At 54.4% G+C, this 922,746-nt stretch carries 822 protein-coding genes, 23 tRNA genes, 3 rRNA genes, 3 other RNA genes, 27 pseudogenes and 1 other annotated feature (2 of these 879 running past the window's edge); of the genes and pseudogenes, 505 read left to right on the plus strand and 373 right to left on the minus strand.

Going from position 1 to position 922,746, the window contains the following annotated elements:
- Together elbB and mtgA are read left to right on the plus strand one after the other, a co-directional pair.
- Positions 1–459, plus strand: the 3' portion of a protein-coding gene (elbB, locus tag JY391_RS02770; RefSeq protein WP_042291918.1) for an isoprenoid biosynthesis glyoxalase ElbB. The gene continues 195 nt to the left of window position 1, outside the view; only the last 459 of its 654 coding nucleotides appear in the window; its start codon lies off the left edge, out of view; its stop codon occupies positions 457–459.
- Positions 456–1,175, plus strand: a complete 720-nt coding sequence (gene mtgA / locus JY391_RS02775) for a monofunctional biosynthetic peptidoglycan transglycosylase (protein ID WP_211935195.1) — start codon at positions 456–458, stop codon at positions 1,173–1,175. The genes elbB and mtgA overlap by 4 nt, the downstream gene beginning before the upstream one ends.
- Before the next feature lie 5 nt (positions 1,176–1,180).
- Here the strand turns inward: mtgA and yrbL are convergent, their stop codons facing one another.
- The 12 genes from yrbL to JY391_RS02835 all read right to left on the minus strand — a co-directional run bounded on the left by yrbL (position 1,181) and on the right by JY391_RS02835 (position 9,974).
- On the minus strand, positions 1,181–1,813 hold the full coding sequence (gene yrbL, locus JY391_RS02780) for a PhoP regulatory network protein YrbL (protein ID WP_042291913.1): 633 nt from the start codon (positions 1,811–1,813) through the stop codon (positions 1,181–1,183).
- Between the two features lie 201 nt (positions 1,814–2,014).
- Positions 2,015–2,287, minus strand: coding sequence for a PTS phosphocarrier protein NPr (npr, locus tag JY391_RS02785; RefSeq protein ID WP_042291909.1), 273 nt, complete (start codon positions 2,285–2,287; stop codon positions 2,015–2,017).
- A complete protein-coding gene (gene rapZ, locus JY391_RS02790; RefSeq protein WP_042291907.1) occupies positions 2,284–3,138 on the minus strand; it encodes an RNase adapter RapZ in 855 nt (284 codons plus the stop codon). The genes npr and rapZ overlap by 4 nt, the downstream gene beginning before the upstream one ends.
- A gap of 45 nt (positions 3,139–3,183) precedes the next feature.
- Positions 3,184–3,675 (minus strand): PTS IIA-like nitrogen regulatory protein PtsN, encoded by a 492-nt coding sequence (ptsN, locus tag JY391_RS02795; RefSeq protein WP_042291903.1) that lies wholly within the window; start codon positions 3,673–3,675, stop codon positions 3,184–3,186.
- A 117-nt stretch (positions 3,676–3,792) separates the two neighbouring features.
- Positions 3,793–4,080, minus strand: a complete 288-nt coding sequence (gene hpf / locus JY391_RS02800; protein ID WP_003025078.1) for a ribosome hibernation promoting factor — start codon at positions 4,078–4,080, stop codon at positions 3,793–3,795.
- Between the two features lie 22 nt (positions 4,081–4,102).
- A complete protein-coding gene (rpoN, locus tag JY391_RS02805) occupies positions 4,103–5,536 on the minus strand; it encodes an RNA polymerase factor sigma-54 (protein WP_211935196.1) in 1,434 nt (477 codons plus the stop codon).
- A 47-nt stretch (positions 5,537–5,583) separates the two neighbouring features.
- On the minus strand, positions 5,584–6,309 hold the full coding sequence (gene lptB / locus JY391_RS02810) for an LPS export ABC transporter ATP-binding protein (RefSeq protein ID WP_003025073.1): 726 nt from the start codon (positions 6,307–6,309) through the stop codon (positions 5,584–5,586).
- 6 nt (positions 6,310–6,315) lie between these two features.
- Positions 6,316–6,870 (minus strand): lipopolysaccharide ABC transporter substrate-binding protein LptA, encoded by a 555-nt coding sequence (lptA, locus tag JY391_RS02815; RefSeq protein ID WP_060571060.1) that lies wholly within the window; start codon positions 6,868–6,870, stop codon positions 6,316–6,318.
- Positions 6,839–7,414, minus strand: a complete 576-nt coding sequence (lptC, locus tag JY391_RS02820) for an LPS export ABC transporter periplasmic protein LptC (RefSeq protein WP_042291892.1) — start codon at positions 7,412–7,414, stop codon at positions 6,839–6,841. Before lptC ends, lptA begins: the two co-directional genes overlap by 32 nt.
- Positions 7,411–7,977 carry a 3-deoxy-manno-octulosonate-8-phosphatase KdsC gene (gene kdsC / locus JY391_RS02825; protein WP_211935197.1) on the minus strand — a complete coding sequence of 189 codons (567 nt, stop codon included), beginning with the start codon at positions 7,975–7,977 and terminating at the stop codon, positions 7,411–7,413. The genes lptC and kdsC overlap by 4 nt, the downstream gene beginning before the upstream one ends.
- 19 nt (positions 7,978–7,996) lie before the next feature.
- Positions 7,997–8,983, minus strand: coding sequence for an arabinose-5-phosphate isomerase KdsD (kdsD, locus tag JY391_RS02830; protein ID WP_042291887.1), 987 nt, complete (start codon positions 8,981–8,983; stop codon positions 7,997–7,999).
- Between the two features lie 13 nt (positions 8,984–8,996).
- On the minus strand, positions 8,997–9,974 hold the full coding sequence (locus JY391_RS02835; protein ID WP_042291885.1) for a calcium/sodium antiporter: 978 nt from the start codon (positions 9,972–9,974) through the stop codon (positions 8,997–8,999).
- 207 nt (positions 9,975–10,181) lie between these two features.
- Here JY391_RS02835 and mlaF point away from each other — a divergent pair, with 207 nt between their 5' ends.
- The 7 genes from mlaF (at position 10,182) to murA (ending at position 15,026) form a co-directional block, all read left to right on the plus strand.
- Positions 10,182–10,994, plus strand: a complete 813-nt coding sequence (gene mlaF, locus JY391_RS02840; protein ID WP_042291883.1) for a phospholipid ABC transporter ATP-binding protein MlaF — start codon at positions 10,182–10,184, stop codon at positions 10,992–10,994.
- Positions 10,995–11,001: 7 nt separating this feature from the next.
- Positions 11,002–11,784: a lipid asymmetry maintenance ABC transporter permease subunit MlaE gene (gene mlaE, locus JY391_RS02845; RefSeq protein WP_042291881.1), complete on the plus strand. Its 783-nt coding sequence runs from the start codon at positions 11,002–11,004 to the stop codon at positions 11,782–11,784.
- Positions 11,785–11,788: 4 nt separating this feature from the next.
- Positions 11,789–12,340 carry an outer membrane lipid asymmetry maintenance protein MlaD gene (mlaD, locus tag JY391_RS02850; protein ID WP_042292053.1) on the plus strand — a complete coding sequence of 184 codons (552 nt, stop codon included), beginning with the start codon at positions 11,789–11,791 and terminating at the stop codon, positions 12,338–12,340.
- Between the two features lie 18 nt (positions 12,341–12,358).
- Positions 12,359–12,994: a phospholipid-binding protein MlaC gene (gene mlaC / locus JY391_RS02855; protein WP_042291878.1), complete on the plus strand. Its 636-nt coding sequence runs from the start codon at positions 12,359–12,361 to the stop codon at positions 12,992–12,994.
- Complete coding sequence (mlaB, locus tag JY391_RS02860) at positions 12,994–13,290, plus strand: lipid asymmetry maintenance protein MlaB (RefSeq protein ID WP_042291875.1); 297 nt, start codon at positions 12,994–12,996, stop codon at positions 13,288–13,290. Before mlaC ends, mlaB begins: the two co-directional genes overlap by 1 nt.
- A 169-nt stretch (positions 13,291–13,459) precedes the next feature.
- Complete coding sequence (gene ibaG, locus JY391_RS02865; protein WP_042291873.1) at positions 13,460–13,714, plus strand: BolA family iron metabolism protein IbaG; 255 nt, start codon at positions 13,460–13,462, stop codon at positions 13,712–13,714.
- Positions 13,715–13,766: 52 nt separating this feature from the next.
- On the plus strand, positions 13,767–15,026 hold the full coding sequence (murA, locus tag JY391_RS02870) for a UDP-N-acetylglucosamine 1-carboxyvinyltransferase (RefSeq protein ID WP_199957653.1): 1,260 nt from the start codon (positions 13,767–13,769) through the stop codon (positions 15,024–15,026).
- Between the two features lie 65 nt (positions 15,027–15,091).
- Here the strand turns inward: murA and sfsB are convergent, their stop codons facing one another.
- Both sfsB and ispB read right to left on the minus strand, forming a co-directional pair.
- Positions 15,092–15,379: a DNA-binding transcriptional regulator SfsB gene (gene sfsB, locus JY391_RS02875; protein ID WP_042291869.1), complete on the minus strand. Its 288-nt coding sequence runs from the start codon at positions 15,377–15,379 to the stop codon at positions 15,092–15,094.
- 236 nt (positions 15,380–15,615) lie between these two features.
- The gene (ispB, locus tag JY391_RS02880; protein ID WP_042292051.1) at positions 15,616–16,587 is read right to left on the minus strand and encodes an octaprenyl diphosphate synthase; all 972 of its coding nucleotides are present in this window, start codon (positions 16,585–16,587) and stop codon (positions 15,616–15,618) included.
- A gap of 258 nt (positions 16,588–16,845) precedes the next feature.
- Here ispB and rplU point away from each other — a divergent pair, with 258 nt between their 5' ends.
- From rplU to cgtA, 4 genes are all read left to right on the plus strand, one after another.
- Positions 16,846–17,157: a 50S ribosomal protein L21 gene (rplU, locus tag JY391_RS02885; RefSeq protein ID WP_000271401.1), complete on the plus strand. Its 312-nt coding sequence runs from the start codon at positions 16,846–16,848 to the stop codon at positions 17,155–17,157.
- A gap of 19 nt (positions 17,158–17,176) precedes the next feature.
- Entirely contained in the window at positions 17,177–17,434 is a 258-nt protein-coding gene (rpmA, locus tag JY391_RS02890) for a 50S ribosomal protein L27 (protein ID WP_042291867.1), read from the plus strand.
- 127 nt (positions 17,435–17,561) lie between these two features.
- The gene (locus tag JY391_RS02895) at positions 17,562–18,527 is read left to right on the plus strand and encodes a DMT family transporter (RefSeq protein ID WP_060571061.1); all 966 of its coding nucleotides are present in this window, start codon (positions 17,562–17,564) and stop codon (positions 18,525–18,527) included.
- A gap of 15 nt (positions 18,528–18,542) precedes the next feature.
- Positions 18,543–19,715: an Obg family GTPase CgtA gene (gene cgtA / locus JY391_RS02900; RefSeq protein ID WP_211935198.1), complete on the plus strand. Its 1,173-nt coding sequence runs from the start codon at positions 18,543–18,545 to the stop codon at positions 19,713–19,715.
- Between the two features lie 55 nt (positions 19,716–19,770).
- On the opposite strand, the gene dacB is transcribed toward cgtA, so the two are convergent.
- A complete protein-coding gene (gene dacB, locus JY391_RS02905; protein ID WP_211935199.1) occupies positions 19,771–21,204 on the minus strand; it encodes a serine-type D-Ala-D-Ala carboxypeptidase in 1,434 nt (477 codons plus the stop codon).
- A 245-nt stretch (positions 21,205–21,449) separates the two neighbouring features.
- On the opposite strand from dacB, the gene greA reads away from it, so the two are divergent.
- A complete protein-coding gene (gene greA, locus JY391_RS02910; protein WP_042291859.1) occupies positions 21,450–21,926 on the plus strand; it encodes a transcription elongation factor GreA in 477 nt (158 codons plus the stop codon).
- 155 nt (positions 21,927–22,081) lie between these two features.
- Here greA and yhbY read toward each other — a convergent pair whose 3' ends face one another.
- On the minus strand, positions 22,082–22,375 hold the full coding sequence (gene yhbY, locus JY391_RS02915) for a ribosome assembly RNA-binding protein YhbY (RefSeq protein WP_042292049.1): 294 nt from the start codon (positions 22,373–22,375) through the stop codon (positions 22,082–22,084).
- A 126-nt stretch (positions 22,376–22,501) separates the two neighbouring features.
- Between yhbY and rlmE the strand changes: the two genes are divergently transcribed.
- The 6 genes from rlmE (at position 22,502) to JY391_RS02945 (ending at position 28,085) form a co-directional block, all read left to right on the plus strand.
- Positions 22,502–23,131 (plus strand): 23S rRNA (uridine(2552)-2'-O)-methyltransferase RlmE, encoded by a 630-nt coding sequence (rlmE, locus tag JY391_RS02920; protein WP_042291855.1) that lies wholly within the window; start codon positions 22,502–22,504, stop codon positions 23,129–23,131.
- Between the two features lie 99 nt (positions 23,132–23,230).
- Positions 23,231–25,162 (plus strand): ATP-dependent zinc metalloprotease FtsH, encoded by a 1,932-nt coding sequence (gene ftsH, locus JY391_RS02925; protein ID WP_042291851.1) that lies wholly within the window; start codon positions 23,231–23,233, stop codon positions 25,160–25,162.
- A gap of 87 nt (positions 25,163–25,249) precedes the next feature.
- Positions 25,250–26,098 (plus strand): dihydropteroate synthase, encoded by an 849-nt coding sequence (gene folP, locus JY391_RS02930; RefSeq protein ID WP_060571064.1) that lies wholly within the window; start codon positions 25,250–25,252, stop codon positions 26,096–26,098.
- Positions 26,091–27,428, plus strand: coding sequence for a phosphoglucosamine mutase (gene glmM / locus JY391_RS02935; RefSeq protein WP_042291845.1), 1,338 nt, complete (start codon positions 26,091–26,093; stop codon positions 27,426–27,428). Before folP ends, glmM begins: the two co-directional genes overlap by 8 nt.
- A 228-nt stretch (positions 27,429–27,656) precedes the next feature.
- A complete protein-coding gene (gene secG / locus JY391_RS02940; protein WP_211935200.1) occupies positions 27,657–27,989 on the plus strand; it encodes a preprotein translocase subunit SecG in 333 nt (110 codons plus the stop codon).
- Between the two features lie 9 nt (positions 27,990–27,998).
- Positions 27,999–28,085 (plus strand) — tRNA-Leu (locus JY391_RS02945).
- Positions 28,086–28,298: 213 nt separating this feature from the next.
- Here the strand turns inward: JY391_RS02945 and argG are convergent.
- On the minus strand, positions 28,299–29,642 hold the full coding sequence (gene argG, locus JY391_RS02950) for an argininosuccinate synthase (RefSeq protein ID WP_042291839.1): 1,344 nt from the start codon (positions 29,640–29,642) through the stop codon (positions 28,299–28,301).
- A 298-nt stretch (positions 29,643–29,940) separates the two neighbouring features.
- Here argG and JY391_RS02955 point away from each other — a divergent pair.
- From JY391_RS02955 to mtr, 12 genes are all read left to right on the plus strand, one after another.
- A tRNA-Met gene (locus JY391_RS02955) sits at positions 29,941–30,017 on the plus strand.
- A 207-nt stretch (positions 30,018–30,224) separates the two neighbouring features.
- Positions 30,225–30,677: a ribosome maturation factor RimP gene (gene rimP, locus JY391_RS02960; RefSeq protein ID WP_042292047.1), complete on the plus strand. Its 453-nt coding sequence runs from the start codon at positions 30,225–30,227 to the stop codon at positions 30,675–30,677.
- A 28-nt stretch (positions 30,678–30,705) separates the two neighbouring features.
- Entirely contained in the window at positions 30,706–32,193 is a 1,488-nt protein-coding gene (gene nusA, locus JY391_RS02965) for a transcription termination factor NusA (RefSeq protein ID WP_042291836.1), read from the plus strand.
- Positions 32,194–32,217: 24 nt separating this feature from the next.
- Positions 32,218–34,899: a translation initiation factor IF-2 gene (gene infB / locus JY391_RS02970; protein ID WP_042291835.1), complete on the plus strand. Its 2,682-nt coding sequence runs from the start codon at positions 32,218–32,220 to the stop codon at positions 34,897–34,899.
- 214 nt (positions 34,900–35,113) lie between these two features.
- Positions 35,114–35,515, plus strand: a complete 402-nt coding sequence (rbfA, locus tag JY391_RS02975; RefSeq protein WP_001040201.1) for a 30S ribosome-binding factor RbfA — start codon at positions 35,114–35,116, stop codon at positions 35,513–35,515.
- The gene (gene truB, locus JY391_RS02980; protein WP_042291832.1) at positions 35,515–36,459 is read left to right on the plus strand and encodes a tRNA pseudouridine(55) synthase TruB; all 945 of its coding nucleotides are present in this window, start codon (positions 35,515–35,517) and stop codon (positions 36,457–36,459) included. Before rbfA ends, truB begins: the two co-directional genes overlap by 1 nt.
- A 149-nt stretch (positions 36,460–36,608) precedes the next feature.
- The gene (gene rpsO, locus JY391_RS02985; protein WP_000059465.1) at positions 36,609–36,878 is read left to right on the plus strand and encodes a 30S ribosomal protein S15; all 270 of its coding nucleotides are present in this window, start codon (positions 36,609–36,611) and stop codon (positions 36,876–36,878) included.
- Between the two features lie 245 nt (positions 36,879–37,123).
- Positions 37,124–39,259: a polyribonucleotide nucleotidyltransferase gene (gene pnp / locus JY391_RS02990; protein ID WP_211935201.1), complete on the plus strand. Its 2,136-nt coding sequence runs from the start codon at positions 37,124–37,126 to the stop codon at positions 39,257–39,259.
- A gap of 108 nt (positions 39,260–39,367) precedes the next feature.
- Positions 39,368–40,252 (plus strand): lipoprotein NlpI, encoded by an 885-nt coding sequence (gene nlpI / locus JY391_RS02995; RefSeq protein ID WP_042291827.1) that lies wholly within the window; start codon positions 39,368–39,370, stop codon positions 40,250–40,252.
- Positions 40,253–40,357: 105 nt separating this feature from the next.
- Complete coding sequence (gene yrbN, locus JY391_RS03000) at positions 40,358–40,438, plus strand: protein YrbN (RefSeq protein WP_010723222.1); 81 nt, start codon at positions 40,358–40,360, stop codon at positions 40,436–40,438.
- The gene (gene deaD, locus JY391_RS03005; protein ID WP_042291824.1) at positions 40,431–42,323 is read left to right on the plus strand and encodes an ATP-dependent RNA helicase DeaD; all 1,893 of its coding nucleotides are present in this window, start codon (positions 40,431–40,433) and stop codon (positions 42,321–42,323) included. The genes yrbN and deaD overlap by 8 nt, the downstream gene beginning before the upstream one ends.
- Before the next feature lie 144 nt (positions 42,324–42,467).
- Complete coding sequence (gene mtr / locus JY391_RS03010) at positions 42,468–43,712, plus strand: tryptophan permease (RefSeq protein ID WP_211935202.1); 1,245 nt, start codon at positions 42,468–42,470, stop codon at positions 43,710–43,712.
- A 43-nt stretch (positions 43,713–43,755) separates the two neighbouring features.
- Here the strand turns inward: mtr and JY391_RS03015 are convergent, their stop codons facing one another.
- From JY391_RS03015 to ubiU, 3 genes are all read right to left on the minus strand, one after another.
- Positions 43,756–44,763 (minus strand): luciferase-like monooxygenase, encoded by a 1,008-nt coding sequence (locus JY391_RS03015; protein ID WP_042291820.1) that lies wholly within the window; start codon positions 44,761–44,763, stop codon positions 43,756–43,758.
- 80 nt (positions 44,764–44,843) lie between these two features.
- Complete coding sequence (locus JY391_RS03020) at positions 44,844–45,722, minus strand: U32 family peptidase (RefSeq protein ID WP_042291817.1); 879 nt, start codon at positions 45,720–45,722, stop codon at positions 44,844–44,846.
- An 8-nt stretch (positions 45,723–45,730) separates the two neighbouring features.
- On the minus strand, positions 45,731–46,726 hold the full coding sequence (gene ubiU / locus JY391_RS03025) for a ubiquinone anaerobic biosynthesis protein UbiU (RefSeq protein ID WP_060571069.1): 996 nt from the start codon (positions 46,724–46,726) through the stop codon (positions 45,731–45,733).
- Positions 46,727–46,946: 220 nt separating this feature from the next.
- Between ubiU and ubiT the strand changes: the two genes are divergently transcribed.
- The gene (gene ubiT, locus JY391_RS03030; RefSeq protein WP_042291811.1) at positions 46,947–47,471 is read left to right on the plus strand and encodes a ubiquinone anaerobic biosynthesis accessory factor UbiT; all 525 of its coding nucleotides are present in this window, start codon (positions 46,947–46,949) and stop codon (positions 47,469–47,471) included.
- Complete coding sequence (locus JY391_RS03035) at positions 47,465–47,968, plus strand: GNAT family N-acetyltransferase (RefSeq protein WP_042291809.1); 504 nt, start codon at positions 47,465–47,467, stop codon at positions 47,966–47,968. Before ubiT ends, JY391_RS03035 begins: the two co-directional genes overlap by 7 nt.
- Here JY391_RS03035 and JY391_RS03040 read toward each other — a convergent pair.
- Positions 47,955–48,257: a GIY-YIG nuclease family protein gene (locus tag JY391_RS03040; protein ID WP_042291807.1), complete on the minus strand. Its 303-nt coding sequence runs from the start codon at positions 48,255–48,257 to the stop codon at positions 47,955–47,957. The two genes, JY391_RS03035 and JY391_RS03040, sit on opposite strands and share 14 nt — an antisense overlap.
- Before the next feature lie 52 nt (positions 48,258–48,309).
- On the opposite strand from JY391_RS03040, the gene JY391_RS03045 reads away from it, so the two are divergent.
- Positions 48,310–48,753: a YhbP family protein gene (locus tag JY391_RS03045; protein ID WP_181822488.1), complete on the plus strand. Its 444-nt coding sequence runs from the start codon at positions 48,310–48,312 to the stop codon at positions 48,751–48,753.
- Here the strand turns inward: JY391_RS03045 and JY391_RS03050 are convergent.
- Positions 48,733–49,251 carry a type 1 glutamine amidotransferase domain-containing protein gene (locus JY391_RS03050; protein WP_200035649.1) on the minus strand — a complete coding sequence of 173 codons (519 nt, stop codon included), beginning with the start codon at positions 49,249–49,251 and terminating at the stop codon, positions 48,733–48,735. The genes JY391_RS03045 and JY391_RS03050 overlap by 21 nt on opposite strands.
- Positions 49,252–49,379: 128 nt before the next feature.
- Here JY391_RS03050 and JY391_RS03055 point away from each other — a divergent pair, with 128 nt between their 5' ends.
- Complete coding sequence (locus JY391_RS03055) at positions 49,380–50,018, plus strand: NAD(P)H-binding protein (protein WP_042291801.1); 639 nt, start codon at positions 49,380–49,382, stop codon at positions 50,016–50,018.
- A gap of 138 nt (positions 50,019–50,156) precedes the next feature.
- Positions 50,157–51,194 (plus strand): permease, encoded by a 1,038-nt coding sequence (locus JY391_RS03060; RefSeq protein ID WP_060571073.1) that lies wholly within the window; start codon positions 50,157–50,159, stop codon positions 51,192–51,194.
- A gap of 52 nt (positions 51,195–51,246) precedes the next feature.
- Here the strand turns inward: JY391_RS03060 and dolP are convergent, their stop codons facing one another.
- From dolP to JY391_RS03080, 4 genes are all read right to left on the minus strand, one after another.
- Positions 51,247–51,822: a division/outer membrane stress-associated lipid-binding lipoprotein gene (dolP, locus tag JY391_RS03065; RefSeq protein ID WP_042291799.1), complete on the minus strand. Its 576-nt coding sequence runs from the start codon at positions 51,820–51,822 to the stop codon at positions 51,247–51,249.
- A 9-nt stretch (positions 51,823–51,831) separates the two neighbouring features.
- Positions 51,832–52,422, minus strand: a complete 591-nt coding sequence (gene diaA, locus JY391_RS03070; protein WP_012135279.1) for a DnaA initiator-associating protein DiaA — start codon at positions 52,420–52,422, stop codon at positions 51,832–51,834.
- Positions 52,423–52,583: 161 nt separating this feature from the next.
- Positions 52,584–52,979 carry a YraN family protein gene (locus tag JY391_RS03075; protein ID WP_042291797.1) on the minus strand — a complete coding sequence of 132 codons (396 nt, stop codon included), beginning with the start codon at positions 52,977–52,979 and terminating at the stop codon, positions 52,584–52,586.
- Positions 52,937–54,991 carry a penicillin-binding protein activator gene (locus JY391_RS03080; protein ID WP_211935203.1) on the minus strand — a complete coding sequence of 685 codons (2,055 nt, stop codon included), beginning with the start codon at positions 54,989–54,991 and terminating at the stop codon, positions 52,937–52,939. Before JY391_RS03080 ends, JY391_RS03075 begins: the two co-directional genes overlap by 43 nt.
- A gap of 64 nt (positions 54,992–55,055) precedes the next feature.
- Between JY391_RS03080 and rsmI the strand changes: the two genes are divergently transcribed.
- On the plus strand, positions 55,056–55,916 hold the full coding sequence (gene rsmI, locus JY391_RS03085) for a 16S rRNA (cytidine(1402)-2'-O)-methyltransferase (RefSeq protein WP_211935204.1): 861 nt from the start codon (positions 55,056–55,058) through the stop codon (positions 55,914–55,916).
- Between the two features lie 5 nt (positions 55,917–55,921).
- On the opposite strand, the gene JY391_RS03090 is transcribed toward rsmI, so the two are convergent.
- From JY391_RS03090 to garD, 12 genes are all read right to left on the minus strand, one after another.
- Positions 55,922–56,995: a fimbrial protein gene (locus tag JY391_RS03090; protein WP_229264085.1), complete on the minus strand. Its 1,074-nt coding sequence runs from the start codon at positions 56,993–56,995 to the stop codon at positions 55,922–55,924.
- Positions 56,996–57,006: 11 nt separating this feature from the next.
- The gene (locus JY391_RS03095; RefSeq protein ID WP_211935205.1) at positions 57,007–59,547 is read right to left on the minus strand and encodes a fimbria/pilus outer membrane usher protein; all 2,541 of its coding nucleotides are present in this window, start codon (positions 59,545–59,547) and stop codon (positions 57,007–57,009) included.
- A 30-nt stretch (positions 59,548–59,577) separates the two neighbouring features.
- The gene (locus JY391_RS03100) at positions 59,578–60,261 is read right to left on the minus strand and encodes a fimbrial biogenesis chaperone (protein ID WP_374197227.1); all 684 of its coding nucleotides are present in this window, start codon (positions 60,259–60,261) and stop codon (positions 59,578–59,580) included.
- Between the two features lie 78 nt (positions 60,262–60,339).
- The gene (locus tag JY391_RS03105) at positions 60,340–60,906 is read right to left on the minus strand and encodes a fimbrial protein (protein ID WP_060571077.1); all 567 of its coding nucleotides are present in this window, start codon (positions 60,904–60,906) and stop codon (positions 60,340–60,342) included.
- A gap of 505 nt (positions 60,907–61,411) precedes the next feature.
- Positions 61,412–62,185 carry a DeoR/GlpR family DNA-binding transcription regulator gene (locus tag JY391_RS03110; protein WP_042291789.1) on the minus strand — a complete coding sequence of 258 codons (774 nt, stop codon included), beginning with the start codon at positions 62,183–62,185 and terminating at the stop codon, positions 61,412–61,414.
- 110 nt (positions 62,186–62,295) lie between these two features.
- Positions 62,296–63,339, minus strand: coding sequence for a galactitol-1-phosphate 5-dehydrogenase (gene gatD, locus JY391_RS03115; protein WP_200035655.1), 1,044 nt, complete (start codon positions 63,337–63,339; stop codon positions 62,296–62,298).
- Between the two features lie 45 nt (positions 63,340–63,384).
- On the minus strand, positions 63,385–64,758 hold the full coding sequence (locus tag JY391_RS03120; RefSeq protein WP_181822497.1) for a galactitol-specific PTS transporter subunit IIC: 1,374 nt from the start codon (positions 64,756–64,758) through the stop codon (positions 63,385–63,387).
- 4 nt (positions 64,759–64,762) lie between these two features.
- Positions 64,763–65,047: a PTS galactitol transporter subunit IIB gene (gatB, locus tag JY391_RS03125; RefSeq protein WP_042291785.1), complete on the minus strand. Its 285-nt coding sequence runs from the start codon at positions 65,045–65,047 to the stop codon at positions 64,763–64,765.
- Positions 65,048–65,076: 29 nt separating this feature from the next.
- The gene (gene gatA, locus JY391_RS03130; protein WP_211935207.1) at positions 65,077–65,541 is read right to left on the minus strand and encodes a PTS galactitol transporter subunit IIA; all 465 of its coding nucleotides are present in this window, start codon (positions 65,539–65,541) and stop codon (positions 65,077–65,079) included.
- A gap of 14 nt (positions 65,542–65,555) precedes the next feature.
- Entirely contained in the window at positions 65,556–66,827 is a 1,272-nt protein-coding gene (gene gatZ / locus JY391_RS03135; protein WP_181822499.1) for a tagatose-bisphosphate aldolase subunit GatZ, read from the minus strand.
- Between the two features lie 49 nt (positions 66,828–66,876).
- Complete coding sequence (locus JY391_RS03140) at positions 66,877–67,731, minus strand: tagatose bisphosphate family class II aldolase (protein ID WP_211935208.1); 855 nt, start codon at positions 67,729–67,731, stop codon at positions 66,877–66,879.
- A gap of 179 nt (positions 67,732–67,910) precedes the next feature.
- Positions 67,911–69,482, minus strand: a complete 1,572-nt coding sequence (gene garD / locus JY391_RS03145) for a galactarate dehydratase (protein ID WP_181822501.1) — start codon at positions 69,480–69,482, stop codon at positions 67,911–67,913.
- 427 nt (positions 69,483–69,909) lie between these two features.
- Here garD and garL point away from each other — a divergent pair, with 427 nt between their 5' ends.
- From garL to JY391_RS03205, 12 genes are all read left to right on the plus strand, one after another.
- Positions 69,910–70,680, plus strand: coding sequence for a 2-dehydro-3-deoxyglucarate aldolase (gene garL, locus JY391_RS03150; protein WP_042291775.1), 771 nt, complete (start codon positions 69,910–69,912; stop codon positions 70,678–70,680).
- Positions 70,681–70,709: 29 nt separating this feature from the next.
- A complete protein-coding gene (garR, locus tag JY391_RS03155; protein WP_042291774.1) occupies positions 70,710–71,600 on the plus strand; it encodes a 2-hydroxy-3-oxopropionate reductase in 891 nt (296 codons plus the stop codon).
- Positions 71,601–71,697: 97 nt separating this feature from the next.
- On the plus strand, positions 71,698–72,843 hold the full coding sequence (garK, locus tag JY391_RS03160; protein WP_211935209.1) for a glycerate 2-kinase: 1,146 nt from the start codon (positions 71,698–71,700) through the stop codon (positions 72,841–72,843).
- Positions 72,844–72,875: 32 nt separating this feature from the next.
- Positions 72,876–73,252, plus strand: an RNA gene (gene rnpB, locus JY391_RS03165) — RNase P RNA component class A.
- A 1,024-nt stretch (positions 73,253–74,276) separates the two neighbouring features.
- The gene (gene tdcA, locus JY391_RS03170) at positions 74,277–75,215 is read left to right on the plus strand and encodes a transcriptional regulator TdcA (RefSeq protein WP_042292871.1); all 939 of its coding nucleotides are present in this window, start codon (positions 74,277–74,279) and stop codon (positions 75,213–75,215) included.
- A gap of 98 nt (positions 75,216–75,313) precedes the next feature.
- A complete protein-coding gene (tdcB, locus tag JY391_RS03175) occupies positions 75,314–76,303 on the plus strand; it encodes a bifunctional threonine ammonia-lyase/L-serine ammonia-lyase TdcB (protein WP_042292873.1) in 990 nt (329 codons plus the stop codon).
- A 34-nt stretch (positions 76,304–76,337) separates the two neighbouring features.
- Complete coding sequence (gene tdcC / locus JY391_RS03180; RefSeq protein WP_042292876.1) at positions 76,338–77,669, plus strand: threonine/serine transporter TdcC; 1,332 nt, start codon at positions 76,338–76,340, stop codon at positions 77,667–77,669.
- A gap of 31 nt (positions 77,670–77,700) precedes the next feature.
- A complete protein-coding gene (tdcD, locus tag JY391_RS03185) occupies positions 77,701–78,909 on the plus strand; it encodes a propionate kinase (RefSeq protein ID WP_060571083.1) in 1,209 nt (402 codons plus the stop codon).
- 32 nt (positions 78,910–78,941) lie between these two features.
- Positions 78,942–81,236 carry a 2-ketobutyrate formate-lyase/pyruvate formate-lyase gene (gene tdcE / locus JY391_RS03190; protein WP_211935210.1) on the plus strand — a complete coding sequence of 765 codons (2,295 nt, stop codon included), beginning with the start codon at positions 78,942–78,944 and terminating at the stop codon, positions 81,234–81,236.
- 86 nt (positions 81,237–81,322) lie between these two features.
- On the plus strand, positions 81,323–82,687 hold the full coding sequence (gene tdcG, locus JY391_RS03195) for an L-serine ammonia-lyase (protein WP_042292885.1): 1,365 nt from the start codon (positions 81,323–81,325) through the stop codon (positions 82,685–82,687).
- 279 nt (positions 82,688–82,966) lie between these two features.
- Positions 82,967–84,298, plus strand: coding sequence for an SLC5/6 family protein (locus JY391_RS03200; RefSeq protein WP_211935211.1), 1,332 nt, complete (start codon positions 82,967–82,969; stop codon positions 84,296–84,298).
- Positions 84,299–84,319: 21 nt separating this feature from the next.
- Positions 84,320–85,630 carry an L-cysteine desulfidase family protein gene (locus JY391_RS03205; protein ID WP_042292887.1) on the plus strand — a complete coding sequence of 437 codons (1,311 nt, stop codon included), beginning with the start codon at positions 84,320–84,322 and terminating at the stop codon, positions 85,628–85,630.
- Positions 85,631–85,652: 22 nt separating this feature from the next.
- Here the strand turns inward: JY391_RS03205 and JY391_RS03210 are convergent, their stop codons facing one another.
- Together JY391_RS03210 and JY391_RS03215 are read right to left on the minus strand one after the other, a co-directional pair.
- A complete protein-coding gene (locus tag JY391_RS03210) occupies positions 85,653–85,814 on the minus strand; it encodes a protein YhaL (RefSeq protein ID WP_167333871.1) in 162 nt (53 codons plus the stop codon).
- A 19-nt stretch (positions 85,815–85,833) separates the two neighbouring features.
- Positions 85,834–86,535 (minus strand): pirin family protein, encoded by a 702-nt coding sequence (locus JY391_RS03215; protein WP_042292890.1) that lies wholly within the window; start codon positions 86,533–86,535, stop codon positions 85,834–85,836.
- A gap of 104 nt (positions 86,536–86,639) precedes the next feature.
- On the opposite strand from JY391_RS03215, the gene yhaJ reads away from it, so the two are divergent.
- Positions 86,640–87,536 (plus strand): DNA-binding transcriptional regulator YhaJ, encoded by an 897-nt coding sequence (gene yhaJ, locus JY391_RS03220; RefSeq protein ID WP_042292892.1) that lies wholly within the window; start codon positions 86,640–86,642, stop codon positions 87,534–87,536.
- A gap of 50 nt (positions 87,537–87,586) precedes the next feature.
- Here yhaJ and JY391_RS03225 read toward each other — a convergent pair whose 3' ends face one another.
- From JY391_RS03225 to exuT, 12 genes are all read right to left on the minus strand, one after another.
- On the minus strand, positions 87,587–87,946 hold the full coding sequence (locus JY391_RS03225) for a DUF805 domain-containing protein (protein ID WP_042292895.1): 360 nt from the start codon (positions 87,944–87,946) through the stop codon (positions 87,587–87,589).
- Between the two features lie 225 nt (positions 87,947–88,171).
- The gene (locus JY391_RS03230) at positions 88,172–88,537 is read right to left on the minus strand and encodes a DUF805 domain-containing protein (RefSeq protein ID WP_042292897.1); all 366 of its coding nucleotides are present in this window, start codon (positions 88,535–88,537) and stop codon (positions 88,172–88,174) included.
- A gap of 151 nt (positions 88,538–88,688) precedes the next feature.
- Complete coding sequence (locus tag JY391_RS03235; protein WP_211935212.1) at positions 88,689–89,675, minus strand: glutathione S-transferase family protein; 987 nt, start codon at positions 89,673–89,675, stop codon at positions 88,689–88,691.
- 120 nt (positions 89,676–89,795) lie between these two features.
- On the minus strand, positions 89,796–90,188 hold the full coding sequence (locus JY391_RS03240; protein WP_003024847.1) for a DoxX family protein: 393 nt from the start codon (positions 90,186–90,188) through the stop codon (positions 89,796–89,798).
- A 279-nt stretch (positions 90,189–90,467) separates the two neighbouring features.
- On the minus strand, positions 90,468–90,752 hold the full coding sequence (locus JY391_RS03245; RefSeq protein WP_042292902.1) for a YqjK-like family protein: 285 nt from the start codon (positions 90,750–90,752) through the stop codon (positions 90,468–90,470).
- Entirely contained in the window at positions 90,742–91,146 is a 405-nt protein-coding gene (locus tag JY391_RS03250; protein ID WP_042292904.1) for a phage holin family protein, read from the minus strand. The genes JY391_RS03245 and JY391_RS03250 overlap by 11 nt, the downstream gene beginning before the upstream one ends.
- 2 nt (positions 91,147–91,148) lie before the next feature.
- The gene (locus JY391_RS03255; RefSeq protein WP_042292907.1) at positions 91,149–91,454 is read right to left on the minus strand and encodes an ElaB/YgaM/YqjD family protein; all 306 of its coding nucleotides are present in this window, start codon (positions 91,452–91,454) and stop codon (positions 91,149–91,151) included.
- A gap of 35 nt (positions 91,455–91,489) precedes the next feature.
- On the minus strand, positions 91,490–91,858 hold the full coding sequence (locus JY391_RS03260; RefSeq protein WP_042292909.1) for a DUF1090 domain-containing protein: 369 nt from the start codon (positions 91,856–91,858) through the stop codon (positions 91,490–91,492).
- A gap of 150 nt (positions 91,859–92,008) precedes the next feature.
- Positions 92,009–92,392 carry an EnvZ/OmpR regulon moderator MzrA gene (mzrA, locus tag JY391_RS03265; protein WP_211935213.1) on the minus strand — a complete coding sequence of 128 codons (384 nt, stop codon included), beginning with the start codon at positions 92,390–92,392 and terminating at the stop codon, positions 92,009–92,011.
- Positions 92,393–92,395: 3 nt separating this feature from the next.
- A complete protein-coding gene (gene yqjA, locus JY391_RS03270) occupies positions 92,396–93,058 on the minus strand; it encodes a DedA family general envelope maintenance protein YqjA (RefSeq protein WP_042292913.1) in 663 nt (220 codons plus the stop codon).
- 349 nt (positions 93,059–93,407) lie between these two features.
- Positions 93,408–94,184 carry a transcriptional regulator ExuR gene (exuR, locus tag JY391_RS03275; protein WP_042292915.1) on the minus strand — a complete coding sequence of 259 codons (777 nt, stop codon included), beginning with the start codon at positions 94,182–94,184 and terminating at the stop codon, positions 93,408–93,410.
- 151 nt (positions 94,185–94,335) lie between these two features.
- Entirely contained in the window at positions 94,336–95,637 is a 1,302-nt protein-coding gene (gene exuT / locus JY391_RS03280) for a hexuronate transporter ExuT (protein WP_042292977.1), read from the minus strand.
- A gap of 475 nt (positions 95,638–96,112) precedes the next feature.
- Here exuT and uxaC point away from each other — a divergent pair, with 475 nt between their 5' ends.
- Together uxaC and JY391_RS03290 are read left to right on the plus strand one after the other, a co-directional pair.
- The gene (gene uxaC, locus JY391_RS03285) at positions 96,113–97,525 is read left to right on the plus strand and encodes a glucuronate isomerase (protein WP_211935214.1); all 1,413 of its coding nucleotides are present in this window, start codon (positions 96,113–96,115) and stop codon (positions 97,523–97,525) included.
- A 14-nt stretch (positions 97,526–97,539) separates the two neighbouring features.
- The gene (locus JY391_RS03290; protein ID WP_042292919.1) at positions 97,540–99,027 is read left to right on the plus strand and encodes a UxaA family hydrolase; all 1,488 of its coding nucleotides are present in this window, start codon (positions 97,540–97,542) and stop codon (positions 99,025–99,027) included.
- 74 nt (positions 99,028–99,101) lie between these two features.
- Here the strand turns inward: JY391_RS03290 and sstT are convergent, their stop codons facing one another.
- From sstT to JY391_RS03310, 4 genes are all read right to left on the minus strand, one after another.
- Positions 99,102–100,346 (minus strand): serine/threonine transporter SstT, encoded by a 1,245-nt coding sequence (sstT, locus tag JY391_RS03295; protein WP_042292921.1) that lies wholly within the window; start codon positions 100,344–100,346, stop codon positions 99,102–99,104.
- A 239-nt stretch (positions 100,347–100,585) separates the two neighbouring features.
- Complete coding sequence (locus JY391_RS03300) at positions 100,586–101,548, minus strand: TerC family protein (RefSeq protein WP_211935215.1); 963 nt, start codon at positions 101,546–101,548, stop codon at positions 100,586–100,588.
- A 273-nt stretch (positions 101,549–101,821) separates the two neighbouring features.
- On the minus strand, positions 101,822–102,820 hold the full coding sequence (locus JY391_RS03305) for a Gfo/Idh/MocA family protein (protein WP_181822510.1): 999 nt from the start codon (positions 102,818–102,820) through the stop codon (positions 101,822–101,824).
- A gap of 69 nt (positions 102,821–102,889) precedes the next feature.
- A complete protein-coding gene (locus JY391_RS03310) occupies positions 102,890–103,393 on the minus strand; it encodes a M48 metallopeptidase family protein (protein WP_042292980.1) in 504 nt (167 codons plus the stop codon).
- Between the two features lie 86 nt (positions 103,394–103,479).
- Here JY391_RS03310 and rlmG point away from each other — a divergent pair, with 86 nt between their 5' ends.
- A complete protein-coding gene (gene rlmG / locus JY391_RS03315; protein WP_211935216.1) occupies positions 103,480–104,616 on the plus strand; it encodes a 23S rRNA (guanine(1835)-N(2))-methyltransferase RlmG in 1,137 nt (378 codons plus the stop codon).
- 78 nt (positions 104,617–104,694) lie between these two features.
- Here the strand turns inward: rlmG and JY391_RS03320 are convergent, their stop codons facing one another.
- Both JY391_RS03320 and ygjG read right to left on the minus strand, forming a co-directional pair.
- Complete coding sequence (locus JY391_RS03320; RefSeq protein ID WP_211935217.1) at positions 104,695–106,713, minus strand: oxidoreductase; 2,019 nt, start codon at positions 106,711–106,713, stop codon at positions 104,695–104,697.
- A gap of 214 nt (positions 106,714–106,927) precedes the next feature.
- Entirely contained in the window at positions 106,928–108,307 is a 1,380-nt protein-coding gene (ygjG, locus tag JY391_RS03325) for a putrescine aminotransferase (protein WP_211935218.1), read from the minus strand.
- Positions 108,308–108,737: 430 nt separating this feature from the next.
- Between ygjG and JY391_RS03330 the strand changes: the two genes are divergently transcribed.
- On the plus strand, positions 108,738–110,258 hold the full coding sequence (locus JY391_RS03330; protein WP_211935219.1) for a methyl-accepting chemotaxis protein: 1,521 nt from the start codon (positions 108,738–108,740) through the stop codon (positions 110,256–110,258).
- 332 nt (positions 110,259–110,590) lie between these two features.
- Positions 110,591–112,156, plus strand: a complete 1,566-nt coding sequence (locus JY391_RS03335) for a methyl-accepting chemotaxis protein (RefSeq protein WP_200035673.1) — start codon at positions 110,591–110,593, stop codon at positions 112,154–112,156.
- Here the strand turns inward: JY391_RS03335 and JY391_RS03340 are convergent.
- Positions 112,153–112,827 carry a PadR family transcriptional regulator gene (locus tag JY391_RS03340; protein WP_211935220.1) on the minus strand — a complete coding sequence of 225 codons (675 nt, stop codon included), beginning with the start codon at positions 112,825–112,827 and terminating at the stop codon, positions 112,153–112,155. The genes JY391_RS03335 and JY391_RS03340 overlap by 4 nt on opposite strands.
- Positions 112,828–113,053: 226 nt before the next feature.
- On the opposite strand from JY391_RS03340, the gene JY391_RS03345 reads away from it, so the two are divergent.
- The 7 genes from JY391_RS03345 to JY391_RS03375 all read left to right on the plus strand — a co-directional run bounded on the left by JY391_RS03345 (position 113,054) and on the right by JY391_RS03375 (position 143,432).
- The gene (locus JY391_RS03345; protein WP_042292965.1) at positions 113,054–113,821 is read left to right on the plus strand and encodes a siderophore-interacting protein; all 768 of its coding nucleotides are present in this window, start codon (positions 113,054–113,056) and stop codon (positions 113,819–113,821) included.
- A gap of 390 nt (positions 113,822–114,211) precedes the next feature.
- The gene (locus JY391_RS03350; protein WP_211935221.1) at positions 114,212–114,580 is read left to right on the plus strand and encodes a hypothetical protein; all 369 of its coding nucleotides are present in this window, start codon (positions 114,212–114,214) and stop codon (positions 114,578–114,580) included.
- A gap of 655 nt (positions 114,581–115,235) precedes the next feature.
- On the plus strand, positions 115,236–116,540 hold the full coding sequence (locus JY391_RS03355) for a TolC family outer membrane protein (RefSeq protein ID WP_042292970.1): 1,305 nt from the start codon (positions 115,236–115,238) through the stop codon (positions 116,538–116,540).
- 82 nt (positions 116,541–116,622) lie between these two features.
- Positions 116,623–139,008 carry an Ig-like domain-containing protein gene (locus JY391_RS03360; RefSeq protein WP_211935222.1) on the plus strand — a complete coding sequence of 7,462 codons (22,386 nt, stop codon included), beginning with the start codon at positions 116,623–116,625 and terminating at the stop codon, positions 139,006–139,008.
- A gap of 190 nt (positions 139,009–139,198) precedes the next feature.
- A complete protein-coding gene (locus JY391_RS03365) occupies positions 139,199–141,367 on the plus strand; it encodes a type I secretion system permease/ATPase (protein ID WP_042292362.1) in 2,169 nt (722 codons plus the stop codon).
- Position 141,368: 1 nt separating this feature from the next.
- Positions 141,369–142,544, plus strand: coding sequence for an HlyD family type I secretion periplasmic adaptor subunit (locus tag JY391_RS03370; RefSeq protein ID WP_199957238.1), 1,176 nt, complete (start codon positions 141,369–141,371; stop codon positions 142,542–142,544).
- A 672-nt stretch (positions 142,545–143,216) separates the two neighbouring features.
- Complete coding sequence (locus tag JY391_RS03375; protein ID WP_042292358.1) at positions 143,217–143,432, plus strand: hypothetical protein; 216 nt, start codon at positions 143,217–143,219, stop codon at positions 143,430–143,432.
- 10 nt (positions 143,433–143,442) lie between these two features.
- Here JY391_RS03375 and JY391_RS03380 read toward each other — a convergent pair whose 3' ends face one another.
- From JY391_RS03380 to JY391_RS03405, 6 genes are all read right to left on the minus strand, one after another.
- On the minus strand, positions 143,443–143,598 hold the full coding sequence (locus tag JY391_RS03380) for a hypothetical protein (RefSeq protein ID WP_157449583.1): 156 nt from the start codon (positions 143,596–143,598) through the stop codon (positions 143,443–143,445).
- A gap of 80 nt (positions 143,599–143,678) precedes the next feature.
- Positions 143,679–144,872, minus strand: coding sequence for an MFS transporter (locus JY391_RS03385; RefSeq protein WP_042292351.1), 1,194 nt, complete (start codon positions 144,870–144,872; stop codon positions 143,679–143,681).
- Positions 144,873–144,951: 79 nt separating this feature from the next.
- Positions 144,952–145,749, minus strand: coding sequence for an SdiA-regulated domain-containing protein (locus JY391_RS03390; protein ID WP_229264102.1), 798 nt, complete (start codon positions 145,747–145,749; stop codon positions 144,952–144,954).
- A gap of 169 nt (positions 145,750–145,918) precedes the next feature.
- Positions 145,919–146,158: a DUF2164 domain-containing protein gene (locus JY391_RS03395; RefSeq protein ID WP_042292346.1), complete on the minus strand. Its 240-nt coding sequence runs from the start codon at positions 146,156–146,158 to the stop codon at positions 145,919–145,921.
- A gap of 9 nt (positions 146,159–146,167) precedes the next feature.
- Positions 146,168–147,439, minus strand: coding sequence for a DUF445 domain-containing protein (locus tag JY391_RS03400; protein WP_181822520.1), 1,272 nt, complete (start codon positions 147,437–147,439; stop codon positions 146,168–146,170).
- A 44-nt stretch (positions 147,440–147,483) separates the two neighbouring features.
- Positions 147,484–148,410 (minus strand): LysR family transcriptional regulator, encoded by a 927-nt coding sequence (locus JY391_RS03405; RefSeq protein WP_060570336.1) that lies wholly within the window; start codon positions 148,408–148,410, stop codon positions 147,484–147,486.
- 227 nt (positions 148,411–148,637) lie between these two features.
- Between JY391_RS03405 and JY391_RS03410 the strand changes: the two genes are divergently transcribed.
- Positions 148,638–149,870, plus strand: a complete 1,233-nt coding sequence (locus JY391_RS03410) for a dicarboxylate/amino acid:cation symporter (protein WP_060570335.1) — start codon at positions 148,638–148,640, stop codon at positions 149,868–149,870.
- A gap of 28 nt (positions 149,871–149,898) precedes the next feature.
- Positions 149,899–151,089, plus strand: coding sequence for a cystathionine beta-lyase (metC, locus tag JY391_RS03415; protein WP_211935224.1), 1,191 nt, complete (start codon positions 149,899–149,901; stop codon positions 151,087–151,089).
- A gap of 90 nt (positions 151,090–151,179) precedes the next feature.
- Here the strand turns inward: metC and mdtM are convergent, their stop codons facing one another.
- From mdtM to JY391_RS03430, 3 genes are all read right to left on the minus strand, one after another.
- A complete protein-coding gene (gene mdtM, locus JY391_RS03420; RefSeq protein WP_120714896.1) occupies positions 151,180–152,412 on the minus strand; it encodes a multidrug efflux MFS transporter MdtM in 1,233 nt (410 codons plus the stop codon).
- A 304-nt stretch (positions 152,413–152,716) separates the two neighbouring features.
- Positions 152,717–153,379 (minus strand): LysE family translocator, encoded by a 663-nt coding sequence (locus tag JY391_RS03425; protein WP_200035506.1) that lies wholly within the window; start codon positions 153,377–153,379, stop codon positions 152,717–152,719.
- A gap of 48 nt (positions 153,380–153,427) precedes the next feature.
- A complete protein-coding gene (locus JY391_RS03430) occupies positions 153,428–154,243 on the minus strand; it encodes a helix-turn-helix transcriptional regulator (protein WP_211935225.1) in 816 nt (271 codons plus the stop codon).
- A gap of 229 nt (positions 154,244–154,472) precedes the next feature.
- Between JY391_RS03430 and JY391_RS03435 the strand changes: the two genes are divergently transcribed.
- Positions 154,473–155,426, plus strand: a complete 954-nt coding sequence (locus tag JY391_RS03435) for an Rpn family recombination-promoting nuclease/putative transposase (protein WP_199957231.1) — start codon at positions 154,473–154,475, stop codon at positions 155,424–155,426.
- 38 nt (positions 155,427–155,464) lie between these two features.
- Here the strand turns inward: JY391_RS03435 and JY391_RS03440 are convergent, their stop codons facing one another.
- Positions 155,465–156,877, minus strand: coding sequence for an aminotransferase-like domain-containing protein (locus JY391_RS03440; RefSeq protein WP_211935226.1), 1,413 nt, complete (start codon positions 156,875–156,877; stop codon positions 155,465–155,467).
- Positions 156,878–157,052: 175 nt separating this feature from the next.
- On the opposite strand from JY391_RS03440, the gene JY391_RS03445 reads away from it, so the two are divergent.
- The 4 genes from JY391_RS03445 (at position 157,053) to JY391_RS03460 (ending at position 159,964) form a co-directional block, all read left to right on the plus strand.
- Entirely contained in the window at positions 157,053–157,214 is a 162-nt protein-coding gene (locus tag JY391_RS03445; protein WP_211935227.1) for a DUF1127 domain-containing protein, read from the plus strand.
- A gap of 146 nt (positions 157,215–157,360) precedes the next feature.
- A complete protein-coding gene (locus JY391_RS03450) occupies positions 157,361–157,825 on the plus strand; it encodes a MarR family transcriptional regulator (protein WP_042292325.1) in 465 nt (154 codons plus the stop codon).
- A 2-nt stretch (positions 157,826–157,827) separates the two neighbouring features.
- Entirely contained in the window at positions 157,828–158,895 is a 1,068-nt protein-coding gene (locus JY391_RS03455; RefSeq protein WP_199957229.1) for an HlyD family secretion protein, read from the plus strand.
- On the plus strand, positions 158,885–159,964 hold the full coding sequence (locus JY391_RS03460; RefSeq protein ID WP_042292319.1) for a DUF2955 domain-containing protein: 1,080 nt from the start codon (positions 158,885–158,887) through the stop codon (positions 159,962–159,964). The genes JY391_RS03455 and JY391_RS03460 overlap by 11 nt, the downstream gene beginning before the upstream one ends.
- 97 nt (positions 159,965–160,061) lie before the next feature.
- Here JY391_RS03460 and yjiA read toward each other — a convergent pair whose 3' ends face one another.
- From yjiA to btsT, 3 genes are all read right to left on the minus strand, one after another.
- Positions 160,062–161,018, minus strand: a complete 957-nt coding sequence (gene yjiA, locus JY391_RS03465; RefSeq protein ID WP_211935228.1) for a GTPase — start codon at positions 161,016–161,018, stop codon at positions 160,062–160,064.
- Positions 161,019–161,030: 12 nt separating this feature from the next.
- Positions 161,031–161,234: a YbdD/YjiX family protein gene (locus JY391_RS03470; RefSeq protein WP_042292305.1), complete on the minus strand. Its 204-nt coding sequence runs from the start codon at positions 161,232–161,234 to the stop codon at positions 161,031–161,033.
- 117 nt (positions 161,235–161,351) lie between these two features.
- Positions 161,352–163,502 carry a pyruvate/proton symporter BtsT gene (gene btsT, locus JY391_RS03475; protein WP_042292303.1) on the minus strand — a complete coding sequence of 717 codons (2,151 nt, stop codon included), beginning with the start codon at positions 163,500–163,502 and terminating at the stop codon, positions 161,352–161,354.
- 295 nt (positions 163,503–163,797) lie between these two features.
- Here btsT and JY391_RS03480 point away from each other — a divergent pair, with 295 nt between their 5' ends.
- The gene (locus tag JY391_RS03480) at positions 163,798–164,805 is read left to right on the plus strand and encodes an Ldh family oxidoreductase (RefSeq protein WP_211935229.1); all 1,008 of its coding nucleotides are present in this window, start codon (positions 163,798–163,800) and stop codon (positions 164,803–164,805) included.
- A gap of 157 nt (positions 164,806–164,962) precedes the next feature.
- Positions 164,963–166,627, plus strand: coding sequence for a methyl-accepting chemotaxis protein (tsr, locus tag JY391_RS03485; protein ID WP_042292301.1), 1,665 nt, complete (start codon positions 164,963–164,965; stop codon positions 166,625–166,627).
- 101 nt (positions 166,628–166,728) lie between these two features.
- Here tsr and JY391_RS03490 read toward each other — a convergent pair whose 3' ends face one another.
- The 3 genes from JY391_RS03490 to JY391_RS03500 all read right to left on the minus strand — a co-directional run bounded on the left by JY391_RS03490 (position 166,729) and on the right by JY391_RS03500 (position 169,758).
- Positions 166,729–167,244: a GNAT family N-acetyltransferase gene (locus JY391_RS03490; protein ID WP_060570326.1), complete on the minus strand. Its 516-nt coding sequence runs from the start codon at positions 167,242–167,244 to the stop codon at positions 166,729–166,731.
- 19 nt (positions 167,245–167,263) lie between these two features.
- Complete coding sequence (locus JY391_RS03495; RefSeq protein ID WP_042292298.1) at positions 167,264–168,625, minus strand: MFS transporter; 1,362 nt, start codon at positions 168,623–168,625, stop codon at positions 167,264–167,266.
- A gap of 218 nt (positions 168,626–168,843) precedes the next feature.
- On the minus strand, positions 168,844–169,758 hold the full coding sequence (locus JY391_RS03500) for a GntR family transcriptional regulator (protein WP_042292297.1): 915 nt from the start codon (positions 169,756–169,758) through the stop codon (positions 168,844–168,846).
- A gap of 138 nt (positions 169,759–169,896) precedes the next feature.
- Between JY391_RS03500 and JY391_RS03505 the strand changes: the two genes are divergently transcribed.
- Positions 169,897–170,919 (plus strand): zinc-binding alcohol dehydrogenase family protein, encoded by a 1,023-nt coding sequence (locus JY391_RS03505; RefSeq protein ID WP_211935230.1) that lies wholly within the window; start codon positions 169,897–169,899, stop codon positions 170,917–170,919.
- A 43-nt stretch (positions 170,920–170,962) separates the two neighbouring features.
- Here the strand turns inward: JY391_RS03505 and JY391_RS03510 are convergent, their stop codons facing one another.
- The 14 genes from JY391_RS03510 to JY391_RS03575 all read right to left on the minus strand — a co-directional run bounded on the left by JY391_RS03510 (position 170,963) and on the right by JY391_RS03575 (position 183,927).
- Positions 170,963–171,439 (minus strand): FidL-like protein, encoded by a 477-nt coding sequence (locus tag JY391_RS03510; RefSeq protein WP_060570323.1) that lies wholly within the window; start codon positions 171,437–171,439, stop codon positions 170,963–170,965.
- A 3-nt stretch (positions 171,440–171,442) separates the two neighbouring features.
- Complete coding sequence (locus JY391_RS03515) at positions 171,443–172,177, minus strand: winged helix-turn-helix domain-containing protein (protein ID WP_042292295.1); 735 nt, start codon at positions 172,175–172,177, stop codon at positions 171,443–171,445.
- Positions 172,178–172,287: 110 nt separating this feature from the next.
- On the minus strand, positions 172,288–173,253 hold the full coding sequence (locus JY391_RS03520) for a Csu type fimbrial protein (RefSeq protein WP_211935231.1): 966 nt from the start codon (positions 173,251–173,253) through the stop codon (positions 172,288–172,290).
- The gene (locus JY391_RS03525; RefSeq protein ID WP_211935232.1) at positions 173,244–175,460 is read right to left on the minus strand and encodes a fimbria/pilus outer membrane usher protein; all 2,217 of its coding nucleotides are present in this window, start codon (positions 175,458–175,460) and stop codon (positions 173,244–173,246) included. The genes JY391_RS03520 and JY391_RS03525 overlap by 10 nt, the downstream gene beginning before the upstream one ends.
- The gene (locus tag JY391_RS03530; RefSeq protein ID WP_181822537.1) at positions 175,444–176,199 is read right to left on the minus strand and encodes a fimbrial biogenesis chaperone; all 756 of its coding nucleotides are present in this window, start codon (positions 176,197–176,199) and stop codon (positions 175,444–175,446) included. Before JY391_RS03530 ends, JY391_RS03525 begins: the two co-directional genes overlap by 17 nt.
- 1 nt (position 176,200) lies before the next feature.
- Complete coding sequence (locus JY391_RS03535; protein ID WP_042292287.1) at positions 176,201–176,707, minus strand: Csu type fimbrial protein; 507 nt, start codon at positions 176,705–176,707, stop codon at positions 176,201–176,203.
- Positions 176,708–176,717: 10 nt separating this feature from the next.
- Positions 176,718–177,269 carry a helix-turn-helix domain-containing protein gene (locus JY391_RS03540; RefSeq protein WP_200035491.1) on the minus strand — a complete coding sequence of 184 codons (552 nt, stop codon included), beginning with the start codon at positions 177,267–177,269 and terminating at the stop codon, positions 176,718–176,720.
- Complete coding sequence (locus tag JY391_RS03545) at positions 177,266–177,910, minus strand: EAL domain-containing protein (protein ID WP_211935233.1); 645 nt, start codon at positions 177,908–177,910, stop codon at positions 177,266–177,268. The genes JY391_RS03540 and JY391_RS03545 overlap by 4 nt, the downstream gene beginning before the upstream one ends.
- 185 nt (positions 177,911–178,095) lie before the next feature.
- Positions 178,096–180,387 (minus strand): phosphatidylglycerol--membrane-oligosaccharide glycerophosphotransferase, encoded by a 2,292-nt coding sequence (gene opgB, locus JY391_RS03550; protein ID WP_060570316.1) that lies wholly within the window; start codon positions 180,385–180,387, stop codon positions 178,096–178,098.
- Positions 180,388–180,663: 276 nt separating this feature from the next.
- Positions 180,664–181,158: a YjjA family protein gene (locus JY391_RS03555; protein ID WP_072015037.1), complete on the minus strand. Its 495-nt coding sequence runs from the start codon at positions 181,156–181,158 to the stop codon at positions 180,664–180,666.
- Between the two features lie 152 nt (positions 181,159–181,310).
- Positions 181,311–182,048 (minus strand): replicative helicase loader DnaC, encoded by a 738-nt coding sequence (gene dnaC / locus JY391_RS03560; RefSeq protein WP_042292276.1) that lies wholly within the window; start codon positions 182,046–182,048, stop codon positions 181,311–181,313.
- A 2-nt stretch (positions 182,049–182,050) separates the two neighbouring features.
- On the minus strand, positions 182,051–182,590 hold the full coding sequence (dnaT, locus tag JY391_RS03565) for a primosomal protein DnaT (RefSeq protein ID WP_042292273.1): 540 nt from the start codon (positions 182,588–182,590) through the stop codon (positions 182,051–182,053).
- A 96-nt stretch (positions 182,591–182,686) separates the two neighbouring features.
- A complete protein-coding gene (locus tag JY391_RS03570) occupies positions 182,687–183,160 on the minus strand; it encodes a threonine/serine exporter (RefSeq protein WP_200035487.1) in 474 nt (157 codons plus the stop codon).
- Entirely contained in the window at positions 183,151–183,927 is a 777-nt protein-coding gene (locus tag JY391_RS03575) for a threonine/serine exporter family protein (protein WP_042292269.1), read from the minus strand. The genes JY391_RS03570 and JY391_RS03575 overlap by 10 nt, the downstream gene beginning before the upstream one ends.
- Before the next feature lie 294 nt (positions 183,928–184,221).
- On the opposite strand from JY391_RS03575, the gene pobA reads away from it, so the two are divergent.
- From pobA to bglJ, 4 genes are all read left to right on the plus strand, one after another.
- Positions 184,222–185,406 carry a 4-hydroxybenzoate 3-monooxygenase gene (gene pobA, locus JY391_RS03580; RefSeq protein WP_042292266.1) on the plus strand — a complete coding sequence of 395 codons (1,185 nt, stop codon included), beginning with the start codon at positions 184,222–184,224 and terminating at the stop codon, positions 185,404–185,406.
- A gap of 15 nt (positions 185,407–185,421) precedes the next feature.
- Complete coding sequence (locus tag JY391_RS03585) at positions 185,422–186,315, plus strand: helix-turn-helix domain-containing protein (RefSeq protein WP_211935234.1); 894 nt, start codon at positions 185,422–185,424, stop codon at positions 186,313–186,315.
- 250 nt (positions 186,316–186,565) lie between these two features.
- Entirely contained in the window at positions 186,566–187,288 is a 723-nt protein-coding gene (locus JY391_RS03590) for a helix-turn-helix domain-containing protein (protein WP_060570312.1), read from the plus strand.
- Positions 187,249–187,881, plus strand: a complete 633-nt coding sequence (gene bglJ / locus JY391_RS03595) for a DNA-binding transcriptional activator BglJ (protein ID WP_060570311.1) — start codon at positions 187,249–187,251, stop codon at positions 187,879–187,881. The genes JY391_RS03590 and bglJ overlap by 40 nt, the downstream gene beginning before the upstream one ends.
- Positions 187,882–187,927: 46 nt before the next feature.
- Here bglJ and JY391_RS03600 read toward each other — a convergent pair whose 3' ends face one another.
- Positions 187,928–188,386 (minus strand): YbaK/EbsC family protein, encoded by a 459-nt coding sequence (locus tag JY391_RS03600; RefSeq protein ID WP_199957216.1) that lies wholly within the window; start codon positions 188,384–188,386, stop codon positions 187,928–187,930.
- A gap of 234 nt (positions 188,387–188,620) precedes the next feature.
- Here JY391_RS03600 and JY391_RS03605 point away from each other — a divergent pair, with 234 nt between their 5' ends.
- Positions 188,621–189,970, plus strand: coding sequence for a PTS sugar transporter subunit IIC (locus JY391_RS03605; RefSeq protein WP_042292252.1), 1,350 nt, complete (start codon positions 188,621–188,623; stop codon positions 189,968–189,970).
- Positions 189,971–189,995: 25 nt separating this feature from the next.
- On the opposite strand, the gene fhuF is transcribed toward JY391_RS03605, so the two are convergent.
- Positions 189,996–190,784: a siderophore-iron reductase FhuF gene (fhuF, locus tag JY391_RS03610; protein WP_200035485.1), complete on the minus strand. Its 789-nt coding sequence runs from the start codon at positions 190,782–190,784 to the stop codon at positions 189,996–189,998.
- 113 nt (positions 190,785–190,897) lie between these two features.
- On the minus strand, positions 190,898–191,962 hold the full coding sequence (locus JY391_RS03615; protein ID WP_200035484.1) for a GGDEF domain-containing protein: 1,065 nt from the start codon (positions 191,960–191,962) through the stop codon (positions 190,898–190,900).
- Positions 191,963–192,167: 205 nt separating this feature from the next.
- On the opposite strand from JY391_RS03615, the gene JY391_RS03620 reads away from it, so the two are divergent.
- Complete coding sequence (locus tag JY391_RS03620) at positions 192,168–192,443, plus strand: DUF1435 domain-containing protein (RefSeq protein WP_042292378.1); 276 nt, start codon at positions 192,168–192,170, stop codon at positions 192,441–192,443.
- A gap of 37 nt (positions 192,444–192,480) precedes the next feature.
- Here JY391_RS03620 and JY391_RS03625 read toward each other — a convergent pair.
- The 4 genes from JY391_RS03625 to rsmC all read right to left on the minus strand — a co-directional run bounded on the left by JY391_RS03625 (position 192,481) and on the right by rsmC (position 194,048).
- Positions 192,481–192,567 (minus strand) — tRNA-Leu (locus tag JY391_RS03625).
- Positions 192,568–192,599: 32 nt separating this feature from the next.
- A tRNA-Leu gene (locus JY391_RS03630) sits at positions 192,600–192,686 on the minus strand.
- A gap of 28 nt (positions 192,687–192,714) precedes the next feature.
- Positions 192,715–192,801 (minus strand) — tRNA-Leu (locus JY391_RS03635).
- A gap of 218 nt (positions 192,802–193,019) precedes the next feature.
- Complete coding sequence (rsmC, locus tag JY391_RS03640; protein WP_199957212.1) at positions 193,020–194,048, minus strand: 16S rRNA (guanine(1207)-N(2))-methyltransferase RsmC; 1,029 nt, start codon at positions 194,046–194,048, stop codon at positions 193,020–193,022.
- A 102-nt stretch (positions 194,049–194,150) separates the two neighbouring features.
- On the opposite strand from rsmC, the gene JY391_RS03645 reads away from it, so the two are divergent.
- The 8 genes from JY391_RS03645 (at position 194,151) to JY391_RS03680 (ending at position 200,633) form a co-directional block, all read left to right on the plus strand.
- On the plus strand, positions 194,151–194,564 hold the full coding sequence (locus JY391_RS03645) for a DNA polymerase III subunit psi (RefSeq protein ID WP_042292241.1): 414 nt from the start codon (positions 194,151–194,153) through the stop codon (positions 194,562–194,564).
- On the plus strand, positions 194,533–194,979 hold the full coding sequence (gene rimI, locus JY391_RS03650; RefSeq protein WP_042292239.1) for a ribosomal protein S18-alanine N-acetyltransferase: 447 nt from the start codon (positions 194,533–194,535) through the stop codon (positions 194,977–194,979). The genes JY391_RS03645 and rimI overlap by 32 nt, the downstream gene beginning before the upstream one ends.
- Positions 194,980–194,993: 14 nt before the next feature.
- The gene (gene yjjG / locus JY391_RS03655) at positions 194,994–195,671 is read left to right on the plus strand and encodes a pyrimidine 5'-nucleotidase (protein ID WP_042292375.1); all 678 of its coding nucleotides are present in this window, start codon (positions 194,994–194,996) and stop codon (positions 195,669–195,671) included.
- A gap of 91 nt (positions 195,672–195,762) precedes the next feature.
- Positions 195,763–197,352 (plus strand): peptide chain release factor 3, encoded by a 1,590-nt coding sequence (gene prfC / locus JY391_RS03660; RefSeq protein WP_042292237.1) that lies wholly within the window; start codon positions 195,763–195,765, stop codon positions 197,350–197,352.
- A gap of 403 nt (positions 197,353–197,755) precedes the next feature.
- Entirely contained in the window at positions 197,756–198,373 is a 618-nt protein-coding gene (osmY, locus tag JY391_RS03665; protein ID WP_042292235.1) for a molecular chaperone OsmY, read from the plus strand.
- A gap of 127 nt (positions 198,374–198,500) precedes the next feature.
- Positions 198,501–198,662: a DUF1328 domain-containing protein gene (locus JY391_RS03670; RefSeq protein ID WP_000490275.1), complete on the plus strand. Its 162-nt coding sequence runs from the start codon at positions 198,501–198,503 to the stop codon at positions 198,660–198,662.
- Positions 198,663–198,786: 124 nt separating this feature from the next.
- On the plus strand, positions 198,787–199,860 hold the full coding sequence (locus JY391_RS03675) for a patatin-like phospholipase family protein (RefSeq protein WP_060569488.1): 1,074 nt from the start codon (positions 198,787–198,789) through the stop codon (positions 199,858–199,860).
- Positions 199,857–200,633 carry a metal-dependent hydrolase gene (locus tag JY391_RS03680; RefSeq protein ID WP_211935235.1) on the plus strand — a complete coding sequence of 259 codons (777 nt, stop codon included), beginning with the start codon at positions 199,857–199,859 and terminating at the stop codon, positions 200,631–200,633. Before JY391_RS03675 ends, JY391_RS03680 begins: the two co-directional genes overlap by 4 nt.
- Before the next feature lie 151 nt (positions 200,634–200,784).
- Here the strand turns inward: JY391_RS03680 and JY391_RS03685 are convergent, their stop codons facing one another.
- Entirely contained in the window at positions 200,785–201,648 is an 864-nt protein-coding gene (locus JY391_RS03685; RefSeq protein ID WP_211935236.1) for a YjjW family glycine radical enzyme activase, read from the minus strand.
- The gene (locus JY391_RS03690; protein WP_211935237.1) at positions 201,620–203,170 is read right to left on the minus strand and encodes a YjjI family glycine radical enzyme; all 1,551 of its coding nucleotides are present in this window, start codon (positions 203,168–203,170) and stop codon (positions 201,620–201,622) included. Before JY391_RS03690 ends, JY391_RS03685 begins: the two co-directional genes overlap by 29 nt.
- 261 nt (positions 203,171–203,431) lie before the next feature.
- Here JY391_RS03690 and deoC point away from each other — a divergent pair, with 261 nt between their 5' ends.
- From deoC to deoD, 4 genes are all read left to right on the plus strand, one after another.
- Positions 203,432–204,211, plus strand: coding sequence for a deoxyribose-phosphate aldolase (gene deoC / locus JY391_RS03695; RefSeq protein ID WP_042292223.1), 780 nt, complete (start codon positions 203,432–203,434; stop codon positions 204,209–204,211).
- A gap of 55 nt (positions 204,212–204,266) precedes the next feature.
- Complete coding sequence (gene deoA, locus JY391_RS03700) at positions 204,267–205,589, plus strand: thymidine phosphorylase (protein WP_211935238.1); 1,323 nt, start codon at positions 204,267–204,269, stop codon at positions 205,587–205,589.
- 51 nt (positions 205,590–205,640) lie between these two features.
- Positions 205,641–206,864 carry a phosphopentomutase gene (gene deoB, locus JY391_RS03705; protein ID WP_042292218.1) on the plus strand — a complete coding sequence of 408 codons (1,224 nt, stop codon included), beginning with the start codon at positions 205,641–205,643 and terminating at the stop codon, positions 206,862–206,864.
- A gap of 103 nt (positions 206,865–206,967) precedes the next feature.
- Positions 206,968–207,687, plus strand: coding sequence for a purine-nucleoside phosphorylase (gene deoD / locus JY391_RS03710; RefSeq protein ID WP_042292216.1), 720 nt, complete (start codon positions 206,968–206,970; stop codon positions 207,685–207,687).
- A gap of 59 nt (positions 207,688–207,746) precedes the next feature.
- Here the strand turns inward: deoD and lplA are convergent, their stop codons facing one another.
- Both lplA and JY391_RS03720 read right to left on the minus strand, forming a co-directional pair.
- Complete coding sequence (gene lplA, locus JY391_RS03715) at positions 207,747–208,763, minus strand: lipoate--protein ligase (RefSeq protein ID WP_199957205.1); 1,017 nt, start codon at positions 208,761–208,763, stop codon at positions 207,747–207,749.
- Between the two features lie 20 nt (positions 208,764–208,783).
- Positions 208,784–209,428 (minus strand): YtjB family periplasmic protein, encoded by a 645-nt coding sequence (locus JY391_RS03720; RefSeq protein ID WP_060569483.1) that lies wholly within the window; start codon positions 209,426–209,428, stop codon positions 208,784–208,786.
- Between the two features lie 117 nt (positions 209,429–209,545).
- Between JY391_RS03720 and serB the strand changes: the two genes are divergently transcribed.
- The 4 genes from serB to JY391_RS03740 are packed head-to-tail and all read left to right on the plus strand — an operon-like array spanning position 209,546 to position 214,097.
- On the plus strand, positions 209,546–210,514 hold the full coding sequence (serB, locus tag JY391_RS03725; protein ID WP_042292209.1) for a phosphoserine phosphatase: 969 nt from the start codon (positions 209,546–209,548) through the stop codon (positions 210,512–210,514).
- An 11-nt stretch (positions 210,515–210,525) separates the two neighbouring features.
- A complete protein-coding gene (radA, locus tag JY391_RS03730) occupies positions 210,526–211,908 on the plus strand; it encodes a DNA repair protein RadA (RefSeq protein WP_181822548.1) in 1,383 nt (460 codons plus the stop codon).
- A gap of 34 nt (positions 211,909–211,942) precedes the next feature.
- The gene (gene nadR, locus JY391_RS03735; protein ID WP_042292205.1) at positions 211,943–213,175 is read left to right on the plus strand and encodes a multifunctional transcriptional regulator/nicotinamide-nucleotide adenylyltransferase/ribosylnicotinamide kinase NadR; all 1,233 of its coding nucleotides are present in this window, start codon (positions 211,943–211,945) and stop codon (positions 213,173–213,175) included.
- A gap of 22 nt (positions 213,176–213,197) precedes the next feature.
- Positions 213,198–214,097 (plus strand): LysR family transcriptional regulator, encoded by a 900-nt coding sequence (locus tag JY391_RS03740; RefSeq protein ID WP_060569480.1) that lies wholly within the window; start codon positions 213,198–213,200, stop codon positions 214,095–214,097.
- A 6-nt stretch (positions 214,098–214,103) separates the two neighbouring features.
- Here the strand turns inward: JY391_RS03740 and argP are convergent, their stop codons facing one another.
- Positions 214,104–214,997: a DNA-binding transcriptional regulator ArgP gene (gene argP, locus JY391_RS03745; RefSeq protein WP_060569479.1), complete on the minus strand. Its 894-nt coding sequence runs from the start codon at positions 214,995–214,997 to the stop codon at positions 214,104–214,106.
- 161 nt (positions 214,998–215,158) lie between these two features.
- Between argP and rpiA the strand changes: the two genes are divergently transcribed.
- Positions 215,159–215,818 carry a ribose-5-phosphate isomerase RpiA gene (gene rpiA, locus JY391_RS03750; protein WP_042292197.1) on the plus strand — a complete coding sequence of 220 codons (660 nt, stop codon included), beginning with the start codon at positions 215,159–215,161 and terminating at the stop codon, positions 215,816–215,818.
- Between the two features lie 262 nt (positions 215,819–216,080).
- A complete protein-coding gene (gene serA / locus JY391_RS03755) occupies positions 216,081–217,313 on the plus strand; it encodes a phosphoglycerate dehydrogenase (protein ID WP_042292195.1) in 1,233 nt (410 codons plus the stop codon).
- 94 nt (positions 217,314–217,407) lie between these two features.
- Here serA and JY391_RS03760 read toward each other — a convergent pair whose 3' ends face one another.
- Entirely contained in the window at positions 217,408–217,854 is a 447-nt protein-coding gene (locus tag JY391_RS03760; RefSeq protein WP_181822552.1) for a hypothetical protein, read from the minus strand.
- A gap of 189 nt (positions 217,855–218,043) precedes the next feature.
- Complete coding sequence (locus JY391_RS03770; RefSeq protein WP_211935239.1) at positions 218,044–218,271, minus strand: hypothetical protein; 228 nt, start codon at positions 218,269–218,271, stop codon at positions 218,044–218,046.
- Positions 218,272–218,467: 196 nt separating this feature from the next.
- Between JY391_RS03770 and JY391_RS03775 the strand changes: the two genes are divergently transcribed.
- Both JY391_RS03775 and JY391_RS03780 read left to right on the plus strand, forming a co-directional pair.
- A complete protein-coding gene (locus JY391_RS03775; protein ID WP_211935240.1) occupies positions 218,468–219,184 on the plus strand; it encodes a hypothetical protein in 717 nt (238 codons plus the stop codon).
- A gap of 216 nt (positions 219,185–219,400) precedes the next feature.
- Positions 219,401–219,880 carry an Hcp family type VI secretion system effector gene (locus JY391_RS03780; protein WP_042292182.1) on the plus strand — a complete coding sequence of 160 codons (480 nt, stop codon included), beginning with the start codon at positions 219,401–219,403 and terminating at the stop codon, positions 219,878–219,880.
- A gap of 66 nt (positions 219,881–219,946) precedes the next feature.
- On the opposite strand, the gene JY391_RS03785 is transcribed toward JY391_RS03780, so the two are convergent.
- The 3 genes from JY391_RS03785 to zapA all read right to left on the minus strand — a co-directional run bounded on the left by JY391_RS03785 (position 219,947) and on the right by zapA (position 221,121).
- The gene (locus JY391_RS03785; protein ID WP_199957202.1) at positions 219,947–220,543 is read right to left on the minus strand and encodes a 5-formyltetrahydrofolate cyclo-ligase; all 597 of its coding nucleotides are present in this window, start codon (positions 220,541–220,543) and stop codon (positions 219,947–219,949) included.
- A 23-nt stretch (positions 220,544–220,566) separates the two neighbouring features.
- A non-coding RNA gene (gene ssrS / locus JY391_RS03790) (6S RNA) lies at positions 220,567–220,750 on the minus strand.
- A 41-nt stretch (positions 220,751–220,791) separates the two neighbouring features.
- Positions 220,792–221,121 (minus strand): cell division protein ZapA, encoded by a 330-nt coding sequence (gene zapA / locus JY391_RS03795; protein ID WP_006686880.1) that lies wholly within the window; start codon positions 221,119–221,121, stop codon positions 220,792–220,794.
- Between the two features lie 167 nt (positions 221,122–221,288).
- Between zapA and ygfB the strand changes: the two genes are divergently transcribed.
- The 4 genes from ygfB (at position 221,289) to ubiI (ending at position 225,688) form a co-directional block, all read left to right on the plus strand.
- Positions 221,289–221,867 carry a UPF0149 family protein YgfB gene (gene ygfB / locus JY391_RS03800; protein WP_131729030.1) on the plus strand — a complete coding sequence of 193 codons (579 nt, stop codon included), beginning with the start codon at positions 221,289–221,291 and terminating at the stop codon, positions 221,865–221,867.
- Between the two features lie 27 nt (positions 221,868–221,894).
- Positions 221,895–223,211 carry a Xaa-Pro aminopeptidase gene (pepP, locus tag JY391_RS03805; protein ID WP_200035474.1) on the plus strand — a complete coding sequence of 439 codons (1,317 nt, stop codon included), beginning with the start codon at positions 221,895–221,897 and terminating at the stop codon, positions 223,209–223,211.
- The gene (gene ubiH / locus JY391_RS03810) at positions 223,208–224,386 is read left to right on the plus strand and encodes a 2-octaprenyl-6-methoxyphenyl hydroxylase (RefSeq protein WP_211935241.1); all 1,179 of its coding nucleotides are present in this window, start codon (positions 223,208–223,210) and stop codon (positions 224,384–224,386) included. The genes pepP and ubiH overlap by 4 nt, the downstream gene beginning before the upstream one ends.
- 99 nt (positions 224,387–224,485) lie before the next feature.
- Positions 224,486–225,688: an FAD-dependent 2-octaprenylphenol hydroxylase gene (gene ubiI / locus JY391_RS03815; protein ID WP_211935242.1), complete on the plus strand. Its 1,203-nt coding sequence runs from the start codon at positions 224,486–224,488 to the stop codon at positions 225,686–225,688.
- 73 nt (positions 225,689–225,761) lie between these two features.
- On the opposite strand, the gene JY391_RS24030 is transcribed toward ubiI, so the two are convergent.
- Positions 225,762–225,854, minus strand: a complete 93-nt coding sequence (locus tag JY391_RS24030; protein ID WP_445222982.1) for a hypothetical protein — start codon at positions 225,852–225,854, stop codon at positions 225,762–225,764.
- A 284-nt stretch (positions 225,855–226,138) separates the two neighbouring features.
- Here JY391_RS24030 and gcvT point away from each other — a divergent pair, with 284 nt between their 5' ends.
- From gcvT to JY391_RS03835, 4 genes are all read left to right on the plus strand, one after another.
- Positions 226,139–227,233, plus strand: a complete 1,095-nt coding sequence (gene gcvT / locus JY391_RS03820) for a glycine cleavage system aminomethyltransferase GcvT (RefSeq protein ID WP_042292164.1) — start codon at positions 226,139–226,141, stop codon at positions 227,231–227,233.
- A gap of 25 nt (positions 227,234–227,258) precedes the next feature.
- Entirely contained in the window at positions 227,259–227,648 is a 390-nt protein-coding gene (gene gcvH / locus JY391_RS03825; RefSeq protein WP_042292161.1) for a glycine cleavage system protein GcvH, read from the plus strand.
- A gap of 208 nt (positions 227,649–227,856) precedes the next feature.
- Positions 227,857–230,730 (plus strand): aminomethyl-transferring glycine dehydrogenase, encoded by a 2,874-nt coding sequence (gcvP, locus tag JY391_RS03830; RefSeq protein ID WP_211935243.1) that lies wholly within the window; start codon positions 227,857–227,859, stop codon positions 230,728–230,730.
- Between the two features lie 75 nt (positions 230,731–230,805).
- Positions 230,806–231,549 carry an SDR family oxidoreductase gene (locus JY391_RS03835; protein ID WP_042292156.1) on the plus strand — a complete coding sequence of 248 codons (744 nt, stop codon included), beginning with the start codon at positions 230,806–230,808 and terminating at the stop codon, positions 231,547–231,549.
- Between the two features lie 58 nt (positions 231,550–231,607).
- Here the strand turns inward: JY391_RS03835 and JY391_RS03840 are convergent, their stop codons facing one another.
- Both JY391_RS03840 and JY391_RS03845 read right to left on the minus strand, forming a co-directional pair.
- A complete protein-coding gene (locus tag JY391_RS03840) occupies positions 231,608–233,041 on the minus strand; it encodes a 6-phospho-beta-glucosidase (RefSeq protein ID WP_205612322.1) in 1,434 nt (477 codons plus the stop codon).
- Positions 233,042–233,158: 117 nt separating this feature from the next.
- A complete protein-coding gene (locus tag JY391_RS03845; RefSeq protein ID WP_060569471.1) occupies positions 233,159–233,887 on the minus strand; it encodes a MurR/RpiR family transcriptional regulator in 729 nt (242 codons plus the stop codon).
- Between the two features lie 52 nt (positions 233,888–233,939).
- On the opposite strand from JY391_RS03845, the gene yqfB reads away from it, so the two are divergent.
- Both yqfB and trhA read left to right on the plus strand, forming a co-directional pair.
- Positions 233,940–234,251: a N(4)-acetylcytidine aminohydrolase gene (gene yqfB / locus JY391_RS03850; protein WP_042292149.1), complete on the plus strand. Its 312-nt coding sequence runs from the start codon at positions 233,940–233,942 to the stop codon at positions 234,249–234,251.
- A 162-nt stretch (positions 234,252–234,413) separates the two neighbouring features.
- On the plus strand, positions 234,414–235,073 hold the full coding sequence (gene trhA / locus JY391_RS03855; RefSeq protein ID WP_211935244.1) for a PAQR family membrane homeostasis protein TrhA: 660 nt from the start codon (positions 234,414–234,416) through the stop codon (positions 235,071–235,073).
- A 100-nt stretch (positions 235,074–235,173) separates the two neighbouring features.
- Here the strand turns inward: trhA and ygfZ are convergent, their stop codons facing one another.
- Positions 235,174–236,154 (minus strand): tRNA-modifying protein YgfZ, encoded by a 981-nt coding sequence (ygfZ, locus tag JY391_RS03860; protein ID WP_181822563.1) that lies wholly within the window; start codon positions 236,152–236,154, stop codon positions 235,174–235,176.
- Between the two features lie 256 nt (positions 236,155–236,410).
- On the opposite strand from ygfZ, the gene sdhE reads away from it, so the two are divergent.
- Both sdhE and JY391_RS03870 read left to right on the plus strand, forming a co-directional pair.
- Positions 236,411–236,677: an FAD assembly factor SdhE gene (gene sdhE, locus JY391_RS03865; RefSeq protein WP_042292140.1), complete on the plus strand. Its 267-nt coding sequence runs from the start codon at positions 236,411–236,413 to the stop codon at positions 236,675–236,677.
- On the plus strand, positions 236,658–237,065 hold the full coding sequence (locus tag JY391_RS03870; RefSeq protein ID WP_042292137.1) for a protein YgfX: 408 nt from the start codon (positions 236,658–236,660) through the stop codon (positions 237,063–237,065). The genes sdhE and JY391_RS03870 overlap by 20 nt, the downstream gene beginning before the upstream one ends.
- Positions 237,066–237,109: 44 nt before the next feature.
- Here JY391_RS03870 and fldB read toward each other — a convergent pair whose 3' ends face one another.
- Complete coding sequence (gene fldB / locus JY391_RS03875; protein WP_042292135.1) at positions 237,110–237,631, minus strand: flavodoxin FldB; 522 nt, start codon at positions 237,629–237,631, stop codon at positions 237,110–237,112.
- Positions 237,632–237,730: 99 nt separating this feature from the next.
- On the opposite strand from fldB, the gene xerD reads away from it, so the two are divergent.
- The 5 genes from xerD to lysS all read left to right on the plus strand — a co-directional run bounded on the left by xerD (position 237,731) and on the right by lysS (position 243,820).
- Positions 237,731–238,627, plus strand: a complete 897-nt coding sequence (gene xerD / locus JY391_RS03880; protein ID WP_042292373.1) for a site-specific tyrosine recombinase XerD — start codon at positions 237,731–237,733, stop codon at positions 238,625–238,627.
- Between the two features lie 23 nt (positions 238,628–238,650).
- On the plus strand, positions 238,651–239,364 hold the full coding sequence (dsbC, locus tag JY391_RS03885; protein WP_211935245.1) for a bifunctional protein-disulfide isomerase/oxidoreductase DsbC: 714 nt from the start codon (positions 238,651–238,653) through the stop codon (positions 239,362–239,364).
- A gap of 5 nt (positions 239,365–239,369) precedes the next feature.
- Positions 239,370–241,103 carry a single-stranded-DNA-specific exonuclease RecJ gene (recJ, locus tag JY391_RS03890; protein WP_211935246.1) on the plus strand — a complete coding sequence of 578 codons (1,734 nt, stop codon included), beginning with the start codon at positions 239,370–239,372 and terminating at the stop codon, positions 241,101–241,103.
- Between the two features lie 91 nt (positions 241,104–241,194).
- Positions 241,195–242,293 (plus strand): peptide chain release factor 2 gene (prfB, locus tag JY391_RS03895; protein ID WP_120714868.1). Its coding sequence is split into 2 segments (ribosomal slippage): positions 241,195–241,269 and positions 241,271–242,293, totalling 1,098 coding nucleotides; the frame shifts between segments, so codons are not numbered across the junction.
- A gap of 9 nt (positions 242,294–242,302) precedes the next feature.
- The gene (gene lysS / locus JY391_RS03900; protein WP_042292124.1) at positions 242,303–243,820 is read left to right on the plus strand and encodes a lysine--tRNA ligase; all 1,518 of its coding nucleotides are present in this window, start codon (positions 242,303–242,305) and stop codon (positions 243,818–243,820) included.
- An 89-nt stretch (positions 243,821–243,909) separates the two neighbouring features.
- On the opposite strand, the gene idi is transcribed toward lysS, so the two are convergent.
- The gene (idi, locus tag JY391_RS03905; RefSeq protein WP_200035470.1) at positions 243,910–244,455 is read right to left on the minus strand and encodes an isopentenyl-diphosphate Delta-isomerase; all 546 of its coding nucleotides are present in this window, start codon (positions 244,453–244,455) and stop codon (positions 243,910–243,912) included.
- Positions 244,456–244,677: 222 nt separating this feature from the next.
- Between idi and actS the strand changes: the two genes are divergently transcribed.
- The 3 genes and pseudogenes from actS to JY391_RS23710 form a co-directional block, all read left to right on the plus strand.
- On the plus strand, positions 244,678–245,427 hold the full coding sequence (actS, locus tag JY391_RS03910) for an amidase activator ActS (RefSeq protein WP_211935247.1): 750 nt from the start codon (positions 244,678–244,680) through the stop codon (positions 245,425–245,427).
- A 78-nt stretch (positions 245,428–245,505) separates the two neighbouring features.
- Positions 245,506–245,579: transfer RNA gene (locus JY391_RS03915), tRNA-Gly, on the plus strand.
- Positions 245,580–245,740: 161 nt separating this feature from the next.
- Positions 245,741–245,922: pseudogene (locus JY391_RS23710) on the plus strand (integrase); the annotation flags it as partial.
- 14 nt (positions 245,923–245,936) lie between these two features.
- Here JY391_RS23710 and JY391_RS03920 read toward each other — a convergent pair.
- The 3 genes and pseudogenes from JY391_RS03920 to JY391_RS03930 all read right to left on the minus strand — a co-directional run.
- Positions 245,937–246,062 (minus strand): annotated as a pseudogene (locus JY391_RS03920) (IS3 family transposase); the annotation flags it as partial.
- 128 nt (positions 246,063–246,190) lie between these two features.
- A complete protein-coding gene (locus tag JY391_RS03925) occupies positions 246,191–246,562 on the minus strand; it encodes a hypothetical protein (protein ID WP_199957192.1) in 372 nt (123 codons plus the stop codon).
- 109 nt (positions 246,563–246,671) lie between these two features.
- Positions 246,672–247,523: a winged helix-turn-helix domain-containing protein gene (locus JY391_RS03930; RefSeq protein ID WP_211935248.1), complete on the minus strand. Its 852-nt coding sequence runs from the start codon at positions 247,521–247,523 to the stop codon at positions 246,672–246,674.
- Between the two features lie 440 nt (positions 247,524–247,963).
- Between JY391_RS03930 and JY391_RS03935 the strand changes: the two genes are divergently transcribed.
- From JY391_RS03935 to JY391_RS03960, 6 genes are all read left to right on the plus strand, one after another.
- Positions 247,964–248,743, plus strand: a complete 780-nt coding sequence (locus JY391_RS03935) for an EAL domain-containing protein (protein WP_211935249.1) — start codon at positions 247,964–247,966, stop codon at positions 248,741–248,743.
- A gap of 13 nt (positions 248,744–248,756) precedes the next feature.
- On the plus strand, positions 248,757–249,344 hold the full coding sequence (locus tag JY391_RS03940; protein ID WP_211935250.1) for a hypothetical protein: 588 nt from the start codon (positions 248,757–248,759) through the stop codon (positions 249,342–249,344).
- Between the two features lie 199 nt (positions 249,345–249,543).
- Positions 249,544–250,092: a fimbrial protein gene (locus tag JY391_RS03945; RefSeq protein WP_199957188.1), complete on the plus strand. Its 549-nt coding sequence runs from the start codon at positions 249,544–249,546 to the stop codon at positions 250,090–250,092.
- A 57-nt stretch (positions 250,093–250,149) separates the two neighbouring features.
- Positions 250,150–250,869 carry a fimbrial biogenesis chaperone gene (locus JY391_RS03950; protein ID WP_211935251.1) on the plus strand — a complete coding sequence of 240 codons (720 nt, stop codon included), beginning with the start codon at positions 250,150–250,152 and terminating at the stop codon, positions 250,867–250,869.
- Between the two features lie 26 nt (positions 250,870–250,895).
- Positions 250,896–253,481, plus strand: coding sequence for a fimbria/pilus outer membrane usher protein (locus tag JY391_RS03955; RefSeq protein ID WP_229264086.1), 2,586 nt, complete (start codon positions 250,896–250,898; stop codon positions 253,479–253,481).
- 29 nt (positions 253,482–253,510) lie between these two features.
- Positions 253,511–254,584: a fimbrial protein gene (locus JY391_RS03960; protein WP_211935252.1), complete on the plus strand. Its 1,074-nt coding sequence runs from the start codon at positions 253,511–253,513 to the stop codon at positions 254,582–254,584.
- A gap of 163 nt (positions 254,585–254,747) precedes the next feature.
- On the opposite strand, the gene JY391_RS23950 is transcribed toward JY391_RS03960, so the two are convergent.
- Both JY391_RS23950 and JY391_RS03970 read right to left on the minus strand, forming a co-directional pair.
- Positions 254,748–254,930: a hypothetical protein gene (locus JY391_RS23950; RefSeq protein ID WP_211935253.1), complete on the minus strand. Its 183-nt coding sequence runs from the start codon at positions 254,928–254,930 to the stop codon at positions 254,748–254,750.
- Positions 254,931–255,558: 628 nt separating this feature from the next.
- On the minus strand, positions 255,559–256,395 hold the full coding sequence (locus JY391_RS03970) for an alpha/beta fold hydrolase (RefSeq protein WP_042292117.1): 837 nt from the start codon (positions 256,393–256,395) through the stop codon (positions 255,559–255,561).
- Positions 256,396–257,053: 658 nt separating this feature from the next.
- Here JY391_RS03970 and JY391_RS03975 point away from each other — a divergent pair.
- Complete coding sequence (locus JY391_RS03975; RefSeq protein WP_042292115.1) at positions 257,054–257,689, plus strand: acyl-homoserine-lactone synthase; 636 nt, start codon at positions 257,054–257,056, stop codon at positions 257,687–257,689.
- A 13-nt stretch (positions 257,690–257,702) separates the two neighbouring features.
- Here JY391_RS03975 and JY391_RS03980 read toward each other — a convergent pair whose 3' ends face one another.
- The 4 genes from JY391_RS03980 to JY391_RS03995 all read right to left on the minus strand — a co-directional run bounded on the left by JY391_RS03980 (position 257,703) and on the right by JY391_RS03995 (position 260,498).
- Positions 257,703–258,395 carry a helix-turn-helix transcriptional regulator gene (locus JY391_RS03980; RefSeq protein ID WP_199957184.1) on the minus strand — a complete coding sequence of 231 codons (693 nt, stop codon included), beginning with the start codon at positions 258,393–258,395 and terminating at the stop codon, positions 257,703–257,705.
- A 198-nt stretch (positions 258,396–258,593) separates the two neighbouring features.
- Entirely contained in the window at positions 258,594–259,340 is a 747-nt protein-coding gene (locus JY391_RS03985; RefSeq protein ID WP_211935254.1) for an SAM-dependent methyltransferase, read from the minus strand.
- Positions 259,340–260,233, minus strand: a complete 894-nt coding sequence (locus JY391_RS03990) for a class I SAM-dependent methyltransferase (protein ID WP_229264087.1) — start codon at positions 260,231–260,233, stop codon at positions 259,340–259,342. The genes JY391_RS03985 and JY391_RS03990 overlap by 1 nt, the downstream gene beginning before the upstream one ends.
- 7 nt (positions 260,234–260,240) lie before the next feature.
- Positions 260,241–260,498, minus strand: coding sequence for a YjhX family toxin (locus JY391_RS03995; RefSeq protein ID WP_042292105.1), 258 nt, complete (start codon positions 260,496–260,498; stop codon positions 260,241–260,243).
- A 497-nt stretch (positions 260,499–260,995) separates the two neighbouring features.
- On the opposite strand from JY391_RS03995, the gene JY391_RS04000 reads away from it, so the two are divergent.
- Positions 260,996–261,604 carry a DUF1062 domain-containing protein gene (locus JY391_RS04000; protein ID WP_211935255.1) on the plus strand — a complete coding sequence of 203 codons (609 nt, stop codon included), beginning with the start codon at positions 260,996–260,998 and terminating at the stop codon, positions 261,602–261,604.
- Positions 261,605–261,726: 122 nt separating this feature from the next.
- Here the strand turns inward: JY391_RS04000 and JY391_RS04005 are convergent, their stop codons facing one another.
- From JY391_RS04005 to JY391_RS04095, 19 genes and pseudogenes are all read right to left on the minus strand, one after another.
- A complete protein-coding gene (locus JY391_RS04005) occupies positions 261,727–263,157 on the minus strand; it encodes an EAL domain-containing protein (RefSeq protein ID WP_211935256.1) in 1,431 nt (476 codons plus the stop codon).
- Between the two features lie 424 nt (positions 263,158–263,581).
- Positions 263,582–264,226, minus strand: a complete 645-nt coding sequence (locus tag JY391_RS04010; protein ID WP_229264103.1) for a fimbrial biogenesis chaperone — start codon at positions 264,224–264,226, stop codon at positions 263,582–263,584.
- A 41-nt stretch (positions 264,227–264,267) separates the two neighbouring features.
- Positions 264,268–265,875 carry a fimbrial adhesin EcpD family protein gene (locus JY391_RS04015; RefSeq protein ID WP_211935258.1) on the minus strand — a complete coding sequence of 536 codons (1,608 nt, stop codon included), beginning with the start codon at positions 265,873–265,875 and terminating at the stop codon, positions 264,268–264,270.
- A gap of 10 nt (positions 265,876–265,885) precedes the next feature.
- Positions 265,886–268,378: a TcfC E-set like domain-containing protein gene (locus tag JY391_RS04020; RefSeq protein ID WP_211935259.1), complete on the minus strand. Its 2,493-nt coding sequence runs from the start codon at positions 268,376–268,378 to the stop codon at positions 265,886–265,888.
- Between the two features lie 56 nt (positions 268,379–268,434).
- Positions 268,435–269,112: an EcpB family pilus assembly chaperone gene (locus tag JY391_RS04025; RefSeq protein ID WP_211935260.1), complete on the minus strand. Its 678-nt coding sequence runs from the start codon at positions 269,110–269,112 to the stop codon at positions 268,435–268,437.
- A gap of 57 nt (positions 269,113–269,169) precedes the next feature.
- Positions 269,170–269,763 carry a common pilus major fimbrillin subunit EcpA gene (gene ecpA, locus JY391_RS04030; protein WP_042292089.1) on the minus strand — a complete coding sequence of 198 codons (594 nt, stop codon included), beginning with the start codon at positions 269,761–269,763 and terminating at the stop codon, positions 269,170–269,172.
- 578 nt (positions 269,764–270,341) lie between these two features.
- Positions 270,342–271,061: a Crp/Fnr family transcriptional regulator gene (locus JY391_RS04035; protein WP_042292087.1), complete on the minus strand. Its 720-nt coding sequence runs from the start codon at positions 271,059–271,061 to the stop codon at positions 270,342–270,344.
- Between the two features lie 148 nt (positions 271,062–271,209).
- Positions 271,210–272,610, minus strand: a complete 1,401-nt coding sequence (locus JY391_RS04040; protein WP_211935261.1) for an EAL domain-containing protein — start codon at positions 272,608–272,610, stop codon at positions 271,210–271,212.
- Positions 272,611–272,677: 67 nt separating this feature from the next.
- Positions 272,678–273,583, minus strand: coding sequence for a fimbrial protein (locus tag JY391_RS04045; protein ID WP_211935262.1), 906 nt, complete (start codon positions 273,581–273,583; stop codon positions 272,678–272,680).
- 16 nt (positions 273,584–273,599) lie between these two features.
- Entirely contained in the window at positions 273,600–274,100 is a 501-nt protein-coding gene (fimG, locus tag JY391_RS04050) for a type 1 fimbrial minor subunit FimG (protein ID WP_042292085.1), read from the minus strand.
- Positions 274,101–274,112: 12 nt separating this feature from the next.
- Entirely contained in the window at positions 274,113–274,640 is a 528-nt protein-coding gene (gene fimF / locus JY391_RS04055; protein WP_060569460.1) for a type 1 fimbrial adaptor subunit FimF, read from the minus strand.
- A gap of 10 nt (positions 274,641–274,650) precedes the next feature.
- Positions 274,651–277,287 carry a fimbrial biogenesis usher protein gene (locus tag JY391_RS04060; protein WP_211935263.1) on the minus strand — a complete coding sequence of 879 codons (2,637 nt, stop codon included), beginning with the start codon at positions 277,285–277,287 and terminating at the stop codon, positions 274,651–274,653.
- A gap of 74 nt (positions 277,288–277,361) precedes the next feature.
- On the minus strand, positions 277,362–278,066 hold the full coding sequence (locus tag JY391_RS04065) for a fimbria/pilus periplasmic chaperone (RefSeq protein ID WP_042292079.1): 705 nt from the start codon (positions 278,064–278,066) through the stop codon (positions 277,362–277,364).
- Positions 278,067–278,122: 56 nt separating this feature from the next.
- On the minus strand, positions 278,123–278,662 hold the full coding sequence (fimI, locus tag JY391_RS04070) for a type 1 fimbrial minor subunit FimI (protein WP_042292076.1): 540 nt from the start codon (positions 278,660–278,662) through the stop codon (positions 278,123–278,125).
- Positions 278,663–278,730: 68 nt separating this feature from the next.
- Positions 278,731–279,279 carry a type 1 fimbrial major subunit FimA gene (gene fimA, locus JY391_RS04075; protein WP_042292073.1) on the minus strand — a complete coding sequence of 183 codons (549 nt, stop codon included), beginning with the start codon at positions 279,277–279,279 and terminating at the stop codon, positions 278,731–278,733.
- Between the two features lie 495 nt (positions 279,280–279,774).
- Positions 279,775–280,206: pseudogene (locus JY391_RS04080) on the minus strand (tyrosine-type DNA invertase); the annotation flags it as partial.
- Positions 280,207–280,218: 12 nt separating this feature from the next.
- Positions 280,219–281,366 (minus strand): IS3 family transposase gene (locus tag JY391_RS04085; RefSeq protein WP_199957947.1). Its coding sequence is split into 2 segments (ribosomal slippage): positions 280,219–281,129 and positions 281,129–281,366, totalling 1,149 coding nucleotides; the frame shifts between segments, so codons are not numbered across the junction.
- 63 nt (positions 281,367–281,429) lie between these two features.
- Positions 281,430–281,603 (minus strand): annotated as a pseudogene (locus JY391_RS04090) (tyrosine-type recombinase/integrase); the annotation flags it as partial.
- A 472-nt stretch (positions 281,604–282,075) separates the two neighbouring features.
- The gene (locus JY391_RS04095; protein WP_042289022.1) at positions 282,076–282,681 is read right to left on the minus strand and encodes a tyrosine-type DNA invertase; all 606 of its coding nucleotides are present in this window, start codon (positions 282,679–282,681) and stop codon (positions 282,076–282,078) included.
- Positions 282,682–284,167: 1,486 nt separating this feature from the next.
- Between JY391_RS04095 and JY391_RS04100 the strand changes: the two genes are divergently transcribed.
- The 4 genes from JY391_RS04100 (at position 284,168) to JY391_RS04115 (ending at position 289,088) form a co-directional block, all read left to right on the plus strand.
- Positions 284,168–284,725, plus strand: coding sequence for a fimbrial protein (locus JY391_RS04100; RefSeq protein WP_211935264.1), 558 nt, complete (start codon positions 284,168–284,170; stop codon positions 284,723–284,725).
- Positions 284,726–284,796: 71 nt separating this feature from the next.
- Entirely contained in the window at positions 284,797–285,462 is a 666-nt protein-coding gene (locus JY391_RS04105) for a fimbrial biogenesis chaperone (protein ID WP_181822577.1), read from the plus strand.
- Between the two features lie 15 nt (positions 285,463–285,477).
- Entirely contained in the window at positions 285,478–287,997 is a 2,520-nt protein-coding gene (locus JY391_RS04110; RefSeq protein WP_211935265.1) for a fimbria/pilus outer membrane usher protein, read from the plus strand.
- A gap of 17 nt (positions 287,998–288,014) precedes the next feature.
- On the plus strand, positions 288,015–289,088 hold the full coding sequence (locus tag JY391_RS04115; RefSeq protein WP_211935266.1) for a fimbrial protein: 1,074 nt from the start codon (positions 288,015–288,017) through the stop codon (positions 289,086–289,088).
- Between the two features lie 9 nt (positions 289,089–289,097).
- On the opposite strand, the gene JY391_RS04120 is transcribed toward JY391_RS04115, so the two are convergent.
- Complete coding sequence (locus tag JY391_RS04120) at positions 289,098–289,721, minus strand: ECs1377 family protein (RefSeq protein ID WP_200035452.1); 624 nt, start codon at positions 289,719–289,721, stop codon at positions 289,098–289,100.
- A 284-nt stretch (positions 289,722–290,005) separates the two neighbouring features.
- Here JY391_RS04120 and JY391_RS04125 point away from each other — a divergent pair, with 284 nt between their 5' ends.
- On the plus strand, positions 290,006–290,557 hold the full coding sequence (locus tag JY391_RS04125) for a hypothetical protein (protein ID WP_042289006.1): 552 nt from the start codon (positions 290,006–290,008) through the stop codon (positions 290,555–290,557).
- Between the two features lie 42 nt (positions 290,558–290,599).
- On the opposite strand, the gene JY391_RS04130 is transcribed toward JY391_RS04125, so the two are convergent.
- Both JY391_RS04130 and JY391_RS04135 read right to left on the minus strand, forming a co-directional pair.
- The gene (locus JY391_RS04130) at positions 290,600–291,082 is read right to left on the minus strand and encodes a YqeJ family protein (RefSeq protein ID WP_072197074.1); all 483 of its coding nucleotides are present in this window, start codon (positions 291,080–291,082) and stop codon (positions 290,600–290,602) included.
- Positions 291,075–291,917, minus strand: coding sequence for a winged helix-turn-helix domain-containing protein (locus JY391_RS04135; protein WP_205612311.1), 843 nt, complete (start codon positions 291,915–291,917; stop codon positions 291,075–291,077). Before JY391_RS04135 ends, JY391_RS04130 begins: the two co-directional genes overlap by 8 nt.
- Before the next feature lie 585 nt (positions 291,918–292,502).
- Here JY391_RS04135 and yjdI point away from each other — a divergent pair.
- Together yjdI and JY391_RS04145 are read left to right on the plus strand one after the other, a co-directional pair.
- The gene (gene yjdI / locus JY391_RS04140; protein WP_042288998.1) at positions 292,503–292,733 is read left to right on the plus strand and encodes a 4Fe-4S mono-cluster protein YjdI; all 231 of its coding nucleotides are present in this window, start codon (positions 292,503–292,505) and stop codon (positions 292,731–292,733) included.
- Between the two features lie 8 nt (positions 292,734–292,741).
- Positions 292,742–293,014: a GNAT family N-acetyltransferase gene (locus JY391_RS04145; protein ID WP_042288994.1), complete on the plus strand. Its 273-nt coding sequence runs from the start codon at positions 292,742–292,744 to the stop codon at positions 293,012–293,014.
- A gap of 65 nt (positions 293,015–293,079) precedes the next feature.
- Here JY391_RS04145 and JY391_RS04150 read toward each other — a convergent pair whose 3' ends face one another.
- The 6 genes from JY391_RS04150 to JY391_RS04175 all read right to left on the minus strand — a co-directional run bounded on the left by JY391_RS04150 (position 293,080) and on the right by JY391_RS04175 (position 300,676).
- Complete coding sequence (locus JY391_RS04150; RefSeq protein ID WP_211935267.1) at positions 293,080–293,796, minus strand: fimbria/pilus periplasmic chaperone; 717 nt, start codon at positions 293,794–293,796, stop codon at positions 293,080–293,082.
- Positions 293,762–295,099, minus strand: a complete 1,338-nt coding sequence (stbD, locus tag JY391_RS04155; RefSeq protein ID WP_211935268.1) for a fimbrial usher protein StbD — start codon at positions 295,097–295,099, stop codon at positions 293,762–293,764. Before stbD ends, JY391_RS04150 begins: the two co-directional genes overlap by 35 nt.
- Positions 295,096–297,660, minus strand: a complete 2,565-nt coding sequence (locus tag JY391_RS04160; protein ID WP_211935269.1) for a fimbrial outer membrane usher protein — start codon at positions 297,658–297,660, stop codon at positions 295,096–295,098. The genes stbD and JY391_RS04160 overlap by 4 nt, the downstream gene beginning before the upstream one ends.
- Positions 297,641–298,306: a fimbria/pilus periplasmic chaperone gene (locus tag JY391_RS04165; protein ID WP_229264088.1), complete on the minus strand. Its 666-nt coding sequence runs from the start codon at positions 298,304–298,306 to the stop codon at positions 297,641–297,643. The genes JY391_RS04160 and JY391_RS04165 overlap by 20 nt, the downstream gene beginning before the upstream one ends.
- Positions 298,307–298,449: 143 nt before the next feature.
- A complete protein-coding gene (locus JY391_RS04170) occupies positions 298,450–298,983 on the minus strand; it encodes a fimbrial protein (RefSeq protein ID WP_445222983.1) in 534 nt (177 codons plus the stop codon).
- A gap of 841 nt (positions 298,984–299,824) precedes the next feature.
- Positions 299,825–300,676 carry a nickel/cobalt efflux protein RcnA gene (locus tag JY391_RS04175; RefSeq protein WP_211935270.1) on the minus strand — a complete coding sequence of 284 codons (852 nt, stop codon included), beginning with the start codon at positions 300,674–300,676 and terminating at the stop codon, positions 299,825–299,827.
- 120 nt (positions 300,677–300,796) lie between these two features.
- Here JY391_RS04175 and rcnR point away from each other — a divergent pair, with 120 nt between their 5' ends.
- Positions 300,797–301,069: a Ni(II)/Co(II)-binding transcriptional repressor RcnR gene (rcnR, locus tag JY391_RS04180; RefSeq protein WP_042288990.1), complete on the plus strand. Its 273-nt coding sequence runs from the start codon at positions 300,797–300,799 to the stop codon at positions 301,067–301,069.
- Between the two features lie 26 nt (positions 301,070–301,095).
- Here rcnR and JY391_RS04185 read toward each other — a convergent pair whose 3' ends face one another.
- Both JY391_RS04185 and JY391_RS04190 read right to left on the minus strand, forming a co-directional pair.
- A complete protein-coding gene (locus JY391_RS04185; RefSeq protein WP_211935271.1) occupies positions 301,096–301,368 on the minus strand; it encodes a hypothetical protein in 273 nt (90 codons plus the stop codon).
- Positions 301,369–301,405: 37 nt separating this feature from the next.
- A complete protein-coding gene (locus tag JY391_RS04190) occupies positions 301,406–302,107 on the minus strand; it encodes a helix-turn-helix transcriptional regulator (RefSeq protein WP_042288985.1) in 702 nt (233 codons plus the stop codon).
- Positions 302,108–302,702: 595 nt separating this feature from the next.
- Between JY391_RS04190 and JY391_RS04195 the strand changes: the two genes are divergently transcribed.
- Positions 302,703–303,491, plus strand: coding sequence for a winged helix-turn-helix domain-containing protein (locus tag JY391_RS04195; RefSeq protein ID WP_205612309.1), 789 nt, complete (start codon positions 302,703–302,705; stop codon positions 303,489–303,491).
- On the plus strand, positions 303,481–303,948 hold the full coding sequence (locus JY391_RS04200) for a YqeJ family protein (protein ID WP_060569451.1): 468 nt from the start codon (positions 303,481–303,483) through the stop codon (positions 303,946–303,948). The genes JY391_RS04195 and JY391_RS04200 overlap by 11 nt, the downstream gene beginning before the upstream one ends.
- A 23-nt stretch (positions 303,949–303,971) precedes the next feature.
- Here JY391_RS04200 and JY391_RS04205 read toward each other — a convergent pair whose 3' ends face one another.
- Positions 303,972–305,201 carry an amino acid permease gene (locus JY391_RS04205; RefSeq protein ID WP_042288978.1) on the minus strand — a complete coding sequence of 410 codons (1,230 nt, stop codon included), beginning with the start codon at positions 305,199–305,201 and terminating at the stop codon, positions 303,972–303,974.
- 141 nt (positions 305,202–305,342) lie between these two features.
- Positions 305,343–305,798, minus strand: a complete 456-nt coding sequence (locus tag JY391_RS04210) for a multidrug/biocide efflux PACE transporter (RefSeq protein WP_042288976.1) — start codon at positions 305,796–305,798, stop codon at positions 305,343–305,345.
- Positions 305,799–305,898: 100 nt separating this feature from the next.
- Between JY391_RS04210 and JY391_RS04215 the strand changes: the two genes are divergently transcribed.
- The 3 genes from JY391_RS04215 (at position 305,899) to JY391_RS04225 (ending at position 309,224) form a co-directional block, all read left to right on the plus strand.
- Positions 305,899–306,774, plus strand: a complete 876-nt coding sequence (locus tag JY391_RS04215; RefSeq protein WP_042288975.1) for a LysR family transcriptional regulator — start codon at positions 305,899–305,901, stop codon at positions 306,772–306,774.
- A gap of 110 nt (positions 306,775–306,884) precedes the next feature.
- On the plus strand, positions 306,885–308,063 hold the full coding sequence (locus JY391_RS04220; RefSeq protein WP_211935272.1) for an acetyl-CoA C-acetyltransferase: 1,179 nt from the start codon (positions 306,885–306,887) through the stop codon (positions 308,061–308,063).
- A 477-nt stretch (positions 308,064–308,540) separates the two neighbouring features.
- Positions 308,541–309,224 carry an oligogalacturonate-specific porin KdgM family protein gene (locus JY391_RS04225; RefSeq protein ID WP_042288972.1) on the plus strand — a complete coding sequence of 228 codons (684 nt, stop codon included), beginning with the start codon at positions 308,541–308,543 and terminating at the stop codon, positions 309,222–309,224.
- A gap of 199 nt (positions 309,225–309,423) precedes the next feature.
- On the opposite strand, the gene JY391_RS04230 is transcribed toward JY391_RS04225, so the two are convergent.
- Positions 309,424–310,599, minus strand: a complete 1,176-nt coding sequence (locus JY391_RS04230; RefSeq protein WP_060569449.1) for an oligogalacturonate lyase family protein — start codon at positions 310,597–310,599, stop codon at positions 309,424–309,426.
- 435 nt (positions 310,600–311,034) lie between these two features.
- Here JY391_RS04230 and kduI point away from each other — a divergent pair, with 435 nt between their 5' ends.
- The 3 genes from kduI (at position 311,035) to araE (ending at position 314,416) form a co-directional block, all read left to right on the plus strand.
- Positions 311,035–311,871, plus strand: a complete 837-nt coding sequence (gene kduI / locus JY391_RS04235; RefSeq protein ID WP_042288966.1) for a 5-dehydro-4-deoxy-D-glucuronate isomerase — start codon at positions 311,035–311,037, stop codon at positions 311,869–311,871.
- A gap of 57 nt (positions 311,872–311,928) precedes the next feature.
- On the plus strand, positions 311,929–312,690 hold the full coding sequence (gene kduD / locus JY391_RS04240; protein WP_042288962.1) for a 2-dehydro-3-deoxy-D-gluconate 5-dehydrogenase KduD: 762 nt from the start codon (positions 311,929–311,931) through the stop codon (positions 312,688–312,690).
- Positions 312,691–313,006: 316 nt separating this feature from the next.
- On the plus strand, positions 313,007–314,416 hold the full coding sequence (gene araE / locus JY391_RS04245; protein WP_211935273.1) for an arabinose-proton symporter AraE: 1,410 nt from the start codon (positions 313,007–313,009) through the stop codon (positions 314,414–314,416).
- 123 nt (positions 314,417–314,539) lie between these two features.
- Here the strand turns inward: araE and JY391_RS04250 are convergent, their stop codons facing one another.
- The 5 genes from JY391_RS04250 to JY391_RS04270 all read right to left on the minus strand — a co-directional run bounded on the left by JY391_RS04250 (position 314,540) and on the right by JY391_RS04270 (position 319,590).
- Positions 314,540–315,826 (minus strand): ABC transporter substrate-binding protein, encoded by a 1,287-nt coding sequence (locus JY391_RS04250; protein WP_060569446.1) that lies wholly within the window; start codon positions 315,824–315,826, stop codon positions 314,540–314,542.
- 14 nt (positions 315,827–315,840) lie between these two features.
- Complete coding sequence (locus JY391_RS04255) at positions 315,841–316,968, minus strand: ABC transporter ATP-binding protein (protein ID WP_181822586.1); 1,128 nt, start codon at positions 316,966–316,968, stop codon at positions 315,841–315,843.
- A gap of 12 nt (positions 316,969–316,980) precedes the next feature.
- Positions 316,981–317,883, minus strand: a complete 903-nt coding sequence (locus JY391_RS04260; protein WP_042288951.1) for a carbohydrate ABC transporter permease — start codon at positions 317,881–317,883, stop codon at positions 316,981–316,983.
- Positions 317,876–318,766, minus strand: a complete 891-nt coding sequence (locus JY391_RS04265) for a carbohydrate ABC transporter permease (RefSeq protein WP_042288949.1) — start codon at positions 318,764–318,766, stop codon at positions 317,876–317,878. Before JY391_RS04265 ends, JY391_RS04260 begins: the two co-directional genes overlap by 8 nt.
- A 497-nt stretch (positions 318,767–319,263) precedes the next feature.
- Positions 319,264–319,590: a cupin domain-containing protein gene (locus JY391_RS04270; protein ID WP_042288945.1), complete on the minus strand. Its 327-nt coding sequence runs from the start codon at positions 319,588–319,590 to the stop codon at positions 319,264–319,266.
- Positions 319,591–320,004: 414 nt separating this feature from the next.
- Between JY391_RS04270 and wzz(fepE) the strand changes: the two genes are divergently transcribed.
- Positions 320,005–321,129 carry an LPS O-antigen length regulator Wzz(fepE) gene (gene wzz(fepE) / locus JY391_RS04275; RefSeq protein WP_042288943.1) on the plus strand — a complete coding sequence of 375 codons (1,125 nt, stop codon included), beginning with the start codon at positions 320,005–320,007 and terminating at the stop codon, positions 321,127–321,129.
- A gap of 93 nt (positions 321,130–321,222) precedes the next feature.
- Positions 321,223–321,915 carry an aspartate/glutamate racemase gene (locus JY391_RS04280; protein ID WP_200035447.1) on the plus strand — a complete coding sequence of 231 codons (693 nt, stop codon included), beginning with the start codon at positions 321,223–321,225 and terminating at the stop codon, positions 321,913–321,915.
- Here the strand turns inward: JY391_RS04280 and JY391_RS04285 are convergent.
- Positions 321,902–322,837, minus strand: coding sequence for a LysR family transcriptional regulator (locus tag JY391_RS04285; RefSeq protein ID WP_181822587.1), 936 nt, complete (start codon positions 322,835–322,837; stop codon positions 321,902–321,904). The genes JY391_RS04280 and JY391_RS04285 overlap by 14 nt on opposite strands.
- Positions 322,838–322,954: 117 nt before the next feature.
- Here JY391_RS04285 and lysA point away from each other — a divergent pair, with 117 nt between their 5' ends.
- The gene (gene lysA, locus JY391_RS04290) at positions 322,955–324,217 is read left to right on the plus strand and encodes a diaminopimelate decarboxylase (protein WP_042288939.1); all 1,263 of its coding nucleotides are present in this window, start codon (positions 322,955–322,957) and stop codon (positions 324,215–324,217) included.
- 28 nt (positions 324,218–324,245) lie between these two features.
- On the opposite strand, the gene JY391_RS04295 is transcribed toward lysA, so the two are convergent.
- From JY391_RS04295 to JY391_RS23720, 3 genes are all read right to left on the minus strand, one after another.
- Positions 324,246–325,280, minus strand: a complete 1,035-nt coding sequence (locus JY391_RS04295) for a LacI family DNA-binding transcriptional regulator (protein WP_199957162.1) — start codon at positions 325,278–325,280, stop codon at positions 324,246–324,248.
- Positions 325,281–325,293: 13 nt separating this feature from the next.
- Positions 325,294–326,322, minus strand: coding sequence for an HTH-type transcriptional regulator GalR (galR, locus tag JY391_RS04300; protein ID WP_042288933.1), 1,029 nt, complete (start codon positions 326,320–326,322; stop codon positions 325,294–325,296).
- A gap of 142 nt (positions 326,323–326,464) precedes the next feature.
- Positions 326,465–326,629 carry a hypothetical protein gene (locus JY391_RS23720; protein WP_229264089.1) on the minus strand — a complete coding sequence of 55 codons (165 nt, stop codon included), beginning with the start codon at positions 326,627–326,629 and terminating at the stop codon, positions 326,465–326,467.
- A 283-nt stretch (positions 326,630–326,912) separates the two neighbouring features.
- On the opposite strand from JY391_RS23720, the gene aas reads away from it, so the two are divergent.
- Both aas and lplT read left to right on the plus strand, forming a co-directional pair.
- Positions 326,913–329,072, plus strand: coding sequence for a bifunctional acyl-ACP--phospholipid O-acyltransferase/long-chain-fatty-acid--ACP ligase (gene aas / locus JY391_RS04310; protein ID WP_042288931.1), 2,160 nt, complete (start codon positions 326,913–326,915; stop codon positions 329,070–329,072).
- Positions 329,065–330,270 carry a lysophospholipid transporter LplT gene (gene lplT / locus JY391_RS04315; protein WP_042288927.1) on the plus strand — a complete coding sequence of 402 codons (1,206 nt, stop codon included), beginning with the start codon at positions 329,065–329,067 and terminating at the stop codon, positions 330,268–330,270. The genes aas and lplT overlap by 8 nt, the downstream gene beginning before the upstream one ends.
- A gap of 76 nt (positions 330,271–330,346) precedes the next feature.
- Here the strand turns inward: lplT and JY391_RS04320 are convergent, their stop codons facing one another.
- The 4 genes from JY391_RS04320 to mutH form a co-directional block, all read right to left on the minus strand.
- The gene (locus JY391_RS04320; protein WP_211935274.1) at positions 330,347–331,387 is read right to left on the minus strand and encodes an NADP(H)-dependent aldo-keto reductase; all 1,041 of its coding nucleotides are present in this window, start codon (positions 331,385–331,387) and stop codon (positions 330,347–330,349) included.
- Between the two features lie 107 nt (positions 331,388–331,494).
- Positions 331,495–331,713 (minus strand): lipoprotein YgdR, encoded by a 219-nt coding sequence (gene ygdR / locus JY391_RS04325; protein WP_042288923.1) that lies wholly within the window; start codon positions 331,711–331,713, stop codon positions 331,495–331,497.
- Positions 331,714–331,849: 136 nt separating this feature from the next.
- Complete coding sequence (locus JY391_RS04330; protein ID WP_042288921.1) at positions 331,850–332,563, minus strand: TerC family protein; 714 nt, start codon at positions 332,561–332,563, stop codon at positions 331,850–331,852.
- 63 nt (positions 332,564–332,626) lie between these two features.
- Positions 332,627–333,322, minus strand: a complete 696-nt coding sequence (gene mutH / locus JY391_RS04335; RefSeq protein ID WP_060569439.1) for a DNA mismatch repair endonuclease MutH — start codon at positions 333,320–333,322, stop codon at positions 332,627–332,629.
- Positions 333,323–334,006: 684 nt separating this feature from the next.
- Here mutH and rppH point away from each other — a divergent pair.
- The 12 genes from rppH to recD all read left to right on the plus strand — a co-directional run bounded on the left by rppH (position 334,007) and on the right by recD (position 352,312).
- Positions 334,007–334,537 carry an RNA pyrophosphohydrolase gene (gene rppH / locus JY391_RS04340; RefSeq protein ID WP_042288915.1) on the plus strand — a complete coding sequence of 177 codons (531 nt, stop codon included), beginning with the start codon at positions 334,007–334,009 and terminating at the stop codon, positions 334,535–334,537.
- 12 nt (positions 334,538–334,549) lie between these two features.
- A complete protein-coding gene (ptsP, locus tag JY391_RS04345; RefSeq protein WP_042288913.1) occupies positions 334,550–336,796 on the plus strand; it encodes a phosphoenolpyruvate--protein phosphotransferase in 2,247 nt (748 codons plus the stop codon).
- Positions 336,797–336,971: 175 nt separating this feature from the next.
- Entirely contained in the window at positions 336,972–337,847 is an 876-nt protein-coding gene (gene lgt, locus JY391_RS04350; protein WP_042288910.1) for a prolipoprotein diacylglyceryl transferase, read from the plus strand.
- 6 nt (positions 337,848–337,853) lie between these two features.
- The gene (gene thyA / locus JY391_RS04355) at positions 337,854–338,648 is read left to right on the plus strand and encodes a thymidylate synthase (RefSeq protein WP_042288907.1); all 795 of its coding nucleotides are present in this window, start codon (positions 337,854–337,856) and stop codon (positions 338,646–338,648) included.
- A 183-nt stretch (positions 338,649–338,831) separates the two neighbouring features.
- Positions 338,832–339,302: a prepilin peptidase-dependent protein gene (locus JY391_RS04360; RefSeq protein ID WP_042288904.1), complete on the plus strand. Its 471-nt coding sequence runs from the start codon at positions 338,832–338,834 to the stop codon at positions 339,300–339,302.
- Complete coding sequence (locus JY391_RS04365; protein WP_211935774.1) at positions 339,293–339,856, plus strand: prepilin peptidase-dependent protein; 564 nt, start codon at positions 339,293–339,295, stop codon at positions 339,854–339,856. Before JY391_RS04360 ends, JY391_RS04365 begins: the two co-directional genes overlap by 10 nt.
- Complete coding sequence (locus JY391_RS04370; protein WP_060569435.1) at positions 339,853–340,260, plus strand: DUF2509 family protein; 408 nt, start codon at positions 339,853–339,855, stop codon at positions 340,258–340,260. The genes JY391_RS04365 and JY391_RS04370 overlap by 4 nt, the downstream gene beginning before the upstream one ends.
- On the plus strand, positions 340,245–340,565 hold the full coding sequence (locus tag JY391_RS04375) for a prepilin-type N-terminal cleavage/methylation domain-containing protein (protein WP_042288899.1): 321 nt from the start codon (positions 340,245–340,247) through the stop codon (positions 340,563–340,565). Before JY391_RS04370 ends, JY391_RS04375 begins: the two co-directional genes overlap by 16 nt.
- Before the next feature lie 15 nt (positions 340,566–340,580).
- Positions 340,581–343,952, plus strand: a complete 3,372-nt coding sequence (recC, locus tag JY391_RS04380) for an exodeoxyribonuclease V subunit gamma (RefSeq protein WP_211935275.1) — start codon at positions 340,581–340,583, stop codon at positions 343,950–343,952.
- 110 nt (positions 343,953–344,062) lie between these two features.
- Complete coding sequence (gene ptrA, locus JY391_RS04385) at positions 344,063–346,951, plus strand: pitrilysin (protein WP_211935276.1); 2,889 nt, start codon at positions 344,063–344,065, stop codon at positions 346,949–346,951.
- Positions 346,944–350,489 carry an exodeoxyribonuclease V subunit beta gene (gene recB / locus JY391_RS04390; RefSeq protein ID WP_211935277.1) on the plus strand — a complete coding sequence of 1,182 codons (3,546 nt, stop codon included), beginning with the start codon at positions 346,944–346,946 and terminating at the stop codon, positions 350,487–350,489. Before ptrA ends, recB begins: the two co-directional genes overlap by 8 nt.
- Entirely contained in the window at positions 350,486–352,312 is a 1,827-nt protein-coding gene (gene recD, locus JY391_RS04395) for an exodeoxyribonuclease V subunit alpha (RefSeq protein WP_211935278.1), read from the plus strand. The genes recB and recD overlap by 4 nt, the downstream gene beginning before the upstream one ends.
- Positions 352,313–352,352: 40 nt before the next feature.
- On the opposite strand, the gene argA is transcribed toward recD, so the two are convergent.
- Positions 352,353–353,684 carry an amino-acid N-acetyltransferase gene (argA, locus tag JY391_RS04400; protein WP_042288887.1) on the minus strand — a complete coding sequence of 444 codons (1,332 nt, stop codon included), beginning with the start codon at positions 353,682–353,684 and terminating at the stop codon, positions 352,353–352,355.
- 234 nt (positions 353,685–353,918) lie between these two features.
- Here argA and amiC point away from each other — a divergent pair, with 234 nt between their 5' ends.
- The gene (gene amiC, locus JY391_RS04405) at positions 353,919–355,172 is read left to right on the plus strand and encodes an N-acetylmuramoyl-L-alanine amidase AmiC (protein ID WP_042288884.1); all 1,254 of its coding nucleotides are present in this window, start codon (positions 353,919–353,921) and stop codon (positions 355,170–355,172) included.
- Positions 355,173–355,282: 110 nt separating this feature from the next.
- On the opposite strand, the gene JY391_RS04410 is transcribed toward amiC, so the two are convergent.
- The 3 genes from JY391_RS04410 to JY391_RS04420 all read right to left on the minus strand — a co-directional run bounded on the left by JY391_RS04410 (position 355,283) and on the right by JY391_RS04420 (position 355,598).
- Positions 355,283–355,359: transfer RNA gene (locus JY391_RS04410), tRNA-Met, on the minus strand.
- A 42-nt stretch (positions 355,360–355,401) separates the two neighbouring features.
- Positions 355,402–355,478 (minus strand) — tRNA-Met (locus JY391_RS04415).
- Between the two features lie 43 nt (positions 355,479–355,521).
- Positions 355,522–355,598, minus strand: a tRNA-Met gene (locus JY391_RS04420).
- A gap of 207 nt (positions 355,599–355,805) precedes the next feature.
- Between JY391_RS04420 and mltA the strand changes: the two genes are divergently transcribed.
- Both mltA and tcdA read left to right on the plus strand, forming a co-directional pair.
- Positions 355,806–356,903 carry a murein transglycosylase A gene (mltA, locus tag JY391_RS04425; protein WP_211935279.1) on the plus strand — a complete coding sequence of 366 codons (1,098 nt, stop codon included), beginning with the start codon at positions 355,806–355,808 and terminating at the stop codon, positions 356,901–356,903.
- Between the two features lie 77 nt (positions 356,904–356,980).
- Positions 356,981–357,787 carry a tRNA cyclic N6-threonylcarbamoyladenosine(37) synthase TcdA gene (gene tcdA / locus JY391_RS04430; protein ID WP_060569367.1) on the plus strand — a complete coding sequence of 269 codons (807 nt, stop codon included), beginning with the start codon at positions 356,981–356,983 and terminating at the stop codon, positions 357,785–357,787.
- Between the two features lie 63 nt (positions 357,788–357,850).
- On the opposite strand, the gene csdE is transcribed toward tcdA, so the two are convergent.
- Complete coding sequence (gene csdE, locus JY391_RS04435) at positions 357,851–358,300, minus strand: cysteine desulfurase sulfur acceptor subunit CsdE (RefSeq protein ID WP_042288877.1); 450 nt, start codon at positions 358,298–358,300, stop codon at positions 357,851–357,853.
- On the minus strand, positions 358,297–359,505 hold the full coding sequence (gene csdA, locus JY391_RS04440) for a cysteine desulfurase CsdA (protein WP_211935280.1): 1,209 nt from the start codon (positions 359,503–359,505) through the stop codon (positions 358,297–358,299). The genes csdE and csdA overlap by 4 nt, the downstream gene beginning before the upstream one ends.
- A 191-nt stretch (positions 359,506–359,696) precedes the next feature.
- Between csdA and JY391_RS04445 the strand changes: the two genes are divergently transcribed.
- The 4 genes from JY391_RS04445 to rlmM all read left to right on the plus strand — a co-directional run bounded on the left by JY391_RS04445 (position 359,697) and on the right by rlmM (position 362,699).
- Positions 359,697–359,924, plus strand: a complete 228-nt coding sequence (locus JY391_RS04445; protein WP_012906999.1) for a YgdI/YgdR family lipoprotein — start codon at positions 359,697–359,699, stop codon at positions 359,922–359,924.
- A 350-nt stretch (positions 359,925–360,274) separates the two neighbouring features.
- A complete protein-coding gene (gene gcvA / locus JY391_RS04450) occupies positions 360,275–361,192 on the plus strand; it encodes a glycine cleavage system transcriptional regulator GcvA (RefSeq protein WP_042288871.1) in 918 nt (305 codons plus the stop codon).
- 18 nt (positions 361,193–361,210) lie between these two features.
- Entirely contained in the window at positions 361,211–361,606 is a 396-nt protein-coding gene (locus tag JY391_RS04455) for a DUF423 domain-containing protein (protein WP_042288868.1), read from the plus strand.
- Positions 361,599–362,699: a 23S rRNA (cytidine(2498)-2'-O)-methyltransferase RlmM gene (rlmM, locus tag JY391_RS04460; protein WP_042288866.1), complete on the plus strand. Its 1,101-nt coding sequence runs from the start codon at positions 361,599–361,601 to the stop codon at positions 362,697–362,699. Before JY391_RS04455 ends, rlmM begins: the two co-directional genes overlap by 8 nt.
- 29 nt (positions 362,700–362,728) lie before the next feature.
- On the opposite strand, the gene fucR is transcribed toward rlmM, so the two are convergent.
- The 4 genes from fucR to fucI are packed head-to-tail and all read right to left on the minus strand — an operon-like array spanning position 362,729 to position 367,152.
- The gene (gene fucR / locus JY391_RS04465) at positions 362,729–363,439 is read right to left on the minus strand and encodes an L-fucose operon activator (RefSeq protein WP_199957153.1); all 711 of its coding nucleotides are present in this window, start codon (positions 363,437–363,439) and stop codon (positions 362,729–362,731) included.
- Between the two features lie 43 nt (positions 363,440–363,482).
- Positions 363,483–363,905: an L-fucose mutarotase gene (gene fucU, locus JY391_RS04470; protein WP_060569370.1), complete on the minus strand. Its 423-nt coding sequence runs from the start codon at positions 363,903–363,905 to the stop codon at positions 363,483–363,485.
- A gap of 11 nt (positions 363,906–363,916) precedes the next feature.
- Positions 363,917–365,326, minus strand: coding sequence for an L-fuculokinase (gene fucK / locus JY391_RS04475; RefSeq protein ID WP_211935281.1), 1,410 nt, complete (start codon positions 365,324–365,326; stop codon positions 363,917–363,919).
- Positions 365,327–365,376: 50 nt separating this feature from the next.
- Positions 365,377–367,152, minus strand: coding sequence for an L-fucose isomerase (gene fucI / locus JY391_RS04480; protein WP_042288856.1), 1,776 nt, complete (start codon positions 367,150–367,152; stop codon positions 365,377–365,379).
- Positions 367,153–367,626: 474 nt separating this feature from the next.
- On the opposite strand from fucI, the gene JY391_RS04485 reads away from it, so the two are divergent.
- The 5 genes and pseudogenes from JY391_RS04485 to fucA all read left to right on the plus strand — a co-directional run bounded on the left by JY391_RS04485 (position 367,627) and on the right by fucA (position 372,972).
- A complete protein-coding gene (locus JY391_RS04485) occupies positions 367,627–369,126 on the plus strand; it encodes a sugar ABC transporter ATP-binding protein (RefSeq protein WP_042288853.1) in 1,500 nt (499 codons plus the stop codon).
- Positions 369,127–369,129: 3 nt separating this feature from the next.
- Positions 369,130–370,113 carry an ABC transporter permease gene (locus JY391_RS04490; RefSeq protein WP_042288851.1) on the plus strand — a complete coding sequence of 328 codons (984 nt, stop codon included), beginning with the start codon at positions 369,130–369,132 and terminating at the stop codon, positions 370,111–370,113.
- Between the two features lie 73 nt (positions 370,114–370,186).
- A pseudogene (locus JY391_RS04495) lies at positions 370,187–371,137 on the plus strand (ABC transporter substrate-binding protein).
- 141 nt (positions 371,138–371,278) lie between these two features.
- Positions 371,279–372,277 carry a LacI family DNA-binding transcriptional regulator gene (locus JY391_RS04500; RefSeq protein ID WP_042288844.1) on the plus strand — a complete coding sequence of 333 codons (999 nt, stop codon included), beginning with the start codon at positions 371,279–371,281 and terminating at the stop codon, positions 372,275–372,277.
- 47 nt (positions 372,278–372,324) lie between these two features.
- The gene (gene fucA, locus JY391_RS04505; protein ID WP_211935282.1) at positions 372,325–372,972 is read left to right on the plus strand and encodes an L-fuculose-phosphate aldolase; all 648 of its coding nucleotides are present in this window, start codon (positions 372,325–372,327) and stop codon (positions 372,970–372,972) included.
- A 9-nt stretch (positions 372,973–372,981) separates the two neighbouring features.
- Here fucA and xni read toward each other — a convergent pair whose 3' ends face one another.
- The 5 genes from xni to queF form a co-directional block, all read right to left on the minus strand.
- Positions 372,982–373,740: a flap endonuclease Xni gene (gene xni, locus JY391_RS04510; protein WP_042288840.1), complete on the minus strand. Its 759-nt coding sequence runs from the start codon at positions 373,738–373,740 to the stop codon at positions 372,982–372,984.
- A 108-nt stretch (positions 373,741–373,848) separates the two neighbouring features.
- Positions 373,849–375,216 (minus strand): L-serine ammonia-lyase II, encoded by a 1,368-nt coding sequence (gene sdaB / locus JY391_RS04515; RefSeq protein ID WP_042288836.1) that lies wholly within the window; start codon positions 375,214–375,216, stop codon positions 373,849–373,851.
- A gap of 59 nt (positions 375,217–375,275) precedes the next feature.
- On the minus strand, positions 375,276–376,565 hold the full coding sequence (gene sdaC / locus JY391_RS04520; RefSeq protein WP_042288834.1) for an HAAAP family serine/threonine permease SdaC: 1,290 nt from the start codon (positions 376,563–376,565) through the stop codon (positions 375,276–375,278).
- Positions 376,566–377,091: 526 nt separating this feature from the next.
- Positions 377,092–378,456, minus strand: a complete 1,365-nt coding sequence (gene ppnN / locus JY391_RS04525; protein ID WP_042288832.1) for a nucleotide 5'-monophosphate nucleosidase PpnN — start codon at positions 378,454–378,456, stop codon at positions 377,092–377,094.
- 112 nt (positions 378,457–378,568) lie between these two features.
- On the minus strand, positions 378,569–379,417 hold the full coding sequence (queF, locus tag JY391_RS04530; protein WP_211935283.1) for an NADPH-dependent 7-cyano-7-deazaguanine reductase QueF: 849 nt from the start codon (positions 379,415–379,417) through the stop codon (positions 378,569–378,571).
- 68 nt (positions 379,418–379,485) lie between these two features.
- On the opposite strand from queF, the gene syd reads away from it, so the two are divergent.
- The 8 genes from syd to JY391_RS04570 all read left to right on the plus strand — a co-directional run bounded on the left by syd (position 379,486) and on the right by JY391_RS04570 (position 388,016).
- A complete protein-coding gene (gene syd, locus JY391_RS04535) occupies positions 379,486–380,031 on the plus strand; it encodes a SecY-interacting protein (RefSeq protein WP_211935284.1) in 546 nt (181 codons plus the stop codon).
- A 634-nt stretch (positions 380,032–380,665) separates the two neighbouring features.
- Positions 380,666–380,995, plus strand: coding sequence for a YqcC family protein (locus JY391_RS04540; protein WP_042288825.1), 330 nt, complete (start codon positions 380,666–380,668; stop codon positions 380,993–380,995).
- Positions 380,995–381,777 (plus strand): tRNA pseudouridine(65) synthase TruC, encoded by a 783-nt coding sequence (gene truC, locus JY391_RS04545; RefSeq protein ID WP_042288822.1) that lies wholly within the window; start codon positions 380,995–380,997, stop codon positions 381,775–381,777. The genes JY391_RS04540 and truC overlap by 1 nt, the downstream gene beginning before the upstream one ends.
- Positions 381,778–381,795: 18 nt before the next feature.
- Positions 381,796–382,245, plus strand: a complete 450-nt coding sequence (locus JY391_RS04550; RefSeq protein WP_042288819.1) for a flavodoxin — start codon at positions 381,796–381,798, stop codon at positions 382,243–382,245.
- 479 nt (positions 382,246–382,724) lie between these two features.
- Positions 382,725–384,077, plus strand: coding sequence for a galactarate/glucarate/glycerate transporter GudP (gudP, locus tag JY391_RS04555; protein ID WP_042288816.1), 1,353 nt, complete (start codon positions 382,725–382,727; stop codon positions 384,075–384,077).
- A gap of 2 nt (positions 384,078–384,079) precedes the next feature.
- Positions 384,080–385,420 carry an enolase C-terminal domain-like protein gene (locus tag JY391_RS04560; RefSeq protein WP_211935285.1) on the plus strand — a complete coding sequence of 447 codons (1,341 nt, stop codon included), beginning with the start codon at positions 384,080–384,082 and terminating at the stop codon, positions 385,418–385,420.
- 19 nt (positions 385,421–385,439) lie between these two features.
- Positions 385,440–386,780 carry a glucarate dehydratase gene (gene gudD / locus JY391_RS04565; protein ID WP_042288813.1) on the plus strand — a complete coding sequence of 447 codons (1,341 nt, stop codon included), beginning with the start codon at positions 385,440–385,442 and terminating at the stop codon, positions 386,778–386,780.
- Between the two features lie 93 nt (positions 386,781–386,873).
- Entirely contained in the window at positions 386,874–388,016 is a 1,143-nt protein-coding gene (locus JY391_RS04570; RefSeq protein ID WP_211935286.1) for a glycerate kinase, read from the plus strand.
- A 90-nt stretch (positions 388,017–388,106) separates the two neighbouring features.
- On the opposite strand, the gene barA is transcribed toward JY391_RS04570, so the two are convergent.
- Positions 388,107–390,863 (minus strand): two-component sensor histidine kinase BarA, encoded by a 2,757-nt coding sequence (gene barA, locus JY391_RS04575; protein ID WP_211935287.1) that lies wholly within the window; start codon positions 390,861–390,863, stop codon positions 388,107–388,109.
- 57 nt (positions 390,864–390,920) lie between these two features.
- Here barA and rlmD point away from each other — a divergent pair, with 57 nt between their 5' ends.
- The 6 genes from rlmD to queE all read left to right on the plus strand — a co-directional run bounded on the left by rlmD (position 390,921) and on the right by queE (position 399,446).
- Positions 390,921–392,219 carry a 23S rRNA (uracil(1939)-C(5))-methyltransferase RlmD gene (gene rlmD / locus JY391_RS04580; protein ID WP_211935288.1) on the plus strand — a complete coding sequence of 433 codons (1,299 nt, stop codon included), beginning with the start codon at positions 390,921–390,923 and terminating at the stop codon, positions 392,217–392,219.
- Positions 392,220–392,270: 51 nt separating this feature from the next.
- The gene (gene relA, locus JY391_RS04585; protein WP_211935289.1) at positions 392,271–394,505 is read left to right on the plus strand and encodes a GTP diphosphokinase; all 2,235 of its coding nucleotides are present in this window, start codon (positions 392,271–392,273) and stop codon (positions 394,503–394,505) included.
- A gap of 96 nt (positions 394,506–394,601) precedes the next feature.
- Positions 394,602–395,393: a nucleoside triphosphate pyrophosphohydrolase gene (gene mazG, locus JY391_RS04590; protein ID WP_042288804.1), complete on the plus strand. Its 792-nt coding sequence runs from the start codon at positions 394,602–394,604 to the stop codon at positions 395,391–395,393.
- A gap of 223 nt (positions 395,394–395,616) precedes the next feature.
- Positions 395,617–397,254 (plus strand): glutamine hydrolyzing CTP synthase, encoded by a 1,638-nt coding sequence (pyrG, locus tag JY391_RS04595; protein WP_042288801.1) that lies wholly within the window; start codon positions 395,617–395,619, stop codon positions 397,252–397,254.
- An 89-nt stretch (positions 397,255–397,343) separates the two neighbouring features.
- On the plus strand, positions 397,344–398,642 hold the full coding sequence (eno, locus tag JY391_RS04600; RefSeq protein WP_042288799.1) for a phosphopyruvate hydratase: 1,299 nt from the start codon (positions 397,344–397,346) through the stop codon (positions 398,640–398,642).
- A 132-nt stretch (positions 398,643–398,774) separates the two neighbouring features.
- Complete coding sequence (gene queE / locus JY391_RS04605) at positions 398,775–399,446, plus strand: 7-carboxy-7-deazaguanine synthase QueE (protein ID WP_042288797.1); 672 nt, start codon at positions 398,775–398,777, stop codon at positions 399,444–399,446.
- 70 nt (positions 399,447–399,516) lie between these two features.
- Here queE and queD read toward each other — a convergent pair whose 3' ends face one another.
- Positions 399,517–399,879, minus strand: a complete 363-nt coding sequence (gene queD, locus JY391_RS04610) for a 6-carboxytetrahydropterin synthase QueD (RefSeq protein WP_211935290.1) — start codon at positions 399,877–399,879, stop codon at positions 399,517–399,519.
- Between the two features lie 304 nt (positions 399,880–400,183).
- Between queD and cysJ the strand changes: the two genes are divergently transcribed.
- From cysJ to JY391_RS04630, 4 genes are all read left to right on the plus strand, one after another.
- The gene (cysJ, locus tag JY391_RS04615; protein ID WP_211935291.1) at positions 400,184–401,983 is read left to right on the plus strand and encodes an NADPH-dependent assimilatory sulfite reductase flavoprotein subunit; all 1,800 of its coding nucleotides are present in this window, start codon (positions 400,184–400,186) and stop codon (positions 401,981–401,983) included.
- Positions 401,983–403,695: an assimilatory sulfite reductase (NADPH) hemoprotein subunit gene (gene cysI, locus JY391_RS04620; protein ID WP_042288765.1), complete on the plus strand. Its 1,713-nt coding sequence runs from the start codon at positions 401,983–401,985 to the stop codon at positions 403,693–403,695. The genes cysJ and cysI overlap by 1 nt, the downstream gene beginning before the upstream one ends.
- A gap of 99 nt (positions 403,696–403,794) precedes the next feature.
- Positions 403,795–404,529: a phosphoadenosine phosphosulfate reductase gene (cysH, locus tag JY391_RS04625; protein WP_211935292.1), complete on the plus strand. Its 735-nt coding sequence runs from the start codon at positions 403,795–403,797 to the stop codon at positions 404,527–404,529.
- 727 nt (positions 404,530–405,256) lie between these two features.
- A complete protein-coding gene (locus JY391_RS04630) occupies positions 405,257–407,869 on the plus strand; it encodes an autotransporter outer membrane beta-barrel domain-containing protein (protein ID WP_211935293.1) in 2,613 nt (870 codons plus the stop codon).
- A 52-nt stretch (positions 407,870–407,921) separates the two neighbouring features.
- Here JY391_RS04630 and JY391_RS04635 read toward each other — a convergent pair whose 3' ends face one another.
- Positions 407,922–408,557: a helix-turn-helix transcriptional regulator gene (locus JY391_RS04635; protein ID WP_060569388.1), complete on the minus strand. Its 636-nt coding sequence runs from the start codon at positions 408,555–408,557 to the stop codon at positions 407,922–407,924.
- A 584-nt stretch (positions 408,558–409,141) separates the two neighbouring features.
- Between JY391_RS04635 and JY391_RS04640 the strand changes: the two genes are divergently transcribed.
- The gene (locus JY391_RS04640) at positions 409,142–409,690 is read left to right on the plus strand and encodes a helix-turn-helix transcriptional regulator (RefSeq protein ID WP_211935294.1); all 549 of its coding nucleotides are present in this window, start codon (positions 409,142–409,144) and stop codon (positions 409,688–409,690) included.
- A gap of 207 nt (positions 409,691–409,897) precedes the next feature.
- Positions 409,898–410,179 carry a DUF5339 domain-containing protein gene (locus tag JY391_RS04645; RefSeq protein WP_211935295.1) on the plus strand — a complete coding sequence of 94 codons (282 nt, stop codon included), beginning with the start codon at positions 409,898–409,900 and terminating at the stop codon, positions 410,177–410,179.
- 378 nt (positions 410,180–410,557) lie between these two features.
- On the opposite strand, the gene JY391_RS04650 is transcribed toward JY391_RS04645, so the two are convergent.
- Positions 410,558–411,595, minus strand: a complete 1,038-nt coding sequence (locus tag JY391_RS04650) for an aminopeptidase (RefSeq protein ID WP_211935296.1) — start codon at positions 411,593–411,595, stop codon at positions 410,558–410,560.
- 278 nt (positions 411,596–411,873) lie between these two features.
- Here JY391_RS04650 and cysD point away from each other — a divergent pair, with 278 nt between their 5' ends.
- The 10 genes from cysD (at position 411,874) to JY391_RS04700 (ending at position 419,304) form a co-directional block, all read left to right on the plus strand.
- Complete coding sequence (cysD, locus tag JY391_RS04655; protein WP_042288720.1) at positions 411,874–412,782, plus strand: sulfate adenylyltransferase subunit CysD; 909 nt, start codon at positions 411,874–411,876, stop codon at positions 412,780–412,782.
- A gap of 9 nt (positions 412,783–412,791) precedes the next feature.
- Entirely contained in the window at positions 412,792–414,219 is a 1,428-nt protein-coding gene (gene cysN, locus JY391_RS04660) for a sulfate adenylyltransferase subunit CysN (RefSeq protein WP_211935297.1), read from the plus strand.
- Positions 414,219–414,824: an adenylyl-sulfate kinase gene (gene cysC / locus JY391_RS04665; RefSeq protein ID WP_042288712.1), complete on the plus strand. Its 606-nt coding sequence runs from the start codon at positions 414,219–414,221 to the stop codon at positions 414,822–414,824. The genes cysN and cysC overlap by 1 nt, the downstream gene beginning before the upstream one ends.
- A 46-nt stretch (positions 414,825–414,870) precedes the next feature.
- Positions 414,871–415,194, plus strand: coding sequence for a DUF3561 family protein (locus JY391_RS04670; protein ID WP_042288710.1), 324 nt, complete (start codon positions 414,871–414,873; stop codon positions 415,192–415,194).
- 182 nt (positions 415,195–415,376) lie between these two features.
- Positions 415,377–415,688, plus strand: coding sequence for a cell division protein FtsB (ftsB, locus tag JY391_RS04675; protein ID WP_042288707.1), 312 nt, complete (start codon positions 415,377–415,379; stop codon positions 415,686–415,688).
- Positions 415,689–415,706: 18 nt separating this feature from the next.
- Positions 415,707–416,417, plus strand: coding sequence for a 2-C-methyl-D-erythritol 4-phosphate cytidylyltransferase (gene ispD, locus JY391_RS04680; protein ID WP_060569393.1), 711 nt, complete (start codon positions 415,707–415,709; stop codon positions 416,415–416,417).
- Positions 416,417–416,896 carry a 2-C-methyl-D-erythritol 2,4-cyclodiphosphate synthase gene (ispF, locus tag JY391_RS04685; protein WP_211935298.1) on the plus strand — a complete coding sequence of 160 codons (480 nt, stop codon included), beginning with the start codon at positions 416,417–416,419 and terminating at the stop codon, positions 416,894–416,896. Before ispD ends, ispF begins: the two co-directional genes overlap by 1 nt.
- Entirely contained in the window at positions 416,893–417,942 is a 1,050-nt protein-coding gene (gene truD / locus JY391_RS04690; RefSeq protein ID WP_211935299.1) for a tRNA pseudouridine(13) synthase TruD, read from the plus strand. The genes ispF and truD overlap by 4 nt, the downstream gene beginning before the upstream one ends.
- A complete protein-coding gene (gene surE, locus JY391_RS04695; RefSeq protein WP_042288698.1) occupies positions 417,923–418,684 on the plus strand; it encodes a 5'/3'-nucleotidase SurE in 762 nt (253 codons plus the stop codon). The genes truD and surE overlap by 20 nt, the downstream gene beginning before the upstream one ends.
- The gene (locus tag JY391_RS04700) at positions 418,678–419,304 is read left to right on the plus strand and encodes a protein-L-isoaspartate(D-aspartate) O-methyltransferase (protein ID WP_042288697.1); all 627 of its coding nucleotides are present in this window, start codon (positions 418,678–418,680) and stop codon (positions 419,302–419,304) included. Before surE ends, JY391_RS04700 begins: the two co-directional genes overlap by 7 nt.
- A 46-nt stretch (positions 419,305–419,350) precedes the next feature.
- On the opposite strand, the gene JY391_RS23725 is transcribed toward JY391_RS04700, so the two are convergent.
- Positions 419,351–419,572: a hypothetical protein gene (locus JY391_RS23725; RefSeq protein ID WP_229264090.1), complete on the minus strand. Its 222-nt coding sequence runs from the start codon at positions 419,570–419,572 to the stop codon at positions 419,351–419,353.
- Here JY391_RS23725 and nlpD point away from each other — a divergent pair.
- Together nlpD and rpoS are read left to right on the plus strand one after the other, a co-directional pair.
- Positions 419,478–420,563, plus strand: a complete 1,086-nt coding sequence (nlpD, locus tag JY391_RS04705) for a murein hydrolase activator NlpD (RefSeq protein WP_229264091.1) — start codon at positions 419,478–419,480, stop codon at positions 420,561–420,563. The genes JY391_RS23725 and nlpD overlap by 95 nt on opposite strands.
- A gap of 62 nt (positions 420,564–420,625) precedes the next feature.
- Entirely contained in the window at positions 420,626–421,618 is a 993-nt protein-coding gene (rpoS, locus tag JY391_RS04710; protein WP_042288692.1) for an RNA polymerase sigma factor RpoS, read from the plus strand.
- A 118-nt stretch (positions 421,619–421,736) separates the two neighbouring features.
- On the opposite strand, the gene JY391_RS04715 is transcribed toward rpoS, so the two are convergent.
- Complete coding sequence (locus JY391_RS04715) at positions 421,737–422,141, minus strand: MarR family winged helix-turn-helix transcriptional regulator (RefSeq protein ID WP_060569397.1); 405 nt, start codon at positions 422,139–422,141, stop codon at positions 421,737–421,739.
- Between the two features lie 168 nt (positions 422,142–422,309).
- Between JY391_RS04715 and JY391_RS04720 the strand changes: the two genes are divergently transcribed.
- From JY391_RS04720 to JY391_RS04730, 3 genes are read left to right on the plus strand one after another with little or no spacing between them, the layout of a single operon-like run.
- Positions 422,310–422,903: a non-oxidative hydroxyarylic acid decarboxylases subunit B gene (locus JY391_RS04720; RefSeq protein WP_060569398.1), complete on the plus strand. Its 594-nt coding sequence runs from the start codon at positions 422,310–422,312 to the stop codon at positions 422,901–422,903.
- Positions 422,903–424,330 carry a non-oxidative hydroxyarylic acid decarboxylases subunit C gene (locus JY391_RS04725; RefSeq protein WP_211935301.1) on the plus strand — a complete coding sequence of 476 codons (1,428 nt, stop codon included), beginning with the start codon at positions 422,903–422,905 and terminating at the stop codon, positions 424,328–424,330. The genes JY391_RS04720 and JY391_RS04725 overlap by 1 nt, the downstream gene beginning before the upstream one ends.
- A 10-nt stretch (positions 424,331–424,340) precedes the next feature.
- A complete protein-coding gene (locus tag JY391_RS04730; protein ID WP_060569400.1) occupies positions 424,341–424,577 on the plus strand; it encodes a non-oxidative hydroxyarylic acid decarboxylases subunit D in 237 nt (78 codons plus the stop codon).
- A 90-nt stretch (positions 424,578–424,667) separates the two neighbouring features.
- Here the strand turns inward: JY391_RS04730 and mutS are convergent, their stop codons facing one another.
- Complete coding sequence (mutS, locus tag JY391_RS04735) at positions 424,668–427,229, minus strand: DNA mismatch repair protein MutS (RefSeq protein ID WP_211935302.1); 2,562 nt, start codon at positions 427,227–427,229, stop codon at positions 424,668–424,670.
- Positions 427,230–427,446: 217 nt separating this feature from the next.
- Here mutS and JY391_RS04740 point away from each other — a divergent pair, with 217 nt between their 5' ends.
- Together JY391_RS04740 and JY391_RS04745 are read left to right on the plus strand one after the other, a co-directional pair.
- Positions 427,447–428,736, plus strand: coding sequence for a tyrosine-type recombinase/integrase (locus tag JY391_RS04740; protein WP_211935303.1), 1,290 nt, complete (start codon positions 427,447–427,449; stop codon positions 428,734–428,736).
- Between the two features lie 476 nt (positions 428,737–429,212).
- Complete coding sequence (locus JY391_RS04745; RefSeq protein WP_211935304.1) at positions 429,213–430,133, plus strand: hypothetical protein; 921 nt, start codon at positions 429,213–429,215, stop codon at positions 430,131–430,133.
- Between the two features lie 366 nt (positions 430,134–430,499).
- Here JY391_RS04745 and JY391_RS04750 read toward each other — a convergent pair whose 3' ends face one another.
- Positions 430,500–430,814 (minus strand): hypothetical protein, encoded by a 315-nt coding sequence (locus JY391_RS04750; protein WP_229264092.1) that lies wholly within the window; start codon positions 430,812–430,814, stop codon positions 430,500–430,502.
- A protein-coding gene (locus JY391_RS04755) for an IS3 family transposase (RefSeq protein WP_199957947.1) occupies positions 430,777–431,924 on the minus strand; the annotation gives its coding sequence in 2 pieces (ribosomal slippage) (positions 430,777–431,687 and positions 431,687–431,924; 1,149 coding nt in all). The genes JY391_RS04750 and JY391_RS04755 overlap by 38 nt, the downstream gene beginning before the upstream one ends.
- 181 nt (positions 431,925–432,105) lie before the next feature.
- Between JY391_RS04755 and JY391_RS04760 the strand changes: the two genes are divergently transcribed.
- Positions 432,106–433,578: a hypothetical protein gene (locus JY391_RS04760; RefSeq protein ID WP_211935305.1), complete on the plus strand. Its 1,473-nt coding sequence runs from the start codon at positions 432,106–432,108 to the stop codon at positions 433,576–433,578.
- Between the two features lie 151 nt (positions 433,579–433,729).
- Here the strand turns inward: JY391_RS04760 and JY391_RS04765 are convergent.
- Positions 433,730–434,574: pseudogene (locus JY391_RS04765) on the minus strand (IS5 family transposase).
- A gap of 434 nt (positions 434,575–435,008) precedes the next feature.
- Between JY391_RS04765 and JY391_RS04770 the strand changes: the two are divergent.
- From JY391_RS04770 to JY391_RS04785, 4 genes are all read left to right on the plus strand, one after another.
- Positions 435,009–436,415: a class I SAM-dependent DNA methyltransferase gene (locus JY391_RS04770; protein WP_211935306.1), complete on the plus strand. Its 1,407-nt coding sequence runs from the start codon at positions 435,009–435,011 to the stop codon at positions 436,413–436,415.
- Between the two features lie 147 nt (positions 436,416–436,562).
- Complete coding sequence (locus JY391_RS04775) at positions 436,563–438,110, plus strand: restriction endonuclease subunit S (protein ID WP_211935307.1); 1,548 nt, start codon at positions 436,563–436,565, stop codon at positions 438,108–438,110.
- Positions 438,107–439,702: a restriction system-associated AAA family ATPase gene (locus tag JY391_RS04780; protein WP_048299626.1), complete on the plus strand. Its 1,596-nt coding sequence runs from the start codon at positions 438,107–438,109 to the stop codon at positions 439,700–439,702. Before JY391_RS04775 ends, JY391_RS04780 begins: the two co-directional genes overlap by 4 nt.
- Entirely contained in the window at positions 439,702–440,784 is a 1,083-nt protein-coding gene (locus JY391_RS04785; RefSeq protein WP_211935308.1) for a hypothetical protein, read from the plus strand. Before JY391_RS04780 ends, JY391_RS04785 begins: the two co-directional genes overlap by 1 nt.
- 321 nt (positions 440,785–441,105) lie before the next feature.
- On the opposite strand, the pseudogene JY391_RS04790 reads toward JY391_RS04785, so the two are convergent.
- From JY391_RS04790 to sitA, 10 genes and pseudogenes are all read right to left on the minus strand, one after another.
- A pseudogene (locus tag JY391_RS04790) lies at positions 441,106–441,344 on the minus strand (cell filamentation protein Fic); the annotation flags it as partial.
- A 52-nt stretch (positions 441,345–441,396) separates the two neighbouring features.
- A protein-coding gene (locus JY391_RS04795; RefSeq protein WP_211935309.1) for an IS3 family transposase occupies positions 441,397–442,508 on the minus strand; the annotation gives its coding sequence in 2 pieces (ribosomal slippage) (positions 441,397–442,247 and positions 442,247–442,508; 1,113 coding nt in all).
- 103 nt (positions 442,509–442,611) lie between these two features.
- A pseudogene (locus JY391_RS04800) lies at positions 442,612–442,905 on the minus strand (cell filamentation protein Fic); the annotation flags it as partial.
- A 356-nt stretch (positions 442,906–443,261) separates the two neighbouring features.
- A complete protein-coding gene (gene tnaB / locus JY391_RS04805) occupies positions 443,262–444,509 on the minus strand; it encodes a low affinity tryptophan permease TnaB (protein ID WP_060569402.1) in 1,248 nt (415 codons plus the stop codon).
- A gap of 117 nt (positions 444,510–444,626) precedes the next feature.
- Complete coding sequence (gene tnaA, locus JY391_RS04810; protein ID WP_211935310.1) at positions 444,627–446,042, minus strand: tryptophanase; 1,416 nt, start codon at positions 446,040–446,042, stop codon at positions 444,627–444,629.
- A 257-nt stretch (positions 446,043–446,299) separates the two neighbouring features.
- Entirely contained in the window at positions 446,300–446,377 is a 78-nt protein-coding gene (gene tnaC, locus JY391_RS23955) for a tryptophanase leader peptide (RefSeq protein ID WP_072014995.1), read from the minus strand.
- Positions 446,378–446,539: 162 nt separating this feature from the next.
- On the minus strand, positions 446,540–447,388 hold the full coding sequence (gene sitD / locus JY391_RS04820) for an iron/manganese ABC transporter permease subunit SitD (protein WP_211935311.1): 849 nt from the start codon (positions 447,386–447,388) through the stop codon (positions 446,540–446,542).
- Entirely contained in the window at positions 447,379–448,236 is an 858-nt protein-coding gene (gene sitC, locus JY391_RS04825; protein ID WP_211935775.1) for an iron/manganese ABC transporter permease subunit SitC, read from the minus strand. The genes sitD and sitC overlap by 10 nt, the downstream gene beginning before the upstream one ends.
- Positions 448,236–449,051 carry an iron/manganese ABC transporter ATP-binding protein SitB gene (sitB, locus tag JY391_RS04830; RefSeq protein WP_042288665.1) on the minus strand — a complete coding sequence of 272 codons (816 nt, stop codon included), beginning with the start codon at positions 449,049–449,051 and terminating at the stop codon, positions 448,236–448,238. Before sitB ends, sitC begins: the two co-directional genes overlap by 1 nt.
- The gene (gene sitA, locus JY391_RS04835) at positions 449,048–449,965 is read right to left on the minus strand and encodes an iron/manganese ABC transporter substrate-binding protein SitA (protein ID WP_181822630.1); all 918 of its coding nucleotides are present in this window, start codon (positions 449,963–449,965) and stop codon (positions 449,048–449,050) included. Before sitA ends, sitB begins: the two co-directional genes overlap by 4 nt.
- 203 nt (positions 449,966–450,168) lie before the next feature.
- Between sitA and JY391_RS04840 the strand changes: the two genes are divergently transcribed.
- A complete protein-coding gene (locus JY391_RS04840; protein ID WP_042288659.1) occupies positions 450,169–450,528 on the plus strand; it encodes a nitrous oxide-stimulated promoter family protein in 360 nt (119 codons plus the stop codon).
- Between the two features lie 47 nt (positions 450,529–450,575).
- On the opposite strand, the gene flhA is transcribed toward JY391_RS04840, so the two are convergent.
- The 6 genes from flhA to hypA all read right to left on the minus strand — a co-directional run bounded on the left by flhA (position 450,576) and on the right by hypA (position 456,484).
- Positions 450,576–452,654 carry a formate hydrogenlyase transcriptional activator FlhA gene (gene flhA, locus JY391_RS04845; protein WP_181822631.1) on the minus strand — a complete coding sequence of 693 codons (2,079 nt, stop codon included), beginning with the start codon at positions 452,652–452,654 and terminating at the stop codon, positions 450,576–450,578.
- Positions 452,655–452,798: 144 nt separating this feature from the next.
- Positions 452,799–453,809, minus strand: a complete 1,011-nt coding sequence (gene hypE, locus JY391_RS04850; RefSeq protein WP_042288653.1) for a hydrogenase maturation carbamoyl dehydratase HypE — start codon at positions 453,807–453,809, stop codon at positions 452,799–452,801.
- Positions 453,806–454,927: a hydrogenase formation protein HypD gene (gene hypD, locus JY391_RS04855; protein WP_211935312.1), complete on the minus strand. Its 1,122-nt coding sequence runs from the start codon at positions 454,925–454,927 to the stop codon at positions 453,806–453,808. Before hypD ends, hypE begins: the two co-directional genes overlap by 4 nt.
- Positions 454,927–455,199, minus strand: coding sequence for a hydrogenase 3 maturation protein HypC (gene hypC / locus JY391_RS04860; protein ID WP_042288645.1), 273 nt, complete (start codon positions 455,197–455,199; stop codon positions 454,927–454,929). Before hypC ends, hypD begins: the two co-directional genes overlap by 1 nt.
- Positions 455,190–456,062, minus strand: coding sequence for a hydrogenase nickel incorporation protein HypB (gene hypB, locus JY391_RS04865; protein ID WP_042288643.1), 873 nt, complete (start codon positions 456,060–456,062; stop codon positions 455,190–455,192). The genes hypC and hypB overlap by 10 nt, the downstream gene beginning before the upstream one ends.
- A 65-nt stretch (positions 456,063–456,127) precedes the next feature.
- On the minus strand, positions 456,128–456,484 hold the full coding sequence (gene hypA, locus JY391_RS04870; protein ID WP_211935313.1) for a hydrogenase maturation nickel metallochaperone HypA: 357 nt from the start codon (positions 456,482–456,484) through the stop codon (positions 456,128–456,130).
- Between the two features lie 210 nt (positions 456,485–456,694).
- On the opposite strand from hypA, the gene hycA reads away from it, so the two are divergent.
- From hycA to hycI, 9 genes are all read left to right on the plus strand, one after another.
- Positions 456,695–457,156: a formate hydrogenlyase regulator HycA gene (gene hycA, locus JY391_RS04875; RefSeq protein ID WP_042288635.1), complete on the plus strand. Its 462-nt coding sequence runs from the start codon at positions 456,695–456,697 to the stop codon at positions 457,154–457,156.
- Between the two features lie 146 nt (positions 457,157–457,302).
- The gene (gene hycB / locus JY391_RS04880) at positions 457,303–457,914 is read left to right on the plus strand and encodes a formate hydrogenlyase subunit HycB (protein ID WP_012907204.1); all 612 of its coding nucleotides are present in this window, start codon (positions 457,303–457,305) and stop codon (positions 457,912–457,914) included.
- Positions 457,911–459,737, plus strand: coding sequence for a formate hydrogenlyase subunit 3 (gene hycC / locus JY391_RS04885; RefSeq protein ID WP_211935314.1), 1,827 nt, complete (start codon positions 457,911–457,913; stop codon positions 459,735–459,737). The genes hycB and hycC overlap by 4 nt, the downstream gene beginning before the upstream one ends.
- A 2-nt stretch (positions 459,738–459,739) precedes the next feature.
- The gene (locus JY391_RS04890; RefSeq protein WP_211935315.1) at positions 459,740–460,663 is read left to right on the plus strand and encodes a respiratory chain complex I subunit 1 family protein; all 924 of its coding nucleotides are present in this window, start codon (positions 459,740–459,742) and stop codon (positions 460,661–460,663) included.
- Between the two features lie 17 nt (positions 460,664–460,680).
- Positions 460,681–462,390, plus strand: coding sequence for a formate hydrogenlyase subunit HycE (gene hycE / locus JY391_RS04895; RefSeq protein ID WP_042288622.1), 1,710 nt, complete (start codon positions 460,681–460,683; stop codon positions 462,388–462,390).
- A gap of 9 nt (positions 462,391–462,399) precedes the next feature.
- Positions 462,400–462,942: a formate hydrogenlyase subunit HycF gene (hycF, locus tag JY391_RS04900; RefSeq protein ID WP_042288620.1), complete on the plus strand. Its 543-nt coding sequence runs from the start codon at positions 462,400–462,402 to the stop codon at positions 462,940–462,942.
- The gene (hycG, locus tag JY391_RS04905; protein WP_042288616.1) at positions 462,942–463,709 is read left to right on the plus strand and encodes a formate hydrogenlyase subunit HycG; all 768 of its coding nucleotides are present in this window, start codon (positions 462,942–462,944) and stop codon (positions 463,707–463,709) included. Before hycF ends, hycG begins: the two co-directional genes overlap by 1 nt.
- Positions 463,706–464,116 (plus strand): formate hydrogenlyase maturation HycH family protein, encoded by a 411-nt coding sequence (locus JY391_RS04910; protein ID WP_042288612.1) that lies wholly within the window; start codon positions 463,706–463,708, stop codon positions 464,114–464,116. Before hycG ends, JY391_RS04910 begins: the two co-directional genes overlap by 4 nt.
- Positions 464,109–464,579 (plus strand): hydrogenase maturation peptidase HycI, encoded by a 471-nt coding sequence (gene hycI, locus JY391_RS04915; RefSeq protein WP_060569414.1) that lies wholly within the window; start codon positions 464,109–464,111, stop codon positions 464,577–464,579. Before JY391_RS04910 ends, hycI begins: the two co-directional genes overlap by 8 nt.
- A 150-nt stretch (positions 464,580–464,729) precedes the next feature.
- Here the strand turns inward: hycI and JY391_RS04920 are convergent, their stop codons facing one another.
- The 3 genes from JY391_RS04920 to ascF all read right to left on the minus strand — a co-directional run bounded on the left by JY391_RS04920 (position 464,730) and on the right by ascF (position 468,032).
- Entirely contained in the window at positions 464,730–464,969 is a 240-nt protein-coding gene (locus JY391_RS04920; protein ID WP_042288608.1) for a SymE family type I addiction module toxin, read from the minus strand.
- A 161-nt stretch (positions 464,970–465,130) separates the two neighbouring features.
- Positions 465,131–466,555, minus strand: coding sequence for a 6-phospho-beta-glucosidase (locus JY391_RS04925; protein ID WP_211935316.1), 1,425 nt, complete (start codon positions 466,553–466,555; stop codon positions 465,131–465,133).
- A gap of 22 nt (positions 466,556–466,577) precedes the next feature.
- Positions 466,578–468,032, minus strand: coding sequence for a PTS cellobiose/arbutin/salicin transporter subunit IIBC (gene ascF / locus JY391_RS04930; protein WP_211935317.1), 1,455 nt, complete (start codon positions 468,030–468,032; stop codon positions 466,578–466,580).
- Positions 468,033–468,297: 265 nt separating this feature from the next.
- Between ascF and JY391_RS04935 the strand changes: the two genes are divergently transcribed.
- The 3 genes from JY391_RS04935 to hypF all read left to right on the plus strand — a co-directional run bounded on the left by JY391_RS04935 (position 468,298) and on the right by hypF (position 472,386).
- Entirely contained in the window at positions 468,298–469,311 is a 1,014-nt protein-coding gene (locus tag JY391_RS04935) for a LacI family DNA-binding transcriptional regulator (protein ID WP_060569416.1), read from the plus strand.
- 145 nt (positions 469,312–469,456) lie between these two features.
- Complete coding sequence (gene hydN, locus JY391_RS04940) at positions 469,457–470,002, plus strand: electron transport protein HydN (RefSeq protein WP_042288595.1); 546 nt, start codon at positions 469,457–469,459, stop codon at positions 470,000–470,002.
- A gap of 140 nt (positions 470,003–470,142) precedes the next feature.
- A complete protein-coding gene (gene hypF / locus JY391_RS04945) occupies positions 470,143–472,386 on the plus strand; it encodes a carbamoyltransferase HypF (protein ID WP_211935318.1) in 2,244 nt (747 codons plus the stop codon).
- 103 nt (positions 472,387–472,489) lie between these two features.
- On the opposite strand, the gene norW is transcribed toward hypF, so the two are convergent.
- A complete protein-coding gene (norW, locus tag JY391_RS04950; RefSeq protein WP_060569418.1) occupies positions 472,490–473,623 on the minus strand; it encodes an NADH:flavorubredoxin reductase NorW in 1,134 nt (377 codons plus the stop codon).
- Positions 473,620–475,065 carry an anaerobic nitric oxide reductase flavorubredoxin gene (norV, locus tag JY391_RS04955; protein WP_199957120.1) on the minus strand — a complete coding sequence of 482 codons (1,446 nt, stop codon included), beginning with the start codon at positions 475,063–475,065 and terminating at the stop codon, positions 473,620–473,622. Before norV ends, norW begins: the two co-directional genes overlap by 4 nt.
- A 187-nt stretch (positions 475,066–475,252) precedes the next feature.
- Between norV and norR the strand changes: the two genes are divergently transcribed.
- The 3 genes from norR to JY391_RS04970 all read left to right on the plus strand — a co-directional run bounded on the left by norR (position 475,253) and on the right by JY391_RS04970 (position 477,658).
- Positions 475,253–476,770, plus strand: coding sequence for a nitric oxide reductase transcriptional regulator NorR (norR, locus tag JY391_RS04960; RefSeq protein ID WP_211935319.1), 1,518 nt, complete (start codon positions 475,253–475,255; stop codon positions 476,768–476,770).
- Positions 476,771–476,888: 118 nt separating this feature from the next.
- Positions 476,889–477,341, plus strand: a complete 453-nt coding sequence (locus tag JY391_RS04965) for an STM2901 family protein (protein WP_211935320.1) — start codon at positions 476,889–476,891, stop codon at positions 477,339–477,341.
- Complete coding sequence (locus JY391_RS04970; protein WP_211935776.1) at positions 477,341–477,658, plus strand: DUF1493 family protein; 318 nt, start codon at positions 477,341–477,343, stop codon at positions 477,656–477,658. Before JY391_RS04965 ends, JY391_RS04970 begins: the two co-directional genes overlap by 1 nt.
- Before the next feature lie 21 nt (positions 477,659–477,679).
- Here JY391_RS04970 and JY391_RS04975 read toward each other — a convergent pair whose 3' ends face one another.
- From JY391_RS04975 to srlA, 8 genes are all read right to left on the minus strand, one after another.
- Positions 477,680–478,162 carry an Hcp family type VI secretion system effector gene (locus JY391_RS04975; RefSeq protein WP_181822641.1) on the minus strand — a complete coding sequence of 161 codons (483 nt, stop codon included), beginning with the start codon at positions 478,160–478,162 and terminating at the stop codon, positions 477,680–477,682.
- Between the two features lie 424 nt (positions 478,163–478,586).
- Entirely contained in the window at positions 478,587–479,552 is a 966-nt protein-coding gene (gutQ, locus tag JY391_RS04980; protein WP_042288584.1) for an arabinose-5-phosphate isomerase GutQ, read from the minus strand.
- A complete protein-coding gene (gene srlR / locus JY391_RS04985) occupies positions 479,545–480,318 on the minus strand; it encodes a glucitol operon DNA-binding transcriptional repressor SrlR (protein WP_042288582.1) in 774 nt (257 codons plus the stop codon). Before srlR ends, gutQ begins: the two co-directional genes overlap by 8 nt.
- A 68-nt stretch (positions 480,319–480,386) precedes the next feature.
- Positions 480,387–480,746, minus strand: a complete 360-nt coding sequence (gene gutM, locus JY391_RS04990; RefSeq protein ID WP_211935321.1) for a transcriptional regulator GutM — start codon at positions 480,744–480,746, stop codon at positions 480,387–480,389.
- Between the two features lie 105 nt (positions 480,747–480,851).
- Positions 480,852–481,631 carry a sorbitol-6-phosphate dehydrogenase gene (gene srlD, locus JY391_RS04995; RefSeq protein WP_042288575.1) on the minus strand — a complete coding sequence of 260 codons (780 nt, stop codon included), beginning with the start codon at positions 481,629–481,631 and terminating at the stop codon, positions 480,852–480,854.
- Between the two features lie 10 nt (positions 481,632–481,641).
- Positions 481,642–482,004 (minus strand): PTS glucitol/sorbitol transporter subunit IIA, encoded by a 363-nt coding sequence (srlB, locus tag JY391_RS05000; RefSeq protein WP_042288572.1) that lies wholly within the window; start codon positions 482,002–482,004, stop codon positions 481,642–481,644.
- An 11-nt stretch (positions 482,005–482,015) separates the two neighbouring features.
- Positions 482,016–482,990 (minus strand): PTS glucitol/sorbitol transporter subunit IIB, encoded by a 975-nt coding sequence (gene srlE / locus JY391_RS05005; protein WP_042288569.1) that lies wholly within the window; start codon positions 482,988–482,990, stop codon positions 482,016–482,018.
- Entirely contained in the window at positions 482,987–483,550 is a 564-nt protein-coding gene (gene srlA, locus JY391_RS05010) for a PTS glucitol/sorbitol transporter subunit IIC (RefSeq protein ID WP_042288566.1), read from the minus strand. The genes srlE and srlA overlap by 4 nt, the downstream gene beginning before the upstream one ends.
- Positions 483,551–483,815: 265 nt before the next feature.
- Between srlA and mltB the strand changes: the two genes are divergently transcribed.
- The 15 genes from mltB (at position 483,816) to luxS (ending at position 495,606) form a co-directional block, all read left to right on the plus strand.
- A complete protein-coding gene (gene mltB / locus JY391_RS05015) occupies positions 483,816–484,895 on the plus strand; it encodes a lytic murein transglycosylase B (protein WP_211935322.1) in 1,080 nt (359 codons plus the stop codon).
- Positions 484,896–485,097: 202 nt separating this feature from the next.
- Positions 485,098–485,595 (plus strand): nicotinamide-nucleotide amidase, encoded by a 498-nt coding sequence (gene pncC / locus JY391_RS05020; protein ID WP_060569425.1) that lies wholly within the window; start codon positions 485,098–485,100, stop codon positions 485,593–485,595.
- A gap of 92 nt (positions 485,596–485,687) precedes the next feature.
- Positions 485,688–486,749 (plus strand): recombinase RecA, encoded by a 1,062-nt coding sequence (recA, locus tag JY391_RS05025; RefSeq protein WP_042288561.1) that lies wholly within the window; start codon positions 485,688–485,690, stop codon positions 486,747–486,749.
- Between the two features lie 114 nt (positions 486,750–486,863).
- Positions 486,864–487,364 carry a recombination regulator RecX gene (gene recX, locus JY391_RS05030; protein WP_211935323.1) on the plus strand — a complete coding sequence of 167 codons (501 nt, stop codon included), beginning with the start codon at positions 486,864–486,866 and terminating at the stop codon, positions 487,362–487,364.
- 215 nt (positions 487,365–487,579) lie between these two features.
- Entirely contained in the window at positions 487,580–490,207 is a 2,628-nt protein-coding gene (alaS, locus tag JY391_RS05035) for an alanine--tRNA ligase (RefSeq protein WP_211935324.1), read from the plus strand.
- A gap of 363 nt (positions 490,208–490,570) precedes the next feature.
- A complete protein-coding gene (gene csrA / locus JY391_RS05040) occupies positions 490,571–490,756 on the plus strand; it encodes a carbon storage regulator CsrA (protein WP_000906486.1) in 186 nt (61 codons plus the stop codon).
- Between the two features lie 304 nt (positions 490,757–491,060).
- Positions 491,061–491,153 (plus strand) — tRNA-Ser (locus JY391_RS05045).
- A gap of 3 nt (positions 491,154–491,156) precedes the next feature.
- Positions 491,157–491,233: transfer RNA gene (locus JY391_RS05050), tRNA-Arg, on the plus strand.
- A 194-nt stretch (positions 491,234–491,427) separates the two neighbouring features.
- Positions 491,428–491,504, plus strand: a tRNA-Arg gene (locus JY391_RS05055).
- A gap of 194 nt (positions 491,505–491,698) precedes the next feature.
- A tRNA-Arg gene (locus tag JY391_RS05060) sits at positions 491,699–491,775 on the plus strand.
- A gap of 195 nt (positions 491,776–491,970) precedes the next feature.
- Positions 491,971–492,047: transfer RNA gene (locus JY391_RS05065), tRNA-Arg, on the plus strand.
- A gap of 269 nt (positions 492,048–492,316) precedes the next feature.
- Positions 492,317–492,883, plus strand: coding sequence for a fructose-1-phosphate/6-phosphogluconate phosphatase (gene yqaB / locus JY391_RS05070; RefSeq protein ID WP_200035399.1), 567 nt, complete (start codon positions 492,317–492,319; stop codon positions 492,881–492,883).
- On the plus strand, positions 492,880–493,308 hold the full coding sequence (locus JY391_RS05075; RefSeq protein ID WP_042288542.1) for a YqaA family protein: 429 nt from the start codon (positions 492,880–492,882) through the stop codon (positions 493,306–493,308). The genes yqaB and JY391_RS05075 overlap by 4 nt, the downstream gene beginning before the upstream one ends.
- A gap of 76 nt (positions 493,309–493,384) precedes the next feature.
- Entirely contained in the window at positions 493,385–494,941 is a 1,557-nt protein-coding gene (gene gshA / locus JY391_RS05080) for a glutamate--cysteine ligase (RefSeq protein ID WP_060569133.1), read from the plus strand.
- Positions 494,942–495,090: 149 nt separating this feature from the next.
- Positions 495,091–495,606 (plus strand): S-ribosylhomocysteine lyase, encoded by a 516-nt coding sequence (gene luxS, locus JY391_RS05085; RefSeq protein ID WP_060569134.1) that lies wholly within the window; start codon positions 495,091–495,093, stop codon positions 495,604–495,606.
- 101 nt (positions 495,607–495,707) lie between these two features.
- On the opposite strand, the gene emrB is transcribed toward luxS, so the two are convergent.
- The 4 genes from emrB to JY391_RS05105 all read right to left on the minus strand — a co-directional run bounded on the left by emrB (position 495,708) and on the right by JY391_RS05105 (position 500,655).
- Positions 495,708–497,246 carry a multidrug efflux MFS transporter permease subunit EmrB gene (emrB, locus tag JY391_RS05090; protein WP_042288532.1) on the minus strand — a complete coding sequence of 513 codons (1,539 nt, stop codon included), beginning with the start codon at positions 497,244–497,246 and terminating at the stop codon, positions 495,708–495,710.
- Between the two features lie 16 nt (positions 497,247–497,262).
- On the minus strand, positions 497,263–498,435 hold the full coding sequence (gene emrA / locus JY391_RS05095; RefSeq protein ID WP_042289046.1) for a multidrug efflux MFS transporter periplasmic adaptor subunit EmrA: 1,173 nt from the start codon (positions 498,433–498,435) through the stop codon (positions 497,263–497,265).
- Between the two features lie 123 nt (positions 498,436–498,558).
- Positions 498,559–499,089 (minus strand): transcriptional repressor MprA, encoded by a 531-nt coding sequence (gene mprA, locus JY391_RS05100; protein WP_042288528.1) that lies wholly within the window; start codon positions 499,087–499,089, stop codon positions 498,559–498,561.
- A gap of 381 nt (positions 499,090–499,470) precedes the next feature.
- The gene (locus tag JY391_RS05105) at positions 499,471–500,655 is read right to left on the minus strand and encodes an MFS transporter (protein ID WP_181822645.1); all 1,185 of its coding nucleotides are present in this window, start codon (positions 500,653–500,655) and stop codon (positions 499,471–499,473) included.
- 211 nt (positions 500,656–500,866) lie between these two features.
- Here JY391_RS05105 and JY391_RS05110 point away from each other — a divergent pair, with 211 nt between their 5' ends.
- Positions 500,867–502,267 (plus strand): DUF1996 domain-containing protein, encoded by a 1,401-nt coding sequence (locus JY391_RS05110; protein ID WP_211935325.1) that lies wholly within the window; start codon positions 500,867–500,869, stop codon positions 502,265–502,267.
- Between the two features lie 52 nt (positions 502,268–502,319).
- Here the strand turns inward: JY391_RS05110 and proX are convergent, their stop codons facing one another.
- From proX to JY391_RS05150, 8 genes are all read right to left on the minus strand, one after another.
- Positions 502,320–503,315, minus strand: coding sequence for a glycine betaine/L-proline ABC transporter substrate-binding protein ProX (proX, locus tag JY391_RS05115; protein ID WP_042288521.1), 996 nt, complete (start codon positions 503,313–503,315; stop codon positions 502,320–502,322).
- Positions 503,316–503,324: 9 nt separating this feature from the next.
- Positions 503,325–504,389: a glycine betaine/L-proline ABC transporter permease ProW gene (proW, locus tag JY391_RS05120; protein ID WP_042288519.1), complete on the minus strand. Its 1,065-nt coding sequence runs from the start codon at positions 504,387–504,389 to the stop codon at positions 503,325–503,327.
- Positions 504,382–505,584: a glycine betaine/L-proline ABC transporter ATP-binding protein ProV gene (gene proV / locus JY391_RS05125; protein ID WP_211935326.1), complete on the minus strand. Its 1,203-nt coding sequence runs from the start codon at positions 505,582–505,584 to the stop codon at positions 504,382–504,384. The genes proW and proV overlap by 8 nt, the downstream gene beginning before the upstream one ends.
- A 353-nt stretch (positions 505,585–505,937) precedes the next feature.
- Positions 505,938–506,897 (minus strand): class 1b ribonucleoside-diphosphate reductase subunit beta, encoded by a 960-nt coding sequence (nrdF, locus tag JY391_RS05130; protein ID WP_042288515.1) that lies wholly within the window; start codon positions 506,895–506,897, stop codon positions 505,938–505,940.
- A gap of 10 nt (positions 506,898–506,907) precedes the next feature.
- Positions 506,908–509,052: a class 1b ribonucleoside-diphosphate reductase subunit alpha gene (gene nrdE / locus JY391_RS05135; protein ID WP_211935327.1), complete on the minus strand. Its 2,145-nt coding sequence runs from the start codon at positions 509,050–509,052 to the stop codon at positions 506,908–506,910.
- Positions 509,025–509,435, minus strand: a complete 411-nt coding sequence (gene nrdI / locus JY391_RS05140; RefSeq protein WP_042288511.1) for a class Ib ribonucleoside-diphosphate reductase assembly flavoprotein NrdI — start codon at positions 509,433–509,435, stop codon at positions 509,025–509,027. Before nrdI ends, nrdE begins: the two co-directional genes overlap by 28 nt.
- On the minus strand, positions 509,432–509,677 hold the full coding sequence (gene nrdH / locus JY391_RS05145) for a glutaredoxin-like protein NrdH (RefSeq protein WP_205612258.1): 246 nt from the start codon (positions 509,675–509,677) through the stop codon (positions 509,432–509,434). The genes nrdI and nrdH overlap by 4 nt, the downstream gene beginning before the upstream one ends.
- A gap of 338 nt (positions 509,678–510,015) precedes the next feature.
- Entirely contained in the window at positions 510,016–510,342 is a 327-nt protein-coding gene (locus JY391_RS05150; protein ID WP_042288505.1) for an ElaB/YgaM/YqjD family protein, read from the minus strand.
- 162 nt (positions 510,343–510,504) lie between these two features.
- Between JY391_RS05150 and JY391_RS05155 the strand changes: the two genes are divergently transcribed.
- Positions 510,505–510,849 (plus strand): DUF2002 family protein, encoded by a 345-nt coding sequence (locus JY391_RS05155; protein ID WP_042288502.1) that lies wholly within the window; start codon positions 510,505–510,507, stop codon positions 510,847–510,849.
- Between the two features lie 32 nt (positions 510,850–510,881).
- Here the strand turns inward: JY391_RS05155 and alaE are convergent, their stop codons facing one another.
- Positions 510,882–511,331, minus strand: a complete 450-nt coding sequence (alaE, locus tag JY391_RS05160) for an L-alanine exporter AlaE (protein WP_042288498.1) — start codon at positions 511,329–511,331, stop codon at positions 510,882–510,884.
- A gap of 498 nt (positions 511,332–511,829) precedes the next feature.
- Between alaE and stpA the strand changes: the two genes are divergently transcribed.
- Positions 511,830–512,231, plus strand: coding sequence for a DNA-binding protein StpA (gene stpA, locus JY391_RS05165; protein ID WP_042288495.1), 402 nt, complete (start codon positions 511,830–511,832; stop codon positions 512,229–512,231).
- 35 nt (positions 512,232–512,266) lie between these two features.
- Here the strand turns inward: stpA and JY391_RS05170 are convergent, their stop codons facing one another.
- The gene (locus JY391_RS05170; protein WP_181822647.1) at positions 512,267–512,803 is read right to left on the minus strand and encodes a rhodanese family protein; all 537 of its coding nucleotides are present in this window, start codon (positions 512,801–512,803) and stop codon (positions 512,267–512,269) included.
- Between the two features lie 9 nt (positions 512,804–512,812).
- Positions 512,813–513,112, minus strand: a complete 300-nt coding sequence (locus JY391_RS05175; protein WP_200035391.1) for an ArsR/SmtB family transcription factor — start codon at positions 513,110–513,112, stop codon at positions 512,813–512,815.
- 181 nt (positions 513,113–513,293) lie between these two features.
- Here JY391_RS05175 and JY391_RS05180 point away from each other — a divergent pair, with 181 nt between their 5' ends.
- Complete coding sequence (locus JY391_RS05180) at positions 513,294–513,452, plus strand: YqaE/Pmp3 family membrane protein (RefSeq protein ID WP_042288486.1); 159 nt, start codon at positions 513,294–513,296, stop codon at positions 513,450–513,452.
- 131 nt (positions 513,453–513,583) lie between these two features.
- On the plus strand, positions 513,584–514,033 hold the full coding sequence (lysM, locus tag JY391_RS05185; RefSeq protein ID WP_042288484.1) for a peptidoglycan-binding protein LysM: 450 nt from the start codon (positions 513,584–513,586) through the stop codon (positions 514,031–514,033).
- A 6-nt stretch (positions 514,034–514,039) separates the two neighbouring features.
- On the opposite strand, the gene csiR is transcribed toward lysM, so the two are convergent.
- From csiR to glaH, 5 genes are all read right to left on the minus strand, one after another.
- The gene (csiR, locus tag JY391_RS05190; protein ID WP_042288480.1) at positions 514,040–514,732 is read right to left on the minus strand and encodes a DNA-binding transcriptional regulator CsiR; all 693 of its coding nucleotides are present in this window, start codon (positions 514,730–514,732) and stop codon (positions 514,040–514,042) included.
- 45 nt (positions 514,733–514,777) lie between these two features.
- Positions 514,778–516,178: a GABA permease gene (gabP, locus tag JY391_RS05195; protein ID WP_211935328.1), complete on the minus strand. Its 1,401-nt coding sequence runs from the start codon at positions 516,176–516,178 to the stop codon at positions 514,778–514,780.
- Positions 516,179–516,281: 103 nt separating this feature from the next.
- A complete protein-coding gene (gabD, locus tag JY391_RS05200; RefSeq protein ID WP_199957105.1) occupies positions 516,282–517,733 on the minus strand; it encodes an NADP-dependent succinate-semialdehyde dehydrogenase in 1,452 nt (483 codons plus the stop codon).
- A gap of 24 nt (positions 517,734–517,757) precedes the next feature.
- Positions 517,758–519,026, minus strand: coding sequence for an L-2-hydroxyglutarate dehydrogenase (gene lhgD, locus JY391_RS05205; RefSeq protein ID WP_181822650.1), 1,269 nt, complete (start codon positions 519,024–519,026; stop codon positions 517,758–517,760).
- A 17-nt stretch (positions 519,027–519,043) separates the two neighbouring features.
- Positions 519,044–520,021 (minus strand): glutarate dioxygenase GlaH, encoded by a 978-nt coding sequence (glaH, locus tag JY391_RS05210; RefSeq protein ID WP_199957104.1) that lies wholly within the window; start codon positions 520,019–520,021, stop codon positions 519,044–519,046.
- Positions 520,022–520,300: 279 nt separating this feature from the next.
- Here glaH and JY391_RS05215 point away from each other — a divergent pair, with 279 nt between their 5' ends.
- On the plus strand, positions 520,301–521,788 hold the full coding sequence (locus JY391_RS05215) for an alpha/beta hydrolase (RefSeq protein ID WP_229264104.1): 1,488 nt from the start codon (positions 520,301–520,303) through the stop codon (positions 521,786–521,788).
- On the opposite strand, the gene JY391_RS05220 is transcribed toward JY391_RS05215, so the two are convergent.
- The 3 genes from JY391_RS05220 to JY391_RS05230 are packed head-to-tail and all read right to left on the minus strand — an operon-like array spanning position 521,785 to position 524,733.
- Positions 521,785–523,299 carry a tripartite tricarboxylate transporter permease gene (locus JY391_RS05220; protein WP_042288462.1) on the minus strand — a complete coding sequence of 505 codons (1,515 nt, stop codon included), beginning with the start codon at positions 523,297–523,299 and terminating at the stop codon, positions 521,785–521,787. The two genes, JY391_RS05215 and JY391_RS05220, sit on opposite strands and share 4 nt — an antisense overlap.
- Before the next feature lie 10 nt (positions 523,300–523,309).
- The gene (locus JY391_RS05225; protein ID WP_042288459.1) at positions 523,310–523,741 is read right to left on the minus strand and encodes a tripartite tricarboxylate transporter TctB family protein; all 432 of its coding nucleotides are present in this window, start codon (positions 523,739–523,741) and stop codon (positions 523,310–523,312) included.
- Between the two features lie 14 nt (positions 523,742–523,755).
- The gene (locus JY391_RS05230; protein ID WP_211935330.1) at positions 523,756–524,733 is read right to left on the minus strand and encodes a Bug family tripartite tricarboxylate transporter substrate binding protein; all 978 of its coding nucleotides are present in this window, start codon (positions 524,731–524,733) and stop codon (positions 523,756–523,758) included.
- Between the two features lie 153 nt (positions 524,734–524,886).
- On the opposite strand from JY391_RS05230, the gene tctD reads away from it, so the two are divergent.
- On the plus strand, positions 524,887–525,561 hold the full coding sequence (tctD, locus tag JY391_RS05235; RefSeq protein WP_042288453.1) for a transcriptional regulator TctD: 675 nt from the start codon (positions 524,887–524,889) through the stop codon (positions 525,559–525,561).
- The gene (locus JY391_RS05240) at positions 525,548–526,960 is read left to right on the plus strand and encodes a sensor histidine kinase (protein ID WP_200035387.1); all 1,413 of its coding nucleotides are present in this window, start codon (positions 525,548–525,550) and stop codon (positions 526,958–526,960) included. The genes tctD and JY391_RS05240 overlap by 14 nt, the downstream gene beginning before the upstream one ends.
- A gap of 89 nt (positions 526,961–527,049) precedes the next feature.
- On the opposite strand, the gene JY391_RS05245 is transcribed toward JY391_RS05240, so the two are convergent.
- Together JY391_RS05245 and JY391_RS05250 are read right to left on the minus strand one after the other, a co-directional pair.
- The gene (locus JY391_RS05245) at positions 527,050–527,406 is read right to left on the minus strand and encodes a KPN_00521 family repetitive protein (protein ID WP_060569150.1); all 357 of its coding nucleotides are present in this window, start codon (positions 527,404–527,406) and stop codon (positions 527,050–527,052) included.
- Between the two features lie 190 nt (positions 527,407–527,596).
- A complete protein-coding gene (locus tag JY391_RS05250; RefSeq protein WP_060569151.1) occupies positions 527,597–527,791 on the minus strand; it encodes a DUF1482 family protein in 195 nt (64 codons plus the stop codon).
- A gap of 373 nt (positions 527,792–528,164) precedes the next feature.
- Between JY391_RS05250 and JY391_RS05255 the strand changes: the two genes are divergently transcribed.
- A complete protein-coding gene (locus JY391_RS05255) occupies positions 528,165–528,362 on the plus strand; it encodes a hypothetical protein (RefSeq protein WP_060569152.1) in 198 nt (65 codons plus the stop codon).
- A gap of 1 nt (position 528,363) precedes the next feature.
- Positions 528,364–529,119, plus strand: coding sequence for a hypothetical protein (locus tag JY391_RS05260; RefSeq protein ID WP_060569153.1), 756 nt, complete (start codon positions 528,364–528,366; stop codon positions 529,117–529,119).
- 37 nt (positions 529,120–529,156) lie between these two features.
- Here JY391_RS05260 and JY391_RS05265 read toward each other — a convergent pair whose 3' ends face one another.
- On the minus strand, positions 529,157–529,993 hold the full coding sequence (locus JY391_RS05265) for a MurR/RpiR family transcriptional regulator (RefSeq protein WP_060569154.1): 837 nt from the start codon (positions 529,991–529,993) through the stop codon (positions 529,157–529,159).
- A 291-nt stretch (positions 529,994–530,284) separates the two neighbouring features.
- Here JY391_RS05265 and JY391_RS05270 point away from each other — a divergent pair, with 291 nt between their 5' ends.
- The 10 genes from JY391_RS05270 (at position 530,285) to iolB (ending at position 543,357) form a co-directional block, all read left to right on the plus strand.
- On the plus strand, positions 530,285–531,790 hold the full coding sequence (locus tag JY391_RS05270) for a CoA-acylating methylmalonate-semialdehyde dehydrogenase (RefSeq protein ID WP_211935331.1): 1,506 nt from the start codon (positions 530,285–530,287) through the stop codon (positions 531,788–531,790).
- Between the two features lie 11 nt (positions 531,791–531,801).
- Positions 531,802–533,727, plus strand: coding sequence for a 3D-(3,5/4)-trihydroxycyclohexane-1,2-dione acylhydrolase (decyclizing) (gene iolD, locus JY391_RS05275; protein WP_211935332.1), 1,926 nt, complete (start codon positions 531,802–531,804; stop codon positions 533,725–533,727).
- A 254-nt stretch (positions 533,728–533,981) separates the two neighbouring features.
- The gene (gene iolG / locus JY391_RS05280; RefSeq protein ID WP_042288443.1) at positions 533,982–534,968 is read left to right on the plus strand and encodes an inositol 2-dehydrogenase; all 987 of its coding nucleotides are present in this window, start codon (positions 533,982–533,984) and stop codon (positions 534,966–534,968) included.
- A 31-nt stretch (positions 534,969–534,999) separates the two neighbouring features.
- Positions 535,000–535,929: a sugar ABC transporter substrate-binding protein gene (locus JY391_RS05285; protein WP_042288441.1), complete on the plus strand. Its 930-nt coding sequence runs from the start codon at positions 535,000–535,002 to the stop codon at positions 535,927–535,929.
- A 54-nt stretch (positions 535,930–535,983) separates the two neighbouring features.
- On the plus strand, positions 535,984–537,531 hold the full coding sequence (locus JY391_RS05290; RefSeq protein WP_211935333.1) for a sugar ABC transporter ATP-binding protein: 1,548 nt from the start codon (positions 535,984–535,986) through the stop codon (positions 537,529–537,531).
- A gap of 11 nt (positions 537,532–537,542) precedes the next feature.
- On the plus strand, positions 537,543–538,571 hold the full coding sequence (locus JY391_RS05295) for an ABC transporter permease (protein WP_211935334.1): 1,029 nt from the start codon (positions 537,543–537,545) through the stop codon (positions 538,569–538,571).
- Positions 538,572–538,579: 8 nt separating this feature from the next.
- The gene (locus JY391_RS05300) at positions 538,580–539,713 is read left to right on the plus strand and encodes a Gfo/Idh/MocA family protein (RefSeq protein ID WP_211935335.1); all 1,134 of its coding nucleotides are present in this window, start codon (positions 538,580–538,582) and stop codon (positions 539,711–539,713) included.
- 12 nt (positions 539,714–539,725) lie between these two features.
- Complete coding sequence (locus JY391_RS05305) at positions 539,726–541,630, plus strand: bifunctional 5-dehydro-2-deoxygluconokinase/5-dehydro-2-deoxyphosphogluconate aldolase (RefSeq protein WP_211935336.1); 1,905 nt, start codon at positions 539,726–539,728, stop codon at positions 541,628–541,630.
- Positions 541,631–541,641: 11 nt separating this feature from the next.
- The gene (iolE, locus tag JY391_RS05310) at positions 541,642–542,532 is read left to right on the plus strand and encodes a myo-inosose-2 dehydratase (protein ID WP_200035379.1); all 891 of its coding nucleotides are present in this window, start codon (positions 541,642–541,644) and stop codon (positions 542,530–542,532) included.
- A 9-nt stretch (positions 542,533–542,541) separates the two neighbouring features.
- Positions 542,542–543,357, plus strand: a complete 816-nt coding sequence (gene iolB / locus JY391_RS05315; protein ID WP_211935337.1) for a 5-deoxy-glucuronate isomerase — start codon at positions 542,542–542,544, stop codon at positions 543,355–543,357.
- A 9-nt stretch (positions 543,358–543,366) separates the two neighbouring features.
- Here the strand turns inward: iolB and JY391_RS05320 are convergent, their stop codons facing one another.
- Genes JY391_RS05320 through JY391_RS05345 form a run of 6 tightly spaced genes read right to left on the minus strand, consistent with a single transcriptional unit; the run spans position 543,367 to position 550,673 of the window.
- The gene (locus tag JY391_RS05320; protein WP_042288418.1) at positions 543,367–543,759 is read right to left on the minus strand and encodes a DUF4280 domain-containing protein; all 393 of its coding nucleotides are present in this window, start codon (positions 543,757–543,759) and stop codon (positions 543,367–543,369) included.
- Positions 543,756–544,676: a type VI secretion system ImpA family N-terminal domain-containing protein gene (locus JY391_RS05325; protein ID WP_211935338.1), complete on the minus strand. Its 921-nt coding sequence runs from the start codon at positions 544,674–544,676 to the stop codon at positions 543,756–543,758. The genes JY391_RS05320 and JY391_RS05325 overlap by 4 nt, the downstream gene beginning before the upstream one ends.
- Positions 544,676–548,227 (minus strand): type VI secretion system protein, encoded by a 3,552-nt coding sequence (locus JY391_RS05330; protein ID WP_211935339.1) that lies wholly within the window; start codon positions 548,225–548,227, stop codon positions 544,676–544,678. Before JY391_RS05330 ends, JY391_RS05325 begins: the two co-directional genes overlap by 1 nt.
- The gene (locus JY391_RS05335; protein ID WP_211935340.1) at positions 548,224–548,970 is read right to left on the minus strand and encodes a DotU family type IV/VI secretion system protein; all 747 of its coding nucleotides are present in this window, start codon (positions 548,968–548,970) and stop codon (positions 548,224–548,226) included. Before JY391_RS05335 ends, JY391_RS05330 begins: the two co-directional genes overlap by 4 nt.
- The gene (gene tssK, locus JY391_RS05340) at positions 548,954–550,291 is read right to left on the minus strand and encodes a type VI secretion system baseplate subunit TssK (RefSeq protein WP_211935341.1); all 1,338 of its coding nucleotides are present in this window, start codon (positions 550,289–550,291) and stop codon (positions 548,954–548,956) included. The genes JY391_RS05335 and tssK overlap by 17 nt, the downstream gene beginning before the upstream one ends.
- Before the next feature lies 1 nt (position 550,292).
- Positions 550,293–550,673, minus strand: a complete 381-nt coding sequence (locus tag JY391_RS05345) for a T6SS protein Cts2N (protein ID WP_229264093.1) — start codon at positions 550,671–550,673, stop codon at positions 550,293–550,295.
- Between the two features lie 462 nt (positions 550,674–551,135).
- On the opposite strand from JY391_RS05345, the gene tssB reads away from it, so the two are divergent.
- The 12 genes and pseudogenes from tssB to JY391_RS05405 all read left to right on the plus strand — a co-directional run.
- Positions 551,136–551,648 carry a type VI secretion system contractile sheath small subunit gene (gene tssB, locus JY391_RS05350; protein ID WP_211935342.1) on the plus strand — a complete coding sequence of 171 codons (513 nt, stop codon included), beginning with the start codon at positions 551,136–551,138 and terminating at the stop codon, positions 551,646–551,648.
- 18 nt (positions 551,649–551,666) lie between these two features.
- Positions 551,667–553,148 (plus strand): type VI secretion system contractile sheath large subunit, encoded by a 1,482-nt coding sequence (tssC, locus tag JY391_RS05355; RefSeq protein WP_211935343.1) that lies wholly within the window; start codon positions 551,667–551,669, stop codon positions 553,146–553,148.
- A gap of 18 nt (positions 553,149–553,166) precedes the next feature.
- Positions 553,167–553,652 carry an Hcp family type VI secretion system effector gene (locus JY391_RS05360; protein WP_042288398.1) on the plus strand — a complete coding sequence of 162 codons (486 nt, stop codon included), beginning with the start codon at positions 553,167–553,169 and terminating at the stop codon, positions 553,650–553,652.
- Positions 553,652–554,032 (plus strand): type VI secretion system baseplate subunit TssE, encoded by a 381-nt coding sequence (gene tssE / locus JY391_RS05365; RefSeq protein WP_205612403.1) that lies wholly within the window; start codon positions 553,652–553,654, stop codon positions 554,030–554,032. The genes JY391_RS05360 and tssE overlap by 1 nt, the downstream gene beginning before the upstream one ends.
- 19 nt (positions 554,033–554,051) lie before the next feature.
- On the plus strand, positions 554,052–555,773 hold the full coding sequence (gene tssF / locus JY391_RS05370; RefSeq protein WP_211935344.1) for a type VI secretion system baseplate subunit TssF: 1,722 nt from the start codon (positions 554,052–554,054) through the stop codon (positions 555,771–555,773).
- On the plus strand, positions 555,737–556,660 hold the full coding sequence (locus tag JY391_RS05375; RefSeq protein ID WP_211935345.1) for a type VI secretion system baseplate subunit TssG: 924 nt from the start codon (positions 555,737–555,739) through the stop codon (positions 556,658–556,660). The genes tssF and JY391_RS05375 overlap by 37 nt, the downstream gene beginning before the upstream one ends.
- Positions 556,661–556,672: 12 nt before the next feature.
- Positions 556,673–559,171, plus strand: coding sequence for a type VI secretion system ATPase TssH (gene tssH, locus JY391_RS05380; RefSeq protein WP_211935346.1), 2,499 nt, complete (start codon positions 556,673–556,675; stop codon positions 559,169–559,171).
- A gap of 23 nt (positions 559,172–559,194) precedes the next feature.
- Entirely contained in the window at positions 559,195–559,785 is a 591-nt protein-coding gene (locus tag JY391_RS05385) for a hypothetical protein (RefSeq protein WP_211935347.1), read from the plus strand.
- Positions 559,786–559,918: 133 nt separating this feature from the next.
- A complete protein-coding gene (locus JY391_RS05390) occupies positions 559,919–561,883 on the plus strand; it encodes a type VI secretion system Vgr family protein (RefSeq protein ID WP_211935348.1) in 1,965 nt (654 codons plus the stop codon).
- 10 nt (positions 561,884–561,893) lie between these two features.
- Positions 561,894–562,415 carry a toxin-antitoxin system YwqK family antitoxin gene (locus JY391_RS05395; protein ID WP_211935349.1) on the plus strand — a complete coding sequence of 174 codons (522 nt, stop codon included), beginning with the start codon at positions 561,894–561,896 and terminating at the stop codon, positions 562,413–562,415.
- 417 nt (positions 562,416–562,832) lie between these two features.
- On the plus strand, positions 562,833–563,489 hold the full coding sequence (locus tag JY391_RS05400) for a hypothetical protein (protein WP_211935350.1): 657 nt from the start codon (positions 562,833–562,835) through the stop codon (positions 563,487–563,489).
- 320 nt (positions 563,490–563,809) lie between these two features.
- Positions 563,810–564,094, plus strand: a pseudogene (locus JY391_RS05405) (phage polarity suppression protein); the annotation flags it as partial.
- A 207-nt stretch (positions 564,095–564,301) separates the two neighbouring features.
- Here JY391_RS05405 and JY391_RS05410 read toward each other — a convergent pair.
- Together JY391_RS05410 and JY391_RS05415 are read right to left on the minus strand one after the other, a co-directional pair.
- Positions 564,302–565,645: a hypothetical protein gene (locus tag JY391_RS05410; protein WP_211935351.1), complete on the minus strand. Its 1,344-nt coding sequence runs from the start codon at positions 565,643–565,645 to the stop codon at positions 564,302–564,304.
- Between the two features lie 32 nt (positions 565,646–565,677).
- Positions 565,678–566,875, minus strand: a pseudogene (locus tag JY391_RS05415) (integrase domain-containing protein).
- Positions 566,876–567,530: 655 nt separating this feature from the next.
- Here JY391_RS05415 and JY391_RS05420 point away from each other — a divergent pair.
- A complete protein-coding gene (locus JY391_RS05420) occupies positions 567,531–569,420 on the plus strand; it encodes a DUF262 domain-containing protein (RefSeq protein ID WP_211935352.1) in 1,890 nt (629 codons plus the stop codon).
- 340 nt (positions 569,421–569,760) lie between these two features.
- Complete coding sequence (locus tag JY391_RS05425; protein WP_171256540.1) at positions 569,761–570,123, plus strand: GIY-YIG nuclease family protein; 363 nt, start codon at positions 569,761–569,763, stop codon at positions 570,121–570,123.
- Positions 570,124–570,196: 73 nt separating this feature from the next.
- On the opposite strand, the pseudogene JY391_RS05430 reads toward JY391_RS05425, so the two are convergent.
- Positions 570,197–570,496, minus strand: a pseudogene (locus tag JY391_RS05430) (putative quinol monooxygenase).
- 258 nt (positions 570,497–570,754) lie between these two features.
- Here JY391_RS05430 and JY391_RS05435 point away from each other — a divergent pair.
- From JY391_RS05435 to JY391_RS05445, 3 genes and pseudogenes are all read left to right on the plus strand, one after another.
- On the plus strand, positions 570,755–572,194 hold the full coding sequence (locus tag JY391_RS05435) for a hypothetical protein (protein ID WP_211935353.1): 1,440 nt from the start codon (positions 570,755–570,757) through the stop codon (positions 572,192–572,194).
- A 95-nt stretch (positions 572,195–572,289) separates the two neighbouring features.
- Positions 572,290–573,425, plus strand: a pseudogene (locus JY391_RS05440) (IS3 family transposase).
- Positions 573,426–573,430: 5 nt separating this feature from the next.
- Positions 573,431–574,338 (plus strand): annotated as a pseudogene (locus tag JY391_RS05445) (IS3 family transposase); the annotation flags it as partial.
- A 230-nt stretch (positions 574,339–574,568) separates the two neighbouring features.
- On the opposite strand, the gene JY391_RS23960 reads toward JY391_RS05445, so the two are convergent.
- Positions 574,569–574,919, minus strand: a complete 351-nt coding sequence (locus JY391_RS23960; protein ID WP_211935354.1) for a LuxR C-terminal-related transcriptional regulator — start codon at positions 574,917–574,919, stop codon at positions 574,569–574,571.
- Between the two features lie 935 nt (positions 574,920–575,854).
- Here JY391_RS23960 and JY391_RS05455 point away from each other — a divergent pair.
- Together JY391_RS05455 and JY391_RS05460 are read left to right on the plus strand one after the other, a co-directional pair.
- Entirely contained in the window at positions 575,855–578,170 is a 2,316-nt protein-coding gene (locus JY391_RS05455) for an autotransporter outer membrane beta-barrel domain-containing protein (protein WP_211935355.1), read from the plus strand.
- A 184-nt stretch (positions 578,171–578,354) separates the two neighbouring features.
- Positions 578,355–578,963, plus strand: coding sequence for a helix-turn-helix domain-containing protein (locus tag JY391_RS05460; RefSeq protein ID WP_211935356.1), 609 nt, complete (start codon positions 578,355–578,357; stop codon positions 578,961–578,963).
- A gap of 59 nt (positions 578,964–579,022) precedes the next feature.
- On the opposite strand, the pseudogene JY391_RS24035 reads toward JY391_RS05460, so the two are convergent.
- The 3 genes and pseudogenes from JY391_RS24035 to JY391_RS05475 form a co-directional block, all read right to left on the minus strand.
- Positions 579,023–579,160, minus strand: a pseudogene (locus JY391_RS24035) (IS630 family transposase); the annotation flags it as partial.
- A 38-nt stretch (positions 579,161–579,198) separates the two neighbouring features.
- A complete protein-coding gene (tnpC, locus tag JY391_RS05470) occupies positions 579,199–579,984 on the minus strand; it encodes an IS66 family transposase (protein WP_374197223.1) in 786 nt (261 codons plus the stop codon).
- A pseudogene (locus tag JY391_RS05475) lies at positions 579,954–580,121 on the minus strand (IS630 family transposase); the annotation flags it as partial. The pseudogene JY391_RS05475 and the gene tnpC, both read right to left, overlap by 31 nt.
- A 212-nt stretch (positions 580,122–580,333) precedes the next feature.
- Here JY391_RS05475 and JY391_RS23965 point away from each other — a divergent pair.
- The 4 genes and pseudogenes from JY391_RS23965 to JY391_RS05490 form a co-directional block, all read left to right on the plus strand.
- Positions 580,334–580,533, plus strand: a pseudogene (locus JY391_RS23965) (hypothetical protein).
- Between the two features lie 71 nt (positions 580,534–580,604).
- Positions 580,605–580,847: an H-NS family histone-like protein gene (locus JY391_RS05480; RefSeq protein ID WP_211935357.1), complete on the plus strand. Its 243-nt coding sequence runs from the start codon at positions 580,605–580,607 to the stop codon at positions 580,845–580,847.
- Between the two features lie 85 nt (positions 580,848–580,932).
- Positions 580,933–582,044 (plus strand): IS3 family transposase gene (locus JY391_RS05485; protein ID WP_211935309.1). Its coding sequence is split into 2 segments (ribosomal slippage): positions 580,933–581,194 and positions 581,194–582,044, totalling 1,113 coding nucleotides; the frame shifts between segments, so codons are not numbered across the junction.
- Positions 582,045–582,059: 15 nt separating this feature from the next.
- Positions 582,060–582,347: pseudogene (locus JY391_RS05490) on the plus strand (IS3 family transposase); the annotation flags it as partial.
- Between the two features lie 15 nt (positions 582,348–582,362).
- Here JY391_RS05490 and JY391_RS05495 read toward each other — a convergent pair.
- Together JY391_RS05495 and JY391_RS05500 are read right to left on the minus strand one after the other, a co-directional pair.
- Positions 582,363–582,554 (minus strand): hypothetical protein, encoded by a 192-nt coding sequence (locus JY391_RS05495; protein ID WP_211935358.1) that lies wholly within the window; start codon positions 582,552–582,554, stop codon positions 582,363–582,365.
- A complete protein-coding gene (locus JY391_RS05500) occupies positions 582,547–582,897 on the minus strand; it encodes a hypothetical protein (RefSeq protein WP_211935359.1) in 351 nt (116 codons plus the stop codon). The genes JY391_RS05495 and JY391_RS05500 overlap by 8 nt, the downstream gene beginning before the upstream one ends.
- A 183-nt stretch (positions 582,898–583,080) precedes the next feature.
- On the opposite strand from JY391_RS05500, the gene JY391_RS05505 reads away from it, so the two are divergent.
- Both JY391_RS05505 and JY391_RS05510 read left to right on the plus strand, forming a co-directional pair.
- Entirely contained in the window at positions 583,081–583,863 is a 783-nt protein-coding gene (locus tag JY391_RS05505; protein ID WP_106705005.1) for an FRG domain-containing protein, read from the plus strand.
- Positions 583,864–584,067: 204 nt separating this feature from the next.
- Positions 584,068–584,385, plus strand: coding sequence for a hypothetical protein (locus JY391_RS05510; protein WP_211935360.1), 318 nt, complete (start codon positions 584,068–584,070; stop codon positions 584,383–584,385).
- A gap of 103 nt (positions 584,386–584,488) precedes the next feature.
- On the opposite strand, the gene ssrA is transcribed toward JY391_RS05510, so the two are convergent.
- From ssrA to smpB, 6 genes are all read right to left on the minus strand, one after another.
- Positions 584,489–584,851, minus strand: a transfer-messenger RNA (tmRNA) gene (gene ssrA, locus JY391_RS05515).
- Between the two features lie 72 nt (positions 584,852–584,923).
- Positions 584,924–586,114, minus strand: coding sequence for a beta-barrel domain-containing protein (locus tag JY391_RS05520; RefSeq protein WP_181822718.1), 1,191 nt, complete (start codon positions 586,112–586,114; stop codon positions 584,924–584,926).
- A complete protein-coding gene (locus JY391_RS05525; protein WP_211935361.1) occupies positions 586,095–588,281 on the minus strand; it encodes a type I secretion system permease/ATPase in 2,187 nt (728 codons plus the stop codon). Before JY391_RS05525 ends, JY391_RS05520 begins: the two co-directional genes overlap by 20 nt.
- Complete coding sequence (locus tag JY391_RS05530) at positions 588,278–589,684, minus strand: TolC family outer membrane protein (protein WP_211935362.1); 1,407 nt, start codon at positions 589,682–589,684, stop codon at positions 588,278–588,280. Before JY391_RS05530 ends, JY391_RS05525 begins: the two co-directional genes overlap by 4 nt.
- A gap of 78 nt (positions 589,685–589,762) precedes the next feature.
- Positions 589,763–602,410 carry a BapA/Bap/LapF family large adhesin gene (locus tag JY391_RS05535; RefSeq protein ID WP_211935363.1) on the minus strand — a complete coding sequence of 4,216 codons (12,648 nt, stop codon included), beginning with the start codon at positions 602,408–602,410 and terminating at the stop codon, positions 589,763–589,765.
- Between the two features lie 614 nt (positions 602,411–603,024).
- Positions 603,025–603,507: an SsrA-binding protein SmpB gene (gene smpB / locus JY391_RS05540; protein ID WP_042289030.1), complete on the minus strand. Its 483-nt coding sequence runs from the start codon at positions 603,505–603,507 to the stop codon at positions 603,025–603,027.
- A 169-nt stretch (positions 603,508–603,676) separates the two neighbouring features.
- On the opposite strand from smpB, the gene ratA reads away from it, so the two are divergent.
- Together ratA and JY391_RS05550 are read left to right on the plus strand one after the other, a co-directional pair.
- Positions 603,677–604,114 (plus strand): type II toxin-antitoxin system toxin RatA, encoded by a 438-nt coding sequence (gene ratA / locus JY391_RS05545; RefSeq protein WP_042288300.1) that lies wholly within the window; start codon positions 603,677–603,679, stop codon positions 604,112–604,114.
- The gene (locus tag JY391_RS05550) at positions 604,104–604,394 is read left to right on the plus strand and encodes an RnfH family protein (protein ID WP_211935364.1); all 291 of its coding nucleotides are present in this window, start codon (positions 604,104–604,106) and stop codon (positions 604,392–604,394) included. The genes ratA and JY391_RS05550 overlap by 11 nt, the downstream gene beginning before the upstream one ends.
- A 108-nt stretch (positions 604,395–604,502) precedes the next feature.
- Here JY391_RS05550 and bamE read toward each other — a convergent pair whose 3' ends face one another.
- The 3 genes from bamE to nadK all read right to left on the minus strand — a co-directional run bounded on the left by bamE (position 604,503) and on the right by nadK (position 607,622).
- On the minus strand, positions 604,503–604,847 hold the full coding sequence (bamE, locus tag JY391_RS05555) for an outer membrane protein assembly factor BamE (RefSeq protein ID WP_042288296.1): 345 nt from the start codon (positions 604,845–604,847) through the stop codon (positions 604,503–604,505).
- A 149-nt stretch (positions 604,848–604,996) separates the two neighbouring features.
- Positions 604,997–606,658, minus strand: a complete 1,662-nt coding sequence (gene recN, locus JY391_RS05560) for a DNA repair protein RecN (RefSeq protein WP_211935365.1) — start codon at positions 606,656–606,658, stop codon at positions 604,997–604,999.
- Positions 606,659–606,743: 85 nt separating this feature from the next.
- Positions 606,744–607,622, minus strand: coding sequence for an NAD(+) kinase (gene nadK / locus JY391_RS05565; protein WP_042288294.1), 879 nt, complete (start codon positions 607,620–607,622; stop codon positions 606,744–606,746).
- 121 nt (positions 607,623–607,743) lie between these two features.
- Between nadK and grpE the strand changes: the two genes are divergently transcribed.
- The gene (gene grpE, locus JY391_RS05570) at positions 607,744–608,337 is read left to right on the plus strand and encodes a nucleotide exchange factor GrpE (RefSeq protein WP_042288292.1); all 594 of its coding nucleotides are present in this window, start codon (positions 607,744–607,746) and stop codon (positions 608,335–608,337) included.
- Between the two features lie 60 nt (positions 608,338–608,397).
- Here grpE and JY391_RS05575 read toward each other — a convergent pair whose 3' ends face one another.
- Together JY391_RS05575 and JY391_RS05580 are read right to left on the minus strand one after the other, a co-directional pair.
- Positions 608,398–609,684 (minus strand): HlyC/CorC family transporter, encoded by a 1,287-nt coding sequence (locus tag JY391_RS05575; RefSeq protein WP_199957864.1) that lies wholly within the window; start codon positions 609,682–609,684, stop codon positions 608,398–608,400.
- 19 nt (positions 609,685–609,703) lie between these two features.
- Complete coding sequence (locus JY391_RS05580; protein WP_042288288.1) at positions 609,704–610,495, minus strand: cytochrome C assembly family protein; 792 nt, start codon at positions 610,493–610,495, stop codon at positions 609,704–609,706.
- Between the two features lie 165 nt (positions 610,496–610,660).
- On the opposite strand from JY391_RS05580, the gene ffh reads away from it, so the two are divergent.
- From ffh to JY391_RS05615, 7 genes and pseudogenes are all read left to right on the plus strand, one after another.
- On the plus strand, positions 610,661–612,022 hold the full coding sequence (gene ffh, locus JY391_RS05585; RefSeq protein ID WP_042288286.1) for a signal recognition particle protein: 1,362 nt from the start codon (positions 610,661–610,663) through the stop codon (positions 612,020–612,022).
- A gap of 254 nt (positions 612,023–612,276) precedes the next feature.
- Positions 612,277–612,525, plus strand: coding sequence for a 30S ribosomal protein S16 (rpsP, locus tag JY391_RS05590; RefSeq protein ID WP_012134698.1), 249 nt, complete (start codon positions 612,277–612,279; stop codon positions 612,523–612,525).
- Between the two features lie 18 nt (positions 612,526–612,543).
- Positions 612,544–613,092, plus strand: a complete 549-nt coding sequence (gene rimM, locus JY391_RS05595) for a ribosome maturation factor RimM (protein ID WP_042288279.1) — start codon at positions 612,544–612,546, stop codon at positions 613,090–613,092.
- A gap of 43 nt (positions 613,093–613,135) precedes the next feature.
- Positions 613,136–613,901 (plus strand): annotated as a pseudogene (trmD, locus tag JY391_RS05600) (tRNA (guanosine(37)-N1)-methyltransferase TrmD).
- A gap of 40 nt (positions 613,902–613,941) precedes the next feature.
- A complete protein-coding gene (gene rplS / locus JY391_RS05605) occupies positions 613,942–614,289 on the plus strand; it encodes a 50S ribosomal protein L19 (protein ID WP_000065254.1) in 348 nt (115 codons plus the stop codon).
- 135 nt (positions 614,290–614,424) lie between these two features.
- Positions 614,425–614,835: a DUF2946 domain-containing protein gene (locus JY391_RS05610; RefSeq protein ID WP_374197224.1), complete on the plus strand. Its 411-nt coding sequence runs from the start codon at positions 614,425–614,427 to the stop codon at positions 614,833–614,835.
- 64 nt (positions 614,836–614,899) lie between these two features.
- Complete coding sequence (locus JY391_RS05615) at positions 614,900–616,258, plus strand: PepSY-associated TM helix domain-containing protein (RefSeq protein WP_211935366.1); 1,359 nt, start codon at positions 614,900–614,902, stop codon at positions 616,256–616,258.
- A 3-nt stretch (positions 616,259–616,261) separates the two neighbouring features.
- On the opposite strand, the gene JY391_RS05620 is transcribed toward JY391_RS05615, so the two are convergent.
- The 3 genes from JY391_RS05620 to yfiR are packed head-to-tail and all read right to left on the minus strand — an operon-like array spanning position 616,262 to position 618,489.
- A complete protein-coding gene (locus JY391_RS05620; protein ID WP_060569502.1) occupies positions 616,262–616,741 on the minus strand; it encodes an OmpA family protein in 480 nt (159 codons plus the stop codon).
- Positions 616,742–616,754: 13 nt separating this feature from the next.
- Positions 616,755–617,978 (minus strand): diguanylate cyclase DgcN/YfiN, encoded by a 1,224-nt coding sequence (dgcN, locus tag JY391_RS05625; protein WP_042288268.1) that lies wholly within the window; start codon positions 617,976–617,978, stop codon positions 616,755–616,757.
- Entirely contained in the window at positions 617,971–618,489 is a 519-nt protein-coding gene (yfiR, locus tag JY391_RS05630; RefSeq protein ID WP_042288265.1) for a regulatory sequestration protein YfiR, read from the minus strand. Before yfiR ends, dgcN begins: the two co-directional genes overlap by 8 nt.
- Positions 618,490–618,874: 385 nt before the next feature.
- Between yfiR and aroF the strand changes: the two genes are divergently transcribed.
- The 3 genes from aroF to JY391_RS05645 all read left to right on the plus strand — a co-directional run bounded on the left by aroF (position 618,875) and on the right by JY391_RS05645 (position 622,094).
- Positions 618,875–619,945 (plus strand): 3-deoxy-7-phosphoheptulonate synthase AroF, encoded by a 1,071-nt coding sequence (aroF, locus tag JY391_RS05635; protein WP_042288262.1) that lies wholly within the window; start codon positions 618,875–618,877, stop codon positions 619,943–619,945.
- 10 nt (positions 619,946–619,955) lie between these two features.
- Positions 619,956–621,077, plus strand: coding sequence for a bifunctional chorismate mutase/prephenate dehydrogenase (gene tyrA / locus JY391_RS05640; RefSeq protein ID WP_042288259.1), 1,122 nt, complete (start codon positions 619,956–619,958; stop codon positions 621,075–621,077).
- A 144-nt stretch (positions 621,078–621,221) separates the two neighbouring features.
- Positions 621,222–622,094, plus strand: coding sequence for an SMP-30/gluconolactonase/LRE family protein (locus tag JY391_RS05645; RefSeq protein ID WP_211935367.1), 873 nt, complete (start codon positions 621,222–621,224; stop codon positions 622,092–622,094).
- On the opposite strand, the gene pheA is transcribed toward JY391_RS05645, so the two are convergent.
- From pheA to bamD, 4 genes are all read right to left on the minus strand, one after another.
- Complete coding sequence (gene pheA / locus JY391_RS05650; protein ID WP_042288254.1) at positions 622,091–623,251, minus strand: bifunctional chorismate mutase/prephenate dehydratase; 1,161 nt, start codon at positions 623,249–623,251, stop codon at positions 622,091–622,093. The two genes, JY391_RS05645 and pheA, sit on opposite strands and share 4 nt — an antisense overlap.
- Before the next feature lie 22 nt (positions 623,252–623,273).
- Positions 623,274–623,398 (minus strand) — a sequence feature (Phe leader region).
- Positions 623,350–623,397 (minus strand): pheA operon leader peptide PheL, encoded by a 48-nt coding sequence (gene pheL, locus JY391_RS05655; RefSeq protein WP_187375663.1) that lies wholly within the window; start codon positions 623,395–623,397, stop codon positions 623,350–623,352. (Overlaps the previous feature by 48 nt.)
- Positions 623,399–623,500: 102 nt before the next feature.
- Positions 623,501–623,839 (minus strand): ribosome-associated translation inhibitor RaiA, encoded by a 339-nt coding sequence (gene raiA, locus JY391_RS05660; protein WP_042288251.1) that lies wholly within the window; start codon positions 623,837–623,839, stop codon positions 623,501–623,503.
- A gap of 272 nt (positions 623,840–624,111) precedes the next feature.
- Positions 624,112–624,849 (minus strand): outer membrane protein assembly factor BamD, encoded by a 738-nt coding sequence (gene bamD / locus JY391_RS05665; RefSeq protein WP_012906713.1) that lies wholly within the window; start codon positions 624,847–624,849, stop codon positions 624,112–624,114.
- Positions 624,850–624,981: 132 nt separating this feature from the next.
- On the opposite strand from bamD, the gene rluD reads away from it, so the two are divergent.
- The 8 genes from rluD to kgtP all read left to right on the plus strand — a co-directional run bounded on the left by rluD (position 624,982) and on the right by kgtP (position 636,509).
- A complete protein-coding gene (rluD, locus tag JY391_RS05670) occupies positions 624,982–625,962 on the plus strand; it encodes a 23S rRNA pseudouridine(1911/1915/1917) synthase RluD (protein WP_042288245.1) in 981 nt (326 codons plus the stop codon).
- The gene (gene yfiH, locus JY391_RS05675; protein ID WP_211935368.1) at positions 625,959–626,690 is read left to right on the plus strand and encodes a purine nucleoside phosphorylase YfiH; all 732 of its coding nucleotides are present in this window, start codon (positions 625,959–625,961) and stop codon (positions 626,688–626,690) included. Before rluD ends, yfiH begins: the two co-directional genes overlap by 4 nt.
- Before the next feature lie 129 nt (positions 626,691–626,819).
- Positions 626,820–629,393, plus strand: a complete 2,574-nt coding sequence (clpB, locus tag JY391_RS05680) for an ATP-dependent chaperone ClpB (protein WP_042288239.1) — start codon at positions 626,820–626,822, stop codon at positions 629,391–629,393.
- Positions 629,394–629,844: 451 nt separating this feature from the next.
- A 16S ribosomal RNA gene (locus JY391_RS05685) occupies positions 629,845–631,386 on the plus strand.
- Between the two features lie 84 nt (positions 631,387–631,470).
- A tRNA-Glu gene (locus JY391_RS05690) sits at positions 631,471–631,546 on the plus strand.
- A 184-nt stretch (positions 631,547–631,730) separates the two neighbouring features.
- Positions 631,731–634,635: ribosomal RNA gene (locus JY391_RS05695) — 23S ribosomal RNA — on the plus strand.
- Between the two features lie 127 nt (positions 634,636–634,762).
- A 5S ribosomal RNA gene (rrf, locus tag JY391_RS05700) occupies positions 634,763–634,878 on the plus strand.
- Together the 16S, 23S and 5S rRNA genes with 1 tRNA gene alongside form the textbook arrangement of a ribosomal RNA operon.
- Before the next feature lie 332 nt (positions 634,879–635,210).
- Positions 635,211–636,509 (plus strand): alpha-ketoglutarate permease, encoded by a 1,299-nt coding sequence (kgtP, locus tag JY391_RS05705; protein WP_199956559.1) that lies wholly within the window; start codon positions 635,211–635,213, stop codon positions 636,507–636,509.
- On the opposite strand, the gene JY391_RS05710 is transcribed toward kgtP, so the two are convergent.
- From JY391_RS05710 to trxC, 5 genes are all read right to left on the minus strand, one after another.
- Positions 636,506–636,832: a YfiM family lipoprotein gene (locus tag JY391_RS05710; RefSeq protein ID WP_060570596.1), complete on the minus strand. Its 327-nt coding sequence runs from the start codon at positions 636,830–636,832 to the stop codon at positions 636,506–636,508. The genes kgtP and JY391_RS05710 overlap by 4 nt on opposite strands.
- A 43-nt stretch (positions 636,833–636,875) precedes the next feature.
- Entirely contained in the window at positions 636,876–638,231 is a 1,356-nt protein-coding gene (gene pssA / locus JY391_RS05715) for a CDP-diacylglycerol--serine O-phosphatidyltransferase (RefSeq protein ID WP_042291718.1), read from the minus strand.
- Positions 638,232–638,344: 113 nt separating this feature from the next.
- Positions 638,345–641,005 (minus strand): bifunctional acetate--CoA ligase family protein/GNAT family N-acetyltransferase, encoded by a 2,661-nt coding sequence (locus JY391_RS05720; RefSeq protein WP_042291716.1) that lies wholly within the window; start codon positions 641,003–641,005, stop codon positions 638,345–638,347.
- Positions 641,006–641,040: 35 nt separating this feature from the next.
- Complete coding sequence (tapT, locus tag JY391_RS05725) at positions 641,041–641,739, minus strand: tRNA-uridine aminocarboxypropyltransferase (protein WP_211935369.1); 699 nt, start codon at positions 641,737–641,739, stop codon at positions 641,041–641,043.
- Positions 641,740–641,815: 76 nt separating this feature from the next.
- Positions 641,816–642,235 carry a thioredoxin TrxC gene (trxC, locus tag JY391_RS05730; RefSeq protein ID WP_042291710.1) on the minus strand — a complete coding sequence of 140 codons (420 nt, stop codon included), beginning with the start codon at positions 642,233–642,235 and terminating at the stop codon, positions 641,816–641,818.
- Positions 642,236–642,441: 206 nt separating this feature from the next.
- Between trxC and JY391_RS05735 the strand changes: the two genes are divergently transcribed.
- Positions 642,442–643,479 carry a tRNA/rRNA methyltransferase gene (locus tag JY391_RS05735; protein ID WP_042291709.1) on the plus strand — a complete coding sequence of 346 codons (1,038 nt, stop codon included), beginning with the start codon at positions 642,442–642,444 and terminating at the stop codon, positions 643,477–643,479.
- Positions 643,480–643,527: 48 nt separating this feature from the next.
- Here the strand turns inward: JY391_RS05735 and ung are convergent, their stop codons facing one another.
- On the minus strand, positions 643,528–644,217 hold the full coding sequence (ung, locus tag JY391_RS05740) for a uracil-DNA glycosylase (RefSeq protein WP_042291757.1): 690 nt from the start codon (positions 644,215–644,217) through the stop codon (positions 643,528–643,530).
- 317 nt (positions 644,218–644,534) lie between these two features.
- Here ung and grcA point away from each other — a divergent pair, with 317 nt between their 5' ends.
- Both grcA and JY391_RS05750 read left to right on the plus strand, forming a co-directional pair.
- On the plus strand, positions 644,535–644,918 hold the full coding sequence (grcA, locus tag JY391_RS05745; RefSeq protein WP_042291706.1) for an autonomous glycyl radical cofactor GrcA: 384 nt from the start codon (positions 644,535–644,537) through the stop codon (positions 644,916–644,918).
- Between the two features lie 344 nt (positions 644,919–645,262).
- Complete coding sequence (locus tag JY391_RS05750) at positions 645,263–648,106, plus strand: autotransporter outer membrane beta-barrel domain-containing protein (RefSeq protein ID WP_211935370.1); 2,844 nt, start codon at positions 645,263–645,265, stop codon at positions 648,104–648,106.
- Positions 648,107–648,172: 66 nt separating this feature from the next.
- Here the strand turns inward: JY391_RS05750 and srmB are convergent, their stop codons facing one another.
- Positions 648,173–649,507 carry an ATP-dependent RNA helicase SrmB gene (srmB, locus tag JY391_RS05755; RefSeq protein WP_042291703.1) on the minus strand — a complete coding sequence of 445 codons (1,335 nt, stop codon included), beginning with the start codon at positions 649,505–649,507 and terminating at the stop codon, positions 648,173–648,175.
- A 131-nt stretch (positions 649,508–649,638) separates the two neighbouring features.
- Between srmB and trmN the strand changes: the two genes are divergently transcribed.
- Positions 649,639–650,376, plus strand: a complete 738-nt coding sequence (gene trmN, locus JY391_RS05760) for a tRNA(1)(Val) (adenine(37)-N(6))-methyltransferase TrmN (RefSeq protein WP_181822736.1) — start codon at positions 649,639–649,641, stop codon at positions 650,374–650,376.
- Here the strand turns inward: trmN and nadB are convergent.
- Complete coding sequence (gene nadB, locus JY391_RS05765) at positions 650,361–651,983, minus strand: L-aspartate oxidase (RefSeq protein WP_060570465.1); 1,623 nt, start codon at positions 651,981–651,983, stop codon at positions 650,361–650,363. The genes trmN and nadB overlap by 16 nt on opposite strands.
- 272 nt (positions 651,984–652,255) lie before the next feature.
- Here nadB and rseD point away from each other — a divergent pair, with 272 nt between their 5' ends.
- The 6 genes from rseD to JY391_RS05795 all read left to right on the plus strand — a co-directional run bounded on the left by rseD (position 652,256) and on the right by JY391_RS05795 (position 656,745).
- Positions 652,256–652,411 carry a rpoE leader peptide RseD gene (gene rseD, locus JY391_RS05770; RefSeq protein ID WP_131729047.1) on the plus strand — a complete coding sequence of 52 codons (156 nt, stop codon included), beginning with the start codon at positions 652,256–652,258 and terminating at the stop codon, positions 652,409–652,411.
- A complete protein-coding gene (gene rpoE / locus JY391_RS05775; protein WP_000003307.1) occupies positions 652,408–652,983 on the plus strand; it encodes an RNA polymerase sigma factor RpoE in 576 nt (191 codons plus the stop codon). The genes rseD and rpoE overlap by 4 nt, the downstream gene beginning before the upstream one ends.
- A 31-nt stretch (positions 652,984–653,014) precedes the next feature.
- Positions 653,015–653,665, plus strand: coding sequence for an anti-sigma-E factor RseA (gene rseA / locus JY391_RS05780; protein WP_060570467.1), 651 nt, complete (start codon positions 653,015–653,017; stop codon positions 653,663–653,665).
- Entirely contained in the window at positions 653,665–654,621 is a 957-nt protein-coding gene (gene rseB, locus JY391_RS05785; RefSeq protein ID WP_042291691.1) for a sigma-E factor regulatory protein RseB, read from the plus strand. Before rseA ends, rseB begins: the two co-directional genes overlap by 1 nt.
- On the plus strand, positions 654,618–655,094 hold the full coding sequence (gene rseC, locus JY391_RS05790; protein WP_211935372.1) for a SoxR-reducing system protein RseC: 477 nt from the start codon (positions 654,618–654,620) through the stop codon (positions 655,092–655,094). Before rseB ends, rseC begins: the two co-directional genes overlap by 4 nt.
- A gap of 421 nt (positions 655,095–655,515) precedes the next feature.
- The gene (locus JY391_RS05795; RefSeq protein WP_211935373.1) at positions 655,516–656,745 is read left to right on the plus strand and encodes a tyrosine-type recombinase/integrase; all 1,230 of its coding nucleotides are present in this window, start codon (positions 655,516–655,518) and stop codon (positions 656,743–656,745) included.
- Here the strand turns inward: JY391_RS05795 and xis are convergent.
- The 8 genes and pseudogenes from xis to JY391_RS05830 form a co-directional block, all read right to left on the minus strand.
- Positions 656,723–657,007 (minus strand): excisionase Xis, encoded by a 285-nt coding sequence (xis, locus tag JY391_RS05800; protein WP_211935778.1) that lies wholly within the window; start codon positions 657,005–657,007, stop codon positions 656,723–656,725. The genes JY391_RS05795 and xis overlap by 23 nt on opposite strands.
- A gap of 46 nt (positions 657,008–657,053) precedes the next feature.
- The gene (locus JY391_RS05805) at positions 657,054–657,293 is read right to left on the minus strand and encodes a DUF4060 family protein (protein ID WP_211935374.1); all 240 of its coding nucleotides are present in this window, start codon (positions 657,291–657,293) and stop codon (positions 657,054–657,056) included.
- A gap of 41 nt (positions 657,294–657,334) precedes the next feature.
- Positions 657,335–658,426 (minus strand): RecT family recombinase, encoded by a 1,092-nt coding sequence (locus JY391_RS05810; RefSeq protein WP_211935375.1) that lies wholly within the window; start codon positions 658,424–658,426, stop codon positions 657,335–657,337.
- 12 nt (positions 658,427–658,438) lie between these two features.
- A complete protein-coding gene (locus tag JY391_RS05815) occupies positions 658,439–661,690 on the minus strand; it encodes a RecE family exodeoxyribonuclease (RefSeq protein WP_211935376.1) in 3,252 nt (1,083 codons plus the stop codon).
- 126 nt (positions 661,691–661,816) lie between these two features.
- A pseudogene (locus JY391_RS05820) lies at positions 661,817–662,151 on the minus strand (DNA breaking-rejoining protein).
- A 40-nt stretch (positions 662,152–662,191) separates the two neighbouring features.
- Entirely contained in the window at positions 662,192–662,350 is a 159-nt protein-coding gene (locus JY391_RS05825) for a YdaE family protein (RefSeq protein ID WP_211935378.1), read from the minus strand.
- Positions 662,343–662,462: pseudogene (locus tag JY391_RS23740) on the minus strand (hypothetical protein); the annotation flags it as partial. The pseudogene JY391_RS23740 and the gene JY391_RS05825, both read right to left, overlap by 8 nt.
- A 421-nt stretch (positions 662,463–662,883) precedes the next feature.
- On the minus strand, positions 662,884–663,294 hold the full coding sequence (locus JY391_RS05830; protein WP_372923195.1) for a helix-turn-helix domain-containing protein: 411 nt from the start codon (positions 663,292–663,294) through the stop codon (positions 662,884–662,886).
- A 151-nt stretch (positions 663,295–663,445) separates the two neighbouring features.
- Between JY391_RS05830 and JY391_RS05835 the strand changes: the two genes are divergently transcribed.
- The 7 genes from JY391_RS05835 to JY391_RS05865 all read left to right on the plus strand — a co-directional run bounded on the left by JY391_RS05835 (position 663,446) and on the right by JY391_RS05865 (position 667,162).
- A complete protein-coding gene (locus JY391_RS05835; protein ID WP_229264106.1) occupies positions 663,446–663,643 on the plus strand; it encodes a transcriptional regulator in 198 nt (65 codons plus the stop codon).
- A 2-nt stretch (positions 663,644–663,645) separates the two neighbouring features.
- Positions 663,646–664,188: a toxin YdaT domain-containing protein gene (locus tag JY391_RS05840; RefSeq protein ID WP_211935380.1), complete on the plus strand. Its 543-nt coding sequence runs from the start codon at positions 663,646–663,648 to the stop codon at positions 664,186–664,188.
- 337 nt (positions 664,189–664,525) lie between these two features.
- A complete protein-coding gene (locus JY391_RS05845; RefSeq protein ID WP_211935381.1) occupies positions 664,526–665,452 on the plus strand; it encodes a phage replication protein O in 927 nt (308 codons plus the stop codon).
- Positions 665,449–666,135: a replication protein P gene (locus JY391_RS05850; RefSeq protein ID WP_211935382.1), complete on the plus strand. Its 687-nt coding sequence runs from the start codon at positions 665,449–665,451 to the stop codon at positions 666,133–666,135. The genes JY391_RS05845 and JY391_RS05850 overlap by 4 nt, the downstream gene beginning before the upstream one ends.
- A gap of 12 nt (positions 666,136–666,147) precedes the next feature.
- Complete coding sequence (locus JY391_RS05855) at positions 666,148–666,453, plus strand: DNA-binding protein (protein ID WP_211935383.1); 306 nt, start codon at positions 666,148–666,150, stop codon at positions 666,451–666,453.
- Positions 666,450–666,683 carry a hypothetical protein gene (locus JY391_RS05860; protein ID WP_211935384.1) on the plus strand — a complete coding sequence of 78 codons (234 nt, stop codon included), beginning with the start codon at positions 666,450–666,452 and terminating at the stop codon, positions 666,681–666,683. Before JY391_RS05855 ends, JY391_RS05860 begins: the two co-directional genes overlap by 4 nt.
- On the plus strand, positions 666,680–667,162 hold the full coding sequence (locus JY391_RS05865; protein ID WP_211935843.1) for a phiTE_015 family protein: 483 nt from the start codon (positions 666,680–666,682) through the stop codon (positions 667,160–667,162). Before JY391_RS05860 ends, JY391_RS05865 begins: the two co-directional genes overlap by 4 nt.
- 273 nt (positions 667,163–667,435) lie before the next feature.
- On the opposite strand, the gene JY391_RS05870 is transcribed toward JY391_RS05865, so the two are convergent.
- The 3 genes from JY391_RS05870 to JY391_RS05880 are packed head-to-tail and all read right to left on the minus strand — an operon-like array spanning position 667,436 to position 669,964.
- Positions 667,436–668,245, minus strand: a complete 810-nt coding sequence (locus JY391_RS05870) for a hypothetical protein (protein ID WP_211935385.1) — start codon at positions 668,243–668,245, stop codon at positions 667,436–667,438.
- Positions 668,229–668,573, minus strand: coding sequence for a hypothetical protein (locus tag JY391_RS05875; RefSeq protein ID WP_211935844.1), 345 nt, complete (start codon positions 668,571–668,573; stop codon positions 668,229–668,231). The genes JY391_RS05870 and JY391_RS05875 overlap by 17 nt, the downstream gene beginning before the upstream one ends.
- A gap of 11 nt (positions 668,574–668,584) precedes the next feature.
- Positions 668,585–669,964 (minus strand): hypothetical protein, encoded by a 1,380-nt coding sequence (locus tag JY391_RS05880; protein WP_211935386.1) that lies wholly within the window; start codon positions 669,962–669,964, stop codon positions 668,585–668,587.
- A gap of 489 nt (positions 669,965–670,453) precedes the next feature.
- Here JY391_RS05880 and JY391_RS05885 point away from each other — a divergent pair, with 489 nt between their 5' ends.
- The 16 genes from JY391_RS05885 (at position 670,454) to JY391_RS05960 (ending at position 676,645) form a co-directional block, all read left to right on the plus strand.
- A complete protein-coding gene (locus JY391_RS05885; RefSeq protein WP_211935387.1) occupies positions 670,454–670,687 on the plus strand; it encodes a DinI-like family protein in 234 nt (77 codons plus the stop codon).
- Between the two features lie 109 nt (positions 670,688–670,796).
- Positions 670,797–671,018, plus strand: a complete 222-nt coding sequence (locus tag JY391_RS05890) for a hypothetical protein (protein ID WP_211935388.1) — start codon at positions 670,797–670,799, stop codon at positions 671,016–671,018.
- 84 nt (positions 671,019–671,102) lie between these two features.
- On the plus strand, positions 671,103–671,699 hold the full coding sequence (locus JY391_RS05895) for a DUF1367 family protein (protein ID WP_211935779.1): 597 nt from the start codon (positions 671,103–671,105) through the stop codon (positions 671,697–671,699).
- Positions 671,699–671,905, plus strand: coding sequence for a hypothetical protein (locus tag JY391_RS05900; RefSeq protein WP_211935389.1), 207 nt, complete (start codon positions 671,699–671,701; stop codon positions 671,903–671,905). The genes JY391_RS05895 and JY391_RS05900 overlap by 1 nt, the downstream gene beginning before the upstream one ends.
- 2 nt (positions 671,906–671,907) lie before the next feature.
- Entirely contained in the window at positions 671,908–672,189 is a 282-nt protein-coding gene (locus JY391_RS05905; protein ID WP_211935390.1) for a hypothetical protein, read from the plus strand.
- Positions 672,186–672,542, plus strand: coding sequence for a RusA family crossover junction endodeoxyribonuclease (locus JY391_RS05910; protein ID WP_211935391.1), 357 nt, complete (start codon positions 672,186–672,188; stop codon positions 672,540–672,542). Before JY391_RS05905 ends, JY391_RS05910 begins: the two co-directional genes overlap by 4 nt.
- Complete coding sequence (locus JY391_RS05915) at positions 672,539–672,679, plus strand: YlcG family protein (RefSeq protein ID WP_211935392.1); 141 nt, start codon at positions 672,539–672,541, stop codon at positions 672,677–672,679. Before JY391_RS05910 ends, JY391_RS05915 begins: the two co-directional genes overlap by 4 nt.
- Positions 672,676–673,365 carry a bacteriophage antitermination protein Q gene (locus JY391_RS05920; RefSeq protein ID WP_199956080.1) on the plus strand — a complete coding sequence of 230 codons (690 nt, stop codon included), beginning with the start codon at positions 672,676–672,678 and terminating at the stop codon, positions 673,363–673,365. The genes JY391_RS05915 and JY391_RS05920 overlap by 4 nt, the downstream gene beginning before the upstream one ends.
- Positions 673,366–673,689: 324 nt before the next feature.
- A tRNA-Arg gene (locus tag JY391_RS05925) sits at positions 673,690–673,766 on the plus strand.
- 1 nt (position 673,767) lies between these two features.
- Positions 673,768–673,839: transfer RNA gene (locus tag JY391_RS05930), tRNA-Gly, on the plus strand.
- Positions 673,840–674,343: 504 nt separating this feature from the next.
- The gene (locus JY391_RS05935) at positions 674,344–674,739 is read left to right on the plus strand and encodes a phage holin family protein (protein ID WP_042291608.1); all 396 of its coding nucleotides are present in this window, start codon (positions 674,344–674,346) and stop codon (positions 674,737–674,739) included.
- Positions 674,726–675,007, plus strand: coding sequence for a phage holin family protein (locus JY391_RS05940; RefSeq protein WP_042291606.1), 282 nt, complete (start codon positions 674,726–674,728; stop codon positions 675,005–675,007). The genes JY391_RS05935 and JY391_RS05940 overlap by 14 nt, the downstream gene beginning before the upstream one ends.
- A 156-nt stretch (positions 675,008–675,163) precedes the next feature.
- Positions 675,164–675,793, plus strand: coding sequence for a glycoside hydrolase family 19 protein (locus tag JY391_RS05945; protein WP_211935393.1), 630 nt, complete (start codon positions 675,164–675,166; stop codon positions 675,791–675,793).
- A gap of 7 nt (positions 675,794–675,800) precedes the next feature.
- The gene (locus JY391_RS05950; RefSeq protein ID WP_071258649.1) at positions 675,801–676,070 is read left to right on the plus strand and encodes a hypothetical protein; all 270 of its coding nucleotides are present in this window, start codon (positions 675,801–675,803) and stop codon (positions 676,068–676,070) included.
- 4 nt (positions 676,071–676,074) lie between these two features.
- Positions 676,075–676,221 (plus strand): hypothetical protein, encoded by a 147-nt coding sequence (locus tag JY391_RS05955; protein ID WP_229264095.1) that lies wholly within the window; start codon positions 676,075–676,077, stop codon positions 676,219–676,221.
- Between the two features lie 64 nt (positions 676,222–676,285).
- The gene (locus JY391_RS05960; RefSeq protein ID WP_071258647.1) at positions 676,286–676,645 is read left to right on the plus strand and encodes a hypothetical protein; all 360 of its coding nucleotides are present in this window, start codon (positions 676,286–676,288) and stop codon (positions 676,643–676,645) included.
- A gap of 95 nt (positions 676,646–676,740) precedes the next feature.
- Here JY391_RS05960 and JY391_RS05965 read toward each other — a convergent pair whose 3' ends face one another.
- Together JY391_RS05965 and JY391_RS05970 are read right to left on the minus strand one after the other, a co-directional pair.
- Positions 676,741–676,941 carry a HEAT repeat domain-containing protein gene (locus tag JY391_RS05965; protein WP_370906251.1) on the minus strand — a complete coding sequence of 67 codons (201 nt, stop codon included), beginning with the start codon at positions 676,939–676,941 and terminating at the stop codon, positions 676,741–676,743.
- Positions 676,942–677,061: 120 nt separating this feature from the next.
- Positions 677,062–677,532, minus strand: a complete 471-nt coding sequence (locus JY391_RS05970) for a hypothetical protein (protein ID WP_139267361.1) — start codon at positions 677,530–677,532, stop codon at positions 677,062–677,064.
- 77 nt (positions 677,533–677,609) lie between these two features.
- Here JY391_RS05970 and JY391_RS05975 point away from each other — a divergent pair, with 77 nt between their 5' ends.
- The 27 genes and pseudogenes from JY391_RS05975 to JY391_RS23970 all read left to right on the plus strand — a co-directional run bounded on the left by JY391_RS05975 (position 677,610) and on the right by JY391_RS23970 (position 702,529).
- On the plus strand, positions 677,610–678,590 hold the full coding sequence (locus JY391_RS05975) for a terminase small subunit (RefSeq protein ID WP_211935394.1): 981 nt from the start codon (positions 677,610–677,612) through the stop codon (positions 678,588–678,590).
- Positions 678,568–679,872, plus strand: coding sequence for a terminase large subunit domain-containing protein (locus tag JY391_RS05980; RefSeq protein WP_211935780.1), 1,305 nt, complete (start codon positions 678,568–678,570; stop codon positions 679,870–679,872). Before JY391_RS05975 ends, JY391_RS05980 begins: the two co-directional genes overlap by 23 nt.
- A 4-nt stretch (positions 679,873–679,876) precedes the next feature.
- Positions 679,877–681,280: a DUF4055 domain-containing protein gene (locus JY391_RS05985; RefSeq protein ID WP_211935395.1), complete on the plus strand. Its 1,404-nt coding sequence runs from the start codon at positions 679,877–679,879 to the stop codon at positions 681,278–681,280.
- A 1-nt stretch (position 681,281) separates the two neighbouring features.
- Positions 681,282–682,388 carry a putative phage head morphogenesis protein gene (locus JY391_RS05990; protein WP_211935396.1) on the plus strand — a complete coding sequence of 369 codons (1,107 nt, stop codon included), beginning with the start codon at positions 681,282–681,284 and terminating at the stop codon, positions 682,386–682,388.
- Between the two features lie 3 nt (positions 682,389–682,391).
- Positions 682,392–682,601, plus strand: a complete 210-nt coding sequence (locus tag JY391_RS05995) for a hypothetical protein (RefSeq protein WP_211935397.1) — start codon at positions 682,392–682,394, stop codon at positions 682,599–682,601.
- 107 nt (positions 682,602–682,708) lie between these two features.
- Positions 682,709–683,461: a DUF6651 domain-containing protein gene (locus JY391_RS06000; protein WP_022651634.1), complete on the plus strand. Its 753-nt coding sequence runs from the start codon at positions 682,709–682,711 to the stop codon at positions 683,459–683,461.
- Between the two features lie 17 nt (positions 683,462–683,478).
- Positions 683,479–684,618, plus strand: a complete 1,140-nt coding sequence (locus JY391_RS06005) for a major capsid protein (protein ID WP_063139349.1) — start codon at positions 683,479–683,481, stop codon at positions 684,616–684,618.
- Positions 684,619–684,654: 36 nt separating this feature from the next.
- Positions 684,655–684,984, plus strand: a complete 330-nt coding sequence (locus JY391_RS06010) for a hypothetical protein (RefSeq protein ID WP_211935398.1) — start codon at positions 684,655–684,657, stop codon at positions 684,982–684,984.
- 2 nt (positions 684,985–684,986) lie between these two features.
- Complete coding sequence (locus JY391_RS06015) at positions 684,987–685,469, plus strand: DnaT-like ssDNA-binding protein (protein WP_211935399.1); 483 nt, start codon at positions 684,987–684,989, stop codon at positions 685,467–685,469.
- A 1-nt stretch (position 685,470) separates the two neighbouring features.
- Positions 685,471–685,824: a hypothetical protein gene (locus tag JY391_RS06020; RefSeq protein WP_211935400.1), complete on the plus strand. Its 354-nt coding sequence runs from the start codon at positions 685,471–685,473 to the stop codon at positions 685,822–685,824.
- 2 nt (positions 685,825–685,826) lie between these two features.
- A complete protein-coding gene (locus JY391_RS06025) occupies positions 685,827–686,426 on the plus strand; it encodes a hypothetical protein (protein WP_211935401.1) in 600 nt (199 codons plus the stop codon).
- Positions 686,427–686,433: 7 nt separating this feature from the next.
- On the plus strand, positions 686,434–686,862 hold the full coding sequence (locus tag JY391_RS06030; protein ID WP_229264096.1) for a phage tail terminator-like protein: 429 nt from the start codon (positions 686,434–686,436) through the stop codon (positions 686,860–686,862).
- A gap of 46 nt (positions 686,863–686,908) precedes the next feature.
- Positions 686,909–687,841, plus strand: a complete 933-nt coding sequence (locus tag JY391_RS06035; RefSeq protein WP_063945429.1) for a phage tail tube protein — start codon at positions 686,909–686,911, stop codon at positions 687,839–687,841.
- A gap of 65 nt (positions 687,842–687,906) precedes the next feature.
- Positions 687,907–688,245 (plus strand): phage tail assembly chaperone, encoded by a 339-nt coding sequence (locus JY391_RS06040; protein WP_063945428.1) that lies wholly within the window; start codon positions 687,907–687,909, stop codon positions 688,243–688,245.
- Positions 688,246–688,262: 17 nt separating this feature from the next.
- Positions 688,263–688,550 carry a DUF1799 domain-containing protein gene (locus JY391_RS06045; protein WP_211935403.1) on the plus strand — a complete coding sequence of 96 codons (288 nt, stop codon included), beginning with the start codon at positions 688,263–688,265 and terminating at the stop codon, positions 688,548–688,550.
- Positions 688,550–691,603: a phage tail tape measure protein gene (locus JY391_RS06050; protein WP_211935404.1), complete on the plus strand. Its 3,054-nt coding sequence runs from the start codon at positions 688,550–688,552 to the stop codon at positions 691,601–691,603. Before JY391_RS06045 ends, JY391_RS06050 begins: the two co-directional genes overlap by 1 nt.
- Before the next feature lie 55 nt (positions 691,604–691,658).
- Positions 691,659–692,510 carry a hypothetical protein gene (locus tag JY391_RS06055; protein ID WP_211935405.1) on the plus strand — a complete coding sequence of 284 codons (852 nt, stop codon included), beginning with the start codon at positions 691,659–691,661 and terminating at the stop codon, positions 692,508–692,510.
- A 181-nt stretch (positions 692,511–692,691) separates the two neighbouring features.
- The gene (locus JY391_RS06060) at positions 692,692–693,042 is read left to right on the plus strand and encodes a phage tail protein (RefSeq protein ID WP_211935406.1); all 351 of its coding nucleotides are present in this window, start codon (positions 692,692–692,694) and stop codon (positions 693,040–693,042) included.
- On the plus strand, positions 693,042–693,812 hold the full coding sequence (locus JY391_RS06065) for a phage minor tail protein L (protein WP_211935407.1): 771 nt from the start codon (positions 693,042–693,044) through the stop codon (positions 693,810–693,812). Before JY391_RS06060 ends, JY391_RS06065 begins: the two co-directional genes overlap by 1 nt.
- Positions 693,813–693,824: 12 nt before the next feature.
- Positions 693,825–694,556 (plus strand): C40 family peptidase, encoded by a 732-nt coding sequence (locus JY391_RS06070; RefSeq protein WP_211935408.1) that lies wholly within the window; start codon positions 693,825–693,827, stop codon positions 694,554–694,556.
- Positions 694,544–695,137: a tail assembly protein gene (locus JY391_RS06075; protein WP_199956055.1), complete on the plus strand. Its 594-nt coding sequence runs from the start codon at positions 694,544–694,546 to the stop codon at positions 695,135–695,137. The genes JY391_RS06070 and JY391_RS06075 overlap by 13 nt, the downstream gene beginning before the upstream one ends.
- Positions 695,138–695,211: 74 nt before the next feature.
- Positions 695,212–695,628 (plus strand): YajG family lipoprotein, encoded by a 417-nt coding sequence (locus tag JY391_RS06080; RefSeq protein WP_199956545.1) that lies wholly within the window; start codon positions 695,212–695,214, stop codon positions 695,626–695,628.
- Positions 695,629–695,685: 57 nt separating this feature from the next.
- Positions 695,686–698,883: a TipJ family phage tail tip protein gene (locus tag JY391_RS06085; protein ID WP_211935409.1), complete on the plus strand. Its 3,198-nt coding sequence runs from the start codon at positions 695,686–695,688 to the stop codon at positions 698,881–698,883.
- Positions 698,884–699,128: 245 nt separating this feature from the next.
- The gene (locus JY391_RS06090) at positions 699,129–699,401 is read left to right on the plus strand and encodes a hypothetical protein (RefSeq protein ID WP_181821486.1); all 273 of its coding nucleotides are present in this window, start codon (positions 699,129–699,131) and stop codon (positions 699,399–699,401) included.
- Positions 699,401–700,027, plus strand: coding sequence for a hypothetical protein (locus tag JY391_RS06095; RefSeq protein WP_211935410.1), 627 nt, complete (start codon positions 699,401–699,403; stop codon positions 700,025–700,027). The genes JY391_RS06090 and JY391_RS06095 overlap by 1 nt, the downstream gene beginning before the upstream one ends.
- Before the next feature lie 63 nt (positions 700,028–700,090).
- Positions 700,091–700,498: pseudogene (locus JY391_RS06100) on the plus strand (phage tail fiber protein); the annotation flags it as partial.
- A gap of 1,650 nt (positions 700,499–702,148) precedes the next feature.
- Positions 702,149–702,529, plus strand: a complete 381-nt coding sequence (locus tag JY391_RS23970) for a tail fiber domain-containing protein (RefSeq protein WP_374197228.1) — start codon at positions 702,149–702,151, stop codon at positions 702,527–702,529.
- A gap of 304 nt (positions 702,530–702,833) precedes the next feature.
- Here JY391_RS23970 and JY391_RS06105 read toward each other — a convergent pair whose 3' ends face one another.
- The gene (locus JY391_RS06105; protein WP_206255948.1) at positions 702,834–703,073 is read right to left on the minus strand and encodes a DinI family protein; all 240 of its coding nucleotides are present in this window, start codon (positions 703,071–703,073) and stop codon (positions 702,834–702,836) included.
- Positions 703,074–703,220: 147 nt separating this feature from the next.
- Here JY391_RS06105 and JY391_RS06110 point away from each other — a divergent pair.
- A pseudogene (locus JY391_RS06110) lies at positions 703,221–703,658 on the plus strand (Y-family DNA polymerase); the annotation flags it as partial.
- Positions 703,659–704,139: 481 nt separating this feature from the next.
- On the opposite strand, the gene arsH reads toward JY391_RS06110, so the two are convergent.
- Positions 704,140–704,838, minus strand: a complete 699-nt coding sequence (gene arsH, locus JY391_RS06115) for an arsenic resistance NADPH-dependent reductase ArsH (RefSeq protein WP_130979134.1) — start codon at positions 704,836–704,838, stop codon at positions 704,140–704,142.
- Between the two features lie 85 nt (positions 704,839–704,923).
- On the opposite strand from arsH, the gene arsR reads away from it, so the two are divergent.
- The 3 genes from arsR to arsC (JY391_RS06130) are packed head-to-tail and all read left to right on the plus strand — an operon-like array spanning position 704,924 to position 707,017.
- Positions 704,924–705,244, plus strand: a complete 321-nt coding sequence (gene arsR, locus JY391_RS06120; protein WP_130979135.1) for an As(III)-sensing metalloregulatory transcriptional repressor ArsR — start codon at positions 704,924–704,926, stop codon at positions 705,242–705,244.
- 45 nt (positions 705,245–705,289) lie between these two features.
- Positions 705,290–706,579, plus strand: coding sequence for an arsenite efflux transporter membrane subunit ArsB (gene arsB, locus JY391_RS06125; protein ID WP_130979137.1), 1,290 nt, complete (start codon positions 705,290–705,292; stop codon positions 706,577–706,579).
- Between the two features lie 12 nt (positions 706,580–706,591).
- Positions 706,592–707,017, plus strand: coding sequence for a glutaredoxin-dependent arsenate reductase (gene arsC, locus JY391_RS06130; protein ID WP_130979140.1), 426 nt, complete (start codon positions 706,592–706,594; stop codon positions 707,015–707,017).
- A gap of 332 nt (positions 707,018–707,349) precedes the next feature.
- Here the strand turns inward: arsC (JY391_RS06130) and nhaA are convergent, their stop codons facing one another.
- Positions 707,350–708,531, minus strand: a complete 1,182-nt coding sequence (gene nhaA, locus JY391_RS06135; RefSeq protein WP_130979142.1) for a Na+/H+ antiporter NhaA — start codon at positions 708,529–708,531, stop codon at positions 707,350–707,352.
- Between the two features lie 687 nt (positions 708,532–709,218).
- Between nhaA and mrdB the strand changes: the two genes are divergently transcribed.
- A complete protein-coding gene (mrdB, locus tag JY391_RS06140) occupies positions 709,219–710,331 on the plus strand; it encodes a peptidoglycan glycosyltransferase MrdB (protein WP_130979144.1) in 1,113 nt (370 codons plus the stop codon).
- Positions 710,332–710,404: 73 nt separating this feature from the next.
- Here the strand turns inward: mrdB and crcB are convergent, their stop codons facing one another.
- Positions 710,405–710,785, minus strand: coding sequence for a fluoride efflux transporter CrcB (crcB, locus tag JY391_RS06145; protein ID WP_130979146.1), 381 nt, complete (start codon positions 710,783–710,785; stop codon positions 710,405–710,407).
- A gap of 557 nt (positions 710,786–711,342) precedes the next feature.
- Between crcB and JY391_RS06150 the strand changes: the two genes are divergently transcribed.
- The 4 genes from JY391_RS06150 to umuC (JY391_RS06165) all read left to right on the plus strand — a co-directional run bounded on the left by JY391_RS06150 (position 711,343) and on the right by umuC (JY391_RS06165) (position 715,563).
- On the plus strand, positions 711,343–712,821 hold the full coding sequence (locus JY391_RS06150; protein WP_211934405.1) for a SulP family inorganic anion transporter: 1,479 nt from the start codon (positions 711,343–711,345) through the stop codon (positions 712,819–712,821).
- A gap of 17 nt (positions 712,822–712,838) precedes the next feature.
- Positions 712,839–713,666 (plus strand): universal stress protein, encoded by an 828-nt coding sequence (locus tag JY391_RS06155; protein ID WP_130979159.1) that lies wholly within the window; start codon positions 712,839–712,841, stop codon positions 713,664–713,666.
- Positions 713,667–713,878: 212 nt separating this feature from the next.
- Positions 713,879–714,298: a translesion error-prone DNA polymerase V autoproteolytic subunit gene (umuD, locus tag JY391_RS06160; protein WP_130979150.1), complete on the plus strand. Its 420-nt coding sequence runs from the start codon at positions 713,879–713,881 to the stop codon at positions 714,296–714,298.
- Positions 714,299–714,300: 2 nt separating this feature from the next.
- Complete coding sequence (gene umuC / locus JY391_RS06165) at positions 714,301–715,563, plus strand: translesion error-prone DNA polymerase V subunit UmuC (RefSeq protein WP_130979161.1); 1,263 nt, start codon at positions 714,301–714,303, stop codon at positions 715,561–715,563.
- A gap of 15 nt (positions 715,564–715,578) precedes the next feature.
- Here the strand turns inward: umuC (JY391_RS06165) and JY391_RS06170 are convergent, their stop codons facing one another.
- Genes JY391_RS06170 through JY391_RS06180 form a run of 3 tightly spaced genes read right to left on the minus strand, consistent with a single transcriptional unit; the run spans position 715,579 to position 720,165 of the window.
- Positions 715,579–716,025 carry a hypothetical protein gene (locus JY391_RS06170; protein ID WP_130979152.1) on the minus strand — a complete coding sequence of 149 codons (447 nt, stop codon included), beginning with the start codon at positions 716,023–716,025 and terminating at the stop codon, positions 715,579–715,581.
- 19 nt (positions 716,026–716,044) lie between these two features.
- A complete protein-coding gene (locus tag JY391_RS06175) occupies positions 716,045–718,978 on the minus strand; it encodes a site-specific integrase (RefSeq protein ID WP_130979154.1) in 2,934 nt (977 codons plus the stop codon).
- Positions 718,975–720,165: a tyrosine-type recombinase/integrase gene (locus JY391_RS06180; protein WP_229264047.1), complete on the minus strand. Its 1,191-nt coding sequence runs from the start codon at positions 720,163–720,165 to the stop codon at positions 718,975–718,977. Before JY391_RS06180 ends, JY391_RS06175 begins: the two co-directional genes overlap by 4 nt.
- Before the next feature lie 230 nt (positions 720,166–720,395).
- Here JY391_RS06180 and umuC (JY391_RS06185) point away from each other — a divergent pair.
- Positions 720,396–721,235, plus strand: a pseudogene (gene umuC / locus JY391_RS06185) (translesion error-prone DNA polymerase V subunit UmuC); the annotation flags it as partial.
- Positions 721,236–721,240: 5 nt separating this feature from the next.
- Positions 721,241–721,447 carry a hypothetical protein gene (locus JY391_RS06190; protein ID WP_199956558.1) on the plus strand — a complete coding sequence of 69 codons (207 nt, stop codon included), beginning with the start codon at positions 721,241–721,243 and terminating at the stop codon, positions 721,445–721,447.
- Position 721,448: 1 nt separating this feature from the next.
- Here the strand turns inward: JY391_RS06190 and JY391_RS06195 are convergent, their stop codons facing one another.
- Positions 721,449–722,117, minus strand: a complete 669-nt coding sequence (locus JY391_RS06195; RefSeq protein WP_211935411.1) for an SOS response-associated peptidase — start codon at positions 722,115–722,117, stop codon at positions 721,449–721,451.
- A 230-nt stretch (positions 722,118–722,347) separates the two neighbouring features.
- Here JY391_RS06195 and lepA point away from each other — a divergent pair, with 230 nt between their 5' ends.
- From lepA to acpS, 7 genes are all read left to right on the plus strand, one after another.
- Positions 722,348–724,147 (plus strand): translation elongation factor 4, encoded by a 1,800-nt coding sequence (lepA, locus tag JY391_RS06200; protein ID WP_042291517.1) that lies wholly within the window; start codon positions 722,348–722,350, stop codon positions 724,145–724,147.
- A gap of 16 nt (positions 724,148–724,163) precedes the next feature.
- Positions 724,164–725,138, plus strand: coding sequence for a signal peptidase I (lepB, locus tag JY391_RS06205; protein ID WP_211935412.1), 975 nt, complete (start codon positions 724,164–724,166; stop codon positions 725,136–725,138).
- Between the two features lie 274 nt (positions 725,139–725,412).
- Positions 725,413–726,093 carry a ribonuclease III gene (gene rnc, locus JY391_RS06210; protein ID WP_042291512.1) on the plus strand — a complete coding sequence of 227 codons (681 nt, stop codon included), beginning with the start codon at positions 725,413–725,415 and terminating at the stop codon, positions 726,091–726,093.
- Positions 726,090–726,995 (plus strand): GTPase Era, encoded by a 906-nt coding sequence (gene era / locus JY391_RS06215; protein ID WP_042291507.1) that lies wholly within the window; start codon positions 726,090–726,092, stop codon positions 726,993–726,995. Before rnc ends, era begins: the two co-directional genes overlap by 4 nt.
- 26 nt (positions 726,996–727,021) lie before the next feature.
- A complete protein-coding gene (recO, locus tag JY391_RS06220) occupies positions 727,022–727,735 on the plus strand; it encodes a DNA repair protein RecO (protein ID WP_174435354.1) in 714 nt (237 codons plus the stop codon).
- A 15-nt stretch (positions 727,736–727,750) separates the two neighbouring features.
- Positions 727,751–728,482 carry a pyridoxine 5'-phosphate synthase gene (pdxJ, locus tag JY391_RS06225; RefSeq protein ID WP_042291504.1) on the plus strand — a complete coding sequence of 244 codons (732 nt, stop codon included), beginning with the start codon at positions 727,751–727,753 and terminating at the stop codon, positions 728,480–728,482.
- On the plus strand, positions 728,482–728,862 hold the full coding sequence (acpS, locus tag JY391_RS06230) for a holo-ACP synthase (RefSeq protein WP_181822740.1): 381 nt from the start codon (positions 728,482–728,484) through the stop codon (positions 728,860–728,862). Before pdxJ ends, acpS begins: the two co-directional genes overlap by 1 nt.
- 82 nt (positions 728,863–728,944) lie before the next feature.
- On the opposite strand, the gene JY391_RS06235 is transcribed toward acpS, so the two are convergent.
- Positions 728,945–729,205, minus strand: a complete 261-nt coding sequence (locus JY391_RS06235; RefSeq protein WP_042291500.1) for a YfhL family 4Fe-4S dicluster ferredoxin — start codon at positions 729,203–729,205, stop codon at positions 728,945–728,947.
- Between the two features lie 55 nt (positions 729,206–729,260).
- Positions 729,261–730,109, minus strand: coding sequence for a MurR/RpiR family transcriptional regulator (locus JY391_RS06240; RefSeq protein ID WP_200035826.1), 849 nt, complete (start codon positions 730,107–730,109; stop codon positions 729,261–729,263).
- Between the two features lie 113 nt (positions 730,110–730,222).
- On the opposite strand from JY391_RS06240, the gene murQ reads away from it, so the two are divergent.
- The 3 genes from murQ to tadA all read left to right on the plus strand — a co-directional run bounded on the left by murQ (position 730,223) and on the right by tadA (position 732,451).
- Positions 730,223–731,140 (plus strand): N-acetylmuramic acid 6-phosphate etherase, encoded by a 918-nt coding sequence (gene murQ / locus JY391_RS06245; RefSeq protein ID WP_211935413.1) that lies wholly within the window; start codon positions 730,223–730,225, stop codon positions 731,138–731,140.
- 105 nt (positions 731,141–731,245) lie between these two features.
- Positions 731,246–731,881 carry a phosphatidylglycerophosphatase C gene (yfhb, locus tag JY391_RS06250; protein WP_042291490.1) on the plus strand — a complete coding sequence of 212 codons (636 nt, stop codon included), beginning with the start codon at positions 731,246–731,248 and terminating at the stop codon, positions 731,879–731,881.
- Between the two features lie 24 nt (positions 731,882–731,905).
- On the plus strand, positions 731,906–732,451 hold the full coding sequence (gene tadA, locus JY391_RS06255) for a tRNA adenosine(34) deaminase TadA (RefSeq protein ID WP_211935414.1): 546 nt from the start codon (positions 731,906–731,908) through the stop codon (positions 732,449–732,451).
- A gap of 12 nt (positions 732,452–732,463) precedes the next feature.
- Here the strand turns inward: tadA and mltF are convergent, their stop codons facing one another.
- Positions 732,464–734,011 carry a membrane-bound lytic murein transglycosylase MltF gene (mltF, locus tag JY391_RS06260; protein WP_042291485.1) on the minus strand — a complete coding sequence of 516 codons (1,548 nt, stop codon included), beginning with the start codon at positions 734,009–734,011 and terminating at the stop codon, positions 732,464–732,466.
- Positions 734,012–734,267: 256 nt separating this feature from the next.
- Between mltF and purL the strand changes: the two genes are divergently transcribed.
- From purL to glnB, 5 genes are all read left to right on the plus strand, one after another.
- Positions 734,268–738,155 carry a phosphoribosylformylglycinamidine synthase gene (purL, locus tag JY391_RS06265; protein ID WP_211935415.1) on the plus strand — a complete coding sequence of 1,296 codons (3,888 nt, stop codon included), beginning with the start codon at positions 734,268–734,270 and terminating at the stop codon, positions 738,153–738,155.
- A gap of 536 nt (positions 738,156–738,691) precedes the next feature.
- A complete protein-coding gene (gene qseE, locus JY391_RS06270) occupies positions 738,692–740,122 on the plus strand; it encodes a two component system sensor histidine kinase QseE/GlrK (protein WP_060570598.1) in 1,431 nt (476 codons plus the stop codon).
- A 19-nt stretch (positions 740,123–740,141) separates the two neighbouring features.
- Positions 740,142–740,867: a two-component system QseEF-associated lipoprotein QseG gene (qseG, locus tag JY391_RS06275; protein ID WP_060570479.1), complete on the plus strand. Its 726-nt coding sequence runs from the start codon at positions 740,142–740,144 to the stop codon at positions 740,865–740,867.
- Positions 740,867–742,201 (plus strand): two-component system response regulator GlrR, encoded by a 1,335-nt coding sequence (gene glrR / locus JY391_RS06280; protein ID WP_304502517.1) that lies wholly within the window; start codon positions 740,867–740,869, stop codon positions 742,199–742,201. Before qseG ends, glrR begins: the two co-directional genes overlap by 1 nt.
- Positions 742,202–742,266: 65 nt before the next feature.
- Entirely contained in the window at positions 742,267–742,605 is a 339-nt protein-coding gene (gene glnB / locus JY391_RS06285; protein WP_012906673.1) for a nitrogen regulatory protein P-II, read from the plus strand.
- A gap of 76 nt (positions 742,606–742,681) precedes the next feature.
- On the opposite strand, the gene hmpA is transcribed toward glnB, so the two are convergent.
- Positions 742,682–743,872, minus strand: a complete 1,191-nt coding sequence (gene hmpA / locus JY391_RS06290; RefSeq protein WP_199956569.1) for an NO-inducible flavohemoprotein — start codon at positions 743,870–743,872, stop codon at positions 742,682–742,684.
- A 327-nt stretch (positions 743,873–744,199) separates the two neighbouring features.
- Between hmpA and glyA the strand changes: the two genes are divergently transcribed.
- The gene (gene glyA / locus JY391_RS06295; protein ID WP_181822743.1) at positions 744,200–745,453 is read left to right on the plus strand and encodes a serine hydroxymethyltransferase; all 1,254 of its coding nucleotides are present in this window, start codon (positions 744,200–744,202) and stop codon (positions 745,451–745,453) included.
- 132 nt (positions 745,454–745,585) lie between these two features.
- On the opposite strand, the pseudogene JY391_RS06300 reads toward glyA, so the two are convergent.
- A pseudogene (locus tag JY391_RS06300) lies at positions 745,586–746,776 on the minus strand (ROK family transcriptional regulator); the annotation flags it as partial.
- Positions 746,777–746,889: 113 nt separating this feature from the next.
- On the opposite strand from JY391_RS06300, the gene JY391_RS06305 reads away from it, so the two are divergent.
- The 4 genes from JY391_RS06305 to JY391_RS06320 all read left to right on the plus strand — a co-directional run bounded on the left by JY391_RS06305 (position 746,890) and on the right by JY391_RS06320 (position 753,727).
- A complete protein-coding gene (locus JY391_RS06305) occupies positions 746,890–750,156 on the plus strand; it encodes a DUF5107 domain-containing protein (RefSeq protein WP_211935416.1) in 3,267 nt (1,088 codons plus the stop codon).
- 73 nt (positions 750,157–750,229) lie between these two features.
- On the plus strand, positions 750,230–751,672 hold the full coding sequence (locus JY391_RS06310) for a sugar porter family MFS transporter (protein ID WP_060570484.1): 1,443 nt from the start codon (positions 750,230–750,232) through the stop codon (positions 751,670–751,672).
- Positions 751,669–752,499, plus strand: coding sequence for an aldose 1-epimerase (locus JY391_RS06315; protein WP_211935417.1), 831 nt, complete (start codon positions 751,669–751,671; stop codon positions 752,497–752,499). The genes JY391_RS06310 and JY391_RS06315 overlap by 4 nt, the downstream gene beginning before the upstream one ends.
- An 88-nt stretch (positions 752,500–752,587) precedes the next feature.
- A complete protein-coding gene (locus JY391_RS06320; RefSeq protein WP_042291457.1) occupies positions 752,588–753,727 on the plus strand; it encodes a 3-phenylpropionate MFS transporter in 1,140 nt (379 codons plus the stop codon).
- Here the strand turns inward: JY391_RS06320 and csiE are convergent.
- The 7 genes from csiE to JY391_RS06355 form a co-directional block, all read right to left on the minus strand.
- Positions 753,719–754,999 (minus strand): stationary phase inducible protein CsiE, encoded by a 1,281-nt coding sequence (gene csiE / locus JY391_RS06325; RefSeq protein WP_060570486.1) that lies wholly within the window; start codon positions 754,997–754,999, stop codon positions 753,719–753,721. The two genes, JY391_RS06320 and csiE, sit on opposite strands and share 9 nt — an antisense overlap.
- A 223-nt stretch (positions 755,000–755,222) precedes the next feature.
- Positions 755,223–755,822, minus strand: a complete 600-nt coding sequence (locus JY391_RS06330) for a KpsF/GutQ family sugar-phosphate isomerase (protein ID WP_211935418.1) — start codon at positions 755,820–755,822, stop codon at positions 755,223–755,225.
- Positions 755,819–757,456: an FGGY-family carbohydrate kinase gene (locus JY391_RS06335; protein ID WP_042291448.1), complete on the minus strand. Its 1,638-nt coding sequence runs from the start codon at positions 757,454–757,456 to the stop codon at positions 755,819–755,821. The genes JY391_RS06330 and JY391_RS06335 overlap by 4 nt, the downstream gene beginning before the upstream one ends.
- A 16-nt stretch (positions 757,457–757,472) precedes the next feature.
- Entirely contained in the window at positions 757,473–758,426 is a 954-nt protein-coding gene (locus JY391_RS06340) for an ABC transporter permease (protein ID WP_060570489.1), read from the minus strand.
- 1 nt (position 758,427) lies between these two features.
- Positions 758,428–759,417, minus strand: coding sequence for an ABC transporter permease (locus JY391_RS06345; protein WP_042291441.1), 990 nt, complete (start codon positions 759,415–759,417; stop codon positions 758,428–758,430).
- On the minus strand, positions 759,410–760,918 hold the full coding sequence (locus JY391_RS06350; protein WP_060570491.1) for a sugar ABC transporter ATP-binding protein: 1,509 nt from the start codon (positions 760,916–760,918) through the stop codon (positions 759,410–759,412). The genes JY391_RS06345 and JY391_RS06350 overlap by 8 nt, the downstream gene beginning before the upstream one ends.
- 105 nt (positions 760,919–761,023) lie before the next feature.
- Positions 761,024–762,007, minus strand: coding sequence for an autoinducer 2 ABC transporter substrate-binding protein (locus JY391_RS06355; protein WP_060570492.1), 984 nt, complete (start codon positions 762,005–762,007; stop codon positions 761,024–761,026).
- 413 nt (positions 762,008–762,420) lie between these two features.
- Between JY391_RS06355 and JY391_RS06360 the strand changes: the two genes are divergently transcribed.
- Together JY391_RS06360 and JY391_RS06365 are read left to right on the plus strand one after the other, a co-directional pair.
- Positions 762,421–763,059, plus strand: coding sequence for a DUF1007 family protein (locus JY391_RS06360; protein ID WP_199956835.1), 639 nt, complete (start codon positions 762,421–762,423; stop codon positions 763,057–763,059).
- On the plus strand, positions 763,050–764,030 hold the full coding sequence (locus JY391_RS06365; protein WP_211935419.1) for a nickel/cobalt transporter: 981 nt from the start codon (positions 763,050–763,052) through the stop codon (positions 764,028–764,030). Before JY391_RS06360 ends, JY391_RS06365 begins: the two co-directional genes overlap by 10 nt.
- A gap of 32 nt (positions 764,031–764,062) precedes the next feature.
- Here JY391_RS06365 and suhB read toward each other — a convergent pair whose 3' ends face one another.
- Positions 764,063–764,866, minus strand: a complete 804-nt coding sequence (suhB, locus tag JY391_RS06370; RefSeq protein ID WP_042291430.1) for an inositol-1-monophosphatase — start codon at positions 764,864–764,866, stop codon at positions 764,063–764,065.
- 118 nt (positions 764,867–764,984) lie between these two features.
- Between suhB and trmJ the strand changes: the two genes are divergently transcribed.
- The 11 genes from trmJ (at position 764,985) to sseB (ending at position 773,740) form a co-directional block, all read left to right on the plus strand.
- Entirely contained in the window at positions 764,985–765,716 is a 732-nt protein-coding gene (gene trmJ / locus JY391_RS06375; RefSeq protein ID WP_042291428.1) for a tRNA (cytosine(32)/uridine(32)-2'-O)-methyltransferase TrmJ, read from the plus strand.
- Between the two features lie 207 nt (positions 765,717–765,923).
- The gene (iscR, locus tag JY391_RS06380; protein ID WP_042291424.1) at positions 765,924–766,415 is read left to right on the plus strand and encodes a Fe-S cluster assembly transcriptional regulator IscR; all 492 of its coding nucleotides are present in this window, start codon (positions 765,924–765,926) and stop codon (positions 766,413–766,415) included.
- Positions 766,416–766,539: 124 nt separating this feature from the next.
- The gene (gene iscS, locus JY391_RS06385) at positions 766,540–767,754 is read left to right on the plus strand and encodes a cysteine desulfurase (RefSeq protein WP_200035816.1); all 1,215 of its coding nucleotides are present in this window, start codon (positions 766,540–766,542) and stop codon (positions 767,752–767,754) included.
- 25 nt (positions 767,755–767,779) lie between these two features.
- On the plus strand, positions 767,780–768,166 hold the full coding sequence (gene iscU, locus JY391_RS06390; RefSeq protein WP_002913991.1) for a Fe-S cluster assembly scaffold IscU: 387 nt from the start codon (positions 767,780–767,782) through the stop codon (positions 768,164–768,166).
- 19 nt (positions 768,167–768,185) lie between these two features.
- The gene (iscA, locus tag JY391_RS06395; protein ID WP_003037681.1) at positions 768,186–768,509 is read left to right on the plus strand and encodes an iron-sulfur cluster assembly protein IscA; all 324 of its coding nucleotides are present in this window, start codon (positions 768,186–768,188) and stop codon (positions 768,507–768,509) included.
- A 73-nt stretch (positions 768,510–768,582) separates the two neighbouring features.
- Entirely contained in the window at positions 768,583–769,098 is a 516-nt protein-coding gene (hscB, locus tag JY391_RS06400) for a co-chaperone HscB (protein ID WP_042291420.1), read from the plus strand.
- A 15-nt stretch (positions 769,099–769,113) separates the two neighbouring features.
- A complete protein-coding gene (gene hscA, locus JY391_RS06405; protein ID WP_211935420.1) occupies positions 769,114–770,964 on the plus strand; it encodes a Fe-S protein assembly chaperone HscA in 1,851 nt (616 codons plus the stop codon).
- A 1-nt stretch (position 770,965) separates the two neighbouring features.
- Positions 770,966–771,301 (plus strand): ISC system 2Fe-2S type ferredoxin, encoded by a 336-nt coding sequence (gene fdx / locus JY391_RS06410; RefSeq protein ID WP_042291414.1) that lies wholly within the window; start codon positions 770,966–770,968, stop codon positions 771,299–771,301.
- Between the two features lie 11 nt (positions 771,302–771,312).
- Positions 771,313–771,513: a Fe-S cluster assembly protein IscX gene (gene iscX / locus JY391_RS06415; RefSeq protein ID WP_003037694.1), complete on the plus strand. Its 201-nt coding sequence runs from the start codon at positions 771,313–771,315 to the stop codon at positions 771,511–771,513.
- A gap of 62 nt (positions 771,514–771,575) precedes the next feature.
- Positions 771,576–772,859: an aminopeptidase PepB gene (gene pepB, locus JY391_RS06420; RefSeq protein ID WP_200035814.1), complete on the plus strand. Its 1,284-nt coding sequence runs from the start codon at positions 771,576–771,578 to the stop codon at positions 772,857–772,859.
- Between the two features lie 104 nt (positions 772,860–772,963).
- Complete coding sequence (gene sseB, locus JY391_RS06425; RefSeq protein WP_060570497.1) at positions 772,964–773,740, plus strand: enhanced serine sensitivity protein SseB; 777 nt, start codon at positions 772,964–772,966, stop codon at positions 773,738–773,740.
- A gap of 159 nt (positions 773,741–773,899) precedes the next feature.
- Here sseB and sseA read toward each other — a convergent pair whose 3' ends face one another.
- Positions 773,900–774,751 carry a 3-mercaptopyruvate sulfurtransferase gene (gene sseA / locus JY391_RS06430; protein WP_060570498.1) on the minus strand — a complete coding sequence of 284 codons (852 nt, stop codon included), beginning with the start codon at positions 774,749–774,751 and terminating at the stop codon, positions 773,900–773,902.
- Positions 774,752–774,960: 209 nt separating this feature from the next.
- On the opposite strand from sseA, the gene JY391_RS06435 reads away from it, so the two are divergent.
- The 11 genes from JY391_RS06435 (at position 774,961) to JY391_RS06485 (ending at position 791,642) form a co-directional block, all read left to right on the plus strand.
- The gene (locus JY391_RS06435; protein ID WP_211935421.1) at positions 774,961–779,904 is read left to right on the plus strand and encodes an alpha-2-macroglobulin family protein; all 4,944 of its coding nucleotides are present in this window, start codon (positions 774,961–774,963) and stop codon (positions 779,902–779,904) included.
- Positions 779,905–782,217 carry a peptidoglycan glycosyltransferase PbpC gene (gene pbpC, locus JY391_RS06440; RefSeq protein ID WP_211935422.1) on the plus strand — a complete coding sequence of 771 codons (2,313 nt, stop codon included), beginning with the start codon at positions 779,905–779,907 and terminating at the stop codon, positions 782,215–782,217.
- Positions 782,218–782,382: 165 nt separating this feature from the next.
- Positions 782,383–782,814, plus strand: coding sequence for a nucleoside-diphosphate kinase (gene ndk, locus JY391_RS06445; RefSeq protein ID WP_042291400.1), 432 nt, complete (start codon positions 782,383–782,385; stop codon positions 782,812–782,814).
- Between the two features lie 147 nt (positions 782,815–782,961).
- Positions 782,962–784,128: a dual-specificity RNA methyltransferase RlmN gene (gene rlmN / locus JY391_RS06450; protein ID WP_042291398.1), complete on the plus strand. Its 1,167-nt coding sequence runs from the start codon at positions 782,962–782,964 to the stop codon at positions 784,126–784,128.
- A 288-nt stretch (positions 784,129–784,416) separates the two neighbouring features.
- Positions 784,417–785,424 carry a cytoskeleton protein RodZ gene (rodZ, locus tag JY391_RS06455; protein WP_042291396.1) on the plus strand — a complete coding sequence of 336 codons (1,008 nt, stop codon included), beginning with the start codon at positions 784,417–784,419 and terminating at the stop codon, positions 785,422–785,424.
- 26 nt (positions 785,425–785,450) lie between these two features.
- The gene (ispG, locus tag JY391_RS06460) at positions 785,451–786,569 is read left to right on the plus strand and encodes a flavodoxin-dependent (E)-4-hydroxy-3-methylbut-2-enyl-diphosphate synthase (protein ID WP_042291394.1); all 1,119 of its coding nucleotides are present in this window, start codon (positions 785,451–785,453) and stop codon (positions 786,567–786,569) included.
- A gap of 110 nt (positions 786,570–786,679) precedes the next feature.
- Entirely contained in the window at positions 786,680–787,954 is a 1,275-nt protein-coding gene (gene hisS, locus JY391_RS06465) for a histidine--tRNA ligase (RefSeq protein WP_042291391.1), read from the plus strand.
- 13 nt (positions 787,955–787,967) lie between these two features.
- On the plus strand, positions 787,968–788,588 hold the full coding sequence (locus JY391_RS06470) for a YfgM family protein (protein WP_042291388.1): 621 nt from the start codon (positions 787,968–787,970) through the stop codon (positions 788,586–788,588).
- A 10-nt stretch (positions 788,589–788,598) separates the two neighbouring features.
- A complete protein-coding gene (gene bamB / locus JY391_RS06475) occupies positions 788,599–789,777 on the plus strand; it encodes an outer membrane protein assembly factor BamB (RefSeq protein ID WP_211935423.1) in 1,179 nt (392 codons plus the stop codon).
- A gap of 118 nt (positions 789,778–789,895) precedes the next feature.
- Positions 789,896–791,368, plus strand: a complete 1,473-nt coding sequence (gene der / locus JY391_RS06480) for a ribosome biogenesis GTPase Der (RefSeq protein WP_060570505.1) — start codon at positions 789,896–789,898, stop codon at positions 791,366–791,368.
- Between the two features lie 52 nt (positions 791,369–791,420).
- Entirely contained in the window at positions 791,421–791,642 is a 222-nt protein-coding gene (locus tag JY391_RS06485) for a zinc ribbon domain-containing protein (RefSeq protein ID WP_042291379.1), read from the plus strand.
- On the opposite strand, the gene JY391_RS06490 is transcribed toward JY391_RS06485, so the two are convergent.
- From JY391_RS06490 to xseA, 3 genes are all read right to left on the minus strand, one after another.
- A complete protein-coding gene (locus tag JY391_RS06490) occupies positions 791,639–791,989 on the minus strand; it encodes a protealysin inhibitor emfourin (RefSeq protein ID WP_042291377.1) in 351 nt (116 codons plus the stop codon). The genes JY391_RS06485 and JY391_RS06490 overlap by 4 nt on opposite strands.
- A complete protein-coding gene (locus tag JY391_RS06495; protein ID WP_042291373.1) occupies positions 791,989–793,008 on the minus strand; it encodes a M4 family metallopeptidase in 1,020 nt (339 codons plus the stop codon). The genes JY391_RS06490 and JY391_RS06495 overlap by 1 nt, the downstream gene beginning before the upstream one ends.
- A gap of 63 nt (positions 793,009–793,071) precedes the next feature.
- Positions 793,072–794,445, minus strand: a complete 1,374-nt coding sequence (gene xseA / locus JY391_RS06500) for an exodeoxyribonuclease VII large subunit (RefSeq protein ID WP_211935424.1) — start codon at positions 794,443–794,445, stop codon at positions 793,072–793,074.
- Between the two features lie 160 nt (positions 794,446–794,605).
- Between xseA and guaB the strand changes: the two genes are divergently transcribed.
- Together guaB and guaA are read left to right on the plus strand one after the other, a co-directional pair.
- On the plus strand, positions 794,606–796,072 hold the full coding sequence (gene guaB, locus JY391_RS06505; protein ID WP_042291368.1) for an IMP dehydrogenase: 1,467 nt from the start codon (positions 794,606–794,608) through the stop codon (positions 796,070–796,072).
- A gap of 60 nt (positions 796,073–796,132) precedes the next feature.
- Complete coding sequence (gene guaA / locus JY391_RS06510) at positions 796,133–797,710, plus strand: glutamine-hydrolyzing GMP synthase (protein ID WP_042291366.1); 1,578 nt, start codon at positions 796,133–796,135, stop codon at positions 797,708–797,710.
- Between the two features lie 222 nt (positions 797,711–797,932).
- On the opposite strand, the gene JY391_RS06515 is transcribed toward guaA, so the two are convergent.
- Positions 797,933–798,124, minus strand: a complete 192-nt coding sequence (locus JY391_RS06515) for a YfgG family protein (protein WP_042290938.1) — start codon at positions 798,122–798,124, stop codon at positions 797,933–797,935.
- 346 nt (positions 798,125–798,470) lie between these two features.
- Between JY391_RS06515 and JY391_RS06520 the strand changes: the two genes are divergently transcribed.
- A complete protein-coding gene (locus tag JY391_RS06520; protein ID WP_211935425.1) occupies positions 798,471–800,711 on the plus strand; it encodes a bifunctional diguanylate cyclase/phosphodiesterase in 2,241 nt (746 codons plus the stop codon).
- Between the two features lie 7 nt (positions 800,712–800,718).
- Here JY391_RS06520 and ppx read toward each other — a convergent pair whose 3' ends face one another.
- The 4 genes from ppx to purM all read right to left on the minus strand — a co-directional run bounded on the left by ppx (position 800,719) and on the right by purM (position 806,224).
- The gene (gene ppx / locus JY391_RS06525) at positions 800,719–802,260 is read right to left on the minus strand and encodes an exopolyphosphatase (RefSeq protein WP_042290934.1); all 1,542 of its coding nucleotides are present in this window, start codon (positions 802,258–802,260) and stop codon (positions 800,719–800,721) included.
- A gap of 4 nt (positions 802,261–802,264) precedes the next feature.
- A complete protein-coding gene (gene ppk1 / locus JY391_RS06530) occupies positions 802,265–804,331 on the minus strand; it encodes a polyphosphate kinase 1 (protein WP_211935426.1) in 2,067 nt (688 codons plus the stop codon).
- A 217-nt stretch (positions 804,332–804,548) separates the two neighbouring features.
- On the minus strand, positions 804,549–805,187 hold the full coding sequence (purN, locus tag JY391_RS06535) for a phosphoribosylglycinamide formyltransferase (RefSeq protein WP_042290932.1): 639 nt from the start codon (positions 805,185–805,187) through the stop codon (positions 804,549–804,551).
- Positions 805,187–806,224 (minus strand): phosphoribosylformylglycinamidine cyclo-ligase, encoded by a 1,038-nt coding sequence (gene purM / locus JY391_RS06540; RefSeq protein WP_060570601.1) that lies wholly within the window; start codon positions 806,222–806,224, stop codon positions 805,187–805,189. The genes purN and purM overlap by 1 nt, the downstream gene beginning before the upstream one ends.
- Before the next feature lie 264 nt (positions 806,225–806,488).
- Here purM and JY391_RS06545 point away from each other — a divergent pair, with 264 nt between their 5' ends.
- From JY391_RS06545 to JY391_RS06560, 4 genes are all read left to right on the plus strand, one after another.
- Positions 806,489–807,919, plus strand: coding sequence for a 6-phospho-beta-glucosidase (locus JY391_RS06545; RefSeq protein WP_211935427.1), 1,431 nt, complete (start codon positions 806,489–806,491; stop codon positions 807,917–807,919).
- A gap of 181 nt (positions 807,920–808,100) precedes the next feature.
- On the plus strand, positions 808,101–808,727 hold the full coding sequence (gene upp, locus JY391_RS06550) for a uracil phosphoribosyltransferase (RefSeq protein WP_003037929.1): 627 nt from the start codon (positions 808,101–808,103) through the stop codon (positions 808,725–808,727).
- A 94-nt stretch (positions 808,728–808,821) separates the two neighbouring features.
- A complete protein-coding gene (gene uraA / locus JY391_RS06555) occupies positions 808,822–810,111 on the plus strand; it encodes a uracil permease (RefSeq protein WP_060570515.1) in 1,290 nt (429 codons plus the stop codon).
- A 94-nt stretch (positions 810,112–810,205) separates the two neighbouring features.
- Entirely contained in the window at positions 810,206–810,907 is a 702-nt protein-coding gene (locus JY391_RS06560; RefSeq protein ID WP_211935781.1) for a DnaA inactivator Hda, read from the plus strand.
- A 142-nt stretch (positions 810,908–811,049) separates the two neighbouring features.
- Here JY391_RS06560 and ttrR read toward each other — a convergent pair whose 3' ends face one another.
- Together ttrR and ttrS are read right to left on the minus strand one after the other, a co-directional pair.
- On the minus strand, positions 811,050–811,652 hold the full coding sequence (gene ttrR / locus JY391_RS06565) for a tetrathionate respiration response regulator TtrR (protein WP_211935428.1): 603 nt from the start codon (positions 811,650–811,652) through the stop codon (positions 811,050–811,052).
- Entirely contained in the window at positions 811,627–813,399 is a 1,773-nt protein-coding gene (ttrS, locus tag JY391_RS06570) for a tetrathionate respiration histidine kinase TtrS (protein WP_211935429.1), read from the minus strand. The genes ttrR and ttrS overlap by 26 nt, the downstream gene beginning before the upstream one ends.
- 179 nt (positions 813,400–813,578) lie before the next feature.
- Here ttrS and ttrB point away from each other — a divergent pair, with 179 nt between their 5' ends.
- From ttrB to ttrA, 3 genes are read left to right on the plus strand one after another with little or no spacing between them, the layout of a single operon-like run.
- Positions 813,579–814,307 (plus strand): tetrathionate reductase subunit TtrB, encoded by a 729-nt coding sequence (ttrB, locus tag JY391_RS06575; RefSeq protein WP_211935430.1) that lies wholly within the window; start codon positions 813,579–813,581, stop codon positions 814,305–814,307.
- The gene (gene ttrC, locus JY391_RS06580; protein WP_211935782.1) at positions 814,307–815,329 is read left to right on the plus strand and encodes a tetrathionate reductase subunit TtrC; all 1,023 of its coding nucleotides are present in this window, start codon (positions 814,307–814,309) and stop codon (positions 815,327–815,329) included. Before ttrB ends, ttrC begins: the two co-directional genes overlap by 1 nt.
- Positions 815,322–818,387, plus strand: a complete 3,066-nt coding sequence (ttrA, locus tag JY391_RS06585) for a tetrathionate reductase subunit TtrA (protein WP_211935431.1) — start codon at positions 815,322–815,324, stop codon at positions 818,385–818,387. The genes ttrC and ttrA overlap by 8 nt, the downstream gene beginning before the upstream one ends.
- 105 nt (positions 818,388–818,492) lie before the next feature.
- Here the strand turns inward: ttrA and JY391_RS24040 are convergent.
- A pseudogene (locus JY391_RS24040) lies at positions 818,493–818,642 on the minus strand (Rpn family recombination-promoting nuclease/putative transposase); the annotation flags it as partial.
- A gap of 147 nt (positions 818,643–818,789) precedes the next feature.
- Between JY391_RS24040 and JY391_RS06595 the strand changes: the two are divergent.
- Positions 818,790–819,086: pseudogene (locus JY391_RS06595) on the plus strand (IS110 family transposase); the annotation flags it as partial.
- A 90-nt stretch (positions 819,087–819,176) separates the two neighbouring features.
- On the opposite strand, the pseudogene JY391_RS06600 reads toward JY391_RS06595, so the two are convergent.
- The 3 genes and pseudogenes from JY391_RS06600 to bepA all read right to left on the minus strand — a co-directional run.
- Positions 819,177–819,503, minus strand: a pseudogene (locus JY391_RS06600) (Rpn family recombination-promoting nuclease/putative transposase); the annotation flags it as partial.
- A 157-nt stretch (positions 819,504–819,660) separates the two neighbouring features.
- Positions 819,661–820,020, minus strand: coding sequence for an arsenate reductase (glutaredoxin) (arsC, locus tag JY391_RS06605; protein ID WP_042290924.1), 360 nt, complete (start codon positions 820,018–820,020; stop codon positions 819,661–819,663).
- Between the two features lie 40 nt (positions 820,021–820,060).
- Positions 820,061–821,524 (minus strand): beta-barrel assembly-enhancing protease, encoded by a 1,464-nt coding sequence (gene bepA, locus JY391_RS06610; RefSeq protein WP_060570523.1) that lies wholly within the window; start codon positions 821,522–821,524, stop codon positions 820,061–820,063.
- 223 nt (positions 821,525–821,747) lie between these two features.
- On the opposite strand from bepA, the gene JY391_RS06615 reads away from it, so the two are divergent.
- The 4 genes from JY391_RS06615 (at position 821,748) to iadA (ending at position 825,268) form a co-directional block, all read left to right on the plus strand.
- Positions 821,748–822,812 carry an AI-2E family transporter gene (locus tag JY391_RS06615; protein ID WP_042290921.1) on the plus strand — a complete coding sequence of 355 codons (1,065 nt, stop codon included), beginning with the start codon at positions 821,748–821,750 and terminating at the stop codon, positions 822,810–822,812.
- 158 nt (positions 822,813–822,970) lie between these two features.
- The gene (locus tag JY391_RS06620; RefSeq protein WP_060570525.1) at positions 822,971–823,630 is read left to right on the plus strand and encodes a nucleoside recognition domain-containing protein; all 660 of its coding nucleotides are present in this window, start codon (positions 822,971–822,973) and stop codon (positions 823,628–823,630) included.
- A 1-nt stretch (position 823,631) separates the two neighbouring features.
- Positions 823,632–824,093 (plus strand): YjiG family protein, encoded by a 462-nt coding sequence (locus JY391_RS06625; protein WP_060570528.1) that lies wholly within the window; start codon positions 823,632–823,634, stop codon positions 824,091–824,093.
- A gap of 11 nt (positions 824,094–824,104) precedes the next feature.
- The gene (gene iadA / locus JY391_RS06630) at positions 824,105–825,268 is read left to right on the plus strand and encodes a beta-aspartyl-peptidase (protein WP_211935432.1); all 1,164 of its coding nucleotides are present in this window, start codon (positions 824,105–824,107) and stop codon (positions 825,266–825,268) included.
- A 48-nt stretch (positions 825,269–825,316) separates the two neighbouring features.
- Here iadA and bcp read toward each other — a convergent pair whose 3' ends face one another.
- Both bcp and JY391_RS06640 read right to left on the minus strand, forming a co-directional pair.
- Positions 825,317–825,787, minus strand: coding sequence for a thioredoxin-dependent thiol peroxidase (bcp, locus tag JY391_RS06635; RefSeq protein ID WP_012906615.1), 471 nt, complete (start codon positions 825,785–825,787; stop codon positions 825,317–825,319).
- Complete coding sequence (locus tag JY391_RS06640; RefSeq protein WP_042290914.1) at positions 825,787–826,359, minus strand: glycine cleavage system transcriptional repressor; 573 nt, start codon at positions 826,357–826,359, stop codon at positions 825,787–825,789. The genes bcp and JY391_RS06640 overlap by 1 nt, the downstream gene beginning before the upstream one ends.
- Before the next feature lie 145 nt (positions 826,360–826,504).
- Between JY391_RS06640 and dapA the strand changes: the two genes are divergently transcribed.
- From dapA to ypfH, 6 genes are all read left to right on the plus strand, one after another.
- Positions 826,505–827,383 carry a 4-hydroxy-tetrahydrodipicolinate synthase gene (dapA, locus tag JY391_RS06645; RefSeq protein WP_181822768.1) on the plus strand — a complete coding sequence of 293 codons (879 nt, stop codon included), beginning with the start codon at positions 826,505–826,507 and terminating at the stop codon, positions 827,381–827,383.
- Positions 827,384–827,399: 16 nt separating this feature from the next.
- Positions 827,400–828,434, plus strand: a complete 1,035-nt coding sequence (gene bamC, locus JY391_RS06650) for an outer membrane protein assembly factor BamC (protein WP_042290912.1) — start codon at positions 827,400–827,402, stop codon at positions 828,432–828,434.
- A 110-nt stretch (positions 828,435–828,544) separates the two neighbouring features.
- Positions 828,545–829,258 (plus strand): phosphoribosylaminoimidazolesuccinocarboxamide synthase, encoded by a 714-nt coding sequence (purC, locus tag JY391_RS06655; RefSeq protein WP_042290911.1) that lies wholly within the window; start codon positions 828,545–828,547, stop codon positions 829,256–829,258.
- A gap of 112 nt (positions 829,259–829,370) precedes the next feature.
- A complete protein-coding gene (gene ypfJ, locus JY391_RS06660) occupies positions 829,371–830,237 on the plus strand; it encodes a KPN_02809 family neutral zinc metallopeptidase (protein WP_181822769.1) in 867 nt (288 codons plus the stop codon).
- A gap of 14 nt (positions 830,238–830,251) precedes the next feature.
- Entirely contained in the window at positions 830,252–832,261 is a 2,010-nt protein-coding gene (locus tag JY391_RS06665) for a tRNA(Met) cytidine acetyltransferase TmcA (protein WP_211935433.1), read from the plus strand.
- A gap of 73 nt (positions 832,262–832,334) precedes the next feature.
- Entirely contained in the window at positions 832,335–833,033 is a 699-nt protein-coding gene (gene ypfH, locus JY391_RS06670; protein ID WP_042290906.1) for an esterase, read from the plus strand.
- A gap of 112 nt (positions 833,034–833,145) precedes the next feature.
- Here ypfH and JY391_RS06675 read toward each other — a convergent pair whose 3' ends face one another.
- Genes JY391_RS06675 through JY391_RS06685 form a run of 3 tightly spaced genes read right to left on the minus strand, consistent with a single transcriptional unit; the run spans position 833,146 to position 834,860 of the window.
- Positions 833,146–833,346, minus strand: coding sequence for a YpfN family protein (locus JY391_RS06675; protein ID WP_042290905.1), 201 nt, complete (start codon positions 833,344–833,346; stop codon positions 833,146–833,148).
- Positions 833,347–833,372: 26 nt separating this feature from the next.
- A complete protein-coding gene (dapE, locus tag JY391_RS06680; protein ID WP_211935434.1) occupies positions 833,373–834,500 on the minus strand; it encodes a succinyl-diaminopimelate desuccinylase in 1,128 nt (375 codons plus the stop codon).
- A gap of 3 nt (positions 834,501–834,503) precedes the next feature.
- Positions 834,504–834,860, minus strand: coding sequence for an ArsC family reductase (locus JY391_RS06685; protein WP_042290901.1), 357 nt, complete (start codon positions 834,858–834,860; stop codon positions 834,504–834,506).
- Between the two features lie 394 nt (positions 834,861–835,254).
- On the opposite strand from JY391_RS06685, the gene ypfM reads away from it, so the two are divergent.
- The gene (gene ypfM, locus JY391_RS06690) at positions 835,255–835,314 is read left to right on the plus strand and encodes a protein YpfM (protein ID WP_001386977.1); all 60 of its coding nucleotides are present in this window, start codon (positions 835,255–835,257) and stop codon (positions 835,312–835,314) included.
- 92 nt (positions 835,315–835,406) lie between these two features.
- On the opposite strand, the gene acrD is transcribed toward ypfM, so the two are convergent.
- On the minus strand, positions 835,407–838,520 hold the full coding sequence (acrD, locus tag JY391_RS06695) for a multidrug efflux RND transporter permease AcrD (RefSeq protein WP_211935435.1): 3,114 nt from the start codon (positions 838,518–838,520) through the stop codon (positions 835,407–835,409).
- Between the two features lie 167 nt (positions 838,521–838,687).
- Positions 838,688–840,394: a nitrate/nitrite two-component system sensor histidine kinase NarQ gene (narQ, locus tag JY391_RS06700; protein WP_042290899.1), complete on the minus strand. Its 1,707-nt coding sequence runs from the start codon at positions 840,392–840,394 to the stop codon at positions 838,688–838,690.
- 186 nt (positions 840,395–840,580) lie between these two features.
- On the opposite strand from narQ, the gene aegA reads away from it, so the two are divergent.
- The 3 genes from aegA to JY391_RS06715 all read left to right on the plus strand — a co-directional run bounded on the left by aegA (position 840,581) and on the right by JY391_RS06715 (position 844,450).
- Positions 840,581–842,542 (plus strand): formate-dependent uric acid utilization protein AegA, encoded by a 1,962-nt coding sequence (gene aegA, locus JY391_RS06705; RefSeq protein WP_211935436.1) that lies wholly within the window; start codon positions 840,581–840,583, stop codon positions 842,540–842,542.
- A 168-nt stretch (positions 842,543–842,710) separates the two neighbouring features.
- The gene (gene nudK / locus JY391_RS06710; RefSeq protein ID WP_042290897.1) at positions 842,711–843,286 is read left to right on the plus strand and encodes a GDP-mannose pyrophosphatase NudK; all 576 of its coding nucleotides are present in this window, start codon (positions 842,711–842,713) and stop codon (positions 843,284–843,286) included.
- Positions 843,287–843,409: 123 nt separating this feature from the next.
- Positions 843,410–844,450, plus strand: a complete 1,041-nt coding sequence (locus tag JY391_RS06715) for a DUF1176 domain-containing protein (RefSeq protein ID WP_211935437.1) — start codon at positions 843,410–843,412, stop codon at positions 844,448–844,450.
- Between the two features lie 14 nt (positions 844,451–844,464).
- Here the strand turns inward: JY391_RS06715 and tkt are convergent, their stop codons facing one another.
- Both tkt and tal read right to left on the minus strand, forming a co-directional pair.
- Positions 844,465–846,459 carry a transketolase gene (gene tkt / locus JY391_RS06720; RefSeq protein WP_211935438.1) on the minus strand — a complete coding sequence of 665 codons (1,995 nt, stop codon included), beginning with the start codon at positions 846,457–846,459 and terminating at the stop codon, positions 844,465–844,467.
- A 20-nt stretch (positions 846,460–846,479) separates the two neighbouring features.
- Positions 846,480–847,430, minus strand: coding sequence for a transaldolase (gene tal, locus JY391_RS06725; RefSeq protein WP_211935439.1), 951 nt, complete (start codon positions 847,428–847,430; stop codon positions 846,480–846,482).
- A 278-nt stretch (positions 847,431–847,708) separates the two neighbouring features.
- Here tal and maeB point away from each other — a divergent pair, with 278 nt between their 5' ends.
- From maeB to eutR, 18 genes are all read left to right on the plus strand, one after another.
- Positions 847,709–849,988, plus strand: coding sequence for an NADP-dependent oxaloacetate-decarboxylating malate dehydrogenase (maeB, locus tag JY391_RS06730; protein ID WP_042290889.1), 2,280 nt, complete (start codon positions 847,709–847,711; stop codon positions 849,986–849,988).
- Positions 849,989–850,146: 158 nt separating this feature from the next.
- Positions 850,147–850,482, plus strand: coding sequence for an ethanolamine utilization microcompartment protein EutS (eutS, locus tag JY391_RS06735; RefSeq protein ID WP_042290888.1), 336 nt, complete (start codon positions 850,147–850,149; stop codon positions 850,480–850,482).
- Between the two features lie 12 nt (positions 850,483–850,494).
- The gene (eutP, locus tag JY391_RS06740; protein WP_211935440.1) at positions 850,495–850,977 is read left to right on the plus strand and encodes an ethanolamine utilization acetate kinase EutP; all 483 of its coding nucleotides are present in this window, start codon (positions 850,495–850,497) and stop codon (positions 850,975–850,977) included.
- Positions 850,952–851,641: an ethanolamine utilization acetate kinase EutQ gene (gene eutQ, locus JY391_RS06745; RefSeq protein WP_200034795.1), complete on the plus strand. Its 690-nt coding sequence runs from the start codon at positions 850,952–850,954 to the stop codon at positions 851,639–851,641. Before eutP ends, eutQ begins: the two co-directional genes overlap by 26 nt.
- Entirely contained in the window at positions 851,638–852,441 is an 804-nt protein-coding gene (gene eutT, locus JY391_RS06750; RefSeq protein WP_211935441.1) for an ethanolamine utilization cob(I)yrinic acid a,c-diamide adenosyltransferase EutT, read from the plus strand. Before eutQ ends, eutT begins: the two co-directional genes overlap by 4 nt.
- Positions 852,438–853,454: a phosphate acetyltransferase gene (gene pta / locus JY391_RS06755; RefSeq protein ID WP_199956599.1), complete on the plus strand. Its 1,017-nt coding sequence runs from the start codon at positions 852,438–852,440 to the stop codon at positions 853,452–853,454. Before eutT ends, pta begins: the two co-directional genes overlap by 4 nt.
- A gap of 36 nt (positions 853,455–853,490) precedes the next feature.
- Positions 853,491–853,781: an ethanolamine utilization microcompartment protein EutM gene (gene eutM, locus JY391_RS06760; protein ID WP_000387720.1), complete on the plus strand. Its 291-nt coding sequence runs from the start codon at positions 853,491–853,493 to the stop codon at positions 853,779–853,781.
- A gap of 123 nt (positions 853,782–853,904) precedes the next feature.
- Positions 853,905–854,192: an ethanolamine utilization microcompartment protein EutN gene (gene eutN / locus JY391_RS06765; RefSeq protein WP_042290880.1), complete on the plus strand. Its 288-nt coding sequence runs from the start codon at positions 853,905–853,907 to the stop codon at positions 854,190–854,192.
- Positions 854,193–854,203: 11 nt separating this feature from the next.
- Entirely contained in the window at positions 854,204–855,607 is a 1,404-nt protein-coding gene (locus JY391_RS06770; protein ID WP_181822778.1) for an aldehyde dehydrogenase family protein, read from the plus strand.
- A gap of 10 nt (positions 855,608–855,617) precedes the next feature.
- Positions 855,618–856,457, plus strand: coding sequence for an ethanolamine utilization protein EutJ (gene eutJ, locus JY391_RS06775; protein ID WP_211935442.1), 840 nt, complete (start codon positions 855,618–855,620; stop codon positions 856,455–856,457).
- Positions 856,447–857,634 (plus strand): ethanolamine utilization ethanol dehydrogenase EutG, encoded by a 1,188-nt coding sequence (gene eutG, locus JY391_RS06780; RefSeq protein WP_211935443.1) that lies wholly within the window; start codon positions 856,447–856,449, stop codon positions 857,632–857,634. The genes eutJ and eutG overlap by 11 nt, the downstream gene beginning before the upstream one ends.
- Before the next feature lie 60 nt (positions 857,635–857,694).
- Complete coding sequence (gene eutH / locus JY391_RS06785) at positions 857,695–858,921, plus strand: ethanolamine utilization protein EutH (protein WP_042290876.1); 1,227 nt, start codon at positions 857,695–857,697, stop codon at positions 858,919–858,921.
- Positions 858,918–860,321, plus strand: coding sequence for an ethanolamine ammonia-lyase reactivating factor EutA (gene eutA, locus JY391_RS06790; RefSeq protein WP_211935444.1), 1,404 nt, complete (start codon positions 858,918–858,920; stop codon positions 860,319–860,321). The genes eutH and eutA overlap by 4 nt, the downstream gene beginning before the upstream one ends.
- 11 nt (positions 860,322–860,332) lie before the next feature.
- The gene (gene eutB, locus JY391_RS06795) at positions 860,333–861,694 is read left to right on the plus strand and encodes an ethanolamine ammonia-lyase subunit alpha (protein ID WP_012906585.1); all 1,362 of its coding nucleotides are present in this window, start codon (positions 860,333–860,335) and stop codon (positions 861,692–861,694) included.
- A 20-nt stretch (positions 861,695–861,714) separates the two neighbouring features.
- Complete coding sequence (gene eutC / locus JY391_RS06800; RefSeq protein WP_211935445.1) at positions 861,715–862,611, plus strand: ethanolamine ammonia-lyase subunit EutC; 897 nt, start codon at positions 861,715–861,717, stop codon at positions 862,609–862,611.
- A gap of 10 nt (positions 862,612–862,621) precedes the next feature.
- Positions 862,622–863,281 carry an ethanolamine utilization microcompartment protein EutL gene (gene eutL / locus JY391_RS06805; RefSeq protein WP_042290871.1) on the plus strand — a complete coding sequence of 220 codons (660 nt, stop codon included), beginning with the start codon at positions 862,622–862,624 and terminating at the stop codon, positions 863,279–863,281.
- A 12-nt stretch (positions 863,282–863,293) separates the two neighbouring features.
- On the plus strand, positions 863,294–863,794 hold the full coding sequence (gene eutK, locus JY391_RS06810) for an ethanolamine utilization microcompartment protein EutK (RefSeq protein WP_181822780.1): 501 nt from the start codon (positions 863,294–863,296) through the stop codon (positions 863,792–863,794).
- Between the two features lie 46 nt (positions 863,795–863,840).
- Positions 863,841–864,893, plus strand: a complete 1,053-nt coding sequence (gene eutR / locus JY391_RS06815) for an HTH-type transcriptional regulator EutR (RefSeq protein WP_042290867.1) — start codon at positions 863,841–863,843, stop codon at positions 864,891–864,893.
- A 64-nt stretch (positions 864,894–864,957) separates the two neighbouring features.
- Here eutR and hemF read toward each other — a convergent pair whose 3' ends face one another.
- Entirely contained in the window at positions 864,958–865,857 is a 900-nt protein-coding gene (gene hemF, locus JY391_RS06820) for an oxygen-dependent coproporphyrinogen oxidase (RefSeq protein ID WP_211935446.1), read from the minus strand.
- Between the two features lie 2 nt (positions 865,858–865,859).
- Positions 865,860–866,729 carry an N-acetylmuramoyl-L-alanine amidase AmiA gene (amiA, locus tag JY391_RS06825; protein ID WP_211935447.1) on the minus strand — a complete coding sequence of 290 codons (870 nt, stop codon included), beginning with the start codon at positions 866,727–866,729 and terminating at the stop codon, positions 865,860–865,862.
- Between the two features lie 213 nt (positions 866,730–866,942).
- On the opposite strand from amiA, the gene JY391_RS06830 reads away from it, so the two are divergent.
- The 4 genes from JY391_RS06830 (at position 866,943) to JY391_RS06845 (ending at position 869,434) form a co-directional block, all read left to right on the plus strand.
- On the plus strand, positions 866,943–867,368 hold the full coding sequence (locus JY391_RS06830) for a GNAT family acetyltransferase (RefSeq protein WP_181822783.1): 426 nt from the start codon (positions 866,943–866,945) through the stop codon (positions 867,366–867,368).
- Positions 867,355–867,804: a DUF2919 domain-containing protein gene (locus tag JY391_RS06835; protein ID WP_060570560.1), complete on the plus strand. Its 450-nt coding sequence runs from the start codon at positions 867,355–867,357 to the stop codon at positions 867,802–867,804. The genes JY391_RS06830 and JY391_RS06835 overlap by 14 nt, the downstream gene beginning before the upstream one ends.
- A 59-nt stretch (positions 867,805–867,863) precedes the next feature.
- Positions 867,864–868,439 (plus strand): RpoE-regulated lipoprotein, encoded by a 576-nt coding sequence (locus tag JY391_RS06840; protein ID WP_042290861.1) that lies wholly within the window; start codon positions 867,864–867,866, stop codon positions 868,437–868,439.
- Positions 868,440–868,534: 95 nt separating this feature from the next.
- The gene (locus JY391_RS06845; protein ID WP_200034812.1) at positions 868,535–869,434 is read left to right on the plus strand and encodes a Dyp-type peroxidase; all 900 of its coding nucleotides are present in this window, start codon (positions 868,535–868,537) and stop codon (positions 869,432–869,434) included.
- Positions 869,435–869,525: 91 nt separating this feature from the next.
- On the opposite strand, the gene pbp4b is transcribed toward JY391_RS06845, so the two are convergent.
- Positions 869,526–870,824, minus strand: a complete 1,299-nt coding sequence (gene pbp4b, locus JY391_RS06850; protein ID WP_211935448.1) for a penicillin binding protein PBP4B — start codon at positions 870,822–870,824, stop codon at positions 869,526–869,528.
- Between the two features lie 3 nt (positions 870,825–870,827).
- Complete coding sequence (gene murP / locus JY391_RS06855; protein WP_211935449.1) at positions 870,828–872,261, minus strand: PTS N-acetylmuramic acid transporter subunit IIBC; 1,434 nt, start codon at positions 872,259–872,261, stop codon at positions 870,828–870,830.
- Between the two features lie 257 nt (positions 872,262–872,518).
- Here murP and murR point away from each other — a divergent pair, with 257 nt between their 5' ends.
- The 7 genes from murR to cysM all read left to right on the plus strand — a co-directional run bounded on the left by murR (position 872,519) and on the right by cysM (position 879,236).
- A complete protein-coding gene (murR, locus tag JY391_RS06860) occupies positions 872,519–873,379 on the plus strand; it encodes an HTH-type transcriptional regulator MurR (RefSeq protein ID WP_042290854.1) in 861 nt (286 codons plus the stop codon).
- Positions 873,380–873,504: 125 nt separating this feature from the next.
- Positions 873,505–874,296, plus strand: a complete 792-nt coding sequence (ucpA, locus tag JY391_RS06865; RefSeq protein WP_042290853.1) for an SDR family oxidoreductase UcpA — start codon at positions 873,505–873,507, stop codon at positions 874,294–874,296.
- Positions 874,297–874,449: 153 nt separating this feature from the next.
- Positions 874,450–875,466, plus strand: a complete 1,017-nt coding sequence (cysP, locus tag JY391_RS06870) for a thiosulfate/sulfate ABC transporter substrate-binding protein CysP (protein WP_042290852.1) — start codon at positions 874,450–874,452, stop codon at positions 875,464–875,466.
- On the plus strand, positions 875,466–876,299 hold the full coding sequence (gene cysT, locus JY391_RS06875; RefSeq protein ID WP_042290851.1) for a sulfate/thiosulfate ABC transporter permease CysT: 834 nt from the start codon (positions 875,466–875,468) through the stop codon (positions 876,297–876,299). Before cysP ends, cysT begins: the two co-directional genes overlap by 1 nt.
- Positions 876,299–877,174, plus strand: coding sequence for a sulfate/thiosulfate ABC transporter permease CysW (cysW, locus tag JY391_RS06880; RefSeq protein ID WP_060570567.1), 876 nt, complete (start codon positions 876,299–876,301; stop codon positions 877,172–877,174). Before cysT ends, cysW begins: the two co-directional genes overlap by 1 nt.
- Positions 877,164–878,258 (plus strand): sulfate/thiosulfate ABC transporter ATP-binding protein CysA, encoded by a 1,095-nt coding sequence (gene cysA, locus JY391_RS06885; protein ID WP_199956613.1) that lies wholly within the window; start codon positions 877,164–877,166, stop codon positions 878,256–878,258. Before cysW ends, cysA begins: the two co-directional genes overlap by 11 nt.
- 66 nt (positions 878,259–878,324) lie before the next feature.
- On the plus strand, positions 878,325–879,236 hold the full coding sequence (gene cysM / locus JY391_RS06890) for a cysteine synthase CysM (protein WP_042290846.1): 912 nt from the start codon (positions 878,325–878,327) through the stop codon (positions 879,234–879,236).
- Between the two features lie 207 nt (positions 879,237–879,443).
- Here the strand turns inward: cysM and JY391_RS06895 are convergent, their stop codons facing one another.
- Together JY391_RS06895 and ptsJ are read right to left on the minus strand one after the other, a co-directional pair.
- Positions 879,444–880,184 (minus strand): type 1 glutamine amidotransferase, encoded by a 741-nt coding sequence (locus tag JY391_RS06895; protein ID WP_211935450.1) that lies wholly within the window; start codon positions 880,182–880,184, stop codon positions 879,444–879,446.
- A 12-nt stretch (positions 880,185–880,196) separates the two neighbouring features.
- On the minus strand, positions 880,197–881,489 hold the full coding sequence (gene ptsJ, locus JY391_RS06900; protein ID WP_199956614.1) for a MocR-like B6 salvage transcription factor PtsJ: 1,293 nt from the start codon (positions 881,487–881,489) through the stop codon (positions 880,197–880,199).
- 82 nt (positions 881,490–881,571) lie between these two features.
- Here ptsJ and pdxK point away from each other — a divergent pair, with 82 nt between their 5' ends.
- Together pdxK and JY391_RS06910 are read left to right on the plus strand one after the other, a co-directional pair.
- Complete coding sequence (pdxK, locus tag JY391_RS06905) at positions 881,572–882,438, plus strand: pyridoxine/pyridoxal/pyridoxamine kinase (protein ID WP_211935451.1); 867 nt, start codon at positions 881,572–881,574, stop codon at positions 882,436–882,438.
- On the plus strand, positions 882,435–882,677 hold the full coding sequence (locus JY391_RS06910) for a cytoplasmic protein (RefSeq protein WP_181822790.1): 243 nt from the start codon (positions 882,435–882,437) through the stop codon (positions 882,675–882,677). Before pdxK ends, JY391_RS06910 begins: the two co-directional genes overlap by 4 nt.
- Before the next feature lie 61 nt (positions 882,678–882,738).
- On the opposite strand, the gene crr is transcribed toward JY391_RS06910, so the two are convergent.
- From crr to cysZ, 5 genes are all read right to left on the minus strand, one after another.
- On the minus strand, positions 882,739–883,248 hold the full coding sequence (gene crr, locus JY391_RS06915; protein WP_042290834.1) for a PTS glucose transporter subunit IIA: 510 nt from the start codon (positions 883,246–883,248) through the stop codon (positions 882,739–882,741).
- Between the two features lie 40 nt (positions 883,249–883,288).
- Positions 883,289–885,016 carry a phosphoenolpyruvate-protein phosphotransferase PtsI gene (gene ptsI, locus JY391_RS06920; RefSeq protein ID WP_042290832.1) on the minus strand — a complete coding sequence of 576 codons (1,728 nt, stop codon included), beginning with the start codon at positions 885,014–885,016 and terminating at the stop codon, positions 883,289–883,291.
- A 46-nt stretch (positions 885,017–885,062) separates the two neighbouring features.
- Positions 885,063–885,320 (minus strand): phosphocarrier protein Hpr, encoded by a 258-nt coding sequence (gene ptsH, locus JY391_RS06925; protein ID WP_000487600.1) that lies wholly within the window; start codon positions 885,318–885,320, stop codon positions 885,063–885,065.
- Positions 885,321–885,702: 382 nt separating this feature from the next.
- A complete protein-coding gene (gene cysK, locus JY391_RS06930; protein WP_042290830.1) occupies positions 885,703–886,674 on the minus strand; it encodes a cysteine synthase A in 972 nt (323 codons plus the stop codon).
- A 163-nt stretch (positions 886,675–886,837) separates the two neighbouring features.
- Positions 886,838–887,599: a sulfate transporter CysZ gene (gene cysZ, locus JY391_RS06935; RefSeq protein WP_181822792.1), complete on the minus strand. Its 762-nt coding sequence runs from the start codon at positions 887,597–887,599 to the stop codon at positions 886,838–886,840.
- 230 nt (positions 887,600–887,829) lie between these two features.
- Between cysZ and zipA the strand changes: the two genes are divergently transcribed.
- From zipA to JY391_RS06950, 3 genes are all read left to right on the plus strand, one after another.
- Positions 887,830–888,852, plus strand: coding sequence for a cell division protein ZipA (zipA, locus tag JY391_RS06940; protein WP_060570580.1), 1,023 nt, complete (start codon positions 887,830–887,832; stop codon positions 888,850–888,852).
- Between the two features lie 72 nt (positions 888,853–888,924).
- Positions 888,925–890,940, plus strand: a complete 2,016-nt coding sequence (ligA, locus tag JY391_RS06945; protein ID WP_211935452.1) for an NAD-dependent DNA ligase LigA — start codon at positions 888,925–888,927, stop codon at positions 890,938–890,940.
- Between the two features lies 1 nt (position 890,941).
- Positions 890,942–891,160, plus strand: coding sequence for a DUF3820 family protein (locus JY391_RS06950; protein WP_060570586.1), 219 nt, complete (start codon positions 890,942–890,944; stop codon positions 891,158–891,160).
- Here the strand turns inward: JY391_RS06950 and JY391_RS06955 are convergent.
- Both JY391_RS06955 and JY391_RS06960 read right to left on the minus strand, forming a co-directional pair.
- On the minus strand, positions 891,157–892,155 hold the full coding sequence (locus tag JY391_RS06955; RefSeq protein WP_060570587.1) for a bile acid:sodium symporter family protein: 999 nt from the start codon (positions 892,153–892,155) through the stop codon (positions 891,157–891,159). The two genes, JY391_RS06950 and JY391_RS06955, sit on opposite strands and share 4 nt — an antisense overlap.
- A 385-nt stretch (positions 892,156–892,540) precedes the next feature.
- Complete coding sequence (locus tag JY391_RS06960; RefSeq protein ID WP_211935453.1) at positions 892,541–893,305, minus strand: nucleoside-specific channel-forming Tsx family protein; 765 nt, start codon at positions 893,303–893,305, stop codon at positions 892,541–892,543.
- A 280-nt stretch (positions 893,306–893,585) separates the two neighbouring features.
- On the opposite strand from JY391_RS06960, the gene xapA reads away from it, so the two are divergent.
- The 3 genes from xapA (at position 893,586) to JY391_RS06975 (ending at position 896,717) form a co-directional block, all read left to right on the plus strand.
- Positions 893,586–894,419: a xanthosine phosphorylase gene (xapA, locus tag JY391_RS06965; protein WP_200034714.1), complete on the plus strand. Its 834-nt coding sequence runs from the start codon at positions 893,586–893,588 to the stop codon at positions 894,417–894,419.
- A gap of 60 nt (positions 894,420–894,479) precedes the next feature.
- On the plus strand, positions 894,480–895,736 hold the full coding sequence (locus JY391_RS06970) for a nucleoside permease (protein ID WP_060570593.1): 1,257 nt from the start codon (positions 894,480–894,482) through the stop codon (positions 895,734–895,736).
- A gap of 96 nt (positions 895,737–895,832) precedes the next feature.
- Positions 895,833–896,717, plus strand: coding sequence for a LysR family transcriptional regulator (locus tag JY391_RS06975; protein WP_060570595.1), 885 nt, complete (start codon positions 895,833–895,835; stop codon positions 896,715–896,717).
- A 110-nt stretch (positions 896,718–896,827) separates the two neighbouring features.
- Here the strand turns inward: JY391_RS06975 and JY391_RS06980 are convergent.
- The 4 genes from JY391_RS06980 to JY391_RS06995 all read right to left on the minus strand — a co-directional run bounded on the left by JY391_RS06980 (position 896,828) and on the right by JY391_RS06995 (position 897,221).
- Positions 896,828–896,903 (minus strand) — tRNA-Lys (locus tag JY391_RS06980).
- Positions 896,904–896,907: 4 nt separating this feature from the next.
- Positions 896,908–896,983 (minus strand) — tRNA-Val (locus JY391_RS06985).
- Positions 896,984–897,024: 41 nt separating this feature from the next.
- Positions 897,025–897,100: transfer RNA gene (locus JY391_RS06990), tRNA-Val, on the minus strand.
- 45 nt (positions 897,101–897,145) lie between these two features.
- Positions 897,146–897,221 (minus strand) — tRNA-Val (locus JY391_RS06995).
- 257 nt (positions 897,222–897,478) lie between these two features.
- Between JY391_RS06995 and gltX the strand changes: the two genes are divergently transcribed.
- A complete protein-coding gene (gene gltX, locus JY391_RS07000; RefSeq protein WP_211935454.1) occupies positions 897,479–898,894 on the plus strand; it encodes a glutamate--tRNA ligase in 1,416 nt (471 codons plus the stop codon).
- Between the two features lie 66 nt (positions 898,895–898,960).
- Here the strand turns inward: gltX and JY391_RS07005 are convergent, their stop codons facing one another.
- Together JY391_RS07005 and JY391_RS07010 are read right to left on the minus strand one after the other, a co-directional pair.
- The gene (locus JY391_RS07005; protein WP_181822799.1) at positions 898,961–899,359 is read right to left on the minus strand and encodes a MerR family transcriptional regulator; all 399 of its coding nucleotides are present in this window, start codon (positions 899,357–899,359) and stop codon (positions 898,961–898,963) included.
- Positions 899,360–899,361: 2 nt separating this feature from the next.
- Positions 899,362–899,724 carry a YfeC-like transcriptional regulator gene (locus tag JY391_RS07010; protein WP_060570075.1) on the minus strand — a complete coding sequence of 121 codons (363 nt, stop codon included), beginning with the start codon at positions 899,722–899,724 and terminating at the stop codon, positions 899,362–899,364.
- A 221-nt stretch (positions 899,725–899,945) separates the two neighbouring features.
- Between JY391_RS07010 and JY391_RS07015 the strand changes: the two genes are divergently transcribed.
- The 3 genes from JY391_RS07015 to JY391_RS07025 all read left to right on the plus strand — a co-directional run bounded on the left by JY391_RS07015 (position 899,946) and on the right by JY391_RS07025 (position 902,533).
- Positions 899,946–900,021: transfer RNA gene (locus JY391_RS07015), tRNA-Ala, on the plus strand.
- A 39-nt stretch (positions 900,022–900,060) separates the two neighbouring features.
- A tRNA-Ala gene (locus tag JY391_RS07020) sits at positions 900,061–900,136 on the plus strand.
- 198 nt (positions 900,137–900,334) lie between these two features.
- Positions 900,335–902,533 carry a bifunctional diguanylate cyclase/phosphodiesterase gene (locus JY391_RS07025; RefSeq protein ID WP_060570076.1) on the plus strand — a complete coding sequence of 733 codons (2,199 nt, stop codon included), beginning with the start codon at positions 900,335–900,337 and terminating at the stop codon, positions 902,531–902,533.
- A gap of 45 nt (positions 902,534–902,578) precedes the next feature.
- On the opposite strand, the gene nupC is transcribed toward JY391_RS07025, so the two are convergent.
- Complete coding sequence (nupC, locus tag JY391_RS07030; RefSeq protein ID WP_042290810.1) at positions 902,579–903,781, minus strand: nucleoside permease NupC; 1,203 nt, start codon at positions 903,779–903,781, stop codon at positions 902,579–902,581.
- A gap of 198 nt (positions 903,782–903,979) precedes the next feature.
- Here nupC and JY391_RS24045 point away from each other — a divergent pair, with 198 nt between their 5' ends.
- Both JY391_RS24045 and JY391_RS07035 read left to right on the plus strand, forming a co-directional pair.
- Positions 903,980–904,144 carry a hypothetical protein gene (locus tag JY391_RS24045; RefSeq protein WP_420244010.1) on the plus strand — a complete coding sequence of 55 codons (165 nt, stop codon included), beginning with the start codon at positions 903,980–903,982 and terminating at the stop codon, positions 904,142–904,144.
- Complete coding sequence (locus tag JY391_RS07035; protein ID WP_211935455.1) at positions 904,125–905,363, plus strand: Nramp family divalent metal transporter; 1,239 nt, start codon at positions 904,125–904,127, stop codon at positions 905,361–905,363. Before JY391_RS24045 ends, JY391_RS07035 begins: the two co-directional genes overlap by 20 nt.
- A gap of 46 nt (positions 905,364–905,409) precedes the next feature.
- Here the strand turns inward: JY391_RS07035 and ypeC are convergent, their stop codons facing one another.
- Both ypeC and mgrA read right to left on the minus strand, forming a co-directional pair.
- Positions 905,410–905,742 carry a DUF2502 domain-containing protein YpeC gene (gene ypeC / locus JY391_RS07040; RefSeq protein WP_042290806.1) on the minus strand — a complete coding sequence of 111 codons (333 nt, stop codon included), beginning with the start codon at positions 905,740–905,742 and terminating at the stop codon, positions 905,410–905,412.
- Between the two features lie 127 nt (positions 905,743–905,869).
- Positions 905,870–906,868: an L-glyceraldehyde 3-phosphate reductase gene (gene mgrA / locus JY391_RS07045; protein ID WP_211935456.1), complete on the minus strand. Its 999-nt coding sequence runs from the start codon at positions 906,866–906,868 to the stop codon at positions 905,870–905,872.
- 182 nt (positions 906,869–907,050) lie between these two features.
- On the opposite strand from mgrA, the gene JY391_RS07050 reads away from it, so the two are divergent.
- A complete protein-coding gene (locus JY391_RS07050) occupies positions 907,051–908,706 on the plus strand; it encodes an alpha-keto acid decarboxylase family protein (protein ID WP_211935457.1) in 1,656 nt (551 codons plus the stop codon).
- Here JY391_RS07050 and JY391_RS07055 read toward each other — a convergent pair whose 3' ends face one another.
- Complete coding sequence (locus JY391_RS07055) at positions 908,707–909,942, minus strand: ion channel protein (protein WP_211935458.1); 1,236 nt, start codon at positions 909,940–909,942, stop codon at positions 908,707–908,709.
- A gap of 204 nt (positions 909,943–910,146) precedes the next feature.
- On the opposite strand from JY391_RS07055, the gene glk reads away from it, so the two are divergent.
- From glk to JY391_RS07085, 6 genes are all read left to right on the plus strand, one after another.
- Complete coding sequence (glk, locus tag JY391_RS07060; protein WP_199956625.1) at positions 910,147–911,112, plus strand: glucokinase; 966 nt, start codon at positions 910,147–910,149, stop codon at positions 911,110–911,112.
- Between the two features lie 456 nt (positions 911,113–911,568).
- Positions 911,569–911,889, plus strand: a complete 321-nt coding sequence (locus JY391_RS07065; protein WP_211935459.1) for a metalloregulator ArsR/SmtB family transcription factor — start codon at positions 911,569–911,571, stop codon at positions 911,887–911,889.
- 41 nt (positions 911,890–911,930) lie between these two features.
- A complete protein-coding gene (locus JY391_RS07070) occupies positions 911,931–913,220 on the plus strand; it encodes an arsenic transporter (RefSeq protein WP_181823248.1) in 1,290 nt (429 codons plus the stop codon).
- A gap of 12 nt (positions 913,221–913,232) precedes the next feature.
- Positions 913,233–913,658: a glutaredoxin-dependent arsenate reductase gene (gene arsC / locus JY391_RS07075; protein ID WP_211935460.1), complete on the plus strand. Its 426-nt coding sequence runs from the start codon at positions 913,233–913,235 to the stop codon at positions 913,656–913,658.
- A 163-nt stretch (positions 913,659–913,821) separates the two neighbouring features.
- Complete coding sequence (locus JY391_RS07080; protein WP_060570085.1) at positions 913,822–914,361, plus strand: DUF2058 domain-containing protein; 540 nt, start codon at positions 913,822–913,824, stop codon at positions 914,359–914,361.
- Positions 914,362–914,437: 76 nt separating this feature from the next.
- Positions 914,438–914,920, plus strand: a complete 483-nt coding sequence (locus JY391_RS07085; RefSeq protein ID WP_042290793.1) for a cold-shock protein — start codon at positions 914,438–914,440, stop codon at positions 914,918–914,920.
- Positions 914,921–914,962: 42 nt separating this feature from the next.
- Here JY391_RS07085 and JY391_RS07090 read toward each other — a convergent pair whose 3' ends face one another.
- Both JY391_RS07090 and ypdA read right to left on the minus strand, forming a co-directional pair.
- Positions 914,963–915,697 carry a LytR/AlgR family response regulator transcription factor gene (locus JY391_RS07090; protein ID WP_042290791.1) on the minus strand — a complete coding sequence of 245 codons (735 nt, stop codon included), beginning with the start codon at positions 915,695–915,697 and terminating at the stop codon, positions 914,963–914,965.
- A 14-nt stretch (positions 915,698–915,711) separates the two neighbouring features.
- The gene (ypdA, locus tag JY391_RS07095; RefSeq protein WP_120714890.1) at positions 915,712–917,406 is read right to left on the minus strand and encodes a two-component system sensor histidine kinase YpdA; all 1,695 of its coding nucleotides are present in this window, start codon (positions 917,404–917,406) and stop codon (positions 915,712–915,714) included.
- A gap of 386 nt (positions 917,407–917,792) precedes the next feature.
- Here ypdA and alaC point away from each other — a divergent pair, with 386 nt between their 5' ends.
- The gene (gene alaC / locus JY391_RS07100) at positions 917,793–919,031 is read left to right on the plus strand and encodes an alanine transaminase (protein ID WP_042290790.1); all 1,239 of its coding nucleotides are present in this window, start codon (positions 917,793–917,795) and stop codon (positions 919,029–919,031) included.
- 159 nt (positions 919,032–919,190) lie between these two features.
- Here the strand turns inward: alaC and ypdK are convergent, their stop codons facing one another.
- Together ypdK and lpxP are read right to left on the minus strand one after the other, a co-directional pair.
- Complete coding sequence (gene ypdK, locus JY391_RS07105; RefSeq protein ID WP_010723117.1) at positions 919,191–919,262, minus strand: membrane protein YpdK; 72 nt, start codon at positions 919,260–919,262, stop codon at positions 919,191–919,193.
- A 367-nt stretch (positions 919,263–919,629) separates the two neighbouring features.
- Positions 919,630–920,550 (minus strand): kdo(2)-lipid IV(A) palmitoleoyltransferase, encoded by a 921-nt coding sequence (gene lpxP, locus JY391_RS07110; protein WP_042290789.1) that lies wholly within the window; start codon positions 920,548–920,550, stop codon positions 919,630–919,632.
- Between the two features lie 421 nt (positions 920,551–920,971).
- Between lpxP and JY391_RS07115 the strand changes: the two genes are divergently transcribed.
- The 3 genes from JY391_RS07115 to JY391_RS07125 form a co-directional block, all read left to right on the plus strand.
- Positions 920,972–921,214, plus strand: a complete 243-nt coding sequence (locus JY391_RS07115; RefSeq protein ID WP_060570087.1) for a YfdY family protein — start codon at positions 920,972–920,974, stop codon at positions 921,212–921,214.
- Positions 921,215–921,629: 415 nt separating this feature from the next.
- Positions 921,630–922,397 (plus strand): basic amino acid ABC transporter substrate-binding protein, encoded by a 768-nt coding sequence (locus JY391_RS07120; RefSeq protein ID WP_042290786.1) that lies wholly within the window; start codon positions 921,630–921,632, stop codon positions 922,395–922,397.
- Between the two features lie 66 nt (positions 922,398–922,463).
- Positions 922,464–922,746 carry the start of an amino acid ABC transporter permease gene (locus tag JY391_RS07125; protein ID WP_060570089.1) on the plus strand. The gene runs 482 nt beyond the window's last position, so the window shows 283 of its 765 coding nt (coding positions 1–283); the start codon lies at positions 922,464–922,466; its stop codon lies beyond the right edge, outside the window.

Here is a 922,746-nt window from a genome sequence, read left to right on the forward strand (position 1 = left end):
GAGGCGGCCCGCATTACGCGTGGTGAGATACGCCCGCTTTCGCAAGCCGTTTCTGCTGAACTGGATGCGCTGATCGTTCCTGGCGGCTTTGGCGCGGCTAAAAATTTGAGCACCTTCGCCAGCCAGGGCCGTGAATGTCAGGTTGACGCAGATCTTGCGGCGCTGGCTGTCGCCATGCATCAGTCGGGGAAACCGCTCGGCTTTATGTGTATCGCCCCGGCGATGCTGCCGAAAATCTTCGGCTTCCCGCTGCGGTTGACCATTGGTACCGACATTGATACCGCAGAAGTACTGGAAGATATGGGCGCAGAGCATGTGCCATGCCCGGTTGATGATATTGTCGTCGATGAAGATCATAAAATTGTCACTACACCGGCGTATATGCTGGCGCAGAATATCGCCGAGGCAGCGTCTGGCATTGAAAAACTGGTGTCGCGCGTGCTGGTTCTGACGGAATGAAAAAAGGCATCACCGCGTTTCTGCGGCGTCTGGTTCTGCGCATTATTCTGGTGCTCGCGGTGTTCTGGGGCGGCGGCATTGCGCTGTTCAGCGTGGCGCGGGTGCCGTTTTCCGCGGTTATGGCGGAGCGCCAGATTAGCGCGTGGCTACAGGGGGATTTCGGCTATGTCGCCCATTCCGACTGGGTGAATATGAATGAAATCTCCCCCTGGATGGGGCTGGCGGTGATTGCCGCTGAAGATCAGCACTTCCCGGCGCACTGGGGGTTTGACGTCGCCGCGATTGAAAAAGCGCTGTCGCACAATGAGCGCAACGAGAACCGCATACGCGGCGCCTCTACGCTGTCACAGCAAACGGTCAAGAATCTCTTTTTATGGGACGGGCGAAGCTGGCTGCGTAAAGGTCTGGAGGCGGGTCTGACGCTGGGTGTCGAGACCGTCTGGAGTAAGAAGCGGATCCTGACGGTGTATCTGAATATCGCCGAATTCGGCGAGGGAATTTTTGGCGTGGAGGCCGCGGCACAGCGCTATTTCGGCAAGCCCGCCAGCCGGTTGACGCAGTCGGAAGCGGCGCTGCTCGCGGCTGTGTTGCCTAATCCGCTGCGCTATAATGCCGCCGCGCCGTCCGGGTATGTCCGTAGCCGTCAGGCATGGATACTGCGTCAGATGCGGCAGTTGGGTGGCGAGTCGTTTATGACCCGCAACGCGTTATATTAAACGTTTTAAGCCTCGCGGGAAGAGAGCGCCAGACCTGCGGACTCTTTTGGCGCCGCGCTTCTTTCCAGCGCCAATGCCAATGCCGGTTGGGCAATAAACCGCTGCCACAAACGTTCCTGCTTGCGCTGGCAAAACCATTTCGACCAGCTGGCCAGCGGGATCAGCGTTCCTTCACCAATATTATCGCACACGACGGGCACCACCTCGGATTCACTGATGCGATGGCAGAGGATATTCTGCGGCTTCAGCGTCATGGTCACGATATGGTTGTCACGCAGATAGCGCTTCAGCTTCTTCAGTAATTGACGCAAAACGGCAACGTCATCCTCGTAACGACACTGTTTAGCAAATTCAGTGAGCGTCACAGACGGTTTGCCATCGTAATCGGCAATCACATCGTATACATATCCTGTACCGCAGTCGGTCTCCACCGTGCCGTAATAGCGCGGGATCCCGCTCCAGTCCTGCAAATAGCGAGAGAGACGCGCGTAGTATTTCAGTTCGCGCTGTGTCTCTTTATCGCCGCCGTGGCCGCCGTTATAGACAATCTTGATACAGCGCCGGGCATCATCCGGATGCGCATAACATTTACGATGTCGTCCGGTGCCCAGGGGTGTCTGATCGGATAGACGAATCATGAGGGTATCCTGGAAATATTTACTGACAATAATCCAGTATGGACAACCAAAGTAAATGAAACCTAAACGAGCGGCCTTAAGGTTTTCTTAAGGTTATTCTTAGAGAAAAAAGCGCACAAAATGTACAAACGGAGAGCGTGAGAATAAAAAAACGCCGGGCGGCGTTTTCTGTGAAGATCTTAATTGCGGTCAACCGGAGACTTAGTCTTCGTCGAATCCTGAATTGAACAAGGCGATCACCGCCGCCAGCGCCTCGACTTCCTGCGGGCCTGAGGCTTCAATTTCAATCTGGCGGCCTTTCGCCGAGTCCAGCATCAGCAGCGCAATGACGCTGTTGGCTTCGGCTTCGGTGCCTTCATCGTTACGTAACAGAACTTCGGCGTCAAACCCCTGCATTAATTCGAAAAGCTTCATCGCAGGCCGGGCATGCATGCCCAGCTTGTTGGTGACTTCCACAGTTTGCTTCACGGTCATGTTTTGCGTTTTTCCAGCGTACGATGGCGCGACTGTACGTTTTTACCGCGCGAGCGGAAGTAGTCTGCCAGCTGTTCTGCAATATACACCGAACGGTGCTTCCCGCCGGTACAGCCGATGGCTACGGTCAGATAGCTACGGTTGTTGGTTTCCAGCATCGGTAACCATAGCTCAAGATAGCTGCGCGTCTGGTAAATAAAATTGTGTACTTCTGTGTGCCTGTCGAGAAAAGCGGCAACGGGTTTGTCGAGACCGGTCATGGGGCGTAGCTTCGGGTCCCAGTGCGGGTTTGGCAGAAAGCGCACGTCGAAAACATAGTCGGCATCAATCGGGATGCCGTGCTTAAAGCCAAAGGACTCAAACACCATCGTCAGCTCGCGCTCGCGTTTCCCCAGTAATCGGGTGCGTAGCATTTCCGCCAGCTCATGTACCGACATTTCTGAAGTATCGACAATCAGGTCGGCGCGGGAGCGTAGCGGCTCCAGCAGGTCGCTTTCCTGATCGATCGCGCTTTCCAGGGAGAGGTTTTTACTGGAAAGAGGATGCAGACGACGTGTATCGCTGTAACGGCGAATCAGAGTGTTGCGATCGGCGTCAAGGAACAGCAACTGCGGTGAGAACGCATCGGGCAGGTTGTTCATCGCCTGCTCGAAGATCTCCGGGGATTCAGGCATATTGCGCACGTCAATACTGACGGCTGCCGAGATCTGGCGTTCGGCAAGCGTGCGAGCCAGATCGGGCAACAGCACCACGGGAAGGTTATCCACGCAGTAAAAACCCATATCTTCCAGCGCCCGCAGGGCGACAGATTTACCTGACCCTGAACGACCGCTGACGATCATCAGTACCATGTACTGTTTCTCCTCACCACGTCAAAAGGGGAGTGTTTTACGCGCTTACTCATCATCCTGGCGACCTTCTGTGTCAGTGATGATTTGATACAGCTCTTCATCGCTTTGCGCAGCGCGAAGCCGGCGACAAATGGTTTTATCCGCCAGACGCTTGGCGACTAAAGACAGCGTGTGCAGATGCGTTTTGGTTTGATCCGCAGGCACCAGCAGGGCAAAGAGCAGATCCACCGGTTGATTATCGATCGCGTCGAAAGCAATCGGCGTTTCCAGTTGCACAAACACGCCTACGGCCCGCAGGGTATCTTCTTCCACTTTACCGTGTGGGATGGCGATGCCGTTGCCGATACCGGTACTGCCCATCTTTTCCCGCGTCAGGATCGCTTCAAAAACGATCTGTGGCGGCAAACTTAGCTGCTTTGCCGCCAGTTCACTGATAATCTCCAGCGCGCGTTTTTTGCTCTGGCAATGCACGCCGCTGCGTGTACATTCCTGGTTAAGTACACTGCTCAGTTGTAGAGTTGTATCGTTATTTATCATAATTTCACCTAAGAACCTGCCCCTTCAAGTGAGAAAACAGGTTCGGAGCGCTAACTGTACAAATGGCCCGTTGTTGTACACAACAGGCCGTCCTGCACCCGCTAACTGCCCGGACAATTAGTGTTGTTTCAGTTTATCTTTATGTTTGGTCAGCTGTCTTGCCAGCTTATCGATTAAGCCGTCAATAGCGGCATACATGTCCTGACCTTCCGCACTGGCGTGAATTTCGCCACCGTTGACGTGCAGGGTTGCATCCGAGATGTGGGTGACCTTCTCCACTTTCAACACAATGTAGACCTGATTGATTCTGTCGAAATACTGTTCGAGCTTCGCGAACTTGGTATTGACGAAGTCGCGCAGGGCTTCAGTGATCTCGACGTTGTTTCCAGTGATGTTGAGCTGCATAGTGTCTTCCTTATCGGTTGGGTCAAACCAGCTGTTTACGCTGATTCGACGGCGGAATGGATAAAGACTCTCGGTACTTCGCAACGGTGCGGCGCGCCACCATGATACCCAGTTCCGACAGCAAAGATGTTAACTTGCTGTCGCTCAGCGGTTTCGCGGGGTTTTCGGCCGCAATCAGCTTTTTCACCAGCGCGCGGATAGCCGTGGAGGACGCTTCGCCACCGCCTTCGGTGTTCACATGGCTGGAGAAAAAATACTTCAGTTCAAAAATGCCGCGCGGACTGTGCAGGTATTTCTGCGTGGTCACACGGGAAATGGTTGATTCGTGCATTTCGACGGCCTGGGCGATATCCGCCAGCACCATCGGTTTCATAAATTCTTCGCCCTGCTCAAAGAAGGCCTGCTGTTGCTCGACGATACAGCGGCTGACGCGCAGGAGCGTATCGTTACGGCTCTCCAGGCTTTTAATCAGCCATTTCGCGTCCTGCAAATTGCTGCGAATGTACTGACTGTCGGCATCGTTACGCCCGCCGCTACACATTGCCGCATAGTGCTGATTGATCTGCAGCCGGGGGATGCTGTCGCCGTTCAGTTCGACCGTCCAGCGACCATTGTGCTTACGCACCAGTACATCCGGAATGACGTATTCAGGTACACTGGTCTGGATCGACTGGCCGGGCCTGGGATCGAGCGACTGGATAAAATTGACCGCCTCTTTCAGCACGTCTTCTTTCAGGCGCGTCACGCGCATCAGGGTGCGGAAGTCATGATTCGCCAGCAGATCAAGGTGATCGCTGACGATCAGCCGGGCTTCGTCGAGAAACGGGGTGGCCTTATCAAACTGGGACAGTTGGATCAGCAGACAGTCGCGCAGATCTTTCGCCGCCACGCCAACCGGATCAAAGCGCTGGATGCGTTTCAGCACCGCTTCGACCTCATCAATGTCCACCTCCTCGTCGCCCATGCTGTCGAGAATGTCTTCCAGAGAGACGGTGAGATACCCGGTGTCATCCACGGCATCAACAATGGAAGTGGCTATCGCGCGGTCTGTATCGGAGAAGGGCGTCAGCTCCACCTGCCACATCAGGTAATCCTGAAGTGACTGGGTGGTCTCGCCCTGATAAACGGGAAGCTCATCGTCGATGTAATCTCCGCTGGTGCCGGATGGCGTACCGGCGGTATAGATCTCATCCCAACTGGCGTCGAGCGGCAGCTCTTCCGGCATCTCTTTTTGTTCGAGCGCGTCGGCGGCGTCCAGCGTTTCGCTGTCCTGCGTTTCGCGGGTTTCCACTTCATCATGAACGTCGGTTTGCTCAAGCAGCGGATTGCTTTCCAGCGCCTGTTGCAGCTCCTGCTGAAGTTCCAGCGTGGACAGCTGCAGCAGACGGATAGCCTGCTGAAGTTGCGGCGTCATCGCCAATTGTTGGCTGAGCCTGAGTTGCAAACCTTGCTTCATGTTCAGAGTCGTTTTCCCCCGCTATAACGTCGCGAACTTCTACCCTATCAGAGTCTGAAGTCTTCCCCAAGGTATACGCGCTTAACGTGTTCATCCTGGAGAATTTCCGTTGGCGTGCCGTGGGCGATCAGATGTCCCTGGCTGACGATATAGGCGCGTTCACATACTGCCAGCGTTTCACGGACGTTATGGTCGGTGATCAGAACGCCCAGGCCGCTGTCGCGCAGGTGCTCAATGATACGTTTGATGTCGATGACGGAGATCGGGTCAACGCCCGCAAACGGTTCATCAAGCAGGATAAATTTCGGGTTTGCGGCCAGCGCGCGGGCGATCTCGACACGGCGGCGTTCGCCCCCGGAAAGCGACTGTCCCATGCTGTCGCGCAGGTGCTCAATGTGAAATTCTTCCATCAGCTCGTTGGCGCGATCTTCGCGTTGCTCGCTGGTAAGATCGTCGCGAATTTGCAGTACCGCCATCAGGTTATCGAACACGCTCAGGCGGCGGAAGATCGATGCTTCCTGCGGCAGATAGCCAATACCGCGGCGCGCGCGGGCGTGCAGCGGCAGCAAACTGATGTCTTCATCATCAATGATGATGTTACCGGCGTCGCGCGGCACAATGCCGACCACCATATAGAACGTGGTGGTTTTACCCGCGCCGTTAGGCCCGAGCAGACCGACAATTTCGCCTGAGTTAACGGTCAGACTGACATCTTCCACGACGCGGCGGCCTTTGTAGGCCTTCGCCAGATTCTTTGCAGTTAATGTTGCCATAACGAATTAGTTACTCTTTTTCTGAGCCGGAGCCTGGTCTTTATTTTTGTCCTGTAGCTGGGACGGTACCAGAACGGTGGTCACGCGCTTGCCTTTCTCGCTGAACGCCTGCATTTTTTGCTCTTTCACCAGATAGGTAATCTTGTCGCCGGTGATGTTGCTGTCGAGCTGTTCCAGATAAGCATTGCCAGTAAGCACGACGAAGTCTTTCGCCAGCTCGTAGTGCATCTTCGAGGCGCGGCCTTTGACCGGCTTCCCGTTGTCCTGCATTTGATAGAAAGTGGCCGGGTTGCCGAAGCCGTCAATGACCTCTTTTCCTTCTTCGCCGCCCGGGCGGGTCACGACAACTTTATCGGCGTTGATTTTAATGGTGCCCTGGGTCACGACGACATTGCCGGTGAAGGTGACGACGTTACCTTGCATATCCAGAGACTGCTGGTCCGACTCGATATGGATCGGCTGCTCGGTATCGCCGGTGACGGCGAACGCTGGAATGCTGGCGGCCAGAAGGGCGCTGGCAAGCACAAGATTAAGGCTGAGTTTGTTTGTTTTGAATTTCATAGGAGGTTCTAACCTTTTCAATCAGCTCGGCGTTCTTGCTGCGTAAGTTGCCGCGCATTTTCAGTCCGCTGGAGTTAAATGTTGTTCCGTATAACGTGACAAGATCCTCAGACGTGACATCCTGCGTCACGAGGTTGATCTGCGCGTTATCGGTGGTAATTTTGCGAAGTTGAGCGTCAGGCACCAGCGCGTTGACTTCAACGTGACCATACAGATACAGCATCCGATCGTCGGTCAGCTTGGCTTTATCCGCCTTGATTGACCACGTAGGGACCTTGTCCTTATCAAAGGTGGTTAATACCGGTTGAGTAAACCACGAAATGGCTTCATCCGAGAAATACTCAACGTTCTGCGCAATTAAACGATAGCTCAGCGCGCCTTCCGGGCTGTACACGACGGTATCGGTATGCTCGCTCTTATAAGTGGGATCGCTCGTGTTCACCACCACCTGCGCGGTATCGTCTTTATCGGCCAGATTAATACCAATCAGCACCAGCACGGCCAACGACAGTAGAATGATAACCCAACGTCTGGCTTTACTCATATCGATTGCCCTTTGGCCTCATCAAGCTTACCCTGCGCCAGCAGGAGTAAATCGCACACTTCCCGTACCGCACCGCGTCCGCCAGCGATTTTCGTGACGTAATCCGCGCGCGGAATCAGTAACGGATGCGCATCCGCGACCGCGACGCTCAGGCCGATTTTTTCCATCACTGGCCAGTCGATCAGGTCATCGCCGACGTACGCCACGTTTTCCGGAGTAATCGCCAGCTTATCCAGCAGATCGTGAAACGCCAGCAGCTTGTCAGACTGGCCCTGATACAGATGGGTGATCCCCAGGGTGGCGCAGCGATCTTCTACCAGTTTAGCCTTTCGCCCGGTAATAATGGCAACGTCGATATCAGACGTCAGCGCACAGCGGATGCCGTAACCGTCGCGTACGTTAAAGGCTTTTAGCTCTTCACCATTGTTACCCATGTAAATCAGCCCATCCGACAGCACGCCGTCGACGTCAAGAATCAGCAGCCGAATGTTCTCTGCTTTGGCGATGACTTCAGCGCTAACGGGGCCATAACAGGTCGCAAGCGACGCACCTGCTTTACTCATTTCTTTTATCCTTGAATTGCTACACAACGCCTGCACGCAGGAGATCATGCATATGTAACACACCGAGTAACTGGTCGCCATCGGCAACCATTACTGAGGTGATATGGCGGGACTGCATTAAGTTCAGCGCATCGACCGCCAGAATCCCGGGACGCACGCGGATACCGCCCGGCGTCATCACGTCGGCGATACCTAACTGGCGCACGTCAACGCCCATATCAAAGACGCGACGTAAATCGCCGTCGGTGAAGATACCGTCGATCTTCATCGCATCGTCGCAAATCACGGTCATACCGAGATTTTTACGGGTGATTTCCAGCAACGCCTCGCGCAGGCTGGCGTCTTTGCGTACATGGGGGATTTCATCCCCGGTATGCATAATATCGTTAACGCGCAGTAAAAGTTTACGCCCCAGCGCGCCGCCCGGATGAGACAACGCGAAATCCTCGGCGGTAAACCCGCGCGCTTTTAACAATGCCACCGCCAGCGCATCGCCCATGACTAATGTGGCCGTGGTGCTGCTGGTCGGCGCCAGCCCCAACGGGCAGGCCTCTTTCGGTACTTTAACACACAGATGCACATCCGCGGCACGCGCCATGCTGCTTTCTGGCCGGCCAGTGATACAGATAAGCTGCACCTGGAGGCGTTTGAGTACGGGAATTAACGCGGCAATCTCGCTGGATTCGCCGGAGTTGGAGATGGCAATCACCACATCCTGCGAGGTTACCATGCCGAGATCGCCATGGGCGGCTTCACCTGGATGCACAAAAAAGGAGGACGTGCCGGTGCTGGCGAACGTCGCGGCCATTTTGCGTCCGATATGCCCCGATTTTCCCATGCCCATGACTACCACTTTGCCAGTGCAGTTGAACATTTTCTCACAGGCGAGGGTGAAGTCCTGATTGATGTACTGATCAAGCTCCGCCAGGCCTTCACGTTCAATCGCCAGGACCTCTTTACCGGCCTGCTGAAAGTCAAAACCCGGTTGTAACGCTAAGTGCGACATAATCTGTTTCCAGTTATCCAACAAGGAGCGGCGACAGCCAATACAACATCGCCAGCCATATGATAAAACCGCCGGTCAGCAGTACGCCCGCGCCGCGACCGGACTGGCGGGGGCGCCGCCAGCAGAGTAATGCAAAGATGACGCTTACCAGTAGCATCACGCTGTAATCGCGGCTAAACGCCAGCGGGTTGACCTCGCCGGGCGTCAGCAGCGCGGGCAGGCCAAGGACCAGAGCGAGATTAAAAATGTTCGCCCCAATAATATTGCCTACCGCGATATCGTTCTCACCTTTACGCACGCCGGCGATCGCGGTCGCCAACTCCGGCAGGCTGGTGCCGATAGCGATAACCGTCAGGCCGATGGTCAGTTCGCTCATCGCAAAGTAATTGGCAATAACGGTGGCGTTATCAACCACCATGCGGGTGGCCATCGGCATTATGATAAGCGCGATGCCCAGCCATAAAAACGCCACCGGCAGCCCGCCTTCGCGCGGTAGCTCCGCCAGTTGTTCGCGGGTGAGGCTGTCATTGCCCTGGCGTTCGGCCAGACGGGCGATTTTAACAATGAACAGCAGCCATAACACCGCTAACAACAGCAAAAATATGCCATCGCTACGGCTTAGCTGACCGTCGTAAAGTACGGAACCGGCCACTACGCTGACCAGCAACATTAACGGTAATTCGCGACGCAGAATATCGGAATGCACGGTAAAGGGGTGGATCAGTGCGGCAAGCCCCAGAATCAACAGGATATTGGTGATATTGGATCCGATCGCGGTGCCAACGGCGAGATCCAGCTGCCCGTGCAGGGAGGCGGCGAGCGAAACGATGATCTCTGGTAACGACGTGCCGATACTGACCACCGTCATGCCGATGATCAGCGGCGGGACCCCCAACGTTCGGCATAAAATAGACGCGGCGAACACCAGACGGTCGGCGCCGTAGACGACCAGAAGTAAACCAATAATTAACAGCGCCGTTGCTAAAAGCATCTAAAGTCCTTTCTTCAGGTATACTCGCCGGTCACCGGGATCCTCTGGAAACCGTAACGAAGTCTTAATTTTGACTTTATGCAGCTAAAAAGTAAAACAAATGCCAGCTTTAGCTAACCAGGGCAGGTAATATTCTGTAAATATGTTGGGTTCATGGCGCCATTCAACGCCATGCTTTGATCAACACGTAATACAAAGGATGAATGAATGGGTGAGTCTGCGGCGAATTTAGTCGATATGCGCGACGTCAGCTTTACGCGTGGCGACCGCTGCATTTTCGATAATATCTCCCTGACGGTGCCGCGTGGAAAGATCACCGCGATCATGGGACCATCGGGCATCGGTAAAACGACGCTCCTGCGCCTGATCGGCGGTCAAATTTCCCCAGACAAGGGCGAGATCCTGTTTGATGGCGAGAATATTCCCGCCATGTCGCGTTCGCGGCTCTACACGGTGCGTAAACGGATGAGTATGCTGTTTCAGTCGGGCGCGCTCTTTACCGACATGAACGTTTTCGATAACGTCGCCTATCCGCTGCGCGAACATACCACGCTGCCCGCGCCGTTACTGAAAAGTACAGTCATGATGAAGCTCGAAGCGGTCGGTCTGCGCGGGGCGGCCAGACTGATGCCGTCCGAACTCTCCGGCGGGATGGCCCGGCGCGCCGCGCTGGCGCGCGCTATCGCGCTGGAACCGGACCTTATCATGTTCGATGAACCGTTCGTGGGGCAGGACCCCATCACGATGGGCGTACTGGTTAAATTGATCTCTGAATTAAACAGCGCGCTGGGCGTCACCTGCGTGGTGGTTTCTCACGATGTGCCTGAAGTCCTGAGCATTGCCGATCACGCCTGGATCATGGCGGACAAGAAAATTGTCGCCCACGGTAGCGCGCAAGGACTGCAGGAGAACGCCGATCCGCGCGTCCGTCAATTCCTGGACGGTATTGCCGACGGGCCGGTCCCGTTCCGCTATCCGGCGGGCGATTATCATTCTGATCTACTCGGAACAGGGAGTTAAGCCACACATGCTGTTAAATGCACTGGCGACGCTGGGACACAAAGGTATCAAAACCGTCAGCTCGTTTGGGCGCGCCGGGTTAATGTTATTCAATGCGCTGGTCGGCAAACCGGAATTTCGTAAACATGCGCCGCTGTTGGTGCGCCAACTCTATAATGTCGGCGTCCTGTCGATGCTTATCATTCTGGTGTCGGGCGTGTTTATCGGCATGGTGCTGGGGCTACAGGGGTATCTGGTGCTCACCACCTACAGCGCGGAAACCAGCCTTGGCATGCTGGTGGCGCTGTCGCTGCTGCGTGAGCTTGGCCCGGTTGTCGCGGCGCTGCTGTTTGCCGGACGCGCGGGTTCAGCGTTAACCGCGGAAATCGGTCTGATGCGCGCCACCGAGCAGCTGTCCAGTATGGAAATGATGGCCGTTGATCCGCTACGCCGGGTGATTTCGCCGCGCTTCTGGGCTGGCGTGATTTCGCTGCCGCTGCTAACCATTCTGTTTGTCGCGGTCGGTATCTGGGGCGGCTCCCTGGTCGGCGTAAGCTGGAAAGGGATCGACCCGGGATTCTTCTGGTCGGCGATGCAAAACGCCGTCGACTGGCGTCTCGACCTGGTGAACTGTTTGATTAAAAGCGTGGTGTTCGCCATCACCGTAACATGGATTGCATTATTCAATGGATATGATGCGATCCCGACCTCGGCAGGGATCAGCCGGGCGACCACACGCACCGTTGTGCACTCGTCGCTGGCCGTTCTGGGCCTGGATTTTGTGCTGACCGCTTTGATGTTTGGGAATTGAGTTCATGCAAACGAAAAAAAATGAAATTTGGGTGGGGATTTTCTTATTAGCGGCGCTGCTGGCGGCGCTGTTTGTCTGCCTGAAAGCGGCAAACGTAACGTCGATGCGCACAGAGCCGACCTACACGATTTATGCGACCTTCGATAATATCGGCGGCCTGAAAGTGCGCTCGCCGGTGCGCATTGGCGGGGTGGTCGTGGGACGCGTCGCGGATATTTCGTTAGATCCGAAAACTTATTTACCGCGCGTCACGCTGGATATCGAAGAACGTTATAACCACATTCCTGACACCAGCTCATTGAGCATCCGGACCTCCGGTTTGCTGGGCGAACAATATCTGGCGCTGAACGTCGGTTTTGAGGACCCGGAGCTGGGAACGTCTATCCTCAAAGATGGCGGCACGATTCAGGACACTAAATCCGCGATGGTGCTGGAAGATATGATTGGTCAGTTCCTTTACAACAGTAAGGGGGATGACAATAAGAATTCTGGCGATGCGCCAGCGCCGGCCGAAGGCAATAATGACGCTAACGGGCCTGCGGGCACAACGAATTAATCTCAGGAGATTCGACATATGTTTAAACGATTGATGATGGTGGCTCTGCTGGTGATTGCACCACTGACCGCCGCCACTGCAGCCGATCAAACTAACCCGTACAAGCTGATGAACGAAGCGGCGCAGAAAACGTTCGACAGACTGAAAAATGAACAGCCGAAAATCCGTTCGAATCCGGACTACCTGCGCGACGTCGTCGATCAGGAACTGCTGCCGTATGTGCAGGTGAAATATGCGGGCGCGCTGGTGCTGGGCCGTTACTACAAAGAAGCGACCCCCGCGCAGCGCGAAGCCTATTTCGCCGCGTTCCGTGAATACCTGAAGCAGGCTTACGGACAGGCGCTGGCGATGTACCACGGTCAGACTTACCAGATTGCGCCTGAACAACCGCTGGGCGATGCGACGATCGTGCCGATCCGCGTCACCATTATCGATCCTAACGGTCGTCCGCCGGTGCGCCTCGACTTTCAGTGGCGTAAAAACACCCAGACGGGCAACTGGCAGGCCTATGACATGATCGCCGAAGGCGTCAGCATGATCACCACTAAACAAAACGAGTGGAGCGACCTGCTGCGAACCAAAGGGATTGACGGCCTGACCGCGCAACTGAAATCTATCGCACAGCAGAAAATCACGCTGGATGAGAAGAAGTAATGACGCAGTCACTCAGTTGGACGCGTAAAGGCGATACGCTGGCGCTGATGGGAGAGCTTGATCAGGACGTGGTAAATCCGCTATGGGATGCGCGCGTTGAGGCAATGCAAGGCGTCACCTGTATCGACCTGAGCCAGATTTCCCGCGTCGATACCGGTGGGCTGGCGCTGCTGCTCCATCTTATCGATCAGGCAAAAAAGCAGGGCACCCGTGTTTCGTTGCAGGGGGTGAACGATAAAGTTTACACCCTGGCGCAACTGTATAATCTGCCTGAGGACGTTCTTCCTCGCCTGTAATTTGCGCCGGGTAGCTTACTGGCTATCCGGCCTTTTCCTGTCGTTCTGATCAACGCGTTAGCGTCACCATCAGGCAACTTTACGTTGATCGCCCTTTTGCTTATTTATGACAGCGCAACTTTGCTCTAAGATGTTGGGCTGTTTTCACTATCTGATGAATATAGAGCCCATGGAAAATAATGAAATCCAGAGCGTGCTGATGAACGCACTCTCCCTCCAGGAAGTCCACGTCTCCGGCGATGGCAGTCACTTTCAGGTTATTGCCGTGGGTGAGATGTTTGACGGTATGAGCCGGGTGAAGAAACAGCAGACCATCTATGCCCCGCTGATGGAGTATATTGCGGACAACCGCATTCATGCTCTGTCCATCAAAGCGTATACCCCCGCAGAGTGGGCGCGCGATCGCAAACTTAACGGTTTTTGAGCTACGGGAGAAATACCGGTAGCGACGATGAATTTTAACTGAGAACAACATCATGGATAAATTTCGTGTACAGGGGCCAACGAAGCTCCAGGGCGAAGTCACCATTTCAGGTGCAAAAAACGCCGCACTGCCGATCCTCTTTGCGGCGCTGCTGGCGGAAGAACCGGTCGAGATCCAGAACGTCCCGAAACTGAAAGATGTGGATACGTCCATGAAGCTGCTGAGCCAGCTTGGCGCCAAAGTGACGCGTAACGGCTCTGTGCACATTGATGCGCGCGACGTCAACGTATTCTGCGCGCCGTATGATTTGGTGAAAACCATGCGCGCGTCGATCTGGGCGCTGGGTCCGCTGGTCGCCCGTTTTGGTCAGGGCCAGGTTTCACTGCCGGGCGGCTGTACTATCGGCGCACGTCCGGTTGACCTGCATATCACCGGTCTTGAGCAACTGGGTGCGACCATTAAGCTGGAAGAAGGTTATGTGAAGGCTTCTGTCGACGGACGACTGAAAGGCGCGCATATCGTGATGGATAAAGTCAGCGTTGGCGCGACGGTCACCATCATGTGCGCAGCGACCCTTGCGGAAGGCACCACCGTTATTGAAAACGCCGCGCGTGAGCCGGAAATTGTCGATACGGCGAATTTCCTGGTGACGCTGGGGGCGAAGATCTCCGGTCAGGGGACCGATCGGATTACGATCGAAGGCGTTGAACGTCTGGGCGGCGGCGTGTACCGCGTACTGCCGGACCGTATCGAAACCGGAACCTTCCTGGTCGCGGCGGCTATCTCCCGCGGTAAGATCATCTGCCGTAACGCGCAGCCGGATACGCTGGACGCCGTATTGGCGAAGCTGCGCGACGCCGGTGCGGATATCGAAGTGGGCGAAGACTGGATCAGCCTCGACATGCATGGCAAACGCCCGAAAGCGGTAAACGTGCGTACGGCGCCGCATCCGGCGTTCCCGACCGATATGCAGGCGCAGTTTACGCTGCTGAACCTGGTGGCGGAAGGCACGGGCTTCATTACTGAAACCGTGTTTGAAAACCGTTTTATGCATGTGCCGGAGCTGAGTCGTATGGGCGCGCATGCGGAAATCGAAAGCAATACCGTGATTTGCCACGGCGTCGATAAACTTTCCGGCGCCCAAGTGATGGCAACCGACCTGCGTGCTTCTGCAAGCCTCGTGCTGGCAGGATGTATTGCAGAAGGAACCACAGTGGTCGATCGTATTTATCATATCGATCGCGGTTACGAGCGCATTGAAGATAAACTGCGTGCGCTGGGCGCGAACATCGAGCGCGTAAAAGGCGAGTAATTCGGACGCATTCGTCACGAATAAACAGGTAGCCCCATCGCGAAAGGGGCTACCGTTCTGCCGTGTCACTCGGTGCCTGGCTTCTCCCGACGCGACGCTCTCATCAGGCGCGTTCTGTCGATGAATTCGTGCGTTTTGGCGTCGTGATAGCGCGACGGCCAGATCACCCACGGTTCCGTTCCCAGCGCTTTGGCAATAATCAGTTCGCCTTTCGGCCACGGTCGGGTTAAGGCATTGGCCAGCGTCGAAGAACTTAATCCGTTTCTGCGCGATTCAGCCGCCATTGATGTCCCTCTTTTGCGTAATCCCGCGATGATATCAGCGGGATGCCAGTCGATCAGTTTGCTCTCCATTTTTCCCTCGCTCCTTAACTTGTTCATGGGAATTTTGAACAATAAACCTGAGAAACACACTATACGCCGCAAGAACAAATGTTCTAAAAAGTTCATGTAAAGAGAGCGAATATTCAGAATATGCCAGGAGTTATTACAGCTATTGCAAGGGGTTTATGGATGAGCAAAATAATTAAAGAAATTTACTGGAATTTATATGAATCCATCCCGCGCGATACGGGATGGAGAGGATGTGTTTAACGGTCGCGCTGGACGGCGATATGCGCGAGGCCAATCAGCGCGTCGCGCCACGGCGTGTCCGGTAGGATCTGCAGGGCGGCGATGGCCTTATCCGCTTCTTCTTCCGCGCGCTGGCGTGTCCATTCCAGCGAGCCGCAGGCGTTCATCGCATCCAGAACCGGTTCCAGAAGATGTCGGCCGTTTCCTTGTTCAATGGCGGTGCGAATCATTTGCGCTTGTTCAGGCGTACCGTGACGCATCGCATGCAGCAGGGGAAGGGTTGGCTTGCCTTCGTTCAGATCATCACCCACGTTTTTACCAAGTTGCTCGCCGTCGGCGCTGTAATCCAGCAAATCGTCAATCAACTGGAAAGCGGTGCCGAGGTAACGGCCATAGTCCTGTAACCCTTTTTCCTGCGCGCCAGTACAGCCTGCAAGGATACCGGAACATTGCGCCGCCGCTTCAAACAGGCGCGCGGTCTTGCTGTAGATGACGCGCATGTAGTTTTCTTCGGTGATGTCCGGGTCGTTAACGTTCATCAACTGCAGCACTTCGCCTTCTGCGATGACGTTAACGGCTTCGGACATCACTTCCAGTACCTTCAGCGAGCCAAGGCTGGTCATCATCTGAAACGCGCGGGTATAGATAAAGTCGCCGACCAGAACGCTGGCGGCGTTACCAAACGCGGCGTTGGCGGTGGCTTTGCCACGACGCATGTCGGATTCGTCCACCACATCGTCGTGAAGCAGGGTGGCGGTGTGGATAAACTCGATCAGCGCCGCGATAGTGACATGGGCATTTCCCTGATAACCCACGGCGCGCGCCGCGAGTACCGCAATCATCGGACGGATACGTTTTCCGCCGCCGCTCACAATGTAATAGCCCAATTGGTTGATCAACTGGACGTCGGAATTAAGCTGTTCAAGGATTGTCGCATTGACACCCGCCATATCTTGCGCGGTTAACTCGTTGATTTTTTCTAAATTCATCGCAAAAGCCGGGCTTTTCGCCCTGTTTACCTGACAGTACATCAAGGTAACTTAGGGTTTAGGGTTAGAAATAAATGCTGATTGTACTGAAAAAACGCCGCAGATAAACGTTACCATACACGTTGTGTTTTTTTTCTTCATGTATTGACTGTAGCACTTGTCAAAGGCTCACGTTTTGCGTAATATTCGCGCCCTATTGTGAATATTTATAGCGCACTCTGAATCATTCAAAAGGTGTGCGCGGAAGCGGAGTTTTTTATGTACGCGGTTTTCCAAAGTGGTGGTAAACAACACCGAGTAAGCGAAGGTCAGACCGTTCGCCTGGAAAAGCTGGACATCGCAACTGGCGAAACTGTTGAGTTCGCTGAAGTTCTGATGATCGCAAACGGTGAAGAAGTCAAAATCGGCGTTCCTTTCGTTGATGGCGGCGTAATCAAAGCTGAAGTTGTTGCTCACGGTCGTGGCGAGAAAGTTAAAATCGTTAAGTTTCGTCGTCGTAAACACTATCGTAAGCAGCAGGGCCATCGTCAGTGGTTCACTGATGTGAAAATTACTGGCATCAGCGCCTAAGACCTGAGGAGAGATTTAAATGGCACATAAAAAGGCTGGCGGCTCCACTCGTAACGGTCGCGATTCAGAAGCTAAACGCCTGGGCGTTAAGCGTTTCGGTGGCGAAACCGTTCTGGCGGGTAGCATCATCGTTCGTCAACGTGGTACCAAATTCCACGCTGGTGCTAACGTAGGTTGCGGTCGTGACCACACTCTGTTTGCTAAAGCAGACGGTAAAGTGAAATTTGAAGTTAAAGGCCCGAACAACCGTAAATACATCAGCATCGTTGCTGAGTAAGTTTTTCGTGGTCCGGTAACGGATTAAAGCCCCGCACCTGTTGCGGGGCTTTTTACATTCGACGACCGGTAAATATGCTCGTGAAACCGTTCCTTTTCGGCTCACGAGCCCTTGCAGGGAAACGGGCATGAAGCAGCAGGCTGGCATTGGCATTCTTTTGGCGCTCACCACCGCGATGTGTTGGGGGGCTTTGCCAATTGCGATGAAGCAAGTGCTGGAGGTGATGGAACCTCCTACCGTCGTGTTTTACCGTTTTTTAATGGCCAGCGTTGGTCTGGGGGCGATCCTGGCGGTGAAGCGCAAGCTGCCGCCGCTGCGAATTTTCCGTAAGCCGCGCTGGTTGGTGCTGTTGGCGATTGCCACCGGCGGGCTTTTTGGTAATTTCATTCTGTTCAGCTCTTCCCTGCAATATCTTAGCCCGACAGCCTCGCAGGTTATTGGGCAACTGTCGCCGGTTGGTATGATGGTTGCCAGCGTATTTATTCTCAAAGAGAAAATGCGCGGTACGCAGATCATCGGCGCAATGATGCTGCTGAGTGGGCTGGTGATGTTCTTCAACACCAGCCTGGTCGAAATCTTTACCAAACTGACCGATTACACCTGGGGCGTCATTTTTGGCGTTGGCGCGGCGATGGTCTGGGTGAGTTATGGCGTCGCGCAAAAGGTATTATTGCGGCGTCTGGCGTCACCGCAGATCCTGTTTTTACTGTACACTTTATGTACGATAGCGCTATTGCCGCTGGCGAAGCCAGGGGTGATCGCGCAGCTCAGCGACTGGCAGCTTGCCTGTTTGATTTTCTGCGGGCTGAATACGCTGGTAGGATATGGCGCCCTGGCGGAAGCGATGGCGCGCTGGCAAGCGGCGCAGGTGAGCGCGTTAATCACGCTTACCCCGCTGTTTACCTTGTTATTTTCAGATCTTTTATCTGTGGCCTGGCCCGATTTCTTCGCCAGACCGATGTTAAACCTTTTAGGTTATCTCGGTGCGTTTGTCGTGGTTGCGGGCGCGATGTACTCCGCCATTGGTCATCGAATTTGGGGCGGATTACGCAAGCATGAACCGGTGGTATCGCAACCCCGCTCAGGCGAATGATTTACGGAGAGTAAAATGAAGTTTGTTGATGAAGCGACGATTCTGGTCGTTGCAGGCGATGGTGGTAACGGTTGTGTCAGCTTCCGTCGCGAAAAATACATCCCGAAAGGCGGCCCGGACGGCGGCGATGGCGGTGACGGCGGTGACGTCTGGCTGGAAGCGGACGAAAACCTTAACACCCTGATCGACTACCGTTTTGAGAAATCCTTCCGCGCGGAGCGTGGTCAGAATGGCGCCAGCCGTGACTGTACCGGTAAACGCGGTAAAGATGTCACCATTAAAGTGCCGGTCGGCACACGCGTGATCGATCAGGGCACTGGCGAAACCATGGGCGATATGACCAAACACGGTCAGCGTCTGATGGTGGCGAAAGGCGGCTGGCACGGTCTGGGGAATACCCGTTTTAAATCTTCCGTAAACCGTACCCCGCGTCAAAAGACCATGGGGACGCCGGGTGATAAGCGCGATCTGTTACTGGAGCTGATGCTGCTGGCTGACGTCGGTATGCTCGGTATGCCAAACGCCGGTAAATCGACCTTTATCCGCGCAGTATCGGCGGCGAAACCAAAAGTGGCGGATTATCCGTTTACCACGCTGGTGCCGAGCCTTGGCGTGGTGCGTATGGATAATGAGAAGAGCTTTGTGGTCGCGGACATCCCGGGGCTGATTGAAGGCGCTTCTGAAGGCGCAGGGTTGGGGATTCGCTTCCTGAAGCATCTTGAGCGCTGCCGTGTTCTGCTGCATCTCATCAACATCGATCCGATCGACGGTTCCGATCCGGTGGAAAACGCCCGTATCATCATCGGCGAACTGGAGAAGTACAGCCAGGATCTGGCGTCCAAGCCGCGCTGGTTAGTGTTCAACAAGATCGATCTGCTGGATAAAGCCGAAGCGGAAGAGAAAGCGAAAGCGATCGCCGACGCGTTGGGCTGGGAAGGTAAATATTATCTCATCTCTGCCGCCAGCCAACTGGGCGTGAAAGATCTCTGTTGGGATGTGATGACCTTTATCATCGAGAATCCAATCGTTCAGGCTGAAGAAGCGAAGCAGCCGGAAAAAGTCGAATTCATGTGGGATGACTACCACCGCCAGCAGCTCGCGGAAGTCGAAGACGAAGCGGAAGATGACTGGGATGACGACTGGGACGAAGACGACGAAGAAGGCGTTGAGTTCATTTATAAGCGTTAACCTGTGTAATGCGAAGCGCCGGATGGCGCTTCGCTTCTCCGGCATTACCGCCCGCCTAGTTGTTCTGATAAATATCCTTGTACAACCGGCTTTCGAAACGCACCAGCGGAATTCGGCGGTTACGCTGCTCGGCTGGCGCAACCGCATAGCCTGACAGATACTGTACGAATGCCATACGCTGCCCGCTTGCGGTAGTGATGAACCCTGCCAGGTTATAAACGCCCTGAAGCGAACCGGTTTTCGCCGACACCTTACCATCCACTCCCGCCTGATGCAGGCCCGCCCGGTATTGCAGAGAGCCGTCATAGCCCGCCAGCGGAAGCATAGAGATGAAGTTCAGCTCGTTGTCGTGCTGTGCGATATATTGCAGCACCTGCATCATGGTCGCAGGGGCTATCAGGTTGTGGCGAGAAAGACCGGAACCATCGGCGATAATGGTATTGCCAATATCTACGCCCGCCTGCTGACGAAGGATCTGGCGTACTGCATCGGATCCGGCGCGCCAGGTGCCCGGCACGTTGAAACGGGCATGGCCAATCATGCGAAAGACGGTATCGGCAATCATGTTGTCCGACTTTTTCAGCATAATCTTAAGCAGATCGTGCAACGGGGCGGACTGTTTGCTGGCAACAATGGTTCCCGGTTCATTGACCTGCGTCTGGCGTAATAACGTTCCGCCATAACTGATACCGGCTTGTTTTAACTCGGCTTTTAAAATTGCCCCGGCATAGCTGGCGCCATCCTGGATGGCGAAGGCTAATGGCAGCGGTTCGGCACGCTGCGGCAGGCAGCCGGTTAATGTGAAGCGGTTTAAATCTCCAGGCACCACGTCCAGTTCACAGTATTGCGCCTCAGTGGAGCCGCGAGCGAGCGTACGCACCTGGCTAAAGAAGGTGACAGGATAGTAAGACGCCACGCGAATATACGCCAAATCGTTGGGTTTCTGGGCGCTATAAAGCGAAATGGAGAAGCAGTTTCGGTCCACAATCGCAGCCGCAGGCGGGGCGCTAAAGCATTGAGTCATGTCATTCCACGGCCATCCCGGCGCTTTGTCATGACTGGCAAAAATCGAGGTATCAATGAGGATATTTCCGGTAATCTGCGTGACACCTGATTTTTTCAGGTTCGCGACCATATTCCGAATATCCTGACGTTTTAACGTCGGATCGGCACCGAATCGCGCCACTAAGTCTCCCTTCAAAACGCCGCCATCGACCTGGCCTTTGGTCTCCAGCGTTGTCGTAAAACGGAAGTCTGGGCCAAGCTGTATCAGCGCCGCCAGCGCGGTGATGACTTTCTGCGTGCTGGCAGGTAGGGCCATTTGTTGACTATGATAATCAATCGCGGGGGCCGGCGCGCCAACCTTCTGCACCATGAGGGCAAGATTGGCTCCGGCAGGAAGCTGGTTGATGTACTCATCAACGTTCGCGGCCTGGACGCTGAACGCTATACTGGTGGTCAATCCGATGATAAATCTGGAAAATCGCATAATCTCGCGCTAACAACCTGGAAACAAGCCGTCATACTACGGCGCAATGCCCTGGAAAGTAAACGATGACCCATAGGGAACTCCAGGGTAAAATGAGTATCAAATTGAGAATTGTAGCTGACCTGGGTTTTTGCCCGGGTCGGTATTTTTTTGCTTCTGGCTCGGGTATGACGCCATACCGGGGCAGGCTTAACAGCCGGGGTGGACCATTGCCCCCCTACAGGAATGTTTAAGAGGTATAACAAATGCAAGCTATTCCGATGACCTTACGCGGCGCAGAAAAACTGCGCGAAGAGCTGGATTTTCTGAAATCTGTACGCCGCCCTGAAATTATCGCCGCTATCGCTGAAGCGCGTGAACATGGCGATCTCAAAGAGAATGCGGAATATCACGCCGCGCGTGAGCAGCAAGGGTTTTGCGAAGGCCGCATCAAAGATATCGAAGCGAAACTGTCGAATGCGCAGGTGATCGACGTTACAAAAATGCCTAACAACGGTCGCGTGGTTTTCGGTGCGACGGTCACCGTGCTGAATCTTGATAACGATGAAGAGCAGACCTGGCGCATCGTGGGCGATGATGAGGCCGACTTTAAACAAAACCTGATTTCGGTGAATTCGCCGATTGCCCGCGGTCTGATTGGCAAAGAGCAGGATGACGTTGTGGTCATCAAAACGCCGGGCGGCGAAGTTGAGTATGAGATCACCAGGGTCGAATACCTGTAAGAATTTCCCAATACTCAAGATGTTGATGTATTGTAAAGAAAGGAAAAAGGCCGCATAGCGGCCTTTTATCAACGAACAGAGCGTGGCATTTTGCTCTCCTGCCAGCGGAAAATCCCTCGTTTTACACAGAATTTGTGTTCAACGTCAGGATATTCTTAGCGCGGCAGCGAGATTTTACGTTCTTTACTTGGGCGATAAAGCACCAGCATTTTACCGATGACCTGTACGTTACAGGCGCCGGTTTCGCGCACGATAGCGTCCACGATCAAGGTTTTGGTTTCGCGATCTTCTGATGCGATTTTCACCTTGATAAGTTCATGGTGCTCTAACGCTTGTTCAATCTCGGCCAGTACCCCTTCGGTCAAACCATTATTGCCAAGCATAACGACCGGCTTGAGCGGATGTGCCAGACCTTTCAGGTGCTGTTTTTGTTTAGTACTCAGATTCATCGTATATTTTTGCTTACGTTGGGATTGAAAACGGGTCATTCTACCGCCATCTCCCATATATCACCAAATAGTGCGTTGAAATTTACGCCGTATGGCAACGATGTTCTGCCCGGATGGGAAAGTTAAATGACAGGTAAAAAGCGTTCTGCCAGCTCGAGTCGCTGGCTTCAGGAACACTTTAGCGATAAATATGTTCAAGAGGCACAGAAAAAGGGGTTACGTTCCCGTGCCTGGTTTAAACTTGATGAAATACAGCAAAGTGACAAACTCTTTAAGCCGGGAATGACGGTTGTCGATCTCGGTGCCGCGCCAGGAGGCTGGTCACAGTATGTGGTCTCGCAAATTGGCGGCAAAGGCCGCATCATCGCTTGCGATCTTTTACCTATGGATCCTATTGTTGGTGTGGACTTTCTTCAGGGCGACTTTCGTGATGAACTAGTGATGAAAGCGCTGCTGGAACGCGTGGGTGACAGTAAAGTACAAGTTGTCATGTCAGATATGGCACCAAACATGAGCGGAACACCGGCGGTGGACATCCCCCGCGCCATGTACCTGGTGGAACTGGCGTTAGAAATGTGTCGTGATGTGCTAGCGCCGGGTGGAAGTTTTGTAGTGAAGGTGTTCCAGGGCGAAGGTTTCGATGAGTATCTAAGGGAAATTCGCTCCCTGTTTACGAAGGTGAAAGTTCGTAAGCCGGACTCTTCTCGCGCACGTTCGCGTGAAGTGTATATTGTAGCGACCGGGCGTAAACCATAACTGGTCGATTTCAGACGAAAGTTTGAAAGACGCTGGATATAGAGTATCCTGACGCTGTTTTTAACACAGTTGTAATAAGAGGTTAATCCCTTGAGTGACATGGCGAAAAACCTAATACTCTGGCTGGTCATTGCCGTTGTGCTGATGTCAGTATTCCAGAGCTTTGGGCCCAGCGAGTCTAATGGCCGTAAGGTGGATTACTCTACCTTCCTGCAAGAGGTCAACAACGACCAGGTTCGTGAAGCACGTATTAACGGACGTGAGATCAACGTTACCAAGAAAGATAGTAACCGTTACACGACCTACATTCCGGTTAACGATCCGAAGCTGCTTGATAACCTGCTGACGAAAAACGTCAAGGTTGTGGGTGAACCACCGGAAGAGCCGAGCCTGCTGGCTTCCATCTTTATTTCCTGGTTCCCGATGCTGCTGTTGATCGGTGTCTGGATCTTCTTCATGCGTCAGATGCAGGGCGGCGGTGGCAAAGGCGCCATGTCGTTTGGTAAGAGCAAAGCGCGCATGCTGACGGAAGATCAGATCAAAACCACCTTTGCCGACGTAGCAGGTTGTGATGAAGCGAAAGAAGAAGTCGGTGAACTGGTTGAATACCTGCGCGAGCCGAGCCGTTTCCAGAAACTGGGCGGTAAAATCCCGAAAGGCGTTCTGATGGTGGGGCCGCCGGGTACCGGTAAAACCCTGCTGGCGAAAGCCATCGCCGGTGAAGCGAAGGTACCGTTCTTTACCATTTCCGGTTCTGACTTCGTGGAAATGTTTGTTGGTGTCGGTGCGTCTCGCGTACGTGACATGTTCGAACAGGCCAAGAAGGCGGCGCCGTGCATTATCTTCATCGATGAAATCGACGCCGTAGGCCGCCAGCGTGGCGCAGGTCTGGGTGGCGGTCACGATGAACGTGAACAGACGCTGAACCAGATGCTGGTTGAGATGGACGGCTTCGAAGGTAACGAAGGTATTATCGTTATCGCGGCGACAAACCGTCCGGACGTTCTTGACCCGGCGCTGCTGCGTCCAGGCCGTTTTGACCGTCAGGTCGTGGTGGGGCTGCCGGATGTGCGCGGTCGTGAACAGATCCTGAAAGTCCATATGCGTCGCGTGCCGTTGGCGCCGGATATCGATGCGGCCATCATTGCCCGCGGTACGCCTGGCTTCTCCGGTGCGGACCTGGCGAACCTGGTGAACGAAGCGGCCCTGTTTGCTGCGCGTGGCAACAAGCGCGTGGTCTCCATGGTTGAATTCGAAAAAGCGAAAGACAAAATCATGATGGGTGCGGAACGTCGCTCCATGGTGATGACGGAAGCGCAGAAAGAATCGACCGCTTACCACGAAGCTGGCCATGCGATCATCGGTCGTCTGGTGCCGGAACACGATCCGGTGCATAAAGTGACGATTATTCCGCGCGGTCGTGCGCTGGGTGTGACCTTCTTCCTGCCTGAGGGCGACGCGATTAGCGCCAGCCGCCAGAAACTGGAAAGCCAGATTTCGACGCTTTACGGTGGTCGTCTGGCAGAAGAGATCATCTACGGTGTTGAACACGTTTCTACCGGCGCGTCAAACGACATCAAAGTGGCGACCAACCTGGCGCGTAACATGGTGACCCAATGGGGCTTCTCGGAAAAACTCGGTCCGTTGCTGTATGCGGAAGAAGAGGGTGAAGTGTTCCTTGGTCGAAGCGTCGCGAAAGCCAAACACATGTCCGATGAAACCGCGCGTATCATCGACCAGGAAGTGAAAGCGCTGATTGAACGTAACTACAATCGTGCGCGTCAGCTTCTGAACGATAACATGGACATCCTGCACGCAATGAAAGATGCGCTCATGAAATACGAGACCATCGATGCGCCGCAGATTGATGACCTGATGGCACGCCGTGACGTTCGCCCGCCAGCTGGCTGGGAAGAACCCGGCTCTAACAATTCTGACAACAATGGCACCCCGCGTGCGCCGCGTCCGGTTGATGAACCCCGTACGCCGAACCCGGGCAATACCATGTCAGAGCAGTTAGGCGACAAATAAGTCATACCATTGTTGATGACTGCGCGTTAATGAAAACCCTGGGGCTTGCTCCGGGGTTTTTTATGATTTCATACCAGGGATAACATTATGCAACTCTTCGCCCAGGGCACTTCACTTGATCTTAGCCATCCGCATGTGATGGGCATTCTCAATGTCACTCCAGACTCCTTCTCTGACGGTGGAACGCATAACACGCTGATCGAGGCTGTGAAGCATGCGAATCTGATGATTAACGCCGGTGCCACCATCATTGATGTTGGTGGCGAATCAACGCGTCCTGGCGCGGCTGATGTCAGTGTGGAAGAGGAATTGCAGCGGGTGATTCCGGTTGTTGAGGCGATTGCGCAGCGTTTTGAAGTCTGGATTTCCGTGGATACATCAAAGCCGGAGGTGATCCGCGAATCAGCCAGAGTGGGCGCTCACATCATTAACGACATCCGCTCGCTTTCTGAACCCGGCGCGCTGGAAGCCGCAGCGGAAACCGGTTTGCCCGTTTGCTTAATGCACATGCAGGGGCAACCGAAAACCATGCAGCAGGCGCCGAAATATGACGACGTGTTCGCTGAAGTTAATCGCTACTTTATTGAGCAGATAGCACGTTGTGAAAGGGCGGGTATCGCAAAAGAGAAATTGTTACTCGACCCGGGATTCGGTTTCGGTAAAAATCTCTCCCACAACTATACATTACTGGCGCGTTTATCTGAGTTTCATCATTTTAATCTGCCGCTGTTGGTGGGAATGTCGCGCAAATCGATGGTGGGCCAGTTGCTCAACGTCGGGCCTTCAGAGCGACTGAGCGGCAGCCTGGCCTGCGCGGTAATTGCGGCCATGCAGGGAGCGCAGATCATTCGTGTCCATGACGTCAAAGAAACCGTAGAAGCGATGCGTGTGGTCGAAGCCACATTGTCCGCAAAGGAAAACAAACGCTATGAGTAACCGTAAATATTTTGGTACCGATGGAATCCGTGGTCGCGTTGGCGACGCCCCGATCACCCCTGATTTCGTGCTTAAACTGGGATGGGCGGCCGGTAAAGTGCTCGCGCGCCACGGCTCCCGTAAAATCATCATCGGTAAAGATACGCGTATTTCCGGTTACATGCTGGAGTCGGCCCTGGAAGCGGGACTGGCGGCGGCGGGCTTATCCGCCTCATTTACCGGCCCGATGCCGACGCCCGCCGTGGCATACCTGACGCGCACTTTCCGCGCAGAGGCTGGCATTGTGATATCAGCGTCGCACAATCCGTTCTATGACAACGGTATTAAGTTCTTCTCTATTGATGGCACCAAACTGCCGGATGCGGTGGAAGAAGCCATTGAAGCAGAAATGGAAAAAGAGATCACCTGCGTGGACTCCGCTGAACTGGGTAAAGCCAGCCGTATTGTGGACGCCGCAGGACGCTATATTGAGTTCTGCAAAGGCACATTTCCGAATGAACTGAGCCTGAATGAGTTAAAAATTGTTGTCGATTGCGCGAACGGCGCGACCTACCACATTGCGCCCAACGTGTTGCGCGAGCTGGGCGCGAAGGTCATTGCGATTGGCTGTGAACCGAACGGCGTCAATATTAACGAAGAAGTGGGCGCGACGGATGTGCGTGCTCTGCAGGCGCGCGTTGTCGCGGAAAAAGCCGACCTGGGGATTGCCCTGGACGGTGACGGTGACCGCGTGATCATGGTTGACCATGAAGGCAATAAAGTCGATGGCGATCAGATTATGTATATCATCGCCCGTGAAGCGTTGCGTCAGGGACAATTACGCGGCGGCGCCGTCGGTACGCTGATGAGCAACATGGGGCTGGAGCTGGCGCTCAAACAGCTGGGCATTCCGTTCACCCGTGCCAAAGTAGGCGACCGCTACGTGCTGGAAAAAATGCAGGAAAAAGGCTGGCGTATCGGTGCGGAAAACTCCGGGCACGTCATTCTGTTGGATAAGACCACCACGGGCGACGGCATTGTGGCGGGACTGCAGGTATTAGCGGCAATGGTGCGTAACCATATGAGTCTTCACGATCTCTGCAGCGGCATGAAAATGTTTCCGCAGATCCTCGTTAACGTGCGCTATACCGCCGGCAGCGGCGATCCGTTGGAAAACGAAACCGTGAAGGCGATCACGGCGGATGTGGAAGCGGCGTTGGGCAACCGCGGTCGCGTGCTGTTACGTAAGTCAGGCACCGAGCCGTTAATCCGCGTGATGGTGGAAGGCGAGGACGAAGCCCAGGTCACTGAATTCGCTCACCGTATCGCAGAGGCTGTAAAGGCGGTGTAAAGGTCCTTTTTACTGCATAAAAAGGCGGCAAATGCCGCCTGTTGCAGGTAGAAATGGCATGCTTTTGCTGTTTTTTTCCGCAGTTGATACAATGGCCTAAAATTGCCCTTGCGAAGGACATTCGCTTTGGTTAGTATTCACACCCGCTTCAGTGGGAAACAGTAGCTTATCCCGCTTTATTGGTTTGAAGCATTGGTATGCGGCAACTCCGCAAGGAACAGGTTGATTATGTACGAAGCTCTTTTGGTAGTTTTCCTTATTGTGGCAATTGGCCTTGTCGGTCTGATCATGCTGCAGCAAGGTAAAGGCGCTGATATGGGAGCCTCCTTCGGAGCAGGCGCTTCCGCTACGCTGTTTGGTTCAAGTGGTTCTGGTAACTTCATGACCCGAATGACGGCTGTGCTGGTGACGTTGTTCTTCATCATCAGTCTGGTGCTGGGCAATATCAACAGCAATAAAACCAATAAAGGAAGTGAGTGGGAAAATCTGAGCGCGCCGGCGAAAACCGAGCAAACTCAGCCTGCGGCTCCGGCTAAGCCGACCAGCGATATCCCACAATAAGATTTTCGTGCCGAGGTGGTGGAATTGGTAGACACGCTACCTTGAGGTGGTAGTGCCCAATAGGGCTTACGGGTTCAAGTCCCGTCCTCGGTACCAATATTCCAAAAGAAAGATGCTGAAAAGCGTCTTTTTTTTCGTCTTTTATTTATGACCCTTGCCGTCTGTGGTCATTTGCCTGCCGAATAGTGGTTGCGCCGATATTCAACATTATTCACGAAGCCTGATGGCGCCACGCTTATCCGGTATACAGGGTGACGCCACGTATAAAAAAGGCCGCATACGCGGCCTGGTGAAAAGCATCTATTCCGATCACTTCGCTTTATTTTCCAGATTCTCTACCTGCGGCAGACCGGTCGCGGAAGAGGCGGTGAGCAAGCCAGACTGCGCATAGCCAAACAGCTTCTCCCGGGTGTCGGTGATATCCAGATTACGCATAGTTAACTGACCGATACGATCGTCCGGTGAGAATACAGAGTCACCTTTTTCCATCGTCAGGCGTTCCGGTTTGTAGGTCAGATTCTCTGAAACGGTATTGAGGATGGAATAATCATTACCGCGGCGCAGTTCCAGCGTGACTTCACCGGTGATCTGGCTGGCGACCCAGCGTTGCAGACCGTCACGCAGCATCAGCGCCTGTGAGTCAAACCAGCGGCCCTGATACAGCAGGCGGCCCAGCTGACGTCCGTGCGCATGATATTGCTCAATAGTGTCTTCATTATGAATGCCAGTCAGCAAACGTTCGTAGGCGATATGCAGCAGCGCCATCCCCGGGGCTTCATAAATACCGCGACTTTTCGCTTCAATGATACGGTTTTCAATTTGATCGCTCATGCCCAGACCATGACGGCCGCCGATACGGTTCGCTTCCAGCATCATCTCCACATCGTCGCTAAACGTTTTGCCGTTCAGCGCCACCGGATGCCCCTGTTCGAAACGTACGGTGACTTCTTCCGCCGGGATTTTCACGTTTTCGTCCCAGAACTTCACGCCCATGATCGGATTAACGATCTTCACGCTGGAGTTCAGAAACTCGAGGTCTTTGGCTTCGTGCGTCGCGCCGAGCATATTGGAGTCCGTGGAATACGCCTTTTCGACAGACATTTTGTAGTCGAAGCCGCAGGCGATCATAAATTCAGACATCTCGTGACGACCACCCAGCTCATCAATAAAGTCGGTGTCCAGCCACGGTTTGTAAATCTGTAGCTCAGCGTTGGTCAGCAGACCGTAGCGGTAGAAACGCTCAATATCGTTTCCTTTATAGGTGCTGCCGTCACCCCAGATATTCACACCGTCTTCTTTCATCGCGGCAACCAGCATGGTGCCGGTTACTGCGCGGCCCAGTGGCGTGGTATTAAAATAGGTCAGGCCGCCAGTGGTGTTATGAAATGCGCCACACTGAATCGCCGCGATACCTTCGGCAACCAGCTGTTTACGGCAGTCAATCAGGCGAGCGTTCTCTGCACCGTATTCCATTGCGCGACGAGGAATCGCATCGTAATCGTCCTCATCTGGCTGACCCAGATTCGCAGTATATGCATATGGGACAGCCCCTTTTTGTCGCATCCACAGCAGTGCTGCGCTGGTGTCCAGTCCGCCGGAAAAAGCGATACCAATACGTTGACCTGCCGGAAGATGCTTGAGAATCGTCGTCATAAAATAAAACCCTGCTTGATAGACTGATGGTGAGATCGGCTTTCTGCTCTTATTGCATTTTTATGCAAAATAAATGAGTTTTCATTTAAACATCTTTTTTGCAAGACAGGAAGTGTTTCATGCGTTTTTCCACCATTCGCGCCGATGGCGTGTCGCGAGAGGATGCTGTTAACAAGGTTGACACAATGGGGGAGTAATCAATATAATAGCCGCAGATTTTACGTCCCGTCCTCGGTACCAAATCCCAGCAGTATTTGCATCTTTTACCCAAAACGAGTAAAATTTGCCACGTTTCAGGCGCGGGGTGGAGCAGCCTGGTAGCTCGTCGGGCTCATAACCCGAAGGTCGTCGGTTCAAATCCGGCCCCCGCAACCACTTTCCCTTAGAGTTCTTTTTCAAATATACTGTGAAGACTTAGGCCTTCGTAGCTGGATTTGAAAAAAATTCTTTCGGAAGGTTCTCCAGACCGCAGTTGCGGTTATAGGGTTCAGTTATCTAAAGCCCCGATTTATCGGGGTTTTTTGTTATCTGACTACAGAATAACTGGGCTTTAGGCCCTTTTTTTATGTCTTGGGGGTGGGCTTGTCCACATTAGAGCAAAAATTAACAGAGATGATTACAGCGCCAGTTGAAGCCTTAGGTTACGAGCTGGTCGGCATCGAATTTATTCGCGGTCGCACATCCACACTGCGCATCTATATTGATAGTGAAGATGGCATCAATGTTGATGATTGTGCTGATGTGAGCCATCAGGTGAGCGCTGTACTGGACGTAGAAGATCCGATCACGGTGGCGTATAACCTGGAAGTCTCCTCACCGGGGCTCGACCGTCCGATGTTCACTGCTGAACACTACGCGCGTTTCCTGGGTGAAGACGTTTCGCTGGTACTCCGCATGGCGGTACAGAACCGCCGTAAATGGCAGGGCGTGATTAAAGCGGTGGATGGTGAAATGATTACCGTCACAGTCGAAGGAAAAGATGAAGTGTTCGCGCTGAGTAATATCCAGAAGGCGAACCTGGTTCCCCACTTTTAACAGTCTGGATTGAGGTGAAAAGCCCGCGATGAACAAAGAAATTTTGGCTGTTGTTGAAGCCGTATCCAACGAAAAGGCGCTGCCACGCGAGAAGATTTTTGAAGCGCTGGAAAGTGCGCTGGCTACAGCAACTAAGAAAAAATATGAACAAGAGATCGACGTTCGCGTAGAAATCGATCGTAAAAGCGGTGATTTCGATACCTTCCGTCGCTGGCTGATTGTCGAAGAAGTAACCCAGCCGACGAAAGAGATTACGCTCGAAGCGGCGCGTTTTGAAGACGAAAGCCTGAACCTGGGCGACTACGTTGAAGATCAGATCGAATCTGTCACCTTTGACCGTATCACCACCCAGACGGCAAAACAGGTTATCGTACAGAAAGTACGTGAAGCCGAACGCGCGATGGTTGTCGATCAGTTCCGTGAACACGAAGGTGAAATCATCACCGGCGTAGTGAAGAAAGTGAACCGCGACAACATCTCACTGGATCTCGGAAATAATGCTGAAGCCGTGATCCTGCGTGAAGATATGCTGCCGCGTGAAAACTTCCGTCCGGGCGACCGTATCCGCGGCGTACTGTATGCAGTCCGTCCGGAAGCGCGCGGTGCGCAGCTGTTCGTTACCCGCTCCAAACCGGAAATGCTGGTCGAATTGTTCCGCATTGAAGTGCCGGAAATTGGCGAAGAAGTGATCGAAATTAAAGCGGCGGCTCGCGATCCGGGTTCCCGTGCGAAAATCGCGGTGAAAACCAACGACAAGCGTATCGACCCGGTCGGCGCCTGCGTAGGTATGCGCGGCGCGCGCGTTCAGGCGGTGTCGACCGAACTGGGCGGCGAACGTATTGATATCGTTCTGTGGGACGATAATCCGGCGCAGTTCGTCATTAACGCAATGGCGCCTGCTGACGTCGCGTCTATCGTGGTGGATGAAGACAAACACACCATGGATATCGCCGTCGAAGCGGGTAATCTGGCGCAAGCGATTGGACGTAACGGTCAGAACGTCCGTCTGGCTTCGCAACTGAGCGGCTGGGAACTCAACGTAATGACCGTTGATGACCTGCAGGCAAAACATCAGGCTGAAGCCCACGCCGCCATCGATACCTTCACCAAATATCTCGATATTGATGAAGAGTTCGCAACAGTTCTGGTTGAAGAAGGTTTCGCAACCCTGGAAGAGCTGGCCTACGTGCCAATGAAAGAACTGCTGGAAATCGACGGCCTTGACGAGCCGACCGTTGAAGCGCTGCGCGAGCGCGCTAAAAACGCACTGACCACTCTGGCACTGGCCCAGGAAGAAAGCCTCGGTGATAACAAACCGACTGACGATCTGCTGAATCTCGACGGTATGGATCGTGAACTGGCCTTCAAACTGGCTGCCCGTGGTGTTTGTACGCTGGAAGATCTCGCCGAACAGGGCATTGATGATCTGGCTGATATCGAAGGGTTGACCGACGAAAAAGCCGGAGAGCTGATTATGGCTGCCCGTAATATTTGCTGGTTCGGTGACGAAGCGTAATAAACTGTAGCAGGAAGGAACAGCATGACAGATGTAACCGTAAAAACGCTGGCCGCAGAGATACAGACCTCCGTGGAACGCCTGGTACAGCAATTTGCTGATGCCGGTATCCCGAAGTCTGCTGATGACTCTGTGTCCGCACAAGAAAAACAGACCTTACTGGCGCACCTGAACCGTGAAAACGGCTCAGGCCCGGATAAGCTGACGCTGCAACGTAAAACGCGTAGCACCCTGAACATTCCTGGTACCGGTGGAAAAAGCAAATCGGTACAAATCGAAGTCCGCAAGAAGCGCACATTTGTGAAACGCGACCCGCAAGAGGCTGAACGTCTCGCCGCGGAGGAGCAAGCGCAGCGTGAAGCGGAAGAGCAAGCCCGTCGTGAGGCAGAAGAAGCAGCCAAACGCGAGGCGCAACAAAAAGCTGAACGTGAGGCCGCAGAACAAGCTAAGCGTGACGCCGCTGAAAAAGCGAAACGTGAAGCTGCGGAAAAAGACAAAGTGAGCAATCAACAGACTGACGATATGACCAAAACCGCCCAGGCCGAAAAAGCCCGCCGTGAAAATGAAGCTGCTGAGCTGAAGCGTAAAGCGGAAGAAGAAGCGCGCCGCAAGCTTGAAGAAGAAGCGCGTCGCGTAGCGGAAGAAGCTCGCCGTATGGCGGAAGAAAACAAATGGACGGATAACACTGAGCCGACTGAAGACACCAGTGATTATCACGTCACCACTTCTCAGCATGCCCGCCAGGCTGAAGACGAGAACGATCGTGAAGTTGAAGGCGGCCGTGGCCGCGGTCGCAACACGAAAGCGGCCCGTCCGGCGAAGAAAGGCAACAAGCACGCTGAGTCTAAAGCCGATCGCGAAGAAGCGCGCGCAGCGGTTCGTGGCGGTAAAGGCGGCAAGCGTAAAGGTTCCGCGCTGCAGCAGAGCTTCCAGAAGCCAGCGCAAGCCGTTAACCGTGACGTTGTGATTGGCGAAACCATCACCGTTGGCGAACTGGCGAACAAGATGGCGGTGAAAGGCTCTCAGGTCATCAAAGCGATGATGAAACTGGGCGCAATGGCCACCATTAACCAGGTCATCGACCAGGAAACCGCGCAGCTGGTTGCCGAAGAGATGGGCCACAAAGTGATCCTGCGTCGTGAAAACGAGCTGGAAGAAGCGGTAATGAGCGACCGTGACACCGGCGCAGCGGCTGAACCGCGCGCACCGGTAGTGACCATCATGGGTCACGTTGACCACGGTAAAACCTCCCTGCTGGACTACATCCGTTCCACGAAAGTGGCCTCTGGCGAAGCGGGCGGCATTACCCAGCACATCGGTGCGTACCACGTTGAAACCGACAACGGCATGATCACCTTCCTGGATACCCCGGGTCACGCCGCGTTTACCTCCATGCGTGCGCGTGGCGCCCAGGCAACGGATATCGTGGTTCTGGTTGTTGCCGCAGACGACGGCGTGATGCCGCAGACCATCGAAGCTATCCAGCACGCGAAAGCGGCGGGTGTGCCGGTGGTGGTTGCAGTGAACAAAATCGATAAGCCGGAAGCGGATCCGGATCGCGTGAAGAATGAACTGTCCCAGTACGGCATTCTGCCGGAAGAGTGGGGCGGTGAAAGCCAGTTCGTCCACGTATCGGCAAAAGCCGGTACGGGCATTGACGAGCTGCTGGATGCGATCCTGCTGCAAGCCGAAGTACTTGAGCTGAAAGCGGTACGTAAAGGCATGGCGAGCGGCGCGGTCATCGAATCCTTCCTGGATAAAGGACGTGGCCCGGTTGCTACCGTTCTGGTTCGCGAAGGTACCCTGCATAAAGGCGATATCGTGCTGTGTGGCTTCGAATATGGCCGCGTTCGTGCGATGCGTAACGAACTGGGTCAGGAAGTGCTGGAAGCGGGTCCGTCGATTCCGGTGGAAATCCTCGGTCTGTCCGGCGTACCGGCTGCGGGTGATGAAGTGACCGTGGTGCGTGACGAGAAGAAAGCGCGTGAAGTTGCACTGTACCGTCAGGGCAAATTCCGTGAAGTCAAACTGGCGCGTCAGCAGAAATCGAAACTCGAGAACATGTTCGCCAACATGACCGAAGGCGAAGTTCACGAAGTGAATATCGTGCTGAAGGCCGACGTACAGGGCTCTGTGGAAGCGATCTCCGACTCCTTGCTGAAACTGTCTACGGACGAAGTGAAAGTGAAGATCATCGGTTCCGGCGTGGGCGGTATCACCGAAACCGACGCGACCCTGGCGGCAGCATCCAACGCGATTCTGGTTGGCTTCAACGTACGTGCCGATGCGTCTGCGCGCAAAGTGATCGAAGCGGAAAACCTGGATCTGCGTTACTACTCCGTCATCTATAACCTGATCGACGAAGTGAAAGCGGCGATGAGCGGTATGCTGTCTCCGGAACTGAAACAGCAGATTATTGGTCTGGCTGAAGTGCGTGATGTGTTCAAATCACCGAAATTCGGTGCGATCGCGGGCTGTATGGTTACCGAAGGCACGATCAAACGTCACAACCCGATCCGCGTTCTGCGCGACAACGTGGTTATCTACGAAGGCGAGCTGGAATCCCTGCGCCGCTTCAAAGATGACGTCAACGAAGTCCGTAACGGTATGGAATGTGGTATCGGCGTGAAGAACTACAATGACGTTCGCGTCGGCGATATGATCGAAGTGTTCGAGATTATCGAGATCCAACGTACCATCGCATAATCTTTGTCGTCTTTCGGACCGCAACTGCGTTGGCTACGAGTGTTCACCCCGGTCACATAGTTATCTATGCTCCCGGGGATTCACACTCTTGCCGCCTTGTTGCAACCCAAAATACTTAGAAGATAATTTTGCGTAGGCCGGGTAAGCGAAGCGCCACCCGGCATGAATTTCAAAAGGGGGCTGATTGCTCCCTTTTTTGTCTGGAGAATTGATTATGGCGAAAGAATTTGGTCGCCCGCAGCGCGTGGCGCAGGAAATGCAAAAAGAGATCGCAATTATCCTGCAACGCGAAATTAAAGATCCGCGCCTGGGCATGATGACGACCGTTTCCGGTGTCGAAATGTCCCGCGATCTGGCGTATGCCAAAGTGTACGTCACCTTCCTGAACGACAAAGATGAAGACGCAGTGAAAGCGGGCATCAAAGCGTTGCAGGAAGCCTCCGGTTTTATCCGTTCCCTGCTGGGTAAGGCAATGCGCCTGCGGATCGTGCCGGAACTGACCTTCTTCTACGACAACTCGCTGGTCGAAGGGATGCGCATGTCTAACCTGGTGACCAACGTGGTAAAACATGACGAAGAGCGTCGTGTGAACCCGGACGACAGCAAGGAGGACTAATGAGTCGTCCTCGTCGTCGTGGTCGCGACATTCACGGTGTCCTGCTGCTGGACAAGCCGCAGGGCATGTCCAGCAATGATGTCCTGCAGAAAGTAAAGCGCATTTATAACGCCAACCGCGCCGGACATACCGGTGCGCTGGATCCGCTGGCGACTGGTATGCTGCCGATTTGCCTCGGAGAAGCGACAAAGTTTTCGCAATATCTGCTGGATTCTGACAAGCGCTATCGTGTGATTGCCCGTCTCGGGCAGCGAACGGACACCTCCGATGCCGACGGGCAAATCGTGCAGGAGCGTCCGGTAACGTTTACCCCTGAGCAGCTTGCCGCCGCGCTGGATACCTTTCGTGGCGACATTGAACAGATCCCATCGATGTACTCGGCGCTCAAGTATCAGGGCAAAAAGCTCTACGAATACGCGCGTCAGGGGATAGAAGTACCGCGGGAAGCCCGACCGATAACGGTTTACGAGCTGCTGTTTATTCGCCAGGAAGGGAATGAGCTTGAGCTGGAAGTGCACTGCTCGAAAGGCACCTACATCCGCACCATCATTGACGATCTTGGCGAAGCGCTGGGCTGCGGGGCGCATGTCACCTATCTGCGCCGCCTGACGGTAAGCAACTATCCGGTTGATCGGATGGTGACGCTGGAACAACTGCGTGAGCGGGTGGCGCAAGCCGAGCAGCAGGGCATTCCGGCGGCGCAGCTGCTGGATCCGCTGCTGATGCCAATGGACAGTCCGGCCTCGGACTACCCGGTCGTTAATCTGCCGTTAACCTCCTCGGTTTACTTTAAAAATGGTAATCCGGTACGCACCGCGGGCGCGCCGCTGGACGGGCTGGTCCGCGTGACGGAAGGGGATGACGGTAAGTTTATTGGCATGGGCGAGATCGACGATGAAGGCCGCGTGGCGCCTCGTCGGTTAGTGGTGGAATACCCAGCCTGATGCGGGTTCGTCTTGCGATAAGCAGGCGCTACGAGTAGAATACTGGCGCTTAACGTCGCGTAAATTTTTTAACAGTTTACGCGATGTACACTGGGACTGCTGAATTAGAGATCGGCGTCCTTTCATTCTTAATACTTTGGAGTTTTAAAATGTCTCTAAGTACTGAAGCTACAGCTAAAATCGTTTCTGAGTTCGGTCGTGACGCAAACGACACCGGTTCTACCGATGTTCAGGTTGCTCTGTTGACTGCACAGATTAACCACCTGCAGGGTCACTTTGCAGAGCACAAAAAAGATCACCACAGCCGTCGTGGTCTGCTGCGCATGGTTTCTCAGCGTCGTAAACTGCTCGACTACCTGAAACGTAAAGATGTTGCACGCTACACCGCGCTGATCGAGCGTCTGGGTCTGCGTCGCTAATTCTTGCGAGTTTCAAAAAAGGGGGCCTTCATGGCCCCTTTTTTCAAGCAGATGGCAGCAATTCACTGGAAACTATTGTATTGTTGCTATGAATGATCTTCCGTTGCAGAGGTTCGCGCGGCTAATGAGAGGCTTTACCCAATATCATGCGGGTTAGGGTTGTCATTAGTCGCGAGGATGCGCAGAAGATCGGGTCTTAACGGCGACTCAGCATAGGGTCGCCAGAATCAGGAAAGGATATTATTTTGCTTAATCCGATCGTTCGTAAATTCCAGTACGGTCAACATACCGTTACGCTGGAAACTGGCATGATGGCGCGTCAGGCCACTGCCGCTGTTATGGTTAGCATGGATGACACTGCGGTATTCGTTACCGTTGTGGGCCAGAAAAAAGCCAAACCAGGTCAGGACTTCTTCCCGCTGACCGTTAACTATCAGGAGCGTACCTACGCTGCTGGTCGTATTCCGGGTAGCTTCTTCCGTCGTGAAGGCCGCCCGAGCGAAGGTGAAACCCTGATCGCGCGTCTGATTGACCGCCCGGTTCGCCCGCTGTTCCCGGAAGGCTTTGTCAACGAAGTCCAGGTTATCGCGACCGTGGTTTCCGTTAACCCGCAGGTTAACCCGGATATCGTTGCGATGATCGGCGCCTCTGCCGCGCTGTCCCTGTCCGGCATTCCGTTCAACGGCCCGATTGGCGCCGCGCGTGTAGGCTACATTAATGACCAGTACGTACTGAACCCGACGCAGGACGAACTGAAAGAGAGCAAGCTGGATCTGGTTGTTGCCGGTACTGAAGCGGCTGTGCTGATGGTTGAATCCGAAGCGGAACTGCTGAGCGAAGACCAGATGCTGGGCGCGGTGGTGTTCGGTCACGAACAGCAGCAGGTGGTTATCCAGGCGATCAACGATCTGGTGAAAGAAGCCGGTAAACCGCGCTGGGACTGGCAGCCGGAAGCCGTAAACGAAGCGCTGAACGCGCGCGTTGCTGCTCTGGCCGAGTCTCGTCTGAGCGACGCTTACCGCATCACCGACAAGCAGGAGCGTTACGCTCAGGTAGACGTGATCAAATCTGAAACCATCGATGCGTTGCTGGCGGAAGACGACACTCTGGACGTTAACGAGCTGGGTGAAATCCTGCACGCCATCGAGAAAAACGTTGTCCGTAGCCGCGTACTGGCAGGCGAACCGCGTATCGATGGTCGTGAAAAAGATATGATTCGTGGTCTGGACGTGCGCACTGGCGTACTGCCGCGTACTCACGGTTCCGCACTGTTCACCCGTGGTGAAACCCAGGCGCTGGTTACCGCGACGCTGGGGACTGCCCGCGACGCGCAGGTGCTTGACGAACTGATGGGCGAGCGCACCGACAGCTTCCTGTTCCACTACAACTTCCCTCCGTACTCCGTCGGCGAAACCGGCATGGTCGGTTCTCCGAAACGTCGTGAAATCGGCCACGGTCGTCTGGCGAAGCGCGGCGTGCTGGCGGTTATGCCGGACATGGATAAATTCCCGTACACCGTGCGTGTGGTATCGGAAATCACGGAGTCCAACGGTTCTTCCTCCATGGCTTCCGTGTGTGGCGCGTCTCTGGCGCTGATGGACGCAGGCGTGCCGATCAAAGCCGCCGTTGCGGGTATCGCGATGGGTCTGGTGAAAGAAGGCGACAACTTTGTTGTCCTGTCTGACATTCTGGGCGACGAAGATCACCTGGGCGATATGGACTTCAAAGTGGCGGGTTCCCGCGACGGTATCTCTGCGCTGCAGATGGATATCAAAATTGAAGGTATCACCAAAGAGATCATGCAGGTTGCGCTGAACCAGGCTAAGGGTGCGCGTCTGCACATCCTCGGCGTGATGGAACAGGCGATCAACGCGCCGCGCGGCGACATCTCTGAATTCGCTCCGCGTATCCACACCATCAAGATCAACCCGGACAAGATCAAAGACGTGATCGGTAAGGGCGGTTCTGTGATCCGTGCGCTGACCGAAGAGACCGGCACCACCATCGAAATCGAAGACGACGGTACAGTGAAGATCGCCGCGACTGACGGTGACAAAGCGAAACACGCGATTCGCCGCATCGAAGAGATCACCGCTGAAATCGAAGTGGGTCGTATCTACAATGGTAAAGTGACCCGTATCGTTGACTTTGGCGCGTTTGTTGCCATCGGCGGCGGTAAAGAAGGTCTGGTCCACATCTCTCAGATCGCTGATAAGCGCGTTGAGAAAGTGACCGATTACCTGCAGATGGGACAGGAAGTACCGGTTAAAGTTCTGGAAGTTGACCGCCAGGGCCGCGTACGTCTGAGCATCAAAGAAGCCACTGAGCAGTCCCAGCCAGCTGCTGCGCCGGAAGCGCCAGCCAGCGAACAGGGCGAGTAAGGTTGTTTTTGCCCTCCGCTTTGCGGAGGGCGTTTAACCTGGCAGGACGCCTTGTTGAGCCGCCGGTGGACAGGACGTTCAGTTAATCGTTGTCTTCGGGAGTGGGAAATGAAGCCTTTTTTGCGCTGGTGTTTCGTAGCGACAGCACTCACGCTGGCAGGATGCAGTAACTCCGCCTGGCGTAAGAGTGAAGTCCTCGCAGTACCATTGCAACCGACTTTGCAGCAGGAAGTGATTCTGGCACGCATGGAACAAATCCTTGCCAGTCGGGCTTTAACCGATGACGAACGCGCGCAGCTTTTATATGAGCGCGGAGTGTTGTATGATAGTCTCGGTCTGAGGGCATTAGCGCGAAATGATTTTTCACAAGCGCTGGCAATCCGACCGGATATGCCTGAAGTATTCAATTACTTAGGTATATATTTAACGCAGGCAGGCAATTTTGATGCTGCCTATGAAGCGTTTGATTCTGTACTTGAGCTTGATCCAACTTACAACTACGCGCACTTAAATCGCGGTATCGCATTGTATTACGGCGGTCGCGACAAGTTAGCGCAAGATGATCTGCTGGCGTTTTATCAAGACGATCCCAATGATCCTTTCCGCAGCCTGTGGCTTTATCTCGCTGAGCAGAAGCTCGATGAGAAGCAGGCGAAAGAAGCGTTAAAACAGCGCTTCGAGAAATCGGATAAAGAACAATGGGGATGGAACATTGTCGAGTTCTACCTGGGCGACATTAGCGAATCCACGCTAATGGAAAAGCTTAAGGCAGACGCAACGGATAACACCTCGCTCGCTGAGCATCTCAGTGAAACCAACTTCTATTTAGGTAAGTACTACCTAAGTCTGGGGGATTTGGACAGCGCTACGGCTCTGTTCAAACTGGCGGTGGCTAACAACGTTCATAACTTTGTTGAGCACCGATATGCATTGTTGGAATTATCGCTCCTGGGCCAGGACCAAGATGACCTGGCAGAATCGGACCAGCAATAGCTGACGTACACATCAGCCCGTAATCTTATTGATTGCCATCACCTTCACGGGTGAGGGCGTTGTTGTTCGTTAATACACCTACTTTGAGCCGGTTCACACTTTTCAATGAAAATTGCAGATCAATTTCATGATGAGTTATGTAGACTGGCCGCCATTAATTTTGAGGCACACGTACTACATGGCTGAATTCGAAACCACTTTTGCAGATCTGGGCCTGAAGGCTCCTATCCTTGAAGCCCTTAACGATCTGGGTTACGAAAAACCATCTCCAATCCAGGCAGAGTGCATTCCGCATCTGCTGGGTGGTCGCGATGTTCTGGGTATGGCCCAGACCGGTAGCGGCAAAACCGCAGCGTTCTCTTTACCGCTGCTCAACAATCTTGATCCTGAGCTGAAGGCACCTCAGATTCTGGTGCTGGCACCGACCCGCGAACTGGCGGTTCAGGTTGCTGAAGCCATGACAGATTTCTCTAAACATATGCGCGGCGTAAACGTGGTAGCCCTGTATGGCGGCCAGCGTTATGACGTGCAGTTACGCGCCCTGCGTCAGGGGCCGCAGATCGTCGTCGGTACGCCGGGTCGTCTGCTTGATCACTTAAAACGCGGTACCCTTGACCTGTCTCGCCTGAGCGGTCTGGTACTGGACGAAGCCGATGAGATGCTGCGTATGGGCTTCATCGAGGACGTCGAAACTATCATGGCGCAGATCCCGGAAGGTCATCAGACCGCGCTGTTCTCTGCCACCATGCCGGAAGCGATTCGTCGCATTACCCGCCGCTTTATGAAAGAGCCGCAGGAAGTGCGCATTCAGTCCAGCGTGACAACCCGTCCTGACATCAGCCAGAGCTACTGGACCGTCTGGGGCATGCGTAAAAACGAAGCGCTGGTGCGTTTCCTGGAAGCAGAAGATTTTGATGCGGCGATTATCTTCGTTCGTACCAAAAACGCGACCCTGGAAGTGGCGGAAGCGCTGGAGCGTAACGGCTATAACAGCGCCGCGCTGAACGGTGACATGAACCAGGCGCTGCGTGAGCAGACGCTGGAACGCCTGAAAGATGGTCGTCTGGACATCCTGATCGCGACCGACGTTGCCGCCCGCGGCCTGGACGTTGAGCGTATCAGCCTGGTCGTCAACTACGACATCCCGATGGATTCCGAGTCTTACGTTCACCGTATCGGCCGTACGGGCCGCGCCGGTCGTGCGGGTCGCGCGCTGCTGTTCGTTGAGAACCGCGAGCGTCGTCTGCTGCGTAACATCGAACGCACCATGAAGCTGACCATTCCGGAAGTGGAACTGCCGAACGCAGAGCTGCTGGGCAAACGCCGTCTGGAAAAATTCGCCGCGAAAGTACAGCAACAGCTGGAAAGCAGCGACCTGGATCAGTACCGTGCGCTGCTGGCGAAAATCCAGCCGACCGAAGAAGGCGAAGAGCTGGATCTCGAAACGCTGGCCGCTGCGCTGCTGAAAATGGCGCAGGGTGAACGTACCCTGATCGTTCCGCCGGATGCGCCAATGCGTCCTAAGCGTGAGTTCCGCGACCGCGATGACCGTGGTCCGCGTGACCGCAACGATCGTGGTCCGCGTGGCGACCGAGAAGATCGTCCGCGTCGTGAACGTCGCGACGTAGGTGATATGCAGCTGTACCGCATTGAAGTGGGCCGTGATGATGGCGTGGAAGTGCGTCATATCGTGGGTGCGATTGCCAACGAAGGTGATATCAGCAGCCGTTACATTGGTAACATCAAGCTGTTCGCTTCTCACTCCACCATTGAACTGCCGAAAGGCATGCCGGGAGAAGTGCTGCAGCACTTTACGCGTACCCGCATCCTGAACAAGCCGATGAACATGCAGCTGCTGGGCGATGCACAGCCGCACACTGAACGTCGTGGCGGTGGTCGTGGCTTCGGTGGCGAACGCCGTGAAGGCGGTCGTGGCGAAGGTCGCGGTTTCGGCGGCGAGCGTCGCGAAGGCGGTCGCGGTGATGGACGTCGCTTCAGCGGCGAGCGTCGCGAAGGTCGTGCTCCACGTCGTGAAGAGGGTTCAAGCCGTCGCCGTTTTGGTGACGCGTAAATCCCGCGCTGACTAACGTAAAGTAAAAGATACAGGCCCCGATAAAATTATCGGGGCTTTTTTTATTCCCTTTGTACTATTGTACTGGTACAGTGCAGCGTATTAAAATTCAGTCGCAAAAGAATTCACTGGAGATCGGGCTGTATGGCAACACTAACCACCACCCAAACGTCACCGTCGCTGCTTGGCGGCGTGGTGATCATCGGCGGCACTATTATTGGCGCAGGGATGTTCTCTCTGCCGGTGGTTATGGCAGGTAGCTGGTTTTTCTGGTCCATGGCAGCGCTGGTCTTTACCTGGTTTTGCATGCTGCATTCCGGGCTGATGATCCTTGAAGCCAACCTGAACTACCGTATTGGCGCCAGCTTTGACACCATCACCAAAGACCTGCTGGGTAAAGGCTGGAACGTGGTCAACGGCATTTCGATAGCCTTTGTGCTTTATATTCTGACCTATGCCTACATTTCGGCGAGCGGCTCGATTCTGCATCACACCTTCGCTGAAATGTCGCTGAATGTGCCAGCTCGGGCGGCAGGCTTCGGCTTTGCGCTGTTGGTGGCGTTTGTGGTGTGGATGAGTACAAAAGCAGTAAGCCGGATGACGGCAATTGTACTGGGCGCGAAGGTGATCACCTTCTTCCTGACTTTCGGCAGCCTGCTTGGGCACGTCAACCCAACCACGCTGTTTAACGTCGCGGAAAGCAACGCCACCTATACGCCGTACCTGTTGATGACGCTGCCGTTTTGTCTGGCGTCATTTGGCTACCACGGCAACGTGCCGAGCCTGATGAAGTACTACGGCAAAGATCCGCGCACGATTGTGAAGTGTCTGGTCTACGGTACGCTGCTGGCGTTGGTGCTGTACAGCGTCTGGCTGCTGGGGACGATGGGCAATATTCCACGTCCGGAATTTATCGGCATTGAGCAGAAGGGCGGCAATATTGATGTGCTGGTGCAGGCGCTGAGCGGCGTACTGAACAGCCGCAGTCTGGATCTGCTGCTGGTAGTCTTCTCCAACTTCGCGGTGGCGAGTTCGTTCCTCGGCGTCACGCTTGGTCTGTTTGATTATCTTGCGGATCTGTTTGGCTTTGACGACTCAGCGATGGGGCGTTTCAAAACCGCGCTGTTGACCTTTGTTCCACCGGTGGTGGGCGGCCTGCTGTGGCCGAACGGATTCCTGTACGCGATTGGCTACGCAGGACTGGCGGCGACGATCTGGGCGGCGATTGTCCCGGCGCTGCTGGCGCGTAAATCACGTGAACGCTTCGGTAGCCCAACATTCCGCGTCTGGGGCGGCAAACCGATGATTGCGCTGATCCTGGTGTTCGGCGTGGGCAACGCGCTGGTGCATATGCTGTCGAGCTTTAATTTATTGCCGGTGTATCAATAGCGATAATGCCCGGCAGGCGTAGCGCCACCGGGCAAACCCCTGTTTACCCCACCAGTTCCTCTTTCACCTGCATGGCAAGATCGAAGGAGTGCAGACGCGCCTGATGATCGAAAATTTGGCCATTAACCATAATCTCATCGGCCTGCGTTTCCCGCAGAATGGATTCCAGACCGTGGCGGACTTTCGCTTTATCCCCCACCAGCGACATGCTCAGCGCCTGTTGTACGCCGTACTGTTCTGACGGCGACCAGAACTGATCCATATTCTGAATGGGCGGCGGAAGCTGGCCCGTTTCGCCACGGCGAAGTTTCACAAACGCCTGCTGCATTGAGGTAAACAGATATTCCGCATCACGGGTGCTGTCGGCGGCGATGATATTAATGCACACCATCGCGTACGGTTTTTCCAGTCGCGCGGAGGGTTTGAACTGAGTACGGTACAGATGTAGCGCCTGGAATAGCATATCCGGCGCGAAGTGGGAGGCGAACGCAAACGGCAGACCAAGCTGCGCCGCCAGCTGCGCGCTGTACAGGCTGGAACCCAACAGCCACACCGGGATCTGCTCGCCGTAGCCGGGCACCGGACGTACTTGCGGGTTGGGGTGGCAGGCGTCAAACCACTCCACCAGCTCCGCCACGTCGCGCGGGAAGTTATCGATATCGCCGCCCATATGACGACGCAGCGCGCGCATCGTGGGCTGATCGCTGCCCGGTGCGCGGCCGAGACCCAGATCAATGCGTCCCGGATACAGGGTGTTGAGCGTACCGAACTGCTCGGCAATCACCAGCGGTGAATGGTTGGGTAGCATCACGCCGCCGGAACCCAGATGCAACGTGCTGGTATTCGCCGCCAGGTAACCAATCAGCACCGAGGTTGCCGCACTCGCGATGCCGGTCATGTTGTGGTGTTCCGCCAGCCAGTAGCGATGATAGCCGCGCTTTTCCGCCAGACGCGCGAGGTCCAGCGAGTGTGAGAATGCCTCTTTGGCCGAGGCCCCTTCAGGGATCGGCGCCAGATCCAGCACCGAGAATGGAATGGTTTTGTCAGTCATAACGGCTCACTTTGTTCCGGTTAATCTTGTCATACTGCATTAAAGATTAGCGAATGTTGTTAACAAAGTGAGCTGTTTTATCAGGCTTCCAGCGTCAGCCCGGCGAGCCGCTTCCAGTAGCCGTTGCAATCGCTGTGCGCAGCGAGCGGCAGCGGCGATGCGCCGTTTTCGTTGGCGCGGAAGGCGTCCAGCATGGCGAACGTCCCGGTGTCGAGCGGCGACAAACGAACGATATCCACCAGTCCCTGCATCGACGTCAGTTCGTTACCAAGATTATAGACATAGCCGCTCATGGTCTGAATGCCATTCAGTACAAACACCTGCTGATTCTCCTGGGAGAGCACGTCGCGGCCATTCGGATAGTTGATGCAGCAGGTTTCACACTCATCTTTCGGACGATCTTCCGAACGGGCGGTAAAGCAGCGAGCGGAATATGCCAGCGGCAGATGGCCGTAGCTCAGCACCTCGACTTCAAACTGGTTGCGAATGCCCAGCTCATCGCACTGCTCCAGCAGGTTAGCCAGCCAGTCGCGGGAAAGCTCTACCGGCATACACCAGCGTACCATTCCCTGTTTGAGCAGCAGGCGCAGCGTCACCGCGTTATAGCAGTTCAGCGCATGTCCGGCGACAAACGGCAGCTTGCGCTCGGCGCACATGTTTACCACGCCGAGATCGCTCGCTTCCAGCAAAAACTCGCCGTTTTCCACGTAGCGTTTCAGTTCGTTCAGCTCAGACGAGGCCTGCACCAGCGCCAGCGTCGAAAGCACCACCTGCTTGCCGCTGCCGGCGAGCGATTTCGCCATCTCCAGCCAGTCGCCCACTTTAGTGGCGCGGCGTTTGCTGCACACCGCTTCACCCAGATAAATCACGTCAGCGCTGCTTTGCGCCGCCTGTTGATAAAAATCTTCCAGTGTTTCTTTCGGCCAGTAATAAAGCACCGGCCCCAGGGAATATTTCATTGCTTCTCTCACTGCCATTTCCGGTGATACGCGCCAAGCGTGGTCTGGGTGCCTTCGGACATCGCGCCGAGCGTCTCCATCCATGCGCTTTGCGGCGCAAAGTTTTGCGGGTCGGCCAGACAGCGGTCGATCGCCTGACGCCACACTTTCGCCACCTGGCTTACGTATGCCGGGCTGCGCTGGCGTCCTTCGATTTTCACCGACGCAATGTTCGCCGCCAGCAGTTCCGGCAGCAGTTCCAGCGTATTCAGGCTGGTGGGTTCTTCCAGCGCGTGATAGCGCTCGCCGCCGACGAGATAGCGGCCTTTACACAGTGTCGGATACCCGGCGTTTTCGCCGTCCTGGTAGCGGTCTATCAGCACATCGTTCAGGCGGGATTCCAGTCCCTGCCCGGTTTGCTGCCAGCGAACAAAACGGGCGGGGGAGCAGGCTCCTACCGTATTCGGCGATTCGCCGGTTAAATACGACGACAGGTAGCAGCGACCCTCCGCCATAATGCACAGGCTACCGAACGCAAAGACCTCGAGTGGTACTGGCGTGGCGCGGGCAAGTTGCTTCACCTGGTGAATGGACAGCACGCGGGGCAGCACCACACGTGCGACGTCGAAGTTGCGATGGTAGAAGTTCACCGCTTCTTCGTTGGTCGCCGATGCCTGAACGGAGACATGGCGCTCAATATGCGGATAACGTTCTGCGGCATACTCAAGCATGGCAAGGTCGGCGAGGATCAGCGCGTCGGCGCCCAGTTGCGCCGCCATATCGACAGCGCGCTGCCAGCGGGCATAGCCGTCCGGATGCGCAAAGGTGTTGATGGCGATATGCAGCTTGCGGCGATGTTGATGGACAAAACTCACCGCTTCCTGCAGTTTCTTCTCGGTAAAGTTAAGGCCGGCGAAGTGACGGGCATTGGTATCATCTTTCAGCCCGATATAGACGGCGTCAGCGCCGTTTTCGATGGCCGCCTTAAGCGCCGGGAGATTTCCGGCAGGGCAGAGCAGCTCCATAATTTATCCTGAAGGTAGCGCCGCCTGGGACGCATAATTGTTAACGAACTGGGATTTTAGTTAACCTTGCTGCGACAATTTTTGATTTAAGGCAGTTAAAGTCGTATTGATATCAGCAATAAAGAGGTACGGTTAACGCATACAATTGTTGATTTACGCCGCTATGTCGTTTATCTGATATGGCAAAATGGCAGGACTACGGAAACAGGGAGTAAAGCTCGTGTTAGATAAACTGCGTTCACGCTTAGTGCATTTTGGTCCGTCTCTGATGAGCGTGCCGGTTAAACTGACGCCCTTTGCGCTGAAGCGCCAGGTTCTGGAACAGGTCCTGAGCTGGCAGTTTCGCCAGGCGCTGGCAGACGGGGAGCTGGCGTTCCTCGAAGGCCGTTGGTTAAGCATTACGGTTAGCGATATTGGCCTTCAATGGTATACCTCTGTTGAAAATGACAAGCTGATCGTCAGTCAGCACGCGCAGGCCGACGTCAGTTTTCGCGCCGAAGCCAGCGATCTGCTGATGATCGCCGCGCGTAAGCAGGATCCGGATACGCTCTTTTTCCAGCGTCGGCTGGTCATTGAAGGGGATACGGAGTTAGGGTTGTATGTGAAAAACCTGATGGACGCCATTGAGCTGGAGCAAATGCCAAAAGCCTTACGCGTGCTGCTGCTACAGGTGGCGGATTTTGTTGAGGCGGGACTGAAGCACTCGCCGGAAACCAAACAGACATCGGTAGGTGAACCATGCTGATTCGAGTAGAAATTCCAATTGACGCGCCGGGGATTGATGCCCTGTTGCGTCGTTCATTCGAAAGCGATGCGGAAGCAAAACTGGTTCACGATCTGCGTGAAGATGGTTTTCTGACGCTCGGTCTGGTCGCCACGGACGACGAAGGTCAGGTGGTGGGTTACGTCGCGTTTAGCCCGGTCGATGTACAGGGCGAAGACCTGCAATGGGTGGGGATGGCGCCGCTGGCGGTGGATGAACACTACCGTGGGCAAGGGCTGGCTCGTCAACTGGTCTACGAAGGACTCGATTCCCTCAACGAATTTGGCTATGCCGCCGTCGTCACGCTGGGCGATCCGGCACTGTATAGCCGTTTTGGTTTTGAACTGGCCGCCCATTACGATCTACACTGCCGCTGGCCGGGCACGGAGAGCGCGTTCCAGGTGCATCGTTTAGCTGAAGATGCGCTGAAGGGCGTGACGGGGCGGGTTGAGTATCACGAACACTTTAATCGCTTTTAAGCGCCGTGGTTTGCAGGTCGTTGAGTAACGCTGCAAAACCGTCGCCATTCGCCACCAGGCGCTCTTTTTGACGCTTGGTGAGCTGTTTAATGCGGTATTCCATGCGCAGCGCCAGCGAGCGATCGCCCACCTGCGCGGAAAACGCCAGCGTCAGCTCACCCTTTCCCCGCAGCGCCTTCGCGCCTTTTCCACTCTGATGCTGTTGATAGCGGCGCGCCACATCGGTGGTGATACCGGTATACAGCGCATTATCCGCAGTACGGATCAAATAGAGAAACCAGGGTGTCATCGTGACCTTCTGCGTGTTACGTTTCTGGCTCCCAGTATAAAAGAGAACAGCAATGGAAACACTCACTGCGATTAGCCGCTGGCTGGCAAAACAACACGTTGTGACCTGGTGCGTCCAGCATGAAGGGGAACTCTGGTGCGCCAACGCGTTTTACCTTTATGATGCGCAGAAGGTGGTTTTTTACCTGCTGACAGAAGACAAAACCCGCCACGCGCAGATGTCGGGGCCGCGAGCGAAGGTCGCCGGGACGGTAAACGGTCAGCCCAAATCAGTAGCGCTTATTCGCGGTGTGCAATTTACAGGTGAAATTCGCCGACTGGACGGTGAAGAAAGCGACGCGGCGCGTAACGCCTATCATCGCCGCTTTCCGGTTGCCAGAATGCTGTCAGCGCCAGTCTGGGAGATCCGGCTGGATGAACTCAAGTTCACCGACAACACGCTGGGCTTTGGCAAAAAACTTCACTGGTTAAGGCAGTCAGGCGCCGAGGATACGTAACGCCTCGCGGTTAAACGCCGGCAGATCGTCAGGGGTTCGGCTGGTGACCAGTTGGTCTTTATCCACCACCACTTCCTGATCGAAGAATTCCGCCCCGGCGTTCTTCACGTCAATCACAATGGGTTTAACGGCGGTGAGCTTGCGCCCGCGAATGACGTCCGCGCTGATCAGTAACTGTGGGCCGTGGCAAATGGCAAAAACCGGCTTTCCGGTGTTCACAAAGTCGCGTGTGAAGGTGACGAAGCGATCGTCGCCGCGCAGGTAATCCGGTGAATGGCCGCCGGGCAGCAGCAGGGCGTCAAAGTCGGCAGGGCTGACATCATCAATGGCTTTATCGATGGTGACGCTGGCTTCGCCTTTTTTCCCTTTTACCGTTTTCCCCGCCTGCTTCTCAATGGTGATGACCTCGTGTCCGGCCTGACGAAATTCTGCTGCGGGTGAAGTAAATTCGGAATCTTCAAACTCGTCAGTGATTAAAACGGCTATCTTCTTGCTCATGCTTCCTCCGCGGTGTTGGCATTGGATAAGGCAAATTTTCCATGATGAGGGATAATTACCTTGTGAATGAATAAGTCTGGTCGATGAGACTGAGAGTGCAAGTTGGACAATTCTGTAAAGGGGTGAGGATGAGTCAGGTATTGATTACAGGCGCGACGGGGCTGGTAGGCGGTCATCTGCTGAGAATGCTGCTTAATGAACCGAGAATCCATTCGATTGCCGCACCCACGCGTCGTCCGCTGGCTGACATGCCTGGCGTGTACAATCCTCACGATCCGCAACTGACCGATGCGCTGGCGCAGGTGACGGATCCGGTGGATATTGTTTTCTGCTGCCTGGGGACCACCCGGCGCGAGGCGGGAAGCAAAGAGGCGTTTGTCCATGCAGATTATACGCTGGTGGTGGATACCGCGCTGACCGGACGGCGGCTTGGCGCACAGCACATGCTGGTAGTCAGCTCAATGGGCGCTAATGCCCGCTCGCCCTTTTTCTACAATCGGGTAAAAGGGGAGATGGAAGAGGCGCTCATCGCGCAGGACTGGCCGCGGCTGACCATTGTCCGCCCGTCTATGCTGCTGGGGGACCGGGCGAAACATCGAATGAACGAAACCCTTTTTGCGCCGCTGTTCCGGCTGCTTCCGGGTAACTGGAAGTCGATAGAGGCGAGGGATGTGGCGCGGGCGATGCTGGCAGAGGCGCTGGCGCCCGAAAAAGAGGGGGTAACAATTCTTAGTTCTGCGCAGTTGCGGGAAAAAGCGGCGCAATAGGCTTTCGCATCGTGCCGGAAGCCAACGCGTTGCGTCTTATCCGGCATTCGGCATCAGGCAAAAAAACGACATTTCCAAACATTTCCCAAAGGCGTAGTATTCACCGGCAAAATATTCTAACACTCCCTGGGGAATGCTATGACTGGTCAGTCTTCATCTCAGGCGGCAACGCCAATGCAATGGTGGAAACCCGCTCTTTTCTTTCTCGTTGTTATCGTCGGTCTCTGGTATGTGAAATGGCAACCGTATTACGGTAAAGCTTTTACTGCCGCCGAAACTCACAGTATCGGCCAATCCATTCTGGCGCAGGCGGATGCGAATCCGTGGCAGGCAGCCTGGGATTACGCCATGGTCTATTTCCTCGCCGTCTGGAAAGCGGCGGCGCTGGGGGTGATTCTCGGCTCATTAATCCAGGTGTTGATCCCGCGAGACTGGCTGCTGCGCACGCTGGGGCAATCGCGCTTTCGCGGTACGCTGTTTGGCACGCTGTTTTCTTTGCCCGGAATGATGTGTACCTGCTGCGCCGCGCCAGTGGCGGCAGGAATGCGCCGTCAGCAAGTGTCAATGGGCGGCGCGCTGGCCTTCTGGCTGGGAAACCCACTGCTTAACCCGGCGACGTTGGTCTTTATGGGCTTTGTGCTTGGCTGGCATTTCGCGGCGATTCGCCTGGTTGCCGGGCTGGCAATGGTGCTGGTGGTGGCGACGCTGGTGCAAAAATGGGTGAAAGAGCCTGCGCAAACCGATCTGCCGATCGAGATCGCCGCGCCGCAAGCGCAGGGTGGGTTCTTTGCGCGTTGGGGTAAAGCGCTGTGGACGCTGTTCTGGAATACTATTCCGGTCTATATTCTGGCGGTGCTGGTTCTCGGCGCGGCGCGCGTCTGGTTGTTTCCGCACGCCGATGGCGCCATTGATAACAGCCTGATGTGGATCATCGCGTTGGCGGTAGCCGGATGCCTGTTCGTGATCCCGACGGCGGCGGAAATTCCGATTGTGCAAACGATGATGCTGGCCGGTATGGGCACCGCGCCCGCGCTGGCGTTGTTGATGACGCTTCCGGCGGTGAGCTTGCCGTCGCTGATCATGCTGCGCAAAGCATTCCCGGCAAAAGCGCTGTGGCTGACGGGGGGGCTGGTGGCGATATCGGGGGTGATTGTCGGCTGTCTTGCGCGAGTGTGACGTGGGATTGCTACCCTGCCTACGTGAGCCATCACGTAGGCAGGTTGATGTGTTATTTAATAAAGGTAAACGCGGTGGTGACACGCTTCACGCCGCTCACCCGGCTGGCGATGTCGGCTGCGGCTTTGGCTTCACGTTCAGTCACCAGACCCAGCAGGAACACTTCGCCGTTTTCGGTGGTCACTTTCACGTTAGAGGATTTCACCTGGTCGCTGGTGAGTAACTGAGAGCGTACTTTGGTGGTGATCCAGGTGTCGTTGGAGGCGGTTCCGAGGCCAATTGGCTGGCCCTGACGGATCTCGTTAAAGACTTCGGTTGTGCCTTCCACGCCCATTGCGATCTGTTTGGCGCGCGATGACAGTTCGCTGTTAGGCGACTGACCCACCAGCAGCACCTTGCCCTGATAAGCCGTCACGTTAATCCGCGCTTCTTTCTTAATTTGTTCGTCTTTCGACAGCGCGCTGTTCACGCGCAGTTCCAGGGTTCCATCATCCACCTGGGTGCCGACGCTACGCGGGTCGGTTGCTGCTTTGGTTCCCACCGCTGCGGTACCGACTACGGCGGCAGCGACACAGCCTTGCAACAGCAGCGCAGAAATAAGGACTGCGATTGGCGATAAAGCCTTCATGTAAACTCCTTAATCATCCTGGTGAGGGAAAAGCGTGTTATCGATCAGATCGCACAAACAATTTACCGTCAGCATATGCATCTCCTGAATGCGCGCGCTATGGTGAGACGGTATGCGGATTTCAACGTCCTGCGGCCCTAACAGCCCGGCCAGCTCTCCTCCGTCATACCCGGTCAGCGCCACAATCGTCATATCACGCGTGACGGCGGCTTCTACGGCTTTTACGATATCGCGACTGTTGCCGCGCGTCGAAATAGCCAATAAAACATCGCCCGCATGTCCCAGCGCCCGGACCTGTTTTGCATAGATTTCATCATGCAGGCGATCGTTGGCAATCGCAGTTAAGACCACGTTATCGGTATTTAGTGCGATAGCGGGTAAACTGGGACGCTCTGTCTCAAAACGGTTGATCATGCTGGCAGCAAAATGCTGTGCATTGGCAGCGGATGTCCCATTACCACAACAGAGGATTTTGTTGCCATTCAGCAGCGAGTGTACCAGCGTCATGGCGGCGCGGGAGATCGCATCCGGGAGCGCTTCAGCCGCAGCTATCTGAGTTTGAATGCTTTCTGTAAAGCAGACTTTAATTCTGTCTAACACGCGAATCCTTAAGTCCCTGCTATAAGGCTATTTTATTTGCCATTTGTCCCTGGCAAGCGCTCACCCTCCGCACGTACGACACGTACGCTCCGGGTGTTCCGCGCTGTCCGCCCGGACTGGCGGCAACAATGACGCCTTATAAGCAGGAACTGGTTTAAGTATCATGAGCAGTCGTTAAAGGCATCCCTTAACCACTCAACATCATTTCCGGTGAAGGCTAACACATCGAACCGGCAATCCACAGTATCAAAACTCCCATTGTGGCGCGCGAGCCACAAGCGGGCAGTGTGTAATAATTTGCGTTGTTTGCTCCGGGTCACACTGGCCGCCGCGCCGCCGAAGGCTGCTGAGCGGCGGTAGCGGACCTCAACAAAGACGGTCGTTTTACCTTCACGCATAATCAGATCAATTTCGCCGCCACGTTCGTTGACGTTGGCGGCGATAAACTGCAGTCCCTTGCGCTCGAGCCAGCGTCGCGCGGTGACTTCCCACGCGCCGCCGGTCTGTTTGCTCGTTAACTGGCCGGGACGATCTGCCCTTGCTGGTATTTGAGCCATGATAACTTCCTGTTAATCACACAGTCCTGATTAGCGGTCAGCGCGCCGGTGTTGCCGTTGATTTCAAAGCCCTGAACCTGACGCATCTGCGAGAAATGGTTCGCCAGCGTCCAGGCGTCAACGCCCATCGCGTACATGCGCGCCAGAGAGTAGTCGTTGCGTACCGCGCCGAGCGCCTGTTGCATCAGCGACGGATTGCCGCCAGCCAGCATTGGGATTTCGCTGTACTGTAAGCCTTCCATTTCCAGACGGAAGTCCGGTCCGGCATTTCCCTGTGCGCTACGGGAACTGGCGTAAAGCGTTGCGCCGCTCTGGCTGCCGTTGCGCATGGCGATCATCGGCTTAATAAACGCGATCTCGTTCGGTGTCGCCAGTATATAGACTGCGTCGACACGACCGCCGCTACCGGTAATTTGGGCCTCGGTTGGCGGCGCCGGAATGGTCAGATCGCCAATGGTCACCCCAGGCTGCGATGGCGCGCTGGCGGCGACCGGGCTACCGGTTAACGCGATGCCGGCGCCGCCGTTGACACCCATCCGTAACTCTGCGGTAGAACCGAATTTTTGCTGTAGCACGGTACCGCCGCCCAGCTTCAGCCATTCTTCAGCAAAAGCGTTGGCCACGCGATCGCCCAGCGCGCTGCGTGGGATCAGCAGCAGCGGCGACTGTTTACCCTCGTCACGAATGTGACGGGCGGCGTCGCGCGCTTCATCTTCCGGCGAGAGGGCGAAATAGCAGATATTGACGCGGTTCTGCACCGCTTCCGGCTGGTTTAGCGCCAGCACGTTCAGCGGGGTATTGCTCTTGATCAGCTCATCGACATTGCTTTTCAGCAGCGGGCCTACCACGATGCTCGCGCCATCCTGCTGAACCTGATTCAGGATCTGCGTCAGCGGCTGTGAGCTGGTGTCATAAATTTTGAGTTCCGCGGAGGGATTCGCCGCCGCGCTTGCCGTTACAGGCTGTGCAGGCGCTGTTTGCGGGGCGCTGGTCGGCGTGGGTTGCTGTGCTGGCTGCTCGTTGGTCAGGTCGTTCACCGACGCCTGAGACGGACTGGCGACGCCATCGGTTACCTGCGGCTGTTGTTCGGCTGGCGCAGGCGCCTCCACCGGCGCGGGCTGGGCGGCTGGCTGCGCGTCTACGGGCTGCGTGCCCTGGTTTTTCGCCGCTTCAAACCCTTGCTGGATGGTGCGGCCAAAAACGGCGGCCTGACCGTTCAGCGGCAGCAGCAGGGCGATTTTACTGGTGGACGCTGGCTTAAAGCTCTGCACATTCACCAATTGCGTCGGCAGCATTTTCGCTCCCGGGTTCTGTGGATAGCGTTTTTGCCAGTCTGTAATGCCCGCTTTCATCATGTCCGGATCGCTGCGGTTATCAAACCAGACCCGCTGCAGATCCAGCCAACCCTGCAGTACGTTTTCATCCGCATTGATAACCAACGCTTTCGCCTGATCCTGACTCATGGAGGTCAGCGCCTGCCAGGTGGCATCGATGTTCGCCTGTTTTTCTTTTGCGCCGAGCAGTGGTTCTTGGGCGATCAGCGCACGCAGGAGCGTCAGGGAAGGCTGTCCCTGTTCCGCGGCGATGCCGATTTGCCAGAAACGCAATTGTTGATTTTTATCCAGCGCGGAAATATCGATCTCGCCTAACTGTTTTTTCGCGCCGGCAACGTCCTGCTGCACGACCTTCACTTCTGCCCCCAGCAGCGCCTGCTCACGGCGCTGGGCGTCGTTCAGGTTCTGCGGCAGTTGATTAAACAGTTCGATAGCCTGCTGGTTTTTGCCCTCTTTCAGCAGGGCACGAATGGCGAGTAATTGCCAGTTGGTCTTGCTATCATCTGCGCTCTGCTGCATTTGCTGTAAATAAAAGCCAGAGTCAGCTTGCGCGCTGCCCTGCATGTGCGCAGTGCTTTGATCGGGCGCCTGGGTGCCACAGCCGGCGAAAATCAGTGCTGCCAGAATGACGGGCAGACAGCGCGCGGCTTTTAAACGAGAAAATGTTAAGGGTACCATACTGTATCCAGTGATATTTTTTATACGCAATGCTCAATATTAAATCGGCAATACGGACGACACAATGAAACAACACGAATCGGCGGATAAATATCCCGGCCAACTCTTTATTGTACCTACTCCCATCGGGAATTTGTCCGATATTACCCAACGTGCGCTCGAAGTTTTGCAAGCCGTTGATTTAATTGCCGCTGAAGACACCCGTCATACCGGTTTGCTGTTGCAGCATTTCGCGATTACCGCCCGCCTGTTCGCCCTGCACGACCATAACGAGCAACAAAAAGCCGATACGCTGGTGGCAAAGCTGAAAGAAGGGCAGAACATTGCGCTGGTATCAGATGCCGGAACGCCGCTGATTAACGATCCGGGTTATCACCTGGTGCGTACCTGCCGTGAGCAGGGGATCCGCGTGGTGCCGCTGCCGGGGCCCTGCGCGGCCATTGCGGCATTAAGCGCGGCGGGCTTGCCTTCTGATCGCTTCTGCTACGAAGGCTTTTTACCTGCAAAATCAAAGGGTCGGCGTGATGCACTCAAAGCCCTCGAAGCGGAACCGCGGACGCTGATTTTTTATGAATCGACTCACCGCCTGCTCGACAGTCTGGAAGATATGGTGGCGGTATGGGGAGGAGCCCGTTACGTCGTGCTGGCGCGAGAGCTGACCAAAACTTGGGAAACGATTCACGGCGCGCCGGTCGGCGAGCTGTTGGCGTGGGTGAAAGAGGACGAAAACCGCCGCAAGGGCGAGATGGTATTAATTGTCGAAGGGCATAAAGCGCAAGAAGACGAATTGCCCGCCGACGCCCTGCGCACGCTGGCGTTACTCCAGGCGGAGCTGCCGCTGAAGAAAGCCGCCGCGCTGGCGGCTGAAATTCACGGCGTGAAGAAAAACGCGTTGTATAAGTATGCGCTGGAGCAGCAGGACTAACGCTGCTACTTCACCACCACGGTAATGGTGGCGGTCCCCTTAAAACGCCCTCCGGCAAGCGTGCCCCCGGTGAGATTGACCGGGTAAGCCTGTAAATGCGCGGTCCCGCTGCCGGAACTGTCCATCAGAAGTGCGCCGGGGTTAAAAGGAATATCTATGTTTGTGGTGGTGATATCCACCAGGCGGATTCCCACATCCGGCTCGTTGTCAGACTCTCTGCGTCTTGCGACGAGCACATATTGGCTGGCCAAATCGCTGCCCTCGATATACATATACAGGCTGTTCTTTATTTCAGACATATCCCCGCAGTCATAGGTAATGTCGAAGTTAATGGGTGTGTAATGCTCAGGCATTTGGTCCTTAATTGTAAAATGCGCAGCACTGATCGTTCCAAGATTCACCTGGATGACGTCTCCTTGATTAATCTTACAGTGTTGTGGAACCGTAATTCGCCCCTGGATATGCAGTTCAGCAATATTATTGAAGGTTTTTGGATAGGACGACGAGCTGCTCCATGCCGCCTGGATGTAGGCGACAAGGGTGTCAGGAATAATCATTTCGCCTAAAAACGGTTTGCGGACATACAGCGTAAATGTGGTATCCATACCAAATGAAATCGCTGACGATCTTTGCTCGGCAGGATCGTCATTACAGACGCTGTTACTGGTTTTTGTACTGTAAGAACCGCTGGTATCCTTGATGGGCGAACCAATTTTCGTGGGAACAAGTACGGTACCTGCGTTGGGGATATCGTTGATCTCGGTTTTAATGTCCAGGCTGTCGTTTAAACGATAAAAACCACTTAAATGTCCGGTGGTGGTTATTGCGCTGACGGTTGAATAATAAAGGTTGACCTTGGTGTTAGCACTGCAGTCGCATCCTAATTGATAGGCGCTGCCCCTGGCTGCCGAAGGGATCTGCCAGACTGAAGCTGTCACATTCTGTTCTTTTGTCCAGTCGGTTGCGATATCTGTCATAAAATTTCCATTCGCTTCGCAGATACCTGTCGCTGACTGAGCCGGTGAGGCAGAAGCCAGGGCGATAAGCGCGGTAATCACAGATAAAATATAAATTCTCATCGAATACACCCTTAACGACATACCGTTGTGTCTTTTAGAACAGATGATGCGCTCTGCCGGTTATCTGACAGGCTATAAGTAAACTGACATTGCTGGCTGGCTTCTTTACCCCAGCGAATCGTCCAGGTTTGCGGCAACTCATTAACCCCAGTGAGATAAAGCACGCCGCCCTCGTCCACGATGCTTTGCGTTCCCGCACTCTGGTTATTCGCCATAGCACCGAAAGGTAAAGGGGTGTTCTGCGCATCGGTCACGGTGAGTAAAACTCTGCGCCCCGTCTGCGCACTAAAATAGGCACTCACGGCAGCGCCCTGACCTGGCACGACGATTTTTGCTGTTTCCGTTACGTCAACGTCATCCGGCATGGTGGTCGTGTCCAGCGTAATTCGGTTTTCCTGATACGGGGTGAGAAAAGGGATAACGGCATTGCCAAAATAGTCGGTCGCGATTCCCGGGTAGTTCTTAATCCGTATATTGGCGGCGCCATTGGCGTCAATAAGCGCAAAGGCATTACCAAGCGGCTGGGACAGCGTTACGCCATGAGAATGCGCAACGACGCCGCCAGAAAGGCCATAGCTGAGCTGGCGATTATCTGGACTGTAGTCGTAGCTACTGCTGACGGTACCGTATGCGGAGCGGTAATTTGCGGAAAAACTGCTACTGGTGTTGTCGTTATTTTCGCTTTGCCGTTGCTTAAGGCTATAGCTCAGACGATGGTCATCCAACAGCGAACCATTAATTCCTACCTCATGCTGCGTCGCTTTATTTTTATCTTCCGTAATACGCCATGTCGCCTGCGCATGGGAAAGCCATCGATCCAGCGGTACGCTAATACTGAGCGAAACGGAGCGCTCGCTCTCGCGGTCCGTTGAATCGGTGAATTGTCCGTTAAGGTTATAGCTGACGCCGTAGAGGCTGCCATTCAGTCCTGCGGAGAAGTTGTTATCTTTTTGGCTGTCGTTCCAGTAGGTACGTTGAGAACCGGAAACATAAAAATTGATGCTGTTGAGTAGCGTCTGGCTGATGCTGAATTGTGCTTCACTTTTTTGACGGTAACTATTATTTATATTCTTTGCATTGGCATCAGAAAACGTAAAATAGCCATTGCTGGTATAGCGATAATATCCCAGCGATAAATTCGTGCCAGTTTCTGGCAAATCTTTAATATATTGGGTACGCCAGGTATAGCCTTCAAAGGTATTGCCATCATCAAATTGCGTCTCTGCCCTGCCAATATCCACTGAAACGGCGCCGAATTCACCCAGAGTGCCGCCAACGCCGACGGTTTGCGACCGATAATTTTCAGCGGTTAGCATTCCGCCATACACCGTCAGGGCGTTGCTCAGACCATAGATGCCGGTACTTTCAATAAATTGGGGTTCTTTACTCTCTGCTGATTGGGCGGCGCGAAAGCGACCCGCAGTAAGGCTGTATTTCAGATGCCCCAGCCTTTGCATAACGGGAAGCGACGAGAAAGGTTGAACGAAATGGCGAACTGTCCCGTCGGCTTCTTCGATACTGACGTCCAAATCGCCCCCGAAGGAGGAGGGATAGAGATCGTTAATCTCAAATGCGCCCGCAGGGACGTTGCTTTGGTAAATGGTATAACCGTTCTGGCGAACCGTGACGATAGCGCTGGAATTGGCGATGCCACGAATGGTTGGCGCAAAGCCTTTTTGACTGTTTGGCAGCATGTTGTCGTCGGAGTAAAGGCGAGCGCCGGTAAACTGGTAGCCCGGAAAAATGGCGCCGTCTGTTGAGCTTTCGCCAATCACCAACTGTGACCTGAGGGACTTTATGTCCCGTTGCAACCAGCTGTTGATGCTGTCCCAACGAGCGTCATCCTCATTGTGCGTCCAGGTGGAGTAGTTACGTAATCGCCACTCGCCGAAGTTCGCGCCACTTTGCAGGTTCATGTACTGGCGTTCACTTTGTTCGTTATTGTCGTAGCGGCTTCTGGAACCGGTGAAACTGTAGTTGGTGAAAACGACCGGAACACCGTTATCCCAGCGCGAAGGATCGACATAGCCTCTGGCATCGCGATAAAGGGCAATTTGCGGAACGCTTAACTTGAGTTTGCTGTGGTTAAAATCAAATATCGCAACACTACCGGGAACGGCTTTAGCGAGATCGGGAATGCGCGTACCGTCATCAGCATTGGCAAATGCCGGATTCTCATCGACTTTAAAGCCTAATTCGCGTAGTTGCCCTACTGTAAATTGTGGTTGAAGCTGGTGATTATTTGCGATGACAAAAGGCAGCGTTCGTTGCATCAACTTTTTATTATTGATGTAAATATCGACAGAATATTCACCGGGTTGCTGTGCATTCTTATGAGAAAAAAGTGACAGATCGACGGGGCGTTGACCACTTTTGGCGGTTTCCAGTAGAGCGGGGTCGAAAAAATAGTCATCGGCAAAAACAGTACCTGAAACCAGGTAACCGCTGGTGATGGTAAACGGCAAAAAGTACCTGATGCAGTGGCGCAAATATTTCTTTGCGTACAGTACATCGATTTTCTCCGTTAAATCCTTTTTCCGCTTATAGCTCATATTTCCCTTATCACTGAAGCGTTGCCTGTTTTATGGAATCAGGCGTGTTTCTGGCGCTGTACTGCCACCAAAATCATTTATTGCCGCCCATTTCACCGTTCTTCCAGTCGTGGCATTGATGGCAATTATTTTTCTTTCCTGCGGCGCGATGTATTCAATTTTGTCTGTGAGGTTGACATTGTCTAAACTTAATCCCGCAAAAACGACATGATATGCCGATGGGTTATAAATAGTCAGTTGGTTCGCTGAGATGCCAAACTTGAGCGCTTTGAAAGCATCTCTGGCTTTACCGTTGAGTCCTTTTGGTCGGTAAAAAAGTTTGATTCGGGTTTTAAACACTAACGTTAATGTATTGGTATTGGCGAGATCGGCTTTGTTCTGTGCAGGAATGGCTCGCACATTGATAAAATACATCGACTCTCTGTCATTAGGCACCTGTCCATCAGCCTTAATAATACGTAACGTAGAGTCTTCTCCGGCATCAAGTCGAAACAGTGGGGGCGTGACAATAAACGGGCCGCGCGAGCTGTTGTTGCTATTTTCTACCCATGATTGCAGCAGATAAGGCATTTTTTCGCTATGGTTAGCGAGCGGCAGAGCGGCCTCTTTTTTACTGGCGTCATAAATAACGCGCGTCCTTTCCAGTACGATACCCCCTGCGAAAGCCGTGCTTGCCAGAGTGGTAAGCAAGATAAAAAATGCCAGTGTCGCCAGTCTCTTCATTATTTACTCCCTGAAATGTTAATATCTCTTTATCCCTGTAAAAAGGGATAAAGAGATATGATGAAGGGATTAACGGTAATCAAGAGTGACATCAACCGAAGCGTTTGCTTCACCTGGCGTAATGTCTTTAGACTCTACGGTTGAAACGTAATAAGCCAGTAAATTGATATCCATCGTCGCCCCGGTAATAGGGAAAGACACTTTAGGATCGTTGAGTTTGTTAATGGCCATTTGTGTCCCCTGGTCGTTATCGATACGAATACCGACACCCGTCGCAGGTTCGTCCATACCCGTCACCGCAACCAGTTCGTCATTTGTTCCGGTCGTTCCGCCATTTCGTGTTTCTAACCATAGCTGGAAAGACGCATCTTCAACACCATCAACGTGCTCCCACGGGTCAGTTGGACAATTTTTTAATGGGATAGTGACTGGAATACTTGGCGTTTTATCGCCAACGGTTTTGAACTGAGAAGCGGCGTAATGACCAAGTTCAACATCAACCGTGTCGCCATTAGCAAATTCACAGGTGCTGGTTAATATTTGCCCGGTAAATTCAATCGTTCCATCTGTCGCCCACGCGTGGCTTGCGGAAAGCGTGAGTAAACCCGCAATAACGGATTTCGTATAGCGTTTCATTACTAATTCCTTATCCTTGCTTAAAATACAATGAAATATTTCATTAGGCAATATATCTGCATGCTTTAAGGATTATACAGTTCCTGACGGCTTAGAATGGCGTAATGTTATGTTTTCGGAATATATTTATATTAGTAAAGTCTATTTGGCTGGTGGTTAATTGATCTGTCAATAGGGGGTTTTAAAAATTCATGCTTAATGCTGTTGCTCATAACTGGTTGATTTTAAGTCATAATGAAAGTGTAAGGTTAAATAAAAGTGAGCAGTCTATTTAATATAAGTCAAATAAAAATATTCATATTATTGATATGAGGGGGCGATTCATCTCAAAAAAGACTTTTTAATATTATTTTTGTGCAATATCTTTATATAAATTTCTTTCGGGATAAGATACCATCAAGCTAAAGATATAATCTTAAACTAAACAGTATTTTTAATTTGTATAACCGGATAAAAAGTAGACTCGCTGTAGGCAGGCGCAGGCCTGCCTTTATTAAGTGAAGCTCTAAACAATAATAAGCTCAACGCCGGTTTTGAGCACCGCCGCTTTATCCTGCTTACTGATGCCATCGTCAGTGATCACGCAGTTGATCTTCTCCATGGGGAGAACCTGGTTGAATCCGCGGCGGTTGAACTTGGTGGCGTCCAGAACGGCGACAACTTTGTGTGCCGCAGCGGCCATCACTCCGCTTATCGAATACCCTTCATTAAAGGTGGTGATCCCGTTGGTGGCGTCGATACCGTCCGCACCGACAAACATTAAGTCTGCGCTGATGCCCTGTAACGAACGTTCGGCGATGGTGCCATGCATGGAATGTGTTTTATGCCTTACCGTGCCGCCGCAAACCACCAGCGTCAGGTCTTTATTGTCGGACAGGGTAAATGCCGCCGGTAAGCTGTTGGTAATCACGGTAATGTTGCTCTTACGGTTCAACGCTTCGGCGATCAATAACGTGGTGCTGCCGCTATCCAGAATGACGGTCATCCCTTCTTCCACCATCGCCGCCGCTGACTGAGCAATGCGCTTTTTCGGATCGCTGGCAAGCTGGTAACGGTCCTCGAGTATAACTTCCTGATTATCGCCTTCCGCCAGATGACTTCCGGGTTTAGCCGCGCCGCCGTGAAACCGCGTAACCAGACCCTTTTCCTCCAGCAAACGCAGATCGGCACGGATAGTGACTTCAGAAATACCAAAGGTATTCGAAAGATCAAGAACCAACACGCTGCCCTGCGAATTAATCAGGTCGACAATTTTGTTCCTTCGCTCAAATGAGTTCATATTGATTTGCCTGATAATTAACTGTGACTAGTTTAATCGAAGGATTGCGAAAGGTGAACGCTAAATTTCGAAAGTAAATGTGAGCCAGCGCAGGTTGCTGGCTCGTACGATCAGGAGAAGTCCAGGAGGATTTTTCCCTGCATAGGTGCGCCGTTTAGCGCTTTCACGGCTTCTGCGAAACGCTCTGGGTTACCCCGATGGGCAATCAGCGGGGTGAGCAGCAGGCGTTTCTCGGTCAACAAGCGTGCGGCGGTTTCCCACTCTTCTCCTGGCCACGGGCTGGAGTAGTTCATCCAACTGCCCAGCACCGTGAGCTCTTTGCGCAGGATCAGCCCGAAAACGTGACTGGTGAGCGTCAGATCATGGTGCAGCGTGCCGACCAGCGCTACCTGCGCACGCGGTCCGGCAATTTCAATTGAGAGTGAGACGGTCTGCGGCGTGCCTGCCGTTTCCAGCACCAACTGGTCGAACTGCGCGTCGTTCTGCGCTGCCTGAATCTCTGCTGCGCTCATCTCCCGGCTGTTATACACCCGCGTGGCTCCCAGCGCTGTTGCCAGCGCCAGTTTCTGTGGATTAATGTCGATAGCGGCGACGCTTTTCGCACCGAGCTCTTTTGCGCACTGAAGCGCGAGCAGGCCGATGGTGCCCGCGCCAACGATGATAACGTTTTTCCCTTCACATCCCCGCGCCAGATGAAACGCATGCAGACCAACGGTGATCGGCTCAATGAACGCGCCGTCTTCGACAGGCATATCGGAAGGTAAGCGGAACAGATTGGCGCGCTTTACGACAACGAACTCCGCATTGCCGCCTTCACTGCGCGAACCGACAAACTGGTACTGTTTACACAACGAGTAAAAACCACGCTCGCACTGGGGACAGTGAAAGCAGGGCAGAAGCGGCACGCAGGCAACCGCGTCGCCCGGCTGCATGTCCTTCACGCCCTTGCCATACGATTCAACGTAGCCGCTAAATTCATGGCCGAGGGTAATGGGGTAATAATGCGCGCCTTTAGCAAAAATACGCGGAATATCAGAACCACACAGACCAGAACTGATGACTTTCACCAGCACGTCGTCGTCGTTTTGCAACTGGGGCATGGGGCGTTCTTCAACGCGCACGTCTCCCTCAGCGTGAATCACCACTGATTTCATAACATTCTCCAGAAAGATAACGGGGGAGCGAACGCTCCCCTGAAATTACACGGTGGGCTGACTTTCCGTCAGCGTTGCGTTTTGCTCCGCGGCTGCAAAATGGCGCGCCCGACGCCAGGTCAGCAGTACGCCGGTGAAATAGAGGACGGCAATCACCACGAACCCTATAACGTTCTGCCAGGTAAAGAGCTGGATCAGAAGCCAGGTTACCGGCGATCCCCCCTGGTCCATGGAGGCCACCATGCCACCGGCTTTCAGCGCCCCGGCATTGGCGGCAAGCTGGGTATGCAGACCGATGGTTTGCGTGGCGATCCACAGCGTGATGCCCATAATGATGACGCCGGATATCAGCGTGCGGAATAGGTTGCCCTGATGTACCGCCACCGCCATCGCGACAAAGAAACCGATAGTCGCAAGGTCGCCGAACGGCAGCACCTGGTTACCCGGGACCAGCACCGCAATCAGGATCGTCAGCGGGATAAAAATCAGGCTCGCGGAAACCACAGAGGTATGGCCGAGGAGCAGCGCCGGATCCAGTCCAATCAGAAACGCCTGGCCGCCAAATCGGGCTTGCAGACGTTTACGCGCCTGTTTGGCTATCGGCGTTAAGCCATCCATGATCGGTTTGATCACGCGCGGCATCAGTAGCATCACTGCCGCTGTTTTGACTGCCAGTTGCAGGACGGCTTTCACGTCGTAGCCTGCCAACATGCCAATCACTAGCCCCATCACAAAACCGACCGTCACCGGCTCGCCAAACGGACCGAAGCGTTTTTGCACATCGTCCGCGCTGAAATGAATGCGGTTAAGGCCCGGTATTTTGTCGATAACCGTATCGACCAGTACCGCGACAGGACCGAGGTAGGCTGAGGTGCCATGCGGGATAGCTATTCCTTCCAGACCGAAGAAGTCGCGGGTATCTTTTGCGAACCAGTCGCCAAGTTTGTAAACAAAGGCAGCATGGACAATCACGCCGAGGATCCCCAGCCAGTACGATCCGGTCGCCAGATGCAGCATCGCACCGGTAAAGGTCATGTGCCAGATATTCCAGATGTCGACGTTCACAACGCGGGTCATACGCGTCACCAGCATCAGAATATTGACGCCAATCGCGACCGGGATGGCGATCAGCGCAATTTGCGAGGCCCAGGTCATGGGTGACGATCCGGGCCAACCAACATCAATGACGTGAAGATTGATTTGAAATTGCTCGGCCATCGCTTTCGCCGCAGGGCCAATAGAGTCAAGCATCAGACCGATCACCAGGCCGATTCCGACAAAGCCAATGCCAATATGCAGACCCGATTTAAAACAGTCCCCGAGCTTCATCCCCAGCAGTTTTGAGAAGATGATGATCACCAGCGGCAGCATTACCGTTGGGCCTAAGTCTAGGATATAACGCATAATTTCGCTAAACATGGCGTCACCCCACGAGGATCGTCAGTATTTTTTGCTGCAACGCTTCGATACCCACCCCGGAAACAAAAGGCATACCGTGAACGACAGGAATATCGCCAAAGGTGCGGTCGACGCGGGCGGTGGTGCAAATGAGATCGGCGCCGTCCATATAGGTTTCGATTTCCGTGACCCGACATTGCACCAGGTCGAGTGTGATATCGTTGGCTTCACATAGCTCTTTAATTTCTTCCGCGGCCAGCGTAGAGGTCGCGACAGCACCGCCACAGGCCACAATCACTTTACGTTTCATAGGGTATTCCTTTTATTATCAGTATATTATCAGGCCTGTTCGCAAGGCTCAGGCATCAGGATAGTTTCCTGAAAACGGGCTGCCAGCGCTGTTTCAGGGGCACTCAGTAACGCTTCAAGGGTGTCCGGGTTTTGCAGTTCGCTAAACAGACGACGCAGGAGTTTCAGCTGCGCCTTCGGGTTTTCAACGATCAGCGCGATGATCAGCGAAACGGCAATTTCGCCATCGTCATCGGCCTGCTGAAACGCCACCGGAGTATCGGGACGGATGAGGTAGATCGCCGGCGATTTGGCGTGAACCGCTTCGCAGTGTGGAATCGCAACGGCATGGCGTTCCAGCGCGATGCCGGTTGGAAAGTTTGCTTCACGTTCGAGAAGCGCCTGCGGATACGTGTCATGCACCACGCCTTTGGCCAGCATCTCCTCGGCAATGTGCGCGAGCGCCTGCTGGCGCGAGGTAAAATGAATTCCAGTACGGACAAAAAGTTGGCTCATAGCGACTCCGGTTTTCAGGCTGTTTCTGACGCGCAACCGAACCGGTATGCACGTAAAACATCCTGAATTTTGTCAATAATCAGGCTGTGCGGCGTGGCGGTTAGCGCGCCTTCCGACAGCCGTTCAAACTGTACAGGCATAAACTGGCTGATTAATCCCAGCGGTAATGAGACGCCACTCAGATTGGCGATCAGTTTTTCCACACTTTGCCGAATACGCGGGTGCGGCCAGTAGTAACGGATACGGTCTGACAAGCTGAAATGGATATCGACCATCGCCTGGCTCCAGGTCGGCCGGTAATACTTCTTCCAGTATCCAGGCTCGTTAAGCATCACTTCATCGATCACCTCCAGCACCCGGCTGCGTTGTTCCGGCGAAATCAGGGCGTCTTCCATCTGCGCCAGCGCAAAAACGGCTTCACGCAGAGCGAAAGTCAGGGCCGGGCCGACCTTGAGAATGGCGTAGTGATCACGAACCAGCGCGCGGTAGGCTTGTCGGGTCTGGTAGTCTGTGGAGTGCGCTTCGTAAACCATTGGCGTGGCCTTGATCCAGGTAGTGAGCGCTTCGGCAGCCTGAGGCTGGTAGTGGATAATTTGGGTGTGATCGAATTCCACGCCGGGCTGCACGACGATGGCGATAACGCGGGTTAAGGCCTCATCAAGCCCCCGAGCGCGAAAGGCAACCTGATGCGTTTCCAGCGTGCGGGCGGCATCGTCGGCGCGGGTAACGTGAACCGTCCCAATGCTGCTGGCTTCCCCGCCCGGTACCGGAACTTCAGTGCCGATAACATAGGTCAGTCGGCGTTTTTGTTCTTCCGTTGCCGTCGCTTCAGCCGCCTGGCAAAGTACCGCTGCGCGTTCGGCGACCACCATCGGGTCGAGCGGCGTGGGGTCATCGGCGCAGGACATAGAGGCGTCCAGGTGGATTTTACTGAATCCTGCGGCGACGTAGGCCTGAATCAACACCACCGATTTTTCCATCGCATCCGCTGCGGGTTCATCCTGCCAACAGTTCGGGCCCAAATGATCCCCGCCAAGGATTAAACGCTCACGCGGGAAGCCAACCTCCTGGGCAATGCCATAGACAAAATCGCGGAAATCAGCGGGTTTCATGCCGGTATACCCGCCGAACTGATTAACCTGGTTAGAGGTCGCTTCAATTAGCACTTTGTTGTCGCTGTGCAGATCAAAGCGCAGGGCCGCTTCAATGACCAGCGGATGGGCTGAACAGACAGAACAGATCCCGACATGTTCACCGGCTTTATGACGCGAGATAATTTCTTTCACTTCTGACTCCGATATCTTTCGTTTGTATTGAATGCGATTGCGCTATCTGTCAAAGCTTGCCTTCGCAGCCGCAGTCGGCGATGACTTTGCGCACGACGGCTTTCATGGCGGCTTTGGCTGGCACCATGTAATGTCGGGGATCATTGGCCTTGGGATGCTCACTAAGATAGGTTTTCAGGGCATCGGAAAAGGCAATTTTAAGTTCGGTGGCAACGTTAACCTTGCAGATGCCGAGTGAGATTGCGCGTTGGATATCCCCGGTGGGCAGGCCCGAGGCGCCGTGCAGCACCAGTGGAATATCCACGTGTTGCCGAATCTCCGCCAGGCGCTCAAAATCCAGTCGCGGTTCGGCGGTGTAGAGGCCGTGAGCCGTTCCAATTGCTACGGCCAGAGAATCAATGCCGGTTCCGGCGACAAACTCCCTGGCCTGCTGCGGATGGGTATAAAGCGCGTCTTTTTCGTCAACGTTCAATTCGTCTTCCTGTCCACCCAAACGGCCCAGTTCGGCTTCGACGCTAACGTCGTAACGATGGCAGTAATCGACAACATTTTTCACCAGGGCAATATTGTCGGCAAACGGAAGGTGCGAGCCGTCGATCATGACGGAACGCACGCCAGCAGCGACTTTCTGTTCTATATCTTCACGTTTTTCATGATGATCAAGATGGATCGCGAGAGGGTGGTTCCATGACTTCGCCAGTTCCCCGGCGATGGCGACGATATTGCTCACGCCTGCATAGCAAAACGTGCCTGGCGTCCCCGCAACGATCAACGGTGAACGTAATTCTGCTGCGGTTTCCACGACCACCTGCAGGGTTTCAAGATTGTGGATGTTGAAAGCCGGTACGGCGTAACCCTCGCGCTGGGCCTTCCTGAGCATGGTCTTGCTGGAAATAATAAACATCCTTCCTCCGAAATCTTTCGTTTGTCTTCTTCGAAAGAATGTATAGGCTTTCGTAATGTTTTTATGTGATTTCGATCGGATAAATGAAAGCTACGAAAGTAAAAGAAGGTTTGCGAAAGATTACGGGCGAAAAAAAAGCACGCCCGCCGGGCATGCTTTATGAGAAGAGAAGGGAGGCGTCACGTCACCGGCGCCGGGTTAAACACTGCCAGTTGGTTATGAAGGCCCCATTGATCCGAGAAGGTTTTCTTCCGTCCGCTGGCTACCTCCAGGATAAACGCAAACAGCTTCTGACCGACCTCTTCAATGGTTTCTTCCCCGGTGGCGATGGTCCCGGCGTTAATATCCATTAAGTCATACCAGCGGTTTGCCAGCTCGGTGCGGGTAGCCATTTTGATCACCGGTACCGCCATCAGCCCATACGGGGTACCGCGCCCGGTAGTAAAGACCTGGACGGTGATCCCTGACGCCACCTGCTGGGTGCCGCAGACAAAGTCGCTGGCGGGGGTTGCCGCGTATATCAGGCCGCGCTTCGTTGGCCGCTGGCCCGGCGACAGCACTTCAACAATCGCGCTCTTACCTGACTTGGCAATGGAGCCGAGCGCTTTTTCGACCACGTTCGCCAGCCCGCCTTTTTTGTTCCCCGGTGACGGGTTGGCGCTGCGGTCGGTTTTCCCCATGTCGAGGTAGTTATCGTACCAGGCCATCTCTTCGAGCAGGCGCTTGCCCACCTCTTCGTTGACCGTGCGCGGGGTCAGCAGATGGATGGCGTCACGCACTTCGGTCACTTCGGAGAACATCACCGTGGCGCCGCAGCGAACCAGCAGGTCTGAGGCATACCCTACCGCCGGGTTCGCCGTGACGCCGGAAAACGCATCGCTGCCGCCGCACTGCATCCCGACGACCAGTTCAGAGGCCGGGCAGGTTTCGCGCTGGCGCTGATTGAGTTTCGCGAGATGACGCTCAGCCACCTGCAAAATCTCATCCACCATCGAGCGGAAACCGACGTGTTTTTCATCCTGCAAGCTCACGATGCTGGCGCTGTCCACCGGGATACTCTGCACATCGTCGGTACCTTCCAGCAGGCGCTCAGGTTGCAGTTTTTCACAGCCGAGGCCGATGACCATCACTTCGCCGCCAAAGTTCGGGTTCAGCGAAATGTTGTGAATTGTGCGAATCGGCACTACCGCTGCCGGGGCGTTGATCGCCACACCGCAGCCGTACAGATGGTTCAGACCGACGACGCCGTCGACGTTCGGGTAGTCAGGCAGCAAATCGCGCTCAATGATCTTCACCACATAATCGACCACACCCGCCACGCAGTGGACGCTGGTGGTAATGCCGAGCAGATTTTTGGTGCCCACGCTGCCATCGGCATTGCGATAGCCCTCAAAGGTATAACCTTCCAGCGGCGGCAGCGGCTCCGGCACTTTGGTCGCCAGCGGCAACGTGTGCAGTGGCGGCGCCTTCGGCAGTTCCACCATGGACTCATCGATCCAGCTTCCGCGCGCGATATTGCGAACGGCATAGCCAATCACCTCGCCATAGCGAACGATTTCACCATGCGCGGGAATATCCACCAGCGCCACTTTGTGCCCCTGCGGAATATGTTCGATCAGTTCAAGCCCGTCCGGGAAACGCGTTCCGGCTTTTAAACCATTGTCGTTAACAATGATTGCCACATTATCGATGTCGTGAACTTTAATATAAAACGCCGTCGGCGATTGCTGTCGGATGTCGATGTTAGCCATTGCTCAGTATTCTCCAGCTAAAAATAATTCGTTCAGTGAACCTGAAAAAAGAGAATGTCATTTTGATAAAATAAGCATGTCAGGCGCGCTGGAATAAGAATGTGATCGCGATCACCCGTTGTGGCGAACGCCACGCCCGCAGGGTGAGCAAAGCGTAAATCTGTGCATCAGCGCCCAGGCTTATGTGCATATGCTCAAAATAATATTTAATGCTCGTTTCTTTAATGAGCGTTTGCACAATGCCTAATACACCGCGGCTGATTATACTGAACCACGAACTTATTACACCCGTCGGTTATTTTAATTAGCATCGGTAAATGTCAAACAATAATAAAATACCGGCTTAAATGTCTGGGTAAATAAATAGTGACCCGTCCGTCGGTTTATAAAACTCTCTATATAACGGTTAAGTGACAAGGTAAACGTGATGAATAACGACATCTTCCCCAACAAATTCAAGGCAGCGCTCGCTGCGCATCAGGTGCAGATCGGTTGCTGGTCGGCACTGGCAAGCCCCATCAGCACCGAAGTGCTCGGTCTGGCGGGCTTTGACTGGCTGGTGCTGGACGGCGAACATGCGCCGAACGATGTCTCAACCTTTATCCCGCAACTGATGGCATTAAAAGGTAGCGCCAGCGCGCCGGTTGTGCGCGTGCCGACCAACGAGCCGGTGATTATCAAGCGTCTGCTGGATATCGGCTTTTACAATTTCCTCATCCCGTTTGTGGAAACAGAACAAGAAGCCGTAAACGCCGTGGCGGCGACCCGCTATCCGCCAGAGGGGATTCGCGGCGTATCCGTATCACACCGCGCCAATATGTTTGGCACCGTAGCGGATTACTTTGCGCAGTCGAATAAGAACATCACCATCATTGTGCAGATCGAAAGCCAGCAGGGCGTCGATAACGTGGACGCGATTGCGGCAACCGCAGGCGTTGACGGTATTTTTGTCGGGCCAAGCGATCTGGCTGCCGCGTTAGGCCACCTTGGCAACGCGTCGCATCCTGACGTTCAGAAAGCCATTCAGCACATTTTTGCCCGTGCGAAAGCGAACGGTAAACCCTGCGGCATTCTGGCGCCGGTTGAAGCCGATGCGCGCCGTTATCTGGAGTGGGGAGCGACGTTTGTGGCCGTGGGCAGCGATCTGGGCGTATTCCGTTCCGCCACGCAGAAGCTGGCAGATTCCTTTAAGAAATAACCACCACCGCAACAAGAGAGAATAGTGATATGACAATGAAAGTTGGTTTTATTGGCCTGGGTATCATGGGTAAACCAATGAGTAAAAACCTCCTGAAAGCAGGTTACTCGCTGGTGGTTTCTGACCGTAACCCTGAAGCGATTGCTGAAGTTATTGCTGCCGGGGCAGAAACCGCCTCTACCGCAAAAGCGATCGCTGAGCAGTGTGATGTGATCATCACCATGCTGCCGAACTCCCCGCACGTGAAAGACGTTGCGCTGGGTGAAGGCGGCATTATTGAAGGCGCGAAGCCGGGCACCGTTTTGATCGACATGAGTTCGATCGCGCCGCTGGCAAGCCGTGAAATCAGCGACGCGCTGAAGGCCAAAGGGATTGATATGCTCGACGCGCCGGTCAGCGGCGGCGAACCGAAAGCCATCGACGGCACGTTGTCCGTCATGGTGGGCGGCGACAAAGCGATCTTCGACAAATATTACGATCTGCTGAAGGCGATGGCGGGATCCGTGGTGCATACCGGTGAAATCGGCGCGGGTAACGTCACCAAGCTGGCAAACCAGGTGATTGTGGCGCTGAATATTGCCGCGATGTCAGAAGCGCTGACGCTGGCGACCAAAGCGGGGGTAAACCCGGACCTGGTATATCAGGCGATTCGCGGCGGTCTGGCGGGCAGTACCGTGCTGGATGCGAAAGCGCCGATGGTCATGGATCGCAACTTCAAACCGGGCTTCCGTATCGATCTGCATATTAAAGATCTGGCGAACGCGCTGGATACGTCGCACGGTGTCGGCGCGCAGCTGCCGCTGACCGCTGCGGTGATGGAGATGATGCAGGCGCTGCGCGCGGACGGGCTGGGGACGGCCGATCACAGCGCGCTGGCATGCTATTACGAAAAACTGGCGAAAGTGGAAGTCACTCGCTAATCACGTCGTGCCTCGTGGCACGCAGCAATCTGGCCTGCCTGGCGCAGGCCGGAACAGTGAAACGCTAATTGGCGTTATGCAGTAACAGGCTACCCCTATGAAAATCGTCATCGCCCCAGACTCTTATAAAGAAAGCCTTTCTGCCAGTGAGGTAGCTCAGGCAATAGAAAAAGGATTCCGGGAAATTTTTCCGGATGCGCAATATGTTTCTGTTCCCGTCGCCGACGGTGGTGAAGGAACAGTTGAAGCCATGATTGCCGCCACGCAGGGAACTGAACATTCCGCTTGGGTTACCGGCCCGTTGGGGGAAAAGGTCAATGCCAACTGGGGCATGTCAGGAGACGGAAAAACCGCGTTTATCGAAATGGCGGCAGCCAGCGGACTGGCGCTGGTTCCCCCGGAAAAACGCAATCCGCTGATCACCACCTCTCGCGGCACGGGCGAGCTGATTTTGCAGGCGCTGGAAAGCGGGGCGCGAAACATCATCATCGGTATTGGCGGCAGCGCCACCAATGACGGCGGCGCGGGTATGATACAGGCGCTGGGCGCGAAACTGTGCGACGCCAATGGCACCGAGATCGGCTATGGCGGAGGCTGCCTGAACAGCCTCAACGCAATTGATATTTCGGGTCTTGATCCGCGATTACGCGCCTGCACGATTCGCGTTGCCTGCGACGTCACCAATCCGCTGGTGGGGGAGAAGGGCGCATCGCGAATTTTTGGACCGCAGAAAGGCGCGACCGAGGCGTTAATTGTCGAACTGGACGCCAATCTTGCCCATTACGCCGATATCATCAAAAAATCGCTACGGGTGGATGTCAGAGAGGTTCCTGGCGCAGGCGCGGCGGGCGGTATGGGCGCGGCGCTGATGGCCTTTCTCGGCGCGGAGCTGAAAAGCGGTATCGAGATTGTGACCCAGGCGCTGAATCTGGAAGAGCATATCCACGACTGTACGCTGGTGGTGACTGGCGAAGGACGAATTGACAGTCAGAGCATTCACGGAAAAGTACCGGTCGGTGTGGCGAGCGTGGCGAAGAAATACCACAAGCCGGTGATAGGTATTGCCGGCAGCCTGACGCGTGACGTCGCGGTGGTGCACCAGCACGGTATTGATGCCGTGTTTAGCGTATTAAGCAGCATCGGCACGCTGGAAGAAGCCTTCCGAGGCGCATTTGACAATATTTACCGCGCTTCGCGAAATATTGCGGCCACGCTGGCGATGGGAATGCGCAGCGCGGGGTGACAAGGGCGCGTAAACCCTCTATACTTCGCGCCGAAGCTGACCAGACAGTCGCCGCTTCGTCGTCGTCCCTTTCGGGGGAGACAGGCGGAGGGGAGGAAAGTCCGGGCTCCATAGGGCAGGGTGCCAGGTAACGCCTGGGGGGGAAACCCACGACCAGTGCAACAGAGAGCAAACCGCCGATGGCCCACGCACGTGGGATCAGGTAAGGGTGAAAGGGTGCGGTAAGAGCGCACCGCGCGGCTGGTAACAGTCCGTGGCACGGTAAACTCCACCCGGAGCAAGGCCAAATAGGGGTTCATAAGGTACGGCCCGTACTGAACCCGGGTAGGCTGCTTGAGCCAGTGAGCGATTGCTGGCCTAGATGAATGACTGTCCACGACAGAACCCGGCTTATCGGTCAGCTTCAACTCATTACTGAAACCCCGCCATCAGGCGGGGTTTTTGCTTTTGTGAGGCAGATGAATGCCTGTCCACGACGCTATACCCAAAAGAAAGCGGCTTATCGGTCAGCTTCAACTCATTACTGAAACCCCGACATCAGGCGGGGTTTTTGCTTTTGTGAGGCAGATGAATGCCTGTCCACGACGCTATACCCAAAAGAAAGCGGCTTACCGGTCAGCTTCAACTCATTACTGAAACCCCGCCATCAGGCGGGGTTTTTGCTTCTGTGAAGCAGATGAATGCCTGTCCACGATGCTAAACCCAAAAGAAAGCGCCTTACCGGTCAGCTTCAGCTCATTACTGACCCCGCCATCAGGCGGGGTTTTTGCTTCTGTGAGGCAGATGAATGCCTGTCCACAAGGATAACCATTCGGCAGGGGAGCGTATCGGACGCAAGAGATTTCCCGTTATGTGACAGGAAACACAAAACGCTGGCTTTGGTTGTTTTGGCGACAGAAACAAAAAGCAAACGATCGCCTTCACAAAATTACTTGCTATAAAATCTATAAAAACTAGTGTTAATGGTTTGTTTGTAATGATAATGAATTGTATGCTTATATTTAATTATTGATAAAAGTAATGTTTATTTACAAACAAATACGGCAAAAAAATGTGATATGCCACAATATTTAACGTCATTTATGTTTTATATATAATTATATTTGATAAATTGCACATTAAATTTAATGACATATTTGAACGTTAATTGCACGATAATTGCTTGAAATATCATCATTCGCCGATTTTGAAAATAACCACAAGTTTATCGATGTTATCGCCATAAAATATTGTTATCCCCCCCTATTTTTTTGACTAAAATCAGACTAAAGCGACATTGTAATTATATAAATGTTTGAAAAATATAAATTTAATAATTTATTTGCCAGCTTCATAAAATAATGGCAAGGCAATTTGTGAGTGGTCGCACATATCCCCCATTACGTAATTTGTTACACTCCACGCCGTCAACAAAGTTATTTGCGCAGGTCGATATGAATACGTTTGCTCTCCCAAAAACTCAGCAGTTGGTGGTCTTTCAGGAAGTAATCAGAAGTGGTTCGATCGGATCTGCGGCGAAAGAATTAGGGTTAACTCAACCGGCGGTCAGTAAAATCATTAACGATATTGAAGCGTATTTCGGCGTTGAGTTGGTGGTACGGAAAAACACCGGCGTCACCTTAACCCACGCAGGGCAGGTTTTACTCTCGTGGTCAGAGTCCATCACTCGCGAGATGAAAAACATGGTGAATGAGATGAACAGCATGACCGACAGCGCGGTGGTGGACGTCTCCTTCGGATTCCCGTCGCTGATTGGATTTACCTTTATGTCCGATATGATCCAGAAGTTCAAAGAGGTCTACCCGAAATCGCAGGTCTCTATGTATGAGGCGCAGCTCTCCTCGTTTCTGCCAGCGATTCGCGACGGACGACTGGACTTTGCTATTGGCACGCTCAGCGATGAAATGAAGTTACAGGATCTCCATGTCGAGCCGTTGTTCGAGTCAGAGTTCGTGCTGGTGGCGAATAAGTCCCGAACATGCACCGGCACCACCACGCTGGAATCGTTGCAAAACGAACAGTGGGTGCTGCCACAAACGAATATGGGCTACTACAGCGAACTCCTCACCACCCTGCAAAGAAATGGCATCAGTATTGAAAACATCGTTAAAACCGACTCCGTCGTCACCATTTATAATCTTGTTCTCAATGCCGATTTTTTAACTGTTATTCCATGTGACATGACCGCGCCTTTTGGTTCAAACCAGTTTATTACGCTCCCTGTAGAAGAATCATTACCCATTGCGCGATATGCTGCAATATGGTCTAAAAATTATCGTATTAAAAAAGCCGCCTCGGTGTTGGTGGAATTAGCGAAAGAGTATTCATCTTATAAAGGTCGCAGACGAAAGCAATTAATTGAAATCGATTAACCCAATTAAATTTAGTTAATCCAATACTAACGCCATCGCGCTGTATTTCAGCCGTTGGTCACGGACATTTATTACTTTACAATAAGTAAGAGGTTACAATGCACATTACTTACGATCTACCGGTTGCCATTGACGATATCCTCGAAGCCAAAAAACGCCTGGCAGGAAAAATATATAAAACAGGCATGCCGCGTTCGAACTATTTTAGTGAGCGCTGCAAAGGTGAAATATTTCTCAAGTTCGAAAATATGCAGCGTACCGGTTCTTTTAAAATCCGCGGCGCGTTTAACAAATTAAGTTCGCTGACGGATGCGGAAAAACGCAAGGGCGTGGTGGCCTGTTCCGCGGGCAACCACGCGCAGGGCGTATCGCTCTCCTGCGCGATGCTCGGTATTGACGGCAAAGTGGTGATGCCAAAAGGCGCGCCGAAATCAAAAGTTGCCGCGACCTGCGACTACTCCGCAGAGGTGGTGCTGCACGGGGATAACTTTAACGACACCATCGCCAAGGTCAGCGAAATTGTAGAAACCGAAGGCCGTATTTTTATTCCACCGTATGACGATCCGAAAGTCATCGCCGGGCAAGGCACAATTGGTCTGGAAATCATGGAGGATCTTTATGACGTCGATAACGTCATTGTGCCTATTGGCGGAGGCGGTTTAATTGCCGGGATTGCCATCGCGATTAAATCCATTAACCCGACAATTAAAGTTATCGGCGTTCAGGCTGAAAACGTACACGGTATGGCGGCATCTTATCAGGCCGGAGAAATAACCACGCACCGAACGACCGGCACCCTGGCGGATGGTTGTGACGTTTCCCGCCCGGGTAATTTAACTTACGAAATTGTGCGTGAATTAGTGGATGACATAGTCCTCGTGAGCGAAGACGAAATACGCAACAGCATGATTGCCTTAATTCAGCGCAATAAAGTGGTGACAGAAGGCGCTGGCGCACTGGCTTGTGCCGCTTTATTAAGCGGGAAATTAGATAGCTATATCCAGAACAGAAAAACGGTCAGCATTATTTCTGGCGGCAATATCGATCTTTCTCGTGTATCGCAAATAACGGGTTTAGCAGACGCTTAACACCGGCTATTCATCTTTTCGTTGAGGATAGGATATGAGTACTACTGATAGCATTGTATCCAGCCAGACAAAACAGTCGTCCTGGCGTAAATCGGACACCACCTGGACACTGGGATTATTTGGTACCGCCATCGGCGCCGGAGTGCTGTTCTTCCCCATTCGCGCCGGATTTGGCGGCCTGATCCCCATTCTACTGATGCTGGTGCTGGCGTACCCCATCGCCTTTTATTGCCACCGGGCGCTGGCGCGCCTGTGCCTGTCCGGCTCGAACCCGTCCGGTAACATTACGGAAACGGTAGAAGAGCACTTTGGCAAGACGGGCGGCGTGGTGATCACGTTCCTCTACTTCTTCGCCATTTGTCCGCTGTTGTGGATTTACGGCGTGACCATTACCAACACCTTCATGACCTTCTGGGAAAACCAGTTGCAGTTGCCAGCCCTGAACCGCGGCTTTGTGGCGCTGTTCCTGCTCTTGCTGATGGCGTTTGTCATCTGGTTTGGTAAAGATCTGATGGTAAAAGTGATGAGCTATCTGGTCTGGCCGTTTATCGCCAGCCTGGTGCTGATTTCACTGTCGCTGATCCCGTACTGGAATTCGGCGGTGATCGATCAGGTCGATCTGAGCAACATCGCGCTGACCGGTCACGATGGCATTCTGGTCACCGTATGGCTCGGTATCTCCATTATGGTGTTCTCGTTCAACTTCTCGCCGATCGTCTCCTCGTTCGTGGTGTCGAAGCGCGAAGAGTATGAGAAAGATTTTGGCCGCGACTTTACCGAGCAGAAATGTTCACAGATCATCTCCCGCGCCAGCATGCTGATGGTCGCCGTGGTAATGTTCTTCGCCTTCAGCTGCCTGTTTACGCTCTCGCCGCAAAACATGGCGGATGCGAAAGCGCAGAACATCCCTGTGCTCTCTTACCTGGCGAACCACTTCGCCTCAATGTCCGGTACTAAGTCAACGTTCGCGACCACGCTGGAATACGGCGCGTCGATTATCGCGCTGGTCGCCATTTTCAAATCGTTCTTCGGGCACTATCTGGGCACGCTGGAAGGGCTGAACGGTCTGATCCTTAAGTTTGGCTATAAGGGCGATAAAACTAAAGTCTCGATGGGTAAACTCAATACCCTCAGCATGATCTTTATCATGGGGTCCACCTGGGTTGTGGCCTATGCCAACCCGAATATTCTGGACCTGATTGAAGCGATGGGCGCGCCGATTATCGCCTCGCTGCTCTGCCTGCTGCCGATGTACGCCATTCGTAAAGCGCCTTCGCTGGCGAAATACCGTGGCCGTCTGGATAACGTGTTTGTCACCGTCATTGGTCTGCTGACCATCCTGAACATCGTGTACAAACTGTTTTAAGCCTTAGGCTCAGGATGAGCGGAGTAGTGAAATGACTGAATTTCCTGTAGTTCTGGTAATTAACTGCGGTTCGTCTTCAATTAAGTTTTCAGTGCTGGATGCAACAAACTGCGACGTTTTAATGGCAGGTATTGCTGACGGCATTAACACTGAAAGCGCCTTCTTGTCGGTAAACGGAGGAGAGCCAGCAACGCTGGCTCACCACAGCTACGAAGGGGCATTAAAGGCGATCGCTTTCGAACTGGAAAAACGTAATTTAAACGACAGCGTGGCCTTAATTGGCCACCGCATCGCCCACGGTGGAAATATCTTTACCGCGTCGGCCATTATTACCGATGAGGTCATCGACAATATCCGCCGGGTTTCACCGTTAGCGCCGTTACATAACTATGCGAATCTGAGCGGAATAGAATCCGCACAGCAGTTATTTCCCGGCGTCACGCAGGTCGCTGTTTTTGATACCAGTTTTCATCAGACGATGGCGCCTGAGGCCTACCTGTACGGCCTGCCGTGGGAATATTACGAACAACTCGGCGTGCGGCGTTACGGCTTTCATGGCACGTCACATCGCTATGTGTCTCTGCGGGCGCATGCGCTGCTGGATCTTGCTGATGACGATTCAGGCCTGGTGGTGGCGCATCTTGGCAATGGGGCGTCTGTCTGCGCGGTTCGTAACGGGCAGAGCGTGGACACCTCAATGGGCATGACGCCGCTGGAAGGTCTGATGATGGGCACCCGCAGCGGCGATGTCGACTTCGGGGCGATGGCGTGGGTCGCCAGCGAAACCGGTCAGACCCTGAGCGATCTGGAGCGGGTGGTCAACAAAGAGTCCGGTCTGCTGGGAATTTCGGGTTTATCGTCCGACTTAAGAGTGCTGGAAAAAGCCTGGCATGAAGGACACGCGCGGGCGCAACTGGCGATCAAAACGTTCGTCCACCGTATCGCCCGCCATATCGCCGGGCATGCAGCGTCGTTACATCGCCTGGACGGCATTGTTTTCACCGGCGGTATCGGCGAGAACTCGGTCTTAATTCGTCGCCTGGTAGCAGAGCGTCTGGCGGTGCTGGGCGTTACGCTCGACAGTGACAGAAATAGCCTGCCGAATTCCCACGGCGAACGCATTATTTCCGCCAGCGATGCCCGGGTCATGTGCGCCGTTATTCCGACCAATGAAGAAAAAATGATTGCGCTTGATGCGATCCAGTTAGGCCGTATTCACGCGCCAGTGGAACTCGCTTAATTTATTGTTGTTCTGTAGAGAGATTATTTTTCATGAAGGTAAATATCGATACCAGCGATATGCTGTACGCCGACGCATGGCAGGGTTTTAAAGGTACGGACTGGAAAGAAGAAATTAATGTCCGTGATTTTATTCAGCACAACTATACGCCTTATGAAGGGGATGAATCTTTTCTCGCGGAAGCGACGCCAGCCACAACGGCGCTGTGGGAAAAGGTGATGGCGGGGATTCGCATCGAAAACGCGACCCATGCGCCGGTTGATTTCGACACTAACATCGCCACGACGATCACCGCGCATGACGCGGGCTATATCGAGCAGTCGCTGGAAAAAATCGTCGGTCTGCAAACGGACAAACCGCTCAAGCGTGCTCTGCATCCGTTTGGCGGCATCAATATGATCAAAAGCTCGTTTGAGGCTTATGGTCGCGAGATGGACCCACACTTCGAATACCTGTTCACCGAGCTACGAAAAACCCACAACCAGGGGGTTTTCGATGCCTATTCGCCGGACATGCTGCGCTGCCGTAAATCCGGCGTCCTGACCGGTCTGCCGGACGGCTATGGCCGCGGGCGAATTATTGGCGACTACCGCCGCGTGGCGCTGTACGGCATCCGCTATCTGGTGCGCGAGCGTGAACTGCAGTTCGCCGATCTCCAGTCAAACCTGGAGTGGGGGCAAAATCTCGAAGCCACCATCCGTCTGCGCGAGGAGCTGGCGGAACACCGCCGCGCGCTGCTGCAAATGCAGGAGATGGCGGCAAAATATGGTTTCGATATCTCGCGTCCGGCGCGCAACGCTCAGGAAGCAGTGCAGTGGCTCTACTTTGCCTACCTGGCGGCAGTGAAGTCGCAAAACGGCGGCGCGATGTCGCTGGGGCGTACCGCGTCGTTCCTCGATATCTACATTGAACGTGACTTCAAGGCGGGGATCCTGACGGAGCAACAGGCGCAGGAGTTGATCGATCATTTCATTATGAAGATCCGCATGGTGCGCTTCCTGCGTACGCCGGAATTCGACACCCTGTTCTCCGGCGATCCGATCTGGGCGACGGAAGTGATCGGCGGGATGGGGCTGGATGGTCGCACGCTGGTGACGAAGAACGCTTTCCGTTACCTGCATACGCTGCACACTATGGGGCCCGCGCCGGAACCAAACCTTACCGTGCTGTGGTCGGAAGCGCTGCCGGTGGCCTTTAAAAAGTACGCTGCGCAAGTGTCTATCGTCACGTCGTCGCTGCAATACGAAAATGACGATCTCATGCGTACCGACTTTAACAGCGACGACTACGCGATCGCCTGTTGTGTTAGCCCGATGGTAATCGGTAAGCAGATGCAGTTCTTCGGTGCGCGCGCCAACCTCGCCAAAACGCTGCTTTACGCGATCAATGGCGGCGTGGATGAGAAGCTGAAAATCCAGGTTGGGCCAAAAACCGCGCCGCTGATGGACGATGTGCTGGATTACGACACCGTGATGGAAAGCCTCGACCACTTTATGGACTGGCTGGCGGTGCAGTACATCAGCGCGCTGAACATCATTCACTACATGCACGACAAGTATAGCTATGAAGCCTCGTTAATGGCGCTTCATGACCGCGACGTGTATCGCACCATGGCCTGCGGTATTGCCGGGCTGTCAGTGGCGGCGGACTCCCTTTCCGCCATCAAATACGCGAAGGTAAAACCGGTGCGCGACCATAACGGCCTGGCGGTCGATTTCGTTATCGAAGGCGACTACCCGCAGTACGGTAATAACGACGAGCGCGTCGACAGCATCGCCTGCGACCTGGTCGAACGTTTTATGAAGAAAATTAAGGTGTTGCCGACCTACCGCAATGCGGTGCCGACCCAGTCCATTCTGACCATTACCTCAAACGTGGTGTACGGGCAGAAAACCGGGAATACGCCGGACGGACGCCGTGCCGGTACGCCGTTCGCGCCGGGAGCCAACCCGATGCACGGACGCGACCGCAAAGGCGCGGTCGCCTCGCTGACCTCCGTGGCGAAGCTGCCATTTACCTATGCCAAAGACGGTATTTCGTACACCTTCTCCATTGTGCCAGCGGCGCTGGGCAAAGAAGATCCGGTGCGGAAAACCAACCTGGTCGGGCTACTTGATGGCTACTTCCATCATGAATCGCATGTGGAAGGCGGTCAGCATCTGAACGTCAACGTCATGAACCGGGAAATGCTGCTGGATGCCATCGAACATCCGGAAAGCTACCCGAACCTGACGATTCGCGTTTCCGGTTATGCGGTGCGCTTTAACGCGCTCACCCGCGAGCAGCAGCAGGATGTCATCTCGCGGACTTTCACCCAGGCGATGTAACATTATCGGGGCGGTCAGCCGATCGCCCCTGGTCATAATGCGTATCAAACCTGGTCTCCACTGAACGGCATTCCGAGGGTGTAGATATGATTAGCGCATTCGATATTTTTAAAATAGGTATTGGTCCTTCCAGTTCCCACACCGTAGGGCCAATGAATGCAGGCAAGCGTTTTATCGATCAACTGGTCAACAGCGGTGACTTGCTGCGTACAACGCGCATCACGGTGGATCTGTATGGGTCGCTGTCGCTGACCGGAAAAGGCCATGCTACCGATACCGCCATCATCATGGGGCTGGCGGGTAACAGTCCGCAAAACGTCAATATTGACGCCATTCCCGGGTTTATAGAGGCGGTCACTCGCAGCGGGCGTCTGCCGCTGGCGGAAGGCGCGCATGTCGTTGATTTTCCGGTGACGGACAGCATTCTGTTTCACGGCGAAACGCTTCCCCGTCACGAAAACGGTATGCGCATCAGCGCCTGGGAACACCAGCGCCGGTTGTTGAGTAAAACCTACTATTCGATTGGCGGTGGGTTTATCGTCGATGAAGAGCATTTTGGTCAGGCCCACGATGTCGAAGCCCCTGTGCCTTACGATTTCCATTCGGCGAGCGAACTGCTCAGGCTGTGTGAGCGCAACGGGCTGTCGGTCTCCGGACTGATGATGCAAAACGAACTGGCGCTGCGCAGTAAGGCGGAAATCGACGACGGATTTGCCCGTATATGGGACGTTATGCACGCCGGAATCGAGCGTGGCATGAATACCGAAGGCGTACTGCCCGGTCCGCTCAACGTACCGCGGCGGGCGGTGGCGCTGCGGCGCTTGCTGGTGTCCAGCGATAACCTTTCCAGCGATCCGATGAACGTTATCGACTGGATCAACATGTTCGCCCTCGCGGTCAGTGAGGAGAACGCCGCGGGCGGACGTGTGGTGACAGCGCCCACTAACGGGGCGTGCGGGATTATCCCGGCGGTGCTGGCCTACTACGATAAGTTTCGCCGTCCGGTGAACGCCAATTCTATCGCCCGCTACCTGCTGGCGGCAGGCGCTATTGGCGCGCTATATAAGATGAATGCGTCGATCTCCGGCGCGGAGGTGGGCTGTCAGGGAGAGATCGGCGTAGCGGCGTCAATGGCGGCGGCAGGGCTGACGGAGCTGCTCGGCGGTAGTCCGGCGCAGGTGTGCATTGCGGCAGAAATCGCCATGGAACATAACCTCGGCTTAACCTGCGATCCAGTGGCCGGACAGGTGCAAATCCCCTGTATTGAACGCAACGCGATCAATGCGGTAAAAGCGGTTAACGCCGCGCGCATGGCCCTGCGTCGCACTTCGCAGCCGCGCGTGTCGCTCGATAAAGTCATTGAAACTATGTACGAAACCGGTAAAGACATGAACGACAAATACCGCGAAACGTCACGCGGCGGGCTGGCGATCAAGGTGGTTTGCAGTTAGCCTACGCCCCGGTCCGGTAAAAAAAAAGCACACTTCGGTGTGCTTTTTTTATTGTGATCGCTATCAAATTAAGAAATTAATGCCTTTAAGATGCAATTAAGGGGAAAGTTTTTCTTAACGCAGGGAAAATACAGGGGTTTGTTTGTGAAGTTTTTCTCTGCGCCCGGGCGTATGATTTTTTTCATACTAACAACTCGCCTGCACACCTGTACCGCGTATCGCCCTGATGCGGCACGACAAAAATATAAAAACTTACCCTACATATTGAGCGAGAATTTTATGGAAACGGCAACGAACAGCAGTGTGATACCTGGTGCCTCCAGCCCGGCGCGCCGGGCCGGTATGACCGAAAGCGAATGGCGTGAAGCGATCAAATTCGACAGCACCGACACCGGCTGGGTCATTATGAGTATCGGGATGGCAATTGGCGCGGGGATTGTTTTTCTCCCGGTCCAGGTGGGGCTGATGGGGTTATGGGTCTTCCTGCTCTCTTCGGTCATTGGCTACCCGGCAATGTATCTGTTTCAACGACTGTTTATTAACACCCTGGCGGAATCGCCGGAATGTAAAGATTATCCGAGCGTTATCAGCGGCTACCTCGGCAAAAACTGGGGTATTTTGTTGGGCGCGCTGTATTTTGTGATGCTGGTGATCTGGATGTTTGTTTATTCCACCGCAATCACCAATGACAGCGCCTCTTATCTGCATACCTTTGGCGTCACGGAAGGATTACTCTCCGACAGCCCGTTCTATGGTCTGGTGCTCATCTGCATCCTGGTCGCCATCTCCTCGCGCGGTGAGAAACTGCTGTTCAAAATCTCCACCGGTATGGTGCTGACCAAACTTTTGGTGGTCGCGGCGCTGGGCGTGTCGATGGTGGGGATGTGGCATTTGTACAATATTGGCGCGCTGCCGCCGATGGCGCTGCTGGTGAAAAACGCGATCATCACGCTGCCGTTTACCCTGACCTCAATCCTGTTTATTCAGACCTTAAGCCCGATGGTGATTTCCTATCGCTCCCGCGAAAAATCCATTGAGGTCGCGCGCCACAAAGCGCTGCGCGCGATGAACATCGCCTTCGGCATTTTGTTTGTGACCGTTTTCTTCTACGCCGTCTCCTTTACGCTGGCGATGGGCCATGACGAAGCGGTGAAAGCCTATGAGCAAAACATTTCCGCGCTGGCGATCGCCGCACAGTTTATTAGTGGCGCGGGCGCAGGCTGGGTAAAAGTGGTCAGCGTGATCCTCAATATTTTTGCCGTAATGACCGCGTTCTTTGGCGTTTACCTGGGCTTTCGTGAGGCTACCCAGGGGATTGTGATGAACATCCTGCGCCGCAAAATGCCCGCCGAGAAGATCAACGAAACGCTGGTGCAGCGCAGCATTATGCTGTTCGCCATTTTACTGGCCTGGAGCGCCATTGTGCTCAATGCGCCGGTGCTCAGCTTTACCTCAATCTGTAGCCCCATTTTCGGCATGGTGGGCTGTCTGATCCCGGCCTGGCTGGTTTACAAAGTTCCTGCACTGCACAAATACAAAGGGGCGTCGTTGTATCTGATTATCGTCACCGGTTTGCTGCTGTGCGTATCTCCGTTCCTGGCATTCTCCTGATTGACTTTGAAGGTTGTTGTTATGTTTGAGACTACAGAAAATCCGTTGTGGCAGCGTTTTATCCTCGCCGTACAGGAGGAAGTCAAACCGGCGCTGGGCTGTACGGAACCTATTTCACTGGCGCTGGCGGCGGCGGTTGCCGCTGCCGAACTGGATGGCGCGGTTGAACGTATCGACGCCTGGGTCTCGCCAAACCTGATGAAAAACGGGCTGGGCGTAACGGTTCCCGGAACCGGAATGGTAGGACTGCCTATCGCCGCCGCGCTCGGCGCGCTGGGCGGAAACAGTCAGGCCGGGCTGGAGGTGCTGAAAGACGCCTCCGCACAAGCTATCCATGACGCGAAAGCGATGCTGAGCGCCGGAAAGGTATCGGTGATGCTGCAACAGCCCTGCGACGAGATCCTTTTTTCCCGTGCGAAGGTCTACAGCCGCGACGGTTGGGCCTGCGTGACCATCGTCGGCGGACATACCAACATCGTGCGCATCGAAACGCACGCTGGCGTGAAGTTTGCTCAGGACACGCGGACGGACGGCGATGAGCAGGACTCTCCGCTGGCGGTGTTGTCCACGACCTCGCTCGAGGAGATTCTGGCGTTTGTGAATAACGTCCCGTTTGACGATATTCGTTTCATTCTCGACGCTGCCCGGCTCAACGGCGCGCTGTCGCAGGAAGGGCTGCGCGGCAGTTGGGGACTGCACATCGGCGCGACGCTGGAAAAACAGTGCGCGCGCGGACTGCTGGCGAACGATCTCTCTACGGCGATTATTATCCGCACCAGCGCGGCGTCCGATGCGCGCATGGGAGGGGCGACGCTGCCGGCCATGAGCAACTCCGGCTCCGGCAATCAGGGGATTACCGCCACGGTACCGGTGATGGTGGTGGCGGAGCATTTCGGCGCCGACGAGGAAAAACTGGCGCGCGCGCTGATGCTTTCTCACCTGAGCGCGATCTACATCCATCATCAGCTTCCGCGTTTGTCGGCTTTGTGTGCGGCGACTACGGCGGCAATGGGGGCGGCGGCGGGGATGGCGTGGCTGGTGGATGGGCGCTACAGCACCATCTCCATGGCGATCGGCAGCATGATCGGCGACGTTAGTGGGATGATTTGCGACGGTGCGTCAAACAGTTGTGCGATGAAGGTGTCGACCAGCGCGTCGGCAGCGTGGAAAGCCGTGTTGATGGCGCTGGACGACACGGCGGTAACCGGCAACGAAGGCATCGTGGCGCACAACGTGGAACAGTCCATTTCCAACCTGTGCGCGCTGGCGTGTCATTCTATGCAGCAAACGGACAAGCAGATCATCGAGATCATGGCCCGTAAAGCGCAGTAAGGGAGGCAACAGGCGGAAGGGGTCAGGCGGTGGCCTCTTCCTCGGCGAGCCGCACTTCGGCATCGGCGACAATCGCCTCCAGCTCGGTCAGCATCTCCTCGTAGCCAAAACGACGGGAAGCGACCGGGGTTTCTGCTGCCGCGGTAGGTTTCGCGGCAGCCTGTTTTTTGATTTTCTTACTCATAAGCAACTCCATTTACCGGCTACACCGGCAAATCTATCAGCAAAGCGCGCAGCGGCGAATCGGCGACGAGCGTTATGTTAGCTTCATCACGAATAAACGCGCCGTCGCCGCAGGTCAGCGCCTCGCGGGCTTCATCGTGCGTGACCGCGTGAAACGTACCGTGAATCGACTGCAGATAGGCACGGGGACCATGCAGTTGAAAGCGCAGGGATTCTCCCGCTTCCAGTTCAACATGATGCACCCACACCTGCTGACGCAGTTGCAGACTGCCGTTCTCGCCGTCAGGAGAGGCGATCAGCTGTTGCTTCGCTTTTTCAAGCGTGGTTTTCTGCACAGACGCGTTTTCGCGTTCAGGACAGGCGTCAAGCCACAGCTGCATGCGTGTTAACGGCTTGTCCTTACTGATGTTATGTTCGCTGTAGCTAATACCCGGCTGCGTGGCGAGCAACAGCGCTTCGCCCGCTTTGGCCTGGACATGGTTGCCGTCGCTGTCGCGATATTCGGCAACCCCTTCCAGAATCAGGTTTAAAATATCCACCTTCGGGTAGGTGCGCGGCTGAAAAGCGGCGCCTGGCGCCAGCACTTCCTGATTGAGTACGCGCAGTGAGGCGTAGCCCAGCAGTTTCGGGTCGAAGTAGTGTCCAAAGGAAAAAGTGTAACGGGCCTGCAGCCATCCGTAGTCCGCTTGTCCGCATTGTTTGGCTGTTCGGGTAGTAATCATAATTCTTGACCTCTCTTTACTCCCTTTTATGTTAAGGGGCTGGACGCTACATTGTTAGCCAGATATTCTGCCCGGTATGTTCAAATTTCCTGAATGAGAACGATATGGCCAAAGAAAGGGCATTAACGCTCGAAGCGTTGCGCGTGATGGATGCGATAGACCGTCGCGGCAGCTTTGCGGCGGCGGCGGATGAACTGGGGCGCGTGCCGTCTGCGCTCAGTTACACTATGCAGAAGCTGGAAGAGGAACTGGATGTGGTGCTGTTTGACCGCTCCGGTCACCGCACAAAATTCACCAATGTCGGACGCATGTTGCTGGAAAGAGGCCGCGTTCTTCTCGAAGCGGCGGATAAACTGACTACCGATGCCGAAGCGTTGGCCCGGGGATGGGAAACGCATTTGACCATTGTAACGGAAGCGCTGGTGCCGACGCCGTCCTTTTTCCCGCTTATCGACAAGCTGGCGGCCAAAGCCAACACGCAGCTATCGGTCATTACCGAAGTGCTGGCAGGCGCCTGGGAACGTCTGGAGCAGGGGCGGGCAGATATCGTTATCGCCCCGGACATGCACTTTCGCTCGTCGTCAGAAATCAATTCGCGCAAATTATACACTCTGATGAATGTTTATGTGGCTGCGCCGGATCACCCTATCCATCAGGAGCCAGAACCGCTTTCTGAAGTGACGCGCGTGAAATATCGCGGCGTGGCGGTGGCGGATACCGCCCGCGAGCGTCCGGTGTTGACCGTACAACTGCTGGATAAGCAGCCGCGTCTTACCGTCAGTACGATTGAGGATAAGCGTCAGGCGCTGCTGGCGGGGCTTGGGGTGGCGACGATGCCTTATCCGTTGGTGGAACACGATATCGCTGAAGGGCGACTGCGGGTTGTCAGTCCTGAATCGACCAGTGAGATCGACATTATTATGGCCTGGCGGCGAGACAGTATGGGCGAGGCGAAAGCCTGGTGTCTGCGTGAGATTCCGAAACTGTTTATTGGAAAGTAATATTTGCTGGAACAATGAAATTCGGGGCAAATATATTGCCCCGAAAAATCTTAATTAATCTCACCCTGCTTAGGATCTGCGCCGAAACGGTTATTTCCGGCGGTGCCGTTCTGGCACATAAAGACGATAAGCACAATCGCCCCGACAATCGGAATCAGGCTAATCAGCAACCACCAGCCAGAGCGCTCGGTATCGTGCAGACGGCGAACCGCCACGGCAATACTCGGCAGCAGAACGGCGAGGCTATAAATTATCGTGATGTACGGCGTTTCCATGCCGATAACGGCTTGAATAACGTTCAGAATTGCGCTGATGATCATGTTGATCAACACAAACATCCAGTACTCTTTCCTGCGCGCACGTCCCGTAAAAAGGGCATAATTTTTTAATACACCTATATACCAATCCATTAAATATCCTTATTAGTGCTAAAAAAAGTCGCAGAAATATATCACGCTATATCGCTGAGGTCATTTTTATTATGCAAACTTAGGAATATTTCATGTTAATATTCGTATTAATAATAATATGATTAGATATAAATAAGATGTGAATGGATAAACGCACAGACAACAAAAAGAATATTTACCGTATAAAATTAAAAAGGCAGCGTTTTTTTCTGCCTTTTTAGGTTCTTATGGCAGGGTTTTCGGATCCGGGCCGAAGCGGTTTTCGCCAGATGTACCGTCCTGACAGTTAAAGATAATAATAACCAGCCAGCCGATGACGGGAATGAGTAACAGTAACAGCCACCATGCAGATCGATCGGTGTCGTGCAGGCGTCGGAACTGAACCGCCCACCACGGCAGAAACACGAGGATCCCATACAGGGTTGTGAGTACGCCTTCTCCGCCTGCGCGTTGCCAGCCCAGGATTTTATCCAGCACGCCCAGAACGAACGTTAAGATGACGTTGACCAGAATAAACATCCAGTACTCTTTGCGCCGGGCGCGACCACCGAACCCGATGTAGTTTCGTAGAACTTTTAAATACCAATCCATTTTCGCCTCAACCTTGGGTCAATCACTTGTTTTTAAAGCAATCAAATTAAGAATAGCTGCGAATGATCGGGGGGTAAATATTTGTGAACGGAATGAGGCCAGGTAGGCAGAAAAAGAAAGAAGCGCCGCCATCTGCGATGGCGGCAGGGTGTTACGCGAAGCGGGTGTCGCGCCCGTGAGGCTCGCTGAGATCCTGCCACGGACCGACGGAAATGATCCCCGTCGGGTTGATGGTCTTATGGCTTCGGAAGTAGTGCGTGCGAATATGGTCAAAATTCACCGTTTCCGCAATCCCCGGCATCTGGTAAATATCGCGCAGGAAGCCGTAAAGGTTGAGATAGTCGCTGATGCGATGCTTGTCGCATTTAAAATGCGTCACGTACACCGGATCAAAACGGATCAGCGTGGTCCACAGACGAATATCCGCCTCAGTTAAGCGATCGCCGGTAAGAAAACGATGCTGACCGAGGATCTGCTCCAGGCGCGCCAGATGGGTAAAGACCTTGTTAACCGCGTCGTCATAGGCCTGCTGGCTGGTGGCGAAACCGGCTTTATAAACGCCGTTATTGACGTTGTCATAAATCCAGCCGTTCAGTTCGTCGATCTTACCGCGGAGATCGGCAGGGTAGTAGTCGCCTGCTTTGGCGCCCAGCGCATCAAACGCCGTATTAAACATGCGGATGATTTCTGCGGATTCATTGCTGACGATAGTGTGGTTCTTTTTATCCCACAGTACCGGTACGGTCACCCGACCGCTGTAATGCGGGTCGGCGTGTAGGTATAGTTGATACAGAAATTCGTGTTGATACAGAGTATCACCTGTCGCAGCCGGGAAGTTGTCGTCAAAGGTCCAGCCATTTTCCAGCATTAAGGGATTGACGACGGAAACGGAAATAAACGGCTCCAGCCTTTTTAACTTGCGCAGGATCAGCGTACGGTGCGCCCACGGGCAGGCGAGCGAAACGTACAGGTGATAACGATCTTTTTCCGCCGCAAAGCCGCCTTCACCGGAAGGACCGGGTGCGCCATCGGCAGTGAGCCAGTTACGGAATGCCGATACCGAACGCTGAAATTTGCCGCCGGTGGATTGGGTGTCATACCAGGTGTCATGCCAGACGCCGTCAATCAGTTGTCCCATGTTTCTCTCCTTTACACGCTTCGTTGTAGGCCGACTCGAAGCAACGCGAAATCCATTAGGTATGGATAGCAAAAACGAGGAGAAGATCTCCTCGTTTTACGTTCATCAAGTATAGTGCGTTTACCACTTTTTATTCAGCACGCGGTCGATACTGAACGCGCCCGGACCGGTGATGGCCAACAGCAGGAAGCCGCCAGCGATGGTCAGGTTTTTCATGAACATCAGCGAGTTCACCCCTTCCGCGAAATTACTGTGGAACAGAAACGCGGTCAGAAGCGTAAAACCGGCAGTAAACAGGGCGGTGGTGCGGGTCAGGAAACCAAACAGAATCGCCAGGCCGCCGCCAAACTCAAGCAGGATTACCAACGGTAACATAAAGCCAGGCACGCCCATGGCTTCCATATATTGTTGTGTACCCGCGTAACCGGTAATCTTTCCCCATCCTGCGGTAATAAACAGGATTGGCATCAGAATACGCGCGACCAGTACACCAACATCTTCTAATTTTTTCATTTTACTCTCCAGGAAACCACTCAGGCTGCTGATTATGTTTTTTAGCGCAATGGCGCGGTACTCCGCGTCATTGCTGTCGATGGAGAGAATCATAAACGTGAGTAATGAGAATTGTTAGCAAGGAAAACTGTCAAATTTCTTCAATAATTTTGATGAATATAAGATAGGGTGCTGAACAGCGACGATGGCGTATTGTGCCAGTGGGGGTTATGCGCTCAATAAGTGGGGAAAAAGGAGAGGCCCGATAAGCGAAGCGCCATCGGGCAGAAGGCGTTCGGCCTACGCATTCAACGTCTTTTTGAATAACCGCCAGGCCGTCCAGGCACCGAATCCACGTCTTGCCCAGCGTACCAGCATATTTGGATGACGCACGGTCCAGATCGCCATCACGCTGCTGCCCACCAGCGCCCATGAACGCAGACTCAGGAGCGTGTTCCAGCCGCGATCGTAGGCGCCTGTGGCTTCCAGCCAGTCACGGCGACTGGCTGAAAGATCCAGCCTTTGCTGCTGGATCTCGCTAAGCAGTCGGGCCTTACGCTGTGCACGTTCGACTTTACCGCTCACGGCTCTCCTCCTCGAGAATTTGCCTGTCGTTCGCCAGTTCATGCCGCGTATGGCGAAGCAGCGTGGACTGACGCGCTTTGCGTAACGTCCATATGCCGCCAATCAGCGCCAGAACCAGCAGTACGACCGTGGTGGCAATCATCGCGTTGAGCCGGTACTGCGGATCAACGGCCCAGATCACCAGCACCATCAGGCTCATCAAACCAAATGCAGCGAAAAGCATGGTGAGTCCCAGCATCAGCAGCAGCTGAAAGAGGTTAGCCTTTTCTTCTTCAAGCTCAACCACCGCCAGACGCAGCCGGGTTTCCACCATCTCTACCAGAATAGAGACGATTCGCTGCCCGATGCCCAGAACGCTTTTACCGGGCCCTTGCGCGTGATGAGTGTCCGCCATAATTAGCGACGCGACAGCAGTACGCCCAGCACTACGCCAACCGCAGCACCAATACCTACGCCAGTCCATGGATTTTCGCGAACATAGTCGTCTGCACGGGCAGCGGCTTCACGGGTCTGCTTCGCGATAGCATCACCGGTTTCACCAAGACGATAGCGGCTCTCTTTCAGCGCACGTTCGGCTTTGCTACGGATCTTACTCAACTCTTCTTTCGATTTTTCGCCAGAGGAGTTCAGCACTTCTTCCAGCGTATCGGTCAGGGATTTCAACTCAGCGCGCAGATGTTCCGAAGTAGTATCTTTCGACATAGTTTTTCTCCAGATGAGTAAGGGGTTAGGGTTGCTTAGTAGTCGCGAGCTTCCAGCTCTTTCAGCTCGGCTTCTGCTTCAGCCAGCTTGCGCTCACGTTTGGCAATTTTGTCCGCATCGCCTTTTTGCTTCGCTTCCACGAGATCCTGTTTACGCTCAGTAATCTCTTCTTTTTGCTCAGCAATCTTTTCCTGATGTTCCGCGCGCAGTTTACTGTCAGTGCAGTTGGCTTTGACTTCACTGAGCGCTTTCTTCAGCCCATCGATACGGTGTTGATTATTGTGTTTCTCGGCATAGCTGATTTCCCGTTGAATATCCTGCTCCTTCTGTTGGCAGAGCGTATTGGCGTAACTGCCAGCACTAAGAGCAAAAAGGGTAATAGCTAAAGCGATGCGGTGTTTCATTCTTGAACCTTCCATTGTGATTCGTTCCCGTGAAGTCAGGAACGAGAATCCAGATGACAACGCGATGGAGTGACCCACCGCTTTATTAATCATAGACATTAAACGGGGAAATCACCAAAGTGGGTGACGGGATTCGGATTTCTGGCGATATTATCCTACCCGATGTGGGGTATCGCGCAAACGCGACAGCCACTGTACGGCCTGGCTGTCATTATCCTGCTGAGCAATGATATAGCCCTGCGGCAGGGTTTTATCGAGCACCGCTTTTGCCGCGGCGCTTTGGGCGCTGGAATCGAACGTGATCAGCAGCGTATCTTTCTGTGGCGTGATGCTTTTAAAGCGAATACCGTTGGCGTCAAGATGATGCCAGATAGAGAAACCGTCGGGCACGCTTGCCCCCTGATGAACGGCGCGGATCGCGAGAGTTGAATCCTGCTGGCGAATGGCCGACCAGACCAGTAGCAGACTGCCCAGCACCAGCAGGAACGCGGTACACACGGCCAGTTGCTTCAGCGTTATGCGCGGTTTCAGCATCCCTTACCCTCGGTTCCCGTATTTCTTTTTCCACAAGACCACCAGCGAACCGGCAAGGCCAAAGACCAGCAGGACGACCGGCAGCAGCATCAGGCAGGACATCAGTTGGTCTTCATATTTCAGAAAGACCGGTGTTTTGCCCAGCAGATAGCCCAACGTGGTCAGGATAAGCACCCACAGCAGGCCGCTCATCCAGTTGAAAAACTGAAAGCGCGCATTATTAAGGCCGGACAACCCTGCGATGGTGGGCAACAGGGTACGCACAAATGCAATAAAACGGCCAATAAGCAGTGCTGAAAGCCCATGCTTATGGAACAGATGGTGCGCGCGTTGATGATAGTGCGCGGGCAGATGCGAGAGCCAGTTTTGCACGGTGCGGGTATTCCCCAGCCATCGTCCCTGAATATAGCTCAGCCAGCAGCCCAGGCTGGCGGCGGTGGTGAGCAGCAAAATGGTTTGCGGATAGCCCATTGCGCCTTTCGCAATCAGCACGCCGACCAAAACCAGCAGACTGTCGCCGGGTAAAAAGGCGGCAGGCAGCAACCCGTTTTCCAGGAACAGAATCATAAATAAAACAAAATACAGCATGCCAATCATGGAAGGATTGGCCAGAGTTTCAAAATCCTGCGCCCACAGAGCGTGCAGTAATTGGGTCAAAAGTTCCATTCAGTATTCCTGGTGAATCGGTTAACGTCACGCCGGTTTCAGGAGTTTGCTATGCCGCATCATTTATCAACTTTTTTGTATGGTGTGCGAACGGCGCAAAGTCACGGCCTGAACTAATCCCTGTAAAGTGGTGAAGTAAGCAAGCACTAACAAACATAAATTCGATTTGCATCTAATTGTAACAAAGGTCAACGGAGTCCGTTATAGAAATTACGCGTCCCTGAGGTCTGATTTTGCTTATCGTAGTGGAGTGAGGCGAGAGGATTTACACAGGCTGACACTTTATACCTTTCGCTTACTGTCAGGCGTGCAGACAGGCGCAGCGGCGCGCCTGTCGGAGAAAGAACGTTTATTTTGCCGCGTTGACGGCGGTATCAAGATGAACCACCGGATTTTCAGCAAAAAGATAACGGTCAGCGTTAAATTCGAAATCGTCGCTGGTTTCGTTAAACAGCATGATTTTGGTGTTTTCGAGATGCTGCCACATTGCCAGTTTGGCGGCGTTCGGATCTTTACGAATCAGCGCCTTAAGGATTTGATCGTGATCGTCGCACCAGTTGTCCACGGTGCGCGCATCAATGTGTTCGTGCAGTTTTTTCCAGTAGGGGTTATGGCTGCGCTGGGTCCACATTTTTTCGACAATCGCCGCCAACGCGGAGTTTTGCGTCGCTAACGCCACCTGAATGTGAAACTGCAGATCCCATTCGGAATCGCGAAAGCACTTTTCGTTACGCGCTTTCTCCTGGATCTCCATCAACTTCATGATGTCCTGCTTGGTCACCTGGGTCGCGGCAAATTCAGCAATATTGCTTTCAATCAGCTGACGCGCCTGTAGCAGTTCGAACGGTCCGTAATTGGCGAACTCCAGCGACTCGTCGGCCGCCTGATGATAGCGAGGCTGATTAGAAATGACGTGAATACCCGAACCTTTACGCACTTCCACAAAACCTTCCACTTCCAGCATGATAATGGCTTCACGAACCACGGTGCGGCTGACGTTCTTTTCATCGGCAATAAAACGCTCTGCGGGCAGTTTATCGCCCACCAGGTAGACGCCCTGCTCAATACGCTCTTTCAGGTCAGCGGCAAGTTGTTGATACAAACGACGGGGTTCAGTGATTTCCATATGCGCTCCAGGCATGATACGGCAGACTCTATTTGTTATACCACTTTCGCGAGTTTCGCTCCACTCACAGAGACGAAAAAGCCGCCCTGGAGCAGGCGGCTTAGGTCAGCCGGGCAGGTAAAGCGCTCCGGCACAGGCTCTGGATTGCAGGTTAGCTTTGCGTAGCCGGTTTATTCACCTGCGGACCGGCATCGACATCGCTGGCCGGTTTGTTTTGCAGAACGGTCCAGATGACCAACGCGCCCAGCAGGTCAAACACCGCCAACACAGCAAACAGCGGGCTAAAGCCGATGGTATCCGCCAGCGCGCCGACCACCAGGGCGAACAGGGTGCTCGCCAGCCAGGCGGACATCCCGGTCAGGCCATTCGCGGTGGCCACTTCGTTGCGGCCAAAGACGTCAGAGGAGAGGGTAATCAACGCGCCGGACAACGCCTGGTGAGCAAAACCCCCTACGCACAGCAGCATGATGGCAATGTACGGGCTGGTGAACAGGCCGATCATCCCCGGACCAATCATCAGTACCGCGCCGAGGGTGACCACCATTTTACGCGACACGATCAGGTTTACGCCGAACCAGCGCTGGAACAGCGGCGGCAGATAGCCCCCGACGATACAGCCCAGGTCGGCAAACAGCATAGGCATCCAGGCGAACATGGCGATTTCTTTCAGGTTAAAGCCATACACCTTAAACATGAACAGCGGGATCCACGCGTTGAACGTACCCCATGCCGGTTCCGCCAGGAAGCGTGGCAGGGCGATCCCCCAGAACTGGCGGTTGCGCAGGATCTGCAGCAGCGACATTTTCTTTGCGCTGTTGGTCTGATGCTGAGCTTCCTGACCGTTAATAATGTAGTCACGCTCTTCGTCCGTCAGTTTTTTCTGGTCGCGCGGGTGTTTGTAGAAAATCAGCCATGCCATCGCCCAGATAAAGCTCAGGGCGCCGGAGATGATGAACGCCATCTGCCAGCTGTGCATCACAATCGCCCAGACGACCAGCGGCGGGGCAATCATCGCACCGATAGAGGAGCCAACGTTAAAATAACCCACCGCAATGGAGCGCTCTTTCGCCGGAAACCACTCAGAACTGGCTTTCAGGCCAGCCGGGATCATCGCGGCTTCGGCTGCGCCGACCGCGCCACGCGCCAGCGCCAGACCGCCCCAGCTACCCGCCAGTGCCGTTGCGCCACAGAAAACGGCCCACAATACGGCAAACATCGCGTAACCCACTTTGGTGCCGAGAACGTCAAGCACGTAACCGGCAACGGGTTGCATAACCGTGTAAGCAGCAGAGTAGGCTGCGATGATATAGGAATACTGTTGGGTGGAGATGTGTAACTCTTCCATCAGAGTTGGCGCAGCTGCCGCCACAGTGTTACGCGTCAGATACCCGAGCACGGTGCCAAGCGTCACCAGTGCGATCATGTACCAACGTAACCCTTTAATTTTACGCATGTAAAACCTCATCGTTTTGTTATTTCCGCCAGGAACGCGGCCATCATCCAGCGTAGGGCGGAGGATGTTCTTCTCACGAAGGGCGTAACCGAAAAAAGCCGGTACTCCCCGAACGTTGCCATTAAGTCGTTGTGCTCATTCGGTTTCCGTACCGGTCAATCCGATGATCAATTCATCGGTAATAATGCATTCCGTCAGCTTATGTATCGCGACGGCAGAAAGATAACTTGTCATACAACTTTAAAAGGTGAGAGCCATCACAAAAGTGCTATTCTTAGCAGGGTCATTATTTCTTTACAGGAAGGCCAGTCGTGGCGCGGCCTGGGACGGTTTTTACCTCCAGAAGGGTAACGTTTTTGTCAGGGTTTATTGATCTGGCTCACGAAAATATCTTCGGATAGTGGAAATTGGTGTGATAACTTTGTCAGCATCGCAACATAAGCAATCTGACGCACTCGATGAGAGGAAGACGATAATGACCCCGTTTATGACTGAAGATTTTCTGCTGGATACCGAATTTGCCCGCCGCCTGTATCATGATTACGCTAAAGAACAGCCGATCTTCGACTACCACTGCCATTTGCCGCCGCAGCAAATCGCCGAAGACTACCGTTTCACGAACCTGTATGACATCTGGCTGAAGGGCGACCACTACAAATGGCGCGCGATGCGAACCAACGGCGTGCCTGAGCGGCTGTGTACCGGCGACGCGTCCGATCGCGAGAAGTTCGACGCCTGGGCGGCAACCGTTCCGCATACCATCGGCAATCCGCTGTATCACTGGACTCACCTCGAACTGCGTCGCCCGTTTGGCATCACCGGTAAGCTGCTGTCACCGTCTACCGCTGATGAGATCTGGAATGAGTGCAACGACCTGCTGGCGCAGGATCGCTTCTCCGCGCGCGGGATCATGCAGCAAATGAACGTGAAAATGGTCGGCACTACCGACGATCCGATCGACTCGCTGGAGCACCATGCGAAGGTGGCGCAGGACAGCAGCTTCGCCATTAAAGTGCTGCCAAGCTGGCGTCCGGACAAAGCTTTCAACATTGAACAGGCGACCTTCAATGATTACATGGCGAAGCTGGGTGAAGTGTCCGATACCGACATCCGCCGCTTTAGCGATCTGCAAAGCGCGCTGACCAAACGTCTGGATCATTTCGCCGCCCACGGCTGTAAAGTCTCTGACCACGCGCTTGATGTGGTGCTGTTTGCGGAGGCGAATGAAGCCGAACTGGACGGCATCCTGGCGCGCCGTCTGGCGGGCGACGCCCTGAGCGAACACGAAGTGGCGCAGTTCAAAACGGCGGTGCTGGTGTTCCTCGGCGCGGAATATGCCCGTCGCGGTTGGGTCCAGCAGTATCACATCGGCGCGCTGCGCAATAACAACCTTCGCCAGTTCAAACTACTGGGGCCGGACGTGGGCTTTGACTCCATCAATGACCGTCCGATGGCAGAAGAACTGTCTAAATTACTCAGCAAGCAGAACGAAGAAAACCTGCTGCCAAAAACCATTCTCTACTGCCTGAACCCGCGTGATAACGAAGTGCTGGGAACGATGATCGGTAACTTCCAGGGCGAAGGGATGCCGGGCAAAATGCAGTTCGGTTCCGGCTGGTGGTTTAACGATCAGAAAGACGGGATGGAACGTCAGATGACACAACTGGCGCAGTTGGGCCTGTTAAGCCGCTTCGTGGGCATGCTGACCGACAGCCGCAGCTTCCTGTCGTATACCCGTCATGAATACTTCCGCCGCATTCTGTGCCAGATGATCGGCCGCTGGGTGGACGCGGGCGAAGCCCCGGCAGACATTGAGCTGTTGGGCGAGATGGTAAGAAACATTTGCTTTAACAATGCGCGTGACTACTTCGCCATTGAGCTCAACTAAGGTTCGGGGTTGATATGCAATACATCAAGATCCATGCGCTGGATAACGTTGCGGTAGCGCTGGCCGATTTGGCGCAGGGCACGGAAGTGAACGTTGATAACCACACCGTAACGCTACGTCAGGCTATCGCACGTGGTCATAAATTTGCGTTGAGCAATATTACGCGTGATGAATACGTCATTAAGTACGGGCAGCCTATCGGCCATGCTCTGGCGGACATTGCGGCGGGTGAACACATTCATGCCCATAATACACGCACCAACCTGAGCGACCTGGATGCGTATCGCTATCAACCTGAGTTTCAGGATCTCCCGCCGCAGCCCGCGGATCGCGATGTGCAGATCTACCGTCGCGCCAGCGGGGACGTCGGCGTACGTAACGAGCTGTGGATCCTGCCGACCGTCGGCTGCGTCAACGGGATCGCCCGGCAGATCCAGAATCGCTTCCTGAAGGAAACCAATAACGCCGAAGGCACCGACGGCGTTTTCCTGTTCAGTCATACCTACGGCTGTTCCCAACTGGGCGACGATCACATCAACACCCGCACTATGCTGCAAAACATGGTGCGTCATCCGAATGCCGGGGCGGTACTGGTGATTGGCCTCGGCTGTGAAAACAACCAGGTCGATGCGTTTCGCGAAACGCTGGGCGAGTTCGATCCTGAACGCGTACATTTTATGATCTGCCAGCATCAGGACGATGAAGTGGAAGCGGGGATTGCGCATCTGCATCAGCTTTACGAAGCGATGCGCCACGATAAGCGCGAACCGGGTAAACTGAGCGAACTGAAGTTTGGTCTGGAGTGCGGTGGTTCTGACGGGCTTTCCGGTATTACCGCGAATCCGATGTTAGGACGTTTTTCTGACTATATGATTGCCAATGGCGGCACGACGGTGCTGACCGAAGTGCCGGAGATGTTCGGCGCGGAGCAACTGCTGATGAGCCACTGCCGCGACGAAGAAACCTTCCATAAGCTGGTGACGATGGTCAACGACTTTAAGCAGTATTTTATGGCCCATAACCAGCCCATCTACGAAAACCCCTCGCCGGGCAACAAAGCCGGGGGCATTACCACGCTGGAAGATAAATCGTTGGGCTGTACCCAGAAAGCAGGTTCCAGTCAGGTGGTGGACGTGCTGCGTTACGGCGAGCGTCTGAAAACGCACGGGCTGAACCTGCTGAGCGCGCCGGGTAATGATGCAGTGGCTACCAGCGCACTGGCCGGGGCGGGGTGTCATATGGTGCTGTTCAGTACCGGACGCGGCACGCCCTATGGCGGTTTTGTGCCGACAGTGAAAATCGCCACCAACAGCGAACTTGCAGCGAAGAAAAAGCACTGGATCGACTTCGACGCGGGTCAGCTCATTCACGGTAAAGCGATGCCGCAGTTGCTGGATGAATTTATCGACACCATTGTTGAGTTCGCCAACGGCAAGCAGACCTGCAATGAACGTAATGATTTCAGAGAGTTGGCGATTTTTAAAAGCGGCGTTACCCTCTAATTACCCTTCGTTTTGAGTCAGGTTGTAAAAACAGGCCGGATACGCGCAGCGCTATCCGGCCTGGGGATGTCACATTAGCTACGCAGTGCGTTGTTGGCCAGACGCTCGTCTTCCGCCTGGCAAGCCGCCGCGGTAAACAGAACGTCGGTAGAGGAGTTCAGCGCCGTTTCGCAGGAGTCCTGCAGTACGCCGATGATGAAGCCAACCGCCACAACCTGCATGGCGATATCGTTCGGAATGCCGAACATGTTACAGGCCAGCGGGATAAGCAGCAGTGAACCGCCCGCCACCCCGGATGCGCCACAGGCGCACAGAGAAGCCACCACGCTCAGCAGCAGCGCCGTCGGCAGATCCACCGGCACGCCCAGCGTATGTACCGCCGCCAGTGTCAGTACGGTGATGGTGATTGCCGCACCCGCCATATTGATGGTCGCGCCCAGAGGAATTGACACCGAATAGGTATCACGGTCCAGATTCAGCTTTTCACACAGCGCCATGTTTACCGGAATATTAGCCGCGGAACTGCGGGTGAAGAAGGCGTAAACGCCACTTTCACGCAGGCAGGCGAACACCAGCGGATACGGGTTGCGCCGAATTTTCCAGAACACCAACAGCGGGTTGATCACCAGCGCCACCAGCAGCATACAGCCAATCAACACCACTAACAGCTGAGCGTAGCCCCACAGCGTAGAGAAACCGGTGGTAGCCAGCGTAGACGACACCAGACCAAAAATACCAATCGGCGCAAAACGGATGACCAGCTTCACCATAAAGGTGACGGCATTGGACATATCGTTCACCAGGTTTTTGGTGGTCTCATTACCGTGACGCAGGGCAAAGCCCAGACCGACAGCCCACACCAGAATACCGATATAGTTGGCGTTCAGTAGCGCATCGACAGGGTTAGAGACCATGCTCATCAGCAGGCCGCGCAGGACTTCGACAATGCCGGACGGCGGCACAACGTCATTGGCGCTACTACTTAAATGCAGCGTGGACGGAAAGGCGAAGCTGAACACGACCGCAGCCAGCGCTGCAGAAAAGGTGCCCAGCAGATAGAGGAACAGAATCGGACGGATATTGGTTTTTTGTCCGTGTTGATGGTTGGCGATAGACGCCATGACCAGCATCAGAACCAGGACAGGTGCGACGGCCTTTAACGCGCCGACGAAAAGTGTACCCAGTAACCCTACAGCTTCTGCTGCGGGCTTAGAAATCCATGCCAGTAGAATCCCCAGAACGAGGCCCACTAAAATTTGTTTTACCAGACTCCCTTGCGCCAGGCGCTGGAACAACCCCGGTGTACGTTGCGTAGTCATTTCTCGATCCTTACAGTGTGATGTTGCTCATCCGCTGTGCGCTCTGATGGCGCATCTTTCTGGATGTAACAAAGTGTTTGCATGGTCGAGTATAAGGAAAGATAAAGCTTCGGGAAGCGAAATATGCTGGAATTTTCGCTGTGATCATGTTTTATAACTTATCATTAACACGATTGTGACATGATAAACAAAAAGCGATCGCGCCGGGCGGAGGAAAACCGCCACCCGGCATAACAGATTTAAGCCTGCTGCTTATCACGCTGGTGGTTCACCCAGGCATTGATCAGTAGCGTAACAACCAGAATACCAAACACCACACCCAGCGAAATGGCGATCGGGATATGGTAGAAGTCGACGATCAGCATCTTAATGCCGATAAACACCAGTATTACCGCCAGCCCGTATTTGAGCATTGAGAAGCGCTCAGCCACCCCCGCCAACAGGAAGTACATCGCACGCAGACCGAGGATCGCAAACAGGTTCGACGTCAGTACGATGAACGGGTCGGTCGTCACAGCGAAGATCGCCGGGATACTGTCGACCGCGAAAATGACGTCGCTCAGCTCCACGAGGATCAGCACCAGCATCAGCGGCGTCACGTACAGCAGACCGTTTTTACGCACGAAGAAATGCTCGTTCTCAATGGTATCGGTCATCCGCAGATGTCCGCGCAGCCAGCGCACCAGCGGCTTGTCGCCAATGCCGGATTCGTCCTCTTTCGCCAGCGCCATCTTCACGCCGGTAAACAGCAGGAACGCGCCGAACACATACAGCATCCATTCGAACTGGGTTATCAACCAGGTCCCTGCAAAAATCATAATCGTACGCAGTACGATCGCGCCCAGCACGCCGTAGACCAGCACCCGACGCTGCAGCGCAGGGGGGATCGAGAAGTAGCTGAACAGCATCAGCCAGACGAAGACGTTATCGACGGCCAGTGATTTTTCAATCAGATAACCGGTGAGGAAGGCGAGCGCCTGTGGGTCTGCGACCGCGCGTCCTTCAGTTTGTACCAGATACCACCAGAATGCGGCATTAAACAATAACGAGAGGGTAACCCAGACGAGGGACCAGGCTGCCGCTTGCTTCATGGTCATCGTGTGTACGCCACGACGCCCCTGAAGCAAGAGGTCGATAGCCAGCATAATCACCACAACGACAGCGAATCCGCCCCATAACAACGGTGTGCCGACAGTATTCATAGACATTCCTTACACATAAAAAAAACGGCCAACGTCGGAAGACGTCAGCCGCTGCTTTTTATATGCATAGACCTCGCCTTCCGGCAAGGTCTCACTTACAACAAAACAGGAATACGTTGTCGCATTCCTGTTTGGTTGCCCGGTGACCGGATGTGGTTTTTCACACATCGTAATGACGATCAACCGACAATGAAGTTACTCCCCTTTGCAGGTTACAAAATATGACAGGCCACGCATTTCGTCAATGGCCTGTAACATCTGTTTTACAATGTTTTACGCAGGGGTCGCGTGGCTGACGTCATCCGCCGGGAAAATCACGCCGGTCTGGCAGCGAATTTCCGTAAGCAGTTTGGCGGTCACGCGACTGACCGACAGCCCGGGATGGTTCACTTCATTGGTTTCTACCAGTGCTGCAAAAACCTCTGCCTCATACAGCATAGTATTGATGTGCTGAGGTTGGGTGAGGTCCTGCGATTTCCCGCCGCGCGGCACGAAGCACACTTTCTGGCATTCGGAGATCTTTTCGACAACCAGTGCGCCCGCTTCACCCTGAATTTCACTGTCGATAACGGAATCACTGACTTTCGAATGCTGCAACGTTACGCTGAAATCGCCGTAATCCATCACCACCACGCCGTGCGCATCGACGCCGCTGTCCAGCAGGCTGGCTGTCGCCTGCACGCCGTGCGGTTCGCCCCACAGCGCTACCGCTGACGCCAGGCAATAAAAGCCGATGTCCATGATGGAGCCGTTAGAAAAGGCGGGATTAAAGGTGTTTGGGTTTTCGCCATCCAGATAACGTTGATAGCGCGAGGAGTACTGGCAGTAGTTAAGAAACGCTTTACGCATTTTGCCCACTTTCGGCAACGATTGCTGGAGCAGCAGGAAATTCGGCAGGCTGGCGGTTTTGAACGCCTCGTACAGCACCACCTGATTTTCCCGCGCGCAGGCAATTGCGGCTTCCGCTTCCGCCAGGTTCGACGCCAGCGGTTTTTCGCAAATCACATGTTTCTTATGCCTCAGAAAAAGCTGTGTTTGTGGGAAGTGCAGCGAGTTCGGGCTGGCAATATACACAGCGTCAATGGCATCGCTCTGCGCCATCGCGTCCAGCGAGGTAAAAAGATGCTCGACGAGGTAATCATTGGCGAAGGTTTGCGCCTGCTCGAGGCTGCGGGAATAAACGGCGGTGAGCTTATATTTGCCGGTCTCATGGGCGGCATCGACAAACTGGCGGGTGATCCAGTTCGTGCCAATCACTGCGAAACGTATCATAAACGCATTCTGGCTCCATAAAAGGTATCTGCCGACAATGTAGCATGCCCACGTGTCAAAGCCAGTGCGCTACCGCGCAGTTTCCCTGATTGAAAGCGCCGTCAGCCAAAGCCGGGTATCGAATTCCAACTGGTGATAGTGCGGCTCCATATGACAGCAGAGCTGGTAAAATGCCTTGCTGTGCTCTTTTTCTTTGAGATGCGCCAGTTCGTGCACCACGATCATGCGCAAAAACGGCTCCGGCGCATGGCGAAACACGGTGGCGACCCGGATTTCCGCTTTCGCTTTCAGTTTACCGCCCTGCACCCGCGACACGGCGGTATGCAGCCCCAGCGCGTTTTTCAGCACATGGATCTTATTGTCATACATTACTTTATTGATCGGCGGGGCGCTGCGCAGGAACTGGCTTTTCAGATCCTGGGTATACTGCCAGAGCGCCTTATCGGTGGCGAAGTCATGCGTGCCGGGATAACGCTTTTCCAGCACCGCCCCCAGTCGTTGTTCGGCAATCAGCGTGCGCACCTGAGAAAGCAAATGTTCAGGGTAACCCTGGAGATAAGGCAGTTGGTTCATTACGGTCCACGCCATTGAATGAAAATGTTGTATACTCACGCACCCTTTTCAGGGACAAGCCGAAATTTTACCATTCAGGAGGGCCGATGAGCCACACAGACAACGGTTTCCGTTCACTGACATTAAAACGTTTTCCCCAGACGGATGACGTTAACCCACTGCTGGCGTGGGAAGCGGCGGACGAGTATCTGCTGCAACAGTTGGACGATACGGAAATTCGCGGCCCGGTGCTGATCCTGAATGACGCCTTTGGCGCGCTGAGTTGTGCGCTGGCGGCGCATACGCCGTACAGCATTGGCGACTCATATCTGAGCGAGCTGGCGACGCGGGAAAACCTGCGCCATAACGATATCAGCGAAGCCAGCGTTACGTTTCTCGACAGCACCGTGGCGTATCCGCAGGCGCCGGGCGTGGTGCTGATCAAAGTACCGAAAACGCTGGCGCTGCTGGAGCAGCAGCTACGCGCGTTGCGTAAAGTCGTTACCCCACAAACGCGAATTATCGCTGGCGCAAAAGCCCGGGATATTCACACGTCCACGCTGGAACTGTTTGAAAAGGTGTTGGGACCGACCACCACCACGCTGGCATGGAAAAAAGCCCGTCTTATCAACTGCACCTTCAGCGAACCTGCGCTGACCGACACCCCGGACACCCTGAGCTGGAAGCTGGACGGTACCGACTGGACCATCCATAACCATGCCAACGTTTTCTCGCGTACCGGGCTGGACATCGGCGCGCGTTTTTTTATGCAGCATCTGCCGGAAAACCTGGAAGGGGAGATTGTCGATCTCGGCTGCGGGAATGGGGTGATCGGCTTAACCTTGCTGGCGAAAAATCCGCAGGCGAGCGTGGTGTTTGTTGATGAGTCGCCGATGGCGGTGGCGTCCAGCCGCCTGAACGTAGAAACTAACCTGCCGGATGCGGTCGATCGCAGCGAGTTTATGATCAACAACGCCCTTTCTGGCGTCGAACCGTTTCGTTTTAACGCCATCTTCTGCAATCCGCCGTTCCACCAAAAGCATGCCCTGACCGATAACATCGCCTGGGAGATGTTTCATCACGCCCGCCGTTGCCTGAAGATCAACGGCGAACAGTATATTGTCGCCAACCGGCATCTCGACTATTTCCACAAGCTGAAGAAGATTTTCGGTAACTGCGCCACTGTCGCCACCAACAACAAATTCGTGGTGCTCAAAGCGGTGAAACTGGGACGTCGTCGTTAACGTATTGCCGGATGACGGCCAACGCCTTATCCGGCCTACATCGTAGTGCTATCCCGTCGGCCCGGTAAGCGTAGCGCCTTAAATCGCCAGCGCTAAACGGGTGCCCTGGGCGATGGCGCGGCGAGCGTCCAGTTCCATCGCCACATCGCAGCCGCCAATCAAATGCACCGTTTTACCGGCCGCGTACAGCGGTTCGGCCAGTTCACGCCGCGGCTCCTGCCCGGCACAGATAATGACGTTATCCACCTTCAGGATCTGCGGTTCGCCGCCGATCAGCAGATGCAGCCCCTCATCGTCGATCCGTTGATAACTCACCGCAGGGATCATTTTCACCCCACGCGCGAGCAGCGTGGCGCGATGGATCCAGCCGGTGGTTTTCCCCAGCCCGTCGCCGGGTTTACTGGCTTTACGCTGGAGCATCACGATCTGGCGCGGACTGCGTGGGAGATGCGGCCCTTCCGGACGTAATCCGCCGGCCTGTTTCAGGCTGGTGTCGATGCCCCATTCCACGCAAAAATCGGCAATGTTCTGGCTGGTCGGTTCGCCTGGCTGGCTTAAATACATCGCGGTATCAAAGCCGATACCGCCGCAACCAACGATCGCAACCCGGTTGCCCACCGGCGCTTTATCACGCAGCACGTCGAGATAGGTTAATACTGAAGGATGATCGATGCCTTCAATTGGCGGTCTGCGCGGTTCGATCCCGCTGGCGAGGATCACCTCGTCAAAGGCCTGAAGGTCGTCCGCGGTGACAACGTGGTTCAGCTGCAGCGTAACGCCTGTAACGTCGATCATCCGCCGGTAATAGCGTAGCGTTTCGTAAAACTCCTCTTTGCCGGGGATCTGTTTGGCAATGTTAAACTGTCCGCCGATCTCGCCCAGGACATCGAACAGCGTGACGTGATGACCGCGCGACGCCGCGTTGATGGCAAAGGCCAGCCCTGCCGGACCCGCACCGACTACCGCCAGGTTTTTTGCCTGCAGCGCAGGCAGAACCGGCATTTGGGTTTCGTGACACGCGCGTGGGTTGACCAGACACGAGGTGACTTTTCCGGCGAAGATTTGATCCAGACAGGCCTGATTGCAGCCGATGCAGGTATTGATCTCATCCGCACGTCCCGACTGCGCTTTTGACAGGATCCCGGCATCGGCCAGAAATGGACGCGCCATCGATACCATGTCGGCATCGCCGCGCGCGAGGATCGCATCGGCGACCTGCGGATCGTTAATACGGTTGGTGGTCACCAACGGTACAGAGACATGCCCCTTCAGCTTGCGAGTCACCCAACTGAAGGCGCCGCGCGGTACCGGCGTGGCGATGGTGGGAATACGCGCTTCGTGCCAGCCAATGCCGGTGTTGATGATTGTCGCGCCCGCGGCTTCAATGGCCTTTGCCAGCTGGACGGTCTCCTCAAAGGTGCTGCCATTTTCCACCAGATCCAGCATCGACAGACGATAGATAATAATAAAATCGTTGCCGACACGCTGGCGTACCGCGCGCACCACCTCCACCGCAAAACGCATGCGGTTGGCGTATTCTCCGCCCCACTGGTCGTCGCGCTGATTGGTGCGCAGGGCGAGAAATTCGTTAATCAGATAGCCTTCCGACCCCATCACCTCTACGCCGTCATAACCCGCTTCGCGCGCCAGCTGCGCGCAGTGCGCAAAGTCCTCAATCAATTGCAGTATCTCATCATGAGACAGCGCATGGGGCGTAAAATGGTTGATCGGCGCCTGAATCGCGGAGGGAGCGACCAGCTGCGGCTGATAGCTGTAGCGCCCGGTGTGCAAAATTTGCAGGGCAATTTTGCCCCCCTCATTGTGCACTGCGTCAGTGACTACGCGATGCTGCGGCAACTGACAGGCATCGTTAAGCGTCGCGCCGCCCTTCAGCGCCACCCCGGACAGGGAGGGCGCAATGCCGCCTGTCACAATCAGCGCAACGCCGTGCCGTGCGCGTTCGGCGTAAAAGGCCGCCAGGCGTTCAGCCCCCTCGGGGTGCTCTTCCAGCCCGGTATGCATCGATCCCATCAGCACGCGGTTTTTCAGCGTGGTAAAGCCAAGATCCAGCGGGGCAAACAGCGACGGGTAGCTCATAGCAGTATCCAGTATGTAAAATTATTGTTATGTGGTCGGATGAGTTACTAATTTAGCCGTCGCGCCGTAAAAGGGAAAAGGGGAATGCGATGATTGTGATGGGATTCAAAAAAGCGCCACCGCAGATAAAAAAAAGCCGGATAGCGCTTATCCGGCCTGGATTGGTTTCTTGCCCGTAAGCCGGGTGGCCATACCGCCCCCCGGCACTGTTGCGTTACACTTCTTCCACGCTTACCCGTAGCGCCGCCAGCGCTTTGCGCGCGGCTTTCAGTACCTGCTCGCATTGCTCGACGGACAGGGTGAGCGGTGGCTCAATGCGGATCGTTTTCGCGTTGTTGAGCGTGCCGGCAACCAGTACGCGCTGTCGGAACATCTCGCTGGCGAAGCTGTAGCCGATCTCATTGTCGACAAACTCGATCGCCATCAGCATCCCCTTGCCGCGCGCGTCATGCACCAGATCCGGATATTCACGGCTCAACTGGCGGAAACCGTCCAGCAGCATATCGCCTTTCTGCTCTGCCTGAGCGGGCAGGTTTTGCTCCAGCAACACGTTGATGGTTGCCAGCGCCGCTGCGCAGGAAAGCGGGTTTCCGCCAAAGGTGGTGGTGTGCAGGAACGGGTTGTCGAACAGCACCGAAAAGACCTCTTCGGTGGCAATCGTTGCGCCAATCGGCATCACGCCACCGCCCAGCGCCTTCGCCAGGCAGAGAATGTCAGGCTGCACGTTTTCATGTTCGCAAGCGAACATCTTGCCGGTGCGCCCCATGCCGGTTTGCACTTCATCCAGAATCATCAGCGCGCCGAATTCGTCGCACAGTTTACGCACGGCGCTAAGATACCCCTGCGGCGGCAGGATCACGCCGCCTTCTCCCTGAATGGGTTCGAGGATCACCGCCGCCACGTCGTCGCCGGTCTTTTTGCACTCGCTAAGGACCGATCGCATCGCGCTGATATCGCCAAAAGGCACATGACGAAAGCCCGGCAGCAGGGGCATAAACGGTTTGCGGAAGGTCGATTTCGCCGTTGCGGACAAGGAACCTAATGACTTGCCGTGGAACGCGCCGCTGGTGGCGATAAAAGTGAACTTACCGCGCGGCGACTGGTACGCTTTGGCGAGCTTCAGCGCCGCTTCGACGGATTCAGTACCGCTGTTGGAGAAGAAGCTGTATTTCAGTTTGCCTGGCGCCAGGGCGGCGAGCGTTTTTGCCAGCATCGCCCGCAAAGGATCAAGCAGTTCCTGACTGTGCAGGGGTTGTTTCGCGAGTTGATTCTGTACGGCGGAAACCACGACTGGATTACGGTGCCCCACGTTAAAGATGCCGAACCCACCCAGACAGTCGATAAATTCCTGACCCTGGGTGTCGACAAGCGTATTCAGACTCCCCGCTTGCCACTCTACGGCTCCGTAATCCCCGCCGGCGGTAACAGATTTGCGATACTCTAAAAAACCCGGATTCACATGCTCTTTGAAGTAATCAATCACCTCTCGGTTTAGTGCTTTCATTTCCTCATGGTCAAGCGTTCGCTTTTCGATGAGATTCAGGGCGTGTGCGCTGCAGGCTAATGCCGACGCGCTGGAAGGTAACCTGTTCAAAATATGCTCCCGCGGCTCGCGTATCACATGATACCGATTTAAGTATTGCAGGGATTGCGCCATCCCAATGAGGCCGACGAAAATCGGGATAAACATGAGGAAATAAGGAAAATGCGCAATATTTAATCTTATTTGTTAACAAAAAGTAGCATATTGAGCAGAATTTAATCAGTTCACGACGAGGAGGGATCCCGCTCGCTGCACAAAAAAGAGGCGGATTTTGCGCTATGGTGGTGCGGGTGGGCTCGCAGGTGCGGGTAGTTTCATCCCGAAAGTATTCAAAATCAACAAATTGGAATTCGTACAAATAATAAGGTTTAATCGCAAATTGCGATCTAAATCAAATTTAACAACTAAAGATAAATCCGTTAGCGCCGAAATAACATCTGACACGAAGTTAACAACCAGATAACCTGCACAGGACGCTACTATGTCTTCTCATCTCTACGTTACCCAGCAAAATACACCGCTGGATGACGATACGACGCTCATGTCCACGACCGATCTGCACAGTTACATCACACACGCTAACGATACTTTCGTCACTGTTAGCGGCTACTCGCTCAATGAGCTGTTGGCGCAGCCGCACAACCTTGTACGTCATCCGGACATGCCAAAAGCTGCGTTTGCCGATATGTGGTACACACTGAAACAGGGCGAGCCGTGGAGCGGCATTGTTAAAAACCGTTGTAAAAACGGCGATCATTATTGGGTTCGCGCCAACGCGGTGCCGATGGTTCGCGAAGGGCAGGTCACTGGCTACATGTCGATTCGTACCCGCGCAACGGAAGAAGAGATCGCCGCGGTGGAGCCTTTATACCAGGCGCTGAACGAAAACCGCTGCGCCCGACGCATTCATAAAGGGCTGGTGGTACGCAAAGGCTGGTTGGGAAAACTCCCTTCTCTGCCGCTGCGCTGGCGGGTACGCGGCGTGATGACGCTGTTGTTCGTGATGGTCGCGGCAGGCCTGTATGCCTCCGACGCGTCCGCGCTGGCGTATCTGATGAGTGCGCTGGCACTGGGAGCCGGCACCGCGATCTTTGAAGGACAAATAGTTCGTCCGATCGAAAACGTGGCGAAGCAGGCGCTGAAAGTCGCGACCGGGGAGCGTAACAGCGTGTCGCATCTTAATCGCAGTGACGAACTGGGACTGACGCTGCGCGCGGTTGGGCAACTTGGGCTGATGTGCCGCTGGCTCATCAACGATGTCTCAAGTCAGGTGTCGAGCGTACGTAACGGCAGCGAAACGCTGGCGAAAGGCAATGACGATCTGAATAAACACACCCGCCAGACGGTTGATAACGTGCAACAAACGGTTGCTACCATGAACCAGATGGCCGCTTCGGTTAAGCAGAACTCCGAAACCGCCTCCGCTGCCGACAAACTGTCGAGCGCCGCCAGCAGCGCTGCGACTCAGGGTGGCGAAGCCATGGATACGGTGATCAAAACGATGGATGACATCGCCAACAGCACCCAGCGGATAGGCACCATCACCACGCTGATAAACGACATCGCTTTCCAGACCAATATCCTCGCGCTTAACGCGGCGGTGGAGGCGGCGCGTGCGGGCGAGCAAGGAAAAGGGTTCGCCGTCGTGGCGGGAGAAGTACGCCATCTGGCCAGCCGCAGCGCCAGTGCGGCGAACGACATCCGTAAGTTAATTGACGCCAGCGCGGACAAAGTTCAGTCCGGTTCGCAGCAGGTTCACGCCGCAGGCCGCACCATTGATGACATTGTTTCGCAGGTGCAAAACGTCACCCAACTGATTGCGCAAATCAGTCATGCGACGTCGGAACAGGCCGACGGGCTGAGCAGCCTGACCCGCGCGGTGGATGAGCTTAACCACATCACCCAGAAAAATGCCGAGCTGGTTGAAGAAAGCGCGCAGGTATCCGCTATGGTCAAACACCGCGCCAGTCGTCTGGAAGATGCCGTGACGGTACTGCATTAATTCCCTCATTTCTTCACATCTCTGCCTCTTCTCTTCTCTGCCAACGCTTACCGTAATGGGTGAGCGTTTTGTGAATTTAATGTTAAATTTATATTAAATATTAACCCATAAGGGTGAGATCATTATTTTTATTCTCATTGTCGCCCGGCGGTTTTCCAGATTTCACGAAAGCATAAAAAACGCTTATATAACGATCGGTCTACCGTTATTCATCGTTAAAAGCGATTTATCAGAAAGCGTTTAAAATAAAAACTGATCAATATCATAAAGTTACTGAGATTCTGACCGATAAGAAATGCTATCTGAGAAAAACGATCTCCGGGAGGGGAAATATGTTTTTGCGTAACGTGAAAATTCGTTCAAAGTTATTTATCGCGTTTGGTTTGTTTATTGTGCTGATGATGGTGAGTTCCGGTTTGTCGATATTTAGCCTGGATCGTGCGAATCGTGGTATGCAAAACATCCTGATCGACGATTATCCGATCACGGTAAAAGCCAACAAACTTATCGACAATTTTCAGGAGTATGTCAGTACGCAACAACTGATGCTGATGGATGAAGAAGGGCGTTGGACAGGGGCTTCGCAGGCCCGGCTCGACGCGATAAGCCAGCAGATTAGCCTTCTGCTGGACGAGCTAAGCGCGGCGCCGCTCGACGATAAATCGAAAACGGTGATAGCAGACATTCGCGACGTGCGTGAGCAGTATCTTGCCTCGCAGCACCGTATCCAGGCGGCGGTGCAAAGTCACAACCGTCAGGCGGCAATGCAGGAGATGATGACCACCACGGTAAACGTGCAGCAGGCGTATAAAGATAAAGTGATGGCGCTTATCGCCATCGAAGACGCGCAGATGCTAAAAGCAGGCGAGCAAGTGGAGAGCGATTTTAAAGCCAACCGGATCCTGCTTGTCGCCCTGGCGCTGGCAGGCATTGTCGCTGGTTGCGTTATGGGGCTGTACATCGTGCGTTCCATTACCCGACCGCTGGACGACGCTGTCCAGTTTGCCGAAGCGATCGCCGAGGGCGACCTGACCCGCACTATCGCCTGCGAACAGCGGGACGAAACCGGCGTATTGCTGCAGGCGCTGATGACCATGAAAAACCGCCTGCAAGAGATTGTGCAGGAGGTACAAAACGGCTCGGAGAATATTTCCAGCGCGGCGGCGCAGATTGTGGCTGGCAACCAGGATCTGGCGGCGCGTACCGAAGAGCAGGCCAGCTCGGTTGAACAAACTGCCGCGTCGATGGAACAGATCACCGCGACGGTGAAAAACACAGCGGAGCATACCGGAGAAGCGACGAAGCTCTCTGCGGGGGCGGCGACCGTAGTGAAAAACAACGGTGAAATGATGAATCAGGTCACGCAAAAAATGCGCGTCATAAATGAAACCGCTAACCGCATGTCCGACATCATTAATCTGATTGACTCTATTGCCTTCCAGACCAACATACTGGCGCTGAACGCTGCGGTAGAAGCGGCGCGTGCGGGTGAACACGGGCGTGGGTTCGCGGTAGTGGCGGGTGAAGTGCGGCAGTTGGCGCAGAAAAGCGCTTCGTCCGCCAGCGAGATCCGTAATCTGATTGAAGATTCCACCGGTCAGACTCAGGAGGGAATGCTGCTGGTCGAAAAAGCGAATGCGCTAATCAACGGTATGGTGAGCAATGTAGAGGAAATGGACGTGATCCTGCGGGAAATCGGCCAGGCCAGTCGCGAACAGACCGACGGAATTTCGCAGATCAACAGCGCGATTGGCCTGATCGACGCCACCACGCAACAGAACTCCTGTCTGGTGGAGGAGTCCGTTGCCGCGGCAGCGTCACTGAATGAGCAGGCGCTTCACTTAAAAGAGCTGGTGAAAGTGTTCCGTGTCAGGGAAGACGACGCGCAGCCTGCTTAATCCAGTTGAGTGATTTCCAGCGCCGCGCGGTCGATCACGCCAGTGATCTGTTTTAACTGCGCGTCGCTGAGATTCCCTTGATTCACTTTCAGGTCCAGCACCGCCTTGAAATTGTCCAGCGCCCGCTTCATCTGCGGATTCTTACGCAGTTCAGCGCCAACATTACGCGCAGTGATCCGCGCCTGAATGTGTCCGAGGTGTTCCTGGTTCTCCTCCAGCCATTGTGCGCCGGACGCGGTAAGGGTGATTTTCTTCCGTCCGCCGTCTTCTTCGCTAATGGTGATAAGCCCCTGCTCCTGTAAAAAATCGAGCGTTGGATAGATCACGCCCGGGCTGGGGGTATAGTTCCCTTGAGTCAAATTTTCGATAGCTTTGATCAGCTCGTAGCCATGACTGGCCTCACGGGAGAGGATATCCAGAATCACCAGACGCAGCTCGCCATGTCCGAAGAAGCGTTGGCGTCTTCCACCGCCTCTGCCATGACGTTGCCCACACCCGCCATGATGATGACCTTCGCCGTTACACCCGCCGTGATGATGATTTTCGCCATTACATCCGCCGTGTTGATGACCTTCGCTGTGACAGCCGCCCTGGTGGCGACCTTCGCCGGAACAGCAGCCCTCATGATGCTCCCCTTCGCCGTTGCAGCAACCCTCGTGATGATGTCGCATAGGTTTCTCCTGATGTTTATTAGATATATCTAATTTATATCTAAACTCTTGATTTTGGCAAGCTGTGCAATGAAAATTTTATAATCTATTGAATTTAATGCTTATTTGTGGCGGGTGAGGCTTTATAAAACAGTATCGAAAAATCGCTTGCAATCATCTTGATTAGCAATCATTATCATTTGAAAATTAAATTCGATATATCTGATTATTTCACGAAGGCAGCGACATGACCGACATCACCTCACGTTATCCTCAACGCGTGCGCAACGAATTGCGTTTTCGCGAACTTACCGTTTTGCGCGCGGAACGTATCAGCGCAGGCTTTCAACGCATTGTACTGGGAGGCGACGCGCTGAAAGGCTTTTGCTCACACGGCTTTGACGATCACACGAAAGTCTTTTTCCCCCAGGCTGGCGCTCCGTTTGTCCCTCCAACGGTCACTGACGAAGGCATTGTCTGGGGAGAGGGCGCACGCCCGGCGTCCCGTGACTACACGCCGCTTTACGATGAAGCGCGTCATGAGCTGGCGCTGGATTTCTTCATTCACGATGGCGGCGTGGCGAGCCGTTGGGCGATGCAGGCTCGCGAAGGGGACACGGTGACCATCGGCGGGCCGCGTGGTTCGCTGGTGGTGCCGGAGGATTATGCATACCAGGTTTATGTTTGCGATGAGTCAGGCATGCCCGCGCTGCGTCGGCGTCTGGAAGCGCTCAGCCGCTTGCCGGTCAGGCCGTCGGTGACCGCGCTGGTGAGCGTCAACGATCCTGCTTATCGGGATTACCTGGCGCATCTTGACGGGTTCAACATCGAATGGCTGGCGCACGACGAGCAGGCGATTGATGCGCGACTGGCGCAATTGTCGGTGCCAGCGGCAGATTACTTTATCTGGGTCACCGGAGAAGGAAAGGTGGTCAAAAACCTCAGCCGCCGTTTCGAAAGCGATGCGTTTGACCCGCAGTTGGTGCGCGCGGCGGCCTACTGGCATCGAAAATAAGGCCGTCCGTGGCCCCATTGCTGCAGGCCGGGTAAGGTGTTTTCGCACCACCCGGCAAGAAGCCGATGTCAGAAAATTCGCCAGGATATTTCGTTCTGCCATTAAGATTATCCTAAATAATGGGGGTAATTTAGCCGACTGTTTACCGTAACGTTTTATTATTTTCACATTAACTGGAAAATTTAGGACTTTTCAGTTCCAAAAAACTATAAATCCATCGCGACTGCCGTTAGGATAGCTTTTCCAAAATTACTGACTCGCTATATCATGTTCTACACAAAAGTCTTCATGTTGCTGTGTGCATTAAGCATTGGCACCTTTCTTTTTCTTTCAATTCGCTATTTGCTGACGTCGCCGTTTAGTACGAATAATCTGTTGTCCGAACAGCGAATGCGTGACCAGCGTATTATTGAGGAGATTCTTCACGTTTGGCCCTATGAAGAAACAGTGGGCTGTACGCAGTACTATTTGCATCCGGCGATTATTCATCAAATCTCACATCGCATGGAGCAGGCTGAAAAATTTAACGATAGCGACTATCGCCTGCATGATGAAACGCTCGAACTGGCGAAACGTGAATTCATTTCTTCAATCATCGAACTTAATTATACAATATACGCATTCCTGCTCTCTGAAGGCTCGGAATACAACGACTATCGCGACAAAATAGGCATCAAGTCGCAAATGATGATCGAAAAGTACGACCGCTTTCTTTTCACCTGTAAGCGGAAGAACCACACCGTTTTACTCCCATCCTGATCTCCCGCATTAACACGCTCACCTCGGCATGGATGCTAACTGATTGGAATAATATTGTTTCTAATTTGTTATCCGCCTGAAAACTGATCCGGTTTAATTTTAGTCAGGGATGAACAATACTGATGAATCTCTGCGCACTCCATGGCTTTTTAGTTCAAAATTTCAGCAAGTAAAGGGCCTTTCAGAGTGTTTAAGATCTTTGGTTGAAATATCATGTTCTTGTTTTTATTGGGTTTAGTTCTTCATGGTTACAATCAGAAATCATTTAAGATGAATTAAGGTTATTTTTCTTTCCTCGTTTACCCCGACACCTCAGAATATTCTTCAACCCGTGATGCCAGCGATAGGTAACGCTTACCCTGAATACCCGGGGAAGTGTCTTTTCTGGACGCTGAAAAATGTCATGCAGACGTAGTGATGATGACGTTTTTCAACTTTGTTTGTCACGGACAGGTATATGTCGTTATCAGTGTGGGCATTATTTAAGCTCAGGGGAGACTGACCGTTAAATTCAGCGGAATGCGCTGAAAACACATTGATAAGGGCATATCTCATAGCAGGCTTCATTATTTTCCATATCGCTCTGAAAAAGAAAAGTGTGGAGGCATCGGTCAGCCTGAAGAAAGCCATTTTAATTAGGATATGTGTTGTGAGTATGCGTTTTGTTTTTTCATTGGTGACGTTAACCCTTGCACTTTGCGGCGCTTCTGTTTCTTGCTTCGCGGCATTAGCGAATGTTGAAGAGACGAATCTGAAAGAAAGTATTTTATTTGCTTTAGATCGCGACCCGGCAATTAGCCGTCAGGCCGCGCAAATGGGAATCGGCCAGGCAATGACAAAAGAGGCGAAAAGCGGCTGGATGCCGCAAATTGGCTTAACGGCGAGTACCGGTCACAGCCAGACAACGGATTCCAGTGGCTCGTTAAATAATTCCGCAGCCTGGGGAATTACCGTTACGCAATTAGTGTATGACTTTGGTAAAACCAATAGCGCTATTGCCCAGTCGGAAGCGCAATACGAAAGTTATCGCTATCAGTTGATGGCGACCCTTTCGGAAGTGGCGGAAAAAGCCGCGCAGGGTTATGTCGAAGTGAAACGCTATAGCGCCTTAGTGAATGCGGCGCGGGAGAACATCGCCGCGCTGGAGAAAATTCAGCATCTGGCGCAGCTGCGCGCTGGCGCAGGTCTTAGCTCGACCTCTGACGATCTGCAAACCCAGACCCGCATTGCCGGGATGCGAGCGACGCTGGAGCAGTACGACGCCGCGTTGCAAAAAGCGAAAGCGGTGCTGGCGGTACAGACCGGTATCAGCGCCCATCGTTACGCCCGTCTGCCGGAGAACCTGGAAGCCAAACAGGTCGCCGTTGACGATATCGATTATTCCAGAATCCCTGCCGTGTTGTCCGCACGCGCTATGGTGACATCCGCACAGCACGGCATTGATCGGGCGAAAGCCCAACATCTGCCCACGCTCAGCCTGAAAGCGGGACGCACCCGTTATGAATCTGACAATCGCGGCTACTGGGACGATCAAATCCAGCTCAGCGTGGATGCGCCGCTGTATCAGGGTGGTGCGGTTTCCGCGCGCGTTGATCAGGCGCAGGGGGCAAAGGCGATGGCCGCTTCAGAAGAAGAAAAAGCGCGATTCGACATTCTGCAAAAAGCCTCATCGGCAATGGCGGACTGGAAAGGCGCACGCGGTCGTGAAGATGCCGGCAAATTCCAGCTGGTTAACGCCATGCAAACCCGCAGCGTTTACAAAAACGAATACACCCTGAGCAAAAAAAGCATCAACGACCTGCTGAGCGTCGAACAGGACGTCTGGCAGGCGCAATCTTCACGCATTAATGCTGAATACGACGGCTGGAGCGCCGCCATTCAGTACGCGACGGCAGTCGACAACCTGTTGCCCCTTATCGGGATTGAAAAACAGGCATCTAAAAAATTGCCCGATCTCTAATCCATTTTACTCGCAGCACCATGACCTCAGGGACGCGACCCGCAAGCGTAGTACTGATTAACTGACCTTTATGAGCCAGACTATGAATACATTAAAAACCGCAAACATTATCAATCGTCACACCGCGAAAAAAACCGTCCTGTCGGGCGAAGGCAACCTTTCCGTCGCAGTATCCGGCGCTTCCGTGATCGAAATCCTCGGTTCCGCTCAGGATGTGGCCCGCTACGTCCGCCAGGGCAACGACCTGCTGATCTACATGAAAGACGGCAGCGTGATTCGTTGCAGCGGCTATTTCACCGAAGATCCCGAGTCGAAACTGCACTCTGAACTGGTTTTCAATGATGAAACGGGACTGACCCACGTGACCTTTGACGATGTGGGCAATGTTGCCAGCCTGGACGCGGTTGAGCTGACGGCGCATGCGACGCCGATCGACAGCATCGAACCGTTGATGGCGGAAGCCGCCAGCGAAGAGAATGATTTTCCGTGGGCATGGCTGGCTGGTGCCGCGTTGGGCGGCGGCGCGATTGGCGCGCTGCTGGCTAATGATGATGGCGGTGAAACGAAAACAGTCACAGTGACCGAAACTGAAACCGTTGATAACACCAAAAATACGCCAACCTACATGGTCACCGATAATCAGGGCGACAAACAGGGCGGTCTGACCGCCAATGCCACCACCGACGATAACACGCCGACCTTCAGCGGGACCGGCCATCCGGGCGCGACAATTCAAATCAAAGACAGCAACGGCAACACCATCGCCAGTACAATGGTCGATGCAAATGGGGTCTGGACGGTACTGCTGCCCACGCAGACCGACGGCGTACATACCTGGTCTGTCGTGCAAATCAACGGTAGCGAGTCCACCTCAGCGGGCAATATTACGGTCAATGTCGATACCACGCAGGCAACCCTCACGCTGGCGACAACGGCTAACGATAATGTGATTAACGCCAGTGAACAGTCTGCCGGGTTTACGCTGTCAGGCAGTAGCAGTCATCTGGCGCAGGGCACGCAACTGACCGTCACGCTAAACGGTAAAAGCTATCTCACCCGCGTCGACGCGAACGGGGAGTGGCAGATCAACGTCCCGGCGGCGGATGCCGCTGCGTTGGCTGACGGGAGCTGGACGGTGAGCGTTAGCGGTCAGAATGCGGTGGGCAATACGGTGACGGGCACTCAGGTGATTGCTGTCGACACACAGGCGCCGCTGCTGTCGATGGATAGCATCGCCGTTGATCAGATCCTCAATGCCGTTGAGCACAACGCGTCCCTGGCATTAAGCGGAAAAACCACTGCCGAAGCCGGGCAGACGGTCACACTGACGCTGAACGGCCAAACCTATACCGCCCTTGTGACGAACGAGGGGACCTGGGCGCTGACGGTGGACGCCGCAGACGTTCAGGCGCTGGCGAATGGCGACCATTCTTTGACGGTTTCAGTGAGCGATAAAGCCGGGAACGCGGCGGATTTCTCCGATCAACTGACTGTCGACACCACCGCGCCGATCCTGACAGTCAATCCCGTAGCTGGCGATAATATCCTTAATGATGATGAGCAGGATGTCGCTCAACTGATTTCAGGAATGGCGAACGGCGCCGCGCCCGGCGACGTCATGACCGTTCAGTTTGGTGATCAGACCTTTACTGGCGTGGTACAGGCAGACGGCAGTTGGAGCGTGGGCGTTCCGGCCTCGTTGTTTAATTCCATGAGCAACGGGCAGCACACCATTACCGTGACGGTGACCGATGCGGCGGGCAATACCAGCACAGCCACCCACGATGTGACTCTCAACAGCCTGGCCGTCGGGATCACCGTCGATACTATTAGCCAGGACAACGTACTTAACGCCCAGGAGTCGATGCAGCCGCTGACCTTAAGCGGCGCCAGTACTCTCGCGGACGGCAGCACCCTGACCGTGATGCTCAACAATATCGCCTATACCGCAACGGTCAACGGTGGCGTCTGGTCTGTTCAGGTGCCGGTTTCTGATGTACTGAACCTTGCCAATACCCTCTATCATGTCACCGTAAGCGGCACGGACGCCACCGGTAACAGCGGCACGACCAGCGCATCCTTCCTCGTCGACACGGCGCTGCCGCAGGTGGTCATTAATCACTTCGCCACCGACAACCTGGTGAACCACGCGGAAACGCAAAGCGACCAGATTTTAAGCGGTCGTGTCATCCATGCCGCGGCGGGCGATACGGTCACCGTTCAGGTCGGCGGAAAAAGCTACAGCGCTACCGTGGAAAATGATCTGAGCTGGAAGGTGACCATTCCGGCCAACGACCTGCAACACTTTGGCGATGGCGACCTCACCTTTACCGCTTCCGTAACCAACAGTCACGGCAATACCGGGACCGGCGATCGCGATATCAGCATTAATGCGTCGCTGCCGGGCCTGCGTATAAATACGCTTTCTGGCGACGACATTGTTAACGCCATCGAACACCATCAGGATCTGGTGGTGAGCGGTAGCAGCAGCCATCTGGCAGCGGGTACGCTGGTCACTGTGTCTATCAATAACGTGAATTATCAGGCGGTGGTGAGCAGCAATGGGGGTTGGCAGATTGGTGTTCCGGCAAGCGACTTGCAAAACTGGAACGCAGGGCAACTGACCGTAACGGCCAGCGCACAGGATGGTTGGGGCAATCCCGTGTCCGTTGATCATCCGGTTGAGCTGGATCTTGATCCGGTGGCAATTACGATCAATACCGTTGCCGCAGACGATCTCATTAACGCCGCGGAGAAAGGCGCAGACCTGCTGCTTTCAGGGCAGACTCAGGGCGTGGAAGCGGGTCAAACTGTGGTGGTGAAATTCGCTGACCAGACTTTTACGGCACAGGTTCAGGCGGACGGTTCCTGGCGCGTGACTGTACCGTCATCGGCGATGGATTTACTGACCGACAGCCGTGAACAGATCGGCGTAAGCGTGACTAACGTCAGTGGCAACACGGCCAGTGCGAGCCATACAGTCACCCTGGACTCCCACGCGCCGGTGATCGCCATCAGCACCATCGCGGCAGACGATATCCTGAACGCCACGGAAGCGCAGGCGGATCTGCTGATCGGCGGCACCACCACCGCTCCGGCAGGGCAGACGGTGACCGTGACGATTGGCGGCACCGGTTACACCACCCAGGTGCAGGCCAACGGCAGCTGGAGCGTCACCATTCCGGCAGCGGACGTGGCGTCCATCGCCACAGGAACCGTAACCGCCAGCGTGGCAGACGCCGCCGGTAACACCGGTTCGGCCAGCCATACCCTGACCGTCGACACCGCCGCGCCGGTGGTGACCATCAACACCGTGGCGACGGACGACATCATCAACAGCGCCGAACACGGCCAGACGCAGCTGGTCAGCGGCGCCGTCACCGGTGCGGCGGCGGGTGATGCGGTCGTCGTCACCATTAACAACAAAACCTACACCACGGTGGTGGATGCATCCGGCAACTGGAGCGTCGGCGTTCCGGCGGCAGATATCACCGCCCTGAACGACGGCTCGGCAACCATCAGCGTGACCGTCACCAGTGCGGCAGGCAACAGCGGCTCGGCCACCCACGATGTGACGGTGAACACCGCCGCGCCGGTGGTGACCATTAACAGCGTGACCACTGACGACGTGATCAACGCCGCCGAGCAGGGCGCAGACCTGACGCTCTCCGGCACCACCACAAACGTGGAAGCCGGCCAGAACGTCACCGTGCTGTTTAACGGCAAATCGTACACGGTAACTGTCAACAGCACCGGCACCTGGACGCTGGTCGTTCCGGCTGCCGATCTGGCTGGTCTGAGCGACGGCAGCGCCCGCGTGGAGGCCAGCGTCAGCAACACCGCAGGTAACTCTGCGTCAGCCACCCGCGACTACAGCATCGACACCGATGCGCCGGTGATCGCCATCAGCACCATCGCCGCAGACGATATCCTGAACGCCACGGAAGCGCAGGCGGATCTGCTGATCGGCGGCACCACCACCGCTCCGGCGGGTCAGACGGTGACCGTGACGATTGGCGGCACCAGTTACACCACCCGGGTGGAGGCAAACGGCAGCTGGAGCGTCACCATTCCGGCAGCGGACGTGGCCTCCATCACAACGGGGGCAGTGACGGCCAGCGTGGCAGACGCCGCCGGTAACACCGGCTCGGCCAGCCATGCCCTGACCGTCGACACTGCCGCGCCGGTGGTGTCCATCAACACCGTGGCGACGGACGACATCATCAACAGCGCCGAACACGGCCAGACGCAGCTGGTCAGCGGCGCCGTCACCGGTGCGGCGGCGGGTGACGCGGTCGTCGTCACCATTAACAACAAAACCTACACCACGGTGGTGGACGCATCCGGCAACTGGAGCATCGGCGTTCCGGCGGCAGATATCACTGCCCTGAACGACGGCACCACCACCGTGTCAGTGACCGTCACCAGTGCGGCAGGCAACAGCGGTACTGCAACCCACGATGTGAACGTCAACACCGCCGCGCCGGTGGTGACCATTAACAGCGTGACCGCCGACGACGTGATTAACGCCGCCGAGCAGGGCGCGGACCTGACGCTCTCCGGCGCCACCACAAACGTGGAAGCTGGCCAGAATGTCACTGTGCTGTTTAACGGCAAATCGTACACGGTAACTGTCAACAGCACCGGCAACTGGACGCTGGTCGTCCCGGCTGCGGATTTATCCACCCTGACTGACGGCAGCGCCCGCGTGGAGGCCAGCGTCAGCAACACCGCAGGTAACTCTGCGTCGGCCACCCACGACTACAGCGTGGATACGGGGGCGCCGGTGATCGCCATCAGCACCATCGCCGCAGACGATATCCTGAACGCCACGGAAGCGCAGGCGGATCTGCTGATCGGCGGCACCACCACCGCTCCGGCGGGTCAGACGGTGACCGTGACGATTGGCGGCACCGGCTACACCACCCAGGTACAGGCCAACGGCAGCTGGAGCGTCACCATTCCGGCAGCGGACGTGGCGTCCATCACAACGGGGGCAGTGACGGCCAGCGTGGCAGACGCCGCCGGTAACACCGGTTCAGCCAGCCATACCCTGACCGTCGACACTGCCGCCCCGGTGGTGACCATCAACACCGTGGCGACCGACGACATCATCAACAGCGCCGAACACGGCCAGACGCAGCTGGTCAGCGGCGCCGTCAGCGGTGCGGCGGCGGGTGATGCGGTAGTGGTCACCATTAACAACAAAACCTACACCACGGTGGTGGATGCGGCGGGTAACTGGAGCGTCGGCGTTCCGGCGGCGGATATCACCGCCCTGAACGACGGCACCACCACCGTGTCAGTGACCGTCACCAGTGCCGCAGGCAACAGCGGCTCGGCCACCCATGATGTGAACGTCAACACCGCCGCGCCGGCCATCACCATTAACAGCGTGACCACCGACGACGTGATCAATGCCGCCGAGCAGGGCGCGGACCTGACGCTCTCCGGCACCACCACAAACGTGGAAGCCGGCCAGAACGTCACCGTGCTGTTTAACGGCAAATCGTACACGGTAACTGTCAACAGCACCGGCAACTGGACGCTGGTCGTCCCGGCAGCAGATCTGGCGACCCTGACCGACGGCAGCGCCCGCGTGGAGGCCAGCGTCAGCAATGCGGCAGGTAACTCCGCGTCAGCCACCCACGACTACAGCGTGGATACGGGCGCGCCGGTGATCGCCATCAGCACCATCGCCGCAGACGATATCCTGAACGCCACGGAAGCGCAGGCGGATCTGCTGATCGGCGGCACCACCACCGCCCCGGCGGGTCAGACGGTGACCGTGACGATTGGCGGCACCGGCTACACCACCCAGGTGCAGGCCAACGGCAGCTGGAGCGTCACCGTTCCGGCAGCGGACGTGGCGTCCCTCGCCAGCGGCACCGTAACGGCCAGCGTGGCAGACGCCGCCGGTAACACCGGTTCGGCCAGCCATACCCTGACCGTCGACACTGCCGCCCCGGTGGTGACCATCAACACCGTGGCGACGGACGACATCATCAACAGCGCCGAACACAGCCAGACGCAGATGGTCAGCGGCGCCGTCACCGGTGCGGCGGCGGGCGATGCGGTAGTGGTCACCATTAACAACAAAACCTACACCACGGTGGTGGACGCGGCGGGCAACTGGAGCGTCGGCGTTCCGGCGGCGGATATCACTGCCCTGAACGACGGTACCACCACTGTGTCCGTGACCGTCACCAGTGCCGCAGGCAACAGCGGTACTGCAACGCACGATGTGACGGTCAATACCGCCGCGCCGGTGGTGACCATTAACACCGTGACCGCCGACGACGTGATTAACGCCGCCGAGCAGGGCGCGGACCTGACGCTCTCCGGCGCCACCACAAACGTGGAAGCCGGCCAGAACGTCACCGTCACCTTTGGCGGCAAAACATATACCGCCAGCGTTGACAGTAACGGAGCATGGACGCTGGTCATCCCGGCTGCGGATCTGGCTGGTCTGAGCGACGGCAGCGCCCGCGTGGAGGCCAGCGTCAGCAACACCGCAGGTAACTCTGCATCGGCCACCCACGACTACAGCGTGGATACGGGCGCGCCGGTGATCGCCATCAGCACCATCGCGGCAGACGATATCCTGAACGCCACCGAAGCGCAGGCGGATCTGCTGATCGGCGGTACCACCACCGCCCCGGCGGGTCAGACGGTGACCGTGACGATTGGCGGCACCGGTTACACCACCCAGGTGGAGGCAAACGGCAGCTGGAGCGTCACCGTTCCGGCAGCGGACGTGGCGTCCCTCGCCAGCGGCACCGTAACGGCCAGCGTGGCAGACGCCGCCGGTAATACCGGTTCGGCCAGCCATACCCTGACCGTCGACACTGCCGCCCCGGTGGTGACCATCAACACCGTGGCGACGGACGACATCATCAACAGCGCCGAACACAGCCAGACGCAGATGGTCAGCGGCGCCGTCACCGGTGCGGCGGCGGGCGATGCGGTAGTGGTCACCATTAACAACAAAACCTACACCACGGTGGTGGACGCGGCGGGCAACTGGAGCGTCGGCGTTCCGGCGGCGGATATCACTGCCCTGAACGACGGTACCACCACTGTGTCCGTGACCGTCACCAGTGCCGCAGGCAACAGCGGTACTGCAACGCACGATGTGACGGTGAACACCGCCGCGCCGGTGGTGACCATTAACACCGTGACCGCCGACGACGTGATTAACGCCGCCGAGCAGGGCGCGGACCTGACGCTCTCCGGCGCCACCACAAACGTGGAAGCCGGCCAGAACGTCACCGTCACCTTTGGCGGCAAAACATATACCGCCAGCGTTGACAGTAACGGAGCATGGACGCTGGTCGTCCCGGCTGCGGATCTGGCTGGTCTGACCGATGGCAACGCCCGCGTGGAGGCCAGCGTCAGCAACACCGCAGGTAACTCTGCGTCGGCCACCCACGACTACAGCGTGGATACGGGCGCGCCGGTGATCGCCATCAGCACCATCGCGGCAGACGATATCCTGAACGCCACGGAAGCGCAGGCGGATCTGCTGATCGGCGGCACCACCACCGCTCCGGCAGGGCAGACGGTGACCGTGACGATTGGCAGCAACAGTTACACCGCCCAGGTGGAAGCTAACGGCAGCTGGAGCGTGACCGTTCCGGCAGCGGATGTGGCTTCCATCGCCACAGGAACCGTAACCGCCAGTGTGGCAGACGCCGCCGGTAACACCGGTTCGGCCAGCCATACCCTGACCGTCGACACTGCCGCCCCGGTGGTGACCATCAACACCGTGGCGACGGACGACATCATCAACAGCGCCGAACACAGCCAGACGCAGATGGTCAGCGGCGCCGTCACCGGTGCGGCGGCGGGTGATGCGGTCGTCGTCACCATTAACAACAAAACCTACACCACGGTGGTGGATGCGGCAGGCAACTGGAGCATCGGCGTTCCGGCGGCAGATATCACCGCCCTGAACGACGGCACCACCACTGTATCAGTGACCGTCACCAGTGCCGCAGGCAACAGCGGCTCGGCCACCCACGATGTGACGGTGAACACCGCCGCGCCGGTGGTGACCATTAACAGCGTGACCACCGACGACGTGATCAACGCCGCCGAGCAGGGCGCGGACCTGACGCTCTCCGGCACCACCACAAACGTGGAAGCCGGCCAGAACGTCACCATCACCTTTGGCGGCAAAACATATACCGCCAGCGTTGACAGTAACGGAGCATGGACGCTGGTCGTCCCGGCTGCGGATCTGGCTGGTCTGACCGACGGCAGCGCCCGCGTGGAGGCCAGCGTCAGCAATGCGGCAGGTAACAGCGCGTCGGCCACCCACGACTACAGCGTGGATACGGGTGCGCCGGTGATCGCCATCAGCACCATCGCCGCAGACGATATCCTGAACGCCACGGAAGCCCAGGCGGATCTGCTGATCGGCGGCACCACCACCGCTCCGGCGGGTCAGACGGTGACCGTGACGATTGGCGGCACCGGTTACACCACCCAGGTGGAGGCCAACGGCAGCTGGAGCGTCACCATTCCGGCAGCGGACGTGGCCTCCATCACAACGGGGGCAGTGACAGTCAGCGTGGCAGACGCCGCCGGTAACACCGGTTCGGCCAGCCATACCCTGACCGTCGACACTGCCGCCCCGGTGGTGACCATCAACACCGTGGCGACGGACGACATCATCAACAGCGCCGAACACGGCCAGACGCAGCTGGTCAGCGGCGCTGTCACCGGTGCGGCGGCGGGTGATGCGGTCGTCGTCACCATTAACAACAAAACCTACACCACGGTGGTGGACGCGGCGGGCAACTGGAGCATCGGCGTTCCGGCGGCAGATATCACCGCCCTGAACGACGGCACCACCACCGTGTCCGTGACCGTGACCAGTGCGGCAGGCAACAGCGGCTCGGCCACCCACGATGTGACGGTGAACACCGCCGCCCCGGCCATCACCATTAACAGCGTGACCGCCGACGACGTGATCAACGCCGCCGAGCAGGGCGCGGACCTGACGCTCTCCGGCACCACCACAAACGTGGAAGCCGGCCAGAACGTCACCGTCACCTTTGGCAATAAGACGTACACCGCCAGCGTTGACAGTAACGGAGCATGGACGCTGGTCGTCCCGGCTGCGGATTTATCCACCCTGACTGACGGCAGCGCCCGCGTGGAGGCCAGCGTCAGCAACACCGCAGGTAACTCTGCGTCGGCCACCCACGACTACAGCGTGGATACGGGCGCGCCGGTGATCGCCATCAGCACCATCGCCGCTGACGATATCCTGAACGCCACGGAAGCGCAGGCGGATCTGGTCATCAGCGGTACCACTAATGCTCCGGCAGGCCAGGTGGTGACTGTTACCATTGGCAGCAACAGTTACACCGCCCAGGTGGAAGCTAACGGCAGCTGGAGCGTCACCGTTCCGGCAGCGGATGTGGCTTCCATCGCCACAGGAACCGTAACCGCCAGTGTGGCAGACGCCGCCGGTAATACCGGTTCGGCCAGCCATGCCCTGACCGTTGACACTGCCGCGCCGGTGGTGACCATCAACACCGTGGCGACGGACGACATCATCAACAGCGCCGAACACGGCCAGACGCAGATGGTCAGCGGCGCCGTCAGCGGTGCGGCGGCGGGTGATGCGGTCGTCGTCACCATTAACAACAAAACCTACACCACGGTGGTGGACGCGGCGGGTAACTGGAGCGTCGGCGTTCCGGCGGCAGATATCACCGCGCTGAACGACGGCACCACCACTGTGTCCGTGACCGTCACCAGTGCGGCAGGCAACAGCGGCTCGGCCACCCACGATGTGACGGTGAACACCGCCGCGCCGGCCATCACCATTAACAGCGTGACCGCCGACGACGTGATCAACGCCACCGAGCAGGGCGCGGACCTGACGCTCTCCGGCGCCACCACAAACGTGGAAGCCGGCCAGAACGTCACCGTCACCTTTGGCGGCAAAACATATACCGCCAGCGTTGACAGTAACGGCCACTGGACGCTGGTCGTCCCGGCTGCGGAACTGGCTGGTCTGACTGACGGCAGCGCCCGCGTGGAGGCCAGCGTCAGCAATGCGGCAGGTAACAGCGCATCGGCCACCCACGACTACAGCGTGGATACGGGGGCGCCGGTGATCGCCATCAGCACCATCGCGGCAGACGATATCCTGAACGCCACCGAAGCGCAGGCGGATCTGCTGATCGGCGGCACCACCACTGCTCCGGCGGGTCAGACGGTGACCGTGACGATTGGCGGCACCGGTTACACCACCCAGGTGCAGGCGAACGGCAGCTGGAGCGTGACCGTGCCGGCAGCGGATGTTCCTGCGCTCAGCAGCGGTGCGGTCACCGCGACCGTCTCCGACGCCGCCGGTAATACCGGTTCGGCCAGCCATACCCTGACCGTTGACACTGCCGCCCCGGTGGTGACCATCAACACCGTGGCGACCGACGATATCATCAACAGCGCCGAACACGGCCAGACGCAGATGGTCAGCGGCGCCGTCACCGGTGCGGCGGCGGGTGATGCGGTCGTCGTCACCATTAACAACAAAACCTACACCACGGTGGTGGATGCATCCGGCAACTGGAGCGTCGGCGTTCCGGCGGCGGATATCACCGCCCTGAACGACGGTATGGCAACCATCAGCGTGACCGTCACCAGTGCGGCAGGCAACAGCGGTACTGCCACCCACGATGTGACGGTGAACACCGCCGCACCGGTGGTGACCATTAACAGCGTGACCGCCGACGACGTGATCAACGCCGCTGAGCAGGGCGCGGACCTGACGCTCTCCGGCACCACCACAAACGTGGAAGCCGGCCAGAACGTCACCGTCACCTTTGGCGGCAAAACATATACCGCCAGCGTTGACAGTAACGGCCACTGGACGCTGGTCGTCCCGGCTGCGGAACTGGCTGGTCTGACTGACGGCAGCGCCCGCGTGGAGGCCAGCGTCAGCAATGCGGCAGGTAACAGCGCATCGGCCACCCACGACTACAGCGTGGATACGGGGGCGCCGGTGATCGCCATCAGCACCATCGCGGCAGACGATATCCTGAACGCCACCGAAGCGCAGGCGGATCTGCTGATCGGCGGCACCACCACTGCTCCGGCGGGTCAGACGGTGACCGTGACGATTGGCGGCACCGGTTACACCACCCAGGTGCAGGCGAACGGCAGCTGGAGCGTGACCGTGCCGGCAGCGGATGTTCCTGCGCTCAGCAGCGGTGCGGTCACCGCGACCGTCTCCGACGCCGCCGGTAATACCGGTTCGGCCAGCCATACCCTGACCGTTGACACTGCCGCCCCGGTGGTGACCATCAACACCGTGGCGACCGACGATATCATCAACAGCGCCGAACACGGCCAGACGCAGATGGTCAGCGGCGCCGTCACCGGTGCGGCGGCGGGTGATGCGGTCGTCGTCACCATTAACAACAAAACCTACACCACGGTGGTGGATGCATCCGGCAACTGGAGCGTCGGCGTTCCGGCGGCGGATATCACCGCCCTGAACGACGGTATGGCAACCATCAGCGTGACCGTCACCAGTGCGGCAGGCAACAGCGGTACTGCCACCCACGATGTGACGGTGAACACCGCCGCACCGGTGGTGACCATTAACAGCGTGACCGCCGACGACGTGATCAACGCCGCTGAGCAGGGCGCGGACCTGACGCTCTCCGGCACCACCACAAACGTGGAAGCCGGCCAGAACGTCACCGTCACCTTTGGCAATAAGACGTACACCGCCAGCGTTGACACCAGCGGCAACTGGACGCTGGTCGTCCCGGCTGCGGATCTGGCGACCCTGACTGACGGCAGCGCCCGCGTGGAGGCCAGCGTCAGCAATGCGGCAGGTAACAGCGCATCGGCCACCCACGACTACAGCGTGGATACGGGGGCGCCGGTGATCGCCATCAGCACCATCGCGGCAGACGATATCCTGAACGCCACCGAAGCGCAGGCGGATCTGCTGATCGGCGGCACCACCACTGCTCCGGCGGGTCAGACGGTGACCGTGACGATTGGCGGCACCGGTTACACCACCCAGGTGGAGGCGAACGGCAGCTGGAGCGTGACCGTGCCGGCAGCGGACGTGGCCTCCATCACAACGGGGGCAGTGACAGTCAGCGTGGCAGACGCCGCCGGTAACACCGGTTCAGCCAGCCATACCCTGACCGTTGACACCGCCGCCCCGGTGGTGACCATCAACACCGTGGCGACCGACGACATCATCAACAGCGCCGAACACGGCCAGACGCAGCTGGTCAGCGGCGCCGTCACCGGTGCGGCGGCGGGCGATGCGGTCGTCGTCACCATTAACAACAAAACCTACACCACGGTGGTGGACGCGGCGGGTAACTGGAGCGTCGGCGTTCCGGCGGCAGATATCACCGCGCTGAACGACGGCACCACCACTGTGTCCGTGACCGTCACCAGTGCCGCAGGCAACAGCGGTACTGCAACGCACGATGTGACGGTGAACACCGCCGCGCCGGCCATCACCATTAACAGCGTGACCGCCGACGACGTGATCAACGCCACCGAGCAGGGCGCGGACCTGACGCTCTCCGGCGCCACCACAAACGTGGAAGCCGGCCAGAACGTCACCGTCACCTTTGGCGGCAAAACATATACCGCCAGCGTTGACAGTAACGGCCACTGGACGCTGGTCGTCCCGGCTGCGGAACTGGCTGGTCTGACTGACGGCAGCGCCCGCGTGGAGGCCAGCGTCAGCAATGCGGCAGGTAACAGCGCATCGGCCACCCACGACTACAGCGTGGATACGGGGGCGCCGGTGATCGCCATCAGCACCATCGCGGCAGACGATATCCTGAACGCCACCGAAGCGCAGGCGGATCTGCTGATCGGCGGCACCACCACTGCTCCGGCGGGTCAGACGGTGACCGTGACGATTGGCGGCACCGGTTACACCACCCAGGTGCAGGCGAACGGCAGCTGGAGCGTGACCGTGCCGGCAGCGGATGTTCCTGCGCTCAGCAGCGGTGCGGTCACCGCGACCGTCTCCGACGCCGCCGGTAATACCGGTTCGGCCAGCCATACCCTGACCGTTGACACTGCCGCCCCGGTGGTGACCATCAACACCGTGGCGACCGACGATATCATCAACAGCGCCGAACACGGCCAGACGCAGATGGTCAGCGGCGCCGTCACCGGTGCGGCGGCGGGTGATGCGGTCGTCGTCACCATTAACAACAAAACCTACACCACGGTGGTGGATGCATCCGGCAACTGGAGCGTCGGCGTTCCGGCGGCGGATATCACCGCCCTGAACGACGGTATGGCAACCATCAGCGTGACCGTCACCAGTGCGGCAGGCAACAGCGGTACTGCCACCCACGATGTGACGGTGAACACCGCCGCACCGGTGGTGACCATTAACAGCGTGACCGCCGACGACGTGATCAACGCCGCTGAGCAGGGCGCGGACCTGACGCTCTCCGGCACCACCACAAACGTGGAAGCCGGCCAGAACGTCACCGTCACCTTTGGCAATAAGACGTACACCGCCAGCGTTGACACCAGCGGCAACTGGACGCTGGTCGTCCCGGCTGCGGATCTGGCTGGTCTGACTGACGGCAGCGCCCGCGTGGAGGCCAGCGTCAGCAATGCGGCAGGTAACAGCGCATCGGCCACCCACGACTACAGCGTGGATACGGGGGCGCCGGTGATCGCCATCAGCACCATCGCGGCAGACGATATCCTGAACGCCACCGAAGCGCAGGCGGATCTGCTGATCGGCGGCACCACCACTGCTCCGGCGGGTCAGACGGTGACCGTGACGATTGGCGGCACCGGTTACACCACCCAGGTGGAGGCGAACGGCAGCTGGAGCGTGACCGTGCCGGCAGCGGATGTTCCTGCGCTCAGCAGCGGTGCGGTCACCGCGACCGTCTCCGACGCCGCCGGTAATACCGGTTCGGCCAGCCATACCCTGACCGTTGACACTGCCGCCCCGGTGGTGACCATCAATACCGTGGCGACCGACGATATCATCAACAGCGCCGAACACGGCCAGACGCAGATGGTCAGCGGCGCCGTCACCGGTGCGGCGGCGGGTGATGCGGTCGTCGTCACCATTAACAACAAAACCTACACCACGGTGGTGGATGCATCCGGCAACTGGAGCGTCGGCGTTCCGGCGGCGGATATCACCGCCCTGAACGACGGTATGGCAACCATCAGCGTGACCGTCACCAGTGCGGCAGGCAACAGCGGTACTGCCACCCACGATGTGACGGTGAACACCGCCGCACCGGTGGTGACCATTAACAGCGTGACCGCCGACGACGTGATCAACGCCGCTGAGCAGGGCGCGGACCTGACGCTCTCCGGCACCACCACAAATGTGGAAGCCGGCCAGAACGTCACCGTCACCTTTGGCGGCAAAACATATACCGCCAGCGTTGACAGTAACGGCCACTGGACGCTGGTCGTCCCGGCTGCGGAACTGGCGACCCTGACCGACGGCAGCGCCCGCGTGGAGGCCAGCGTCAGCAATGCGGCAGGTAACTCCGCGTCGGCCACCCACGACTACAGCGTGGATACGGGGGCACCGGTGATTACCATCAGCACCATCGCGGCAGACGATATCCTGAACGCCACCGAAGCGCAGGCGGATCTGTTGATCGGCGGTACCACCACTGCTCCGGCGGGTCAGACGGTGACCGTGACGATTGGCGGCACCGGTTACACCACCCAGGTGGAGGCCAACGGCAGCTGGAGCGTCACCGTTCCGGCAGCGGACGTGGCCTCCATCACAACGGGGGCAGTGACAGTCAGCGTGGCAGACGCCGCCGGTAACACCGGTTCAGCCAGCCATACCCTGACCGTTGACACCGCCGCCCCGGTGGTGACCATCAACACCGTGGCGACCGACGACATCATCAACAGCGCCGAACACGGCCAGACGCAGCTGGTCAGCGGCGCCGTCACCGGTGCGGCGGCGGGCGATGCGGTCGTCGTCACCATTAACAACAAAACCTACACCACGGTGGTGGACGCGGCGGGTAACTGGAGCGTCGGCGTTCCGGCGGCAGATATCACCGCCCTGAACGACGGCACCACCACTGTGTCCGTGACCGTCACCAGTGCCGCAGGCAACAGCGGTACTGCAACGCACGATGTGACGGTGAACACCGCCGCGCCGGCCATCACCATTAACAGCGTGACCGCCGACGACGTGATCAACGCCACCGAGCAGGGCGCGGACCTGACGCTCTCCGGCGCCACCACAAACGTGGAAGCCGGCCAGAACGTCACCGTCACCTTTGGCGGCAAAACATATACCGCCAGCGTTGACAGTAACGGCCACTGGACGCTGGTCGTCCCGGCTGCGGAACTGGCTGGTCTGACTGACGGCAGCGCCCGCGTGGAGGCCAGCGTCAGCAATGCGGCAGGTAACAGCGCATCGGCCACCCACGACTACAGCGTGGATACGGGGGCGCCGGTGATCGCCATCAGCACCATCGCGGCAGACGATATCCTGAACGCCACCGAAGCGCAGGCGGATCTGCTGATCGGCGGCACCACCACTGCTCCGGCGGGTCAGACGGTGACCGTGACGATTGGCGGCACCGGTTACACCACCCAGGTGCAGGCGAACGGCAGCTGGAGCGTGACCGTGCCGGCAGCGGATGTTCCTGCGCTCAGCAGCGGTGCGGTCACCGCGACCGTCTCCGACGCCGCCGGTAATACCGGTTCGGCCAGCCATACCCTGACCGTTGACACTGCCGCCCCGGTGGTGACCATCAACACCGTGGCGACCGACGATATCATCAACAGCGCCGAACACGGCCAGACGCAGATGGTCAGCGGCGCCGTCACCGGTGCGGCGGCGGGTGATGCGGTCGTCGTCACCATTAACAACAAAACCTACACCACGGTGGTGGATGCATCCGGCAACTGGAGCGTCGGCGTTCCGGCGGCGGATATCACCGCCCTGAACGACGGTATGGCAACCATCAGCGTGACCGTCACCAGTGCGGCAGGCAACAGCGGTACTGCCACCCACGATGTGACGGTGAACACCGCCGCACCGGTGGTGACCATTAACAGCGTGACCACCGACGACGTGATCAACGCCGCTGAGCAGGGCGCGGACCTGACGCTCTCCGGCACCACCACAAACGTGGAAGCCGGCCAGAACGTCACCGTCACCTTTGGCAATAAGACGTACACCGCCAGCGTTGACACCAGCGGCAACTGGACGCTGGTCGTCCCGGCTGCGGATCTGGCGACCCTGACCGACGGCAACGCCCGCGTGGAGGCCAGCGTCAGCAACACCGCAGGTAACTCTGCGTCAGCCACCCACGACTACAGCGTGGATACGGGGGCACCGGTGATTACCATCAGCACCATCGCGGCAGACGATATCCTGAACGCCACGGAAGCGCAGGCGGATCTGGTCATCAGCGGTACCACTAATGCTCCGGCAGGCCAGGTGGTGACTGTTACCATTGGCAGCAACAGTTACACCGCCCAGGTGGAAGCTAACGGCAGCTGGAGCGTGACCGTTCCGGCAGCGGATGTTCCTGCGCTCAGCAGCGGTGCGGTCACCGCAACCGTCTCCGACGCCGCCGGTAACACCGGTTCGGCCAGCCATACCCTGACCGTTGACACTGCCGCGCCGGTGGTGACCATCAACACCGTGGCGACCGACGATATCATCAACAGCGCCGAACACGGCCAGACGCAGCTGGTCAGCGGCGCCGTCACCGGTGCGGCGGCAGGTGACGCGGTTGTCGTCACCATTAACAACAAAACCTACACCACGGTGGTGGATGCATCCGGCAACTGGAGCATCGGCGTCCCGGCGGCAGATATCACCGCCCTGAACGACGGCACCACCACTGTGTCCGTGACCGTGACCAACGCGGCAGGCAACAGCGGCTCGGCCACCCATGATGTGAACGTCAACACCGCCGCACCGGCCATCACCATTAACAGCGTGACCGCCGACGACGTGATCAACGCCGCCGAGCAGGGCGCGGACCTGACGCTTTCCGGCACCACCACAAACGTGGAAGCCGGCCAGAACGTCACCGTCACCTTTGGCGGCAAAACATATACCGCCAGCGTTGACAGTAACGGAGCATGGACGCTGGTCGTCCCGGATGCGGATTTATCCACCCTGACTGACGGCAGCGCCCGCGTGGAGGCCAGCGTCAGCAATGTGGCAGGTAACAGCGCATCGGCCACCCGCGACTACAGCATCGACACCGATGCGCCGGTTATCTCCATCAACACGATCTCCGCGGATGACGTACTGAACGCGGCGGAACAGCAGCAGCCGCTTACCGTGCAAGGCAACACCAGCGCAGAAGCGGGGCAGACCGTAACGGTAACGCTGAATGGCGCTAATTACACCGCGCAGGTGCAGGCGAACGGCACCTGGAGCGTCACCGTGCCTGCCACCGATCTGGCCGGGTTAAGCGATGGTCCGCTGACGGTTTCCGCTGTCGTCAGCGACAAGGCGGGAAATGAAAGCCAGGCTGCCCATAATCTGACAGTGGATGCCAGCGTGCCGGTTATTACCGTCAATACGGTGGCGGGCGACAACATCATCAACAGTGGCGAGCAACGAGCCGGACAGACCCTCAGCGGCACCACAACTGCCGAACCGGGACAGACGGTAACCCTGACCTTTAACGGGCACACGTATCAGACGACGGTAGATACCAGCGGCAACTGGTCGCTATTCGTCCCGGCGGGCGATTTTACCGGCCTGGCGGACGGTAACTATGTCATCTCCGTCACCGTTAACGACGCGGCGGGTAATGCAGGTAACGTCACGCACAACGTGATCCTGAACGGTGATGTGCCGACTATCGCCATTGATGCCATCAGCACCGATGATGTGATCAATGCCGCAGAGCAAGGTGCTCCGTTGACTCTCAGCGGTACGACGGACGCGCCTGCCGGTCAGACGGTGACCATCACGCTTAACGGCAATCGCTATACCGCGGTGGTCGACAGCAACGGACAGTGGAGCTGCGTAGTGAGCAGCGTCGACGTCGCCGCGCTGGCGGACGGCACGGCGTATACGGTAAATGCGCAGGTCAGCAATACCATTGGCAACAGCGCCAGCGCCGATCGGGTAATGAACGTCGATCTGACCGCGCCAGCCCAGATCATCAACATTGATGCCGTGCAGGGCGACAGCGGCCTGAGCGGCAGCGACTTCATTACTAACAGCAATCTGGTGGTACTGGACGGCTCGCTCAGCGCATCGCTCGCCAGTGGCGAAACCGCGCAGATCAGTCTTGATAGCGGGACAACCTGGATCGATCTGTTGGTGAACGGCACACAGTGGTCTTACGCCGACGGTCGTAGCCTGGCGGACGGCGGTTATCTGTACATTGTGCGAGTGATTGATGCGGCGGGTAACGTCGGATCGGTCGACAGCCAGTCGGTGCGGGTAGACACCACGCCGCCAGCCGTAACGCTGATCTCCGTTGATGCGATCACCCAGGATACCGGGCTGTCGACAAGCGATTACATTACGCATGACAACCAGATTTCCCTGCAAGGCTCGCTGAACGCGGCGATCGCCAGCGGTGAACATGTGCAGATCAGCCTTGATGGCGGCAACACCTGGACTGACGTCAGCGTCAGCGGACTGAGTTGGTCGTTTGCCGATGGGCGCACGCTCGCCGACGGCGATTATATTTATCAGCTGCGCGTGATCGACCAGGCGGGTAACGTCAGCGCGACCACCAGCCAGACGGTGACCGTGGATACTCTGGTACCGGACGCGACGAAAACCATCGTTTTTGACAGCATTACGGACGACAGTGGTCTGAGCAGTAGTGACTTTATTACGAAAGACACCTCGCTCAGTCTGCAGGGATCGCTGGGCGCGACGCTGGCGCCGGGCGAGATCGTCCAGATCAGCCTTGATGGCGGCACCACCTGGCAGAACGTTACGGTGATTGGCAATAGCTGGTCGTTTGCCGATGGGCGTACGCTGGGCGAAGGCATTCATGATTACTGGGTCCGCGTGATCGATACCGCCGGAAACATTGGCGCGACCGCGCACCAGCAGGTGTCCGTCGATCTGACCCCGCCGGACAGCGCGATCACGGTCAGCATCGACAGTATCTCTACGGATACCGGTTACAGCAGCAGCGACTTCCTGACCAACGATACCTCGCTGACCCTCAGCGGCTCCCTTGGCGCGCCGCTTGCCGCAGGCGATCGCGTACAGATTAGCGTCGATAACGGCCTGACCTGGCATGATGTCGTGACGAACGGCAACAGCTGGCATTATGTCGATTCGCGCACGCTGCCGGAAGGCGATCAGACTTACCAGGTCCGCGTTGTCGATGTGGCGGGCAACGTGGGCGAGACAACGAACCAGGTTGTCACCGTCGATCTGACCGCATCCACCAACGCGGCGAATATCCACAGTTATACCGACGACGTTGCCTCTTCACGCGGCGAGTTCGCGGCAGGCACCACAACCGACGATCGTATGCCGATGCTGAACGGCACGCTGACGACAGGTCTGCTGACCGGGGAAATGGTGCGTATTTACCGCGCCGACGGCACACTGGTCGGCGAAGCGGACGTCAACGGCACCGACTGGACGTTCCAGTTGAACGAACCGTTGGTTGACGGCGAAAAAGGGGAGTTCTATGCGGTTGTCGTCGATGCCGCTGGCAACGAAGGCGCGCAGTCGCCGGTATTTGATTTCACTGTCGACCTCAAAATGTATGCCGATACCCAGAATACGCTGGATACCACACCGATTATTACAGGGCGCGTGGACTTTGAAATCCTGCCGGGCGAATACGTGGAGGTGACGATCAATAACGTCGTGTATAGCTCACGCAACGGCGCGGTGGTCATTGACCCGAAAAACAGCACCTGGTATGTGCAGCTCCCGAACAGCGACGCGCTGGCGCTGGGCACTTACGACGTGAAGGCCGCGCTGTTTAAAGCCGATGGCACGGAGATTACCCATGACGACACCACTGGTGAGCTGACGGTTTCGCCAACGCCGTCCATCACCTTTACGTCATCCGCGGCCTCTTCGGAAGATACCGGTACCGCGCTAACCCTGGGCGAAGATGGGACGTGGCGTATCCTCAGTAACTCGACGGTCTTTACCCAGAACGCGACGGATTCGACTACCCTGGGCTCGTTTGACTCGGTGGCGATCAGCGGACCAGATCGTCAGCAGCAGTCGTCGTTTATCGATTTCGACCGCGATGGCCTGATGGATATTCTCGGCGCGGACACCAGCTATGCCAACGGACAGCAGTCGTTCAAATACAACGCCGACGGCAGCTATACCGCCTTCCAGGTGGGCGCTTATGGCGTGTCGGGCCAGACTAACGATCCGAACGGCAACGTCTACGGCTGGTACGGCGGCGCAATGGGGATCGATATCAACGGCGACGGCTATGTGGATATGGTCTACGGCGACGAAACGCCGAACGACTCTGAAGGACGGGGCGGCTATGACTCCGGGTTTGTACTCAACACCGACGGCACCGTGATGGGGTTTGATAAGACCGGCGCTTATGTCTATACCAATAACTCGCAGGACGGCGTGGCTTCGACCAATGGCGGTAACCCGACGCCGGACCGTGAAGTATCGGGCGTTGACCTGAACAACGACGGTTACGTGGACATTACCTATCACGCAACCTCAGGCACCAGTACGACTTCGGCCGGGGGCACCAGTAGCTCCAACTCCCGTCTGGCGATCGTAACCAACGGCGTGGATGCTAACGGCAATATGACGCTGACCAATACCCAACTGATCACGGATGTGTTCAACGGGGATAACGCATCCGATAACCATTACACCACGCTAACCTGGTCCGATCTGAATGGCGATGGCTATATGGATCTGTTTGTTGCCGGGTTGACCGCCAAAGGCGGCGCCACCAGCGCCATCTTCTATAACGACGGCACCGGCAAACTCACCGCGGCGGCCAACGGCGCGGGCGTAGGGTCAAACGTGCAGACGCTGGGCGACAGCGTGAACAGTATGTCCTCGCTGGCGGTGGACTGGAACGGCGATGGCCGGATGGATCTGATCGAAATCGCCGGAGCGGCGGGATCGACCATCGCCACCAATACCAGCAACGTGGGACTGCTGTGGACCAACAACGGCGTGAACGGCAGCAACCAGGTTGACTGGTCTTCTCAGACTTTGCTAACCGGCGCGAACCAGGGCAGCACCAACATCACCACTGGCGCGTTGACGCTGGACCTGGATTATGACGGCGACAAGGATCTGGTGGTGTTCCGCGCCGCGGGCGGTAAAACGGAATACATCGAGAACACCAGCACCATCAGCAACGGCACGAGCATGATTTTGCGTATTGCCGATGCCAACGGGATTAACGCCTTCTATGGCAATACCGTGCTGTTGGTGGATGAGAGCACCGGCAAGGTGGTCAGCTCGCAGGTGATTAACCCGCAGGGCGGCGTGAACATGAACGACTCGTCAGGTCTGGTCTACTTCTACGGTCTGGACGCCAGCAAGTCGTACAGCGCGGTGCTGCTGGCGAACGGTCAGGATTACGGCGGCGTGTCGTCGGCGACGTTTGACGCTTCCGGCGTAGTGAACACGGTTGAAAACGTCAACGCTTCCTGGGGCGGCCTGACGGCGGTGGAGAAGAACCATGCGTACGTCCTGACAGCGGAAGACGGCGCGTCAGCGACGAATAGCGCACTGGCGGCGACCGACGGCAGCAATACCGTGGGAATTGTTGGTACCGGCTACAACGATACGCTGAACGCTACCGCGGGCACCCATATCTATAACGGCGGCGGCGGTAGTCGCGTCGTGTCGGATGTGGACGTCTGGACCGCACAGGGCGGGATGGATATGGTGGATTACACGCTGGCGGGCAGCGCTGCGCTGAACATCGATCTCAGCAACGGCGCGATGCAGAACACCGGTTTTGGTCAGGCACAGTTCGTCAACATTGAAGGGATTGCCGGAGGCAACGGTGACGATGTCTTTACCGGCAGCACCGGCGAAAACGTCTTCAACGGGCGCGGCGGTAACGATACTTTCAATATTGGCAACGGCGGACACGATACCCTGTTGTACAAGCTGATCAACGCCTCAGACGCCACTGGCGGCAACGGCAGCGACGTGGTCAACGGCTTTACCGTCGGCACCTGGGAAGGGACGGCGGATACCGATCGTATCGACCTGCGCGAACTGTTATCCGGCAGCGGCTACACCGGCAGCGGGTCAGCCACCTACGTCAACAGCGTCGCGACGCTGGATGCCCAGGCGGGGAATATCGAAGACTACGTCCGCGTGGTGCAGAACGGCAGCAACACCGAAATTCATGTGGATCTTGACGGTGCGGGCGGGGTCTCCGCCTCCACCACCGTGGTCACCCTGAATGGCGTACAAACCGACCTCGCCACCCTGCTGGCAAACCATCAGTTGGTGATTATGTAATAACCGACGTCCGGGGGAATCGCTTCCCCCGGCACACTTCGCGGTAAATACGCACTAGACTAAAAAATGAACAGCGCAGAGTGGATAACAGGTTTATCGCGCTGCGGCAGAAACGAGTATGAGCACACAATCCGTTATTCCTCACGCAATTCCGTTACGGCGCAATGTCGCAGAACAGGAACAGAATGCTATGAACACGCAGTCGCAATATGAACCCTGGTTACAGGCTATGATCGGCGTGGCGCAACATTATCGTCTCGACTACTCGCAGGAGCATGTTCGGGTGTCGATAAACTATGAAACTGACTCCCCGCGCGAGCTGGTGTTAAAAGATATGGCGCGCCAACTGGGGCTGGGTTTGCGCAGGGTCGCAGCGAAAGTCTCGCATCTCGATCCGTGGCGTCTGCCGCTGATTGCGGAATTTAGCGAAGGGCAAATCGCCGTCATTACCCGCATGGACAACGACGGGAATATCAGCCTGCAGTTCAGCGGCGATGAAGGGCTGGAAACCGTATTACCGCGCGATGAATTAAGCGCGCGACTGAAAGCGTTATTTATTTTACGTCCGCTGGAATCCACGCCTGACGCGCGCGTTGATGATTACATTAAGCCGTATAAGAAAAACTGGTTCTGGCAGTTGGCGTTAAAAGACTGGCCTCGCTATATCGACATTATGGTGGTTGCGCTGGTGGCGAACGTGCTGGCGCTCTCTGGCATGATTTTTTCGATGCAGGTTTACGACCGCGTAGTGCCCTCGCAGTCTGAAACTACCCTGTGGGTGCTGTTTGGCGGGGTAATGCTGGCGATCCTGTTTGAATTTATTATGCGTATGCTGCGCGTCTATATTTCTGACGTGGTGGGCAAGCGGGCCGACTTGCGTATTTCAGAGCGCATTTTTGCTCATGCGATGCGGATTAAGAACGGCGCGCGATCCAAATCCACCGGATCGTTTATTGCCCAGATCCGCGAACTGGAGTCGGTGCGTGAGCTGATCACCTCAACCACCATCGCCGCGCTCTCCGATCTGCCCTTCTTCCTGCTGTTTGTCTTCATTTTATGGATGATTGGCGGTCCGCTGGTGCTGGTGGTGCTGATGGCGGTTCCGCTGCTGCTGATCCCCGGCCTGCTGGTGCAGCGTCCGCTGGGGCGGCTGTCCAGCGAGGGGATGCGCGAGTCGGCTATCCGTAACGCCACGCTGGTGGAAGCGGTACAGGGCATTGAAGATATCAAACTGATGCGCGCCGAACAGCGTTTTCAGAACCAGTGGAACAACACCAACTTTGTGGCCGCTGACGTCGGCATGCGCCAGCGCTGGCTGACCAGTCTGTTGCTGACCTGGACCCAGGAAGTGCAGTCCATTGTCTATGCGGTGGTGCTGCTGATTGGCTGTTATCTGGTCATTGCTGGTGATATGACCACGGGCGCGCTGGTCGGGACCTCGATTCTGGCCTCGCGCACTATCGCGCCGCTGTCGCAAATCTCTGGCGTGTTGTCGCGCTGGCAGTCGGCGAAGGTGGCGTTACAGGGGCTGGATGAGCTGATGCAGCGTCCGGTTGATGAGCCGCAGCAGGGCAAGAAAGTACATAAAGCGCACCTGCGCGGGCATTATCAACTGGAAAACGTCGCGTTTTACTACGACGAAGAAGAGAAAGTTAACGTGCTGACGGTGCCTTCGCTGAATATCAACGCCGGGGAGCGCGTGGCGCTGCTCGGTCGCAACGGCTCGGGTAAAAGTACGTTGCTGCAGGTGCTGGCGGGTATGCAGGAACCGCAGCAGGGGTCGGTGCTGCTCGACAATATCGCGCTCAATCACCTTGACCCGGCGGATCTGCGCCGCGATATGCAGTTGCTGAGCCAGCAGGCGCGCCTGTTCTTTGGCTCCATCCACGACAATATTACGCTCGGTAACCCCACGGCGACCGATGACGATATCCAGCAGGCGCTGGCGATCAGCGGCGCGCTCGAATTTGTGCGCAAGCAGAAAACCGGGCTGAACTATGTGATCAGCGAAGGCGGCGCCGGACTGTCGGGCGGACAACGTCAGGCGCTGCTGTTGGCGCGCGCGCTGCTGACGTCGCCGAATATTTTACTGCTGGATGAGCCCACTGCCTGGCTGGATGAAATTGGCGAGAGCCAGTTTATTCAGCACCTGAAGAACTGGCTGGGCAATACGCGAACGATGGTGGTGGCGACGCACCGTTTGCCGATCCTTGAACTGGTGGATCGCATTATCGTGCTGGATAACGGACGTATTGTCATGGACGGCCCGCGTGACGCCATTTTGCATAAACACGGTATGACGCCGCCGACGACAGGCAATGTGACCCGGATGCCGTCGAACAACCCAGGGAGAGCATAAAATGCGCGATGTAAACCGTTTTAACAGTCGCCTAAGCGAGCCAAAACTGCCGCGCTCTTCCCTGATCGTCTGGTTCCTGTTTGCCCTGCTGGCGGCGTTTGTCGCCTGGGCGAGCTACTTTCATCTGGATGAAGTAACCACCGGCAGCGGCAAAGTGGTGCCATCGTCCCACGAGCAGGAGATCCAGTCGCTGGAAGGCGGCATTATCTACAAACTGCACGTGCGTGAAGGCGACATTGTGGAAAAAGGGCAAGTCCTGGCGCAGCTCGACCGGACGAAAACCGAGTCCGGCGTGCAGGAGAGCGAATCGAAACTGCATGCGGCGCTGGCGACCTCGGCGCGTTTGACGGCGGAAGTGAACGGCACCGAGCCGGTATTCCCGCCGGAGCTGAACAACGAGACGGCGCTGATAAACCAGGAGCGCGCGCTGTTTCTGTCCCGACGTGAAAGCCTGGAAAAAGGGATCCAGGGGCTGAAGCAGGGCATCGCGCTGATTGACGGCGAGCTGGCGCTCACCCAACCGCTGATCAAACAGGGCGCAGCCAGCCAGGTGGAAGTGCTGCGCCTGCGCCGGCAAAAGAATGAGATGGAAAATAAGATCGCCGAGCTGCAAACCCAGTATTACGTGCGCGCCCGTGAAGAGCTGGCGAAGGCCAACGCTGAAATCGAGACCGAGCGGTCAGTGATGCGCGGGCGGGAAGATTCGCTGACCCGCCTGACCTTTACCGCCCCCGTACGCGGCATTGTGAAAGATATTGACGTCACGACCGTTGGCGGTGTGATCGCCCCAGGCGGCAAGCTGATGAGCCTGGTGCCGTTAGACGATCAGATCCTGATTGAAACGAAAATCCTGCCGCGCGATGTTGCGTTTATCCATCCGGGACAGGAAGCGATGGTAAAGATTACCGCTTACGATTACTCCATTTATGGCGGCATCAACGGCGTGGTGACGCTCATTTCGCCGGATACGATTCAGGATGAAGTCAAACGCGATCTCTACTATTACCGGGTTTACATTCGCACCAACAGCAATCAGTTAATTAATAAACAGAAAAAAGCCTTTCCGGTGTTTCCCGGCATGATTGCCACCGTGGATATCAAAACCGGCAATAAAACGGTGCTGGAGTATCTGCTGAAACCGCTGAACAAGGCGAAAGAAGCCATGCGGGAAAGATAACGACAGCCCGCAGTGGACAACGGTCCGCCGGGGAATTTCAGGGCGGACCAGCAGCTTTTTTATGTCAATGCCACTCCGCAGAGAGATGGACAGGCAAACGCGTAAAAATTCCTGTACAACAAGGGCGGTTATTTGTGCGCTTCATCAGATTCTTACCAAAAATTGGCAAATGTGTCTCTTGAAAATTGACTTAAATCAAACTGAAGGCACTTAATTTGCGTCTTTAAAAAATGTTGCCGTTTACGTCTTGTTTACCTTTCCAGCGCGACAAGCAGCAGTGGTAAGACGTCTGGGGGCAGAATATTGTGAGGCTCACTACAAAAATGATGGGGTAAGCATCGTTTAAGCCCCTCTAAAAACTCCGGTTATTCCGCGCAATGTAAACATTTATTTGAGGAGTAACTTATTGGCGAACAGGAATTTTCCACTGTCGGTCCACATTTTATCCATGCTAATTTACACCAGGCCGACGTAGAATAAAGGTCAGGGTGTAAAGGAATCGTGACGAAATAAAGGCTGCCAGTCTTCCCTTTCATTTGAAATAGCGTTCCATTTTGAGGCGATTTATTAACAATTAAATTACCTGGCTGATGAATTTTTGTGCGTTGACTTGCTTTTCCGCTAACTGCATATTCCTCTCCTGTTAAGACCACCCGCCTTCAGGAGATGACAATGCCTTCTCGCGATTATCCCGATCAACGCAAAGCCAGAGGCACGCGTTCTAAAAATATGGTTCTGTTGAGCGCCCGCGTAGAGTCAACCCTTTGGGACTATGTTCGTGCGCTGGCGCTGGAAACGCGGAAAAGTAAGCAGGATATTATTGCCGAAGCGTTAATGCTTCACCGCACCGTCCACGAAGACGATCTTAAGCACGGCGCGGAAAATTAAGCGCAGGTTTTCAGACGTTGCCTTTGCCGCTCTGCCGTTCCGTGGACTGTATTAGCGCTTTTACAATGGGCCTGACCCTGGCCGTCGTGATGATAACGATAATGATGTGGGGATGTACCGTCATCATATTTCCTTCGCCGATTATCACCACCCATAAAATAATCACGGATTTATTCTTTCGGAACTTCTGGAATGGCTTCATCGCGTTTCGAAAATAATCCAGGCCGCTTTTTATGACTCCGGGGATTATTTTGCGCGGCAGCGTAATAAGCGCTTTTGTTGATAAAGCTGGGCGACACTGATTAATGCGGCAATCATTAGCGCCAGCGCGCCGCAGAGCGTTGCGCGGGTAATGGCCTCTGTTCCGCTGGCGAAAAAGGTGGTTAATAGCGGGCCGAGGATCTGCCCAATACCGTAAGTCAGCGTGACAAAGCCCAACAGATTGAGATTCCCGGGCACGCTCAACTGACGGGCGAGGGTCATCACCAGCGAAGTGGTGCCCATAAAGGTCGCGCCAAAACCAATACTGCTGAGCACCAGCAGCGTCGGCGAGCCGCTGGCGAGGGTGAGGAGCACGCAGGCACCCTGAATCACCAGGTTTGCCGTCAGGCATTGCAGAACGCCCCAGCGTTTTGCGGCCCATAGCCAGCCGAAGCAGCCCGGCACAATCGAAAGGCCCACCAGCGTCCACAGGTGTACCGTTAAAAGCGGCGACCCCGCGTCTTTAGCCATCAACGGCAGATAGGTGGCAACAATAATGTAGCCGAACCCGGCAAGGCCATAGAGTATCGCCAGTAACCACCAGCGCATTGGCTGATGCTTTGCCTTAGCCAGTGGCGCGGGCGGTATCGCATGAGCGCGGGAAGGCAGCAGCAGCGCGAGCAAAACCACCAGCAGGCCGGAGAAGGCGGCGGCCCCTGTCCACAGGGTCTGCGAGGTAAGCGCCAGTTGAAGCCCGGCGATAACATACTCATTGCCCAGCGCGATGCCCACGCCGACCCCGGAAAACAGCGAGGCCACAACGAACGGATGACGGGTATGTTGCAGGATCAGCGTCGAGCCAAAAATCAGCATTCCGGCGCTGGCGACCCCGGCGAGAAAACGCGCCAGCATCACGCCGACCGGATGTGTCAGCGCCGCCATCGCCAGAATCAATATGCCGGTGGCGACGGCGGAGGTGAACAGCAGCGGGCGTAACCGTCCCGGCAGATGGAACAGACCAAAAGAGAACAGCAGGCTTCCCACCAGATAGCCCGCATAGTTGACGCTGGCGATCCACGACAGTTCGCTAAAACTAAAGCGTCCTTCAGCCAGCAGTACCGGCAGCATAGGCGTATACAAAAAGCGGCCTATGCCCATGCCGAGCGCTAAAACCATCATGCCAAACAGAGCGGTGCTAAAAGAAAAACGGTCAGCGAGATGATGCGGTTGTTGGCTCATGCCGTACCCTGTGTGATGATTCGCGTGGTAAGAGTGAGAGTAACAAATTTTTAACAACCGGGTAAGGCATAATGTGAATTTAGTGTGCGGGCTCTGGCGTAAAGCGGTAAAACAGATTCGGTTCGCTGACGATAAAGATCGTGCCCTGGTTGTCCATCGCAATCCCTTCCGCCTGCTGGAGAGTCTTTGCCAGCCCGTGGTGGCCCCCGGTCAACGACAGAGAGCCAATCACGTCGCCGTCCCGCGTCACCTCTTTTAGCGTTCGTGACTCATGAGAAAGGATCAACAAGGTATTATTTTGTGAATTAAACTCTGCGCCGGAAATGTCTTTTACCGCCAGATTGCGCTGCAGCGCGAGATCCCGGCTAATCGAGAGCTCATCATTACGCAGTAATCCCCGAACCGTGTAAATCTCAATCGGTTTACGCTCCTTAAAGAACCAGAAGGTACGATCGTTTCGTGACCAGGCCAGTCCTTCAAAACCGCGGTTGGTCGGCGTGTCATGCACAGCGAACTGCACTTTTTTGACGATTTTCACCTCTGAGCGCTCATTTACGGTGATCACGTAAATGGTGTAGTTTTTCTCATCGCTCACCACGAAGGTGTCGTCGCCGACGTATTCGATCGTTTCCATATCTTGCACAAAATCGAGCGGGATGGTGCGCAGTAAGTCACCTTCTTTGGTCAGCTCAACAAGGGTGGCGGGTCTGTTCAGGGTGCTGAACAGGGTGTCGCTTTTTTCCGACCAGGTGAGCGAAGAGATGTTGTTTTTAATGCCAGCAATTTCTTTGCCATCAATCGTGGCGCGATAGTGCTGTAGAGAAGAGTCCGGACGTTCGGCATCGGCCATCGCCCCGGTAAGGAGCATGAAGCCCATTGCGGCGATAACCCCAGCAAACACGACAAACCCGGCCACGGGGCGTTTTAACAGCCAGACAATCCTTTTCATAAGCGATCTTTCCCTGAACGGCGAACAGACGTCCAGTATTAGGCAAAGATCTTAACGACTTCTTAACCGTCAAACGGATCGCTTTGAGACGGCATCGCTAGAGGATCTTTTTCAGATCCATCTCCTCCTGAATCCGTTCATTCCACGCAAGGTGAGTGCGGATCGCCTCTTCAATGCCGGCGTTGTAGAAGGCGGGGCCCAGTTTATCGATAATAAAATCGATAAAAAACTCAGCGTCGAACTGCTCCAGGTGGAGATCGAACTGATCGCGGCAGTAGCGCTCCAGCTCGTCGCGCAAGCGCTCGCGCTCCGCTGCGGAAAGAGTGAGATCAGCCATAGTATTTCCTTAAAAGCCCATCAGAGCCGGGGCGTGGGATAACAGATAAAGCACCAGCCCAATGGTACCACCGACCAGGGTGCCGTTGACGCGGATAAACTGCAAATCTTTGCCGATATTCAGTTCAATCTGCCGCGACATATCGCGCGGGTCCCAGCTTTTTACCGTGTCGCTGATGTGGCGGGTCAGAAAGCTGGCGAACTCTGGGGCAACCCGATGCGCAGCCTGTTCCAGATGGCCATTAAGCGACGCGCGCAGCGCATCGTCGGCAATCAGCGTTTCGCCAAACCACTGGCCAGCATTGGCGATCCGCTGTTTGACGCGCGAATCGTCGGCGTTGATATCGTTCTTCAGCCACTGGCGCAGATCCGCCCACAGCTCGCCCAGATAGCGGTTAAAGGCTTCATCTTCCTTCAGGTACTCTTTAATGCTTTCGGCGCGATCCGCCATTTCCGGATCGTTTTTCAGCTTATCGATAAGTTTGAATGTGGCGCGATCGAAAGCATGGCGGATCTGGTGAGCGCGATCCTGGCTGATGTCATCCAGTAGCGAATTCACCGCGTCAGAAACCAGTTCGGCGCTGTGCTCGCCGAGCCATTCGGTCGGCAGAATTTTCGCTTTCAGCGGATGCTCGGTTTCCAGCCAGCGCACGATCTGCTGGGCGATAAACCGGCGTGAGCTGTCGCGTTGCAGCAGGGCGATAAGCTGGGCGATCAGCGTGTCGAGCAGCACCTGATGACGATCGTTTTTGGTCATGCTTTCCAGCATCAGGGCGCTGGTACCGGAGAGATCCACCTTGTCGATGGCTTTATGTACTGCGCGTTTCAGCAGGCGCTGAATGCGGGCGTCGTCGGTCAGTTCCAGAAAACCGCTCATGATCTGCAATAAATGCAGGCCGACCCGCTGGGCATTGTCCGGCTGGCTAAACCACTTGCCGATCAACAGCGCCGGTTCGTGGCGGCGGATCAACGCCACCAGCGACTGAGTATCGAGGAATTTTTCCTGGACGAACTGGCCGAGATTCTCGCCAATGCGATCTTTATTGCGTGGGATGATCGCCGTATGGCGCGAGATAAACGGCAGCGGCACGCGGCGAAACAGCGCCACGACCGCGAACCAGTCCGCCAGCGCGCCGACCATCGCCGCTTCGGCAATGGCCTTGATTCCGCTAACCCAGAAGCCGGGAGGCAGAAAAAGCGTGACCACAAAAGTGCTGGCGGCGATCAGCAGCAACGAGAGCGCCAGCATTTTGGCGCGTTTAAGTTCAGCGATTTTATTCATACGCTTAAGGATAGAGGCAGACAGTGGGATTGTGCAACGCGTACTCAGCCCGGGATCCAGTTGTCCCAGGCCGGAAGAGCGCCGAGTTCCGCCACCAGAAAATCGATAAACGATCGTACCTTTGGGTTACTGTATTTGCTGGGGAAATAAAGTGCGTACAGGGTGTGCGTTTCGCAGGCGATCGTACCGTCGAGCATCAGCGGGGTGATCTCTTCTTTCTGGATATGATCGCCAATCAGGTAGGTGGGCAGATACGCCACGCCCTGATCCTCCAGCACCGATTTCAGCAGCACCAGACTGCTGTTGGCCTGAATCGGCATATGCAGTTTGAGCTGATGCAGCCGATCCTGCTCGTCGGCGACCTTTACGGTTGGCGTCAGGCCGGGGTAAACCAGACAGTCATGATCCACCAGATCGGCGCGCCGCAGCGGCATCCCTTTTTTGGCGAGATAGCCCGGTGAGGCGCACCAGGCCCAGCGGATCGGCACCAGCTTGCGCATCGCATAGTTTTGCGGCGGTGCGGTGGAGATGCGCAGCGCAATATCAAAGTCAGTATCGTTCAGGTTGATAAAATTATCGTTGAGATCGATATACAGATTCACGTCGGGAAACTGGGTGCGGTATTTATCCACCAGATTGACCAGCCGGGAATAACCAAAGGCAATAGAGCAGGTAATACGTAATTCCCCCTGAGGATTGTGATAATAGCCAGAGGTGGTATTCAACGTTTCATCAAATTCTTTCAGTAATTTATTGGCGCGATTAAATAAATAGTGTCCTGCGTCGGTCAGGGTAATACTGCGGGTGGTGCGCTTAATTAAGGTCGTTCCTAATGTATCTTCCATTGCTGCCAGACTTTTACTTACCGCCGACGGCGAAACGTTAAGCTGCGCCGCCGCTTCAGATAAGCCGCCACAGTCGACAATCCGGACAAAAAACTCTAAATGCTTGAGTGAAATGGGCGCGCTCATTGTTTCCTTTTATTCACAAGTGATTTGCAAAAACGGTACGAATATGCCGTTACATTCCTTTCTGAAACATGCAACTATTGAATCACAGGAAACAACGTGCTGACAAAATGAAAAAATAACAACTTAAGTGAGTCAGGTCACAAAATAATAAGGAGGAAAAATCGGAACCCCATCAAATTGTGAATTTACTCTCATTTTATATTCTATTTTAATGAAAGGTGCCTCGTATGTGGTCACGACTCGAACCCTATAAATCGTCAATTATCTTATTACTCGCACTGGTGGCCGGCGGCGTATTCGGTATTTATGCCCCCGCGGTTGCCAGTCAACTTCAGCCAATAGGTCAGATTTTCCTGAACCTGCTGTTTATGATTATTGTTCCGCTGGTTGGCATTAGCGTGATGTCTTCTATTGCCAGCATGACCGACCTGAAGCGTCTGGGGCGCATTATGGCGGTTATTTTTATCGTCTCTATTGCGATGGCGTTTATACCCGCGGCAGGGATCGTCGCTCTGGCGCTGTGGTACAACCCGGCGCAGGGCGTCACTATCGATCTGTCCCAGTCCGTGCAGGCGGGCAGCGGCAAGATGGATTTTGTCAGTATGATCACCACCAATGATTTTATCGGCCTGTTTTCCAAGTCGAATATTCTGGCGTTGATCGTCATGGCGATCGTTGCCGGGATCGCTATCGGTCAGTCGGAGCAGGCCGGTAAGCGCATCGCGTCGCTGCTGGAAGACGCCAACACGGTGATCATGAAGATCGTGTCGATCATTATGAAGGTCGCGCCGGTTGGGCTTGGCTGCTACTTCGCGGCGACGATGGCCAGCCAGGACGCCGACTTGCTGCTGACCTTCGCCCGGGCAATTGGCCTGTTTATGGTCGCCACCCTGGTGTATTACGTCTTTGGCTCAATACTCTATTCGTACATCGGCGGGGGCGTTCCGGCGGTAAAAGCCTTCTGGCGCCACGCCATTGAGCCTTCCGTGACCGCGCTGGGCACCTGTTCCTCGCTGGGCACGTTACCGGTGACCCTGCGCGCGGGCAAGGCGATGGGCATTAATCCGGAAATTGTTGATGTCTCCGTGCCGCTGTTGGTCAACCTGAACAAGGGCGGCGTGGCGATGATTGCGGCGCTGAAGATTGTCTTTATCTATTCAGTACTGGGGATGGAATTTACCACCGAGACCTTCTTTTTGACCATGCTGATTGCCGTGCTGTCGGCGATTATCGTTGGCGGCGTGCCGGGTGGGGCGTTTCTCGGCGAGATCTTTATCGTCACCACGCTGGGGCTGCCGATGGAGGCAATTCCGATGCTGGTGGTGCTTGGTACCATTACCGATGCTCCGGCAACGCTGATTAACGTCATTCACGATTTAAACGCGACGCAGATTGTTGAGCGCTTCGCGGGAAAGAAACAGGCCAGTGTCGGGATTAACCCTGACACGGCGACGGTATAAGTTTGCGTACGGATGAAGGATAAAAAATATGAAAGATTCAATGAAGCTTGAAACGCAGTTAATCATCGCCGGACGCGATAAGCGCTATACCCAGGGAGCGGTGAACCCGGTGATCCAGCGGGCCTCCTCGCTGGTGTTTGATACCGTCAAAGACAAAAAATTCGCCACTGCCAATCGCGCCAACGGCGAACTGTTTTACGGGCGTCGCGGCACGTATACTCACTTCGCCTTTCAGAAGGCGATGAGCGAACTGGAGGGCGGCGTCGGCTGCGCGCTCTATCCGTGCGGCGCGGCGGCGGTGACCAATGCGATCCTCGCCTTTGTACAGGGAGGCGATCATCTGTTGATGACCGGCGCGGCGTATGAGCCGACCCAGGATTTCTGCAATAAGATCCTCAGTAAATTCAATGTCGAAACCACCTATTACGATCCTATGATCGGCACGGGAATTGCCGAACTGATCCGGCCGGAAACCAAAGTGGTGTTTCTTGAATCACCCAGTTCGATCACCATGGAAGTGCAGGATGTTCCGGGGATGGTAAAAGCGATCCGCGCGGTGAACCCGGAGATCGTCATTATGATCGACAACACCTGGGCGGCTGGCGTGTTGTTTAAGGCGCTGGACTATGGTGTGGACATTTCGATTCAGGCAGGAACCAAGTACACCATCGGTCATTCAGACGGTATGCTGGGTACGGCGGTGTCCAACGCCCGCTGCTGGGAGCGTCTGCGTGAGAATTCGTATCTGATGGGGCAGACGCTGGATGCAGATACCGCTTATAACGGCAGCCGCGGCCTGCGTACGCTGTCGGTCCGCCTGAAGCAGCATCAGGAGAGCAGTATTGAGATTGCCCGCTGGCTGTCGGCGCGACCGGAAGTGGCGCGCGTGAACCATCCGGCGTTGGCGGAATGCCCGGGGCACGAGTACTTTGTGCGTGACTTTAGCGGCAGCTCCGGCCTGTTCTCCTTTGTACTAAAAAAACGCCTGTCGGACACGCAACTGGCCGCGTTCCTTGATAACTTTTCGCTGTTCCATATGGCCTACTCCTGGGGCGGCTTTGAATCGCTGATTCTGGCGAATCAGCCGGAGGAGCTAAACAGCATCCGTCCGGCAGGGGACGTGGACTTCAGCGGAACGCTGGTGCGGGTGCATATCGGGCTGGAAGAGGTGGGAGATTTGATTGCCGATCTCGACGCCGGATTTGCGCGCATCGCGTAAAGTGATTCCCTTACCGGATGGCGCTGACGCTTAACCCACCTGCGAACCCTGTCGGTTGGTTAAGGGGTCTGCACCGCCATCCGGCTTGCTTTATTTCTCAAGCGCCAGCTCGGTTTCGCCATGCTGGCGAACGCGATGGAGCAAACCTCGTAATGTGAACACGACCACCACGCCAGCCGCTACCGCCAGCAGGTGAAACGGGATTCGCCCGCCGTTAAACCACAACCAGCGGCCAACCTCGACGGAGACGGCCATCACCAGCAGGATCACCATATTCAGCGACGCCGAGACCGTGCCCTTGGGCAGATTGTTGGTAAACAACGTAAAGCGGAACAGCGTCGGGAAGATCATTCCAATACCAAACGCGTACAGGCTGGTGCCGATCACCGACCACAGCCAGACATGCGGCCAGAGCAGGTTTCCGGCAATCAACACCGCGAGTCCGCTAAGCTGGATAGGTACCGCGCGCCAGATAAAGCGGGGATCGGTGGGATCGTTAACAAAGCGCGCGACGATGGCGTTGGCGACGATCACTGCGCCGAACACCGGCACCTGCGCCCAGGCAAACTGCGAGGTGGTCATGCCGCCAGCGTCGATCAGGATCACCGGCGAAACGGCAACCCAGCTCATCATCGGGATATAGCTGAGCGACAGCGTCGCGGCGCCCGCGAGGAACACACGATTGCGGAACACATCGCGGAAGTCGCGCAGCACGCTGACCGCGCTGAACGGCACCGCGCCGCGCTTGACCGTTTCCGGCATGGTCAGCAACAGGCCAATAAATGCAAGAAAACCCATCACGCCGATAATACCAAACAGCGCTTTCCAGTGGACAAAGTGCATCAGCGCCGCGCCGGAAAGCGGGCCGATAATAGGCGCCACAAGAACGATAGAGGTGATAATCGCCATCAATTTAATGCCTTTCGTCTGGCCGAAGGCTTCCTGAACCGTGACGTAGCCGACCGTCGCGATAAAGCAAATGCTGGTGCCCTGTACCACGCGCGCGATCAGAAACTGCGTCATGGTGGTGGTGAACAGCGTGGCGGTACAGGCGAGGGCGAAGATCAGCGCGCCGGTAATCAGCACCGGCCTGCGGCCAATGCGATCCGAAAGCGGCCCCAGCAACCATTGCAACACCATGCCGCCGGTCAGATAAAGGCTGACCGCCGCGGGCGCAAGGCTGACGTCGGCGTTAAAATCGCGCACGACGTTGATGATGCCAGGCTGAATCAAATCCGTCGACAGATAAGCGGCAAAGTCATACACGATCAGCGCCATCGGAAAAAACAGCGACGTGGCGTGTCGTGAGAAAAAGTGAGAAATCCGTGACATCGTAAACGCACTCCATGTGGAACAACCCATAGCGGGAACAACGAAATTCAATACCGTCACAGGGACGTCAGGCAGAGAACGGGCGCAAACAGACTGCGGATGGACTGAATTTCATGTAATCAAAAGCGCTGTCCGCGCATAAACACAGACAGGAAAACACCACTGACTCACGTCAGAAAGTGTGTCGATTACAGATGACATTCAGCACATCACACCTCGGGAAAAGTAAGTTGAGTGGAAAATATACACATTAAGTGTAATTAAAATTTGACGGTAATCAAAAGAGTTTTGCGGGTTAATTCGGCGTAGCGACAATCAGCGGCCAGATAAACCGTCCGACAATCCCCACGCCAAAAACGCACAAGATGGCGCCAGCGGCCCGCTCAATCCACAGTAACCCGTGGGTGAAGCGCTGCTGGACGGCTGGCAGAGCGATAACCGTGACGATCAGTATATCCCATGCCAGCACCACGCTGGTCATCCAGATGCCGCTTACCGTTTGCTGCACCAGCGTCACCCCGGGGCCAAGCAACGCTGTCATTAGCGCCAGGTAAAACAGCGCGTTCTTTGGGTTGAGCAAAGAGGAGCCCAGCCCCAACAGCAGCTGTTGGTGAAAACCCGGGTAAGCGTTTTCAGCGCCGGAACCGGACAACGTCTGCGGACGGCTTCGCAGCAGCAGGGCGCCAATCCACAGAAGATACACTGCGCCGAGCAGTTCAATGACGGTAAACAGGAGCGGCAGCTGGCGCAGGATCCCCCAGCCGACAATCGCCAGCAGGATGTACAGGCCATTGCCTGCGGCAATCCCGACACACAGCCCGGCGCTACCCCGCAATGGGTAGCGGACCGCATAGCCGACCAGTAAAAAGAAGTCGGGACCCGGACTCAGCAGCGCCACAAAATGTGCCAACGCCAGCGCGGGGAATGCCGACGGAAAGAGAACAGAGAAGCGTTCCATAGTGACCTCAGACAGTAAACCTGAGATCACCCTACCTTTTGTCCGGCGCTAATTATTGTCTGATATTGATCGCCCCGACGCATACTGTCGCGGCGTGGCGGCGGTATAGCTGACAAAGGTGCGATGAAAATGACTCTGATCGGCGAATCCGCTCTGGTAACTGACGTCGGCAATCGTCTCCCCGGCGCGTAAACGCGCGCGGGCGTAACCGATGCGCGCGATGTTCAGGTAACTGCCCGGCGTCAGGCCGACATCCTGTTTAAAGGTGCGGATCAGCGTCTCTTTACGCATCTGGCACTCATGGGCTAACTCATCCAGCGACGGTGGAGAAAGCAAATCGCTTTGCAGGCGTGTCAGTAAATAGCGACTGCTGGCGCGTGGAGTATCTGTCGTGCCAATGTGCAAGGGGAGCTGGCGCAGCAGACGCTGGACGGCGCTCGCTACCGCCGCCGTCTGCCGGCGCGCCATGAACGTGACCAGCGTAAGGTAATCGGCAAACAGCGACGGGCTGCGAATGACCGGCGCGGGGGCGACAAGGCGCGCGCTGGCGGTCACGCCAACGAATTGCGCACGGCACCAGTCTGCGTCCAGATAGAGCATATGATAGCTGCGACACTGTCCGTCTACCGGGTTGCAGCTGTGTGGCGCATCCGGCGGGATCACAATCAGATCGCCTGCCTGCAGGCGGTACTCTACACCGTGACTGACGCAACGGGTTTCTCCTTCCAGGATCGCGCCAACCGACAGTTGCGGGTGGTAATGGCGCTTGTAGGCCTGATGGCTGCGTCTGGTACTGCGCAATTCCAGCCACGGCAGTTGTTCGTCACGCCAGAATGATTGCGAAATATTTCGGGTGCGGTTCACGGTCAGCCTCTCCTGTTGATAATGATGAGTTATACCACAGGCCGGACGGCGGAAACGTCGTAATCGCCGACGTTGTGTGGTTTTTGCGTAGCGCATTCCGCGAACATGTTGCTGTTACATCTGGGGGGACTTTTTCTCTGGAGGCGTTTCGCAGAGAAGAAAAGTGGCGCATGAAACGGGGGAGGCGGCACGGTAACGTGGCGGTAAATTTTTTAGGTGACGGACCGCCATGAGCAAATCAAACACATCCACCCCGCATGACGCCGTGTTTAAGACCTTTCTGCGCCATCCGGATACCGCCCGTGATTTTCTGGATATTCACCTTCCGGCTTCGCTGCGATCGCTGTGCGATTTGCAGACGCTGAAGCTGGAGCCGACCAGTTTTATTGAAGACAATCTGCGGGCGTATTATTCAGATGTGCTGTGGTCGGTACACACCGATGAAGGCGAGGGGTATATCTATGTGGTTATCGAGCATCAAAGCACGCCTGATGCACATATGGCATTCAGGCTGATGCGCTACGCCATCGCGGCGATGCAACAGCATTTAGACGCCGGACATAAGCGGCTGCCGCTGGTGGTGCCGATGTTGTTTTATCACGGCGCGGAAAGCCCTTATCCCTTCTCCCTGAACTGGCTGGATGACTTTGCCGATCCTGCGCTGGCGCGTGAACTGTATAGCGCCGCGTTCCCTCTGGTGGATATCACGGTGATCCCGGACGATGAAATTATGCAGCATCGGCGGATGGCGTTACTGGAGTTGGTCCAAAAGCATATTCGCAGACGCGATCTGTTGGGGCTGGTAGAACAACTGGCATCGCTACTCGTTACCGGTTGCGCTAATGACAGACAGTTGAAAGCGCTGTTTAATTATTTACAAAGACAGCACGGTTATACGCCACGGTTCAGCGTCTTTCTGGAAGAGATGGCGCAGCGGGTGCCTCAACACAAGGAGCGATTAATGACGGTTGCAGAAAGATTTCGTAATGCGATTCTCAGAAAAGGGATCCGCCAGGGCATGGAGCAGGGTAAACAGGAAGGCAAACAGGAAGGGCTGGCCGAAGGCCAGCGCGCAGCAGCCCGGCGTATTGCCGCAATGATGCTCGCGGAGGGGATTGAACCTCCAACGGTGCAGCGTCTGACCGGGCTCTCTGCGGAAGAGATACAAAACGTGGCGCATTGAGGGGCGCCCGACTGGCAACGCGTAGCGGGTGGCAGAAGCTAGTCCATCGCCACCTTAATCGCCTCGCCAAGCTTTTGCATCACTTCCCGGTGTTTCTCGTCCGGTGGTAGCGCGCAATTGATGCGCACGCAGTTGCGGTATTTACCTGATGCCGAAAACAGGGAGCCGGGCGCAACCTGGATTCTCAGTCGACAGAGTTGTTTCGCCACGCAGACCATATCGACCTGTTCTGGTAATTCAACCCACAGTAAAAAACCGCCTTTTGGCCGCGTGATGCAGATGCCGCCGGGAAAATATTCCCGTGCCCAGCAGGTGTAGACTTCCATGTTGCGTTGGTAAATCTGGCGCATTCGCCGGAGGTGACGGTGATAATGACCCTCCCGGACAAACGCGGCCGCCGCCAGTTGGGTGACCGGGACGTTGGAGCCGATAACGGCGTACTTCATATGCAGCAGCTTGTCATGGTAACGGCCAGGCGCCACCCAACCGACGCGCAGGCCCGGCGCGACCGATTTGGTAAACGAGCTGCACAGAATCACCCGTCCGTCGATATCCCAGGCGTGAATGGTTTTCGGGCGAGGGTACTCCGAGGCCAGTTCGCCGTAAACATCGTCTTCGAAAATAACGATATCGTGACGCTGGGCGAGCGCCAGTACCGCTTTCTTACGCGCATCCGGCATGATAAACCCAAGCGGATTATTGCAATTTGGCACCAGTATGACCCCTTTGACCGGCCATTGTTCCAGCGCCAGTTCCAGCGCTTCGATACTGATCCCTGTATCCGGATCGGTAGGAATTTCAATTACTTTGATGCCTAAACCGCGCAGAAGCTGCATGGTGCCGTAGTATGCGGGCGATTCCACGGCGACAATATCCCCCGGCTGACACACCGCCAGCAGCGCCAGCGACATGCTGCTCTGGCTGCCGCTGGTTATGACAATATCTTCGGCGGTGACCACGGAACCGCCGTCGAGCATCAGTCGCGCGATTTGCTGACGCAGTTCGCGACAGCCGGATAGCTCATCATAGCCCAGCACCGCGCTCAGATTGTGCTGCGCGACGCGGCTTAACTCGCGCCAGAGCGGCTTCAGGCTTGGCTGGCTGATGTCCGGGATGCCGCTACTAAAGGGAATAATGGACGCGTCGTGATGCCCTTCCAGCATATCCTGCACCTGATCCCACTGGGTGATCTCCACCGGACGCTGTACCGGTCGTGACATCGGAGGGACCGGCGGCTGCGCTTTGCGCGGCGCGACAAAATAGCCCGACCGCGGCTGTGGCGTAATGAGCTGCTGCGATTCCAGGCGCTGATACGCCTGTTGCACAGTGCTGATACTCACGCCATGTTGCTGGCTCAGGCTGCGCACTGACGGCAATTTTTCTCCATGACTATATAAACCTTGCTCAATACGTTCAGCCAGCAGATTGGCCAGATGTTGATAACGCGTCATGCTGTATCCCTTATAAATGCCATACAGATTTCAAAACCAGTACAGACAGGTGCATTTTTTGCAGTTCAGACGTATTTTTAGTCAATCTGTATGTTAAAGAAAAGTGTTTTTTGAATCTGTATTAAATAATCGCCCCCCGCCAGAATAAAGCCTCAGGTTAATGCGGAGGTGGAGAATGGAATTTTACGAGAACAGGGCAAAACGGCCATTTGCGGGATTTATGCTGATCTGGCGGGCGTATAAAGCGTGGCGCTTACGGGTTTACTCGCGACGCATTTTGCAACAGATGAATGATGAACGGCTCAAAGATATTGGCTTACGGCGGGATGAGATCTAAAAGCCCGTAAAATCAATAAGGGCGACGCGCACAGCGTCGTTCTTAATACATTCATGATATTTATCAATTCATGCGAATACCCGGCCTGTTTCTTGATACTTATCCTGATAAGTATTATTTTCCCCTCAGCTAAGAGGGGAAGTGCTATGACCGAAGACGAACTGTTTGCCCGCCGTCCGATGGGCATGCGCATGGCGATGGTGGTGCGTCAGTGGCGCGCCATTATTGATACCGCCATCACCGACACCGGTCTGACGCAGTCAAGCTGGACGGTATTGATGCAATTGCATCAACTGGGCGATAACGTCTCGGTAAGCGAGCTGGCTGAAATGCAGGGTATTGAACTGCCGCCGCTCATGCGCACGCTCGCGCAGCTGGAAAAACGGGGTTATCTGATACGTTCCATATCGCCCTGGGACAAGCGTATTCGCCTGCTCACCCTGACGGACAACGGTCGCGCGGTTCTGCGTGAACTCAACAGGGTGATCGAGACGTATCAGCAGCGCGTGACCTGCACCATCCCGGAAGCGGAACTTGCCCTTTTCAGCGCCACACTTAATCAAATCGCCTGCAATCTGCGGACAATCCGCGAAGAAGATAATCAACGCTAAAAATGATGACACCAGAACAAAAATTTGCCCGTTGGGTAAGGGTGAGTATTGCCGCTTTCCTGGTGATATTCGCCTGGTTTATTGTTGCCGATATCTGGATCCCACTGACGCCGGACGCCACCGTAATGCGCGTGGTCACGCCGGTTTCTTCCCGGGTATCCGGTTACGTCTCCCACGTTTACGTACACAACAACAGCCAGGTGAAAAAAGGCGATCTGCTGTATGAGCTCGACCCGACACCGTTTATTAATAAAGTTGAGGCTGCGCAGATCGCTCTGGAACAGGCGAAACTGAGCAATCAGCAACTGGATGCGCAGATCGCCGCTGCGCGCGCGAGCCTGCGCACCGCGCAATACACCGCCCACAACGACAGACTTACGCTTAATCGCTACCAGAAGCTGAGCGCGATGCAGAACGTCTCTCAGGCGGATCTCGACAAAGTCCGCACCGCCTGGCAAACCAGCGAACAGTCGGTATCGGCATTGACAGCCAATATTCAGAACCTGCTGATCCAGCGTGGCGAACGCGACGACAGTCGTAACGTCACGCTTCAAAAATACCGTAACGCGCTTGACGAGGCGAAGCTGAACCTGGGCTGGACGAAGGTCAGAGCCGAGACCGACGGTACGGTGAGTAATCTGCAGTTAAACCCCGGCCTGTATGCCACTGCCGCCACGCCGCTGCTGGCGTTGGTCAGCAATCAGACCGATATCGTGGCCGACTTTCGCGAGAAGAGCCTGCGCCATACTCAGACCAGCACCGATGCCGCCGTGGTCTTTGACGCACTGCCGGGCAACGTGTTTCCCGCTCACGTCACAAGCAGCGATGCCGGGATCCTGGCGGGGCAGGAGGATGTGAATGGCCAACTGTCGCAGCCGGAGCAGTCCACACGCTGGGTACGTGATGCCCAGCGGATGCGCATCCATGTGGCGCTGGACAAGCCGCTGGAAAAACCGTTACCGACCGGGGCGCGCGCCACAGTGCAACTGTATAACAGTGAAGGGCCGTTTGCCCGCACCTTCGCCGGGGCGCAGATCCACCTGGTAAGCTGGCTGCACTATGTTTATTAGCTCTCTGGCCTCGATAAATACGCTGGCACAGGTGTTTACGCCGCACGGGAAGATTGTTTACACGGCCAACGATTTTCGCCAGACCGTACGCATCGCCGTCGCCGGAACGGTTGCCCTCAGTGTTTCCACATTTTACAACGTTCAGTACGGCGTGTTTTTTGTGGTCTATCCGCTAATGCTGATGTCGCTGGTGCCGGTGTTTAACCGTCACGTGGCGACGCAGTTTGTGTTCAGCGCAGCGGTGAACTGCGTCGAAATGGTACTGATTGTCGGTTATCTTTCGCAATGGCCGCTTATTATGACGCTGGTGGTATTGGCTCTGTACGTGATGCGCTTTCGCTTTATGAGCAAGGGGCCACTGTTTCTGCTCGGCTCAATGGGGGTGGTTTGCCAGAGTACAATGCTTAACTTTATGAGCTATCCCACCACGAACTGGCATACGCTGATGTTTTCCAATATGGAAGCCTGCGTGATGGCCGTGGCGCTGAGCGCGCTGCTGCACTATCTGATTCCCGATGTGGAACCGCGACAGCCGCCGCCGCGTATTGACAAAGACGCTGCCCGGGTTCGTCATGAGTCGCTGCTTTCCGGCAGCGTGGCGACGATGATCTTTGTGGTTTTCCAGATTTGCGATCTCAGTGACTCCCTGTCGGCGCTGATGGCGGGCATTTTGATTCTCTTTCCCATGCACTATCGTGGCGCGGTGATCAGTTCTATCTGGCGCGTGGTGGGCGTCGTGTTGGCCTGCCTGTACATTCTGGTGGTGCAGTTGATTATTTATGACTTCAGCAACCACATGCTGCTCATGATGCCGTTGATTGGGCTCGGCCTGGCTTTCAGCGCCCGCCTGCATGTGATGGAAAAGGTCGGTGCGGGAGTGGGCTTCGCCAGTATCACCACCATCGGCATTATGTTCGGTCAGAACCTGCACCCGGACAGCGACCTGGTGTTCAGCGATCTGTACCGCATCACCTCGGTCACCGTGGCGCTGATGGTAACGCTGACGATGGTGTTTTTGGTACACCGGGTACTGAACTGCTTTGCGGCAACGCGGTTTGTGGTGGAGTGATTCGGGCTTACATGGGAAGGCGCCGGATAATAGCGTAAACGCTTTCTCCGGCCTGTGGGGCCAGACCCGACAGGCGTCGCCATCGGGCAGGGAGATATTACTTCTTCAGCCCCGCAAATGCGGCTCTGATTTCGTCTTCCGGCAATTGAATACCAATAAACACAAGCTGGCTGTGGGGTGTTTCGTCGCCCCAAGGGCGATCCCAGTCGGCGCTGTACAGACGCTGTACGCCCTGGAACAGCAGGCGGTTGGGTTCGCCTTTAATCCATAACATTCCTTTGTAGCGCAGCAGTTTGTCGGCGGATTCCAGCAGCAGGTTTTCCATCACGCGCGAAACGTCGCCAATATCTACCGGGTAATCCAGTTCCACCACAATGGAAGAAATATCATTCTGCTTATCGGCAATAAAATGGAAGCGTGGTGTCGCGCTGACCACGTTCTCTTCCAGCATAAAGCCGTTAGTATCGAACAGGAGAGAGAGGTCAATATCGCCGTGCGTCACGGTATATACCGGGGCGCGGGCGTTGATGCGCGACAGCCGCTCGCGCAGTTTTTCACTCCCGCCCGCCACGTCGGTTTTGGTCAGCAGGATACGGTCGGCGTAACCGACCTGGGACTGGGCGATGGTGAACTGATTCATCTGCTCGTCGGCGTGAACCGCATCGACCAGCGCAATTACGCCGTCCAGCAGATAACGCTGGCAAATGACCTCATGGGAGAAAAAGGTCTGAATGATCGGACCGGGGTCGGCCATGCCGGTGCACTCAATCACCAGCCGGTCAAAGCTGATGTTGCCTTTATCAAGATTATCAAGCAGGTCCAACAGCGCATCCTCCAGCTCGTTGGAGCGGGTGCAGCAAATACAGCCGTTAGTCAGGGTTTTTATCTGCGTGGCGCGATCGCCAATGAGTTGGTCGTCGACGGAGACTTCGCCGAACTCGTTTTCGATAACAGCGATTTTAAAGCCGTGCTGTTCGTTAAGGATATGGCGCAGCAGGGTGGTTTTACCCGCGCCAAGAAATCCGGTGAGTAGGGTGACTGCAATCGGGGTCATTCACTTCTCCTTCTAACAGCAGCGCATGCCGCCTTTACCGTCGCCGCCGTAGCGTGCTTGCTGGCGCTCGCGGAAGAACTCTTCGTAGCTCATGTACGGCTGATCGGGATGATTGGTCTGCATATGCTCGACGTAGTTGTCGTAGTCTGGAATGCCAATCAACATCTTCGCCGCCTGGCCGAGGTACTTTTTTGCCTGCCCTAAGTTACCAAACATTGTCTTATACCTGTAATGAATTAAGCCGGATGGCGGCTAACGCCTTATCCGGCCTACTTTACTGCGGCGCTCATCATACGTAGACCGGGTAAGCGCAGCGCCACCCGGTCTCGGTTTTTAATGATGTGAAGATGTCTTCACGCCGCCTTCCGGAACCGGAACGTACGGGGTTTCTTTATCGGTACGTTTGTCCACGTTGCGCACTTTCAGCCAGGTTTTAAAACCGTAGAAAATAATGCTGTACACCACCACCAGGAACAGAATGCTCAGGCCTGCGTTGGTGTAGTTGTTCACAACAATGTGGTTCATGTTGGCGATCTGCTGAGCGGTCAGCTCGCCACCGTTGGCAATCTTCTCTTTGTACTGGTTAGCCATGTAGAAGAAGCCTTCCATCTGCGGGTTGTCACTGAACAGTTTCAGACCCAGCGCCCAGGTGGTGCAGATCAGCAGCCAGACCGCAGGGATCACGGTGACCCAGATGTATTTGGTGCGTTGCATTTTGATCAGCACCACGGTGCCGAGAACCAGCGCCACGGCAGCCAGCATCTGGTTAGAGATACCGAACAGCGGCCACAGGCTCTTCACGCCGCCCAGCGGATCGACCACACCCTGGTACAGCAGGTAGCCCCACAGACCCACGCAGCCCGCGGTGCCGATAATGCCGGCGACCAGAGAGTCAGTTTTCTTCAGGAACGGCACGAAGTTACCCAGCAGATCCTGCAGCATGAAGCGGCCAGAACGGGTACCGGCGTCCAGCGCGGTCAGGATGAACAGCGCTTCAAACAGAATACCGAAGTGGTACCAGAAGCCCATATCCGCCATAGGCAGCACCTTGTGGAAGACATGCGCGATACCTACCGCCAGCGTCGGTGCGCCGCCAGCACGGTTCAGCACGGACGGTTCACCGATGTCTTTCGCAGTTTGCAGGATCTGCTCTGGCGAAATCACGAAGCCCCAGGAGCTGACAGTGGCCGCCGCGTGTGCGGTGACGTCTTTCAGTTGCGCCATAATCAGCGGCGCGTTTTCGCCACCCATTTCATGCAGGTTCGGCATGGTGATGCCCAGGCCCGCAGGCGGGGTGTTCATCGCAAAATAGAGACCCGGTTCGATGATGGATGCCGCAACCAGCGCCATGATCGCTACGAAGGATTCCATCAGCATTGCGCCATAACCAATGAAACGCGCGTCGGTTTCACAGGCCAGCAGTTTCGGTGTGGTACCGGACGAGATCAGCGCGTGGAAGCCAGAGACCGCACCGCAGGCAATGGTAATGAACAGGAACGGGAACAGCGCGCCTTTCCACAGCGGGCCGGTGCCGTCGATGTACTGAGTCATCGCAGGCATTTTCAGTTCCGGGTTCAGGATAACGATACCCAGCGCCAGACCGACGATAACGCCGATTTTCAGGAAGGTCGCCAGATAGTCGCGCGGCGCGAGGATCAGCCAGACCGGCAGCAGTGCGGAAACAAACGCGTAGCCGATCAGCGCGAAGGTAATGGTGGTGTCTTTAAAGGTCAGCGCCGGGCCCCAGTACGGGTCGTGCGCGATCACGCCGCCGAAATAGATCGAGGCGACCAGCAGAACGATACCAATCACGGAGACTTCACCCACGCGACCGGGGCGAATAAAGCGCATGTAAATGCCCATAAACAGCGCGATCGGCACCGTTGAGCAGACGGTGAAGACGCCCCACGGGCTTTCCGCCAGCGCTTTGACCACGATCAGCGCCAGGACGGCGAGGATGATGATCATGATTAAGAAGCAACCAAAGAGGGCGATGGTCCCCGGCACGGTGCCCATTTCTTCTTTGATCATCTCGCCAAGCGACGCGCCGTTACGGCGTGAAGAAATAAACAGTACCATGAAGTCCTGCACCGCCCCGGCCAGCACCACGCCCGCCAGCAGCCACAGCGTACCCGGCAGGTAGCCCATCTGCGCCGCCAGAACCGGCCCAACCAGTGGACCCGCGCCAGCGATAGCGGCAAAGTGGTGACCAAACAGCACGTAGCGGTTGGTCGGAACATAGTTCAGGCCATCGTTATTGATGACTGCAGGCGTTGAACGTGTAGGGTCAAGCTTCATCACCTTTTGGGCGATGTACAGGCTGTAGTAGCGGTAAGCCACCAGATATACCGACACGGAAGCGACCACGATCCACAGGGCGCTGACGTGTTCACCCCGACGTAAGGCCACTACCGAGAGGCAGAAGGCCCCGATGATCCCGAGGATCACCCAGGGTATGTGCTTGAATATCTTTTTAGTATCCATAGTAAAACCTGGTTTTCTAAGATGAATAATTGGCCGAAGCCGTTGGGTTTGCGTTGCGTTTGAGGAGAAAAAATGACGACTAAGGTGGAGCGATCTTGCCAGAGGTACGCGCGCGTAAAGTAAGGTAAATGGGTAAGCGGTCAAATGTTGAGTTAAGCGGTCAGAAGTGTCAGTAAGCGGTAAAGACGACCGTTAAGGGATTGATTTTATGTGACTGAGATCACAATGAAAAATACTGTGGCCTCGGGCAATAAGGGTCTACGCTTATTGCCGACACCCTTATAAGGAGAAGAACATGGAAAACGTCACCCTCGCACTCTCTGAGGCCTATGCGCTGTCACGCGAAGTGTTATGTAAAAACGGCTTTAGCGCTGAACATGCAGATGCTATCGCGCGTAACGTCACGGCGGGTGAACGCGACGGATGCGCGTCACATGGCCTGTGGCGGCTGCTGGGGATTGTCGACACCCTGCGTAAGGGAAAAGTCTCTGCGGATGCGCGTCCGGTCATTACCGATCAGGCCCCCGCGATTGTCAAAGCCGACGCGGGCGGCGCGTTTTCGCTGGTGGCCTATGAACAGGCGCTGCCGCTGCTGATTTGCAAAGCCAAAACCTGCGGCATTGCGGCGCTGGCCATTAATCGCTGTGTGCATTTCTCAGCGCTGTTCGCCGATATCGAACCGCTCACCGACGCCGGGCTGGTCGGCTACGCCTGTACGCCAAGCCATGCCTGGGTCGCGCCGGCTGGCGGTACACGTCCGTTGTTTGGTACGAACCCCATCGCCTTTGGCTGGCCGCGAAAAGACAAGCCTCCGTATATTTTCGATATGGCGACCAGCGCGGCGGCGCGCGGTGAAATTCAGCTTCATCTGCGAGCCGGAAAGCCTATACCCGAAGGCTGGGGAATCGACAGTGAAGGGCAACCGTCTACCGATCCGCAGGCGGTGCTGGATGGCGCGATGCTGACGTTTGGCGGGCATAAAGGCTCCGCCTTCGCCGCGATGGTGGAGCTGCTGGCCGGGCCGCTGATTGGCGATATGACCAGCGCAGAGTCGCTGGCCTGGGACGATGGCGCAGGCGGTTTGCCGTACGGCGGCGAGCTGATCCTGGCGCTTGATCCTGAACGGTTTCTGGGTGCGGAAGCCCATGTACATCTGGATCGTGCTGAAACGCTGTTTGCCTCAATGCAGGCGCAGGGGGCGCGGCTGCCGGGTGAGCGTCGTTTCATCTCGCGGCAAACATGCCAGGATGCAGGCGTGACGATCCCACGCACGCTGTATGAGGAGATTTCAGCACTGCTGTAACGTACGCGGGCAGCCGCCCGCTGCCCGTTTGCAGAGTGGGTCATCACCGTTATTGTCAGTTAATTAAGCAAATTTCCTGTGATACCGCCCGCGGTTCCATAAAGTTTTCTCATTCCAGGCCGAAAACCAGAGTATCTGTCTAGCGGAAAGAGAAAACATGTTAAAACGTATCAAGATTGTGACCAGCTTATTGCTGGTCCTGGCGCTGTTTGGCCTTTTACAACTCACCTCAGGCGGTCTGTTCTTTAACGCATTGAAGAATGACAAAGAGAATTTCACCGTTTTACAAACTATTCGCCAGCAACAGTCCACGCTAAACGGTAGCTGGGTGGCGCTGTTGCAGACCCGCAATACCCTGAACCGCGCGGGTATCCGTTACATGATGGATCAGAACAACATCGGTAGCGGCGCGACCGTGGCGGATCTGATGCAGATAGCCACGGCGTCGCTGAAACAGGCGGAAAAAAACTGGGCCGATTACGAAGCGTTGCCGCGTGACCCGCGCCAAAGCGAAGCGGCTTCGGCTGAGATCAAACGCAATTACGATATTTACCACAACGCGCTGGCTGAACTTATACAACTGCTCGGCGCGGGTAATATCAACGCGTTTTTCGATCAGCCAACCCAGGGATATCAGGACGCTTTTGAGAAGCAGTATGTGAGCTATCTTGAGCAGAACGACCGACTTTATGACCAGGCGGTCAAGGACAACAACAATTCTTACAATCAGGCGATGTGGGTGCTTGGCTGCGTGCTGCTCGCGGTACTGGTGGTGATTTTTGCCGTCTGGTTTGGCATTAAGCTGTCGCTGATTGCGCCGATGAACCGGCTGATTGAAAGTATTCGCCATATCGCCAGCGGCGATCTGGTGAAGCGTATTGATGTGGAAGGCTCTAACGAAATGGGCCAACTGGCGGAGAGCCTGCGCCATATGCAGGGCGAGCTGGTGCGGACCGTGGGTGATGTGCGTAACGGCGCGAACGCGATTTACAGCGGCGCCAGTGAAATCGCCATGGGCAACAACGATCTCTCCTCCCGTACCGAACAACAGGCGGCGTCTCTGGAAGAGACCGCGGCGAGCATGGAAGAACTGACCGCTACCGTGAAGCAGAACGCCGAAAACGCCCGTCAGGCCAGCCATCTGGCGCTTAGCGCCTCCGAGACGGCGCAAAAAGGCGGCAAAGTGGTGGACAACGTGGTGCAGACCATGCGCGATATCGCTTCCAGTTCGCAAAAAATCGCCGACATTATTAGCGTGATCGATGGTATTGCCTTCCAGACCAACATCCTGGCGCTTAACGCGGCGGTCGAAGCGGCGCGTGCAGGCGAGCAGGGCCGCGGATTCGCTGTGGTCGCCGGTGAAGTGCGTAATCTGGCGCAACGTAGCGCCCAGGCGGCGCGTGAGATCAAGAGCCTGATCGAAGACTCGGTGAGCCGTGTTGACGTTGGCTCTACGCTGGTGGAAAGCGCGGGCGAAACGATGGATGAGATCGTGAACGCGGTCACGCGCGTAACCGACATTATGGGCGAAATCGCCTCCGCGTCTGACGAACAAAGCCGTGGGATTGATCAGGTCGGCCTGGCCGTGGCGGAGATGGATCGCGTCACGCAGCAGAACGCCTCGCTGGTGGAAGAGTCCGCAGCGGCGGCTGCAGCGCTGGAAGAGCAGGCCAGCCGCCTGACTCAGGCTGTCGCCGTGTTCCGCATCCAACAGGAGCAGCAGCGCGCGCGCGAAACCGCCAGCGTGAAACCGGTGTCGGCGCCCGTTCAGCCGCGTAAGGCCGTTGTGGCGGATACCGGCGAGAACTGGGAAACGTTTTAAGCGGTAAAGCCGGTGGCGAAGGAACGCCGCCGGTTGGCGCTGCGCTTAACCGGCCTACCGGGTAAGCGTCGGCCTGGAAAAGCGTAGCCGCCCTCGGACGTTTACCTCAGACGCAGGCGCATGGCGCAGCGGGATCCACGGGCGATACCCCGCGCCGTTTCTGCTTCTCGCTTCTGACGCAATGCGGCTGGCAGCGAGTCCTCGTCGAGCATCTCAAAGCCCAGCCGGGCATACAGCGGCGCGTTCCACGCCACGTCACGAAACGTGGTCAACGTCATCGCGGTATAGCCCTGTTCATCAGCCCATTGTCTGACAACGTTGAGCAACTGACGACCAATTCCTTTCCCCTGCCAGTCGAGATGCAGCGAAAACTCTGCGATATACAACGAAGACTCCTGTGCTTCTGCGAGCAGGAAGCCAACGGTATGCCCGTCGGTCTCTGCCAGCCAGCTCATTCCGGCTAAGACATATTCCCGATGCTGCTCCACGGTCATAATGGTGTCGTCAGCGATCCAGGCAAGCGCAGGAACGGCTAAAAAGCGCCGTCCTGCCGAGCGCTCAATAGCGGGCAGGTCGGCGGTATCAGCAAGTGTGGTGGGGCGGCAGTGTATTTTCATCCGCTCAGTATATTGCCTTTCACACCTTACGGGGATCGCTAATTGGCTGGCGAACCAGGAAGATGTAAGCCAACGCGCCTGCTGCGGTGACGCAGCCGCAAATAATCAACGCCAGGCGGAATGAGTGGGTGGTATCAACGATAAAACCGGTAATAATCGGCGCGAACGAGGCGCAGATAAAGCTGGCGAAGTTCTGGATACTGCCCACCGACGCGGTCATCCGTGAAGCGACAGCCACGTGGATAAGACCCCAACAGGAAGTCCCGGCGAAATGGATACAGAACAGCGCCATGCCAATCAGCAGAACCGCGCTCATGGAGGTGGTGGCGTTTGGCACCACAAAGGTGAAGGCCGCAGAGCACAGCATCCCGGCGATAATGCAGATTTTACGGCTTTTAATTGGCTGCATTCCGCGTTTTACCAGCCCGTCGGTGACGTAGCCGTTGACCAGCATCCCCGCCGCGCCGAACAGGAAAGGGATCGCCGCCATCAGCCCGGTACTCTTTAAATCCAGGCTGTAGGCCGTTTGCAGATACCCTGGCAGCCAGGCCAGATACAGCCACGCGGTATAATTAATGCCGCTAAAGCCGAGCATCATGCCCCACATGGTGCGGTTGCGGAACAGGCTGCGCCATTCGGCAAAACTCAACGGATCGCGACGGGCGTTGACGCTCCCGGCGTTCAGATAAGCCTGCTCGACGGCGGTCAGTTCCACCTGCTCGCGGTTGCGATACAGCATATACCAGCCGATGGCCAGAAAAATACCCAGCACGCCGATGGTAATAAACATGCCGCGCCAGCCCATGACCAGCATCATTGCCGCCAGAATCGGCGGACTGATGGCTACGCCAATAGTGGATGCCGCGTTAAAAAAGCCCATTGGTCGACCACGTTCTTTGATGTTAAACCAGTCGTTGATGACCTTCACGCCGCACGGGTTCATCGGCGCTTCGCCGATCCCCATGCCGATGCGCACCAGCACAAACTGCGTAAAGCTGTGCACCATCCCGGAAAGCGCCTGAAACAGCGACCAGAAGAACATGCCGAGGCCGAGCATAATGCGTGGCCCTTTGCGGTCCAGCAGCGGGCCGCAGGGAAGTTGGGCGATGCCGTAGGCCAGAGAAAAGACCGACAGCAGCGCGCCGATCTCGGTGGCGCTTAGCCCTAACTCTTCCCGGATCGTCAGGTTCGCCACCGACAGCGAACTACGGTCAAGATAATTAATCACCGCTGCGAAAAATAATAAAATCATTGCAGTGGTCTGAATACGTTTTATTCGACTGCTGCGTTGTACCATGCCTTCAGGCGGGACGGTAATATCGGCAGTGGCCGGTTTGTCAAATGAAGAACGCGGGTCGAGGGTAATATTGTCTTTTTCCACGCCGAACTCCCATTACTTGTGTTTATTATTTTCTGCGGGACATCGTGTCGCGCAGCGTTCATGTAAACGATCGGCAAAGGAATATTTTATCCCCGCCGCTCACAATGCTTTTTTAATAACGTCGACAGTTCGTGAGCATAGGTAAGGGATATTTCTTCCGCGTTTTTATTTTGATAAAAGCGTGCGGTGGGTTCCGGAATCCTGTTTTTAATCTGTCTTTAATACGTCTCCTGGACACGCTGATTGATTGAGCGAATCATCGATTGTTTCGCGGTATTCAGATGGTTACGCAGTGCCAGCGTGGCATCGAGATCGCTTCGGCAGATTAATGCGCTGAGGATGGTCATGTGTTCGTCGACGGCGATGATATTGCGCTGCTTCAGGTCACGCTCGTCCCACTGATAGTGGAAATGAAAGATCACGGAGATAATTTCAAGTGACTGATTAAAAAATATATTATCTGCAGCGGAAAGGAGCAACGCGTGAAAATCCCGGTCCAACTGGGAAAACATGCGAAAGCTGCTGCCGATGCTGTCGCGCAGCGTCCGGTGGCGCTCAAGCAAGGTTCGGGCCTGTAACCAGCGCGGGTCGTCATCGGGTAGATTGAGAAAATGCTGCAATGCGTGCGTCTCCAGCATCTCCCGTAGCTCAAAAAGCTGTTCAGCCCACGACTGGTCAAATTGCTTCATACTCCAGTAGCCGCGTTTTTCACTTTGAATGAGGTTATAACGCCCGAATTTTAAAAGGTATTCCCGCACCACGACCGGGCTTACGCCCGCCGCGCGCGCCAGTTGAAGTTCAGAGAAGGTTTCGCCCGCGCGCAGTTGACGCTGGTTGATCATGGTGAAAAACGCCTGCTCAAATATCCGGTTTTGCTCCGCCATCGACGCCGTTGTGCAGGCAAAACCGTCGTCGGCGTCCGGACGGCGGGCGATGACGTAATCACCCGCCACCGGCGTCAGTACGCCGCATGCGCACAGGTGATGAAGGATATGGCGCACGGTCGTTCGGCTGATGTTATACATTTCCGCCAGCGCGCTTTGCGACGGCAGCGGAGAGGGAATATGGCCGCGCGCCATATCGTCGATTACCTGATTAATTACATTGTGGCGTAAATTTTGTGAACGGCTCATTATTTCCTCCTTTTTGCGCATTAAAACCCGATTTAAAACATTTTAATGCGTAGAGTTTCACAAATTAGCTTTCCGGTTACGCCGTTATTTCGCTTTTCATCAATATCTGAAGCAACGAAAAAACCGGAGTGCATGATTATGTCCACAATGACGATGTTGATTTGTCAGGAACCCAAAAAATTAATAGTGAAAAAAACAGAAATTCCGATTCCGGCGCGGTATGAGGCGTTAATTAAAATAAAAACTGTCGGTATTTGCGGTACCGATATCCATGCCTGGGGCGGGAACCAGCCTTTTTTTAACTATCCACGTGTATTAGGCCATGAAATATGTGGGGATATTGTCGCGCTCGGCGAAAAGGTGACTCATCTTAAGGTCGGTCAACAGGTGGCGGTGATCCCTTACGTCGCCTGCCAACAGTGTCCCGCTTGCCTGAGCGGTCGCACAAACTGCTGTGAACATATTTCGGTTATCGGCGTTCACCAGGACGGCGGCTTTGGCGAGTATCTCAGCGTCCCGGAAACGAATTTACTGCTGGCGGAAGATATTGAGCCGGAAGCGGCGGCATTGATTGAGCCTTATGCCATCAGCGCGCATGCGGTTCGACGGGCGGCAATTGCGCCGTGCGAGCAGGTGCTGGTTGTGGGGGCGGGTCCGATCGGGTTGGGCGCAGCGGCGATCGCCAAAGCGGATGGCGCGCAGGTCGTGGTGGCGGATACCAGCCCAGCCCGGCGCGAACATGTCGCCACCCGCCTGGGGCTGCCGGTGGTGGATCCGTCGGCCACAGACTTTGACGCGCAGCTGCGAGCGCAATTTGACGGCGCGCTGGCACAGAAGGTACTGGATGCCACTGGCAGCGCGCACGCGATGAATAACGCCGTTAACCTGATTCGTCACGGCGGCACGATTGTGTTTGTCGGTTTGTTCAAAGGCGATCTTCAGTTTTCCGATCCGGAATTTCACAAGAAAGAGACCACCCTGATGGGCAGCCGTAATGCCACTCCGGAAGATTTTGCCAAAGTGGGGCGCCTGATGGCGGAAGGCAAGCTGACCGCTGAGATGATGCTGACGCATCGCTATCCGTTCAGCCAGCTTGCCGGGATCTTCGAACGTGAAGTGATCAATAACCGGGAACTGATCAAGGGCGTGATAACGTTTTAGCTGTTGCCATACAGCGCCCGGAGCAGTGTGGGGCGCTGTCTTTTTATCCCGCACAGACCAGCAGCGGCGAGTAATAGTTGCTGATGACAACCGCCTCATCAGGCGTTCGTTGAATGTTTAAGAGGCGCTTCTGGTCCTGCGTTATCCCAAGGGCGTATTTTTCGAACACCCCCGCGGGCACGTCATCATGACCGAACCGTTCAACCTGATTGATCTGCAACTGGTAAAAAGCGTCATGGATGTGCTTCCAACTGAAATTCTGCTGGCGCGACACTGTCCAGTGATTCTGCTTATTCATGATATCGCCGTTCAGACTGAAATAACCGGTGCCGTCGGGCGTGAAATGCATCACCACGACGCCTTCAAAGGTAAACGGGTTGTCTGCCCGCCGATCCTTAAAGACCAGGCCTCCCTGACAGGTCATGGCCAACTGCTCACTGTGTTTGATCCACAGCCAGGTGCTCAGAATCACCAGCAGGCTGAGGGCAAGAACGGCGAAGATCCTTTTTTTCTGTTTCACGGTCTACCACTCATAGTAATACAAGGTCTGACAACTGCTGGTGTGTCCGCGAAAGCGCGAGCACTGCGAGAGCACCAGCCGTCCTTGATCGCCATACAGCAGCGGATCCTGAATGTGCACATAAAAGAGCGAGTCGGGCAGACAGCGAAATTCACCGGCTTTTTGTATCTGCGCCAGCAGCGCATCCGCCTGTTCGCGAAAGCCGTCAGGGAAGGGAGTGAAGCTGTAAACCGGACAGGTATCAATGTGGCTGAGCAGAAACAATTCTGCACGCTGACGATGCGCATTCCAGAACAATGCCGCGAGACATAACCCCGTCACGATGAGCGTCACGAGTATCAACGACCCGGTTATGCGCGGGGAGCGGGGGGACGCGGGGGCGCTTTCGCGCGTTTCTGTGTCGAGAGGGATCACGGGCATATCTGCGCTGAGCATAAACCCCACTTTCGGCACCGTGACGATAAACAGGCTGTCGGGCACCAGCGTCGCCAGCATTTTACGCAGGATACTGATGTATTGATTTAGTGAATTACTGGAGCCGTGCAGGCCGCGGTTATCCCACACCTCCTGCAGGAACGTCTCGCGTTCAACCACCATGCCGTGGTGGTCGATCAGCAGATTCAGAATGGTCTGCGCGGTGCAGGTTAACGACTGACTTTCCGCAGCGGCGTCATTCTGGAGTGTAAGCGTACCATCCTCGTTGTCGTAAACGAGCATGTCTGCAAGCAGGTATTTCATGGGATTATTGGTAGTCCGGGTGAAAGAGTAGCGGTGTATTTATTTAGTACGTGAATAATTTTAACGCTAAATGTTATCGGTAACATTGATCCAGGCCGGTATTAAACAGATTAATAAGTGAGCATTACGACAACATCGTCGCTGAACTCACCTGTGCCGGTTAAGGTTTGCGCCGGTACGCTGCCGTACACCGTCACATCCTGAATGCTGCCGTTATGATGGTCCATTTCCAGCGTATTGTTGCCGATCTGGTCTCCCCAGGGGCGGCTCATGGCGGCATCCTGCCAGAGGTTGTACGTGAGGCATTGCTGTTGCGAATTGCACATCTGGCGGTTTTGCCCGCGCGCATGTTCTCCGACGCTAAGCCCCAGGGAATAGCGCGTGCCGACAGGACAACGGGCACGGATCGATGCCGTTGAGTTCACCTGGCCGCGTAATGCGGTGCTGTTTACCACGCCAAAGTTGAGCGGCGAGACATTCTGGATGAAACAGCTGTCTGACAGAGTTGCACTGGCGTGTGAGGCGCTGTCGATGGCTTCGCCTTGTGATACGCCGTCCTGACAGGCAGTGAGCGCCTCGGGGCGGGTGGCGCTATTCCACGTTAATTTCAGTCCGAGGGCATAGTTAAAATAACTGCGCACCGGCAGGTTGTTCTGCCCGGCGGGGATCTCCGCGTTTAAGGGAAAACTGCCGCTGCCGACCTGATTGCCGCCCACCGTTAGCGGCGTTTGCAGCGCGCGACCCGCCGTTTGCGCGGTAAGCGGCCGGGTATTATCCACGGCGCTGTACAGGTTAAACAGCATCGTGTACGCCTTGCCTTCCTCATCGCCGTTGGAGGTCATCTTAAACGGGCTGGTTTCAAGGCTGCTCAGGCAGACGTTGAAGTAGCGCGTTTCGCCGAAATCGGCATAGCAACTGAAATGGACGCTGGCATGTGTCGTACTGGCGCTGCCGGTCACCAGCGTACCAAACGTGACGCCTGCGCCCTGGGTTATCCAGCATTTGCTGGCGCTGGCGTTAAAAGCCGACAGAATAAACAGCAGTAGCGCGAACAGCGGGCGCTGGCTTACAGACACGACAGCTCTCCCAGATTAACCGGACCAGCCTGCGGTTCAGAGGCGGGCAGACGGATCTGGCAGCGTCCTGCTGGCTGTTGTATCTCCAGTTTTCCCGGCATGGGCGGATTTTCCAGCCAGATAAACCCGTCGCGTCCGACAATCGTGGCGCCGTCGGGAGTATTGACCCTGCTGCCCATCGGAAGCGGATGACGCTGTTTATCCACTACCTGTGCCGTGACTAACCGCGAACGGTGGACGTGAAAGTCGACCTTCACCGCTTCGGTGACGCCCGGCGCGGCGTGGATATCCGTCACCGGCGTCACCACGTCCGGCGGCAACCTCAGCGGATCCAGGGTAATTTTGCTCTGGTGGTAGCGAGGCAGATCGGTCAACAGCAGAAAGCCATTTTCATCGGTTTCGCCCGCAGGCCGGTTTTCGATGGCGATGGGGATATGACCTATTCCGTTAGTGGTGATCAGCGCCATGCCCTGCTGATTGTAGCGCAGCGCATAGGCGTGTTTTTCCAGTAGCATCAGGGAGCCTTCGCCGGTGAGGTAGCGGCTGTTCTCGCGGTTGTCGCGATCCAGACCAACGCGCCATTCGCCATAGCGGCTCAAATGCCCAAGTTCCGCATGCTGCTGCCTGAGCTGACCGTCGCTGCGGGCAAGCTGCCAGGACCAGCCGCCCTGCAGGTCATCAGGTTGATGGCGATAATCCCAGCGAGTTGCGGTCTGGCGGGTCTGGAACGACACCGTGTCCCGCCTTCCCAGTGGCAAAGAGAGCAGAAGCTGAACGGTTTTGTCGCCATTGCTGAGTGAATGGCTATAGCCCAGCGTGGCAGAAATCCGGTTATCAAAGGTACGCGACCAACTGGCATTGATGTAGCGTACGCTGTCCTGCCGCACCCAGCCCGCACCGAGTGTGCCCCAGTCCGGTAACGCCTGGCTGAGCCACAGGCTGTCGCTGCGGCTGACGGGCAGACTTCCGCTGACCCGGGCAATATCAGACCAGTCGTCGCTGCTGCGGCTGGTGTTCAGCGAAAAACCGCTGCCCTGCGCGTTCCACTGATAGCCCAGCCCCCATTTCACGCCGTTGCCCACCTTTCCCTGGCTGGTCGCCAGATGACCGCTGAGCACCCCGGCGCGTGGCGAGGGTAGCCAGTCGCTGGCGATGCCGATATTGTGCGCCTGTCGATGCTGCTCGCTATGGACGCCCAGCGTCAGTTGGTTGCTGACCCCGTAGCGCCATCCCGCATCCAGTAGCGGGGATGCGGCGTAATCGTTTGAGTGTTCGGCATAATTTTCCCGTAGCCAACCGATATCCAGCGAATGGCTGCTCATCCCTTTCGCCAGCATGTCTGGCGTACCGTATACGTCAAGAGTGACCTCTCGCCGCTGACCGTTGATGTCGGTGATCACCACCTGCGCCTGCCCGCGACCAGAAAAGGTCGGCATCGTATCCAGAACGTAGTTGCCCGGCGCGACCCGCTGGCGGCTTTGTCGCAGGCCGTCAATGTACAAATCGACCGTTGACGGCAAAACCACGCTGTCGCTGAATTCTGCCCGTGGCGCGGTATTCAGCCGGGGATCAAGCTGAAAGTTGCGCGACAGATGCAGCCCGGCAAACCGTACCTGGCGGCTCCAGCTTACCCCGGTGGTGATGGCGTCACCGAGCGTCAGGCTGGTTAACGACTGCGGCATATCGTATTGCCAGGCTGTCATCAGACGGGTATGGCGGGTGCGCGCGTCATTCTGCCCCTGCTGAATGCGGCTGTTCATGCTGCTGCTCAGTTGGCCAGGCAGCCATCCGGAGCTTTGCATCCGGCTCTGGACGCTTGCCTGTCGTTCCGTTGCGCTTTCGCTGGCGTACAGTGAATAGTCGAGAGAGAGCGTCCCCATGGTTTCCGCCTGCGGCAGCACCTGTGACGACGGGGGCGGCTGGCTGACCAGATGTTGACGATGGTTTAATGCCGACGGTTTGAGCGTTAACGACAGATGCTGTTGCAGAGGGTCAAACTCCGCCTTAATGTCCTTGCGAGAAGCGAGATTGATCCAGGGGCGACTGTCATCGTTCAACGCGATCCCCAGAGATTTCGCGTCGCGGCTGGCGAGCCAGAGAGCGTTATCCTCAACGCGTACCGCCCAGAGTCCGTCGTGAACATAATGGTTAACGGTAATGGACAGGTACAGCGTGGTTTTCGCAGAGGGTTCAGCGTGGAGTGTCATGGGCAGTAGCCACAGCAGCAGGATGTACCTTAAGCAGGCTGGCTTCAGTATTTTCATTCAGATAGGCGCGCAGGGCGGATAGCAGGCGACGGTGATCGCGTTTAAACGGAAGCATGAACCGCTGTCCTGCCAGTACATAACCCGCCAGACCCGGGAGTGTTTCTATGGGGTGGCCATCGTTCGCCAGCGCCTGAACGTTACTCAGACGAATATGCGATGTTCCGCGGTTTTGGCACCAGATATCCTTCTCTTGCTGCGCGCAGGCGAGCTGCGAAATGTCATCCAGCGCCGCGTTGTGTTCCGCTGCGATAAACAGAGGGATCGAATAGCGCAACAGAAAATGGACGCCGGTATGGCTGGCGCCAGCGGCGGAAAGCCCTGGCAGTTCGTCGATCTGCAGGCGAAAGCTCTGTTCATGCGCGTGTAAGCCTGGGTTGAGTACCACGATGCGCACCAGTTGCTGTTGTCCGGGCTCCAGTGAGGCCACCGCCGGGCTGCTGACGATGTCGTCGGTCAGCGTGAGGACGTCTTTACCGTCGTCCTGCGTCCAGTCATAGATTCGCACCTGCGCGTGAATCGGCGTATCGCCTGTGTTGGTGAGATACAGGGCGGCGGCGCGCTGATGTGGGTTAAGATTCAGCGTCACGGGGGCGACCTGTAACGTGGCGGACTCGGCGTAACGGCTTAACAAACCGAGGATAGCCAGACAAAACAGCGTCAACAGAAATAGCCAGCGCATATTAGTACACCAGATTCAGCGTCACATCATCGCTGTATAAACCGGCTCTGGCCTCGGCCAGCGCGCCAGCCTCAATGACGCCGTAGAGGGTTTCTGACTGCGTTTGACCGTTACCCGTGCCTTCGATGCCGCCGCTGGCGTTTACCGGCGTTTTCTTACTTTCGTCGGCATACAGTTTATAGGCGATATTTTTCGCGCCGAGGCTACTGTCTTCTGCTTTCAGCCAGAATGTTCCATCGTTTTCGCTGTCGGCGCTGGCGGCAGAAAGCGAAAACGGCGTACCGTTAGTGCACAGCACGCTGAGCTGCGTACTGGCCTGAATCTCGTTGGTTTCGTCGGAACCGTGGCGAGAAAAATTCAGATCGTTAGCCTGCAGCGTGCAGGACTTCAGCACCTCCAGCGAGACGTGCAGCGTGGCGCTGGCCGTGCTGTCAGCCCACGCCAGCGGCGCGACAAGTGCGGATAAACTGAGACAAAGCGCCGGGAGCGCGCGGGAAGAAATTTTCATGTTTTCGTCCTTACGATGACAGGTAAAGCGAACGGCTTTCCATCAGATGCATTTTTCGATGCAGTTCCGCCAGCGTATGGCAATGAAACTTGACCATCGCGTTGCGTCTATGGGTGTAAATGGTTTTCGGCGATTTGTTCATCATTTCGGCAATTTTCACAGTGGAAAATCCCTTAATGATCAATAAACAAACGCTCACTTCTGTTCGGGTCAGTGGCGCATCTTTCTGGATCGTGCGGCGAAAATCAGGGTGACGGAGATGATTGGCAAACTGCTTTAGCGTCAGAGTGTCACGGATTACGCAGACGTTTTCAGGCGGCAGGATTTGCTGCACTTCGCGCAGACGGTTGTCAGGGGTGACGACCAACCATCTTCTGCTGCTGGCGTCGTTAAGCATCGTTTCGCGTAGCAGAAACAGACTCTTACTGGAGAGATCGTTGTGCCAGGCAATCGACAGTTGTGGTTCGCCCATCTCGCGGATTAAGTGGCGTAATCCTGACCAGAGATAGTAGTTGTCGCTGTATACAATGAGCTGATAACGCTCTGCAAATGAGGGAATCATAGTGCTGGTTTATTCCACAGATAACCCTGGCCGTAATGCGCCGTAGAGCGGCAGGCTAATTCGTAATCGTTGACGGTCTCAATGCCTTCTATCAGCACTTCTTCCGCAATCTGTCGGCAACGCTGGGCCAACTTCAACAGCGGAGTTTGTTGTTCGCGACCGGCCCAGAAGGCGTGTTTGTCGATTTTCGCACCGGAAAAGGCGTAGGCCTGTTCGAGCAGGCAGGTGAGAATGTCGTCATGGACATCGTCGGCCCAGACGGCAATGTCCATTTGACGAAGGGTGGCGATGCGCTCACGTAGCCTGCGGCTTTCGTCAGGGCTGAGCGCGCGGAGACGCTCAAGGTCTGTGAGTTCAATGGCAATCTTTTCCGGCTGATGCACTTCCGCTGCGAGGCGTTCTATGAACCCCTCGCTCAGCAGCACATCCTCACTGGCGTTGAGATAATATTTACCCGTCTGCGTTGTTTGCAGGACGTGAGTGAGCTGAGCAAAAAAGAGGCTGAACCTGTCCTGCAACGATAAGTGACTGAAAAAATGCTCCAGGTCTACCTCATCAGGGGCGGTGGACAACACCTCCCAGGCGATAACGTTTTCACTTTGTAAAACGCGGATAGATTCGAATTTATAACCTGTAAGCATGATAACCGGCGCGTTCGCTTGCCCTGAAAATGAATGTCGGGAAAGCGTAAGGGATTATCTTTCTGCAGGATATTTATAAATATAATTTCTATTTATAAGGTTATTATGACTGGCTTTTTATTTTTTTATAGGTTTATATTTTGTATTTAAGGGTTAAAGGCGGAATATTATCCCGCCTGATAATGTTAGCTTTGGCCGTTAACCACTTTGATTTCCACCATCCCAATACCGAGCTTACGCGGTGAGTGGCCGAGGATATTGCCTTCGTTTGTGGAAACCGGTTCAGGCGGAACAATCACCAGCGTATCCGCCTCGGAGGGGTTTTCAAAATGAAGCGTGGTAGTGGTGACGTCGTGACCTAATACCAGCGTCTGCTCTTGCTTGCCAACCCGCACCGGAATTGGGCGGTTAGCGTTGTCGCCGAATGCCTTCGCGGTGATCACCAGGTCAAATTTTTTCGGCAGCGGCTGCTTGTATTCGATTTTCACCTCATCGCCGAGCTGGGCGTTCGACCAGCGTCCCCACGATTCCGGGCGGGAAATCCCGCTGAACTGCTTCACTTCTTCCGGCGCGCCAGCCACGTTGAAGACAAAACTGTCGGCTTTGTAGCGGATGTCGTTATCAACGATCTTCAGCGTGTCGACGTTGCCTTTATAACGTTCCATGTCGATGAGGGTCTCGTTGAATGCCGTTTTGCCTTTCCACTGCGCTTTGTCGACATGTTGTACGATTTGCTGACCGCCAAGCTGTCCTTGCGACACGCACCAGTCAGTCGAAAGCGCCAGTTCCGGCGCCCACAGCTGGCCCATCTTGTAGCAGCGATCGACCCAGACGAAGTTATCTCGCGGGGCGAAATCGGCAAGCTGGAAGCGCAGCGGTGCGGAGTATTCACTTTCCGGCAGCGGCTCGACGCGCTTGTCGGAGACCCGCAGCAGCAGCGGCAGACGGAAATGACTGCCGGAAAAAGCGATCATGTTTTTATCCCGATCGACGGTGAACGTTTTCATCTCTTTCGGGAAGTTCCACAAACGGATAACGTCCGGCTTCATCGACAGGATTTTTTCTTTGCTGTTAAGGAAGATTTCGGACAAGGACCGACCGGATAAGCTGCTGCGGCCAAGACCGATAAAGTTATCGCCGCCGAGAATATCCAGCACCGTTGCGCCGTTATCCATGGTGTTACGCTTGACCGCCAGCGTCTCCTGCTGCGGCTTGTCGCCACGCAGCACAAAGAACAGATTATTACGATCCTGCTTGTTCAGGTATTTCCATGCGGTGTTGTTCATAGCCAGATGGTCAGAAGAGACCACGATTACGGTGTCTTTAAACCATGGTGACGCTTTGATTTTCTGGATAAAGGCGGCAATGTTTTCCTGGCTGCAGCTTACCGCGCTGAATGACTGGTTCGGCTTACCGTCAAAATCGTAGCGCTTACGATTACAGGTGCGCGAAATAAAGCCATCCGGGTGATGGGTATCGACCGTTAGGGTAAACAGTGAGAAACGCTGGCCGGAACGGGACAGTTCTTCAAACTTCTTCCACGCTTCGTCCAGCACCGTATCGTCGTAAAAGCCCCAGTCGTTACGGTAGGCCGGATCTGCCACCACGTTTTTTAACTCCTCCGCGCCATACAGATGGTCAAAGCCGTGGGATTTCAGAAATACGTCTTTTCCGGCAAAACGCAGGTTGGCGCCCTGGACAAAATAGTTCTGGTAGCCGGAGTTTTTCAGGATATCCCCCAGACAAATATTCTGCGGGAAGAAACTGGAAACGGACGCCGAGGCGTTACCTTCAAACGGGGCGAACAGTGGAATGCCGCACTGCGAAGCGACCATTCCGGCGATGGTGTAGTCGGTGCCCGGCAGTTGTTGAGTGTGGCTAAAGTCCAGCCCTTCATTTTTCAGCGCCCCCAGTTCCGGGGTCAGATCCGGAAAAGCATCGTTATCGAAATACGTACGTTCGAGGCTTTCACCATAGATGTAAACCAGATTCAGCTTCGGGTCAGGAATACGCTTCGCAGGCTCTTTATAGTATGTCGCGAAATCAGGATCGCCATCGCGGGTCTGGGATTTTACCAGTTCGGTGATCTGGCGAAAGGCCGGGCTGGCATCCACTGAACCGAGGGCCAGCAGCAATGCCAGCAGGCTGTAGCCAAAATGGTGCGGGTGGTGGCGACGACGGCGCAGCACCCAGCCCAGCGCGCCAAAGACCGCCACTAACGCCAGCGCAATGCCGACGCCTGGCAGGATGTACTTGCCCACGCCTGCGCCCGTCAGACTGTTGGTCAACGTGTAGAGCACTGCGTCGTTAATGCCGTCACCGGTAAAATAGTCGCTGGCGTAGAGCGTGATATTTAAAATCACAAACAGCCCCAGCACGGTTAATGTTGCGGCAAACCACCAGGTGTTGCGACCCGCTTTCCACGCATAAATGAATACGGAAGCGAGAAACAGAACGATGGAAAGTAACTCAGACAACAGACGATCCTCACGAATAGCCTTCTTGCAAAAAGGCGCTTAACCAGGCGTTGGCTGGCAGTGAATCTTTTTTCAGGAAGTACAATGTAATGGGGTTGTCACTTAGCTGCAATTCTAGTGACATATTAATGCGATGTTATTCAGAATTGGTTTAGAAATAGACTTTTTTGATCGCCGTCACTTCCCGCTATACGGGGGACGAGAGGGGGGAGAAGGAAAAAAAGAAGCGGCAAACGCCGCGCCAGCCGGGAGACAGCTGAAACGCGGCTTCTGGCGTCAGGAAATGAAGTTCATTCCCTGCTTTAGCACCAGGTCACAGGCTTTCGTTTTCACTTTTTCCGCCAGCGGCGTGCTGCCGATAGTGTTGAGGTTAAGCTGTTGACCGTCTTTGGTATTCAGCAGACCCTGAATGCCGTCCAGATAGTGAGTGTCCTGCTTCTGCTCTGTCGCGCCCAGCCCGAGTTTATCCAGTACCTGATTTTTCACGTTTTCCGCGTCGGTTACCGAGGCCAGTTTCTGCTTCGCGCAGTACTGTAAAATACCTGCGGCGTTGTTCATATTGTTCGCGCTCAGCGCCTGATTGCCGCCGTTAAGCAGGCTGGTCAGGGAAGAAAGCGACGTTCCGCTCTGGGAAGAAGAGGCGCTTTGCTTGCTCAGTTCATTGGCGGCGCTGGAAAGCGACTCCTGCCAGGAGGCGGCAAAGGTGCTGGTGGCGATAAACACGCTGGCGGTTACCGCGCAGCCCAGAAGGTATTTAGCTGTTTTCATCATACTGACTCATGTAAGGAAGTTATCGGTATGGCGGATTATCCGGCCTGATGACATGAATCGCAGACCGGATAAGCGTAGCGCCATCAGGCACGTTTAGCGCAGTATAGCGCTGTGAAAGGTAAGAATGGTCTTAGAACCCGCCCATCAGGCTATTAATACTCTTTACCGGTGACCCGGCTGCGAAAGCTGTCCCAGTTGAAGATCACCCACAGGCTGTTGCCGAGCCGCATACGATCCATCACCCGCTCGCCCAGCAATTTGGTCATTTCCTCCATGTTGCTGTTAGTGAGCATGCCGGTCGGACGCTTGGAGGAAGAGCGCCGATCGACGATCTGATTAATGATCACTTTTTCGTAGCGTGACTCTGTCTGTACGCCGATCTCGTCGATCACCAACAGATCGACGTTACTGAGATCGTTTAGCAACTGCTCTTCACTGGTTTCCCGGTTGCTGAAGGTCTCTTTCATCGCGGACATAATATCCGCGACGGTAATGATCAGCACCGATTTGCCGCGCAGCAACAGTTCATTGCAAATGGCTGCCGCCAGATGATTCTTTCCGGTTCCCGGCTTGCCCGAAAAGATAAAGCTGGCGATGTTGCCGTCAAATTCTTCAACGTACTGGCGCGCTTTGCTGAGCGCGTTCATCTGTCCTTCACATTCAACATGATAGTTATCGAAGGAGCAGTTTTGATGCAATGGACGAATGCCGGAACGGTTAAAGGTACGCTGCATTTTCATCGCCCGGTTTTCGCGGGCCAGCGCCGCTGCGCGGATTTCACCTTGCTGTTTCTGCCATGCCAGCAGCTCTTCACCCGTTTTGAATGCAGGTTCGATGTGTGCTGGCATCATTTTTTGCAGACGTTTCATCAGATCGCCAACGTTTTTCATTGTTACCCTCTAAAACCCGGTGGAATTTGATTGTCAGGTTCGCTGACCGTGTTGACGTCGCGCTTCGGTAACCCGCCGTTGCTGGCGCGGCCTATCTGTACGCTGCGCGCCAGTTTTTGCTGCCACTGGACATGATGAAAGACTTTACCTTCCGCCTGCCAGTAAGCCACGAACGCGGCCAGCTCTTCGGCGGTGACCGGCTCGCGTAGCGCCACGCCCCAAAGCGCGGCCTGACGCTGAAAGTCGTCGTCCGGACGCCAGTCGGGATACATCGCAAATTTCCCCAGCGGCACGCTAACCGGCACCGGCTGCGGCTCTTCATACAGCTGAGCGTCCAGCGTCACGTCGCAACCCGGACGGGCTAGTTTGTCTTCAAGCGCCAGTAGTTGCGCCAGACGCGCCGGGGTGACTGCGTAAAAGGCCGGGGCGTTATTGGCGAACACCGCTACCGCGCCGCCTTCGGATTTTGCCAGCACCGTCTGGTGGTCATGTAATAGGGCGTCAATACCAATGACGTCCGGGGTTAAAATTCTGGATGACATAACGTTTCTCAATACGGACTGCAACCGAGAAGGGACTCTGCTTCTATAGTAACACAACGGGGCGGGCGAGCGGCAGGGAGGAACCTGCCGCCAGGATTATACGCGTGGACGCTTGCGGTAAAGCCACAGGCCGGGTACCGACAGGCCGATCGACAGCGCGCCGACAATCGACGACGCCTTGAGGAAATTGGTCAGCAACGTGATCATCAGCGCCTCGCTGTAACCAAAGTGGCTGATTTTTACCGCGGAAATCATCGCCGTGTAGGCGGAAATGCCGGGGAACATCGGGATCACCGCTGCAACGGTAAATACTTTTGGATGCGCCAGATACCAGCGCGACCATTGAATGCCGATGCTGCCGATCAGCAGTGAGGCGACAAAAGTCGACCACTCAATATTGAAACCCGCGCTCATCATCACCATGCGCGAGCCGTGTCCGAGTGCGCCAAGCAACGCACACCAGGGCAGCGCGCGGTGCGGCACGTTAAACACCATCGCGAAACCCATCGCCGGTATGGCGGAAAGCACCATGTCCTGCATCAGCGCGAGAATAAAATCGATTATACCCATCCGCGAAGCCCCCACAGTGTTAATGCCATCACCACCCCCACGCAGGTCGCCAGCGTCAGCAGGCTGGCGATAGCCCAGCGCGCCAGCCCGGTGTTGATGTGCCCCTTGAACATATCCGCTACGGCGTTGATCAGTGGAAAACCAGGCACCAGCAGCAGGACGCTGGCGGCCATCGCCACCGTAGGCGTCAGGCGGAAGGCCGGCAGGTGCAGCAATAAACCGGAAATTGTGGTGGCGACAAATGCCGTAATACAAAAGTTAATCTGCGGATGCAGATGGCGGTGCGCCAGCAGCTGTCGGATATACATCGCGACCATGCTGGCGATGAAGGTGATCGCCGCGCCGTCCCAGCCGCCGTTGTTCAGCTTACAGAAACAGGCGCAGGACAGGCCGACCATCAACGAGACCAGCCACCGCGGGTAACGTAACGGTCTGAGCTGGCTAAAGCGCTTCTCGACGCCTTTGTAATCCAGCAACTTATGTTCAGCGAGGATCACAATATGTTGAACCTCTGTGACCACATGCATGTTGATCCCGCGGTCCTGGTTTTTACGCGTTGAGGTCAGGCATTGCCCGTCTTTGATGGTGGTCAGGACGATGGCGTTTGAGGAGATAGCGCTTTCCACGCTGTCCATGCCCAGTGCCAGGCCGAGGCGGGTGGAGAGTTCATCAACCAGCGCGCTTTCCGCACCGTGTTGCAGTAAAAAAAGCCCGCACTGAATGCACAACCGTGTAACCGTTCGCTGAAATGACTGCTCTTCTTGCATGACTCGCCCTGACTGAAAAGACGCGTTGCGTACTGACTGATGACGAAAGACTTCTTTGTATCATGAAGCGGACGTTTTTTGGCTCCCGCTGAGATCAATCTTTATGTTGAAAAAAGAGCCAGTTCTCTGCAGATGAGAATTTGAACTGCGCCACACTTTTATCAAATCGGTGAAAAGTGCAATTTTTGTCCGCATTTTGACCTTCTTTTTCGTCGCGTGCTTATCAAAAATGCAATTTGAAACTTTTAATCAACATTGTTTAAACAAATAATCAACTATCAGCTGGGGGACGCGATGAAAACTCAGGTCGCCATTATTGGCGCAGGGCCTTCCGGCCTGTTGCTCGGGCAATTGCTGCATAAGGCGGGGATCCGCACGCTTATCATTGAACGCCAGACGCCGGAGTATGTGCTTGGCCGGATCCGCGCGGGCATTCTGGAAAGCGGGACCGTAGATCTTTTGCGCGAAGCGGGAGCCGCCCGACGCATGGACAATGAAGGGCTGGTACATCATGGCGTTGAGTTTATCTTCGACGGTAAACGTATCCCCGTGGCGCTGAGCGAATTAACCGGTGGAAAAAGCGTGATGGTTTACGGCCAAACGGAAGTCACGCGGGACTTAATGCAGGAACGTGGCGAATGTGGAGCGCCCACGATTTATGGCGTGCAGCAGGTAGACATTCACGACGCCAAAAGCGATCGCCCGTACGTCACGTTTGAAAAGGAGGGGGAGAAGTGTCGTGTGGATTGTGACTTCATCGCCGGTTGCGATGGCTTTCACGGCGTCTCGCGGCAAAGTATTCCGCGCGAGGCGATCCGCGAGTATGAAAGTCTTTGGCCTTTTGGTTGGCTGGGGCTGCTCTCCGACACGCCACCGGTGAATCCGGAGCTGATTTACGCCCATCATGAACGCGGGTTCGTGCTCTGTAGTCAGCGCTCACTAACAAGAAGCCGTTACTATTTGCAGGTGCCGCTTAGCGAGCAGGTTGAGGCCTGGAGCGATGAGCGCTTTTGGGACGAACTCAAACGGCGGCTGCCGGACGGATTAGCGCAAAAGGTAGTGACGGGTCACTCACTGGAAAAAAGTATCGCGCCGCTACGCAGCTACGTCGTGGAACCAATGCAGTATGGTCGGCTGTTCCTGGTTGGCGACGCGGCGCATATCGTTCCGCCCACCGGGGCGAAGGGCCTGAATCTTGCCGCCTCGGATGTGAACTATTTATGGCGTATTCTGACGCAATATTACCAGCATGGGCGGGGCGACCTGCTGGCAAGCTATTCACGCCTGGCCCTTAACCGGGTCTGGAAAGGGGAAAGATTCAGTTGGTTTATGACTCACCTGCTGCATGATTTTCAGGACAAGAGCGATTTCGACCGCAAGATGCAGGAGGCGGATCGGCAATATTATCTTGGGTCTGTCGCCGGACTGACGACCATTGCGGAAAACTACGTCGGGCTGCCATACGAAAAAGTGGGTTAACGAGAAGGAGAGAAGATGCCATTCACTGATGGGGTTCCCGTTTTCAAACTGTATGGCGAACAACAGGGGTGGCCGACGCCGGAATTGCTGCACTGTGAGTCGATCCATCAGCGCAGCAGCCTGCATGAATGGCACATCCGGGTGCACCAGCACGCCGAGATTGTCCAGCTTCTCTATTTGCACCGGGGGGAGGCGACGATCGAGGTTGAAGGACTCTCGACGCTCATGCGGGAGCCCTGCCTGCAGGTGGTGCCTGCGCTGTGCGTGCATGGCTTTCGTTTCTCACCGGGAACCCAGGGCTATGTGCTCTCGCTTGCCCTGCCGCTGATAAGCCGCCTGGAGGCGCAGTTTCCACAGCCGCTCTCTTTGCTCAGCGCCCCGCAGTGCGTGCCGGTGGGACACTCCCGTGGCCATATTCACAGCCTGTTTTCGGCGTTACGTAAGGAATACCAGACGGATCATGAGGCGCGGGAAATGATGCTGTTTGCCTTGCTGAGCGCGCTACTGGTCTGGCTGCGTCGGCAACATCGACCGGCAATACAACAGGACGACAAACTGGCGCGCAGACGTAGCGCAATGCGTCTTTTTGCGCGCCAGATCGAAAGTCATTATCGCGAGCACCTGCCGCTGGGGGAATATGCGCGTCGGGTGGGACTCTCTGCGAATTACCTTAATCAGTTATGCCGTGAATTTCATAATTGCAGTGCATTAATCGTCGTGCATCAGCGCATCATGCTGGAAGCCAAACGCAGTCTGCAATATACCAGCATGACCATCAACCAGATCTCAGATTACCTGGGGTTTAGCGATGTGACTTACTTTTCGCGTTTCTTTAAAAAAAATGAAAATATGTCGCCTAAAGCATTTCGTGAATTAATGAAACAAATCCGTTATCTCAAAAAGGATTAGTAATGCTAATTTATAATTTAAGAATATTTTAATGTCTCATTCTGGATTTATGGTTAAATATTGACGGGGCAGGATTGCATTATACTACGTGGATAGTTGTATAATCGCCCATATGAATTCTGAAAGAAAACCAGGGATTAACAATTCATACTGATTATTGTTATGTTTATTTGTATTGCGTTGAATAATGTTTTTCTGCGCAAATTGCAAAAATAACAGGGCGATAACGGCTATGGGATGTGGAGGATATATGTTGCCAGGATGCTGCAAAAACGGAATTATTATCAGCAAAGTACCGGTCATTCAGGCTGGACTGAATGGGGTGATGCATCGGCATTTCCCGGAATATGATGTCTCCACCTGTCGCGCTGTCGACGAACTTACGTTATTACAACTTCGTCGTTCTAACGTTGTCATCGCCGATCTTACCGGAGAGTGCCGCCATCCGCGCACTATCTGTGAACAGTTCTCCACCCTGATCTCTCAGTATCGCGATATTCATTGGGTTTTTCTCGTCTCACGCGCCTGGTATCCGCAGGCGGTGGAATTGCTAATGTGCCCATCCAGTACGCTGCTGTCCGATGTGGAACCGATTGAAAACCTGGTCAACACCTTGCGTGCAGGCAGCAAACATCCTGACAGCGTGAGCAAAACGTTGCTGTCGCCAGAACACGTCGAGCACGCGGAATTTGGTTCGCGTTCTATTATTTTAACGCTCTCCGAGCGAAAAGTGCTGCGCTTGTTAGGCAAGGGATGGGGCATCAATCAGATCGCGATGCTGCTAAAGAAAAGTAATAAAACCATCAGCGCCCAGAAAAATAGCGCGATGCGCCGTTTATCAATCAACAGCAACGCTGAGATGTACGCCTGGATTAACAGTTCTCAAGGAGCGAGAGAGCTGAATTTACCTTCTGTATATGGAGATACGCCAGAATGGAAAACCGAAGCTATGCGGGAAATGTCGCACTCATAGAAAAATGTGTTATGAGCGGTATTGGTATTCAGGATTTATTTAAAACAAATACTGAATATCACTATAAACTGCACCTTTACTCGACACGAGATGAATTTCTACAGGCGATGAACACAACGACATTTTCTGCCGTTATTTTCTCGCTTTCTTCAATCAGAAAAGATCGCCGGATGGGGTTAATGTGTCTGGCTGAACTGGCCACCAATTTTCCCCGTATGCGACGTCTGGTGATTGCCGATGATAACGTCGAAGCGCGATTAATCGGCGCGCTGTCGCCGTCGCCGCTGGACGGCGTTCTCAGTAAAGAGGCGTCGCTGCCGGTATTACAGGAAGCATTATTTACGGCGCTTAGCGGTACCCGCCGAATTAATGAAAGTAATCATAATCTCTGGTATCTCACACAGAGCCGGATGCTCAGCCCTACTGAGCGTGAAATTTTGCGTTTTATGTCCCACGGTTACTCTATGCCTGAAATCGCCGTTGAGCTTGAGCGAAATATTAAAACCATTCGGGCGCATAAATTTAATGTGATGTCGAAACTGGGCGTCAGTTCGGACGCCGGTTTGCTGAACGCGGCGGATATTCTGCTGTAGGCGCGGGAATCGCGCTTCTCTTAAGAGTAATGCGCACGGTTGACCTTCACTGGCAGACATCCACCCAGGTCGCTGAGGTCAGTTCAGCCATCCGTTCTGGTGAAATGCGGATAGCGCTATGGATTGCGCCAGCGGCGGGAAGCACTTCGGTATACGTCTTTAGCGACACATCACAATAAACCGGTAACGGCGTCTCCAGGCCAAACGGGCAAACGCCGCCAACCGGGTGACCCGTCGCGTTCACCACTTCATCACAACTGAGCATTCGGGCCTTCGCGCCAAAGGTACTTTTAAGTTTTTTATTGTCCAGTCGCGCGTCGCCTTTCGCGACGATCAGTACGATCGTGTCTTTGACTTTTAGCGACAGGGTTTTTGCGATCTGTCCCGGTTGCACATTGTGCGCTTTTGCCGCGAGATCAACCGTGGCGGTGCTTTGGTCTAATTCAATGATTTCAATATCGGGCGCATGTTCGGCCAGAAACTGCCGTACGGATTGCAAACTCATTCTTTTCTCCTGACACCATTCGACGGTTTTCCAGTGTGTGCAAAACCGCTGGCGTAATTTGTCATAAGACAGGCGCCGCTGTAAATATTTTAATGTAACAAACCAGTAACATAGACGTTTTTTCGATCCTCTTCACATTCACGGAAACCGGTTACCGTAACCGGTTGCAGTACAGGAAAGGGCGATTAATACTGCAGTTGTCACTTCCTCTGTATCACATAAAAAGAGCCACTTATGAAATCTACCAACCATGCAGTCTTTAATGTGATTTTCCGGTTCGTCGAAAACTACGTCAGCCCTGTCGCAGGGCGTATTTCCTCACAACGTCATGTCATGGCTATTCGCGACGGCTTTATTTCTGCGATGCCGTTTATGATTGTTGGATCGTTTCTGTTGGTTTTCGCCTATCCGCCGTTTTCCCCCGACACCACCTGGGGTTTTGCCAGAGGCTGGTTGGATCTGGCAAAGCAGTTTGAAGGACAAATCCTTACCCCGTTCGATATGACGATGGGGATCATGTCTATCTACATCTGCGCGGCGATTGCGTACAACCTCGGAAAACACTATGCGAAGTCACATCAGCTTGATCCCTTTATGTGCGCAATGTTGGCGATTATGGCTTTTTTATTGATCGCTGCGCCAAAAACGAAGGGGACGTTGCCGGTTGACAGTCTTGGCGGTACAGGTATTTTTACGGCGATTCTGGTGGCGATTTATTGCGTTGAGATGATGCGTTTTCTGAAGACGCATAACATCGGTATTCGCTTACCGGATCAGGTGCCGCCGATGATCAAAAACTCCTTCGATCTGTTGATCCCCGTGCTGGTCGTTGTGTTGACGTTGTATCCACTCAGCTTGCTGATCCAGGCGCAGTTCGACATGTTGATCCCGCAGGCGATCATGGCCATCTTTAAACCCCTGGTTTCGGCAGCCGATTCGTTGCCGGCAATTTTATTGGCGGTGCTGATTGGGCATCTGCTGTGGTTTGCGGGCATCCATGGCGCGGCGATCGTCTCCGGGATGCTGCAAATGTTCTGGCTGACCAATCTCGGCATGAACCAGACGGCGCTGGCGCAGGGCGCGCCGTTACCGCACATTTTTATGGAGGCGTTCTGGACCTTCTTCATTGTCATTGGCGGTTCAGGAGCGACGATGGGGCTGGTGATTTGTTACCTTCGCAGCCGTTCCGTACATCTGCGTTCGATTGGTCGCTTAAGCGTGGTACCCAGCATCTTCAATATCAACGAACCGGTGATATTTGGTACGCCCATCGTGATGAATCCAGTGTTCTTCATTCCTTTTCTGCTGGCGCCCATGGTCAACGCCATCATCGCATGGGCAGCCATGCAGTTTGATCTGATTGGTCGGGTTATTTCGGTGGTGCCGTGGACGGCGCCAGCGCCGGTGGGGGCGGCATGGGCATTAGGCTGGGATTATCGCGCGGCGATCCTGGTGGTGCTGTTGGCGCTGGTCTCCGCCATTATCTACTTCCCCTTCTTTAAGGTATATGAGAAGCAGTTACTGGCGCAGGAAGCGGAAGAAGCGCAGCGAACTGACGCCGAAAGCGAGCAGATTGCGTTATAACGGTCCGGGAGCGAAAGCTCCCGGCTTATTTCAGCGTGCAGTCGCCGCATTGCTGCACGTCGGGCAGGCGGTAACGTTGGCAGCACGTGCGGCGTACCAGTACGCCTTCGCGCGGGACAACGGTCCGCCAGAGTGGGTTATCAGTGCCGCAGGAAAGCTGTTTTTCGAAGAAGCAGGCATGGCGAAGCGCGTGAAGTAACTCTTCGCCAAGCAGCGGTTTCATCTCGTTGAGGTACCAGTGAATAAGGTAACCGGTATTGCTCCAGATGAGTTTACCGTTAATTTCGCCCGTGGCCTCAAGAGCCTGGACGACAGGCGTTAACGCCTGTTTGATCAGGATTTCAATGCGCATCTGTGGAGAGCATTCCGTCGCCTGACGATCCGGATGAACGTCAATCCAGAAGCACGCGGCGCGACCCGTTTCATGAAACTCCACGTGCACATGCTCGGGAGAAACATCAATGGCCGTTTCCTGCGTTAATAAGGCAAGCATCAGCGGCGGCACCATCAAACCGATATACCACTGCGCCCACAGCGATAGCAGTGGCTTGTTTTCTCGCGGCTGCGTGGGCTGGTTGCGATAAATATGGTCGGAATAGACCGCCAGCAATGACTGCAGCTCATTTGGTCGACACCATTGCGCCAGAGTCATAGCAGACTGGGGAGCAGGTTCGTCCAGACGAATGAAATCCAGCAGGTGTTCGCGTGTCTGGGCGATAGTTGCGCGTACGGCCTCCGCCAGCGAAGGGCGCTGCGGCTGCAGAGGCGCTCGCCAGATGACGTTATCAATGACGGATGCGGAACGATAAGCCATAGTCTGGATAATAATCTAAATGATAATGATTGCTAATCCTAGCTATAGGCATAACCGATAGCAAGCGCTTTGTCAGGCTTGCTTCTCACGCCGCACGATTACACCATACCGCGTCAGGCGATACCGGGATCGCTGCTGGCTAAAATATGGTTACGTCCCAGATGCTTGGCTTTATAAAGCGCTTTGTCCGCACTGCTAATGGCGCTTTCGATCTCTCTGCCTGTCAGCGGCGCGATACCGATACTGATCGTGACGTTGGTCGCGACGCTTTCATTAAACATGTGTGGGATCTTAAGGTCATACACACTTTGACGAATACGCTCAGCGGCGGCATGCGCCTGCTGCGGATCGGCTGCCGTCAGCAACACCATAAATTCCTCGCCGCCAAAGCGAGCAACCACATCACGCGAACGTACGGCGTCGCGAATAGCCGCGGATACGCGCATCAGCGCCTGATCGCCCATCATGTGTCCGTAATGGTCGTTGTAGGCTTTGAAATGGTCGATATCGATCAGCAACACGTAATGCTCATCGGTATCCGTCTCAAGAAGGGTCTCCAGACGGTGTTGAAGTCCCCGCCGGTTGTATAACCCCGTTAAAGGATCGAGCATGCTGAGGTCGTTCAACGTCTCTTTTTCCGCCAACAGTTTGTACATCAGCTGCTGGGCGAAATCATCGTAACGTTTTTGGATTGCATGCTGAATCGCCACTCCCGCCATGGGCAACGCCAGGAAATAGAGGATCCGCAGGCCCTGTTCATTGCCGTTTAACCACAGGCAGACCAGTACGGAGGGCAGCGAGTGAAGCGTAAAAGCGACAATATTATTGGCAAATGAAATAGATCCGATGAATAAAACAGTCAGTAGCGCCATCAGCAGGAAAGTGTCGTCCGGAGACGGGAGCTCGGTGTATTTCAACGTAATATGCGCCGCCCATAGCCCGCCAAACGCGAAAGAAACGATCGGTAAATTAATCCTTTGATTGGCGTATCTACCGTGCCACGCGAGGAGGGCCGCGCTCAGCGCCAGAATAACAATACCCGGCACTGAGACGGTTTTAATCTGATAGATCGGATAAGCGATAGCAAACAAAGCGGAAACGGCGTTAAGAAACAAAAACAGACGGAGAGAGAGCTGATATTTTTTAGCGCGCAGGGAAAGCCAGGATTGTGCAGTCATGTCTTAATTCATTGTTTATCTAACAATTACACTGTTCAGGCCACGTGAAAAAAGCGAGAAGTCGCTCGCTCAAAGTAAGAGGTATTTGCTTTCTATGTTTACCGCTGCGCAATTTATCACCTTAAAGAATTCATGTCATCAATGCTTAAGTAAAGCTGATGTCAGGGTGTGCAACGGCGTGCTGACAAATGAGAAAGTTTATCATATGATATTGGTTATCATTATCAGTGTGAGAGGTGAAACCATGTTGCAACGGGCGCTGGGCAGTGGTTGGGGAGTATTACTGCCGGGGATCGTGATTGCCGGACTGGCGTTTGCCGATCTTTCCCTTGAGGTCTGGAAGACCATTATTGTATTAGGGCTATTACTCACTCCGGTGATGCTGTATCACAAACACCTGCGGCATTTTGTTCTGTTGCCATCATGCGTTGCGTTGATCGGTGGAATGATGCTGGTAATGATGAATTTGAATCAGGGATAAACAACAGGGAACAGCAGAAGGAAGGCCGTAAGATAATTGGTGCGAGGGGGGGGACTTGAACCCCCACGTCCGTAAGGACACTAACACCTGAAGCTAGCGCGTCTACCAATTCCGCCACCTTCGCACAGTCATCTTACTTTTTTGATATCGCCTCGTTGGTGCGAGGGGGGGGACTTGAACCCCCACGTCCGTAAGAACACTAACACCTGAAGCTAGCGCGTCTACCAATTCCGCCACCTTCGCCCAGTGCGAGCAATATCAACGTGGATTATGGTGCGAGGGGGGGGACTTGAACCCCCACGTCCGTAAGGACACTAACACCTGAAGCTAGCGCGTCTACCAATTCCGCCACCTTCGCATACCATCGATTCTTGAAAAGAATCGCTACCACGGAGGCGCATTCTAGTGGTTTTCAGCTTTTCGTCAATAGTTAATTGCGCACGCAAGCTCAATTGCTGGAAAAATGGGCGCTAACCGTAGCGTTGAACGCAGGCCGGATAAACAACGCGTTATCCGGCATCTGTAAACCATACCGGACGGTGCGCAGGCACCTTAATCCGGCCAGGGATGACCAGACTATTTCTTCGCCTGGCGGGTCATAACGGTACGGTAGACCTTAAAGCGACCGGTCTGAGCGATGACCTCATGGAAGCCAAAGGTGTCGTCCAGCACCTGTGGGTAGGGCAGGAAGGCGTTAGCGACGATACGCAACTCGCCGCCGCTGTTCAGGTGGCGCACTGCGCCGCGAATCAGCGCCTGCGCCGCATCCAGGCTGGTCTGCATACCGTCGTGGAACGGTGGGTTGGAGATGATCATGTCAAACCGACCCTTCACTTCAGAAAAGACGTTGCTGGCAAACACCTCACCCTCAATGCCGTTGGCGGCAAGCGTTGCGCGACTGGCTTCAACCGCGGGTGCGCTAACGTCGCACAGGGTTAAGCGCACCTTCGGCGAGTGGCTGGCCAGCGCGACGGAGAGCACGCCAGCGCCACAGCCGACATCCAGCACTTTACCCTTGGTATGCGGCGTCAGGGTGGAAAGCAGCAACTGGCTGCCCACATCTAGACCATCGCGGCTAAACACCCCCGGCAGGGTTTTGATGGTCAGGCCGTCAACGGCGTATTCGCCCCAGTATTTTTCTGCGTCAAAGACCGGCTGTTTTTCCAGACGGCCATGATACAGACCGCAGCGACGGGCGCTGTCGACTTTGTTCAACGGCGCAAATTCCGCCAGCATCTGTTCAGCGCTGCGCACGCCGCTGCGGTTTTCGCCAACGACAAAAATATCGGTGCCCACCGGCAACAGCGACAGCAGATTCATCAGCTGGAACTGGGCTTCCGGTTTGTTTTTCGGCCAGTAGTAGATCAGCGTATCGCTGTCGGCCACGTCTTCTGCTTGGGCTACCAGGCTAAAACGGGCGCTGTCGCCCATCTGGCCGCTTAGCACCTGCCAGTGGTGAAACTGTTGGGTATGCACACGGCTGGCGGCGCTGGCAAAACGCGCGGGCAGGTCATCCTGCAAATCTCCGGCAAACAGAATACGGCTTTGTTCGAAATCATCACTGTGGCGCAGCAAGACTTCACTTGCCGGGGTAAAAGCAGACATGGAAGGCTCCTTAAGTTAATCAGCCGGGGATTATAGAGCGTAATTGGCGCAGTTTCGATGAATTTGCTATATTTGCGCCCTTGACAGACAGGAGCGTTTTACATGACATCGCGGCGAGACTGGCAATTGCAACAGTTGGGTATCACCCAGTGGTCACTGCGTCGCCCTGGCGCTTTACAGGGCGAGATTGCGATTACGCTTCCCCGGCACGTCAGCCTGGTGATCGTTGGCGACGATCTCCCCGCGCTGACGGAACCGCTGATGCGCGATATTCTTCGCGCGCTGCGCCTAACGCCGGATCAGGTATTACCGTTGACGCCCGACCGCGTGGTCATGCTGCCGCAGGGGAGCCGCTGCCACTGCTGGCGTCTCGGCAACGATGCGCCCGTCACGCTGGAAGGGGCGGTGATTTCAACGCCTTCATTTAATGAACTACAAACCAGCGCGCCCGCGCGCGCCGCGTTATGGCGACAAATCTGCACACATGAACACGATTTCTTCCCTCAGCCAGCGTGACTTACCCGCGGCGTTTCAGATTGAAAAGCGCGCCCACGCGTTTCCCTGGAGTGAACAGACATTTACCAGTAATCAGGGGGAACGTTATCTCAACTATCAGTTGACGATAGACGGACGCATGGCCGCATTTGCCATCACGCAGGTGGTAGTCGATGAAGCGACGCTGTTCAATATCGCGGTCGATCCCGACTTTCAGCGTCAGGGCGTAGGGAAAGCGCTGCTGGAACACCTCATTGATGAGCTGGAAAAACGCGGCGTCCTGACGCTGTGGCTGGAGGTTCGCGCCTCCAACGTTGCCGCCATCGCACTGTATGAAAGCTTAGGCTTCAACGAGGCAACGATTCGCCGCAACTACTACCCGACCGCCGACGGTCGCGAGGACGCCATCATAATGGCACTGCCAATCAGTATGTAAGAGAAGGTGTAATGATGAAGTGGGACTGGATTTTCTTTGATGCCGACGAAACGCTGTTTACGTTTGACTCGTTTACCGGCTTACAGCGGATGTTTCTCGACTATAGCATCACCTTTACCGCTGAGGATTTTCAGGACTATCAGGCCGTCAATAAACCACTGTGGGTGGATTACCAAAACGGCGCGATCACCTCATTACAGCTTCAGCATGCCCGGTTTCAAAGCTGGGCGGAACGGCTCAACGTGGCGCCGGGGCAGCTTAACGACGCCTTTATAAATGCGATGGCGGAGATCTGCGCGCCGCTGCCAGGCGCTGTATCGCTGCTTAATGCCCTGCGCGGCAATGCCCGGCTTGGCATCATCACCAACGGTTTTACCGCCCTGCAACAGATCCGTTTAGAGCGGACCGGTCTGCGCGATTATTTTGATTTGCTGGTCATCTCAGAAGAAGTTGGCGTGGCGAAGCCGGACCCGAAGATTTTCGATTACGCGCTGGCGCAGGCCGGTAATCCGGACCGTTCCCGGGTACTGATGGTGGGCGATACCCCGGCATCTGATATCCTAGGCGGTATCAATGCCGGGCTGGCGACATGCTGGTTGAATGCGCATCATCGCGAGCAGCCAGAAGGCATACAACCGACCTGGACCGTGACGTCATTAGCCGAACTGGAGCAACTCCTGTGTAAACACTGATTGCCTCCCCCCCGTTGATGGGTAAAATAGCCGCAATTTTTCGTATTCAACATGCGCGGCGCGACGCCGCGCTTACCAAGAAGAATGAATTATGACGTTGTCTCCTTATTTGCAGGAGGTGGCCAAGCGCCGCACTTTTGCCATTATTTCTCACCCGGATGCCGGTAAAACCACCATCACCGAGAAGGTGCTGCTGTTCGGACAGGCTATCCAGACTGCGGGTACCGTTAAAGGCCGTGGTTCCAGCCAGCACGCGAAATCCGACTGGATGGAAATGGAAAAGCAGCGTGGTATCTCTATTACCACCTCAGTAATGCAGTTTCCGTATCACGACTGCCTGGTAAACCTGCTGGACACCCCGGGGCACGAAGACTTCTCGGAAGATACTTACCGCACGCTGACGGCGGTGGACTGCTGTCTGATGGTTATCGACGCCGCGAAAGGCGTCGAGGATCGCACGCGTAAGCTGATGGAGGTCACCCGTCTGCGCGATACACCGATCCTGACCTTTATGAACAAGCTCGACCGCGACATCCGCGACCCGATGGAACTGCTGGACGAAGTTGAGAACGAGCTGAAAATTGGCTGTGCGCCGATCACCTGGCCGATCGGTTGCGGCAAGCTGTTCAAGGGGGTGTATCACCTCTATAAAGACGAAACGTATCTGTACCAGACAGGGAAAGGCCATACCATTCAGGAAGTGCGCATTGTTAAAGGGCTGAACAACCCGGATCTCGACGCCGCCGTGGGGGACGATCTGGCGCAGCAGCTGCGCGATGAACTGGAACTGGTGCAGGGCGCGTCTAACGAATTCGACAAAGAACTGTTCCTCGCCGGGGAAATCACGCCGGTCTTCTTTGGTACCGCGCTGGGTAACTTTGGCGTTGACCACATGCTGGACGGTCTGGTGGAGTGGGCGCCAGCGCCGATGCCGCGTCAAACCGATACCCGCACCGTGGAAGCCAAAGAAGAGAAGTTCACTGGCTTTGTCTTTAAGATTCAGGCCAACATGGATCCGAAACACCGCGACCGCGTGGCGTTTATGCGCGTCGTTTCCGGAAAATATGAAAAAGGCATGAAAATGCGTCAGGTGCGCATCGGTAAAGACGTGGTGATTTCTGATGCGCTGACCTTCATGGCTGGCGATCGTTCACACGTTGAAGAAGCGTATCCGGGGGATATTCTTGGCCTGCATAACCACGGCACCATTCAGATCGGCGACACCTTTACTCAGGGTGAGATGATGAAGTTCACCGGTATCCCGAACTTCGCGCCGGAACTGTTCCGCCGCATCCGCCTCAAAGATCCGCTCAAGCAGAAACAGCTGTTGAAAGGGCTGGTCCAGCTGTCGGAAGAGGGCGCGGTGCAAGTGTTCCGCCCTATCGCCAACAACGATCTGATCGTCGGCGCGGTCGGTGTGCTGCAGTTTGACGTGGTGGTTGCGCGTCTGAAGAGCGAATACAACGTTGAAGCGATTTATGAATCCGTCAACGTGGCGACCGCTCGCTGGGTGGAATGCGCTGACGCGAAGAAGTTCGAAGAGTTTAAACGTAAAAATGAAGTTCAACTGGCGCTGGATGGCGGTGACAACCTCACCTACATTGCGCCAACGATGGTTAACCTCAACCTGACGCAGGAACGTTATCCTGATGTTCAGTTCCGTAAGACTCGCGAGCACTAATCTCCCTCTCAGAGCGCGGCAATGCTGCGCTCTGCCACTTTCCCTGCCTTTTTAGTCCCTTGCGGAATGTTCTTAAATCCCTCTCTTTTGCTTATGTTTGCCGATTTTTTGCGCAATTCCCCGCGCGATTTCAAAATTGTGATCTATATTTAACAAAGTGATGACATAAATATTGGCTTTAAATACCGTTCAATGCGTGAAGTGGAGTGCTTAAAGCTGATGTTGATTGTGGCCACGATATTAATAACTGAAACGGAAGGGCCTTCGACAGCACTGCTTCACACGTTGTGAATGTGACCGCTGCCATTGACTTCTGACTGGGTGATGTTTTGTCACCCCATTCAGCAATGCAACCCCGTGTTGCCGGAGCTCAAATTACGAGCAAACATACAGGAATAGATCGATGACTATGACAAGACTGAAGATTTCTAAAACTCTGCTGGCCGTAATGCTGACGTCTGCTGTGGCGACGGGTTCTGCATATGCAGAAAACGCTACCATGGACAAAGCGCAAGCCGGGGCCGAAAGCGCAGGGCAAAAAGTCGATAGCTCTATGAATAAAGTCGGTAATTTCATGGATGACAGCGCCATTACCGCAAAAGTAAAAGCGGCACTGGTGGATCATGAAAATATTAAGAGCACCGATATTTCTGTCAAAACCGATCAGAAAGTGGTGACCCTGAGCGGCTTCGTCGAAAGTCAGGCACAGGCTGAAGAAGCCGTGAAAGTGGCGAAAGGCGTGGAAGGCGTGACCTCGGTGAGCGACAAACTGCACGTTCGCGACGGTAAAGAGAGTTCAGTGAAAGGCTATGCCGGTGATACGGCAACCACCAGTGAAATCAAAGCCAAACTGCTGGCGGATGACATTGTTCCTTCCCGAAAAGTGAAAGTGGAAACCACCGATGGTGTTGTCCAGCTGTCCGGAACCGTAGAGTCGCAGGCGCAAATCGATCGCGCTGAGAGCATCGCAAAAGCCGTTGATGGCGTGAAAAGCGTCAAGAACGATCTGAAAGCTCAGTAATTCTTCGTATTCGACCTCCTGACATTTGTCGGGAGGCGTAATGTGCACCACACTAAAAATATCGCGAATGAGTAGCCTGAGCGCTCATAACAAGCGGTCGACATTAACTATGGTAAAGGAGAGGCTTATGTTTCGTTGGGGCATTATATTTCTGGTTATCGCGTTAATTGCCGCCGCTCTGGGATTTGGTGGACTGGCAGGTACAGCTGCAGGCGCAGCGAAAATTGTTTTCGTCGTCGGTATCATCCTGTTCCTGGTCAGCCTGTTTATGGGCCGTAAACGACCCTAGTGCGTGAAAGCGTAACGCTAACTTGCAACGAAGCCAGTCCAGTGGACTGGCTTTTTCTGTTTTCGCCGCGGTCAATTTGCGTTACTTTGGCTCCCTTAAGCATAACAATAACAGGAAGGCAGAGGTGGGGCAGCGTATACCCGTCACGCTCGGCAATATTGCGCCGTTGTCATTAAGACCGTTCAAGCCGGGCCGTCTGGCGCTGGTGTGTGAAGGCGGAGGACAGCGCGGCATCTTTACCGCAGGCGTGCTGGATGAATTTATGCGCGCGCAGTTTAATCCGTTCGATCTCTACTACGGCACCTCCGCAGGCGCGCAAAATCTTTCAGCCTACCTCTGTAATCAACCTGGCTATGGGCGCAAAGTCATCATGCGTTACACCACGCGCAAAGAATTTTTTGATCCGTTGCGCTTTGTGCGTGGAGGCAATCTTATCGATCTTGACTGGCTGGTGGAGGCGACCGCCAGCCAGATGCCGCTGCAAATGGATACCGCCGCCCGGCTGTTCGACAGCGGCAAACATTTTTATATGTGCGCCTGCCGTGGCGATGACTATACGCCCGGTTACTTCACGCCGACGAAGCAGAACTGGCTGGATATCATTCGCGCGTCGAGCGCAATCCCCGGTTTTTATCGCACCGGGGTGTCGCTGGAAGGAGTCAGCTACCTGGACGGTGGGATTAGCGATGCGATCCCGGTTCGCGAAGCAGTGAAACAAGGGGCGCAAACGGTGGTGGTGATCCGCACCGTGCCGTCGCAAATGTATTACACGCCGCAATGGTTCAAGCGCATGGAGCGCTGGCTGGGCGAGAGCAGCCTGCAGCCGCTGGTGAATCTGGTGCAGCATCATGAGGCAAGTTACACCGACATCCAGCGTTTCATTGAAAAGCCGCCGGGCAGGATCCGTCTTTTTGAAATTTATCCGCCGAAGCCATTAAAAAGCATGGCGTTGGGCAGCCGCATTCCGGCGTTGCGCGAAGATTATAAAGTCGGGCGGCTATGTGGCCGTTATTTTCTCGCCACGGTCGGTAAAATGCTGGCCGAAGAGCCGCCTTTGCTGCGGCATCTTCCGAAAATTGTCACGCCTGGCCCGGTGGTGGTGCCTCCCGCACCGGTCGCCAACGATACCCATGTGGCGGCGGTGTCCGCAGCGCCGCAGGCCAATGACACACTGTTTACTGATGAGGATCTGGCGTGAGTTTGCGTTTTATCGATACCCATTGTCACTTTGATTTTCCGCCGTTTACCGGCGATGAGCGCGCCAGCCTGCAGCGGGCTTGCGCAGCGGGTATTGAGAAGATTATTGTGCCAGCGACAGAGGCGGCCAATTTTGCCCGCGTACTGGCGCTGGCAGAACGCTTCGTACCGCTATACGCCGCGCTGGGGCTACACCCGATAGTGATCGAACAGCATGCGGATGACGGTCTGGAACGCTTACAGCAGGTTCTGGACGATCGTCCGGCAAAAGTGGTGGCGGTGGGAGAGATCGGCCTGGATCTGTATCGCGACGACCCGCGGTTCGACAGGCAGGAACAGATCCTGGAGGCGCAGCTAAAGCTGGCAAAACGCTACGATCTGCCAGTGATCCTCCATTCCCGTCGCACCCATGACAAGCTGGCGATGCATCTGAAACGTCAGAACCTGCCGCGCACCGGCGTAGTCCATGGCTTTGCCGGCAGTTTTCAGCAAGCCGAGCGTTTTGTGCAACTGGGTTACCGGATTGGCGTCGGCGGCACGATCACCTATCCGCGCGCCAGCAAAACCCGCGACGTGATAGCGCAACTGCCGCTGACGGCGCTACTGCTGGAAACCGATGCCCCGGACATGCCGCTTAATGGTTTTCAGGGCCAGCCAAACCGCCCGGAACAGGCGGTTAAGGTGTTTGATGCGCTTTGCGAACTGCGCCCGGAACCTGCGGACGTGATCGCTGACGCGCTGTACCGCAATACCACGGCGTTGTTTGATGTGTAATATCGTTGTCGCTGCTCAGTGTTCAAATGTGCTGAAGAGGTAGAGAAGCACTTCCCGTAGGGTGAACGCAACCTGTTGCTGATGTGACAACGTTGAGAATATCCTGGGGTCAGATGCCGCACGCTATATTCTCTATGCGCCCCCGGCATATTCACAGATATAACGCAGGAAAGCGCAATTTTTCTACGCCGCGCTCGCGCAGGGCATCGGCCAGTTGCTCTACGTCCTCTGGCGTTGCGCTTGCCCATGTCCTGGCTTCGCCATGCGTCCCGTGCGCGTGAAAGGCGTTTAGCCTCACCGGCACATCGCCAAGCTGTCGGATGAACGCGGCGAGCGCATCGACATGCTGCATATAATCCACCCGTCCCGGAATCACCAGCAGCCGCAGTTCCGCCAGCTTTCCACGCTCTGCCAGCCACACGATACTATGCTTAATCTGCGCGTTATCGCGACCGGTAAGCCGCCTGTGGCATTCGCTGCTCCAGGCTTTAAGGTCGAGCATCACGCCTTCACACACGGGCAGCAGTTTCAGCCAGCCGGTTTCGCTGAGTTGCCCGTTGCTGTCCACCAGGCAACTCAGCGATGCCAGTTGCGGATCGCCTTTCATCGCGGTGAACAGTTCAAGGATAAACGGCAGCTGGGTCGTGGCTTCGCCGCCGCTAACGGTAATGCCTTCAATAAACGGCGCGGCCTTGCGGATGTGGGTCAGCATCTGGTCAACGCTCATGCTCTGCGCCATCGGCGTCGCCTGTTGTGGACACATCTTCAGACAGGTGTCGCACTGCTGGCAATGTTCGGCGTGCCAGATGACTTTTCCATCGCTGACGCTCAGCGCCTGATGTGGACACTGCGCCACGCACTCGCCGCAGTGGTGACAGCGTCCCATCGTCCATGGATTGTGGCAGTTTTTACAGCGCAGATTACAGCCCTGTAAAAACAGGGCCAGACGACTTCCGGGCCCGTCAACGCAGGAGAAGGGGATCAGCTTACTGACTGAAGCGCATCTGCTGTTCATGACCGATCACCCGGGGTTGTCGTTCCAGAATACGCGTATTGCGCGCGGCCTCTTCACCCAGCCAGGTGGTATTGGTACGGGAACCTTCAGCGCGATACTTTTTCAGATCCGACAGGCGCACCATGTAGCCAGTCACCCGGACCAGATCGTTGCCGCTGACGTTAGCGGTAAATTCGCGCATCCCGGCCTTAAACGCGCCGAGGCACAACTGCACCAGCGCCTGTGGATTGCGTTTGATGGTTTCGTCCAGGGTCAGTATGTCGCTGATCCCGGAATGATAATGGACGTGATGCGGCGCGACGGCTTGCAGATGGCTGATCGGGTCTGGCTCGTCGCCATAGGGCAGACGCGCGCCCGGCGTGGTGCCAACGTCAGAGCTAATCCCTGACTGTGCATGCAGCATTGCGCGCTGCTTCCAGCCATATTTTACCGGCGTATTCTCGACAAATTCCGCCAGTTGAGCGCTGATGCGATAGCCCAGTTCGTTAGCCGCTTCCGCTTTTCCGTAGCGCGCACGCATGCCCGCTTTTTCGCACAGCAGGTTTACCGCTTCCGCCAGACCGTACATACCGAACATGGGTACAAAACGTTGTGGATCGATCAGTCCTTCCTGCACGAGGAAGCTATTCTCAAAGAAATGTGATTTTTCATAGAGGAATTCACATCGGGCATCAATGATGGCGATTTGCTGGCGGCAATAGTAAGGAAGCGCATTTGTGAAGAAGTCATCAACAGAGCTGCTGCGCTCCGCCACGGCCTTCAGGTTAAGACGCACCAGCGTGCTACCGCCGCCTCCAAGCGGCAGCGAGTTGTAACAGCTCACCACGCCGTACTGCCCTTTTGTGAAAATTTTATCATTCACCGGGCCATTGGAAATATGCGGCTTACTGCATTCACAAATGTTTTCTGCTACCGCCAACAGCAGATTGTCCGGAGTGACGTCTGGATCGTAGATAAAGGTCAGATTTGGCGCAACCTGCTTTAGCTCTGCGTCAGCACGTAAAATCGCCCGGGTAATGGGAGTATCGGCAGGACCGATATTGGCATGCATAAACGCGTCTGGCAGGGTTCTGTCGAGATAGCGCCAGAAACGTTTTATTCGAATATCGATCGCGTCTTGTGTTAGAATTTTAACATAGGGTTGCAACAGCGCATCAAGCTGACCGAGGTAAACCGGCATGGAGGTTACCGACGGCACATGATGATAAAGGATGGTCAGTAACGACAGCGCATCGTCCAGATCCTGCGCGCCTTCCAGTTCCAGCCAGGCGGAGCCATTGCGCAGAAAACGGGCGTAATCGGGGAGCACATAGCGGGGCTTGAACGGCGCGTGGCCTTCAAACATATCGCAAATGACCCCGTCGTCCAGCGCCTGGCGCGCCCCGGCGGGCAGCGCGGGATAAGGCAAATTGTTTTCGGCCTCCAGCGCCAGAAAGTGCCGTTTTTGCTCCGGGCTCAGCACCGGGCTGGTGACGATTTGCTGGCAGCGCTGTTGCAGCGCGGTTTCGTTGCTCGTGGTCATCGTGATTCCTTTTTATGCCGAAGGGCGTGCGGGCATTGTAGAAAGAAGCGCTGACGCGGCTTTTGATCCTGATGCGCCTGTGCGAAGAAGATCGCGGCAGAAGAGGTCATTTATTTGAATTTGATCTCATTACAGTAATGCAAATTTGTACGTAGTTTTCATTAACTGTGATGTATATCGAAGTGTAATCGCGGGTGGATGTTAGAATACTAACAAACCCGCAAGGTGAGAATTGATACGGCGATGCCGTTGGAGAATGTTATGAGCGATTTAACTGCAAGCAGCCTGCGTGCCCTGAAACTGATGGATCTGACTACCCTGAATGATGACGACACCAATGAAAAAGTGATCGCGTTGTGTCATCAGGCGAAAACCCCGGTCGGCAACACCGCCGCCATCTGCATCTACCCGCGTTTCATTCCCATTGCGCGTAAAACCCTGAAAGAGCAGGGCACCCCGGAGATCCGCATCGCGACCGTCACCAACTTCCCGCACGGCAACGACGACATTGAGATCGCCGTGGCGGAAACCCGCGCCGCGATCGCGTATGGCGCAGACGAAGTTGACGTGGTGTTCCCGTACCGCGCGCTGATCGCCGGTAATGAGCAGGTCGGCTTTGATCTGGTGAAAGCCTGTAAAGACGCGTGCGCGGCGGCAAACGTGCTGCTGAAAGTGATCATCGAAACTGGCGAACTGAAAGAAGAGGCGCTGATCCGTAAAGCGTCTGAAATCGCTATCAAAGCCGGGGCTGATTTCATTAAAACCTCTACCGGTAAAGTGCCGGTCAACGCAACCCCGGAAAGCGCGCGCATCATGATGGAAGTGATCCGTGATATGGGCGTCGAAAAAACCGTGGGCTTTAAACCTGCGGGCGGCGTACGTACGGCGGAAGACGCGCAGAAATTTCTGGCGATTGCCGACGAGCTGTTTGGCGCTGAGTGGGCGGATTCCCGTCACTACCGCTTCGGCGCGTCGAGCCTGCTGGCCAGCCTGCTGAAAGCGCTGGGTCACGGCGACGGTAAGAGCGCAAGCAGCTACTAAGATTTGAATTGCCGGGCGACGCGTAGCGAGCCCGGCCTGGTTTGAGGAGGTTACCGTGTTTCTCGCACAAGAAATTATTCGTAAAAAACGTGATGGTCTTGCCCTGAGCGACGAAGAGATCCGCTTCTTTATCAACGGCATTCGTGACAACACCGTCTCTGAAGGACAGATTGCTGCCCTGGCGATGACCATTTTCTTCCACGATATGTCGATGCCTGAGCGCGTGTCGCTGACCATGGCGATGCGAGATTCAGGAACCGTTCTGGACTGGAAAAGCCTCAACCTTAACGGCCCGATTGTGGACAAACACTCCACCGGCGGCGTGGGTGACGTGACGTCGCTGATGCTTGGTCCTATGGTGGCAGCCTGCGGCGGCTACATTCCGATGATCTCCGGGCGCGGCCTGGGCCATACCGGCGGTACGCTCGACAAGCTGGAAGCCATTCCGGGCTTCGATATCTTCCCGGATGACAACCGCTTCCGCAAAATTATTAAAGACGTTGGCGTGGCGATTATCGGCCAGACCAGCTCTCTGGCGCCGGCAGACAAGCGTTTCTACGCGACCCGCGATATCACTGCAACCGTAGATTCGATCCCGCTGATTACCGCCTCGATTCTTGCCAAAAAACTGGCGGAAGGTCTGGACGCGCTGGTGATGGATGTGAAGGTGGGCAGCGGCGCGTTTATGCCAACCTATGAACTCTCTGAGGCGCTGGCCGAAGCGATCGTTGGCGTCTCCAACGGCGCGGGCGTGCGCACCACCGCACTGCTGACGGACATGAACCAGGTGCTGGCTTCCAGCGCCGGTAACGCTGTCGAAGTGCGTGAAGCCGTGCAGTTCCTGACGGGCGAGTATCGCAACCCACGCCTGTTCGACGTGACTATGGCGCTGTGCGTGGAGATGCTGATCTCCGGCAAGCTTGCCAAAGATGATACGGAAGCCCGCGCGAAGCTTCAGGCGGTGCTGGACAACGGCAAAGCGGCGGAAATTTTTGGCCGCATGGTGGCGGCGCAGAAAGGCCCGACCGACTTCGTGGAAAACTACGCGAAATACCTGCCAACCGCGATGCTCAGCAAAGCGGTGTATGCCGATACCGAAGGCTTCGTCAGCGCGATGGATACCCGCGCGCTCGGCATGGCGGTGGTCTCGATGGGCGGCGGTCGTCGTCAGGCATCCGACACCATTGATTACAGCGTCGGCTTCACCGATATGGTCCGTCTGGGCGACAGCGTTGATGGCCAACGTCCGCTGGCGGTGATTCATGCCAAAGATGAAACCAGCTGGCAGGATGCGGCGAAAGCGGTCAAAGCGGCAATTATCCTTGACGACAACGCGCCTGAAATTACACCAACGGTCTATCGTCGTATTACCGAATAGCGGTATACTGATCTGATCGCTTTTTTACAGCGCAGATGTATGGAGAACAATATGAAACGTGCATTTATTATGGTGCTGGACTCCTTTGGTATTGGTGCAACGGAAGATGCCGATCGCTTTGGCGATGTAGGCGCCGATACTCTGGGACACATCGCAGAAGCCTGTGCTAAAGGCGAAGCGGATAACGGTCGCAAAGGCCCGCTGAATTTACCGAACCTGACCCGCCTGGGTCTGGTGAAAGCCCATGAAGGCTCAACCGGAAAAATCGCGGCCGGAATGGACGCGAATGCGGAAGTCATTGGCGCTTACGCCTGGGCGCACGAACTTTCTTCCGGTAAAGATACGCCGTCTGGTCACTGGGAAATCGCCGGGGTACCGGTGCTGTTCGACTGGGGCTACTTCTCGGATCACGAGAACAGCTTCCCGCAGGAACTGCTTGATAAGCTGGTGAAGCGCGCCAATCTGCCGGGCTACCTCGGTAACTGCCACTCTTCCGGTACTGTGATCCTGGACCAGCTTGGGGAAGAGCACATGAAAACCGGCAAGCCGATTTTCTACACCTCTGCTGACTCCGTGTTCCAGATCGCCTGCCACGAAGAGACGTTTGGTCTGGATAAACTCTACGAGCTGTGCGAAATCGCCCGTGAAGAGCTGACCGAAGGCGGCTACAACATTGGCCGCGTGATCGCGCGTCCGTTTATCGGCGACAAAGCGGGTAATTTCCAGCGTACCGGTAACCGTCACGACCTGGCCGTTGAGCCTCCTGCCCCCACCGTGCTGCAAAAGCTGGTCGACGAGAAAGGCGGTCAGGTAGTATCTGTGGGTAAAATCGCGGATATCTACGCTAACTGCGGCATCACCAAAAAAGTGAAAGCGACCGGTCTGGACGCGCTGTTCGACGCGACCGTCAAAGAGATGAAAGACGCGGGTGACAACACGATTGTCTTCACCAACTTTGTGGACTTCGACTCCTCCTGGGGCCACCGTCGCGACGTCGCAGGCTACGCTGCGGGTCTGGAACTGTTTGACCGCCGCCTGCCGGAGCTGATGGAACTGGTAGGGGAAGATGACATTCTGATCCTGACCGCGGATCATGGCTGTGACCCAACCTGGACCGGTACTGACCACACCCGTGAGCACATCCCGGTGCTGGTGTACGGCCCGAAAGTGAAACCCGGTTCACTGGGACACCGTGAAACTTTTGCGGATATCGGCCAGACCATTGCGAAATATTTTGGCACGTCTGACATGGAATATGGCAAGGCGATGTTCTGAGGTCATTGCCGGGCGGCGACTGCGCCTTACCCGGCCTACAACACCGTAGGCCCGGATCGCGCCGCGTCACCGGGCAAAAAATCAAATTAAAAGGAACTGAAAGATGGCAACTCCTCACATTAATGCAGAAATGGGTGATTTCGCTGACGTCGTATTGATGCCTGGCGACCCGCTGCGCGCGAAGCACATTGCAGAAACTTTCCTCGAGGACGTGCGTGAAGTGAACAACGTTCGCGGCATGCTGGGCTTCACCGGGACCTATAAGGGCCGCAAAATCTCCGTGATGGGCCACGGTATGGGGATCCCGTCCTGCTCCATCTACACCAAAGAGCTGATCACCGATTTCGGCGTGAAGAAAATCATCCGCGTCGGTTCCTGTGGCGCCGTGCGTCACGATGTCAAACTGCGTGATGTGGTCATCGGTATGGGGGCTTGCACCGATTCCAAAGTGAACCGTATCCGTTTCAAAGATCATGACTTCGCGGCGATTGCCGACTTTGATATGGTGCGTAACGCGGTTGATGCGGCAAAAGCGCTGGGCGTTGACGCGCGCGTAGGCAACCTGTTCTCTGCGGATCTGTTCTACTCCCCGGACGGCGAAATGTTCGACGTGATGGAAAAATACGGCATCCTGGGCGTGGAAATGGAAGCGGCGGGCATTTACGGCGTCGCGGCGGAATTTGGCGCGAAAGCGCTGACCATCTGCACCGTGTCTGACCATATCCGTACTCACGAGCAGACCACCGCCGCTGAGCGTCAGACCACCTTCAACGATATGATTAAAATCGCGCTGGAATCTGTTCTGCTGGGCGATAAAGCGTAATGCTCTTTCCTGCCCTTCTCCTGTAAGGGAGAGGGGCAGGGTGAGGCATCAGAACGCGCTTAACGCACTGCCTGCGCTATCCATGCCGACACGTCCCGTAATTCCTTTTCCTGCTCCGGGAAGTCTCCCCTCAACGCATCGCACTCCTGCTGCAATGTATCCGCCCGATACAAACACCCCTGCAAACGTGCTGCCAGCGCCTCTAATGGCGCGGGATTAAGACTGTCCGTGAACACCTGTGTGCGGGTGATATGACCTTTCTCTACGTCAAAATGCAGTTCCACGCCACCCCAGGTAAAGCGCTCATCCAGCAGATGAGAGAACGCTGGCGCCTGGCCGAAGTTCCACTCCCAACTGCTCTGGCGGGCAAAGGTTTCAGCAAAGTTGGGCAGATCCGGGGTTTTATCCGGCGAGATCACTTCCGCGTCAACGCGTTCGTTATAGTAAGTGAAGAAGGCTTCGCTGACTGCATGACAGACATGCTCATGCGTGATCCCAGGCAGTAGTTCGGTGAGGTTCGCCACGCGGGAGCGAACCGAGGTAATCCCTTTAGCCGCCAGCTTCTTTTTGTCCGGGTTCAGATAATTTGCCAGACGGCTGAGGTCGGCGTTCAGCAGTAGCGTGCCGTGGTGAAAGCCGCGATCTTTGGTTTCGCGATAGGCTGAACCTGAGACTTTACGATCGCCGTCCGGCGTTTTGACCACCAGATCGTTACGCCCGGAGGCCTCCGCCGTCACGCCGAGCGCATGGAGGGCGTTAAGAACAATTGAAGTCGAAATCGTTTTATCGTATTCCGGCTTGCCCGCCATAAAGGTAAAACAGGTATTGCCGAGGTCGTGGAACACCGCGCCGCCGCCGCTACTGCGACGCGCCAGGCGCACGTTGTCCTCTTCCATCCGTCGTGTGTTGCACTCTTTCCACGGATTTTGCGCACGGCCAATCACCACCGTATCCGCGTTGCGCCACAGGAAAAGCACGCGTTGGGTGGCGGGCATCTGGCGGAAAATGCACTCTTCTACCGCCAGGTTAAACCACGGATCATAAGAGTCAGAAATAAGCAGGCGAAGTGTAGACATAGCGTTTTCCTTTACAGAATTTATTCTTTTTTCTCGCTCTCTTCCTCTTCCGGTACCGACTTACTGGCGGTGAGCAAGAAAGGGGATTGCTGCCAGCGCGTTCGTTTACCCTGCAGCAATGTTCGGGTCAGCACCACGCCAATCGCCAGCGAGAGCAGCAGCATCAGGCGTAAAATATTGGTGGTGTTATCCACCTGTTTCGCTTCGGTCGCCAGGGTGTGGGTATCCAGCGTCAGGCGCAGATAGCCCAGCGGACCATTTTTTCCCTGAATGGGTTCGACGATTTGCTGGTTAAAATAGCCCCCGGCTTTTTTGCCGTCCAGCGCCAGGCGGTCGCGCACGTTTACGCTTTCACCCGCGCGGGCAATCATGTCGCCCTGTTCATCATAAACCCCGGCGTCAAGGATGCGGCTTTCATGGGTCAATTGCTGCAATATGCTTTTGATACGCTTTTCGTCAGGCGTTTCGGTACGCATAGAAGGCGCGATGTTCAGCGTGACCTGATGCGCCAGCGTGCGGGCCAGTTCTTCAAGCTGCGGATTGCGTTGCTTCTGGTGGTTTTGACTAAACCAGGACGCCCCCTGCATGAGCGCGACAAGCAGTGCGAGACAGAACAATACAATCACTGCACGATGAAGCCGAAATTTCAGTTTTGCGCGAGCCATATTCCACCTGCTGAAAATTTGAGGCTTAATGTTGCCAGAAGCGATGGATACAAGGTAGCCTCATGCGTTATTTTCCCCAGGAACCTTCCCGGCCCGAACGATTTTACAGGAGCTTTAATGCCTAACATTACCTGGTGCGATTTGCCTGAAGATGTCTCTTTATGGCCAGGTTTGCCCCTTTCTTTAAGTGGTGACGAGGTGATGCCACTGGATTACCACGCAGGACGTAGCGGCTGGCTGCTGTATGGTCGCGGGCTGGATAAACAACGACTGACCCAGTACCAGAGCAAGCTGGGCGCGGCAATGGTGATCGTCGCAGCCTGGTGCGTGGAAGACTACCAGGTGATCCGCCTGGCGGGGTCGCTGACACCGCGCGCCACGAAGCTGGCGCATGATGCGCAACTGGACGTCGCGCCACTGGGTAAAATACCGCATCTGCGGACGCCAGGTTTGCTGGTGATGGACATGGACTCCACCGCGATCCAGATCGAGTGCATTGATGAGATCGCAAAACTGGCCGGTACCGGCGAACAGGTCGCGGAAGTGACCGAGCGCGCGATGCGCGGCGAACTGGACTTTACCGCCAGCCTGCGCAGTCGCGTGGCGACGCTGAAAGGCGCTGATGCTAACATCCTGCATCAGGTGCGCGACACGCTGCCGCTCATGCCCGGCCTGACGCAACTGGTGCTGAAGCTGGAAACGCTGGGCTGGAAGGTGGCGATCGCCTCCGGCGGCTTCACCTTTTTTGCCGAGTATCTGCGTGAAAAGCTGCGCTTAACCGCCGTGGTGGCGAACGAACTGGAGATCGTAGACGGCAAATTCACCGGACACGTGACGGGGGATATCGTTGACGCGCAATATAAGGCCAATACCCTGACCCGGTTGGCGCAGGAGTATGAGATCCCCATGGCGCAAACGGTGGCGATTGGCGACGGCGCGAACGATCTGCCGATGATCAAAACGGCGGGGCTGGGCATAGCCTACCACGCCAAGCCGAAAGTGAATGAGAAAACGGAAATCACCATCCGTCACGCCGATCTGATGGGCGTGTTTTGCATTCTTTCTGGCAGCATGAATCAGAAATAACGAGGTAACCCGTGGCAAAAGCTCCAAAACGCGCCTTTGTATGTAATGAATGCGGGGCGGATTATCCACGCTGGCAGGGGCAATGCAGCGCCTGCCACGCCTGGAACACCATCACTGAGGTGCGTCTCGCCGCATCGCCAACGGTGGCGCGTAACGAGCGGCTCAGCGGTTACGCCGGCAGCGCGGGCGTGGCGAAAGTTCAAAAACTTTCCGATATCAGCCTGGAAGCGCTACCGCGTTTTTCGACCGGCTTTAAAGAGTTCGATCGCGTACTGGGCGGCGGCGTCGTTCCCGGTAGCGCCATCCTCATTGGCGGTAATCCCGGCGCGGGGAAATCAACGCTGCTGCTGCAAACGCTGTGTAAACTCGCCGAGCAGATGAAAACCCTGTACGTCACGGGTGAAGAGTCGTTACAGCAAGTGGCGATGCGCGCGCACCGTCTCGGCCTGCCGACCAACAATCTCAACATGCTGTCGGAAACCAGCATTGAGCAGATATGCCTGATTGCGGAAGAAGAACAGCCGAAGCTGATGGTGATCGACTCCATTCAGGTGATGCACATGGCGGACATTCAGTCCTCGCCCGGCAGCGTGGCGCAGGTGCGTGAAACCGCCGCCTACCTGACGCGCTTTGCCAAAACGCGCGGGGTGGCGATTGTGATGGTCGGGCATGTCACCAAAGACGGTTCGCTGGCGGGGCCGAAAGTGCTGGAGCATTGCATCGACTGTTCAGTACTGCTCGACGGCGACGCGGACTCCCGCTTCCGTACCCTGCGCAGCCATAAAAACCGTTTTGGCGCGGTCAATGAACTTGGCGTTTTCGCGATGACTGAACAGGGGCTCCGGGAAGTCAGCAACCCATCCGCCATCTTTTTAAGCCGCGGCGACGAAATTACCTCCGGCAGTTCGGTGATGGTGGTCTGGGAAGGTACGCGCCCGCTGCTGGTAGAGATTCAGGCGCTGGTGGATCACTCGATGATGGCGAACCCTCGCCGCGTGGCGGTTGGTCTGGAACAAAACCGGCTGGCGATTTTGCTGGCGGTACTGCATCGCCACGGTGGTTTGCAAATGGCGGATCAGGACGTGTTTGTTAACGTAGTGGGCGGGGTGAAAGTCACCGAAACCAGCGCCGACCTCGCGCTGCTGCTGGCGATGGTCTCCAGTCTGCGTGACAGACCGCTGCCACAGGACCTGGTGGTCTTCGGCGAAGTGGGGCTGGCGGGCGAGATCCGCCCGGTCCCGAGCGGACAGGAACGTATTTCCGAGGCCGCAAAGCACGGTTTCCGTCGGGCGATTGTGCCTGCGGCGAATGTGCCGAAAAAACCGCCGGAAGGGATGCAGGTGTTCGGCGTTAAAAAACTTTCTGACGCGCTAAGCGTGTTTGACGATTTATAATTAAGACCCGTCGTTTTTCCAGCAGGAGGCTCTTGTGTCATCGTTCGACTATCTCAAAACCGCCATCAAGCAGAAGGGCTGTACCCTGCAACAAGTGGCGGATGCCAGCGGCATGACCAAGGGGTATCTCAGCCAGCTTCTTAACGCAAAAATCAAAAGCCCCAGCGCGCAGAAGCTGGAGGCGCTGCACCGCTTTCTCGGTCTGGAATTTCCGCGCCAGCAGAAAAACATCGGCGTGGTGTTTGGCAAGTTCTACCCGCTGCATACCGGGCACATTTATCTGATTCAGCGTGCCTGTAGCCAGGTGGACGAGCTGCATATCATCATGGGTTACGACGATACCCGCGACCGCGAACTGTTTGAAGACAGCGCCATGTCCCAGCAGCCAACGGTGCCGGATCGGCTGCGCTGGCTACTCCAGACCTTTAAATATCAGAAGAACATTCGTATTCATGCGTTCAACGAAGAGGGCATGGAGCCGTATCCCCACGGCTGGGATGTGTGGAGTCGCGGCATCAAAACGTTTATGGCTGATAAGGGCATTCAGCCCAACTGGATCTATACCTCTGAAGAAGCCGACGCGCCGCAGTATCTGGAACATTTGGGCATCGAAACGGTGCTTATCGATCCGAAACGCACTTTTATGAGCATTAGCGGCGCGCAAATCCGTGAAAACCCGTTCCGCTACTGGGAATACATCCCGACGGAAGTAAAGCCGTTTTTCGTGCGCACCGTGGCGGTACTGGGCGGCGAGTCGAGCGGCAAATCGACGCTGGTCAACAAGCTGGCGAATATCTTCAACACCACCAGCGCGTGGGAATACGGGCGTGACTACGTCTTTTCCCATCTTGGCGGCGACGAAATGGCGCTTCAGTATTCCGACTACGACAAGATTGCGCTCGGACATGCGCAATACATTGATTTTGCGGTCAAATACGCAAACAAAGTGGCGTTTATCGACACCGATTTCGTCACGACCCAGGCGTTCTGCAAAAAGTACGAAGGGCGGGAGCATCCGTTTGTGCAGGCGCTGATAGACGAGTATCGCTTTGACCTTGTGATCCTGCTGGAAAATAACACGCCGTGGGTGGCCGATGGCCTGCGTAGCCTCGGCAGTTCTGTGGATCGTAAAGAGTTCCAGACCCTGCTGGTGGAGATGTTGCGCGAAAACAACATCGACTTTGTCCACGTTGAGGAGGCCGATTACGACGGACGCTTCCTGCGCTGCGTCGAGCTGGTCAAAGAGATGATGGGCGAGCAGGGATAATGTTCGCGGCGGGGTGAACACGATGTTTAAGCATTTGCAGGATATGGCGCTGTTCGCCCTGGTCGCTGAAAACGGCAGCTTTACCGCGGCGGCGCAGAAGGCGGGGCTACCGAAGTCCAGTGTCAGCCAGCGCATCAGCCAGCTTGAACAGCAGGTCGGCATCCGTTTGCTCAACCGCACCACCCGTAAGCTGAACCTGACTTATGCTGGCGAACACTATCTTGTGCACTGCCGGGAGATCCTCGCTGCCAGCGAACGCGCGGAGTACGCGGTGCAACGTCTGCGCGACAACCCCAGCGGGCGGTTGCGCATCACCTCGCCGGCGGGCATCGGCGCGACGCTGCTGGCGCGTCTGAACGCCCGCTTTCAACAGCATTATCCCGACGTGAACCTTGAAGTCTCGATTTCTGACGAAATGCTGGATCTGGTCGACAGCGGGTTCGATGTCGCGTTGCGCACCGGCAGGCCGCAGGATTCGACGCTGATTGGCCGGATGATAGGCCATTGCCCGCGTTACCTGCTGGCGTCGGCGGACTACCTTTCGCGGTTTGCGCAACTGACTCATCCGCGGCAACTGCCGGAACATCAGTGCATTACCCACAAGGCGTGGACGGAGTGGGTATTCCATCGCGGGGACGAAGATTATCAACACGTACCCGATCGCCTGCATCTGACGGATAACCTGGTCTATGCGCGTGAAAGCGCGATTGCCGGGGCGGGGATCACTTTGCTACCGGCATTTATGCTGGAAGATCGCGTCGAAAAAGGCGAGCTAATTCAGGTGCTGCCGGAATGGACGGTGGCGGGAAACGATCTCTGGCTGGTTTACCCCAGCCGTAAGCTGAATTCCCCCGCGCTGATGAGCTATATTGAGTTTGCCATGCAATTTGACGAACTCAGGCATTTTTACACGGGGTCTTAAAGTGCGTCAGTCCTGGCGCAGCACCTTGTGACCGTAGGCCAGCAGGGCGTCGGTTACGTTGCGCATCATCCGGCTTTCCGGCGCAAAGCGGTGCCAGTAAAGCATCCGACGCTGGAACAGTCCCGGCGTGAGGTCGATCAGTTCGCCGCTTTCCAGCTCTTTCTCGATCTGCAAATGCGGGATCATACAGCAGGTGGTGCCTTGACGCGCCAACTGGACGAAGGCTTCCGAGGAGTTAACGATATGGCACGGCACACTGCCAGGCGGTAAGTCGAAGTTCTGCTGCAGGAAGGCTTGATGCATATCGTCGAGATGGTCAAACGCCACCGCAGGCGCTTTCAGCAGCGCTGAACGGGTAACGCCGTTTGGGAAATAGCGCTCGGCAAAGGGTTTCGAGCCGACAAACAGATAGTCCAGCGCCCCGAGCTTATCGACCAGACAGCTTGGTAGCGCCTGATGCTGAATACTCACCGCGCCCACCACTTCACCGCGACGCAAACGCTCCTGGGTTCGGGTTTCATCTTCCACCTGCAAATTGAGGCGGATAGGGGAGTCGGCCAGCACAGGCGCCAGCGCAGGCAGCAGCCAGGTCGCCAGACTGTCGGCGTTAACCGCCAGCGACAGCAGCAGCGGCGTAGAGCCGATCTGCTCATCGCCGAGCCACTCCTCTTCCAGCAGTTCTACCTGACGCAGCAGCGCCAGCAGTTTCTGCCCCTGCTCGGTCGGACGCGGCGGAACGGTGCGCACCAGTAGCGGCTGTCCGAACATATTTTCAAGCTGCTTAATGCGTTGTGATACCGCAGATTGGGTGATGCACAGCTTCTGCGCCGCGCGTTCAAACCCGCGTTCACGTATCACCGCATCCAGTGCCTGTAATGTTCTGTAGTCCGGACGTTTCATTGCTCTGACCCACTCCTGAAAATTATTGCTTGTTCTGCACTATGACATAATTTCGCCCCCGGTAAAGACGAAATCCGCAGCGTGAGAGCGGGGCGGGAAGATTTTTCCGCGCAATCGTCTATAATGCGCGTGAATTTTTCCATATCACAGGCGATACGATCATGACGCAGGATGAACTGAAAAAAGCGGTAGGATGGGCGGCACTTCAGTATGTACAGCCAGGTACCATTGTGGGGGTGGGAACCGGTTCAACCGCCGCACACTTTATTGATGCGCTGGGCACCATGAAAGGACAAATTGAAGGCGCGGTTTCCAGCTCGGACGCCTCCACCGAAAAACTCAAAAGCCTCGGCATTCCTGTGTTCGATCTCAACGAAGTGGACAGCCTCGGCGTTTACGTCGACGGTGCGGATGAAATTAACCCGCATATGCAGATGATTAAAGGCGGCGGCGCGGCGCTGACCCGTGAAAAAATCATCGCTTCGGTGGCGAAGACGTTCGTTTGCATCGCCGACGCCTCGAAAGAAGTGGATATTCTTGGCAACTTCCCGCTGCCGGTCGAAGTGATCCCGATGGCGCGCAGCGCGGTCGCGCGTCAACTGGTAAAACTGGGCGGCCGTCCTGAATACCGTCAGGGCGTGGTGACCGACAACGGTAACGTGATCCTTGATGTCCACGGCATGGAGATCCTCGACCCTGTGGCGATGGAAAACGCGATCAACGCTATTCCAGGCGTGGTGACCGTCGGTCTGTTCGCCAATCGTGGCGCGGATGTGGCGTTGATCGGTACTGCCGACGGCGTAAAAACCATTACCAAATGATCTGACAGGGGGCGTCCGTCTCCTGTTAAAAAATTTCCGCAGGGCAAATTTGGTGACTTCTGTCACGTTTTATCGTTTGCCCTGCTGAACTCACCAAAGAAAAAGTTATCTCCAGCATTTTCCTCTGGTATTTCCCGCTGCATGATATTTCTTCAGCAAGTCGACGCAAACGTTCATATTGCCGCAATAATTTTTTTTGATATGTTGAAAGGCGGATGGAAATCCGCACACACAACATCAGATAAAACACAGGGTCGGGGAAATGGCAAAGGTATCGCTGGAGAAAGACAAGATTAAGTTTCTGCTGGTTGAAGGCGTGCACCAGAAGGCGCTGGATAGCCTTCGTGCGGCAGGGTATACCAACATCGAATTTCACAAAGGGGCGCTGGATGCTGAACAGCTGAAAGAGTCCATCCGTGATGCCCACTTCATTGGCCTGCGATCCCGTACCCATCTGACTGAAGACGTGATCAACGCAGCGGAAAAACTGGTCGCCATCGGCTGTTTCTGCATCGGCACCAATCAGGTTGACCTGTCCGCGGCGGCGAAGCGCGGTATTCCGGTGTTCAACGCACCGTTCTCAAATACCCGTTCGGTTGCGGAACTGGTGATTGGTGAACTCTTGCTGCTTCTGCGCGGCGTGCCGGAAGCCAACGCCAAAGCGCACCGCGGCGTGTGGAACAAACTGGCGGCCGGTTCGTTCGAAGCGCGTGGCAAAAAGCTGGGGATCATTGGTTACGGCCATATCGGTACGCAACTGGGGATCCTGGCGGAATCGCTGGGTATGCATGTCTTCTTTTATGATATTGAAAACAAACTGCCGTTGGGTAATGCGACCCAGGTGCAGCATCTTTCTGACCTGCTGAATATGAGCGACGTGGTCAGCCTGCACGTACCAGAAAACGCCTCCACGAAAAATATGATGGGCGCGAAAGAGATCGCCCTGATGAAACCCGGATCGCTGCTGATCAACGCCGCGCGCGGTACGGTCGTCGACATTCCGGCGCTGTGCGATGCGCTGGCAACCAAACATCTGGCCGGGGCGGCAATCGATGTCTTCCCGACCGAGCCTGCGACCAACAGCGATCCGTTTACCTCGCCGCTGTGTGAATTCGATAACGTGATCCTGACGCCGCACATCGGCGGTTCCACGCAGGAAGCGCAGGAAAATATCGGTCTTGAAGTGGCGGGTAAGCTGGTGAAATACTCCGATAACGGCTCCACGCTTTCTGCGGTGAACTTCCCGGAAGTCTCGCTGCCGCTGCACGGTGGGCGTCGCCTGATGCATATCCACGAAAACCGTCCGGGCGTACTGACTGCGCTTAACCAGATCTTTGCTGAGCAGGGCGTGAACATCGCTGCGCAGTATCTGCAAACCTCAGCGCAAATGGGCTATGTGGTGATTGATATTGAAGCGGATGAAGACGTGGCGGAAAAAGCGTTGCAGGCGATGAAAGCCATTCCAGGCACCATTCGCGCACGTCTGCTGTACTGATTATCCAGAATGCCCGGTGGCGTTAACGCTGACCGGGCCTGATACAGAGTCAAGCTCCAGTCCGGGTAAGGCGTCGCCGCCACCCGGTTTTTTTTTACAGGTCCACCAACCCTTCTTCGGTTTTCAGCCAGCGTGGCGCTTTTAGCGTATCGGCAAAAAAGATGACCAGATCCTGCAATAAATCACCGGCTACCCGCTCCATCTCCGCGGAAAGCGTTTTGCTCATCAACAACTGCGTTAACAGCTGGCAGTAGCGTCCGGTCTGATCCGCTTCCGGCGCGAAAAGAGGAAAACGCGTCGGCAAGGTGTCAACCGTCAGGCTGTCTTTCAAATGCGCGGGCACAGGCTCGGTTAGCGTGGGCTGTAACAACGCGAGACAGGCGGACAGACGTGCGCAGATAGCCAGTTTCTCCACCGGGTTATGGCATTCGACCAACGCTTCTGTAAAGCGCTCGCAGTTATCCGCCAGTTCGGTGAAATCCGTGGCATGGTTAAACGGCAGGGTAAATAAAGAGTGTGAAAAAAGCGGGGTAGTGTCCATTAGGGACGTCTCCAGTATGTCGTATTTAAACCACCACTGGAGAGGCTAATCTCGCGGGTGGTGGTGCCGGACGGAGTTAGCCTTACCGGTCATACTGGATACCGGCGCGTCTTGCGACGCCCCCGACCGGCCCACCATTGAGGCGAGACCAGCCGCACGACATAGAAGTATATATCGCCAGTATGATTTTCAGAAGGCTAATTCCGGCACCTGATTTTGCAGGTGCGGCAAGAAGATACCGCTTAACCATGACGCTGACAAGAGGGTATTCTGGAAGGCGACTCGCAAAATTAATCTATTGATATTGCTGATGATTTTTCCCGGAGGCGCTACGTTTACCGGGCCTGGAATAACCGCAAGCCGCAAACCACGAATCATGAACTCCAGACCGGGTGAGGCATCGCCGCCATCCGGCATTTGGACAAGTCCCCTTTCCTGTCTTCAGCAAGCGCAGCTATTTTTGCCCTTTTCGGGCCTTATTCTGAAAAAAGATGACATAAGCGTGAATAACCCTTTTTTAGTATAACCTGATGTTAAATACAGACAGCGTGTTGAAAGCCTTTGACTGTAACAATTCATGCTACTATTTAATGAATATTATTGAAGGATGGTTATGTATTATAGTGACTCAATCATTACATCAATAGAAGCTGAAAAAATTCTCGCTTTGAAGCTCGAAAGTGCACTGACTGGAGTGAAAAAAAATGTTATCGATACATTGAAACAAATGGGTGATGGTTTTACTCGTGCTACATATTATTCTTCTTGTTTTATGGAAAACTATCAGGACGTTTGCACTCGACTCAAACATGAAGATGTAAGGTTTATTTCTGGTCTTATTCAACTCGTAAAGGATCGCAATATTATTTTTCTAATGATGCGGATCTATATAGAGATTCATTTCAAGAATAAAAAAGAAGGGCAGGTGCAAAATATAGTACGAAAACTTGTAGGTGCAGGGGTTCATATTTCAACAACAGGTTTAACCAATAGATTATTGATCTCCTCCGTGGCGGTCGCAATCTGTCAAAGTTTTACTTTTAATGCTCTGGTGTACAGTCGTATATCGAGGTTACGCTCGCTTATGCTAAAAGGCAGTGTAACAACAACGGCAATGGCACTGAACATTTATGGGTTAGTTCAACAGGCATCAATAAGTGCGAATAATTTGAAGAGGTTTAATGTCTACTATTATCAGGCTTTATATGAGTATCATCTGGAAATGATGTATTTATTCATAGAGCCTGTCATTACGAAGAACCCATATTTAAACCCGGCTTTTATTACAGATGATGCGTTAGTTGATTTGATCATCAGGTTGGTGAAGTGATTATATGGGTTACTTTATAAAATGGTTGAAGGAAGAGCTTTTCCTTTTTTTCTGGTCTGCGGGATGGTTGCTGTCGATTGTTGTTTTGAGCATGGTAGCAGTGTCATTTTTTCCTGATTTCGCAATTACACTGATGGGCTTATATATTCTACTGATCATCGGTATACATATCTTTCTTTGGTTTAAATGGAAATAATTAATTGAGGGTTTTATACTATGTCAAATCCTGCATATTTATGGTTAACAGATGAAAATGGTTCCCCGGTCACGGGTTCTTGTTTGATGCCAACCCGACTCGGTTCTATAGAATTACGATCAGTGAGCCATCATGTCTGGTTACCTACAGATCAGCATACAGGAAGACTGACAGGTACCAGACTCCATGCGCCTGTTCTGTTCCAGAAAGAATTTGATAAAACAACGCCACTGTTATTTCGGGCGCTTTGTGAAGGAAGAACGCTCAAATCAGCCACGATAAAAATGTACAAGATTAATGATGCAGGTATCGAAGTTGAGTATTTCAATATGCTCTTAGAGAATGTGAAAATTACTGCAATAACGCCTAATTTGCATCCCAGTGGTATGACTAATATGCATCTCGAAGAAATAAATCTCCGTTATGAAACAATTACATGGAAGTATACGGACGGAAACATTATGTATAAAGACCGCTGGAACGATCGCATAGTAGCGTGAAAAAAGTATGAAATATGAACAATACTATCTTCATGCCGGGTAAGGCGCAGCCGCCACCCGGTTTTTTCACCACTCCCACACTTTCGACGGCGTCACCACCGCAGGTAGCGGAACATCCCACTTCTCAACGGGCAAGGCTTCTACAACCTGGCAATCGTGCGCATACCCCACTGGCGTAAAACCATGCTGCTGCCAGTTTTGCAACGTGCGATCGTAAAAACCGCCGCCCATGCCTAATCGCTGACCCTGTTTGTCAAACGCCACCAGCGGGGTCACCAGCACGTCCAGATCCGCAAGCGGCAGTACGTCGCGTACGTCGAGCTTAGGTTCCTGAATTTTCAGACGGTTTGTCACCAGTTCGCTTTGCGGGTGATAGTGTAAAAACAGGAGATTGCCGGGGCTGAAAGGATGAAGAACCGGCAGATAAACGCGCTTGCCCGCGCGCCAGAGTTGCTCGATCAGCGGCTGTGTGTCGAGTTCGCCATCAAAGGATAAAAACACGGCGACCGTATGCGCCATCACCACCGGAGGATAAGCAAGCATACGGGTAGCGGCGCGCTGACCAGATTCACGTTGATGTGATGGCGTCAGGGCGCGACGGCGTAGCCGGATCATACGGCGAATGTCTTGTCTGGATAAGGAAAGTTCAGAATGTAGCGTCATGGCTGTCGCCAGATTTAAGAAGGGGAATCTCCGAGATGCCGCCGCAGGCTGTAACCCTTGAACCCTTGGTTCAAGGTGAATGTGTCGTCACAGTTTTAAGGCTTCTCGGACGAACCGAGCATGCTCACCAACCGCGGAGCGCCACATTCTTGTGGTATGAAATATCGGCTCAGGGGACTGGCCCGCTTGCAAACATCTCAGAGAAATTTTTTCTTCACGGTCACTGTACCATAGTCAACCGGGAAGTGTTATTCAAAATTTTGGCCCGTTTTTTCGGTTATGCGACCCTGATCAAGCAGTGCCTGTTCGATGGTCTGTTGTAGCATCCGAATACGCTGCTCCATGCTCGCCGCGTAGTCGCGGGTCTTCGCTTTTTCCTGAGTTAATTCGTAGCTGATGTTCAGTGCGGCAATGAAAACCAGCTGCTCAGTATTTGTGACTCTAGTGCGAACTTTCAGATCTTGCAACCGCTGATTCAGATCGTCCGCAGCCTGATTCAACGCATCCCTTTGTTCAGGCGGGCAATTCACTCGCAGTGAACGGCCAAAAATTTGGATATCGACGGGTTGTGCAGACATGCCACCTTCCTGCTGATTGACTGCGCTGCCTTCGTCTCCAGACCCGGGGTCCGCGAAGGGGCGACACTATAGCTACCCTGGTGTGAAGATACAAGCCCTTTTCTGGTATCACCAGGGTCCAAAGTGGTAGCATATCATGAATATCCTCCCTTTGATGACGAATGCGTATGTCTATACAGAACGAAATGCCTGGTTACAACGAAATGAACCAGTATTTGAACCAACAAGGGGCTGGCCTGACACCAGCCGAAATGCACGGTTTAATCAGCGGGATGATTTGCGGCGGCAACAACGACAGCTCATGGCAGCCGCTGCTTCACGACCTGACGAACGAGGGACTGGCCTTCGGTCATGAACTGGCTCAGGCGTTGCGCAAAATGCACGCGGCCACCAGCGACGCGCTGGAAGATGACGGCTTCCTTTTTCAGCTTTATCTGCCTGAAGGCGATGACGTGAGCGTCTTCGATCGCGCCGACGCGCTGGCGGGATGGGTCAACCATTTCCTGCTCGGTCTGGGCGTGACGCAGCCTAAACTGGATAAGGTCACCGGCGAAACGGGTGAAGCCATCGACGACTTGCGTAATATCGCGCAACTTGGCTACGACGAAGATGAAGACCAGGAGGAACTGGAAATGTCCCTCGAGGAGATCATCGAGTACGTGCGCGTTGCCGCGCTGCTGTGTCACGACACTTTTACCCGACAGCAGCCGACCGCACCGGAAGTGCGAAAACCGACGCTACACTAAAAAGATAACGAAAACGGAGGCCACGTCATGACACCGCAGGAATACCAACGTCGTCGCCAGGCACTGCTGGCGCAGATGCAGCCAGGCAGCGCCGCGCTGATTTTTGCCGCACCCGAAGTCACCCGCAGCGCAGACAGCGAGTACCCGTATCGCCAGAGCAGCGATTTCTGGTATTTCACCGGTTTTAACGAGCCGGAAGCTGTGCTGGTGCTGATCAAGAGCGACGAAACCCATAACCACAGCGTACTGTTCAATCGCGTGCGCGATCTGACCGCAGAAATCTGGTTTGGTCGTCGTCTGGGGCAGGATGCCGCACCGGAAAAACTGGGTGTCGATCGCGCGCTGGCCTTCAGCGAAATTAATCAGCAACTGTACCAGTTACTTAACGGGCTGGACGTGGTTTATCACGCGCAGGGCGCGTACGCTTATGCCGATGAGATCGTCTTCTCTGCGCTGGAAAAACTGCGCAAAGGGTCGCGGCAGAATCTGAAAGCACCGGCAACCCTGACCGACTGGCGTCCAATGGTGCATGAAATGCGCCTGTTTAAATCAGAAGAAGAGATCGCCGTCATGCGTCGCGCCGGCGAAATCACCGCGCTGGCGCATACCCGGGCGATGGAAAAGTGCCGTCCCGGTATGTTCGAATACCAGCTTGAAGGTGAAATCCATCACGAATTTAACCGCCACGGCGCACGTTATCCTTCTTACAACACCATTGTTGGCAGCGGTGAAAACGGCTGTATTTTGCATTACACCGAAAACGAAAGCGAAATGCGCGACGGCGATCTGGTGCTGATCGATGCGGGATGTGAATACAAAGGCTACGCGGGGGACATCACACGTACTTTCCCGGTGAATGGCAAATTCACCCCGGCCCAGCGTGAAATTTATGACATCGTGCTCGAGTCGCTGGAAACCAGCCTGCGCCTGTTCCGTCCGGGAACGTCCATTCAGGCGGTCACCGGCGAGGTGGTGCGCATTATGATCACCGGACTGGTGAAGCTTGGCATCCTGCATGGCGAGGTGGAGCAATTGATTGCCGACAACGCTCATCGCCCGTTCTTCATGCATGGCCTGAGTCACTGGCTGGGTCTGGATGTGCACGATGTTGGCGAATACGGTCAGGATCGCTCGCGGATTCTGGAACCGGGGATGGTCATCACCGTTGAACCGGGTTTGTATATCGCTCCGGATGCCGATGTGCCTGACGCATACCGTGGCATCGGCATTCGTATTGAAGATGACATCCTGATCACCGAAAACGGCAACGAGAATCTCACCGCCAGCGTCGTGAAAAAAGCGGACGAGATTGAAGCGCTGATGGCGGCGGCGCGTCAGCAATGAGCGTGATTATCGTGGGCGGCGGCATGGTCGGCGCGACGCTGGCGCTGGCTATTTCGCAACTCAGTCATGGGACGCTGCCGGTACATCTGATTGAAGCGACGGCGCCGGAGGCCGATGGCCACCCCGGATTCGACGCCCGGGCGATTGCGCTGGCAGCAGGTACCTGCCAGCAACTGGCGCGAATAGGCGTGTGGCAGGCCATTGCCGACTGCGCGACCGCTATCACGAGCGTTCACGTCAGCGATCGCGGTCATGCCGGATTTGTTACCCTTCACGCTGAGGACTATCGCCTCCCGGCGCTGGGGCAGGTGGTTGAACTGCACGACGTAGGGCTGCGGCTTTTTGCCCTGCTGCGCAAAGCGTCTGGCGTTACGCTGCACTGCCCGGATCGGGTCGCCAGCGTATCGCGCACGGCGGAGCAGGTGAGCGTGACGCTGGAAAACGGTCAGACGGTTACCGGTAGCCTGCTGGTTGCCGCCGACGGCACGCGTTCAGCGCTGGCAAGCGCGTGTGGCGTTGACTGGCAGCAGGAACCGTATGAGCAACTGGCGGTGATAGCGAACGTCGCCACGTCTCTTGCGCATGACGGCCGCGCCTTTGAACGCTTTACCGCGCATGGTCCGCTGGCGATGCTGCCCATGTCTGAAGGCCGCTGTTCGCTGGTGTGGTGTCACCCGCTGGAAAAGCGCGACGAGATTCTGGCCTGGTCTGACGAACGTTTTTGCCGCGAACTGCAGACAGCATTCGGCTGGCGGCTTGGCCGGATCACGCTGGCGGGCAAACGTAATGCTTATCCGCTTGCGCTGACTACGGCGGCGAAAGCGTTTACCCATCGCACCGTACTGGTGGGCAATGCGGCGCAGACGCTGCATCCAATCGCCGGACAAGGGTTTAACCTCGGGCTGCGCGATGTGATGAGTCTTGCTGAAACCCTGACACGGGCGCAGTCTGTGGGGCAGGATATCGGCGATTACAATGTGCTTTCCGCCTATCAGCAGCGCCGCCAGCAAGACCGGAACGCCACGGTCGGCGTGACCGACGGCATGGTGCATCTGTTTGCCAATCGCTGGATACCGCTGGTGGTTGGGCGCAACGTCGGGTTAATGGCTATGGAGCTGTTTCCACCCGCCCGTGACGCTCTGGTGAAGCGCACGCTTGGCTGGGTTGCGCGATAAGTGAACCGCCATCCGGCACGATGCGCGTTAAAATGCCTGAATGAGGGCTTTATCAGGTCTGCAACAGACGAACGACGTTTTTTTGACCAGGAGTAAACAGTGCAAAGTGTTGATGTAGCAATTGTTGGTGGAGGTATGGTTGGCCTGGCTGTCGCCTGTGGTTTACAGGGCAGCGGACTGCGCGTCGCGGTTCTTGAGCAGCGTGAACCGCAGCCTCTGGCAGCGGATGCGGCGCCAGCGCTTCGCGTGTCGGCCATCAACGCCGCCAGTGAAAAACTGCTGAGCCGTCTCGGCGTATGGTCAGAGATCGTTTCTCACCGTGTGAGCTGTTATCACGGAATGGAAGTCTGGGATAAAGACAGCTTTGGCCGTATCACGTTCGATGACAAAAGTATGGGTTACAGCCATCTCGGTCATATCGTCGAGAATGCTGTCATTCACGACGCGCTGTGGCAAAAGGCCCGACAGTCTTCCGATATCACGCTGCTGGCGCCAGCGGAGTTACAACAGGTGGCGTGGGGTGAAAACGAAACCTTCCTGACCCTGAAGGACGGAACGATGCTCACCGCGCGTCTGGTCATTGGCGCCGACGGGGCGCATTCGTGGTTGCGTAATAAAGCGGACATTCCGCTAACCTTCTGGGACTATCGTCACCATGCGCTGGTCGCCACCATTCGTACTGAAGAAGCGCACGGCGCAGTGGCCCGTCAGGTGTTTCACGGCGACGGGATTCTCGCATTCCTGCCGCTTAGCGATCCGCACCTGTGTTCTATCGTCTGGTCGCTTTCGCTTGAAGAGGCGGAACGGATGCAGCAGGCTGATGAGGCCGCGTTTAACCAGGCGCTGACCATCGCGTTTGATAACTGTCTCGGCCTGTGCCGTGTGGAAAGCGAGCGTCAGGCGTTTCCGCTGACCGGGCGCTATGCGCGTCAGTTTGCTGCGCACCGGCTGGCGCTGGTCGGCGATGCCGCCCATACCATCCACCCGCTGGCCGGTCAGGGCGTGAATCTTGGTTTTATGGATGCCGCAGAACTGATTGAGGAGCTCAAGCGCCTGCATCGTCAGGGCAAAGATATCGGTCAATATCTGTATCTGCGTCGCTACGAGCGCAGCCGCAAGCACAGCGCCGCGCTGATGCTGGCGGGTATGCAGGGTTTCCGCGAACTGTTTGCCGGTGAGAACCCGGCGAAGAAACTGCTGCGGGATATCGGTCTGAAGCTGGCCGATACCCTTCCTGGCGTAAAACCGCAGTTGATTCGTCAGGCGATGGGCCTGAACGATCTTCCCGAATGGCTACGCTGAGAATCGTCCCGATTCTCAGAGTTTGAGACCCGTCACACTTCTCTCTCCCGGCGTCTTCGCCGGGAACCTTCGCTCATTTGAAATAAACTAATTTCACCCTCGTTTTCGCATTACTTTTTCTAATGAAAGTGTTTTTACGCTGCGTGATTTTTGATAATTTTTCCACATTAAATGTTTCATTCTGCGTAGAGGGTGCGCAATTTTAAAAATAAAACACAGACAGAAGGGCGTTTAAGCAGTATTTTATTTTTCTGTGCTGCTGGCGATTTTTGGTCATAAGCTAATGTGATGATTAATTTTGCCTTATGGTTAAGCGTCAGTTTCGGTGGTAAGTTCAGAGTCAAAGAGAACGTTTGCGTCGGGGTCGGGACAGGGCTCCGGTGCCAGGTTTCGTGGTGAATATTGTCACGGCGAAATGGTTGTCAGCCCCGCTTATTCAATGAGGACAAGATGGCTCAACAGACTCCTTTGTACGAACAACACACGCTATGTGGCGCGCGCATGGTCGATTTTCATGGCTGGATGATGCCGCTGCATTATGGTTCTCAGCTTGATGAGCACCATGCGGTCCGCACCGATGCCGGCATGTTCGATGTGTCGCACATGACCATCGTCGATTTGCACGGCAGCCGCACCCGGGAGTTTTTGCGCTATCTGTTGGCGAACGATGTGGCAAAGCTCACCAAAACCGGGAAAGCCTTGTATTCCGGTATGCTTAACGCGTCGGGCGGCGTCATCGATGACCTGATTGTGTATTACTTTACCGAAGATTTCTTCCGCCTCGTTGTCAACTCCGCCACCCGCGAAAAAGACCTCTCCTGGATCTCCCAACACGCCGAACCTTACGCCATTGAGATCACCGTTCGTGATGACCTGTCGCTGATTGCCGTTCAGGGGCCGAACGCGCAGGCGAAAGCCGCCACGTTGTTCACCGACGAACAGCGTCAGGCGGTAGAAGGCATGAAACCGTTTTTCGGCGTCCAGACGGGCGATCTGTTTATCGCAACCACCGGCTACACCGGCGAAGCGGGCTATGAAATTGCGATGCCGAATGAAAAGGCCGCCGATTTCTGGCGGGCGCTGGTCGATGCTGGCGTTAAACCGTGCGGCCTCGGCGCGCGCGACACGTTGCGCCTGGAAGCGGGCATGAACCTGTACGGTCAGGAGATGGACGAAGGGATCTCCCCGCTGGCGGCCAATATGGGCTGGACGATCGCCTGGGAACCGGCTGAGCGCGACTTTATCGGTCGTGAAGCGCTGGAGATGCAGCGTGAAAAAGGCGCCGAACAGCTGGTCGGTCTGGTAATGACGGAAAAAGGCGTGCTGCGCACTGCGCTGCCGGTCCGCTTTACCGATGCCCAGGGTAATCAACAAGAAGGCATCATCACCAGCGGTACGTTCTCTCCGACGCTGGGCTACAGCATTGCGCTGGCGCGTGTGCCGGAAGGCATTGGCGAGACGGCGATTGTGCAGATCCGTAACCGTGAAATGCCGGTAAAAGTGACTAAACCTGTCTTTGTGCGCAACGGCAAAGCCGTCGCGTGATTCATCCTTTTCTGGAGATTGATTGATGAGCAACGTACCCGCAGAACTGAAATACAGCAAAGAACACGAATGGCTGCGTAAAGAAGCAGATGGCTCCTACACCGTTGGCATCACTGAACACGCTCAGGAGTTGCTGGGCGATATGGTGTTTGTTGACCTGCCGGAAGTGGGCGCGACGGTCAGCGCAGGCGACGACTGCGCGGTGGCCGAGTCCGTGAAAGCGGCGTCTGACATCTACGCGCCAGTGAGCGGCGAGATTGTGGCCGTCAACGACGCGCTGAGCGACTCTCCGGAGCTGGTCAACAGCGAGCCGTATGCCGCGGGCTGGATCTTTAAGATCAAAGCCAGCGATGAGAGCGAACTGGATTCGCTGCTGGACGCCACGGCGTACGAAGCATTGTTAGAAGACGAGTAATTACGCTGCATCCTTCACGCTGCAGGCGTGGCTTACCCCGGTCACTGACTCACCTAAGCGCCTGGGGATCCTCTGCGTCGCCGCCCTCCTGCAACGCGAATGATTCTGCATATTCGTTTTATACGCCCAGGCCCGGTAAGCGTATCGCCACCGGGCAATTGAGTTAAAGACAATCACGATTCACTGCACGTTTCAGGAACCATCGCCCATGACACAGACGTTAAGCCAGCTTGAAAACAGCGGCGCTTTCATTGAACGCCATATCGGACCGGACGCCGCGCAGCAGCAAGAAATGCTGAATACGGTTGGCGCCGAGTCGTTAAATGCGCTGATCGGCCAGATTGTGCCGAAAGATATTCAGCTTGCCACACCGCCGCAGGTGGGCGAGGCGGCGACAGAATATGCAGCGCTGGCTGAATTAAAAGCCATCGCCGGACGTAACAAGCGCTTCACCTCCTTCATTGGTATGGGTTACACCGCCGTGCAGTTACCGCCGGTGATCCTGCGCAATATGCTGGAAAACCCGGGCTGGTACACCGCTTACACGCCATACCAGCCGGAAGTGTCTCAGGGCCGTCTGGAAGCGCTGCTCAACTTCCAGCAGGTAACGCTGGATTTGACCGGTCTGGATATGGCGTCTGCCTCGCTGCTCGATGAAGCGACTGCCGCAGCAGAAGCCATGGCGATGGCGAAGCGGGTGAGCAAACTGAAGAACGCCAACCGTTTCTTCGTCGCCGCTGACGTCCATCCGCAAACGCTGGATGTCGTGCGGACGCGTGCGGAAACCTTCGGTTTTGACGTGATTGTCGATGACGCCGAAAAGGTGCTGGATCATCAGGACGTCTTTGGCGTGCTGTTGCAGCAGGTCGGCACCACCGGCGAAGTGCACGATTACCGCGCGCTGATTAGCGAACTGAAGGGGCGGAAGGTGATTGTCAGCGTCGCGGCCGATTTTATGGCGCTGGTGCTGTTGACGGCGCCGGGCAAACAGGGCGCGGACATTGTGTTCGGCTCCGCCCAGCGCTTTGGCGTGCCGATGGGCTACGGCGGTCCACACGCAGCCTTCTTTGCGGCAAAAGATGAATTTAAACGCTCCATGCCGGGCCGAATCATTGGCGTATCGAAAGATGCGGCGGGTAACACCGCGCTGCGCATGGCGATGCAGACGCGCGAACAGCACATCCGTCGTGAAAAAGCCAACTCCAACATCTGTACCTCACAGGTGCTGCTGGCGAATATTGCCAGCCTGTATGCGGTATATCACGGTCCGGTTGGCCTGAAACGTATCGCAAATCGTATTCACCGCCTGACGGATATTCTGGCGGCAGGTTTGCAGCAAAAAGGGCTGAAACTGCGTCATGCGCACTACTTCGATACCCTGTGTGTGGAAGTGGCAGATAAAGCCGCGGTGCTGGCGCGTGCGGAAGCCGCAGAATTTAATCTGCGCAGTGATATCATCAGCGCAGTGGGCATTACTCTGGATGAAACCACAACCCGTGAACACGTAGAGCAACTTTTTACCGTCCTGCTCGGCGACGATCACGGTCTGAACGTAGACGCACTGGACAAAGACGTCGCCCATGACAGCCGCTCTGTTCAGCAAAGTATGCTGCGTGACGACGCGATCCTGAGTCATCCGGTATTTAACCGCTATCACAGCGAAACCGAAATGATGCGCTACATGCACTCGCTTGAGCGCAAAGATCTGGCGCTGAATCAGGCGATGATCCCGCTGGGCTCCTGCACGATGAAGCTGAACGCGGCGGCAGAGATGATCCCAATCACCTGGCCGGAATTCGCTGAACTGCATCCGTTCTGTCCACCGGAGCAGGCGGAAGGTTACCAGCAGATGATCAGCCAGCTTGCCGACTGGCTGGTGAAACTGACCGGCTATGACGCCGTTTGCATGCAACCAAACTCCGGCGCGCAGGGGGAATATGCTGGTCTGCTGGCGATTCGTCATTACCATGAAAGCCGTAACGAAGGGCATCGTGATATTTGCCTGATCCCGGCCTCCGCCCACGGTACTAACCCGGCCTCTGCACAAATGGCAGGGATGCAGGTTGTGGTTGTCGCTTGCGACAAGAACGGTAACATCGATCTTGCCGATCTGCGCGCGAAGGCAGAGCAGGCGGGCGAAAATCTCTCCTGCATCATGGTGACCTACCCCTCCACCCACGGCGTGTATGAAGAGACGATCCGTGAAGTGTGCGAGATCGTTCATCAGTTTGGCGGTCAGGTATACCTTGACGGGGCGAATATGAACGCTCAGGTTGGCATTACCTCGCCAGGCTTTATCGGCGCGGATGTTTCGCACCTTAACCTGCATAAAACCTTCTGTATTCCGCACGGCGGCGGCGGCCCGGGCATGGGGCCGATTGGCGTGAAAGCGCACCTGGCGCCGTTTGTGCCGGGCCACAGCGTGGTACAGATTGAAGGAATGCTGACTCGTCAGGGCGCGGTTTCCGCCGCACCGTTTGGCAGTGCGTCTATTCTGCCGATCAGTTGGATGTACATCCGGATGATGGGCGCGGAGGGCTTAAAGCAGGCAAGCCAGGTGGCGATTCTCAATGCCAACTATATCGCCAGCCGTCTGAAAGACGCGTTCCCGGTGCTGTATACCGGCCGCGACGGTCGCGTGGCGCACGAATGTATTCTCGACATTCGTCCACTGAAAGAAGAGACGGGCATCAGCGAACTGGATATTGCTAAGCGCCTGATCGACTACGGCTTCCATGCGCCGACCATGTCGTTCCCGGTAGCGGGCACGTTGATGGTGGAACCAACGGAATCTGAAAGTAAGGTCGAGCTGGATCGCTTTATCAATGCGATGCTGGCGATTCGTGCGGAGATCGATCGCGTGAAAGCGGGTGAGTGGTCGCTGGACGATAACCCGCTGGTGAACGCGCCGCATACCCAGAACGAGCTGGTGGCAGAATGGCATCACAGCTACAGCCGCGAAGTCGCGGTGTTCCCGGCGGGGGTGGCGAATAAGTATTGGCCGACCGTGAAGCGTCTTGATGATGTTTACGGCGACCGTAACCTGTTCTGCTCCTGCGTACCGATGAGCGAATACCAGTAATCATTCCGCTGTGTCAGTGACATTGTAGGCCGGGTGAGCGTCACTGCCGCTCGGCTTTTTTGTGGGGGAAAGAGTATGGGAATTGCACTGGTCACCGGCGCCAGTCGGGGAATTGGCAGGGCCACCGCGCTGCAACTGGCGTGCGAAGGTTATACCGTCGCCGTGAATTTTCATCATAATATCCGCGCGGCAACCGAGGTCGTACAGGCGATAACGGCCGCGGGCGGCAAGGCTTTTGCCCTGCGCGCTGACATTAGCGACGAGGCGCAGGTCGTGGCGATGTTCGCCGCTATCGATAGTGAAAACGAGCCGCTAACCGCGCTGGTCAATAATGCAGGTATCCTGTTTGAACAAAGCACGGTTGAGTATTTGACCGCTGAGCGGATCAACCGCGTGCTGGCAACTAACGTGACGGGGTATTTTCTCTGCTGTCGTGAAGCGGTTAAACGCATGTCGTTCAGGCACGGAGGTAAAGGCGGGGCGATTGTGAATGTGTCCTCTGCGGCGTCACGGTTAGGCGCACCGGGGGAATATGTGGATTATGCGGCGTCAAAAGGCGCCGTCGATTCCCTTACGACGGGATTATCACTGGAAGTGGCGGCGCAGGGCATCCGCGTCAACTGCGTTCGTCCTGGACTGATTTATACCGATATTCATGCTTCCGGCGGCGAGCCCGGGCGGGTGGATCGAGTGAAGTCAATGCTGCCAATGCAGCGCGGCGGTCAGCCGGAAGAGGTGGCGCAGGCGATCGTCTGGCTATTAAGTGAGAAGGCGTCATACGTGACGGGGAGTTTTCTGGAACTGGCCGGGGGGAAGTAAGTCCCACCGCGGCCCTGTCCAGGCCGGGTCAGGCGAAGCCGCCACCCGGCGTAAAGGGTTAAAGCTCTTCGCCGTTACTGGCAATCACTTTTTTATACCACTCAAAACTTTTTTTGCGTGAGCGTGACATATCGCCGGTACCGTCGTCGTGTTTGTTGACGTAAATAAAGCCGTAGCGCTTACTGTACTGACCCGTTGTGAACGAGACGCAGTCGATGCAGCCCCACGGGGTGTAACCCATCAGATCCACGCCATCGTAAGTCACCGCTTTGATCATTTCCGCGATGTGGGCGCGCAGGTAGTCGATGCGATAGTCGTCATTAATGCTGCCGTCTTCCTCGACTTTATCGTAAGCGCCAAAGCCGTTTTCGACGATAAACAACGGTTTCTGATAGCGCTCGTACAGTTCGCAGAGGGAATAACGCAGACCCACCGGATCGATCTGCCAGCCCCAGTCAGAGGCTTTCACGTGCGGGTTCGGCACGCTGCCTTCAAAGCCGGAAATGGCGTCGCCGCTGCCGCCTTCCGCTTTCACCGCGTTGGTCATATAGTAGCTGAAGCCTAAATAGTCGCAGGTGCCTTCACGTAAAATGTCCGTGTCGCCTTCTTCCATGTGAATGGTAAAGCCGCGGCGCGCCCATTCGTTCAGCACGTAAGAAGGATAATATCCGCGTAATTGGACGTCGGTGAAAACATAGCGCTCACGCATCGACTCCTGAGCGAACATCACATCTTCCGGCTTACAGGAGAAGGGATACAGCGCCACCATGGCCAGCATACAACCGACCTTCATTTCCGGGTTGATGCGCCGCGCCGCTTTCACCGCCAGCGCACTGGCGACAAACTGATGATGCAGCACCTGATAGAGGGTTTCTTCCGGATTGTCATGCTCGGTATATACCACGCCGGAGCAACAGTAGCCAAACAGCGGCGCGCGCCAGTTACGCTGGTTGTTGATCTCGTTGAAGGTCATCCAGTATTTGACCTTGTGCTTGTAGCGTTCAAACACCACTTCAGCGAAACGAACAAAGAAATCGACCACCTTACGGTTCGTCCAGCCACCGTATTGCTCTACCAGATGCAGCGGCATTTCAAAGTGGGAGAGGGTGATGACCGGTTCAATGTTGTACTTAAGCAACTCATCGAACATGTCATCGTAAAACTTCAGCCCCTCTTCATTGGGTTGCGTTTCATCGCCCTGTGGAAAAATGCGCGTCCAGGCAATCGATGTGCGAAAACATTTGAAGCCCATTTCGGCAAACAGTTTGATGTCTTCTTTATAGTGACCATAGAAGTCCACCGCGTCGTGATTCGGGTAGTATTTGCCCGGCACCACTTCCCGGGTGATTTCACGCGGTACGCCGTGCGCGCCGCCGGTCAGCACATCACAAATGCTCGGTCCTTTGCCGCCTTTATTCCAGCCGCCTTCCACCTGATGCGCTGCGACTGCGCCGCCCCATAAAAAATCTTTCGGTAAGGTGAGTGTGTTCATCGTCAGGTTATCTCAAATTCATACAAACGGATTTGAGTCTAACAAAGGGAAGGTAAATGTCACGATATAACAAAATAGCGCAGCGGTAATTTGTTACCACCAAAAAACACCCTGTTTTTACGCTAATTTTTTTGCCAGCTTGCGACCAAGCGTCTCAAGAATATAAATCACCGGAATTTGCGTAGTAATATCGTATACGCCGCCAATACGGGTTTGCGGGACGTGCCAGGAGAGATTAAAGTCGGCCAGTTTTGCCAGGCGCGAATGTTCATGGCTGGTGACCGACAGGACCTTACACTTATGCAGGCTGAACTGGCTGGCAAAACGCAGGATCTCCTCGGTTTCGCCCGAAACTGAAAGCACAATCGCCAGCGCATTACGCGCCATATCGTTAGTGACCGGAAAATAAGGGTCGTCAATATGGTTACTGAATTTACCCACATTCGAGAAAAAACGCGCGCCGTATTTCGCTAAGGCGCCGGACGTCCCGGCACCGACAAATATAATGCGTTCAGAAGACAATATTATCTCGACGGCTCGATCGAGTAACTGATCAAATTCGTCATTATTTACGCCTTTAAAGAAACTAATGATTTCGCTGGCGCCAAAGTTTGTCTGTTGCGGTTCATTTTGCTCTACATATAATTTAAAACGTACGCGAAATTCTGAGTAGCCTTCGCAACTGAGTTTGCGGCAGAAGCGTAACACGGTGGTGGTGGAAACCCCTGCCGCGTCGGCCAGCTCGCGGATGGTCATGTAGATCACTTTGTCACGGTTTTTAATGACATAGTTGTAGACCAACATCTCGATATTGTTGAGACTGGCGACGGCGGCGTGGGAGAACATACTCACAATGGCAAAACTCACTCATCTGACTTGATCTTCAGGAAATAATAACATGCAGTCCAATGACATCACTTTTTTTCAGCGCTTCCAGGACGATATTCTGGCAGGCCGGAAAACCATCACCATTCGCGATGCTTCTGAAGCGCACTTTAAAGCAGGCGATGTTCTGCGGGTGGGGCGTTATGAAGATGATGGTTATTTTTGCACGATTAACGTGGTGGGGACGTCGACAGTGACGCTGGACACGCTGACGGAAGAACATGCACGACAGGAAAATATGACGCTTGATGAGCTAAAGCAGGTAATCGCTGACATTTACCCAAATGAGAAGCAGTTTTATGTGATTGATTTTAAATGTGTTTGATTTTACCGAACAGCTGTAAGTTGAAATGGTAAATTCAAGTCATTGATATTTATTGATTAAATTTAAAAGTGGAAATATTTTAGCTAACAGGTGTTCACTGGAACTATTCTCAGTTACGCTAGAGGAGCAATCACGAATATGTTCGTTTCTCCGGAGTAAGCTATGGTTCAAAAGCCATTAATCGCACAGGGATATTCACTGGCAGAGGAAATCGCCAACAGCATCAGTCATGGTATTGGGCTGGTGTTTGGTATTGTCGGCCTGGTGCTGTTACTGGTTCAGGCGGTGGATATGAACGCCAGCGCCACGGTGATTACCAGCTACAGTCTGTATGGCGGCAGTATGATTCTGCTGTTTCTGGCCTCCACGTTGTATCACGCCATCCCACATCAGCGCGCCAAAGTATGGCTGAAGAAATTCGACCACTGCGCGATCTATCTGTTGATTGCCGGTACTTATACGCCGTTTTTGCTGGTGGGACTGGACTCACCGCTGGCGCGTGGTCTGATGATTGTGATCTGGAGTCTGGCGCTGCTGGGCATTTTGTTCAAGCTGACAATTGCGCACCGGTTTAAGGTGCTGTCGCTGGTGACCTATCTGACGATGGGCTGGCTGTCGTTGATTGTCGTGTATCAACTGGCGATCAAGCTGGCGGCAGGCGGTGTGACGTTGTTGGCAGTCGGCGGCGTGGTCTACTCGCTGGGCGTTATTTTCTACGTATGTAAGCGCATACCTTATAACCATGCCATCTGGCACGGCTTTGTACTCGGCGGCAGCGTCTGCCATTTCCTCGCGATTTATCTGTACGTCGGTCAGGCGTAGTTTGTATGCCGGATATCGGTGAGCACCTCATCCGGCTTCTAACCGAGCGGTAGGTCTGGTAAGCGCAGCGCCGTCAGACGCCGCGCCACTGGGTCGGTTTTTACTCCTCCAGCGAATAGGGCAGCGGTTCGATGTGTAGCGTATTGGCATCGTCACGAACGCGGAATACGCTGTCAGCTTCCATGTCGTTGTTCATCACCACCTGCACCAACAGCTGACCATCGTCGAGCTGCGCCGCAGCGAGCACTGTGCCGGTGCGGCGCCAGTTCTCACCCATCTGCAATTCCAGATCGTCACCCGCTTCCGGGACCCGGCTGGCTTTACCGGCCAGATACCACAGCGCGCGCTTATTGGCGCCGCGGAATTTCGCCCGGGCGACCATTTCCTGGCCGGTATAGCAGCCTTTTTTAAAGCTGATGCCGCCCAGCGCCTGAATGTTAGTAGCCTGCGGAATAAACTGCGCGCTGTTTGCCGCGTCAATGACCGGAATACCGGCTTCGATATCCAGCGCCAGCCATTGTTGGCTGTTGTTCAGTTCTGCTTCGCCGCGCAATTTTTCGCTGACGGCTTCCGCGGTTGCGGCATCGGTGATCAACAGAAAACGCTCTGCCGGATGTTCAAACCATAACAGCGTGGTAACGCCATCACGAGCAACCGGCTTTTCGGCGTCCGGCAGTACGCTGAAACTGTTCGCCAGCGCCGCACGCGCCTGAAAACCAGCAACGCCGAGCAGCACGCGCTCGTCATCCGGCGCGATAACCACTTTCGAGAACACGGCATATTTTTTCAGTTCGGTGAGCTGAGCGTCACGCAGACTGCGGCGCTCAATCCAGGCGAAACCGTCGTTGTCACGGAACAAGCGCAAGTTGCTCCACATTTTGCCTTTAGCATCGCAATGCGCCGCCAGAACATGCTGGTGCTCATCCAGTTGGCTCACGTCGGCAGTGACCTGACCCTGGATATATTTTTCGCTGTCGGCGCCGGTAATGGTAGCCAGCGCCCAGTCATCAAGCGTCATCAGCGTCAGCGGCAAACGCGCGGAGGCTGACGGCTGACGGGGAGGAAATGGAGTAAATGCCATAATAATGTCCTGATTTGCTTAACGCAGTAATAATGACTAATGGTAAAAGAGCCAGTGCCTAATGCAAGCGCTTTACTCATCCCATTTGTGCCTTATTTTTCGCATTGCGAGGCGTCATCCAGAAACAATGAACCCATTGTCTCTTTGTGGTTTTAATTAGCGATCGTGCTTCCGAATACTGATATTCCCGTAAATTATGATGAAAAACACGTTACAATAGCCGGGTCGTTCATTTTCGTAAGACAGGAAGAAGAACATGGATATTAACAACAAAGCACGTATTCACTGGGCATGCCGTCGCGGTATGCGTGAACTCGATATTTCCATCATGCCGTTTTTCGAACATGAATACGATACGTTAAGCGATGATGAAAAACGCATTTTTGTCCGTCTGCTGGAATGCGACGATCCCGATTTATTCAACTGGTTAATGAACCACGGTAAACCAGCGGATGTTGAGCTGGAACAGATGGTACGACTCATCCAGACACGGAATCGGGATCGTGGTCCTGTGGCAATCTGATCTCCGCGTCTCGTGGCGCGCGCAGTGGTTGTCGCTGCTCCTGCATGGGCTGGTGGCCGCGGCGATTTTGTTAATGCCCTGGCCGCTGAGCTACACCCCGCTGTGGATGATTTTACTGTCGCTGGTGGTGTTTGACTGCGTCCGCAGTCAGCGTCGAATAAACGCCTGTCAGGGCGAGGTGAAACTGCTAATGGACGGTCGGCTTCGATGGCAAGGGCGTGAATGGACAATCGTCAGCGCGCCCTGGATCATCAAAACCGGCATGATGCTGCGCCTGCGTTCAGAAAGCGGGAAGCGCCAGCATTTGTGGCTTGCAGCGGACAGCATGGATGAAGCGGAGTGGCGGGATTTATGTCGGCTGATGCTGCAACAGTCAATGCAACGATAACGCTGACGGACAGGCAGAACCCTGTGCCGTCAGACTGAGCTCATTCAGGCGTAGTGTTCCGCCATCTCGCCGAGAATTTGCTCACACCAGGTCTGGATCCGCTCGTCGCTAAGGTCGTACTGGTTGGTTTCATCCAGCGCCAGACCGACAAACAGCTGACCATCGGCAATAACCGGTTTTGGGCTGGTGAACTCATAACCTTCGGTAGGCCAGTAGCCGACGAATTTTACGCCTTTGGTCGCCAGCTTGTCATGCAGCATGCCCAGCGCGTCAAGGAACCATTCGCCGTAGCCTAACTGGTCGCCCATCCCGTAGAGCGCGACAATTTTGCCTTCGAGGTTGAGTGTGTCCAGTTGATCCCAGACGGCTTCCCAGTCCTCCTGAATTTCGCCAAAATCCCAGGTAGGAATACCGAGGATTAACACGTCGTACTGCTCCATCAGGGCAGGTGCGTCGTCTTTCAGGTTATGAAGGGTGACCAGTTCCGGGCCGATGATGTCACGAATTTTCTCCGCGGCCATCTCGGTGTAGCAGGTGCTGGAACCGTAAAAAAGACCCATATTCATCGCGTAAACGTCTCAATATTTGCTTTGATTTTAGGCGTAGTGTACCAGAACCCATACCATTGAGTCATAATGGCGGCTTGCAAAATCAAAGAGGCTGATGTGGAAAAGGATCTCGCGCGCATTGAACACTTTCTTGATGCGCTGTGGCTGGAGAAAAATCTGGCGGAAAATACCCTGAGCGCCTATCGTCGCGATCTCACTATGCTGGTGGAGTGGCTGGCGCACCGTAACGCGTCGCTGGAAACCGCTCAGAGCGACGATCTGCAGGCGCTGCTGGCCGAGCGGATGGACGGTGGCTATAAAGCGACCAGTACGGCGCGACTGCTGAGCGCCGTGCGTCGTCTGTTCCAGTATCTGTATCGGGAAAAGATTCGCGCAGACGATCCGAGCGCGGCGCTGGCGTCGCCCAAACTTCCGCAGCGCTTGCCGAAGGATCTTAGCGAAGCGCAAGTTGAGAGATTATTACAGTCGCCGGTGGTTGACCAACCGCTGGAGTTACGCGATAAAGCGATGCTCGAGATTCTGTATGCCACCGGATTGCGTGTTTCTGAACTTGTGGGGCTGACAATGAGTGACATCAGCCTGCGTCAGGGGGTGGTCCGCGTGATTGGCAAAGGCAACAAAGAACGCCTCGTTCCTTTGGGCGAGGAAGCGGTGTACTGGCTGGAGACTTACCTTGAACATGGGCGTCCATGGCTGCTTAACGGCGCCTCCATTGACGTATTGTTTCCCAGCCAGCGCGCGCAGCAGATGACGCGCCAGACCTTCTGGCACCGCATTAAGCATTATGCCGTGCTGGCGGGGATCGACAGCGAGAAACTGTCGCCGCACGTTTTGCGTCACGCATTTGCCACGCATTTGCTCAATCATGGCGCTGACCTGCGCGTGGTGCAGATGCTGCTGGGACACAGCGACCTCTCCACCACACAGATTTATACTCACGTCGCGACCGAGCGCTTGCGTCAACTTCATCAACAGCATCACCCCAGAGCGTGATGGCTGAAAGAACAGGAAAAGATATGAAAAAAGGTTTAATGATGTTCACCTTGCTGGCCGCCGCGTTTTCTGGTCTGGCGCAGGCTGACGACGCCGCGATTCGCCAGTCGCTCACAAAACTGGGCGTACAGAGCACCGATATCCAACCCGCACCGGTTGCCGGGATGAAAACGGTGATGACAAACAGCGGCGTACTGTATGTCACCGAAGACGGTAAACACATCATTCAGGGGCCGATGTATGACGTCAGCGGCGCGAGTCCGGTAAACGTGACCAACCAGTTGCTGATGAAGCGCCTGAACGCGCTGGAAAAAGAGATGATCGTCTATAAAGCGCCGCAGGAAAAACACGTTATTACCGTTTTTACTGACATCACCTGCGGCTATTGCCACAAGCTGCATGAAGAGATGAAAGATTACAACGCGCTGGGGATCACTGTGCGTTACCTGGCCTTCCCGCGCCAGGGGCTGAAAAGCCAGGCTGAGCAGGATATGAAATCGATCTGGTGTGCGAAGGACAAAACCAAAGCCTTCGACGAAGCGATGGCAGGCAAGGGCGTGAAAGCGGCAACCTGCGACGTGGATATTGCCGATCATTATGCGCTGGGCGTGCAGTTTGGCGTCAGCGGGACGCCAGCCATTGTGCTGAATAACGGCTATGTGGTTCCCGGCTACCAGGGACCGAAAGAGATGAAGGCGTTCCTCGACGCGCATCAGAAACAGACCAGCGGTAAGTAATTCGCGTGAAACAACAGATACAGCTTCGTCGGCGTGAGGTCGATGAGACGGCGGAACTGCCTTCCGACCTCTCGCCATTGTTGCGCCGCTTGTATGCCAGCCGCGGCGTACGTAGCGCACGGGATCTGGAACGCAGCGTAAAAGGCATGCTGCCCTGGCAGCAGCTAAGCGGCGTCGAAAAAGCAGTGGAGATCCTCTATAACGCGTTTCGCGAGGGGACGCGGATTATCGTGGTCGGCGACTTTGACGCCGATGGCGCGACCAGTACCGCCCTGAGCGTGCTGGGTATGCGCGCCTTGGGTTGCGATAACATCAGCTATCTGGTGCCGAACCGCTTTGAAGATGGCTACGGTCTGAGTCCGGAAGTGGTCGATCAGGCCCACGCTCGCGGCGCACAGCTTATTGTCACTGTTGATAACGGCATCTCCTCTCATGCGGGCGTCGATCACGCCAGCGCGCTGGGGATACCGGTGGTGGTGACCGATCACCATCTCCCGGGCGAGACGCTGCCTGCCGCTCAGGCCATTATCAACCCAAACCTGCGTGACTGCGACTTCCCGTCGAAGTCGCTGGCGGGCGTGGGCGTCGCGTTTTATCTGATGCTCGCGCTGCGCACGTTTTTGCGTGATAAGGGTTGGTTTGACGAACGCGGTATCACGCCGCCGAATCTGGCGGAACTGCTGGATCTCGTGGCGCTCGGCACCGTCGCCGACGTGGTACCGCTGGACGCCAACAACCGTATTTTGACGTGGCAAGGGCTAAGCCGGATTCGCGCCGGGAAGTGTCGGCCAGGAATCAAAGCGCTGCTGGAAGTCTCGAATCGCGACCCGCAAAAGCTGGCCGCCAGCGACCTGGGTTTTGCACTCGGACCGCGTCTGAATGCCGCGGGTCGGCTGGATGATATGTCCGTCGGCGTGGCGTTACTGCTGTGCGACAACATTGGCGAAGCACGCGTGCTGGCGAATGAACTGGACGCGCTAAACCAGACGCGCAAGGAGATCGAACAGGGAATGCAGGCGGAAGCGCTGGCCTTGTGCGAGAAGCTTGAACGCAGTCGCGACGCCCTGCCGGGCGGCCTGGCGATGTACCATCCCGAATGGCATCAGGGGGTGGTCGGGATCCTGGCGTCACGCATTAAAGAGCGCTTTCACCGTCCGGTCATTGCTTTCGCGCCTGCGGGCGACGGCACACTGAAAGGTTCTGGCCGCTCGATCCAGGGGCTGCATATGCGCGATGCGCTGGAGCGGTTAGATACGCTGCATCCCGGGCTGATGATCAAATTTGGCGGCCATGCGATGGCGGCGGGATTGTCGCTGGAGGAATCGCAGTTTGAGCTGTTTCAGCAACGCTTTGGCGAGCTGGTGACTGACTGGCTGGATCCTTCTCTGCTGCAGGGCGAAGTGGTTTCCGACGGCCCGCTCAGCGCGGCTGAGATGACGATGGAAGTGGCGCAGATGCTGCGCGACGCAGGCCCGTGGGGGCAAATGTTTCCGGAGCCGCTGTTTGACGGGCGTTTTCGTTTGCTCCAGCAGCGTCTGGTGGGGGAACGGCACCTGAAGGTGATGGTGGAGCCGGTTGGCGGCGGGCCGCTGCTGGACGGTATCGCCTTTAACGTCGACACCACCTGCTGGCCGGACAACGGCGTGCGCGAAGTGGAACTGGCCTATAAGCTCGACATCAACGAGTTTCGTGGTAACCGCAGCCTGCAAATTATCATCGACAATATCTGGCCAATTTAGCGTCAGCAATACCTATAAAAAAGAGCGTGGATTCGGTACAATCCCGCTCTTATCACCGCATTTTAACGAGTCCAATAAAAGAAATCAGACCATGTTTGAAATTAACCCGGTAAAAAACCGCATTCAGGACCTCACGGAGCGCTCGGACGTTCTTAGGGGGTATCTTTGACTACGATGCCAAGAAAGAGCGTCTGGAAGAAGTAAACGCCGAGCTGGAACAGCCGGACGTCTGGAACGAACCCGAACGCGCACAGGCGCTGGGTAAAGAACGTTCCTCGCTGGAAGCCATTGTCGACACTCTCGATCAAATGGCTCAGGGTCTGGAAGACGTTTCCGGCCTGCTGGAACTGGCTGTAGAGGCCGACGACGAAGAAACGTTTAACGAAGCCGTAGCTGAACTTGATACGCTGGAAGAAAAACTGGCGCAGCTGGAGTTCCGTCGTATGTTCTCCGGTGAATATGACAGCGCCGACTGTTATCTGGATATCCAGGCCGGTTCCGGCGGTACTGAAGCGCAGGACTGGGCGAGCATGCTGGAGCGTATGTATCTGCGCTGGGCGGAAGCGCGCGGATTCAAGACCGAGATCATTGAAGAGTCTGAAGGTGAAGTGGCCGGTATCAAATCCGTCACCATTAAAATTTCAGGTGAATACGCCTACGGCTGGCTGCGTACCGAAACCGGCGTTCACCGCCTGGTGCGTAAAAGTCCGTTCGATTCCGGTGGTCGCCGTCACACCTCGTTCAGCTCCGCGTTTGTTTACCCGGAAGTGGACGATGACATTGATATCGAAATCAACCCGGCGGATCTGCGTATTGATGTTTACCGCGCATCCGGCGCGGGTGGTCAGCACGTTAACCGTACCGAATCAGCGGTGCGTATCACCCACATCCCGACCGGGATTGTGACCCAGTGCCAGAACGACCGTTCTCAGCACAAGAACAAAGACCAGGCCATGAAGCAGATGAAAGCGAAGCTTTATGAACTGGAAATGCAAAAGAAAAATGCCGAGAAGCAGGCGATGGAAGACAACAAATCGGACATCGGCTGGGGTAGCCAGATTCGTTCTTACGTCCTTGATGACTCCCGCATTAAAGACTTGCGTACCGGGGTTGAAACCCGTAACACGCAGGCGGTGCTGGACGGCAGCCTGGATCAATTTATCGAAGCAAGTTTGAAAGCAGGGTTATGAGGAACCAACATGTCTGAACAACACGCACAGGGCGCTGACGCGGTAGCCGATCTTAACAATGAACTGAAAACGCGCCGCGAGAAGCTGGCTGGCCTGCGCGAGCAGGGTATCGCCTTCCCGAACGATTTTCGACGCGATCACACCTCAGACCAACTGCACGCTGACTTCGACGCCAAAGAGAACGAAGAACTGGAAGCGCTGAACGTCGAGGTATCCGTCGCAGGCCGTATGATGACTCGTCGTATCATGGGCAAGGCCTCTTTCGTTACGCTGCAGGACGTCGGTGGACGTATTCAGCTGTATGTCGCCCGTGACGATCTGCCGGAAGGCGTTTATAACGAGCAGTTTAAAAAATGGGACCTGGGCGACATCCTTGGCGCGAAAGGCAAGCTGTTTAAGACCAAAACTGGCGAACTGTCTATTCACTGCACAGAACTACGCCTGCTGACCAAAGCGCTGCGTCCGCTGCCGGACAAGTTCCACGGTTTGCAGGATCAGGAAGCGCGCTATCGCCAGCGCTATCTGGACCTCATCTCTAACGACGAGTCTCGCAACACCTTCAAAATCCGCTCGCAGATCCTGGCGGGGATTCGTCAGTTCATGGTGGGACGCGGCTTTATGGAAGTTGAAACCCCGATGATGCAGGTGATCCCTGGCGGCGCGTCTGCGCGTCCGTTTATCACCCATCACAACGCGCTGGACCTCGACATGTACCTGCGTATTGCGCCGGAACTGTACCTGAAGCGTCTGGTGGTCGGCGGCTTCGAGCGTGTGTTCGAAATCAACCGCAACTTCCGTAACGAAGGGATTTCTGTACGTCACAACCCAGAGTTCACCATGATGGAACTCTACATGGCGTATGCGGACTATAAAGATCTGATCGAACTGACCGAGTCGCTGTTCCGCACTCTGGCGCAGGACGTTCTGGGCACCACCCAGGTACCTTACGGCGACGACGTGTTCGACTTCGGCAAGCCGTTCGAAAAACTGACCATGCGCGAAGCGATCAAGAAATACCGTCCGGAAACCGAGATGGCCGATCTGGATAACTTCGACTCGGCAAAAGCCATTGCTGAGGCTATCGGCATTAAGGTTGAGAAAAGCTGGGGTCTGGGCCGAATCGTGACCGAGATTTTCGAAGAAGTGGCGGAAGCGCATCTGATTCAGCCGACCTTTATTACTGAGTACCCGGCGGAAGTGTCGCCGCTGGCGCGTCGCAACGATGTGAACCCGGAAATCACCGATCGTTTTGAGTTCTTTATCGGTGGACGTGAGATCGGTAACGGATTTAGCGAGCTGAATGACGCAGAAGATCAGGCGCAACGCTTCCAGGATCAGGTTGACGCGAAAGCGGCGGGCGATGACGAAGCGATGTTCTTCGACGAAGATTACGTGACGGCGCTGGAGCACGGCCTGCCGCCAACGGCGGGTCTGGGTATCGGTATTGACCGTATGGTCATGCTGTTTACCAACAGCCATACTATTCGTGACGTGATCCTGTTCCCGGCGATGCGTCCGGTTAAGTAAGCATTGAGTTGCCGGATGGCGATTTTGCCTTATCCGGCCTGCGGCATTTGTTCTGTAGGCCGGGTAAGCGTTACGCCATTCAATAACCTTTAGCGCTGGCAGTATTCCCGAAGCAAATGGCGCGCTGCGCTGTTTGACGCCTGCATTACCATCCACGGACTGAACGCCCACGGCGTGGCGTCAATGGAAGCCAGTATGCTCTCCAGATCGCACCATTGATATTCCATCACCTCCTCACTGTTTACCGCCATGTCGCCGACTACCTGCGCGGCGTAGACCGGGCACACTTCATTTTCGACGATCCCGTTCGGGTCGGCGGCGCGATAGCGAAAATCAGGATAAACCGGCGTCAGACGGCTGATTTGCGCGCCAAGTTCAAAGCGGCAACGACGAACAATCGCCTCCTCTGTGCTTTCGCCCTGCTGGGGATGACCACATACCGAATTCGTCCATACGCCTGGCCACGCCTTTTTCAGTAACGAACGGCGAGTGACCAGAAATCGCCCGTCGGTATTAAACAGCCAGGAAGAAAACGCGAGGTGCAGTGGGGTGTGAGCGGTATGGGCGGCGTATTTTTCCAGCGTGCCGGAAGGAATATCCTGCGCATCCAGTAAAATGACATGTTCCCCGGTCATGAAAACTCCTGAAAAGCGATAACGATTCGGCAATGCGCTGAACCTTGTATTCAGAGAACCAGAGTAGCGCAGAATTGCGGGTTAAGTATTACCAAAACACGCCCTGGCAGCCAGAAATATAAGACAATAATGGTCTTGATTGTTCTGTCCTTACGCAATAAATTTGGCATCGGCCTTATGGCTGCTATGATAAAGCGTCTGATTATATTGCGAGGATGTGTTTTGAGCGCAGGACGCCTGAAGTTAAATGGTCTGGGTATGGCGATGCTGCTGTGTGTGGGATTGCTGCTTGCGGGCTGTTCAGGAAATAAATCATCCGGATCTGGATCGTATTCTGGCGCCGTTTACACCGTTAAACGGGGGGATACGCTTTACCGTATATCACGTTCGACGGGGACCAGCGTTAAAGAGCTGGCGCGCCTGAACGGTATTTCGCCGCCTTATACCATCGAAGTGGGGCAGAAACTCAGGCTTGGCGGTTCGAAAAAGGCTTCCGCCAAAACGAGTAAAAAATCGACCAGCAAAACGGCAGCCGTCAGACCGTCTTCTTCCGTACCCCAGTCATCATGGCCGCCTGTTGGACAGCGCTGCTGGCGTTGGCCTGCCAGCGGGAAAGTGATATTGCCTTACTCAACGGCTAACGGGGGCAATAAAGGAATTGATATTGCCGCCGCCCGTGGCACGCCCGTTTACGCCGCAGGCGCAGGGAAGGTGGTGTACGTCGGTAACCAACTGCGCGGGTACGGTAATCTCATTATGATCAAGCACAGTGAAGATTACATTACCGCCTATGCGCACAACGACACAATGCTGGTCAATAACGGGCAGAGCGTGAAGGCCGGGCAGAAGATTGCCACAATGGGCAGTACTGACGCGGCGTCGGTGCGACTGCATTTCCAGATCCGCTATCGCGCCACGGCCATCGATCCGCTGCGCTATCTGCCGCCGCAGGGTAGCCCGCCGAAATGCTGACGGCGAATTAATCGCCAGTCAGCAGATTGTCCCTTGCCAACAAGAGCGTAAGGTTTATAATGCTTTACGCTCATCTAAGCGGGCGTAGTTCAATGGTAGAACGAGAGCTTCCCAAGCTCTATACGAGGGTTCGATTCCCTTCGCCCGCTCCAGCCTCAAGCCTTCTGAAGTCTGCCCAACTCAATTTTCCCTTTATAAATCAGTAGTTATAGCATTCTATTAGTCATTTGAACTCAACAGTACTCCCCCAGGGTCAATATTAATACGAGGATTTAGATGGGGGGACAATAGCCCTTCCTCGTAGCGTCGCCCAATGAAACTGACTGCGCGTCAGGTTGAAACTGAAAAAGACAAAGACAAGCCCACCGAACAGGACGATGGTGGTGGCCACCCACTGGCAACGCACCTTCTCTTGAACGAAAGCTTAGCCGTCGACAGGATGCTGAAAATTCGTTTGAGGACATGATGCGCGAGAGGTATCAGCGTCGCTATGACTGTCCTGTCGCAAAAAGATGATTTGTGATAACGATGTGTTCATGACCACTGTACTTGTCCCGATGAATGGGCTGCTGACAACTGGTCAGTCCTAATTCATACATGAGCCGACCTGCAAGCCATCGGCTCATTCTGAAGCCAGCCCCGTTCTTCTCCACCATGAAATTACCTATGAAGACGAAACAGCTGGAAATTAATCTTCAACCTGCCTTACTGTATTGACATCGAAATTTTGAACCAAATGGATCAGGTGTAGGGTTAGGTTCCTTTATCTTTTTTTCAAACAAATAAATAAAGGAAGAGGGACATCACCAAAAACAAAGGCATTGAGATATCGTCGAACGGTGAGCCGGTTGTGTTCAAGATCAAACATGTCGAAAATCAGCCCTGAGGCTTCTGCCTCCGTCATGCTATCACTAGGATGAGCAATGGTTTTCAAATTACTTATGTAAAAATCACTTTTTTTTCTACTCAGGACCTTGAATGTTATATCCCGATTTACAAGGTGGGTATTGATAGGAGATGATTGCTTTGTCGATATCGATGTGCCGAAAATACTGATCACACTTTCAGTACCTTGTCGTATCACCACACTGATAGTTCCATTAAAAAGATATTCATGTTCATCAGGTGAATTCATTTGTAAGGTACCAGTGCAGTTGATATTTCCACTTTTAGTCATGTTGCTGATTGTAACAAGTATAATGGATAGTATCACAAAGAAAAAGATGGTGAAAAATTTATATTTTTTATTCATGATTAAATACGCTCTTACAGCTGGATAGCTTGTTCTTTTTGCCAGCCTGATAACTACATCTGCTGATGAATTGTCGTCCTACCTCATCAAAAATCAGGCTATCCTCCTGTTGGAAGATATAAAAACTCCCCGTAAGACACGGTAGTTTTGATCTGGCCATCTTCTCAGTTAAGGTGACTCTCTTGGGCAGGAGTTCATATGAACTTCTGTAAAACATATATATCGGGCAGCTGTCAATCATACCGGCAAGGTAGACTCTGGCTACTTTCATCTCGTTTTTGTTTAGCGAAATATAATAACAAATAAGACATAGCATAATTAATGACAAAGCATTAAAACCATGAAGCCATACTAACTTTTTACTTTTATTTGTTAAACCACTCGTTCTTTCCCCTTCATTTTTAAGTTCTATATTTGAGTGAATCATTACCTGTTCTAAGGTTTCAGGTAATAAATCTTTACTAAAAGAATCTGTATTCGTAAGCAAAAGATCTTGCTTTTCATTTTCGGATTCTATCATTCGCACTTTTACTTCTTTTTTCATCACAAATCCGGTGCGAGGAATAGTAATGATGATATCTGCTGGTTCACCAAGCAACTGGAAGTTTTTTCTAATCAGAGATACATATTGTGTGAGCGTATTGTTTGATGTCTTATACCCATATTCATCCCATACACAATTCAGAATCTCTTCACGTGCCAATGTCGAACCCTGATATCTGATAAACAGCGACAGTAACCGGGACGCTGTTGCAGGGAGAATAATGGAGTCATAACTATTACAGTTAGTTAAAGAACTTTGAACGTCATCATAAACAATATTCTCATTAATTATATAGAGCATACCCCGTCCTTATACCTCAGATCATAGCTATGGCACTTTTACCGGCATAATACCCGCATGAAATAGTGCTGTTGTTGTTTTTGGTGCAGAGTCTAGCATATTTAATTCATCTGTCACGTGAATATAAAGAGAGGTGCCATTTAAGATAAATTTAAGATAATTATAGCATTACAATATAAACTGACAGCTTCGTTATGTTTATTTCACATATAAACTACAAGTTCGTAAAAATAACTTAACTGAGGGGTTGGAATCTATAAAATAGAATGTTTAAATTGTAAATCCATATATAAACAGATTAATTAACTAAAATTTCTATATTCTTCAATATAATATATCAAATGACGCAAGGGAAGGTTATGATTGATACATTGCAGAGAGCCACGCTGGTACAAACGAGTGGCATAACAAGCGAGCAGTGAAAAGGAAGAGTAGGTAACATGCAGAAAATAAAAGATACACTTGAAAATAAATGCTCTTACAATTGTGTAATGGATGTTACGCCTTTCCTTCAGCCTGTTATTAATACTTATGAAAATTGTATCGTAGGAGCTGAAATTCTCTGCAGAGTAAAAACAAAAAAAGGATACATACTGAATCAGCTGCATATTGAAGAGCTTGAGGTACCTGAGCGTGCGGATTATTACGCCAGAGAGCTTTTATTAAAAACAGCTGAAACCTTAAGGAAAAATGATGGTATTAACGAAATCCCGTCGGGTTTTGTTTTTTCTCTGAACATCACCTGTGGCCAGATCAACTCTGAAACCATCAGGAATGCTGTAATGAAATTCAGGAGTTACTTCAAAACAGATGTCGTGATCCTGTTGGAGATTGTGGAGCGGAATATCACTGATGCGACCAATGATATTCTGGATGCAATCGCATTCTATGATTCTATCGGAGTGAAGTTCGCTATTGATGATGTAGGGATGAACACTGCTGCCCTAAAATTCTTTGGGGTGAATAATGTAACAACCCTAAAGCTGGATCGTTTGGTTACACAGGTAAAAGGAAACCTGGGATTAGTTTATCGTAAACTGATTGATGGTATTGTTAAAATATCATCTATCTGTAGCGTGGATGTTGTTGCAGAAGGTGTAGAAAATCACTTTCAAAAAGAGGCGTTGAAGTCGGCTGGGATCATTTTTATGCAAGGTTACTTATTTTCCCGACCTTTACCCGTACCTGCTTTTTGTGAATTTATGAAAACTTACCGCTGACAGGTATGACTCCATGGCAGTAAAAAAAACCGTTATAATTTTATCCGATGATTATTTTTATCTTAATGGACTGGAGTTCTTATTAAAAGAGACAAAATATCTGAATGTGTACTGTCATTATATACATCACAAACAGCAGGAATTCTTTTCTGATAGCATCGTTTATGACGTCCGTACTGGAAATAGTATCATTATATTGGCAGTGGATGACTTAAACCTTATCAGGAAGTTCGCAACATATTTTAGCTCCAACGTGATTTACTCTCTGAGAACTATCGGTAAAAGAGAAATGATCCTTTATTATAAGGGGGCGCTGGTAATAAACAGAAGTCTTTCGATATGGCGGATGTTAGAGATGATTAAGAGATATGGGAGGATATGCAGTATGACAAACATATCACTTACTCAGAAAGAGGAGCAGGTTATTTTTAATTATTTTAATTTAACAGGGTATCAGTTCAACGCTTTCAGATATGAAGTCGGGGTTAAAAAAACCAGTCATTACAAACGCTCCGCATATCAAAAGATGATGGTTAATGGTGACGGTGAAGCCCATTTTGTGGTGAGCGCACTAAAACAAATTAGTGCAGGGCAGGTGTAGCAACTCATTACGTTTTATTGAAAAAATATCTGTCTGAAAAGCTGTTACGATTAATGCTGAGAGTTTTAATAACTCAACGCCTTATGTTTTTTGTAGTACCTGGTGATGTTCACCTTTTAAGTAAGTGGTTTGATAAGGATATTTTCGCATCTCCTTATTACAACTCTATCGTATATAAATATGTTCAAAGGATATAGACATGAAAAAAAGTGCTATTGCATTAACGCTGTTTGCTGTTCTGGGTGCAACTGTAAATTCTGCGAATGCTGCATCGACAGGAACCATTACCTTTAATGGTCAACTGACTGCCACTACCTGTGATGCCGTCGTTGATACACAGGGTGCAGATGCAACGGTTATTCTGCCTACCGTTGGTACCAACCAGTTGACTACTGCAGGCCAGACCGCGGGGCGTACGGGATTTAATATTGCTCTGACTAATTGCCAGGGCACTCTGCAAAACGCCTCCGCGTTCTTTGAAGCAGGTCCGACCGTGGATTTACCAAGCGGACATCTGCTGAATAAGACCGGAACGGCAACCGGTGTCAGTCTGCAGCTGCGCGATGAATCCTCTGCGAATGGAGATGTCATCGTGGCGGGTAACGGAAATCAGGCTGCCAACACTACTTATGTTGATGTTTCCTCTGGCAGTGCGAACCTGCCTTATTCGGTTGAGTACTTTGCTGATACTGCAACCACTGCCGGGACAGTTATCAGCCAGGTGGTTTACTCCATTCAGTACATGTAATTCAACGTACTTCATTAATCAGGGGAGCCCAGGCTCCCTTTCACAGAGGGTGGATTTATGCCTGTGCAACGGAAGCATAACTTTTTTTCTATTCTGACACTCAGCTCACTGTTCATGCTTTATCTGGTGTTACTTAGCGCCCCCGTAAAAGCCAGTATCGTTATTACCGGTACCCGGGTGATCTATTCTCAGGGGGAGCGCTCTGTCAGTGTGAAACTTAATAATAATGGTAAATCCCCCGTACTTATCCAGAGCTGGATCGATGATGGCGTTATGAGCAAATCACCGGATACCAGCACGGCCCCGTTTATTGTGACGCCACCTATAAACCGTGTTGATCCCGGCAAAGGTCAGACACTACAGATCAGCTTTACCGGAAAACAGCTTCCTTCCGATAAAGAGTCTGTATTCTGGCTTAATGTGCTTGAGGTGCCTGCACGTAACAGTTCCAAAAAAGATGAGAATTTTTTACAAATTGCCTTTCGTACCCGGATAAAACTTTTTTATCGGCCGGAAGCACTGCAGGGAATATCCCTTGAAGCCCCGGATAAGCTCGAATGGAAAACCGTAGAGGGGAAATTACAGGCGACGAATAAAACGCCCTGGTATGTATCTGTGTCTGGCGTACAAGCGAATGGAAAAAAGACAGAAGGGAAAATGATAGCACCTTTTGAAGCTGAATTCTTTCCGTTGCAGGTAAGCCATGGCCAAATGATTCACTTTAACGTCGTCAATGATTATGGGGCAGTCACTGAGAAATCTGCTGCAGTTAAATAAAACGTCTGTTTGACAGGGAATATAACGTGAAAAACCATAATAAATATTTCCGCAAGAACTTACTTGCAGCAGCTATTGCTGGTTTTTGCAGTATACCGCATTCATCTGAAGCTATGGAACACACTGAAGCGCTGCCCGGGAATCTTCACACAGAAGTGTTACCTGACCCTGGGACCGGGGACGTTGAATTTATCAGTGATGTGCTGATGTTACAAAATAATCAACCCGTCGATACCAGCCGCTTTTCAAAGCGCGGTTTTCTTTTACCTGGGAAATATTATGCCACCATTCGGATAAATGGTAGTGAGATAGGGAATGAAAATATCGAGATCAAAAGCCGGGCGGATAATTCTGGTTACGTCTGTATTACGCCGGAATTACTGAAAGTCATCCCTCTGGCCTGGGAAAGAATGAATGAGACCGACACAGTGCGGCAACCCGATTCTGATGGCTGCACTGAAATCTTATCCGGCATCCCGAATGCCAGGGTCGAATTCGATGCGGGAGAGCAGGTACTGGATATTACGTTGCCGCAAAAATATGTTCATCGCTCTGCGCGTGGTTCCGTGAACCCGGAGCTCTGGGATAGCGGTATACCTGCAGCATTTCTCAGCTACGGGCTGAACGCCTGGACAAGTCAGTCCAGTCATTATGACTATAAATCGATGTTTGCCTCGCTGAATACCGGATTTAATCTTGGCGCATGGTATTTCCGTCATAATGGCTCCTATTCCTGGTTAGATGACGGAAAGAAGGATTATCAGTCTCTGAACACGTATGCTCAGCGGGATATTCCATTTATCAAAGGCCGCTTGCTTGTCGGCCAGTCTAATACCACAGGCAGGGTTTTTGACTCCCTGCCATTTTCCGGTATGCAAATTGCCAGCGATGAGCGCATGTATCCAACTTCGCAGCGGGGCTATGCGCCTGAAATCAGGGGGATGGCCAGAACGAACGCCAAAGTCACTGTACGCCAGAATAACGCCATCATTTATGAGACAACTGTCTCCCCGGGTGAATTCGTTATTAACGATCTTTATCCGACGGGGTTTGGTGGCGACCTGGCCGTGACCGTTCGGGAAGCAGATGGCAATGAAAACTTTTTTCTGGTCCCGTATACCGCGATGCCGCAGTTGATTAGACCGGGGTCGTACCGCTATTCCTTTACGGCGGGCAAATTACGCCAGCTTAACCTTAGAGATAAACCGGAGTTTTATGAGGCAACCTGGCAGCATGGCCTGTCAAATTACCTGACGGGCTATACTGGCTGGCAACAAAGCGACGGTTATTATGCCGCTCAGGCCGGTATGGCAATAGGAACCCAGGCCGGGGCGATTTCTCTGGATATCACCCAGTCGCATGCTTCTTTCTCAGGAAATCCGAACGGTCAGGAATATGGCCATAAAACGTCATCCGGACAGAGCTACCGACTCAGCTATTCAAAATTTATCCCCCGGTCGGGCACCAATCTGACGCTGGCAACCTATCGTTTTTCAACGCAGGGCTATTACGATCTGGCAACAGCCATGATGACAAAAGAAATGCTGGTGCGTGGTTACGATGAACAGCGTCTGAAACGTTCCAAAAGCCGCTATACCCTGACTGCCAGCCAGTCTCTTCCAGAAGGCCTGGGACAGTTCTATGCAAGTGCGTCATTACAGAATTACTGGAACAGTAAGGATACCGATAAACAATTCCAGGTCGGTTACAGTAATAGCTGGAATTCCATCACTTACGGATTAAATGTCAACCGGACATACACCTGGTACGGCAAAAGTGATACCAGCTGGCTTCTGTCCCTGAGCTTCCCCTTGGGTACTGCCGGAGATACACATGTTCCATCCGCGCGTCTGGAAACAGGGCGCAACAATGATGGATCCTGGTCTGAGGCGGCCTCCCTGTCCGGAAGTGCCGGCGAAGACAACCAGTACAGCTATGGGGTAACAGCCCGCAATACCAGCGGCGCAACCGGCAGCAGTCTGTATGTTAACGGGCAGTGGCGAACACCGTATACGTACCTTAATGGCAGCAGCAGCGTTGGTAATCACTATCAGAGCCAGTCATTTGGTGCGAATGGGTCCGTGATCCTGCATTCCGGTGGCGCAACCCTCAGCCCTTACACCTCAGATACCTGGGCGTTGATTGAAGCCAGAGGAGCCAAAGGCGCCCGGGTTTCCTCTTACCCTGGTATCAGCATTGATAATGCCGGGTATGCAGCGGTGCCTTATCTGAATGCGTATGAAATGAATGAAGTGGCCATCGATCCAAAGGATGCGACGAATAATGTCGGCTTTGATAGCACGTCACGTAAGGTGGCCCCCTACGCCGGTGCTATTGTAAAGGTTAAATATAATACGCAAACAGGGGTCCCCGTACTGATTTCTGCCCGATGGAAAGGAGAACCAGTCCCCTTCGGCGCTGATGTCAGCAGTGAGAAGGGTAATTATATTGCGATCGTCGGCCAGGCCGGGCAGATATTTGTTCGCCTTGAGCCAGGCACTCATATTCTCAAACTGAAGGCCGGTAATCAGGGGGAGTGCAAAATGAAAGTCATCGTTTCCGAAGAAGATTCAGCAATTAATATGAAGAAAGAGGCTCTGGAATGTTACTGAATGCGTTGTTATTTCTGTCACGCAGTAGCATGAAAATGTTACTTGTAATTTTATTGTTCATCATGATGCATTTCCCGTCTGTGGCCTTAGCTGCGCCTGTTTGTGACGACACGAATATTGGCCACAGGGAGATAGTATTGCGTGGAGATAGTATTTCACCCGGTGTAGACCATTCTTCGTCTGTCCCAGTATATGCAGGTTATTTCATTCCGATCACTCTAGTTAACTATTATAATTGTCACGTAACTAGTGGAGACTCTTCAAGTTATGATATGTATGTTTTTCTTGAACCATTAAATTCATATGGTAACTCTTACTCTTTTAATTTGGGGGCGATGAGGTATTATAGTGTCGTTGCGATGAATGCTCCGGCATTTGGGGTCGGATTATCTACTGCACTTGCTTCACCGCCAGGCATGGCGGTTAATACAGTAGATAAGGTATGGTTTGACTCAAGCGCCAAATTACGAGGCAATTATAGTGGTGGATATATTATATCATTGATTAACGGTTCCCTCTTACAGCCAGGAGTTTTATCTGGGAGTGACCTGCCCACTTTTGGCATATACGGTATGATATTTAAGAGTGATGGTACCCCCTATGACGGAAAGAAAATAACGATGGGAACTGTATCTTTTAGCGGCTCAGTGAATATTATTCCGTTCACATGCCAGACACCTGATGTGGCTGTGCCGATGGGAAACTATAAAACGACGGATTTCACCGGTGTGGGAAGCACCAGTCAGTGGGTGGATTTCAACATTGAGTTAGATAACTGCCCGGGGAATTATCCTGGATATTTTCAGGCAAATAACCAAATGAGCTTATTGATTAATCCCGTTTATGGCAATCCTACCCCTGATTCATTCTGTCTCAAATCAGGAACCGGCAGCGCAACGGGGATAGATATGCAGGTCCGAAAGCAAAATGATACCAGCTTGATAACAATGGGAACGGGTTTTGACCCTCTGGGCCCCGTAACCGGAAATACGGGAGTGACGCAATTACGTATCCCTCTGCAGGCCAGATATATACAGTCAGGCGGGCAGGTGACTCCAGGTTCGGCGGAGTCAGCGCTGACATTCACTATCAATTATTACTAACGAAAATTTATTAACATAAGATTCGCAGTCGCTCATAGACTGGTACAACTGCTCATGGGTAAACTCTCAATAAGGTACCTCCGGAGGTCAGTAAATTCGTGAAGTAAAAGAGGAGATGGCAAGCGGCACTGCAACAACGTGACGTTGAAAAACTTCAGTTGCGTCAAGCCTGACGGCTGTAGAAATGTTTCCTTCTCGACGTCAGGCGCGCCGTGAACTGTGCCATGGCCTTTTGAAGGCGCGCCAGCGCTTCAGCTTGTCCCGCCAACTGGCGTTTAAAACGGATATTTTTAGCGGCGAGTTCATTTTCGCGATCACAGGATGAGGCCGTTGCTGCGCCAGTCATAGGGCTGCGATTTATACAGACTGTTCTCGCGGGCTGCTGCAATACAAAGCGCTCATTGCTCCCGTTTTGTTTTTCATCTCAACGGAAAGATTGCCGCACGAACCGGTTGGCTTAAGCTGCGAATCGCAAATGGTCAAGCAGGCACGATAATCTCATGGATGATATAAACGCTGACGACGATGGAACTGGTGGGGATACCGTTGCTGATGGGCATATACGCGCGCTCTGGTCACATTACTGGGGTATCCGCTGCGGGCACAATGAAGGTAATAGTGTTACCGGCAATACGGGTGCTTTCAACTGCTATTGCTGTGCAAGAAAATATCAAAGTAGCTGCAATGACTGTTTTATCGTCCCGTTTTTCAAAATCAGTTGTACGGTCTGTATGGTAGCGAAAATGCTATGTAGAACAATACATTGCATTATGCTGTTGGTTCGGATTATAAAAATAAGGAAAGTGAACGCGAAGGATAAATCTTGTGGGAGATGAAGGGCGCGGATTTGTCGCACGCAAAAAAGCGCACGCTTGCGGAATAACGTGCGCCTTGTATTGGGTCTGACAACGGAGGAGCGGCAGAATATCAACTCACCTGCCTGCACCTGCTCCGGGAGTCGGTACGGTCATCGCTTACTTGCGAAGAAAAGCCAAAATATCAGCATTAATGACATCCGCATGGGTGGTGTGCATCCCGTGTGGATAGCCCGGATAAATACGCAGTTCACTGTTGCTCAACAATTTATCCTGCATAAGTGCGGCGGTCTTATAGGGCACAACCTGGTCGTCATCGCCCTGCATCACCAGTACCGGAAGCGTGATGGCTTTGAGGTCTTCCGTTTGGTCTGTTTCAGAGAATGCCTTGATGCCTTCGTAATGGGCTTTTGCGCTTCCCATCATGCCCTGGCGCCACCAGTTCTGAATAGTGCCCTGGGAAATGTCAGCCCCTTCACGGTTGAAGCCGTAAAAAGGACCGGAGGCCACATCAAGATAGAACTGAGCACGATTCGCGGCCAGCGCTTTACGGAATCCGTCGAATACTTCTACAGGCGTGCCCTCCGGGTTCGCCGCTGTTTTTACCATTAACGGCGGTACCGCACTGATCAGCACCGCTTTCGCCACGCGTCCCTGGGGTTGTCCGAAGCGCGCGACATAGCGGGCAACCTGCCCACCGCCGGTTGAGTGACCGATATGAATCGCATTTTTCAGATCCAGATGTTCAACAACGGCATTAACATCAGCAGCATAATGATCCATATCATGCCCTTCACTGACCTGATCTGATCGACCATGACCGCGACGGTCAATGGCAATGACGCGGTAACCTTGTCCCAGGAAGAACAACATCTGATTATCCCAGTCATCGGCGCTTAGTGGCCAACCGTGATGAAACACGATGGGCTGGGCTGTTTTATCTCCCCAATCTTTATAAAAGATCTTTACACTGTCGTCTGTCGTTACAAATGCCATGAGGTCACTCCTGTAGTGATATTCCACAAGATTATAGGACACAGCCCATAATCCGACAGGCAGGCTTTATCGATTCACCGTCTGTCTCTAACGGGGAAAACGCTACGCCCCCATCGCCAGGCTGTACAATAGGAGATGTCAATAGAACGGATAAGCGACACCGTGCGGTAACCCCTGGTGTTTTGCGTGATAATAACGGGTAACTGTCTGTTTACTCAGTAAGATAACGGCGAGAGTCGGCATTCAGCTTATGACGGTGATTGCCGCGCAGAGTCATACGGTGACGAAAAGAAAGCTTGTGGAGAGGAGAGAAACGGAGAGTCAGTGGCGTTTATTTTTGCTAAAGCAACAGAAAATATTACCCCTTGAAAATACAAGGGGCAACAGATTAATTATAGTTATTTGATATTTTTCGTACTTTATTGGTTTTTTATACGCTAAGTGCTTCTAACATTCTGTACCCGGGACGCTAAATGTAAGATAATCCCGTGTGGATTTATCCCTGGTGTTGCGTTGGTCTTTGACCCCCTGACCAGTTAGCATTGCGAGTGCTGTTGGTCAGGTATTTTTTAAGTATAAGGAAGACCCGACATAAAAAAAAGCTGTCCTAAAAGACAGGGGATAATAATTTCAGTGTGTGATTATCAGGAATAACTGGATGAACTCTGTTGTTGAGTTTTTTTTGCATGATTACGATGAATTGCCGCCAGGATTTGCCTCCGAACTCTACCGGCTCAGACGAAGAACATTTCGCGAGCGGCTCGACTGGAAAGTCGAATGCATTAACGGCATGGAAAAGGATCAATTTGACAACGAAAAAACGACTTACCTGCTGGGCATGCATGACGGGCAATTACTTTGCGGCGCGCGATTTATCGATGCGACCCAGCCGACAATGATCAGCGAAATATTCCATGATTACTTTGACGATATTAGTCTTCCTACCGATATTCCCTGCTGTGAAGTCAGCCGACTGTTTTTAGATAAAGAACGACGCGACAACGGAAATTTGCGCAGTATGCCCACCAGTAAGGCGCTGTTTCTGGCAATGATCGTTTACTGTATGAAGAAACAATATCGGGGAATGTATGCTGTTGCCAGCCGCGGCATGTATGCCATTTTTCGTCATGCGAACTGGAAAGTAGAGGTTATTCAGAAGGGACTTTCTGAGAAAGGGGAAACAATCTATTATATTTTTATGCCTGCCAGCGTAAGCGCCGTGGAAGACATCATTCGCAAAGACAAGAACAGCGACTGGCTTCGTGAAATGCTCCAGCAACTGCTTCGTATATAACGGGCGCCGGGGCTCAGTTGTCGAGCAATCTGAGCTCCATCCCCAGTTTTACCGCATGTCTGGCGTTGTTCACCCCGAGTTTTTTCATTGCGTTGCTCATATGGAATTTCACGGTGCGTTCCGTAATGGACAAAATAACCGACACCTCGGCGTATGTTTTTCCGGCGCTAACCCATTTAAGAATTTGCCGTTCACGTGGCGACAAGAAAACGTTCTTTTTCTGATCCACTTTACTATAGAGATTGAGCGTCTTCTGATGCAACTGAATAAGAAAGTGCATAAAATGTGAACGATTTTTTTCCATGTCCACGCCGGAATCTTCCTGGCTGATGATGGATAACACCACCAGATTATTCAGGTAGTCATGCAGTGGAAATGTCTGCCCCTGGTAGATGTTATGTTCAGAACTTTCGTTGAAAATGCGCGTCAGGTTGTATCCGCCAGACAAGATGACCTTGTTCTCCCAAAAGAAATCTTCCACACAGCGTAAAGCCCGAATAATAACAGGGTCTATAAACTGATATTTTCTTTCCAGGTAGATGTCGAACCATGCCGGATTATTATTAATTATCCGCATCTGTGAAGGGTCTTTCTTGTTCATTATCGCGTAGGCGTAGATGATACCGTTGTAGTCCTCAAAGAACTTATTCAGCTCATTCTGGATTAACGCATTGATCCTTGTATCGTTGTAATACGTATCCTTCACGTCAGTTACTGCCTCTGGGATGAATGGGTGGATAAGTATAGTCTGCTTTGTTAGCCTTCAAAAAGATAGAGAATGCATCAATATTGTTTATCTCGCCTCTTTGCCCAAGACAAAATCGCTTTGCGGTCTGCGAAGCCTGGGGAATATTCTCAGTTGACATGATGGCGGTGCAGTGAAAACCACACCGCCTGTTTCAGGTTATCGGGCAATCAAAGCGAACACGCCCCAGCCAAAATATTCCCGGCTATAGGTGACATGACGCTTAGGGGCGACAGACAATTCCGCCCGGACCTCCTGCGCGAAATCATCATGGGGGTTTTCCGCCAGCCAGCGACGCAGGGTCAGCCACTTCGCGGCTTCGTACCTGTCCCAGCCTTCCTGGTCCGCCAGCACCATTTCCACAATGTCGTACCCTCTTGCGGCGAAAGAGGCGACAAGGTCGGGCAGGGTGAGGAGATCGGCCACGCTGCCCACGCCGCAGGCGACAGCCACCTCGTCCGATACAGGGTCCTTACGCCAGTAGGGTTCGCCAATGAGCATGATCCCGCCGGGCTTGAGACTTTTTGCCAGCAGGTCGACCGTCCCGGCGACACCGCCCGCGATCCAGGTGGCGCCGACACAGGCCGCCACATCGCATTTTTCGTCGGCAACGTAACCGGATGCGTCGTTATGAATAAATTTCACGCTCTCGCTGACGCCAAGTTCCGCTGCGCGCAGCTTTGCCTGTGCAGTGAAGAGTGGGCTCATGTCAATGCCGAGGCCGGTAATGCCATGATCACGCGCCCAGGTACAGAGCATCTCGCCTGAACCGCTGCCGAGATCGAGAATGTGCGTGCCCGCAGTCATACGTAATACGCGACCTAACGTGGCGTACTTTTCTGCTGTAAACGGATTATGAATGCGATGCTCGCTTTCGCTAATCGTAAAAATACGTGGGATATCCATTAGTTAATTCCTTGTATGTCATGCGTATTCGGTGAAACGTTCGCCGTCGCGTGTGCTTTTTCTGCCAGCAACGCAAAAAGTTTGTCCGCGAAGGTCTCGCTGACTGGCCAGTCGGCGCCGGCAGGTCGCTGAAGCACGTTCAAACCTGCGTCAGCAAGCAGGCTGAGGTACTCCTCATCACGCCAGGCCTTCATTTGATTACCGAAACGGGTCGTCCGACCTGTTTCTTCAATTGCCCAGAACAGGGTTGAGCTGGTCCGTGTCTCTTCATCCCAGTCATTTTCTGTCAACAGAAGATGAGGATCGGCAAGAAACAGTCCCTGCGGGCAACGCTGCCAGCTTGCAGGGGCCATGCCCTGACGTTTCACCTCGTCGAAGGTGTGTACTTCCACGAGGAGTTTTCCGCCCGGCGTAAGCCATCGCGCGCACTGACCGATGAGGTGGGTTGCGTCTGCGGCATTGAAGACATTCAGTTCCCCAAACGTCATCATGATGAAATCGAACGATTCTTGCGGGCGATATGTCCGGACATCCTGCTGAACATAATCAATCTTCAGCCCCGCGGCCTGCGCCTGTTGACGAGCCCATTCGATAGAAGCCGGCGAGAAATCCACGCCGGTACAGCTAAAGCCGCGTTCGGCCAGCAAACGGGTGTAAAAACCGGGGCCGCAACCAAGGTCCAGAATGCGTGCGCCTGAGGGGAGCTGACGGGCAATCCACGCAACCTGTTGTTCAATCACCGACAGTCTGCGGCTGGCCCAGTCATGTTCCTGGGACAGATGGTTTTCCAGCATGCGCTGGCTAAAGGCGGGTTCATCCCAGGGGATTTTGCCTTCATCAGGTGAAAGTCGAATGCGTCCTGAAGCGACAATAACAGCGCTGATATTCATCATCCTCTCCTTAGCGATTATCAGGCTGGGCGCGAACGTGGTTCAGCCCGGTGGTGTTGATGCGGTAAGGCTGACCGTTGACGGACTTGATCAGCTTTTTGGTTTTGAGTTTTTTGAAGACGGCGAGCGTACAGTCGGCGAGCAACAACCCTTCGCGGCTGTAGCATTCAACAGAGGTAACGCGGCCAGAAGTATCGCGGACGTGCGTAATACGTCCACCTTTAGCGAGAACGTGTAGGGTACGTTGTTCCTGACGGGATAAATTCATACTGGAAAACCTGTTTAATCATCATGTGCAAAACGTGCAAACACACAGCGGTGTCCGCATTCGATTTCGGCGCATTGATAATCAGTCCGGCCTGAAAGGTCGGGGAGCTGATTATCAGATGATTACATTCTCCAGCATCAAAGCCTCGGGTGACGTTGAATGGTATTTACGGAGTGAATGGTAACACAGGTTTTTTGTGCGGATATAGCGAATCCTTTAAAGTGTGATCTCAGCGCGAAACCGCTCAGGCGTTAGCCTGTGCAAACATGTCATTCGCTCCATGTCCCCATGCGGTACCATCATGAATATTGATTGAACGCATATACCCGATGATGACCGCTTTGCTAGTCTCAGCGTATCGCTTTGCCAAAGACAGGGAGTGGCATTGGACATCTTTTTTTAACCCACTGAAAAATATCAAATAAATATTTTTCGTACACAAAGACATGGTTCGTTCAATACGGATCCGAATTTGTACGGGTTAAAAAAGGTACGTTATGAAAGTCACATGGACTGTCACTCCTGTTGGGCACCAGCGCATTGCAAAACGCTGCCCGTCTTGCAACATCAAACGAGAGTTCACGCCCGCCGGGGCATTCAGAATCAATTCGCAAAAAAAGAGACTGGACGTCTGGAGTATTTATAAATGTACGCATTGCGAATGTACGTGGAATATCGCTCTGTTCTCGCGGCTCAATGTCAACAAATTAGATCCTGAGCTTTATCGCCGTTTCCTGCTCAATGATGCGGATACGGTTGAAAACTTTGCGCATAACAAAGCGATTCTTAAGCGGAACAATGCGAGGCTGTCGGGCAAACCTGATTTTCATATTCAGGAGCAGTGGCCGGTCAGTATTTTCCCTCGACAATGGGTCAGCGTTTGTATCCGGATCCCCCGTGCTTTTCAGGTTAACTTGCTGGCCATCCTGAAAAAGCAGCTCATGCTGAGTTCAGCAGAAATTTATAAGCGAGTCGATTCGGGGGAGATAAACGGGGTGACGAAGAAGATGCTTAAATCAAGGAAGGGGGCATTGGCGGTATATCACATACACATGCCTCTGGAAACGGTGTATGCCCGCCGCAGAATCGATTTGACGCGTCGTTAACAGGCAGAAGCTCACCTTATGACAATCGTCGCCAGGATGACCCGCGCAGCGGATAGGCTGAAAAAGAGGTGGGCTTCATTAATATCATCATGCAAAGGCAGCTATCTCCTTTCGGAGATAGCTCAGCATCCACACTGATTTACGTTGTATTGCCATGAGCTTTCCTCACGCCGTTGATAGCGAAGAAAATCGGCAAAAGGCACTGGCGGCAGGAAGTAATAGCCTTGCAGAAAATGAATGTGATTGTTGACCAGCCAGCGGTGTTGGTACTCATGCTCAACCCCTTCAGCGACCGTGCGTAAACCCAGGATGTTGGCAAGGTGAATAATTGACTCCAGCATCGGAACCCGCTGTTCGCCATCCTTAATATTATTGATAAATGTTTTATCAATTTTGATAATGTCCAGCTCCAGCTCGTTCAGATAGTAAAGATTCGCATAACCGGTGCCGAAGTCGTCGAGGGCGAACAGTACGCCGCGGTTTCGCAGAGAGCGGATGAGTTCTTTAATGGCCGGGGTAATATTCAACGCCTGGTCTTCAGTGATCTCAATCATCAGCTTTATGGGTAAATGTTGGGTTTGCTCCAGAAAATTGAGGCATTCCCAGTAGAAAACAGGGTTGCTTAAGCCGGAAGGACCAATATTAAAAGCGATAAGCAGCTCATTTTTGATGATCCTCTTTGCGGAGATCAGATCGCGGGCGACGGTCGCCATCAGATAGCTGGTCAATTCGAAGATCAGACCGCTGTTGATCGCTAAAGGAATAAACTCTTTTTGCGAAATAGCGTAGTGGTGCCCCTGCGGCCAGCGAGCCAGGATTTCCACACCGCACATATCGCCATTCTGATTAACGATCGGCTGGTAGTAAGGGATGATCTCTTCCTCCACAATAGCCATGCTCAGCCTGCTGGCGTTCAGTTCGTCATAATCAAGACATTGCGCGTTGCCCGGCGAGTCTGTGAAGCCGTTCAATAAGCCGTTTCGGGATAAAAAGATAACTGACTCATTGAAACAACGAAAACCCAGTCGGGCGTTAATTTTATCCCGATACCGGTACAGCGCTTTCGGACTCACAGCATTCGCGACGCAAAAATTATTCAATTCCCCTCGGCTAAAAGAGGCATTGAGCATTTCTTTTTCAAAATGCGTTAAGCGGAAATGGGCAACCGATAGATTTTCGAGACTAAAGGTGGATTCATGGCTCGCTAATGCCTTCTTATGTAATGCATTTATCACGCTATTCACACCCAGTTTCGCATCTATAGTGTCGACATTTTCATAACCGCGATGAAAGCAGTCATGCTTACTCATCTTTAGGACAATACTGTGTATGTGGTTAAATAAGCTGCTGTTTTGTTGGATCCACTTGTTGACGAAAAATAAAGGCAGCCTGTTGTCGATGATCAACAAACAGGACTGATATTGCGGTAAGTGTTGCTGTCTTTCATTGGTTACTGATTGAACATCAACCAGTACTAAATTAGGTAACCAGGACTTAATTCCAGAAAAAAGACAGATGTCATAACTTAACAGGAAAATTTTTTTAGTATTCATAGCTATTACCAGCGTGAATTTATTGTATAGCGTCTACCTCGTCTTCCGGGAGAAAGTGATAAAACGCGCATTTTCTCTTTTTAATAAATACAAAGCAGCGATAGAGTCTGACTCTTATCAACAAAATCAGGGCGTTACGAAAATTACAGGCACAAATGAAATATAAAACTCAAAACATAAATTTCTCTTGAGTATAAAAAATATAACCCCTGTGTTTTAGTGTGTTTTAAAAGTTTTACCAAAAGTGCAGTTGACCATACAATTGACTTAAAAATAATCAAGAAGCTTCAGAAAAATCTATAAAGTTTGTTTGTTAAAGGGAATTAAAATCATTGTTTAAAATGAATTATTCCGTTATAGACCTTACACACTCAGGTTAATTGCCATGAGATTTTTCATACTGATGCCGCGTAATAAGGGGTTATTACGGCGTCCTCTGGCAAGCCTTACCCACAGGATGATACCTGTTTAAGGCGACGATAAATTTTCTGTTATTTGCTCTCAGCTGAGCGCTGTTGAATGTTTCTCCTGGCAGGAGATAGCGCATTTCAGCCTCATCATCCGTCGAGTGGCAACCCTGATGAAGAATGATTTTAAAAAACGTGTTACCGGTATTTCTCAGTATCCCTCTCTGTTCATCAAGGTGATACTGGAAGTTAATTTTTCGTGGCCGAACGACAAGGATCGTATCAATTGCGACCGCAGGTATCGCTTCGCTCTTCTTGCCATGTTCGCGATCGGTTAACAGGGTAACAGGGAGCTCGCGAAACAGTATGCGGTAATAGCGCTCCGTTTCATCCGCAGGCCCACGATAAAAGATCTTGAAGAACTCACCAGACTCGGGCGCCAGTGAGAAATTTAACGGCGTAAAAAGCAGTTCGCCATCGGCAATTGGGCTTCGCTTTTCGCCCCCGGGCCCCGGCTTGTCGATTTTCACCGCGCTAATGCTGTAAACGTTTTGTTTATCACTATCGTTGTAAATCCGCTTGCTGATAAAGGACTTATCGGCAGGCATTTCATAAATAGTCGACTCAAGATAAACAGCATGGACCGGAAAGACCATCAGCATGATTGCCAGCCACAGACCTCGTTTCCCTGTTTGAGCGCGTTTCATGGCGTTACGCCCAGCCAGTTTGCCGTGACTTTAATTTCACCGGTTGCGCTGACCACCCCTTCCCAGTCCGCCCCGGCAACGGTAAGCATTGAACGTGAATCATTCATGGGAAATAACAGTGTCAGACCAGTGGTAAAAAAACTGCCGTCATCAGTGTTATTCACATCCCATGGTGTTTGTTGCCACTGTGCGTCGGCCATCGAAATCGGCGCTTCGTTACAGCTGTTACGCTTTTGTATTACCCCGCCCGACTCACTGTTGTATTGCAGGTAGGCGGGAACAGGAACAGAAAGCCCGTCCTGCGCCGACTGAAACAGGCAATACGGCACGCCATTGACCGTGGTGCTGTCGCCGATAACCTGCGCGGTAATGGTATCGGCCTGCCGCGGCCCGGAAACGGTAACGGTGTAATTCATTTCTATAGGATCTGCATCTCCAATCGTGCCGCTGCCCTGTGCCGATGTCGTGTTATCAGTGGAGGTAATGCTGATGCCATATTCTTTCGGTACGATATTGAGCTGTAACGAAGGCGTAAACTGGTAATAGCCAGACTCCGGCGTTAAGCTATTGTAAAAGCCAAACGTGAAGGGTTGGCTATTGGTTATGCTTAACCCTGAGTCGACAAGGCCTTTCAAAAACGTTTTCGACAGAAAAATATAGATATAGTCTCCGGAGGTCGTCAGCACATTGTAATAGGCGGTGGTTGCACTGTAGTTATACCAGTTTGAACCGTTACCTGAATACTTGACCGCTGATGCCGCAGGGGTAAAGCCCAGCATCGCCGAGTCGATATAGGCTCTGAACGTCAGCGACGCTGTGAGGTTCGATGTTTGCTGGAGATCATAGCTCACCATCTTACAAATTACGCCATCGACACTGCTCACCACACCCAGTTCACAATAGCCGGAGTCCTTCGTAATACTCGGCGTGCCATCACTGGCAATCCACAATTCCTGAAACGCGTTTGTCGACTCGAGCGATAAATGACCTATTTTATTAATGGTATAAGGCCGGATATACCAGTTACCGCTGGTTTGGTCTTTACAACGCGCACCGGCGGCATAGTCATAATCCACCGTGGTGCGACAAAAATTCAGTTTCAGCGTTTCCGACGCGCCGACAGTCATTGAGCGAAAATAGTCAAATGCCGAGTCAGTAAATGAAGCAAAACCATAGTATCCGCCAGCGATGCCCGCCCCGGTCGCTTTCGTATGGTAAAAGCCATATTGATCCGTTAAATCAGCCGCAATATAACCAGAAGAAGGGCAATTCGCGCCCGTTGTGCAGCGAATGCCGTTAAAGGGTTCACTCACCGGCGAATCGTCAATCCACATATCCCGGTAATAGCTGGTACTGCTGACCCAACCCACGATACCCATATAGCCAAGACTGACCTGGTTGTCACCGTATTTCACCCAGGTGTTTGAACCACTTATGCGCGGATCCAGCGAAGATGGCGTTATAAAATATTCGTTATCAATATTGTTTTCGATAAATAAAATATTGCTGCTCACCGCAGCCTGCGTTGATGCTGTTAATGCCCAGAGAGAAGGGGATACTGACGCCAGCGCGCAGCCAAGAATAAGGTGGAGTGTTTTGTTCATCAATTTAGCCTCACCGTTGTGCCATTGAGGTTTGCGCCGTACATTTCACGTCGCCTACCCATGCCGCGCCGCGCGCTTTGTCCAGATCGAGATCGGCTTCACACAGGCTGCCATTCGCCGAAACAAGAGTGATTACTGGATATTTTTTATCGATATCAATGGCGAATTCACCTTTTGCGTCGGTGCGCGTTTTGCCGATATGGTTATGAATATCGGTATTCGTCGCCAGTTGGCCGTCCGGGTAGCGGATGCGGCCAAATACCGTAACCATGCTTTTTATTTCCGGATTGATCACGCCGACGTTGCCCGGATAAAGCGTCAATTCCTGGGTACGCCCGGAAACAATATCGAAGCTGTCTTCTGAATTTCTGTCATTGAGTATTTCCATTCTGTACTGCGCATAGGGCGGCAGGGCGATGAAGTTTGACTTACCGCTCAGGAGATAATGACGATTGTTAATTTTGGCCGCCAGTTGCCCTTCGCCAGCCAAATCGGTGTTGACGATGATCCCTGCGCGCTGGCGTTCCTGGCTCAGCGCCACGTTTTTCCCGCTCCACGCCACCGACCCCTGTGACGAAAAGTTCATATTCGTCGAATTATCCGCTGCGCGCGTAACGGACAGCATTCCGGAATTGTATTTCGTGGCGTAACTCATATTACCGTTAAGCGAATAATTATTATCGTAATGTTGTTCGCCGCTCAGGCGCGTCGAAGCAGACAGCCCAACTGACCGGATGGTGCCTTCAGTAAACTGTTTGCGCGCGCTGAGGTTCCCCTGGGTGCTGCCGTAGCGGTCCCGCGAAACGCCCATACTTAACCAGGAAGCCAGAGGTAATGAAAAATCCAGGCTGACGTAGCGTTCCTGCCGACCATCATCATTTCTATTGTTGTAGTAATAACGCTGGATCCCGGCGCGGAGCCCTATCGTGGCGTATCGGCCAGAATACAGGGTGGTGCTGTAATCCAGGTTCCGGTACTTGTTGCCAGAATAGCGATTTTCCGTCTGGCTTAGCGTTAACGAACCGCCGTGGGGAATAAATTTTCCGAGATTAAGCGTCCCGCCGACAGAATAGTTATCGCGCTCCTGGACCGGTAGCTGGTCGCCAATTTTACTGTCCTCGCGTGACGCCCACAGCGACCCGTAGCCACCGGGGATCGTCACATTGATATTACTGACGTTTCGCCAGGAAGAATCGTTAGCGACAAGCGTCTGATTGCCGAGGCTAACGTACTCATTCACATTGAGCGTCACATCGGTTTCGTTGACCGCGTTGTTGCCAAAACCGTAAACGGTCGTTTTCAGATTTAAGCCAGACAAAATGGCCAGCGTCATTGATGCGGCGCCGCCTGCGATCCAGGTTTGCTCACTCCCTTCATCCCGGTAGTGATTGCGTTTATAACTCACGCGATCGTAATCCAGCGAGCCGCCGAAGAGTTGCCAGTTCAACCCCTGTATTCCAGCGGTTTGCTGTCGGGCGAAGATTTTATTCACCCGGCTGACGCGGCTGTTTACCGTTCGGCCATTCACCACCACCTCGACCGTGACGTCATATACGCCGTACGGAAAACGGCTGGTGTCGATTTCATAGCTGCCCATATTAAAGTTCTGTACGCTCAGCAGTCGCCCTTCTCTTAATACGTGGACTTCACCTGCCGCGGGCAAAAATACGGTAATTGGGGTTAAGGAGAGGGAATTTTTCTCAATAACCGTACTCCCTTTATTGCCGTAGCTAACGCCGTAAATTTTACCGCCATTTAACGCGTTCAGGCTGGCTACAGACTGCACGTTCCATGTATCAAGCATACCCAATGCCAGCCGATAGCCCTGGTAGTCGCGTTCGTACATCGCACGGTACAGTTTGCTGGTGTTATTGCTGTCGCCAATCCCATAGAACGAGCCATTAATATTTAAATGGTGCTCACGTAATGAGGCCGTATTATCAATAGTAAGATAGCTTCGCGAGCTGTTGCCGGTTCGATAATCGTTGTAATACGTCCCGACGTTGTAGTTCAGCACGTTGGAAAGCGTCTCGACGCTGGAGGGGCCAAGCAGACTGCTTCGGGCAACGATGGCCTCCGTCAGCGCATCCTTACTGACAATCATTTCCAGATGAAAGGAGGCGATATTCAGCTTCAGGCGTGCATCAGCCGACAGATCGATAACGGTGTTATCGCGAAATTTCACATCGCGAAGGCCTTCCACCATGATGCGGGTTTTTCTTGATAACACGGCGTTGTCGGGTAATTCCGCAATGGCAATTGATTTCACGGTAATGCTGCCATCCGTGAGCGAGATGATCGCATCGGCAATTTTCTGCTGACTTTTTTCGTCAGTCTCATTGTAACGAATATAAACCGGAACGGTCATTCCCTGTTCCAGAGAACGCGAGAAAGCGCCTGGGATAATATACTTACCCACTTTCGTCGGCGCTGAATAAACGATAATCGGTGTCAGCACTATTAAAAGGGTAACGCTTCCCCTGACAAAATATTTCATTGTCATTCGCTTCCTTACATTCCGGTGTAGAGTCTTTATCCGTATTAATCCGATTACGGTGATTATTTGACCGTTATAAATCGCTTACCGTGCCAGATCCCAATATGTGAACGTGAATGGTTTACGTCGGTATATTGCAGCTTTATTTTTGTTCCCGGCATGACGTAATAACGCTCGCGGCAACCTTTGCCATTCTCGCGTGCCTTGTCTTTACAGGCGCCATACGCGATGACCCGAAAGGAGACATTGCCGGTATTGCTAATAACATCACCGCTGCGGCTGTAATTAAAATTTTCTTTACGCGGCGCGACGACCAGAATGGTGCCAATCTGCGCGGAAGCGGTAGCTACCGCCATTTTATTGGCTTTGGTTTCAGCATTTTCACTGACCGGCTCGTCAACCCATTGCAGACGATAATAGCGTTCGGTGTCGTCCTCCGGACCTTTATAGAAAAAACGGAACACATCCGTCGCCTGTCCAGGGAGGATAAGATTCGCGGGTGTGGACAGCAGTTCGCCGTTATGCGCTGGTTTAATCTCGACGCCATCCGCAAGGGGCGATGACAATTGTTTTACCGAGACGCTAACAAAGCGGGCGGAATCCGTCGTATTGGTGATCTCTTTCGATAATGAACTCTCCGTGGACGTCATTATCGACGTGATATCACCGACGTTAATTGCCCAACCTGAAAAGGGGGCGAAAACACCTGTGAAAATAGCGGCGGTAAAATATTTCTTCATGATAATTGTCCCTGAAAAATTCGGGAGAGTACTCTCCCGAATTCGTTATCATCACGATTAAGGCGTCGTGGTCGGCGTCGTCCAGGTTGCGTTGAACTGAACTTTCACATCACCGCTCCAGTAGCCGTCCGGCAGAGTGGAATAGTCGGTTACCGGGGTGGTGCCGTCGACCGTTGCGGAAGCAATGGTAAATTTGAAATTAGACTGGTCGCTGACGCGCTCAGTGCCATTGTATGCGCCTTCCGCCAGCAAGTTTTCCAGGCCAGAGGTTTTAGATTTATTGACCAGAACGGTCTCGCTGGCGCTGGAAAGCGCGGTGCCATTCCACGCAACGCCTACGTCAAGCGTTGACGCATCGCCGCTGGCGTTGGTCAGCGTATTGCTAATAACCTGAGCAGTCAGTTCAAAGTCAGTCGCGGTGTCCTGACCCTGAATGGTAATATCAAACGCGCCGTCCTGGGAATTAAACGCATTTAACCCTTCGGCGTACTGAAAGGTCAGGGAATTAAGCGGGGTAACGACCAGCATACTTTTGGTATCTTTCGTTGCCGTAGCATCCCATGAGGCGGTCGCAGAGGCCGTTACATCAGCCGTCGCATTTGCTGCCGCAAAAACAGAAGCCAGAGAGGCAACCAGTAATATTTTTTTCATTTTTGTCTTCTCCTAAGAACTTATTCTCTGCGGGCGTCTGTTTATAAAATGGAAGCCAGCAGATCCTTTATTTGCGAACAACAATTGCCGCGATAAAAATTATCTTTTGAAATATATGTGTACTCAACAGTCGATAAATTTTATGAATAATAAAAAAGCCAGGAATTTTCCATTCAATAACGGCGATAAAGGGTTTTGTGTAGTATCTTTGTTTGGCAGAGAAGTTTGTATTAGGTTTTTTCTCTAAAAATAACACTGAAATAGATTTTTGGCCTGTTTTGACTTTTTGATTAAAATCAAAAAGTCAGTGAGCGCAAAGACCAGGAAATTTCTTATAAAACATAATGATACAGATTTATAACGCAAACGTTTTTAAATGCTTATTTTTTGTTAAAAATATGATAAATTTTATTTAAGATCGGAAAATTCTTATGTTTTTCGGGAGAACTGGAGAATATTCCGATATTTGCGCGTGTTTTTATGTCGCAGGCTGTTACTGATCAAGAGATTTATAAACGTCAGAAACAGTTTGAGGTGGGCAGAAAATGACACTCCGTGTCGTGACGGACGGGAATCCTTTAAAGCAGACTCTTTAACCCCAGATAACTATGTAGCGTGACCGTTCGGACGCGATGCAGACTAATGAGTCCAAGGTGTTCAAGCGCTTTTAATGACCGACTCACTGTTTCTATTTTAAGTTCCAGATAACTGGCGATATCTTCCCGGGAATAAGGCAGACGCAGCGTCGTTTCCGGACGGCCAATTCGCAAATGCATTTCATAGAATTCCACCAGAAAGGCGGCAAGTTTCGCGTCGGCATGTTTATTGGCGTAGCGCTGAAGCTTTTCCACCATAAAGCCGCTGTCATGGCTGAGAAATTTAATCACCGACGCCGCAACCGTAGGGTCGTTAGCGGCGGTTTCAAGTAAGCGGGAAAGATTGATATGACAAATCTCGGCAGCCGTGGCGGCTTTAAGTGTCGAAAGATAGCGCCCATCGTTTATCGCATCGAGCGCCATGATGTCGCCTGGCAGAAAGAAACGACTGACCACCGCCTTGTTATTCATTTCTACCTGAGCGGTGCAGTACCCCTCATGAATAACAAACAGCGACGCTGCCGGTTTTCCCTGTGAGGCGATGATATCGCCTGGCGCAAATCGTCTTCTCTTGTCGATCAACCCTCGTTCATTGTTACGGTCAATCGCGGTGCCTTTAGGACAGAGGGAACAGTGACGGGGAGGGAAAGGATTGCCGAGCGGCATGATGGAAATTCTACGTTCTCGCTTTTCCGGTTTCACGCAACAACTCCTGAGGCAAAGAGGGGGATTTTATCGCATCACCGCGCCGGGACAAGGGAATCGGCATCACTCCAGGAATTTTCATTGCGGGTCGTGATTATCTCACGCGCAAGGTTCGCCACGGATGAGGCCGCAATGGGCCGACGCCTTATGCGTCGGCTTTATCTTCACACACGTCCCGTTCCTCGCGCTCTCGCAGCATCAACGCCTCCAGTTCCATTCCGTTCACCGGCGGGGAAATAAGGTAGCCCTGAAAACGATCGATACCCAGCGCCTTCAGCATCCTGAACTTTTCGTCGCTGTCCACGCCTTCGGCAACGCAGCGGCTGCCGGTCAGCTTGCAGTAATAATGCAGACTTTTGATCAGCGCCAGCGCGTGGGGATCGTGCTGCATCTCGTTGACAATGCTCATATCCAGCTTGTATTCGTTAAAGCGGATCTGTCTGACCGGAAAAAACACGCTACCCTGCGAATAACAGTCGTCCAGCGCAATACGAAAACCGAGCCGCTGTAACTCTGCAATGTTGGCGGCGGCGTGAGCCTGTAACCGGAAATCAATGGTTTCAGCAAATTCCAGTACCAGCCTGTCGACATGTCGGGGCTGGCGCAACTGTTGACGTGCGGTTTCCAGCATGCGGGGAAGATGGATGTGACCGGCAATCGCTTGCGGTATGTTAATGGAGAAATAAAACGAGCCTGGATAGCGATTGATCTTCTGCACGGCCTCCTGCAGAACAAAGGCGGTGAGCACCAGCCAGGCATAGTCGGCCTGTATCTCTGGCAAAAACGCGCCGGGCTGGAGAATCGTCCCGTCGCGCCGCCAGCGCGAGAGGATCTCCATACCCTGTAGCCGCTGTTCGTCATCCACGATGGGCTGGAAAACCGGAAAAAGATCCCTGCAGTGGATTGCATGCACAAACTCACGCTCAAAAGCAGAGAGATCTTCGCCGTCTATTTTATTCTGCGCGGTCACCGGGTGACCGGGAAAATTCGCCGCCAGCTGCGGGTGATGTTCCGCCATCTTTTTCAGTCCTGAAGTTCTCTGGTTATAAAGGGTTTTTTGGCTCACGCCACGGTGCAGCGCCCGTTCCGCAATGTTGGCGCCGTGCAGTAAATCGAGAATGGTGATCAGTTCCGGTTTGCTGAGGCCGGCGGCGGGTTTATGGCGAATCAACGCCTCCTTTTCCGCCAGCGTCGGCAGGGGCGGATACGCCTGTAAAGCGTGACCGCGAAGCAGCGCCGCAATACAGCGGGCGGGCAGGTCGGACGAGGCGGCGCGCACTTCGGACAGCAACGCGCGGTCGGCGACAAGATGAAGAAGCGTGTGCCACAGCCAACCATTCGGACAGCGGCTGAGGATCAGCATCGGCAACGGCGTGGCGGCCTGATCCAGCAGAAGGGCCGCCTGTTGCAGCGTTGTGAGCAGCCAGAAAGGATCCTCCGGTAAAAACACCACTATCCGGCGTGCCGACGCCAGCGCCGGCAGCGGCGTCATCACCAGCGTTTGCGGATGCAGACGCGTCAGATGCCCGCGCTCTGGCGTCATCATTCTCGCCACTCCCTCGGCAGCGAACGCGCAGGGCGACAGAACATAATCCTGTCGTAACCCGCCTGCGTTACTGATAAACAAACGTCACCCCAATGATTGACTGTACGTTGCCTGCCGTGACCTGTCCGCTGGTGCGTGCGTAGTTGGCGGTGAGACCGAGACTGACGGCGGAGGTGCTTACCGTACCTAAAGAGACCGTACTGTTGGCGGGCACGATGCTGCCGTTGCGGGTAAGCTGAACGCCTACTCCTTTCGCCGGCGTGGCCGAGGCGGTATTGGTGAAGATCGAGTTTGCGGCATCCGCGGTGGCGCCGGAAAGGTAATACGCCAGATTCTGGCTTTGCGCGCAGTAGACCGTTAGCGGGATTGCTACAGAGCCGGGGTAGTCGGGTAGCGTCACCGTCACGTTGCGGGCCGAAACGTCGCAGCCGCCGGTGGGCACCACCACGTTGTTGTTGGCGTAGATGTTCCAGACAAACTGAAAGTCGTCGCTGTTTTTGTCGTTTCGCTGGCGAAGGATCAGCTTTGCGATAAGCGTACCCGCGCTGATCGCCACCCCGCCAGCGGAACTGATGGGCGTCAGGTAGAGAATGGTCGGCCACGGCTGATCGGTTTTCGAATTGTAGATGATCCGCGCGGTTTCGCTGGTGCTCGGGAACGGATAGCTGGTGCCATTATATTTGACGGTACCGGAAAAGCTCGACAAAACGCCGCCGTAGGCGGAACCCTGCTGAAGGGTCACATAGTCGGTCATGCTTTCCGGGTAGTCGTTATGACAAAAAATCTGCGTTGAAAGATCCACCACCAGGTTTTGCCCGACGTTGACGGCAGGCGCGAGATTGACATAGACATTAGCACTGCCGCCGCCAATGGGGATGGTCGTTCCGTTGGCGGTTTTACAGGCGAAGGACCAGGCGTTGAGCGACCAGCCCAACAGCAGCAGGGTGGTAAGTAGGGCGAACACTTTTTTCATCAACTTTTTCTCCTGCTCAGGCATAGGTATAAGTCACGTTAATCACCGCCTGAATCGTCCCCTGGGTCGCGCCGCCGTTCACCGAGAGCGCTCTAACCTGCAGGGGAAAACGGGCGGACTGCGAGGCGTCATCCACCTGTACTGATTTTGTTGCGCCGGTGTTCAGGGTATTGCCGCTGTCGTCCTGTAATTCGAGCTGGATATTGCTGGCGGTGCCCTGGTTTTTGTAATAGCCGGTGCTGTCAGCCGTACCGCTGAAGCTGGCGACCACGCGCGAGGTGCCAACCGGACAGTTGCTGAGATCGAGCGCCACGCTGTGCCATGCTGAAGACGATCCGGCAGACACCAGGCTGAAGGTGTAAAGATCGCCAAGATCGACGGTGGCATTGACGGTAGAGACCGTGCAGGGCTTCGCCACCACCTTGCCGTTTACCGTGATGGTCACGTCGGCGGCGTGCGGCGTTGGGGAGACCGCCAGCAGTACCGTTAACAGCCAGCCGGATTGAAACCATTTCATCAGAGCCTCCGCTTACTGAAATTCGAGAGTAAATGTTGCTGTCGCGTTAACGTGTCCCGGTGTTACCGGCACCTGTGTCGCCATCAGACGGGCGTAAAAATTCAGCGTGTTAGGCTGTCCGGGCGTCAATGTGGTCCACGGAATAGCGGAGGAAGCGGCGTTGAGCGGCAGCGACGTCTGCTGGCCATTGAGGATCTGCACGCCCATTCCCGCCGCCGCTGACGCGCCGCTATCAAGCTTTAAAAGGCTGGTGTTGTCGTTATCGGCGACGCCGACAAAGCCCACCTTCACCGCGGTTACTGAACTGCCGCAGGGGGACAGCACAATCCGAAATGGCACCAGCGGCGTCGTCGCGCCGACGCTGCTGAACTGCTTCGCGGCGTTATCCAGCAGGTCGACGGTGAAATCTTTTGATTCCCCCGCCACGGCGCAGGCGTTGTCTCTGACGTAGCCGCTGATGGTGATCGTGCTGTCAGCGGCCCGGGTGTTCGCGGCGACCAGCGAAAGCACCGCGACCAGCAGGTAAAAGCGTTTTTTCATCTTCATGTCCTTAACGGCATACCGCCGTGAGCTGGCTGAGCAACTGTTGCTGGCTTTCGGCGGGGAGACGGTAGTCCGCCACACAACTGGCGTTCGCGCCGTCGCCCCATTTCACCCGCACGCGCCCCGCAAGCGGCATTCCGCTCAGATAAACCTGGCCGTTATCGGCAACGATGCTGCCGCTCTGGTTGCTTTCCGATGTCACCATTGCGCCAAAGGGAACCGGTTTGCCGTTGTGGATCAACGTCATCAGTAGCTTCATCCCGACATGGGCTTTAAATTCCGCACGGACAATCGCACCGTGTGTCGGCACGACGCTGACCACCGCGTCGTCAAGATCGACATTGTCCGCAAGGGTGTTGGTGTCCAGCGCGACGCGGTTTTCCCGGTATTCCGTGGCGTACGGCAGAACGGCATAACCGCGCCAGTCGGTGCGGACACCCGTCTGGTTTTCCACTTTCGCGCCTTCCGCGCCCGGCGCTTTCACCAGCACCACCGTGTCATTTAGCGGCTGGCTGAACGTCACGCCGTTGGCATGCGCCAGCACGCCGCCGCTCATGCCGTAGTAGAGCTGTTTAATGCCGTCGCTACGGCTATAGCCGACGTTGGCGTTGCCGTAGCCGCCGCGATAGCTCAATGCGGCATAGCCGCTGCCGCCGCTGTTGCCCTCGCCGCCGCCCGCGTAGCCGGTCTGCACGCTGTAGCTCAGGTTATTGTCTTCCAGTAGCGTGCCGTACAGCCCTGCGAGGTTGGTCATCCGACCGTTAAGATCGTCGGACATGCTGTAGCTGGCGCTGGCGTGGCGCCAGACGGATTTGCTGTCGGATCGCAGCCAGTGACTGAACGGGATATTGACGTTGATGGCCAGCATCTGATCGCGTCCGTCCTGCCAGGCGTTTTTGGTCAGGCTGTAGCTCAGTGTCCAGTTGATGTCGTTAATGGCGGCGTTCAGTCCGGCCTGAAACTGTTCGTCGGCGCTGTCGTTGCCCCAGTAAGTCTGATGGCTGCCGCTCAGATAGAGCGTGGCGGTGCGGCCTAACTGTTGAGTGACACTGACCTGCACCTTGCCGCGCTTGTTATAGGCAAGGTTGTAGTAATCGGTGAACGTGGGCTTCACCTGAATCACGCCATCCTGGGTCTGCACGTCATAGCCGCTCATCCGCTTGTAGGTGGTGTCGGCAAAGCTGTAATACCCCTGCGTGGAATAGCGATAGCCCACCAACTGAATGTTGGTGCCGACATCGGTGAGCGACTTGTTATAGAGAAAACGGACCGACTGACCCTGATGTTTACTGTCATCGGGCAGGGTGGAATTGGCTTGTGTCACGTCAACCGACAGCGCGCCCAACTCTCCCATGTTTTTACCGACCCCGAGGTTGAAGGCGCGATAGCGATCCGCCAGTTGGGTGCCGCCATACAGCGTCCAGCCAGCCGGAAGCCCGTGCAGCAGGGTGCTCTGAAAGAATTTAGGTTCTTCCTGCTGATCGTTACCGCTACGGTATTCCCCGGCGGTGAGGGCAAAACGGGTATGGCCTTCACGTTGCAGCACCGGAACCGACGAATAGGGCACGGTGAAATTCTGGCTGCTGCCATCGGCTTCTTTGATCGTGACCTGCAGATCGCCGCCGTTGCCAGCCGCGTAGAGATCGTTAATGGTGAACGGTCCCGGCGGCACCGTGCTGTGGTAGATCTCATAACCGTTTTGTTTGACGGATACCTGCGCCGTCCCGCGGGCAATACCGTGGATCACCGGGGCAAACCCTTTTTGGCTGTCCGGCAGCATGTTGTCGTCAGAGGCCAACTGCGCGCCACGGAAGTTAATCCCGTCGAAAATATCGCCGTTGGTGTAGCTGTCGCCAAGCGTCAGTCGTGAACGTAAAGGCGTGATATCCCGCTCCAGCCAGGTGTTGACGTGCTGCCACCTGTTTTCATTACTGGATGCACTTCCGCCGCTGCTGTAGCTCCAGGTGGTGTTATCACGCAAACGCCAGGCGCCAAGATTCAGCCCGCTCTGCAAGTTCAGATACGCGTAATGACTGCTGCCGCCGACATCGTTTTCGACATTATTACCCGTAAAGTTGTAGTTCAGCAGCCCGGCGGTGATGCCGTTATCCCACATTTCCGGCGGGATATAACCGCGCGCCTGGCTTCCCATAAAGGCCTGAGGGATGGTCAGGTACAGCCGCTGTTGCCCCACGTCTAAACGGGCAGTGGCGTCTTTAATCATCCCGGTTAACGGCACACAGGCGTCAGCCGCCAGCGTGTTGATGTCACTGACGGCTGCGGCGTTCAACCCCATACTGACAAGCTGGCCGCGCGTCAGGCATGGCGCTAACCCATGACCATTTTCGCTGGCATTGAAGGTGACATCGCGGGTGGTCATATACCCGTTGTTAAGGTAAATATCCACGCGATACGTGCCCGGCGGCAGTTCCTGCCCCTTTTCGAAGCCGGAAAGATCCGCCACGGCCGCAGGGTCGTCCGCCAGAAAACGCGGGTTAAAATAAAGCTCCGCTTGCGCGGAAAATGAGTGCGAGGCAAGCAAAAGGGCAAAGGGGAGCAGCGCCTGTGCGCCAGCCAAACGCGTGGCGTCATGCCGCCTACGCCGGGACCCCAAACGTTCGAGTCCAAATTTCAGATATGACATAGTCCCTCCGGTCCGAAATCGCCCGGCTGTCAGTTCTTTTTTTGTTCAGGGGATCTCGCAGGTTTCCCCGTTCGTTATTGCATTGCGCCTGTCATACGCGGCGTCAGCGCGCCATAATCATTTATGGTCTTGTAAGTAATCTCGCGACCCGCATCGGCCGGTAACTTCACCTGGGCTTCGCCCATCGGCGGGACCAGCGCGTTTTCCAGCACCCTGGTGCCGGCATTGAGTTCGGTGACCGTCAGGTAATAAGGCGTCGGGTTAATCAGCGTCAGCGTGCCCGGCGCGCGGCGAAATCGCAGCTTTGCTGGCGCCTCATCCGGTGACATCGCCAGTTTGGCTGGACGGTAATAGAGCTTGATGCGGCTAATGATCGCCAGTTGCAGGGTATTCTCGCTGAGCTTCGACTTGTCCATCGACGGAATCGCTTTTACGTTCATCCAGAACAGGCTTTCCCGGTCTTGCGGCAACTGATTATTGGTCGCGTCAAGAATGCGTAAGGTGTTCTCTTTCTTTCCCTGCATGGCAAACAGCGGCGGCGTGACCACAAAGCGTCCGTCCTTCGCGCCGTCGGCGTTTTCCACCCACGACTGGATCAGATACGTGCTGCTGTCGTCATTGTTGGTGACGGCGAGCTGAACCTGTTTCTGGCCCGCCGGATAAATCACCCGGGTCGCGCCCAGCGCCACGCCTGCGTCAGCCTGAGAAGACACGCCCAGGGTGGCGACCAGCAGTAACCCGGCCAGCAGGCCGCGCGTCATAGCCCATGTTTTGTTCATGTTTACCCTTGTTATACTCACCGTCGTTTCCTGTATTCCGTTTCTCTGCGGGTTAATTACTGGTAGGTCAAAGAGAACCAGGCCTGGGCATTCGCGGCCCCCCCGGTTACCTGGCGTCCGGTTGAACGATACTTCGCGATGAAATGCAGCGTCGTTGGCCCGGAATAAAGTCGTGTCCAGCTCAGCGGCGGACTGTTAAGCGGCACCAGACTGCCGTCTTTATCGAATAACGCGATGCCGATCCCGGTCGCGATCCCGGGTCCTTCACCCACGGAGAGCACGTCGGGATTTTTACCATCGGCTACGCCATGAAACGCCACGCCGACACGTTGGCTTACCGAAGTGCTGCAATCCTGAAGATGAATATCAAAAGGCACCGGGTCCGTATCTTCACCTGGCGCATGAAACCGATTACTGCTGATTTGTCCCATCTGTACCGTCATCTGCCTGTCGCCTGCCTCGACGCGGCAGGATTCGGCGATAATGACCCCCTGAAAACGTAAGTTCCCGCCGGGTAACGTCACATTCCATTTGTTCCCGGCCAGCGCGCAAACGGGAAACAGAAGGATCAGCAGACCTGATTTCATCCATTGCATCGTTATCACCTCAGTCCTGTTGCGGATAACGGGCCGTCCTGGCCCTGAATGCGTCCCTGTCAGAGGGATTATTCGTACTGAACTTTGAAGGTTGCGTCGGCGTTTGCGATACCGGCAGTCGCAGCGCCTGTCGCGTAGTAACGCGCCTGGAACGGGATGTTGGTCGGGCCGTCATTCAGGGCTGTCGCCGCGCTAAAGGTTGCGCCGTCCAGCGCCAGCGGGGTGCCCTGACTGTCGAGGATCTGCACGCCTACGTTGGTTGCGCTACCGGCGGCGGAGTTTTGCAGCGCCAGTACGGTGGTGTTGGTGGCGTCAACCGCTGCGCCAGAGAACGCAACAGACGCTTTGGTGGCGACGCTGGTATCGCAATCAACCAACTGAATGTTGAAGCCCACTGCGGAACTGGTGCTCCCCGCCGTCGCCAGTTTTGCTGAACGCACCTGGCCCAGACGAACGGTTTGATCGACAGAACCGGCATCAACGGCGCAGGCTGCGTTAACGACTTCCCCTTTAAAATGTACTGTACCGCCGTTCACCGTGGTGGTATCGGCCAGAGCCGCCGCGGAGGTCAGGGACAGTGCTGACATAGCAACGATTGCCAGTGTTTTAATTTTCATGTTGTTTTCCTTTAAACAAAATCGATGTAACGAACCGAAATGGGCAGTCGTTGTGCCTTCCAGGCATTCCCTATTTCAGCCGAATGGTGCGACTGCCGGTTCTGCACAGTTTTTACCCAATTTATGAGACAATTGGGGCCATTTTGACTCATCGGGATAAATGGCTTTTGGATGGTTTATTTGTGGTGTTTTTTAATTTTTTGTATTGGTGTTTGAAGTATTTGAAGTGTAAAAAACTGATATTTTAATTTGTTCAGCAAGCGAGATCTGAAAAGACGTGAGAAGACAAATCGGTGAGAAGCCATCCGTCGGGGAAGAATGTTGTGAAAAAAGACTTAATATAATGATTGGTTAATCAATGAGATAACATGGAATTTGAGATAAATCTTAACTTGTTAGTTGCAATGCTTAACTAAATTTTTTTATGATATAAACAGTTTGGCCCCAATTGACCTGTTCGGTCTAGACTTTTGTGTTCCTTTTCAATGATTTAGTTTATTTCTTTTTCCCTTGTGAAATTTCGTCTATCAGATTGTTTCTCTCCCATAATCCGGCAAAACGCGCGGCATTACTGGCGGTATAACGCACGGTATGGCGAATATTGCGATGGCCGAGATAGTCCTGAATAAGTCGCGTGTCCGTCCCCCTTTCGGCAAGTTCATAACCGCAGGCGTGGCGGAGCATATGGGGATGGGTATGGGTGACGGTACCGGCATCAATTCCGGCCGCGCGAATGATGCGATACGCCTGCTGACGCGACAGTGGCGTACCCCGGCGGGAAATAAACACCGCGTCGGTGCGGCCTGCCCCACGCCAGTTCGCGCGCTGTTGGCTCCAGCGTTCGACGGCTTCGCGTTCATCAAAGCGCAGCGGGTGAATGGTTGAAAAACCATTCTTCAGCCGTCGGATATTAATACGCCCTGAATCGCCACGGATAACCTAGACACTTCTGAGTCGTTGATAATATAGGTTTTCATATTCAACTGGTGGCATCTGCTCGCTCGAACCATGCCGACGCTTACTGTTATAAAACATTTCGATGTAATCAAAAATATCGCTTCTGGCTTCGTCTCTAGTTCCGTAGATCTTTTTCTTAATCCGTTCGCGCTTCAGTAGCTGGAAAAAGCTTTCCGCAACCGCATTGTCGTGGCAGTTTCCGCGACGGCTCATGCTGCCTTCCAGACCGTGTGATTTCAGGAACGACTGCCACTCATGGCTCGTGTACTGACTGCCCTGATCAGAGTGAACCAGTACCTGCTTTTGAGGATTACGCCTCCACACCGCCATAAGTAATGCGTTCAGGACAATCTCTTTTGTCATTCGGGGTTGCATTGACCAGCCGATAACTTTTCGGGAGAACAGGTCAACCACCACGGCCAGATACAACCAGCCTTCGTGGGTTCGGATGTAGGTTATGTCCGTAACCCAACGTTCATCCGGTGCTTCCGGGTTGAACTGCCGCTGGAGCTTGTTGGGCGTCACAATACTGGCTTCACCTTTACGCGCCCGTGGACTTCGGTATCCGACCTGAGCCTTTATCCCCACACGTTGCATCAACCGCCAGACTTTGTTTACACCGCATTGTTGCCCGGAATCCCGCAGATCGAGATAGATCTTGCGATAGCCATAAACACAGCCCGACTCCAGCCAGAACTGCTTAATATGTCCCGTCAGCTTCAGGTCAGCATGATACCGTCGTGAATGTGGCTGCTTAAGCCAGGCGTAAAACCCACTTGGATGCACATCCAGCACCTGGCAGAGCAGGCGGACAGGCCAGCAACGATTGTTGTCACGGATAAAGGCGTACCTCAGTCGGACAGCTTTGCGAAGTACGCCGCGGCTTTTTTTAATATATCCCGTTCGTCAGTAACCCGCTTTAACTCCTTCTGGAGTCGGCGGATCTCGGCCTGAGCATCTGACTGTTCATTATTAGTGGAAGAATCCGGACCGTACTTCTTTATCCAGGCGTAAAGGCTGTGGGTGGTGATATCGAGACGAGTTGCAACGCTGGAAACAGAATGACCACGATCAACAACCTGTTTGACTGCTTCAATTTTAAACTCTTCAGGATAACGCTTACCGCTCATGGGCACCTCTCTTTAAGTCATCTTAAATGACTCTGGGGTGTCTGTTAAACCCGTGGCGATTCACCCCTCATGAAGATCGAGGTCGCGGTAATGCAGGTCGAGGAGTTCACTGATCCGCATCCCGTGACGGAATGCCAGCAGAATAAGGCAATAATCCCGTTCTCCGGTCGGACCGTGACGAGCGGCCTGCATCATCGCCTGAACTTCTTTGCCGGTAAGATAACGACGTCGATTCACAATACATTACTCCTGAATGGGTTTCTGCTAATGAACACCTGTAAAAAACCATGACGATTAAAAAATAATCGACGATGTTAAAGGCGTATTATATGCGGGGAAATAATCACAAAATGGTGATTACATTACTTTTACACATGAGGAAATCATTGCCACATGATAAATCTTATTTTTATTTATTTTAAGGATTACCACAACCGAACCCGAAGGCGTTAATGTCAGGTGGTTAAAAATAAAAGGAAAATAGTTCGCGTTGCCGATATTTTCAGCGAAAGAAGATAAGCTGAATGGTTTAACCTTGGGATTAATAAAAATCTGATATCCAGAGTGATTACAAGGATATAATAAGTATCGCAATTATTAATTACATGAACATGCCTGAACGATAATCATAATTAACATAGGGTTAATGTTGATTAAACTTCGGTAAGCAGAAGGTTATTTTTTAACACCATCCATGGCGTTAGCTTTATCAGAGTGAAAGAGCGTTACGTTGTTTAAGTTTTGTGTCGTCCCAGATACCATAAAAACGCCCGGCGTTGCTGGCGGTGTACCAGACGGTGTGGCGGATGTTACGGTGGCCGAGGTAGTCCTGGATCAGGCGGGTGTCGATTCCCATATTGGCTAAGGCGAAGCCGCAGGAGTGGCGAAGCATATGCGGATGGATTTCCAGCGGCAGTCCGGCGTTATCGCCAGATGCGGAAATGATTTGATAAAATTGCTGGCGAGAAAGCGGGTTTCCTTTTCGTGATAAAAATAACCATTCGCTGTCGGAGTGCGGATACGTTCCGCGAATATCCAGCCAGTTTTTCAGCGCCTGGATTTCTTCACCTAATAAAGGATGGGTGGTAGAGAAACCCTTTTTCAGTCGATGGATATAAATACACTTTGATTTGATATCAATGTCTGAAATTTGCAGACGGCAGATTTCGCTGGCACGAAACCCGTGGATAAAACACAGTAGTGTCAGGCAGTAATTGCGGGCAGCGTGAGGTCCGGTATTGGCTGCTTTGAGAAGCGACTCTATTTCATTCTGAGTCAGGAAGTTCCTTTTTTTGTTATCGGCGCTGTTTTTCATTAGGTTCCCTTTTTTTTGCAGGCATGCAACTGTTCTGCTCATCACCATCAATCCAATGGCTCTTCCGGTTTTACTCGTTATTTATAGGCACTTTGTCGGGGGTAAAAATCGCCTGGCCCCTGCTGCGCTGAACCGGATAGTTAAAACGGCGGTTGTTCGTTAGGTCATGACGTATTGCCATTCCCTGGGGAAAGCCTCCTCGGACATCTTGCGGTGTAGTGATGTTTAAGACTGAAAAAAAACGGTTTTCCGGGTGGTTTCCACGTCCTGTTCATTCTTACTCCTCTGGATGATGAACTCAGAAGCCCCTGTGGTTGATATAAACATACCAACCGCGCCAAATGTATTGGCCTTTAATCGGTATACGCAACGACCACGTTTTTCGTGGGCGGAGATCCCGACAACCAGGCAAATAGGGTGCAAGTGACTTCAGTGAATACGAAGAACATTATGGCAGCCTGGCTAGCATTCACTGCAATACTACAACAATGATTAAACCATACTGCAAAAAACAGCCTGAGAATAGTCATAATAAGCACAAGCGGGGGAATCGGCGCAAAAATCATATTTTATCATGACCAGGATGATTCCCGCTTAACGCTAAAAAGTTACCGGATAAACGTGTATTCTTCACCGTCGACAGGGGGAGGTTACCCACCATTTCTTGCAGGTTATTTAATCAGGGTGTTTGTAATAGCCTATTTTCATTCAAAAAAGTTGTTGGCGTGCGTAACGATTCACCAGGCTGCTTTGTTAGGGGGAATTTTGCGCAGTGGGTATATTTACCCTAACGCAAAGCGCCAGCACAATATAGGTTGTCAGGTTGAAGAAATACTTTGCAACAAAAAGGCACCAGGCGAGTAAATAATAACGCAGGCAACTAATATCGTAGTGAAACTGACTTTACCGGGCATGCTCCGACCGCAACATCGCGAGCGTCATATCGGGTGATACATTGCTCTGCTACACCTCTTTATCAGTACTTACTGGAACGCTACCCGCAGTTTAAGGCTGTCATGCCCTGGGCGAACGCAATACAGATAATGCGTATTAGGATTAATCCTAATTTTGAGTACGGTATTACGTTATTGCGCAATTTTTCAGCATGAAGATGATCAGATATAGGGCTATTTGTTGCAACTATGTTTACTTATGCTGATGGTATTGTTCTTGCTGATACAGCAAGAAAAAATATTAACAAAAATATTAATGCTGACTTTTATTTTTTCTTAGCTTGCTAAATTTTATTTTATTGCGTTTTGTATCAAGGCAAAATAATATTTATTTAATCTTAAGTGGGGCTTACCACTGTCTCTATATTAGCGGCAATGTTAATGCATTGTCAGGCTACTGCAATACCTTATACCTCGTATTATCACGAACGGATTGTGAATATTATTAGCAGGACAACGCGAAGGGAGGAATACTGGACATTCAGTGTTCGGTGAAAGTAAACATTAATTATATGTGACAAAAGAGCAAGATAATGAAAAAGCGTATTCAAGCAACTGCCGTGTTGGTCAGTGTATTCCTCTCTGGCGCAGCCAGTGCCGCTGGAAGTGTACCGACTTTTAAGGGAGCCGGTGGCAATGTTGAATTTACCGGTGAGATTGTTGACAGCTCGTGCAATGTCACCTCGACCTCAAAAAATCTGCATGTCGATCTGGGCCATTGGGCGAAAAGCTATTTCACCAGCGTGGGTGATGAGACGACAAAAAAACCGTTCAGCATCAATGTGGATAATTGCCCGGCATCCGTTACCTCGGTGGCGGTATTATTTGACGGGCAAAAAGATAAAACGGATCCCACGCTGTTGGAAGTGGCAGCCGGTTCTGCAGGAGGCACTGCGGCAACCGGCGTTGCGATAAAACTGTATAACGCCAGTAATGCATCGCAAATTCAGTTGGGTCAGTTATCGGAAGCCGTGGCGCCGGTCAGTGCAAAAGCTCAGCTGGATTTCCTGGCGGATTATCGGGCCACCACGACCACGGTGACCGCCGGTCCCGCAAACGCGACGGCGACGTTTCTGATGGTCTACAACTGATTCCCGTTTGGGCAGGCGTAATGCCTGCCCGGTCAGCGTTCCTGTTCTCTTTTTCCTGATGGTTATTCGCAATGAAACACATTCTTGCCGCTCTGTCGGCATCTTTATTACTGCTTAGCATAACGGCTCAGGCTGGCATCGTGATGGGAGGAACCCGCGTAATTTATCAGGAAGGGAAGCGGGAGGCGTCGATGACGGTAACCAATGCCGATACGCAAACACCGTATCTGGTGCAATCCTTTGTCGATAATGTCGCTGAGGGCGACCCGCGTCCGGTGCCGTTTGTGGTAACGCCGCCGCTGTTTCGGCTTGAGCCTGAGCAGCAGAACGTGCTGCGTATTACTTTTACCGGCGGCGAGCTGCCTGCCGATCGGGAATCCGTCTTCTGGTTGAGTATCAAAAGCATTGCGCCGTCGCAAAAAGATGACGTCAACAAGTTGCAGATTAACGTCAAATCACGTTTCAAACTCTTTTATCGCCCTGCCGGGCTGAAAGGAGAGGCTAACCAGGCCTGGCAAACGTTGACATTTAGCCAGAACGGAAACCAGTTAGCGGCCACGAATCCCACGCCGTATTACGTCTCTTTTTTCTCTCTGTCGGTGGGCGGGTACGACATTTCTCAGCCGGGAATGATGGCGCCTTTCAGTACCCGGACGTGGAACGTTAACAACCACGGAACGGTGAAATGGCGTGCGATCAACGATTTTGGCGGCGTGACCGACTATGCGCAGCAGTGACGCTAACAACGAACGATGCCGGGCGACAGCACCGTGAAAGAACGCATTTATTCTGCCTCCTGTAACCGGTCTGGCCTGCTGTTGGCCACGCTGCCGACGGTGATCATACTGTTGTTGCATCAGCGGCTGGCCTGGGCCGATGATTATTTTGATCCGGCCGCGCTGGAGTTAAGCGATCCGCAGCAAAAAATGGCGGATCTGCATTACTTTGCCAAAGCGGGGGGACAGCAACCGGGAACGTATCCTGTCGGCATCTGGGTCAATGACCAGCAGATCGCGCAGGAGAACGTCACCTTTGTCGAGGATAACGGGACGCTGCGGCCAGTCCTTACTGCCGCACAACTGGAGGAATACGGTGTTAACGTTAGCGCGTTTTCCGCTTTCGACCGACTGCGTGAAGGGGAGACTTTTACCCGCATAGAACAGTACATTCCCGATGCCAGCAGCCGGTTTGAGTTCTCGACCCAGCGCCTTAACCTCAGTATTCCGCAAGCGGCGATGAAGATCATGAGCCGGGGCTACGTTGATCCCGCCCGTTGGGATGACGGGATCCCGGCCGCGTTTGTGGATTACACCTTCAACGGTTCGCAAACCCGTCAATCCGACGCTGATGGACGTTCCAGCTATCTGAATTTACGCAGTGGCGTGAATCTTGGCGCGTGGCGGTTGCGCAATATTTCGTCAATGCAGTATGACAAAACTCGCCGCTGGGACGCGCAGAGCACCTGGCTGCAGCGGGATATTCGTTCGCTGAAAAGCCAATTGCGCATGGGGGATACTTACACCAGCGGCGAGGTATTTGACAGCGTACCGTTTCGTGGGGTGCAACTGATGTCGAAAGACGACATGCAGCCGGACAGCATGAGCGGTTTTGCTCCGGTGATTCGCGGCGTCGCGCACAGTAACGCGAAAGTAACCCTTTCCCAGCACGGCTATGTGATTTACGAAACCTACGTCTCGCCGGGCGCGTTCGCCATAAAAGATCTCTATCCCACCGCGCAAAGCGGCGATCTGGAGATCAACGTTAAAGAGAGCAACGGTACTGAGCGCCGCTGGACGCAGCCGTTCGCGGCGGTGCCGTTTATGCTGCGCGAGGGGTTAACGACATACAGCCTCAGCGTAGGGCGGTATCATGCCAGCGGCGATGACAGCCGTTCCCCTCTGTTTATGCAGGGCACGCTTTTTTACGGTCTGCCGGATGAGTTGATGCTGTATGGCGGGACGCAACTGGCGGAGGATTATCATGCGGTTGCCCTTGGCGCCGGACATGGGTTAGGCATCCTGGGCGCGTTGGGCGCGGATACCACCTGGGCGGCTACCGCAACGCCGTCCGGAAAACGTTACGCTGGTTATTCGGTGCGTGCGCAGTACCAGAAGAATTTCACCGGCACTGGCACCTCTTTCAGTCTCGCCAGCTATCGTTACTCTTCCAGCGGCTTTTATGATCTGAGCGAGGCGGTGACGCTGGAGCGACGCGACGGACCGCGTTGGAACAAGCGCAGTCGCGAGGAAATCGCCCTTAACCAGTCTCTGGGCGAGGTGGGGAGTCTTTCCCTTTCTGCCTATGCCCAGGCGTACTGGCACAGCGACCAGCGCGAACAAACGATGCATGCTGGCTATTACAGCGCCTGGAAAAGCATTTTCTGGAGTCTGGGGTATTTTTACACCCGGTCGGCAGGGCATCAGGAGGCTGACCGTTCGTGGTCATTCAACATGACTATTCCGTTGGGCGGCGCGTTGTCCGACAACGCTGTTAGTTACAACACCGCGACGGATAATCACGGCGACACCTCGCACCAGTTGGCGATGTATGGTTCGGTGCCAGGACAGGCGAATCTGAATTACGCCCTGCAACAGGGATACGCCAACCAGGGGCAAGGGAACAACAGCAGCGCCTCGCTGGAATACCACGGTGGCTACGCCACCACGCAAATAGGCTATCGTCGCGATCCTGACAGCAGCCAGCTTACCTGGGGCGCCTCGGGGTCTGTTATCGCTCATCCCCATGGCATTACCCTGGGCCAGAATGTCGGTGACAGCTTCGCCATCGTTCGGGCGCCGGGGGCGACGAACGTTGCGATTCAGAACGGCAATAACGTTCATACCGACTGGCGCGGGTATGCCGTGGTGCCCACGCTGACGCCCTATCACAAAAACGTGATCACGCTCGATTCGGCGTCGTTGTCAGACGATGCCGACGTGGAAATGGAGGGGGCGACGGTGATCCCCGGCGGCGGCGCGGTGGTTGAAGCCCGTTATCAAACCCATATTGGCCATCGCGTACTGTTTACGTTGCATCACGGTCGGCATTCGCTGCCGTTTGGCGCCAGCGCACAGGTTCAGGGTGATGAAGGGGCGATGAGCGGTATCGTCGCTGAACGCGGCCAGGTTTATCTGAGCGGCGTTCCCAGCAACGGCGTTCTGGAAGCGCGATGGGATGAGGGCGGCGTGGCGCGTCGCTGCGTGCTGCATTTTCATATTGACGAGTCGCAAGCGCATAAAACGGTCAAGGCTATCTCTGGCCCCTGTCTCTGAATTACGAGGACGTTGTCATGTCAGTCATTATTCGCATCATCACCGGACTGTTGCTGCTGGCGGGAACAGTCAGCCAAAACGCATGGGCGGAAACTTGCCAGGCCAGTACCCGCCAGATGACGATTAACTTTAATAATATTCGTTACTTACCGGCGTTAGGTACCCATATGCAAATGAGCGCCACGATGCAGGCTAACGGCGGCGGTATTCACTTCACCTGCGACCGGCAAAATGCGGCATCGTCTTTGAAGAAGATTGTGTATAACCAGAAGGGACAAAGCATTGCCACGATCAACGGACATGCGGTGTTCAGCGCCTCGCTGCCAGGTATTGGTTATTCATTAAGTTTTCAGTGTGACGGCGGGCCGCAAACCTTTATCACCGCCGGTTCGTCGACGGTGGTCTGCGACAGCGCAACGCTGCCGGCCATGCTGTCGGCGCGTGAGATCACCGTCACCCCGTTCGTCACGTTTTATAAAACGGGCGATATTCAACTGGTGAGTAATAACCACGCCTCCTCCGGCGCGTTGCCGGGGGTAGGCACTCTGACGCTGAGTGACAACGGTGGTGGCAACGGGACGCTGTCCACGCATGACGTGAGCCTCGATCTGGCGGCGATGAACGTGGACATCGGCAACAGCGGCAGCTGTCGCGTCGCGACCGGCAGTATCAAGGTCAACCTGGGGAAAGTGAAGCGGACGGATTTCACCGGCGAAGGGACGACGGGCGGAACGCCGACGGCGTTTTCCATCCCTGTTTACTGCACTGCGCCTGTTGAACTGCGGATCGGCTTTTTTGGTACGCCAGCGGTAAGCGGCAGCCGCGACGCGCTGGCGGTTGTCCGTACGTCGGGCGGCGCGGAGGGGGTGGGGGTCAGACTCAGCTATGGTAATAACGGTGCTGGCGCTCCGGCTGCCGGTACGCGGGTGACGCTCAACGACGCGGTGTCGCCGATCGTGAAGCATATGACGGCCTCCAGCGCATCGGCGGCGACGCCGGTGAATTTTATCGCCCAGTATGTTCAGACCGGCGCAACGGTGACGGCGGGTTCGGCAAATAGCAGCGCAACCTTCGTGCTGGACTACAACTGAGACGACTGGTTAAAGATGATAAGCCGTGATGGTGCGCACCGTTCCCGTCAGGGTGTCAAACACCTCCACGTCTGTTGTCTGAATGGGCATACCGGACGCGCGCAGGCGCTGAATATCGGCGGCGATACGCTGGATGCCCAGCCAGAAAAGTCCGTCGAGCGCGTTTACCGCCAGTCCGCTTTCCAGCGCCAGACGCAGACGATCTTCAGGCTGTTTTGTCTCGCTGGCCACCTGCTGATAAGGCGCGGTAGTAAGGGTTTGATCGTCCATACGGCGAATGCGGGAGGATAAGCGGTAGCGAAACGCGTCCGGGACGCGACTGAGATCGGCGCTGATGCTATAGACCTGCCCGCGACGCTTTTCATTGATCAGCACGCTTTTCTGGGTAAGCGAGAATTCCTTGCGCAGCTTATCGATGAGCTGTGGTGTGCGGGTGAGCAATAAACGAAAGGGCAGTTCGAAGCTGGTGACGTAATCGACATTGAGCAACGCAATCCGGAGCCGTTCTTCAACGCCCGCCTGCTCCTGCTGACACTCTGCCAGAACGTCCTTCCACTGGCTGGCAATACGCGGCGATTCATTGATCTCGGTGAATTGATATTTCTCAATCAGATAATCGATACGCCTGGCCATGTTGCTTTCCTTCCTGTTCGCTACGCATCTCCCCGTGTGGCACAACATAGCATAGAGAAAGCCGCAGAATACAGCGACAAGTCCAGCAAAACGTGTTTAAGAACGCTTAAAAAAATTATTTTATTAATGATTTTTCAATCGGTTAGTTATATCACGCCAGTTAAGACTATTTAATTACGTTATCTGTGGTTCTCCGCATACAATTTGACCATGTCTCGCTAAAGGTGAATTTAACAAGGCAAAAAACTAATTTAATAATGAATTATTAATACGGCAATAAAACTATGGCTATATATATCATAAGCAACGATAATTACTTGCAGGAAGGAATCGTCTTATTAGCAAAAGATGCAGACATGGACATCATGATAGAGACCATACATCATTTGCCTGTTGACCAATTGACGTTTGACGATACGGTTATTTTACATCTACATCTGAATAATAAATGTTGTGCAAAGGATATTCCTCGGCTGAACAAGACATGCAAGCTTATGATTATTCAAAACGCGCAAAAAAATGCCTTAATTTGTGACGCGGATATGATCATCAACGCCAGAGAGTCGCTTTCGGCCCTGATGATGGCGATAACGCGCCTGGTGAACATGAAGAAAAGTAAAGCCATTAAAAATCATCTACTTAACCGGGTAGAGAAGATTATCATTCGTGAGTCACTGGAAGGAAAAGATATCAATCTGATCGCCAAATCGCTCTCGCTACCGCCTAAGCGGGTATATACCTATCGCAATATCGCCTGTAAAAAACTTGGCGGTAATAAAATTCACGATCTGTTATTAATCAAAGAAAATCTATTGGAAGAAGGTTTTTTGTTTTAATGGCGTCAGCCCTGTGGACAACAGGGCTGTGCCTGAGTGAGGCTATCGCGCGCAATAAAAGAGCGGGCGCTGACCAATGGTGAACAAAAAGCCATGAACGCCCTGGTTGAGAATGGAGTAGCTCACGTTTTTGTCCGGATAGACGTAAAAATCAGGCAGAATATCGGCCAGGAGTTCATCCGGTAAGGTTTCAATAATTTCAAATTTATTGATTCGGGTTGAGTGGAGGTGATACGAATCCTGGTTTTCATTCCAGTCGTATGCAACATCCCGGCGGATCCGGCCTTTGAGCTTACCGTCTTCTAAATAGGTTCCGCTGACCGCCACAATGCCATTTTTGTTGTCCAGCGAGTACATATAGTTCAGCGTAATGTTCGCGCGGACGTTGTTATAAAATACCACCACAGAGGCAGAACATTCTTGTTTATTGTGATATCTGTACATAAACACGTTATATAACGCGCCGACGAGCATTCCGGCAGCTAAAAACACCGCGCTGATCGTTATTATTGTTTTTTTATTCACTTTCGACTCCTCGGAAAGAGAGAGTGATGCAACCTGCTACCGGAGATTTTACGTACTCCTTCCGGCAGACAAAGACCGACAGACCGGGGGAGGTTTTGGATACCGGGAAGTAAACCCAGGGGAACTTTTTGCAGTCGAGCCCTGAACTCAGGATCAGGGACTTAAATCGTGCATAATTGCTTTTATTGTCGTGGCTGTCGTCTTTGGTATAGAAACGGCAGCCCTGAACCTGCTCGACGAAAGCATAATCTTTAAAAAACGGTTTTGTGTCGGTCACATGCCAGAAAAAATGCACGCCGACCGCGCCAATGAGAAACGCTGCGGCGATGAGCAAAATGCTGGCGACGCGCGGCAATCTGGCGGTTTCTTTGGCCTGTACCGCGGGTGCGGATGCGGGTTCTGGCTCGTACGGCGCAACAGCTTCCGTTTTATCGTCAACGTCCAGTTCGTCTTCGCCTGCCAGCGTATCCACGGGCGCTTCTGCCATTTGATTCGCCGCGATGCGGGTGATTTTTACGCTTTTATCAATTTGAAAACCTTTACGTGGCACCGTGGCGACCAGAATACGATCTGTTTCCCCGACGGCGCGCAGGCCGCGACGAACGATAGAGATATTCTGGTAAAGGGTGTTCGCCGGAACCAGCATACCTTCATCTTCCCATACCTTCTTGAAGAACTCCTGCTGGGTAACCACGTCCGGAGACGCTTCGAGCAGCAAAAGCAGACAACGACTGGCGGGCGTTGTCAAAACCACGTTAAGTTCAGGATTTGACACTGAAATTAACTTTTTACTGTCGGGTCTGAATTCAATATTATCGTTGATTATCCAGTACATATATGTTCACGATGGGGGAAGTTAGACAGAAAGATACTTAAGTGTAGATAAAGTCTGAACATAGTATTACATATAAAATATGCGAATACAGTAGTTGGTATCATTTATGAAACTAATGTTTTTATCGCTGTTATTTACATATGTCTCTATTATATAAAGCAATTTATTAACATATGAGATATCCTTTCGTTTATACACATCCATTGCCCATCAGATTATCAACTGCATTTTCTTGACGGAATTGAAATTCTGTTTTAACCACGCGATTTAAGACAAGTTAAAAGGCAGCCAGCGAAGCCTGGGTTTAAAACAGGAATATTGATGAGTTTTTTTGATTGATTTTTTGCCTTTTATGGCGAGTTTTTTGAATGAGTTGTCCGGGTGAGGCGGTCAAAATTAATCCGTCAGGGGAAAATTTCTTAATTGCTCTGAAATATCAAATAAAACATCTTAAAAAATCTTATATTTAGATTTTTGTCTGGAAGGCGCTGTCTGTGGTGAGGACTTACTCATTCGAAAATTAGAGAGCAAGTAAGGCTATTTCGGCGCTATGCTTAGCAATAAGACGAATAACGAGGCAATGTCATGGATAAAGATCTTCAAGATGCGGGTTACCGTGTCTACACCGGCGAGAAAATTGATGTCTATTTTAATACGGCCCTCTGCCAACACTCGGGAAATTGCGTCCGCGGCAATAGCAGGCTTTTTAACCTGAAGCGTAAGCCGTGGATTATGCCTGACGAGGTGGATGTCCAGATCGTGACGCAGGTTATCGACACCTGTCCAAGCGGCGCGCTGCAATATCGTCATAAGTAGGGGGAAAGATGGAAATAATTGAGGGTCACAATAAATTTTACGTGAATGATGCGCAGGGTAACCAGGTCGCCGAAATTGTCTTTGTGCCGACTGGAGAGCATTTAAGCATTATCGAACACACCGATGTGGATGCCAGCCTGAAAGGGCAGGGCGTCGGGAAACAGTTGGTGGCAAAAGTCGTGGAGAAAATGCGCCGCGAGAACCGTAAGGTGATCCCACTTTGCCCGTTTGCGAAGCACGAGTTTGATAAGACGCGGGAGTATGACGACATACGCGCATGAGAGGGGCGCGGTTACGCAGTGATGGCAGGGCGCGTAACGGGCTAACCCGACCGGGGAGGTCTGCGTTACGGTATTATCGTCGCGGGCTGCGTGTAGCTCCAGTGGTTACCCGCGTCGTTAATGATGTCATATGTCACAGTAGTACACGGCGGATTGCGCCCTGCGAGCGGAAGCGTCAGCGACGATCGTGGCGCAATCATTACACCGCTCGCGCTTCCCGCCTCACAGCTCAGTCCGGCAAAGGTAAAATGCCAGGGCGTCGGATTACTGATGTGCAATTGCTTTAGCGACGTCGACCAGGCAAAACGCAGCGCTGTTCCGTCACTTTCCTGCAAGACGCTCACGCCGCGCGGGCGAATAAACACCTTCATGCGAATGCGCAGTGGCAGGACGATTTTTTGCGCCGTCAGCGCGTCGCGCTCCGTCAACGGCGGGATCTGATAAATATTCAGCCAATAGAGCGCTTCGCGGTCGCGTGGTAATTCTGACGCCCCGGTTAACCGGAGCGTGACGCTTCTTAGCTCCCCAGGCTGCATTTTAAACACAGGCGGCACCGCCACGACGGGGGTAATCACGCTGTCCGGCTGGCTGGACGGATCGCCTTTATCCGTCCAGACCTGCACCAGCGCAGGCTGTTGCAGCGAGTTCGCCAGCCCCAGCGAATAGCGTTCATCACCGGCGTTGAATACCACGCGGGTGACTTCAGTATTCACCGCCGCCAGCGCGGATTGGCTCATCAGCAGCGCGTTACTGAAAACTAACCACCACCTGAAGTTGCGCATAGACGGATCCTATCGTGAGGGGTTCTCCAGGGATAGCCTCCAGCGAGGCGGTAAAATTGCCAGTGTAGAATTGGGTTGACCCGCTTGATGTCTGCGTCGTTAGGTCGGCGTATCCGTACCATCCTCCGGCATTACCCGTCGCCATAGCGGTAAGGTTGGGAAGCAGATTCAGCGCGCTGCCGCTCATTTTCTCGCTATACAGTCGGATACCTACGCCGGAAGCGACGCCGCTGGCGCCGTAGTGGTTATCAAGGAGCCAGGTATACGCGCCTGAGGCGGTTTTCAGACCCAATTGATTCGCCGCGCTGGCCGCCGTGGGGCTGTTCACCAGAAAACCCATCGCGACCCAGGCATTGCTGGTGGTCGATGCCGAGGTACCTGAACGCGCGCCGGTTTCACATTCCAGGCTGACGGAAAAGGGTGTTTGGGCACTGTTTCCGGCGCTCAGTTCACCTACGCTGATTGGCGGAAGGCGCACAATGGCCGGGTAATCATTGATGCGACAGGCCGCGCCGCGGACAAAGTAGGTCTGATTGGTTAACGCCCAGCCGCCTGGCCACTGCATCGCGCCCCAGCCGTCGTAATGGGTTCTGCTGTCAGCCCCTTCATACAGGCCAGAGCTCATACCGCCGCCATGAAAGGCGATATATCCCGCCGGGCCTGCATAGGTATAGCCATAGCGATTCGAACCGTTCACTCCTTTGGCACTGTCATCGACGCGAATAAGTTCCACAAACACATCGCTGAACGCGCTACCCGGAATGTAGAGGTAAGTACCGTCATTAAACATCTCGCTTTCCGGGATGAGACGGCTTTGCCAGTAACGCGAGTAATACTGACCGGTTTTCAGGTTGGTCATACGCAGCGCGACGTTTTTCACATAGGTGTAGTAAGCGCCGTCAATGCCCGGCACCGCTTCCCGTCCTCCCCAGGCATCGTCACCGTTAGTGGCGTAGTACTCATACACTTTGCCGATTTCCGAGACGTCGCAGCGGAACATCACCTGATTAGCGTTGACACCCTGCGTGCGGCCACTGGGGACAAAGCTGGCGGTAGCGCTGGCGAGTAGTGTGCCTTCAGTTTGAAACCCTGCGCCGCTGCTCAAGGTAATGACACCGGGCAGCCCCAGCTTGCCGCGAACTTCACTGTCGCCCACGCCGCCCCAACTGGCGCCATAATAGCCTGCCTCTTTCGCCGCCTGTGAAACATCGCTGGCCGTTGTGACGCGTTTACAGGCCGCCAGCGCGGGCTGCATCAGCGCGAGAGAGAGACAGAGTCCAGTACAAAGGTTGCGTAGTGTCATGAGCGGGGCTCCAGGCGACAAGGAAGCGAAAGCGAGTAAAGCGGAGCGTCGGTGTGTGTGGGAAGCTGATACTCGATCTGGCAACGTTGGTTCTGACCCTTTCCCCACTGAACGAACAGCACGCCAGACTGCGCCGCGAGACGGGCGTAAACCTGTCCACCCTGCCCGAGGATCCCGACCGGGTTGCCTTCGCCATCAATCACGTCAGCGCCCATCGGCGGCTGTGTGCCGTCTGGTAAGGTGGTGTTGATGAGCGTGGCTTTACCGTACGTGGTGGCGAAGGTGACGCGGGTAAGGGAGCCAGCGTAGGGCACAATCCGCTTACTGCCTCCCTGAAGCTCAACGTCATCCGCCATATTCTGGCTGTCCAGACTGATAGTGTTATAGCGATACGGCGTCAGTGAAGGCAGCAGGGCGTAGCCAAAGCGATCTACCGTTGCGCCCTGACCGTTACGCACTTCCGCTCCGCGTGCGCCCGGCGCTTCGACCAGCGCAAAGGTCTCGCTGGTGTAGGGACCGGCAGTCATCCCACCACGATGCGCGACCAGTGTCCCGGACATTCCCAGGCCATATTGCTGATAGTTATCACCCTTCGAGGCATAGGCACGGAACGCGCCAGCGGCGGTGCGCTGCTCAATATTTCCACCCCAGGTTGCGCTGTTATCGCGGTTATCGTTGTGTTCGATACCGCTGTACAGTGACCATGAGGTCTTGCTCTTTTCTCCGCTGGTGCCGCTCATGCCCAAAGTGGCAGTGCGGGTGTCGCGGCTACGGTTCATGTCCAGGTTAAGCTGACTGCGGCTGGCGCCAAAGTCGAAAGGGACAGAAATGCCCAGCGAAAGCGTGTTCTCGGTGTATTTTTCCCGGTTTGAACGATCGAAATCACGATCGTTGACGCTGGAGGTATAGTGGTTAAACCAGGTGCTACGCTGTCTTGCAGCGCTGAGGTTGAAGGTAATGTTGCGCCAACTGTTACTGTAGCCCAACTGTAACTGGGTGAGACGTGAGGCGTTGTGGTAATAGTCAGAGGTACTGCCCGTTATGCTGATCATGCCCCAGTCACCCATCGGTTGGCTGAGCGTCGCCGAAAAATTGTTGCGTTGGTGGAGGGTGTCAGAATAGTAAGTGGTACCGTTTTTTTCCTGGCGGCGCACACCGAGCACATCCTGTAAATCGCGATAGCCGCTGGTGGAATAGCGGTAAGCAGCCAGCACCAGATTGGTGCCGGTGGTGAAGGTTTTGCTGTAGCTGGCCTCAATGCGCCATCCGTGCTCGTTGGCGTCGTTTTCGACGCGGGCACTGGAATAGATGGTATTCAGACCAAATGCGCCAACCGACGTCGCCATAACCCCACCCAGCAGGAATGCCTGATAGTCCTCCGCCAGCCGTGAACCGACGTTTGCTGTCAGGGCATTGCTCATCCCGCGCTGTAATACGGCTTCGAGGAATTTATTCTCGACGCTGTAATAGTGACGCACGTACCCCATCGCCAGCTCATAGTTCCAGTTGCCGGGGCGAATGGAGTCGGGGACGGCGGAATAGGGGACGGTAAAGCTCGATATTTGCCCGTTAGCTTCAATAACTTCTACCGCCAGATCGCCCTTGCCGCGGGTATTGTAGAGATCGTTTATCACAAACGCGCCAGGCGAAACGGTGGTTTCATAAACAACCTGGCCCTGCTGACGCACCACGACCCGGGCGCTGGTGGTGGCGACGCCACGCACTTCCGGCGCGTAGCCACGCTTGCCTTGTGGCCACATCCGCTGGTCTGTGCCGAGTTTAACGCCGTTAAACGACAGACTACCAAACAGGCTGGTGTTGGTGTAGTTGTCGCCAAAGGCCACTACGCTGTTGAGGTACGGAAGGGGGCGCTGCACGACAGTCGCCACGGCATTGTACTTATAGTGGCTACCGGTCAGGCTGTCGTCCGCGTAGCGCAGGTTACCCTGGTGGCGAAACTGCCAGAGGCCGAGGTTAAATCCGCCGTTGATATTGCTCCACAAATAGTCATAGCGCAGGTGGTTGTCGGTATTTTCAGTGTGATAGAAATTGGTGTTATGACGTATAAACAGCGCCGTTTCCCCGGCATCCCATTCCGATACCGGAATAAACCCCCGCGGCGAATGGCGCAGGCCCACCTGCGGCACTGTCAGGTTCAGGCGCAAGCGGGGGGTATCAAGCTCCCAGTGAATATTCTGCGCCAGTTTATCGATGGGCAGACAAGCTTCTGTCGTGACGGAATGCGTAACCCGTATCGCGCTTGCCGCAATCAGTTCCGCGGAGAGACAGGGCATAACCTGTGAATGCTCACCCGTGGTCGCGATCAGTCTGACCGGTTCCTGGTGGCGAATAAGCTGGTTATTGAGATACACGTCAAGCACATAGTCGCCCGCGGTCAGGGTGTCATTACGTTGGTTAAAGCGGGCAAGATCCAACGACCTCCCATAACCGGATCCCTGGAGCAGCGCGGGATCAAAGTAATACTCCGCGTGTGTCGCGGCAGGCAGAAGCGCCAGGCCGAAACAGGATGCAATTGGGGCGTTAAAGCGGGTAGTCTTCACTGATTCTCGCTCCCTGATCGTTGATCAAGGTGATACGTACTCGCGCCTTTTCCGTGTGCGGCGCGCGCGCGAAAACGTAGGTTTCGCTGGTAAATGGCGCGATCATGTCATTTGTGGGCCTCAGCACGTTTGCAGCATTGCTCAACTGCAGACCTGCGACGGTGATGTAATACGGCTGATTGTTTTTGATCGCGACAGCGAACTGATTCCCCCTCCTTGTCCGGGAAACCTGTAAATTTTCCAGCATTTTTTGCGGGTTTCCGCTCAGACCAACCGGACGGTAAAACAGTTTTACCCGGTTTCGTAACATGATAAGCAGACTGTTCTGGCTCTCCGCACCGGCTTTTTGCTGGCCGATGTTCGCAGGGGGAACCTGCATAAAGTTGAACCAGACCAGCGTCTCGCGGTCCTGAGGCAGTGATTCGGCCTGCGTGTAGACAATGCGAATAACCTGTCCTTCGCCCGGTTGAATACGAAATGCGGGGGGTGTGGCAATAAACGGCACCTGCACAGATTTTTCCGGGCCGTCGGCCATATTTCCGTTATCAAACCAGGTCTGAACGACATAAGGAATGGCGTCTTTATTTTTAAGATGGACGTCAGTCGACTTTACAGAGCCATTATAAATAATGCGCGTGCCGGTCATTGTTATACTGGCGTTGAGTGGGACAGTCCACGCGAAAAATAACAGTGTCAGACAAGCGGAAATAAGAAATCGAGCTGGCTGAGTAGCACGCATCATATTTTCTCTGAAGTAAACTGGCGGGCATATATTCCCGCCATCAAATATTATTGATAGGAAACGGCGTACTGCATTGAAGCCTGAACGGTACCGGTGGTTGCGGAGCCGCCAGTATAATATTGTGCTTTGTAAGTCGCCGTGGCAGAGGTTTCATTTGCCGCGAGGGATAAATCTCCGGTACCGGTAAAGGCATTACGGAAATCAATTTCGGTATCGCTGGTGTCCAGGATCTGAATTTCGACGTCAGTCGCCGTGCCGTTGCTGGCAAGATTTCCGGTGGTGGCGCTAATATTATTGCCGACGAATACCGTTGAGATATTGATACCCGAGGCAGAGCCGGTACAGCCGCTGACGCCGATATCAAACGTGGTTTCGCCCGCGACCTGGTTTGCATTAAGCACCGATGCGGTTACGGTAGGTAACAGGACTACCGGCGAGGCATCTGATCCGTTTACCGAGACTGAACATGTCTCGTCAGTCACTTCTCCCATAAAGGTGATGGTATTATCAGAGGCAAGCGCATTTGTTGTTAAAAACGCAGTGGCAACCAGCGCTGCAAGGCACGCACGATTCATTTTCATTTTTTATACTCCATTTTGCTCAGTGGTCATGTTCTACCTTGCAGATACAAGGTATTTGTCGGCCCAGCGACATTTATTGATGACACTGAGCTTATATATTCTGCGTTTAAATCACTGTTCGACACGGTCGGTCAGTATTTTTGGTAATATTCTTAGTCGTGTTATTTTTGATGCGCCAACCCTCACCCCTTTTTTGCCAGGATGCGCGATTTATATTTCTGCCTTTGATTTTTGTTAAGTTAATACTACCGAGAATATTCTTATTATGGAAAATCGTTTAAAACGAATGACGCATAACTTCTTGATAGCTGTTAACTATTGAATATTGGAAATGTATTGATTACATCGATATTAGGAATTTTCCTTTCATCGTTAATTTGTATTGAAGTTTTGATGGTACAGGTAAAGGAAGGTGGTGCGTAACTTATCGCGGTATCTATGGTTTAACGATTTCCTTAAGATGATAGAGTAAATGAAATTTAATTATTTCATGATGAACTATGAGTTTGCTATAAGAGTGCATTAGGAATTTTCGTGCTTTAATTCTCTTTTTTTGGAACTCTTTTAATTTGGTTTCCAGAAAGAGCTAAGTGATCCGTATCAAATTATTGTGAATTAACGCTCGATGCCATTTTTGATGTGAGTACGTGACAGTCAGCTTTACGCCGGTCAGTTGGTCGTTTATGTCTGTGCCAGGTAGCGGGGCATCGTGGATTGCCATGCACATGAAGCAATTGTTTTTTCTGTATAAAACAGTTGCGTAACATTTAACCTGGCGCGGCGTTTGTTTTCTGGAAATTTTAATGAGCACCAGGCATGCGCTGATGCTCGTGTACAACGGTCAGGCCGTCTGGATAACGCCAAAATAGCCGTGGATCCCCATATACAGCCCGACCAGCGCTATCAGCGCGCTGGAAAAATAAGGCGCTTTTCTCACCAGCGTACCCATTCCGCTCCAGCGCTTTGCTACCTGATGAACGCTAATCGCAGCCCCTACGCCCACTGTTACCAGGGTTAAGGCCAGCCCAAGGCTAAAACTGAGTACCAGCGTCGCGCCGAGCGTAAATGCCTTAAGCTGAATACAAATCAGCAGAACGGTAATAGCCGCCGGACAGGGAATAAGCCCGCCGGTCAGACCAAACAGGATGATCTGCCCATTGCCGACGCTTTTGCCGTGAAAGCGTCGCTCAATGTCTCGGGCATGGGCTCGTTCATGGGCATCCTGGTATTCCTTCGACCCTGCCGTTAACCCTTCCAGCCCGGCGTGATCGTGATGATGGTCGTGATCGTGAGCATGTTGATGGTCATGATGATGGCGATCGTCAGCGTGCTGCATGTCGGCTAACCAACTGCGTTCACCGGACCACGTCCGCCAGAACATCCAGCCCGCGGTTGATAAAATGATGGCCGATGAAATTAACTGAAGCCAGGGTTCAACGGCGGACGCGGTGAACGCTTTGCTGAGAGTCATGCCGCCGAGGGCAATAAGCCAGACAACCGCCGTGTGGGAAACCGTTGCCGCTAGTCCCAGCATGATGGCCTGTTTGACGGTTCCTTTAATGGCGACAATAAACGCCGCCATCATCGTTTTGGAGTGTCCCGGCTCCAGCCCGTGCAAAATGCCGAGGAGTATGGCGCTGGGAATAAAAAACCATGCGTTGCCTTGCTGAAGAAGCGTTGTGAATTCACCCATGATAATGATTCTTGGTTGACTATTTTCGACGAATTCTACTCCCCCCCAGTACCAAATACTACCCCCCAGTAAATGCGTAATGCTATAATCTTCCTTGTTTTATGTTAAGGAGGTGTTGCTATGTCGCACACTATTCGTGATAAACAAAAGCTAAAAGCCCGTACCAGTAAAATCCAGGGGCAGGTGGTTGCGCTGAAGAAAATGCTTGATGAGCCGCACGAATGCGCTGCCGTACTCCAGCAGATTGCCGCAATTCGCGGGGCGGTAAATGGTTTAATGCGGGAAGTGATTAAAGGTCATCTCACAGAGCATATTGTGCATCAGAGCGAAGAAGAAAAGCGTGAGGCGGATCTGGACGTGATCCTCAAAGTACTGGACTCTTATATAAAATAGCCGGGAATCCCGTCCCGGCCCGTCATTCAGCCAAACACCGTGTGCTGATTTCGCTGAAAAATATAACGTTCAATATGTTTATAGCCGCTGATCGTTTCCAGTGCCTGAAGCAGGCAGATAACGCCTTTCGCATCGGCGTGTTGCCGCAGCGCTTCTTCGCAGAGGCGCCGGACCGAGGGCGGAAATGTCAGTTGCTGCAGCGCAGCCGTCAGTTCCTGATAAGCCCGTTCGCCATCCCCCCCATAAAGAAAAATAAGTACCGTGCTCAGCGCGCGCGTTTCTTCTTCGTAATAACTCACTGGTGACTCCCGTCCCTTTTCTTCCCTGAGCCAGGGCTCAATTACGTCTGTGCAAAGGTCCCGTTGTGCAATCACTCTCTTTCATCAGTACAGAATAGACATTTTTGTCTTCTGAAACGGAATGAGAGTGGATAAACAATGCGTTGATCCGTCCACCCATGCGTTTTTCGATGCGCTGTTTGTAGGCATATACGCTGCGAATATCCATATCAAGCGCCTGGGAAATCTGATGCGGCGTACTGCCCGCGACCATATGGCCCAGGATGGTGAATTCCATCTGCGTCAGGGTATTACCCTTAGTGAACGACAGATGACGCCCGATAAACACCTGACGGATTTTTTCATTCGCCACGTCCAGTCCATCATCATGATAAATGATGGCGGATACCGCAGGATGATATTTCCGCCAATAATTTGCCAGCGACTGCATATTTCTGTCGCTAACAAGGATAATGCCCATACGGGTACTTGCCAGATATTCAATCCACTCTTTGTCCAAAAACAGGCGTAAAAAGCTGATCGAGAAATCGACAAAAATATACCCACTTAACCTGGCGTTGTGATTATTCGCTAAAATACCTTCAATAATGCCTTTATTAAAATAGACGCTTTCTTCAGGCCACATGCAAAAACAGGCATTGGCGCAATATTGTAAACGTGGCGATTTCTCTGGCATTATTTTACAATGCAAAGTACAACTACTACATGTAAGTCTTTTTATTTTTTCATCCAGCCCCATATTGAGAGCCCCCCTATCCGTGATAATTTGATAATTTCATCCGTTTTAAAACATGTCAATACTCTACAAAATGTGTATTCGATAGAGTAAAAATCCTAAAATTACGTTATTGCTATTATTCCTAAAAAAACAGTTTTTAGCTGTAGACATAAAAATGCGTTTAGTCTAATTCTGAGCGGTGTTATCCGGTTGCGTAAAAGACGTGCAAAAAGCCACCCAGGAATTTTGCTACATCCACCAGGAATTGTTATATTGCAAAAATGTTGGTTTTATAGCCGCAGATAGCATTTATCGTTAAAAGTTGAGCATCTGTTACAATGTCTGAAGTATTTGTTACATTGTGCTTGCGTTAAATTATAAAGCCTTGTTTATCAGTCTGTTTGTTTTTTAAACCTGAGGCTATGATATCGGGAGCTTCCGCATTACGCATCTAAAATGGTCTTAATTAAGAATTTGTGATCCAGTTAAAACTTAATGCTCTTGATTTATAACAATTTTACTGGAAATTGCATGATCGTGTTTGCACATCTATTATATATAGGGTGATCTCTTTTTAAGATTTTTGTAGCATGATATTCATCATGTAAATGCGAGTATGCACACGGTGCTTGAGAATTCCACACACACAATATGTTACACTATTAATAACCTGGTTGACTTTCACCCGGGTGACCGCTCCTTAACCAATAAAATCACAGAAAAAAGCGTCACGCTGCAAACACCCGCCTGTTTTATTCTTTTATATTTAATTGAAAATGAAGGGGCGGTTATCCCACAAAACCAACTCGTTGAAGTAGGCTGGGGAGAGAAGAACACAATCACGTCAATGAATACGCTATATCAGACGGTTTTAACGTTACGTAATGCTCTTGCGGAAGTGGGGCTTTCACGCGATCTGATTAAAACCATTGCCCGCCGCGGTATAATGATTTCAGCAAATGTTCATTGCACAGATGTTTCTCCTGCGGAAGGCGTGGGAAATGTTGACAGGGAATTACATGCAGAATCTCCCCCCGACAGAAAACGTTCCTTTTTTAAGCTTACATTCATTACCGGGACGCTTTTGGTGTCGACGCTACTGGCCAGCGTCGGGGTTTCGGTGGCGGTATTTACCCCGGCGGAATCCCTTTTTTCCGCTTATACACTTCTTGATGCAACCTCAATATCTTCGTGCACAGTGTTATTACATGGTAAGAGGGCATTAGATACACGGTATGTGCAGTTTATGGGGCGAAATAAAGATATTTGTCATCATCATAGTTTTGTTTTTATTTCAGGGATGAGCAAGGCGAAAAATATTGGCGCTATCGTTTGTCAAACGGATATTCGACTCGATCCCGCCGCGCAATGCACAACCTGGTACTCCATTCATAATGAAAACTAAAACGATCTCGCTGATGTTGGTTATTCTCCTGGTTCTCGCGACCGGGGCGGCTTATTGGTACTCAGAACTGCGCCAGCCACATATTAACTGTAACGGGCGAGTGGTCTGGGAGGTGAATGATGAAATGTTCAAAGGGGATTTGGACTTTCAAATGCAGGGCGGAGAGGGGGTGGTGATTGTGACCGGCGAACTGGTAATGCACAACGATGCGCATTATAAAGTCAGCCGGATAGCCTATTTCACCTATCAGAACGTGCGCGACAATTACATTCTTCATACGAATAAACTGGTACGCTTTCCCACTGATGAGCTATTGCAGACCGCCGGGATCAGAGCGATGCCGCCCATTTACCTGACCGACGATACGACGTTTTCGCTGGTGATAAAGTCGTGGAAGGAAGGATGGGCGTTCTCCACTATCGGCGCGCCCTCACTGCTGTGCAGTGATGAGGAATAACGGCCCTTGCGGGCCGTCTGAAACTAGCCGAAAAACATGACCGACACGCAGAGCAGCCCGACAATCAGGGTGATCAGATTGCCCAGTGAGCGATGGGGTTTTAAAGCCGGGATGAGATATGTCGACAGGGTCGGCATGATAAACAGAATCATGGCGATCAGCGGTCCGCTAATGGCATAAATCATTGAGATCGCATTCGGGTTGATGCAGCAAATCACGAAGGTGATGGCGGAAACCAGAAGAATCGACAGCGCGCGGTTGAAGGCGCGGCTTTTCTTCACACCAACTTGCTGTAAACCGGTTCTGACCACTTCGGTCGCCCCTTCAATCACCCCAAAATAGGTACCCAGGAAAGACTTCGACATGGCCACCACGGCGACCACGATACCGGAAATCGACAGCCAGGCGGGGGCATGGGGCATCATTGATAACGCCGAAAGGATCGTCACGCCTTCTGCTTTCGCCGCTTCTATATAGGAAGGGGGAATAGACAGCAGGCAACTAAAGACAAAGAACAGCACGCTCAGGCAGATGATCAGATACGCGACCTTCATGATTTTTTTGCATTTACCCATGGCCTGCTCGCCATATTTCTCACGTCTGTCGATGGCAAACGTCGAAATAATGGGCGTATGGCTAAAAGCGAAAACCATCACTGGAATGGAGATCCATACCTGATGCAGCGTGTGCTGATCAAACGCCATTTGTCCGGTGAGCAGCGAGGGCTGCCAACTGCCGGTCAAATACAACGAGAGAAATAAAAAGTACGCGATAAGCGGGAAAACCAGAAATCCCATTACCCGAATCGTCGCATGACGGCCCATCAGGAAAATCAGGTTCAGGATAAGCACCACGCCAAAACTGACCGCCATCCGCACGCCGGTGTTAATGGCGATATGTTTGGCTAATTGTTCGGTCAGTGAGTTGGTAATGGCGACGGCATAGATCAACACCACGACAAAGAAAGCGATAAAGTACAGCGCGGTGATCAGGCTGCCGATCTTCTTACCGTAATAGTGCGTCACCGCGCCGGTAATGCCTTCGCCCGCGGACGTTTTTGAAGAGAGAATGAACTGACACAACGCTTTGTGCGGCCAGTATGTCAACGGCCAGGCGACCAGCGCAGTGATAAACAGAACAATCGCCCCTGCCGAACCGAGCTGGATAGGCAGAAACAATGTTCCAGCGCCCACGGCCGTACCATATAAGGCGAAGCTCCAGAGCGTTTCTTCTTTTGACCAAATTTTCGACATTATTTGAACGTATCAACTATAAATTAAACAAAAAGAAGCGCAATTTACCATAAATGGGCGTAATGAGTGAGCAGAGAAGGGAAGGGGGTATGGCGGCAGAAACTGCCGGAAGCGCAAGGATCCCGGCAATTCAGTGAATAATCAGGCAGTAACGCGCTGCTGGCGACGCTTCACAATCCGCGCGCGCAGGGTGTCATACATCCAGTTGTACAACATGGTATAGGGCAGGAAGAACAGGAAGAAACCGATTTCGAGTGTAAACGCCTGTAGCAGGCTGACGCGCAGAACATACGCGACGATGCTCACGCCGATCACAATAAATCCGCACTCAAAACCCAGCGCGTGGAGCGCCCGCACTCTGGCTGTGCGTTTGAGCAGATGCGCGGGCCAGACGCGATCAAACAAAGCGTTATAAATGATATTCCAGATCATCGCCGTGGTCGCCAGCAGGATCGTCAATCCTCCCATTTCCAGCACCGAACGCTGCATTAACCATGCGGCTGTGGGCGCGAGGATCGCCGTGGCGATCCCCTCAAAACAGACGGCGTGAAAAACGCGCTCCAGTAGCGATCTGCGTTGAATATCGTTGTGTTGCATACTTCACCTTTTGAAAAACGCCCGGAACAGGGAATGGCGAGCATTTTATCGTTTAATGTGATATCTAAAAGATAGAATCCATCGATAAAGTAGATAGTTCATGCGTTATTCCCCTGAAGCACTGACCGCGTTTGTCGAGACGGTTGCCTGCGGATCGTTTTCCGCGGCGGCGCGCAGGCTGCGCAAAAGTCAGTCCACCGTCAGTACAGCGATTGCACATCTTGAGGCCGATCTTGGCATTACGTTGTTCGATCGCACCTCGCGCCAGCCGGTACTTACCGAAGAAGGTAAGAAAGTGCTCGGCTACGTTCAGGCTATCTTGTCCGCCAGCGATCGGCTGGATGAGGTGGCGCTGTCGCTGGCAGGCAAGACCGAAGCGCGCCTGACGTTTGTTCTCTCGGATACCCTGCATCCGGACGTTCTCGAAGCGTTGATGGCGCAGTTTGACCGCCAGTTTCCTCATACGGAATTTGAGTGTCTGATTGGTGAAGATGTCGACGTTATCGACCTGTTGCAAAAAGAACGGGCGCAGGTCGGTTTGACGGAAGCGAAGGATCATTATCCTACCGACATTGGTGCGACCCGCCTGCCGATGCAAACCTGGATGGGCCTTTACGTCGCCGCCTCACATCCCCTGGCCGGTGAGGAAAAAGTTGAGTGGGACAGGTTGCATACCTGGCGCGAGCTGCGGCTTAACACGTATCTGGATAATGGCGCCCAGCTTGCCCGTGGCCCGGTGTGGTCCGCGCCAAACTATCTGTTGTTACTCAGTATGGCTGTACAGGGGTTTGGCTGGTGCGCGCTACCTTGTGCGCTTGTTGAAGAGTTTGCGGCGGAAAAACCGCTGGTGCAGTTGGATGTGCCCGGCTGGCCCAGGGCAATCTCAATCGATCTGCTCTGGAATAAAAAATCTCCGCCTGGCGCGGCTGGAAGCTGGTTGAGATACCATCTCCAGCAGGGTGGTATGGGGGAGTGAAGGCGGCAGAAGGATTTCCTTTGTGATAAAACTCACCTTTCTTAAACAATCAAGATAACTATTTTTAACAATCCTCTACTATTGCGGTGTTCTTTTGCGCAGAGGTCGTAATGAAAGAGGTTGTGATCGTGGGGGCGTTACGCACGCCCATTGGTTGCTTTCAGGGAACGCTGGCGCGTCATTCTGCCGTGGAGCTTGGCAGTATGGTGGTTCGGGCGTTGATCGACAGCAGCGGCGTAAATGCGCATGCCGTTGACGAAGTGATCCTCGGCCAGGTGCTTACCGCAGGGGCTGGGCAAAACCCGGCGCGTCAGTCGGCAATTAAAGGCGGGCTGCCGAACACGGTTTCTGCTATCACGATTAACGACGTCTGCGGCTCCGGGCTGAAGGCGCTGCATCTGGCGACACAGGCGATCCAGTGCGGTGAAGCCGACATTGTGATTGCTGGTGGACAGGAGAATATGAGCCGGGCGCCGCATGTACTCACCGACAGCCGAACGGGCGCGCAACTTGGCAACAGCCAACTGGTGGACAGCCTGGTGCATGATGGTTTGTGGGATGCGTTCAATGATTATCATATGGGCGTCACCGCCGAAAATCTGGCGCGGGAATACGGTATCAGCCGTGAATTGCAGGATGCTTATGCGCTCAGCTCACAACGAAAGGCGCGCGCGGCGATCGACGCCGGGCGTTTTAAAGCCGAGATCGTGCCGGTGGTAACGCAGCGTAACGGGCAAACCGTGGTTGTCGATACCGACGAACAGCCGCGAACCGACGCCAGCGCAGAAGGGTTGGCAAGGCTCGATCCGGCTTTTGATTTACGTGGTTCCGTGACCGCCGGCAACGCTTCATCGATCAATGATGGGGCGGCGGCGGTGATGATGATGAGCGAAGCAAAAGCTCAGGCGTTAAACTTACCGGTACTGGCGCGTATACGTGCGTTCGCCAGCGTTGGCGTAGACCCTGCGCTGATGGGGATTGCGCCGGTCTATGCCACTCGCCGCTGTCTTGAGCGGGTCGGCTGGCAACTGGCCGATGTGGATTTAATCGAAGCGAACGAAGCGTTTGCGGCGCAGGCGCTTTCCGTCGGGAAAATGCTGGAATGGGATGAGCGGCGGGTTAACGTCAACGGAGGAGCGATTGCGCTGGGGCATCCTATCGGCGCGTCCGGCTGCCGGATTCTGGTGTCGCTGGTCCATGAGATGGTCAAGCGGAACGCCCGGAAAGGCCTGGCGACCCTGTGCATTGGCGGTGGGCAAGGCGTCGCGTTAGCTATTGAGCGCGATTAACGATTAATTTCATTTCTTTTCCCTTTTTTATATTAATCCCTTTAATGCCGTTATATAAAATGTGACGGCATTCACGCGCATTGTTTTGAAATAAGTAAAATCCTATCCGTAAACATCTGCTGTTTTCGAAACCCATCCTTTATTTTTCAAACAGACCCTGTTTTATAATAATCAATCGGTTGATAGTTATAAATCATAAAGTAACGCAGGTTATTAAGCGTGTAATTCTGTAATTTCTTGTTTTTAATGCTTATTTATTTAAATTAAATTCCCGGGATGAGTTTTAATTAAATTAAAACGTGACCGTAATCGTTATTTATGGCGTTGGAAGGCTTTTTTGTTTGATATTCATCACGCCACGGACGTCCATTTTTTTTGAAACAAATAATTACGATCGCGATCACTAAAATGATGGTGTCAAAAAAATAAAATGCAATTCCATAAAAAAGAAACATCATTTTAATTTGAGGATAGGATATGTTTAAAAAAACTCTGGGCCTTGCGTCATTAATTGGTGCGTCGTTTGCCGCGCAAGCGGTGACTGTCGACTTGCGTCATGAGTATATTGATAGCGGCACCAACGCCGACCGTGTGGCGGTGTCGCACCGTTTCGATAACGGCGTCGGTTTTTCTGTTGAAGCAAAATGGAAATCTGGCGGAGATAAAGCCGATCAGCCATTCTCTGACGTTGTGGGTAACGGCCACGAAGACTCACTGAGCTGGCGCTGGAAGGCGACTGACAATATTGCCATCACACCGGCGATGACGCTGGAAAGCACCGACAGCCGCACCATTTACAAGCCGAACATTCACGTGCAGTACAGCTTCGAAAATGGATTTTATGTCGCGGCGCGTTACCGTTATGAATACACACGTTATCCGTCAAGCGATAATAAAGACGATGACAAAGTTAACCGTGGCGATGCGTGGATTGGTTGGGTCATGGGCGACTGGCGTACCGAACTAAACTATGTTTACGCCAAAAGTACTGAAGGCGAAATTCGCAATAACAACAAAACCTACTCCAACGAATACAACGCCAAGCTGGCGTATAAATGGGATAAAAACTGGGCGCCTTATGTCGAAGTGGGGAACGTGGGGGTGAAAACCTCTGACGAACGTCAGACCCGCTTCCGTGTGGGCGTCGCTTATTCGTTCTGATTCAGCGGTACCCTCATTGTCTTATTCCCCCGGCGCAGTCAGCCGGGGTTTTTTCGTTATTGCCGGGGGCGCCAGGCATCACCGCGAAATAAACCCATCGAACATTCAGCAAAGTTAGCCATAAAAAAAGCCCTCCAGGAGGAGGGCAAGGCCAGTTACAGAAGCACACAGGTCGCGCCTGCGGAACAGGCGCTCAATCTCACAGTCGCAATAATTCCGGTTGTTCGGGCAGTCTGGCGAGATAAATTGCCGGTTTGCCGTCTTTGTCAGAGCTGAATAATACCGCGCGATCGTCCGGAGTAAACGACGGATGCGGGTGGGTTACCTGGCGGCTGTTAGCGACTGTCGCCCATGAGGTATCGTGACGGGCAATCCGGAAATAGGCTTTTTTCGCCACGTCAAAGCCGTATAAATAGGGGTCGTTATCAATGGTGTATCCGCCAGTGTCTTTGACGTCTACCGGTGTACCGGAGCCATCGCCGACCAGCAACGTGCCGTCAAAGTTACTCATCAGATGCGAGCAGGCTGGCATTGGCATAATGTCTTCATTGATGCCGGTGTCGGGGTTATAGCTGGAAATTGTGCGTCCCTGCTGCCCTTTCAGATAGGAAACATACACCAACGCGGAGCCGTTTGGCACCCAGAACTCATGGGTGCAACTTTCGCCTTCTGCATGATCTTTCACTTTGCGGATATTGCTACCCTCTTCGTTAACCAGCCACATCCGCGCGTCGATCAGATCGTGTGGTCCCTCATGGCAAAACGCGACGGTATTGTCGTCAAAGGGGCGATAGATCGGATGGCCCAGCCAGATCTTTTCTTCATGAATGACCGCGCTTTCTCCACTTCTCAGATCCACCCGCAGCAAGCGACAGTGTGGACCTTTATGGAAAAAGTCGTGGAAGATTTTCCAGTCGTTCAGCGGCGTCCAGTCGCGTTTGGCAATCTCAATGCCGACCAGCTTCGTACAGTCGCTATTTGCCACCCAGGTGCCATAGCCGACCCATTCATCCGGTACGCGATACACTTCACGCTCGGCCAGGGTACTGAGATTGACTTCAAACAGCGTACGATCGTTTTTCACGTAATACAGCGCGCTATCATCCGGAGATAAAAAGCCGCCAAAGGTGTTGTCGCCCGCGCCTTCGGTTAACTGAACGGCCTCGGCTTTTGCAATGTCGAGTAAATAGTAGTTCCAGTGGCCGTCAAACTCCCCAGCGAACAGCAGGTGGCTACCGTCATTAAAGAAACATTTTTGATAAAAGTAGTTTCGGTGACACGTTACTTCCGGTGGGGTCAGACGCGTAACTTCCACGCCTGTATCCGGATCGCGACTGACCTCATAGTTCAGTTTGACCCGCATGCCTTTAGCCATGATGCACTCCTTTTTACCGTGGCGGGGGAAAAGACCCGCGGCAGTACCCAGATTTATGATAGGTTTAAAAAGCGAGTATCAAAATATCAAAACGCTGTTTCATTGTATGTGATTGACAGCGCACTTTACTTCGAAAAAGCAAAAATAAAGCGGATGGATTTCACGGACTTAGGGAATCAACGAGGGGGGTATATTTACCACTCCCTATATAGCCTTTTGTTTTTAAATAGGATTTTTCTAAACTGTGACGCAATTTCAGAAAACGAGCGTGATCGCACTTACACTTTTGATAATAACATGCAGAAAAAGTGAAACGATGTTTTATTTGTAATTGAAAAGCCGTTCCCGGAGGGATATCATGAGCCATAATGTAAAACGGAACAGCGTTTCGCTCTCCGTACAGGAATTCCGGCTCGGTTCATACTGGAGGTAAATGTGGACGTAAGACAAAGTATTCACAGCGCGCACGCCAAAACACTGGATACCCAGGGGCTACGCAAAGAGTTTTTAGTTGAGAAAGTGTTCGTGGCTGACGAATACACCATGGTTTATAGCCACATTGACCGCATTATCGTTGGCGGCATCATGCCTGTGGCGAAAACGGTGTCTGTCGGCGGCGAAGTCGGTAAACAACTGGGTGTGACCTACTTTCTTGAGCGTCGTGAACTGGGCGTGATCAACATTGGCGGCGCGGGCACCATTACCGTTGACGGCCAGTGCTACGAAATCGGCCATCGCGACGCGCTGTATGTCGGCAAAGGGGCGAAGGAAGTGGTTTTCGCCAGCGTCGACAGCGCTACGCCCGCCAAGTTCTACTACAACTGCGCTCCGGCACACACCACATACCCCACCAAAAAAGTGACGCCAGCCGATGTTGCGCCGGTCACGCTCGGTGACAATCTCACCAGCAATCGCCGCACTATTAATAAATATTTCGTGCCGGATGTGCTGGAAACCTGCCAGCTCAGCATGGGGCTTACCGAACTGGCGCCGGGTAACCTGTGGAATACCATGCCGTGTCACACGCATGAACGCCGCATGGAAGTGTACTTCTATTTCAATATGGAAGAAGACACCTGCGTCTTCCATATGATGGGGCAGCCTCAGGAAACTCGCCATATCGTAATGCACAACGAGCAGGCGGTCATTTCTCCGAGCTGGTCGATTCACTCCGGGGTGGGTACCAAAGCCTATACCTTCATTTGGGGAATGGTGGGTGAGAACCAGGTCTTCGATGACATGGATCACGTTGCGGTAAAAGATCTCCGCTAGTCGCGGGCGCGTACAACGCCTGTCCGTGACAGGCATGAATAATATTAAGGATTTACAATGATTTTGAATGCATTCTCACTCGAAGGTAAAGTCGCGGTAGTGACCGGTTGCGACACCGGCCTGGGCCAGGGCATGGCGCTCGGCCTGGCGGAAGCGGGCTGCGATATCGTCGGGATTAACATCGTTGAACCGACGGAAACGATCGAACGCGTTACTGCGCTGGGACGTCGCTTTTTAAGCCTGACCGCTGACCTGCGTCAGATCGACGGCATTCCGGCGCTGCTGGAGCGCGCGGTGGCTGAATTCGGTCATATCGATATTCTGGTAAACAACGCCGGTCTGATCCGTCGCGAAGATGCAATCAACTTCAGCGAAAAAGACTGGGATGACGTGATGAACCTTAACATTAAGAGCGTGTTCTTTATGTCTCAGGCTGCGGCGAAGCACTTCATCGCGCAGGGCAACGGCGGCAAAATCATTAACATCGCTTCGATGCTTTCCTTCCAGGGCGGCATTCGCGTACCGTCTTATACCGCGTCAAAAAGCGGCGTGATGGGCGTGACCCGTCTGATGGCGAACGAGTGGGCGAAGCACAACATCAACGTGAACGCGATCGCCCCTGGCTATATGGCGACCAACAATACCCAGCAGTTGCGCGCTGATGAACAGCGTAGCGCGGAAATTCTCGACCGTATTCCGGCGGGTCGTTGGGGTCTGCCAAGCGATCTGATGGGGCCGGTGGTTTTCCTGGCTTCCAGCGCATCTGATTATATCAACGGCTATACCGTCGCGGTTGACGGCGGCTGGCTGGCGCGTTAATCCGTCTGGCGTGAGCGCTGAAACCCTGCCTTCGGGCAGGGTTTTTTTTTATCACTTCGTGAGCATAGTCCATACTCAGATTAGTCATTAATCCATACGCCACACGGGCAGTTTTCATTGTTATTTATTAAAAGCATTAATAATCATAAAGATATAAAATCCAGCCAGATAAGCAAATATTTTTGAAAGTGTAATGTCCATCACATAACGCTACTGCGTAGCCATTTCGTCCATGTTTATGCCGTTTCCTGCCTGACACCTCGCTGACGAATACCGTACTTTTTGATCATGTCTTACTCTGTTGTGGCAGGAAAAAATGGTTTCAATCAATAATGACTCTGCTTTAACGCTGCGCGATACGCGCCGCATGAACCTGTTTGTGTCCGTCTCGGCTGCCGTGGCGGGTTTGCTTTTTGGTCTGGATATTGGGGTGATTGCCGGCGCGTTGCCGTTTATCACCGATCACTTTGTGTTGACCAGTCGCCTGCAGGAGTGGGTGGTCAGCAGCATGATGCTCGGCGCGGCGATTGGCGCGTTGTTCAATGGCTGGCTCTCCTTCCGGCTGGGGCGTAAATACAGCCTGATGGCCGGGGCGATCCTCTTTGTCGTCGGTTCATTGGGATCGGCGTTCGCTACCAGCGTAGAGATACTGATCGTCGCACGCGTGGTGTTGGGCGTCGCCGTAGGGATCGCCTCGTACACGGCGCCGCTTTATCTGTCTGAAATGGCAAGTGAACATGTACGCGGCAAGATGATCAGCATGTATCAACTGATGGTTACACTGGGCATTGTGCTGGCGTTTTTATCCGATACTGCGTTCAGCTACAGTGGCAACTGGCGCGCAATGCTGGGCGTGCTGGCGCTGCCGGCAGTAGTGCTGATCGTGCTGGTGGTTTTTCTGCCTAACAGTCCGCGCTGGCTGGCGCAAAAAGGTCGTCATATTGAAGCCGAAGAAATACTGCGTATGCTGCGTGATACGTCGGAAAAAGCCCGCGAGGAGCTAAATGAGATTCGGGAAAGCCTGAAGCTGAAGCAGGGCGGTTGGGCACTGTTCAGGGTCAACCGTAATGTGCGCAGGGCGGTGTTCCTTGGCATGTTATTGCAGGCGATGCAGCAGTTTACCGGTATGAACATCATCATGTATTACGCGCCGCGCATTTTTAAAATGGCGGGTTTTACCACTACCGAACAGCAGATGATCGCCACGCTGGTGGTCGGTCTGACCTTTATGTTCGCTACCTTTATTGCGGTGTTCACCGTTGATAAAGCCGGACGTAAACCGGCGTTGAAAATCGGCTTCAGTGTGATGGCGCTCGGTACGCTGGTGCTGGGTTACTGCCTGATGCAGTTTGATAACGGCACAGCCTCAAGCGGCCTGTCCTGGCTTTCCGTGGGCATGACCATGATGTGTATTGCCGGTTATGCGATGAGCGCCGCGCCGGTGGTATGGATCCTGTGTTCGGAAATTCAGCCGCTGAAATGCCGCGACTTTGGTATTACCTGCTCAACCACCACGAACTGGGTGTCGAACATGATTATCGGCGCAACCTTCCTGACCCTGCTCGACAGCATCGGCGCTGCGGGCACCTTCTGGCTTTATACCGCGCTGAACGTGGCGTTTATCGGCATTACCTTCTGGCTGATTCCGGAAACCAAAAACGTCACCCTGGAACATATTGAACGTAAGCTGATGGCCGGTGAGAAGTTAAGAAATATTGGGGTGTGAGGTTATTGCCCGGTGGCGCTGTGCTTTCCGGGCCTACCGATTATGGCAGGCACTGGCGCGCGTTTTACATCAACGCACAATTTGTAGGCCGGGTAGGCGAAGCCGCCACCCGGCAGGTTGATATCAACGCATCGCGCGTTTCAGGATACGTTCGGCCTGGCGCTGGAAGTCCGCTGCCGTTTCTTCCACCGTTTTTTGACCGTAGTCGATATACTGCAAAGAGGTGCCGAACTGCGCAACAATCTGCGGATCGTCAAAGTATGGCGATACGGTCAGTTTCGCCGGCAGAGACTGCGCCAGACGCAGGCCCGCTACCGACGGATCGTCCTCTTTGATGGTGCCATCCTGAGTCAGGATCGCGACTGCCGCTTTGCTCAACGGCACGCCGCGCTCCAGTCCCAGCGTCTCGACGCCCTCTTTACTGTTCAGTAAGAAGTTGATCAGTTTCGCTGCTGCTTCCGGGTTTTTGGTGGACTTACCGATTGACAGCATCTGCGCCGGTTTAAAGAACAGACCCGCATCGGTCGCGCCCGGCAGCATCGGGTAATTACCCAGCTCCAGCTTCGCCGGTGGCTTCAGGTTGTCAGAGTATTTGGTGATGGTGGAGTTCCACATATAGGTACCGCCCCATTCACCCTGAATCCACGGCTTCATCTCGTACATGTTACTCTTACCAAATGACGCGTAGTATTTGGTGTCCGGCATCACGTGACTGTCGATCAGCTTTTTATAGGTCTGGAAAAATTCCACCCATTGCGCTTTGCTGTAAGAGAATTTTTTGGTTTTCTCATCGACCGCAGGAATGTTGTATTTCTGAATCATATAAGAATTCAGTAGCGCCAGCGTATCCTGATGCTCAAGCACCACCGGATAATATTGCTTACCCAGTTTACTCTCGAACGCTTTCCCCGCCGCCATCAGTTCATCCCAGGTCTTCGGGTATTCGACACCCGCTTTTTTCCAGGTTTCATCATTAAAATAGAATACGCGGGCGGTCACGGAGATCGGAATGCCGTTCAGCTTGCCGTTCACGGTGGTCGAACGTAATTCTTTCGGATCGAACTGGCTGAGGTCGATCACCTCTTTCATTTTGTTCAGATCGTAGAAGCCGTCACCGGTTTTCGAGAAGATCGGCAGCCAGTTCCAGTTGGTCTGCATCACGTCCGGCTCAGTGCCGCCCGCAATCTGCGTCGTCAGACGCGACAGGTGACCGTCCCAGCCGGTATATTCCGCCTTAACGTTGATATCCGGGTTTTGCTTGTGGAACGCCTCGAGGGCTTTCAACGTCACCTGATGGCGGCCATTGCCGCCCCACCAGGACATACGTAAATCGACGTTTTGCGCCATAGAAGGCATAGCAGTCAGACCCAGGGTAGCGGAGATAGCGGCGCTTAAAAGCACTTTTTTCATTTTTATAACTCCAGTCAGAGAGAGATGTTCTGTTCAGTTTTTGCGTCAAAGATATGACACTTATTCATGTCGAACGTGAAATACACCTTACGATGAAGTCCCTTTTCAATCATCGGTTTAGCTTTATCCGAAGGAATGCGGGCGGTCAGCTCGTAGTCAGACACCTTCAGGTAGACGAAGAATTCATGTCCCATGTTTTCCACGCGCACCATCTCACCGCTGCAACTTCCTTCGGTAAACGGCTCGTCAGAAAGCGCGACAAATTCCGGGCGAATACCGTAAAACACGTCCTGCCCCTGGCTGGCGGAAATTTTTTCCTGCAGCGTTTCGCTCAGGGGCAGCGTTTCGTTGCCAATGGTCAGCGCCAGACGTCCCGCTTCATCCACCAGTTTACTGGGGCGAATGTTCATTTCCGGCGCGCCGATAAAGCCCGCCACAAACATGTTTTTCGGCTTGTGGTAAAGGTTATCCGGCGTATCGACCTGCATGATATGCCCGAGCTTCATCACGCAGATGCGGTCGCCCATGGTCATCGCTTCGGTCTGGTCGTGCGTGACATAAACCGTGGTCGCCGGTTTACCTGATTTCTTTAGCTGCTTGTGCAGGTCGGAAATGCGGATGCGCATAGAGGCGCGCAGCTTGGCGTCGAGGTTCGACAGCGGCTCGTCGAAAAGGAATACGTCTGGCTTCTTCACAATCGCCCGGCCAACCGCCACACGCTGCGCCTGACCACCGGAAAGCTGTCGCGGCAGACGGTCAAGCAACTCTTCCAGTTCGAGGATCTTCGCGGCTTCATTCACCTGCGCGTCAATCTGATCTTTTGGCATTTTGCTTAGCTTGAGGCCAAAGGCGAGGTTTTCGCGCACCGTCATGTGCGGGTAAAGCGCGTAGTTCTGGAACACCATCGCAATACCGCGCTCTTTTGGCGCCAGATTGTTAACGATCTTATCGCCGATGCGCACTTCACCGCCGCTAATGGTCTCCAGCCCTGCCAGCATTCGCAGGGTGGTGGATTTGGCGCAGCCGGATGGCCCGACGATCACCATAAATTCCCCTTCGGCGATTTTAAGGTCGATAGCATGTACCGCTTTGAAGCCGTTGGAGTACACCTTTTCCAGTTTGTTGAAAATCACTTCAGCCATGGTATTTCCCTCTTAACCTTTAATTCCGCTGCTGGTCACGCCCTGTACGAAGTAGCGCTGTGCCAGGAAGAAGACGATGATGGATGGCAGAATGGAGATACTCGCCATTGCCAGAATTTCGTTCCACGGCGCGCCTTCGGTGACGTCGATGGACATTTTCAGCGCCAGTGCGATCGGATATTTATCCACGCTGTAGACATAGATCAGCGGCCCGATAAAGTCGTTCATCGACCACATGAACTGGAACAGCGCAACCGAGATAATCGCCGGTTTAAGAATGGGCACCACCACGTACCACAACACCTGGAAGGAGTTACAGCCGTCAATCTGCGCCGCCTCTTCCATATCACGCGGCACCCCGCGTAAAAACTGGATCAGCATGAAGACGAAGAACCCCTGAGTGGCGAAGGCCAGCGGCAGGTACAGCGGCATATAGCTGTTCAGCATGCCCATTTCGCGGAACATCAGATACTGCGGGATCAGCAATACAGTGCTCGGCAACAGCATGGTGGCGATAAGGGTAGCGAACCAGAATTTCTTCCACGGGATCTCAAAGCGGGCAAAGCCGTAGGCCACGATGGTGGAAGAGATAATGGTCAAAATCACTTTCGGGATGACATACTTAAAGGTATTCAGCATGTAATGGCCAAAGGTGTATTCCGTACCGGTTTTCCAGCCGTTCACAAAACCGTCCCAGGTGGCGTGCGCGGGCCACAGACTGAGGGTGGTGAAGATCTCGTGGTTCGGTTTGAACGACGCCGAAAACATCCACACCAGTGGATACAGCATCAGCAGGCCGACGAAGAGCAGAATGATGTAGCGAACGGTGGCGTTGATTTTCTCACGGCGCAGGGTACGCGCCACTTCACGTTCAGCCACGCTCTGTGCTGATGTAATTTCCTGAATATCAGCCATTTTTGCCTCCCTTATCGGCAGAATAGAACACCCAGTATTTCGACGACTTAAAGGCGATGGCGGCAAACACCGCAACGACCAGGAACAGGATCCAGGCCAGCGCTGCGCCGTAGCCCATATCAAAGTATTTAAACGCGGTGTCGTAGATGTAGAGCGAGAACAGATAGGTGGAGTAGGTCGGACCGCCGCCGGTGATGACATACGGGCCGGTAAACTCCTGGAACGCCTGGGTGGTTTGCATAATAAAGTTGAAGAAAATCACCGGCGTAATCAGCGGTACGGTCACTTTCATAAACATCTGCCATTTTGACGCACCATCGATCATTGCCGCTTCATACTGCGACTGCGGTACGTTCTGTAACGCCGCGAGGAAGATCACCATCGCTGAGCCAAACTGCCAGACGCGCAGCAGGGTAACGGACATCAGCGCCAGCGACGGTTCGCCGAGCCAGTTCACTGGGTCGAATCCAAATACGCCAATAAAGCTATTCAGCAGACCGTCAATAGCAAACAGAGCGCGCCACAATACGGCGATAGCCACGGAGCTGCCGAGAATCGACGGGATATAATAGGCGGTGCGGAAAAAGCCAATGCCGCGTAATTTAAAGTTCAGAACAAACGCAATCCCTAACGCAAAGGCCAGTTTTAAGGGGATCGTTAAAAAGACATAGGCAAAGGTCACGCCCATCGATTTCCAGAACAGCGTGTCTTCGGTAAACATATAGCGATAGTTCTCCACTCCGTTAAACACCGGAGGGCTCATCAAATCGTACTCAGTAAAACTGAGGAAGAAAGATGAAACGAACGGAAAGGCGGTAAAGATAATCAGCCCGATGATATAGGGTGATATCCATGCCAGCCCAAGCATCCTGTTTTCATTCATAGCGACCTACCTGACGATGATTAGTAAAAAATGGAACCGGATGTTACCGACCACGCCCGGTCAAGACGGCGTAGTCGCCTGTGTTCTCTGCGTATTCGTTCTGTCAGCCTTCCTTGTTAGTCACTGATTTAGAATACTTTATTAATCTCAACCCTCAGCGCGGCTCGATTAAATGAACCGCCGTTCTTGATTTGTAAAACATCGTTTTAATTTATTTTATTGCTATTTGTTTCGTCGTCATTCACATAATGGTGGAAATGTGATCAAAGTCGAAACGGTGTTTCAAATAGGTGAGATGCTCATCATAATTGACATAAATACGTCATGATTGCCGCTGCGCTATCGACATTTGCGGAAACCGGACGCGCCTCAAGGTTATAAAAACTAATATTATTAGCAATTATTAGTGAGCTAATTTGTGGGCGAGGAGGCAAAAAAAACCTTCCTGCAGGAAGGTTTGTGAGCTGCGTCGGCTGGTGGACGATGACGGCGCGGGCTTACGCTTTCAGGAAGTCTTCACGCACTGGCGTGAAGGTATCGAGCAACGTGCCAGGCTTGAGACAAACGCAGCCGTGCATTACGTGAGGCTTTTTGTAAAGGGTATCCCCTGCGCTGACGACGTGCTTTTCGTCGCCGATGGTGAATTCAAACTCGCCTGACAGGACATAGGTCAACTGTTCATGGGGATGGTTATGCAGCGGGCCCACGGCCCCTTCTTCAAAGTTGACCTCTACAGCCATCATTTTGCCGTCATGGGCGAGAATCCGGCGGGTGACGCCATTGCCCAGATCTTCCAGCGTTGTCTCTTTATGAAAAATAAACATGCACGGATCCTGTTAATGTTTGAAACGGTGTTTCATTTAAATTAGCGCAGCCAGCCGAAAAAGAAAACGGCTGTCGGAACGAAGTGGAAAGTGGATCACAAGTTTGTGCCTTGCCGTTAAGGACGTTCCATGCGCCGGGAAAAGCTAAAGCGGCGATTAATTTTGAATAAGTCAGGATTTTAACCCACGTAACAGCGGGGCTCGTATCGGGCAGGTCAGAAATACACGGGGTGAGCGGCGCTATACATAGATTGACTTTATTTGAAAGTCAATCTTGAAATACTGCCAATAATGGTGGGGAGGTAGCAAATTTATAAAGATTTTGTTCAGAAAAATCTTATGTTCTTATATGATAAGCGTCGTCAGTGACATTTTATGCTTATATTTCATTTTAATAAGATCAGAAGAACCGATATGTCGACAATGGATATAAAGAAAAATACGGAACTTAATTTTGCCGACTACGCGCCGCCTGCGGTCAGGCAAAACGAGATCGATCTGCTGAGACTCGTAGAAATCCTCTTTTCCGCTAAAAATCATATTATTGCCGTTGTTTTCGCCTGTGCGCTGTTAGGCGCGGCAGTCTCATGGCTTTTACCGCAAAAATGGACCAGCCAGTCTGTTGTCACCCCGGCAGAGCAAACGCAATGGTATGACCTGCGGCAAACGCTGGCAGATTTACAGATATTGGGCGTTGAAATAAACATCTCGCGGGGCGATGTGTTTAATCTGTTTATTAAAAAGCTCCAGTCGCAGTCGTTGCTTGAGGAGTATCTTAAAACTTCGCCTTATGTCATGGGCCAATTGAAAGACGCGGATATTGATCCGTTGGCCTTACATCGCGCCGTGGTCAACGTATCCGAAAAGCTAAAAGTGACGAACAATGCGACGGCAAAAAATGCCGACAAAATGCCATATGACGCCTGGACATTAAGTTTTACTGCGCCCACGGCGAAAGATGCGCAAACCGTCCTTGACGGGTATATCGGTTGGGTTTCCGCAATTGTGCAGAAAGAAACCATGCAAAATGTGCGCAATGCGCTGGAGTTAAAAACGCGGATCATGAAAGAGCAACTGGCGCTGGATCACGTCCGCCTGACGAATGCGCATAACACCAATTTGCAGCGTCTGAGCTATTCGCTGGAGGTGGCCAACGCGGCGGGTATCAAGCAGCCGGTGTTCAGTAACGGCCAGGCGGTAAAAGACGATCCCGATTACTCCGTTACGCTGGGCGCTAACGGTATCGCCAGAAAATTGCAGATTGAAGAATCCCTACAAGATGTCGCGGAGTTGAACGCAGACTTTAAGAACCGTGAGTATCTGCTGGGTCAGTTGCAACAGGTCAGCCTCAATGACGTGAAATTTGCGCCGTTCAGATACCAGATGTCGCCTTCTTTGCCGATCCGAAAAGATGGACCGGGCAGGCTGATGATTATCACGCTCGCCATGCTGCTTGGCGGGATGTTTGCCTGCGGCGGCGTGCTGCTTCGTGAAGCGATCAAATCGCGTTCGGCGCAGATGATGCCGGTACTGGAATAACGTTGCGAGACTTGTCACTATGAAGGCGGCTTAACAGCCGCTTTTTTTATGGTTTACTTTCCCGGTTTTTCCTCACTGATAAAGGAGCAGGTTATGAAGACAATTGGACTGTTAGGCGGTATGAGTTGGGAATCAACCATCCCTTATTATCGCTTGATCAATGAAGGGATCAAACAGCGCCTCGGTGGCCTTCATTCCGCCAGCCTGCTGTTGCATAGCGTTGATTTTCACGACATTGAAGCCTGTCAGCATCGCGGTGAATGGGATAAAGCGGGCGAGCTGCTGGCCGATGCGGCGCTGGGTCTGCAAAAAGCGGGCGCAGAAGGGATCGTTTTATGTACCAATACGATGCACAAAGTGGCGGACGCCATTGAGTCACGCTGTACGCTGCCTTTTTTACATATTGCCGATGCGACCGGACGCGCGATTGCAGCGCAAGGACTGAGTCGCGTGGCGCTGCTGGGGACGCGTTACACGATGGAGCAGGATTTTTACCGTGGACGTCTGGAACAGCAGTTTGCTATCGAATGTCTGGTGCCGGAGGCGGAAGATCGCGCGAAGATCAACACCATCATTTTTGATGAGCTGTGCCTCGGACAGTTTAGCGACGCGTCACGCGACTATTATGTGCAGGTCATTGAGCAGCTGGCGTCTCAGGGCGCGCAGGGCGTGATTTTCGGTTGTACGGAGATTGGCCTGTTGGTCCCCGCCGAAAGAAGCCCCGTTCCGGTGTTTGACACCGCCGCCATTCACGCCGCGGACGCCGTCGCGTTTATGCTGTCATAACCGGCGCGGAAATTTTTTCCAGCGCGCGGGTAAACAGGGCGTGACCGGTTTGCAGATGGCGGCTGAACGCGTCCACCAGCGCTGACGAAGGGCGATGAAGAGGACGAATCAGGCTCACGGTAAACGGCACGCTGATACTGAACCGGCGAACCACCACGCCGCTTGCGGCATAATCCAGCGCGGTAAGCGGGTTGACGATAGACAGACCTGCACCGGCGCGCACCATTGCGCAAACCGACGCCGCGCTGTGCGTTTCCACAACCATGCGTCGTTTAACCTGATGTTCGTTAAACAGCGCGTCGAGTAACTGGCGGTAGCTGTCGGCGCGCGAAAGGCTAATATAGCGCTCGCCGTGGAAGTCCTGCGGCGTTAACACGGGTTTTTCCGCCAGCGGATGCCCCGACGGCAGTACGCACACCTCGTCCAGCGAGAATAATTCCGTCCGCTCGGTGCCCGCCGGGGTGTGCAGGGTTTCCGTTAATCCCAGATCATGGCGTTGGGCAGAGAGCCATTCCTCAAGCAACGGCGACTCCTGCGGCACAATATTCAGGCTTACGTCCGGGTAACGCGCGAGAAACGGTTGGACCAGCGCAGGCAACAGCGACTGGGAAAAGACCGGCAGGCAGACAACCGACAGTTCCCCCTGGCGAAATTCACGCAGGCTTTCCGCCGCGCTGACAATGCGATCCAGCCCATACCAGGAACGCTGTACCTCTTCGAACAATCGCAATCCCTGAACCGTCGGATGCAGACGCCCCCGGGTGCGGTCGAACAGCTTAAGCCCAAGCACCTTTTCAAAGCGCGCCAGTTCGCGACTGACGGTCGGCTGTGAGGTATGCAACAACCGTGCAGCCTCGGTGAGATTCCCGGCGGTCATCACCGCATGGAAAATTTCAATGTGACGTAAGTTAACGCTGGCCATAATCATCCCGCTGAAGTTAATCCATATCAGTTTTGCATAGAATACGTATGAAACGATATTTTTTATTGTCTTCAGGATGTGGCGTAATCCGTAAAAACATGATGTCCGGAGCCTGAAATGCCACATTCTCTTAATGCCTCTGATACCGACCTGACCGCTGAAAACCTGCTCAGGCTGCCCGCCGAGTTTGGCTGCCCGGTATGGGTGTATGACGCGCAGATCGTTCGCCGCCAGATTGCCGCGCTGCAACAGTTTGATGTTGTCCGCTTCGCGCAGAAAGCCTGCTCGAATATTCATATTCTGCGTCTGATGCGTGAGCAGGGCGTGAAGGTGGATTCGGTATCATTAGGCGAGATCGAGCGCGCGCTGGCTGCGGGTTACGATCCGCAGACGCATCCGGACGATATCGTTTTTACCGCCGATGTGATTGATAACGCGACGCTGTCGCGCGTCAGCGAACTCAGCATCCCGGTGAATGCCGGTTCCGTCGACATGCTGGACCAGCTTGGTCAGGTCTCGCCGGGGCATCGCGTCTGGCTGCGTGTTAATCCGGGGTTTGGTCACGGTCACAGCCAAAAAACCAACACTGGCGGCGAAAACAGTAAACACGGTATCTGGCATAGCGATTTGCCCGAGGCGCTGGCCGTCATGCAGCGCCATCAGCTGAAACTGGTCGGCATCCATATGCATATCGGTTCCGGCGTGGATTACGGCCACCTGGAACAGGTGTGTGGAGCGATGGTGCGTCAGGTGATCGATTTTGGCCAGGATCTGCAGGCGATCTCCGCGGGGGGCGGGCTGTCGATTCCGTATCACGATGGCGAAGAAGCCGTGGACACGCAGCACTATTTTGGCCTGTGGAACGCCGCGCGTGAGCAAATCGCCCGTCACCTCGGGCACCCTGTAAAACTGGAGATCGAGCCGGGACGTTTTCTTGTCGCCCAGGCGGGCGTGCTGGTGACTCAGGTGCGCAGCGTGAAACAGATGGGCAGCCGTCATTTTGTGTTGGTGGACGCGGGTTTTAACGATCTCATGCGCCCGGCGATGTACGGCAGTTATCATCACATCTCCGCGCTGGCGGCAGATGGACGCTCGCTTGCCAACGCGCCGCAAGTGGAAACGGTGGTCGCCGGGCCGCTGTGTGAATCCGGGGATGTCTTTACCCAACAGGAGGGCGGGAAAGTCGAAACTCGCGCGCTGCCAGCGGTTGTCCCCGGTGACTACCTGGTGTTACATGATACGGGAGCCTATGGCGCGTCGATGTCGTCGAACTACAATAGCCGCCCGCTGCTTCCGGAGGTGTTATTTGATAACGGCCAGGCGCGGCTGATCAGGCGTCGGCAGACAATAGACGAACTGCTGGCGCTGGAACGCATCTGACGAATTTGCCGGAGGCGGCGCAAGCGCGTTATCCGGCCTGCGGCTGGCTGCCGCCGGTAAAATACGGCCCGGTCGTCACCGAATCGCGCAGCACTAATGTGCCGGTAAACGGTGGGATAGGGGCCACCGCTTCGCCGTTCGCCATGCGGATCGCCTGGTCAATGGCGGTGGTGATCATGGTGTCGATGGGCAAATAAACTGTGGATAACCCCGGCTCAAGCCATTTTGCGCTCGGGGCATCGTCAAAACCAAACAGCGACACATCCTGAGGGATGCGTAACCCGGCCTGATGCAGCGCCTTGGATGCGCCCAGCGCCATATCGTCGTTACAGGCGAACAGGGCGCTGAATTTAATCCCTTCCGCAAGCAGTTCATGACAGGCGTCGTAGCCGCGGGTCATGCTGGCGTCGCCATACTTCACTTTCGCCGGATCCCAGGCGATACCGTTTTTCTCCAGTGCTTTACGATAGCCACGCAGACGTGACTTTCCGGTCGGCGTATGGCCGGGTACGGTAATGCAGGCGATCTCCCGATGCCCCTGCGAGATCAGGTAATCGACCGCCTGAAACGCCGCCTCTTCCTGTTCAAAAAAGATTGCGCGCTCACGGGCCAGGGCCACCTCCCGGTTGATGATCACCAACGGCATCGGGATGGCGTCCGCCAGCGCCAGAATCGCTTTCTCGCTCATATAGCGGGTGTAAAGAATAATCGCGTCACACTGGCGGTCGGCCAGCATCCGCACCGCTTCCTGTTCACGCTCCGGCGTATCGTGGCCGTCGGTCACGATGAGCTGTTTGCCGTGGGACTCGGTCTGCCGGGACGCCTGTTGCAGCAGGCGTCCAAAATAGAAACCGTCAAAGGTCGATACCACCAGGCCAATGCTGTTGCTGGTGCGATGCGCCAGCGAACGGGCGAGAAAGTTGGGTCGGTAGTCCAGCGCCTGCATCGCCTTAAAAACTTTCTGTCGGGTGCTCTCTTTAACCTGTCCGGTGCCGTTAAGCACGCGGGACACGGTGGCTTTCGACACGCCAGCGCGGCGGGAAACATCCAGCATTGTTGTCATGACGCTTTCCTGATTACTCGTTTAATGACGGTTGTCCCGCTTCGGCTGGCGAGGCCACAGAATGACGGCGCACCAGCGTGGGGCTGAAGACATGGGTGATATCCGGTAACGGGCGTTTTTCCGCCAGTGCCAGCGCCAGTTCCGCCGCCTGGGTCGCCATGGTGACGATAGGGTAACGCACGGTCGTCAGGCGTGGGCGGACGTAGCGGGACACCAGCACATCGTCGAAACCAATCAGTGAGATCTCCGATGGCACTTCCACGCCGTTGTCGTTGAGTACGCCCATTGCGCCCGCCGCCATCGAGTCGTTATAGCAGGCGACCGCCGTAAAGTTTCGGCCACGACCCAATAGCTCGGTCATCGCCTGCTCGCCGCCGCTCTCGTCGGGCTCGCCGAAGGTGACGAGCCTGTCGTTAACCGGAATTCCGCTCTCTGCGAGGGCGTCGTAATAGCCTTTAAGACGATCTTCGGCGTCTGAAATAGAGTGATTGGAGCAGAGATAGCCGATGCGGGTATGACCCTGCTGAATTAAATGACGCGTCGCCAGCCAGGCGCCGTAGCGGTCGTCAAGGGCGACGCAGCGCTGTTCAAAGCCAGGCAGAATGCGGTTGATCAGCACCATGCCGGGCATCTGCTCCATTAACGAGACCAGATCGGCGTCCGGGATCATCTTGGCGTGTACGACCAGCGCCGCGCAGCGGTGGCGGATAAGCTGTTCAATCGCCTGTCGCTCTTTCTGTTCATTATGGTAGCCGTTGCCGATCAGTAAAAAATTGCCAGTGTTATAGGCGACCTGCTCGACGGCTTTCACCATTGCGCCAAAAAAGGGGTCAGACACGTCGCCGACCACCAGACCCACGGTCTCGGTGGACTGTTGCGCCAGCGCGCGCGCATTTGCATTGGGGTGATAACTGAGCGACGCCATCGCGCTGGTCACCGCCAGGCGCGAGGCCTCGCTGGCCTTGGGAGAATCATTGATAACGCGAGAAACGGTGGCGACTGAAACACCAGCCAGTCGGGCTACATCCTTTATGGTCGCCATGACAGTACCTATTGAGGGTAAACGCTTACATTCTGTCAGTGTTACGGAAAACGCCCGACGGTTCAAGCGGTTCGCCCGCGACAACGCCGCAAATGTGAGCAAGGCCAGGAGATAGACGACTCAGTGCCGACAATACAAACCTTTAGTTACACTTTGCGAAAGGCTGTTGCGTTTGTTCGCTGGCGAGCGTTCGCCGCGCATTGATACAGTGATGATCCCAGAGGTATTGATAGGTGGCGTCGACTTTCGGGTTGACCACATGACTTACACCAACCTGCGCAGATGTGCAGGTTTTTTTTTTGCCCATCAGCCATTCTGTAACAGTAACCGATAATTTACACAACTCGTTGCATTTCCCTTCATTCCTTTGCGTTTTCTTGCTGGCGAAGCGGCCAGCGTCGGACCACAATCAAGATCCCAGAGGTATTGATTGGTGAGATTATTCGGTACGCTCTTCGTACCTGTCTCTTGCACCAACCTGCGCGGATGCGCAGGTTTTTTTTCGTACTGACTTTCTGTGTCGCTCCCGTTGCCCTAATCGTGTAATCTGCCACCATTATTTAACCGAATCCTCGGCAAAGGGAGTTGAAATGCTATTTGGATTTTTCCGCAGCTTGTGCCGTGTGCTCTATCGGGTACGCGTCACGGGCGATATGAAGGCACTGCACGGAGAGCGGGTATTAATCACGCCGAACCATGTTTCGTTTATTGACGGCATCCTGCTGGCGCTGTTCTTGCCGGTGCGCCCGGTCTTTGCGGTGTATACCTCGATTAGCCAGCAGTGGTATATGCGTTGGTTGACCTCGCTGATTGATTTCGTGCCTCTCGATCCCACCAAACCGATGGCCATCAAACATCTGGTGCGACTGATTGAGCAGGGACGTCCGGTGGTGATCTTCCCTGAAGGGCGTATCTCGGTGAGCGGTTCGCTGATGAAGATCTACGACGGCGCCGGATTCGTCGCGGCGAAATCCGGCGCCACGCTGGTGCCGGTACGTATTGAAGGCGCGGAACTTACCCATTTCAGTCGCCTGAAAGGGCTGGTCAAACGTCGTTTTTTCCCGCGCATTCAGCTTCATATCCTGCCGCCAACCCAGTTGCCGATGCCGGACGCGCCGCGTGCGCGCGATCGCCGCAGAATCGCTGGCGAAATGCTGCATCAAAAAATGATGGAAGCGCGGATGGCGGTGCGTCCGCGTGAAACCCTGTACGAATCGCTGCTGGCGGCAAAATACCGCTATGGCGCGGGCAAAAAGTGTATTGAAGACATCAACTTCAAGCCGGACAGCTACCGGCAACTGCTCATCAAAACGCTGTTTGTCGGGCGTATTCTGGAAAAATACAGCGCGGAGGGCGAAAGGATCGGCCTGATGCTGCCGAACGCCGCCATCAGCGCGGCGGTGATTTTCGGCGCGGTCTCGCGTCGCCGTGTTCCGGCGATGATGAACTACACGGCGGGTGTTAAAGGGCTAAGCAGCGCGATCGCCGCCGCAGAGATTAAAACCATTTTCACCTCCCGCCAGTTCCTCGATAAAGGCAAACTCTGGCACCTGCCGGAGCAGTTGACTCAGGTGCGCTGGGTTTATCTGGAAGACCTGAAAGCGGACGTCACCCCCGCCGACAAGGTGTGGATTTTCGCCCACCTGCTGATGCCGCGTCTGGCGCAGGTGAAACAGCAACCGGAAGAGGCGGCGGTGATCCTTTTCACCTCCGGGTCTGAGGGCCACCCAAAGGGCGTGGTCCATAGCCACAAAAGCCTGCTGGCTAACGTTGAGCAGATCAAAACCATCGCGGATTTTACCGCTAACGACCGCTTTATGTCGGCGCTGCCGCTGTTTCACTCGTTCGGTCTGACCGTGGGGCTGTTCACGCCGCTGCTGACTGGCGCGGAAGTATTCCTTTATCCCAGTCCGTTGCATTACCGCATTGTGCCGGAGCTGGTTTACGACCGGAACTGTACGGTGCTGTTTGGCACCTCGACGTTCCTTGGCAACTATGCGCGCTTTGCGAACCCGTATGATTTTTATCGCCTGCGCTACGTGGTGGCCGGCGCGGAGAAACTGCAGGAGAGTACGAAGCAGCTCTGGCAGGATAAGTTTGGTCTGCGCATCCTTGAGGGCTACGGCGTGACGGAATGCGCGCCGGTGGTTTCCATTAACGTACCGATGGCGGCGAAACCGGGCACCGTGGGGCGGATCCTGCCGGGAATGGACGCGCGCCTGCTTGCGGTGCCTGGCATTGACGACGGCGGACGGTTACAGCTGAAAGGACCGAATATCATGAACGGTTATCTGCGGGTGGAAAAACCGGGCGTGCTCGAGGTGCCGACAGCGGAAAATGCGCAGGGAGAACTGGAGCGCGGCTGGTACGACACCGGCGATATAGTGCGTTTTGACGAACAGGGGTTTGTGCAGATTCAGGGGCGCGCGAAGCGTTTTGCCAAAATTGCGGGCGAAATGGTGTCGCTGGAGATGGTCGAACAGGTGGCGTTGGGCGTTTCACCGGAAAAAATGCACGCCACGGCAATCAAGAGCGACGCCAGCAAAGGCGAGGCGCTGGTGCTCTTTACTACCGACAGCGAACTGACCCGCGACAAACTCCAGCAGTACGCCCGGGCGCACGGCGTTCCGGAACTGGCGGTGCCGCGCGACATCCGCTATCTGAAACAAATGCCGCTGTTGGGAAGCGGTAAGCCGGATTTTGTTACGCTGAAAAGCTGGGTCGATGAAGCGGAACAACAACATGGGTGAGTCAGTGCATACTAACACCTCGATTTGGTCGAAAGGGATGATGTCGGTTATTGCCGCGCAGTTTCTCTCTGCGTTTGGCGATAACGCGCTGTTGTTTGCCACACTGGCGCTGCTGAAAGCGCAGTTTTATCCGGACTGGAGTCAGCCGATCCTGCAAATGGTGTTTGTGGGTGCTTACATTCTGTTTGCGCCCTTTGTCGGGCAGGTAGCTGACAGCTTCGCCAAAGGTCGGGTGATGATGTTCGCCAACGGCCTGAAACTGCTGGGAGCGGCAAGTATTTGTTTCGGCTTCAACCCGTTTATCGGCTATACGCTGGTGGGGATTGGCGCGGCGGCCTACTCACCAGCGAAATATGGTATTCTCGGCGAACTGACTACCGGCGATAAGCTGGTGAAGGCCAATGGCTTAATGGAAGCCTCTACTATTGCCGCGATCCTGCTCGGTTCGGTGGCGGGCGGCGTGCTGGCTGACTGGCATGTGATCGCCGCGCTGGTCGCCTGCGCGCTGGCCTACGCCGGGGCGGTCGTGGCAAACCTGTTCATTCCAAAGCTGGCGGCTGCGCGTCCCGGACAGTCCTGGCATCTGGCGAAGATGACCCGCAGTTTTTTCTGCGCTTGCGCGTCGCTGTGGCGCAATGGCGAAACGCGTTTTTCCCTCGTTGGCACCAGCCTGTTCTGGGGTGCTGGCGTGACGCTGCGTTTTCTGCTGGTGCTGTGGGTGCCGGTCGCGCTGGGGATCGCCGATAACGCCACGCCAACCTACCTGAATGCGATGGTTGCCATCGGTATCGTGGCGGGGGCTGGCGCAGCGGCCAGGCTGGTTACCCTGGAAACCGTCGCGCGCTGCATGCCTGCGGGGATCCTGATCGGCGTGGTCGTACTGATTTTCTCTCTGCAACACGCGCTGCTTCCGGCTTATGGACTGCTGATGCTGATCGGCATTCTGGGCGGTTTCTTTGTGGTGCCGCTGAACGCTCTGCTGCAGGAGCGCGGTAAACGAAGCGTCGGCGCGGGCAACGCCATTGCGGTGCAGAACCTCGGGGAAAACAGCGCGATGCTGCTGATGCTGGGGTTGTACTCACTGGCGGTATGGGTTGGGATCCCGGTCGTTGCCGTCGGCATTGGGTTTGGCGGTCTGTTCGCACTGGCGATTGCCGCGCTGTGGATTTGGCAGCGTCGCCAGGCGTCATCGCGCTAAAGATAACGGCTGTGTTTAATCCTGCCTACTTCGTCCCTGTAGGCAGGATAAGCGTCACGCCGCCGGGCGCTAATCGTCACGGTGCCGGATAGGTATAAATCTGATGCACCGCTTCGATCTCCGTCAGCACCTCTTCGCTTAATTCCAGATGCAGGCTTTCAACATTGGCGTGTAGCTGTTCCATCGTGGTGGCGCCCAGCAGGGTGCTGGCGACAAACGGTTGACGGCGAACGAATGCCAACGCCATTTGCGCCGGATCCAGACCATGGCGTTTCGCGATATCCACATAGGCCGCCACGGCTTTTTCGGTCTGCGCGCCGCTGTAGCGGGTAAAGCGGCTGAATAAGGTATTGCGCGCGCCAGCGGGTTTTGCGCCGTTCAGATACTTACCTGTCAGGGTGCCAAAGGCGAGGCAGGAATAGGCCAACAGCTCGACGCCTTCGTACTGGCTCACCTCCGCCAGGCCGACTTCAAAGCTGCGGTTAACCAGACTGTACGGGTTCTGAATGGTGACGATGCGCGGCAGGTCGTGTTTATCCGCCAGATGAAGATAGCGCATCACGCCGAAAGCGGTTTCGTTGGAAACGCCGATATAGCGAATCTTTCCGGCGCGCTGAAATTCGGCCAGCGCATCCAGCGTATCCAGCAGCGAGACCACCGGCGCCGTGTCCGTCCAACTGTAGCCGAGCTTGCCGAAGCAGTTGGTCTGACGCTGGGGCCAGTGTACCTGGTACAGATCCAGATAATCGGTCTGCAGCCGCTTCAGGCTGTCGTGCAGCGCTTCACGAATGTTCTTGCGGTCCAGCGCCTGGTTTGGCCGAATGCCGCTGTCGTTATTGCGCGCCGGACCGCTGACTTTCGAGGCGATAATCAGCTTTTCGCGGCAGCCCTGTTTCGCCAGCCAGTTGCCAACGTAGGTTTCGGTGAGTCCCTGGGTTTCCGGTCGCGGCGGGACCGGGTACATCTCGGCAACGTCGATCAGGTTAATGCCATTCGCGACGGCATAGTTGAGCTGTGCATGTGCATCGGCTTCGCTATTTTGTTCACCAAACGTCATTGTGCCCAGCCCCAGTGTACTGACTTCAAGTGAGCTGTGGGGTATACGGTGATAGTGCATAGCCGTTTCCTTTTTATAATCACGACATAAGGATGATAAAAATGGCTGAGGGAAGGGAAAAAGGGAAGAAAAATTGTTAAGGCCAGCGTGAATGCTGACCTCAACCATCAACGCTCAATGATTTGAGAAACGTCGTCGCGGTTAATTTGCATGGCGTTACCCTGCTGATCGTGGTAGCTCACCAGACCGGTATCATCGTCTATTTCCGGTTTTCCGTCGGTCAGGATCATACGTCCATCTTTGGTCGCCATGACATAGTCGCTACTGCAGCCGGAAACGGCAAAAGCCAGTCCTACGGCGGAAATTACTACTGCCCATTTTTTCATCCATTTATCCTCACGTGGCATTCGTCTGATAATAGTCTAGTAATAACGTGAAGTTATGCTCAGGGAAAGCAGTAAAATCTTAATCTGTGAAAGGACGGAGAAGGCATTCGCTCCCCGTAGGGAGCGAAAGGGAGGATCACAGCGGGTTCTTTTTGTTTCGCAGCAGGTTCAGGCTCTCTACCGCGATAGAGAAGAACATGGCGAAATAGATGTAGCCCTTCGGTACGTGAACGTCGAAACTTTCCAGAATAAGGGTAAAGCCAACCAGGATAAGGAACGACAGCGCGAGCATCTTCACGGATGGGTGTCTGTCGACAAACTCGCCGATGGGACGCGCGGCAAACATCATCACGCCTACGGCTATCACCACCGCCGCCATCATGATGAACAGATGATCGGACAACCCTACCGCCGTGATCACCGAATCCAGACTGAAGATGATATCCAGCAGCATAATCTGCACGATCGCCCCCAGAAAAGAGGAGACGCGGGTTTTCAGCCCTTCTTCTTCACCTTCAATGGATTCGTGGATCTCCTTGCTCGCTTTCCAGATCAGGAACAGACCGCCGAGCAGCAGAATGAGATCGCGTGCGGAGATTTCCTCGCCAAAAACCTCAAACAGCGGATTCGTCAGGCGTGTCACCCAGGCAATGGAAGCCAGCAGCGCCAGACGCATGATCATCGCCGCGGCGAGACCGAGGCGTCGGGCATGCGCACGCTGCGCGGTAGGAAGTTTTGCAACGACCAGAGAGAGAAAAATAATATTATCGATCCCGAGCACGATCTCCAGCAGCGTCAGCGTACCGAGCGCGAGCCAGGCGTTGGGATCGGTTATCCATGCAAATAACATTGAGCAAAGTCCTGCCAAAAAAAGAAGCGGTAATTATATGCCTCTACCACGACAGGCGAAAGTCTAACGCAGCTGTAACAAAAAATGGCGTTCCAGCAGGGCGCGAGTGAAGTTCTTTTTCAGATAGAAACCGCGTGGCAACGTCAGGATTGGCTGGCCCTGCGCGCCAATGGCTTCGGTCAGCGCTTTGGCGTTGGCGGCCTTGGGGCGCAATTGTAAAAATTCGCCATGCCGGGCGGTAATTCGTTCCACCTGGCCTAATACAATCATATCCATCAGCTCTTCCCAGTCGAGACGCAACTGGCGCTCCTCGTCCGGGTCCGGACTCCACAGCACAGGGGAGCCGACACGCCGCAAGGAGAGCGGGATGGCGCGGTCGCCCTCTACCGGGATCCACAACACCCGCTTCAGTTTATGCCGCACATGGCTGGTTTCCCACGTAACGCCGCTATTGCCGGTGAGCGGGGCGACACAGACGAAGGTGGTCTCAAGGGGGCGTCCCTGACTGTCTACAGGAATCGTTTTCAGTTCCACACCTAAAGCCGCGAAATCCTGCTCAGGTTTACTGCCCGCGCTGGCTCCCAGCCACAGCTCCAGTAAAACGCCAATCCAGCCTTTATCGCGTTTGAGATCTTTTGGCGTTGTCATCCCGGCAAGCGCGGCCAGTTCACCCAGCGTATAGCCTGAAATCTGCTGCGCCTGCTGGAGTAGCAGCGCTTCTGATTCCGGTGGAAAACGTAACGGCTGGAGAGCGGACATAGCGAGATACCTTAGGTGAAAAAATAGACAACGGATTTATACCGCAGAAAAGAAGTTTATCGTTTTCCGCCCCTTCTGTTCAATCCTATGATTTAACGTGCTTTTTAGATGACAGAGCGGTGAGTTGCGCAACATGAAAACCGGTTTTCCAATTCTGGTCACTGAAAATAAACAGGATCTTACACCATGTTATCCACAGAAAGATGGGATAACTGTGAAAAACCGCGACTACTGTTTCCATTTACAGCCTTGACGTGCGGGGAAAATCGAATTTTCACACAAATTGTGTTTAACTTATTGGCACAATCTGTGGATAAAACCGACGCTGTTCGATCTTTCATCAGCCCGAGGATCGTTGGTGTGATGGACATCACTTTTTTATCGGGGAACCGGTAAATAAGTGAAGTAACCGCATGAATAACCGCATTTATTTTTTTACCCCGTCAGGGCGTTTATTCAGACTGTTCTGGGTTTTCCCGGAGTAATTCCATACTTTTTCACAACTCTATCCACAGAAAAGGTGAATAAGATCGGTCAAAAATGCCAGTTTCTGTTTATAACTTCGTTCTTAACTGTGAGTTATTCAATTGTTATTAGATACGCAGGTCGCTAACACAATGGTTTACCGCCTGTCAGGAGTGTGAAACAATCATTCATATATAAGGTTTACGTTGAGGTAGTCCGGTGATTGATGACGATGGCTACCGCCCAAATGTAGGTATCGTAATTTGTAATCGTCAGGGGCAAGTCATGTGGGCCCGGCGATTTGGTCAGCACTCCTGGCAATTCCCGCAAGGCGGAATCAACCCTGGAGAATCAGCAGAACAGGCGATGTACCGGGAACTGTTTGAAGAAGTTGGGTTAAGCCGTAAAGATGTGCGGATCCTGGCTTCTACTCGCAACTGGTTGCGTTACAAGTTACCGAAACGTTTGGTGCGTTGGGACACAAAGCCGGTTTGTATCGGCCAGAAGCAAAAGTGGTTTCTTTTGCAGTTGATGAGCGCGGACGCGGAAATCAACATGCAAACCAGCAGTACACCTGAGTTCGATGGCTGGCGTTGGGTAAGCTACTGGTACCCGGTTCGGCAAGTGGTTTCATTCAAACGTGATGTTTACCGCAGGGTGATGAAAGAGTTCGCAAGTGTCGTGATGGCGCTTCAGGAAGCGACGCCGAAGCCGCAAAGCGCACCTGCTTATCGACGTAAAAGAGGTTAAGCCACGCAAATTATGCTCACCCGCCTGCGCGAAATAGTCGAAAAGGTGGCCAGTGCTCCACGTCTGAATGAAGCGTTGAACATCCTGGTCACCGACATCTGTCTGGCGATGGATACTGAGGTCTGTTCGGTCTACCTGGCCGATCACGATCGACGTTGTTATTACCTTATGGCGACCCGGGGGCTAAAAAAACCGCGAGGTCGCACGGTTGCGCTCGCCTTCGATGAAGGGATCGTCGGCCTGGTAGGCAGGCTGGCGGAGCCGATCAACCTTGCCGATGCGCAAAAACACCCCAGTTTCAAGTACATTCCCTCAGTTAAAGAAGAGCGCTTTCGCGCGTTTCTTGGCGTGCCGATCATCCAGCGGCGACAACTGCTGGGCGTGCTGGTGGTTCAGCAACGCGAGCTGCGCCAGTACGACGAAAGCGAAGAATCATTCCTCGTCACGCTCGCCACCCAGATGGCGGCCATTCTTTCACAGTCTCAGCTCACCGCGCTGTTCGGTCAGTACCGTCAGACGCGCATCCGCGCGCTGCCCGCCTCGCCAGGTATTGCCATTGCCGAAGGCTGGCAGGACGCAACGCTGCCGCTGATGGAGCAGGTGTATCAGGCTTCCACTCTGGATCCGGCGCTAGAGCGCGAGCGTCTGACCGGCGCGCTCGAAGAAGCGGCGAACGAATTTCGCCGTTACAGTAAACGCTATGCGGCTGGCGCGCAAAAAGAGACGGCGGCGATATTTGATCTCTATTCGCACCTGCTCTCTGATGCCCGGCTGCGGCGGGAGCTGTTCGCCGAAGTCGATAAAGGCGCGGTGGCGGAATGGGCGGTCAAAACGATTATCGAGAAGTTTGCCGAACAGTTTGCGGCGCTGAGTGACAATTATTTAAAAGAGCGTGCGGGCGATCTGCGCGCGCTCGGCCAGCGATTGTTGTTCCATCTCGATGACGCCATCCAGGGGCCAAACGCCTGGCCGGAGCGCTTTATTCTGGTTGCCGATGAGCTTTCCGCCGCGACGCTTGCGGAGCTGCCGCAGGACAGACTGGCAGGCGTTGTGGTTCGTGACGGCGCCGCCAACTCACATGCGGCGATTATGGTTCGCGCGCTGGGGATCCCGACCGTCATGGGGGCCGATATTCAGCCTTCGGTACTGCATCGGCGCACGCTGGTGGTGGACGGCTATCGTGGCGAACTACTGGTCGATCCTGAACCGGTATTGATCCAGGAATATCAGCGACTTGTCAGCGAGGAGATCGCGCTCAGCCGTCTGGCGGAAGATGATGTCAACCAGCCTGCGCAGTTGAAAAGCGGCGAACGGGTTAAGGTGATGCTGAACGCCGGTCTGAGTCCGGAGCATGAAGAAAAACTCGGTAGCCGCATTGACGGTATTGGCCTGTACCGCACCGAAATACCCTTCATGCTGCAAAGCGGCTTTCCGTCTGAAGAGGAGCAGGTCGCGCAGTATCAGGGCATGCTGCAAATGTTTAACGACAAGCCGGTCACGCTGCGTACGCTGGACGTCGGGGCGGACAAACAGCTGCCGTATATGCCGATCAGCGAAGAGAACCCGTGTCTTGGCTGGCGGGGGATCCGCATTACGCTCGATCAGCCGGAGATCTTCCTGATCCAGGTGCGTGCGATGCTCCGCGCCAACGCGGCAACGGGCAACCTGAGCATTTTGCTGCCGATGGTCACCAGCATTGATGAAGTGGATGAAGCGCGGCGGTTGATCGATCGCGCCGGGCGCGAAGTGGAAGAGATGATCGGTTACGCGATCCCTAAACCGCGGATCGGCATCATGCTTGAAGTGCCGTCAATGGTGTTTATGCTGCCGCATCTTGCCAGTCGCATCGACTTTATCTCGGTTGGCACGAACGATCTGACCCAGTACATTCTGGCGGTAGATCGCAATAACACGCGCGTCGCCAGTATTTATGACAGCCTGCATCCAGGCATGTTGCGCGCGCTGGCAATGATCGTGCAGGAAGCGGAGCGAAGCGGCATTGATCTGCGCCTGTGCGGTGAAATGGCCGGGGATCCCATGTGCGTACCGATCCTGATTGGTCTTGGGTTCCGCCATCTTTCGATGAACGGCCGTTCGGTAGCGCGAGTGAAATACCTGCTTCGCCATATCGATTTCGAAGACGCGAAGGTGCTCGCCCGGCGCAGTCTGGAGGCGCAGCTGGCGACGGAGGTCCGGCATCAGGTCGCAGCCTTTATGGAGCGGCGTGGGGTCGGCGGTTTGATCCGCGGCGGACTGTGATTACGCATCTGTTTCCAGTGCGTTTGTCCGTTGCCTGACAGAACTTTTACAACCCGACGCAACTGCCGCGCGCCCCTTATGCTATTATTCGCACCTTCGGAGCGCCTGTAACCTGCGGGCGTGCATCTCGCGCGCTGACTTATTTCAGCAAAATTACAAGAACTTGTGGTGACAGATGACCAGTAGCTATCTGCATTTTCCGGAATTCGATCCGGTCATTTTCTCAATTGGACCCGTCGCGCTTCACTGGTACGGCTTAATGTATCTGGTGGGGTTCATTTTTGCGATGTGGCTGGCGACGCGGCGTGCCAACCGCCCGGGCAGCGGCTGGACCAGGAATGAAGTCGAAAATTTACTCTATGCAGGCTTCCTCGGGGTATTCCTCGGCGGACGTATTGGCTACGTGCTGTTCTATAACTTCCCGTTGTTTCTGGAAAATCCCCTGTATCTGTTCCGCGTCTGGGACGGTGGCATGTCCTTCCACGGCGGCCTGATCGGCGTGATTCTGGTGATGATCATTTTTGCCAGACGCACAAAGCGTAACTTCTTCCAGGTTTCTGATTTTATCGCGCCGTTGATCCCGTTTGGCCTGGGCGCGGGCCGTCTGGGCAACTTTATCAACGGCGAACTGTGGGGGCGTGTGGACCCTGATTTCTCTTACGCCATGCTGTTCCCTGGCTCGCGTACCGAGGATATTCTGCTGCTGCAAACGCATCCGCAGTGGCAGTCCATTTTTGACACCTACGGCGTCCTGCCTCGCCACGCTTCCCAGCTCTATGAAATGGTGCTGGAAGGGATAGTCCTGTTTATCATTCTTAACCTGTTTATTCGTAAACCGCGACCGATGGGCTCCGTATCCGGATTGTTTTTGATTGGTTACGGCGCGTTTCGTATCATCGTGGAATTCTTTCGCCAGCCGGATGCGCAGTTTACCGGCGAATGGGTACAGTACATCAGCATGGGGCAGATCCTCTCAATTCCGATGATTGTCGCTGGTGTGATCATGATGGTTTGGGCTTACCGCCGCAGCCCGCAGCAACACGTTTCCTGAGGAACCATGAAACAGTATTTAGAACTGATGCAAAAAGTGCTGGATGAAGGCACACAGAAAAACGACCGCACCGGAACCGGAACGCTTTCCATTTTTGGTCATCAGATGCGTTTTAACCTGCAGGAAGGATTCCCGCTGGTGACGACAAAGCGTTGCCATCTGCGCTCGATCATTCATGAACTGCTGTGGTTCCTGCAGGGTGACACCAACGTCGCTTATCTGCATGAAAATAATGTCTCCATCTGGGATGAATGGGCGGACGAAAATGGCGATCTCGGTCCGGTTTACGGCAAGCAGTGGCGTGCCTGGCCGACGCCTGACGGCCGTCATATCGACCAGATCACCACGGTGATGAATCAGCTGAAAAACGACCCCGATTCGCGCCGTATCATCGTTTCTGCCTGGAATGTCGGCGAACTGGATAAAATGGCGCTGGCGCCCTGCCATGCGTTCTTCCAGTTCTATGTGGCGGACGGCAAGCTCTCCTGCCAGCTTTATCAACGTTCTTGCGACGTGTTCCTCGGCCTGCCTTTCAACATCGCCAGCTACGCCCTGCTGGTGCATATGATGGCGCAACAGTGCGACCTGGAGGTGGGCGATTTCGTCTGGACCGGTGGCGACACCCACCTGTACAGCAACCATATGGAGCAAACGCACTTGCAGTTAAGCCGTGAACCGCGCGCGCTACCGAAACTGGTGATCAAGCGTAAGCCGGCATCGATCTTCGACTATCGCTTTGAAGACTTTGATATTGAGGGCTACGATCCGCATCCCGGCATCAAAGCGCCCGTGGCTATCTGACCCTTGCTATCCTGTCATGACCGACGCCACAGTGCGTCGGTTTTTTTTATCCTGTTACCGTTCTTTCGGCGCGGATTCCAACGATTCTGCAATCTGCTGCAACGCCATAAATATTCTTCGTAACGCGCCGAATAATCCGCTTTCTCCCCTCGTTTTTATTTTTCGCCTGGCCATACTGCCGCTATGAAAAAACAGCAGGGTTATACGCTCATCGAAATGCTGGTCGCGATGCTTATTATCGTCAGCCTGAGTGCAACGGGACTGTATGGCTGGCAACGCTGGCAGCAACAGCAGCGCTTATGGCAGACCGCCTGCGAACTGCGGGATTATTTGCTTCAACTGCGTGAAGATGCCAACTGGCATAACCGCGACCATACCATTGCCGTCATCAGGGAGGAGGAAAGAGAGTGTCTTGTCAGTTCGCTTGCCCAACAAACGACCTGTCTGCCACGTTCCGCGCTGGTCTTTACGCCGCGTTGGCACGACATCGCCATCGCGGAGATCACGCCGTCGCTAGCCTTCTTTGGCCTGCGCAACACTGCCTGGGCCGGACATATCCGCCTGAAAAACCCGGCGGGCGAATGGCGTCTGGTTGTGTCGCCGTGGGGGCGCATTCGCTTGTGCGAGCGCGACAACACCGAGGCCTGCCGATGAACGAACGCGGATTTTCATTGCTCGAAGTTTTAATCGCGATGGCCATCGGTAGTGTACTGCTGTTGGGAGCCGCCCGCTTTTTGCCCGCGTTACAGCGCGACATTTTGCAGCATACCCGAAGGCTTTCGCTGGAAGACGATATGTGGCAGCGGGTGTATACCGTCGCGAAGCATCTTCAGCGAGCCGGGTATTGTTATGGTAGCTGCAAGGGAAAAGGGTTGTTTATTGCCCAACAGGGGCAATGCGTCATCGCGCAGTGGGATGCCAACGGTAACGGTATCTGGGAGCGCGAGCCGCTAAAAGACGCCGAACAGATTGGGTTTCGTCTTAGCGGTAGCGCACTGGAAACATTGCGGGGGGCAAGAAGCTGTACCGACAAAGGTTGGGATAAAATGACCGATCCAGACACCGTTCAGATCACCGGGTTTGTGGTTGAACGGCAAGACACTGCTGGTTTTGCGCCCGAACTGACCCTACGGTTGCGCGGCGAGAGCCGGGCCCGTCCGCGGATGGCGATTGACGTGTTGTATAGCGTGACGGGATTTAATCTGTGAACCGTGAGCGAGGCGTCTCTTCTCTTGCACTGGTACTGTTGCTGTTGGTGCTTGGGAGCCTGCTGTTGCAAGGGCTAAACCAGCAGCAAACGCATTTTTCCCGGCGCGTGGCGCTGGAAAGCCAGGCCTTACAGCGTCAGGCGCTGGTGCAGTCAGCCATAGAGTGGGGCAGAATGCAGCATTGGGGCACAGGCGCTGAAAAACAGTGTCGGTATTATGCGGCGGAAAGGGTTCCCGTCTGCCTGCGTCAGATCGATGGAAAACGCGCGCTGCTTATTGCAAGCTGGCAGGGGACATCATTATGGCGACAAGCGGAACAGCGCGAAGAAAGCGTCGTGTTTTCTCCGTCTGGCTGGAGCGATTTTTGCCCGCTGCGGGAGGTTGCGCTATGCCAGCTTCCCTGAGCCGCCAGCGTGGTTTTAGCCTGCCTGACGTGCTGTTAGCCATGCTGTTGATGGTCATGGTGGTCACCGCGCTTTCCGGGTATCAGCGTGCGCTAATGAACAGTTTTGTCGTGAACGGCCAGTATCTGCAACAGTGGCGACTCGCCTGGCGACAAACGCAACTGCGGCCATTATCGCCACCTGATAACTGGCGGGTTAACCGGATGCAGACAACGCAGGCCGGATGTGTCAGCATCAGCGTTCAGCTGGTTTCACCGCTGGGCAGACAGGGCGCGATGACGCGTCTGCACTGCCCTAATCGTTAGTTGTCAGGAGTCTCTATGTTAAGGGTCTACCACTCAAACCGTCTGGATGTGCTGGAAGCGTTGATGGAGTTTATCGTCGAGCGCGAGCGGCTGGACGATCCGTTCGAGCCAGAAATGATTTTGGTGCAAAGCACCGGTATGGCGCAGTGGTTACAAATGACCCTTTCGCAGAAGTTTGGCATCGCCGCCAATATCGAGTTTCCCCTGCCGGCGAGTTTTATCTGGGACATGTTTGTTCGCGTGTTGCCGGAAATTCCTAAAGAGAGCGCATTTAGCAAACAGAGCATGAGCTGGAAACTTATGACGCTGTTGCCACAGCTTCTGGAGCAAGACGACTTCGCGTTGCTGCGCCACTATCTGACGGACGACAGTGACAAACGCAAACTATTCCAGCTTTCTTCGCGCGCGGCGGATCTGTTCGACCAGTACCTGGTTTACCGTCCTGACTGGCTGACGCAGTGGGAAACAGGTCGCAGGATTGAGGGGCTGGGCGAGGCTCAACGTTGGCAGGCGCCGCTGTGGAAGGCGCTGGTGGAATACACCGCGGAGTTAGGACAACCGCGCTGGCACCGCGCTAACCTTTACCAGCGTTTCATTCAGACTCTTGACAGCGCCAGTTCCTGTCCGCCCGGGCTGCCTTCTCGGGTGTTTATCTGCGGAATTTCCGCGCTACCGCCCGTCTATTTGCAGGCGCTGCAGGCCCTCGGTAAACATATCGACATTCATTTACTTTTTACCAATCCCTGCCGTTATTACTGGGGTGATATTAAAGATCCGGCCTGGCTGGCAAAGCTGCTGGCGCGTCAACGGCGGCACAGCTTCGAAGAGCGCCATTTACCGTTGTTTCGTGATAATGCGAAAGCCGAAAGCTTATTTAACCGCGACGGAGAACAGGACGTCGGCAATCCAATGTTGGCGTCATGGGGGAAGCTGGGACGAGACTATATTTACCTGCTCTCCGAACTGGAAAACAGCCAGGAGCTGGATGCGTTCGTCGACGTCACGCCGGATAACCTGCTGCACGCTATTCAGGCCGATATCCTTGAGCTGGAGAACCGCGCGGTAGCGGGCGTGAATCTGGAAGAATATTCGCGCAGCGACAGTAAGCGTCGGCTTGACCCGAACGATACCAGCGTTACTTTTCACGTGTGTCATAGTCCGCAGCGAGAAGTGGAAGTGCTTCACGATCGCCTGCTGGCAATGCTTGAGGCCGATCCCTCGCTGACCCCGCGCGATATTATCGTAATGGTGGCGGATATCGACAGCTATAGCCCGTTTATTCAGGCGGTATTTGGCAGCGCGCCGCCTGAGCGTTATCTGCCCTATGCCATTTCGGATCGCCGCGCCCGCCAGTCTCACCCGGTTTTGCAGGCGTTTATCAGTCTGCTGTCACTGCCTGACAGCCGCTTTGTTTCTGAAGATGTGCTGGCGTTACTGGATGTGCCGGTGCTGGCGGCGCGTTTTAATATCAGTGAAGAAGGGCTGCGCTATCTGCGGTTGTGGGTTAACGAATCCGGCATCCGTTGGGGGATTGATGACGATAACGTACGGGAGCTGGCGCTTCCGGCGACGGGGCAGCACACCTGGCGATTTGGCCTGACGCGAATGCTGCTCGGCTACGCGATGGAAAGCGCGCAGGGCGAATGGCAGTCCGTCCTGCCGTATGACGAATCCAGCGGGCTGATTGCGGAACTGGTTGGGCATCTTGCGTCTCTGCTGATGCAGCTCAACATCTGGCGACGTGGACTGGCGCAGGAGCGGCCTCTGGAGGAGTGGTTACCCGTTTGCCGGGACATGCTCAACGATTTTTTCCAGCCGGACAGCGAAACGGAAGCCGCCATGACGCTGATAGAGCAGCAGTGGCAGACGATTATTGCCGAAGGAATAGGCGCGGAATATGGCGATGCGGTACCGCTTTCGCTACTGCGTGATGAACTGGCGCAGCGACTGGATCAGGAGCGAATCAGTCAGCGATTCCTGGCCGGCCCGGTGAATATCTGTACCCTGATGCCGATGCGGTCCATCCCGTTCAAAGTGGTTTGTTTGCTGGGAATGAACGACGGCATTTACCCACGCCAGCTGCCCCCGCTTGGTTTTGACCTGATGAGCCAGAAGCCAATGCGTGGCGATCGCAGTCGTCGGGATGATGACCGCTACTTATTCCTGGAAGCATTAATTTCTGCCCAACAGACGTTGTATATCAGCTACATCGGGCGCTCCATTCAGGATAACAGTGAACGCTTTCCTTCGGTACTGGTGCAGGAACTGCTTGACTATATCGGACAAAGCCATTATTTGCCGGGCGACGAGGCGCTGACCTGCGATGAAAGCGAGGCGCGGGTGAAAGCACATATTGCCTGTCTGCATACGCGAATGCCGTTTGACGCGCAGAACTTCCAGCCTGGCGAGTTGCAGAGCTACGCCAGCGAGTGGTTGCCAGCGGCCAGCCGTAGCGGAAAGGCCCATAGCGATTTTGTCCAGCCGCTGGAATTTGCGATGCCGGATACGTTGAATCTCGACACGCTTCAGCGTTTCTGGGCGCATCCGGTACGGGCGTTTTTCCAGATGCGATTGCGGGTTAATTTTCGTGCTGAGGAGAGTGATATTCCGGACACGGAGCCTTTTACTCTGGAAGGTTTAAGCCGTTATCAGCTCAACCAGCAGTTGCTGAACGCGCTGGTCGAGCAGGGCGATGCGGAAAGCCTGTTCCGTCGTTTCCGCGCGGCGGGCGATCTGCCTTACGGGGCGTTTGGCGAAATTCTCTGGGAAGCTCAGCATCAGGAAATGCAGACGCTGGCCGACAAAATTATTGCCTGTCGCCAGCCGAGTCAGAGTCTGGAAATCGATCTCGACTGTCACGGCGTCCAGTTGACCGGCTGGCTGCCGCAGGTGCAGGAGGACGGCCTGTTACGCTGGCGGCCTTCCCTAATCAGCGTTTCGCAGGGCGTGCAACTTTGGCTCGAACACCTTGTCTATTGTGCCTGCGGGGGAAAAGGCGAAAGTCGGCTGTTTTTGCGAAAAGACGGCGAATGGCGCTTCCCGCCGTTAGAAAAAGAGCAGGCGTTAGGCTACCTTGCGCAACTGATTGAAGGCTATCGCGAAGGGATGTCCGCGCCGCTTTTGGTTCTGCCGGAAAGCGGCGGCGCGTGGATAAAAGCCTGTTACGACGCGGCAAATGATGCCATGTTAGAGGACGACGACACGCGCCAGAAGGCCCGCACGAAGTTTTTGCAGGCTTACGAAGGGAATATGATCGTGCGTGGCGAAGGCGATGATATCTGGTATCAGCGCCTGTGGCGGCAACTGGAGCCAGACACGCTTGAGATGATACTCGCGCAGTCGCAACGTTACCTGCTTCCGCTTTTCAGATTTAATCAGTCGTCATGATTGTATAAAAATTGCGCAATTTAAAGGCTTCCTTTAAGATGCGTTGCCCTGCCCGGAGTCGCAAACGGCGTGTCTTTGCGCTGAAAGAAAGTTAATGATGAGGTTTTTGAATGCCCCGCAGCACCTGGTTCAAAGCGTTACTGTTGTTCGTCGCCTTTTGGGCGCCCTTAAGTCAGGCAGACACCGGTTGGCAACCCATAGCGGAAACTATCCGGAAAAGCGACAAAGATACCCGTCAGTATCAGGCCGTGCGTCTGGATAATGACATGGTGGTTTTGCTGGTATCCGATCCGCAGGCGGTAAAATCCCTCTCTGCGCTGGTGGTACCCGTTGGTTCGCTTGAAGATCCGGAGGCGCATCAGGGGCTGGCGCACTATCTTGAGCATATGTGTCTGATGGGATCGAAAAAATACCCTCAGGCCGACAGCCTTGCTGAATATCTCAAACTGCACGGCGGCAGCCATAACGCCAGCACCGCGCCGTATCGCACCGCTTTTTATCTGGAAGTCGAAAACGACGCTCTGGCCGGAGCCGTTGATCGATTGTCAGACGCCGTCGCACAACCGCTTCTGGATAAAAAATATGCGGATCGTGAACGCAACGCGGTGAACGCAGAGTTGACGATGGCGCGTACCCGTGACGGGATGCGAATGGCGCAGGTCAGCGCAGAAACCATCAACCCTGCGCACCCGGGCTCACGCTTTTCCGGTGGAAACCTGGAAACCCTGAGCGATAAACCCGGAAACCCGGTGCAACAGGCGCTGGTCGACTTCCATAAAAAATATTACTCCGCCAACCTCATGAAAGCGGTGATATACAGCAATAAGCCGCTGCCGGAGCTGGCGAAGATGGCTGCTGAAACCTATGGTCGGGTGCCGAATAAAAACATCGAAAAACCGGCTATCACCGTCCCGGTGGTCACCGACGCGCAAAAAGGGATTATCATCCACTACGTTCCCGCGCTGCCGCGAAAAGTGCTGCGCGTCGAGTTTCGCATCGACAATAACAGCGCGCAGTTTCGCAGCAAAACGGACGAACTGATCGCATATTTGATCGGTAATCGTACGCCAGGCACGCTTTCTGACTGGCTACAAAAGCAGGGACTGGTGGAAGGTATTCGCGCGGACTCCGATCCGGTAGTGAATGGCAACAGCGGCGTGCTGGCAATTTCGGCCACGTTGACCGACAAAGGGCTGGCCCAACGCGAAGAGGTTGTCGCCGCTATTTTCAGTTACCTCAATCTGCTGCGTGAAAAGGGAATTGATAAGCGCTACTTTGACGAACTGGCGCATGTACTTGACCTCGACTTCCGTTATCCGTCAATTACCCGCGATATGGACTACGTCGAGTGGCTGGCGGATACCATGATCCGCGTACCGGTGGCGCATACTCTCGACGCCGTAAACATTGCCGATCGTTACGACGCCAAAGCGATAAATGCGCGTCTTGGCATGATGACGCCGCAAAATGCGCGTATCTGGTACATCAGCCCGAAAGAGCCGCACAATAAAACCGCTTACTTTGTCGATGCGCCGTATCAGGTTGATAAAATCAGCGAGCAGACGTTTGCCGCATGGCAGAAAAAAGCGCAGGGCATTACCCTGTCGCTGCCGGAACTTAACCCCTATATTCCTGACGATTTCACCCTGACTAAACCGCAAAAGTCATACCCCCGCCCGGCGCTGATTGTCGATGAGCCGGCGCTGCGAGTGGTTTACGCGCCAAGCCAGCACTTTGCCAGCGAACCCAGGGCGGACGTCAGCGTCATTTTGCGCAACCCTAAAGCGATGGACAGCGCCAGAAATCAGGTGATGTTTGCCCTGAATGATTATCTGGCGGGGATCGCGCTCGATCAGTTAAGCAACCAGGCCTCCGTCGGCGGGATCGGCTTTTCCACGAACGCGAATAATGGTCTGATGCTGAATGCCGACGGTTATACGCAGCGCTTGCCGCAGCTTTTCAAGGCGCTGCTTGAAGGGTATTTCACCTATAGCGCGACGGAAGAACAGCTGGAACAGGCGAAATCCTGGTACAGCCAGATGATGGATTCCGCTGAGAAAGGTAAAGCTTACGAGCAAGCCATCATGCCGGTGCAGATGATCTCGCAGGTGCCTTATTTCACCCGCGATGAGCGTCGCGCGCTGCTGCCGTCAATCACGCTGAAAGAGGTGATGGAGTATCGTGAGGCGTTAAAAACCGGCGCGCGTCCGGAGTTCCTGGTCATCGGCAACATGAGCGAGGCGCAGGTGACGTCAATGGCGCGCGATATCCAGAAACAGCTGGGCGCGAACGGCTCAGAGTGGTGTCGTAATAAAGATGTGGTGGTCGATAAAAAGCAGTCCGTGATTTTTGAAAAAGCGGGCAGCAGTACAGACTCCGCACTGGCGGCGGTTTTTGTGCCCACGGGCTACGACGAGTATGCCAGCTCGGCCTACAGTGCGATGCTCGGTCAGATTGTGCAGCCGTGGTTTTACCATCAGCTTCGTACTGAAGAACAACTGGGTTACGCGGTATTCGCTTTCCCGATGAGCGTAGGGCGTCAATGGGGGATGGGTTTCCTCCTGCAAAGCAGCGACAAACAACCTAAGTATTTGTGGGAGCGTTATAAAGCGTTTTTCCCAACAGCGGAAGCAAAACTACGGGCAATGAAGCCGGAAGAGTTTGTGCAGATCCAGCAGGCGATCATTGCGCAAATGGTGCAGGCGCCGCAGACGCTGGGTGAAGAAGCATCGAAAATCAGCAAAGATTTCGATCGCGGCAATATGCGTTTCGATTCGCGTGATAAAATCGTCGCCCAGATAAAACTGCTGACGCCACAGAAGCTCGCGGATTTCTTCCATCAGGCGGTGGTCGCGCCGCAAGGCATGGCGATACTGTCGCAAATTTCCGGTGGTCAGAGCGGGAAGGCGGGTTACGCCCGCCCGGAAGGCTGGAAAGTGTGGGATAACGTCAGCGCGTTGCAGCAAACTTTGCCCCTGATGAGTGATAAGAATGAATGATGTTGCCGAGTCCCTTGATCCCCTGCGCTTGCCCCTTACGGGCGAGCGCCTGATTGAAGCCTCGGCGGGGACCGGCAAAACCTTTACCATCGCAGCGCTTTATTTGCGCCTGTTGCTCGGACTCGGCGGTACAGCCGCCTTTCCTCGTCCGCTCACCGTGGAAGAACTCCTGGTGGTGACCTTCACCGAGGCCGCCACCGAAGAACTCCGCGGCCGTATTCGCAGCAATATTCATGAGCTGCGTATCGCCTGCCTGCGCAAGTCCACCGATAACCCGCTTTATGCCAGCCTGCTGGATGAGATCGCCGATACCGAACAGGCGGCCCAGTGGCTGCTGCTGGCTGAGCGGCAGATGGACGAGGCGGCGGTGTTTACTATCCATGGTTTTTGTCAGCGCATGCTGAGCCTGAATGCCTTTGAGTCCGGCATGCTGTTTGAACAGCAATTGATTGAGGACGAATCCCTGCTGCGCTATCAGGCGTGCGCGGATTTCTGGCGTCGCCACTGCTACCCCTTACCGCGTGAAATCGCTCAGGTGGTATTTGAGACCTGGAAAGGCCCTAAGTCGCTGCTTGCCGATATCAATCGCTATTTGCAGGGGGAAGCGCCGGTCATTAAAGCGCCGCCGCCCGATGACGAAACGCTGGCCTCCCGTCATGACGCCATCGTCGGACGGATCAACGCGCTCAAGCAAAAGTGGTGTGAATCAGTCGATCAACTGGAGGGGCTGCTGGAATCCTCTGGCATTGACCGGCGCAAATTTAATCGTGGTAATCAGGGAAAATGGATCGAAAAGATCAGCGCCTGGGCGCAGGAAGAGACCCTGAGCTACCAGCTCCCGGACGCGCTGGAGAAATTTTCGCAGCGTTTTTTGCAGGAACGGACCAAAGCGGGCGGCGTCGTGCCGGAACATCCGCTGTTTGTCGCCATTGATGAACTGCTGGCGGAGCCTCTGACCATCCGGGATTTGGTGATCACGCGCGCGCTGGCGGAAATTCGTGAAACGGTTGCCCGCGAAAAGCGCCGCCGCGGCGAACTCGGGTTTGACGACATGCTCAGCAGGCTGGACGCCGCGCTGCGCAGTGAGAACGGCGATGCGCTGGCGGCCGCCATTCGTACCCGTTTTCCGGTCGCGATGATCGACGAATTTCAGGACACCGATCCTCAGCAATACCGAATTTTCCGCCGTATCTGGCAGCGGCAGCCGGAGACGGCGCTGTTACTGATCGGCGACCCGAAGCAGGCGATATATGCATTTCGCGGTGCGGACATTTTCACGTATATGAAAGCGCGTAGCGAAGTGAACGCGCACTATACGCTCGATACCAACTGGCGTTCCGCGCCAGGAATGGTCAACAGTGTTAACCGACTGTTCGGCCAGATGGACGATGCCTTTATGTTTCGTGAGATTCCGTTCCAGCCAGTTAAGTCTGCCGAAAAAAACCAGTCGCTGCGCTTTGAGTTTCGTGGCGAAGCACAGCCCGCGATGACAATGTGGCTGATGGACGGGGAAGGCTGCGGCGTGGGGGATTACCAGAGCTACATGGCGCAGGTCTGCGCTGCGCAAATCCGCGACTGGCTGGAAGCCGGGCAGCGTGGCGACGCTCTGCTCATCCGCGGTGAGCGCGCGCAAGCGGTGAGCGCGTCCGATATTAGCGTACTGGTCAGAAGCCGCCAGGAAGCCGCGCTGGTGCGCGATGCCCTGACCCTGCTTGCCATTCCTTCTGTCTATCTATCCAACCGCGACAGCGTGTTCGACACGCTGGAAGCCCAGGAAATGCTCTGGGTGCTGCAGGCGGTCATGAACCCGGAGCGGGAAAATACCTTACGTAGCGCGTTAGCTACTTCGATGATGGGACTGAACGCCCGTGATATCGAAACGCTTAATCAAAGCGAAAGCGCCTGGGATCGGGTGGTGGAAGAGTTTGTCGGTTATCGTCAGATCTGGCAGAAGCGCGGCGTCATGCCGATGCTGCGCGCGCTGATGTCGGCGCGTCATATCGCGGAAAACCTGCTGGCAACGGCGGGGGGCGAACGTCGCCTGACCGATATCCTGCACATCAGCGAGCTATTGCAGGAGGCGGCGTCGCAGCTGGAGAGCGAACATGCGCTGGTACGCTGGCTTTCTCAACATATTCTTGAGCCGGACAACAATGCCGCCAGCCAGCAGATGCGTCTGGAAAGCGATAAGCATCTGGTGCAAATCGTCACCATTCATAAATCGAAAGGGCTGGAATACCCGCTGGTGTGGCTGCCGTTTATCACCCACTTTCGCGTTCAGGATCAGGCGTTTTACCATGACCGTCAGTCCTTTGAAGCGGTACTGGATCTCAGCCATGCGGAAGAGAGCATTGCGCTGGCCGAAGCCGAGCGGCTGGCGGAAGATCTGCGGTTGCTATACGTGGCGCTGACCCGTTCCGTCTGGCACTGTAGCCTGGGCGTTGCGCCTCTGGTGCGCCGCCGGGGCGACAAAAAAGGCGATACCGATGTGCATCTGAGCGCGCTTGGCCGTCTGCTGCAAAAAGGCGAGCCGAAAGACGCCGCCGGGCTTCGCGCCGCGATTGAAGCGCTGTGCGATGAGCATATTCATTGCCGGGCCCCGGACGTGATCCGTCCTGAGTCACTGCCAGCCTTCGCGGAAAGCGAGGCGGCGCTGAGCGTTCGTCATGTACTGCGTACCCCCGGCGATAGCTGGCGTGTGACCAGTTATTCCGGCCTGCAGCAGCGCGGACACGGCATCGCTCAGGATCTTATGCCGCGACTGGATATCGATGCCGCAGGCGTCGGCGAGGTGGTGGACGCCCCTGAACTGACGCCGCACCAGTTTCCGCGCGGCGCGTCGCCGGGCACGTTCCTGCACAGCCTGTTTGAAGATCTCGACTTTACCCAGCCGGTTGATCCCGTCTGGGTGCGGGAAAAGCTTGAATTGGGCGGCTATGAGGCGCACTGGGAACCGACGCTTACCCAGTGGATCGCGGCGATTTTACGCACCCCCCTCAATGAAACGGGCGTCAGCCTGAACCAGCTTTCGGCGCGTGAAAAACAGGTTGAGATGGAGTTTTATCTGCCGATCGGCAAGCCGCTGGTCGCTGCGGAACTTGATGCGCTTATTCGTCAATATGATCCGCTCTCGGCGGGCTGTCCGCCGCTGGATTTCACACAGGTTCGTGGGATGCTGAAAGGCTTTATCGACCTGGTGTTTCGTCATCAAGGCCGCTATTACCTGCTGGACTATAAGTCAAACTGGCTGGGCGACAATAGCCAGGCCTACACGCCGGAAGCGATGGCGGCGGCAATGCAGGCACACCGCTACGATTTACAGTATCAGCTTTATACCCTTGCGCTGCATCGCTACCTGCGACATCGCATTGCGGATTATGACTATACGCGCCACGTTGGCGGCGTGATTTATCTGTTTTTACGCGGAGTGGACAGCGAACAGCCGCAGCAGGGGATTTTCACTACCCGCCCTGACAGCGAGCTGATTACCCGCATGGATGAGATGTTTGCGGGTGTGACAGAGGAGGAGACGCGATGACGTTACAGGAGCGACTGCTCGACGCTGTGGAACAAAAACAGCTTCGCCCGCTGGACGCGCAGTTTGCGCTGGCGGTAACTGGCGAGAATGAGCCTGCCGTGACGCTGGCGGCGGCGCTGTTGAGTCGGGACGCCGGAGAGGGGCACGTCTGTTTACCGCTTGCGCGCCTGACGCAGAAGGATGATCTGCCACCGGTGCTGGCCGCCTGCCTGAGTGAGATCGGCGAGCCAGCAGACTGGCGTGAATGTCTGCTGGCCTCCAGCGCGGTCAGCCGCGGCGAGCATCCCTCGCCGATGATTCTCTACGGCGAACGTTTGTATCTGAATCGCATGTGGTGTAACGAACGGACGGTAGCGCGGTTCTTTAGCGAAGTAAATCAGCCCATTGCGGTGGATGAAGCCCTGTTGTCGCAAACGCTGGAAGCGCTATTTCCGGACGCTGATGACATTAACTGGCAAAAAGTGGCGGCGGCGGTCGCGCTGACCCGGCGGATTTCGGTGATTTCCGGCGGGCCGGGGACGGGAAAAACCACAACCGTGGCGCGACTGCTGGCGGCGTTAATTCAACTGGCGGACGGCGAGCGATGCCGCATCCGGTTGGCGGCGCCGACGGGCAAAGCGGCAGCGCGGCTGACCGAATCATTAGGCAAGGCCCTGCGCCAGCTTCCGCTGACAGACGAACAGAAAAAACGCATTCCTGAAGAGGCCAGCACGCTGCACCGGCTGTTGGGCGCCCAACCGGGCAGTCAGCGCTTGCGCCATCACGCGGGTAACCCGTTGCATCTGGACGTGCTGGTGGTTGATGAAGCGTCCATGATTGACCTGCCGATGATGTCGCGCCTGATTGACGCGTTGCCGCCGCATGGGCGGGTGATTTTCCTCGGCGATCGCGACCAGCTGGCGTCGGTAGAAGCAGGGGCGGTGCTCGGTGATATCTGCGCGTATGTGAACGCGGGTTATACGCCGGAGCGGGCGCAACAGTTGACCCGCCTGACCGGTATGCCCGTCCCGGCAGGTACCGGTACTGAAGCCGCTTCCCTGCGGGACAGCCTGTGTCTGTTGCAAAAAAGCTATCGCTTTGGCAGCCATTCCGGCATTGGCCAACTGGCGGCGGCGATCAACCGGGGCGATAAGGCGGCGATAAACACCGTCTTTCAGCAGGATTTTGCAGATATTGAGAAACGGATATTGCAGAGCGGGGAAGACTACAGCGCTATGCTTGATGACGCGCTGCGCGGCTACGGACGCTATCTGCAACTGCTTTCACAGCGTGCGGAACCAGACGCAATCATTGAGGCTTTCAATGAATTCCAGTTGCTCTGCGCGCTCCGTGAAGGGCCGTTTGGCGTCAGCGGACTGAATGAACGTCTTGAGCAGGCTATGCAGCAGAAACGGAAAATTCGCCGTCTGCCGCATTCCCGTTGGTATGAAGGGCGGCCAGTTATGATTGCCCGCAACGACAGCGCGCTGGGGCTGTTTAACGGCGATATTGGCATTGCGCTTGAGCGCGGGGACGGCTTACGGGTTTGGTTCGCGATGCCGGACGGCAGCATCAAAGACATACAGCCCAGCCGCCTGCCGGAGCATGAAACAACGTGGGCAATGACGGTGCATAAATCGCAGGGATCGGAGTTCGACCATGCGGCGCTGGTGTTGCCCACCCAGCGCTCGCCGGTGGTGACCCGCGAACTGGTGTACACTGCTGTAACCCGCGCGCGCCAGCGGCTATCGCTGTATGCCGATGAGCGCATTCTGAGCAGCGCGGTGGCCACCCGCACCGAACGCCGAAGCGGTTTGTCCGCGTTGTTCAATGGCGAAGGCTAACTGTCTGGCCGGAGAAGCGGTTGCGCGTTCCGGCCCCCGCTTATCCTAAATCCGCCATCAGCACTTTTGAACGCCGCTGGTAGTTGTACATCTCTTTTTTGCTTTCCGGCAACAAATCAATGTCCACCGGCGTAAAGCCGCGCTCCTGGAACCAGTGAATGCTGCGGGTGGTGAGTACGAACAGCTTGCTCAGGCCAATTTGCTTTGCCTGGGCGGCAATGCGTTCCAGCAGAACTTCTCCCCGCGAGGAGCTACGGTAGTCCGGATGCACCGCCACGCAGGCCATCTCGCCGATTTTTTCTTCCGGGAAGGGGTACAGGGCGGCGCAGGCGATGGTCATGTTATCGCGCTGAATAATGGTGAATTTGTCGATCTCCATCTCCAGTTGTTCGCGTGAGCGGCGCACCAGGATCCCCTGCTGCTCCAGTGGGCGAATCAGTTCCAGAATGCCGCCGATATCGTTTATGGTCGCGCGACGAATTTGTTCGGCGCTTTCCATTACGATCTGGGTCCCGATGCCGTCACGGGAGAACAGCTCCTGCAACAGCGCGCCATCTTCCTGATAGCTAATCAGATGACAGCGGCGCACGCCGCTGCGACAAGCTTTCACCGCCCCACGCAGAAAACGCACGGTGCCGGAGTTGTAATCGCCTTTTTCTTCCTGCGCCTCAACTCTGGCCTGCGCTTCGTTGGGGAACAGTTCAGAGACGATATCGCCGTCCTCGTTGGTCACGCCCTGAGACGAACAGAAGCCAATCATCTTTTCTGCCTTCAGCTTGATCGCCAGTTGGGTGGCGATTTCTTCCGACGTCAGGTTGAAACTTTCGCCAGTCACCGAGACCGCGACCGGGCCCATCAGTACGATCGCGCCGCTGTCTAACTGCCGGTGGATCGCCTCTTCGTCAATACGGCGAATGCGTCCGCTGTGGCAATAGTCGACCCCATCGTCGACGCCCAGCGGCTGCGCGATAATGAAATTCCCGCTGACCACGTTAATGTGCGCGCCCTGGAGCGGCGTATTGTTCAGGCTCATTGATAAGCGCGCAGTGATATCCAGCTGCAAGGTGCCCGCTGCCTGTTTAACCAGTTCCAGTGTTTTGGCGTCGGTGACACGCGTATTTTTGTGATACATCGGCTCATGATGATGTACGGCCAGGTTGGCGTCGATTTGCGGACGCGCGCCATACACCACCACCAGGCGAATGCCAAGGCTATGGAGAAGGCCAATGTCGTTGACAATACTGGAAAAGTTTTCATGCTCAATGGCTTCGCCACCAAGCATAATCACAAACGTTTTTCCCCGATGGGTATTGATATAGGGAACAGAATGGCGGAATCCCTGTACCAGTTCGGTTCTACGTTCCTTCACCACGGCCTACCCTCACTGCATGATTATTCGTAATTATTGTATTTTTATTCTGTTTCTTCGCCATGCGCAAGCGCAAATTTTAATCCGGGCAAAGTTTTTTCTCAGTAATACCGTGAATACCAAAAGAATGTTTACCCTTTTATTGATGACAGATTATGCGTCATTCGCTAAAGTTTCCGGTCAATTTGGACGTTTACTCACTCAACACCGTTAAGATTTACTTTGCTCGGGAGAAGCATGTCGGGATCACATCCACCCATCAGCCGCCGTCGATTACTACAAGGGGCGGGCGCCATGTGGCTATTGAGCGTCAGTCAGGTCGGCCTGGCTGCCACCAGTCAGGTCGTTGCGGTTCGTATTTGGCCAGCGTCGAGTTACACCCGTGTGACGGTGGAGTCGAACCGACAGTTGAAGTACAAACAGTTTGCCCTGAGCAATCCTGAGCGCGTGGTGGTGGATATTGAAGGGGTAAATCTGAACTCGGTGCTGAAAGGCATGGGGGCGCAAATTCGTCCTGATGATCCTTATATCAAGTCGGCGCGGGTAGGACAATTCGACCCGCAGACCGTCCGAATGGTGTTCGAACTAAAGCAAAACGTGAAGCCGCAGCTGTTCGCGCTGGCGCCGGTTGCCGGGTTTAAAGAGCGTCTGGTCATGGATCTTTATCCTGTCAATGCGCAGGATATGCAGGATCCGTTGTTGGCGCTACTGGAAGATTACAACAAGGGCGATCTGGATAAACAGGTACCGCCTGCGCAGAGCGGGCCGCAGCCGGGGAAAGCCGGGCGCGATCGCCCGATTGTGATCATGCTTGATCCGGGACACGGCGGAGAAGACTCCGGGGCGGTCGGCAAATACAAAACGCGTGAAAAAGACGTGGTGTTGCAAATCGCCCGGCGCTTACGCGCGCTGATCGAAAGAGAAGGCAATATGAAGGTCTACATGACGCGGAACGAAGATATCTTCATTCCGCTGAAGGTGCGTGTGGCGAAGGCCCAGAAACAGCGCGCAGACCTGTTTGTGTCGATTCACGCGGACGCCTTTACCAGCCGCCAGCCCAGCGGGTCATCGGTATTCGCGCTTTCCACCAAAGGGGCGACCAGTACGGCAGCGAAATATCTGGCGCAAACGCAGAACGCCTCGGACTTAATTGGCGGCGTGAGCAAAAGCGGTGACCGCTACGTCGACCATACGATGTTCGATATGGTGCAGTCGCTGACCATCGCCGACAGCCTGAAATTTGGTAAAGCGGTGTTGAACAAGCTCGGCAAGATTAACAATCTGCATAAAAATCAGGTCGAACAGGCCGGGTTTGCGGTGCTGAAAGCGCCGGATATTCCGTCGATTCTCGTCGAAACGGCGTTTATCAGTAATATTGAAGAAGAACGCAAGCTTAAAACCGCAAAGTTCCAGCAGGAAGTGGCCGAGTCGATTCTTGCCGGGATCAAAGCCTATTTTGCCGACGGGGCAACATTGGCGAGAAGAGGATAAACAGAGAGGGCGGAGAAGGCGCAGGTGTCGCCGCCCGGCCGCGTTTGGTCACCAGAAAAACCTTTTACGGGCCGCAGAAACAAAAAAACACCCGTTAAGGTGTTTAGTATTGGTTGCGGGGGCCGGATTTGAACCGACGACCTTCGGGTTATGAGCCCGACGAGCTACCAGGCTGCTCCACCCCGCGTCCGTCTTCTGCTGTGCAGAAAGCACTTCTGTCAAATTTGATTGGTTGCGGGGGCCGGATTTGAACCGACGACCTTCGGGTTATGAGCCCGACGAGCTACCAGGCTGCTCCACCCCGCGTCCGTCTTCTGCTGTGCAGAAAGCACTGCTATCAAATTTTAATTGGTTGCGGGGGCCGGATTTGAACCGACGACCTTCGGGTTATGAGCCCGACGAGCTACCAGGCTGCTCCACCCCGCGTCCGTGGATGCGCACTATACTCTGCTAACATTTTCATGCAACCCTTTTTTCACCTGGATCACGGTTTAAGGGCGAAATTGAACAAAAACAAGGCATTTCAGTTTAAATTTTGCGCGGAATTTGCGTCAGGGTAACCCTGCTCGTTTCATTAGCTGGCGGGGTTTGTTATCTTCTTTGCGTATGAATGACAGCGAAAAGATGAGAACAATGAAAGGACGTTGGGTAAGTTATCTTCTTTTGGGGGCGGTGGTTGCTATGCTTGCTGCCTGTTCCTCTAAACCGACCGATCGCGGACAGCAGTATAAAGACGGGAAGTTTACCCAGCCTTTCTCACTGGTGAACCAGCCTGACGCCGTTGGCGCCCCCATCAACGCCGGTGATTTTGCCGAGCAGGTGAGCCAGATCCGCAGTGCCTCTCCGCGCCTGTACGGCAGTCAGAGCAGCGTCTATAACGCCGTTCAGGACTGGCTACGTTCCGGCGGCGATACCCGTACCATGCGCCAGTTTGGAATCGACGCCTGGCAGATGGAAGGAGCCGATAACTACGGCAACGTCCAGTTTACCGGTTATTACACGCCAGTTGTTCAGGCGCGCCACACGCGTCAGGGCGAATTCCAGTATCCCATTTACCGTATGCCGCCAAAACGCGGACGCTTGCCGTCTCGCGCAGAGATTTACGCTGGCGCGCTGAGCGACAATTACATTCTTGCCTACAGCAATTCTTTGATGGATAACTTCATTATGGATGTGCAGGGCAGTGGCTATATCGATTTTGGCGACGGCTCCCCGCTTAATTTCTTCAGCTATGCAGGGAAAAACGGGCATGCTTATCGCAGTATCGGTAAGGTCCTGATCGATCGCGGCGAAGTGAAGCGGGAAGACATGTCGATGCAGGCGATCCGTCACTGGGGGGAAACGCACAGCGAAGCGGAAGTCCGCGAACTGCTGGAACAAAACCCGTCGTTTGTTTTCTTTAAGCCGCAGTCTTTCGCGCCAGTGAAAGGCGCAAGCGCGGTGCCGCTGATTGGCCGGGCTTCCGTTGCCTCTGACCGCAGCATTATCCCGCCGGGGACAACATTGCTCGCTGAAGTCCCGCTGCTCGACATCAACGGCAAATTCAACGGCCAGTATGAGCTACGTCTGATGGTGGCGCTGGATGTCGGCGGTGCGATAAAAGGCCAGCACTTCGACATTTATCAGGGAATTGGTCCGGACGCCGGACATCGCGCAGGTTGGTATAACCACTATGGTCGCGTCTGGGTGCTGAAAAGCGCGCCTGGCGCTGGTAACGTGTTTAGCGGCTGAATATGGTATTCTGAGCGCTGTTTCTATGGATCAGACAGGGTGAGGGATAACCTCGCCCTTTTTAATTCTGAGGTGGTATGTCAGTAGTAATAAGTGATGCCTGGCGTCAGCGCTTCGGCGGCACGGCGCGTTTGTACGGTGAAAAAGCGCTGCAACTGTTTGCCGATGCGCATATTTGCGTGGTCGGGATTGGCGGCGTTGGTTCGTGGGCGGCAGAGGCGCTGGCGCGTACGGGCATCGGCGCCATTACCCTTATTGATATGGATGACGTCTGCGTCACCAATACGAATCGCCAGATTCATGCCCTGCGCGATAACGTTGGTCTGGCGAAAGCAGACGTCATGGCAGAACGTATTCGTCAGATCAATCCGGAATGCCGGGTCACCGTGGTCGATGACTTTGTCACGCCGGATAATGTCGCGGAATATCTGCGCGCAGGCTTCAGCTATGTCATTGACGCCATTGACAGCGTGCGGCCGAAAGCGGCGCTGATCGCGTACTGTCGTCGCAACAAAATTCCGCTGGTCACCACCGGCGGCGCGGGCGGACAGATCGATCCCACTCAGATCCAGGTGACGGATCTGGCGAAAACGATTCAGGACCCGCTGGCGGCAAAGCTGCGCGAGCGGCTGAAAAGCGACTTTGGGGTGGTGAAAAACAGCAAGGGTAAGCTGGGCGTTGACTGCGTATTCTCCACTGAGGCGCTGGTTTATCCTCAGTCAGACGGCAGCGTCTGCGCGATGAAAGCGACCGCGGAAGGACCCAAACGGATGGACTGCGCATCGGGATTCGGCGCGGCGACGATGGTGACCGCCACGTTTGGCTTTGTCGCGGTCTCTCATGCGTTGAAGAAAATGATGGCGAAGGCGGCGCGTCAGGCTTAGTGGGATCCGAAATGGCGCCGGCAATCAGGGAGATGAAGCTGCGCTTATTTTGCCTACGGTTCGTTAAGATCCGGCTTCCTGGGCCGCGACCATGATCGCCTCGTTCAGCGCGTTCAGCCCCTGACTGCGCGACGCGCTCAGTTGCGCGCGCAACCCCAGTTCATCGAAGAACGCCAGCGGTGACTGCGCCAGCAGCTGCGCCGCGGTTTTCCCTTCGACTGCCGTCAGCAACACCGCCAGCAGTCCACGTACAATCCGCCCCTCGCTATCGCCGTAAAAGTGCAGCGCGCCATTTTCTCCACGGGTGTAACCCAGCCAGACGCGATTTTCGCAGCCCGCGATCTCCTTCGCCTGGGCTTTGAGATCGTCGGGCAGCGTCGGCAGCTGTTTTCCCAGTAATATCAACTGGCGGTATTTATCTTCCCACTGGTTGAGCGGCAGGAAGGTCTTGCGCAGCGTCTCTTCATTCACGGTTGTGCCGAACGGGTGTCCGGCAAACATTGGGCTTGTCATTCATCCACCAATAGCTCAAGCGCCCGATCAACGGCGTTGACCAGCGCATCCACATCACTCTTTGTATTATACGGCGCAAATGAGGCGCGCAGGGTGCCCGTTACGCCCATTTCCGCCAGCAGCGGCTGGGCGCAGTGCTGTCCGGCGCGCAGGGCGATACCGTATTCCGCCAACAGCGTGACCATATCGCTGTGGTGAATGCCTGCAAAATCAAAGGCCAGCAGGCTGGCGTCCTGACAGCGGAAGGAGCGAAAACCGGGACGCTTCGCCAGCGCGTCTTCCGCCAGCGTCGCCAGCCCGCGGCTCCAGTTTTCCGCCTGGGCAGTATCGGTATCGGCTAACCATTCCAGCGCCGCGCTCATCCCGATGACGCCTGCGACGTTAGGCGTTCCAGCTTCCAGCTTCCACGGCGCGGCCTGAGTAGTGAAGCCGTCAAAGCTGACGGTGTCGATCATCTTACCGCCGCCAAGCCACGGCGACATGGCCGCCAGCAGTTCTGGTTTGCCGTAGAGCACGCCAATTCCCGTCGGACCGTACAGCTTATGCGCGGAAAACGCGTAGAAGTCGATGTCGAGCCGTTGTACATCGGCGGGAAAATGGACCACGCCCTGCGCGCCATCCACCATGACCACCATGCCTGCACGATGGGCAAGGGTAATGGCGCGGGCTAAGTCCGGACAGCCGCCGGTAACGTTCGACATTTGTCCCAGCGCGAGGATGCGGCTACGCGGCGTTATTCTCTCCGCCAGGCGCTCAACGTCCGGTAAAAATTGCGCATCGAGCGGCAATTTAACCACTTTCGCGCCGGTTTGCTCCGCCACCATCAGCCAGGGAACGAGATTGGCGTGATGTTCGGCGGCGCTGACGATGATTTCATCGCCAGGCTGAAGGCGGGGGCGAGCGTAGCTTTGCGCCACCATGTTAATGGCCTCGGTGGTGCCGCGAGTCCAGACGATGGTTTTGTCATTCGGCGCGTTCAGCAGCCGTGCGACCTGCTCCCGGGCGGCTTCGTAGCGCGCGGTAAGGCGTTGAGCTTCGGCAAACTGGCTGCGATGCACGTTTCCGGCGCTCAGGCTGTAGAATTGCTGCGTCGCGTCAATAACGGCCTGTGGCTTCAGCGCCGTGGCGGCGCTGTCGAGATAAACCCCGGCGTCGGCCAGTGCGGGAAACTGCGCGCGAAACTGCGCGGGATTGAAAGCGTTCATGGTATTCCTCAGTTCAGTCAGCCGATCGTGGCGCAATTTTGCCGCCGTGACAAGGCTTGCCTGTCACCAGGAATCTTCTGGATAACCTGGCGAAATCAGACCAGTGTCTTATGCTGAATAGTGTTAGGCAAATGTTTCTGCCTGTTACGGAGTACGTTTTTAATAGCATAAACAGCTTTAAGGAGAAGAAGATGAAAAAGACTGCCGCAATTATTTCTGCATGTATGCTGACTTTTGCCCTGAGCGCCTGTTCCGGTCCGAACTATGTAATGCACACCAACGATGGTCGCAGCATCGTGTCTGACGGTAAACCGCAGACCGATAACGATACCGGGATGATTTCTTACAAAGACGCTAACGGCAACAAACAGCAGATCAACCGTACTGACGTGAAAGAGATGGTCGCGCTGGAAGACTAATCCGTAGCGGACAGGTAAAAAAAAGCACCGCAATTTGGCGGTGCTACATTAATCACTATGGACAGACAGGGTAAATGTACAGGAAGTGAAAAAGGGTAGCTTCGCTACCGTGGTCTGAATCGCAGACCAATTGCAAACACAACAACACAACATCACAACCGTAAGCCAAAAGCCCACCAGAACACGCATTCCGATAAAACTTTTCGTTCCGGCTCAGGAAGTGCCGCCACTATAGGTATTTGCTGGTAGTTCCTCAACGGACAAATTATAATGGCTCAGATAAAAAAAACTAATAGGTTACAGCTTGTAATCTAATTGTTAAATTGTTTTAACATCAAAGTCTAATAGCCATGTCTAAACGTCTTCCACCTCTGAACGCATTACGTGTTTTTGATGCCGCCGCACGGCATCTCAGCTTCACTCGCGCAGCAGAAGAGCTTTTTGTGACGCAGGCCGCAGTAAGCCACCAAATCAAGTCACTTGAGGATTTTTTGGGCCTTAAACTGTTTCGGCGACGCAACCGTTCTCTTCTTCTCACCGAGGAAGGCCAAAGCTACTTCCTCGACATCAAAGAGATTTTTTCGCAATTAACCGAAGCGACGCGTAAACTTCAGGCGCGAAGCGCAAAAGGGGCGCTGACGGTCAGTTTATTGCCCAGTTTTGCGATCCAGTGGCTGGTTCCCCGACTCTCTAGCTTTAACTCAGCTTATCCGGGAATCGACGTCAGGATCCAGGCGGTGGACCGTCAGGAAGACAAGCTGTCGGACGATGTCGACGTGGCGATTTTTTATGGTCGCGGCAACTGGCCGGGCTTGCGCGTCGAAAAATTGTACGCAGAATATCTGTTGCCCGTCTGTTCGCCGCTGCTGCTGACGGGGGATAAGCCATTGAAGTCGCCAGAGGATCTGGCGAAGCACACGCTATTGCATGACGCCTCGCGCCGCGACTGGCAAACCTATACGCGCCAGCTGGGCCTGAATCATATTAACGTCCAGCAGGGGCCGATCTTCAGCCACAGCGCGATGGTGCTGCAGGCGGCGATTCACGGTCAGGGCGTTGCGCTGGCGAATAACGTGATGGCGCAATCGGAAATTGAGGCCGGACGTCTGGTCTGTCCGTTTAACGATGTGTTGGTGAGTAAAAACGCATTTTATCTGGTTTGTCATGACAGTCAGGCAGAACTGGGTAAAATAGCCGCCTTCCGTCAGTGGATCCTGGCGAAAGCGGCGGCTGAACAAGAGAAATTCCGCTTTCGCTACGAACAATAACTTACTTAGGGTATTACCATGACCAGCCGTTTTATGCTGATTTTTGCCGCTGTCAGTGGCTTTATCTATGTTGCTCTGGGCGCTTTCGGGGCGCACGTGCTAAGCAAAACCCTTGGTGTGGTTGAGATGGGCTGGATCCAGACCGGTCTGCAATACCAGGCGTTTCATACGCTGGCGATCTTCGGTCTGGCGGTCGCGATGCAGCGCCGCATCAGCATCTGGTTCTACTGGAGTAGCGTTTTTCTGGCGTTAGGCACTGTGTTGTTTAGCGGCAGCTTATATTGCCTGGCGCTGTCGCATTTGCGCCTGTGGGCGTTTGTGACCCCGGTTGGCGGGGTGAGTTTCCTGGCAGGGTGGGTGTTGATGTTAATCGGCGCCGTTCGTTTGAAGCGTAAGGGCGTTGTTCATGAATAAAGTGGTGTTGTTGTGTCGCCCGGGCTTTGAAAAAGAGTGCGCTGCGGAAATTACCGATAAAGCGGGACGTCGCGAATTGTTTGGCTTTGCGCGCGTTAAAGAAAACGCGGGATATGTCATTTATGAATGTTATCAGGCCGATGATGCGGAAAAAATTATCAGCGAGCTGCCGTTCAGTTCACTGATCTTCACCCGCCAGTGGTTTGTGGTGGGCGAGCTGCTGCAGCATTTGCCGCCGGAAGACAGGATCACGCCGATCGTCGGTATGCTGCAGGGCGTGGTCGAGAAGGGCGGCGATCTGCGGGTTGAAGTGGCGGACACCAATGAAAGCAAAGAACTGATGAAGTTCTGCCGCAAGTTTACGGTGCCGTTGCGCGCCGCGCTGCGTGACGCAGGCATTCTGACGCACTATGAAACGCCGAAGCGTCCGGTGGTCCACGTCTTCTTTATCGCGCCGGGATGCTGTTATACCGGTTATTCGTATGCCTCAAATAACTCTCCGTACTACATGGGCATTCCGCGCCTTAAGTTTCCCGCCGACGCCCCAAGCCGCTCGACGCTCAAGCTGGAAGAAGCGCTGCACGTGTTCATTCCGGAAGATGAGTGGGATGAGCGTCTGGCGAACGGGATGTATGCGGTAGATTTAGGCGCCTGCCCCGGCGGCTGGACTTATCAGCTGGTGAAGCGGAACATGTGGGTTTACTCGGTCGATAACGGTCCGATGGCGCAAAGCCTGATGGATACCGGACAGGTGACTTGGCTGCGGGAAGATGGCTTTAAGTATCGCCCAAACCGTAACAACATCTCATGGATGGTGTGCGATATGGTGGAGAAACCGGCGAAAGTGGCGGCGCTGATGGCGCAGTGGCTGGTGAATGGCTGGTGTCGTGAAACCATTTTTAACCTCAAGCTGCCGATGAAAAAACGCTATGAAGAAGTCTCCCAGAACCTGGCGTATATTCAGGCGCAACTGGATGAACATGGCGTGAACGCGCAGATCCAGGCGCGTCAGCTCTATCACGATCGCGAAGAAGTCACGGTGCACGTGCGTCGCCTGTGGGCGGCGGTAGGCGGGCGTCGCGACGAACGCTAAAACTACGCCGGAGGAGGCCTCGTTTGGCGCTATCTCGCCGACACGTCTGAAACAATAGCCGTCACCTCATCCAGATGACCCAGCCGGGCTTCTCCCGAACGGTTGAATTTGCTTTTATCGATCAGCAGCAGCGACTGCGCGGCGCGACTCAGCAGTACGGATTTATATTCAGCGTTAAAAGCGCTGGAATCCCACAGCGCGCCGTGGCGGTCGATTCCTTCACAGGAAAAGATAAACAGATCAATTTCCAGCGTTTTCAGTTGAGAAATGAGTGAGGGATTCACATAACAACGGTGTTTACGCTCAAGCGTACCGCCAGAACAAATCAGTTGAATGCGCTCGCGCTTGCCTAGCGCCTGGCAGATTGGCTGACTGTTGGTGAACACCTGAATGTCGATATCCGGTAGCTGCCGCGCCAGATACCAGCAGGTTGAACTGGCATCCAGCGCAATGACCATACCGTTTTCTATCCAGCCGAGCGCCTTTCTGGCAATGTCTGCTTTGTGGGCGTAATGGCTTTTCAGACGAAGAGAAAACGGATCGCCGTTATCGCCGTTTTCCCGCCGAATGCTTTTTGCCCGTCCGTGGCTACGCAACACTTTGCCCTGACTTTGTAACGCGCTGAGATCGCGGCGGATGGTCTCTTTACTGACATTAAGCAGCGCGGCCAGCGCGTCAGTGGTCAGGCTTTGATGCTGACTAAGCAGATGCACTATCGCTTGCTGACGTACCGCTTTCATCGCTGACCCTCTCACCGTCCGGAAAACTCTGCCGCGGGTGAGATTACGGCGTTACGCCTTTTTTTAAAAGAATATTCCCGTATTTGGCGCGCTCGCCGGTGATGACGATCGCAAAAGCCTTTTGCGCGCGTTCGTAAAAAGCGAAGCGATCGATGCGCACAATGTCAGGGCAAGGCATTTGCAACGAAAGGGCATCGCGATAGCGGGTCTCAACATCCGGGTCGAGGGTATCACCCTCAACCGCCGCCATCATCACCACCGGTGGCGCATAGCTGTCCAGCTCGAACAGTGGAATGATTGCCCGCAATAATTCGCTAACCTGCAGTCCATCGGCGCGGATTGTCTGCGGCCCCATGCTGTGTGCCGGAAAGTGCGCGTCCGAGAAAACGATCTCGTCGCCATGTCCCATTTCCGCCAGCACCTTGAGCAGTTCAGGCGAGATTAATGGAGAAAGTGTTTTAAGCATGAACCACTCCTTTAGTGTGACGGATAGGGTGACTGAGGATGAAAATAACGGTACTGGTAGCGCACCTGCTCGCGCGCCTGCTGCGGACTGGCAAATTCGCCAACGCCATACCAGCCAAACATCGCCGCCCCGGCGACGGTGGTCTCCGCGTCGTCAAGCACCTTAATGGGGAGGTTCAGCACGTTGGCTTTGATTTGATTCCACAACGGGTTGCGGCTTCCTCCCCCCACCAGCAGAAGCTCCGTTGCCCGGAAGTGCCCGATGCTTTCCAGCATATGCAGGTTTTGGCGAAGCTGTTCCGTTAAGCCTTCCAGCGCCGCGCGGTATAAATGCGCGCGGGTGGTGGCGAGCGTTACCCCTTGCCAGCCCGCCAGCGGGGAGGTAAGCAGTTCACACTGCATTCTGACCCCTTCAGCGCCAGGCGGTACACGCTGTGCCTCATCAATTAACGTTTGCCAGGGCGTGTCGGGCGTCCATAACAGTTTGCGCGTCCATTCAAGTACGCCGGAGGCCAGCCACTGCATGCCGGGGTTATACAATCCGCTCTGGCTGTCCAGTTCACAGGTTGATCCGGCATAGCGGCTTAACGTCGCGGTATCGACCTGGCGACTGCGTACCATCAGGATTTCCCAGGTGCCGGAGGAGAGCACCGGCTCGTCCTGCGCCGCGCCCGCGCCAAACAAGGCAAACTGAGTGTCGTGTCCGGCGGAGATCACCGGAACGCCCGGCGCCAGTCCCAGCAGCGTCGCAGCGGTAGGCTGCAGCAAGCCGATTCGTTCACCCGCTTCTACCAGCCGGGGAAACAGCGCGCGCGTCAAACCGGCGGCCTGCAAAATATCGCCGCTGAAATCGCGCTGGTGAAGATCCAGCAACTGGCTGGTGCCGGCCATTGTGATATCGGTGGTGAATTCGCCGGTCAGACGCTGATTAATCAGTGAGGAGATAAACAGCCAGGCATGCGCCTGCGCCAGAAGCGCAGGGTGATTCTCTTTCAGCCACACCAGCTTATACAGGGTATTAAAGCTGAATGCGCCCACGCCGGAAATCGCCTGAAGCTGGCGTGGCGGCATAAAACGGCCGATGGCGTCCATGACCGCCGCCGTACGCGGGCATTTCCAGCTAATTACCGGATACAGCAGTTCGCCGCGCGCATCCACCAGCGCGCCGTCAACGCCAAAGGTGGTCACCGTAATGCCGCGAACCCGGCAGGCGGACAGTTCGCCGCTCAGCATCCGGCAACACCCGGCGAAGCGTTGCAGTATGGCGTCAAGCGACCACTGATGCCACGCGCTGTTTTCAGTGGCCGCCTCGCTGGCGTTAAGCACCGAGGCGCGGGCGATAATCTTGCCCTGCCGATCGACGGCTATCGCCCGCACGTTGGTTGCGCCACAGTCGAGAACCAGAATAACGTCATTTTTCATAAGGACTCCCGTTGCCGGATGGCATTACGCTATCCGGCCCACGTCGAATCTTAACGCTTATACAGCGGCCCGTAGTTCTGGCAGGCGCGGTAATCCTGACCTTCGATGTCCATGCCGTGCGCGGCCCAGGCGGAAGGGCGATAAATTTTCGCTTCGTCCACGTTATGCATACAGACCGGAATACGTAGCATTGCAGCGAGGGTAATGAAGTCAGCGCCAACATGTCCCACGGTGAGCACCCCGTGGTTTGCGCCCCAGTTTGCCATGACCGAATAAACGTCAGTGAACGGTCCTTTGCCGGTCAGCCGCGGAGCGAACCAGGTGGTCGGCCAACTGGAGTCAGTACGCTTGTCGAGTGTGTCATGAACCGCTTTCGGTAGCGCCACGCTCCAGCCTTCGGCGATTTGCAATACCGGCCCTAGTCCCTTGATGATATTCACACGGGTCATGGTGAACGGGACGCCGCCTTCGCTCAGGAAGCGTGACGAATAGCCGCCACCGCGAAAATACTCGTGGATCGCCGGACACCATTCGGTGGCTGCCAGACAGGCGTCGGCTTCCTCTTGCGTCACCTCCCAGTGCGGTTTCAGCGTCGGGTTGCCGTCACTGTCCCGCTGTTTGCAGGTGCCGTCGAGCGCAGCGGAACCGGAGTTGATCAAGTGGATGATGCCGTGTTCCGCCGTACCGCTGAGGGTATGGCCAGTGACGCGTTTAACCGCGTCCGGCGACCAGTAGGTACGCACGTCAGCGAAGACCTGCGCCGTGCCGGTCAGTTGATGGCCGAACAACATCGCGACGCCGTTCAGGCTGTCGTTTTCAGTGGCGACCACCAGCGGTTCGCGGACTCCGTTCCAGTCAAAGGAGCTGTTTAGCAGCGCTTCGGCGGTATCGCCGTTCGGGTATTGATCGGTCCAGTGGCGCTGTCCCTGAAAACCTGCCGCGATGGCGTTGTAGCCGAGGGACTCTTCCACGCGTCCCCTCTCCGCCAGCTTGCTGTTGCCCTGCATCATGTCGCGGATGCACATTGCCATCAGCAGACTTTCGCGCAGGATGTGTCGGCTCTGTTCAGCGTTGCGCTGGTACTGTTTCGCGTTTTTATCTTCGCCAAAGCGGAAATGGGCATCGGCCCAGGCCAGCGCCATTTCCAGTTCGGCTTCGTCGTAAATGTTATGATCGATACGGCGGCGCAGTTCGGTCATATCAACGGACTGCACCTTCATGCCGAGCCAGGACTCAAAGAAATTATGATCGACTATCGATCCGGCGATACCCATCGAGACACCGCCCAGCGAGAGGTAGCTTTTGCCCTTCATGCTGGCCACCGCCAGTCCTGCCCGCGCAAAGCGCAACAGCTTCTCTTCCACGTCGGCAGGAATGGCGCTGTCGCCTGCATCCTGCACATCCTGACCGTAAATGGAAAACGCCGGGATCCCTTTCTGGCTATGGGCCGCCAACGCCGCAGCCAGATACACCGCTCCCGGGCGTTCAGTGCCGTTAAATCCCCAGATAGCCTTTGGACGCATTGGGTCCATATCGATGGTTTCGCTGCCGTAGCACCAGCACGGGGTGACGGTGATTGTCAGACCGACGTTCAGGCCGCTGAATTTTTCTTCGCAGGCGGCGGCTTCCGCCATCCCGGCAATGCAGCTGTCGGCAATGACGCATTCGACGGGCGCGCCGCAGGCATAGCGCAGCTTTTCCGTCAGCAGAGCGGCGGTAGCTTTCGCCATATTCATGGTTTGGGTTTCCAGTGATTCGCGAACGCCCATACGGCGTCCGTCGATCACCGGACGAATACCGATTTTTGGCAGGGACATTTTCTTCATGCGTGGTTCCTCATCTTCGTTTAGACGCGCTGCGCAGGCGGAAGAGAGGCGCCACCGTGGCAGTCGGCTGAAAAAATGTGATTTTGCTAACTCGAGTTAGCTTAGGTATTGGCAGGTTTTTTACACAACTTTTTTCTGACGGGATTGTGAGAAACTTCACGAGAAGTGGTTAAAATTCGATCTACGTCAAATTAAAGCGCGTGACGATTTCTATAAAAATCAATCTATTTCAATTGGTTAAAATAAAGAGTCTGCCCGGCGTCACAAATTCACGCCAAATAATTTGGCTATTTGGGGTGGCTAAAATAGCTTTAAAAGGCAAATCGCTAACTCGAGTTAGCAATATTCAGCATTGAGCCAACGTGACGTATCACTGTTTTCAGGAAGAATTCACATTCGCGGTAAGGGGTGGCCCTGAGAACGTACTTCGCCTGATTTACAGCCTGCGGTTTCTGATTATTGAGGAAAGCAGCAATGTCCGAAACATTTTTACAGATGAATCATATTACGAAACGCTTTCCCGGCGTATTAGCGTTGAGTAATGTGAATTTCACGCTCCGTAAAGGCGAAGTCCATGCGCTATTAGGTGAAAATGGCGCGGGTAAATCAACGCTAATGAAAATTTTAGCGGGCGTTTATCAACCGGACGAAGGAGAGATTATCTTTGAGGGAAGACCGATCGCGTTTAGCGATCCGCTTAGCGCGCAAAATGCTGGCATCACCATTATTCATCAGGAATTTAATTTATTTCCTGAATTAACCGTTGAAGAGAATATTTTTATTGGCCGCGAGTATTGTAAAAATAACCGTTGGCGGCTGGATGAAAAACAGCAGCGCCAGGCGGCGACGGATATTTTGCAAAAGCTCAATCTGAATATTGCCCCCGATACGCTGGTCTCAGACCTGACGGTCGCGCAGCAGCAAATGGTGGAAATCGCCAAAGCGATCTCGGTTAACGCCAAAATTTTGATTATGGACGAACCCACCGCGGCGCTCACCGAAACGGAGATTGAGAGCCTGTTTCGCGTTACCCGACTGCTCAAGGCGCAGGGGACCGGCATTGTTTACATCTCGCACCGTCTGGAGGAACTGGCGCTGATCGCCGATCGCGCCACCGTGATGCGCGACGGTCAGTACATCGATACCGTGGAGTATGAAACGGTAAAAATCAGCGATCTGATAGCGATGATGGTGGGCCGCGAGTTGGGCAATATCTTTCCCCCTCGCGCGCGAAAGGCGCGCCGGGAGCCGGTGCTGGAGGTCTGCGGGTTAACGCGAAAAGGCGTGCTGAACGATATTCACTTTACCCTTCACCGCGGTGAAATTCTTGGTTTCGCCGGGTTAATGGGGGCTGGACGAACCGAACTGGCGCGGGCGATTTTTGGCGCCGATCCGGTCGATGCCGGGACGATAAAGCTCCACGGCAAAGCGATCGTGATTAACGATATTGCCGATGCCATCGCGCAAGGTATTTGTTATTTAACGGAAGACCGCAAGAAGGAAGGGCTGGCGCTCAATCTTTCCGTCGAGCGTAACATTATGTTGGGCAATTACCCTGAGTTTTCTGACCGCTTTGGCAATGTTGATACCCGACGTTGCCAGCAAATCAGCGAGGAGCAGGTAAACGCGCTCAGAATAAAAACGCCGCATCTCGAACAGGCAGCCATTAATTTAAGTGGTGGGAACCAGCAAAAAATTATTATTGCCCGCTGGGTGTGTAAGGATACTGAAATTCTCATTTTTGATGAGCCAACCCGGGGAATTGATGTCGGGGCAAAACTGGAAATCTATGAATTAATGAATCGCCTGGTGGCGAAAGGTAAATCGATAATCATGATTTCCTCTGAATTACCGGAAGTGTTAGGCATGTGCGATCGCATCTTAGTGATGCGCAGCGGTCGTATTACCGGTGAATTAACTGCCGATAACGCCACACAGGAAAAAATCATGCAGTTCGCGACGTTAGAGGATTAAATCATGACCATCTCTGTCACCTCATCTGCTACGAATAATAAGAAATTAAAAGTTAACAAAGCGCTACTGATGCGCCTCGCGCCGCTGTTGAGTCTGATCATTCTGATCATTTTCTTCAGCTTCAGTTCGCCCTTTTTCTTTAATACCGAAAATATCATGACCATCGCGTTACAAACCTCGGTGATTGGCATTATGGCGATTGGCGTGACCTTTGTGATTATCACCGCAGGAATCGACCTTTCATTAGGCTCAGTGGTGGCGTTTTCCGGCGTCGCGGTGGGAATTTGCGCCACCCTCGGGCTGCCGCTGCCCGTCTGTATTCTGGCGGGCGTCATTGCCGGAGGGCTTTGCGGTTACGTCAACGGCCTGCTGGTCACCAAAATGACCATCCCGCCGTTTATTGCCACCCTCGGGCTGATGATGTCCGTTCGCGGGATCAATATGGTGATGACGGATGGCCGCGCAATCTATTTTGCCGATTACCCCACCTTTAAGCTGCTGGCCCAGGGGCGTTTGTTCGACGTGCTGCCGTATCCGGTGTTTTATCTCGTTATCGTGGCGCTGGTGGCCGGGTACATTCTCAAGAAAACGGTGATTGGCCGCTATGTCTATGCCGTCGGCAGCAATGAGGTGGCGGCGCATCTCTCCGGTATTAAGGTCCAGCGGGTCAAAATATTCGTTTACGCCTTTTGCGGGCTACTGACCGGCATCGCGGGCGTCATTCTGGCCTCACGCCTGAACTCCGGACAGCCTACGGTTGGCGTCGGCTATGAACTGGAGGCGATTGCGGCAGTCGTTATCGGCGGCACCAGCCTGATGGGCGGCATTGGCACCATCGGCGGCACTATCATTGGCGCGTTCATCATGAGCGTACTGAAAAATGGCCTGAACCTGATGGGCGTTTCCCAGTTCTGGCAAATGGTGGCGATGGGCATTGTGGTGGTGGCCGCTGTGTACCTTGATACCTTACGCAAAAAAATTCGTTGATTTACGCTCCCGGCAGTCACGGGGCATACAGACCCTGACGTAAAGGGTGAGACACTCACAACGGAGTCACATAATGAAAACCAGGCATCTTGTTTATGCGTTATCCCTGCTGGCGTGCATCTCTTCCGGCGCGCTGGCGAAAGATTTAAATCTTCCGGTGATCAGTAAAGGTTTCCAGCATGAATTCTGGCAAACCGTGAAAATGGGGACCGAAGCGGCGGCGAAGGAGCTGGGCGATAAAACCAGCTATGTCGGCCCTGCCGATGAAACTCAGATCGCCGAGCAAATTCAACTGGTGGAAAATGCAATGGCGAAGAAGCCCAACGGCCTGCTGCTGGCGGCGCTGGACGCTAACGCGCTGGCGCCGCTGGTAGAAACCGCCAATTCACGCGGTATCAAGGTGGTGACCTTTGACTCTGGCGTTAATTCTGATATTCCGGTGAGCTTCGTGGCGACCAATAACCGCAAAGCCGGGGCGGAAGCCGCCGACGCGCTGGCGGCGCAGGTGAATAAGAAAGGCAAGGTTGGCATTATCGCCCACGTAGCGGGGACGTCGTCGGCGATTGAACGTTCGGAAGGATTCATTGCGCGCATGAAGGAGATGTACCCGGATATTCAGGTGCTGCCGGTATAGTACAGCGATGGCGATCCGCAAAAAGCGATGGATAAAACCATCGATATGATCCAGGCGAACCCGGATCTGGCGGGGATCTACGGCACGAATGAGGGATCAACGCTCGGTGTCGCCAACGCCATCGACAGCCAGAACCTGAAAGGCAAAGTGAAAGTCATTGGCTTCGACAGCACTGAGGCGATTATCAATTTCCTGAATGCTGGCGTGATTCAGGGGTTTGTGGTGCAGGATGCGTTTCAAATTGGCTATCAGGGGATCAAAACGCTGAATGCGGCGCTTTCTGGCCAAACGGTGCCGAAAGAGATCGACATTCCGGTGAAATTTGTCAGTGCGCAAAATATCAATACGCCGGAAATTGACAAGCTGTTGCATCCGTTTGGCAAAAAGTAAGGCCGTGGGGGGCGAGGCCTGCGCCCCCGTTTATGCGTAACGCCCGCCGGCTCACGCTTAAGCGACTGATGCGGTAAGACAAAAGTGTAAAATGCTTTTATGATTGTGAATTGACGCTTGGACGGTGACTGGGGCAATGACATGGCTAAGACAGTAGAACAGATAGCCAGCGATCTGAATTTATCGGTAACGACCGTGAGACTGGTGCTAAATGGAAAAGCTGAACAGTATCGCATCAGCCTCAAGACACAAACGCGAATAAACGAATATGTGGAGCGCTATGGATATGTCATTAACCATTCCGCCCGTAGCCTTAAGCTAAATAAAACGTATACCCTGGGACTCATTGTTCCCAATATTTCTAACGTCTTCTTCGCCACGCTGGCAGAAAAGCTGGAACAGCGCTGCCGGCGTTCCGGCTACCAGTTGATGATCAGCTGTACCTATGACGATGTGGATTACGAAAATAAGTTAACGAAAGCGTTAATCGCCCGTAATGTCGATGGTCTGTTTATTGTGCCTTCGACCCTGGAAAATCAGCAGCACCATTTACGCCAGGTGAGAAAACCGATGGTATTGCTGGATCGTGATTTTAAATATACCGATAACGCGCTGGTGGAAAGCCATAATATGTCGGGCGGTGAGCAATTAACCCGGCAATTACTGGACGCAGAAAAATTGCCGGTCTGGTTTCTGGTGGGCGATACCGGTTTACCGAGTATCAGCGACCGTCTTAACGGTTATCTGAACGCACTCAGAGAAAAAGGCATTCACCATCGTGACTGGGTGCGCGAAGGGCCGGTAAACACCCCGGAAGGCGGTTACGAGATCATGCAAACGCTGATGGATGAACAAGGATGCCCGCAAGCGTTTATCGCGTCCTCATTGCCGGTTCTCGAAGGGGCGGTGAGAGCGATCCGCGATCGCGTTGGCGTCGTGCCGCCTGACATCAATATCGGCACCTTTGACGAACATCCGATGCTTGGGTTTCTGTCGAATAACGTCTGGTCGATGCAGCAGGATGAAAACGCCTGGGCTGAAAAGGCGGTGGACATGATGCTCAGTGCAATTGATGAACGACCAGTGAAAGAAACCGTAAAAGTGGAAATGAAATTAATTAAGCGCGTAAGACAAAAATAAGATGCGCAAAAAAATCAGCCATTGAACCGATTACCCGGAGAACAAAGATGGAAAGAACGCAATTATCCCGTGAAATTATTGAAACCTGTTTAGAAATGACCCGACTGGGGCTTAATCAGGGAACGGCGGGAAACGTCAGCGCGCGCTATCAGGACGGCATGTTAATTACCCCCAGCGGCATTCCTTACGAACGCATGACGGAAAATATGATCGTCTTTGTCGATAACGACGGCCATTATGAAGAGGGGAAATTGCCCTCCAGCGAATGGCGTTTTCATCTGGCGGCGTATCAGACGCGCCCGGACGCGAATGCCGTGGTCCACAACCATGCGATTCATTGCACCGCGGTTTCTATCCTTAACCGCCCGATCCCGGCTATTCATTACATGATTGCCGCAGCGGGGGGGAATACCATTCCTTGTGCGCCTTATGCGACCTTTGGCACCCGTGAGCTTTCCGGGCACGTCGCCGTCGCGCTGAAAAATCGTAAAGCCACGCTGTTGCAGCATCATGGGTTGATCGCCTGCGAAGCGAATCTGCAAAAAGCGCTGTGGCTGGCGCATGAGGTGGAAGTGTTAGCGCAACTGTACATGAGTACGCTGGCGGTGGTTGACCCGGTGCCCGTGTTATCAGATGCAGAGATTGCCGTGGTGCTGGAGAAATTTAAAACTTACGGTTTGCGCATAGAGGAATAATTACAATCACTACGCTTTGACCAGCCGTAGCTGCTGCAGGTTGCCGTCGAGTTGTAAATCCGTTTGCAGTCGGGCGATATCGCGACAGAGAAAAGCCATCTCTTTATGCTCATCCAGTTTTTTACGCCACTTTTCCGGCACTTCCGCCAGGTGTGCGTAAAGTCCTTCCAGCGTCTGAAACTGCGCCAACAGCTGCGTGGCGCTTTTCGGACCGATACCGGCGACGCCGGGCACCTTTGAGCTACTGATCCCCGCCAGTCCCCAATAGTCTGGTAACTGTTGGGGCGAGACGCCAAACTCTTTTTCAATGAAGGGGGCATCCAGCCAGCGCTTCTGAAAGTAGTCGCGGATGCGCAGCGTCGGGGAGAGAAGCTGGCAATAACCTTTGTCTGTCGACACGATGGTGGCCTGATGACCGGCCTGAGTGACTTTCACCGCCAGCGTTGCCGCCAGGTCGTCAGCTTCGTGACCGTCAGATACCCAGCAGGCGACGCCGCGCTGTTCAAAGGCGGCACGCAGAGCGGGCATCTCGTCATGCAGGTCATCCGGCATTGGCGGGCGACCCGCTTTGTAATCCGGAAGCCGTTGGTGACGCCATCCGCTGTTTCGCGCTTCATCATCAAATACCGCCACGGCGTGGGTGGGTTGGCTGTGGAGAATCAGCTGATCCAGCGCGTGCTGGCAGGTCTGCGCGCACGGCGAACCCTGCACGGCATGAATGCGGCGAATCAAATTGAGCGCGTCGACAATAAGCAGATGGACAGCCACGGTGTTCTCCCTTTACAACCTGCGGGTAGGGTAACATTCACGGCGAAATGAGGCGAGCCTGGCGTGGTTTGCCCGGTAAGCGCTATGCCACCGGGCAGACGGCAGGCGTTAGTCGCAGGTGACGATTTTCATCGCCAGACCGCCGCGGGAGGTTTCGCGGTATTTGGCGTTCATGTCTTTTCCGGTTTCATACATGGTTTCGATCACTTTATCGAGGCAGACGCGCGGTTCGCTGGTGCGACGCAGCGCCATACGCGCCGCGTTGACCGCTTTCACCGAGGCGATCGCGTTACGTTCGATGCACGGCACCTGTACTTGTCCCGCGACCGGGTCGCAGGTCAGACCGAGGTTGTGTTCCATGCCGATTTCCGCCGCAATGCACACCTGCGCCGGGCTGCCGCCCAGCAGTTCCGCCAGACCCGCCGCCGCCATAGAGCACGCCACGCCGACTTCGCCCTGGCAGCCTACTTCCGCACCGGAAATGGAGGCGTTCATTTTGTACAGCGAGCCAATCGCACTGGCAACCAGCATATAGCGGGCCAGCGAGTTCGCATTCACTTCACGGATGAACTTATCGTAGTACGCCAGCACCGCCGGAACGATACCGCAGGCGCCGTTGGTCGGTGCGGTGACTACGCGCCCACCGGCGGCGTTTTCTTCGTTGACCGCCAGCGCGAACATGTTGATCCAGTCCACGACGGCCATTGGATCGGTCGTGGTTTTATCCTGGCTGACCAGCATCCGGCGCAGCGCCGCCGCACGACGCGGCACACGCAATTTTCCGGGCAGAACGCCTTCGGTGGTAATGCCGCGCTCAATACCGCTGCGCATCACTTCCCAGACGTTGGCAAAGTGCTGTTCCAGCTCTTCTTTGCTGTGCAGCGCCAGTTCGTTTTGCATCATCAGGCCGGAAAGCGAGAGCCCGGTTTCTGCGCAATGTCTTTGCAGATCGGCGGCAGATTTGTATGGATAGGGCACTTCGACCGGCGCACTGTTCGGTAAACCGAAATGGTCTTCATCGACGATGAAGCCGCCGCCAATGGAGTAATAAGTCTGGCTGTAGAGGACGGTTTCTCCTGCCAACGCGGTAATGCGCATACCGTTCTCGTGCAGGGACAGGTTGTCGGCATGGAAATTCATGCACTTATCCACCGGGAATTCGACCTCATGCTGACCATTTGCCAGCAGCAGACGCCCGTGGGTATTCACATCCTGAATGAAACTCGGAATGGCATCGATGTCGACGCTGTCCGGCAGATTTCCCGCCAGACCCATAATAATCGCGATATCGGTGTGGTGGCCTTTCCCCGTCAAAGACAGAGAGCCATAAACATCCACCACGACGCGGGTGACATCGGTAAGCATGTTGCGGGCAATCAGATCGTCCGTGAACTGTTTGCCTGCCTTCATTGGTCCAACGGTATGAGAACTGGAAGGGCCAATGCCGATTTTGAAGATATCGAAGACGCTAATCATAGGACTTCCATTAAATAAAGCTCGGGAGGACGCGCCGCCCACAGGCGGCGCTGTAAAACTTAGCTGAACAGAGAGTAGAAAATTGCGGAGATAGCGATCAGACCCATGATGACAACGAAGACGTTGCTGATATGGCCGCTGTACTTACGCATTGCCGGTACTTTCTGAATCGCGTACATCGGCATCAGGAACAGAATCATCGCGATGATCGGGCCGCCCAGGGTTTCGATCATACCGAGAATGCTCGGGTTCAGCGTCGCGACAATCCAGGTGGTCACCAGCATGAACAGCGCGGTAATGCGGTTCAGTTTGTTGATCTCGATGGATTTACCTTTACCACGCAGAGATTTGATAACCATGCCGTTGAAGCCTTCACGCGCGCCCAGATAGTGGCCGAGGAAAGACTTCGTGATGGCGATCATCGCAATGATCGGCGCCATCCAGGCGATGATCGGCGCGTTAAAGTGGTTCGCCAGGTAAGACAGAATCGAGATATTCTGCTCTTTCGCCGCGGCGAGATCCGCCGGGGACAGGCTCAGTACGCAGCTGAAGACGAAGAACATGACCGTCAGCACCATCATGATGTGGGCGAACGCCAGAATCTTAGCGCATTTTTTCTCGGCGCCGTCGCCGTACTCTTCACGCTTCGCTACCGCGAAAGAGGAGATGATCGGCGAGTGGTTGAAGGAGAAGACCATCACCGGGATCGCCAGCCACAGGGTCATCCACAGGCCGTTGCCGGTAGAGGCGGCGGTATCAAAGGACAGCGTTTCCAGCGCCGCGCCGTTCCATTGCGGGATCAGATACAGAGCCAGCAACATCAGCGCTGCCACAAACGGGAACACCAGGATGCTCATCGCTTTCACGATCATCTGCTCGCCGAAACGCACGATAGTCATCATACCGACAATCAGGATCAGGGACAGAATCGCACGCGGCGGCGGCGTGATAGCCAGCTGATGCGTCAGAAAGCTTTCCACCGTGTTGGTGATTGCCACGCTGTAAACCAGCAGGATAGGGTAAATGGCAAAGAAATAGAGCAGGGTAATCAGCTTACCTGCGCCGATACCGAAGTGCTCTTCAACCACTTCAGTGATGTCTTCGCCCGGGTTTTTACCGGACAGAACAAAGCGGGTCAGGCCGCGGTGGGCAAAAAAGGTCATCGGGAAAGCGATAATCGCCATGATGATCAACGGAATCATGCCGCCGACGCCTGCGTTGATTGGCAGGAACAGTACGCCCGCACCGATAGCCGTGCCGTAAAGGCCCAGCATCCACATGGTATCTGTCTTGCGCCATGCGCTTCGGGAATCAATCGAAGCAATAGTGCTGGTTTGAGTGGTTTCCATCTATTTCTCCTGGAGGATGCTAAAAGTCAGGTTGCTGGTCTAATCCAATGAAAAAAGTCCCGACCGTAAAACGAAATTTCATCAAAGACGATTTTTATATAATTTTTCGCCGTAATAATTTGCGGGCGGAAAGATACAGATAACCAATGAATCTATCAGTGATCGCGATCCCAAATGCAATAATCCACCTTTAATGTGGATAAAATTGGATCATTAATCTGTCAAAAAATCATCAAAGCGAATTTACGCGCGCGAAGGCTAGCATTAACGATACAGCGACGGGAAGTTTTCCCCGAGAGATGCGGAGGTTACGCTGTAAAAGTGCCATTTATTGGTGGTTTCTGATGCCTAAGCAAAGTTAAGAATGATAAAACGCGGTATCTCAGGGCGGGTAATCGTTTGCGTATAAAAATAATGAGTATGATTTATAAGTGAAACTAATTAATTGGCGAGGCTATCTTATTGGTATCAATAAAAAAACCGGAAAGGCCAGCAGCCGTTTCCGGTTCGTTCAGGACTTTTCGCCTCAGGCGCAGATTTCGTAGCAGGGAATGTATGCAGAGCCAGGCAGCTTCATACGGTGTTGCGCGACAAACCCTTGCAGTAGATCGTCCATGCGCCGCATCATCGCCTTATCGCCATGGATTTTGTAAGGACCATATTGCTCGATGGCGCGAATGCCGACTTCCTTCACGTTACCCGCGACGATCCCGGAGAACGCGCGACGCAGGTCTGCCGCCAGCACTTCAACGGGCTGGTCAGGGTACAGCTTCAGGTTAGCCATATTTTCATGGGACGGTTCGAACGGCATTTGCAGATCCGGCGCGATGCGAATCGACCAGTTGAAACTGTAGGCATCGCCAGTGTCACGACGGTTCTCTTTCACCCGCGGCATCGCTTTTTTCATCAGACGCGCCACTTCCGCCGCATCGTCGATAATAATCCGGTAGTGACTGCGCGCCGCTTCACCCAGCGTGTGCACGATAAACTCGTCCAGAACGCGGAAGTAGTCGGCGCTCTCTTTCGGGCCGGTGAGGATCAGGGGCAGCACCTGATCTTTGTTCGCCGGGTTCATCAGGATCCCCAGCAGGTACAGCAGTTCTTCCGCAGTACCGACGCCGCCCGGGAAGATGATAATCCCGTGGGCGATGCGCACGAACGCTTCCAGACGTTTTTCAATGTCCGGCATGATGATCAGTTCGTTGACCAGCGGATTTGGCGGTTCGGCGGCGATGATCGACGGTTCGGTCATGCCGATAAAACGGCTGTCTTTGTAACGCTGCTGGGCGTGACCCACTGCCGCGCCCTTCATTGGCGCTTCCATTGCCCCCGGCCCGCAGCCGGTGCAGATGTTCAGTTCACGCAGACCCAGTTGCGTGCCGACGCGGCGGGCGTACAGGTACTCATTTTCGTTAATCGAGTGGCCGCCCCAGCACACCACCATGTTTGGCGCTTCGCCCACGTGTAGCGCTCTGGCGTTACGCAGAATGGAGAACACCAGGTTGGTAATGTGTACCGAACTTTCGAGATCCAGATGCTGGAAACGACCCGCGTTATGGATCTGTCCGTTGACAAACAGGATGTCGCGCAGCACGGCAAACAGGTTGGCCTGTAGCGCGCGGATAATACGTCCGTCAACGAAAGCGTCTTCCGGTGGGTTGATCAGCTCCAGCTTCACGCCGCGCTCGCGGCGCAGCACGTTGATGTCGAAGGTTTCAAAGCGGGACAGCAGCTCTTTGCTGTTGTCAGTCAGACTGCCGGAGTTTAAGACGGCAAGCGAACAGTTACGAAACAGTTGATACAGGTCGCTGCTGGCCGTGCGTTTAAGCATATCGACTTCCAGTTGCGACAGCATGTCCATTGAGCCAAGCGGGCTAATATGTGTAATCAAGTAAACTCCTTATGGGACGCAAAACGTCATTCCCTGTTGATTACAATAGCCCTGGCTTATGATCTTTCACAACCTTGAGTGCGGAATCAGGCACGCAAAACGGTGAAATAATTTACTGGCGAACCAGTCTGCCGAGCGCAGGAACGAAATCGGTATTGCTCCGCCATGGGTTAATATCCAGTCCGCCACGGCGGGAGTAACGCGCGTAAACGCTGAGGGTTTCCGGCTGGCAGAAGCGCAGCAGGTCATTGAAAATGCGTTCCACGCACTGTTCATGAAACTCGTTATGATGACGGAAGGAAACCAGGTAACGCAGCAGCTTTTCGCGATCTATTTTCCGGCCGCGATACTGGATCTGAATGGAGCCCCAGTCCGGCTGGTGAGTGATCAGACAGTTGGATTTCAGCAGATGGCTGACCAGCGTCTCCTCTACGACTTTTTCGCCGCTGGCGGCATCCTGCAGTGCGTCGGTGGTGAACTGATAGTTGTCGATGCTGATGTCCTGATCGTCAATACAGGCGCCATGAAAATGGGCGATCGGCTGGCCTTCCAGCTCATCCAGGCGGTACAGCGCGACGCTGACTTGTCCTTGCGCGCAAGCGCTGAGATCGTTTTCCAGCGTCTGGCGCACCGCGTCCCAACTGTCAAAACGGGTCTGGTTAAAGCTGTTGAGATAGAGCTTAAAGCTTTTGGATTCAATCAGGTTAACGCTGGCGTAATCCAGTTCCACCTGCCCGACCGCGACCTGCGGCAGGCCTTTGGCGTTCAGCCACGACAGTTCGTACAGCGTCCAGATGTCGCCGCCGTGAAAGGGCAGGCGGTCAGCGTGGAGGCCGAGCGGGTCGCGATTGAGGCTGCGGGGAACGCCCTGTAACAGGCTGGCGTCGTAATTATCCCGGTAATCGGTTGATTTACCAAGAGTCAGGCCGTCAAGCGCCTGATGGTTTTCATAAGAAGACATGTTTCACCGTCGTAAACCAGATACACTATGGCTCCAGTGTATCCTGGCTTTTATGATGAGAGAAACCGGTGAACGAACAGACTGCATTGGCCCTGAAGGCTTTTACGACGCGTTATTGCGACGCATGGCATGAAAAACAGCAAAGTTGGCCGATGAGCGAGGAGCTGTATGGCGTGCCTTCTCCCTGCATCATTTCCTCTACTCAGGACGCGGTTTACTGGCAGCCGCAGCCGTTTGAGGGCGAGTCGAATGTAAACGCGGTTGAACGCGCCTTTGATATTGTGATACAACCTGCCTTTCACGCGTTTTACACCACGCAGTTTGCCGGCGATATGCCCGCACAGTTTCACAATGAAACGCTGACGCTGCTGCAAACCTGGAGCGCTGACGATTTCCGTCGGGTTCAGGAAAACCTGATTGGTCATCTGGTTACGCAAAAACGTCTGAAGCTGCCGCCGACGCTGTTCATCGCCACCCAGGAAAATGAACTGGAGGTGATTTCAGTGTGTAATCTGTCTGGTGATGTCATCAAAGAAACGCTGGGAACGCGGCAACGCACCGTTCTGGCTCCCTCCCTTGCGGAATTCCTTACTCAGCTTAAGCCTGTTCTGTAATCCATTTACCTGGTAATGTTGTGAGAGATCTCTTACACGCCCTGTAGGAGATCGCCAGGTGATAAGTGAAGACTTAAGGGCATAAGAATTATCAATATCCTAATAAATCAGAAGGTTAACTAATTCGTGTCAACTTTCATATGAAATTTTCCTTAAGGCATTGCCTGTAAGTCCCTTGTAAGACGGCGTAAAAAAGGCGATTCTATGTACGTCGACAGGGAGTCGCACAACAAAGCGAACATCAGGATGATGGCGCTTTGTCAGGACACACCAGGACGGTGTTGCAAGGAAAGGCTTCAGGACGAAGCAAAGTGGAAAACGCAGGAAGGCGTTAAAGGACACCTCCAGGAAGGAGAACGAGAGCCGGTCAGGATGGTCGGTGGGTCAGGAAGGCCAGGACACTTCAGGATGAAGTTTTCACATCGGGGTGGTGTGAGCAGGATGCGCACGTTCAGGATGAACAACGGGTCGCAAGACCGCTGGAAAAGTTGTCAAGGATGAGCAGGGAGCACTAAAAGTAGCTGGAATGCTGCGAAACGAACCGGGAGCACTGTTTTTACAGTGCTCCCTTTTTTATTTCTTTTTTTACTGGTGGTATTCTTCGCGCCACATTTTTCTTTACTGAGGTGACTTCATGACGACTCATGACCGTGTGCGTCAGCAGCTTCACGCACTGGAAGCGCTGCTGCGCGAGCATCAACACTGGCGGATGGATGAACCCGAAGCCCACCTGTTTACCAGTACGCAGCCTTTTTGCATGGATACCATGGAGCCGCTCGAGTGGCTGCAATGGGTGTTGATCCCCCGGATGCATGCCCTGCTGGACAGCGCCCAGCCATTGCCTGAGGCTTTTGCCGTCGCGCCGTACTACGAAGTGGCGCTGAGCGCCGATCATCCGCAGCGTGAGGTTCTGATCGCCGCGCTGCAGGCGCTGGATGCGCTGTTTGCGCAAGATAAATCCTGATGCTGGAGATTCTGTATCAGGACGAATGGCTGGTGGCGGTCAATAAACCCTCCGGTTGGCTGGTACACCGCAGCTGGCTCGATCGCGATGAAAAAGTGGTGGTGATGCAGACCGTGCGCGATCAGATTGGTCAGCACGTTTTTACCGCCCACCGTCTCGACAGGCCCACCTCCGGCGTCCTGCTGATGGGGTTATCCAGCGAAGCCGGACGACGGCTGGCGCAGCAGTTTGAGCAGCATCAGATCCAAAAGCGCTACCACGCGATTGTACGCGGCTGGCTGATGGACGACGCGGTGCTCGACTATCCGCTGGTAGAAGAACGGGACAAAATCGCCGATAAATTTGCCCGCGAGGATAAAGAGCCGCAGCCAGCGGTGACCCATTATCGCGGTCTGGCGACCGTAGAAATGCCGGTGGCAACCGGGCGGTATCCAACGACGCGTTACGGTCTGGTGGCGTTAGAGCCAAAAACCGGCCGCAAGCATCAGCTCAGGCGTCACCTTGCGCATTTGCGTCATCCGATTATCGGCGACAGCAAGCATGGCGATCTGCGGCAAAACCGCAGCGCAGCGGAACATTTCGGCTGCCATCGTCTCATGCTGCACGCCAGCGCGCTTTCTCTGACTCATCCCTTTACCGGCGAGCCGCTGACGATTCGCGCCGGGCTGGATGCGGTCTGGATGCAGGCGCTGGCGCATTTTGGCTGGCGAGGATGTCTCCCCGACAATGAAAGGGTTGAGTTAAGCGCATCGGCAGGTCAGGATGAAGGCGTAAATTCGTAACTCAGGGAGTCAGTAAGCATGGCGAAAATAGGCATTTTTGTCGGGACGATGTACGGAAACTCGCTGTTGGTTGCCGAAGAAGCCGAAGCGATCCTCACGGCGCAGGGACATGAGGCGACCGTTTATGAAGATCCTGAACTGAGCGACTGGCAGAACTATCAGGATAACGTCGCGCTGGTGGTGACCTCCACAACGGGGCAGGGAGATTTACCTGACAGCATCGTGCCGCTGTTTCAGGGCATAAAGGATAATCTGGGGTTTCAGCCCAATTTGCGCTACGGCGTTATCGCGCTGGGCGACAGCAGTTACGTGAATTTCTGTAACGGCGGCAAACAATTTGATGCCCTGCTGCAGGAACAGCGCGCGCAGCGCGTCGGCGAGATGCTGTTGATTGATGCCAGCGAACATCCGGAACCCGAAAGCGAATCGAATCCCTGGGTGGAACAGTGGGGTACGCTTTTATCGTGAGAGTAAACCCTCCCCCTACCGGGAGGGACTCCCGCTTGCGCCAGTAAGCAAGGGGGACAACCTGAAATCAGTTTAGTCAAAACTGAATCGTGTTAGCATCGGGCAAATGCCTAAAATCCTTTCAGACGAAAGGGTTTTTATTGACGTTTTCATAGGGTCAAGCGACCTGATTCACACTCCTGCCTTTTCTGCCTCTCCTGCCGGGCGAATTCCCTGACTGCTTTTCATTTCCGTGAAGTCGCTTCCATTACCCTGGGCTTTTGCCACAAACCGACGCGTTATCCCCCTGAAATGTTGTGTTGTTGCACGGTGAGCAACCTCCTGGCGCTTTTTATACTTCTCCTGCCAGTTATAAAAAAGCAGTACGCAAGGCGAACGACCTACAAAAAGCTGCCATGTATGAAACGTCACCTCTGATTCCCTACCGGCTGTGCAGTTCAGAGTGAGCGTGACTAACGCGAAAATTCAGGAGTGCAACAATGAGTTCATTAAGTCAGGCTGCGAGCAGTGCGGAAAAACGCACTAACGCCCGCTACTGGATAGTGGTGATGCTGTTTATCGTCACATCCTTCAACTACGGCGACCGCGCGACGCTTTCCATCGCTGGTTCCGAGATGGCCAAAGACATTGGCCTCGATCCGGTCGGTATGGGTTACGTTTTCTCTGCGTTCTCATGGGCCTACGTTATCGGTCAAATTCCGGGTGGCTGGCTGCTCGACCGCTTTGGTTCCAAACGCGTCTACTTCTGGTCCATCTTTATCTGGTCGATGTTTACCCTCCTGCAGGGCTTCGTCGATATCTTTAGCGGCTTCGGCATTATCGTCGCGCTGTTTACGCTACGTTTCCTGGTCGGTCTGGCGGAAGCGCCCTCTTTCCCGGGCAATAGCCGTATCGTCGCAGCGTGGTTCCCGGCGCAGGAAAGGGGAACCGCGGTGGCGATTTTTAACTCCGCGCAATACTTTGCCACCGTTATTTTCGCCCCCATCATGGGCTGGCTGACCCACGAAGTAGGCTGGTCGCACGTGTTCTTCTTCATGGGCGGACTGGGTATCGTCATCAGCTTCATTTGGTTGAAGGTGATCCACGAGCCGAACCAGCATCCGGGCGTCAACCAGAAAGAGCTTGAGTACATTGCAGAGGGCGGCGCGCTGATCAACATGGATCAGAAGAGCAACAAAGCTAAAGTGCCGTTCAGCGTGAAATGGGGACAGATCAAGCAACTGCTGGGCTCACGCATGATGATCGGGGTTTATATCGGCCAGTACTGCATCAATGCGTTGACGTACTTCTTTATCACCTGGTTCCCGGTTTATCTGGTGCAGGCGCGGGGCATGTCGATACTGAAAGCGGGTTTTGTGGCCTCGGTTCCCGCCATCTGCGGCTTTGTTGGCGGCGTACTGGGCGGCATTATCTCCGACTGGCTGATGCGCCGTACCGGCTCGCTGAATATCGCCCGTAAAACGCCGATTGTGATGGGGATGCTGCTGTCGATGGTGATGGTGTTCTGTAACTACGTTAACGTCGAGTGGATGATCATCGGCTTTATGGCGCTGGCGTTCTTCGGCAAAGGGATTGGCGCGCTGGGCTGGGCGGTAATGGCGGACACCGCGCCGAAAGAGATCAGCGGTCTGAGCGGCGGTTTGTTCAACATGTTCGGCAACATCTCCGGTATCGTGACGCCTATCGCCATCGGCTACATTGTCGGCACGACCGGCTCCTTCAACGGCGCGCTGATCTACGTGGGGATCCATGCGTTGGTCGCGGTGCTGAGCTACCTGGTGCTGGTGGGTGATATTAAACGTGTCGAACTGAAACCTGTTGCGGGGCAATGATCATGACAACGCAATCGAGTCCTGTTATCACCGACATGAAGGTCATTCCGGTGGCCGGACATGACAGTATGCTGCTGAACATCGGCGGCGCGCATAACGCGTACTTCACCCGAAATATCGTGGTGCTCACCGACAACGCCGGGAATACCGGCGTTGGCGAGGCGCCGGGCGGAGACGTGATTTATCAAACGCTGGTCGATGCCATTCCGATGGTGCTCGGTCAGGAGGTGGCCCGACTGAATAAAGTGGTTCAGCAGGTACATAAAGGCAACCAGGCTGCAGACTTTGACACCTTCGGCAAAGGGGCGTGGACGTTTGAACTGCGCGTTAACGCGGTCGCCGCGCTGGAAGCGGCGCTGCTCGACCTGCTGGGCAAAGCGCTGAATGTGCCAGTCTGCGAGCTGTTAGGGCCTGGCAAGCAGCGCGATGCGGTGACGGTGTTGGGTTACCTGTTCTATATCGGCGATCGTACAAAAACCGATCTGCCCTATCTGGAAAACACCCCGGGGAACCACGACTGGTATCATCTGCGCCATCAGGAAGCATTAACCCGCGACGCGGTCGTGCGTCTGGCGGAAGCCTCGCAGGATCGCTACGGCTTTAAAGATTTTAAACTCAAGGGCGGCGTTCTGCCGGGCGAGCAGGAGATTGAAACTGCCCGTGCGCTGAAAACACGTTTTCCGGATGCGCGTATCACCGTTGATCCGAACGGCGCCTGGCGGTTGGATGAAGCCATTGCGTTATGCAAAGGGCTGAACGATGTGCTGACCTACGCGGAAGATCCCTGCGGCGCGGAACAGGGCTTCTCTGGTCGCGAAGTGATGGCGGAATTCCGTCGGGCGACCGGGCTGCCGGTCGCAACCAACATGATCGCGACCAACTGGCGCGAGATGGGCCACGCGGTGATGCTCAACGCCGTTGATATTCCGCTCGCCGATCCGCATTTCTGGACGCTTTCCGGCGCGGTGCGCGTGGCGCAACTGTGTGACGACTGGGGCCTGACCTGGGGCTGCCATTCCAACAATCACTTTGATATCTCTCTGGCGATGTTTACTCACGTTGGCGCGGCCGCGCCAGGCAAACCGACCGCCATTGATACCCACTGGATTTGGCAGGAGGGTGATTGCCGCCTGACCCGACATCCTCTGGAGATCAAAAACGGCAAAATTGCCGTTCCGGACGCGCCCGGGCTGGGCGTTGAGCTGGACTGGGATCAGGTGCATAAGGCGCATGAAGCGTACAAAAAGCTGCCCGGCGGCGCGCGCAATGACGCAGGCCCGATGCAGTATCTGATCCCCGGCTGGACTTTTGACCGCAAACGCCCCGTTTTCGGTCGTCACTGATTTTGAAAAGGACAAGATTATGAGCGCACAATTTACCACTCCCGTTGTTACCGCCATGCAGGTGATCCCGGTTGCCGGTCACGACAGCATGCTGATGAACCTGAGCGGCGCGCACGCTCCGTTTTTTACGCGTAACATCGTCATTATCAAAGATAACTCTGGCCACACCGGCGTTGGTGAAATTCCTGGCGGCGAAAAGATCCGTAAGACACTGGAAGATGCGATCCCGCTGGTGGTGGGGAAAACGCTGGGCGAATACAAAAATGTGTTAACCGCGGTGCGGAATGAATTTGCCGATCGCGACGCGGGTGGTCGTGGCTTGCAGACCTTCGACCTGCGTACCACCATTCACGTGGTGACCGGTATCGAAGCGGCGCTGCTTGACCTGTTGGGTCAGCATCTTGGCGTTAACGTGGCGTCACTGCTCGGCGACGGTCAGCAACGTAGCGAAGTGGAAATGCTCGGTTATCTGTTCTTCGTCGGTAACCGTAAAGCGACGCCGCTGCCGTACCAGAGCCAGCCGGATGAGCAATGCGACTGGTATCGCTTGCGCCATGAAGAAGCGATGACCCCGGATGCGGTGGTGCGCCTGGCGGAAGCCGCGTATGAAAAATATGGTTTCAACGACTTCAAACTGAAAGGCGGCGTGCTGGCCGGAGAAGAAGAAGCCGAGTCCATCGTGGCGCTGGCGAAACGCTTCCCGCAGGCGCGGGTGACGCTCGACCCGAACGGCGCATGGTCGCTGAATGAGGCGATTAAAATTGGTAAGTACCTGAAAGGCACGCTGGCCTATGCGGAAGATCCGTGCGGCGCCGAGCAGGGCTTCTCCGGACGCGAAGTGATGGCGGAGTTCCGTCGCGCTACCGGCTTGCCGACGGCGACCAATATGATCGCAACCGACTGGCGTCAGATGGGCCATACTCTGTCGTTGCAATCCGTGGATATTCCGCTGGCGGATCCGCACTTCTGGACGATGCAAGGTTCTGTGCGCGTGGCGCAGATGTGCCACGAGTTTGGTCTGACCTGGGGCTCGCACTCTAATAACCATTTCGATATTTCACTGGCGATGTTTACCCATGTCGCGGCCGCCGCGCCGGGCAAGATCACCGCTATCGACACTCACTGGATCTGGCAGGAAGGCAACCAGCGTCTGACCAAAGAACCGTTCGAGATCAAAGGCGGTATGGTTCAGGTTCCGGCGAAACCGGGACTGGGCGTTGAGATCGACATGGATCAGGTGATGAAGGCGCATGAGCTGTATCAGAAACACGGCTTAGGCGCGCGTGACGACGCGATGGGCATGCAGTATCTGATTCCGAACTGGACCTTTGATAACAAGCGTCCTTGCATGGTGCGTTAAGACCTGTGCCGGTCCCCTTTCGGACCGGCCATTTTTTTATTTGTAGTATGACGGGTATATGCTTAACAGAGTCAACATGCGTAAGGACGATTTATGAAAATAGTGATCGCACCGGACTCATATAAGGAAAGTTTGAGTGCTCTTGAGGTGGCTAGCGCCATTGAACAGGGGTTTCGCGAGATCTGGCCCGATGCGGATTACGTCAAGCTGCCGGTCGCTGATGGCGGTGAAGGAACGGTTGAAGCCATGGTTGCGGCGACGGCGGGACGCATTGTTGACGTTGAGGTCATGGGGCCTCTGGGCGAGCCGACGCAGGCTTTTTATGGGTTATCCGGCGATGCGCGCTCCGCCTTTATTGAAATGGCGGCGGCCAGCGGGCTGGAGCAGGTTCCTCCCCATCGGCGCGATCCGTTAAAAACCACCTCCTGGGGTACCGGAGAGCTTATTCGACATGCTCTGGACGCGGGCGTGGAACATATCATTATCGGGCTTGGCGGCAGCGCGACCAACGACGGCGGCGCGGGTATGGTTCAGGCGTTAGGGGCAAAACTGCTCGACGCCCGGCATGTTGACATCGCCCAGGGCGGCGCGGCGCTGGAAACCCTCGACCGCATTGATATTAGCCAGTTAGACCCGCGTCTGGCCGGATGTCGCATTGAGGTGGCGTGCGACGTCACCAATCCGTTGACCGGTAAGCAGGGCGCTTCGGCGGTGTTCGGGCCGCAAAAAGGGGCGACGCCGGAGATGATTGTGCGCCTGGATCGGGCGCTGGAACATTATGCGCAGCTCATCGCCCGCGATCTGGATGTGGATGTCTCTACGCTTGCGGGCGGCGGCGCGGCAGGGGGAATGGGCGCGGCGCTGTATGCATTCTGCGGCGCGCAGCTGCGGCGCGGCATTGAGATTGTGACCGACGCGCTGCATCTCGATGCCTGCGTCGCCGACGCCGATCTGGTGATTACCGGCGAAGGGCGCATCGACAGCCAGACCATTCACGGTAAGGTGCCGGTTGGCGTGGCGAACGTGGCAAAACGCTATAACAAGCCAGTGATCGCGATTGCCGGCAGCCTGACCGCGGACGTTGGCGTGGTGCACGAACATGGGTTGGATGCGGTGTTCAGCGTCATTTACTGCATCTGTACTCTGGACGACGCCCTGAAAAATGCGGAAGACAACGTGCGGATGACGGCGCGAAATGTGGCTGCAACGATCAAGATTGGGCGGCTTTCAGGCTAATTTCCCCAATGGCGCAACGCTTATCAGGCCTGCAATTATCCTGTCCCCAGGCCCGGTAAGCCGCTGACATTACTTTCCGTCAATAGACAGTCACCCCAGTATCTTCTTCGCTTCGCGCGCCACGTTGTCCATCTCGTCGAGCAGTTCGAGGAATTCAGGTTCCAGTTCGCTTTCGGGCGTACCGTTACGTAACTGGCCTTCCAGCAGCTGACAGAGATTTTTCATCCGTGGAACCCCGCTGTAGCCACAGCTGCCGTGCAGCTTATGAATTAAATCGACTAACCCATCCGGGTTTTCGCCGACCAGTTGTTCTTCGATGCAGTTACGCACTTCCGGCAGGAAATCGATCAGCATTTGCAGCATATCGCGCGCCAGATCCGGTTTTCCTGCCGCCTGGCGCAGCGCCAATTGCCAGTCGAGCGTCGCGTTTGGATTAAAAACCGGCTCGGGCGGCTCAGCCGTCAGCATCCGCGTGGTGACGCCGGTGCCCGGTTTGTAGCGCAGCAGCAGGTTATGCAGCTTTTCTTCTTCAATCGGCTTCGCCAGGTAATCATTCATACCGGCGCTCAGCAGCTTCTCCTTCTGACCCGCCATCGCATGTGCGGTCACGGCAATCACCGGCGTTTGCTGTTGGTGAGGAAGCTGGTGGATCAACTCACAGGCGCGAATGCCGTCCATATCCGGCATCTGAATATCCATCAGGATCAAGTCGAACTGCATCTGTCTGGCGCGATCCACCGCCTGTTGGCCGCTGTCGCAAAGCTCAACGTGCTGCACCAGATCGTCCAGTAAGGCGCCGATCAGTTTCAGGTTAGCGGGGTTATCATCTACCGCCATTACCGTCATGGCGATCTTGTTTTCGTCGGATGGCAGGGCGTCATGATGGTAATTCTGGCGGCACAACTCCACCAGCGCGGGCAGCAGGCGCGTTGAGGTCAGCGGTTTTAACAGACAACTCGCCACGCCGTCTTGCTTAAGTTTTTCCGCGTTAACCTGCGCGTGACACGGCAGCGCCAGCATCAGGAAGTCGGTCATTTCCGTCGCCTGAATCAGGCGTTCATGCTGCATGGTCAGCGGTTCGTTGAAGGTCACGGCGACGCCCAGCAGCATGTAGTCGTAATGCTCTACCGCCAGCGCGGAGAACGAAGGACTGTAAATCACCTCCAGCGGCGTTTCCGCGAGGATATCTAAAGTGCATTGCGCGGCAGCGGCGTTTGGCTCAACGTAAGCGATGCGCTTCCCGGTCAGGCAGCCAGTGGCCGGGCCATCGCTGACCACGTTCGGATTCAAATCCAGGTTGATATGGAACCAGAACGTCGAGCCCCGGTTCGGCTGGCTATGGAAGGAGATATCTCCCCCCATTTCATTGACCAGCTTCTGTGTAATCACCAGCCCCAGCCCGGTACCGCCATGGCGACGGGAGATACTGGCATCGGCCTGACGGAAGGCCTGGAACAGGCGTGACTGGTCGCGTTCAGGAATACCGATACCGGTATCACGAATCTGGACCTCTATCTGGACTTTGGTATTACTGATCGCGCGTTTCTCGACCAGAATATCGATGTTGCCGCTTTCGGTAAATTTGATCGCGTTGCCGACCAGGTTGGTAATCACCTGCTGTAAGCGCAGCGGGTCGCCGATGACGTTGTCCGGAACGTCATTTTTAATGTTAAGCGTCAGCTCAAGGCCTTTATCGTGGGACGAGTGCGCCAGCAACGTCACCACTTCATCCAGCGTATTGCGCAGGGCGAAGGGAATGCTTTCCAGAATCAGTTTGCCCGCTTCCAGCTTGGAAAAGTCCAGCACGTCGTTAATGATCGCCAGCAGATTATTTGCCGAACGCTCAATGGTGTTCAGGTGGTCACGCTGGGTGGTGTTCAGCTCTGTTTTCAGCGTCAGGCGAGTAAAGCCGATGACACCGTTAAGCGGCGTGCGTAGCTCATGGGACATATTGGCCAGAAATTCGGACTTAATGCGGGCGGCTTCCTGGGCGCGCTTCTTCGCCAGATCCAGCTCAACGTTCTGGATCTCCATCTGTTCAAGCGTTTCACGCAGATCGGAGGTTGCCTGATCGATGTTGTGCTGCATCTCTTCGTGATAGGCGGCAAGCGACATCGCCATGGAGTTAATGCCGTTTTTCAGCATGTCCAGTTCACCCAGCATGAAACCTTCAACCCGGCTGTCGAGCTGCCCGCGACGAATGCGATCCACCGTGTTGACCATGTTACGAATAGGCCCGGTCACGTCGCGCATCAGGCGCCAGCCAAAAATGAGCGCGATGCCGATGCAGAACAGCATCATCACCGTGGAGATGAAAATTTCTTTATACTGCTGCAGGCGAACAGACTTGAGATCCAGCTCAAGCGCCACATATCCCAGCATATTATGCGCATTTTTCGCGTCGGTTAACGCAGACTCGTCCGGTGAATAGCTTTCCGACACGATCGGCGTTCGCAGGATTAAAATGTCGCCATGGCGTTCCACGCTCAACCGGCGTGGAAACGGCAGACCCGGCGGAAGCTGGAGCTCTGACGGGTTAAGATTAAAGTTCGACGTGACGAACAGGCGGTTATTTTCGTCGTAGACCGAAATCGCCCGCACGATCTCTGAATGGCGGCGATGCAGAACGCTAATCAACTGGCCGATAGATTCGCGGTTTTGCAGATTCATACCATATTCAGTGGAGACGGCGAGCGGCTCAATAATGCTGGCGCCGGCATCTTCCAGTTGACGCTGCAGGTCGTGATAGCGATGAACGACAAAGAAGATACTTAGCAATAAACCGATCAGTACGGTCGGCGCCAGGATCAGAATCATCATGCGAGCGCGCAGGCTGTAGTTGGTCATGGAGTTCCGTTATGGGACAATCAGGGTCACACTGTTAATTTGAGAATAATCTCGTCGATGGCGCAATTCTACTCTGCAAAACGGCGCGTGACGACGCGCCAGATCATAACCGTTACAGTCACTGACCTGGATGCCTTTGGTCAGGGCGTGGCGCGGCATAACGGAAAGGCGCTGTTTATCCCAGGATTACTGCCGCAGGAAAGTGCGGAGGTGGTCATTACTGAAGATAAAAAACAGTACGCCAGAGCGCAAGTGAAGCGCCGGTTAAATGAAAGCCCTGAGCGCGTCGCGCCGCGCTGCCCCCATTTTGGCGTTTGCGGCGGCTGCCAGCAGCAGCACGCCAGCGTTGCCCTGCAACAGCGCAGCAAATGCGCCGCGTTAGCGCGCCTGATGAAAAATGACGTGGCGGAGGTCATCGCCGGGGAGCCGTGGGGTTATCGCCGTCGCGCGCGCTTAAGCCTCCATTACCCGCCGAAAACCCAGCAACTGCAGATGGGCTTTCGCCAGTCGGCGTCCAGCGACATTGTTGACGTCACCCGGTGCCCTGTTCTGGCGCCCCAGCTTGAGGCGCTGTTGCCTGACCTCAGGGCATGTCTGGAGACATTACAGGGAAAATGCCATCTGGGGCACGTCGAACTGGTGCAGGCGGGCAGCGGCACGCTGATGATCTTGCGCCATACGGCGCCATTAAGTGCCCATGACCGGGAAAAACTGGAACGCTTTTCGCATTCACAGAAACTGGCGCTTTATCTGGCGCCCGCTAGCGAGATACTGGAGTCCGTTTCGGGGCAAACGCCCTGGTACGAGTCAAACGGGCTACGCTTAAACTTTAGTCCGCGCGACTTTATCCAGGTCAACGAAGGGGTGAATCAGCAGATGGTGGCCCGGGCGCTGGCGTGGCTTGACGTACAGCCGGACGATCGCGTGCTTGACCTTTTTTGCGGCATGGGCAACTTCACGTTGCCGCTCGCGACGCTGGCGGCGAGCGTAGTGGGCGTCGAAGGCGTACCCGCGCTGGTTGAGAAAGGGCGTGAAAACGCGCGGCAAAATGCATTACAGAATGTGACATTCTTTCATGCCAATCTGGAAGAGGATGTAACCCAACAGCCGTGGGCGAAAAACGGCTTCGACAAGGTCCTGCTGGACCCTGCGCGCGCCGGGGCGGCGGGCGTGATGCAGCATCTTGTAAAATTACAGCCTGACCGCATTGTTTATGTATCCTGTAACCCTGCCACGCTGGCGCGGGACAGTGACGAATTATTACGTGCGGGATACCAAATTCAGCGGCTGGCAATGCTCGACATGTTCCCGCACACTGGGCACCTGGAATCAATGGTTCTGTTTGAGCGCAAGTAATAACTTCCGGCTTGCTGAATTCGGCAGGCCCGGTCCCTTAAGGAGAGGACAATGGTTGCGGTAAGAAGTGCACATCTAAATAAAGCTGGGGAATTTGATCCGAAAAAATGGATCGAAAGTCTTGGGATCGCCAGCCAGCAGTCGTGTGAACGCTTAGCCGAAACCTGGGCGTATTGCCTGCAACAGACACAGGGGCATCCGGACGCGGAACTGCTGCTGTGGCGCGGCGTCGAGATGGTGGAAATCCTTTCGACGCTGAGTATGGATATCGACACGCTGCGGGCGGCGCTGCTGTTCCCGTTAGCCGACGCCAACGTGGTCAGCGAAGACGTCCTGCGCGAAAGCGTGGGCAAATCGATCGTCAACCTGATCCATGGCGTCCGTGACATGGCGGCGATTCGCCAGCTTAAAGCCACGCACACCGACTCCGTTTCGTCCGAGCAGGTCGACAATGTTCGCCGTATGCTACTGGCGATGGTGGACGATTTCCGCTGTGTGGTCATTAAGCTTGCCGAACGTATTGCCCATCTGCGTGAGGTGAAAGACGCGCCGGAAGATGAGCGCGTGCTGGCGGCGAAAGAGTGCACGAACATTTACGCTCCGCTGGCCAACCGTCTGGGTATTGGTCAGTTGAAATGGGAGCTGGAAGATTACTGCTTCCGCTATCTGCATCCGGCGGAATACAAGCGTATCGCCAAACTGCTGCATGAGCGTCGTATCGATCGCGAACACTATATTGAAGAGTTCGTTGGCCATCTGCGCGCCGAAATGAAAACCGAAGGCGTGAAGGCGGAAGTTTACGGACGTCCGAAACATATCTACAGCATCTGGCGCAAGATGCAGAAAAAAGATCTGGCGTTTGACGAGCTGTTTGACGTACGCGCCGTGCGTATCGTCGCCGAGCGTTTGCAGGACTGCTACGCCGCGCTGGGCATTGTGCACACCCACTATCGTCATTTGCCGGATGAGTTTGACGACTACGTCGCTAACCCAAAACCAAACGGTTATCAGTCTATTCATACCGTGGTGCTGGGGCCGGGCGGTAAAACCGTTGAGATTCAAATCCGCACCAAACAGATGCACGAAGATGCCGAGCTGGGCGTCGCCGCGCACTGGAAGTATAAAGAAGGGGCGGTGGCAGGCGGCGCGCGTTCGGGTCATGAGGATCGCATCGCCTGGCTGCGTAAGCTGATCGCCTGGCAGGAAGAGATGGCGGATTCGGGCGAAATGCTCGATGAAGTGCGCAGCCAGGTTTTTGACGACCGGGTGTATGTGTTTACGCCAAAAGGCGATGTGGTCGACTTACCTGCGGGCTCCACGCCGCTTGACTTCGCCTATCACATTCACAGTGACGTGGGGCATCGTTGCATCGGGGCGAAAATTGGCGGGCGTATCGTGCCGTTTACCTATCAGTTGCAGATGGGCGATCAGATCGAAATCATCACCCAGAAGCAGCCGAACCCCAGCCGCGACTGGCTTAACCCGAACCTGGGCTATGTCACCACCAGCCGCGGACGCTCAAAAATCCACGCCTGGTTCCGCAAGCAGGATCGCGACAAGAATATCCTTGCCGGTCGCCAGATCCTTGACGATGAGCTGTCGCATCTGGGGATCAGCCTGAAAGAGGCGGAAAAACTGCTGCTGCCGCGCTACAACTTTAACGAGCTGGAGGAACTGCTGGCGGCGATCGGCGGCGGCGATATCCGCCTTAACCAGATGGTCAACTTCCTGCAGTCGCAGTTCAACAAACCGAGCGCGGCTGAAGAAGATGCCGCTGCGCTGAAACAGCTTCAGCAGAAAACTTACGCGCCGCAGAATCGCCGGAAAGACGACGGTCGGGTTGTGGTGGAAGGGGTTGGCAACCTGATGCACCACATCGCGCGTTGCTGCCAGCCGATTCCGGGCGATGAGATCGTCGGATTCATCACTCAGGGGCGCGGGATTTCCGTTCACCGCGCCGACTGCGAACAACTGGTGGAACTGCGCGCGCATGCGCCGGAGCGGATTGTGGATGCGGTGTGGGGCGAAAGCTATTCGGCCGGTTACTCGCTGGTGGTGCGCGTTCAGGCTAACGACCGCAGCGGGTTATTGCGTGATATCACCACCATTCTGGCGAACGAAAAGGTCAATGTGCTGGGCGTCGCCAGCCGCAGCGACACGAAGCAGCAACTGGCGACCATCGATATGACCATCGAAATCTACAACCTGCAGGTGCTGGGGCGCGTTCTCAGCAAGCTCAACCAGGTGCCGGATGTGATTGACGCGCGTCGTCTGCACGGCAATTAACGATAATACAGGCCGGATCATGCGGTACGCCGCCATCCGGCTTTTTTTTGCCCGACAGCGTTTGGCTTGACGGGCCTGGAGGTTCAGGACATACCCATGACACAAATTGATCGCCTGCTTAACATCATGCAGCGCCTGCGCGACCCGGAAAACGGCTGCCCGTGGGACAAAGAACAGACTTTTGCCACCATTGCGCCCTATACGCTGGAAGAAACCTATGAAGTCCTTGACGCGATTGCGCGCGAAGACTTTGACGATCTGCGCGGCGAATTGGGCGATCTGCTGTTTCAGGTGGTGTTTTACGCGCAAATGGCGCAGGAAGAAGGGCGCTTTGATTTCAATGATATTTGCGCTGCCATCAGCGACAAACTCGAACGCCGTCACCCGCACGTTTTTGCGGACGTTTCCGCCAGCAACAGTACGGAAGTCCTGACTCGCTGGGAGCAGATCAAAACCGAAGAACGGGCGCAAAAAGCGCAGCATTCCGCGCTGGATGATATCCCGCGCAGCTTACCCGCGCTGATGCGGGCGCAGAAAATCCAGAAGCGTTGCTCAAACGTCGGGTTTGATTGGACCACGCTCGGGCCGGTCGTCGATAAAGTGTATGAAGAAATCGACGAGGTGATGTATGAAGCCCGACAGGCGGTGGTTGACCAGGCTAAACTCGAGGAAGAAATGGGGGATCTGCTGTTTGCCACCGTCAATATGGCGCGTCATTTGGGGACCAAAGCCGAGATTGCCCTGCAAAAAGCCAACGAGAAATTTGAGCGTCGTTTTCGCGAAGTCGAACGGATTGTTGCGGCGCGCGGCCTGGAAATGACAGGAGTCGATCTGGAAACCATGGAAGACGTGTGGCAGGAAGTAAAACGCCAGGAAACTGATCTCTAACGGAATTTTGCGAACAAGCGCTATTTGTGCGGTTTTTTAAATGACAAGCGCTTGATTTGCGTCAAAAACATTTACCCAAAAGGGGCTATTTTCTCACTCCTTATGATAGTCCTGGCCTGGGAAGGAGACGGAGAATGAAAGTTTGTGGCGCTCGCTGTGTTCGGGTATACTACTTTCCCGTCCTGGTTATTCCATCGTTTCACCCTAACTTCTCAGGTTCAGCATGACAACGAACTATATTTTTGTGACCGGCGGGGTCGTATCCTCTCTGGGTAAAGGCATTGCCGCAGCCTCCCTCGCAGCCATTCTTGAAGCCCGTGGCCTCAATGTGACCATGATGAAACTGGATCCGTACATCAACGTCGATCCTGGCACCATGAGCCCAACCCAACACGGGGAAGTGTTCGTTACTGAAGACGGCGCTGAAACCGATCTGGATCTTGGCCACTACGAGCGTTTCATCCGTACTAAAATGACCCGTCGTAACAACTTTACGACTGGCCGTATCTACTCTGATGTTCTGCGTAAAGAGCGCCGTGGTGACTATCTGGGCGCAACCGTGCAGGTTATCCCACACATCACCAACGCCATTAAAGAACGCGTCCTTGCCGGTGGCGAAGGGCATGACGTTGTGCTGGTTGAAATCGGCGGTACCGTAGGGGATATCGAATCCCTGCCTTTCCTCGAAGCGATTCGTCAGCTGGCGGTCGATATTGGTCGTGAACATGCGCTGTTCATGCACCTGACGCTGGTGCCTTACATGGCGGCGGCTGGTGAAGTAAAAACCAAACCGACACAGCACTCCGTTAAAGAGCTGCTTTCCATTGGTATTCAGCCAGACATCCTGGTTTGCCGTTCCGATCGCGCGATTCCGGCAAACGAACGTGCGAAAATTGCATTGTTCTGTAACGTGCCTGAAAAAGCCGTTATTTCAATGAAAGATGTCGATTCCATTTATAAAATTCCGGGCCTGTTGAAATCTCAGGGTCTGGACGATTATATTTGTAAACGATTCAGCTTGAACTGTCCGGAAGCTAACCTGTCTGAATGGGAACAGGTAATTTATGAAGAAGCCAATCCGGGCGGCGAAGTGACTATCGGTATGGTCGGCAAATACATTGAACTGCCGGACGCCTATAAGTCGGTTATCGAAGCGCTGAAACACGGTGGTCTGAAGAATCGCGTCTCCGTCAACATCAAGCTGATTGATTCGCAGGATGTTGAAACGCGCGGCGTTGAAATTCTGAAAGATCTGGATGCTATCCTGATCCCTGGCGGCTTCGGCTACCGTGGTGTTGAAGGCAAGATCGCCACTGCACGCTATGCGCGTGAGAACAATATTCCTTACCTCGGCATTTGCCTGGGTATGCAGGTTGCGCTGATCGAATTTGCGCGCAACGTAGCGGGAATGGAAAACGCGAACTCTACGGAATTTGTGCCAGACTGTAAGTACCCTGTCGTGGCGCTGATTACGGAATGGCGCGACGAAGACGGTAACGTCGAGGTCCGTACCGAGAAAAGCGATCTGGGTGGTACTATGCGTCTTGGCGCACAGGCTTGCCAGTTGTCCGACGATAGCGTGGTTCGCCAGCTGTACGGCCAGCCAGTCATCACCGAGCGCCATCGTCACCGCTATGAAGTCAACAACATGTTGTTGAAACAAATTGAAGCTGCGGGTCTGCGCGTTGCGGGCCGCTCCGGGGACGATCAGTTAGTCGAGATCATCGAGGTGCCTAACCATCCGTGGTTCGTTGCCTGCCAGTTCCACCCGGAATTTACTTCAACGCCGCGTGACGGGCATCCGCTGTTTGCAGGCTTCGTGAAGGCCGCCAGCGAGTATCAGAAGCGTCAGGCGAAGTAAGAAGTAAACAAGTTAGAACGGCAACGCGTACCAAAGGTACGCGTTGTTTGTCTGGAGTTTTAGTTAACTAGTGACTCGAGGAAAACCTAATGTCCAAAATCGTTAAAGTCATCGGTCGTGAAATCATCGACTCCCGTGGTAACCCGACTGTTGAAGCCGAAGTACACCTGGAAGGTGGTTTCGTCGGTATGGCTGCTGCCCCGTCAGGTGCCTCTACGGGTTCCCGCGAAGCGCTGGAACTGCGCGATGGCGACAAATCCCGTTTCCTGGGTAAAGGCGTAACCAAAGCAGTTGGCGCGGTTAACGGTCCGATCGCTCAGGCTATCCTTGGCAAAGACGCCAAAGATCAGGCTGGTATCGACAAGATCATGATCGATCTGGACGGTACTGAAAACAAATCCAACTTCGGTGCGAACGCAATCCTGGCGGTATCTCTGGCTAACGCCAAAGCCGCTGCAGCCTCTAAAGGCATGCCGCTGTACGAGCACATCGCTGAACTGAACGGTACTCCGGGCAAATACTCCATGCCGGTTCCGATGATGAACATCATCAACGGTGGCGAGCACGCTGACAACAACGTCGACATCCAGGAATTCATGATTCAGCCGGTTGGCGCGAAAACCGTTAAAGAAGCCATCCGCATGGGTTCTGAAGTTTTCCATCACCTGGCAAAAGTGCTGAAAGGCAAAGGCATGAACACTGCGGTGGGTGACGAAGGGGGTTACGCGCCGAACCTGGGTTCTAACGCCGAAGCACTGGCTGTTATCGCTGAAGCGGTAAAAGCGGCTGGCTACGAGCTGGGCAAAGACATCACTCTGGCGATGGACTGCGCAGCGTCTGAATTCTACAAAGACGGTAAATACGTTCTGGCTGGCGAAGGCAACAAAGCGTTCACCTCTGAAGAATTCACTCACTTCCTGGAAGAACTGACCAAGCAGTACCCGATCGTCTCTATCGAAGACGGTCTGGACGAGTCTGACTGGGACGGTTTCGCATACCAGACTAAAGTCCTGGGCGACAAAATTCAGCTGGTGGGCGACGACCTGTTCGTGACTAACACCAAGATCCTGAAAGAAGGTATCGAGAAAGGCATCGCTAACTCCATCCTGATCAAATTCAACCAGATCGGTTCTCTGACCGAAACCCTGGCTGCAATCAAGATGGCGAAAGACGCGGGCTACACTGCCGTTATCTCTCACCGTTCTGGCGAAACTGAAGATGCGACCATCGCTGACCTGGCTGTAGGTACTGCTGCTGGCCAGATCAAAACCGGTTCCATGAGCCGTTCTGACCGCGTTGCTAAATACAACCAGCTGATCCGTATCGAAGAAGCGCTGGGCGAAAAAGCACCGTACAACGGTCGTAAAGAGATCAAAGGCCAGGCGTAATCCTGAACTTTCGTTCTTCTAAAAAACCCGCTTCGGCGGGTTTTTTTATGCCTGCGGTAAAGCAGCTCTCGCACATGACCTTAAGGGCAACATCTGCGATACTTAACGTTTATTCCCCTTACAGAGATGACTATGCAGTACCCGATTAACGAGATGTTCCAGACCCTGCAAGGCGAGGGTTATTTTACCGGCGTTCCCGCTATTTTTATTCGCTTACAGGGATGCCCGGTTGGCTGCGCCTGGTGTGATACCAAACATACATGGGATAAGCTCGCGGATCGGGAAGTGTCGCTGTTCAGCATTCTGGCGAAAACTAAAGAGAGCGATAAATGGGGGGCAGGCAGTGCAGAAGATCTGCTTGCCATCATTGGTCGACAGGGCTGGACGGCTCGCCATGTGGTGATCACAGGAGGGGAACCCTGCATTCACGATCTGATGCCGCTAACCGAACTGCTCGAAAAGAATGGCTTTAGTTGCCAGATAGAAACCAGCGGCACTCATGAAGTGCGCTGTTCTCACTCAACCTGGGTCACGGTCTCACCAAAAGTGAATATGCGTGGCGGTTACGACGTGCTGTCGCAAGCGCTTGAGCGTGCTGATGAAATCAAACATCCTGTGGGACGTGTGCGTGACATTGAAGCGCTGGACGAACTGTTGGCGACGCTGACGGACGAAAAGCAGCGCGTTATCGCACTCCAACCCATCAGCCAGAAAGACGATGCGACCCGACTGTGCATTGAAACCTGTATCGCCCGCAACTGGCGGTTGTCGATGCAAACGCATAAATATTTGAACATTGCCTGACAACTGCGTCAGACGTCACAGTGCAGGCCGGATAAGGCGCTTCGCGCCGCTATCCGGCTTCTTTCAAGGATCATTCGCCGCGATAGACGCAGCCTGCCGTACACGTTTCTTTTACCATCACCGCGCTCAGTAACGGTACTGCGGGTTTTACCTGTTCCCAAATCCACTGCGCCAGCACTTCGCTGGTGGGATTCGACAAACCCGGAATATCATTCAGGTAGTAGTGATCCAGACGGTCATAGGTTGGCTTAAACGCCGCCTTCAGTTCTGCAAAATCAATAATCCAACCCGTGTGCGGATCAACTTCGCCGGTAACCTCCAGGCGCACCATAAAAGAGTGCCCGTGCAGACGACCACATTTATGTCCTTCCGGGACGTGCGGCAAACGGTGAGCGGCTTCGAAGGTGAAATCTTTAAACAGGGTGGTGGTCATCTTAAATTCTCAGTCAGGCAAAAACCGCCGTAGGGTACAGCAAAGTACATTTTTTCGCATTAACTAAAGCGGCCATGACGCGTTGATTACGGAATTGACGCGCTGAATAATGTGTATCTCTATATATTTCAGCGGGTTATTTAATCACTTTTATTGTTAATAACGATAACTAAAACAGGTTAGTCCATTTGGTTATTTGATATTTCCAACCCTTCTTTAATTGTTATTATCCCCGCCGTTAACCTTACCCTCAGTTTGGGTTTTATCGCTTAAATCCGCTTTGCTTACTGGAACATAACGACGCATGACGACACAGGCCCCACCTTCCGCTTTGCTTCCGCTGAACCCGGAGCAGCTGGCGCGCCTTCAGGCGGCCACAACCGATCTCTCGCCCACGCAGCTTGCCTGGGTCTCTGGCTATTTCTGGGGCATGCTGAATCAGCAGCCGGGCGCAGCCGTGTCACCGCCTGCGCCGGTCGCTGAAATGCCGGGCATCACGCTGATTTCCGCTTCCCAGACCGGCAACGCGCGTCGTGTCGCGGAAGCGCTGCGTGATGATTTGCTGGCGGCTAAACTCAGCGTCACGCTGGTCAACGCAGGCGACTACAAATTCAAACAGATCGGCAATGAAAAGCTGCTGGTTGTTGTGGCTTCCACGCAGGGAGAAGGGGAACCGCCGGAAGAAGCCGTCGCGCTGCACAAGTTCCTGTTTTCGAAAAAAGCGCCGAAGCTGGAAAATACCGCCTTTGCCGTGTTCGGTCTTGGCGATACGTCGTATGAATTCTTCTGCCAGGCCGGGAAAGATTTCGACAGCAGGCTGGCGGAACTGGGCGGTGAGCGTTTACTGGATCGCGTGGATGCCGACGTCGAATACCAGCCCGCCGCCGCAGAATGGCGTGCGCGCGTGGTTGACGTGTTGAAATCCCGTGCGCCGGTCGCTGCCCCTTCGCAGGTCATTGCCAGTGGTGCGGTTAACGAAATTCACTCCAGCCCCTACACCAAAGAAGCGCCGCTCAGCGCATCGCTTTCGGTCAATCAAAAGATTACCGGGCGCAATTCAGAAAAAGACGTGCGCCATATCGAGATCGATCTTGGCGATTCCGGCCTGCGTTACCAGCCCGGCGATGCGCTGGGCGTCTGGTATCAGAACGATCCGGCGCTGATTAAAGAGATTGTCGAGCTGGTATGGCTGAAAGGCGATGAACCCGTAACGGTCGACGGGAAAAACCTCCCGCTGTCGGAGGCGTTGCAGTGGCATTTTGAGTTAACGGTCAACACCGCCAATATCGTTGAAAACTACGCCACGCTAACGCGCAGTGAATCCCTGTTGCCGCTGGTGGGCGATAAGGCGCAGTTGCAGCACTACGCGGCGACGACGCCGATTGTCGACATGCTGCGCTTCTCACCGGCACAACTGGACGCAGACGCGCTGATCGGCCTGCTGCGTCCGCTTACGCCGCGCCTGTATTCCATTGCCTCATCGCAGGCGGAAGTGGAAAGCGAAGTGCATATTACCGTCGGCGCGGTACGTTATGAGGTGGAAGGCCGTGCCCGTGCCGGTGGTGCGTCCAGTTTCCTCGCCGATCGTGTCGAAGAAGAAGGCGAAGTGCGCGTGTTCATCGAACACAATGATAATTTCCGTCTGCCGGAAAACCCACAAACGCCAGTCATTATGATCGGTCCTGGTACCGGCATCGCCCCCTTTCGCGCCTTTATGCAGCAGCGCGCGGCGGATGAAGCGCCGGGGAAAAACTGGCTGTTTTTTGGCAATCCGCACTTTACCGAAGATTTCCTCTACCAGGTGGAATGGCAGCGCTACGTTAAAGAGGGCGTGCTCTCGCGCATCGATCTGGCCTGGTCACGCGATCAAAAAGAAAAAGTCTACGTACAAGACAAACTGCGCGAACAGGGCGCAGAACTGTGGCGCTGGATTAACGACGGCGCGCACATTTATGTCTGCGGCGACGCCAATCGCATGGCGAAGGACGTTGAGCAGGCACTGCTGGACGTGATTGCTGAATTCGGCGGGATGGACGCCGAAGCAGCGGATGAATTTTTAAGTGAGCTGCGCGTAGAGCGCCGTTATCAGCGAGATGTCTACTAATGAGCGAAAAACATCCAGGACCACTGGTGGTCGAAGGTAAACTGTCAGACGCCGAGCGCATGAAGCTGGAAAGCAACTACCTGCGCGGCACCATTGCTGAAGATCTGAATGACGGTCTCACCGGCGGGTTTAAAGGCGACAACTTCCTGCTGATCCGCTTTCACGGTATGTATCAGCAGGACGATCGCGATATCCGCGCCGAGCGCGCCGAGCAGAAGCTGGAGCCGCGTCACGCGATGCTGCTGCGCTGCCGTCTGCCGGGCGGCGTCATCACCACGAAACAGTGGCAGGCGATCGACAAGTTCGCGGCTGAAAACACGATTTACGGCAGCATCCGTCTGACCAACCGTCAGACCTTCCAGTTCCACGGCATTCTGAAGAAAAACGTGAAGCCGGTGCATCAGATGCTGCACTCCGTTGGACTGGATGCGCTGGCGACCGCCAACGACATGAACCGCAACGTGCTCTGCACCTCGAACCCGTATGAGTCTGAGCTGCATGCCGAAGCCTACGCGTGGGCGAAGAAAATCTCTGAGCATCTGCTGCCGCGCACCCGCGCTTATGCGGAGATCTGGCTGGATCAGGAAAAGGTCGCGACCACCGATGAAGAACCGATTCTCGGTCAGACCTATCTGCCGCGTAAGTTCAAAACCACGGTGGTGATCCCGCCGCAGAATGATATCGATCTGCATGCCAACGACATGAACTTTGTCGCCGTGGCGGAAAACGGCAAGCTGGTGGGCTTTAACCTGCTGGTGGGCGGCGGATTGTCCATCGAACACGGTAACAAGAAAACCTATGCCCGCACCGCGAGCGAGTTCGGCTTCCTGCCGCTGGAGCACACGCTGGCGGTGGCGGAAGCGGTGGTCACCACCCAGCGCGACTGGGGTAACCGTACCGACCGTAAAAACGCGAAAACCAAATACACCCTGGAGCGCGTGGGCGTTGAGACATTTAAAGCGGAAGTTGAACGTCGCGCGGGGATCACATTTGCGCCGATTCGCCCGTATGAATTCACCGGTCGCGGCGATCGTATCGGCTGGGTAAAAGGCATCGACAATAACTGGCACTTGACGCTGTTTATTGAAAATGGCCGTATTCTGGATTATCCGGGCCGTCCTCTGAAAACGGGTCTGCTTGAGATTTCAAAGATCCATAAAGGTGAATTCCGCATTACCGCTAACCAGAACCTGATTATTGCCGGCGTGCCGGAGAGCGAAAAAGCGAAAATAGAGAAGATCGCGCAGGAGAGCGGCTTAATGAATGCCGTAACGCCGCAGCGGGAAAACTCAATGGCTTGCGTCTCGTTCCCGACCTGTCCGCTGGCAATGGCAGAGGCTGAACGCTTCCTGCCGACCTTTATTGATAAGGTCGATACGCTGATGGCGAAGCATGGGGTGAGCGATGAGCATATTGTTATGCGCGTGACCGGTTGCCCGAACGGCTGTGGCCGCGCCATGCTGGCGGAAGTGGGGCTGGTCGGGAAAGCGCCGGGTCGTTACAACCTGCATCTGGGCGGCAATCGCATCGGAACGCGTATTCCCCGCATGTTTAAAGAGAATATCACCGAGCCGGAGATTCTGGCCTCGCTGGATGAACTGATCGGGCGCTGGGTGAAAGAGCGCGAAGCGGGTGAAGGCTTCGGCGACTTTACGGTGCGTGCGGGCATTATTCGCCCGGTGCGCGATCCTGCGCGGGATTTTTGGGAATAACCACGCCTTTGCCCGGAGGCGCTTCGCTTACCGGGCCTTTAGGTTTTCAGGCCGGGCAAACGTCATTGCCGCCCGGCAATACAGGCAAACGAGGTTCTTATGTCCATACTCGATCTAAACGCCCTGAACGATCTGCCAAAAGTTGAACGTGTTATGGCGTTGGCAGAAATCAACAGCCAGCTGGAAAAACGGGATGCAGAAGGCCGCGTGGTCTGGGCGCTGGAAAATCTGCCCGATGAATACGTGCTGTCGTCCAGCTTTGGCATTCAGGCGGCGGTCAGTTTGCATCTGGTCAATCAGATCCGCCCGGACATTCCGGTGATCCTCACTGATACCGGTTATTTGTTTCCGGAAACCTACCGCTTTATCGATGAGTTAACGGACAAGCTTAAGCTGAACCTGAAGGTGTACCGCGCGACTGAAAGCGCCGCCTGGCAGGAGGCGCGCTACGGAAAACTCTGGGAGCAGGGCGTTGAGGGCATTGAGAAATACAATGAGATTAACAAGGTCGAGCCGATGAACCGTGCGCTAAAAGAGCTGAACGCGCAAACGTGGTTTGCCGGTTTGCGTCGCGAGCAGTCCGGGAGTCGGGCCCATCTGCCGGTGCTGGCCATTCAGCGTGGGGTGTTTAAGGTGTTGCCCATCATCGACTGGGACAACCGCACGGTGTACCAGTACCTGCAAAAGCACGGCCTGAAATACCACCCGCTGTGGGATGAAGGCTATCTCTCGGTGGGCGACACGCACACTACCCGCAAGTGGGAGCCGGGGATGGCAGAAGAAGAAACCCGCTTCTTTGGCCTGAAACGCGAATGCGGTTTGCACGAGGGGTAATTTCTTCAGGAAGGTTGAATCACCATAATACTTGCCCTGCTGAAACATAAGAAAGCCTACAGGTCCTTTTATTCCATATTCTAATACCACTCAACCACTGCGTTTTGATGTTATGGAATAATCAGTAAAGCATTCAATGAAAAACTCTTGATACTCCAGTGAGTTATGTGTTGACAGATCCCTGCGAAAGCGGGGATTCATTGACGATAACCATGTTGTTACAGGACTAAAATTCTGGGACTTTCGTCACGGTATCCCGCCATCAGGCGCCCGCTTATTTTCCCGAAAATGTCTGCCCTCTTCCAGCCTGTCACGATACTTTAGCAAAAAGTGCTGAAAGTGAAATTTCGTTATCTCATAAAAAGAGAGCAATATTCCTGGAGTAGTTAAGAAAATTCAGCCAAAAAAAGCATCTGCAATTTTATCTAACTGTTTTTGCAATATGTAAAATTTATATTTATTGGCGATAACTCATTTAGGTTAGGATTTTTCCATAAAAAATCACGTTTCGTAATTATATCACCATCTTGCTTAGTTTTATTCTTTTCCATACCATAGCAATTAGGGGATGGTATATATAGGAAGGAACTCCAACCTGCTGATTTTTTTAATGTATCAGTCGCATCATTTTATTTCCCTCCCGCTATTACCCGCTAAAAATCCCCAAGTATTTTACGCAAGAGGGGCGTTTTTTTTATTTTTATCTGTATCACACGCATGGTATTAAATGATGAAGCTTAAAACACAACTGACGACACTTGCATTTCTGACGGCGATATCATTATCGCAATCTTCCTTTGCCGCGACATTTTGCGGTAGCCGCACCAGCGTATCGTATGGCGGCTCTGCAACGGTGACTGGCGATCTTGACGCAAATCGCTGCATCGAAATTGGCGCATATAACTATGGTGGGGTTAATGGCTACGCTGGCACGGCAATGAACGTCAATATGTTGAGCGGTAGCCTGATGAGTGTGCTCGGTTTTATGGAAGATTCTATCGTCAACTCGGGCGCCGAAGTTTACATCACGCAGGTCTCAAAAATAGCGAATGGTGGTTTTGATAGTACAGTACCCGCTACCGCATCCAATATAAAAATTAAAAGTGGCGGCTTAGTACGCGTATATGATGGTGGCACGCTGCAAAATTCTCATCTGGAAGGGGGGACCGCTTATGTTTCTAACAGTGGAAACACCGGGAGTACTGGTAAAGCCATAGATAATAACGTCAGTGATGGCGGGAAATTATTTGTCTACGAAGGTGGCAGCAGCAGCGGTACCGTTATTGATCAAGGCGGCTACGAATATGCTCAGCAGTCTGGAGTCTCCAGTAATGCGCAGATTAACGGCGGCATCCAGTATGTGACCTTATCAGGTATCGCAAATAGCGCGACCATCAATGAAGATGGACGTCAATATGTCTATAACAGCGGCGTAGTGAATGATACAACCATCAACAGCGGTGGCATTCAGTACTTGTTTATCAACGGTTCGGATACATCAGCCATTGCCGGCGTCGCCAATAATACGACGTTGTTTGGTACCGGGGCGCAGGTATTACAACAGGGCGGTACGGCTAACATCGTCACCCTGAATGATAATGCCGTACAGACTATTTACGCTGGCTCTGCAGCGAATAATGTGACGCTGAACGATGCGGCGATACAGACGGTGTATGGTAATGCGACCACGGAAAATGTCACCATTAACGGCAGCGCGAAATCCTGGTTGGCGAATAGCGCAACAATGACAGGAGCAACGCAGGTTAATGGCCGGGGGCAATTGCAGCTTTCGACATCCGCTGATGGCGGGGCGAGGGCAGATAACGTAGCGCTGAATGGCAGCGATTCAACATTGTTGATTATTGCCAACAGCAGTGACAGTGACGCGGCAACCGTAGGGGCCTTGTCTGGACAAGGTAATGTCAGGTATTACACTGGCAGCGATGCCACCAGCGGTGCGGCTATTTACTCCAGACTGAATGTTGACTCACTGTCTGGCAATTTACATTTTTACTTCAATACCTCTTTAGAAGGCGGCAAAGGGGACTACCTGAACATCACCACGGGTACCGGCAACCATAACGTTACCGTTGCCGATTCAGGTGCGGAGATCACAGAGCCGGATAGACGCAGCCTTGATATTATTTCCGATGCAAGCGGTGGAGCGAGTTTTAGCCTTGCCACGCTCGCCGGTACCAATATTAATGCCATTGACGGCGGTACCTACATGTATTCGCTTTATGAAAGAGATGAAGACACCGGTAAAATTTGGTATCTGGCAGCAGAAAAAGAGCCTGTAGTCGAAATTCCGGAGCCAGAACCGGGAGAAGAAACTCCGACTCCTGAACCGGGCGAAGAAACCCCGACACCTGTCGATCCTACACCTGATCCGGGTCAGGAAATTCCGTCCATCACGGACAAGCCGAAAACCACGCCCGCGACGGATGCTGTGCTTTCTATGTCAGCGGCGCCCGTTATCATGTTTAAAAACGAGATGCAGAATTTACGCTTCCGGCAAGGCCTGGCGGAGAAAACGGAAGGTGACAATGGCGCATGGGTGCGTTTCACGGGTGGAAACTCAAATATCGACAGCGGGCATACTGACTTTAAACTAGAGCAATCAGGAATAGAGTTAGGCGTTGACCAAATAATGGCAACCGAAGGCGCCAAAACACGTGTTGGTCTGTTTACAAGCTATAACAGCGGTAAGGTGAAGCACGCGCGAGGGGGCGTAAGCCGTATTGATAGCCTTAGCGTTGGCGCACAGGCCACCTGGTTTCACAACGAGGGATGGTATGTTGATGGCATACTGAAGTACAACCATTTTGATAACGCTTTAAATGCAGTATCGACAAATGGAAGCGGTATTTCGGCCGATTACAGTCAACATGCTCTGGGCGCAGCGATCGAAGTGGGTAAGAGCATCCATTTCCAGAACCATTTTTGGTTTGAGCCGTATGCAAAGGTTGCCGCAATTCAGGTTAAAGGTCAGGATATCAAACTGAATAATGGCATGAAAGGCAGCATTGACGATCAGGATTCGCTGACCACAGAAGCTGGTTTTAATCTTGGACGCACTTTCTTGCTAAACAAAGGGACATCTATTACACCGTATTTCAAAGCGGCGTGGGTGCATGAATATGTCGACAACAACAGTACGACAATTAACCAGCGCAATACGTTTACCACCAATCTTTCCGGTGACCTGGGAAAAGCGGGTATCGGGGTAAGTGCGTCCTTCAACAAGGAGCTTTCACTGTTTGCCGAACTTGATTATGCAAAAGGGAATAAGCAAGAAGACCCTGTTCAGGCGAATCTTGGATTCCGTTACAGCTTCTAATCATCCATGTTATCTCTTCTGAACAACAAACCGGTACGTTGTGCCGGTTTGTTTACCAGCTGACCCGATGTTTCAGACGTAACTGCTCTAAGCGTTTTAAATTACCCAGTTTCTTACACAGCGAGTATTGGTAATTATAAACACTCTTAACAGAACAGTTGAGTTTTTGTGCGATGAAAGACGTTGAGTGCCCACTTCCAAACATCCTTAAAACTTGCATTTCATTTTCTGTTATTTCAACAATACCTTTAGGTTTCACCTTTTTTCCGCGTAAGATATCTTCTGCGTCCTTCATAAAGGAGGCGCGTTCGTTGCCTGCCACCAGTATAGCAATAATCTCTTTTCTTCTGTTAAACCAGTACCTGGCCATTGACTTCATTGACCGGTCGGTGACCAGTACAATGCTCATCTCAAAATTTTTAAGTTTTTCCAGCCAGGCAATGTCGATGAACAATGGCAGATTCTCAATGCAAAAATCAACAAAGATAACGCCCCTTGGTAATTTGCACGCGTATTTTCTGAAGACTAAATGATGCAGTGATGCCGAGAAAAAATAGTTGTCCTCAGGCCATATGATTATTTTTTTATTTTCACAAAGTACAGCCCAAATGGTCTTTTGATCGCTGGTTGGGCAATGTAACCCACAACCTACACAGTGAGTGATATCGGGTATTTCTTTTATTTTCAAAATGTACCTTCACAATTAATTTATTTTCGAAGAGAACCATAATGAAGCGAGTATGAACAAACAGTAAACATATTTCTTTATCGAAATATATTTACGTTGACATACAGAAAATAGCGGAAATTTAAGAAAAGCCCGTTTCCCGTTAAGCACCCGAACGCCTAAAAGTTAAAAAAGTGGAAACAAAAAAGCAATGATACTTTGTGATGCCAGGTGTTTTTAGCCCCACAGAGCGAGAGCTGCTTTCATTTTCGAAGCATTTTGTGAAACACATTTAACATTTTGTGCTATTTACCTTTACATAAACCCGAGCCATCGCCAGCAATAATCCTAAAATTGTCTGGAAAGAATCCTGGTAAACAGGATAAAAAGCAATATCAGTATCGCATGACCTCGAGATACTTTTCTGCGAAGCATCAGAATAATCCATGTTTTTCATAATAATAGAGAAGTGAAATATATCTAGAATAGCAACAAATAAAACAATAATATTTAGATAAGGAATGTTATTTCTCCATAATGGACGCATTGTGAACTACCATAAAGATTACCCCATTAAATGCCAAAGCTGTGCCTGGCAATGTAATATGACCGATACTTTTAACGTGCGCATGCTCAATTGCATGGAGAGTCAATATATTATCTGGCCTATAGGGAATTTCCTACTGGAAAAAGGAATAACTCTCTTGCTGAAGGATAATTATTACAATATTCATTCGGGTGGGATGATTTTTGTTGATTTTTCCCATTATTATCTTTCTCTATTTTCTGACGATGCATGGCTGAATCATTTGAAAAAAGTGCCGATGAAGATAATTTTGCTTAGCGATCAAACGATGGAGCCTCTTGCCGGTTACTGGAAACATAAGGAAACGTGTATCGTTGATGTATTGACTGTACGAACTTATAAGCCGTTAGCATTGCGCAAGTCCGGACGTATGGTTTCAATGAACCAGAGCCAAAAGATAACGAGGGCGACGGGTCTTGAAGTAAAGATCCTGCATTTACTCCTTTCCGGTTACAGCACCCAGGAAGTGGCGGAAATAGTCAGAATAAGCAACAAAAGTGTTTTTAACCTAAAGTACTCTTTAGAGCGGAAGATGGGTAAAAAGTTGAAAGAATTGATTATTTTATAAATGCCAGTCTTTCTTATCAGCCTCTTCTCATCTGAGGGACAGGGTTAAAAATGTCGTCAGGCGTCGAACTGTGATCTGTTTGCCGAAAACTAAAATGAATAATCTGAAAATAATGTCTGAAGCTGTTTTACCCTCTGGTTTGCATTACTCTTGATAACGTTATTGCCGGAGGCAGTAACGTCATTTTAACACTGAGGGACAAAACAGATGAAAAAAATCATTTTTGCTGCGGCACTGACGCTGGTGTCCGGCACTTCTTTTGCAGCAATCACCGAAACCTGTCAGCAATATTTTAACGATGTTGATACATTAATTGTTGAAGCGTCAAAATCCAGCGAACAAGCTAAACAACAAATGGAGGCCATGAAACCGCAGTTGGAACAGGCTAAAAAACAACTTGCGGAATTACCGGCGGAAAACCAGGATGCAGGCTGTAAGCAAGGTGCGGCGGCGCTGGTTCAAATGAAACAGTCCATGGGGCTCAAATAACGCCCTGGTTATACCGCGTACCGCAATTACTTCCGGGCCGGATAAATTGTTGACGTTATCCGGCTTTTTGCAGTTTGCTATTCCCGTTGGCAAAATGCACCCTTCACATCACATTACTCGTCATCGATTTACTTTGCGTTAAATTGCTTTTTTATAACGATTCTTCAATGTGATTATTGGGTTTTCTCTTCTCTCATTTTACAGCGCTGACTATTTCGGTAGAAATTTTCAAATAATAATTCCGTATTCCTGCTACTTAATAACAGTTTTATTTCCTGAAAAATTAGTGTGGCGCCAGAGAATTGCGTGAAGGCGATCTGTGGTCATGGAGACTGGCAACTGGCCCTGCGTGCGTCAGGGCCAGGCGATATGGGAAACTTAAGACGCTTTCGCCAGCTCTTTCACCAGCGGCAGCATGATACGCATCACGTCCCGGTTGCGGCGCTCAATGCGTCCGGGAAGCGCTTTATCGATATGCTGCTGGTTATCCAGGCGAACGTCGTGCCAGCTGTTGCCTGCCGGGAAGGACGCCGTTTTCGCGCGCTGTTGATACCCGTCTTTTTTACCGAGGTTCCAGTTCGTGGCCTCAACGGAAAGCACCGCAATTCCGGCTCTGTCGAACACTTCCGCATCGTTACAACAGCCGGTGCCTTTCGGGTAATCCTTATTCATCCCCGGATTGGTGGTCGCGGCAATGCCGTGACGGCGGGCAATGGCGAGCGCCCGGTCGCGGGTTAATTTGCGCACGGCTTCCGGAGTGCGCTGTCCGCTATTAAAGTACAGCTTATCGCCAGTAATCAGGTTATCGAGATTAATCACCAGCAGGGTGTTTTTCTTCTCCGCTGCGCTCATACGCTTGAGGAGATTTTCCGCGCCGAGTTTGCCTTCTTCCTCGCCGCTGGTGGCGATAAAACGAATGCCGTATTCGGTGGGGACATCTTTCAGCCGTTCGGCCAGCTCGAGCATCACGCCCAGACCCGCGGCGTTATCGTCCACGCCCTGTAGGGTCAACCCGCCCAGATTCGCGTCGATGTCGGCGTCGCTTTGCGGGGCGTAGGTATCCAGGTGCGCCATGATAATAATTTGCTGCGGCGCTTTGCCTTCATGGGCGGCAATCACGGTGCTACCGGTCACGTTATGCCAGTTCTTGCGGTTATCTTTCGCGGTATAAATATAACGGCTGTTAAAGGTACGAATATCGCTGCGATACCCCATTTGCGCAAACTGCTGACGTAAATAGTCAGCGGAAAGCATTTCAGCCGGGGAACCCGTCATTCGACCGGGAAAGACGGTCGCAATATGCCGGGTTTGTAATGTCGCAAAATCGCCAGGTGACGATGCTGACGCCTGTGCGGGAGCCATAAAGCAGACGCCGAGGGCCAGGATGGCGACAAAACGGCGCGTTGCGGAAAACATAGTGAGTCCTTAAATAGCCTGCCAGGGAGACGCCCTGAATACAAAGCAAAAATTTTAACCCGCCTAGTATGAAACCGCGGCCCGACTAACACAATTTCATTTGCTCTGAAATGCCCGAAAAACCGCTGGCTTAAGCACTTTTTGATATGTACTTTCCCAGATCGTTATTCCTTTGAGGAACTACTCATTCCAATTCGTAATTTCATTCGTTCTGCTGCGCTCCCTATAGTCGGGTTATCTGACGCGCTCGACAGTAGCGGTATTGTAAAGGAACGGCTATGGACCAAAAACGACTCACCCACCTGCGACAGCTGGAAGCGGAAAGCATCCATATTATTCGCGAGGTGGCGGCAGAATTCTCCAACCCGGTAATGCTCTATTCTATTGGTAAAGACTCCAGCGTCATGCTGCATTTGGCGCGTAAGGCGTTTTACCCGGGAACGCTGCCGTTTCCGCTGCTGCACGTCGACACCGGTTGGAAGTTCCGCGAAATGTACGAATTCCGCGACCGTACCGCGAAAGCTTACGGTTGCGAGTTGCTGGTGCATAAAAACCCGGAAGGGGTAGCGATGGGCATTAACCCGTTTGTCCACGGCAGCGCCAAACATACCGACATCATGAAAACCGAAGGCTTGAAGCAGGCGTTGAACAAGTACGGGTTTGACGCTGCGTTCGGCGGCGCGCGTCGTGACGAAGAAAAGTCTCGCGCTAAAGAGCGCATTTACTCTTTCCGCGACCGTTTTCATCGCTGGGATCCCAAAAACCAACGCCCGGAACTGTGGCACAACTATAACGGCCAGATTAACAAAGGCGAGAGCATCCGCGTCTTCCCGCTTTCTAACTGGACGGAACAGGATATCTGGCAGTACATCTGGCTGGAAAACATCGAGATTGTCCCGCTGTATCTGGCGGCTGAGCGTCCGGTGCTGGAGCGCGACGGCATGCTGATGATGATCGACGACGATCGCATTGACCTGCAACCGGGGGAAATGATCAAAAAACGGATGGTGCGCTTCCGCACCCTCGGCTGCTGGCCGCTGACCGGCGCGGTTGAATCGAACGCCCGGACATTACCGGAAATTATTGAAGAGATGCTGGTTTCGACCACCAGCGAACGTCAGGGGCGGGTCATCGACCGCGACCAGGCAGGCTCTATGGAGCTGAAGAAACGTCAGGGGTATTTCTAAGGAGCCGCCATGAACACCACACTTGCACAACAAATCGCCAATGAAGGCGGCGTCGAAGCCTGGATGGTCGCCCAACAGCATAAAAGCCTGCTGCGTTTCTTAACCTGCGGCAGCGTGGATGATGGCAAAAGTACCCTGATTGGTCGTCTGCTGCATGACACCCGCCAGATTTACGAAGACCAGCTCTCATCGCTGCATAATGACAGCAAACGTCACGGGACGCAGGGCGAGAAACTGGATCTGGCGCTGTTGGTGGATGGCCTACAGGCTGAACGCGAGCAGGGGATCACCATTGACGTCGCGTACCGTTATTTCTCCACCGAGAAGCGCAAATTTATCATCGCCGATACGCCTGGGCACGAGCAGTATACCCGTAACATGGCGACCGGCGCGTCCACCTGCGATCTGGCGATCCTGCTGATCGATGCGCGAAAAGGCGTGCTGGATCAAACCCGCCGCCATAGCTTTATTTCCACGCTGCTGGGGATCAAGCACCTGGTCGTGGCGATCAACAAAATGGATCTGGTCGGTTTCAGCGAAGAGACTTTTGCGCGCATTCGGGAAGATTACCTGAACTTTGCCGGGCAGTTGCCGGGGGATCTGGATATCCGCTTTGTGCCGCTGTCTGCGCTGGAAGGCGACAACGTGGCTTCCCGAAGCGAGAGCATGCCGTGGTACAGCGGCCCGACACTGCTGGAAGTGCTGGAAACCGTTGAGATCCAGCGGGTGGTGGACAACCAGCCAATGCGCTTCCCGGTGCAGTACGTTAACCGTCCGAACCTTGATTTTCGCGGTTACTCCGGCACTCTGGCCTCCGGGAGCGTCAACGTGGGTCAACGCGTTCGGGTGCTGCCGTCCGGCGTGGAGTCCAGTGTGGCCCGCATCGTCACCTTTGACGGCGATTTGGAGCAGGCGTTTGCCGGTGAGGCGATCACCCTCGTTTTAAAAGATGAAATCGATATTAGCCGCGGCGATTTGCTGCTGGATGCGGGCGACACGTTACCTGCCGTACAACGCGCCGCTGTAGATGTGGTGTGGATGGCAGAACAGCCGTTGGCGCCGGGTCAGAGCTACGAAGTCAAAATTGCCGGCAAAAAGACTCGCGCGCGCATTGACGGCGTGCAGTATCAGGTAGATATCAACAACCTGACCCAGCGTGAGGTGGAAAACCTGCCGCTGAACGGCATTGGCCTGGTTAATCTGACCTTTGACGAACCGCTGGTACTGGACACCTATTCGCAGAATCCGGTGACCGGCGGACTGATCTTTATCGACCGTCTCAGCAACGTTACCGTCGGGGCGGGCATGGTGCGTGAGCCCATTGCGCAGGCAGCGACAGCCTCAACCGGGTATAGCGACTTTGAGCTGGAACTGAATGCGCTGGTGCGCCGTCACTTCCCCCACTGGGGCGCGCGCGATCTGCTGGAGGGCAAATAATGGCGCAGCATGACGAAAATGTCGTCTGGCATGCGCATTCCGTTACGCCGCACCAGCGTGAGCAACGCCATGGTCATCGTGGGGTTGTGCTGTGGTTTACCGGGCTTTCTGGGTCGGGAAAATCGACGGTGGCCGGCGCGCTGGAAGAAGCGCTGCACGCGCTCGGCGTCAGCACATATTTGCTTGATGGCGATAACGTGCGCCACGGCCTGTGCAGCGACCTGGGCTTTAGCGATGCCGACCGCAAAGAGAACATTCGTCGGGTCGGCGAGGTAGCGAATCTGATGGTGGATGCCGGGCTGGTGGTGCTGACAGCGTTTATCTCGCCGCACCGGGCGGAGCGGCGGATGGTGCGTGAGCGGGTAGGCGAAGGGCGTTTTATTGAGGTGTTTGTCGATACGCCGCTGGAAACCTGTGAAGCGCGCGATCCAAAGGGGTTATATAAGAAGGCGCGCGCCGGTGAGTTGCGCAACTTTACCGGTATTGATGCGGTTTACGAAGCCCCTGAATCGCCAGAGATTCATCTGAATGGTGAACAATTAGTAACAAATTTGGTGAGTCAATTGTTAGACCTGCTGAGACAGGACGATATTATCAGATCCTGAGACACCTGACCTGTTTGCCCGGTCAGTCAAGGTTACAGGATTCGATATGCGTAATAGCCAGAACATCACCCTCCCGGCGTCCGAAACGTTTTCTGCCGATGACGAAACCACCTGGTCGCTGCCCGGCGCCGTGGTGGGATTCGCGTCATGGCTGCTGGCGCTGGGGATCCCTTTTTTGGTGTATGGCCCTAACACCTTGTTTTTCTTCATCTATACCTGGCCATTCTTTCTGGCGCTGATGCCCGTCGCGGTTGTCGTGGGCATCGCCCAACATTCCCTCTTCAACGGAAAATTGCGCTACAGCATTGTCGCCACGCTGCTGACGGTGTGCGCGATGTTCGGCGCACTGTTTTTGTGGCTGCTGGGCTAAAGCGCGACCGCTGTCCATAATTCAAACCGTAACCAACAATGAGATGATGTTCCCGGGGTGCCGGGTATACGTTATGCAGGGCAAATGTGGTACATTTGCCCGCGTTGTCGCGGCATTCCCGCCCACAGCATAGAGTCGTTTGTGGAAGTATGGGATGATAGTGCCGTTTTTCAGGGGGCAGGATGGGTAAACTAACGCTGCTGTTGCTGGCTTTACTGGTCTGGCTGCAGTATTCGCTGTGGTTCGGTAAGAACGGTATACATGACTACAGTCGCGTCAACGATGACGTGGCGGCGCAGCAGGCGACGAACGCCAAACTTAAAGCGCGTAACGATCAGCTTTTCGCCGAAATTGACGATCTCAATGGCGGTCAGGAAGCTATCGAAGAACGCGCACGCAACGAACTCAGCATGACGAAACCGGGCGAAACGTTTTATCGCCTGGTGCCCGACGCGTCTAAACGCGCGCAAACTGCGGGGCAAAATACTCGATAAACCATCCAGGGATTTAACATGGCAGCCACTTATTTGGATGTTTGCGCCGTGGTGCCGGCGGCCGGCTTTGGCCGCCGTATGCAAACTGAATGTCCTAAGCAGTACCTCTCGATCGGCAATAAAACCATTCTCGAACACTCGGTCCATGCGCTGCTGGCGCACCCTCAGGTCACCCGCGTGATCATTGCCATCAGCCCAGGCGACAGCCGCTTTGCACAACTTCCGCTGGCGCAACATCCGCACATCACCGTGGTGGACGGCGGCAATGAGCGTGCCGATTCCGTTCTGGCCGGGCTTCGCGCCGCAGGCGACGCAGAATGGGTGCTGGTGCACGACGCGGCGCGCCCCTGTCTGCATCAGGATGATCTCGCCCGCCTGCTGGCGATCCGCGAAACCAGCCGCACCGGCGGGATCCTTGCCGCCCCGGTGCGCGACACGATGAAGCGCGCCGAACCGGGCGTTGCGGCCATCGCCCATACCGTCGAACGCACCGATCTATGGCATGCGCTGACGCCGCAATTTTTCCCGCGTGAACTGCTGCATGACTGTCTGACCCGCGCGCTGAACGAAGGCGCGACCATTACCGACGAAGCCTCGGCGCTGGAGTACTGCGGCTTCCATCCACAGCTTGTTGAAGGGCGGGCTGATAATATCAAAGTAACGCGTCCGGAAGATTTAGCGCTGGCTGAATTTTATCTGACCCGAAAAAACCATGAGGAGATAGCGTAATGCGAATTGGACACGGTTTCGACGTACATGCCTTTGGCGCCGAAGGCCCGGTTATCATTGGCGGCGTGCGCATCCCGTATGAGAAGGGCCTGTTAGCGCATTCTGACGGCGACGTCGCGCTCCACGCGCTGACCGATGCGCTGCTCGGCGCAGCCGCGCTGGGGGATATCGGCAAGCTGTTTCCGGATACCGATCCGGCATTTAAAGGCGCGGACAGCCGTGAATTGCTGCGTGAAGCCTGGCGTCGCATTCAGGCCAAAGGCTATACCCTCGGAAACGTTGATGTGACGATTATTGCCCAGGCGCCAAAAATGCTGCCGCACATTCCGCAGATGCGCGTGTTTATCGCGGAGGATCTCGGCTGTCACATGGATGACGTTAACGTGAAAGCCACCACCACGGAAAAACTCGGCTTTACCGGACGGGGGGAAGGGATCGCCTGTGAGGCGGTCGCGTTACTGATAAAGGCGGTGAAATGACAGCGTTTGACGATCTCACCTGGCTCCACGGCAAACCGCAGAGCACCGGGCTGCTGAAAGCCAACCCGGAAGATTTTGTGGTTGTGGAAGATTTAGGTTTTGAGCCCGACGGTGAAGGTGAGCATGTCCTGGTGCGGATCCTCAAAAACGGCTGCAATACCCGTTTTGTCGCGGACGCGCTGGCGAAATTTCTGAAAATTCACGCCCGGGAAGTCAGCTTTGCCGGGCAAAAAGATAAGCATGCCGTCACCGAACAGTGGCTGTGCGCGCGCGTGCCAGGCAAAGCGATGCCGGATCTGAGCGCCTTCCAGTTGGAAGGTTGCAAGGTGCTGGAGTATGCGCGCCACAAGCGTAAGCTACGTTTAGGCGCCCTGAAGGGTAACGCGTTTACGCTGGTGCTGCGCGACATCAGTCAGCGTGATGAGGTGGAATCCCGTCTGAAGGCGGTTAATGAGGCGGGGGTGCCCAACTATTTTGGCGCGCAGCGCTTCGGCATTGGCGGCAGTAACATACAGGGCGCGCTGCGCTGGGCGCAAAGCGATGCGCCGGTGCGCGATCGCAATAAACGCAGTTTTTGGTTGTCGGCGGCCCGTAGTGCGTTGTTTAATCAAATTGTCAGCGAGCGTTTGAAAAAACCAGACTTTAATCAAGTTGTTGACGGCGATGCGCTACAATTAGCGGGACGCGGAAGCTGGTTCGTGGCGACGTTGGAAGAGAGGGCGGAATTACAGGCTCGCGTCGACGCTAAAGCGCTGATGATTACGGCTTCGCTTCCCGGTCGCGGTGAATGGGGAACCCAGCGTGATGCGCTGGCGTTTGAACAGGCCGCTATCGCGGAAGAAACGCAGTTACAGGAATTACTGGTGCGTGAAAAAGTAGACGCGGCGCGCCGGGCGATGCTGCTTTATCCGCAACAGATGCGCTGGAACTGGTGGGACGACGTCACCGTCGAACTGCGTTTCTGGCTACCTGCGGGGAGCTTCGCCACCAGCGTAGTGAGGGAACTGATTAACACAATGGGTGATTATGCGCATATTGCTGAGTAACGATGACGGGGTCCACGCACCCGGTATACAAACGCTGGCGAAAGCGCTGCGGGAGTTTGCCGACGTACAGGTCGTCGCCCCGGATCGTAACCGCAGCGGCGCGTCGAACTCATTAACGCTGGAATCTTCGCTTCGCACCTTCACCTTTGATAACGGCGACATTGCGGTCCAAATGGGTACGCCCACTGACTGCGTTTATCTGGGCGTAAATGCACTGATGCGTCCGCGTCCGGACATCGTGGTGTCCGGGATTAACGCCGGGCCGAATCTCGGCGATGATGTGATTTACTCGGGGACCGTCGCCGCGGCGATGGAAGGACGGCATCTTGGTTTTCCGGCGCTGGCCGTTTCGCTGGACGGCTATCAGCATTACGAGACCGCCGCCGCCATCACCTGCCGTATCCTGCGCGCATTAAGCCGTGAGCCGCTGCGTACAGGACGGATCCTGAACATCAACGTCCCGGACCTGCCGTTGGATCAGATCAAAGGGATCCGCGTAACCCGCTGCGGCAGCCGCCATCCGGCGGATAAAGTGATCCCGCAGGAAGATCCGCGTGGCAATACGCTGTACTGGATTGGCCCGCCGGGCGACAAGCATGACGCCGGGCCTGACACCGATTTCGCCGCGGTGGAGGACGGTTATGTCTCCATTACGCCGCTGCATGTGGATTTAACCGCGCACAGCGCGCATGATGTGGTTTCTGACTGGTTAGACAGCGTGGGAGTTGACACGCAATGGTAAGCAGACGCGTACAGACGCTTCTTGATCAACTTCGCGGGCAGGGGATCCGCGATGAGCATGTGCTTGAGGCGCTAGCCGCCGTGCCGCGCGAAAAATTCATCGATGAAGCGTTTGAACATAAAGCCTGGGATAACATCGCGCTACCGATAGGACAGGGGCAGACGATCTCGCAGCCCTATATGGTCGCGCGGATGACCGAATTGCTGGAACTGACGCCGCAGTCGCGGGTGCTGGAGATCGGCACGGGTTCCGGGTATCAGACGGCGATACTGGCGCATCTGGTGCACCATGTCTGCTCGGTCGAACGCATCAAAGGGCTGCAATGGCAGGCGCGCCGTCGCCTGAAACAGCTTGATTTACACAATGTTTCAACTCGTCACGGCGATGGATGGCAAGGTTGGCAAGCACGTGCGCCGTTTGACGCTATCATTGTGACGGCAGCACCGCCGGAGATCCCGACTGCGTTAATGACGCAGCTGGACGAGGGCGGCATTCTCGTTTTGCCTGTGGGCGATGAGCATCAGTTTCTGAAACGGGTGCGTCGTCGGGGCGGCGAATTTATTATCGACACCGTGGAAGCCGTGCGTTTTGTTCCCCTGGTCAAGGGCGAACTGGCATAGAAAACGGCCTGAATACCTGGAGTTTTCCTGGTTATTTTGCAACAGGTCAGCGTATTGTGAAGACGTTTTCCAGTGCTTTCATGGTTATTATGTCACTGGTTGTTAACCAATTTTTTCCTGGGGGATAAATGAGCGCGGGAAGCCCAAAATTCACCGTCAGCCGCATCGCGGCATTGTCACTGGTTTCGTTATGGCTGGCAGGCTGTTCAAATTCCTCTAATCCGCCAGCGCCAGTCAGTTCCGTTAATGGCAGCGCCCCTGCGAACACGAATTCTGGGATGCTGATTACGCCCCCGCCGACAATGGGGAGCGCGAATACCGCACAGCAGCAAATGCCGCAAATTCAGCCGGTCCAGCGTCCGGTGAGTCAACCGACGCAAATCCAGCCCGTTGCGGAGCAACCCGTTCAGATGGAAAACGGTCGTATTGTGTACAATCGTCAATATGGGAACATTCCGAAAGGTAGCTATACCGGCGGCAGTACCTACACCGTTAAAAAGGGCGATACGCTATTTTATATCGCGTGGATCACCGGCAACGACTTCCGCGATCTTGCGCAACGGAATAACATTCCGGCCCCGTATGGCCTGAATGTTGGGCAGACCCTCCAGGTCGGCAACGCGTCCGGTGCGCCAATCACGGGCGGAAATGCGATCACCCAGGCCGATGCGGCCGCGCAAGGAGTTGTGACCAACCCTGCACAAAATTCCGCCGTCGCTGTTGCGTCGAAACCGACAATTACGTATTCTGAGAATTCAGGTGAACAAAGTGCTAACAAAATGTTGCCTAACAACAAGCCTGCTGGGACAGTTGTCACAGCGCCTGTAACGGCTCCGGCGGTTAGCACAACCGAATCGACTGCAAGCAGTACGTCTACCAGTTCGCCAATTTCAACATGGCGCTGGCCGACGGAAGGCAAAGTGATCGAAAACTTTGGCGCTACCGAAGGGGGCAATAAAGGGATCGACATTGCAGGCAGCAAAGGACAGGCAATTGTCGCGACCGCAGATGGCCGCGTCGTGTATGCCGGTAACGCGCTGCGCGGTTACGGTAATCTTATTATCATCAAACATAACGATGATTACCTGAGTGCCTACGCCCATAACGATACAATGCTGGTCCGGGAACAACAGGAAGTGAAGGCGGGGCAAAAAATAGCGACCATGGGTAGCACCGGAACCAGTTCTACACGCTTGCATTTTGAAATTCGTTACAAGGGGAAATCCGTAAACCCGCTGCGTTATTTACCGCAGCGATAAATCGACGGAACCTGGCTGACACTTGCTAGTTCCGTCAAGGGATCACGGGTAGGAGCCACCTTATGAGTCAGAATACGCTGAAAGTTCATGATTTAAATGAAGACGCGGAATTTGATGAGAACGGAGTTGAGGTTTTTGACGAAAAAGCCTTAGTTGAAGAGGAACCCAGTGATAACGAGTTGGCTGAAGAGGAGCTGTTATCGCAGGGGGCCACACAGCGTGTGTTGGACGCGACTCAGCTTTACCTTGGTGAAATCGGATATTCGCCACTGCTAACAGCCGAAGAAGAAGTGTATTTCGCGCGTCGCGCACTGCGCGGAGATGTTGCCTCACGCCGTCGGATGATTGAAAGCAACCTGCGTCTGGTGGTGAAAATTGCCCGCCGATACGGCAATCGTGGTCTGGCGTTGCTGGACCTGATCGAAGAGGGCAATCTGGGGCTTATCCGTGCCGTCGAGAAGTTTGACCCGGAACGCGGGTTCCGCTTCTCAACATACGCAACCTGGTGGATTCGCCAGACGATTGAACGGGCGATTATGAACCAAACCCGTACCATTCGACTGCCTATTCACATTGTAAAAGAGCTGAACGTTTACCTGCGTACCGCCCGTGAGTTGTCCCATAAGCTGGACCACGAACCGAGCGCGGAAGAAATCGCAGAGCAACTGGATAAACCGGTTGATGACGTTAGCCGTATGCTTCGTCTTAACGAGCGCATTACCTCGGTGGACACCCCGTTGGGTGGCGACTCCGAAAAAGCGTTGCTGGATATCCTGGCCGATGAAAAAGACAACGGTCCGGAAGACACCACGCAGGATGACGATATGAAGCAGAGTATCGTCAAATGGCTGTTCGAACTGAACGCCAAACAGCGTGAAGTGCTGGCACGTCGTTTCGGTCTGCTGGGTTATGAAGCTGCGACACTGGAAGATGTGGGCCGCGAAATTGGTCTCACGCGTGAACGTGTTCGTCAGATTCAGGTTGAAGGTCTGCGTCGTCTGCGGGAAATTTTGCAGACTCAGGGACTGAATATCGAAGCGCTGTTCCGCGAGTAAGCAAAGTTCCATCAAGAAAGACCAGTCTCTGTGAGGCTGGTCTTTTTTTTGGGGATTGTCCGGCAAGTCCAGGGGAACGGGCTTCAGGCCGGATAAGGCGTGAGCCGCGTCAGGAAAATCATTCCATCATTTTACGCACCAGGCGCGTGAACTGTTCGCGCTCTTCTTCGCTTAGCCGCCCCAGAAATTCCTCATCCACGCGGTTGCCCAGCGGCATCGTCGTTGTCAGCAACGCTTCGCCTTGCGCAGTGAGAAACACAAAGCGTCGACGTTTATCCAGCGGATCGTTTTCTCGCCTCACCAGCCCGCGTTTTTCCATTCGGCTTAGCATCTCCGCCAGCGTAGCTTTCGTACTTACCGCAGCCTCGGTGAGGTCGACCTGCTCAATGCCAGGTCGCTCGGCGATAGCGCGCATGACGGCGTACTGAGGTTTGGTCAGCTCCGGTAATTCATGCTGCCAGCGTGCGGTATGCTGCTGAAAAAGTTGCCGTAACAGGTGAAACGCTGTGTTTCGTAACGCCATAGGAACTCCGGTTTGCGTATCGGCTTCTATCATAGCGGTTTCTTACCGGTTTTTTAATGCAGCCGTTTTAAGCGATCCGTGCGGTGCAATTTTCAGGATCTTGTTGTTACTTCATCGCTGGCGTATTTTAATGAAAACGTTCGTATACGAACAATATTGAGGCGATGAATGAGACTGATTGTTGGGATGACCGGCGCAACAGGCGCGCCGCTTGGCGTGGCGCTGCTTCAGGTGTTGCGGCAGATGCCGGAGGTGGAAACGCATCTGGTGATGTCAAAGTGGGCCAAAACCACCATTGAGCTGGAAACGCCCTGGCGGGCGCGGGACGTTGCGGCACTGGCTGATTACTGTCATAGCCCGGCGGATCAGGCGGCAACGATCTCCTCGGGATCTTTTCGTACCGACGGCATGATCGTCATTCCGTGCAGTATGAAAACGTTGGCCGGTATTCGCGCAGGCTATGCCGAAGGCCTGGTGGGGCGCGCTGCCGACGTGGTGCTGAAAGAGGGGCGCAAACTGGTGCTGGTGCCGCGCGAAATGCCGCTTAGCACCCTGCATCTGGAGAACATGCTTGCTTTATCCCGCATGGGCGTGGCGATGGTGCCGCCGATGCCCGCGTTCTACAACCATCCACAAACCGTAGATGACATCACTCAGCATATCGTGGCGCGCGTACTCGACCAGTTCGCGCTTGAGCATCCCCACGCCCGCCGCTGGCAAGGGTTGCAGCAGGAGCGGAATTTTTCTCAGGAGAATGAATAATGGCATTTGATGATTTACGCAGCTTTTTACAGGCGCTGGACGAGCAAGGGCAACTGCTGAAGATCGGTGAAGAAGTGAGCGCCGAGCCGGATCTGGCGGCAGCCGCTAACGCCACCGGACGTATTGGCGACGGCGCGCCCGCGCTGTGGTTTGATAAAATTCGTGGCTTCACCGACGCGCGCGTGGCGATGAACACCATCGGTTCGTGGCAGAACCACGCGATCTCACTGGGGTTGTCACCGAATACGCCGGTAAAAAAGCAAATAGATGAGTTTATTCGTCGCTGGGATCACTTTCCCGTTGCGCCGGAACGCCGGGCGAATCCGGCATGGGCGGAAAACACCGTCGACGGCGATGCGATCAACCTTTTCGACATCCTGCCGCTGTTTCGACTGAACGACGGTGACGGCGGTTTTTACCTCGATAAAGCCTGCGTGGTCTCCCGCGATCCGCTTGACCCGGACAACTTCGGCAAGCAAAACGTCGGGATTTACCGCATGGAAGTCAAAGGCAAGCGCAAACTTGGTCTGCAACCGGTGCCGATGCATGACATCGCGCTGCATCTGCATAAAGCGGAAGAGCGCGGTGAGGATCTGCCGATTGCGATTACCCTCGGTAATGATCCGATCATCACTCTGATGGGCGCCACGCCGCTGAAGTACGATCAGTCGGAGTATGAAATGGCCGGCGCGCTGCGCGAAAGCCCGTATCCCATCGCCACCGCCCCGCTGACCGGCTTTGACGTACCCTGGGGCTCCGAAGTGATCCTCGAGGGCGTCATCGAAAGCCGTAAGCGCGAGATCGAAGGGCCGTTCGGGGAGTTTACCGGCCACTACTCCGGCGGACGCAATATGACGGTGGTGCGTATTGATAAAGTCTCTTACCGCAGCAAACCGATTTTTGAGTCGCTTTATCTCGGGATGCCATGGACTGAAATCGACTATCTGATGGGACCGGCGACCTGCGTACCGCTGTATCAGCAACTGAAAGCGGAATTCCCGGAGGTTCAGGCGGTAAACGCGATGTACACCCACGGCCTGCTGGCGATTATTTCGACCAAAAAGCGCTACGGCGGTTTTGCCCGCGCCGTGGGCCTGCGCGCGATGACCACGCCGCACGGTCTCGGCTACGTGAAGATGGTGATTATGGTTGACGAAGATGTCGATCCGTTCAACCTGCCGCAGGTGATGTGGGCGCTGTCGTCGAAGGTCAATCCAGCGGGAGATTTGGTGCAGTTGCCGAATATGTCGGTGCTGGAGCTGGATCCCGGTTCAAGTCCGGCGGGGATCACCGACAAGCTGATTATTGACGCCACCACGCCGGTTGCGCCGGACAACCGCGGACATTACAGCCAGCCGGTCTGCGATCTCCCGGAAACCAAAGCCTGGGCGGAGAAACTGACCGCCATGCTGGCTAACCGTAAATAAGGAGGAGCAGATGATTTGTCCACGTTGTGCCGATGAGCAGATTGAAGTGATGGCGACCTCGCCGGTGAAGGGGGTCTGGACGGTTTACCAGTGTCAGCATTGCCTGTATACCTGGCGCGATACCGAACCGCTACGCCGTACCCGCCGCGAGCATTATCCCGAGGCGTTTCGCATGACGCAGAAGGATATCGACGACGCGCCGATGGTGCCCGCTATTCCTCCGTTGCTGGCGGAAGATAAACGTTAATACAGAACCGGATAGCAGCGACGCTTTATCGGGCCTACGAATTTTTAACGCCGTAGGCCCGATAAGCGCAACGCCACCGGGCGATAACGGTTACACCAGGCTCTTGAGCCGGTAAATCCACTCCAGCGCCTGGCGCGGCGTCAGCGAATCCGGATCGAGATTTTCCAGCGCTTCCACGGCAGGAGAGGTGTCCTCTGGCATCGACAGCAGGGACATCTGCGTGCCATCGACCTGCGTAGCGGCAGCGTTCGGCGAAATGCTTTCCAGCTCGCGCAACTTCTGGCGCGCGCGCTTAATCACCTCTTTCGGCACGCCCGCCAGCGCCGCTACCGCCAGACCATAGCTTTTGCTGGCCGCGCCGTCCTGCACGCTGTGCATAAAGGCGATGGTATCGCCATGTTCCAGCGCATCCAGATGGACATTGGCTACCCCTTCCATTTTTTCCGGTAATTGGGTCAGCTCGAAGTAGTGTGTCGCAAACAGCGTCAGCGCCTTGATCTTATTCGCCAGGTTTTCCGCGCAGGCCCATGCCAGCGACAGGCCGTCGTAAGTGGAGGTGCCGCGTCCGATTTCATCCATCAGCACCAGGCTGTTCTCGGTGGCGTTATGCAAAATGTTGGCGGTTTCAGTCATCTCCACCATGAAGGTGGAACGCCCGGAAGCCAGATCGTCTGCCGCGCCGACGCGGGTGAAGATGCGATCAATCGGACCAATCTCCACTTTCTGGGCGGGCACATAGCAGCCAATGTATGCCAGCAGCGCGATCAGCGCGGTCTGACGCATATAGGTGCTTTTACCCCCCATGTTCGGCCCGGTGATAATCAACATCCGCCGCTGCGGCGAGAGATCCAGCGGGTTGGCGATAAACGGCTCATTGAGCACCTGCTCAACCACCGGATGACGGCCTTCGGTAATGCGAATGCCCGGCTTATCGGTGAAGACAGGGCAGGTATAGTTGAGCGTGTAAGCGCGCTCTGCCAGGTTCACCAGCACGTCGAGTTCCGCCAGCGCATTAGCGCTTTGCTGCAGATCTGCCAGATGTGGCAGCAGCAGGTCGAACAGTTCGTCATAAAGCTGTTTTTCCAGCGCCAGCGCTTTGCCCTTAGAGGTGAGCACTTTATCTTCGTACTCTTTCAACTCCGGTATAATGTAGCGCTCGGCGTTTTTCAATGTCTGACGGCGGACGTAGTTGATTGGCGCCAGGTGGCTCTGCCCGCGGCTAATCTGAATGTAGTAACCGTGTACGGCGTTAAAACCGACTTTGAGGGTGTCCAGTCCGGTACGTTCGCGCTCGCGGATCTCCAGCCGGTCGAGATAGTCGGTCGCGCCGTCAGCCAGCGCGCGCCATTCGTCCAGCTCTTCGTTGTAGCCCGGTGCGATAACGCCGCCGTCACGGACCAGCACCGGCGGCGCGTCGATGATGGCGCGCTCCAGCAGATCGCGCAGTTCAGCAAATTCGCCCATCTTTTCGCGCAGCCTCTGCACGGGAGCGCTGTTTACCGACTCCAGTTGCGCGCGCAGTTCCGGAAGCTGCTGGAAGGCGTGACGCATACGGGCGAGATCGCGAGGACGGGCGGTTCGCAGGGCCAGACGCGCGAGGATACGCTCCAGATCACCGACCTGACGCAGCACCGGTTGCAGGTCGCCAGTGGCATCCTGTAACGCGCCGATAGTTTGCTGACGTTCGGTGAGGATGTTGATGTCGCGCACCGGCATATGCAGCCAGCGTTTGAGCATACGGCTGCCCATCGGGGTCACGGTGCAGTCGAGCACCGAGGCCAGCGTATTGTCCACGCCGCCCGCCAGATTCTGGGTGATTTCCAGATTACGACGCGTAGCGGCATCCATAATGATGCTGTCCTGCTGGCGCTCCATGGTGATGGAACGGATATGCGGCAGAGAGGTGCGTTGGGTATCTTTCACATACTGCAAAAGGCATCCTGCGGCGCAAAGCCCACGCGGCGCGTTTTCGACGCCGAAACCGATCAGATCCCGGGTGCCAAACTGCAAATTAAGCTGTTGGCGAGCGGTATCAATCTCGAATTCCCATAGTGGGCGACGACGCAACCCACGGCGCCCCTCAATCAGCGCCATCTCGGCGAAATCTTCCGCGTACAGTAATTCTGCCGGGTTGGTGCGTTGCAGCTCGGCAGCCATCGTTTCGCGGTCGGCGGGTTCGCTCAGACGAAAGCGCCCGGAGCTGATATCCAGCGTCGCGTAGCCGTAGCCTTTGCTGTCCTGCCAGATGGCGGCCAGCAGGTTGTCCTGGCGCTCCTGCAACAGCGCTTCATCGCTGATGGTGCCTGGCGTGACAATGCGAACCACCTTACGTTCAACCGGACCTTTGCTGGTGGCCGGGTCGCCAATCTGTTCGCAAATAGCGACTGATTCGCCCTGATTGACCAGCTTCGCGAGATAGTTTTCGACGGCATGGTGGGGGATGCCCGCCATTGGAATCGGTTCGCCCGCCGACGCGCCGCGTTTGGTCAGCGATATATCGAGCAACTGCGACGCACGTTTCGCATCGTCATAAAACAGTTCGTAAAAGTCACCCATGCGGTAAAAAAGCAGGATCTCAGGATGCTGGGCTTTCAGCTTGAGATACTGCTGCATCATTGGTGTGTGCGAGTTTAAATTTTCTATTGTACTCATCGGTTTGTGATGTCCATTTTCTTAATTTTTAATGAGTTAGTGTATTTTATGGTTATCATTAGGTTTCACGTTGTCTCATCGGATATCATGAAATCCTACATTTAAATGTAGGTAAAAGTGTAGCTTGCCAACCTATGGCCTGGTAAAATATGGGCACATACAACGCAACCTACATTTATGTTCATGACTGCATAAGGTGCATGATAACGGAGTCTTTATGGCAGGAAAACAAGAGGGAAAGTCACTTTCGTTTAAAGCGGTAGAAATGATGAAGCCTGGCGACAAAGATAAGGCTGATATAGGCGAAAATCGTGGCTTACGTGTCTCCTGCGGTGCAACTGGGGTTAAGTCTTTTTTCTACCGTTACACAAGCCCTCTGACTGGCAAGCTTGCTCAGGTTAAAATTGGTAACTTCCCGCAGACTTCTCTCGCCGCTGCACGTCTTAAACTCCACGAATTAAAGCTTCTCCGACAGGAAGGTCGGTGTCCTGCGACTGAACTCAAACAAGTTAAGCTCCAGCGTGCGATTGAAGCTGAACAGGCTAAGATTCCTGAATTGACCATACAGGGATTAGTTGAACTGTATCTTACCGAACGTATCGAGGATCGTAAAACGAAGGACGGGAAGGTCATTCCCGGTGCCAGAAAGCCGAAAGGGCAGGCTGAGGTTCGTCGTACTCTCTATGGTGACGCTGTTAAAAGCTTAGGAACCCGAAATGCTGCTGAGATTACGCGTCAGGATGTCATCAATTTAATTAATGGCATTGTAGCCCGAGGTGCAACCGTACAGGCTGGTAATGTTCTGAGGGAGCTTTCACTCGCTTATGAATTTGCAATTGGCCTTGGGCGCTTTGATGACAGTTTTGCGAATCCAGCGTTGTTAGCAAAATCCAGCTTACGACAGACCAGAATCAAGCTCACAAATGGACGTGGAACACGAGTACTGAGTGAGGACGAGCTTGCTAAATTCCTTAAGTGGCTTCCGGGTTCTGCTTATACGCCAACGATCAAAAACGTGTTACGTCTGACTCTCTGGACCGGGTGTCGTACAGGTGAAGTCTGCAATATGGCATGGAAGGATGTTGATCTTGAAAAAGGCACTATTCATCTGCGAGAAACTAAAACAGGGATAGAGCGCTACGTACAGTTATCTGATCAGGCAATCGACTTTCTCAAAGTACTACGGCTTACCTCTGATAAATATCTATTCCCTTCGCAAGCCACAAAGAAGCCAATTCAGCAGAAGTATCTAACTGAAAACTCATGGCGTCTACGTGAAAACGGTCAGATGCTTGATATACCTCATTGGACGCCACACGATCTGCGTCGTACAGTACGAACTGGGCTATCTCGTTTGCAGTGTCCAAATGAGGTAGCAGAGGCCATATTGGGGCATACACGTGGCGGCGTTGAAGGGATTTATAATTTGTATAAGTATGATGCGGAGTGTAAGAAGTGGTTACAAATTTGGGCTGAATATATGGATTTATTATTTGTTGAATATTGAACTTATTTAAATTTTTAAAGTGCTTTTTTTGTTTTCATTAATCTTGTTTTTTAATTTATATCCTTTTTTTGCCAGAAACCAATTCGGTCTGGTTCGAAAAAAAAACATGGTATATTATTTATTATTTTACCATCTAAATAGTTTTAGAAAACGTTAAAAGGCTCAAAATAAAAAAGTAAGTGATAATGATGATTTATCTAGACACGAAGTTAACTTCTGGGTATTTTTCAATGCTATAATGAGAGGGCTAGGAGATAAATAGCTTAAGTACCGATGTAATGATGGATTGATCCCCAAAATCATTGTTGTGTGATATGAATCAGCATATGCAACTAGACTGTTGTTACTATAGGTCTTAGAATAAGTCATCGATAGAGTCATTAGGCTAGTTGTAGGATCTATCAAGTGATTCTGGGCGCAGTGGAAAAGTGCTTCAGTAATCTTATATTAAATGAAATGTTAAAGGTGTATTAGACATGGAAAGAAGAAGTACTGTGGTCGCCAATACAAATATAGATAAACATGGAGAGTCATTAACATTTGGCTCCCTAAAATCACTTGATGAACAATCCAGAAGTATGATTGCATCAAGTCATAATGAGCATGACTTCAGAAATCCTCCCATTGCTCGTGGAATAGATTCCCATATAATAGGAAATAGTTTATATGTGACGTTTGAGTTTTTTGATATCGATGATGTGAATAAATCAAATCCAAATACTCAAACTGAAGGTAAAAGTCTTGCACTTCATAAATACGATGAAGGTAAAATAAACATCATTTATGATAGAAGCATTAGCTTCGATAATGAAGTACTTGAAACTTTAAACGAGTTGCAAAACATAGTAGATCCGGAAACTAATTTAAAATTTGATTTCAAAAAAGCTCTTGAGCCAATGACTGTCTTGTCAGTTGCCATTGGTTATATTGGAATGAAATTTATAGATTCTTTTTTGGATAGGCTAACTGACAAGTTTTGGGCTAGTTTGGAAAATGCACTATTTAAAAATAGGTCAAAAGGAGACAGCGTCTTTACGCTAATGTTTGATTTACCATGTGGCGATGAAAAGCAAGAGATTCTGATCAATTTCACTAATAGCTCAGCTGATGAGGTTCGGGCTGCATTAGAGCGAGATAAGGAAAAAGTATATAAATTAGTTGAAAAATATAAAATTGAAGGGGAAGAAGTATCAAGAATTGTATTTAATTTCATAAACAAAGAGTTGGTTCATGCTTATTCAGTCCTCGCGGATGGAACCCCCATTGATATTAGTGATTTAAAAAAATACAAATCATTATTGAAACCGTATGAGTCAAAAAATAAGCCTGTTAAAATTAATAAAGTGGAAAAAAAGAAAAAAACAAAAATAAAAAATAAAAAACAAAAAAAGAAGTGATGTGAGGGACAGTTAAATATCAGATGATATTAGTTGCATGTCTTTTTCCATCAGTTAAAGATGGGCCTCACACAGTTTATGTTGACAGGCCCATTATAGTGGGTATATTTATTATTCTATTGGGTGTTATAGATATTTATAATATGCTAACCTTAATATTTAATAAGGTAGCGTTCAATTATGAGGCCTCTTTCACAATGGTTGCCATCTATTTTCATTATCTATTTATTAAATTCAGTTTATTTTCATGCCGTTTATATGAGGGTGATTATATATATTTCAATATGTGATGTTTTTACCATGAAATATCCTTTTAAGTTAAGTGGAAAGTCGATTTTCAAAGGGAAATATAGGCATTGGTTAATGTTATAGTCCGGAAACGTTTATATAGAACCGACCTTTTCCCTCATCAGTTTTCTGTATCCGGTAAGTTATTGGTAAAGAGTTTTGTAGATCAGGTTTTGTGAACGTTAAATCAGCAGCACACTGATAAACATCCAGACCTGATTCATGGCTAATTGTTCTGACATTTTCTACAGAAATACGTACATCCCTATCCAGTGTCATACCTTTCTCTATTGTCTTTCTGGCAATATCTATGACAAGATTTTTTGCATCGTCACTATGAATCGCCACGGATAACCTAGACACTTCTGAGTCGTTGATAATATAGGTTTTCATATTCAACTGGTGGCATCTGCTCGCTCGAACCATGCCGACGCTTACTGTTATAAAACATTTCGATGTAATCAAAAATATCGCTTCTGGCTTCGTCTCTAGTTCCGTAGATCTTTTTCTTAATCCGTTCGCGCTTCAGTAGCTGGAAAAAGCTTTCCGCAACCGCATTGTCGTGGCAGTTTCCGCGACGGCTCATGCTGCCTTCCAGACCGTGTGATTTCAGGAACGACTGCCACTCATGGCTCGTGTACTGACTGCCCTGATCAGAGTGAACCAGTACCTGCTTTTGAGGATTACGCCTCCACACCGCCATAAGTAATGCGTTCAGGACAATCTCTTTTGTCATTCGGGGTTGCATTGACCAGCCGATAACTTTTCGGGAGAACAGGTCAACCACCACGGCCAGATACAACCAGCCTTCGTGGGTTCGGATGTAGGTTATGTCCGTAACCCAACGTTCATCCGGTGCTTCCGGGTTGAACTGCCGCTGGAGCTTGTTGGGCGTCACAATACTGGCTTCACCTTTACGCGCCCGTGGACTTCGGTATCCGACCTGAGCCTTTATCCCCACACGTTGCATCAACCGCCAGACTTTGTTTACACCGCATTGTTGCCCGGAATCCCGCAGATCGAGATAGATCTTGCGATAGCCATAAACACAGCCCGACTCCAGCCAGAACTGCTTAATATGTCCCGTCAGCTTCAGGTCAGCATGATACCGTCGTGAATGTGGCTGCTTAAGCCAGGCGTAAAACCCACTTGGATGCACATCCAGCACCTGGCAGAGCAGGCGGACAGGCCAGCAACGATTGTTGTCACGGATAAAGGCGTACCTCAGTCGGACAGCTTTGCGAAGTACGCCGCGGCTTTTTTTAATATATCCCGTTCGTCAGTAACCCGCTTTAACTCCTTCTGGAGTCGGCGGATCTCGGCCTGAGCATCTGACTGTTCATTATTAGTGGAAGAATCCGGACCGTACTTCTTTATCCAGGCGTAAAGGCTGTGGGTGGTGATATCGAGACGAGTTGCAACGCTGGAAACAGAATGACCACGATCAACAACCTGTTTGACTGCTTCAATTTTAAACTCTTCAGGATAACGCTTACCGCTCATGGGCACCTCTCTTTAAGTCATCTTAAATGACTCTGGGGTGTCTGTTAAACCCGTGGCGATTCAATATTATGATCATTATCCAGCATCTGAATCTTGTTGGGTTCACACAAGATTTGAGTAATTCAGTTGTAAATAAATGGGGTCAGGGCATGGTGCTTTGATCTCTATATACAGGTGGATTATGGAACCATACATTACGCGTAACAATATCCTTGTGACAGGTTCAACGCTGGACTATTTCAAATCGGTCGTTTTCAATATTCCTTATAATGGTGTGCCAAGTTTACGGCGCCCCTTTTATCGTAATATTGCAGTATTTCTCCAGCACGTTATTTGTGTTGCTACCTGTAGTCATAAGAACAAGAAGAAAGCAAAGATCAAAGCGAATAAAAAATGGTCTTATTCTGTGCCAGTACCATTTGAGCTGGGTAGAGAGAAACTTCCCGGAGTATTTAAGAAAAGTGGGCCTACGCATGAACGTGCAATGGAGGCACTGGCAAGCGCGGGAATCATAAAACTAACCGGGTATTCAAATACTAATCATTTATGCCGGGAATATGCTGTTTCTCAACGTTTCCTGCGTAAGTTGTTTGGCAACGACCGAGAGGCATACCTTAGCCGTAAGGATCGCTACCATTATCTGACGGATATTTTCACCAAGCGTAAAAGTTACTCATTTGATGAGCTGATTGGGATTGCCATTGATCGTGGGCAGCATGCCAAACATGAGCAGTCTAAACGCGATATCCCTAACGCTGCTTTCAGGGAACGGGTTGTGAGTGTATGGGACAACCTTGAGCCGCTTGAAATCAATCTGGATGCATTGATGGATTACTATAACGAGAATCCCACGAAGAAGAACAAAATATTCATTTTCAACTTCCTGTCGCGACTGGCTGAAACAGGCGTGGATTTGGTGAAGGAATCACCGCTAACGGTTTCTTACAGGCAGTCGTATAAAACAGCGTACATCGGCGGGAGATCCTTTGAGGTTGGTACAGGCTTCCAGACTCTACCGTCTAAAATGAAGTGGGCGTGTCTGGCACGTGGTGTGAACTATGACATCAAGGGATGCCAGCTTGAGATACTACGGCATGAGCTGCTGAGTATTGGCATTTCGGCCAAGTCGCTGGAGGTACTGGAAACTCAATATATCTGCCGGGTGTTGTGTGTCGTGGAGGAGCTGGTAAAGCAATTTAGGTTCTCCAGCGTATTCAACGCCGGGTTCGTTACGCTATCACTTAAATCCAGTACCAGACGCTTGCTGAACCGTGAGTTAGGTCAGGAAGAGGCTGAACGGGTACTAAAACGCTGGAAGCACCTTCTAAAACCCCTGAGGCGAGATCTGGCTTTACTGCTGGATCATTACGAAGGCACTGCTAAAACCAACCGTTACGGGCGTTGCGTGACCAATGCAGTAGGGCAACCGTTTAACATTACCTATAAAGATGTGGCAGCGCGTAAACGCAGGAAGTCAGATATGATGCGCCGAAAGCTGTTGTCGCACATGTTACAGGGGCTGGAAAGTCAGGCGGTGTACGATTACGTTGCCAGTCATAAGGGTATTTGCGCACTGGAGCACGATGGGTTTGTTTCATATGAAGAGGTCACTGACTGGTCCCATCCATATCTTTTGATTGAGAAAAAACATTAAAGGGGCCATTCAGTTCGCTGAGGCCTATCCCATGAAGAAGCGTTTTCTGATGAAAAGATCATCAATATTCTTCAGCGAGGGTATCCGGCGGAGGCAAGAACAGATCAGGGCCCTGCGTTCGCCTGCCGTGCTCTGAACTAGGCTGTGTCCCTTAATTGCATAACCTTTTGTAAAACAGTCTGATGCAGCCCAGTTCCACCATCGCCAGATAATTCCTTGCCGTTCTATCGTAGCGCGTGGCGATGCGACGATATTCTTTCAGGCAACCAAAGCAACGTTCAACAACGTTGCGATTCCGGTATGCAGAACGATCGAGCTGTGAACGACCATCCGATGCCAGTTTCTCACTGGATTTTCGAGGGATGACTATTTTTATACCTTTGTTTTTCAGCTCGTTACGTAATTCGCGTCCGGAGTAAGCTTTATCAGCCAGTACGGTATGACCACGTCGCTTCATACAGCCGTTCTGGCGTTGAACACCAATGCCGTCCAGCAGACGTTGTGCGAACTGGCTTTCATGCGCTTGTCCGGGGCTCAATACGATGTTTAACGGCAGACCGTTTCCGTCTGTCGCCAGATGGATTTTGGTACCAAAACCACCGCGAGAGCGACCCAGGCAACGATCACCGGTGATATCGGGATGTTTTTTTGCGCTCCAGCGGCACATTTGAGTGCGCGGATGTTACTGCCATCCAGCGCCGTCGCTGACCAGTCAACGAGGCCATGAGCATCAAGAGATGAAAGTAACTTATTGAAAATAACGTTAATCACTCCTGACTTCGACCACCGGTTAAAACGGTTATAAACGGTCTTCCATGGACCATATCGCTCCGGTAAATCGCGCCATGGTGCACCTGAACATAGTACCCAGAACATACCGTTGATGATCATACGATGTTCTGCCTAGGGGCGTCCGGCCCGAGGTATTGCTGGTTCAGCAGGTAGTAAGGGCTGGATAAGAGCCCATGCTTCATCGGGAATGTCGTAGCGAGGCATAGTTAAATGTGTAGTGGAAACAGGGAGTTACTATAGCTCATGTGATTAAGGGACACAGCCTAGTGGGCATTAGAACATAATGTTGAGCCGCGGCTTATTCAGCTAGGTAAGCCGACGCAGAATGGGTTCATAGATGTTGTTCATGTAAGATAAATTAAAAGCGCATGGTAGCAGGACTAAAACGACGGCCGGTCCCATTCTTCCCTGCATTTTCAGATACATCCACAGTTCACCGTGGGATGGCGAAACGGAGAATACGGAAGTAAATCAACCGACATTACTAATTGAGTGTTATATCTAATCTTGGGGGCAGGTCAAGGACGACGTGAAAGGACTTTAGGTTAGGTTCCTAGTGGTGTTTAATGGATACGTTATGTGGATTATGGCAGACTAACAGTAACTAAAAACTCAAAACGTCCCAGTCTGAGATTCAAATGAAACAAGAAAACATCATTCAAAAAATTTGGGGGTTGTGCAACATCCTGCGAGGGGATGGTATAACCTATTATCAATATGTATCAGAGCTAAGCTATTTGCTTTTTCTCAAAATTGCTCAAGAAAACGGCACAGAAAAACTTCTTCCGGAAGGCTTCCGCTGGGCTGACCTTGCTGCTCATCATGAAGACGGGCTCTTAGGATTCTATCAAGAGATGCTAACCCATTTAGGGGCATCTGTTGAAAATGACGTGATCAAGGCGATTTATGCTTTTCCAACTACGGTGTTTTCTCATTCAGAAAATCTTAAAGCCGTTATCGATGGCATTTCACGAATAGAATGGCATCAGGTTGGTAAGGACGGCTTTGGAGATCTTTACAGTGGATTAATTGATAAAAGTGCCCAAGACACCCGATCTGGAGCGGGTCAATATTTCACACCGCGACCTTTAGTTGAAACTATAGTTAGCTTGGTGCAACCTAAGCTTGGAGAGTTAATACAGGATCCGGCATGTGGAAGTGGTGGCTTTTTAGTTTCTGCAGACGGGTATATTCGTAGAAATTATACGGAAAAACAATACAAAAATAATAAACCAAAATATTATGGTGTTGAAATAGAAAAAAATACTCGTCGCATCTGTTTGATGAATACTTTCTTACACGGATTGGACGCAGATATTATCTATGGTGATGCTCTTACTGAAGATGCTTCTCAACTTGAAGCAGCTGATGTTATTTTAGCAAACCCACCTTTTGGTAGCAAAGCTGGGAGTAAACGTCCACTCCGAGATGATATTCCTTTTCCAAACACCAACAAACAATTTGCTTTTCTGCAGCATATATATTTAGGCTTAAAAAAAGGGGGAAGAGCTGCTGTTATTTTGCCCGATAATATTCTTTTCGAGGAAGGGGTTGGTAGCTTAGTTAGAGAAGAATTATTGGAGAAATGTAACTTACATACTATCCTTCGTCTTCCTACAGGTATTTTTTATGCTGCAGGTGTGAAAACGAACGTCCTATTCTTTTCTAGAAATACCGATAATTCTAAAGGTACTGAGAGGGTATGGATTTATGATATGCGTTCAAATATGCCGAGGTTTGGAAAAACATCACCACTTGAACTAAGTGATTTTGATGATTTTGTTACATGTTTTGGTGAAGATCCTTTTGGATTATCTCATCGTAAAGATCTTGGTGAGAAAGGTCGATTTAGGTGTTTTACCAGAGAAGAAATTGATAAGCGAGATGGAAACTTAAATATTTCTTGGCTTCGTGATGATGAATCTGAGGACGAAATGACTGATCTCGATAATATTGCAGCCTCAATTATTGAGCATCTTAATTCTGCTTTACTCGAGATCGAGGCAGTAGCTAATGAAATTGTTGAGTCCAAAAATAGTAACTAATTTTCAAATCCAAATATGATTTTATATAGAAACACATTTTTCATATTTGAATGTATTCTAAGTAAGAGAAAATAGAAATGTTAAAAAACAAAAATCAACTTACGAATACAAAACTACGGATTTGCTACATGATAAAAGGTGTAGAGAATGAGTGAAGCTCGTTGGATTGTTCCTAAAAACTGGGAATGGACAACTATCTCCCGGATTGCAAAGGTCGTTGGGGGAGGAACCCCTTCAAGTAAAGTTCCAGATAACTTCACCAAAAATGGGATTCCGTGGATTACTCCTGCAGATCTCACTGGTTATTCAAATGCTTACATAAGTCATGGTCGTAGAGATTTATCTGAAATAGGCTATGCTTCATGTGGGGCAACGCTTTTACCTATTGGAACTGTGCTTTTCTCCTCAAGAGCACCAATTGGATATTGCGTAATCGCTGCAAAACAATTATCTACTAGTCAGGGTTTTAAAAATATTTTACTTAAGAAAGATATTCTCCCTGAATATGTCCGTTACTATTTGTTAAGCTCAAAACAATATGCTGAGAGTTTAGCTGGCGGTTCAACTTTTCTTGAGTTGTCCGGGCAGCGTATGGGTGAAATAGCCATTCCTATAGCACCTTTTGCTGAGCAAAAACGTATTGTTGAAAAAGTTAGTGGTTTGTTATCTCGTACGGCGAATGCTAAATATGAATTAGATAAGATTCCTGCACTAATTAATAGGTTTAAATCTATATTGCTAACGAATTTATTTGATAGTGAATCAACTATTAACGTTGATAAAATTAGCTTAAAAGACTTAGCGATCTCTGCGCAAAATGGAATTAGCAAGCGTCGTGGAGATACAGGAAGACCAATAAATGTTCTTAGATTATCAGATTTGTCTAATGCTAAATTTATAGGTGAGTCTCCTAGAACGATAGATTTGACTGAAGTTGAAGAAGAAAAATTCACGTTGCATGACGGTGATTTACTTTGCATAAGGGTAAATGGCAGCGAGAATTTAGTCGGTAGAATGTTAACATGGAATTCAAAAGAAAAATGGGCTTTTTGTGATCATTTTATACGGTATTCTCTAGATACAAAAAAGGTCATTCCTGAATATATTGAATATTTCTTCTCAACAGATAAAATAAGAAATGTTATCGAGACTTCGTTCGTATCGAGCGCTGGTCAGAAAACCGTCAATCAGAGTTTGATAGGCAATATATCAATACCAATACCAAATAAAAAAATTCAAGCTGAAATTGTGCGCCGCATTAAAAATAATTTGTTGTGGCTAGATCAAGTAGTCGTTGATTGTAATCTCTGCAATGAAAAGCTTTCTAAGCTAGATGCAGGAATTCTTTTAAGTGCTTTTAAAGGAAATCTGACAATACAAGATTCAAATGATGAGGTTGCAGAATTACTTCTCTCCAGAATAGTATCAGAGAGAATTTCGGTCCCTAAAACATCAAAATCAAGAAATAGCAAAAATAAGCCTATGATAAGTGATCCTAAAGCTCGCCTTTTACAAGACAGTGAAAGTTGGCCAGATAGAGGTCTTCCCTTCGATGAGGTAGCCAAAAGAACTCCAATTCCGCATGACACTATGCGCGATATCCTTTTTTCTTTATTATCTGAAGAAGAACCTGAGCTACAACAATTTTTCGATAAAGATGCAAAATGTATGTATCTTAAGCGGGTGAGAAAATGAGACTCCGTCGTTTAAAAATTGAACGTTCTTCTGCAAATGCAGGCCTGTTTGACGGTTTGGATGTCTGGTTTGGGCGCGGGGACGATGGGAAAATGGATGCTTCGTTTGCGCCTATTTGCCTCATTGGACCTAATGGATCGGGGAAATCTCAGTTCTTACAACTTTTAGCTGAGATTTTTCAAGCAGCATGGTTTGAACACGCCCCTACAGAAGAGCGTAAGAGCGCTAATGATGATGTTATTTTTGAACTAACCTATCTAATTCGACCAGATATTAATAGTGAGCCTGTTGAGGTTACTCTATTTAGGACAAAAAAAGGGCGCGGCGTAGGCCCAGTTGAATTACTTTATAGCGATAAAAAAATTAGCATTAAGGCGGGTACTAAACAATTTGGGAAATTTTTACCATCACTTATTATTGGTTACACCTCGGGTGACAATGAAACTTTAAGTTTACCATTTCTAGTTAGTAGGAGTGGTTATGCTGAAGATGTAGCTCGTGCTGCTTTAGGTGATTCAACAAAAGCTAGAGTAGCTGATAATCGGCTAGTGCTAATAGATTATAGTACCAACCTTGAAGTTTTGTTCTCGAACCTGATGCTTGGAGAGGAAAAATCGCGTAAGGAAATTTTAGCTCACGCTCGAATTTCAGATTTAGCTTCTTGTCGATGCGTTGTTCGTCTTGCTCATCCTGTCATTAACAAAGTTTCAAAATCGCAGTCATTAATTTCAGGAAGAAAAGGTATCCAGCTTACACCCGAACTTGAAAATATCATTCAATCTCTGAAGAATACAGCTACGTGCTGGAGTGAGGATGCGAAGACTGAAACTTACACTTTTGATTTTTTTATTACGCAAGCCACAAGGGACGCGTTCTCTCATTTTTGGAACGACGCTTTCTCGCTCTATCGAGATTTACATAAGCTTGCATTACTAAATGATTTGGCTATACCTAGACCTGCTCGTAAAAGATTAGAGCGGGCAGTAAAAGAGAGAAGGTTTGCATCAAGACTACCTGTGCCGCAGCAAGAGGATATGGTATTTGGTTTTGAAGAAGTTCGCTTTTGGCCTCTAGAGGATAGCAGAAATGCGGTTGACTATGTTTCTTTATCTGATGGGGAACATCAACAGGCTTTGATTCTGGGAACATATGCGATGATCTCCGAAGAGAATGCTCTTTTTTTACTTGATGAGCCAGAGTCACATTTTAACCCACAATGGCGAGTTAAATTTGTACAGCGCCTTATGGATTTAGGTGGAGAAAGAGCAAAACAAGAAATGCTCTTGACTTCTCATGCTCCCTTTGTTCCATCTGATATGCCTAAAAACCAAATTTTAATTTTCTCTCGTCCAAACGGGAAAATTGAAGTTGATGAGCCAAAAATAGAGACTTTTGGAGCGGCATTTGATCGGATTCTTGAAAGTTGTTTTGACATTAACCCACCGATTTCAAAGATCGCTGAAGAAAAAATAAATGAGTTACTCGAATCTGATAATATATCAGAAATCGAAGAAAACCTTAATGAACTTGGACAGTCTGTAGAGAAGGCTTTTTTGGCAAACCACCTAAGAATGTTAAAGAAGAATATCTAATGTTGTTTACTTATTCACCTAATGCACTTGCCGAAAACTGGCTAAATTCTGCTATAGTTAGCATTTTAAATGAAGGTATGACCAATATTCTTTCTGGACAAAGAATGGTTTCTTGGCCGAGAAATATACCGCTTGAACACAGAGAGTTATTGCGTAACCGACGTGGTATCCGAGATAGACTTACTGTGTTTTGGCGTGAGTATGCTAATTTAGAGCGACAACATCAGGAGGCTCTGCTGGTTGCTATGCGCGAGCAAACGTCTTTGCCTGAAGTTTTCAGTAATGATGCAGTATGTCCTAAAATTGATACATTCCCTGACGTTATCAGAGTAATTATAGACGACTTGTTTCGCTTTCTCTTTGAGAAACAATTGAGTAGTATAATTGTTCGTGAGAAAAGTTTACGTGATTTGCATTATGAATCAATCTATTTTAGCGTACCCAGCCATGTATGCCCTTTTTGCGGCCTTGGACATTTAAGAGCCCCTGGTGCTCCAAGGCATGCTCTTGATCACTATATGCCTATTTCAAAGTATCCTTTTGCAGGCGCTGATTTACGTAACCTTCCACCAATGTGCAGCGAATGCAATTCTGACTTCAAAAAAGATACTGATATTCTGATAGATGAGCATGAATCACGGTTGCATTGTATTGACCCATATAATGGTCCCGTGTTCAATATTAGCTTAGCTGAAAGTATTCCTTTTGCTGGAAGAATTGAAAGAGCTATTAGATTGCCCCAATGGATTATTGGTTTTGTTGGTGATTCTCAGGATTATGCTGAAAATTGGGATAGGGTTTTCAAAATTCGAGAAAGATATGAGAGAGATGTATTAAATGCTAATTTCAGGTCTTGGTTAGAACACTTTGCCGTTTGGTATTCTAATCCACGTACTAGGAATGCTTATGATGATATAATTGATTCATTCTCCGAATATATTGAGTCTGTTATTCAGGATGGATTTACAGATAAAGCCTTTTTAAAAGTTGAAGTTTTCAATCTAATTAGGAATGAATGCGTCCACCCCGAACGTGGGGAGGACATGATAGCTTTTCTGCAACTTCTAATTGATAATGTATAATTTTAGTTTATTGTTTCATGTTTGGATATCTCTGGAAAAGCTTGTCTGAAATTGAGTTCTTGATGGGGGATGATATGAGTTTATACTGAGATTTAGTATAATTCTTTTACAATGGATTTCACCCCTATTCCTTCTTTTAGGAGTAATTATGAATATTCATACAAGTTATGCTAAGCTGTCTCGTGCTGATATCATTCGCTCAATAGCAGCACCTAACTGTTAATGAGATAGGCTAGTCCTCCTCGAGGATAGAAGCTTCCGCTGAACCTACGCGCAAAAATTTGCGTATTTACGTCTTGCGGTTTCATTACTTCTTTATGCTTATCTGACCCTGTGCCTCATCGGCTCGTAGTTTATTGATAAGCCTGCATCGATTGCTGATATATATCGGCTTCATTTTGCTCCCCGCTATGATAAACCAGTGATTTACATCCTTCCTTAACGGCCATCACGTCGGCTAATAGTCGCGATAAGCCTCCGTTTCCCTCTCTGAATCTATGGAAGAGTATTAGCTCTACATGGGTTATGGCGATGGCGGTGATTAGTTGGTTTTCGTCCATGCCGCGTAAGGATACAGATACTTGGGGACGAAATCGTGTAAATAGACCCGTTTTAGTTCCAGGCATTTTTTGAGATTCCGGCCAAATAATGGTGTTGTCGATATTCCTCTGGCGTCATATTGTTGAGTGATTCATGCGGGCGTTCACAGTTATATTCTGACACCCATCTTTCCGTGATTTCCCGCACTTCATTCAGCGTTCTGAACAGATAAAAATCGAGTATTTCTGTACGGTATGTTCGGTTAAAGCGCTCAATAAAAGCGTTCTGCGTCGGCTTACCCGGCTGAATAAATTCCAGTTTTACTGCATGTTGCTCTGCCCATTCAGCAAGTACAAGTGAGATAAATTCCGGACCATTATCCATGCGTAGCATGGCCGGATAGCCGCGATTTGCCGCGATCCTGTCGAGTACCCGGACGACGCGAAGAGCTGGCAGATTCAGATCGATTTCAATCGACAACGCCTCACGGTTAAAGTCATCAACGACATTGAACGTGCGAAAACGACGGCCACAGACCAGGGCATCATGCATAAAATCGACAGACCAGCTCTGGTTCAGCGCTTCCGGTGTGGCCAGTGGCGAGGGATTACGTACTGGCAACCGTTGTTTGCCTTTACGGCGAAAATTCAGTTTCAGCAGACAATAAATACGATGGATCCTTTTGTGATTCCACGGGTATCCCTGCCGCCGCAGAACCTGGAAAAGTTTTGGAAAACCGTACCGTGGGTATCGCTCTGCCACTGCCTGCAACGCGACAATAACGGGTTCGTCACGCGTGGTATCCGGACGGTAATGGTAAACCGTTCTGCTCAGGTTAAGACTCCGGCAGGCCTGACGGATACTGAGTCCAAATGTCGTTATCAGATGAGTGACCAGCTCACGCTTAAAGGCTGGTTTTAAAGCTTTTTTTCGATAACGTCTTTCAGCGCCCGGTTCTCAAGGCTCAGGTCGGCAAACATCTGTTTGAGACGCCGATTCTCGTCCTCAAGATCCTTGATCTTTTTAATATCAGAAGCCTCCATGCCGCCGTATCGGGACTTCCAGTTGTAGTAGGTGGCTTCAGATATACCAGCCTCCCGGCAGACATCCTTAACAGTTCGTCCGGCTTCAACCGATTTGATTACGGCAATGATCTGATGCTCAGTAAAACGGGCTTTACGCATAGCGATCTCCTTTGTTGGCAGATTGATTATGCCGGAGGATATCTAAATGTGAATGGCACGATTATGCGGGATACTTACAATCGTTCATCAGTTTTGGCTACAGTGCTGAGGTCGCAAACATAAAGCCGCCTTTGCTGATGTTAACCGTTCTTTCTTGCCCAGCCCACTCGTAGATGTTACCTAACCAGCGGTGGTGCCAGCGTTTTAGCATGGCGACGCTGAGCTGTCCTTCCGGAAACTGTTCTTCAAAAACGGACTGGTAGAGTTGTTCTAACAGGACAAGTTCAGCCTCATTCATCTCATCAGAAGTCGCGATCCCCAGCTTGTTAGCCAAAACTTGTTCGCCAGAGTCTTTCTCATACTGGCCTTCACTGCTGGATACATGGTATCGGCTCATGGAGATGCCCTGTGTTATTAGAGGGATGGAAAAACAGAGAGAGTATAACGCTGGATGAAGATAGCAAACAATATACGTAAAATCAGGCACTTAATAAAGTGTAGGTTAAAATGTGGTTTTTATGCTTTGGTGGAAAATAATCGTTAGTAATCAGTATTAACACACCAATGCATCATGGGGGTATGGGCGTCGAGATTATCGATTGTACTCATGAAGTTGTGTCCAGTTCCCTGAATTTAAACGGATTGCGATGCTTTTCGTTTTCGTTGTTATCACATAAGGGGCTTATGATAACGGAGATAAGCAACTCAGGGAAAGCGAGGATCGAGACTTCTCGATCCTCATTCCATTTCGGTTTAGCCAAACCGTGGCAGGAGGTTAAAGGTGCTGCCGAACCAGCAAAGAATGACCGTAATGCCGAACAAGATCACCACCATGGGGATCGCTCTGCCGCCCCATACGGTGAACATTTTATCCGGAAAGCGTTCACGCGATTTCAGCGCAAGGAATGCCGGCACGATAACCGCCCAGATGGTGGCACACAGCCCGGCTCCACCAATCGCGTAGATAAAACCGTTTGGGAACAGCAGGTACAACGCAGCCGGAGGTAAAAAGGTAAACAGCAGGGTTTTGAATCGCCCGAGGGGGGAATTGTCGATTTTGAACAGATCCGCCAGGTAGTCGAACAGCCCCAGCGTGACGCCAAAGAATGAACTGGCTACCGCAAGGTTAGAAAAGATCAGCAGAAAAAACTCGATAATGCCATGTTGGTTAGTGCCTAAAAATGACTTTACCAGCGAATCAACATTGCCGCCTGAGGCGATGATCTCCTTGAAGTTGCTGCGATGAATATTGCCCATCGTGCAGTACAGCCAGAACAGATAAATCACCAGCGCCAACAGTGAACCAAAGACGATACTTTTGATCAGCTTATCCTTTCTCTTGCCGTAACAGATAATCAGGCTGGGAATATTGCCGTGAAAACCGAACGAAGCCAGGCAGACCGGAACCGCCATCAAAATATAGGGCAGATAGGTGCGATTGGCCTGTGGCTCGGCGATGTCCCTGAGAATGGAATAGTCAACCTGAAAGAAGAATGAGCCGAACACCACGATAAAGGCAATGATCTTAATGCCGAGAAAAAAAGAGGTGATGCGACTGGCGGCGAGAGAACTGATCCACAAAATGCTGGCGACGAAGATTGCGCTACCTATGCCCACGATCCTCGGATTCACATGTGTGCCGGTGTTAATCGCAATGGTTTCGCTAATGATTGCCCCGTTCGCCGAAATATAGGCATAGGTCAAAATATATAACACGAAAGCGACGGTGATGCCGCTGATGATGTTCCACTTCGCGCCTATTAAATCTTTCGTAATGGTGTTAAAGCTGGATCCTACGGGGTAATTAAGGTTGGCTTCTAATAACAATAACCCGGAATGCAACATGGAAAACCAGGAGATAATTAAAATAAACGCCCCCCAGAAAAACCACGCGCCAGCAAGGTCAACCGGTAAAGCAAACATCCCGCCACCAATAACGGTGCCGGCAATCACCATAATTCCCCAAAATGAGGAGTGTTTTTTATTTGCGTCTTCGTCCATGGCGTTCCCTTAATGATAACGGCTAATTAGGTGTTGTCGTCAGGAATATCAATAATGCCAGGCATGAATTCGCCAGCGGCGTTATCAAGGCGATAACGCCGCTGGCGTCAGGGTTAATTACACTTCCGCGAGTCGCGCGGTAAAGTGACGTAAGACTTTTGGCTCGTAGGTGAAGGTTAACCCTTTAATATTATGGGCATTATCTTTGACGTGTCCGAACGCTTCAATAATAAAGTCCATATGCGTTTGGGTGTACGTCGCGCGGGGGATGGTTAAGCGCAGCAGCTCGGCCGGACACGGTAGCTGCTTGCCGGTTTTCGGATCGCGGCCAAGCAGGAATGACCCAATCTCGACGGCGCGAATGCCCGCGACTTTATACAGTTCGCAGGCCAACGCCTGGGCCGGGAACTGCTCAGCAGGAATATGCGGCAGCAGCTTACCGGCGTCGACGAATGCCGCATGCCCGCCCGCTTGCTGACAGGTCACGCCGATGGCTTCCAGGCCGTCTACCAGGTATTGAACCTGCGCGATGCGGTAGGATAGCCAGTCCTGGTTCATCCCATCGTAGAGGCCCGCGGCCAGACGCTCCATTGCGCCGCCTTCCAGCCCGCCGTATGTCGGGAAGCCTTCCTGCACCACGCAAATCGTCCTGCATTCGGTATACACATCGAGGAAACTGTCGTCTTTAATGCACAGCAGCCCACCCATTGGCACCATGGCATCCTTCTTCGCTGACATGGCGAGCATATCCGCATACTTATAGGTCTCGCGGGTGATCTCTTCAATGGTCCAGTCCTGATAACCCGGCTCCCGTTGCTGAATAAACCAGGCGTTTTCCGCAAAGCGCGCCGAGTCCATTACCACCGGAATATCGTACTTCTTCGCGATAGCGTACATCGCTTTCAGGTTCGCGAGCGAAACCGGCTGGCCACCCGCCGAGTTACAGGTAATGGTCGCCACGATATAAGGGACATTATTCGGGCCGACGGTTTCAATTTCATGCTCCAGACTCTGCAGATCAAAATCACCCTTAAAGTCATTGCGAACGGCAGTATCAAACGCTTCCTTAATGTAGACGTTGCGAACGGTACAGCCGTTAATCTGGCTATGACCCTGGGTGGTGTCGAAGAAATAGTTGGAGAAAGCCACCATTTTGCTGCGATCGAGGCCTTTTTCCTGCTCGCGTTTTTTGATTAGCACCGGAATGTAGATTTGTTCAGCGCCGCGCCCCTGGTGCGTTGGAATGGTGTACTGATAACCAAAAATATCGTTCACCGCTTTGCATAACGCATAATAGCTTCGGCTGCCGCTGTAAGCTTCATCGCCGCGCATCATTGCCGCCTGCATATTTTGCGTGACGGCGCCGGTGCCGCTGTCAGTCAGCAGGTCAATAAAGACATCTTCGCTATCCAGCAGGAAGGGGTTCATCCCGGCGTTAATAATCGCATTGTCACGATGCTCTCGGGTGGTGCGTTTTACCGGTTCAATAACGCGAATACGAAAAGGTTCTGGCAGATGTTTAAAGTTATTCATGATGTCATCCTTTAATCTTTATTTTGGGCGTGCGATTCCCGGGGTTATTCATGAAATATGAAAACCACTTTTCTGACGCAATACGAATTCGTCTTTATGATTAACCGTAGATCGCCGAAACGACTGACCTTCGCCAATTTATCAGGGCGAGTCAAAACCGCTGCGGTGAAACAGAAATCATAAAAACAAGTATGGGATATCAGTTACTGGCTAAATAAATAGCCTGCAATGATATTGCGGTGGAGGCGTATGTGGCGTTAAGGACGGTGATTGACAATAACGGTGTCAATATTAAACCATTTGGACATTTTATAAGATGTGGTCAGGATGTTCATAATGTACGTTCTCCATTAGTCACGAATATACATTATGTTATTTTCTCTTTTTGTCTAATCTTTGTGCATTCAATTGTGAATTTGGTCACGAACGATGTCATTCAACGATTTTGTCAGCGTAAAAGAGGAGCGCTACGTCGCGTTCCTCTTTATGCCACGAAATCAGACGGGCTGGCGGCTCCGCATTTCAGATCGCCGATCGCGAAGGGATGAATAAATAAACGCGACGATAAAAATCACCGTAAACAGCACAACAATCGTTGGCGCAGGGGCGCTGTCTAAGAAAAAGGATAAATAGACCCCGAGAAACGCGCTGATCGTCGACAGCAACACCGCCAGCAACAGCGCGTGGCCAAAACGGCGGGTGAGCAGAATGGCAATCGCGCCAGGGGCGATCAGCAGAGAAATCGACAAAATAATGCCGACCGATTTTAACGTGGCGACAATGGTCAGGGCGATCATGCACAGCAGACCGTAATGCAGCAGCGTGGTGTTCAGCCCACAGGCTTTCGCCTGATGGGGATCGAAAGCGTGCAGCAGCAAATCTTTCCATTTTACGCCGATAATCAGCGCGATCCCCAGGGCAATAAGCGCGGTTTGCAGAATATCGACCAGCGATACCCCAAGCATGTCGCCGAACAGAATATGGTCCAGATGCACTTCAGACTGAATTGACACGTACAGCACCAGCCCTGCGCCAAACATACCAGAGAATACGATCCCCATGATGGTATCGCGTTTGATGCGGCTGTTATCGTCGAGAAAGCCCGTGGCGACAGCGCAAAACAGCCCGGCGATAAACGCGCCGATAGCCAGCGGCATACCGACGATATACGCCAGCACAATACCCGGAAACACCGCGTGACTCATGGCATCACCCATGAGCGCCCAGCCTTTCAGCACCAGAAAGACCGACAGCAGCGCGCAGGGAATAGCGACAATGACGGAAACGGCAAGGGCGTTCAGCATAAAGTCGAACTGAAAAGGCTCAAGCAGTGTGCTTAAGAACATGACGGCTCCTTAAGACGTGCGCGACGTCGGTTAGCGAGCAGTCCGTGCTTCGGCGCAAAAATAAACGCCAGCAAAAACAGTAATGTTTGCAGGACCACGATAATTCCTCCGGTGGCGCCGTCCAGCCAGTAGCTGAGCCAGGCGCCGAAGAAGCTGGTCAGGCCGCCAATGGCGACAGCGAGAGTCAGTAAACGTGGAAAGCGGTCGGTTAACAGCCAGGCCGTTGCGCCGGGCGTTACCACAAGGCAGATCACCAGAAAGGCTCCAACGGTTTGCAGGGCGGCAACGGTCGACACCGACAGCAGGGTAAAAAACAGCAGCTTCAGACGACCCGGGTTCAGGCCAATCGAACGGGCGTGGTTTTCATCAAAGAAGGTGACCATCAGGTCTTTCCACTTTAACAACAGGATGAGCAAAGAAACCACGCCGATAATTGCTAACTGCAGAATGTCTTCCGGCGCGATAGCCAGCACGTTACCGAGGATTATCGTCTGAATATTCACCGACATCGGGTTTAGCGACACCATAAACAGTCCGATGCCAAAAAATGAGGAAAAAATCAGACCGATAATGGCGTCTTCTTTTAACCGGGAGCGCTGATTAAGAAACAACATACTGCCCGCCGCCAGGCCGCCGGAAAGAAACGCGCCGACAGAGAAGGGAAGACCCAGCATATACGCCCCGGCGACGCCGGGCACGATCGAATGCGACAGCGCATCGCCAATCAGCGACCAACCCTTGAGCATCAAATAGCAGGAGAGAAACGCGCACAGGCCGCCGACCATCGCCGAGACCCACATTGCATTGAGCATATACTGATAGCCAAACGGCTCGGTCAGCCAGTTCATCATTGGCCTCCCTCAACCGTACGGCGGGCGATAAACGGGCGTTCATCATCAGTAATGATATGTTCTTCGCCGCCGCTGAGCGCGACGTGTCGCAAAACGCCGCTGAACGCCAGTTCCAGGTTTTCGGCGGTAAAGGTGGTATCGGTAGGGCCGCTAGCCAGCACCGTGCCTTTGATCATCACGGTGTAATCGCAAAACTCGGTTACCGAGCCGAGATTATGCGTCGATACCAGCATGGTGCGCCCCTCGTCGCGCAGTTCACGCAACAGCGCAATAATGCGGGCTTCGGTTTTAACGTCCACACCGGTGAAAGGTTCATCCAGCAGGATCACCTGACCCTCCTGGGCGATCGCTCTGGCAAGAAATACGCGTTTTTTTTGCCCGCCGGACAGTTCACCAATCTGGCGGTGGCGGTACGCCAGCATATCTACCCGTGCCAGCGCCGCATCGACGCGCGCATGATCTTCCGCGCTCGCTCGCCGCAGCCAGCCCATGTGACCGTAGCGTCCCATCATCACCACATCTTCCACCAGCACCGGAAAAGACCAGTCCACTTCTTCGGACTGCGGCACATAAGCGATCAGATTGTGCTTCAGCGCCTTGCTCACCGGCTGTTGCAGAATGGCGATATTCCCTGCAGCCAGCCGGACAAAGCCCATTAGCGCCTTAAACAGCGTCGATTTTCCCGAGCCGTTCACCCCGACCAGCGCGGCGATGGAGCCGCCCGGCACCTGAAACGTGGCATCCCGCAGCGCGGTGTGACCGTTGCGATACGTCACCGTCAGCTGATTCACGGTAATCGCAGATGGACTCATGGTTGGCTCCTCAGACCGTCGTTAATCCCTTTGACGATTGTTTCAGTGGTGACGCGCAGCAGCTCGAGATAGGTCGGAACCGGACCGTCTGCCGCGCTCAGGGAGTCGACATACAGCACGCCGCCATAGTGTGCGCCGGATTCCCGCGCCACCTGGCGGGCAGGTTTATCCGGGACGGTGCTTTCACTGAATACCGTAGGGATGTGGTGTGCTTTGATGGCGTCGATCACTTTGCGCACCTGCTTCGGCGTGCCCTGCTGATCGGCGTTGATTGGCCAGAGATAAAGCTCTTTCAGCCCGTTATCGCGCGCAAGGTAAGAGAAAGCCCCTTCGCTGGTGACCAACCAGCGTTTGTCGGCGGGGATCTTCGCCAGTTCGGCCTGTAACGGAGCCAGCGCCTTGCGGATTTCCGCTTTATAGGTCTCGGCGTTTTTCTGGTAAACCGCGGCGTTGTCCGGATCGTATTTCACCAGTGCAGCGCGAATATTATCGACATAGATTAAGGCGTTTTCTGCCGACATCCACGCGTGCGGATTAGGCTTCCCGTTATAGGGACCTTCGCTGATGCCCATTGGCTTCACGCCGTTTGAGACCGTGACTTCTGGTACGCCGTCCAAATGCTGGTAAAAGCGGGCAAACCACAGTTCCAGATTCAGGCCATTAGAGAGGATCAACTGCGCGCCTTGTGCCCGTTTAATGTCGCCAGGCGTGGGTTGATACTCATGAATTTCTGCGCCGGGCTTGGTGATGGAGCTGACGTCTGCCGCATCGCCCGCGACATTTCGCGCCATGTCAGCGATCACCGTGAAGGTGGTAATGACTTTGAATTTCTCTTTTGCATACGCAGGTGACAGCGCAAAAACGGCAAGTGCGCCAGTGAACAGGAGCGATGTTAAACGGGGCAGGTGCGGCATAGTATCCCTCATAATAAAGTGGTTAATTATTCATCGAATATAGCCTTTGCTATGTTATATAGCACAAGGTATAGATAAGATACAGTTAAATGAAAATAATTCTTATTTGACTGACCGGTGAGGAACCTGTCACCTTCGGGGGATAGTGTCGTGAATAGTTAAATTGTAGAATATATGCATCTTAATGCCGCGGAGGGCACATCATGACCGGCAAGCGTATTGCTCGTGAAAAATTGACGATTAAAAAGATGATCGCGCTATACGAAAGCCAGTGTCCGCAGGCGTCTGACGAATCAGGGCACTATGACGCGCTGTTCGCCTATGCGCAAAAGCGGCTGGACAGATGCGTGTTTGGCGAGGAAAAACCGGCCTGTAAACAGTGTCCGGTGCACTGTTACCAGCCCGCTAAGCGCGAGGAAATGAAGCAGATCATGCGCTGGGCGGGGCCGAGAATGCTCTGGCGGCATCCGATCCTCACCGTTCAGCATTTGATTGACGATAAACGTCCCGTTCCGGCGCTGCCCGAAAAATTTCAGCGTAAGAAGCGCAGGGAAGAGGGCTGAACGAGTAGGACGAATAAGGCGCATGCGCCTTATTCGTCAATGGCCTCTTACACCAGCGCGTCCTTATCAATCCCCAGTCTTTTCATGCGCGACAGCAGGGTGGTGCGCTTCAGGCCCAGACGCTGGGCTGCGCCTTTCGGCCCCGCAACCACGCCGTTGGTCTCTTTTAATACGCGCATAATCAACTGGTACTCATCCTCGCCGTCCTGCGCCACTTCGGTCGCCACCGGCGGCGTGTGAGGCGTGAGCATTCCCATATCCGGTAGCGAGAGCTGGAGCACGTTGCCTCTGGTGAGCAGTACGGCGCGCTCAATAACGTTTTCCAGTTCACGTACGTTACCCGGCCACTCCATACTGCTAAGCGTACGCAGGGTTTCCGCCGGAATGCTGTCGATATTGCGTCCCAGACGGCGGGCGATCTTGAAGGTAAACGCTTTGACCAGCAGTGGAATATCTTCCGGGCGCTCGCGCAACGGCGGCAACTGGATCGGAAAAACGTTCAGCCGGTAGTAAAGGTCGCTGCGAAACTCGCGGTCGAGAACCATTTTTTTCAGATCGCGGTTAGTGGCGGCAATCAGGCGCACATCGGTCTGGATCAGTTTGTTGCTGCCCAGCCGTTCAAATTCCTGCTCCTGTAACACGCGCAACAGTTTCGGCTGCAACTCCAGCGGCATATCGCCCACTTCATCCAGAAACAGGGAACTTTTATCCGCCAGCTCAAAACGGCCTATCCGCTGCGCGCTGGCACCGGTAAACGCCCCGCGCTCATGACCGAACAGATCGCTTTCCAGCAGTCCGGCGGGCATTGCCGCGCAGTTCATTTTCACCATCCGGCGTGCGTTGCGGCCGCTCAGGTTATGAATCGCCCGGGCAATCAACTCCTTCCCGGTGCCAGTTTCACCGAGGATCAGCACCGTACTGTCGCTTTGCGCGACCATCTCTACCTGCTTCAGCACGCTGTACATTGCCTCGCTGCGACCGATGATCTCGCCGAACTCACTGTCGACGTTGTTGAGCTGTTCGGTCAGCGCCAGGTTCTCGTCCACCAGACGTTCTTTCAGACGGTGGATTTCCTGATACGCCCGCGCGTTATCAACGGCGATCGCCACACGTTCGGCAATCTGGCGCAGCAACTTCAGGTTGGCGGTGGTAAACACTTTTTCTTCGCACTGCGCCAGTTTCAGCACCCCGACCATGCTATTGCCTGACATCAGCGGCAACAGGCACAGCGTCTGGATCTGATTACCCCAGGTTTCAAACAGCATCCGTTCATATGGCGCCAGCGCATCCCGTTCATTGAGGTTGATCAGCAGCATCTCTTTGCTTTTAAACACCCGTTCGGTCAGGGTACCGGCTTCATCGACTTCGCTCTGTTCGTGCGCGGGATGATTCTGATCGAGATAATGCGTGGAATAGATATTGAGTTTGTTTTTCCGGTGGCTGCGCAGAACGATGCTGATGTCGTCAATGTTGAAATAATGATGGATCTCTTTGGCGACTTCGCTCACCAGTTCGTCCATATCCAGACGCGAGAGCACCGCGTTGGTGATGGCGACCAGAATACGGAAGTTATCGCGCTCCCGGCACAGAAGTTCGTAATCGACGTTATTGGTTACCCGGCACTGGATCTGCTCTGCCACCACGCCGACGATCTGGGTGAAGGTTTGCAGGCGCTGGTATTCCTTTTCGCTCCAGGAACTTTCTTCACGGCGGGTAAACTCGCAGCCGCCGAAAATGCGTCCTTCCGCCGCCAGCGGCAGCAGGCAGTAATGCCCGAAGGGCTCATACAGACCGCCGGATGCCAGCTGCGGCCAGGTCTCGCTGAACTCGGTATAGTGACAGTGCAGGGCGTCAGGACGGGAGAGGATCCGACGAATCGGCCCGTGAGCCAGCACCGTCTCATCCTCATAAGCGACGGGTTTACCCTGTTCGCGCGTGGCGTAATACGATGCGCGCTGCGTTTCGGCTTGCCACAACACTATCGCCGCGCTGTCGGCAAGCGCAGAGCGCTTTACCAACTGCGAAAGCGCCTCACTCAGCGATTGCAGGTCGGGCTGCTGTAATAATGTACGAGTGATATCGAACAATCCTTGCTGCCCGAGATCGCTCATCGGTGTATACGACATGTTGCTTTTCCAGGAAAGTACCGCTGCGCGGTGAGAAAAGTGAGTTAAATTATAGGTATTCTTTTGCGTTTATTGCGGGCCACTGGGTCGACCCGCTTGTACTGGCCGGACAAGCATTTAGCGTCATCCGGCAACATAACGAACTTAACAGATCCGCGGCAGCGGCTCGGCGTGCGGGAGATCGAGCGTTCGCTTCACGCCGTACAGACCCGCCAGCCGCACGCCTTTACGCTCGACCACGTCACCAATCAGCGCGGCGTCGCGCCCCAGCGGATGCGCATGCAGCGCCGCCAGCACTGCTTCTGCCGCATCACGTTCCACGGCAATCACCAGTTTGCCTTCGTTGGCAAAGTTGAGCGCGTCCAGCCCCAGCAGCTCGCATACTCCCCGAACGGCAGGCTTTACGGGAAGTGCGGATTCGGACAGCTCAATGCCGTAACCGCAGGCGGCGGCAAATTCATGGACCACCGCGTTGACGCCGCCGCGGGTGGCGTCGCGCAGCGCCTTCACGCCCGGAATATCCCGCAGGGCCTGAATCAGCGGCGTCAGCACCGCGCAGTCGCTGACCAGTTCGCCGTCCAGCCCGAGCTGTTCGCGCAGGTTGAGGATAGTGGCGCCGTGGTCGCCAAGGGTGCCGCTGACCAGCAGCACATCGCCCGCAGACAGGGTTTGCGCGCCCCAGTGGATGCTGGCAGGAATCGCCCCCATTCCGGCGGTGTTGATAAACAGCTTGTCCGCCGCGCCGCGCTGCACGACTTTGGTGTCGCCGGTGACGATGGCGATATTTGCTTCGCGCGCGGTCGCCGCCATGCTGCTCACCACGGCTTTCAACGTCTCCATCGGCAGGCCTTCTTCAAGAATAAAGCCGCAGGAGAGATAGCGCGGAACAGCGCCGCTGACCGCCACGTCGTTGGCGGTGCCGCAGATCGCCAGCTTGCCGATATTGCCGCCGGGGAAAAACAGCGGGTCAATAACGTAGCTGTCGGTCGAAAAGGCCAGCCGATCGCCTTCGGCCACCAGTTGCGCCAGTTCCAGCCGCGCCTGGTCTTCCTGCTCGGCGAGCCATGGGTTGGCGAAGGCCTCCATAAACAAGCTGTTAATCAGCTGCTGCATGGCCTGTCCGCCGCTGCCGTGGGCGAGTTGTACGCTGTTCATGCTTCACACTCCTGCTGACGATACTGATACCAGGCGGCACATGCGCCTTCTGAAGACACCATCAACGCGCCAAATGCGCTTTCCGGGTTACAGGTTTTGCCAAACAACGGACACTGATGCGGCTTACATTTGCCGGTCAGCACTTCGCCACAGCGCGCGCGCGGGTCGTCGTAAACCTGCTGCGGCGCTGGACGGAAGTGGGTTTCAGCATCAAAACGCTGATAATCAGGCGTCAAATGCACGCCGGACGATTCAATCACCCCCAGACCGCGCCACTCGCTGTCGCCGGTCACGCAAAACACCTCGGCGATCGCCTGCTGCGCCAGCAGATTTCCGGCGTCGGGCACCACGCGGCGGTACTGGTTTTCCACCTGGCTGTGGGCCGCTATTTTCTGCTCAACCAGCATCACTACGCCTTGCAGTAGATCAAGCGGTTCGAATCCGGCGACCACCAGCGGACGATCGAACTCATGTGCTATGAAATCATAGGCGTTGGTGCCAATCACCATACTGACGTGGCCCGGCGCGAGGAACGCGTCGATGCCGTTGTCGGGCTGCTCAAGCAGGCTGCGCAGCGTCGGAATGAGGGTGATGTGCTGACAGAAAAAGTAAAAGTTCTGCACATCGCGCTGTTTCGCCTGCTGTAAGGTAATGGCTGTGGTTGGCATGGTGGTTTCAAAACCCAGACCGAAGAACACCACTTTGCGCGTCGGGTTTTCCTGCGCCAGTTTAAGGGCATCCATCGGCGAATAAACGATGCGCACATCCGCGCCGCGGGCTTTCGCCTGTAACAGCGATCCCTGTTTGCCGGGTACGCGCATGGCGTCGCCAAAGGTACAAAAAATCACCTCCGGGTGGCTGGCGATTTCAACGCAGCTGTCGATTCGCCCCATTGGCAGTACGCAGACCGGGCAGCCCGGGCCGTGAATGAATTCCACGTTATCCGGCAGCAACTGGTCGAGACCAAACTTAAAGATTGCGTGGGTATGACCGCCGCAGACTTCCATAATGCGCAGCGGACGTTCAGGGGTGTAAGGCAGCAGCGCGGCGCGTTCGCGCAGGTGCTCAATCAACTGCATCACCTGTTCCGGCGCGCGGTATTCGTCAACAAAACGCATTATTTTTCCTCGCCGTACAGCAAAGCGCCGACGTCCGGCTCTACATCAAACATGTTTTGTAGCGCGTCGAGGGTGTCGCGCGCTTCGGCTTCGTTGATGACGCTCATCGCGAAACCAACGTGCACCAGTACCCATTGACCGAGACGCGGCGCGCCGTTTTCGTCATGGCTGCCGACCAGCGTCAGGTCGACGTCGCGCTGGATGCCGCAGACGTCGACTTTGGCCTGGTTACCGTCAATGGCGCGGATTTGGCCGGGAACGCCTATGCACATCGCTGTGCCTCCAGCCAGTTGAGCCATTTCTCCATCCCTTCGCCGCTGGTGGCGGAAATGAGGATGATCTCGATGTCCGGGTTGACTTCCCGGGCGCTGGCCATGCATTTCTCTACGTCAAAATTGAGGTACGGTAGCAGATCGACTTTGTTAAGCAGCATTAACGAGGCGGCGGCAAACATATGCGGGTATTTCAGCGGCTTGTCTTCACCTTCGGTAACGGAAAGCACCGCGACCTTGTGGCGTTCGCCGAGATCGAAGCTGGCCGGACAGACAAGGTTGCCGACGTTTTCGATAAACAGGATGCCGTTATCGTCAAGCGGTAAGCGTGGCGCGGCGTCGGCAATCATCTGTGCGTCGAGATGGCAGCCTTTGCCAGTGTTGACCTGAATCGCTGGCGTGCCGGTCGCGCGAATGCGCGCGGCATCGTTGACCGTTTGCTGGTCGCCCTCAATGACCGCGCACGGAACCCGGTCTTTCAGCTTCATCAGCGTTTCGGTGAGCAGGGTGGTTTTACCGGAACCAGGGCTGGAGACGAGGTTGAGCACCAGGTGTTGACGGGCGGCGAAGCGGGCGCGGTTGCGCTCGGCCAGACGGTTATTTTTATCCAGCACGTCGATTTCTACTTCCAGCATGCGGCGCTGGCTCATGCCCGGCGCGTGGGTGCCGGCTTCACCGTGTCCGTAATGCAGATCGCCTTCTTCGCTCTGGCTTGGGGTGAAGGCAGACGTTTTAATACCGGTAATATTCAGCGCCGGGCGGGCTGCCGGGGCAAAAGGCGCGCTACGAAACGCCGAATGCGGGTTATGCTCATCACCCTCTATATAAAGGTTGCCTTCAGCGCAACCGCACGTTGTACACATTGCTCACTCCTGGTCTCTTTCTTGTTACAGGCTTTCTGCCGGATAAGGCGCAACCGCCGCCCGGCTTAATCTTCTGTTCCATCAATTTCAATTCGCCGAATCTGTAATCCGTCGTCTGCCACGATGCGTAGCGTATCGCTGTTGCATTGCGGACAATGGCGTACGCGGTGGGTCAGTAACGTGACGTATTCCTGACAGCACTCGCACCAGCATTCGGCTTCTTGCTGTTCGAGGTGCAGTTTACAACCTTCCGCAACAGTGCCACGGCATACCAGATCAAAACAAAAGGAGAGAGCGCTGCTTTCAACGCAAGAAAATGCGCCAATTTTGAGCCAGACCCCAGTTATGCGTTTTGCGCCATGCGCAGCGGCCTGCTGTTCGATCAATTCCAGCGCCCGCTGGCAAAGGGTGATTTCGTGCATGTTGCCTCCCGATGTGATGGCCAGGGTTAAGCAATAAGCGTGCCAGCATGATTATTGTTAAGGCTCGCTGATGACGACGATGACGAAATGACATGTCATTCGCGCGACGAAAGCGAAGGGTGAATTTTAAAAATTATTAAAAACAAAGAGTTAAAAAGTGGCATGGAATATGCTTATGGCTGGCTATCTCAGTTAAACGGGTAACCTGTCATGACTATTTGGGAAATAAGCGAAAAAGCCGACTACATCGCGCAGCGGCATCGTCGCCTACAGGACCAGTGGCATATTTACTGCAATTCGCTGGTCCAGGGGATCACCCTGTCAAAAGCGCGGCTGCATCATGCGATGAGTTGCGCGCCGGATAAAGACCTGTGCTTCGTCCTGTTCGAACACTTTCGCATCTACGTGACGATGGCGGAGGGCTTTAACAGCCACACCATTGAATACTACGTCGAAACGAAAGACGGTGAAGATAAACAGTTGATTGCGCAAGCCCAGCTCAGCATTGAAGGCAGTGTGGACGGTCGGATCAGCAACCGCGACCGCGAGCAGGTGCTGGAACACTATCTCGACAAAATCGCCAGCGTTTATGACCGTCTGTATGCCGCCGTCGAGAGCGGTTCGCCGATCAATCTGAGCCAACTGGCGGCGGGTGAAAGCCCGGCAGCGTAAGACCGGGACACGACCCGTTTGACATCGTGACGTCGCCGTACGTGTCGTCACGGGAATTTTTAGGGACAGATGTGTCGATAAGTGTCGAAAGTGACATTTCATCGCCATCTTTTCGTCAAAAATGACTATCACCTGAGGAATGCCTGGTGAATCGTTTTGTAATTGCTGACTCCACGCTCTGTATCGGCTGCCACACCTGTGAAGCCGCCTGTTCAGAGACGCATCGCCAGCACGGCCTGCAGTCTATGCCGCGCCTGAAAGTGATGCTTAACGAAAAAGAATCTGCGCCGCAGCTGTGCCACCATTGTGAAGACGCGCCCTGCGCCACCGTGTGTCCGGTTAACGCCATTAACCGGGTGGATGGCGCCGTACAGCTTAATGAAAGCCTGTGCGTCAGCTGCAAACTGTGCGGCATCGCCTGCCCGTTTGGCGCCATTGAATTTTCCGGCAGCCGACCGCTGCACATTCCGGCGAACGCGAATACACCAAAAGCGCCGCCCGCGCCACCCGCGCCGGCTCGCGTCAGCACGCTGCTGGACTGGGTGCCTGGCGTACGGGCTATCGCGGTGAAGTGCGATCTGTGCAGCTTCGACGAACAAGGCCCGGCCTGCGTGCGGATGTGTCCGACCAAAGCCCTGCATCTGGTAAATAACATGGATATCGCCCGCGCCAGCAAACGTAAGCGTGAGCTGACCTTTAACACCGATTTCGGCGATCTCACCTTGTTTCAGCAGGCTCAGAGTGGGGATGCAAAATGAGCGCAATTTCATTAGTCACCAGCGGCGTGGCCTGGTTCGCCGCCGCCGCGGTTCTGGCATTTCTGTTTTCGTTTCATAAAGCGCTGAGCGGCTGGATCGCCGGGGTTGGCGGTGCGGTCGGCAGCCTGTGTGCGGCTGGCGCGGGTTTTACGGTGCTCATCAGCGCAACTGCCGTCAGCGGCCTTATGCCGGCGATCGGTCATAGCGTACAAATCACCCCGCTGAATGCGATCTGGCTGATCACCCTCGGACTGTGCGGACTGTTCGTCAGCCTCTATAACATCGACTGGCATCGTCACCCGCAGGTTAACGCTAACGGCCTGTTGGTGAACCTGCTGATGGCGGCGGCAGTTTGCGCGGTGGTGGCCAGTAACCTCGGCACACTGGTGGTGATGGCGGAAATTATGGCGCTGTGCGCTGTGTTCCTGACCGGATGCACTAAAGAGGGCAAGCTGTGGTTTGCGCTGGGGCGTCTCGGTACGCTGCTGCTGGCGATCGCCTGCTGGCTGGTGTGGCAGCGCTACGGCACGCTGGAACTGCGTCTGCTGGGCGTGCGCACCCAGACGCTACCGCTGGGCTCGGATATCTGGCTGCTTGGCGTCATCGGCTTTGGCCTGCTGGCAGGGATTATTCCGCTGCACGGCTGGGTGCCGCAGGCGCACGCAAACGCCAGCGCGCCAGCCGCGGCGCTGTTCTCTGGCGTGGTCATGAAGGTCGGACTGCTGGGCATCCTGTCGCTGTCGCTGATTGGCGGCAACGCGCCGCTGTGGTGGGGCGTTACGCTGCTGGTGCTTGGGATGATCACTGCTTTTGTCGGTGGTCTGTATGCGCTGATGGAACATAACATCCAGCGTCTGCTGGCTTACCACACGCTGGAAAACATCGGCATTATCCTGCTCGGTCTCGGCGCGGGCATCACCGGCATTGCACTGAATCAACCGGCGTTAATCGCGCTGGGGCTGACCGGCGGGCTGTATCACCTGGTGAACCACAGCCTGTTTAAAAGCGTACTGTTTTTGGGGGCTGGCAGCATCTGGTTCCGTACCGGTCACCGCGACATTGAAAAGCTGGGCGGCATCGGTAAGCGTATGCCAGTCATTTCTGTCGCGATGCTGGTGGGGTTGATGGCGATGGCCGCGCTGCCGCCGCTGAACGGCTTCGCAGGCGAGTGGGTGATCTATCAATCGTTCTTCAAACTGGGTAACAGCGGGGCCTTTGTGGGTCGCCTGCTGGGGCCGCTGCTGGCGGTTGGCCTGGCGATTACCGGCGCGCTGGCGGTGATGTGTATGGCGAAAGTGTTTGGCGTCGCCTTCCTTGGCGCACCGCGCACTAAAGAAGCGGAAAACGCCTGCTGTGCGCCGATCCTGATGGGCGTAAGCGTGGTGGCGCTGGCGATTTGCTGCGTGCTGGGCGGCGTCGCCGCGCCGTGGCTGCTGCCGATGATCGCCACAGCCGTTCCGCTACCGCTGGAAACGGCGAACACCACGGTTTCACAACCCATGATCGCACTGCTGCTGATCGCCTGTCCGCTGCTGCCGTTCATCATCATGGCAATGTTTAAGGGCAACCGCCTGCCGTCACGTTCGCGCGGTGCGGCGTGGGTCTGCGGTTACGATCATGAGCAGTCGATGGTCATTACCGCGCACGGCTTTGCCATGCCGGTGAAGGAGGCTTTCGCGCCCGTCCTCAAACTGCGCAAATGGCTGAATCCGGTTTCGCTGGTGCCGGGCTGGCAGAACGCGGCGGCGCCGTTGCTGTTCCGTCGCCTGGCGCTGATTGAACTGGCGGTACTGGTGGTGATTGTGGTTTCACGAGGAGCCTGAGAATGAGTGTCTTATATCCGTTAATTCAGGCGCTGGTGTTATTTGCCGCTGCGCCGCTGTTGTCCGGCGTGACCCGCGTGGCGCGCGCCCGTCTGCACAATCGCCGCGGGCCGGGCGTTCTGCAGGAGTACCGCGACATTATCAAACTGCTCGGTCGACAAAGCATCTCCCCTGCCGACTCCGGCTGGGTGTTTCGTCTGACGCCGTTTGTGATGGTTGGCGTGATGCTGACTATCGCCACCGCGCTGCCGGTGGTGACCGTCGGTTCGCCGCTGCCGCAACTGGGCGATCTGATCACCCTGATTTACCTGTTCGCCATCGCCCGTTTCTTTTTCGCCATCGCCGGTCTGGATACCGGCAGTCCGTTCACCGCCATCGGCGCCAGCCGTGAAGCGATGCTCGGCGTGCTGGTGGAACCGATTCTGCTGCTGGGGCTGTGGGTCGCCGCGCAGGTGGCGGGTTCCACCCACATCAGCAATATCACCGATACGATTTACCACTGGCCTGCGGCCCGCAGTATCCCGCTAATCCTCGCGCTGTGCGCCTGCGCGTTCGCCACCTTTATCGAGATGGGCAAACTGCCGTTTGACCTGGCGGAAGCGGAGCAGGAGTTGCAGGAAGGCCCGCTGACGGAATACAGCGGTAGCGGCTTTGCGGTACTGAAATGGGGCATCAGCCTCAAGCAACTGGTGGTGTTGCAGATGTTCGTCGGCGTGTTCCTGCCGTGGGGGCAAATGGAAACGTTCAGCATGGGCGGTCTGCTGCTGGCGCTGGTGATTGCCGTCGCCAAGTTGTTCATCGGCGTGCTGGCGATCGCCCTGTTCGAAAACAGCATGGCGCGTTTGCGTTTTTGCGCCACTTCCCGCGTGACCTGGGCCGGTTTTGGGTTTGCGTTTTTAGCGTTCGTCTCCTTGCTGGTGGCGTGATTGAAGAGAGTTTGAGCATGTCTGAAGAAAAATTAGGTCAACACTACCTTGCGGCGCTGCACCAGGCTTTTCCTGGCGTGGTGCTGGACGAAGCCTGGCAGACCCGAGATCAGCTCACCCTTACCGTGAAGGTGAATTACCTGCCGGAAGTGGTTGAGTTTCTCTACTATAAACAGGGCGGCTGGCTCTCGGTCTTATTCGGTAATGACGAACGCCAACTGTGCGGGCATTACGCGGTTTACTACGTGCTGTCGATGGAGCAGGGCCAGAAGTGCTGGATCACAGTGCGTGTGGAAGTGGACCCGAACAAACCGGAATATCCGTCTGTTACGCCGCGCGTGCCCGCTGCCGTTTGGGGCGAGCGCGAAGTGCGCGATATGTACGGGCTGATCCCGGTCGGCCTGCCGGATGAGCGCCGTCTGGTGCTGCCGGACGACTGGCCGGACGAACTCTACCCACTGCGTAAAGACAGCATGGACTATCGCCAGCGCCCCGCGCCGACGACCGACGCTGAAACCTACGAGTTTATCAACGAGTTGGGCGACAAGAAAAACAACGTGGTGCCGATCGGCCCACTGCATGTCACCTCTGACGAGCCGGGACACTTCCGTCTGTTCGTTGACGGTGAAAACATTATCGACGCTGACTACCGTCTGTTCTACGTCCACCGCGGCATGGAAAAGCTGGCGGAAACCCGTATGGGTTACAACGAGGTGACTTTCCTTTCGGATCGCGTGTGCGGTATCTGCGGTTTCGCTCACAGCACCGCCTACACCACTTCCGTTGAAAACGCGATGGGCATTCAGGTGCCGGAACGCGCGCAGATGATCCGCGCCATTCTGCTGGAGGTGGAGCGTCTGCACTCCCATCTTCTGAACCTCGGTCTGGCCTGTCACTTCACCGGGTTTGACTCCGGCTTTATGCAGTTTTTCCGCGTGCGTGAAACCTCCATGAAAATGGCGGAGATCCTCACTGGCGCGCGTAAAACTTACGGTCTTAATCTGATCGGCGGAATTCGTCGTGACCTGCTGAAGGACGACATGATCCAGACCCGTCAACTGGCCCAGCAGATGCGTCGCGACGTACAGGAACTGGTGGATATGCTGCTCAGCACGCCCAACATGGAGCAGCGCACCGTGGGTATTGGTCGTCTTGACCCGGAAATTGCCCGCGACTTCAGCAACGTCGGCCCGATGGTGCGCGCCAGCGGTCATGCCCGTGATACCCGCGCCGATCACCCGTTCGTTGGTTACGGTCTGCTGCCGATGGAAGTCCACAGTGAGCAAGGCTGCGACGTGATTTCTCGTCTGAAAGTGCGTATTAACGAGGTTTACACTTCGTTGAACATGATCGACTTCGGCCTGGACAACCTGCCGGGCGGCCCGCTGATGGTGGAAGGGTTCACCTACATTCCGCACCGCTTCGCGCTGGGCTTCTCGGAAGCGCCACGTGGGGATGATATCCACTGGAGCATGACCGGCGACAACCAGAAGTTGTACCGCTGGCGCTGCCGTGCGGCAACCTACGCCAACTGGCCGACCCTGCGTTACATGCTGCGCGGCAACACCGTTTCCGACGCGCCGCTGATTATCGGTAGCCTCGATCCTTGCTACTCCTGTACCGACCGCATGACCGTGGTTGATGTGCGCAAGAAGAAAAGCAAGGTCGTGCCGTACAAAGAACTTGAGCGCTACAGCATTGAGCGTAAAAACTCGCCGCTGAAATAAGGAGTCGCCATGTTTACCTTTATCAAAAAAGTGATTAAAACCGGCGCGCCGACGTCGTCTTATCCGCTGGAGCCGATTGCGGTTGATAAAAATTTCCGCGGCAAACCGGAGCACAACCCGCAGCAGTGCATTGGCTGCGCGGCCTGTGTTAACGCCTGTCCGTCGAATGCGCTGACCGTTGAAACCGATCTGGCCGCTAATGAACTGGCCTGGCAGTTCAATCTCGGACGCTGCATTTTCTGCGGGCGTTGTGAAGAAGTCTGCCCGACGGCGGCGATCCGGCTTTCTCAGGAATATGAACTGGCGGTGTGGAAAAAAGAGGATTTCCTGCAGCAGTCTCGCTTTGCGCTGTGCAACTGCCGCGTATGCAACCGTCCTTTCGCGGTGCAAAAGGAGATCGACTACGCCATCGCCCTGCTGAAGCATAACGGCGACAGCCGTGCGGAGCATCACCGTGAAAGTTTTGAGACCTGCCCGGACTGCAAGCGTCAGAAATGCCTGGTGCCGTCCGACCGTATTGAACTGACTCGCCATATGAAAGAGGCCAGCTGATGAGCACATTATTAGGCCCACGCGACGCCAACGGCATTCCGGTGCCGATGACGGTGGACGAATCCATCGCCAGCATGAAGGCGTCGTTACTGAAAAACATCAAGCGTTCGGCTTACGTTTACCGCGTGGACTGTGGCGGCTGTAACGGCTGCGAAATAGAAATTTTCGCCACCCTGTCACCGTTGTTTGACGCCGAACGCTTCGGCATCAAGGTAGTTCCGTCGCCGCGCCATGCGGATATACTGCTGTTTACCGGCGCGGTGACCCGCGCGATGCGTTCTCCTGCGCTGCGCGCATGGCAGTCCGCGCCGGACCCGAAGATTTGCATCTCTTATGGCGCTTGCGGCAACAGCGGCGGGATTTTCCACGACCTGTACTGCGTCTGGGGCGGTACCGATAAAATCGTGCCGGTCGATGTTTACATTCCGGGCTGTCCTCCCACCCCTGCGGCAACGCTGTACGGTTTTGCGATGGCGCTGGGGCTGCTGGAGCAAAAAATCCATGCGCGCGCGCCGGGGGAATGTGACGAACAGGCGGCGGAAATTTTGCATCCTGACATGGTGCAGCCGCTGCGTGTGAAGGTGGATCGCGCGGCGCGGCGGCTGGCGGGTTACCGTTATGGGCGACAGATCGCCGACGATTATCTCAACCAGTTAGGTAAAGGAGAGCATCAGGTGGCGCGCTGGCTGGAGGCGGAAAACGATCCGCGCCTGACCGAGATCGTTACCCATCTGAACCAGGTTGTTGAGGAGGCTCGCATCCGATGAGTGAAACGGTGGTGTTCAGTCAACTGAGCCGTAAGTTTATTGATGAGAACGATGCAACGCCCGCCGAGGCGCAGCAGGTTGTCTATTACAGCCTGGCGATTGGTCACCACCTGGGGGTCATCGACTGCCTGGAGGCGGCGTTGACCTGCCCATGGGATGCGTATCTTGCATGGATTGCCACGCTGGAAGCAGGCAGCGAAGCTCGGCGGAAAATGGAAGGGGTGCCGAAGTACGGCGAGATCGTGATCGATTTTAATCATGTGCAAATGCTGGCGCGGGCGTTTGACAATGCGCTCGCGCGGCAAACTCCGCAGCAGCAGGCGTGGAGTAAACAAATGCTCGGCATGTTGCATGATATTCACCAGGAAAGCGCCATTTATCTGATGGTGAGGAGGCTGCGTGACTGATGTTTTATTGTGCGTCGGTAACAGTATGATGGGCGACGATGGCGCGGGTCCGCTGCTGGCGGAGAAATGCGCCGCCCAGCCACAGGGAGGTTGGGTCGTGATTGACGGCGGTAGCGCGCCAGAAAACGACATCGTGGCGATCCGCGAGCTGCGACCGGATCGCCTGCTGATTGTCGACGCGACCGATATGGGACTGAATCCCGGAGAGATCCGCGTTATCGATCCTGATGACATCGCCGAAATGTTCATGATGACCACCCATAATATGCCGCTGAACTATCTCATCGACCAGCTCAGAGACGATGTCGGCGAAGTGATATTCTTAGGCATTCAGCCGGATATCGTCGGTTTTTATTATCCGATGACCCAGCCGATCAAGGATGCGGTGGAAACCGTCTATCAACGCCTTGCCGGATGGGAAGGGCACGGCGGTTTCGCTCAGCTTGAGACGCAGGAGGCGTGATTTCAGGCGACTGAAAACGCGAAAGCACATTGCCGGATAGCGCTGTCAGCGCCTGATCCGGCAAACGGTTCTCCATCAATTCAGTGCGTCAGGCGGATAAGCGAAACATCATCAGGCTTCTGTGGTTGTCTCCGCGCTATGCCGTGCTCTTTACTCTTTCGCCTGCTCAATAATCAGTTTTCCGTGCATTACCGCCACATTAACGATCGTTCCGGTGGGAAACCCCGCCTGTTCCAGCCAGTCTCCGTTGATGGTCAACGATGCGTGCCGACTGTAGCGCCGCGTATTACCGGTTTTACGATCTTCATGCCGCTTGCGGACATAGCTGACTTTTAAGCGACGAAACGGTTTACTGATTGCGGCATTATGCGTGTCAGTTTCAAACGTCATAAACGATTCCTTGTTACCACGGTGGATGTGATTACTGTATAAAATGCCAGTAAAAATGCGTCGGGGCAAACCTGAAACTGGAAGGCGGATTCCGTAATTTAAATGCAAGAGATGTAACGAAAGGGAAGGAACTGCCGGATAAGGGTCATCCGGCAATCTGGTTACGCCAGGTCTTCGCCGTTGCTGGCAATCACTTTTTTGTACCACCAGAACGACTTTTTACGGGTTCGTTCGAGGGTGCCGTTTCCGGCGTCGTCGCGGTCGACGTAGACAAAACCGTAGCGCTTGCTCATCTCACCGGTCGACGCAGACACCAGGTCAATGCAGCCCCAGGTGGTGTAGCCCATCAGCGGTACGCCATCCTCAATAGCGTCGGCCATGGCGCGGATATGTTCACGCAGGTAGCTAATACGGTAATCGTCGTTAATTTCACCGTTCACACCGATCTCATCTTTGGCGCCGAGGCCGTTTTCCACCAGGAACAGCGGCTTCTGATAGCGGTCATACATCATGTTCATGGTGATGCGCAGACCGAGCGGGTCGATGCCCCAGCCCCAGTCACTGATCTGAAGATAGGGGTTGCGCAGCGATTTAACCACGTTAGCCGCACGGGTGTTTTGCGTGTTCATCTCCGCCGACGCACAACGCGAGGCGTAGTAGCTGAACGACACGAAATCGACGGTATTTTTCAGGATCGCATCATCTTCCGGCGCTTTCTCAATCACCACGCCTTTCTCGCGAAACACGCGAGCGGAATAAGCCGGGTAGGCGCCGCGCGCCTGTACGTCGATAAAAAACAGGTTTTCGCGGTCTTTCTCCAGCGCCATCCATACGTCTTCCGGTTTGCAAGAGTAAGGATAAAAATTACCGCCCGCCAGCATACAGCCCACCTGGTTCTGCGGGTTAATGTCATGGGCTATTTGGGTCGCCAGCGCGCTGGCGATCAGCTCATGATGGGCGGCCTGATATTTCACCTGATCCGGATTCTCGCCTTCTTCAAACACCAGACCGGCCCCCGAAAAGGGACTGTGCAGCATGATGTTAATTTCATTGAAGGTCAGCCAGTATTTCACCAGACCGTCAAACGCTTCAAAGCAGGTGCGCGCGTAGCGGGTGAAGAAGTCCACCATTTTGCGGTTGCGCCACGAGCCGTATTGCGTGACCAGATGCATTGGCACGTCGAAGTGGCAGAGAGTGACCAGCGGTTCGATACCGTACTTTTTACATTCGGCAAAAATGGCGCGGTAAAAGGCAATTCCCTCTGCGTTGGGCGTCAGTTCGTCGCCGTTCGGGTAAATGCGGCTCCAGGCGATCGAGGTGCGAAAAACGGTGAAGCCCATTTCCGCCATGAGCGCAATATCCTCTTTGTAGCGATGGTAAAAGTCGATCGCCTCATGGCTTGGGTAAAACTCGTCATTCCGCAGTTCGAAACGCTTTTCCAGACCCAGCTTAACCGGCATGCGATGCTCGCCGTGCGGGATCATATCAACGGTGGCCAGCCCTTTGCCGCCTTCGCGATACGCCCCTTCAGACTGGTTAGCGGCGAGCGCGCCGCCCCATAAGAATCCTTGCGGAAATACAGACATAGTAAACCTCAGTTAATGCCAGTCAGACGCTGGCCTCTTTTGCAGTGTTCGGTTGGGCGCCGTGGTGTTTCCGCGCCTGCGCGGCAGCGTCTTCAACGGGGAGGTCTTCAAAGCCGAGCAGTAGCGTCAGCACGAATGACAGCACCACCGCCAGCGCCATGACGCCAAACACCCAGACAATGGTCATCGGATTGGTGGGATCAAAGAACTGTACGCTGGTAAACAGGCCCGGCGCCGCCATGGAGTGGCTGGCGAGCCCCGCCATACCGGCGACCGCGCCGCAGATAAAGCCGCTAATAAGGCTTGCGATCAGCGGACGTTTCAAACGTACCGCCACGCCGTACAGCGCCGGTTCGGAAATGCCCGCCATGATGGCGGAGGCGGCAGCGGCCAGCGCGGTCTGCCGCAGCTCCGGGTTTTTAGTTTTCCATGCCACGGCAAGGGAGGAGCCGCCCAATGACAGGTTCGCGCCGATTTCAGACGGCATCACCATGCCTTCTTTGCCCGTTTCGGCGATGGTCTGAATGATGGTCGGCGTGAAAACGCGGTGCATCCCGGTCATCACCAGCAGCGGCCAGAGCGCCCCCATAATGGCGACGGAGAGCCAGCCAAGATAGCCGTGAATGGTGTAGACCAGCGCAGAGATCGCGCTTCCGATCCAGATGCCAATCGGCCCGATCAGGACGATAGCGAGCGGGGCGGCAATCAGCACGATCAGCATCGGTTTAAGGAAGTTTTTGGTGACCGCAGGCGTAATGCGATCGACCCAGCGTTCGATGTACGACAAGCACCAGGTCATCACCAGCGCCGGGATGACCGTATAGGTATATTTCACCGCCGTGACCGGGATCAGGGCAAACTCCACATGCTCGCCCTGCGCCGCTTTCGCCATCAGGTCGATAAAGCTCGGATGCACCAGCACGCCCGCAATCGCGATGGCCAGCGACATATTGGTTTTGAATTTGATGGCGGCGGACGCGGCGACCATCAGCGGCAGGAAGAAGAACGCGCCGTCGCCAATCACCGTCAGAAGTGTCAGAGTGGAGGAGCCTTTCTCCAGTACGCCAGTCATCTCAAGGATCATGGCCAGCAGTTTCAGCATCGATCCGCCGATAATCGCCGGGATCAGCGGCGACATGGTGCCGATCAGCGCATCAAGGATCCCCGCGCCTATCCGCTTCAGCGTCAGTTTCGGTTTCCCTTCGGGTTCTGCGGGCTGCATTTCGCCCGGCAGCAGGCTGACGACGTCGCGATAAGCCTGGGACACGGTATTGCCGATGATCACCTGGCACTGGTTGTCACTGCGAACAACGCCGAGTACGCCGCTGATGGATTTCAACGTGGCGGCGTCAACCTGCGAATCATCTTTGATCACGAAACGCAGGCGCGTCATGCAGTGCGTCACTGCGCTGATATTGTCGACGCCGCCCAGAGCCGTCACCACGGCGCGCGCCAGCGCTGCATAGTTTTTTGACATAGGATTTTTATCCTGTTTTATCAGTAGGGTACGTTTAATTTATGCCGTACGGTCGGGTGAGCGAGCGTCGGTTATGAAACGCTTATGAGAAACCGGTTCCACAAAATCATTAATAGTTTGTCTTTGGTTGGCAATAGATAAAAATTACTATTTTTCATAAATGTGACTTTTATCACTTATGTTTTTTGCCTCTGTTTTACCATCAGGGACAACCACGCAGCGGTGCAGTACACTGCGTCACATTGCGGGAAAAGGAAGATAAAATATGACGACGATGCTGGAGGTAGCGAAGCGGGCCGGGGTGTCGAAAGCGACGGTTTCGCGGGTGCTTTCAGGGAATGGCTACGTCAGCCAGGAGACAAAAGATCGCGTGTTTCAGGCGGTAGAAGAAAGCGGTTATCGTCCCAATCTTCTGGCGCGCAGTCTGGCGGCGAAATCCACCCAGACGCTCGGCCTGGTGGTGACCAATACCCTTTATTATGGCGTCTATTTTAGCGAGCTATTGTTTCATACCGCGCGGATGGCGGAGGACAAAGGACGTCAGTTGCTGTTGGCCGATGGTAAACACAGCGCCAGGGAAGAGCGCCAGGCGATTCAGTACCTGCTGGATTTGCGCTGCGACGCGATCATGATTTATCCGCGTTTTCTCAGCGTCGATGAGATCGATGAGATCATCGATAGCCATTCGCAACCGATTATGGTGCTGAACCGCCGGCTGCGTAAAAACAGCAGCCACTGCGTCTGGTGCGATCACAAGCAAACCAGTTTCAACGCGGTGGCGGAACTGATTGCTGCCGGGCACCGGCACATCGCCTTTATTACCGGCTCGATGGATTCGCCCACCGGGGTTGAGCGTTTGTCAGGCTATAAAGACGCGCTGACCCGACACGGTATCGCCGTCGACGAACGACTGATCGTCAAAGGCAAATGGACGCCAGCCTGCGGCGCGGCGGGGGTAAAAACGCTGCTTTCGCGCAATGTGGCCTTTACCGCGCTGGTCGCCAGTAATGACGACATGGCGATCGGCGCGATGAAGCAGCTACACGACAGCGGGCTGGCGGTACCGGCGCAGGTGTCGGTGATCGGTTTCGATGACATTGCGTTGGCGCCGTATACCCTTCCGGCGCTTTCCAGCGTGAAGATCCCGGTGACCGAGATGATTCAGGAAACCATGGGGCGTCTCATCTTTATGCTCGATGGCGGGGCGTTCACGCCGCCGAAAACCTTTACCGGTACGCTTATCCCGCGTGATTCCCTGATTTCCCGCTCGGGTCAGTAAGGGTTGTCATCCGTCATCGTCATTCGTGACGATGACACCTTTCTGGTGGGCTGATTTTTTTAAATTATTATATATAACAATAAGATAAAAACTGGCATGATTTGTGAATGCTCAGGCGCACGAACTGTCATTGCTGGAGAAATTGATGAACCGTTTCATCATTGCAGACGCCAATAAATGCATTGGTTGCCGTACCTGTGAAGTGGCCTGCGTGGTCTCCCATCAGGAAAACCAGGACTGCGCGTCCCTGACCCCTGAAACCTTTTTACCCCGCATTCATGTCATTAAAGGCGTAAATGTTTCTACCGCGACGCTGTGCCGCCAGTGCGAAGACGCACCCTGCGCCAATGTCTGCCCGAACGGCGCCATCAGCCGCGACAAAGGCTTTGTTCACGTGATGCAAGAGCGCTGCATTGGTTGTAAAACCTGCGTGGTGGCCTGTCCGTATGGCGCGATGGAAGTGGTCGTACGTCCGGTTGTTCGCAACAGCGGAGCAGGGCTGAATGTTCGTGCGGAAAAAGCGGAAGCCAACAAGTGCGACCTGTGCCATCACCGCGAAGCGGGACCGGCGTGTATGGAAGCCTGCCCGACCCATGCGCTGATTTGCGTTGACCGCAATAAGCTCGAGCAGCTCAGTGCGGAAAAACGTCGCCGCGCCGCGCTGGATTCCTCTGCGTCTTTGCTGTTCTGATCGCTGAAAATCCGCGTAAAATAGTTCAGCTTTTATGCCTGATGGCGCTGCGTTTATCAGGCCCGCAAGCGCGACAATAGGTGGGCCGGAGAAGGCGAAGCCGCCTTCCGGTACAGTGCGGATCACGGTGAGAGAAGACGATGGAAACAATCAACCATGCTGGCGTAGCGCTGCGCATTCGGGGCAAAGTGCAGGGCGTTGGATTTCGCCCTTTTGTCTGGCAACTGGCGCAGCATCTGCAGTTGCATGGCGATGTCTGCAACGATGGCGACGGCGTGGTGGTGCGTTTGCAGGAAGACCCCGCAGTATTTATCACCGCGCTTCACAAACATTGTCCTCCGCTGGCGCGCATTGACAGCGTAGAGAGAGAGCCGTTTACCTGGTCGCTGCCTCCTGCGGAATTTACCATCCGACAAAGCGCGGGCGGCGCCATGAACACGCAGATCGTGCCCGATGCGGCGACCTGCCCGGAATGTCTGGCGGAAATGAACGTGCCTGGCGAACGGCGCTACCGTTATCCCTTCATCAACTGTACGCACTGCGGTCCGCGCTTTACGATTATTCGCGCGATGCCCTACGACCGTCCTTACACCGTCATGGCGGCCTTTCCGCTGTGTCCAGCATGTGAAAAAGAGTACCGCGATCCCCATGACCGTCGCTTTCACGCCCAGCCGGTGGCGTGTCCGGCCTGCGGTCCGCACCTTGAATGGCGGAGCGGCGAAGAACGTGCAGAAAAAGACGCCGCGCTGATAACGGCGGTCAACGTGCTGAAAGCGGGGGGAATCGTTGCCGTTAAGGGCATTGGCGGATTTCATCTGGCTTGCGACGCACGAAATTCCCGGGCGGTGGCCACGCTACGCATGCGTAAGCGTCGTCCGGCGAAACCGCTGGCGGTGATGTTGCCTGACGATCGTGGCCTGCCGGAAGCGGCGCGCAACGTGTTGCGCACGCCCGCCGCACCGATTGTGCTGATCGACAAACGGCACGTGGCTGCATTATGCGAGGCCATAGCCCCCGGCCTCAACGAAGTGGGAGTCATGCTGCCAGCCAATCCGTTGCAACATCTGCTGTTACAGGAACTGGGTTTTCCGCTGGTCATGACCTCCGGCAACCTTAGCGGCAAGCCGCCAGCCATCACCAATACGCAGGCGCTGGACGATTTGCAGGCCATCGCCGACGGATTCCTGCTGCATAACCGCGACATTGTGCAGCGAATGGACGATTCGGTGGTACGCGAAAGCGGTGAAATGCTGCGGCGTTCGCGCGGGTATGTGCCGGACGCGCTGACGCTGCCGCCGGGATTTCGCGACCTGCCGCCGATGTTGTGCCTGGGGGCGGATCTGAAAAATACCTTCTGTCTGGTGCGTGGCGGGCAGGCGGTTCTCAGCCAACATCTGGGCGATCTGAGCGATGATGGCATCCAGAGCCAGTGGCGCGAGGCGCTGCGCTTGATCCAGAACATCTACGACTTTACGCCCCAGAGGCTGGTTTGCGATGCCCATCCGGGTTATGTCTCCAGCCAGTGGGCTGGCGAGATGGCGTTGCCGACGGAAACGGTGCTTCATCATCACGCCCATGCGGCGGCCTGTCTGGCCGAACACGGCTGGCCGCTGGACGGCGGCGATGTTATCGCCCTGACCCTGGACGGTATCGGCATGGGAGAGGCGGGCGCGCTGTGGGGCGGCGAATGTCTGCGGGTAAATTACCAGGACTGTGAACATCTCGGCGGGCTGCCAGCCGTGGCGCTCCCGGGGGGCGATCTCGCCGCGATTCAGCCCTGGCGCAATCTGCTCGCCCAGTGCCTGCAGTTTGTTCCTGACTGGCAGCAGTCGCCAGAAACCGCCGCGGCGCAGCAGCAGAACTGGCCCGCGCTGGCCCGCGCCATTGAGCGAGGGATCAACGCGCCGCTGGCCTCTTCCTGTGGTCGCTTATTTGACGCTGTGGCGGCGGCGTTGGGCTGCGCGCCCACGTCGCTCAGCTATGAAGGCGAAGCCGCCTGTGCGCTGGAAGCGCTGGCCGTTCAGTGCGATGATGTTTCACATCCGGTGACGTTACCGTTGAGCGGAAACCTGTTGGATCTGGTGACCTTCTGGCGGCAATGGCTGGACTGGCAAGCCCCGCAGGCAGAACGCGCATGGGCATTCCATGACGCGCTGGCGCAAGGGTTTGCCACGATGATGCGCAAGCAGGCCACTGCGCGGGGGATCTCCACGTTGGTCTTTAGCGGCGGCGTGATGCACAACCGTTTGTTGCGGGCGCGACTGACGGTTCACCTGTCTGATTTTAATCTGCTGTTTCCGCAGCAGCTCCCGGCGGGCGATGGCGGACTTTCGTTTGGGCAGGGCGTAATTGCGGCGGCGCGCTGGCTGGCGCGGCATAAATAAAAAAGCCCCGGGACTGCCGGGGCAAAGCAACAAGCAATAATGAACGTCCGTGTTCGTGAGGTTAATAAAGCAGGGGCATTGTGGCCGGAGGACGCGGCAGGCGTTACGCCGGCAACGATTTCAGCAGGGCGAAGGCCTCTTTCATGCGATCTTCGCTCACGACAAAGGCGCAAAGTTGCCCTTCCTCGTTCATCCCCTTTGCCACCATTCCGTCGGATTCCGCGCTGATCTGCCAGGCGAGATCGCGTCGCTGGGTTTCTCCGGCAAGATGCAGCGGCAATTCCGGGGTTTTGACTTTTACCAGCATGGCGGGCAGCTTCAGCGGCGCGTTGCCGCCGAGCAGGTTTTTCGCCAGGTACATTGCGCTAAGCTGTATCGGTTGCAGGAATGGCAGTACCTGACCGTTGATTTCTGCGCAGTCGCCAATGGCATAAATATCCGCGTTGCTGGTTTGCAGACAGGTATCCACGCAGACGCCGCGATTCACGTTCACACCGGCGCGGCGCGCCAGCGCGGTTTCCGGTCGCAGGCCGGTGGCGGCAATCACGGCATCCACTTCGATGCTGCGTTCGCGATCCAGCGCGGCGCGAATACCGGTGGCGGTTTTTTCCAGACGCTGTAACTGTGACTTCAGCAGCAGATGCACGCCCATGTCGGTAAGCCGGTGCTGTAAGCGACTGCTCACTTCCGGCGGCATCAGCGAGGCGAGAAGGCTGGCGGCGTTGTCGATCAGCGTGACCGCCTTGCCCGCACGGCAAAAATCCATCGCTAATTCGCTGCCGATAAGACCGCCCCCGACAATCAGCACCCGCTGGGCGTCGCGCAACTGCGTTTCACAGGCGCGGTATTCTTGCTGGCTGTTTAACGTGAGCATTAACTCACGTCCCGGGACGGGCGGAACAAAGGCTGCCGCGCCCGTGGCAAGGACCAGCTTTTCATACTGCCATTGCGTATCCTGACTTTTCACCACGTGGGCGTCGGCATCGATGTCGGTCACCCAGGTATGCGGGAACAGGCGCAGGTTGAACTGTTCGGCAAACTCGCCCGCCGACTGGCGGGTGAGATCGTCGGCGCGTTGCGACTGGCTTATCACATGGCTGAGATCGGGTTTGTTGTACTCGTCCATGCTATCGGCAGCAATCAGGGTTAACGGGATTTCCGCGTCCTGTTTACGGATGTTTTTCACTAACTGGCGGGCGGCAAAGCCCGAACCAATGATAACGATTCCCCGGTTCATTTTGCCTCCGTCGCCAGCTCGTCGAACACGTCCTTACCTAATGAGCATTCCGGGCACAGGAAGTTGTCCGGAACCTCACTCCACGGCGTACCCGGTGCGACGTCCTGCAGCGGCTCACCTTTTTCCGGGTCGTAGATCCACTGACAGACGCTGCACTGCATGCAGGGGCCGAGATCGGCGGTCGCAGGGGCTTCAACTGGCGCGCTTTCTGCTGCTACCGCTTTCGGCGCGGCTTCCGGCAGCGGTGCGAGCGCCCACTGACGGGCAATGTCGCGCCCGTGCTGACGGCACAGTTCCAGCGCGTCCAGATCCGGACGCCATTTCGCCTTCAGGCTCAGGGACATCTCAAAGCCGGCATCCTGCAGGCGGGTAGAGAGACGATCAACCGCGCCGCCGCTCCAGCCGTGAGAACCAAAAGCGCTGGCGCGCTTGTTACGAAAGCGCAAGCCGGTCATCTCTTCCACCAGTCCGGCGATTTTTGGCATCATCACATTATTCATCGTCGAGGTACCGACTAGTACGCCTTTGGATCGGAAGACGTTGGTCAGGATTTCGTTTTTGTCGCTGCGGGCGACGTTAAAGATTTTTACCGCCACGTTTGGGTCAACTTCGTTAATCCCCTGGGCGATGGCATCCGCCATCATGCGGGTATTGTTAGACATGGTGTCATAAAAGATAGTGATGCGATCTTCCTGGTAGTCCGCCGCCCATTTCAGATACAGTTCAACGATTTGCGTGGGATTATCGCGCCAGACCACGCCGTGGGAGGTGGCGATCATATCGACCGGCAGGTTAAAGCCGAGGATTTCAGTGATCTTGGGCGTCACCAGGCGGCTGAACGGCGTCAGGATGTTAGCGTAGTAGCGTTGGCACTGTTCAAACAGTTCGGTTTGATCCACTTCATCATTGAACAGACGTTCGTCGCAGTAGTGCTGGCCGAAGGCGTCGTTACTGAACAACACCGCATCGCCGGTCATGTAGGTCATCATACTGTCCGGCCAATGCAGCATCGGGGTTTCGACGAAGATCAGCTGTTTGCCGTTGCCGATATCCAGTGTGTCGCCAGTTTTCACTACCTTAAAGTTCCATTCCGGATGATGGTGATGGCCGGTGATCGAATCGATGGCGTTGGCGGTGCAGTAGATTGGCGTGTCCGGGATCTGAGTCATTAGCTCCGTCAACGCCCCGGCATGATCTTCTTCCGCGTGGTTAATGATGATGTAATCGATATCCGCAAGGTCAATTTCACCCCGTAAATTCTGTACGAATTCGCGGCTGAATTTATGATCAACGGTGTCGATCAGTACGTTTTTTTCTTCGCGAATCAGATAGCTGTTATAGCTGCTGCCGCGCAGCGTTTTGTATTCGGTGCCGTGAAAATCGCGTACTTCCCAGTCACGTTGGCCAACCCAATGAATGTTATTTTTAACCAGAATAGACATAGCAACCTCAATTAATTCAGCGTTGTTCAAAAGTGTTGCTTTGCTTATTGCAGGTTACGTGCCAACTATTTATCTCTTTGATTTTTAATGATTTGTTATTTTTTATATTTATAGTGATAGTCAAAAAGACTATGATTAATGATGTCAATATGACATTATGTATTGTCAAAATGACAATGAGGTAGCCATGAGTTTTTCCGTTGACGTACTGGCGGGGATCGCCATCGAATTACAGCGCGGCGTCGGGCATCAGGATCGCTTTCAGCGCCTGATAACCACGCTACGCCAGGTGCTGGAGTGCGATGCTTCCGCGCTGCTGCGTTATGAGGCGCGCCAGTTTATTCCGCTGGCGATCGACGGTCTGGCGCAGGACGTGTTGGGCAGGCGCTTTACCCTGGAAGGTCACCCGCGTCTGGAAGCCATCGCCCGCGCCGGGGACGTGGTGCGTTTTCCCGCAGACAGCGATCTGCCTGACCCCTACGATGGGCTGATTCCCGGTCAGGAGAGTTTAAAAGTGCATGCCTGCATCGGCCTGCCGCTGTTTGCCGGGCAAAACCTGATCGGCGCGCTAACTCTTGATGGTATGGAGCCCGACCAGTTTGACGTTTTCAGCGATGAGGAGCTCCGCCTTATCGCCGCGCTGGCCGCTGGCGCGCTCAGCAATGCGCTGCTGATTGAACAACTGGAAAGTCAGAATATGCTGCCCGGTTCGACGACCGATTTCGGCCAGGTAAAAGAGACGCAGATGATTGGCCTGTCGCCCGGCATGATGCAGTTGAAAAAAGAGATTGAGATTGTGGCGGCGTCCGATCTCAACGTTCTGATCAGCGGCGAAACGGGTACCGGGAAAGAGCTGGTGGCAAAAGCGATTCATGAAGGTTCGCCGCGCGCGGTAAATCCGCTGGTGTATCTGAACTGTGCCGCGTTGCCGGAAAGCGTGGCGGAGAGCGAACTGTTTGGTCATGTCAAAGGCGCGTTTACCGGGGCCATCAGCAACCGTAGCGGGAAATTTGAAATGGCCGATAACGGCACGCTGTTTCTGGATGAGATCGGCGAGCTGTCGTTGGCGTTGCAGGCCAAACTTTTGCGCGTCTTACAGTACGGCGATATTCAGCGGGTTGGCGACGATCGCAGTCTGCGGGTGGACGTACGCGTACTGGCGGCCACCAACCGCGACCTGCGCGAAGAGGTGATGGCAGGGCGCTTTCGTGCTGACTTGTTCCACCGCCTGAGCGTTTTTCCGCTGTCCGTTCCCCCGCTGCGCGAGCGCGGGGAGGATGCGGTGCTGCTGGCGGGCTATTTCTGCGAGCAGTGCCGGTTGCGGCTGGGTCTTTCCCGGGTGGCGCTGAGTCCGGGGGCGCGAAATTATCTGCTGAGCTATGCCTGGCCGGGTAACGTCCGTGAGCTGGAGCATGCGATTCACCGCGCAGTGGTGCTGGCGCGGGCGACACGGGCCGGGGATGAAGTGGTGCTGGAAGCGCAGCATTTCGCTCGCCTGGACGATGCCCCCGCTTCGCAAACAGACGTTGCGCCGGAGATGCCGCAGGCGGTTAATCTGCGTGATGCTACCGAGTCGTTTCAGCGCGAGACGATCCGCCGTGCGCTGGCGCAGCATCATCACAACTGGGCGGCCAGCGCCCGGGCGTTAGAAATGGACGTCGCCAACCTGCACCGGCTGGCGAAGCGTCTGGGGTTGAAAAGTTAGAGTACGCGCGGGGACGTTCTGGTCCGATTCACATTTTTATAGTGCTTGTTTAATACAACGGTGTATCTGGTAGTTATAAGGACTTATTGTATTGCAAGCGACTAACAGGGATGAAGAGATGGATACAGTAGAAGAACTGGGCGGCACATATTTTTATCACGGCAACGAGAACGTAACGCCAACGGAGTTATTCTGGCTTATCTTTGCGGAAGGGCTTGCAAACCATTTGGGAGTATCAGTTGAGACCGCTGCTACTATTTTGGCGGGGCTACCTCTGCTGCCTAAACGGCAGGTTTTGGGGGCGACAGGTTCTCGCACCAGCGTAGCCTCTAAACTAGCCCGTCGGATTTTTAAAGATGCCCGCTTTCCGGATGGATTGAGAGGCGAAACCACTATCGGCATGGGCAGAAAAAGTTATACAAACAAGATTGGCTCAGCAGTAGGCAGAGCCGTTCCATATGTAGGCTATGCTCAGGCAGTCATTATTTTCGCCCTTGTTGCCCAAGAGACGAGAAACAAATACAACCAGATAGCGCGGCCGAAGGATCGGATCGCATGGACCTATTTCTAATGCTATTACCTGATGAACAAGAATTTTTAAGTTACGTCACCGAGAACTACAGCGAGCGCAAACGCCCTGCTCAGAAAGAGTGGGCGCTGCAGGAATACTTTAATTTTGTGCCAGAAGATCTCGAAGATATGCTCATTGACCTGTTCACCCGCTATGGCATCGAGCACAGTAATTTTAATTTGGACAACTACTTTATGCCGGAACTGTACTGGTGGCAGTGGAAGCGCAAAAAGGAATGGGTTGGGCGGCAGCTTAAATCGCTCACCCTTGAAATGATCATTGAATCCGCAAAGGCTGGCCGCTGGTTGTATGATTAAGGGGCGTTCTGCCCCAAATGCTTAGACTGTCTGTCGGTCATTCCAGGAATCAGTGAAAATAATGTTTCCGTCGTTGTGCTTCCAGGTGATTTTCTCGTAACGCATTTCCACGGTTTCCATGTGGTTCTCATTTAGGTTATTTCCTGTGGCCATCGCTGGGGAAATAGACACAATACGCACTCCTTCAAGTAACATGTTGAAGTATTCAGCTTCCATTCCGGCATCGTTAATACGGTACCATTTAATTTCTGCGGACTGGAGTTTTTGCCCGGTTGCTACGGCCTTATAGAGATAAGGGCTGGAGCAGTCGAAATCTTTTACGATGAGCATCGGTGAATGCATGCGTGTCCCGGTTACTTTGCCGGTTGCGTTGTCAGTAGGGATCATGAGGTTATGGTGAAATCCTTTAACTTCAATTGTGTAGTCCCTGTCTTTAACATCTACGCCACCTTTAATTAAAGCGCCGCCATCGTCCTTAAGCCACATATAAGCTGGGATTGGCATTTATTTCTCCTTTTTTAGGATGCTGGAGTTTGCGTACTCAAAAATATGAATCATATTTATTTTTCATGAAAGAATGTAATTTATTGATGTGAGCAATATTCATTGTTATTACTCAGAAGTAAAAATTAATTCTTCTTATTATAAACATAAGCATTAGATGCAATGCAAATAGATGTTTTCCCACAAGTGTATAACCAGATTAAATTATTTGTTTTAATCTTTTAAGTTCTATTTTAGAAAATTGAGGTCAATTTCAGCTAATACCTCAGCGGTAATACTGAGTATGGCCGCGGTATCTCCGCGGCGCACAATAGACTGCTCAAGGACATAACAGGGTAATCCCGGTGAATCATATCCTTTAAGCCCATCAGGACTTGCAAATCGCATACTCTGATGTAATTTGCAGCCTGAAAAATAAAAGCAGCTACAGGATCCCGGCCTGGTAGAAATCCTGCAGGTTGATGGCTCCGGTGAGCTTGCCGTTTTCATCAACCACCGGCGCGGCGGTGATTTTGCGTTTCATCAGGATTTCTTTGGCGTCGATAGCGCGACTGTCGGCCTGAAGCGTAATGCCATTGTGGGTCATCGCTTCGCTGACTGGCGTGGTCAGCGCGCCACCGCCCACTAACCAGCGGCGCAGGTCGCCGTCGGTAAAGACGCCTTTGACCTGCATTTGCGCGTCACAGACGGCGACCAGGCCGAGTCCGGTACGGCTTAATTCGAGCATGGCATCCATCACGCTGGTGGACAACTGAACCTGCGGCACCGCGTCGTCGCGCCGCATCAAATGATGCACCTTATTCAGCAGACGCGCCCCGAGCGCTCCCGCCGGATGCGAGCGGGCAAAATCCTCTTCATTGAAGCCGCGCGCCTGCATCACCGCCATTGCCAGCGCGTCGCCCATCATCAGGGTGTTCACCGTGCTGGACGTGGGGGCCAGGTGCATCGGGCAGGCTTCCCGTTCGACCGAAATATCCAGAACGGCTTTGGCCGCCAGACCCAGCGGTGAGTTCGGCTTGCCGGTCATCGCCAGCAGGGTAATGGATTTGTCTTCCAGGCGCGGGATGATCAGATCCAGCTCTTTAGCGCCGCCCGAATAGGAGATAAACAGCATCACGTCCCGGCTTTCTATCATCCCGAGATCGCCGTGTAGCGCTTCCGCCGGATGAACGAAAAAGGCAGGGGTGCCGGTGCTGGCGAGGGTTGCGGCGATTTTTTTGCCGATATGCCCGGACTTGCCAATACCCGAGACAATCACTTTGCCTTCACAGTGGATAATGGTGTTGGCAGCGCGAACAAAATCGTCACCCAGGCGTTCCGGCAGGCGGCTGGCTTCCTGCAGTTCCAGCAGCAGTGTTTGACGGCCAGCGTTCAGTAGTGCATCACTCATTTGTTTCTCCGGTTATGATCACGTCTATCCCTTTTTCTTCCAGCGCCTGACGAAACGCCGGATCGATACCGGCATCGGTAATCAGCTTATCGACGCTCTCCAGACTGCAAACAACGTTGGGACTTTTGCGGCCAAACTTCGACGAGTCGGCCATCAGTATGACTTCGCGCGCGGCGTTACACATCGCTTTGCTGACGGTGTAGACCTCGTTAAAGGTGGTGACGCCTGCGTCGAGGTCAATGCCGTCGGTGCCCATAAAGAGTTTATCAAAACTGAACTGCTCAAAGGCGTTCTCTGCCAACTGACCGTGAAATGACGCAGATTTTTTACGAAAGGTGCCGCCGGGCATCAGGATGGTTTGTTCATTGTCCAGCTCTGACAAGGCGTTAACAATATGGAGGCTGTTGGTCATGACGGTGATATTGCTGAAGCGGGTGAGCATTGGCACCATCTGTAATACGGTGCTTCCGGCATCCAGAATGATCGAATCGCCATCATGGATAAACCTGACAGCCGCTTCGGCGATGCGTTCTTTTTTATGCGTATTGATCAACGTCTTGTGATCGATAGGCGGATCGGATTCTTCTTTGTTTAACACTACGCCGCCATAGGTGCGAATGACGGTACCGGCATTTTCCAGAATGACCAAATCCTTGCGAATGGTGGTGCCCGTGGTGTCAAAGTACTGGGCCAGTTCCTCAACCGAGCATTTCCCCTGCTTTTGCAAATGCTCCAGAATGGCAGCCTGACGCTGACGAGGTTTCATAGGCGTGATTACCCTGAATTGAAGTTTCGAAATGATAATTTCGCAAGCTATTAGCATTCACAACGAAATTATCCATGTTTCAGTTTAAGCGCCAATGATAGTGCATTCTGCGACAGCGGATCATGGGGAAAGATCACATCAGGCTGTAATTCATTAAGATGTTTACCCTGCAGAGCAGGAATTTTTATTGGTCTGGCGAATACTGTCAGTCCCTTCATAAACAACGTATCGGTTACGCGCTGATTTTTGTCGAGCGCGATGGCGACCACGACGCGGGGCTTAAAACGTCCGCCTGAACGTCCTACGCCAACCCGGCCTTGCAGGCATAGCTGGTCAAACGCGCGGTTGAAACGGGCGATTTGCCAGCCGCCCAGTACCAGTTGAACGCACCAGGCGATAACGGCGACGGTAATCAGTGCGGAAATCATCGTGTGCTCCTTACGTGAATGCCGGATGGCGGTGACGCCTTATCCGGCTAACAGACCCGGGGTTTGCAGGCCCGGTAAGCGTAGCGCCACCGGGCTATGTGACTATCAGAACATCACCTGTCCGCCAGTGACGTTGATTGATTGTCCGGTACAGTATGACGCTTTCGCGCTGGCATAGAACAGCAGCATGTTCAGGACATCCTGATAATCGCAGCCGCGTTTGAGCGGGACTTTATCGATATAATACTGTTCCACCTCGTCCGGCTTAATGCCAAGCTTGGTGGCGTACTGCGGCAGTAGCGACTGAAACATTGGCGACTTCAGCAGGTTGCCCAGCATCAGCGAATGTACGGTAATGCCGTATTCCGCCAGATCCAGCGCCAGCGACTGGGTTAATCCGACGCCGCCGAACTTCGCCGCGCTGTAGCCGGAATTATGCTTACTACCGACTTTACCGGACTTAGAGTTGATCTGAATAATGCGTCCCTGAATACCGTCACGAATCATCAGACGGGAAAATTCACGCGCACAGAGGAAATATCCGACCAGATTCACCTGTAATGAGCGGTCAAAATCGCCCAACTGGAAGTCACTGATAAACGCCGCTTTCGCGATCCCCGCGCTGTAGACGAGCAGATCCACGCGCCCAAAGATTTCATCCACGCCGCGAGAGAGCGCAAGAACGCTCTGTTCGCTGGTGGCGTCGGCGCCGAAGCCGTAAGCCATACCTTCACCATATTCGGCGTTGATCTCCTGCGCGACGTTGGCGGCCTTATCACTTTGAATATCGACAACCGCCACGCGATACCCTTCTGCTGCAAGCCCATGGCACAGGAACGCCCCCAGGGTTTGTCCTCCGCCAATGACAACGGCAACCTGATTCATTTTTCTCTCCTTAAGCGACAAACTTCAAAATACAGCCCGGCGCGATATCGTCCGGTACGGGGCCCGCGACGTGCACGGTGCCGGGAAATTCCGCTTCGTTCAGTCCGTCGAAGCGCAGGGTGATATGCCCCAGTTCACGTAAATTCTGTTCCGCCACGCTGCCGACGGCGGTGACCGGATAGCGATGCTGACCCAGTTCACATTGCGCGCCGGGTTGCAGCGTGCCGTTCAGTTCGCCATGGCAATGGATAAAGCAAAACTCTTCGATATCCGCCGGCGCGCCTTCGCGGAAGGTAATCAGCATCTGGTCGCACAGCGCATCCGGCGCGCTCTGGCCAATGCGGGTAATCGTGGTCTGGTAAATGACGGTCATCTCAACACCTCTTATTGATAAATAAAGCCGGATACAAACCAGGCGATCAGTACCGTTGGCGCGCCGGTCAGAAAGCGACTGACCAGTACCGACGGCACGCCGACGCGCACCGTATCCTGACGGGCTTCCGCCAGCGACAGGCCAACCGGAATAAAGTCGCAGGCCGCCTGGGCGTTAATGGCGAACAGCGCTGGCAGCGCCAGATGCGGCGGAATATTGCCCAGACCAATTTGCACGCCGATCAGCACGCCGATCACCTGGGCGATCACTGCGCCCGGGCCGAGGAACGGCGACAACAGCGGGAAGGAGCAGATCAGCGCCAGTGTCACCAGCCCCAGCGGATGGCTGGCTAGCGGCGCCAGACCGTGGGCGATCCAGTCGCCAAGTCCCGACGCCATGATGATGCCGATGAGGGCGGAGACGAACGCCATAAACGGCAGAATGGTTTTCAGTACCGTGTCGATGGTGTCGCGACCAGACTGAAACAGAACGGCTACCGCTGAGCCCATTCCCATGCCGACTTTCGCCAGCAGGCCGTCGCTCTGTTCGGTGATCTTTTTATGGGGGTCGTAATCACGTCCCGGAGGCGTGGCGCTTGTCGGTTGCGGCGCAGCTTCTGCATCGCCGATCGCGCTAATGTTTTCTTCTTTCACGCCGGAGACGTAAATGTCTTCGACGATGTACTGGGCCAGCGGCCCCGATTTCCCCGTGGAGTGAATGTTTACCGTTGGAATACGGCGTTTCGGGTAAATTCCGCAGCGCAGGGTGCCGCCGCAGTCAATGATCGCCACGCCAATCTCCGCTTCCGGCGGTTCGCCCTCTTTAAAGCCATCGACCGCCTGCCAGCCGGTCAGGCTTGCCAGTTTGTCGACAATCGCCGGGCGCGTGCCCGCGGTGATATAGACGATTTTCTTACCTGCGACGACATCCAGTTCAAGCGGGCCGCCCCAGCCGCCGGTGCCTTTTTCGATACGAATACGCGTCATGATGTTGCTCCTGAAAGATGCACTTTCTGCTCAAGCTGGATACCCATTTTTTTCTCGAAAATCGCGGTGGTGAGATCGGTGACCCAGCCGCGGAAGAAGTTAGTCACCAGACCAACCAGCAGATAGCTCACCGCAAGCGGGCCGAGGGGCAGGCCAAGCGTGGTTAAACCGCTGGCGATGCCCAGATAAACGAACAGTTCGCCGGGGTTGATATGCGGAAACAGGCCGTTCATGGAGTGGCAACTGTAGGATGCCGCCGCGTAATAGCTGGGCTTGTATTTCTCTGGCATAAAACGACCAAGACTCAGGGTCATAGGGTTACAGAACACAAACGTACCGATGAACGGCAGAATCAGGTAACGGGACAGCGGATTTCCGGCGCAGCGTTGGGCAAAACGTTCTATACGCTGCTGGCCGATAAAGTTGATCAGCGCGTTCATGATGACCAGCAGGCTTATTAGCAGCGGAAGAATGCCGGTCACCATGCCGGTAAACACTTCTCCGCCTTTCTGGAACAGCCCGATGAACCACTCTGCTCCATGTGTAATGGTGTCGATCATTGTTCTCTCCTGTAGGGATTGTTGTTATCTTGCCAATTGGTGATTTATTTTAATCAGATTGAAAGATTTAAAAGTGTTATTTTGATCTCAAAATGAAAGTAAAATATTTTAAATTGAAAGTTTATGTGCGAATCGGAACAGAAAAAGAAGGAGTAAAGAGGGCGAACAGGTAAATTATGTGAAGGAGCGCGTCTCGCGCTTCCTTGTGGGACGGAGGATGCTTTACCATACTTTCCTCTGGCTGAATCTGGTTAATGGATGTCACATGTTCAAGCGTCGTTATGTAGCGTTACTTCCCCTTTTTGTGTTACTGGCTGCCTGTAGCAGCAAACCGAAACCGCAAGAGACTCAAACGACCACCGGGACGCCGTCTGGCGGCTTCCTGCTTAAGCCTCAGCACAATGTCATGCAGATGGGCGGCGATTTTGCCAATAACCCCAATGCGCAGCAGTTCATCGATAAGATGGTCAGCAAACATGGCTTTGATCGCCAACAGTTGCAGGAGATCCTGTCGCAGGCGAAACGCCTGGATTATGTGCTGCGCCTGATGGACAGGCAGGCGCCGACCACGCAGCCGCCAGCCGGCCCTAACGGCGCATGGCTGCGTTATCGCAAACAGTTCATAACGCCGGATAACGTGCAAAATGGCGTGGCATTCTGGAATCAGTATGAAGATGCGCTCAACCGCGCCTGGCAGGTGTATGGCGTGCCGCCGGAAATCATCGTCGGCATTATCGGCGTGGAAACCCGCTGGGGCCGCGTAATGGGGAAAACGCGCATTCTTGACGCGCTGGCGACGCTCTCCTTCAACTATCCGCGTCGCGCGGCGTATTTCTCTGGCGAGCTGGAAACCTTCCTGTTGATGGCGCGCAACGAACAAGACGATCCGCTGGATCTGAAAGGGTCTTTCGCCGGGGCCATGGGTTACGGTCAGTTTATGCCGTCGTCCTATAAAGAGTACGCGGTGGACTTTAACGGCGACGGCCATATCAATCTTTGGGATCCGGTCGATGCCATCGGCAGCGTAGCGAACTACTTTAAAGCACACGGCTGGGTGAAAGGCGATACGGTGGCGGTGATGGCCAACGGTCAGGCGCCGGGACTGGCCAATGGCTTCAAAACAAAATACAGCGTGTCGCAGCTTGCCGCCGCGGGCTTAACGCCGCAGCAGCCGTTGGGTAACCATCGCGAAGCAAGCTTGTTACGTCTGGATATTGGCACCGGGTATCAGTACTGGTACGGCCTGCCAAACTTCTGCGCGATTACCCGTTACAACCATAGTACCCATTATGCGATGGCGGTCTGGCAGTTAGGACAGGCGGTAGCGCTGGCGCGGGTCCAGTAATCGTCCTGGCTGCCGGATGGCGGCCCTGACAACTTATCCGGCTAACCCGGCTTGCTGTTGGCCGGATAAGGCAATGCTGTCTCCTGTATGTTATATCTGGACGTTTTTTCTGAATCCCCCTCGTAAAATCATCACCTCGTCCCCATCTCGGGTGGGAAAGTGCTATCTTGTCCGGCAGGATTTTTAACTGACAGAGGCCGAAATGACTGACAGTGAACTGATGCAGTTAAGCGAACAGGTCGGAATGGCGTTAAACGCGCGCGGCGCGACGGTGACAACAGCGGAATCCTGTACGGGCGGCTGGGTGGCGAAGGCCATTACGGATATTGCTGGCAGCTCCGCCTGGTTTGAACGCGGTTTTGTCACTTACAGTAATGAAGCGAAAGCGCAAATGATCGGCGTACGGGAAGAGACGCTTGCCCAACATGGCGCGGTCAGTGAACCAGTGGTAGTAGAAATGGCGATAGGCGCGCTGAAAGCCGCCCGCGCTGATTATGCGGTTTCAATCAGCGGCATTGCCGGGCCGGATGGCGGCAGTGAAGAGAAACCCGTCGGCACCGTCTGGTTCGCTTTCGCCAGCGCGCGCGGAGAGGGGATTACCCGGCGGGAATGCTTCAGTGGCGACCGCGATGCCGTGCGGCGACAGGCGACCCTCTATGCGTTACGTACGCTGTGGCAACAATTTCTACAAAACACTTGATACTGTATGAGCATACAGTATAATTGTTTCAACAGTACAGAATTCACTATCCGGTTAAGCGCAAGCGGAACCCGGCATGACAGGAGTAGTTAATGGCTATCGACGAAAACAAACAGAAAGCGTTGGCGGCAGCACTGGGCCAAATTGAAAAGCAATTTGGTAAAGGCTCCATCATGCGTCTGGGTGAAGACCGCTCTATGGATGTGGAAACCATCCCGACCGGATCGCTTTCTCTGGATATCGCACTCGGCGCGGGCGGTCTGCCAATGGGCCGTATCGTCGAAATCTACGGGCCGGAATCTTCCGGTAAAACCACCCTGACGCTGCAGGTGATTGCCGCTGCGCAGCGTGAAGGGAAAACCTGTGCGTTTATCGATGCGGAACATGCGCTGGATCCAATCTATGCGCGCAAGCTGGGCGTTGATATTGACAACCTGCTGTGTTCTCAGCCGGACACCGGCGAACAGGCGCTGGAAATCTGTGATGCGCTGGCGCGCTCTGGCGCTGTAGACGTTATCGTTGTCGACTCCGTCGCGGCCCTGACGCCGAAAGCGGAAATCGAAGGTGAAATCGGCGACTCTCACATGGGCCTCGCGGCGCGTATGATGAGCCAGGCGATGCGTAAGCTGGCGGGTAACCTGAAGCAGTCCAACACGCTGCTGATCTTCATCAACCAGATTCGTATGAAAATTGGCGTTATGTTCGGTAACCCGGAAACCACTACCGGGGGGAACGCGCTGAAATTCTACGCCTCTGTTCGACTGGACATCCGCCGTATCGGCGCGGTGAAAGAGGGCGATAACGTGGTGGGTAGCGAAACCCGCGTGAAAGTGGTGAAGAACAAAATCGCCGCACCGTTCAAACAGGCAGAGTTCCAGATCCTCTACGGTGAAGGCATCAACTTCTATGGCGAACTGGTTGATCTGGGCGTCAAAGAGAAGCTGATTGAGAAAGCCGGTGCTTGGTACAGCTACAACGGTGAGAAAATCGGGCAGGGTAAAGCGAATGCGACCGCCTGGTTGAAAGAAAACCCGGCTACCGCGAAAGAGATCGAGAAAAAGGTTCGCGAGCTGCTGCTCAACAACCAGGACTCAACGCCAGATTTCTCCGTTGATGACGGTGAAGGTGTTGCAGAAACCAACGAAGATTTTTAATCTTCAGGCGACCGTAAGCCGGATCGCGCGAAACCGCCATTCGGCAAAAGGTTAAGTTACACTCAAGGGCTGCATTTATGCGGCCCTTTTGCATTGCTGAATCTGAAGGGAGTTATGAGCGAACCGACACCACGCCGACCCGTTTATGCCCGCCTGCTCGATCGCGCTGTCCGCATTCTGGCTGTGCGCGATCACAGCGAACAGGAGTTACGCCGCAAACTGGCCGCGCCGGTCATGGGGAAAAACGGCCCCGAGGAGATTGATGCCACGGCAGAGGATTACGAACGGGTGGTAGCCTGGTGCCATGAGCACGGGTATCTGGATGACAGCCGCTTCGTTTCGCGCTTTATCGCCAGCCGTAGCCGGAAGGGGGATGGCCCGGCGCGCATCCGCCAGGAACTCAACCAGAAAGGCATTGCCCGGGAAGCTATCGAAAAGGCGCTGCGCGAATGTGAAATTGACTGGTGTACCCTCGCGCGCGATCAGGCTACCCGCAAATACGGCGAACCGCTGCCCGCGGTATTTTCAGAAAAGGTAAAAATACAGCGCTTTCTACTCTATCGCGGCTATCTGATGGAGGATATCCAGGAGATATGGCGAAATTTTGACGATTGAGCGCATACGGGATTTTACTTCCCACTAAAGAAAACTTATCTTATTCCCACTTTTTCCGTTCGGGCATGGGTTGCTTTGCGGTAACCTGCGTTCGCGACGAATATTCCTTAAATACACAACGTCATTCAAGCCGCATCAGGGCGGCAGGCGAGGAAGCTCGCAGCCAGTACAGAGGCGGTTTGAAAGATGACGTGTAGCTTGATTTCAGGATAATTATGAGCAAGAGCACCGCTGAGATCCGTCAGGCGTTTCTCGACTTTTTCCATAGTAAGGGACATCAGGTAGTTGCCAGCAGCTCCCTGGTACCAAACAATGACCCCACTTTGTTGTTTACCAACGCCGGGATGAATCAGTTCAAGGATGTTTTCCTTGGCCTCGACAAGCGTAATTATTCCCGCGCGACCACTTCCCAGCGCTGCGTGCGCGCGGGCGGTAAGCACAATGACCTGGAAAACGTCGGTTACACTGCGCGTCACCACACATTCTTCGAAATGCTGGGCAACTTCAGCTTCGGCGACTATTTCAAACACGATGCCATCCAGTATGCATGGGAACTGCTGACCGGTGAAAACTGGTTCGCCCTGCCGAAAGAGCGCCTGTGGGTGACCGTCTATGAAACAGACGACGAAGCCTATGAAATCTGGGAAAAAGAAGTCGGTATTCCACGCGAACGCATTATTCGCATTGGCGACAATAAAGGTGCGGCCTATGCGTCCGACAACTTCTGGCAGATGGGTGATACCGGTCCATGCGGTCCGTGCACCGAGATCTTCTACGACCACGGCGATCACATTTGGGGGGGGCCTCCGGGCAGCCCGGAAGAAGACGGCGATCGCTACATTGAGATCTGGAATATCGTCTTTATGCAGTTTAACCGCCAGGCTGACGGCACAATGGAGCCGCTGCCGAAGCCGTCAGTCGATACCGGTATGGGGCTGGAACGTATTGCCGCGGTTCTGCAACACGTTAACTCGAACTATGAAATCGACCTGTTCCGCACGCTGATTGAGGCGGTGGCGAAAGTGACCGGCGCCGCCGACCTGAGCAACAAGTCGCTGCGCGTTATCGCCGACCACATTCGTTCCTGCGCATTCCTGATCGCCGATGGCGTGATGCCGTCGAACGAAAACCGCGGCTACGTGCTGCGCCGCATCATTCGTCGTGCGGTGCGCCATGGCAACATGCTTGGCGCGAAAGAGACGTTCTTCTACAAGCTGGTCGGTCCGCTGATTCACGTCATGGGATCGGCGGGTGAAGAATTGAAGCGCCAGCAGGCTCAGGTTGAGCAGGTGCTGAAAACCGAAGAAGAGCAATTTGCCCGTACTCTGGAGCGCGGTCTGGCGCTGTTGGACGAAGAACTGGCGAAGTTGACGGGCGACACGCTGGACGGTGAAACGGCTTTCCGTCTGTACGATACCTACGGCTTCCCGGTTGACCTGACGGCAGACGTTTGCCGCGAGCGCAACATCAAAGTGGATGAAGCGGGTTTTGAAGCGGCGATGGAAGAACAACGGCGGCGCGCCCGTGAAGCCAGCGGCTTTGGCGCTGACTATAACGCGATGATCCGCGTAGACAGCGCGTCTGAGTTTAAAGGCTACGACCATCTGGAACTGAACGGCAAGGTCACCGCACTGTTTGTGGATGGCAAAGCGGTTGACGTAATCAACGCTGGTCAGGACGCGGTTGTGGTTCTGGACCAGACGCCATTCTATGCCGAGTCCGGCGGTCAGGTTGGTGATAAAGGCGAACTGAAAGGCGCAGGCTTTGCCTTTGCTGTCAGCGACACGCAAAAATATGGTCAGGCGATCGGTCATCTCGGCACGTTGTCTGCGGGTTCTCTGAAAGTGGGCGATGCAGTACAGGCTGACGTGGACGAAGCGCGTCGCGATCGTATTCGTCTGAATCACTCGGCGACGCACTTGATGCACGCCGCGCTGCGCCAGGTTTTGGGCACGCACGTTGCGCAGAAAGGTTCGCTGGTGAACGATAAACTGCTGCGTTTTGATTTTTCTCATAACGAAGCGATGAAACCGTCGGAGATTCGTGCGGTCGAAGATCTGGTGAATGCGCAGATCCGCCGTAACCTGCCGGTGGAAACAAATGTGATGGATCTGGACGCCGCTAAAGCGAAAGGCGCGATGGCGCTGTTTGGTGAGAAATATGACGAGCGTGTTCGCGTGCTGAGCATGGGCGATTTCTCTACCGAGCTTTGCGGTGGTACGCACGCCAGTCGCACCGGTGACATTGGCTTGTTCCGTATTGTTTCCGAGTCGGGTACCGCAGCGGGCGTTCGTCGTATCGAAGCGGTAACGGGTGAAGGCGCCATTGCTTCCGTTCACGCTCAAAGCGATCGTTTAAGCGAAATTGCGCATCTGCTGAAGGGCGACAGCCAGAATCTGGGCGATAAAGTTCGTTCCGTACTGGAACGTACCCGTCAACTGGAGAAAGAGCTTCAGCAGCTGAAAGAACAGGCTGCCGCGCAGGAAAGTGCGAATCTTTCCAGCAAGGCGGTTGATATCAATGGCGTTAAGCTGTTGGTGAGTGAGCTTGCCGGCGTCGAGCCGAAAATGTTGCGTACCATGGTTGATGATCTGAAAAATCAGCTGGGTTCCACCATTATCGTGCTGGCTACGGCGGCAGAAGGTAAGGTTTCTCTGATTGCTGGCGTGTCTAAGGACGTGACCGACCGTGTCAAAGCAGGGGAACTGGTAGGTATGGTCGCTCAGCAGGTGGGCGGTAAGGGTGGTGGTCGTCCGGACATGGCGCAAGCCGGTGGTACGGACGCGGCTGCTCTGCCTGCAGCGTTAGCCAGTGTGCAAGCCTGGGTCAGCGCAAAACTATAAAATATATACACAAAATCATTCATGCTACGTCAAGGCGGCAAGTGAATGCGTCCCGGGAGCGAACAGCGAGTAGGCGACCGGGGGAAATGCGCGCTGCCAACGCAGAGGCAGCTTGAAGGATGAGGTGTATAAGCGTTAGCCGATGCCGCGGACAGGTACTCCGCGGCGTTTGCATCAACGTTGTCGACAACGATAAAGTCAGGTTGAAGTTGTGTATATCGGCTAAACTTAGGTTTAACAGAATGTGATGCCGTGACTGCTTACATGTAATGTGTTTGTCATCGCTTACTTTTTGGCGTTATATGATGGATAATGCCGGGATACAGAGAGACCCGACTCTTTTAATCTTTCAAGGAGCAAAGAATGCTGATTCTGACTCGTCGAGTTGGTGAGACCCTCATGATTGGCGATGAGGTCACCGTGACAGTTTTAGGGGTGAAGGGCAACCAGGTACGCATCGGCGTAAACGCCCCGAAAGAAGTTTCTGTCCATCGTGAAGAGATCTACCAGCGTATCCAGGCTGAAAAATCCCAGCAGTCCAGTTACTAAGGTTTCCGCGTCTCATCTGGATGGGTGAGACGCAACCTGTCCTTCCTGTGTTTTCCTTGTTTTCTATCTCTATCATCTGAGCGTGTTCCTGGGGTTGTCGGGGCAGCCAGAGTCCATGTAAACCGATTTGTTTGTTGATAAAACACCCTTTTTGCCGTTTTTGCAGACTAATTGAGCGTGAAGTGTGCAAACGATAAAAGCGCAGGAAAAATTGTTTGACTTATAAGTCCCAGAAAGTAATATGTGCGCCACGCAGCGACGATGAGCAGAAACATGTTCTTCGACGCACTCGTAAGAGGCGTGTGGTGAGGTGGCCGAGAGGCTGAAGGCGCTCCCCTGCTAAGGGAGTATGCGGTCAAAAGCTGCATCCGGGGTTCGAATCCCCGCCTCACCGCCATTTGCATCCGTAGCTCAGCTGGATAGAGTACTCGGCTACGAACCGAGCGGTCGGAGGTTCGAATCCTCCCGGATGCACCATCTTCTCCGAGACAATAGTCACGCTGTTGTTTCAGGGGCTGCGGTTTTACCGCAAGCACCAGGGAGGATAACGTTGCCCAAGCAACGGCCCGAAGGGCGAGGTGAAGCCGAGTCATCCTTCCGGATGCACCATCTCTTACTGGATACAACGTCAGTCGTCGTATCAGTATCGGCAGTAAAGCAAGTTTTCCGATGCATCCGTAGCTCAGCTGGATAGAGTACTCGGCTACGAACCGAGCGGTCGGAGGTTCGAATCCTCCCGGATGCACCATCTTCTCCGAAACAATAGCCACGCTGTTGTTTCAGGGGCTGCGGATTTACCGCAAGCACCAGAGAGGATAACGTTGCCCAGGCAACGGCCCGAAGGGCGAGGCGAAGCCGAGTCATCCTCCCGGATGCACCATTCCTTGCTTGATATAACGCCAGCCGTCATATCAGTATCGGCAGTAAAATAAGTTTTCCGATGCATCCGTAGCTCAGCTGGATAGAGTACTCGGCTACGAACCGAGCGGTCGGAGGTTCGAATCCTCCCGGATGCACCATCTTCTCCGAAACAATAACCACGCTGTTGTTTCAGGGGCTGCGGTTTTACCGCAAGCACCAGGGAGGATAACGTTGCCTAAGCAACGGCCCGAAGGGCGAGGTGAAGCCGAGTCATCCTCCCGGATGCACCATTCCTTGCGTTGATATAACGCCAGCCGTCATATCAGTATCGGCAGTAAAGCAAGTATTCCGATGCATCCGTAGCTCAGCTGGATAGAGTACTCGGCTACGAACCGAGCGGTCGGAGGTTCGAATCCTCCCGGATGCACCATCTTCTCCGAAACAATAACTACGCTGTTGTTTCAGGGGCTGCGGATTTACCGTAAGCACCAGGGAGGATAACGTTGCTTGAGCAATGGCCCGAAGGGCGAGGCGCAGCCGAGTCATCCTCACGGATGCACCATCTTCTCTGAGATAATCCCCATACTTCCCGTTTCAATTGCTTCTTCTTCCCTGATCAATCCTCACTTTCGCCGTCAGCGACAAAATCCCGCCATTACGATAAAATAACGTCTGGTTTCTACGGTTTGCGAGAACACAATGTACGAACGTTATGCGGGTCTGATTTTCGATATGGATGGCACCATCCTGGATACTGAGCCGACACACCGTAAGGCGTGGGACGAAGTATTAGGCCGTTACGGTATGCATTTCGATCTTCAGGCGATGATCGCGCTTAACGGTTCACCGACCTGGCGTATCGCGCAGGCGATCATTGAACTGAACCAGGCGGACCTCGATCCGCACGCATTGGCGCAAGAAAAAACCGCGGCGGTAAAACGCATGTTGCTCGACAGCGTCGAACCCTTGCCGTTGGTCGACGTTGTGAAGGCATGGCATGGTCGTCGTCCGATGGCGGTTGGCACCGGCAGTGAAAGCGCCGTTGCCGAAGCATTGCTGGCGCACCTGGGCCTGCGTCGTTATTTTGACGCCGTGATTGCCGCTGACCACGTACTGCACCATAAACCGGCGCCGGATACCTTTCTTCTTTGCGCAGAACGCATGGGCGTGCCTCCGGCTCGCTGTGTGGTATTTGAAGACGCTGATTTTGGCGTGCAGGCAGCACGCGCCGCAGGCATGGATGTCGTGGATGTGCGTTTGCTGTGAGTGACGTACTGTCGCTCTTCTCTTTGTTCGCCAGCAGTTTTCTCAGTGCGACGCTGTTGCCTGGCAACTCTGAGGTCGTTCTGGTTGCCATGCTGCTTTCCGGGATTTCTCATCCCTGGGTCTTAGTCATAACAGCAACAATGGGTAATAGCCTTGGAGGGCTAACTAACGTTATCCTTGGGCGTTTCTTTCCGCTACGCAAAACATCGCGCTGGCAGGAGAAAGCAACAGGCTGGCTTAATCGCTATGGCGCGGTGGCGCTATTATTAAGCTGGATGCCGGTAGTGGGCGATTTACTGTGCCTGTTAGCGGGGTGGATGCGCCTCCCGTGGGGACCAGTGCTCTTTTTTTTATGCCTTGGCAAAGCGCTGCGCTATATTGTCGTCGCGGCTGCAACCATTCAGGGCTCTTTATGGTGGCACTAATTGTGCCTGGAATAGCCTTCAGGGCAACCACTACAATTATGCTAATTAAAACGATTTTGACAGGCGGGAGGTCAATTTGATCCCGGACGTATCACAGGCTCTGACCTGGCTGGAAAGACATCCACAGGCTCTAAAAGGCATACAGCGCGGACTGGAGCGCGAAACGCTGCGCGTGAATGCTGACGGTACCCTGGCGACAACGGGGCATCCGGAAGCGCTGGGCTCGGCGCTGACGCATAAATGGATCACCACGGATTTTGCCGAAGCGCTGCTGGAATTCATTACGCCGGTGGACGGTGACATTCAGCATATGCTGACGTTCATGCGCGATCTGCACCGCTACACCGCCAGAAAACTGGGCGATGAGCGCATGTGGCCGCTGAGTATGCCCTGTTACATCGCGGAAGGGCAGGATATCGAACTGGCGCAGTACGGCACCTCGAATGTCGGGCGGATGAAAACACTGTACCGCGAAGGGTTGAAAAACCGTTACGGCGCGCTAATGCAGACGATCTCCGGCGTGCATTATAACTTTTCCCTGCCGATGGCGTTCTGGCAGGCGAAGTGCGGCGAGATGGACGGCGAAGCGGCAAAAGAGAAAATCTCTGCTGGCTATTTTCGCCTGATCCGCAACTACTATCGCTTCGGCTGGGTCATTCCGTACCTGTTTGGCGCGTCGCCGGCGATCTGTTCTTCCTTCCTGCAGGGGAAACCGACCACGCTGCCCTTCGAGAAAACCGACTGCGGCATGTACTACCTGCCGTACGCGACCTCGCTGCGTCTGAGCGATCTCGGCTATACCAATAAATCGCAAAGTAATCTCGGTATTACGTTTAACGATCTGCACGACTATGTGGCAGGATTGAAACGCGCGATCAAAACGCCGTCAGAAGAATACGCGGCCATTGGTATCGAGAAAGACGGTAAGCGACTGCAGATCAACAGCAACGTGCTGCAAATCGAAAATGAGCTGTATGCGCCAATCCGTCCCAAACGCGTGACCCGTAGCGGAGAGTCGCCTTCAGACGCACTGCTGCGCGGCGGCATTGAATACATTGAAGTTCGCTCGCTGGATATCAATCCCTTCTCGCCAATTGGCGTTGACGAGCAACAGGTGCGTTTCCTCGATCTGTTTATGGTCTGGTGCGTGCTGGCCGACGCGCCGGAGATGAGCAGCGGCGAGCTGCAGTGTACGCGTACCAACTGGAATCGGGTGATCCTGGAAGGGCGCAAGCCGGGGCTGACGCTGGGGATTGGCTGCGAAACCGCGCAGTTCCCGCTGACGAAAGTCGGAAAAGATCTGTTCCGCGATCTCAAACGCGTAGCGCAAACGCTGGACAGCATTCACGGTGGAGAGGATTATCAGAAAGTGTGCGACGAACTGGTCGCCTGTTTTGATAACCCGGAACTGACGTTTTCGGCGCGGATCCTGCGTTCGATGATCGACAACGGGATTGGCGGCACCGGTAAAGCGCTGGGCGAAGCCTGGCGTAATGTGCTGCGCGAAGAGCCGCTGGAGATCTTGCAGGAAGAAGAATTTATCGCTGAACGCGAGGCATCTTTACGGCGTCAACGTGAGGTGGAAGCGGCGGACAGCGAACCCTTTGAACGCTGGCTGGAAAAACAGGCCTGACAGACAAGAAAAAGGCCACTCGTGAGTGGCCAAAATTTCATCTCTGAAATCAGGGATGATGATAACAAATGCGCGTCTTTCATATACTCAGACTCGCCCCGAAACGAAGAGTTCAGTTTATTTTAAAAAATAATATCGGAGGTGGCTAAATGCCGTTGTTAGATAGCTTCACTGTCGATCATACCCGGATGGAAGCACCTGCCGTCCGCGTTGCGAAAACGATGAACACCCCGCACGGCGACGCAATTACCGTGTTTGACCTGCGTTTCTGCATCCCCAACAAAGAGGTGATGCCGGAGAAAGGGATCCACACGCTGGAGCATCTGTTTGCAGGCTTTATGCGTAATCACCTCAACGGTAACGGCGTTGAGATTATCGACATCTCGCCGATGGGCTGCCGCACCGGGTTTTACATGAGTCTGATCGGTACGCCAGACGAGCAGCGCGTGGCGGATGCCTGGAAAGCGGCGATGGCTGACGTACTGAAAGTGCAGGATCAGAATCAGATCCCGGAACTGAACGTCTATCAATGCGGCACGTACCAGATGCATTCGCTGAGCGAAGCGCAGGAGATTGCCCGCCACATTCTGGAGCGCGACGTTCGCGTCAACAGCAACGAAGAACTGGCGCTACCGAAAGAAAAATTGCAGGAGCTGCATATCTAGTTGCGTTGCCGGATAGCAAGGCTACGCGCCTTACCCGGTCGACTACGGATAAACGCCGCCCGGCATAAAAAAGGCCAGTTCATCTGAACTGGCCTTTTTAATCAGTGCGCGCCGCCGCCACCGCCACCTGCGCCGAAGGGCGGTTTGGCGAACCAGACCAGGCCAAGCAATATCAGGAAGATGCCTGCCGACATCCAGAAAATCTCGTTGGCCGAGATGATCAGTCCCTGGTTAGTGATCTGCTGGGCGATCCAGCCTGACGCCTGCTGCTGCGTCATCCCCATGCCCTGAAGCTGATCGTACATTGCCTGGGCGTTCGGGTTATACGGGTTCACCGACTCGGTCAACTGCGCATGGTGCATTGATTCCCGATTGGTCCACAGGGTTGTGGTGATCGAGGTGCCAATGGAGCCTGCCAGCGTTCGCGTAAAGTTCGACAAACTTGATGCCGCCGCCAGGCGTTCAGGCGGCAGTCCCGACAGCGTGATGGTGGTCAGCGGCATAAAGAAGCAGGCCACCGCAAAGCCCTGGATAAACTGCGGCCAGGCCGAAGCGCCAAAGTCCATTCCCGGCTCAAACGTGTAGGCGCGCCAGTAGAAGCAGACGGCGTACATAATGAAGCTGAACGTCACCAGTCTGCGCATATCCAGCTTATGCGCGAAGCGGCCAATAATCGGCGACAGGATCACCGGGATTATCCCAACGGGCGCCGAGGCCAGACCCGCCCACGTCGCAGTATAGCCGTAGACCTCCTGCAAAAGCTGCGGTAGCAACACAATCGCCCCGAAGTAAAGCATGTAGGCAAGGCTGATACACAAACAGCCGATAGTGAAGTTGCGCGACTTAAAGAGCGAGAGATCGACAATGGGGTTATCGTCGGTCAGCTCCCAGACAATCAGGAAGCTAATGGCGACCACCGCCACCACCGTCAGAATGATGATCTCCTGCGAGGCGAACCAGTCCAGCTCTTTGCCCCGGTCGAGCATAATCTGCAAGCTCCCGATACCCACCACCAACAGCGCCAGACCGATGGCGTCAATCCGTCGTTGCTCAGTACGGGTTTCGCGACCGCGCAGGGTTTGCAGCGTCATCAGCACCACCGCGATCCCGATGGGGACGTTGATGAAGAAGATCCAGCCCCAATGGTAGTTGTCACTGATGTAGCCACCCAGAATCGGGCCGCAGATCGGTGCGACGATGACGGTCATCGACCACAGCGCCAGCGCGATAGAACGTTTGGCGGGCGGGTAGTTATTCAGCAGTAAGCTCTGGGAGAGTGGGATCAGCGGCCCGGCGACGATCCCCTGAACCACGCGGAAGAAGATCAGCATGTTCAGGCTGCTGGAGACGCCGCATGCCCACGAGGCGATGGCAAACGCCACCGTAGACCACATGAACAGTTTCACTTCCCCGACGCGCTTCGCCAGCCAGCCCGTAATAGGAATCGAGATGGCGTTCGCCACCCCGAAGGAGGTGATCACCCACGTTCCCTGGCTCAGGGAGGAGCCGAGGTTCCCGGCGATGGTGGGGATCGCCACGTTAGCAATGGTGGAGTCCAGCACCTGCATGAATGTCGCCAGCGACAGCGCAATCGTCATGATGACGAGCTGCGCGCCCTCCAGCGGTTTTTGCTGTTGCATAACACGCACCTCGGAATTAGCCGGCGTTGGCCTGCACAATCTCTTCGATCAGTTTATTCACCGGCGCAAGGTCGATCTCGCGAGCGTTACTTTCCGCAACCGGTGTGCTGCGCACGGTACTTGCCAGTACCTGTCCGTCACGGTTAGCCGTATCGACGGTCACCAGCGTAGATAAACCAATGCGCAGCGGGTGCTGGGCTAACTGCTGCTCGTCCAGTTCGATACGAACCGGTAGACGCTGTACCACTTTGATCCAGTTGCCGGTCGCGTTCTGCGCGGGCAGCAGGGAGAAAGCGCTGCCTGTCCCCATATCGAGACCGACGACCTTACCCGTGTATTTAACGTCATCGCCGTAGATGTCGCTGACCACCGTTGCCGGTTGGCCGATACGCATATGCGCCAGTTGGGTTTCTTTAAAGTTGGCGTCGACCCACAGATTCGTGGCCGGAACAACGGCCATCAACGGCGTTGTCGGGCTGATCTGAGCGCCGGGCTGTACGGCGCGTCGAGAAACATAACCGGTGATCGGGCTAACGATCCGCGTACGTTCAAGCGCCAGCCAGGCATTACGCACTTCGGTCGCCGCCTGCTGAACAGCAGGCTGATCTTCGAGCTTGCTGTTAAGGATCATCGCCTGGTTCGCGTTATATTGCTGTATGGCGACGTCAAGCTGCGCCTGGGCGCTGGCAACCGCGTCGCGGGCATGTTGCAGTTCTTCGCGACCAATCAGGTTGGCGTTACCCAGCGGCACGCGACGTTTAAAGTCGCTTTGCGCCTGGGCGAGGGCGGTTTTTTGCACGTCAATGTTCGCCTGCAACTGTTTGCTGTTGATCATCAACTGATGCGTCTGACGAACGCTGGAGGCCAGCGCGGTCTTCGCCTTTTCGAACGCTTGCTTCGCATCCGTCTGGTCGAGGGTGACGAGGACATCGCCCTGTTTGATAAAGTCCGTGTTATCCGCCCAGACTTTCGTCACGCTGCCGGATACCTGCGCCATGATTTGAACCTGGTTCCCTGCCACGTACGCATCATCCGTTTCTTCGAAATGACGCAATACTAAAAACCAATAGATCCCATATGCCACGGCAATAACGATAAAGAGCAAGGTCAGCAGAATCAGCGTACTTTTACGTTTGCTTTTCTTTTTGACCGGTTGCTGCGGGGTTTGCATCTCCGCATTTGCGCTCATGTTGTTCTCCACGATCTTATTTTTTGTCGGCTTGGCCGAACTGTTTATCAGAAAGGCCAGCACGCGCGGGTGCTGGCCAGTCAGTTTTCTTTCTTAATCTGGATTATTGAGCGAGTCGACGCGTTAGCTCAGCGCCTCAAGAATGGCGCCATCCTGGTCCATCTGATCGAGACGCGTCAGAAGCTTACGGGTGATGTGCTCAAGCTGATCTTTTTCTGCGGTGCTAAGGGAGGACCACAGCTGGTGCAGGCAGTGATGCTGCGGCGGTAACACCTCGCGCAGAAATTCGTGGCCTTTTTCGGTCAACTGCAGGTGCAGGCAACGGCGATCGTTGTCGCTTTCGCGGCGTTCGATCCAGCCGCGCTTTTCCAGTTCATCCGCGATACGCGTTGCGTTAGTACGGGACGAACCCAGCGCACAACTCAGTTCAGAAGGCTGAATGCTGTGGTTTTCCTGAGACTCCAGCGTAATCAACGCCATAAACAACGTCTCGTTAATCCCCTGAGCCTTCAGCATTTTATTGCGGTTTTCCAGCAGCTTGCCCTGCATGTGCATGCAAAGACGGGTGAGCAACACTTCCTGATACGGAAAGTCTTCGTGGCGGCTGGCGCGAAACTTTAGCATTTGTTCAATGGGCGTAAACGAACTATCCATTTGGGCATGACCTCATTAATTTCAGCCGATATAGTAACGACAGTGACAAATAAAGTAAATGTATTATTAAAGCAAAATGATTCTTACGGGTTATAAAATCGCCAGCGCCTCTGAGGCTAATCCGTAGCTCAGGGCACCCGACAATGGGGATAGGAAAACGCGGCGGGCAGGTTACTCATGACGGTGGATAAGCTTTCGGTGAATCCTTCCATGCATGGCGCCGGGTTGGGTTCGGAAAGGGGAGTGGGGCTTTCCATAGAAATTTATGCGATATCACCAATGTTAAAATAACCAGGGTAAATGATTGCTATAACCTTAACAGACTGGGGGGCTCCTTAACACCCTAAGGAGCCGAAACAGAGGTAAACGCTCGCTAACCGATTAATTTGCGGCTTCCTGTCGATGAAATCCTCGCCACCAGACCAACAAGTTGAGTACGGCAACGGTGGTTCCCGCCAGGCACACGCCTGCCCATCCGGCATGTTGCCAGGCAGAGGCTGAAACTAACGAACCGGCGGCGCCGCCGATAAAATAGCTGGTCATATAGCCTGCGGTAAGTCGGTTACGGGCATCCGGGTAGAGCCGGTAAATCACCGTCTGGTTGGTAATGTGTACGCCCTGCACCGTGAGATCCAGCACCAGAATCCCGACGATCAATGCCAGTACCGAGGCGTGCCCCAGCCAGATAGCGAGCCAGGAAAGCAGCAGCAACAGCAAACCGTAGGTGGTGGTGAGATGAGAATGCCCCTTATCGGCGAAGCCGCCCGCCGGACGCGCGCCCAGCGCACCCGCGGCGCCCGCCAGCCCAAACAGGCCTATCATCCCTTCGGAATAGCTGAACGGCGGCGCCGCCAATAAAAAGGCCATTGATGTCCAGAGGATGCTGAAGTTGGCGAAGGTCAGACAACCCAGCAGCGCGCGCGTGCGCAGCAATTTATCGCGGGTAAACAGGCTGAATACCGAACCGAGCAATTGCGGATAATTGAGATGCGTCTCTGACTTCATTTTTGGCAAGCCGCGCCACAGGGCGACAGCCATCAGCGCCATAAGCGCAGAGGCTACCCAGAATACGGTGCGCCAGCCGCCGAGACTGGCAAGTAAGCCCGCCACCGTCCGCGCCAGCAGGATACCGAGCAACAATCCGCTCATAATTGTGCCGACCACCTTACCACGCTTGTCCGGTGTGGCGAGGGTCGCCGCCAACGGCACCAGAATCTGGGCGACCACCGAAAACAGCCCGGTCAGCGCGGTGCCGAGGATCATCATCGTCAGCGACTGGCTACTGGCGGTAATGAGCATTCCGCCTGCGGCCAGCAGCGTCATCGAGACAATCAGCGTCCGGCGCTCAAACATATCGCCAAGCGGCACCAAAAACAGCAGGCCGGCGGCATAGCCCAACTGTGCGGCGGTGACAATAAATCCCGCAGAGCTGGCAGATAGAGAGAAATTGTTGGCGATGGTGTCGAGCAGCGGCTGCGCATAATAATTGCTGGCAACCGCCAGGCCCGTCGCTACCGACATAAGCACGATCAGCGCCGGGCTAAGCGGGTGAGTATTTTTTGTCATTATGTTTGTTATCGTCAGTCAGGTGATGATTTCCAGGGGAATCAATCATAGCGGAAGTCAATGATTGTTGGCACATCGCGAGGTGATCGATTGTGCGTTTTTCACGAAGCGTAGGGGGAAACCGGCAAACTGAAGAAAATCGGTCGCGAAAGCGTTCGGTGGCGGCGCGTCGCTCTGTTACCAATGTTCTTTTTCATCACAGGAGATGACGATGAAACTGAGCACGACGTTGACAGGACTTTCCCTATTGATGACCGCCGCAATAGCGCCCGCATATGCCGCACCGCAGGCGCATGTGGTATGCGGCTACAGCCACTCGCTGGGCGATGACGCCATCATGATGTTTGGCATGCCGAACCAGGCGATGTGGCATGACTTCTTCGGTAATACCCATACCGATGCGGTATCCACTTACCCGACGCTGCGGGCGAAGGAAGAAACCACTTGCGATAATAAAGCGGACAGCTCCGCGTACTGGGCCCCGTCGCTGAAATTGCCGAACGGGACGGTAGTGCCGCCTGCCTATCAAAAAACCTACTATCAGGCCAAAAATACGACAGAGTATCCGCTGCATCCGTTTCCGGCGGGACTTTCACTGCTGGCGGGCGATCACCACGGCGCGGCGCCAAATCCCCGCATTACTTTTTTGTGCGCCAACGGGAAAGGCTATACCACCAAAGCCGGAGAAGTATGCGGTCTGCGTAAAGCGGGGGACGCGGTACAGTTCAACATTGGCATCCAGTTTCCTGACTGCTGGGACGGTATTCACCTGAAACCCGGTCATGGTATGCCAAACGCCGCCTATGACAGCAACGGTCAGTGTCCGTCCGGCTATCCGGTGAAAATCCCGACGGTAAACATGAACGTGGCGTATGTGATCCCGGGAATTACGTCGCTGGACACCGCAAAAGCGCAGCTTTCTCTCGACCCGATCATGAACGGCGACGAGCGTGAAGAACGCTGGGGAAGCATCTACACCGCACATGCCGACTTTATGAACGGCTGGACGGAGGACGGCGCGCGCTTTATGACGGAACTGTGCATGAACAACGGTATGGACTGCGGGCTGAACGTACCGTATCGCTATGAAAAGGCAATGGCGACGTGGATCAGCAGCGAGCAGCCGGAGACAGTAACCAATGCGGCGGAAAAGCTGCTGATTCAGGATAACTGGCAAAACGGCGGGCGCACGCATAACCCGGAAACCATGACGCTGGTGAAATTCGCGATCCCGGCGCTACCGGCGGGGCAGGATCCATCATTGTTTAAATATCGCATCCGTATTTATGGCGGCAAGGTCGAGAGCAACGGCGCGGATCAAATCTTCTTCTATCCGACCAGCAGCGACTGGGATCCGCACAGTGTCACCTGGCAAAATCGCCCGGCCTGTCACTATCGTTCAGATGCCGTCTTGTATCTTAATAACGCGAAAGAATACCGGATGGTGGACGTGGACAAAGCCGTGCGCAAGGCGCTGGCCGAGGGGAAAACGGAAATTGCGTGGTATATCGGCGGCGATCGCCAGGGGAATCATTATCAGTTCAACAATGCAGACTCGCGGGAAAGCCTGGTGCTCATGCTGATGGGTTATAAAAAGACGCCGGAGAGATAATTGCCTGTGCCGGATAAGGGGTTTGAGCACCTTATCCGGCAAGAGGTAAACCTTACTTCTGTGCGGCCAGCGCGTCGTTCACCCAGCCGTCAAACTGTTGCTGGTGGGCTTTGATCCAGCCGTCCACATGACCCTGAACGTCGGCTTCTGAGGCTTTACCCGCATGCATCATCGCGTTTTGCGCGTTGATGTCCGCCAGCGGCAGCTTCATGATCGCGAACAGTTTCGCCGCCGCCGGGTTTTTCTCGGCCCAGGCTTTGTTGGCGACGATGTGCATGGTGTTCACCGGGAAGCCATAGTTCGCACCATTAGGCAATTTGGTATCAATGTCCTTCTGCTCGCCAGGCAGGGAAGAGAACGGCACCTGCAGCCAGACCACATCTTTGCCCGGCTTCATAACGTCGCTCACCCAGTATGGCGTCCAGGTATAATACAGAATCGGTTTGCCCTCTTTAAATCGGGTGATGGTGTCGGCCATCATCGCCGCATAGTTACCGTGGCTGACCTCAACGGTTTTTTCCAGATCGAACGCTGTGTTCTGGTGATTAATTACTGCTTCACAGCCCCAGCCCGGCGAGCAGCCCATCATGTTCGCTTTTCCGTCGCCGTTGGTGTCAAAAATCTTTGCAATCTTCGGATCTTTTAACTGGGCGATATTGGTGATGTTGTACTGCTCGGCGGTTTTCTTATCGATCAGATACCCTTGCGCCGCGCCGGTAACAAAGACTCCCTCGCGATAAAACTTCTTGTCGCCGCCTGCTGCGGCATACATATCATCATGCAGCGGCTGCCAGTTCACGGCGGTAAAGGTGGCATCGCCAGAGGCGATGGAGGTGTAGCCGACGTTATAGTCGACCTCGCTCGGCTTGCTGACGGTGTAACCCAGTTTTTCCAGCGCGCGGCTCACCAGCAGCGTCTGGAAAGTTTCTTCGGTGATGGTGCTCTGTACCGGTTGAACGGTAATGCCTTTGCCCGGCAGGTCAGCCGCGAACGTGCTGGTAGAGACAAGGGTGGCAAACGCTGTGGCAAAAAGTACGCTATGTCGCATCGTTGTTCCTTATTTTGTAAATGGGCGGGTAAGTAACCCGACAGGGCCGGTGGTATACCAGCGACGGTTGCCGCGACTGCGGGAATCGCGACCGACGGCCTGAGTCAGGCGGTCAAGAATAATGGCGAGGATCACAATCCCCACCCCGCCGACGGTCGCCAGCCCCATATCGAGACGGCCAATACCGCGCAGCACCATCTGACCCAGACCGCCGACGGCAATCATCGAGGCGATAACCACCATCGACAGCGCCAGCATCAGCGTCTGGTTGACGCCAGCCATAATGGTCGGCATCGCCAGCGGTAACTGAACCTTAAACAGCATCTGCCGCGGGCTGGCGCCGAACGAACGTGATGCCTCGATCAGGTCCGCCGGCACCTGGTTGATCCCAAGAATGGTCAGACGGACAATAGGCGGCAGCGCAAAGATAATGGTCACTACCACGCCTGGCACGTTGCCGATACCGAACAGCATCACAATCGGCACCAGGTACACGAACGCCGGCGTGGTCTGCATGGCGTCGAGCAGTGGCCGGACAATCTTCGCCGCGCGCGGACTGCGCGCCAGCCAGATCCCCATCGGCAGGCCAATCGCCACGCAGAACAGCAGGGCGGTCAGTACCAACGCCAGGGTAATCATCGCCTGCGACCAGGCGCCGATCGCGCCGATCGCGATCAGCGAGATCAGCGTCGCCACGCCCATCCCAACGCCGGAGATCTGCCAGGCGAGCAGGGCGAAAATAACAATCGCTACCGGCGCAGGCATACCCAGCAATAGTTGCTGAAAGCCGTTAAGAATGTAATCCACCGGGACACGTATGCCCTGAAAAACGGGACGGAAATGGGTTACGACCCAGTCGATCCCGTGTGTGACCCAGCTGTCGAGCGGGATCAGGGTTTTATGGAACGGATCCAGAATAGAAAAATGCTCTGGCGCCGGTGCGGGCGCGCTGGTCAGCCAGTCTGCGCCACCGCCGTCGGTCGGCGTGCTGGCCGCCGAGCCCCACGCGTCGGCGGACTGAGCGGCGCTATCGGCCGCCGGTGCGGTATCCCACGGATTCGATTGATCAGCCATTATTTGCCCCCTCGCGATCTAAAGCCTGTAGCAGCATGCGTTTTGAAATGATGCCGACATACTGTTGTTCTTCATCGACAACCGGCACCGCGCACGGCGCCTGTCCAACATGAGAGAGCAACTCGCTAAGCGGAGTTTGCGCATCAACGGCCAGCGGTTCGTCAATTAACGCGCCTTCGATCCCCTGAGTCTGGCTTAATGCGGCTTTTAATGAGTCGATGGAAACCACGCCCACATATTTATTTCCGCGCTCAATTACGTAGCCAAATTCCCGGTCTTCATCCTGCAATAATTTCAGTGCCGAACGCGGGCCGAAACCTGGCGTTTTACGAATCAGCCCCACCGGACTGCGACGGGCAATATCTTTCGCGCTAAACACCTGGCTAATATCAACGCCACGGAAGAATGTGCGCACATAATCATTGGCCGGATTATTGAGAATTTCGTCCGGCGTACCGACCTGGACCACTTCGCCATTTTGCATAATGGCGATACGGTCGCCAATGCGCATCGCTTCGTCGAGATCGTGGGAAATAAACACAATTGTGCGCTGATGCTTTGCCTGCAGTTTTACCAGTTCATCCTGCATTTCGGTACGAATTAACGGGTCGAGGGCGGAGAAGGCCTCGTCCATTAATAAAATGTCAGGGTTAATGGCTAAGGCGCGGGCCAGACCAACACGCTGACGCATGCCGCCGGAAAGTTCGTCCGGCCAGGCGTGCGCGTAATTCTCCAGACCGACCTGGCGTAAGGCGTCCAGCGCTTTTTCCCGGCGTTCCTCGGCGGAGACGCCTGCTAATTCCATGCCGAAAGCCGTATTATCCAGCACGGTCATATGCGGCATCAGCGCAAATGACTGGAAGACCATCGCAATCTTTTTTCTGCGCACCTCGCGAAGTTCAGCTTCGGATATTTTTGCAATATCCACGCCGTCGATCAGTACCTGTCCGCGGGTGGGTTCAATCAGGCGATTGAGAAGGCGTACCATTGTGGATTTACCCGAACCGGATAATCCCATGATGACAAATATCTCGCCTTCTTCAATGGCCAGACTGGCGTCTTTTACGCCAAGCGATAGCCCTGTTTTTTCCAGAATTTGCTCTTTCGAAAGTCCTTTTTCAATATACTTGAAGGCGCGTTGCGGATGCTCTCCAAATACCTTGTATAGATTCTTAACTTCTAATTTAATTGCCATGCAATAGAAAGATTCCCGTTATTTATTTATGTCGATATGTTACCCGATAGAAATAGTCACTTTTTTCTACCCTAACATACTGAGAATCTGAGACAACCCTGAATGTGTGAATTGGTGAAATAGCCCCAGGGGGAATTTGCCGGAATTCCCCGTGATATAAGGGCTGATCGCAAGTGTAAAAAAATGATATTTGTGGACACGGACAGGCAAAATTCGCCTGGATGAGGAAGCATTCAGGCGAATAAGGCATCAGTGAATGAGTGTAGTTCACTCAACGATATTTGTGTGATAAAAACGCGATCCGTAAAAATATTTACCCGAAAACTGTCGGGCTATTTTTAAGATAATTTGCGTTAAAAATTCCAGTCTTCATCTTCGGTTTCGACGGCTTTGCCCATAACGTAGGATGAGCCTGAACCGGAGAAAAAGTCATGGTTTTCATCCGCGTTTGGCGACAGCGCCGCGAGAATCGCCGGGTTAACCTCCGCCATCTCTGCCGGAAACAGCGCGTCATAGCCGAGGTTCATCAGCGCCTTATTGGCGTTGTAGCAGAGAAACGCTTTCACGTCCTCCGCCCAGCCGGTGTCGGCATACAGTTCTTCGGTATAGCGGACTTCGTTGTCGTACAGATCCATCAGTAAATCCAGCGCGAAGTTCTTCAGTTCTTCACGCGTCGGTTCCGGCAGTTTCTCCAGCCCTTTCTGGTATTTATAGCCAATGTAATAGCCATGCACCGCTTCGTCGCGGATGATGAGGCGGATCAGATCGGCGGTGTTGGTCAGTTTGCCGCGGCTGGAGAAATACATTGGCAGCCAGAAGCCGGAATAGAACAGAAAAGACTCAAGAAAAACACTGGCAATCTTCTTTTTCAGCGGTTCGCCGTGGGCGTAATGCGCCAGAATAATCTGCGCTTTGCGCTGGAGCGGCGCGTTTTCTTCACTCCACGCGTAGGCGGCATCGACATCTTTCGTCTGACAGAGCGTCGAGAAGATTGAGCTGTAGGAGCGGGCATGCACGGCTTCCATAAAGCTGATGTTCGACAGCACCGCCTCCTCGTGTGGAGTGAGGGAATCGGCCATCAGCGACGGCGCGCCAGCGATATTCTGAATGGTGTCGAGCAGCGTCAGCCCGGTAAAGACGCGGATAGTGAGCTGTTGCTCCGCCGGGCTTAAACTTTGCCATGCCGGAATATCGTTCGACAGCGGCACCTTTTCCGGCAACCAGAAGTTGCTGGTCAGGCGATTCCACACCTCCAGATCTTTGTCATCCTGAATCTTGTTCCAGTTAATGGCGCTCACGCGTGTTAATGTCATTCCGCTCTCCTTACAGTGCGCACGAGACGCAGCCTTCAATTTCAGTGCCTTCCAGCGCCAGTTGGCGCAGCCGGATGTAATACAGCGACTTAATGCCTTTTCGCCAGGCGTAAATCTGCGCTTTGTTAATGTCGCGAGTGGTCGCAGTGTCCGGGAAAAACAGGGTCAGCGACAGCCCCTGATCCACATGGCGCGTCGCTTCGGCATAGGTGTCGATGATTTTTTCCGGGCCGATCTCATACGCATCCTGATACATCGCCAGGTTTTCATTGGTCATAAACGGGGCAGGGTAGTAAACGCGCCCGGTCTTGCCCTCTTTGCGGATCTCCACCTTCGAGACAATCGGATGAATGCTGGAAGTCGCATGATTAATGTACGAAATCGAGCCGGTGGGCGGCACCGCCTGTAAATTCTGGTTGTAAATGCCGTAGCGCATCACGTCGTCGCACAATTGTTGCCACATTTCGCGCGTCGGCAGGGTAATGCCGCTGCGGGCGAACAGCGCGCGAACTTTCTCTGTTTTCGGCTGCCAGTTGCCCTGCAAATACTGGGTGAAATATTCACCGCTGGCGTAACGCGATTGTGAGAATCCGGCAAAGGTCTGACCGCGCTCTCGCGCCAGCAGCATCGAGGTGTTTAGCGCATGCCAGGTGATGGTGTAGAAGTAAATATTGGTGAAATCCAGCCCTTCCGGTGAGCCGTAGGCAATGCCTTCGCGCGCCAGATACCCGTGCAGGTTCATTTGCCCAAGCCCGATCGCATGTGACGCGGCGTTGCCCGCCTCTATCGACGGCACGCTACGGATGTGGCTCATATCGGATACCGCTGTCAGGCCGCGGATAGCCGTTTCCACGGTGCGCCCGATGTCTGGCGAATCCATAGTATGAGCGATATTCAGCGAGCCAAGATTGCAGGAAATGTCGTGGCCGACCTGCGCGTAGTCGAGATTTTCATCATAGGTGGAAGCGCTGTTAACCTGCAAAATTTCCGAGCACAGGTTGCTCATATTAATACGGCCAGCAATGGGGTTCGCGCGGTTTACCGTATCCTCAAACATGATGTACGGATAGCCGGATTCGAACTGAATTTCCGCAAGCGTCTGGAAGAAGTCGCGGGCGTTAATGTATGTTTTGCGCACCCGCGCGTCGGCGACCAGCTCATCGTAAAGCTCGCTAACTGCGATATCGCCGAACGGTTTGCCGTAGATGCGCTCCACGTCATAAGGAGAAAACAGCGCCATTTGCGCGTTCTCTTTTGCCAGCCGAAAGGTCACGTCCGGGATCACCACCCCGAGTGAGAGCGTTTTGATGCGAATTTTTTCATCGGCGTTTTCGCGTTTGGTATCAAGAAAGCGCAGGATATCCGGGTGATGCGCATGCAAATATACTGCCCCCGCCCCCTGACGCGCGCCGAGCTGGTTGGCATAAGAAAACGCGTCTTCCAGCATCTTCATGACCGGGATCACCCCGGAGGACTGATTCTCAATGCGCTTAATCGGCGCGCCCGCTTCCCGCAGGTTAGAGAGCAGAAACGCCACGCCGCCGCCGCGTTTTGATAGCTGGAGCGCGGCGTTCACCGCCCGGCCAATCGATTCCATATTGTCTTCGATGCGCAGCAGGAAGCAGGAAACCAGTTCGCCACGCTGCTGCTTTCCACAGTTTAAAAAGGTCGGCGTGGCGGGCTGAAAGCGCCCCGAGAGCATTTCGTCGGTTAGCCGCGTGGCCAGCGTTTCATCCCCCTGAGCGAGCGTCAACGCCACCATCACCACCCGGTCTTCAAAGTCTTCCAGATAGCGTTTGCCATCGAAGGTTTTCAGCGTATAGCTGGTGTAAAACTTCCACGCCCCGAGAAAGGTTTGAAAGCGAAAACCGCTGGCGTGAGCGTGGGCAAACAAATCCAGCACGAACCGGCGATCGTAGCGGCTCAACACGCCGCTATCGTAATAGCCTTCGTTAACGAGCGTGTCGAGTCGTTCCTGCTGGCTGCTGAACGTCACGGCGTTAGGGCGAACGTGGGCGGCGAAAAAAGCATCCACCGCCTCGCTGTCTTTTTCGAACTGAATACGGCCTGCTTTATCGTACAGATTGAGCATCGCGTTCAGCGCGTGGTAGTCCCGTTTTTCCTGCATTACGCGTTCTGCGGTTGTCGTTGCCAAAATTCGCTTACTCCTTTTCGGACGTTCTCAATGTCGGCTGGCGTACCCATTAGCTCAAAGCGATAAAGCCAGGGAACGGCGCATTTTTGGGCGATCACGTCGCCTGCGCGACCGTAGGCTTCACCAAAGTTGCGGTTGCCCGAGGCAATGACGCCGCGAATGAGCGCCCGGTTGTGTTCATCGTTTAAAAAGCGGATCACCTGCCGGGGGACCGCCCCCGCCGTACCACCGCCCCCGTAGGAGGGCACTACCAGAATGTACGGCTCGTCTACCCGGATACGCTCGCGTTCATTCAGCGGAATGCGAATGGCGGGCAGCCCCAGACGCAGGATAAAACGGTGCGTATTTTCGGAGCTGCTGGAGAAGTAGACGAGCGGGTTCATGCGCTGGCCACGCGTGGTTCCGGATGCAGGCGGTTGATCATGTCCGGGCGGAATCCCGACCAACTGATGTCTCCTGCAATGACGACTGGCAGTTGGCGAAAGCCCTGTGCGCGCAGCGTATCCGCAGCGTCGGGTTCCAGGTCGACATTTACCATCTCAAAGTTAAAGCCCCGGCTTTCCATCGCCCGTTTCGTGGCGTGGCACTGAACACAGTCATTGCGAGTGTAAATAGTAATGCGCATGATTCGTATTTCCATTTAAAATGAAAAGAACGGCGCGATGTGACGCGTCGGTTGAGTGTGAGTTGATAAAGGGAATACTAGATGTAGTTGAAATAAGTTTCAACCATACAAGATATGGGAAATTCCGATTGATGGTGGTCCTGATGATGAGCTCAGCGGGAATGGGCTGCTATGGGCGCAAGTGAGTCGAATGGCGGTATCCAGTGGGTCATTGACGTTAAAGGCGCTCGGTCGCTGGCGTCGATGTTAAAGGGGCAAAAGGGGAGGAGGGTAGTAGAGCAACGGGGGAAAATCTTATCCGGCCCACTGTGCAGGCAGGCCGGACAAGCGTCACGCGGTTAGCGACGCAGGCTTAACAGCGCGCCAACAAAGATCCCAATGGCCGCCGCCGTTCCGACGCTGCACCACGGTTTCTCACGTACAAAGGTATCGGCGCAGCCAACGGCGTCACGTGCCGCTTGCGAAACGCGGGTACGACCCTGCATCCGCGCGCGGGTCTCTTTCAGCAGCGCCTGCGCTTTACGCCGCGCGGCTTCCGCTTCGTCCTTCGCATCGCTACCCCATGACTTCAGCACGGCTTCCAGGCTATCCGCTAACTGGTTGACGTCATTATGAATATCCTGCACGCCTTCATCTACATCGTTGCGGTTCGGTCTGTTAAACATATGATCCTCCAGTGATTTCGATGTCGCTTTTCAGTTTAGTTCATATTTTTAACTTCTGAGACGCATCACGGCGTTATCGCGTGTTTATGGACTTTTCTGAAAGCGTTGCTAATGCTGAATCAGGTAAGGTAAGCCCGCAGTAAAAGATAACGAGGAAAATATATGTATTTACGACCTGACGAGGTGGCGCGCGTACTTGAAAAAGTGGGGTTTACCGTCGATGTGGTGACACAGAAAGCGTACGGTTATCGACGTGGCGAAAATTATGTTTATGTGAATCGTGAAGCGCGCATGGGACGCACGGCGCTGGTGATTCATCCTACCCTGAAAGAGCGCAGTTCATCGCTGGCGGAACCTGCGTCGGAAATAAAAACCTGCGATCATTACCAGCATTTTCCGCTTTATTTAGCCGGCGAGACCCATGAACATTACGGTATTCCGCACGGCTTTAGTTCGCGTATTGCGCTTGAGCGATATTTAAATGGGCTGTTTGGCGAGGCTAAATAATTGAGCGACTGGCAAGGCCAGTCGCTCACGCTTCAGGCTTTGATCTGTTGGTAACGGCTAACCCGAAACAGCCGGCGGCAGTAATCGAGAAAATAGCCATACACCGCCCCCATCATCATCGATACCACGATATTCGAACTCACCGCTGCTGTAATCTGGTGCCAGTCTGCACCCACTGTCAGCAGGATCGCTACGTATACCGGCGACTGAAAGGTTACATACGCCAGCACATCCGCCAGATTTTTCATCCAGCCCGCGGTGCTTAAACGGCGCGCGCCTTTCATAAACAGATCGCGATACATACCGTACGGCCAGGCGATCAGAATATTAACCGGAATAGCGACCAGTCGCGATGACAGAGACTGTTCAAAGGTCATCCCGGAAAGAAAGATCTCAATCAACATGTTCACAACAGAACAATAAACAACCATCGCAAACGTGTCAGCGACGGCATGACGTAAGCGTGACTGCGGTGAGAACATGCTAATGCTCCTGTCAAAAGAGGATAAAATCGATAGCAAACAAGCTTTGCGTAGTGGTTTTGGGCAGTGTTTTCGCTTAATGATAGATTATATGGCTGCCTTGTAACTATCAACTAGAGAAATCTTTTTATTTTATGGCTTTTTGTCGATAAAATACTCTGCGGCGGCGCGTTTAGCGCGTTGCGTGGAGTTTTCGTTGTTCATAGAGTGGAAATCATTAAAAATCAGTGGGTTATTATAAAATGCCTGACGGCAAAGTTTGTTATAAGCGAAAATTTGACAAAGGTAGCGCCTGAGCATATTCCGCTAGCGCATACGGCGCGCTAAAAATTAGTCTGAATATAATTCAGAAAGCATTAAAGAATAGGGTGATGGGCACGCCAGAGAATGAGAACGGAATAATACCCGTGGTATTATTACCTCTGGAAAATGATTTTATGATCGAATACACTACCCGGCGTAATACATATGTTTTAGCGTTATAAGGTTTTAATTATTATGAATGTGATGTTACATAACTTAAATAATATTCGCACATTACGCGCAATGGCCCGCGAATTCTCCATTGACGTCCTTGAAGAAATGCTCGAGAAATTCAGGGTGGTCACTAAAGAAAGACGCGAAGAAGAAGAACAGTTACAGCGTGAACGTCAGGAACAGCAGGAGAAAATTAAGACGTGGCTGGAACTGCTGAAAGCCGAGGGAATTAACCCGGAGGAGTTATTTGCCGGTGAAAAAGCGAACGTGCGCGTGACTAAAAAACGTCAACCGCGCCCGGCGAAATATCGCTTTACCGATGTAAATGGCGAAAGCAAAACCTGGACCGGCCAGGGGCGTACGCCGAAACCGATCGCCAAAGCGCTGGCGGAAGGAAAATCCCTCGACGATTTCCTGATCTAATCACAACGGCGGTGAGACAATGCTCACCGCTTATTTCACTCAGGCGCGTGAGCGCGACGATTCCACGGCATTTTATCAAGCAGGCGCGCCATGCCGCAAAAGCCGGTTAATCCGGCAAAGACTAATCCCGCGCCGACAAAGCCGCTCAGCAGAAAAAAGCCGCTGCTCAGGGTATAGCCCAGCACCACGCCTGCCAGTGTCAGCCCGCCTGCGGCGATCTGCACCTGACGCATCAAAGGCAACGGCTGCGATTTATCTTCCACTGTGGGTAATCCGGCGTTTTTCCAGCCCTCGATCCCCCCCTCAAGCAGCCAGGCTTCTGCCGGCGCGGCGACAGCTTCCAGCCTTGCCGCGTTGTTTTGCGTGCGCTTGCCCGACTGGCAGTGAAAGATAATCTGCTCGCTTCGCAGCTGCGCGGGTAAACCGTGTTGCTCCAGCGTGGGCAACGGGGCGAGCGCCGCCTGCGGTATGTGTTCACGCAGATACTCATCGGCGTCGCGAACGTCAATCAGTTTTGCGCCTGCGGCGATACGCGCCTGCGCTTCACGCGCGGTAAGTGTCCCGATAGCCATGTTCACTCCTTATGGACAATAAAGGTTTTTTAGTGTGGCAATGAGTGCATTCACCGCCGTGTTCTTAATGGAATAGAGAATACGCTGGGCGTCGCGCTGACTGTCGATAAGCCCTTCATCGCGCATTCGCGTCAGATGCTGAGAGGTGGCTGACGCGCTAAGCCCTGTGATGCGCGCCAGCTCGCCCGCGCTGGTGCCAGGTGAACCGCAGAGCATGCACAGGATCAGCAAACGTTTAGGGTTGCTCATTGCTTTAAGCAGGGCCGCCGCCTGTTCAGCGCTGGCCTGAAGCTGTTCAAGATCGTTCATGGTTAATTTAGTTTTTGCTAAGTTAAGTAAATTCTAAAGTAATGGTAAAAAGAGCGCCAGTGTAAAGAGCGTAAAAGAGGGTAAAAGCGAAAGGCGAAACTGGCGGGTTGGCGTAAAATTACTATGCTTAGAGATAAAATCTCTTTTTAAACAAAGATTAATTTGCATGTATGGAGTGTGTATGGGTTTCTGGAGAATTGTATTTACCATTATTTTACCGCCGCTTGGCGTTCTGTTAGGTAAGGGGTTTGGCTGGGCCTTTATTCTGAATATTGTGCTGACCCTGCTGGGCTATATCCCGGGTCTGATCCACGCCTTCTGGGTGCAAACCCGTAGCTAAGGTCTTTCTTAACCTGTTACCCGCCCGGGGCATTCTGCCAGCCGGGCTTCGTTTCTTAATGGCTTTCGGAATTTTAAGCGAAACTTTCTGCTACACTTCGGGTGTGTTTATTGCAAACAATCGAGGTGAATATGGGACTTTTCAACTTTGTAAAAGACGCTGGCGAGAAACTTTGGGATGCCGTAACCGGTAATCACGATAAAGACGATTTAGCGAAAAAAGTACAGGATCACCTGAACAAAACCGGTATTCCGGATGCCGATAAAGTGAATGTGCAAATTGCCGACGGTAAAGCGACGGTAACCGGCGACGGCCTGAGTCAGGAAGCGAAAGAAAAAATCCTGATTGCGGTCGGGAATATTTCCGGTATTGGTAGCGTAGAAGATCAGGTGAAAACCGCCGCGCCCGCTGCGGAAAGTCAGTTCTATACGGTGAAATCCGGCGACACCTTAAGCGCTATTTCTAAACAGGTATATGGTAACGCTAATCTGTATAATAAAATCTTCGAAGCGAATAAGCCGATGCTGAGCAGCCCGGATAAAATTTATCCCGGACAGGTTCTGCGTATTCCGGAAGAATAAAAGCAGTCACGGCTTTTCCATTCGCAGCTTGCCGGACATGGCTTGCTGAATAACGGGAATAGGCGTCAGCATATGCTGGCGCATTAATTCACTGGCGCGCCCGGCATCGCGCGCCAGAATCGCCTCTGTCAACGCCTGATGTTGCTCGTGTTTATCCTCAAGCATCTCTACCGACAGTACCGTGGTGCGCAGCCAGATAAAGCGATACCGTGCTGCCAGATCGAACAGCCGCTCGCGCATTTGCAACAGATAGCGCGAACCGCATCCGGCAACAATGGCGGTATGAAACGCCTGATGACGTAAATCCCACTCGTCAAGCAGTTGTTCGCTGGCGTGGCTGGCTTCCAGTTTGCTCAGCATATGCGCCCGCGCCAGGATCTCTGCTTCCCATTCATCATCGCCACGCGCAATGGCCAGCCCGACCAGCATCGCCTCCATATTGGCGCGGGCGTCGAAGATATCGAGCAGTTCCTGCTCGGACATCGACGCGACCCGATAGCCTTTCTGATTCACCACCGTAACCAGCCGCTCAGCCACCAGTTGAGACAGCGCCTCTCTGAGCGGGCCGACGCCCAGCGCATAACGTGACGTGAGTAAGCTCATGCGCAGCTTTTCATCCGGCTGGTACACACCGCGAATAATGTCATTCTTGAGCCAGCGGTATCCATCAATGGCCGTCGGATGCGAAATGGCGGTCATGGTCTTACTCCTGAACAGAACGCCCGGTCTGCGCAGGGATCAGCGCTACCGGGTAGGGTGCATGGGTGACTTATGCCACAATACCAGCTTTTTCCAGCGCGACATAATCGGTACGGTACAAACGATACCGATACCTAACAGACAGGTGGAAATCACCTCCAGCTGCTGCGCGGGCCGAAACAGCATCACCACCAGCACAAAGCAGATAAAACCGATCACCAGCCAGGTGAGCCACGGATACAGCCACATTTTAAGGGTGAGTTCGCCGCCTTCCGCCAGCAGGATTTTACGCATCCGCAGTTGCGACACGGCGATCACCAGATAAACCAGCAGGGCGATGGCGCCGGAACTGTCGATCAGAAATTTAAACACTTTCGCGGGCGCGTAATAATTCACAATCACCGTCAGAAACGCTGCGCCGGTCGACAGCAGCACCGCCACGTAAGGCGTTTTGCTGCGGTTGGTTTTCCCCATTATCGCCGGTGCATCGCCGCGGCGGCTCAGGGAATAGAGCATACGGGAAGCGGTATACAGCGCGGAGTTCAGACAGCTGGTCACCGACAGCAGGATCACTGCGTCCATAATCAGTTTGGCGTGCGGAATATTCAGTAACTCCAGCACCGAGCGATACGATCCCGTCTCCTTCAACCCTGGCGTATTCCACGGGATCAGCGCCACGACCACAAAGATAGAGCAGAGATAAAAGAGTGAGATTCGCCAGATCACCGAGTTAGTGGCGCGAACGATGTGCTTATCCGGCGTGTCCGATTCGGCGGCGGCAATGGTCACGATTTCCGCCCCCATAAAGGAAAACATGGTGATCAGCATTGCGCTCAGCACCGCGCCAAAACCGTTGGGCATAAAGCCGCCGTGATCCCACAGGCGCGAAATGCCGTCAACCTCGGCCCAGGGATAAAAGCCGCTTATCGCCGCCGCGCCCAGCGCGATAAAGGCCAGAATGGCAATCACTTTGCACAGCGCCAGCCAGAACTCAAACTCACCGTAGTTTTTGACGCTCAGCAAATTACTGCCGGTTAATGCCAGCGTGATGACCAGCGAGAACAGCCAGATGGGGATCCCCGGTATCCACGAATGAAGAATGATCGCCGCAATATTGGCTTCAAGCGGAATAACCAGCACCCAGAACCACCAGTACAGCCAGCCGATGGTGTAGCCTGCCCAACGTCCGATGGCCTTGTCGGCATAGGTGGAAAAGGACCCCGTGTCCGGCGTGGCGACGGCCATTTCCGCCAGCATTCGCATTATCATCACCACCAGCAGCCCGGCAAACAGATAGGCCAGTAGCACCGCAGGACCGGCCTGGGCGATGGCGACGCTGGAGCCGACAAACAGACTGGCGCCAATAACCCCGGCGATAGACAGCATGGTGACGTGGCGTGATTTCAGCCCGCCCCCTAAATCATGTGATTGCGACAGTTGCCCCATACTTTTACCCCGTTATTGTTATGTTGCCCGCTTGCCGGATGGCGCGTTGCTGATACAGACTGGGCATCCGGCTTTCAACGATGCCCGTTCCGGACAAAAAAGATCATGACAGACCGATGCACATATATTTGATTTCTAAGTAATCTTCGATGCCATATTTCGATCCTTCACGGCCAAGACCGGAAGCTTTGATCCCGCCAAACGGCGCGACTTCGTTGGAGATAATGCCGGTGTTAATTCCCACAATGCCGTATTCCAGCGCTTCACCGACGCGAAAAACGCGGCTTAAATCGCGAGCGTAGAAGTAAGCGGCAAGGCCAAATTCGGTGTCATTCGCCTGGCGGATGACGTCGGCTTCGTCGCGAAAGCGGAACAGCGGCGCCAGCGGACCGAACGTCTCTTCTTTAGCGACCTTCGCGCTGGCCGGTACGTCCACCAGAATCGTGGGCTGGAAGAAATTGCCCCCCAGCGCGTGCGCCTCGCCGCCGGTGAGCACCCGCGCCCCTTTCGCCAGCGCGTCGGCAATGTGCTCCTGGACTTTACCGACCGCTTTGTCGTCAATCAGCGGCCCGGTGGTCACCTCCGGATCCAGGCCGTCACCGAGGCGCAAGGTTTGCACCGCCTGATGCAATTTTTCTGCAAAGCGTTCATATACCCCCTCCTGCACGTACAGACGGTTGGCGCAGACACAGGTTTGTCCGGCGTTACGAAACTTCGACGCCAGCGCGCCTTCGACGGCTTTATCGAGATCGGCATCGTCAAAAACGATAAACGGCGCATTGCCGCCCAACTCCAGCGACACTTTCTTAATGTCTCTGGCGCACTGCTGCATGAGCTGTCGACCAATTTCCGTCGAGCCGGTAAACGACAGTTTGCGCACCAGTGGATTGCCGGTGAGTTCGTTGCCTACCGCGCTTGCCGACCCGGTCACCACGCTGAACACGCCCGCTGGAATCCCCGCACGGTTCGCCAGCTCGGCCAGCGCCAGCGCGGAAAAGGGAGTCTGGCTGGCGGGCTTCAGCACCATTGTGCAGCCTGCCGCCAGCGCCGGACCGGCTTTTCGGGTGATCATTGCCGAAGGAAAATTCCACGGGGTGATCGCGGCCGTCACGCCAATCGGCTGCTTGATGACAATCAGACGTTTGTCGGCCTGATGTCCCGGAATCGTGTCGCCGTAGATCCGCTTGCCCTCTTCGGCAAACCATTCAATAAACGATGCCGCATAGCTGATTTCCCCTTTGGCCTCCGCCAGCGGTTTTCCCTGTTCCAGGGTCATCAGACGGGCGAGATCGTCCTGGTGCTCCAGCATCAAATTGAACCAGCGACGCAAAAATGTCGCCCGCTCTTTGGCGGTGAGCGCGCGCCAGGCGGGCAGGGCACGGTTTGCGGCGTCAATGGCCTCGCGGGTTTCCGCTGCGCCCATCTTTGGCACGCTACCCAGCGTCTGGCCGTTTGCGGGATTGACAACGCTAATCACTTCGCCGCTGCTGGCGTCGCGCCAGCGACCGTCGATAAATGCCTGCTGGCGGAACAAACCAGAATCATTAAGTTGCATAGGGGCTTCCTGTCGTAAAAATGGTTAACGGGTAAAGGCGGCGTGTAAGGTGTCCACGCTGCGCGCCGCACGCAGTGTGCGCCCGGGGTTGCTTTGGCTGGCCAGCAGGGTTTGCACTTTGCTGACGATGTGCGCGCCGATAGGCATGGCCGACGTCGCTGCCGGCGAAGGCGCGTTGCAGGTGTGAACAGAACGCGGTGTGGTCACAAACAGAAAATCGTCGATCAGCTTGCCGTCCGGCGATACCGCCTGCGCCCTGACGCCCGCAGGCCACGGGTGCAGATCGGCGAGGGTCAGGCTCGGACAATATTTCTGCACCAGCCGCAAATAGCCGCTTTTGCATAGCGAATTTTTCATTTCGCCAAGCCCGGAACGAAGGTTTTTTTGCAGCACGCGGCGAACGCCGGCGGAGCCGAAGATCTCCAGCGTATCGGCCAGCGAAAAGTCGCGCTTGCGATAGCCTTCACGTTTAAAGGCCAGCACCGCGTTTGGCCCAACGGTGACGCTGCCGTCGATCATGCGGGTAAGATGAACGCCCAGAAACGGCATCGCCGGATCGGGGATCGGGTAGATGAGATGATTGACGATCTGATTATGCTCTGGCGCCAGGCGAAAATATTCGCCACGGAACGGGCAAATGATAAAACCCGGATCGACGCCCAGCATTTTCACCAGCCGATCAGCCATCAGCCCCGCGCAGCTTATCAGCGTGGCGGCGTGATACTCTTTACCCTGCCGCGTTCGCACCACCACCCCTGCCGCATGCTCGTTCAGGGCGCTGACCTCCGCGTGATAGATCACCTCGCCGCCTCTGGCCTGGAAAATTTTCGCCATTGCCGCCGCGACGTCGCGATAGCTGACGATCCCGCTCGACGGCACGAAAATGCCGCCCAGGCCGGTGATGTTGGGTTCACGCTCGCGAAGCGCATCGGCGTTCAGCCATTCGCGTTCCAGACCGTTGGCGGCGGTGCGATCCCACAGCGCGCGCATCCGTTCCATTTCCCGTTCCGAGGTCGCGACCAGCATTTTTCCGCAAGTGTTGTAACGGATGCCATTTTGATCGCAAAAGGCTTTGGTGGCGCGGTTTCCGGCAAAGCAAAACTGCGCCTTCAGACTGCCTGGCGTGTAGTAAACGCCAGCATGGATCACGCCGCTGTTATGGCCCGTTTGGTGGCTGGCCGGGCCGGACTCTTTTTCCAGCAGCGCAATGCGGGCGTCGGGGTAAACGTCAATCAACTGCATGGCGGTCGACATGCCGATAATGCCGCCGCCGATAATCACAAAATCATACATCCGCTCTTCCTTCCCACTTAGTGATGCGTCTGGTAACGGTGGGCGGAATACGCGAAATAGCCGCGCTGGCGCATTAACTCACGGCGCAGATCCGGGTGCGGGGTAAAACGGTCGCGCCCGTGTAGCCAGAACAGGTTATTGATCAGCAGGAACTTGCCCACCGGAACCGGGACGGAAAGAATATTTTTGCTGGTTTCCAGCGCATCAGAAAGGTCGCTCAGCCAGACGCCTTCCTCAAAATCTTTCGGCTGGACGAACTGGTCAATGTAGCGCATCACCGGGCGACCCTGCGGGTCCACGTCAAACACCGGATGGAACACGTCCTTACTGACGTTTTTGCTCGGCGGCGCGGCAAAGCGCATTGGGCGACGCGCCAGCGGATGGCGGAAGTATTCTTCCAGATGCTCCCAGTCGTCGAGATGCAGCAGCAGCGAGTTGCCGCCGGTCATATTCTGCTCGTCGATTTTCATCATCAGCACAAAATCGGTGATCTCCTCAACGTAAGTCCCGTCGTTGTGCAGCTCCATCACCCGGTGCGGCTGGCGCAGATAGCTGTCAGAGTTGTCCACGTTTTTGACCACAAAGCGCGCATAGTACTGGCCGCTCATCGCATCGAAATTCGAGCGCCCGATGAGATGCGCCACTGCCGTCGCCAGCTTGACCATGTCGTCGGCCTGACTAACGTTATCGATCCCTTCAGCATTGATCAGTAACGCCCCTTCGGCGCGATCCAGCAATGTTTTCAGCAGCAGCGGTTGCAACTGATTGCCGCACAGATCGTCGAGGATCTTCGCGACCTTAAAGCGCAGGAAGGATTTATACTCCAGCGCCTGCACCGGCCACTGCGCTACCTGCGTGAGGAACGCGTTTGTGGTTGGGGCGGAAAAAGTCAGCTCCAGCAGTCGAGAAGACTGGGCTGAAGGCGTCAGGGTGAACCCGCTATAGCGTTGATCGGTGTCTTCAGGAGTCGGTTTTACGGCGGTCAGTGCGTTCATCGGAAACATTCCTCTCTGTGAGTCGTCGGGGAGTCAGGGTGATGCTCATTTCGTAGCCATAAATTAAAAATATCTACATTTTTAATAAACGCGCACAAAATAATCGCTAATGTGTGTTTTTTGTGATCTTAAGCTACAAATATTTAACATTTCGGGTTTCTGATTGACGCCGACGACAGGACAGAGTGTGGAAGAAAAGATTGAGGAATCCGTGAGTTAGCCTAAACTAACGCCGTTTATCGCGCGTCAGGTACGCAGCACAACGGGATTAACGTCATGATTAAACACGGCTTTCGTCGGCTGAAATGGGTAAGCGCCGGACTGATCGCGCTGATTAAGCACGTCTCCCTGACGTTGCTGGCGGTACTGATTCTCTTTCTCGGCGTGCGGGTTTATCAGACCGAACGCGGTCCCGACCTTCAGCTCTGGCATACCTGGCATGGCGAGGAAATGTCCGCGAAGGCGCTGGAGAGCGCCACCTTCGCGCAATATCAGGCGCACGAGGCGCGCTTATTCGACGCGATGAAAGTCGAGATCAGCGACAAGCTCGGCGCCGAACAGCAAACGCCGATCAACCGCTACTGGGCCGGAAGCCGGGTTTATCCTCAGCAGTTTACGCCGAACGGAAATCGTTCATTCGTCCTGCTGCCGCAGGGGGCGCCGCGTGGCGCGGTGGTCATGTTGCATGGTTTAACCGACTCGCCGTACAGCCTGAAGCACGTGGCGCAGCGCTACCGGCAGTGGGGGTATATCGTCGTCGTACCGCGTTTGCCCGGACACGGCACCGCCCCCGGAGCGCTGACTGACGTGGCATGGCAGGACTGGCTGGCAGCGACGCGGCTGGCGATACGGGAAGCGACGCGGCTTGGGGGTCGTGACCTGCCGTTGCATCTGGTGGGTTACTCCAACGGCGGTGCGCTGGCAATGAAATACACGCTCGACAGCCTCGAGGACGCGTCTTTGCGGCGTCCCAGCCAGATAGTGCTGCTGTCGCCGATGATTGGCGTCACCGCTTTCGCCCGTTTTGCCGGACTGGCCGGTCTTCCGGCATGGTTTCCGGCGTTTGCCAAAGCGGCGTGGCTCAACGTGACGCCTGAATATAATCCTTTCAAATACAATTCGTTTCCGGTTAATGCCGCGCGCCAGTCGTATCTGCTGACCCGCGCGCTGCAAACGCAGCTCGTCGACGACGCGAAGCGCCGCCGTTTAACGGCATTGCCGCCGGTGCTGACCTTTCAGTCAGTGATGGACTCCACCGTCAGCACCCACGCGGTAGTGGACTCGCTGTATCGTTATCTTCCGGCAAACGGCAGCGAACTGGTGCTGTTCGATATCAACCAGGCTGCCAGTCTGCGCCCGCTGTTGCGAACGTCTTCTTACACCGCTGCCGCCACGCTGTTGCCGCCAGCGCCGCGCGCTTACCGCGCCACGGTCATCGCTAACGCCGCGGCAGACACGCTGGCGGTTGTGGCGCGCGACACGGCAGCCGGGAATCAGGAAGAAAAGATTCAGCCTTTGCATGAAGTCTGGCCGCAGGAGATGTATTCCCTGTCGCACGTAGCGGTGCCATTTCCCGTGACCGACTCCCTGTATGGCCTGAAACCGGAGCAGATAAACCGCTATGGGCTGAGTATGGGGACGATTGCGTTGCGTGGTGAGACTGGCACGCTGCTGGTGGGAGCAGACACACTGATGCGCGTCACCTCGAATCCGTTCTTCGGTTATCTTGAAGAACGGATCGAGGCAGTTGCCGCGCCGCAGGATTAGCCAACTTCAATCTGCGGCTTTGCCTGGCGTTTACGGATGATGCGTAACACGGGAGGGACAATAATCACTGCCACCGCCATCACCAGCAGGGTTTTGGTCACGCCGCTTTCCCACAGAATAGCCATATTGCCGTTGCTGATGGACAGCGCGCGGCGCAGGTTCTGTTCGAGCATTTCGCCGAGGACGAAGCCTAAGATCAGCGGTGACATCGGGAAATGCATCTTGCGCAAAATATAGCCCAGCACCCCAAGCGCCACCATCAGCACCAGATCGAAGGTGGTGCTGTGGACCGCGTACACGCCAACCGCTGAAACAGCGGCGATCGCCGGGACCAGAAACCACAGCGGAATGGTTAGCATGCGAGTAAACAGGCCGATCAGCGGGATATTCATGACCAGCAGCATCACGTTGGCGATCAGTAGCGCGGCGATCAGCCCCCAGACGATGTCCGGTTGTTCAGTAAACATCGCCGGGCCGGGTGTGATGTTGTACAACGTTAGCGCGCCCATCATCACCGCGGTAGTGCCGGAACCGGGAACCCCCAGCGTTAACATCGGGATAAACGAGCCACAGGCCGACGCGTTGTTTGCCGCTTCCGGCGCCGCCACCCCGCGAATATCGCCTTTGCCGAAGCTGTCGCTGTTGCCGCTGATTTTCTTCTCGGTCATGTAGGTGATGGCGCTGGCAATCGTCGCGCCCGCGCCGGGCAGCACGCCGACAAAGAAACCTATCACCGACGAGCGCAGCGTCGTGCCGGCACACTGAACGCCTTCTTTCAGATTAAACATCATCCGTCCGGTTTTACGGACCAGCGTTTGTCCGCTGCTGGTGTGCTCCAGCATCAACAGGATTTCAGACACTGAGAACAGGCCGATCACCACGACAATAAACTGAACGCCGTCGGAAAGGTGAACGCTGTCAAAGGTAAAGCGATACACCCCGGTATTAGCGTCCACGCCGACGGTAGCAAGACCCAGTCCGATCAACGCGGCGAGAAACGATTTCAGCGGGTTTTGTGCCATCATGCTGCCGAGGCAGGCGATGGCAAACACCATCAGCGCGAAATATTCCGCCGGACCAAACGCCAGGGACCATTGCGCTAACAGCGGCGCGAACAGGATGATCCCGCCGATGGCGATCAACGAGCCAAAGAATGAGCTGACCGCGGAAATCGACAGCGCGACGCCGCCGCGCCCCTGTTGCGCCATCGGGTAACCGTCAAGGGCGGTCATGATCGCCGCCGCATCGCCGGGTACGTTGAGTAAAATCGACGAGATGCGCCCGCCATATTCACAGCCGATGTACACGGTCGCCAGCAGGATCAGCGCCGACTCGGCGGGCAGGTGCAGGGCAAAGGCCAGCGGCAGCAAAATCGCCACGCCGTTGATTGGCCCAAGTCCGGGCAGCAATCCGACAATGGTGCCGACAAAGCAGCCAATCAGCGCGATCAGCAGATTTTCCGGGGTCATCGCCACCGCGAAACCCTGAGAAAGATATATCCAGGTATCCATCGTTTCTCCGTTAACTCAGCCAGGCGCCGAGCGGTAAGGTGACGTCGAGCAGGCGGTCGAAGGCGTACCAGAGGGCCACACCGAGGATCACGCCGGAGATCCCCGCTGCAGGTAACGTGGCGCCGAACAGCAGGCCAATGACCAGCGTCAGGATCGCGGTGGCGACGGGAAAGCCCAGCCATTCAAAGCCCCAGGCGTACATCAACAGGATGATGACCATCGTCAACAGCTTTTGCAGCACGTGACGGCGTGGCCAGTCCACCACATCCGGATGGCGCAGCAGTAGCGCCAGCGCGCACAGCGCCATCAGGCCAATGATCCCCAGAGGAAACGGGCGTGGGCCGACCGGCTCGTAGCTGTATTCACTCTGGATCTGCCAGGCGATAAACAGCCCGGCGATACAGAGCAGCAGCCAGATCCCGGCGAAAATACGATCGCTCATGGAGGCCTCCGCGTTTATTTAGCCAGGCCGAAGGCTTTGGCCTGATCCCGGTAACCGGTAACTTGTTTTTTGACATACTCGTCAAGGGCTTTGCCGGTCATGTTGAATTCAAACAGGCCGCGCAGATCGCGCTGCTTTTTAAATTCTTCGGTCTGCTGCAGCTTTTCGAACGTCTGCACCCACCACTGGTATTCGGCGTCGCTCACTTTCGGGCCAACATAGAAACCGCGAATGATCGGCCAGACCAGATCGTAGCCCTGCTCTTTGGCGGTCGGGACGTCAGCCAACTGTCCCGGCAGGCGATTTTCTGAGAACACCGCGAGCACGCGAATTTTGTCGCCGTTCAGGTATGGCACCATTTCGCTGAGATCGCCGGAGACAACCTGCACGTGGTTGCCCATCAGCGCGGTCACCGGCTCGCCGCCGCCCTCAAAGGCGACATAGCGCATCTTGTGCGGATCGACCTTCGCCTGTTGCGCCAGCAGCGCCGACTTCATCCAGTCCTGGCTGCCGATAGACGCGCCTGCGCCAATTACCACGCTGTTGGGATCTTTTTCCATGGCGGTGAGCAGATCCTTCAGCGACTTCCACGGCGAGTCGGCGCGTACGGCGATCATGCCGTAGTCGGTGCCCACACTCGCCAGCCAGCGCACATCATCAACGCCGTAGCGGCCAAATTTCCCCTGCGACAGGTTTAACAGCGAGCCGCCGGAGAAGGCGACCACTGTCCCGGGCTCGGCCGGACGCTGCGCCACGATGGCGTTATAGGCCACCGCGCCGACGCCGCCGGGCATATAGGTGACGCGCATCGGTTTTTCGATAGCGCCGGTTTCCATCATGCTTACCTGGATCAGTTTGCAGGTAAGATCAAAGCCGCCGCCGGGCTTCGCCGGGGCGATACATTCGGTACGTGACGGCGCGTCCTGCGCCAGTACAGAGGTGCTCATCAGTAAAACGCTTGCAGTAAGAGTACGAAGTAATTGTTTTTTCATTGTTTATCCTCACGCCGGATGCCCGGATAGTAGGGTTTGGAACAACATTTTTTTGATTATGTGAACCTGCATGTAGCAGTTCGGTTGCGTGATTGTTAAAACATTAACCTTTCATTTCCCTTTCATTGCGGCAGAAACTTTACAGGATGTGATATGCGTCTCTTATTGGCGGAAGATAACCGTGAGCTGGCTCACTGGCTGGAAAAAGCGCTGGTGCAGAACGGGTTCGCCGTGGACTGCGTGTTCGACGGACTGGCTGCCGACCATCTGTTGCACCGCGAAAGCTATGCGCTGGCGGTGCTGGACATCAATATGCCCGGTATTGACGGGCTGGAAGTGGTGCAGCGTCTGCGCAAACGTGGGCAGACGCTGCCCGTCCTGTTGTTAACAGCACGCAGCGCGGTGGCGGATCGGGTAAAGGGGCTGAACGTCGGCGCAGATGACTACCTGCCCAAGCCGTTTGAGCTGGAGGAGCTTGACGCGCGGCTGCGCGCCCTGCTGCGGCGCAGTGCGGGCCAGGTGCAGGAGCTCCAGCAACTGGGCGATCTGGCGTTTCACGACGAGGGGTATTTTTTGCTTCAGCAGCAGCCGCTGGCGCTCACCCCGCGAGAGCTGGCGCTACTGACGGTGCTGATGTACCGGCGAACGCGCCCGGTGTCGCGTCAGCAGTTGTTTGAACAGGTATTCAGTCTGAACGATGAAGTCAGCCCGGAAAGCATCGAACTGTATATTCATCGCCTGCGCAAAAAACTACACGGCAGCAACGTGCGAATCACAACCCTGCGCGGGTTGGGCTACGTGCTGGAGTGCGGCGATGAGGTGGGTTAAACCGCAGTCGCTGTACCTGCAACTGCTGCTGTTTCTGGGGCTACCGTTGCTCCTGCTGTGGGGACTGTCGGCATTTAACAGCTATGTCAGCGCGCTACAGGCCGCGACCCAGGCCTATGATCGCACGCTGCTTTCTTCTGCACGCACGGTGGCGGAACGGCTGGAAGTGCGTAACGGCAGGCTGGAGGTCAACGTTCCGTGGGTGGTGCTGGACAGCTTTGAGCTCAACATGAACGATCGGTTGTATTACAAAGTGGTGGATCCGGCGGGGCGGGTGATCTCCGGCTATGACGATATGCCCGTGATGCCGCCTGCGACCTCGCGAACCCGGCTTTATCCGGCGCTGGCGTGGTTTTATCACACCCAATATCGCGGGCAGGCGATACGCGTCGCGCGTTTGCTGCAGCCGGTGAACGAAGGCGGGATCGTCGGAATGGCGGAAATCTACGTGGCCGAAACGCTACAGTCCCGGCGCTATCTGGCGGGACAACTGCTGTTTTCGTCCTGGGTCACGCAGGGGCTGTTGGTGTTGCTGACGCTGGTGCTGGTCGGCTGGTTGCTGCGTCGGGTGCTCAAACCCATGCGCCAGCTCTCTTCGCTGATGGTCCGCCGTGAGCCGGGGTTGCTCACGCCGTTACCGGAACTGCTGCCGTGGTCGGAAACTCGCCTGCTGATCGTGGCCTTCAACCGTTACCTTGACCGGCTGCGCGTGCTGATCTCGCGTCAGGAACGTTTTAGCGCCGACGCGTCTCATCAGTTAAAAACGCCACTGGCGGTGTTGAAAACCCAGGCGGCGGTGGCGCTGGCGAGCCGGGAGCCGCAGCAATGGTACGAGAGCTTACGGGCGATGAGCACAACGCTGGACAATACCATTCTGCTTACCGAAAGGCTGTTGCAGCTTTCGGCGGTAAAGCGCAAAGAGCAGGGCGAGCGCCAGTTTGCGCCGGTAGATCTGTTCGCCGTAGTGCAGCAAAGCTGTTTTACCCGACTGGCGCAGGCGCGCAGTAAACAGATCGATCTCGGCTACGAGGGCGTACAGGCGTCGGTCTGGATGGAGGGGGATGAGGTCTTACTGGGCGAACTGTGCGGTAATCTCCTGGACAATGCCTTGAAATACACGCCGCCGCAGGGAACGGTGACGGCAAGGCTTGACCGCGAGGGCGAGGCCGTGGTGCTGGTGGTAGAGGACAGCGGGCCGGGAATAGACGACGACCAGATCCCCCAGGCGCTGTTGCCGTTTCACCGGCTGGAAAACGCAGGCTCCCAGCCCGGCGCGGGGATCGGCCTGGCGCTGGTCAATGATATTGCCCGGCTACACCGCACCCATCCGCAATTGACTCGCAGCGAAACACTGGGCGGGTTACGCGTAAGAGTGCGGTTTCTGGTCATGACGCATTAGCGTTTAACCTGGCGGGAACGCACGAAAAATATGTTCTGCGGCCTGAAATAAAAAAAGCCGCTTTCGCGGCTTCAGTCAGGGGAGAAGAATTATTCGCTGACCTTTTTCTCAACCGAGGCGGCGCCTTCTTTGGTCTTATTCCAGCCTTTTTCTGCGCCTTCTTTAGTGGCATTCCAGCCTTTCTCGGTGCCTTCTTTGGTTTTATTCCAGGCTTCCTGAGAACCTTCGCTAACTTTACTGCTCAGGTCGTTGCGGGTGCCTTCGGCTGCATGTTTTGCTTTTAGCTGCTGTTCTTCACCCTGGTTTTGCGCCTGGTGCAGTTTCTCTTTGGCGGTATTGGCATTTTCGTGCGCGGCGGCTACGTCATTATCGGTGGCGTGTGTGGTCGCGGCAAAAACTGGGGAAGCCAGCAGAAGAGCAGATAAGGCGATCGTTGTTTTTTTCATAATATCCTCGCTTAACGTTATCAGTTAAATGCGTGATTAAGCATGGCAGGTCAACGAAGCGCTGGCTTTAAGAAAAAACTGTAAATGAAAATAATGATTTCTGAACGCTAAATGCATCCATACACAAAATAAAATAATCGCGTTGACGCTAAGAGGATATTTATTGATATCACGATTATTACAATTCGCTTTATTTTTGCGTTGCTGAACGATCGCTCTGTTTCACATCCACTAACCCTTTTTCCGGGTCGAGAAAGAAGCATTGGGTGGGGGACGATTTTGTCTCGGATGCCGCCTCGCATTGCGCGAGGGTACTGTATGCGCCAATCACTTCACTCTTTGACTCTCCGCCTGCAAGCGCGAAGATCAATGCAAGAACATACATGTTTTTTCCTTAAAATCATTAACGGCGCTGGCTACATGACGGGCGAACGTGCCGCTGTAATGGACTCCAGCAGGATCATTCTTTGTACGGATAATGTTAGCGAATCGTAATATACGTATAAAATTCTTAAAAGCAAGCTGATTATTCTGAAAGTATGTATTCGGACTTTACTAATATTTTTTTAATGATTGCGCAACGAAATTATTAAGCGGTATGGCGGGTGAATTAACCCAGCGCGCACGCAACGGCACGCGCTGGCCGCGCCGCGTTGTACTAATCGCATGACGTAACCAGGGCTTTTCAGCATAACCTTAAGGCAGCCGCTGCGAATGCCGACCAGACTTATCCTTTTTGTTTATGAGGAGGTTGCGTAATGAAACGCCTGTTTATGTCCATTTTTTCCAGCCCGGAGTCGCTGTTACAGGTGATGAGCCATCAGGAAATAATCGAAGCGGTGGAGGATGGCGACCGCATTATTATCGACCAGGACGGTAATGCCTCGGTTAATTTTAAAAGCAGAGAAGTGCAACACGATTTCCAGCGTCATGTTAACGCGCTGAAGAGGGCATGACATGGGAACGGCGATATTTATGGTGCTGATGGTGTGCGGATACTGGTACACCAGTCGCGATCTGTCCACACGTTTTAAGATCAAACGATCGTTTGGCTGGGATGTCTATTTTCTGGTGGCGCTGTATGGCTGCATTTTTGTGTTGCAGGGCGTCCTTGCTACCGGGCTGCTCTGGCTGCTGTTATTGGCGCTCTCCGCCGCTGACAATACCTTTCAGATCACTTCGCAGAAATATGCCGACTGGCAAATTGAATTTATGAACTGGAGCTTTCTCGGCATCCAGGCGCCGGTGGTGGTGATGCTGGCCTTTGCCATCCTGTTTTGCCTTTATCGTTCTAACTGGGCGGGCAGCGCCAGGCTGGACGGTGAAGACCGGAAAACGCTGTATAAGCGTCTGGCGCGCTCGAGCGGTATTGAACAGCTGCTGTATCAGTGTATGGAACAAGGGGAACTGGCGCTGGTGACGCTCAAATCGCGGCGAATTTATATCGGCATGATCCATACCGCCACGCTGGAATATGAAAAAACGGCCAACATCGTGCTGATTCCAATGCTGAGCGGCTATCGTGACGGGGAAAAAATGAACCTGTGCATTGAGCACAACTACAGCAAATGGTACGCCGAGCATGACATTACGCTGGATTCAGAGCCCAGAAGCGCAATGGACTTCCGCAAGGTGATTATGCTGGATCAGATAGAAAGCCTTTCCCTTTTCGACCCTGCCAGCGCCAGCGCCTTGTCGATGGAACCACGCTAACGTGCGAGCGAAGAACGCGTTTTTTACCGGTTTACGGTCAGGCGCTTCCCTTGTCGCCCAACCGGTAAGCCAGCGCCACGACCAGCGACTGTACCAGACACAGCGTTGCGGACTGGGAGCGAAACGCGTCAACCTGCGCCTCTTTCACCACAAAGCAGAGTTCACTGAACGTGGCCAGTGGACTTATCTGACTGTCGGTGATGACAATCTGACGCGCGCCGGCCTTCGCCGCGGTTTCGCTCACCATCACCGTCTCTTCCGCATAGGGCGAGAAACTGACGGAAACCACGATATCGCGTGAGCTAATACGGTTGATCTGTTCGCGCAGCATCCCGCCCATCCCGTCGAGCAGTATAGGACGGCAGGCCAGATGGCTCAGGGCGTAGGTGAGGTAAGCGGCAACGCTGAACGAGCGACGTAAACCGGCGACATAGATAGTGTCGGCTTCCGCCAGCAGTTGCACCGCTTGTTCCAGCATTGCCGGTTCGGCACGGGCGGCAAGCTGCTGTAGCGCCTGCGCATTTGAGCGGGCGAATTCCTGCAAAATATCCAGCGGCGTTTCCGGCACCGCTTCGCTTTCCATTTCGCGAAACAGGCGGGCGCGGTCGCTGTAGCTGGCGGTCTCTTCAACCAGGTTCATGCGAAACAGCTGTTTCATTTCATTGAAACCGGTGAAGTCAAAGGCGTTGGCGAAGCGGATGAGCGTGGAGGGCGGCACTCCGGCGCGCTCGGCAATGACAGCGACCGTATCAAAGGCCACGCTATTAGTGTTATCCAGCACATAGCGGGACACCTGCTGCAACCTTTTGCTCAGGCTGTCGTAGCGATCGCGGATTTGCTGTTGCAGTTCGTTCAGGTTGGTTGCGGTACTCATTGATCCCCCTGGGTTAGTTTTCTGATTCTAAACGTAAAGCCGCTTCTTTTAAATGTCGGACGTCCGATTCGCGGCAAAAATGAAACAGAAGATTCACGCTTTTCCCTCTCTGAAAACCTCGAAAGATCGGCTTATCCTGCGTATTGCGGCTGTTAACATAAAAATCCATCCTTGATCACAATAATCACTATTTGTTTTATTTCAACTTAAAATGGAATATTTATTTCATATATAGTGATTTCATAAAGAGCGTTCAGGTAACAATCACGAACCCACAGCGAGAGGTTAAGGATGGAGACGGTAGCGAATTTTATTCACGGCGAATGTGTCACCGGTTCAGGCCAGCGCGTTCAGGCGATCTTCAACCCGGCCACCGGCGAGCAGATCCGCCAGGTGGTGATGAGTACGGCGCAGGAGGCTGAGCAGGCGGTTGCCGCCGCGCAGCAGGCCTTTCCCGCGTGGGCACGCCAGGCTCCGCTTAAGCGTGCGCGGGTGATGTTCCGTTTCAAGGCGCTGCTCGAAGAGCACATGGAAACGCTGGCCCGCATCATCAGCGAAGAGCACGGCAAGGTTTTCTCCGACGCGGTGGGGGAACTGACCCGCGGTCTGGAAGTGGTGGAATTTGCCTGCGGCATCCCGCATCTGCAAAAGGGGGAACACTCTGCGAACGTCGGTACCGGCGTCGACAGCCACTCGCTGATGCAGCCGCTCGGGGTCTGCGTCGGGATCGCGCCGTTTAACTTCCCGGCGATGGTGCCGATGTGGATGTTCCCGATTGCGCTGGCGACCGGCAACACCTTCGTACTGAAGCCGTCGGAAAAAGATCCTTCTCTCGCGCTGGCGCTGGCGCAGCTGCTGAAAGAGGCCGGCCTGCCGGACGGCGTGTTCAACGTGGTGCAGGGGGATAAGGAGTCCGTTGACGTGCTCCTGACCGACCCGCGCGTGCAGGCGGTGAGCTTTGTCGGCTCCACGCCGATTGCGGAATACATTTACCAGACCGCCTCCGCCCACGGCAAACGCTGTCAGGCGCTGGGCGGTGCGAAAAATCACTGTATTTTAATGCCGGATGCCGACATGGAGATGGCGGCCAACGCCATTATGGGGGCGGCCTACGGCGCGGCGGGCGAGCGCTGCATGGCGCTCTCGGTGGTGCTGGCGGTGGGCGATAAAACCGCTGATGACCTTTGCGCCCGGCTGGAAAAACAGATTGCCGCACTGCGCGTTGGGCCGGGTCTGGACCAGACGCCGGAAAACGAAATGGGGCCGCTCATCTCCGCCGCGCACCGCAGCAAGGTGCTGGGCTACATCGACAGCGGGGAAGCGCAAGGGGCGAAGCTTCGCGTGGACGGCCGCGGCTTTAGCGTGCAGGACCACGAGCAGGGCTACTTCGTCGGGCCGACGCTGTTCGATAACGTCACCCCGGAGATGACCATCTATAAAGAAGAAATTTTCGGTCCGGTGCTTTCTGTGGTGCGCGTAGCAGATTATGCCAGCGCGGTGGACCTGATTAACCGCCATGAATATGGTAATGGCTCCGCCATTTTCACCCGCGACGGCGGCTGCGCGCGCCGCTTCTGCGAAGAGGTGCAGGCGGGTATGGTGGGCGTCAACGTGCCGATCCCGGTGCCGATGGCGTTCCACAGCTTCGGCGGCTGGAAGCGCTCGATTTTTGGCGCGCTCAACGTCCACGGCAACGACGGCGTGCGTTTCTACACCCGCATGAAAACCATTACCGCGCGCTGGCCGGAAATGCAGCAGGACAGCGGCGCGGCATTCTCTATGCCGACGTTGGGCTGACAGGAGGTGTTATGCAAACCGAACGTATGACCATGGCCCAGGCGCTGGTCCGGTTCCTTAATCAACAGTATGTCAGCGTTGACGGCAACGAAACGCCCTTCGTGGAGGGCGTGGCCACTATCTTCGGACACGGTAACGTGCTGGGTATCGGCCAGGCGCTGGAGCAGGATCCGGGCCATCTGCAGGTAATGCAGGGCTGCAACGAGCAGGGCATCGCCCATATGGCGACGGGATTCGCCAAACAGCATCGCCGTCAGCGTATTTTTGCCGTCACCTCCTCCGTCGGGCCGGGCGCCGCCAATATGGTGACCGCTGCAGCTACGGCCACCGCGAACCGCATCCCGCTGCTGCTACTGCCGGGAGATATCTACGCCAGCCGCCAGCCGGACCCGGTCTTGCAACAAATTGAGCAGTATCACGATCTCAGCATCAGCACCAACGACTGCTTCCGTCCTGTCTCCCGCTACTGGGACCGCATCAACCGACCGGAGCAGCTGATGAGCGCCATGCTCAATGCGATGCGAGCACTCACTGACCCCGCGGATACGGGCGCGGTGACCATTTGTTTGCCACAGGACGTACAGGGCGAGGTCTGGGATTATCCGATGAGCTTTTTTGCCCGTCGCGTGCATCACATTGAACGTCGACCGCCCGACTCCCAGCGGCTTGAACACGCGCGGGCACTGATTGCCCGTAAGCGTCGCCCGCTGGTGGTGTGCGGCGGTGGGGTACGTTATTCCGGCGCGCATGAGGCGTTGCGCGAATTTGTCGAGACGCTGCATCTGCCGTTTGCCGAAACCCAGGCCGGAAAGGGGGCGCTGGTCAGTGACCACCCGCTTAATCTGGGCGGGGTTGGCGTCACCGGCGGGCTGGCGGCCAACCAGCTTGCGCCACAGGCCGACCTGGTAATTGGCGTCGGCACGCGCCTGACCGACTTTACCACCGGCTCCAAGGCACTGTTTGCCCATCCGGACGTCGAATTTCTGCTGCTGAACGTGGCCGAATTTGACGCCCTGAAGCTGGACGCCACCGCGCTGGTTGCCGATGCCCGGACCGGGCTGCAGGCCCTGACTCATGCGCTGAAGGATTACCGCAGCGGCTGGGGGGAGGAGATTGCTCAGGCGAAAACCGCCTGGCGCGACGAGTGCCGCCGCCTGTGGGATCGCCAGTGGCATCCGGCAGATGCGCCCGAGGTGGCGGGACACCTGGACGCGCAGCTGGCGGAATACGGCGAGACGCTCAACACCCGGCTGACCCAGACGCGGGTGCTGGGGCTGATCAACCAGCATGTTGAAGACAACGCCATCGTGGTGGGGGCAGCCGGATCGCTGCCGGGAGATTTGCAGCGCCTCTGGCAGGTCAAAACGCCCGACACCTATCACCTTGAGTACGGCTACTCCTGCATGGGCTACGAAATAGCGGCAGCCATTGGCGCGAAGCTTGCGAGCCCCGAACAGCCGGTATACGCCATGGTGGGGGATGGCTCCTACATGATGCTGCACTCCGAGCTGCAAACCGCGGTGCAGGAGGGCGTTAAGATCACCGTTCTGCTGTTTGATAACGCCAGCTTCGGCTGCATTAACAACCTGCAAATGGGGCACGGTATGGGAAGCTTTGGCACCGAAAATCGCCGACGTAACCCGGAAACCGGGCAACTTGACGGACCGCTGGTGAAGGTCGATTTCGCGCAAAACGCGGAAAGTTACGGCTGCCGCGCGTGGCGGGTACACGATGAACCAGGCCTGCTGGCGGCGCTGGTGGCGTCCCGCGCCCATCCTGGCCCGACGCTGCTGGACATTAAGGTGCTGCCGAAGACCATGACCCACGATTACGCCTCGTGGTGGCGAACCGGCGATGCGCAGGTGGCAGACTCGCCCGCGGTGCGCGAAGCCGCCGCGTTGACGCAAGCGCAGGTAAAAAAAGCGCGTCAGTATTAGTTTTCCCGTCGTAACGAAATTTTCATTTCATTTTCTCTTCCTGTGTTTTCCGCGCCCTCCCCATCCGGGAGAGGGCGATGTTCTTTCCGTATATCGCCGCTCATGTTGTGAGATTGATAACAAAAATTATCTCGTTCATCTCAAAACTGTTAACTCGCACTCAAAAACATAATTTTCACTATTTATAAAAATGAAATAAATGTTTTATTTAAAGGGTCGTTAGTTCATTGCATTCACCAACACCGGGAGCCGTTATGTTTAACATTGCTTTACTGGGCGCTGGCCGAATCGGCCAGGTACATGCAGCTAACATCGCCAGCCACAGTGCGACCACGCTGTGGTCGGTGGTCGACCCGAATCAGGCATTTGCCACCCGTCTCGCCATGCAGTATCAGGCCCGTCAGCAGAGCCTGGAGGAGGCGATGACCGACCCTGACGTTCATGCCGTACTGATTGCTTCGGCAACGGATACCCACGCGGATCTGATTGAACTGGCCGCCCGTCACGGCAAAGCCATCTTCTGCGAAAAGCCGGTACACCTCGACCTCGCCCGCGTGCGCGACTGCCTGAAGGTGGTCAAAGAGTACGACGTGCCGCTGTTCATCGGCTTTAACCGCCGCTTCGACCCGCAGTTCCGCCGCGTGAAAACCGAGGCCCAGGCCGGGCGCATCGGCAAACCGGAATCGCTGCTGATTATTTCCCGCGATCCGTCTCCGCCGCCTGCGGAGTACGTGCGCGTCTCCGGCGGCATGTTCCGCGACATGACCATTCACGACTTTGACATGGCGCGCTTCATCATGGGCGAAGAGCCGGTGTCGGTGTATGCCCAGGGCAGCAACCTGGTGGATCCGGCGATTGGCGAGGCGGGGGATATCGATACCGCATTTATCGTTCTCAAATACGCCTCCGGCGCGATGGCGACCATCGTCAACAGCCGCCGCTCCTCGTACGGCTACGACCAGCGTCTGGAGCTGCACGGTTCCGAAGGGCTGCTCTGCGCGGGCAATATCCTTGAAAACCAGGTGCAGCACTACGGAAAACAGGGCTGCACCAGCGCGCTGCCGGAACACTTCTTCCTCCAGCGCTACAAATCCGCTTACGCCGCGGAATGGGAACACTTTGTTGCGGTCCTGCGCGGCGAAGCGGTGCCGGATTGTAGCGGCGATGACGGCGAACGAGCGCTGTACCTCGCGGATAAAGCGCTGGAGTCGCTGCGCAGCCAGCGCGAGATCGTCCTCTAAACACACCCACCCTACACAGAGAGACATAATAATGAAAAAACTGATCGTAGCCGCCCTCATCGCCGTAACGTCCGGGGCCGCCCTCGCCGAAAACGAGCAAATTGTTTTCAGTACGCCAAATCTGGCGATGCCGTTTGAAGTTCACATGCAGCGCACGGCGGTGAAGGCCGCAAAAGAGATGGGCGTGCAGCTTCAGGTGCTGGACGGGCAGGGCAGTTCACCAAAACAGGTGGCTGACCTGGAAAACGCCATCACCCGCGGGGCGCAGGGCTTTATCGTCTCCCCGAACGACGTGAACGCGGTCTCCAGCGCGGTGGATGAAATTCAGGAGGCGAAGCTGCCGGTCGTCACCCTTGACCGCTCCGTCGACAGTCAGAAGAAGGTGCCGCACTTTGGCGCCAACAATTACAAAGGCGGCCAGGCGATTGGCGACTTCGTGAAAAGCAAATTCCCCAACGGGGCGGAGATCATACTGCTCACCGGTCAGCCCGGCTCCTCCTCCAATATTGAACGCACCAAAGGGATCCGCGACAGCCTGAAGGCGGGCGGGGACAAATACAAGATCGTCGCCGATCAGACCGGCAACTGGATGCGTTCAGAAGGGATGCGCATCGTTGAAAGCGTCCTGCCATCTCTGCCGAAACGCCCGCAGGTGATCCTCTCCGCCAACGACGATATGGCGCTGGGGGCGATTGAAGCCCTGCAAAGCCAGGGCGTGAAGCCGGGCGAAATACTGGTGACCGGCTTTGATGCGGTACCGGAAGCGCTGGCCCGCGTGCGCGAGGGCTGGCTGGCGGTGACGGCGGATCAGCGTCCGGGCTTTGCGGTCAAAACGGCGATGAGCCAGTTGGTGGCCAACGTGCGCGACAAAACCGCCATCACCGGGGCTGACTACCCGCCGACGCTGATCACCAAAGAGAACCTGCAGCAGGCTGAGCGCATCGGCGAGGCCGGTAACTGATCTATCCGCAGCCGCCGCGCGAGCGGCGGCGCACTCTGAAGGAGGAGCAGACCGATGTCGCAACCCTTACTGAAAGTGACCGACCTGGCGAAAAGCTTTTCCGGCGTCTGGGCGCTGAGCAGCGCTCAGCTGACCGTCGGCAGCGGAGAAATTCACGCCCTGCTGGGGGAAAACGGGGCGGGAAAATCCACGCTGCTGAAGGCGCTCGCGGGGGCGCAGCCGCAAACGCGCGGGGAGATCTGGTTCAACGGCGAAACGCTGCCGGTGGATGACTCCCCGGTGGAGCGGCAGAACAAGGGCATTATCACCATCTATCAGGAGTTCAACCTGCTGCCCAACATGACCGTCGCGGAGAACATGTTTCTCGGGCGCGAGCCGCGCAGGCGTAACCTGATCGTTGATGAGAAAGCGGTGAATCAGGAGGCGCAGGTCATCCTCGATTACCTGCAACTGAACGTCGCCCCGACCACGCCCGTCGCCCGCCTGAGCGTCGCGCAGCAGCAGATGGTGGAGATCGCCCGCGCGTTAACCCTGAACGCGAAGCTGATCGTTATGGACGAACCGTCCGCCGCGCTGAGCGACAGCGAAGTGGAAAGTTTGCACCGCGTGGTGCGGGAACTAAAGGGGCGTGGGGTCAGCATTATTTACGTTACCCACCGTCTGCACGAAGTGTTTCAACTTTGCGATCGCTTCACCGTGTTTCAGGACGGTCGTTTCACCGGTACCGGCGCGGTGGCGGAGACCACCGTCGAACAACTGATTCGCCTGATGGTCGGGCGCGACGTGGCGTTTAACCGTCGTCCCGCCAGCGAAACCCACCATGAAGATAAACCTGTCCGCCTGGCGGTGAAGGGGCTGAGCCGCGAAAAGCCGCCACTGGATCCGCACGGCATCGCCCTGCACGACATCAGCTTCCACGTCCACGCCGGGGAAGTGTTAGGCATTGCCGGGCTGGTGGGCGCGGGACGCACCGAGGTGGCGCGCTGCCTGTTTGGCGCGGACGCGTTTACCTCGGGCAGCTTTGAGCTGGACGGCGTGCCGTACCAGCCGCGCGATCCGCTGTATGCCCTCGATCAGGGCGTGGCGCTGGTGCCGGAAGATCGCAAAAAAGAGGGGGCAGTGCTGGGGCTGTCGATTCGCGACAACCTGTCGCTCTCCTGCCTTTCGTCTCTGCTGCAGTGGCGCTGGTTCGTGAACACCCGCAAAGAGGACGACCTGATTGAGTCCTACCGCCAGGCGCTGCAGATCAAAATGGTCAACAGCGAGCAGGAGGTGCGCAAGCTCTCCGGCGGTAACCAGCAAAAAGTGATCCTCGCGCGCTGCATGGCGCTCAATCCTCGGGTGCTGATCGTCGACGAGCCGACGCGCGGCATCGACGTGGGGACCAAATCGGAAGTGCACCAGGTGCTGTTTGACATGGCGAAAAAGGGCGTGGCGGTGATCGTGATCTCCTCCGATCTGCCTGAAGTGATGGCGGTGTCCGACCGGATCATCACCCTCAGCGAAGGCCGGGTGACCGGCGAGATCCACGGCGACGACGCTAACGAAGAACGGCTGATGACGATGATGGCCATCAACCACAACGCCCTGAACGCGGCATAACGGAGTTTCTCATGACGCAGATGATTTCTAAAACGCAGGCCCCGGGCAAACGCGCCGGACGCATCGATCCCATCGCCTTCTTCGAGCGCTTCGGGGTGCTGATTTTCATGATCCTGCTGCTGATCTTCTTCCAGTCGCAGAACAGCAACTTTTTCTCTGAACGCAATATTTTCAACATCCTGACCGAGGTCTCCATCTACGGGATCATGGCCGTGGGGATGACCTTCGTCATCCTGACCGCCGGGATCGACCTCTCCGTCGGCTCCATTTTGGCGGTGTGCGCCATGACCGCGGCGTACGTGATCAAAGGCGACAACTTTACCACCGTTGACCCGAACGCCTGGGGCGGCATGAGCTGGCTGATTGGGCTGGGGATTTGCCTGGCGATGGGGACGGCGATTGGCTTTCTGCACGGTCTGGGCGTCACCCGCCTGCGCCTGCCGCCGTTCATCGTCACCCTCGGGGGGATGACCATCTGGCGCGGCCTGACCCTGGTGATTAACGACGGCGCGCCGATCGCCGGTTTCGATCAGGGCTACCGCTGGTGGGGGCGCGGGGAGCTGCTCGGCATCTCCATTCCGATCTGGATCTTCGCCATCGTCGCCGTTGGCGGCTATCTGGCGCTGCACAAAACCCGCTGGGGCCGCTTCGTCTACGCCATCGGCGGCAACCCGGAGGCGGCGCGTCTGGCGGGTGTGAACGTGAAGCGCGTGCTGGTCAGCGTCTACGTGCTGATTGGCTGCCTGGCGGGGCTGGCGGGCTTCATCCTCAGCGCGCGTCTGGGGAGCGCCGAGGCGGTCGCCGGGATCTCCTTTGAGCTGCGCGTCATCGCCTCGGTGGTGATTGGCGGCACCTCGCTGATGGGCGGCTACGGGCGCATCGGCGGCACCATCATCGGCTCCATCATCATGGGTATTCTGATTAACGGCCTGGTGCTGATGAACGTCTCGGCCTACTACCAGCAGATTATCACCGGATTAATTATCGTTCTGGCGGTGGCGTTCGACACCTACGCCAAGAGCCGTCGCGGCGCACTGTGAGGATCGTGATGAAAGAGGTACGTATTGGATTAATCGGCACCGGGTATATCGGCAAGGCGCACGCCATCGCCTATGCCCAGGCCCCGACGGTGTTCAACCTGCGCGGCAGGCTGGTGCGCGAGATGGTGGCCGAGGTAAACCCGACGCTGGCGGCAGAGCGCGCCCGGGCGTTTGGCTTCAACCGTTCAACGGGAGACTGGCGGGCGCTGGTGGCCGACCCGGCTATTGACGTGGTGGATATTTGCTCGCCCAACCATCTCCATAAAGAGATGGCGCTGGAGGCGATCCGCCACGGCAAGCACGTTTACTCGGAAAAGCCGCTGGCGCTGAACGCCCACGACGCGCGCGAGATGGTCGACGCCGCCAGGCGGGCAGGGGTGAAAACCCTGGTGGGCTTCAACTACATGAAAAACCCGACGGCGCAGCTGGCGAAGGAGATTATCGCCCGCGGCGAGATTGGCGAGGTGATCCACTTCTACGGCACCCACAACGAAGACTATATGGCCGACCCGCTGTCGCCCATTCACTGGCACTGCTTCAGGGAGACCGCCGGGCTGGGAGCGCTGGGCGACCTCGCGGCGCACATCGTCAATATGGCCCAGTACCTGGTGGGCGAGATTGAGCAGGTCTGCGGCGACCTGAAGATTGTGGTCCCGGAACGCCCGGCGAAGGTCGGTTCGTCGGACATGGTTGCCGTCGAAAACGAGGATCAAGCCCACGCGATGGTGCGCTTCGCGGGTGGGGCGCAGGGCGTCATTGAAACCTCCCGCGTCGCCTGTGGCCGCAAGATGGGGCTGTCGTACGTCATCACCGGGACGAAAGGCGCCATCAGCTTTACCCAGGAGCGCATGGCCGAGCTGAAGCTCTATCTGCATGACGATCCGGTCAACCGCCAGGGGTTCCGCACGTTGCTGGTCGGCCCGGCGCACCCGGACTACGCCGCGTTCTGCATGGGCGCGGGCCACGGGATCGGCTTTAACGATCAAAAAACGGTGGAGGTGCGCGACCTGGTGGACGGCATTGCCGCCGACGCCCCGATGTGGCCGGACTTCGAAGAGGGCTGGAAGGTGTCGCGCGTGCTGGACGCCATCGCACTCTCGCACCAGCAGGGCCGCTGGCTGAACGTGAACGACATTGTCTGAAGAGGTATCAACGTGGAAAAGCAGTTTGATGTGATATGCATGGGCCGCGTGGCGGTAGACCTCTACAGCCAGCAGATTGGCGCCCGCCTGGAGGATGCGTCGAGCTTCGCCAAATATCTCGGCGGATCGTCCGGCAACGTGGCGTACGGTACCGCGCGTCAGGGCCTGCGCTCGTCGATGCTGGCGCGCGTGGGCGATGAACATATGGGCCGCTTCCTGCGGGAAGAGTTAAGCCAGGTGGGCTGCGACACCAGCCATCTGATTACCGATAAAGAACGCCTCACGGCGCTGGTGCTGCTCGGCATTAAAGACCGGGACACCTTTCCTCTGATTTTTTACCGCGATAACTGCGCGGATATGGCGATTACCGCCAGCGATGTGGACGAAAGCTACATCGCTTCCGCACGGTGTCTTGCCATCACCGGGACTCACCTTTCTCATCCGCAGACCCGCGAGGCGGTGCTGACGGCGCTGGGCTACGCCCGTCGTCACGGCGTGCGCACGGTGCTGGACATTGATTACCGCCCGGTGCTGTGGGGGCTGACCTCCTTAGGCGACGGCGAAACGCGCTTTATCGCGGCCGATCAGGTCACTCGTGAACTTCAGGAAGTGCTGCACCTCTTCGACGTCATTGTCGGCACCGAGGAGGAGTTCCACATTGCGGGCGGCAGCACGGATACCTTACAGGCGCTGGAACGGGTGCGCGACGTGAGTCAGGCTACGCTGGTCTGCAAGCGCGGCGCGCTCGGCTGCTCGGTCTATACCGGTGCCATTCCGCCACGGCTGGACGACGGCCTGACGGTGACCGGCGTGCGTGTGGAGGTGCTGAACGTTCTCGGCGCGGGGGACGCGTTTATGTCCGGCCTGCTGCGCGGCTACCTGAACGACGAGGGCTGGGAGCAGGCGTGCCGCTACGCCAACGCCTGCGGCGCGCTGGTTGTCTCGCGCCACGGCTGCGCCCCGGCGATGCCGAGCAAAATCGAGCTGGACGATTATCTCTCCCGCGCCGCGAATGTGCCGCGTCCGGATCTTGATCCGCGCCTGAACCATCTGCACCGGGTCACCACTCGCCGCCGCGAGTGGCCGGAGCTGTGCGTGATGGCCTTCGATCACCGCAGCCAGCTTGAGGATATGGCTATACAGTGCGGCGCGTCGCTCGGGCGCATTCCGGCCCTGAAGCAGCTGATCCTGCAGGCCAGCCGCGAGGCGGCGAGCCGCGCCGGGCTGGAGGGTAAAGCCGGTCTGCTGTGCGACGGCACCTTTGGCCAGGACGCGCTCAACGCCATTACCGGTGAAGGGTGGTGGATCGGGCGGCCCATTGAGCTGCCGGGCTCCCGTCCGCTGGAAATGGAGCACGGCAATATCGGCACCCAGCTTATCAGCTGGCCGCAGGAGCACGTGGTGAAGTGCCTGGTCTTTTTCCATCCGGAAGATGCCCACGGCCTGCGCCTGGAGCAGGAGCAGAAAATTGCCGAAGTCTACCGCGCCTGCTGCCGGTCCGGGCACGAGCTGCTGCTGGAGGTGATCCTGCCCGCGACCATGCCGCGCAGCGACGAGCTCTACCTGCGCGCCATCTCCCGCTTCTACAACCTGGGCATTTACCCGGACTGGTGGAAGCTGCCGCCGCTCTCAGCCGACGGCTGGGCGGCGCTCGGCGAGATTATCCAACGCCGGGATCCGCACTGCCGCGGGGTGGTGATCCTCGGGCTGGACGCGCCGGCAGAACAGCTGCGCGCCGGGTTTAACGCCGCGGCGGGGCACGATCTGGTGAAGGGGTTTGCCGTGGGGCGCACGCTGTTCGGCGACGCTTCCCGCGCATGGCTGAAGCACGATATCGACGATGCGCAGCTGGTGTCGCGCATTCGGGACAACTACCTGCAGCTTATCGCCTGGTGGCGCGAGCGCGGGCACGCATAATGGAGACGACAATGAGTGTACAACTGGGCATCAACCCGCTGACGTGGACGAACGACGATCTGCCTTCGCTCGGCGCGGAGACGCCGCTGGAGACCTGCCTGAGCGAAGGCAAAGAGGCCGGTTTTGCCGGCTTCGAGCTGGGCAATAAGTTCCCGCGCGAAGCGCGCCTGCTTGGCCCCATACTGCAGCGCCACGACCTGCAGCTGGTCTCCGGCTGGTATTCCGGCCGCCTGCTGGAGCGCAGCGTGGAGGAGGAGATTGCCGCCGTGCAGCCGCACCTGACGCTGCTGCGCGAGCTGGGGGCGAAGGTGCTGGTCTTTGCGGAGGTGAGCGGCTGCATTCACGGCGAACAGCAGACGCCGGTGCACCTGCGCCCGCGCTTCCCACAGGATCGCTGGAAGGAGTACGGCGAGAAGCTCACCGAGTTTGCGCGTTATACGCAGCGGCAGGGGGTTCAGATTGCCTACCATCACCATATGGGCACGGTGATTGAGTCCGCCGACGACGTGGACAACCTGATGACCCACACCGGCGAAGAGGTCGGGCTGCTGCTGGACACCGGGCATCTGACCTTTGCCGGGGCCGATCCGCTGGCGGTGGCGCAGCGCTGGGCGTCGCGCATCAACCACGTCCACTGCAAAGACGTGCGCGCCGACGTGCTGGCGGACGTGAAAAACCGTAAAACCAGCTTCCTCGACGCGGTGCTGAGCGGCGTGTTTACCGTGCCGGGCGACGGCTGCGTGGATTACCCGCCGATTATGCGTCTGCTGAAGGCGCAGGACTATCACGGCTGGCTGGTGGTGGAGGCCGAGCAGGATCCGGCGATTGCTCACCCGCTGACCTACGCCCGTCTGGGCTATAACAACCTGAGCCGCCTGGCGCGCGACGCCGGGCTTTTCTGAGGAGGTGTCATGTCACGTCTGTTATCACGCTGGCAACAGCCGAACGCTGAGGGACGCACCCAGTCCGTGACGCCGCAAAGCGCGGGGTGGGGATATGTTGGCTTTGAGGCCTATGAACTTCAGGAGGGGCAGCAGCTGACGCTGCCCGCAGTCAGCGAAGAGCGCTGTCTGGTGCTGGTGGCCGGGCGCGCCTCCGTCAGCACGCCTTCCGCGCAGTTTAACGACATTGGTGAGCGGATGAGCCCGTTCGAGCGCATCAAGCCGTGGGCGGTTTACGTCACCCCGCAGGATACGGTGCAGGTGAAGGCGCTGACGAGGCTGGAGCTGGCGGTCTGCGCCGCTCCCGGCAAAGGCGCTTATCCGACGCGGCTGATTGCCCCGCAGGATATCGAGGGTGAGGCGCGCGGCAAGGGGCATAATCAGCGCTACGTGCACAACATTCTGCCGCAAGACAAGCCCGCCGACAGCCTGCTGGTGGTGGAGGTGTGGACCAGTGAGGGCTGCACCAGCTCGTACCCGAGCCACAAGCACGATACGGATAACCCGCCGCAGGAGACCTACCTGGAGGAGACCTACTACCATCGCCTCAAACCGGAGCAGGGGTTCTGCATGCAGCGGGTTTACACCGACGACAAAACGCTGGACGAGTGCATGGCGGTCTACAACCGCGACGTGGTCATGGTGCCGAAGGGCTACCATCCGGTGGCGACGATGGCCGGGTATGACAGCTATTACCTCAACGTGATGGCCGGGCCGGTGCGCAAATGGATGTTCACCTGGGAAGAGGACCACGCATGGATTAACCGGGATTATCCCGCCAGGTGAACAGGAAAATTACGTCACGATGGTCGTCACCTGTCCCGGAAACACAATCTGAATCACGCCGCCCCAGTTGCACATCAGCTTCGACTGCGCGGTCAGGGCGGGCATGCCGCCCACCAGTATTGTCGGCGAACCGGGCATCCAGGGAGCTATGGTCACGGGAATGCAGGGCATCGGCGTCAGCACCCCGAGCGCCGCCGCGGTCGCGGCGGCCACGGTCGGGTTAGCCATACTGCTGCACATCCCGAACGGCAAAATGTTCACGAACGATTTGTTGTCCATGATATTCGCCATTGGCACGCTGTTTACCAGAGTACGGCTGATGGGCACTACGCACAGCGGGGAAGGCGCGAGGCCAAACGAGCATTGCAGCGTCGCGCCATTACATACTCCTGGACAACTCATGGTAAGACTCCCAGTTGCCGCCACAGTCGGCGGGCGGCCTCATCGCCGCTGATCAGTTCATTAAGCAACTCCGGCAGCGGCGTATTTCCCCACACACAGGCGCGCTGCAGCAGGTAGGGCACCGGGCTGTGCGGCTCGGTGCTCTGCAAGTAATCCGCGATCTGCCTGAGCATCTGATAGGCTTCTTCGCGGCTGCCGAAGGCCGCTCCATGGACAGGCATCGGTGCGGCTGGTTGCGCGGCTGGCAGTATCTGTTCAGGCAGTGCGCTGCCCAGTGCCTGTTGACAGGTTTTAATCTTTTGCTCCAGGTGGGTAAACGAGGGGGCAGAAGCCTCTGGCCAGTGCTGGCAGACGGCGTTCAGGCGTTGCAGCCATTCCAGGCTTGTCGCCAGCGCCTGCACAATCGGCGTCTGCTTCTCGGGGGAGAGAAATCTGGCAACGTTGCCCTGCTGCCACCCCGTCAACGACACGCTCTCATCCTCGGATAAAAACAGCGGCGCGTCAGCCACCAGCAGCGCGTAGCGCTGCGCCAGCCAGCTAAGCGGCGCGGCGCGATAGTCGTAATCACCCGCTTTAATTTGTGGATGCAACTCTGTCGGATAACGCTCCAGCGCCAGTACGGGCAGCGCCAGCGCATCGGGCAGGGCAAGCAGCCCGCGCAGGCGCAGCCACGCCTCGCCGAGCCAGCCCATGATCACCAGATCTTTACTGCCCGTGACGGTCAGTTCGCTGGCAATGCGGGCGACCGCTTCCCAGTCAGCGCGCCGGGGCGTGCTTTGCCAGACGCCGGTAGGCAGCGTCTCGTCATCCTGCTGGCGGGCGGCGACCAGTTGGTCAAACTCTGGCGAGTAGCGTATCGACTCGCCGCAGGGGCAGTCGGCGCGGACAGGGGCCAGCAGTGCTTCAATATGTTCCATTAATCCTCTCCTGATAATCCTTGTTCGGTGAGCCTTACCCAGGGCAACGGCGCTTTACCTTCCGCATCCAGTAGCACTACCTGTAAATACACGGTGGTCGTTGCGCGCAGTTGACCGTCGCCCACGGGAAGGGTGAAGCGCAGCGGCAGCGGCTGGGCCAGTGCGCCGCCGACGCGCTGTTGTGCAATCATTCGCAACAGCGACCACGCGCCTTGCCAGCGCCAGCGCCCCGTATCGCCGACAACGGTTATGCCTGGCTGTGATGCGCCCGGCAATGGCCGCCATGCGGAGTTTTTCGCCCAGCGCAGGCTTACGCTCAGAGCGTCGCCGCTGCGCCAGTGCAGATCCACCTCTGCGCCGCCGGGGTAGCTGAGAGTCTGTTGATTTCCGCTCAGCCGCCAGTCGACTATTTGATCTGCGCCGGACTCGTTATTGCGCGAGGTGCGCCAGAGGACGCGTACCGCAACACCCTTCGGTGAGACGAGAGCCGCCAGCAGCGGTTTTGCCGCTGCCAGTTGTTGGATCAGCGGCGGCTGTCCGGTCAGAGATTCCGGCGGCAGCGTATCAAGCAGTACGGTAAGTTCGCGGACCCGATCAACATCTGCGTCCGGCGCGTGCGGCACGGCGGTAAACGGGAAATGCCCCGCCAGCCAGACGTTGTACAGGTTGAAGATCTTCTGCGTCGTGCTGACGCTGGCCTGCTGGCGCAGCTGACGGCAGTTTTGCTGCGCGGCGCCGACCAGCGCTGTCAGCGACTGGCTGTAAAAATCATTGCCGCCGGAGGCGGTGAACTGCGCCAGTTCGTTCTGGCAGTTTTGCGCGGTCAGGGTCGGCAGCGCGGTTGCGAGGGTGGTCATTTGCGCCGGGGGACTGGTCGGGTCCTGCTGTAGCAGACGCTGCATGGCGTTCAGGGAATTAACCCAGCGGACGATTTGCTGATTCTCCGCCGCCGACAGCCATGGGCGTTGTCCGTCAAGCCAGGTGACGTCCTGTTGATAGCGGGTGAGCGTGGCGGAGATCTGTTCCGCCTGGGCCGTCGACCAGGCGGCGATCCGTTCGCCACTGGCCTGCGCCTGCTCCGGCGTGGCGTAGGCGATCGCGGGAGGCGCCATGTTTGGCAGCAGCGCGCCGCCCTGCTGGCTCACCCGCGCCATGACCTGCGCTGCGATTTGCTGGCGCAGCCGGGCGGCGAGCTGTGGTCGGGCGAGTTGACTAAAGGCGTCGATTACCCGGTCCGCATCGGCAATGCTGACAGCGCTTCCTTGCGCCGAATCTGGCGCGTCCGCATACAGCGCCAGGTTCATGGCGTTCTCCACCGCGTTCTGCGCCAGCGCGACCAGCTTTGGCCGCCACAGACTGTCAGGCAATTGCTGGACATAGCGCTGGTAACCGCTGAACAACTGCTGTGCCTGCTGCAACTGAAGTACGCCAGGATAGCCCGTGCTGGCTATCGGCGTCAGGTCCACGCCACGCTGCCAGAAAGGGTGGTTGAGCAGATCGCGCAGACTTTTTTGCAGGGCGAGAATATCCGGCGAAACGCTGAAATTGCCATCTGGTGACTGTTCGGTTAACGAAGAAAAATGCAGCCGCGAATCATCCACTTGCGCCATGAAGCGCTGGCGTAGCAGCGCTTCATGGCGTAGCAATTGCGGAATGACGCGATTGTCGATAAGCCGCAGACCGCGCGCCTGGGTCAGTAGCTCATCAAGGGGAAGCCGGACAGGGGAGTGCGCCGCGTCGCGGCTCAGGTTATTGATGGTCGCCAGCGTTGCCTGCAGACGACCAATCTGGCGCACCAGCGAGCGGACGAACAGTGGCGTGATCCGCGTATCGTTACTGAACAGCGCCAGGAGTTTCTCCAGCCGTTCTTCGCTGTCATCGAGACTGGCGTCCCCATAGTTCTGTTCCAGCCAGCGCATCGTTTCACGAGAAAACAGCTCGCTGTTTCGCCGGGTCAGTTCGCTGGCGTCCGGCAGATGCAGAGGGGCGATGTTGAGAGTGGCGAACAACGCATTCAGGCTGTCTTGCGCGGGCAAAGAATCAACGTCAACGGTGACCCCCCAGATGGAGGACGAGACGTTCGCCAGCGTCGTGACTGTCGGCTGTTTTACCTGCAATAGCTGAAGTAGCGGCAGATAGCGGGTCTCCATCTGCTTTGTTTCTCCCAGCAGCGCCTCAATCTGCCGGTAGCGTTCGTCCGGCAGCAGATCTTCCCGCGCGTCCTCTTCGTTGCTCAGGACGTGGTTTTGCTGACAGACGCCGTTAGCGGCGGGCAGCAGCAGGCTGGTCAGGGTGGCGCTATGCAGGGTCTCGCGCAGCTTGCCGTCCGTACGGCTGAACAGCGAACCCGGCCAGACGACGGAGCTGAACTGCCACTGCGGAATGGCATTGAGAATGCGCCAGTAAAAAGCGGCTGTACGCTCGCCGGGCGCGCCGGGTTCTGCGGTCTGGCTGGCGAGCAGTTGCAGGCGATCGTGCAGCAGCAGGGCGTTGGTGTGCTGATACTGCCAGCGCCAGGTCATCACGGCCAGCCACAGCACGCACAGGCAACTGTAGCAGGTGAGGGTAACAAACTGCCGTCGCAGGTTCAGACGCAGCAGTCGGCGAACCGGCATCGCCAGTCCGCGTTCGGCGGCGATTTTCCCGTCCAGCAGGTTCTGGCAAAACTGCATCTGCGGCTTATCGTCCGTTATGCTGCGGGCAACGAACCAGATGCCGCGCAGCAACGGCGGTTCGTCACGGGCATTGTTGCTGAGTAGCGAATCAAAATAATCATGCAGCGGCGTGGCGAGGGGCAGAAAAGACGCCGGCAGGCGAAACAACGACGGGGGAGTCTGCCCATTCAGGGCGCCGAGTTCGCAAATTACCTGACGCAGGGCGTGACGGGTGTTGTCCAGCGCATCGTCGATCCACTGCGGCTTCCAGACAGCCTCCCGGGCCACCGGAATGGGGCTGCCAATAGCACTGCGTCGCGCCTGCTCCGGCAGCATTTCCAGCAGCGCCTGCATGCCGTCCAGGCTCTCAAGACCGCCGATCAGCAGATAAATCGGCAGGCTTAGCCCGCACACCTGTTGGATCTGTTGGCAGTTATTGAGCAACTGAACGCGGGTGTTATCGCCGCCGATCAGCGATTCCAGCGGCAGAGTGACGATCAGCGCATCGAGCGGGCGCTGGGGGCGGCTTCTTACCAACGCTGCAAGGGTTTTTTGCCATTCGTTCTGGCGGATAAGATGTTTCTTGCCGGGGTTTTGCAGGGCCTGGGGCACACAGAGCAGGCTGCACTGCGGATTAAACCACCACTGTCCAAACCAGTGCTCCAGCCCGTCGGTGAGTGACCAACTGCGACAGAGCAGGCGATTCATTTCTTCGTCGCCCAGCATCAAAATACGCGTACTGTCATAGCGATCCTGCCCGCCACAGGCTCGCTGTATCTCCTTCTGCGCGCGGTTAAAGGCGTTATTACGGTAGTCCCATTGCCACCAGACGACCCAGCAGGTCAGCGCCAGTAAAACCAGTACGATAATCACCAGCGTCAGCCAGGGCTGCGTCATGGTTTATCCCCTCCGCAGATCTGGCCGATCGAAAAGGTCGGCAGCGTAGTGGCGCCAATGGCGTCTTCAATGCTCAGCCAAAGCCGCTGGCTTAACAGCAATAGCGCCAGCAGCACGATGATGCCAATCAGGTGCAGGCGCGAGTTGTCGGGTAAGCGTCGGCGGAGCGGGAGCTGTAGCGGCGAACCCAGTGAGTTGGCGTCAAGCCGTGCTGCGATCCCGTCAGCCGCCGCGTCCTGCTGGAAGGCGAAGCGCCAGAGTAGCCGGCAGGTCTCCTGATGCGCCTGAGCATCAAAATCGCTGCGTCTGACGCCAAAGCCGAGCGTCAGGCAGCGCAGGTAGAGGGCGGCCAGATCGCGCTCGGCTGGGTTGCGCGCTTCAAGCAGGGTTTGCACGCGCAGAGGAAAACGATCGCCCGCGCTGTGGCTCTGCCACAGGTGATATTCCAGCGGGCACGTCTGCCAGAAGCTCAGCGCGGGCCAGTCGCTGTAGAGTACGGTTTCATCAATCAGCGCCACCAGGGCATAAACCGCGGCGTCGATATGCGCATGGAACGGTGCGCCCAGCTCAAGGTTCAAACGTCGGCCATATTCCGCCACCGTCTGGCAACTGTAGTCAAACGCCTCGCGGTGCAGTTCTGGCGGGGGAAGCATGGTGCTTTTCCAGTGTTCAAACTGTGCCAGCCAGCGGGAAAATACGTCGTCAAACAGGCGACAGGCGGGCATATCAGGCGCGATCGGCATCGTCGTGATCCTCCTGGCGGTAAAGCACAATCCGTTCCGGTATGACGTCGGTTTCATGTAGCGGCGCGATAACCAGCGGCGTCTCTTTTTCAAACCACTGCGTGGTGAGGGTCAGCGAGAACAGGGCGATGGCGGGGTCGGTTTCCCATTCTCCGCGCTTCTCTGCCGCCAGTGGCGTAATGCCCATGCCGTGCATCCGCTGGCGTCGCAGGATCGCCAGAAACGGCTGGCTGGCAATCAGGCTTTGCCGGAGCCAGGACTCCGCCGACAGCGTGCCGCTGTGCGGCATCAGCACGCCGAGGGTTATCCGTTCCCCGGCGTTAATCCCCGTCGGCAACATCAACGCGAAGTGGTTCTCCTGGTGGCTGAAGTGCAGCCGCAGCAGGCGACGGCGGATACGGGCAAGCTGAGTGTTCAGTTGGGTAAAGAGTGTGGCGAAGCCGGGCAGCATGTCTTGATAGTCAAACCTGGGCAGCAGCGGCAGGGTTTTCTCTTCGCTGAGGATTGCCGTCTGGCCGGTAAACAGACAGAGCGCGCGCCAGAGGTCGAGCGGGTGCGGCTTGCCGCTGTTCAACAGGCACTCCAGCAGCGGCAATGCTCCCTGCAGGCTTTGCAGCGACAGGGCCAGCCTGAGCCAGTCGGTGGTCTGCTGATTCTGCTGCGCTAACTGCATCTCCCGGCTAAGAAAAAGGATTTTTTCCCGCGCCTGTAGACAGAGGTGACGGGTATGGCGAATCAGGTAGCTGCTTTCGCTCAACGCCGGCGTGGGCGCGAACCAGTCGTTTTGCCGGAAGCCGCCTTCGGTATAAACAACCTGAAGCAGCGGCAGACAGACGGAGTCGGTACGTTCGTGCTGGCTGATTAGCCGCGGCGCGGGCTGCCAGAGCGGAATGCTTTCGGGAAACTCGCCGCTGGCGAGATCGGGCAGCGGCGCGCTGTTAATGGAGCGATAGCGGGTATTCATGAGTTGCCAGATCCCCGCGCGGTTTGCCGGAGCAACGGCCAGCCAAAGCGCGTGCGCGCTGTCGGGAGAGGCTGGCAGCAGGGCGGCGCAGTCAAATTCCAGCGGCGGATCGCGGCTGATATCGTAGTCCACCGGCAGACCGTCGGGCATGATCGCTTCCAGGCGTAGCAGTCGCAGCATGCCTGCGCACAGCGCCGCGTCATCCACTTCCATCCGGATGACGCCCCAGAAACAGGGGTTGGCGCAGTGGGCGAGGGCGGCAGCGAGGGCGTCGTTACGCAGCGACTGTAACTGAAAATGCTGGGGCAGCATCGCCATCCCTTCATACCAGCAAACCATTTCGGGAATTGCGTTCATATTACTTTCCTTGAGCAGACGCGATAACCGCCTCATCCGTCATCAACAGCAAATGCAGAGAATCCCGTTTGTCCAGCCGTAACCGGTGATCGCCTTCACTGCGGTAGCGGGCGAACAGCACCAGCGCTTCCGCCGGCGCGCCGCGAAGCGGATTATCTTCGGCGACAAAGCGTGAACCGGGCACCAGTTCCAGAGACCAGACGCGGAGTCCGCCGGGGGCGTCGCGCAGCAACTGCGATCTGGCGTTAAACCATTGTGCCGCCGAAAGCGCCTGAATGGTGGGAACCAGCGAGGCGTCGGCAATAGCGACAATATCCACGGCGACAGGCGCGTTATCATTGGCATCGGGTGCCGTATCAATGGTGACTGCATTTAATTGCACTTGGGATTGCCACAATGAACAGGCGCAAATTTGCATGCAGAATAAACTGAATAAAATAATGTACAGCGAACGGCACAGGCTGGAAGTCATATAAAATCCTTTTATATCCCCGCTAAGAAAATAGTTAATGCAGGGAAAAGATTTTTTGATTTAAATCATTATTTGGCACGGCATACAAAAGATAAATGTTAAATTTAACATATTCAAAGAGCTAATGTTTTCATCCAAAAATATTTTTTTGATTTTTGTTTGTTTGTAATTTATTGATTTTTATATATTAATTTTTTGTTGATTGATTTTAATCAAATGGGAATGTCATGATGAATAAGTAAAAATTAGGTTGAAATTTATTTGTTGTTGTGTTTTTTATAACAGAAAGCGTTATTCAGGAGTCGTGCTCGCGAATTAAAAGGTGTCATATCTTTGACATCAGGAATATTTTTGCATAAAAAAGGATTGATCATGGCAGAAAGCATTCAGCATAAACTCAACAGAATAAGGCCGCCGCGCGTTCAAATTACTTATGATGTTGAAACCGGTGGCGCCATCGAGAAAAAAGAATTGCCTCTGGTTGTGGGTATTCTGGCTGATTTATCCGGCCAGCCCATTTCCCCGCCGGAAAAACTCCGCGAGCGTCGGTTCGTTGAAATCGACCGCGATAACTTTGATGACGTGCTCGCGTCCATCTCTCCCCGGTTGGCGATGCAGGTGAACAACCGTCTGGCGAACGATGGCAGCAAATTCAACGTCGAGCTGAATTTCAAAACCTTCGAAGACTTCACGCCCCTCAACATTATCAACCAGATTAAGCCCCTCCAGCGCCTGCTTCTTGCCCGCCAGCGTCTGCGCGATCTGCTGACCAAGCTGGACGGCAATGACGATCTGGACATGTTGTTGCAGAAGGTGATCACCGACAACACCGAGCTACAGGCGCTGCGCCCGGCAACGAAAGACACTCCGGTGGATAACGCGTAACCGAAAAGGAGACGGACAATGGATAATGTTCAGGAACAGGTTGAAACCGGCGGGCAGACGGTCACGCTAAGCGTACTGGATCGTATCATTCAGGAAGGCCGCATGGCGCGCGACGAGCTACAGCAGACCTACGCGCGCGACATGCTGGAAGAGTTGGCGACGCAAATTCTTGACGAAGGCATGGTCGTGGAAAGCGACACCATCGCCATGATCAACTATCGCATTGCGCAAATTGACGAACTGATCAGCGCTCAGCTTAACGAAGTCCTGCACCACCCCGATATGCAGAAGCTGGAAGCCAGTTGGCGCGGCCTGCATCAGTTTGTGATGAATACCGAAACCAGCTCTCGTCTGAAACTGCGCCTGTTGAACGTTTCGCGTAAAGCGCTACAGGACGATCTGGAAAAAGCGGTTGAATTCGACCAGAGCACCTTGTTCAGGAAGCTGTATGAAGAGGAGTACGGCACTTTCGGCGGCAACCCCTACAGCGTGCTGGTTGGCGACTTTGAATTTGGCCGCCACCCGCAGGACGTGGCGCTGCTGAAGAAGATTTCGCAGGTGGCCGCTGCCGCTCACGCGCCGTTTATCGCCGCCGCCAGCCCGCGTTTGTTCGACATGGGATCGTTCGCCGAGCTGAGCGTGCCGCGCGATCTGGCGAAGATCTTCGAGAGCAGCGAGCTGATCAAATGGCGCTCCTTCCGCGAAAGCGAAGATTCCCGCTATGTGTCGCTGGTGTTGCCGCACGTGTTGCAGCGTCTGCCGTATGGGCCGGACACCGTGCCAGTGGAAGGGGTTAACTTTGTTGAGGACGTTGACGGGCTGGACGCCAGCAAATACCTGTGGGGCAACGCCGCCTGGGTGCTGGCTAACCGGATCACCGAGGCGTTCGCGCTCTACGGCTGGTGCGCGGCGATCCGCGGCGCGGAAGGCGGCGGACTGGTGGAGCATCTTCCGGCGCACACGTTCTCCACCCCTTCCGGCGACATCAGCCTGCGCTGCCCGACGGAAATCGCCATTACCGATCGCCGTGAGAAGGAGCTTAACGATCTCGGCTTTATCGCCCTGTGCCACAAGAAGAATACCGATACCGCCGCCTTCTTTGGCGGGCAGACCACCAACCAGGCGAAGATCTACAACACCCCGGAAGCCAACGCCAACGCGCGCATTTCGGCGATGCTGCCCTATATCCTCGCCGCCTCCCGCTTTGCTCACTATCTGAAGGTGATCATGCGCGACAAGATCGGCAGCTTTATGAGCCGCGACGAGGTGGAAAGCTATCTCAACAACTGGATTGCCGACTATGTGCTGCTGCGCGACACCGCCCCGCAGGAGATCAAGGCGCGTTATCCGCTGCGTGAGGCGCGCATCGACGTCAGCGAAGTGCCCGGCAAGCCGGGGGTTTATCGCGCCGTAGTGTTTCTGCGCCCGCACTTCCAGCTCGAAGAGCTGACTACCTCGATTCGCCTGGTGGCGGAACTGCCGCCGCCGGCCGCGGCCTGATCGTTAAGGAGATAAACCATGGATGCGATTTTTTTAAAGCTGGACAACATTACCGGCGAAAGTCAGGTGAAAGGGTTTGAGAAGCAGATCGAGATCATGTCCTACAGCCATAACGTGGCGATGCAGGTCACCAACGACGTCAGCAATACCGAGCGCACTTCCGGGCGCGCTCACGTCGGCGAATTCTCGCTGACCAAGTTTGTCGACCTCGCCACCCCGGTGCTTAACGAATACTGCTGCAGCGGGAAGGTCATTCCCACGGCGTTGCTGACGCTGTGCCGTAACGACAACGGCAATATGCTGCCGTTTATTGTCTACACCTTAAGCAACGTCATTATTTCGCACCTGAGCGTCAGCGGCGGATCCGGCGGCAAGCCGGTGGAGACCATGTCACTGAACTTCACGAAAATTAAATGGGAAATCACCGCCCAGAAATCGGCAGGGCAGAAAGAGGGGAACTCCTCCTCCGTCTGGGATATGGCGATGAACCAGAAAGATAAATGATGATGTCGTCGTCCGTTCCGGTTGCGCTGCTCGACAGGCTGGGAGATGAGAATGTCCCGCCGCGTGAGTCGGTGCGCCGCGAACTGATCCGTCTGTTCAACGCCCGCGCCTCGCAGGAGGCCGAAGAGCTGCCGCCGCTGCTTGTATGGGGCATGCCCGAATGGCACGGACTGAATGCGGACGACGAACGGGCGCTCAGCCAGTTCTGTCGCCAGCTGCGCAGCGCGATTTTGCGCCTTGAGCCGCGGATCGTGGCGCTGACGGTGAGCGTGAAGGATGCGCGCCAGCAGACGCTGGCGCTGCATATCGACGCGCAGCTATGGAATGACGACGCGCCGCTGCTACTGGAGTTGTGCTGGCGCAACGGCAACTGGCAATAGGCGATACAAAGGAAGATCAATGGACGATCGGCTGCTTGATGATTACCTGCAAGAACTGCGGTGGCTGCGTGCGGCCAGCGGCGAGTTTGCCCGTCGCCATCCGCAGGTGGCGGCCCGCCTGCGTTTAAGCGAGTTTGACTGCCCGGACCCTCACGTTGAGCGGTTGCTGGAGGGCTTCGCGCTACAAAGCGCCCGCTTGCACCAGCGGCTGGACGACGGCTTTGGCGAGCTGAGCGAGTCGCTGCTGGAGCAGCTTTCTCCGCACCTGATGCGTCCTTTTCCCTCGACCGCGACCGCCTGTTTTACCCCCGATCCGCTGGCGGGCGACCTGACGCGCGGCTATGTCCTGTCCGCCGGAACGCCGCTCTATGCGCTGACCGCGGAGGGGAAAACGGTCTGGTGGCGCACCGCCCTGGAGCAGACCCTGTGGCCGGTGGCGATTGACTCGCTTGAATGGTGCGATGCCGCGACCGCGCAGCATTACTGCGGGCAGCCCCACGCGCGCGGCGCGTTGCGCATTCGCCTGCGCTGCCTGGCGCCGCACCGCTTTTCGCAGCTGGCGATGACCTCGCTGCGCGTACATCTTTGCGCTTCGCCGCAGGTTAACGCTGTGCTTTTTGATTTGTTCTACGCTCACGTTATCGGGCCGCGGCGCCCGCAGCCGGTGGGCGTGCAGAACGCGGCGCGCATTTTGCCGTTTGATGCCGCCACCCCCGCCAGCGGGCTGGCGCTGAGCGCGTGGATGCACTGTCCGCAGGCGTTGATGTATTTCGATTTGCCGTTGCCGCCGGGGCCGGATGACGACGCGATGACCCTGTGGATCCCCTTTGACCGCGCCCCGCAAACGGCACTGCCTTTGCAACTGGGCGATATTCGTACCGGCTGTGCGCCGCTGGTCAACTTATTTACCCGTACCTCAGAACCGCTGATCGCCGAACATACCCGCAGCGAACAGCGGCTGGTGGCGGATCACAACGACAGCGCCATGCAGATCTATCGTATCCAGGATCTGTGGATGAGCAGCCGCGACGCGGCGTGGCGCGTGCCGCCTTATTATTCAGCGCAGGGGCATAGCGACGCCCGCTGGTTCTGGCATGCGCGGCGCCATCGCGCGCAGGGCAATACGCTGTGGCTCACCCTGGTGGACAGCCGCTTCGACCCGGCGGAACCGCCGGAAGAGGCCAGCCTGACGGCCAGGCTATGGTGCAGCAACGGCGAGACGCCCCTGACGCTGGCGGCTGGCACGTCGCTCACTTTCGAACAGCCCGGCCCGGTGGCGCAGGTGCGTCTGCTGGGTACGCCGACAACGCCTTCCGCCCCCGCTGCGCAGGACGACGCGCGCTGGCGGCTGGTCTCTTCGCTGGCGCTCAACCACCTGTCGCTCACCGAAGGCGAAACGGCGCGGGCGTCGCTGAAGGAGATGCTGGCGCTCTACGCTCCGTCCGGCGCGTCGCCTGCCTTCTGGCAACAGATTAACGGTATCAGCGCCCTGCGCTGCGAGCGGGTAAGCGAACATCGCGGCGGCGAGGCCTGGCGCGGCTGGCGCAACGGTATTCGGGTGACGCTGACGCTTGATCCACAGGCCTTTACCGCCAGCAGTCGCCTGTTGTTTGCCGCGATTATCGCCCGCTATCTGGCGCAGAACGCGACGGCGAACTGCTTTGTACAGTGTGTCTTACAGGATGAAGGGGAGGCGCTGCCGCTATGGCGCGATACCGGAGAAACGGCGCTGACAGTATAGCTGAGCGACTGCGGCGCGAGCCGTGGCGTTTTTCGCTCGAGCAGTACGTCAGGCTGGCTGAACTGCGCGGAGAGATCCCCGAGCTGTGCGGCGACTATAGGCTGGCCTTTGCGCCCGCGGAGATCGGCGTGCAGCGCGATGGCCGCCTGCGGGTATGCAGCCTCGGACCGGGCGGCGCCGACGGCGTGCTGCCCTACGGCTGGCTGGAGTGGCTGCAGCAGGCGACCCAGGACAAAAACGCCGCGCCGCAGGATTTTCTCAACCTGTTTCAGCGGCGGCTGATTGAACACCACTGCCGCAGCCTGAGCCTCTGGCGGCTGGCGACACCCTATGCCGCGCGGGAGCATGCGCCGGGCTTCGCCATCATGCGCGCGCTGTGTGGCTTTGACTCGACGACCATGCAAGGACGCGGGTCGCCCCGCCTGTTGGCGCAGAGCGGGCTGCTGGCGAACCGCAGGCGATCGACGGAGGGCTTTATCGCCCTTGCGGCGGCGATGCTTAACGTCACGCTGCGCACAGAAGCGTTTATCGGACGCTGGCAGACGCTGCCGCCCGCGTCGCAGGGGCGCACCGGCAGCCGCCTGGGCCGCGACAGCGTGGCGGGCAGACGCGCCTGGAACCAGCATGCGGCGCTGCGGGTATATCTGGATATTGCTGACGCCACGCAGTGGCGGGCATTTTTGCCCGGCGGCGAGGGGTTTCAGGCCCTCTGCCAGTTGGGGCAAATCTGGTTTGGCGCAGGCGTGTCGCTGGAACTGATGATGCGCGGCGCGCTGACGCTGGGCACCACGTTAACCCGCGACCGCCCGCCGCTTCTCGGGCGCACCGCGCAGCTCAGGGGGCGCGGAACGTCATCGTTCTGCAACCGACAACATCTTAAGGATTAAGGAGAACGCCGCATGGATTTAAAAGCGCTGGTACAGCGACTGAACCCGATCTGCTTTCGCGCGCTGGAACAGGCCGCGGAGCGTAGCCGGGCGCAGGGACACTGGTTTGTGGAGCCTGAGCATCTGCTGCTGGCCCTGCTGGACGACGAGCACAGCGATCTGGCGTGCTGCCTCAGCGGCGCGGGGATTGCCGCCGACGCGCTGCGCGACGAAATCCGACGCGCCCTGGCGCAGTTCAAAACTGGCTGTACGCGGATGCCGATCTTTTCCATACAACTGGCAGAACTGCTGGAAGGGACGCTGCTGTTGGCCTCCCTCCGCCAGATGAAGAACGTACGTTCCGCGCTGCTGCTGCTGACGCTACTTACCCGAGAGCGCCTGCGCGCCCAGCTGGCGCTGGGGATGCCGCTGCTGCTGAAGATCCCCGCCGAAACGCTGGAAGAACAGTGGCAGATCTGGTGTCGCGGCTCCGCTGAAACGGTGTGCAATGCGCCAGGCGAAGCCCCGGCGGTTGGCGATGAGAACGTGCTGGAACAGTACACCTATGATCTCACCCACGACGCCAGAGAGGGGCGGATCGATCCGATTATCGGGCGCGACGCCGAGATCCGCCAGTGCATTGATATTCTGCTGCGCCGTCGGCAGAACAACCCGATTCTGGTGGGCGCGCCCGGCGTCGGTAAAACCGCCGTCGCCGAAGGGCTGGCGCTGCGCATCGCTGAAGGCAGCGTGCCGCCGCCGCTGCGCGATGTGGCCCTGCTGGCGCTCGATCTCGGCCTGTTGCAGGCGGGCGCAGGGGTGAAGGGGGAATTTGAGCAGCGGCTGAAAAGGGTGATCGAGGCGGTAAAAAAATCCCCGCAGCCGATCATTTTATTTATCGACGAGGCCCACACGCTGATTGGCGCGGGCGGCGCCGAGGGCGGCAGCGACGCCGCCAACCTGCTGAAACCCGCATTAGCGCGCGGCGAGCTGCGCACCATCGCCGCCACGACGTGGCAGGAGTACAAAAAGTATTTCGAGAAGGACCCGGCGCTGGACCGCCGTTTTCAGCGTATTCAGATCGAAGAGCCGGACGAGGAGAGCGCGGTGGTGATGCTGCGGGCGGTGGCCGACAAGCTGGAGGCGCATCACGGGGTGCAAATCCTGGATACCGCCATCCGTGAGGCGGTGCGCCTGTCGCAGCGCTACATCTCCGGACGTCAGCTGCCGGACAAGGCCATCAGCGTGCTCGACACCGCCTGCGCGCGGGTGGCGCTGGCGCAGCATGACGTGCCGCCCGCGCTGGAAGAGATCCGTCAGCAGCAGGCGGCCTTCGAAGAAGAGAGCGCGCGCCTGAACCGCGAGCTGCTGGTGGGCGTCGATCATCACGATCGGCTGTGCGAGCTGGAGGCGCAGGCGCAGAAGTTACAGCTGCAGGCGCGGGAGGTGGAAGAGCGCTGGCAGGATGAGCGTCAGCGGGTCGGCGAGTTACTGGCCGCCCGCCAACGGATGCTGGATTTGAGCGCGCAGCCGGAAGACGACGAGCTGGAGCAGGCGCTGGTGGAGTGCGCGGCGCTGATCGGCAAGCTGGAAACCGCCGCCGCCCAGCTGCGCGACGAAGTGCCGCTGGTGCCGGACTGCGTGGATGCCGCCACCGTGGCGGCGGTGATCGGCGGCTGGACGGGTATTCCGCTCGGGCAGATGCTCACCGACGAAGCCCACGCCCTGCGCACGCTGGTCGAACGGATGAGCGAGCGGGTGATGGGGCAACAGGCAGCGCTGGAAACCATCGCCCAGCGGCTGCGCGCTTACCGCAGCGGCCTGACCGATCCGCAAAAGCCGGTCGGCGTGTTTTTGCTGGTGGGACCCACCGGCGTCGGCAAAACTGAAACCGCGTATGCGCTGGCCGACGCCCTGTACGGCGGCGAACGCAATCTCATCACGATTAATCTGTCTGAATATCAGGAAGCGCACACGGTCAGCCAGCTCAAAGGCGCGCCGCCGGGCTACGTCGGCTATGGCAGCGGCGGGGCGTTAACCGAAGCGGTACGCCGCCGTCCTTACTCCGTGGTGCTGCTTGACGAAATCGAAAAGGCGCACCCGGACGTGCTGGAGGCGTTTTATAACGTCTTCGATAAAGGGGTGATGGAAGATGGCACGGGGCTTATCGTTGATTTTAAAAACACGGTAATGCTGGCGACCAGCAACGTCGGCGCGGAGTTAATTCTCGATACCCCTGCTTCTGAATTAAATAGCGAGCGGTTTAACGAGGCATTGCGCGAGGAGCTGTTGCGTCATTTCCGTCCGGCGTTTTTGGCGCGGATGACCACGGTGGCCTATCGGGCGCTGGATGAGGAGATATTAAAAGGGATTGTGTTGGCGAAACTGGAGAAATTAGCGCAGCGGTATTTTGTGGCGACGGGAGAGAGGTTGAATATGGATGAGGGGTTGGTCGAAAGGGTGATGGAGAAATGTAAGGGAGTCGGGGCCAGAGATGTTGAGAACCTGGTGGTTGGGGAAGTGATGGGGTAGGTATTGTTATATGTGGGGTTTATATGCCAATTATTTTTCATGAGTTAATTCCAGGAAATGCTGGAAACGCAGGATATGCCATTGCAAAGGAATTGGCATGTCAAACAGCTATCCATTTTAACGCAGTGGCTAATTTAGGTTTAGGAATTGCTAATGCTTCATGTAGAGCCGCTGTTGCTGTGGAAGCAAATCCAGGATTGGGCTTACCAAATGCAAATGATATTTTCGGTGCGGTAATGCCATTTGCTATTATTTATAGTAATTCACAATTTGCAGCAGGTGGTTTAGCTATGGGTATGGGGAATGGTGCTTTAGGGGGACATGCTGAACGAGCAGCACTTACAGCAGCCAATGGACTGCCACTATATATCATACCTGACACGACAAATGCTGTGCTATTTGTTGAATTAAGTCCATGTCAAGGCTGCTTTCATTGGCTCAACGGTATAAATGGAGTTGGGGTACCTAACCCCTATAATAATGTAATTAACAATGGCGGTGCGACCACCTTAAATGTTTGGTATGCCTGGTCACATCCAAACGATGTTGATCTGATGATTGCTTTTCATGGGATGTTACTTGCTCACCAACTTGCTAATATTATTCTGTGGTGATGTTGATATCTATATATAATTATCATTCATCATATTATAAATTGGTTTTTATTTATTAATGTGTAATTGTTTAGGTTTCGTTTCGATATTAAAGTTTGTGAGTCATAATGATTTTGATAACAAGGAGGTCCCCATGCCCGACACCACCATCATAAAACTCACTGCCCCAACCCTGACCGGCCTGACCGCCGCGACCGCGTACACCGACTCCCGGCTTAACGGCCTGACTACCGCCACCGTCGTGGGAACCACCGCCGCGCCGTTAACCCTCGATGCCGCGCTGGCGACCCATCTGACCGCCACCCTCAACAACGCCGACTATGACGGACTGATTGCCGAAGCGCACCAGCTTCCGGCGACCGGCAACGCCGATCGCTACCAGTTTGTGCTACGCCCGTGGCTGTGGTGGTTGACGCTTGCCAGCAACAACCGCGTCTTTCAGAACCTCAGTGCGCAGGAGATTGTCGAGAAGGTGTTTAAGGACGCCGGGTTTACCGACTACAAATTTCAGCTCAAGACCACACCATTAAAACGGGAATATTGCCTGCAATACAACGAAAGCGACTTCAATTTTGTCTCGCGACTGCTGGAGCAGGAGGGGATCTTCTGGTTCTTCACTCATGTGCAAGGTAAGCACACGCTGGTGCTGGCGGATGACAACAGCGCCTTTCCGCCCATTGCAGGCGACAAAAAGGTGAAGTATCAGGCGGCACAGAGCGGCGCACGGGAAACCGGCATGATTCGTTCGGCGCAGCTGCGTTTGCAGGCCACCGCGCAGGGGTTCCAGAGCAGCGATTATAACTACGAGCAGCCGAAAGCCGCGCTGTTCGCCCTGGCCGATGAGAAGAAGGGCGGCATGCAGTATCAGCACCCCGGCAGGTTCAGTGAAAAAGCGCAGGGCGACGCGCTGGCGGCGTGGAAGGTCAATGCCCTGAAGGCGCAGGCCAAACAGCTGGTGGGTGAAAGCGACTGCGCGGCGCTGATGGCCGGACACTGGTTTTCCTTAACCGATCACGATGACAAATCCCTGAACATCGACTGGCTGGTCACCGCTGTCAGTCATGAATACGATGGTGAACGCTATCGCAACCGCTTTACCGCCATTCCAAAGGCCACGCCGTATCGCCCGCTCGCCGTGACGCCGCAGCCCTTTATGCATACGCAAACGGCGACGGTGGTCGGCAAAAGTGGCGAGGAGATCTGGACCGATAAACTCGGGCGGGTAAAAGTGCAGTTCTCGTGGGACAGAGAAGGCAAAAGCGACGAAACCAGCTCCTGCTGGTTACGGGTGGCTACCGCCTGGAGCGGCAACGGCTTTGGCGCGCAGTTTATCCCGCGCATTGGCCAGGAAGTGGTGGTGAGCTTTATCGACGGCGACCCGGATAAGCCGCTCATTACCGGCTGCGTGTACAACGGCGCGAATGCATTGCCGTATGCCCTTCCGGCGAACCAGACCCAGTCCGGCATTAAAACCCACAGCGCAAAAGGTTTTAACGAACTGCGCTTTGACGATAAAAAAGACGCCGAGCTGCTGGCGATGCAGGCGCAGAAAGATTTCCAGCTTACGGTGCTCAACGACAGCAAAACGACTATCAGCCATGACGACATTCAGAGCGTCAAAAACGATCGCACCCGCACAGTTGAAGAGGGCAACGAAACCGTCACCCTAAAAAAAGGCAATCGTGCGGTGAAAATTGAGAAGGGCAGCGACACCCTGGAGGTGAAGGACAAGCGTAGCGTGACGGTGAAGGGCGATCAGGAACATGCCATCGACGGCAACGACACACATAAGGTGAAGGGCGACTACACGCTTAACGTCGACGGCAATTTGACCATCAAGGTCAGCGGCATGCTAACCCTGGAGAGCGGCAAAACCCTGAAAGTGAAAAGCGGGGCGGATCTTAACGCCAGCGCCTCGGGCAGCCTGAAGCTGGACGCGACCAACATCGCCAGTGAAGCAAAAGCCTCGTTGACCCAGAAAGCGGCAACCATCAGTCAGGAAGCAAAAGCGACTCTGACCAGCAAAGCCTGCGCCACCCAGACCGTGGACGGTGGCGGCATGCTGATTATTAAAGGCGGGATGGTGAAAATCAACTGACGGAGACGTGATGAACGAAACGCTGGAGCTTCAGCAGGATCGTACCCGCATTCAGGCCGGGCTGAGCGGCGGCCTGCTTAACGGCGAGACGCGCATTGAGGAGCACGGTCGACTGCTGGCGATCCTGCGTTATCAGCAGGGGTTACTGCACGGCAAAATGGAGAACTGGCACCCTAACGGACAACTGGCGCTGGAACAGGTGTTTCAGTACGGCAGGCTTCACGGCGTCGCACGCTATTATTCGCCAGAAGGAATGCTGGTGCGGGAAGAACACTGGCATGACGGCGAACTGCATGGCGAATGTCGCAGCTTTTACCCCTCCGGCGCGCTGCACCTGCGCGAACAGTGGCAACATGGTCTGAGGCATCAGTGCAGCGAACAATTTTACCCCGACGGCGCACGGGCGCTGCGGCAATATTATGATTGCGGGAAGCTGACAAAAGAGACTGAGCGCTGGCTGCCGGACGGCCGTGCAGTGAGTGCCGACGGCAAGCCCCAGTCGCGGTTGAGTAAATGGACCGAGCGGCTGTAATCTCACGTCCTTGTAATGGGTGGGGGAGGCGGTTGAGTTTGTTAGGGATTTTGATTTTTTGCGAGGAAGGGAAGGCGCAAAAAAGAGTGGCGATGATGTTGATATGGAAGTGGATTTATCTATTTGATTTTTAAGTTTATTGTTGTGGGTGGTATTTTTTGTACAGCTTGAGGTTCTGGTGGATTTTGAAGGCTTGTCGCTTATAATTGAGCTGAGTGATCTTTCATTCAGGCCGATCTGTGACAGAAGCGGATGTTAGTAAGCCCTCACAACATCAATTAGAGGGGAGTAGGTCACTCCAACCCTGCGGGTCTTCGCATAAAATGCCCGCAAAGGCTGTTTTATCGTTTACAAATAAAATATTAAGCTCTAATCTCAAAAAAATACAAGGATCTTAATAACAAAAAAGGTCACCCTATGGAATTATTATATTCGATCGAATGGTATCTAACGAAAATAAACAATGCGCAGTCAGCATTACTTGAAACCCCAGCGCCCGCAGATATTGGGCACTTAAGATTTAATCACGGCATATACATTGAGTCTATATTTTCACTAATAGATTATATGGATGATAATAAAACTGGCATAACTGAAGATATAAAAATAAATGTAGGTAGCGACTTATTCTATTTTAGAATGCTCAGGAATTCAATTGTACACCGTGGATTTGATCTTAGCACCCGAGGTACCGTTGTTAACGGTAATACACGAGTATTGACACCAGACAATGTTGTATATAAGGGAGAGATACTTCCAACACCTACAGAGCCGTTGCTATTGAAAGCAACAATGCTTTTAGATATTGTAATGAGAACAGTGCTCATCCAAAAGCTCAACAGTCTTGGGGCCTTAGAAGAAAAAGAAATAGATGAGGGTGAGGAATTTAAAAAACACTGTTCATTTATCGAAAATGATAAGCATATACCTTTATTTGTGAAGGAAATGTTTGTAAGAAATATTGAAGAAATAAAGATGGGCATAAATTTCGCAGAAGCAAATAGAGATGAAATTAACAAGTTAAAAGATAAGTTATCACCAGTCAAGACACTTATCTCGCTTTCAAAAATATAAGAACTTATATAAATAAGATTAAAAACATTCATGTGAGGGCTTTTTGGCGATTAGCTGATAATAATCTCCTGTTACCATTTGCAGACAGGACTCTCGGTTATAATCTGAACATAATCTATGAAAACACCATTTTCCAAAACGTCGCATTATCCATACTAATTAGACAAGCTGTACGTGATTTTTCCTGTCTGAGCCTAAGCTCCTGATCTCCTCCCGGAAAGACGAAGCTCTCTGATTTAGCACTGCACTGAATTTGGGCTAGGGTCACTCTGGCCGGGATCTCAAAAAAATGACTGGAACTAAAACGGGTCTATTTACACGCAGAGCTGACCGCCGCACTGGCACCGGAGCTGATGGGGATTAAGAACCAGCCCGCGATGATAAAAAACCGCGCGCTTGACCGTTCGATGGCATATCTCCGTGAGCCCCTTTCCGTCTGGCTGGCCGCAGGAAATGACATTAATTATTCTGCACAGGACAGCGATATTTTAACGGCCATCGGATATAGGCCTGACGCGCCTTCGCGGGATGATAATCGTGAAAAATTTACCCCTGCACAGAGCATGATTTTCGCCCGTCGACGCGCCGGACTGGCCGCGCGGTAGCCCGTCAAAAAATTCCCGTAAATCCCGCTATTTTTAATGAAATAAGCCATGCATCCATAAGGTGCATGGTTTTGCATGTGTTTTCCCGCCCCAGCACTCCCTGCCTGCGCCAGTTGCGGAGTGGCCTGAGGCCACCTTTGCACCTGCATTAAAAACGCCCCCTTAAGCGGGTAGGCGTGGCGGGGAGAGCATTGCGCGCGAAGTGCATCATTTATTTTTCATTTGCCAAAGGAAGTACAAATCATTTGATCTAGCCTCACTTTTCCCTCTTATGGTTTTAGTATAGTCAACGGCAGTGCTAATAATTGCTGCTCCACCTCCTACAGCAGCCAGTAAGTGGCTAAGATCATTTGGTAGAATTCCTGCATATAACCCGAAAGAAACAGTACCAGAACCAATAATGATTTTATCTCTTATCCCAGCTTTGGTTTTTTTCTTCCAGTCACTTACTTTTTTTTCAATAATGTTGATCTCAGGGAGAATTTGGTCTCTAAATATTTCAGAAATCTCTCTTTGTTCCCAATATGTACTCTTTCTAATTAAATTATTGACTTTGTCTCTGTAAACCTTGAACGACTCTTCTTCTTTCTCCCTAATTTTCAGTATGTTTTCTAAATTTTTACTTTGTATTGTTGGTAGGTAGTGTTCAATTGAAGAGTTGAAACTTGTTGAGTTTACTTTGTATATGGAGGGGTTGGTACTTGTTGCTATTTTAATTTGCTGCTGGTTGTCACATAAATATGATGTGCCATAAAATTTTGTGTGCCACTCTTGTTCTGATAAGTCTTTAATTATTGGTGATATGATTAAATCAAGGATCTGTTCTTGAGCTATTTCTTTCATTGAAAATATATAGGGTAAAGTCTTATTGAAGAGTGATTTAATATAATCACCAACTGGTTCCATGAGATGAAAATACATTACTCCATGCTCGATAAAACTATCTGGCCCTTTTATCTCAAAGAAAGGAGTACCGTCGGCAGTAATATCAAAACTAACAGTGCATTTGTGAATTAATTCTTCATGAAGTAATTCATATAACTCCTTCTCTTTTTTGATTAATTCTTCAGAAAGCGGGGTGGCCAATGACAGTCCGTGTCCGTGGCATAATGCGACTTTATTAAGTGCGTATTTGATTATGCCTCTTTTAATTAATGGTTTTAGATAAAGGTAGTTGTATATACCAGCAATAACATCTTGCTTTGACATGCTGTTGACGTTTTCGACTCCGTCTATAATGATTTTTTCAAACGGATTTTGAATATAAACTTCATCGCTATAGAGTGCAGAGAATGATGCTACTTGTAATATTTTATTAATTCGGCATTCTGCGGCGGAACATGGATGACGACCACCGCTTAAAGAGGTGTTTGCTATAAATGAAAAATTTTCATTTTTATGTGGATTTATATTAAAATAATGTCTGGTAACAAGATATAGAGTTTCAGTAAACTCATAGAAAGCTTCGGTATCCATGCCTAGAATTGAAGATTCAATATGACCTTGCGTCCCGAGAATAATTATTTCATCCAATTCTGAAATAAAATCCATAATTACGATCCTTTTAAGTTTACCAATGTAACTCAATGCAAAAGTGATTTCTTTACGAACAGTCCCCACCAGTTCATTAAATCATAGCGCACAGCTAAGTAAGTAGACCTATTGTAAGCACGGCGTACTTCATTTTAATCTGAATGAGCTAGAGCCGCCTCAATAACATCTGCATTGAATCCCTGCTCGTTGAGGGCAGTACTTGCAATTGAGCGTAGTCCATGAGCAACTAACTTACCATCATAGCCAATGCGTTTTAAAGCGGCATTAGCAGTTTGGCTATTCATTGATTTTTTTGGATCATTCCTACTAGGGAAAACATGTTCCCTATGAGCGCTGATTGGCTTCATTACATCCAGAATCTCTAATGCATGTGGTGATAAAGGAACAATATGTTCCCGCTTAGCTTTCATCCGTTCGGCTGGAATAGTCCAGAGCTTCGCATGGAGATCGATCTCTACCCACCGAACGCCGGAGGCCTCAGAAGGGCGCACAAGCGTCAGGAGCTGCCATTCAATGAGACAGCGAGTTGAAACGGAGAGGTTCGACATCTCCAAAGAACGCATCAGCTTCGGCAATTCTTCTGGCCGGAGCGTCGGCATGTTTTGCTTTTTAGGTTTCTCAAACGCCATTCCGACACCAGATGCCGGGTTTGCATCAATCAGGCCAGTGTTGACGGCGTAGATGATGATTTCGTTAATACGCTGCACCAGTCGACGTACAGTCTCAAGCGCTCACGAGCTTTGATTGGTTCAAGTGCTTCAATCAATGTTCGGGCTTTGATTTGCTGAACGGGGATCTCACCGATGGCAGGGAATATATCTTTCTCCAGTGAACGCCAAATGTCTTTTGCGTAATCAGGGATGACGCTATTGCTTTTGAGATTGAACCAGTTAGCAGCGACCGTCGAAAAAATACTGTCCAGAGCGATTTGCTGCTGTTCCTCCGCAACTTCAGCTTGAATTTGCGGGTCGATTCCCTTGTCCAATAAGGCAAGGTAATCCGCTCTTAATCCTCGAGCATCAGCAAGCGAAAGGGCGGGGAAAACACCAAGTCCCATAATTGTTCGCTGTTTTGTTGCTGGACGTTGATAGCGAAAGCGCCAGAGTTTCTTGCCGCTGGTTTTCACTATCAGGAAAAGTTCATCCCCATCATGCGGTGTTAGATCCTTCTCTAACGCTTTGGCGCGCAGAACTTCGGTATTGGTCAGGGGCGTGTTGTCCGTGCCACTGTGGCTGCTCCTTCAAGAATTAGTATAGGCTTTTAGGTATACATCATACCGTATACCTAAACGTATACCAATAATCACCGGATTTAGCCGGATGTTCTCGGACAACGTCAGACACAAAAAAGCCCGCAGGGCTTGTGCCATGCGGGCTTTCTGTATTTCACCGGACGTATCCGGATAATTGTTTGGGCTGGCGTCCTTGTAATTGGTGGGGGGGGGGTTGAGTTTGTTGGGGATTTTGATTTTTTGCGGGGAAGGGAAGGCGCAAAAAGAGTGGTGATGATGTTGATATGGAAGGGGTTTTTGTAACGTCATGATTTTTAAGTTGATTGTTGAGAGCTGGGTTTTGCGTGTTGGTTGAGGCTATGGTGGAAGTTGAATGCTTGTCGTTCGTTTCCTGAAGTGAGCGTTTCTGTCGGATAATTCACTCTCTTGAATTTTCTGGCCTGTAGACCATGCTCATCAAATACATACTAATAATCGACGGCGATACAGGGTAAGCGTAAAGTGATAACCGTCAATGCGGCTATCACTTTACGCTTACCAATAATCTTCGATATCTTAACTGACTTCTACAGGAGCTTGTTACCTGAATAGGTGGTGGCAACCTTACGTTTCTTAAGCTCTTAAAATACTTAACGTTATTATAGGAACCCCATGAAATCAGAGCCGCTTACCGTCAATCAACTCTTCCAGAATCGTCGGCAGTATTGCGTTCCATTTTATCAACGAGCCTATGTATGGACACTAAGAGACCAATGGTCAGCTTTATTAGAAGATATTATCGATAAGGCTGAGAGCAGACTTTCTAAAACAAAACCAACGCCTCACTTCCTCGGGGCCATCGTGCTCGAACCACAATCCAAAGACAGCCTATTGGGGGTGGATACGTCACACATCATTGATGGCCAGCAGCGACTCACCACACTTCAGTATGTTCTTGCTTCCATCCGTCTTGCTCTTCGGGCAACAGGACTTTCCGGCCTGGAGAAGATCGTATTGCCTTGTTTACGCAACATAAACGAAGAGACTATGCGTAATGTAGACGTTGAACGTTTCAAACTTTGGCCGACATTCCGTGATCAAAAAGACTTTATTAAAAGTCTCAACGTTGACTCAGTCGAAGCTCTTCGCGAGGTCTATCCGGAAAACTTCACACAACACGGGACCCTGCGTAAGTATTTCAGCCACCCACCCTCACTGGAAGCATTATGGTTCTTTAGTGACGCTTTTATTCAGTTCATCAACGCGGAAGGGCACCCTGTAGCCTCAAATGCAGAGGCTTTGATTAATGCAGTCCTGACTGACCTCAAAATGATCAACATCACCCTGGAGGAAGGAGATGATGCTCAAATCATTTTTGAAACGTTAAATGGCCGTGGGGCAGAACTTCATGCAACTGATCTCATTCGCAATTACATCTTTATGCGCGCTGTAAGTGACGATATTGATGCTGCGATGTTGTATGAGAATGACTGGAAGTCTTTTGAAGATCCCTACTGGACTGAAAATCAACGCCGTGGTCGTATTTATAAACCCCGACTGGAATGGTTAATTCACGCCACGCTACAGGCTGAAAAACGCAGTGAGGTGGATTTGTCGCGCCTTTACAATGAATTCCGGGACTTTGTGTCTAAGGATATGCCTGCGCGCCGCGCCGATCAGCAGGTCGCGCTTCTCACTCGCTATGCTAATCAATATAAAGAACTGATCGGAGATAGTGGTACGACTCCTGTCGCGCGCTTTGGCCGTCGTATTGCAGCCTATGACGTGACGACTATTCATCCTCTTGCGCTCCTGATTTCAGTCACTGATATCTCTGATACCGAAAAGACAATCATGTTTAATGATCTAGTCTCATATGTTGTACGAAGAGCCGTGTGTGGGCTGACACCTAAGAACTACAATAACGTATTCATGGCTGTCTTACGGCACCTGGCTAAAACTGCCGTTTCCAGTGTTGAGCTACGTTACAGCCTTAAGAATTTGAATGGCGAGGCTTCTCGCTGGCCGACTGATTCAGAATTCCTTAATGCCTGTATCACCGCACAGCTTTATCCTGGCAGGCTTGATACGCCGAAGATGCGTATGATGCTGACAGAGCTTGAAGGGGAACTGCGCCGTCAGGTTAAAACAGAGGAACCAGATGTTCCTAAACTTTCCAGCCTTGATATCGATCACCTTATGCCTCAACAGTGGTTCTCTCACTGGCCTCTCGAAAATGGGCAATCTGTTACGGATACAGAAGCATCAGCGGTTGCTCAGATAGTTCTTGCAGGTGCGGAGCTGACGCCTGATCAGGAACTGGTGCAGAAACGGCAGCAAGTAATTGCAACTTTGGGAAATCTTACGTTACTTAACCTCAGCGTGAATCGATCCCTCCAACACTCAGATTTTCTAAAGAAACGCGATGCTTTTCTTGCACATACCAGCTTGCGTTTGAACGTGCCTCTGACCGTTAAAGACAGATGGGATGAGGAACAAATTCTCGCCCGTGGTGCGTTGCTAGGGAATGCCGCACTTAAAATGTGGCCGCAAGCTGATTAACGTCTTGCGTGAGATTACTTCAAAGCCTGCCGTTTCAACAGTCTAGTTAGGTTGCATCGGACTAAAAAAAGGCCGCTTTCGCGGCCTTTTCGTTATAAGACTTACCCTTCTTATTCAGGCCATTCCATTTCTGGTCCGAACTCCGAGAGTGCTCATGTCCCGTCAGCATTGTGCCAGAAGCGGACATTGTTAACATCGGTCTTTATTAACTGATGTGGAGTAAATCACTTGCGGGTCAATTATTTTACAACATCCTGATTATTAGGGCATACTTTAAACGAGTATGGTGAGGATGACGGAGGGCGAAATAGTGATGAATGGTGGATGGATATACGTTTTCATGACTGCCAGTGACTACGGTCGTTACAAAGTGGGATTCACTAAGCGTAATCCGATGTTGCGGCTCAAGCAACTTCGCACGGGGGATCCCAAGATTGGATTCGAGGTGGCCTTTTTTATTCCAGATTCATTAGGTATTAAACTATCAGCGTTAGAAGCAATGCTTCATGAAGAACTGGGACCGTCGGTCGAATTCTGGGATGAACAGAAATCAGAATGGTTCAAAGGTGAACCCTCTGATGTATGGTATGAATTGCAATCTTTATTAACAACATTTGGATACGAAGTAACAGACTTCTACCAGCCATATGAGAATAAGATTGTGCGTTTTTGGGAGGAAGAAATCATTTCTCTATTTAGCTAATCCATATCAACTAATAAAAATGAAAATCTCTGGATACGCCCAAGGCTTGCCCGTTTCATGCCAGGAATGGTCTTTATCTCTCCGGATCCACCCGAACATCCATCAGAATATACTGCGCAGCCTTACGCGTGTGTTGATCAATCAAGGGAACAAGCCGAGTGAAATGCTCGCTGGTGCAGTGTGTATCGAGTGCTGCCCGGTCAGGCCACTCTTCAATGAAAATAAAATGCCCCGGATCCTTTTAATTCCAGTACAAATTATAAGCAATACACAGGGGCCCTTCTGTCGTGGCCGCGATGAGTTCGCGGTAGAAAGGGAGAACGGTGTCGATGCTCTCGGGCTTGATAAAATCTTCGTCGATGACATTTAGCATGTGAACTCCTTCATTAAAAATGCGGGTACTGGCAGCCTGAAGGGCTGGTCAGTTCCAATAGCAGACATCCACACAATTATGTAAAATAGGCTAGTGAGTCAGCATTCATGTAGTTCAGATCATCTATAGCTGAAATTACGATCGCTTAACAGTGATTCACTTATAACTGCTAGCGAGCAATGTTCTTGTTTGAACCTCAAATTGAAACCACAAAATCGAAAGGTTAAATAATCGATTATCCAAATAGAAGGCAATTCAATGGGAAATCACGATTTTATTAAATATATTATATTATTTGGCTTGTCTGGGATAATGTTGGCTATGTTAGTGCTCTTTATTTCCTCTGTAGCATATTATTTTTTCACCCATAATAAAGGAGTTCTTCAGTATATAATTAAAACTATTTCCATAGGCCTTGTAACTATTCCAGTCGCAATAATACTAATCGTTGCACTCGTCCATTATGTTGTCTGGCAAAAAGGGATTTCAACGGCATGGCGTTTTATATTCCCCTCGACTAAAACAACAACCGAGAATGATATTGCTAATGCTGAATCAGAAGATGTTATTGTTCACCTTGTTCATGGAACATTCGAGACGAATGCAACTTGGACACAACCTGAGTCGAAAATGTGCAAATCAATTAACTCAAGGAATCCCAATATTGGTATATCTCGATTTAAATGGGATGGCAAAAACTCTGCATCCTCTCGTAAACAAGCGGCATATCAATTAGGAATGCATATTGATAACTCTCCTGCAAAATACAATTATATTATTGCACATAGCCATGGGGCAGCTATTGTAAGAGAAATGTCTTATTTACGAAGTGATATTACAAAAAAAATTCAAGGCGTATGTCTTTTGTCACCACCGTTCATCTTTCGACGTAGGATAAAAAGAACGTCAGGTACTTTAATTAATCTTATTGATATTAGCGGAACTTTGGCTATTCAATTGTTACTTGCAGCATTTTTAGTGCCTTTGAATCTATATAATATTAATTATGCTGCAGTAATTTTTTTCGTTTCAATATTTGCAGAAATTATAATTTCCAAAAAATATAAAAAAGAATTTTTGCAGGAAGTTGAGAGTGGCGAGCACTGTGAAGCGGTTGATTTTAGGAATGTTGAAATTTATCACGCAATTGGTGATGAAGCCGATTCAGGCCTAAGATTTGTAAGTTCACTTCACGAAGGGTGTTTTGCAATTCTTTCCCAGCTAAAAAAAGCTCAAGTAAGTCATAAAAAGCTAACACATTGGTCAGCAGTTTTAAGCTACCTATTTTATATTTCCATGAGTGTATTAATATGGTTCTTCTATCCTGAAGAAAAATCATGGATTATAGTATTATTAGTAAGCTTTGTTTTAACTTCTATTTCTCACATTTGGCAAAGGTTGAAACCATCAAAGGATGTTCCTCATGTTTTACTTATTGCAGCAATACCAGTTGCGATTTTTTCATTTTGGTTGGCTGTAGCTAAGGCCATAGCTTATGGAGATTTGCGATTAATATTTTGCCCGGAAGTTTTTATTGCATCATCTGAAACTCCAGCTGGAGATCATAAAGTTATTAAATTTGCTCCACAGAATGATGGTATATTAATACACTCAACACACTCGCATCCGGAGGCTATAATTAATGTTTCTGAATGGTTATATTGTTCTGAGAATGAAAGGGCAAATGGTGAATCATAGATTAATATAGCCACCATAAATTAATTTTTAATATACTGGAGTGCCCCCGAGCTCGTAGACAAATCTGCCCTATAGTTTGAGCATAGGAGGAGTCTATGGGCACACCACGTTTTACCCCTGAATTTAAGGAAGAGGCTGTCCGCCAGATCACCGAGCGGGGCTATTCCATCGCTGAAGTATCTGAACGGCTCGGCGTGTCGGCGCACAGCCTTTATAAATGGCTCCGGGCTGTTAAGCCTGACAACAGTGGGCAGCAGGCACAGGATTTACTTGATGCCAGAACAGAAATTCTCAGGCTGAAAGCACAGCTTAAACGCACTGAGGAAGAGCGGAATATTCTAAAAAAGGCAGCGCGGTACTTTGCAAGGGAGCCCGACTGAAGTACCGCTTTATCAACGATCACCGTGAAATCTGGTCGATTGTTACGATGTGTCGGGTCCTTAAGGTTGCCCGTGCCGGATTTTATGTCTGGCTCCATAACCCTGTATCCGCCGGAGAAAAGGATAACCAGCGACTGCTGGAACTCATCCGCGACTCCTATAGGCTGAGTGGTGGAGTTTACGGTTATCGCAGGGTTCATGGCGATCTTCGCGAAATTGGCGAAGTGTACAGCAGAAACCGGGTTGCCAAAATCATGAGGAAAAACAGGCTCCAGGCTATACATGGTTATAAAGTGCCACGCGGAACCCGAGGACGACCGTCACTGATAGCGCCCAATCGCGTGCGGCGTGAATTTACTGTAGTGAAGCCCAATCAGGTGTGGGTCACCGACATCACCTACATCCGCACCTGGCAGGGCTGGCTGTACCTGGCAGTGGTTATCGATCTTTTTGCCCGTAATGTGGTGGGCTGGTCGATGAAGCCGACACTGTCACGCGAGCTGGCACTGGATGCGCTGCTGATGGCGGTCTGACGACGTAAACCTGAAGAAAACGTCATTGTGCACAGCGATCAGGGCAGTCAGTATGGCAGTGATGACTGGCAGCGGTTCTGCCGGGCCAATAATCTGGTACCGAGCATGAGCCGTCGCGGCAACTGCTGGGATAATGCAGTGGCAGAATCGTTCTTCAGTTCACTCAAAAAAGAGCGCATCAGGAAGCGGATATATAAAACCCGGGACATGGCCCGGGCGGATATTTTCGATTACATTGAAGTGTTCTACAACCGTAACCGACGCCACAGCCACCTTGATGGCGTCAGCCCGGAGGCCTTCGAAAAGGCCTCGCCGTGAGGACAGAACGGGATGAGGAACTGGCCATTCCCCAAAAGGTCGCGACATACTTCGCGAAGCGCCTGAAATGAAGTATGTCTTCATCGAAAAACATCAGGCTGAGTTCAGTATCAAAGCCATGTGCCGTGTACTTCAGGTTGCCCGTAGCGGCTGGTACGTTTGGTATCAGCGTCATCATCAGATAAACCGGCGTCAGCAGTTCCGCCTTGTCTGTGATAACGTCGTCCGGGAGGCATTCAGTAACGCTAAACAGCGCTATGGCGCGCCGCGTCTGACGGATGAGCTTCGTGCTCAGGGACGGGTGTATAACATAAAAACCGTAGCGGCCAGCCTGCGCCGGCAGGGACCGCGGGCAAAAGCCTCGCGTCGGCTCAGCCCGGTCTGCCAGTAACAGAGAATCTGCTGAAGCAAGACTTTTACGCCAGCGGCCCGAATCAGAAGTGGGTGGGGGCATCACGTATCTTCGCACCGGTGAAGGCTGGCATTATCTGGCCGTGGTTATCGATCTGTGATCGCGATCAGTCATTGGCTGGTCGATGTCATCGTGGATGACAGTACAGCTGGCCTGCTATGCGTTACAGATGGCGTTGTGGCGGCGTAAACCCCTGAAAATGTCATCGTTTATACAGACAGAGGCGGTCAGTACTGTTCAACGGATTACCAGAGCTTACTGAAACGCCATAATCTGCGGGGCAGTATGAGCGCCAGAGGCTGTTGTTACGACAATGCCTGTGCGGAAAGCTTCTTCCACACGCTGAAGGTGGAACGTATCCACGGAGAGGACTTTGCCAGCCGGGAAATAATGCCGACAGCAGTGTTTAATTATATTGAGCGCGATTACAATCGCTGGCGTCGCCACAGTGACTGCGGCGGTCTCAGTCCGGAACAATTTGAAAACCAGAATCTCGCTTAGGGCAGTGTCCACATTACGCGGGTAGGATCAGACACCGTTGTCCTGGAAGGGGATTGTAACTGCCTGAAGTCATTCTCTGTGGGTGTTGTGTTCAAAATCAAGTTTATCGAGGACTATAAGGCTGCACTCATGGGTGAACGTGCGTTTAGTTCTCTTGTTCTTTGAGTCACCCGTTTTGTGTTGAGGTGAGGATATAACCTTTAATCAGGTGGCACAAATTTATTGTGCCACTACAAAGAGATAATAAACCGCAAAAAATCAGTACGATTCTTTAGCCTCAGTTTTTTCATGGTACCAGGTTTATGCTGGTTGATGGTTTTCTGGCTACAGCATAAATACCCGCTTACTGCCTTCTGTGACCTCAGCACCCAGAAAACGTTAAGCACTCGTTTTTCTTGCGATGTTAACCCTCCCGTTTTTATTCTGATATACCTTTGCGAGCGCCATGAAAACACACCCAGCATATCCTCCAGCGTTTCGTCCCCGGACAGAAGGTGCAGGGGCCCTGCTTTTCTGAATACATGCTCCCTGAATACATCATGATAAGCCTTATCCGGCCGGAGGGCTGGTTTCTGATACATGCCAGTGTACTTTCCAGTTCGTCAAGAGAGTAGTTACCCCAGGCACAGATAATATAGAATTCATGCCAGGAACTGATGGCAGATAAACCATCAAGAAGATATTCAACTACCTGAAGATAAAACCTGTCTCCGGTACATCCTGTTAGTGTAAACATGACATGCCTCCCTGAAAAGGGGAATGTTAGCGAGTGAACATCCAATAGCAAAAGTATTCCCCCGATAAATAATGCATTCCTGGATGCAAAAATACACCCAAGAATGCATTATTTATCTCTCTGTATCTAAGAATGTTCTGTTGTATGATTATAGCGTCATTTCACAGCTTATGTGAATTGAATTGAATTGCTGAATGTAACTCTCAAATTTAACTTAAAACTCATATCGTGAATTTATTTAAATTAAATACACTTATCACGGCTATAGCCGTGACCCTGCCCTCAGGGGAGGTTCTGGCAGAATATTATTATAACCAGAATATATCTGATGGTATAACTATTAATACTGGCGAGATAGCCAACATTTATCAATCCACCGTCAATAATGATGTTAAGAATCACTCCTCACTACCCGGTGATGCCGGGATTGATGCACGGCAGGGAAGTGAGGTGCATATCGCATACTCCACCGCCACCGGTATTGTCAGTAATGGCGCAGATATAGAAATGACGGAATCAATGATATACCGGGCGAATGTCTCCAGTAATATCTATAGCGGAATATTTATCACATCGACGAATTCGGCTCTGTCTGACCGGTACTCTGTAATAAATTGTTCCGGATGTGCGGGGGCAATTCAACTCAAACACGCAGAACAAAGCACTGTTGTACTGGAAGGAACCTCAATCTATGCAACCGATGAGGTTGATGACGTAACCGGCTCCTATGCTGGCCATACCAGCGGTATTTTAGTCAACTGGTTGTCAGGGAATAATTCAGTGACATTGGACAGTGCCCACATATCCGGCTATAGCGCCAGAGGGGAATCCGGATGGTACTCCGGAGTGGTGGGTATAGATGTGGAAAACTCTGACAATAATCAAATCTGGTTAACCAACGGCAGCGACATTACTGTAGGTGGTGACCAGTATGCGTATCATATGGCCGGCATTCGAGATGGTAGCAGCGCAACAAATACGACTATCGTCATTGATAATTCATCAGTTTATGCCCCAGGAGATGGCCATAATGGCAAGGGAATTATTCTGGAGGGCACAAATGCCATTCTGTCAGCACAGAATGATTCGTCTGTTTCCGGTTCCAGGGTGGGTATTATGGTTGGCGCGAATAACAACACCGTAAATATTCTCAGCGGTTCGCAGGTAAGCGGAGATACTGCCATTCTTATCGGGCCAGACCCGAAATATGTCATACCAGTATCGGGCACTGTCATTAATGTCGATAACTCAACCGTCACGGGAGTCACTAACCTGCTGGATATTTCAGCCGGTACTAAAGCAGCCGATATCAGCTTTACCGCATCTTCAGCATCCGGAACCATCCTGCAGGAGTCCAAATATGACCAGACAGTCAGAATAGACAGCACAGCCTGGCACGGTAATACCGCCAAAACAGATGGTGCCGGAGCGTTGAACCTGGATCTCAGCAACGGGTCCGTCTGGACAAACACCGCAGAATCCACAGCAGATGGCATCGCTTTGAGCGGCAACAGCACCATCATTATGAATGGCGGTAATATCACGACCGGAACCCTGGAAAGCATTACATCCACAAATGGCTCACTCAGTGCAGCCTCTTATGCACCTGCTAATATCTATTCAACCTGGGATGCCAATAGCGGCGCGGCCTATGTTCTGACGGCAGGTACAGCATCCGGGACCTTTAATACCGGTGTCACCTCAAACTCTTCCGGGGCTGCCGGAGACATGCATGGTGATGTTATCGTTCATGTCGATGATGCTTCTGCCGCCACCTTCAACCCCGTGGAGTCGGATGTGGGGGTTTACCGCTATACCTCCTATACGGTGAACAATGCCGATGGCACCACGGATGTGGTGCTGGGTGGCGGAACCATACCACCGGACCCGACACCGACACCAGACCCGACACCAACACCGGACCCGGCACCAACACCGGACCCGGCACCAACACCGGACCCTGCACCAACACCGGACCCTGCACCAACACCGGACCCGGCACCAACACCGGACCCGGCACCGACACCGGACCCGGCACCGACACCGGACCCGGCACCGACACCGGACCCGGCACCAACACCGGACCCGGCACCAACACCGGACCCGACACCGACACCGGACCCGACACCGACACCGGACCCGATACCTGACCCGATACCAGAACTGTCCACCGGTTCCCAGTCGGTGATAAATTCCCGCGCCGCTGCCGTGAATCTCTGGCATGACGAAGAGGAGGCACTAAGTCTGCGTATGGATAACGAGCGCCGTACTGGTTCCACATCTGGCGGGCAAAAAGACAATGGTGTGTGGGGCAGCTACTATGGCGGTTACCACCGCCAGCAGATGGATACTGCGAGTACCGGTTTTGACCAGACCAATAACGGCTTTATGCTGGGTATGGACAAACGTGTCGAGCTCAGCAACGGGAACCTGCTGGCCGGGATCGCCTTCATACGCGGTTTCTCTGACATCAATATGCACGATGAAGGCAGTGCGGGTACAAATGCTGACAGCTACGGGGTATTACTGTATGGCTCCTGGCGTCTGAACAACGGTCTGTTTATGGACGCAACCCTGAAAGGTGAACATCAGAAGAATGACATGGATGTGATTTCCACTGATGGCGGGTACGCACACGGTCATTACAGCACTAACGGTTACGGCGGCTCCCTGAAAGCCGGGTATCACTGGCAGAATAAGGATATGTTTGTCGAACCCTATGTAAAGACATCTTACGTTCACTATGACGGCGTGGACTACACCCTGTCTAACGGACTGCATGCGAAGGACAGCAATTATCGCTCCCTGCGTATGGAAGGTGGTGCCAATATCGGAACCCGCCTCAGCGTGCATAATGTGGAAGTGAAGCCGTACCTGCATCTGGCAGTGGCAAAAGAAACGGCGGATAACAACACCATGCGGATTAACGGTGTGGCAGTGGATGACAGCACTGGCGGTAGCCAAGGGATAGTGGGGCTGGGGGCGGATGTGAAGTTCACCCGGAGTCTGGGGGCGTACGTCGACGCAAACTATGCGAAAGGCCATGATACCGAAAGCCCGTGGCAGGTGAATACCGGCATCACCTGGAGCTGGTGATAACGACATACCGGGAGGAAGTGCCTCCCGGTCAGCACTGGCGGAATATGCCGGCTGGTATATAGTTCAGACTGACGAGCTGCTTCAGGTATTATTGCGCCCGCCAGTCTGCGGAAATGGGGTTCAGGCACTGACTATCCCTGTCCGCCAGGTATTCACGACAGATCCTCCCCGGAAGCCTGACATGTTTAACGACCCCGTACTGCAGAAGCTGATTTCATCCCTGACATTGCCGGAAAATATCGATGTCATAAAAAAGAGCCGGTATTTCTTCCTGCACACACAACGTGAACCGTCCTGCGTGATATTTCACGACGGCATCGTCGCCCTGCTCCGGCAAAAGGATAGCCTGCTGCTAAGTAATATCTGCGCGCCGATGATTATCGGGTTGAGCCTGCTGTACGACGAAAGTCTGTATCCCAGTTTCCCGCTCTGTTTTCGGGCGGTGACGGATATTCGCTGTGAATATGTCCCGTTGTCTGTCGTCCGGGAAGTGGCTGAAACACAGTCATTGTGGAAATATATCGCCCTGCATCAGATGAAGGTTACGTCACTGATGACGGATTACCTGACCAACATGACCGGAATGTCAGGAACGGACATTATTGAATACTGTCTTGAGCGACTGATGCAGGAGCCTGAAGCGATCCGCAGTCGCAGAACGGCGTCGGATTACATTACGGAAAAAACCACTCTGTCCCGCAGCACGGTAATGAAGGCACTGGCGGCTCTGAAGAAGGATGGAAAAATTGAGACCTATAAAGGGTTGCTTATATCAAAACACCCGAGCTGAAACCATGAAACGGGGATGGCATGCACTCTCCGGAAACTAAATAGCTGCGCCGAGTACCGCTACACTTTTGCCTGCTCATGTTTCCCCCCCGGGAGTGGGTTCACAGATTCCATAATTTTTAACAGTTGCCACATTGAACGGCACTGGTAATTGCGCGTTATCGTGTCGTGAAGCGCCAGCCATAACCGCTCAGCATGAGTAAGCGTACCGCGATAACCGTATCGACGAGTGCTGGCTATTTGGAAGGCAGTGTGAGCCGCCACGGCAGCAACTCGCTGACCCGGTTGACTGGCCAGACAGCAATGACGTCAAGGACATAGCGGAGGTAGTTTTCTGGCTCCACTCCGTTCAGTTTGCACGTCCCGATCAGACTGTATAACAACACTCTGCGCTCACCACTCACCACCATGGTCTGAGCCGAAGAACAGGTAGTTTTTACGGCCAGGCTGACCATCCGCAGGGCATTTTCAGCGATGTTGTTATCTGCTTCTGCCCAGCCATCGTCTGCATAGTACGTTAGTGCCGGCCACTGGTTCACAGCGTAAGCGAACGCTTTCGCCAGCGCTGAGTGTCGCGACAGGGTTTTCATCTTTTCACGCAGCCAGCTTTCCAGGGATTTCAGTCGCGGTTTAGCTTTCTGCTGACGTTCGGCAAGACGCTGTACTGCCAGCATTCCCTTTATTTCCGCCTCGATGGCATACAACTCGCCGATCCGTTTCAAGGCTTCCTCTGCCAGGGCTGACGGGGTGCGAACGTGTACATCGTGGATCTTGCGGCGGGTATGTGCCAAGCAGGCGGCTTCCGTTATCCGGGCATTGCGGTAAAGCTCGTTGAACCCGGCGTAGGCATCCGCCTGCAGTACGCCGCTGTAGCCGGCAAGATGGGTCTGAGGGTGGGTGCCTTTTCTGTCCGGGCTGTAAGCGAACCACACTGCGGGTGCCAGCGCTGATCCGGCGTTGCGGTCGTCGCGAACGTACGTCCATAAGCGCCCAGTCTTCGTCTTTTTATTGCCCTGCTCCACACCAGCCCGGCTGATGGCAACCAGCGGCGAACGGTTCCTGGATGTAACTGACATCCGGTTATCTTTTTGATTTTTATCGCCAGCAGTTCCGTACTCCAGCGTGAACGCTGGTCCAAATCACCAGGAGCGTTAACTATGCGAAAGTAAAACAACACCTTCGTCAGCTTTGGAATGTCTATAAGTGTGTATACCGCTAATACTTATACAAATATTTTGCTATTTCAATATTAAACTAAAGAGGAAATAAAAAAAGAATACATTTAAAAATAAAACTACTGAAATCTTTTATGTTGTGTCCTTGTATATCTATGCGGAGCTTTTTAACTCAAAGGATAAAACAACCAGTAATATGATTATAACGCATGTAATGGATCATGAGTTTGTCTGTAGGCTAATAGATCTGGCGATGAGGAATGCTGAGAAGCATCTTCTGAAAAAAAAGCATGGAAAAAGAACGCTGCTGAAAAAAATATCTGAAGTTGACTTTAAAGAGATTAAGCTGGCATTAGCCAAATGCATTACACTGTTCTGGCGGAATCAATATGTTGATATGTTCTGATGTTTATCGGCCCCTTCTTGGGGCTGATAACATATCTTATTTGTCTATCCAGGGAGCAAAAATGATTGATAAATTTCATGTGATGTATATGTATAAAAAAATCCAAGCGGAAGCCGCAACTACTGACATTAAAACACTTGAGCAGCTTTTGGAAAAATTCAGGACTGTGGTCAACGAACGTCGTAAAGAATACTATCAGGAGATTGGTGAGAAAAAAGTGCGTAAGTTGAAAATGAAAAGAGCACAAGGATTACTTGAGAAAATGGCATGTGACGGGGTTTCGCCAGAAGATTTCATTGACTGATAAGTGTGTAAGTATCCCGCATAATCGTGCCATTCACATTTAGATATCCTCCGGCATAATCAATCTGCCAACAAAGGAGATCGCTATGCGTAAAGCCCGTTTTACTGAGCATCAGATCATTGCCGTAATCAAATCGGTTGAAGCCGGACGAACTGTTAAGGATGTCTGCCGGGAGGCTGGTATATCTGAAGCCACCTACTACAACTGGAAGTCCCGATACGGCGGCATGGAGGCTTCTGATATTAAAAAGATCAAGGATCTTGAGGACGAGAATCGGCGTCTCAAACAGATGTTTGCCGACCTGAGCCTTGAGAACCGGGCGCTGAAAGACGTTATCGAAAAAAAGCTTTAAAACCAGCCTTTAAGCGTGAGCTGGTCACTCATCTGATAACGACATTTGGACTCAGTATCCGTCAGGCCTGCCGGAGTCTTAACCTGAGCAGAACGGTTTACCATTACCGTCCGGATACCACGCGTGACGAACCCGTTATTGTCGCGTTGCAGGCAGTGGCAGAGCGATACCCACGGTACGGTTTTCCAAAACTTTTCCAGGTTCTGCGGCGGCAGGGATACCCGTGGAATCACAAAAGGATCCATCGTATTTATTGTCTGCTGAAACTGAATTTTCGCCGTAAAGGCAAACAACGGTTGCCAGTACGTAATCCCTCGCCACTGGCCACACCGGAAGCGCTGAACCAGAGCTGGTCTGTCGATTTTATGCATGATGCCCTGGTCTGTGGCCGTCGTTTTCGCACGTTCAATGTCGTTGATGACTTTAACCGTGAGGCGTTGTCGATTGAAATCGATCTGAATCTGCCAGCTCTTCGCGTCGTCCGGGTACTCGACAGGATCGCGGCAAATCGCGGCTATCCGGCCATGCTACGCATGGATAATGGTCCGGAATTTATCTCACTTGTACTTGCTGAATGGGCAGAGCAACATGCAGTAAAACTGGAATTTATTCAGCCGGGTAAGCCGACGCAGAACGCTTTTATTGAGCGCTTTAACCGAACATACCGTACAGAAATACTCGATTTTTATCTGTTCAGAACGCTGAATGAAGTGCGGGAAATCACGGAAAGATGGGTGTCAGAATATAACTGTGAACGCCCGCATGAATCACTCAACAATATGACGCCAGAGGAATATCGACAACACCATTATTTGGCCGGAATCTCAAAAAATGCCTGGAACTAAAACGGGTCTATTTACAAGTACACGAGCCATGAGTGGCAGTCGTTCCTGAAATCACACGGTCTGGAAGGCAGCATGAGCCGTCGCGGAAACTGCCACGACAATGCGGTTGCGGAAAGCTTTTTCCAGCTACTGAAGCGCGAACGGATTAAGAAAAAGATCTACGGAACTAGAGACGAAGCCAGAAGCGATATTTTTGATTACATCGAAATGTTTTATAACAGTAAGCGTCGGCATGGTTCGAGCGAGCAGATGCCACCAGTTGAATATGAAAACCTATATTATCAACGACTCAGAAGTGTCTAGGTTATCCGTGGCGATTCATAGGTCCGATTTTGTGCTGAAATTTTCAGAGCGTGTTTTGAGTATTGCCAGATCCTGTTTGATTTCGCTCATGCTGGCCTCCAGCTTTTCAACTCTCTTTTCCAGATCCCCTGACATACCATCACCTCCATTACCATTTCTGCTCGTCCGTCGCCTTTCATCGATCTGATGTACGTTATTATCAGCCATTTGTTTCTTCCTTGCCTTCCTTTGTTTGCTGCTCAGATAACCATTTGTAAACTGTGTTAGCGGAAAAAGTGATATTAAATCCGCATTTCTCACAATGAAGCAGGTAATAATAGTTCAATTTATGCTCAGTGGGAATGACAGTATCATGCCTGAAAAGGGTAGTGTAGGCGACCTTGTTGTGAGGAGTAAGAAGGTCTTGTTTTATCGTTTCTGAAACAATGAAGGTACCGTTTCCACACATTGGGCAGTTAGTAGTCACAGAGTTTTTGTCAAGGAACTTGAAAAAATCATCTGTAGTAACTGTTTTGAATTGATCGATTCCCGTGTTGTTTGGCTCACTCATACCTGTCCATCCTATAGATTCATAACCATTTGTTTAGTAGGTTAACCCAGCGAAGGGGATCCTTGAAGCGTTTTACTAGGTTTAGAAAAGGTTAGATATGTTTATACGAATGCCTGACCTGCTATGTAAAGAAAGAATTAGCTGGTTCTAAAAGCAATAGCCACCACTATTGGGGATACGACAGTGGATTCAATTGAAACTAAATTATTTGGAAGAATCAAAGCGCCTAGGAATTTAGGCCAACTAATTGAAATAACGGAAGATCATGCTGCTAATCGTATGAATGTATATATGTGGAGAGGGCAGGGAAATGTTGATTGGGCGATTCACAGTGCTGCTTATAGACGGTTGAAATTTACTCACCGGAATGTCACTGAACGAAGAATGAGAAACTACGAGGTTGAGTTGTTAAGAAAAGCTCGCCATAAGGGTTATGGGTATGAAGAGGGAAGACGTTTAGCGGATTTCGAAGTACTTGCTAAGCTTCAGCACCATGGTGCAGCTACTCGTCTAATAGATTTTTCAAGGAATATGCTGGTTGCATTGTGGTTCGCTTGTCAATCAGAGAGAGGAAAGCCAGGGTTGTTGTTTGGGATTCATTCAGATTCTATATATGGGCAGGAAGGTGAAACAGAAGAGCGCAACTATGATCAGATATTTGAGAAAGGGATGAGCAATGGTGGTGCTACAACATGGGAGCCTCCTGCGGTGACCAAAAGAATTGCAGCGCAAAGCGCGCAATTTATGTATAGCATCGTGAGTAATGACCCAATGGGAAGCCTCGATTTTGATCATTCAGAAGATGCCTATCTTCCAATTGCTATCACGGCAAGTATGAAAGAAGAGTTTTTACGGCTTCTTGAAGGTACTTTTGATGTTCGTCAACTTACTCTCTTCCCTGACCTTGATGGTTTCTGCCATGCCAATACAGAAAAGAACGGGCGTTGGGACAACGAAAGATGGTAATGCGAAACGCTTGCCGCCATTTTGTCGCCATTTATAGCAAAGTGCCTCTCTAACTATTTGATTTATAGTAATATAAATCACAGGCAACAAAAAACCCATAAATGTGATGCTTGACATGTATCACCATGGTTTGTGACGAAATATAAAAATATAATAACCTCGCTACGCCAAATCCTGAAAATTCTATAACAAAAGGAAGTTTATATGTCTAAAAATTTCAGCAATCAAATCAAACAATTACAAAGAAACCTAGAAGAAGCTAGTAACACTAAGCAATTGAGTTTTAGTGAGTTGTTTAACCCTGAATTTTTAAGTGAATGCTCTTTATTTACCTCGATTGAGGATTTATTCGAAAAATCCGGTTTTCATGTTGAATCTGCTGAAGATTTCAAAGCCATTCCTGACGATGAGTGGGAAAGCTTTATTGTTAATAACACGTCTTATGAAAGTTGGGGTGACATGCAACGTGATGCTGCCACTAAAGCAATGAGTAAGATACTAAAAAAGGCTTGTAACTTTTGACGGCAGAGAATGGCCATTTTCCTACCATCAATTTTTAAGTGGACGCGAAGTGGACATTGATAAGAGCAAGGGGCTACGTTCTCACGTAACCCCTTGTTTTATTTGGTGGAGCTGGCGGGAGTTGAACCCGCGTCCGAAATTCCTACATCCTCGGTACTACATGCTTAGTCAGTCTTTACATTCGCCTGGCACCTGCGGACGGACACGCCACTACCAGACTAGCCTGATTAGTTTTAACGTTTCAACCCCAGGCAGGGCCTCCACGCGATCTCTTTTGGGTTTGACCTCTCTTTGATCCCCGTCTTAAGAGCGGAAGCTAGGGAGAGAGGGCTCTGAGCAGGTTATTAAGCTGCTAAAGCGTAGTTTTCGTCGTTTGCGACTATTTTTTGCGGCTTTTTACGAGGCCAACCGCCCCTCGGCATGCACCTTGGGTTTCGCGAATCCCGTCGAATCCAGAATCAGCCCCAATGTGTGAAGATAAGTATAACAGACTTGAGACAGTCGTGACCAGCCCCTCATTTTGCTGTCCGTCAGGCAGTTAGCGTTCGCGCAGCGCTTCTTTGGCCCGGTTGAACGGTTTGATTAAATAGTCGACGATGGTTTTTTCACCCGTTTTAATGTCTACGGTGGCGATCATCCCGGGAACGATGGAAAAACGTCGACCCAACTTGTTCTGCAAATAGTCCTGTTCGGTGCGGATAAAGACGCGATAGTAGAAGATCTCCGGTTTGACCTCATCCTGAATGGTGTCCGGCGAAATGGTTTCTACAACGCCCTCCAGCCCGCCGTAAATGGCGTAATCGTAGGCGGTAATTTTCACCAGCGCGCGTTGTCCTGGGTGAATAAACGCGATATCGCGCGGCGACAGGCGGGTTTCAATCAACAGGTGATCGTCGACCGGCACAATCTCCATCATCTCGCCGTTTGGTGGGATAACCCCGCCAATGGTGGTGACCTGGATGTTCTTCACGATACCGCGAACCGGCGAGCGCACGGTCAGACGCGTTACCGAATCTTCCCGCCCTTTGATGATCGCGGCGAGCATCGCGACCTCCGCGTTGGCTTTGGAAAGCGCCTCGCGCGCCTGGACGTAATATTGTGAGCGCAAGTCGGTCAGCTTCAGCCCGATATCGCTTTTTTGCCGCTGCAGGCGCAGTACTTCAACGTGGCTGGCGGCGCCGCTTTTTGCCAACCGTTCGGTAATCGCCAGCTCTTTATTCACCAGCGCCAGCGCCTCTTTCAGGTCTGACTGCGCATCGGCAAGCTGGGCGCGGCGGCTGTTATAAAGCCGCGTTTCCGAGGCGAGCAGTTCCGGCCAGTCTTTCAGCTCGTCGGAAAAGACCAGCGGTTGGTCGCTCACCTCTGCGGTCAGACGCTGGCTGGAGGCCAGCGACGCGCGATAGCGGGCGGCACTTTCGCCGACGTTGGATTCGGAACGTGTCGGGTCAAGGCGCGCCAGCACCTGACCGGCCTGCACCTGATCGCCCTCATGCACAACCAGTTCCGCGAGGATGCCGCCGTCGAGCGACTGCAATACCTGTTCACGGGAACTGGGGATCACTTTCCCGGTGCCGGTCGATACTTCATCCAGCACGCCAAACCATCCCCAAATCGCCAGCATCAGGCACAAAATGCCGGTTAGCCAGATAATCCGACTGGCCCCTGAAAATTCTCGCTCGCGGCTGTCGTCGAGGGCGTCAAGCGTAGGATCAGGCTGACTGGTTTTCATTTTTCCACTCCCGTGCGTTAGCCTGTGCGGCCATACGACTCTGTCCCAGCGCCTGGGCTTTAGGCGCATCCATGACCAGTTGCCCTTCTTTGAGCACGATCACCCGCTCTACCAGTTCCAGCACCGGTACGCGATGGGTGGCAACAACCAGCGTGCGATTGCCGAGCCACTGCCCCAGACGTTGAATAAACTCGCGCTCGGCATGCTCGTCCAGCGAGGCGGTGGGTTCATCAAGCAGGACGATATTTGGCGAACGCAGTAGCATCCGTGCGAGCAAAATCGACTGGCGTTGCCCGCCGGAAAGGCCCGTCCCCCCTTCCATAATCGGATGATCCAGTCCTTTTGGCAGACGTTTTACGAAGTTCGCCGCGCCGCAGATCGCCAGCGCGGAAAAAATCTCGTCATCGCTGGCGTGCGGCGCGCCCAGCGTCAGGTTCTCGCGCAGGGTGCCAAAGAACAGGCGGGCGTTCTGACTAAGCAGGCCAACGTTGCGGCGCAAGTCCGACATATCAATGTGCGGCAGGCTGATGTTGTCGAGACGGGCATCGCCCTCGACCAGATCCACGCCGCCCGCCAGCGCCTGTAGCAGCGTCGACTTCCCCGCGCCGTTGCGCCCCAGCACGGCAATGCGCTCACCGGCGGCAATCTCCAGCCGGTTGATGCGCAGCGGTACCCGCTGATCTTCGCTGTGATAGCGAAACTGCGCGTTCTCAAACAGATAATGGCCGTGGAAGATCTCCTGATGTACCAGCGTCTCGTCACGCTGGGTCTCGGTGGGCAGTTCCATAATGCTGTCCAGCCCCTTTTTGGCGGCCTTAACCTGCTGCCAGCGAGCCAGCACCCCACACAGATTGCCCATCGGGGCGATCATTCTGGAGGCGAGCATCGAGGCGGCCACGACCGAGCCGGTGGTCAGCGTGCCGTCGATCACCAGCGGCGCGCCGAACATGACCACCGCCGCGTACACCAGCCCCTGCACCGTCACCCCCCAGTTGATCAGCCCCTGCGACAGTTCACGGGTACGCAGGCCCGACTCGGCGGTGATGCGGATGTAGCTGTTCCACTGCTGCAGAAAACGGTTCTCTGCCTGCATCAGTTTAATGTCTTCCAGCCCCTGCACGCTCTCCACCAGTACGGCGTTGCGCAGCGTAGCTTCGTGCGCCGACTGGTTCGCCAGCACCGCGAGCTTTTTTTGCAGCAGCAGGCCGGGAAGTATCATCAGTAGCGCCGCCACCGGGGCGATCCATGCCAGTGGCGGGGCGATGATCGCCAGAACCACAATAAACAGAAAGAAGAAGGGCAGATCGACGATCGTGGAAAGGGTAGAGGAGGTGACCATTTCACGAATCTGTTCCAGCTCGCGCAGTTGAGAAATAAAGCTGCCGGTCGAACGGGGGATCGCGCTGTTGCGCAGGCGCAGCGCGTGGCTGAACACGCGATCGGAAACCCGCATGTCGGCGCGTTTGCCCAGCAGATCCATCACATGTCCGCGCGCGAGTCGCAGCAAAAAACCGAACAGCATTGCGATCAGCACGCCTACCGCCAGCACGTACAGCGATGGCCACGACTGCGCCGGGATCACCCGGTCATAAACCTGCATGGAAAAAACGATCCCGGACAGAGACAAGATGTTGATCAACAGCGCCGCCAGCATCACCGGGCCGTAAGGCCGCAGATCTTTCAGCACCAGGCTTTTCAGCCAGTCGGGACGGAAACGTGAAACATAGGCGTCTACCCGGCTGTCCTTCACTGCCGAAAGCGGACGTAGCGCGATGATAAAGCGGATGGTCGGCAGCAGTTCGCTCAGGGCGAGCCGGTTACGTTGCAGGTCGCCATTAACAAAGCAGACATCGAGCTGGTTATCGCCATCAAACTGTTCTACCAGCACCAGTTCGCCATCCTGAAGCTGAATGACTACCGGCAGTCGCCAGCGGTTGAGGGATTGCCCGGTTGGCGTCAGCGGCTGAAAAGAAAGGCCGGCCTGGCGGGCTAACTGGGTAAGCGCTTGTGGCATCGCTTTATCTTTAAACCACGGCGCGCTGGCCTGTAACGCGCCAGGAGAACAGGCGATCCGATAATGGGCGGCGATATGGCTCATCGCTCGCGCCCAGTTGGCCAGCGCCTCTGCGCTAATCGGCTCATTGGCCGGAATGTCGGCATGGATCATGGCTGGATCTCCACGGACTGAATGGTGCGGTTTTCCAGGCCAAACGCCCGGCGTATCTGTCCGCTGTTGTACAGGCAGTTAAGCTGGAGCTGATGCAGTTGGCTTTCGGTCTGGATCTGCGCAAAGCGGGCCTGATACACCTCCTGTTCGGCATTCAGCACATCGAGCAGGGGGCGTGAACCGAGATCGAGATATTGTTGTTGATACAGTTCCCGCGTCCGCTCGCTCAGCGTCTGTTGGCGCTTTTGGATCTGTAACGATGTCGCCAGATTCATTGCCTCGCTGCGATCGGAAAGCAATTTCTGGCGGACATCCAGTCGGGTACGCTGAATGGCGGACTGGGCGGATTCCACTGCATGGCTGGCGGCGTTGCGACGCGCGGTTAAGCCCCCGCCCTGATAAATCGGCATCTCCACTTTCACCCATGCCGAATATTGGGTGCGGTCGATGGAGGCGCTGCCCGAATAGTTATCGTTCAGGTAATGACGCACTTCCGGCTCCAGCGAGACTGTCGGCGTCATTTGCGCGTTGGCGTAGTCCAGATTCGCCTGAGCGACGTTGGCCTGCGCCCACGCGGCGAGCACTGAGGGCACCAGTTTGTCATCCGGCGTGGCCTGCTCGCAGCTGCGGTTGAGCATCGCCGGGAATTCATTGCTAATGGCGTTGAGGTTTTTCCAGCCCAGCCAGGTTTTCAGCGTCTCCTGCGAACTTTCGAGGTTGGCCTGATACTGAACAAGCTGGGCGCGCGCGCCTTCAATGCGCGCGTCGGTCTGCACCACATCGGAAAGCGAGCTGGCGCCTTCGTCGTTACGCTGGTTCGCCAGTCTGCCGATGCTGCTCAGGGCGTCGAGTTGCTCTTTAGCCACTTCCACCATTTGTTGCCAGGTTTGCACCTGTACGAGGGTGGAGGCGGTCTCAAGGCCGACGTTATCAATGCTCACCAGTACGTTCGCCTGCTCCTGCGCGACGCCTGCGTTTTCCGCCCGCACCTGGCTGGCGACTTTGCCGAAGTCGTAGAGCATTTGCGAGAGGGAAAGTACCAGCGACGGGCTGAATCCGCTGTCGGAGTAGCTGTTGGTGTACCCGTTATTCATCCCGGCATTAATCTGCGGATAATATTTGGCTTTGGCGACGTCCACCTGCTGGATTTGGGCATACAGTTTGCCGATCACTTCGGCGATCGACGGATGCCAGGAGACAGCGCGATTGACCGCCTGAGAAAGGGTAAGTTCGCCGGGCGCGGCGCTGTCGCCGGTGAGCGGCATTGGTCCATTCAGCGAGGGCAGTTCCTGCTGCTCAACCCATTGCTGTGGGGCGATGCGGGGCGGTTCCTCGGCGGCAATCGCCGGGAACGCGCACAGATGTCCCGCCAGCCACCAACCTGTTAGCTGTCGTTTTCCCATTTTTTTACTTCCCTAAGCTGCTTTTTGCCCCGGGCGGGCGTGCGCCCGGGGTCGTTGTGTTGTCGTTTTTTGTACTTATCAGGTCACAATATGGTTCTGTTCAATCAGCTCATTGAGTGTGGTCTGTACGTTCTCCAGGGTGACGAGTGCCGTTGACTGATACGTGCTCCCCGCGCCGTCGCGGTCGATGGATATCGTGGTGTTGCCGCCGCTGGTGCTGACGTTGAGATAACTGCCGAGCGTGGCGTTATCTCCGTTCCAGCCCACCAACAGGTCGCCAATGTCGATTTTGTCGCTCTGCGTCAGCGAGAAGTTTCTCCACGTATCCGTACCGTTTCCGCCCGTCGCGCTGCTGGCGTTAAGCAGGTTGTAGATCAACGTGTCGCCGTAGGCCGATCCCACCAGGACATCGTTCTGCGTGGTGCTGACGACCTGTGGAGCAATATCTACCGTCAGGGTGGCGGTGTCGGTATGACCACGGGTGTCATCCAGTTTGTAGGTAAAGGTCTCCTTCGTGGACATAGATGAGAGTGCGACGCCGTTGTTCAGCGTGTAGGTATAAGAGCCGTCAGCGCGGATTTGCAGAGAGCCGTACTGCCCCTGAATGGTGGTCGTCCCGCTGGAATACGGATCCAGCGTCGCGGTACTGCCGTTAAAACCGGTTACCGTCAGACGCGTATCGACGGTGTTCAGTTGATCCAGCACACCAGAGGCATCGCTGCCGTCAAAGATATTGCCGTTGACGGTATGCGTACCGGAGGTTTCGAAATTATCCAGATCGATGGTTGTACCGGTAACGCGTGGCGTCACCGTATATGAGCCCAGGATCCCCAGCCCGGTTGTGCTGCCGGTGAAGTTCAGCGTGTATGTGCCAGCCTGTAGATCCAGAGCGCTCAGGTTGATCGTCGTGTTAGTCCCCGAATAGGTGCCGCTCTGAATCAGCGTTGTCCCCTGATAAATTGACCAGGTTCCGTTCAGGCTGGCGATAGATAAGCCACTACTTATCGCGAAAGTCAGCACTGGCGCGCGCAACAGCGTATTGGCGTCAACAACGAAGGTGCCGCTACCGTTACCGGAGCCGGTGCCGAACAATGGGTTGTTCCATGTCGCCGAACCCACACTGCTGTCCAGATAGCTCACCGTATCCTGCACCGACGGCGCAATCAGGGTGTCGCTGACATCGTTCACGGCATCCAGCGCGCGGGCGGTTGGCTGGATATTGAGTGAAGCGGTGTCAGTATCGCCGTTTGGCGCCCGGACCGTATAAACGAAACTGTCCGGCGTGGAAGTGCTGTCGGCTCCGAGGCCGCTTTTCAGGGTGTAGGTATAGTTCCCCTGCGCATCAATGGTCAGCGTGCCCCAGGCACCCACAATCGTCGTGGTGCCGGTCTGTGCCACCGCGACGCCGTTCACCTGGGTCACCAGTGTTCCGTCTGGCGCGACGTCGTCGTTCAGCACGTTGCCCTGGGTGGTAGTGCTCAGGCTTTCTACGCTGTAAACATGATCCTCAAGGATGTTCAGCGTATAGCCAGTCAGCGCCGTGATGCCAAATGACGGGTTCAGCAGGAACAGGTATTCACCGCCCGGGAGGTTGAGGGTCAACGGATTGGACTGACCGCCCAGGAGCGGCGCGTTCAGCCAGTTTCGCTCTACCCGCCACTGTTCAAACTGCTGGGTGACATCATTAAAGCGATAGATATAGAGGTCAAAACTCGACGCCACCGCCACGCCGCCTATCGATGATTGCAGCGTCATGGTACGCGTCGTGCCTTCTTCAACGTCGAAGATTATCGGGTTACTCAGTCTGTCGAGCACCCCAACATCCAGCACGTTGCCGAGGCTAACGTTCACCACGGTAAAACCACCCTGCGAAGACGGACCATTGTTAACGGCGTCCACCAGCGTGTCATAGGGCAGGGTAGCGACGTTATCGACAGCCGTAACGCTGCTGGCCGGAGTCTCATTGCCCAGCGTGATCACCAGTTTCGCCGAGGTTGTATTACCGCCGCCGGTGATAGTGTAGGTGAAGCTTTCGGTTCGACCGACCACCGATGCCGGGCTGTTCGGGTTCAGCGCGTAGCTGTAGCTGCCGTCCGGATTGATGGTCAGTGTTCCGTAGACGCCCTGAAGGACGCTGCTGCCGGAGCCGAGCGTAACGCTGTTGCCGTTAGTGCTGGTAACCGTTGTCACTACGGTGTCCTGCGGCGCGCTGTCGTTGTTCAGTACGTTACCGGTTTGCGTTTCCGCGCTGGTGATGGCGCCTGCGCTGGTCTGCTCGACGTTGACGTTCAGCGCAGTGTAAGAGCCCGTCGCCAGCAGAGCGGTGTTATAGGTCAGCACCCGATAGGTTCCGCCCTCTAATCCGGTGACGTTCACCGTTACGCCGCTGCTGCCCAGCGTCAGCAGGTTGGCGAACTGTGCCTGAGCGGTGTCGATGACCGTTGTCCAAGAGTTAGTGGCCGCATCGTATTTCTGGATCGCCACTTCCTGGGTATTGAGCAGCGAGAGCACCACCCCGGTGGTACTGGCGTCGATCACCAGATTGGCGCTTCCGCCGTCCTGGACGGTGAACTCGACCGCCGCCGTATCGTTGCCCAACACGTTCGCCACGTTGCCGAGCGCGCCTACCAGCAGCAAACCGTAGTCGCTGTAGTCATTGGTGGTCACGGTGGCGTCGGTGGTGATGGTCAGGTTCTCCACGTTATCGCTGGCGGCGATGGGGAGCGTTGGCGCCTGAACCTGGGTGGTGGTTGAAACGTTGCCAACCGCATCAGTGGCGCTGACGCTGATATTTTCCCCGCTGGTCTGTTTGCGGTCGAAAGTCAGGGTGTAATTACCGCTACTGTTGGCAGTGGTGGTGAGCGTCTCGCCGGTACTGAGGGTGATCGTGACCGTACTGCCCGCTTCGGCGGTCCCGCTGATGCTGGCGCCGTCAGCGCTGATGCTGCCGGTGGGCGCAGCCGTCACGGTGTCTATCGTGACGTTAAAGGTGGAAGAAAAGGTGCCGGTGCCGTTAGCGTTGGTTGCCGTGGCGGTCAGCGCGTGCGCCCCGTCAGCCATACCGGCAGGCGGGGTGAACGACCAGCTCCCCTGGGCGTTGGCAGTGGTGGTGCCAATCGCCACGCCGTCGCTGTAGATGGTGATGGTTGAGGATGGCTGTGCGGTGCCGTTGATCAGCGGTGTGGCGTCGTTAGTCGCCTGACCGTTGGCCACCAGCCCGGTGATTGAACCAACCTCATCGGTCAGTGAGACAATCACCGGTGCGCCTGGCAGACCGGTAAACGGCGCTTCGACGCTGCCTGCCGTTCCGATGTTGCCAGCCCGGTCCTGGGCAACCACCTGCAGGGTTTCTCCGCCAACCTGCGCCGGTGTGATGACAATGGAGAAATTGCCGGAGCCGTCTGCGACGCCGGTACCCAGCACCGTGCCGTTGCTGCCGGTGATGGTAATCGTGCTGCCCGCTTCCGCCGTACCGGTAACGCTGGTGCCGTTGGCGACCACCGCCAGGTTCGCTGGCGCGGCAGGCGGCGTGGTGTCGACAACAATGGTGGAGATTGCCGAGGCCGGACTGACGTTGCCCGCCGCGTCGGTGGCCTGGGCCGTAAAGCTATGCGACCCTTCGCCCAGCGCAGTCGTCGGCGTAAAGCTCCACGCCCCGTTCGCATCCGCCTGAATCGGCGTCGGCGTAAGCAGGGTTGCGCCATCGTAGATATTGATAAACGCCCCCGGCTCACTGGTGCCGCGCAGTTCCGGCAGCGTATCGTTGGTGCTTTGCCCGCTGCCTACTGCGCCGGTGTTGTTGCTGACGTCATCCAGGATCGTGGTGATGACCGGTGCGGCTGGCGTTTGGGTGTCCACCGTCAGGCTGAAGCTGCTGGATGGGCCGACGTTGCCCGCCGTATCAGCGGCGCTCACGGAAAGCGTGTGCGGCCCGTTGCTGAGTGCCGTGGTCGGCGTAAAGCTCCATGTCCCGTTGGCGCTCACGACGACGCTGCCGATGACCGTTCCGTTATCGCTGAAGGTGAGCGTGGTGCCTGCTTCTCCCGTTCCGTTAAGCGTCGGACGGGTGTCGTTAGTGCTCTGATTGGGCGACAGGTTGCCGGTCTGCGGTGCGCTGTCATCCACCACCGAGGTGATCGCTGGCGCCAGCGGAGCGACACTGTCTACTGCCAGGGTGAAACTGGCCGCCGGACCCGTATTGCCCGCAGCGTCCGTTGGGGTAAAGGTTAGCGGATGCGTGCCCTGACCGAGATCGCTGGTTGGGGTAAAGGTCCAGGCGCCGTTGCTGCCTACTGTCGCCGTGCCGATAGGCACGCCGTTATCCGCAACGCTGATGGTGGTACCGGGCTCGCCCGTACCGGTAAAGGTGGGGCGCGTATCGTTGGTGGACTGACCGCTGGTCAGGCTGCCGGTCACCGGGCCTGCGTCATCGGTCACGCTGCTGATAACCGGAGCGACAGGCGCGGCGGTATCGACCGTCAGGGTAAAGTTTGCCGATGCCGGACCGGTATTGCCCGCGCTGTCGGTGGCTGTCACCCGTAGCGTGTGCGTCCCCTGCGCCAGCCCGTCTGGTCTGTAGCTCCAGCTACCACCTTCGTTGACTACCGCAGTGCCAAGCAGGACGCTGCCGTCGAAGACGTTAATGGTGCTACCCGGCTCGCCCGTCCCGGTGATGACGGGACGAGGATCGTTGGTAGTCTGGCCGTTAGTGAGATCGCCCGTACCCGGCGTGACGTTATCGGTCACGTTGACGATGGCGGGCGCCACGGGCGCGACGGTATCCACCACCAGGCTAAATCCCGCGCCGGGGCTGACGTTGCCTGCGGCATCGGTCGCGGTCACGTTAAAGGTATGCGAACCGCTGGCGAGTGCGGTAGGCGGCGTAAAGATCCAGGCGCCTGTGCCGTCTGCCTGCACAGTGCCGAGCAGGGTCGTACCGTCAAAAATGTTAACGGTGCTGTTGGCTTCGGCCGTTCCGGACAACGTTGGGCGCGTATCGTTGGTACTTTGTCCGTTTGCCAGTGTGCCGCTGTTGGGGGCGACATCATCGGTGACCGCGCTGATGACCGGCGCCGATGGCGCCTGGGTATCGACGGTCAGAGTGAAGGATGCCGCCGGACCTTCGTTCCCTGCGGCATCCGTCGCCGTAGCGGTCAGGTTATGCAGGCCGCTGCTTAACGGACTGTCCGGAGAAAGCGACCAACTGCCGTCTGTGCCAGCGACGACGCTGCCGATTACGGTGGCGCCATCATAGAGGGTGACGGTTGCGCCTGGCTCCGCCGTCCCCTGGAAGGTCGGCTGGCTGTCGTTAGTGCTTTGCCCGTTCGCCAGTACGCCGGTGCCCGGGTCGGCGTCATCGGTGACACTCTGGATCACCGGCGCGCGCGGCGCGGCGGTGTCCACGGTAACGCTATACTCCGCAGACGGGGCGCTGACGTTACCGATCGCATCGGTGGCGGTGACGGTAATGACATGCGGACCGGCCGCGAGCGCCGGCGGCGTGAAGCTCCAGCTACCGTTGGTCACGGTCGTAGTGCCGATGTTTACACCGTTGTCGTAGAACGTAATGGTACTGCCTTCTTCACCGCTACCGGTAAAGGCTGGCGTAGTGTCGTTTGTGCTGCCGCCGTTGGCGATGATGCCGGTTTGCGGATCGCTGTCATCGGTAGCCGACGCGATCGCTGGCGCCAGCGGCGCGGTGGTGTCCACAACCACCTCAAACGCTGCTGACGGCGCACTGACGTTGCCCGCGGCATCGGTGGCGGTAATGGTCAGACTGTGGCTGCCTTCGCCCAGCGCCGTCGTTGGAGTAAAGGACCATACGCCGTTGACCACCTGCGTTACCCCGAGCAGCGTGGCGCCATCGTAAATCGATATTGTTTCGCCGTCGGTTCCTGTACCGTTGAGGGTCGGGCGCGCATCGTTAGTGGTGTCGCCACTGGTGAGCGTGCCGGTACCCGGCCCGACATCGTCCGTCACGCCGCCGATGACTGGCTGAGCGGGCGGGGTGAGGTCGAGGGTGATGGTAACCACCGCCGAGGCTTTGCTTGAATCTGCACTGTCGACTACCTGGAAGGTATGCTCGCCTTCACCCAGCGCCGTGGTGGCTGTCCAGACCCAGTTGCCCGTGCCGTCGACAGTGACTGTGTCGACCACAACCCCGTCCACAATAATATTAATGGATGTGTCTGGCGTAGCGGAACCACGCAGGCCGGGCAACGTGTCATCGGTGGTCTCTCCGTCACGCACCTCACCCAGCACGCCGCCTGCGTCGTCGACCACGGCGCTAATCACCGGCAGCCCCGTGCCGGATCCGGCAAAGTCAGCCGGAATACTGAGGTTACCTGCCGCATCCTGCGCGGTGGCTGTCAGGGTGTTGGTGCCGGTTTGCGCCGGGGTGATATCAATGCTGAAGTTGCCGCCCGTCGCCACGCCGGTGCCGATCACGTTGCCGTTATTGTCACGGATGATCACCGTGCTTCCTGCTTCCGCAGTGCCGGTTACCGTGCCGCCGTCGTCAGAAATCAGTACGTTCTGCGGTGTTGCGGGCGGGGTAAGGTCAACGTTTAAGGTGATTGGGGCGGAAGGCTGGCTCGCATTCCCTGCCGGATCGGTGGCGACTGCCGTGAGGGTATAGGAACCTTCGGTAAGCGGCGCGTCAGGGACAATTGTCCAGTTGCCGTCGCCATCAACTAGCGCCGTGCCGACCACGGTTGCGCCGCTGGAGAGGGTGACGGTGCTGCCCGGTTCGCCAGTGCCGCTGACGGGTTGTTCAGGCTGGTTAGTCGCCGCTGGGCTGGTCGGTGAGGTGATAAACGGCGCATCGGGCGCGCGGGTATCGACCGTTAAATCAAACTCAGCCGACGGCGGGCTGATGTTCCCGGCTGCATCGGACGCCGTGACGCTAAAGCTGTAGCTGCCCTCGGCAAGTGGAGTGGTCGGCGTGAAGTTCCAGGCGCCGCCAATGACTTCTGCCGTACCGATCGCCACGCCGTTATTCAGTATGGTGACGATACTCCCCGTTTCGCCCGTTCCGCTCAGGGTCGGGGTGGTATCGTTCGTCTGGCCGCCGTTGCTCAGCGGCCCGCCGTCCTCATTAACCGTGAGGGTTGGCGTGGTCGGCGCCTGGGCGTCCACGCGCACGATACGATCCGGTGATGTGGTGCTGTTTCCCGCTGGATCGGTGACGGTCAGCGAGATGACGTGGTCACCCGATGTCAGCGGCGTCGTCAGTTGATAGCTCCAGCTACCGGCGTTATCGATGATTAACGGCGGTAGCGCCACGCCGTCAAGGGTAATGATGATGGTGTCGCCTGCGGTGCCGCTTCCGCTCAGCAGCGGCAGCGTATCGTCGGTGAACTGCGCGTTATCCAGCGAGCCCGTCTGGCTGCCGACGTTATCAGTGATCGTCAGGTTCGGCGTTGCTGGCGCGGTTGTATCCACCACGATACCGGTTGGCGCGGAGGGAGCGCTGACGTTGCCTGCCGCATCGGTCACGGTGATGGTAAACACATGCTCACCCTCGCCCAGTACGGCGGAAGGATATTCCCAGGCGCCGTCGGCGATCGTGACGGTGGCCACCTCAACACCCTTGTCGTAAATGGTAACGCGCTCGCCGTTGACTCCCGTTCCGCTGAGAACCGGCTGTGTTTCGTTGGTCGCCTGGCCGTTGCTTAACGGCGCATCATCACCGTCGACCACGGTCAGCGCCGGGGTGGCGGGGGCGGTGGTATCGACGGTAATGACGATTGCAGCGGAGTTCGCGCTGGTATTTCCCAGCGGATCGCTGGCGGTGACGCTGAGGGTATGGCTGCCTTCGCTGAGTGCTGGCGCCGGGGTAAAGCTCCACGTACCGGCGTTGGTGACTTCGGTTGTGCCAATCGCCGTTGTGCCGTCATACACCGTAATGATGTCTCCGGCGGTACCGCTTCCGCTCAGCACTGGCTGCGTGGCGTCGGTGACGGCGTTATTGGTCAGCTCGCCCGTAATTTCCCCGGTATTGTCGGTAATGGTCAGAACCGGCGCCGTAGGCGCGGTGGTATCGACCGTAATGACGACGGCATCGGACGCGGGACTGGTCTGGTCCTGTCCGTCGGTTGCCGTGGCGGTGAAGGTGTACTCACCATCAGGGAGAACGTCTGTGGTCAGCGTCCAGTTGCCATCAGGGTCTACGATAGCCGTACCCGACAGCGGCACGCCGCCGTTCAAAATGGTGATGGTCGCTCCCGGTTCACCGGTACCGCTGAAGGTCAGTCGGTTGTCATCGGTGCTTTGCCCGGTATCCAGGTTACCGTTGACCCCGCCGAAGTCATCGGCAATCGATACCACCACCGGCGCTTCCGGCGCGGTGATATCGGGTGCCTGCACGCTGGTGGGCTGACTGGTGTTATTTGATCCATCGGTGGCGGTCACCGTGAGCGTTTCGCCATTAACCACGGCAGGAGTGAGCGGAACGGTAACGGTGCCGTTCGCCGGAACTGGCTCAGATACCGCCAGAGTATTGCCTTCGCTGTCTTTAATGGTGATCCGACTGCCCGGTTCGGCGGTGGCGGTCAGGGAACTGCCATCCGCTGACACCTCCACGTTCGATGGCGGCAGTGGCGCGGTGGTGTCGGGCGCGGTAACAGAGGCTGGCGTGCTCTCCTGGTTCGCCGGATCGGTAACCACAGCGGTTAAGGTCTCGCCGTTGGTCTGTGGCGTGTCGAGGTCGACACTGAAATTCCCCTGATCGTCCGTAGTGCCCTGGCCCAGCGGATTGCCATCGGGATCGCGAATGGTGACCGTGCTGCCCGATTCGGCAGTGCCGGTGACCGTGGCGCCGTCATCGGAAACGTCAAGATTACCGGCTGGCTGCGGCGGAGTGATGTCCGGCGCGATGGTCGTCGACGGTGGGCTGGTCAGATTCACCGTGTCGGTGACGACAGCCGTTAAGATCTCGCCGTTAGTTTGCGGTGTGTCGAGCGTGACGGTAAAGGTACCGTCGGGCTGAACCAGCGCGGAACCGAGCGGCGTATTGTCGCTGGCGTAGATGGTCACGGTAGTACCGGCTTCGGCGGTCCCGGTGACCGTGACGCCGTCGTCCGAAACATCCAGATTACCCGCAGCCAGCGGCGCGGTGGTGTCAGGCGCAGTGGTGGTGGCCGGAGAGCTGGTCAGGTTTGCCGGATCGGTGACGATAGCGGTTAAAATCTCGCCGTTAGTCTGCGGTGTATTCAGGGTAACGGTGAAAGTACCGTCGGGCTGAACCAGCGCGGAACCGAGCGGCGTATTGTCGCTGGCGTAGATGGTCACGCTAGTACCGGCTTCGGCGGTCCCGGTGACCGTGACGCCATCATCGGAAACGTCCAGGTTACCGGCAGGCTGCGGCGGAATCGTATCCACGGTGATGGTGTACGTCCCGGAAGGGGCGCTGATGTTACCTGTCGCGTCGGTAGCGGTGACGGTTATGGAGTGTGTTCCGTCGCTGAGCGTGGAGGGGGTAAAGCTCCAGCTACCGTTGGTCACGGTGGCCGTGCCGATCCTGACGCCGTTGTCGAAGATAGTGACTATGCTGCCATTTTCACCGCTGCCGCTAAAAGTCGGTGTGGTGTCGTTGGTGCTGCCTCCGTCGCTGATGATGCTGGTCTGCGGATCGCTGTCATCGGTGGCGGAGGTAATGGTGGGTACGAGCGGCGCGGTGGTATCCACAACCACCTCAAACGCCGCTGACGGCGCGCTGACGTTGCCTGCGGCATCGGTGGCGGTAATGGTCAGGCTATGGCTGCCTTCACCCAGCGCTGTGGGCGGCGTAAAGTTCCACACGCCATTTTCCACCTGTACCTGCCCGAGCAGCGTGGCGCCATCGTAAATGGAGATCGTTTCGCCGTCGGTGCCGGTACCGCTCAGGGCCGGGCGTGAATCGTTGGTGGTATCGCCGCTGGCAAGCGTGCCGGTGCCCGGCGCGACATCATCCGTTACGCTGCCGATGACTGGCTGAGCGGGCGCGGTGAGATCGACGGTGATGTTCACCACCGCCGAGGCATTTTCCGCATTCGCACTGTCAACAACCTGGAAGGTGTGTGTATCTTCACCCAGCGCCGCGGTTGCCGTCCAGACCCAGCTCCCGGTGCTGTCAACGGTTACCGTGCCGACATTTACGCCGTCGACCAGTACATTGAGCGTTGAATCTGGCGTGGCGGTACCGCGCAAGCCGGGCAGGGTGTCATCGGTGGTTTGCCCGCTTCTCAGATCGCCCAGGACGCTACCCTCATCATCGACCACAGCGCTGATAACCGGCAGTCCGCTGCCGGAGCCGTTGAAGTTTGCCGCAGGGCTGGTATTGCCCGCCGTATCCTGGGCAGTGGCCGTCAGCCCGGCGTTGCCGGTTTGCGCAGGCGTGATCGCAATGGAGAACGTGCCGTCTGTCGCTACGCCGGAACCAATGACATCGCCGTTGGCATCACGAATAATCACCGTGCTGCCGGTTTCCGCCGTACCGGTCACCGTGCCGCCATCCTGAGAAATGACCACGCTTTCGGGAGTCGCAGGTGGTGTGGTATCAACTTCCAGAACAATCGGCGCAGAAGGCTCACTCTGGTTACCCGCCGGATCGGTGGCGACCGCGGTCAGCGTGTACGAACCTTCCGTTAGCGCCGGAGCAGGCGTTATTGTCCAGTTGCCGTCGCCATCAACCACCGCTGTGCCGACAATCGTATTACCATCAGACAACGTAACGGTGCTGCCCGGTTCGCCGGTGCCGATAATGGGTAATTCTGGCTGATTGGTTGCCGCCGGAGTGGTCGGCGAGGTGATAAACGGCGCATCGGGTGCGCTGGTATCTACCGTAAGCGTGACAGAAGGGGACGGTGTACTGGTCTGGTTATTCGCGTCGGTCGCCGTAACGGTAAAGTTATGGTTGCCGTCTTCAAGGACGGGTGTCGTGAGCGTCCATGTACCGTCGCTGCCGACAATAACGCTCCCCGGCAACGCCGTCCCTCCGTCCAGAATGGTAATAGTCGCGCCAGGCTCACCGGTCCCGCTGAAGGTTAATTGATTATCATCGGTGCTTTGCCCGGCGGTCAGATCACCTTTCACATCGCCTGCATCATCAACAATCGATACCACTACCGGCGCTTGCGGCGCGGTGATATCGGGCGCCTGTACGTTGGCTGGTTGACTGGTGTTGTTTGAACCATCGGTGGCGGTCACCGCGAGCGTTTCGCCGTTTTTTTGTGGCGTGTTCAGATCGATGCTGAAGTTCCCTTGCTCATCCGTTACGCCCTCACCAACGGGATTGCCATCCGGATCGCGAATGGTAATTGTGCTGCCCGGCTCTGCGGTGCCGGTGACGGTGGTACCGTCATCGGAAACGTCAAGATTACCGGCAGGCTGCGGCGGGGTGGTGTCCGGCGCGACGGCGGTTGCCGGAGGGCTGGTCAGGTTTGCCGTGTCGGTGACGACAACGGTCACCGTTTCACCGTTGGTCTGCGGCGTATCCAGCACGACGTTGAAGTTCCCCTGGTCATCCGTTTTGCCCTGACCAATGGGATTACCCGCCGGATCGCGAATAGTGATCGTACTGCCCGGCTCTGCGGTGCCGGTGACGGTGGTGCCGTCGTCTGAAACGTCAAGATTACCGGCAGGCTGTGGCGGGGTAGAGTCCGGCGCAGTAACCGTGCCGGAAGGTCCGCTATTCCCTGCTTTATCCATCGCGATAGCCGTCAGCGCTTCTCCGTTCTGTAACGCTTGCGTGAGCGTTAAAGTAAATTTGCCATTGCTGTCTGCGGTTACCGTACCCAGCGCCGTACCATCGCTATTGGTAATGGTTACCGTACTGCCAGCCTCCGCGTTCCCGGAGATCACAAGCCCGTCTGCGGAGATCGCCAGATCTGTTATCGCGCCGGGAGCCTGGGTATCCACAACAAAAGTAAAATCGCCGGACACGACGCTGGTATTGCCCGCCTTGTCTGTTGCGGTAACCGTCAGTTCATGTTCGCCATCGGCGAACGAAGACGGCGGTTTGAAGCTCCAGTTGCCCGAGGCGTCTACGGTTGTTGTACCGAGAACCTGACCATTGTCATAAACGGTAATAACGGCCCCAACTTCGCCAGTACCGGAGAGCACAGGCTGGTTGTCGTTTGTGGTTTGGCCATTTTGAATGGCGCCGGTGATGCCAGCAACGGCATCCAGCGCGCTGGTGATCAGTGGCGATGCGGGCGGGGTGGTATCAACACTTCCCGGTGGAGGGTTGGTGGTGCCTCCGCCGCCATTGTCTGTACCGCCGCCCGGGTTACCGCTGCCATTGTCGTCGTCATCGTCCCCACCACCGCCGCCCGATGCGGCGATTGCCGCGATCCCGCCAGCAGCGACTACGCCGCCAAGTACCCAGGGCCAAATAGCGGCGCCTTCATTTGCGCCGCCTGCGGTGATTAACAACTCATCGATGGATGAGATCTGCTCAAACTGCAGTCCTGCTTCCGGGTTCTCTACCCACCACAAGGCTCCGTTGTCGTCTTCCAGCACCAGCTGGCTCGCGCCCTGATCGTTAGTGACGTAGAAATTTTTAATGGTCACCTTTTCACCGGAATGAAAAGTAATGACCAAATCCTGATTAACGCGAGCAAGCTGGCTGATTTCTTCACGTTGCGCGCTTAACTTCACTATGGAAGGGGTATTAAGTGTGACTTCAGAGGCTTCGACATTGGTGGAAACGCCCGTCAACTTGGATACAACGGCGAGAAGACGCATATATTCACTCCTGATAGCTTGCGCAGTGCGTTATTTTTTAAAATCACCCATCAGGAAAATACGCAGACGAGCGCCCTCGTTCATCGTTATGATGAATTCTCGCGGATGATTTCTGTTTACTGGTCGTTCGGATGGCGGCTTGTTGTGTGCTGAATAACCTTTTGTTTTTATGTACTGGTACTTTCGTATTAGATGATATAGCCAGAAAGATCTCTTTCTGCAACTTAAGTAATATTAACGATTTGCTTAGGTTCACTAAAATATATTCTCAGAGACGGACTTTACTGGATGGAAAACGGTTAAAGCAAAGCGGCATGACAATTTATGTAATTGTAATATAAGGTTTTAAAGGGAGGGTTGTTGTGCAAGGGGAAGTCATTACAAGCATAAACTGTAATGTTATTCAGACGATTAAGAAGAAGAAAAAATATTTATTTGAAGTATTGGGTTCTTCGGCTATGCAATAACTGTAAATATATCTAAAGATATATTCTTGTTATTTTAACGATTCAGCAAATATATTTATACGATCAGGGAGAATATATTTTTGTGATTTCAGGGAGTCATTAAAGGTGACCAGCCTAAAATGTCGGGCTGGTCACATTCTGCAGGCGTCAGCGCCCGGCATTTTTCATAATGCGGGCTTTATCAAGCTGCCATTCGCGCTCTTTCACATCTGAACGCTTATCGTGCTGTTTCTTACCTTTCGCCACGCCGATTTTGACTTTGCACCAAGCATTTTTCCAGTACAAAGAGAGCGCGACCACGGTATACCCTTCGCGGTTAACGCGGCCATACAGCGAGTCGAGCTCGCGCTGATTAAGCAGCAGCTTACGGGTGCGGGTAGGATCGCAAACCACGTGGGTCGATGCGACAGCCATTGGCGTAAAGTTGGCGCCAAACAGGTACGCTTCGCCGTCGCGTAACAAGACATAGCTGTCGCCGATGTTAGCTTTACCGGCACGCAGGGATTTCACTTCCCATCCTTGCAGGGCGAGTCCCGCTTCGAATTCTTCTTCGATGAAGTATTCATGTCGCGCACGTTTGTTAAGCGCGATGGTGGCTGAGCCAGGTTTGTGTGCTTTTTTCTTCGTCATAGTGCCGCTCAGTATAGGTAAACTGGAATCGAAAAACACCCCATTTCGTCCTCAGGGGGTGAAGGGATTATCTTAGCATGAACCGGGTTGTACCCTGTTGCGGGATAGCGTTTTTTTTACCGTAGGATAAATGCTATTATTTGTTCGATTTTTGTTGATGGAAATAGCTATGCCGCAGATTAGTCGAACCGCGTTAGTCCCTTACAGTGCGGAACAGATGTATCAGTTAGTGAATGACGTACAGTCCTATCCCCAGTTTTTACCGGGTTGCACCGGCAGCCGCGTTCTGGAGTCCACGCCGGGGCAGATGACGGCTGCAGTTGATGTCTCCAAAGCAGGGATCAGTAAAACGTTTACCACGCGCAATCAGTTAACCCGTAACCAGAGCATTCTGATGAATCTGGTCGACGGTCCGTTTAAGAAACTGATTGGCGGCTGGAAATTTACCCCACTGAGTCAGGAAGCCTGCCGGGTAGAATTTCATCTCGACTTTGAGTTTACCAATAAGCTCATTGAGCTGGCGTTTGGTCGTATCTTTAAAGAGTTGGCCGCCAATATGGTGCAGGCATTCACTGTGCGCGCAAAAGAGGTTTACAGTGCCAGCTAAGATTGTTGTCGAGGTGGCTTATGCGTTACCGGAAAAACAGTATCTGCAGCGCGTCACGCTGCATGACGGGGCGACGGTGGAAGACGCCATTCGCGCTTCCGGTCTGCTCGAGCTACGCACCGATATTAATCTTGCGAAAAACAAAGTGGGTATATACAGCCGCCCGGTGAAGTTGAGCGATACGCTGCAGGAGGGTGATCGGGTTGAAATTTATCGCCCACTGATTGCCGACCCGAAAGAGTTGCGCAGACAGCGGGCGGAGAAGTCTGCCAATAAGTAGGCTATATACGGCGGGGCGCGATACTTTCAGTCGGCAAACGCTGCCAGTGACAAAAAAGGTGCTCATTGAGCACCTTTTAACATTTTGATTTACGTTCTCAAGCCTGGTTTAGGGGTTTTTGGTCAATGCCGGCTTGTTATCAATGTTGGTCAACACGCCGCTGCTGTTAAAGGTCAGCGTTAGCGTTTGTTGCGTTACGCCTTCATGTCCCGGCTGTTGGCGGAACACGTAGAACCAGGTATTTGTGCCAAACGGATCGGACATCATTGGCGTTCCCAGCGCATAGGCAACCTGTTGCTGAGTCATGCCGACGCGCACTTTCGATACGTCGTTAGCGGTCAGGTAGTTCCCCTGGTTGATATCAGGGCGGTAAACCACTCGCTCCAGAGTGGAACAGCCTGCGGTCAACATCAATAATACTGCTGCGGCAGCAGTCAGCGTTTTACAGCGCATAGTGATTTGATTCCTTTTCGGGCCCGAGCAGTACGTGGCTCATATGTAATATGCCGATGATAATAGACCTTTCACCACTTTAAAACCTTTTGCTTACGGGTCTGTCGGCGTTTTTGTTGTCTACTCTGACCGTTAAGGGGCCAAAAAGTTTATGCCGCCAGCAGTTCTTTCGCGTTTGCGAGGGTATTGCGGGTCACTTCGCTACCACCCAACAGTCGCGCCAGTTCCTGCAGACGCGCGCGTTTGTCCAGCGGCTGCATATGGGTTTCGGTCATTTCACCGTCAGTGTCTTTGCTGACATAGAAATGCTGATGACCACAGCCGGCCACCTGTGGAAGGTGCGTCACGCACATCACTTGGGTGGATTCTCCCAACTGGCGCAGAAGTTTGCCGACGACGGCGGCGGTTGGTCCGCTGATCCCGACATCCACTTCATCAAAAATCAGCGCCGGGGTTTCCATCTTACGGGCGGTGATCACCTGGATCGCCAGCGCGATACGCGACAGTTCGCCGCCGGAGGCGACTTTTGCTATTGCCTGCATGGGCTGTCCGGGGTTCGTCGTGACCCTGAACTCCACGCGATCCGCGCCGTCAAGGCTCAGATGATGTTCGTCAAAATTCACGGCAATAGTGAACTGGCCATGCGGCATAGAGAGTGAGTGCATACTCTCGGTAATCAACGTGCTTAGCTCCTGTGCATAGTGCAAACGCTGTTGATGTAGCGCCTTCGCGGACTCAAGCGCCTGCTGATGATGCTTGTTAACGGCCAGCGTCAGCGTTTCCAGCGAGTCAGCCTGATCGTCAAGCTGCTGCTGTTCTTCCAGCAGAGACTGATAATACTGCGGCAGCGCCTCCGGACTGACGTGATGCTTACGCGCCAGCGAGATTTGTTTTGAAATACGCTGTTCAAGTTCAAACAGGCGATTAGGATCTAAATCCAGACGATCGCAGTAATGGCGTAGCTCGTCGCTGGCCTCGGTTAACTGAATAGTCGCTTCTTCCAGCATATCCAGCACGCCGGAAAGTTTGCTGTCCATGCTGACCAGTTCGCCGACCAGTTGCTTCGCGGTATACAGCTGGCTTTGCAAGTTAACATCATCGCCATCCGCCAGCAGCGCCAGCGCATTCTGGCTGGTAGAGAGAAGCTGGCCGCTGTTGGCCAGCCGTTTGTACTCTTCATCAATTTGCTCAAATTCACCCGCCTGCGGGTTAAATTCGTTAAGCTCTTTGAGTTGATATTGCAACAGCTCGGCGCGCGCGGCGCGTTCCTGGCTCTGCTGTTGATGATGCGCCAGATCGCGGCAGCTTTGATGCCACAACTGGTAGCGCGAAGCCATGTCCTGCACCAACTGGGATTCATTGGCATAGCCGTCGAGCAGTGATTTCTGGTGCTCAGGTTTGATCAGCAACTGATGGGCATGCTGGCCGTGAATCTGAATTAACAATTGGCCCAGCTCGCGAAGCTGAGAGAGAGGAACGGCAGTGCCATTGATAAAGCCGCGGGAGCGTCCGTCGCTGCTAATGACGCGGCGAAGTAAACACTCACGTCCGTCTTCGAGCTGGTTGGCCTCCAGCCAACGCAGGGCGGCAGGCGTATCTTTCAGAGAAAAGCGAGCGCAGAGGTCGGCTCGTGCGGCGCCGGCTCGCACCATGTCGGCGTCAGCCCGGCCTCCGAGACACAGGCCGAGTGCATCAATCGCAATGGATTTACCCGCCCCGGTTTCCCCGGTAATGACGGTCATTCCGCTCTGGAAATCGATCTCAAGTTCACGAACGATTGCAAAATTGCTGATGGTCAGTTGTGCCAACATAGCCGTTTCCCTGTATGAAAAACCATAACTGTAATTACATACAGTATAAACAGGTTTTTTATCCAGTAAAGAGGCTGACGTGAAATTAAAATAATTTTTTTGACCAACCCAGCTTGGTGCTTAACGTATTGAAATAGCTATAATCTTTTGGGTGTATTAAGTTCAGGTGATAGTCGCAACGCCGAATCAGCACATCTTCGCCTTCCTGGATAGGCAGGGCGATCTGGCTATCACAGCTAATCTCAAGGTCGTTACGACGATGAGAAAAACGCAGCCGAATGGTACTGCTGCTGTTAATCACCAGCGGACGAGCCGAAAGGGTGTGCGGGAACATCGGCACCAGAGTGATCGCATCTAAAGAGGGGGTCAGAATCGGGCCGCCTGCCGAAAGCGAGTAGGCGGTAGAACCGGTTGGGGTCGAGATGATTAGCCCGTCTGAACGCTGCGAAAAGGCGAAGTTCTCGTCAATATAGACTTCAAACTCAATCATGTGCGCGACTTTACCGGGGTGCAGCACCACTTCGTTGATCGCCGTGCTGATGCGCTTCTGGCAATCCTGCTGGCAGACCTGCGCTTCCAGCAAAAAGCGCTGTTCCGCAATGTAATGGCCTTCCAGCACGTCGGCGAGCTGCTGCTGGGCGTTGTCAGGATCGAGATCCGTTAAAAACCCGAGATTGCCGCGGTTAATGCCAATCACTTTGATGTCATAACGCGCGAGGGTGCGCGCCGCGCCGAGCATGTTGCCGTCACCGCCAACCACTACCGCCAGATCCGCCTGCTGACCAATTTCGGCCAGGGTGCCGGTTTTAACGTTTTTCAACTGCAGCTCGTGCGCGATTTGCTGCTCAACAATGACTTCATAGCCCTTCGTGCATAACCATCGATAGAGCATTTCATGTGTTGTCAGAGCAGTGGGGTGACGTGGATGTCCCACTATGCCAATACACTTGAAATGATTATTCATTTTTCGAGGTCCTTGTAACGAAGATTGATGACAATGTGAGTGCTTCCCTTGAAACCCTGAATCCGATCCCCATAATAAGCGAAGTTAGCGAGATGAATGCGAAAAAAACGCGGAGAAATTCATGAGTAGTAAAGAACAGAAAACGCCTGAGGGGCAAGCCCCGGAAGAAATTATCATGGAACAGCACGAAGAAGTTGAGGCGGTTGAATCAGACGCTTCTGCTGAGCAGGTGGATCCGCGCGATGAAAAAATTGCGAATCTGGAAGCGCAGCTTGCTGAGGCCCAGACGCGTGAACGCGACAGTCTGCTGCGCATGAAAGCGGAAATGGAAAACCTGCGTCGCCGCACCGAGCTGGACGTTGAGAAGGCGCACAAGTTCGCGCTGGAAAAATTCGTCAACGAGCTGCTGCCGGTGATCGACAGCCTGGATCGTGCGCTGGAAGTGGCTGATAAAGCTAATCCGGACATGGCGGCGATGATCGAAGGCATTGAACTGACGCTCAAATCCATGCTGGATGTGGTGCGCAAGTTTGGTGTTGAAGTGATTGCCGAGACCAACGTCGCGCTGGACCCGAACGTGCATCAGGCCATTGCGATGGTCGAGTCGGAAGAGGTCGCGCCGGGCAACGTGCTGGGTATTATGCAGAAAGGATATACGCTGAACGGTCGTACGATTCGTGCGGCAATGGTCACGGTAGCGAAAGCCAAAGCGTAATGCGTGATCTGTAGCGCCGGGTGGCGGCTTGCGCCTTACCCGGCCTATCTATCCTGCGTCTTATTCCGCCACGCTCTCCCGCAGGGGCTTCACCGGCACCACTTTGACCTGCTTAATCATATTCTCCTGAACGTCGAGAATATCGATATCATACTGACCGATGCGCACCCGGGTGCCGGCGATCGGGATCTCTTCCAGCGCTTCCAGAATCACGCCATTTACTGTCCGCGCGTCATCTTCCGGCAGATGCCAGTTAAAGGCTTTGTTGATTTCACGCACGTTGGCGCTGCCGTCAATGATGACCGAGCCGTCATTCTGCGGTGTGACCTCTTCGGCCAGCGTAGGCGACATGGAGGTCGTAAAGTCACCGACGATCTCCTCAAGAATGTCCTCCACCGTCACCAACCCCTGAATATCGCCATACTCGTTGACCACCAGACCGACTTTCTTTTTGTTGCGCTGAAATTTAACCAGTTGGGTACTCAGCGGTGTGCCTTCCGGGACGTAGTAAATCTCATCGGCGGCGCGCAGCATGGTTTCTTTAGTGAACTCTTTTTTCTCGGACATCAGCCGCCAGGCTTCGCGCACCCGCAGCATGCTGATGGTGTCGTCCAGCGAGTCGCGATACAGCACGATGCGTCCGTGCGGCGAGTGCGACAGTTGACGCACAATCGATTTCCAGTCGTCGTTGATGTCAATACCGATAATTTCATTACGCGGGACCATGATGTCATCGACAGTCATTTTTTCCAGGTCGAGCACCGACAACAGCATATCCTGGTTGCGACGAGAAATTTGCGAGCGGGATTCATTCACAATGGTGCGCAGTTCGTCTTTGCTCAGCGAACCGCTGACCACGATATCGGTTTTAATGCCCATCAGACGCATCAGCAACCGGGTAATGGTGTTCAGTAACCAGACCAGCGGCATCATTAATACTTGCAAGGGCGCAAGCAGGAAGCTGCTCGGATAAGCCACTTTTTCCGGATAGAGCGCGGCGATCGTTTTTGGCAGCACTTCGGCAAACACCAGCACGACAAAAGTCAGCACGCCGGTGGCAATCGCCACGCCCGCATCGCCATACAAACGCATACCGACAATGGTCCCGAGGGCGGAGGCGAGAATATTGACCAGGTTGTTGCCGATAAGCACCAGGCTAATCAGGCGATCCGGCTTACGCAGCAGTTTTTCCACCCGCTTTGCCGCCCGGTTTCCCTGCTTGGCCATGTGGCGCAGCCGGTAACGGTTAAGGGTCATCATTCCGGTTTCAGAACCGGAAAAATAGGCTGAGATGACCACCATGATGAGTAACGTGATGATCAGCGTGGTGGTTGAGATGTGTTCCAGGGGAGACTCCTTTTAGGGCTTAACTTACGACCTGCTGCAAAATCCGGCTGCCGAAATAGGCCAGCGTCAGAATGCCTGCGCCTGCGACGTTAAACCACACCACGCGGCGGCCGCGCCAGCCCTCATGATAATGTCCCCATAACAAAACAATATAGACAAACCACGCCACAATAGAGAGAACGGCTTTGTCGATGTTTTCCATGCTGAACAGGTTGTGCATGTAAAACAGGCCGGTACACAGCGTGAGCGTCAACAACACCACGCCGATTTGCGTGATATGAAACATTTTGCGCTCAATGCTCATCAGCGGCGGCATTTCGTTACTGAACGCCAGCTTTTTGTTTTTCAACTGGTAGTCGATCCAGGCCAGCTGCAGCGCGTAAAGAGCGGCGATGATGAGCGTCGCGTAGGAAAACAGCGACAGCCCGATATGGATCATCATGCCCGGAGTGGCTTCAAGATGCGTTATGTATTCGTTTGGCATAAAGGTCGCGAAAGCCAGATTGATGAGCGCGAAAGCGTACACGATCGGCAGCAACAGCCAGCCGCGGTTGCGTGAGGCGACAATCGTCATCACCGTACAGATCATCAGGCTCACCAGCGACCCGACGTTAAGCAGGCTCAGATTTTGTCCGCCTTCACCTGCGGGAAGGATACGGGCTTCCAGCGCAAAAGCGTGGCACACCAGCGCGACGACCGCAGAAAGAATAGCCATACGCCGCCAGCCGCTGTTTTTTTGCAGCAGAGCGGGAACGATCAGCGCGAGGCTGACGGAATAGGCGACAAGGGCGAGCAAAGCAAAAACGGGCATAGTGATGTCGACAATTAGCCAGTGAGAAAGAGAAGCAGTATAACGTTACGTGACCGCTGCTCCAACCGTTGCATAACAACAAAGGCGGCTTCATGTTATACTGCGACAAAATTCTGTTCCTGTGTCGCATGAGCGACCAACCGTTTCCACCCCAGGCGAGAGACAATGTTTGATAATTTAACCGATCGTTTGTCGCGCACGCTGCGCAATATCAGTGGCCGTGGACGCCTTACTGAAGACAACGTTAAAGAGACGCTGCGCGAAGTGCGCATGGCGCTGCTGGAGGCTGACGTTGCGCTGCCGGTAGTGCGTGAGTTTATCAATCGCGTAAAAGAGAAAGCGGTTGGCCACGAAGTCAACAAGAGCCTGACGCCGGGGCAAGAGTTCGTCAAAATTGTTCGTAACGAACTCGTCGCGGCGATGGGCGAAGAAAACCAGTCCCTGAACCTGGCCGCGCAACCGCCCGCCGTGGTGTTGATGGCGGGGTTGCAGGGGGCGGGTAAAACCACCAGCGTCGGCAAACTGGGTAAATTCCTGCGTGAAAAGCACAAAAAGAAAGTGCTGGTCGTTTCTGCGGACGTGTATCGTCCGGCGGCGATCAAACAGCTGGAAACGCTGGCCGAGCAGGTTGGCGTGGATTTCTTCCCGTCTGACGTCGGCCAGAAGCCCGTCGATATCGTTAACGGCGCGCTGAAGGAAGCGAAGCTGAAGTTCTACGACGTGCTGCTGGTGGATACCGCTGGTCGTCTGCACGTTGACGAAGCGATGATGGACGAAATCAAGCAGGTTCACGCTTCTATCAATCCGGTAGAGACCCTGTTTGTGGTCGACGCCATGACCGGTCAGGATGCGGCGAACACCGCGAAGGCGTTTAACGAAGCGCTGCCGCTGACCGGCGTGGTGCTGACTAAAGTCGACGGCGATGCCCGTGGCGGCGCCGCGCTCTCTATTCGTCATATCACCGGTAAGCCGATCAAGTTCCTCGGCGTGGGCGAGAAAACCGACGCGCTGGAGCCTTTCCACCCGGATCGTATTGCTTCACGCATTCTCGGTATGGGCGATGTGCTGTCGCTGATCGAAGATATCGAAAGCAAAGTTGACCGCGCGCAGGCCGAGAAGCTGGCGACCAAGCTGAAAAAAGGCGACGGTTTCGATCTCACCGACTTCCTTGAGCAGCTGCGCCAGATGAAAAATATGGGCGGCATGGCGAGCCTGATGGGCAAGCTGCCGGGCATGGGCCAGATTCCCGATAACGTTAAATCGCAGATGGATGACAAAGTGCTGGTGCGCATGGAAGCGATCATCAACTCGATGACGTTGAAAGAGCGCGCGAAGCCGGAAATCATCAAAGGCTCCCGCAAACGCCGTATCGCAGCCGGCTGCGGCATGCAGGTGCAGGACGTTAACCGCCTGTTGAAACAGTTCGACGACATGCAGCGCATGATGAAGAAGATGAAGAAGGGCGGGATGGCGAAGATGATGAGAAGTATGAAGGGGATGATGCCGCCAGGCTTCCCTGGCCGCTGATCTTTTCCGGCCTGGCTCATTTGCCATTTCGGCGCCGGGGTGTGCTCGCCATCCTCACGTATTGCGTGTACGCTCCGGTGGCTGCGCGCACGCCGGCGTCGAACTGGCTGCACCGCCGACGGCCTTTTGCAGCAGAGTGATTAACTGCTGATTGCAATTTCCCCAGAAATCAGTAAAATTTTCGGGCTTTTAATATGACGCCGGGCTCCGTTCCTCGATGGGGCCCGGTTGTTTTATTCACACAAGAGGATGTTATGGTAACTATTCGTTTAGCACGTCACGGCGCTAAAAAGCGTCCGTTCTACCAGGTTGTTGTAACTGACAGCCGTAACGCTCGTAACGGTCGCTTCATTGAGCGCGTAGGTTTCTTCAACCCAATCGCCAGCGAAAAAGAAGAAGGCACTCGCCTGGATCTGGATCGCATCGCTCACTGGGTTGGCCAGGGCGCGACCATTTCCGATCGCGTAGCAGCGCTGATCAAAGCAGCAAACAAAGCAGCTTAATCTGTCACGGTGGTCATGATGAGCAAACAACTCACCGCGCAAGCGCCCGCAGACCCTATTGTTTTAGGGAAAATGGGGTCGTCTTACGGTATTCGTGGGTGGCTCAGAGTGTTTTCCTCCACTGAAGACGCTGAAAGCATTTTTGACTATCAGCCCTGGTTTATCCAGAAGGCGGGTCAGTGGCAGCAAGTCCAGCTGGAAAGCTGGAAGCACCACAATCAGGATTTGATCATCAAGCTGAAAGGCGTTGACGATCGCGATGCGGCGAACCTGCTGACCAATTGTGAAATTGTCGTGGATTCTTCGCAATTGCCTGCGCTGGAAGACGGTGACTATTACTGGAAAGACCTGATGGGCTGCCAGGTAGTGACCACCGAAGGCTACGATCTCGGTAAAGTCGTCGATATGATGGAAACCGGATCGAATGACGTCATCGTCATTAAGGCAAACCTGAAAGATGCGTTTGGTATCAAGGAACGCCTCGTGCCGTTCCTCGATGGGCAGGTTATCAAGAAAGTCGATCTCACTACGCGTACTATCGAAGTAGATTGGGATCCTGGTTTTTAAACCACCGGATAAGCGGTAAATGACGGCGTGATGGGGATTGGCTGTGTTTATAGGTATCGTTAGCCTGTTTCCAGAAATGTTTCGTGCAATTACCGATTACGGGGTAACTGGCCGGGCAGTAAAAAATGGCCTGCTGAACATCCAGAGCTGGAGTCCGCGTGACTTCACGCACGACCGGCACCGTACCGTGGACGATCGTCCTTACGGCGGCGGACCGGGGATGTTAATGATGGTGCAACCTTTGCGGGACGCCATTCATGCAGCAAAAAGCGCGGCGGGTGAAGGCGCTAAGGTGATATATCTGTCACCTCAGGGACGCAAGCTTGATCAAGCGGGCGTCAGCGAACTGGCAACGAATCAAAAACTGATTCTGGTGTGTGGTCGCTACGAAGGCATAGACGAGCGCGTGATCCAAACCGAAATTGACGAAGAGTGGTCAATCGGCGATTACGTTCTCAGCGGTGGAGAGCTACCAGCGATGGTACTGATTGACTCCGTATCCCGGTTCATTCCGGGAGTTCTGGGTCATGAGGCATCGGCAACGGAAGATTCCTTTGCGGATGGATTGCTGGACTGCCCGCACTATACCCGGCCTGAAGTGTTAGAGGAGATGGAAGTACCGGCAGTATTGCTGTCAGGAAACCATGCTGAGATACGTCGCTGGCGTCTGAAGCAGTCGCTGGGCCGCACCTGGCTTAGAAGACCTGAACTTCTGGAAAACCTGGCTCTGACTGAAGAGCAAGCAAGGTTGCTGGCGGAGTTCAAAAAAGAGCACGCACAGGCAACATAAACATGATGGGATGGCATAAGCCCCCGAATATCAGTTTACCCAGGATAAGAGATTAAATTATGAGCAACATTATTAAGCAACTTGAACAAGAGCAGATGAAGCAGGACGTGCCTTCCTTCCGTCCGGGTGACACCGTGGAAGTGAAAGTATGGGTTGTTGAAGGTTCCAAAAAACGTCTGCAGGCATTCGAGGGCGTGGTTATCGCTATTCGTAACCGCGGTCTGCACTCTGCATTCACTGTTCGTAAAATTTCCAACGGCGAAGGCGTTGAGCGTGTCTTCCAGACTCACTCTCCGGTTGTTGACAGCATCACTGTCAAACGTCGTGGTGCCGTTCGTAAAGCTAAACTGTATTACCTGCGTGAGCGTACTGGTAAGGCTGCTCGTATCAAAGAGCGTCTTAACTAAGATATCGCTCAGGCGACATCCTGTTAGAAGGGGCTGGCCAGATGGCTGGCCCTTTTTTTATCCCCGAAAGCTCGTAGCGTTAACCATTAATTCATAAATCATTTACAATGCCTGCCGTGTCTTGCGGGAGGGATCGTGGTTATCGGGCAATTTCGTCAGCCAGGTGTTCAGCGCAACGCGGCATGGCTCGCGCTGTTTGCGATCCTGCTGATAATCATCTCGCCGCCGATCTCCATCGCGCTGCAAAAAGATCCGATGCGCGCTATGCCGGGCATGCACCATGAAATGGACATGACGGCGAACCACGCGCCGCATCACGATGTTTCGTCTTTCACCCCGCTTATTGTCGATCACGGTGAAGCGTGCGGTTACTGTGTGCTACTGGCGCATGTGCCGGGCCTGCTCCTGGCGCGGGTGATTCTGCCCTGTGGCCTGTTGCTCAGGCAGATGAACCGGCCAGCACGCCCATCGGTAAACCACTGGCACTTTTTCCCCTGGCTGTATCCTGATACCCGCGCGCCTCCGTGCTGCTCTACTGCTTCCTGACCCTGAAAAATAAGATTGTGCGCGCAAGCGTCACGACACCTTTTTGCTTTTTCTGAGGAAAAGTATGACAACCTGCACACCGCGCGCGGCATGGCTTACCCTGCTGCGGCGTCTCCATTTCTACATTGGTCTGTTCGTTGGGCCTTTTATCTTTATTGCCGCGCTGACCGGCACGCTTTATGTCGCGACGCCACAGCTGGAAGCGTCGCTCTACGCGCAGGCGCTTACAGGGACTGCGCAAGGTCAGCCGCAGTCGCTGGCGGCGCAAATTGACGCCGCTCAACGGTTCGCCGGAAATGCGCAACCCCTGCACGCCGTTCGTCCCGGACTCGAGCCGGGGAGGACGACACGGGTCATGTTTGCGGATCCACGCCTTGCCGCCTCGGAGCATCGGGCTATTTTTATCGATCCCGTTACCCTGGCGATAAAAGGGGATATGACGGTTTATGGCACCAGCGGGATTTTACCGCTGCGTCAGTGGATAGATTACGCCCATCGTTCGTTGCTGCTGGGGGAGGTTGGACGTATTTACAGTGAGCTGGCCGCCTCATGGATGTGGGTAGCGGCACTGGGTGGGGCATTGCTCTGGTATCTCACGCGGCCAAAGCGTCGCCTGAACAATCCGCGTCAGAAATACCGTCGTCTGCACGTTTCGCTCGGATGGCTGCTGTTGGCTGGAATGCTGCTTTTTTCTGCCACTGGCCTGACGTGGTCGCAATGGGCGGGCGGTAACGTGGATCGGATGCGTACGGCGTTTGGCTGGCTGACGCCGCAGGTGAATACGCAGCTTCACGGGCACAGTCCGGCGCAGAATGAACATGCGGGACACCATGGCGCGATGAGCATGTCCGCCGGGCCTGTCGATATCCGCTTGTTTGATCCTGTGCTGCAGGCGGCGCAGGCGGCGGGAATTGACGCCAGCGAAGTGGAAATTCGTCCGGCGAAAGACACGCAGCATGGCTGGACGGTCAGCGAAATCGATCGTCGCTGGCCCACCCAGGTCGATGCCGTTTCCGTCAACCCGACCACATTGCAGATTATCGACAGTATCGACTTCACGCAGTTTCCTCTGATGGCAAAACTGACCCGCTGGGGCGTGGATTTTCATATGGGCATTCTGTTTGGCCTGCCTAATCAACTGCTGCTGATAGGCTTTGGCGTGGGGCTTTGTGTGATGATTGCGCTGGGCTACCGGATGTGGTGGATACGTCGCCCTGCGCGCCCTGCGGTCAGTCCGGCGCAAACGTTGCTGGAAAGCTGGCTAATGCTGAACGGCGGAGGACGCGTCGGGTCAGTGTTGCTGGCGGTTACGTTGGGCATGGCGATGCCGGTTCTGGGGCTAAGTTTGATGCTGTTTATGCTGGTCGACTGGCTACGCTGGTATAGCGCCTCGCGCAGGGTTCTGGCGCAGTCAGCCGACTAAGACTTAAGGCGTGCTGATGACTACGGCGACGCGGCGGTTTTCAGCACGGCCTTTTGCGGTCTTGTTACTGGCGACAGGATATTTTTTGCCTAATCCTTGCGTTGTCAGATGACTACGCGGGATCTGCGCGCCTTCCGCCCATGCATCGGCCACAACGTTGGCGCGTTTCAGGGACAGGGCTTCGTTGTAGCTGTCTTCGCCATAATTATCAGTATGTCCGTCCATGCGCGCATGTTTCAGGCCAACGGAGGCCAGACGGGCAGCCATTGTCTGGATCTGTCGTTGACTTTCAGCACGCAGCTTATAGTCGTTTTTATCAAACAGGATGGTATCCGACATACCCAAAGACCAGCTCCCCGCCGACTCGGTAAACCCGTATGACTGCATGGCAGCGACCTGCTGCGGGGTAAACGTTCCCTGCGGCGCCTGACAGCCAGTCAGGAGGAGAGCAACAACAAAAGGCGATAAAAGACGTTTCAGCATGGGGGAATCCTTATTATTTGATCACGCGTTCGACACGCTGATGTTTGGCCAGATACATATTGCGGTCGGCCAGTTCTTGTAATTTTTCGGCTGAGGCGTGCTCCCACGTCAGGGCATAGCCCATACTCAGCGTCATGCTGGTCAGATGGCCGTTGTGCAGGTCAAAAGGCCGGTTAAATTCCTGCGCCAGCGCGGCGCATATGCGCTGCACTTCGTATTCGGAATGTACGCCGTAGAGGACCATCGCAAACTCGTCCCCGCCAAGACGATAGGGCTGGTGGCGGTTGCCGCCAAATTCCGCGAGTCGCTTAGCCACTTCGATCAAAACCCGGTCTCCCGCCGCATGGCCCCAGGTATCGTTAACGAATTTAAAGTTGTCGCCGTCAAGGAACAGCAGCGCTGAGCTACTGCGGGCGGCGTCATCATTCATGAGCGCGTTGATCGTGCTGCGAAAAGCAGCGCGGTTAGCCAGTCCGGTCAGCGGATCGTGCAGTGCCGTGCGTAGTAGTTGGGCGTTCCTCGCCTGGAGACGCAGCTGCCACTCTTCCATTTCATCCAGCAGGCTGTTGAAGTCCTGGGCAAAACGGTGAAACTCCTCAATTCGCTCCTCTGATACGCGACGGGAAAAATTCCGGTTGGTACGCACATCGTGCACGACGTCGGTGATATTTTGCAGCGCTACGACGACGCCGTTGTGCAGATGGCGCGTCAGGAGGATGGCGATACCGGACGCCAGCAGGATCGAGCCGGTGAGGACAGCCAGTGACAGCCAGAGAAAATGGCTGATTAAGCTGTCACGGGCGGTTATCCGCACTTCGCCAATGATTTCCCCGTTATGCCAGACAGGTTGCGCGACCGGCAATGGAAAAAGCCACTGGCTGATGTAACCACTGAGTTTGTCGTCAGTTTCCTGTGCGTTATAGCGCCAGCTGGCGATGACGTTCTCATTTTTATCGCGTACATCGGCGGCAGAAAACTGACCCTGCTGGCCGAGCGCCGCCAGCGTTTCGGTCGCTGCGGCATCGTCTGCGAACACGAGTGCGGCCTCCAGACTGTGGGTCATGGTGGCGGCGGTCAGTTCCAGATTTTTTTGCGCATACTGTTTCAGCGTCAGCACAGAGGCGACGCTAAGCAACAGCCAGATCAACGTCATGGTCACCACCACGCTGATCATGCTTATGCGTCTCAAGGCTCGCTTAAACGTTGGACGCGTCGTGCGGGAAAGATCCTTATCCATGCTTTTTATTCCGTGCGAGCATCAGTACATCCGGATTGACCCTGACGCCGCTGTGCGCCAGAGAATCCAGATTTACGGCGAATCTGACATCATTATTTTGAATAATAAGACAAAAGGCGCTGCCAATAATGCATTCGGCATTTTGTTCCGCAATTAATAACAAAGCCTTAGAGGGATATTTATTGGCTAATTCAACCTGAGCGGCCGGAGATTCATTGCCGAAATAAACGCCATCACAACGTGCGACCAGCGCCTCTTGTTCGTTACGAATAATAACAGGTTGATAGGGCAGGGAGGTATCGTCACTGTCACCCAATACGCTAACGAAACGGGATGAAGTGAAAATGCATAGCCTGGGCGGCGCGGAGAGCGCAGGCCAGCGCGTATAGCTCACAATGCCTGAGACAATTGCACGCACATTTTTGGCGTCATCGGGTAATTCCTGAGCATAAACCGGCGATCCTGCCAGCAATAGCATCAGCAGCACCAGAAGTCGGTGAGAATAGAACATGAGCGGCGTCCTCACCCGTATCTTTCGTAACGCATTAAATACATCCTTGATTGTTTGCAGCAAAATAACATTATTTTGCATAGGCGTCATTACGCCAAAGATATTTATGTTTTGTCCTTAAGTTAAATCTTATTAATCAATATTGCCGGGACGGTTTTTTTTATCTTTCTTGCTGTAATCGTACAATTTTATTTAAGTTTAAAATCCGCGACAGAATTGCATGTAAAGTAAAGTGTACGAATCTGTGCGCGTCATAATCAGTATTATAGGTGCTTGTACAATAAACTTTACGTATTTTGGGTTGATATCTTTACTCTTTGTGTTATCGTTACGTCATCCTCGCTGAGGACAACTATCGCAAACGAGCTAAAACAGGATCGCCATCATGCAAAAAGACGCGCTGAACAACGTACACATCACCGACGAACAGGTTTTGATGACCCCGGAACAACTCAAAGCGGCATTCCCGCTGAGTCAGGCGCAAGAGGCGCAGATCGCCCAGTCGCGCAAAACCATTTCTGACATTATCGCCGGGCGCGATCCGCGTCTGCTGGTGGTGTGTGGTCCATGTTCTATTCACGATCCTGATGCCGCTCTTGAATACGCCCGTCGATTTAAAGCCCTTGCCGCAGAGGTCAGCGATAGCCTCTACCTGGTGATGCGCGTCTATTTTGAAAAACCCCGTACCACCGTTGGCTGGAAAGGGTTAATTAACGATCCTCATATGGATGGCTCTTTCGACGTTGAAGCGGGTTTGAAGATTGCGCGTCAGTTGCTGCTTGAACTCGTTCATATGGGACTGCCGCTGGCGACAGAAGCCCTGGATCCAAACAGTCCGCAGTACCTCGGGGATTTGTTTAGCTGGTCGGCTATTGGCGCGCGCACCACGGAGTCGCAGACTCACCGTGAAATGGCGTCCGGCCTGTCGATGCCGGTCGGGTTTAAAAACGGCACTGACGGCAGTCTGGCGACGGCGATTAACGCCATGCGCGCCGCCGCCCAGTCGCACCGCTTTGTGGGGATCAACCAGGCCGGGCAGGTTGCGCTGCTGCAAACGCAGGGCAACCCGGACGGACATGTGATCCTGCGCGGTGGTAAAGCGCCGAACTACAGTCCGGCTGATGTCGAACAGTGCGAAAAAGAGATGGCGCAGGCGGGACTGCGGCCTTCACTGATGGTAGATTGCAGTCATGGTAACTCCAATAAAGATTACCGCCGTCAGCCTGCCGTGGCGGAGTCTGTGGTTGCGCAAATTAAAGATGGCAACCGTTCCATCATTGGCTTGATGATTGAAAGTAATATTCACGAAGGTAATCAGTCTTCTGAGCAACCGCGTAGCGATATGAAATACGGCGTGTCCGTTACCGATGCCTGCATTAGCTGGGAAACGACGGATGCGCTGCTGCGTGAAATTCACAAAGACCTGAACGGCCAGCTGGCGGCGCGCAAGGCTTAAGAGGTTTGTTATGGTGGCTGAATTGACCGCATTACGCGATCAAATTGATGAAGTGGATAAGGCGCTGCTGGACTTACTGGCGCGTCGCCTGGAACTGGTGGCGGAGGTCGGCGAAGTCAAAAGCCGCTTTGGGCTGCCTATTTATGTCCCCGAGCGCGAGGCCGCTATGCTGGCTTCGCGCCGTGCGGAAGCGGAAGCGCTGGGCGTACCGCCGGATCTGATTGAGGATGTGCTGCGCAGGGTGATGCGCGAGTCCTATTCCAGCGAAAACGACAAAGGGTTTAAAACGCTTTGTCCGACGCTGCGTCCGGTGGTCATCGTCGGCGGTGGCGGCCAGATGGGACGACTGTTTGAAAAAATGCTCACCCTGTCGGGCTACAAGGTGCGTATTCTGGAACAGCAGGACTGGGATCGCGCGCCGGAGATCGTCGCGGATGCCGGGATGGTGATTGTCAGCGTGCCTATCCATGTCACTGAACAAGTGATTGCTCGACTGCCGCGTTTACCGTCCGACTGTATTCTGGTGGATCTGGCCTCAGTGAAAAATGGGCCGTTGCAGGCAATGCTTGCCGCCCATGACGGGCCAGTGGTGGGTCTGCACCCGATGTTTGGTCCGGACAGCGGTAGCCTGGCGAAACAGGTGGTAGTCTGGTGTGACGGGCGAAACCCGGAGGCCTATCAATGGTTTCTTGAGCAGATTCAGGTCTGGGGAGCGCGACTGCACCGCATCAGTGCCGTAGAACATGACCAGAATATGGCGTTTATCCAGGCGTTGCGCCACTTTGCGACCTTTGCTTACGGGCTGCATCTGGCGGAAGAAAACGTGCAGCTTGAACAACTCCTGGCGCTCTCTTCGCCGATCTATCGCCTCGAACTGGCAATGGTCGGGCGGCTGTTTGCCCAGGACCCGCAGCTGTACGCCGACATCATTATGTCGTCGGAAAGCAATCTGGCGCTGATTAAACGCTACTACAAACGCTTTGGCGAGGCGATCGGTCTGCTTGAACAGGGAGATAAACAGGCGTTTATTGACAGCTTCCGCAAAGTCGAGCACTGGTTCGGGGACTACGCGAAACGCTTCCAGCAGGAAAGCCGTACCTTACTGCGACAGGCCAACGACAGCCGACAATAATCCTCACGCTGGTCTGATTCGGGCCAGCGTGTAACGCCCTTTGGCCTACGAATGCGCTGGTGGTTTTTCCGCATCGTTAGCGCCAGGAGGGTTATACTGAAAAACCAGCGGGACTACCGCTGGTTTTTTATTTGGGGATTCGTCATGGCTGAACCACGCGTGTTATTTGACTATACCGGACAGTTGCCGGAATGCCCGACCTGGAGTGCGGGCGAGAATGCGCTCTACTGGGCGGATATTCTGGAAGGAGAGATCCATCGCTACCATTTGACGACAGGAGAACACATCGTTCTGGCGTTCCCGGAAGAGGTTGGATGCTTTGCGCTGCGCGAGCGTGGCGGATTTATTGTTGCGTTGCGTAATGCTATCTGGCTGACCGATAAAAACGGTCTGCTTCAGCGAAAAGTGTGCGATAACCCGTCGAACCCGCAGCTGGCGCGTTTCAACGATGGCGGCACCGATCATGACGGACGTTTTTACGCCGGGACCTTCTGGGGCCCCGGAGACTATAACGGCGCGATGTTGATGCGCGTCGATAACTACCTGAAGCCAAAGGTGATTCAGTGTGATATCCACGGGCATAACGGGCTGGCGTTCAGTCCGGATAAGCAATGGATGTATACCTCTGATACGCCAAACGGCGTGATCTGGCGTGCGCCGCTGGACGAGCAGGGCGAGCCGGGAAAACGTGAGGCGTTCCGTCGTTTTCAGGCCGGGGAGGGGATCCCGGACGGTGCGGCAATGGACGTGGAAGGCTGCTACTGGAGCGCGTTGTTCGACGGCTGGCGGATTGCCCGCTTTTCTCCCCTGGGCGAACAGCTTGAGGAATACCGGTTGCCGGTGCGTTGTCCGACAATGGTCTGCTTTGGCGGCGACGACATGAAAACGCTGTTTATCACCACCACGCGGGAAAACATGAGCGAAGAGGAGGTGGCGGAATATCCGCTTTCCGGGGCGATCTTCACCCTGCCGGCGAGGGTGGCAGGGATGAAGAAAAAGCCGTTTATCGAACGTTAAGAAGGATCGACCGGAACAACGTTTTCGCTCGGATAGCAGCCCAGCACCTTCATCGAGCGGGTAATTTCGCCCAGCTCTTTCAGCGCCTTTTGCATTTCCGGCGCTTCCAGGTTGGCCTGAATATCAAGATAAAACATCTCTTCCCACGGGTTGCCGTGGATAGGACGGGACTCCAGGCGAGTCATAATCAGATGATGATTACGCAGAACCAGCAGTGCTTCCACCAGGGCGCCGGCCTGCTGGCCCGTCGCCATCAGGAGCGTGGTTTTCGCCGGAACCTGATCGGACACGTTAATCGCTTTACGTGCCAGTACGATAAAGCGGGTGATATTCTGCGTCTGGTTCGCCTCAATACGTTCCAGTACTTGCAGGCCATGCAGCACGCCGCCCGCCTCGCTGCCCAATGCCGCCACGCGCGGAGAATTCGCCTGCGCAACTTTTTCCATCGCTGCGGAAGTACTTTCGGTGTATTCGATTTTCCAGTGCGGGTAACGATTGAGGAATTTGCTGCACTGCTGGAACGGTTGCGGATGGCTGTACACCGTGTCGATGGTGTCGAGATCGGTGGTGCCGGAGACCAGCACACAATGGTCGATCACAATCGTCATCTCGCCCACAATGGAAAGGCTGGTATGCTGCAGGAGATCGTAGACATCGTTAATGCCGCCTGAACTGGTGTTTTCAATGGGCACCACCGCGTAGTCAGCCTGTCCTGTTTCGACCTGATTAAAGATATCGGCAAACTTCGCGCAACCACTTTCAATGAACTGTTCGAAATGACGCGCGGCGTACTGACGGGCGGCGAGATGGGAGTAAGAGCCTTTTGGTCCCAGAAACGCCACGCGGGCAGAATGGGGATTGATCTTATTCAGATGCTGCTGGAGCAGCGCCTGCTGGGTAAGAACCGAGTCTTCAATAATAAGCTGAAAAAGGCGGGTGATATAATGGGCATCCAGATGGTGCGCTTTGCCAAGCTGAATCAACCGGTCCAGAAGGTCGCGCTCGCGGTCGATATCGCGTACCGGTCGATGGGATTCAAGCTTTGCTTTACCCACTTCGACCGCCAGCCCGCGCCGTTCGGCCAGTAACGCCAGCAGTTTTGCATCAAGCGCACTGATTTTGTCACGCAGCGCCAGTAATGGATTTTCCGATGTCATAGTGTTGCCTTTCTTGTTATCAATAAAAAAGGCCCCCCGGAGTGGGAGGCCTTGTTATTCGTCTTCGCATTCTTTTTCACACGACGAAAGCCTCCCGTTCAGGGGAAGGTAAAAAAGAAGGCGAAGAAGAACGGCGTAAGTTGCATATCAGTTTCCTTAAGTGACGCTAGTAAAGTACCCGCACTGTTTTCATGCTGTCAACAAAAAACGCGCCCGAAGGCGCGTTGGCGATACACTCAATGTAAGGGACTATTCTTCGTCTGCTTCAGCGAAGTTTGCGTCTTTAACTGACGCGGTTGCGCGACGCGCTTCGCCTTTGTGCTGCACTTTATTGAGCTGCCGTTCCAGCTTGTTGATCAAATCGTTAATCGCGGTATACATATCTTCATGTTTTGCGCTGGCGACCAGATGTCCGTTTGGTGTATTGATGGTGGCATCAGCGGTGAAACCCTGTGGCTCCTTGGACAGAATGATATGTGGGTTAATCAGGTGTGTTTGCCATTTTTCCAGTTTGGCGAGACGGTCTGCGACATGTTGGCGAATTGCCGGAGTAATTTCCATTTGTTTACTGGTAATGTTCATTGTCATAAATTTTACCTCTTGTCTTTCCCGTCTTGGTGATTTCAGCATACCGTTCCTAATGTCAAAATGTGTGATTTGAATCACATTATTTTGTCACTTTTTGTCAAGGAAGCCTTTTTGTGAGGCATCGCAGGAGAAGGTGATATTTCACTTGAGGAAAGGGGAAAAGCGGGCCATAGTTGATGAGTTAGGTTACCGGGAAAACGGGCCTGACGTGATGCGAAACGAATAAAAAAACGGCAGCCCTTGGGCTGCCGTTTTGCTTGCGAAATCGCGGTTCAGGTGTTGCTGCTGTTGGCGGCAATGATTTTTGCCACTTTCTCAGCCTGGGTCGTCATCTGCATTTCGCGGTAGGCGTTTTCCATCAGCGGCAGAGCGTCGCGTGTGGCTTGGGTATCCGGGAAATCACGCAGCATACCTTCCACACGATTCACCACGGCGACCCATGCGCCACGTTTGGTGTAGTATTCCGCCACGGAATATTCGTATTTCGCCAGACGATCTTTCAGGAACACGAGACGTTTAGTGGCGTCTGTGGTGTACTGGCTGTTCGGGTAGCCGCGCACCAGTTTGGAAAAGTCATTAAACGCAGCGCGTGCGTGCTGCGGGTCGCGGTCACTGCGATCGACGCCGAAGAAGCCCTGTAGCGCGCTGTCATCTAACGCCATATTGGTCAGGCCACGCATATACATGACATAATCAATATTGGGATGTGTCGGATTCAGGCGGATAAAGCGATCGATAGCGGCCTGAGCCAGCGGCAGATCGGCGTTTTTGTAGTAGGCGTAGATGAGATCCAACTGCACCTGCTGGGAATACGGGCCGAATGGATAGCGGTTATCCAACGCTTCTAATTGCGTTATTGCCTGTTTCCAGTTACCGTCCTGCAGCTTTTGCTGAGCAGTCGCGTAGATTTCATTAGGCGGATTATCGGGCACCTCTTCCTTTGAACCAGAGCAACCCGCCAAAAACAGGCTCAACGTGGCTGCTGCCACCAGATATTTCATGCGCGTCATGACGTTTTGACTTTCCTCAAAATGTTTTTGCGGGAGATTCTCTGTTCCTGCTCCCGGTTAAGACCAGCTACAATAGCACACTATATTAAACGGCAAAGCCGTAAAACCCAACGTTAAACGAAGAAGCTGTATATGGCACAACGAGTACAACTCACCGCAACGGTATCCGAAAATCAACTCGGTCAACGCTTAGATCAGGCTTTGGCCGAAATGTTCCCGGATTATTCACGTTCGCGCATAAAAGAATGGATTCTCGATCGGCGCGTGCTGGTCAACGGTAAAATTTGCGACAAACCGAAAGAAAAAGTCTTAGGCGGTGAACAGGTCGCTATTGACGCGGAGATCGATGAAGAAATCCGCTTTGAGCCTCAGGATATCCCACTGGATATCGTTTATGAAGACGATGACATCATTGTTATTAACAAACCTCGCGATCTGGTCGTGCATCCGGGGGCCGGGAATCCCGATGGCACCGTATTAAACGCCTTGCTGCATTACTACCCGCCGATTGCCGACGTGCCGCGCGCGGGTATTGTCCACCGTCTGGATAAAGACACTACCGGTCTGATGGTGGTGGCGAAAACCGTTCCGGCGCAGACGCGTCTGGTCGAGGCGCTTCAGCTGCGCGAGATCACCCGTGAATACGAAGCCGTCGCTATCGGTCATATGACCGCGGGCGGCACGGTGGAAGAGCCTATCAGCCGTCACCCGACCAAGCGTACCCACATGGCGGTGCATCCGATGGGAAAACCGGCGGTCACGCACTATCGCATCATGGAACACTTCCGTGTGCACACGCGTCTTAGGTTGCGTCTGGAAACCGGGCGTACCCATCAGATCCGCGTGCACATGGCCCACATTACCCATCCGCTGGTGGGCGACCCGGTATACGGCGGTCGCCCGCGTCCGCCGAAAGGCGCCTCGGAGGCGTTTATCTCCACGTTGCGCAAGTTCGATCGCCAGGCGCTGCATGCCACTATGCTGCGCTTGTATCACCCGATCTCCGGTATCGAAATGGAATGGCATGCGCCAATTCCGCAGGATATGGTTGAGCTTATCGACGCCATGCGCGCGGATTTTGAAGAACATAAGGATGACGTGGCCTGGTTATGAGTATGCTCATTGTCCCGCAGTGGCCACTGCCGGAAGGCGTGGCGGCATGCAGTTCGACCCGTATCGGCGGGGTAAGTTTACCGCCTTATGATGCGATGAACCTGGGCGCCCACTGTGGCGACAACCCGACGCATGTTGAAGAGAACCGTAATCGGCTGTTTGCTGCGGGCAATTTGCCTTCAATGCCCGTCTGGCTGGAACAGGTTCATGGTAAGGATGTGCTGAAACTGACTGGTGGCCCTTACGCATCCAGACGTGCGGATGCCTCATACAGCAACACGCCGGGCGCGGTATGTGCGGTAATGACGGCAGATTGCCTGCCGGTACTGTTTTGCAACCGGGCAGGAACAGAAGTCGCGGCGGCCCACGCGGGCTGGCGCGGATTATGTGCAGGGGTGCTGGAAGAAACGCTCGCCTGCTTTGCGGATAAACCTGAAAATATTATGGTGTGGCTGGGTCCGGCCATCGGCCCGACAGCCTTTGAAGTGGGGGCTGAGGTGCGTGAGGCGTTTTGTATTAAGGACGCCCGTGCGCACGAAGCCTTTGCGCCGCATGGCGAAAAATATCTGGCGAATATTTATCAGCTTGCCCGTCAACGGCTGGCAAATGTCGGCGTTGAGCAAATATTCGGCGGCAATCGCTGTACTTTTAGTGAAAATGAGACTTTCTTCTCTTATCGTCGCGACAAGACCACGGGGCGTATGGCAAGTTTTATTTGGCTGATATAACCTAAAGAATCAAGACGATCCGGTACGCGTAATTTTCTTTTCACATAATTCAGGTCATTAACCTTGAATAATTGAGGGATGACCTCATTTAATCTCCAGTAGCAAATTTGACCTGTTATGGGAGGAGTTATGCGTCTGGATCGTCTTACCAACAAATTCCAGCTTGCTCTTGCCGATGCCCAGTCGCTCGCACTGGGGCACGACAACCAATTCATCGAACCTTTACATTTAATGAGCGCCTTGCTGAATCAGGAAGGGGGCTCGGTTCGTCCTTTATTAACGTCTGCGGGTATTAACGCAGGGCAGTTACGCACCGCCATCGATGAAGCGCTGAGCCGTTTACCGCAGGTGGAAGGCACCGGCGGCGACGTGCAACCGTCGCAGGATCTGGTGCGCGTCCTTAACCTTTGCGACAAGCTGGCGCAAAAACGGGGCGATAACTTTATTTCGTCGGAACTGTTCGTTCTGGCGGCGCTTGAGTCTCGCGGCACACTGCCCGATTTATTGAAATCGGCTGGCGCAACAACCGCCAATATCACTCAGGCAATTGAACAGATGCGCGGAGGTGAAAGCGTGAACGATCAAGGGGCGGAAGACCAACGTCAGGCCTTGAAAAAATACACGGTCGATCTGACCGAGCGCGCCGAACAGGGCAAGCTCGATCCGGTGATCGGTCGTGATGAAGAAATTCGCCGTACCATTCAGGTACTGCAACGTCGTACCAAAAACAACCCGGTTTTGATTGGTGAGCCGGGCGTCGGTAAAACCGCAATTGTGGAAGGACTGGCGCAGCGGATCATTAACGGCGAAGTGCCGGAAGGATTAAAAGGTCGTCGCGTACTGGCGCTGGATATGGGCGCGCTGGTGGCAGGGGCGAAATACCGCGGTGAATTTGAAGAACGTTTAAAAGGCGTATTGAACGATCTCGCGAAACAGGAAGGCAACGTTATTCTGTTTATCGACGAATTACACACCATGGTTGGCGCAGGTAAGGCGGACGGCGCGATGGACGCCGGGAACATGCTGAAACCTGCGCTGGCGCGTGGTGAACTGCACTGCGTGGGGGCAACCACGCTTGATGAATACCGTCAGTACATTGAAAAAGATGCCGCGCTGGAGCGTCGTTTCCAGAAGGTGTTTGTTGCTGAGCCTAGCGTTGAAGACACCATCGCGATCCTCCGTGGTCTGAAAGAGCGTTATGAACTGCACCACCATGTTCAGATCACTGACCCGGCTATCGTGGCGGCGGCGACATTGTCACACCGTTATATTGCCGATCGTCAGTTACCCGATAAAGCCATCGACCTGATCGATGAAGCGGCTTCCAGCATTCGTATGCAAATTGACTCCAAACCGGAGGAGCTCGACAGACTCGACCGCCGTATCATCCAGCTCAAACTGGAACAGCAGGCGCTGATGAAAGAGTCTGATGAAGCGAGCAAGAAACGTCTCGACATGCTTAATGAAGAACTGGAAGACAAAGAGCGCCAGTATTCTGAGCTGGAAGAGGAATGGAAGGCGGAAAAAGCCTCGCTTTCCGGAACCCAGACGATTAAAGCTGAGTTAGAACAGGCGAAGATTGCGATTGAGCAGGCGCGTCGCGTGGGCGATCTGGCGCGGATGTCTGAACTGCAGTACGGCAAAATTCCGGAGCTGGAAAAACAGCTTGAGGCGGCCACCCAGTCTGAAGGCAAAACGATGCGTCTGCTGCGTAATAAAGTGACAGATGCGGAAATTGCCGAAGTGCTGGCGCGCTGGACCGGTATTCCTGTCGCGAGAATGCTGGAGGGCGAGCGTGAAAAACTGCTGAGAATGGAACAGGAGCTACACAGCCGCGTTATTGGTCAGAACGAAGCGGTAGAAGCGGTATCGAATGCTATTCGCCGTAGCCGCGCGGGGCTGGCGGATCCGAATCGTCCTATTGGCTCTTTCCTGTTCCTCGGGCCAACCGGGGTGGGTAAAACCGAACTTTGCAAAGCGCTGGCGAACTTTATGTTTGATAGCGACGATGCGATGGTGCGTATCGATATGTCTGAGTTTATGGAGAAACACTCGGTGTCTCGCCTGGTCGGTGCGCCTCCGGGATATGTCGGTTATGAAGAGGGCGGGTATCTGACCGAAGCGGTTCGCCGTCGTCCTTACTCCGTCATCCTGTTAGACGAAGTGGAAAAAGCGCATCCGGATGTATTTAACATTCTGTTGCAGGTTCTGGACGATGGACGTCTGACTGACGGGCAGGGGAGAACGGTCGACTTCCGCAATACGGTTGTCATTATGACCTCTAACCTGGGTTCCGATCTGATTCAGGAACGCTTCGGCGATCTGGACTACAGCCATATGAAAGAAATGGTGCTGGGCGTGGTGAGCCATAACTTCCGTCCGGAATTTATTAACCGTATCGATGAGGTGGTGGTATTCCATCCGCTGGGTGAACAGCATATTGCCTCGATTGCTAAAATCCAGCTGCAGCGTCTGTATAAACGTCTGGAAGAGCGTGGATATGAAATCCATATCTCTGATGACGCCCTGAAGCTGCTTAGCGCAAATGGTTATGATCCGGTGTATGGCGCACGTCCGTTGAAACGCGCGATTCAGCAACAGATCGAAAACCCGCTGGCGCAGCAGATTCTGTCCGGCGAGTTAATTCCAGGCAAAACCATTCGTCTGGAAGCGAATGGCGATCGGATCGTGGCAGTGCAGTAAGTCACAAAATACAAAAAACGGGCCGCTTGCGGCTCGTTTTTGTTTAAAAACCAGGCGAAAATTCAGGTTCGGGGAGTGATTTGCCTGGAAAGTGAGCGGTTGGTGAATAATTTTCACTTTCTCCTTGCAGCTTCAGAATTACTCCCTATAATGCGCCACCACTGACACGGAACAACGGCACGCAAGCCGCCGGGTCAGCGGGGTTCAGAGATGAACGCCGACAGAGAAAAGCAAAAATAAATGCTTGACTCTCAAGCGGGAAAGCGTATTATGCACACCCCGCGCCGCTGAGAAAAAGCGAAGCGGCACTGCTCTTTAACAATTTATCAGACAATCTGTGTGGGCACTCAAAGTGACATGGATTCTTAACGTCGCAAGACGAAAAATGAATACCAAGTCTCTGAGTGAACACGTAATTCATTACGAAGTTTAATTCACGAGCATCAAACTTAAATTGAAGAGTTTGATCATGGCTCAGATTGAACGCTGGCGGCAGGCCTAACACATGCAAGTCGAACGGTAACAGGAAGCAGCTTGCTGCTTCGCTGACGAGTGGCGGACGGGTGAGTAATGTCTGGGAAACTGCCCGGTGGAGGGGGATAACTACTGGAAACGGTAGCTAATACCGCATAACGTCGCAAGACCAAAGAGGGGGACCTTCGGGCCTCTTGCCACCGGATGTGCCCAGATGGGATTAGCTTGTTGGTGAGGTAACGGCTCACCAAGGCGACGATCCCTAGCTGGTCTGAGAGGATGACCAGCCACACTGGAACTGAGACACGGTCCAGACTCCTACGGGAGGCAGCAGTGGGGAATATTGCACAATGGGCGCAAGCCTGATGCAGCCATGCCGCGTGTATGAAGAAGGCCTTCGGGTTGTAAAGTACTTTCAGCGGGGAGGAAGGGATTGTGGTTAATAACCGCAGTCATTGACGTTACCCGCAGAAGAAGCACCGGCTAACTCCGTGCCAGCAGCCGCGGTAATACGGAGGGTGCAAGCGTTAATCGGAATTACTGGGCGTAAAGCGCACGCAGGCGGTCTGTCAAGTCGGATGTGAAATCCCCGGGCTCAACCTGGGAACTGCATTCGAAACTGGCAGGCTTGAGTCTCGTAGAGGGGGGTAGAATTCCAGGTGTAGCGGTGAAATGCGTAGAGATCTGGAGGAATACCGGTGGCGAAGGCGGCCCCCTGGACGAAGACTGACGCTCAGGTGCGAAAGCGTGGGGAGCAAACAGGATTAGATACCCTGGTAGTCCACGCCGTAAACGATGTCTACTTGGAGGCTGTGCCCTTGAGGCGTGGCTTCCGGAGCTAACGCGTTAAGTAGACCGCCTGGGGAGTACGGCCGCAAGGTTAAAACTCAAATGAATTGACGGGGGCCCGCACAAGCGGTGGAGCATGTGGTTTAATTCGATGCAACGCGAAGAACCTTACCTGGTCTTGACATCCACGGAAGACTGCAGAGATGCGGTTGTGCCTTCGGGAACCGTGAGACAGGTGCTGCATGGCTGTCGTCAGCTCGTGTTGTGAAATGTTGGGTTAAGTCCCGCAACGAGCGCAACCCTTATCCTTTGTTGCCAGCGGTCCGGCCGGGAACTCAAAGGAGACTGCCAGTGATAAACTGGAGGAAGGTGGGGATGACGTCAAGTCATCATGGCCCTTACGACCAGGGCTACACACGTGCTACAATGGCATATACAAAGAGAAGCGACCTCGCGAGAGCAAGCGGACCTCATAAAGTATGTCGTAGTCCGGATTGGAGTCTGCAACTCGACTCCATGAAGTCGGAATCGCTAGTAATCGTGGATCAGAATGCCACGGTGAATACGTTCCCGGGCCTTGTACACACCGCCCGTCACACCATGGGAGTGGGTTGCAAAAGAAGTAGGTAGCTTAACCTTCGGGAGGGCGCTTACCACTTTGTGATTCATGACTGGGGTGAAGTCGTAACAAGGTAACCGTAGGGGAACCTGCGGTTGGATCACCTCCTTACCTTAAAGAACCTGCCTTTGTAGTGCTCACACAGATTGTCTGATAGATGTAGAGAAGCAAGGCGTCTTGCGATTGAGACTTTGTGTCCCCTTCGTCTAGAGGCCCAGGACACCGCCCTTTCACGGCGGTAACAGGGGTTCGAATCCCCTAGGGGACGCCACTTGCTGGTTTGTGTGAGTGAAAGTCGCCGGCCGTTATATCTCAAAACTGACTTGCGAGTCATGTTTGAGATATTTGCTCTTTAAAAATCTGGATCAAGCTGAAAATTGAAACACAGAACAACGAAAGTTGTTCGTGAGTCTCTCAATTATCGCAATCAGAAGTGAAACATCTTCGGGTTGTGAGGTTAAGCGACCAAGCGTACACGGTGGATGCCCTGGCAGTCAGAGGCGATGAAGGACGTGCTAATCTGCGAAAAGCGTCGGCGAGGTGATATGAACCTTTGACCCGGCGATGTCCGAATGGGGAAACCCAGTGTGATTCGTCACACTATCGTTAACTGAATACATAGGTTAACGAGGCGAACCGGGGGAACTGAAACATCTAAGTACCCCGAGGAAAAGAAATCAACCGAGATTCCCCCAGTAGCGGCGAGCGAACGGGGAGCAGCCCAGAGCCTGAATCAGCCAGTGTGGTAGTGGAAGTGTCTGGAAAGGCACGCGATACAGGGTGACAGCCCCGTACACAAAACCGCACCGGTTGTGAGCTCGATGAGTAGGGCGGGACACGTGGTATCCTGTCTGAATATGGGGGGACCATCCTCCAAGGCTAAATACTCCTGACTGACCGATAGTGAACCAGTACCGTGAGGGAAAGGCGAAAAGAACCCCGGCGAGGGGAGTGAAAAAGAACCTGAAACCGTGTACGTACAAGCAGTGGGAGCCTCTTTATGGGGTGACTGCGTACCTTTTGTATAATGGGTCAGCGACTTATATTCTGTAGCAAGGTTAACCGTATAGGGGAGCCGCAGGGAAACCGAGTCTTAACTGGGCGTTAAGTTGCAGGGTATAGACCCGAAACCCGGTGATCTAGCCATGGGCAGGTTGAAGGTTGGGTAACACTAACTGGAGGACCGAACCGACTAATGTTGAAAAATTAGCGGATGACCTGTGGCTGGGGGTGAAAGGCCAATCAAACCGGGAGATAGCTGGTTCTCCCCGAAAGCTATTTAGGTAGCGCCTCGTGAATTCATCTCCGGGGGTAGAGCACTGTTTCGGCTAGGGGGCCATCCCGGCTTACCAACCCGATGCAAACTGCGAATACCGGAGAATGTTATCACGGGAGACACACGGCGGGTGCTAACGTCCGTCGTGAAGAGGGAAACAACCCAGACCGCCAGCTAAGGTCCCAAAGTCATGGTTAAGTGGGAAACGATGTGGGAAGGCTCAGACAGCCAGGATGTTGGCTTAGAAGCAGCCATCATTTAAAGAAAGCGTAATAGCTCACTGGTCGAGTCGGCCTGCGCGGAAGATGTAACGGGGCTAAACCATGCACCGAAGCTGCGGCAGCGACACTATGTGTTGTTGGGTAGGGGAGCGTTCTGTAAGCCGTTGAAGGTGTGCTGTGAGGCATGCTGGAGGTATCAGAAGTGCGAATGCTGACATAAGTAACGATAAAGCGGGTGAAAAGCCCGCTCGCCGGAAGACCAAGGGTTCCTGTCCAACGTTAATCGGGGCAGGGTGAGTCGACCCCTAAGGCGAGGCCGAAAGGCGTAGTCGATGGGAAACAGGTTAATATTCCTGTACTTGGTGTTACTGCGAAGGGGGGACGGAGAAGGCTATGTCGGCCGGGCGACGGTTGTCCCGGTTTAAGCGTGTAGGTGTGTGTTCCAGGTAAATCCGGTTCACTTTAACACTGAGGCGTGATGACGAGGCACTACGGTGCTGAAGTGACAAATGCCCTGCTTCCAGGAAAAGCCTCTAAGCATCAGGTAACATCAAATCGTACCCCAAACCGACACAGGTGGTCAGGTAGAGAATACCAAGGCGCTTGAGAGAACTCGGGTGAAGGAACTAGGCAAAATGGTGCCGTAACTTCGGGAGAAGGCACGCTGATATGTAGGTGAAGTGATTTACTCATGGAGCTGAAATCAGTCGAAGATACCAGCTGGCTGCAACTGTTTATTAAAAACACAGCACTGTGCAAACACGAAAGTGGACGTATACGGTGTGACGCCTGCCCGGTGCCGGAAGGTTAATTGATGGGGTTATCCGTAAGGAGAAGCTCTTGATCGAAGCCCCGGTAAACGGCGGCCGTAACTATAACGGTCCTAAGGTAGCGAAATTCCTTGTCGGGTAAGTTCCGACCTGCACGAATGGCGTAATGATGGCCAGGCTGTCTCCACCCGAGACTCAGTGAAATTGAACTCGCTGTGAAGATGCAGTGTACCCGCGGCAAGACGGAAAGACCCCGTGAACCTTTACTATAGCTTGACACTGAACACTGGTCCTTGATGTGTAGGATAGGTGGGAGGCTTTGAAGCGTGGACGCCAGTCTGCGTGGAGCCGCCCTTGAAATACCACCCTTTAATGGCTGGTGTTCTAACGTAGGCCCGTAATCCGGGTTGCGGACAGTGTCTGGTGGGTAGTTTGACTGGGGCGGTCTCCTCCTAAAGAGTAACGGAGGAGCACGAAGGTTGGCTAATCCTGGTCGGACATCAGGAGGTTAGTGCAATGGCATAAGCCAGCTTGACTGCGAGCGTGACGGCGCGAGCAGGTGCGAAAGCAGGTCATAGTGATCCGGTGGTTCTGAATGGAAGGGCCATCGCTCAACGGATAAAAGGTACTCCGGGGATAACAGGCTGATACCGCCCAAGAGTTCATATCGACGGCGGTGTTTGGCACCTCGATGTCGGCTCATCACATCCTGGGGCTGAAGTAGGTCCCAAGGGTATGGCTGTTCGCCATTTAAAGTGGTACGCGAGCTGGGTTTAGAACGTCGTGAGACAGTTCGGTCCCTATCTGCCGTGGGCGCTGGAGAACTGAGGGGGGCTGCTCCTAGTACGAGAGGACCGGAGTGGACGCATCACTGGTGTTCGGGTTGTCATGCCAATGGCACTGCCCGGTAGCTAAATGCGGAAGAGATAAGTGCTGAAAGCATCTAAGCACGAAACTTGCCCCGAGATGAGTTCTCCCTGAGACTTTAAGTCTCCTGAAGGAACGTTGAAGACGACGACGTTGATAGGCCGGGTGTGTAAGCGCAGCGATGCGTTGAGCTAACCGGTACTAATGAACCGTGAGGCTTAACCTTACAACGCCGAAGATGTTTTGGCGGATTGAGAGATTTTCAGCATTGATTCAGAGTTAAGTACGCAATAGTTTGCGCAGCCAGCGCCGCTGATGCGATAAAGTATTGCGTACAGAGCACAAAGAATTTGCCTGGCGGCCGTAGCGCGGTGGTCCCACCTGACCCCATGCCGAACTCAGAAGTGAAACGCCGTAGCGCCGATGGTAGTGTGGGGTCTCCCCATGCGAGAGTAGGGAACTGCCAGGCATCAAACAAGTGAAAAGCCCATCCTGACGGATGGGCTTTTTGCGTTTCTGGTACAGGCCATCTCAGCGCAGCGACATCCGCCGCGAACAAGCATCCTTCTGGCGCCTAAGTTGACCAACTGCTCTGCAGACCGATTGCCGTCAGGCTATGGTAAAAGTCGGGTCCTGACCCCCATACACACTGAGCTTCCTCTGAATTCCTTCTACTGCTAATTAAATCCTCGACCCCTGTCACATAATAATATATAACAATTGAATAACATTTCATTTACCAAAATGACAGCAAACACAACTGATGATCACAATCAGATCTTTGGCAGGAGTACAATTCTAATGACAGAAAGCAGTGTAACTGTGAACGGGTCACTGACCGACAGTGATACCCGTCGCCGCGTATGGGCAATTGTCGGTGCCTCATCCGGGAATCTGGTTGAATGGTTTGATTTCTACGTCTATTCCTTCTGTTCCCTCTACTTTGCGCACATCTTCTTCCCCTCGGGTAACACCACAACTCAACTTCTCCAGACCGCAGGCGTCTTTGCCGCAGGCTTTTTAATGCGCCCTATTGGCGGCTGGCTGTTCGGTCGGATAGCCGATAAACATGGGCGAAAAAAATCCATGCTGTTATCGGTGTGTATGATGTGTATGGGATCGCTGGTGATCGCCTGTCTTCCCGGTTATGAAACCATCGGCACATGGGCGCCAGCGCTGTTACTGCTTGCCCGTCTGTTTCAGGGGCTGTCTGTTGGTGGAGAATATGGCACCAGCGCAACCTATATGAGTGAAGTCGCTGTAGAAGGACGAAAAGGTTTTTATGCCTCGTTTCAGTATGTGACGCTGATTGGTGGGCAATTGCTGGCGCTGCTGGTTGTAGTAGTCTTACAGCACACCATGGAGGATGCAGCGCTCAGAGAATGGGGGTGGCGTATACCCTTTGCGTTAGGCGCAGTACTGGCCGTGGTCGCGCTCTGGCTGCGTCGTCAGCTTGACGAAACGTCAAAGCAGGAAACCCGAGCTCTGAAAGAAGCAGGCTCGCTGAAAGGACTATGGCGAAACCGCAGAGCATTTATCATGGTGCTCGGATTCACTGCCGCGGGTTCCCTCTGTTTCTATACTTTCACGACTTACATGCAAAAGTATCTGGTGAATACCGCCGGGATGCATGCCAACGTGGCCAGCGGAATTATGACTGCCGCTCTGTTTGTATACATGCTTGTTCAGCCGTTGTTTGGCGCCCTGTCTGATAAAATTGGTCGACGTACCTCGATGCTGTGTTTTGGCGCGCTGGCGACACTGTTTACCGTACCCATTTTATCCGCGCTACAGAACGTGACATCGCCTTACGCAGCCTTTGGATTGGTCATGTGCGCATTGCTAATTGTCAGCTTCTACACTTCAATCAGTGGGATTCTGAAGGCCGAAATGTTTCCGGCGCAGGTTCGCGCGCTGGGTGTTGGTCTTTCCTATGCGGTGGCGAATGCGCTGTTTGGTGGTTCCGCGGAATACGTCGCGCTGTCGCTGAAGTCTGTCGGCATGGAAACCTCTTTCTTCTGGTATGTCACAGTGATGGCGATCGTCGCGTTTTTAGTTTCGCTGATGCTGCACCGCAAGGGTAAAGGGCTGCGCCTTTAGTTATGATGCGCCAGCTGCCAGACGGCATAGCCAGTGGTTGCACCGGCGACATCCCAGGCGAAATCTTTCCAGCTCCAGCCGCTCCCTTCAGGGCGGCTGTCCCAAAGTTCTTTTGACGCGCCAAGGCTGAGCGAAAACATCAAACCAAATGCGGCGCTGCGATCGCGGCTCATACCCTGATGTTGCGCATATTCGTTACCTGCGGCTGAAAGCATCGCGGAGGCGATAAAATGCTGAGCCTTATCCTGCCCGTGCCAGCTGTCCTGAGCCAGATGGCTACATCCCGAAAGAACAAAGACGCTCAGAACAAGAAGTATACGCACCGGCACCTCCATACAGAAAACCCCGTACAGGACGGGGTTTTGATTACAGAATACGACTAATAAGCCTGTCGATCCGAATCCGGCGAAGTCGGCGAATAAGTTTACGGACTTTGACCGGATAATCAGCGATGCTTTGAAGATCGCGATAATGTTTAACGATCGTAGTATGCGTACGGATCAGATCCAGTTCTTTTTCTCTTTGCGCCGCCAGTTCTTGCTGAGGATCGTGAATCAGGATCGCATTTTCCAGATCCAGACGCCAGGCGCGCGGATTGAGGTTATTCCCGGTAAGCAACATCCAATTGTCATCCACCCACATGCCTTTGAGATGATAAGAATTATCTTCGTCTTTCCACAGACGGACGACGAGCTGATCGGTATTCACATAGTATTGCAGACGGCTCAGGAAACGCCGCAGGTTAATCTCATAGAGATAGGGCAGAGCGCCGATAATCTTAAACGGCTCGTTTTCCGGAATATAAAAATCGTTGGCGGTTTTATCTCCGACGATGATCTCCACCTTTTTACCTTCACGCAGCAACTGAATAATGTTGCGCACCAGAATCGCTGGCAGGTTGAAGTAAGGCGTGCAAATCGTAAGCTTATGTTCCGTGCACGGCATCAAATGAAAGATGGTTTTATTGAGCAGGCTGGATTTACCCAGGCCTACTAATGGCGTCACGGAAAGCTGATCGTTGTTCGCATCGCCCTGAAAATGGTAGGCCGCATCGCGTAACTCCTGGCGATACAGACGAATATCATTTTTGATTTCCGGACTTTTTGGACGTTGAGTATCATCCAGTCGATTAACGCCACGACCCTGCATCAGGTTCTGGGTGACCCATTCGAACATGATGTCAGCCATTTTGGCGTTACGGATCAGGTGATAGCGATCATAACGATATTTATCATGCTGATGCAGGTAGACGTCGTTCAGGCTAGCGCCGCTGTACAGCACGCTGTCATCAATGATAAAGCCTTTGAAATGGAGAACGCCAAGGGCTTCACGAGTGTTGATGGGAACGCCGTAGACCGGTACGTCGACGCCGGGGTTTTCATGTGCCATCCGGCAGTACCAGTCGGCATTGGTATTCGATGCCGCCGCGCCGATTCGTCCACGTTGCGCACGATGCCAGTCGACAAGCACCCGAACGTCGAGTTCCGGCCGCTGCCGTTTCGCCTCATAAAGCGCGTTGAGGATGCCTTTGCCACCGTCATCCTGTTCCAGATACAGGGCGATGATGCAAATGCGTTGCTTCGCGCCGGCTATTTTCTCCAGCAGAGTCTCCCTGAACCTGGCAGGAGCATAAAAGAAATCGACATCATCAACTGATTGAGAAATCTTCGGTAGTTGGGCAAGGTGTTGTTGATGTTTATTACGCTTAAATTTTGACAACATCACAGTGCATTTCTTCTCTGTTCATTGAAGGGTCCTCTGTGCTATGCAGACGACATAAGCGGGCAATGATAACACCGTCCCCGTTAAAGTGGTCAACATTTCCAGTACCTTACTCACGATTCCTCGGGCGGCGCAAGCTCAAGCGTTAGCCCAACGATACCCTCTTCAAGCTGGATATCCACGTGGAAACCGAGCTTACGAGCCAGCGCCACCATGCCGCGATTGTTAGGCATCGTAATCCCATTCAGCCGTCTGAGTCCGTGATCCCGGGTATAGGTAATTAATTTTTCCAGCAATCGACGACCTAATCCTAACCCTTTGAGATCGGAACGCACCAGGACGGCAAACTCCGCATCAACGTTATCCGGATCGGAAATCGCGCGGGTGACGCCGAGAATTTCTTCCGTTTGCTCAACGCGTCTCACTGCGACAAATGCCATTTCCCGATCGTAGTCGATCTGCGTCATGTTAGCTAAATCTTCGTGGGTAAATTCATTGATCTCACTAAAATAGCGGTAATAAAGATCTTCTTTGGTGACCTGGGAAATGAACTGCTGAAGATGAGGCTCATCCTCCGGCAGGATAGGTCGGAACAGGCAGCGCTCGCCATTTTTCATCTCGACCCATTCTTCTAATTGATGAGGATAGGGACGCACGGCAAGGCGACTTTCGTTATCACCTTCAAAGGGCGCGATATCCAGAGTGACATCCAGCGCGGTAAACTCTCCGGCTGAGGCCAGCAGCGGATGGATATCCAGTCGCTGGATCTCCGGGCAGTCGACAATCAGGTTCGACACCTGCACCAGTAACTGGCTCAGACCCGCCACATCCAGCGGACGCAAAGCGCTACGCCCGCGGATCTTCTTACTTTTTATTCCCTGAATAACCAGGTAACGCGCCAGATTCATGTTCAGCGGCGGAAGCGCAACGACAGCCTGTTCTTCAGGGTGCCACTCCACGCCGCCTTCGCCCAACATAATCAATGGGCCAAACACCGGATCGTGCTCCACAACCACGCGCAACTCCTGCGCGCCCGCGCGGTTTGCCATGCTTTGCACCAGCAGACCGTGTATGCGCGCTTGCGGCCAGGCCATTTTTACCCGATCAAAGATAGCATTGGCCGCCTGCTGAACCTCATTCGCCGTGCGCAGATACAGCATGACCCCCTGTACTTCTGATTTATGGGGAATATCCGGCGAACGCAGCTTGAGCGCGACTGGGTAGCCGATTTGCTCGGCGATATGCACTGCTTCGGCACTGTCGCTGGCAATCCAGGTGGGAAGCGTATGCAACCCATAGGCTTGAAGAATGGGCTGAACTTCATGAGTATCTAATGATGTCGCACCCTCGTGAATCGCCTGCTGAAGCAGGTCATGGGCTTGCGTCGTATTGGCGGTGAGATTGCTGGGCAACGCGGGCGTTTCCCGCAATTGTTTCTGGTTTCGCCGGTATTCCACCATATGCATAAACGCGGTAATGGTGCCTTCCGGGGTGCGATAGGTTGGCAGTCCGGCTTCGCTAAATAACCGTCGGGCTTCCTGAGAGGAAAACTCTCCGCACCAGTTGGTTAACAACGAAACAAACTTGCCGCGCGGATGGTGGCTAACGGTTTCTATCAGCGCCTGAGCGGTCTCGGTACCCGGCGCGGTGGCGCTGGGGGAGTGTATAACCATCAACGCGTCAAAATCCTGACTGGCGAGGAGGCATTCCAGCGTTTTAGTGTAATGCGCAATGCTGGCATCATCGCGAAGATCCAACGGGTTAGCTACTTCAACGTGCGCAGGGAGAAGATCGCGTAGCTTCTGGCACGTCTCTTCACTCAGCGTGGCCAGTTTGCCGTTACGCGACCAAAGTTCATCCAACGCCAGCGCCGCCGGCGCTGCGCCATTGCTGATAATCATTAGCCTGTCGCCGCGCAAAGGACGCATATGACTCAGCGTTTCTACCGCGGAAAACAGTTCGTGAGTATCCTGCACGCGCAGCAAGCCTGCGCGCTGAATAGCGGCATCCCAGGCAGGGTCCATTCCGGCGCTGGTCTGTAATAAACGCTGGGCAGCCGGGCTGCGACCGCTTTTGATCACCAGAATCGGTTTATTGCGCGAGGCGCTGCGAGCGGCAGAGACAAACCGTCTGGCATCGCTTAAGTGTTCCAGATAAAGCAGAATGGCGCTCGTTTTACTGTCACGGGAGAGATAGTCAAGCAATTCGTCGACATCAATGTCGAGGCTATCGCCAAGTGCAATAAAGTAGGAAAAGCCCATTTCGCGCTGCTGCGCCCAATCGAGAATAGTGTTCGACACCGCAGCGGACTGGGAGATAAACGCCAGCTTACCGCGTTTAATCGGTACCGGAGAAAAGCTGGCATTGAGCCCTTGCCAGGGCGCGAGCAGCCCAAGGCTGTTAGGGCCAAGCAGTCGCATTTTATAGCGCGCGGCACAGGACAATAATTCAGCATGTAAAGACGCGGGGGCGGAAAGAATAATGCAGGTTTTGCAGCCCTTTTCTCCCAGCGCTTCCAGCAGCGCCAGATTGCGGCTGGCATTGGTGCACAATACGGCGAGGTCAGGCGTAAAAGGCAGACTGTCGACGTTCGGCCAGGCCAGTACGCCTAATACCGCTTTCCAGGCGGGCGTGACGGGAAGAACTGGACCGTTAAAGCCGCCTGCCAACAGATTGCGCATCATCAGGTAACCCGCCCGGTTGGGTTTCATCGATGCGCCAATCACGGCTATCGATTTGGGTCGCAGTAGCGCTTCCAGCCCTCGCTGACTCATATCGGTTTCCCTTACGTAGAGATGACCGAATGATTTTAAACGCTTTCTGCTAATTGTGCTGTGACGCTTCCCTGATGTTGGGTTTTTCCTGCGAGATAGCGGGTTTTGAAGCGGCTAAAGTGTTCGCCAAGCGCACCTGCGGCGTCGGTATCACCAGCCAGATCCAGCAGGGCGATAGCCACCTCGGCGGTGCAATATTGCCCTTCGGCATGGATGCCGCGCAGATGATAGGCCGACAGGCGCGACAGGTCGACGGAAATCACCGGCAGGTGGTCGAGGTAGGGGCTTTTATGGAACATTTTGCGCGCTTCCGGCCAGGTGCCGTCGAGCATAATGAACAGCGGTGGTTTACCGGTGGGGGGCGCCAGGATCACTTCACGTTCTTCGCTGGCATACGAGGCGGGAAAAACCACCATCGGCTGATACGCGGGGTCTTGCACTAAATCCAGCAACGCCTGCGGCGGTTCGGTTCGCGACCATTGAAACGCCGCGGTATCCGGCAACGTATCGGCAATCAGTCGTCCGGTATTACTGGGCTTCATCGGTTCGGTATCAAACATCACCAAACAGAAACGACTCTTCGCCCACGAAGGCGCCAGGGTCGCGCACAGGCACAGTTTCAGCGGCAGTAAACAGCGCTGGCAGCGACGAATGCGATTACCGCGGGCGAGAAAAGGGCGCGTGGCGCGTGCAAGACGTTCAGCACGAAGCTTAAGAACAGCGTTTTCAGTCATTAGGGATTGAGAAGTGCGTCGAAAAACGCCATTGTCGCAGAGGTAAAAACGGGGCACAAGATGCGCCCCGACGAGATTACAGCGATTCGTTCAGCCAACTATCAAATGGCGCTTTTGGCACTGCGCCATTGAGCATATCCACAACCTGACCGTGCTTTAAGATCATAATGGTTGGAATGCTGCGAATGCCGAAGCGGGCGCTGAGTTCTCGCTCTGCTTCAGTATTTACTTTCACGAAACGCACTTTACCGCTGCGTTCTTCGGCGACGTCTTCAAAAATGGGGGCGAAGTTACGGCATGGGCCACACCACGGCGCCCAGAAGTCGATCACAACAGGCAGATCGTCCTTCAGCAGTTTATCCAGCGTTTCACCGGTCGCATTGATCACCTCTCCGTCAAACAGGTCGTGACCACAGCGTCCGCATTTTGCCGCATCCTCAACCCGATCGTCGGGAATGCGGTTGATGGCCTGGCAGCTGGTACAAACGGTATTCATAACTAACCTCTGGATGAGTAGGGATAATGAACGGCACGAACGCCGATATGTTTCCAATATGTTACATATTATCGACGAGACTGTTTTAAACAACAATGTGTTTTATTCAATGAGTACAATAGTCATAAGCTTTTAAATGAAATAATGGCTAACTCAGTGTACATCGGGTAATCTGCGCGCTTCGCGCAGCGCTGGTGGAGAAAAGCATGAACGATGAATTGAAAAACAAAAGCGGCAAGGTCAAAGTGATGTATGTCCGCAGTGATGATGATTCTGATAAACGTACCTATAACCCGCGAACCGGGAAAGGGGGCGGACGTCCAGGAAAATCTCGTGCTGACGGTGGCCGTCGCCCCGCCCGCGATGAACGACCCTCTCAGAACCGCGATCGCAAGCGTGAAGATTCGCCGTGGCGTACTGTGTCCCGGGCTCCCGGTGACGAGACGCCGGAAAAAGCCGATCACGGTGGGATCAGCGGTAAAAGTTTTATCGATCCTGAAGTGTTGCGTCGTCAGCGCGCGGAAGAGACCCGCGTTTACGGCGAAAATGCCTGCCAGGCTCTGTTCCAGAGCCGTCCGGAAGCCATTGTCCGCGCATGGTTCATTCAGAGCGTTACCCCTCGTTTTAAAGAAGCGCTACGCTGGATGGCGGCGAACCGCAAAGCGTATCACGTGGTAGATGAAGCGGAGCTGGCGAAAGCCTCGGGTACTGAACATCACGGCGGCGTTTGTTTCCTCATCAAAAAACGTAACGGCACCACCGTTAAACAATGGGTGAGTCAGGCGGGGGCGCAGGACTGCGTGCTGGCGCTGGAAAAAGAGTCTAACCCGCACAACCTGGGCGGCATGATGCGCAGTTGCGCCCATTTTGGCGTGAAGGCCGTCGTGGTGCAGGATGCAGCATTGCTGGAATCCGGTGCGGCAATTCGTACCGCAGAAGGCGGCGCGGAGCACGTGCAGCCAATCACCGGCGACAGTATTGTGAATGTGCTGGATGATTTCCGTCAGGCGGGGTACACCGTCGTGACCACCTCAAGCGAACAAGGTAAACCGTTGTTCAGCACTGCCTTGCCAGAAAAAGTGGTGCTTGTGCTGGGCCAGGAAGCAGATGGTCTGCCGGACGCTGCGCATGATGCCAGCGATTTGTGCGTGAAGATCGATGGTACCGGGAAGGTCGAAAGTCTGAACGTCTCAGTCGCGACTGGCGTACTGCTTGCCGAATGGTGGCGTCAGAATAAAGCGTAACGACACGTTGCCCGGCGGCAAGGGCTTGCCGGGCATGCATTCTCTGATTTACTCGCTCTCTGCCGGTAATACCGGCATCCAGTCAACAGGCTTCTCGCCACGCTGCTCCAGCCATTGATTCGCCAGAACAAAATGATTGCAGCCAAAAAATCCGCGATGCGCCGACAGCGGAGACGGGTGGGGCGCTTTCAGCACATGATGACGTTGCTTATCAATAATTGCCCCTTTTTTCTGGGCGTGCGATCCCCAGAGCAGGAACACCACTCCTTCACGATGCTGGTTGATCAGTGCGATCACTTTATCGGTGAAGGTTTCCCATCCAAGACTGGCGTGTGAATGCGCCTGGCCGGCCCGAACGGTTAATACCGTATTGAGCAACAGCACGCCCTGACGCGCCCAGCTTTCAAGATAACCGTGTGAGGGGCGGGTAAAACCCGGGATCGAGCCTTCCAGCTCTTTATACATATTCACCAGCGACGGCGGCGGCGCAATGCCCGGACGAACGGAAAACGCCAGCCCGTGCGCCTGGCCGGGGCCGTGATAGGGATCCTGTCCGAGAATAACGACTTTTACCTCGCCCAGTTCGGTGAAGCGAAACGCGTTAAATACATCTTTTTGCGGCGGATAAATCGTCATTCCTGACTGTCGTTCTGCAGCAACGGTGTGTAGCGTATTCACAAAATAGGGCTGCTGTTTCTCTTCAGCCAGCACATCGTGCCAGGTTAATTCGGTGGCCATCTCGCTCTCCTGCGAATTTTCAATCAACATAGCTTAACTGCTTCTTTGCATGGCGCAAACTGCTGTCGCCCGGCAGCGTGCGCTATGCCTCTAATAAAGTTGAAAATTTATGTAAAAAGTTTATGCCTGGGTCAGGCGTAAGTTGATGTAAAACAATAAATTCATCGTATCACCACTTTTGCGGTGTGGTTTTTGTTGATTTAAATCAAAGAATCAAGGGTGTCAGGGGGGTATATATACACTCAAGCAACAATGGTTTTACCAATTGGCCGCGAGACGGCCAACCCTAATCAAATAATTTGCCGGGGAGGCATCACATGATTACAGGTATCCAGATTACTAAAGCCGCTAACGATGACCTGCTGAATTCCTTCTGGTTGCTGGACAGCGAAAAAGGCGAAGCACGCTGCATCGTTGCAAAAGCAGGTTTTGCCGAAGACGAAGTGGTTGCAGTAAACAAACTGGGCGACATTGAATATCGCGAAATTCCGATGGAAGTGAAACCGGAAGTGCGTGTGGAAGGGGGCCAGCACCTGAACGTTAACGTACTGCGTCGCGAAACGCTGGAAGATGCGGTTAAGCATCCGGAAAAATACCCGCAACTGACCATCCGTGTTTCCGGTTACGCCGTGCGTTTCAACTCTCTGACGCCGGAACAGCAGCGCGACGTTATCGCTCGTACCTTTACTGAAAGTCTGTAAGCACACTGCTCAGACTGATTCATCAACCCCGGTGGCACGCGCTGCGACCGGGGTTTTTTATTGTTTGCATTAATCACCGGCGTGATTAAAAGTTTGGCGATAATTAAACTTATATTATTCCTCTTCATTCAACACATATATCAGCGACGTTATTTTTCGCGCTGGTAAGTATAGTTTTGTCAGTTTTTTCGTGGTTTAGGTTTGGTTTAAATAAACATGCGGGAAAACGGCTATTATCCGCGCAATTAAGAAATACCCTCCGTTCAACTCTACTTCAATTTTCTGTCTGCTTTAGTCGGACAACGTTATTTCTATAAATTTGTAATAATATCTTTGGGAAAAATATGAGACGCAATAAGGTCGCCTTTTTTTGCCTGACGGCTATATACGGTACAGCGTTTAACGCCAGTGCTGAATATCTTCAGGACGGTCTGAAGGTTTCTACAGAAGATGTTTCACTGAATGACAGCGGCAAAATTATTAATACGTCCGTTTCTAAATCGAAGACGTTAACGCTTGGCGGTGCTATTCAGGCAGAATCCACTCTGCTTGATGTCGGTAATCTGACTGCCGGAGACCGTGTCTCCTTAGCAGACACGACATTGAAGGGGCGCAGTCTCCTGACGCTGAACGATAATACTCTTGCAAATAATACTGTGCTGCAAGGAACCAGCACGACTGTCATTCTAAACAATAACGCGACGGCGACGAATACCACGTTAAACGGCATCAGTTATTTAAATGTTAACGATAATGCGTCAATAAGTAATACTATTATTAATGATAACAGTACAGTGACCTTATCGGGTAAGGCGACGGCGGAATATACCACAACGCATCGTAATATGACGTTAAACGATCATGCCACAGCCACTCACACGCATGTTAAACAACATGGACGGCTTTATCTCAATGGCGATGCCTCGGCCACTGATACGCTTGTTGATGATGGTGGGTATATTTACACCTACGATAATAGCCAGATAAGTAATACCGTATTAAATGGTACATCGTTATTAACGATGTATGGGAATTCTTATGGTGTCGATACAGTTGTAAATAAAGATAGCAAAATTTTTATCAGAGAGCATTCGCTTCTGGAGAACACCACGGTCACGAACGGGGGATATTTGGGTTTTCATGACAATGCCTCGACCCGAAACACGCGGGTGCAATCTGGCGGGAATATGAATATCTCTGCTTCCGGTTCAGCAGAAGACACTTACGTTGAGCAGGGCGGACGTTTAAATATGAACTCAACGGCCAGCGCCAGCAAGACAGTCATTAATGGCGGCACGATGCTGATGAGTATGAATGCGGTGGCCAGCGATACGCAAATCGCCGGTAGCGGTACGCTGGATATCAAAGGCAATGCTGCCTTAACGGATACCACGCTGTTTGATACCGCTGCGCTAACCATGACTGAAAACACCGTGGCGAACGGGACGACGCTCAACGGTACGAGCACGATGAGGCTTTCCGGCGCAGCGAGCGCGCGGAACGCCACCCTCAATGACGCAAGTGTGATGACTCTGGCAAGCGGTACCACCGCGCACGACACGGTAGTTAACAGCGGAGCATTTCAGCTGTATACCTCCGCACGGGCGACGGGGAGTACGGTTGTCAACGGGGCTGGCGAGATGATTATGGAAGCCGGTGCATATGCCAGCGACCTGACGCTGAAAGGCGGTACTCTGTCGATTACTGACTTAAACGACAATACCACCAGTGTGCTGCCTGCCCGAATCGATACGCTGTCGTCGGAGCGAGGGATCGTCTCGTTTCTCCGTGACAGCGATGGCGATTATGCGGCGTTATCGATCGGTTCGCTGAGCGGGACAGGATCGTTTCTGTTTAATACGTCATTGGCGGAACGTAACGGGAACTTTGTCACTATTGATAATGGCGTTGGCCAGTTCAATATCATCGTCCATGACTCAGGCCGGGAAATTGCCGATCCAGACAATCTGACCGTCAACCTGGTGAATGATAAAGAGGGCAATATTGACTTCACGCTGGTCAGCGCTGCACAACGTCGTGTCGCAATGCTGGATGCGGGGGTGTACATGTACTCGCTTTATCACCAGCAAGGTAAAGATCAACTGGAGGGTAACATCTGGTATCTGGGCCTGGCGAACGGAAATACCGTGCAGCCGGAACCTGAAGAACCGGAGCCGGAAGAACCAGGCACAGAGCAACCGGGTACAGAAATTCCTGGTACTGGCGGTGGAGAGCAGCCCGATACCGGTGGTAATGGCGGTAACGAAAATAAACTGACCACGCCGTCAACGGATGCGATCCTCAACATGGCGTCGGCAATCACGCGCGTGGTGAATGCTGAACTGGATGGCTTCCGTGCCTGGCGCTCAACGCTTTCGGCGGATAATCTTCCGGAAAAAAGTGTATGGGGGCATTACACCGGCAGCAACAGCCGCGTTCACAGTAGCAATGGCGCGGCGTATCGGCTGGAGCAAAACGGCATTGAAATCGGTGCGGATAAGACCACACGATTTGAGCGTGGAAACCTGCTAACCGGCGTCTGGATGTCCAGCTCTGCGAATGAGGTAAGACATGCGCGAGGTGGGAAAAGTACCCTGAATAGCTACGGTCTGGGCGCGTATGCCACGTGGTTCGATCGCTCCGGGATTTACGTTGATGGCGTAATGAAAGGCAACCGTCTGAACAGCGACCTGAAGGCGAAAATGACCAACGGAGGTTACACCCGGGGCGACTGGCATCAGTATGCGCTGAGCGGCGTGGTGGAAAGCGGTTATCGTCATTGGCTGACGGCACAAACTTATGCCGAGCCGTATGTCCGTACCAGTGCCGTTCAGGCAAACCGGGCCAACATCACGCTCAGCAATGGCATGAAAGCGGACACCGGCAAGCCCCGTTCGCTGATTGCGGAAGCCGGTACGCGCGTCGGTAGCCAGTTCACACTGGGGCGCGCGGAAGTGAAGCCTTACTTCCATGCGGCAGTGGTTCAGGAAACCGCGAAGTCAAACGAAGTCGCCATTAACGGCATACGCTTTGATAATAATGTGAAGGGGGCGTCTGGACGCTATGGCGCGGGAGCGTCGCTGGAACTGGCGGAAAATACCACGTTCTATGGCGAGGTTAGTTACCGTCAAGGGCGATATATCGAAGAACCGGTACAGGGCGTACTGGGACTGAAAATGCACTTCTGATGGCAACGCAGAGAATAAAAAGCCGGCGCAAATGCCGGCTTTTATCATTAGAAAGAAACGGCGTTTTTATTCTTCGCCAGACTGCTGCGCGACGTCGCTAGCGCTCGGTTTACGGCGCTTACCAATATTTTTGGTATCACGGTGACGTTTTTTCACCCGCGGCTTCTCTTTTTCCTTCTCTTTTTTCTTCTCTGCGCGTTTGGCGAGCACTTTTTTGGACGGTTTCCCGGTCATTTTTTCACTGGGCGCTCGCGTGGTCGGGCGGAGTTCATCAATCACGCGTGATTTTAGCGGTTCCTCAATGTAACGACCGATTTTCAGCAGCAGCAGATGATCGTGCGCTTCAACCAGTGAAATGGCTGTGCCTTTACGCCCTGCGCGACCTGTACGACCGATACGGTGCAGATAGGTATCCCCGCTGCGCGGCATGTCGAAGTTAATCACGTGACTCACGTCAGGAATATCAATCCCGCGCGCCGCAACGTCGGTGGCGACCAGCACATTCACGCGACCGTCGGTAAGACGTTTGATGCCTTCGTTACGTTTGATCTGCGCCATCTCGCCTTCCAGATAGCAGTTGTTAATGCCTGCCAGACGCAGTTGCTCTGCCAGTTCATGAACACGCTCACGCTTACGCACGAACACGATGGTGCGGGTCGCGTCTTCCTGCTTCAACAAGTGCTTCAGTAGTTCGAATTTATGCTCGTAGTTATCGGCACGGTAGTACCACTGATGAATCTTTTTACGCTCACGCGTGGACGGAGTGGCAGACACTTCAACCGGTTCTTCCAGCAGACGCTCGGCAAAGTCTTTGATCGCCTCGCCTTCGAGGGTCGCGGAAAACAGCATCGTCTGCTTACGCCAGCGCGTTTCTCCGGCAATGTGCTCAATATCCTGAGCAAAACCCATGTCCAGCATGCGATCCGCTTCGTCAAGGATCAAGGTTTCTACCGCGCGGCAGTCAAAGTTCTCTTCTTTTATATACTGCATCAGGCGACCAGTGGTCGCGACCACGATATCCTGGTTTTCGCTGAACACTTCCGCGTGGTTCATGTACGCGACGCCACCGGTAATGGTCGCAATATCCAGATGGGTATGCTTTGCCAACTCGCGAGCGTGATCGGCGACCTGCATTGCCAGTTCGCGCGTCGGCGTAAGGATCAGGATACGCGGCGGGCCGGATTTCTTACGCGGGAAGTCGAGCAGGTGCTGCAACGCTGGCAGCAGATATGCCGCCGTTTTACCGGTGCCTGTCGGCGCAGAACCGAGCACATCACGGCCATCGAGCGCAGGCGGAATGGCGGCAGCCTGAATGGCGGTCGGGCGAGTGAAGCCTTTTTCCTGGAGGGCATCCAGCAGGCTTTCGTCGAGTTCAAGTTCGGAAAAAGTCGTTACAGTCATGTTCTACCTCTGTGTGGGGCGCTGATTATAGACGTTACGGCTGTAATCTTCATCTGTTTGTATGGATATCGCTTCTCAGGTATTGTTTTTACCCGGCGCTGTCGCCGTTTTTTCTGCAAGGTTTGTTATTCATGTCCCAGTCTACATCCGTTCTTCGTCGTAATGGATTTACCTTTAAACAGTTTTTTGTCGCTCACGATCGCTGTGCAATGAAAGTCGGGACGGATGGTATTTTACTTGGCGCATGGGCGCCAGTGGCCGGGGTAAAGCGGATCCTGGATATCGGTACGGGCAGCGGTCTGCTGGCTCTGATGCTCGCCCAACGTACCGATGAAAGCGTCACGGTCGACGCGGTTGAACTGGATGTAGATGCCGCCGAACAGGCGCAGGAGAATATTCTGCAGTCGCCATGGGCCGGACGGCTGACCCTACACCAGGAAGACGTTCAGGGCTGGGCCTCCCGGCAAACCGTTAAGTTTGATTTGATCGTCAGTAACCCGCCTTATTACGAGCAGGGCGTCGACTGTGCGACGCCGCAGCGGGAACGGGCGCGTTATACCACGACGCTGGATCACCCGGCGCTGCTAGCCTGCGCGGCGGAGCTGATTACGGAAGAAGGTTTTCTCTGCGTCGTCCTGCCGGAAAAGACCGGCAGCCTTTTTACGCAGCAGGCGCATGACATGGGCTGGCATTTAAGGCTCAGGACCGACGTTGCGGAAAATGAAGCGCGTTTACCGCATCGGGTTCTGTTGGCTTTTTCACCAAAACAGGGAGAATGCTTTAGCGACAGGCTGGTGATACGCGGGCCAGACCAGCGTTACTCAGAAGGTTACACGGCGCTGACCCAGGCGTTTTATTTGTTTATGTGAGTATGTAGTGGCGACAGTACCGACGGTCCGGAAACGGCCAGCAGATCCGGATAATCAAGCGTATAGTGCAAACCGCGGCTCTCTTTGCGCATCATTGCGCAGCGTACGATCAATTCGGCGACCTGCACCAGATTACGCAGCTCCAGCAAATTATTCGACACGCGGAAGTTGGCGTAATACTCGTCGATCTCCTGCTGCAACATGGTAATACGCCGCAGGGCGCGCTCCAGGCGTCGGGTGGTTCGCACGATGCCGACGTAGTCCCACATAAACAGGCGCAGCTCGTGCCAGTTATGCTGGATAACGACAAGTTCATCGGGATTTTCTACACGGCTTTCATCCCAGGCGGGAAGGGCGCTTACGCCACGGGCGTATGGCATGCGTCTGTCGATATCTTCTGCCGCCGACCAACCGTAAACCAGGCATTCTAGCAACGAATTCGACGCCATACGGTTAGCGCCGTGCAGGCCGGTATAGCTCACTTCCCCAATGGCGTACAGGCCATCAACGTCGGTGCGTCCATAATCATCCACCATCACGCCGCCGCAGGTATAATGCGCAGCAGGCACCACCGGCACCGGATCTTTTGTCAGATCAATGCCCAACCCCAGCAGCTTTTCATAGATCATCGGAAAGTGCTGGCGGACAAACGCCTCAGGCTTATGGCTGATGTCGAGAAACATACAGTCCGCTCCCAGACGCTTCATTTCATGATCGATCGCGCGGGCGACAATATCCCGCGGCGCCAGCTCGCCGCGCTCATCGAAATCCGGCATAAAGCGCGTGCCGTCGGGACGTTTAAGATGCGCGCCTTCGCCACGCAGCGCTTCGGTAAGCAGGAAATTTCGCGCCTGTGGGTGATACAGGGCGGTAGGATGAAACTGGTTGAATTCAAGATTAGCGACGCGGCAGCCCGCGCGCCAGGCCATCGCAATCCCGTCACCCGAGGAAATGTCCGGATTCGTCGTGTACTGATACACCTTCGACGCCCCGCCGGTAGCCAACACTACCGACTTCGCATGGCAGGTCTCCACGCTTTCCTTATTACGGTTCCAGATCCAGGCGCCGACCACCCGGCGCGTGCCCGGCAGGCCGATTTTATCGGAAATAATTAAATCGACAGCATTGCTGCGCTCAAGCACGCGGATGTTGGGATGGTTCTGCGCCTGACTGACCAGCGTGGTTTCGACCTCTTTACCGGTAGCGTCCGCAGCATGGAGGATGCGACGATGACTGTGACCGCCTTCACGGGTTAAATGATAGCTTTCCTGACCGTCAGGCTGGATTTGCGTATCAAACAGCACACCCTGATCGATTAGCCACTGAACGCAGGCGCGGGCATTGCTGGCGACAAATTCTACCGCGTGGCGATCGCATATACCGGCGCCGGCGATAAGCGTATCTTCCACATGGGAATCGATGCTGTCGGTTTCATCGAAAACGGCGGCAATTCCTCCCTGCGCATAGAAGGTGGACCCTTCGCTAACCGGGCCTTTGCTCAGGACAATGACCTGATGCTTCTCTGCAAGACGCAGCGCCAGCGAGAGGCCGGCAGCGCCGCTACCAATAATTAACACGTCACAAGAAAGTTCAGGAGTGGTTTTCATGATCTTTGTTTAATTTACTAAACAGTGTCTGGCGAGCATAGCATCATAACCTGCGTTTCAGCACGTTTTATTTTCAGTTCCGTTGAGCTGGCTAAACAGAAGTCGGGATTGCAAGGAAATGTCTGGTTAAGGATATATTTTGCGTAGCGGGCCGTAAGCGCCAGATTAGAGGATGAAATAAAGTAGCTGTTGGGGTACTCTGCAACCGGTTTATGGGCATTTCTTATGAGATAGTGCATTGTTCAGACTCGGTAGACTTATAATGAGAGATAATGACCGTCTACAACTTGACACTCAAAAAACAGATGCGTAACGGAACTTTACAAAAACGAGACACTCTAACCTGTTGCTTGCTCACAGTGCAGCTAATGGAGTGGCGTTTCGCGAACGCGTGGAAATTTGGTTTGGGGAGACTTTACCTCGGATGAGCGAGCAGTTAACGGACCAGGTCCTGGTAGAACGGGTCCAGAAGGGAGATCAGAAAGCCTTTAACTTACTGGTAGTGCGCTACCAGCATAAAGTGGCGAGTCTGGTTTCCCGCTATGTGCCGTCGGGTGACGTTCCTGATGTGGTGCAAGAGTCATTTATCAAAGCCTATCGTGCGCTGGATTCATTCCGGGGAGATAGCGCTTTTTATACCTGGCTGTATCGTATTGCCGTTAATACGGCGAAGAATTACCTGGTGGCTCAGGGCCGTCGTCCACCATCCAGTGATGTGGATGCGATTGAAGCAGAAAACTTCGAAAGTGGCGGTGCGCTGAAAGAAATTTCGAACCCTGAGAACTTAATGTTGTCAGAAGAACTGAGACAGATAGTTTTCCGTACTATCGAGTCCCTCCCGGAAGATTTACGTATGGCAATCACCTTACGGGAGCTGGATGGCCTGAGCTATGAAGAAATCGCGGCCATCATGGATTGTCCAGTGGGTACGGTGCGTTCACGTATCTTCAGGGCGCGGGAAGCTATTGATAATAAAGTTCAACCGCTTATCAGGCGTTGACGATAGCGGGATACTGGAAAAGGTATTAGGCATGCAGAAAGAAAAACTTTCCGCTTTAATGGATGGCGAAACGCTGGACAGTGAGCTGCTCAAAGAACTGGCTCACGACCCGGAAATGCAAAAAACCTGGGAAGGCTACCACCTGATCCGCGATTCTATGCGGGGTGACACGCCTGACGTGCTTCATTTCGATATTTCCGCTCGCGTTATGGCCGCCATTGAAGATGAGCCGGTACGCCAGACGGCGCCATTAATTCCAGAGGCCCAGCCCGCACCGCACCAGTGGCAAAAAATGCCGTTCTGGAAAAAAATGCGCCCGTGGGCAGCGCAACTTACCCAAATGGGGGTCGCTGCATGCGTATCGCTTGCAGTTATTGTTGGCGTCCAGCACTATAATGGGCAATCTGAAACGTCCCAGCAGCCCGAAACGCCAGTGTTTAACACACTGCCGATGATGGGCAAAGCCAGCCCGGTTAGCCTGGGAGTACCTTCTGACGCGACCGCAAACGGTGGTCAACAGCAGCAGGTACAGGAGCAGCGTCGTCGAATTAATGCCATGTTGCAGGATTACGAACTGCAACGTCGACTGCACTCCGAACAGCTTCAGTTTGAGCAGGCGCAAACACAGCAAGCCGCTGTTCAGGTGCCAGGAATTCAAACTCTAGGAACGCAATCGCAGTAATGAAGCAACTTTGGTTTGCCATGTCACTTGTGGCGGGTAGCCTGTTCTTTTCTGTAAACGCCTCGGCCAATGCTGCGTCCGGGGCGTTATTGCAGCAGATGAATCTGGCCAGCCAGTCACTCACTTACGAGCTGTCGTTCGTCAGCATCACAAAACAAGGCGTAGAGTCTTTACGCTATCGCCACGCGCGTCTGGACAACCGCCCGCTTGCCCAACTGCTGCAAATGGACGGCCCTCGCCGCGAAGTTGTCCAGCGTGGAAACGAAATCAGCTATTTCGAACCCGGACTTGAGCCGTTCACCCTGAACGGCGACTATATTGTTGATTCTCTGCCATCGCTTATCTATACCGACTTCAAGCGCCTTGCCCCGTACTACGACTTCATTTCCGTGGGCAGAACCCGTATCGCCGATCGCCTGTGCGAAGTGATTCGCGTTGTCGCGCGTGACGGCACCCGTTATAGCTATATCGTCTGGATGGATACTGAAACCAAGCTGCCGATGCGTGTCGATCTGCTTGACCGTGATGGCGAAACGTTAGAACAATTTCGGGTAATCGCTTTCACCGTTAATCAGGACGTGGGAAACAGCATGCAGATGCTGGCGAAAGCCAACCTGCCGCCGTTGCTCTCCGTTCCGGCCGGTGAAAAAGCGAAATTCAACTGGAGTCCAACCTGGCTGCCGAAGGGCTTTAGCGAGGTGTCCAGCGGTCGCCGACCGTTGCCGACGATGGACAACATGCCGATTGAATCGCGTCTTTATTCGGACGGTTTGTTCAGCTTCTCTGTCAACGTCAACCGGGCGACGCCAACCAGTACCGATCAGATGCTGCGAACCGGTCGCCGGACCGTCAGCACCAGCGTGCGTGATAACGCCGAAATCACCATTGTGGGTGAACTGCCGCCGCAAACGGCGAAGCGAATTGCCGACACCATTAAGTTTGGGGTGATGCAATGATCAAAGAGTGGGCTACCGTCGTCTCCTGGCAAGATGGTCAGGCGCTGGTAAGCTGCGACGTGAAAGCATCCTGCAACAGCTGCGCGTCACGCGCCGGGTGCGGCAGCCGCGTACTTAATAAGCTGGGGCCGCAGACGACGCACACGCTCGTTGTGCCCAGCGCCACGCCGCTGGAACCCGGCCAGAAAGTGGAACTGGGCATTGCTGAAGCCAGCTTGCTTGGCTCTGCCGTCCTGGTGTATATGACGCCGCTGGTGGGGCTGTTTTTGTTCGCTTCCCTTTTTCAGGCGCTGTTTGGTTCCGATCTCGCTGCGCTAAGCGGCGCGGTACTCGGTGGCGTCGGCGGGTTTTTGATTGCGCGAGGCTTTTCCCGTCAGCTTGCTGAACGTGAATCCTGGCAGCCGGTCATTCTGAATGTCGCGCTCCCGCCTGGCCTTGTTCGCGTCGATGCCACATCATCAGAAAGTCGCTAATCCTGTCTCTGCCGGAGGGCGGCTTCCCGTTCCCGCTATCCTTACTCTATGAACATTTCCTCGCCTCACCGTTGTAGTGTAGAATGCGGCGTTTCAGTTAAACAGACGTTAAGCTCAGAACAGCGACTTCTCAAAGCCTGCCACGGCGGGCGTTAAGGCACAATAATTACTCTATATGAAGAACATACGTAACTTTTCGATCATTGCTCACATCGATAATTGATACCCCGACACCCTCCGCAAACCTCCGACAAATATCCTTCTAAACCCCCATAAAATAAGCTTTCACAAAAATAATACTGGTTGCATGTACAGTCAACCTGCGACATCATAAGTCATGGTTTTTGTGTCCACCAGTGCGTCCATACTCTATGATGGACACGGAACCGGTCGTTCTGATGGACACACGCAGGGACAAATCATGGCTATTTCAGATAGTTATCTCAAGTCGTGCCTTGGGCGCGAACGAGACAAAGTTGAGGAGAAGGCAGACCGGGACGGTCTGTGGGTGCGCATTTCCAAAAAGGGCGCCGTCACCTTTTTCTACCGATTCCGCTTCTTGGGCAAGCAGGACAAGATGACGATCGGCAGCTACCCGGAATTCGGGTTGAAAGCCGCTCGCGACGAAGTGACGAAGTGGGCCGCTATTCTTGCCCGCGGCGAGAATCCGCGCATCAGGCAAAATCTCGACAAAGCCAAAATTAACAGTCAGTACACATTCGAGGAGCTTTTCCGCGAATGGCATTCTATGGTCTGCATTCAGAAAGAGACCTCCGGGCAAATCCTGCGTACGTTCGAGCTACACGTCTTCCCTAAGCTCGGGAAATATCCGGCGCATCAGCTGACGCTTCACAACTGGCTTACGGTTCTGGACCGGCTGGCGCAAGGGTACAGCGAGATCACCCGGCGCGTAATAAGTAACGGTCGGCAGTGCTATTCGTGGGCGGTTAAACGCCAGTTGCTGGAGGTTAACCCACTGTCTGAAATGTCTGGTCGTGATTTCGGCATCCAGAAACAAATGGGCGAGCGAACACTGGACCGCAAAGAACTGGCGATTGTCTGGCGAGCCATTGAGGATTCCCGGCTCATTGAGCGAAACAAGATCCTCTATAAATTGTCACTGATATGGGCGTGCAGGGTCGGCGAACTCCGGCAGGCTGAAGTCGCACATTTTGATTTTGAAGAAGGGATCTGGACTGTTCCATGGGAAAACCATAAGACAGGGCGGAAGAGTAAGAAACCGATAATCCGTCCTATCATCCCTGAAATGCTCCCCTTGATAAAGCGGGCGATCGAGCTGGCGCCGGGGCGCTTTGTTTTCTCGAAATATGAAGACAAACCGATGAGCGAAGGTTTTCATATGAGCATCAGCAGCAACCTGGTTAAGTTCATGTTGAAGGCGTATAACGAGCAGGTTCCGCACTTCACTATTCACGATTTGCGCAGGACTGCGCGCACCAATTTTTCTGACCTGACAGAGCCACATATCGCAGAGATCATGTTGGGGCACAAGTTGCCGGGAGTATGGTCTGTCTATGACAAGTATTCGTATGTAGAGGAAATGCGGGAGGCTTACAGTAAGTGGTGGGCTCGACTGATGAGCATCATCGAGCCCGACGTATTGGAATTCACGCCACGTCAGACCGGATAATCCGTCCCTTGCTGTCGCGGGGCAGATTCAGGTGAGACATTGGACGCCGTACTGGACGTGACATTTCTCTCACTTGCCACTCCTGCACTTTGGCTTTGAGCCACTTATTAGATCCGCCCATGTAGGAGCAGTCCGGCGGCGGGAACGGGTTGCTGTCGCTCGGTCGCTTACGATAACGCTCCAGTGTTCTGGCGGAGATCCGCAACTGGCAGCAAATTTCGCGGGTGCTCATCAGATCGAAGTCTTCAATTTTTTCGCTCATCATCTCTCCAGTGGCCCCGACCGGGGCCGTTATTGATTATTCGTTATCAGTTAAACCGACCAGGTAGTGTTCTCAGACGGCGCATGCCAGTCATAGCGGTTGCCACATAACTCTTATGACGGTTGACCACTTCTACCCAGATCTTCACGCCGTCCACGTTCACTGTGTATGTTTCCTTCCTGTCGTTGCGACCATAGTCACCGTATCGTTCAACATGCTTTGCCAGCGCTGCATCACATGCCCGGCGGCCCAGCGGCGATTGCTTACTGCGATTAATAAGGCGCATAAACCCCCCTGTGAGGGAGGGCGTTACCCCTCCCTATTCAATTAGCCCATGTATTCCGGTTTCATGTCGTCAAGAGTTATGCGGTACTTATCGTGCAACTCATCGCCAAGATGTCGTTTCGCTGCGGAGAGTTTTTTCTCTACCACTTCAAAGCATGCTGCAGCGTCTGGTGCGCCAGGCTGTGGCAAACTGTTGATTGCTTCATCAAGCATGGCGCGATGCTTAACCAGGTGATAACGGCGGGTAGCTTTATTTTTCAACTCCGTGAACAATGCCGTTCCCAGCGCTGGTTTCGCTGAGTTGATATCGTTTCCTACAGCAGTTGCATCTTCTAACGTCTCAGCAGATTCAATGCGGCTACGGAATTTCTCGGCCATATCATCTGTGTTTACATCTGCCTTCTGAGCGCTGGTGGCTTGGGTATTTTCAGAATTTATCTCCTGCATCGTGATGCTTTGAGCCACCTGCGTTGGGTTGATAATTTTCTCTTCCCGCTCTTCGAGTTCGTCTGGCGTATAGACGCCAAGAATGACGTCAGGGCAATACAGTCGTGACCAGCGTTTTGCGCCCAGGTAGGCAAGCTGTTGTCGCGGATCGCTGGCCCAAAGGGTGGAGTTTCTGACCTGTGCCTGAGAAAGCATAAGGACCAGTTCACGAGGCTCGTTTTCACCTTTCAGCGTTGCCCATACGCGAATACCGACACCAGCCTCATCAGCCATGCTCCAGCCTGGAGCGATGTATTTATTTCCCTTCTGGCTGGTTTTTTCCACGAACCGACCAACGATTCTTTCCCAAGGGCCAAACCATTCGTAATGCAGCCGATCTTTGGTTGGCGCCATGCTGTTAATCACTGAAGTGACGAGCTGGGCTTCATATCCGAGAACACCGGAATTACCTACAATGTGAGTTTTCTGAGCTACGGCGAACGGATCCATGCCCCAGCGTGCAGCTTGCATTACAACGGCCATGCATGCATCTGGCTTTCCACGGAAGTGATCCGGAACGAAATTACCGCTATTTGCCATGACCTCTGATAGTGTACGCAGACGATTGAACAGTTCACCGTTCGTTAGGATAGAAACGTTATCGATTTTCTGAGTCTGGTTTTCAGCTGTGGTGATTGAAGTAGACATCTGTGTTTCTCCTTAAGCCATTTCACGAAGCGCATCGAGACGGCGCAGGTCGTAATCGTTCAGTTCGTCGGTGTAGTCTTCTGTTATCGGTGCTGGCCATTCGCCAGTGTCCATAGCGTTTGCGATGGAACGAATCGTCTGGCGATACTCAAGCTTTCCGAGTTCCAGCAGTGATTCCGAAGCCCACACAACAGCCACCCAGTGATAACCCTCGTCTTTGTTCACGAAGATCCACGCGAATTTGTCCAGGTCGGCAACGTTGCAGTACATACCGGCGCTGAGGTGGTAATCGCGCATGGTTATTTCGCGGTGAAGCCGTGATTTCAGGGCATCTTCCTTCACATCCCACATGCTGATTGTTTTCAGGTCGAAGCCGATACGCAGACCTTCGTACTCGAGTTCAACATCCGGTCGAACACGGATTTCAAGCCCGGTGTCGTCATCAATGCCGAAATAGCTGACTTCAACGGCGCGTGTAGGGTTTTGCAGTAACTTACCTGCCTCAGGGTGGGCATAGAGCGCAGACTGGATAGCCATTGCGGTAGCGTACTGCTGGCGTGTAACCAGGATTTTATCGCCTGGGTTTTCGCGCCATGCGTCAAGCAGTTCGTCGGCGAACACTGTGTCAGGTTTGACGGATTTCACTGCCTGGATCATCTCCGCTTTTGTGCCGGACACTTTCAGCGGTTGAGGTTTCTGTGCTTCCTGCGCGACCAGATCAGGATTGACAATTGCCAGTTGCTCGAGCAGCGCATCACGGCTACCGCTGGTTTTCACCTGCGGTGGCAGGGTGGCGTTGTACTCTTTGATGCAGGCTTTCATCGCCGCTGCGGTTTGTTTCTGACCGTCTTCAATTCGCTGAAACTCAGCGGGCAACGCCATGTAGCTCTGTCCGGTTTCTTCCAGCGAAGCGCCGAGCGGCAACTGCGGCTGCAGGGTGGCGTTGTATTCTTCCAACAGCGCTTTGATGTCGTCGGCGGACAGCAGCGCCGGCAGGTTAGCGTTGTGTTCATCAATAACTGCGCGGATCGTTGCTGTCGTCGTGAGAGCGCCTTCCGGGATAACCGGTTCAATGCTGAATTCTTCATCCAGAATTTCAGGCTGTAACGCCAGCGCATGCACCAGATTTCCCATATCGAGAACTTTGGAGCGTTCTTTCTTGATGGTTTTAGATACGTGGCGGCCGTCGTAATACATCAGGCTCACTCGAGCGTCTTTCACCATCGTTGAACTGATACCATTTGCGGCGTGATAAACGTCGTTGGGTACGCCTTCATAACGCCCCGGCTCGAAATAATCCGGCCATGTAACGACCGCTTCAGGTTCTTCCTGTGGCGATTCCTGCATCTCAGGCTCAGATTGGCTAAGAGAATTATTATTCTGGTTCGTTTCAGCGTGATTCTGGTTCTCTACGGTACCTGCTTCCTCACCAGTCGCCAGATCGCCTTCGCCTGCTTGCACCGCATCACCAGCCTGTTTTTCATCACTGACAATTTCTTGAACCTGCACACTAATGGTGGCCTCCGGATCCGTTTTTGTGCCATGAGTTGATGAGCCTTGAATCAGGGCGGTAACGTCGAAAATTCCGTTGCCAACATTTTTAACCAGTGCAGGTTCGGCGGCCGGTTGGCTTGTCTCGGTCTTCAACCATTTCGGGTCGTTCGGGTCGCTGATGCCCTCGACGTATTCACCGCGTTCGGCGGCAAGCTGGCGGTTGGCCTCTTCAACTGCGTCTTTTTCCGGTGTGTGACGGGCTGCCGCAAGAGTTTCTGCCGTAGGTTTCTCGTGATTGCTCTCGGTCAGGCTTGCGTTGATATAGGCCCGCAGCCGTCCAGGAAATTTAACCAATTCGGATGATGTACCGCGGATAAGAGCAAAAATAGCGGCGCGCGAATAGTCCAGGATACCGGGCGTGGCGCGCAGCGCTGCGGACCATTCTTTGAACGGACTTTCCTTTTTCTTAACGATTTCTTTTGCGCGACGGTAAACACTGCCCGGCAACTCATAGATATTAAAATCCATAGGCAGGGTGGCGAGCGCTATTTCAATGTCGAGAACGTCAAAATTATGCTTTACATCCGGATGACGATCGGTCTTATTACCGCCGCCAGCGTTAGCGCCGCTTTCAGTGCGCTGAATAGTCGATACACGGTTGCCTTTCGCCCACTCCTTAACGAGCAAACCGCGATCGATATGTTCGGTATCGAACCATATTTTGAGGAACTGGATAACAGTCGCCAGCTCAGGAATTTTTCCGTCGACAGGGAATACTGTTTTTACGGCATTCACTGATTTATGAATGTCGTGTTCAACTGCTTTCTTGAACGCCTCAACATTCTCGGCGGCCAGTAACAGGTTCTGGACATATGAATTATCGGTGTCCATTTCGAGACGTAGAATTTCTTTTTTCTGCTCGGCATCGACGTGATAGAGGTACTCGCCGTCACCGATGTACTGAGCCAGAACACGGTGACGGAGGGGCATGGTTGCGACAACGGTCAGTTCTGGCGTATCAGGAACATGCGTTTTCACATCACTAATAAGCTGAGGATTTTTGCCATCAATCCATTCAGTAATGAATTTTTCAAATGAATCTGCCACATATTGCTGTTCTGGAGTGAAAGCTTTTTTAAACGCTTTCATTAGTTGCCATTCACCTTGAGCAGAAAGATCTTTAATGGCAGGTACTTTAGAGACAGCAAGTAAAAGGTTTTGAACAAAGACGTTATTTTCATCCAGTTCTATCTGCCCGATTTCAATATGCCGGGCTTCGGTGATTTCTTTCTCTTCTTTGTCATTAATCAGATGCGCAATCAAACGCTGAGGTAAGCGCAGGCGAGATAACGGGCGAAAATTATCTGGTTCTACTTTTTCATTGCCAAAGGTTTCTGTGTGGTCTTCCAGAACTTCACCTGTTTCGGTATCAACACCGTCAACGATGTGCTGACGGGCTGCGACGGCGGCTTCAGATGATGGTAGGTTAACGCCGGGGATTTGCGTCCAGGTCATATTGTCCTTGCCGAGTTGATAGTAATCGCAGAATGTGAGGCTCAGCTCGCCTTCCGGCGGCAGCTCGTTGACAACAGGGAAATTTGTGGCGACGGCTTTGAAGTAATCTTTCAGCTTTGCGCCGGTTTTAATCAGGAGATAATCCAGTGTTGCATTTACCGCTTCAAAATCATCGCTGCACCAGAGAACAGCATCTTTCTGGCCTGATGATTTCTTTGCTTTGCGGACTAAAAATACAGGATTAGTTCCACTCATTGTTTTATCCTCAATTCGTGTAGAATGGAGGTGCCTTAACAGCACCCCGATATATCAGGTTGTTATGTCCGGTACGCTTTGGTCGGTGAGACCGGACAGGGCACGCCCGCTTCGGTGGGCGTTTTCTTAATGGATGGTCTGATAAAATTTTTCTGAATAATCGAGCTTGTAACTGCGGTAATTACCAAACCCCGCTTTATCCCCATCACTCACCTTAACTGTGAGCAGTGAAATGGCTTCTACAGCACAGTGAGGGCAGTCGAACTTTCCGAGCACATAACCACCATCGAGAACGACGGTAGTTTCGCCAGTAGAATTCGAGTGAATAACGCCAGAGACTTTCTTTTCGCAATTGAATAAAGCAATGCTCTTATTAACTGCTTTCAGGTTCATTTCGATTGTTACGATTTGCATAAAATATTCCTTTTGGTTTATTCAGGGTGTAAGAGCCCACGCCAAATAAATGGCGATTTTTTTCATTTAAAATTTCAGTTCAGTTAATTACGCTTCGTGCGCCATCTGGTCGTATTCAGCGCATTGCTTAGAGCAATATTCCTTTTCTTTGCGCGCCAGCAGTGAGCCGTTGCGATAGAGAAGGGTGCTCTTTACTTCTTTGCCTTCATCAATGGGGTTGCGGCAGTAGCCGCACTGTTTAAGCATCCGGATCTCCTTTTTGTGCCAGCAGGTAGCAAAGGCGGCGAAGCATCACTCCGAAATAGTTAAGTTTGACAGCCTGAATACGTGCAGGCTTGCGGGCGAAATCAATCATTTTCTAATCTCTGCGATGACTGTTTTTAATGTCATTCCAGTATTGAAAAGTGCATGGAATGTTTGCATCCAGAACGGCCTGAGTTGCCGCTACGATGTTTGCATGCCAGGTTACGCAGACAGTTGCTCGTATCTGCACATAACGCAGTGACGGATCCACCTTATTCATCAACATCCCAGCGCGTACTGCGTCACTGGAGTTTTCAAAGCTAAAAATTACCTCACTCATGATTTATCCCTCTGCTTGCCGTTATCGCCCGGCTGGCGGAACGTTTATCACCTGACAACGATGCGCTTGTTGTCGATGGGATCAAGATACAAATAATATTTACAATGCGCAAGTGAATTGAAAATATTATTTTCAATTTGAGGCGTGCAATTGCAGCCAGGTTACTGACTGCATTGAAAAAAATTTATGTAGTTTTTTACTTCTGGATGCTTTGAATGATGCTGGACACATCATCCTTGAGGAGGTCGAGCTCTTTTAGTGTGGCTTTAGCATGAACAATCAGGCGAAGTTTCTCTGCTTCAGGCATTTGGTTAAACAGTGAAAGCAGGGCTGTTTCTTTTTCATCCAATTGACGTGGGGGTTCATGCATCTCCAGATCATCGTCACCAGCATCCGGAGGCATGAAAAACCAGTGCTCTGGTTTGCCTGTGGCCGCAGCAAGACGTTTCAGTCTTTCCCCTCGGGGAGCGGACTCTCCTTTAGACCATTGCTGGACTGCCTGGGGAGTAACCATGGCTCTCCGGGCTATGTCGGACATATTCCAACCGAACTTATCTCTTATGAGCTGAAGTCGGTATGCGAAAGCTTCATGAGGTGCTGTTTTCATAACATCCATTCTACAAGGTAGCCTTTCAGAGTGCATTGCAAAAATTATTTACAGCTTCAATTGAAAATATTATTTTCATGCTGTAATCTAAATTTTCATTCATAGAGGGCTGGATATGACCAAATCAATTAAACAGCGTGTTTGTGCTGTTATGACCCAAACGGAAATTGCCAGAAAACTTGGCACAACCTCTCAGGCTGTGAGCTTGTGGCTAAACCATGAAGTTCCCGCGCATCGAGTAATCCCAATCTGCAACTTGCTTGATTGGAAAATAACCCCTCATGAGGTTCGCAGCGACATTTACCCAAACCCTACAGATGGGTTGCCAAAGCAGGAAGCGAGGGCATAACAGTGCAAACACTATCACTTCACCAAAATACCGGATTCCATCCGGCAGCGATGATAAATCGCAATCAGCAAAGCCCGGCAGATAAGCACGACCAGATCCGCGATGCCGTTCGCGCCTGGGCGGCGCAACTGGATAACCAGGATGTCGTTGCCGGGATCATCGTTGAGGAGTGGAAGCGGCAGGGCGGCGCCGGGCTGGATTTTCCCGAAGAACTGAGTCGCAGGCGGCAAAAGTTGTTTCGCTGGTTAGACGGTGATACCGGATATGCGCGCGAAAGAATCCGCCAGCTGACACCGGCGATCCTTGCTGTTCTTCCGCTTGAATTCCGCGGGTGCCTGGCGCCGCAGGACGATTTCATAGCGCGCTATGCAGCAATGGAGAAAGAGGTTAGCGAAGCGAAACGGGCGCTGATGCTTCGCGCGCCGCAGCACCAGATGGTGAAGGAGGTCCGGGAGGGTATCGAGAAGATGCTGGCAATGTTGCCCGCCGAGGCTATGGGGCAGGTTCTCAGTGGTCTGGCGGCAATCGCGCCGGGTGTCATGTGAGGTTATCCGATGAATCATCTGGAATTCATTGAAAAGCACGTCCGGGAAGAGTTAATCCGGCAGGGCTTCACTGCGGCAGTGGCGCAGGGGGGGCATTTCAGGCTGTCGACATGTACAAGCGAATGAGTCAGGCGAGCCGTAAGGGGAGGATTTTTGATGATGTTTTGCGTCACGCGAAATTATGGGCAGAGAAACAAACGTTACCGGCGGATCGGTTCGAATCGAAACGAACTAAACGCGACAAGCAGCAGGGGCTGTTCTGAGAGGGTGAAGACTGTTGTGCGCCAACACAGCCAGTCTTCGTGTGCAAAAACGGTAGGTAATTGCGGAGATGAGTATGTCAAATACCGCTGAAGTTATCAATTTTCCCATAAGAACCGAGCAAACAGGAGGTCACATGGCCGACCTGTCCAATGGGTACACCAGGATCGCAAACGAGATTCAGAAGCTTAAACCGCGCCTTCGCATGTCAGGGCGGGAATGGCAGTGCCTTGAAGCGGTGATCTGGCTTACCTACGGATGGAATAAAAAACAGGATCGGGTTACGAACACTGTAATTTCTGGTCTTACAGGGCTGTCAGATTCGCATGTTTCTGATGCGATCAGGTCCCTGGCTGAGCGTGGAATTATTTTTAGTCACAAACAGGGCGTGATGAAAATTGTCGGTATAAATACTGAGCTATCAGCCTGGATTTTAGACAAACCGAAAACGGGAAAAGTCTTCCCGAAATCGGGAAAAGTCTTCCCGAAAACAGGAAAAACTTTCCCGGAAACGGTAAACACCCAAGACTATAACAATAACAATATTAAAAGATCATCGTCCGAGGATTCTGACGAGTCCTCAGACGACCGCCTGAAGAAATTTTTATCTGCCCATCCTGAAGCTGCGATTTACACCCCCAATTTCACCAAGTGGGGAACTGCTGAAGACCAGCAGTGCGCAGAATGGATCATCGCACTGCTTGAAAAAGTAAAACCCTTTCCGAAGAAACCCGGTCTTGTGGCCTGGGCTAACGATATACGCCTGATGCGTGAACTTGACGGACACAGCCACCGTGAAATCTGCGAGCTGTTTCAGTGGGCAAGCAAAGACGCGTTCTGGCATTCAAACATCCTTTCGCCCGCAAAGCTACGAGCTAAATGGGACACCCTGACCCTCCAGCGTAAAGACACCACTCGCAAGCAACGCGCAGATGTCAGAGCAAATAAATCCGAAACAGGACCGCACTGGAATAGCCCTGAAGCATGGGAGAAATTTCTATGACACCTGATCTGTATCGTGCAATTGAAAATCGTGACGGCGACATGCTGGCGCGCATGGTCGGCAATGAGCGAAAAGTGGTGAATTCCGCTGCTGAAAAGCTGGTGGATATGCTTTTTGAAAACCTCATGCAGGTATTTCCGGCATCCACTCAGACGAACCTACGCACTGACGGTGATATTCGCGTTGCGAAGCAGCAATGGATCGCCGCTTTCGCGGAGTCAGGCATTACCTCGCGTGAACAGCTTTCCGCCGGTATGCAAAAAGCCCGCTCCAGTCAGTCTCCGTTTTGGCCGTCTCCAGGTCAGTTTATTTCGTGGTGCCGCGAGGGGAGTGGCGCGCTAGGGATCAGTGTGGACGACATCATGAGCGAATACTGGCGGTGGCGAAAGCTGGTTTTTCGCTATCCGACCAGCGAGCAATTCCCCTGGAGGGATAAAAACCCGCTGTATTACCACGTCTGCCTGGAGTTGCGCCGTCGTGGAACGGAGGGGCAACTCAGCGAAAAGGAACTTATCCGGGCCGCTGGCGACATCCTGCATGACTGGGAAAAGCGGGTTCTGGCTGGTAAGCCCGTGCCACCTATCCGTCGCGCATTGTCCGCACCAAAAGTGGCCGCCGGGCCGACTCCGGCTGAGATGCTGATGGCTAAGTACAAACAACGCAAAGACGCTGGATTGATTTGAAGGGGGAGAATTATGAGCAAGTGGGTTCGGGCAGAAATCATGATTATCCGGCAATGCGCCGGGACTATGACTGTTGAAAACATTGGCCGGCTGATTGGAAGAACCGGGGCCGCGGTACGCTCAAAAGCGCGCGAGCAGGGCATCAAACTGTATTTGCGGGGTGATTACCACCAGTCAGCGAAATATCGTCAGGCCGATATTGAACTGGCGCGGGAGCTACACCAGGAGGGCATCAGTCGCCGGGAGATAGCGGAAAAATTGGAAATGCCGATCACCGCGGTTAACCAGTATGTCTATTTCGAACGGAGGCATGCATGAGCAATCCAATTTTTATCAAATGCCTAAAGGACACCGAAGGGTACTGGACTGAAGGTGAAATGTACCTCGCACGCGTAGTCGCCGGTGGCTTTGTACAGGTTGGTGATGATGACGATCTAAACGGTGAGGGCTGGAGCGCAGCACCGATGGAATATCGTGAGGACGGTTCGATTATTTATCAGGTTGGCGGCATTGAAGGTGAGGTTTTGTTTGAGGAGGCTGCCCAATGAGCAACATCGACAAACCGGCGCAGGAAGAAAAAACCCGCGAGGCCTTTGAACGGTGGGCTGAGCAATCTGGAGCTCTTCCGTGGGGGATCCTTAAAAAGCACCGCAATCAAGACGGTAGTTACCCCGGATCCCATTACACCTACATGTGGCATGCATGGAATGCCTGTCATGAGGCGCTGCTGGATGAGCTGGACAGAGCTAACGGCTACGCCAGCGCATACGAGGCGGAAAAGTGTCATTACCACGGACTGGCTGAATCTGAGGGTGAGTGGGCGAACAAGGCAGAACTCGCGCTGGAGGTCGCTGAAAAGCGCATAGCAGAACTGGAGGCTATGGCTGACAACGCTCATGCTGCTCTGTCTGCCGTTCTGGAAAGCGGCGATGTAATAAATTTGCGCGTTATTAACATGCTCCGTCGCGGTCTTGATAACAAGCCACAGGGTGACGCTGGCATCGATAAGGGGAAGATTAGAGTCTGATGGAGTGCTTGAGGCAGAAGGAAAAGTATGGGAATATTAAACAGGTCTAATAAAAATATTAATAAAATATTAACTCTAAAATATTATGTATTGAAAGAATATTATAATTTGATGATGATAAAATCAAAGTGATTTTTATAAATCCTACCGATGGTCGAGATTTTTTCTGCGTGTTGGAAAAATTGTGTATAGTAGTGAATATTAGAGAATGCCGGAATTTACGGCATTCTCTAATTTGTATGGGCGTTGTGTGAAAATATTTATGTCGATAAATTAACCAATTTTTCGATGTGTATCTATCAACTTCGTAATCAACTTTGTATGAAATATTGAAATATCAGTTATTCTGGTTTCATTAGGGGCGCCTATATTATCAGATACCTTTTCTTCTAATTCATCGCAAATGCCTTCAAGTACTTCAATGTCATCTTGTAACGATTTAAAACCATTGAATAAGTACAATGAGTCACGGAGTTCTCCTAATTTTGGAAGGAGAGAGTTACTCAAAGTGTCTACAAATTCATCCTCAGACAATGTTATAGCACTTTTAAAAGCTGCTGTCACTTTGAAAGCCAAATCATTTATCTTTGGCATAATTACTTCCCGTATCCAGTAACCCTCATTAATAGATTCATGTCTTTCTTTTTGATGTAAACGATAAGGAACAACAAAAGAAGAAATTACAGCAATGAGTGAAATGAAGATGGATATCCATTCAGGTTCGTTTTCCGGAGATTCTACGATATTGAATATTTCTTGAGAGGTAGTAGGAACCTGATGTTGATAATGATTAATTAAGGTGTTTCCATTTTTATAAAGTAAGGATTTGTGAAAGGTGTTTTCTTTGGTCTCACATTTTAAAAAATTTAGGTTTTGGTTCCCTGAAAAATAAATGGATGTTGGTGTCTTACTCAAATATGGCTCTAATGGTTTGAATGAATTTTCTGAAACAGCATTTTTAGCATGTTGTTCCGTCTCGCTTTTTGAATAAGCATAAACTGAGCAAGCTGTTGGAAAAACAAAAAAAATGACAGACAATGCTGTCATTTTTAAAGACATAATACTTTTAAAAGAAAGGTTCATTTTTATGCAAACCTCTCCTTACAGCACGATCCAATTCCGAAAGCATCCCTTCTTTATATTCATGGCCATCAAGAATTGTTCGATTGTAAAACTCACTTGGGGATGCAAACTTTGGTAAAATAGTCTCAAGCATACCCAAAAAGTATGAGCTTGATACTACAATTCCCTTTGGTATTGATAGGTATAACCTATCGTTACTGGATACTGAAAAGCCATCTATACCAAAGAAACTAAATGCTTGTCGTCCATTAGAACGACCAGCAAAAAGTCTCTTATTGCTATCTTTAACTAATCTATTGAAATCTATGATAATATCTGACATTTTCATGTACCTTTTCCTCAAGTCCGCTGTGTGGCGTTTGCTGGTAAAGGAAAACGAATATTGATCATTACACCAGGGAACCGAGCGTCTTTCATACGCTTAAGATAGGTGCGATCCGGTTCAGATTCAAGCCCTATATTGTTAAATGGGTATGTAAAGATATCGCTTTCAGCATCATTTACTAATTTTTGTTTTAATTGATAGGAACCATCGAAATTGATATGTGTACAACCTGATATCAAAGTCATTTTTACGCCACCTTTGATGTCACGACCCATTTTCTTCAGATTATCGTACATGTCTTGGAATAGTTTAAGTAATTCAATAGTTCCTGTGCCTGAACTATCTGTTTCTTTCTCATTTTTACAACTTACACGCCCTTGTAAAGCAGCAACCGTAATCAAGCCTTCTTTAAACATACCTCGTTTTTTAATATGTTTATTTACATATGGAGTAACCTGTTTACTTAATGAAAAATGATTGTCAGGTAAATTGTTAAACGTTTCATCAATAGTTTGTCCAAAGTTAAATACAGCTATTTCACAAATTGGATTCTTTACGTTGTTATTAACAAATCCGCGTAGATACCAACGAGATCGTTGTTCTAACCCGCAGTGTCTTTCGGCATTATCGAGAAGTTCACCCATGCACGAAGTTAAATGTTTTTCTGCATCACTAACAAGTTTCAATTCGTGGTCGTTGAGACATCTGTTAATGTATTTGGTGAATTTTTCAGCCGTAATATTTTTAGTGTCATGAGCAAATGCTGAGGCATTTTCTTTCCCAATGCTATCAGCGGAAAATATTCTCTGCTTAGGATTGACTTTCTTAGATGCTTCTGTTGCATCAAGTACTTTTCCAGGATCTGCATTGCTTATTTCTTTTACTAGCCCAATATCTCGAATGATTTCAAGATACTGCTCATCTTTGGGATAAACCCCATTAATTTGAATTGTACTATCTTTAAAATAAATGTTGTTTTGTCTGGCTGCAGTGAGCGCTACACCAAGAAGACATTCTAACCCTAAGCAGTGAGTCTTATTTTTCTTATAATTAAATGTATATGATTTTCTCTTCCCTCGTGCTATTAATTTTGCTGCGGCACTAATGAATAACAGAGATTTTTCAGGGTTATCATACAAATCAAAATGTTTAGGGATTAATATTTTTTCCGCATCGCGACGAAGTATGGATGAGTCATATTCTGTGATGACGGAAATATTTTCAATAAATGATACAACTTGATTTTGAATAGGTGTTGTATCATCGGTAAAACGCAAATTCCCATCTCTTCCCTTTTTGGGTTTCTTATTTTTTTTCCTTTCAACGCTTAGAATAAATCTTAACCATCCGCGTAGGAAAGTTGCCTTTGCATCTCTTCTGGATATTTTTTTCATTTCCCAAAAATTCCAATTCTATAAATTGAACTCAAAGTTATCCAGATTATACTTAAGCTATTGTATTTTATCTATGAAAAGGTTGAGTTTTTGACAAATTTTAGATGATATTTTACCTCTACGCTTTAAGTAGATCGGATCTAAACTCACATCATGGACTAGGGACGAGACGTAAATCGTTCTTGAGGGAGAGGAAACTCGCTTATAACTGATAATGAGTTAATGTGTAGTGTCATAAGTATGCACAGCAAGTGGTTGAGTAAGCAATCAGTTCTTTCTGCCTTCACTATGGAACAGGTGCGTGCCAATTTACCCGGGCTTTGCCAGTCGGAGGGATTTGCATCTAAAAAATCTTAGAGTTCAATAGGATATGGCGGATTATTTTTTTACCTCCTGACAGAAAATTAACATTTTGTGCTTTAAAGACGTTGATCATTTGCTCTCACAGGTATACTGTATAAAAGTACAGTATATGCAATGGAGGCAATAATGAAAGTTGAGTTAACCATTGATCGCACTAAAAAACTTCCTGACGGTGCGGAGGCTGCACTTGAGAAGGAGCTGCTTAAGCGGCTTAACAATCAGTATGAAGATTGCAGCCTGGTGATTCGACGAGCCGGATCTGATGGACTTAATGTTTATGGCGCTGCCAAGGACGATAAAAAGCAAATTGAAATGATCCTCCAGGAGACCTGGGAGAGCGCTGACGATTGGTTTTATTAACATAGCGCTTAGGGCTGGCGCGCATTTATCCGAATACCGCAATGTGTATACCTTTGATGCTGCTGCCGACATTTTTTAATTGCGTCTGTATGTCGCTCAGGGGGATTACGTGGCGGATATAGTTCAATCAGATCTTGCTGATAATTTTCGGGTGACCATTACTGATGGAAGAGGGCTTGAGGTTCTGTCGTTCAGGATTAGAGCAGAGGAACGGTATATTATTACAAGCAGAGAGGGGGCTGTAACACCCAGAAAGTTATCCAGAGATGATCTTTACTGGTCAAAAGAAACCATCATGGAAATTGTCCGGGAAATGGCTTCTAAAAATTGACTTGTCACTACGTACGCAATCATAATTCTTGAGCTGGCCTGAACAACCAGCAACCTGACCGCGATGCGCCACGGAGTGAATACCATGGCGCAGTTACAACTCATTAAGCAGTCCTCAGGGATCCTGATCCCGGCTACGCCGGAGACCAGCGATTTATTGCAATCAAAAATTAAGCTCGGCGCCGTGCTGGTGGCCGACTTCAAACAGGTACGCAATCCTGCGTTTCATCGCCGCTTCTTCGCTCTGCTGAATCTGGGCTTCGAATACTGGGAGCCTACCGGCGGCGCGATCTCATCCAACGAACGCAAGCTGGTGACCGGCTACGCAAAATTCCTGGCTTCCTATGGTGGGAATGAGGGCGCACTTCTTGACGCCGCCGAACAGTATCTCGATCGCATCGCTGATAAGCGCGCCGGCAGCATCAGTGCCTGCAAATCCTTTGACGCCTATCGTGCGTGGGTGACCATCGAGTCCGGCCACTACGACGCTATCCAGCTACCGGACGGCACCCTCCGCAAGCATCCTCGCAGCATTGCATTTGCCAATATGGACGAAACCGAGTTCCAGCAGCTGTACAAAGCCGCGCTCGACGTTCTCTGGCGCTGGATACTGTCCCGCACGTTCCGCACGCAAGAAGAAGCCGAAAACGCCGCCTCCCAGCTTATGAGCTTTGCGGGGTGATGGGGATGAAATATAGCTGGTTCCATCACTCTGACTGCACAACCGAACAGGCCGACGAACTGGTGGCTAACTACCGGCGCCGCGGTGTGAAGGTAGAGCGCAGCCTGAACTCCGATTATCTCACCTGGACTGTCAGCGCCCGGCTGCCGGAAGGCGACAAAGCGCCTCGCCCGAGCCGCGTCTGGCAAAACAGGGCGTGGGGGTGAGCATGGCTATTTATCGCAGCAAAAAATGGCTCGCCGCCGTCGGGCAGATAGAGCGTTGTGTTCTTTGTGGAGCATGGGGGATGCAGGTGGCACACCGGAACGAAGGGAAAGGCATGGGATTAAAAACCGATGACTGTGCGACAGCTGCGCTCTGTGTTTGCTGTCATGACAGCATTGATAACGGGAATAAGCTGAACAGGGAGGAGCGTCGACAGCTTATGGACCGCGCGATTGTTCTGACAGTGATTGAAGTTGCCCGCCGCGGGCTGGTGGTGCCCGCATGAAAATTTACGAAATTACGCCGATTGGCAAGCCCCGAATGACTCAGCGTGACCGATGGCATAAACGACCAGCAACAGCAGCGTACTGGGCATATAAAGAACAGGTCCGGTTGTTGGGCATCCGTCTGCCAGAGTCCGGATATCACGTCACGTTCGTCATCCCTATGCCAAAGAGCTGGAGTAAGACAAAGCGGGCGCAATATGTCGGCCGGCCTCACCAACAAAAGCCTGACAAAGACAACCTGGAAAAGGCTCTACTGGATGCGGTGTTTGACGAAGATAGCCATGTCTGGGACGGACGGGTTACCAAAATCTGGGGAGAAACCGGGCAAATTATCATCGGGGAGGTCACATGAAGCCAGAAACGCTTGAGGTACTCCGCGCGCGCTGGCAGCGCCTTCGCATCTACCGCTACCGGGGATCGGTGCTGGTGGATTACCGCATCCTCCGGAATTTTATTCGCATCTACCTTTCAGCAGGAGCCACGCAATGAACACACAATATCTGGAATATGTGCGCCAGCAGCTCATTGTAGCGACAGCAGATCTGAGTGGCGCCACGAAAGGGCAGCTGATGGCATGGTTGGAGAACGCCCAGTTCGATACGAAGAACTATCCACGAAAAAAACAGCGCATCCGGGATGAAGTGACCGGAAAATTGATAACGCTGAATAACCCTCCGATCCCCGGCAAGCAATCATTGGCGAAAGGGAGTGCAATTCCGCTGGTGCAGCCAGTTGAATACTCAACCGCATCATGGCGCCGCGCGCTGCTGTCCCTCGAAGAGCACCAGAAAGCCTGGTTGCTATGGAACTACAGCGAGAACATTAACTGGGACCATCAGGTGGTAATAACTCGATCGGCGTGGGAACAGTTCAGTCAGCAACTGGAAGGTAAGCGGGTGGCGAAGAAAACGATGGAGCGGCTGCGCCAGTTAATCTGGCTGGCGGCGCAGGATGTGAAAGCTGAGTTGGCCGGTAAGGATGTGTATCAGTATGGCGATCTGGCTGCGCTGGTGGGTGTTAAGCCAGATAACTGGAGCAAAAACTATAGTAATTACTGGCGCACAATGTATCACCTCTTTAAAAGGCTTGATACCGAATCTCTGCTTTGTCTGGTGAAAACAAGATCACAACAAAAAGCGACCTTTTCACAGCAGGGTATTGCAAAAGTCAATTAAATAGCATATATTTTGAGTAAATCTGATATCGTCGCCATAGCTTCAATCATCGACCAAACAAATTCAAGCCTCGCCATCGTGCGGGGTTTTCCATTTCTAAGTCTGCCAATCGGTATTTTTTGCGCTATGTACAACGCAATACAACCATAGAGCCTTTCAGAAGTGAGTTATTGGGAATTATCAGTATGACTTTTTTCTGCGATGCTATAGTTAATATGGCATTTGATAATGCTCTCGATACTGAAAACACTGGGTGGGGATACACCCGTTTCGCAGAGACAACTGCATGACCCATGACCAGTGGACTTCACTGGTCAATTTTTTCCGCCATTAGCTTAACTGGAAAGAGCACGGAGCTTCTACCTCTGTGGTTCGGGGTTCGAATCCTCGATGGCGGACCATGCGGTCATCGTATAATGTCTATTACCTCAGCCTTCCAGACTGATGATGCGGGTTCGATTCCCGCTTACCGCTCAAGTTTTGAATGGGCGCTGCTTTTTGCAAAATTGCGGTGTAAAAATACTGACCTTTGGGTTCAGCGCTCATCCAAAAGCACTCCGTTAATATCCGTACAACCGTGGGTGGTTTGTTGGATGGAGTGCCTCATATTAATGCCGGTTTGTTTAAACACATCTATTATTCAGTCTGCTATGACGTTGCCGTACCGCTATACTGTCTACTCTATCAGTGATGAGGTGACCTATGCAGGAAGGGTTCTACTGGATTAAGCACGTTGACTCTGTCCAGGTGGCATATTTCAAGAGTGAAGAGTTCGAAGATATATCAACCGGCGAAATTGTACCTGGCGTATGGCACTTAACCCGGGATGATGCAATTTGTCACAACAGTGAAGTCAGTATCCTGGCTGGTCCGTTAGATCCACCAGGTTAAAAAACTTATTTTTGATCAGGCTGCCTCCGGGCGGCCTTTTTTATTTCCCCTCGTACTGAGAGGACTCACAGCAATAGAGGGGGCTAAATGTCCGATCCTGTTTCTGGCACTACGGTTGCCGCTGGTGGGCTTATGGGTGCCAGTGTTTTTGGCATCGCAACCGGTATTGATTATGGCGTGGTGTTTGGCGCTTTCGCAGGGGCCGTGTTCTACGTAGCGACAGCAGCAAACATCAGCAGGATAAAGTTGGTTTGCTATTTCGTGACGTCGTTTATTGTTGGCGTTCTCGGAGCAGGGCTTGTTGGTTCGTACCTTGCCAAGTGGACAGGTTACAGTGACAGGCCGCTTGATGCTCTCGGCGCTGTGGCAGTGGCTGCGTTGGCTATCAAACTTCTTACCTTCATCAACAGTCAGGATTTGGGAAGCTTGTTCAGTATGCTTTCGAGATTGCGCGGAGGAGGGGCCAGCAATGGTAACAAGTGATCCTTCAGCGATGATCAATGCTGGTATTTGCGCGGTCATCGTTCTCGCTCTGATGTTTTACCAGCGTGATGGTGCCAGGCATCGCCCAATAGTTTCTCTACTCGCTTATTTCACTGTACTGGTTTATGCCAGCATCCCATTCCGCTATCTGTTCGGCCTCTACCAGGAATCACACTGGATGGTGGTCATCATTAATATCCTGATTTGCGCCGCCGTGCTGTGGGCTCGGGGAAACGTGGCACGTTTAATCAACATTCTTCAGAAATAAAAAAGGGAAGCGCGACATCTCCGCTTCCCTGAAAGTTCGAGGCCTGGTGTTGTTCTAATGAGGTGGAGTATCGACTTTAGTCAAACTCTGTTTCGCATTCATTACATCACACTTTGTCAGTAGTTTTTTGTCCTGCCTCAATATCGGGGTAATCAAATGAATCAACAACAATTTCAGCTGGCGGCTGGTATAAGCGTCGGACTGGCCGCGCGCTGGTTTCCGCATATCGACACGGCAATGATAGAATTCGGCATCACTGCGCCGCTCGATCAGTCCATGTTCATAGCGCAGATGGGGCATGAGTCCGGCGGGTATGAAAAGCTGGTGGAAAGCCTGAACTACACAGCCGATCGTCTTGTTCCCGTATTCGGCAAGCACCGTATCACGGCACAGCAGGCCGCCGCGCTCGGCAGAACGGCAACGCAACCGGCAAATCAGAAAGCGATTGCTAACCTGGTTTACGGCGGCGAGTGGGGCAAAAAGAACCTGGGCAATCAGGTTGCCGGTGACGGGTGGAAATATCGCGGGCGCGGGCTGAAGCAAATCACAGGGTTAATCAACTATCGCAAATGCGGCCTGGCGCTAAAACTGGATCTGGTTACTCAGCCGGAGTTGCTGGAGCAGGACGAAAATGCAGCGCGTTCCGCAGCGTGGTTCTTTGCCACCAGCGGATGCCTTGTGTATTCCGGCGATGTGGAACGTATCACGATCATCATCAACGGCGGTAAAAACGGTCTTGATGACCGCCGTCGTCGGTTCAATCTGGCAAAAGCCGTGCTGGTGTGAGGCTGCTATGGGAATTGAAATGATTATCGGGCTGGCCGCAGCGGTGATTGCAGCTATCGCTGGTGCTTTTGGTTTCGGCCATGCGCGCGGCACCAGCACAGCGGAAGCCAAAGCAGACAAGCAGCGCACCGAAGAGAACGCCGCAGCAACGGTAGCGGTAGCAGAGCGCCGGGTGGAAGTAACGAAAGAGGCCAGTAATGTACAGCAGACTGTTAACCATATGCGTGGCGACGATGTTGATCGCGAGCTGCGCGACAACTGGATCCGCAAGGATTGAGGTAGTGGACACGGCCTGCGATTGGGTTAAGCCCATCTACGGCACGGCTCACGACTGGGATGTGCTGGACAAGCAGACGAAGCGCGACATCCTGGCGCATAACAAAACGTGGCAGGCGAACTGCCATAAGAAGCAAGCAATGAGTTTATAAATTAAAGATCTTCTACTTGTGTGCCGATTATATTTCCATTCTTACTGTATGGAGATGGATGCACATGAAAGTATTACAAACATTAGGCGGTTACCAAGGTGGTCAGGCCGGTATTTTTCAGTACAAAAGGAATAGCGATGGGGTAGTTATTGATCCTACCGTCGGTATGAATGCTAATGCGGAAATCATTGAGATTTCTAACGATGATTGGAGTGGGATGATTAATCGGTTAGAAAACATTGGCAAGAAAGTCGTTGATTTGACGGAGATAAAACAAGAGATCGCAGATGAGCTCGGGATGAATAACACTGAGACGGCCGCCGTGGTTGCTATATTGGAACACGAAGGAACATTCGACCATTATGGCGGATTTATCGGTGGCGGGGAGTCAGTTTCAATTCATCTACGTAGGGATGATGACTAATTCAAACTGGTTTTAAGGGGACAGGCCTCGAATTCGCGAGGCTTTTTATTGCCATCACCATGGGCAGACCCATCGTAATGGCGAAATCACAGTATTTATCGATATAACCGACCAAGTGCCTTAATGGCTGCGATTCTAATCTCTATATCATCACTTTGGCTTAATTTGTGTAGTTCCTGGGTAATGTTATCCGCTTGGCATCTACCTTCGCCTAACGCATAGATTGCAGCAAGTTTGATGTCTTTTGGCTGGGTCATCATCTGCAACAAAAGCATGTTAGCTATTGGTTGCGGCATGCTCATATTTATTCCCTTTAATGAGATAAACACTGGTACTCACAGACAAGCTGGAAATGTGCTGTTGCGAGTACCTCATCGGTTTAAACGTGCATATACGTTTAACGCATATGCCAGTATTTATGGATTTCCTAAGATTATCGCGTTATCTATACGATCCCAGCACTCAGTAAAATCAAACACCTTTTTTGCACTCGATACTGAGCCCCAGTGCTCCTTGAGATTCATAGCGTGGCGGTAAGTGGTTGCGATCGGATAGTCATGGTAGCCTTTTTCGTCAGCCACGATCGCGCGAGTTCTACCTTCGTCAAACCTTGTTATGCCATCGCGAGAAATGTGCATTATCGATGGGTTTAGCTCTCCGCCGTGCGTCATCCATTCTCTGATAGAAGTCAGCTTGGTGCTTATTGGGTCGTACCCATCCTCTTTGAATTGAGCCAAGGCAACTTCTTTTGCCCAAGCACTGTTAACGATAAGAATCACTGCCTTATCGCTTTGATCTGAATTTTCGCAAATATTCCAGATTTTTTTATAGGCGGGAGTTACACATCTAATCATTGTTCTTCCTTTTCTATCAGCCACTGGAATCATTATCGTCAATTCACTGAGAAAGCTTAAGCGTATTTCACTTTATGGCGACCATCGAATCAAAATAACGGAGTAAAACAATGGCAAAACCGGACTGGGGCGAGCTTCAGCAACGGTTCCTGTCCGACAATGCCGCTACCGGCGTATCACCGAAGGATTGGTGTGAAGCGCAGGGACTGAATTACGCAACAGCCCGCCGATACATAAAAAGACCAACTGCGCAAAAACCTGCGCAGAAAAAACTGCGCACTGCGCAAAAGGAAAAATGCGCAAAAGAGTTGGTGGATGATGACGGTCTTACTGCCCAACAGCGTTTATTTGTCGCGGAATACCTGAAGGACAATAACGCCACTGCCGCCGCTGCACGCGCAGGATATAGTGACCCAAACTATGGTCGTCAACTCATAGCGAATCCTAACGTTGCGCAGGCGATTGCGCAGCAGCAAAAAGCCTCCATTGTGCGTACGCTTGCCGATGCCGATGAAGTCCTGGCGCAGATGTGGCAACTCGCCACCTTCGATGCAAACCAGCTTTCGCAGTATCGCCGTGGCGCGTGTCGTTACTGCTGGGGCTTCGGTTACCAATACCAATGGCGCGATATGGTGGAGTTCGAAGAGAAACGCCTCGAAGCGCTTGAGCGGAAAAGTCGCGAGCCCGTCGATGTTGGCGGCTATGGCTACGATCACACCCGAGAGCCTAACCCTGGATGTCCGCGATGCAACGGCGATGGTATTGGCCAGCCGTATTTCGCCGACACTCGGAAACTCTCCCCTGTTGCTGCTCTGGCTTATTCCGGTGTGAAGCTGGGGAAGAATGGCGTCGAGATAACCGCTATCAGCCGTGAGCGAATGTTCGAAGCGGTAATGAAGCGGCTTGGTCTGGCGGATAGCGAATTTGCGCAGCGTCTCCAGCAAATTGAAATCGACCGCCGGCAGTTGGAGGTGGAAAAACTCCGCAAAGAGCTGGCCGGTGATGGTGATGATGACGAACCAACGCCAGTGCAGATCAATATCAACGTAGTGGATGCGAGAGAAGAAGATGGGGATCAACCCGACACTTAACATCCCGCAGGCTCGCTTCCTCGCGATGGAGCACAAGTTTAAAGCCTACGTTGCCGGATTCGGTTCCGGTAAAACGTGGGTGGGTTGTGGTGGTATCTGCAAAGGGATGTGGGAGCATCCGAAAATCAACCAGGGCTATTTCGCGCCGACGTACCCGCAGATTCGTGACATCTTCTACCCGACGATCGAAGAGGTGGCCTTTGACTGGGGGCTGAGCGTCAAAATCAATGAGGGGAACAAAGAGGTTCACTTCTATGAGGGGCGACGGTTCCGCGGGACCACAATCTGCCGCTCGATGGAGAAGCCAGGCTCGATAGTTGGCTTCAAAATCGGTAACGCGATGGTGGATGAGCTGGACGTTATGGCGGCTGCCAAAGCGCAGCAGGCTTGGCGAAAAATCATTGCCCGTATGCGTTATAAGGTTGATGGGCTGCGTAACGGTATTGACGTCACGACCACGCCAGAAGGGTTCAAATTCGTCTACCAGCAATTCGTGAAGGCAGTACGTGAAAAGCCAGAGCTCTCAGCCCTGTACGGTCTGATACAGGCCAGCACGTTTGACAACGCGAAGAACCTGCCCGCGGATTACATCCCTTCGCTGATGAATTCCTACCCGCCGGAGCTGATTAAGGCGTATCTGAGGGGGCGCTTCACCAACCTGACCAGCGGCACCATCTATCACCAGTTCGATCGACGACTGAATAACTGTACTGATGAAGAACAGGCAGGCGAACCGCTCTATATCGGCATGGACTTTAACGTAGGCAAAATGGCGGCCATCGTCCACGTGCTTCGCAATGGCGAGCCGCGCGCGGTACGCGAATTGGTAAAAGTTTATGACACGCCAGCCATGATAAAGCGTATCCAGGAAGAGTTCTGGCGCTACGAGGGCGGGCGCTATGTTGCCTCCAGGCAGATTTATATCTATCCGGATGCTTCCGGCGATTCACGAAAGTCCAATAACGCCAGCGCCACCGATATTGCGCAGCTCAAGCAGGCAGGATTCAGCGTGGTGGTAAACGCAGCCAACCCGCCAGTGAAGGATCGCATCAATTCCATGAACGCCATGTTCTGCAATGGCAACGGCGAGCGCCGCTACAAAGTCAATGTTGCTCGCTGCCCGGTCTATACCGACAGCCTTGAGCAGCAGGTATGGGCGGCAAACGGCGAACCGGATAAATCAGCCGACAACGATCACCCCAATGATGCTGGTGGCTATTTCATCGTGAAGCAATTCCCGATCATCAAGCCGACCGGAAAAGTCACTCAACTACGGATTTAACTCCATGCCTGACATCTCAACACCCAATCTGGACTATGGGAACATGGTCGAGGCGTGGGATATCAACGATGCCCTGATGGGCGGCACGCTCTATATGCGACAGCTGGGCGAACAATATCTACCGCGCTGGCCGAAAGAAGACAGGGAGGACTACAAAAAACGTTTGGCCGTAGCCACGCTTCTGCCAGCCTACGAAGAGACCATTAAGCAAAACATCGGGCGTGTATTCGCCGAGCCTATTAAGCTTGCCGAGAATGTGCCGGATCAGCTGCGAGAGTATGCGAAAAACTTCGACCTTGAAGGGACGCGCCTGGACGTCTGGGCGCAGGCATTCTTTGGTCTGGCGATGCAGTATGGACTCTCCCACGCGCTGGTGGATTATCCCAGGGTGGACACCGAAAAGGTGAAAACCAAAGCTGAAGAGAAAGCTACCGGCGCGCGCCCCTATGTCACCATGCTCAATCCACGCCAGGTAATTGGCTGGAAGTCGAAAATGGTGGACGGCAAAGTGGTGCTGACTGCGCTGCGTATCAAAGAGGTTGTGGTCGAAGACGGCGACGACTTCGGGCAGACCAAGGTCGAGCAAATACGGTACCTGACACCTGGAAAGGTGGAAATTTACCGCAAGGCCAAAGATGCTGACGGTGCCGCGAACTGGGCGCTATTCGAGGAGTGGCAGACATCCCGCCAGGATATCACTCTGGTCACGCTCTACACCAAACGCACCGGGTTTATGTGTGGTTCACCTCCATTGCTCAATATGGCCCTGCTGAACATTAAGCACTGGCAGAGCCAGAGCGAGCAGGACAACATTCTGCATGTCGCCCGGGTGCCGATACTGACAGTATTCGGTCTCGAGCAGAATCAGGAATTAGTGATTGGCTCTTCCTCTGCCACGTCATTCTCCGATCGGAACACCCAGGGCCTGGAATACGTCGAACATACAGGCTCATCCATCGGTGCAGGCAAAGAGTCGCTGGCAGAGCTGGTGGAGCAAATGCGTCAGGCGGGCGCGAAGTTGCTGCGCACCGAAAATACCTCTACCAAATCGGTAGACCAGACTTCTGAAGAGAAAATGCAGGAGCAGTCACCGCTCTACACCATGGCGACAAGTCTCGAAGATGCGATCGACAATATCCTGCAAATTATGGCTGAGTACATCGGTGAAGCGGAAGGCGGCAACGTTGACGTACGCACCGAGCTTGATGTCGAGTCGAAAGAGTTTAATCCACCAGCGGCGATGGCCATTCAGTCGCTGCGCCAGGGCGGTGACCTTCGTCGTATTGATGCGATCAAAGCCCTGCAAAAACTCAACCTCATTGATGCCGACGCTGATCCCGATGTAGTTCTGAGCGAGTTGCTTGCTGAGTCAGCATCATTAACTGAACCGCCACCTGGCGAGGTGTGATATGGCTCGCTCGGTAAACGACAGGTTGCAGGATGAGACAATAGCTCATGGGCTTTACGTGACGCGCTACGGCACTGGCGTTGCCCGGCGAATGGTGGCGCTTCTAAACAGGATGGATGCTGATCTGGCTGCCCGGCTGCTGGTGCTGCTGGAGGGTAAGCGTGCCGACACCTACAGCGCGCGCCGCCTTGCATCGCTACTGGCTGGTGTGCGGGATCTAAACCAGCAGGCCTACGAACCGGTCAATGCTGCTCTGATGCGCGAACTGACGCGTTACGCTGATTATGAGACCGGGTATCAGTTTGACCTGTTCAGCAGCCTCATTCCCGGCCAGGTGCTTAAGCACGTCCCGCTGCAAAGCATTGCTCCAGAGCAGGTCTACGCCTCTGCGGTGGCGCAACCTTTTCAGGGGAGATTGCTGAAAGAGTGGGGCAAGAAACTCGAATCGGATCGGCTGGAAAAAATTACCAGTGCCGTGCGCACCGGATTTCTTCAGGGTGAAACCGTCGAGCAGATTGTGAAGCGGGTCGCCGGCACGCCGCAACTCCACCGCCAGGACGGGGTTATAAATGTTTCACGTCGTGACCTTGCAGTAGTAACCCGCACGGCGGTGAACCACGTGGCCGCTACAGCGCGCCAGGAATTTGCACTGGCTAACAGCGATATCGTAAAGGCCAAGCAGTGGTCTTCGACGCTGGACACCCATACCAGCCAGTGGTGCATCATCCGAGATCGCAAACTCTATTCGCTCGATGGTAAGCCGCTGGGCCATGCAATCCCATACCTGCGCGGGCCCGGCAAAATTCATTTCTGCTGTCGCTCATGCGAAATTCTGATCACTAAATCGTGGGAGGAATTGCAGATAGCCTCTGGCGAACTGAGCAGCGCCACACGCGCTTCGATGGATGGACAGGTGCCATCGCATACCAGCTATGCCGAATGGCTCGTCAGGCAACCGTACGCACGGCAGGAGCAGGTGCTGGGCGTTACTCGCGCGCGGATGCTGCGTGACGGCAAAATCACCGTGCCTGAGATGTTCAATGATGCCGGGGAGTTTCTGACCCTGGACGAACTGCGCCGCGTGGATGCGTCGGCGTTTGAGGAATAGGGTATGCGTAACGAAGATTTTCACTACGTTGGAGATGGTCGTGGAAGGCGAAGGGTGTTCGTTAATGGCAATGAGATAAAGAGCTGTGTATGGGCTGATGTCAAACGTGGTATCGCCTGTATTCATCCACACCCGTTACGGATCCACAAGCAAAAGCGGGGTGAAATTTATTCCCGCAAGCTGCGCGGTTACATAACCATCGAATTTATCTAACAGGCTGCCTCCGGGCAGCTTTTTTTATGCCTGCCGCTGAGCGGATGCGACGCGGTGCCCGGGTCGGATGACCCATTACGTATGGCCGGAAGGCTGGAGCAAAAATAATGAAACTGAAACTTGATGCTAACGGAAATGTGGTCGTTGAAAACGGTATGCCTGTGTACGTCCATGATGACGGCAAAGAGATCCCGTTTGATGCGGTCGCAGCGATGACAAAAATCACCTCCCTGAATGGTGAGGCGAAAACTCACCGTGAAGCGAAGGAAGCGGCGGAAGCCAACCTCGCGAAATTCTCTGGCATCAGTGACCCGGCCAAGGCGCTCGAAGCCCTGGAGATGATGACCAAAATCGACCAGAAGAAGCTGATCGATGCTGGTGCCGTCGACCAGGTAAAGGCGGAGATCACTAAGGTCTTCCAGCAGCAGCTGGACGAAGCGAACGGAAAAGCTCAGCAACTGGAAAGCCAACTGTACGACGAGATGATTGGCGGGCGCTTCGGTGGCTCCAAATTCATCTCCGAGAAGATGGCGATCCCGAGTGAGTTCGTGCGTTCGTACTTCGGACAGAATTTCAAAATCGAAGACGGCAAGGTTGTGGCCTACGACGGCCAGGGCAACAAGGTGTTTTCCCGTACCAAGCCTGGCGAGCTGGCCAGCTTCGATGAAGCTCTGGAATCTCTGGTCGAGTCGCACCCGCAGAAAGACTACATCCTCAAAGCGTCCGGTAACAGCGGCGGTGGTTCTCACCAATCGCAGCATCAGGCCGGGCAGAAAACCATGAAACGCGATGCGTTTGATTCCCTGGACGCTGCTGGTAAGCAATCAGCACTGAAAGATGGCGTCAGCATCGTCGATTAAATCGAAAGGAGCCATAAATGGCAGGCAATACCCTTACTGGTCTGATCCCGACCATCTATACCGCGCTGGATGTAGTGTCCCGCGAGCAAACTGGTTTTATTCCTGCGGTGGCGCGTGACGCGAAAGCAGATGCAGCTGCCAAAGACCAGACCGTGCGTGCACCAGTCGCGCCTCCGGCCACCACTGAGGATATCGTTCCAGGGCCGTCTGCACCTAATTCAGGTGATCAGACTATCGGCGGTGTGGATGTAAAAATTACCAAATCCAAAATGGCCCCAGTGAAATGGAATGGTGAAGAGCAGCTGGCGCTTGGCCCAGCAGGAACCTACAACACCATTCTGGCAGATCAGTTCAAACAGGCTTTTCGTGCTCTTGCCAACGAAGTTGATGCTGATCTGGCCGCGCTGTACTTCAACTCCTCGCGCGCAGTTGGTACGCCGAAAGATACTCCGTTCAGTGTTAAAGACGATTTGTCTGATGCTGCGCTGGCCCGTCAGATTCTGACGGATAACGGCGCGCCAACTACCGATTTACGTATGGTGCTTGGCGGCGAAGCGATGGCGTCCATCCGCGGTAAACAGGCCGTCCTCTTCAAAGCGAATGAGGCAGGAACCGACCAGTTGCTGCGTGAAGGCGTTATCGGTCGCATCATGGGCTTCAATCTCCATGAGTCATTCAGCATCAAGCGCACCGCGAAGAGCACCGCAGCGGGCTATAAGGTCAACGGTGCGAAAAAAGAAGGCGATATCATCATTGCCATCTCCGCCGGAACTGGTGGTATTGCGGTTGGCACCGCAGTGAAGTTCGATGGTGACGACAACCAGTATCTTGTCGTCGCGGCCACGTCCTCAAGCATCACCATCAGCTCGCCGGGCCTGCGCCAAGACCTGGCAGACGAGACGGCCATCACCGTACTCAGTGAGTTCACCCCGAACATGGCGTTCGACCGCGGGGCATTCCTGCTGGCCAGCCGTACCCCGGCGATGCCTGAAGGTGGCGATACTGCTGATGACGTCATGAATGTAACCGACCCGAAATCTGGCATCACCTTCCAGGTGGCGCTGTACCGCCAGTACCGCCAGGTGCGTTACGAAGTGGGGCTGGCATGGGGGGTGGCATCCGTGGCGCCACGCCATTCCGCCATCATCATGGGTTAACCCAAGGGGCTTCGGCCCTTTTTTTCAGGAGGCCCAATGGCCGGATTAACCAGAGAACAGCGCGCTCAGCGTGAAGCGGAAAAGCTTGCAGCTCAGCAGTCCGCAGATAATAACCCTGCCCAGCAGGAACAGCAGCAGGAACAGCAGCAGGAACAGCAGCAGGAACAGCAGCAGGAACAGCAGCAGGAACAGCAGCAGGAACAGCAGCAGGAACAGCAGCAGGAACAGCAGCAGGAACAGCAGGGTATTAATCTGGTGGTCATGGTTCGCGACACCCCAGAATTCCCAGGCGGCCCGCTGCGCGCAGATGTTCATCCTGACGAAGTGGATAACTGGCTGGCGCTGGACTGGCGTCTGGAGGAATAACCATGCTGGTTGCCGATCCCTATTCGCCTGACTTTAACAGCTATTCCAGCGTGTCCGACCTGCGGATCTTTGCCGACGCGCGCGGTTACACCATTCCTGCCGAAGATGCCGAGTGCAGCCAGATGCTGATGCAGGCGATGGACTATCTGGAAGGAAGGTCCTGGCGTGGTCAGCGCTCCAGCGCATCACAGCCGCTATCATGGCCGCGCTCCGGCGTGCGCTTCGATGGTGTGGACCTTCCGGATGATGCTATTCCACAGCGCCTGATTGATGCCCAATGCCGCCTGGCTATAGAGTCGCAGGAGATTGACCTCACGCCGTCGGCCTCCGGTGGCGGCGCGGTCATAGCTGAGAGCGTACAGGGGGCAGTCTCTGTGCAGTACGAGCCGGGAACGAATAAGGCCACTCCATCATTCCCTTGGTTCTATTCCTCGCTGCGCGGGCTTGTGGTGGGCGGCAACCAGGTCCGGATCGAAAGGGGGTAGCATGGCAATAGACTATCGCCGCATGCGCGCTACGGCAACGCGGCTGCTGACGGAGAACGGCAAAGCCTACCAACTGACTCGCGGAGGTACTACCACCCGCGAGCATTACGGGAAAGAGGTTATCACCGAGCCTATTACTGCGACCGTTACCGGCGTTATCACCGAATACTCCACGCATGAAATCGACGGTTCACTGATTGCTACGGGCGATAAGAAACTGGCGGCCACGTTTGAAACGGAGGTGCGCATTGGCGACCTCATTGATATCGACGGCAAAAAGTGGCGCGTGGTTCAGCCGAATCCGGTTAAGCCGGCAGACGTGCTGATTTCCTACAACATCCAGCTGAGGACCTGATTATGACCAGTGCTGTAAATCAGCCGTTCCTGGCTGCCATTCAGTTGTTTGTCGATGGTTCAAAGCAGGAGATTGAGGAGGTAGTCCGCCGGACGGGTATCAAAATCCTCGGTCGGTTGGTGGACATTTCACCTGTTGGGCAGCCTGAAATTTGGAAAGTCAATCAAACGGCATCGGCCTATAACACCGCAGTGCGAGAGCATAACGCGGCGCTACGTGATGATCCGGCCAACCTCACAAAATCTGGGCGGCTCAGGCGAGGCCTGCGTGTCAACGATTCGATGGACATCAAAAAGCCAGATGGTTATGTCGGGGGGCGGTTTAAAAATAACTGGTATGTGGGGCTCGATAGCCAGCCTACAGAGATGAACGATACCCCAGATGCTTCCGGGCAGGGTTCCAACTCCCGCGGGCTGGCGGTGCTCGAAGTGTTCCGGGTGGGGCAGGTGAACTCGATTTACTTTACCAATAACCTGCCATATGCCCCGGCGCTGGAGAATGGTCATTCGAATCAGGCGCCCGGCGGCATGGTCGGACTGACCGCATTGGATGCTGCGCAATATTTCCGAGAGGCAATGAGCGAGGTACGCAATGGTCGGTGATCAGTCCATGCGAATAGCTGACCTGCTGGAGAGCCGGGTAGCCATAATCTCGGCTTCTCTCGGCTTGCCGATCGCCTGGCCGAATATCGTATTCGATCCACCGGATGCGCCATACGCCCGTGTTTATGTTTTACCTGCACAAACTGTAGGTCAGGACATAGAAGGTCTGATGCGTACCTATCAGGGGATCTTGCAGGTAAACATCATTACTCCCGCAGGCTCAGGCGTGAGCCAGGCGAGAGGGCTTGCCCAGTCGGTGGCAGATGCATTCCCTGAAGGACTGCCGCTGGTGGACGGTGAGCTGACGGTTTACATCAACGGGCCGCCGCAGGTGAGACAACCCATCCAGGACCGGCCAACCTCGGCGCCCAACGGGTCCAGTGGCTCCATAACCTACACCATTCCCGTCAGCATGCAGTACCGCGCTGACTACTGACCCGCCAGATGGCGGGTTTTTTATTAGCTAAATTCAGGAGAGTGCTATGGCATTCGCAATCCCTAACGGCTCGCGTGTGAACGTGGCCAAGGCCTATCAAGCCCCAATCACCTTTACCGCAGCCTCTAACGCGACGGAATGCGAACTGACCGTTGCATCGGCCTCCGGCATTCTGGCCGGTGACGTAGTTCAGGTGAGTTCCGGCTGGTTAAAGCTCGATAACATGGTGCTGCGCGTAAAATCGGTGACCAGTAATAAAATCGTACTGGAAGCATTCGATACTACCGACACCACCAAATTCCCGGCAGGCACTGGCGCGGGCACGCTGCGCAAAATCGACTCATGGATCACCATGCCTCAGGTGATGACACTATCGACTGAAGGTGGTGACCAGCAGACCATCAGCGTGCAGTTCCTGGAAGATGACAAAGCGCGAACCATCCCAACGTTTAAAAACGCGGTGGTTCAGGTTTACACCTTTGCACACGACCCTCAACTGGCGATCTACAAACGCCTCATTGACCTGGATGACTCCAGCGACACAACGGCGGTCTGGTTCCATAACCCACGCGGCAAAGCCGATCGTTTCTACTCAGCCAAGGTATCGTTCCAGCGCGTACCGCGCACGGAAATCAACGCCGTGGAAAGTAACGAGGCGCGCATGAACTTCGAATCGGACATGCAGATTTACCCGATCGCCGATTCATCCGTGACGCCGCTGGCGTTCCTGACCGACCTGCCATCCACCAAATCGGTTGCCACAGGCGCAGCGCTGGATCTGGCGGTGGTAATGAAGGGCGGCTCAGCACCTTACACCTACGTTTGGAAGAAAGGCAGCACCGCTATTCCTGGCAAAACCGCCTCGACGTTCAACATTCCATCTGTGGTATCCGGTGATGCTGGTTCTTACACCTGCGAAGTCACTGACGCGGCGGGTAAAACTATCACCTCTGCTGCTTGCGCCGTCACGGTCAGCTAACCACTCAAGCCCGGTACGCCGGGCTTTCTTCGCTACTGAAACCAAAGTCTTTTTTAGGAACCGTAATGACCAAATTTTCTCTGATCCCCAACCCAACTTTTTCTGTGACCGCGAACATTCCACGCGCTGGTGCCGAAGACGGCAAGCTGACGTTCACTTTCCGCCATAAAACGCTTGAAGAGCTGCGCTCCATGGATGCGAAGATGCAAAAGGCTGCGGAAGGTAAAAAGGCTGTTATCGAGCCGCAAGCTGACTACCTCATGGAAATTGTCGAAGGATGGGCTCTTCCTGACGAGTTCACCCGCGAAAACGTTATTGTTCTCCTGCAAAACTATCCGCGTGCTTTTGACAGCATCGGCATGGCGTACACCAAAGAGCTGATGGGGATTCGCGAAAAAAACTGAGGCAGGTCGCCGCAGCGTTGTATACGCCGGGACCGACGCTCGCGGAGCTGAGCGCTTTTGGTTTGACGCCTGAGGACGTGGAGGAAGAGGTGGGGATCCTGTCCTCTGTGTGGAAGTCTTTCACCATCTTCTCTGCCCTGGCAACCCAGTGGCGCGTCGGAGCGAGCGGGGCCACTGGACTGGATTACAACGTTCTCCCCTGGATGTTCGAGTTACACGGGGTTGAGGATGCGGCGACCTGCATGGCTGATCTTCAGATTATGGAAAGTGAGGCTCTCAAGGTAATGCACAAGGAGACGAAATAATGACTGACCAGATCGCCTCGATTACTTTGCGGGCCGATGTATCCGACCTGAAAACAGCCAGCAATGAACTGGATAGGCTCGGCGAGGCGGCTGCTGGTGCCGTAGATAAAGCCGATGACCTGAATAGTGTGTTCCGCGCTGGTGCTGAATCTGCGAAACAGGGTAGTGAAGGTATCAAGGAGCAGCAGAACGCGCTCAAAGGGTTGCTGGAGAATATCGATCCGGTTACCAAGGCCTTAAACCGCCTGGATGAGCAGCAAGAATCACTGCGGAAATTTCAGGCCAAAGGTTTCCTGGATACCGAGACCTTTCAGGCTTACAACAAAATCCTGGACGACACCCGTCTCAAGCTGACCGACACCGGAGAAGCCGCGGCGCGCGCTCAGGCCGAATTAGCCGCTACCCAGGCGGCAGAGAAGCAGTCCGCCGCGTTAAAGAATCTCCTGGGCTCAATCGACCCGACGATTCGTGCGTTTAATTCACTGGATGAGCAACACGCACAGCTGGTAGCCCATTTCGAAGCAGGGCGCATTAACGGCGCGCAGTTCGAGCACTTCAACACAATCCTTAACCAGACGCGTGAGCGCCTCTCTGGTGTCGCTGACGTACTGCCAGAGGCGCTATCCCGGCAGGAAGCTGCTGCCCGGCGCGCTGGAATCTCCGTTGGCCAGTACAGCGCAGCGATGCGTACGCTTCCGGCACAGTTCACCGATATCGCTACGCAGCTGGCTGGCGGTCAGTCTCCGTTCCTGATCCTGCTGCAACAGGGCGGGCAGATTAAAGACCAGTTCGGATCGGTTCAGGGGGCGCTGTCCGGTGTCGGCGAATACATCCGCAGTATGGCTGGGATGATTAACCCAACCACGATCGCACTTGGTGGTCTGATTGGTACGATCGGCCTGCTGGCTGCCGCGGCATACAATTCATCAGAGCAATTCGACCAGGTAGCTCGCTCGGTCATCATGATGGGAGGTGCTGGCTTCGCTTCAATGAAGCAGCTCAACGAAGCCGCTGAGGAGGTGGCCGGCAAGACGAATACATCGATCAGTTCCACCGTCGATACGCTGGTTACGCTGAACGATACTGGTAAATATACCGCCAGCCAGATGAGGCAGATCGCAACGACCATCACCCTCATGGGTAAGGCCGGAAACGATACCAAAACGGCAATGGCCGACTTCGGCAAGATTGTCAGCGACCCGGTTAAAGGGCTGGCCAACCTCAATGAGCAATATGGTTTCGTTGATGAGGCCATGATCAAGCACATCATCCAGCTTCGTAAGCAGAAGGGTGAGCAAGCGGCTGTTACTGAAGCCATTAACTTGTTTGCTGGCGTCATGGCAAAACGCGCAGAGGAGACCAACAACGCGACCGATAATATCGGTCGAACGTGGGAAAGTCTGAAGAAGAGCGCTTCTGACACCTTTGGTGAGATAGGTGTTACCGTGCGCGCTTGGGGAAACCAGATCATCGATATCTTCGAACTTGTTAAAGCTTCGATTAAAGACCTCTTCCTCAACATTACTTCACTGGACGCCAAATTCACCGGCACAATTGCTGGCTGGGCTGAAAAAATCCCTGGTGGCGGGGCGCTGGCTAATTTTCTTGGCATGGATGTAGAAGCCATGAAGAAGGCCGGGGCTGAAGCGGACAAAGAAATTGAGGCGAATAAAAAACGCTATAACGAACTCTGGAAGCGAGTAACCGATCCTAACGCGCAGGCTAAATATGAACGTGAGGCTCGCGGCTCAGCAGTGACAGGTGAAGGGGGAACAAGTCGCGAATCGAGAGATGCAGTCTCGAAGCTTGCTCAGGACTCAGCCAAAAAGACCAAAGAGGCGAAAGCCACTCTGGAAGCTGGCGATCGCACTCTGGAGAACTACCGCGCCCAGGCCAGAACGTTAACTGAAACGCTCGAGACGCTTCGACAAACCGGTGAAACCCACGCTAAAAACACCGAGTTCAGTAAACAGCAATCTCGATTTGCTGAATTGGATGAGGCAGCCAAAACACGCGCGCTGACTGCTCAGGAAAAATCTTTACTGTCGAGCCGTGAGGTGATTCTGAACGCCGCCAAGGTGGTTGATCAAAAGAACAAGGAAGTAGAGGCGCAGCAGAAGATTAACGGCTTGGCGCAGCAAGCGAATAAATACGTCACGCAGATGACGGAAAAAACCGAAGCATTGCGTGATAGTGCAGGCCTCAGCAGTCGGCAAACGCAGCGCATGATGGAAGAGGCGCAGCTTCGCCAGGGCTGGCTCAACGGTGGCGGTAAGCTTGACGATGCCGGTTATAAAAAAGAACTGGCGGCTCTCAGGAAATATTATGCCGAAGAGGACAAATTACGGGGCGACTGGAAGGCAGGGGCTGTTGCTGGCTGGAATGAATATCTTGAAGCCGCCACGAATACCTATGACGCCGTAAAGAACGTTGCCAGTTCCACGCTGACCGGCTTGAGCGACATGCTAACCAGCCTCATGACGACCGGAAAAGCTTCAGTGAAAGAATTCGGCAAATCGATGCTGAAGATGATCGTTGAGGTAACAAACAGGTTGATGGTTGCCTATGCAGTGCAGGCTGCAATGGGCTGGATCAGCGGCGGAAGCAGTGGCGGGAGCACCCCCAGCGGGGCATATACAAATGCCGCTGCTGGCGTAACCTTCAACGCCAAAGGCGGCGTCTATGATTCGCCAGGGCTCAGCAAGTATGTGAACGGTGTCTACGATTCACCTCAGTATTTCACTTTCCCGGGTGCTTCCAAGTTTGCGAAGGGTGGTGTATTCGCAGAGGCTGGTGAGGAGGCTATCATGCCGCTGACGCGTGACTCTGCTGGCCGCCTTGGTGTCCGGGCTCAAGGCGGTGGGGTGATGGCTCCGGTCATTAATACCACCGTTAACGTCGATGCTGGTGGTTCCGCAACGATCCAATCCTCCAGCTCTGGAGATGCCATGGGGAGAGCGCTTGCAAATGAAATGCAGAACGCTGCGTTGCAAGTAATACAGAAGCAACTTAAGCCTGGCGGCATAATCTACAACTTCAATAAAGGACGATAGCGATTTACCCACCCCTCGGATATGATGGCGAAGTCATATATTTATGGAGATTGTCATGGAGCGAAATGGGTGGAAAGAGCTAGGCGCATTTAACCTGAGCATTTCTGGTTATAATAAGGAGGAAGATGCAAGAAAGGTGGGTGATAATGTTGGAGAGATTATAAGAGCATTATCTAAGTTCATTGATCTTAGTTATCTTGATGGTGTCACCATAAGTTATTTTTACGAAAATGCGCTTCTTTCATTGGATCGCGGCATTGAAACCGATACTAAGTTGCTACCTTCATCGGGGGAAGTTGTTGGTGTTGCAATGACGCCAATGGTTTTGCGCAACGGAACGGTAAAAAGTCATATTGTTCTTAATGCGGCTTTTATTGAGGGTATTATTGACAATGACTTTCGTGGTGATGCATTCCAGCAAGCCCTTTCCATCATTGCTCATGAGTGCGGTCATGTCTCTAATTGTGGCGCGCTAGATAGGTCATTTCCGGGTAGAGCACTAAATCATAGATATTCTGATATCCATGAACATCTTCGTGGTGAATGTTGGTTGTCAGTCATTGAAGAGTATTGTGCCACAAGGATTACTGGCGCAATTGGTTTTAATAATAATAAACTATATGAAGAAACGTTCATTGGTTGCGCTGAAAAATTACACACTGATATATTAAACGCAAAATTGGAATACAGGTTTCATCGTAATGTAGATAAAGTTTTGAATGAGGTCTATGATTTAATTTCAACAATGCTTAAATTTGCAGCCTATTACCTAGGGGACTGCGAGGCCAAAGGGATTGATTACACTAATAGTGAAATGCTGAATAGAAATGAAATTCTCTGGTTGCATCCATATATTGAAAGCTTAAATAAAGCCTGCCTGGAAATTTTTGATAACTACGGAAAGTGAAAGGCAGTCACAGAAATGGAGCTAATTTCTGATGTTCTTGATAGCATGGCGAAGGATTGCGGCATTATTATTCGCAAAGTTGAAAAAGGGTTTTGGGTTGATGTTTTATAGGGCTGCTTGCCTCCCAAGCTTTTAACCAATATCAAGCCTCGCAAATGCGGGGCTTTTTTATGGAGTAAATATGGCAGTTGAAACATACAACTGGCGCTCGCAGCTCGGTGCTGGCGCGATTGAATACAGTCAGACAGTGCGAGCGGCGCAGTTTGGCGATGGCTACGAGCAGGTGGCCGAAAATGGCATCAACTCCACGGCGATACAGGTACCGATGAAGCACGTTGGCAGTGAGTCGGAGGTAAACGCAGTGCGTGCTTTTCTCCTGGCTCACACCGTTAAAGCTTTCATCATAACGCCTCCAGGCGAAGAGAAGGGATTATACCGGGTTGTCGCCGACTCTGTTCGCAAAAACCAGATCAGCAGCAAATTCGCTGAGCTGACGTTCACTATCAAACGCGCATACGGAGTTTACGCATAATGGCATTAGTCGATCAGGCAGCGATGCTGGCACCGGGTGGCAGAGTACGCTTGGTTGAAGTTGACGCCTCAGAATTCAGTGGCGGGGTCCACCGCTTTCACTACGCACCATTCCCACATACGCATGAGGAGATAGACGCGGCAAACGGTGACGAGAACAAGCTTGGGCCGAAGCCGCTAGTTTTCGGCGGGAAGGTTTATGACTTCTGGCCGTTTCAGATAACTGGCCTGGCACTCTCAACAGACCAGGCGGCAGAGCCGTCTCTTAGCGTTTCCAACCTCGACGGTCATATCACGGCGCTGTGCCTCCAATTTAAGGATATGGTTAACGCCAAAGTGAGCATTATCGACACTTACGCGGTTTATCTCGATGCCGTGAATTTTCCTGGTGGCGTAAACCCGACAGCTGATTCGACAATGTTCACGCTTCAGACCTTCTGGCTTGATACCAAAACCTCTGAAGACGACGAGGTGGTAACCTGGGCGCTCAGTAGCCCGGCCGATTTGCAAAACCTTGTGATCCCAACCCGACAAATCACCTCACTTTGCGAATGGGCGCTACGTGGGCAGTACCGGAGCGGCGACGGATGCTCATATAACGGCACGGCGTATTTCGACGCGAAGGGGAATCCGGTATCAGATCCGGCCCTTGATGTGTGTGGCGGTTGCTTAAGTGACTGCCGTAAACGATTTGGCGCTGGCCTTGCAGATCCTAACGCGGCAATTCTCGACTTTGGCGGCTTTCCGGCAACCGTTCTCTTCACCCGATAACCGGACGTAGCAATGAATAAAACCATATTGGCAGCTATCCGGGCTCATGCGCTGGAGGAATCCCCGCGCGAGAGCTGCGGACTCGTTATTCAGTCTGGCCGTCGCCAGCGCTATATTCCTGTACCAAACACCCACGAAAATCCAACAGAGCATTTCCGCATCGATGGCGAGCATTGGGCGAACGCCGAAGATATCGGAACGATTATGCGCGTCATCCATTCCCATCCTGGCGATGGAGCAAGGCCCATTCCATCCGATCTGGACCGCCAGCAATGCAACAACTCCGGCGTGGTCTGGGGTATTTACGCGCCGGATAGCGACGAATACGCTGAGATAATGCCGGAGGCGGTACCCCTTATCGGGCGTCCGTTTATCCTGGGCTCAAATGACTGCTGGGGACTGGTAATGGATTGGCATGCCACCCAAGGCGTGACGCTTAACGATTTCCGCGTCGATTACCCATGGTGGGAAAGCCAGTACCCGGACAACCTCTATTTTGATAACTGGGAGAAAGAGGGATTCGTTGAGTGCGAGCCCTCGCCAGGCTGTATGGTCATCATGCAGGTTGAATCCAGTAAGTGGAACCACGCGGGGATCATTACCGAGGAAGGCGAGCTGCTTCACCATCTGTACGGACAGCCATCCTGCATCACGCCGTATGCGCGCGGTTATTTCAAAGACAGGACGATGATATGCGTCCGTCACAGGAACCTACCAAAGGAGATAAAATCATGGCGCGTTTAACTACTATTCGTCTGTATGGCGCACTGGGCGCCCGGTTCGGGCGCGTGCATAAACTGGCTGTGCAAACTTCTGCTGAAGCAGTCAAAGCTCTCTGCGTCAATTTTGATGGACTGGAAGAGTATCTAATGAATGCCAAAAAAAACGGCATGACCTTCGCTGTGTTTCGCGGGAAACGCAACATCGGCGTGCAAGATTTCAAGGAGCTTGGTGGTGACAGTGATATCCGCATCGCACCGATAATGGAAGGGGCGAAGAAAGCAGGAGTGTTCCAGACAATCTTGGGGGCTGTTATGGTCGTGGCAGGTATAGCGATCTCATACTTTAGTGGTGGGGCACTTTCAACTTTTGGTGCCACCCTTGCTGCTGGCGGTGTATCGATGATGGCCGGCGGTATCTACCAAATGCTTTCACCTCAGACTAAAGGGCTTCAGGGACGAGATGATCCCGACAACAAGCCAAGCTATGCCTTTGGCGGGGCGGTGAATACCTTGGCGATGGGTAATCCTGTGGCGCTGCTTTATGGCGAACGGGAGATTGGCGGCGCAATAATTAGTGCCGGTATCGTTGCTGAAGATATTTAACCGCCAACTTAATCGGCATCATTGAATTTCGAAATGTTATGCCTACTATGTGGGGGCGTTTGATAAATAAGGTAATGATAGTGAAAAAGTTTCTTTTCCCTTTGCTCGGAGTCATATTACTTTCTGGCTGCGCTCGTCCGTATGGACCAGCCGAAACTATTATCGATAAGCAAATTGTCGTGCCTAAACCGGGAGTAGAGCAAACGAAGGTGACTGTCACAAGGAATAAACAATTTATTGGTGGCGGCAGTGGTGGTACGTGCAGGTTTTTGGTGCAAATCGATGGAAACGATATTGCGAAGCTAAGGCAGAATCAGTTCGTGACGGCCTATTTGAATAATGGCCCGCACAAACTCCGTGTAAGCAATGAATGTAATGTTTTAAGTATGGGAATGCGTAAAACACTTGATATCGATGCCAATGGTCAGGAACAGGAATACCTTGTAGAAGTTGGATTCTGGGGCCAATACAGAATGTGGCGTGTGAAATAAGATCACTCTACCAATCAACGTTAAACCCGCTTCGGCGGGTTTTTTTATGGATGTAATATGGAAGCGATCACTGGTGCAAAGGGTGGGAGCCAGAAACAGCACACACCTGTAGAACAGCCCGATTCGGCGCAGTCAATGGCGCGCTGCCGCATGCTGCTGGCGCTCGGGGAAGGTGAGTTTGCTGGTGGCCTGGATGCGACCCGGATATTCCTGGACGGTACGCCGTTGGGAAACCCAGACGGAACGATGAATTTTGAACATGTGTCATGGGATTTCCGGCCAGGCACACAGACCCAGACGCCAATACCGGGATTCCCTGCTGTCGAGAATGAAACTACGGTTGGCGTATCGCTGACAAAGGCCACCCCATGGACCCGCGCACTGAGTAACACCCAGATTGACGCGGTGTTGGTACGTATTGGCATCCCTGGGTTACAGCAGCAGGAAAACGATGGGGATATTGTCGGTACTACGGTTCAGTACCATATTGATCTGGCGGTGGACGGTGGCGCTTACTCGACAGTCATGACTAAAACCGTCACAGAGAAGCTCAGTTCGCTCTATGAACTAACCCACCGTATTAATCTTCCCAAAGCCAGCACTAGCTGGCAAATTCGAGTGGTGCGTGACACCGACGACAGCACCAGTCAGATGTTGCAGAACAAAACGCAGGTGCAAGCGATTACTGAGGTGATCGATGCTCGCCTGCGATATCCACACACAGCGCTGCTGTACGTGTCTTTTAACGCGAAGTCATTCAACAACATCCCTAAGATTTCCTGCATGCCGAAGGGGCGCATCATCCGAATCCCTTCGAACTATGATCCAATAGCGCGGACCTATAGCGGCACATGGGACGGGACGTTTAAGTGGGGCTGGACGAATAACCCAGCATGGATCTGGTTCGATGTGCTCACTGAGCCACGTTTCGGACTTGGCCGACGCGTCACGGCGCAGATGCTGGATAAGTGGGAGCTCTACCGCATCGCCCAGCGCTGTGACCAGCAGGTACCGGACGGGAAGGGCGGAAACGGCACAGAGCCGCGATTCATGTTTGACGTTTATATCCAGTCGCAGGCCGACGCCTGGCAGGTGATCAAAGACATCGCCGCCGGGTTCAATGGCATGACGTTCTGGGGCAACAACATGTTCAATGTTGTCTCTGACATGCCGGCGGATACGTCGAAGCTGCAAATCCTTACCCGCGCTTCGGTGGTGGGCAAACCTGTTTACTCGAGCGGCAGTGAAAAGACCCGCTTCTCCAGCGCGCTGATTAACTTCAGCGACCCTGACAATCACTATCAGGACCGCACAACAGCGGTGATGTTCCCTGACCTGGTTAAGCAGTTCAAGTTTAAGCAGACGCAGATCACCGCAATCGGCTGTACGCGCGAGAGCGAAGCACAGCGCCGTGGCGGGTGGGCGGTGTATTCCAACTCACTCGACCGGATTATTACGCTACAGACCGGGCTTGATGGCTATGTCTACGTGCCGGGTACCGTGTTTGCATTTGCTGACGAACGCCTTTCAGGGCGTGTTTATGGCGGGCGTATAACCGGATATAACGCCGGGTTGAAGGTTGTGAAGACCGATAGGGGTACCAGTGCCGTTGCGGGTGACACACTGATGATCCGCACACAGGGCGGTACCGTTGAAAGCAGGGTGATACAGGCCGTAAACGGCACACAGCTGGTGGTCGCCACTCCTTTCACGGCAGCGCCGTTACCCAATGCTGTATTCGTCATCGATGCCGGTCAGCTGCGACTGCAGTATTTCCGGGTAACGAACCTAAAATTTGATGATGAAGAAAACACCTTCACAATCACCGGAACCGAGTATAACGCATCAAAATATGATGCGGTCGATAACAATGCCCGCCTGGACACGCCGCCAATCAGTCTGGTTCCAACCGGCCTCGTCAACCAGCCGACTAATATCGCGGTAGCGAGCTATGACGCGGTGCGCCAGGGGCAGCGAGTGGCTACGCTTACGGCTGCGTGGGATGCCCCACTTGATAAAAACGGCAAGACGCAGGCGGATATTGTTGCGTACCAGGTTCAGTGGAAGCGAGGGGATAATGAGTGGATTAACATCCCTCAGACCGGGCTGCGAAATATTGAGGTGGCAGGCATTTTCGAAGGTGATTACCTTGTGCGCGTGCGCGCCATCAATACCGGCGGCGCGTCGAGTTTATGGGCAACCTCCGCTCTTACGCATCTGACAGGCCGCGCGGGCGCCGTACCTAAACCGGTAGGGCTGGAGGCGTCCGATAATATTCTTTATGGCATCAATATTACCTGGTCCTTCCCCGCTGACACAGGAGATACGCTGAATACCGAACTGCAATATAGCGCCAGCCCGGATGGCTCAAATCCGATGCTATTAGCTGCTGTTCCTTATCCGTTGCATCTTTATCAGCAGATGGGGCTGAGCGCAGGACAGCAATTCTGGTATCGGGCCAGGCTGGTAGATCGTATCGGTAATAAATCCGACTGGACAGGTTGGGTAAGGGGTATGGTGAATGACCAGGCCAATGATTACCTGAAGGACATCGCCGATGGCTTCATGAAAGCGGAAGATGGCAAGGAATTAATGAGCCAGTTGGAAACCAGCCTTGAGGCGATCCTCCAGAATTCCCTTGCGGATTACGATAATGTGAACCAGCAGTGGGAGCAGTATGGGGAGAACAAGGCTGGTATTATTCAGGCCTCAAAAGTCGCCGCCGATGCTGAAAAATCCGTGGCCCAGCTGGAAACCGACGTTGCCGCGCAGTTTGAGAGCACAGAGGCAGCAATTCAGGAGAAAATGACCGCCTACACTGATGCGTCGGGCGGCTCTGCTATATACACCCTGAAAACGGGGGTTAAATATAACGGTCAAAATTATGACGCCGGATTATCAGTAGCGGTCACCATAAACGGAACAGCCGTTACTACGCGCGTTGCTATAAATGCCAACCAGTTCGTGGTGATGTCTGGTTCAGGTGACAATGTTTATTCTCCATTTGCGGTAGTTAATGGTCAGGTATTTATCAATGATGCGCTCATTCAGTACGGGCAATTCACGCTGGCCAAAGTTGGCTCATGGTATTCGTCGAATTACGTAGCGGGTATGACAGGCACGATTATGAAAGCGGACGGCTCTTTCGAACTGAACGGTTATACCGCCGGTCAGGGAAGAAGCACAATTGATAACAGGGGGCAAAGAGTTTATGACCAGAATAATGTTCTTAGGGTTGTTGTCGGCCAGTATTAGTGGATGTGCTGGCGTTCCTGATGCAATGATGGCGGGAGTACACCCCGTGGATTGCACTGCTGTCTATACATCTCGCCTGGGGGCAGGAGCGGAAAAACGCACAGCTACGGTCCCGATTAAATATGTCCGGATTGATAAAAACGGCACTATGTGGGTTAAGCCAAAAAACACCTTCAACGTGCGTTTCGCTCCAGGCTGGAAATCACCTGAACATTTCATAAATTATCAGTGCAATGGGGAGGATTATGGCCTACGGCGTTCAGCTCTTTGATCAGTACGGTGTTGAACTGGTCGGTACGTTTTCTCCTGTTTTTATTGTTGACTATATTACGACTCCCGCCTCCGGGAGTCGGACGTATGCAGGTGTTAAAGGTAAAAACCTGAAGGCATATCCTCTTGGGTATGTTGGTTTTGGTGAGGTTTTTGGAACGCCTCCGCCTACGGTTAGCGTTAATGGTAATACAGTTACCTGGTCGGATGTTTCATCACAAGTTCCGGTAATGATGGTTTATGAATAATGGCTTATGGATTACAGATATTTCGTAATGATGGTAGCCTGTGGATTAGCCCGGACGTAACCCCATTAAATTTTATGGGGAAGGTGCGTTTCAGCAATGGCGTTGTCAATACAGGAATCCCGTCAAATAAATCCCTGATGTTTTTTGTCCGGCATGATGGTCCGCATGGCGCCGGAATATTTATACCGAGTAATTCTGGCGGCAGCTGGATAATTACGGTTACATATGCGAATTATTCAGGAGATATTTATTTATTTTCTAATCACGTTAAAAGCCAGCATGGCTGGGGCGTGGCAGTCTATAACTCAGCGCAGGAAATGGTCTGGAATACGGATATGAGGCCTCTTCAGGTTTTTCGGCTGAATAATCCACAGGGGATTAATCAGAACGCCGCATTTACCGTAGCAGCAGGGAGGCCGGTAGCAGTTAATCCCGGAATATGTTCTACCTGGATTGCTCCCATAGACCCCGCCGCAGGTATTTTTCTGACCGGAGCGATGGCAGCTGGCGCGTATGGAGACACTGTTTACGGAACCAGGATAAACGGCAGACAGCAGGGCGGAGGCGTTCCAGCCTGGCGTTATAAGGACAAATTTATCTGTATTGATACCTCGCTGTACCCATAGCCACCCATTCCCTGACCGCTCATATACCCGCTCCGGCGGGTTTTTTATTATCTGGAGAATCACATGTCCGCAGGAACACTCACCCTGACGAATAATTCCAATGCAGTAACCGGTAAAGGCACTGCGTTCACGACAGAACTTGCCGCAGGCGATTTTATCGTTGTTACGGTCGGCGGAGTGCCATATACCCTGCCTGTTAAATCAGTGGAAAGCGATACCGAATTAGCGCTGGTCAGCGTATTCACCGGGCCTACACAATCCGGCGCCGCATGGTCTGCGGTTCCGCGCGTAGCGCTCAACATGGTGACTGCCGCGCTGGTAGCTCAGAGTGCCGAGGCGCTGCGAGGGCTTAACTACGACAAGCAGAACTGGCAGCAGGTTTTCAGTGGAGACAGGGAGATCACAGTCAGGTTGCCGGATGGAACTTCGTTTTCAGGCCCATCCTGGAAGAGCATTGCAGTGACGCTAAGTACGCTGGATGTCGATTACCTCAACCAGCTTGCATCTCAAATCAATCAGGATGTACAGCTGATAGATGCAGATAAAACCACCGTCGTTAATACAGCTGAGAGGGTATCAACCGATGCGCAGACAGCGTCCGTTGCCGCAACAGGTGCAAAATCGTCGGAAACTAAAGCGGCCCAGAGCGAAATCAATGCAGAGAGTTATCAGGGACTAGCCCGTCAATATGCACTTAACCCTGAAGATGTGCCTGTAATGAATGGGGATTACTCGGCGTTTCATTACTCGGAGAAAGCGCGCAAATCAGCGGAAGAATCGGCGTCGCATAACCCTGTAGAATCGCTCGTGAAATCGCTGAACCTTTCAGATCTGGCAGACAGGGCGGCAGCGTGGTTGAACGTTCGCCCGCTCGGGTCAACTCCCTTAGCTGGCGATCCGGTAAATCCATATGACGCAGCAACCAAGAGATGGGTTGAAAACTTAGTGGGCGCTGGCGGCGGAACTGGCCCAACAATGAACGGCGTGCAAAACTACGGGGTAGGGCAGCCCACGCTATGGCATAGCCGCGCATTTATTCCGGCTTATGCGGTTACCGCCGATGGTCAATTACTTATTCGCGCCGACTGGCCTGAGTTATGGGCGCACGCTCAAATGCATACGCCCGTAGACGATGCCGTATGGCTTGCAGATCCGCAAATGCGCGGAAGATACTCAAACGGCAACGGAACAACTACATTTCGTGTTCCCGATCTTAACGGCGCGCAAACTGGGTCTTACACTGAGCTATTTGGACGTGGTGACGGCGGAGTATCAAGTAATTACGGAGTAATAACTCAATCGACTGCGCCAAATATTACGGGTGAGGTTGTTCCCGCCGTTGGTGATTTGGGTGGATGGATATCTCCGATAAATATAGCAGGAAGCACTGGATCGCTTTACGCATATGGAAGCGTCCCTAATATGTATCAGGTAAAACAGTCATCAACTACAGAAGTCGATAATGCACCTAATTTTGTTAAGCTGGATGCGTCAAGGTCAAGCCCGGTTTATGGTCGCTACGGCATCACTGATCGACTGTTCCCTAACAACTTTATCGGCGTATGGATTATCCGCGCGTCCGGTGGTTTTACGGCGGCTAATACATCGTGGAGCGTGATTAATAGCGACAACACCGTTACACCTGGGGTTTATAACAAAGGCGGCTTGATTTCCTCAGAATACAAAGCGGGCGGATCGGTTAAGTCCAGCACCAGTTTGCAAGGGACTTTTAGACAAACATCCGACGGTAGTGTTGGTTCGTGGGGCGATCTGGATGTAAAAACGGATGGCGGAAGTAGCGCGCATTACTCATTCGACGATCAGGGTAATATCGAAATCACTTCAACAACTAGCTGGGGCCGGGTGATGCTTCACCAGTTGGGTTCGAATTGGGGTGAGGTTGAGTTAAACCCCGGATGGGTGGCGAACACACGCGGCGGGTTTAACGTAATGTCAGAAAGCAATAATTACGATAAATTATCTACCGGACTTAATATATTTTCGGCAATTCCGACCGGATACCCAACAAAGGTAGGATTTCACCAATACTCGCCAGGAAACGACCAATTCGGATCTGGGCTTATCACGGTGTGCGGCGATGGTGGGTATTTTAGCCGGTATATGTTTAACATATACGGCGATATAACCGGGTCTAATAAAGACGGGGCGTTTAACTATACTAAAAATGGCGTTTCGGACATAAACCGTAAAAAACTCGTGCAGTATACGGATGGGGCGCAGTCGTATGAAAACGTTAAAAAAGTTAAGCCGGTTGATTTTGTATATAAAACCGATGAAAGAGAACGTAAGCGCCGCGGTATCATCGTGCAGGACGCACAAGACGATATCGATCCAGAATGGGGTCATGCGGTAGAAAATGAGATTGGGGAGACTACAATCTTCCTTGATAACAACGCCATTACCATGGATACGCTGCTGGCGCTAAAGTTCGCTATCGATAAGATCGAGCACCTTGAAGAGCGCCTGGCAAAAATGGAATAATAATTTTGAGCCCCCAGTGGGACATGCCTGAAGATAGCATGTTCCACTGAGGAGGATTTCATCACATCCAATTCTGCTTTCCTTGTCTTACCGCTTCCATAATAGCAGAGCCTGTATTTTCGTACTCAGGAAGTGAGAGAACATGCCAACTGTTTCGCATGTAGGCCAGGAGGCAGCAACGTTCGCCTACTGTGCCTTTAATAGCAAAATTGCGCATATTGACTGGAGGGGCGGGGAGGCGTTCGCCGGGTTTAGGGAAATAGATTCTGATCCCAGATATGATTAAGGAGTCCATGTCCATAGTTTAATCGCTCACCAGCCACATATCGGATTCTTCAAACATTTCTTCCAGCATACGGTTCAGCTTCTCTCGATCGCTTTTGCTGGCATCACTATTCAGGCCGTTTGCCTGCATCGGCTTCACCTTCACTTCTGCATCCGGGAAAATCCGATGCACACGCTTCGTCAGTTCAGCCAGGATGATCTCTCTGGCTCCCGTCAATCCCTCAACATTACGCTTGTCATAAACCAGCTCAACAAACATATTTTTTCTCCTTACTTTACTGGTTGGATATACAGTATTTATACTGTTTTAAAACTCAGTGTCAATGCAAGGGAGGATTTATGAATTATACCATTAGAAAAACATCGGCTTACGTTATGCCAGTTGCTGAGGTTGAGCTGAGTTAAGATGTTTGCCCTGGTTGATGTGAACTCATTTTATGCGAGTTGCGAGACGGTGTTTAGGCCAGATCTTAAGGGAAGGCCCGTTGTCGTATTGTCTAACAATGACGGTTGCGTGATTGCGCGTAGCGCGGAAGCTAAAGCCGCTGGGATAGCGATGGGGGAGCCGTACTTCAAGTTAAAAGATCAAATTCGGCGCGCAGGCGTCGTTTGCTTCAGCAGCAACTATGAGCTGTATGCGGATATGAGCCAGCGGGTGATGACCACGCTCGAAGAGCTGGCGCCGCGGGTGGAGATTTACTCTATAGACGAGGCGTTCTGTGATCTGACTGGTGTGCGTAACTGCCGTGTGCTGGAAGACTTCGGCAGGGAACTGCAGGAAGCTGTCTACAGGAATACACGACTTGCGGTAGGCGTTGGCATAGGGCAGACAAAGACGCTGGCCTTATACAGTGATCAATATATTTTCATTTGAGGCCTACTGAAAGTAAGCTTTCCTCATGTGCTATCAGCTTATGTTGTGCTGCAGCATCGCTGTGAGTCTTATCAATGAAGAGCAAATGATTAGCGGTTGCCGCTTCGGTTGAAGGAAAAGAGTCAGATACAAAAAAAGCGGGGGTAGCACCCCGCTTTGGTATTTTTGGTAAGTAGCAACCCAAAGGCGGGCAACTCCTCACATCCTAACGCTAAAAGTTGTAAGAATACAAAACTTTTCGAATGCAATTTTTCGCACGGTATATCTTCCCGACTGGTTAGATTATGTAGTCAAAATGCTATATATCGTTAAAGCATGCTGCCTGTTATAGACAAAGATGTCCGTTCCTCGCTCACGGCTCATAGCAGATGGAACATCTACCTCGGGCATCTTTTTTCCAGGAGCTGACGTTGTTGAGTTCACTCAGGATGGGTTCACGATACAAGGAACTCTATATTTTCTCCTGATTGACGCGGGCTGACAGTTCCTGATGGCTTTCTTTGCGTTCGCTGTAACGATCGGCAAGGTACTCCGTATGACCTTTCAGCAGCAGCGTGCTTTTGAACAGCTCTTCTGCCACATCCACGATGCGGTCATACCAGGATGATGGTTTCATTCGCCCGTTTTCATCAAATTCCTGCCAGGCTTTCGCCACGGAAGACTGATTCGGGATGGTGAACATGCGCATCCAGCGTCCCAGAATCCGCATCTGATTGACGGCATTGAAGGACTGAGAACCGCCACATACCTGCATGACCGCCAGCGTTTTTCCCTGGGAAGGACGAACAGCGCCCTCTGACAAAGGGATCCAGTCAATTTGCGCCTTCATTATTGCGCTCATCGCCCCGTGGCGTTCCGGGGAACTCCAGACCATGCCATCACACCATCTCACCAGTTCGCGCAGCTCCGTCACTTTAGGGTGAGTTTCTGGTGCATCATCAGGCAGAGGCAAGCCGGACGGGTTAAATGTTTTGACCTCAGCACCCATAGCAATGAGCAATCGACCTGCTTCCTCGGCAGCAAAACGGCTGTATGAACGTTGACGTACTGACCCATACAGAATCAGGATACGTGGTGGTGTCGGATGCTGAAGCCGCTCAGCGATCTGCCTGTCGAAACACTCAGCATTCAGGGCTGGAAACTGATCCATTTTTTCTTCCTCTCAAAAATCGATAATGTTCAAATCAATATATATGTTTTATCATATGTGTATTCTAAATTTACCGGAAGCGAAAATGCTACAGCCTGTTCAGCTTTTCAAAATTCTGTCAGACGAAACCCGTCTGGCTATCGTGATGCTTCTCAGGGAATCGGGCGAGATGTGCGTGTGTGACCTTTGCGGGGCCACCTCCGAGTCGCAGCCCAAAGTTTCCCGGCATATGGCAATTCTGCGGGATTCTGAGCTCGTTCTGGACCGTCGGGAAGGGAAATGGGTCCATTACCGACTTTCTCCACATATGCCCGCATGGGCAGCAGAAACCATCACGACATCCTGGCACTGCCTGCGGGAAGACGTTCGTCAGTGGCTGGATAAATCAGCGGCATCATCCTGCTGAGATGAATCGAACACATTCTTTTAATCATATATAATGGAGTCGGAAATGTTACTGGCAGGGAGTATATTTTTGCTGACACTGATCCTGGTTATCTGGCAACCCGGGGGACTCAGTATTGGCTGGAGCGCAAGCATTGGTGCTGCGCTGGCCTTGGTATTTGGTGTTATCCATATGGGTGATATTCCGGTGGTCTGGAATATAGTCTGGAACGCAACCGCGACCTTTATCGCGGTAATTATCATCAGTCTACTGCTCGATGAGTCGGGTTTTTTCGAATGGGCTGCGCTGCATGTCTCCCGTTGGGGCAACGGACGTGGTCGTCTGTTGTTTACCTGGATTGTCCTGTTGGGTGCAGCTGTAGCGGCACTGTTTGCTAACGATGGTGCTGCGCTTATCCTGACCCCCATCGTCATCGCCATGTTGCTCGCGCTGGGGTTCAGCAAACAGACAACGCTGGCCTTTGTCATGGCCGCCGGGTTTATTGCCGATACCGCCAGCCTGCCGCTTATCGTGTCGAACCTGGTGAACATCGTCTCTGCTGACTTCTTCCAGCTTGGCTTTACGGAATACGCATCCGTCATGCTTCCCGTTGATATTGCTGCCATCGCCGCCACTCTGGGTATGCTGCATCTGTTTTTCCGCCGGGATATTCCTGCGACCTACAACGTCACTCTACTGAAAGCACCTGCCAGTGCGATTAAAGATCCCGCAACTTTCAAAGCCGGTTGGGTTGTTCTGGTTCTGTTGCTTGCCGGGTTCTTTGTGCTTGAGCCTATGGGGATCCCCGTCAGCGCTATTGCAGCCGTCGGCGCTGCAGTGCTGTTCGCCGTTGCGAAAAAGGGTCATGCCATTAATACCGGAAAAGTGCTGCGCGGTGCGCCGTGGCAGATCGTTGTGTTCTCACTGGGTATGTACCTGGTGGTCTACGGTCTGCGCAATGCTGGCTTAACGGAGTACCTTTCCGGGGTTCTGAATGTGCTGGCGGATAAGGGACTGCTGGCGGCAACGTTTGGCACGGGTTTCCTGACTGCATTCCTGTCATCAGTCATGAACAATATGCCAACCGTTCTTGTTGGAGCACTGTCGATTGACGGAAGCATGGCGTCCGGCGTCATCAAGGAAGCGATGATTTACGCCAACGTGATTGGCTGCGATTTAGGCCCCAAAATCACGCCAATAGGCAGTCTGGCGACCCTGTTGTGGCTGCACGTCCTGTCGCAAAAAAATATGACCATCAGCTGGGGGTATTACTTCCGCACGGGTATCATCATGACCCTGCCTGTGCTGTTTGTCACTCTGGCCGCGCTGGCGCTGCGGCTCTCTGTCACTTTGTAATGAGATACTGATATGAGCAACATAACCATCTATCACAACCCGGCCTGTGGCACGTCACGTAATACGCTGGAAATGATCCGCAACAGTGGCAATGAGCCCAGCATTATTTATTACCTTGAAACGCCCCCGGCTCACGATGAACTGGTTAAACTTATTGCAGATATGGGGATCACAGTCCGTGGTCTGTTGCGTAAAAATGTGGAGCCTTACGAGCAATTAGGACTTTCAGAAGAGACATTCAGCGATGAGCAACTGATTGGTTTTATGCTCGAACACCCCATTTTAATTAACCGTCCCATCGTCGTGACTCCTCTTGGAACCCGCCTGTGCAGACCTTCCGAAGTCGTACTGGATATACTGCCGGAGCCTCAGCAAGGAGCATTCACGAAAGAGGATGGTGAAAAGGTCACTGACGAAACGGGGAGGCGGGTTAAGTAATCTATTCACTTCATATTAGCGGGCACCTGTTTACTTGATGCAGGCGTCCGCTCTTCGCTCAAAGCAGACCTTGCAGTTTTTCACACCCATCCGCTTAGTGCCATAAGCGGACAAAAACTCGAGCATTACGAATCAGGAAAAGAATGGATTGGTTTTCCCCGCCATTAGTAGCCCAAGGCCTTAACAATGAAAGACAACACAAATAGCAATCTGCCGCAGGATCCGAGAGTCTTAACCACCGCCAGAAATTATTACAGTTGCAAGTAGTGATGAACAACCGGAATGATGACATTTGAACGACACAGACCCTGTGTCGTTCAAACGCCTGAAAGCTACCTTGATGTAGGGGAGCTGCTGAAACGCAGAATTAACATACCTGTAATCACGGCCAGAAGAGATCCCGCCAGAACGCCTACTTTCACCTCGTCGATCAGCAACTCATTCCCGGCGAAAGCAAGATTTCCGATAAACAGGCTCATCGTAAAGCCAATCCCGCAAAGCACGGATACGCCATATACCTGTATCCAGTTACTGTTTTCAGGTCGGGAGGCGATGCCAAGTTTAACAGCAAGCAGGGACAGACCAAAAACCCCCACCTGTTTACCAAGAAAGAGCCCCATAGCAACGCCAACCGGGACGGAGGAAAGCAGGTCATCCATTGTCATTCCCGAAAGCGCGACGCCCGCATTAGCGAATCCAAACAAAGGAAGGATCAGGAAGGTGACCCAGGGATTGATAATGTGTTCAAGTCTGTCGAGTGGCACTCTGCCATCTCTGTCATTTGTTCTTAACGGAATACTAAAAGCCAGCAGAATGCCTGCGATGGTAGCATGCACGCCGGACTGTAACATGAAGAACCAGAGTAATGCCCCTGCCAGAATGTAGGGAAGTAACCGGGTTACGCCGGTGCGATTGAGTAGAATCAGAAGCGCAACCATAACCGCGGCAGCACCCAACATTACCAGTGAGATGTCGCTGGTGTAGAAGAGGGCAATAATGGTCACTGCGCCCATATCATCAAGAATCGCCAGTGCAGACAAAAATATTTTCAGGGATGGGGGGACACGACTTCCCAGAAGCGCTAACACGCCAAGAGCAAATGCAATGTCGGTTGCAGCAGGTATTGCCCAGCCAGCAAGCGTATCGGGATGAGCGCGGTTAAGTCCGACATAAATCAGGGCGGGAACGACCATTCCCCCTATTGCCGCAAAACCCGGCAGCGCACGCTGACTCCAGGTTGACAGCTGCCCGATCAGTAATTCCCGTTTGATTTCCAGACCGACCATCATAAAAAAGGCCGCCATCAGTGCGTCATTTATCCAGTGCTCTACTGACAACCCAACGGCTTTGGTATCCAGTAAAGTCTCGTACCCTGCACGCAATGGAGAATTGGCTACTATGATGGCCGCGAGAGAGGCAAGGATCAGCACGACCCCCCCCGCTATGGGCGAACTAAAGAAATCTGAAACAGGCTTAATGACCCTACCGGTCCTTCCTGAAGGATGCTTCGACATTCATACCTCCCAAAGATATGTAAAAAAGTATTGAAACCAGTTAAACCATTGCAGCCTGGCAAAAAAGGAGGTGACAGGCTGCAATGGTTTCATTTCATACAAATTAATCTTATATATTAGGGAGTTAGTAACACATAAGACCGCTTTATATTTTATCACGAAATCATCCTGTCTCTCATCCGCACAGGTAAAGAACCGTAAAGAGCGCTCTTCGTTGTGTTTTCTTAACAGAACAAGGACTAACAGGCAGCTGTTGAGGTTACGTTTATGTTTTTCGTGGGATGTTGAAGGATTAATTTCATACGACTGATTAATTAAAGCCGCTAACGATTAATGTTGCAGCCTCACTGAGGGCTGAGACAGGTATCTCCTGTTTGCCCTCTATGAGTGGATCAAAGTTTAACCTTCCCGATACTCAGGATACTTCGCCATGAACCCTGTAAAATCCACCACTCAGTTACCCCTTTCCCAGAAGGTGCTTTTTAGAAGAAGAGCCATGACTGCTTTTCTGTCAGTTCTGGTTATGACCGGGTTACTGCTCACTGTTTTGTGCCGCCTGATTCTTCAGTTTTCTGCACTCTAATTTACAGTTTGCAGCAATCCCACCAGAGTGGCCTCATTACGTTTTGTATTTTATAGTCCGGCCCCTTACACATCAGCCGGACATTTTATTTTCAGGTAATCACTATGACCTCTGATACTCCGCGTAAATCGCTGTGGGACAAACTACATATTGACCCGGTATTTATGCTCCTTATCCTTGCCCTGCTTTGCTACAGCGAAATGGTCATCTGGAGCGCCAGTGGCCAGAATGAAGGAATGATGATCCGTAAGTCAGGACAGATAATTGCGGGTCTTTTCGTTCTTATCGTTATGGCAAGGATTCCACCCAGGCTATATGAGAACTGGGCACCTGCCCTCTATACGATCTGCATTTTGTTGCTGATAGCAGTAGATGCTTTTGGCGCGATATCTAAAGGAGCGCAACGCTGGCTGGACCTGGGTTTTGTCAGGTTTCAGCCTTCAGAAATAGCCAAGATAGCAGTACCACTAATGGTTGCCCGCTTCATCAACCGGGATACCAGCCCGCCAGGCATGAAAAACACAGTGCTGGCCTTACTATTGATACTATTTCCGACTCTACTGATAGCCATTCAACCTGATATGGGAACATCTATACTGGTCGCGTTGTCAGGCCTGTTCGTTCTCTTTCTGGCAGGACTAAACTGGAAGTTGATTGCAGGGGCGTTTGCGGCACTCGGAGCGTTTCTGCCAGTGTTATGGTATTTCCTCATGCACGATTACCAGCGGAGAAGAGTATTAATGCTTCTTGATCCAGAATCCGACCCGCTGGGCGCGGGGTACCACATAATCCAGTCCAAGATAGCGATAGGTTCAGGTGGACTTCACGGAAAGGGGTGGCTGCATGGAACCCAGTCCCAACTCGACTTTCTTCCGGAAAGGCATACAGATTTTATTTTCGCTGTGCTGGCGGAGGAACTGGGGATGATGGGAGTGTTGATACTGGTTGCGCTGTATCTGGCACTGATTATACGTGGATTATGGATAGCCTCTCAGGCACAAACAGTTTTTGGCCGCGTTATGGCCGGTAGTGCAATGTTAATACTGTTCGTCTATGTATTTGTGAATATCGGTATGGTCAGCGGTATCCTGCCCGTCGTAGGTGTTCCCCTGCCGCTGGTAAGCTACGGTGGGTCTGCGCTTATTGTTCTGATGGCCAGTTTTGGTATCGTTATGGCCGTTCACACGAACCGTAAGATGCTCTCTAAAAACGTGTGAGCTCGGGCGAATGAGCCGCACAATTGTGCGGCATTTTCAATGGAACGCATTCCGTTCTACCGAAATATAATTATTACCCTGCAATTGTGACGAGATAAAAGCCTGCAGCAGTCATCATAACTGCGCCTGTTACATGAATAAGCATGGATGCAAACGCCCAGAAATAGTTACCTGACTGAAGTAATGTAAACACTTCCGCTGAAAAAGTCGAAAATGTGGTCATTCCTCCGCAAAGTCCGGTGGTGATAAGCAGTTTCCATACGGGGTCGATATGTGGATGGCGTAAAAACCAGGCCATCGCAGCTCCGATAATAAAGCCGCCAGTGAGATTGACGATAAGGGTACCAGGCGGAAGGTTTGGGAAAAGAGTATTTAGTCGCACGGCCAGAAGCCAGCGAATCACGCATCCAACAGCCCCTCCAACGATGACCGCCAACAGGGATTTAAAGAACATGAGTTCCTCATGTGTTAACAGGAAAAGGATGCTCACAGTATATAGGGAGCGCGAACGGATTTCAGATCTACCTGTGGCACGCGCAGGCTTCCATTTGTTTGTTACAGTTCCATCTCCCAGAGTAGATAATGGGTATCTTTCACCTGACAAGGTCCGCTTTTCGCTCACAGCGGAACTTCAGCCCTGTTAGATTGACCGCTCAGTGCCAGAAGCGGACATTATCAAAAGTACAATTAATCAAGAAATGGCTTATGGCCCTTACAGAAGTTGTTCCAGGTTTGACCCTGTCTGTGGTTAGTTTATAGTATTGTCGGCTTTGGATTGAGTTCAGGCCCTATGTTTCTCAGTTGTCCCTGGCAACTGACAGGCAATACCCACCTGCTATGGAGAATCTGATAACCGTTATGCGTATTACGCCACCCTGAGTTTTTCCTTCCTCCGTCGTACTGAGCGAGCCTCAGCACGCACTCATTAACATCCCGTCTGCGGGTGTGCTTTATCGTACGTAAAATTGTTGCCCTCCTGGGCTGACTGTACCTAAAAACTGAGAAATTACTATGTTGCTGTCCTCGACGCGTAAGGACTGGCTGGGTAACGTCCGTGGTGACGTTCTGGCCGGTGTTGTTGTCGCGCTCGCACTCATTCCAGAAGCGATCGCCTTTTCCATTATTGCCGGTGTCGATCCCCAGGTGGGTCTCTACTCGGCGTTCTGTATTCCTCTCGTTATGGCCTTCTTTGGCGGGCGTCCGGCGATGATTTCTTCATCTACCGGTGCAATGGCGCTACTGATGGTGACGCTGGTGAAAGATCATGGCTTACAGTATTTACTGGCAGCTTCCATACTGACCGGTATATTCCAGCTGATAGCCGGTTACCTGAAGCTCGGTGGATTGATGCGCTTTGTTTCACGCTCAGTGGTCACGGGATTTGTTAATGCACTGGCAATACTGATTTTTATGGCCCAGTTACCTGAGCTGACCAACGTTACATGGCATGTTTATGCCATGACTGCGGCAGGGCTGGGAATCATCTATCTCTTCCCCTATATCAACAAAACCATTCCTTCACCGCTTGTGTGCATCGTGGTGCTGACCGTCATAGCCATGTGGCTGCATCTGGATGTGCGAACCGTCGGCGATATGGGGAAACTCCCCGACAGCCTGCCGGTCTTTCTGGTTCCTGACGTGCCTTTAAATCTCCATACGCTGCTCATCATACTGCCTTATTCTGCTGGGCTTGCGGTGGTTGGCCTGCTTGAGTCGATGATGACCGCCACGATTGTGGATGACATGACCGACACGCCAAGCGACAAAAACCGGGAGTGTAAAGCGCAGGGTATCGCGAATATTTGCACATCCTTTATCGGAGGAATGGCAGGCTGCGCGATGATTGGGCAATCCGTTATCAACGTAAAATCCGGTGGTCGTGGACGGCTTTCAACCCTCACAGCTGGCGTGGTGCTGCTTTGCCTGATTGTGTTCCTGCGCGACTGGGTATCACAAATCCCGATGGCGGCGCTAGTCGCAGTGATGATTATGGTTTCCATCGGGACATTCTCCTGGCGCTCCATTACAAACCTGCGTACACACCCCCTTTCAACCAGCGTGGTTATGCTTGCCACCGTCGCAGTTGTGGTGGCAACACATAATCTGGCCTTCGGCGTGCTGACCGGTGTACTAATTGCTTCGCTCAACTTTGCTACGAAAGTATCCCGTTTCATGCGTGTAACCTCAGTTCCGGAAGGGACGAGTCGAACTTATACCGTCACCGGCCAGGTATTCTTTGCATCAGCAGATCGCTTTACCAGCCACTTTGATTTCCGTGAGGCGATTGAGAATGTGACGATAGATGTTTCACACGCCCATTTCTGGGACATCACTTCGGTGAGTGCCTTGGACAAGGTGGTTATTAAGTTCCGCAGAGAGGGAGCTGAGGTTGAGATACGCGGGATGAATGATGCCACCCGTACCATTGTTGACCGGTTTGGTGTGCATGATAAACCCGAAGAAGTTGATAAATTAATGGGAGGTCATTAATGTCCGAAAGTCATGAAATGAACAACACCGTTGTTGCCTGTGTGGATGGCTCGTCATCAACAAAGGCAGTCTGCGAATATGCGGCCTGGGCTGCCTCCGCGCTGAAGATATCGGTGGCCCTGCTTCATGTCCTGGAAAAAAGTGACCAGCCTTTGGTTTCGGACCTGACAGGAACCATTGGCTTAGACAGTCGGGAGCATTTTACAGATGAGCTGGTTCGCCTTGAGGGTGAACGTAACCGATTATTGATGACGCAGGGTAAAGCCATCCTGAAAAACTGTGCTGAACTGCTGACAAAGGCGGGATTACCGGCACCACAGCAATTACAAAAACATGGCACGCTGGACGGGATTTTGGCTGAACTGGGGGATACGCGTCTTATGGTGCTGGGGCGCCGGGGGGCATCCAATCCGGTCGGGAGCCATATTGAGAATGTTATTCGTCTGCAAAAAAATCCTGTGTTAATTGTACCCGAAACCTTCTCGGTTCCTTCACGTGTTATGTTCGCCTATGACGGAAGTGAAGCGAGTCTGGAAAATTTGCGTCGACTTTCTGTAAGTCCGTTATTTTTGAACCTGGCCTGCCACCTGGTGATGGTGAATGGAAAATCAGAATTGCTTGAGGCAGCTCACTCTTTGTTGCAAAGAGCTGGCATAACCAGTCAGGCAAGTCTGCTTAAAGCCGACACCGTGACTCAGGCACTGTGCCGCTATGCCGAGGAAAACGAAATTGATCTTATGGTCATGGGGGCATATGGGCATTCACGACTACGCAGGTTCTTTATCGGCAGCAACACAACAGAGATGTTGTCTGATAGCAACCAGCCTCTGCTGATGCTCAGATAAAAACAGGCGGGCCCTGATTTCAGGGTCCGCTTCTCGCTCTCAGCGGACCAAAAAACTTGTAGTGGATTTCTACAATCTCACCTTACGACTCATACGGTAAATCTAAATTACTCCCAACTTCAAACGGTTCCAGAAAACTGCTAGAAGAAGGTTGAACGTGCTAAAACCTCAGTGATACTGTATATAAACACAGTCAAATTGAGTCTCTCATTATGAAGATTTTTTATCCCTTTGAGATTGCCCCCTCTATCCCTCTTCCTCTCTTTACGGAACGGGTACCTTGTGGCTTTCCCAGCCCCGCGCAAGACTATGTTGAAGATAGGCTGAATCTCAATACGCTTTTGATAGCCCATCCTAGCGCCACGTATTTTATTAAAGTAAGCGGCGACTCCATGACAGGGGCTGGAATTGGGGATGGTGACCTTCTGGTAATTGACCGTTCTCTGTCTGCAAGCCATGGCGATATTGTGATTGCTGCTGTCGCCGGCGAGTTTACTGTCAAGGAGCTACGAACTCATCCGGTCTTACAACTAGTACCGCACAATAGCAATTACTCACCCATTACGTTTCATCATCCAGAAGATCTGGAAATATTTGGCGTAGTGACATTTTCAGTGAAGTCACATCAATGACGATGTTTGCTCTGGCCGACGTCAACAGCTTTTATACGTCCTGTGAAACAGTGTTCCGCCCGGATTTAAAGGGAAAACCCGTGGTGGTGGTCTCTAACAACGACGGCTGCGTAATTTCGCGTTCAGCAGAGGCAAAAGCGCTCGGCATCACGATGGGAGAACCATTTTTTAAATTGAAAAATAAGACATTCCCCTCTGCAGTGCACATATTCAGCTCAAACTATGCCCTTTATGCCGACCTCAGTGCACGGGTTATGCAGACGCTGACGGAGATGTCGCCATCCATCGAGATCTATTCAATCGATGAAGCCTTTATCGACTTATCGGGCGTAGCCAACTGCATGTCGCTGACAGATTTTGGCAAAACCGTGCGAAACCAGGTGTTTAAAAATACCGGGCTCACGATCGGGGTCGGCGCTTCGCAAACCAAAACGTTAGCAAAATTAGCAAATTACGCAGCAAAAAGATGGCCTGGAACGGGAGGTGTGGTTGATTTATCCGACATATCACGTCAGCGCAAGCTGTTAGAGCGCGTACCTGTAGAGGAGGTATGGGGGGTAGGAAGGCACATAAGTAAAAAACTGAACGCTATGGGGATCAGTACAGCGCTGGACTTAGCCAATAGCTCACCGTGGGTAATCAAAAAGCATTTCAACGTTGTTCTGGAAAGAACGTTGCGTGAACTGCGTGGTGAACCGTGTCTGGAGCTTGAGGAATTCCCGCCAAATAAGCAACAGATTATGTGCAGCCGCTCTTTTGGGTATCGTATTACCGAGTATGCCGATATGCGTCAGGCTGTCTGCACCTATGCAGAGCGCGCTGCAGCAAAATTACGTAGTGAACATCAGTTTTGTGCTTTTGTTAGCGTTTTTCTACGCACCAGCCCGCACGCAGATAATGAAGTTTACTATGGAAATCAATCGTCGGTGAAATTACTGGCACCTTCTGATGATACGCGTGACATCATTCGTGCCGCGATAGAATCACTGGATCGAATATGGGTCGAAGGTTACCGTTACATGAAAGCGGGTGTCATGCTGGCTGACTTTTTTAGTCGCGGCACAGCACAGCTTAATTTGTTTGACAATTTCGCCCCGAAAGCTAATAGCGCGGCACTCATGACGGTAATCGACGGCATTAACGCGTCAGGGAATGGGAAGGTCTGGTTTGCGGGTCAGGGCATCCAGAAGCCCTGGGCAATGAAACGTGAGATGCTGTCACCGGCTTACACTACGCGCTATTCAGATCTGCCTGTCGCTAAATGAAAATGAATACTGGCCTTACAGGTGCGGTAGCTGTAGTGACAGTATTTTCTCTCGCAGGGTGATATTCTGTATTTCACAGTTTTCAAGCTCACGTTCAAGCAAAATAACCTTCGCAATCAGGGCTGTTTTGCTCTTACTCGCAAGAAGATAAGCTCTCCGTAATTCTGACGCTGTTGGATCATTAAGTTCAGTGTCCGAAATGGTACGTTTTTTCTGGCTACTGCCGCTCAGTGTTGCATGTTTTTTGTACATCGCATGGCATTGCCTGTTCCGCAAGATGGTTGAAGCAGATACGCCTTTTCCCGTAGGATCTACGCTTTTTGAAGCCAGAACAACTGTCGTCAGGCTGATTCTTAGCCCCCCTGACAGGAGCACATCAATCGCACGTTTAACCAATGACGCACTGTTTTCAACGCGATTGCGTTGCCAGGCATGAATACCGCTCATATTTTTATTTGTCATACCGCCAACCTTTTGTGCGTCAGGATGAGGACTGCAGGTTACGCCTGATGGTATCGACCTGCTCAATCAAATCCATTTCTTCCAGCATGTCGTCACAGCTGCCAATAATTTCGTGAGCTTTTCTCTTTTCCGCCGGCAGATTCTGTTGCCCGGCCAGCTCAGCCATCTTTACCCAGGCATCTCTGTAAACAAGGACGTCATCGCGTCTGGCGGGATCGGGGGCATTCCCTGCACAGCCAATACAGGCAAACTTGGCCGGGCACGCATTCGCAATCGTACAACATCCTCCCGTAACAGGGATCAGTGCTCCAACCTTACCGACAGCCTCTGTCAGTTGCTGAGCAATATCGCCTTTCGTGCGGATATGTTGCCTGGAAAAGTCATGTCGCTGAGTGAAAATTTGCTGCTGCAGTTCGACCAACTGAGAGGGTGTATGCCTGGCATAATATTCTGTAACGTTGACATCTTTTTGCTTCATCAACAAAGCCAGTACGTCCAGTGGCGTATTCAGTGTACGCATCTCTGTTGCAAAGCTATGTCTGAGCAGATGGCTAGTGACTTTTATAGATTGTCCGGTGGGCGTTTTCAAGGAAAGCCCATGGAGCATAACGGAAAGTGCGCCGTTAATGTCTTTCTGTGTAAAATGTCTTTCATCGTTTTGCCAGAGGTAACTCGCGGGTTTTAATTTTGGTCCCAGGCATGCTGCTGCTTTAATAACGGGAAAAGTCTGCGCTCTGCTTCTTTGGTAACCCCACCATTCATAAAGACTTTCCATACACTTATTATCAATATAAAAAGGCTCCTCTTTTAATCTCCCTTTGGGAACCGCGTTAAATAAAATGCACTCTTTATTTTCTGCCAGATTTATCCGATAAAGATGCTCTGGGACTAACCTTATCTGCAAAAACTCATGTGCTCTGGCCCCGGTTTTTGACATAATTTGAACAACAGAATGCGCCAACAGAGCATCGACCATCAAAATTTCAACAGGAATAAATATCAGCCCTAACTCTTTACTCAACAGGTATTGCCACCGGCTGGCTGTATATCCGTAGGGAGTGGTGATGGGGCCCTGAAAAGACGTCTTTGAAACCCCGTATCGGTCAGTGATTTCAGCCGAAGGAGTGCCTGTGAGCGCGGCAAGCGTGATCAGTTCAGTGAACCACAGCCCTTCAACGGGCTGGTGATGTTTATCGTAGCTTCCCTCATAAGTAGTGAATTTTACATCCGAGTCGTGAATAGTATGATGCGGATTAGCATCACGATATCGATATGTTCTGGCTTCAGCGACATGCTCATGTGCCTGCCTCAATAGCTTTGCGTCCCAGACTTTAAACCTGTGCGTATATGCCTGTTCGCCTCTGTTTTCCATGACAACAGATTCTGTATACTCAAAAAGCAGCGGCGTCTTTTTCTCCGACTTTTCAAATATCTTAAACGCCTTTTGTATCTCCTGATGTAGCCTGTTGATCTGCAACTTCCTTCTTTCCACAAAATCGCGAAGAAAATAAAACTTCTGGTGCAGGACGGCTGTTTTAGACTTTCTTTTGTTTTTTTGTTCCTGTGAGACAGCTCTGTGCAGGGTGGATTTTTTCCAGAATAAATCGTCGGACACGCGCGGCAGTGCAAAGGGGGCAAACTTTTCTCGCTGGTCTGTGTTAAGTTTGCTGAAATAATCGCTTTGCTTAACGAGTAACCGAAAATACGTCTGAATTATTCTAGCCCTCTGTCCTATATTGTCTTCCGGGATAAGGTCACCTTGATGATACGCCTCAAAAAAGGTATCACAGTCAAACTGGCCTATGTCATCCAGGCCAGTTGCGTTAAGAAACCGGGGCATGTAATAAAAAAAAGTAATGTCATTTCTTCTGTTACTGTAACAGGTCGCCATGATAAAAAATGCCGTGTTTCTCAGACCCGGTTGCTTAATCTCGTAAATCATACGTATCTGTGCATTGGTCATTGGTTTACCTGTTGCAGGCGAGTCCAGAAACGTCAGCGGTATTGTCTGAAGAACCGGGTCGAGTGTGGCGATGAGCTCATCCAGAGAGATTGTCTTCCAGGCATCTTTTTTCACCAATTTGGTATCAGTGCACTTTTCCCATTGATCTACCACTCTTTTAACTAGCCTGTGGTCAAGGCAGACTATGGTGGTTATTTCTGAATATGTCACTTCACGGTTATTCCGGCTTAAGTAATCAATGGCAAGAACCACTTTTTTCTCGCCAATTTCTTTTGATCTTGCTGTATTTTGCAGTGAGTACTTGAAGGTCGTTACCGTTCTGTTCCATTCAAAGTAGGCTAAATCATCAGAAACATCTTCGTCAAGGAGAAGATCAGCCAGTTCGCTAACGTAACAGCGTCCATACCTAGAAATGATATGCAAATCTATGCCGAATTGTTCTGATATTTCTGAGGTTTTAAAGGGCTCGGCCTGCATTTTATAAAAGTCATATAATTTGTAAATAACCTTTTTACGCTCATCCTGAGACAGGAATGGAATTGAGCTCGAGAATGCAGAGAATTCGGTAATGGGCTCCTTGGTCTTAATTCTTTCAACAATGTTGAAAATATCTTTATCTTCTGCGCAACACTGCTTTTTTATTTTTAACATATACTCTTTATTGTTATTTCTGAGTCCGTCCTCAATACAATAAATAATGTACCGGTATTTAATCTCCAGTGCATAGCTACTGCTTCGGATGAAAAAATCAAATGTCAGGTATTTCTGCTCCCATCCAAGAAACGACTGATCGCTCATCGGCATAGTACCAAGCAGCTGAGCCATAACATTATCAATGTAAGGCATCAACGCTCTTTTCAGTGCAGGCCGCCCGGTACGGGAGCCCGGTAAATCTTCAATCCTGAACCAGTTTCCCCGTTCTTCACGCTGGGTAAGTTCAGAAAATAATGTATGGCTGCGTCGTGCAGCAGGTTGAGTATCAACGCTCATAGTTTACCCTCCAGCATTTCTTTCAGCATCAGCGAGCCCAGACTTTCCTTGTCATCGGGCACATCACAAGCAGCCTGAGCCTCCAACTGCTTGTCTTCGATGTACGTGTGTATTGCACTTGCCAGCAAAGGCAAATCATGACGCTGTCGGGCTTGATCATAAGCTGGCAACATATCGGATCTCCATCCCATTAATACCTGCAGGGCGCTGCGTTTCTGCAGAAGATCAGCCTCTGAAACGGCGCTATGGTGGATCTCGTTCAGTGCCATCGTGACAAACCAGTGTCGAACCTGGTGGGTGCGTATCTTAAGTCCGGCAGCGGCCAGTACAGGCGTCCATCGGTAACGTCTAAAGTTGTCCGCTGTCATTGGATGACCTCTTTTTGTACAGAAAAGCGGAAGCTGGTGAACATTTTCGGGAGGTAAAGCGGTGCGCCCGTTGAGATATGGCAGCAGTTCAGGCCTGTCATTTCTGATATAGCGCAGCAGCACCTTCAGCGTTTTATCCGTGATGATGATATTCTTGACCCGCTTCCCACGACTGCCTTTACTCAGCGACATGAACATGTTGCGAAAACCGCTGACCTTCCAGTCATGCATGGTCAGCGCGCAGGCCTCGTGTATTCTGCAGCCCGTATCGAAAAGTATTCTCACGAACGCTATATCCTGTAGCTTCCAGCCACACTGTTCGCCTGAGGCCAGCACATGCTCCATGAGTTCCGGATCGTCCAGATACTCCGGGATCCATTGATTATCTTTAATTCTGTAATACGAAGAGCTCAGTCTGAGAGGACGCCAATGGTCAATGCCACTGTCTGATGGCATCGGCGGTCTCTGGTGTATTCTCACAAAGTCATCAAGATGCTGTAGCCGGATTTCGGCAATCATATTTTTGGCTTGGGGTAAATCAAGAGGGTGAAGATGGGAATACAGCTGCATCGAGATGAGCAACTGATAAAAAGATCGCAGCGCAGCTAACAGATGATTAATCCGGTGGGCTTTTCCCCAAGTAACCTGTACCTTGCGAATATCTTCTCCTGACAAATCGCGTGCGAAAAATAAAGTACAGTGCAGTTGGGTTGTCAGGAAATGTTCGAGCACAGCACGGACCTGACTACTGTTGCCCAGCAAATCCCAATGCTGGCGTTTCACTGTTTCATCCTGTCCAGCCCAGGAAAAAAAAGCCATAAGATGCCTGAGATAAGCCTTAACTGTGGCTGGTGAATGGTACCTTTCGGCTCTGCACGCATAAACCGTCAACGTTAAATGTGGCAACCCCTGAGAATCTGTTACATGAAAGAGAAAATCACCTCTACCGCGACGTAACCGAAACATATATACCTCTCCTCTAATGCTGGCAGCATATGGCAGATGTACTGATGTAACTGGGTTTTTGATTGAGTGTAGAACAGCAGTGTTACACAGCAAAGTTGGCAAATCATGCGGCGAAAAAGTGGCTGAGGCAGACCGGCGGTGTAGTCGACCTGTCGAATGTTGATCGGCAGCGTAAATTAATGACGGCGCTACCGGTTGATGAAACATGGGGCGTCGGTCGCCGAATCGCTAAAAAACTCGAGGCCATGGGGATCAGGACGGTGCTCGATTTGGCAGACACCGACATCCGGTTTATCCGTAAGCATTTCAGCGTGGTGTTGGAAAGGACTGTAAGAGAGCTCCGTGGCGAATCATGCCTGGGGCTGGAAGAGTATGCGCCAGCAAAGCAGGAAATTGTCTGCTCCCGTTCGTTCGGCGATCGGGTAACTGATTACGAGCAGATGAGGCAGGCTATTTGCAGTTACGCAGCGCGTGCGTCTGAAAAACTCCGCGGGGAACATCAGTATTGCAGGTTTATTTCGGCATTCGTCAAAACCTCACCCTTTGCCCTCAATGAGCCTTACTACGGTAACAGCGCTTCCGTCAAATTGTTGACACCAACGCAGGACAGCAGGGACATTATCGGCGCGGCCACGCGTTGTCTTGATGTAATCTGGAAAGACGGGCACCGTTATCAAAAGGCGGGTGTGATGCTGGGTGACTTTTTCAGCCAGGGCGTGGCGCAGCTTAACCTGTTTGATGATAATGCGCCGCGTGCCGGCAGCGAAAAACTAATGGAAGTGTTGGACCACCTCAACGCCAAAGATGGTAAGGGAACGCTCTATTTCGCCGGGCAGGGTATCCAGCAGCAATGGCAGATGAAGCGAGAGAAGCTTTCGCCTCGATATACTACAAGGTACTCCGATCTGCTGAGAGTGAGATAAAATGAATGTATACCATCAATTACCAAAGCGAGACTTTCATGAGAACGCCAATAACTAAAGAAGAAGTAGATATGTTGATTAATGACCTCGATATGTTGGGAGATCAACAATTAGTTGGAATCGAAGCTTATGAAGCGATGCGCCTTCTGGAGATGCGAAGACAAACCTCTCAATTGGAAGCAATAAAGCAGTTGTTAGAAAGAAAACAATAAGTTAAAGCGGGATAATCAAATCAGCCCCTTGATTTTTCACATTCCCCACGGCACGCGATACAGCGTGCCAGGTAAATTTATCTACTGGCACTGTACCATCGGCAATTATCGCCTCTGCCTCTTTCCCCCCAACATCTTGCCGCATCCATTCCCTTGCTGCTTCCGGCGTAAGCACAAGTGGCTGTCGGTCGTGTATATCGACCAGTCCCTGATCTGCTGCTGATGTCACGATGAGAAAACCTTCAGCTTCGTCGCCGCGCTCAAACGGTATGCTTCCGATCGCAGCCATGAATATCGGCTGCCCGTCGGCGCGGTGAATAAAGTACGGCTGCTTCGTGCTTCCTTCCTTCTTCCATTCAAACCACCCATCAGCAAAACAGATCGCCCGGCCATGCTGCCAGAGAGGCTTGAACATTCTGCTGGTGGCCGCAGTCTCAACGCGGGCGTTAATCAGTGGTGCTTTATCCCACCACCCGGGTGCGTATCCCCAGAACACCGGATCGAGGTGTATCTGCTCGTCGCGTTCGCTCAGTAGCAGGACCTTGGTGCCGGGCGCCACGTTGTAACGACCAATCGGCTCCGGGTCATATGCGATGTCGCGATCACCTTCATCGGCAAGGTAGGCCAGGTATTCTTCACGAGTTTGGGCTTGCGCAAAACGTCCACACATAGAAATCTCCAGCCAAATGTCATACTAAAAGTATAGAGTAGCTGGTCCGGACAGAAGATACGCCTTATAGATGTTACATCGTAGGTTAATCAAGTGATCGTATGCTGACGATTTCGGCGCTACAGTGTAATATGCACGCCAGTCGTTGATGGGGTAGTTACTGTGGAGTGTCCACCGCTGTGTCCATCAAGAAAAATTTATCAGCATAGCGAGTTAAAAAATTCATATTTATGAAGAATATACGAAATTTCTCCATTATTGCTCACATCGACCACGGTAAATCGACGCTGTCTGACCGTATTATCCAGATCTGCGGTGGCCTGTCTGACCGTGAAATGGAAGCGCAGGTTCTCGACTCGATGGATCTGGAGCGTGAGCGCGGCATTACCATCAAAGCGCAGAGCGTAACGCTCGATTACAAAGCCTCAGATGGTGAAACGTACCAGCTTAACTTTATCGACACCCCCGGTCACGTTGACTTCTCGTACGAGGTTTCCCGTTCGCTCGCCGCCTGTGAAGGGGCGCTGCTGGTGGTGGATGCCGGGCAGGGCGTTGAAGCGCAGACGCTGGCGAACTGCTACACCGCCATGGAAATGGATCTCGAAGTGGTGCCGGTTCTGAACAAAATTGACCTGCCCGCTGCCGATCCGGAACGTGTCGCCGAAGAGATTGAAGATATTGTTGGCATTGACGCGACTGACGCTGTGCGCTGCTCGGCGAAAACGGGCGTTGGCGTAACCGACGTGCTGGAACGCCTGGTGCGCGATATCCCGCCGCCGCAGGGCGACCCGGAAGGGCCGTTGCAGGCGTTGATTATCGACTCCTGGTTTGATAATTACCTCGGCGTCGTGTCGCTGGTGCGGATTAAAAACGGCACCATGCGCAAAGGCGACAAAGTAAAGGTCATGAGCACCGGTCAAACCTATAACGCCGATCGCCTGGGCATCTTCACGCCGAAGCAGGTTGACCGTACCGAACTGAAATGCGGCGAGGTAGGTTGGCTGGTCTGCGCCATTAAAGATATCCACGGCGCGCCGGTGGGCGACACCCTGACGCTGGCCCGTAATCCGGCGGACAAAGCGCTTCCGGGCTTTAAAAAGGTCAAACCGCAGGTTTACGCAGGTCTGTTCCCGGTAAGCTCCGACGATTACGAAGGCTTCCGTGATGCCCTCGGCAAACTGAGCCTTAACGATGCGTCCCTGTTCTATGAACCGGAAAGTTCTTCCGCGCTTGGCTTTGGTTTCCGCTGCGGCTTCCTGGGGCTGCTGCATATGGAGATCATTCAGGAACGTCTGGAGCGTGAATACGATCTGGATCTCATCACCACGGCGCCGACCGTTGTTTACGAAGTGGAAACCACGGCAAAAGAGACGATCTACGTCGACAGTCCGTCAAAACTGCCGCCGCTGAACAACATCTATGAACTGCGCGAACCAATCGCAGAGTGTCATATGCTGCTGCCGCAGGCGTATCTGGGGAACGTCATCACGTTGTGCGTTGAAAAACGCGGCGTGCAGACCAACATGGTTTACCACGGTAACCAGGTGGCGCTGACCTATGAAATCCCGATGGCGGAAGTCGTGCTCGACTTCTTTGACCGTCTGAAATCCACATCGCGTGGCTATGCGTCGCTGGATTACAACTTCAAACGCTTCCAGGCTTCCGATATGGTGCGCGTAGACGTTCTGATTAACAACGAACGCGTCGACGCGCTGGCGCTGATCACGCACCGTGACAACTCCCAGAGCCGTGGCCGTGAGCTGGTGGAGAAGATGAAAGATCTGATCCCGCGTCAGCAGTTTGATATCGCGATTCAGGCGGCAATCGGCACACACATTATTGCGCGTTCTACCGTGAAACAGCTGCGTAAGAACGTGTTGGCGAAATGCTATGGCGGCGATATCAGCCGTAAGAAAAAACTGCTGCAGAAGCAGAAAGAAGGTAAGAAGCGTATGAAGCAGATCGGTAACGTCGAACTGCCTCAGGAAGCGTTCCTCGCCATTCTGCATGTCGGTAAAGACAGCAAATAACCCTTAAGGAGTTGGCATGGCCAATATGTTTGCCCTGATTCTGGTGATTGCCACACTGGTGACGGGCATTTTATGGTGCGTGGATAAATTCTTTTTCGCGCCAAAACGTCGGGAGCGTCAGGCCGCAGCGCAGGCCGCTGCTGGTGATTCGCTCGATAAAGCCACCTTGAAGAAAGTGGCGCCGAAACCCGGCTGGCTGGAAACTGGCGCGTCGGTTTTCCCGGTGCTGGCGATTGTGCTGGTCGTGCGTTCGTTTATTTATGAGCCGTTCCAGATCCCGTCAGGTTCAATGATGCCAACGCTGCTGATTGGTGACTTTATCCTGGTGGAGAAATTCGCTTACGGGATTAAAGATCCGATCTACCAGAAAACGTTGATCGAAACCGGTCATCCGAAACGCGGCGATATCGTGGTCTTTAAATATCCGGAAGATCCGAAGCTCGACTACATTAAGCGTGCGGTTGGGCTGCCTGGCGACAAAGTGACTTACGATCCGGTTGCCAAAGAACTCACCATTCAGCCTGGCTGTCGCTCTGGTCAGGCGTGCGAAAATGCTTTACCGGTGACCTACAGCGACGTACAGCCGAGCAATTTCGTACAGACGTTCTCGCGTCGTAACGGCGGCGAGGCGACCAGCGGCTTCTTTGACGTACCGCAGAGTGAAACGAAAGAGAACGGCATTCGACTTGCCGAGCGCAAAGAGACCCTTGGCGACGTCACGCACCGTATTCTGACCGTACCGATTGCGCAGGATCAGGTGGGGATGTATTACCGTCAGCCAGGTCAGCAACTGGCGACCTGGATTGTGCCGCCGGGGCAGTACTTCATGATGGGCGATAACCGGGATAACAGCGCAGACAGCCGTTACTGGGGATTTGTCCCGGAAGCTAATCTGGTGGGGAAAGCAACCGCAATCTGGATGAGTTTTGACAAGCAGGAAGGCGAATGGCCGACCGGCGTCCGTTTGAGCCGTATTGGCGGGATCCACTGATCGCGGTTTAGCGTTCACGTTGTCGTCAATGTGGCGGCAACGTGAATTATTTATTAGATAATTCCCCCCAGGCTAACGACATCCCTTGTCGTTGTGTATAGAATATTCCCCCGAAGTTTAAGGTTGGCGCCTCCTGGTCGCCACGGCACACGAAACAGCGTTGGTTCCCCATATACAGGCAAGTAAAGCTGTCGCTCTGCGGCTGGCTGAATAGCCTGTGTATCAGGTCTGTTTCGTGTGCTGAATTGTTGACGCATTTATTTATTGGTATCGCATGAACCCCATCGTAATTAATCGGCTTCAACGGAAGCTGGGCTACACTTTTACTCATCAGGAGCTGTTGCAGCAGGCATTAACCCATCGCAGCGCCAGCAGCAAACATAACGAGCGTTTAGAGTTTCTTGGCGACTCCATTTTAAGTTTTGTGATTGCGAATGCGCTGTATCACCGTTTTCCGCGCGTAGACGAAGGCGACATGAGCCGTATGCGCGCAACGCTGGTGCGGGGTAATACGCTGGCTGAACTGGCGCGTGAATTCGATCTGGGCGAATGTTTACGCTTAGGGCCTGGAGAACTGAAGAGCGGCGGTTTTCGTCGTGAGTCGATTCTGGCCGACACCGTTGAAGCGTTGATTGGCGGGGTGTTCCTCGACAGCGATATTCAAACCGTCGAAAAACTGATTCTCAACTGGTACCAGACCCGTCTGGACGAAATCAGTCCGGGCGATAAACAAAAAGATCCGAAAACGCGTTTGCAGGAATATTTACAGGGTCGCCATCTGCCGCTGCCGTCGTACCTGGTTGTGCAGGTTCGTGGCGAAGCGCACGATCAAGAATTTACAATCCACTGCCAGGTCAGCGGCCTGAGTGAGCCGGTGGTAGGCACCGGTTCGAGCCGTCGTAAGGCGGAGCAGGCTGCCGCCGAACAGGCGCTGAAAAAACTGGAGCTGGAATGAGCGAAGATAAAACCTACTGCGGATTTATAGCCATCGTCGGACGTCCGAACGTGGGTAAATCCACCCTGTTAAATAAGCTGCTCGGGCAGAAGATTTCGATCACCTCCCGTAAAGCGCAGACCACGCGTCACCGAATTGTCGGCATCCATACCGAAGGGGCATATCAGGCGATTTACGTCGATACTCCCGGTCTGCATATGGAAGAAAAGCGTGCGATCAACCGTCTGATGAATAAAGCGGCCAGCAGCTCTATCGGTGACGTTGAACTGGTGATCTTCGTGGTTGAAGGTACGCGCTGGACCCCGGACGACGAGATGGTGCTGAATAAACTGCGCGACGGCAAAGCACCGGTGATCCTGGCCGTGAACAAGGTGGATAACGTTCAGGAAAAAGCCGATCTGCTGCCGCACCTGCAGTTCCTGGCAAGTCAGATGAACTTTCTCGACATCGTACCGATCTCCGCTGAGACCGGGATGAACGTCGACACCATCGCGGGTATTGTGCGTAAACACCTGCCGGAAGCCATTCATCACTTCCCGGAAGATTACATTACCGATCGCTCTCAGCGCTTTATGGCCTCTGAGATCATCCGTGAAAAGCTGATGCGTTTTCTTGGCGCTGAGCTGCCTTATTCGGTCACCGTCGAAATTGAGCGTTTCGTGACTAACGAGCGCGGCGGCTACGACATCAACGGGCTGATCCTCGTTGAACGTGAAGGGCAGAAAAAGATGGTTATTGGCAACAAAGGCGCCAAGATTAAAACCATCGGCATTGAAGCGCGTAAAGACATGCAGGAGATGTTCGAAGCCCCGGTTCACCTTGAACTGTGGGTGAAAGTGAAATCGGGATGGGCCGACGACGAGCGCGCGCTGCGCAGTCTCGGTTATGTCGACGACCTCTAAACCTGCGTCCTGCACAGACGACGAGTATGATGGAAGGCTGGCAGCGCGCATTTGTCCTGCATAGTCGTCCCTGGAGCGAAACCAGCCTGATGCTGGACGTCTTCACGGAAGAGTCGGGTCGCGTGCGCCTTGTTGCCAAAGGCGCGCGATCTAAACGTTCGAACCTGAAAGGCGCTCTCCAGCCTTTTACCCCCCTGTTAGTGCGCTTTGGCGGGCGTGGCGAAGTGAAAACGCTACGCAGCGCTGAAGCCGTTTCTCTGGCCCTCCCTCTGAGCGGTATCACCTTATACAGTGGTCTGTACGTTAACGAACTGCTGGCCCGCGTGCTTGAGCACGAAACCCGTTTTTCGGCCCTCTTTTTCGACTATCTGCATTGCATACAGGCGCTGGCGGGCGCTACCGGTACGCCCGAACCGACCCTGCGTCGATTCGAACTGGCGCTGCTCGGGCACCTTGGGTATGGCGTGGACTTTTTGCACTGCGCCGGCAGCGGTGAAGCGGTGGATGACACAATGACCTATCGTTACCGCGAGGAAAAAGGCTTTATCGCCAGCGTGGTGATCGACAACAGCACCTTTACCGGTCGGCAGTTGCGGGCGCTGGCGGAGCGCGAGTTTCCCGATGCTGATACCTTGCGCGCCGCGAAACGCTTTACCCGCATGGCGCTGAAGCCGTATCTTGGTGGAAAACCTTTAAAGAGCCGCGAATTATTCCGGCAGTTTATGCCGAAGCGAAAATAAAAAACGAGGATTGTCATGGCTGAATTACTGTTAGGCGTCAATATTGACCACATTGCCACCCTGCGTAACGCGCGCGGCACGGCGTATCCGGATCCGGTGCAGGCGGCGTTCATTGCTGAACAGGCGGGCGCGGATGGTATCACCGTCCATCTGCGCGAAGATCGTCGTCATATCACCGATCGCGACGTTCGTATTCTTCGCCAGACGCTGGACACGCGGATGAACCTGGAAATGGCGGTGACCGAAGAAATGCTGGCGATTGCGGTGGAGACCAAACCGCATTTCTGCTGCCTGGTGCCGGAAAAACGCCAGGAAGTGACCACCGAAGGCGGCCTCGATGTCGCCGGGCAGCGCGACAAAATGCGTGATGCCTGCAAGCGTCTGGCGGAGGCGGGGATCCTCGTGTCGCTGTTCATCGACGCGGATGAAGTACAGATCAAAGCCGCTGCCGAGGTGGGCGCGCCGTACATTGAAATCCATACCGGCTGCTATGCCGATGCGCAAACTGACGCTGACCAGGCGCAGGAGCTGGCGCGCATCGCGAAAGCGGCGACCTTTGCCGCAAGCCTCGGTCTGAAGGTCAATGCGGGCCACGGTTTAACGTACCACAACGTGAAAGCTATTGCCGCGCTGCCGGAAATGCATGAACTGAATATCGGCCATGCGATTATTGGGCGTGCGGTCATGAGCGGCCTGAAAGAGGCGGTAGCGGAAATGAAGCGCCTGATGCTGGAAGCGCGCGGCTAATGGCAATCCTCGGTTTAGGCACCGATATTGTGGAGATCGCCCGCATCGAAGCGGTGATCTCCCGCTCCGGCGACCGCCTTGCCAGACGGGTGCTCAGCGACAACGAGTGGGCGATTTGGCAGACGCACCAGCAGCCGGTGCGTTTTCTTGCCAAGCGCTTTGCGGTGAAAGAGGCGGCGGCAAAAGCGTTGGGTACCGGTATCCGCAATGGCCTGGCGTTTAATCAGTTTGAAGTGTTCAACGATGCGCTGGGGAAACCGCGCCTGCGGCTGTGGGGGGAAGCGTTAGCGCTGGCAGAGAAACTGGGTGTTGTTCATATGCATGTGACGCTGGCCGATGAGCGCCATTACGCCTGCGCCACGGTCATTATTGAAAGTTAAGCAGCGTTGCCGTCATCCGGCATATTCACTCGCCGAACGGCATCCTGTTTTATCAGGCCCGGAGGCGGGTCTCAGGCAGCCGTTACAGCTTATCGGCGTGGTGCATCAGAACAAACTTGTCCCACAGTTGCTCTTCCGTTTCGACATGCGCCGGATCTTTCAAAATGGTATTCGGGATAGGGCACACCTTCTGACAGGTGGGCGTTTCATAATGGCCTACGCACTCTGTGCACTTGTCGCTGTTAATCTCATAAATGCTCTCGCCCATTGAAATCGCCTCATTGGGGCATTCTGGCTCGCACATATCGCAGTTGATGCATTTTTTGGTGATTAACAGGGCCATCAGGAAACTCTCATAACATCACAAACCGGGCGGGCATTATACGCGCATTCTTTGCTCAAACCAGTTTTTTTACCAGCGCCTCGCTCTGGCGTATCCGCTCCGGCGCATGTTCTAAATCCTGCTGTACCAGCGCCATAAACAGCAGATCGGTCAGCAGCGTCTGTGCGTGAGTGGAAGAGATAGCGGCACTGCGCGTGGCCTGCTCTTCCGCAATGGTATAAAGACAGTGACTGGCCCGCTGCTGCAGGGCGTTAGGGGTGAAACCGGTTATAGCCAGAATCTTGCCACCGACGCGCAGTGTTTCATCCGCCGCCAGATTCAGCTCACGGCGCTCTCCGCTGTAGGAAATGGCAAACAGCAGATCGTCTGGCGTCAACGCCTGAACCGTCGCCAGCAGCGCATGCATATCGCGCTCCACGACCGCGTTGAGGCCGATTTTTCGTAGCTTCCAGGCAAAACTCTGCGCTACCAGACCCGACGCGCCGATGCCGGTCAACACAATGCGTCGGGCGCTGCGCAACAGATTCACGCTTTCGATCAGCTTCTCTTCCGTATTCACGTCCAGCGTGGCATGCATGGCCGCGACGTTCTCTTTGATCAACTTCTCGCCGACGAGACGTAACGGATCGTCGCCGCGGATCTGGTTGTGCACCGGCACAGAATGCGCGGCTGGCGCGCTCATCAGCGCTTCGCTGAGCGCCAGTTTCAATGCGGGGAAACCTTTATAGCCAAGCTTTTGCGCGAACTTCACGACGCTTGACTGACTCACGCCCGCTTCGGCAGCCAGCTGCTGAGAGCTAAGATGTCTTGCCGTATCCGGCTGCGTGAGCAGATAGTCCGCGAGCTTTTTATCACTCTGCGCAAACCCAGAATATCGCTGACGAATACGAATCAAACAGTTCATAACCTCTCCCGGAAAACGAAATGGCGCAACAGACTGAAATTTTGCTCGCCTTAGTGAATATTCTATTCCATTATTAATGATAAATATGAATTAAAAATTCCTGAGGAGCAAATATGAATCTCGGCGCGTTAGTATCAGAAACCCGCAATCCCCAAACGATGGATCTTGATGCGCTGCCGACGCTTAAATTGGTTGAGCGTTTTAATCAACAGGATGCGCAGGTAGCGGAAGCCGTAAAAGCGACTCTCCCGGAGGTTGCGCGAGCGGTCGACGCCGCGGCTGACGCGTTGAAATCCGGGGGGCGTATTATCTATATGGGGGCAGGGACCAGCGGACGCCTGGGCGTGCTTGATGCCTCGGAATGTCCACCGACATTCGGCGTCCCGCACGGTCTGGTTATCGGGCTGATTGCCGGTGGTCCGGGGGCATTGCTTAAAGCGGTCGAAGGCGCAGAAGATAATCCTCAGTTGGGGGTAGACGATCTTGTCGCGATCAACCTAAAGCCACAGGATCTGGTGGTGGGACTGGCCGCTTCGGGCCGTACACCGTACGTGATCGGGGCGCTGAAGTATGCGCGTGGCGTGGGCTGCACGACGGTGGCTATCTCCTGTAACCCGGATTCACCCATTGCCCGCGAAGCCGATATCGCGATTTCGCCGGTCGTCGGCCCCGAGGCGCTCACGGGCTCAACGCGCCTGAAGTCAGGCACTGCCCAGAAACTGGTGCTCAATATGATCTCCACTGGCGCGATGGTGAAGTTCGGCAAGGTTTACCAGAATCTGATGGTGGATATGCAGGCCACTAACGTCAAACTGGTCGATCGCGCCTGTCGGATGGTGGTTGAGGCGACGGGCATTGCGCGCGACGACGCGGAAGCGCTTCTCAAACAAACCGACTATGACGTTAAACCCGCTATTCTGATGGCGCTGACCGGTCTTAACGCTACGGCGGCGAGAGAGAAGCTGGCCCAACATCAGGGCTTTTTACGCGCGGCGTTAGCCGACTCGTCTGCGGATCGCCTGGGTAAATGATTGTTGCCGGAAAAGTGACGATCTATCTGTTAGGCTAAGATCAGGAGTTATCGTCAGGTTTCCGTTTCCTGACGACAGACGTTGAATGATCCAGAGGAGTAAGGTTTGACCACTAACGCGCGTCGTGTCGTATTTTTTGATTTGGATGGTACGTTGCACCAGCAGGACATGTTCGGCAGTTTCCTGCGCTATTTGTTGCGTCGCCAGCCTCTCAACGCGCTGCTCGTGCTGCCTCTTTTGCCGGTCATTGCCGGCGCGTTGCTGATAAAAGGGCGCGCAGCGCGCTGGCCAATGAGTTTGCTGCTGTGGGGCTGCACCTTCGGGCACAGCGAAGCGCGGCTGCAGACGCTGCATGCAGACTTTGTGAGCTGGTTTCGGGAAAGCGTGACGGCGTTTCCGCTCGTCCAGGAACGTCTGACAACCTATCTGCTCAGTTCAGATGCCGATATCTGGCTGATTACCGGTTCGCCGCAGTCGCTGGTGGAGCAGGTGTATTTTGATACGCCGTGGCTGCCGCGGGTTAATCTTATCGCCAGCCAGATGCGGCGCGGCTATGGCGGCTGGGTGCTGACGATGCGCTGTCTGGGACATGAAAAAGTGGCGCAGCTTGAGCGTCAAATCGGTACGCCGCTGCGTCTGTACAGCGGCTACAGCGACAGTAAACAGGACAACCCGCTGCTCTATTTTTGCCAGCATCGTTGGCGCGTCACGCCTCGCGGAGAGCTCCAGCAACTGGAATAGTTGAAAGTATAGCTACCGTGTATAATGCGGCCCGCTATGACTACCGGAGTATCCCTTTTGTCAGACGTTGAATTTAGCCACGAATACTGGATGCGTCATGCGCTTACCCTCGCAAAGCGTGCCTGGGACGCGAGAGAAGTGCCAGTCGGGGCGGTCCTGGTGCATAACAACCGCGTGATTGGCGAAGGCTGGAACCGCCCGATTGGTCACCACGATCCGACCGCGCATGCGGAGATCATGGCGCTCCGCCAGGGCGGACTGGTGTTACAGAACTACCGGCTGATTGACGCCACGCTGTACGTAACGCTGGAGCCGTGCGTCATGTGCGCAGGGGCAATGGTGCATAGCCGTATCCGCCGCGTGGTGTTTGGCGCCCGAGATGCCAAAACCGGCGCTGCCGGTTCACTTATTGACGTGCTGCACCATCCGGGAATGAATCATCGCGTAGAGGTTATCGAAGGCGTGCTGCGCGATGAGTGCGCGACGCTGCTCAGCGACTTCTTTCGCATGCGTCGTCAGGAAATTAAAGCCCTGAAAAACGCATCACGCGCTCACCTTTCATCCGACTAGGACGCGGTCAATTTACTCTGCGTCCTTTTTCTGCGGCAGGCGCAGCAAGGAAGGGGCATCCGCCAGATAGCCGGAGGACGCTTGCGACAGGAAGGAGGAGAGCGGCAGCGATTGCTTGCTGAATTCCGCAGGGGATACCACGGGATATTCTTCCGCCAGTCTCATTTCTTCCGCGACCCGTTTCTCTTTCTCCTGCAAATAGCCCACTAAACTGATCTGATACTTGCGGATATTTTCGACGTAGGCGTACGCTTCGTGACCGCGGGCGTAGCCATAGGTCAGCTTACTGTAATATGGCTTCTGGCTGAGCAGCGGCAGACGCTGCTTCACATCCGTCCAACTGTCAGGGTTACCTTTGGTTTTCGCCGTCAGCGTTCGCGCGTCGAGCATATGCGCATAGCCCATATTATACGCCGCCAGCGCAAACCAGATGCGCTCATCCTTTGGCACGGTTTCCGGCACCTTGCTCATCATGTCCTGTAAATACCGCGCGCCGCCGCTGATGCTCTGCTCCGGGTCGGTACGATCGGTAAGACCCAGACTTTGGGCCGTGTTTTTGGTCAGCATCATCATGCCGCGAACGCCGGTCGGCGAGGTAGCCTGCGGATCCCAGTGTGATTCCTGCCAGGCGATCGCGGCGAGCAGACGCCAGTCAATTTCCTGAGCATACTTTTCAAATAAGGGTTTCAGGTCGGGCAGCATGGCCTCAACGGCGCGCAGGAAGGTGCGGGTATCGACATAGTCGAAATCGTCGCCGTGGCCGAGATACTTCTCTTCCAGCCTCGCCAGCGAGCCGTCATCATTGATGCTGTTGAAGAAATCGAGCAGGGCGGCTGATAACGTATTGTCATCGTCCAGTTGGCTAAACCAGGTGACCGGCTGTTCGTCAGTGACATCCAGCGCGACCGCCAGTTCCGGATGTACGCGCTGATAAAGGCTGATGGCGACAGAGTCGGCAATGGTGTAATCCAGCTTACCGGCAAGCACGGCGTCCAACAGCTCCGTGGTGCCTTTTCTGTCTTCAATTCGCCAACTGAGTTGAGGAAATTTTGTCTCTTTCAGCGTCTGTAAATCATTAACCACCACATGGCCGGGAGCGATAGTCAGCTGGCTTTCCGTCACGCTGCCCAGCGTACGCGGACGATACTGGCCCACTTTGTAGACCAGTTGCTGCGAGACCGAGTAATAGGTCGGGCCGGGCTGGTAATTTTTAACCCGTTCGCTGTTATAGACCAGTCCGGCAGCCAGCAGGTCGGCATCGCCGTTATCCAGGTCATCGAACAACTGACTGATGTTCTGGCGTACGGTAATCTTCAGCTTCACCCCCAGATAGTTGGCAAACTGTTCGGCCAGCTCATAATCCAGCCCGTAGGGCTTACCATTAAGCGTTGAATAGGTCAGCGGCGAGTTAATGGTGCTCACGCGCAGCTCTCCCCGCGACTGGATCGCCGCGATACGACTTTCAGCTTTACCGGACCAGGGAATAGAGGGCCAAAGCGCGGCGGCCAACAACAGCGTCAGGATGCCGATGAACAGATAATTAATCTTTAATTTTTTCAATTAGTTAATTCTCTGTACCGTGCGTTGCCTCAGTGTAGGAAAAGGAATAGTAAGACCAGGAGTATTTATCAGTGAGCGGCATTTTGCTTAAACTTGCGTCAGTTGGCAACTAATTAGAACGATTGGCCGCACCGTCTGGCAAAAATTGACGCCAATTTTATTTCGACGCAAACGGTTTCGTCGGCGGCGCAGATTCTTTATAATGACGCCCGTTTCCCCACTTGGGCACACCGAAAGCTTAGAAGACGAGAGACTTATGATGGAAATTCTGCGTGGTTCGCCTGCACTGTCGGCATTCCGTATCAACAAACTGCTGGCGCGCTTTCAGGCTGCCAACCTCCAGGTCCACAACATTTACGCCGAGTACGTCCATTTTGCCGATCTGAACGCGCCGCTGAGCGATGATGAGCAGGCGCAGCTTGCCCGCCTGCTGAAATATGGCCCGAGCCTGAGCAGCCATACGCCGGAAGGCAAACTGCTGCTGGTAACGCCTCGCCCCGGCACCATCTCCCCCTGGTCTTCCAAAGCGACGGATATCGCCCACAACTGCGGTCTGCAACAAATCGATCGCCTGGAGCGCGGTGTGGCTTACTATGTTGAAGCCTCCACGCTGACCGCTGAACAGTGGCAGCAGGTCGCCGCAGAGCTTCACGATCGCATGATGGAAACGGTTTTTTCCTCATTAAACGATGCCGAAAAATTGTTTATCCATCACGAGCCCGCTCCGGTCGCCAGCGTCAATTTGCTGGGCGAAGGCCGCCAGGCGCTGATCGACGCCAACCTGCGTCTCGGCCTGGCGCTGGCGGAAGACGAAATCGACTACCTGCAGGATGCGTTCACAACGCTGGGGCGCAACCCGAACGATATCGAGCTGTACATGTTTGCCCAGGCGAACTCCGAACACTGCCGTCACAAAATTTTTAACGCCGACTGGGTGATTGACGGCGAGCCGCAGCCGAAGTCGCTGTTCAAAATGATTAAAAACACGATGGAACACACTCCCGACCACGTGTTGTCTGCCTATAAAGACAACGCGGCGGTAATGGAAGGTTCTGACGTGGGACGTTATTTTGCTGACCATGCCACCGGGCGCTATGACTTCCACCAGGAAGCGGCGCATATCCTGATGAAGGTCGAAACCCATAACCACCCAACGGCAATCTCGCCATGGCCGGGGGCCGCGACCGGTTCCGGCGGCGAGATTCGCGATGAAGGCGCAACCGGACGCGGCGCGAAGCCAAAAGCGGGGCTGGTGGGCTTTTCGGTCTCTAACCTGCGCATTCCTGGCTTTGAACAGCCGTGGGAAGAAGATTTCGGCAAGCCTGAGCGCATTGTGACCGCGCTGGATATCATGACCGAAGGCCCGCTGGGCGGCGCGGCGTTCAACAACGAATTTGGTCGTCCGGCGCTGAACGGCTATTTCCGTACCTACGAAGAAAAGGTCAACAGCCATAACGGCGAGGAGCTGCGCGGCTACCATAAACCGATCATGCTGGCGGGCGGGATCGGCAACATCCGCGCGGATCATGTACAGAAAGGCGAGATCAACGTTGGCGCGAAGCTGATCGTTCTCGGCGGCCCGGCAATGAATATCGGCCTCGGCGGTGGAGCGGCGTCGTCAATGGCGTCCGGCCAGTCTGACGCGGATCTCGACTTCGCTTCCGTGCAGCGCGACAACCCGGAGATGGAGCGTCGCTGCCAGGAGGTGATCGACCGCTGCTGGCAACTGGGCGAAGCTAACCCCATTCTCTTTATTCATGACGTTGGCGCGGGCGGTCTTTCTAACGCCATGCCGGAGCTGGTGAGCGACGGCGGGCGCGGCGGTAAGTTCGAGCTGCGTGATATTCTCAGCGACGAGCCGGGCATGAGCCCGCTGGAAATCTGGTGTAACGAATCCCAGGAGCGTTACGTGCTGGCGGTTGCCGCCGACCAGCTTCCGCTATTCGACGAACTGTGCCGTCGCGAACGCGCGCCGTACGCGGTCATTGGTGAAGCGACGGAAGAAAAACACCTGTCGCTGAATGACCGTCACTTTAACAACCAGCCGATCGATCTGCCGCTTGACGTGTTGCTCGGCAAAACACCGAAAATGACCCGCGATGTTCAGTCCCTCAAAGCGAAAGGCGACGCCCTGAATCGCGGCGGCATCACGCTTGCCGACGCCGTGAAGCGCGTTCTGCATTTGCCAGCCGTCGCGGAAAAAACCTTCCTTGTGACCATTGGCGACCGCACCGTTACCGGTATGGTTTCCCGCGATCAGATGGTCGGCCCGTGGCAGGTGCCGGTAGCGAACTGCGCGGTAACGACCGCCAGCCTCGATAGCTACTACGGCGAAGCGATGGCTATCGGCGAACGCGCGCCGGTGGCGTTGCTCGACTTCTCTGCTTCCGCCCGTCTGGCCGTTGGTGAAGCGCTGACCAACATCGCCGCGACGCAGATCGGCGACATCAAACGCATCAAGCTTTCCGCGAACTGGATGGCGGCTGCCGGTCACCCCGGTGAAGACGCCGGTCTGTATGAAGCGGTAAAAGCAGTAGGCGAAGAACTTTGCCCGGCGCTTGGCCTGACCATTCCGGTAGGCAAAGACTCCATGTCGATGAAAACCTGCTGGCAGGAAGGCGGCGAACAGCGCGAAATGACCTCGCCGCTGTCGTTGGTGATCTCCGCTTTTGCCCGCGTAGAGGACGTACGTCATACCGTTACGCCTCAGCTCTCGACCGAAGACAATGCCCTGCTGCTGATTGACCTCGGTAAAGGACACAACGCGCTGGGCGCCACCGCGCTGGCGCAGGTGTACCGTCAGCTTGGCGATAAACCAGCGGATGTGCGCGACGTGGCGCAACTGAAAGGTTTCTACGACGCGATTCAGGCGCTGGTGGCGCAGCGTAAATTGCTGGCCTACCACGACCGCTCCGACGGCGGTCTGCTGGTGACGCTGGCGGAAATGGCCTTTACCGGCCATTGCGGTCTCCAGGCCGATATCGCCACGCTGGGCGGCGACCATTTGGCCGCGTTATTTAACGAAGAACTGGGCGCGGTGATCCAGGTGCGTGCGGAGGATCGTGAGGCGGTTGAAGCGCTGCTGGCGCAATACGGCCTCGGTGACTGCGTCCATTATGTCGGTCAGGCCGTGTCGGGCGACCGTTTCGTGATTAATGCTAACGGCCAGACGGTGTTTAGCGAAAGCCGGACCACGCTTCGCGTCTGGTGGGCAGAAACCACCTGGCAGATGCAGCGCCTGCGCGACAATCCGGAATGCGCCGACCAGGAGCACGACGCGAAAACCAACGACGCCGATCCAGGCCTGAACGTGACGCTGACGTTTGATCTTAATGACGATATCGCCGCACCGTACATTGCCACCGGCGCGCGTCCGAAGGTCGCTGTCCTGCGCGAGCAGGGGGTGAACTCCCACGTTGAAATGGCCGCCGCGTTCCATCGCGCGGGCTTTGACGCCATCGACGTGCACATGAGCGATCTCCTCGGCGGTCGCACCGGACTGGGCAACTTCCAGGCGCTGGTGGCCTGCGGCGGTTTCTCTTACGGCGACGTGCTGGGCGCAGGGGAAGGCTGGGCGAAATCCATTCTGTTTAATCATCGCGTGCGCGATGAGTTTGAAACTTTCTTCCATCGTCCGCAGACCCTGGCGCTTGGCGTATGTAACGGCTGCCAGATGATGTCGAACCTGCGTGAACTGATCCCAGGCAGCGAGCTGTGGCCGCGCTTTGTGCGTAATCAGTCGGACCGTTTTGAAGCGCGCTTTAGCCTGGTGGAAGTGACGCAAAGCCCGTCGCTGTTGCTACAGGGGATGGTCGGCTCGCAAATGCCTATCGCTGTGTCCCACGGGGAAGGGCGCGTCGAAGTACGCGATGAGGCCCATCTTGCCGCGCTGGAGAGCAAAGGTCTGGTGGCGCTGCGCTATGTCGACAACTTTGGCACGGTGACGGAAACGTACCCGGCAAACCCGAACGGCTCGCCAAACGGCATTACCGCGGTCACGACGGAAAACGGTCGTGTGACCATCATGATGCCGCACCCGGAGCGCGTGTTCCGCACGGTCAGTAACTCCTGGCACCCGGAAAACTGGGGCGAGGACGGCCCATGGATGCGTATCTTCCGCAACGCGCGTAAGCAGCTAGGCTAAGCCGTTGCCTGTTGAATAGCCTCTTCACAAAGAGCCCGGTATATTTACCGGGCTTTTTAGTGGGTGTCGCGAATTTACGACAACACAGCCAGGTGAGTGTCGTCAAAAGGAGACGCTTAACCTATTGATTTTTATGGCGGTATAAAGGTTGTGCTTAAGGTGTTGCTAATAAGCGACACTCGGGGTGAAAAATGAGCAATGCCGGGCGCGGGCTTATTTTACATAAATAACATGAAATTCAGTGTGTTAACAAAATGTTTTATTTGTTGGCACAGTTACTGCATAATATTCACCAGTGGCTCATTCACCTTCTTATGTCAGCCCCTTCGGGACGTGCTACATAAACTTCGAATGACGCACAACAAGGTGCCTGCCGTCCAACTTCTGATAATAGCGATGCTTTATCAACCATCGGGCGAAACGTCGAGTTAGGCACCGCCTTATTCCATAACAAAGCCGGGTTTTACCCGGCTTTGTTGTATCTGACGTTTGCCTCAGTTAGCATCCTCTTATTCCTGTTTGGCGAGAGTAACGCATTGAAGCGCTGGTCTGTTTTCCCCCGTTCATTACGACAGTTGGTAACGCTGGCATTCCTGCTGATCCTGTTACCGTTGCTGGTTCTTGCCTGGCAGGCGTGGCAAAGCCTGAACGCCCTGAGCGCGCAGGCGGCGCTAACCAACCGTACGACGCTTATCGATGCGCGCCGCAGCGAGGCTATGACCAACGTAGCGCTGGAGATGGAGCGCAGCTACCGCCAGTATTGCGTGCTTGACGATCCAACCCTTGCCAGGGTGTACCAGAGCCAGCGCAAACGCTACAGCGAAATGCTCGACGCCCACGCCGGCGTATTGCCAGACGATAAGCTGTATCAGGCGCTGCATCAGGATCTGAACGATCTGGCGCAGCTGCAATGCCGTAACAGCGGGCCGGATACCGCCGCTGCCGCGCGTCTGGAAGCCTTTGCCAGTGCTAATACCGAGATGGTGCAGGCCACGCGTACCGTGGTTTTCTCGCGCGGGCAACAGCTTCAACAGGAGATTGCCGAACGCGGCCAGTTCTTCGGCTGGCAAGCGCTGGTGTTGTTTCTGGTCAGTCTTGCAATGGTATTGCTGTTTACGCGGATGATAATCGGGCCGGTAAAAGGCATAGAGCGAATGATCAACCGGTTGGGGGAAGGGCGGTCGCTTGGCAATACCGTCACTTTTACCGGACCGCGCGAGCTTCGTTCCGTAGGGCAGCGTATCATTTGGCTGAGCGAGCGGCTGTCCTGGCTTGAGTCTCAGCGCCATCAGTTTTTGCGTCATCTTTCCCATGAACTGAAAACGCCGCTCGCCAGCATGCGGGAAGGGACGGAACTGTTGGCCGATCAGGTGGTAGGCCCCTTGACGCCGGAGCAAAAAGAGGTGGTCGGCATCCTCGACGACAGCAGCCGCAACCTGCAAAAACTGATCGAACAACTACTCGATTATAACCGCAAGCTGGCGGACAGCCCCGTTGAGATGGAAAGCGTTGAGATTGAACCTTTGGTTGATATGGTCGTTTCCGCTCACAGTTTGCCTGCTCGCGCTAAAATGATGCATACCGCGGTTGAGCTGTCAGCTGACCGCTGTCTGGCGGAGCCGATGCTGTTGATGAGCGTGCTGGATAATCTTTATTCCAATGCGGTGCACTACGGAGCCGAATCCGGTAACATTCGTATCAGTAGCCGTTTCCAGGGAAACCGGGTTTACATTGACGTCTGCAATACCGGTACGCCAATTCCCGAAGCGGAAAAGACCATGATTTTCGAGCCTTTTTTCCAGGGAAGTCATCAACGAAAAGGGGCCGTGAAGGGCAGCGGGTTGGGGCTGAGTATCGCCAGAGATTGCATTCGCCGTATGCAGGGCGAATTGTATCTTGTCGAGGACCCTGCGCAAGCGGTTTGCTTCCGAATCGAATTGCCGCTTTCTGCATCGAAAAACGACTAAACAGATAAGTCTGGTAACTATGCCACACGTTTTTTTTCACATTTTTCAACGAATTCTGTCCCGTCGGGTCATCCTGGCGGGAATACCCTGTCTGGCGCTGCTGGGCTGTGTACCGCAGGCGGTAAAACATGACGCGGGCGAAACGGCGCAGGATAACCTGCCTACGACTCAACTGGCGGATTATCTGTCGGTCGACTGTACCGATATCTGGGCGCTGCATGGCCCGGCGACCGATACCAATCCGCTGTACTGGCTGCGCGCCATTGACTGCGCCGATCGTTTGATGCCGGTACAGTCACGCAATGAAGCCCGAATGCTGAACGACGACAGCTGGCAAAACGCCTTTAAGCGCGGCGTGCTGCTGGCGAACGCCAAAATCACGCCGCTGGAGCGTCGCGACACGATTTCCCGTCTTGACGGCGTCAGTACCCTGATCCCCTCGCAGGTGCGCCCGCTTTATCAAATCTGGCGCGACGGACAAGCGCTCCAGCTTCAGCTTGCTGAAGAGCGCCAGCGCTACAGCAAACTGCAGCAAACCAGCGACAGCGAACTTGATACGCTGCGCCAGCAACAACAGCACATGCAGGCGCAGTTAGATCTGACGACGCGCAAACTGGAAAACCTGACGGACATCGAGCGCCGGCTTTCCAGCCGTAAGCCTGCCGGAAGTTACAATCCTGACGCGGGACACAGCGAAGAGAAAGCTGCCGCGCCGGTTCCGTCCGATGATGAGGTATCGCCATGATAAGCCGTAAACCAGCGCATTTACTGCTGGTCGATGACGATCCGGGCTTGCTTAAACTGTTGGGCATGCGTCTGACCAGTGAAGGCTACAGCGTGGTTACAGCAGAGAGCGGAGCCGAAGGACTGCGCGTGCTAAACCGTGAAAAAGTGGATTTGGTGATTAGCGACTTACGCATGGATGAAATGGACGGGATGCAACTGTTTAGCGAAATCCAGAAGGTGCAGCCCGGCATGCCGGTGATCATCCTTACCGCCCACGGGTCGATCCCGGACGCGGTCGCCGCAACGCAAAAAGGCGTGTTCAGTTTTCTCACCAAACCGGTCGATAAGGACGCGCTGTACCATGCTATTGATGAAGCACTGGAACAGTCCGCCCCGGCGACCGACGACAGTTGGCGTGAGTCAATCGTTACCCGCAGCCCGCTCATGCTGCGTCTGCTGGAGCAGGCGCGGATGGTGGCTCAGTCTGACGTCAGCGTGCTGATCAACGGGCAAAGCGGCACCGGGAAAGAGATCTTCGCCCAGGCGATCCATAATGCCAGCCCGCGCAGCAGTAAACCGTTTATCGCCATTAACTGCGGCGCGTTGCCGGAACAACTGCTCGAGTCGGAGCTGTTTGGTCACGCGCGCGGGGCGTTTACCGGCGCGGTCAGCAACCGCGAAGGGCTGTTTCAGGCCGCAGAAGGCGGGACGCTGTTCCTTGATGAAATTGGCGATATGCCCGCGCCGTTACAGGTGAAACTGCTGCGCGTGTTGCAGGAGCGCAAGGTCAGGCCGCTCGGCAGCAACCGCGACATCGACATTGATGTGCGTATTATTTCGGCTACCCACCGTGACCTGCCGAAAGCGATGGCGCGCGGCGAGTTTCGTGAGGATCTGTACTACCGCCTCAACGTGGTGAGCCTGAAGATCCCGGCGCTGGCCGAACGGACGGAAGATATCCCGCTGCTGGCGAATCATTTGCTGCGTCAGTCGGCGGAGCGGCATAAACCGTTTGTGCGCGCCTTTTCCACCGATGCGATGAAGCGCCTGATGACCGCCAGCTGGCCGGGTAACGTCCGGCAACTGGTGAACGTCATTGAGCAGTGCGTGGCGCTGACCTCGTCGCCGGTGATCAGTGACGCACTGGTCGAGCAGGCGCTGGAAGGCGAAAACACCGCGTTACCGACCTTTGTCGAAGCCCGTAATCAGTTCGAACTGAACTATCTGCGTAAACTGCTGCAAATCACCCGAGGCAATGTGACCCATGCGGCGCGCATGGCGGGACGCAACCGGACGGAGTTTTATAAATTGCTCTCCCGTCACGAGCTTGATGCCAACGACTTTAAAGAGTAGCTCCCTACCAGGACGCACGCTATGATACGGTTAGCAACCGGTTACGCGATTAAAACAGGAACACCATGAAAAAGATTGATGCGATTATTAAACCCTTCAAACTGGATGACGTGCGTGAAGCGCTGGCTGAAGTCGGCATCACCGGGATGACGGTAACAGAAGTGAAAGGCTTTGGCCGTCAGAAAGGGCATACCGAGCTGTATCGTGGCGCGGAATATATGGTCGATTTTCTGCCGAAGGTGAAAATCGAAATCGTCGTGCCGGATGACATCGTGGAAACCTGTGTCGATACCATCATCCGTACTGCGCAGACCGGCAAAATTGGCGATGGTAAGATTTTTGTCTTCGACGTGGCGCGGGTTGTACGCATCCGTACCGGCGAGGAAGACGACGCGGCCATTTAAGCCGCGTCTGTCTGTAGGCTGGCGCAGTGCCTGATGGCGCGGCGCCTGTCAGGCCTGCGGGTTTTTCCGCTGTGCGTTACAGCACTTTATGCGGCCCAAAACATTCGTAATGAATGTTTTCGTTTTTCACGCCCATTTCCACCAGTTGCTTCGCGGCAAACTGCATAAACCCGACCGGACCGCACAGATAAAACTGCATAGCCGGATGGGTTAGTGACGCTTTCATCGCCGTCAGGTCCATCAGCCCTTCACTGTCAAATGCCGCTTTTGCGCGATCGGTCTCTGTCGGGATGCGATACCAGGTGTGCGCGGTAAAGTGCGGCAGCGTATTTCCCCGTTCACTCACTTCATCGACAAACGCATGCACATCGCCGTTTTCCGCCGCGTGGAACCAGTTAACCTGGGCGCTGTGTTTCGCTGTTGCCAGCGTATCCAGCATCGCCAGCATTGGGGTCTGACCGACGCCTGCGGAGATCAGCGACACCGGCGTGTCCGTTGAGACCTGCATAAAGAAATCACCGGCAGGCGCGGCTAAATGCACCACGTCGCCGACGTTTGCATGGTTATGCAGCCAGTTAGACACCTGCCCGCCGTCTTCGCGCTTCACGGCAATCCGGTAGCCTTTGCCATCCGGCTTGCGGGTCAGCGAGTACTGGCGAATCTCCTGGTGCGGAAAACCTTCCGGCTTCAGCCAGACGCCCAGATATTGACCCGGCTGGTAGTCGGCCACCGCGCCGCCATCGACGGGTTCAAATTCAAAACTGGTAATCAGCGCGCTGCGTGGGGTTTTCGCGACAATACGGAATGGTCGTGTCCCTTCCCAGCCGCCGGTTTTACGGGCATTTTCACGATAGATTTCCGCTTCGCGGTGAATAAACACATTCGCCAGCACGCCATAGGCTTTACCCCACGCATCCAGTACATCCTGACCTGGGCTGAACATTTCATCCAGCGTGGCTAACAGATGCGTGCCGACGATGTTGTACTGCTCCGGTTGGATCTGGAAGCTGGTGTGTTTCTGGGCGATCTTTTCCACAGCAGGCAGCAGCGCGGGCAGATTCTCAAGGTTGCTGGCATAGGCGGCAATGGCGTTAAACAGCGCTTCACGCTGATCGCCATTGCGCTGGTTGCTCATGTTAAAGATTTCTTTGAGTTCGGGATTATGGGCAAACATGCGATCGTAAAAATGGGCGGTCAGTTTGGGACCCGTTTCGACCAGCAGGGGAATGGTGGCTTTTACAGTGGCGATGGTTTGGGCGTCAAGCATACGGTCTTCCTTTATCTGAATCTTTAATGATGTATGTCAAATGCATCTTATAAAAAATACCCCTGCTTTGTAAATGGTTCTTTGTGACTTTGCGTTGCAAAAGTTACAACGTGAAAAATCTGCATCACAAACCTGAAAAGAAATCCGTTGAAAACCGTAAGGTCTTCATTCGGCAAAGCCTTATAGAATGCCGAGGTAATCGTTTGCGTAAAATCCTTTGTCAAGACCTGTTATCACAGAATGATTCAGTTATACTGTTGGCCGTTGTCCAACAGGACCGCCTAATTAAGGCCAAAATTTTATCGTTAGCTGAGTCAGGAGATGCGGATGTTAAAGCGTGAAATGAACATTGCCGATTATGATGCCGAACTGTGGCAGGCTATGGAGCAGGAAAAAGTACGTCAGGAAGAGCACATCGAACTGATCGCCTCCGAAAACTACACCAGCCCGCGCGTCATGCAGGCGCAGGGATCTCAGCTGACCAACAAATATGCTGAAGGGTATCCGGGCAAGCGCTACTACGGCGGTTGTGAATATGTCGATATCGTTGAGCAACTGGCGATCGATCGCGCGAAAGAACTGTTCGGCGCTGACTACGCTAACGTACAGCCGCACTCTGGTTCTCAGGCTAACTTCGCGGTTTACACCGCGCTGCTGCAGCCGGGCGATACCGTACTGGGTATGAACCTGGCGCAGGGCGGCCACCTGACTCACGGCTCCCCGGTTAACTTCTCCGGCAAACTGTACAACATCGTGCCTTACGGTATTGATGAGTCCGGTAAAATTGACTACGAAGAGATGGCGAAGCTGGCGAAAGCGCACAAACCGAAAATGATTATCGGTGGTTTCTCTGCTTACTCCGGTATCGTTGACTGGGCCAAAATGCGTGAAATCGCCGACAGCATCGGCGCGTATCTGTTCGTCGATATGGCGCACGTTGCGGGCCTGATCGCCGCGGGCGTTTACCCGAACCCGGTTCCACACGCGCACGTTGTGACCACCACCACCCACAAAACGCTGGCGGGTCCGCGCGGCGGCCTGATCCTGGCGAAAGGCGGTGACGAAGAACTGTACAAAAAACTGAACTCCGCCGTGTTCCCGAGCGCGCAGGGCGGCCCGTTGATGCACGTTATCGCGGCGAAAGCGGTAGCGCTGAAAGAAGCGATGGAGCCAGAATTCAAAGTTTACCAGCAGCAGGTTGCGAAAAATGCTAAAGCGATGGTGGAAGTGTTCCTGAACCGTGGCTACAAGGTAGTCTCCGGCGGAACTGAAAACCACCTGTTCCTGCTGGATCTGGTTGATAAGAACCTGACCGGTAAAGAAGCTGACGCCGCGCTGGGTCGCGCCAACATCACCGTAAACAAAAACAGCGTACCGAACGATCCGAAGAGCCCGTTTGTGACTTCCGGTATCCGTATCGGTTCTCCGGCTGTCACTCGCCGTGGCTTTAAAGAAGCGGAAGTGAAAGAGCTGGCGGGCTGGATGTGTGACGTTCTGGACAATATCAATGACGACGCGGTGATTGAGCGCGTGAAAGGTAACGTTCTGGATATTTGCGCACGCTTCCCGGTTTACGCGTAATTCACTGCGAATGCCGGATGGCGGCGCATGCCTGACCATCCGGTCGCGACGTTATGCCGGGCGTCACTCTGATGCCCGGTTATCTGAATAAAATGCCCTCACGCTTCCCTCGCCGCCGCGGCGCTCCGGGTCAATCTCGCTCAACTGCGATTCAACGTATAAATAGCCAATACCCATAAGCTGCTGCGCGCGGCTCAACGTGCCAAAGCCGATCCGCGTCGCTTTCGCCCGCGGATTATCGCCATGGTCGAAAGGATTAAATCCGGTTTGCTGGCGTAAGGTATTTAGCCAGCTTTCGCCAAAAGCACAGCTACGCCCGTATAGCCAGATCTGGTTAATATTGAGGATATTAAGGAAGTTATAAAGGCTTAATCCGATGGCGTTCGCCGCATGTTCCACCCATGCCTGAATACGCACGTCACCCTGCCGCCATGCTTCAATCAGTCTGTCCGTGGTGAGCGTCTCCGGATCCAGCTCGGGTATGGGTTGCGTTTTCATCCACACTCTCGCCTGTTTTTTCAGCGCGCTCAGCGAGGCCACGGTTTCCAGGCAACCGTAGCGACCACAGTCGCAGGCGACGCCGTCCGGATGAATAATGGTGTGTCCTATCTGTCCACTGCCGTACAGGCTCCCGCGCCAGATGCTGTCATTGATGACAAAGGAAGAACCAATCCCATAATCGACGTTAATCACGCAGAAATCTTCATTGGCCGCCGGGTTTTGCCATTTCTCCGCCAGCGCCAGCATTACGCAGTCATTATCAAGACGAACCTGCACGCCAAGCATTTCTTCCAGGAGATATTTTATCTCTACCGGGGTTTTCCACGGCGCCTGCGGCATGGTTTTCGACGCACCGGTAATCGGGTCAACCTGACCGTGCACGCCCAGCGCCAGATTAAGGGTGATCTCAGGATAGCGCTGCTGGTACACGCGCCAGTGGCGGGCTATAGCGCTGAGCAAGTCTTTCGGCGTGGCGGCATTGATTACCTCGTGCCGCCAGTCGCCGACGGCGACCAGACGGGCGTCCGCCAGTTGGCTGGTGAGGCTGGTCGGCGTCACGTTCATACAGAGCGTCCAGGCCCCGCGTTCGGGCAGGTGAAAGCTTCCGTTGCTCAGACCACGCTGGCTCAGCGTTTCTCTGGAGTGGCAGAGCCGTCCCTCATCCACTAACTCCTGCAGAATATTGCTCACTGCCGGAATCGACAGGCCGGTCATTTGCGCCAGCTGCGACTTGCTGAGCTGTTTCTCACGCCATAAATGCGCCAGAAAGAGCTGTTTGTTTGCCTGCCGGACCCGCGCATTGTTGTAGCCTAAATGGCGCATACACTTAACTCCCTTAACTATATTGCGTGAGCGTTGCGCATTTTAACGCCAGTTAACTGTACCACAATAGCCTTAAGTCGATATTTTACTTTTATTCATTGAGTGGAGGCAGCATGTACGGTTCAGTTAAGGTCTGGCAGGAAACCTTATCACTTCCGACCTGGACGGTGGGGGAAGAAGATCCAAACCCCATGTTTCTTGAAAAGCGCGTCTACCAGGGCTCTTCCGGCGCCGTGTATCCGTATGGCGTTATTGATACGCTGACCGGCAAACGTGAGATGCGTGAGTATCAGGCCGTGTGGATGGAGAACGATTTTATCCGCGTCATGCTGCTACCGGCGCTGGGTGGACGTATTCATCGCGCTTACGACAAAGTGCGGGCGCGCGATTTTGTCTATTACAACGAAGTGGTGAAACCCGCGCTGGTCGGCTTGCTGGGGCCGTGGATCTCCGGCGGCATTGAGTTTAACTGGCCGCAGCACCACCGTCCCACCACCTTTATGCCGGTGGATTTCACCGTCCAGGCGGGTGAAAACGGCGAACAAACCGTCTGGATGGGCGAGGTGGAGCCGATGCGCGGTTTGCAGGTTATGGCTGGTTTTACGCTGTATCCGGATCGCGCGCTGATTGAAATCACCGGTAAGGTATTCAACGGCAACGCGACACCGCGCCATTTTTTGTGGTGGGCTAACCCGGCGGTGAAGGGGGGGGACGATCATCAGAGCGTATTTCCGCCGGACGTGACGGCGGTATTTGACCACGGCAAGCGCGACGTTTCTGCTTTTCCGATCGCCACCGGCACCTACTATAAAGTCGATTACTCGGCGGGCGTGGATATCTCCCGCTACAAAAACGTGCCGGTTCCGACCTCCTACATGGCGGAAAAGTCAGACTATGACTTTGTCGGCGCCTGGCATCACGGTGAACGTGGTGGCTTGTTGCATGTGGCCGATCATCACGTTTCACCGGGTAAAAAACAGTGGACCTGGGGATACGGCGATTTTGGCGTCGCCTGGGATCGTAACCTGACCGATGATAACGGCCCGTATATCGAACTGATGACCGGCGTTTTCACTGATAACCAGCCGGATTTTACCTGGCTTGCGCCTTATGAGGAAAAGGTGTTCGTCCAGAACTTCCTTCCTTACAGCGAACTGGGCATGGTACAGAATGCCAGCACCGATCTGGCGCTCCGTCTGGTGCGTGAAGACGGCGCTCTGTCGGTTGGCGTTTACGCCATCGCGCCGCTGCATGAGGCGCGAGTGACGCTCAGCGCAGAGGGCGCGCCTTTTTATGAAACCACCCTGACGCTGGCGCCGGGCCAGAGCTGGATGACACGGATCGTGGAAAACGGCCCGGATCGGATCACGATGACGGTAAGCCATCCTGATGGACGGGAATGGCTGAAATACGAAGAACACATCGCCGGGGAGGTTCCCCTGCCGTCGGCAGCAACGGCGCCGGCGATGCCGGAAGCGCTCTCCAATACCGAGGAACTCTACTTTATTGGTCAGCACCTGGAGCAATACAACCATGCCAGCCGTCATGCCGAGGATTACTATCGTCGGGCGCTGGAGGTGGATCCGCTGGATTATCGCAACAACGTCGCGCTGGGTACGCTGGCGCTAAACCGCGCGGACTGGACGCTGGCGGCACAGTGTGCGAGCGCCGCGTTGGCGCGGGCGCACAAGCTCAACAAAAATCCGCGTGACGGCGAAGCCAGCATGTTGCTTGCCGCCGCGCTGGAGCGGCAGGGGAATTTCGACGCGGCATGGGATCACTACTTCAAAGCGAGCTGGAGCGGGAACTGTCGGGATGCCGCGTTCTGGTCGCTGGCGCGAATAGCGATGCGGCGGGGAAATTACGCGGACGCGCTGGACAAAGTCAATCAAAGCCTGCGCGTTAACGGTAGCAACAACCTGGCGATGGGGTTAAAGGCGCTGGTGTTGGCGAAGCTGGGCCGGGAAGCTGACGCGCTGACCTGGATCGATCAGCAGCTTCGCGATTATCCGCTCAGCTACGCGCTGCACTATGCGCGCTGGGCGGTGAGCCGCGACGAGTCAACGAAAGATGCGTTGATTGCCATCACGGGACGACGCGGTACTAACGCCTGTGAGTTGGCGGGCTGGCTGCTCTCCTGTGGTCAGCAAGACGCTGCGCGCGACGTGCTGGAGCTGTTGGACAGCCAGGAAACGCTGCCGCTGCTCTGGCGCGCATCCCTGAGCGATAACCCGCAGTCGTTGATTGATCGGTCACGCGCCTGTCTGCACAACCGGGTGCGCTTCCCGAATACGCTCGACGAAGTGCAAATGCTGCAAACGCTACCTGACAGCCCGTGGGCGCAATATTTACTCGGCTGCTTCTGGTACAGCAAACGCCGTTACGATGCGGCGCTGGCCTGCTGGCAGTTCACGCTTGCGCAGGAAGCGGATTTCGCACCGGTGCATCGTCTGCTAGGCATCTACGCATGGAATAAACAGCAGGATGCCGTACTGGCGCGACAGTACCTTTCACAGGCGGTGGCGCTGGAGCCGGACAACGCCCGCTTCCTGTTTGAACGGGATTACCTCGACAAACTGCTGGCTACCCCTGCTGCACAGCGTCTGCAACAACTGGTCTCCCGCCAGTCCGTTGTTTTTCAGCGCGACGATCTCACTGTGGAATTGCTCAGCCTGTGGAACGGACTGGGCGACTACGAGGCGGCGGCGAAGGTCCTGCGCGAGCGGGCATTCCATCCCTGGGAAGGGGGCGAAGGGAAGGCGACCGGCCAGTACCTGATCAACCAGATGCATCGGGCGCTGGCGGCGATCGGCGAAGGCGCGTACCAGAATGCGGTCTACCTGCTGCAACAGGCGCTCAGCTATCCGCATAACCTGGGCGAGGGGCGTTTGCCGGGGCAAACGGATAATGACATTTGGTATCTGCTTGGCTACTGCGCGCAGCAACAGGGGCATCACGACGAGGCGCAGCGCTATTTTGCGCGAGCGACGCGCGGCGGCAGTTCGCTTGATGCTGGCCGCTATTATAACGATCAACCGGTGGATTACTTGTTCTGGCAGGGCATGGCGCTGAAGGCGCTGGGCGAGCATCACGCTGCGGAGCGGTTGTTCCAGAGCTTCCTGCATTGGGTTGAAACTCAGCGCGACAACGTGCCAGAGGTGGACTTCTTCGCCGTTTCGTTGCCGGATCTGGTGGTGCTTGATACGCCCGCGGCGGCGAAGCACCAACAGCACTGTCTGTTTATCACCGCGTTAGGGCATCTGGGGCTGGGCAATCTTACCGCCAGCCAGCAGGCGTTCGACGCATTATTGCAGGCGAATCCGGCGCATGACAAAGCGCTGCTCCTGCGCCACGCCATCCCCCTGGCGTTATGGAACTAAACCCTGAACCGGTGGTGTGGAAACACCACCGACAACCTCCTGTTCCCTGCGTTTCCCTGAAAGAGGAATCAACATGAATAATGCGCAGACACACCTGAATATCGGCTACGTCTGGACCATTTGTCTGGTTGCGGCCTGCGGCGGTTTATTGTTTGGCTATGACTGGGTGGTCATTGGTGGGGCAAAGCCCTTTTATGAAGCGTACTTTTCCATTACCGATCCGGCGCAGTCCGGCTGGGCAATGAGTTCCGCGCTGGTGGGCTGTATTTTTGGCGCGCTGATTTCCGGCTGGTGCGCCGATAAGTTCGGTCGCAAAATGCCGCTGATCCTCGCGGCCATTCTGTTCAGCGCCTCGGCATGGGGAACCGCCGTTGCCCATAATTTCGATATGTTTGTTATTTACCGCATCGTCGGCGGTATCGGGATCGGTCTGGCCTCAGCCCTGAGTCCACTGTACATCGCCGAGGTCAGTCCGGCGGAAAAGCGCGGTCGCTTTGTGGCGGTTAACCAGTTAACTATTGTGATCGGCGTGCTCGCGGCGCAGCTGATCAACCTGCTGATCGCCGAACCCGTCGCGCCAGGCGCGACGCAACAGGCCATCGTGGAAAGCTGGAACGGTCAGACCGGCTGGCGCTGGATGTTTGGCGCCGAGCTTGTTCCGGCGCTGGCGTTTCTGGTGCTGATGTTTTTTGTGCCGGAGTCGCCGCGCTGGCTGGTGAAAGCGGGGAAACCGGAGCGGGCGCGCGCGATGCTACAGCGGATTGGCAGTACGGAGTACGCCGGGCAGACGCTGAAAGAGATTGAACACTCCCTGCGTAAAGATAACCATAAAGTCGCCTGGTCGACGCTGCTACAGCCGCAGATCAAGCCGATCGTGGTTATCGGGATGGTGCTTGCGGTGTTCCAGCAGTGGTGCGGGATCAACGTGATCTTCAACTATGCCCAGGAGATCTTCGCCTCTGCGGGCTTCGACATTAACGGTACGCTGAAATCCATCGTCGCCACCGGCATCATTAACCTGGTGTTTACGCTTGCCGCGCTGCCGCTGGTCGACAAAATTGGTCGACGCAAACTGATGTTGTTTGGCGCATCCGGTCTGACTGTCATCTATGTGCTGATTGCGGGCGCGTATGGCATGGGGATCATGGGCTGGCCGGTGCTGGTTCTGGTACTGGCGGCGATCGCGATCTATGCCATGACCCTTGCCCCGGTAACCTGGGTGCTGCTTTCCGAGATTTTCCCCAACCGGGTGCGCGGTCTGGCGATGTCGCTGGGGACGCTGGCGCTGTGGATCGCCTGCTTCCTGTTGACGTATACCTTTCCGCTGCTCAATGCCGGACTCGGCGCGGCAGGCAGCTTCCTGCTCTATGGCGTGATTTGCGCAATGGGTTTTCTGTACATCCTGCGTAACGTGCCGGAGACCAAAGGCGTGACGCTGGAAGCGCTGGAAGAACAGTTGGCGGCTAAACAGCTGAAAACCAGCCCGTCGGCGCAGCAGAAAAGCGCACGTTCATGAGCACCGCGCTGACGCTGCAAAACGCGCATCTGCGGATGCGCGTGGATCCGCAAGGAGGCAGGCTGCTGACGCTGTTTTCGTTACCACATCAGCAGCCAGTATTGTATACAGGCGACGGCGCGGGTGGGCTGTTTCCCATGTTGCCGGTGGCTAACCGTGTGGCGGGAAACCGTTTTTCCCAGCGCGACGGCGACGTTCAACTGCCCTTGCATGATGCTGACCCCACGTTCTGGCTGCACGGAGACGGCTGGCGTCAACGCTGGGAGGTGGCCGACGCTGGCGATCAGCACTGCGTTTTGCGTCTGCGAAGCCAGCACCCCTGCGGCTACGATTATTGGGCCACCTTGCGTTACGCTCTCGACGGCGCAACGCTGGCGGCGCAGCTCTCGATAACCCATCAGGGTGAGCGACCGATGCTTTACGGCTGTGGATTTCATCCCTGGTTTGCTTTTGACGCGCAAAGTACAGCGCAGTTTTCCGCCAGCGGCTACTGGCCGGAAGGGGAACAGCACCTGCCGTTGGCCTGGCGCAGCGACATTCCGCCAGAAGCGGATTTCAGCCGGGCGCATAATGGCGCGGATCGCTGGCTGAATGTGGGCTATTCCGGCTGGGGAGGACGGGCGGTCATCCGACATGGCGTGATGAAGATCACGCTTTCAGCGCAAACTCCCTGGCTGATGCTGTTCAGAATGCCGGGTCGGTCATTCCTCTGCCTTGAGCCGCAGTCGCATCCGGTTAACGCCCACCACATGCCGGGACAGCCGGGATTACGTGTATTAAGTGCGGGAGAAGCGTGCCGTTTTGGACTGCAAATCCGCGTTGATTAAGGCAAAAAAGAGGTTATCCCGCTGTTAATGTTCACTTGCGTCAGCCTGCGTTTATCGCCAGACTATCGCCTCCAAACGGGAGGGAATCATGGTCTTGCACTCCACGCGCTGGCTGGCGCTCGGTTACTTCACCTATTTTTTTAGCTACGGTATTTTCTTACCTTTCTGGAGCGTCTGGCTCAATGGCGCCGGGTTAACCCCCGAAACCATCGGTTTGCTGCTGGGCGCCGGACTGATCGCCCGTTTTCTTGGCAGCCTGTTGATTGCCCCCCGGGTCAGCGACCCGTCGCGGTTGATTTCAGCGCTGCGCATCCTTGCGCTGCTGACGCTGGTGTTCGCGCTGGCATTCTGGGCGGGCGCCCACGTGGCGTGGCTGATGGTCGTGATGGTCGGCTTTAACCTTTTTTTCTCCCCGCTGGTGCCGTTAACCGATGCGCTGGCAAACACCTGGCAAAAACAGATCACGATGGACTATGGCCGGGTGCGTCTGTGGGGGTCAGTCGCCTTTGTGATCGGCTCGGCACTAACCGGTAAACTCGTGAGTCTGTTTGATTATCGGGCGATTCTGGTAATGCTCACCCTGGGGATTGCATCCATGCTGCTCGGTATGCTGCTGCGTCCGAGCGTGCCGCCGCAGGGAGAAAGCCGCCAGCAGGAGAGCGCCGGATGGCCGGCGTGGCGAGCGTTGGTGACCCAGAGCTGGCGCTTTCTGGCCTGCGTTTGCCTGCTGCAAGGGGCGCATGCCGCTTATTACGGCTTTAGCGCGATTTACTGGCAGGGGGCCGGGTATTCGGCCTCGGCGGTAGGGTATTTGTGGTCGCTTGGCGTCGTGGCGGAAGTTGTCATCTTCGCGCTTAGCAAAAAGCTGTTCCGCCGCTTCAGCGCCCGCGACCTGTTGCTGCTTTCCGCCGTCTGCGGCGTGATTCGCTGGGCGCTGATGGGCTGGACCACCGCGCTGCCGTGGTTGATTGTGGCGCAGATCCTGCACTGCGGCACGTTTACCGTATGTCACCTGGCCGCGATGCGCTATATCGCCGCGCGGCAGGGGAGTGAAGTGATTCGCCTGCAGGCGGTCTATTCCGCGGTGGCGATGGGCGGCAGTATCGCCATCATGACGGTCTTTGCCGGATTCCTCTATCAGCATCTGGGCAACGGCGTGTTCTGGGTGATGGCGCTGGTGGCTCTGCCCGCGATGGCGCTGCGGCCAAAAGTAACGGCTTCAGCCTGACTCCAGCATTTTGCGGATCTGCTGTTGCTGGTGCGGCGTTAACGCCTCCGCCGCGTGTATCAGCGGCGGTGAAAACAGGGGCAGCGGCGTGGTGTAAGGCGTGACGATCAGCGCGACGCCGCGCGGCGACCCTTCCTGCTGAAATGTCCGCATCGGCACCGGTTTGATATTTAACGGCAGTAGCGTCAGTTCGCGAAGCTGCTGTTCTATCTGCTGCTCCAGCATGCGGTTATCGCCGGTCAGTAAGAGGATCTGCTTTTCGTGTAGATCATTTTCCTGCATCAACCACGCGCCGAAAATCACCGCCACCAGACCCGTCTCTTCTTCGGAAAACGCAACGCCGTATTCCTCTTCAAAACCGCGCAGAGCCTCGCGGGTGGTGCGCATCAGGCGTGGATACAGACGCGCGAATTCATCCGGCAGGGTGTTATCAATACCGATCGAGAACAGACTGCGGTTCAGCGCCTGGGCAAGGTGAATGTATAACTGATCGTTCAGCCCTTGTTCATCGTTGAACCGCACCGCGCCCAGTTCGCGAAAGCGCAGCACCAGACGGGCGATGGCCAGCCGTAGCCGCCGGTTTTGCTGATGGTTGTCGCGGATCGGATCGGGCAGGCGCACCATCGAAAACAGCAGCGCCATAAACAGCGACTCCGTGAGCGGCGCATCCTGTCGCACGCGTCGCTGCCAGTGGCGCCCAATTTCCTGGGCGAGCTGATATTCGGCGCAGGTTTGCACCCAGCGCTGCTGGATCGGATTAAATTCCGGCGCAATGCCCGCGTGATGTTGCAAAAGGCAATACTGCAAATAGAGGCGTAAAAACTGCACGTCGCGACTCTCGAACGGCTTTTGCAGACGGCGGGCGCAGAGGTTGATCAGCGCGTGAAGGTTGGTGTCATCGTAGAGCGTGCGCAGGATCCCCCGCTGCTTTAGCTCGCGCTTGAGGGCGGGCGAGAAGTGCTGGGAAATAAAATTGGGGCATAACCGTAAGCCGCGTCTCAGCCAGTGCAGCAGGCAGAGGCGCTGATCGAGCGCTGTACCTTCGATCCGGTAGCAACCGTCAGGGCCAGAAATGATGCTCAGTCGATGATAGCGCTGGATCTCGCGTCCCGTTTCGGTGACATCTTCGCGGGCAAGCCCATCATCGACGCCATTAAGCGCGCTGAATGTTTCCGCGGTGGCAATTTGCCCTGGCTGGAAAAGCGTCAGCAAAACCTGGCAACGGCGCTGGGGAGCAGAAAGTACAGATGGCGGAGCAAGCGTTGGCATCATCTGTCGAACCTCCCGAATGTATGTTTGATAAGAATAGCTAAAGTTTTTCCATAATAATTACGAATGAAATGCTTTAGGTCAGGATTGCTGAGGAAGGTCACAGAATTTTTCACGTACAGGGCGTCAGGAAGGAGTGAAACGCAGCGCCTGAAGCGCATTTTTTGCTTTTTTATCGTTCGGTTGTCTGAAAGACGCCCCGCCGATGCCGGCGGAGCGGGAAACGCTAACGCGTCTGGCGTAACGTTAATCCAACGTCGCCACCGGGATGCACCGACAACAGCGTCTCTTTTGAGTAACCACTTTCGCTCATCAGGCAGGCGCAGGCGGCGTCGAAAATGGCGATGACCAGCATAATCGAAGTGGTCGCCAGCATGTTTAGCGGGTCGGCCTCACGCTTAACGCCTGTTGAAATCACCAGCCGGGCGGCGCGGGCGATGGCGGAGTCAGCGTTTTCGGTGACGCTGATAATCGGTACATTTTTCGCCGCGAGTCCTGGCAGCAGGCGCGTTAGCTCATCTGAGTTCCCGCCGCGAGAGATCATAATGACCAGATCGTCCGCGTCCAAAAAACCCAGGTCGCCGTGCGCGGCGTCGGTGGCGTTAAGGTAGATCGCCGGACGTTCAACGCAGGCCAGCATATGGGCGATTTTTCGCGCTGCGATGCCGGAGGTGCCGACGCCCGTGACGGCGATTTTCCCCCGGCAAGTGCGTAGCGCCGCCATTAACGCCTGCCACTGCGCCTCGCTCAGATGTTCGGCCAGTCCGGCCAGCGCCTCGCTATACAGCGTCCAGGTGGCGGTGGCCTGTTGCCATGCGCGGCTCATGACGCCGCCTGCATCAGTTGGCGGTACTTCATATGATCCTGATACATTTCATGAAACACCTGATATTTACGGTCGTAATACTGTTTGATGCGGTTGGTCTGCGGGGTCACCGTTTTGCCAATCCGGCTCATCGCCGACATCGCTTCCGGGAAGCTCTCAAAAACGCCCGCCGCGATCGTGCCCATCATGGCGCCGCCCAACAGCATCGCCTCGCTCTCTTCCGGCAGCAGCATCGCGCAGCCGGTGGCGTTAGCGTGTTCTTGCACGAAGACGGGATTCTTGGTGCCGCCACCGCTGGCCATAATGGTGTCGATACTGTAACCGCTCTGGTTCATGGTCTCGATGATATGGCGTGTCCCCAACGCGATGGCCTGAATGGTGGCCAGATACTGTAGCGCCATATCTTCCGGAGTCCGCGATAGTTTCAGCCCGCTTATCGCCCCGGTGAGGGTGGGGTTGGCGCGCGGCGAACGGTTACCGTGGAAGTAGGGGAGAATATGTATATCGCGGGTTAAAAAGGCGATGTTCTCCGGCTCGCCCGCCATTTTTCGCAGCAGCGCGTTGAGCACTTCATAGATAGTTTGGTCCTGCGACGTAGCCTGCGCCAGCAGCGTTTCGTAGCACGGGTGTGACTGAATAATATGATCGATTAACGCGCCGGTGGCGGATTGTCCGCCTTCGTTAAGCCAGTATTCAGGTAGCACCGCTGAGTAGTACGGTCCCCAGACGCCGCTGATAAAGCGCGGTTCTTTAGAGATCGCCATATGGCCGGTCGAGGTGCCGCCAATCAGGGCGATCCGGCGATCGAAATCGGCCACATCGCCCGACACGCCGCTGGCGCCCAGGGTGCCGAGCGTACCGGCATGGGCGTCGATGATCGACACGCTCACCGCCGTGCCCGGAATCAGTCCCATTTCGCTGGCGGCGCGCTGGCTCAGACCGTGACCCAACGGTTCGCCCATCGTTTTAACATAGCGGCCAATTTTGGCGGCATCGTGTTCCAGCAGATCTTCAAGGCCAATTTCGCGGAAGTAGCTGGCATCCCATTTGTCCTCGTGGCCCATATAGGTCCACTTGCAGACCGTGGAGCACAATGAACGGGTGTCGTCGCCGGTGGCGCGCCAGGTCAGGAAATCAGGCAAATCAAAATAATAGCCCGCGTTGGCCCAGGTATTCGGCATGTGCTGTTTCAGCCACAGCAGCTTTGGGGTCTGCATTTCCGGGGAGATAATACCGCCAACGTAGTCCAGCACGCGGTGGTGCAGGGCGTTGATGCGTTCCGCCTGGGTGATGGCGCGGTGATCCATCCAGACAATAATATTCTGCTCGCTGCGCCCCGACGGGCTAACGGTCAGCGGTTGTCCCTCTTTGTCGAGCACCACCAACGAACAGGTCGCGTCAAAGCCTAACCCCTTGACCTGAATAGGGTTGATATCTGACTGATTAATGGCATCGCGAACGGCGTTGCACACCGCCTGCCAGATATTGTCTGACGACTGTTCGACGAAATCGGCCTGCGGACGATAAATCTCAATCGCACGGCTGGCTTGTCCAACCATTCTGCCGTTGAGATCAAACACCCCTGCGCGGGCGCTACCGGTTCCTACATCCACACCAATAAAATAACTCGCCATCATTTTTCTCCTGAAATCAGGCTTTACGATTCTGTAATGCGATAAAGAGGATGAGCACCGCGCCCCAGAGCGCCATGGTCAGATAGCTACTGATCCCCAGCAAATTAAAGCCGCTCTCCAGCATTTGCAGCACCACCAGCGCCAGCACCAGGCCGATAATGCGCCCAAAGCCGCCGTCCGGGTTAATGCCGCCCAGCACTGAGGCGAGAATGGTCACCAGCAGGTACGACTCGCCGTAGCCGGCTTTCGCCGAATTGAACTTGGCCATCATCAAGATGGCCGCCACCCAGCCGAGCAGAGCGGAAATGACATAGACCGAGATTTGCACCCGCACAGTATTCACACCGCTGTAGCGGGTCGCCTGCTCGTTGGAGCCCATCAGATAAAGGCTGCGCCCCAACGTGGTGTGCTCCAGCAAAACCCATAGCAGGACGGCAACCAGCAGGAACAGCAGCAGGGCGACGGGAATACCGGCGACAGTGGCGTTACCGAGATACTGAATCGCTGTCGGGAAACCAGAAATCACCGTGCCGTTGGAAAGTAAAATGTTCAACCCGGAGATCAGCGTCATCGTACCGAGCGTCGCCAGGATGGGTGAGACGCCGACCCAGGCGATGAGCGCCCCGTTTACGACACCGATCGCTACGGCCACCGCTGCGCCCGCCAGCAGCGCCAGCGCCAGAAACAGCGGGTTATCCGGTTGACTGACGATGATCGCCGCCATGACCAGCGAACAGGCGTTAGCGCCCGCGATAATCGACAGGTTGATGCCGCCAGTAAGCATGGTCATCCCCATGCCGAGCGCCAGCATACCGAGGATCGGCAACTGCGAGCCGATGGACTGGAAATTGGCGGCGCTGAAAAAACGGCTTCCCAGCAGCGCGGAAAAGATCACGGCAACGACAATAATAATGACGCACTGCAGGCGGATGATGGCATCACCGGGTAAAACGCGTGCTATCGTTTTCATCTTAGAGCTCCCTTGCCAGTTTGCGTTTTTCGTTCCAGGCCGTCGCGCTGATGCTGACCAGGATGATGGCGCCGCTGAAAACGGTGTGCCAGTAAGATGAGACGCCCAGCAGCGTCAGGCCGTTTTGCAAAAAGGCCAACAGGATCACCCCGAGCAGCGTACCGGTCAGCGTGCCGCGTCCGCCGCTCATGCTGGTGCCGCCGAGCACTACTGCCGCCAGCACAGTGAGTTCGAAACCGAGCAGCGAGTTTGGCGCTACCGACTGGGTGATTTGCGCCTGCACAACCGCTGCGACCCCGGCCAGAATCCCCATGTAACCGTAAACGTAGAAATGCAGCTTCAGCAGATTCATACCGAGGCGCGAGGCCGCGTCGCGGTTGCCGCCCATCGCGTAAATTTGTCGGCCCAGGCGGGTAAAGTTCATCAGCACGGCGGTAAAGACAATCACTGCCGCCAGGCACAACAATGGCAGGGTTAGCCCGTAGTCATAACCGTCGGCGGCGGTGAACGAAAACCAGTTAATGCCGTTCATAAACCAGTCCGGGAAGCCGTACAGCCAGGTGCCTTTGGTGGCGTAAACCAGCAGACCGTAATAGACGTTAAGCGTGGCGATGGTAATGATGATCGCCGGTACGCGCAGCCAGTAAACGAGAAAGCCGTTGAGCAAGCCGAGCAGCAGCCCGACGACGCAGGCCAGCGCCAGGGCCAGCAGGAAGTTGCCGCCGTGGGCAATAACCCAGCTTGCCATCGCATACTGCGCAATGGCGGTCATCGCCGGAAACGAAATATCGATACCGCCGGAGATCAGCACCACAAACAGCCCGCAGGCGAGGATGCCGAGGATCGCGTAGCTGGTGGCGACATCCGTCAGGTTACCTAACGACAGAAATTCATCGGTTTTGATGCTCAGCCCGACCGCCAGCGCAATCACCAGCAGGCCGAGCCAAAATTCATGGTGTCCCGCTAAGCGGGAGAGACGATTATTATTCATGGATGACCTCTACCACCTCGGCAATATCCTGTTCAGAGCAGCGATGCGGGTTAAACTCCGCCACCAACTTTCCGCGACGCATCACCAGCACGCGATGGCTGTTGTAATAGGCTTCCGGGATCTCATCGCAAATCATCAGCACCGCCATTCCCTGCTCCGCCAGGTCGCGGGCGATCTGGTAGATCCCTTCTTTATTGGCGATATCCACGCCCACGGTGGGTGAATCGAGGATCAGAATCCGTGGGCTGGTCGCCACCCATTTGGCAATGGCGATACGCTGGGCGTTTCCGCCGGACAGCGTTTTTACCGGCAGTTGCGGATCGGAAACCTTAATGTTCAGTTCACGGATCAGTCCGGCGACCTGTTTTTGCGCGTGGCGATGGTCCAGCAGACCGCTGCGCGTATGCAGTTTGTCGTAAACCGTGACGATGGTGTTGTCATAGATCGACTGATCCATGATAAGCCCTTGCGTCAGGCGATCCTCCGAGACATAGCCGATCCCATGCCGGATAGCATCCTGGTTATTACGCAGCCGGACCGGCTGACCGTTGATCCGAATTTCACCGCTTTCCGGCTGGGTCATGCCAAACAGGCTCAGGCACAGCTCGGTGCGCCCGGCGCCCAGTAACCCGACAATCGACACGATTTCGCCGCTGCGCAGCGACAAATTGATGTCCTGATATTTTCCACGACGGCTCAGGTTGCGTAGCTCAAGCAGGGGTTCTTGCTCAGGCGACGGTTTTTCCGGGAGCGGGCTGTAATGAAAGCGCTGGCCGGTCATCAGGAACGCCAGCTCGTGGCTGTCGAGCTCGCTTGCCGGATACGTGCCCACCAGCTTGCCGTCACGCATGACGCTGATGCGGTCCGCCACTTCCATCACTTCATCAAGCCGGTGGCTGACAAACACCACGCAGATGCCATCTGCCTTAAGTTCGTTTACCACCCGCAGCAGGCCGTTAACCTCCTGGCGGGTCAACGAAGCGGTAGGTTCATCCATAATGACCAGCCGCGCTTCGGCGGCAATGGCGCGGCAAATAGCCACCAGTTGGCGGTCGGCAATCGACAGCTTTTCGACTTTTTTGTCCGGATCGATGGACACGCCAATGCGCCGCATTGCCGCCAGCGCCTGTTGTTTCATTGCGCCGCGGCGTACCCAGATATCGCCGCCGGGTAGGTAGCGGTTGACGGCAATGTTCTCTGCCACGCTGAAGTTGGGGAACAGGGATAAATCCTGATAGATCACCTGGATGCCATAATGTGAAGAGAGCTGCGGAGAAAGATGGTGGAACAGTTTTCCATCCAACTGGATCTGCGCCCCTTTTTCCGGCTGATAAACGCCCGAAATCACTTTAATGATGGTGCTTTTTCCGCAGCCGTTCTGTCCTGCCAGGCAGTGAACTTCGCCTTTTTTCAGCGTCAGATTCACGTTATCCAGCGCCAGCACGCCCGGGAATTGCTTGCTGATATTCTCAAGAGTGATAAATGCGGTGGTGTCTGTCATGGACAATACCCCTGCGAGCGCCCCGAAGGGCGCTAAGTGTTAATTTTTATTGATAGCGCCGTTCAGACGAACGGCGTTGGGTTTCCCTGGTGTTGGCAAAAAGCCTTAGAAACCGAGCGATTGTGCGTTGTCTTTGGTGACTTCGAGGATCTTATTAAAGCGAATCACTTTCTTTTCCATGTCGACATCGGCTTTCCCTAAACCGTCGATGGTCAGATCCGGCGTCACCTCTTTGCCCTGCAGCAGTTGATCGGCGACCGTGACCAGCGCGTAACCAGCGTCTTTCGGATCCCACAACATCGCTTTCTTGATATCACCGCGCATCAGATACGGCGCGGCCTGTGCTGGCATCGCGATCCCAACCACGGCGATTTTATCTTTCGCCCGTTTTTTCTGTACCGCCTGGCCTGCGCCGATCGGACCCAGCGAGCCAAACCCGATAACGCCTTTCATCTGCGGGTAGGTTTTCATCAGATCCAGCGTTGTGGCGTAGGATTTATCGATGCTCTCCGCCACCGGCAGGCGCGAAGTCACTTCAAACATGTCAGGGTATTTTTCTTTCTGGTACTTAATGGCGTAGTCGGCCCAGGCGTTGTGCAACGGTACGGTCAGCGAACCAACGTAAATGGCGTAGCCGCCTTTTCCACCCATGTTTTTCGCCAGTTCGTCAACGTTCGCCTGCGCGTACTTCTCGCTGTCGATGGTTTCAATATCCCACTGACCGATCTGCTGGTCAGGTGACTCGTGGGTCAGGACGACAATCCCCTTATCGCGCGCTTTCTTCAGAACCGGCTCAAGGACTTTCGCGTCATTCGGGACCACAATGATCGCGTTCACGTTCTTGGCAATCAGATCTTCAATCACTTTCACTTGCTGCGCCGGATCGGGCGTTGACGGACCGGTCTGGTAAGCGTTGACGTCGAGCTTTTTCGCCGCTTCATTGACGCCGGTTTCCATGCGGTTGAACCATGGAATCCCCGTCACTTTTGCAACCACAGCGATTTCATATTTTTCTGCCGCAAAGGACGTGCCGGACAACATGCATGCAGAAACCAGAGTGGCACTGAGTAATGCGAGTTTGAATTTCATTGTTGTTCCTTTTGTAGGGACCAGAGCATGTCACGCCACGAGATTAGCAACGAAGGGAAGATGCTATGAATCATAAGTTTGCTAAATGTGATCAATGCCCTTAATTGTTATTTTTTGGAGAATGCAAGGTTAAATTAATGTTTAATTTGGAGTGAGTTAGCCTTTAGTAGAGACAGCTTGTGTTATTTTTTTAGTGTTATTGAAACTATTAATTAACATTTATGCATCATATTGCCGTTGGCGAAGCAAAATTTGGCGTTGGCGTGTTGAACAACGCGGCGGGAAAATATCAAAAATGAGAACTGAATCGAGACACGAAATCCGCGCCCAATTTTACAGATTTCTTTGCTATCCTCTCGGTCAGTTTCGCCACGCTGGTTTTTCGTGGCCTGTAGCCGAATTGAGAGGTAATGATGCCACTGGTTAAACGCAGCGCGCTGGCGTGCCTGATGTTTTTTATGACCTCTATGGCGGTGGCGCATCCTCATAGCTTTATCCGCCTGAAAACAGAAACGGTGAGTGAGGATGGTCGGCTGATCGCGTTAAAAATGCGCTGGACGATGGATGAGTTAACCTCAGCCGACCTGCTTTACGACGCGGGGGAGGCGAAACCCGGCTCGGAAGTCTGGAAGAAACTGGCGGCGGAAGTGATGGCGAACGTGCTGGGACAGCATTATTTCACCGAAATGTGGCATAACGGGCAGCGGGTGAAATTTAAAAATCGTCCCACGGAATACGGTATGGCGCGTGAAGCCCATCAGGCTGTACTGACGTTTACTCTGCCACTCGCTGAACCGCAGCCGCTGAGCGGGCAAACCTTTACCTTTTCTACTTTCGATCCCAGCTATTACGTCGATATGAGTTATGAAGAAGACAGTGACGCCACGCTCTCTCCGGCGATGGCAACGCAGTGCGACATTGCCATGCATACCCCGACCCCCAGCGAAGAATCCCTGAGATTTGCCCAGTCGCTGGATAAAGCGGACGCGCCGCCGGAAGATATGGAACTGGGTAAACAATTTGCGCAGAAGGTCACCCTGAGATGTCGGTAATGTCACCCACTCGTCTTCCTTCACGCCGCTGGATGGCTCTTTGGCCGCTGGCGCTGTTTTTATTGCTGGCTACCGTGGGCGGCGTCTGGCTCTGGCAGGCATGGCCGCAGGTGATGATTAAAAGCGTGCTCTGGCAGCGGGAAGTTAATCAGCAGATGGGCGTTTTGCTGAAGACCGTTGCCGCGAATCCGGCACAGGCGGGCGGCTCGCTGCTGCTGTTCAGCTTTTTGTATGGCGTGCTGCATGCGCTGGGGCCAGGGCATGGCAAGGTGGTGATCGCGACCTGGCTGGCGACCCATCCTTCTAAGCTGAAATCGAGTATCGGCCTGACGCTGGCATCCTCGCTATTGCAAGGGCTGGTGGCGATTGGACTGGTGGTGCTGGTGCTTGGCGTGCTACAGCTTCCGGCAAGGCAACTCCATTTGAGCAGTTTCTGGCTCGAAAAGGGCAGTTACGCATTGGTCGGCGTCCTCGGGCTCCTGCTCTGCTGGCGGGCGTTGAAAAAGCTGCGCGCGCTGCTGCGAAAGCCCAAATTCATCGCCTTCACGCCGCACCATACGCATCATGAAAACTGCGGCTGCGGGCATCAGCATTTACCGGATCCGCAGCAGCTAAGCAACGATGACGACTGGCGCGCCCGGCTGATGATTATTCTTTCAATGGGGATGCGTCCCTGTTCCGGCGCAATCATGGTACTGCTGTTCAGCAAAGTCATCGGCGTTTTTTACTGGGGAATGGCCTCGGCGCTGGCGATGGCGGCAGGGACATCGCTCACTATTACATCGCTGGCGCTGCTGGTGCACAGCTTCCGGACGTTGGCGGCCAGACTGAGCGGCAACAGTGCGCCGGTATTGTGGCGGCAGGTAGGATGGTTGACGCTGGCATTAGCCGGAGGGACGTTCTTAATGATTGCTGCGGTGGTGATGTGGGTGAGTGCGGCGCCGACGGGAAGGGGCCTGAGGCCGTTTTGAATAAATGCCGGAGGCGGGCTCCGGCATTTTGCTTAACGCTTCAGCGCGTCGCTCAGTTCGTCACGCATGCTGGCCAGCATCGCTTTCACTACGCGCGGGTTACCCGCCACGATGTTGCCGGTCGTCATGTAGTTATGGCCGCCGGTGAAGTCGCATACCAGCGCGCCCGCTTCACGGGCGATCAGCTCGCCTGCGGCGAAATCCCACGGACGCAGGCCGATTTCGAAATAACCGTCAACGCGCGCGGCGGCAACATAGGCCAGATCCAGCGCGGCGGAGCCGGTGCGGCGGAAGTCAGCGCACTCGGTAAACATTTTGCCGAGGATATTCATGTAAGAGGTGGCGTGCTGTTTCGCTTTGAACGGGAACCCGGTAGCGATGATGGTGCCATCCAGGTCGCGCGCGTTGCTACCGCGCAGACGGTAACCGTTCAGCTGCGCGCCCTGACCGCGGGTGGCGGTGAACAGTTCATTGCGCATTGGATCGTAAACCACGGCGACTTCGGTACGGCCTTTAATGCGGACCGCAATTGATACCGCGAAGTGCGGCAGACGTTTAACGAAGTTGGTCGTGCCATCCAGTGGATCGATAACCCATTGAACATCCTGATCGGTACCTTCATGTTCACCGCTTTCTTCGGTGATGATGGTGTGCTGTGGGTAAGATTTGCGGATCGTTTCGATAATAATCGCTTCTGCGGCTTTATCGACGTTGGTCACGAAATCATTGCTGCCTTTCTGGCTGGTTTCTACTGAGTCAGGCGTTTCGTAGTGTTTGGCAATTACATTACCCGCCTTGCGCGCTGCGCGCACGGCGATGGTCAGCATCGGATGCATCGGTCTCTCTCACTGGATGTTAAAGAACGGGAAAACGGCGCAGAGTATAGCAGCGAGATCGGAATATGTCTCCGGTTTATGATAATATGGCCGAATAATCTTTAGACGAAGAAAGACAATGCTGCAAAATATTCGAATTGTGCTGGTCGAAACCTCCCACACCGGCAATATGGGGTCTGTCGCCCGCGCGATGAAAACAATGGGGTTAACCAATCTGTGGCTGGTGAATCCGCTGGTGAAACCGGATTCCCAGGCAATTGCGCTGGCGGCCGGGGCCAGCGATGTGATCGGCAACGCGCAGATCGTCGACACGCTCGACGAGGCGCTTGCCGGATGCAGCCTGGTGGTCGGCACCAGCGCGCGTTCGCGTACGCTGCCGTGGCCAATGCTTGACCCGCGCGAATGCGGTCTGAAAAGCGTGGCGGAAGCGGCGAATACGCCGGTGGCGCTGGTGTTTGGCCGTGAACGCGTCGGCCTGACCAATGATGAACTGCAAAAATGCCATTACCATGTCGCGATTGCCGCTAATCCGGAATACAGCTCGCTGAACCTGGCAATGGCGGTGCAGGTTATCGCCTATGAAGTCCGCATGGCCTGGCTGGCGACGCAGGAAAACCCGGACGCCGCGGAGCATGAAGAAACGCCTTACCCGCTGGTTGACGATCTGGAGCGTTTTTACGGTCACCTGGAGCAGACGTTGCTTTCAACAGGTTTTATCCGTGAGAACCATCCGGGGCAGGTGATGAACAAACTGCGCCGTCTGTTTACCCGTGCGCGTCCGGAGAGCCAGGAGCTGAACATTTTGCGCGGTATGCTGGCGTCGATTGAGCAGTTAAAGAAAGAGAAGTAAGCCAGGCCGAAGGCACATACCGTAAGCCGGATAAGCGGAGCGCCATCCGGCAGGTGAAAACGGCACTGAAGGTTAAATACCTGACTAAAACAGTCAAGTAAATAGTTGACCAATTTACTCAGGAATGTCAGACTTGGCCCTGCTATGCAATACCCCCATTTTACAATAAAAACCCCGGGCAGGGGCGAGTTTGAGGTTAAGTAAGACATGAGACTGACATCTAAAGGGCGTTATGCCGTGACCGCAATGTTGGACGTTGCGCTCAACTCCGAAGCGGGCCCGGTACCGTTGGCTGATATTTCCGAGCGTCAGGGTATTTCCCTTTCTTATCTGGAACAGCTGTTCTCCCGTTTGCGTAAAAATGGTCTGGTCTCCAGCGTACGTGGACCAGGCGGTGGTTATCTGCTGGGTAAAGATGCCGGCAGTATTGCAGTAGGTGAAGTGATCAGCGCTGTTGACGAGTCGGTGGATGCGACCCGTTGCCAGGGCAAAGGCGGCTGTCAGGGCGGCGATAAGTGCCTGACTCACGCGCTGTGGCGCGATCTCAGCGACCGCCTGACCGGTTTCCTTAACAACATTACGTTGGGCGAACTGGTGAATAATCAGGAAGTCCTGGATGTGTCCGATCGTCAGCACACCCATGACGCACCGCGCACGAATCGTGCTCAAGACGCGATCGACGTTAAATTACGCGCGTAGTAAGTAGTAAAACGTATTTCAGAATCAGGCCGGGGCAATGACGTATTGCCCCGCTAACTCGGTCGTACATCCAGCCGGTTGCCTGATTCCTTGCATTGAAGCGATGTACGGAGTTTATAGAGCAATGAAATTACCGATTTATCTCGACTACTCCGCAACCACGCCGGTGGACCCGCGTGTTGCCGAGAAAATGATGCAGTTCCTGACGCTGGACGGAACCTTTGGTAACCCGGCCTCCCGTTCACACCGTTTTGGCTGGCAGGCGGAAGAAGCGGTCGATATTGCCCGTAATCAGATTGCCGAGCTGGTCGGCGCCGACCCGCGTGAAATTGTCTTTACCTCCGGTGCGACAGAGTCCGATAACCTGGCGATCAAAGGTGCAGCCAACTTTTATCAGAAAAAAGGCAAGCACATCATCACCAGCAAAACCGAACACAAAGCCGTGCTGGATACCTGCCGTCAGCTTGAGCGGGAAGGGTTTGAAGTCACCTACCTGGCGCCGCAGAGCAACGGTATTATCGATCTGAAAACGCTCGAAGCGGCAATGCGTGATGACACCATCCTCGTGTCTATCATGCACGTGAACAACGAAATCGGCGTGGTGCAGGATATCGCGACTATCGGCGAAATGTGCCGTGCGCGCGGCATCATCTATCACGTGGACGCCACCCAGAGCGTGGGCAAACTGCCTATCGATCTGAGCCAACTGAAAGTGGATCTGATGTCCTTCTCCGGCCACAAAATCTATGGCCCGAAAGGGATCGGCGCGCTGTACGTTCGTCGTAAACCGCGTATTCGTATTGAAGCGCAGATGCATGGCGGCGGACACGAGCGCGGTATGCGTTCCGGCACCCTGCCTGTTCACCAGATCGTCGGTATGGGTGAAGCCTATCGTATCGCCAAAGAAGAGATGGAAACCGAAATGGCGCGCCTGCGCGCGCTGCGTAACCGTCTGTGGAACGGCGTGAAAGATATGGAAGAAGTCTACCTGAACGGCGATCTCGAACAGGGCGCGCCGAACATTCTTAACGTCAGCTTTAACTACGTTGAAGGCGAGTCACTGATCATGGCGCTGAAAGACCTGGCGGTATCGTCCGGTTCAGCCTGTACTTCCGCAAGCCTCGAGCCATCCTACGTGCTGCGCGCGCTGGGGATGACCGATGAGCTGGCGCATAGCTCTATCCGTTTCTCTTTAGGTCGTTTTACTACCGAAGAAGAGATTGATTACACCATCGAACTGGTTCGTAAATCCATTGGCCGTCTGCGCGATCTTTCTCCGCTGTGGGAAATGCACAAGCAGGGCGTGGATCTGAACAGCATCGAATGGTCACATCATTAATCGGTACCGATAAGGAGAATTCAACATGGCATACAGCGAAAAAGTCATCGATCATTACGAGAATCCGCGTAACGTGGGTTCCTTCGACAACAGCGACGAGAACGTCGGCAGCGGTATGGTCGGCGCGCCAGCCTGTGGCGACGTAATGAAGTTGCAGATTAAAGTCAACAATGAAGGTATCATTGAAGACGCGCGTTTTAAGACCTACGGCTGCGGTTCCGCCATCGCCTCCAGCTCCCTGGTCACCGAATGGGTCAAAGGGAAGTCGCTGGACGAAGCGCAGGCGATCAAAAACACCGATATTGCCGACGAGCTTGAGCTGCCGCCAGTGAAAATTCACTGCTCTATCCTGGCAGAAGACGCGATCAAAGCCGCCATTGCGGACTACAAAAGTAAACGTGAAGCAAAATAAGAAGAGTTGAGGTTTTGTTATGTCGATTACACTTAGCGACAGTGCAGCAGCGCGAGTTAATACCTTCCTGGCGAACCGCGGTAAAGGGTTCGGCCTGCGTCTGGGTGTAAGAACCTCGGGCTGCTCGGGTATGGCGTATGTACTGGAATTTGTTGATGAACCGGCGGCGGAAGACACCGTGTTTGAAGACAAAGGCGTGAAAGTAGTCGTCGACGGCAAAAGCCTGCAATTTCTGGATGGTACGCAGTTAGATTTCGTCAAAGAAGGTCTTAACGAAGGGTTTAAGTTCACCAACCCGAACGTTAAAGACGAATGTGGCTGCGGCGAAAGCTTCCACGTCTGAGCGCTTACCGATAACCCCACGCGTAATGTCTTACGTGTGGGGTTTGTTCTGACAGGCTACCCCTGAGATAGTTATGGATTACTTCACTCTCTTCGGATTACCCGCGCAATACCCACTTGATCTCCAGGCCCTGACGATGCGTTTTCAGGATCTGCAACGTCAGTATCACCCTGATAAATTCGCCAGTGGCACCCAGGCTGAACAGCTTGCCGCCGTACAGCAATCCGCCACCATCAACCAGGGCTGGCAAACGCTACGCCATCCCTTAACGCGTGCGGAATATCTGCTCTCACTCCACGGATTCGACCTTGCCAGCGAGCAGCATACGGTGCGCGACACCGCTTTTCTCATGGAACAACTGGAGCTCCGCGAAGAGCTCGACGAGATTGAACAGGCGAAAGACGAAGCGCGGCTCGACGCCTTTATTAAGCGCGTCCAGTCCATGTTCGACAGCCGCCATCAGCAGATGGTTGAACAGCTTAATCACGAGACGTGGGACGCGGCGGCCGATACCGTGCGTAAACTGCGTTTTCTCGATAAACTGCGAAGCAGTGCAGAACAACTCGAAGAAAAACTGCTCGATTTTTAATTTTCGGAAGCAATTATGGCCTTATTACAAATTAGTGAGCCTGGTCTGAGTGCTGCGCCGCATCAGCGTCGTCTGGCGGCGGGCATTGACCTTGGAACCACCAACTCTCTGGTCGCTACCGTGCGTAGCGGTCAGGCCGAAACGCTGGCTGACCATGACGGTCGTCATCTGTTGCCGTCGGTGGTTCACTATCAGCAGCAGGGCCACACGGTGGGCTACACCGCACGCGAGAATGCCGCGCTGGACACCGCCAACACCATCAGTTCGGTTAAGCGCATGATGGGCCGCTCGCTGGCGGATATCCAGACGCGTTACCCGCATCTGCCGTACCGTTTTCAGGCCAGCGCTAACGGCCTGCCGATGATCGAAACCGCAGCGGGATTGCTGAATCCGGTGCGGGTGTCCGCGGACATTTTGAAAGCGCTGGCCGCGCGTGCCACCGAATCCCTTTCCGGCGAGCTGGACGGCGTGGTGATTACCGTTCCGGCCTACTTCGATGACGCGCAGCGTCAGGGGACAAAAGACGCTGCGCGTCTGGCGGGGCTGCATGTGCTGCGCCTGCTTAACGAGCCGACTGCCGCGGCGATTGCCTACGGTCTGGATTCCGGCAAAGAAGGGGTGATTGCCGTCTACGATCTCGGCGGCGGCACATTTGATATTTCTATTCTGCGCCTGAGCCGCGGCGTGTTCGAAGTGCTGGCAACCGGCGGCGACTCCGCGCTGGGCGGCGACGATTTCGACCACCTGCTGGCAGACTACATTCGTGAACAGGCGGGGATTGCCGATCGCAGCGATAACCGCGTACAGCGTGAATTGTTGGATGCGGCCATCGCCGCGAAAATCGCCCTCAGTGACGCGGAGTCGGTCACCGTTAACGTGGCGGGCTGGCAGGGGAAAATCACCCGCGACCAGTTCAATGAACTCATTTCCTCGCTGGTTAAGCGTACCTTACTGGCCTGCCGACGCGCGCTGAAAGACGCGGGCGTTGAGCCGCAGGAAGTTCTGGAAGTGGTGATGGTGGGCGGTTCTACGCGCGTGCCGTTGGTGCGTGAGCGCGTTGGCGAATTCTTTGGCCGAACGCCGTTGACCGCGATCGATCCGGATAAAGTGGTCGCCATTGGCGCCGCCATTCAGGCGGATATCCTGGTGGGCAACAAGCCGGACAGCGAAATGCTGCTGCTGGATGTGATCCCACTGTCGCTGGGCCTCGAGACGATGGGCGGCCTGGTGGAAAAAGTGATCCCGCGTAATACCACGATTCCGGTGGCGCGCGCGCAGGACTTCACCACGTTTAAAGACGGTCAAACCGCCATGTCGATCCACGTCATGCAGGGCGAGCGTGAACTGGTGCAGGACTGCCGTTCGCTGGCGCGCTTTGCGCTGCGCGGGATCCCGGCGTTGCCAGCGGGTGGTGCGCATATTCGCGTTACCTTCCAGGTGGACGCTGATGGCCTGCTGAGCGTCACCGCAATGGAAAAATCGACCGGCGTTGAGGCCTCTATTCAGGTCAAACCGTCCTATGGTCTGACCGACAGCGAAATCGCGTCAATGATTCAGGATTCGATGAGCTTTGCCGAGCAGGACGTGAAAGCGCGTATGCTGGCCGAGCAGAAAGTCGAAGCGGCGCGCGTGCTGGAAAGTTTAACCGGCGCGCTCGTTGCGGATGCCGCGCTGCTCAGCGCCGCAGAACGTCAGGTTATCGACGAGGCCGCCGCGTGCCTGAGCGAGGCGGCGCAGGGCGATGACGTTGACGCTATCGAACAAGCCATTAAAAACGTAGACAAACAAACCCAGGAATTCGCCGCTCGCCGCATGGACCAGTCGGTTCGTCGCGCGCTGAAAGGCCATTCCGTGGACGAGGTTTAATATGCCAAAGATTGTTATTCTGCCTCATCAGGACCTCTGTCCGGATGGCGCAGTTCTGGAAGCGAAGACCGGTGAAACCATTCTTGACGTTGCCCTGCGTAACGGCATCGAGATTGAACACGCCTGCGAAAAATCCTGCGCCTGTACCACCTGCCACTGCATCGTGCGTGAAGGTTTTGATTCCCTGCCGGAAAGCACGGAAGAAGAAGACGACATGCTGGATAAAGCCTGGGGGCTGGAGCCGGAGAGTCGCTTAAGCTGCCAGGCGCGCGTCACCGAAGATGATTTAGTGGTCGAAATCCCACGTTACACAATCAACCATGCGCGCGAGCATTAACAGAGGGTAGTATGGGACTTAAGTGGACAGACAGCCGTGAAATTGGCGAAGCGCTGTACGACGCCTTCCCCGATCTCGATCCAAAAACCGTTCGTTTCACCGATCTGCATCAGTGGATCTGCGACCTGGAAGAATTCGACGATGACCCGCAGGCATCGAACGAAAAGATCCTTGAGGCCATTCTGCTGGTCTGGCTGGACGAAGCCGAATAAGACAACGGGCTGCCTACGGGTAGCCCGTTTTCCTGTATGCGCGAAGTTAAGGAAAAATAACAATGACAGAAGCCATGAAAATCACGCTTTCCACTCAGCCTGCCGACGCGCGCTGGGGTGAAAAAGCCACATACAGTATTAATAGCGACGGGATTACCCTGCACCTCAACGGTAAAGACGATCTGGGCCTGATTCAGCGCGCCGCGCGTAAAATTGACGGACTGGGTATTAAGCATGTCCAGCTTGCCGGTGACGGATGGGACGCCGATCGCAGCTGGGCCTTCTGGCAGGGCTACAAAGGGCCGAAAGGCAGCCGTAAGGTCGAGTGGCCGCAACTCGACGACGCACAGCGCCAGGAGCTGGACAACCGTTTGACGATCGTCGACTGGGTGCGCGACACCATCAACGCCCCGGCGGAGGAACTGGGGCCGGAGCAGCTGGCGCAGCGCGCCGTTGACCTGCTGTGCAGCGTAGCGTGCGATCATGTTTCTTACCGTATTACGAAAGGCGAAGACCTGCGCGAGCAGAATTACATGGGGCTGCATACCGTTGGCCGCGGCTCTGAGCGTCCGCCAGTGCTGTTGGCGCTCGACTACAACCCAACGGGAAATAAAGATGCGCCGGTTTATGCCTGTCTGGTGGGTAAAGGCATCACCTTCGATTCCGGCGGTTACAGCATCAAACAGAGCGCTTTTATGGATTCGATGAAATCCGATATGGGCGGCGCGGCAACGGTGACCGGCGCGCTGGCGTTTGCCATTACCCGCGGTCTGAACAAGCGCGTGAAGCTGTTCCTTTGCTGTGCCGATAACCTTATCAGCGGCAATGCGTTTAAGCTGGGCGATATTATTCGCTATCGTAACGGTAAAAACGTGGAAGTGATGAACACCGATGCGGAAGGCCGTCTGGTACTGGCGGATGGACTGATTGACGCCTGCGCGCAGAAACCAGAGCTGATCATCGACGCCGCCACTCTGACCGGCGCGGCAAAAACGGCGCTGGGTAATGACTATCATGCGCTGTTCAGCTTTGACGATCAGTTGGCGAACCGCCTGCTGGCCAGCGCGGCGGCGGAAAACGAGCCGTTCTGGCGTCTGCCGCTGGCGGAGTTCCACCGTAACCAACTGCCGTCGAATTTTGCCGAGCTGAATAATACCGGCAGCGCGGCGTATCCGGCCGGTGCGAGCACGGCGGCGGGGTTCCTGTCGCACTTTGTCGAAAATTACCAGCAGGGCTGGCTGCATATTGACTGTTCGGCCACCTACCGCAAAGCGCCGGTTGAGCAGTGGTCCGCCGGGGCGACTGGCCTGGGCGTGCGCACGATTGCGAATCTGCTGACCGCCTAAAATCCGCTTTATAGGCCGGGTAAGCGAAGCGCCTCCCGGCATTTTGCCTGACGCGACACGTTGCGTCAGGCCTGTAATCATTTTTAATACGATGTGTGATGCCTATGTCCGAAACGAAAAACGAATTAGAAATTCTGCTGGAGAAAGCGGCGACAGAACCCGCGCACCGTCCGGCCTTTTTCCGCACCTTGCTGGAGTCGACCGTCTGGGTGCCCGGCACCGCTGCCGAAGGCGAGGCGATCGTCGAAGACTCTGCGCTGGATCTTCAGCACTGGGAAAAAGAGGACGGCACCTCCGTAATTCCGTTCTTTACTTCTCTGGACGCGCTACAGCAGGCAGTGGAAGAAGAACAGGCGTTTGTGGTGATGCCCGTGCGCACTCTGTTTGAAATGACCCTGGGCGAGACGCTGTTCCTCAACGCCAAACTGCCGACCGGCAAAGAGTTTATGCCGCGTGAAATCAGCCTGTTAATGGGTGAAGAGGGCAATCCTCTGAGTTCGCAGGAGGTGCTGGAGGGAGGGGAATCATTGATCCTTTCTGACGTCGCTGAACCGCCAGCCCAGATGATCGATTCGCTCACCACGCTGTTTAAAACCATCAAGCCGGTGAAGCGGGCGTTTCTGTGTTCCATTAAAGAAAGTGCCGATGCTGAATCTAACCTGTTGATAGGCATTGAGGCTGACGGCGATATTGAGGACATTATTCAGGCGGCGGGCAGCGTGGCGACCGACACCTTACCGGGCGATGAGCCAATTGATATCTGTCAGGTCGTGAAAGGCGAAAAGGGCATCAGCCACTTTATTACCGAGCATATCGCACCGTTCTACGAACGTCGCTGGGGCGGATTCCTGCGTGACTTTAAGCAAAAACGGATTCTCTGATCACAGGAAAGCCGCCCCGTAGGACGGCTACCTGGCTTACTTGTTCTGAACGTTGAGATTTTTGAACACAGCGTGCCGGGAAGGCCGCGAACCGAACCAGCACAAAAAAACGCGCTGTTGAACGGTTTTTTTGTGGGGATAAGCAAGTCCTGTCGGAATTTATTCAGACGGTTCAGGCTCCACCGGTAAATCATCACGCGCGCCCCATTCACTCCATGCGCCGTCATACAGCGCAACGTCCGGAACCCCCAGGGTGGCCAGCGCCAGCACCACCACGGCAGCCGTCACGCCGGAACCGCAGCTGGCAATAATGGGCCGATCCAGACTGACCCCGTGGCGAAAGAAAATGGCGTCCAGTTCGTCAGTCGTTTTTAATTCACCGTCCTGAACCAGCTCGGTCCACGGCACGTTTAACGCGCCGGGGACGTGGCCACGCCGCAGGCCGGGACGCGGCTCATCCACTTCTGCATTAAAACGCGCAGCCGGACGGGCGTCGACGATTTGCGCCGTTTTTTCGTGACTGGCTAACAGCACGTCAGTAACACGCACTACGGCTCCGGGGGTAAACGCGGCGTCAAATTCGCCTTCCGGCAGCGTCACGTCGCCTTCTTCCAGCGGCAGCGCAGCGCGCTGCCAGCCCGCCAGCCCGCCGCCCAGGATCGACACGTTCTCCACGCCAAACGTCCGCAGCATCCACCACGCGCGTGGCGCGGAAAACAGATTTCCTTCGTCATAAACAACCAGATGCTTATCCTGATGTATGCCAAGTTCGCGCATGGCGACAGCAAAGGCTTCCGGGCGCGGCATCATATGGGGCAGAGGAGAGGTGTGGTCGGAAAGCGCTTCGATATCGAAAAACACGGCGCCAGGAATATGTCCGGCGCGGAACTCTTGTGCAACGTCGCGGTCTTCCTGTCCCGGCGGCGCCATTCGGGCGTCGATAACGTGAATATGCGGATCGTTAATATGCTCAGCAAGCCAGTCGGCGGCGACAAACCAGGAAGTGGACATAAGCATCTCCATTTTTGCGTCACAGAAAAGAAGAATTCTCGGACGTTTAGGGATTACGGGCAAGTAAAAGCGCCCGAATTGTCCGGTAGCGCCACACTTCTAAAAAAAATTCAGACAGCGCAGAGCGGATACAGACTTACACAACGATAAATCTCACGCATAATGTCTGTCCTACGTTGCTAACGGGCCATGTCGGCCAGGGATGAAAAATGAAACACATACGCGTAGCCGCCTGCATTTTGATGCTGGCGCTGGCTGGGTGCGACAACAACGACAAAACCACAACTGTCGCCAAAAGCGATACGCCAGCGACGCAAACAAAGGCCACACCGCCTGTCCAGAAAGATCCGGCGCAGTTGCAAAAGCTGGCCCAGCAAAGCGAAGGCAAAGCGTTAACGCTGTTGGACGCATCAGAGGTGCAGCTCGATGGCGCCGCCACGCTGGTGCTGACTTTTTCCATTCCGCTCGATCCCGAACAGGATTTCGCCCGCACCGTGCATGTGGTGGATAAGAAAAGCGGCAAAGTCGATGGCGCCTGGGAGCTTTCGCCCAATCTGAAAGAGCTGCGTTTACGCCATCTGGAGCCTAATCGTTCTCTGGTGGTCACGGTTGAACGGGATCTTAAAGCGCTGAACAACGCGACTTTCGACATTACGTACGAAAAAGCGCTCACCACCCGTGACGTGCAGCCCAGCGTCGGCTTTGCCAGTCGTGGGTCGCTGCTGCCAGGAAAGGTGGTGGAAGGCCTGCCGGTCATGGCGTTGAATGTGGACAACGTAGACGTAAACTTTTTCCGCGTGAAGCCGGAATCGCTGGCGGCGTTCGTCAGCCAGTGGGAGTATCGCAATTCCCTTTCGAACTGGGAGTCCGACACGCTGCTGAAAATGGCCGATTTAGTCTATTCTGGCCGTTTCGACCTGAATCCGGCGCGCAACACCCGCGAAAAACTTCTCTTACCGCTCAGCGAGATTAAACCGCTGCAGCAGACCGGCGTTTATGTCGCGGTCATGGCGAAAGCCGGTAAGTATGAATACAGCAATGCCGCGACGCTGTTTACCTTAAGCGACATTGGCGTCTCGGCGCATCGCTACCAGAACCGTCTGGATGTTTTTACCCAAAGTCTGGAAAACGGCGCGGCGCAGCAGGGCGTCAATGTCTCTCTGCTGGATGAGAAAGGCCAGACGCTGGCGCAGGCCACCAGCGACGGGAGAGGCCATCTGCAACTGGAGAACACGAAAAATGCCGCGTTGCTGTTAGCGCGGAAAGACGGTCAAACCACCCTGTTGGATCTCAAACTGCCGGCGCTGGACCTGGCCGAGTTCGATATCGCAGGCGCGCCAGGCTACAGCAAGCAATTCTTTATGTTCGGCCCGCGCGATCTCTATCGTCCGGGCGAAACGGTGATCCTCAATGGACTGCTGCGCGACAGCGACGGCAGGTCGCTGCCCGATCAGCCGGTTAAGCTAGAGGTGGTCAAACCGGACGGCCAGGTGATCCGCAGCGTGGTGAGTCAGGCTGAAAATGGCTTGTACCGCTTTACCTACCCGCTGGACAGCGGTGCGCCGACCGGCATGTGGCATATCCGCGCGAACACGGGCGATAACCAGAGCCGGATGTGGGACTTCCACGTGGAAGATTTTATGCCGGAACGAATGGCGCTGAACCTCAGTGGGCAGAAAACGCCATTAGCGCCTGCGGACAAGGTAAATTTCTCGGTTACCGGCTATTACCTGTATGGCGCGCCCGCAAATGGTAATGCTCTGCAAGGCCAGCTGTTCCTCCGACCATTGCGTGAAGCCGTTCCGGCGTTGCCGGGCTTCCAGTTTGGCAACATCGCGGAGGAGAACCTTTCACGTAGCCTGGACGAAGTGCAGTTAACGCTGGATGCGCAAGGGCGCGGCGAGGTCAGTACTGACAGCCAGTGGCGTGACGCCCATTCGCCGTTACAGGTGGTCTTGCAGGCCAGCCTGCTGGAGTCCGGTGGTCGCCCGGTCACACGCCGTGCGGAGCAGGCGATTTGGCCAGCCGACACGCTGCCGGGTATTCGTCCGCAGTTTGCGGTAAAAGCAGTGTATGACTATCGCACCGACACCACCGTCAATCAGCCTGTTGTCGACGAAGACAGCAACGCCGCGTTTGATATTGTTTATACTGATGCTCAGGGGGTGAAAAAAGCGGTATCCGGATTGCAGGTGCGGTTGATCCGTGAGCGCCGTGACTACTACTGGAACTGGTCGGAAAGCGAGGGCTGGGAATCGCGCTTCGATCAAAAAGATCTGGTCGAAGGCGAACAGACATTGGATCTCGGCGCCGATGAAACCGGTAAAGTGTCGTTTCCGGTGGAATGGGGCGCTTACCGACTGGAAGTCAAAGCGCCAAACGATGCTGTCAGCAGCGTTCGCTTTTGGGCGGGCTATAGCTGGCAGGACAACAGCGACGGCAGCGGGGCGGTACGTCCGGATCGCGTGACGTTGAAGCTCGATAAGCCCGCTTATCGTCCGGGCGACACCATCAGGCTGCATATTGCCGCGCCGGCGGCAGGCAAAGGTTATGCGATGGTGGAATCCAGCGAAGGCCCGGTGTGGTGGCAAGAAATTGACGTACCGGCGGCTGGATTGGATCTGTCAATTCCGGTAGATAAAGACTGGAATCGCCACGATCTTTATCTGAGTACGCTGGTGGTGCGTCCTGGGGATAAATCGCGTTCGGCGACGCCAAAACGCGCCGTAGGCTTGCTGCATCTGCCGTTAGGCGACGAAAATCGTCGCCTGGCGCTGACGCTGGAGAGCCCGGCGAAAATGCGGCCGAACCAGCCGTTGACGGTGAAAATTAAAGCCAGCGCCAAAAACGGCGCCGCGCCGAAACAGATAAACGTGCTGGTGTCCGCTGTGGACAGCGGCGTGCTGAATATTACCGATTACGTCACGCCGGATCCGTGGCAGGCGTTCTTCGGGCAAAAACGCTATGGCGCGGATATCTACGATATTTATGGTCAGGTCATTGAAGGTCAGGGACGTCTGGCGGCGTTGCGCTTTGGTGGCGATGGCGATGAGCTAAAACGCGGGGGTAAACCCCCGGTTAACCATGTCAATATTGTCGCCCAACAGGCGCAGCCAGTTACGCTAAATGAACAGGGCGAAGGCATCGTGACGTTGCCGATTGGCGATTTCAACGGTGAACTTCGGATCATGGCGCAAGCGTGGACCGCGGAAGACTTCGGCAGTAGCGAAAGCAAAACCGTTGTGGCGGCGCCGGTTATCGCTGAACTGAATATGCCGCGCTTTATGGCCAGCGGCGACACGTCGCGTCTGGTGCTGGATATCACTAACCTTACGGACCAGCCGCAGACCCTAAACGTGGGGCTGACGACCCGCGGTCTGATTGAGTTGATCAGCGAGCAGCCTGCGCCAGTCAATCTTGCGCCGGGTGTGCGTACCACGCTGTTTATTCCGGTGCGCGCAAAAGAGGGCTTTGGCGATGGCGAGCTGCAGGCTACGCTCACTGGCCTGACGCTGCCGGGCGAAGCGGTGGGGGCGCAGCAAAAACAGTGGAAGATAGGCGTTCGTCCGGCATTCCCGGCGCAAACAACCCATCACGGCATTATGCTGCAATCAGGCGAAAGCTGGTCGGCGCCTGCCGATGTACTGGCCAATTTCTCGCCAGTCACCACCCAGGGACAACTGCTGTTCAGCGGTAAACCGCCGCTGAATCTGGCGCGTTATATCCGCGAACTGAAAGCCTATCCGTATGGCTGCCTGGAACAAACCACCAGCGGCCTGTTCCCGTCGCTTTATACTAACGCTGCGCAGCTTAAGGCGTTGGGCATTGCTGGCGACAGCGATGAAAAGCGCCGCGCGGCGATAGAAACCGGCATTTCACGTCTGCTGCAGATGCAGCGTGATAACGGCGGCTTTGCGCTATGGGATAAAAACGGTCCGGAAGAATACTGGCTGACCGCGTACGCGATGGACTTTCTTGTCCGTGCGGGCGAGCAGGGATACAGCGTCCCGGTGGAAAGCATTAACCAGGGGAACGCGCGTCTGCTGCGCTATCTCCAGGATCCGGGCATGATGTCGATTCGCTACGCCGATGACACCCAGGCGAGTAAGTTTGCCGTGCAGGCCTATGCCGCGCTGGTGCTGGCGCGTCAGCAGAAAGCGCCGCTCGGCGCGCTGCGTGAAATCTGGGAGCGTCGCGGTCAGGCGGCGTCCGGTTTACCGCTGCTGCAACTGGGGATTGCCCTGAAAAATATGGGGGATGCGAAGCGTAGCGACGAGGCGATTAGCCTGGCGTTGACGACGCCGCGCGACAGCGATCGTCAGTGGATGGCGGATTACGGCAGCCCGCTTCGCGATAACGCGCTGATGCTGTCGCTGCTGGAAGAAAACAAGCTGAAGCCGGAAGCGCAGAACAGCTTGCTGAACACCCTCTCTGAACAGGCATTTGGTCAACGCTGGCTGTCAACGCAAGAGAATAACGCGTTGTTCCTTGCGGCGCGCACTCTTCAGGATCTGCCGGGAACCTGGCAGGCGCAGACGTCGCTTGAGACGCAGCCGTTGGCGGACGATCGCGCGCAAACCCGCAATCTCGATGCCGATCAACTTGCCGCGCTGCAGGTGACCAACAGCGGCACACAGCCAATGTGGCTGCGCCTGGATGTCAGCGGCTACCCGCAAACCGCGCCAGCGCCAGCCAGCAATGTTTTGCACATTGAGCGCCATATTCTGGGCACTGATGGACAAAGCAAAGCGTTGGATTCGTTACGCAGTGGCGAACTGGTGCTGGTCTGGCTGGAAGTGAAGGCCAGCCAGAACGTGCCCGATGCGCTGGTGGTGGATCTGTTGCCAGCCGGTCTGGAACTGGAAAACCAGAACCTGTCCAATGGCAGCGCCAGCCTGCAGGAAAGCGGCAGCGAAGTGCAGAACCTGATTAACCAGATGCAACAGGCGGACATTCAGCACATGGAGTTCCGCGATGATCGCTTTGTCGCCGCCGTGGCGATCAATGAAGGGCAGCCCGTCACGCTGGTGTATCTGGCGCGCGCGGTGACGCCGGGAACGTACCAGGTGCCGACGCCGCTGGTGGAGTCAATGTATGTACCACAATGGCGGGCGATCGGCGCGGCTGACAATCTGCTGATTGTTAAGCCGTAAATGATCCGATTGTGTCGCAAACGCAACTGCTGGCTCTGGCTGGCAGTTGCGTCTGTCCTTCTGGTCGCCGCCGTTCTGGCGGCTGATAAAATCTGGCCCTTACCCCTGCGCGAAGTGAATCCGGCCCGTGTCGTTGTGGCGCATGACGGTACGCCGTTATGGCGATTCGCCGACGCGGAAGGGATCTGGCGTTATCCGGTTACCGTTGAAGAGGTCTCCCCCCGCTACCTTGAGGCGCTCATCAATTACGAAGATCGCTGGTTCTGGACGCACCCGGGGGTCAATCCGTTCTCTGTGCTTCGCGCGGCGTGGCAGGATCTGAGCGCCGGACGCGTGATTTCCGGCGGCAGCACCTTAACCATGCAGGTTGCCCGACTCCTTGACCCGCATCCGCGAACCTTCGGCGGCAAGTTTCGTCAACTCTGGCGCGCTTTTCAGCTTGAATGGCACCTCTCTAAGCGTGACATCCTGACCCTGTACCTCAATCGTGCGCCGTTTGGCGGGACTTTGCAGGGCGTCGGCGCGGCCAGTTGGGCTTACCTGGGTAAGCCTCCGACGCAGTTGAGTTATTCCGAAGCGGCTTTACTGGCGGTGCTGCCTCAGGCGCCGAGCCGTCTTCGTCCCGACCGGTGGCCGGAACGGGCAGAGGCCGCGCGAAATAAAGTGCTTGCGCGAATGGCGACACAGGGCGTGTGGTCGCCAAAGCAGGTGCAGGAGTCGCGTGAAGAGCCTGTCTGGCTTGCGCCGAGACAAATGCCGCAGTTAGCGCCGTTGTTTTCGCGCATGATGTTGGGCAAAAGCCAGCGCGACAAAATCGTCACCACCCTGGATGCCGGGTTGCAAAGGCAACTGGAAGAGCTGGCGAACAACTGGAAGGGAAGGCTTCCGGCGCGCAGTTCCCTGGCGATGATCGTGGTCGACCATACCGACATGAGTGTGCGTGGCTGGGTCGGCTCGGCAGATTTGAATGACGACACGCGATTCGGTCATGTGGATATGGTAAATGCGATCCGTTCACCCGGATCGGTGTTAAAGCCCTTTGTCTACGGCCTTGCGCTGGATGATGGGTTAATTCATCCGGCGTCTTTATTACAGGATGTGCCACGTCGTACCGGGGACTATCGGCCTGGCAATTTTGACAGCGGCTTCCACGGCCCCGTCAGCATGAGTGAGGCGCTGGTCAGATCGCTGAACCTGCCAGCGGTGCAGGTGCTGGAAGCCTACGGACCAAAACGTTTTGCGGCGAAACTGCGCAACGCCGGATTGCCGCTGTATCTGCCTGCGGGCGCCGCGCCGAACCTGTCGCTGATTCTGGGGGGGGCAGGCGCGCGGCTTGAGGAGATGGCGGCGGCGTATAGCGCGTTTGCCCGCCACGGTAAGGCGGGAAAGCTGCGCCTGCAACCGGACGAGCCGCTGATTGAGCGCCCATTGCTTTCGCCGGGCGCGGCATGGATCATCCGGAGAATCATGGCGGATGAAGCGCAGCCGTTACCGGACAGCGCGCTACCCCGCGTCGCGCCGCTGGCCTGGAAAACCGGCACCAGCTACGGCTATCGCGACGCGTGGGCGATTGGCCTGAACGCTCGCTATGTGATCGGCATCTGGACCGGCAGACCGGATGGAACGCCCGTCGCCGGACAGTTTGGATTCGCCAGCGCCATTCCGCTGTTGAATCAGGTAAACAACTTGCTGCTGGCCCGCGGCGCATCGCTGCCGGAAGATCCGCGCCCTTCGTCAGTGACGCGAGGGACGGTTTGCTGGCCTGGCGGACAATCTCTTGCGGATGGCGACGCCAACTGTCGCCGTCGTCTGGCGAGCTGGCTGCTGGAGGGCGCACAGCCGCCGACGCTGCTGTTGCCTGAGCAGGAAGGCGTGAGCGGTATTCGTTTTCCTGTCTGGCTGGACGGCGCGGGAAAACGCGTTGCTGCCGACTGTCCGCAGGCGCGCGAGCGGACGCTGATCGTCTGGCCGCTGCCGCTGGAGCCGTGGTTACCGACCCCGGAGCGTCGTGCTGCAAGGCTGCCGCCGCCCTCCGTACAGTGCCCGCCGCTGGGACAGGACGCCTTTTTACCGCTTCAGCTTTCCGGCATACGTGACGGGGCGATAGTGAAGCGTTTACCGGGTAGTCTTGAGGCGAGCGTCGCGATTCAGAGCAGCGGTGGAAGCGGCGAACGCTGGTGGTTCCTTAATGGCGAACCGTTAAGCGAACGAGGATCTGCGATCACGTTGCGGCTCGTGGAAAACCGAGAATATCAACTGTTGGTGATGGATGGCGCAGGACAAATTGCGGCGGTGAGATTTTCCTTACTGTAGTCGTCAGCGCCGTTTGTCAGGCCATCCGCCGCGAACGCATGCGTGTTGTTGCTAATACTCATCTTATTTTAAAAAAATGTTACCTTTATCCATAGGCAACAGTCAGGATGCTCTTTATAATCCGCGCCAGGTAAACAACAACAGAACACTTATCAGAGGTTAATAATGGCGATTGAACGTACTTTTTCCATCATCAAGCCAAACGCGGTGGCAAAAAACGTTATTGGTAATATCTTTGCGCGCTTTGAAGCAGCAGGGTTTAAAATTGTCGGCACAAAAATGCTGCACCTGACCGTAGAACAGGCTCGCGGTTTTTATGCTGAGCACGACGGTAAGCCGTTCTTTGACGGTCTGGTGGAGTTTATGACCTCTGGCCCGATCGTGGTCTCTGTTCTGGAAAGCGAAAACGCGGTGCAGCGTCATCGCGATCTGCTGGGCGCAACCAACCCGGCAAACGCTCTGGCGGGTACCCTGCGCGCGGACTACGCGGACAGCTTCACCGAAAACGGCACCCACGGTTCCGACTCCCTGGAATCCGCGAAACGCGAAATCGCCTTCTTCTTCGGAGAAGGCGAGGTGTGCCCGCGTACTCGTTAATAATTTCGTAAATGCCGCGTGCAGACGTGGCATCCTTGCGCCAGAATTTGTACAATGCAGCGCCCCAGGACGAGCACCGCTCACCGGGGCGCTTCTTTTTCAACCCTCCAGGGGCCATAACGTGTAATAACGAGGCCGGAATAGAATATGTCTGAACACATTGTCACGCCTGAAAGCATCACCCCGGTAGTTCCCAATAAAGATGGAAAAATCAACCTGTTGGATCTCAACCGCCAGCAGATGCGGGAGTTTTTTAAAGAATTAGGTGAAAAACCCTTCCGCGCCGATCAGGTGATGAAGTGGATGTATCACTATTGCTGCGACAACTTTGATGAGATGACCGACATCAACAAAGTTCTGCGCGGTAAGCTGAAAGAGGTGGCGGAAATCCGCGCGCCGGAAGTGGTTGAAGAACAGCGCTCCTCCGACGGCACCATCAAATGGGCGATTGCCGTCGGCGATCAGCGCGTTGAAACGGTATACATCCCGGAAGACGACCGCGCCACGCTGTGCGTCTCTTCTCAGGTAGGTTGTGCGCTGGAATGTAAATTCTGCTCAACGGCCCAGCAGGGATTTAACCGTAACCTGCGCGTTTCTGAAATCATCGGCCAGGTGTGGCGCGCGGCCAAAATCGTTGGCGCGGCGAAAGTCACCGGCCAGCGTCCGATCACTAACGTGGTGATGATGGGGATGGGCGAACCGTTGCTCAACCTGACCAATGTGGTTCCGGCGATGGAAATCATGCTGGATGATTTCGGCTTTGGCTTGTCCAAACGTCGCGTCACGTTGTCCACTTCCGGCGTCGTGCCTGCGCTGGACAAATTAGGCGACATGATCGATGTCGCGCTGGCGATCTCGTTGCACGCGCCGAACGATGAAATTCGAGACGAAATTGTCCCTATCAACAAGAAATACAATATCGAAACGTTCCTCGCCGCGGTGCGCCGCTATCTGGAGAAATCCAACGCTAACCAGGGGCGCGTGACCATCGAATATGTCATGCTCGATCACGTCAATGACGGAACCGAGCACGCGCATCAGTTGGCGGAGTTGCTGAAAGATACGCCATGTAAGATCAACCTGATCCCCTGGAACCCGTTCCCGGGCGCGCCGTATGGCCGCAGCTCCAATAGCCGCATCGATCGTTTCTCGAAAGTGCTCATGGGTTACGGGTTTACCACCATTGTGCGTAAAACCCGCGGCGATGATATCGACGCCGCCTGCGGTCAACTGGCCGGGGATGTTATCGATCGGACCAAGCGTACCCTGCGTAAACGTATGCAGGGCGAGGCTATCGACGTGAAAGCGATCTGATAAATATTGCGTCACTGCCCGTTTTATGTGCAGTGACGCAATGTTATTTGAATGAGGGCCGCGCTTGTACTCGTCTGGTCAATAATAACGGTGCGTTTTTGTCGACTTTAAGGCAGTATGTACGGTGCAACAATAGTTTAGCCCTCTGGCTTGAGCTGTTTTTGTTAAGAGTGACCTGACAGGCTTATACTGTCTGACTAAGGTTAACTGACCAGATGTTTCGCGGTGTGGGTGGGCATTGTGACTCGCCGGCGCCTGAATCCAAATTTACACCAGCAGCTGTAGCGAATGAATACTGAAGCCACTCACGACCAACATGAAGCACAATCCACTGGCGTTCGTCTGCGTAATGCCCGTGAACAACTCGGACTCAGCCAACAGGCTGTCGCTGAGCGACTTTGCCTGAAGGTGTCTACCGTACGTGATATCGAAGACGATAAGGCCCCGGCCGATCTTGCTTCGACCTTCCTGCGCGGGTACATCCGCTCCTATGCGCGTCTGGTGCATATCCCTGAAGAAGAGCTGCTGCCTGGCCTGGAAAAACAGGCGCCTGTCCGTGCGGCGAAAGTGGCGCCGATGCAGAGCTTCTCATTAGGTAAACGGCGCAAAAAGCGCGACGGCTGGTTGATGACGTTTACCTGGCTGGTGCTGTTTGTGGTCGTCGGCCTGACGGGCGCCTGGTGGTGGCAAAACCATAAGGCGCAGCAGGAGGAGATCACGACGATGGCCGATCAGTCCGCTGCTGAGCTGAACGCAAATGGCGCGACGACGCAGAGCGTGCCGCTGGATACCAGCGCCGCAGCAAGTCAGGATAATACCCCTGCGTCGACCGGTCCGGCGGAAACCGCGCAAACGCCAGCGCCAACCACAACGGCGCCTGCGGTTGACCCGCAGCAGAACGCCGTTGTGTCGCCTTCTCAGGCTAACGTGGATACCGCCACGACGTCTCCGGCCACCCCTGCGCCACAGTCCGCGACGGACGGTACAGCAACGCTGCCAACCGATCCGGCAGGCACGGCGGCACCTGCTGTCGACCCGAACGCGCTGGTGATGAACTTCACCGCCGATTGCTGGCTGGAAGTGACCGATGCGACCGGCAAAAAGCTGTTCAGCGGTATGCAGCGTAAAGATGGCAATTTAAACCTAACCGGGCAGGCGCCTTATAAGCTTAAAATTGGCGCTCCGGCGGCGGTGCAGATCCAGTATCAAGGAAAACCTGTCGATCTGAGCCGTTTTATCAGAACTAACCAGGTTGCGCGTCTGACCCTCAATGCCGAACAATCACCGGCGCAGTAACAGACGGGTAACGCGGGAGATTTTTCATGCATAACCAGGCTCCAATTCAACGTAGAAAATCAACGCGTATTTACGTTGGGAATGTGCCGATTGGCGATGGCGCCCCCATCGCCGTACAGTCGATGACCAATACGCGGACCACGGACGTGGAAGCGACGGTTAACCAGATAAAAGCGCTGGAACGCGTTGGCGCAGATATTGTTCGCGTCTCTGTCCCCACCATGGATGCCGCAGAAGCCTTTAAGCTCATCAAACAGCAGGTTTCTGTTCCGCTGGTGGCCGACATTCACTTTGACTACCGTATCGCGCTGAAAGTGGCGGAATATGGTGTGGACTGTCTGCGCATCAACCCTGGCAATATCGGTAATGAAGAGCGTATCCGCATGGTGGTGGATTGCGCGCGCGACAAAAATATCCCGATCCGCATCGGCGTTAACGCCGGGTCGCTGGAAAAAGATCTGCAGGAAAAATATGGCGAACCGACGCCGCAGGCGCTGCTGGAATCGGCAATGCGCCATGTCGATCATCTCGATCGTCTCAATTTCGATCAGTTTAAAGTCAGCGTGAAAGCCTCCGATGTCTTCCTCGCCGTTGAGTCTTATCGCCTGTTAGCGCGTCAGATCGCCCAGCCGCTGCACTTAGGCATCACCGAAGCCGGCGGCGCACGCAGCGGCGCGGTGAAATCCGCGATCGGCCTCGGGCTGCTGCTGTCTGAAGGGATCGGCGACACCCTGCGCGTCTCGCTGGCTGCCGATCCGGTGGAAGAGATCAAAGTCGGTTTTGATATTCTCAAATCACTGCGTATTCGCTCACGCGGCATCAATTTTATTGCCTGCCCGACCTGTTCGCGCCAGGAGTTCGACGTGATCGGTACGGTGAACGCGCTGGAGCAGCGGCTGGAAGATATCATCACCCCGATGGACGTTTCCATCATTGGCTGTGTGGTCAACGGGCCGGGTGAAGCGCTGGTCTCCACGCTGGGCGTGACGGGCGGCAACAAGAAAAGTGGTCTCTATGAAGATGGCGTTCGTAAAGATCGTCTGGATAATAACGACATGATTGACCAGCTTGAAGCCCGCATTCGCGCCAAAGCGACAATGCTCGACGAAGCGCAGCGCATCAACGTGCAGCAGGTTGAAAAATAATAACGTGATGGGAAGCGCGTAGCTTCCCGTGTATGATTGAACCCGCATGGCTCCCGTCTCGTTCGGGAAAGCGCTGAGGGTTCATTTTTATATTCAGAAAGAGAATAAACGTGGCAAAAAACATTCAAGCCATTCGCGGCATGAACGATTATCTGCCTGGCGAAACCGCCATCTGGCAGCGCATTGAAGGCACACTCAAAAACGTGCTCGGTAGCTACGGTTACAGTGAAATCCGCCTGCCGATTGTAGAGCAGACCCCGTTATTCAAACGCGCGATTGGTGAAGTTACTGACGTCGTTGAAAAAGAGATGTATACCTTCGAGGACCGCAATGGCGATAGCCTGACCCTGCGTCCTGAAGGAACGGCAGGCTGTGTACGCGCCGGCATCGAGCATGGTCTTCTGTACAATCAGGAACAACGTCTGTGGTACATCGGACCGATGTTTCGCCACGAGCGTCCGCAGAAAGGGCGCTATCGCCAGTTCCACCAGTTGGGCGTCGAAGCCTTTGGCCTGCAGGGGCCGGACATTGACGCTGAGCTGATCATGCTGACAGCACGCTGGTGGCGTGCGCTGGGGATCGCCGGGCACGTTAACCTGGAGCTGAACTCTATTGGTTCTCTGGCGGCGCGCGCCAGTTATCGCGATGCGCTGGTCGCCTTCCTGGAACAGCACGTTGAGAAGCTTGACGAAGACTGCAAACGTCGTATGTACAGCAACCCGCTGCGCGTTCTGGACTCCAAAAATCCGGACGTACAGGCGCTGCTTAACGATGCGCCGCAGCTTGGCGACTATCTCGACGACGATTCCCGCGAACACTTTGCCGGCCTGTGTAAACTGCTGGAAGCCGCGGGCATTGGCTATACCGTTAATCAGCGTCTGGTTCGCGGCCTTGACTACTACAACCGTACCGTTTTTGAATGGGTGACCAGCAGCCTGGGTTCCCAGGGCACCGTTTGCGCTGGCGGCCGCTATGACGGACTGGTGGAACAGCTTGGTGGCCGGGCGACCCCGGCGGTGGGCTTCGCAATGGGGCTTGAGCGCCTTGTTTTACTTGTTCAGGCGGTGAATCCGGAATTTACTGCCGATCCTGTTGTCGATATATACCTGGTGGCTTCAGGCGCGGATACGCAGTCTGCGGCAATGACGCTGGCGGAACGTTTACGGGATGACCTCCCGGGCGTGAAGCTGATGACAAACCACGGCGGCGGCAACTTTAAGAAACAGTTTGCCCGCGCTGATAAGTGGGGCGCCCGCATTGCGCTGGTGCTTGGCGAGTCCGAAGTGGCTGCCGGTACTGTCGTTGTGAAAGATTTGCGCTCCGGTGAGCAAACGGCGGTTGCACAGGATAGCGTTGCAACGCATTTGCGCACGTTAATGGCTTAAGGAGAAGGACTGCGTGGAAATTTACGAGAACGAAAACGACCAGGTTGACGCGATTAAACGCTTCTTTGCCGAAAACGGCAAAGCCCTGGCGGTTGGGGTGATTTTAGGGGTTGGCGCGCTGATTGGCTGGCGCTACTGGACCAGTCACCAGACTGAATCCGCACGCTCTGCTTCTCAGGCTTATCAGACCGTCGTGAGCTCGCTCAGCGCGGATAATGCAGAAAACCTGTCTGCGGCGGAAAAATTTGCTGCTGAGAATAAAAACACCTACGGCGCGTTAGCGTCGATGGAGCTGGCGCAACAGTTTGTCGACCAGAATCAACTTGATAAAGCCGTGTCCCAGCTACAGCAGGGACTGGCGGCCACCAGTGACGAAAATCTTAAAGCGGTTATCTCACTGCGTCTGGCTCGCGTTCAGGTACAGCTTAAACAGGCTGACACTGCGCTGCAAACCCTCGACACCGTAAAAGGTGAAGGCTGGGCGGCGATTGTTGCCGATCTGCGTGGCGAAGCGTTGCTGAGCAAAGGCGACAAGAAAGGTGCGCGTAGTGCATGGGAAGCAGGCGTAAACAGCAAAGCCTCCCCGGCACTGAGCGAAATGTTGCAGATGAAAATCAATAATTTGTCCATCTGAGAGGGACCCGATGCAATTGCGTAAATTACTTCTGCCAGGACTGCTGTCCGTTACCCTGTTGAGCGGCTGTTCACTGTTTAGCGGCGAAGAAGACGTTGTTAAAATGTCCCCATTACCGGTGGTTGAGAACCAGTTTACCCCGTCTACCGTCTGGAGCACCTCTGTGGGCAACGGGATCGGTGATTTCTATTCCAACCTCCATCCTGCGCTGGCAGATAACGTGGTTTACGCCGCCGATCGTGCGGGCGTGGTGAAAGCGTTAAATGCCGACGACGGCAAAGAGATCTGGTCGGTTAACCTCAACGAGAAAGATGGCTGGTTCTCCCGCGCGCCTGCGCTGCTGTCTGGCGGCGTGACGGTGTCTGGCGGTCATGTTTACCTGGGCAGTGAAAAAGCCCAGGTATATGCCCTGAACACCGCGGACGGTACCGTTGCGTGGCAGACCAAAGTCGCGGGCGAAGCGCTGTCGCGTCCGGTGGTCAGCGACGGCCTGGTGCTGATTCATACCAGTAACGGCCAGCTGCAGGCGCTGAACGAAGCGGATGGCGCGATCAAGTGGACCGTCAACCTTGATATGCCTTCTCTGTCTCTGCGCGGCGAGTCTGCGCCAGCGACGGCCTTCGGCGCGGCGATTGTCGGCGGCGATAACGGTCGCGTAAGCGCCGTGCTGATGCAGCAGGGCCAGATGATTTGGCAGCAGCGTATTTCTCAGGCGACGGGCTCTACAGAAATCGACCGTCTCAGCGATGTCGATACCACGCCAGTTATCGTTGACGGTATCGTCTATGCGCTGGCGTATAATGGTAACCTGACGGCGCTGGATCTGCGCAGCGGTCAGATTATGTGGAAACGTGAACTGGGGTCAGTGAACGATTTCATCGTTGACGGCAACCGTATTTATCTGGTGGATCAGAATGACCGCATACTGGCGTTGACCACCGACGGCGGCGTAACTCTGTGGACACAGAGCGATCTGCTGCACCGTCTGCTGACCTCTCCGGTGCTGTACAATGGCAATCTGGTGGTGGGCGACAGCGAAGGTTACCTGCACTGGCTCAACGTTGATGATGGCCGCTTTGTGGCACAGCAGGAAGTTGACAGCTCCGGCTTCCAGACCGAACCGGTGTCTGCCGACGGCAAACTGCTGATCCAGGCGAAAGACGGTACCGTGTACGCGATTACACGTTAATCGTTCCGGTCGTACGCGTTAAAAAACGGCTCCTGGTGCAGGGGCCGTTTTCCTGTTTTTAACAACGGCGCAAAAATCGCGTCTGTTGTCTGATGATTTATAAAATGAGGCTTTAAACATGGTACCTGTGGTCGCGCTTGTCGGGCGCCCTAACGTCGGAAAATCCACGTTATTTAACCGTCTAACCCGTACCCGGGATGCGCTGGTTGCGGATTTCCCGGGTCTGACTCGTGACCGTAAGTACGGTCGTGCGGAAATTGATGGTCGCGAGTTTATCTGTATTGATACTGGCGGTATTGACGGGACGGAAGACGGTGTAGAAACCCGTATGGCGGAACAGTCCCTGCTGGCGATTGAAGAAGCGGACGTTGTACTGTTTATGGTGGACGCCCGCGCGGGCCTGATGCCTGCTGACGAAGCCATCGCTCAGCATCTGCGTTCCCGTGAAAAACCGACCTTCCTCGTCGCCAACAAAACCGACGGCCTCGATCCGGACCAGGCGGTTGTGGATTTCTACTCCCTGGGGCTGGGGGAAATTCACCCGATCGCCGCGTCTCATGGTCGTGGCGTTCTCAGCCTGCTGGAGCACGTTCTGCTGCCGTGGATGGACGATGTCGCGCCGCAGGAAGAGGTGGATGAAGACGCCGAATACTGGGCGCAGTATGATGCCGACGAGAACGGGGAAGAAGAGCCGGCAGATGATTTTAACCCGCAGGATCTGCCGATCAAGCTGGCGATAGTCGGACGACCGAACGTGGGTAAGTCTACGCTTACTAACCGCATTCTGGGTGAGGACCGCGTGGTAGTCTACGACATGCCCGGCACCACGCGCGACAGCATTTATATTCCCATGCAGCGTGACGAGCGTGAATATGTGCTGATTGATACCGCAGGGGTGCGTAAGCGCGGCAAGATTACCGACGCGGTGGAAAAGTTCTCGGTAATCAAGACGCTGCAGGCGATAGAAGACGCTAACGTGGTGCTGCTGGTGATTGATGCCCGCGAAGGGATTTCCGATCAGGACCTGTCGCTGCTGGGGTTCATCCTTAATAGTGGGCGCTCACTTGTTATTGTGGTGAACAAGTGGGATGGCCTGACGCAGGAAGTGAAAGAGCAGGTGAAAGAGACGCTGGACTTCCGTCTGGGCTTTATCGACTTTGCCCGCGTACACTTTATCTCCGCACTTCACGGCAGCGGGGTCGGCAACCTGTTTGAATCCGTACGTGAGGCCTATGACAGCTCCACCCGTCGCGTCAGCACCGCGATGCTAACCCGCATCATGACGATGGCGGTGGAAGATCACCAGCCGCCGTTGGTGCGTGGCCGCCGCGTGAAGCTCAAATACGCCCATGCCGGTGGTTACAACCCGCCAATCGTGGTGATTCACGGCAACCAGGTTAAAGACCTGCCGGACTCTTACAAGCGTTATCTGATGAACTACTTCCGTAAGTCGCTGGAAGTGATGGGGACACCGATTCGTATCCAGTTCAAAGAAGGGGAAAACCCGTATGCGAATAAGCGTAATACGCTGACCCCGACGCAGATGCGCAAGCGTAAGCGCCTGATTAAACATATCAAGAAAAGTAAGTAATCACTTAAGCCCTCTCTCAGGAGAGGGCACACATCCAGATAGGGAGACTGCTATGGAACTTCGTTGTCCAGACTGCCAAAATCCGCTGGAACGTAACGGTGAGACTGCGCATTGTGCGACGTGCAATGTCGATTATGCCCTTGCGGCGCTGTGCCCGGACTGCCATAAGCCGCTACAGATCTTAAAAGCCTGTGGCGCGGTGGATTACTTTTGCCAGAATGGCCATGGCCTGATTTCAAAAAAACGCGTTGAGTTTGCCCTGACGCGAACTTAATCGCACACGCAGTCCTCTCCTTTTTGCCAAAGCTCAACGAGCGAAGCGGGCGCGTCATTTTCCGGCACCAGCACGATGATATCGGCGTATCCCGCCTGATCGTGCCGGGTCCAGACGATCTGAATACGAAAATAGCGCTGATCGCCTCGCCCCGGCGAATCCGCCTGACCCGGCGGCGTGCCGACGGACAGGCTTTGCCGCAGGATGTCGGCAACGCGCTGACGCTGGGCCTCAGACAAGGTGGAAAGGGCAATTTTGCGCTGTTGACTCAGCTTCGGGATAAACGCGACGCCGCCTTCGCGTGCCAGTTCCACAACGGCGTCATCGGTGAGTTCAGGGATATCCATTACATCACTCCTGTGGCTTTCCAGGCGTCCTCAATGGCCTGCGCCGTTTCTTTACCGCTACGTTTTTCGCCGTGATGAATGGTTAAACGCGCGAAATCAATGAAGTCGGCATCCTGCGCCAGTTGGCGATCGCACACTGTATCGTACCAGGCATAGCCAGCCTTCTCCCATGCGTAACCGCCGAGCGCCGTCGCGGCGAGGTAAAACGCCCGGTTAGGAATGCCGGAATTAAGGTGCACGCCGCCGTTGTCCTCACGCGTTTTGATAAAATCGCGCATATGACCGGGCTGTGGATCTTTGCCAAGCAGTGGATCGTCATAGGCGGTACCCGGTGCCGACATTGAGCGTAATCCCTTGCCGTTGATACCTTCCGCCAGCAGCCCTTCGCCGATGAGCCAGTCGGCCTGGTCCGCGGTTTGCCCCAGATGGTATTGCTTTACCAGCGCGCCAAACACGTCAGATAGCGATTCATTGAGCGCGCCCGCCTGCTCAAAGTAGATCAGTCCGGCTTCGGACTCCGTGATCCCATGCGCCAGTTCGTGCGCCACCACGTCAATAGCAATCGTGAAACGGTTAAAAATCTCGCCATCGCCGTCGCCAAACACCATCTGCTGCCCGTTCCAGAAGGCGTTCTGGTACTCGCGTCCGTAATGAACCGTGCCGGTGAGAATTAACCCTTTGTTATCCAACGAGTCGCGCTGCCAGTTTTTCCAGAAAAAGTCATGGGTTATGCCGAGATAATCATAGGCTTCATCTACCGCCACGTCGCCATTCGAAGGGTGGCCCTCATAACGGACTTGCGTGCCGGGCAGTTCCTGGGTCTGCTTCGCATCGTAAATGTCGCGTTCCAGTTGGCCAGCCTGACTGACGTGCGGCGCGGCGGGCTTGCCCGGCATATGCGCCATCAGGGTCTGCACGTGGCTCAGCGTTTGTCGTGCGCACCGCTGCTGCGGTTCAGAACCTGTTTCGATAATGCGACGCAGGATATAAGGCGGGATGACGCTGTAAAAGTGGGGCATGCTGTTCTCCTGAATTCTGGCAAGGCCGAATAAATAAGGAATAACAGCAGTATAGTGTGAAAATTAAACGCTTTTACGCTGGCGGGTTTTTTTTACCGTTTTGACGGCTTTCACTTCGCTTTCCACCCAGCCATCGGTGACCCGGGTGGTCAGCAGATCGCCAGCCTTCACCTGTTTAGTGTGTTTCAGCACATTGCCGTCGGCGCTGCTGGTCACGCTGTAGCCGCGTGCCAGAGTGGAGAGCGGACTGACGGCTTCCAGATGAGTGACCGCATTGCCGAAGCGTTCACGCGTTACGCTCAGGCGCGCGCGTATTGTATCCGCCAGACGATATTCCAGTTGCTGAATACGGCTTTGCGCCCGGTGAATGCGTGGCTGAGGATTTTGGTGATTGAGGCGCTGTAATAAGCGGAATTGCTGCTGGCCGGAAAGCTTAAGCTGGCTGTCAATCGCGATATTCATCCGCTGTTGTAATCGTTCCAGCGCCGACTGCTGACGCGCCAGTCGCAGCTGCGGATGCTGCTGTTGCAGACGATGATGCAACTGTGTAAAGCGACGGCTGCGGTTTGCGAGAAAATAGTCCATCGCCATGCCAAGGCGCTGCTGGGCAGACTGAAGCTGGCGCACCAGCTCCTGCTGGTTGCGGCTGACCATTTCAGCGGCTGCTGAAGGGGTCGGCGCGCGCAGATCGCCGACAAAATCGGCAATCGTCACGTCCGTTTCGTGTCCGACGGCGCTCACTACCGGAATGCGACTGGCGAAGATTGCCCGTGCCACCCGTTCATCATTGAAGCTCCATAAATCTTCCAGTGAACCGCCGCCGCGTCCGACAATCAGCACGTCACACTCGTTACGCATGTTCGCCAGTTCGATGGCGCGCACGATTTGCCCCGGCGCATCGTCACCCTGTACGGCGGTCGGATAAATAATGACCGGGAGGGACGGATCGCGGCGTTTGAGTACGTGGAGAATATCATGCAGCGCAGCGCCGGTTTTCGAGGTGATCACCCCGACGCAGCGGGCAGGGGAGGGAAGCGCTTTTTTAAACTGCTGGTCGAACAAACCTTCTGCCGAAAGCGTGGCTTTTAGCTGTTCGAATTTTTGCTGGAGCAGACCTTCACCCGCGGGCTGCATGCTCTCGACGATAATCTGGTAATCGCCGCGCGGCTCGTAGAGGGTGATATTGGCGCGCACCAGCACCTGCTGCCCGTGTTGCGGGCGGAAAGTTACCCGGCGGTTGCTGTTGCGAAACATCGCACAGCGCACCTGGGCGGCGTCATCTTTCAGGGTGAAATACCAGTGGCCTGACGCGGGCTGGGAGAAATTCGAAATTTCGCCGCTGATCCAGACCTGTCCCATCTCTTGTTCCAACAGCAGACGAACCGTCTGATTAAGGCGGCTTACGGTAAAAATGGCGGAAGTCTGAGAGGATAACATGTGAGCGGGATCAAATTCTAAATCAGCAGGTTATTCAGTCGATAGTAACCCGCTTACCGGGGATCGCAAGGTTTTTTTGCAAAAAAGTGTAGATGCAATCGGTTACGCTCTGTATAATGCCACGGCAATATTTATCCACCCCAGGTCAGAGATATTGCCCATGCTACGTATCGCTAAAGAAGCTTTGACGTTTGACGACGTCCTCCTCGTTCCCGCTCACTCCACCGTTCTGCCGAATACTGCCGATCTCAGCACGCAGTTGACGAAAACCATTCGTCTGAACATTCCTATGCTCTCCGCAGCAATGGATACCGTGACTGAAGCGCGCCTTGCAATCGCTCTGGCTCAGGAAGGCGGCATTGGTTTTATCCACAAAAACATGTCTATCGAGCGCCAGGCGGAAGAAGTCCGTCGCGTGAAGAAACATGAATCTGGCGTGGTTACCGACCCGCAGACCGTTCTGCCCACGACCACCCTGCGCGAAGTTAAAGAACTGACCGAGCGCAATGGTTTCGCAGGCTACCCGGTTGTGACCGAAGACAACGAACTGGTCGGCATCATTACGGGCCGCGACGTGCGTTTTGTGACGGACCTGAGCCAGCCGGTGAGCGTCTATATGACCCCGAAAGAGCGTCTGGTTACCGTGCGTGAAGGTGAAGCGCGTGATGTTGTGCTGGCAAAAATGCACGAAAAGCGCGTCGAGAAAGCGCTGGTTGTTGATGACAGCTTCCACCTGCTCGGCATGATCACCGTTAAAGATTTCCAGAAAGCAGAACGTAAACCGAATTCCTGTAAAGATGAGCACGGTCGCCTGCGCGTCGGCGCAGCGGTTGGCGCGGGGGCGGGCAACGAAGAACGCGTTGATGCGCTGGTTGCTGCGGGCGTTGACGTCCTGTTGATCGACTCCTCTCATGGCCACTCCGAAGGCGTACTGCAGCGTATCCGCGAAACCCGCGCGAAGTACCCGGATCTGCAAATCATCGGCGGCAACGTGGCGACTGGCGCAGGCGCGCGCGCCCTCGCTGACGCTGGCGTAAGCGCGGTGAAAGTGGGGATTGGCCCAGGCTCTATCTGCACCACCCGTATCGTAACTGGCGTGGGGGTTCCGCAGATCACCGCCGTATCTGACGCTGTAGAAGCGCTGGAAGGCACCGGCATTCCGGTTATCGCCGACGGCGGTATCCGTTTCTCTGGCGATATCGCGAAAGCCATTGCCGCAGGCGCAAGCGCGGTGATGGTCGGCTCTATGCTGGCCGGTACCGAGGAATCTCCGGGCGAAATTGAACTGTACCAGGGCCGTTCTTATAAATCTTACCGCGGAATGGGCTCGCTGGGCGCAATGTCTAAAGGCTCTTCTGACCGTTACTTCCAGAGCGATAACGCCGCCGACAAACTGGTGCCGGAAGGTATCGAAGGCCGCGTTGCCTATAAAGGCCGTCTGAAAGAGATCATTCACCAGCAGATGGGCGGCCTGCGCTCCTGTATGGGACTGACGGGCTGTGGTACTATTGACGCATTGCGTACTAAGGCGGAATTCGTCCGTATCAGCGGTGCGGGTATTCAGGAAAGTCACGTTCATGACGTGACCATCACCAAAGAGTCCCCGAACTACCGTCTGGGCTCCTGATAAGTTTACGCGCCCTGACGGGCGCTTTTTTTGGTTTCATTTGCCTCGGAATTAGCGTCAATGACAGACAATATTCACAAGCATCGCATTCTCATCCTTGATTTCGGATCGCAGTACACTCAGCTGGTTGCGCGTCGCGTACGTGAACTCGGCGTGTACTGCGAACTGTGGGCTTGGGATGTAACTGAAGCACAGATTCGCGAGTTTAATCCTAGCGGTATCATTCTTTCCGGCGGCCCTGAAAGCACCACCGAAGAAAACAGTCCGCGCGCGCCGCAGTACGTTTTTGAAGCGGGCGTACCGGTATTTGGCGTTTGCTACGGCATGCAGACCATGGCGATGCAGCTGGGCGGTCATGTAGAAGGCTCCAGCGAGCGCGAGTTTGGCTACGCCCAGGTTGAAGTGGTTAGCGACAGCGCGCTGGTGCGTGGTATCGAAGACTCCTTGACCGCCGACGGCAAGCCGCTGCTCGACGTCTGGATGAGCCACGGCGATAAAGTCACCGCTATCCCGTCTGACTTTGTGACCGTTGCCAGCACCGAAAGCTGCCCGTTCGCCATCATGGCGAATGAGGAAAAACGTTTCTACGGCGTGCAGTTCCACCCGGAAGTGACACACACCCGTCAGGGGATGCGTATGCTGGAGCGCTTCGTGCGCGATATCTGCCAGTGTGAAGCGCTGTGGACGCCGGCAAAAATCATCGACGACGCGGTTGAGCGTATCCGTCAGCAGGTCGGTGATGACAAAGTGATCCTCGGTCTGTCCGGTGGGGTTGACTCCTCCGTCACCGCGATGCTACTGCACCGTGCGATCGGCAAAAACCTGACCTGCGTCTTTGTCGATAACGGTTTGCTGCGTCTGAATGAAGCGCAGCAGGTGATGGATATGTTCGGCGACCATTTCGGCCTGAACATCGTTCATGTTCCGGCGGAAGACCGCTTCCTCAGCGCGCTGGCGGGTGAAAACGATCCGGAAGCAAAACGTAAGATCATTGGCCGCGTTTTCGTGGAGGTGTTCGACGAAGAAGCGCTGAAGCTGGAAGAGGTGAAATGGCTTGCTCAGGGCACTATCTACCCGGACGTCATCGAGTCTGCTGCTTCAGCAACCGGTAAGGCGCACGTCATCAAATCTCACCATAACGTCGGCGGTCTGCCAAAAGAGATGAAGATGGGTCTGGTTGAACCGCTAAAAGAGCTGTTCAAAGACGAAGTACGCAAGATTGGTCTGGAGCTGGGTCTGCCGTACGACATGCTTTACCGTCACCCGTTCCCGGGGCCAGGTCTGGGCGTACGCGTGCTGGGCGAAGTGAAGAAAGAGTATTGCGATCTGCTGCGTCGTGCGGACGCGATCTTCATCGAGGAACTGCACAAAGCTGACCTGTACAACAAGGTAAGCCAGGCGTTCACCGTATTCCTGCCGGTTCGTTCGGTTGGCGTGATGGGCGACGGTCGTAAATACGACTGGGTTGTCTCTCTGCGTGCGGTTGAAACCATCGACTTTATGACCGCGCACTGGGCGCACCTGCCGTATGACTTCTTAGGCCGCGTGTCTAACCGCATCATCAATGAAGTGAACGGCATTTCCCGCGTGGTGTATGACATCAGCGGTAAGCCCCCCGCTACCATTGAGTGGGAATGATGAACCGCTAACTTATAGCTAATCATTTCTGTTCGAATATTAATTCAACCCTCTGTTTTTACAGAGGGTTTTTTATTTTTATCTATTCACATTTACAATGACTGCTTAGCGCGAAAAATGGACCACAATATTCGAAGAAAGACATCATTGCTATTAACGGTTAGCGAGACTGCGGCATGTTCGACGATGGAAGATCGGTTTATCTTATCGCGCTGAGAAACCTTAACGCTGTGCGGGCGTTTCGACAGAGAGGCTGGACTGTTGAACGTCTTTTTTGTCCTGATGATGATGCCAGGCGCCAATAGAAGAGTAGACAAAGCGTCCAAAGAAGAAGAGAAAACTGATAAGCAGTACGATACGGGTCATGCGACTGTTAAATCGATGTCGTTTTCGCATACTGGTAGCCTGACTCACAAAAGGTTCCTTAAGAGATGCCCCTGCGGGCGATAAGCACATTAAGGCATACTGCGCCGCAATGGTCAATTCATGACGTTGTAAAAATGCGTTAGCTTGTTCATGGGTGGTTGTTATGGAAGTTAATAATCTTATTTACATTAATAATATATAAATGATAACACGTCGGAATAAAGGTAATAATTAATTAATGGCGGTGAAATTATTTGATGTATGTCAAAATTTGCTTTCCGCTGGCAACTAAAATCGTTGCCTCACGTGATGATCTTTTCATCGCCTTTTTGCGGTCAGGGGGGATGCCTGTCTGATAAAACCCATCGGGAGTCGGGGTTTCTGCTGAGCATCTATGAGACTGAATAAAAATTATATTGCAATCAGAGATAAGTGGTGGGGGCTTCCTCTGGTTTTGCCGTGTTTAATGCTGCCATTAGTGAGCCACGTCAATACTTATGCGCATATGGCTTCCGGGGATGTGGTGCTTTTATATCTTCCGTTAGCATTAATGATGAGCATGATGCACTTTTTCAGTTGGGCGGCATTACCAGGAATTATTCTTGCCATCTTTTTACGCAAATATCCGCAGGTGGGGCTGGCTGAAACGCTACCGGTAATCGCCCATTTCCTCATCGCTATCGTCCTCAGTTGGGGCGGCTATCGCGTCTTTAATCCGCGTCGGAATTGCGTCTCACACGGCGAGCCGCGACTGGTGTTCCAGCGAATTTTCTGGCAGGTATTTTGCTCCGCTACGCTGTTTCTTGTGCTTTTTCAGTTTGCGGCGTTTGTCGGAATGTATGAAAGCCGACTGAATCTGATGGGCGTCACCCCGTTTAACATCAATGCATTAATTAACTATCAGGGGATCCTGGTCGGAAATTTAATTGGCGTCCCGTTTTTCTATTTTCTCCTTCGCGTGATTCGTAACCCGCTTCATTTACGCGGCTATTATTCCCAGTTAAAACTGCAGTTTGATGCAAAAGCCTCGAAGAAAGAGGTCGCCTTATGGTTATTAATCCTCATTGTATTAATGTCCTTGCTATGTATGCCCCTGAATGTAAATAGCTCAATATTCAGCACAAATTATACAATGTCATTATTACTGCCGGTTATGCTCTGGGGCGCGATGCGCTATGGCTATCGCTTCATCTCTCTGCTTTGGGCGCCCGTGCTGATTATTGCGATCCATAATTACCAGAGTTATACCCCCTATTATTCTGGTTATGATGTCCAACTGGCGATCACGTCGTCGAGCTTTCTGGTTTTTTCATTTATCGTCAATTACATGGCGGTATTGGCCACGCGTCAGCGGGTTGTCAACAGCCGCGCGCGCAGGCTGGCTTTCCTCGATCCCGTTGTTCATCTGCCCAATCTCCGCGCGCTCAATCGCGCCCTGAAAAATGCCCCATGGTCCGCGCTCTGTTTTCTGCATGTTCCTGAGCTCGAAGTGCTGGTGAAGAATTATGGCATTATGCTGCGGATTCAGTATAAGCAGCAGCTTTCACACTGGATAAATGAAAAGCTGTCGCCGGATGAAAACGTCTACCAAATGTCTGGCCCGGACCTGCTGCTGCGCTTAAACACCGAATCACACCAGCAGCGTATTGATCACCTGGACGAGCATATCAAACGGTTTCGCTTTATCTGGGACGGTATGACCTTCCAGCCGCAGGTGGGCATGAGCTACTGCTACGTGCGGTCTCCGGTGAACCATATTTATCTGCTGCTTGGCGAACTTAGTACCATTGCTGAACTGTCGATTATGACCAACACGCCGGAGAATCTGGAGCGTCGTGGGGCTGTGAATTTGCAGCGCAATGTGAAAGATAAAGTGGCGATGATGAATCGCCTGCAGCACGCGCTCGAACACGATCGCTTCTGCCTGATGGCGCAACCTATCGAAGGCCTGCGTGGCGATGTCTACCATGAGATCCTGCTGCGGTTGAAAGACCGTGACGGCGGACTGATCTCGCCAGAGGTATTTTTGCCCGTTGCGCATGAGTTCGGTCTGGCCTCGCGAATCGATCTCTGGGTCATCGAACATACCTTACGCTTTATGGCCGATAATCGTGCAGAGATGCCCGCGCGCCGTTTTGCCCTGAATCTTTCGGCTCCGTCAATTTGTCGGGCGAAGTTTTCACTGGAAGTCAGCAAGCTACTGAGCAAATACCAGATCGAGGCGTGGCAGTTGATCTTCGAAGTCACCGAAAGCTACGCGCTGCTGAATGCCGAGCAGGCGCAGGTAACGCTGCATAATCTGCAACAGCTGGGCTGTCAAATTGCGATCGACGATTTCGGTACCGGCTATGCCAGCTATGCCCGGCTGAAAAATATCAGCGCCAACATTTTAAAAATTGACGGGAGTTTTATCCGCAATATGGTATCGAACAGCCTCGACTACCAGATTGTGGCTTCTATCTGCCATCTGGCGCGCATGAAGAAAATGCAGGTGGTGGCGGAATTTGTTGAAAGCGAGGAGATCCGCAGCGCGGTCGCCTCGCTGGGTATTGACTATATGCAGGGATATTTAATCGGCGAACCCCAACCGCTAAGGGACATACTGAAAGCGCAGGTGCCGGTTACCGGCACCTGAGCGGCCTTCAGGCGGCGATTTCCGGTGAACGTTCTTCCTCTATTTTCAGACGCCAGCCGGTGACCGCTTCCCAGTATTGCTGCTCTTTTTCCAGATCGAGCAGCACCAGCGCGTTCTGGCTGAACCAGTCATAAGGAAAACGGAGCGTCCAGTGGCTGTCGTCCGTGATGAGCGTCAGCGTCGGGGGCGTAGTCGTGGCCTGGCGCTGATTGTTCAGCAGAACGCCAAGGCGCAGCAACTGGATTAGCGGCAGGTATTGCTTCTTCTTGAACAGCGTAAAGCGCGGCAGATCGTCAAGCTTGATCGCTTTGCGGTGATAGCGAACCAGCGTCGCCATCATGGTTTGCTGCTCCTGATTAAAGCCGGGTAAATCACTGTTTTGCAGAATATACGCTGAATGGCGATGCAGGCCGCTGTGATTGATATTCAGGCCTACCTCGTGCAGCATCGCGGCCCATCTCAGCAGCGCTTCCAACTGCGGATGGGCCAGTTTTGGCTGCTGCGCCTGCCACTGATCGTACATCTGCATGGTGGTATCCAGTACGCGTCTGGCCTGATCGCTGTCAATATTGTACTGATTCGCCAGGCTACTGGCGGTACGGCTACGGACGTCCTGGTGGCGAAAGCGGCCTTCCATTTCGTACAGGACGCCTTCACGCAGCGCGCCGTCGGAGAGGCGAAGCTCGCGGATGGCCAGCGCATCAAAGACACCGCAAAGAATCGCCAGACCCGGCACAAACACCGCTTTTCGCTCCTCGGATAAACCCGGCAAGCTCAGGGCGTCGAAATTGCGATAGTGCAGTATCTCTGTCACCAGACGGTCCAGACGTTCCGGGGTAATAAAACCGTCTTTTTCCCCCAATTCCAGCAGCACTTCATGTGCGGCTTTAATGGTGCCGGAGGCGCCCAGCGCGACGTTCCAGCCCTGAATGCGAAACTGCCAGGTTAAGGTTTCGAGCTTTTGCGCCGCCGCCATTCTGGCGCGCTGGAAGTTTTCCGGGTTGATCGCGCCGCCGGGAAAATAAAGCTGCGCAAAGCTGACGCACCCCATACGACGGCTTTCAACCAGCTTTGGCTCGAAGTTTTCGCCGATCACCAGTTCCGTTGAGCCGCCGCCGATGTCGATCACCAGCTTACGCCCCTTTTCGGGCTGCGTGTGCTCAACGCCCATAAAAATCAGGCGCGCTTCTTCGTTACCGGAGATGATCTCAATAGGGTAGGGGATAACCTTTTCCGCACGCTTGAGAAAGTCAGTGGCGTTCAACGCCTGACGCAGCGTGTGCGTCCCCACAATACAGACGCTGGAGGGCGAAAACCCCTGCAGACGTTCGGCAAACAGCGACAGACAGCTTAGCCCGCGCTCCATGGCTTCTTCACTCAGCCGGTTATCCGGGCCGAGGCCGTCAGCCAGATGGACACGCTGCTTCAGACGGCCAATTATCTGCATTGCGCCATCCACCACACGGGCAATGACCATGTGAAAACTGTTTGAGCCGAGGTCGACTGCCGCAAACTCCTGCGGTCGTGGGGACTTATCATGTATTGGCATAGCGTTAGTCTGGTTGCTCGAGTGATTTGATGTAGTCATAAATCGCCAGTTGCGCCTGTACTTTGCGGCGATTCCCGCGCGGCACGTAGCGATTACTCAGTTCTTTGTCGATATAGCGGGCTTTTACCGTGTCGCTGAACAGGATGTCAATAATATCCAGTACTCGTTGCTTCAGGCGTGGATCAAGCAGCGGCGTCGCTACCTCAATGCGGTAGTCGATATTACGCGTCATCCAGTCCGCGGAGGAGAGGTACACCTGCTTATTACCGCCATTTTCAAAGATGTAAACCCGGTCATGTTCCAGATAGCGGTCAACAATGCTGATGACGCGAATATTGTCGCTGATGCCTGGAAGAAAAGGAATCAGCGAACACATTCCGCGAACCAGCAGATTTACCGTCACGCCGGAACTGGACGCCGCATACAGGCGGTCAACCAGCCCTTTGTCGACCAAATTATTCAGCTTCAGGGTGATGCCGGAAGGGCGTCCCTGCTGAGCGTTGGCGATTTCACGGTCAATCATTTCATACAGCAGGCGACGCGAGTTCTGTGGCGAAACCAGCAGATAATCAAACGTTACCGGACGGTACGGGTTCTCAATAAAGTTAAACACCCGGCGCACTTCGTTGGTGATCCGCGCATCGGCGGTCAGCAGCGAATAGTCGGTATACAGGCGCGCGGTTTTTTCGTTGAAGTTACCGGTGCCGATATGCGCGTAGCGCACCACGTCGTCGCCTTCTTTACGCGAAATAAGAAACAGCTTGGCGTGAATTTTTAAGCCCGGCGCGGAGAAGATCACATGTACGCCCGCTTCCGTCAGGCGCTTCGCCCAATGAATGTTGGCTTCTTCATCAAAGCGCGCCTGTAGCTCCACCACCACCGTGACTTTTTTGCCGTTGTGGGCAGCATGGATCATTGAGTCGATAATCCGTGAATCTTTCGCCACGCGATAGATGTTAATTTTGATGGCCAGTACGCTCGGGTCGAAGGAGGCCTGACGCAACAGCTCCAGAACGTGCTCAAAGGTGTGATACGGATAGTAGAGCAGCACATCGCGTTCACGGATGGCGTCAAAGCCATTACGAAACTTCTCATTATCAAACCAGATATGGCGCAGGCGCGGCAGCGGTTTATTCACCAGATTCGCTTTGCCGACATTCGGGAAGTTAATGAAATCTTTGAAGTTGTGGTAACGCCCCCCGGGCACGATGGAGTCATAACGCGAGATGGTCAGTTTTTCCCGCAGCACTTCGACCAGCGCGTTGGGCATGTCGCGCTGATAAACAAAACGCACCGGTTCAGCGGTCAAACGCTGTTTGAGGCTGGAGGACATCAGCTCCATCAGGCTGGATTCCATCTCGTGCACCAGATCGTATTCGGCGTCGCGGGTCATCTTCATCGAATAAGCGTTCAGGGCGTCGTAATCAAAAAAGCCTTTGAAGATGTCGTCCAGGCAGTAGCGCAGAATGTTGTCCAGCAGGATCATCGGTTTGCGGCGTCGCGGGGCTTCCGGCGGCAGGTTGACGAAGCGCGGCACTTTGTCCGATGGAATTTCCAGCAGCGCGTAGCGTATCGAATCACCACGAATGATCTCCACCGCAAGGTAGGTGTAATCATCTTTCAGAAACTGAACGAGATCCGTTTCGCGGTTGATCAAAATGGGGGTGATATGCTGGCGCAGGTATTGTTTAAAGTAGTGGCGCAGCCAGCTTTGCTGATTCACCGACAGTTGGCGTTCGTTAATCAGGAAGATCTGGTTGCGCGCCATCTCCAGCAACAGTTCGTTATAAAGACCATCAAATTCCTGATCGGCTTTTAACACACGGGACTGGATCTTGCCTAACAGATGGCGAGAATGCGAATTTGAACCCTGTTCTTCGCTAATGATAATGCGGCGCTTCAACTCGGCGAAACGCACTTTATAGAACTCATCAAGGTTATTGGAATAGATGCCTAAGAAACGCATCCTTTCGATTAGCGGGTTAGATTTATCCGACGCTTCCTGGAGCACGCGTTCGTTAAACGCTAACCAGCTCAGCTCTTTCTCGATGTATAGCTTTTCCTGACCCATTAATACTTATACTCCGTTTGATTCACGGGACACGACCTGATCATTATGGCGAGCAATGCTCTCAGATGTCCAACTGTGCCAGAAAAGTATGACAATAAACTGTTTGATAACATAAAGGCGGGAAGAAAAGTAGGCCGGAGAGGGTATTTTGCCGCTATCCGGCGAACGGACGCGTCAGGGCCAGAAGACGGCGCTTCTGGCCTGTGAAGGGACCGAATTAATCGTCAGCCGCATAGCCCTGCGGCGGCAAACGTTGACCATCCAGCCACGCGGCGTTGTCATGCATCTTCAGACGGCCTTCGACGAACCAGCTCACAACCAGGGGATAAATGGCATGTTCCTGGGCCTGAACGCGCGCGGTGATTTCGTCTTCGTCGTCTCCCTCAAAGACGGGCACTTTCGCCTGTAAAATGACCGGGCCGCCATCAAGCTCATCGGTGACAAAGTGCACCGACGTGCCGTGTTCCTCGTCGCCATTTTCCAGCGCCTGGCGGTGGGTATGCAGGCCGGGATATTTGGGCAACAGGGAAGGGTGAATATTCAGCAGACGTCCGTGATAATGAGCGACAAAGGCTGGGCTAAGAATGCGCATAAAACCGGCCAGCACCACCACATCAGGCGCATACGCGTCGATCTCAAGGGTCAGCTCCCGGTCAAACGCTTCACGGCTGGCGAACTGATCGGCCGTCAGCGTATGCACAGGAATGTTCGCTTTTCTGGCGCGTTCAAGGCCGAACGCATCGGCCTTGTTGCTGAATACTGCGCGAAGGGTGCCGTTGATTTTCTTCTCTTTGCAGGCATCAATGATCGCCTGCAAATTGCTTCCGTTGCCGGAAATAAGCACCACAATATTCATTATTCAATAACCACACGCTGTTCGGAATCAGAAGCGTTGATGATACCGATTTTCCACGCGTTTTCACCCTTTGCTTTCAGCAATGCCAGCGCATTGTCCACTTCGCTTGCCGGAAGGGCGATCACCATACCGACGCCGCAGTTAAAGGTACGGTACATTTCGTGCTGGCTAACATTACCGGCGTTTTGCAACCAGTTGAACACGGCAGGCCACTGCCATGAAGATTCGTCGATCACCGCCTGAGTGTTGTCCGGCAGGACGCGTGGAATATTTTCCCAGAAACCGCCGCCGGTGAGGTGGGCGATGGCGTGCACGTCGACGTTCTCGATCAGCGCCAGGATCGATTTCACGTAGATACGGGTCGGCGCAAGCAGATGATCGGCCAGCGGCTTACCGTCAAGCTCGGTGGTTTCCGGGTCGCAGCCGCTAACCTCAACGATTTTGCGCACCAGCGAGTAGCCGTTAGAGTGCGGGCCGCTGGATCCCAGCGCAATCAGCACATCGCCGTCGGCAACTTTAGAACCGTCGATGATTTCTGATTTTTCCACCACCCCGACGCAGAAGCCCGCGACGTCATAGTCTTCACCGTGGTACATCCCTGGCATTTCAGCGGTTTCCCCTCCGACCAGCGCGCAGCCGGACTGCAGACAACCTTCCGCAATGCCCTGAATGACGCTGGCTGCGGTGTCCACGTCCAGTTTCCCGGTAGCATAATAGTCGAGGAAAAACAGCGGCTCAGCGCCCTGAACCACCAGGTCGTTCACGCACATCGCCACCAGGTCAATCCCGATGGTATCGTGACGCTTAAGATCCATTGCCAGACGCAGTTTGGTCCCTACGCCGTCAGTGCCGGAAACCAGTACCGGTTCACGATATTTTTGCGGCAACGCGCACAGCGCACCGAAGCCACCCAGACCCCCCATTACTTCCGGGCGGCGGGTTTTCTTCACTACGCCTTTGATTCGATCGACCAGAGCATTGCCCGCGTCAATATCAACACCGGCATCTTTGTAGCTAAGAGAGGTTTTATCGGTCACTGCCTGGTTCCCCACGTTATTTCTTGCGGTAAAAGGAAAATTCGGCGCAATTCTAACAGGGAAAGCAAACGTTTGCGAGCCTGCGTTGCATCCGATTTTATGTGTTGATTTTTGCTGCGATTTTCTCGTACGGCGCCGTTTTTATGACCTGCGCCACGAAAATGAAACCGGGTACATTTCGTTGCTTGAATGCGCGGCTAAGTTTGCCCAGTATCGTACTGAAACCGGTTTCTGTTTTGCTAATGCGAATTAACGAGGGAATCTATGTCGGGATTTAAAGCGAATTTCATGTGGGGTGGGGCGGTCGCGGCGCATCAACTGGAGGGCGGCTGGCAGGAAGGCGGAAAGGGAATCAGCGTGGCCGATGTGATGACCGCGGGCGCGCACGGCGTCGCGCGGGAAATCACCGACGGCGTGCTGCCAGGCAAAAATTATCCCAATCACCACGCCATTGACTTTTACCACCGCTACAAAGAGGACATAAAACTGTTCGCGGAAATGGGCTTCAGGTGTTTCCGCACGTCCATTGCCTGGACACGTATTTTTCCGCAGGGAGACGAAACCCAGCCCAATGAAGCGGGGTTGCAATTTTATGACGACCTCTTTGACGAGTGTCTGAAATACGGCATTGAACCGGTGATCACCTTGTCGCATTTCGAGATGCCGTACCATCTGGTGACAGAATACGGCGGCTGGCGCAACCGTAAGCTCATCGACTTTTTCGTGCGCTTTGCGAAGGTGGCGTTTACGCGCTATCAGCATAAAGTGAAATACTGGATGACGTTTAACGAGATTAACAACCAGGCGAATTATCATGAAGACTTCGCGCCGTTTACTAACTCCGGGTTGAAATACCAGCCTGGCGAAGATCGCGAACCGATAATGTACCAGGCGGCGCACTACGAGTTGGTAGCCAGTGCGCTGGCGGTGAAAGCCGCCCGCGAAATCAACCCGGCGCTACAGGTCGGCTGCATGATCGCCATGTGCCCCATATACCCGCTGACCTGTGCGCCGGACGACATGATGATGGCGATGAACGCCATGCACCGCCGCTACTGGTTTACCGACGTCCACGTACGCGGTAAATACCCGCAGCACATCCTTAACTATTTCGAACGCCGCGGCTTCGCGCTGGATATCACCGACGCCGATCGCGCCGCGTTGTCTGAGGGCTGCGTTGATTACATTGGCTTTAGCTATTACATGTCGTTTACCACCAAAGCGACGGAGGATAATCCACAGCTTGACTATGACGAAACGAAGCATCTGGTCGCCAACCCCTACGTGCAGAAGTCGGACTGGGGGGGGCAGATCGATCCCGTCGGCCTGCGCTATTCGTTGAACTGGTTCTGGGACCACTATCAGCTGCCGCTGTTTATCGTTGAGAACGGCTTCGGCGCCATTGACGTTCAGCAGCCTGACGGATCGGTGGACGACAGTTACCGTATTGACTACCTGGCCGCGCACATCCGCGAAATGAAAAAAGCGGTGGTGGAGGATGGCGTGGATCTGATGGGGTACACGCCATGGGGATGCATCGATCTGGTTTCCGCTGGCACGGGCGAAATGAAAAAACGCTATGGCTTCATCTACGTCGACAAAAATAATGACGGGAGCGGCACATTGGCCCGGCAGCCTAAAAAATCTTTCGCCTGGTATCAGCAGGTGATTAAAAGCAACGGTGAAACGCTCTGATTTCAGCGACTTGACCCGCCGCCCCGCGCAGAATGCGGGGCGTGTTTTATACTCATCAGCCAAAGGTAAATAACTTTGCTTGATCCAGGTCATGCATACGTTATGTTGCGCCCAGGAGGAAAAGCGGTATAATCCGGCGATTTTTTTGTGGTTGCCACTCGTCTGAGGAAAGGAGAAGAGTATGAAGATCGTGGAAGTCAAACACCCACTCGTCAAACACAAGCTGGGTCTGATGCGTGAAAACGACATCAGCACCAAACGCTTTCGTGAACTCGCCTCGGAAGTAGGCAGTCTGCTGACCTACGAAGCGACTGCGGGCCTGGAAACCGAAAAGGTGACCATTGAAGGCTGGAATGGCCCGGTTGAAGTCGACCAGATTAAAGGGAAAAAAATTACCGTCGTGCCTATCCTGCGCGCAGGTCTGGGGATGATGGAAGGGGTACTGGAAAACGTACCAAGCGCGCGTATCAGCGTGGTCGGGATGTACCGCAACGAAGAAACCCTGGAGCCGGTTCCTTATTTCCAGAAGCTGGTGTCCAACATTGACGAACGTATGGCGCTGATCGTTGATCCGATGCTGGCGACCGGTGGTTCCGTTATCGCCACCATCGATCTGCTGAAAAAAGCCGGTTGCAGCAGCATCAAGGTGCTGGTGCTGGTTGCCGCGCCGGAAGGCATTGCCGCGCTGGAAAAAGCGCACCCGGACGTGGAATTGTACACCGCGTCGATCGACCAAGGATTGAACGAGCACGGATACATTATTCCGGGGCTTGGCGATGCCGGTGATAAGATCTTTGGGACGAAATAAGTGAATCATTAAATATCAGCCGACTTTAAGAGTCGGCTTTTTTTTGAATAAAACAACTCAACTGCTAATAACAAAACACACAGAGGAAAACACTATGACGCGCCGTGCTATCGGGGTAAGTGAAAGACCGCCGCTTTTACAGACAATCCCGCTTAGTTTGCAACACCTGTTCGCCATGTTTGGCGCAACCGTGCTGGTGCCCGTTCTGTTTCATATTAACCCGGCCACCGTTCTGCTGTTTAACGGCATCGGTACGCTGCTCTATTTGTTTATCTGTAAAGGGAAAATCCCGGCTTATTTAGGGTCGAGCTTTGCCTTTATCTCCCCGGTGCTGCTCCTGCTGCCGTTAGGCTATGAGGTGGCGCTGGGCGGCTTTATTATGTGCGGCGTGCTGTTCTGCCTCGTCTCTTTCATCGTGAAGAAGGCAGGCACTGGCTGGCTGGACGTGATGTTTCCTCCTGCTGCGATGGGCGCCATTGTTGCCGTTATCGGTCTGGAACTGGCGGGGGTCGCTGCTGGCATGGCCGGACTGCTGCCGGCGGAAGGTCAGTCCGCGGATGCGAAGACCATTATTATCTCCATGGTGACGCTGGCGGTGACCGTGTTCGGTTCTGTACTGTTCCGCGGCTTTATGGCGATTATCCCGATCCTCATTGGCGTGCTGGCGGGCTATGCGCTTTCCTTCGCGATGGGCGTTGTCGATACCACACCGATCGCCGAGGCGCACTGGTTTGCGCTGCCGACATTCTACACCCCGCGTTTCGAGTGGTTCGCTATTCTGACCATTCTGCCAGCGGCGCTGGTGGTGATTGCTGAACACGTCGGGCACCTGGTGGTTACGGCGAATATCGTTAAAAAAGATCTGGTACGCGATCCGGGTTTGCATCGCTCTATGTTCGCTAACGGTTTATCAACGGTGATCTCCGGCTTCTTCGGCTCTACACCGAACACCACCTACGGCGAAAATATTGGCGTCATGGCAATTACCCGCGTGTACAGCACCTGGGTGATTGGCGGCGCGGCGATCTTCGCTATTCTGCTCTCCTGCGTAGGCAAACTCGCAGCGGCTATCCAGATCATTCCGCTACCGGTGATGGGTGGGGTATCCCTGTTGCTGTATGGGGTAATCGGCGCGTCCGGTATCCGCGTGCTGATTGAATCGAAGGTGGATTACAACAAAGCGCAGAACCTGATCCTGACCTCCGTTATTCTGATCATTGGCGTCAGTGGCGCGAAGGTTCACATTGGCGCCGCTGAACTGAAAGGCATGGCGCTGGCCACCATCGTCGGGATTGGCCTGAGTCTGATCTTCAAGTTAATCTCAGTATTGCGTCCGGAAGAAGTGGTACTGGATGCGAAAGACGCGGATACGCCGCAGCAGTAACGCAGAAACCGGGCAGGGACGCTGCCCGGTTCTATCACAGCGGAATTCTGTGTTAAACTCATCGCGATTTAATGAAATCTGGGTTGAGGTATCTCTGAACACACCGGCACAGCTCTCCTTGCCACTTTATCTTCCTGACGACGAAACTTTCGCAAGTTTCTGGCCGGGGGATAACGCCTCTTTACTGGCCGCACTGCAAAACGTGTTGCGTCAGGAGCATAGCGGATACATTTATCTCTGGTCGCGTGAAGGCGCGGGCCGCAGTCATTTATTGCATGCCGCCTGCGCGGAACTGTCGCAGCGCGGCGACGCGGTCGGCTATGTGCCGCTGGACAAGCGCACCTGGTTTGTTCCGGAGGTGCTCGACGGGATGGAACAGCTTTCGCTGGTCTGTATCGACAACATCGAATGTGTCGCCGGCGATGCGCTGTGGGAAATGGCGATTTTCGATCTCTACAACCGCATCCTCGAGTCTGGAAAAACGCGTCTGCTGATCACCGGCGATCGTCCGCCACGTCAGCTTAATCTCGGCTTGCCCGATCTGGCCTCGCGGCTGGACTGGGGGCAAATTTACAAGCTTCAGCCTCTGTCGGATGAAGACAAACTTCAGGCGCTTCAGCTGCGCGCCCGGCTACGTGGCTTTGAGCTACCCGAAGACGTGGGGCGCTTTTTACTTAAACGGCTGGATCGCGAAATGCGTACGCTGTTTATGACGCTGGACCAGCTCGATCATGCCTCGATTACCGCCCAGCGTAAGCTGACGATTCCGTTCGTCAAAGAGATCCTCAAGCTTTAACCGCAGACTGCTCTGGGTCTGTCTGATGTAATTCTGCTTCGCTGACGCCCTGGAACAACCCTTTGCGTGCTGGGCACAATATAGTTATTATTCGCGCCAATCAGCGCCGTCATCATGTAATTCAAATAAATAACTCACGGCACTATTCAACGATACGCGTTTCTTTCAATTGTTGCCATTTGTTGACCAGTTCCGCCAGATTTGCCACCTGCATTTTTTCCATCGCTCTGGCGCGATGTACTTCTACCGTGCGTACCGCGATGTTCATCACCTGTGCGATCTCGCGGTTCGTCAGTCCTTTAACGACGAAACCAGCTAACTCACATTCTTTTACTGTAAGTGTGCGGTAACAGGTGACGATCTGTTGTCGGGCAACAGCCTGTTCCGATACGACCAGCGCACGCTCCAGCGCCGTTTGCAGCGGTCTGGCGCTGACCGGTTTTTGCAGAAAGTCTACCGCACCCTGTTTCATCTGCTCGACGGCCATCGGCACGTCGCCATGTCCGGTCAGAAACACCACTGCCAGCGTACTTTCGCGCTGGCGTAACACCGCATGGACATGCTTACCGTCCATGACAGGCATTCGCATATCCAGCAACAGTACGCCCGTCTGATACAAATCGGCCTGCTCAAGAAAAACAGTCCCTTCCTCCCAGCACGTGATCGGATAACCCAGGCTCTCCAGAAGAAAGGCGCAGGCATCAGTGACCGCCACATCATCATCCAGTAAATGGATTATCGCCATTTCCGCTCCTGTCCTCCTGTTGAGTAAAATCCAGTACAACCGCCACGCCAGGCTGCCCGTCAGGCGCGGTTTGATTTCGCAGGTTAATCTCTCCCTGACCGTAACGCACCATCCGCTGACAAATCACCAGCCCCAGTCCCATCCCCTCTTTCCGACTGGTTTTGAAGGGCTGAAACGCTTGATACAATAAGGCATCGTTGATACCGCCGCCATTATCCTGCAACATCACGCACACACCCTGTGCTGACGCTGAGGCATCAATCCATAACGTGGTGGCACCCGCCTGCGCCGCGTTGAGGATCAGATTAGCCAGCACCTGCTCCAGCAAAATCGGCGGCAACAAAATCGTCAACGCGCGATCGATATTGCTGTGCAAGGTTAACATCGGAAACTGCTGTGCCATGCGCAACAGTTGCCAGACATTCTGAACCGCCTCGTGGATGCTGATGTTCTCCCACTCTTCCGTGCGGATCGGGCTCCCCTGAGCCTGATTCACCCAGCGTAGCAGATTACGCAGCGTTTCAGCCCCGCGCTGCGCCTGCCGATCTATATGCTCGAGCGCAGGCAATAACGCGTGCGTCGGATCCTGAGACTGCAGGCGAATCAGGCTGCCCTGCGCGTAATGGCGAATTGCCGACAGCGGTTGATTCAGTTCGTGCGCGAATCCGGAGGTCATTTCGCCGAGAACGCTCATCTGCCTGGCCGTTTCCAGCGCCTGCTCCTGCTGGCGCAACTGGACGCTGTTGCGTTCAAGTTGTATTCCACGGCGACGAACCAGCAGCATCACCCAGATGTAGTTCAGGGTCAGCAAAAGCAGGATCAGCGCAGCCCCCCCCATCAGCCACTGATGTTGTATCAACCAGCTCTTCACATCCAGCCATAAGCGTCGCTGCTGTGGATGCTGCTGTACGTCGCGCAGTAATGCCTCCACCTGGCTGGTCGATGCCGGCGCGCCCCAATGGAACGCGGAGGTGTCAGGTGCAGCCAGCAGCGCGCGGGTGACGCGATCGACCAGCGCATCACTGACCGCAGGCAACGCGGCAAACGACCAGTCAGGATAGAGCGGCGTACTGGCTAAACAGGTAATATTTCCGGGACGGTTGAGCACCGCGACAAAATCGGTTTTATCAACCAGCCTCTCTTCGTCCATTTTTTCCAGCAGGCAGACCGGAACAATCACCGCCTGCACCGCGTTTTCACGGAGTAAATAAAGAAGCGCATCGGCTGGAAAACCAGTAAAACGCAGGTTGAGGTCGCGCTCCGGGCGTAGGCCGGCATCGCTCAACGCTTTATATCCCAGCAGGTAGCCGCCGAACGCCTGAGGGTCAATGGCCCCCACTGTTTTACCGATCAGATCGTGCACGCCGGTGATACCGCTGTCGCGCCGGGCAAGGATAGCACTGCCAATGACGTTCCCCGTGCCGCGCGCAGAACGCAGAGACGCCAACCAGCGCAGCGGTGAATGGCTGTTCAGTTGCACAAACTGTGCCGGGTTGGTCACCACAAATTGCACGCTTGCGTCGTTTACCGCTGCCTGCATCTGGTGCAGATCCAGCGGCAGAATGTGGAACCGTTCTCCGGGAATCTGCTGATTAAGCTGTGTTTCCAGCGCCTGCCAGTGGTTACGGGTGGAAACCTCTCCACGCATCGCCAGAATCCCGATATTCCATGAGCCGGCCAGCGAAGCGCCGCTGAACATTAAGACCGACGCCAGCAGCGTCAGCCTCATCACCTTTTTACCTCTCACACCCTTATCCCCGCTGATTATGTTGTTTTAGATCAACAATCCGTCGGGTATGTGGTTAACCACAATAGAGCTGCCCCCGCCACGATTTTTACACTGTAAATCATCGACATTATTTATTCATCACACGCAACCCAATGGCGTGACAAATGTTTCGCTGTTGCCTTGAGACGGGAGAAAAAATGGACAGCAGTAAACGGCAGTTTCTCCAGCAACTGGGCGTCCTGACCGCAGGCGCGTCACTGGTTCCACTGGCGCAGGCGAAATTTTCTTTTTCACCTGAACGCCACGGCGGTTCCACACAGCAGCGTTACGCTATGCTTGTCGATCTTCGCCGCTGCATCGGCTGTCAGGCCTGCACCGTCAGTTGTGCGATTGAAAACCAGACGCCGCAGGGCGAGTTCCGTACTCATGTGAATCAGTATCAGGTCCAGGTGGCGGATGAGGTGACCAATGTGCTGTTACCGCGTCTGTGCAACCACTGCGACAATCCGCCCTGCGTACCGGTTTGTCCGGTTCAGGCCACCTTTCAACGCGAAGACGGTATCGTCGTGGTCGATAACACCCGCTGCGTCGGTTGTGCCTACTGCGTGCAGGCGTGTCCTTATGACGCCCGTTTTATCAATCATGAAACGCAGACCGCCGATAAATGTACGTTTTGCATCCATCGCTTAGAGGCCGGACTTCTCCCCGCCTGCGTGGAGTCCTGTGTTGGCGGCGCGCGCATCATCGGTGATATCCGCGATCCGCAAAGTCGTATTTCGCAATTAATCCGCACCCATCACGACACCATTAAGGTGTTGAAACCGGAAAACAATACCGTGCCCCATGTTTTCTATCTGGGACTGGATGAGGCGTTTGTCACCCCGTTGATGGGCCGCACACAACCCGCACTCTGGCAGGAGGTCTGATAATGTCACCCTTAATCATTGAAGAGGTGCTGGCCCGTCCACAGGCGGTGAGTTGGCTTCCCTGGGCAGTACAGTATTTCTTTTTCATCGGCATTGCCGCCTGCGGGGCGCTGTTTGGCGCCGTCCTGCACTGGGGGAAAAAGGATAATCCCGCGCTGGAAAGCCTGACGCTGCTGATTACGCTGACCTGCGCAATCACCGCACCGCTGGCGCTAACCGCCGATCTCCATCAGACCGCCCGTGTCTGGCATTTTTATGCGTACCCCACGCCATGGTCATGGATGCCGTGGGGCGCCCTGTTTTTGCCGCTGTTTACCGCGTTCCTCGGACTCTGGTTTCTGGCACAGGTTTACAGGCAACTTACTGGTAAAAGTTACACCGTCATAAAATGGTTCGCGTATGCCAGCGCGCTGGCCGCGATAGGGTTGTTGCTCTATACCGGGAGGGAAGTCTCCGTGGTGCAGGCTCGCCCCGTCTGGTTCAGTTATGCTTTTGTGCTGGTGATGTTCCTGAGCGCGCTACAAACCTTTTTAGCGCTGTTAATCGTCGGGCTGCGCGATGATTTTCCCACGCAAAAGCGTCTCGCGCTCGGACAAATGCTGACACTGCTCGCCCTTGCTGCCGTCATTATTTTCTGGGGCTGCGGCGATACGCTTTCCGGTATGGCAATCCGCCAGTGGCTGGCAATCTCCGCATCGGCACGCCATTACGCCTCTGGTTGGCTGGCATTCTGGCTGATCTCACTGCTGTTTAGCGTTATCGCTCTGCGCCGTCTGCTGTCATTGCCTCTGCGTAGCCTGCTGGCGTTGAGCGCGATGGCGCTGTGCTGGCTCATGCGCTGGACGCTGCTGATTCAGGGGCAGACGCTGCCGAAATTCAACGCCCAGTTCAACCCATACGCCCTGCCTGCCGGAACCGACGGGTGGCTTGCCATCCTCGGCACCTTCGGCCTGTGGATAGCGCTGCTCATTATTATTCGCGAAAGTGTGAACGGACTCGCAAGGAGACTGCAACATGGCTAATTTAACCCGTCGTCAGTGGCTAAAAGTCGGCCTGGCCGTCGGTGGTATGGCGACGTTCGCCCTCAGCTATCGTGACGTCGCGAAGCGCGCCATTGACGGCTTGATCAACGGCACCTCGGGTAAAATCACCCGCGACCACATCACAGGTAACGCGCTGATCCCGGAAGCCAACGCGCACCCGCGCTGGCAGCAGAATCCGCAGCAAACTATAGCCATGACCCAATGTTTCGGCTGCTGGACACAGTGCGGCGTCAGGGTACGCGTTGATCAACAAACCAACCGGGTGCTACGTATTGCCGGCAACCCATATCATCCGCTTTCTCATGAGCATCATATTGACGCGTCAGTGCCATTCAGCACGGCGATGGCGCAACTGGCGGGCGAGAACGGCCTTGATGCTCGCTCGACGGCCTGCGCCAGGGGCGCGTCGCAACTGGAAGGTCTGTACAGCCCGTTGCGTATTCTCGAGCCGATGAAACGCGTCGGTAAACGCGGCGAAGGCAAATGGCAGCGCATCAGCTTTGAACAATTGATCAATGAAGTGGTGGAAGGCGGCGACCTGTTTGGCGAGGGGCACGTTGATGGCCTGCGCGCCATTTACGCCCCGTCGACCCCCATTGATCCGCAACATCCGGGGTTTGGTCCTAAATCCAACCAGCTTCTGGTCACCAACACCAGCGACGATGGGCGAGATTCATTTTTACGCCGCTTCGCTCTCAACAGTTTCGGTAGCAAGAACTTTGGCGCGCATGGCTCCTATTGTGGACTGGCCTATCGCGCAGGTTCCGGCGCGCTGATGGGTGATCTCGATAAAAACACCCACGTAAAGCCCGACTGGGATAACGTCGAGTTCGCGCTGTTTATGGGCACCTCGCCCGCACAGTCGGGAAACCCGTTTAAACGCCAGGCCAGACAGCTTTCCAGTGCGCGCCTGCGCGATGATTTCAGCTATGTAGTCGTCGCCCCGGCGCTGCCATTAACCACCGTGTTGGCTGACGATCACGGTCACTGGTTACCTGTGATCCCCGGCAGCGACTCTGCGCTGGCGATGGCAATGATCCGCTGGATTATCGAAAATCAACGCTACAACGCCGATTATCTGGCGCTGCCCGGCGCAGAGGCCATGCAACACGCTGACGAGAAGAGCTGGACCAACGCCACGCATCTGGTGATTGCCGACGATCTTCCCGGGCTGGCTGGACAGCACTTAACACGTCGCCATCTGGACCCTTCCGCAGCTAATGATCCGCTGGTCGTAAATGAACACAACGAGCTGGTCCCCGCCAGTGATTGCCTGCACGCCGCGCTGTTTGCCACGCGCCGGGTCACGCTAGCCGACGGACGTAGCCTGACGGTGAAAAGCAGCTTCCAGTGTCTGAAAGAATCGGCGGAAAAAATGACGCTCGCACAGTACAGCCTGCAATGCGGTGTAGCTGAGGACAAAATCATCGCGCTGGCGGATGCCTTTACCCGTCACGGACGTAAAGCGGCGGTCGTCACCCACGGCGGCATGATGGCTGGAAATGGTTTCTATAATGCGTGGGCGGTAATGATGCTGAACGCGCTGATTGGCAACCTCTCTCTGGAAGGCGGCGTCTTTGTCGGCGGCGGAAAATTCAACGGCGCAACGGACGGCCCACGCTACAACATGGCGAGTTTTCCGGGAAAAGTGAAACCTAAAGGGCTGAGCATCGCGCGAAGCAAAACGGCGTATGAATCTTCGGAAGAGTACCGTGACAAGGAAGCCGCCGGGCGTTCCCCTTTTCCAGCCAAAGCACCGTGGTATCCGTTTGTCGCCGGTCAACTGACTGAGTTGCTGAGTTCCGCGCTGGAGGGGTATCCTTACCCGCTGAAAGCGTGGATCTCCAACATGACCAATCCCTTGTATGGCATACCCGGTTTGCGCGCGGTGGCCGAAGAAAAACTGAAAGATCCGGCACGGTTGCCGCTGTTTATTGCCATCGACGCGTATATGAACGAGACAACGGCCCTTGCGGATTACATCGTACCGGACACGCATAATTTCGAAAGCTGGGGATTCAGTGCGCCGTGGGCTGGCGTCGCCAGTAAAGCCACCACCGCTCGCTGGCCGATTGTTACTGCTGCCACCGCCACAACCGCCGACGGTCAGCCGGTTTCGATGGAGGCATTCTGTATCGCGGTGGCAAAGCAGCTGCATCTGCCGGGGTTTGGCGACAATGCGATTTCCGACAGCGCAGGGAACCATTATCCGCTCAACCGTGCAGAAGACTACTATCTGCGTGTTGCCGCCAATATCGCGTTTATGGGGAAAGCTCCGGTCGCCGAAGCAGTGACGGAAGACATTGAACTCACAGGCGTCCGCCGCATTATGCCTGTCATTCAACAGACGCTAAAAACGGAGGAAGTCCGTCGGGTGGCGTTTATCTATTCACGTGGCGGTCGGTTCGCGTCGGATAAGAGTGGTCGGGCCGAAAACCGGGTCGGTAACGCGTGGGAAAAACCGCTACAAATCTGGAATGCCGAGGTTGCCGCTCATCGTCATGCTATCACCGGCGAGCGCTACAGCGGCTGTCCGGCGTGGTATCCGGCAAGACTGTCTGACGGACGTTCGGTGGACGAACTGTTCCCGCTGGCACAGTGGCCGCTCAAACTTATCTCGTTTAAGTCCAATACTATGGCCAGTGCATCTACGGTGATCCCACGTTTGCGCCACGTTAAACCAGTCAATCTAGTGGCGTTGAACCCGCAGGACGGGCAGCGCTTCGGGCTTTCACATGGCGACACGGTGCGGATCACCACGCCGGGTGGACAGGTTGAGGCGCAAATCAGTTTGCTGCACGGCGTAATGCCTGGAGTCATCGCGATCGAGCACGGCTATGGACACCGGGAGATGGGCGGCGCGCAACACACGCTGGACGGTGAACCGCTGCCTTTTGATACGAAAGTGAAATCGGGGATTAACATGAACGACCTGGGATTTGCCGATCCGACTCGAAAAGTAAGTAACACCTGGCTGGACTGGGTGTCCGGCGCCGCGGTCCGTCAGGGGCTGCCAGCGAGAATTGAGCGGGTCTAACACAAGCGCCGGATGGCAACGCTCGCGCGTTTTACCCGGCCTACAGGACATCGTAGGCCGGGTAAGGCGAAGCCGTCTCCCGGCAAAAACGGATCAGTTATTCACCGGAATGACCGTAACGTCTACAAGCGGAAAAGCGCTGCTGTAGAGTTTGCCTGCCAGCGCCGGATGGAGTACGGATGCGGGCTACGCTATACCCGTATAGAACAGCACCGGTATCACCAGCGGCAGTTTTTTATGCCCTGCCTCCAGGTGAATGAGATGAACGCATCCCAACTATTTGATAGCGGCTAAGGATTCTACAGGTTAGGTGGGGATCCCCGCAGATTTCCGGCATCATAGTGCCTGGTTCGGAAGCCCTGATAACTGCCCCCTGTTGGCGTCGATATCGCAAAATATCTGATGCAGCTTCATTTCATTGATGAGCATACTGGTGAAGTTATCGACAAGCAGATTAAGCGCGACGCGTGACTGAAATACTTCAGTAATCGTGAACCTTGTCTGATTGGCATGGAAGCCTGCGGCGGCTCTCAGTACTGGGCGCGTGAGCTGGAAAAACTGGGGCATAAAGTCATGTTACTCCAGGGTAAGTTCGTCAAGGCCTTCGTGATGGGTAATAAAAATGATGTCATGGATGCCCGAGCTATCTGGATGGCTGTTCAGCAACCAGCTAGAGCAGTCGCTGTAAAAACCGAGGAGTAGCAAGCGGTACCCTGGCTGCAATAAGGCCGGATATAGACCTGCAACCTACCGTCAACGTCAAAACCACGAATGTCTTGCCAACGGGATTGCGTTCATATAGCGCCGCATGGCGGCAATGGCATAGCGCATCAGGCGAAACGCCATGTGCCGGTCGGGAGAGCTCTGATGTTCAATTAACGCGTAAATATAACCGTTTCCTGCGCGCGTCTTTAACGAGTAAAGAATATCCGAATAATAGGCGCGCATCGTTTCCTCAATAAAACTGGCAGACTCCAGACGAAGCGTACTGAGGTCACAAAGTTTATGCAGCGCACGGGGTAAATGACTCTCCAAAAAATCACGCGCGGTTTCGGGATGGGTTAAAAATTGTTTAAACACGGCATCATGCGGTGTCGAGGTGTTCTTTTTATTCATGGCATCCTTTTCCTTCTTTAATGAATAGTCCGCAATCTAGCAGAAAGAAAAATAAAGAAGAGAAAGAAGCGGCAAGGATGCGAGTAGCCTCGGAAAATTATTGAGAGCCAAATAATAGAAAAGCGCCGCAATCGATACTGAGGCGGCGCATGGGCGGTTAGCGGACGATGTCCAGCACCTGCTCTGGCGGTCGTCCGATTCGTGCCTGGCCGTTCGCCACCACAATCGGGCGCTCCATCAGTTTGGGATTTTCTACCATCGCCTGAATCAGTTGCGCCTCCGTCAGATTGCTGTCTGCCAGATTGAGCGCTTTGTAGAGATCGTCTTTCTGGCGCATCAGTTCGCGGGCGCTGGTCATGCCCAGCATTTTCAGCAGTTGACGCAGTGTTGCCGCATCGGCGGGGGTGTCGAGATAAAGCACCACTTCCGGCTCCACGCCGTTGGACTGCAGCAGGCTCAGCGTTTCGCGACTCTTGGAACAACGCGGATTATGGTAGATTTTTACCGCTTCTGACATGACTTCTCCTTGTATCGCTATCCGGGCAAAGGACAGATAATTACATTTTGGTGTAAGGCTTAAAGCGTTCTTGCAGCTGACGCAACTGGTCGATACGGGCATCGTAACGCGCCTGCTGCTGGCTGCCCAGCTTCGCCTGTGAGCTGGCGCTGCTGAGTAATGAGATCGCCTGATCGAGACGGCCCGCCAGCGCGTAGCCTTCCGCGCGGGCCGCAAGCTCTTGATCGCGATGATTCAGCGCAGCTTGCGCCTGGGCAAGAAGATCCCAGCCATTGCTGTCGTCTTTATAATTAAACGTATAGCGGTTGAGGATCGTTGCGGCTTCCTGCGCCTGTCCACCCTGCAGCAGCGCGTTCGCGAGGTTAAGCTGCAGGACAGGGTTCACCCGCAAATCGCGCGCATTTTTCAGACGCGCGATCGCGTCATGGGTTTTCTTCTGTCCGAGGTCGATGTCGGTGGCCAGATCCAGATACCAGGCGTTCCCCGGCTCCGCCGATAACAGCGGCTGGAGCGCTTTGCGCGCTTCATCATATTTACTGCCTTCCATTGCCTGAAGCGCCCGGCCATATTGCGCGGCGCGCTGCTGACGGACGTTGCCTTTCGCCAGTTCATCCAGCAGATCGCTGGTTAACTGGTTGCGTCCGGAATTATACATCCCCAGGGTGCGCACTTTCGCTAAATAGAACGCTTCCGATGATTGCACCACCACCGGACGCATCTGGTTTGCCCGGTTACGGGCGTCAGAAAGTCGGCTTTCCGGTAGGGGGTGGGTTAACAGGATTTCCGGCGGACGGGAGGAGTAGCGCGCCTGGTCGAGCAGTTTCTCCAGGAATGTCGGCATAGCCTGTGGATCGAATCCGGCGCGCTGAAGCACCTGGATCCCTATACGGTCGGCTTCCTGTTCGTTCTGCTGGGTAAAGCTGATCATTCCCTGACGCGTGCCCGCCAGCGTCCCGGTGAGCGCCGCCATCCCCGCCTGCGGGCTGGCCATTGCTAACAATATGGAGCCCAGTGCGCCAACCCAGGTGAGCGGCGCGCTGCGTTTTTGATCTTCCATCGCCCGCGCCAGGTGGCGTTGGGTAACGTGGGAAATTTCGTGCGCCATGACCGAGGCGAGTTGGCTTTCATTATCAGAGTAGCGAAACAGCGCGGAGTGCAGCACGACGTTACCGCCGAAGAAGGCGAATGCGTTGATTTCGTCGTTATTTATCAAAAAGAAATGGAAGGGCGTTTTGACCGAGTCGGCATGGGAAACCAGGCGCATCCCGAGTCCGTTAATGTACTGAACCAACAACGGGTCGTTAATCAACGGCGCGCTGCCGCGCAGCTGGCGCACATAATAATCGCCCATCTGCAATTCCTGCCCGATGGAAAGGGTGCTTGCAGCCGACGTTCCCATGTCCGGCAATGAGTCCGCAGCGTCTGCGAACGCGGGCGCCGCCTGACCGAGGGTCAGTGCGGCAATGAGGGTAGCCACCAGGTTTTTCTTAAACTGCCTGAACATAACCTCTGTCCTGTTTTCTTTGAGATAGTCATTTGACCGATGCCGGGCAGTATCGTTCCCGCTCTGCCTGCAAGGGCAGTGTAGCGGTGAAACCTGCGGATGAATACCCTGCACAAATGACTTTTCAGTTTCCTGAATCAGTCATAAAAAGCGAAGTCTTTTTTGTGACATTTCGATACAATTCGGGATCGCAATCCCGCTAATGAGGTTCAGGGAAGGTTTTATGCTCGAAATGTTGATGCAATGGTATCGCCGTCGCTTTAGCGACCCGGAGGCGATTGCTTTGCTGGTGATCCTGGTTGCCGGGTTCGGCATCCTTTTCTTTTTTAGCGGATTACTGGCTCCGCTGCTGGTGTCTATCGTGCTGGCCTATTTACTCGAGTGGCCGACCGTCCGCCTGGAGAAGATCGGCTGTTCACGCCGCTGGGCGACGTCGATTGTGCTGGTACTGTTTGTAGGCATTTTACTGCTTATGGCGTTTGTGGTGATGCCGGTGGCCTGGCAGCAGGGGATATACCTGATCCGCGACATGCCCGGCATGTTGAATAAACTCTCTGATTTCGCCGCGACATTGCCACGTCGTTATCCTGCATTAATGGATGCGGGCATCATTGACGCCATGGCGGAAAACATGCGTACCCGCATGCTGACGATGGGCGATTCCGTAGTGAAATACTCACTGGCGTCTCTGGTTGGCCTGCTGACCCTGGCGGTTTATCTGGTGCTGGTGCCGCTGATGGTGTTTTTCCTGCTGAAGGACAAAGAGCAGATGCTGAATGCGGTGCGCCGGGTACTACCGCGCAACCGTGGGCTGGCGGGGCAGGTCTGGAAAGAGATGAATCAGCAAATCACCAACTACATCCGCGGGAAAGTGCTGGAAATGGTGGTGGTGGGTGTGGCGACCTGGCTGGGCTTCCTGCTGTTTGGCCTGAACTATTCGCTGCTGCTGGCGGTGCTGGTCGGCTTTTCGGTTCTTATCCCCTATATCGGCGCCTTCGTGGTGACGATCCCGGTAGTGGGCGTGGCGCTGTTTCAGTTTGGTCTGGGGACCGAGTTCTGGAGCTGTTTCGCGGTTTATTTGATCATCCAGGCGCTTGACGGCAACCTGCTGGTGCCGGTTTTGTTCTCTGAAGCGGTGAATCTGCACCCGTTGGTGATCATTCTCTCCGTGGTCATTTTTGGCGGGCTGTGGGGTTTCTGGGGCGTTTTCTTCGCGATTCCGTTAGCGACTTTAATTAAAGCGGTGGTCCATGCCTGGCCTGATGCGCAGCGCGTTGACGCAGCGTAACTCTTTTCATCCGGTAACGTTCTGTTACCGGATTGCTTCTCCCCTCTAAATGTTTTCTGAATATACCGCCACGCTGTCGTTTTTCTTCCTTTTTGTCTTTAACGTGACCCGGGTGATGAATTTTTGTCACGCATGGAAAAGACCGACAGGAGAAAAAAATGGGTCACAACACACACACGCAACAGAAACCGGGGTGGGGCGGTTATCTCGCCTTTTTCATTACGATTCTCTTTTTTTCAGGGATGTTTGCGAAAAGCACGGAATGGTGGCGGGTTTTCGATTTTACCGTGCTCAACGGCACGTTTGGTCAGATCAACGCGGCGGGAGATAAAGCCCTCTCGTTTCGCGGGATCGGTGGAACGGGAGCAAAAGACGGATTTCTTTTCGCCCTCGAACTCGCGCCGTCGGTCATTCTGTCGTTAGGGATTATTTCGGTGACGGAAGGGCTGGGTGGCCTGCGCGCCGCCCAACAGTTGATGACGCCCGTTCTGCGTCCTTTACTGGGGATTCCAGGGATTTGCTCGCTGGCGTTGATTGCGAACCTGCAAAATACCGACGCTGCGGCAGGGATGACCAAAGAAATGGCGGAAGAGGGGCTCATTACCGGGCAGGAGCGCGCGATTTTCGCCACCTGGCAAACCAGCGGTAGCGCCTGCATAACCAATTATTTTTCTTCTGGCGCAGCGCTGTTCACCATGATTACCGTGCCGGTCATTACCCCGCTGGCGGTGATTCTGGTCTTTAAGTTTGTCGGCGCGAATCTGTTAAGGCTGTGGATATCGCTGCTGGAAAATCGTCGTCTGCAACGGGAGGTCTGAGATGAGCGCGCAGGTACGTAAAAATGTCATGGATATGTTTATCGACGGCGCGCGGCGCGGTTTTACCATCGCCACTACCAGCCTTCTTCCCAACGTGGTGATGGCGTTTGTCATTATCCAGGCGCTGACGGTGACAGGACTGCTTGATATCGTTGGCCGCGTCTGCGAGCCGGTGATGGCGCTCTGGGGCTTGCCAGGCGAGTCTGCCACCGTACTGCTGGCTGCGGTAATGAGCATGGGCGGTGGCGTAGGCGTTTGCGCGAGCCTGGTGGTGGCGGGATCGCTGACGGGGCATGACGCGACCGTCCTTTTACCTGCGATCTACCTGATGGGCAACCCGGTACAAAACGTCGGACGCTGTCTCGGGACAGCGGGTGTCGATCCGCGGTATTATCCGCACATCATCGCCGTGTGCGTGATTAACGCGCTGGTGTCGATCTGGGTCATGCAACTTATTGTTTAACAAGGAAGGTTATGAACTGTTCAATTCTGAACCTGACGCTGTTTCAGCGTGGACATGTCTACGCCCCTGACGATCTTGGCGTACAGGATATTCTCGTCGCCAGCGGCAAAATCGTGGCGATTGCTCCCACTATCGCGCCGGGCGATTTTCCTGGCTGCCAGTGTATTGATCTGGCAGGCGCCGTTGACTGCCCGGGTTTTATCGACCAGCATGTGCACCTGATTGGCGGCGGAGGCGAAGCGGGGCCTCATACCCGTACGCCGGAAGTGCGTTTGTCGCGGCTGGTGGAGGCCGGGATCACGTCCGTAGTCGGGTTACTGGGGACTGATGGGATAACCCGTCATCCGGAGTCGCTCCTCGCGAAGACCCGCGCGCTGGAAACGGAAGGTATCAGCGCGTGGATGCTCACCGGCGCCTACTCGCTGCCCTCTCCGACCCTCACCGGCAGCGTCGATCGTGACGTGGCGCTGATCGATAAGGTCATTGGGGTGAAGTGCGCGATTTCCGATCACCGCTCGTCTGCCCCGGACGCCGCCGCGCTGGCCAATATGGCCGCACAGGCGCGCGTCGGCGGACTGCTGGGGCAGAAAGCGGGCGTGAGCGTGTTTCATATGGGCAGTAGCCCCAGGATGCTCGAGCCGTTGTATGAGATCCTCGCGAATGCCGATGTGCCCATAACAAAACTCCTGCCAACACATGTTAACCGCGCCGAGTCGCTGTTCCATGCGGCGATGGAATATGCGCACGACGGTGGCTATATCGACATCACCAGCAGCATTGATGAGCCTGTCGATCCCGCCACGGCGATCGTTACCGCGCTACAGAACGATGTTCCGTTGTCGCGTCTCACTCTCAGTTCAGACGGTAACGGCAGCCAGCCGGAGTTTGATGAAAACGGCAATCTGATCGGTATCGGCGTGGCGGGATTCGACTCGCTGGCACAGACGCTGCGCCAGTTAGTCACTATTCATCATCTGCCGCTGGAGCAGGCGTTGTGCCCGCTTACGCGTACGGTGGCCGAATTCCTGGGCCTTGCCCATAAAGGCCGGTTAGCGGTCGGATGCGACGCTGATATTCTGGTGCTTAATGAAGCGCTGGAAGTGACACATCTGTGGGCGAAAGGCAAAGTCATGGTGCGGGACAAAAAAGCGTGCGTAAAAGGCACGTTTGAGTAAAACGCGTGGCAGCCGGCCTACAAAAGATAGCCTGTAGGCCGGTAACGGTCAGGCGTTTTCTTTCAGCCAGTTCAGCACGACATCGTGGTGATTGCTGGTTTTGAAGTCGTCGAAAACATGTTCAACTTTACCGTCTGCGTCGATCAAAAAGCTGATGCGGTGAATACCGTCATAGGTTTTCCCCATAAAGGATTTCTCACCCCAGACGCCAAACTGTTCGCAAACCTGATGATCTTCGTCAGACAGCAGGGTAAAGTTCAGCAGTTCTTTTTCGGCAAAACGGGAAAGTTTTTCGGGTTTGTCGGTGCTGATACCCAGCACATCCACGCCCGCCTTTTTCAACTCATCCATGTTATCGCGTAGGCCGCAGGCCTGAACGGTACAGCCCGGCGTCATGGCTTTCGGATAGAAATAGACCAGAACACGCTGTCCCTGGAAGTCGGTCAAATTTACTTGTTCCCCGTCTTGATCCGGCAAGCTAAATTTCGGTGCGATGTCACCGGCTTTCAGTGGATTCATTACTTAACTCCATCCTGTTCATCATGTTGTGAATAATTAACAACGTTAATACTGCCTTGTGCATTGAGTTCTGTACATAGGGCTTTAAACGCCTGCTCGATATTTTCCGCATCGTGTGATGCCGGACTGTGCGCCGTAATCTGCACGTGCAGCTGCGCAGGCGTTTCATTTTCAGCGGGTTGCGTGCGCGAAACCAGTTCCGCAATGTTCATTTGATGGCTATCAAACAGGGCTGTAAAACGCTCAATTAAATGAGGTGAATCCGGCACATCGACCTGAACCCATACTGTGGCGGGCATCGGCGGACGAGGACGGGCAGTGGTGCGCTTCATCACTATCAATAAATCCAGCTCTGCGCCTTTTAACGGCAAGGTCGATTCGATCAGGGTGATGGCATTCCAGCTACCGGACAGCAGCATGATAAACGTAAACTCCTCACCCAGCATGGCCAGTCGGCTGTCTTCAATATTGCAGCCACAACTGCTCACATGACGGGTGATCGTGTTCACAATTCCCGGGCGATCGGCACCCAGCGCAGTAATAACCAAATAATGTTGCGATGAAGGTGTCAAACCTGTTCTTCCTTTGATAGGTGGGGTAATCATAAGGAAAGCATAAAAAAAACCGGCATACAACAACCAGAAGGGCTCTGGTCACTTGCTTTTATTACCGTACCAAACGTACCATTGAGACACTTGTTTGCACAGAGGATGGCCCATGTTCACGGGAAGTATTGTCGCGCTTGTTACGCCGATGGATGAGAAAGGTAATGTCTGCCGGTCAAGCCTGAAAAAACTGATTGATTATCATGTCGCCAGCGGCACCTCGGCGATCGTTTCTGTGGGTACCACCGGCGAATCCGCTACGCTGAGCCATGATGAACATGGCGACGTGGTGATGATGACCCTGGAGTTAGCCGATGGCCGTATCCCGGTGATTGCCGGAACGGGCGCCAATGCGACCGCAGAAGCCATTAGTCTGACGCAGCGTTTCAATGACAGCGGAATTGTCGGCTGCCTGACGGTGACGCCGTATTATAACCGTCCGACGCAGGAAGGGTTGTTCCAGCATTTCAAAGCCATCGCGGAACATACTGACCTGCCACAAATTCTGTATAATGTGCCATCCCGTACCGGCTGCGATATGTTGCCGGAAACCGTAGGCCGTCTGGCGGAATTGAAAAATATTGTCGCCATTAAAGAGGCCACGGGGAACTTAAGTCGCGTTCATCAGATCAAAGAGCGGGTTTCTGACGATTTTCTGCTGCTTAGTGGCGACGATGCGACCGCGATGGACTTTATGCAGTTAGGCGGTCATGGCGTAATCTCCGTTACCTCTAACGTCGCCGCGCGCGACATGGCGGAAATGTGCAAGCTGGCGGCGGAAGGGCGTTTTGCCGAGGCGCGGGCGATCAACCAGCGTCTGATGCCGTTACACAACAAACTGTTTGTCGAACCCAACCCGATCCCAGTGAAATGGGCATGTAAGGCGTTGGGCCTTGTGGCGACCGATACGCTGCGCCTGCCAATGACGCCGATCACGGACAAAGGTCGTGACATCGTCGAAGCGGCGCTTAAGCACGCCGGTTTGCTGTAAAGTTTAGGGAGATTTGATGGCTTACTCAGTACAAAAGTCGCGCCTGGCCAGGGTTGCGGGTGTTTCGCTTGTTTTGCTGCTCGCTGCCTGTAGTTCTGATTCGCGCTACAAGCGCCAGGTGAGCGGTGATGAATCCTATCTGGATGCCGCGCCGCTTGCTGAACTCCATGCTCCAGCAGGTATGATTCTGCCGGTGACCACGGGTGACTATAACATTCCGGTGACCAACGGCAGCGGCGCTGTCGGTAAAGCGCTGGACATCCGTCCGCCTGCTCAGCCGCTGGCGCTGGTTAGCGGGGCGCGTACCCAGTTTGCTGGCGATACCGCAACGCTGCTGGTGGAAAACGGACGCGGTAATACGCTGTGGCCGCAGGTCGTTAGCGTGATTCAGTCTAAAAACTACACGATTGAAAAGCGTGACGACGCCAGCCAGACCCTGACAACCGACTGGGTTGAATGGAACCGTCTTGATGAAGACCAGCAGTACCGTGGCCGTTATCAGATTTCGGTGAAACCGCAGGGCTATCAGCAGGCGGTGATGGTGAAACTGGTTAACCTGGAACAGGCGGGTAAGCCGGTTGCTGACGCCGCTTCACTGCAACGTTACAGCGCGGAAATGATGAACGTTATTTCCGCAGGTCTTGATAAGACCGCGAATGACGCCGCGAACGCCGCGCAGAACCGCTCCGCCGCTACTATGGATGTGCAGAGCGCCGCGGATGAGACCGGTTTACCGATGCTGGTCGTGCGTGGTCCGTTCAACGTTGTCTGGCAGCGTCTGCCCGCCGCGCTGGAGAAGGCAGGCATGAAGGTTACCGACAGCACCCGCTCTCAGGGCAGCATGGCGGTGACGTACAAACCGCTGTCTGATAGCGACTGGCGTGAGCTGGGCGCAAGCGATCCGGGCCTGGCGTCCGGCGACTATAAGCTGCAGGTCGGTGACTTAGACAACCGCAGCAGCATGCAGTTTATCGATCCGAAGGGGCATACCCTGACGCAGAGCCAGAACGACGCGCTGGTGGCCGTCTTCCAGGCAGCGTTTAGCAAGTAAAAATACAGGGCTGGAGAAATCCGGCCCTTTTTATTTTCGTGCTACGCAAACGTGTGCGTGGCATAATGTTTCCCGTTTCGACTACAAATTCACACCCAGGAGTATTGAAGATGCAAAAGCAAGCTGAGTTGTATCGTGGTAAAGCGAAGACCGTATACAGCACGGAAAACCCGGATCTGTTGGTGCTCGAATTCCGCAATGATACGTCAGCAGGGGATGGCGCGCGCATTGAACAGTTTGATCGTAAGGGCATGGTGAACAACAAGTTCAACCACTTTATCATGACCAAACTGGCAGAGGCCGGTATCCCGACGCAAATGGAGCGCCTGCTCTCAGACACCGAATGTCTGGTAAAAAAACTGGATATGGTGCCGGTAGAGTGCGTGGTGCGTAACCGTGCTGCTGGCTCTCTGGTCAAACGCCTGGGTATTGAAGAAGGCATCGAACTGAATCCGCCACTGTTCGATCTGTTTCTGAAAAATGATGCGATGCACGATCCGATGGTGAACGATTCTTACTGCGAAACCTTCGGCTGGGTGAGCAAAGAGAACCTGGCGCGCATGAAAGAGTTGACCTACAAAGCCAATGACGTGCTGAAGAAGTTGTTTGATGACGCAGGTCTGATCCTTGTCGACTTCAAGCTGGAGTTTGGTCTGTACAAAGGTGAAGTGGTGCTCGGTGATGAATTCTCGCCGGACGGCAGCCGTCTGTGGGATAAAGAGACCCTCGACAAGATGGACAAGGACCGTTTCCGTCAGAGCCTGGGCGGCCTGATTGAAGCCTACGAAACCGTTGCGCGTCGTCTGGGCGTGAATCTCGACTAACAGACCCGGCGGGCCGGGGCTTTTTCTCCGGCTCGCTTGCGCTTTCCAGTGGTAATCTTGTGCTGAACCGCCTACGATCATCATCATAATGAATTAGAGAGATGAGGTGATTATGCGCTGGCAAGGGCGACGTGAAAGTGACAATGTGGAAGACCGACGCAGCCGTTCTGGCGGCGGCCCGTCTCTGGGCGGTCCGGGTTTTCGTTTGCCGAGCGGAAAAGGCGGTCTGGTTCTGCTGATTGTCGTTCTGGTCGCAGGCTATTATGGGGTCGACCTGACGGGCTTAATGACCGGGCAGCCGGTTTCGCAGCAACAATCTTCACGCTCCATCAGTCCAAACGACGATGAAGCGGCCAAGTTTACCTCCGTGATTCTGGCGACAACGGAAGACACCTGGGGGCAGCAGTTTGAAAAAATGGGGCGTACCTACCAGCAGCCTAAGCTGGTGATGTACCGCGGCGCTACGCGCACCGGATGCGGCACCGGGCAGTCCATTATGGGACCGTTCTACTGTCCGGCGGACGGTACGGTCTATATCGATCTTTCCTTCTATGACGAAATGAAAAACAAGCTGGGCGCGGACGGCGATTTCGCTCAGGGCTACGTTATTGCGCATGAAGTCGGTCACCATATCCAGAAACTGTTAGGCATTGAGCCAAAAGTTCGCCAGCTGCAGCAAAATGCCTCGCAGGCGGAAGTTAACCGTCTTTCCGTGAGAATGGAACTGCAGGCTGACTGCTTTGCGGGCGTCTGGGGTCACAACATGCAGCAGCAGGGCGTACTGGAGGCTGGCGATTTGCAAGAAGCGCTGAATGCCGCCGAAGCCATTGGCGACGATCGTCTGCAGCAACAAAGCCAGGGACGCGTGGTACCGGACAGCTTCACTCACGGCACGTCTGAACAGCGCTACACCTGGTTTAAACGCGGCTTCGACAGCGGCGATCCGGCGCAGTGTAATACCTTCGGCAAAGCGCTCTGATTGCAGAGGCAGGGATGTCCGACGTTATGACGCTGAATGCGCTCACCGCGCAGTTGGCGCGCGAGGGGATCCGCCGCCTGCTGGTGCTGAGCGGCGAGAATGACTGGTGCCGGGAACAGGCGTTGCGCCTGCGGGCACAGCTTCCCGGCGACTGGCTCTGGGTTTCGGACGATGCGCCCTCGGCGCCCTGCTGTTTGCCGCAGGCGCTGCAAACCCTGCTGGGTCGAGAATTCCGTCATGCGGTTTTTGATGCGCGTCAGGGGCTGGATGCGGCGGCGTTCGCAGCCTTAAGCGGTACGCTGCGCGCGGGAAGCTGGCTGGTCCTGTTGGTTCCGCCGCTGGCGCGTTGGTCCACGCAACCGGATGCGGATTCGCTTCGCTGGAGCGACTGCGCTCAGCCCATCCCGACGCCCAATTTTGTTCGCCATTTCTGCCATGTCCTCCTCTCTGACGGGGAGACGCTATGCTGGCAGCAACATCAGCCGTTTACCGTCCCGCATTTTCCGCAGCGTCCTGCGTGGCAGCCTGCCAGCGGTGAGCCGTTGCCGGAACAAGCCGCCCTTCTGGCGAAACTGTCAACGATGCCGGAAGGCATTGCCGCCGCGATCGCCGCCCGCGGTCGCGGCAAGTCCGCCCTGGCGGGCCAACTGATTGCGCGTATTGCCGGGACGGCGATCGTCACCGCGCCTGCGAAAGCGGCAACGGACGTGCTGGCGCAGTTTGCTGGCGATAAATTCTGCTTTTACTCACCGGATGCGCTGCTGGCAGCCGACGTACGCGCCGACTGGCTGATCGTGGACGAAGCGGCCGCGATCCCCGCGCCGCTCCTGCACCGCCTTGTATCGCGTTTCCCCCGCGTCTTATTGACCACCACCGTTCAGGGCTACGAAGGCACCGGACGCGGATTTTTGCTTAAGTTTTGCGCCAGTTTTCCGACGCTTCAACGCTTCGAACTCCAGCACCCCGTTCGCTGGGCCAAAGGGTGCCCGCTGGAGAAAACCGTCAGCGACGCGCTGGTATTTGACGATGACGATTTTGCCACTTTGCCGCAGGGTGACGTAACCATCACCCCTTTTGAGCAAAAAAGCTGGCGAACGCGCCCGGCGCTACCGCTGGCGGCTTACCGGCTGCTTTCCGGCGCGCACTATCGTACCTCGCCGTTGGACCTGCGCCGGATGATGGATGCGCCGGGGCAGCATTTTTTTCAGGCTAGCTGCGCCGGACAAACCGTTGGCGCGCTATGGCTGGTGGATGAAGGCGGGCTGAGCGGTGAACTCAGCCAGGCCGTCTGGGCGGGTTACCGTCGGCCTCGCGGAAATCTCGTGGCGCAGTCGCTGGCGGCGCACGGCGGCGATCCGCTGGCCGCCACGCTGACCGGTCGTCGTGTCAGCCGGATAGCCATACATCCCGGTCGGCAGGGGGAGGGTATTGGTCAGCAACTGATTGCCCAGGCCCATCATGCCCCCTGTGATTACCTTTCCGTTAGCTTTGGCTACACGCCGCTGCTTTGGCGTTTCTGGCAGCGCTGCGGCTTCATTCTGGTCCGCATGGGGAATCACAAAGAAGCCAGCAGCGGCTGTTACGCCGCGATGGCGATACTGCCGTTAACGGCGGCTGGAAAACGACTCGCGAATGAGGAACATGGGCGTTTACGCCGCGATGCGGAAGTCCTTAGTCAATGGAATGGCGAGACGATTCCGGTAGACCCCCTCAAAACGTCTACGCTTAATGAAGATGACTGGCGCGCCCTGTCTGGTTTTGCCTTTGCTCACCGGCCATTGCTCACCTCGCTTGGCTGTCTGAACCGCCTGTTGGCCTCCTGTACGCTGCCACTCCCGGCGCTGCGGGGCGGCATACAGGATCGACATAGCGACGCGCAGTTGTGCGGCGCACTGAGGCTTTCCGGGCGCAAAGCGTTATTGAAGCAACAACGGGACGAGGCGGCGCAGGCGCTTGCCGCGTTAGATGATGAACGTTGCCGGCGGTACCGCGATCGCATTGTGCAATGGCAATTTTTTCACTAACTCCTTCAATTTTCTGGCATGGTCATTGCGATTGGGGGGCGTAGAATTGACACCCTAAGCTAAGGAGAATGCCATGAAACATGATCATTTTGTTGTTCAACGTCCGGGCAAACCTGCGCAGCAGCTGTTGCTCCTGTTTCATGGCGTTGGAGATAATCCGGTCGCAATGGGCGAGATCGGCTCATGGTTTGCACCCGTCTTTCCGGACGCGCTGGTGGTGAGCGTGGGCGGCATCGAGCCGAGCGGCACAGCGTCGGGACGGCAATGGTTCTCGGTGGACGGGGTGACCGAGGAAAATCGCCAGGCGCGGATAAATGCCGTGATGCCTGCCTTTATTGACACTGTGCGCGAGTGGCAACAGCAGAGCGGCGTCGGAGCTAACGCCACGGCGCTGATCGGTTTTTCGCAGGGGGCGATCATGGCGCTTGAAAGCATCAAGGCTGAGCCAGGCCTGGCTTCCCGCGTGATTGCGTTCAATGGCCGCTACGCCAGCTTGCCGGAAACGGCAACCACCGCGACGACTATCCATCTGATTCATGGCGGTGAAGATCGGGTAATTGAGCTTTCCCATGCGGTGGCGGCGCAAGACGCGCTGCAACGTGCGGGCGGCGACGTGACGTTGGATATCGTGGACGATCTGGGACATGCGATAGACGATCGCAGCATGCAGTTTGCGCTCGACCATTTACGCTACACCGTGCCGAAGCACTATTTTGATGAAGCACTCAGCGGCGGGACGCCAAAGGATGACGATATCATCGAGATGATGTAAGTCGGAAGCATAGTCAGGAGCGGAAAAAAGCGAAATGATGTTTTCCGCCTGGGCGATGAAATGGCCGGAAGGCAACGTCGCCTTTTCCGGCCCCTTTCAGTCCATAATGGGGTTATTTCTTCGGTTGGTCTTTCTTCGGCCAGTCGTCCTCATCATCCCACTTATCGTTGAAATCACGATGCGGGGGAAGCTCCGGCTTGTTGGCGAGAAATTTTTTATGGTCTACGCGCTTGAGATCTTTTATCACGTTCAGCAGTACGCCTACCAGAAACACCAGTACCAGAATCCACCAATATTTAGCCAGCCAGTCCATGCGCTTTACCTCTTAACGGAACATCGTCAGGCGACGAGTTGTTCCATGATACGTTGATACATACGGGCAAGCAGTTGCAGATCGGCGGCGTTTACACATTCATTGATTTTATGAATCGTGGCATTCACCGGGCCAAGCTCCACCACCTGCGCCCCCATGCGGGCAATAAATCGTCCGTCGGATGTCCCGCCCGTGGTCAGTAACTGCGGTTTAATTTCATTATAGTGCTCAATGGCATTCACCACCGCATCCACCAGCTTCCCGCGCGCCGTCAGGAACGGCTGGCCGGAGAGCCACCAGTCGACGGTATAACGCAACTGATGTTTGTCCAGCAGGGCATGAACCCGCTCTTTGATCATCTCATCGGTCAGCTCAGTGCTGAAGCGGAAGTTAAACTGCACAAACAGCTCGCCGGGGATCACATTGTTGCTGCCGGTTCCCGCCTGGATATTGGCGATCTGCATACTGGTGGCCGGGAAGAAATCATTGCCCCGATCCCATTCAATGCCCACCAGTTCGTTGAGCATCGGCGCGGCGCGGTGCACCGGGTTATCCGCCAGATGCGGATAGGCCACGTGTCCTTGCACGCCATGAATCGTCAGGTTACCGGTCAGAGAACCGCGGCGGCCGTTTTTGACGACGTCGCCTACCACTTCGGTGCTCGACGGCTCGCCCACCAGACAATAGTCGAGGCGCTCATTGCGCGCCATCAGCGCTTCCACCACCTTGACGGTGCCGTTCTTCGCGCTGGCTTCTTCATCGGAGGTGATCAGAAACGCCAGGCGTCCTTTGTGGTTGGGATGCTGCGCAACGAAACGTTCTGCCGCCACCACCATGGCCGCCAGCGAACCTTTCATATCCGCCGCGCCGCGACCAAACAACATACCGTCACGAATTGTCGGTTCGAAGGGCGGGTTGATCCAGCGGTCGGCATCACCCGCAGGCACTACATCGGTGTGACCGGCAAACGCTAACGTCTCGCCCTGACCGCGCCATGCCCAAAAATTCTGTGTATCCGCAAAATCCATACGCTCAACGGTAAAACCGATGGCGCGCAGGCGTTCAATCATCAACGCCTGACATCCCGCATCGTCCGGGCTAAGGGAAGGGCGGCGAATAAGCTGCTGTGTCAGCTCAATAACCGGGCACGACATAGACTACACCTCGTCAAAAAACTGCTGATAACTGGATTCACTAAAACCCAGCAGCATAGGCTTCCCGGGCGCGCAGAGCAATGGGCGTTTGATGATTGCCGGCATTTCCAGCATTAAGGCGGTGGCTGCTGCGGCATCGGTAATGGCATTGCGTGTGGCTTCATCGAGTTTACGCCAGGTGGTGCCGCGAGTATTCAACAACGCTTCCCAGCCCAGTTCTTCGATAAACGTAGTAAGTAGCGCGGGATCCAGGCCGTCTACGCGGTAGTCATGAAAGCGATAATCCCGGTTTTGCGCCTCCAGCCAGCGGCGGGCTTTTTTAATGGTATCGCAGTTTTTGATGCCGTAAAGGGTAATCATTTGCATCCTTATTATCGTAAACTGATTTTTTAATCAGTAATAATGTTGTGACTGATAATATGATTTGTCATGTAATGGTGATCAGAAAATATATCATTGTTGAAGGAGTGTGAATAATAATTCTCCTGATCTGCGCCGGATCGATGTTTATCGCGATTCGGAATTTACCTCTTGCATCCGGCTGTTTTTTAATCAAAATAAACGCTGCCGATAATAAGGTATGATTGTTTCAAAATATTGCAGTAAGTCACATAAAATTTATGGGTTCAGCGCCATGATGTTTACATCACTTCACGGTCTCCCCGGAGGATGTAATCACAGCAATCGGCTAATTTAACTTCACCCGGCGTGAAGGTGTTTTGTAGAATACCCATAATAAGAAGCAGAGGTCGTTATGATTGAACGTGAACTGGGGAACTGGAAAGACTTTATCGAAGTTATGCTTCGTAAATAAAATTCTGGAAAGGCATCCAAATAACAGAACAGATCGTGTGAGACGCATCACACTGAAAAGGCGACCCGTTGGCAGGTCGCCTTTTTGTTTGTTTATTCCGGACGCGGCTTCAACGGGAAGCGTCGGCGCACCAGCACGAAAAACAGCGGTACGAAGTAGATAGCCAGAATTGTTGCCGAGAGCATCCCGCCCATCACGCCGGTACCGACCGCATGCTGACCCCCCGAGCCTGCGCCGTTGCTGATCGCCATCGGCAGTACGCCGAAGATAAAAGCCAGCGAGGTCATCAGGATAGGTCGCAAGCGCTGGCGACAGGCATGCAGCGTGGCCTCCAGCAGATCGTGGCCTTTTTCGTTCATCTCATTGGCGAATTCCACAATAAGAATGGCGTTTTTCGCTGACAAACCAATCACCGTCAACAGTCCTACCTGGAAATAGACATCGTTTTCCAGACCGCGCATCCAGGTGGCGAGCAGGGCGCCAATCACCCCCAACGGCACCACCAGCATCACCGAGAACGGCACAGACCAGCTTTCATACAGCGCCGCCAGGCACAGGAATACCACCAGCAGCGAAATGGCGTAAAGGGCGGGCGCTTGTGCGCCGGACAGCCGTTCCTGATACGACATCGCGGTCCACTCAAGCCCAAATCCGGTTGGAAGCTGGCGTACCAGCGACTCCATCACGTCCATCGCCGTACCGGTGCTGACGCCAGGCGCCGCCTCGCCGACGATTTCAACGGCGGAGTAGCCATTATAGCGCTCCAGTCGCGGCGAGCCCGTTTCCCAGCGCGAGGTGGCGAAGGCCGAGAAGGGCACCATGCCGCCGCTGTTGTTGCGCACGTACCACAGATTGATGTCTTCCGGCAGCATACGGTATTTCGCCGCCGCCTGAACATACACCTTTTTTACGCGCCCGCGGTCCATAAAGTCGTTGACGTAGCTCGACCCCCAGGCCGTTTGTAACGTATCGTTGATGTCATCAATAGAGACGCCTAGCGCCTGAGCTTTGCGCTGGTCGATATCGATCTGCAACTGCGGGCTGTCGTCCAGACCGTTGTGGCGTACGCGAGTCAACTGGTTGTCGCTCGCCGCAAGCCGCAACAACTGGTCGCGCGCGGCCATCAGGGCATCGTGACCGGCCCCGGCGTGATCCTGCAACTCCATGTCGAAACCCGCAGAGCTGCCCAGGCCGCTGATAGCCGGCGGGCTGCTGGCAAACACCCGCGCCTCTTTAATCTGGTTAAACGCTTTGGTCGCGCGCTCGATAATGGCAAACGATGTGCCGGTCGTGGTGTTGCGCTCGTCCCAGTCTTTTAAACGAATAAACATTCGCGCCACGTTCTGGCCGTTGCCGCCGGGGCCGGAGCCGACGGTGGCAAACACGGACTGGACGTTCTCTTTTTCGTGGGTAAAGAAGTATTTTTCGACCTGCTGTACCACTTTCAGGGTTTGTTGCTGCGTGGAACCGCTCGGCAACTGCACCGAGGTGATGAACATCCCACGATCCTCGAGCGGCAGGAAGGAGGTCGGCAGACGCAGAAACAGCACCACCATTCCCCCGAGCAGCAGCACGTAAATCAACATCCAGCGCAGGCTGCGGTGAAGGATCTTCGCCACGCCTTTTTCGTAGCGCTCGGCGTTACGGTTAAAGGTGCGGTTAAACCAGCCGAAGAAGCCTGTCTGCCCGTGATGCTCCCCTTTATGCAGCGGTTTTAGCAGCGTGGCGCACAGGGCAGGGGTGAGGATCATCGCCACCAGCACCGACAGCACCATCGCCGCGACAATCGTAATGGAGAACTGGCGGTAGATTGCCCCGGTCGTGCCGCCGAAGAATGCCATTGGCACAAATACCGCCGAGAGCACCATCGCGATACCGACCAGCGCCCCCTGAATTTGTCCCATCGACTTACGCGTCGCTTCACGCGGGGAAAGTCCCTCTTCGCTCATGATGCGTTCGACGTTCTCCACCACCACAATGGCATCATCGACCAGCAGGCCGATAGCCAGCACCATCGCGAACATCGTCAGGGTGTTGATACTGTAGCCAAAGGCGTAAAGTACCGAGAAGGTCCCCATCAATACCACCGGTACGGCGATGGTGGGGATCAGTGTGGCGCGGAAATTTTGCAGGAACAGATACATCACGAGGAACACCAGCGCGATGGCCTCCAGCAGCGTTTTCACCACATCTTCGATTGAGGCCTTCACGAAGGAGGTGGTTTCATAGGCGACCTTATATTCCAGCCCGTGCGGAAAATACTGCGCCAGTTCATCCAGCCGCGCGAGCACCTGGGTCGCTGTCGCCATTTCATTCGCGCCAGAGGCCAGTTTTACCCCCAACCCGGAGGCCGCATGGCCGTTAAAGCGGCTGAGATAATCATACTTTTCCGCCCCCATTTCGACGGTGGCGACGTCTCCCAGCGTCACTTCCGAGCCATCCTGATTCACCCGCAGCGTAATGGCGCGGAACTGTTCGGGGGTTTGCAGTAGCGACTGGGCGTTAATGGTGGCGTTCAGCGCCTGAGTATCAATGGAAGGCGTACCGCCGAGCTGACCCACCGCAATCTGCGCGTTTTGCGATTCAATGGCGTCGGTCACATCTTTCGCGGTCATCTGGTAGCTGTTGAGTTTGGCGGGATCCAGCCAGATACGCATTGAATATGGCGAACCGTAAGCATCAATATCGCCCACGCCGTTAACCCGGCTTAGCGGGTCCTGGATATTACTGGCGACGTAGTCCGCGATGTCCTGCTTATCCATTGAGCCGTCGGTGGAGACGAAGGCGATAGTCAGAATGTTGGTGTCCCCGGTTTTACGCACGGTTACGCCCTGATTCTGCACCGCCTGCGGCAGCTTACGCATGGCCGACTGCAGCTGGTTTTGCACCTGCTGAACCGCCTCATCCGGATCGGTTCCGGCGACAAAGCTCAGCGTCACCGAGGCCTGGCCGGTCCCGCTGCTTTGTGATGACATGTACATCAAATTGTCGAGGCCGGTCATGTTCTGCTCAATGACCTGGGTAACGGTGTTCTCAAGCGTTTGCGCGGATGCGCCCGGATAGTTAGCGGTGATGCGCACGTTAGGCGGCGCAAGGTCCGGATACTGCTCAATAGGCAAAGAAAAAATAGCCAGGGTTCCTGTCAGGCACAACAGGATAGCCAGCACCCAGGCAAAAATGGGGCGATCGATAAAGAAATTCGCCATCAGAAAGAGGACCTCATTTTTCTTGATAACTTATCGGTGTGATGTGCTTCACTGTAGCGGCAAGGCACAAACCAAACGTGGAGAAAAAAAGGAGATAATGTAAATTATCATGCCTCTTTGCGGCGTTTGTCAGCTTCCTGCGCGCTTACGTCCGGTTTTGTGAAATTCTACGTCAGATGTGCGGTATCGTCTTGCGAATCTGTCGAACGAAAGCTAATGCTCACTAACGTGCCGCCGCCGGACGGTTGAGAAAAACTCAGCGTGCCGCCAAGCCGTTCCGCACGTTCCCGCATAATATTCAGGCCGTAATGCCCTGCCGGTTCATCCGGTTCGCCAATGCCCACGCCGTTATCGCGAATATAGACCGTATGATCGCCATCCGGCGCGGTCACGCAGCTGACGGCGATTTCACTGGCATTCGCGTGCTTCATCGCGTTAAGGACCGCTTCGCGAATAATTTGCAGTAAATGCACCTGCATCTGCGCGTCAAGCGCCAGCGTCGGCAGGCGGCAGTCCAGCGTCAGTTTCGCGGGCGTCTGAGCTTGCAGGGTTTCCAGCATCTCATGCAGCGCGGAGGGGAGATCGGCCTGCTGCAGCGTCAGGCGGAAGGTCGTCAGCAGTTCGCGTAACTGGCGGTATGCATCATTCAGCGCCCGGGAGAAGTCATCCATGATTGACTGCGCAGGGGCGTTATCTTCCGGAATCGAACGCTTCAGCAGCGTCAGTTGGATGCGCAAATAAGAGAGCACCTGCGCAAGCGAGTCGTGCAGTTCGCGGGCGATAGTGGCTCGTTCCTCCATCAACAACAGCTGCTGGAAATGCTTTTGCGCCTGGTTAAAGTACAAGCCGCGCCCAAGCATCGTTGAGACGCTGTTCAACAGGGGGATTGCGCTGTTCACGTTCTGGCTTTGCCAGTGCAGTTCACCGTAAACCGTGTCCTGCATCGTGACCGGCAGGATCTGCATCGGCAATTCGGCTTGTTTTTCGCCTTCGCTGATGCGCCAGTTCTCGCCAACGGTCAGCTCCAGAAACTGGGCGGCTTCGTTTTCGCGCACAATTTGCAGGATATGACGAAAACAGTGAACGTCAATCTGGCTGGTATTCAGCGCCTGCGAACACTGGTAAAGCACCTCAAGGCGACGTCTGGACTCGTGCAGGTCGCGGGTTTTTTCCTCCACGCTGGCTTCAAGCGAACGGTACAACTTGTGCAGCTCGCTCGACATCTGGTTGAAGGTTTTCGCCAGCAACCCCAGTTCGTTCGGCAGATGGGTTTCCAGCGGAGGGGAATCGAACTGGCCGTGTTCAATACGCTGGCTGGCCATCACCAACTGACTTAACGGACGTACTACCTGATGGCGAATACGTCGCAGGGTGAAAAAAACAAGGGTAAAGATACCGATGCCGCCCGCCAGCGACGTGCCGACAACCAGCATGACCTTGCGTTCGGCGTAGTGCTGTAACGCCAATACGAACAGATCGATCTTATCGACATAGGCATTAATGTTGGCCTGATACCAGGGTAAATCGCCGTCAATCAGCCGCTTATTCATCTCCAGCCAGTTGGCGTGCAGTTGCCCGTAGCGGCTTTTTACCGCCTGCGGCACGTACCAGGCGTTCAGATTGCTGAGGGCGGGAGAGTTCAACGCCTGCTGGAAAAGCTGGCGATGGGCGGTCAACTGCGAACTGCGGCTTTGCAGATCGTAACCCAGCCGGTAGCTCTGCATGCGCAGCGAACCGGCGACGTTAATCGCCTCGGCATCGCGCAGGCTGCTCGCCAGCGTTAACAGCGCTACGCCGGTGGACAGAATCGACAGCAGAACAATGTAAAAAAAGGCCCGGGCCAGGCTGGCCGAGACGGGACGTTTGACGATCACTGGCGTGAGTTCCTTTAACCGTGTTCAGGATGAAACGCAGTTTCATTGAAGCTGAAATAAATTGATCTGCTTCAGGTTCTGTAGAAATAGTTGTGCTTCCTGGGCAGATGAACATTGCCGACGCCCTGCTTAGTCGGTAATAACACGTAAAGAATAAGGTTTTTACAACCAAAAAAGAAGGTCGCCATGAACCGTTTTATTATGGCCAACAGCCAACAGTGCCTGGGATGCCATGCCTGCGAAGTGGCTTGCGTTATGGCCCACAATGATGAGCAACACGTCCTGAGTCAACAACATTACCGGCCCCGGATCGCGGTCATCAAACACCAGCATCAGCGCAGTGCCGTCACCTGTCACCACTGCGAGGATGCTCCTTGCGCCCGCAGTTGCCCGAACGGCGCCATCAGCCATATTAACGATAGCGTACAGGTCAATGCGCAAAAATGTATTGGCTGTAAATCCTGCGTGGTGGCATGCCCGTTTGGCGCGATGCAGATTGTCCTGACGCCGGTCGCGAAAGATCAGGTTAACGCGACCGCCTACAAGTGCGATCTTTGCGCAGGGCGCGAAAACGGACCGGCCTGTGTGGAAAACTGCCCGGCGGACGCGCTGCAACTGGTGACGGAAGGGAGCTTAGCCCGCCTGGCGAAAGCGCGACGACTGCGTACAGCGCGCCAGGAAATCCAGCCCTGGCATGCGGAAACAGGAGGACAAACATCGCCGGGTATCAGCAAAATCGAGCAGATGCGCGCCACGCCTGCGCGCGGTGAGCCGGATAAGCTGGCCATTGACGCGCGCAAAACCGGCTTTGATGAAATCTACCTGCCGTTTCGCAGCGCGCAGGCAAAGCAGGAAGCGTCGCGCTGCCTGAAATGCGGCGAGCACAGCATTTGTGAGTGGACCTGCCCGTTGCACAATCACATTCCGCAGTGGATTGAACGGGTGAAGGCTGGCGACATTGATGCGGCGGTAGAACTCTCTCATCAAACCAACTGCTTGCCGGAAATCACCGGGCGTGTTTGTCCTCAGGATCGTCTCTGTGAAGGGGCCTGTACGGTGCGGGACGAATATGGCGCGGTGACCATTGGCAATATTGAACGTTACATATCCGATCGCGCGCTGGCAAACGGCTGGCGACCGGACCTCAGCGACGTACGGCAAAGTGATAAACGGGTGGCGATTATCGGCGCGGGTCCGGCGGGCCTGGCCTGTGCGGACGTGCTGGCGCGCCACGGCATCAGCGCCACGGTTTTCGACAGGCATCCGGAGATCGGCGGGCTGCTGACCTTCGGCATTCCGGCGTTTAAACTCGACAAATCGCTGCTGGCGCGCCGCCGGGAAATCTTCAGCGCAATGGGCATTCATTTCGAGCTGAACTGCGAAGTAGGTCGCGACGTCAGGCTGGAGACGCTACTGGACGAATACGACGCGGTGTTTGTCGGCGTAGGGACCTACCGTTCGATGAAAGCCGACTTACCTAACGAAGATGCGCCGGGCGTGTATGACGCGTTGCCGTTCCTTATTGCCAACACCAAACAGCTGATGGGGCTGGATGAACACCCGGATGAACCGTACATCAATACCGCCGGGTTAAACGTCGTGGTGCTTGGCGGGGGAGATACGGCCATGGACTGCGTGCGTACCGCGCTGCGTCACGGCGCAAGCAAAGTGACCTGCGCCTACCGTCGCGACGAAGCCAATATGCCCGGCTCGAAGAAAGAGGTGAAGAACGCGCGCGAAGAGGGGGCTAATTTTGAATTTAACGTTCAGCCTGTTGAGCTGGAACTGAATGCCGAAGGCCGGGTTTGCGGCGTGCGCTTCCTGCGTACCGAGCTTGGCGAGCCGGACGCCCAGGGCCGCCGCCGTCCGGTACCCATCGCCGGCAGCGAGTTTGTGATGCCCGCGGACGCGGTGATCATGGCGTTTGGTTTTCATCCGCACGGCATGCCGTGGCTGGAAACCCACGGCGTGAAGGTGGATAGCTGGGGACGCATAGCGGCAAACGTTGAAAGCGCCTACCGCTACCAGACCACTAACCCGAAAATCTTCGCCGGTGGTGATGCGGTACGCGGCGCAGATCTGGTGGTGACCGCGATGGCCGAAGGGCGTCATGCCGCGCAGGGGATTATCGACTGGCTGGGGGAATAGTCCCTGTGCCTGATGGGGTGTGGTTAAGCTGGCGTCGACTTCGCACTCCTGATGTCGGATAAGACGCTCAGCGTCGTCCGGCATCGCACATAATTCAGCGTAATCCCACGCAGACAAATCCGGATCCGCGGCGTAGTATGTTTTCTCACCTTACGCTGTGGAGCCGGTATGTCGCAAAAAATTACCCTCGTTAAAGACAAAATCCTTTCTGATAACTATTTCATCCTGCGCAATATCACCTACGATCTGACCCGCTCAAGCGGCGAGGTGATTCGTCACAAGCGCGAAGTGTACGACCGCGGCAACGGCGCGACCATTCTGCTGTATAACGCTGAGAAAAAAACGGTGGTGCTGATCCGTCAGTTCCGCGTCGCGACCTGGGTTAATGGCAATGAAAGCGGACAGCTCATTGAAACCTGCGCCGGACTGCTCGACAACGACGAGCCGGAAGCCTGTATCCGCAAAGAGGCCATTGAAGAAACCGGCTATGCCGTCGGCGAAGTGCGTAAATTATTTGAGCTGTATATGTCCCCCGGCGGCGTCACGGAACTGATCCATTTCTTTATTGCTGAGTACAGTGACAGCCAGCGCGCAAATGCGGGCGGCGGCGTCGAAGATGAAGAGATCGACGTGCTGGAGCTTCCCTTTACCCGGGCGCTGGAGATGATTAAAACGGGCGAGATACGAGACGGTAAGACCGTGTTATTGCTTAACTATTTGCATTCTTCGCATTTAATGGATTGATAATTAAAGGTTATATTTCTTTACGAATTATTGACGCAATCCGATAAATCCGATTGAGGATGGCTAACTGCGCAACGAAGATACGACCTGTTGCTCGTTTGACTTCTGGGGTTATCACCGTCCATGCGCTATCGCGTCATTTTCCTTTTCCTGCTCGGCCTGCTTCCGGGTCGACTGTTATGGGCGGCCCCGGCGCAGCAGGCCTTTTCTGACTGGCAGGTGACCTGTAATAACCAAAACTTCTGCATTGCGCGTAATACCGGTGACCATGGCGGTCTGGTGATGACCCTCAGCCGTAGCGCAGGCGCACATACTGACGCCGTTTTGCGTATCGATCTTGGCGGCTTAAAAACGCCAGAGGGCGAAAAAGAGATCGCGCCGCGACTACTGCTTGACGGTCATCCTCTGGCCCTGAACGGCCAGCGCTGGCGCGTCACGGCATGGCATCTCATGACTGACGATACGGCGACGATAAGCGAGTTTCTGCAGACGATTCAGGAAAGCGACGCGATTACCCTGCGTAAAGGCAGTCAGCGCATTTCATTAACCGGGCTGAAGGCCGCGCTGCTGTTTATCGACGCGCAGCAAAAGCGCGTGGGAAGCGAAACGGCGTGGATTGATAAAGGCGACGATCCGCCCCTCAGCGTGCCGCCCGCGCCCGCACTGAAAGGCGTGGCGGTAGTTAACCCCACGCCCACGCCGCTGTCCCTTGAAGAACGAAACGATCTGCTCGATTACGGTAACTGGCGAATGAACGGTATTCGCTGTTCGCTTGATCCGTCACGCCGGGATGTCCGCGTCACTGCGCTCACCGATGATAAAGCCCTGATGATGATTGCCTGCGAAGCCGGCGCGTGGAACACCGTCGATCTGGCGTGGGTTGTGTCGCGCAAAAAACCGTTGGCTTCCCACGCTGTTCGTCTGCGTCTGCCGTTTAAAAACGGGTCGGGGGGCAATGACATGGAGTTGATGAACGCCAGTTTTGATGAGAAATCCCGCGAGTTGATAACTCTGGCGAAGGGGCGGGGAATGACGGATTGCGGTATTCAGACCCGCTGGCGCTTTGACGGTCAACGTTTTCGCCTGGTGCGTTACGCGGAAGAACCGAGCTGCGATGGCTGGCATGGGCCAGATGCCTGGCCCACGCTGTGGATTACGCGCTAAGGTGGAGACAGATATCAGGCCTTCAGCACTTTCTGCGCCTTCGCAACGATATTCTCGACCGTAAAGCCAAAGTACGGGAACAGCTTGTCGGCAGGCGCCGATTCCCCGTAACCCGTCATACCGACAATTGCGCCTTTCAGGCCGACGTATTTGTACCAGTAATCGGCAATACCGGCTTCGACCGCCACGCGCGCCGTCACATTTGACGGCAGCACCGACTCACGGTATGCCTCGTCCTGGGCATCAAAAATGTCCGTTGAAGGCAACGAAACCACCCGCACGTTACGTCCTTCGCCGGTCAGCTTTTCCGCCGCCTGCAGCGTAATTTCCATCTCCGAACCGGTGGCGATCAGAATGATGTCCGGCTTGCCGCCGCTGTCTTTTAGCACGTAGCCGCCGCGGGCAATCTCTTTTACCTGCTCCGGCGTACGCTCGACCTGCGCCAGATTCTGACGTGACAGGATAAGCGCCGTTGGACCGTTATGACGTTCCACCGCCAGCTTCCAGCCGACCGCCGCCTCAACCTGATCGCATGGTCGCCAGGTGCTGAAGTTCGGCGTCAGGCGCAGGCTCGCCAGTTGTTCCACCGCCTGGTGGGTCGGGCCATCTTCCCCCAGGCCAATGGAGTCATGGGTATACACCATGATCTGCCGCGCCTTCATCAGCGCCGCCATGCGCGCGGCGTTTCGCGCATACTCGACAAACATCAGGAAGGTAGCGGTGTAGGGGACAAATCCGCCGTGATGAGCAATGCCGTTGGCGATGGCGGTCATGCCGAATTCGCGCACGCCGTAATGGATATAATTTCCCGCCGGGTCCTCTTTCAGCGAGGTGGAGCCTTTCCAGATGGTCAGGTTGCTGGGCGCCAGATCCGCCGAGCCGCCAAGCAGCTCCGGCAGCAGCGGTCCATAGACATTGAGCGTGTTTTGCGAGGCTTTGCGGGTGGCGATTTTCGCCGGATTCGCCTGCAGGTCGTTGATGAATTTCTGCGTCGTCTCTTCCCAGGCTTCCGGCAGGCCGCCGCTCATCCGGCGGCTAAACTCGGCGGCAAGATCCGGATACGCCTTCTCATAGGCGGCAAATTTTTCTTTCCAGCGCTGTTGCGCTTTTTCGCCTTTCTCACGGGCATCCCAGGCGCGATAAATCTCTTTTGGGATCTCAAACGCCGGATGGCGCCAACCCAGCTTCTGGCGGGTCAGTGCGACTTCTTCTTCGCCCAGCGCTGCGCCGTGCGACTCCTCTTTACCTGCTTTGTTCGGTGAGCCAAAACCAATAACCGTACGGCAGATAATCAGCGACGGCTTGTCCTTCACGCTCTGGGCTTCCTGAATCGCTTTCTTCACCGCTTCCGGATCGTGGCCGTCTATTTCATGCACCACATGCCAGTGGTAGGCTTCAAACCGTTTAGCCGTGTCATCGGTAAACCAGCCTTCGGTTTCGCCATCAATGGAAATGCCGTTGTGATCGTAAAAGCCGATCAGTTTGCCGAGACCCAGCGTGCCCGCCAGCGAACACACTTCGTGTGAAATCCCTTCCATCAGACAGCCGTCGCCCATAAACACATATGTGAAGTGGTCGACGATCTCATGATCCGGCTGGTTGAACTGCGCGGCGAGAGTGCGTTCCGCAATGGCCAGGCCGACGGCGTTCGCCAGCCCCTGACCCAACGGGCCGGTGGTGGTTTCTACACCCGGCGTATAACCGATTTCCGGATGGCCCGGCGTTTTGGAGTGTAGCTGGCGGAAGTTTTTTAACTCCTCCAGCGGCAGGTCGTAGCCGGACAGGTGCAGCAGGCTGTAGAGCAGCATCGAGGCATGACCGTTAGAGAGAATAAAGCGGTCACGGTCGTACCAGGTGGGATCGGTCGGATTATGCTTGAGAAAATCGTTCCATAGCACTTCGGCAATATCGGCCATCCCCATCGGGGCGCCGGGGTGGCCGGAATTGGCTTTCTGCACGGCATCCATACTGAGCGCGCGAATGGCGTTGGCAAGTTCTTTACGGGACATATTTCTCTCCGTGGCAGTGTTTAAAGTTTGGCAGCGAGCAGGTCTTCCAGTTTGCGCTGGTCGACGGCGAACTGACGGATGCCGTCAGACAGCTTTTCAACCGCCATTGCGTCCTGGTTATGTTCCCAGCGGAATTCGGCTTCGCTCATCGGCGTCGGACGATGGAAGGTTTGCGAAGAGGGCACCAGCTTGCGAATGACCGGTTCTTCTTTTTCCTGCAGCTGTTTCAGCAGGTCAGGGGAGATGGTCAGGCGGTCGCAGCCTGTCAGTGCCAGAATCTGTTCGGTACGGCGGAAGCTGGCCCCCATGACGATGGTTTCATAGCGGTGCTGCTTGTAGTAGTCATAGATGTTCCGCACGGATTTCACCCCCGGATCTTCATCCACCACATACGGATCCATCGGACTGCGCGCCTGATACCAGTCATAGATGCGCCCGACAAAGGGGGAGATCAGATATACGCCCGCTTCAGCGCAGGCGCGGGCCTGGGCGAAAGAGAACAGCAGCGTCAGGTTGCAGTTGATGCCTTCTTTTTCTAACGCTTCCGCCGCGCGAATGCCTTCCCAGGTGGAGGCCAGCTTGATCAAAATGCGTGATTTTTCGATGCCCTGCTGCTGATACAGGTCGACCAGATGACGTGCTTTCTCGATACTTTTTTGTTTATCGAACGAGAGGCGGGCATCGACTTCGGTCGATACGCGACCGGGGATGCTTTTCAGAATTTCCGCACCAAAATTGACCGCCAGCTTATCGCAGGCTTCCGCGACCTGCTGCTCCTGGGTTTTACCGAGTTTTTTACCCCATTCGAGGGCGTCGTCGATCAGGTGGCTGTAATGGTCAAGACCCGCCGCTTTCAGCAGCAGCGAAGGGTTGGTGGTGGCATCCTGGGGCTGATAATGGCGAATCGACTCAATGTCGCCGCTGTCCGCCACGACAGTAGTGAATTGTTTGATGCCGTCTAACTGGTTCATAGGAAATACTCCTTGAAAAGTAAAGTGTTAGGTGAGTGCGTTAATTCACACTTCTGGAAAATTCATGAACTGCATAACAAAAAAGCATAGCAGACAGGCATGGTATTGCTGGCGCAACCGGGTAACATGGTTGTTATGAGTTGATTACAATTTCATTATTTTGAGTCGTAAGAGTTTGGCGACCTTCAAAGTTTGCGCCCCGCACAGCGGTGATAATGTGCGGCGCACCAGGCTGTTGCGTCTCATTTTTTGATCGTTACGTGAAAAGGAACAACAAGATGGATGACCAGTTAAAACAAAGCGCGCTTGATTTCCACGAATTCCCTGTCCCCGGTAAGATCCAGGTCTCTCCAACCAAGCCTCTGGCGACACAGCGCGATCTGGCGCTGGCCTACTCGCCGGGCGTCGCGGCCCCTTGTCTTGAAATTGAAAAAGATCCGCTGGCGGCCTACAAATACACTGCGCGCGGCAACCTCGTCGCGGTGATCTCTAACGGTACGGCAGTGCTCGGCTTAGGCAATATCGGCGCGCTGGCCGGTAAGCCGGTGATGGAAGGCAAAGGCGTACTGTTCAAAAAATTTGCCGGTATCGACGTGTTCGATATCGAAGTCGACGAGCTGGATCCGGATAAATTTATCAACGTGGTGGCCGCGCTGGAACCGACCTTCGGCGGCATCAACCTCGAAGACATTAAAGCGCCGGAATGTTTCTATATTGAACAACAGCTGCGTGAGCGGATGAACATTCCGGTGTTCCACGACGATCAGCACGGGACCGCCATCATCAGCACAGCCGCTATTCTGAACGGCCTGCGGGTGGTGGAAAAGAACATCTCCGATGTGCGAATGGTCGTTTCCGGCGCGGGCGCGGCGGCTATCGCATGTATGAACCTGCTGGTGGCGCTGGGGATGCAGAAACACAATATTGTGGTCTGCGACTCGAAAGGCGTGATCTACAAAGGTCGCGAGCCGAATATGGCGGAAACCAAAGCGGCCTATGCGGTGGACGATGACGGCAAACGCACGCTGGATGATGTCATTGACGGCGCGGACATCTTCCTCGGCTGCTCCGGCCCGAAAGTGCTGACCCAGGAGATGGTCAAGAAAATGGCCCGTGCGCCAATGATTCTGGCGCTGGCGAACCCGGAACCGGAAATCCTGCCGCCGTTGGCGAAAGAGGTTCGCCCGGACGCGATTATCTGTACCGGACGCTCGGATTATCCGAATCAGGTGAACAATGTCCTGTGCTTCCCGTTCATTTTCCGCGGCGCGCTGGACGTTGGCGCCACCGCAATCAACGAAGAGATGAAGCTGGCGGCGGTACATGCGATAGCCGAACTGGCCCACGCCGAGCAGAGCGAAGTGGTGGCCTCGGCTTATGGCGATCAGGATCTGAGTTTCGGTCCGGAATACATCATTCCGAAACCGTTCGATCCGCGTTTAATCGTTAAAATCGCGCCGGCCGTAGCGAAAGCGGCGATGGACTCCGGCGTGGCGAAACGGCCCATCGCCGACTTTGACGTCTATGTCGATAAGCTGACCGAATTTGTCTATAAAACCAACCTGTTTATGAAGCCGATCTTCTCCCAGGCGCGCAAAGAGCCGAAGCGCGTGGTGCTGCCGGAAGGGGAAGAGGCGCGCGTGCTGCATGCCACCCAGGAGTTAGTGACCCTGGGACTGGCGAAGCCCATCCTGATTGGCCGTCCGGGCGTGATCGAGATGCGCATCCAGAAGCTGGGATTACAGATCAAAGCGGGCGTTGATTTTGAGATCGTCAACAACGAATCCGATCCGCGTTTCAAAGAGTACTGGAGCGAGTATTACCAGATCATGAAGCGCCGTGGGATCACCCAGGAGCAGGCGCAGCGGGCGATGATCGGCAATCATACGGCCATTGGCGCGATCATGGTGCAACGCGGTGAAGCCGATGCGATGATCTGCGGCACTATCGGTGACTACCATGAGCACTTCAGCGTGGTCAAAGAGGTGTTCGGTTACCGTGAAGGCGTGCATGCGGCGGGGGCGATGAACGCGCTGCTGCTGCCGAGCGGTAACACCTTCATTGCCGATACCTATGTCAATGAAGATCCGACGCCGGAAGAGCTGGCGGAGATCACCCTGATGGCGGCGGAGTCGGTGCGTCGCTTTGGTATTGAGCCGAAGGTGGCGCTGCTTTCGCATTCCAACTTTGGGTCATCCAATGCGCCAGCGGCCAGCAAAATGCGCGAAGCGCTGGCGCTGATCAAACAACGGGCTCCGGAACTGATGATCGACGGCGAAATGCACGGTGACGCGGCGCTGGTGGAAAGTATTCGCAATGACCGGATGCCGGACAGTCCGCTGAAAGGTTCCGCCAATATTCTGGTGATGCCGAATATGGAAGCGGCACGTATTAGTTACAACTTACTGCGCGTTTCCAGTTCTGAAGGCGTGACCGTCGGGCCAGTATTAATGGGCGTGGCGAAGCCAGTACATGTATTAACGCCGATCGCCTCTGTGCGGCGGATTGTTAATATGGTGGCGCTGGCGGTCGTCGAAGCACAAACGCAACCGCTGTAATTTCACTTTAATTCATTTCGGCGCGGGTCTTTCCCGCGCTTTTTTATTTCTGCGTAATAGTGATCTCCTTCACCTTTTAAATCACCTTGCCGAATTTTGTTATTTACCCCAGCAAAAAATTGCCACGATAAGACCAGTTTCAACAGGGGCGGTGGCCAATGGATAAAGAACGCATCATTCAGGAATTTGTGCCGGGTAAACAGGTCACGCTGGCGCATCTCATTGCGCATCCAGGTGAAGAACTGGCGAAAAAGATCGGCGTTCCCGAGGCAGGCGCTATCGGCATTATGACGCTGACGCCAGGTGAGACCGCCATGATTGCAGGCGATCTGGCGATGAAAGCCGCCGATGTCCATATCGGCTTTCTCGACCGGTTCAGCGGCGCGCTGGTGATTTATGGAACCGTCGGCGCGGTAGAGGAAGCATTATTGCAAACGGTCAGCGGACTTGGGCGCTTATTAAATTTTACCCTGTGTGAGCTGACCAAAAGCTAATTCGGAGCCGGTATGAAACGTATTGCGTTTGTGGGGACGGTAGGCGCGGGAAAAACGACGCTTTTTAACGCGCTGCAGGGAAATTATTCCCTCGCCAGGAAAACGCAGGCCGTGGAATTTAATGCCGACGGCGATATTGACACCCCCGGGGAATATTTCAGCCATCCCCGCTGGTACCACGCCTTAATAACCACGCTGCAGGACGTCGACACGTTGATTTATGTCCATGCGGCAAATGACAAAGAAAGTCGCTTACCTGCCGGGCTGTTAGATATTGGCGCCAGTAAACGACACATTGCGGTGATCAGCAAAACGGACAGGCCGGATGCCGACGTGCCTGCTACGCGGGCGTTACTGCGCGGGATGGGCTTTGCAGAGCCGATTTTTGCCCTCAACAGCCAGGATCCGGGCAGCGTACAGCATCTGGTGGACTATCTGAGTGAGCTTAGCCAAAAGGAGGAAGGGGCAGGTGAAAAAACTCATCACAGCGAATGATATACGTGCGGCTCATGCACGCGGCGAACAGGCGATGTCGGTGGTCCTGCGCGCCAGCATAATCACCCCGGAAGCGCGAGAGGTCGCGGAACTGCTGGGCGTGACGATAACGGAATGCGACGAATCTGCCCCGACGACGAGCAGCGCGGACGCGGGCAAATCCGATACCCAGCGCATTCGTGAAACCATCATAGCGCAGTTGCCGGAAGGGCAGTTCACCGAAAGCCTGGTTTCGCAACTGATGGAGAAAGTGCTGAAAGAAAAACAGTCGCTGGAGCAGGCCGGGATGCAGCCGGGCTTTAAATCCGTTACCGGCAAAGGCGGAATCAAGGTTGTTGACGGCAGCAGCGTGAAGTTTGGTCGTTTTGACGGCGCCGAACCACACTGCGTGGGCTTAACCGATCTGGTGACTGAGCAGGATGGCAGCAGCATGGCCGCCGGATTTATGCAATGGGACAACGCTTTCTTCCCGTGGACGCTGAACTACGACGAAATCGACATGGTGCTGGAAGGCGAACTGCATGTGCGTCATGAAGGCGAAACCCTGATCGCCAGAGCCGGGGACGTCATGTTTATCCCTAAAGGCTCCAGCATTGAATTTGGCACGCCGACGACCGTGCGTTTCCTGTACGTAGCGTGGCCTGCGAACTGGCAATCGGTATGAACGACTTCATCACCGAAGCATGGCTCAGAGCGAACCATACGCTCAGCGAGGGTGCGGAGATCCATCTTCCCGCCGACGCCCGCCTGACGCCCTCTGCCCGTGAACTGCTGGAAAGTCGCCGTCTGCGCATCAAATTTCTTGATGAGCAGGGCCGCCTGTTCGTCGACGACGAGCAACAGCAACTGCAGCCGGTGCACGGCCTGACCAGCAGTGACACCCATCCGCAGGCCTGCTGCGAACTGTGTCGCCAGCCGGTGAAGGAGAAGCCTGACACGCTGACCCATCTGACGGCGGACAAAATGGTCGCGAAAAGCGATCCGCGCCTGGGTTTTCGCGCCGCGCTGGACAGCACTATCGCGTTGACTGTGTGGCTGCAAACAGAACTGTCGGACCTCTGGCAACCGTGGCTGGCGGATATTCGTTCGCGGCTTGGCAATATTATGCGCGCCGACGCGATGGACGAGCCGCTGGCGGCGCAGTCGATTGTCGGCCTGAACGAAGACGATCTACACCGCCTTTCTCATCAGCCGTTGCGCTATCTCGACCACGACCATCTGGTGCCGGAAGCCCGCCACGGGCGCGACGCGGCGCTGCTTAACCTGCTACGCACCAAAGTGCGCGAAACGGAAACCATTGCCGCGCAGGTCTTTATCAACCGCAGTTTTGAGGTTCTGCGACCGGACATCATGCAGGCGCTGAACCGCCTTTCCAGCGCGGTCTACGTGATGATGATTTTGTCCGTCGCGACGCAGCCGCTTACCGTCAGTCAGATCCAACAGCGACTGGGAGGTGAACAATGATCATTGAACGCGCCCGCCAGTTGGCCTTACAGGCGCCTGCCAGGGTGGTGTTTCCGGATGCGTTAGACCCGCGCGTGTTAAAAGCGGCGCACTACCTGCAACAGCAGGGGCTGGCGCGCCCGGTTCTGGTCGCCAGCCCATTCGCTCTGCGTCAGTTTGCGTTGAGCCACCGCGTGGCCCTGGACGGGATTCAGGTCATCGACCCACAAAGCAATCCCGCAATGCGCGAGGATTTTGCCCGCCGCTGGCTGGCAAAAGCAGGCGAAAAAACGCCGTCGGATGCGGTGGAAAAACTGAGCGACCCGCTGATGTTTGCCGCAGCGATGGTCAGCGCGGGGCACGCTGATGTGTGCATTGCGGGCAATCTGTCATCGACGGCCAACGTGCTGCGCGCCGGACTACGCATCATTGGCCTTCAGCCTGGCTGCAAAACCTTGTCGTCCATTTTTTTGATGCTGCCGCAGTACGTTGGGCCAGCGTTAGGGTTTGCCGACTGTAGCGTGGTGCCGCAGCCCACGGCGGCGCAACTGGCGGATATCGCCATCGCCAGCGCGGCGTCATGGCGCGCCATTACCGGCGACGAGCCGCGGGTGGCGATGCTGTCGTTTTCCAGCCACGGCAGCGCCCGTCATCCTAACGTCGCTAACGTGCAGCAGGCGACAGAGATCGTGAGGGAACGCGCGCCCCAACTGCAGGTGGACGGTGAACTGCAGTTTGACGCCGCCTTCGTGCCGGAGGTCGCCGCGCAAAAAGCGCCCGACAGTCCGCTGCGGGGCAACGCCAACGTGATGGTCTTTCCGTCGCTGGAGGCGGGCAATATCGGCTACAAAATCGCCCAGCGTCTGGGCGGATACCGCGCTGTCGGGCCGCTGATTCAGGGGCTGGCCGCGCCGCTACATGACCTGTCACGGGGCTGTAGCGTACAGGAAATTATCGAACTGGCGCTGGTGGCCGCGGTGCCGCGCCAGACTGACGCGAGCCGCGTACGCGATTCGCAAACCCTGGTTGTATAAACGGTCCCGTTCTGGACCCCATGAGAGGAAAACACAATGGAAGCTTTAGGAATGATTGAAACCCGGGGCCTGGTTGCACTGATTGAGGCCTCTGACGCGATGGTGAAAGCCGCGCGCGTGAAACTGGTTGGTGTGAAGCAGATTGGTGGTGGTCTGGTGACCGCGATGGTACGCGGCGACGTCGCGGCGTGCAAAGCGGCAACGGATGCTGGCGCCGCCGCCGCGCAGCGCATTGGCGAGCTGGTCTCCGTACATGTTATCCCTCGTCCGCATGGCGATCTGGAAGAAGTCTTCCCGATCAGCTTCAAAGGCGACAGCAACATCTAAGCATGACACGTGGTGCCGGATGGCGCTGTGCTTATCCGGCCTACGGGAGACCACCCACGGCGTTCGGATTGTGTAGGCCGGATAAGGCGCCAGGCGCGGTCATCCGGCAACAAGGAGGCGGGTATGAAACTGGCTGTCGTTACAGGACAAATCGTCTGCACCGTCCGCCATCAGGGACTGGCCCACGACAAGCTGCTGATGGTCGAGATGATTGATGCTGCGGGCAACCCGGACGGGCAGTGCGCTGTCGCTATCGACAGTATCGGCGCGGGAACCGGCGAATGGGTACTGCTGGTCAGCGGCAGCTCGGCGCGTCAGGCGCACCGCAGTGAAGCCTCGCCGGTGGATCTGTGCGTCATTGGCATCGTCGATGAAGTGGTGGCGGGCGGTCAGGTGATTTTCCATAAATAGGACTGAACATCATGAATCAACAGGACATTGAACAGGTGGTAAAAGCGGTGCTGCTGAAAATGAAGGACAGCAGCCATCCGGTGGCCGCCGTTCATGAAATGGGCGTTTTTGCCTCCCTGGATGATGCGGTGGCAGCCGCAAAAATCGCCCAGCAGGGGCTGAAAAGCGTGGCGATGCGCCAGCTTGCGATTCACGCCATTCGTGAGGCGGGCGAAAAACACGCCAGAGAACTGGCGGAGTTTGCCGTTAAAGAAACCGGCATGGGCCGTGTCGAAGATAAAGTGGCCAAAAATATCGCCCAGGCGCGCGGCACGCCGGGTGTGGAATGTCTGTCGCCGCAGGTACTGACCGGTGATAACGGACTGACCCTGATTGAAAACGCGCCGTGGGGCGTGGTGGCCTCGGTGACGCCGTCCACCAACCCGGCGGCGACGGTGATTAATAACGCCATCAGCCTGATTGCTGCTGGCAACAGCGTGGTGTTTGCCCCGCATCCGGCGGCGAAAGGCGTTTCGCAGCGCGCCATCACCCTGCTCAACCAGGCGGTGGTGGCGGCGGGCGGCCCGGAGAACCTGCTGGTCACGGTGGCGAATCCGGATATCGAAACCGCCCAACGGCTGTTTAAGTACCCGGGCATCGGCCTGCTGGTGGTCACTGGCGGCGAAGCGGTCGTCGAAGCCGCCCGTAAACACACCAATAAGCGGCTGATTGCCGCAGGGGCCGGTAATCCGCCGGTGGTGGTGGATGAGACCGCCGACCTCGCGCGCGCCGCCGAATCCATCGTGAAAGGCGCGTCCTTTGATAACAACATTATTTGCGCCGACGAGAAGGTACTGATTGTCGTCGACAGCGTTGCCGACGAATTGATGCGCCTGATGGAAGGCCAACAGGCGGTGAAACTGACCGCCGCGCAGGCCGAACAGCTTCAGCCGGTACTGCTGAAAAACATTGATGAACGCGGCAAAGGCACCGTCAGCCGTGACTGGGTGGGCCGTGACGCGGCGAAAATCGCGGCAGCCATTGGTCTGAAGGTTCCTGAGCCAACCCGGTTGCTGTTTGTCGAAACGCCCGCCAGCCATCCGTTTGCCGTCACCGAACTGATGATGCCGGTGCTGCCGGTCGTACGGGTGGCAAATGTCGATGAGGCGATCGCGTTGGCGGTTGAGCTGGAAGGCGGCTGTCACCATACGGCGGCTATGCACTCGCGCAATATCGACAACATGAACCAGATGGCCAACGCCATTGATACCAGCATTTTCGTCAAAAACGGGCCGTGCATTGCCGGGCTGGGGCTGGGCGGTGAAGGCTGGACCACGATGACCATCACTACGCCAACCGGGGAAGGGGTCACCAGCGCGCGCACCTTTGTGCGTCTGCGTCGTTGCGTGCTGGTGGATGCGTTCAGAATCGTTTAAGGGATAAAACATGGCGCACGACGAACAACGCTGGCTGACGCCGCGACTGCAAAAAGCCGCGCAGCTCTGTAATCAGACGCCCGCTGACAGCGAGTCTCCGCTGTGGCTGGGCGTGGATTTGGGCACCTGCGACGTAGTGTCGATGGTCGTCGACGGCGACGCGCAGCCCGTCGCGGTGTGCCTCGACTGGGCTGACGTCGTGCGTGACGGCATCGTCTGGGATTTCTTCGGCGCGGTCACCCTGGTGCGCCGTCATCTCGATACGCTCGAAAAACGGCTCGGCTGCCGCTTCACCCATGCGGCGACCTCATTCCCGCCGGGCACCGATCCGCGCATTTCAATCAACGTGCTGGAGTCGGCCGGGCTGGAGGTGAGCCACGTGCTGGATGAACCGACTGCAGTGGCGGATCTGCTGCAACTCGATAACGCCGGCGTGGTGGATATCGGCGGCGGCACGACCGGCATCGCCATCGTGAAGCGGGGGGACGTGACCTGGTCCGCCGACGAAGCGACCGGTGGTCATCACATTTCACTGACCCTTGCCGGAAACCGGCGCATCTCGCTGGAGGACGCCGAACAGTACAAGCGCAGCAATGCGCAGGAGATTTGGCCGGTGGTTAAGCCGGTGTACGAAAAAATGGCGGAGATTGTCGCCCGGCACATTGAAGGGCAGGGGATTAACGATCTGTGGCTGGCGGGCGGTTCCTGCATGCAGCCGGGGGTGGGCGAACTGTTTCGCCAGCGTTTCCCGACTTTACAGGTGCATCTGCCCCAACACAGCCTGTTTATGACGCCGCTGGCTATCGCTAACAGCGGGAAAGAGAAAGCGGAGGGAATCTATGCAAGCTGACTTGCAGACGGCGCTCTTTCAGGCATTCGATACCCTGAATCTGCAACGCGTGAAAACCTTTAGCGTTCCGCCGGTCACGCTGTGTGGACTCGGCGCGTTGAGCGCTTGCGGACAGGAAGCGCAGACGCGCGAACTCAGCCATCTGTTTGTGATGGTCGACAGTTTTCTGCATCAGGCCGGATTGACCGCGCCGCTTGAGCGCAGTCTGGCGATGAAGGGCGTGGCGATGACGGTCTGGTCGTGTCCACCAGGGGAACCCTGTATTACCGACGTCTGTGCCGCGGTTGCGCAGTTGCGCGAGGCTAAATGCGACGGCGTGGTGGCGTTTGGCGGCGGATCCGTGCTGGATGCGGCAAAAGCGGTCGCGCTGTTGGCCACCAATCCCAGCCTGACGCTGGCAGAGATGACGGAAACCAGCACGCTGCGTCCGCGCTTGCCGCTGATCGCGGTGCCTACCACCGCCGGTACCGGATCGGAAACCACCAACGTCACGGTGATTACCGACGCGGCGAGCGGGCGCAAACAGGTGCTGGCGCATGCCTCTTTGATGCCGGATCTGGCGATTCTTGACGCCGCGCTGACCGAAGGCGTGCCGTCATCGGTCACGGCAATGACCGGTATTGATGCGCTCACTCACGCGGTGGAAGCGTACAGCGCGCTGAATGCCTCCCCGTTTACTGACAGCCTGGCGATTGGCGCGATAGCGATGATCGGCAAATCGCTGCCGAAAGCGGTGGGCTACGGACACGATCTCGCCGCGCGCGAAAGTATGCTGCTTGCCTCCTGTATGGCGGGAATGGCGTTTTCCAGCGCCGGACTGGGGCTGTGCCATGCGATGGCGCACCAGCCGGGGGCGACGCTGCACATCCCTCACGGCCAGGCGAATGCCATGCTGCTGCCAACGGTGATGGGGTTTAACCGAATGGTGTGCCGTGAACGCTTTACGCATATCGGGCGGGCGTTGACCAATAAGAAATCGGACGATCGCGATGCCATCACGGCGGTGAGCGATCTGATCGCCGAAGTGGGCCTGACGACGCGCCTCGGCGACGCAGGCGCGGAAGCAGCACATTACAGCGGCTGGGCGACGGGGGCGCTGGAGGATATTTGTCTGCGCACCAACCCACGCACCGCCAGCCGGGAACAGATTATCGACCTGTACACGGCGGCACATTAACAGCCTGATAAGCGCAGCGCCATCAGGCCCACGAATCACAAAAGACAGGGAGTAGAGGCTATGGGAATTAACGAAATCATCATGTACATCATGATGTTCTTTATGCTGATTGCCGCCGTGGACAGGATCCTGTCACAGTTCGGCGGTTCAGCGCGTTTCCTCGGAAAATTCGGCAAAAGCATTGAAGGGTCCGGTGGACAGTTTGAAGAAGGTTTTATGGCGATGGGCGCGCTGGGGTTGGCCATGGTCGGTATGACCGCGCTGGCGCCGGTGTTAGCGAAATTGCTCGGACCGGTGATTATTCCGCTGTATGAAATGCTCGGTGCGAACCCGTCAATGTTCGCCGGTACGCTGCTGGCCTGCGACATGGGCGGTTTCTTCCTCGCCAAAGAGCTGGCGGGCGGCGATGTGGCGGCGTGGCTATACTCAGGGTTAATTCTCGGCGCGATGATGGGGCCAACCATCGTCTTCTCTATTCCGGTGGCGCTGGGGATCATTGAGCCGTCTGACCGCCGCTGGCTGGCGCTCGGCGTGCTGGCGGGCATCGTGACGATCCCCATCGGCTGTATCGCCGGGGGGCTGGTGGCAATGTATTCCGGCGTTGAGATCAACGGTCAGCCGGTGGAGTTTACCTTCGCGCTGATCCTGATGAACATGATCCCGGTGATCATCGTTGCGGTGCTGGTGGCGCTGGGGTTGAAGTTCATTCCGGAAAAGATGATCAGCGGCTTCCAGATCTTCGCCAAATTCCTCGTGGCGCTGATCACTATCGGCCTGGCGGCGGCGGTGATCAAATTCCTGCTCGGTTGGGATCTGATCCCTGGGCTTGATCCGATCTTCATGGCCCCTGGCGACACGCCCGGCGAGGTGATGCGCGCCATCGAAGTGATCGGTTCTATCTCCTGCGTGCTGCTCGGCGCTTATCCGATGGTGCTGTTGCTGACCCGCTGGTTCGAAAAACCACTGATGCGCGTCGGCGGCCTGCTCAAAATCAACAATATGGCGGCGGGCGGCATGGTGGCGACGCTGGCGAACAATATCCCGATGTTCGGCATGATGAAGCAGATGGATACCCGCGGCAAAGTGATCAACTGCGCATTTGCCGTCTCTGCCGCCTTCGCGCTGGGCGACCACTTAGGCTTCGCGGCAGCCAACATGAACGCGATGATTTTCCCGATGATTGTCGGCAAGCTCATTGGCGGCGTCACGGCGATTGGCGTGGCGATGATGCTGGTGCCAAAAGATGAAAATGTCCCGGCAGAAATCGACGTGGAGGCGCAATCGTGAATACTCGCCAGCTACTGAGCGTTGGTATCGATATTGGCACCACCACCACCCAGGTGATCTTCTCACGACTGGAACTGGTCAACCGCGCGGCGGTGTCGCAGGTGCCTCGTTACGAATTCATCAAACGCGAAATTAGCTGGCAAAGCCCGGTTTTCTTTACGCCTGTCGATAAGCAGGGTGGGTTAAAAGAGGCCGAACTCAGGGCATTAATCCTTGCACAATACCAGGCGGCCGGTATCGCGCCGGAAACCGTGGACTCCGGGGCGATCATCATCACCGGCGAGAGCGCGAAAACCCGCAATGCGCGCGGGGCGGTAATGGCGCTGTCGCAGTCGCTCGGCGACTTTGTCGTCGCCAGCGCCGGTCCCCATCTGGAGTCGGTGATTGCCGGACACGGCGCGGGCGCGCAAACCCTTTCAGAGCAGCGGATGTGTCGGGTGCTCAATATCGACATCGGCGGCGGGACGTCGAACTACGCGCTGTTTGATGCCGGAAAGGTCACCGGTACCGCCTGCCTGAATGTGGGGGGCCGTCTGCTGGAAACCGACGGCCAGGGACGCGTGGTTTACGCTCACCAACCCGGTCAGAAGATCGTCGCAGCGCTGTTCGGCGAAGGAACTGACGCCCGCACACTTACTGTGGCGCAGGTCGTTGAGGTGACGCAGCGGATGGCGGAACTGATTGTGGAAATCATTGACGGCACGCCGTCACCGCTGGCGCAGGCGCTGATGCAAACCGCGCTGCTGCCTGCCGGGGCGAAACCTGATGTGATTACGCTTTCCGGCGGGGTGGGCGAATGCTACCGCAACCTGCCCGCCGATCCGTTCTGTTTTGCTGACATCGGACCGCTGTTAGCGACGGCGCTGCACGAACATCCCCGCCTGCGGGAGATGAACGTGCAGTTTCCGGCGCAGACCGTGCGGGCCACGGTGATCGGCGCGGGGGCGCATACGCTGTCGTTGTCCGGCAGTACGATTTGGCTGGACGACGTTCAACTGCCGCTGCGCAATCTGCCAGTGGCGATCCCGCAGGATGACGCGGATCTGTTGCATGCCTGGCAGCAGGCGCTCATTCAACTCGATCTCGATCCCCAAAACGACGCTTACGTGCTGGCGCTGCCCGCCTCGCTTCCGGTGCGTTACGCCGCGTTACTGTCGGTCATCGACGCGCTGACCGCTTTTGTCGCGCGTTTTCCCAATCCGCATCCCCTGCTGGTGGTGGCCGAGCAGGATTTTGGTAAAGCCCTGGGCATGTTGTTGCGCCCGCAGTTACAGCAACTCCCGCTGGCGGTCATCGATGAGGTGGTCGTGCGGGCGGGGGACTATATCGACATTGGTACGCCTCTTTTTGGCGGATCGGTTGTGCCGGTGACGGTGAAATCACTCGCATTTCCTTCCTGAGGGAACGACTTATGAAACTAAAGACCACATTGTTCGGCAATGTATATCAGTTTAAGGATGTTAAAGAGGTGCTGGCAAAGGCCAACGAACTGCGTTCGGGGGATGTGCTGGCAGGCGTCGCAGCGCAAAGTTCGCAGGAGCGCGTGGCGGCGAAACAGGTACTGTCAGAAATGACAGTGGCGGATATTCGCAATAATCCGGTGATTGCTTATGAGGAGGACTGCGTGACGCGTCTGATTCAGGATGACGTCAACGAAACCGCTTATAACCGCATTAAAAACTGGAGCATCAGCGAACTGCGCGAGTACGTGTTGAGCGACGAAACATCCGTTGACGACATCGCTTTTACCCGTAAAGGACTCACCTCTGAAGTGGTGGCGGCGGTGGCGAAAATTTGTTCCAACGCCGATCTGATTTACGGCGGCAAGAAAATGCCGGTGATTAAAAAGGCCAATACCACGATCGGTATTCCAGGCACCTTTAGCTGCCGCTTACAACCGAACGACACCCGCGACGACGTGCAGAGTATTGCCGCGCAAATCTATGAAGGGCTTTCTTTTGGCGCAGGTGATGCGGTGATTGGCGTCAACCCGGTCACCGACGACGTGGAAAACTTAAGCCGCGTGCTGGATACCGTTTACGGCGTCATCGACAAGTTCAACATTCCGACCCAGGGCTGCGTGCTGGCGCACGTCACCACCCAGATCGAAGCGATCCGTCGCGGCGCGCCGGGCGGGCTGATCTTCCAGAGTATTTGCGGCAGCGAGAAGGGATTAAAAGAGTTTGGCGTCGAGCTGGCGATGCTGGATGAAGCGCGCGCGGTGGGGGCGGAATTCAACCGCATCGCCGGGGAAAACTGCCTGTACTTTGAAACCGGGCAAGGTTCGGCGCTTTCCGCTGGCGCTAACTTTGGCGCGGATCAGGTGACAATGGAAGCGCGTAACTACGGGCTGGCGCGGCACTACGATCCGTTCCTCGTTAATACGGTGGTGGGCTTTATCGGGCCGGAATACCTCTATAACGATCGCCAGATTATTCGTGCGGGCCTGGAAGATCACTTTATGGGCAAGCTGAGCGGCATTTCGATGGGCTGCGACTGCTGCTACACCAACCATGCCGACGCCGATCAGAACCTCAACGAAAACCTGATGATTCTGCTCGCCACCGCCGGCTGCAACTACATCATGGGCATGCCGCTCGGCGACGACATCATGCTCAACTATCAGACCACCGCCTTCCACGACACCGCAACCGTGCGCCAGCTGTTGAATCTGCGCCCGTCGCCGGAGTTTGAACGCTGGCTGGAAACGATGGGCATTATGGCAAACGGTCGTCTGACCAAACGGGCGGGCGATCCGTCACTGTTCTTCTGATGACGCGGGGATGAGACACCATGGATCAAAAACAGATTGAAGAAATTGTACGTAGCGTGATGGCGTCAATGGGCCAGGACGCGCCACAAACCGCCGCGCCGTCCGCGCAGGGCTGCCATAAGCCGCAGTGCGCGGCGCCTGTCGCCAGCGAAAGCTGTGAGGTCGATTTAGGATCCGCACAAGCGAAAGCGTGGATTGGCGTTGAGAATCCGCACCGCGCCGACGTGCTCACGGAGCTGCGTCGTAGCACCGCCGCGCGGGTTTGCACGGGGCGCGCCGGGCCGCGCCCACGCACCCAGGCGCTGCTGCGCTTTCTCGCCGATCACTCGCGTTCGAAAGACACGGTGCTGAAAGAGGTGCCGGAAGAGTGGGTGAAAGCCCAGGGGTTGCTGGAGGTGCGTTCGGAAATCAGCGACAAAAACCTGTATCTGACCCGCCCGGACATGGGGCGTCGGCTGAGTCCGGAAGCGGTCGAGGCGCTGAAAGCGCAGTGCGTGATGAATCCGGACGTGCAGGTGGTGGTATCCGACGGTCTTTCCACTGATGCGATCACTGCCAACTATGAGGAGATTTTGCCGCCGCTTCTCGCCGGGCTGAAGCAGGCGGGGCTGAAGGTCGGCACGCCGTTCTTTGTGCGCTATGGCCGCGTGAAGATAGAAGATCAGATCGGCGAGATCCTCGGTGCGAAGGTGGTTGTCCTGCTGGTCGGCGAACGTCCTGGGCTGGGGCAGTCAGAAAGTCTCTCCTGCTACGCGGTCTATTCCCCGCGTGTGGCGACCACCGTGGAAGCCGATCGCACCTGTATTTCGAACATCCACCAGGGCGGCACCCCGCCGGTCGAAGCGGCCGCCGTCATTGTCGATTTGGCCAAACGCATGCTGGAGCAAAAGGCGTCCGGCATCAACATGACCCGTTAAAGGAGGCATCATGCCAGCATTAGATTTGATTCGACCCTCGGTCAGCGCGATGCGCGTGATTGCTTCCGTAAACGACGGGTTTGCGCGCGAACTGAAATTACCGTCGCATATACGTAGCCTCGGTCTCATCACGGCAGACTCTGATGACGTGACGTATATTGCCGCAGACGAAGCGACGAAACAGGCGATGGTGGAAGTGGTGTATGGCCGCTCGCTATACGCCGGCGCTGCCCACGGCCCGTCGCCTACCGCCGGAGAAGTGCTGATTATGCTCGGCGGACCAAACCCGGCGGAGGTTCGCGCCGGACTGGACGCGATGGTCGCCCATATTGAAAGCGGCGCTGCGTTCCAGTGGGCGAACGATGCGGAAGATACGGCATTTCTCGCGCACGTGGTGTCGCGCACCGGTTCGTATCTCTCGTCAACCGCGGGGATTGCGCTGGGCGATCCGATCGCTTATCTGGTTGCGCCGCCGCTCGAAGCGACCTTTGGTATTGATGCGGCGATGAAATCTGCCGATGTTCAACTGGTGACCTACGTGCCGCCGCCGTCGGAAACCAACTATTCCGCTGCGTTTTTAACCGGGAGCCAGGCGGCCTGTAAAGCGGCCTGCAATGCCTTTACCGATGCGGTTCTGGATATCGCCCGTAGTCCCATCCAGCGCGCGTAACGGAGGTTGCCGATGATCAATGCGCTGGGATTACTGGAAGTGGAGGGCATGGTCGCGGCGGTGGATGCCGCGGATGCCATGCTGAAAGCCGCCAACGTTACGCTGCTGAATCACGAAGTGCTTGACCCTGGCAAGGTGACGCTGGTAGTGGAGGGCGATCTGGCGGCCTGTCGGGCGGCGCTGGATGCCGGAAGCGCCGCGGCGCAGCGCACCGGACGCGTCATCAGCCGAAAAGAGATTGGGCGGCCCGAGGATGACACCCAGTGGCTGATCGGCGGGTTTCAGCGTGCATCGGCGCCTCCCGCGCCGAAAACGGCGCCGCAGCCGCCTGGCGTACCAGACAACGCCGATGCGCTGTTGGCAAAACTCGCCGGGGTGCGTCAGGGCATGACGGCGGGCGAGGTCGCCGCGCACTTTGGCTGGCCACTGGAGCAGGCCCGGGCGGCGCTGGAGCAGCTTTTTACGGACGGGGCGTTGCGTAAACGCAGCAGTCGCTATCGCATAAAAAATTAATCTGTCGGAGGGCCGGGCGTCTCAACAGGCGTCCGGCATAAAGATCATGAAAAAGACCCGTACAGCTAACTTGCACCATCTTTATCATGAAGCATTACCCGAAGACGTAAAACTGACGCCGAAGGTGGAAGTGGACAACGTTCACCAGCGGCGAACCACGGACGTGTATGAGCACGCCCTGACCATTACCGCCTGGCAGCAGATTTACGATCAACTGCATCCCGGCAAATTTCATGGCGAGTTCACGGAAATCCTGCTCGATGATATTCAGGTGTTCCGTGAATACACCGGACTGGCGCTGCGCCAGTCATGTCTGGTCTGGCCGAACTCTTTCTGGTTTGGTATTCCGGCGACGCGCGGCGAGCAGGGGTTTATTGGCAGCCAGTGCCTCGGCAGCGCGGAGATTGCGACCCGGCCGGGTGGTACCGAGTTTGAACTGAGTACCCCGGACGATTACACCATTCTTGGGGTGGTGATTTCGGAAGATGTGATCTCCCGGCAGGCCAACTTTTTACATAACCCGGAGCGGGTGCTACATATGCTGCGCAGCCAGGCGGCGCTGGAGGTCAAAGAGCAGCACAAAGCGGCGCTGTGGGGCTTTGTTCAGCAGGCGCTGGCGACGTTTAGCGAGAGTCCGGAGAATCTCCATCAGCCCGCTGTACGAAAAGTGCTTGGCGATAACCTGCTAATGGCGATGGGGACGATGCTGGAAGAGGCGCAGCCAATTCATACGGCGGAAAGCGTTAGCCATCAGGGCTACCGCAGGCTGCTGTCGCGGGCGCGGGAGTATGTGCTGGAAAACATGTCTGAGCCGCTGACGGTGCTGGATCTGTGCAATCAACTGCACGTCAGCCGTCGCACGTTGCAGAATGCGTTTCACGCTATTTTGGGGATTGGCCCAAACGCGTGGTTGAAAAGGATCCGCCTGAACGCGGTGCGCCGCGAACTGATCAGTCCGTGGTCGCAAAGCGCCACGGTCAAGGACGCCGCGATGCAGTGGGGATTCTGGCACTTGGGCCAGTTCGCCACCGACTACCAGCAGCTGTTTGCCGAGAAGCCGTCGTCGACGTTACATCAACGAATGCGCCAGTGGATGTGAGGCAATGGCGGCTGCGTGATTGTCGCATGGCGCGCCGCTTATCCAGCCTGCGAAGCGGCGCGACTCACACCCAGTCGCGTACCTGAATAAAGTCACTCAATGCGGCTTCCGGGCTACCGTCTTCCGGCTGCCAGTCGTACTCCCAACGCACCAGCGGCGGCATCGACATCAAAATCGATTCGGTGCGTCCGCCTGTCTGTAACCCAAACAGGGTACCGCGATCCCAGACCAGGTTAAATTCCACATAACGCCCGCGACGATACAACTGGAAGTTACGCTCGCGCTCGCCCCAGGGCATCGCTTTGCGACGTTCGACGATCGGCAGGTAGGCGTCGGCATAACCGTTCCCCACCGCCTGCATAAAGGCGAAACAGCGATCGAAATCCGGTGTGTTCAGATCGTCAAAAAACAGCCCGCCGATGCCGCGCTGCTCATTGCGATGCTTCAGGAAAAAGTAGTCGTCACACCATTTTTTATAGCGGGGGTAGAGCTCGTCGCCAAACGGCAGACACAGATCGCGCGCGGTCCGGTGCCAGTGAACGGCATCGTCGGCAAAACCGTAGTAGGGCGTGAGGTCAAAACCGCCGCCGAACCACCAGACCGGATCGGCACCGGGCTTTTCAGCAATAAAAAAGCGCACGTTAGCGTGGCTGGTGGGAACGTACGGGTTGAGCGGATGCACCACCAGCGAGACGCCCATCGCTTCGAAACTGCGTCCGGCCAGCTCAGGACGATGGGCCGTGGCGGAAGCGGGCATCGCCTCGCCATGGACATGGGAAAAATTTACGCCCGCCTGCTCAAAAATGCCGCCGTTACGCAGTACCCGACTGCGTCCACCGCCGCCAGCTTCACGCTGCCAGCTGTCTTCAATGAATGTCGCGCCGTCAATGGCGCTGAGCTGCTGGCAAAGGGTGTCCTGCAAGGTCAGCAGGAACTCTTTAACGCGTTGTGCATCGGGTTTCATATTCAGCGTTTCTTCGAATGGGCTTTCTGGTTATCGAACCAGTGGAAATAACTGACGACGCCATTGGCGATGGCGGTCGCGATTTTCTGCCGGAACGCCGCAGTGCCCAGCAGTCGCTCTTCTTCCGGATTCGTGATAAAGGAGGTTTCCACCAGCACCGACGGTATTGACGGAGATTTTAGCACCACAAACGCCGCCTGTTCCGTGGAACGGCTGTGCAGCTTGTGCACGGGTTTGATCTTCTTAAGAATGTGCGATCCAAGCGTCAGGCTGTTTTTAATGGTGTCCGTCTGCACCAGGTCGAACAGCACCTGTTGTAACAGGTGATCCCTGTCGGTGGTTTTTTTACCGGCCACCTCGTCGGCGCGGTTTTCGCGGTCGGAAAGGTATTTCGCCATTGCGCTACTGGCGCCGCGATTAGACAATGCGAACACTGACGCGCCTGAGGCGCTTGGGTTCGTAAAACCGTCGGCGTGGATCGACATAAACAGATCGGCGCCGTGCTTATGAGCGATTTCCACGCGATCGTACAGAGGGATAAACGTATCCCCCGAACGCGTCAGGCGGCAGTCGATTCCCTGGCTGCGTAATATTGAACGCACATTTTTGGCGATCGCCAGCACGACATGTTTCTCTTTCGAGCCGTTGCGACCAATCGCGCCGGTATCAATGCCGCCGTGGCCGGGGTCCAGCACCACGATCCGCTTGCCGCCCGATTTTTTTTTCGCGGGCAGGCTGTGTCCGTTGCTGGTTTTCAGGGGAGCTTCTTTTGCTGTGGCGTGGGTCATCCCCGAAATGGTCAGGGCAGCCAGCCCGGCTTTCAGCACCTGGCGGCGCGATGTGAGTGTTTTTAGGGGTTTAAAAGTGCTCATACGGCCTGAGTTGTAAAAATATTTAATCCAGATGTTATATCGTATCGCGTAATCCGTTACGACTGTTGATGTTGAGAATTGTTTTACTTTTCATTTCAATACATGACAGCCCGCTATTATGCCATTTTTTTCACCGCTTCGCGTCAGATATTGGCTGAATCAACGCTTTGCGCCATAATCTTGGTTTTTAGACCCGAAAAGGCGGCAAATACCATGGAGATACGCGTTTTTCGCCAGGAAGATTTCGAAGAGGTGATCACCCTTTGGGAGCGCTGCGATCTGCTGCGTCCGTGGAACGATCCTGAAATGGATATTGAGCGTAAGCTCAATCATGACGTCAGCCTGTTCCTCGTGGCTGAAGTCAGCGGCGAGGTGGTCGGGACGGTGATGGGGGGATACGACGGCCATCGCGGATCCGCTTATTATCTTGGCGTGCACCCGGAGTTCCGGGGACGTGGTATCGCCAACGCGCTGCTCAACCGGCTGGAAAAGAAGCTCATTGCGCGTGGTTGTCCAAAGGTGCAGATCATGGTGCGCGAGGATAACGACGTGGTGCTCGGCATGTACGAACGGCTGGGCTATGAACATACGGACGTGCTCTGTTTGGGCAAGCGCCTGATCGAAGATGAAGAATACTGAGTTTCATCCTGCTGATTACGACGCGCATGGCCATTTGCGCCTGCCTGCGCTGTTCTGGCTGGTATTGTTGCTGCAGGCCCGAACCTGGGTGCTGTTTGTGATTGCCGGTTCCTCCCGGGAACAGGGCAATACGCTGCTGAATTTGTTTTATCCCGATCACGATAATTTCTGGCTTGGATTGCTGCCTGGCGTCCCGGCGGTGCTGGCTTTCCTTCTTAGCGGGCGGCGCTACGCTTTTCCTGCGATCTGGCGAGGGCTTTACGCGGCACTGATCCTGGCGCAGGCGGTACTGCTGGGCTGGCAGCTTGTGCTATGGCTGCAAGGGGAAGCGGTTAACGGCGTCAGTCTGGCGCTGGTGGTGGCGGATGTCGTGGCGTTGATCTGGCTGATCTCCCATCGTCGGTTACGCGCCTGCTTCACCCTTGAAAAAGAATAACGGCACTTTTTGGCGAACCGGGACTCCAAGCAACGATGATGAATAAAGAAGGAAATGTGATGAAATCGCTGCGTTTGATGTTATGTGCGATGCCGCTGGCGCTGACCGGGTGTTCGACGCTCTCGTCTGTAAACTGGTCTGCGGCGAATCCGTGGAACTGGTTTGGCTCCTCGACGGAGGTGACCGAGCAGGGCGTTGGCGCATTAACTGCCGCCACACCGCTTAATGAACAGGCGATAGCCGACGCGCTGGACGGGGATTATCGCCTGCGCAGCGGAATGAAAATCGCCAACGGCAACGTCGTGCGCTTTTTTGAAGCCATGAAGGACGACAAGGTGGCGATGGTCATTAATGGCGAACAAGGCACCCTTAGCCGCATCGATGTTCTCGACAGCGACATTCCTTCCGAAGCCGGGGTCGACGTGGGCACGCCGTTTAGCGATCTCTACAGCAAAGCCTTTGGCAACTGCCAGCCAGCCACTGATGACGACCGCGTCGCGGTGGAGTGTAAAGCGCAAGGCAGTCAGCATATTAGCTATCTCTTTTCCGGCGAATGGCATGGGCCGGAAGGCTTAATGCCGTCTGATGACACGCTTAAAGAATGGAAAGTCAGCAAGATAATCTGGCGTCGTTAATTTGCGTCTGAACAAACCGCTGCGCGTAAAAACAGGGTAAAATAGCCTCCATCAATGCCACGACCGCGTGGCATTCTCATTTTCCAGGAGGAATGATGTCTCAGGTTCAGAGTGGCATTTTGCCAGAACATTGCCGCGCCGCGATTTGGATTGAAGCGAATGTTAAAGGCGACGTTGACGCACTGCGCAGCGCCAGCAAAGTCTTCGCCGATAAGCTGGCGACGTTTGAAGCGAAATTTCCCGAGGCGCATCTGGGCGCGGTCGTGGCTTTTGGACACGACACCTGGCGTGCGCTGAGCGGCGGCGTCGGGGCCGAAGAGCTGAAAAATTTCATCCCTTACGGTAAGGGACTCGCACCGGCCACCCAGTATGACGTCCTGATCCACATTCTTTCCCTGCGTCACGATGTGAATTTCTCCGTAGCCCAGGCGGCGATGGAGGCCTTTGGCGACTGCGTTGACGTTCAGGAAGAAATCCATGGCTTCCGCTGGGTGGAGGAGCGCGATCTCAGTGGTTTTGTTGACGGTACCGAAAACCCGGCGGGTGAAGAAACGCGTCGTGAAGTGGCGGTCATTAAAGACGGTGTGGATGCAGGCGGCAGCTATGTGTTCGTGCAGCGTTGGGAACATAACCTGAAGCAGCTCAACCGCATGAGCATTCACGATCAGGAGATGATGATTGGCCGCACGAAAGACGCGAATGAAGAGATCGACGGCGACGCGCGTCCGGCCACCTCTCATTTGAGCCGTGTCGATCTTAAAGAAGACGGTAAAGGGCTGAAAATTGTTCGCCAGAGTCTGCCTTACGGCACCGCGAGCGGCACTCATGGCCTGTACTTCTGCGCTTACTGCGCGCGTCTGCATAACATTGAGCAGCAGTTGCTGAGCATGTTCGGTGACACCGACGGTAAACGTGACGCGATGCTGCGCTTCACCAAACCGGTGACTGGCGGCTATTACTTTGCCCCATCACGGGATCGCCTGCTGGCGCTGTAAGCGAATCAACCTGTAACCTGATAAGCGTAACGCCATCAGGAAAGCCGTGCCGGATAAGGCGTTGTTTGAACCCTTATCCGGTACGATTCGGTCATTTTATCGCCGCGTAGACCTGATCCACTACCCACCCATATGTCGCCATCGGCAGCAGGCCACTCATGAACAGGTTCGGATTCGTTTGGGGATCGGCAACCGGTGAATGAGGTTTATTGCTCAACATCACAATGGCCAGATGGTTTACCGGATCGATAACGGTAAGCGTCCCCGTCCAGCCTGTGTGACCGTAGGCCTGCGCACTGGCCAACGCGCCAAATGTTGGCGTCATGCTGGCATTCCCGTTAACCCGCCAGCCCAGGCCGAACGTGGCGTCCTGCGCCGAGCGTTGGGTAAACATTTTCACCGTCTCCGGGCTGAACAATCTGACGTTGCCGTAGCCGCCGCCGTTGAGCATGGTTTGCATCAGTACGGCGAGATCGCCGGTGGTGGAAAACAGTCCCGCGTGGCCGGAGACCCCTCCCATCGAGTAGAAGGCTTTTTCATCGTGCACTTCGCCCCATAACGTCGTGGTGCGAATATGCGGGAAATGAATCACGCCATCGCGGGTGTTGCCGTTCAGCTCCGTCGCGGCGATCTGCGGTGGACGAAAGCCTTTCTGAAGGGGATTAAACACAGTATGGCTTAAACCCAGCGGACGATAAATGGCGTTTTCGACATAGTGGTCGAGAGGCTGGTCGGTGATGGACTCGACGATAAAGCCCAACAACATATAGTCGACGTCGCTGTAGATATGCTTCGTGCCGGGGCGGTATTCCAGCGGTGTACGTTTGATCATCGCCAGCGTCGTGGCCTTATCCTGCGAGTACAGTTTCCCGGCGACGGCCTGGTTCGGATACTGCGGGTCAGCAGGGAAGCCGCCGGAATGATGCAGCAGGTCCGCAATCCGTAACGCATTCTTCCCTTTAATCACATCTTCTGGCGCATCGGCAAAACCAGGAATGTACGTCGAGACGAGATCGTCCGGATGCAGTTTGCCCTCTGACATCAGCTTTTGCAGCGCAAAGTTAGTGGCGTACATTTTGGTGTTGGAGGCGAGGTCGTACAGAGTATCCGTGGTCGCCCTGATAGGCTGAGGCATCAGAACATGACCGTTGTATTTTTTGGCGTCCCCCCACGCCTTGCGATAGACAATATGGTTGTCTTTCACGATGAGCAGATTCACCCCGGGATAGCCCGCCGCCACCTGTTGCGCTATCCAGTTATCCAGCCTGTTCAGACGTTCAGTATCCATTCCGACTTTTTCAGGCGTACTTTCCGTAAGAACCGGAAATGGGGTTGCGCTGAGGCTAAAACTCAGGGCCAGCGCGGACATAAGCAGAAAACGTTTACGCATAATTTAGTCCAGATTGACATTACGGCAGCCAAACAGCGCGGTAAAAATAAAGCCGCCAACGTAAGCCACCAGCATCCCCCCGGCGTACACCGCCATGGCTGGCAGGATCCCTTGCGCAGAGGTCATTAAAGGCAAGGCCACCAGCCCTGACGGACCGAATGCGCTGTTCAGCCCCATGGGCAAACCTGACCAGGCCACCAGACCGATAAACAGCCCGCCTGCGGCGCCGCCCAGACAGGCGGTAATAAATGGTTTCATTCGCGGCAGCGTCACGCCGTAAATAAGCGGTTCACCGACGCCGAGCAGCCCGGGGATTATCGCCCCGCGGATCTGGCTGCGGATGGCGCTGTGTTTTTCCGCGCGCCAGTAGAGCGCCAGCGCCGCGCCGACCTGACCCGCACCCGCCATAGAAAGAATAGGGAACAGGCTGTTGAACCCCTGACTGCTCATTAACGCCAGATAAACCGGAATAAACCCCTGATGGACGCCAAACACCACCGCAACCAGAAACAGCCCCGCCAGCACGGCGCAGCCTAACGGGTTACTGTTGAGGTGGATAAACAGCCAGGACATTCCTTCGAACAGCCAGCCGCCGAGCGGCATAATTACCAGGTAGGCCAGCGCGGCGGTGACCAGTAAGGTCAGCGTGGCGGTCAGAAGCATATCGAGATCGTCCGGCATAAAGCGGCGAATGACGTTCTCAATTCGCGCACTTGCCCATGCCGCAATCAGTACGCCGATTATGTTCCCGCGAGGATCGATTGTCAGGCCAAAGAAATCCTCAATGCCTGCGTAATAACCGGTGGTCGCGGCAGGGTTATAGCCCAGCAGAAACAGTGAGGCGATGATGGCGCCGTTTACGCCCGTTCCACCAAAGGCCTGTGCGGCGTTATAGCCAATCAGGATCACCAGGAAGGTGAAAAGTCCTTTACTGAAGACCTTCATAAAGTTCAGCGCGTCGGGCAAGGCGCCCTGCGCATCTGCCGGCACGTGCAGCACCGTAGCAAGAAGTGTGGCAATCCCCAGCAGCAGGCCTGCGGCAATAAAACCGGGGATCAGCGGCGTAAAGATGGTGGCAAACCTGGCGAGGAACTGCTGAATGCCGGAGGTCTGTTTCGCTTTGATCTGCTTTTTGGTGTTTGCGGCAATCTCCGCCGCGCCAGCCGTAACGGCAGGGCCGCCGTTTTCAAGGAGGGCATTCATGGCATCCGCTGCCCGCTGCGCTTTGCCGGGGCCAAAAATGACCTGAACCTGATTATCCGACAGCACCACGCCTTTAATGCCTTCCAGCGTTTTGATGCTGGCGTCAACCAGACGACTGTCATGTACCGTCAGGCGTAAACGCGTCATGCAGTTTCCGCACCGGGCAATGTTTTCCGCTCCGCCAACCCGGGAGAGGATTGCCTGCAGGAGATCAATGCTGATTTCTTTTGCCATTCGCTTTATTCCTTCTCCGGTCCCGGGTGAATGCTACCGCCGCCATTTTGTCGAGAGCGCCACAAACTTTACAGCTTAACGGGGCTGCTACTATGGAAAATGAATGGAATCATATATTCTCTGTTTTACATCGCAATGGAATCGTTGAATTGCCGTGTGAAGAATGTGAGGGTAGTCATACTCTGGCAAACAATCGGGTATCCTGCCGGGCAGGCGGTAGAATTGAGAAATCCGTTAACAGGGGAGAGTAAGACGACATGTTTTTTCTGGCGAAAATACGCAGCGCTGAAGCAGAATTTACCGACAATGAACGCAAGATCGCTGAATTTCTGTTGGCTCATCTCAACGAGCTAAAAACCGTCTCCTCCCGTCAGCTCGCGAAGCAGTTGCAGGTTAGCCAGTCGAGTATTGTCAAATTTGCCCAAAAGCTGGGGGCGAAGGGGTTTACTGAATTACGAATGGCGCTGATTGAAGAAAACAGCGCCAGGCGCGAAAAAAAGCAGGATAAAGCGCTACATCTGCACAGCTCAATCACCAGCGAAGACAGCCTGGAGGTCATTGCCCGTAAGCTGAATCGCGAAAAATTATCCGCCCTGGAAGAGACCAGTGGCCTGATGGATTTCGTCCGGCTGAAACAGGTGATTGAAACCATCAGTCGCGCCGGGTTTATTCAGATAACCGGACTGGGCGGGTCGGCGCTGGTGGGACGCGATCTGTCGTTTAAACTGATGAAGATTGGCTATCGCGTGGCCTGTGAAGCGGATACGCATGTGCAGGTGACGGTTGCGCAGGCGTTGCAGAAGGGCGATGTGCAACTGGCGATCTCCTACAGCGGCGCCAAAAAGGAGATCGTACTGTGCGCGCAAGCGGCGCGCGAACGGGGGGCGACGGTGATTGCCATTACTTCGCTTGCTGATTCCCCGCTGCGCCGGCTGGCGCATTACACGCTGGACACGGTTTCGAGTGAGAAGGCATGGCGCAGTTCATCTATGTCGACGCGTACCGCCCAGAACTCGGTCACCGACCTGCTCTTTGTCGGGTTGGTACAGCGTAATGATGTCGAGTCATTACGAATGATCGAACGCAGCAGTGAGTTGATAAATCTGCTCCGGGACTGATTCCGGCGCATTTTTTCCTAAGATTTACCTTAATTAGTGAGCTGTTCCTCAGCACTTATCTGTTTTTAATGTATTTTCGTTGTTAATGGAGTGTAAGACTTCATATTCACAAGGAGAGCATTGAAATGGGTAAACTCACGGGCAAAACAGCATTGATTACGGGCGCATCGAAGGGCATTGGCGAAGGGATCGCCAGAGTGTTTGCTCGCCACGGCGCGAACTTAATCCTGCTGGATATCTCCGATGAGATTGAAAAGCTGGCGGACGAACTGGGTGGACGCGGTCATCGCTGCACGGCCGTGGTGGCGGATGTAACGGATCCGGCGTCTGTCGCCGCAGCGATCAAGCGAGCGAAAGAGGTGGAAGGACGCATCGATATCCTCGTCAACAACGCGGGCGTGTGTCGCCTCGGCGGTTTCCTCGAGATGAGCGATGAAGATCGCGACTTCCATATTGATGTCAACATTAAAGGCGTCTGGAACGTCACGAAAGCCGTATTGCCGGAAATGGTAAAACGTAAAGATGGCCGCATTGTGATGATGTCTTCGGTGACCGGCGATATGGTGGCCGATCCGGGTGAAACTGCTTATGCGTTGTCGAAGGCGGCGATTGTCGGCCTGACCAAATCGCTGGCGGTGGAATTTGCGCAATCGGGGATCCGCGTGAACGCCATTTGCCCGGGCTACGTACGTACGCCAATGGCGGAAAGCATCGCCCGCCAGTCCAACGCGGACGATCCGGAATCGGTGCTGACAGAAATGGCGAAGGCGATACCACTGCGTCGTCTGGCCTGTCCGCTGGAAGTGGGCGAACTGGCGGCGTTCCTGGCCTCCGACGAGTCCAGCTATCTCACGGGCACCCAAAACGTGATTGACGGCGGCAGCACGCTGCCGGAAAGCGTCAGCGTCGGCGTCTGACCGACGTTACACCCCTTCCGCTGACCGGAAGGGGTTCTCTTATTCCCTTTTCAACTTTCAAATCAGCAAACGGTATATAAAACCGTTACTCCTTTCACACTGGTTATAAATATTATGGCTATTAGAAAGTCATTAATTTTATAAGGGTGCGCAATGGCCGTTAACTTACTGAAAAAGAACTCTCTGGCGCTGGTTGCGTCGCTGTTGCTGGTCGGGCAGGCGCAGGCGACGGAACTGCTTAACAGCTCCTATGACGTTTCCCGCGAGCTGTTTGCCGCCCTTAACCCGCCATTTGAACAACAGTGGGCGAAAGATAACGGCGGCGACAAGCTGACCATCAAACAGTCTCATGCCGGTTCTTCAAAACAGGCGCTGGCGATTTTGCAGGGGTTAAAAGCTGATGTGGTCACCTATAACCAGGTCACTGACGTGCAGATCCTGCATGATAAAGGCAAGCTGATCCCGGCGGACTGGCAGAGCCGTTTGCCGAACAACAGCTCGCCATTCTATTCCACGATGGGCTTCCTGGTGCGTAAAGGCAATCCGAAAAACATTCAGGACTGGAACGATCTCGTGCGTTCCGACGTGAAGCTGATCTTCCCAAACCCCAAAACCTCCGGTAACGCGCGCTATACCTATCTGGCGGCCTGGGGCGCGGCAGATAATGCTGACGGTGGCGACAAAGCCAAAACCGAGCAGTTCATGACTCAGTTCCTGAAGAACGTCGAAGTGTTTGATACCGGCGGACGCGGCGCCACCACCACGTTCGCCGAACGCGGGCTGGGCGATGTGCTGATAAGCTTCGAGTCCGAAGTGAACAACATCCGTAAACAGTACGAAGCGCAGGGCTTTGAAGTGGTGATCCCGAAAACCAACATTCTGGCGGAATTCCCGGTCGCGTGGGTCGATAAAAATGTGCAAGCCAACGGGACGGAAAAAGCGGCGAAAGCGTACCTGAACTGGCTGTATAGCCCACAGGCGCAGACCATCATTACCGGTTTTTATTACCGGGTGAATAACCCGGAAGTCATGGATAAACTGAAGGATCAATTCCCACAGACCGAACTGTTCCGCGTGGAAGATAAGTTTGGCGCCTGGCCGGATGTCATGAAAACCCATTTCGCCAGCGGCGGCGAACTGGACAAACTGCTGGCGGCGGGGCGTAAGTAATGTTTGCTGTCTCCTCCAGACGCGTACTGCCGGGCTTTACCTTAAGCCTGGGCACCAGCCTGCTGTTCGTCTGCCTGATTTTGCTGTTGCCGCTGAGCGCGCTGGTGATGCAGCTCTCGCAAATGAGCTGGGCGCAATACTGGGAGGTCATCACTAACCCGCAGGTGGTCGCAGCCTATAAAGTGACGTTGCTGGCGGCGTTCGTGGCGTCGATTTTTAACGGCGTATTTGGCCTGCTGATGGCGTGGATCTTAACCCGCTACCGTTTCCCGGGGCGCACACTGCTGGACGCGCTGATGGATCTGCCGTTCGCCTTGCCAACCGCAGTCGCAGGTTTGACGCTGGCTTCACTGTTTTCAGTCAATGGTTTTTACGGCCAGTTTTTGGCGAGCGTCGACATCAAAGTTACGTATACCTGGCTGGGGATTGCGGTGGCGATGGCCTTTACCAGCATTCCGTTTGTGGTACGCACCGTGCAGCCGGTGCTGGAAGAACTGGGCCCGGAATATGAAGAAGCGGCGGAAACGCTGGGCGCAACGCGTCTGCAAAGTTTTCGTAAAGTCGTGCTACCGGAACTGTCGCCTGCGCTGGTGGCGGGAGTTGCCCTGTCCTTTACCCGCAGCCTCGGCGAGTTCGGGGCGGTGATTTTTATCGCCGGGAATATCGCCTGGAAAACGGAAGTGACGTCGCTGATGATTTTCGTGCGGTTGCAGGAATTTGATTACCCCGCCGCCAGCGCGATCGCTTCGGTGATCCTCGCGGCTTCGCTGCTGCTGCTGTTTTCGATTAACACTCTGCAAAGTCGCTTTGGCCGACGCGTGGTAGGTCACTAATGGCGGAAGTTACTCAATTGAAGCGTTATGACGCTCCCCGCATTAACTGGGGAAAATGGCTTCTGATTGGCGTCGGTATGCTGGTTTCAGCGTTCATTTTGCTGGTGCCGATGATTTACATCTTCGTACAGGCGTTCAGCCGTGGGCTGATGCCGGTTATTGAGAATTTATCTGACCCGGACATGCTCCATGCCATCTGGCTGACGGTGCTGATTGCGCTGATCGCGGTGCCGGTGAACCTGGTGTTTGGCGTTCTGCTGGCCTGGCTGGTGACGCGTTTTAACTTTCCCGGTCGCCAGCTTTTGCTCACGCTGCTGGATATTCCGTTTGCGGTATCGCCGGTGGTCGCCGGGCTGGTGTATCTGCTGTTCTATGGTTCCAACGGCCCGCTGGGCGGCTGGCTGGACGAGCATAACCTGCAAATTATGTTCTCCTGGCCGGGGATGGTGCTGGTCACTATCTTTGTCACCTGTCCGTTTGTGGTGCGAGAACTGGTGCCGGTGATGCTCAGTCAGGGCAGTCAGGAGGACGAGGCGGCGATTTTACTCGGCGCTTCCGGCTGGCAGATGTTCCGCCGCGTAACGCTGCCCAATATCCGCTGGGCGCTGCTGTACGGCGTGGTACTGACTAACGCCCGGGCGATTGGCGAATTTGGCGCGGTGTCGGTGGTGTCCGGCTCAATTCGCGGCGAAACGCTGTCGCTGCCGTTACAGATTGAATTGTTGGAGCAGGACTATAACACCGTTGGCTCCTTTACCGCCGCCGCGCTGCTGACGCTGATGGCGATTATTACCCTGTTTTTAAAGAGCATGTTGCAATGGCGCCTGGAGAATCAGGAAAAACGCGCGCAACAGGAGGAACATCATGAGCATTGAGATTGCCAATATTAAGAAGTCTTTTGGTCGCACCCAGGTGCTGAACGATATCTCGCTGGATATTCCTTCTGGTCAGATGGTGGCACTACTGGGGCCGTCCGGCTCTGGTAAAACCACGCTGCTGCGGATTATCGCCGGGCTTGAGCATCAGACCAGCGGGCATATTCGTTTTCACGGCACTGATGTCAGCCGCCTGCATGCCCGCGACCGTAAGGTCGGGTTTGTGTTTCAGCACTACGCGCTGTTTCGCCATATGACCGTCTTTGACAACATCGCTTTTGGCCTGACGGTGCTGCCGCGTCGTGAACGACCGAATGCGGCCGCTATCAAGACGAAAGTGACCAAACTGCTGGAAATGGTGCAACTTGCGCACCTGGCGGATCGTTTTCCGGCGCAACTTTCCGGCGGGCAGAAACAGCGGGTGGCGCTGGCGCGCGCGCTCGCCGTTGAGCCGCAAATTTTATTGCTCGACGAACCCTTCGGCGCGCTGGATGCCCAGGTGCGTAAAGAGCTCAGGCGCTGGCTGCGTCAGTTGCATGAAGAGCTGAAATTCACCAGCGTGTTTGTGACCCACGATCAGGAAGAAGCGACCGAAGTGGCGGACCGGGTGGTGGTGATGAGCCAGGGCCATATTGAACAGGCCGACGCGCCGGATCAGGTCTGGCGCGAACCGGCCACCCGCTTCGTGCTGGAGTTTATGGGCGAGGTGAACCGACTGCAGGGCACTGTTCGCGGCGCGCAGTTCCACGTCGGCGCGCACCGCTGGCCGCTGGGTTATACCCCTGCGTATCAGGGGCCGGTCGATCTGTTCCTGCGTCCGTGGGAAGTGGACATTAGCCGTCGTACCAGTCTCGACTCGCCATTGCCGGTACAGGTGATCGAAGCCAGCCCGAAAGGCCACTATACCCAGTTAGTCGTGCAGCCGCTGGGGTGGTATAACGAACCGCTGACGGTGGTAATGCAGGGCGACGATACCCCGGCGCGCGGCGAACGCCTGTTTGTCGGCCTGCAAAATGCCCGGCTGTATAATGGCGAGCAGCGCATTGAGCGCCATGAAGATGTGGTATTGGCAGAAATAGCGTAATCCCGGGATGATTTTACCCAGGCGCGATAAGCGTAGCGCCATCGGGCATTGAGTTGGACAAAAGACGTGAACACACTAGAACAAACAATCGGCAATACGCCTTTGGTGAAATTGCAGCGGATGGGGCCGGACAACGGCAGTGAAATCTGGCTCAAACTGGAAGGTAACAATCCCGCCGGGTCGGTGAAAGATCGCGCTGCGCTATCGATGATCGTGCAGGCGGAAAAGCGCGGGGAAATTAAACCAGGCGACGTACTCATTGAAGCAACCAGTGGAAATACCGGGATTGCGCTGGCGATGATTGCCGCGCTGAAAGGCTACCGCATGACCCTGCTGATGCCGGACAACATGAGCCAGGAGCGTCGCGCGGCAATGCGCGCTTATGGCGCAGAGCTGATTCTGGTCAGCAAAGAGCAGGGCATGGAAGGGGCGCGCGACTTAGCGTTAGCCATGTCAGAACGCGGAGAGGGTAAACTGCTCGATCAGTTTAACAACCCTGATAACCCGCTGGCGCATTACAGCACCACCGGGCCGGAGATCTGGCAGCAAACTGCCGGGCGCATCACCCATTTTGTCTCCAGTATGGGCACGACCGGCACAATCACTGGCGTGTCGCGTTTTCTGCGCGAGCAGGCGAAGCCTGTCACCATTGTTGGCCTTCAACCGGAAGAGGGCAGCAGTATTCCGGGGATCCGCCGTTGGCCTGCGGAATATATGCCGGGAATATTTAACGCCTCGCTGGTTGACGAGGTACTGGATATTCATCAGCAGGCTGCGGAAAACACCATGCGCGAGCTGGCGGTGCGGGAAGGGATTTTCTGCGGTGTCAGTTCCGGTGGCGCGGTGGCCGGGGCGATTCGTGTGGCGCAGGCGACACCGGGCGCCGTCGTTGTGGCGATTATCTGCGATCGTGGCGATCGTTACCTTTCCACGGGTGTGTTTGGCGAAGAGCATTTCAGCCAGGGGGCGGGGATATAACTAATGCCGGTCAGTGTGTCACTGACCGGTTTGACGTAGATTAGGCTTTTTCTTTTAAATCAGCAGTCAGCAGTTCACGAACGAAGTTATCCGTTTTCTCTGCCGCAGGCGCTTTCCGGTCATACGTTCTGGGAAAAACAGCAATGGTCTTTCCCTGCCTTCCTTGCGATGAGAAATCCTTCGTAGTTCTGACAAGGCGTCCTGCGTTTAGTTGCACCCGCGACCGGGGTAATTTTCTGAATGTGCTTGCAGAAGTTTATCCAGAAATCGCCACAGCGTTTCATTCATTTCCTGGTAATTCCATTCGCGCATTTCCTTTACCGAACGGATGAACGTTTTCCCTGCGGCTTCCGCCAGTTCCTGTTGGGAGTGCCTAATTAACCCTTCGACGGACTCGGCGGTAAACTCCATGTGGCACTGGAAGCCGTAAATGAAATGACCAAACTGCACAATTTGTCGCGGACAGCCTTTACTTTCCGCAATGACGGTCGCCTGATCGGTTAATCCCGGCATATCGTTATGCCAGTGACCGACACTCAGTGGAGAATCAAAGTGAGAGAAAAACGGATGCTCTTTGCCTGCTGCGGTCAGCGTAATAGGGAAATGACCGATCTCTTTTTCCGGGCTTTTACAGACCTTTGCGCCCAATGCTTCGCCAATCAATTGCGCGCCAAGACAGATGCCCACCACAATACGTCCGGCGCTTATCGCCTGATTAATGAGATGCTGTTCCGCCAGCGAGTCAAAGTACGGACATTCTGCAAGCGTTGTTCGCGGCGACTGGGGGCCGCCAAATACAACCAGCATGTCAAAGCCGTCCGCGTTCTTCGGCACGGGTTCTCCGGCATAAACGCGAGACCATGAGAGGGTATAGCCCAGTTGTTCTGCCCATGGCAGATAGGCGCCGGTGGATTCAAATGATTCGTGAACAACAAAATGTACTCGCACGCTCTTCTCCTGTTAGCCATTCAGCGCCTGATAAATATCAGCCGCCAGGGTGTTGATATCGCTGTCGCTCAATGTCGACAGCGTGATACGCAGACCGTGTGCAGGTTCGTTCACGCCAAATGCCTCACCTTCGCGCACCAGCCAGCCTGATTTCGCCAGCATAAAAGCGGTTTTCTGACTGATGTCCTTCAGTGGCAGCCACAGATTCAGACCGTCGCCCGGCGGTACGGCCAGGCCATACTGGCCCAGCGCCCCGGCCAGCTTTTGCTGGCGGGACGCATAAAACTGCCGGGTATGGTTCAGTGAGCGCTGAAAATCACTGTCGTTCAGGCAGGCAGAAGCGAGATCCTGAAGTAGATGACTGACCCACTGGCTGCCCGCGTTCAGGCGCAGGCGCAGTTTCTGCGACGTCAGCGGATCGCTGGAAACGATGGCGAGACGCAGGTCCGGGCCGAGCGTTTTCGACATTGAACGCACCACCGCCCAGCGCAGGGTTTCCGCGGCGATAACCGGATGCCAGGCTGATGTCGAGAGCAGGGCGAAATGATCGTCGACAATGACTAACACCTGCGGATAGCGTGCAAGTATGTTTTGTAACGCGGCGGCACGCGTGGCGCTCAGGCTGCATCCGGTTGGATTATGCGCGCGTGGGGTAATAATCACCGCGCGTGCGCCCAGGCGTAAAGCCTGCTCCAGCATGTCCGGTTGCATGCCTTCCTCGTCAACGCGCACGGGCGTGGCGCGAAAACCGCTGTAGCGCAGCATATTAATGCTGCTCAGAAAGCACGGATCTTCCACCGCCACGCTGTCGCCCGGCAGCAGGTGGGCGCTCAGCAGGCGTTCAATGGCATCAATGGCGCCGCTGGTAATATCAATTTCGCCTTCGGCAGGGGTGGCATCCTTCATCCATGTTTGCGCCCACTGTTGTAACGCGGGCGATAACGCTTCATCGCCGTACAAGCGGTGAGTATGCGTGAGCGTTTTTAGATAGCGTCCCAGCTCGGGGAGACGATCCGCTGCGGGATTGCCGCCGGAAAGATCGACAAGCGGAGTGTGCGGATCGCTTCCTTCCAGCGCAACTGGCGCAGAGGCGCCGTTTATCACCGTGCCGTTGCGCCCCTGACTCAGCGCCAGCCCGGAGATGACCAGCCGTTTGTAGGCCGCAGCGACAGTATTTCGGTTGACGTTCAGCGCCTGGGCCAGTTCACGCACGGGAGGTAAGGTATCCCCCGAACGTAACGCTCCGCTGGTGATATGCTGGCGGATGCTGTCAAAGATTTCGCTGGCGGTTTTTCCGTCGATCATTATTGACCTATGACAAAATGAATTTTAGCATATGACGATAATAGTGAGGCGCCAGCCCGCTGTCCAGTGAGAGGAGATGTTTATGGCGCAGGAGAGTGATATACAGTCAGTGCTTTTTAGCGATAGCCATCGGGCGTTACAAACCGACATTGTCGCCGTTCAGTCACAGGTGGTGTACGGCAGCGTGGGTAACAGCATTGCGGTGCCGGCTATTAAGGCAAAAGGTTTGCGCGTCACGGCGGTACCTACGGTGCTGTTCAGTAATACGCCGCATTACGAGACGTTTTATGGCGGCATTATTCCTGCCGACTGGTTTAACGGCTATTTACAGGCGCTGAGTGAGCGCGACGCCCTGCGCGAGCTGAAGGCGGTGACCACCGGTTACATGGGCAGCGCAGAGCAAATCGTCCTGTTGGCGCAATGGTTGCAGAACGTGCGCCAGCACCACCCCAATATCACCATTTTGGTTGATCCGGTGATAGGGGACGTGGACAGCGGTATGTATGTGAAAGCGGAAATCCCGGAGGCTTACCGTCAGCATCTGCTGCCAGTGGCGCATGGGCTGACGCCAAATGTCTTTGAACTGCACATGCTGAGCGGCAAACCGTGCGATACGCTTGATGAGGCAGTGATTGCGGCGAGGTCGCTGCTCACCGATACGCTGAAGTGGATTGTGATCACCAGTGCTCCCGGACAAAACCGTGACGCTATCAACGTGGCGGTGGTGACGGCTGAATCGGTGGATATTATTGAACATCCACGGGTGGAAACCGATCTGAAAGGCACTGGCGATCTGTTCTGTGCGGAGCTGGTGAGCGGCATTGTACGTGAAATGACGTTAACCCGAGCCACGCAACTGGCGGCAGAGAGGGTGCTGGACGTCATGATGTGGACCCAACAATGCGGCTGCGACGAATTAATACTGCCGCCGACAGGGGAGGCGCAATGAAAAGTTATCGCTTAGTGGTTCGTCAACAAGGGCGGGTGGTCGGTCATTTCGACACCAGTGGAGTGGATGCGCTGGCGGATATTTGCGTGGCGCGCGCCATGTTTGGCGTTGCGGGAGGGTATCAGTGCGAATTGCTGGTCGCAGACGCCGAAAAACGGATGCTGGAAAGTGGACCGGACGGCATGAAAATCCTGATGCGCGAGAAGTGCTATCGTCCGGTCACCGCCACGCTGCTGTAAAGGTGAAAGTGGCGGATAAAAAAATAGCGCCGGAAGGCGCTATTTTTCACTGCGGCAAGAATTACTTCTTGATGCGGATAACCGGAGTTTCACCCACGGTCACGCTACCGGATAGTTTGGTCAGTTCTTTGATCTCGTCCATGTTGGAGATAACGACCGGCGTCAGAGTGGACTTGGCTTTTTCTTCCAGCAGCGGCAGATCGAATTCGATGACCGGGTCACCCACTTTCACGCGCTGACCTTCTTCCGCGATACGCTTGAAGCCTTCGCCTTTCAGCTCAACGGTGTCGATACCGAAGTGCACGAACAGCTCGATACCGCTATCGGATTCGATAGAGAACGCATGGTTGGTTTCAAAGATTTTGCCGATGGTACCGTCAACAGGCGCGACCATTTTGTTACCGGTTGGTTTGATGGCGATACCATCACCAACGATTTTTTCCGCAAAAACTACATCCGGCACGTCTTCGATGTTGACGATCTCGCCAGAGAGCGGAGCAACAATCTCAATAGTTCCGGTGTCTTTCTTATCATCAGAAACCAGAGATTTCAGTTTATCAAACAAACCCATGATCTTCTCCTAAGCAGTAAATTGGGCCGCATCTCGTGGATTAGCAGATTGTTTTTTCTTCAATGAACTTGTTAACCAGCGTCATTAACTCGTCCGTTGTCGGTTGAGCAAGAGCCTGCTCTGCTAACACCTTCGCATCTTCGAAGTTCGTGTTACGGATAATCTTCTTAATGCGCGGGATAGAAATGGCGCTCATAGAGAATTCGTCCAGACCCATCCCCAGCAACAGAAGTGTAGCACGTTCGTCGCCTGCAAGCTCACCACACATGCCAGTCCATTTACCTTCTGCATGAGAAGCATCAATAACTTGCTTGATCAAGTTCAGCACGGACGGTGACATTGGCTGGTAAAGATGTGAAATCATATCATTACCACGGTCAACTGCCAGCGTGTACTGCGTTAAATCATTGGTGCCGATACTAAAGAAATCAACTTCTTTGGCTAAATGACGCGCAATCGTCGCCGCAGCCGGTGTTTCCACCATCACGCCAATCTCGATTGCTTCGTCAAATGCTTTACCTTCGTCACGCAGTTCCTGTTTGTAGATTTCGATCTCTTTCTTCAGTGCGCGCACTTCTTCAACAGAGATGATCATCGGGAACATAATGCGCAGTTTACCGAAAGCGGACGCGCGCAGGATAGCGCGAACCTGGTCACGCAGGATCTCTTTGCGATCCATGGCGATACGCACAGCGCGCCAGCCCAGGAACGGGTTCTCTTCTTTCGGGAAATTCATGTACGGCAGCTCTTTGTCGCCGCCGATGTCCATAGTACGCACGATAACTGCCTGAGAGCCGCAGGCTTCAGCAACAGCTTTGTACGCCGCAAACTGTTCTTCTTCAGTCGGTAGCGCGTCGCGGTCCATAAACAGGAATTCAGTACGATACAGGCCAACGCCTTCGGCGCCGTTACGCTCTGCGCCTTCGACGTCACGTACGGTACCGATGTTTGCGCACACTTCAACCTGATGGCCATCCAGGGTGATTGCCGGCAGATCTTTCAGTTTCGCCAGTTCCGCTTTCTCGGTGGCAACCTGTTCCTGCACGGCGCGCAGTTTTTCAATTTCTTCGTTAGTCGGGTTGACGTAAACCTGGTTGTTTACGGCATCCAGAATCAGATAGTCGTCGTTTTTAACCTGAGAGGTAACGCTGCCGGTACCCACGATAGCAGGCAGTTCAAGAGAACGCGCCATGATTGAGGTGTGGGAGGTACGGCCGCCCGCGTCGGTGATGAAACCCAGCACTTTTTGCAGGTTCAGCTGTGCGGTTTCGGACGGGGTCAGGTCAGCGGCAACCAGGATAACCTCGTCTTTGATTGCGCTCAGGTCGATGATCGCCAAACCCAGGATGTTGCGCAGCAGGCGCTTACCGATATCACGCACATCAGCCGCACGTTCTTTCAGGTATTCATCATCCAGTTCTTCCAGGGCAGTGGCCTGACCTTCGATAACTTCATGCGCAGCTGCGTCAGCCGTCATGTGCTTATCTTTAATCAGGGCTATGATTTCCTGCTCCAGCTCCTCATCTTCGAGCAGCATGATATGCCCTTCGAAGATGGCTTCTTTTTCTTCACCGAACGTTTCACCAGCTTTGGTTTTGATCGCTTCTAATTGCGCAGATGCCTTGGCACGACCGCTCAGAAAACGTTCAACTTCCTGATCAACCTTGTCGGCAGAAACTTTTTTCCGGTCAATGACGATTTCGTCTTCTTTCAGCAAAAGTGCCTTGCCGAAAGCGATACCCGGGGATGCTAAAATGCCTGAAATCATAACCCTACCTTACTTGTGACTGATTTTTAAAAGAACCCGGAAAAACTTATTCCAGTTCCGCCATCAGCTTGACCAGATGTTCAACCGCTTTCTGCTCGTCTTCACCTTCCGCAGAAATGGTGACCACGGTGCCCTGAGTCAGACCCAGAGTTTGCAGTTTGAACAGGCTTTTTGCGCTTGCGCTTTTGCCGTTGGAAGTCACAGTAATCTCAGACGTGAAGCCTTTCGCTTCTTTAACAAACTGAGCAGCAGGGCGGGTATGCAGACCGTTCGGAGCGGTAATGGTAACTTCTTGCTGGAACATTGTATTTCCCCAACTTATAGGTTTAGTGTTGTGGAACTAAAGTCTAGCCTGGCGGTTCGACTTTAGCCTGTATTGTTAGTGCCGACGTAAACGGACGCGACACACCAGGTGTTATACGCAATCCGTTGCAGGCAACTTCTGGCCGCTGACGTTTCGCTCGTCATTAAACATTATGCCGCGAAATCAAGAATTGAACCAAATCATAAAATCGATTCAGCAGGGAGTTTTCCTGTAACGATTAATTTCGCGCTTCAAAATAATTAGTCAGGTTAAATACCAGACCCAACGGGGTGAATCAATGCCAGGTGGGGTGAAAGTTTGAAGCAGGCCACAAAAAAGCACCTGAAAAGGTGCTTTTTTACGCGTTTTTAACAAGCTGGCATCACTGTTGCAGTTCTTTCTCAGTAAAGAGATCGGCAAACAATGCGGTGCTCAGATAACGCTCACCCGAGGACGGTAGGATAACCACAATATTCTTATTGGTAAAGGTTTCATCTTCCTGCAATTTAAGCGCGGCAGCGACGGCTGCGCCGGAGGAGATGCCCGCCAGAATTCCTTCTTCTTCCATCAGACGGCGTGCGGTAGAAATCGCCTCTTCATTGGTGATGCCAATGACTTTATCAATCAGTTTGAGATCAAGGTTGCCTGGAATAAAGCCCGCGCCGATGCCCTGAATTTTGTGCGGGCCTGGCTTCAGCTCTTCGCCAGCCAGGGCCTGCGCGATAACCGGAGAATCAGTCGGTTCGACGGCGACAGTGATGAGGTCTGCTTTACCCTTTGTGCCTTTGATGTAGCGGGATACGCCAGTCAGCGTACCGCCTGTACCCACGCCAGAAATAAACACATCCACTTGACCATCGGTATCTTCCCAGATTTCCGGGCCGGTGGTTTTTTCATGTATCTCCGGGTTCGCCGGGTTGCTGAACTGCTGAAGCAGCAGGTATTTCGCCGGATCGCTGGCGACAATCTCTTCCGCTTTCTGAATCGCGCCCTTCATGCCTTTCGCGCCTTCGGTCAGCACCAGATTCGCACCCAGCGCTTTCAGCAGCTTGCGGCGCTCGATGCTCATCGTTTCCGGCATGGTTAGCGTCAGCTTATAGCCGCGCGCGGCAGCGACGTAAGCCAGTGCGATACCGGTGTTGCCGCTGGTCGGTTCAACCAGTTCCACGCCCGGTTTCAGTACGCCGCGTTTTTCGGCATCCCAAATCATATTGGCACCGATACGGCACTTCACGCTGAAGCTCGGGTTACGTGACTCCACCTTCGCCAGAATGCGTCCGTTACCGATGCGGTTCAGTCGAACCAGCGGCGTATGACCGATAGTCAGCGAGTTATCTTCAAAAATCTTACTCATGGCCTGTCCTTAACTGTATGAAATTGGGATACCTTCCCAGCATACCCGTCAGACGGATAGGGGGAAGTAAGGATTTCGCATATCTATATGCTATGAGGAAATAATGACGATCAGTATGGAATAAGAAACGGCATATACCAGCGGCTGGCGTCTCATCTTTACATTATTTCCACAAGGCATGCTTCGCGCGATAGCAATCGACCCACATCGCCGTTGCGCCGCACACTGCAACCGGCATGATAAAAAGATTCAGCACCGGGATAAGGGTAAACAGGCTGGTGAGCGCGCCAAACTGCATATTGGTGACCTTGCGCGCGCGCAGGGCAGAACGCATCTCTTTAAACGGCACTTTATGGTTATCGAAAGGATAATCGCAATACTGGATCGCCAGCATCCAGGCACTGAACAAGAACCAGAGCACCGGGGCGACAGTTTGACCAATACCGGGAATGAAATAGAGGATCAGCAGGACGATGGCGCGCGGTAAATACCAGGCGAATTTTTGCCATTCGCGTTTCATGATGCGCGGCAGATCTTTCATGATGCCCAGCACGCCAGTATCTGGCGGCGTGGCCCCGGTCAGACGCGCTTCCAGCTGTTCCGCCAACAGACCGTTAAACGGTGCGGCAATCCAGTTGGCGACCGTCGAAAAGAAATAGCCAAAGACCAACACCACCGAGATCACGGCGATCGGCCAGAGCAGATAACTCAGCCACTGCAGCCAGTCCGGGACATGCCGCATTAACGACGGGATCCAGGCATCCAGTTGGGTAAACAGCCACCAGAAGGCGCCGCCCATCAGCACGATATTGACCAGCAGGGGCAAAATAACAAAACGGCGGATCCCGGGTTGCGAGACCAGCTTCCACCCCTGAGCGAAGTAGTACACACCGCTGCGTGGTGCGGTGACGGATGATGACACCATAGTCAGGACAGACTCCTTTTAGTATTAGTCCTAAGTGAACCCGGGTATCTTACCGGGTAATTGCGCTCAGGACAGTTCGGAAATGTTCGAAAAAACAGCAAAAAGCACGATTTCCTTCATCTTTATGCCGGGAAAGCTAAGAGTACACTTGCACTTGACGTAATCGGCAAATACTCTTAGTGAGTAAATGTTTGCCGTGGTGGCAAGGTGTTAGAACAACAGAGAATATAATGATGCAGGATTTGCGTCTGATATTAATCATTGTTGGCGCGATCGCCATAATCGCTTTACTGGTACATGGTTTCTGGACCAGCCGTAAAGAACGATCTTCTATGTTCCGCGATCGTCCACTGAAACGCATGAAATCAAAACGCGACGATGAGCCGTTTGACGACGATATCGACGCTGACGAAGGCGTGGGTGAAGTTCGTGTTCACCGCGTGAATCATGCCCCCGGCAGCCCGCAGGAGCATGAAGCCCCTCGCCAGTCGCCGCAACACCAGTACCAGCCGCCTTATGCGTCTGCGCAGCCGCGTCAGCCGGTCGCGCCGCCGCCTGACGCGACGGTGCCGCCGCAGCACGCTCCGCGTCCGGTACAGCCGGTTCAGCCGCAGCCTGCCCCGCAGCAACCCATTCAGCCGCAGGCCGCGCCGCAACAACCTGCGCCTGAGGCGCAGCAAACTGCCGCGCCTCAGGTACAGCCTGTTCAGCAGCCCGCTTCGCCAGCGCCGCAGGCGGCCTCGCAAGCATTCCAGCCGGCTGAGCCAGTAGCAGAGCCGCAACCAGAACCGGTGGTAGAAGAAACGCCGGCCCCTGCGCCAGAAAAACCGCAGCGTAAAGAAGCGGTAATCATCATGAACGTTGCCGCTCATCACGGTAGCGAACTGAATGGCGACGTCCTGCTCAACAGTATCCAGCAAGCGGGCTTCAAATTCGGCGACATGAATATCTTCCACCGCCACCTGAGTCCCGACGGCAGTGGTCCGGCGTTGTTCAGCCTGGCGAATATGGTTAATCCGGGGACGTTTGACCCGGAAATGACCGACTTCACCACGCCAGGCGTGACCATTTTCATGCAGGTGCCGTCTTATGGCGACGAACTGCAAAACTTTAAGCTGATGCTTCAATCTGCGCAGCATATCGCTGATGAAGTGGGTGGCGTAGTGCTGGATGACCAGCGCCGGATGATGACGCCGCAAAAACTGCGTGAGTATCAGGACCGCATCCGCGAAGTGAAAGACGCTAACGCCTGATACACTAAAGGCACGACACATACTTTTCTGAACCCCCGCCTGTCGGGGGTTTTTTATCATTGATGGTGCGATATGGAATCAATCGAACAAGAACTGACAGAACTGCGAACCACGCTTCGCCATCATGAGTATCTTTACCATGTGATGGATGCGCCGGAAGTGCCCGACGCGGAGTACGATCGTCTGATGCGCGAGCTGCGCGAGTTGGAAGCCCGGCACCCGGAATTGATCACCCCGGACTCGCCTACCCAGCGGGTTGGGGCGGCGCCGTTGGCCTCGTTCAGCCAGATTCGTCATGAAGTACCGATGCTGTCGCTGGACAACGTGTTTGACGAAGAGAGCTTCCTGGCGTTTAACAAACGCGTTCAGGATCGCTTAAAAAGCACCGATAAACTGACCTGGTGCTGCGAGCTAAAGCTTGATGGTCTGGCGGTCAGCATTCTGTATGAAAACGGCATATTGGTCAGGGCCGCAACCCGTGGCGACGGAACCACCGGGGAAGACATTACCACCAACGTGCGCACCATCCGCGCCATCCCGCTACGTCTGCATGGCGATAACATTCCTGAGCGTCTGGAAGTGCGCGGAGAAGTCTTTCTGCCCCAGGCCGGTTTTGAAAAAATCAACGAAGAGGCGCGTCGTACCGGGAGCAAAGTCTTCGCTAACCCGCGTAATGCGGCCGCGGGTTCGCTACGCCAGCTTGACCCACGTATTACAGCGAAGCGACCGCTGACTTTCTTCTGTTACGGCGTTGGTATCCTGGAAGGGGGCGAATTGCCCGATACCCACCTGGGCCGACTGATGCAGTTTAAGGCGTGGGGATTGCCGGTGAGTAATCGCGTTACGCTGTGCGATTCTCCGGAAGCGGTTCTGGCGTTCTACCGTCAGGTGGAAGAAGATCGCCCAACGCTGGGCTTCGATATTGACGGCGTGGTGATCAAAGTGAACTCACTGGCGCTGCAGGAACAGCTTGGCTACGTTGCCCGCGCGCCGCGCTGGGCAGTGGCGTTTAAATTCCCGGCCCAGGAACAGATGACCTTTGTCCGCGACGTGGAATTTCAGGTGGGGCGTACGGGCGCCATCACGCCTGTCGCGCGGCTGGAGCCCGTACAGGTGGCTGGCGTGTTGGTCAGTAACGCCACGCTGCACAATGCCGATGAAATCGCCCGTCTTGGGCTGCGGATTGGCGACAAAGTGGTTATTCGCCGGGCGGGCGACGTGATCCCGCAGGTCGTCAATGTGGTGCTCTCCGACCGTCCGGATAATACGCGTCCGGTTGAATTTCCGGCCCAGTGCCCGGTTTGCGGTTCTGACGTCGAGCGCGTGGAAGGCGAAGCCGTTGCCCGCTGTACCGGCGGCTTAATCTGCGGCGCGCAGCGGAAAGAGTCGCTGAAACATTTCGTTTCCCGTCGGGCGATGGACGTTGACGGAATGGGCGACAAAATTATCGACCAGTTGGTTGAGAAAGAGTATGTGCATACGCCTGCGGATCTGTTCCGGCTGACGGCAGGAAAACTGACCGGGCTGGACCGCATGGGGCCGAAGTCGGCGCAAAACGTGGTGGACGCGCTGGAAAAGGCGAAGGAGACAACGTTCGCGCGTTTTCTCTATGCGCTGGGTATTCGCGAAGTCGGTGAAGCGACCGCCGCGGGATTAGCCGCGTACTTCGGTACGCTCGACGCCTTAGAAGCGGCGTCGATAGATGAGTTGCAGAAAGTGCCTGACGTGGGAATTGTGGTGGCGACCCATGTGTTTAATTTCTTTGCGGAAGAAAGCAACCGCGAGGTTATTGGCCAACTACTGGCGGAAGGCGTGCGCTGGCCCGCGCCGGTTGCAATCAATCCCGCAGAAATCGACAGCCCCTTCGCCGGTAAAACGGTGGTTCTGACCGGCAGCCTGAGCCAGATGTCCCGTGATGACGCCAAAGCGCGTCTGGTGGCTCTTGGGGCGAAAGTGGCGGGCAGTGTGTCGAAAAAAACCGATCTGGTGATTGCCGGTGAAGCGGCAGGATCGAAGCTGGCGAAAGCCCAGGAGCTGGGCATCGACGTTATTGACGAAGCGGAAATGCTCCGCCTGCTGGGTGCCTGAGATGGAAAAAGAGCAGCTCATTGAGATCGCCAACACGGTGATGCCGTTCGGGAAATATAAAGGGCGCCGGCTGATTGATGTGCCGGAGGAGTATTTACTGTGGTTTGCCCGCAAGGATGAATTTCCGCCGGGTAAACTGGGCGAACTGATGCAAATTGCGCTGCTCATTAAAACCGAGGGGCTGACGCAGCTGGTTCAGCCCCTGAAACGGCCGCTTTAAACTTTCGCGGCGCGGCTCTCCTGCTGCGCCTGCATTTTTTCGGTCTGCTGCTTGTAGCGGCGTGCCATTACCGCACAGACCATCAATTGAATCTGGTGGAAGATCATCAGCGGTAATACCATCATGCCGATCACCGACGTTGGAAACAGAATGTTGGCCATGGGGATACCGTTGGCGAGGCTCTTTTTTGAGCCGCAGAATACGATGGTGATTTCATCCGCTTTATTGAAGCCGCATTTGCGGGCGACAAAAACGTTTACCGCAATAACGACAGTTAATAGCACAATACTGACAACGACGATAAACAGCAGCGACCCCCAGCCTACCTTGTGCCAGATACCGTTAACCACCGCTTCGCTGAAGGCAGAGTAAACGACCAGCAGGATGGATGTCTGGTCGGTTTTCGCAATCCATTTCTTATTTTTCGCCACCCATTTACCGATCCATGGTCGGGAAAGATGACCAAGGACAAAGGGCAGCAGCAGTTGCAGCATGATTTTACCGACCTGCTCCAGACTGCCTTCCGCGCCGTGCATGTTCATCACCAGACCGACCAGCAGTGGCGAAAGGAAAATCCCCAGCAGGCTCGACGCCGATGCGGAGCAGACCGCCGCCGCCACGTTGCCGCCGGCCAGCGAAGTAAAGGCGATAGCCGACTGGACGGTGGCAGGCAGAATGCAGAGATACAGGAAACCGGTGTAGAGCATCGGATCGACGTTGACGGGCGCCCACCAGGCAAACAGTACGCCGAGCACAGGGAACAGGATAAAGGTGCTGCACATCACCCACAGGTGTAAGCGCCAGTGGCTTCCGCCCGCGATAATGGCTTCGCGCGAGAGCTTCGCGCCATGCATAAAGAACAACAGCGCAATGGCGGCGGTCGTCACGCCTTCGACGACAGGGACAAAAGCCCCTTCTGCGGGAAAAAACGACGCCAGCAAAACAACGGCGATCAGTGTCAGCGTAAACGGATCAAGAATACGAAAAAGCGTCATAACGACTCCAGGGATTCAGTACTGACATTGTGTGTATCGACTACAGAAATAACAAAGGCGTACTGCGTCTGCATATTAATGGAATCGATAGAGTATACACCGCATGTCGCTGATGCCCAGGAAAGAAGCGTTAGCGAGTAAGGGCATAGTACTTTTCCCTGCCGGGTGAAAGGTGCGTTGTGCCTGCGTGGGCGTTCAATCAGATATATACGTTTGTCTGCTGGTTGCCAGCGGTGGTTTTTGCCCCGCCGCCGCAGTTTTGCAAGGAAGGGATGGATACATTACGGGTCTTCATAGCGCGCACCTGTTCCGAAATGACGGACCATCAAGATATCGACACAGGAGCGCAAAACTTCAGCAATGCCAGCCTTTGGCAGCCCTGCAGTCAGAAGTTAAATTTCGCCGAGTAGATAACCCCATCCTGAAGGAACGACTCTCCCAGCTTATTATCAGCGTAGCGGTACTGAATGCCTGTCGTCAGGTGCGGGGTTACGTTCCACCATACCGCCACGGCGCCATTCATGCCATCTTTACCTCCGTTTCCGGCGGCATAGGCGGGGTCGCGATCAAACTCGTATTCGTTCCAGTTGGTGAGGGTGAATTTCTCGCTTCCGAGAGTAAAACTGTATCCGGCAACCCATCCCATTACGTAACCATTGTCACCGCTATAATATGTCTGGTCGGTATAGCGTTTTGCAATAAATGGCTTTAACCAATAACCCGTGCCGGTAAAGTTATATCCCAGACCATACAAAAACATGTCATCATGGAAATGAATATGATTGGGGGAACCGTAGGTCCCGTATGCATGCAAATAAAGATTTAATCCGGTATCGCCAAGATAAATACGATTGGTGTTTTTAAACGTATAGCGCTGTTCACTCCCCGGTTTTTCATTCCGTGAGCGATAAAAATTTTCCCAGTCGAAGAAAGCGTATATTTCACCCCAGCTAAAATTAGCGCCACCTTCAAGTTCCAGATAACCAAAGTCGTCTTTGTGGGATTTGCTGCTGGTTCGGTGTGTGGTATCAGACGTCCAGTCCAGGTAGTGAAGACCGATATTGGCAAATCCCCCTGTAAACTCCGCGTGGGCAGATTGCGGTAACGTTAACGCGGCGGTAAAACTTAAGATAATAATATTTTTATTCATAGGGTATATTCCAGTATCCGGAAATAGATTGTTTTCGAATAATTTTTTTATTATTTTGCTCTTGTCAGCAACAGGTATGGTATTTATGTCATGGGTGAGAAATCCAATACATAATTATTACTAATCGATAGCGAGGCGATCTTAATTGCCCTATGGCGATCGATATCATTTCCATATCGATCGTCATGAGAAAGTGTATTGGAAAGTTGCAATGCTCTCTCGCTATAAAAAGAGGGTGCTGAACACAATTCATTCGATATGTAGCTTTTAAGGACATCCCATGACTCATTCCGACCTGTCACAGAATCCGTGGTATTGCGTTGATATCATTCGCGGTTACTCACCTGGCTTTACGCCGCGCGTGGCCTTTATTCTCGGTTCTGGTTTAGGCGCGCTTGCTGAAAAGATCGAAGACGCCGTGGCGATTTCGTACGAGAAGCTGCCGGGGTTCCCGGTAAGCACGGTTCATGGTCATGCCGGTGAACTGGTTCTCGGCTCTCTGGCAGGTGTGCCGGTTGCCTGTATGAAAGGGCGCGGGCACTTCTATGAAGGACGGGGGATGACCATTATGACGGACGCAATCCGTACCCTCAGGCTGCTGGGCTGCGAGTTATTGTTCTGTACTAACGCTGCCGGATCGCTGCGCCCGGAAGTAGGACCAGGAAGCCTGGTGGCGCTCAGCGACCATATTAATACCATGCCGGGTACGCCGATGGTGGGGCTGAATGACGAACGTTTTGGCGAGCGTTTCTTCTCGCTGGCCAATGCTTATGACGCCGATTATCGCTCGGTTCTGCAGACGGTGGCGGCGGAAGAGGGTTTTACCCTCAATGAAGGGGTATTTGTTTCTTATCCTGGACCGAACTTTGAAACAGCCGCAGAGATTCGCATGATGCAAATGATTGGCGGTGATGTGGTGGGGATGTCGGTGGTACCTGAGGTGATTACCGCCCGCCATTGTGGACTGAAGGTGGTTGCCGTTTCTGCAATAACTAACCTGGCGGAAGGGTTGGGTGATGTGACGCTCTCCCATGCGCAAACGCTCGCGGCAGCAGAACTTTCCCGGCAAAATTTTATCAACCTCATTTGCGGTTTCCTGCGCAAACTGGCCTGAAGCACATAACAATAAGACCCCGGCTTACGGGGTCGTACTCTACGGCAAGGAAGGAAAAGAATGCGTATTGCGACACGCTTAAAAATCATGTCTTTTTTGCAATATTTTATCTGGGGAAGCTGGTTGGTGACTCTGGGCTCTTACATGATTAATACTTTACATTTTACCGGAGCCAACGTGGGGATGATCTACAGCTCAAAAGGGCTGGCGGCGATTATTATGCCGGGGATTATGGGGATCATCGCGGACAAATGGTTACGCGCAGAACGTGCGTACATGCTGTGTCATCTGGTTTGCGCTGGCGTGTTGCTGTACGCAACGACCGTCACTGATTCGGACACCATGTTCTGGGTAATGCTGGTCAATGCGATGGCCTACATGCCGACAATTGCGCTCTCTAACAGCATTTCTTATTCCTGCCTGGCGCAGGCGGGGCAGGATCCGGCGACGGCATTCCCGCCTGTTCGCGTTTTCGGCACGATTGGTTTTATCGTCGCGATGTGGGCCGTCAGTCTGATGGGGCTGGAACTTAGCAGCGCGCAGTTGTATATCGCCTCTGGCGCATCGCTGCTGCTAACGATGTATGCTTTTACGCTGCCGAAGATCCCGATTGCGGAGAAGAAAGCGACCGCATCTTTAGTCAGCAAGCTGGGGCTGGATGCTTTTGTGCTATTCAAAAAACCGCGTATGGCGATCTTCTTTCTCTTCGCGATGATGCTGGGTGCAGTGCTGCAAATTACCAACGTATTCGGTAACCCGTTCCTGCATGACTTTGCCCGCAACCCGGAATTTGCCGACAGTTTTGTGGTGAAATATCCCTCAATATTGCTTTCGGTTTCCCAGATGGCGGAAGTGGGCTTTATTCTGACGATCCCGTTCTTCCTGAAGCGATTTGGTATTAAAACGGTCATGCTGATGAGCATGCTGGCATGGACGCTGCGCTTTGGCTTCTTTGCTTTTGGCGACCCATCGCCGTTTGGTTTTGTCATGCTGCTGATGTCGATGATTGTCTACGGCTGCGCCTTCGACTTCTTTAACATTTCAGGTTCTGTTTTTGTGGAGCAGGAAGTGGACGCGCGAATTCGCGCCAGCGCCCAGGGGCTGTTTATGACCATGGTCAATGGCGTCGGCGCCTGGGTTGGCTCGATACTGAGCGGCCTGGCGGTAGATTATTTTTCGGTTGACGGCGTGAAGGACTGGCAAACTATCTGGTTAGTCTTTGCGGCGTACGCTCTGGTGCTGGCGGTGATATTCGCGCTGTTCTTTAAGTATAAGCATGAGCCAGAAAAGTTAATGGCCAGGTCGCTGGCACATTAATCTCTCTCGCGGCGGGTCATCTACCCGCCGTTTTATCTTATGAGCGGCAATGTGGTAACGTTGCGATGTCTCCCTCTAAACTGGAACGCACTTATCATGGAACGCGCGCATCGCATCGATCTCAAGCTACTGCGGTATTTTCTTGCGGTTGCGGAAGAACTGCATTTTGGCCGGGCGGCAGCGCGTCTGAACATGTCGCAGCCTCCGTTGAGTATTCATATCAAAGAGCTCGAGCAGCAGCTGGGGACGTTGCTGTTTGTGCGTCATTCGCGCAGCGTGGCGCTAACGCATGCGGGTAAAATCCTGATGGAGGAGTCCCGGCGGCTGCTGGCGAGTGCCAATCAGGCAATGGCGCGAGTTGAACAGATCGGGCGGGGCGAGGCGGGGCGAATCGAACTTGGCGTGGTCGGGACCGCAATGTGGGGGAGGATGCGTCCGGCGATGCGCAGTTTTCTAAAAGAAAACCCCAACGTAGAAGTACTCTTTCGCGAAAAATCACCGGGTATGCAAATGGCGCTGTTAGAACGTCGGGAACTGGATGCCGGGATCTGGCGAATGGCGATCGAGCCTCCCTCCGGATTTACCAGCCTGCGTCTGCATGAGTCTTCATTTCTGGTCGCCGTCCCTGAGGATCATACGTTGGCCTCTCGTGAGTCAATCCCCCTCGCCGCGTTGCGGAATGAATACTTCGTCACCCTTCCGTCGGTACATTCCGATTGGGCATTTCTCCAGCGCGTATGCCAGCAGGCGGGTTTCTCCCCGATGATCATCCGTGAAGTGGTGGAGCCGCAGACGGTGTTGGCGATGATAAGCATGGGGATGGGGATCACGCTGATGGCGGATGGATACGCGCAGATGAACTGGCCAGGGGTGGCGTTTCGGCCTCTGGAAGAGCGGATACCGGCGGACCTGTATGTGGTTTATGAGAAGCAGCAAACAACGCCCGCACTGGAGCGGATGATTGAGTCGTTAACGGCGTAGCGGCATTTTACCGGATGATGGCATGCTCTTATCCAGCCTACAAAACGGCGAGTATTAAATTCTGCATTCTGCATATAGCAAAAAGGCGCCTTTAGGGCGCCTTTTTACATTGGTGGGTCGTGCAGGATTCGAACCTGCGACCAATTGATTAAAAGTCAACTGCTCTACCAACTGAGCTAACGACCCGAAGTGGTGGGTGATGACGGGATCGAACCGCCGACCCCCTCCTTGTAAGGGAGGTGCTCTCCCAGCTGAGCTAATCACCCACTTCGGTACTTCACAATAAGAAATTTAGCTGGCGAGAAAGTGGTGGGTGATGACGGGATCGAACCGCCGACCCCCTCCTTGTAAGGGAGGTGCTCTCCCAGCTGAGCTAATCACCCACTTCTCAATTTCTTATCTACACGGCGGAGACTACATAAAGTAGTTGGTGGGTGATGACGGGATCGAACCGCCGACCCCCTCCTTGTAAGGGAGGTGCTCTCCCAGCTGAGCTAATCACCCCCGCTGTGTGGAGTCGCATTATAGGGAGAGTTGAAAATGAGTCAACGCATTTTCTAAAGAAATTGTTCGTTCGTCGTAAATTTAAGCAAAACGATCGCAAATCGATCCATCAGGTATGATTTCTATACGAAAATAGCAAAGCCCACGGTTCGGGCCGTAACAACATTGAGGAATCAGGTGGGAGTGATAGAATACCGAACGTCAATTTTTCCCGGATTTGCCGGCTGTCGGCATCTTTATCAACGTAAGGCCATTTCATGAAAATCAAAACTCGCTTCGCGCCAAGCCCGACAGGCTATCTGCACGTCGGTGGTGCGCGTACTGCTCTCTATTCCTGGCTTTTTGCACGTCACCACGGCGGTGAGTTTGTGCTGCGTATTGAAGACACCGATCTCGAACGTTCTACCCCGGAAGCTATCGAAGCCATTATGGATGGCATGAACTGGCTGAGCCTGGAATGGGATGAAGGCCCGTATTTCCAGACTAAACGTTTTGATCGTTATAACGCCGTGATTGATGAGATGCTGGAAGCGGGCACCGCCTATAAATGCTATTGCTCGAAAGAGCGTCTGGACGCGCTGCGTGAAGAGCAGATGGCAAAAGGCGAGAAGCCGCGTTATGACGGTCGTTGCCGCCACGGTCACGAGCACCATGCTGACGATGAGCCGTGCGTCGTGCGTTTCGCAAACCCGCAGGACGGCTCTGTCATTTTCGACGATCAGATCCGTGGACCAATCGAGTTCAGCAACCTTGAACTGGACGATCTGATTATCCGTCGTACCGACGGGTCTCCGACTTATAACTTCTGTGTCGTTGTGGACGACTGGGATATGGAAATCACGCATGTTATTCGTGGTGAAGACCATATCAATAACACGCCGCGACAGATCAACATTTTGAAAGCGCTGAACGCGCCGGTGCCGGTGTATGCGCACGTTTCCATGATCAACGGCGACGACGGAAAAAAACTGTCCAAGCGTCATGGCGCGGTAAGCGTCATGCAGTATCGTGACGACGGCTACTTGCCGGAAGCATTGCTGAACTATCTGGTACGTCTCGGTTGGTCCAGTGGCGATCAGGAAATCTTCACCCGTGAAGAGATGATCAAACTGTTCTCCCTGGGGGCGGTCAGCAAATCCGCCAGCGCGTTTAATACTGAGAAATTGCAGTGGCTGAACCACCACTATATCAATACGCTGGCACCGGAATATGTGGCTACGCACCTTCAGTGGCATATCGAACAAGAAAATATCGATACCCGTAACGGCCCGCAGCTGGCTGAACTGGTAAAACTGCTGGGCGAACGCTGCAAAACGCTGAAAGAGATGGCTCAAAGCTGCCGTTATTTCTATGAGGATTTCGCTGAGTTCGACGCCGATGCCGCGAAGAAACACCTGCGTCCGGTTGCGCGTCAGCCGCTGGAAGTGGTGCGTGACAAACTGGCGGCAATCAGCGACTGGACGGCTGAGAACGTGCATCATGCGATTCAGGCTACTGCCGATGAGCTGGAAGTCGGGATGGGCAAAGTGGGGATGCCGTTGCGCGTCGCCGTCACCGGCGCGGGTCAGTCTCCAGCCTTAGACGTTACGGTACACGCGATCGGTAAAACCCGTAGCATCGAGCGTATCAATAAAGCGCTGGCGTTTATTGCTGAGCGTGAAGCACAACAGTAATCCGTTATGGAACCAGGCCGGAGAGGGCGGTTATGCCTCCCGGCCTGTTATCTGCTGACGTTGCGCTTATTGCGCTTCCGATTCCTCAATGCCCAGACGGGCGAGAAAACGACGAATACCTTCGCGCGAAAGAAATAACGCCAGCTTTTCCTGTTCCGTTTCTGACATATTCTCTACGGCATCAACGATCTGCCGAAAGGCATGACTGCGTGCGCCGGGATGGTAATCGGCCAGCGGTTCTTCGGCCTGATAAAATGCGTAATGATTGCGAAACGCAGGGATGTTCAGAATGAATTCCCGCACGCGGCTGTCGATGTGTACCAGTCTTGCCCGACCGCCTTTCACGCCAGGAAATTTTTCCGTTTCCCATTTTTGCTCACGGATCCAACGATTGACGGTTTGTCTGGCGACCCCGAGGCAGTCCGCCAGCTCTTCGGTGGTCATCTTGCTGCGTAATCTTTTCATAATTATTTGCTGTCGCGGATCCCTAAGCGTTGTAACAAACCGGTAATCCCTTCCCGAAGTAGCAAGGAAGTGATTTTTTTCTGTTCCGCAGGCGTCATTTCTTTCGCCAGCTTGATCAGCAAAGCTTCAAGCGACGCATCGCCAGGGGACGACAATGCGTCCGATAACCCCTCCGCCGAACGCTCTGCGCTGCGGATATATTCACGAACCTGTTCGTTTACGTGCACCAGACGCGCTTTACCGCCCTGAACGCCCGGTTTCGGCGATGTCACCCATCCCTCTTTACGCACCCATTTATTGATGGTCTGTCGGCTGTAACCGGTCAGATTGGCGAGTTCTTCCGGCGTCATCCGCTCCTTGAACATAACAATTCCCTGAATAGTCGTGTGGTTAATTAGTGGTTCATTTTATAGCACCATTTTAGTAGAAACCGTGACGCGTTTAACTACTGAATGCGAGTTGATACGCAATGTTCTTCATTTGTTTGCTTTTTCAGCGATTAGCGTCAGGGGCTTTAATTTGCCGTTGACACGTGCGAAGGGAATTCATATGATGCCGCCCGTCAACTCGACAAGCTTTACGTGACGGGGCTATAGCTCAGCTGGGAGAGCGCTTGCATGGCATGCAAGAGGTCAGCGGTTCGATCCCGCTTAGCTCCACCAAAAATTGCACCCAACAATTTTGGTACGTAAAGAGATCGTGGGGCTATAGCTCAGCTGGGAGAGCGCTTGCATGGCATGCAAGAGGTCAGCGGTTCGATCCCGCTTAGCTCCACCACATTCCGAACCCTCGCTGCGAAGCGGGGGTTTTTTTTATCTCAGCAATTCTTCCTGTTTTGTAATACAGTTTCTGATGAGACAGAGCCTGTTTGACACAAGGTTGCCTCGTTTTCTGGTCGCCATAGGTTTGCTTCGCGGTGTGAATAAACTTATCATTTATGTGATTAATCGTGCGTTTCGTGAGAGCAGTCAATCCATGCCAGTTAAGCATAACCTGATAAATAATATAAGAATATTCGCGCTTGCGATAACGCTCTCCATTGCTGCCATTCAGTTTTCACGCCTTATTTCTCCTCTTGCTATCGTTGACGCCAGCTATATTTATCTCTCCTGGTTACCGCTGTGTGTGATGCTGGCCATTCTGCTTATTTTTGGCAGACGCGGCGTGGCGCCGATTGTGCTCGGCATGTTAATCACCAACGAATGGAATTTGCACCTGCCGTTTACCCAAAGCCTGGTGCTGCTCTTTTGCCAGATGCTGTCTGTTCTGGGCGTGTGCGCGCTGGTGCGTTGGCGGCTGGGCTCGCGCTGGCGACATGGTTTACCAAACCGGAATATCTGGCGTCGGGTAATATGGCTAGGTTTTGTCGCCCCGATAGGGATGAAGCTGAGTATGTATCTGGCGGGTTATTACCTCGACTTTCCGGTCGCTGTTTCCACCTTTTTTGGCACCGCAGTGGCGATATTTACCATTGTCGACATCCTGAGCCTGATCTCTGCCGCGCTGATTTTTACGATGCTTTTCTATTATCCGATGCGGATGATAGTGAACCCCCGCTATGCGCGAATCTTCTGGCGCAGAGACATCGCCCCGGCCCTTGAGAAAAAACAGCGCGCGTTCACGCTATGCTGGCTGGCAGTCCTGGCTGCGCTGCTGGCGATCATGTGCGCTCCCTTCGACAATGATTACATCGCGGGGTATATGGTGCCGGTCTTTTTCATTGTCTTTACCATCGGCGTCGGCAAACTCAGCTACCCGCTGTTGAACCTCAGTTGGGCGGTGTCGACGCTGTGCCTGCTGACCTATAACCGAAATTTCCTGCAGGGCGTCGGCTCGGAGTATTCGCTGGCGTTTATTCTTTCCGCGCTGATCTCGTTCAGTATCTGTTTGCTGTATATGACGCGCATTTATCAGCGCAGCAGTTGGCTCAATCGCCGCTGGCACCAGCAGGCGCTGACTGACCCGCTAACCCGCCTGCCGAATTTGCGCGCGCTGGAGCAATTTCTGCAAAACGAGGCGGGGCAGAGCGTGTGCTGCCTGCGGCTGGATAACCTGGAATTTTTGAGCCGGCACTATGGCATGCTGATGCGCGTACACTGTAAACGGACGGTATACCGCACCCTCGAACCTCTGCTGCTGGATAACGAAAAGATCTTCCAGTTGCCTGGCAGCGAGTTATTACTGGTGTTGAACGGCCCCGAAATGGATGCGCGTTTGCAGCATATGCTCGACCTGCTCAACAGCCGCAAAATTATCTGGAACAATACCGGGCTGGATATGGGGTACGGCGCTTCCTGGGGTGGCTGGGACGGAAAGGCGGAGACCTTACAGCCTTTGCTTGGGCAACTAAGCTGGCTGGCTGAGCAGTCCTGTGCGCATCACCGGGTGATGGCGCTCACCAACAGCCTTGAAGTCGCCACTGGACAGACGACCGAACGCGTACTGTTGCTCAATAAAATTCGTAAAGCGCTGGATGACGGCGATCTGCTGCTTTACGCGCAGCCGATCCGCGACTGTGAAGGCAAAGGCTATGATGAAATTCTGGCGCGGCTGAAAAGCGATGACGGGGTTATGACGCCGGATCAGTTTATTCCGCTGATCGCTCAGTTTAACCTCAGCGCACGCTTTGATCTGCTGGTGGTTGAAGCCTTGCTGACGTGGCTTTCAGCGCATCCTTCCAGTGAACCAGGGCCACGCTTCTCGGTTAATTTAATGCCGCTAACGCTGCTGCAAAAAGAGACCGCCCCGCGGATCATTCGCCTGTTTAATCGCTACGGCATCGCGCCGCAAACCGTGATTATCGAGATTACCGAAGAACAAGCGTTCTCTAACTCGGAAGTCAGTATGCAAAATATTGAACAACTGCATAAGTTTGGCTTCAGAATCGCTATCGATGATTTCGGTACCGGATACGCCAACTATGAGCGCCTGAAGCGCCTGCAGGCTGACATCATTAAAATTGATGGCGTGTTTGTGAAGGACATCCTGAACGATTCGCTGGATGCCATGATTGTGAAGTCGATAACCGATCTGGCGAAAGCAAAATCCTTGAGCGTGGTCGCCGAATACGTTGAAACGCCAGCGCAGCGGGATCTGCTGTTAAGTATGGGCGTGAACTATTTGCAGGGCTATTTGATTGGGCGGCCTCTGCCGCTTGACGCGTCGCAGACGTAAAAAAGCCGGAGAAAGCGTCTCCGGCTTTTTCATTACGCTGTTGCCTTACAGAACCAGCGCAGCGATAGACGCAGAGAGCACGCTCACCAGCGTAGAACCGTAGACCAGTTTCAGACCAAAGCGGGAAACAACGTTACCTTGTTCCTCGTTCAGACCTTTGATGGCGCCGGCAATAATCCCGATGGATGAGAAGTTAGCGAAGGACACAAGGAACACCGACAGGATCCCTTCCGCGCGCGGAGAGAGCGTAGAGGCGATTTTCTGCAGATCCATCATTGCGACGAATTCGTTGGAAACCAGTTTGGTCGCCATAATACTGCCCACCTGCAGCGCTTCGTTGGACGGCACCCCCATCACCCACGCAACCGGGTAGAAGATATAGCCCAGGATGCCCTGGAAGGAGATGCTGTAGCCGAACCAGCCGGTCACGGTAGCGAACAGGGCGTTCAGCGCGGCGATCAGGGCGATAAAGCCGATCAGCATGGCCGCAACGATAATCGCGACTTTAAAGCCAGCCAGGATGTACTCACCCAGCATTTCGAAGAAGCTCTGGCCTTCGTGCAGGTTAGACATCTGGATATTCTCTTCGCTGGCATCAACGCGGTACGGGTTGATCAGCGACAGAACGATAAAGGTACTGAACATGTTGAGCACCAGCGCAGCCACCACATACTTCGGCTCCAGCATGGTCATGTACGCGCCAACGATAGACATGGAAACGGTCGACATCGCCGTCGCCGCCATGGTGTACATACGGTTGCGGGACATTTTGCCGAGAATATCTTTATAGGCGATAAAGTTCTCAGACTGGCCGAGGATCAGCGAACTTACCGCGTTGAAGGATTCCAGTTTACCCATGCCGTTGACTTTGGATAACAGGAAGCCGATCGCGCGGATGATCACCGGCAGCACGCGGATGTGCTGAAGAATACCAATCAAAGCGGAGATAAAGACGATTGGGCAGAGCACCTTCAGGAAGAAGAAAGCCAGACCCTGATCGTTCATGCTGCCAAAGACGAAGTTGGTACCTTCATTGGCGAATCCGAGCAGTTTTTCGAACATTTCGGAAAAGCCTTTCACGAAGCCCAGCCCGACGTTGGAGTTCAGGAAGAACCACGCCAGTAAAACTTCGATAACAAGCAACTGAATAACATAACGAATGCGAATTTTTTTACGGTCACTGCTTACCAGCAATGCGAGGATCGCAACAACGGCTAGCGCCAGGACAAAATGAAGGACGCGGTCCATATTTGCTCCAAATATGAGGCAGGTTTAATTTCCGTGCACATTCTATGTAACAGATACAAAGAAAACGAGATCTAAAACACACTATAATCAGGACCTGTGACGAGATTCAAAAATAGTGATCACGCATACACTTCTGTTATGGCTAGTACCGAAGTGAATAGTTACGTCCTTGTGCTAATCTTATAACGATTGTTAAACATGCCGCGGGCATTTTCCGTATCCGCAGACCTTATCGTTCCAGCCTATCTGAGAAATCATTATCACCTGTCACCGTTGCATTTGATAACCATTCTCATTAGGCGTAGCATTAAACATAGCAAAGGCTATATTTCCGGGGCACAAGATGACAGACGATCGCGTTGAGCGTAGCAGTGGAAGGGCAGCGCGCAAGTTAAGGCTCGCATTAATGGGACCTGCGTTCATCGCAGCTATCGGATATATCGATCCGGGCAACTTTGCCACTAACATTCAGGCGGGCGCCAGCTTTGGCTATACGTTGCTGTGGGTGGTGGTTTGGGCAAACCTGATGGCAATGCTGATTCAGGTGTTGTCAGCGAAGCTGGGCATCGCGACCGGCAAGAATCTGGCCGAACAGATTCGCGACCATTATCCCCGTCCGGTGGTGTGGTTTTACTGGGTGCAAGCGGAAATTATTGCGATGGCGACCGATCTCGCGGAGTTCATCGGCGCGGCGATTGGCTTCAAACTGATCCTTGGCGTCTCGCTTCTGCAAGGGGCGGTGCTAACCGGTATTGCCACGTTTCTGATCCTGATGCTGCAGCGTCGGGGGCAAAAGCCGTTGGAAAAAGTGATCGGCGGCCTGCTGCTGTTTGTGGCAGTGGCGTATATTGTCGAACTGATTTTTTCCCGGCCAGGCCTTACGCAATTAAGTAAAGGGATGATCATTCCCAGCTTGCCGAACGGCGAGGCGGTTTTTCTGGCCGCCGGGGTGTTGGGCGCAACGATAATGCCGCACGTCATTTATCTACACTCGTCTCTTACCCAGCATTTACACGGTGGAACGCGCCAGCAGCGCTATGCTGCAACGAAATGGGATGTCGCGATTGCGATGACGATTGCCGGATTCGTCAACCTGGCGATGATGGCGACCGCGGCTGCGGCGTTTCACTTCAGTGGTCATACCGGGGTAGCCGACCTCGATCAGGCCTATCTGACCCTTGAACCTTTGCTCAGTCATGCGGCGGCAACGGTTTTCGGACTGAGTCTGGTCGCTGCAGGACTGTCATCAACGGTTGTGGGAACGCTGGCCGGACAGGTGGTCATGCAGGGTTTTGTGCGTTTCCATATTCCTTTATGGGTTCGCCGTGTCGTCACCATGATGCCGTCATTTATTGTCATTTTACTGGGGTTGGATCCGACGCGGATACTGGTGATGAGCCAGGTGCTGTTGAGCTTTGGTATCGCGCTGGCGCTGGTGCCGTTGTTGATCTTTACCAGTGATGGCGCGCTGATGGGTGAGCTGGTGAATACCCGCAGAGTGAAATTAATAGGCTGGATGATTGTCGTGCTGGTTGTGGTGCTGAATATCTGGCTGCTGGTGGGAACGGCGCTGGGACGGTAAAGAATAAGCCGGGTGAACCACCCGGCTTAGTGAGGTATTGAACGGCTTAATCGTGGTGTCTGTGACCGTGGCCGCGTCCACGTCCGCGATGGTCGTCACGGTCGCGCCAGCCTTCACGGTATCCGCGCTCGTAAGCTTTGCGTTTATCCCAGCCGCGGTGTTTGCCGTTATCATGTCGCCACCAGCGGTCGCCACGCCATTCATAGTGACGATGCCAGTAATCACGGTCGCGCCAGTAGCCACCGTCCCAGTATCTGCCATAGTCGTCGCGATCGCCAATGTGTAATTTTATCGATGGCAACAGGGTGATTTCTCCCGCGTTTGCGGCCAGCGGTGCAAAAGCCAGCAAGGCTGCCGCGAGAATCAGTGACCTGAACATACTTTTTTCTCCTTCACGATCGAAGCCGTAATCGGCCTGTTAACGCAATTTTACGAGGTAGTAAAGTTGCGTTTTATCGCCTTAACTCTTAAATGATGAAGGAGAGCACGAAATGCTAAAGGCGTCGTTAATCTTCGCCCTTCAGTATGCTGTCGATCGCGGCGCACTCCTGCGGGGTGAACGCCCGGTTCGCCAGCATTCCAACGGCATCTTCAATCTGCGCGGGCTTACTGGCGCCAATCAGCACCGAAGTGACGTTATCGTTACGCAGCACCCACGCGAGCGCCATTTGCGACAGCTTTTGTCCACGCTTTTCCGCCAGCGCGTTCAACTGACGCACTTTTTCCAGCTTTGCCTCTGTCAACTGTTCCGGTCTGAGGAAACGGCTTCCGCTCGCCGCGCGGGAGTCGGCTGGAATACCATTAAGATAACGATCGGTGAGTTGTCCGCCTGCGAGCGGTGAAAAGGCGATACTACCCACCCCTTTTTCCTGCAATAGCGCGAGTAATCCGTCTTCAACCCAGCGCTCAAAAAGGGAATATTTAGGCTGATGAATCAGACACGGTGTGCCTAAATCATTGAGGATATCGATGGCTTCACGGGCGCGGTCGGCAGGGTAGTTCGATAGCCCTACGTACAGCGCTTTGCCCTGACGCACCACATGGTCCAGCGCTTTCATGGTTTCCAGCAGCGGCGTGTCGGGATCCGGACGATGGTGGTAGAAAATGTCCACGTACTCCAGCCCCATGCGTTTCAGGCTTTGATCGAGGCTGGCAATCAGGTATTTGCGGGAACCCCAGTCGCCATACGGGCCGTCCCACATGGTGTAGCCCGCTTTGGTGGAGACGATCAGCTCATCGCGCCAGGGAAGAAAATCTTCCTGTAGAATGCGGCCAAAGTTACGCTCAGCCGACCCCGGCGGAGGACCGTAGTTATTGGCAAGGTCGAAATGCGTGATGCCGAGGTCAAACGCCCGTTGTAGCAGCGCCCGACTGTTCTCCACCTGGGTGGTATCACCGAAGTTATGCCACAGTCCGAGCGATACGGCAGGCAACTTCAGGCCGCTCTGACCGCAGCGGTGGAACGTCATATTCTGATAGCGATTTTCATTAGGCTGGTAAACCATTGTGTTTCCTCGCGGTGAGTTCAGCTTTAAAGTGTATACGTTTACACTGCCTCTTTTTCAATCACATTCTGCGCCGCGCCGCCTGTAAAGGCTGCTTTCCACTCCCATCGCGGGTACTTTCTGGACAGGCCACACGGTTATTCAATACTCAACATGTGATGACCTTCAAAAGGAAAGCTGTCATGCAAAATCCCTATAGCGTTGCGGATTACCTGCTTGATCGACTGGCAGGCTGTGGGATTGAACATCTGTTTGGCGTACCGGGCGATTACAATTTGCAGTTCCTTGATCATGTCATTGACCACCCGGCTGTCCGCTGGGTGGGGTGTGCGAATGAACTGAATGCCGCTTACGCCGCCGACGGTTATGCCCGCGTGGCGGGGGCTGGGGCGCTGCTCACTACCTTTGGCGTTGGGGAACTGAGCGCGATTAACGGTCTGGCAGGCAGCTATGCTGAATACGTGCCCGTATTGCACATCGTCGGCGCTCCCTGTAGCGGGGCGCAGCGCCGGGGAGAACTGATGCACCACACGCTGGGGGATGGGGATTTTCAGCACTTTTACCGTATGAGCCAGGCTATCTCAGCCGCCAGCGCGGTGCTGGATGAACACAACGCCTGCTATGAAATTGATCGCGTAATGCAAATTATGCTGACCTCTCGTCGTCCTGGCTACCTGATGTTACCCGCAGACGTGGCGAAGCGCCCGGCGTTCCCGCCGACCAGAGCACTCTCTTTGACGTTGCCAGAATCGCAGGAGAGCGTGGTCACCGCGTTCCGCTATCAGGCTCGCAAGATGCTGATGAACAGCAGTCGTGTGGCGTTGCTGGCTGACTTTCTTGCCTGGCGATTCGATTTACAGCCAATCCTGCAACGCTGGATGGCCGAGACGCCCATGCCTCATGCGACCTTGCTCATGGGCAAAGGGCTGTTTGACGAACAGCAGCCGGGTTTTGTTGGCACCTACAGCGCAGGGGCCAGCAGCGAATATGTTCGTGAGATCATCGAAGGCGCGGATACCACCATTTGCGTGGGGACGCGTTTTGTCGACACGCTTACTGCCGGATTTACCCAACAGTTTGCGGCGCAGCGCACGATAGACATTCAGCCGCAGGGCGCCCGGGTCGGCCAGACATGGTTCAGCGGTTTATCGATGGAACAGGCCGTGACCACCCTGCGAGAGCTGTGCCTGGAGCTGTCGTTTGCGCCGCTACCTGTGAAGCCCGCGGGCGAATCAGCGAGGGTCGAAAAAGGATCGCTGACCCAGGAAAACTTCTGGCATACCGTGCAGCAGGCCCTCCAGCCAGGGGATATCCTTGTGGCGGATCAAGGAACGGCGGCCTTTGGCGCAGCCAGTCTGTCACTGCCGACCGGCGCGGAACTGCTGGTGCAACCGCTGTGGGGATCGATTGGTTATGCGCTCCCGGCGACCTTTGGCGCGCAGTTGGCGGCGCCCGGGCGGCGGGTGATACTGATAACCGGCGATGGCGCGGCACAACTGACGATTCAGGAAATAGGATCGATGTTGCGGGAAGCATTGTCGCCTGTCATTCTGCTGCTTAACAACGACGGATATACCGTTGAACGGGCGATCCACGGTGAAACACAGCGTTATAACGACATTGCGCCGTGGAACTGGACCCAGATACCCCGCGCTTTCAGCCTGAAGGAAGGCGCGGCGTGCTGGCAGGTCAGTCAGGCTATCCAACTGAAAGAGGTGCTGGCGCGCCTGTCGCAGCCACAGCGGCTGTCGTTGGTTGAAGTGATACTGCCAAAAGCCGACGTACCGGCGCTGCTGCGCGCGGTGACCCGGGCGCTGGAGTCACGCAACAGCGGATGACTATTTTTCCCGTCGGTGAGCAAGCATCATCGGCTTGCCGGCAAGCAGCAGCCATGCCGGCAGCATAACGATGCACAACAGCGGCAGCAGATTGGCGTCGGGCACCACCACGGCGGCCATAAATAAACTGAGCCAGGCGTCGCGGGTAACAACCAGCACCATGCCGAGAATCGCGCAGGAGACGGTAATCGCCGCCGGTACCGCGTCGACATGCGCGTGCAGCATCAATCCTAATGCGACGCCGACAAAGACAGCCGGGAAGATTCGCCCGCCGCGAAACCCGCAGGCGGCCGCCACTACCAGCGCCGCGAGTTTGATCACCGCCAGCAGGAAAAAGTCCGTAGCGCTAAGGGTCTGACTGAACGCCATCTGTTGCATTTCATCCAGGCCTTTAAACAGCGACAGGGGACCGCCAATCACCCCCAGTACGCCGAGCATGAATCCGCCGACGCCAAGAATAAGCACCGGGCTTTTTAGCCGATGTAGCAAAAAATGCAGACGCGGCAGGCACCATACCGCCACCATCCCTGCGGCTATGGCGATCGCCGCGACCACTGCGCCGCTGAAAATATCCACCAGCCGCATTTGCGTGTAATGGGCAATGGGCAGCGAAAAATGAGGATGGAAGAACAGACTGGTGGTCAAAGACCCTGCCGCTGCGGCCATCAGCGGGGCGAAAAGACGATCCCAGAGCGGAACATCGTCAGAACTGTTCAGCGTTTGCGAAAAGATCAGTGCGGCAGCGACAGGGGTGCCAAACAACGCGCCAATCGTGCCTGCGGAAGCCAGTATCGTCCAGTCGAGTGAATTTACTCGCGGCATTAAACGACTGCCCAACGCCACCGCCAGCGCAATATTCACGGCCATGATGGGATGTTCCGGCCCGAGGCTAACCCCGCCTGCCAGCCCCAGCACCAGCGCCACAATCAGGCCTGGCAGCGCGCCAGGCGCGACCGGGGCGCTGATCAACGGCTCGGTCGCCGGATCGGGTCCGGCGTGACCCGGGCTGTAGCGGATCACCAGTCCCACCAGTACGCCGGTCAGCGTCAGGATGAGCATTATCCAGGCTGGGGAATCCGGGACAAGTCCGAAACTGCCCGGCAGGCGCTGCCACAGGACAAGCTGCAATACTGAAGCAAATTTCATTACTACAATAAGGACTAAACTTGACGCTATCCCAAGAATTAACGCGGGAAGCGACAATAACAGCATGGTTCTGGCTCGCGGATGGAGCATGGTTTTTTCCTTAATGCCGAATCTCGCGCTCAGTTTGCCGCAGTTGCCTTTCAGCGACGCGGCAAATGGTGCTGAAACGATAAAGTTATTGTGTGACCGGGATCGATATTTTCAGGGGACTCGCCTTTCTGGCGTTGTTGTTATGCCCCTGTGAATTTACAGTGTGGCAAAGACTTATTTTGACTTTAGCGGAGCAGTAGAAGAATGACAAAGTATGCTTTAGTGGGCGATGTGGGCGGCACCAACGCGCGCCTTGCTCTGTGTAACGTCGACAGCGGTGAAATCTCGCAGGCCAAAACGTATTCCGGCCTCGATTATCCCAGCCTCGAAGCCGTTGTCCGGGTTTACCTCGACGAACATCAGGCGAGCGTGGAAGATGGGTGTATCGCGATCGCCTGTCCGATCACCGGCGACTGGGTCGCTATGACCAACCATACCTGGGCATTTTCTATTGCGGAAATGAAAAAGAACCTCGGCTTCAGCCATCTCGAAATCATCAATGATTTCACCGCGGTGTCGATGGCGATCCCGATGCTGAAGAAAGAGGATTTAATCCAGTTTGGCGGGGCGGAGCCGGTTGAAGGTAAGCCTATTGCGGTGTATGGCGCCGGAACCGGGCTGGGCGTGTCGCATCTGGTACACGTCGACAAGCGTTGGATCAGCCTGCCGGGTGAGGGGGGGCATGTGGATTTCGCCCCTAACAGTGAAGAAGAGGGGATCATCCTGGAAGTGCTGCGCGCCGAAATCGGTCACGTTTCCGCCGAACGCGTACTTTCCGGACCGGGTCTGGTGAATCTGTACCGGGCGATTGTCAAAGCAGATGGCCGTCTGCCGGAAAATCTACAGCCAAAAGACATCACCGGGCGGGCGCTGGCGGACAGCTGTATCGACAGCCGTCGCGCGCTGTCGCTTTTCTGCGTGATCATGGGGCGCTTTGGCGGCAACCTGGCGTTGAACCTTGGTACCTTTGGCGGCGTGTACATCGCTGGCGGCATCGTGCCGCGTTTCCTTGAATTTTTCAAAGCCTCCGGCTTCCGCGGCGCTTTTGAAGATAAAGGACGTTTTAAGGCTTATGTGCAGGATATTCCGGTTTATTTGATTGTTCATGATAATCCCGGTCTGCTTGGCGCAGGCGCGCATCTGCGCCAGACGTTAGGGCAAATTCTTTAGTCGGATGCCGGACAGCCGCTTGCGCTGTCCGGCGCCGGATACCCATTCTCTTTGTCAACATGACCTGAATGTTGTCGATTGGCTATATGAAGCTGACATGGGAAAACACGCTTCCTGCCACAGATAGCCAGGACATTCTTCTCAACAAACTCTCTCTGGATAGCCGCGAGACCCATACGCATTATGGTCAGCGTATGTTTGAAAAATCATCGACTTGCCCGTGGCCGCCAAAATAATTATTGATGGCTGGAAGGGCCTGAGGACAATGACCGCGCTTATCGGCTTTACGCCCGACAGGGTATGTTGCGCATTAGAGACACCGTTTTCGAAGGCCTTGTCGTAACCATATCTTCTCCCCCCTGACGCGCCTTAATTTAGTGCTGTAACAGCCCCATCATTTCAATGCGAACAAATATGATTTACCATATGTGTCTGGAAAGGCTTATGGAGCGAGAAATGCGGCAACCTGTTCAACTTTTCAAAATTCTCTCGGACGAAACCCGACTCGCCATTGTCATGCTACTTCGGGAATCCGGGGAGATGTGCGTTTGCGAAATCTGTGCGGCTACCGCCGCCTCACAGCCTAAGATCTCGCGGCATATAGCGATTCTGCGCGAGGCCGGGCTTGTCCTTGACCGTCGTGAAGGTAAATGGATCCACTATCGTCTGTCTCCACATATGCCGGCGTGGGCGGCCGAGACGATCGCGATCTCCTGGCAGTGTCTGCGCGAGGACGTGCGTGACGGGTTGGCGAAGTCTGCCCGCACCTCCTGTTAAATCAAATATCATATACGTATAAACATATGTTGGAGCCTGAAATGCTGTTGGCAGGGAGTCTTTTTTTACTTACGCTGGTACTGGTTATCTGGCAACCCAGGGGGCTCAGTATCGGCTGGAGCGCGACGATCGGGGCAGTTCTGGCGCTGGGCACGGGCGTCATTCATTTCGATGATATCCCCGTAGTCTGGAATATCGTCTGGAACGCGACCGCCGCTTTTATCGCCGTGATCATTATCAGTTTGTTACTCGATGAGTCCGGTTTCTTTGAATGGGCCGCGCTACACGTCGCCCGATGGGGGAAGGGACGTGGGCGCTTGCTGTTCACCTGGATAGTTTTGCTCGGCGCCAGCGTTGCCGCGCTGTTTGCCAACGACGGCGCCGCGCTGATCCTGACGCCGATCGTTATTGCGATGCTGCTTGCGCTGGGCTTCAGCAAAGGCGCCACGCTGGCCTTTGTCATGGCGGCGGGGTTCATCGCGGATACCGCCAGTCTGCCGCTGATTGTTTCTAACCTGGTGAATATCGTTTCGGCCGATTTCTTCAGTCTGGGCTTTACGCAGTACGCCTCGGTTATGATCCCCGTGGATCTGGCCGCGATTGCCTCGACGCTGGTGATGTTGCACCTTTTCTTTCGCCGGGATATTCCGGCAACGTATGAGATCTCCCGACTCAACGCTCCCGCCAGTGCGATTAAAGATCCGGCGACCTTCAGAGCAGGCTGGATGGTTCTTCTGTCCCTGCTTGTCGGTTTCTTTGTTCTGGAACCGTTGGGGATCCCCGTCAGTGCGATAGCGGCAGTGGGCGCGGCAGTGCTGTTTGCGGTGGCGAAAAGAGGCCGTGTGATTAATACTGGCAACGTCCTGCGCGGCGCTCCCTGGCAGATCGTGATTTTCTCGCTGGGCATGTATTTGGTGGTTTACGGACTGCGCAATGCGGGACTGACGCTGTATCTGTCTGGCGTGTTGAATCTGCTGGCGGACAAAGGGATCCTCGCCGCAACCTTTGGGACCGGCTTCCTGACGGCGTTTCTTTCGTCGGTCATGAATAATATGCCGACCGTGCTGATTGGCGCGCTGTCGATTGACGGGAGCGCCGCGAATGGCATCGTCAAAGAAGCGATGATCTATGCCAATGCGATCGGCTGCGATTTAGGGCCGAAGATCACGCCTATTGGCAGCCTGGCGACTCTGCTGTGGCTGCATGTGCTGGCTCAAAAGAATATGACCATCACCTGGGGCTATTACTTCCGCACGGGGATCGTCATGACCCTGCCTGTGCTGTTTGTGACGCTCGCCGCGCTGGCCTGGCGGCTCTCTGTCACTTTTTAATGAGATACTGAAATGAGCAGCATTACCCTTTATCACAACCCGGCCTGCGGCACTTCCCGGAACACGCTGGAGATGATCCGTAACAGCGGTCACGAACCGACAATTATTTATTATCTTGATACCCCGCCCACCCGCAATGAACTGAGTAAGCTCATTGCTGATATGGGGATAACGGCGCGTGAGTTATTGCGTCAGAACGTTGAACCGTATGCCCTGTTGGGCCTTGAAGAAGACCGCTTTACCGACGAGCAGTTGATCGATTTTATGCTTCAGTATCCGATCCTGATTAATCGACCGATCGTGGTCACGCCGCTTGGCACCCGCTTGTGCCGGCCTTCGGAACGTGTGCTGGATATTCTTCCTGACGGTCAGAAAGGCGCATTTACCAAAGAAGATGGAGAAAAGGTGATTGACGAGACAGGGAAACGGCTGAAGTAATCTGCCGCCGCGTGACGTTATCCAGGGGAACAAACAACCCGATTTAAGCGGCAATGTCAGCGGCGTTCCTCGTGCTGATTATCGTCATCCCGAAAAATCGGTCTGCGCTACGTCAGCTTGCAGGTATAATCACAAAAACTCCCTAACAGATTCAGACGGCAAGATGACAAAACTTACCTTACAGGAGCAAATGCTCAAAGCGGGACTGGTCAGCAGTAAAAAGATGGCTAAAGTCCAGAGAACGGCGAAGAAATCACGTGTTCAGGCGCGGGAAGCCAGAGAAGCGGTGGAAGAAAATAAAAAAGCCCAGCTTGAGCGTGACAAGCAACTCAGCGAGCAGCAGAAACAGGCCGTTCTGGCGAAGGAACTAAAAGCGCAGGTGAAGCAGCTCATCGAAATGAACAGGATCACCGTGGCCAAAGGCAATATTGGTTTTAACTTCACCGACAATAATCTGATCAAGAAAATCGACGTTGATAAGCTCACTCAGACGCAGCTGATCAATGGTCGTCTGGCCATTGCCCGTTTGGTCAATGACAGCAACGGCGAAAATGAATACGCGATTATTCCGGCGAGCGTTGCCGATAAGATTGCCCAGCGTGATGCGAGCTGTATTGTCCTGAACAGCGCGTTGAGTGCGGAAGAAGCTGAAGAAGACGATCCGTATGCTGATTTCAAAGTGCCTGATGATTTGATGTGGTGATGAACGGCTATTCATCCCGGCCTTTAGGCTTTACACTGCGCGCGTTAAAATAATCCGGTATGAACAACAGGCGGTAATGGCGATGAACGGAACAATCACAACGTGGTTTAAAGATAAAGGCTTCGGATTTATCAAAGATGAAAATGGCGATAATCGCTACTTTCATGTGATTAAGGTCGCCAATCCGGAGCTGATTAAGAAAGATGCTCAGGTCACCTTCGAACCCACCACCAACAACAAAGGGCTGTCGGCGTATGCGGTGAAGGTCATTCCGGACAGCAAATATATTTACATTGCGGGCGAGCGGCTTAAGCTTACCTCGATCAAATCGTTTGTGGTCTTCAGCGAAGAAGTGCCTGTCGATGCCCCCATCGATAAAGAAAATGCGGTGTTGTCGGTCGGTGTTCTGATGAGCAATATCCGTCCAAAATCTGCCGTGAAGCCGGGCGAGATGCGGACCGTGAAAAAGCTGGCGATCACCACCTTTCAGGGAACGACGTTGATCTTTTCCGAAGATGAGATTGACGTGGACGCCACGGTGAAGTTGCTCAAAATCTAACATTGCGGCGTGCAAACGGGCGCGATGCGCCCGGTTACCCCTTCACAGATGCATAAGCTGTCTGAACTCTTTCACCTTACTCCGGCTCACCGGCACCTCAAATTCCAGATCTTTTAGCCGCAATATATAGGTATTGTTGAACCAGGGTTCGATCTCGCGAATTTTGTTCAGGTTAACGCAGAACGAACGATGGCAGCGGAAGAAATGGGCAGGCGGCAGCTTATTGCAGAACTCCGTGAGGTTGACAGGCATAACGTATGAATCACGCCGCGTATAGACAAACGTCATTTTTTCATGCGCTTCGGCGTAATAAATATCGTTGATCGGCGTGACGATGATCCGCTCGTCTTTAACCAGATTGATGGTGTCATTTTCCCGTATAACCGCGCCCGCCGTTGCCGCGCCGGACTGCTGCAGGTGCCAGGCTGCTTCCAGTTTTTGCAGCATTCCAACAATGCGGGACTCCTGATACGGCTTGAGAATATAGTCAAATGCTTCCAGTTCAAACGCTTCCACCGCATGCTCTTTCCACGCAGTGATGAACACAATAAAAGGCTTATGCGCGAACTGACTGATATTCTGCGCCAGCAGCACGCCGTCGAGGGACGGGATGTTGATATCCAGAAAAATGGCGTCAACGCGGTTATGCTGTAAAAACTTCAACACGTCCAGCCCGTCGTCAAACGTGCCGACAATATCCATCTGGCTATGCTCTTTAATCAGCCAGCTCAGTTCCTGCTGGGCAAGGAATTCATCTTCAACAATGATCACCTTCACTGTATTCCTCCGGATTAAAGCAATAACGTGGCCGGTGAGGCGGCAGTCCGCTGATTGGGAACATAAAAGGCAATCTCGGTGCCCGGTTCCAGACGCCGTATATGCAGACCCTCCCCGTATAACAGCTTAACGCGATGATGGACGTTAAGCAGGCCGATTTTATTGCCAGGCATTTCATTGGATTCGACGCGCGCGATCACTTTCGGGTCGATGCCGTGACCGGTATCGCGCACCGCGATGCGCACCCGATTGCCGCATTCCGCCACGCTGATGGTCACCACGCCTTTCCCTTTACAGGGCTGAATACCGTGGACAATAGCGTTTTCCACCAGCGGCTGAATCAGCAGGCTGGGAATCGCGCAGTTAACCTCTTCGTCGATGTCATATATCACCGTCAACTTATCGCCAAAGCGGGCCTGCTCAATGGCGATATAATCTTTTATCTGATACAGCTCTTTCTTAATGTCGATCTGTTCGTCGTCTTTTAATTCGATGTTATAGCGCAGGTATCGCGACAGGTTAAAAATCAGCTGACGGGCGGTGTCCGGATTCAGTCGGATCGACGACGATATCGCGTTCAGCGCATTAAACAGGAAATGAGGATTAATTTTACTTTGAAGCGCGCGAAGCTCTGCCTTATTTGCCATTTCCCGCAGTTGTTCAGTGCGCGACACTTCCAGTTGGGTCGAAATGATCTGCGACAGTCCCACCGCCATCTCCTGCAGGGATGAAGTGATCTGGTGCGCATGGCAGTAGTAAATCTTCAGCGTACCGGTCACCACACCTTTTTCCCAAAGCGGAATCACCAGCATCGAATGAATTTCCGGCGTTCGGTGCGCTTCATCATTGTTTTTAATAATGATTTTTCCGTAATTGATCGCCTGCCGGGTGGTGGGGCTAATCATGTCGTCGCGATCGCGGTAGTTTGTTTCACCGACGCCTACATAAGCCAGTACATGCTGAGTGTTGGTGATCGCCACGGCGTCGGCATGAATATCATGGCGAATGATTTCGCAGATCTGACGTAGCGATTCGCTGTTCACGTGGCGAAACAGGGGCAGGGTTTTGTTAGCGATGTCCAGCGCCAGTTTGGCCTGGCGCGCCGCGCTGGCCTCTTTTTCCCCTTCAACGCTTCGCACCAGCAGCACAATAAAGCCAATGCAGACGCTGCCGAGGATCATGGGAATGCCGATCTTGGAAACGATATCCAGCCCCAGAGCGGTCGTCGGCGCCCAGACGATCACCAGAATCATGGTCAGCGTTTCGCACAGCATGCCGCCTAATATCCCTACGCGCCAGTGCTGCGCTTTAGGGACCCGCTGGTTGATCCAGCCTGCGATGCAGCCTGCCAGTATGCTGGTGATAAAGCAGGGGACGGCGGTGACGCCGCCGATATCGATCAGATAGCGGTGGGTACCGGCAATCACGCCGGTGATGATGCCTACCCAGGGACCAAACAGAATCCCGCCGGACATCACGGCGATGATCCGCACATTCACCAGCGAACCTTCTACCGGAACGCCTGACCAGGTGCTGAACAGGGCGAACAGCGAAAAAATCGCGGTGACGGCGAGTAGCTCTTTGGGCGTATGGGCCGACTTATGCAGCAGTTCGCGAAACAGTCGGATGCGGATAAGAAAGAACAAGCAGAAAAGCATCAGCGCTGCCCGATCAAACACCGCCAGCAGCATAGTAAATATTTCGTGCACGGAGGACTCTGGCCAAAAGGGGAAAACACTATGATAGGTAACCGTGGCGCCGATCACCAGCGTACTCATCAACCTTTCTAATGAGGAAAAACCCTGTTTTCAAAAGGGGATAGTTAATAAAGCGGTTTAATGACAGGGCCCTTGCAAAAACAGTGGGCAGATTGGTTATTAGTTTAAGGACAAAATGTTATTAAAAAGTAACCTTCGAAACCAGTAAAACTACGAAGTTTCCCCGTTTAAAATAGTACTTCCCCTTTTTGTGGGTGAAAAAATATTTTCCTTTCCCTCTCGACAGCGAGAAATTATTCAGGCTATTTTCTAAGCGTGCCACCATCGTGGCAGCGTCGCTCGGACGGTCCGGGCGCTAACGTTAATCTGAGGAAATTATGGCTGACTCTCGCCCTGAACGTCGCTTTACGCGTATCGATCGTCTCCCTCCCTATGTGTTTAACATCACAGCTGAACTGAAAATGGCTGCGCGTCGGCGCGGCGAAGACATTATCGATTTCAGTATGGGAAACCCGGACGGCGCGACGCCGCCTCACATTGTCGAAAAATTGTGCACCGTAGCCCAGCGCCCGGATACGCACGGTTATTCCACCTCTCGCGGTATACCGCGCCTGCGCCGGGCGATCTCCCGCTGGTATCAGGAACGGTATGCGGTCGATATCGATCCGGAATCTGAGGCTATTGTTACCATCGGTTCGAAAGAGGGGCTGGCGCACCTGATGCTGGCTACGCTCGATCATGGCGATACCGTGCTGGTACCCAACCCCAGTTATCCCATCCATATTTACGGCGCGGTGATAGCCGGTGCCCAGGTGCGATCGGTGCCGTTGGTGGAAGGCGTCGATTTCTTCAACGAGCTTGAGCGTGCGATCCGCGAAAGTTATCCGAAGCCGAAGATGATGATTCTCGGTTTTCCATCGAACCCAACCGCCCAGTGCGTGGAACTGGAATTTTTTGAGAGGGTCGTGGCGCTGGCGAAGCGCTATGACGTGCTGGTGGTTCACGATCTGGCCTATGCCGACATCGTGTATGACGGCTGGAAAGCGCCGTCGATCATGCAGGTGCCCGGTGCGCGCGACGTGGCGGTGGAGTTTTTCACCTTGTCGAAAAGCTACAACATGGCGGGCTGGCGCATTGGTTTTATGGTCGGCAACAAAACGCTGGTCAGCGCGCTGGCGAGAATTAAAAGTTACCATGATTACGGCACTTTTACGCCGCTGCAGGTCGCGGCGATTGCGGCGCTGGAAGGTGACCAGCAGTGCGTGCGAGACATTGCTGAGCAGTACAAGCGCCGCCGCGACGTTCTGGTGAAAGGGCTGCATGAAGCCGGGTGGATGGTCGATATGCCCAGGGCGTCTATGTATGTGTGGGCAAAAATCCCGGAACAGTATGCGGCAATGGGGTCGCTGGAGTTCGCCAAAAAACTGCTGAATGACGCAAAGGTCTGCGTGTCGCCGGGCATCGGTTTCGGTGACTATGGCGATACGCACGTGCGCTTTGCGCTCATTGAGAATCGCGATCGTATTCGTCAGGCTATCAGAGGTATCAAAGCAATGTTCCGCGCGGACGGGCTGTTGCCTGCTGCGGCAAAGTCCGTTTCTGAATCCGCCAGCTAAGCCACCGTTTTAGCGGTGTACCGGGCGGGTGGACATTTTGCCTGATGGCGCTGCGTTTATCAGCAGGCCTTTAGCCGTAAACTCATAGAGCAATGACATAACGCCGACAAAAGCAAACAGGAGCCTGGCGGCTCCTGTTTTTTTGCTGCATTGCTGTCTTTAGATCATCAGGGCAAACGTACCGGCCCAAACGATGACCATAAAAGAAATGCCCATAAAGAAATATTTCACGTTTCATCTCTCCGCGTCGTGACTGATACGCCTGAATGAATTTTCATCTCATTTGATTATAGAGAGCCGGTACCCGCAACACGGAAACTCGGAATGTTCCCGAACTGACCTCTGGCACCGCCTCAGAATTCTGTGCTTCTTTGCTCCAGACGGCGCTAATGTACGCCTAAAAATGGAGTGAGACAAGTGGCATTTTCTTATTTACTTTTAGTAACTTACAAGTGTCGTGATTCGGCGACAGTTTAATTTCTGCCGGTAATAAATTGCACTTCAGCGACGCCAATATCAGGGCAGAAGAGACGCAATAAAACCGGAATAAAATCAAGGTTATTCTGGTTGCAGCAATAAAAAAGGCCTTGCGGCCTTTTTAAACGTAGAGGGATGCTTCACCTAACGGACGGGTTTTGAAGCGGCGGTGGATCCAGAGATACTGCTCCGGCGCGCGCATGATCTCTTTTTCGATGATTTTGTTCATGTAGGCTGCCGCCTGGCTTTCATCCGTCGGATAGCCTTCCATTTGTGGGGTGATATACAGACGATAACCGTGGTTGTCGGCCTTTCTCACCATCGTGACGGTGAGCATTGCCGCCCCCGACAGTCGTGACAGCACATAGGTACCATTCGTGGTAGCGACATTCTTCACGGCGAAGAAAGGTGCGAAGGAACTGCCTTTCGGGCCGTAATCCTGATCCGGCGCAAACCACACGGCTTCGCCTTTTTTCAGCGCGCCGACAATACCGCGAAGGTTGTTTCTGCCAATCATCGCTTTGTTGGAACGCATACGGCCCCGGGTTTGCACCCACTCCATCAGCGGATTGTTATGCGGACGGTAGGTCGCCATCATCGGCTGGCAAAGACCCATGACGCGTCCTCCCAGCTCCAGCGACATAAAGTGCACGCCCACAACCATAACGCCGCGGTTCTGCATCTGGGCGCGTTTCAGGTTATCCAGGCCTTCAACGTCAAACCATTTACGCACGCGACGGTCGGGCCAGAACCAGGCCATGCCGGTTTCCAGCAGCGCCATACCGAGCGAGCGGAAATTTTCAACGATCATCGTTTCCCGCTGTTCGGCGGTATAAGACGGAAAGCAAAGCTCAAGATTTTTACGCGCAATGGATTCGCGGCGTTTCAGAAACGGACGGGCGAGCGTACCGGTACGGGTACCAAGCGCGCGCAGGACAGGGTAAGGCAATTGCACCAGTAACCAGAGAACACCCAGACCAAACCAGGTGAGCCAGTAGCGCGGATGCAAAAACGCGCGGGAAAATTTGCATGTTGGGAACATAGAGACCTTCTGCCGATAATAAATGTTGTATCGCAGAAGATGTGGAGTCCAACGCGGTACACTCAATTCTTAGTCCATCATGTACGACAATGGTTCCCGTAAAGAGTGTAAAACTGCTTCAGGATAAAACCACGAGGGGCATGAATGCTGGACACATAATGTACCATCACCCGATCAACGTCAGCTACAAATAATTAATCAAGAAGCGTAAATATTTTTATGGTGAGGATAAAATAATTACGCTGTTTATAATTGGTTGTTTTTAAGGATGTTAAAAAAGAACAATACGGAATATTCGCATAACGTACGGTTGTTAAATAAAAGTTGCAATATTTGCCGGGGCTATCGCTTTGGCATAAGATGGAAAGTGTAAGGAGAGTAATGGCTTACGCTACGGCTACACGCAAAAGGAGGCACGGCGATGATCTTTTTCTGGGCGTTTCTGGCGGTAAGTATACTGGGCGTTAGCGGCTATGTCGGCCAGGTTTTAGGCTGGGGTTCCGCCGTCTGCGCCTTCATCGGGATGGTTGTGCTCGCCGCTATCATTTACTATCTGACGATGTGGTTGACCGTTGGTGACGAAATGGTCACGGGATTGTTTCTTTTCCTTTCTCCCGCCTGCGGCCTGATGATTCGTTTTATGGTGGGCTACGGAAAACGTTAATTAATCTGAAGGTAATGTACTTTCATTTGTATGCGGCATTGTTATTTTTATTTCACCGGCATTCGCATTCATGCGCATAATAATCTGAGAGTGCGAATGCCATTTTCAGATTGATCGCGTAAATGGAACATAGCCGTGGCTATCTTTTTCAGAATCTGCTTTTTTAATGACAATTATCCTAATAATAATCTTTAGGCCAGTCGCAGGTTGGCTTAAATTAACCTTAAGCAGTACTCGGAAAATTCTTCATTATCGTCATCTACACATATTGGCGCGCCGTTTTCCGTCTTTTTTAGTCTCCCTTGATCCTCATTCTCCATTGATAAACACCCTGCCCAGATAGTGTTTGCATCAGAACCGTTGTGTGTGTATTTTTATGCAATAAATGTGCATAAAAACAATGAAGGAGCGTCAGATGTTCAGTAAGTGGATGAAAGCAGGCTGTTTGATGATCGCCCTGACGGGCGCAGCGATGGCAGCGCAAGAGACATACGTCGTGGGTGCTGGCGGAACGTATCGCCCGTTTGAGTTTGAAAACAGCCAGAAACAACTGGAAGGCTTTGATATCGACATCATTAAAGCCATCGCCAAAGCGGAAAATTTTGAGGTCAAACTGGTCAACACACCGTGGGAAGGCATTTTCGCCACGCTAAATTCCGGGGATCGCGACATTATCATTTCAGGCATCACCATTACCGATAAGCGCAAGCAGATGGTCGATTTTTCCCATCCTTACTTCCCGGCCGAGCAGTCGATCGTTGTTCCTGCTGATTCCACTGTGACCTCTCTGGCATCGCTAAAAGAGGAAAAGGTCGGGGTGGTGAACTCCAGCACTGGCGACATCGTGGTATCCGGTGTACTGGGTAAAAACAGCACGGCGATTAAACGCTTTGATAACACCCCGTTGATGCTACAGGAGCTGTTTGAAGATGGCGTAAGCGCGGCGGTGGGCGATGTTGGCGTGGTGAAGTATTACATCAAGCAGCACCCGGAAAAACAGTTCAAGCTGGTGCCCGATGCAAAATTCGAACGCCAGTATTTTGGCATTGCGGTTGCCAAAGGTAATACCGAGCTGCAACAAAAAATCAATGCCGGGCTGAAGAAGATTATCGCTGACGGCACCTACGATAAAATCTACAAAACCTGGTTCGACAGCGAAGTGCCGACGCTTCCCGCTGAGTAACATTTTCTTTTTCTTTCTTTTTAGGCTGACACACAGTGAGTGTCAGCCTTTTTGCAGGGGAATACCATGACGGGATTTCGTTGGGAAATCATCCAGGAGTATGCGCCGCTCTTTATGGAAGGCGCGTGGATGACAATTAAATGCACAATCATTTGCGTCTGTCTCGGCACGCTCTGGGGTCTGACGCTGGGCCTTGGCCGAATGGCGAAGGCCGAACATGGCTTCTGGAAGTATGCATTGCGCTATCTGGTTCAGTTTCCGGTGCGCTTTTACGTCAGCGCGTTTCGCGGCACGCCCCTGTTTGTACAGATCATGGTGGTCCATTTTGCGCTGGTTCCCCTGTTCATTA

The sequence above is a fragment of the Citrobacter sedlakii genome, assembly GCF_018128425.1.
GTDB lineage: Bacteria > Pseudomonadota > Gammaproteobacteria > Enterobacterales > Enterobacteriaceae > Citrobacter_A > Citrobacter_A sedlakii.

What these genes read in the sequence shown, in the direction of transcription:
- JY391_RS04645 (WP_211935295.1), top strand. Translation starts at nt 409,898, where the DNA reads ATGAAAAAAATCATTTTTGCTGCGGCACTGACGCTGGTGTCCGGCACT.
- eutG (WP_211935443.1), top strand. Translation starts at nt 856,447, where the DNA reads ATGCAAGCTGACTTGCAGACGGCGCTCTTTCAGGCATTCGATACCCTG.
- JY391_RS06840 (WP_042290861.1), top strand. Translation starts at nt 867,864, where the DNA reads ATGAAATCGCTGCGTTTGATGTTATGTGCGATGCCGCTGGCGCTGACC.
- gudP (WP_042288816.1), top strand. Translation starts at nt 382,725, where the DNA reads ATGAGTTCATTAAGTCAGGCTGCGAGCAGTGCGGAAAAACGCACTAAC.
- exuR (WP_042292915.1), bottom strand. Translation starts at nt 94,184, where the DNA reads ATGGAAATCACTGAACCCCGTCGTTTGTATCAACAACTTGCCGCTGAC.
- JY391_RS05910 (WP_211935391.1), top strand. Translation starts at nt 672,186, where the DNA reads ATGAAAATTTACGAAATTACGCCGATTGGCAAGCCCCGAATGACTCAG.
- cysT (WP_042290851.1), top strand. Translation starts at nt 875,466, where the DNA reads ATGTTTGCTGTCTCCTCCAGACGCGTACTGCCGGGCTTTACCTTAAGC.
- JY391_RS03445 (WP_211935227.1), top strand. Translation starts at nt 157,053, where the DNA reads ATGGAATTTTACGAGAACAGGGCAAAACGGCCATTTGCGGGATTTATG.
- JY391_RS03480 (WP_211935229.1), top strand. Translation starts at nt 163,798, where the DNA reads ATGGAAAACGTCACCCTCGCACTCTCTGAGGCCTATGCGCTGTCACGC.
- JY391_RS05915 (WP_211935392.1), top strand. Translation starts at nt 672,539, where the DNA reads ATGAAGCCAGAAACGCTTGAGGTACTCCGCGCGCGCTGGCAGCGCCTT.
- yfiR (WP_042288265.1), bottom strand. Translation starts at nt 618,489, where the DNA reads ATGTTCTATTCTCACCGACTTCTGGTGCTGCTGATGCTATTGCTGGCA.
- fucU (WP_060569370.1), bottom strand. Translation starts at nt 363,905, where the DNA reads ATGCTTAAAACACTTTCTCCATTAATCTCGCCTGAACTGCTCAAGGTG.
- pbp4b (WP_211935448.1), bottom strand. Translation starts at nt 870,824, where the DNA reads ATGCGTAAACGTTTTCTGCTTATGTCCGCGCTGGCCCTGAGTTTTAGC.
- sfsB (WP_042291869.1), bottom strand. Translation starts at nt 15,379, where the DNA reads ATGGAGAGCAAACTGATCGACTGGCATCCCGCTGATATCATCGCGGGA.
- araE (WP_211935273.1), top strand. Translation starts at nt 313,007, where the DNA reads ATGGTTTCAATCAATAATGACTCTGCTTTAACGCTGCGCGATACGCGC.
- csdE (WP_042288877.1), bottom strand. Translation starts at nt 358,300, where the DNA reads ATGACAAGCCCAATGTTTGCCGGACACCCGTTCGGCACAACCGTGAAT.
- gcvH (WP_042292161.1), top strand. Translation starts at nt 227,259, where the DNA reads ATGAGCAACGTACCCGCAGAACTGAAATACAGCAAAGAACACGAATGG.
- recA (WP_042288561.1), top strand. Translation starts at nt 485,688, where the DNA reads ATGGCTATCGACGAAAACAAACAGAAAGCGTTGGCGGCAGCACTGGGC.
- JY391_RS05420 (WP_211935352.1), top strand. Translation starts at nt 567,531, where the DNA reads ATGAAATCAGAGCCGCTTACCGTCAATCAACTCTTCCAGAATCGTCGG.
- rpmA (WP_042291867.1), top strand. Translation starts at nt 17,177, where the DNA reads ATGGCACATAAAAAGGCTGGCGGCTCCACTCGTAACGGTCGCGATTCA.
- tssF (WP_211935344.1), top strand. Translation starts at nt 554,052, where the DNA reads ATGGACGATCGGCTGCTTGATGATTACCTGCAAGAACTGCGGTGGCTG.
- JY391_RS06955 (WP_060570587.1), bottom strand. Translation starts at nt 892,155, where the DNA reads ATGACGCTTTTTCGTATTCTTGATCCGTTTACGCTGACACTGATCGCC.
- norW (WP_060569418.1), bottom strand. Translation starts at nt 473,623, where the DNA reads ATGAACCGGGGAATCGTTATCATTGGTTCGGGCTTTGCCGCCCGCCAG.
- JY391_RS03985 (WP_211935254.1), bottom strand. Translation starts at nt 259,340, where the DNA reads ATGGATATCCCACGTATTTTTACGATTAGCGAAAGCGAGCATCGCATT.
- mrdB (WP_130979144.1), top strand. Translation starts at nt 709,219, where the DNA reads ATGACCTCTGATACTCCGCGTAAATCGCTGTGGGACAAACTACATATT.
- umuC (WP_130979161.1), top strand. Translation starts at nt 714,301, where the DNA reads ATGTTTGCTCTGGCCGACGTCAACAGCTTTTATACGTCCTGTGAAACA.
- JY391_RS06350 (WP_060570491.1), bottom strand. Translation starts at nt 760,918, where the DNA reads ATGACAGACACCACCGCATTTATCACTCTTGAGAATATCAGCAAGCAA.
- JY391_RS04745 (WP_211935304.1), top strand. Translation starts at nt 429,213, where the DNA reads ATGGAAAGAAGAAGTACTGTGGTCGCCAATACAAATATAGATAAACAT.
- fimG (WP_042292085.1), bottom strand. Translation starts at nt 274,100, where the DNA reads ATGAAATGGTTTCAATCCGGCTGGCTGTTAACGGTACTGCTGGCGGTC.
- JY391_RS06095 (WP_211935410.1), top strand. Translation starts at nt 699,401, where the DNA reads ATGGCTTATGGATTACAGATATTTCGTAATGATGGTAGCCTGTGGATT.
- JY391_RS06315 (WP_211935417.1), top strand. Translation starts at nt 751,669, where the DNA reads ATGAGCACCGCGCTGACGCTGCAAAACGCGCATCTGCGGATGCGCGTG.
- JY391_RS05835 (WP_229264106.1), top strand. Translation starts at nt 663,446, where the DNA reads ATGACCCAAACGGAAATTGCCAGAAAACTTGGCACAACCTCTCAGGCT.
- hmpA (WP_199956569.1), bottom strand. Translation starts at nt 743,872, where the DNA reads ATGCTTGACGCCCAAACCATCGCCACTGTAAAAGCCACCATTCCCCTG.
- stbD (WP_211935268.1), bottom strand. Translation starts at nt 295,099, where the DNA reads ATGACACTACGCAACCTTTGTACTGGACTCTGTCTCTCTCTCGCGCTG.
- iolG (WP_042288443.1), top strand. Translation starts at nt 533,982, where the DNA reads ATGTTTAACATTGCTTTACTGGGCGCTGGCCGAATCGGCCAGGTACAT.
- JY391_RS05615 (WP_211935366.1), top strand. Translation starts at nt 614,900, where the DNA reads ATGACAACCTGCACACCGCGCGCGGCATGGCTTACCCTGCTGCGGCGT.
- JY391_RS06950 (WP_060570586.1), top strand. Translation starts at nt 890,942, where the DNA reads ATGGAAAAAGAGCAGCTCATTGAGATCGCCAACACGGTGATGCCGTTC.
- tyrA (WP_042288259.1), top strand. Translation starts at nt 619,956, where the DNA reads ATGGTGGCTGAATTGACCGCATTACGCGATCAAATTGATGAAGTGGAT.
- JY391_RS03945 (WP_199957188.1), top strand. Translation starts at nt 249,544, where the DNA reads ATGAAAAAAAGTGCTATTGCATTAACGCTGTTTGCTGTTCTGGGTGCA.
- alaS (WP_211935324.1), top strand. Translation starts at nt 487,580, where the DNA reads ATGAGCAAGAGCACCGCTGAGATCCGTCAGGCGTTTCTCGACTTTTTC.
- acpS (WP_181822740.1), top strand. Translation starts at nt 728,482, where the DNA reads ATGGCAATCCTCGGTTTAGGCACCGATATTGTGGAGATCGCCCGCATC.
- JY391_RS03355 (WP_042292970.1), top strand. Translation starts at nt 115,236, where the DNA reads ATGCGTTTTGTTTTTTCATTGGTGACGTTAACCCTTGCACTTTGCGGC.
- JY391_RS05870 (WP_211935385.1), bottom strand. Translation starts at nt 668,245, where the DNA reads ATGAACCTTTCTTTTAAAAGTATTATGTCTTTAAAAATGACAGCATTG.
- JY391_RS05860 (WP_211935384.1), top strand. Translation starts at nt 666,450, where the DNA reads ATGAGCAATCCAATTTTTATCAAATGCCTAAAGGACACCGAAGGGTAC.
- purL (WP_211935415.1), top strand. Translation starts at nt 734,268, where the DNA reads ATGATGGAAATTCTGCGTGGTTCGCCTGCACTGTCGGCATTCCGTATC.
- JY391_RS03590 (WP_060570312.1), top strand. Translation starts at nt 186,566, where the DNA reads ATGTTGCCAGGATGCTGCAAAAACGGAATTATTATCAGCAAAGTACCG.
- tdcA (WP_042292871.1), top strand. Translation starts at nt 74,277, where the DNA reads ATGAATACGTTTGCTCTCCCAAAAACTCAGCAGTTGGTGGTCTTTCAG.
- JY391_RS04910 (WP_042288612.1), top strand. Translation starts at nt 463,706, where the DNA reads ATGAGTGAAACGGTGGTGTTCAGTCAACTGAGCCGTAAGTTTATTGAT.
- JY391_RS05265 (WP_060569154.1), bottom strand. Translation starts at nt 529,993, where the DNA reads ATGAGTACCGCAACCAACCTGAACGAACTGCAACAGCAAATCCGCGAT.
- JY391_RS04935 (WP_060569416.1), top strand. Translation starts at nt 468,298, where the DNA reads ATGACGACGATGCTGGAGGTAGCGAAGCGGGCCGGGGTGTCGAAAGCG.
- ispB (WP_042292051.1), bottom strand. Translation starts at nt 16,587, where the DNA reads ATGAATTTAGAAAAAATCAACGAGTTAACCGCGCAAGATATGGCGGGT.
- hypE (WP_042288653.1), bottom strand. Translation starts at nt 453,809, where the DNA reads ATGAACAGCGTACAACTCGCCCACGGCAGCGGCGGACAGGCCATGCAG.
- JY391_RS06015 (WP_211935399.1), top strand. Translation starts at nt 684,987, where the DNA reads ATGCTGGTTGCCGATCCCTATTCGCCTGACTTTAACAGCTATTCCAGC.
- yhbY (WP_042292049.1), bottom strand. Translation starts at nt 22,375, where the DNA reads ATGAATCTGAGTACTAAACAAAAACAGCACCTGAAAGGTCTGGCACAT.
- JY391_RS03760 (WP_181822552.1), bottom strand. Translation starts at nt 217,854, where the DNA reads ATGGACACTACCCCGCTTTTTTCACACTCTTTATTTACCCTGCCGTTT.
- yqfB (WP_042292149.1), top strand. Translation starts at nt 233,940, where the DNA reads ATGCAGTCCAATGACATCACTTTTTTTCAGCGCTTCCAGGACGATATT.
- JY391_RS04205 (WP_042288978.1), bottom strand. Translation starts at nt 305,201, where the DNA reads ATGTCGAAAATTTGGTCAAAAGAAGAAACGCTCTGGAGCTTCGCCTTA.
- JY391_RS06360 (WP_199956835.1), top strand. Translation starts at nt 762,421, where the DNA reads ATGCCACTGGTTAAACGCAGCGCGCTGGCGTGCCTGATGTTTTTTATG.
- eutM (WP_000387720.1), top strand. Translation starts at nt 853,491, where the DNA reads ATGGAAGCTTTAGGAATGATTGAAACCCGGGGCCTGGTTGCACTGATT.
- JY391_RS06970 (WP_060570593.1), top strand. Translation starts at nt 894,480, where the DNA reads ATGCGTATTGCGACACGCTTAAAAATCATGTCTTTTTTGCAATATTTT.
- gltX (WP_211935454.1), top strand. Translation starts at nt 897,479, where the DNA reads ATGAAAATCAAAACTCGCTTCGCGCCAAGCCCGACAGGCTATCTGCAC.
- aroF (WP_042288262.1), top strand. Translation starts at nt 618,875, where the DNA reads ATGCAAAAAGACGCGCTGAACAACGTACACATCACCGACGAACAGGTT.
- JY391_RS05320 (WP_042288418.1), bottom strand. Translation starts at nt 543,759, where the DNA reads ATGAGTTGTCCAGGAGTATGTAATGGCGCGACGCTGCAATGCTCGTTT.
- JY391_RS05175 (WP_200035391.1), bottom strand. Translation starts at nt 513,112, where the DNA reads ATGAACGATCTTGAACAGCTTCAGGCCAGCGCTGAACAGGCGGCGGCC.
- tal (WP_211935439.1), bottom strand. Translation starts at nt 847,430, where the DNA reads ATGAACCAGTTAGACGGCATCAAACAATTCACTACTGTCGTGGCGGAC.
- JY391_RS04000 (WP_211935255.1), top strand. Translation starts at nt 260,996, where the DNA reads ATGAAAGTCACATGGACTGTCACTCCTGTTGGGCACCAGCGCATTGCA.
- arsH (WP_130979134.1), bottom strand. Translation starts at nt 704,838, where the DNA reads ATGGATCAGTTTCCAGCCCTGAATGCTGAGTGTTTCGACAGGCAGATC.
- infB (WP_042291835.1), top strand. Translation starts at nt 32,218, where the DNA reads ATGACAGATGTAACCGTAAAAACGCTGGCCGCAGAGATACAGACCTCC.
- JY391_RS03200 (WP_211935211.1), top strand. Translation starts at nt 82,967, where the DNA reads ATGGAAACGGCAACGAACAGCAGTGTGATACCTGGTGCCTCCAGCCCG.
- JY391_RS05510 (WP_211935360.1), top strand. Translation starts at nt 584,068, where the DNA reads ATGTCTAAAAATTTCAGCAATCAAATCAAACAATTACAAAGAAACCTA.
- eutR (WP_042290867.1), top strand. Translation starts at nt 863,841, where the DNA reads ATGAAAAAGACCCGTACAGCTAACTTGCACCATCTTTATCATGAAGCA.
- ttrR (WP_211935428.1), bottom strand. Translation starts at nt 811,652, where the DNA reads ATGGCGATAATCCATTTACTGGATGATGATGTGGCGGTCACTGATGCC.
- mprA (WP_042288528.1), bottom strand. Translation starts at nt 499,089, where the DNA reads ATGGATAGTTCGTTTACGCCCATTGAACAAATGCTAAAGTTTCGCGCC.
- JY391_RS06005 (WP_063139349.1), top strand. Translation starts at nt 683,479, where the DNA reads ATGGCAGGCAATACCCTTACTGGTCTGATCCCGACCATCTATACCGCG.
- guaA (WP_042291366.1), top strand. Translation starts at nt 796,133, where the DNA reads ATGACAGACAATATTCACAAGCATCGCATTCTCATCCTTGATTTCGGA.
- surE (WP_042288698.1), top strand. Translation starts at nt 417,923, where the DNA reads ATGCGCATATTGCTGAGTAACGATGACGGGGTCCACGCACCCGGTATA.
- truB (WP_042291832.1), top strand. Translation starts at nt 35,515, where the DNA reads ATGAGTCGTCCTCGTCGTCGTGGTCGCGACATTCACGGTGTCCTGCTG.
- fucA (WP_211935282.1), top strand. Translation starts at nt 372,325, where the DNA reads ATGGAAAGAACGCAATTATCCCGTGAAATTATTGAAACCTGTTTAGAA.
- JY391_RS04330 (WP_042288921.1), bottom strand. Translation starts at nt 332,563, where the DNA reads ATGTTATTTGCATGGATAACCGATCCCAACGCCTGGCTCGCGCTCGGT.
- ygfZ (WP_181822563.1), bottom strand. Translation starts at nt 236,154, where the DNA reads ATGGCATTTACTCCATTTCCTCCCCGTCAGCCGTCAGCCTCCGCGCGT.
- JY391_RS06830 (WP_181822783.1), top strand. Translation starts at nt 866,943, where the DNA reads ATGGAGATACGCGTTTTTCGCCAGGAAGATTTCGAAGAGGTGATCACC.
- JY391_RS04975 (WP_181822641.1), bottom strand. Translation starts at nt 478,162, where the DNA reads ATGCCAATCCCAGCTTATATGTGGCTTAAGGACGATGGCGGCGCTTTA.
- rpoE (WP_000003307.1), top strand. Translation starts at nt 652,408, where the DNA reads ATGAGCGAGCAGTTAACGGACCAGGTCCTGGTAGAACGGGTCCAGAAG.
- JY391_RS04010 (WP_229264103.1), bottom strand. Translation starts at nt 264,226, where the DNA reads ATGCTGATGGTCTTTCCGGTCCATGCTGTTTATCTTGAGTCGACTATT.
- hpf (WP_003025078.1), bottom strand. Translation starts at nt 4,080, where the DNA reads ATGCAGCTCAACATCACTGGAAACAACGTCGAGATCACTGAAGCCCTG.
- JY391_RS04065 (WP_042292079.1), bottom strand. Translation starts at nt 278,066, where the DNA reads ATGAACAAAACATGGGCTATGACGCGCGGCCTGCTGGCCGGGTTACTG.
- pncC (WP_060569425.1), top strand. Translation starts at nt 485,098, where the DNA reads ATGACTGACAGTGAACTGATGCAGTTAAGCGAACAGGTCGGAATGGCG.
- JY391_RS03375 (WP_042292358.1), top strand. Translation starts at nt 143,217, where the DNA reads ATGCCTTCTCGCGATTATCCCGATCAACGCAAAGCCAGAGGCACGCGT.
- JY391_RS03120 (WP_181822497.1), bottom strand. Translation starts at nt 64,758, where the DNA reads ATGTTTAGCGAAATTATGCGTTATATCCTAGACTTAGGCCCAACGGTA.
- tdcC (WP_042292876.1), top strand. Translation starts at nt 76,338, where the DNA reads ATGAGTACTACTGATAGCATTGTATCCAGCCAGACAAAACAGTCGTCC.
- JY391_RS03250 (WP_042292904.1), bottom strand. Translation starts at nt 91,146, where the DNA reads ATGGCGGACACTCATCACGCGCAAGGGCCCGGTAAAAGCGTTCTGGGC.
- JY391_RS05620 (WP_060569502.1), bottom strand. Translation starts at nt 616,741, where the DNA reads ATGCTGAAACGTCTTTTATCGCCTTTTGTTGTTGCTCTCCTCCTGACT.
- JY391_RS05245 (WP_060569150.1), bottom strand. Translation starts at nt 527,406, where the DNA reads ATGAAAAAAACAACGATCGCCTTATCTGCTCTTCTGCTGGCTTCCCCA.
- rimI (WP_042292239.1), top strand. Translation starts at nt 194,533, where the DNA reads ATGAACACGATTTCTTCCCTCAGCCAGCGTGACTTACCCGCGGCGTTT.
- iolE (WP_200035379.1), top strand. Translation starts at nt 541,642, where the DNA reads ATGAGTGTACAACTGGGCATCAACCCGCTGACGTGGACGAACGACGAT.
- raiA (WP_042288251.1), bottom strand. Translation starts at nt 623,839, where the DNA reads ATGACAATGAACATTACCAGTAAACAAATGGAAATTACTCCGGCAATT.
- trxC (WP_042291710.1), bottom strand. Translation starts at nt 642,235, where the DNA reads ATGAATACCGTTTGTACCAGCTGCCAGGCCATCAACCGCATTCCCGAC.
- amiC (WP_042288884.1), top strand. Translation starts at nt 353,919, where the DNA reads ATGTCGGGATCACATCCACCCATCAGCCGCCGTCGATTACTACAAGGG.
- JY391_RS03075 (WP_042291797.1), bottom strand. Translation starts at nt 52,979, where the DNA reads ATGGCTCAAATACCAGCAAGGGCAGATCGTCCCGGCCAGTTAACGAGC.
- JY391_RS04485 (WP_042288853.1), top strand. Translation starts at nt 367,627, where the DNA reads ATGTCCGAAACATTTTTACAGATGAATCATATTACGAAACGCTTTCCC.
- sitA (WP_181822630.1), bottom strand. Translation starts at nt 449,965, where the DNA reads ATGCCGCACCTGCCCCGTTTAACATCGCTCCTGTTCACTGGCGCACTT.
- JY391_RS05920 (WP_199956080.1), top strand. Translation starts at nt 672,676, where the DNA reads ATGAACACACAATATCTGGAATATGTGCGCCAGCAGCTCATTGTAGCG.
- glmM (WP_042291845.1), top strand. Translation starts at nt 26,091, where the DNA reads ATGAGTAACCGTAAATATTTTGGTACCGATGGAATCCGTGGTCGCGTT.
- recO (WP_174435354.1), top strand. Translation starts at nt 727,022, where the DNA reads ATGATGGAAGGCTGGCAGCGCGCATTTGTCCTGCATAGTCGTCCCTGG.
- JY391_RS03930 (WP_211935248.1), bottom strand. Translation starts at nt 247,523, where the DNA reads ATGCTCTATATAATTAATGAGAATATTGTTTATGATGACGTTCAAAGT.
- JY391_RS05535 (WP_211935363.1), bottom strand. Translation starts at nt 602,410, where the DNA reads ATGCGTCTTCTCGCCGTTGTATCCAAGTTGACGGGCGTTTCCACCAAT.
- recN (WP_211935365.1), bottom strand. Translation starts at nt 606,658, where the DNA reads ATGTTGGCACAACTGACCATCAGCAATTTTGCAATCGTTCGTGAACTT.
- JY391_RS05290 (WP_211935333.1), top strand. Translation starts at nt 535,984, where the DNA reads ATGTCGCAACCCTTACTGAAAGTGACCGACCTGGCGAAAAGCTTTTCC.
- JY391_RS04170 (WP_445222983.1), bottom strand. Translation starts at nt 298,983, where the DNA reads ATGAAAATGAATCGTGCGTGCCTTGCAGCGCTGGTTGCCACTGCGTTT.
- JY391_RS03545 (WP_211935233.1), bottom strand. Translation starts at nt 177,910, where the DNA reads ATGCTTACAGGTTATAAATTCGAATCTATCCGCGTTTTACAAAGTGAA.
- rpiA (WP_042292197.1), top strand. Translation starts at nt 215,159, where the DNA reads ATGACGCAGGATGAACTGAAAAAAGCGGTAGGATGGGCGGCACTTCAG.
- rlmM (WP_042288866.1), top strand. Translation starts at nt 361,599, where the DNA reads ATGAATAAAGTGGTGTTGTTGTGTCGCCCGGGCTTTGAAAAAGAGTGC.
- JY391_RS05950 (WP_071258649.1), top strand. Translation starts at nt 675,801, where the DNA reads ATGGGAATTGAAATGATTATCGGGCTGGCCGCAGCGGTGATTGCAGCT.
- kdsC (WP_211935197.1), bottom strand. Translation starts at nt 7,977, where the DNA reads ATGAGTAAAGCAGGTGCGTCGCTTGCGACCTGTTATGGCCCCGTTAGC.
- JY391_RS05530 (WP_211935362.1), bottom strand. Translation starts at nt 589,684, where the DNA reads ATGGGAAAACGACAGCTAACAGGTTGGTGGCTGGCGGGACATCTGTGC.
- JY391_RS04025 (WP_211935260.1), bottom strand. Translation starts at nt 269,112, where the DNA reads ATGAAGAAATATTTTACCGCCGCTATTTTCACAGGTGTTTTCGCCCCC.
- JY391_RS05825 (WP_211935378.1), bottom strand. Translation starts at nt 662,350, where the DNA reads ATGCTTAAACAGTGCGGCTACTGCCGCAACCCCATTGATGAAGGCAAA.
- JY391_RS03235 (WP_211935212.1), bottom strand. Translation starts at nt 89,675, where the DNA reads ATGGGACAACTGATTGACGGCGTCTGGCATGACACCTGGTATGACACC.
- csdA (WP_211935280.1), bottom strand. Translation starts at nt 359,505, where the DNA reads ATGAACGCTTTCAATCCCGCGCAGTTTCGCGCGCAGTTTCCCGCACTG.
- murA (WP_199957653.1), top strand. Translation starts at nt 13,767, where the DNA reads ATGGATAAATTTCGTGTACAGGGGCCAACGAAGCTCCAGGGCGAAGTC.
- rluD (WP_042288245.1), top strand. Translation starts at nt 624,982, where the DNA reads ATGGCACAACGAGTACAACTCACCGCAACGGTATCCGAAAATCAACTC.
- ung (WP_042291757.1), bottom strand. Translation starts at nt 644,217, where the DNA reads ATGGCCACCGAATTAACCTGGCACGATGTGCTGGCTGAAGAGAAACAG.
- JY391_RS03050 (WP_200035649.1), bottom strand. Translation starts at nt 49,251, where the DNA reads ATGAGCAAGAAGATAGCCGTTTTAATCACTGACGAGTTTGAAGATTCC.
- JY391_RS05110 (WP_211935325.1), top strand. Translation starts at nt 500,867, where the DNA reads ATGAAACTGAGCACGACGTTGACAGGACTTTCCCTATTGATGACCGCC.
- JY391_RS03690 (WP_211935237.1), bottom strand. Translation starts at nt 203,170, where the DNA reads ATGACCACGAGCAACGAAACCGCGCTGCAACAGCGCTGCCAGCAAATC.
- tdcG (WP_042292885.1), top strand. Translation starts at nt 81,323, where the DNA reads ATGATTAGCGCATTCGATATTTTTAAAATAGGTATTGGTCCTTCCAGT.
- JY391_RS04190 (WP_042288985.1), bottom strand. Translation starts at nt 302,107, where the DNA reads ATGGGGCTGGATGAAAAAATAAAAAGACTTACATGTAGTAGTTGTACT.
- garR (WP_042291774.1), top strand. Translation starts at nt 70,710, where the DNA reads ATGACAATGAAAGTTGGTTTTATTGGCCTGGGTATCATGGGTAAACCA.
- JY391_RS05270 (WP_211935331.1), top strand. Translation starts at nt 530,285, where the DNA reads ATGGAGACGGTAGCGAATTTTATTCACGGCGAATGTGTCACCGGTTCA.
- JY391_RS03970 (WP_042292117.1), bottom strand. Translation starts at nt 256,395, where the DNA reads ATGGCATTTGTAACGACAGACGACAGTGTAAAGATCTTTTATAAAGAT.
- exuT (WP_042292977.1), bottom strand. Translation starts at nt 95,637, where the DNA reads ATGCGTAAAATTAAAGGGTTACGTTGGTACATGATCGCACTGGTGACG.
- nupC (WP_042290810.1), bottom strand. Translation starts at nt 903,781, where the DNA reads ATGGACCGCGTCCTTCATTTTGTCCTGGCGCTAGCCGTTGTTGCGATC.
- tdcD (WP_060571083.1), top strand. Translation starts at nt 77,701, where the DNA reads ATGACTGAATTTCCTGTAGTTCTGGTAATTAACTGCGGTTCGTCTTCA.
- JY391_RS04040 (WP_211935261.1), bottom strand. Translation starts at nt 272,610, where the DNA reads ATGATGACGCCAGAGCGCGGGCATCTGACGCGTCTGCATCCGCAAACG.
- ptsP (WP_042288913.1), top strand. Translation starts at nt 334,550, where the DNA reads ATGCTCACCCGCCTGCGCGAAATAGTCGAAAAGGTGGCCAGTGCTCCA.
- JY391_RS04640 (WP_211935294.1), top strand. Translation starts at nt 409,142, where the DNA reads ATGACCGATACTTTTAACGTGCGCATGCTCAATTGCATGGAGAGTCAA.
- hypF (WP_211935318.1), top strand. Translation starts at nt 470,143, where the DNA reads ATGGAAACAATCAACCATGCTGGCGTAGCGCTGCGCATTCGGGGCAAA.
- JY391_RS05940 (WP_042291606.1), top strand. Translation starts at nt 674,726, where the DNA reads ATGGTAACAAGTGATCCTTCAGCGATGATCAATGCTGGTATTTGCGCG.
- JY391_RS06960 (WP_211935453.1), bottom strand. Translation starts at nt 893,305, where the DNA reads ATGAATAAAAATATTATTATCTTAAGTTTTACCGCCGCGTTAACGTTA.
- bamE (WP_042288296.1), bottom strand. Translation starts at nt 604,847, where the DNA reads ATGCGCTGTAAAACGCTGACTGCTGCCGCAGCAGTATTATTGATGTTG.
- queE (WP_042288797.1), top strand. Translation starts at nt 398,775, where the DNA reads ATGCAGTACCCGATTAACGAGATGTTCCAGACCCTGCAAGGCGAGGGT.
- tctD (WP_042288453.1), top strand. Translation starts at nt 524,887, where the DNA reads ATGCGTCTCTTATTGGCGGAAGATAACCGTGAGCTGGCTCACTGGCTG.
- mlaE (WP_042291881.1), top strand. Translation starts at nt 11,002, where the DNA reads ATGCTGTTAAATGCACTGGCGACGCTGGGACACAAAGGTATCAAAACC.
- gudD (WP_042288813.1), top strand. Translation starts at nt 385,440, where the DNA reads ATGAGCGCACAATTTACCACTCCCGTTGTTACCGCCATGCAGGTGATC.
- truC (WP_042288822.1), top strand. Translation starts at nt 380,995, where the DNA reads ATGCTGGAGATTCTGTATCAGGACGAATGGCTGGTGGCGGTCAATAAA.
- JY391_RS04095 (WP_042289022.1), bottom strand. Translation starts at nt 282,681, where the DNA reads ATGAAAAACAGCGCCGATAACAAAAAAAGGAACTTCCTGACTCAGAAT.
- eutS (WP_042290888.1), top strand. Translation starts at nt 850,147, where the DNA reads ATGGATAAAGAACGCATCATTCAGGAATTTGTGCCGGGTAAACAGGTC.
- nadK (WP_042288294.1), bottom strand. Translation starts at nt 607,622, where the DNA reads ATGAATAATCATTTCAAGTGTATTGGCATAGTGGGACATCCACGTCAC.
- kgtP (WP_199956559.1), top strand. Translation starts at nt 635,211, where the DNA reads ATGACAGAAAGCAGTGTAACTGTGAACGGGTCACTGACCGACAGTGAT.
- ypfJ (WP_181822769.1), top strand. Translation starts at nt 829,371, where the DNA reads ATGCGCTGGCAAGGGCGACGTGAAAGTGACAATGTGGAAGACCGACGC.
- lepA (WP_042291517.1), top strand. Translation starts at nt 722,348, where the DNA reads ATGAAGAATATACGAAATTTCTCCATTATTGCTCACATCGACCACGGT.
- stpA (WP_042288495.1), top strand. Translation starts at nt 511,830, where the DNA reads ATGAATGTGATGTTACATAACTTAAATAATATTCGCACATTACGCGCA.
- ispG (WP_042291394.1), top strand. Translation starts at nt 785,451, where the DNA reads ATGCATAACCAGGCTCCAATTCAACGTAGAAAATCAACGCGTATTTAC.
- sseB (WP_060570497.1), top strand. Translation starts at nt 772,964, where the DNA reads ATGTCCGAAACGAAAAACGAATTAGAAATTCTGCTGGAGAAAGCGGCG.
- JY391_RS06320 (WP_042291457.1), top strand. Translation starts at nt 752,588, where the DNA reads ATGGTCTTGCACTCCACGCGCTGGCTGGCGCTCGGTTACTTCACCTAT.
- nrdF (WP_042288515.1), bottom strand. Translation starts at nt 506,897, where the DNA reads ATGACATTAACACGCGTGAGCGCCATTAACTGGAACAAGATTCAGGAT.
- ptsJ (WP_199956614.1), bottom strand. Translation starts at nt 881,489, where the DNA reads ATGATCGACGGAAAAACCGCCAGCGAAATCTTTGACAGCATCCGCCAG.
- murP (WP_211935449.1), bottom strand. Translation starts at nt 872,261, where the DNA reads ATGGCAAAAGAAATCAGCATTGATCTCCTGCAGGCAATCCTCTCCCGG.
- fimF (WP_060569460.1), bottom strand. Translation starts at nt 274,640, where the DNA reads ATGAAAAAACGCTTTTACCTGCTGGTCGCGGTGCTTTCGCTGGTCGCC.
- sseA (WP_060570498.1), bottom strand. Translation starts at nt 774,751, where the DNA reads ATGTCCACTTCCTGGTTTGTCGCCGCCGACTGGCTTGCTGAGCATATT.
- JY391_RS06020 (WP_211935400.1), top strand. Translation starts at nt 685,471, where the DNA reads ATGGCAATAGACTATCGCCGCATGCGCGCTACGGCAACGCGGCTGCTG.
- JY391_RS04455 (WP_042288868.1), top strand. Translation starts at nt 361,211, where the DNA reads ATGACCAGCCGTTTTATGCTGATTTTTGCCGCTGTCAGTGGCTTTATC.
- JY391_RS04270 (WP_042288945.1), bottom strand. Translation starts at nt 319,590, where the DNA reads ATGTTTATTTTTCATAAAGAGACAACGCTGGAAGATCTGGGCAATGGC.
- JY391_RS03645 (WP_042292241.1), top strand. Translation starts at nt 194,151, where the DNA reads ATGACATCGCGGCGAGACTGGCAATTGCAACAGTTGGGTATCACCCAG.
- serA (WP_042292195.1), top strand. Translation starts at nt 216,081, where the DNA reads ATGGCAAAGGTATCGCTGGAGAAAGACAAGATTAAGTTTCTGCTGGTT.
- hycC (WP_211935314.1), top strand. Translation starts at nt 457,911, where the DNA reads ATGAGCGCAATTTCATTAGTCACCAGCGGCGTGGCCTGGTTCGCCGCC.
- eutJ (WP_211935442.1), top strand. Translation starts at nt 855,618, where the DNA reads ATGGCGCACGACGAACAACGCTGGCTGACGCCGCGACTGCAAAAAGCC.
- JY391_RS03140 (WP_211935208.1), bottom strand. Translation starts at nt 67,731, where the DNA reads ATGTTTATTATTTCCAGCAAGACCATGCTCAGGAAGGCCCAGCGCGAG.
- csiE (WP_060570486.1), bottom strand. Translation starts at nt 754,999, where the DNA reads ATGATGCCAACGCTTGCTCCGCCATCTGTACTTTCTGCTCCCCAGCGC.
- cysK (WP_042290830.1), bottom strand. Translation starts at nt 886,674, where the DNA reads ATGAGTAAGATTTTTGAAGATAACTCGCTGACTATCGGTCATACGCCG.
- JY391_RS03290 (WP_042292919.1), top strand. Translation starts at nt 97,540, where the DNA reads ATGCAATACATCAAGATCCATGCGCTGGATAACGTTGCGGTAGCGCTG.
- JY391_RS05980 (WP_211935780.1), top strand. Translation starts at nt 678,568, where the DNA reads ATGGGGATCAACCCGACACTTAACATCCCGCAGGCTCGCTTCCTCGCG.
- folP (WP_060571064.1), top strand. Translation starts at nt 25,250, where the DNA reads ATGCAACTCTTCGCCCAGGGCACTTCACTTGATCTTAGCCATCCGCAT.
- ligA (WP_211935452.1), top strand. Translation starts at nt 888,925, where the DNA reads ATGGAATCAATCGAACAAGAACTGACAGAACTGCGAACCACGCTTCGC.
- arsC (WP_211935460.1), top strand. Translation starts at nt 913,233, where the DNA reads ATGAGCAGCATTACCCTTTATCACAACCCGGCCTGCGGCACTTCCCGG.
- ttrB (WP_211935430.1), top strand. Translation starts at nt 813,579, where the DNA reads ATGGACAGCAGTAAACGGCAGTTTCTCCAGCAACTGGGCGTCCTGACC.
- JY391_RS07055 (WP_211935458.1), bottom strand. Translation starts at nt 909,942, where the DNA reads ATGCTCCATCCGCGAGCCAGAACCATGCTGTTATTGTCGCTTCCCGCG.
- JY391_RS03215 (WP_042292890.1), bottom strand. Translation starts at nt 86,535, where the DNA reads ATGATTACTACCCGAACAGCCAAACAATGCGGACAAGCGGACTACGGA.
- JY391_RS05285 (WP_042288441.1), top strand. Translation starts at nt 535,000, where the DNA reads ATGAAAAAACTGATCGTAGCCGCCCTCATCGCCGTAACGTCCGGGGCC.
- JY391_RS04560 (WP_211935285.1), top strand. Translation starts at nt 384,080, where the DNA reads ATGACAACGCAATCGAGTCCTGTTATCACCGACATGAAGGTCATTCCG.
- JY391_RS03835 (WP_042292156.1), top strand. Translation starts at nt 230,806, where the DNA reads ATGGGAATTGCACTGGTCACCGGCGCCAGTCGGGGAATTGGCAGGGCC.
- JY391_RS05735 (WP_042291709.1), top strand. Translation starts at nt 642,442, where the DNA reads ATGAACGATGAATTGAAAAACAAAAGCGGCAAGGTCAAAGTGATGTAT.
- JY391_RS05850 (WP_211935382.1), top strand. Translation starts at nt 665,449, where the DNA reads ATGACACCTGATCTGTATCGTGCAATTGAAAATCGTGACGGCGACATG.
- JY391_RS05895 (WP_211935779.1), top strand. Translation starts at nt 671,103, where the DNA reads ATGGCGCAGTTACAACTCATTAAGCAGTCCTCAGGGATCCTGATCCCG.
- recB (WP_211935277.1), top strand. Translation starts at nt 346,944, where the DNA reads ATGAATGATGTTGCCGAGTCCCTTGATCCCCTGCGCTTGCCCCTTACG.
- rseC (WP_211935372.1), top strand. Translation starts at nt 654,618, where the DNA reads ATGATCAAAGAGTGGGCTACCGTCGTCTCCTGGCAAGATGGTCAGGCG.
- murR (WP_042290854.1), top strand. Translation starts at nt 872,519, where the DNA reads ATGTTTTTTCTGGCGAAAATACGCAGCGCTGAAGCAGAATTTACCGAC.
- JY391_RS03435 (WP_199957231.1), top strand. Translation starts at nt 154,473, where the DNA reads ATGAGCAAATCAAACACATCCACCCCGCATGACGCCGTGTTTAAGACC.
- JY391_RS03670 (WP_000490275.1), top strand. Translation starts at nt 198,501, where the DNA reads ATGTTTCGTTGGGGCATTATATTTCTGGTTATCGCGTTAATTGCCGCC.
- pta (WP_199956599.1), top strand. Translation starts at nt 852,438, where the DNA reads ATGATCATTGAACGCGCCCGCCAGTTGGCCTTACAGGCGCCTGCCAGG.
- lhgD (WP_181822650.1), bottom strand. Translation starts at nt 519,026, where the DNA reads ATGTATGATTTTGTGATTATCGGCGGCGGCATTATCGGCATGTCGACC.
- hydN (WP_042288595.1), top strand. Translation starts at nt 469,457, where the DNA reads ATGAACCGTTTCATCATTGCAGACGCCAATAAATGCATTGGTTGCCGT.
- srlA (WP_042288566.1), bottom strand. Translation starts at nt 483,550, where the DNA reads ATGATCGACACCATTACACATGGAGCAGAGTGGTTCATCGGGCTGTTC.
- JY391_RS03350 (WP_211935221.1), top strand. Translation starts at nt 114,212, where the DNA reads ATGCGTGACCAGCGTATTATTGAGGAGATTCTTCACGTTTGGCCCTAT.
- JY391_RS06075 (WP_199956055.1), top strand. Translation starts at nt 694,544, where the DNA reads ATGGCGCGTTTAACTACTATTCGTCTGTATGGCGCACTGGGCGCCCGG.
- JY391_RS03340 (WP_211935220.1), bottom strand. Translation starts at nt 112,827, where the DNA reads ATGCGACATCATCACGAGGGTTGCTGCAACGGCGAAGGGGAGCATCAT.
- JY391_RS05845 (WP_211935381.1), top strand. Translation starts at nt 664,526, where the DNA reads ATGTCAAATACCGCTGAAGTTATCAATTTTCCCATAAGAACCGAGCAA.
- arsC (WP_042290924.1), bottom strand. Translation starts at nt 820,020, where the DNA reads ATGTCAGAAGCGGTAAAAATCTACCATAATCCGCGTTGTTCCAAGAGT.
- JY391_RS06240 (WP_200035826.1), bottom strand. Translation starts at nt 730,109, where the DNA reads ATGAACTGTTTGATTCGTATTCGTCAGCGATATTCTGGGTTTGCGCAG.
- JY391_RS23950 (WP_211935253.1), bottom strand. Translation starts at nt 254,930, where the DNA reads ATGACTGGCGCAGCAACGGCCTCATCCTGTGATCGCGAAAATGAACTC.
- guaB (WP_042291368.1), top strand. Translation starts at nt 794,606, where the DNA reads ATGCTACGTATCGCTAAAGAAGCTTTGACGTTTGACGACGTCCTCCTC.
- rlmG (WP_211935216.1), top strand. Translation starts at nt 103,480, where the DNA reads ATGAGCCACACAGACAACGGTTTCCGTTCACTGACATTAAAACGTTTT.
- pssA (WP_042291718.1), bottom strand. Translation starts at nt 638,231, where the DNA reads ATGTTGTCAAAATTTAAGCGTAATAAACATCAACAACACCTTGCCCAA.
- JY391_RS06105 (WP_206255948.1), bottom strand. Translation starts at nt 703,073, where the DNA reads ATGTTTGTTGAGCTGGTTTATGACAAGCGTAATGTTGAGGGATTGACG.
- rbfA (WP_001040201.1), top strand. Translation starts at nt 35,114, where the DNA reads ATGGCGAAAGAATTTGGTCGCCCGCAGCGCGTGGCGCAGGAAATGCAA.
- JY391_RS06010 (WP_211935398.1), top strand. Translation starts at nt 684,655, where the DNA reads ATGGCCGGATTAACCAGAGAACAGCGCGCTCAGCGTGAAGCGGAAAAG.
- JY391_RS05220 (WP_042288462.1), bottom strand. Translation starts at nt 523,299, where the DNA reads ATGGATACCTGGATATATCTTTCTCAGGGTTTCGCGGTGGCGATGACC.
- yrbN (WP_010723222.1), top strand. Translation starts at nt 40,358, where the DNA reads ATGAAAATTGCAGATCAATTTCATGATGAGTTATGTAGACTGGCCGCC.
- JY391_RS03620 (WP_042292378.1), top strand. Translation starts at nt 192,168, where the DNA reads ATGATATTGGTTATCATTATCAGTGTGAGAGGTGAAACCATGTTGCAA.
- JY391_RS04225 (WP_042288972.1), top strand. Translation starts at nt 308,541, where the DNA reads ATGTTTAAAAAAACTCTGGGCCTTGCGTCATTAATTGGTGCGTCGTTT.
- deoD (WP_042292216.1), top strand. Translation starts at nt 206,968, where the DNA reads ATGGCAACTCCTCACATTAATGCAGAAATGGGTGATTTCGCTGACGTC.
- JY391_RS03605 (WP_042292252.1), top strand. Translation starts at nt 188,621, where the DNA reads ATGAAATCTACCAACCATGCAGTCTTTAATGTGATTTTCCGGTTCGTC.
- purN (WP_042290932.1), bottom strand. Translation starts at nt 805,187, where the DNA reads ATGAATATTGTGGTGCTTATTTCCGGCAACGGAAGCAATTTGCAGGCG.
- tapT (WP_211935369.1), bottom strand. Translation starts at nt 641,739, where the DNA reads ATGACTGAAAACGCTGTTCTTAAGCTTCGTGCTGAACGTCTTGCACGC.
- xis (WP_211935778.1), bottom strand. Translation starts at nt 657,007, where the DNA reads ATGAGCGAAAAAATTGAAGACTTCGATCTGATGAGCACCCGCGAAATT.
- ispD (WP_060569393.1), top strand. Translation starts at nt 415,707, where the DNA reads ATGGCAGCCACTTATTTGGATGTTTGCGCCGTGGTGCCGGCGGCCGGC.
- JY391_RS04110 (WP_211935265.1), top strand. Translation starts at nt 285,478, where the DNA reads ATGCCGGGCGACAGCACCGTGAAAGAACGCATTTATTCTGCCTCCTGT.
- JY391_RS06665 (WP_211935433.1), top strand. Translation starts at nt 830,252, where the DNA reads ATGTCCGACGTTATGACGCTGAATGCGCTCACCGCGCAGTTGGCGCGC.
- JY391_RS03470 (WP_042292305.1), bottom strand. Translation starts at nt 161,234, where the DNA reads ATGTTTGGTAACTTAGGGCAGGCAAAAAAGTACCTCGGCCAGGCGGCG.
- JY391_RS04840 (WP_042288659.1), top strand. Translation starts at nt 450,169, where the DNA reads ATGACCGGCAAGCGTATTGCTCGTGAAAAATTGACGATTAAAAAGATG.
- eutC (WP_211935445.1), top strand. Translation starts at nt 861,715, where the DNA reads ATGGATCAAAAACAGATTGAAGAAATTGTACGTAGCGTGATGGCGTCA.
- JY391_RS23720 (WP_229264089.1), bottom strand. Translation starts at nt 326,629, where the DNA reads ATGGGCAAAAAAAAAACCTGCACATCTGCGCAGGTTGGTGTAAGTCAT.
- JY391_RS05410 (WP_211935351.1), bottom strand. Translation starts at nt 565,645, where the DNA reads ATGGATTTTATTTCAGAATTGGATGAAATAATTATTCTCGGGACGCAA.
- smpB (WP_042289030.1), bottom strand. Translation starts at nt 603,507, where the DNA reads ATGACGAAGAAAAAAGCACACAAACCTGGCTCAGCCACCATCGCGCTT.
- hypB (WP_042288643.1), bottom strand. Translation starts at nt 456,062, where the DNA reads ATGTGTACAACGTGCGGTTGCGCTGAAGGCAACCTTTATATAGAGGGT.
- JY391_RS06190 (WP_199956558.1), top strand. Translation starts at nt 721,241, where the DNA reads ATGTATACCATCAATTACCAAAGCGAGACTTTCATGAGAACGCCAATA.
- gcvT (WP_042292164.1), top strand. Translation starts at nt 226,139, where the DNA reads ATGGCTCAACAGACTCCTTTGTACGAACAACACACGCTATGTGGCGCG.
- JY391_RS06545 (WP_211935427.1), top strand. Translation starts at nt 806,489, where the DNA reads ATGTCGGGATTTAAAGCGAATTTCATGTGGGGTGGGGCGGTCGCGGCG.
- mutH (WP_060569439.1), bottom strand. Translation starts at nt 333,322, where the DNA reads ATGTCCGCTCTCCAGCCGTTACGTTTTCCACCGGAATCAGAAGCGCTG.
- JY391_RS04890 (WP_211935315.1), top strand. Translation starts at nt 459,740, where the DNA reads ATGAGTGTCTTATATCCGTTAATTCAGGCGCTGGTGTTATTTGCCGCT.
- JY391_RS06175 (WP_130979154.1), bottom strand. Translation starts at nt 718,978, where the DNA reads ATGAGCGTTGATACTCAACCTGCTGCACGACGCAGCCATACATTATTT.
- ppk1 (WP_211935426.1), bottom strand. Translation starts at nt 804,331, where the DNA reads ATGGGTCAGGAAAAGCTATACATCGAGAAAGAGCTGAGCTGGTTAGCG.
- JY391_RS03780 (WP_042292182.1), top strand. Translation starts at nt 219,401, where the DNA reads ATGTCAAATCCTGCATATTTATGGTTAACAGATGAAAATGGTTCCCCG.
- JY391_RS04280 (WP_200035447.1), top strand. Translation starts at nt 321,223, where the DNA reads ATGAAGACAATTGGACTGTTAGGCGGTATGAGTTGGGAATCAACCATC.
- tkt (WP_211935438.1), bottom strand. Translation starts at nt 846,459, where the DNA reads ATGTCCCGTAAAGAACTTGCCAACGCCATTCGCGCGCTCAGTATGGAT.
- yrbL (WP_042291913.1), bottom strand. Translation starts at nt 1,813, where the DNA reads ATGATTCGTCTATCCGATCAGACACCCCTGGGCACCGGACGACATCGT.
- lepB (WP_211935412.1), top strand. Translation starts at nt 724,164, where the DNA reads ATGGCCAATATGTTTGCCCTGATTCTGGTGATTGCCACACTGGTGACG.
- JY391_RS05300 (WP_211935335.1), top strand. Translation starts at nt 538,580, where the DNA reads ATGAAAGAGGTACGTATTGGATTAATCGGCACCGGGTATATCGGCAAG.
- yqaB (WP_200035399.1), top strand. Translation starts at nt 492,317, where the DNA reads ATGTACGAACGTTATGCGGGTCTGATTTTCGATATGGATGGCACCATC.
- JY391_RS06060 (WP_211935406.1), top strand. Translation starts at nt 692,692, where the DNA reads ATGGCAGTTGAAACATACAACTGGCGCTCGCAGCTCGGTGCTGGCGCG.
- JY391_RS06355 (WP_060570492.1), bottom strand. Translation starts at nt 762,007, where the DNA reads ATGAAATTCAAACTCGCATTACTCAGTGCCACTCTGGTTTCTGCATGC.
- JY391_RS05240 (WP_200035387.1), top strand. Translation starts at nt 525,548, where the DNA reads ATGAGGTGGGTTAAACCGCAGTCGCTGTACCTGCAACTGCTGCTGTTT.
- ptsN (WP_042291903.1), bottom strand. Translation starts at nt 3,675, where the DNA reads ATGATAAATAACGATACAACTCTACAACTGAGCAGTGTACTTAACCAG.
- eutB (WP_012906585.1), top strand. Translation starts at nt 860,333, where the DNA reads ATGAAACTAAAGACCACATTGTTCGGCAATGTATATCAGTTTAAGGAT.
- garD (WP_181822501.1), bottom strand. Translation starts at nt 69,482, where the DNA reads ATGGCTAACATCGACATCCGACAGCAATCGCCGACGGCGTTTTATATT.
- JY391_RS03210 (WP_167333871.1), bottom strand. Translation starts at nt 85,814, where the DNA reads ATGAGTAAGAAAATCAAAAAACAGGCTGCCGCGAAACCTACCGCGGCA.
- nadB (WP_060570465.1), bottom strand. Translation starts at nt 651,983, where the DNA reads ATGAAAACCACTCCTGAACTTTCTTGTGACGTGTTAATTATTGGTAGC.
- lptA (WP_060571060.1), bottom strand. Translation starts at nt 6,870, where the DNA reads ATGAAATTCAAAACAAACAAACTCAGCCTTAATCTTGTGCTTGCCAGC.
- JY391_RS04760 (WP_211935305.1), top strand. Translation starts at nt 432,106, where the DNA reads ATGGAACCATACATTACGCGTAACAATATCCTTGTGACAGGTTCAACG.
- pheA (WP_042288254.1), bottom strand. Translation starts at nt 623,251, where the DNA reads ATGACATCGGAAAATCCATTACTGGCGCTGCGTGACAAAATCAGTGCG.
- grpE (WP_042288292.1), top strand. Translation starts at nt 607,744, where the DNA reads ATGAGTAGTAAAGAACAGAAAACGCCTGAGGGGCAAGCCCCGGAAGAA.
- deaD (WP_042291824.1), top strand. Translation starts at nt 40,431, where the DNA reads ATGGCTGAATTCGAAACCACTTTTGCAGATCTGGGCCTGAAGGCTCCT.
- JY391_RS06050 (WP_211935404.1), top strand. Translation starts at nt 688,550, where the DNA reads ATGACTGACCAGATCGCCTCGATTACTTTGCGGGCCGATGTATCCGAC.
- JY391_RS04570 (WP_211935286.1), top strand. Translation starts at nt 386,874, where the DNA reads ATGAAAATAGTGATCGCACCGGACTCATATAAGGAAAGTTTGAGTGCT.
- bglJ (WP_060570311.1), top strand. Translation starts at nt 187,249, where the DNA reads ATGGAAAACCGAAGCTATGCGGGAAATGTCGCACTCATAGAAAAATGT.
- lysM (WP_042288484.1), top strand. Translation starts at nt 513,584, where the DNA reads ATGGGACTTTTCAACTTTGTAAAAGACGCTGGCGAGAAACTTTGGGAT.
- tsr (WP_042292301.1), top strand. Translation starts at nt 164,963, where the DNA reads ATGTTAAAACGTATCAAGATTGTGACCAGCTTATTGCTGGTCCTGGCG.
- JY391_RS03035 (WP_042291809.1), top strand. Translation starts at nt 47,465, where the DNA reads ATGCTGATTCGAGTAGAAATTCCAATTGACGCGCCGGGGATTGATGCC.
- amiA (WP_211935447.1), bottom strand. Translation starts at nt 866,729, where the DNA reads ATGAGCACTTTTAAACCCCTAAAAACACTCACATCGCGCCGCCAGGTG.
- JY391_RS06365 (WP_211935419.1), top strand. Translation starts at nt 763,050, where the DNA reads ATGTCGGTAATGTCACCCACTCGTCTTCCTTCACGCCGCTGGATGGCT.
- hycA (WP_042288635.1), top strand. Translation starts at nt 456,695, where the DNA reads ATGACTATTTGGGAAATAAGCGAAAAAGCCGACTACATCGCGCAGCGG.
- srlE (WP_042288569.1), bottom strand. Translation starts at nt 482,990, where the DNA reads ATGACGCGTATTCGTATCGAAAAAGGCACCGGCGGCTGGGGCGGCCCG.
- hypD (WP_211935312.1), bottom strand. Translation starts at nt 454,927, where the DNA reads ATGCGTTTTGTTGACGAATACCGCGCGCCGGAACAGGTGATGCAGTTG.
- JY391_RS04925 (WP_211935316.1), bottom strand. Translation starts at nt 466,555, where the DNA reads ATGTCTGTATTTCCGCAAGGATTCTTATGGGGCGGCGCGCTCGCCGCT.
- gatB (WP_042291785.1), bottom strand. Translation starts at nt 65,047, where the DNA reads ATGAAACGTAAAGTGATTGTGGCCTGTGGCGGTGCTGTCGCGACCTCT.
- JY391_RS04730 (WP_060569400.1), top strand. Translation starts at nt 424,341, where the DNA reads ATGATTTGTCCACGTTGTGCCGATGAGCAGATTGAAGTGATGGCGACC.
- JY391_RS04100 (WP_211935264.1), top strand. Translation starts at nt 284,168, where the DNA reads ATGAAAAAGCGTATTCAAGCAACTGCCGTGTTGGTCAGTGTATTCCTC.
- JY391_RS05180 (WP_042288486.1), top strand. Translation starts at nt 513,294, where the DNA reads ATGGGTTTCTGGAGAATTGTATTTACCATTATTTTACCGCCGCTTGGC.
- rlmN (WP_042291398.1), top strand. Translation starts at nt 782,962, where the DNA reads ATGTCTGAACACATTGTCACGCCTGAAAGCATCACCCCGGTAGTTCCC.
- JY391_RS23970 (WP_374197228.1), top strand. Translation starts at nt 702,149, where the DNA reads ATGTTTAACATATACGGCGATATAACCGGGTCTAATAAAGACGGGGCG.
- JY391_RS02835 (WP_042291885.1), bottom strand. Translation starts at nt 9,974, where the DNA reads ATGCTTTTAGCAACGGCGCTGTTAATTATTGGTTTACTTCTGGTCGTC.
- JY391_RS06675 (WP_042290905.1), bottom strand. Translation starts at nt 833,346, where the DNA reads ATGGACTGGCTGGCTAAATATTGGTGGATTCTGGTACTGGTGTTTCTG.
- JY391_RS05330 (WP_211935339.1), bottom strand. Translation starts at nt 548,227, where the DNA reads ATGACGCAGCCCTGGCTGACGCTGGTGATTATCGTACTGGTTTTACTG.
- JY391_RS03575 (WP_042292269.1), bottom strand. Translation starts at nt 183,927, where the DNA reads ATGCAAGAAGAGCAGTCATTTCAGCGAACGGTTACACGGTTGTGCATT.
- JY391_RS03450 (WP_042292325.1), top strand. Translation starts at nt 157,361, where the DNA reads ATGACCGAAGACGAACTGTTTGCCCGCCGTCCGATGGGCATGCGCATG.
- flhA (WP_181822631.1), bottom strand. Translation starts at nt 452,654, where the DNA reads ATGTCGTATACACCGATGAGCGATCTCGGGCAGCAAGGATTGTTCGAT.
- yjiA (WP_211935228.1), bottom strand. Translation starts at nt 161,018, where the DNA reads ATGACCCCGATTGCAGTCACCCTACTCACCGGATTTCTTGGCGCGGGT.
- norR (WP_211935319.1), top strand. Translation starts at nt 475,253, where the DNA reads ATGAGTTTTTCCGTTGACGTACTGGCGGGGATCGCCATCGAATTACAG.
- JY391_RS05795 (WP_211935373.1), top strand. Translation starts at nt 655,516, where the DNA reads ATGGCTATTTCAGATAGTTATCTCAAGTCGTGCCTTGGGCGCGAACGA.
- cgtA (WP_211935198.1), top strand. Translation starts at nt 18,543, where the DNA reads ATGAAGTTTGTTGATGAAGCGACGATTCTGGTCGTTGCAGGCGATGGT.
- nudK (WP_042290897.1), top strand. Translation starts at nt 842,711, where the DNA reads ATGTCGCAAAAAATTACCCTCGTTAAAGACAAAATCCTTTCTGATAAC.
- JY391_RS05460 (WP_211935356.1), top strand. Translation starts at nt 578,355, where the DNA reads ATGTTTAACGACCCCGTACTGCAGAAGCTGATTTCATCCCTGACATTG.
- JY391_RS03255 (WP_042292907.1), bottom strand. Translation starts at nt 91,454, where the DNA reads ATGTCGAAAGATACTACTTCGGAACATCTGCGCGCTGAGTTGAAATCC.
- JY391_RS05935 (WP_042291608.1), top strand. Translation starts at nt 674,344, where the DNA reads ATGTCCGATCCTGTTTCTGGCACTACGGTTGCCGCTGGTGGGCTTATG.
- iscR (WP_042291424.1), top strand. Translation starts at nt 765,924, where the DNA reads ATGAGACTGACATCTAAAGGGCGTTATGCCGTGACCGCAATGTTGGAC.
- JY391_RS04720 (WP_060569398.1), top strand. Translation starts at nt 422,310, where the DNA reads ATGAGACTGATTGTTGGGATGACCGGCGCAACAGGCGCGCCGCTTGGC.
- dnaC (WP_042292276.1), bottom strand. Translation starts at nt 182,048, where the DNA reads ATGAAAAACGTTGGCGATCTGATGAAACGTCTGCAAAAAATGATGCCA.
- crr (WP_042290834.1), bottom strand. Translation starts at nt 883,248, where the DNA reads ATGGGTTTGTTTGATAAACTGAAATCTCTGGTTTCTGATGATAAGAAA.
- JY391_RS05865 (WP_211935843.1), top strand. Translation starts at nt 666,680, where the DNA reads ATGAGCAACATCGACAAACCGGCGCAGGAAGAAAAAACCCGCGAGGCC.
- JY391_RS05260 (WP_060569153.1), top strand. Translation starts at nt 528,364, where the DNA reads ATGGGAACGGCGATATTTATGGTGCTGATGGTGTGCGGATACTGGTAC.
- JY391_RS04965 (WP_211935320.1), top strand. Translation starts at nt 476,889, where the DNA reads ATGGATACAGTAGAAGAACTGGGCGGCACATATTTTTATCACGGCAAC.
- serB (WP_042292209.1), top strand. Translation starts at nt 209,546, where the DNA reads ATGCCTAACATTACCTGGTGCGATTTGCCTGAAGATGTCTCTTTATGG.
- JY391_RS06495 (WP_042291373.1), bottom strand. Translation starts at nt 793,008, where the DNA reads ATGCCCCACTTTTACAGCGTCATCCCGCCTTATATCCTGCGTCGCATT.
- JY391_RS04115 (WP_211935266.1), top strand. Translation starts at nt 288,015, where the DNA reads ATGTCAGTCATTATTCGCATCATCACCGGACTGTTGCTGCTGGCGGGA.
- JY391_RS03410 (WP_060570335.1), top strand. Translation starts at nt 148,638, where the DNA reads ATGTGGTCACGACTCGAACCCTATAAATCGTCAATTATCTTATTACTC.
- lpxP (WP_042290789.1), bottom strand. Translation starts at nt 920,550, where the DNA reads ATGTTCCCAACATGCAAATTTTCCCGCGCGTTTTTGCATCCGCGCTAC.
- alaE (WP_042288498.1), bottom strand. Translation starts at nt 511,331, where the DNA reads ATGTTCTCACCGCAGTCACGCTTACGTCATGCCGTCGCTGACACGTTT.
- rseD (WP_131729047.1), top strand. Translation starts at nt 652,256, where the DNA reads ATGACCGTCTACAACTTGACACTCAAAAAACAGATGCGTAACGGAACT.
- JY391_RS05250 (WP_060569151.1), bottom strand. Translation starts at nt 527,791, where the DNA reads ATGTATGTTCTTGCATTGATCTTCGCGCTTGCAGGCGGAGAGTCAAAG.
- nrdH (WP_205612258.1), bottom strand. Translation starts at nt 509,677, where the DNA reads ATGCGCATTACTATTTACACTCGCAATGACTGTGTTCAGTGCCACGCC.
- trmN (WP_181822736.1), top strand. Translation starts at nt 649,639, where the DNA reads ATGTCCCAGTCTACATCCGTTCTTCGTCGTAATGGATTTACCTTTAAA.
- JY391_RS05375 (WP_211935345.1), top strand. Translation starts at nt 555,737, where the DNA reads ATGGCGCGATACCGGAGAAACGGCGCTGACAGTATAGCTGAGCGACTG.
- dolP (WP_042291799.1), bottom strand. Translation starts at nt 51,822, where the DNA reads ATGAAGGCTTTATCGCCAATCGCAGTCCTTATTTCTGCGCTGCTGTTG.
- ftsB (WP_042288707.1), top strand. Translation starts at nt 415,377, where the DNA reads ATGGGTAAACTAACGCTGCTGTTGCTGGCTTTACTGGTCTGGCTGCAG.
- JY391_RS03500 (WP_042292297.1), bottom strand. Translation starts at nt 169,758, where the DNA reads ATGAGCCGTTCACAAAATTTACGCCACAATGTAATTAATCAGGTAATC.
- JY391_RS07065 (WP_211935459.1), top strand. Translation starts at nt 911,569, where the DNA reads ATGCGGCAACCTGTTCAACTTTTCAAAATTCTCTCGGACGAAACCCGA.
- kdsD (WP_042291887.1), bottom strand. Translation starts at nt 8,983, where the DNA reads ATGTCGCACTTAGCGTTACAACCGGGTTTTGACTTTCAGCAGGCCGGT.
- JY391_RS05325 (WP_211935338.1), bottom strand. Translation starts at nt 544,676, where the DNA reads ATGGAACATATTGAAGCACTGCTGGCCCCTGTCCGCGCCGACTGCCCC.
- JY391_RS05500 (WP_211935359.1), bottom strand. Translation starts at nt 582,897, where the DNA reads ATGAGTGAGCCAAACAACACGGGAATCGATCAATTCAAAACAGTTACT.
- pdxK (WP_211935451.1), top strand. Translation starts at nt 881,572, where the DNA reads ATGGCGCAGGAGAGTGATATACAGTCAGTGCTTTTTAGCGATAGCCAT.
- JY391_RS04630 (WP_211935293.1), top strand. Translation starts at nt 405,257, where the DNA reads ATGATGAAGCTTAAAACACAACTGACGACACTTGCATTTCTGACGGCG.
- srlR (WP_042288582.1), bottom strand. Translation starts at nt 480,318, where the DNA reads ATGAAACCTCGTCAGCGTCAGGCTGCCATTCTGGAGCATTTGCAAAAG.
- JY391_RS06085 (WP_211935409.1), top strand. Translation starts at nt 695,686, where the DNA reads ATGGAAGCGATCACTGGTGCAAAGGGTGGGAGCCAGAAACAGCACACA.
- glnB (WP_012906673.1), top strand. Translation starts at nt 742,267, where the DNA reads ATGAAAAAGATTGATGCGATTATTAAACCCTTCAAACTGGATGACGTG.
- JY391_RS04265 (WP_042288949.1), bottom strand. Translation starts at nt 318,766, where the DNA reads ATGAATGAAAACAGGATGCTTGGGCTGGCATGGATATCACCCTATATC.
- JY391_RS03370 (WP_199957238.1), top strand. Translation starts at nt 141,369, where the DNA reads ATGCGCGATGTAAACCGTTTTAACAGTCGCCTAAGCGAGCCAAAACTG.
- JY391_RS03740 (WP_060569480.1), top strand. Translation starts at nt 213,198, where the DNA reads ATGTTTAAGCATTTGCAGGATATGGCGCTGTTCGCCCTGGTCGCTGAA.
- JY391_RS04220 (WP_211935272.1), top strand. Translation starts at nt 306,885, where the DNA reads ATGAAAGAGGTTGTGATCGTGGGGGCGTTACGCACGCCCATTGGTTGC.
- mltA (WP_211935279.1), top strand. Translation starts at nt 355,806, where the DNA reads ATGAAAGGACGTTGGGTAAGTTATCTTCTTTTGGGGGCGGTGGTTGCT.
- yhaJ (WP_042292892.1), top strand. Translation starts at nt 86,640, where the DNA reads ATGGCCAAAGAAAGGGCATTAACGCTCGAAGCGTTGCGCGTGATGGAT.
- cysH (WP_211935292.1), top strand. Translation starts at nt 403,795, where the DNA reads ATGTCCATACTCGATCTAAACGCCCTGAACGATCTGCCAAAAGTTGAA.
- JY391_RS03365 (WP_042292362.1), top strand. Translation starts at nt 139,199, where the DNA reads ATGAACACGCAGTCGCAATATGAACCCTGGTTACAGGCTATGATCGGC.
- tadA (WP_211935414.1), top strand. Translation starts at nt 731,906, where the DNA reads ATGCGGCCCGCTATGACTACCGGAGTATCCCTTTTGTCAGACGTTGAA.
- JY391_RS03570 (WP_200035487.1), bottom strand. Translation starts at nt 183,160, where the DNA reads ATGGGTATAATCGATTTTATTCTCGCGCTGATGCAGGACATGGTGCTT.
- ndk (WP_042291400.1), top strand. Translation starts at nt 782,383, where the DNA reads ATGGCGATTGAACGTACTTTTTCCATCATCAAGCCAAACGCGGTGGCA.
- pepB (WP_200035814.1), top strand. Translation starts at nt 771,576, where the DNA reads ATGACAGAAGCCATGAAAATCACGCTTTCCACTCAGCCTGCCGACGCG.
- JY391_RS07080 (WP_060570085.1), top strand. Translation starts at nt 913,822, where the DNA reads ATGACAAAACTTACCTTACAGGAGCAAATGCTCAAAGCGGGACTGGTC.
- JY391_RS05720 (WP_042291716.1), bottom strand. Translation starts at nt 641,005, where the DNA reads ATGAGTCAGCGAGGGCTGGAAGCGCTACTGCGACCCAAATCGATAGCC.
- gcvP (WP_211935243.1), top strand. Translation starts at nt 227,857, where the DNA reads ATGACACAGACGTTAAGCCAGCTTGAAAACAGCGGCGCTTTCATTGAA.
- JY391_RS06715 (WP_211935437.1), top strand. Translation starts at nt 843,410, where the DNA reads ATGCGCTATCGCGTCATTTTCCTTTTCCTGCTCGGCCTGCTTCCGGGT.
- JY391_RS04045 (WP_211935262.1), bottom strand. Translation starts at nt 273,583, where the DNA reads ATGAAAAAAGTGTTCGCCCTACTTACCACCCTGCTGCTGTTGGGCTGG.
- nusA (WP_042291836.1), top strand. Translation starts at nt 30,706, where the DNA reads ATGAACAAAGAAATTTTGGCTGTTGTTGAAGCCGTATCCAACGAAAAG.
- JY391_RS06310 (WP_060570484.1), top strand. Translation starts at nt 750,230, where the DNA reads ATGAATAATGCGCAGACACACCTGAATATCGGCTACGTCTGGACCATT.
- JY391_RS05435 (WP_211935353.1), top strand. Translation starts at nt 570,755, where the DNA reads ATGGGAAATCACGATTTTATTAAATATATTATATTATTTGGCTTGTCT.
- thyA (WP_042288907.1), top strand. Translation starts at nt 337,854, where the DNA reads ATGAAACAGTATTTAGAACTGATGCAAAAAGTGCTGGATGAAGGCACA.
- JY391_RS05170 (WP_181822647.1), bottom strand. Translation starts at nt 512,803, where the DNA reads ATGGCTATCGGGACACTTACCGCGCGTGAAGCGCAGGCGCGTATCGCC.
- gcvA (WP_042288871.1), top strand. Translation starts at nt 360,275, where the DNA reads ATGTCTAAACGTCTTCCACCTCTGAACGCATTACGTGTTTTTGATGCC.
- JY391_RS04750 (WP_229264092.1), bottom strand. Translation starts at nt 430,814, where the DNA reads ATGAAAACCTATATTATCAACGACTCAGAAGTGTCTAGGTTATCCGTG.
- mgrA (WP_211935456.1), bottom strand. Translation starts at nt 906,868, where the DNA reads ATGGTTTACCAGCCTAATGAAAATCGCTATCAGAATATGACGTTCCAC.
- argP (WP_060569479.1), bottom strand. Translation starts at nt 214,997, where the DNA reads ATGAAACGTCCGGACTACAGAACATTACAGGCACTGGATGCGGTGATA.
- eno (WP_042288799.1), top strand. Translation starts at nt 397,344, where the DNA reads ATGTCCAAAATCGTTAAAGTCATCGGTCGTGAAATCATCGACTCCCGT.
- rplS (WP_000065254.1), top strand. Translation starts at nt 613,942, where the DNA reads ATGAGCAACATTATTAAGCAACTTGAACAAGAGCAGATGAAGCAGGAC.
- proW (WP_042288519.1), bottom strand. Translation starts at nt 504,389, where the DNA reads ATGGCTGATCAATCGAATCCGTGGGATACCGCACCGGCGGCCGATAGC.
- rpoS (WP_042288692.1), top strand. Translation starts at nt 420,626, where the DNA reads ATGAGTCAGAATACGCTGAAAGTTCATGATTTAAATGAAGACGCGGAA.
- JY391_RS06030 (WP_229264096.1), top strand. Translation starts at nt 686,434, where the DNA reads ATGCGAATAGCTGACCTGCTGGAGAGCCGGGTAGCCATAATCTCGGCT.
- JY391_RS06835 (WP_060570560.1), top strand. Translation starts at nt 867,355, where the DNA reads ATGAAGAATACTGAGTTTCATCCTGCTGATTACGACGCGCATGGCCAT.
- JY391_RS07050 (WP_211935457.1), top strand. Translation starts at nt 907,051, where the DNA reads ATGCAAAATCCCTATAGCGTTGCGGATTACCTGCTTGATCGACTGGCA.
- JY391_RS04780 (WP_048299626.1), top strand. Translation starts at nt 438,107, where the DNA reads ATGAGACTCCGTCGTTTAAAAATTGAACGTTCTTCTGCAAATGCAGGC.
- JY391_RS06055 (WP_211935405.1), top strand. Translation starts at nt 691,659, where the DNA reads ATGGAGCGAAATGGGTGGAAAGAGCTAGGCGCATTTAACCTGAGCATT.
- cysA (WP_199956613.1), top strand. Translation starts at nt 877,164, where the DNA reads ATGAGCATTGAGATTGCCAATATTAAGAAGTCTTTTGGTCGCACCCAG.
- JY391_RS05520 (WP_181822718.1), bottom strand. Translation starts at nt 586,114, where the DNA reads ATGAAAACCAGTCAGCCTGATCCTACGCTTGACGCCCTCGACGACAGC.
- JY391_RS05945 (WP_211935393.1), top strand. Translation starts at nt 675,164, where the DNA reads ATGAATCAACAACAATTTCAGCTGGCGGCTGGTATAAGCGTCGGACTG.
- tssE (WP_205612403.1), top strand. Translation starts at nt 553,652, where the DNA reads ATGATGTCGTCGTCCGTTCCGGTTGCGCTGCTCGACAGGCTGGGAGAT.
- JY391_RS03455 (WP_199957229.1), top strand. Translation starts at nt 157,828, where the DNA reads ATGATGACACCAGAACAAAAATTTGCCCGTTGGGTAAGGGTGAGTATT.
- JY391_RS04195 (WP_205612309.1), top strand. Translation starts at nt 302,703, where the DNA reads ATGCACACGGTGCTTGAGAATTCCACACACACAATATGTTACACTATT.
- JY391_RS03095 (WP_211935205.1), bottom strand. Translation starts at nt 59,547, where the DNA reads ATGAGCTATAAGCGGAAAAAGGATTTAACGGAGAAAATCGATGTACTG.
- JY391_RS03230 (WP_042292897.1), bottom strand. Translation starts at nt 88,537, where the DNA reads ATGGATTGGTATTTAAAAGTTCTACGAAACTACATCGGGTTCGGTGGT.
- emrA (WP_042289046.1), bottom strand. Translation starts at nt 498,435, where the DNA reads ATGAGCGCAAATGCGGAGATGCAAACCCCGCAGCAACCGGTCAAAAAG.
- osmY (WP_042292235.1), top strand. Translation starts at nt 197,756, where the DNA reads ATGACTATGACAAGACTGAAGATTTCTAAAACTCTGCTGGCCGTAATG.
- fimI (WP_042292076.1), bottom strand. Translation starts at nt 278,662, where the DNA reads ATGCAATGGATGAAATCAGGTCTGCTGATCCTTCTGTTTCCCGTTTGC.
- yqjA (WP_042292913.1), bottom strand. Translation starts at nt 93,058, where the DNA reads ATGGAACTTTTGACCCAATTACTGCACGCTCTGTGGGCGCAGGATTTT.
- JY391_RS03490 (WP_060570326.1), bottom strand. Translation starts at nt 167,244, where the DNA reads ATGAAAATACACTGCCGCCCCACCACACTTGCTGATACCGCCGACCTG.
- JY391_RS06065 (WP_211935407.1), top strand. Translation starts at nt 693,042, where the DNA reads ATGGCATTAGTCGATCAGGCAGCGATGCTGGCACCGGGTGGCAGAGTA.
- iscX (WP_003037694.1), top strand. Translation starts at nt 771,313, where the DNA reads ATGGGACTTAAGTGGACAGACAGCCGTGAAATTGGCGAAGCGCTGTAC.
- hycE (WP_042288622.1), top strand. Translation starts at nt 460,681, where the DNA reads ATGTCTGAAGAAAAATTAGGTCAACACTACCTTGCGGCGCTGCACCAG.
- mlaD (WP_042292053.1), top strand. Translation starts at nt 11,789, where the DNA reads ATGCAAACGAAAAAAAATGAAATTTGGGTGGGGATTTTCTTATTAGCG.
- JY391_RS04550 (WP_042288819.1), top strand. Translation starts at nt 381,796, where the DNA reads ATGGCGAAAATAGGCATTTTTGTCGGGACGATGTACGGAAACTCGCTG.
- JY391_RS03770 (WP_211935239.1), bottom strand. Translation starts at nt 218,271, where the DNA reads ATGCCGGATGGCGGCGATGCCTCACCCGGTCTGGAGTTCATGATTCGT.
- JY391_RS07120 (WP_042290786.1), top strand. Translation starts at nt 921,630, where the DNA reads ATGTTCAGTAAGTGGATGAAAGCAGGCTGTTTGATGATCGCCCTGACG.
- JY391_RS05255 (WP_060569152.1), top strand. Translation starts at nt 528,165, where the DNA reads ATGAAACGCCTGTTTATGTCCATTTTTTCCAGCCCGGAGTCGCTGTTA.
- mzrA (WP_211935213.1), bottom strand. Translation starts at nt 92,392, where the DNA reads ATGCTGAAACCGCGCATAACGCTGAAGCAACTGGCCGTGTGTACCGCG.
- sdaB (WP_042288836.1), bottom strand. Translation starts at nt 375,216, where the DNA reads ATGATTAGCGTCTTCGATATCTTCAAAATCGGCATTGGCCCTTCCAGT.
- JY391_RS04260 (WP_042288951.1), bottom strand. Translation starts at nt 317,883, where the DNA reads ATGGCTGATATTCAGGAAATTACATCAGCACAGAGCGTGGCTGAACGT.
- yfiH (WP_211935368.1), top strand. Translation starts at nt 625,959, where the DNA reads ATGAGTATGCTCATTGTCCCGCAGTGGCCACTGCCGGAAGGCGTGGCG.
- JY391_RS04215 (WP_042288975.1), top strand. Translation starts at nt 305,899, where the DNA reads ATGCGTTATTCCCCTGAAGCACTGACCGCGTTTGTCGAGACGGTTGCC.
- iolD (WP_211935332.1), top strand. Translation starts at nt 531,802, where the DNA reads ATGCAAACCGAACGTATGACCATGGCCCAGGCGCTGGTCCGGTTCCTT.
- cysD (WP_042288720.1), top strand. Translation starts at nt 411,874, where the DNA reads ATGGACCAAAAACGACTCACCCACCTGCGACAGCTGGAAGCGGAAAGC.
- gabD (WP_199957105.1), bottom strand. Translation starts at nt 517,733, where the DNA reads ATGCAACTTAATGATTCTGGTTTGTTCCGCCAGCAGGCATTTATCGAC.
- csiR (WP_042288480.1), bottom strand. Translation starts at nt 514,732, where the DNA reads ATGACCGCCATTTCGCATCCGACGGCCATTGATGGATACCGCTGGCTC.
- JY391_RS06435 (WP_211935421.1), top strand. Translation starts at nt 774,961, where the DNA reads ATGAAACACATACGCGTAGCCGCCTGCATTTTGATGCTGGCGCTGGCT.
- tcdA (WP_060569367.1), top strand. Translation starts at nt 356,981, where the DNA reads ATGTCAGTAGTAATAAGTGATGCCTGGCGTCAGCGCTTCGGCGGCACG.
- lysS (WP_042292124.1), top strand. Translation starts at nt 242,303, where the DNA reads ATGTCTGAACAACACGCACAGGGCGCTGACGCGGTAGCCGATCTTAAC.
- der (WP_060570505.1), top strand. Translation starts at nt 789,896, where the DNA reads ATGGTACCTGTGGTCGCGCTTGTCGGGCGCCCTAACGTCGGAAAATCC.
- eutL (WP_042290871.1), top strand. Translation starts at nt 862,622, where the DNA reads ATGCCAGCATTAGATTTGATTCGACCCTCGGTCAGCGCGATGCGCGTG.
- JY391_RS03020 (WP_042291817.1), bottom strand. Translation starts at nt 45,722, where the DNA reads ATGAAATATTCCCTGGGGCCGGTGCTTTATTACTGGCCGAAAGAAACA.
- JY391_RS03530 (WP_181822537.1), bottom strand. Translation starts at nt 176,199, where the DNA reads ATGCGCTGGCTATTTCTGTTGACGCTGTTTTGTCTGGCTATCCTCGGT.
- ispF (WP_211935298.1), top strand. Translation starts at nt 416,417, where the DNA reads ATGCGAATTGGACACGGTTTCGACGTACATGCCTTTGGCGCCGAAGGC.
- recX (WP_211935323.1), top strand. Translation starts at nt 486,864, where the DNA reads ATGAGCGAACCGACACCACGCCGACCCGTTTATGCCCGCCTGCTCGAT.
- nlpI (WP_042291827.1), top strand. Translation starts at nt 39,368, where the DNA reads ATGAAGCCTTTTTTGCGCTGGTGTTTCGTAGCGACAGCACTCACGCTG.
- sitC (WP_211935775.1), bottom strand. Translation starts at nt 448,236, where the DNA reads ATGAACTGGCTGACCGAGCCGTTTGGCTATCAGTATATGCTCAATGCA.
- sstT (WP_042292921.1), bottom strand. Translation starts at nt 100,346, where the DNA reads ATGACTACGCAACGTACACCGGGGTTGTTCCAGCGCCTGGCGCAAGGG.
- JY391_RS05815 (WP_211935376.1), bottom strand. Translation starts at nt 661,690, where the DNA reads ATGAGTGGAACTAATCCTGTATTTTTAGTCCGCAAAGCAAAGAAATCA.
- xapA (WP_200034714.1), top strand. Translation starts at nt 893,586, where the DNA reads ATGACTCATTCCGACCTGTCACAGAATCCGTGGTATTGCGTTGATATC.
- JY391_RS04015 (WP_211935258.1), bottom strand. Translation starts at nt 265,875, where the DNA reads ATGAACAAAACACTCCACCTTATTCTTGGCTGCGCGCTGGCGTCAGTA.
- arsB (WP_130979137.1), top strand. Translation starts at nt 705,290, where the DNA reads ATGTTACTGGCAGGGAGTATATTTTTGCTGACACTGATCCTGGTTATC.
- JY391_RS04020 (WP_211935259.1), bottom strand. Translation starts at nt 268,378, where the DNA reads ATGACAATGAAATATTTTGTCAGGGGAAGCGTTACCCTTTTAATAGTG.
- upp (WP_003037929.1), top strand. Translation starts at nt 808,101, where the DNA reads ATGAAGATCGTGGAAGTCAAACACCCACTCGTCAAACACAAGCTGGGT.
- cysP (WP_042290852.1), top strand. Translation starts at nt 874,450, where the DNA reads ATGGCCGTTAACTTACTGAAAAAGAACTCTCTGGCGCTGGTTGCGTCG.
- JY391_RS05960 (WP_071258647.1), top strand. Translation starts at nt 676,286, where the DNA reads ATGAAAGTATTACAAACATTAGGCGGTTACCAAGGTGGTCAGGCCGGT.
- aegA (WP_211935436.1), top strand. Translation starts at nt 840,581, where the DNA reads ATGAACCGTTTTATTATGGCCAACAGCCAACAGTGCCTGGGATGCCAT.
- JY391_RS04715 (WP_060569397.1), bottom strand. Translation starts at nt 422,141, where the DNA reads ATGGCGTTACGAAACACAGCGTTTCACCTGTTACGGCAACTTTTTCAG.
- JY391_RS03240 (WP_003024847.1), bottom strand. Translation starts at nt 90,188, where the DNA reads ATGAAAAAATTAGAAGATGTTGGTGTACTGGTCGCGCGTATTCTGATG.
- JY391_RS05480 (WP_211935357.1), top strand. Translation starts at nt 580,605, where the DNA reads ATGATTGATAAATTTCATGTGATGTATATGTATAAAAAAATCCAAGCG.
- JY391_RS02895 (WP_060571061.1), top strand. Translation starts at nt 17,562, where the DNA reads ATGAAGCAGCAGGCTGGCATTGGCATTCTTTTGGCGCTCACCACCGCG.
- cysI (WP_042288765.1), top strand. Translation starts at nt 401,983, where the DNA reads ATGAGCGAAAAACATCCAGGACCACTGGTGGTCGAAGGTAAACTGTCA.
- rimM (WP_042288279.1), top strand. Translation starts at nt 612,544, where the DNA reads ATGAGCAAACAACTCACCGCGCAAGCGCCCGCAGACCCTATTGTTTTA.
- JY391_RS06070 (WP_211935408.1), top strand. Translation starts at nt 693,825, where the DNA reads ATGAATAAAACCATATTGGCAGCTATCCGGGCTCATGCGCTGGAGGAA.
- rnc (WP_042291512.1), top strand. Translation starts at nt 725,413, where the DNA reads ATGAACCCCATCGTAATTAATCGGCTTCAACGGAAGCTGGGCTACACT.
- JY391_RS04230 (WP_060569449.1), bottom strand. Translation starts at nt 310,599, where the DNA reads ATGGCTAAAGGCATGCGGGTCAAACTGAACTATGAGGTCAGTCGCGAT.
- JY391_RS06845 (WP_200034812.1), top strand. Translation starts at nt 868,535, where the DNA reads ATGTCTCAGGTTCAGAGTGGCATTTTGCCAGAACATTGCCGCGCCGCG.
- JY391_RS05975 (WP_211935394.1), top strand. Translation starts at nt 677,610, where the DNA reads ATGGCAAAACCGGACTGGGGCGAGCTTCAGCAACGGTTCCTGTCCGAC.
- dsbC (WP_211935245.1), top strand. Translation starts at nt 238,651, where the DNA reads ATGAAAAAAGGTTTAATGATGTTCACCTTGCTGGCCGCCGCGTTTTCT.
- mlaF (WP_042291883.1), top strand. Translation starts at nt 10,182, where the DNA reads ATGGGTGAGTCTGCGGCGAATTTAGTCGATATGCGCGACGTCAGCTTT.
- mutS (WP_211935302.1), bottom strand. Translation starts at nt 427,229, where the DNA reads ATGAGTACAATAGAAAATTTAAACTCGCACACACCAATGATGCAGCAG.
- pyrG (WP_042288801.1), top strand. Translation starts at nt 395,617, where the DNA reads ATGACAACGAACTATATTTTTGTGACCGGCGGGGTCGTATCCTCTCTG.
- dgcN (WP_042288268.1), bottom strand. Translation starts at nt 617,978, where the DNA reads ATGGATAAGGATCTTTCCCGCACGACGCGTCCAACGTTTAAGCGAGCC.
- fldB (WP_042292135.1), bottom strand. Translation starts at nt 237,631, where the DNA reads ATGAATATGGGTCTTTTTTACGGTTCCAGCACCTGCTACACCGAGATG.
- JY391_RS03515 (WP_042292295.1), bottom strand. Translation starts at nt 172,177, where the DNA reads ATGAAATACCTGCTTGCAGACATGCTCGTTTACGACAACGAGGATGGT.
- JY391_RS05580 (WP_042288288.1), bottom strand. Translation starts at nt 610,495, where the DNA reads ATGCCCGTTTTTGCTTTGCTCGCCCTTGTCGCCTATTCCGTCAGCCTC.
- JY391_RS03205 (WP_042292887.1), top strand. Translation starts at nt 84,320, where the DNA reads ATGTTTGAGACTACAGAAAATCCGTTGTGGCAGCGTTTTATCCTCGCC.
- JY391_RS03045 (WP_181822488.1), top strand. Translation starts at nt 48,310, where the DNA reads ATGGAAACACTCACTGCGATTAGCCGCTGGCTGGCAAAACAACACGTT.
- JY391_RS04770 (WP_211935306.1), top strand. Translation starts at nt 435,009, where the DNA reads ATGAAACAAGAAAACATCATTCAAAAAATTTGGGGGTTGTGCAACATC.
- JY391_RS03305 (WP_181822510.1), bottom strand. Translation starts at nt 102,820, where the DNA reads ATGATACGTTTCGCAGTGATTGGCACGAACTGGATCACCCGCCAGTTT.
- JY391_RS05295 (WP_211935334.1), top strand. Translation starts at nt 537,543, where the DNA reads ATGACGCAGATGATTTCTAAAACGCAGGCCCCGGGCAAACGCGCCGGA.
- JY391_RS06685 (WP_042290901.1), bottom strand. Translation starts at nt 834,860, where the DNA reads ATGATTACCCTTTACGGCATCAAAAACTGCGATACCATTAAAAAAGCC.
- rpoN (WP_211935196.1), bottom strand. Translation starts at nt 5,536, where the DNA reads ATGAAGCAAGGTTTGCAACTCAGGCTCAGCCAACAATTGGCGATGACG.
- greA (WP_042291859.1), top strand. Translation starts at nt 21,450, where the DNA reads ATGCAAGCTATTCCGATGACCTTACGCGGCGCAGAAAAACTGCGCGAA.
- JY391_RS05885 (WP_211935387.1), top strand. Translation starts at nt 670,454, where the DNA reads ATGAAAGTTGAGTTAACCATTGATCGCACTAAAAAACTTCCTGACGGT.
- ubiU (WP_060571069.1), bottom strand. Translation starts at nt 46,726, where the DNA reads ATGGAGCTGCTCTGCCCTGCCGGAAATCTCCCGGCGCTTAAGGCGGCC.
- JY391_RS05230 (WP_211935330.1), bottom strand. Translation starts at nt 524,733, where the DNA reads ATGAAAAAACAATTACTTCGTACTCTTACTGCAAGCGTTTTACTGATG.
- fucR (WP_199957153.1), bottom strand. Translation starts at nt 363,439, where the DNA reads ATGAAAGCGGTACGTCAGCAAGCGATAGTGCATCTGCTTAGTCAGCAT.
- JY391_RS05155 (WP_042288502.1), top strand. Translation starts at nt 510,505, where the DNA reads ATGTATTTACGACCTGACGAGGTGGCGCGCGTACTTGAAAAAGTGGGG.
- eutP (WP_211935440.1), top strand. Translation starts at nt 850,495, where the DNA reads ATGAAACGTATTGCGTTTGTGGGGACGGTAGGCGCGGGAAAAACGACG.
- tdcE (WP_211935210.1), top strand. Translation starts at nt 78,942, where the DNA reads ATGAAGGTAAATATCGATACCAGCGATATGCTGTACGCCGACGCATGG.
- JY391_RS04255 (WP_181822586.1), bottom strand. Translation starts at nt 316,968, where the DNA reads ATGGCTGAAGTGATTTTCAACAAACTGGAAAAGGTGTACTCCAACGGC.
- ygfB (WP_131729030.1), top strand. Translation starts at nt 221,289, where the DNA reads ATGTCTATACAGAACGAAATGCCTGGTTACAACGAAATGAACCAGTAT.
- suhB (WP_042291430.1), bottom strand. Translation starts at nt 764,866, where the DNA reads ATGCATCCGATGCTGACCATCGCCGTGCGCGCAGCGCGCAAGGCGGGT.
- csrA (WP_000906486.1), top strand. Translation starts at nt 490,571, where the DNA reads ATGCTGATTCTGACTCGTCGAGTTGGTGAGACCCTCATGATTGGCGAT.
- JY391_RS03330 (WP_211935219.1), top strand. Translation starts at nt 108,738, where the DNA reads ATGTCTTCTCATCTCTACGTTACCCAGCAAAATACACCGCTGGATGAC.
- JY391_RS05360 (WP_042288398.1), top strand. Translation starts at nt 553,167, where the DNA reads ATGGATGCGATTTTTTTAAAGCTGGACAACATTACCGGCGAAAGTCAG.
- fucI (WP_042288856.1), bottom strand. Translation starts at nt 367,152, where the DNA reads ATGAAGAAAATGTCCCTGCCAAAAATCGGTATTCGTCCGGTGATCGAC.
- JY391_RS04175 (WP_211935270.1), bottom strand. Translation starts at nt 300,676, where the DNA reads ATGGGTGAATTCACAACGCTTCTTCAGCAAGGCAACGCATGGTTTTTT.
- JY391_RS03440 (WP_211935226.1), bottom strand. Translation starts at nt 156,877, where the DNA reads ATGACGCGTTATCAACATCTGGCCAATCTGCTGGCTGAACGTATTGAG.
- galR (WP_042288933.1), bottom strand. Translation starts at nt 326,322, where the DNA reads ATGGCGACCATAAAGGATGTAGCCCGACTGGCTGGTGTTTCAGTCGCC.
- norV (WP_199957120.1), bottom strand. Translation starts at nt 475,065, where the DNA reads ATGTCTATTCTGGTTAAAAATAACATTCATTGGGTTGGCCAACGTGAC.
- acrD (WP_211935435.1), bottom strand. Translation starts at nt 838,520, where the DNA reads ATGGCGAATTTCTTTATCGATCGCCCCATTTTTGCCTGGGTGCTGGCT.
- JY391_RS07085 (WP_042290793.1), top strand. Translation starts at nt 914,438, where the DNA reads ATGGCGATGAACGGAACAATCACAACGTGGTTTAAAGATAAAGGCTTC.
- JY391_RS03320 (WP_211935217.1), bottom strand. Translation starts at nt 106,713, where the DNA reads ATGAGCTACCCGTCGCTGTTTGCCCCGCTGGATCTTGGCTTTACCACG.
- ubiH (WP_211935241.1), top strand. Translation starts at nt 223,208, where the DNA reads ATGAGCGTGATTATCGTGGGCGGCGGCATGGTCGGCGCGACGCTGGCG.
- proX (WP_042288521.1), bottom strand. Translation starts at nt 503,315, where the DNA reads ATGCGACATAGCGTACTTTTTGCCACAGCGTTTGCCACCCTTGTCTCT.
- gutQ (WP_042288584.1), bottom strand. Translation starts at nt 479,552, where the DNA reads ATGAGTGATGCACTACTGAACGCTGGCCGTCAAACACTGCTGCTGGAA.
- trhA (WP_211935244.1), top strand. Translation starts at nt 234,414, where the DNA reads ATGGTTCAAAAGCCATTAATCGCACAGGGATATTCACTGGCAGAGGAA.
- JY391_RS05400 (WP_211935350.1), top strand. Translation starts at nt 562,833, where the DNA reads ATGGAATTATTATATTCGATCGAATGGTATCTAACGAAAATAAACAAT.
- JY391_RS06485 (WP_042291379.1), top strand. Translation starts at nt 791,421, where the DNA reads ATGGAACTTCGTTGTCCAGACTGCCAAAATCCGCTGGAACGTAACGGT.
- argG (WP_042291839.1), bottom strand. Translation starts at nt 29,642, where the DNA reads ATGACGACGATTCTCAAGCATCTTCCGGCAGGTCAACGTATTGGTATC.
- JY391_RS04135 (WP_205612311.1), bottom strand. Translation starts at nt 291,917, where the DNA reads ATGTACTGGATAATCAACGATAATATTGAATTCAGACCCGACAGTAAA.
- JY391_RS06235 (WP_042291500.1), bottom strand. Translation starts at nt 729,205, where the DNA reads ATGGCCCTGTTAATCACCAAAAAATGCATCAACTGCGATATGTGCGAG.
- JY391_RS05880 (WP_211935386.1), bottom strand. Translation starts at nt 669,964, where the DNA reads ATGAAAAAAATATCCAGAAGAGATGCAAAGGCAACTTTCCTACGCGGA.
- srlB (WP_042288572.1), bottom strand. Translation starts at nt 482,004, where the DNA reads ATGACCGTCATTTACCAGACCACGATTACCCGCATTGGCCAGAGCGCG.
- JY391_RS04150 (WP_211935267.1), bottom strand. Translation starts at nt 293,796, where the DNA reads ATGCGCAACTTCAGGTGGTGGTTAGTTTTCAGTAACGCGCTGCTGATG.
- JY391_RS04500 (WP_042288844.1), top strand. Translation starts at nt 371,279, where the DNA reads ATGGCTAAGACAGTAGAACAGATAGCCAGCGATCTGAATTTATCGGTA.
- queD (WP_211935290.1), bottom strand. Translation starts at nt 399,879, where the DNA reads ATGACCACCACCCTGTTTAAAGATTTCACCTTCGAAGCCGCTCACCGT.
- JY391_RS03225 (WP_042292895.1), bottom strand. Translation starts at nt 87,946, where the DNA reads ATGGATTGGTATATAGGTGTATTAAAAAATTATGCCCTTTTTACGGGA.
- recC (WP_211935275.1), top strand. Translation starts at nt 340,581, where the DNA reads ATGTTAAGGGTCTACCACTCAAACCGTCTGGATGTGCTGGAAGCGTTG.
- JY391_RS04445 (WP_012906999.1), top strand. Translation starts at nt 359,697, where the DNA reads ATGAAAAAGACTGCCGCAATTATTTCTGCATGTATGCTGACTTTTGCC.
- iolB (WP_211935337.1), top strand. Translation starts at nt 542,542, where the DNA reads ATGTCACGTCTGTTATCACGCTGGCAACAGCCGAACGCTGAGGGACGC.
- JY391_RS03360 (WP_211935222.1), top strand. Translation starts at nt 116,623, where the DNA reads ATGAATACATTAAAAACCGCAAACATTATCAATCGTCACACCGCGAAA.
- JY391_RS06335 (WP_042291448.1), bottom strand. Translation starts at nt 757,456, where the DNA reads ATGGCGAGTTATTTTATTGGTGTGGATGTAGGAACCGGTAGCGCCCGC.
- crcB (WP_130979146.1), bottom strand. Translation starts at nt 710,785, where the DNA reads ATGTTCTTTAAATCCCTGTTGGCGGTCATCGTTGGAGGGGCTGTTGGA.
- bamB (WP_211935423.1), top strand. Translation starts at nt 788,599, where the DNA reads ATGCAATTGCGTAAATTACTTCTGCCAGGACTGCTGTCCGTTACCCTG.
- JY391_RS03310 (WP_042292980.1), bottom strand. Translation starts at nt 103,393, where the DNA reads ATGAACCAACTGCCTTATCTCCAGGGTTACCCTGAACATTTGCTTTCT.
- garK (WP_211935209.1), top strand. Translation starts at nt 71,698, where the DNA reads ATGAAAATCGTCATCGCCCCAGACTCTTATAAAGAAAGCCTTTCTGCC.
- JY391_RS03525 (WP_211935232.1), bottom strand. Translation starts at nt 175,460, where the DNA reads ATGACACTCCACGCTGAACCCTCTGCGAAAACCACGCTGTACCTGTCC.
- lplA (WP_199957205.1), bottom strand. Translation starts at nt 208,763, where the DNA reads ATGTCTACACTTCGCCTGCTTATTTCTGACTCTTATGATCCGTGGTTT.
- dapA (WP_181822768.1), top strand. Translation starts at nt 826,505, where the DNA reads ATGTTCACGGGAAGTATTGTCGCGCTTGTTACGCCGATGGATGAGAAA.
- JY391_RS03685 (WP_211935236.1), bottom strand. Translation starts at nt 201,648, where the DNA reads ATGAACAGCAGATGCGCTTCAGTCAGTAAGCTGATCCCCTTCTCCTGC.
- JY391_RS05900 (WP_211935389.1), top strand. Translation starts at nt 671,699, where the DNA reads ATGGGGATGAAATATAGCTGGTTCCATCACTCTGACTGCACAACCGAA.
- JY391_RS03060 (WP_060571073.1), top strand. Translation starts at nt 50,157, where the DNA reads ATGACTGGTCAGTCTTCATCTCAGGCGGCAACGCCAATGCAATGGTGG.
- ygdR (WP_042288923.1), bottom strand. Translation starts at nt 331,713, where the DNA reads ATGAAAAAATGGGCAGTAGTAATTTCCGCCGTAGGACTGGCTTTTGCC.
- JY391_RS07115 (WP_060570087.1), top strand. Translation starts at nt 920,972, where the DNA reads ATGATCTTTTTCTGGGCGTTTCTGGCGGTAAGTATACTGGGCGTTAGC.
- tnaB (WP_060569402.1), bottom strand. Translation starts at nt 444,509, where the DNA reads ATGGACGAAGACGCAAATAAAAAACACTCCTCATTTTGGGGAATTATG.
- hycG (WP_042288616.1), top strand. Translation starts at nt 462,942, where the DNA reads ATGAGCACATTATTAGGCCCACGCGACGCCAACGGCATTCCGGTGCCG.
- JY391_RS05830 (WP_372923195.1), bottom strand. Translation starts at nt 663,294, where the DNA reads ATGAAAACAGCACCTCATGAAGCTTTCGCATACCGACTTCAGCTCATA.
- truD (WP_211935299.1), top strand. Translation starts at nt 416,893, where the DNA reads ATGACAGCGTTTGACGATCTCACCTGGCTCCACGGCAAACCGCAGAGC.
- btsT (WP_042292303.1), bottom strand. Translation starts at nt 163,502, where the DNA reads ATGGATACTAAAAAGATATTCAAGCACATACCCTGGGTGATCCTCGGG.
- arsC (WP_130979140.1), top strand. Translation starts at nt 706,592, where the DNA reads ATGAGCAACATAACCATCTATCACAACCCGGCCTGTGGCACGTCACGT.
- fimA (WP_042292073.1), bottom strand. Translation starts at nt 279,279, where the DNA reads ATGAAAATTAAAACACTGGCAATCGTTGCTATGTCAGCACTGTCCCTG.
- JY391_RS03405 (WP_060570336.1), bottom strand. Translation starts at nt 148,410, where the DNA reads ATGAGCGCGCCCATTTCACTCAAGCATTTAGAGTTTTTTGTCCGGATT.
- cysZ (WP_181822792.1), bottom strand. Translation starts at nt 887,599, where the DNA reads ATGGTGTCATCATCCGTCACCGCACCACGCAGCGGTGTGTACTACTTC.
- ypeC (WP_042290806.1), bottom strand. Translation starts at nt 905,742, where the DNA reads ATGTTCAGGTCACTGATTCTCGCGGCAGCCTTGCTGGCTTTTGCACCG.
- rapZ (WP_042291907.1), bottom strand. Translation starts at nt 3,138, where the DNA reads ATGGTACTGATGATCGTCAGCGGTCGTTCAGGGTCAGGTAAATCTGTC.
- purC (WP_042290911.1), top strand. Translation starts at nt 828,545, where the DNA reads ATGCAAAAGCAAGCTGAGTTGTATCGTGGTAAAGCGAAGACCGTATAC.
- iscS (WP_200035816.1), top strand. Translation starts at nt 766,540, where the DNA reads ATGAAATTACCGATTTATCTCGACTACTCCGCAACCACGCCGGTGGAC.
- JY391_RS03055 (WP_042291801.1), top strand. Translation starts at nt 49,380, where the DNA reads ATGAGTCAGGTATTGATTACAGGCGCGACGGGGCTGGTAGGCGGTCAT.
- JY391_RS07005 (WP_181822799.1), bottom strand. Translation starts at nt 899,359, where the DNA reads ATGAAAAGATTACGCAGCAAGATGACCACCGAAGAGCTGGCGGACTGC.
- JY391_RS05965 (WP_370906251.1), bottom strand. Translation starts at nt 676,941, where the DNA reads ATGCCGCAACCAATAGCTAACATGCTTTTGTTGCAGATGATGACCCAG.
- ratA (WP_042288300.1), top strand. Translation starts at nt 603,677, where the DNA reads ATGCCGCAGATTAGTCGAACCGCGTTAGTCCCTTACAGTGCGGAACAG.
- tnaC (WP_072014995.1), bottom strand. Translation starts at nt 446,377, where the DNA reads ATGAACATCCTGACCACATCTTATAAAATGTCCAAATGGTTTAATATT.
- JY391_RS06150 (WP_211934405.1), top strand. Translation starts at nt 711,343, where the DNA reads ATGTTGCTGTCCTCGACGCGTAAGGACTGGCTGGGTAACGTCCGTGGT.
- JY391_RS03935 (WP_211935249.1), top strand. Translation starts at nt 247,964, where the DNA reads ATGCAGAAAATAAAAGATACACTTGAAAATAAATGCTCTTACAATTGT.
- srmB (WP_042291703.1), bottom strand. Translation starts at nt 649,507, where the DNA reads ATGACTGTAACGACTTTTTCCGAACTTGAACTCGACGAAAGCCTGCTG.
- yjdI (WP_042288998.1), top strand. Translation starts at nt 292,503, where the DNA reads ATGGATAAAGATCTTCAAGATGCGGGTTACCGTGTCTACACCGGCGAG.
- trmJ (WP_042291428.1), top strand. Translation starts at nt 764,985, where the DNA reads ATGCTGCAAAATATTCGAATTGTGCTGGTCGAAACCTCCCACACCGGC.
- zipA (WP_060570580.1), top strand. Translation starts at nt 887,830, where the DNA reads ATGATGCAGGATTTGCGTCTGATATTAATCATTGTTGGCGCGATCGCC.
- JY391_RS05905 (WP_211935390.1), top strand. Translation starts at nt 671,908, where the DNA reads ATGGCTATTTATCGCAGCAAAAAATGGCTCGCCGCCGTCGGGCAGATA.
- JY391_RS06000 (WP_022651634.1), top strand. Translation starts at nt 682,709, where the DNA reads ATGAAACTGAAACTTGATGCTAACGGAAATGTGGTCGTTGAAAACGGT.
- JY391_RS05425 (WP_171256540.1), top strand. Translation starts at nt 569,761, where the DNA reads ATGACTGCCAGTGACTACGGTCGTTACAAAGTGGGATTCACTAAGCGT.
- proV (WP_211935326.1), bottom strand. Translation starts at nt 505,584, where the DNA reads ATGGCAATTAAATTAGAAGTTAAGAATCTATACAAGGTATTTGGAGAG.
- JY391_RS06490 (WP_042291377.1), bottom strand. Translation starts at nt 791,989, where the DNA reads ATGGATATCCCTGAACTCACCGATGACGCCGTTGTGGAACTGGCACGC.
- JY391_RS03105 (WP_060571077.1), bottom strand. Translation starts at nt 60,906, where the DNA reads ATGAAACGCTATACGAAATCCGTTATTGCGGGTTTACTCACGCTTTCC.
- JY391_RS03395 (WP_042292346.1), bottom strand. Translation starts at nt 146,158, where the DNA reads ATGGCTGATCTCACTCTTTCCGCAGCGGAGCGCGAGCGCTTGCGCGAC.
- JY391_RS03535 (WP_042292287.1), bottom strand. Translation starts at nt 176,707, where the DNA reads ATGAAAATTTCTTCCCGCGCGCTCCCGGCGCTTTGTCTCAGTTTATCC.
- qseG (WP_060570479.1), top strand. Translation starts at nt 740,142, where the DNA reads ATGCCACACGTTTTTTTTCACATTTTTCAACGAATTCTGTCCCGTCGG.
- JY391_RS03460 (WP_042292319.1), top strand. Translation starts at nt 158,885, where the DNA reads ATGTTTATTAGCTCTCTGGCCTCGATAAATACGCTGGCACAGGTGTTT.
- zapA (WP_006686880.1), bottom strand. Translation starts at nt 221,121, where the DNA reads ATGTCTGCACAACCCGTCGATATCCAAATTTTTGGCCGTTCACTGCGA.
- fucK (WP_211935281.1), bottom strand. Translation starts at nt 365,326, where the DNA reads ATGAAAAATGACGTTATTCTGGTTCTCGACTGTGGCGCAACCAACGTG.
- JY391_RS06305 (WP_211935416.1), top strand. Translation starts at nt 746,890, where the DNA reads ATGTACGGTTCAGTTAAGGTCTGGCAGGAAACCTTATCACTTCCGACC.
- rseA (WP_060570467.1), top strand. Translation starts at nt 653,015, where the DNA reads ATGCAGAAAGAAAAACTTTCCGCTTTAATGGATGGCGAAACGCTGGAC.
- JY391_RS03775 (WP_211935240.1), top strand. Translation starts at nt 218,468, where the DNA reads ATGTATTATAGTGACTCAATCATTACATCAATAGAAGCTGAAAAAATT.
- clpB (WP_042288239.1), top strand. Translation starts at nt 626,820, where the DNA reads ATGCGTCTGGATCGTCTTACCAACAAATTCCAGCTTGCTCTTGCCGAT.
- rsmC (WP_199957212.1), bottom strand. Translation starts at nt 194,048, where the DNA reads ATGTCTGCTTTTACCCCGGCAAGTGAAGTCTTGCTGCGCCACAGTGAT.
- JY391_RS04785 (WP_211935308.1), top strand. Translation starts at nt 439,702, where the DNA reads ATGTTGTTTACTTATTCACCTAATGCACTTGCCGAAAACTGGCTAAAT.
- gabP (WP_211935328.1), bottom strand. Translation starts at nt 516,178, where the DNA reads ATGGGGCAACTGTCGCAATCACATGATTTAGGGGGCGGGCTGAAATCA.
- JY391_RS06520 (WP_211935425.1), top strand. Translation starts at nt 798,471, where the DNA reads ATGAGACTGAATAAAAATTATATTGCAATCAGAGATAAGTGGTGGGGG.
- JY391_RS05395 (WP_211935349.1), top strand. Translation starts at nt 561,894, where the DNA reads ATGAACGAAACGCTGGAGCTTCAGCAGGATCGTACCCGCATTCAGGCC.
- rpsO (WP_000059465.1), top strand. Translation starts at nt 36,609, where the DNA reads ATGTCTCTAAGTACTGAAGCTACAGCTAAAATCGTTTCTGAGTTCGGT.
- ibaG (WP_042291873.1), top strand. Translation starts at nt 13,460, where the DNA reads ATGGAAAATAATGAAATCCAGAGCGTGCTGATGAACGCACTCTCCCTC.
- kduD (WP_042288962.1), top strand. Translation starts at nt 311,929, where the DNA reads ATGATTTTGAATGCATTCTCACTCGAAGGTAAAGTCGCGGTAGTGACC.
- JY391_RS05150 (WP_042288505.1), bottom strand. Translation starts at nt 510,342, where the DNA reads ATGTTTAACAGACCGAACCGCAACGATGTAGATGAAGGCGTGCAGGAT.
- lysA (WP_042288939.1), top strand. Translation starts at nt 322,955, where the DNA reads ATGCCACATTCTCTTAATGCCTCTGATACCGACCTGACCGCTGAAAAC.
- uraA (WP_060570515.1), top strand. Translation starts at nt 808,822, where the DNA reads ATGACGCGCCGTGCTATCGGGGTAAGTGAAAGACCGCCGCTTTTACAG.
- eutK (WP_181822780.1), top strand. Translation starts at nt 863,294, where the DNA reads ATGATCAATGCGCTGGGATTACTGGAAGTGGAGGGCATGGTCGCGGCG.
- arsR (WP_130979135.1), top strand. Translation starts at nt 704,924, where the DNA reads ATGCTACAGCCTGTTCAGCTTTTCAAAATTCTGTCAGACGAAACCCGT.
- JY391_RS04375 (WP_042288899.1), top strand. Translation starts at nt 340,245, where the DNA reads ATGCCAGCTTCCCTGAGCCGCCAGCGTGGTTTTAGCCTGCCTGACGTG.
- JY391_RS03385 (WP_042292351.1), bottom strand. Translation starts at nt 144,872, where the DNA reads ATGAGCCAACAACCGCATCATCTCGCTGACCGTTTTTCTTTTAGCACC.
- ecpA (WP_042292089.1), bottom strand. Translation starts at nt 269,763, where the DNA reads ATGAAAAAAATATTACTGGTTGCCTCTCTGGCTTCTGTTTTTGCGGCA.
- glyA (WP_181822743.1), top strand. Translation starts at nt 744,200, where the DNA reads ATGTTAAAGCGTGAAATGAACATTGCCGATTATGATGCCGAACTGTGG.
- JY391_RS04060 (WP_211935263.1), bottom strand. Translation starts at nt 277,287, where the DNA reads ATGTCATATCTGAAATTTGGACTCGAACGTTTGGGGTCCCGGCGTAGG.
- fhuF (WP_200035485.1), bottom strand. Translation starts at nt 190,784, where the DNA reads ATGGCTTATCGTTCCGCATCCGTCATTGATAACGTCATCTGGCGAGCG.
- JY391_RS04210 (WP_042288976.1), bottom strand. Translation starts at nt 305,798, where the DNA reads ATGCAACACAACGATATTCAACGCAGATCGCTACTGGAGCGCGTTTTT.
- JY391_RS03975 (WP_042292115.1), top strand. Translation starts at nt 257,054, where the DNA reads ATGAACTCTGTTGTTGAGTTTTTTTTGCATGATTACGATGAATTGCCG.
- JY391_RS06975 (WP_060570595.1), top strand. Translation starts at nt 895,833, where the DNA reads ATGGAACGCGCGCATCGCATCGATCTCAAGCTACTGCGGTATTTTCTT.
- JY391_RS03335 (WP_200035673.1), top strand. Translation starts at nt 110,591, where the DNA reads ATGTTTTTGCGTAACGTGAAAATTCGTTCAAAGTTATTTATCGCGTTT.
- rlmD (WP_211935288.1), top strand. Translation starts at nt 390,921, where the DNA reads ATGGCGCAATTCTACTCTGCAAAACGGCGCGTGACGACGCGCCAGATC.
- JY391_RS03995 (WP_042292105.1), bottom strand. Translation starts at nt 260,498, where the DNA reads ATGAATTTATCCCGTCAGGAACAACGTACCCTACACGTTCTCGCTAAA.
- queF (WP_211935283.1), bottom strand. Translation starts at nt 379,417, where the DNA reads ATGTCTTCTTATGAAAACCATCAGGCGCTTGACGGCCTGACTCTTGGT.
- cysW (WP_060570567.1), top strand. Translation starts at nt 876,299, where the DNA reads ATGGCGGAAGTTACTCAATTGAAGCGTTATGACGCTCCCCGCATTAAC.
- dapE (WP_211935434.1), bottom strand. Translation starts at nt 834,500, where the DNA reads ATGTCGTGCCCGGTTATTGAGCTGACACAGCAGCTTATTCGCCGCCCT.
- nhaA (WP_130979142.1), bottom strand. Translation starts at nt 708,531, where the DNA reads ATGTCGAAGCATCCTTCAGGAAGGACCGGTAGGGTCATTAAGCCTGTT.
- JY391_RS03960 (WP_211935252.1), top strand. Translation starts at nt 253,511, where the DNA reads ATGAAAATGTTACTTGTAATTTTATTGTTCATCATGATGCATTTCCCG.
- JY391_RS04320 (WP_211935274.1), bottom strand. Translation starts at nt 331,387, where the DNA reads ATGCACTATCACCGTATACCCCACAGCTCACTTGAAGTCAGTACACTG.
- npr (WP_042291909.1), bottom strand. Translation starts at nt 2,287, where the DNA reads ATGACCGTGAAGCAAACTGTGGAAGTCACCAACAAGCTGGGCATGCAT.
- mtgA (WP_211935195.1), top strand. Translation starts at nt 456, where the DNA reads ATGAAAAAAGGCATCACCGCGTTTCTGCGGCGTCTGGTTCTGCGCATT.
- JY391_RS03585 (WP_211935234.1), top strand. Translation starts at nt 185,422, where the DNA reads ATGCCATTCACTGATGGGGTTCCCGTTTTCAAACTGTATGGCGAACAA.
- rodZ (WP_042291396.1), top strand. Translation starts at nt 784,417, where the DNA reads ATGAATACTGAAGCCACTCACGACCAACATGAAGCACAATCCACTGGC.
- iscA (WP_003037681.1), top strand. Translation starts at nt 768,186, where the DNA reads ATGTCGATTACACTTAGCGACAGTGCAGCAGCGCGAGTTAATACCTTC.
- prfC (WP_042292237.1), top strand. Translation starts at nt 195,763, where the DNA reads ATGACGTTGTCTCCTTATTTGCAGGAGGTGGCCAAGCGCCGCACTTTT.
- gatA (WP_211935207.1), bottom strand. Translation starts at nt 65,541, where the DNA reads ATGAGCCAACTTTTTGTCCGTACTGGAATTCATTTTACCTCGCGCCAG.
- hemF (WP_211935446.1), bottom strand. Translation starts at nt 865,857, where the DNA reads ATGAAACCCGATGCACAACGCGTTAAAGAGTTCCTGCTGACCTTGCAG.
- JY391_RS03300 (WP_211935215.1), bottom strand. Translation starts at nt 101,548, where the DNA reads ATGAATACTGTCGGCACACCGTTGTTATGGGGCGGATTCGCTGTCGTT.
- uxaC (WP_211935214.1), top strand. Translation starts at nt 96,113, where the DNA reads ATGACCCCGTTTATGACTGAAGATTTTCTGCTGGATACCGAATTTGCC.
- JY391_RS03840 (WP_205612322.1), bottom strand. Translation starts at nt 233,041, where the DNA reads ATGAACACACTCACCTTACCGAAAGATTTTTTATGGGGCGGCGCAGTC.
- cysJ (WP_211935291.1), top strand. Translation starts at nt 400,184, where the DNA reads ATGACGACACAGGCCCCACCTTCCGCTTTGCTTCCGCTGAACCCGGAG.
- JY391_RS05855 (WP_211935383.1), top strand. Translation starts at nt 666,148, where the DNA reads ATGAGCAAGTGGGTTCGGGCAGAAATCATGATTATCCGGCAATGCGCC.
- bamD (WP_012906713.1), bottom strand. Translation starts at nt 624,849, where the DNA reads ATGACGCGCATGAAATATCTGGTGGCAGCAGCCACGTTGAGCCTGTTT.
- tdcB (WP_042292873.1), top strand. Translation starts at nt 75,314, where the DNA reads ATGCACATTACTTACGATCTACCGGTTGCCATTGACGATATCCTCGAA.
- JY391_RS05645 (WP_211935367.1), top strand. Translation starts at nt 621,222, where the DNA reads ATGGCTGAACCACGCGTGTTATTTGACTATACCGGACAGTTGCCGGAA.
- ppx (WP_042290934.1), bottom strand. Translation starts at nt 802,260, where the DNA reads ATGCCAATACATGATAAGTCCCCACGACCGCAGGAGTTTGCGGCAGTC.
- gatD (WP_200035655.1), bottom strand. Translation starts at nt 63,339, where the DNA reads ATGAAATCAGTGGTGATTCACGCTGAGGGAGACGTGCGCGTTGAAGAA.
- JY391_RS03540 (WP_200035491.1), bottom strand. Translation starts at nt 177,269, where the DNA reads ATGATTCCCTCATTTGCAGAGCGTTATCAGCTCATTGTATACAGCGAC.
- tssK (WP_211935341.1), bottom strand. Translation starts at nt 550,291, where the DNA reads ATGAACGCAATTCCCGAAATGGTTTGCTGGTATGAAGGGATGGCGATG.
- lgt (WP_042288910.1), top strand. Translation starts at nt 336,972, where the DNA reads ATGACCAGTAGCTATCTGCATTTTCCGGAATTCGATCCGGTCATTTTC.
- umuD (WP_130979150.1), top strand. Translation starts at nt 713,879, where the DNA reads ATGAAGATTTTTTATCCCTTTGAGATTGCCCCCTCTATCCCTCTTCCT.
- gutM (WP_211935321.1), bottom strand. Translation starts at nt 480,746, where the DNA reads ATGATTTCCGCACTGATTACCGTCGCCGTTATCGCCTGGTGCGTTCAA.
- mlaC (WP_042291878.1), top strand. Translation starts at nt 12,359, where the DNA reads ATGTTTAAACGATTGATGATGGTGGCTCTGCTGGTGATTGCACCACTG.
- hscB (WP_042291420.1), top strand. Translation starts at nt 768,583, where the DNA reads ATGGATTACTTCACTCTCTTCGGATTACCCGCGCAATACCCACTTGAT.
- ptsI (WP_042290832.1), bottom strand. Translation starts at nt 885,016, where the DNA reads ATGATTTCAGGCATTTTAGCATCCCCGGGTATCGCTTTCGGCAAGGCA.
- nrdI (WP_042288511.1), bottom strand. Translation starts at nt 509,435, where the DNA reads ATGAACCCGCTCGTCTACTTCTCCAGCAGCTCCGAAAATACGCACCGT.
- JY391_RS03990 (WP_229264087.1), bottom strand. Translation starts at nt 260,233, where the DNA reads ATGATGAATATCAGCGCTGTTATTGTCGCTTCAGGACGCATTCGACTT.
- ffh (WP_042288286.1), top strand. Translation starts at nt 610,661, where the DNA reads ATGTTTGATAATTTAACCGATCGTTTGTCGCGCACGCTGCGCAATATC.
- rpsP (WP_012134698.1), top strand. Translation starts at nt 612,277, where the DNA reads ATGGTAACTATTCGTTTAGCACGTCACGGCGCTAAAAAGCGTCCGTTC.
- JY391_RS05385 (WP_211935347.1), top strand. Translation starts at nt 559,195, where the DNA reads ATGCCAATTATTTTTCATGAGTTAATTCCAGGAAATGCTGGAAACGCA.
- JY391_RS03080 (WP_211935203.1), bottom strand. Translation starts at nt 54,991, where the DNA reads ATGGTACCCTTAACATTTTCTCGTTTAAAAGCCGCGCGCTGTCTGCCC.
- cysN (WP_211935297.1), top strand. Translation starts at nt 412,792, where the DNA reads ATGAACACCACACTTGCACAACAAATCGCCAATGAAGGCGGCGTCGAA.
- JY391_RS03845 (WP_060569471.1), bottom strand. Translation starts at nt 233,887, where the DNA reads ATGTTCTCCCACGCCGCCGTCGCCAGTCTCAACAATATCGAGATGTTG.
- JY391_RS06195 (WP_211935411.1), bottom strand. Translation starts at nt 722,117, where the DNA reads ATGTGTGGACGTTTTGCGCAAGCCCAAACTCGTGAAGAATACCTGGCC.
- xseA (WP_211935424.1), bottom strand. Translation starts at nt 794,445, where the DNA reads ATGTTATCCTCTCAGACTTCCGCCATTTTTACCGTAAGCCGCCTTAAT.
- JY391_RS05995 (WP_211935397.1), top strand. Translation starts at nt 682,392, where the DNA reads ATGCGTAACGAAGATTTTCACTACGTTGGAGATGGTCGTGGAAGGCGA.
- dacB (WP_211935199.1), bottom strand. Translation starts at nt 21,204, where the DNA reads ATGCGATTTTCCAGATTTATCATCGGATTGACCACCAGTATAGCGTTC.
- tssC (WP_211935343.1), top strand. Translation starts at nt 551,667, where the DNA reads ATGGATAATGTTCAGGAACAGGTTGAAACCGGCGGGCAGACGGTCACG.
- JY391_RS04295 (WP_199957162.1), bottom strand. Translation starts at nt 325,280, where the DNA reads ATGACAACAATGCTGGATGTTTCCCGCCGCGCTGGCGTGTCGAAAGCC.
- bamC (WP_042290912.1), top strand. Translation starts at nt 827,400, where the DNA reads ATGGCTTACTCAGTACAAAAGTCGCGCCTGGCCAGGGTTGCGGGTGTT.
- JY391_RS05805 (WP_211935374.1), bottom strand. Translation starts at nt 657,293, where the DNA reads ATGCGCCTTATTAATCGCAGTAAGCAATCGCCGCTGGGCCGCCGGGCA.
- recD (WP_211935278.1), top strand. Translation starts at nt 350,486, where the DNA reads ATGACGTTACAGGAGCGACTGCTCGACGCTGTGGAACAAAAACAGCTT.
- JY391_RS04700 (WP_042288697.1), top strand. Translation starts at nt 418,678, where the DNA reads ATGGTAAGCAGACGCGTACAGACGCTTCTTGATCAACTTCGCGGGCAG.
- JY391_RS05335 (WP_211935340.1), bottom strand. Translation starts at nt 548,970, where the DNA reads ATGCCGATCGCGCCTGATATGCCCGCCTGTCGCCTGTTTGACGACGTA.
- hypA (WP_211935313.1), bottom strand. Translation starts at nt 456,484, where the DNA reads ATGCACGAAATCACCCTTTGCCAGCGGGCGCTGGAATTGATCGAACAG.
- emrB (WP_042288532.1), bottom strand. Translation starts at nt 497,246, where the DNA reads ATGCAACAGCAAAAACCGCTGGAGGGCGCGCAGCTCGTCATCATGACG.
- pbpC (WP_211935422.1), top strand. Translation starts at nt 779,905, where the DNA reads ATGATCCGATTGTGTCGCAAACGCAACTGCTGGCTCTGGCTGGCAGTT.
- JY391_RS07010 (WP_060570075.1), bottom strand. Translation starts at nt 899,724, where the DNA reads ATGTTCAAGGAGCGGATGACGCCGGAAGAACTCGCCAATCTGACCGGT.
- JY391_RS03040 (WP_042291807.1), bottom strand. Translation starts at nt 48,257, where the DNA reads ATGACACCCTGGTTTCTCTATTTGATCCGTACTGCGGATAATGCGCTG.
- ptrA (WP_211935276.1), top strand. Translation starts at nt 344,063, where the DNA reads ATGCCCCGCAGCACCTGGTTCAAAGCGTTACTGTTGTTCGTCGCCTTT.
- lptB (WP_003025073.1), bottom strand. Translation starts at nt 6,309, where the DNA reads ATGGCAACATTAACTGCAAAGAATCTGGCGAAGGCCTACAAAGGCCGC.
- JY391_RS05875 (WP_211935844.1), bottom strand. Translation starts at nt 668,573, where the DNA reads ATGAAAATGTCAGATATTATCATAGATTTCAATAGATTAGTTAAAGAT.
- pepP (WP_200035474.1), top strand. Translation starts at nt 221,895, where the DNA reads ATGACACCGCAGGAATACCAACGTCGTCGCCAGGCACTGCTGGCGCAG.
- eutN (WP_042290880.1), top strand. Translation starts at nt 853,905, where the DNA reads ATGAAACTGGCTGTCGTTACAGGACAAATCGTCTGCACCGTCCGCCAT.
- mlaB (WP_042291875.1), top strand. Translation starts at nt 12,994, where the DNA reads ATGACGCAGTCACTCAGTTGGACGCGTAAAGGCGATACGCTGGCGCTG.
- JY391_RS06615 (WP_042290921.1), top strand. Translation starts at nt 821,748, where the DNA reads ATGCTCGAAATGTTGATGCAATGGTATCGCCGTCGCTTTAGCGACCCG.
- JY391_RS24045 (WP_420244010.1), top strand. Translation starts at nt 903,980, where the DNA reads ATGCCGCGGGCATTTTCCGTATCCGCAGACCTTATCGTTCCAGCCTAT.
- grcA (WP_042291706.1), top strand. Translation starts at nt 644,535, where the DNA reads ATGATTACAGGTATCCAGATTACTAAAGCCGCTAACGATGACCTGCTG.
- JY391_RS03345 (WP_042292965.1), top strand. Translation starts at nt 113,054, where the DNA reads ATGACCGACATCACCTCACGTTATCCTCAACGCGTGCGCAACGAATTG.
- garL (WP_042291775.1), top strand. Translation starts at nt 69,910, where the DNA reads ATGAATAACGACATCTTCCCCAACAAATTCAAGGCAGCGCTCGCTGCG.
- JY391_RS06330 (WP_211935418.1), bottom strand. Translation starts at nt 755,822, where the DNA reads ATGAGCCGCGCATGGCAACAGGCCACCGCCACCTGGACGCTGTATAGC.
- JY391_RS06025 (WP_211935401.1), top strand. Translation starts at nt 685,827, where the DNA reads ATGACCAGTGCTGTAAATCAGCCGTTCCTGGCTGCCATTCAGTTGTTT.
- JY391_RS05225 (WP_042288459.1), bottom strand. Translation starts at nt 523,741, where the DNA reads ATGAGCGATCGTATTTTCGCCGGGATCTGGCTGCTGCTCTGTATCGCC.
- ucpA (WP_042290853.1), top strand. Translation starts at nt 873,505, where the DNA reads ATGGGTAAACTCACGGGCAAAACAGCATTGATTACGGGCGCATCGAAG.
- JY391_RS04920 (WP_042288608.1), bottom strand. Translation starts at nt 464,969, where the DNA reads ATGACGTTTGAAACTGACACGCATAATGCCGCAATCAGTAAACCGTTT.
- JY391_RS04490 (WP_042288851.1), top strand. Translation starts at nt 369,130, where the DNA reads ATGACCATCTCTGTCACCTCATCTGCTACGAATAATAAGAAATTAAAA.
- rcnR (WP_042288990.1), top strand. Translation starts at nt 300,797, where the DNA reads ATGTCGCACACTATTCGTGATAAACAAAAGCTAAAAGCCCGTACCAGT.
- metC (WP_211935224.1), top strand. Translation starts at nt 149,899, where the DNA reads ATGAAAGATTCAATGAAGCTTGAAACGCAGTTAATCATCGCCGGACGC.
- mtr (WP_211935202.1), top strand. Translation starts at nt 42,468, where the DNA reads ATGGCAACACTAACCACCACCCAAACGTCACCGTCGCTGCTTGGCGGC.
- mazG (WP_042288804.1), top strand. Translation starts at nt 394,602, where the DNA reads ATGACACAAATTGATCGCCTGCTTAACATCATGCAGCGCCTGCGCGAC.
- srlD (WP_042288575.1), bottom strand. Translation starts at nt 481,631, where the DNA reads ATGAATCAGGTTGCCGTTGTCATTGGCGGAGGACAAACCCTGGGGGCG.
- JY391_RS04005 (WP_211935256.1), bottom strand. Translation starts at nt 263,157, where the DNA reads ATGAATACTAAAAAAATTTTCCTGTTAAGTTATGACATCTGTCTTTTT.
- sdhE (WP_042292140.1), top strand. Translation starts at nt 236,411, where the DNA reads ATGGATATTAACAACAAAGCACGTATTCACTGGGCATGCCGTCGCGGT.
- sitD (WP_211935311.1), bottom strand. Translation starts at nt 447,388, where the DNA reads ATGTTCTTAAGCACACTGCTTGAGCCTTTTCAGTTCGACTTTATGCTG.
- luxS (WP_060569134.1), top strand. Translation starts at nt 495,091, where the DNA reads ATGCCGTTGTTAGATAGCTTCACTGTCGATCATACCCGGATGGAAGCA.
- JY391_RS06345 (WP_042291441.1), bottom strand. Translation starts at nt 759,417, where the DNA reads ATGAATAATAATCGTCTCTCCCGCTTAGCGGGACACCATGAATTTTGG.
- deoC (WP_042292223.1), top strand. Translation starts at nt 203,432, where the DNA reads ATGAGCGATTTAACTGCAAGCAGCCTGCGTGCCCTGAAACTGATGGAT.
- JY391_RS06170 (WP_130979152.1), bottom strand. Translation starts at nt 716,025, where the DNA reads ATGACAAATAAAAATATGAGCGGTATTCATGCCTGGCAACGCAATCGC.
- glaH (WP_199957104.1), bottom strand. Translation starts at nt 520,021, where the DNA reads ATGAACGCACTGACCGCCGTAAAACCGACTCCTGAAGACACCGATCAA.
- mltB (WP_211935322.1), top strand. Translation starts at nt 483,816, where the DNA reads ATGTTCAAGCGTCGTTATGTAGCGTTACTTCCCCTTTTTGTGTTACTG.
- JY391_RS04970 (WP_211935776.1), top strand. Translation starts at nt 477,341, where the DNA reads ATGCTATTACCTGATGAACAAGAATTTTTAAGTTACGTCACCGAGAAC.
- JY391_RS05525 (WP_211935361.1), bottom strand. Translation starts at nt 588,281, where the DNA reads ATGATCCATGCCGACATTCCGGCCAATGAGCCGATTAGCGCAGAGGCG.
- bepA (WP_060570523.1), bottom strand. Translation starts at nt 821,524, where the DNA reads ATGTTCAGGCAGTTTAAGAAAAACCTGGTGGCTACCCTCATTGCCGCA.
- JY391_RS03260 (WP_042292909.1), bottom strand. Translation starts at nt 91,858, where the DNA reads ATGAAACACCGCATCGCTTTAGCTATTACCCTTTTTGCTCTTAGTGCT.
- JY391_RS06155 (WP_130979159.1), top strand. Translation starts at nt 712,839, where the DNA reads ATGAACAACACCGTTGTTGCCTGTGTGGATGGCTCGTCATCAACAAAG.
- JY391_RS05985 (WP_211935395.1), top strand. Translation starts at nt 679,877, where the DNA reads ATGCCTGACATCTCAACACCCAATCTGGACTATGGGAACATGGTCGAG.
- JY391_RS04360 (WP_042288904.1), top strand. Translation starts at nt 338,832, where the DNA reads ATGAAAAAACAGCAGGGTTATACGCTCATCGAAATGCTGGTCGCGATG.
- tssB (WP_211935342.1), top strand. Translation starts at nt 551,136, where the DNA reads ATGGCAGAAAGCATTCAGCATAAACTCAACAGAATAAGGCCGCCGCGC.
- murQ (WP_211935413.1), top strand. Translation starts at nt 730,223, where the DNA reads ATGAATCTCGGCGCGTTAGTATCAGAAACCCGCAATCCCCAAACGATG.
- pdxJ (WP_042291504.1), top strand. Translation starts at nt 727,751, where the DNA reads ATGGCTGAATTACTGTTAGGCGTCAATATTGACCACATTGCCACCCTG.
- JY391_RS03720 (WP_060569483.1), bottom strand. Translation starts at nt 209,428, where the DNA reads ATGGCTCGCGCAAAACTGAAATTTCGGCTTCATCGTGCAGTGATTGTA.
- JY391_RS07035 (WP_211935455.1), top strand. Translation starts at nt 904,125, where the DNA reads ATGACAGACGATCGCGTTGAGCGTAGCAGTGGAAGGGCAGCGCGCAAG.
- JY391_RS06910 (WP_181822790.1), top strand. Translation starts at nt 882,435, where the DNA reads ATGAAAAGTTATCGCTTAGTGGTTCGTCAACAAGGGCGGGTGGTCGGT.
- JY391_RS03785 (WP_199957202.1), bottom strand. Translation starts at nt 220,543, where the DNA reads ATGACGCTACATTCTGAACTTTCCTTATCCAGACAAGACATTCGCCGT.
- JY391_RS03425 (WP_200035506.1), bottom strand. Translation starts at nt 153,379, where the DNA reads ATGGAACGCTTCTCTGTTCTCTTTCCGTCGGCATTCCCCGCGCTGGCG.
- bcp (WP_012906615.1), bottom strand. Translation starts at nt 825,787, where the DNA reads ATGAATCCACTGAAAGCCGGTGACATCGCACCGAAATTTAGCTTGCCG.
- yjjG (WP_042292375.1), top strand. Translation starts at nt 194,994, where the DNA reads ATGAAGTGGGACTGGATTTTCTTTGATGCCGACGAAACGCTGTTTACG.
- JY391_RS03555 (WP_072015037.1), bottom strand. Translation starts at nt 181,158, where the DNA reads ATGATGAAAACAGCTAAATACCTTCTGGGCTGCGCGGTAACCGCCAGC.
- JY391_RS05390 (WP_211935348.1), top strand. Translation starts at nt 559,919, where the DNA reads ATGCCCGACACCACCATCATAAAACTCACTGCCCCAACCCTGACCGGC.
- JY391_RS03090 (WP_229264085.1), bottom strand. Translation starts at nt 56,995, where the DNA reads ATGAGAATTTATATTTTATCTGTGATTACCGCGCTTATCGCCCTGGCT.
- JY391_RS03110 (WP_042291789.1), bottom strand. Translation starts at nt 62,185, where the DNA reads ATGAACTCATTTGAGCGAAGGAACAAAATTGTCGACCTGATTAATTCG.
- alaC (WP_042290790.1), top strand. Translation starts at nt 917,793, where the DNA reads ATGGCTGACTCTCGCCCTGAACGTCGCTTTACGCGTATCGATCGTCTC.
- JY391_RS06340 (WP_060570489.1), bottom strand. Translation starts at nt 758,426, where the DNA reads ATGAAAACGATAGCACGCGTTTTACCCGGTGATGCCATCATCCGCCTG.
- JY391_RS03600 (WP_199957216.1), bottom strand. Translation starts at nt 188,386, where the DNA reads ATGAGTTTGCAATCCGTACGGCAGTTTCTGGCCGAACATGCGCCCGAT.
- lplT (WP_042288927.1), top strand. Translation starts at nt 329,065, where the DNA reads ATGGGTGAGTCAGTGCATACTAACACCTCGATTTGGTCGAAAGGGATG.
- JY391_RS04120 (WP_200035452.1), bottom strand. Translation starts at nt 289,721, where the DNA reads ATGGCCAGGCGTATCGATTATCTGATTGAGAAATATCAATTCACCGAG.
- JY391_RS04285 (WP_181822587.1), bottom strand. Translation starts at nt 322,837, where the DNA reads ATGGCCAGCGTTAACTTACGTCACATTGAAATTTTCCATGCGGTGATG.
- JY391_RS03950 (WP_211935251.1), top strand. Translation starts at nt 250,150, where the DNA reads ATGCCTGTGCAACGGAAGCATAACTTTTTTTCTATTCTGACACTCAGC.
- JY391_RS05990 (WP_211935396.1), top strand. Translation starts at nt 681,282, where the DNA reads ATGGCTCGCTCGGTAAACGACAGGTTGCAGGATGAGACAATAGCTCAT.
- ptsH (WP_000487600.1), bottom strand. Translation starts at nt 885,320, where the DNA reads ATGTTCCAGCAAGAAGTTACCATTACCGCTCCGAACGGTCTGCATACC.
- JY391_RS03505 (WP_211935230.1), top strand. Translation starts at nt 169,897, where the DNA reads ATGTCCACAATGACGATGTTGATTTGTCAGGAACCCAAAAAATTAATA.
- JY391_RS06620 (WP_060570525.1), top strand. Translation starts at nt 822,971, where the DNA reads ATGGGTCACAACACACACACGCAACAGAAACCGGGGTGGGGCGGTTAT.
- JY391_RS06080 (WP_199956545.1), top strand. Translation starts at nt 695,212, where the DNA reads ATGATAGTGAAAAAGTTTCTTTTCCCTTTGCTCGGAGTCATATTACTT.
- lptC (WP_042291892.1), bottom strand. Translation starts at nt 7,414, where the DNA reads ATGAGTAAAGCCAGACGTTGGGTTATCATTCTACTGTCGTTGGCCGTG.
- JY391_RS05495 (WP_211935358.1), bottom strand. Translation starts at nt 582,554, where the DNA reads ATGGCTGATAATAACGTACATCAGATCGATGAAAGGCGACGGACGAGC.
- JY391_RS03925 (WP_199957192.1), bottom strand. Translation starts at nt 246,562, where the DNA reads ATGAATTCACCTGATGAACATGAATATCTTTTTAATGGAACTATCAGT.
- rlmE (WP_042291855.1), top strand. Translation starts at nt 22,502, where the DNA reads ATGACAGGTAAAAAGCGTTCTGCCAGCTCGAGTCGCTGGCTTCAGGAA.
- JY391_RS06090 (WP_181821486.1), top strand. Translation starts at nt 699,129, where the DNA reads ATGGCCTACGGCGTTCAGCTCTTTGATCAGTACGGTGTTGAACTGGTC.
- secG (WP_211935200.1), top strand. Translation starts at nt 27,657, where the DNA reads ATGTACGAAGCTCTTTTGGTAGTTTTCCTTATTGTGGCAATTGGCCTT.
- ftsH (WP_042291851.1), top strand. Translation starts at nt 23,231, where the DNA reads ATGGCGAAAAACCTAATACTCTGGCTGGTCATTGCCGTTGTGCTGATG.
- fdx (WP_042291414.1), top strand. Translation starts at nt 770,966, where the DNA reads ATGCCAAAGATTGTTATTCTGCCTCATCAGGACCTCTGTCCGGATGGC.
- tnaA (WP_211935310.1), bottom strand. Translation starts at nt 446,042, where the DNA reads ATGAATAACTTTAAACATCTGCCAGAACCTTTTCGTATTCGCGTTATT.
- JY391_RS06770 (WP_181822778.1), top strand. Translation starts at nt 854,204, where the DNA reads ATGAATCAACAGGACATTGAACAGGTGGTAAAAGCGGTGCTGCTGAAA.
- idi (WP_200035470.1), bottom strand. Translation starts at nt 244,455, where the DNA reads ATGACCGGGGAACATGTCATTTTACTGGATGCGCAGGATATTCCTTCC.
- JY391_RS04540 (WP_042288825.1), top strand. Translation starts at nt 380,666, where the DNA reads ATGACGACTCATGACCGTGTGCGTCAGCAGCTTCACGCACTGGAAGCG.
- JY391_RS04775 (WP_211935307.1), top strand. Translation starts at nt 436,563, where the DNA reads ATGAGTGAAGCTCGTTGGATTGTTCCTAAAAACTGGGAATGGACAACT.
- tssH (WP_211935346.1), top strand. Translation starts at nt 556,673, where the DNA reads ATGGATTTAAAAGCGCTGGTACAGCGACTGAACCCGATCTGCTTTCGC.
- glk (WP_199956625.1), top strand. Translation starts at nt 910,147, where the DNA reads ATGACAAAGTATGCTTTAGTGGGCGATGTGGGCGGCACCAACGCGCGC.
- ascF (WP_211935317.1), bottom strand. Translation starts at nt 468,032, where the DNA reads ATGTCAAAAAACTATGCAGCGCTGGCGCGCGCCGTGGTGACGGCTCTG.
- JY391_RS05810 (WP_211935375.1), bottom strand. Translation starts at nt 658,426, where the DNA reads ATGTCTACTTCAATCACCACAGCTGAAAACCAGACTCAGAAAATCGAT.
- JY391_RS04165 (WP_229264088.1), bottom strand. Translation starts at nt 298,306, where the DNA reads ATGACCGGCACGCGCATTATTTATAATGGCTCTGTAAAGTCGACTGAC.
- JY391_RS06180 (WP_229264047.1), bottom strand. Translation starts at nt 720,165, where the DNA reads ATGGCTTTTTTTTCCTGGGCTGGACAGGATGAAACAGTGAAACGCCAG.
- era (WP_042291507.1), top strand. Translation starts at nt 726,090, where the DNA reads ATGAGCGAAGATAAAACCTACTGCGGATTTATAGCCATCGTCGGACGT.
- JY391_RS03400 (WP_181822520.1), bottom strand. Translation starts at nt 147,439, where the DNA reads ATGAATAAAATCGCTGAACTTAAACGCGCCAAAATGCTGGCGCTCTCG.
- rsmI (WP_211935204.1), top strand. Translation starts at nt 55,056, where the DNA reads ATGAAACAACACGAATCGGCGGATAAATATCCCGGCCAACTCTTTATT.
- JY391_RS04740 (WP_211935303.1), top strand. Translation starts at nt 427,447, where the DNA reads ATGGCAGGAAAACAAGAGGGAAAGTCACTTTCGTTTAAAGCGGTAGAA.
- JY391_RS06625 (WP_060570528.1), top strand. Translation starts at nt 823,632, where the DNA reads ATGAGCGCGCAGGTACGTAAAAATGTCATGGATATGTTTATCGACGGC.
- iscU (WP_002913991.1), top strand. Translation starts at nt 767,780, where the DNA reads ATGGCATACAGCGAAAAAGTCATCGATCATTACGAGAATCCGCGTAAC.
- eutH (WP_042290876.1), top strand. Translation starts at nt 857,695, where the DNA reads ATGGGAATTAACGAAATCATCATGTACATCATGATGTTCTTTATGCTG.
- hscA (WP_211935420.1), top strand. Translation starts at nt 769,114, where the DNA reads ATGGCCTTATTACAAATTAGTGAGCCTGGTCTGAGTGCTGCGCCGCAT.
- iadA (WP_211935432.1), top strand. Translation starts at nt 824,105, where the DNA reads ATGAACTGTTCAATTCTGAACCTGACGCTGTTTCAGCGTGGACATGTC.
- aas (WP_042288931.1), top strand. Translation starts at nt 326,913, where the DNA reads ATGCTATTTGGATTTTTCCGCAGCTTGTGCCGTGTGCTCTATCGGGTA.
- JY391_RS07025 (WP_060570076.1), top strand. Translation starts at nt 900,335, where the DNA reads ATGCCAGTTAAGCATAACCTGATAAATAATATAAGAATATTCGCGCTT.
- JY391_RS06035 (WP_063945429.1), top strand. Translation starts at nt 686,909, where the DNA reads ATGGCATTCGCAATCCCTAACGGCTCGCGTGTGAACGTGGCCAAGGCC.
- ttrA (WP_211935431.1), top strand. Translation starts at nt 815,322, where the DNA reads ATGGCTAATTTAACCCGTCGTCAGTGGCTAAAAGTCGGCCTGGCCGTC.
- JY391_RS05970 (WP_139267361.1), bottom strand. Translation starts at nt 677,532, where the DNA reads ATGATTCCAGTGGCTGATAGAAAAGGAAGAACAATGATTAGATGTGTA.
- JY391_RS03940 (WP_211935250.1), top strand. Translation starts at nt 248,757, where the DNA reads ATGGCAGTAAAAAAAACCGTTATAATTTTATCCGATGATTATTTTTAT.
- JY391_RS04105 (WP_181822577.1), top strand. Translation starts at nt 284,797, where the DNA reads ATGAAACACATTCTTGCCGCTCTGTCGGCATCTTTATTACTGCTTAGC.
- JY391_RS03615 (WP_200035484.1), bottom strand. Translation starts at nt 191,962, where the DNA reads ATGACTGCACAATCCTGGCTTTCCCTGCGCGCTAAAAAATATCAGCTC.
- JY391_RS03015 (WP_042291820.1), bottom strand. Translation starts at nt 44,763, where the DNA reads ATGACTGACAAAACCATTCCATTCTCGGTGCTGGATCTGGCGCCGATC.
- rplU (WP_000271401.1), top strand. Translation starts at nt 16,846, where the DNA reads ATGTACGCGGTTTTCCAAAGTGGTGGTAAACAACACCGAGTAAGCGAA.
- hypC (WP_042288645.1), bottom strand. Translation starts at nt 455,199, where the DNA reads ATGTGCATAGGCGTTCCCGGCCAAATCCGCGCCATTGACGGTAACCAG.
- hycF (WP_042288620.1), top strand. Translation starts at nt 462,400, where the DNA reads ATGTTTACCTTTATCAAAAAAGTGATTAAAACCGGCGCGCCGACGTCG.
- JY391_RS07070 (WP_181823248.1), top strand. Translation starts at nt 911,931, where the DNA reads ATGCTGTTGGCAGGGAGTCTTTTTTTACTTACGCTGGTACTGGTTATC.
- maeB (WP_042290889.1), top strand. Translation starts at nt 847,709, where the DNA reads ATGGATGACCAGTTAAAACAAAGCGCGCTTGATTTCCACGAATTCCCT.
- JY391_RS05750 (WP_211935370.1), top strand. Translation starts at nt 645,263, where the DNA reads ATGAGACGCAATAAGGTCGCCTTTTTTTGCCTGACGGCTATATACGGT.
- barA (WP_211935287.1), bottom strand. Translation starts at nt 390,863, where the DNA reads ATGACCAACTACAGCCTGCGCGCTCGCATGATGATTCTGATCCTGGCG.
- dnaT (WP_042292273.1), bottom strand. Translation starts at nt 182,590, where the DNA reads ATGTCATCCAGAATTTTAACCCCGGACGTCATTGGTATTGACGCCCTA.
- JY391_RS06040 (WP_063945428.1), top strand. Translation starts at nt 687,907, where the DNA reads ATGACCAAATTTTCTCTGATCCCCAACCCAACTTTTTCTGTGACCGCG.
- eutT (WP_211935441.1), top strand. Translation starts at nt 851,638, where the DNA reads ATGAACGACTTCATCACCGAAGCATGGCTCAGAGCGAACCATACGCTC.
- rseB (WP_042291691.1), top strand. Translation starts at nt 653,665, where the DNA reads ATGAAGCAACTTTGGTTTGCCATGTCACTTGTGGCGGGTAGCCTGTTC.
- pobA (WP_042292266.1), top strand. Translation starts at nt 184,222, where the DNA reads ATGAAAACTCAGGTCGCCATTATTGGCGCAGGGCCTTCCGGCCTGTTG.
- JY391_RS05105 (WP_181822645.1), bottom strand. Translation starts at nt 500,655, where the DNA reads ATGACAAAAAATACTCACCCGCTTAGCCCGGCGCTGATCGTGCTTATG.
- ypfH (WP_042290906.1), top strand. Translation starts at nt 832,335, where the DNA reads ATGAAACATGATCATTTTGTTGTTCAACGTCCGGGCAAACCTGCGCAG.
- JY391_RS04650 (WP_211935296.1), bottom strand. Translation starts at nt 411,595, where the DNA reads ATGTTTTCCGCAACGCGCCGTTTTGTCGCCATCCTGGCCCTCGGCGTC.
- JY391_RS23960 (WP_211935354.1), bottom strand. Translation starts at nt 574,919, where the DNA reads ATGTATCAGAAACCAGCCCTCCGGCCGGATAAGGCTTATCATGATGTA.
- JY391_RS03390 (WP_229264102.1), bottom strand. Translation starts at nt 145,749, where the DNA reads ATGGGCTTCATGCTCCTTACCGGGGCGATGGCCGATGCCGAACGTCCG.
- relA (WP_211935289.1), top strand. Translation starts at nt 392,271, where the DNA reads ATGGTTGCGGTAAGAAGTGCACATCTAAATAAAGCTGGGGAATTTGAT.
- cysC (WP_042288712.1), top strand. Translation starts at nt 414,219, where the DNA reads ATGGCGCAGCATGACGAAAATGTCGTCTGGCATGCGCATTCCGTTACG.
- sitB (WP_042288665.1), bottom strand. Translation starts at nt 449,051, where the DNA reads ATGAGTCCATCTGCGATTACCGTGAATCAGCTGACGGTGACGTATCGC.
- JY391_RS04125 (WP_042289006.1), top strand. Translation starts at nt 290,006, where the DNA reads ATGGCTATATATATCATAAGCAACGATAATTACTTGCAGGAAGGAATC.
- sdaC (WP_042288834.1), bottom strand. Translation starts at nt 376,565, where the DNA reads ATGGAAACCACTCAAACCAGCACTATTGCTTCGATTGATTCCCGAAGC.
- JY391_RS04145 (WP_042288994.1), top strand. Translation starts at nt 292,742, where the DNA reads ATGGAAATAATTGAGGGTCACAATAAATTTTACGTGAATGATGCGCAG.
- JY391_RS04725 (WP_211935301.1), top strand. Translation starts at nt 422,903, where the DNA reads ATGGCATTTGATGATTTACGCAGCTTTTTACAGGCGCTGGACGAGCAA.
- JY391_RS04250 (WP_060569446.1), bottom strand. Translation starts at nt 315,826, where the DNA reads ATGAAAAAAGTGCTTTTAAGCGCCGCTATCTCCGCTACCCTGGGTCTG.
- JY391_RS04200 (WP_060569451.1), top strand. Translation starts at nt 303,481, where the DNA reads ATGAAAACTAAAACGATCTCGCTGATGTTGGTTATTCTCCTGGTTCTC.
- JY391_RS04670 (WP_042288710.1), top strand. Translation starts at nt 414,871, where the DNA reads ATGCGTAATAGCCAGAACATCACCCTCCCGGCGTCCGAAACGTTTTCT.
- deoB (WP_042292218.1), top strand. Translation starts at nt 205,641, where the DNA reads ATGAAACGTGCATTTATTATGGTGCTGGACTCCTTTGGTATTGGTGCA.